The organism is Micromonospora terminaliae (assembly GCF_009671205.1).
In the GTDB taxonomy this organism is placed as follows: domain Bacteria; phylum Actinomycetota; class Actinomycetes; order Mycobacteriales; family Micromonosporaceae; genus Micromonospora; species Micromonospora terminaliae.
On record NZ_CP045309.1, the window covers coordinates 2,895,106 to 3,806,729 of the forward strand.

The 911,624-nt window shown below is 74.2% G+C and carries 833 protein-coding genes, 2 tRNA genes, 15 pseudogenes and 3 riboswitches (2 of these 853 only partly in view); of the genes and pseudogenes, 329 read left to right on the top strand and 521 right to left on the bottom strand.

Features of this window, described 5'->3' with window-relative positions; translation table 11 throughout:
• The 6 genes from egtD to GCE86_RS13010 all read right to left on the bottom strand — a co-directional run.
• On the bottom strand, positions 1-218 hold the 5' portion of the coding sequence (egtD, locus tag GCE86_RS12985; protein WP_154227195.1) for an L-histidine N(alpha)-methyltransferase. 748 nt of this gene lie to the left of the window's left edge; the window shows 218 of its 966 coding nt (coding positions 1-218); the start codon lies at positions 216-218; its stop codon lies off the left edge, out of view.
• Positions 219-259: 41 nt separating this feature from the next.
• Positions 260-1,006 carry an ergothioneine biosynthesis protein EgtC gene (gene egtC / locus GCE86_RS12990; RefSeq protein ID WP_154227196.1) on the bottom strand — a complete coding sequence of 249 codons (747 nt, stop codon included), beginning with the start codon at positions 1,004-1,006 and terminating at the stop codon, positions 260-262.
• A gap of 96 nt (positions 1,007-1,102) precedes the next feature.
• Positions 1,103-2,440 carry an ergothioneine biosynthesis protein EgtB gene (gene egtB / locus GCE86_RS12995; protein WP_154227197.1) on the bottom strand — a complete coding sequence of 446 codons (1,338 nt, stop codon included), beginning with the start codon at positions 2,438-2,440 and terminating at the stop codon, positions 1,103-1,105.
• Positions 2,437-3,672, bottom strand: a complete 1,236-nt coding sequence (gene egtA, locus GCE86_RS13000; RefSeq protein ID WP_154227198.1) for an ergothioneine biosynthesis glutamate--cysteine ligase EgtA — start codon at positions 3,670-3,672, stop codon at positions 2,437-2,439. Before egtA ends, egtB begins: the two co-directional genes overlap by 4 nt.
• Positions 3,673-3,839: 167 nt before the next feature.
• A complete protein-coding gene (locus GCE86_RS31845) occupies positions 3,840-4,688 on the bottom strand; it encodes a hypothetical protein (RefSeq protein ID WP_154227199.1) in 849 nt (282 codons plus the stop codon).
• A gap of 16 nt (positions 4,689-4,704) precedes the next feature.
• On the bottom strand, positions 4,705-5,337 hold the full coding sequence (locus GCE86_RS13010) for an RNA polymerase sigma factor (RefSeq protein ID WP_154227200.1): 633 nt from the start codon (positions 5,335-5,337) through the stop codon (positions 4,705-4,707).
• Between the two features lie 556 nt (positions 5,338-5,893).
• Here GCE86_RS13010 and GCE86_RS13015 point away from each other — a divergent pair.
• Entirely contained in the window at positions 5,894-7,303 is a 1,410-nt protein-coding gene (locus GCE86_RS13015) for a serine/threonine-protein kinase (RefSeq protein WP_154227201.1), read from the top strand.
• Positions 7,304-7,436: 133 nt separating this feature from the next.
• Here the strand turns inward: GCE86_RS13015 and GCE86_RS13020 are convergent, their stop codons facing one another.
• The 5 genes from GCE86_RS13020 to GCE86_RS13040 form a co-directional block, all read right to left on the bottom strand.
• A complete protein-coding gene (locus GCE86_RS13020) occupies positions 7,437-9,917 on the bottom strand; it encodes an ABC transporter permease (protein WP_154227202.1) in 2,481 nt (826 codons plus the stop codon).
• Between the two features lie 5 nt (positions 9,918-9,922).
• Positions 9,923-10,687 (bottom strand): ABC transporter ATP-binding protein, encoded by a 765-nt coding sequence (locus GCE86_RS13025; RefSeq protein ID WP_154227203.1) that lies wholly within the window; start codon positions 10,685-10,687, stop codon positions 9,923-9,925.
• Positions 10,688-10,836: 149 nt separating this feature from the next.
• On the bottom strand, positions 10,837-11,502 hold the full coding sequence (locus GCE86_RS13030) for a response regulator (protein WP_154227204.1): 666 nt from the start codon (positions 11,500-11,502) through the stop codon (positions 10,837-10,839).
• Entirely contained in the window at positions 11,499-12,743 is a 1,245-nt protein-coding gene (locus GCE86_RS13035) for a sensor histidine kinase (protein ID WP_154227205.1), read from the bottom strand. Before GCE86_RS13035 ends, GCE86_RS13030 begins: the two co-directional genes overlap by 4 nt.
• Before the next feature lie 39 nt (positions 12,744-12,782).
• Positions 12,783-13,019, bottom strand: coding sequence for a GntR family transcriptional regulator (locus GCE86_RS13040; RefSeq protein WP_154227206.1), 237 nt, complete (start codon positions 13,017-13,019; stop codon positions 12,783-12,785).
• A gap of 309 nt (positions 13,020-13,328) precedes the next feature.
• On the opposite strand from GCE86_RS13040, the gene GCE86_RS13045 reads away from it, so the two are divergent.
• Entirely contained in the window at positions 13,329-13,625 is a 297-nt protein-coding gene (locus GCE86_RS13045) for a hypothetical protein (protein ID WP_154227207.1), read from the top strand.
• A 158-nt stretch (positions 13,626-13,783) separates the two neighbouring features.
• On the opposite strand, the gene GCE86_RS13050 is transcribed toward GCE86_RS13045, so the two are convergent.
• Positions 13,784-14,488, bottom strand: coding sequence for a DUF305 domain-containing protein (locus GCE86_RS13050; RefSeq protein WP_154227208.1), 705 nt, complete (start codon positions 14,486-14,488; stop codon positions 13,784-13,786).
• 138 nt (positions 14,489-14,626) lie between these two features.
• Between GCE86_RS13050 and GCE86_RS13055 the strand changes: the two genes are divergently transcribed.
• A complete protein-coding gene (locus GCE86_RS13055) occupies positions 14,627-16,081 on the top strand; it encodes an LVIVD repeat-containing protein (protein WP_154227209.1) in 1,455 nt (484 codons plus the stop codon).
• A 43-nt stretch (positions 16,082-16,124) separates the two neighbouring features.
• On the opposite strand, the gene GCE86_RS13060 is transcribed toward GCE86_RS13055, so the two are convergent.
• The 8 genes from GCE86_RS13060 to GCE86_RS13095 form a co-directional block, all read right to left on the bottom strand.
• Positions 16,125-17,117, bottom strand: coding sequence for a linear amide C-N hydrolase (locus GCE86_RS13060; RefSeq protein WP_154227210.1), 993 nt, complete (start codon positions 17,115-17,117; stop codon positions 16,125-16,127).
• 45 nt (positions 17,118-17,162) lie between these two features.
• Positions 17,163-18,098 carry a PfkB family carbohydrate kinase gene (locus GCE86_RS13065; RefSeq protein WP_154227211.1) on the bottom strand — a complete coding sequence of 312 codons (936 nt, stop codon included), beginning with the start codon at positions 18,096-18,098 and terminating at the stop codon, positions 17,163-17,165.
• Positions 18,099-18,137: 39 nt separating this feature from the next.
• Positions 18,138-18,611, bottom strand: a complete 474-nt coding sequence (locus tag GCE86_RS13070; RefSeq protein WP_154227212.1) for a DUF1203 domain-containing protein — start codon at positions 18,609-18,611, stop codon at positions 18,138-18,140.
• 96 nt (positions 18,612-18,707) lie between these two features.
• Positions 18,708-19,532 (bottom strand): MerR family transcriptional regulator, encoded by an 825-nt coding sequence (locus GCE86_RS13075; RefSeq protein WP_154227213.1) that lies wholly within the window; start codon positions 19,530-19,532, stop codon positions 18,708-18,710.
• A gap of 49 nt (positions 19,533-19,581) precedes the next feature.
• Positions 19,582-21,186, bottom strand: a complete 1,605-nt coding sequence (locus GCE86_RS13080) for an asparagine synthetase B family protein (RefSeq protein ID WP_154227214.1) — start codon at positions 21,184-21,186, stop codon at positions 19,582-19,584.
• Positions 21,187-21,190: 4 nt separating this feature from the next.
• Positions 21,191-22,156, bottom strand: coding sequence for a hypothetical protein (locus tag GCE86_RS13085; protein WP_154227215.1), 966 nt, complete (start codon positions 22,154-22,156; stop codon positions 21,191-21,193).
• Between the two features lie 109 nt (positions 22,157-22,265).
• Positions 22,266-23,051, bottom strand: coding sequence for an isocitrate lyase/PEP mutase family protein (locus tag GCE86_RS13090; RefSeq protein WP_154227216.1), 786 nt, complete (start codon positions 23,049-23,051; stop codon positions 22,266-22,268).
• Positions 23,048-24,106: a cytochrome P450 gene (locus tag GCE86_RS13095; RefSeq protein ID WP_239542435.1), complete on the bottom strand. Its 1,059-nt coding sequence runs from the start codon at positions 24,104-24,106 to the stop codon at positions 23,048-23,050. The genes GCE86_RS13090 and GCE86_RS13095 overlap by 4 nt, the downstream gene beginning before the upstream one ends.
• 121 nt (positions 24,107-24,227) lie before the next feature.
• On the opposite strand from GCE86_RS13095, the pseudogene GCE86_RS13100 reads away from it, so the two are divergent.
• A pseudogene (locus GCE86_RS13100) lies at positions 24,228-24,596 on the top strand (2'-5' RNA ligase family protein); the annotation flags it as partial.
• A 237-nt stretch (positions 24,597-24,833) separates the two neighbouring features.
• Here GCE86_RS13100 and GCE86_RS13105 read toward each other — a convergent pair.
• Positions 24,834-27,056 (bottom strand): glycoside hydrolase family 43 protein, encoded by a 2,223-nt coding sequence (locus GCE86_RS13105; RefSeq protein ID WP_154227217.1) that lies wholly within the window; start codon positions 27,054-27,056, stop codon positions 24,834-24,836.
• Between the two features lie 129 nt (positions 27,057-27,185).
• On the opposite strand from GCE86_RS13105, the gene GCE86_RS13110 reads away from it, so the two are divergent.
• Entirely contained in the window at positions 27,186-27,926 is a 741-nt protein-coding gene (locus tag GCE86_RS13110; protein WP_154227218.1) for an ArsR/SmtB family transcription factor, read from the top strand.
• A 55-nt stretch (positions 27,927-27,981) separates the two neighbouring features.
• On the opposite strand, the gene GCE86_RS13115 is transcribed toward GCE86_RS13110, so the two are convergent.
• Positions 27,982-28,587: a response regulator transcription factor gene (locus tag GCE86_RS13115; protein WP_154227219.1), complete on the bottom strand. Its 606-nt coding sequence runs from the start codon at positions 28,585-28,587 to the stop codon at positions 27,982-27,984.
• Positions 28,584-29,726 (bottom strand): sensor histidine kinase, encoded by a 1,143-nt coding sequence (locus tag GCE86_RS32355; RefSeq protein WP_154227220.1) that lies wholly within the window; start codon positions 29,724-29,726, stop codon positions 28,584-28,586. Before GCE86_RS32355 ends, GCE86_RS13115 begins: the two co-directional genes overlap by 4 nt.
• A 133-nt stretch (positions 29,727-29,859) precedes the next feature.
• Between GCE86_RS32355 and GCE86_RS13125 the strand changes: the two genes are divergently transcribed.
• Both GCE86_RS13125 and GCE86_RS13130 read left to right on the top strand, forming a co-directional pair.
• Positions 29,860-30,687 (top strand): hypothetical protein, encoded by an 828-nt coding sequence (locus tag GCE86_RS13125; RefSeq protein WP_154227221.1) that lies wholly within the window; start codon positions 29,860-29,862, stop codon positions 30,685-30,687.
• 92 nt (positions 30,688-30,779) lie between these two features.
• Positions 30,780-32,579 carry a DEAD/DEAH box helicase gene (locus GCE86_RS13130; protein ID WP_154227222.1) on the top strand — a complete coding sequence of 600 codons (1,800 nt, stop codon included), beginning with the start codon at positions 30,780-30,782 and terminating at the stop codon, positions 32,577-32,579.
• A gap of 54 nt (positions 32,580-32,633) precedes the next feature.
• Here GCE86_RS13130 and lon read toward each other — a convergent pair whose 3' ends face one another.
• On the bottom strand, positions 32,634-34,970 hold the full coding sequence (gene lon, locus GCE86_RS13135; protein ID WP_154227223.1) for an endopeptidase La: 2,337 nt from the start codon (positions 34,968-34,970) through the stop codon (positions 32,634-32,636).
• Positions 34,971-35,215: 245 nt separating this feature from the next.
• Here lon and GCE86_RS13140 point away from each other — a divergent pair, with 245 nt between their 5' ends.
• A complete protein-coding gene (locus GCE86_RS13140; RefSeq protein WP_154230481.1) occupies positions 35,216-35,563 on the top strand; it encodes a histone-like nucleoid-structuring protein Lsr2 in 348 nt (115 codons plus the stop codon).
• A 183-nt stretch (positions 35,564-35,746) separates the two neighbouring features.
• The gene (locus tag GCE86_RS13145) at positions 35,747-36,580 is read left to right on the top strand and encodes a hypothetical protein (protein WP_154227224.1); all 834 of its coding nucleotides are present in this window, start codon (positions 35,747-35,749) and stop codon (positions 36,578-36,580) included.
• Between the two features lie 76 nt (positions 36,581-36,656).
• Here the strand turns inward: GCE86_RS13145 and GCE86_RS13150 are convergent, their stop codons facing one another.
• Both GCE86_RS13150 and GCE86_RS13155 read right to left on the bottom strand, forming a co-directional pair.
• On the bottom strand, positions 36,657-37,994 hold the full coding sequence (locus GCE86_RS13150; protein WP_167537044.1) for a hypothetical protein: 1,338 nt from the start codon (positions 37,992-37,994) through the stop codon (positions 36,657-36,659).
• A gap of 267 nt (positions 37,995-38,261) precedes the next feature.
• Positions 38,262-39,128, bottom strand: coding sequence for a hypothetical protein (locus tag GCE86_RS13155; protein WP_154227225.1), 867 nt, complete (start codon positions 39,126-39,128; stop codon positions 38,262-38,264).
• 121 nt (positions 39,129-39,249) lie between these two features.
• On the opposite strand from GCE86_RS13155, the gene GCE86_RS13160 reads away from it, so the two are divergent.
• From GCE86_RS13160 to GCE86_RS13195, 8 genes are all read left to right on the top strand, one after another.
• Entirely contained in the window at positions 39,250-39,861 is a 612-nt protein-coding gene (locus GCE86_RS13160; RefSeq protein WP_154227226.1) for a GNAT family N-acetyltransferase, read from the top strand.
• Between the two features lie 9 nt (positions 39,862-39,870).
• A complete protein-coding gene (locus tag GCE86_RS13165) occupies positions 39,871-40,956 on the top strand; it encodes a DICT sensory domain-containing protein (protein WP_154227227.1) in 1,086 nt (361 codons plus the stop codon).
• An 82-nt stretch (positions 40,957-41,038) separates the two neighbouring features.
• Positions 41,039-41,227 (top strand): hypothetical protein, encoded by a 189-nt coding sequence (locus GCE86_RS13170; protein WP_154227228.1) that lies wholly within the window; start codon positions 41,039-41,041, stop codon positions 41,225-41,227.
• Positions 41,228-41,239: 12 nt separating this feature from the next.
• Positions 41,240-41,590 carry an Asp23/Gls24 family envelope stress response protein gene (locus tag GCE86_RS13175; protein ID WP_154227229.1) on the top strand — a complete coding sequence of 117 codons (351 nt, stop codon included), beginning with the start codon at positions 41,240-41,242 and terminating at the stop codon, positions 41,588-41,590.
• Positions 41,591-41,618: 28 nt separating this feature from the next.
• On the top strand, positions 41,619-42,137 hold the full coding sequence (locus tag GCE86_RS13180) for a hypothetical protein (RefSeq protein WP_154227230.1): 519 nt from the start codon (positions 41,619-41,621) through the stop codon (positions 42,135-42,137).
• Positions 42,138-42,746: 609 nt separating this feature from the next.
• A complete protein-coding gene (locus GCE86_RS13185; protein ID WP_154227231.1) occupies positions 42,747-43,463 on the top strand; it encodes a helical backbone metal receptor in 717 nt (238 codons plus the stop codon).
• A gap of 141 nt (positions 43,464-43,604) precedes the next feature.
• On the top strand, positions 43,605-44,180 hold the full coding sequence (locus GCE86_RS13190) for a DoxX family membrane protein (protein ID WP_208818095.1): 576 nt from the start codon (positions 43,605-43,607) through the stop codon (positions 44,178-44,180).
• 175 nt (positions 44,181-44,355) lie between these two features.
• Entirely contained in the window at positions 44,356-44,724 is a 369-nt protein-coding gene (locus tag GCE86_RS13195) for an FKBP-type peptidyl-prolyl cis-trans isomerase (protein ID WP_091258728.1), read from the top strand.
• A 64-nt stretch (positions 44,725-44,788) separates the two neighbouring features.
• Here the strand turns inward: GCE86_RS13195 and GCE86_RS13200 are convergent, their stop codons facing one another.
• Positions 44,789-45,172 (bottom strand): STAS domain-containing protein, encoded by a 384-nt coding sequence (locus GCE86_RS13200; protein ID WP_154227233.1) that lies wholly within the window; start codon positions 45,170-45,172, stop codon positions 44,789-44,791.
• A gap of 171 nt (positions 45,173-45,343) precedes the next feature.
• Here GCE86_RS13200 and GCE86_RS13205 point away from each other — a divergent pair, with 171 nt between their 5' ends.
• Positions 45,344-46,363, top strand: a complete 1,020-nt coding sequence (locus tag GCE86_RS13205; RefSeq protein WP_154227234.1) for an SMP-30/gluconolactonase/LRE family protein — start codon at positions 45,344-45,346, stop codon at positions 46,361-46,363.
• 60 nt (positions 46,364-46,423) lie between these two features.
• Here the strand turns inward: GCE86_RS13205 and GCE86_RS13210 are convergent, their stop codons facing one another.
• The 5 genes from GCE86_RS13210 to pdhA form a co-directional block, all read right to left on the bottom strand.
• The gene (locus tag GCE86_RS13210) at positions 46,424-47,701 is read right to left on the bottom strand and encodes a L,D-transpeptidase (RefSeq protein WP_154227235.1); all 1,278 of its coding nucleotides are present in this window, start codon (positions 47,699-47,701) and stop codon (positions 46,424-46,426) included.
• 195 nt (positions 47,702-47,896) lie between these two features.
• A complete protein-coding gene (locus tag GCE86_RS13215) occupies positions 47,897-49,576 on the bottom strand; it encodes a right-handed parallel beta-helix repeat-containing protein (protein WP_154227236.1) in 1,680 nt (559 codons plus the stop codon).
• Between the two features lie 88 nt (positions 49,577-49,664).
• Positions 49,665-51,071, bottom strand: coding sequence for a dihydrolipoamide acetyltransferase family protein (locus GCE86_RS13220; RefSeq protein WP_154227237.1), 1,407 nt, complete (start codon positions 51,069-51,071; stop codon positions 49,665-49,667).
• On the bottom strand, positions 51,068-52,072 hold the full coding sequence (locus GCE86_RS13225; protein WP_091258739.1) for an alpha-ketoacid dehydrogenase subunit beta: 1,005 nt from the start codon (positions 52,070-52,072) through the stop codon (positions 51,068-51,070). The genes GCE86_RS13220 and GCE86_RS13225 overlap by 4 nt, the downstream gene beginning before the upstream one ends.
• Positions 52,072-53,277 carry a pyruvate dehydrogenase (acetyl-transferring) E1 component subunit alpha gene (gene pdhA / locus GCE86_RS13230; protein WP_154230483.1) on the bottom strand — a complete coding sequence of 402 codons (1,206 nt, stop codon included), beginning with the start codon at positions 53,275-53,277 and terminating at the stop codon, positions 52,072-52,074. Before pdhA ends, GCE86_RS13225 begins: the two co-directional genes overlap by 1 nt.
• Before the next feature lie 72 nt (positions 53,278-53,349).
• Here pdhA and GCE86_RS13235 point away from each other — a divergent pair, with 72 nt between their 5' ends.
• On the top strand, positions 53,350-53,856 hold the full coding sequence (locus tag GCE86_RS13235) for an Lrp/AsnC family transcriptional regulator (RefSeq protein ID WP_154227238.1): 507 nt from the start codon (positions 53,350-53,352) through the stop codon (positions 53,854-53,856).
• Between the two features lie 4 nt (positions 53,857-53,860).
• Here GCE86_RS13235 and GCE86_RS13240 read toward each other — a convergent pair whose 3' ends face one another.
• The 3 genes from GCE86_RS13240 to GCE86_RS13250 form a co-directional block, all read right to left on the bottom strand.
• A complete protein-coding gene (locus GCE86_RS13240) occupies positions 53,861-54,835 on the bottom strand; it encodes a DNA polymerase domain-containing protein (protein WP_154227239.1) in 975 nt (324 codons plus the stop codon).
• Between the two features lie 44 nt (positions 54,836-54,879).
• Positions 54,880-55,209, bottom strand: coding sequence for a hypothetical protein (locus GCE86_RS13245; RefSeq protein ID WP_154227240.1), 330 nt, complete (start codon positions 55,207-55,209; stop codon positions 54,880-54,882).
• Positions 55,210-55,361: 152 nt separating this feature from the next.
• Positions 55,362-55,592, bottom strand: a complete 231-nt coding sequence (locus GCE86_RS13250; protein WP_154230484.1) for a hypothetical protein — start codon at positions 55,590-55,592, stop codon at positions 55,362-55,364.
• A 145-nt stretch (positions 55,593-55,737) separates the two neighbouring features.
• Between GCE86_RS13250 and GCE86_RS13255 the strand changes: the two genes are divergently transcribed.
• The 5 genes from GCE86_RS13255 to GCE86_RS13275 all read left to right on the top strand — a co-directional run bounded on the left by GCE86_RS13255 (position 55,738) and on the right by GCE86_RS13275 (position 61,369).
• Complete coding sequence (locus GCE86_RS13255; RefSeq protein ID WP_154227241.1) at positions 55,738-56,469, top strand: histidine phosphatase family protein; 732 nt, start codon at positions 55,738-55,740, stop codon at positions 56,467-56,469.
• Positions 56,453-57,316, top strand: coding sequence for an NAD(P)H-hydrate dehydratase (locus GCE86_RS13260; RefSeq protein ID WP_154227242.1), 864 nt, complete (start codon positions 56,453-56,455; stop codon positions 57,314-57,316). Before GCE86_RS13255 ends, GCE86_RS13260 begins: the two co-directional genes overlap by 17 nt.
• A gap of 146 nt (positions 57,317-57,462) precedes the next feature.
• Positions 57,463-58,950: a S8 family peptidase gene (locus GCE86_RS13265; RefSeq protein WP_154227243.1), complete on the top strand. Its 1,488-nt coding sequence runs from the start codon at positions 57,463-57,465 to the stop codon at positions 58,948-58,950.
• Positions 58,951-59,063: 113 nt separating this feature from the next.
• Complete coding sequence (locus GCE86_RS13270; RefSeq protein ID WP_154227244.1) at positions 59,064-59,564, top strand: hemerythrin domain-containing protein; 501 nt, start codon at positions 59,064-59,066, stop codon at positions 59,562-59,564.
• Positions 59,565-59,824: 260 nt separating this feature from the next.
• A riboswitch (ZMP/ZTP riboswitch) is annotated at positions 59,825-59,914 on the top strand.
• A gap of 18 nt (positions 59,915-59,932) precedes the next feature.
• Complete coding sequence (locus tag GCE86_RS13275) at positions 59,933-61,369, top strand: glycine hydroxymethyltransferase (RefSeq protein ID WP_154227245.1); 1,437 nt, start codon at positions 59,933-59,935, stop codon at positions 61,367-61,369.
• 376 nt (positions 61,370-61,745) lie between these two features.
• On the opposite strand, the gene araB (GCE86_RS13280) is transcribed toward GCE86_RS13275, so the two are convergent.
• The 7 genes from araB (GCE86_RS13280) to GCE86_RS13310 form a co-directional block, all read right to left on the bottom strand.
• Positions 61,746-63,398, bottom strand: coding sequence for a ribulokinase (gene araB, locus GCE86_RS13280; protein WP_154227246.1), 1,653 nt, complete (start codon positions 63,396-63,398; stop codon positions 61,746-61,748).
• Positions 63,399-63,439: 41 nt separating this feature from the next.
• A complete protein-coding gene (locus tag GCE86_RS13285) occupies positions 63,440-63,691 on the bottom strand; it encodes a hypothetical protein (RefSeq protein WP_091258764.1) in 252 nt (83 codons plus the stop codon).
• Positions 63,692-63,760: 69 nt separating this feature from the next.
• Complete coding sequence (locus tag GCE86_RS13290) at positions 63,761-65,074, bottom strand: aminotransferase-like domain-containing protein (RefSeq protein WP_244317286.1); 1,314 nt, start codon at positions 65,072-65,074, stop codon at positions 63,761-63,763.
• Between the two features lies 1 nt (position 65,075).
• Positions 65,076-66,299, bottom strand: coding sequence for an alpha-hydroxy acid oxidase (locus GCE86_RS13295; protein WP_154227247.1), 1,224 nt, complete (start codon positions 66,297-66,299; stop codon positions 65,076-65,078).
• Complete coding sequence (locus GCE86_RS13300; protein WP_154227248.1) at positions 66,292-67,275, bottom strand: alpha/beta hydrolase; 984 nt, start codon at positions 67,273-67,275, stop codon at positions 66,292-66,294. The genes GCE86_RS13295 and GCE86_RS13300 overlap by 8 nt, the downstream gene beginning before the upstream one ends.
• The gene (locus GCE86_RS13305; RefSeq protein ID WP_154227249.1) at positions 67,272-68,495 is read right to left on the bottom strand and encodes a cytochrome P450; all 1,224 of its coding nucleotides are present in this window, start codon (positions 68,493-68,495) and stop codon (positions 67,272-67,274) included. The genes GCE86_RS13300 and GCE86_RS13305 overlap by 4 nt, the downstream gene beginning before the upstream one ends.
• A gap of 61 nt (positions 68,496-68,556) precedes the next feature.
• Positions 68,557-69,837, bottom strand: a complete 1,281-nt coding sequence (locus GCE86_RS13310) for an SGNH/GDSL hydrolase family protein (protein WP_208818126.1) — start codon at positions 69,835-69,837, stop codon at positions 68,557-68,559.
• A 295-nt stretch (positions 69,838-70,132) separates the two neighbouring features.
• Here GCE86_RS13310 and GCE86_RS13315 point away from each other — a divergent pair, with 295 nt between their 5' ends.
• Both GCE86_RS13315 and GCE86_RS13320 read left to right on the top strand, forming a co-directional pair.
• Positions 70,133-71,704, top strand: coding sequence for a class I adenylate-forming enzyme family protein (locus GCE86_RS13315; RefSeq protein ID WP_154227251.1), 1,572 nt, complete (start codon positions 70,133-70,135; stop codon positions 71,702-71,704).
• Positions 71,701-72,924, top strand: coding sequence for an MFS transporter (locus GCE86_RS13320; protein ID WP_154227252.1), 1,224 nt, complete (start codon positions 71,701-71,703; stop codon positions 72,922-72,924). The genes GCE86_RS13315 and GCE86_RS13320 overlap by 4 nt, the downstream gene beginning before the upstream one ends.
• Positions 72,925-72,961: 37 nt before the next feature.
• On the opposite strand, the gene GCE86_RS13325 is transcribed toward GCE86_RS13320, so the two are convergent.
• Complete coding sequence (locus GCE86_RS13325; protein WP_154227253.1) at positions 72,962-73,513, bottom strand: dihydrofolate reductase family protein; 552 nt, start codon at positions 73,511-73,513, stop codon at positions 72,962-72,964.
• A gap of 135 nt (positions 73,514-73,648) precedes the next feature.
• Here GCE86_RS13325 and GCE86_RS13330 point away from each other — a divergent pair, with 135 nt between their 5' ends.
• Both GCE86_RS13330 and GCE86_RS13335 read left to right on the top strand, forming a co-directional pair.
• The gene (locus GCE86_RS13330) at positions 73,649-74,041 is read left to right on the top strand and encodes an MmcQ/YjbR family DNA-binding protein (protein ID WP_154227254.1); all 393 of its coding nucleotides are present in this window, start codon (positions 73,649-73,651) and stop codon (positions 74,039-74,041) included.
• Positions 74,038-74,670 carry an HAD family hydrolase gene (locus GCE86_RS13335; RefSeq protein WP_154227255.1) on the top strand — a complete coding sequence of 211 codons (633 nt, stop codon included), beginning with the start codon at positions 74,038-74,040 and terminating at the stop codon, positions 74,668-74,670. Before GCE86_RS13330 ends, GCE86_RS13335 begins: the two co-directional genes overlap by 4 nt.
• Before the next feature lie 20 nt (positions 74,671-74,690).
• On the opposite strand, the gene GCE86_RS13340 is transcribed toward GCE86_RS13335, so the two are convergent.
• Positions 74,691-75,155 (bottom strand): SLOG cluster 4 domain-containing protein, encoded by a 465-nt coding sequence (locus GCE86_RS13340; RefSeq protein ID WP_154227256.1) that lies wholly within the window; start codon positions 75,153-75,155, stop codon positions 74,691-74,693.
• Positions 75,156-75,230: 75 nt separating this feature from the next.
• Here GCE86_RS13340 and GCE86_RS13345 point away from each other — a divergent pair, with 75 nt between their 5' ends.
• Entirely contained in the window at positions 75,231-75,914 is a 684-nt protein-coding gene (locus GCE86_RS13345) for an SGNH/GDSL hydrolase family protein (RefSeq protein ID WP_154227257.1), read from the top strand.
• A gap of 68 nt (positions 75,915-75,982) precedes the next feature.
• Entirely contained in the window at positions 75,983-76,477 is a 495-nt protein-coding gene (locus tag GCE86_RS13350) for a hypothetical protein (protein ID WP_154227258.1), read from the top strand.
• 96 nt (positions 76,478-76,573) lie between these two features.
• On the opposite strand, the gene GCE86_RS13355 is transcribed toward GCE86_RS13350, so the two are convergent.
• Positions 76,574-77,275, bottom strand: coding sequence for a TetR/AcrR family transcriptional regulator (locus tag GCE86_RS13355; RefSeq protein WP_244317287.1), 702 nt, complete (start codon positions 77,273-77,275; stop codon positions 76,574-76,576).
• A 58-nt stretch (positions 77,276-77,333) separates the two neighbouring features.
• Here GCE86_RS13355 and GCE86_RS13360 point away from each other — a divergent pair, with 58 nt between their 5' ends.
• Positions 77,334-78,167 (top strand): alpha/beta fold hydrolase, encoded by an 834-nt coding sequence (locus tag GCE86_RS13360; RefSeq protein ID WP_154227260.1) that lies wholly within the window; start codon positions 77,334-77,336, stop codon positions 78,165-78,167.
• A gap of 72 nt (positions 78,168-78,239) precedes the next feature.
• Here GCE86_RS13360 and GCE86_RS13365 read toward each other — a convergent pair whose 3' ends face one another.
• From GCE86_RS13365 to GCE86_RS13420, 12 genes are all read right to left on the bottom strand, one after another.
• Positions 78,240-79,595, bottom strand: coding sequence for a hypothetical protein (locus GCE86_RS13365; protein WP_154227261.1), 1,356 nt, complete (start codon positions 79,593-79,595; stop codon positions 78,240-78,242).
• A 3-nt stretch (positions 79,596-79,598) separates the two neighbouring features.
• Positions 79,599-80,564: an alpha-ketoacid dehydrogenase subunit beta gene (locus GCE86_RS13370; protein WP_154227262.1), complete on the bottom strand. Its 966-nt coding sequence runs from the start codon at positions 80,562-80,564 to the stop codon at positions 79,599-79,601.
• The gene (locus GCE86_RS13375) at positions 80,564-81,535 is read right to left on the bottom strand and encodes a thiamine pyrophosphate-dependent dehydrogenase E1 component subunit alpha (RefSeq protein WP_154227263.1); all 972 of its coding nucleotides are present in this window, start codon (positions 81,533-81,535) and stop codon (positions 80,564-80,566) included. Before GCE86_RS13375 ends, GCE86_RS13370 begins: the two co-directional genes overlap by 1 nt.
• A complete protein-coding gene (locus GCE86_RS13380) occupies positions 81,532-82,329 on the bottom strand; it encodes a DUF3050 domain-containing protein (RefSeq protein ID WP_154227264.1) in 798 nt (265 codons plus the stop codon). The genes GCE86_RS13375 and GCE86_RS13380 overlap by 4 nt, the downstream gene beginning before the upstream one ends.
• 1 nt (position 82,330) lies before the next feature.
• Entirely contained in the window at positions 82,331-83,254 is a 924-nt protein-coding gene (locus GCE86_RS13385) for a phytanoyl-CoA dioxygenase family protein (RefSeq protein ID WP_154227265.1), read from the bottom strand.
• Positions 83,251-84,357, bottom strand: coding sequence for a 4-hydroxyphenylpyruvate dioxygenase (gene hppD / locus GCE86_RS13390; protein ID WP_154227266.1), 1,107 nt, complete (start codon positions 84,355-84,357; stop codon positions 83,251-83,253). Before hppD ends, GCE86_RS13385 begins: the two co-directional genes overlap by 4 nt.
• A gap of 65 nt (positions 84,358-84,422) precedes the next feature.
• Positions 84,423-85,688 carry a beta-ketoacyl-[acyl-carrier-protein] synthase family protein gene (locus GCE86_RS13395; protein ID WP_154227267.1) on the bottom strand — a complete coding sequence of 422 codons (1,266 nt, stop codon included), beginning with the start codon at positions 85,686-85,688 and terminating at the stop codon, positions 84,423-84,425.
• On the bottom strand, positions 85,685-87,301 hold the full coding sequence (locus tag GCE86_RS13400) for a class I adenylate-forming enzyme family protein (protein ID WP_154227268.1): 1,617 nt from the start codon (positions 87,299-87,301) through the stop codon (positions 85,685-85,687). Before GCE86_RS13400 ends, GCE86_RS13395 begins: the two co-directional genes overlap by 4 nt.
• Positions 87,298-87,792, bottom strand: coding sequence for a beta-ketoacyl synthase chain length factor (locus tag GCE86_RS13405; RefSeq protein ID WP_154227269.1), 495 nt, complete (start codon positions 87,790-87,792; stop codon positions 87,298-87,300). The genes GCE86_RS13400 and GCE86_RS13405 overlap by 4 nt, the downstream gene beginning before the upstream one ends.
• Before the next feature lie 98 nt (positions 87,793-87,890).
• Positions 87,891-89,081, bottom strand: a complete 1,191-nt coding sequence (locus GCE86_RS13410) for a beta-ketoacyl-[acyl-carrier-protein] synthase family protein (protein ID WP_154227270.1) — start codon at positions 89,079-89,081, stop codon at positions 87,891-87,893.
• A complete protein-coding gene (locus GCE86_RS13415) occupies positions 89,074-89,319 on the bottom strand; it encodes an acyl carrier protein (RefSeq protein ID WP_154227271.1) in 246 nt (81 codons plus the stop codon). Before GCE86_RS13415 ends, GCE86_RS13410 begins: the two co-directional genes overlap by 8 nt.
• Positions 89,319-89,582, bottom strand: coding sequence for an acyl carrier protein (locus GCE86_RS13420; protein ID WP_154227272.1), 264 nt, complete (start codon positions 89,580-89,582; stop codon positions 89,319-89,321). The genes GCE86_RS13415 and GCE86_RS13420 overlap by 1 nt, the downstream gene beginning before the upstream one ends.
• Before the next feature lie 17 nt (positions 89,583-89,599).
• Here GCE86_RS13420 and GCE86_RS13425 point away from each other — a divergent pair, with 17 nt between their 5' ends.
• Entirely contained in the window at positions 89,600-90,283 is a 684-nt protein-coding gene (locus GCE86_RS13425) for a 4'-phosphopantetheinyl transferase family protein (RefSeq protein WP_154227273.1), read from the top strand.
• Here the strand turns inward: GCE86_RS13425 and GCE86_RS13430 are convergent.
• Positions 90,214-91,596, bottom strand: a complete 1,383-nt coding sequence (locus GCE86_RS13430) for a class I adenylate-forming enzyme family protein (protein ID WP_154227274.1) — start codon at positions 91,594-91,596, stop codon at positions 90,214-90,216. The genes GCE86_RS13425 and GCE86_RS13430 overlap by 70 nt on opposite strands.
• 274 nt (positions 91,597-91,870) lie before the next feature.
• Here GCE86_RS13430 and GCE86_RS13435 point away from each other — a divergent pair, with 274 nt between their 5' ends.
• Positions 91,871-92,308, top strand: a complete 438-nt coding sequence (locus GCE86_RS13435) for a GNAT family N-acetyltransferase (RefSeq protein WP_154227275.1) — start codon at positions 91,871-91,873, stop codon at positions 92,306-92,308.
• A 12-nt stretch (positions 92,309-92,320) separates the two neighbouring features.
• Here the strand turns inward: GCE86_RS13435 and GCE86_RS13440 are convergent, their stop codons facing one another.
• The 8 genes from GCE86_RS13440 to GCE86_RS13475 are packed head-to-tail and all read right to left on the bottom strand — an operon-like array spanning position 92,321 to position 100,038.
• Positions 92,321-93,571, bottom strand: coding sequence for a beta-ketoacyl synthase N-terminal-like domain-containing protein (locus GCE86_RS13440; RefSeq protein WP_154227276.1), 1,251 nt, complete (start codon positions 93,569-93,571; stop codon positions 92,321-92,323).
• Positions 93,568-94,836 (bottom strand): beta-ketoacyl-[acyl-carrier-protein] synthase family protein, encoded by a 1,269-nt coding sequence (locus GCE86_RS13445; protein WP_154227277.1) that lies wholly within the window; start codon positions 94,834-94,836, stop codon positions 93,568-93,570. The genes GCE86_RS13440 and GCE86_RS13445 overlap by 4 nt, the downstream gene beginning before the upstream one ends.
• A complete protein-coding gene (locus tag GCE86_RS13450) occupies positions 94,833-95,243 on the bottom strand; it encodes a cupin domain-containing protein (protein ID WP_154227278.1) in 411 nt (136 codons plus the stop codon). Before GCE86_RS13450 ends, GCE86_RS13445 begins: the two co-directional genes overlap by 4 nt.
• Positions 95,240-95,947: an SRPBCC family protein gene (locus tag GCE86_RS13455; RefSeq protein ID WP_154227279.1), complete on the bottom strand. Its 708-nt coding sequence runs from the start codon at positions 95,945-95,947 to the stop codon at positions 95,240-95,242. Before GCE86_RS13455 ends, GCE86_RS13450 begins: the two co-directional genes overlap by 4 nt.
• On the bottom strand, positions 95,944-97,455 hold the full coding sequence (locus GCE86_RS13460) for an acetyl-CoA carboxylase biotin carboxylase subunit (protein WP_154227280.1): 1,512 nt from the start codon (positions 97,453-97,455) through the stop codon (positions 95,944-95,946). The genes GCE86_RS13455 and GCE86_RS13460 overlap by 4 nt, the downstream gene beginning before the upstream one ends.
• Complete coding sequence (gene accB / locus GCE86_RS13465; protein WP_154227281.1) at positions 97,455-97,943, bottom strand: acetyl-CoA carboxylase biotin carboxyl carrier protein; 489 nt, start codon at positions 97,941-97,943, stop codon at positions 97,455-97,457. Before accB ends, GCE86_RS13460 begins: the two co-directional genes overlap by 1 nt.
• Positions 97,940-99,679, bottom strand: coding sequence for an acetyl-CoA carboxylase carboxyltransferase subunit alpha (locus tag GCE86_RS13470; RefSeq protein WP_154227282.1), 1,740 nt, complete (start codon positions 99,677-99,679; stop codon positions 97,940-97,942). Before GCE86_RS13470 ends, accB begins: the two co-directional genes overlap by 4 nt.
• Complete coding sequence (locus tag GCE86_RS13475; protein WP_154227283.1) at positions 99,676-100,038, bottom strand: TcmI family type II polyketide cyclase; 363 nt, start codon at positions 100,036-100,038, stop codon at positions 99,676-99,678. The genes GCE86_RS13470 and GCE86_RS13475 overlap by 4 nt, the downstream gene beginning before the upstream one ends.
• A 412-nt stretch (positions 100,039-100,450) precedes the next feature.
• On the opposite strand from GCE86_RS13475, the gene GCE86_RS13480 reads away from it, so the two are divergent.
• The 6 genes from GCE86_RS13480 to GCE86_RS13505 all read left to right on the top strand — a co-directional run bounded on the left by GCE86_RS13480 (position 100,451) and on the right by GCE86_RS13505 (position 105,788).
• On the top strand, positions 100,451-101,296 hold the full coding sequence (locus tag GCE86_RS13480) for an AfsR/SARP family transcriptional regulator (protein ID WP_154227284.1): 846 nt from the start codon (positions 100,451-100,453) through the stop codon (positions 101,294-101,296).
• A 138-nt stretch (positions 101,297-101,434) separates the two neighbouring features.
• Complete coding sequence (locus GCE86_RS13485; protein ID WP_091258840.1) at positions 101,435-101,782, top strand: TcmI family type II polyketide cyclase; 348 nt, start codon at positions 101,435-101,437, stop codon at positions 101,780-101,782.
• Between the two features lie 232 nt (positions 101,783-102,014).
• Positions 102,015-102,893 carry a hypothetical protein gene (locus tag GCE86_RS13490; protein WP_154227285.1) on the top strand — a complete coding sequence of 293 codons (879 nt, stop codon included), beginning with the start codon at positions 102,015-102,017 and terminating at the stop codon, positions 102,891-102,893.
• A 217-nt stretch (positions 102,894-103,110) separates the two neighbouring features.
• The gene (locus GCE86_RS13495) at positions 103,111-104,313 is read left to right on the top strand and encodes a low temperature requirement protein A (RefSeq protein WP_154227286.1); all 1,203 of its coding nucleotides are present in this window, start codon (positions 103,111-103,113) and stop codon (positions 104,311-104,313) included.
• A 119-nt stretch (positions 104,314-104,432) separates the two neighbouring features.
• The gene (locus GCE86_RS13500) at positions 104,433-104,639 is read left to right on the top strand and encodes a hypothetical protein (RefSeq protein WP_046564384.1); all 207 of its coding nucleotides are present in this window, start codon (positions 104,433-104,435) and stop codon (positions 104,637-104,639) included.
• 189 nt (positions 104,640-104,828) lie between these two features.
• The gene (locus GCE86_RS13505; RefSeq protein WP_154227287.1) at positions 104,829-105,788 is read left to right on the top strand and encodes a TIGR03557 family F420-dependent LLM class oxidoreductase; all 960 of its coding nucleotides are present in this window, start codon (positions 104,829-104,831) and stop codon (positions 105,786-105,788) included.
• Between the two features lie 98 nt (positions 105,789-105,886).
• Here the strand turns inward: GCE86_RS13505 and GCE86_RS13510 are convergent, their stop codons facing one another.
• From GCE86_RS13510 to GCE86_RS13520, 3 genes are all read right to left on the bottom strand, one after another.
• Complete coding sequence (locus GCE86_RS13510; protein ID WP_154227288.1) at positions 105,887-107,989, bottom strand: APC family permease; 2,103 nt, start codon at positions 107,987-107,989, stop codon at positions 105,887-105,889.
• An 84-nt stretch (positions 107,990-108,073) separates the two neighbouring features.
• Positions 108,074-108,475, bottom strand: coding sequence for a hypothetical protein (locus tag GCE86_RS13515; protein ID WP_154227289.1), 402 nt, complete (start codon positions 108,473-108,475; stop codon positions 108,074-108,076).
• A gap of 129 nt (positions 108,476-108,604) precedes the next feature.
• Entirely contained in the window at positions 108,605-109,471 is an 867-nt protein-coding gene (locus tag GCE86_RS13520; RefSeq protein ID WP_154227290.1) for an alpha/beta hydrolase family protein, read from the bottom strand.
• Between the two features lie 123 nt (positions 109,472-109,594).
• On the opposite strand from GCE86_RS13520, the gene GCE86_RS13525 reads away from it, so the two are divergent.
• On the top strand, positions 109,595-110,143 hold the full coding sequence (locus GCE86_RS13525) for a CGNR zinc finger domain-containing protein (protein WP_154227291.1): 549 nt from the start codon (positions 109,595-109,597) through the stop codon (positions 110,141-110,143).
• Between the two features lie 80 nt (positions 110,144-110,223).
• On the opposite strand, the gene GCE86_RS13530 is transcribed toward GCE86_RS13525, so the two are convergent.
• Together GCE86_RS13530 and GCE86_RS13535 are read right to left on the bottom strand one after the other, a co-directional pair.
• Positions 110,224-110,994: a DUF5995 family protein gene (locus tag GCE86_RS13530; RefSeq protein ID WP_154227292.1), complete on the bottom strand. Its 771-nt coding sequence runs from the start codon at positions 110,992-110,994 to the stop codon at positions 110,224-110,226.
• 111 nt (positions 110,995-111,105) lie between these two features.
• Positions 111,106-114,048 carry an ATP-binding protein gene (locus tag GCE86_RS13535; protein WP_154227293.1) on the bottom strand — a complete coding sequence of 981 codons (2,943 nt, stop codon included), beginning with the start codon at positions 114,046-114,048 and terminating at the stop codon, positions 111,106-111,108.
• A gap of 189 nt (positions 114,049-114,237) precedes the next feature.
• On the opposite strand from GCE86_RS13535, the gene GCE86_RS13540 reads away from it, so the two are divergent.
• Positions 114,238-116,589 carry an AAA family ATPase gene (locus tag GCE86_RS13540; protein WP_204341988.1) on the top strand — a complete coding sequence of 784 codons (2,352 nt, stop codon included), beginning with the start codon at positions 114,238-114,240 and terminating at the stop codon, positions 116,587-116,589.
• 71 nt (positions 116,590-116,660) lie between these two features.
• Here the strand turns inward: GCE86_RS13540 and GCE86_RS13545 are convergent, their stop codons facing one another.
• From GCE86_RS13545 to GCE86_RS13560, 4 genes are all read right to left on the bottom strand, one after another.
• Positions 116,661-117,227, bottom strand: coding sequence for a dienelactone hydrolase family protein (locus tag GCE86_RS13545; RefSeq protein ID WP_154227294.1), 567 nt, complete (start codon positions 117,225-117,227; stop codon positions 116,661-116,663).
• Between the two features lie 44 nt (positions 117,228-117,271).
• Entirely contained in the window at positions 117,272-117,682 is a 411-nt protein-coding gene (gene paaI / locus GCE86_RS13550; RefSeq protein ID WP_154227295.1) for a hydroxyphenylacetyl-CoA thioesterase PaaI, read from the bottom strand.
• 1 nt (position 117,683) lies between these two features.
• Complete coding sequence (gene paaK, locus GCE86_RS13555) at positions 117,684-118,991, bottom strand: phenylacetate--CoA ligase PaaK (protein ID WP_154227296.1); 1,308 nt, start codon at positions 118,989-118,991, stop codon at positions 117,684-117,686.
• An 88-nt stretch (positions 118,992-119,079) separates the two neighbouring features.
• On the bottom strand, positions 119,080-119,538 hold the full coding sequence (locus GCE86_RS13560) for a MarR family winged helix-turn-helix transcriptional regulator (RefSeq protein ID WP_154227297.1): 459 nt from the start codon (positions 119,536-119,538) through the stop codon (positions 119,080-119,082).
• Between the two features lie 139 nt (positions 119,539-119,677).
• On the opposite strand from GCE86_RS13560, the gene GCE86_RS13565 reads away from it, so the two are divergent.
• The 3 genes from GCE86_RS13565 to crcB all read left to right on the top strand — a co-directional run bounded on the left by GCE86_RS13565 (position 119,678) and on the right by crcB (position 121,867).
• Complete coding sequence (locus GCE86_RS13565) at positions 119,678-120,901, top strand: MFS transporter (protein ID WP_154227298.1); 1,224 nt, start codon at positions 119,678-119,680, stop codon at positions 120,899-120,901.
• A 112-nt stretch (positions 120,902-121,013) separates the two neighbouring features.
• Positions 121,014-121,508: a FluC/FEX family fluoride channel gene (locus tag GCE86_RS13570; protein WP_208818127.1), complete on the top strand. Its 495-nt coding sequence runs from the start codon at positions 121,014-121,016 to the stop codon at positions 121,506-121,508.
• Positions 121,505-121,867, top strand: coding sequence for a fluoride efflux transporter CrcB (gene crcB, locus GCE86_RS13575; RefSeq protein WP_154227300.1), 363 nt, complete (start codon positions 121,505-121,507; stop codon positions 121,865-121,867). The genes GCE86_RS13570 and crcB overlap by 4 nt, the downstream gene beginning before the upstream one ends.
• A 15-nt stretch (positions 121,868-121,882) precedes the next feature.
• Here crcB and cobA read toward each other — a convergent pair whose 3' ends face one another.
• The 14 genes and pseudogenes from cobA to GCE86_RS32360 form a co-directional block, all read right to left on the bottom strand.
• Positions 121,883-123,559, bottom strand: coding sequence for a uroporphyrinogen-III C-methyltransferase (gene cobA, locus GCE86_RS13580; protein WP_154227301.1), 1,677 nt, complete (start codon positions 123,557-123,559; stop codon positions 121,883-121,885).
• Positions 123,556-124,149, bottom strand: coding sequence for a precorrin-8X methylmutase (locus GCE86_RS13585; protein WP_154227302.1), 594 nt, complete (start codon positions 124,147-124,149; stop codon positions 123,556-123,558). Before GCE86_RS13585 ends, cobA begins: the two co-directional genes overlap by 4 nt.
• The gene (locus GCE86_RS13590; protein WP_239542433.1) at positions 124,146-125,225 is read right to left on the bottom strand and encodes a HoxN/HupN/NixA family nickel/cobalt transporter; all 1,080 of its coding nucleotides are present in this window, start codon (positions 125,223-125,225) and stop codon (positions 124,146-124,148) included. Before GCE86_RS13590 ends, GCE86_RS13585 begins: the two co-directional genes overlap by 4 nt.
• On the bottom strand, positions 125,222-125,410 hold the full coding sequence (locus GCE86_RS13595) for a DUF362 domain-containing protein (RefSeq protein ID WP_154227304.1): 189 nt from the start codon (positions 125,408-125,410) through the stop codon (positions 125,222-125,224). The genes GCE86_RS13590 and GCE86_RS13595 overlap by 4 nt, the downstream gene beginning before the upstream one ends.
• On the bottom strand, positions 125,398-127,149 hold the full coding sequence (cobJ, locus tag GCE86_RS13600) for a precorrin-3B C(17)-methyltransferase (RefSeq protein ID WP_154230486.1): 1,752 nt from the start codon (positions 127,147-127,149) through the stop codon (positions 125,398-125,400). The genes GCE86_RS13595 and cobJ overlap by 13 nt, the downstream gene beginning before the upstream one ends.
• A 56-nt stretch (positions 127,150-127,205) precedes the next feature.
• Entirely contained in the window at positions 127,206-128,513 is a 1,308-nt protein-coding gene (cbiE, locus tag GCE86_RS13605; protein ID WP_420846456.1) for a precorrin-6y C5,15-methyltransferase (decarboxylating) subunit CbiE, read from the bottom strand.
• Entirely contained in the window at positions 128,501-129,646 is a 1,146-nt protein-coding gene (locus GCE86_RS13610; RefSeq protein WP_154227305.1) for a cobalt-precorrin-5B (C(1))-methyltransferase, read from the bottom strand. Before GCE86_RS13610 ends, cbiE begins: the two co-directional genes overlap by 13 nt.
• Entirely contained in the window at positions 129,643-130,473 is an 831-nt protein-coding gene (gene cobM, locus GCE86_RS13615; RefSeq protein ID WP_154227306.1) for a precorrin-4 C(11)-methyltransferase, read from the bottom strand. The genes GCE86_RS13610 and cobM overlap by 4 nt, the downstream gene beginning before the upstream one ends.
• Positions 130,470-131,219: a precorrin-2 C(20)-methyltransferase gene (gene cobI, locus GCE86_RS13620; RefSeq protein ID WP_154227307.1), complete on the bottom strand. Its 750-nt coding sequence runs from the start codon at positions 131,217-131,219 to the stop codon at positions 130,470-130,472. Before cobI ends, cobM begins: the two co-directional genes overlap by 4 nt.
• On the bottom strand, positions 131,216-132,571 hold the full coding sequence (locus GCE86_RS13625) for a cobyrinic acid a,c-diamide synthase CobB (protein ID WP_154227308.1): 1,356 nt from the start codon (positions 132,569-132,571) through the stop codon (positions 131,216-131,218). The genes cobI and GCE86_RS13625 overlap by 4 nt, the downstream gene beginning before the upstream one ends.
• A complete protein-coding gene (gene cobO, locus GCE86_RS13630; RefSeq protein ID WP_154227309.1) occupies positions 132,565-133,176 on the bottom strand; it encodes a cob(I)yrinic acid a,c-diamide adenosyltransferase in 612 nt (203 codons plus the stop codon). Before cobO ends, GCE86_RS13625 begins: the two co-directional genes overlap by 7 nt.
• 40 nt (positions 133,177-133,216) lie before the next feature.
• Positions 133,217-135,720 (bottom strand): annotated as a pseudogene (locus GCE86_RS13635) (VWA domain-containing protein).
• The gene (gene cobN / locus GCE86_RS13640; RefSeq protein ID WP_154227310.1) at positions 135,717-139,385 is read right to left on the bottom strand and encodes a cobaltochelatase subunit CobN; all 3,669 of its coding nucleotides are present in this window, start codon (positions 139,383-139,385) and stop codon (positions 135,717-135,719) included. Before cobN ends, GCE86_RS13635 begins: the two are co-directional and overlap by 4 nt.
• 153 nt (positions 139,386-139,538) lie before the next feature.
• Positions 139,539-139,673, bottom strand: a complete 135-nt coding sequence (locus GCE86_RS32360) for a hypothetical protein (RefSeq protein WP_255474590.1) — start codon at positions 139,671-139,673, stop codon at positions 139,539-139,541.
• A gap of 45 nt (positions 139,674-139,718) precedes the next feature.
• Positions 139,719-139,848: riboswitch (cobalamin riboswitch) on the bottom strand.
• Between the two features lie 306 nt (positions 139,849-140,154).
• On the opposite strand from GCE86_RS32360, the gene GCE86_RS13645 reads away from it, so the two are divergent.
• Positions 140,155-140,862 (top strand): MBL fold metallo-hydrolase, encoded by a 708-nt coding sequence (locus tag GCE86_RS13645; RefSeq protein ID WP_244317288.1) that lies wholly within the window; start codon positions 140,155-140,157, stop codon positions 140,860-140,862.
• Between the two features lie 73 nt (positions 140,863-140,935).
• Here the strand turns inward: GCE86_RS13645 and GCE86_RS13650 are convergent, their stop codons facing one another.
• Both GCE86_RS13650 and GCE86_RS13655 read right to left on the bottom strand, forming a co-directional pair.
• Positions 140,936-141,268: a hypothetical protein gene (locus GCE86_RS13650; RefSeq protein WP_154227311.1), complete on the bottom strand. Its 333-nt coding sequence runs from the start codon at positions 141,266-141,268 to the stop codon at positions 140,936-140,938.
• A gap of 86 nt (positions 141,269-141,354) precedes the next feature.
• Complete coding sequence (locus GCE86_RS13655; protein ID WP_154227312.1) at positions 141,355-142,572, bottom strand: MFS transporter; 1,218 nt, start codon at positions 142,570-142,572, stop codon at positions 141,355-141,357.
• Positions 142,573-142,719: 147 nt separating this feature from the next.
• Here GCE86_RS13655 and GCE86_RS13660 point away from each other — a divergent pair, with 147 nt between their 5' ends.
• Together GCE86_RS13660 and GCE86_RS13665 are read left to right on the top strand one after the other, a co-directional pair.
• Entirely contained in the window at positions 142,720-143,709 is a 990-nt protein-coding gene (locus GCE86_RS13660; protein WP_154227313.1) for a LacI family DNA-binding transcriptional regulator, read from the top strand.
• A gap of 91 nt (positions 143,710-143,800) precedes the next feature.
• The gene (locus GCE86_RS13665; RefSeq protein WP_204341987.1) at positions 143,801-144,496 is read left to right on the top strand and encodes an alpha/beta hydrolase; all 696 of its coding nucleotides are present in this window, start codon (positions 143,801-143,803) and stop codon (positions 144,494-144,496) included.
• A gap of 6 nt (positions 144,497-144,502) precedes the next feature.
• Here the strand turns inward: GCE86_RS13665 and GCE86_RS13670 are convergent, their stop codons facing one another.
• Both GCE86_RS13670 and GCE86_RS13675 read right to left on the bottom strand, forming a co-directional pair.
• Positions 144,503-145,684, bottom strand: a complete 1,182-nt coding sequence (locus tag GCE86_RS13670) for an FUSC family protein (protein ID WP_154227314.1) — start codon at positions 145,682-145,684, stop codon at positions 144,503-144,505.
• Between the two features lie 104 nt (positions 145,685-145,788).
• Positions 145,789-146,412, bottom strand: a complete 624-nt coding sequence (locus GCE86_RS13675; RefSeq protein ID WP_244317289.1) for a TetR/AcrR family transcriptional regulator — start codon at positions 146,410-146,412, stop codon at positions 145,789-145,791.
• Positions 146,413-146,482: 70 nt separating this feature from the next.
• Between GCE86_RS13675 and GCE86_RS13680 the strand changes: the two genes are divergently transcribed.
• The 3 genes from GCE86_RS13680 (at position 146,483) to GCE86_RS13690 (ending at position 149,548) form a co-directional block, all read left to right on the top strand.
• Entirely contained in the window at positions 146,483-147,637 is a 1,155-nt protein-coding gene (locus GCE86_RS13680) for an FAD-dependent oxidoreductase (RefSeq protein ID WP_154227315.1), read from the top strand.
• Positions 147,638-147,794: 157 nt separating this feature from the next.
• Complete coding sequence (locus GCE86_RS13685; protein WP_154227316.1) at positions 147,795-148,403, top strand: glycine zipper family protein; 609 nt, start codon at positions 147,795-147,797, stop codon at positions 148,401-148,403.
• Positions 148,404-148,540: 137 nt separating this feature from the next.
• Positions 148,541-149,548 (top strand): LacI family DNA-binding transcriptional regulator, encoded by a 1,008-nt coding sequence (locus GCE86_RS13690; RefSeq protein ID WP_154227317.1) that lies wholly within the window; start codon positions 148,541-148,543, stop codon positions 149,546-149,548.
• 61 nt (positions 149,549-149,609) lie between these two features.
• Here the strand turns inward: GCE86_RS13690 and GCE86_RS13695 are convergent, their stop codons facing one another.
• A complete protein-coding gene (locus GCE86_RS13695; protein ID WP_154227318.1) occupies positions 149,610-150,218 on the bottom strand; it encodes a bifunctional 4-hydroxy-2-oxoglutarate aldolase/2-dehydro-3-deoxy-phosphogluconate aldolase in 609 nt (202 codons plus the stop codon).
• Between the two features lie 85 nt (positions 150,219-150,303).
• Between GCE86_RS13695 and GCE86_RS13700 the strand changes: the two are divergent.
• The 4 genes and pseudogenes from GCE86_RS13700 to GCE86_RS13715 form a co-directional block, all read left to right on the top strand.
• A pseudogene (locus GCE86_RS13700) lies at positions 150,304-150,582 on the top strand (glucuronate isomerase); the annotation flags it as partial.
• 59 nt (positions 150,583-150,641) lie between these two features.
• Positions 150,642-151,943: an enolase C-terminal domain-like protein gene (locus tag GCE86_RS13705; protein WP_154227319.1), complete on the top strand. Its 1,302-nt coding sequence runs from the start codon at positions 150,642-150,644 to the stop codon at positions 151,941-151,943.
• A complete protein-coding gene (locus GCE86_RS13710; protein ID WP_154227320.1) occupies positions 151,934-153,418 on the top strand; it encodes a mannitol dehydrogenase family protein in 1,485 nt (494 codons plus the stop codon). The genes GCE86_RS13705 and GCE86_RS13710 overlap by 10 nt, the downstream gene beginning before the upstream one ends.
• A complete protein-coding gene (locus tag GCE86_RS13715) occupies positions 153,415-154,146 on the top strand; it encodes a Gfo/Idh/MocA family oxidoreductase (protein ID WP_154227321.1) in 732 nt (243 codons plus the stop codon). Before GCE86_RS13710 ends, GCE86_RS13715 begins: the two co-directional genes overlap by 4 nt.
• A 26-nt stretch (positions 154,147-154,172) precedes the next feature.
• Here the strand turns inward: GCE86_RS13715 and GCE86_RS13720 are convergent, their stop codons facing one another.
• Entirely contained in the window at positions 154,173-154,808 is a 636-nt protein-coding gene (locus GCE86_RS13720; RefSeq protein WP_204341986.1) for a DedA family protein, read from the bottom strand.
• Between the two features lie 248 nt (positions 154,809-155,056).
• On the opposite strand from GCE86_RS13720, the gene GCE86_RS13725 reads away from it, so the two are divergent.
• Together GCE86_RS13725 and GCE86_RS13730 are read left to right on the top strand one after the other, a co-directional pair.
• Entirely contained in the window at positions 155,057-155,500 is a 444-nt protein-coding gene (locus GCE86_RS13725; protein WP_244317290.1) for an ATP-binding protein, read from the top strand.
• Between the two features lie 64 nt (positions 155,501-155,564).
• Positions 155,565-156,332 (top strand): HD domain-containing protein, encoded by a 768-nt coding sequence (locus GCE86_RS13730; protein WP_154227322.1) that lies wholly within the window; start codon positions 155,565-155,567, stop codon positions 156,330-156,332.
• A gap of 422 nt (positions 156,333-156,754) precedes the next feature.
• Here the strand turns inward: GCE86_RS13730 and GCE86_RS13735 are convergent, their stop codons facing one another.
• Positions 156,755-157,687 carry an HNH endonuclease gene (locus tag GCE86_RS13735; RefSeq protein ID WP_154227323.1) on the bottom strand — a complete coding sequence of 311 codons (933 nt, stop codon included), beginning with the start codon at positions 157,685-157,687 and terminating at the stop codon, positions 156,755-156,757.
• A gap of 69 nt (positions 157,688-157,756) precedes the next feature.
• Positions 157,757-157,996 carry a winged helix-turn-helix domain-containing protein gene (locus GCE86_RS13740; RefSeq protein ID WP_154227324.1) on the bottom strand — a complete coding sequence of 80 codons (240 nt, stop codon included), beginning with the start codon at positions 157,994-157,996 and terminating at the stop codon, positions 157,757-157,759.
• A 262-nt stretch (positions 157,997-158,258) separates the two neighbouring features.
• On the opposite strand from GCE86_RS13740, the gene GCE86_RS13745 reads away from it, so the two are divergent.
• The 3 genes from GCE86_RS13745 (at position 158,259) to GCE86_RS13755 (ending at position 160,077) form a co-directional block, all read left to right on the top strand.
• Positions 158,259-158,537, top strand: coding sequence for a cell division protein DivIVA (locus GCE86_RS13745; protein WP_154227325.1), 279 nt, complete (start codon positions 158,259-158,261; stop codon positions 158,535-158,537).
• A gap of 2 nt (positions 158,538-158,539) precedes the next feature.
• Complete coding sequence (locus tag GCE86_RS13750) at positions 158,540-158,851, top strand: hypothetical protein (protein ID WP_244317291.1); 312 nt, start codon at positions 158,540-158,542, stop codon at positions 158,849-158,851.
• Positions 158,852-158,964: 113 nt separating this feature from the next.
• Positions 158,965-160,077: an ICP22 family protein gene (locus tag GCE86_RS13755; RefSeq protein ID WP_154227326.1), complete on the top strand. Its 1,113-nt coding sequence runs from the start codon at positions 158,965-158,967 to the stop codon at positions 160,075-160,077.
• Positions 160,078-160,097: 20 nt separating this feature from the next.
• Here the strand turns inward: GCE86_RS13755 and GCE86_RS13760 are convergent, their stop codons facing one another.
• Positions 160,098-161,918, bottom strand: coding sequence for an ABC transporter ATP-binding protein (locus tag GCE86_RS13760; protein ID WP_239542431.1), 1,821 nt, complete (start codon positions 161,916-161,918; stop codon positions 160,098-160,100).
• Positions 161,919-161,973: 55 nt separating this feature from the next.
• Here GCE86_RS13760 and GCE86_RS13765 point away from each other — a divergent pair, with 55 nt between their 5' ends.
• Positions 161,974-162,396 (top strand): MarR family winged helix-turn-helix transcriptional regulator, encoded by a 423-nt coding sequence (locus GCE86_RS13765; protein ID WP_154227328.1) that lies wholly within the window; start codon positions 161,974-161,976, stop codon positions 162,394-162,396.
• A gap of 141 nt (positions 162,397-162,537) precedes the next feature.
• Here GCE86_RS13765 and GCE86_RS13770 read toward each other — a convergent pair whose 3' ends face one another.
• From GCE86_RS13770 to GCE86_RS13810, 9 genes are all read right to left on the bottom strand, one after another.
• Positions 162,538-163,164, bottom strand: a complete 627-nt coding sequence (locus GCE86_RS13770; RefSeq protein WP_154227329.1) for a TetR/AcrR family transcriptional regulator — start codon at positions 163,162-163,164, stop codon at positions 162,538-162,540.
• Between the two features lie 132 nt (positions 163,165-163,296).
• Positions 163,297-164,568 carry an ABC transporter substrate-binding protein gene (locus GCE86_RS13775; RefSeq protein ID WP_154227330.1) on the bottom strand — a complete coding sequence of 424 codons (1,272 nt, stop codon included), beginning with the start codon at positions 164,566-164,568 and terminating at the stop codon, positions 163,297-163,299.
• Positions 164,569-164,619: 51 nt separating this feature from the next.
• The gene (locus tag GCE86_RS13780; RefSeq protein ID WP_244317292.1) at positions 164,620-165,753 is read right to left on the bottom strand and encodes a branched-chain amino acid ABC transporter permease; all 1,134 of its coding nucleotides are present in this window, start codon (positions 165,751-165,753) and stop codon (positions 164,620-164,622) included.
• A complete protein-coding gene (locus GCE86_RS13785; protein WP_154227331.1) occupies positions 165,750-166,628 on the bottom strand; it encodes a branched-chain amino acid ABC transporter permease in 879 nt (292 codons plus the stop codon). The genes GCE86_RS13780 and GCE86_RS13785 overlap by 4 nt, the downstream gene beginning before the upstream one ends.
• Before the next feature lie 28 nt (positions 166,629-166,656).
• Positions 166,657-167,373, bottom strand: a complete 717-nt coding sequence (locus tag GCE86_RS13790) for an ABC transporter ATP-binding protein (protein ID WP_154227332.1) — start codon at positions 167,371-167,373, stop codon at positions 166,657-166,659.
• Entirely contained in the window at positions 167,370-168,191 is an 822-nt protein-coding gene (locus GCE86_RS13795; RefSeq protein ID WP_154227333.1) for an ABC transporter ATP-binding protein, read from the bottom strand. The genes GCE86_RS13790 and GCE86_RS13795 overlap by 4 nt, the downstream gene beginning before the upstream one ends.
• A gap of 190 nt (positions 168,192-168,381) precedes the next feature.
• Positions 168,382-169,218 carry an SMP-30/gluconolactonase/LRE family protein gene (locus GCE86_RS13800; protein ID WP_154227334.1) on the bottom strand — a complete coding sequence of 279 codons (837 nt, stop codon included), beginning with the start codon at positions 169,216-169,218 and terminating at the stop codon, positions 168,382-168,384.
• Entirely contained in the window at positions 169,215-170,435 is a 1,221-nt protein-coding gene (locus GCE86_RS13805; protein WP_154227335.1) for an RNA polymerase sigma factor, read from the bottom strand. Before GCE86_RS13805 ends, GCE86_RS13800 begins: the two co-directional genes overlap by 4 nt.
• Complete coding sequence (locus tag GCE86_RS13810) at positions 170,432-170,782, bottom strand: YciI family protein (RefSeq protein ID WP_154227336.1); 351 nt, start codon at positions 170,780-170,782, stop codon at positions 170,432-170,434. The genes GCE86_RS13805 and GCE86_RS13810 overlap by 4 nt, the downstream gene beginning before the upstream one ends.
• Positions 170,783-170,926: 144 nt before the next feature.
• Between GCE86_RS13810 and GCE86_RS13815 the strand changes: the two genes are divergently transcribed.
• From GCE86_RS13815 to GCE86_RS13845, 7 genes and pseudogenes are all read left to right on the top strand, one after another.
• A complete protein-coding gene (locus tag GCE86_RS13815; RefSeq protein ID WP_154227337.1) occupies positions 170,927-171,637 on the top strand; it encodes an MBL fold metallo-hydrolase in 711 nt (236 codons plus the stop codon).
• Positions 171,638-171,789: 152 nt separating this feature from the next.
• On the top strand, positions 171,790-172,536 hold the full coding sequence (locus GCE86_RS13820; RefSeq protein ID WP_154227338.1) for a lysozyme: 747 nt from the start codon (positions 171,790-171,792) through the stop codon (positions 172,534-172,536).
• Between the two features lie 102 nt (positions 172,537-172,638).
• On the top strand, positions 172,639-173,313 hold the full coding sequence (locus GCE86_RS13825) for a peptidoglycan recognition protein family protein (RefSeq protein WP_154227339.1): 675 nt from the start codon (positions 172,639-172,641) through the stop codon (positions 173,311-173,313).
• Positions 173,314-173,405: 92 nt separating this feature from the next.
• A complete protein-coding gene (locus tag GCE86_RS13830; protein WP_154227340.1) occupies positions 173,406-173,768 on the top strand; it encodes an ArsR/SmtB family transcription factor in 363 nt (120 codons plus the stop codon).
• The gene (locus tag GCE86_RS13835; RefSeq protein WP_154227341.1) at positions 173,765-174,406 is read left to right on the top strand and encodes an SRPBCC family protein; all 642 of its coding nucleotides are present in this window, start codon (positions 173,765-173,767) and stop codon (positions 174,404-174,406) included. Before GCE86_RS13830 ends, GCE86_RS13835 begins: the two co-directional genes overlap by 4 nt.
• A 53-nt stretch (positions 174,407-174,459) precedes the next feature.
• A pseudogene (locus GCE86_RS13840) lies at positions 174,460-174,732 on the top strand (NADAR family protein); the annotation flags it as partial.
• A 107-nt stretch (positions 174,733-174,839) separates the two neighbouring features.
• Positions 174,840-175,355 (top strand): NUDIX domain-containing protein, encoded by a 516-nt coding sequence (locus tag GCE86_RS13845; protein WP_154227342.1) that lies wholly within the window; start codon positions 174,840-174,842, stop codon positions 175,353-175,355.
• A 58-nt stretch (positions 175,356-175,413) separates the two neighbouring features.
• Here the strand turns inward: GCE86_RS13845 and GCE86_RS13850 are convergent, their stop codons facing one another.
• Entirely contained in the window at positions 175,414-176,586 is a 1,173-nt protein-coding gene (locus tag GCE86_RS13850; RefSeq protein ID WP_154227343.1) for an LLM class flavin-dependent oxidoreductase, read from the bottom strand.
• Positions 176,587-176,706: 120 nt separating this feature from the next.
• Between GCE86_RS13850 and GCE86_RS13855 the strand changes: the two genes are divergently transcribed.
• The 4 genes from GCE86_RS13855 to GCE86_RS13870 all read left to right on the top strand — a co-directional run bounded on the left by GCE86_RS13855 (position 176,707) and on the right by GCE86_RS13870 (position 180,571).
• Positions 176,707-177,693 (top strand): aliphatic sulfonate ABC transporter substrate-binding protein, encoded by a 987-nt coding sequence (locus GCE86_RS13855; protein WP_154227344.1) that lies wholly within the window; start codon positions 176,707-176,709, stop codon positions 177,691-177,693.
• On the top strand, positions 177,690-178,520 hold the full coding sequence (locus tag GCE86_RS13860; RefSeq protein WP_154227345.1) for an ABC transporter permease: 831 nt from the start codon (positions 177,690-177,692) through the stop codon (positions 178,518-178,520). Before GCE86_RS13855 ends, GCE86_RS13860 begins: the two co-directional genes overlap by 4 nt.
• The gene (locus GCE86_RS13865) at positions 178,493-179,218 is read left to right on the top strand and encodes an ABC transporter ATP-binding protein (protein ID WP_154227346.1); all 726 of its coding nucleotides are present in this window, start codon (positions 178,493-178,495) and stop codon (positions 179,216-179,218) included. The genes GCE86_RS13860 and GCE86_RS13865 overlap by 28 nt, the downstream gene beginning before the upstream one ends.
• 81 nt (positions 179,219-179,299) lie before the next feature.
• Positions 179,300-180,571: a sulfite oxidase gene (locus GCE86_RS13870; RefSeq protein ID WP_154227347.1), complete on the top strand. Its 1,272-nt coding sequence runs from the start codon at positions 179,300-179,302 to the stop codon at positions 180,569-180,571.
• A 41-nt stretch (positions 180,572-180,612) separates the two neighbouring features.
• On the opposite strand, the gene GCE86_RS13875 is transcribed toward GCE86_RS13870, so the two are convergent.
• From GCE86_RS13875 to GCE86_RS13890, 4 genes are all read right to left on the bottom strand, one after another.
• Positions 180,613-181,161 carry an RNA 2'-phosphotransferase gene (locus GCE86_RS13875; RefSeq protein ID WP_154227348.1) on the bottom strand — a complete coding sequence of 183 codons (549 nt, stop codon included), beginning with the start codon at positions 181,159-181,161 and terminating at the stop codon, positions 180,613-180,615.
• A gap of 41 nt (positions 181,162-181,202) precedes the next feature.
• Positions 181,203-182,270 (bottom strand): hypothetical protein, encoded by a 1,068-nt coding sequence (locus GCE86_RS13880; RefSeq protein ID WP_154227349.1) that lies wholly within the window; start codon positions 182,268-182,270, stop codon positions 181,203-181,205.
• Positions 182,271-182,380: 110 nt separating this feature from the next.
• The gene (locus GCE86_RS13885) at positions 182,381-183,430 is read right to left on the bottom strand and encodes an aldo/keto reductase (RefSeq protein ID WP_154227350.1); all 1,050 of its coding nucleotides are present in this window, start codon (positions 183,428-183,430) and stop codon (positions 182,381-182,383) included.
• A gap of 80 nt (positions 183,431-183,510) precedes the next feature.
• Positions 183,511-185,454, bottom strand: coding sequence for an ABC transporter ATP-binding protein (locus GCE86_RS13890; protein ID WP_154227351.1), 1,944 nt, complete (start codon positions 185,452-185,454; stop codon positions 183,511-183,513).
• A gap of 249 nt (positions 185,455-185,703) precedes the next feature.
• On the opposite strand from GCE86_RS13890, the gene pgi reads away from it, so the two are divergent.
• Positions 185,704-187,338: a glucose-6-phosphate isomerase gene (pgi, locus tag GCE86_RS13895; protein ID WP_154230493.1), complete on the top strand. Its 1,635-nt coding sequence runs from the start codon at positions 185,704-185,706 to the stop codon at positions 187,336-187,338.
• Between the two features lie 44 nt (positions 187,339-187,382).
• On the opposite strand, the gene GCE86_RS13900 is transcribed toward pgi, so the two are convergent.
• From GCE86_RS13900 to GCE86_RS13920, 5 genes are read right to left on the bottom strand one after another with little or no spacing between them, the layout of a single operon-like run.
• On the bottom strand, positions 187,383-187,793 hold the full coding sequence (locus tag GCE86_RS13900) for a type II toxin-antitoxin system Phd/YefM family antitoxin (protein ID WP_154227352.1): 411 nt from the start codon (positions 187,791-187,793) through the stop codon (positions 187,383-187,385).
• Positions 187,794-187,853: 60 nt separating this feature from the next.
• The gene (locus GCE86_RS13905) at positions 187,854-188,402 is read right to left on the bottom strand and encodes a GNAT family N-acetyltransferase (protein WP_154227353.1); all 549 of its coding nucleotides are present in this window, start codon (positions 188,400-188,402) and stop codon (positions 187,854-187,856) included.
• A gap of 50 nt (positions 188,403-188,452) precedes the next feature.
• On the bottom strand, positions 188,453-190,174 hold the full coding sequence (locus tag GCE86_RS13910) for an acyl-CoA dehydrogenase family protein (protein WP_154227354.1): 1,722 nt from the start codon (positions 190,172-190,174) through the stop codon (positions 188,453-188,455).
• On the bottom strand, positions 190,171-190,746 hold the full coding sequence (locus GCE86_RS13915) for a PadR family transcriptional regulator (RefSeq protein ID WP_154227355.1): 576 nt from the start codon (positions 190,744-190,746) through the stop codon (positions 190,171-190,173). The genes GCE86_RS13910 and GCE86_RS13915 overlap by 4 nt, the downstream gene beginning before the upstream one ends.
• Before the next feature lie 39 nt (positions 190,747-190,785).
• Positions 190,786-192,057, bottom strand: a complete 1,272-nt coding sequence (locus tag GCE86_RS13920; RefSeq protein ID WP_239542429.1) for a hypothetical protein — start codon at positions 192,055-192,057, stop codon at positions 190,786-190,788.
• 198 nt (positions 192,058-192,255) lie between these two features.
• Between GCE86_RS13920 and GCE86_RS13925 the strand changes: the two genes are divergently transcribed.
• The 6 genes from GCE86_RS13925 (at position 192,256) to GCE86_RS13945 (ending at position 197,837) form a co-directional block, all read left to right on the top strand.
• Positions 192,256-193,731, top strand: a complete 1,476-nt coding sequence (locus tag GCE86_RS13925; RefSeq protein WP_154227356.1) for an NAD(P)/FAD-dependent oxidoreductase — start codon at positions 192,256-192,258, stop codon at positions 193,729-193,731.
• A gap of 68 nt (positions 193,732-193,799) precedes the next feature.
• Positions 193,800-193,910: riboswitch (SAM riboswitch) on the top strand.
• 32 nt (positions 193,911-193,942) lie between these two features.
• Positions 193,943-194,074, top strand: coding sequence for a hypothetical protein (locus tag GCE86_RS32365; protein WP_255509826.1), 132 nt, complete (start codon positions 193,943-193,945; stop codon positions 194,072-194,074).
• Positions 194,075-194,177: 103 nt separating this feature from the next.
• On the top strand, positions 194,178-195,035 hold the full coding sequence (locus GCE86_RS13930) for an ABC transporter substrate-binding protein (protein WP_154227357.1): 858 nt from the start codon (positions 194,178-194,180) through the stop codon (positions 195,033-195,035).
• A 36-nt stretch (positions 195,036-195,071) separates the two neighbouring features.
• Positions 195,072-195,851, top strand: a complete 780-nt coding sequence (locus GCE86_RS13935; protein WP_154227358.1) for an amino acid ABC transporter permease — start codon at positions 195,072-195,074, stop codon at positions 195,849-195,851.
• Positions 195,848-196,591: an amino acid ABC transporter ATP-binding protein gene (locus GCE86_RS13940; protein WP_154227359.1), complete on the top strand. Its 744-nt coding sequence runs from the start codon at positions 195,848-195,850 to the stop codon at positions 196,589-196,591. Before GCE86_RS13935 ends, GCE86_RS13940 begins: the two co-directional genes overlap by 4 nt.
• Positions 196,592-196,724: 133 nt before the next feature.
• On the top strand, positions 196,725-197,837 hold the full coding sequence (locus tag GCE86_RS13945) for an FUSC family protein (protein ID WP_154227360.1): 1,113 nt from the start codon (positions 196,725-196,727) through the stop codon (positions 197,835-197,837).
• Positions 197,838-197,852: 15 nt separating this feature from the next.
• Here the strand turns inward: GCE86_RS13945 and GCE86_RS13950 are convergent, their stop codons facing one another.
• From GCE86_RS13950 to GCE86_RS13980, 7 genes are all read right to left on the bottom strand, one after another.
• Positions 197,853-198,542: a RibD family protein gene (locus tag GCE86_RS13950; protein WP_154227361.1), complete on the bottom strand. Its 690-nt coding sequence runs from the start codon at positions 198,540-198,542 to the stop codon at positions 197,853-197,855.
• Positions 198,539-199,174 (bottom strand): GTP cyclohydrolase II, encoded by a 636-nt coding sequence (locus GCE86_RS13955; protein WP_154227362.1) that lies wholly within the window; start codon positions 199,172-199,174, stop codon positions 198,539-198,541. Before GCE86_RS13955 ends, GCE86_RS13950 begins: the two co-directional genes overlap by 4 nt.
• Positions 199,175-199,243: 69 nt before the next feature.
• The gene (locus tag GCE86_RS13960) at positions 199,244-200,215 is read right to left on the bottom strand and encodes a lysylphosphatidylglycerol synthase domain-containing protein (protein ID WP_154227363.1); all 972 of its coding nucleotides are present in this window, start codon (positions 200,213-200,215) and stop codon (positions 199,244-199,246) included.
• A gap of 52 nt (positions 200,216-200,267) precedes the next feature.
• On the bottom strand, positions 200,268-201,080 hold the full coding sequence (locus GCE86_RS13965; RefSeq protein WP_154227364.1) for an SAM-dependent methyltransferase: 813 nt from the start codon (positions 201,078-201,080) through the stop codon (positions 200,268-200,270).
• Positions 201,077-202,114, bottom strand: coding sequence for a glycosyltransferase family 4 protein (locus tag GCE86_RS13970; RefSeq protein ID WP_154227365.1), 1,038 nt, complete (start codon positions 202,112-202,114; stop codon positions 201,077-201,079). Before GCE86_RS13970 ends, GCE86_RS13965 begins: the two co-directional genes overlap by 4 nt.
• Positions 202,115-202,118: 4 nt before the next feature.
• Entirely contained in the window at positions 202,119-202,517 is a 399-nt protein-coding gene (locus GCE86_RS13975; protein ID WP_154227366.1) for a 6-pyruvoyl trahydropterin synthase family protein, read from the bottom strand.
• 4 nt (positions 202,518-202,521) lie between these two features.
• On the bottom strand, positions 202,522-203,499 hold the full coding sequence (locus GCE86_RS13980; protein WP_154227367.1) for a zinc-dependent alcohol dehydrogenase: 978 nt from the start codon (positions 203,497-203,499) through the stop codon (positions 202,522-202,524).
• Positions 203,500-203,552: 53 nt separating this feature from the next.
• On the opposite strand from GCE86_RS13980, the pseudogene GCE86_RS13990 reads away from it, so the two are divergent.
• Positions 203,553-206,212, top strand: a pseudogene (locus tag GCE86_RS13990) (CDP-alcohol phosphatidyltransferase family protein).
• Positions 206,213-206,228: 16 nt separating this feature from the next.
• On the opposite strand, the gene GCE86_RS13995 reads toward GCE86_RS13990, so the two are convergent.
• The 6 genes from GCE86_RS13995 to GCE86_RS14020 all read right to left on the bottom strand — a co-directional run bounded on the left by GCE86_RS13995 (position 206,229) and on the right by GCE86_RS14020 (position 211,849).
• On the bottom strand, positions 206,229-206,507 hold the full coding sequence (locus tag GCE86_RS13995) for a hypothetical protein (protein ID WP_154227370.1): 279 nt from the start codon (positions 206,505-206,507) through the stop codon (positions 206,229-206,231).
• 97 nt (positions 206,508-206,604) lie between these two features.
• Positions 206,605-207,678 carry an ABC transporter ATP-binding protein gene (locus GCE86_RS14000; protein ID WP_154227371.1) on the bottom strand — a complete coding sequence of 358 codons (1,074 nt, stop codon included), beginning with the start codon at positions 207,676-207,678 and terminating at the stop codon, positions 206,605-206,607.
• Entirely contained in the window at positions 207,660-208,460 is an 801-nt protein-coding gene (locus GCE86_RS14005) for an ABC transporter permease (protein ID WP_154227372.1), read from the bottom strand. The genes GCE86_RS14000 and GCE86_RS14005 overlap by 19 nt, the downstream gene beginning before the upstream one ends.
• Positions 208,457-209,224, bottom strand: a complete 768-nt coding sequence (modA, locus tag GCE86_RS14010) for a molybdate ABC transporter substrate-binding protein (protein WP_208818128.1) — start codon at positions 209,222-209,224, stop codon at positions 208,457-208,459. Before modA ends, GCE86_RS14005 begins: the two co-directional genes overlap by 4 nt.
• A gap of 11 nt (positions 209,225-209,235) precedes the next feature.
• Positions 209,236-209,637: a TOBE domain-containing protein gene (locus GCE86_RS14015; protein ID WP_148425317.1), complete on the bottom strand. Its 402-nt coding sequence runs from the start codon at positions 209,635-209,637 to the stop codon at positions 209,236-209,238.
• A 97-nt stretch (positions 209,638-209,734) separates the two neighbouring features.
• Entirely contained in the window at positions 209,735-211,849 is a 2,115-nt protein-coding gene (locus GCE86_RS14020; protein ID WP_154227374.1) for a heavy metal translocating P-type ATPase, read from the bottom strand.
• 134 nt (positions 211,850-211,983) lie between these two features.
• Here GCE86_RS14020 and ygiD point away from each other — a divergent pair, with 134 nt between their 5' ends.
• On the top strand, positions 211,984-212,853 hold the full coding sequence (ygiD, locus tag GCE86_RS14025; RefSeq protein ID WP_204341983.1) for a 4,5-DOPA-extradiol-dioxygenase: 870 nt from the start codon (positions 211,984-211,986) through the stop codon (positions 212,851-212,853).
• Positions 212,854-212,868: 15 nt separating this feature from the next.
• Here the strand turns inward: ygiD and GCE86_RS14030 are convergent, their stop codons facing one another.
• On the bottom strand, positions 212,869-213,240 hold the full coding sequence (locus GCE86_RS14030; RefSeq protein WP_154227375.1) for a DUF1622 domain-containing protein: 372 nt from the start codon (positions 213,238-213,240) through the stop codon (positions 212,869-212,871).
• Between the two features lie 222 nt (positions 213,241-213,462).
• On the opposite strand from GCE86_RS14030, the gene GCE86_RS31635 reads away from it, so the two are divergent.
• Positions 213,463-213,630, top strand: a complete 168-nt coding sequence (locus GCE86_RS31635; RefSeq protein WP_167537045.1) for a hypothetical protein — start codon at positions 213,463-213,465, stop codon at positions 213,628-213,630.
• Between the two features lie 9 nt (positions 213,631-213,639).
• Here the strand turns inward: GCE86_RS31635 and GCE86_RS14035 are convergent, their stop codons facing one another.
• The 8 genes from GCE86_RS14035 to GCE86_RS14070 all read right to left on the bottom strand — a co-directional run bounded on the left by GCE86_RS14035 (position 213,640) and on the right by GCE86_RS14070 (position 223,677).
• Complete coding sequence (locus GCE86_RS14035) at positions 213,640-214,311, bottom strand: DUF2238 domain-containing protein (protein WP_154227376.1); 672 nt, start codon at positions 214,309-214,311, stop codon at positions 213,640-213,642.
• Positions 214,312-214,413: 102 nt separating this feature from the next.
• On the bottom strand, positions 214,414-215,079 hold the full coding sequence (locus GCE86_RS14040) for a TcmI family type II polyketide cyclase (protein WP_154227377.1): 666 nt from the start codon (positions 215,077-215,079) through the stop codon (positions 214,414-214,416).
• A 38-nt stretch (positions 215,080-215,117) separates the two neighbouring features.
• Positions 215,118-216,344 carry a cytochrome P450 family protein gene (locus GCE86_RS14045; RefSeq protein ID WP_154227378.1) on the bottom strand — a complete coding sequence of 409 codons (1,227 nt, stop codon included), beginning with the start codon at positions 216,342-216,344 and terminating at the stop codon, positions 215,118-215,120.
• Positions 216,341-216,634 carry a putative quinol monooxygenase gene (locus GCE86_RS14050; RefSeq protein ID WP_204341980.1) on the bottom strand — a complete coding sequence of 98 codons (294 nt, stop codon included), beginning with the start codon at positions 216,632-216,634 and terminating at the stop codon, positions 216,341-216,343. The genes GCE86_RS14045 and GCE86_RS14050 overlap by 4 nt, the downstream gene beginning before the upstream one ends.
• 23 nt (positions 216,635-216,657) lie before the next feature.
• Positions 216,658-218,937 (bottom strand): FAD-dependent monooxygenase, encoded by a 2,280-nt coding sequence (locus GCE86_RS14055; protein WP_154227380.1) that lies wholly within the window; start codon positions 218,935-218,937, stop codon positions 216,658-216,660.
• Positions 218,938-219,174: 237 nt separating this feature from the next.
• Positions 219,175-219,831 carry a class I SAM-dependent methyltransferase gene (locus GCE86_RS14060; RefSeq protein WP_154227381.1) on the bottom strand — a complete coding sequence of 219 codons (657 nt, stop codon included), beginning with the start codon at positions 219,829-219,831 and terminating at the stop codon, positions 219,175-219,177.
• Between the two features lie 90 nt (positions 219,832-219,921).
• The gene (locus GCE86_RS14065; RefSeq protein WP_244317293.1) at positions 219,922-222,624 is read right to left on the bottom strand and encodes a helix-turn-helix transcriptional regulator; all 2,703 of its coding nucleotides are present in this window, start codon (positions 222,622-222,624) and stop codon (positions 219,922-219,924) included.
• Between the two features lie 120 nt (positions 222,625-222,744).
• Positions 222,745-223,677 carry an alpha/beta hydrolase family protein gene (locus tag GCE86_RS14070; RefSeq protein ID WP_167537096.1) on the bottom strand — a complete coding sequence of 311 codons (933 nt, stop codon included), beginning with the start codon at positions 223,675-223,677 and terminating at the stop codon, positions 222,745-222,747.
• Between the two features lie 122 nt (positions 223,678-223,799).
• Here GCE86_RS14070 and GCE86_RS14075 point away from each other — a divergent pair, with 122 nt between their 5' ends.
• On the top strand, positions 223,800-225,110 hold the full coding sequence (locus tag GCE86_RS14075; protein WP_204341979.1) for an aminotransferase class V-fold PLP-dependent enzyme: 1,311 nt from the start codon (positions 223,800-223,802) through the stop codon (positions 225,108-225,110).
• A gap of 85 nt (positions 225,111-225,195) precedes the next feature.
• A complete protein-coding gene (locus GCE86_RS14080) occupies positions 225,196-225,807 on the top strand; it encodes a hypothetical protein (protein WP_154227385.1) in 612 nt (203 codons plus the stop codon).
• A gap of 9 nt (positions 225,808-225,816) precedes the next feature.
• On the opposite strand, the gene GCE86_RS14085 is transcribed toward GCE86_RS14080, so the two are convergent.
• From GCE86_RS14085 to GCE86_RS14105, 5 genes are all read right to left on the bottom strand, one after another.
• Positions 225,817-226,980 (bottom strand): glycoside hydrolase family 26 protein, encoded by a 1,164-nt coding sequence (locus GCE86_RS14085; RefSeq protein WP_244317294.1) that lies wholly within the window; start codon positions 226,978-226,980, stop codon positions 225,817-225,819.
• 73 nt (positions 226,981-227,053) lie between these two features.
• The gene (locus tag GCE86_RS14090) at positions 227,054-228,178 is read right to left on the bottom strand and encodes a glycoside hydrolase family 26 protein (RefSeq protein ID WP_154230497.1); all 1,125 of its coding nucleotides are present in this window, start codon (positions 228,176-228,178) and stop codon (positions 227,054-227,056) included.
• Positions 228,179-228,189: 11 nt separating this feature from the next.
• Complete coding sequence (locus GCE86_RS14095; RefSeq protein ID WP_154227386.1) at positions 228,190-229,296, bottom strand: glycoside hydrolase family 26 protein; 1,107 nt, start codon at positions 229,294-229,296, stop codon at positions 228,190-228,192.
• Positions 229,293-231,206 carry a glycosyltransferase family 2 protein gene (locus tag GCE86_RS14100; protein WP_204341978.1) on the bottom strand — a complete coding sequence of 638 codons (1,914 nt, stop codon included), beginning with the start codon at positions 231,204-231,206 and terminating at the stop codon, positions 229,293-229,295. Before GCE86_RS14100 ends, GCE86_RS14095 begins: the two co-directional genes overlap by 4 nt.
• Positions 231,207-231,261: 55 nt before the next feature.
• On the bottom strand, positions 231,262-232,734 hold the full coding sequence (locus GCE86_RS14105; protein WP_154227387.1) for a glycosyltransferase family 39 protein: 1,473 nt from the start codon (positions 232,732-232,734) through the stop codon (positions 231,262-231,264).
• A 479-nt stretch (positions 232,735-233,213) separates the two neighbouring features.
• On the opposite strand from GCE86_RS14105, the gene GCE86_RS14110 reads away from it, so the two are divergent.
• On the top strand, positions 233,214-234,233 hold the full coding sequence (locus tag GCE86_RS14110; protein WP_154227388.1) for a tetratricopeptide repeat protein: 1,020 nt from the start codon (positions 233,214-233,216) through the stop codon (positions 234,231-234,233).
• A 4-nt stretch (positions 234,234-234,237) separates the two neighbouring features.
• Here GCE86_RS14110 and GCE86_RS14115 read toward each other — a convergent pair whose 3' ends face one another.
• Together GCE86_RS14115 and GCE86_RS14120 are read right to left on the bottom strand one after the other, a co-directional pair.
• On the bottom strand, positions 234,238-235,173 hold the full coding sequence (locus GCE86_RS14115; RefSeq protein WP_154227389.1) for a hypothetical protein: 936 nt from the start codon (positions 235,171-235,173) through the stop codon (positions 234,238-234,240).
• Positions 235,170-235,550 (bottom strand): hypothetical protein, encoded by a 381-nt coding sequence (locus tag GCE86_RS14120; protein ID WP_154227390.1) that lies wholly within the window; start codon positions 235,548-235,550, stop codon positions 235,170-235,172. The genes GCE86_RS14115 and GCE86_RS14120 overlap by 4 nt, the downstream gene beginning before the upstream one ends.
• Positions 235,551-235,709: 159 nt before the next feature.
• Here GCE86_RS14120 and GCE86_RS14125 point away from each other — a divergent pair, with 159 nt between their 5' ends.
• Entirely contained in the window at positions 235,710-239,477 is a 3,768-nt protein-coding gene (locus tag GCE86_RS14125; RefSeq protein ID WP_154227391.1) for a CHAT domain-containing protein, read from the top strand.
• Positions 239,478-239,510: 33 nt separating this feature from the next.
• Here the strand turns inward: GCE86_RS14125 and GCE86_RS14130 are convergent, their stop codons facing one another.
• A complete protein-coding gene (locus GCE86_RS14130; protein ID WP_154227392.1) occupies positions 239,511-240,233 on the bottom strand; it encodes a YoaK family protein in 723 nt (240 codons plus the stop codon).
• 70 nt (positions 240,234-240,303) lie between these two features.
• On the opposite strand from GCE86_RS14130, the gene GCE86_RS14135 reads away from it, so the two are divergent.
• Entirely contained in the window at positions 240,304-240,984 is a 681-nt protein-coding gene (locus GCE86_RS14135) for a GntR family transcriptional regulator (RefSeq protein ID WP_163636726.1), read from the top strand.
• Between the two features lie 3 nt (positions 240,985-240,987).
• On the opposite strand, the gene GCE86_RS14140 is transcribed toward GCE86_RS14135, so the two are convergent.
• The 7 genes from GCE86_RS14140 to abc-f all read right to left on the bottom strand — a co-directional run bounded on the left by GCE86_RS14140 (position 240,988) and on the right by abc-f (position 250,139).
• Positions 240,988-242,775, bottom strand: a complete 1,788-nt coding sequence (locus GCE86_RS14140; RefSeq protein ID WP_154227394.1) for a gamma-glutamyltransferase family protein — start codon at positions 242,773-242,775, stop codon at positions 240,988-240,990.
• Positions 242,772-243,773, bottom strand: coding sequence for an ABC transporter ATP-binding protein (locus tag GCE86_RS14145; protein ID WP_154227395.1), 1,002 nt, complete (start codon positions 243,771-243,773; stop codon positions 242,772-242,774). The genes GCE86_RS14140 and GCE86_RS14145 overlap by 4 nt, the downstream gene beginning before the upstream one ends.
• Positions 243,770-244,822 (bottom strand): ABC transporter ATP-binding protein, encoded by a 1,053-nt coding sequence (locus GCE86_RS14150; protein ID WP_154227396.1) that lies wholly within the window; start codon positions 244,820-244,822, stop codon positions 243,770-243,772. Before GCE86_RS14150 ends, GCE86_RS14145 begins: the two co-directional genes overlap by 4 nt.
• Positions 244,819-245,709 (bottom strand): ABC transporter permease, encoded by an 891-nt coding sequence (locus GCE86_RS14155; RefSeq protein WP_154227397.1) that lies wholly within the window; start codon positions 245,707-245,709, stop codon positions 244,819-244,821. Before GCE86_RS14155 ends, GCE86_RS14150 begins: the two co-directional genes overlap by 4 nt.
• Entirely contained in the window at positions 245,706-246,662 is a 957-nt protein-coding gene (locus GCE86_RS14160; protein WP_154227398.1) for an ABC transporter permease, read from the bottom strand. The genes GCE86_RS14155 and GCE86_RS14160 overlap by 4 nt, the downstream gene beginning before the upstream one ends.
• A gap of 6 nt (positions 246,663-246,668) precedes the next feature.
• The gene (locus GCE86_RS14165) at positions 246,669-248,345 is read right to left on the bottom strand and encodes an ABC transporter substrate-binding protein (protein ID WP_154227399.1); all 1,677 of its coding nucleotides are present in this window, start codon (positions 248,343-248,345) and stop codon (positions 246,669-246,671) included.
• A gap of 156 nt (positions 248,346-248,501) precedes the next feature.
• The gene (gene abc-f / locus GCE86_RS14170) at positions 248,502-250,139 is read right to left on the bottom strand and encodes a ribosomal protection-like ABC-F family protein (RefSeq protein ID WP_154227400.1); all 1,638 of its coding nucleotides are present in this window, start codon (positions 250,137-250,139) and stop codon (positions 248,502-248,504) included.
• 265 nt (positions 250,140-250,404) lie between these two features.
• On the opposite strand from abc-f, the gene GCE86_RS14175 reads away from it, so the two are divergent.
• Positions 250,405-251,748, top strand: coding sequence for a glycoside hydrolase family 18 protein (locus tag GCE86_RS14175; protein WP_154227401.1), 1,344 nt, complete (start codon positions 250,405-250,407; stop codon positions 251,746-251,748).
• Between the two features lie 199 nt (positions 251,749-251,947).
• On the opposite strand, the gene GCE86_RS14180 is transcribed toward GCE86_RS14175, so the two are convergent.
• Positions 251,948-252,499: a DUF5872 domain-containing protein gene (locus GCE86_RS14180; protein ID WP_154227402.1), complete on the bottom strand. Its 552-nt coding sequence runs from the start codon at positions 252,497-252,499 to the stop codon at positions 251,948-251,950.
• A gap of 83 nt (positions 252,500-252,582) precedes the next feature.
• Here GCE86_RS14180 and GCE86_RS14185 point away from each other — a divergent pair, with 83 nt between their 5' ends.
• From GCE86_RS14185 to GCE86_RS14210, 6 genes are all read left to right on the top strand, one after another.
• Positions 252,583-253,377 (top strand): class I SAM-dependent methyltransferase, encoded by a 795-nt coding sequence (locus tag GCE86_RS14185; RefSeq protein ID WP_154227403.1) that lies wholly within the window; start codon positions 252,583-252,585, stop codon positions 253,375-253,377.
• 167 nt (positions 253,378-253,544) lie between these two features.
• Positions 253,545-253,985 (top strand): YbaB/EbfC family nucleoid-associated protein, encoded by a 441-nt coding sequence (locus GCE86_RS14190; RefSeq protein ID WP_204341977.1) that lies wholly within the window; start codon positions 253,545-253,547, stop codon positions 253,983-253,985.
• Positions 253,982-254,308, top strand: a complete 327-nt coding sequence (locus tag GCE86_RS14195) for a type VII secretion target (protein WP_154227404.1) — start codon at positions 253,982-253,984, stop codon at positions 254,306-254,308. The genes GCE86_RS14190 and GCE86_RS14195 overlap by 4 nt, the downstream gene beginning before the upstream one ends.
• Positions 254,305-255,006, top strand: coding sequence for a WXG100 family type VII secretion target (locus tag GCE86_RS14200; protein WP_154227405.1), 702 nt, complete (start codon positions 254,305-254,307; stop codon positions 255,004-255,006). Before GCE86_RS14195 ends, GCE86_RS14200 begins: the two co-directional genes overlap by 4 nt.
• Positions 255,007-255,017: 11 nt before the next feature.
• Positions 255,018-255,857, top strand: a complete 840-nt coding sequence (locus tag GCE86_RS14205) for a hypothetical protein (protein ID WP_154227406.1) — start codon at positions 255,018-255,020, stop codon at positions 255,855-255,857.
• 30 nt (positions 255,858-255,887) lie between these two features.
• Complete coding sequence (locus GCE86_RS14210; RefSeq protein WP_154227407.1) at positions 255,888-256,577, top strand: hypothetical protein; 690 nt, start codon at positions 255,888-255,890, stop codon at positions 256,575-256,577.
• On the opposite strand, the gene GCE86_RS14215 is transcribed toward GCE86_RS14210, so the two are convergent.
• A complete protein-coding gene (locus GCE86_RS14215) occupies positions 256,567-257,460 on the bottom strand; it encodes a hypothetical protein (RefSeq protein ID WP_154227408.1) in 894 nt (297 codons plus the stop codon). The genes GCE86_RS14210 and GCE86_RS14215 overlap by 11 nt on opposite strands.
• 103 nt (positions 257,461-257,563) lie before the next feature.
• Between GCE86_RS14215 and GCE86_RS14220 the strand changes: the two genes are divergently transcribed.
• Together GCE86_RS14220 and GCE86_RS14225 are read left to right on the top strand one after the other, a co-directional pair.
• The gene (locus tag GCE86_RS14220; protein ID WP_154227409.1) at positions 257,564-258,013 is read left to right on the top strand and encodes a VOC family protein; all 450 of its coding nucleotides are present in this window, start codon (positions 257,564-257,566) and stop codon (positions 258,011-258,013) included.
• Between the two features lie 135 nt (positions 258,014-258,148).
• The gene (locus GCE86_RS14225; RefSeq protein WP_154227410.1) at positions 258,149-259,723 is read left to right on the top strand and encodes an FMN-binding glutamate synthase family protein; all 1,575 of its coding nucleotides are present in this window, start codon (positions 258,149-258,151) and stop codon (positions 259,721-259,723) included.
• 10 nt (positions 259,724-259,733) lie between these two features.
• Here the strand turns inward: GCE86_RS14225 and GCE86_RS14230 are convergent, their stop codons facing one another.
• Positions 259,734-260,339 (bottom strand): VOC family protein, encoded by a 606-nt coding sequence (locus tag GCE86_RS14230; protein ID WP_239542424.1) that lies wholly within the window; start codon positions 260,337-260,339, stop codon positions 259,734-259,736.
• Positions 260,340-260,479: 140 nt separating this feature from the next.
• On the opposite strand from GCE86_RS14230, the gene GCE86_RS14235 reads away from it, so the two are divergent.
• Positions 260,480-262,729, top strand: coding sequence for a hypothetical protein (locus tag GCE86_RS14235; protein ID WP_154227411.1), 2,250 nt, complete (start codon positions 260,480-260,482; stop codon positions 262,727-262,729).
• Positions 262,730-262,752: 23 nt separating this feature from the next.
• On the opposite strand, the gene GCE86_RS14240 is transcribed toward GCE86_RS14235, so the two are convergent.
• The gene (locus tag GCE86_RS14240) at positions 262,753-263,745 is read right to left on the bottom strand and encodes a helix-turn-helix transcriptional regulator (protein WP_154227412.1); all 993 of its coding nucleotides are present in this window, start codon (positions 263,743-263,745) and stop codon (positions 262,753-262,755) included.
• Between the two features lie 90 nt (positions 263,746-263,835).
• Here GCE86_RS14240 and GCE86_RS14245 point away from each other — a divergent pair, with 90 nt between their 5' ends.
• Positions 263,836-264,297: a VOC family protein gene (locus GCE86_RS14245; RefSeq protein WP_154227413.1), complete on the top strand. Its 462-nt coding sequence runs from the start codon at positions 263,836-263,838 to the stop codon at positions 264,295-264,297.
• 12 nt (positions 264,298-264,309) lie between these two features.
• Here GCE86_RS14245 and GCE86_RS14250 read toward each other — a convergent pair whose 3' ends face one another.
• The 5 genes from GCE86_RS14250 to GCE86_RS14270 form a co-directional block, all read right to left on the bottom strand.
• A complete protein-coding gene (locus GCE86_RS14250) occupies positions 264,310-264,921 on the bottom strand; it encodes a dihydrofolate reductase family protein (protein ID WP_154227414.1) in 612 nt (203 codons plus the stop codon).
• Positions 264,922-264,930: 9 nt separating this feature from the next.
• Complete coding sequence (locus tag GCE86_RS14255) at positions 264,931-265,521, bottom strand: NADPH-dependent FMN reductase (protein WP_154227415.1); 591 nt, start codon at positions 265,519-265,521, stop codon at positions 264,931-264,933.
• Positions 265,522-265,650: 129 nt separating this feature from the next.
• Positions 265,651-266,094, bottom strand: a complete 444-nt coding sequence (locus tag GCE86_RS14260) for an SRPBCC family protein (protein ID WP_154227416.1) — start codon at positions 266,092-266,094, stop codon at positions 265,651-265,653.
• Between the two features lie 21 nt (positions 266,095-266,115).
• Positions 266,116-266,394, bottom strand: a complete 279-nt coding sequence (locus GCE86_RS14265) for an ArsR/SmtB family transcription factor (RefSeq protein WP_239542510.1) — start codon at positions 266,392-266,394, stop codon at positions 266,116-266,118.
• Positions 266,395-266,462: 68 nt separating this feature from the next.
• Complete coding sequence (locus GCE86_RS14270) at positions 266,463-266,924, bottom strand: SRPBCC family protein (protein WP_154227418.1); 462 nt, start codon at positions 266,922-266,924, stop codon at positions 266,463-266,465.
• Positions 266,925-267,041: 117 nt separating this feature from the next.
• Between GCE86_RS14270 and GCE86_RS14275 the strand changes: the two genes are divergently transcribed.
• The 6 genes from GCE86_RS14275 (at position 267,042) to GCE86_RS14300 (ending at position 274,646) form a co-directional block, all read left to right on the top strand.
• The gene (locus GCE86_RS14275) at positions 267,042-270,176 is read left to right on the top strand and encodes a hypothetical protein (RefSeq protein ID WP_154227419.1); all 3,135 of its coding nucleotides are present in this window, start codon (positions 267,042-267,044) and stop codon (positions 270,174-270,176) included.
• A gap of 74 nt (positions 270,177-270,250) precedes the next feature.
• Positions 270,251-272,500 carry a hypothetical protein gene (locus GCE86_RS14280; RefSeq protein WP_154227420.1) on the top strand — a complete coding sequence of 750 codons (2,250 nt, stop codon included), beginning with the start codon at positions 270,251-270,253 and terminating at the stop codon, positions 272,498-272,500.
• Positions 272,501-272,630: 130 nt separating this feature from the next.
• Complete coding sequence (locus GCE86_RS14285) at positions 272,631-272,954, top strand: ArsR/SmtB family transcription factor (protein WP_208818096.1); 324 nt, start codon at positions 272,631-272,633, stop codon at positions 272,952-272,954.
• Positions 272,951-273,433 (top strand): SRPBCC family protein, encoded by a 483-nt coding sequence (locus GCE86_RS14290; RefSeq protein WP_154227421.1) that lies wholly within the window; start codon positions 272,951-272,953, stop codon positions 273,431-273,433. The genes GCE86_RS14285 and GCE86_RS14290 overlap by 4 nt, the downstream gene beginning before the upstream one ends.
• A gap of 97 nt (positions 273,434-273,530) precedes the next feature.
• The gene (locus GCE86_RS14295) at positions 273,531-273,884 is read left to right on the top strand and encodes a cupin domain-containing protein (protein WP_154227422.1); all 354 of its coding nucleotides are present in this window, start codon (positions 273,531-273,533) and stop codon (positions 273,882-273,884) included.
• 27 nt (positions 273,885-273,911) lie between these two features.
• Complete coding sequence (locus GCE86_RS14300; RefSeq protein ID WP_154227423.1) at positions 273,912-274,646, top strand: alpha/beta fold hydrolase; 735 nt, start codon at positions 273,912-273,914, stop codon at positions 274,644-274,646.
• 3 nt (positions 274,647-274,649) lie between these two features.
• Here GCE86_RS14300 and GCE86_RS14305 read toward each other — a convergent pair whose 3' ends face one another.
• Positions 274,650-275,744, bottom strand: coding sequence for a nucleotide disphospho-sugar-binding domain-containing protein (locus tag GCE86_RS14305; protein ID WP_154227424.1), 1,095 nt, complete (start codon positions 275,742-275,744; stop codon positions 274,650-274,652).
• A gap of 74 nt (positions 275,745-275,818) precedes the next feature.
• On the opposite strand from GCE86_RS14305, the gene ddaH reads away from it, so the two are divergent.
• Entirely contained in the window at positions 275,819-276,589 is a 771-nt protein-coding gene (ddaH, locus tag GCE86_RS14310) for a dimethylargininase (protein ID WP_154227425.1), read from the top strand.
• 96 nt (positions 276,590-276,685) lie between these two features.
• Positions 276,686-280,018, top strand: coding sequence for a S8 family peptidase (locus tag GCE86_RS14315; protein WP_154227426.1), 3,333 nt, complete (start codon positions 276,686-276,688; stop codon positions 280,016-280,018).
• Between the two features lie 103 nt (positions 280,019-280,121).
• On the opposite strand, the gene GCE86_RS14320 is transcribed toward GCE86_RS14315, so the two are convergent.
• The 4 genes from GCE86_RS14320 to GCE86_RS14335 all read right to left on the bottom strand — a co-directional run bounded on the left by GCE86_RS14320 (position 280,122) and on the right by GCE86_RS14335 (position 285,678).
• Entirely contained in the window at positions 280,122-280,658 is a 537-nt protein-coding gene (locus GCE86_RS14320) for a sigma-70 family RNA polymerase sigma factor (protein ID WP_154227427.1), read from the bottom strand.
• A gap of 100 nt (positions 280,659-280,758) precedes the next feature.
• Complete coding sequence (locus tag GCE86_RS14325) at positions 280,759-283,572, bottom strand: AfsR/SARP family transcriptional regulator (protein WP_154227428.1); 2,814 nt, start codon at positions 283,570-283,572, stop codon at positions 280,759-280,761.
• 82 nt (positions 283,573-283,654) lie between these two features.
• A complete protein-coding gene (locus GCE86_RS14330; protein ID WP_154227429.1) occupies positions 283,655-284,320 on the bottom strand; it encodes a response regulator in 666 nt (221 codons plus the stop codon).
• Positions 284,317-285,678, bottom strand: a complete 1,362-nt coding sequence (locus tag GCE86_RS14335) for a sensor histidine kinase (RefSeq protein ID WP_154227430.1) — start codon at positions 285,676-285,678, stop codon at positions 284,317-284,319. Before GCE86_RS14335 ends, GCE86_RS14330 begins: the two co-directional genes overlap by 4 nt.
• Before the next feature lie 125 nt (positions 285,679-285,803).
• On the opposite strand from GCE86_RS14335, the gene GCE86_RS14340 reads away from it, so the two are divergent.
• The 4 genes from GCE86_RS14340 to GCE86_RS14355 are packed head-to-tail and all read left to right on the top strand — an operon-like array spanning position 285,804 to position 289,346.
• The gene (locus GCE86_RS14340; RefSeq protein ID WP_154227431.1) at positions 285,804-286,382 is read left to right on the top strand and encodes a hypothetical protein; all 579 of its coding nucleotides are present in this window, start codon (positions 285,804-285,806) and stop codon (positions 286,380-286,382) included.
• Positions 286,379-287,482 carry an HlyD family efflux transporter periplasmic adaptor subunit gene (locus GCE86_RS14345; protein ID WP_154227432.1) on the top strand — a complete coding sequence of 368 codons (1,104 nt, stop codon included), beginning with the start codon at positions 286,379-286,381 and terminating at the stop codon, positions 287,480-287,482. Before GCE86_RS14340 ends, GCE86_RS14345 begins: the two co-directional genes overlap by 4 nt.
• Positions 287,479-288,165 carry an ABC transporter ATP-binding protein gene (locus tag GCE86_RS14350; protein WP_154227433.1) on the top strand — a complete coding sequence of 229 codons (687 nt, stop codon included), beginning with the start codon at positions 287,479-287,481 and terminating at the stop codon, positions 288,163-288,165. The genes GCE86_RS14345 and GCE86_RS14350 overlap by 4 nt, the downstream gene beginning before the upstream one ends.
• A complete protein-coding gene (locus GCE86_RS14355; RefSeq protein ID WP_154227434.1) occupies positions 288,162-289,346 on the top strand; it encodes an ABC transporter permease in 1,185 nt (394 codons plus the stop codon). The genes GCE86_RS14350 and GCE86_RS14355 overlap by 4 nt, the downstream gene beginning before the upstream one ends.
• A gap of 82 nt (positions 289,347-289,428) precedes the next feature.
• Here GCE86_RS14355 and katG read toward each other — a convergent pair whose 3' ends face one another.
• The 4 genes and pseudogenes from katG to GCE86_RS32495 all read right to left on the bottom strand — a co-directional run.
• The gene (gene katG, locus GCE86_RS14360; protein ID WP_154227435.1) at positions 289,429-291,702 is read right to left on the bottom strand and encodes a catalase/peroxidase HPI; all 2,274 of its coding nucleotides are present in this window, start codon (positions 291,700-291,702) and stop codon (positions 289,429-289,431) included.
• A gap of 23 nt (positions 291,703-291,725) precedes the next feature.
• Positions 291,726-292,154 carry a Fur family transcriptional regulator gene (locus GCE86_RS14365; protein ID WP_154227436.1) on the bottom strand — a complete coding sequence of 143 codons (429 nt, stop codon included), beginning with the start codon at positions 292,152-292,154 and terminating at the stop codon, positions 291,726-291,728.
• Positions 292,155-292,222: 68 nt separating this feature from the next.
• Positions 292,223-292,957: a saccharopine dehydrogenase family protein gene (locus tag GCE86_RS14370; RefSeq protein ID WP_244317334.1), complete on the bottom strand. Its 735-nt coding sequence runs from the start codon at positions 292,955-292,957 to the stop codon at positions 292,223-292,225.
• Between the two features lie 53 nt (positions 292,958-293,010).
• Positions 293,011-293,409, bottom strand: a pseudogene (locus GCE86_RS32495) (NAD(P)H-binding protein); the annotation flags it as partial.
• On the opposite strand from GCE86_RS32495, the gene GCE86_RS14375 reads away from it, so the two are divergent.
• Positions 293,354-294,304, top strand: coding sequence for a helix-turn-helix domain-containing protein (locus GCE86_RS14375; protein ID WP_154227437.1), 951 nt, complete (start codon positions 293,354-293,356; stop codon positions 294,302-294,304). The pseudogene GCE86_RS32495 and the gene GCE86_RS14375 overlap by 56 nt on opposite strands.
• Before the next feature lie 101 nt (positions 294,305-294,405).
• Entirely contained in the window at positions 294,406-294,777 is a 372-nt protein-coding gene (locus tag GCE86_RS14380) for a hypothetical protein (protein WP_154227438.1), read from the top strand.
• A gap of 21 nt (positions 294,778-294,798) precedes the next feature.
• On the opposite strand, the gene GCE86_RS14385 is transcribed toward GCE86_RS14380, so the two are convergent.
• From GCE86_RS14385 to GCE86_RS14405, 5 genes are all read right to left on the bottom strand, one after another.
• Positions 294,799-296,079: a cytochrome P450 gene (locus tag GCE86_RS14385; protein WP_154227439.1), complete on the bottom strand. Its 1,281-nt coding sequence runs from the start codon at positions 296,077-296,079 to the stop codon at positions 294,799-294,801.
• A gap of 42 nt (positions 296,080-296,121) precedes the next feature.
• Complete coding sequence (locus GCE86_RS14390) at positions 296,122-296,913, bottom strand: ABC transporter permease (protein ID WP_154227440.1); 792 nt, start codon at positions 296,911-296,913, stop codon at positions 296,122-296,124.
• Positions 296,910-297,890, bottom strand: coding sequence for an ATP-binding cassette domain-containing protein (locus GCE86_RS14395; RefSeq protein ID WP_154227441.1), 981 nt, complete (start codon positions 297,888-297,890; stop codon positions 296,910-296,912). The genes GCE86_RS14390 and GCE86_RS14395 overlap by 4 nt, the downstream gene beginning before the upstream one ends.
• Positions 297,891-297,984: 94 nt before the next feature.
• Positions 297,985-298,830 carry a DUF4097 family beta strand repeat-containing protein gene (locus GCE86_RS14400; protein ID WP_154227442.1) on the bottom strand — a complete coding sequence of 282 codons (846 nt, stop codon included), beginning with the start codon at positions 298,828-298,830 and terminating at the stop codon, positions 297,985-297,987.
• Between the two features lie 38 nt (positions 298,831-298,868).
• Complete coding sequence (locus tag GCE86_RS14405) at positions 298,869-299,402, bottom strand: hypothetical protein (protein WP_154227443.1); 534 nt, start codon at positions 299,400-299,402, stop codon at positions 298,869-298,871.
• 131 nt (positions 299,403-299,533) lie between these two features.
• Here GCE86_RS14405 and GCE86_RS14410 point away from each other — a divergent pair, with 131 nt between their 5' ends.
• Complete coding sequence (locus GCE86_RS14410) at positions 299,534-300,883, top strand: alpha-hydroxy-acid oxidizing protein (RefSeq protein ID WP_154227444.1); 1,350 nt, start codon at positions 299,534-299,536, stop codon at positions 300,881-300,883.
• A 10-nt stretch (positions 300,884-300,893) separates the two neighbouring features.
• On the opposite strand, the gene GCE86_RS14415 is transcribed toward GCE86_RS14410, so the two are convergent.
• The gene (locus tag GCE86_RS14415; protein ID WP_154227445.1) at positions 300,894-303,509 is read right to left on the bottom strand and encodes a helix-turn-helix transcriptional regulator; all 2,616 of its coding nucleotides are present in this window, start codon (positions 303,507-303,509) and stop codon (positions 300,894-300,896) included.
• A 77-nt stretch (positions 303,510-303,586) separates the two neighbouring features.
• Between GCE86_RS14415 and GCE86_RS14420 the strand changes: the two genes are divergently transcribed.
• Complete coding sequence (locus GCE86_RS14420; protein WP_154227446.1) at positions 303,587-303,934, top strand: nuclear transport factor 2 family protein; 348 nt, start codon at positions 303,587-303,589, stop codon at positions 303,932-303,934.
• Positions 303,931-305,304, top strand: coding sequence for an MFS transporter (locus GCE86_RS14425; protein WP_204341975.1), 1,374 nt, complete (start codon positions 303,931-303,933; stop codon positions 305,302-305,304). Before GCE86_RS14420 ends, GCE86_RS14425 begins: the two co-directional genes overlap by 4 nt.
• 107 nt (positions 305,305-305,411) lie before the next feature.
• Here the strand turns inward: GCE86_RS14425 and GCE86_RS14430 are convergent, their stop codons facing one another.
• Complete coding sequence (locus tag GCE86_RS14430; RefSeq protein WP_154227447.1) at positions 305,412-306,656, bottom strand: MFS transporter; 1,245 nt, start codon at positions 306,654-306,656, stop codon at positions 305,412-305,414.
• A gap of 97 nt (positions 306,657-306,753) precedes the next feature.
• Positions 306,754-307,260, bottom strand: coding sequence for a tetratricopeptide repeat protein (locus tag GCE86_RS14435; RefSeq protein ID WP_154227448.1), 507 nt, complete (start codon positions 307,258-307,260; stop codon positions 306,754-306,756).
• A gap of 78 nt (positions 307,261-307,338) precedes the next feature.
• Between GCE86_RS14435 and GCE86_RS14440 the strand changes: the two genes are divergently transcribed.
• Entirely contained in the window at positions 307,339-308,355 is a 1,017-nt protein-coding gene (locus tag GCE86_RS14440) for an ArsR/SmtB family transcription factor (protein ID WP_154227449.1), read from the top strand.
• Positions 308,356-308,409: 54 nt separating this feature from the next.
• Here GCE86_RS14440 and GCE86_RS14445 read toward each other — a convergent pair whose 3' ends face one another.
• Both GCE86_RS14445 and GCE86_RS14450 read right to left on the bottom strand, forming a co-directional pair.
• Positions 308,410-308,859 carry an iron chaperone gene (locus GCE86_RS14445; RefSeq protein ID WP_154227450.1) on the bottom strand — a complete coding sequence of 150 codons (450 nt, stop codon included), beginning with the start codon at positions 308,857-308,859 and terminating at the stop codon, positions 308,410-308,412.
• Positions 308,860-308,918: 59 nt separating this feature from the next.
• Complete coding sequence (locus tag GCE86_RS14450) at positions 308,919-310,040, bottom strand: NAD(P)-binding domain-containing protein (protein WP_244317295.1); 1,122 nt, start codon at positions 310,038-310,040, stop codon at positions 308,919-308,921.
• Between the two features lie 91 nt (positions 310,041-310,131).
• Between GCE86_RS14450 and GCE86_RS14455 the strand changes: the two genes are divergently transcribed.
• Entirely contained in the window at positions 310,132-310,572 is a 441-nt protein-coding gene (locus tag GCE86_RS14455) for an OsmC family protein (protein ID WP_154227452.1), read from the top strand.
• A gap of 22 nt (positions 310,573-310,594) precedes the next feature.
• Here GCE86_RS14455 and GCE86_RS14460 read toward each other — a convergent pair whose 3' ends face one another.
• Complete coding sequence (locus GCE86_RS14460; RefSeq protein WP_154227453.1) at positions 310,595-311,209, bottom strand: dihydrofolate reductase family protein; 615 nt, start codon at positions 311,207-311,209, stop codon at positions 310,595-310,597.
• 208 nt (positions 311,210-311,417) lie between these two features.
• Here GCE86_RS14460 and GCE86_RS14465 point away from each other — a divergent pair, with 208 nt between their 5' ends.
• Together GCE86_RS14465 and GCE86_RS14470 are read left to right on the top strand one after the other, a co-directional pair.
• Positions 311,418-312,182, top strand: coding sequence for an SDR family oxidoreductase (locus GCE86_RS14465; protein WP_154227454.1), 765 nt, complete (start codon positions 311,418-311,420; stop codon positions 312,180-312,182).
• 88 nt (positions 312,183-312,270) lie between these two features.
• Entirely contained in the window at positions 312,271-312,429 is a 159-nt protein-coding gene (locus tag GCE86_RS14470) for a hypothetical protein (RefSeq protein ID WP_154227455.1), read from the top strand.
• Between the two features lie 49 nt (positions 312,430-312,478).
• Here the strand turns inward: GCE86_RS14470 and GCE86_RS14475 are convergent, their stop codons facing one another.
• Positions 312,479-313,474 (bottom strand): glycoside hydrolase family 11 protein, encoded by a 996-nt coding sequence (locus GCE86_RS14475; protein WP_154227456.1) that lies wholly within the window; start codon positions 313,472-313,474, stop codon positions 312,479-312,481.
• 26 nt (positions 313,475-313,500) lie between these two features.
• On the opposite strand from GCE86_RS14475, the gene GCE86_RS14480 reads away from it, so the two are divergent.
• Positions 313,501-313,683: a hypothetical protein gene (locus GCE86_RS14480; protein WP_154227457.1), complete on the top strand. Its 183-nt coding sequence runs from the start codon at positions 313,501-313,503 to the stop codon at positions 313,681-313,683.
• 145 nt (positions 313,684-313,828) lie between these two features.
• Here GCE86_RS14480 and GCE86_RS14485 read toward each other — a convergent pair whose 3' ends face one another.
• From GCE86_RS14485 to GCE86_RS14500, 4 genes are read right to left on the bottom strand one after another with little or no spacing between them, the layout of a single operon-like run.
• The gene (locus tag GCE86_RS14485; RefSeq protein WP_154227458.1) at positions 313,829-316,153 is read right to left on the bottom strand and encodes a beta-xylosidase/alpha-l-arabinosidase; all 2,325 of its coding nucleotides are present in this window, start codon (positions 316,151-316,153) and stop codon (positions 313,829-313,831) included.
• Positions 316,154-316,194: 41 nt separating this feature from the next.
• Positions 316,195-317,061 carry a carbohydrate ABC transporter permease gene (locus GCE86_RS14490; RefSeq protein WP_154230503.1) on the bottom strand — a complete coding sequence of 289 codons (867 nt, stop codon included), beginning with the start codon at positions 317,059-317,061 and terminating at the stop codon, positions 316,195-316,197.
• Positions 317,058-318,056: a carbohydrate ABC transporter permease gene (locus GCE86_RS14495; RefSeq protein ID WP_154227459.1), complete on the bottom strand. Its 999-nt coding sequence runs from the start codon at positions 318,054-318,056 to the stop codon at positions 317,058-317,060. Before GCE86_RS14495 ends, GCE86_RS14490 begins: the two co-directional genes overlap by 4 nt.
• Entirely contained in the window at positions 318,053-319,363 is a 1,311-nt protein-coding gene (locus GCE86_RS14500) for an extracellular solute-binding protein (protein WP_154227460.1), read from the bottom strand. The genes GCE86_RS14495 and GCE86_RS14500 overlap by 4 nt, the downstream gene beginning before the upstream one ends.
• 141 nt (positions 319,364-319,504) lie before the next feature.
• Between GCE86_RS14500 and GCE86_RS14505 the strand changes: the two genes are divergently transcribed.
• Positions 319,505-320,509 (top strand): LacI family DNA-binding transcriptional regulator, encoded by a 1,005-nt coding sequence (locus GCE86_RS14505; protein ID WP_154227461.1) that lies wholly within the window; start codon positions 319,505-319,507, stop codon positions 320,507-320,509.
• A 39-nt stretch (positions 320,510-320,548) separates the two neighbouring features.
• Here GCE86_RS14505 and GCE86_RS14510 read toward each other — a convergent pair whose 3' ends face one another.
• Positions 320,549-321,568 carry a LacI family DNA-binding transcriptional regulator gene (locus tag GCE86_RS14510; protein WP_154227462.1) on the bottom strand — a complete coding sequence of 340 codons (1,020 nt, stop codon included), beginning with the start codon at positions 321,566-321,568 and terminating at the stop codon, positions 320,549-320,551.
• 278 nt (positions 321,569-321,846) lie between these two features.
• On the opposite strand from GCE86_RS14510, the gene GCE86_RS14515 reads away from it, so the two are divergent.
• Positions 321,847-323,040, top strand: coding sequence for an endo-1,4-beta-xylanase (locus GCE86_RS14515; RefSeq protein ID WP_154227463.1), 1,194 nt, complete (start codon positions 321,847-321,849; stop codon positions 323,038-323,040).
• Between the two features lie 63 nt (positions 323,041-323,103).
• On the opposite strand, the gene GCE86_RS14520 is transcribed toward GCE86_RS14515, so the two are convergent.
• Complete coding sequence (locus GCE86_RS14520; protein WP_154227464.1) at positions 323,104-323,565, bottom strand: YdeI/OmpD-associated family protein; 462 nt, start codon at positions 323,563-323,565, stop codon at positions 323,104-323,106.
• Positions 323,566-323,619: 54 nt separating this feature from the next.
• Between GCE86_RS14520 and GCE86_RS14525 the strand changes: the two genes are divergently transcribed.
• On the top strand, positions 323,620-325,221 hold the full coding sequence (locus tag GCE86_RS14525) for an FAD-binding oxidoreductase (RefSeq protein ID WP_239542417.1): 1,602 nt from the start codon (positions 323,620-323,622) through the stop codon (positions 325,219-325,221).
• A gap of 9 nt (positions 325,222-325,230) precedes the next feature.
• On the opposite strand, the gene GCE86_RS14530 is transcribed toward GCE86_RS14525, so the two are convergent.
• Positions 325,231-326,157 carry an AraC family transcriptional regulator gene (locus GCE86_RS14530; RefSeq protein WP_154227465.1) on the bottom strand — a complete coding sequence of 309 codons (927 nt, stop codon included), beginning with the start codon at positions 326,155-326,157 and terminating at the stop codon, positions 325,231-325,233.
• 83 nt (positions 326,158-326,240) lie between these two features.
• On the opposite strand from GCE86_RS14530, the gene GCE86_RS14535 reads away from it, so the two are divergent.
• Positions 326,241-327,215 carry an SDR family NAD(P)-dependent oxidoreductase gene (locus GCE86_RS14535; protein WP_154227466.1) on the top strand — a complete coding sequence of 325 codons (975 nt, stop codon included), beginning with the start codon at positions 326,241-326,243 and terminating at the stop codon, positions 327,213-327,215.
• Positions 327,216-327,272: 57 nt separating this feature from the next.
• Here the strand turns inward: GCE86_RS14535 and GCE86_RS14540 are convergent, their stop codons facing one another.
• Both GCE86_RS14540 and GCE86_RS14545 read right to left on the bottom strand, forming a co-directional pair.
• Complete coding sequence (locus tag GCE86_RS14540) at positions 327,273-328,919, bottom strand: glycoside hydrolase family 27 protein (RefSeq protein ID WP_154227467.1); 1,647 nt, start codon at positions 328,917-328,919, stop codon at positions 327,273-327,275.
• Positions 328,920-329,083: 164 nt separating this feature from the next.
• The gene (locus GCE86_RS14545; RefSeq protein WP_154227468.1) at positions 329,084-330,391 is read right to left on the bottom strand and encodes a CE1 family esterase; all 1,308 of its coding nucleotides are present in this window, start codon (positions 330,389-330,391) and stop codon (positions 329,084-329,086) included.
• Between the two features lie 293 nt (positions 330,392-330,684).
• On the opposite strand from GCE86_RS14545, the gene GCE86_RS31850 reads away from it, so the two are divergent.
• Entirely contained in the window at positions 330,685-330,846 is a 162-nt protein-coding gene (locus tag GCE86_RS31850) for a hypothetical protein (RefSeq protein ID WP_204341973.1), read from the top strand.
• A gap of 251 nt (positions 330,847-331,097) precedes the next feature.
• Complete coding sequence (locus GCE86_RS14550) at positions 331,098-332,546, top strand: glycoside hydrolase family 62 protein (RefSeq protein WP_204341972.1); 1,449 nt, start codon at positions 331,098-331,100, stop codon at positions 332,544-332,546.
• A gap of 97 nt (positions 332,547-332,643) precedes the next feature.
• Here the strand turns inward: GCE86_RS14550 and araA are convergent, their stop codons facing one another.
• The 11 genes from araA to GCE86_RS14605 all read right to left on the bottom strand — a co-directional run bounded on the left by araA (position 332,644) and on the right by GCE86_RS14605 (position 348,731).
• A complete protein-coding gene (gene araA, locus GCE86_RS14555; RefSeq protein ID WP_154227470.1) occupies positions 332,644-334,146 on the bottom strand; it encodes an L-arabinose isomerase in 1,503 nt (500 codons plus the stop codon).
• 26 nt (positions 334,147-334,172) lie between these two features.
• Positions 334,173-335,162: a galactofuranose ABC transporter, permease protein YjfF gene (gene yjfF, locus GCE86_RS14560; protein WP_154227471.1), complete on the bottom strand. Its 990-nt coding sequence runs from the start codon at positions 335,160-335,162 to the stop codon at positions 334,173-334,175.
• A complete protein-coding gene (locus GCE86_RS14565) occupies positions 335,159-336,229 on the bottom strand; it encodes an ABC transporter permease (protein ID WP_154227472.1) in 1,071 nt (356 codons plus the stop codon). Before GCE86_RS14565 ends, yjfF begins: the two co-directional genes overlap by 4 nt.
• Positions 336,226-337,767, bottom strand: coding sequence for a sugar ABC transporter ATP-binding protein (locus tag GCE86_RS14570; RefSeq protein ID WP_154227473.1), 1,542 nt, complete (start codon positions 337,765-337,767; stop codon positions 336,226-336,228). The genes GCE86_RS14565 and GCE86_RS14570 overlap by 4 nt, the downstream gene beginning before the upstream one ends.
• Before the next feature lie 108 nt (positions 337,768-337,875).
• Entirely contained in the window at positions 337,876-338,871 is a 996-nt protein-coding gene (locus GCE86_RS14575) for an ABC transporter substrate-binding protein (protein WP_154227474.1), read from the bottom strand.
• Between the two features lie 137 nt (positions 338,872-339,008).
• The gene (locus tag GCE86_RS14580) at positions 339,009-339,689 is read right to left on the bottom strand and encodes an L-ribulose-5-phosphate 4-epimerase (RefSeq protein ID WP_154227475.1); all 681 of its coding nucleotides are present in this window, start codon (positions 339,687-339,689) and stop codon (positions 339,009-339,011) included.
• A complete protein-coding gene (gene araB, locus GCE86_RS14585) occupies positions 339,686-341,368 on the bottom strand; it encodes a ribulokinase (protein ID WP_154227476.1) in 1,683 nt (560 codons plus the stop codon). The genes GCE86_RS14580 and araB (GCE86_RS14585) overlap by 4 nt, the downstream gene beginning before the upstream one ends.
• A 434-nt stretch (positions 341,369-341,802) precedes the next feature.
• Entirely contained in the window at positions 341,803-342,789 is a 987-nt protein-coding gene (locus GCE86_RS14590; protein WP_204341971.1) for a LacI family DNA-binding transcriptional regulator, read from the bottom strand.
• A gap of 316 nt (positions 342,790-343,105) precedes the next feature.
• Positions 343,106-344,629 (bottom strand): non-reducing end alpha-L-arabinofuranosidase family hydrolase, encoded by a 1,524-nt coding sequence (locus GCE86_RS14595; RefSeq protein WP_154227478.1) that lies wholly within the window; start codon positions 344,627-344,629, stop codon positions 343,106-343,108.
• Positions 344,630-344,914: 285 nt separating this feature from the next.
• A complete protein-coding gene (locus GCE86_RS14600; protein WP_154227479.1) occupies positions 344,915-346,756 on the bottom strand; it encodes a family 43 glycosylhydrolase in 1,842 nt (613 codons plus the stop codon).
• 382 nt (positions 346,757-347,138) lie between these two features.
• Positions 347,139-348,731, bottom strand: a complete 1,593-nt coding sequence (locus GCE86_RS14605; RefSeq protein WP_154230505.1) for a sigma-70 family RNA polymerase sigma factor — start codon at positions 348,729-348,731, stop codon at positions 347,139-347,141.
• Between the two features lie 400 nt (positions 348,732-349,131).
• Here GCE86_RS14605 and GCE86_RS14610 point away from each other — a divergent pair, with 400 nt between their 5' ends.
• Together GCE86_RS14610 and GCE86_RS14615 are read left to right on the top strand one after the other, a co-directional pair.
• On the top strand, positions 349,132-351,234 hold the full coding sequence (locus tag GCE86_RS14610) for a family 43 glycosylhydrolase (RefSeq protein ID WP_154227480.1): 2,103 nt from the start codon (positions 349,132-349,134) through the stop codon (positions 351,232-351,234).
• 40 nt (positions 351,235-351,274) lie between these two features.
• On the top strand, positions 351,275-352,759 hold the full coding sequence (locus GCE86_RS14615; protein WP_154227481.1) for an endo-1,4-beta-xylanase: 1,485 nt from the start codon (positions 351,275-351,277) through the stop codon (positions 352,757-352,759).
• A gap of 93 nt (positions 352,760-352,852) precedes the next feature.
• On the opposite strand, the gene GCE86_RS14620 is transcribed toward GCE86_RS14615, so the two are convergent.
• From GCE86_RS14620 to GCE86_RS14630, 3 genes are read right to left on the bottom strand one after another with little or no spacing between them, the layout of a single operon-like run.
• Positions 352,853-354,592, bottom strand: coding sequence for a multicopper oxidase family protein (locus tag GCE86_RS14620; protein ID WP_154227482.1), 1,740 nt, complete (start codon positions 354,590-354,592; stop codon positions 352,853-352,855).
• Complete coding sequence (locus GCE86_RS14625) at positions 354,589-355,041, bottom strand: DUF6220 domain-containing protein (RefSeq protein ID WP_154227483.1); 453 nt, start codon at positions 355,039-355,041, stop codon at positions 354,589-354,591. Before GCE86_RS14625 ends, GCE86_RS14620 begins: the two co-directional genes overlap by 4 nt.
• Positions 355,042-355,050: 9 nt before the next feature.
• Entirely contained in the window at positions 355,051-356,040 is a 990-nt protein-coding gene (locus GCE86_RS14630; RefSeq protein WP_154227484.1) for a carboxymuconolactone decarboxylase family protein, read from the bottom strand.
• 144 nt (positions 356,041-356,184) lie between these two features.
• Between GCE86_RS14630 and GCE86_RS14635 the strand changes: the two genes are divergently transcribed.
• Together GCE86_RS14635 and GCE86_RS14640 are read left to right on the top strand one after the other, a co-directional pair.
• Positions 356,185-357,315, top strand: a complete 1,131-nt coding sequence (locus GCE86_RS14635) for a sensor histidine kinase (protein WP_239542415.1) — start codon at positions 356,185-356,187, stop codon at positions 357,313-357,315.
• Entirely contained in the window at positions 357,312-358,016 is a 705-nt protein-coding gene (locus GCE86_RS14640) for a response regulator (protein WP_204341970.1), read from the top strand. Before GCE86_RS14635 ends, GCE86_RS14640 begins: the two co-directional genes overlap by 4 nt.
• Before the next feature lie 14 nt (positions 358,017-358,030).
• Here GCE86_RS14640 and GCE86_RS14645 read toward each other — a convergent pair whose 3' ends face one another.
• Positions 358,031-360,868, bottom strand: coding sequence for an AfsR/SARP family transcriptional regulator (locus GCE86_RS14645; protein WP_204341969.1), 2,838 nt, complete (start codon positions 360,866-360,868; stop codon positions 358,031-358,033).
• Between the two features lie 160 nt (positions 360,869-361,028).
• On the opposite strand from GCE86_RS14645, the gene GCE86_RS14650 reads away from it, so the two are divergent.
• On the top strand, positions 361,029-361,481 hold the full coding sequence (locus tag GCE86_RS14650) for a hypothetical protein (protein ID WP_154227487.1): 453 nt from the start codon (positions 361,029-361,031) through the stop codon (positions 361,479-361,481).
• 73 nt (positions 361,482-361,554) lie between these two features.
• On the opposite strand, the gene GCE86_RS14655 is transcribed toward GCE86_RS14650, so the two are convergent.
• Positions 361,555-362,868, bottom strand: a complete 1,314-nt coding sequence (locus tag GCE86_RS14655) for a M48 family metallopeptidase (RefSeq protein WP_154227488.1) — start codon at positions 362,866-362,868, stop codon at positions 361,555-361,557.
• 130 nt (positions 362,869-362,998) lie between these two features.
• Between GCE86_RS14655 and GCE86_RS14660 the strand changes: the two genes are divergently transcribed.
• Entirely contained in the window at positions 362,999-363,697 is a 699-nt protein-coding gene (locus GCE86_RS14660; RefSeq protein ID WP_154227489.1) for a response regulator transcription factor, read from the top strand.
• Positions 363,690-364,715, top strand: coding sequence for a sensor histidine kinase (locus GCE86_RS14665; protein WP_154227490.1), 1,026 nt, complete (start codon positions 363,690-363,692; stop codon positions 364,713-364,715). Before GCE86_RS14660 ends, GCE86_RS14665 begins: the two co-directional genes overlap by 8 nt.
• Positions 364,716-364,765: 50 nt before the next feature.
• On the opposite strand, the gene GCE86_RS14670 is transcribed toward GCE86_RS14665, so the two are convergent.
• The 3 genes from GCE86_RS14670 to GCE86_RS14680 are packed head-to-tail and all read right to left on the bottom strand — an operon-like array spanning position 364,766 to position 366,749.
• A complete protein-coding gene (locus GCE86_RS14670; protein ID WP_154227491.1) occupies positions 364,766-365,395 on the bottom strand; it encodes a methyltransferase domain-containing protein in 630 nt (209 codons plus the stop codon).
• Positions 365,392-366,078: a TIGR04282 family arsenosugar biosynthesis glycosyltransferase gene (locus GCE86_RS14675; RefSeq protein ID WP_154227492.1), complete on the bottom strand. Its 687-nt coding sequence runs from the start codon at positions 366,076-366,078 to the stop codon at positions 365,392-365,394. Before GCE86_RS14675 ends, GCE86_RS14670 begins: the two co-directional genes overlap by 4 nt.
• Positions 366,075-366,749 carry a glycosyltransferase family 2 protein gene (locus GCE86_RS14680; protein WP_154227493.1) on the bottom strand — a complete coding sequence of 225 codons (675 nt, stop codon included), beginning with the start codon at positions 366,747-366,749 and terminating at the stop codon, positions 366,075-366,077. Before GCE86_RS14680 ends, GCE86_RS14675 begins: the two co-directional genes overlap by 4 nt.
• Before the next feature lie 145 nt (positions 366,750-366,894).
• Here GCE86_RS14680 and GCE86_RS14685 point away from each other — a divergent pair, with 145 nt between their 5' ends.
• The gene (locus GCE86_RS14685; RefSeq protein ID WP_154227494.1) at positions 366,895-368,370 is read left to right on the top strand and encodes a hypothetical protein; all 1,476 of its coding nucleotides are present in this window, start codon (positions 366,895-366,897) and stop codon (positions 368,368-368,370) included.
• A 100-nt stretch (positions 368,371-368,470) separates the two neighbouring features.
• On the opposite strand, the gene GCE86_RS14690 is transcribed toward GCE86_RS14685, so the two are convergent.
• On the bottom strand, positions 368,471-369,532 hold the full coding sequence (locus GCE86_RS14690; RefSeq protein ID WP_154227495.1) for an NAD-dependent epimerase/dehydratase family protein: 1,062 nt from the start codon (positions 369,530-369,532) through the stop codon (positions 368,471-368,473).
• A 190-nt stretch (positions 369,533-369,722) separates the two neighbouring features.
• Between GCE86_RS14690 and GCE86_RS14695 the strand changes: the two genes are divergently transcribed.
• The 4 genes from GCE86_RS14695 to GCE86_RS14710 are packed head-to-tail and all read left to right on the top strand — an operon-like array spanning position 369,723 to position 374,155.
• A complete protein-coding gene (locus GCE86_RS14695; protein WP_154227496.1) occupies positions 369,723-371,042 on the top strand; it encodes a molybdopterin-dependent oxidoreductase in 1,320 nt (439 codons plus the stop codon).
• Entirely contained in the window at positions 371,035-371,502 is a 468-nt protein-coding gene (locus tag GCE86_RS14700) for a hypothetical protein (RefSeq protein ID WP_154227497.1), read from the top strand. Before GCE86_RS14695 ends, GCE86_RS14700 begins: the two co-directional genes overlap by 8 nt.
• A gap of 47 nt (positions 371,503-371,549) precedes the next feature.
• Positions 371,550-373,118 carry an amidohydrolase gene (locus GCE86_RS14705; RefSeq protein ID WP_154227498.1) on the top strand — a complete coding sequence of 523 codons (1,569 nt, stop codon included), beginning with the start codon at positions 371,550-371,552 and terminating at the stop codon, positions 373,116-373,118.
• The gene (locus GCE86_RS14710; RefSeq protein WP_208818098.1) at positions 373,115-374,155 is read left to right on the top strand and encodes a P1 family peptidase; all 1,041 of its coding nucleotides are present in this window, start codon (positions 373,115-373,117) and stop codon (positions 374,153-374,155) included. The genes GCE86_RS14705 and GCE86_RS14710 overlap by 4 nt, the downstream gene beginning before the upstream one ends.
• Here the strand turns inward: GCE86_RS14710 and GCE86_RS14715 are convergent.
• Complete coding sequence (locus tag GCE86_RS14715) at positions 374,037-375,410, bottom strand: MFS transporter (RefSeq protein ID WP_204341968.1); 1,374 nt, start codon at positions 375,408-375,410, stop codon at positions 374,037-374,039. The two genes, GCE86_RS14710 and GCE86_RS14715, sit on opposite strands and share 119 nt — an antisense overlap.
• Positions 375,411-375,481: 71 nt before the next feature.
• Here GCE86_RS14715 and GCE86_RS14720 point away from each other — a divergent pair, with 71 nt between their 5' ends.
• The 3 genes from GCE86_RS14720 to GCE86_RS14730 all read left to right on the top strand — a co-directional run bounded on the left by GCE86_RS14720 (position 375,482) and on the right by GCE86_RS14730 (position 378,400).
• Positions 375,482-376,324, top strand: coding sequence for a LysR family transcriptional regulator (locus tag GCE86_RS14720; RefSeq protein WP_154227499.1), 843 nt, complete (start codon positions 375,482-375,484; stop codon positions 376,322-376,324).
• Positions 376,325-376,391: 67 nt separating this feature from the next.
• Positions 376,392-377,153, top strand: a complete 762-nt coding sequence (locus tag GCE86_RS14725) for a L,D-transpeptidase family protein (RefSeq protein ID WP_154227500.1) — start codon at positions 376,392-376,394, stop codon at positions 377,151-377,153.
• Between the two features lie 20 nt (positions 377,154-377,173).
• Positions 377,174-378,400, top strand: a complete 1,227-nt coding sequence (locus GCE86_RS14730; protein ID WP_154227501.1) for a glycerophosphodiester phosphodiesterase family protein — start codon at positions 377,174-377,176, stop codon at positions 378,398-378,400.
• Here the strand turns inward: GCE86_RS14730 and GCE86_RS14735 are convergent.
• The 5 genes from GCE86_RS14735 to GCE86_RS14755 form a co-directional block, all read right to left on the bottom strand.
• A complete protein-coding gene (locus GCE86_RS14735) occupies positions 378,379-379,761 on the bottom strand; it encodes an ABC transporter substrate-binding protein (RefSeq protein ID WP_204341967.1) in 1,383 nt (460 codons plus the stop codon). The genes GCE86_RS14730 and GCE86_RS14735 overlap by 22 nt on opposite strands.
• A gap of 47 nt (positions 379,762-379,808) precedes the next feature.
• Positions 379,809-380,639, bottom strand: coding sequence for a carbohydrate ABC transporter permease (locus GCE86_RS14740; protein ID WP_154227503.1), 831 nt, complete (start codon positions 380,637-380,639; stop codon positions 379,809-379,811).
• Positions 380,636-381,601 (bottom strand): carbohydrate ABC transporter permease, encoded by a 966-nt coding sequence (locus tag GCE86_RS14745; RefSeq protein WP_204341966.1) that lies wholly within the window; start codon positions 381,599-381,601, stop codon positions 380,636-380,638. Before GCE86_RS14745 ends, GCE86_RS14740 begins: the two co-directional genes overlap by 4 nt.
• 97 nt (positions 381,602-381,698) lie before the next feature.
• Positions 381,699-383,372, bottom strand: a complete 1,674-nt coding sequence (locus GCE86_RS14750) for a Na+/H+ antiporter (RefSeq protein WP_154227505.1) — start codon at positions 383,370-383,372, stop codon at positions 381,699-381,701.
• A 60-nt stretch (positions 383,373-383,432) separates the two neighbouring features.
• A complete protein-coding gene (locus tag GCE86_RS14755; protein WP_167537046.1) occupies positions 383,433-383,855 on the bottom strand; it encodes a DUF6223 family protein in 423 nt (140 codons plus the stop codon).
• A 217-nt stretch (positions 383,856-384,072) separates the two neighbouring features.
• Here GCE86_RS14755 and GCE86_RS14760 point away from each other — a divergent pair, with 217 nt between their 5' ends.
• Together GCE86_RS14760 and GCE86_RS14765 are read left to right on the top strand one after the other, a co-directional pair.
• Positions 384,073-385,188: a histidine kinase gene (locus GCE86_RS14760; protein WP_154227506.1), complete on the top strand. Its 1,116-nt coding sequence runs from the start codon at positions 384,073-384,075 to the stop codon at positions 385,186-385,188.
• On the top strand, positions 385,185-385,847 hold the full coding sequence (locus tag GCE86_RS14765) for a response regulator (RefSeq protein WP_154227507.1): 663 nt from the start codon (positions 385,185-385,187) through the stop codon (positions 385,845-385,847). The genes GCE86_RS14760 and GCE86_RS14765 overlap by 4 nt, the downstream gene beginning before the upstream one ends.
• Before the next feature lie 49 nt (positions 385,848-385,896).
• Here the strand turns inward: GCE86_RS14765 and GCE86_RS14770 are convergent, their stop codons facing one another.
• Positions 385,897-386,391, bottom strand: a complete 495-nt coding sequence (locus GCE86_RS14770) for a YcxB family protein (RefSeq protein ID WP_154227508.1) — start codon at positions 386,389-386,391, stop codon at positions 385,897-385,899.
• Positions 386,392-386,902: 511 nt separating this feature from the next.
• Here GCE86_RS14770 and GCE86_RS14775 point away from each other — a divergent pair.
• From GCE86_RS14775 to GCE86_RS14785, 3 genes are read left to right on the top strand one after another with little or no spacing between them, the layout of a single operon-like run.
• Positions 386,903-388,699, top strand: a complete 1,797-nt coding sequence (locus GCE86_RS14775) for a hypothetical protein (protein WP_154227509.1) — start codon at positions 386,903-386,905, stop codon at positions 388,697-388,699.
• Positions 388,700-388,734: 35 nt separating this feature from the next.
• Positions 388,735-389,694, top strand: a complete 960-nt coding sequence (locus tag GCE86_RS14780) for a glycosyltransferase family 2 protein (protein WP_154227510.1) — start codon at positions 388,735-388,737, stop codon at positions 389,692-389,694.
• A gap of 52 nt (positions 389,695-389,746) precedes the next feature.
• Positions 389,747-390,970 carry a PucR family transcriptional regulator gene (locus GCE86_RS14785; RefSeq protein WP_154227511.1) on the top strand — a complete coding sequence of 408 codons (1,224 nt, stop codon included), beginning with the start codon at positions 389,747-389,749 and terminating at the stop codon, positions 390,968-390,970.
• A gap of 4 nt (positions 390,971-390,974) precedes the next feature.
• Here the strand turns inward: GCE86_RS14785 and GCE86_RS14790 are convergent, their stop codons facing one another.
• Both GCE86_RS14790 and GCE86_RS14795 read right to left on the bottom strand, forming a co-directional pair.
• Positions 390,975-391,205, bottom strand: coding sequence for a cation:proton antiporter regulatory subunit (locus GCE86_RS14790; protein WP_154227512.1), 231 nt, complete (start codon positions 391,203-391,205; stop codon positions 390,975-390,977).
• A gap of 54 nt (positions 391,206-391,259) precedes the next feature.
• Positions 391,260-391,484 carry a hypothetical protein gene (locus GCE86_RS14795; protein WP_154227513.1) on the bottom strand — a complete coding sequence of 75 codons (225 nt, stop codon included), beginning with the start codon at positions 391,482-391,484 and terminating at the stop codon, positions 391,260-391,262.
• A gap of 464 nt (positions 391,485-391,948) precedes the next feature.
• On the opposite strand from GCE86_RS14795, the gene GCE86_RS14800 reads away from it, so the two are divergent.
• The 7 genes from GCE86_RS14800 (at position 391,949) to GCE86_RS14830 (ending at position 397,690) form a co-directional block, all read left to right on the top strand.
• Positions 391,949-392,764, top strand: a complete 816-nt coding sequence (locus tag GCE86_RS14800) for a rod shape-determining protein (RefSeq protein ID WP_154227514.1) — start codon at positions 391,949-391,951, stop codon at positions 392,762-392,764.
• Between the two features lie 31 nt (positions 392,765-392,795).
• Positions 392,796-393,110, top strand: a complete 315-nt coding sequence (locus GCE86_RS14805) for a TraR/DksA family transcriptional regulator (protein ID WP_154227515.1) — start codon at positions 392,796-392,798, stop codon at positions 393,108-393,110.
• A gap of 63 nt (positions 393,111-393,173) precedes the next feature.
• Complete coding sequence (locus tag GCE86_RS14810) at positions 393,174-393,950, top strand: arsenate reductase/protein-tyrosine-phosphatase family protein (protein WP_154227516.1); 777 nt, start codon at positions 393,174-393,176, stop codon at positions 393,948-393,950.
• Positions 393,947-394,336 (top strand): VOC family protein, encoded by a 390-nt coding sequence (locus GCE86_RS14815; protein ID WP_154227517.1) that lies wholly within the window; start codon positions 393,947-393,949, stop codon positions 394,334-394,336. Before GCE86_RS14810 ends, GCE86_RS14815 begins: the two co-directional genes overlap by 4 nt.
• Positions 394,337-394,434: 98 nt before the next feature.
• Complete coding sequence (locus tag GCE86_RS14820; protein ID WP_154227518.1) at positions 394,435-395,031, top strand: hypothetical protein; 597 nt, start codon at positions 394,435-394,437, stop codon at positions 395,029-395,031.
• Between the two features lie 11 nt (positions 395,032-395,042).
• The gene (locus GCE86_RS14825) at positions 395,043-397,049 is read left to right on the top strand and encodes a sensor histidine kinase (RefSeq protein WP_154227519.1); all 2,007 of its coding nucleotides are present in this window, start codon (positions 395,043-395,045) and stop codon (positions 397,047-397,049) included.
• Complete coding sequence (locus GCE86_RS14830) at positions 397,046-397,690, top strand: response regulator transcription factor (protein ID WP_154227520.1); 645 nt, start codon at positions 397,046-397,048, stop codon at positions 397,688-397,690. Before GCE86_RS14825 ends, GCE86_RS14830 begins: the two co-directional genes overlap by 4 nt.
• 9 nt (positions 397,691-397,699) lie before the next feature.
• On the opposite strand, the gene GCE86_RS14835 is transcribed toward GCE86_RS14830, so the two are convergent.
• The 4 genes from GCE86_RS14835 to GCE86_RS14850 all read right to left on the bottom strand — a co-directional run bounded on the left by GCE86_RS14835 (position 397,700) and on the right by GCE86_RS14850 (position 401,866).
• Positions 397,700-398,614: a LysR substrate-binding domain-containing protein gene (locus GCE86_RS14835; protein WP_154227521.1), complete on the bottom strand. Its 915-nt coding sequence runs from the start codon at positions 398,612-398,614 to the stop codon at positions 397,700-397,702.
• A 51-nt stretch (positions 398,615-398,665) separates the two neighbouring features.
• Positions 398,666-399,691: a YeiH family protein gene (locus GCE86_RS14840; RefSeq protein ID WP_244317296.1), complete on the bottom strand. Its 1,026-nt coding sequence runs from the start codon at positions 399,689-399,691 to the stop codon at positions 398,666-398,668.
• Positions 399,692-399,813: 122 nt separating this feature from the next.
• A complete protein-coding gene (locus GCE86_RS14845; protein WP_154227523.1) occupies positions 399,814-401,373 on the bottom strand; it encodes an MDR family MFS transporter in 1,560 nt (519 codons plus the stop codon).
• A 154-nt stretch (positions 401,374-401,527) separates the two neighbouring features.
• On the bottom strand, positions 401,528-401,866 hold the full coding sequence (locus tag GCE86_RS14850; protein ID WP_154227524.1) for a rhodanese-like domain-containing protein: 339 nt from the start codon (positions 401,864-401,866) through the stop codon (positions 401,528-401,530).
• 34 nt (positions 401,867-401,900) lie between these two features.
• Here GCE86_RS14850 and GCE86_RS14855 point away from each other — a divergent pair, with 34 nt between their 5' ends.
• Positions 401,901-402,542, top strand: coding sequence for a TetR/AcrR family transcriptional regulator (locus GCE86_RS14855; protein WP_154227525.1), 642 nt, complete (start codon positions 401,901-401,903; stop codon positions 402,540-402,542).
• A 58-nt stretch (positions 402,543-402,600) separates the two neighbouring features.
• On the opposite strand, the gene GCE86_RS14860 is transcribed toward GCE86_RS14855, so the two are convergent.
• Genes GCE86_RS14860 through GCE86_RS14870 form a run of 3 tightly spaced genes read right to left on the bottom strand, consistent with a single transcriptional unit; the run spans position 402,601 to position 405,436 of the window.
• On the bottom strand, positions 402,601-403,203 hold the full coding sequence (locus GCE86_RS14860; RefSeq protein WP_244317297.1) for a LutC/YkgG family protein: 603 nt from the start codon (positions 403,201-403,203) through the stop codon (positions 402,601-402,603).
• Complete coding sequence (locus tag GCE86_RS14865) at positions 403,200-404,609, bottom strand: lactate utilization protein B (RefSeq protein ID WP_154227527.1); 1,410 nt, start codon at positions 404,607-404,609, stop codon at positions 403,200-403,202. The genes GCE86_RS14860 and GCE86_RS14865 overlap by 4 nt, the downstream gene beginning before the upstream one ends.
• A 53-nt stretch (positions 404,610-404,662) precedes the next feature.
• Entirely contained in the window at positions 404,663-405,436 is a 774-nt protein-coding gene (locus GCE86_RS14870) for a (Fe-S)-binding protein (protein ID WP_154227528.1), read from the bottom strand.
• Between the two features lie 148 nt (positions 405,437-405,584).
• On the opposite strand from GCE86_RS14870, the gene GCE86_RS14875 reads away from it, so the two are divergent.
• The 3 genes from GCE86_RS14875 (at position 405,585) to GCE86_RS14885 (ending at position 406,907) form a co-directional block, all read left to right on the top strand.
• Positions 405,585-406,079 (top strand): nucleoside deaminase, encoded by a 495-nt coding sequence (locus GCE86_RS14875; RefSeq protein ID WP_244317298.1) that lies wholly within the window; start codon positions 405,585-405,587, stop codon positions 406,077-406,079.
• Between the two features lie 102 nt (positions 406,080-406,181).
• Positions 406,182-406,412: a DUF2188 domain-containing protein gene (locus tag GCE86_RS14880; RefSeq protein WP_154227530.1), complete on the top strand. Its 231-nt coding sequence runs from the start codon at positions 406,182-406,184 to the stop codon at positions 406,410-406,412.
• 165 nt (positions 406,413-406,577) lie between these two features.
• Complete coding sequence (locus GCE86_RS14885; protein WP_154227531.1) at positions 406,578-406,907, top strand: nuclear transport factor 2 family protein; 330 nt, start codon at positions 406,578-406,580, stop codon at positions 406,905-406,907.
• A 43-nt stretch (positions 406,908-406,950) separates the two neighbouring features.
• Here the strand turns inward: GCE86_RS14885 and GCE86_RS14890 are convergent, their stop codons facing one another.
• The 3 genes from GCE86_RS14890 to GCE86_RS14900 all read right to left on the bottom strand — a co-directional run bounded on the left by GCE86_RS14890 (position 406,951) and on the right by GCE86_RS14900 (position 410,456).
• Positions 406,951-407,430 (bottom strand): heme-degrading domain-containing protein, encoded by a 480-nt coding sequence (locus GCE86_RS14890; protein ID WP_154227532.1) that lies wholly within the window; start codon positions 407,428-407,430, stop codon positions 406,951-406,953.
• A gap of 89 nt (positions 407,431-407,519) precedes the next feature.
• Positions 407,520-409,127 (bottom strand): FAD-dependent monooxygenase, encoded by a 1,608-nt coding sequence (locus tag GCE86_RS14895; protein ID WP_154227533.1) that lies wholly within the window; start codon positions 409,125-409,127, stop codon positions 407,520-407,522.
• A 747-nt stretch (positions 409,128-409,874) separates the two neighbouring features.
• Positions 409,875-410,456, bottom strand: coding sequence for a type 1 glutamine amidotransferase domain-containing protein (locus GCE86_RS14900; protein ID WP_154227534.1), 582 nt, complete (start codon positions 410,454-410,456; stop codon positions 409,875-409,877).
• A 240-nt stretch (positions 410,457-410,696) separates the two neighbouring features.
• On the opposite strand from GCE86_RS14900, the gene GCE86_RS14905 reads away from it, so the two are divergent.
• Entirely contained in the window at positions 410,697-411,539 is an 843-nt protein-coding gene (locus GCE86_RS14905) for an aldo/keto reductase (protein ID WP_154227535.1), read from the top strand.
• Between the two features lie 59 nt (positions 411,540-411,598).
• Here the strand turns inward: GCE86_RS14905 and GCE86_RS14910 are convergent, their stop codons facing one another.
• From GCE86_RS14910 to GCE86_RS14920, 3 genes are all read right to left on the bottom strand, one after another.
• Positions 411,599-412,006 (bottom strand): DUF2267 domain-containing protein, encoded by a 408-nt coding sequence (locus GCE86_RS14910; RefSeq protein ID WP_091321083.1) that lies wholly within the window; start codon positions 412,004-412,006, stop codon positions 411,599-411,601.
• 73 nt (positions 412,007-412,079) lie between these two features.
• Positions 412,080-412,712 (bottom strand): TMEM175 family protein, encoded by a 633-nt coding sequence (locus GCE86_RS14915; protein ID WP_154227536.1) that lies wholly within the window; start codon positions 412,710-412,712, stop codon positions 412,080-412,082.
• Between the two features lie 139 nt (positions 412,713-412,851).
• Entirely contained in the window at positions 412,852-413,880 is a 1,029-nt protein-coding gene (locus tag GCE86_RS14920) for a DUF2267 domain-containing protein (protein ID WP_208818100.1), read from the bottom strand.
• Positions 413,881-414,751: 871 nt separating this feature from the next.
• Here GCE86_RS14920 and GCE86_RS14925 point away from each other — a divergent pair.
• From GCE86_RS14925 to GCE86_RS14950, 7 genes are all read left to right on the top strand, one after another.
• Entirely contained in the window at positions 414,752-415,576 is an 825-nt protein-coding gene (locus GCE86_RS14925) for a hypothetical protein (RefSeq protein ID WP_154227538.1), read from the top strand.
• A gap of 253 nt (positions 415,577-415,829) precedes the next feature.
• Positions 415,830-416,183, top strand: a complete 354-nt coding sequence (locus tag GCE86_RS14930; RefSeq protein ID WP_154227539.1) for a hypothetical protein — start codon at positions 415,830-415,832, stop codon at positions 416,181-416,183.
• Positions 416,180-417,352 carry a zinc-dependent alcohol dehydrogenase gene (locus tag GCE86_RS14935; protein WP_154227540.1) on the top strand — a complete coding sequence of 391 codons (1,173 nt, stop codon included), beginning with the start codon at positions 416,180-416,182 and terminating at the stop codon, positions 417,350-417,352. The genes GCE86_RS14930 and GCE86_RS14935 overlap by 4 nt, the downstream gene beginning before the upstream one ends.
• Positions 417,353-417,500: 148 nt before the next feature.
• Positions 417,501-417,701: an MFS transporter gene (locus GCE86_RS14940; protein WP_154227541.1), complete on the top strand. Its 201-nt coding sequence runs from the start codon at positions 417,501-417,503 to the stop codon at positions 417,699-417,701.
• Between the two features lie 28 nt (positions 417,702-417,729).
• A complete protein-coding gene (locus tag GCE86_RS14945; protein WP_154227542.1) occupies positions 417,730-418,740 on the top strand; it encodes a mechanosensitive ion channel family protein in 1,011 nt (336 codons plus the stop codon).
• 276 nt (positions 418,741-419,016) lie between these two features.
• Complete coding sequence (locus GCE86_RS32370; protein WP_275587108.1) at positions 419,017-419,142, top strand: hypothetical protein; 126 nt, start codon at positions 419,017-419,019, stop codon at positions 419,140-419,142.
• 227 nt (positions 419,143-419,369) lie between these two features.
• On the top strand, positions 419,370-420,977 hold the full coding sequence (locus tag GCE86_RS14950) for an alpha/beta hydrolase fold domain-containing protein (RefSeq protein WP_154227543.1): 1,608 nt from the start codon (positions 419,370-419,372) through the stop codon (positions 420,975-420,977).
• Positions 420,978-421,124: 147 nt separating this feature from the next.
• Here GCE86_RS14950 and GCE86_RS14955 read toward each other — a convergent pair.
• Positions 421,125-421,358: pseudogene (locus tag GCE86_RS14955) on the bottom strand (4-hydroxy-2-oxovalerate aldolase); the annotation flags it as partial.
• Between the two features lie 312 nt (positions 421,359-421,670).
• On the opposite strand from GCE86_RS14955, the gene GCE86_RS14960 reads away from it, so the two are divergent.
• The gene (locus GCE86_RS14960; protein WP_204341964.1) at positions 421,671-422,033 is read left to right on the top strand and encodes a zinc-binding dehydrogenase; all 363 of its coding nucleotides are present in this window, start codon (positions 421,671-421,673) and stop codon (positions 422,031-422,033) included.
• A 38-nt stretch (positions 422,034-422,071) separates the two neighbouring features.
• Here GCE86_RS14960 and GCE86_RS14965 read toward each other — a convergent pair whose 3' ends face one another.
• The 3 genes from GCE86_RS14965 to GCE86_RS14975 form a co-directional block, all read right to left on the bottom strand.
• Positions 422,072-422,470, bottom strand: coding sequence for an MmcQ/YjbR family DNA-binding protein (locus tag GCE86_RS14965; RefSeq protein ID WP_204341963.1), 399 nt, complete (start codon positions 422,468-422,470; stop codon positions 422,072-422,074).
• Between the two features lie 119 nt (positions 422,471-422,589).
• Complete coding sequence (locus GCE86_RS14970) at positions 422,590-423,243, bottom strand: nitroreductase family protein (protein ID WP_239542411.1); 654 nt, start codon at positions 423,241-423,243, stop codon at positions 422,590-422,592.
• Positions 423,244-423,282: 39 nt separating this feature from the next.
• Positions 423,283-423,825 (bottom strand): carboxymuconolactone decarboxylase family protein, encoded by a 543-nt coding sequence (locus GCE86_RS14975; RefSeq protein ID WP_154227545.1) that lies wholly within the window; start codon positions 423,823-423,825, stop codon positions 423,283-423,285.
• 787 nt (positions 423,826-424,612) lie between these two features.
• Between GCE86_RS14975 and GCE86_RS14985 the strand changes: the two are divergent.
• Positions 424,613-424,947 (top strand): annotated as a pseudogene (locus tag GCE86_RS14985) (YnfA family protein).
• Positions 424,948-425,000: 53 nt separating this feature from the next.
• On the opposite strand, the gene GCE86_RS14990 reads toward GCE86_RS14985, so the two are convergent.
• The 10 genes from GCE86_RS14990 to GCE86_RS15035 all read right to left on the bottom strand — a co-directional run bounded on the left by GCE86_RS14990 (position 425,001) and on the right by GCE86_RS15035 (position 431,555).
• Positions 425,001-425,183, bottom strand: a complete 183-nt coding sequence (locus GCE86_RS14990) for a hypothetical protein (RefSeq protein WP_154227546.1) — start codon at positions 425,181-425,183, stop codon at positions 425,001-425,003.
• 13 nt (positions 425,184-425,196) lie between these two features.
• Positions 425,197-425,547: a hypothetical protein gene (locus GCE86_RS14995; protein WP_204341962.1), complete on the bottom strand. Its 351-nt coding sequence runs from the start codon at positions 425,545-425,547 to the stop codon at positions 425,197-425,199.
• A 61-nt stretch (positions 425,548-425,608) separates the two neighbouring features.
• Positions 425,609-425,830 carry a hypothetical protein gene (locus tag GCE86_RS15000; RefSeq protein ID WP_163636721.1) on the bottom strand — a complete coding sequence of 74 codons (222 nt, stop codon included), beginning with the start codon at positions 425,828-425,830 and terminating at the stop codon, positions 425,609-425,611.
• A 466-nt stretch (positions 425,831-426,296) separates the two neighbouring features.
• Entirely contained in the window at positions 426,297-427,574 is a 1,278-nt protein-coding gene (locus tag GCE86_RS15005; RefSeq protein WP_154227548.1) for an MFS transporter, read from the bottom strand.
• Positions 427,574-428,992: an FAD-dependent oxidoreductase gene (locus GCE86_RS15010; RefSeq protein ID WP_154227549.1), complete on the bottom strand. Its 1,419-nt coding sequence runs from the start codon at positions 428,990-428,992 to the stop codon at positions 427,574-427,576. Before GCE86_RS15010 ends, GCE86_RS15005 begins: the two co-directional genes overlap by 1 nt.
• 75 nt (positions 428,993-429,067) lie before the next feature.
• Complete coding sequence (locus tag GCE86_RS15015) at positions 429,068-429,565, bottom strand: GNAT family N-acetyltransferase (RefSeq protein WP_154227550.1); 498 nt, start codon at positions 429,563-429,565, stop codon at positions 429,068-429,070.
• Positions 429,565-429,894, bottom strand: a complete 330-nt coding sequence (locus GCE86_RS15020) for an ArsR/SmtB family transcription factor (protein WP_154227551.1) — start codon at positions 429,892-429,894, stop codon at positions 429,565-429,567. The genes GCE86_RS15015 and GCE86_RS15020 overlap by 1 nt, the downstream gene beginning before the upstream one ends.
• Before the next feature lie 8 nt (positions 429,895-429,902).
• On the bottom strand, positions 429,903-431,147 hold the full coding sequence (locus tag GCE86_RS15025; protein ID WP_204341961.1) for a M28 family peptidase: 1,245 nt from the start codon (positions 431,145-431,147) through the stop codon (positions 429,903-429,905).
• Positions 431,144-431,392: a hypothetical protein gene (locus tag GCE86_RS15030; RefSeq protein ID WP_154227552.1), complete on the bottom strand. Its 249-nt coding sequence runs from the start codon at positions 431,390-431,392 to the stop codon at positions 431,144-431,146. The genes GCE86_RS15025 and GCE86_RS15030 overlap by 4 nt, the downstream gene beginning before the upstream one ends.
• A 13-nt stretch (positions 431,393-431,405) precedes the next feature.
• Positions 431,406-431,555, bottom strand: a complete 150-nt coding sequence (locus GCE86_RS15035; RefSeq protein WP_154227553.1) for a hypothetical protein — start codon at positions 431,553-431,555, stop codon at positions 431,406-431,408.
• Positions 431,556-431,645: 90 nt separating this feature from the next.
• Between GCE86_RS15035 and GCE86_RS15040 the strand changes: the two genes are divergently transcribed.
• Complete coding sequence (locus GCE86_RS15040; RefSeq protein WP_154227554.1) at positions 431,646-432,029, top strand: ArsR/SmtB family transcription factor; 384 nt, start codon at positions 431,646-431,648, stop codon at positions 432,027-432,029.
• Between the two features lie 18 nt (positions 432,030-432,047).
• Here the strand turns inward: GCE86_RS15040 and GCE86_RS15045 are convergent, their stop codons facing one another.
• Positions 432,048-433,193: a flavin-containing monooxygenase gene (locus GCE86_RS15045; protein ID WP_154227555.1), complete on the bottom strand. Its 1,146-nt coding sequence runs from the start codon at positions 433,191-433,193 to the stop codon at positions 432,048-432,050.
• A 62-nt stretch (positions 433,194-433,255) separates the two neighbouring features.
• On the opposite strand from GCE86_RS15045, the gene GCE86_RS15050 reads away from it, so the two are divergent.
• From GCE86_RS15050 to GCE86_RS15070, 5 genes and pseudogenes are all read left to right on the top strand, one after another.
• Positions 433,256-433,588, top strand: coding sequence for an ArsR/SmtB family transcription factor (locus tag GCE86_RS15050; protein WP_154227556.1), 333 nt, complete (start codon positions 433,256-433,258; stop codon positions 433,586-433,588).
• 82 nt (positions 433,589-433,670) lie between these two features.
• A complete protein-coding gene (locus GCE86_RS15055; RefSeq protein WP_154227557.1) occupies positions 433,671-434,357 on the top strand; it encodes an arsenate reductase/protein-tyrosine-phosphatase family protein in 687 nt (228 codons plus the stop codon).
• A complete protein-coding gene (locus GCE86_RS32500; RefSeq protein ID WP_154227558.1) occupies positions 434,354-435,016 on the top strand; it encodes an arsenate reductase ArsC in 663 nt (220 codons plus the stop codon). Before GCE86_RS15055 ends, GCE86_RS32500 begins: the two co-directional genes overlap by 4 nt.
• A 50-nt stretch (positions 435,017-435,066) precedes the next feature.
• Positions 435,067-435,778, top strand: a pseudogene (locus GCE86_RS15065) (aquaporin); the annotation flags it as partial.
• A gap of 207 nt (positions 435,779-435,985) precedes the next feature.
• Complete coding sequence (locus GCE86_RS15070) at positions 435,986-436,393, top strand: arsenate reductase ArsC (RefSeq protein ID WP_154227560.1); 408 nt, start codon at positions 435,986-435,988, stop codon at positions 436,391-436,393.
• Between the two features lie 216 nt (positions 436,394-436,609).
• Here the strand turns inward: GCE86_RS15070 and GCE86_RS15075 are convergent, their stop codons facing one another.
• Positions 436,610-437,599, bottom strand: coding sequence for an ArsO family NAD(P)H-dependent flavin-containing monooxygenase (locus GCE86_RS15075; protein WP_244317299.1), 990 nt, complete (start codon positions 437,597-437,599; stop codon positions 436,610-436,612).
• A gap of 236 nt (positions 437,600-437,835) precedes the next feature.
• Here GCE86_RS15075 and GCE86_RS15080 point away from each other — a divergent pair, with 236 nt between their 5' ends.
• Positions 437,836-438,210 (top strand): ArsR/SmtB family transcription factor, encoded by a 375-nt coding sequence (locus GCE86_RS15080; protein ID WP_154226606.1) that lies wholly within the window; start codon positions 437,836-437,838, stop codon positions 438,208-438,210.
• A gap of 259 nt (positions 438,211-438,469) precedes the next feature.
• On the opposite strand, the gene GCE86_RS15085 is transcribed toward GCE86_RS15080, so the two are convergent.
• Both GCE86_RS15085 and GCE86_RS15095 read right to left on the bottom strand, forming a co-directional pair.
• Positions 438,470-438,811 carry a hypothetical protein gene (locus tag GCE86_RS15085; RefSeq protein WP_154227562.1) on the bottom strand — a complete coding sequence of 114 codons (342 nt, stop codon included), beginning with the start codon at positions 438,809-438,811 and terminating at the stop codon, positions 438,470-438,472.
• Between the two features lie 501 nt (positions 438,812-439,312).
• Positions 439,313-439,399 (bottom strand) — tRNA-Leu (locus GCE86_RS15095).
• 232 nt (positions 439,400-439,631) lie between these two features.
• Between GCE86_RS15095 and GCE86_RS32580 the strand changes: the two are divergent.
• The 8 genes and pseudogenes from GCE86_RS32580 to GCE86_RS15135 form a co-directional block, all read left to right on the top strand.
• Positions 439,632-439,805: pseudogene (locus tag GCE86_RS32580) on the top strand (hypothetical protein); the annotation flags it as partial.
• Between the two features lie 2,193 nt (positions 439,806-441,998).
• Complete coding sequence (locus GCE86_RS32585) at positions 441,999-442,802, top strand: fibronectin type III domain-containing protein (protein WP_420846458.1); 804 nt, start codon at positions 441,999-442,001, stop codon at positions 442,800-442,802.
• A gap of 203 nt (positions 442,803-443,005) precedes the next feature.
• Positions 443,006-445,573: a fibronectin type III domain-containing protein gene (locus GCE86_RS15110; protein WP_239542468.1), complete on the top strand. Its 2,568-nt coding sequence runs from the start codon at positions 443,006-443,008 to the stop codon at positions 445,571-445,573.
• Between the two features lie 28 nt (positions 445,574-445,601).
• Positions 445,602-446,597, top strand: coding sequence for an AAA family ATPase (locus GCE86_RS15115; protein WP_154227565.1), 996 nt, complete (start codon positions 445,602-445,604; stop codon positions 446,595-446,597).
• 3 nt (positions 446,598-446,600) lie between these two features.
• Positions 446,601-447,755 carry a DUF58 domain-containing protein gene (locus GCE86_RS15120; RefSeq protein ID WP_154227566.1) on the top strand — a complete coding sequence of 385 codons (1,155 nt, stop codon included), beginning with the start codon at positions 446,601-446,603 and terminating at the stop codon, positions 447,753-447,755.
• Positions 447,731-450,079, top strand: coding sequence for a transglutaminaseTgpA domain-containing protein (locus GCE86_RS15125; RefSeq protein WP_420846455.1), 2,349 nt, complete (start codon positions 447,731-447,733; stop codon positions 450,077-450,079). The genes GCE86_RS15120 and GCE86_RS15125 overlap by 25 nt, the downstream gene beginning before the upstream one ends.
• A 250-nt stretch (positions 450,080-450,329) precedes the next feature.
• Positions 450,330-450,839 carry a SigE family RNA polymerase sigma factor gene (locus GCE86_RS15130; protein WP_154227567.1) on the top strand — a complete coding sequence of 170 codons (510 nt, stop codon included), beginning with the start codon at positions 450,330-450,332 and terminating at the stop codon, positions 450,837-450,839.
• Positions 450,836-451,711 (top strand): hypothetical protein, encoded by an 876-nt coding sequence (locus tag GCE86_RS15135; protein ID WP_154227568.1) that lies wholly within the window; start codon positions 450,836-450,838, stop codon positions 451,709-451,711. The genes GCE86_RS15130 and GCE86_RS15135 overlap by 4 nt, the downstream gene beginning before the upstream one ends.
• A gap of 57 nt (positions 451,712-451,768) precedes the next feature.
• Here the strand turns inward: GCE86_RS15135 and GCE86_RS15140 are convergent, their stop codons facing one another.
• Together GCE86_RS15140 and GCE86_RS15145 are read right to left on the bottom strand one after the other, a co-directional pair.
• Positions 451,769-452,575, bottom strand: a complete 807-nt coding sequence (locus tag GCE86_RS15140) for an SDR family oxidoreductase (RefSeq protein ID WP_154227569.1) — start codon at positions 452,573-452,575, stop codon at positions 451,769-451,771.
• Between the two features lies 1 nt (position 452,576).
• Positions 452,577-453,557, bottom strand: coding sequence for an LLM class F420-dependent oxidoreductase (locus GCE86_RS15145; protein WP_154230515.1), 981 nt, complete (start codon positions 453,555-453,557; stop codon positions 452,577-452,579).
• A 192-nt stretch (positions 453,558-453,749) separates the two neighbouring features.
• On the opposite strand from GCE86_RS15145, the gene GCE86_RS15150 reads away from it, so the two are divergent.
• The gene (locus GCE86_RS15150) at positions 453,750-454,982 is read left to right on the top strand and encodes a low temperature requirement protein A (protein ID WP_154227570.1); all 1,233 of its coding nucleotides are present in this window, start codon (positions 453,750-453,752) and stop codon (positions 454,980-454,982) included.
• 52 nt (positions 454,983-455,034) lie between these two features.
• A complete protein-coding gene (locus GCE86_RS15155) occupies positions 455,035-455,874 on the top strand; it encodes a DUF1028 domain-containing protein (protein WP_154227571.1) in 840 nt (279 codons plus the stop codon).
• 10 nt (positions 455,875-455,884) lie between these two features.
• On the opposite strand, the gene GCE86_RS15160 is transcribed toward GCE86_RS15155, so the two are convergent.
• A complete protein-coding gene (locus GCE86_RS15160) occupies positions 455,885-456,553 on the bottom strand; it encodes a maleylpyruvate isomerase N-terminal domain-containing protein (RefSeq protein WP_154227572.1) in 669 nt (222 codons plus the stop codon).
• Between the two features lie 110 nt (positions 456,554-456,663).
• On the opposite strand from GCE86_RS15160, the gene GCE86_RS15165 reads away from it, so the two are divergent.
• The gene (locus tag GCE86_RS15165) at positions 456,664-457,116 is read left to right on the top strand and encodes a YbhB/YbcL family Raf kinase inhibitor-like protein (protein WP_154227573.1); all 453 of its coding nucleotides are present in this window, start codon (positions 456,664-456,666) and stop codon (positions 457,114-457,116) included.
• Between the two features lie 35 nt (positions 457,117-457,151).
• Here the strand turns inward: GCE86_RS15165 and GCE86_RS15170 are convergent, their stop codons facing one another.
• Positions 457,152-458,039, bottom strand: coding sequence for a phosphatase PAP2 family protein (locus GCE86_RS15170; RefSeq protein WP_208818101.1), 888 nt, complete (start codon positions 458,037-458,039; stop codon positions 457,152-457,154).
• A gap of 84 nt (positions 458,040-458,123) precedes the next feature.
• Here GCE86_RS15170 and GCE86_RS15175 point away from each other — a divergent pair, with 84 nt between their 5' ends.
• The gene (locus GCE86_RS15175; protein WP_154227575.1) at positions 458,124-458,807 is read left to right on the top strand and encodes a DUF3159 domain-containing protein; all 684 of its coding nucleotides are present in this window, start codon (positions 458,124-458,126) and stop codon (positions 458,805-458,807) included.
• A 287-nt stretch (positions 458,808-459,094) separates the two neighbouring features.
• Here the strand turns inward: GCE86_RS15175 and GCE86_RS15180 are convergent, their stop codons facing one another.
• Positions 459,095-461,992, bottom strand: coding sequence for a glycoside hydrolase family 48 protein (locus GCE86_RS15180; protein WP_204342027.1), 2,898 nt, complete (start codon positions 461,990-461,992; stop codon positions 459,095-459,097).
• An 850-nt stretch (positions 461,993-462,842) separates the two neighbouring features.
• Between GCE86_RS15180 and GCE86_RS15185 the strand changes: the two genes are divergently transcribed.
• On the top strand, positions 462,843-464,336 hold the full coding sequence (locus tag GCE86_RS15185) for a GH1 family beta-glucosidase (RefSeq protein ID WP_154227577.1): 1,494 nt from the start codon (positions 462,843-462,845) through the stop codon (positions 464,334-464,336).
• 45 nt (positions 464,337-464,381) lie between these two features.
• On the opposite strand, the gene GCE86_RS15190 is transcribed toward GCE86_RS15185, so the two are convergent.
• The 3 genes from GCE86_RS15190 to GCE86_RS15200 form a co-directional block, all read right to left on the bottom strand.
• Positions 464,382-464,804 (bottom strand): roadblock/LC7 domain-containing protein, encoded by a 423-nt coding sequence (locus GCE86_RS15190; RefSeq protein WP_091259471.1) that lies wholly within the window; start codon positions 464,802-464,804, stop codon positions 464,382-464,384.
• On the bottom strand, positions 464,801-467,404 hold the full coding sequence (locus GCE86_RS15195) for a sensor histidine kinase (protein WP_244316990.1): 2,604 nt from the start codon (positions 467,402-467,404) through the stop codon (positions 464,801-464,803). Before GCE86_RS15195 ends, GCE86_RS15190 begins: the two co-directional genes overlap by 4 nt.
• Positions 467,405-467,513: 109 nt before the next feature.
• On the bottom strand, positions 467,514-468,917 hold the full coding sequence (locus GCE86_RS15200; protein WP_154227578.1) for an FGGY family carbohydrate kinase: 1,404 nt from the start codon (positions 468,915-468,917) through the stop codon (positions 467,514-467,516).
• Positions 468,918-469,177: 260 nt separating this feature from the next.
• On the opposite strand from GCE86_RS15200, the gene GCE86_RS15205 reads away from it, so the two are divergent.
• Entirely contained in the window at positions 469,178-471,097 is a 1,920-nt protein-coding gene (locus tag GCE86_RS15205; protein WP_154227579.1) for an anthranilate synthase family protein, read from the top strand.
• Between the two features lie 71 nt (positions 471,098-471,168).
• On the opposite strand, the gene wrbA is transcribed toward GCE86_RS15205, so the two are convergent.
• Entirely contained in the window at positions 471,169-471,786 is a 618-nt protein-coding gene (wrbA, locus tag GCE86_RS15210; RefSeq protein ID WP_154227580.1) for an NAD(P)H:quinone oxidoreductase, read from the bottom strand.
• Between the two features lie 290 nt (positions 471,787-472,076).
• Positions 472,077-472,457, bottom strand: coding sequence for a DUF4190 domain-containing protein (locus tag GCE86_RS15215; protein WP_154227581.1), 381 nt, complete (start codon positions 472,455-472,457; stop codon positions 472,077-472,079).
• Positions 472,458-472,643: 186 nt separating this feature from the next.
• Between GCE86_RS15215 and GCE86_RS15220 the strand changes: the two genes are divergently transcribed.
• Together GCE86_RS15220 and GCE86_RS15225 are read left to right on the top strand one after the other, a co-directional pair.
• Complete coding sequence (locus tag GCE86_RS15220) at positions 472,644-473,372, top strand: YsnF/AvaK domain-containing protein (RefSeq protein WP_154227582.1); 729 nt, start codon at positions 472,644-472,646, stop codon at positions 473,370-473,372.
• Positions 473,373-473,483: 111 nt separating this feature from the next.
• Positions 473,484-474,587 carry a winged helix DNA-binding domain-containing protein gene (locus tag GCE86_RS15225; protein ID WP_154227583.1) on the top strand — a complete coding sequence of 368 codons (1,104 nt, stop codon included), beginning with the start codon at positions 473,484-473,486 and terminating at the stop codon, positions 474,585-474,587.
• 51 nt (positions 474,588-474,638) lie between these two features.
• Here GCE86_RS15225 and GCE86_RS15230 read toward each other — a convergent pair whose 3' ends face one another.
• Genes GCE86_RS15230 through GCE86_RS15245 form a run of 4 tightly spaced genes read right to left on the bottom strand, consistent with a single transcriptional unit; the run spans position 474,639 to position 478,975 of the window.
• Positions 474,639-475,847 carry an ABC transporter ATP-binding protein gene (locus GCE86_RS15230; protein WP_154227584.1) on the bottom strand — a complete coding sequence of 403 codons (1,209 nt, stop codon included), beginning with the start codon at positions 475,845-475,847 and terminating at the stop codon, positions 474,639-474,641.
• An 11-nt stretch (positions 475,848-475,858) separates the two neighbouring features.
• Complete coding sequence (locus GCE86_RS15235; RefSeq protein ID WP_154227585.1) at positions 475,859-476,695, bottom strand: carbohydrate ABC transporter permease; 837 nt, start codon at positions 476,693-476,695, stop codon at positions 475,859-475,861.
• A gap of 1 nt (position 476,696) precedes the next feature.
• Positions 476,697-477,692, bottom strand: a complete 996-nt coding sequence (locus GCE86_RS15240; RefSeq protein ID WP_154227586.1) for a carbohydrate ABC transporter permease — start codon at positions 477,690-477,692, stop codon at positions 476,697-476,699.
• A complete protein-coding gene (locus GCE86_RS15245; protein ID WP_154227587.1) occupies positions 477,689-478,975 on the bottom strand; it encodes an ABC transporter substrate-binding protein in 1,287 nt (428 codons plus the stop codon). Before GCE86_RS15245 ends, GCE86_RS15240 begins: the two co-directional genes overlap by 4 nt.
• Positions 478,976-479,216: 241 nt before the next feature.
• On the opposite strand from GCE86_RS15245, the gene GCE86_RS15250 reads away from it, so the two are divergent.
• From GCE86_RS15250 to GCE86_RS15260, 3 genes are all read left to right on the top strand, one after another.
• On the top strand, positions 479,217-479,573 hold the full coding sequence (locus tag GCE86_RS15250) for a VOC family protein (RefSeq protein ID WP_154227588.1): 357 nt from the start codon (positions 479,217-479,219) through the stop codon (positions 479,571-479,573).
• A gap of 183 nt (positions 479,574-479,756) precedes the next feature.
• Positions 479,757-480,188 carry a RusA family crossover junction endodeoxyribonuclease gene (locus tag GCE86_RS15255; RefSeq protein WP_154227589.1) on the top strand — a complete coding sequence of 144 codons (432 nt, stop codon included), beginning with the start codon at positions 479,757-479,759 and terminating at the stop codon, positions 480,186-480,188.
• 47 nt (positions 480,189-480,235) lie between these two features.
• Positions 480,236-480,511 carry a hypothetical protein gene (locus GCE86_RS15260; RefSeq protein WP_154227590.1) on the top strand — a complete coding sequence of 92 codons (276 nt, stop codon included), beginning with the start codon at positions 480,236-480,238 and terminating at the stop codon, positions 480,509-480,511.
• Positions 480,512-480,533: 22 nt separating this feature from the next.
• On the opposite strand, the gene GCE86_RS15265 is transcribed toward GCE86_RS15260, so the two are convergent.
• From GCE86_RS15265 to GCE86_RS15280, 4 genes are all read right to left on the bottom strand, one after another.
• Positions 480,534-481,466: a rhomboid family intramembrane serine protease gene (locus GCE86_RS15265; RefSeq protein ID WP_154227591.1), complete on the bottom strand. Its 933-nt coding sequence runs from the start codon at positions 481,464-481,466 to the stop codon at positions 480,534-480,536.
• 28 nt (positions 481,467-481,494) lie between these two features.
• The gene (locus GCE86_RS15270) at positions 481,495-482,133 is read right to left on the bottom strand and encodes a L,D-transpeptidase family protein (RefSeq protein ID WP_154227592.1); all 639 of its coding nucleotides are present in this window, start codon (positions 482,131-482,133) and stop codon (positions 481,495-481,497) included.
• Positions 482,134-482,512: 379 nt separating this feature from the next.
• A complete protein-coding gene (locus GCE86_RS15275; RefSeq protein ID WP_154227593.1) occupies positions 482,513-483,304 on the bottom strand; it encodes a DUF4184 family protein in 792 nt (263 codons plus the stop codon).
• 21 nt (positions 483,305-483,325) lie between these two features.
• Complete coding sequence (locus GCE86_RS15280; protein WP_154227594.1) at positions 483,326-484,024, bottom strand: HAD family hydrolase; 699 nt, start codon at positions 484,022-484,024, stop codon at positions 483,326-483,328.
• 487 nt (positions 484,025-484,511) lie between these two features.
• Between GCE86_RS15280 and GCE86_RS15285 the strand changes: the two genes are divergently transcribed.
• The 3 genes from GCE86_RS15285 (at position 484,512) to GCE86_RS15295 (ending at position 488,369) form a co-directional block, all read left to right on the top strand.
• Positions 484,512-485,633: a HesA/MoeB/ThiF family protein gene (locus tag GCE86_RS15285; protein ID WP_154227595.1), complete on the top strand. Its 1,122-nt coding sequence runs from the start codon at positions 484,512-484,514 to the stop codon at positions 485,631-485,633.
• On the top strand, positions 485,630-486,907 hold the full coding sequence (locus tag GCE86_RS15290) for a hypothetical protein (protein WP_154227596.1): 1,278 nt from the start codon (positions 485,630-485,632) through the stop codon (positions 486,905-486,907). Before GCE86_RS15285 ends, GCE86_RS15290 begins: the two co-directional genes overlap by 4 nt.
• A 124-nt stretch (positions 486,908-487,031) precedes the next feature.
• Positions 487,032-488,369, top strand: coding sequence for a hypothetical protein (locus GCE86_RS15295; protein ID WP_239542406.1), 1,338 nt, complete (start codon positions 487,032-487,034; stop codon positions 488,367-488,369).
• Between the two features lie 37 nt (positions 488,370-488,406).
• On the opposite strand, the gene GCE86_RS15300 is transcribed toward GCE86_RS15295, so the two are convergent.
• Positions 488,407-491,109, bottom strand: coding sequence for an MGH1-like glycoside hydrolase domain-containing protein (locus GCE86_RS15300; RefSeq protein WP_154227597.1), 2,703 nt, complete (start codon positions 491,107-491,109; stop codon positions 488,407-488,409).
• A 42-nt stretch (positions 491,110-491,151) separates the two neighbouring features.
• On the opposite strand from GCE86_RS15300, the gene GCE86_RS15305 reads away from it, so the two are divergent.
• The 5 genes from GCE86_RS15305 to GCE86_RS15325 all read left to right on the top strand — a co-directional run bounded on the left by GCE86_RS15305 (position 491,152) and on the right by GCE86_RS15325 (position 498,579).
• Complete coding sequence (locus GCE86_RS15305; protein ID WP_154227598.1) at positions 491,152-493,095, top strand: amylo-alpha-1,6-glucosidase; 1,944 nt, start codon at positions 491,152-491,154, stop codon at positions 493,093-493,095.
• 131 nt (positions 493,096-493,226) lie between these two features.
• A complete protein-coding gene (locus tag GCE86_RS15310; protein WP_154227599.1) occupies positions 493,227-494,552 on the top strand; it encodes a glycosyltransferase family 4 protein in 1,326 nt (441 codons plus the stop codon).
• A 78-nt stretch (positions 494,553-494,630) separates the two neighbouring features.
• Positions 494,631-496,640, top strand: coding sequence for a serine/threonine-protein kinase (locus GCE86_RS32375; RefSeq protein WP_154227600.1), 2,010 nt, complete (start codon positions 494,631-494,633; stop codon positions 496,638-496,640).
• Between the two features lie 200 nt (positions 496,641-496,840).
• On the top strand, positions 496,841-497,650 hold the full coding sequence (locus GCE86_RS15320; RefSeq protein WP_154227601.1) for a metal-dependent hydrolase: 810 nt from the start codon (positions 496,841-496,843) through the stop codon (positions 497,648-497,650).
• Positions 497,651-497,655: 5 nt separating this feature from the next.
• Entirely contained in the window at positions 497,656-498,579 is a 924-nt protein-coding gene (locus GCE86_RS15325; RefSeq protein ID WP_154230517.1) for an amidohydrolase family protein, read from the top strand.
• An 8-nt stretch (positions 498,580-498,587) separates the two neighbouring features.
• Here the strand turns inward: GCE86_RS15325 and GCE86_RS15330 are convergent, their stop codons facing one another.
• The gene (locus GCE86_RS15330) at positions 498,588-499,655 is read right to left on the bottom strand and encodes a phosphotransferase (protein WP_154227602.1); all 1,068 of its coding nucleotides are present in this window, start codon (positions 499,653-499,655) and stop codon (positions 498,588-498,590) included.
• 43 nt (positions 499,656-499,698) lie between these two features.
• Positions 499,699-500,934, bottom strand: a complete 1,236-nt coding sequence (locus tag GCE86_RS15335) for an MFS transporter (protein WP_154227603.1) — start codon at positions 500,932-500,934, stop codon at positions 499,699-499,701.
• A 73-nt stretch (positions 500,935-501,007) separates the two neighbouring features.
• Between GCE86_RS15335 and GCE86_RS15340 the strand changes: the two genes are divergently transcribed.
• Entirely contained in the window at positions 501,008-501,883 is an 876-nt protein-coding gene (locus tag GCE86_RS15340; RefSeq protein WP_154227604.1) for a LysR family transcriptional regulator, read from the top strand.
• Between the two features lie 6 nt (positions 501,884-501,889).
• On the opposite strand, the gene GCE86_RS15345 is transcribed toward GCE86_RS15340, so the two are convergent.
• The 9 genes from GCE86_RS15345 to GCE86_RS15385 all read right to left on the bottom strand — a co-directional run bounded on the left by GCE86_RS15345 (position 501,890) and on the right by GCE86_RS15385 (position 510,662).
• Complete coding sequence (locus GCE86_RS15345) at positions 501,890-502,222, bottom strand: TfoX/Sxy family protein (RefSeq protein ID WP_154227605.1); 333 nt, start codon at positions 502,220-502,222, stop codon at positions 501,890-501,892.
• A gap of 36 nt (positions 502,223-502,258) precedes the next feature.
• On the bottom strand, positions 502,259-503,053 hold the full coding sequence (locus GCE86_RS15350; protein ID WP_154227606.1) for a hypothetical protein: 795 nt from the start codon (positions 503,051-503,053) through the stop codon (positions 502,259-502,261).
• A gap of 58 nt (positions 503,054-503,111) precedes the next feature.
• Entirely contained in the window at positions 503,112-503,705 is a 594-nt protein-coding gene (locus GCE86_RS15355; protein WP_154227607.1) for a nucleotidyltransferase family protein, read from the bottom strand.
• A gap of 143 nt (positions 503,706-503,848) precedes the next feature.
• Entirely contained in the window at positions 503,849-505,522 is a 1,674-nt protein-coding gene (locus tag GCE86_RS15360) for a bifunctional 3'-5' exonuclease/DNA polymerase (protein ID WP_420846454.1), read from the bottom strand.
• Positions 505,523-505,585: 63 nt separating this feature from the next.
• A complete protein-coding gene (locus GCE86_RS15365) occupies positions 505,586-506,539 on the bottom strand; it encodes a carbohydrate ABC transporter permease (protein ID WP_154227609.1) in 954 nt (317 codons plus the stop codon).
• Positions 506,540-506,552: 13 nt separating this feature from the next.
• Positions 506,553-507,494 (bottom strand): carbohydrate ABC transporter permease, encoded by a 942-nt coding sequence (locus GCE86_RS15370; RefSeq protein WP_154227610.1) that lies wholly within the window; start codon positions 507,492-507,494, stop codon positions 506,553-506,555.
• 22 nt (positions 507,495-507,516) lie between these two features.
• Positions 507,517-508,929 (bottom strand): N-acetylglucosamine/diacetylchitobiose ABC transporter substrate-binding protein, encoded by a 1,413-nt coding sequence (gene ngcE, locus GCE86_RS15375; protein WP_154227611.1) that lies wholly within the window; start codon positions 508,927-508,929, stop codon positions 507,517-507,519.
• A 24-nt stretch (positions 508,930-508,953) separates the two neighbouring features.
• Positions 508,954-509,703, bottom strand: a complete 750-nt coding sequence (locus GCE86_RS15380; RefSeq protein WP_154227612.1) for a sugar isomerase domain-containing protein — start codon at positions 509,701-509,703, stop codon at positions 508,954-508,956.
• Positions 509,700-510,662, bottom strand: coding sequence for a MurR/RpiR family transcriptional regulator (locus tag GCE86_RS15385; protein WP_154227613.1), 963 nt, complete (start codon positions 510,660-510,662; stop codon positions 509,700-509,702). The genes GCE86_RS15380 and GCE86_RS15385 overlap by 4 nt, the downstream gene beginning before the upstream one ends.
• Positions 510,663-510,815: 153 nt before the next feature.
• Between GCE86_RS15385 and GCE86_RS15390 the strand changes: the two genes are divergently transcribed.
• Positions 510,816-511,805: an N-acetylglucosamine kinase gene (locus GCE86_RS15390; protein WP_154227614.1), complete on the top strand. Its 990-nt coding sequence runs from the start codon at positions 510,816-510,818 to the stop codon at positions 511,803-511,805.
• 256 nt (positions 511,806-512,061) lie between these two features.
• On the opposite strand, the gene GCE86_RS15395 is transcribed toward GCE86_RS15390, so the two are convergent.
• The 7 genes from GCE86_RS15395 to ngcE (GCE86_RS15425) all read right to left on the bottom strand — a co-directional run bounded on the left by GCE86_RS15395 (position 512,062) and on the right by ngcE (GCE86_RS15425) (position 517,183).
• Positions 512,062-512,493: an SRPBCC family protein gene (locus GCE86_RS15395; protein ID WP_154227615.1), complete on the bottom strand. Its 432-nt coding sequence runs from the start codon at positions 512,491-512,493 to the stop codon at positions 512,062-512,064.
• Positions 512,486-512,800 carry an ArsR/SmtB family transcription factor gene (locus GCE86_RS15400; protein WP_154227616.1) on the bottom strand — a complete coding sequence of 105 codons (315 nt, stop codon included), beginning with the start codon at positions 512,798-512,800 and terminating at the stop codon, positions 512,486-512,488. Before GCE86_RS15400 ends, GCE86_RS15395 begins: the two co-directional genes overlap by 8 nt.
• Before the next feature lies 1 nt (position 512,801).
• Positions 512,802-513,179, bottom strand: coding sequence for a VOC family protein (locus tag GCE86_RS15405; RefSeq protein WP_154227617.1), 378 nt, complete (start codon positions 513,177-513,179; stop codon positions 512,802-512,804).
• A gap of 90 nt (positions 513,180-513,269) precedes the next feature.
• A complete protein-coding gene (locus GCE86_RS15410) occupies positions 513,270-513,797 on the bottom strand; it encodes a hypothetical protein (protein ID WP_154227618.1) in 528 nt (175 codons plus the stop codon).
• A gap of 86 nt (positions 513,798-513,883) precedes the next feature.
• Positions 513,884-514,792 (bottom strand): carbohydrate ABC transporter permease, encoded by a 909-nt coding sequence (locus tag GCE86_RS15415; protein ID WP_244316991.1) that lies wholly within the window; start codon positions 514,790-514,792, stop codon positions 513,884-513,886.
• Complete coding sequence (locus GCE86_RS15420) at positions 514,789-515,697, bottom strand: carbohydrate ABC transporter permease (RefSeq protein WP_154227619.1); 909 nt, start codon at positions 515,695-515,697, stop codon at positions 514,789-514,791. The genes GCE86_RS15415 and GCE86_RS15420 overlap by 4 nt, the downstream gene beginning before the upstream one ends.
• A gap of 67 nt (positions 515,698-515,764) precedes the next feature.
• Positions 515,765-517,183 carry an N-acetylglucosamine/diacetylchitobiose ABC transporter substrate-binding protein gene (gene ngcE / locus GCE86_RS15425; RefSeq protein WP_154227620.1) on the bottom strand — a complete coding sequence of 473 codons (1,419 nt, stop codon included), beginning with the start codon at positions 517,181-517,183 and terminating at the stop codon, positions 515,765-515,767.
• 172 nt (positions 517,184-517,355) lie between these two features.
• On the opposite strand from ngcE (GCE86_RS15425), the gene GCE86_RS15430 reads away from it, so the two are divergent.
• Positions 517,356-518,783, top strand: a complete 1,428-nt coding sequence (locus GCE86_RS15430) for an acyltransferase family protein (RefSeq protein ID WP_154227621.1) — start codon at positions 517,356-517,358, stop codon at positions 518,781-518,783.
• Here the strand turns inward: GCE86_RS15430 and GCE86_RS15435 are convergent.
• Complete coding sequence (locus tag GCE86_RS15435) at positions 518,755-520,245, bottom strand: CoA-acylating methylmalonate-semialdehyde dehydrogenase (protein WP_154227622.1); 1,491 nt, start codon at positions 520,243-520,245, stop codon at positions 518,755-518,757. The two genes, GCE86_RS15430 and GCE86_RS15435, sit on opposite strands and share 29 nt — an antisense overlap.
• A complete protein-coding gene (locus tag GCE86_RS15440; protein WP_154227623.1) occupies positions 520,242-521,552 on the bottom strand; it encodes an aspartate aminotransferase family protein in 1,311 nt (436 codons plus the stop codon). Before GCE86_RS15440 ends, GCE86_RS15435 begins: the two co-directional genes overlap by 4 nt.
• A gap of 192 nt (positions 521,553-521,744) precedes the next feature.
• Here GCE86_RS15440 and GCE86_RS15445 point away from each other — a divergent pair, with 192 nt between their 5' ends.
• Positions 521,745-522,722 carry a hypothetical protein gene (locus tag GCE86_RS15445; RefSeq protein ID WP_244316992.1) on the top strand — a complete coding sequence of 326 codons (978 nt, stop codon included), beginning with the start codon at positions 521,745-521,747 and terminating at the stop codon, positions 522,720-522,722.
• A 29-nt stretch (positions 522,723-522,751) separates the two neighbouring features.
• On the opposite strand, the gene murD is transcribed toward GCE86_RS15445, so the two are convergent.
• Complete coding sequence (gene murD, locus GCE86_RS15450) at positions 522,752-524,098, bottom strand: UDP-N-acetylmuramoyl-L-alanine--D-glutamate ligase (RefSeq protein WP_154227624.1); 1,347 nt, start codon at positions 524,096-524,098, stop codon at positions 522,752-522,754.
• A 254-nt stretch (positions 524,099-524,352) separates the two neighbouring features.
• Here murD and GCE86_RS15455 point away from each other — a divergent pair, with 254 nt between their 5' ends.
• Together GCE86_RS15455 and GCE86_RS15460 are read left to right on the top strand one after the other, a co-directional pair.
• Positions 524,353-525,759: an RNA-guided endonuclease TnpB family protein gene (locus tag GCE86_RS15455; protein ID WP_154227625.1), complete on the top strand. Its 1,407-nt coding sequence runs from the start codon at positions 524,353-524,355 to the stop codon at positions 525,757-525,759.
• A gap of 36 nt (positions 525,760-525,795) precedes the next feature.
• Positions 525,796-527,145, top strand: a complete 1,350-nt coding sequence (locus GCE86_RS15460; protein WP_154227626.1) for a MurL-like N-terminal domain-containing — start codon at positions 525,796-525,798, stop codon at positions 527,143-527,145.
• A 13-nt stretch (positions 527,146-527,158) separates the two neighbouring features.
• Here the strand turns inward: GCE86_RS15460 and GCE86_RS32665 are convergent.
• From GCE86_RS32665 to GCE86_RS15470, 3 genes and pseudogenes are all read right to left on the bottom strand, one after another.
• Positions 527,159-527,626 (bottom strand): annotated as a pseudogene (locus GCE86_RS32665) (PucR family transcriptional regulator); the annotation flags it as partial.
• Positions 527,627-527,743: 117 nt separating this feature from the next.
• A pseudogene (locus GCE86_RS15465) lies at positions 527,744-529,063 on the bottom strand (PucR family transcriptional regulator ligand-binding domain-containing protein); the annotation flags it as partial.
• A gap of 64 nt (positions 529,064-529,127) precedes the next feature.
• Positions 529,128-529,937, bottom strand: coding sequence for a TrmH family RNA methyltransferase (locus tag GCE86_RS15470; RefSeq protein WP_154227628.1), 810 nt, complete (start codon positions 529,935-529,937; stop codon positions 529,128-529,130).
• A 110-nt stretch (positions 529,938-530,047) separates the two neighbouring features.
• On the opposite strand from GCE86_RS15470, the gene GCE86_RS15475 reads away from it, so the two are divergent.
• Positions 530,048-531,886 carry a thiamine pyrophosphate-requiring protein gene (locus tag GCE86_RS15475; RefSeq protein WP_154227629.1) on the top strand — a complete coding sequence of 613 codons (1,839 nt, stop codon included), beginning with the start codon at positions 530,048-530,050 and terminating at the stop codon, positions 531,884-531,886.
• A 4-nt stretch (positions 531,887-531,890) separates the two neighbouring features.
• On the opposite strand, the gene GCE86_RS15480 is transcribed toward GCE86_RS15475, so the two are convergent.
• Entirely contained in the window at positions 531,891-532,448 is a 558-nt protein-coding gene (locus tag GCE86_RS15480; protein ID WP_154227630.1) for a dihydrofolate reductase family protein, read from the bottom strand.
• 132 nt (positions 532,449-532,580) lie between these two features.
• Between GCE86_RS15480 and GCE86_RS15485 the strand changes: the two genes are divergently transcribed.
• Positions 532,581-533,183: a dTMP kinase gene (locus GCE86_RS15485; protein WP_154227631.1), complete on the top strand. Its 603-nt coding sequence runs from the start codon at positions 532,581-532,583 to the stop codon at positions 533,181-533,183.
• A 74-nt stretch (positions 533,184-533,257) separates the two neighbouring features.
• Here the strand turns inward: GCE86_RS15485 and GCE86_RS15490 are convergent, their stop codons facing one another.
• The 4 genes from GCE86_RS15490 to GCE86_RS15505 form a co-directional block, all read right to left on the bottom strand.
• Positions 533,258-535,468: a transglycosylase domain-containing protein gene (locus tag GCE86_RS15490; protein ID WP_154227632.1), complete on the bottom strand. Its 2,211-nt coding sequence runs from the start codon at positions 535,466-535,468 to the stop codon at positions 533,258-533,260.
• 177 nt (positions 535,469-535,645) lie between these two features.
• A complete protein-coding gene (locus tag GCE86_RS15495) occupies positions 535,646-536,440 on the bottom strand; it encodes a hypothetical protein (protein WP_154227633.1) in 795 nt (264 codons plus the stop codon).
• A 140-nt stretch (positions 536,441-536,580) separates the two neighbouring features.
• Positions 536,581-537,687 (bottom strand): SPFH domain-containing protein, encoded by a 1,107-nt coding sequence (locus GCE86_RS15500; RefSeq protein ID WP_154227634.1) that lies wholly within the window; start codon positions 537,685-537,687, stop codon positions 536,581-536,583.
• 4 nt (positions 537,688-537,691) lie between these two features.
• The gene (locus GCE86_RS15505; protein WP_154227635.1) at positions 537,692-538,165 is read right to left on the bottom strand and encodes an NfeD family protein; all 474 of its coding nucleotides are present in this window, start codon (positions 538,163-538,165) and stop codon (positions 537,692-537,694) included.
• 90 nt (positions 538,166-538,255) lie between these two features.
• Between GCE86_RS15505 and GCE86_RS15510 the strand changes: the two genes are divergently transcribed.
• On the top strand, positions 538,256-539,569 hold the full coding sequence (locus GCE86_RS15510) for a serine hydrolase domain-containing protein (protein WP_154227636.1): 1,314 nt from the start codon (positions 538,256-538,258) through the stop codon (positions 539,567-539,569).
• 109 nt (positions 539,570-539,678) lie between these two features.
• On the opposite strand, the gene GCE86_RS15515 is transcribed toward GCE86_RS15510, so the two are convergent.
• A complete protein-coding gene (locus tag GCE86_RS15515) occupies positions 539,679-540,488 on the bottom strand; it encodes a DUF3097 domain-containing protein (RefSeq protein WP_154227637.1) in 810 nt (269 codons plus the stop codon).
• A 160-nt stretch (positions 540,489-540,648) separates the two neighbouring features.
• Between GCE86_RS15515 and GCE86_RS15520 the strand changes: the two genes are divergently transcribed.
• The gene (locus GCE86_RS15520; protein ID WP_154227638.1) at positions 540,649-541,443 is read left to right on the top strand and encodes a hypothetical protein; all 795 of its coding nucleotides are present in this window, start codon (positions 540,649-540,651) and stop codon (positions 541,441-541,443) included.
• A 10-nt stretch (positions 541,444-541,453) separates the two neighbouring features.
• Here GCE86_RS15520 and GCE86_RS15525 read toward each other — a convergent pair whose 3' ends face one another.
• The 7 genes from GCE86_RS15525 to GCE86_RS15555 all read right to left on the bottom strand — a co-directional run bounded on the left by GCE86_RS15525 (position 541,454) and on the right by GCE86_RS15555 (position 548,479).
• A complete protein-coding gene (locus GCE86_RS15525) occupies positions 541,454-542,320 on the bottom strand; it encodes an HAD-IIA family hydrolase (RefSeq protein ID WP_204342009.1) in 867 nt (288 codons plus the stop codon).
• Positions 542,269-543,300 (bottom strand): ferrochelatase, encoded by a 1,032-nt coding sequence (locus GCE86_RS15530; protein WP_154227640.1) that lies wholly within the window; start codon positions 543,298-543,300, stop codon positions 542,269-542,271. Before GCE86_RS15530 ends, GCE86_RS15525 begins: the two co-directional genes overlap by 52 nt.
• A 64-nt stretch (positions 543,301-543,364) precedes the next feature.
• Positions 543,365-544,132, bottom strand: coding sequence for an enoyl-ACP reductase FabI (fabI, locus tag GCE86_RS15535; protein ID WP_091320911.1), 768 nt, complete (start codon positions 544,130-544,132; stop codon positions 543,365-543,367).
• A gap of 22 nt (positions 544,133-544,154) precedes the next feature.
• A complete protein-coding gene (fabG, locus tag GCE86_RS15540; RefSeq protein ID WP_154227641.1) occupies positions 544,155-544,859 on the bottom strand; it encodes a beta-ketoacyl-ACP reductase in 705 nt (234 codons plus the stop codon).
• Positions 544,860-545,454: 595 nt separating this feature from the next.
• Positions 545,455-546,405 (bottom strand): VWA domain-containing protein, encoded by a 951-nt coding sequence (locus tag GCE86_RS15545; RefSeq protein ID WP_154227642.1) that lies wholly within the window; start codon positions 546,403-546,405, stop codon positions 545,455-545,457.
• Positions 546,402-547,394 (bottom strand): DUF58 domain-containing protein, encoded by a 993-nt coding sequence (locus tag GCE86_RS15550; protein ID WP_167537099.1) that lies wholly within the window; start codon positions 547,392-547,394, stop codon positions 546,402-546,404. The genes GCE86_RS15545 and GCE86_RS15550 overlap by 4 nt, the downstream gene beginning before the upstream one ends.
• Entirely contained in the window at positions 547,373-548,479 is a 1,107-nt protein-coding gene (locus GCE86_RS15555; protein ID WP_154227644.1) for an AAA family ATPase, read from the bottom strand. Before GCE86_RS15555 ends, GCE86_RS15550 begins: the two co-directional genes overlap by 22 nt.
• 240 nt (positions 548,480-548,719) lie before the next feature.
• On the opposite strand from GCE86_RS15555, the gene GCE86_RS15560 reads away from it, so the two are divergent.
• The 3 genes from GCE86_RS15560 (at position 548,720) to GCE86_RS15570 (ending at position 551,208) form a co-directional block, all read left to right on the top strand.
• On the top strand, positions 548,720-548,950 hold the full coding sequence (locus GCE86_RS15560; RefSeq protein ID WP_154227645.1) for a hypothetical protein: 231 nt from the start codon (positions 548,720-548,722) through the stop codon (positions 548,948-548,950).
• A 21-nt stretch (positions 548,951-548,971) separates the two neighbouring features.
• Positions 548,972-549,499, top strand: a complete 528-nt coding sequence (locus tag GCE86_RS15565) for a PH domain-containing protein (RefSeq protein WP_154227646.1) — start codon at positions 548,972-548,974, stop codon at positions 549,497-549,499.
• A gap of 407 nt (positions 549,500-549,906) precedes the next feature.
• A complete protein-coding gene (locus GCE86_RS15570) occupies positions 549,907-551,208 on the top strand; it encodes a PH domain-containing protein (RefSeq protein ID WP_154230520.1) in 1,302 nt (433 codons plus the stop codon).
• Positions 551,209-551,221: 13 nt separating this feature from the next.
• Here GCE86_RS15570 and GCE86_RS15575 read toward each other — a convergent pair whose 3' ends face one another.
• Both GCE86_RS15575 and GCE86_RS15580 read right to left on the bottom strand, forming a co-directional pair.
• Positions 551,222-552,319: a phosphatase PAP2 family protein gene (locus GCE86_RS15575; protein WP_154227647.1), complete on the bottom strand. Its 1,098-nt coding sequence runs from the start codon at positions 552,317-552,319 to the stop codon at positions 551,222-551,224.
• A 136-nt stretch (positions 552,320-552,455) separates the two neighbouring features.
• On the bottom strand, positions 552,456-553,967 hold the full coding sequence (locus GCE86_RS15580; RefSeq protein WP_163636719.1) for an RNA-guided endonuclease InsQ/TnpB family protein: 1,512 nt from the start codon (positions 553,965-553,967) through the stop codon (positions 552,456-552,458).
• Between the two features lie 93 nt (positions 553,968-554,060).
• Between GCE86_RS15580 and GCE86_RS15585 the strand changes: the two genes are divergently transcribed.
• Together GCE86_RS15585 and GCE86_RS15590 are read left to right on the top strand one after the other, a co-directional pair.
• Positions 554,061-554,465: a thioesterase family protein gene (locus tag GCE86_RS15585; protein WP_154227649.1), complete on the top strand. Its 405-nt coding sequence runs from the start codon at positions 554,061-554,063 to the stop codon at positions 554,463-554,465.
• Positions 554,462-555,292, top strand: a complete 831-nt coding sequence (locus GCE86_RS15590; protein ID WP_154227650.1) for an MBL fold metallo-hydrolase — start codon at positions 554,462-554,464, stop codon at positions 555,290-555,292. The genes GCE86_RS15585 and GCE86_RS15590 overlap by 4 nt, the downstream gene beginning before the upstream one ends.
• Before the next feature lie 15 nt (positions 555,293-555,307).
• On the opposite strand, the gene GCE86_RS15595 is transcribed toward GCE86_RS15590, so the two are convergent.
• Positions 555,308-555,754 (bottom strand): MarR family winged helix-turn-helix transcriptional regulator, encoded by a 447-nt coding sequence (locus tag GCE86_RS15595; RefSeq protein ID WP_154227651.1) that lies wholly within the window; start codon positions 555,752-555,754, stop codon positions 555,308-555,310.
• Positions 555,755-555,835: 81 nt separating this feature from the next.
• On the opposite strand from GCE86_RS15595, the gene GCE86_RS15600 reads away from it, so the two are divergent.
• Entirely contained in the window at positions 555,836-557,056 is a 1,221-nt protein-coding gene (locus GCE86_RS15600) for a multidrug effflux MFS transporter (protein ID WP_154227652.1), read from the top strand.
• Positions 557,057-557,060: 4 nt separating this feature from the next.
• On the opposite strand, the gene GCE86_RS15605 is transcribed toward GCE86_RS15600, so the two are convergent.
• On the bottom strand, positions 557,061-557,990 hold the full coding sequence (locus GCE86_RS15605) for a carbohydrate kinase family protein (RefSeq protein WP_154227653.1): 930 nt from the start codon (positions 557,988-557,990) through the stop codon (positions 557,061-557,063).
• Positions 557,991-558,318: 328 nt separating this feature from the next.
• Between GCE86_RS15605 and GCE86_RS15610 the strand changes: the two genes are divergently transcribed.
• Positions 558,319-559,434, top strand: coding sequence for a lytic polysaccharide monooxygenase auxiliary activity family 9 protein (locus GCE86_RS15610; protein WP_154227654.1), 1,116 nt, complete (start codon positions 558,319-558,321; stop codon positions 559,432-559,434).
• Positions 559,435-559,495: 61 nt separating this feature from the next.
• On the opposite strand, the gene asnB is transcribed toward GCE86_RS15610, so the two are convergent.
• On the bottom strand, positions 559,496-561,457 hold the full coding sequence (gene asnB / locus GCE86_RS15615; RefSeq protein ID WP_154227655.1) for an asparagine synthase (glutamine-hydrolyzing): 1,962 nt from the start codon (positions 561,455-561,457) through the stop codon (positions 559,496-559,498).
• Between the two features lie 111 nt (positions 561,458-561,568).
• On the opposite strand from asnB, the gene GCE86_RS15620 reads away from it, so the two are divergent.
• The 3 genes from GCE86_RS15620 to GCE86_RS15630 all read left to right on the top strand — a co-directional run bounded on the left by GCE86_RS15620 (position 561,569) and on the right by GCE86_RS15630 (position 567,521).
• The gene (locus GCE86_RS15620) at positions 561,569-563,047 is read left to right on the top strand and encodes an aminopeptidase P family protein (protein WP_154227656.1); all 1,479 of its coding nucleotides are present in this window, start codon (positions 561,569-561,571) and stop codon (positions 563,045-563,047) included.
• Positions 563,048-563,382: 335 nt separating this feature from the next.
• Positions 563,383-565,188 carry a hypothetical protein gene (locus GCE86_RS15625; RefSeq protein WP_244316993.1) on the top strand — a complete coding sequence of 602 codons (1,806 nt, stop codon included), beginning with the start codon at positions 563,383-563,385 and terminating at the stop codon, positions 565,186-565,188.
• Between the two features lie 365 nt (positions 565,189-565,553).
• Positions 565,554-567,521: a hypothetical protein gene (locus tag GCE86_RS15630; RefSeq protein ID WP_154227658.1), complete on the top strand. Its 1,968-nt coding sequence runs from the start codon at positions 565,554-565,556 to the stop codon at positions 567,519-567,521.
• A 78-nt stretch (positions 567,522-567,599) separates the two neighbouring features.
• On the opposite strand, the gene pulA is transcribed toward GCE86_RS15630, so the two are convergent.
• The 3 genes from pulA to GCE86_RS15645 all read right to left on the bottom strand — a co-directional run bounded on the left by pulA (position 567,600) and on the right by GCE86_RS15645 (position 574,617).
• Positions 567,600-573,098, bottom strand: coding sequence for a pullulanase-type alpha-1,6-glucosidase (gene pulA, locus GCE86_RS15635; RefSeq protein WP_154227659.1), 5,499 nt, complete (start codon positions 573,096-573,098; stop codon positions 567,600-567,602).
• Between the two features lie 128 nt (positions 573,099-573,226).
• Positions 573,227-573,907, bottom strand: coding sequence for a cellulose binding domain-containing protein (locus GCE86_RS15640; RefSeq protein WP_154227660.1), 681 nt, complete (start codon positions 573,905-573,907; stop codon positions 573,227-573,229).
• 38 nt (positions 573,908-573,945) lie between these two features.
• A complete protein-coding gene (locus GCE86_RS15645; protein ID WP_154227661.1) occupies positions 573,946-574,617 on the bottom strand; it encodes a cellulose binding domain-containing protein in 672 nt (223 codons plus the stop codon).
• 363 nt (positions 574,618-574,980) lie between these two features.
• Between GCE86_RS15645 and GCE86_RS15650 the strand changes: the two genes are divergently transcribed.
• A complete protein-coding gene (locus tag GCE86_RS15650) occupies positions 574,981-576,441 on the top strand; it encodes an APC family permease (RefSeq protein ID WP_154227662.1) in 1,461 nt (486 codons plus the stop codon).
• 52 nt (positions 576,442-576,493) lie between these two features.
• Here the strand turns inward: GCE86_RS15650 and GCE86_RS15655 are convergent, their stop codons facing one another.
• Complete coding sequence (locus GCE86_RS15655; protein WP_154227663.1) at positions 576,494-577,534, bottom strand: hypothetical protein; 1,041 nt, start codon at positions 577,532-577,534, stop codon at positions 576,494-576,496.
• A 327-nt stretch (positions 577,535-577,861) separates the two neighbouring features.
• Between GCE86_RS15655 and GCE86_RS15660 the strand changes: the two genes are divergently transcribed.
• Positions 577,862-579,028 (top strand): histidine decarboxylase, encoded by a 1,167-nt coding sequence (locus GCE86_RS15660; protein ID WP_163636982.1) that lies wholly within the window; start codon positions 577,862-577,864, stop codon positions 579,026-579,028.
• 71 nt (positions 579,029-579,099) lie between these two features.
• Here the strand turns inward: GCE86_RS15660 and GCE86_RS15665 are convergent, their stop codons facing one another.
• Positions 579,100-579,489 carry a hypothetical protein gene (locus GCE86_RS15665; protein ID WP_154227665.1) on the bottom strand — a complete coding sequence of 130 codons (390 nt, stop codon included), beginning with the start codon at positions 579,487-579,489 and terminating at the stop codon, positions 579,100-579,102.
• A gap of 60 nt (positions 579,490-579,549) precedes the next feature.
• Entirely contained in the window at positions 579,550-580,212 is a 663-nt protein-coding gene (locus GCE86_RS15670; RefSeq protein WP_154227666.1) for a hypothetical protein, read from the bottom strand.
• On the opposite strand from GCE86_RS15670, the gene GCE86_RS15675 reads away from it, so the two are divergent.
• Entirely contained in the window at positions 580,211-580,405 is a 195-nt protein-coding gene (locus GCE86_RS15675) for a hypothetical protein (RefSeq protein WP_204343342.1), read from the top strand. The two genes, GCE86_RS15670 and GCE86_RS15675, sit on opposite strands and share 2 nt — an antisense overlap.
• An 11-nt stretch (positions 580,406-580,416) precedes the next feature.
• Here GCE86_RS15675 and GCE86_RS15680 read toward each other — a convergent pair whose 3' ends face one another.
• The 3 genes from GCE86_RS15680 to GCE86_RS15690 form a co-directional block, all read right to left on the bottom strand.
• Positions 580,417-580,785: an ArsC/Spx/MgsR family protein gene (locus GCE86_RS15680; protein ID WP_154227667.1), complete on the bottom strand. Its 369-nt coding sequence runs from the start codon at positions 580,783-580,785 to the stop codon at positions 580,417-580,419.
• A 223-nt stretch (positions 580,786-581,008) separates the two neighbouring features.
• Positions 581,009-581,665 carry a DedA family protein gene (locus GCE86_RS15685; RefSeq protein WP_154227668.1) on the bottom strand — a complete coding sequence of 219 codons (657 nt, stop codon included), beginning with the start codon at positions 581,663-581,665 and terminating at the stop codon, positions 581,009-581,011.
• Between the two features lie 23 nt (positions 581,666-581,688).
• A complete protein-coding gene (locus GCE86_RS15690) occupies positions 581,689-582,045 on the bottom strand; it encodes a VOC family protein (protein ID WP_154227669.1) in 357 nt (118 codons plus the stop codon).
• Between the two features lie 156 nt (positions 582,046-582,201).
• On the opposite strand from GCE86_RS15690, the gene GCE86_RS15695 reads away from it, so the two are divergent.
• On the top strand, positions 582,202-585,057 hold the full coding sequence (locus GCE86_RS15695) for an aconitate hydratase (RefSeq protein WP_154227670.1): 2,856 nt from the start codon (positions 582,202-582,204) through the stop codon (positions 585,055-585,057).
• 169 nt (positions 585,058-585,226) lie between these two features.
• Here the strand turns inward: GCE86_RS15695 and GCE86_RS15700 are convergent, their stop codons facing one another.
• A complete protein-coding gene (locus tag GCE86_RS15700) occupies positions 585,227-585,643 on the bottom strand; it encodes a hypothetical protein (protein WP_239543510.1) in 417 nt (138 codons plus the stop codon).
• A gap of 114 nt (positions 585,644-585,757) precedes the next feature.
• Here GCE86_RS15700 and GCE86_RS15705 point away from each other — a divergent pair, with 114 nt between their 5' ends.
• Positions 585,758-586,525, top strand: a complete 768-nt coding sequence (locus GCE86_RS15705; RefSeq protein WP_154227671.1) for a DUF5753 domain-containing protein — start codon at positions 585,758-585,760, stop codon at positions 586,523-586,525.
• Complete coding sequence (locus GCE86_RS15710; protein WP_154227672.1) at positions 586,516-586,704, top strand: DUF397 domain-containing protein; 189 nt, start codon at positions 586,516-586,518, stop codon at positions 586,702-586,704. The genes GCE86_RS15705 and GCE86_RS15710 overlap by 10 nt, the downstream gene beginning before the upstream one ends.
• A 147-nt stretch (positions 586,705-586,851) precedes the next feature.
• Here GCE86_RS15710 and GCE86_RS15715 read toward each other — a convergent pair whose 3' ends face one another.
• From GCE86_RS15715 to GCE86_RS15755, 9 genes are all read right to left on the bottom strand, one after another.
• A complete protein-coding gene (locus tag GCE86_RS15715; protein WP_154227673.1) occupies positions 586,852-587,733 on the bottom strand; it encodes a fructosamine kinase family protein in 882 nt (293 codons plus the stop codon).
• A gap of 92 nt (positions 587,734-587,825) precedes the next feature.
• Entirely contained in the window at positions 587,826-588,233 is a 408-nt protein-coding gene (locus GCE86_RS15720) for an SRPBCC family protein (RefSeq protein WP_154227674.1), read from the bottom strand.
• Positions 588,234-588,269: 36 nt separating this feature from the next.
• Positions 588,270-588,878, bottom strand: coding sequence for a GTP-binding protein (locus GCE86_RS15725; protein ID WP_154227675.1), 609 nt, complete (start codon positions 588,876-588,878; stop codon positions 588,270-588,272).
• Complete coding sequence (locus GCE86_RS15730) at positions 588,859-589,248, bottom strand: DUF742 domain-containing protein (protein WP_154227676.1); 390 nt, start codon at positions 589,246-589,248, stop codon at positions 588,859-588,861. Before GCE86_RS15730 ends, GCE86_RS15725 begins: the two co-directional genes overlap by 20 nt.
• Positions 589,245-589,670 (bottom strand): roadblock/LC7 domain-containing protein, encoded by a 426-nt coding sequence (locus GCE86_RS15735; protein ID WP_154227677.1) that lies wholly within the window; start codon positions 589,668-589,670, stop codon positions 589,245-589,247. The genes GCE86_RS15730 and GCE86_RS15735 overlap by 4 nt, the downstream gene beginning before the upstream one ends.
• A gap of 65 nt (positions 589,671-589,735) precedes the next feature.
• Complete coding sequence (locus tag GCE86_RS15740; RefSeq protein ID WP_154227678.1) at positions 589,736-592,213, bottom strand: sensor histidine kinase; 2,478 nt, start codon at positions 592,211-592,213, stop codon at positions 589,736-589,738.
• Between the two features lie 94 nt (positions 592,214-592,307).
• The gene (locus GCE86_RS15745) at positions 592,308-593,858 is read right to left on the bottom strand and encodes a prenyltransferase/squalene oxidase repeat-containing protein (RefSeq protein WP_244316994.1); all 1,551 of its coding nucleotides are present in this window, start codon (positions 593,856-593,858) and stop codon (positions 592,308-592,310) included.
• Positions 593,855-594,730, bottom strand: coding sequence for a terpene synthase family protein (locus tag GCE86_RS15750; protein ID WP_154227679.1), 876 nt, complete (start codon positions 594,728-594,730; stop codon positions 593,855-593,857). Before GCE86_RS15750 ends, GCE86_RS15745 begins: the two co-directional genes overlap by 4 nt.
• Positions 594,727-596,115: a cytochrome P450 gene (locus GCE86_RS15755; RefSeq protein ID WP_154227680.1), complete on the bottom strand. Its 1,389-nt coding sequence runs from the start codon at positions 596,113-596,115 to the stop codon at positions 594,727-594,729. Before GCE86_RS15755 ends, GCE86_RS15750 begins: the two co-directional genes overlap by 4 nt.
• Positions 596,116-596,474: 359 nt before the next feature.
• Between GCE86_RS15755 and GCE86_RS15760 the strand changes: the two genes are divergently transcribed.
• Positions 596,475-596,723 (top strand): DUF2630 family protein, encoded by a 249-nt coding sequence (locus GCE86_RS15760; RefSeq protein ID WP_091270068.1) that lies wholly within the window; start codon positions 596,475-596,477, stop codon positions 596,721-596,723.
• A 79-nt stretch (positions 596,724-596,802) separates the two neighbouring features.
• On the opposite strand, the gene GCE86_RS15765 is transcribed toward GCE86_RS15760, so the two are convergent.
• The 3 genes from GCE86_RS15765 to GCE86_RS15775 all read right to left on the bottom strand — a co-directional run bounded on the left by GCE86_RS15765 (position 596,803) and on the right by GCE86_RS15775 (position 599,455).
• Complete coding sequence (locus tag GCE86_RS15765) at positions 596,803-597,732, bottom strand: RIO1 family regulatory kinase/ATPase domain-containing protein (protein ID WP_154227681.1); 930 nt, start codon at positions 597,730-597,732, stop codon at positions 596,803-596,805.
• 161 nt (positions 597,733-597,893) lie between these two features.
• Positions 597,894-598,538, bottom strand: coding sequence for an HAD family hydrolase (locus tag GCE86_RS15770; RefSeq protein WP_154227682.1), 645 nt, complete (start codon positions 598,536-598,538; stop codon positions 597,894-597,896).
• Positions 598,539-598,597: 59 nt separating this feature from the next.
• Positions 598,598-599,455 carry a carbon-nitrogen hydrolase family protein gene (locus tag GCE86_RS15775; RefSeq protein ID WP_244316995.1) on the bottom strand — a complete coding sequence of 286 codons (858 nt, stop codon included), beginning with the start codon at positions 599,453-599,455 and terminating at the stop codon, positions 598,598-598,600.
• Between the two features lie 105 nt (positions 599,456-599,560).
• On the opposite strand from GCE86_RS15775, the gene GCE86_RS15780 reads away from it, so the two are divergent.
• The 6 genes from GCE86_RS15780 to mug all read left to right on the top strand — a co-directional run bounded on the left by GCE86_RS15780 (position 599,561) and on the right by mug (position 603,903).
• A complete protein-coding gene (locus GCE86_RS15780) occupies positions 599,561-600,133 on the top strand; it encodes a TetR/AcrR family transcriptional regulator (protein WP_091270071.1) in 573 nt (190 codons plus the stop codon).
• A 101-nt stretch (positions 600,134-600,234) separates the two neighbouring features.
• The gene (locus tag GCE86_RS15785) at positions 600,235-601,152 is read left to right on the top strand and encodes a TIGR04222 domain-containing membrane protein (protein ID WP_154227684.1); all 918 of its coding nucleotides are present in this window, start codon (positions 600,235-600,237) and stop codon (positions 601,150-601,152) included.
• Positions 601,149-601,967 carry an MbnB/TglH/ChrH family RiPP precursor modification enzyme gene (locus GCE86_RS15790; protein WP_154227685.1) on the top strand — a complete coding sequence of 273 codons (819 nt, stop codon included), beginning with the start codon at positions 601,149-601,151 and terminating at the stop codon, positions 601,965-601,967. The genes GCE86_RS15785 and GCE86_RS15790 overlap by 4 nt, the downstream gene beginning before the upstream one ends.
• A 53-nt stretch (positions 601,968-602,020) precedes the next feature.
• A complete protein-coding gene (locus GCE86_RS15795; protein ID WP_154230524.1) occupies positions 602,021-602,470 on the top strand; it encodes an SCO6045 C-terminal-like domain-containing protein in 450 nt (149 codons plus the stop codon).
• Between the two features lie 43 nt (positions 602,471-602,513).
• Positions 602,514-603,275 (top strand): SDR family oxidoreductase, encoded by a 762-nt coding sequence (locus tag GCE86_RS15800; RefSeq protein WP_154227686.1) that lies wholly within the window; start codon positions 602,514-602,516, stop codon positions 603,273-603,275.
• 10 nt (positions 603,276-603,285) lie between these two features.
• Positions 603,286-603,903 carry a G/U mismatch-specific DNA glycosylase gene (gene mug, locus GCE86_RS15805; RefSeq protein WP_091270074.1) on the top strand — a complete coding sequence of 206 codons (618 nt, stop codon included), beginning with the start codon at positions 603,286-603,288 and terminating at the stop codon, positions 603,901-603,903.
• A 7-nt stretch (positions 603,904-603,910) separates the two neighbouring features.
• Here mug and map read toward each other — a convergent pair whose 3' ends face one another.
• The gene (gene map / locus GCE86_RS15810; RefSeq protein WP_154227687.1) at positions 603,911-604,687 is read right to left on the bottom strand and encodes a type I methionyl aminopeptidase; all 777 of its coding nucleotides are present in this window, start codon (positions 604,685-604,687) and stop codon (positions 603,911-603,913) included.
• Positions 604,688-604,755: 68 nt separating this feature from the next.
• Here map and GCE86_RS15815 point away from each other — a divergent pair, with 68 nt between their 5' ends.
• Complete coding sequence (locus tag GCE86_RS15815; RefSeq protein ID WP_154227688.1) at positions 604,756-605,058, top strand: helix-turn-helix transcriptional regulator; 303 nt, start codon at positions 604,756-604,758, stop codon at positions 605,056-605,058.
• Between the two features lie 130 nt (positions 605,059-605,188).
• Here the strand turns inward: GCE86_RS15815 and GCE86_RS15820 are convergent, their stop codons facing one another.
• The 7 genes from GCE86_RS15820 to GCE86_RS15850 form a co-directional block, all read right to left on the bottom strand.
• On the bottom strand, positions 605,189-605,950 hold the full coding sequence (locus tag GCE86_RS15820) for an ABC transporter permease (RefSeq protein ID WP_154227689.1): 762 nt from the start codon (positions 605,948-605,950) through the stop codon (positions 605,189-605,191).
• Positions 605,947-606,744: an ABC transporter ATP-binding protein gene (locus GCE86_RS15825; RefSeq protein ID WP_154227690.1), complete on the bottom strand. Its 798-nt coding sequence runs from the start codon at positions 606,742-606,744 to the stop codon at positions 605,947-605,949. The genes GCE86_RS15820 and GCE86_RS15825 overlap by 4 nt, the downstream gene beginning before the upstream one ends.
• A gap of 137 nt (positions 606,745-606,881) precedes the next feature.
• Positions 606,882-607,541, bottom strand: coding sequence for a hypothetical protein (locus tag GCE86_RS15830; RefSeq protein WP_154227691.1), 660 nt, complete (start codon positions 607,539-607,541; stop codon positions 606,882-606,884).
• Positions 607,516-607,914 (bottom strand): PadR family transcriptional regulator, encoded by a 399-nt coding sequence (locus GCE86_RS15835; protein WP_154227692.1) that lies wholly within the window; start codon positions 607,912-607,914, stop codon positions 607,516-607,518. Before GCE86_RS15835 ends, GCE86_RS15830 begins: the two co-directional genes overlap by 26 nt.
• A gap of 153 nt (positions 607,915-608,067) precedes the next feature.
• Positions 608,068-610,050, bottom strand: a complete 1,983-nt coding sequence (locus tag GCE86_RS15840; RefSeq protein WP_154230525.1) for an ABC transporter ATP-binding protein — start codon at positions 610,048-610,050, stop codon at positions 608,068-608,070.
• A gap of 114 nt (positions 610,051-610,164) precedes the next feature.
• Positions 610,165-610,932 (bottom strand): enoyl-CoA hydratase/isomerase family protein, encoded by a 768-nt coding sequence (locus GCE86_RS15845; protein ID WP_154227693.1) that lies wholly within the window; start codon positions 610,930-610,932, stop codon positions 610,165-610,167.
• Between the two features lie 46 nt (positions 610,933-610,978).
• Positions 610,979-611,206 (bottom strand): helix-turn-helix domain-containing protein, encoded by a 228-nt coding sequence (locus GCE86_RS15850; protein WP_007462679.1) that lies wholly within the window; start codon positions 611,204-611,206, stop codon positions 610,979-610,981.
• Positions 611,207-611,418: 212 nt separating this feature from the next.
• On the opposite strand from GCE86_RS15850, the gene GCE86_RS15855 reads away from it, so the two are divergent.
• Entirely contained in the window at positions 611,419-612,015 is a 597-nt protein-coding gene (locus GCE86_RS15855; RefSeq protein ID WP_154227694.1) for a cadmium resistance transporter, read from the top strand.
• A 6-nt stretch (positions 612,016-612,021) separates the two neighbouring features.
• On the opposite strand, the gene GCE86_RS15860 is transcribed toward GCE86_RS15855, so the two are convergent.
• Complete coding sequence (locus GCE86_RS15860; RefSeq protein ID WP_154227695.1) at positions 612,022-613,626, bottom strand: ABC-F family ATP-binding cassette domain-containing protein; 1,605 nt, start codon at positions 613,624-613,626, stop codon at positions 612,022-612,024.
• A gap of 248 nt (positions 613,627-613,874) precedes the next feature.
• Here GCE86_RS15860 and ypfJ point away from each other — a divergent pair, with 248 nt between their 5' ends.
• On the top strand, positions 613,875-614,789 hold the full coding sequence (gene ypfJ, locus GCE86_RS15865) for a KPN_02809 family neutral zinc metallopeptidase (RefSeq protein WP_154230526.1): 915 nt from the start codon (positions 613,875-613,877) through the stop codon (positions 614,787-614,789).
• Between the two features lie 169 nt (positions 614,790-614,958).
• On the opposite strand, the gene GCE86_RS15870 is transcribed toward ypfJ, so the two are convergent.
• The 11 genes from GCE86_RS15870 to GCE86_RS15920 form a co-directional block, all read right to left on the bottom strand.
• On the bottom strand, positions 614,959-615,597 hold the full coding sequence (locus tag GCE86_RS15870; RefSeq protein ID WP_154227696.1) for an acVLRF1 family peptidyl-tRNA hydrolase: 639 nt from the start codon (positions 615,595-615,597) through the stop codon (positions 614,959-614,961).
• Positions 615,598-615,694: 97 nt separating this feature from the next.
• Entirely contained in the window at positions 615,695-619,387 is a 3,693-nt protein-coding gene (locus GCE86_RS15875) for a reprolysin-like metallopeptidase (protein ID WP_167537047.1), read from the bottom strand.
• 169 nt (positions 619,388-619,556) lie between these two features.
• Positions 619,557-620,180: a LysE family transporter gene (locus GCE86_RS15880; RefSeq protein ID WP_154227697.1), complete on the bottom strand. Its 624-nt coding sequence runs from the start codon at positions 620,178-620,180 to the stop codon at positions 619,557-619,559.
• A 264-nt stretch (positions 620,181-620,444) separates the two neighbouring features.
• Complete coding sequence (locus GCE86_RS15885) at positions 620,445-620,810, bottom strand: metal-sulfur cluster assembly factor (RefSeq protein ID WP_338106378.1); 366 nt, start codon at positions 620,808-620,810, stop codon at positions 620,445-620,447.
• Positions 620,807-621,280 (bottom strand): Fe-S cluster assembly sulfur transfer protein SufU, encoded by a 474-nt coding sequence (gene sufU / locus GCE86_RS15890; protein WP_154227698.1) that lies wholly within the window; start codon positions 621,278-621,280, stop codon positions 620,807-620,809. Before sufU ends, GCE86_RS15885 begins: the two co-directional genes overlap by 4 nt.
• Complete coding sequence (locus GCE86_RS15895) at positions 621,280-622,584, bottom strand: cysteine desulfurase (protein ID WP_154227699.1); 1,305 nt, start codon at positions 622,582-622,584, stop codon at positions 621,280-621,282. Before GCE86_RS15895 ends, sufU begins: the two co-directional genes overlap by 1 nt.
• 6 nt (positions 622,585-622,590) lie before the next feature.
• Positions 622,591-623,364 (bottom strand): Fe-S cluster assembly ATPase SufC, encoded by a 774-nt coding sequence (gene sufC, locus GCE86_RS15900; RefSeq protein ID WP_154227700.1) that lies wholly within the window; start codon positions 623,362-623,364, stop codon positions 622,591-622,593.
• A complete protein-coding gene (locus GCE86_RS15905; protein WP_091270089.1) occupies positions 623,364-623,690 on the bottom strand; it encodes a non-heme iron oxygenase ferredoxin subunit in 327 nt (108 codons plus the stop codon). Before GCE86_RS15905 ends, sufC begins: the two co-directional genes overlap by 1 nt.
• Positions 623,690-624,832, bottom strand: coding sequence for a Fe-S cluster assembly protein SufD (gene sufD, locus GCE86_RS15910; RefSeq protein ID WP_154227701.1), 1,143 nt, complete (start codon positions 624,830-624,832; stop codon positions 623,690-623,692). Before sufD ends, GCE86_RS15905 begins: the two co-directional genes overlap by 1 nt.
• 55 nt (positions 624,833-624,887) lie before the next feature.
• Entirely contained in the window at positions 624,888-626,318 is a 1,431-nt protein-coding gene (gene sufB / locus GCE86_RS15915) for a Fe-S cluster assembly protein SufB (RefSeq protein ID WP_154227702.1), read from the bottom strand.
• Positions 626,315-627,067 carry a helix-turn-helix transcriptional regulator gene (locus GCE86_RS15920; protein ID WP_154227703.1) on the bottom strand — a complete coding sequence of 251 codons (753 nt, stop codon included), beginning with the start codon at positions 627,065-627,067 and terminating at the stop codon, positions 626,315-626,317. The genes sufB and GCE86_RS15920 overlap by 4 nt, the downstream gene beginning before the upstream one ends.
• 98 nt (positions 627,068-627,165) lie before the next feature.
• On the opposite strand from GCE86_RS15920, the gene GCE86_RS15925 reads away from it, so the two are divergent.
• A complete protein-coding gene (locus GCE86_RS15925; RefSeq protein ID WP_208818014.1) occupies positions 627,166-628,137 on the top strand; it encodes a COX15/CtaA family protein in 972 nt (323 codons plus the stop codon).
• A gap of 151 nt (positions 628,138-628,288) precedes the next feature.
• A complete protein-coding gene (locus tag GCE86_RS15930; RefSeq protein ID WP_154227705.1) occupies positions 628,289-629,956 on the top strand; it encodes a right-handed parallel beta-helix repeat-containing protein in 1,668 nt (555 codons plus the stop codon).
• Positions 629,957-629,995: 39 nt separating this feature from the next.
• On the opposite strand, the gene GCE86_RS15935 is transcribed toward GCE86_RS15930, so the two are convergent.
• From GCE86_RS15935 to GCE86_RS15945, 3 genes are all read right to left on the bottom strand, one after another.
• Positions 629,996-630,916, bottom strand: a complete 921-nt coding sequence (locus tag GCE86_RS15935; protein WP_154227706.1) for an ATP-grasp domain-containing protein — start codon at positions 630,914-630,916, stop codon at positions 629,996-629,998.
• A 6-nt stretch (positions 630,917-630,922) separates the two neighbouring features.
• Positions 630,923-631,255: a hypothetical protein gene (locus GCE86_RS15940; RefSeq protein WP_154227707.1), complete on the bottom strand. Its 333-nt coding sequence runs from the start codon at positions 631,253-631,255 to the stop codon at positions 630,923-630,925.
• Between the two features lie 251 nt (positions 631,256-631,506).
• Positions 631,507-632,463: a heme o synthase gene (locus GCE86_RS15945; protein ID WP_154227708.1), complete on the bottom strand. Its 957-nt coding sequence runs from the start codon at positions 632,461-632,463 to the stop codon at positions 631,507-631,509.
• Between the two features lie 265 nt (positions 632,464-632,728).
• Here GCE86_RS15945 and tkt point away from each other — a divergent pair, with 265 nt between their 5' ends.
• The 6 genes from tkt to pgl all read left to right on the top strand — a co-directional run bounded on the left by tkt (position 632,729) and on the right by pgl (position 641,222).
• On the top strand, positions 632,729-634,867 hold the full coding sequence (gene tkt, locus GCE86_RS15950) for a transketolase (protein ID WP_154227709.1): 2,139 nt from the start codon (positions 632,729-632,731) through the stop codon (positions 634,865-634,867).
• Positions 634,868-634,883: 16 nt separating this feature from the next.
• Positions 634,884-636,062, top strand: coding sequence for a transaldolase (tal, locus tag GCE86_RS15955; RefSeq protein WP_154227710.1), 1,179 nt, complete (start codon positions 634,884-634,886; stop codon positions 636,060-636,062).
• A 69-nt stretch (positions 636,063-636,131) separates the two neighbouring features.
• A complete protein-coding gene (locus GCE86_RS15960; protein ID WP_154227711.1) occupies positions 636,132-637,772 on the top strand; it encodes a glucose-6-phosphate isomerase in 1,641 nt (546 codons plus the stop codon).
• A gap of 38 nt (positions 637,773-637,810) precedes the next feature.
• A complete protein-coding gene (gene zwf / locus GCE86_RS15965; protein WP_154227712.1) occupies positions 637,811-639,325 on the top strand; it encodes a glucose-6-phosphate dehydrogenase in 1,515 nt (504 codons plus the stop codon).
• Between the two features lie 31 nt (positions 639,326-639,356).
• A complete protein-coding gene (locus tag GCE86_RS15970) occupies positions 639,357-640,373 on the top strand; it encodes a glucose-6-phosphate dehydrogenase assembly protein OpcA (protein ID WP_154227713.1) in 1,017 nt (338 codons plus the stop codon).
• 78 nt (positions 640,374-640,451) lie between these two features.
• Positions 640,452-641,222, top strand: coding sequence for a 6-phosphogluconolactonase (gene pgl, locus GCE86_RS15975; protein WP_154227714.1), 771 nt, complete (start codon positions 640,452-640,454; stop codon positions 641,220-641,222).
• Between the two features lie 45 nt (positions 641,223-641,267).
• On the opposite strand, the gene GCE86_RS15980 is transcribed toward pgl, so the two are convergent.
• The 8 genes from GCE86_RS15980 to rapZ all read right to left on the bottom strand — a co-directional run bounded on the left by GCE86_RS15980 (position 641,268) and on the right by rapZ (position 648,296).
• Positions 641,268-641,612: an RNA polymerase-binding protein RbpA gene (locus GCE86_RS15980; protein ID WP_154227715.1), complete on the bottom strand. Its 345-nt coding sequence runs from the start codon at positions 641,610-641,612 to the stop codon at positions 641,268-641,270.
• A gap of 130 nt (positions 641,613-641,742) precedes the next feature.
• Positions 641,743-642,003 (bottom strand): preprotein translocase subunit SecG, encoded by a 261-nt coding sequence (gene secG / locus GCE86_RS15985; RefSeq protein WP_154227716.1) that lies wholly within the window; start codon positions 642,001-642,003, stop codon positions 641,743-641,745.
• Between the two features lie 95 nt (positions 642,004-642,098).
• Complete coding sequence (tpiA, locus tag GCE86_RS15990; protein ID WP_154227717.1) at positions 642,099-642,890, bottom strand: triose-phosphate isomerase; 792 nt, start codon at positions 642,888-642,890, stop codon at positions 642,099-642,101.
• Positions 642,891-644,090, bottom strand: coding sequence for a phosphoglycerate kinase (locus GCE86_RS15995; protein ID WP_154227718.1), 1,200 nt, complete (start codon positions 644,088-644,090; stop codon positions 642,891-642,893).
• Positions 644,087-645,091 (bottom strand): type I glyceraldehyde-3-phosphate dehydrogenase, encoded by a 1,005-nt coding sequence (gene gap / locus GCE86_RS16000; RefSeq protein ID WP_154227719.1) that lies wholly within the window; start codon positions 645,089-645,091, stop codon positions 644,087-644,089. The genes GCE86_RS15995 and gap overlap by 4 nt, the downstream gene beginning before the upstream one ends.
• A 264-nt stretch (positions 645,092-645,355) precedes the next feature.
• Positions 645,356-646,336: a DNA-binding protein WhiA gene (gene whiA, locus GCE86_RS16005; RefSeq protein WP_091597037.1), complete on the bottom strand. Its 981-nt coding sequence runs from the start codon at positions 646,334-646,336 to the stop codon at positions 645,356-645,358.
• Between the two features lie 56 nt (positions 646,337-646,392).
• Entirely contained in the window at positions 646,393-647,391 is a 999-nt protein-coding gene (locus tag GCE86_RS16010; RefSeq protein WP_154227720.1) for a gluconeogenesis factor YvcK family protein, read from the bottom strand.
• The gene (rapZ, locus tag GCE86_RS16015) at positions 647,388-648,296 is read right to left on the bottom strand and encodes an RNase adapter RapZ (protein WP_151461987.1); all 909 of its coding nucleotides are present in this window, start codon (positions 648,294-648,296) and stop codon (positions 647,388-647,390) included. Before rapZ ends, GCE86_RS16010 begins: the two co-directional genes overlap by 4 nt.
• Positions 648,297-648,522: 226 nt before the next feature.
• Here rapZ and recQ point away from each other — a divergent pair, with 226 nt between their 5' ends.
• On the top strand, positions 648,523-650,361 hold the full coding sequence (gene recQ, locus GCE86_RS16020) for a DNA helicase RecQ (protein WP_154227721.1): 1,839 nt from the start codon (positions 648,523-648,525) through the stop codon (positions 650,359-650,361).
• 80 nt (positions 650,362-650,441) lie between these two features.
• On the opposite strand, the gene GCE86_RS16025 is transcribed toward recQ, so the two are convergent.
• The 5 genes from GCE86_RS16025 to rsgA all read right to left on the bottom strand — a co-directional run bounded on the left by GCE86_RS16025 (position 650,442) and on the right by rsgA (position 659,570).
• Positions 650,442-651,095 carry a C39 family peptidase gene (locus tag GCE86_RS16025; RefSeq protein WP_154227722.1) on the bottom strand — a complete coding sequence of 218 codons (654 nt, stop codon included), beginning with the start codon at positions 651,093-651,095 and terminating at the stop codon, positions 650,442-650,444.
• Between the two features lie 1,562 nt (positions 651,096-652,657).
• The gene (gene uvrC / locus GCE86_RS16030; protein ID WP_154227723.1) at positions 652,658-654,598 is read right to left on the bottom strand and encodes an excinuclease ABC subunit UvrC; all 1,941 of its coding nucleotides are present in this window, start codon (positions 654,596-654,598) and stop codon (positions 652,658-652,660) included.
• 86 nt (positions 654,599-654,684) lie between these two features.
• Positions 654,685-655,173 carry a Rieske (2Fe-2S) protein gene (locus GCE86_RS16035; protein ID WP_154227724.1) on the bottom strand — a complete coding sequence of 163 codons (489 nt, stop codon included), beginning with the start codon at positions 655,171-655,173 and terminating at the stop codon, positions 654,685-654,687.
• 163 nt (positions 655,174-655,336) lie between these two features.
• Positions 655,337-658,282, bottom strand: a complete 2,946-nt coding sequence (uvrA, locus tag GCE86_RS16040) for an excinuclease ABC subunit UvrA (protein WP_154227725.1) — start codon at positions 658,280-658,282, stop codon at positions 655,337-655,339.
• 208 nt (positions 658,283-658,490) lie between these two features.
• Positions 658,491-659,570, bottom strand: coding sequence for a ribosome small subunit-dependent GTPase A (rsgA, locus tag GCE86_RS16045; RefSeq protein ID WP_154227726.1), 1,080 nt, complete (start codon positions 659,568-659,570; stop codon positions 658,491-658,493).
• 234 nt (positions 659,571-659,804) lie between these two features.
• On the opposite strand from rsgA, the gene GCE86_RS16050 reads away from it, so the two are divergent.
• Positions 659,805-660,521: a maleylpyruvate isomerase family mycothiol-dependent enzyme gene (locus tag GCE86_RS16050; protein ID WP_154227727.1), complete on the top strand. Its 717-nt coding sequence runs from the start codon at positions 659,805-659,807 to the stop codon at positions 660,519-660,521.
• Positions 660,522-660,529: 8 nt separating this feature from the next.
• Positions 660,530-661,183 (top strand): MBL fold metallo-hydrolase, encoded by a 654-nt coding sequence (locus GCE86_RS16055; RefSeq protein ID WP_154227728.1) that lies wholly within the window; start codon positions 660,530-660,532, stop codon positions 661,181-661,183.
• 28 nt (positions 661,184-661,211) lie between these two features.
• Here GCE86_RS16055 and GCE86_RS16060 read toward each other — a convergent pair whose 3' ends face one another.
• Together GCE86_RS16060 and GCE86_RS16065 are read right to left on the bottom strand one after the other, a co-directional pair.
• Entirely contained in the window at positions 661,212-661,832 is a 621-nt protein-coding gene (locus tag GCE86_RS16060; protein WP_154227729.1) for a DedA family protein, read from the bottom strand.
• Positions 661,833-661,922: 90 nt separating this feature from the next.
• Positions 661,923-662,609, bottom strand: coding sequence for a class I SAM-dependent methyltransferase (locus GCE86_RS16065; RefSeq protein ID WP_154227730.1), 687 nt, complete (start codon positions 662,607-662,609; stop codon positions 661,923-661,925).
• A 168-nt stretch (positions 662,610-662,777) separates the two neighbouring features.
• Between GCE86_RS16065 and GCE86_RS16070 the strand changes: the two genes are divergently transcribed.
• Positions 662,778-662,981, top strand: a complete 204-nt coding sequence (locus tag GCE86_RS16070; protein WP_013287480.1) for a cold-shock protein — start codon at positions 662,778-662,780, stop codon at positions 662,979-662,981.
• Positions 662,982-663,032: 51 nt separating this feature from the next.
• Here GCE86_RS16070 and GCE86_RS16075 read toward each other — a convergent pair whose 3' ends face one another.
• From GCE86_RS16075 to GCE86_RS16095, 5 genes are all read right to left on the bottom strand, one after another.
• Positions 663,033-664,313 (bottom strand): MFS transporter, encoded by a 1,281-nt coding sequence (locus GCE86_RS16075; protein ID WP_154227731.1) that lies wholly within the window; start codon positions 664,311-664,313, stop codon positions 663,033-663,035.
• Positions 664,310-664,885, bottom strand: coding sequence for an ArsR/SmtB family transcription factor (locus GCE86_RS16080; RefSeq protein ID WP_154227732.1), 576 nt, complete (start codon positions 664,883-664,885; stop codon positions 664,310-664,312). The genes GCE86_RS16075 and GCE86_RS16080 overlap by 4 nt, the downstream gene beginning before the upstream one ends.
• Before the next feature lie 103 nt (positions 664,886-664,988).
• On the bottom strand, positions 664,989-665,897 hold the full coding sequence (locus GCE86_RS16085; protein ID WP_154227733.1) for a hypothetical protein: 909 nt from the start codon (positions 665,895-665,897) through the stop codon (positions 664,989-664,991).
• A 167-nt stretch (positions 665,898-666,064) separates the two neighbouring features.
• Positions 666,065-667,720, bottom strand: coding sequence for a CocE/NonD family hydrolase (locus tag GCE86_RS16090; protein WP_154227734.1), 1,656 nt, complete (start codon positions 667,718-667,720; stop codon positions 666,065-666,067).
• Between the two features lie 2 nt (positions 667,721-667,722).
• On the bottom strand, positions 667,723-668,250 hold the full coding sequence (locus GCE86_RS16095) for a MarR family winged helix-turn-helix transcriptional regulator (RefSeq protein WP_154230528.1): 528 nt from the start codon (positions 668,248-668,250) through the stop codon (positions 667,723-667,725).
• A 138-nt stretch (positions 668,251-668,388) separates the two neighbouring features.
• Here GCE86_RS16095 and GCE86_RS16100 point away from each other — a divergent pair, with 138 nt between their 5' ends.
• The gene (locus GCE86_RS16100) at positions 668,389-670,524 is read left to right on the top strand and encodes an MMPL family transporter (RefSeq protein WP_154227735.1); all 2,136 of its coding nucleotides are present in this window, start codon (positions 668,389-668,391) and stop codon (positions 670,522-670,524) included.
• A gap of 50 nt (positions 670,525-670,574) precedes the next feature.
• On the opposite strand, the gene GCE86_RS16105 is transcribed toward GCE86_RS16100, so the two are convergent.
• Both GCE86_RS16105 and GCE86_RS16110 read right to left on the bottom strand, forming a co-directional pair.
• Positions 670,575-671,450 carry a lytic transglycosylase domain-containing protein gene (locus GCE86_RS16105; protein WP_154227736.1) on the bottom strand — a complete coding sequence of 292 codons (876 nt, stop codon included), beginning with the start codon at positions 671,448-671,450 and terminating at the stop codon, positions 670,575-670,577.
• A gap of 29 nt (positions 671,451-671,479) precedes the next feature.
• Positions 671,480-672,928 (bottom strand): DedA family protein, encoded by a 1,449-nt coding sequence (locus GCE86_RS16110; RefSeq protein ID WP_154227737.1) that lies wholly within the window; start codon positions 672,926-672,928, stop codon positions 671,480-671,482.
• 131 nt (positions 672,929-673,059) lie between these two features.
• Here GCE86_RS16110 and typA point away from each other — a divergent pair, with 131 nt between their 5' ends.
• On the top strand, positions 673,060-674,928 hold the full coding sequence (typA, locus tag GCE86_RS16115) for a translational GTPase TypA (RefSeq protein ID WP_154227738.1): 1,869 nt from the start codon (positions 673,060-673,062) through the stop codon (positions 674,926-674,928).
• Between the two features lie 193 nt (positions 674,929-675,121).
• Here typA and GCE86_RS16120 read toward each other — a convergent pair whose 3' ends face one another.
• On the bottom strand, positions 675,122-675,784 hold the full coding sequence (locus GCE86_RS16120; protein ID WP_154227739.1) for a class I SAM-dependent methyltransferase: 663 nt from the start codon (positions 675,782-675,784) through the stop codon (positions 675,122-675,124).
• Between the two features lie 66 nt (positions 675,785-675,850).
• Between GCE86_RS16120 and GCE86_RS16125 the strand changes: the two genes are divergently transcribed.
• Positions 675,851-676,717, top strand: a complete 867-nt coding sequence (locus tag GCE86_RS16125) for a serine hydrolase (RefSeq protein ID WP_154227740.1) — start codon at positions 675,851-675,853, stop codon at positions 676,715-676,717.
• A 30-nt stretch (positions 676,718-676,747) separates the two neighbouring features.
• Here the strand turns inward: GCE86_RS16125 and GCE86_RS16130 are convergent, their stop codons facing one another.
• Complete coding sequence (locus tag GCE86_RS16130; protein ID WP_154227741.1) at positions 676,748-677,545, bottom strand: tyrosine-protein phosphatase; 798 nt, start codon at positions 677,543-677,545, stop codon at positions 676,748-676,750.
• A gap of 44 nt (positions 677,546-677,589) precedes the next feature.
• On the opposite strand from GCE86_RS16130, the gene GCE86_RS16135 reads away from it, so the two are divergent.
• Both GCE86_RS16135 and GCE86_RS16140 read left to right on the top strand, forming a co-directional pair.
• Entirely contained in the window at positions 677,590-678,687 is a 1,098-nt protein-coding gene (locus GCE86_RS16135; RefSeq protein WP_154227742.1) for a mandelate racemase/muconate lactonizing enzyme family protein, read from the top strand.
• 50 nt (positions 678,688-678,737) lie between these two features.
• Complete coding sequence (locus GCE86_RS16140; RefSeq protein ID WP_154227743.1) at positions 678,738-679,655, top strand: C40 family peptidase; 918 nt, start codon at positions 678,738-678,740, stop codon at positions 679,653-679,655.
• 58 nt (positions 679,656-679,713) lie between these two features.
• On the opposite strand, the gene GCE86_RS16145 is transcribed toward GCE86_RS16140, so the two are convergent.
• From GCE86_RS16145 to GCE86_RS16160, 4 genes are all read right to left on the bottom strand, one after another.
• Positions 679,714-680,712 (bottom strand): TerC family protein, encoded by a 999-nt coding sequence (locus GCE86_RS16145; protein ID WP_154227744.1) that lies wholly within the window; start codon positions 680,710-680,712, stop codon positions 679,714-679,716.
• Positions 680,713-681,036: 324 nt separating this feature from the next.
• On the bottom strand, positions 681,037-682,155 hold the full coding sequence (locus GCE86_RS16150) for an AAA family ATPase (protein WP_154227745.1): 1,119 nt from the start codon (positions 682,153-682,155) through the stop codon (positions 681,037-681,039).
• A complete protein-coding gene (gene pnuC, locus GCE86_RS16155) occupies positions 682,152-682,805 on the bottom strand; it encodes a nicotinamide riboside transporter PnuC (RefSeq protein WP_154227746.1) in 654 nt (217 codons plus the stop codon). The genes GCE86_RS16150 and pnuC overlap by 4 nt, the downstream gene beginning before the upstream one ends.
• 32 nt (positions 682,806-682,837) lie before the next feature.
• Entirely contained in the window at positions 682,838-683,440 is a 603-nt protein-coding gene (locus GCE86_RS16160) for a CGNR zinc finger domain-containing protein (RefSeq protein WP_244316996.1), read from the bottom strand.
• 105 nt (positions 683,441-683,545) lie between these two features.
• Between GCE86_RS16160 and GCE86_RS16165 the strand changes: the two genes are divergently transcribed.
• Complete coding sequence (locus tag GCE86_RS16165; RefSeq protein ID WP_154227747.1) at positions 683,546-684,802, top strand: MFS transporter; 1,257 nt, start codon at positions 683,546-683,548, stop codon at positions 684,800-684,802.
• A 66-nt stretch (positions 684,803-684,868) separates the two neighbouring features.
• A complete protein-coding gene (locus tag GCE86_RS16170; protein ID WP_154227748.1) occupies positions 684,869-685,162 on the top strand; it encodes an antibiotic biosynthesis monooxygenase family protein in 294 nt (97 codons plus the stop codon).
• Positions 685,163-685,372: 210 nt separating this feature from the next.
• Here the strand turns inward: GCE86_RS16170 and GCE86_RS16175 are convergent, their stop codons facing one another.
• From GCE86_RS16175 to uvrB, 4 genes are all read right to left on the bottom strand, one after another.
• The gene (locus tag GCE86_RS16175; RefSeq protein WP_154227749.1) at positions 685,373-686,272 is read right to left on the bottom strand and encodes a DUF5753 domain-containing protein; all 900 of its coding nucleotides are present in this window, start codon (positions 686,270-686,272) and stop codon (positions 685,373-685,375) included.
• An 80-nt stretch (positions 686,273-686,352) separates the two neighbouring features.
• Positions 686,353-686,721, bottom strand: a complete 369-nt coding sequence (locus GCE86_RS16180) for a VOC family protein (protein WP_154227750.1) — start codon at positions 686,719-686,721, stop codon at positions 686,353-686,355.
• A gap of 24 nt (positions 686,722-686,745) precedes the next feature.
• Complete coding sequence (locus tag GCE86_RS16185; protein ID WP_154227751.1) at positions 686,746-687,588, bottom strand: helix-turn-helix domain-containing protein; 843 nt, start codon at positions 687,586-687,588, stop codon at positions 686,746-686,748.
• A gap of 25 nt (positions 687,589-687,613) precedes the next feature.
• Entirely contained in the window at positions 687,614-689,722 is a 2,109-nt protein-coding gene (gene uvrB / locus GCE86_RS16190) for an excinuclease ABC subunit UvrB (RefSeq protein WP_154227752.1), read from the bottom strand.
• An 802-nt stretch (positions 689,723-690,524) separates the two neighbouring features.
• Between uvrB and GCE86_RS16195 the strand changes: the two genes are divergently transcribed.
• Positions 690,525-692,057 (top strand): hypothetical protein, encoded by a 1,533-nt coding sequence (locus GCE86_RS16195; protein ID WP_154227753.1) that lies wholly within the window; start codon positions 690,525-690,527, stop codon positions 692,055-692,057.
• 104 nt (positions 692,058-692,161) lie between these two features.
• Here GCE86_RS16195 and coaE read toward each other — a convergent pair whose 3' ends face one another.
• Both coaE and rpsA read right to left on the bottom strand, forming a co-directional pair.
• On the bottom strand, positions 692,162-693,340 hold the full coding sequence (gene coaE, locus GCE86_RS16200) for a dephospho-CoA kinase (protein WP_154227754.1): 1,179 nt from the start codon (positions 693,338-693,340) through the stop codon (positions 692,162-692,164).
• A gap of 153 nt (positions 693,341-693,493) precedes the next feature.
• The gene (rpsA, locus tag GCE86_RS16205) at positions 693,494-694,978 is read right to left on the bottom strand and encodes a 30S ribosomal protein S1 (RefSeq protein ID WP_154227755.1); all 1,485 of its coding nucleotides are present in this window, start codon (positions 694,976-694,978) and stop codon (positions 693,494-693,496) included.
• Between the two features lie 362 nt (positions 694,979-695,340).
• Between rpsA and GCE86_RS16210 the strand changes: the two genes are divergently transcribed.
• The 5 genes and pseudogenes from GCE86_RS16210 (at position 695,341) to GCE86_RS32380 (ending at position 697,365) form a co-directional block, all read left to right on the top strand.
• Positions 695,341-696,150 carry a class I SAM-dependent methyltransferase gene (locus tag GCE86_RS16210; protein ID WP_154227756.1) on the top strand — a complete coding sequence of 270 codons (810 nt, stop codon included), beginning with the start codon at positions 695,341-695,343 and terminating at the stop codon, positions 696,148-696,150.
• 40 nt (positions 696,151-696,190) lie between these two features.
• Complete coding sequence (locus tag GCE86_RS16215; protein ID WP_154227757.1) at positions 696,191-696,412, top strand: hypervirulence associated TUDOR domain-containing protein; 222 nt, start codon at positions 696,191-696,193, stop codon at positions 696,410-696,412.
• Positions 696,399-696,827 carry a DUF3140 domain-containing protein gene (locus tag GCE86_RS16220; protein WP_154227758.1) on the top strand — a complete coding sequence of 143 codons (429 nt, stop codon included), beginning with the start codon at positions 696,399-696,401 and terminating at the stop codon, positions 696,825-696,827. The genes GCE86_RS16215 and GCE86_RS16220 overlap by 14 nt, the downstream gene beginning before the upstream one ends.
• 50 nt (positions 696,828-696,877) lie before the next feature.
• Positions 696,878-697,165 (top strand): annotated as a pseudogene (locus GCE86_RS16225) (SDR family oxidoreductase); the annotation flags it as partial.
• A gap of 65 nt (positions 697,166-697,230) precedes the next feature.
• The gene (locus tag GCE86_RS32380) at positions 697,231-697,365 is read left to right on the top strand and encodes a hypothetical protein (RefSeq protein ID WP_275587195.1); all 135 of its coding nucleotides are present in this window, start codon (positions 697,231-697,233) and stop codon (positions 697,363-697,365) included.
• Positions 697,366-697,420: 55 nt separating this feature from the next.
• On the opposite strand, the gene polA is transcribed toward GCE86_RS32380, so the two are convergent.
• The 8 genes from polA to GCE86_RS16265 all read right to left on the bottom strand — a co-directional run bounded on the left by polA (position 697,421) and on the right by GCE86_RS16265 (position 707,335).
• Positions 697,421-700,120, bottom strand: coding sequence for a DNA polymerase I (gene polA, locus GCE86_RS16230; RefSeq protein ID WP_154227759.1), 2,700 nt, complete (start codon positions 700,118-700,120; stop codon positions 697,421-697,423).
• Positions 700,121-700,228: 108 nt separating this feature from the next.
• Complete coding sequence (locus GCE86_RS16235) at positions 700,229-700,939, bottom strand: ABC transporter ATP-binding protein (RefSeq protein ID WP_151464709.1); 711 nt, start codon at positions 700,937-700,939, stop codon at positions 700,229-700,231.
• Positions 700,929-701,849 (bottom strand): ABC transporter ATP-binding protein, encoded by a 921-nt coding sequence (locus tag GCE86_RS16240; protein WP_204342618.1) that lies wholly within the window; start codon positions 701,847-701,849, stop codon positions 700,929-700,931. The genes GCE86_RS16235 and GCE86_RS16240 overlap by 11 nt, the downstream gene beginning before the upstream one ends.
• Entirely contained in the window at positions 701,842-702,996 is a 1,155-nt protein-coding gene (locus tag GCE86_RS16245) for a branched-chain amino acid ABC transporter permease (RefSeq protein WP_154227760.1), read from the bottom strand. Before GCE86_RS16245 ends, GCE86_RS16240 begins: the two co-directional genes overlap by 8 nt.
• Positions 702,993-703,943, bottom strand: a complete 951-nt coding sequence (locus tag GCE86_RS16250; protein WP_154227761.1) for a branched-chain amino acid ABC transporter permease — start codon at positions 703,941-703,943, stop codon at positions 702,993-702,995. The genes GCE86_RS16245 and GCE86_RS16250 overlap by 4 nt, the downstream gene beginning before the upstream one ends.
• Before the next feature lie 93 nt (positions 703,944-704,036).
• On the bottom strand, positions 704,037-705,200 hold the full coding sequence (locus tag GCE86_RS16255; RefSeq protein WP_154227762.1) for a branched-chain amino acid ABC transporter substrate-binding protein: 1,164 nt from the start codon (positions 705,198-705,200) through the stop codon (positions 704,037-704,039).
• 259 nt (positions 705,201-705,459) lie between these two features.
• On the bottom strand, positions 705,460-706,623 hold the full coding sequence (locus GCE86_RS16260) for a hypothetical protein (RefSeq protein WP_154227763.1): 1,164 nt from the start codon (positions 706,621-706,623) through the stop codon (positions 705,460-705,462).
• A gap of 91 nt (positions 706,624-706,714) precedes the next feature.
• A complete protein-coding gene (locus GCE86_RS16265; protein WP_151465483.1) occupies positions 706,715-707,335 on the bottom strand; it encodes an ANTAR domain-containing response regulator in 621 nt (206 codons plus the stop codon).
• 104 nt (positions 707,336-707,439) lie between these two features.
• Here GCE86_RS16265 and GCE86_RS16270 point away from each other — a divergent pair.
• The 3 genes and pseudogenes from GCE86_RS16270 (at position 707,440) to GCE86_RS32080 (ending at position 708,298) form a co-directional block, all read left to right on the top strand.
• Positions 707,440-707,516: transfer RNA gene (locus GCE86_RS16270), tRNA-Leu, on the top strand.
• 32 nt (positions 707,517-707,548) lie between these two features.
• Positions 707,549-707,617: pseudogene (locus GCE86_RS32075) on the top strand (hypothetical protein); the annotation flags it as partial.
• 198 nt (positions 707,618-707,815) lie between these two features.
• A complete protein-coding gene (locus tag GCE86_RS32080; protein WP_244317308.1) occupies positions 707,816-708,298 on the top strand; it encodes a hypothetical protein in 483 nt (160 codons plus the stop codon).
• A 4-nt stretch (positions 708,299-708,302) separates the two neighbouring features.
• On the opposite strand, the gene GCE86_RS16280 is transcribed toward GCE86_RS32080, so the two are convergent.
• Positions 708,303-709,478, bottom strand: coding sequence for a trans-sulfuration enzyme family protein (locus GCE86_RS16280; protein ID WP_154227765.1), 1,176 nt, complete (start codon positions 709,476-709,478; stop codon positions 708,303-708,305).
• Positions 709,479-709,561: 83 nt separating this feature from the next.
• Between GCE86_RS16280 and GCE86_RS16285 the strand changes: the two genes are divergently transcribed.
• Positions 709,562-710,041: an Lrp/AsnC family transcriptional regulator gene (locus tag GCE86_RS16285; protein WP_154227766.1), complete on the top strand. Its 480-nt coding sequence runs from the start codon at positions 709,562-709,564 to the stop codon at positions 710,039-710,041.
• Here the strand turns inward: GCE86_RS16285 and GCE86_RS16290 are convergent.
• Positions 710,038-711,396, bottom strand: coding sequence for a hypothetical protein (locus GCE86_RS16290; protein ID WP_154227767.1), 1,359 nt, complete (start codon positions 711,394-711,396; stop codon positions 710,038-710,040). The genes GCE86_RS16285 and GCE86_RS16290 overlap by 4 nt on opposite strands.
• 173 nt (positions 711,397-711,569) lie before the next feature.
• On the opposite strand from GCE86_RS16290, the gene GCE86_RS16295 reads away from it, so the two are divergent.
• Positions 711,570-712,580 carry an LLM class flavin-dependent oxidoreductase gene (locus tag GCE86_RS16295; RefSeq protein ID WP_244316997.1) on the top strand — a complete coding sequence of 337 codons (1,011 nt, stop codon included), beginning with the start codon at positions 711,570-711,572 and terminating at the stop codon, positions 712,578-712,580.
• Between the two features lie 167 nt (positions 712,581-712,747).
• Here the strand turns inward: GCE86_RS16295 and GCE86_RS32590 are convergent, their stop codons facing one another.
• From GCE86_RS32590 to GCE86_RS16325, 6 genes are all read right to left on the bottom strand, one after another.
• Positions 712,748-713,026 (bottom strand): rhamnogalacturonan lyase family protein, encoded by a 279-nt coding sequence (locus tag GCE86_RS32590; RefSeq protein WP_420846483.1) that lies wholly within the window; start codon positions 713,024-713,026, stop codon positions 712,748-712,750.
• Positions 713,027-713,178: 152 nt separating this feature from the next.
• A complete protein-coding gene (locus tag GCE86_RS16305; RefSeq protein WP_154227769.1) occupies positions 713,179-714,249 on the bottom strand; it encodes a sulfite exporter TauE/SafE family protein in 1,071 nt (356 codons plus the stop codon).
• A gap of 191 nt (positions 714,250-714,440) precedes the next feature.
• Positions 714,441-714,911, bottom strand: coding sequence for an RrF2 family transcriptional regulator (locus tag GCE86_RS16310; protein ID WP_154227770.1), 471 nt, complete (start codon positions 714,909-714,911; stop codon positions 714,441-714,443).
• A gap of 71 nt (positions 714,912-714,982) precedes the next feature.
• On the bottom strand, positions 714,983-715,867 hold the full coding sequence (locus GCE86_RS16315; RefSeq protein ID WP_154227771.1) for an acyl-CoA thioesterase: 885 nt from the start codon (positions 715,865-715,867) through the stop codon (positions 714,983-714,985).
• Positions 715,868-715,922: 55 nt separating this feature from the next.
• Positions 715,923-717,371, bottom strand: coding sequence for a pyruvate kinase (pyk, locus tag GCE86_RS16320; protein ID WP_154227772.1), 1,449 nt, complete (start codon positions 717,369-717,371; stop codon positions 715,923-715,925).
• A gap of 240 nt (positions 717,372-717,611) precedes the next feature.
• Positions 717,612-717,977: a YciI family protein gene (locus GCE86_RS16325; RefSeq protein ID WP_091267866.1), complete on the bottom strand. Its 366-nt coding sequence runs from the start codon at positions 717,975-717,977 to the stop codon at positions 717,612-717,614.
• 177 nt (positions 717,978-718,154) lie between these two features.
• Between GCE86_RS16325 and GCE86_RS16330 the strand changes: the two genes are divergently transcribed.
• On the top strand, positions 718,155-719,021 hold the full coding sequence (locus GCE86_RS16330; protein WP_154227773.1) for an aldo/keto reductase: 867 nt from the start codon (positions 718,155-718,157) through the stop codon (positions 719,019-719,021).
• Between the two features lie 76 nt (positions 719,022-719,097).
• The gene (locus GCE86_RS16335) at positions 719,098-720,675 is read left to right on the top strand and encodes a GMC family oxidoreductase (RefSeq protein WP_154227774.1); all 1,578 of its coding nucleotides are present in this window, start codon (positions 719,098-719,100) and stop codon (positions 720,673-720,675) included.
• A 49-nt stretch (positions 720,676-720,724) separates the two neighbouring features.
• Here the strand turns inward: GCE86_RS16335 and GCE86_RS16340 are convergent, their stop codons facing one another.
• Positions 720,725-721,546 carry a lipase family alpha/beta hydrolase gene (locus GCE86_RS16340; RefSeq protein WP_154227775.1) on the bottom strand — a complete coding sequence of 274 codons (822 nt, stop codon included), beginning with the start codon at positions 721,544-721,546 and terminating at the stop codon, positions 720,725-720,727.
• Between the two features lie 211 nt (positions 721,547-721,757).
• On the opposite strand from GCE86_RS16340, the gene GCE86_RS16345 reads away from it, so the two are divergent.
• Positions 721,758-723,107, top strand: a complete 1,350-nt coding sequence (locus tag GCE86_RS16345; RefSeq protein WP_154227776.1) for a pentapeptide repeat-containing protein — start codon at positions 721,758-721,760, stop codon at positions 723,105-723,107.
• Positions 723,108-723,120: 13 nt separating this feature from the next.
• On the opposite strand, the gene GCE86_RS16350 is transcribed toward GCE86_RS16345, so the two are convergent.
• The 3 genes from GCE86_RS16350 to GCE86_RS16360 all read right to left on the bottom strand — a co-directional run bounded on the left by GCE86_RS16350 (position 723,121) and on the right by GCE86_RS16360 (position 727,226).
• Entirely contained in the window at positions 723,121-723,384 is a 264-nt protein-coding gene (locus GCE86_RS16350) for a DUF6244 family protein (RefSeq protein ID WP_154227777.1), read from the bottom strand.
• A 417-nt stretch (positions 723,385-723,801) separates the two neighbouring features.
• On the bottom strand, positions 723,802-724,716 hold the full coding sequence (locus GCE86_RS32085; protein WP_244316998.1) for a hypothetical protein: 915 nt from the start codon (positions 724,714-724,716) through the stop codon (positions 723,802-723,804).
• Complete coding sequence (locus tag GCE86_RS16360) at positions 724,713-727,226, bottom strand: FtsK/SpoIIIE domain-containing protein (protein WP_154227778.1); 2,514 nt, start codon at positions 727,224-727,226, stop codon at positions 724,713-724,715. Before GCE86_RS16360 ends, GCE86_RS32085 begins: the two co-directional genes overlap by 4 nt.
• A gap of 191 nt (positions 727,227-727,417) precedes the next feature.
• On the opposite strand from GCE86_RS16360, the gene GCE86_RS16365 reads away from it, so the two are divergent.
• Positions 727,418-728,839 carry an alkaline phosphatase PhoX gene (locus GCE86_RS16365; RefSeq protein ID WP_154227779.1) on the top strand — a complete coding sequence of 474 codons (1,422 nt, stop codon included), beginning with the start codon at positions 727,418-727,420 and terminating at the stop codon, positions 728,837-728,839.
• 52 nt (positions 728,840-728,891) lie between these two features.
• Here GCE86_RS16365 and GCE86_RS16370 read toward each other — a convergent pair whose 3' ends face one another.
• Positions 728,892-729,473, bottom strand: coding sequence for a TetR/AcrR family transcriptional regulator (locus GCE86_RS16370; RefSeq protein ID WP_167537049.1), 582 nt, complete (start codon positions 729,471-729,473; stop codon positions 728,892-728,894).
• Between the two features lie 285 nt (positions 729,474-729,758).
• Between GCE86_RS16370 and GCE86_RS16375 the strand changes: the two genes are divergently transcribed.
• Positions 729,759-731,219, top strand: a complete 1,461-nt coding sequence (locus GCE86_RS16375; protein ID WP_154227781.1) for an MFS transporter — start codon at positions 729,759-729,761, stop codon at positions 731,217-731,219.
• 75 nt (positions 731,220-731,294) lie between these two features.
• Here GCE86_RS16375 and GCE86_RS16380 read toward each other — a convergent pair whose 3' ends face one another.
• Positions 731,295-732,080 (bottom strand): SGNH/GDSL hydrolase family protein, encoded by a 786-nt coding sequence (locus GCE86_RS16380; RefSeq protein ID WP_154227782.1) that lies wholly within the window; start codon positions 732,078-732,080, stop codon positions 731,295-731,297.
• 199 nt (positions 732,081-732,279) lie between these two features.
• Between GCE86_RS16380 and GCE86_RS16385 the strand changes: the two genes are divergently transcribed.
• Complete coding sequence (locus GCE86_RS16385; protein WP_154227783.1) at positions 732,280-733,821, top strand: M1 family metallopeptidase; 1,542 nt, start codon at positions 732,280-732,282, stop codon at positions 733,819-733,821.
• A gap of 48 nt (positions 733,822-733,869) precedes the next feature.
• Here GCE86_RS16385 and GCE86_RS16390 read toward each other — a convergent pair whose 3' ends face one another.
• From GCE86_RS16390 to gltB, 4 genes are all read right to left on the bottom strand, one after another.
• Positions 733,870-734,382, bottom strand: a complete 513-nt coding sequence (locus GCE86_RS16390) for a hypothetical protein (protein WP_154227784.1) — start codon at positions 734,380-734,382, stop codon at positions 733,870-733,872.
• Positions 734,383-734,473: 91 nt separating this feature from the next.
• A complete protein-coding gene (locus tag GCE86_RS16395; RefSeq protein ID WP_154227785.1) occupies positions 734,474-736,126 on the bottom strand; it encodes an MFS transporter in 1,653 nt (550 codons plus the stop codon).
• Between the two features lie 213 nt (positions 736,127-736,339).
• A complete protein-coding gene (locus GCE86_RS16400) occupies positions 736,340-737,848 on the bottom strand; it encodes a glutamate synthase subunit beta (protein ID WP_154227786.1) in 1,509 nt (502 codons plus the stop codon).
• Positions 737,841-742,505, bottom strand: a complete 4,665-nt coding sequence (gltB, locus tag GCE86_RS16405) for a glutamate synthase large subunit (RefSeq protein WP_154227787.1) — start codon at positions 742,503-742,505, stop codon at positions 737,841-737,843. The genes GCE86_RS16400 and gltB overlap by 8 nt, the downstream gene beginning before the upstream one ends.
• A 146-nt stretch (positions 742,506-742,651) precedes the next feature.
• Between gltB and GCE86_RS16410 the strand changes: the two genes are divergently transcribed.
• Positions 742,652-743,497: a GNAT family N-acetyltransferase gene (locus tag GCE86_RS16410; protein ID WP_154227788.1), complete on the top strand. Its 846-nt coding sequence runs from the start codon at positions 742,652-742,654 to the stop codon at positions 743,495-743,497.
• Between the two features lie 40 nt (positions 743,498-743,537).
• Here the strand turns inward: GCE86_RS16410 and GCE86_RS16415 are convergent, their stop codons facing one another.
• Both GCE86_RS16415 and lgt read right to left on the bottom strand, forming a co-directional pair.
• On the bottom strand, positions 743,538-744,725 hold the full coding sequence (locus tag GCE86_RS16415; RefSeq protein ID WP_154227789.1) for an FAD-dependent oxidoreductase: 1,188 nt from the start codon (positions 744,723-744,725) through the stop codon (positions 743,538-743,540).
• 11 nt (positions 744,726-744,736) lie between these two features.
• Complete coding sequence (lgt, locus tag GCE86_RS16420; protein ID WP_204342620.1) at positions 744,737-746,017, bottom strand: prolipoprotein diacylglyceryl transferase; 1,281 nt, start codon at positions 746,015-746,017, stop codon at positions 744,737-744,739.
• 118 nt (positions 746,018-746,135) lie between these two features.
• Between lgt and GCE86_RS16425 the strand changes: the two genes are divergently transcribed.
• Complete coding sequence (locus GCE86_RS16425) at positions 746,136-746,732, top strand: NUDIX hydrolase (protein WP_154227791.1); 597 nt, start codon at positions 746,136-746,138, stop codon at positions 746,730-746,732.
• Between the two features lie 909 nt (positions 746,733-747,641).
• Here GCE86_RS16425 and trpA read toward each other — a convergent pair.
• The 3 genes from trpA to trpC are packed head-to-tail and all read right to left on the bottom strand — an operon-like array spanning position 747,642 to position 750,529.
• On the bottom strand, positions 747,642-748,448 hold the full coding sequence (gene trpA / locus GCE86_RS16430) for a tryptophan synthase subunit alpha (RefSeq protein ID WP_154227792.1): 807 nt from the start codon (positions 748,446-748,448) through the stop codon (positions 747,642-747,644).
• Positions 748,449-748,452: 4 nt separating this feature from the next.
• Complete coding sequence (trpB, locus tag GCE86_RS16435) at positions 748,453-749,685, bottom strand: tryptophan synthase subunit beta (RefSeq protein WP_154227793.1); 1,233 nt, start codon at positions 749,683-749,685, stop codon at positions 748,453-748,455.
• Between the two features lie 40 nt (positions 749,686-749,725).
• On the bottom strand, positions 749,726-750,529 hold the full coding sequence (gene trpC, locus GCE86_RS16440) for an indole-3-glycerol phosphate synthase TrpC (protein ID WP_208818130.1): 804 nt from the start codon (positions 750,527-750,529) through the stop codon (positions 749,726-749,728).
• 490 nt (positions 750,530-751,019) lie between these two features.
• On the opposite strand from trpC, the gene GCE86_RS16445 reads away from it, so the two are divergent.
• A complete protein-coding gene (locus tag GCE86_RS16445) occupies positions 751,020-751,295 on the top strand; it encodes a hypothetical protein (RefSeq protein WP_154227795.1) in 276 nt (91 codons plus the stop codon).
• Between the two features lie 27 nt (positions 751,296-751,322).
• On the opposite strand, the gene GCE86_RS16450 is transcribed toward GCE86_RS16445, so the two are convergent.
• The 6 genes and pseudogenes from GCE86_RS16450 to GCE86_RS16470 form a co-directional block, all read right to left on the bottom strand.
• A complete protein-coding gene (locus tag GCE86_RS16450; protein WP_154227796.1) occupies positions 751,323-751,886 on the bottom strand; it encodes a Trp biosynthesis-associated membrane protein in 564 nt (187 codons plus the stop codon).
• A complete protein-coding gene (locus GCE86_RS16455; protein ID WP_154227797.1) occupies positions 751,883-753,436 on the bottom strand; it encodes an anthranilate synthase component I in 1,554 nt (517 codons plus the stop codon). Before GCE86_RS16455 ends, GCE86_RS16450 begins: the two co-directional genes overlap by 4 nt.
• Complete coding sequence (gene hisI / locus GCE86_RS32090; protein ID WP_154230532.1) at positions 753,433-753,867, bottom strand: phosphoribosyl-AMP cyclohydrolase; 435 nt, start codon at positions 753,865-753,867, stop codon at positions 753,433-753,435. Before hisI ends, GCE86_RS16455 begins: the two co-directional genes overlap by 4 nt.
• A 294-nt stretch (positions 753,868-754,161) precedes the next feature.
• Positions 754,162-754,713, bottom strand: a pseudogene (locus GCE86_RS32095) (phosphoribosyl-AMP cyclohydrolase); the annotation flags it as partial.
• Positions 754,714-754,925: 212 nt separating this feature from the next.
• The gene (locus tag GCE86_RS16465; protein ID WP_154227798.1) at positions 754,926-755,930 is read right to left on the bottom strand and encodes an aldo/keto reductase; all 1,005 of its coding nucleotides are present in this window, start codon (positions 755,928-755,930) and stop codon (positions 754,926-754,928) included.
• A complete protein-coding gene (locus GCE86_RS16470; RefSeq protein ID WP_154227799.1) occupies positions 755,927-756,316 on the bottom strand; it encodes a MerR family transcriptional regulator in 390 nt (129 codons plus the stop codon). Before GCE86_RS16470 ends, GCE86_RS16465 begins: the two co-directional genes overlap by 4 nt.
• Before the next feature lie 105 nt (positions 756,317-756,421).
• Between GCE86_RS16470 and GCE86_RS16475 the strand changes: the two genes are divergently transcribed.
• From GCE86_RS16475 to GCE86_RS16485, 3 genes are read left to right on the top strand one after another with little or no spacing between them, the layout of a single operon-like run.
• Entirely contained in the window at positions 756,422-757,147 is a 726-nt protein-coding gene (locus tag GCE86_RS16475) for an ABC transporter ATP-binding protein (RefSeq protein WP_154227800.1), read from the top strand.
• Positions 757,144-757,899: an ABC transporter permease gene (locus tag GCE86_RS16480; protein ID WP_154227801.1), complete on the top strand. Its 756-nt coding sequence runs from the start codon at positions 757,144-757,146 to the stop codon at positions 757,897-757,899. The genes GCE86_RS16475 and GCE86_RS16480 overlap by 4 nt, the downstream gene beginning before the upstream one ends.
• Positions 757,899-758,492, top strand: a complete 594-nt coding sequence (locus GCE86_RS16485; RefSeq protein WP_154230533.1) for a TetR/AcrR family transcriptional regulator — start codon at positions 757,899-757,901, stop codon at positions 758,490-758,492. The genes GCE86_RS16480 and GCE86_RS16485 overlap by 1 nt, the downstream gene beginning before the upstream one ends.
• Positions 758,493-758,540: 48 nt before the next feature.
• Here the strand turns inward: GCE86_RS16485 and GCE86_RS16490 are convergent, their stop codons facing one another.
• Both GCE86_RS16490 and GCE86_RS16495 read right to left on the bottom strand, forming a co-directional pair.
• The gene (locus GCE86_RS16490) at positions 758,541-760,328 is read right to left on the bottom strand and encodes an ABC transporter ATP-binding protein (RefSeq protein WP_154227802.1); all 1,788 of its coding nucleotides are present in this window, start codon (positions 760,326-760,328) and stop codon (positions 758,541-758,543) included.
• A complete protein-coding gene (locus tag GCE86_RS16495; RefSeq protein WP_154227803.1) occupies positions 760,325-762,199 on the bottom strand; it encodes an ABC transporter ATP-binding protein in 1,875 nt (624 codons plus the stop codon). Before GCE86_RS16495 ends, GCE86_RS16490 begins: the two co-directional genes overlap by 4 nt.
• 217 nt (positions 762,200-762,416) lie before the next feature.
• Between GCE86_RS16495 and GCE86_RS16500 the strand changes: the two genes are divergently transcribed.
• The 3 genes from GCE86_RS16500 (at position 762,417) to GCE86_RS16510 (ending at position 766,092) form a co-directional block, all read left to right on the top strand.
• The gene (locus tag GCE86_RS16500; protein ID WP_154227804.1) at positions 762,417-763,046 is read left to right on the top strand and encodes a TIGR03085 family metal-binding protein; all 630 of its coding nucleotides are present in this window, start codon (positions 762,417-762,419) and stop codon (positions 763,044-763,046) included.
• Positions 763,047-763,173: 127 nt separating this feature from the next.
• Entirely contained in the window at positions 763,174-764,124 is a 951-nt protein-coding gene (locus GCE86_RS16505; protein ID WP_154227805.1) for a terpene synthase family protein, read from the top strand.
• A gap of 141 nt (positions 764,125-764,265) precedes the next feature.
• Positions 764,266-766,092, top strand: a complete 1,827-nt coding sequence (locus GCE86_RS16510; protein ID WP_154227806.1) for an AMP-dependent synthetase/ligase — start codon at positions 764,266-764,268, stop codon at positions 766,090-766,092.
• A 60-nt stretch (positions 766,093-766,152) separates the two neighbouring features.
• Here GCE86_RS16510 and GCE86_RS16515 read toward each other — a convergent pair whose 3' ends face one another.
• From GCE86_RS16515 to yczR, 3 genes are all read right to left on the bottom strand, one after another.
• A complete protein-coding gene (locus GCE86_RS16515) occupies positions 766,153-767,460 on the bottom strand; it encodes a low temperature requirement protein A (protein WP_244316999.1) in 1,308 nt (435 codons plus the stop codon).
• A gap of 67 nt (positions 767,461-767,527) precedes the next feature.
• Positions 767,528-768,805, bottom strand: coding sequence for a low temperature requirement protein A (locus tag GCE86_RS16520; RefSeq protein WP_204342622.1), 1,278 nt, complete (start codon positions 768,803-768,805; stop codon positions 767,528-767,530).
• Positions 768,806-768,869: 64 nt separating this feature from the next.
• Entirely contained in the window at positions 768,870-770,327 is a 1,458-nt protein-coding gene (gene yczR / locus GCE86_RS16525) for a MocR-like transcription factor YczR (RefSeq protein ID WP_154227807.1), read from the bottom strand.
• Positions 770,328-770,385: 58 nt separating this feature from the next.
• Here yczR and yczE point away from each other — a divergent pair, with 58 nt between their 5' ends.
• On the top strand, positions 770,386-771,063 hold the full coding sequence (gene yczE, locus GCE86_RS16530; protein ID WP_239542927.1) for a membrane protein YczE: 678 nt from the start codon (positions 770,386-770,388) through the stop codon (positions 771,061-771,063).
• Positions 771,064-771,204: 141 nt separating this feature from the next.
• Positions 771,205-771,666 (top strand): hypothetical protein, encoded by a 462-nt coding sequence (locus tag GCE86_RS16535; protein WP_154227808.1) that lies wholly within the window; start codon positions 771,205-771,207, stop codon positions 771,664-771,666.
• A 23-nt stretch (positions 771,667-771,689) separates the two neighbouring features.
• Here GCE86_RS16535 and hisF read toward each other — a convergent pair whose 3' ends face one another.
• The 12 genes from hisF to hisD form a co-directional block, all read right to left on the bottom strand.
• Positions 771,690-772,457, bottom strand: coding sequence for an imidazole glycerol phosphate synthase subunit HisF (gene hisF / locus GCE86_RS16540; protein ID WP_154227809.1), 768 nt, complete (start codon positions 772,455-772,457; stop codon positions 771,690-771,692).
• A 77-nt stretch (positions 772,458-772,534) separates the two neighbouring features.
• Entirely contained in the window at positions 772,535-773,533 is a 999-nt protein-coding gene (locus GCE86_RS16545; protein ID WP_154227810.1) for an NADP-dependent oxidoreductase, read from the bottom strand.
• The gene (locus GCE86_RS16550) at positions 773,530-773,955 is read right to left on the bottom strand and encodes an organic hydroperoxide resistance protein (protein WP_154230536.1); all 426 of its coding nucleotides are present in this window, start codon (positions 773,953-773,955) and stop codon (positions 773,530-773,532) included. The genes GCE86_RS16545 and GCE86_RS16550 overlap by 4 nt, the downstream gene beginning before the upstream one ends.
• Positions 773,956-773,960: 5 nt before the next feature.
• The gene (locus GCE86_RS16555; protein ID WP_154227811.1) at positions 773,961-774,407 is read right to left on the bottom strand and encodes a MarR family winged helix-turn-helix transcriptional regulator; all 447 of its coding nucleotides are present in this window, start codon (positions 774,405-774,407) and stop codon (positions 773,961-773,963) included.
• An 81-nt stretch (positions 774,408-774,488) separates the two neighbouring features.
• Complete coding sequence (locus GCE86_RS16560; RefSeq protein WP_154227812.1) at positions 774,489-774,932, bottom strand: Rid family hydrolase; 444 nt, start codon at positions 774,930-774,932, stop codon at positions 774,489-774,491.
• The gene (priA, locus tag GCE86_RS16565) at positions 774,929-775,657 is read right to left on the bottom strand and encodes a bifunctional 1-(5-phosphoribosyl)-5-((5-phosphoribosylamino)methylideneamino)imidazole-4-carboxamide isomerase/phosphoribosylanthranilate isomerase PriA (RefSeq protein ID WP_091268002.1); all 729 of its coding nucleotides are present in this window, start codon (positions 775,655-775,657) and stop codon (positions 774,929-774,931) included. Before priA ends, GCE86_RS16560 begins: the two co-directional genes overlap by 4 nt.
• A 19-nt stretch (positions 775,658-775,676) precedes the next feature.
• Positions 775,677-775,997 (bottom strand): hypothetical protein, encoded by a 321-nt coding sequence (locus GCE86_RS16570; protein WP_154227813.1) that lies wholly within the window; start codon positions 775,995-775,997, stop codon positions 775,677-775,679.
• A complete protein-coding gene (hisH, locus tag GCE86_RS16575) occupies positions 775,990-776,616 on the bottom strand; it encodes an imidazole glycerol phosphate synthase subunit HisH (protein ID WP_154227814.1) in 627 nt (208 codons plus the stop codon). The genes GCE86_RS16570 and hisH overlap by 8 nt, the downstream gene beginning before the upstream one ends.
• Positions 776,613-776,783, bottom strand: coding sequence for a hypothetical protein (locus GCE86_RS31650; protein WP_167537050.1), 171 nt, complete (start codon positions 776,781-776,783; stop codon positions 776,613-776,615). Before GCE86_RS31650 ends, hisH begins: the two co-directional genes overlap by 4 nt.
• Before the next feature lie 58 nt (positions 776,784-776,841).
• On the bottom strand, positions 776,842-777,453 hold the full coding sequence (gene hisB, locus GCE86_RS16580) for an imidazoleglycerol-phosphate dehydratase HisB (RefSeq protein ID WP_154227815.1): 612 nt from the start codon (positions 777,451-777,453) through the stop codon (positions 776,842-776,844).
• Entirely contained in the window at positions 777,450-778,577 is a 1,128-nt protein-coding gene (locus tag GCE86_RS16585; RefSeq protein WP_154227816.1) for a histidinol-phosphate transaminase, read from the bottom strand. Before GCE86_RS16585 ends, hisB begins: the two co-directional genes overlap by 4 nt.
• Positions 778,574-779,896, bottom strand: a complete 1,323-nt coding sequence (hisD, locus tag GCE86_RS16590) for a histidinol dehydrogenase (protein ID WP_154227817.1) — start codon at positions 779,894-779,896, stop codon at positions 778,574-778,576. Before hisD ends, GCE86_RS16585 begins: the two co-directional genes overlap by 4 nt.
• Before the next feature lie 107 nt (positions 779,897-780,003).
• On the opposite strand from hisD, the gene GCE86_RS16595 reads away from it, so the two are divergent.
• Positions 780,004-780,708, top strand: a complete 705-nt coding sequence (locus GCE86_RS16595; protein WP_154227818.1) for an LON peptidase substrate-binding domain-containing protein — start codon at positions 780,004-780,006, stop codon at positions 780,706-780,708.
• Here the strand turns inward: GCE86_RS16595 and GCE86_RS16600 are convergent.
• From GCE86_RS16600 to mraZ, 25 genes are all read right to left on the bottom strand, one after another.
• On the bottom strand, positions 780,674-781,585 hold the full coding sequence (locus tag GCE86_RS16600) for a DUF2567 domain-containing protein (protein ID WP_420846474.1): 912 nt from the start codon (positions 781,583-781,585) through the stop codon (positions 780,674-780,676). The genes GCE86_RS16595 and GCE86_RS16600 overlap by 35 nt on opposite strands.
• A gap of 47 nt (positions 781,586-781,632) precedes the next feature.
• Positions 781,633-783,240 (bottom strand): AAA family ATPase, encoded by a 1,608-nt coding sequence (locus GCE86_RS16605; protein ID WP_154227819.1) that lies wholly within the window; start codon positions 783,238-783,240, stop codon positions 781,633-781,635.
• Between the two features lie 141 nt (positions 783,241-783,381).
• Positions 783,382-784,242, bottom strand: coding sequence for a hypothetical protein (locus GCE86_RS16610; protein WP_154227820.1), 861 nt, complete (start codon positions 784,240-784,242; stop codon positions 783,382-783,384).
• A 7-nt stretch (positions 784,243-784,249) separates the two neighbouring features.
• Positions 784,250-785,194, bottom strand: a complete 945-nt coding sequence (locus GCE86_RS16615; protein WP_154227821.1) for an RluA family pseudouridine synthase — start codon at positions 785,192-785,194, stop codon at positions 784,250-784,252.
• On the bottom strand, positions 785,191-785,793 hold the full coding sequence (lspA, locus tag GCE86_RS16620; RefSeq protein WP_154227822.1) for a signal peptidase II: 603 nt from the start codon (positions 785,791-785,793) through the stop codon (positions 785,191-785,193). Before lspA ends, GCE86_RS16615 begins: the two co-directional genes overlap by 4 nt.
• 67 nt (positions 785,794-785,860) lie before the next feature.
• Positions 785,861-786,280 carry a TraR/DksA family transcriptional regulator gene (locus GCE86_RS16625; protein ID WP_091268039.1) on the bottom strand — a complete coding sequence of 140 codons (420 nt, stop codon included), beginning with the start codon at positions 786,278-786,280 and terminating at the stop codon, positions 785,861-785,863.
• A gap of 220 nt (positions 786,281-786,500) precedes the next feature.
• Complete coding sequence (locus GCE86_RS16630) at positions 786,501-788,006, bottom strand: potassium/proton antiporter (RefSeq protein WP_154227823.1); 1,506 nt, start codon at positions 788,004-788,006, stop codon at positions 786,501-786,503.
• A gap of 22 nt (positions 788,007-788,028) precedes the next feature.
• Positions 788,029-788,328 carry a DUF167 domain-containing protein gene (locus GCE86_RS16635; protein WP_420846475.1) on the bottom strand — a complete coding sequence of 100 codons (300 nt, stop codon included), beginning with the start codon at positions 788,326-788,328 and terminating at the stop codon, positions 788,029-788,031.
• An 11-nt stretch (positions 788,329-788,339) separates the two neighbouring features.
• The gene (locus tag GCE86_RS16640; protein ID WP_154227824.1) at positions 788,340-789,056 is read right to left on the bottom strand and encodes a hypothetical protein; all 717 of its coding nucleotides are present in this window, start codon (positions 789,054-789,056) and stop codon (positions 788,340-788,342) included.
• A 76-nt stretch (positions 789,057-789,132) separates the two neighbouring features.
• Positions 789,133-789,939 (bottom strand): DivIVA domain-containing protein, encoded by an 807-nt coding sequence (locus tag GCE86_RS16645; RefSeq protein WP_154227825.1) that lies wholly within the window; start codon positions 789,937-789,939, stop codon positions 789,133-789,135.
• 41 nt (positions 789,940-789,980) lie between these two features.
• Positions 789,981-790,286, bottom strand: coding sequence for a YggT family protein (locus GCE86_RS16650; protein ID WP_091268049.1), 306 nt, complete (start codon positions 790,284-790,286; stop codon positions 789,981-789,983).
• A gap of 27 nt (positions 790,287-790,313) precedes the next feature.
• Positions 790,314-791,009 carry a cell division protein SepF gene (locus tag GCE86_RS16655; protein WP_154227826.1) on the bottom strand — a complete coding sequence of 232 codons (696 nt, stop codon included), beginning with the start codon at positions 791,007-791,009 and terminating at the stop codon, positions 790,314-790,316.
• Between the two features lie 194 nt (positions 791,010-791,203).
• A complete protein-coding gene (locus tag GCE86_RS16660; protein ID WP_154227827.1) occupies positions 791,204-791,950 on the bottom strand; it encodes a YggS family pyridoxal phosphate-dependent enzyme in 747 nt (248 codons plus the stop codon).
• Positions 791,951-791,959: 9 nt separating this feature from the next.
• A complete protein-coding gene (ftsZ, locus tag GCE86_RS16665) occupies positions 791,960-793,075 on the bottom strand; it encodes a cell division protein FtsZ (RefSeq protein WP_154227828.1) in 1,116 nt (371 codons plus the stop codon).
• 238 nt (positions 793,076-793,313) lie between these two features.
• Positions 793,314-794,132 carry a cell division protein FtsQ/DivIB gene (locus GCE86_RS16670; protein WP_154227829.1) on the bottom strand — a complete coding sequence of 273 codons (819 nt, stop codon included), beginning with the start codon at positions 794,130-794,132 and terminating at the stop codon, positions 793,314-793,316.
• The gene (murC, locus tag GCE86_RS16675) at positions 794,129-795,610 is read right to left on the bottom strand and encodes a UDP-N-acetylmuramate--L-alanine ligase (protein ID WP_154227830.1); all 1,482 of its coding nucleotides are present in this window, start codon (positions 795,608-795,610) and stop codon (positions 794,129-794,131) included. Before murC ends, GCE86_RS16670 begins: the two co-directional genes overlap by 4 nt.
• Positions 795,611-795,641: 31 nt before the next feature.
• Positions 795,642-796,748, bottom strand: a complete 1,107-nt coding sequence (murG, locus tag GCE86_RS16680) for an undecaprenyldiphospho-muramoylpentapeptide beta-N-acetylglucosaminyltransferase (RefSeq protein WP_091268064.1) — start codon at positions 796,746-796,748, stop codon at positions 795,642-795,644.
• A complete protein-coding gene (locus GCE86_RS16685; protein WP_204342664.1) occupies positions 796,748-798,181 on the bottom strand; it encodes an FtsW/RodA/SpoVE family cell cycle protein in 1,434 nt (477 codons plus the stop codon). The genes murG and GCE86_RS16685 overlap by 1 nt, the downstream gene beginning before the upstream one ends.
• Before the next feature lie 213 nt (positions 798,182-798,394).
• Positions 798,395-799,519: a phospho-N-acetylmuramoyl-pentapeptide-transferase gene (mraY, locus tag GCE86_RS16690; protein WP_154227832.1), complete on the bottom strand. Its 1,125-nt coding sequence runs from the start codon at positions 799,517-799,519 to the stop codon at positions 798,395-798,397.
• On the bottom strand, positions 799,516-800,913 hold the full coding sequence (locus GCE86_RS16695; protein ID WP_154227833.1) for a UDP-N-acetylmuramoyl-tripeptide--D-alanyl-D-alanine ligase: 1,398 nt from the start codon (positions 800,911-800,913) through the stop codon (positions 799,516-799,518). Before GCE86_RS16695 ends, mraY begins: the two co-directional genes overlap by 4 nt.
• On the bottom strand, positions 800,910-802,472 hold the full coding sequence (locus GCE86_RS16700; RefSeq protein ID WP_208818016.1) for a UDP-N-acetylmuramoyl-L-alanyl-D-glutamate--2,6-diaminopimelate ligase: 1,563 nt from the start codon (positions 802,470-802,472) through the stop codon (positions 800,910-800,912). Before GCE86_RS16700 ends, GCE86_RS16695 begins: the two co-directional genes overlap by 4 nt.
• Positions 802,473-802,524: 52 nt before the next feature.
• Positions 802,525-804,729 carry a peptidoglycan D,D-transpeptidase FtsI family protein gene (locus tag GCE86_RS16705; RefSeq protein WP_154227835.1) on the bottom strand — a complete coding sequence of 735 codons (2,205 nt, stop codon included), beginning with the start codon at positions 804,727-804,729 and terminating at the stop codon, positions 802,525-802,527.
• A gap of 3 nt (positions 804,730-804,732) precedes the next feature.
• Positions 804,733-805,335, bottom strand: coding sequence for a cell division protein FtsL (gene ftsL, locus GCE86_RS16710; protein WP_154227836.1), 603 nt, complete (start codon positions 805,333-805,335; stop codon positions 804,733-804,735).
• Complete coding sequence (gene rsmH, locus GCE86_RS16715) at positions 805,332-806,441, bottom strand: 16S rRNA (cytosine(1402)-N(4))-methyltransferase RsmH (RefSeq protein WP_154227837.1); 1,110 nt, start codon at positions 806,439-806,441, stop codon at positions 805,332-805,334. Before rsmH ends, ftsL begins: the two co-directional genes overlap by 4 nt.
• 204 nt (positions 806,442-806,645) lie before the next feature.
• Complete coding sequence (gene mraZ, locus GCE86_RS16720) at positions 806,646-807,077, bottom strand: division/cell wall cluster transcriptional repressor MraZ (RefSeq protein WP_154227838.1); 432 nt, start codon at positions 807,075-807,077, stop codon at positions 806,646-806,648.
• Positions 807,078-807,432: 355 nt separating this feature from the next.
• Between mraZ and GCE86_RS16725 the strand changes: the two genes are divergently transcribed.
• From GCE86_RS16725 to GCE86_RS16740, 4 genes are read left to right on the top strand one after another with little or no spacing between them, the layout of a single operon-like run.
• Positions 807,433-808,680, top strand: coding sequence for a MurT ligase domain-containing protein (locus GCE86_RS16725; protein WP_154230538.1), 1,248 nt, complete (start codon positions 807,433-807,435; stop codon positions 808,678-808,680).
• On the top strand, positions 808,670-809,392 hold the full coding sequence (locus tag GCE86_RS16730; RefSeq protein WP_154227839.1) for a type 1 glutamine amidotransferase: 723 nt from the start codon (positions 808,670-808,672) through the stop codon (positions 809,390-809,392). The genes GCE86_RS16725 and GCE86_RS16730 overlap by 11 nt, the downstream gene beginning before the upstream one ends.
• Positions 809,389-810,102: a TVP38/TMEM64 family protein gene (locus tag GCE86_RS16735; protein WP_154227840.1), complete on the top strand. Its 714-nt coding sequence runs from the start codon at positions 809,389-809,391 to the stop codon at positions 810,100-810,102. Before GCE86_RS16730 ends, GCE86_RS16735 begins: the two co-directional genes overlap by 4 nt.
• A gap of 60 nt (positions 810,103-810,162) precedes the next feature.
• The gene (locus tag GCE86_RS16740) at positions 810,163-810,528 is read left to right on the top strand and encodes a hypothetical protein (protein ID WP_154227841.1); all 366 of its coding nucleotides are present in this window, start codon (positions 810,163-810,165) and stop codon (positions 810,526-810,528) included.
• Between the two features lie 234 nt (positions 810,529-810,762).
• Here the strand turns inward: GCE86_RS16740 and leuS are convergent, their stop codons facing one another.
• Entirely contained in the window at positions 810,763-813,603 is a 2,841-nt protein-coding gene (gene leuS, locus GCE86_RS16745; protein WP_154227842.1) for a leucine--tRNA ligase, read from the bottom strand.
• A 462-nt stretch (positions 813,604-814,065) separates the two neighbouring features.
• Here leuS and GCE86_RS16750 point away from each other — a divergent pair, with 462 nt between their 5' ends.
• From GCE86_RS16750 to GCE86_RS16760, 3 genes are read left to right on the top strand one after another with little or no spacing between them, the layout of a single operon-like run.
• A complete protein-coding gene (locus GCE86_RS16750; RefSeq protein WP_154227843.1) occupies positions 814,066-815,121 on the top strand; it encodes an AAA family ATPase in 1,056 nt (351 codons plus the stop codon).
• Between the two features lies 1 nt (position 815,122).
• Positions 815,123-816,421 carry a DUF58 domain-containing protein gene (locus GCE86_RS16755; RefSeq protein WP_154227844.1) on the top strand — a complete coding sequence of 433 codons (1,299 nt, stop codon included), beginning with the start codon at positions 815,123-815,125 and terminating at the stop codon, positions 816,419-816,421.
• A 16-nt stretch (positions 816,422-816,437) separates the two neighbouring features.
• Positions 816,438-818,906 (top strand): transglutaminase TgpA family protein, encoded by a 2,469-nt coding sequence (locus GCE86_RS16760; RefSeq protein WP_154227845.1) that lies wholly within the window; start codon positions 816,438-816,440, stop codon positions 818,904-818,906.
• 280 nt (positions 818,907-819,186) lie between these two features.
• Here the strand turns inward: GCE86_RS16760 and GCE86_RS16765 are convergent, their stop codons facing one another.
• From GCE86_RS16765 to GCE86_RS16805, 9 genes are all read right to left on the bottom strand, one after another.
• Complete coding sequence (locus GCE86_RS16765) at positions 819,187-819,582, bottom strand: DUF3040 domain-containing protein (RefSeq protein ID WP_091268111.1); 396 nt, start codon at positions 819,580-819,582, stop codon at positions 819,187-819,189.
• 115 nt (positions 819,583-819,697) lie between these two features.
• Complete coding sequence (locus tag GCE86_RS16770) at positions 819,698-820,957, bottom strand: DNA polymerase IV (RefSeq protein ID WP_154227846.1); 1,260 nt, start codon at positions 820,955-820,957, stop codon at positions 819,698-819,700.
• A 45-nt stretch (positions 820,958-821,002) separates the two neighbouring features.
• Entirely contained in the window at positions 821,003-822,166 is a 1,164-nt protein-coding gene (locus GCE86_RS16775) for an alkaline phosphatase family protein (RefSeq protein WP_154227847.1), read from the bottom strand.
• Entirely contained in the window at positions 822,163-822,912 is a 750-nt protein-coding gene (locus tag GCE86_RS16780; RefSeq protein ID WP_420846477.1) for a methyltransferase domain-containing protein, read from the bottom strand. Before GCE86_RS16780 ends, GCE86_RS16775 begins: the two co-directional genes overlap by 4 nt.
• Positions 822,913-822,926: 14 nt before the next feature.
• Complete coding sequence (locus GCE86_RS16785) at positions 822,927-823,106, bottom strand: hypothetical protein (protein WP_091268414.1); 180 nt, start codon at positions 823,104-823,106, stop codon at positions 822,927-822,929.
• 98 nt (positions 823,107-823,204) lie between these two features.
• Positions 823,205-826,582, bottom strand: coding sequence for an error-prone DNA polymerase (locus GCE86_RS16790; RefSeq protein ID WP_154227849.1), 3,378 nt, complete (start codon positions 826,580-826,582; stop codon positions 823,205-823,207).
• 186 nt (positions 826,583-826,768) lie between these two features.
• Complete coding sequence (locus tag GCE86_RS16795) at positions 826,769-828,571, bottom strand: Y-family DNA polymerase (RefSeq protein ID WP_154227850.1); 1,803 nt, start codon at positions 828,569-828,571, stop codon at positions 826,769-826,771.
• Complete coding sequence (locus GCE86_RS16800) at positions 828,568-829,296, bottom strand: hypothetical protein (protein WP_091268129.1); 729 nt, start codon at positions 829,294-829,296, stop codon at positions 828,568-828,570. The genes GCE86_RS16795 and GCE86_RS16800 overlap by 4 nt, the downstream gene beginning before the upstream one ends.
• A 162-nt stretch (positions 829,297-829,458) precedes the next feature.
• Complete coding sequence (locus GCE86_RS16805; RefSeq protein ID WP_154227851.1) at positions 829,459-829,953, bottom strand: SAV_6107 family HEPN domain-containing protein; 495 nt, start codon at positions 829,951-829,953, stop codon at positions 829,459-829,461.
• A 481-nt stretch (positions 829,954-830,434) separates the two neighbouring features.
• Here GCE86_RS16805 and GCE86_RS16810 point away from each other — a divergent pair, with 481 nt between their 5' ends.
• From GCE86_RS16810 to GCE86_RS16820, 3 genes are read left to right on the top strand one after another with little or no spacing between them, the layout of a single operon-like run.
• Positions 830,435-831,841 (top strand): ferredoxin reductase family protein, encoded by a 1,407-nt coding sequence (locus GCE86_RS16810; protein WP_154227852.1) that lies wholly within the window; start codon positions 830,435-830,437, stop codon positions 831,839-831,841.
• Between the two features lie 20 nt (positions 831,842-831,861).
• Entirely contained in the window at positions 831,862-832,389 is a 528-nt protein-coding gene (locus tag GCE86_RS16815; protein WP_154227853.1) for an FMN-binding protein, read from the top strand.
• An 8-nt stretch (positions 832,390-832,397) separates the two neighbouring features.
• A complete protein-coding gene (locus GCE86_RS16820) occupies positions 832,398-833,201 on the top strand; it encodes an FAD:protein FMN transferase (protein ID WP_163636847.1) in 804 nt (267 codons plus the stop codon).
• Here the strand turns inward: GCE86_RS16820 and GCE86_RS16825 are convergent.
• Positions 833,183-834,373 (bottom strand): FAD-dependent monooxygenase, encoded by a 1,191-nt coding sequence (locus tag GCE86_RS16825; RefSeq protein WP_154227855.1) that lies wholly within the window; start codon positions 834,371-834,373, stop codon positions 833,183-833,185. The two genes, GCE86_RS16820 and GCE86_RS16825, sit on opposite strands and share 19 nt — an antisense overlap.
• 73 nt (positions 834,374-834,446) lie before the next feature.
• Between GCE86_RS16825 and GCE86_RS16830 the strand changes: the two genes are divergently transcribed.
• Genes GCE86_RS16830 through GCE86_RS16860 form a run of 7 tightly spaced genes read left to right on the top strand, consistent with a single transcriptional unit; the run spans position 834,447 to position 840,504 of the window.
• Complete coding sequence (locus GCE86_RS16830; RefSeq protein WP_244317000.1) at positions 834,447-835,217, top strand: TetR/AcrR family transcriptional regulator; 771 nt, start codon at positions 834,447-834,449, stop codon at positions 835,215-835,217.
• A 4-nt stretch (positions 835,218-835,221) separates the two neighbouring features.
• Positions 835,222-835,710: a YbaK/EbsC family protein gene (locus tag GCE86_RS16835; protein WP_154227856.1), complete on the top strand. Its 489-nt coding sequence runs from the start codon at positions 835,222-835,224 to the stop codon at positions 835,708-835,710.
• A complete protein-coding gene (locus GCE86_RS16840) occupies positions 835,707-836,438 on the top strand; it encodes a monooxygenase (protein ID WP_154227857.1) in 732 nt (243 codons plus the stop codon). Before GCE86_RS16835 ends, GCE86_RS16840 begins: the two co-directional genes overlap by 4 nt.
• Entirely contained in the window at positions 836,435-837,013 is a 579-nt protein-coding gene (locus GCE86_RS16845) for a GNAT family N-acetyltransferase (RefSeq protein ID WP_154227858.1), read from the top strand. Before GCE86_RS16840 ends, GCE86_RS16845 begins: the two co-directional genes overlap by 4 nt.
• A 55-nt stretch (positions 837,014-837,068) precedes the next feature.
• The gene (locus tag GCE86_RS16850) at positions 837,069-837,881 is read left to right on the top strand and encodes a carotenoid biosynthesis protein (protein WP_154227859.1); all 813 of its coding nucleotides are present in this window, start codon (positions 837,069-837,071) and stop codon (positions 837,879-837,881) included.
• Entirely contained in the window at positions 837,878-839,005 is a 1,128-nt protein-coding gene (locus tag GCE86_RS16855; protein WP_154227860.1) for a glycosyltransferase family 2 protein, read from the top strand. The genes GCE86_RS16850 and GCE86_RS16855 overlap by 4 nt, the downstream gene beginning before the upstream one ends.
• Positions 839,006-839,016: 11 nt before the next feature.
• A complete protein-coding gene (locus tag GCE86_RS16860; protein ID WP_154227861.1) occupies positions 839,017-840,504 on the top strand; it encodes a phytoene desaturase family protein in 1,488 nt (495 codons plus the stop codon).
• Positions 840,505-840,516: 12 nt separating this feature from the next.
• On the opposite strand, the gene GCE86_RS16865 is transcribed toward GCE86_RS16860, so the two are convergent.
• Both GCE86_RS16865 and metF read right to left on the bottom strand, forming a co-directional pair.
• Positions 840,517-841,206 carry a CDP-alcohol phosphatidyltransferase family protein gene (locus GCE86_RS16865; RefSeq protein WP_154227862.1) on the bottom strand — a complete coding sequence of 230 codons (690 nt, stop codon included), beginning with the start codon at positions 841,204-841,206 and terminating at the stop codon, positions 840,517-840,519.
• A 44-nt stretch (positions 841,207-841,250) separates the two neighbouring features.
• Entirely contained in the window at positions 841,251-842,168 is a 918-nt protein-coding gene (gene metF, locus GCE86_RS16870) for a methylenetetrahydrofolate reductase [NAD(P)H] (protein ID WP_154227863.1), read from the bottom strand.
• A 733-nt stretch (positions 842,169-842,901) separates the two neighbouring features.
• On the opposite strand from metF, the gene GCE86_RS16875 reads away from it, so the two are divergent.
• Positions 842,902-843,984 carry a polyprenyl synthetase family protein gene (locus GCE86_RS16875; RefSeq protein ID WP_167537101.1) on the top strand — a complete coding sequence of 361 codons (1,083 nt, stop codon included), beginning with the start codon at positions 842,902-842,904 and terminating at the stop codon, positions 843,982-843,984.
• Between the two features lie 124 nt (positions 843,985-844,108).
• On the opposite strand, the gene GCE86_RS16880 is transcribed toward GCE86_RS16875, so the two are convergent.
• A complete protein-coding gene (locus GCE86_RS16880; RefSeq protein ID WP_420846478.1) occupies positions 844,109-844,510 on the bottom strand; it encodes an Rv2175c family DNA-binding protein in 402 nt (133 codons plus the stop codon).
• Positions 844,511-844,652: 142 nt separating this feature from the next.
• On the opposite strand from GCE86_RS16880, the gene pknB reads away from it, so the two are divergent.
• Entirely contained in the window at positions 844,653-846,635 is a 1,983-nt protein-coding gene (gene pknB, locus GCE86_RS16885; RefSeq protein ID WP_154227865.1) for a Stk1 family PASTA domain-containing Ser/Thr kinase, read from the top strand.
• A gap of 14 nt (positions 846,636-846,649) precedes the next feature.
• Positions 846,650-847,519 (top strand): deoxyribonuclease IV, encoded by an 870-nt coding sequence (locus tag GCE86_RS16890; protein WP_154230541.1) that lies wholly within the window; start codon positions 846,650-846,652, stop codon positions 847,517-847,519.
• 83 nt (positions 847,520-847,602) lie between these two features.
• On the opposite strand, the gene GCE86_RS16895 is transcribed toward GCE86_RS16890, so the two are convergent.
• From GCE86_RS16895 to GCE86_RS16905, 3 genes are all read right to left on the bottom strand, one after another.
• Complete coding sequence (locus GCE86_RS16895) at positions 847,603-848,577, bottom strand: threonine aldolase family protein (protein WP_204342678.1); 975 nt, start codon at positions 848,575-848,577, stop codon at positions 847,603-847,605.
• Between the two features lie 104 nt (positions 848,578-848,681).
• On the bottom strand, positions 848,682-850,088 hold the full coding sequence (locus tag GCE86_RS16900) for a class II 3-deoxy-7-phosphoheptulonate synthase (RefSeq protein WP_151465666.1): 1,407 nt from the start codon (positions 850,086-850,088) through the stop codon (positions 848,682-848,684).
• Positions 850,089-850,202: 114 nt separating this feature from the next.
• The gene (locus tag GCE86_RS16905) at positions 850,203-850,697 is read right to left on the bottom strand and encodes a hypothetical protein (RefSeq protein WP_154227867.1); all 495 of its coding nucleotides are present in this window, start codon (positions 850,695-850,697) and stop codon (positions 850,203-850,205) included.
• 243 nt (positions 850,698-850,940) lie between these two features.
• On the opposite strand from GCE86_RS16905, the gene GCE86_RS16910 reads away from it, so the two are divergent.
• Entirely contained in the window at positions 850,941-851,927 is a 987-nt protein-coding gene (locus tag GCE86_RS16910) for an AraC-like ligand-binding domain-containing protein (protein ID WP_154227868.1), read from the top strand.
• 70 nt (positions 851,928-851,997) lie between these two features.
• Here the strand turns inward: GCE86_RS16910 and GCE86_RS16915 are convergent, their stop codons facing one another.
• Positions 851,998-853,635, bottom strand: a complete 1,638-nt coding sequence (locus GCE86_RS16915) for a glycosyl hydrolase family 18 protein (protein WP_154227869.1) — start codon at positions 853,633-853,635, stop codon at positions 851,998-852,000.
• 143 nt (positions 853,636-853,778) lie between these two features.
• Between GCE86_RS16915 and GCE86_RS16920 the strand changes: the two genes are divergently transcribed.
• Positions 853,779-854,270 carry a glutathione peroxidase gene (locus GCE86_RS16920; RefSeq protein WP_154227870.1) on the top strand — a complete coding sequence of 164 codons (492 nt, stop codon included), beginning with the start codon at positions 853,779-853,781 and terminating at the stop codon, positions 854,268-854,270.
• 54 nt (positions 854,271-854,324) lie between these two features.
• Positions 854,325-855,641 carry an exo-beta-N-acetylmuramidase NamZ family protein gene (locus GCE86_RS16925; protein WP_275587199.1) on the top strand — a complete coding sequence of 439 codons (1,317 nt, stop codon included), beginning with the start codon at positions 854,325-854,327 and terminating at the stop codon, positions 855,639-855,641.
• Positions 855,642-855,685: 44 nt separating this feature from the next.
• Here GCE86_RS16925 and GCE86_RS16930 read toward each other — a convergent pair whose 3' ends face one another.
• Positions 855,686-856,489: an SGNH/GDSL hydrolase family protein gene (locus tag GCE86_RS16930; RefSeq protein ID WP_154227871.1), complete on the bottom strand. Its 804-nt coding sequence runs from the start codon at positions 856,487-856,489 to the stop codon at positions 855,686-855,688.
• 179 nt (positions 856,490-856,668) lie between these two features.
• Here GCE86_RS16930 and GCE86_RS16935 point away from each other — a divergent pair, with 179 nt between their 5' ends.
• Positions 856,669-857,616 carry a threonine ammonia-lyase gene (locus tag GCE86_RS16935; protein WP_154227872.1) on the top strand — a complete coding sequence of 316 codons (948 nt, stop codon included), beginning with the start codon at positions 856,669-856,671 and terminating at the stop codon, positions 857,614-857,616.
• A gap of 97 nt (positions 857,617-857,713) precedes the next feature.
• On the opposite strand, the gene GCE86_RS16940 is transcribed toward GCE86_RS16935, so the two are convergent.
• The 5 genes from GCE86_RS16940 to GCE86_RS16960 form a co-directional block, all read right to left on the bottom strand.
• Complete coding sequence (locus GCE86_RS16940) at positions 857,714-858,064, bottom strand: DUF2203 domain-containing protein (RefSeq protein ID WP_154227873.1); 351 nt, start codon at positions 858,062-858,064, stop codon at positions 857,714-857,716.
• 61 nt (positions 858,065-858,125) lie between these two features.
• Positions 858,126-858,944 (bottom strand): pyrroline-5-carboxylate reductase, encoded by an 819-nt coding sequence (proC, locus tag GCE86_RS16945; RefSeq protein WP_154227874.1) that lies wholly within the window; start codon positions 858,942-858,944, stop codon positions 858,126-858,128.
• Between the two features lie 71 nt (positions 858,945-859,015).
• The gene (locus GCE86_RS16950; RefSeq protein ID WP_107076612.1) at positions 859,016-860,044 is read right to left on the bottom strand and encodes a 6-phosphofructokinase; all 1,029 of its coding nucleotides are present in this window, start codon (positions 860,042-860,044) and stop codon (positions 859,016-859,018) included.
• Between the two features lie 178 nt (positions 860,045-860,222).
• Positions 860,223-860,726, bottom strand: a complete 504-nt coding sequence (locus tag GCE86_RS16955; RefSeq protein WP_154227875.1) for a pyridoxamine 5'-phosphate oxidase family protein — start codon at positions 860,724-860,726, stop codon at positions 860,223-860,225.
• Positions 860,727-860,796: 70 nt separating this feature from the next.
• Positions 860,797-861,294, bottom strand: coding sequence for a polyadenylate-specific 3'-exoribonuclease AS (locus tag GCE86_RS16960; RefSeq protein WP_154230543.1), 498 nt, complete (start codon positions 861,292-861,294; stop codon positions 860,797-860,799).
• Positions 861,295-861,540: 246 nt separating this feature from the next.
• Between GCE86_RS16960 and GCE86_RS16965 the strand changes: the two genes are divergently transcribed.
• Positions 861,541-862,233 (top strand): Crp/Fnr family transcriptional regulator, encoded by a 693-nt coding sequence (locus tag GCE86_RS16965; protein WP_091268212.1) that lies wholly within the window; start codon positions 861,541-861,543, stop codon positions 862,231-862,233.
• Between the two features lie 61 nt (positions 862,234-862,294).
• Here the strand turns inward: GCE86_RS16965 and GCE86_RS16970 are convergent, their stop codons facing one another.
• Positions 862,295-862,510 (bottom strand): hypothetical protein, encoded by a 216-nt coding sequence (locus GCE86_RS16970; RefSeq protein WP_154227876.1) that lies wholly within the window; start codon positions 862,508-862,510, stop codon positions 862,295-862,297.
• Positions 862,511-862,709: 199 nt separating this feature from the next.
• Between GCE86_RS16970 and GCE86_RS16975 the strand changes: the two genes are divergently transcribed.
• Entirely contained in the window at positions 862,710-866,270 is a 3,561-nt protein-coding gene (locus GCE86_RS16975; protein ID WP_244317311.1) for an ATP-binding protein, read from the top strand.
• Between the two features lie 6 nt (positions 866,271-866,276).
• On the opposite strand, the gene GCE86_RS16980 is transcribed toward GCE86_RS16975, so the two are convergent.
• Positions 866,277-866,972 carry a lysophospholipid acyltransferase family protein gene (locus tag GCE86_RS16980; RefSeq protein WP_154227878.1) on the bottom strand — a complete coding sequence of 232 codons (696 nt, stop codon included), beginning with the start codon at positions 866,970-866,972 and terminating at the stop codon, positions 866,277-866,279.
• Between the two features lie 195 nt (positions 866,973-867,167).
• On the opposite strand from GCE86_RS16980, the gene GCE86_RS16985 reads away from it, so the two are divergent.
• Both GCE86_RS16985 and GCE86_RS16990 read left to right on the top strand, forming a co-directional pair.
• A complete protein-coding gene (locus tag GCE86_RS16985; RefSeq protein ID WP_154227879.1) occupies positions 867,168-868,016 on the top strand; it encodes a DUF308 domain-containing protein in 849 nt (282 codons plus the stop codon).
• Positions 868,017-868,095: 79 nt separating this feature from the next.
• The gene (locus tag GCE86_RS16990) at positions 868,096-869,514 is read left to right on the top strand and encodes an alpha,alpha-trehalose-phosphate synthase (UDP-forming) (protein ID WP_154227880.1); all 1,419 of its coding nucleotides are present in this window, start codon (positions 868,096-868,098) and stop codon (positions 869,512-869,514) included.
• An 8-nt stretch (positions 869,515-869,522) separates the two neighbouring features.
• Here GCE86_RS16990 and GCE86_RS16995 read toward each other — a convergent pair whose 3' ends face one another.
• The 6 genes from GCE86_RS16995 to GCE86_RS17020 all read right to left on the bottom strand — a co-directional run bounded on the left by GCE86_RS16995 (position 869,523) and on the right by GCE86_RS17020 (position 875,082).
• On the bottom strand, positions 869,523-870,347 hold the full coding sequence (locus GCE86_RS16995; protein WP_154227881.1) for an alpha/beta hydrolase: 825 nt from the start codon (positions 870,345-870,347) through the stop codon (positions 869,523-869,525).
• The gene (locus tag GCE86_RS17000) at positions 870,344-871,741 is read right to left on the bottom strand and encodes a flavin-containing monooxygenase (RefSeq protein ID WP_154227882.1); all 1,398 of its coding nucleotides are present in this window, start codon (positions 871,739-871,741) and stop codon (positions 870,344-870,346) included. The genes GCE86_RS16995 and GCE86_RS17000 overlap by 4 nt, the downstream gene beginning before the upstream one ends.
• 469 nt (positions 871,742-872,210) lie before the next feature.
• Positions 872,211-872,912, bottom strand: coding sequence for an endonuclease/exonuclease/phosphatase family protein (locus GCE86_RS17005; protein ID WP_154227883.1), 702 nt, complete (start codon positions 872,910-872,912; stop codon positions 872,211-872,213).
• 1 nt (position 872,913) lies between these two features.
• Positions 872,914-873,870 (bottom strand): ROK family glucokinase, encoded by a 957-nt coding sequence (locus GCE86_RS17010; protein WP_208818017.1) that lies wholly within the window; start codon positions 873,868-873,870, stop codon positions 872,914-872,916.
• Positions 873,871-873,934: 64 nt separating this feature from the next.
• Positions 873,935-874,588: a hypothetical protein gene (locus GCE86_RS17015; RefSeq protein ID WP_154227885.1), complete on the bottom strand. Its 654-nt coding sequence runs from the start codon at positions 874,586-874,588 to the stop codon at positions 873,935-873,937.
• A gap of 38 nt (positions 874,589-874,626) precedes the next feature.
• Entirely contained in the window at positions 874,627-875,082 is a 456-nt protein-coding gene (locus GCE86_RS17020) for an SRPBCC family protein (protein WP_154227886.1), read from the bottom strand.
• Between the two features lie 188 nt (positions 875,083-875,270).
• Between GCE86_RS17020 and GCE86_RS17025 the strand changes: the two genes are divergently transcribed.
• The 5 genes from GCE86_RS17025 (at position 875,271) to GCE86_RS17045 (ending at position 882,258) form a co-directional block, all read left to right on the top strand.
• Positions 875,271-877,076 carry an AMP-dependent synthetase/ligase gene (locus tag GCE86_RS17025; protein ID WP_154227887.1) on the top strand — a complete coding sequence of 602 codons (1,806 nt, stop codon included), beginning with the start codon at positions 875,271-875,273 and terminating at the stop codon, positions 877,074-877,076.
• Positions 877,077-877,090: 14 nt separating this feature from the next.
• Positions 877,091-878,782 carry a sensor histidine kinase gene (locus GCE86_RS17030; RefSeq protein WP_154227888.1) on the top strand — a complete coding sequence of 564 codons (1,692 nt, stop codon included), beginning with the start codon at positions 877,091-877,093 and terminating at the stop codon, positions 878,780-878,782.
• A 7-nt stretch (positions 878,783-878,789) separates the two neighbouring features.
• Positions 878,790-879,458, top strand: coding sequence for a response regulator transcription factor (locus tag GCE86_RS17035; protein ID WP_007072219.1), 669 nt, complete (start codon positions 878,790-878,792; stop codon positions 879,456-879,458).
• Between the two features lie 210 nt (positions 879,459-879,668).
• Positions 879,669-880,481: an SAM-dependent methyltransferase gene (locus GCE86_RS17040; RefSeq protein ID WP_154227889.1), complete on the top strand. Its 813-nt coding sequence runs from the start codon at positions 879,669-879,671 to the stop codon at positions 880,479-880,481.
• Positions 880,482-880,569: 88 nt separating this feature from the next.
• Positions 880,570-882,258: a putative bifunctional diguanylate cyclase/phosphodiesterase gene (locus GCE86_RS17045; RefSeq protein ID WP_204342687.1), complete on the top strand. Its 1,689-nt coding sequence runs from the start codon at positions 880,570-880,572 to the stop codon at positions 882,256-882,258.
• A gap of 6 nt (positions 882,259-882,264) precedes the next feature.
• On the opposite strand, the gene GCE86_RS17050 is transcribed toward GCE86_RS17045, so the two are convergent.
• Both GCE86_RS17050 and GCE86_RS17055 read right to left on the bottom strand, forming a co-directional pair.
• A complete protein-coding gene (locus tag GCE86_RS17050; protein ID WP_154227891.1) occupies positions 882,265-882,939 on the bottom strand; it encodes a LuxR C-terminal-related transcriptional regulator in 675 nt (224 codons plus the stop codon).
• Positions 882,891-884,186: a sensor histidine kinase gene (locus GCE86_RS17055; protein WP_244317001.1), complete on the bottom strand. Its 1,296-nt coding sequence runs from the start codon at positions 884,184-884,186 to the stop codon at positions 882,891-882,893. Before GCE86_RS17055 ends, GCE86_RS17050 begins: the two co-directional genes overlap by 49 nt.
• Before the next feature lie 151 nt (positions 884,187-884,337).
• Here GCE86_RS17055 and GCE86_RS32385 point away from each other — a divergent pair, with 151 nt between their 5' ends.
• Positions 884,338-886,446, top strand: a complete 2,109-nt coding sequence (locus GCE86_RS32385) for an MMPL family transporter (protein WP_154227892.1) — start codon at positions 884,338-884,340, stop codon at positions 886,444-886,446.
• A 63-nt stretch (positions 886,447-886,509) separates the two neighbouring features.
• Here GCE86_RS32385 and GCE86_RS17065 read toward each other — a convergent pair whose 3' ends face one another.
• From GCE86_RS17065 to GCE86_RS17080, 4 genes are all read right to left on the bottom strand, one after another.
• Positions 886,510-887,634 carry a glycosyltransferase family 4 protein gene (locus GCE86_RS17065; protein WP_154227893.1) on the bottom strand — a complete coding sequence of 375 codons (1,125 nt, stop codon included), beginning with the start codon at positions 887,632-887,634 and terminating at the stop codon, positions 886,510-886,512.
• Positions 887,631-888,890 (bottom strand): M48 family metallopeptidase, encoded by a 1,260-nt coding sequence (locus GCE86_RS17070; protein WP_154227894.1) that lies wholly within the window; start codon positions 888,888-888,890, stop codon positions 887,631-887,633. The genes GCE86_RS17065 and GCE86_RS17070 overlap by 4 nt, the downstream gene beginning before the upstream one ends.
• Before the next feature lie 107 nt (positions 888,891-888,997).
• Positions 888,998-889,210 (bottom strand): hypothetical protein, encoded by a 213-nt coding sequence (locus GCE86_RS17075; RefSeq protein ID WP_154227895.1) that lies wholly within the window; start codon positions 889,208-889,210, stop codon positions 888,998-889,000.
• Positions 889,211-889,374: 164 nt separating this feature from the next.
• Positions 889,375-890,778, bottom strand: a complete 1,404-nt coding sequence (locus GCE86_RS17080; protein WP_154227896.1) for an NYN domain-containing protein — start codon at positions 890,776-890,778, stop codon at positions 889,375-889,377.
• Positions 890,779-890,904: 126 nt separating this feature from the next.
• On the opposite strand from GCE86_RS17080, the gene GCE86_RS17085 reads away from it, so the two are divergent.
• From GCE86_RS17085 to GCE86_RS17105, 5 genes are all read left to right on the top strand, one after another.
• Positions 890,905-892,662 (top strand): DEDD exonuclease domain-containing protein, encoded by a 1,758-nt coding sequence (locus tag GCE86_RS17085; RefSeq protein ID WP_154227897.1) that lies wholly within the window; start codon positions 890,905-890,907, stop codon positions 892,660-892,662.
• Positions 892,663-892,791: 129 nt separating this feature from the next.
• Positions 892,792-894,582, top strand: a complete 1,791-nt coding sequence (locus GCE86_RS17090) for a RelA/SpoT family protein (RefSeq protein WP_154230545.1) — start codon at positions 892,792-892,794, stop codon at positions 894,580-894,582.
• A gap of 49 nt (positions 894,583-894,631) precedes the next feature.
• A complete protein-coding gene (locus GCE86_RS17095; protein ID WP_154227898.1) occupies positions 894,632-895,162 on the top strand; it encodes an NUDIX hydrolase in 531 nt (176 codons plus the stop codon).
• Positions 895,163-895,265: 103 nt separating this feature from the next.
• The gene (locus tag GCE86_RS17100; RefSeq protein WP_244317002.1) at positions 895,266-896,159 is read left to right on the top strand and encodes a nucleotidyltransferase family protein; all 894 of its coding nucleotides are present in this window, start codon (positions 895,266-895,268) and stop codon (positions 896,157-896,159) included.
• A gap of 52 nt (positions 896,160-896,211) precedes the next feature.
• Entirely contained in the window at positions 896,212-896,499 is a 288-nt protein-coding gene (locus GCE86_RS17105) for an Lrp/AsnC family transcriptional regulator (RefSeq protein ID WP_091122500.1), read from the top strand.
• 61 nt (positions 896,500-896,560) lie between these two features.
• Here the strand turns inward: GCE86_RS17105 and GCE86_RS17110 are convergent, their stop codons facing one another.
• From GCE86_RS17110 to ctaE, 5 genes are all read right to left on the bottom strand, one after another.
• Positions 896,561-897,241: a DUF4142 domain-containing protein gene (locus GCE86_RS17110; RefSeq protein WP_154227899.1), complete on the bottom strand. Its 681-nt coding sequence runs from the start codon at positions 897,239-897,241 to the stop codon at positions 896,561-896,563.
• 210 nt (positions 897,242-897,451) lie between these two features.
• Positions 897,452-899,080, bottom strand: coding sequence for a cytochrome bc1 complex cytochrome b subunit (gene qcrB / locus GCE86_RS17115; protein ID WP_154227900.1), 1,629 nt, complete (start codon positions 899,078-899,080; stop codon positions 897,452-897,454).
• Positions 899,077-900,165, bottom strand: coding sequence for a cytochrome bc1 complex Rieske iron-sulfur subunit (gene qcrA, locus GCE86_RS17120; protein ID WP_154227901.1), 1,089 nt, complete (start codon positions 900,163-900,165; stop codon positions 899,077-899,079). The genes qcrB and qcrA overlap by 4 nt, the downstream gene beginning before the upstream one ends.
• Before the next feature lie 67 nt (positions 900,166-900,232).
• Positions 900,233-901,069, bottom strand: a complete 837-nt coding sequence (gene qcrC, locus GCE86_RS17125) for a cytochrome bc1 complex diheme cytochrome c subunit (protein WP_091268278.1) — start codon at positions 901,067-901,069, stop codon at positions 900,233-900,235.
• 72 nt (positions 901,070-901,141) lie between these two features.
• Entirely contained in the window at positions 901,142-901,741 is a 600-nt protein-coding gene (gene ctaE, locus GCE86_RS17130) for an aa3-type cytochrome oxidase subunit III (RefSeq protein ID WP_091268281.1), read from the bottom strand.
• Positions 901,742-901,849: 108 nt separating this feature from the next.
• Here ctaE and GCE86_RS17135 point away from each other — a divergent pair, with 108 nt between their 5' ends.
• From GCE86_RS17135 to GCE86_RS17150, 4 genes are all read left to right on the top strand, one after another.
• A complete protein-coding gene (locus tag GCE86_RS17135; protein WP_154227902.1) occupies positions 901,850-902,803 on the top strand; it encodes a cytochrome c oxidase assembly protein in 954 nt (317 codons plus the stop codon).
• Between the two features lie 144 nt (positions 902,804-902,947).
• On the top strand, positions 902,948-903,346 hold the full coding sequence (locus GCE86_RS17140) for a response regulator (protein WP_154227903.1): 399 nt from the start codon (positions 902,948-902,950) through the stop codon (positions 903,344-903,346).
• A 243-nt stretch (positions 903,347-903,589) separates the two neighbouring features.
• A complete protein-coding gene (gene trpD / locus GCE86_RS17145) occupies positions 903,590-904,636 on the top strand; it encodes an anthranilate phosphoribosyltransferase (protein ID WP_154227904.1) in 1,047 nt (348 codons plus the stop codon).
• A 119-nt stretch (positions 904,637-904,755) separates the two neighbouring features.
• Complete coding sequence (locus GCE86_RS17150; RefSeq protein ID WP_154227905.1) at positions 904,756-904,965, top strand: hypothetical protein; 210 nt, start codon at positions 904,756-904,758, stop codon at positions 904,963-904,965.
• Between the two features lie 576 nt (positions 904,966-905,541).
• On the opposite strand, the gene GCE86_RS17155 is transcribed toward GCE86_RS17150, so the two are convergent.
• Positions 905,542-905,967, bottom strand: a complete 426-nt coding sequence (locus tag GCE86_RS17155) for a cytochrome c oxidase subunit 4 (protein WP_154227906.1) — start codon at positions 905,965-905,967, stop codon at positions 905,542-905,544.
• Positions 905,968-905,977: 10 nt separating this feature from the next.
• On the bottom strand, positions 905,978-906,949 hold the full coding sequence (gene ctaC / locus GCE86_RS17160) for an aa3-type cytochrome oxidase subunit II (RefSeq protein WP_154227907.1): 972 nt from the start codon (positions 906,947-906,949) through the stop codon (positions 905,978-905,980).
• A gap of 171 nt (positions 906,950-907,120) precedes the next feature.
• Here ctaC and GCE86_RS17165 point away from each other — a divergent pair, with 171 nt between their 5' ends.
• On the top strand, positions 907,121-908,272 hold the full coding sequence (locus GCE86_RS17165; RefSeq protein WP_154227908.1) for a cysteine desulfurase family protein: 1,152 nt from the start codon (positions 907,121-907,123) through the stop codon (positions 908,270-908,272).
• A 55-nt stretch (positions 908,273-908,327) separates the two neighbouring features.
• Positions 908,328-908,555, top strand: coding sequence for a sulfurtransferase TusA family protein (locus GCE86_RS17170; RefSeq protein WP_154227909.1), 228 nt, complete (start codon positions 908,328-908,330; stop codon positions 908,553-908,555).
• Positions 908,556-908,565: 10 nt separating this feature from the next.
• Here GCE86_RS17170 and GCE86_RS17175 read toward each other — a convergent pair whose 3' ends face one another.
• The 4 genes from GCE86_RS17175 to GCE86_RS17190 form a co-directional block, all read right to left on the bottom strand.
• Entirely contained in the window at positions 908,566-909,111 is a 546-nt protein-coding gene (locus tag GCE86_RS17175) for a P-loop nucleotide/nucleoside kinase family protein (RefSeq protein ID WP_420846479.1), read from the bottom strand.
• Positions 909,108-910,082 carry a carbohydrate kinase family protein gene (locus GCE86_RS17180; RefSeq protein WP_154227910.1) on the bottom strand — a complete coding sequence of 325 codons (975 nt, stop codon included), beginning with the start codon at positions 910,080-910,082 and terminating at the stop codon, positions 909,108-909,110. Before GCE86_RS17180 ends, GCE86_RS17175 begins: the two co-directional genes overlap by 4 nt.
• Positions 910,083-910,295: 213 nt before the next feature.
• A complete protein-coding gene (gene erpA, locus GCE86_RS17185; protein WP_091268308.1) occupies positions 910,296-910,664 on the bottom strand; it encodes an iron-sulfur cluster insertion protein ErpA in 369 nt (122 codons plus the stop codon).
• Positions 910,665-910,830: 166 nt separating this feature from the next.
• Positions 910,831-911,624, bottom strand: the 3' portion of a protein-coding gene (locus GCE86_RS17190) for a glycerate kinase family protein (protein ID WP_204342628.1). It continues 367 nt past the right edge of the window; the window shows 794 of its 1,161 coding nt (coding positions 368-1,161); the start codon falls outside the window, past its right edge; the stop codon is at positions 910,831-910,833.

Sequence of the window (911,624 nt, forward strand, 5' to 3'; positions counted from 1 at the left end):
TCGTCGGCGTGCGCGGCCAGCACCGCCCGCTCGGCCCGGGTCGGGTAGTACTCCGGCAGCCGGGTGATCTCCTCGAACAGCTCGCTGCCCCGCGCGTCGTAGAACCACTTCGGTGGCAGCCACTTGGGCGTCGCGGCCAGACCGACCCGGACGTCCTCCCGCAGGCCGCGGTCGAGGTCCTGCTCCTCCAGGTGGATCTCCAGTGGCTCAGCGCTCATCAGCAGTCCTTCCTGTTCCTACCGGTGTGGGAAAAGGGGTGTCAGGCGAGGGTCAGCTCCCGGGTGTCCAGTCCGCCGGCGGTGGCCACCACCAGCCGGCCGTCCGGCACCGGCCGCCAGCCGGGGTCGTCGTCGAAGGGCTCCGACGCCAGCAGCACCGAATCCGGGGTACGGCGTACCGACAGCGCGTGCCCGGCCACGCTGGCCACGACCGTGGCGCCGTCGGTGAGCAGCAGGTTCAGCCGCGACCCCGGGGCGGCGGCGGAGACCGCCGCGACGGTCTCGGCGAGGGCGTCGCCGGGCGCGGCCCCGGCCCGCAGCCGGTGCCGGACCAGCGCCCAGAGCAGCGCCGAGTCGGTCGGCACCTCCAGGGTGACCAGATCGCGGACCGGCAGCCCCGCGGCGAGCGGCACCAGGCTGTCCGGCCAGCCGCGGACCACCCCGTTGTGGCTGAACAGCCAGCGCCCCTCGGCGAACGGCGCGGCGGCCGTCTCGTGCAGCGGCATGCCGACCGTGGCGGAGCGGACGGCGGCCAGCACGGCCCCCGCGAGCGTCACACCGGCCAGCTCCGGCAGGGTGGTGTCGCTCCACATCGGCTGCGCCCGCCGGTAGCGGACCGGGTCGCCGTCGCCCGGGTACCAGCCGACTCCGAAGCCGTCGGCGTTGATCGTGCCGCCGCCCCGCATGTCGCGCGGCGCCCAGGACTGTCGCAGCAGCCCGTACGGCGGGTCGAAGAGCAGGCTGCGCAGGCTGACCGGCGGACCGAGGTACGCCAGGTGGCGGCACATCAGGTCGCACCGCCCGTCACGCCGCCGCGCCGCTTCGCGGCGTGGTGGCGTGACGCGCCTGCCCACTGAGCCGAATGGTTCGCTCGCTGCGCTCGCTCACGCCCGCGCCTCCTCGTCCGGGGCGTCGCGGGCGCAGCGGAAACCGCTGAAGATCTGCCGCCGGATCGGGTAGTCCCAGTTGCGGAAGGTGCCCCGGCAGGCCGACCGGTCGGTGCCGAAGGAGCCGCCACGCAGCACCCGGTAGTCGTCGCCGAAGAAGACCTCCGAGTATTCCCGGTACGGGAACGCCACGAAGCCCGGGTGCCCCCGGAACGTGGACGAGGTCCACTCCCAGACGTCACCGATGAGCTGGTGGACGCCGAGCGGCGAGGCGCCGTCCGGGTAGGCGCCCACCGGCGCCGGCCACAGGTGCCGCTGCCCCAGGTTGGCGTGCCCGCTCGCCGGGTCCGCGTCGCCCCACGGGTAGCGGCGGGACCGGCCGGTCGCCGGATCCCAGCGGGCGGCCTTCTCCCACTCCGCCTCGGTGGGCAGCCGCTTGCCGGCCCACGCCGCGTACGCCTCCGCCTCGTGGAAGCAGACGTGCACCACCGGCTCGTCGTCGCGCACCGGGGACCAGCGGCCGAACCGGCGGTACGCCCACCCGTCCCCGTCGCGCCGCCAGTGCATGGGGGCGCTGAGCCCGGCCTCGACCCGGTGCCGCCAGCCGGCCCCGCTCCACCAGCGCGGCTCGTCGTAGCCGCCGTCGGCGATGAAGGCGCGGTACTGCCCGTTGGTGACCGGCGCTGCGTCGATGACGTACGCGGGCAGGTCGACGGTGTGCGCGGGGCGCTCATTGTCCAGCGCCCACGGGTCGGTCGAGGTGCCCATGGTGAACGGACCGGCCGGCACCAGCACCTCGCCGCCGACCCGGACCCGCGGCTCGGGCGGGGGCGGCGCGTCCAGCACCGGACCGCCGGCGCGCAACTGGTGGGTGGCCAGCATGGTCTCGTCGTGCTGCTGCTCGTGCTGGACGATCATGCCGAAGGCGAACCCGTCCTCGACCAGCTTCCGTTCGGTGAACCGGATCCCGTCCAGCAGGTCGTACACCTTGTCCCGGACGGTACGCACGTACGCCCGCGCCTCGGCCGGCGGCAGCAGCGGCAGGGCCGGCCGGTCCCGGCGGGGCTGCTTGAACGCGTCGTACAGGTCGTCGATGTCGCGGCGCACCGGCTCGCGCCCGCCGACGTCGCGGACCAGCCAGAGCTCCTCCTGGTTGCCGACGTGCGCCAGGTCCCACACCAGCGGGGACATGAGCGTGGAGTGCTGCCGCACCAGGTCGTCGTCGTCCACCGCGTCGGTGAGCAACGCGGTACGGGCCCGGGTGCGCTCCAGTTCGGCCGCGATCCGGCTGCGCAACTGCTCGCCCTCCGTGGCCGGCCGCTCGGTCGTCGTCACCGGTGTCCCCTCTCCGCGGCGGCGCGGCGCCGCCGGATCGCTCGGTCGGTCTCGTCGTGGATCCCGGCCGGCAGGTCCAGCCGGGGCAGGGCCGCCAGGGCCAGGTCGAACAGGGCCGCCGCGGCGCTGGCCAGGGGTCGCTCGGCCAGCCCGCGCCGCGCCGCGGTTGACCACCGGTCGGCGACCGGGGCGGCCACGGCCAGCGCGTCCCGGGTGGTGGCCGGGTCGGCGAAGAGCGCGGCCAGCACCGCCAGCGGCACCGTCCAGTCCCGGCCCGGCTGGGCGTCCAGGTAGCGCAGCTCCAGGTAGCCGCGCGGGCGGACCGGCGGGAAGAGCGTGCTGAGGTGGTATTCCAGGTCGTCGGTGGTCGGCGGGCGCGGCAGCGCCCCGGCCAGCCAGTCGGCGAAGGTGACGCCCTCGGGGGGCGTCCAGTCCGGACCGTCACCGCGGACGCAGAGCAGCGGCGCGGCGAGCGCGTACCCCGCCCAGGCCGCGACCGGGTCGTGGTCGGCCCGCCCCGGGGACCAGACCGGGCGTACGCGTGCCGGGTCGATGGCCAGCCAGGCGGCCATCCGGGTGGAGGCCCAGCCGGTGGGGCGGCCGGCGTGCCGGTCGGCGGTGGCGAAGGCGGCCAGCAGCGGCGGCCCGACGGCGTGCGCGGCGGCCCACCGCTCGGCCAGCCGGTCCGGCTCGCCCGTGTCCAGGCAGACCTGGAGCCCGGCGGTGCTGTACATCATGGCCCGCCCGGCCGGCCCGTGCCGGTCGAAGACGTCGCGCATGGCCCGGTAGCGCGGGGTTTCCACGACGGGGCGCGGGGGGCGCCAGGGGTCCATGCCGGTGCGGCCCAGGACGAGGCCTTCGGCGTCCAGGAGGGCCCGCAGTTCGGCGAGATCGGCCTCGGTGGCCAGGATGAGCGCGGCGACCGACGGTCGCGGCGCCGCGGAGATCTCCACCTGCCCGCCCGGCTCCACGGTCACGGTGCCACCGCGCCGGAGCCCGGCGGCCGGGCTGGTGGGGTCGAGGGTGACGGGGCTGTGCCGCCCCAGCGCCCGGCGCAGTCGCTCGCGGCCGACCGGGCGGGCCGGGTCCGCGGCGTCGTGCACCGTCCATTCCAGCTCCACGCCGGTCAGGGCGGGTGGTCCGGTCTTGAAGCAGATCCGGGCGATGTGCCCGCGGGCGGCCGCCTCGTCTCCCAGGACGGTGGCCCGGTCCAGGTCCGGCGACATCACCACGAGACGGCTCCTCTCCCCGGGGCGGGCGACCACGCTGCCGGCCGGTGCCCTGCCGTGGCGGCCGGGCGTCGGCGGGTCCCACCATCTTCTGTCTAGCAGACGGGATCCGCGCGCCCGGGGAGATGAATTTTTGTCCGGAATCCGGTTGCGGCGCGGGCGCCGCCCGCTCAGCGACCGGGGGCCGTGCTCGGCTTTCCGGAGCGCGGGGGTGACCCGGCGGGCGTCCCCTTCCGCGCCGCGGCCGACGTCGCTTCCGGCTCCGACTTCGGCTTGGGCGACGACTTCGGCTGCGGCGACGACTTCGGCTCGGGCGACGACTTCGGCTCGGGCGACGACTTCGGCTCCGGTGACGACTTCGGCTCCGGCGACTTCTCCGGCACCAACGCCAGGCAGTAGTCCTCCACCCGGTCGGGGCCGCCCGCGGCGGCCACCAGGTCGGCGAAGCCCGGGCTCTCCAGCGCGGCGGCCCGCTGCGACCCGGACTTGGCCAGGTAGGCGTTGCACTGCCCGGCGAGCTTCCCGGCGCTCGCCGGCTTGCCGGAACCCCCGGACGCGCCGGGTGTCGGCGCGGTGGACGGCACCCCGCCGGGGGTACCGCCGCTCGGGGTCGTCGTGCCCGGGTCGCCGGCGCCCGTGCTGGGGCCAGCGGTGCCGGGGCCGGGCGTGGTGGGGGCCGGCGGCGGCGCCGGTTCCGGGCCCGGATCGAGGCTCACCGCGGCGAACGCGACGCCGGCCGTGGCGGTGGCGGCGAGCCCGGCCAGCACCGCGCCGACCCGGAAGCGGTGGCGCGGCCGCGGTGCGGCGGCCGGGGCCCGGTCCGCTCGCGCGGCCCGGAACGCGGCGAGCGCTCCCTCCTCGCCGGCCAGCTCCGCCGCGGTGGCGGGGGCGGCGGCCGCGGCGAGCAGGTGCGCCAGCGGATCGGCGGCCGCGTGCGGCGGTGACCCGGCGCGGGCCGCGTCGAGGAGGCGCTCCGACTCGGCCCGGTCGGCGGGCCTGTCGGACCGGCCTGAACTCATTCCGTTTCCCTCCACGTCAGCCGTCCGCCGGCTCGGCCTTGGGCGCCTGCCGTCCCCGCTGCGCACGGGGGCGGGGCGGCGTCGCTCCCCCGGCCCGGTCCGCCGGTTGCTCGGCGTCGGCGCGCTCCAGCAGCGCGGCCAGGCGCCGCAGCCCCCGGTGCGCCGCGGTACGCACCGCGCCCGCCCGCCGGCCGAGCACCCGCCCGGCGGTCTCCGCGTCGAGCCCGATCACGGCGCGCAGCAGCACCGCCTCCGCCTCACGGGGCGGCAGGCTGGCGATCAGCGCCAGCGCACTTTCCGTGCCGATGGTCTCGCCGGCCCGCTCGGCGGTGTCCGCGTCCCCGGCCAGTTCGCTCAGCGCCTGCACGGGCACCGGCAGGGCGGGCCGCCTCCGCTGCCGGCGCAGATGGTCCATGGCGCGGTTGCGGGCGATGGTGACCGTCCAGGCGCGGAACTCGCCGCCGGTGAAGGTGGGCAGGTCGCGGGAGATCTGGAGCCACGTCTCCGAGGCCACGTCCTCGGCGTCGGCGCCGACCAGGGCGGTGAGGTAGCGCAGCAGGCCGGGCTGGAGGCTGCGGTAGAGGAAGCGGAAGGCCTCCTCGTCGCCCGCCTGCGCGGCGGCGACCGCCTCGCTCAGCTCACCGGTCATGGATCCGCCGTTCCCGCCGTGCCGTTGCCTGGTACCGGCGCCCGCCGGTGCCGGTATGCCCGACGCCCGCCCGGTCGGACGACCGGACCTCCACCCGCACCATCAGTCCCCCGCTGCCCTGATCGGCACCCGCACCGTCGGGTGCGGGCGCGCGTATGGAACCGCCGTGAGAGGACGGCCGTCGGCGGACATACGGTACCGGCGTCACGGGGCGGACGGGAGCCGGGCCAAGGCTAGGAGCGGGCACCGGGTCCGACAAGGTGCCGCCCACCGTGGAAAGAGTGAGAATTGTCTAGGGCCAGCGGCGGCGCGTCGACGTAACAATTCCCACCGTTATTTCGCTACGGGCCGGTTAACCGGGACGAAACACCAGGCCAAAGCCGGACACATGAACCTCCGGGCACATTTTCCTGCCCGATCGTACGCGATTCGTCACGGTAAGCCGCTCGGCGAGCGGGCCGCTGACCGTTCGACCCGGGCGCGCCGGGCCGCCCGCCGGTCGTGACGGGAGAGAACGCGGGAAATACTCCGGGGCCGCTCTGGGTACGGTATTGAGGTGTTGACTTCCGACGTCGTACTCAGCGGTCGGTACCGCCTTGATGACCGTGTCGCCACCGGCGGCATGGGCGACGTCTGGCGTGCCACGGACCTGGTGCTCGGCCGCCCGGTCGCCGTGAAGGTCCTGCTGCCCGCCCTGGTCTCCGATCCCGACTTCATCGCCCGCTTCCGCGCCGAGGCGCGGATCATGGCCTCCCTGCGCCACGCGGGCGTGGTCCAGGTCTTCGACTGCGGCGAGGACGAGCTGCCCGACGGCAGCCGGGCCGACTACCTCGTGATGGAGTTCGTGGCCGGCGAGCCGCTCTCCCGCCGCATCGAGGCGTCCGGGCAGCTCGACGTCGGCGAGACGATGTCGATCGTGGCGCAGGTGGCCCAGGCCCTGCACGGGGCGCACACCCGGGGCATCGTCCACCGGGACGTGAAGCCCAGCAACCTGCTCGTGCAGGACGACGGCACCGTGGTGCTGGTCGACTTCGGGGTGGCCCGCTCGACCAACGTGACGAGCATCACCAGCACGAACGCGGTGCCCGGCACCGCCCTCTACATGGCCCCCGAGCAGGCCGCCGGCCGGCCGGTCTCCGGCGCCACCGACATCTACGCGCTCGGCGCCGTGGCCTACTGCTGCCTCACCGGCAGCCCGCCGTTCACCGGTGACAACCCGCTCCAGGTGGCCGTCCGGCACCTCGACGACGAGCCGCCGGAGCTCCCGGTGGAGATCCCGCAGCCGGTCCGGGACCTGGTGGCCCGCGCCCTGGCGAAGGACCCGGCGGACCGTTACCCCACCGCGGCCGCCATGGCCGAGGCCGCGCGCGCGGCCGCGTCCGAGTCGCCCACCGCCATGGTGCCGGTGACGCTGCGCACCGCGACCGGGTCGGGCCGCACCCGGGACGACCTGACCGCCACCGCGCCTGGGGCCCTCGTGGCACCGGCCCGCCGGGCGGGTCGCCGCGGCACGCTGGTCGGCGCCGCGGCCGCGGTGCTGGTGGCACTCACCGCGCTGGGCGCCGCCCTGGGCGCGGCCAAGAACGCCGACGCGCCGGCCACCCACATCGACACGACCGCGCCGGCCGTTGCCCCGAGCAACTCGGTCGCGGACGCCGCGGTCACCGAGGGGCCGCCGACGGACGCGGGCGACGACGGGTACCACCCGGTGCGCCCCACCGGCCGGCCGTCGACGTCGGCCTCGGCGACGCCGAGCCCCTCCGCGAGCGGATCGGCCCAGCCGAGCCCGTCCGACGTCCCGTCGACCCTGCCGACCGCGCCGAGCACGGCCCCGACCACCAGCTCCCCGCCGGTGGAGACCACCGCGCCGACCGAGACCACCACGACCACGACCGACCCCGCCGGTGGCGGTGACGGCGGAGGCGGCGGCGAGGGCGGCGCGGTCGAGCCGGCGTCGAACCGCTGACGTACGGGACCGGAGCCGGTCGTCCGTTGACCTGCGGCATCCGGAGCCGGGCAGGACGCTGAGCCGCGGCAGCCGGTCGAGCCGGCCCGCGGCTGTCGCGGGACCGGCTCGACGCGTCAGGAGGCGCAGGGGATCACTCCGCGCCCAGGGCCGCCACCACGGGCCGCGACAGGGCCCGCCGGGCCGGCAGGACCGAGGCGGCCAGCGCGGCGACCACCGCCACCGCGACGATCAGGCCGAGCCGCCCCCACGGCAGCACGAGGGTGAAGTCCCCGCCGATGCGGCCCAGCACGGCCATCCCGCCGGCGGCCACGCCGGTGCCCAGCGCGATGCCGAGCAGCGTGCCGACCAGCGCGGTCAGCACCGCCTCGACGGCCAGTACGGCGCGCATCCCGCCGCGGGTGAGACCGACGGCGCGCAGCACCGCGTTCTCCCGGGTCCGCTCCACCACCGAGAGGGTGAGCGTGTTGGCCACGCCGACCAGCGCGATGACCACGGCGAGGCCGAGCAGCGCGGTGACGAAGCCGAGCACCAGGTCGACGGTGCCGGTGAGCATCTTCTTGTAGGCCGCCTGGTCCAGCAGGTTGACCGTCGGGTACCGGGTGAGGACCGACTCGACGGCGACCCGGGCGGCGTCGGTGGAGACCCCGTCGGCGGGGTCCACCTCGGCGAGGTAGCCGCGCTCGGCCGGGAAGAGGCGGCTGAAGTCGGCGTCGGCGACGTCCACCACGTGACCGGCGGGCACCGGGCTGCCGGCCAGGGCGGGGTTGTCGTCGGCCACCACGGCGGCCACCCGGAACGACCGGCCGGCGAGCGGGACGGTGCTGCCCACCGACCAGCCGCGGGCGGCGGCCAGCTCGCGGTGCACCAGCACCGTGCCCGGCCCCAGCGCGGCCGGGTCACCGGCGTCCACCGCGGACAGCGTCCGCCGGATCAGCGCCGGGTGCGCGGCGCGTACCTCGATGCCGTCCACCACCCGGCTGCGCTGCTCGTGCACCACGCCCAGCTCCGGCCGGGCGGCCAGCTCACCGGCCAGCGGCGCCGGCAGGTCCCCGCCGATCCCGGTGACCAGGAAGTCCACTCCGATCTGCGCGTCCACGGCGCGCTCGATCCCGGCCTTCGCACTGCCCGCGCCGACCACGAACGCGGAGACCAGGCCGATGCCGATGACCATGGCGGTGGCGGTGGCCGCCACCCGGCGCGGGTTGCGCACGGCGTTGGCCACGGCCAGCCCGGCCGGGACGCCGAGCAGCCGGCGGAGAGGCAGGCCGAGCACCCGGACCAGGGCCGGCACCAGCACCGGCCCGAACAGCACGATGCCCAGGAAGGCCAGCACCCCGCCCGCGGCGACCAGCGGCACCTGACCGACGATCCCGGCGCCGACCAGGGCGGCGACACCGGCGGCGAGGACCAGCGCGCCGGCCACGAGCCGGACCCGCCCGGCCCGCCGGGCCGGCTGCACCGCGGCGTCGGTGAGCGCGGCGACCGGCGCCACCCGGGTGCCCTGCCAGGACGGCACGGCGGCGGCCACCACGGTCAGCAGTGTGCCGAGACCGAGGGACAGCAGCACCGTCCGGGCGGTGACGGTGACCCCGCCGCCGACCGGCCCGTCCACGGTCGACAGCAGCGCGCCGAGGCCCGCAGCCAGCCCCACCCCGGCCAGCACCCCGACCGCCGAGGCGAGCAGCCCGGTCAGCGCCGCCTCGCCGAGGGTGGCCCGGTAGACCTGCCCCCGGGTGGCGCCGACCAGCCGCAGCAGCGCGGTCCGCCGGGACCGCTGGGCGAGCACGATGGCGAAGGTGTTGGCGATCACGAACCCGGCCACCACCACGGCCACCGCCGCGAACGTGCCCAGGAAAAGCTCGAACTGCCGCCGGTCACGGACCGCGTCGGCGACCGCCTCGTCGAGGATCGCCGTGCGGTCCCGGACCACGACGTCCGGCCCGACCGCCGCGCGGACCCGGTCCGCGAGCGCCGCCCGGTCCACGCCGGGCCGCGCGGCCACCATGATGCGGCCGTAGCCGCGCTCGCCGCTGACCGCGAGGGCGTCGGGACCGGCCAGGCCGATGAAGGGGCCGCCGACGTCGCGGGAGCTGCCGGCCACGTCGACGGTGCCGACCAGGGTGTACGGGCGGGCCGGCCCGCCGTTCCCGCCGACGCGTACCGGGGCGCCGAGGGTGAAGTGCTGGTCGGCGACGGTCTCCTCGTCGAGCACCAGTTCGCCGGCCCGCTGCGGCAGCCGCCCGGCGACCACGTCGTACGACTGGAGGGCCGGGTCGGTGGGGATCGCGGCGAGGACGGCGTAACCGAGCACGGGCCGGCCGTCGGCGCCCACCACACCGGCGGTGCCGGTCAGTTCCCCCTCGGCGGCGGCCACCCCGTCGACCGCGCGTACCCGGTCGACCAGGGACGGGGGCAGCGGGGCCGTACCGGCGTACGCGGCCAGGTCGGTGTGCCGGTCGAAGGCGCCGGCCCGCTCGTACGCCCCGGCGCGCATGCCGTCGGTGAACATGAGGGTGCCGGCCACGAAGGCGACGCCGAGGACGATGGCCAGCGACGAGAGCAGCAGGCGCAGCCCCTCGGCGCGGACCTGGCGCAGGGTCAGGCGCAGCATCCCGGTCACCGCCCCGCGAGCGAAGCGCCGGCCTCGAGGCGGGTCAGCGCGTCGAGGACCTGGCCCGCGGTCGGGGCGTGCAGCTCGTCGACGAGCCGCCCGTCGGCGAGGAAGACCACCCGGTCGGCGTGGGCGGCGGCCTTCGGGTCGTGGGTCACCATGACCACGGTCTGGCCGAGCGTGTCCACCGCCTCGCGGAGCAGCCGCAGCACCTCCGCGCCGGAGCGCGAGTCCAGGTTGCCCGTGGGCTCGTCGGCGAAGATCACCCACGGCCGGGTGACCAGGGCCCGGGCCACGGCGACCCGCTGCTGCTGGCCGCCGGACAGCTCGGCCGGCCGGTGCCGGAGGCGGTCGGTGAGGCCCACCGCGGCGACCACCCGGCCCAGCCACCCGGGGTCGGGCCGCCGCCCGGCGATCGCCAGCGGCAGCACGATGTTCTCCTCGGCGGTGAGGGTGGGCAGCAGGTTGAACTTCTGGAAGACGAAGCCGATCCGGTCGCGGCGCAGCCGGGTCAGCCGGCGGTCGTCGAGGCGGGCCAGGTCGGCGTCGCCGATGCGCACGCTGCCGGCCGACGGCCGGTCCAGGCCGGCCAGGCAGTGCAGCAGGGTGGACTTGCCGGACCCGGACGGGCCCATCACGGCGGTGAACCGGGCGGCGGCCAGGTCGAGGTCGACGCCGTCGAGGGCGACGACGCGGTTCAGCCCCGAGCCGTACTCCTTGCGCAGCCCACGGGCGGTGACGGCGACGCCGGTGGTGGTGGTTGCGGACAACGTGGTGCTCCTGTCGGACTGGATCCTGAAGACCCTTCCGACGCTATGGGCGGCACCCCGCGACTGATCTCCACCTGCGCGCTCGACCTCGGTACGCCGGTGGTCGCCCCCGACCGGGTGGATCCGTACGACCCAGGTCGTACGGCGGGTCAGCCGCCCGGGGTGACCAGCCCGCTCTCGTAGGCCAGCACCACGGCCTGGACCCGGTCGCGGAGCTGGAGCTTGGCCAGGATCCGGCCCACGTGGGTCTTCACGGTCGCCTCGGCGACGTGCACCCGCGCGGCGATCTCGGCGTTGGAGAGCCCCTGCGCGACCAGCAGCAGCACCTCCCGCTCCCGGTCGGTGAGCTGGGCCAGCCGCGGGTCCTCGGTGGGCGCCGGCCCGAGCTGCCCGGCGAACCGGTCGAGCAGCCGCCGGGTGATCGACGGCGCCACCACCGAGTCGCCCTCGGCGACCACCCGGATCGCGGCGAGCAGGTCCTCCGGCGGGACGTTCTTGAGCAGGAAGCCGCTGGCCCCGGCGCGCAGCGCGGCGAACGCGTCGGCCTCGGTGTCGAAGGTGGTGAGCACCAGCACCCGCGGGCGGTTCCCGGCCGGCCGGGCGCAGATCCGCCGCGTCGCCTCCACGCCGTCCATGGTCGGCATCCGCACGTCCATCACCACCACGTCGGCTTCGACCCGGTCCAGGACCCGCAGCGCGTCCGCACCGTCGATCGCCTCGCCCACCACGGCGAGGTCGGGTTGCGAGTCGAGCACCATCCGGAACCCGGCACGCACCAGCGCCTGGTCGTCGACGATCACCACCCGGACGGTCATGCCGCCGCCTTCCCTTCCTCGGTGCCCGACGCCGACGGTAGCGGCAGCCGCGCCTCGACCCGCCAGCCCCCGCCCAGCGCGGGGCCGGCGGTGAGGCTGCCGTCGTACACCCCGACCCGCTCGCGCATGCCGACCAGGCCGTGCCCGCCGGACGGCGCCGGCCGGACCACCGGACGGCCGCGCCCGTCGTCGACCGCCCGGACTGCGACGGCGTCGGCGGACCAGTCGAGGCGCAACTCGACCGCCGCGCCCACGCCGGCGTGCTTGAGCGCGTTGGTGAGGCTCTCCTGCACGACGCGGTAGACGGTCAGCTCCAGGCCGGGCGGCAGGGCGATCGGGGTGCCGGTGGTGGTGTCGGTGATCCGCAGCCCGGCCGCGCGGAAGCGGTCCAGCAGGTCGGGCAGCTCGACCAGGGCCGGCCGCCGGTGCGCCGGTTCGGCGGACAGGCCGCCGCCGGGCTCGGCCGCCGCGGCCGGCGCGTCCGCCGGCTCCGGCCGGCTCGGCTCCCGGAGTACGCCGACCAGGCGCCGCATCTCCTCGAGGGCCTGCCGGCCGGTGTCCGCCACCACCTTGGCCGCCTCCCGCGCGGTGTCCGGGTCGCGGTCGATGGTGAACCGCACCCCGTCGGCCTGCACGATCATGACGGCCATGCTGTGCGCCACGACGTCGTGCAGCTCGCGGGCGATCCGCGTCCGTTCCTCGGCGACCGCCGCCCGGGCCTCGGCCTCCCGCTCGCGTTCCAGGGTGGTGGCGCGTTCCTCCAGGCTGACCACGTAGAGCCGGCGGGTGCGCACGTTCAGCCCGACCAGCCATACCGCGCCCGTGACCAGGCCGTAGTAGAGCGCGCCGGCCCACCAGGGCGCCTGCGCGGGCATCTGGGCCGCGGCGAGCAGCACGCCGATCGCGGCGACGATCCCGGCCAGGACGCCGTCGCGCAGCCGGTCGGCGTACTTGACCACGCTGTAGAGCGCGATGAGCACGCCGATGTCATAGGCCAGCGGGCCCCAGCCGACGACCACTTGGAGCAGCGCGAGCACGGCCACCCCGGCGGCCACCGCCGACGGATGGGTGCGCCGGAACAGCAGGACCAGCGCCATCACGATCCCGACGGCCGCACCCGCCACGCCGCCGGGCTGGGCGAAGATCCCCAGGACGGCGACGAGGGCCACCAGCCCGGAGACGGCGGCGTCGAACGCGACGCTGCGCAGCGGGCGGCCGAAGATGATGCGGTCCACGGTCACCCAGGGTACGGTCTCGCGCGCACGTCGATGCTTGCCGCGTCACTCCCTGTCAGTGACGAAGACACCGAGACCCTGGTGTCCGTAGAGTTCGCCGGTCTCGATGAGGATCGTGATCGCCTGTCGCACGGTGGACTGGCTTCCGACCTCGTAAAGATCGGCCAGCGCCTTGGTGGACGGCAGCTTGTGGCCCGGCGGCCACTCGCCGGAGGCGATGCGTCCCCTGATGTCGGCGATGATCCGCCGGTAGTGCGGCTCGAACTTCCGTGGTGCGGGCATGCGAAGGACTCCCAGCTAGGCATGCCCATCTGATCACGCCGTGCGGGAGGACTTCAAGCGCATCGTTGACTTTACCAGTATTGTCGGTAGAGTCGACCGGCGAGGGGGCTCCCAGCTAGGCACTGCGGCGTCACCTCTCGGAGCGGCGTCCGGCGGCCCGGCCGTCCCGCTGCTCCGACCACAGCCCCGGCACCAGATGCCATCGACAGGCCCGGGGCGGGTGCCGGGCTCCGGCCGGCTCGGGCGCGCGGTCGCGCCGGCCGCCCCCGCCCGCCTCGGCGCCGCCCTCTGCCGCTCCCAGGGAGAGTCATGGACTCCACCGACACCGCAACCGAGCCGCGCTGGATCATCCATCTACCCACCACGCTCACCCGGCTCGATCAGGCCACCGCGCTGGCCGTCGCGCTGCGCGAATCGCTGCGCCATGTCACCGCCGTCGACTTCGGCGAGACCACGCTCAGCGAGGAGGATCGCCAGTTCGTGCGTACCCGGGTCTGGTGCGACGCCCGGCTGCCCGGCGACGCCCGCTGCCTCCGCCCGGCCGACCACGACGGCGCCTGCGGCGCGATCACCTGCGAGGGGAGGGGCGTTCACCGGCGCGGGTGATCAGCGACCGACGCGGGCCGCGGCACCGGCGGGATCTTGGACACTTACCGTTCGCACCGAACAGCAAGTGTCCAAGATCGCCGATACCGGCGACCATGCGCGCGGTCATCCGTTCAGCGGCGCCGGCCGCTCCCGTCGCGCTACCGCGGATCTTGCCGTCAGGCGCCGACCAGGTCGCGGAGGCGGGCGATCTCGGCGGACTGCTCGACGGCGACGGCGTTCGCGAACTCCTGGAGCGTCTGGTCCGCGCCGACCTTGAGCAGGTCGGTCGACATGGTCACCGCGCCCTCGTGGTGCGCGGTCATCATCCGCACGAAGAGGCGGTCGAAGTCCGCGCCCCGGGCGGCGGCGAGCTCCCGCATGGCCTCGGCGGACTGCATCCCCCGCATGGTGCCGTGGTCGTGCCCGGCGACCTCGGCGGGCAGGTCGCGCGCGCCGAGCCAGCCGCGCAGCACCCCGATCTCGGGCCCCTGGGCGGCGCGGATCCGATCGGCGACGGCGCGTACCCGGGGGTCGGCGGCCCGGTCGGGCGCGAGGGTCGCCATCTCCACCGCCTGCTGGTGGTGCGGGATCATCATCCGGACGTACCAGACGTCGAGGCCGTTGTAGCGGGGCGCTGCGGCGTCCCGGACCTCCTGGGCGGCGCGGGTGGCCGCCGGCTCCCCCGGCCGGCCCGGCACGACGACCGGCGGGGCGTCGGCCGGCGCAGCAGTGCCGGTGGCGCCGGCGGGGCGACCGGCGGGACCGGCCGGAGCGGCCGCCGGGCGGCTGTCGCCCCGCCCGGCCAGTACCACGCCGACCACGACCGCGAGCGCCACCAACGCTGTGACGGCGAGCTGGACACGTCCCTGCCGGCCGGTCATACGACACTCCCTCCGGTCGAGGTGACAGCGATCCTATCCATAGACAAACCCGCTTAGATGTGACCGGGGTCACATTGATGAATGTCATCGACCGGTAAGGTGTGGAAAATCATCATCCCCTTTCGGAGGGTGCCGCCGATGATCAGCATCCGCACGTCCCGAATCCGGATCGTCAGCCTCGCCGCCGCCGGCCTGCTCGTCGCCGGCGTCGCCACCGCCCCCGCCAGCAGCGCCCAGGAGATCCCCCGGGCGCAGACCGCTCCGGCCACCGTGGACAGCGCCGTCGTCCCCGGAGTCGACGAGATCTCCAGCAGCCCCAACCTGCGCCAGGTCGCCAACCTGCCGAAGCAGGCGCCGTTCGACACCTCCACGGCGTTCGGCACCGACATCGCCTTCCAGGGCCGGTACGCCTTCGTCGGCAACTACGACGGTTTCGTCATCTACGACGTCTCCCGGCCGAGCGCGCCGGCCATCGTCTCCCAGGTGCTCTGCCCCGGCTCCCAGAACGACGTCTCCGTCCACGGTGACCTGTTGTTCCTGTCCACCGACTCGTCCCGCAGCGACGACTCCTGCAGCAGCGTCGCCCAGCCCGCCACCGAGGCCGGGTCCTGGGAGGGCATCAAGATCTTCGACATCCGCGACAAGCGCAACCCGCGTTACGTGAAGTCGGTGGAGACGGCGTGCGGCTCGCACACCCACACCCTGGTGCCGGGCAAGGACCGCCGGACGGTCTACCTGTACGTGTCGTCGTACAGCCCGCGGGCCGAGTTCCCGGACTGCCAGCCGCCGCACGACTCGATCTCGATCGTGAAGGTGCCGCTGCAGTCGCCGACCGGCGCCGCCGTGGTGGCCACCCCGAACCTGTTCCCGGACGGCGGCTACCCGGGCATCCCGGGTGAGAAGTCGGCCACCACCGGCTGCCACGACATCACCGCGTACCCGGCGAAGGACATCGCGGCCGGCGCCTGCATGGGCGACGGCATCCTGCTCGACATCGCCGACCGCGAGGCGCCCCGGGTGATCGAGCGGGTCCGCGACACCGAGAACTTCGCCTTCTGGCACTCGGCGACCTTCAACAACTCCGGCACCAAGGTCGTCTTCACCGACGAGCTGGGTGGCGGCGGCGCCGCGACCTGCAACGAGGCCACCGGGCCGAACCGCGGCGCGGACGCCATCTACGACATCACGGGTCGCGGCGACAACCGGCGGCTCGCGTTCCGCAGCTACTACAAGATCCCCCGGGCCAACGCCGACACCGAGAACTGCGTGGCGCACAACGGCTCGCTGGTGCCGGTGCCCGGCCGCGACATCATGGTCCAGGCCTGGTACCAGGGCGGCATCTCGGTGTGGGACTTCACGAACTCCCGGCAGCCCAAGGAGATCGCGTACTGGGAGCGGGGCCCGCTGAACGCCGAGCAGCTGCGCACCGGCGGCTCCTGGTCGGCCTACTGGTACAACGGCCACATCTACTCCAGCGACATCCAGAAGGGCCTGGACGTGCTGGAGCTGCGCGACCCGCGTACCTGGGTGGCGCAGCTGATCCGGGTGCCCGAGCTGAACGTGCAGACCCAGACCGGTTACGTGAGCTGGTGACGCGCCGGCCGGGTCCGGGCCCCGACGGGGGGCCGGGCCCGGCTCAGCTCATCGGCAGCCGGTAGCCGCGCTCGCCGCCGCCCGCGGTGACCAGCCGGACCTCGCCGGTGCGCAGCCCGTACGTCACGGACCAGCGGGTGTGCGGCTGCCGGACGGCGTCGAGCAGGCGCAGCGCGGCCGGGGCGTCCACCGCGCCGCCGGCCCGGTCCAGCGCCTCGGCCAGCACCCCGTAGCGGTGGTCGGTGCGCAGGTCGCGGTCGGCCACCCCGACGGCCGGCACGTTGGTCAGCGCCTGCCAGGCGCCCCGGCCCTTCTCGGCCCGCATCCGGCCGTCCACGAACTCGATCACGGCGGACGCTCCGGTGGCGTCGGCGATGAGGTAGTGCAGCGGCGGCCCGCCGTCGAAGTCCAGGTTGTAGCGCCCGAACACGGCGATCGCCTCGTCCACGGTTGCGGCGGTGTCCAGCACCAGGCGCAGGACGCGCACCGAGCCGACGGTGGGCCGGCCAGGGACCGGCTCCGCGGTCGCGCCGTCGTCGGCGGCCAGTCCGACGGCCAGGCCCCGCTCGTTCATGCCGTCGAAGGGCAGCAGCGGCGCGTTCAGCAGCCGGCGGTCGCCGGCCGGGTCGGCGGTGACCCCCAGGTAGGAGATGTCCACGAGGGAGATCGAGGCGTGGCCGTCCGGCGGGTCGGTGCGCAGCACCAGCGCGGGGTTCGCGTCCCAGTCGAAGTTGCGGGCGAACAGCGGCCGGCTCCGGTCGCCGCCCGCGGCGAAGAGGGAGCAGCCGAACGGGGACGCCTGCGGGGTGCCCGCGATGCCGACGGTCGGGTCGTAGTCGCCGTCGTACGTCATCTCGTACAGCGGCAGGTCGTCCACCCGGCGCAGGCTGGCCAGGGTTCGCTCGACCTGGCCCGCGTCCTGACGGGAGGCGGACGGCGTGCCGGCACCGGCCGGCGCCGCGGACCGGCGGCCCTCGGCACAGGCGGTGGTCACGAGGAGCAGGGCGAGCCCGGTGGCGAGCAGGGTCCTCCGCATGCCCGCGACGCTAGAAGAGGCGGCGACGGTTGTCCATCTCGGACGTCAGCGGTCGGGGATCCGGGCCAGCTGCGCCTCGATGGCCTCCGCCGTGAGGGCGGGCCGGCCCCCGGCGTGGCCCACCGTCGCGCCGGCCGCCGCGACCGCGTACCGGGCCAGCCGGGGGTACGGGTCCTCGCGGAGCAGGCCGGCCGTGACGGCGGCGACGAAGGCGTCCCCGGCCCCGGTGCTGTCCACCGTGGGCGTCTCGCTCAACGGCACGAACAGCTGTCCGTCCCGCCAGACGAAGGCGTTCCCCTCCCCCGCCACCTCGACGGCGATCAGGGCCGGCCCCCGGGCGGCCAGGTCCCGGCCGGCGGCCAGCCCCGCCTCGGCGTCCTTCGGCGGGTCGCCGCCGAGCAGCAGGCCGGCCTCGCGTGCGTCGGCCCGCAGCACGTCGGCCCGGGACAGCAGTTCCGCCGCGCCGTCCGGGTCGTCCGGGGCGCCGTCGAGCACCACGAGCCGGCCGGCGTCGCGGGCGTGCCGGGTGGCCGCGAGCGCCGCCGGCAGCGGCTGCTGGAGCTGGACCACCACCGCCCGGGCGGCCCGCAGCATCCCGGCCGCGCCGGTCACGTCCGCCTCGGTGAGCAGGGTCGCCTCGGGGATGTCCTCCAGGTAGCGCCAGTGCGCCCGGTCGTCGACCACGTCCACGATGAGCGCGCTCGGCGTGTCCGGCCGGCGCAGCACCGGGGCCACGTCGATGCCGTCGCTGCGGGCCCGGCCCAGCAGCCGGTCGCCGACCTCGTCCTCGCCGACCACGCCGAGCAGACCGACCCGCACGCCGAGCTGGGCCAGCCCGACGGCCTGGTTGGCGCCCTTGCCGCCGAGCAGTTCCCGCCGGCACCGCACCGGAGCCGTGCCGGACGGGCCGGGCACCTCGTCCACCCGCAGCACGAGGTCCCGGGCCACCTGCCCCACCACGATCGCGTCGAGTCCGGTCATCCCGGGCTGATACCCCGGCCGCCGCCGGTCACGCCCGGCTCAGCCGCGGACCACCGCGAACATGTAACAGCCGTACACCACGTTGCGGCTGTGCAGGCGGTCCACGGCGGGGTCGGCCAGCAGTTCGGCGACCACCGCCTCCGGGTCGGCGCCGTCGTGCCGCCGGCCGCCGACGATCCGGCCCCGCCGGTCGTACGCCCGCAGCACCTGGGCCCTCCCCCGCCAGTCGGCCGGGTACGCCGTCACGTCCGCCGGGCCGGGGCAGTCGACCGCGTGCGCGAAGATCGGCCCCACCTCCCGGTACGGGCCGGGCGGCAGCGGCGGGGCGTACCCGAACAGCAGCAGCGCCTCGCCCGGGGTGGCGTCGCGGAGGCAGCAGCGCAGCGGCTCGCCGCCCTCGGCGCAGCACCGCTCGGGCGGCTGGCCGGAGGCGTCCCGGCCGGTGCGCCGCAGGTCGGCCAGCACCTCGGCGGGCACGGGTTGGATCACGTAGCGGGTGCGCGTCGTCGTCATGCCCTCCACCCTGGCCCGCGGCACGGCCGGTGGCTGGCGGCGATCGGACCTCGCGTGCCGGCCGGACCGCCCGCGGGGGCGGCCCGGCCGGGCGGTTCAGCGGCGGGAGACCGGGATCTGCAGCTCGGTGACGCCCTTCTCGGTCGCGTCCGGGCAGTAGTCCAGGTAGACCTCGCGGGCGTATCCCTCGGCCCGCCAGCCGTTGTCCTCGATCCACCGGGCGAGCACCTGCATGCTGACCTCCACGTCGTCCATCGGGCCGTGATGGACCAGCGTGGCGGCGGCGGGGAGGGCCGGCAGGTCGACCACGGCGACGTCCCCGGCGGCCGCCGGGTCGACGCCGACGGTGACACCGGCGTGCACCACCACCGCCTCGCCGTCGCCCTCGGGTTCGTACCAGGCGATGGTCGGTCCGGTGGGCCGGACCTCCGCGACCTCCAGACGGCGGAACAGCTCCGGGTAGAGCGGCTGGATCACCGGACCGATGTCCGGCGGCTGGTAGCCGGCGGCGACCCCGGTCAGCTCCGCGATCCGCACCGCGGGGATCTCCTTCAGTACGACGTCCTCGGTGGTCATGCGTCCCTCCGCATCGAGCATCCGGAGCCTCGCCTCGACCGCGGCCAGCCGGGCGGTGTCGGCGGCGACCTGCGCCGCGAGCTGGGCACGGCGCAGCCGCAGCATGCCGCGCAGCTCGGCGACGTCCAGCCGGTCGTCGAGGATCGCCCGGACCTGGTCCAGCGTGAGGCCCAGGTCCTTCAGGGCGACCACCCGGTTGAGCCGGCCGAGCTGGTCCGCCCGGTAGTGCCGGTAGCCGGTGCGCGGGTCGACGACGGCCGGGCGGAGCAGCCCGATGCCGTCGTAGTGGCGCAGCATCCGGACCGACGCCCGGCCGAGTGCGGCGAACTCTCCGATGGTGAACATGGCCCCCTCACGCTCGTCCCTGACACCGTGTCAGAGTCAAGCGCCGGGGTCACGGGCGGGACGCGACGCGCCGCACGACGCGCGGGCCGACCAGCCGCCGGACCACCGGCACGGCGTTCCACCTCGCCGCGCCCACCAGGTCCCGAGCGTGCTCCAGCACCGTGTAGTCCGGGCGGGCCAGCCCGTCGGCGATGGCCCGGTCCAGGTCGTTGCCGCAGCGGGTGAGCACACTGTCGAAGTCCCGCCGGACGGGTTCGAGCAGCGGGTAGCCGAAGGAGCGGTGCAGCCGGGCGAAGAGCGGCTTGTAGAGCCGGGCCCGCTCGTGCAGCCCGGAGGAGTACGACATCGGGTTCTTCGGCCGCCGCCGGATGTAGTCCGGCAGCACGTCGGCGAACGCCCGCCGGACGATCCACTTCTCCTGGCCGTCGCGCAGCTTGAGGTCCAACGGCAGCCGCATGGCCAGCTCGACCACGCTGAGGTCGAGGAAGGGCACCCGGGCCTCCACCCCGTGGCCCATGCTGGCCCGGTCCACCCGCTGCAGCTCGGTGCGGCACAGGTTGCGGATTCGGTGGAGGAAGAGGCGGCGGGACCGCTCGGGGCCGACCTGGTGGTACATGGGGTAGCCGCCGAACAGCTCGTCCGAGCCGTCGCCGGTGAGCACCACCTTGACGCCCAGCTCGCGCAGCCGCCGGAAGATGGGCACCGAGACCACGGCGTTGATGATGTCGCCGTACTCGGTCAGCTCGGAGATCCGGATCGCCTCGCGCACGTCGGCCAGCCGGATGTCGCGCGGGCGCAGCTCGATCACCTCGTGCGGCACGCCCAGGTCGGCGGCGAGCCGCCGGGCGTACGCCACGTCGGGGCTGTCCGGCACGCCGACCGTGACCGCCACGCAGTCCGGGTGCAGCTGGGCGGCGTGCAGCAGGGCCAGCGAGCTGTCGAGGCCGCCGGAGAGCACCACGCCCACGGTGAGGTCGGTGTCCAGGCGTACCCGCATGCTGTCGGTGAGCGCGACACGGACGAGCAGGGCGGCCTCGTCCGGATCGTCGATCACCGGCAGCCCGGCGCCGAGGGTGAGCAGGTCGACGTACGGACGCAGCCGGACCGGCCCGCCGGGCTCGGCCCAGCCGTGGTGCCCGGGCGGCACCTCGCTGATCGGCGCGCCGTGCCCGACCAGCGCCTTCACCTCGGAGGCGACGTGCAGGCAGCCCGGGCCACCGGACCAGTAGAGCGGCTTCACCCCGAGCGGGTCCCGGGCCAGGTAGGCCCGGCCGGTGGCCCGTTCCACCACGGCGAACGCGTACTCGCCGCGCAGGCGGCGCACCGCCTCCTCGCCCCACTGCCGGAAGGCGGCGAGGACCACCTCGGTGTCGCCGCCGGTGCGGAACCCGTGCCCGAGCCGCGTCAGCTCCGCGCGCAGCTCGTGGTGGTTGAAGACCTCGCCGTTGTAGCAGAGGACGTACCGCTCGTCGGGCGAGACCCAGGGCTGCACCGCCCGCTCGCGGTCCACCACCCGCAACCGCCGTACGCCGGCGAGCAGGCCGTTCTCCTGCCGGGTCTCGGTGACCTCACCGCGCGGGGCGAGGACGGCCAGCATCCGCCGGAAGACGGCCGGATCGGCCTCGGGGCCGATGCTCAGCGCGATCCCGCACATCGGCTCAGATCCCCATCTCGGCCTCGTAGGCCCGCCGGTACCGGCGGCGCGCGGTGGGCGCGAGGCACACGTGCCAGGCCTGACCCTCGTCGACCACGTTGATCTCGCCGGCCTCCTGCCGGGCCAGGAGCACCTCGGCGAGGACGTCCCGGACGCCGAACCGGCCGTACCACTCCAGTTCCACGTCGGCCGCCCAGCCGAGGCAGTGCCCACTGGGCACCATGGCGGCGTAGCCCAGCCGGCGCAGCCGGTACTGGTGCTCGGCGCTGCGGGCGAGGCTGGTCACCCAGAGCGGCGGGGTGGCCGGCGGAGCGATCGCGGCGAATTCCCGGCCCAGGTCGTTGAGCAGCGCGATCACCTCGCGCCGCGCCCGGCGGAACCGCAACCCGGCGGTACGCGGGGTGGCGTCCGGGCGCAGCCGCCGCTGGACCGCCCGCAGCCCGCGACCGGCGACGGTGCCGGGCTGCTCCTGGTAGCGGAAGGCGAGCAGGCCACGCCGGCGCAGCCACTCCAGGTCGACCAGGTCGGTGCTGGTGTCGACCTGCCCGTCGGTGAGGAAGGTCCCGCTGTCCCGCCACCACAGCACGTCGATCCGGGAGAGCAGGTAGATCCGGACCAGCGCCGTGAGGTCGTGCGCCGAGCTGCGGGCGTTGGGCTGGTAGCGGGCCATCTCCAGCAGCAGGGTCTCCCGGGCGCCGACGAATCCCTGCGGGGTGGCGTCGAGGACGGCGGCGATGGCCGGCTCGCGCAGCCGCTGGTCGAGCAGCACCTGGCGGGCGGTGGTCGACGGCGCGTCCGCGAGGGCGCCCACCTCGACCAGCAGCTCCGCCACGGCGGCCCGGTACGCGGCCAGGTCCGGCTCCCCGGGCGGGGTGCGGCGGCCGGCGGACGGGGGCAGCCGGCGGGCGGGGGCGGCGGACGCGACGGCTGGCCGGGGCTGGTGGCCGGGGCTTCGGCTGGGCACTCGCATGGTCGGCCCCTCTCCGGGCAGGACACGGCGTAGTCGAACCTGAAACACACCGTAATCACCAGGACGGGCAGCTCCCCGAACAATCCTCCTATCTCCCCCCTAAGGTGCCTCATCCCGCCACGAGGTCCTGCACCCAGGCGTAATCCGGTGCGGGTGGCAGGCCGGCGTCCCGGCCGGCCCGGACCGCGTCGGCCAGGTGCAGCGCCGCGCCCAGGGCGGCGCGGAACAGCAGCGAGCCGGTGCTGACCCGGGCCACCCCGAGCCGGCCCAGCGTGGCCAGATCCGGGCCGCCCGGCCGGTGCAGCACGTTGAGCGGCAGCCCCACCTCGGCCACCAGCAGCTCGACGGTGTCGTCCGGAGCGGCCGGGGCGAACAGCCCGTCCGCGCCCGCCGCCCGGTACGCCGCCGCCCGCTCCAGCGCCGCCGGCAGCGGGTCGGGCGCCCCCAGCCACCAGGCGTCGGTGCGCGCGTTGACGAAGAGGCCCGGCACCCCGGCGCGGATCGCCGCGATCTTGGCGGCCACCTCGTCCGCGGGCGCGAGGGTGCCGTCCGGCCGGCCGTCCTCCAGGTTCACACCCACCACGCCGAGCGCGGCCAGTTCGCCGACGTACCCGGCCACCCCCGCCGGGTCGGCGTCGAAGCCGTCCTCGATGTCCACGGTGAGCAGCACCGGCAGGTCCCGCAGGCGACGGGCCAGGTCGAGGGTCTCGTCGCGCGTCGCCCCCGTCCCGTCCGGCCGCCCGGCGGCCGCGGCCACCCCGAGGCTCGTGGTGCCCACGGCCGGATGGCCCCGGGCCGCGAGCGCCGCGGCGGAGGCGTGGTCCCAGGCGTTGGGCAGCAGCAGCGGCCGGCCGGACCGGTGCAGGGCACGGAAGGCGGCGGCGCGGTCGGTCATCGGAACATCACCTCGAGGCTGGTCGGAACACGCAGGGTGGGGTGTGGGTCGTAGCTCACGGGCTCGGCGCCGGGGGCGGCGGGCACCGTGGGGCGGCACCGGTCGCGCAGCACCTCGACCACCCCGGCGGCGAGGGCGAGGGCGTGCCGTTCGCCCGGGCAGCCCCGGGGACCGGCGCCGAAGGTCAACGCCCCGCCGGGCCGGCCGGGGCGGAACGCATCCGGGTCCGGATGGACGGCCGGGTCCCGGTTGGCCGCGTCGAAGCGGAGCAGCAGCACGCTCTCCGGGCCGATCTCCTGGCCGCCCAGGCGCCGCGCGCCGGTCGCGACCCGGCGGGTGGCGCGCACCGGCGGGTCCAGGCGCAGCACCTCGGCCAGCAGGTCGGCGGTGTCGAGAGTGGCCGGCGCGGCCAGCCCGTACCGGACGGCGTTGCCGATCAGCCCGGCCGTGGCATCGGCGGCCTGCACGAGCAGACCGATCCGGTTCGCGGCGGCCTCGGCCGGGGCCGGCGGCGACAGGGCGAGCAGCGCGGCCACCGCGCGGTCGGCGCGCGCCACGGCCGCCGGCTCGGCGCCCGGGTGGTAGGCCGCGGCCACCGCGGTCACCGCCGGCACGGCCGCCGCCGGGTCGGCCAGGCCGAGCCGCGCCGCCAGCACCTCCAGGGGTACGCGCCGCGCGAGCAGTGCCATCACGTCGACCCGCTGGTCGGAGCCGTGACCCGCTACGGCCGTCGGCAGGGTCACCGCGTCGAGCAGGGCGGCGGTGGATCGGGCGGTTGCCGCGCGCAGCTCGTCCGGGTCGAGGCCGGCCAACGCGGCGACCCCGATCGCCCGCCGGGCGGGGTGCCGGTCCGGCGGGCTGAACCGGCTCACGGCGCCGCGCAGCCAGGCCAGGGTGCCGTACGGTCCGCCGGGCGCGGTGGGCACCACGTACCCGGGGTCGGTCAGCACGGCGACCACGTCGGCGTGCCGGGTGATCAGCCAGCCGTCGTGGACGGGCAGCGGTGGCCCGCAGGCCGGCGTGTGCGGGGCGGGCGGGAGCGTCGGGCAGGTCATCGTCCGACCGTAGGGCCGGCTCGCTTCGGTCCCGACCGAACGATCGTGCCGCCGCCGGCTCGTCACGGCACGCATTTCCCACGGGACGCCGCCGCGCACCGCCGGCGGCTAGCCTGACGGCGTGCGTACGGTCGAACTGCTCTGCTCGCCGGAGCTGGAGGAGGCGGTACGGGCGGCCTGGGAACGGCTCGCCGCCGCCGGCCTGCCCAGCCTGGCCCGCCACCAGCACCCGACCAACCGGCCGCACCTGACCCTCGCCTCGGTCGACGAGTTTTCGCCCGGCGCCGAGCAGCGCCTCGCCGACCTCTGCGACGCGGCGCTGCCGCTGCCGGCCCGGCTGGACCGGGTGGCCGTCCTCGACGGCAGCGCGCCGCTGGTGTGGCTGGTTCGCCCCACGCCGCAGCTCGTCGCCCTGCACGGCGCGGTCTGGGACGTGCTCGCCGGGGCGCCCGGGCCGCAGCCGTGGCACCTGCCCGGGCGCTGGGTGCCGCACCTGAGCCTGGCGCTGCGGTTCCGCGACGCCGACCGCCGCCAGGCCCGGGCGCTCGCCGGGCCGGACCGGCCGGGCGGGGAGTTCGTGGCCGCGCGCAGCTACGACAGCGACACCCGGACGGTCTGCGACCTGACCCGGCCTGCCCGCGCCCCGGGGCGTGACCGGGGCTGCCCGTCATCGGACGATCCCGGCGGACCGGGGCCGCCCGTAGCCGGACGGCCCCGGTCGCCCGGTTCAGCGGTAGAACCGCAGGTAGTCGAACTCCGCGGTCACCGCCGGGGTGGCGCCGCCGTGCGCGACCAGACCGATCCGCGGCGTCGTGTCAGCCGGGAAGGTCCAGACCGCGCCCCACGTCCAGTGCGTGCCGTCGCGGCTGGAGGCGGCTCGGAACTCGTGCTCGCCGGTGGCCCGGTCGACGTGGTGCGCCAGCCGCAGCCAGGTCGTGGTGGCCGGGGTGCCGACGATGCTGCCGCCGTAAACGGGCCGGCCGGCGAAGGGCAGCTCGTAGCCGTACTCGACCTGGCGGGTGTTCCAGATGGCCACCTGGGCGAGCCGGGCGAACCGGTCGTCGTCCACGTAGGCCACGAGGCCCGCCTGCTGGTAGTTGCGGACGACGTCCTCGCCCAGGTCGAGGGTCACCTTCGTCTCCGCGACGTAGTCGCCCGCCGGCGCGTCGCGCAGCAGGACCCCGGCGGTGTTGCCGGTGCCCACCAGGTCGGTCGACTCGACCGGCCAGCGCAGCGCCCCGCCGGTCACCGTGGCGGCCGGGTTGGGCCGGATCCACTGCCAGGCCGGGTCGAGCCCGCCGGTGAACTCGTCGGAGTACCCGGCGAGCACCGGGCCGACGCGGGGCGGCGCGACGGTGTGCCGGACCGGGCGGTACAGCGCTGCCGCGCTGACGTTGTCGAACTCCGCCGGGCCGCCGTCGGCGCGCAGCGCGAGCGGACCGGCCGCGGGCCGGGTGAGCGTCAGCGCCACCACGGCGAGCTGGTCGCCGAGGCGGGCCGGGCTCAGCTCGGCGACGAGCCGGCGGTCACGGATCTCCACGGCCAGGTTGTGCCGGTCGGTGAGGTCGAGACCGGCGGGCAGCGGCACGCTCGCCGTCGCGCCGCCACTCTCCCGGGCGGTCAGCCGGCCGCCGCCGACCGTGACGTCCACCCGGCCGAGCCGCAGCCCGGCGGTGTCCGCGCCGGCCAACCGCAGGTCGGCTTCGGCCCGTACGTCGCCGCCGAGGCCGGCCCGGGCGGTCAGCGTGCCGGTGCCGGCCAGTACGCCGCCGGTGACCCGCCAGTGGCCCGTGCCGCCCCGCCAGCCGCCCAGGTCGGCGGTGTCGAAGCGGGCGTCGACCCGGCCGGTGGTGACCGGCGCGGGCCGGGCGTCTTCGGAGGGGCCGGCGCCGGCGTTGACGGTCGGCCAGCCGTCCACCCAGTCGAGGCGGTCCAGCAGCATGGGCCGCTCGTTGATCCCGAACGGCTCGTCCAGGTACGGGTCGGCCCGGTCGATCGCGTGGTAGGCGATCCAGTCCTGCCCGGAGAGGTCGGTGAGCACGGCGTTGTGCCCGGTGCCGATCCACCGGTTGCCGTTCTGGGTGAGCACCGGCGTGCCGCCGGCCCGGGACACGTCCAGCCGCTGGCCGTCCCGGTCCACGAACGGACCACGCGGGTCGCGCGCCCGGCCGACCTGCACCGAGTAACCGGTGGCCGGGCCGGCGCAGCAGTTCGCCGTGGAGGCGAACAGCCAGTACCAGCCGTCGTGGCGCAGCACGTAGCCGCCCTCGAACTTGTTGTCGATGGCGACCAGGCTCGGCGTGCCGACCGCGTGCAGCCCGTCGGGCGTGAGCTCGGTGACCGAGATGCCGCCGTAGTAGCTGCCGAAGTAGAGGTACGACCGGCCGTCGACGTCCGTGAACTGGCTCGGGTCGATGGTCCAGAGGTAGCCGCCGCCCCCGCCCGGCCGGGGTGCGACCACGGGCGAGTCGGCGAACGTCCACGGTCCGGCCGGGGTGGGCGCGGTGGCCGCCCCGATCGCGGTGTCGAAGGTGTCGCCGGAGACGGTGGTGTCGGTGACGGTCACGTACATCACCCAGCGGTCGCCGATCCGGCGCACGTCGGGCGCCCAGAACGCGGCCCCGGGTGCGGCGAAGGACGGTCGCTGGTCGGGCGCGAAGGCGTCGCCCACGTAGGTCCAGTCGACCAGGTCGGCCGAGCGGGCGATCGGCACCCGGTGCGCCTGGCGTTCGCCCTCGCGCAGCGGGTCGGAGGTGCCGAAGGCGTACCAGAGGCCGTCGTCGCCGCGGACGACGACGGGGTCGGCGAAGGTGTCGGCGAAGCCGGCCGAGACCGGGTTCCGGTAGCGGTCGGCTGCCGCGGCCGCCGGTGCGGCGGCCGCGGCCGTGGTCGTCGTCAGGAGCAGAGCGAGTGCGGCGGCGAGCACGCCGCCGCGGTGGAGGTGTCCCATCAGGCCTGCCTTGGAGGTAGACGGAGGTCACTGCGGTGCCCCCGTTTCTACAACGTTGGAGACAACGATGTAAAGCGCGACGCGCACGTGTCGGTGGGTGCCGAACGATTCACGTGCCAGCATTGCCGCATGACCACCCGCACCGACGGACACACCCTCGCCGGGCTCGCCGCGCTGCTCGCCGACCCGACCCGGGCCGGCTTCTGCCTCGCCCTGCTCGACGGGCGGGCGTGGACCGCGGGCGAGCTGGCCCGGTCGGCCGGGGTGGCGCCGTCCACCGCGAGCGACCACCTCACCCGCCTGGTCCGGGGTGGACTGCTGACCGAGGAGCGGCAGGGCCGGCACCGGTACATGCGCCTCGCCGACCCGTCGGTGGCCCAGCTCATCGAGGACCTGGCCGGCCGGGCGCCCGCCCCGGCGACCCCGCCCCGCACGTTGCGCGCCGCGTCCGCCCAGGCGTCCCTCGCGTACGCCCGGACCTGCTACGACCACCTGGCCGGCCGGCTGGGCGTACTGGTGCACGACGCCCTGCTGGCCCGGGGCGTGCTCGACCGCGCCGGCGGGCTGGCGGTGACCCCGGCCGGGATCACCTGGCTGACCGACCTCGGCGTGCCCGTCGAACCGCTGCGGGCCGCCCGGCGGCCCCTGGTCCGGGACTGCCTGGACTGGACCGAGCGCCGCCCCCACCTGGCCGGCGCGCTCGGCGCCGCGCTCTGCCGGCGCTTCCTCGACCTCGGCTGGACGGCACGCGGCACCGGCCGGGCGCTCCGTCTCACCCCGGCCGGCCGCCCCGCCCTGGCCGCGGCCCTGGCGCTCGACCCGGCCGCCCTCGCCCCACCCTCCCGGGACACCGGCCCCGCCCGCGCCTGAGCCGTCGCCAACCGCCCCCGCGGCCCCGCCCGCGCCTGAGCCGTCGCCGGCCGGGTCAGAGCCAACCGGCCTCGCGGGCCCGCCGGACCGCCTCGGCCCGGTCGGCGGCGCCGAGCTTCTGCACGCACGCGGCCAGGTGGTTGCGGACCGTCCCGGCCGCCAGGTGGGTCCGCCGGGCGATCACCGCGACCGGCGTGCCCAGCTCGGCCAGCCGCAGCGTCTCCAGCTCCCGCGGCGTGAGCGGGCACTCGGGCAGGGTCAGCGCCTCGGCGGCGAGGGCGGGATCGACGTACCGGGCGCCGGCGTGCACCCGGCGGATCACGTCGGCCAGCGCGCCACCGGGGGCGCCCTTGGCGAGGAACCCCCGCGCGCCCGCGGTCAGCGCCGGCCGGAGGTGGGCGGGCCGGCCGTGCCCCGTGAGGATCACCGTGGCGCAGCCGGGCAGGACGCGGGCCAGCTCGGCGGCGACCTGGACCCCGCCGGGCGCCGGCATCTCCAGGTCCAGCACGGCGACGTCGGGGCGGTGGGCCAGCGCCGCGTCGAGGGCGGAGCGGCCATCGGCGGCGTGCGCCACCACCTCGATGTCCGGCTCCAGGTCGAGCAGGGCCGCGAGGGCCAGGCGGATCAGCTCCTCGTCGTCGGCCAGCAGCACCCGGATCACGCGGTCACCGGCACGGTCGCCACGAGGTGGAACACCCCGTCCTCGGCGTACGCGCGAACGCTGCCGCCGGCCGGGGCGAGCCGGTCGGCCAGCCCGCGCAGGCCGCCGCTGAACCCGTCCGGGCCGGCGCCGCTCGCGCCGTCGTTGCGTACGGTCATGGTCACCAGGCCGTCCTCCCGGGAGAGCTCGATCCGGCACCAGCCGGCCCGGCTGTGCCGCAGCACGTTCGTCCCCGCCTCGCGCAGCACGGCGGCCAGGTCGGCGGCGACGGCAGCGGGCAGCTCGCCGGCGGGCGGCACCACGGTGCAGCGCACCCCGCTGGAGCGCAGCACCTCCCCCACCGCCGCCAGCTGCTCGGCCAGGTCGACGGCGCGGTAGCCGTGCACCGCCTCGCGTACCCGGGTCAGTGCGGACCCGGCGAGCCGGCGCACCTCGGCCGCCTCCCGGCCGGCCCGGGCGGCGTCCACCGGTGCGAGCCGCTCGGCCAGCTCCGCCTTGAGCGCGATCACGGTGAGGTCGTGGCCGAGCAGGTCGTGCACATCGCGGGCGAAGCGCAGCCGCTCCTCGGCGGCGGCGAGCCGGGCCCGGGCGGCCTGCCCCTGCCGGGCCTCGACGACCACGTCCCAGAACCAGACCTGGAGCCAGGTCACCCCGGCGATGCCGGCGCCCACGCCGCCAGTGACCAGCAGGGCGGTGGGCAGCGGACCGCCGGTCACCCGCGTCACGGCGGCCGAGGCGCCGAGCACCGCCAACGCCGCGAACAGGGCGGGCAGCGGCCGGAACAGCAGCGGCGACATGCCGACCAGCGACGCACCCAGCCACGCCCAGGTGGGCCAGGCGCCCGCGGCGACCGGGCCGACCAGCGGCAGGCTGAGCAGGGCGGCGACCGCCAGCGCGGCGTGCCGGCGGCGCCGGTCCCGCCCGGCGAGCCAGGGGGTGACCGCCGCGTGCAGCACCGCGGCCTGGGCGGCGGTGAAACCGGCGAGCCCGAGCACGCCGAGCGCCAGGCGCCGCGGGTCCGGCTCCCGCGCCAGCCCGACGCCGGGCAGCAGCAGGGTGGTCCAGACGTTCGTCGCCAGCGACAGCAGGGTGAGCTGCCGGGCCCGCCGCAGCCGTCGATCCGCCGCGTCGACCGTCATGTCCGCCGATCCTAGGGCCGCCGGCCGCCCGGTTCACCCCTGCGGAATGTCACGCCGTACCCGTGCGCGACGCACGGTTCTCCGGTGACGGACGCGCCTGGTTCCACGCTCGGGCCCCCGGCAGGCTCGGGACATGACCGAGACGACGGTAGGCGTACCCCTGCGGGCGGACGCACGACGGCTGGCCGGCCACCTGGCCGGGATGGTCGTGGCGATGGTGGTCGGCATGCTGCTGCTCGGCCCGCTGTGGCGGGCCGGCACGGCGCTGCTGGGCGGCGCGGACGTGCTGGCCCGGGCGGATGTCGGCGCGCTGGTGATGGCGACGGACATGGGGCTGGGCATGGCCGCGTGGATGTGGCACCGGGGCCACGGATGGGCCGCCACCGCCGAGATGGTGGCCGTCATGTACGTCCCGTTCCTGCTGCTGCTCCCGGCCTGGTGGGGCGGCCTCGTGGGGGACGACGCGCTGATGCTCGGCGGCCACCTGCTGATGCTGCCGGCGATGGCGCTCGTGGCGGTGCGGCACCGGCACGCGCATCCGGCGCCGGCCCGCCGCCACCCGGTCGCCGCCGCGGTGGCGCGCCGCTGGCCGACCGGGCTGGCCCTGCTCATGACCGTGGACCTCTGGGTCGCGCCGACCGTGTTCGCCCCGTGGACGCTGCTGGTGCTGCCGGCCGGCTACCTGCTTCTCGGCACCTGGCGGCGGCAGTGGGGCGACCGCCGGAACCTGGCGTGGCAGCTCGCCGGGCTGGCCGGTTGGGGCGGCCTGGCCGGGGGCGCGCTGCTCGCGCCGGACGGCCTGGCCGGCGTGCTGGTCGGCGCCGGCTGGCTGGGGCACGCCGCCTGGGACGTCGCGCACCACCGCACCGGCCGGGTCGTGCCCCGGGGGTACGCGGAGTGGTGCGCCGTGCTGGACGTGGCCGTGGGCACGACCACCCTGCTGGCCGTCCTGACCGGCTGAGGGACCCGGCCGGACTCACCCCGGCGTGGCGAGGGCGACGGTTTGCGACGGTCGGCGCGACGGCCCGGTGGCGGTGATGAAAGGCTTGTCCCATGAGTTCCGCACCAACCCCGACCGATCCCGCCCACTCCGCCGACGACGACGCCGCCGCCTTCGCGGACCTCGGACTGCGCACCGAGCTGCTGAAGGCGCTGTCCGTCCTCGGCTACGAGGAGCCGACCCCGATCCAGCGGGAGGCGATCCCACCGCTGCTCGCCGGCCAGGATCTGCTCGGGCAGGCGGCGACCGGCACCGGCAAGACCGCGGCGTTCGCGCTGCCGCTGCTCCAGCGGATGCCCGACGACCGCTCCGGCGGGGACCCCGTGTCGCTGGTGCTGGTGCCGACGCGGGAGCTGGCGGTGCAGGTCTCCGAGGCGTTCCACCGCTACGGCCGGGACCTGGGCGCCCGGGTGCTGCCGATCTACGGCGGCCAGCCGATCGGCCGGCAGCTGCGCGCCCTCGACGCCGGTGTCGACGTGGTCGTGGCGACGCCGGGCCGGGCCCTCGACCACATCGCCCGGGGGACCCTGCGGCTCGGCGCGCTCGCCACGGTGGTGCTGGACGAGGCGGACGAGATGCTCGACATGGGCTTCGCCGAGGACATCGAGGCGATCCTGGAGCACGCCCCGGCCGGGCGGCAGACCGTGCTCTTCTCGGCCACCATGCCGGCGCGGATCGACGGGCTGGCCCGCCAGCACCTCACCGATCCGGTCCGCATCCAGATCGAGCGCGAACGGCCGGTCGCGGGCGAGGCCCCGCGGGTGCGGCAGAGCGCGTACATCGTGGCGCGGGCGCACAAGCCGGCGGCCCTGGGCCGGGTGCTGGACGTGGAGTCGCCGACCGCGGCGATCGTGTTCTGCCGGAGCCGGGAGGAGGTGGACCGGCTCACCGAGACCATGAACGGCCGCGGCTACCGGGCCGAGGCGCTGCACGGCGGGATGAGCCAGGAGCAGCGCGACCGGGTGATGGGCCGGCTGCGTGCGGGCACCGCCGACCTGCTCGTGGCCACCGACGTGGCGGCCCGCGGGCTGGACGTGGAGCAGCTCACCCACGTGGTCAACTACGACGTACCGTCGGCCCCCGAGTCGTACGTGCACCGGATCGGCCGGGTGGGCCGGGCCGGGCGGGAGGGCGTGGCCATCACCCTGGCCGAGCCGCGTGAGCACCGGATGCTCAAGACCATCGAGCGGGTCACCGGCCAGCGGATCACGGTCGACAAGATCCCCACGGTGGCGGACCTGCGTACCCGGCGGCTGGAGCTGACCCAGGCGGCGCTGCGGGAGTCGCTGCTCGAGGACGACCTGGAGCCGTTCCGGGCGATCGTCGAGTCGCTGACCGACGAGTTCGACCTCGTGGAGGTCGCGCTGGCCGCGGTGCGACTGGCCCACGAGGCCACCCTGCCCGGCACGGCCGACGAGGACGAGGAGATCCCGCAGGTCGCGGTCCGCCCGACCCGGGAGCCCCGACCGGGGTACGACAGCCGGGACCGGCGCGGCGGCGCGCGTCCCCGCTCGGGCGGCACCACACAGGTGTTCATCGGCCTGGGCCGGCGCGCCGGGGTACGCCCGCAGGACCTGGTCGGGGCGATCACCGGCGAGACCGGGGTGAGCGGCCGGGACATCGGCTCGATCGAGATCGCCGACCGGTTCTCCCTGGTCGAGGTGCCGTACGGGGTCGCCGACGAGGTGATCCAGGGGCTGCGGGGCAGCACCATCAAGGGCCGCAAGGCCACGGTGCGCCGCGACCGGGACGGCGACGGCGGCGGCGAGCGCCGCTTCGACGGCGACCGCCGGGAGCGGCGCGGCCGCGATGGCGACGGCGGCGAGCGGCGGGAGCGCCGGGACCGCTGGTGAGCACGGCCGAGGCCCCCGGTCCGGGTGGACCGGGGGCCTCGGCGTGCCGGGTGGTCAGGCCGCGGCGAGCGGCTGTCCGCCCAGCGTCTCCGCGTCGACGTCGGCCGGGCGCAGCGCCAGGGCGAGCACGTCGGCGACGTCGGCGAGGGTGTGGACGGTCAGCGCCTCGCGGACCTCGGCGGGCAGGTCGTCCAGGTCCGGCTCGTTGCGCTTCGGGATGATGACCTCGGTCAGGCCGGCCCGGTGGGCGGCGAGCAGCTTCTGCTTGACCCCGCCGATGGGCAGCACCCGGCCGGAGAGGGTCACCTCGCCGGTCATCCCGAACTCCGGACGGACGGGCCGGCCGGTCACCAGCGACGCCAGGGCGGTGACCATGGTGATGCCGGCGCTCGGGCCGTCCTTGGGCACCGCGCCCGCCGGGAAGTGCACGTGGATCCGCCGCCCGGCGAGGGCGTTCGGGTCGATGCCGAGGCGCCGCCCGTTGGAGCGCAGGTAGGACAGGGCGATGTGCGCCGACTCCTTCATCACGTCGCCGAGCTGGCCGGTCAGGGTCAGCCCGGGCTCGCCCTCCATGCTGGTGGCCTCGATGAAGAGCACGTCCCCGCCGGCGCCGGTGACCGCCAGGCCGGTGGCCACACCGGGCACCGCCGTCCGCTCCGCCGACTCCGGCGTGAACTTGGGCCGGCCCAGGTAGCGGGCGAGGTTGTCGGTGTCGACGCGGACCGGCGCCGGGTCGGACGCCAGCGCCACGGTGACCTTGCGCAGGATCTTGGCCAGGGCCCGCTCCAGCTGCCGGACGCCGGCCTCGCGGGTGTACTCACCTGCGATCAGGGCCAGCGCCTCGTCGGCCACGGTGACCTCGTCGGCGGTCAGCCCGGCCCGCTCCCGCTGCCGGGGCAGCAGGTGGTCCCGGGCGATGGCCACCTTCTCGTCCTCGGTGTAGCCGTCCAGGGTGACCAGCTCCATCCGGTCCAGCAGCGGGCCGGGGATGCTCTCCACCACGTTGGCGGTGGCCAGGAACAGTACGTCGGACAGGTCGAGGTCGACCTCCAGGTAGTGGTCCCGGAAGGTGTGGTTCTGCGCCGGGTCGAGCACCTCCAGCAGGGCCGCGGCCGGGTCGCCGGAGTAGCCGACGGCCAGCTTGTCGACCTCGTCGAGGAGCACCACCGGGTTCATCGAGCCGGCCTCGCGCAGCGCGCGGACGATCCGGCCGGGCAGCGCGCCGACGTAGGTGCGGCGGTGACCGCGGATCTCGGCCTCGTCGCGGACGCCGCCGAGGGAGACCCGGACGAAGGTGCGGCCGAGGGCCCGCGCGACCGACTCGCCGAGGCTGGTCTTGCCGACGCCGGGCGGGCCGGCCAGGGCGAGCACCGCGCCGGAGCCGCGGCCGCCGACCACGCCGAGGTTGCGCTCGGCGCGCCGGTTGCGCACGGCCAGGTACTCCAGGATGCGGTCCTTCACGTCGGCCAGGCCGGCGTGGTCGGCGTCCAGCACCGCACGCGCCGCGGCCAGGTCGGTGTTGTCCTCGGTACGCGTGTTCCACGGCATCTCGAGGACGGTGTCGAGCCAGGTCCGGATCCAGCCCGCCTCGGGCGAGGCGTCACTGGCCCGCTCCAGCTTGCCGACCTCGCGTAGCGCCGCCTCGCGGACCTTCTCGGGCAGGTCGGCCGACTCCACCCGGGAGCGGTAGTCGGCGGAGCCGTCCGGCTCGTCCTCGCCGAGTTCCTTGCGGATCGCGGCGAGCTGCTGGCGGAGCAGGAACTCGCGCTGCGACTTCTCGAGCCCCTCGCGGACGTCGTTGTTGATCCGCTCGGTGACCTCCTGCTCGGCCAGGTGGTCCTTCACCCAGCCGACCAGCAGCTCCAGCCGGGCCGTGACGTCCGGGGCGGCGAGCAGCTCCGTCTTCTGCGCCAGGGTCAGCCAGGGCGCGTAGCCGGCCGCGTCGGCCAGCTCGGAGAGGTCGGTCATCCGCTCCATGGCGTCGATGACCTGCCACGCGCCGCGCTCCTGCAGGACCGAGGTCATCAGCGCGCGGTACTCACGGGCGAGTTCCCGGGCCCGGCCGGCCGGGGCGGGTTCGTCAAGGGTGGTCGCCTCGACCCAGAGGGCGGCGCCCGGTCCGGGCACGCCGGAGCCGATCCGGGCCCGGGCGAGGCCACGGACCACGGCGGCCGGCTCGCCGCTGGGCAGCCGTCCCACCTTCTCGATGGTGGCGATCACGCCCACCGAGCCGTACTCGCCGTCGAGGCGGGGCACGGCGAGCAGCGTCTTGTCGCCGGTGGCGCGGGCCGCGTCGACGGCGGCCTGGGTGGTCGGGTCGAGGGTCACCGGAATGACCATGCCCGGCAGCAGGACGGCGTCGGTCAAGGGAAGTACCGGAAGAGTTGCCATCGAACACCTGCTATCGCGTTGGGTTGAGCGTGTCTGACTCAAGTAACAAACCGTCTCCCTTGTTCCGGCTTGTGACCCACGCCACTCCTCCGCGCCGCCGAACTCGCCGCTCCGGGCCGGCACCCATTTGCCGCCCGGGGATAAGCCGACCCGCCGAATGGCGAAGGGGCGGGTATTGTTGCGAAATTGCCGCGAGATACGTCAAACTCATAGCCACACCCCGCCCGACACAGGGAGTAATGGCGATGGCAAGGAAAGTAATCACCGTTCTGACCGACGACCTCGACGGCGGAAAGGCCGATCGGACCGTCGAGTTCAGCCTGGACGGCGTGGCGTACACGATCGACGTCTCCGACGAGAACGCGGGCGTCCTGCGCAAGGCGCTGGACCCATACATCAGCGCTGGCCGGCGCATCGGGCGCGGCCCGGTCGAGGCCGGTCGCGCGCCGCGGGGCACCTCGCGCCCCGGCACCTCGGGAATGGATCGCGAGCAGAACCGCGCCATCCGGGAATGGGCCGTGAAGAACGGCTACGAGATTTCCGAGCGGGGCCGCATCCCCGTGTCGGTGGTCGAGGCCTACAAGAACCGCTGAGCCCTCCCGGATCACCGTCGGGCATCCCGGGGTCACGCTGAGAAATCGGTGTGGCCCCGATCGGCTTTTCCCGGCGTTAACAATTTTCAGCCGGGCGGGGAGTCCCGGCAGCCGACTTCAGCCCGCGCCGGCCGTCCCGGCGGCCGGCCGTCCCCGACCGGGAGGCCGAGGGTGCGCGTCAGCATGGCGACCAGCGCCGGCACGTCCGGCCGGCCGAACGAGGACTTCGCCGGCGCCGTCCCCGGCGCCGCGGTCCTGCTCGACGGCGCCGGCATCCCGGGCACGGAGGCGATCTGCGCCCATGGCGTCGCCTGGTACACGCACCGTCTCGGCGGCGCCCTGCTCGGCCGGCTGTCCCGCGACGACGGCCGGGACCTCGCGACGATCCTCGCCGCCGCGATCGGCGAACTCGCCGCCGAGCACCGCGGCACCTGCGACATCGCGGACCCCGGCAGCCCGCAGGCGACCGTGGCGATCGTCCGCGCCCGCCGGGGCCGCCTGGACCACCTCCTGCTCGCGGACTCCTTCCTGGTCCTCGACCAGGCCGGCGGCGGCCCGCGGGTCGTGACCGACGGGCGGGAGGCGGCCGCCCGGCGCGCCTGCTCCGCGCCCCTGGCCGGCCTGCCCGAGGGCACGCCCGAGTACGAGCGTGTCCGGGCCGCCTGTTCCCAGGCGCTGCGCGCCCGCCGGAACCGGCCGGGCGGGTACTGGATCGCCAAGGACGACCCGCACGCGGCGGAGGAGGCGGTGACCGGCAGCCGGCCCCTGCACGGCCTGGCCGGCGTCGCGCTGCTCAGCAACGGCGCGAGCCGCATCGTCAGCCCGTACGGCGTGACCGACTGGCCCGGCGTGCTGGCCCTGCTCGCCGCCGGTGGGCCGGAAGAGGTCGTCCGGCGCGTGCGGCACGCCGAGGCCGGCTCGGCCGCCCCGGTCCCGGACGACGCCACGGTCGTGCACTGCACCGACCTGGCCCGCGGAACACCCGGCGACGCGCCGGGGCCGGCATCCGCCCGCTGAGGCGGGCGACCCGGGAGGCGCGCACAACGGCCGGAGCCGCCCGGGCGTGCCCCCGGGCGGCTCCGGCCGTCGGTGCTCAGTTGACCCGGATCCGCACCGCGTCGAAGGCCGGGGTCTGGTTGGCCCGCTCCATCATGGGGATGCGGTGCGAGCCGTCACCGGCCCAGACCGCGCACTGCGCGAGGCCCGACTGGGGCAGACCGGGGATCTGGATGGTCACCTGGTCGGCCTGGTTGCCGCCGCCGCCGTCCTCCGTCGCCACGAAGAACGCCGGAACGTCCTGCGGATTCGACGGTGCCGCCTGGGTGGTCTGCAGCATCCGGCAGGCGGTGTGGAAGTGGCCCCGCACCAGGCCCTGGTCGTTGAGCAGCGAGCTCTCCAGGTAGTAGCCACCCTGGCCGGCGGCGAGGAAGCGGTCCCGCACCAGGTTCCGGGTGCTGACCCGGAGGGTGAACGGCTGGTTGCGCTGGACCCGGTTCGGGAACTGCGTGATCAGCAGCGAGGGATTGTTGGCGGCGGCGCCCACCTCACCGAACGCGGTGCTCACGCAGCGATTGCCGTTCTGGAAACCGTCGTGCGCCTGGAGCTGACTGTTCGAGCAGTCCTTCGCGAGCACCTCGAGGCCGTTGTTACCACCATTGTTGCCGCCGTTGTTCCCGCCGGTCTGGCCACCGTTGTTGCCACCGGTCTGGCCGCCGTTGTTGCCACCGGTCTGGCCGCCGTTGTTGTTCCCGCCGGTCTGACCCCCGTTCTGGCCGCCGGTGTTGCCGCCGTTCTGACCCCCGTTCTGGCCGCCGTTCTGGGCGTTGTCGGCGAGGGCGCACTGGGCCAGCTGGTCCAGGCCCTCGGGGCGGTCGGCGACGCGGTCGATGGCCGTCGCGATCCGGTTCAACGTGGCGGTCCGTTTGTCGGCGAGCGGCCGCAGGATCGCGTTGTTCACGAAGTCGCCGTTGCGGGCGCCGTCCGCCGCCAGCCGCCGGTTGGCCTCGGCGATCTGGCTGTCCAGCAGGGCGAGGTTGCGGTCGACCTCGGCGCGCGCCTGCTGGGGCACCTCCGGCAGCTTGCTCCGCACGTCCGGGCAGGCCACGGTCGGTTTCACGGCGCCCGCGCCGCCGCCCTTCGTCTGCTGGCACTCGGCGGACGACATCTGCCCGTCACCCCAGTGGTTGCGCACCCAGCGACCGTTCTGCCAGGTCCGGGTGGTGCTGCCGCGGCCGTCCGGCGCGGTCGCTCCCGGGCTCGCGGGCACACAGGACGCCGAGGCGGTGCGGACGGTGGTCCGCCGGTCCTGGGCGGACGAGATCTGGGTGACGGCGACGATTCCGCCGAAGACCGCGAGCGTGCCGACCACGGCCAGCAGACGCTTGCTCCGCGCGTTACCGGATGACCGGCGCGCCCGTGTGGACCTGCGCATCGAATTGCTCTCCTTCTCGATCCGGTAGTTGACTGGTGACCCCGGCGGACCGATGGATTTCGGGGTGAGGATCACTGCGACGTTCCGGTCGCACGTCGATGACCGACGATGCCCTTTCCGCACCGTCCCCGCGCCGTCCGGCGCGGCGGGGAAGATCTGCGTCCATTCCCGCTTAGGTACGGAGCGACAGCGGCGAAGGTTCAACCGCGATCGGGAGAATTCGTGGAGACGTCCGGAGCGGCCCGGTGGCGGCCGCGCGGCGCCGGGTCAGTCGGCGCAGAGGTGGTCGAAGGCGAAGCCGCCGTCGAACTCGTCGCGCCGCGCGGCCAGCCGGCGGATCTGCCCGCGTACCTCGTCGCGGTCCACGAGGGACGGCCCGGCGGCGTCCAGGTCGCGCAGCCGCTCCCCGATCGCCACGGCGGCCAGGTCCTCGGCGAGCCGGCCCGGGTCCACTCCGCAGGAGAAGCGCTGCGCGACCAGGTGCACCCGCTCGACCAGGCACCGGCCGGGCCGCACCTCGACCCAGCTCCAGCCCTCCGCCGGGCCGTCCGTCCACCGCACGTGCAGCCCGCGGACGATCGGGTCGGCGAGCCGGCGCTCCACGTACGCCTCGACGGCCGCGGCCCGGGTCAGCGCCCCGAGGTCGTTGACCGGCCCGCGCCGGCCGTCCGGGAGGCGGCCCACGATGTCCCGGAACCCGACGGCGTCGGCGCTGTCCGGGTCGGTGCCGGCGGTGTAGGCGCGCGCGTCGACGACGTACTCGACGAGGCGGCGGGCGTGCTCGGCGCCGCGCAACGTCGGCGACTCGACCCGCAGCAGCGGCAGCCCGACCGCGGCGCAGACGGCGCTGGTCATCCGTTCGGCGCGGCGGGCCGGCGACCCGGCCGGCGCGGGCGGGGCGAACTGCACGGCGAACAGCGGCAGGCCGGTGTCGGCGGCGCAGACCACCTGGTCGAGGCCCTCGCGGCCGGCGGTGCTCCACTGGTGCCCGGTGACACCCGGCGGCCGGCCCTGCACCAGCTCGCCGAGCCGCCGGGCCGGATATCCGACGTGACCGGCGCGGCTGAGCTGGGGCGCGATCCCGGGCGGGATCGGACGCAGCCAGGAGGTGGCCACGCTGCCGGTGCTCGTCATCTCGCCCGTTCCATCCGTCGGTCCGTCGACGCCCGAGTCTAGGCGTCGATCATGGCGGCCGCCTCGGCGGTGCGGCGGAATCCGGTTGCCCGGACCGGCCGGGCCGGGTGGAATCGGCCGGGTGGCGATCTTCCTGACCACCGGACGCCTGGTGCTGCGCGAGTTCACCCCGGAGGACGTCCCGCTCCTGGCCGAGCTGGACGGCGACCCGGCGGTGATGCGCTACCTCACCGGCGGCCGGCCCACCCCGGCCGACGAGGTCCGCGACCGGGTGCTGCCCACCATGCTGGCCGCGTACCGCCGGCCGCCCGGGCTGGGGTGGTGGGCCGCGGAGCGGCGGGCCGACGGCGCCTTCCTCGGCTGGTTCGAGTTCCGGCCGCTGCGCGACGGCGACCCGCGCGAGGTGGAGCTGGGCTACCGGCTGCGCCGGGACGCCTGGGGCGCCGGGTACGCCACCGAGGGCGCGCGGGCGCTGGTCGACCACGGCTTCACGGCGCTGGGCGTGGAGCGGGTCGTGGCGACCACCATGGCGGTCAACGCCGGGTCCCGGCGGGTCATGGCGAAGGCCGGTCTGGCGTACCGGCGGACGTTCCATCAGGACTGGCCGGAGGCGATCCCCGGCTCGGAACACGGCGAGGTGGAGTACGCGCTGACCCGCGCGGAGTGGGCGGCGCGCCGCCCGGACACCGATCCCGACCCGTCGTCCGGTGCGCACCGGGGTCCGGGCCTCTAGGCTCGGCCGGTGCACAGCGGACGGAGCCCGGAGCGGCTGACCAAACGCAGTCTCGTCGCCGTCTCCCACGCCATCGAACGGGCCGCGCTGGCCGAGGCCGAGGACGGACCGCTGGTCGTGTTCGCCCTCTTCCAGCGGCTGCCATACTTCGCCCGGGAACGCGCGGTCTACCGGCGGATCGCCGCCCGGGCCGCGGTCACCGTGGTCGGGATGGTCGGCGGGCCGCCGCCGGACCTGCCCGCCGGGGCGTACCCCGTGGTGCTGGAGGAGACCGAGGACCTGGCCCGGGAGTGGAGCGTGGTGGCGCTGACGCCGCGCTTCGGGGCCGGCCTCGTGGCGTACGACCGGGAAGAGGTGGCGCCGGCGGAGACCCTGGAGGCCGGCCGCCTCTTCGACGGGCGCTGGAGTTTCCGCCGCGACGAGGCGCTGCACGACGTGCTCCGGCTGTACGGGCGGCTCGCCGAGCGGCTGCCCGGTCCGGCGCGGGCCGGGCTGGAGCAGGCGGTGGCCCGGGTCCGGGACATCCCGGCCGCACCGGGCGAGCCCCGTGCCGAGGCGGCGCTGCGCCTGCTGGCCCGGCGGGGCGAGCGGGCGCACCCGGCCGAGCCGGCGGACGCCCTGCTCGACGAGCCGGGGCTGCGCCGGTGGACCGGCGTGGACGGCGTGACCGCCACGGGCACCCTGCCGGTGGCGCTGGTGGGCCTGCGGGTGGACGAGCCGGCCGGCACGCCGGAACGCTTCGGCCGGCGCGGCGCGGCCCGGGAGGGCCAGGCCGTCCTCGCCGCCGTCACCAGCGTGCTGACCCCGGTCGACCGGGCGGTCCGCCTCGCCGACAACGAGTTCCAGCTGATCCTGCCCGGGCGGGACGAGGCGGCGGCGCTCGCCGTGGCGGGCCGGCTGCGGGAGGCGGTGGGCGGGTTGGCCCACTCGTACCCGTTCGTCGCGTACGCGGTGCACGCGGCGGTCACGGTGACGGCCCGGCGCCCGCTACCGGTCGCCGAGCTGCGGCACGCGGTGGAGTGGGCGGTGCGGGAGGGCGTACCTGTCGCGTCCCTGCCCTCGGAGCGTCCGGCCGTCCCCGCCGGGGCGGGCTGACCGCCGCGGCCGGAGGACTGCGCGGCCCGGAAACGGGTACGCCCCGCCGGTCCGGTCGGTCGCGACGGAGCGGGGGTGGGGCATGACGCGCGGGCAGTTCGGCTTCCTGGCCGGCTTCCTGGTGGTCGCGGTCTGGGCGCTGGGCGGCGCCGGGGCGGCCGCCGCCGCCACCCTGGCCGGCCTGGTCGGTTGGCTGCTGGTCCGGGTACACGACGGGGACGTCAGCGTGCCGGGGCTCGCCGACCGGGCCACCGCGGACCGGCGACGCTGAGGCGGACCCGCGATGACCGGCACCCTGCCCCGGCGCGCCACCGCCCCGGCCACCCGGTCGGAGGAGCGGATCGCCGGGCTCGCCGAGGAGGCGGCGCGGCGTGATCCGGCCGTCAGCGACCCGGTGGCCACGGTCCGCGTCGACGGCGTGGCCGTACGGGTCGACCTCGATCTGGTGGTCGCGCACGGCGCGCCGCTGGCGGCGGTGGCCGAGGCGGTCCGCCGCCGGGTCGCCGCCCGGGTCGGGGCGCACACCGGGCTGACCGTGGAGGCGGTGACCGTCACGGTGGTCGGCCTGCGCCTGCCCGGCGAACCGGCGGGCCTGAGGGCCGGGCGGGGCGGCCCGGCGCGGGAGACGACGTGAGAGCCGGCCCGGGTGAGCGGAGCGCGTCGTGCGCACGGTGAACCGCGTCGCCACCCTGCTGCTCGCCGTGGCCCTGCTGGCGGGCGGGGTGCTGGTGGCCGTCGCGGGACTGCTCGCCGCGCTGGACCGCCCCGGTCCCCTGCCGGCCGCCTGGTCGGCCACGCTGACCACGGTCCGCTGGCGGGACGCCCCGGTACGCGGAATCGCCGCCGCCGTGACCCTGCTCGGCCTGCTGGTGCTCGGCGCCGAACTGCGCCGCTGGCGGCCGGCCCGGCTGCGGCTCGCCGACGACGACGGCTGGCACCTGCACCGCCGCTCGGTGGAGCGGCGGCTGGCCCGGGCGGTCCGGTCGGTGCCGAGTGTGCGCCGGGCCCGGGTCCGCGTCCGCCGGCGCGGCGACGCCTGGCGCCCCCGGGTGACCGCCACCGGCGACCCGTCGGCCCGGGCCGACGTCGAGTTCGCGCTGCGCCGGGAGCTGGACCGGTTGACCGCGCCCCGCCGCGGCCCCATCGAGGTACGGCTCGTCCCCGCACGGCGGACGCCGTGAGCAACGCCGCCCACCGGCTGCTGTGGACGGTGCTCGCCCTGGTGCTCGTGGGGGCCGGCGGCACGGCCTCGGCGGTCGGGGCGGGCCGGCTGCCCGGCGGCGGCGTGCCGCTGCTCGGAGCCGGGCCGCTGAGCTGGTGGCGGGCCGGCGCGCCGTGGAGCGCTCTCGCGGTGGCGGTCGGCGGGCTGCTGCTCGCCCTGCTCGGGCAGCGGCTGCTCGCCGCCGGGCTGCGGGTGCCGCACCGGCTCGGCGGCACGCTCGCGCGGCGCGCCGACGGCGCCGGGCGGACCCGGGTGGCGAGTGGGGTGCTGACCGGCGCGCTGGAGCGCGACCTGCTGCGGGCGCCCGGGGTCCACCGGGCCCGGGTGGTCCTGACCGGCCCGGTCACCGGGCCGGACGTGTGGGTGGAGGTGTGCCTGGCCCCGACCGCCGGGGTCGGCGCGGCCCGGGCGCACGTCGACGCGGCGGTACGCCGGTTCGCCGCCACGGTCGGCTGCCGCCCCGCCCACCTCGACGTGACGGCGCTGGTGGACGAGCCGGCCGTCCCTGACCCCGGCATCGACGACCCTCGATGGGCGACGATGGGCCGGGACGAGGGAGGGAGCCGCCGTGCGCGTGGTGTCGTTGGTGCCGTCGTTGACGGAGGCGGTCGCGCTGACCCGCCCCGAGGTGCTGGTGGGCGCCACGGACTGGTGCAACCACCCGGCGGGACTGGACGTCGCCCGGGTGGGCGGAAGCAAGTACCCCGACCTGGACCGGGTGCGCGCGCTGCGGCCCGACCTCGTGCTGCTCAACGAGGAGGAGAACCGCCTCGCCGACGCGGACGCCCTGCGGGCGGCCGGCGTGCCGGTGCGGGTGACCTTTCCCCGTACCGTGCCGGAGGCGCTGACCCAGCTCGGCGAGCTGGTCGCCGCGCTGGGCGTGGCCGGCGAGCCGGACTGGCTGCGGGCCGCCCGCCGGGCCTGGGCCGCGCCGCCCGCACCGGCGACGCCGCGCGCGGCCGTGGTGCCGGTCTGGCGGCGCCCCTGGGTGGTGCTGGGCCGGGACACCTTCGCCGGTGACGTGCTGCGCCGGCTCGGCGTCACCAACCGGTACGCCGACCACCCCGAGCGCTACCCCCGGCCCGCCCTCGACGAGCTGCGCGCCCGGGCCCCGGAGCTGGTGGTGCTGCCGGACGAGCCCTACCGGTTCACCGCCGACGACGGGCCGGAGGCCTTCCCCGGCGTGCCGGCCGCGCTGGTCTCCGGCCGGCACCTCACCTGGTACGGACCCTCCCTCGCCGAGGCTCCCGGCCTGCTCACCGCCCAGCTCGCCACGGCCGGCTGAGCCCCGCCGGGCCGACCGGACCGGGTGGAGAGGGGACCAAGGTCCCGGTCCGGAGGGCACCGGTCGGCCCTGACCCGCGCCGCCGGACGGAGGTGGAATGAAGATGCCACCGGGAAGCGCGGTGCGAGGCACAGAAGGGACGTGGAGACCATGACCGCGACGATCGAGCGGATCACCGCCGACACCATCGCTCCGGCGGCCGAGACCACCCGGGACGCCGGAACCACCCGGCAGAAGGCCACCCGGTACGTCTTCGCCGGACTGCGGGTCGCCCTGGGCTGGACGTTCCTCTGGGCCTTCCTCGACAAGATGTTCGGCCTCGGCCACGAGACCGCGGCGAAGGCCGCCTGGATCAACGGCGGCAGCCCGACCAAGGGGTTCCTGACCTTCGGCGCGGCCGGCCCGTTCAAGGGGTTCTACAACGAGATCGCCGGCGCGGCCTGGGCGGACTGGCTGTTCATGCTCGGCCTGCTCGGCATCGGCGTGGCCCTGATCCTCGGCATCGGCACCCGGGTCGCCGCGGTCGCCGGCGGGCTCCTGCTGGTGATGATGTGGACGGCCGCGCTGCCCCCCGAGAACAACCCGTTCATGGACGACCACCTCATCTACGCGGGTCTGCTGGCCGGCCTGGCCCTCGTCGACGCCGGTGACACCCTCGGCCTCGGCCGGGCCTGGGCGAGGCTCCCCCTCGTGCAGCGGCTGCCCTGGCTCAAGTGAGGTCACCGCGGGCGGTACCCACCGGGCGGGCGTCACCGAGAGGCGGCGCCCGCCACTTCCATGCCCGCCACCGGTCCCCGCCGCCACGCCGCGGTGGGGACCGACGCGTATCGGCCGGCCGCGATCCGGCAGGATCGACGGGGACCGCAGTTGTCAGCACCGAGGAGACCCGCTCATGGAGAAGCCCGAGGTTGGCCCGATCGAGGGCGCGCCGCCCGCCGATCTCGTCATCGAGGACATCACGGTCGGCGACGGCCCGGAGGCCCGCCCCGGCCAGCTGGCCAGCGTGCACTACGTGGGCGTGGCCCACTCGACCGGCCGCGAGTTCGACGCGTCGTACAACCGGGGTGACACGTTCGAGTTCCCGCTCGGCGGCGGCCAGGTCATCGCCGGCTGGGACCAGGGCGTGGTCGGCATGAAGGTCGGCGGCCGGCGCCGGCTGACCATCCCGCCGCACCTGGGCTACGGCGCCCGGGGCGCCGGCGGTGTGATCAAGCCGAACGAGACCCTGGTCTTCGTGGTGGACCTGGTCGGCGTGCGCTGACCCGTAGGCAGTCCGTGCGCAGGGCCGTCGGCGGCACGCCGGCGGCCCTGCGGCGTCCGGCCGGTCAGGCCGCCGCGCAGAGCTCCCGTGCCGGCTCCCGTGCCGGCTCGAGGGCCGGCTCGCGGGCCGTCTCGTGCACCGGCAGCACCCGGTGCAGGCCGGTGGCGCGCAGCACCCGGCCGACCACCGGGTCGGGGTCGAGCAGCACCAGCTCGCCGCCGCGGGCGCGGACCCGCAGGTGCGCGGCGACCAGCGCGCGCACCCCGGCGGCGGAGAGCAGCCGCACGCCGGACAGGTCGAGACGCAGCACCGGCCGGGCCGGCGCGGCCCAGAGTGCGGCCCGCAAGGCCCCCACGGTGGCGATGTCGATCTCGCCGACCGCCCGCACGTCGACCACGTGGTCGCTGACGCTCGTCGCCACGTGGAACCGGTCCCCGCCCTCTCGCATGCACCGAACCTATCCCCCACCACCGACAGTTCCGGCCGTCCACGATGGGGTTCCGGGTAGGTCCCGGGTGGGACCCTGAGCGGTCTCCGGGTCATCCCGCAGACGGCGGGCCGCGGCGGGACACGCCGCCGGGGACTCCCGGCCGGGGCATCGGCGGTGAAGAATGGCCGGATGGTCGTCCCCCGCCCGCGCGCGCCCCTGCTGATCCGGCCGGTCCGTGAGCCGGCCACCGTGCCACCGCCACTGGACGGGCCGTGGACCCCCACCGACGTCCGGCTCGACCGGGCCGACCTGCTGCCGCTGCCCGACGGCGCGCACGGCCCGGAGGACGTGCTCATCGACCCGGACGGCCGGGCGGTCAGCGGCGACGAGGACGGCCGGCTCTGGTGGTGGCCGGCGGACGCCCCCGCCGGCACCCGCCCCACGCTGCTCGCCGAGACCGGCGGCCGGCCGCTCGGCATCGAGCTGGACCCGGTCGACGGCGGGCTGGTGGTCTGCGACGCGTACCGGGGGCTGCTGCGGGTCACCCCCGACGGCCAGGTGCACGAGCTGACCGGCACGGGGCCGCCCGTGCACCTGGCCGACAACGCCGCGGTGGCCCGGGACGGCACGATCTACTTCACCGACTCCTCGGACCGGTTCCCGCTCTCGCACTGGAAGCGGGACCTGCTGGAGCACCGGCCCAACGGCCGGGTGCTCGCCTACGACCGGCGGACCGGGCGCACCGAGGTCGTGGCGAGCGGGCTCTACTTCCCCAACGGGGTGGCGCTCACCCCCGACGAGTCCGCGCTCATGCTGGTCGAGACGGCCACCCATCGGCTGCTCCGGGTGGACCTGCCCGACGGCCGGGCCACCGTGCTGGCCGACCTGCCGGCCTACCCGGACAACGTCTCGGCCGTGGGCGACGGGACCTACTGGATCGCGCTGCCCAGCCCCCGGCTGCCGATCATGGAGAAGCTGCTGCCGCATCCCCGGGTGCGCCAGCTCGTCGCCCTGCTGCCGGGGGCCGTGCAGCCGCAGCCCCGCCGCTACGGGCTGGTCGCGCTGGTGGACGGCGCCGGGCGGGTGCTGCGCACGTTGCACGGCCCGAGCGGGGCGTACCCGATGGTCACCGGCGTGCGGCAGCACGGGCGGCGCCTCTGGCTGGGCAGCCTGACCGCGACGGGCGTCGCCCGGGTCGACCTGGACTGAACGGCGCGGGGCCGGCCCGCGTTGGTCGCGGGCCGGCCCCGGCCGTTCCTCCCCCCGTGGTCAGCCGCCGGTGTTGCTCTTGGACGGGGCCGGGGCGGGCGCCGATCCGCCGGCCACCGCGCCCGGGTGCGGCGTGGCGCTGTGCGTGGGCTTCAGCCCCGCCGGCACGGGCAGCGCGCTGCCCTTGGCGAACTCGTCCCAGCCGACGTTCCACGCCGTGAAGCCGTTGCCCTGGTCCAGCTTCACCTCGGTCCCCTTGACGGTCACCAGGTCGCCGACCTGGGTGACGCCCATCAGCCAGTCCGCTGCTGCGGCGGAGACGTTGGTGCAGCCGTGTGAGGTGTTGGTGAAGCCCTGCTCCCCCTCCGACCACGGGGCGGAGTGGATGAACTCGCCACCCCAGGTGAGCCGCTGGGCGTCGTCCACCTCGACCACGTACGGATCGGCCGAACCCCGCGTGTCGAAGACGGTGTGGTCGAACTTCTCCATGATCACCATCTTGCCGCTGGAGGTGGGCGTGCTCGACTTGCCGAGGCTCACCGGCACCTTCCGGAGCAGCTTGCCCTCCCGGAAGACGGACATCTGCTTGGTGGCGTTGTCGATCTCGAGCGAGGCCTGCCGGCCGACCTTGGAGGTCGCGCTGTGGTCGGCGTCGCCGATGGCGTCCTTGCCGATCGGCAGCCCCTCCAGAGCGCTCCGCACGCTGATCTTCGTGCCGGGCTTCCAGAAATCGGGCGCCCGGTACTCGACCTGCTTGCCGTCGGACATCCAGGACCAGGTGCCGGGCTGCGGCGGGTCGGTCTTCACGAACAACCGGCGCTGCACATCCGCTCTGGCCTCTTTCGGAATGGGCGGATCGAATGCGACCACCACCGGCATGGCCGTCCCGTACGTCTGATTACTGGTGAAATAGAGCTCGCTAGTCACGGCCGGTTTGGTGGATTTCGCCATCGTGGTGAACGTCGTCTTCTGCGTGGTGGACCGACCGGAATCGCCGGTCGCGGTCACCTCCGCCGTGTACGTCCGCGAGTTCTCCAGCGGCTTGTCCGGCACCCAGCCCGACCCGTCCTCGCGCGGCTGTGCCGGCACCGGTCGACCCTTGTCGTCGGTGAGCTTCACCGCGGTGACCTTCCCGCCGCTGACCGTGGTCCCCACCTCGGCGCTTACCGGCACGTTCTTCGCCCGGTCCGCCGGAGTCAGGGCCACCGACGGCGCAGCGGCCGCCTTGCCGTGGCCGGGCTTCACGGCCTCCCGCTGGCCGGCGGTGCACCCGCCGACGACCAACGGTGTGGCTGCGATGGTCACCGCCAGCAGCGTCATTCGCCGCCTCACGTCCATATTCCGCACCCCATTTCCGCTCCCCTTGGCTCACATTTTGTACGGCCGCCGGAACGCCGTGTCACATTCGGCGAAATTGCCTGCGGCAAACGGCGCCGATTTCGTCAGCGGCGTGCGGAATTGGGAATTCGCGGCATGGCCGGGCGCGGCGTCACGGCCGCGACCCCACGCGCCGGACGGGCCGGGACGACCGGTTCAGGCCCACTCGTCGTCCCCGTGGTTGCGGTCCCACCGGCCGCCGATCGGTGGCGTCTCCAGCCGAGTGGGCCCCACCGCGTTTCCGGCGAGGTCGTTGTCCTCCACCCGGCAGCTCACACAGCTGCCCCGGTCAGTGATCCATAGACCGTGCGTCTGCGTCGCCGGCTCGTGGCTGTCCCAGATCCGGTTGCTCCGGACAGTGGCCGCATCCATCGCCGCGTCGACCGCGATGCCGGCCCGGATTTCCGCCTGCTCGGGCAGCTCGTAGGCGCTGCCCGGGCTCGGGGTGTCACCACTCCAGGCCGTGAACGAGTCCGGCCGTACCGGCGCCAGGTGGAGCTCGTTCTCGTTGTTGGCCGCCACCACGGCGGCGCAGTTCCCGACCCGGACCGTCTTGCCCCGGTGACCGTCGGGCAACCAGGTCGCTCGTCGGTCGACCACCGACTTCTCGGTGTAGCGGACCGAGTCGCCGCCGCCCTGGGCGGCCGGGCCGCACTGGCGCCCGTTCGCCCGGATCCGGTTGCCCGTGATGACGGCGTCCCGGAGCGGCCGGGCGACCCGGATGGCGTCCAGGCTGTTGCCGTAGAAGTCGTTGCTCTCGATGACGATCTCCCGGGCACACTCCTGGTCCTCGCCGCCGAGGGTGCACTGGTGATAGCCGTACCGGCCGTTTCCGCTGATCCGGTTGCCCCGCACGGTGTACGGCCCGGGGGTGTTGCCGATGCTGACCCCGTCGCGCAGGTTCCCGTCGATGACGCAGTCGGTCAGCAGGCCACCGCGGCCCGCCGTGCTGGTGGTGCCCTTCGCCGAGACCTGGAAGCCCGCATCCAGGTTCCGGACCATCGTGCACGCCGAGACGATCAGCCCGTTGGCGCCCCAGTCGGCGATGCCGAACCGGTTCCCCTCCGCGTGACAGCCGATCACCCGGATGCCCCGGGGCCGCAGGCCACCCGGGAACTGCAACTCGAAGAAGATCCCGTTCGTGGCGTTGCCGACCGCCGAGCAGTTCACCACGTTGAGCCGCTCCACGCTGCCCCAGCCGCCGATGCCGATCCCGATCCCCGCGCCGCCCAGCTCGGTGCCGTTGTCCATCCGCCCGCAGCCGACCACCAGCACCCCGTCGATCAGGCAGTCCTGCAGGAAGTCGCAGCCGAGCCCCGTCGCCGCCGTGTGGTGGATGTAGAGGTTGCGGAACATCCCCCGGACCACGTACTGGAGACCGAGCCCCTTGGCGAGCGGGTTGTACTCGGCCATCGCCACGCCGGAGCCGTCGATCTCGAAATCGGCGAAGGTGCAGTCCGCCAGATGACGGTCCCGGTCCGCGCCGTGCAGCTCGGCGGTGTAGAAGGCCAGCGGCGTCGGGTCGGCCCGGTTGCCGGGGTTGCCGAGCACGAACCGCGTGGCTCCGGGACCAGCGCCAACCAGCGAGACCCCGCTCCGCCAGACGGTGCCGGCGTCCCGGATCGAGTAGACCCCGGGCGGGCAGTAGATCACCCGGACCCGCCCGTCGGCGGCGTACGCGTCGCCCAGCCGGTCGACCAGGGCGGCCAGGGCCGGTTGGTCGTTGGTCGCCCCGTCCCCGGCCAGCCCGTGGTCCCGCGCGTCGCACAGCAGCGGCGCTCCGGCGACCGGATACGGGCGCACCCCGCCGGCCGCGATCGAACGTGGGTGTGCCATCCGTCCCCTCCCCGTCGGCAACCGGGCTCGCATTCCCGGGCCGACGGAGGAGAAACGGCCCCGGCCCGCGCGGGGCCGGGGCCGGGACTCAGACGTTCGCCACCAGCAGGGCGGGCTGCTCGACGCAGTCCGCCACGTGCCGCAGGAAGCCGCCGGCCACCCCGCCGTCGCAGACCCGGTGGTCGAACGTGAGGCTGAGCTGGGTCACCTTGCGCACGGCGAGCTGACCGTCGACCACCCAGGGCTTGTCCACGATCCGGCCGACGCCGAGCAGCGCCGCCTCCGGGTGGTTGATGATCGGGGTGGACCCGTCGACGCCGAACACGCCGTAGTTGTTCAGCGTGAAGGTGCCGCCGGTCAGCCGCGCCGGGGGCAGGGTGCCGGCGCGGGCGGCCGCCGTGGTCTCGGCGAGCGCGGCGGCCAGCTCCCGGGTGGTCAGCCGCTGGGCGTCGCGCAGCACCGGGACGACCAGGCCCCGGTCGGTCTGCGCGGCGATGCCCAGGTGCACCCCGGCCGACTGGACGATCCGCTGCCCCTCGGTGTCCACGTGGGCGTTGAGCTGCGGGTACCTCCGCAGGCCGCTGAGGCAGATCCGGGCCAGCAGGGCCAGGATGCTGACCGGCGCGTCCGGGGTGGCGGCGTTGATCGCGGCCCGGGTCGCCAGCAGCCCGGTGGCGTCCACGTCCACCCAGATGGTCACCTCGGGGATCTCCCGCCGGCTGCGGGAGAGCTTGTCGGCGATGGCCTTACGGATGCCCGTGAGCGGGATGACCACGTCGCCGTCCGCGGCGGGGGCCAGCCCCACGTGCGCGGCCGGGCTGTCCGGCACGGCGGCGAGCTTCGCCGCCGGCGCGGCCGACGCGGCCTCCACGTCGGCGCGGCGGATCACCCCGCCCGGCCCGGTGCCGTGCAGCGCCGCCAGGTCGAGGCCGCGTTCCCGGGCCAGCCGCCGGACGATCGGCGAGATGACCAGCGGAGCCGTCCGGGGCCCGCCGTCCGCTCCGGTGGCCGGCGTCGCCGTCCCGGTCGGCGCCGCGTCCACCTCACCTACGGCGGGGATCGGGCCTGCCGTCGCGTCCCCGGTGCCGGCGGTGGTCTCCGGGGCCAGGGCCAGCCGGGGGCGGCGGCGCCGGCGCCCGGAGCCGCCGTGACCGGTGCCGTAGCCGATCAGGACGTTGCCCGAACCGGCCCGCTCCTCCTCGCGGTAGGTGGCGTGCGGGTCGTCGCCGCCGCCGTCGAGCGGCGCGATCGTGATGAGCGGCTGGCCCACCGGGCGGACCTCACCCGCCGCGCCGTGCAGGGCCACGACCCGGCCGGCGTACGGGCAGGGGACGTCGACCACGGCCTTGGCGGTCTCCACCTCCACGACGGTCTGGTCCACGGTGACCACGTCACCGACGGCGACGCGCCACTCGACGATCTCCGCCTCGCTCAGCCCCTCGCCCAGGTCGGGCAGGAGGAAGTCGCGGGTTCCGGTCGCGGTGCCTTCGCTCATGCCGCCACCCACCGCTCGTCGGGCTGGTCGTCCCACTGGAGCCGGGCCACGGCGTCCAGCACCCGGTCGACCGAGGGCAGGTGGGTGTGCTCCAGCATGGGCGCCGGGTACGGGATGTCCAGCCCGGACACCCGCAGCACCGGGGCGTGCAGGGCGTGGAAGCAGCGCTCCTGCACCCGGGCGGCGATCTCGGCGCCGACACCGGCGAAGCCCTGCGCCTCCTGGATCACCACGCAGCGGCCGGTCTTCCGCACCGAGGCGGTCACGGTGGCGTCGTCGAACGGCACGATGGTGCGCACGTCGACCACCTCCAGGTCCCAGCCCTCCTCGCGGGCGGCCTCGGCGGCCTCCAGCGCGACCGGCACCGCCGGGCCGTAGGCGACCAGGGTGGCGTCGGTGCCGGCGCGGCGCACGACGGCCTTGCCGAACGGGGCGGTCCGGGCCGGCAGCTCCGCCTCGCCGCTTCCGAAGTAGAGCTTCTTCGGCTCCATGAACACGACCGGGTCCGGGTCGTCGATGGCCTCGCGCAGCAGCGAGTACGCGTCCTCCACGGTGGCCGGGGTGACCACCTTCAGGCCCGGGGTGTGCGCGTAGTACGCCTCGGACGAGTCGCAGTGGTGCTCCACGCCCCCGATGCCACCGGCGTACGGCACGCGGATGACGATCGGCACGCTGAGCGCGCCCCGGGTGCGGTTGCGCAGCTTCGCCACGTGCGAGGCGATCTGCTCGAACGCCGGGTACGCGAACGCGTCGAACTGCATCTCGACCACCGGGCGCAGCCCGGACATGGCCAGGCCCACCGCGAAGCCCACGATGCCGGCCTCGGCGAGCGGGGTGTCGAAGCAGCGCTTGTCGCCGAACCGGGCCTGCAGCCCGTCGGTGATCCGGAAGACGCCGCCCAGCTGCCCGACGTCCTCGCCGAAGACGACCACCCGCTCGTCGTCGAGCATCGCGTCGGCGAGCGCCGCGTTGAGCGCCTTCGCCATGGTCATGGTGGCCATCAGGCGTCCCCTTCCTCGTCGCGGGCGGCGGCCAGCTCGGCCCGGACCTGCTCGCGCTGCTCGACCAGTTGCGGGGTCGGCTGCGCGTAGACGTGGTCGAAGAGGCTGAGTGGGTCCACCTCGGGCTGGGCGTTCATCCGGTCGCGCAGCGCGGCGGCGTACGCCTCGGCCTCCTCGGCGATCGCCGCGACCGCGGCGTCGTCCAGCACGCCCCGGTTCCGCAGGTACGCCTCCAGCCGGGCGATCGGGTCGCGGTCCCGCCACGCCTCGACCTCCTCGGCGTCCCGGTAGCGGGTCTGGTCGTCGGCGTTGGTGTGCGGCTCCATGCGGTAGGTGTGCGCCTCGACGAGGTATGGCCCCTTGCCGGCGCGCGCGTGGGCGACGGCGCGGTTGAGCACCGCGAGCACGGCCACCGGGTCGTTGCCGTCGACCTGCTCGCTGGGCACCCCGTAGCCGACGCCCTTGTAGGCCAGGCTCGGCGCGGCGGTCTGCCGGGACAGCGGCACGCTGATCGCGTACTTGTTGTTCTGCACGAAGTAGACGACCGGCGCCTTGAACACGGCGGCGAAGTTGACGCCCTCGTGGAAGTCGCCCTCGCTGGTGGCGCCGTCGCCGATGAAGGCCAGCGCCACGGTGTCGCGCCCCTGGTAGGACTCGCCGTAGGCCAGCCCGGCGGCGTGCACGCACTGGGTGGCCAGCGGGGTGCACTGCGGCGCGGTGTGCGCGGCGGCCGGGTCGTAGCCGCAGTGCCAGTCGCCGCGGAGCAGGGTGAGCACCTCGACCGGGTCGATGCCGCGGGCGGTGAGCGCCATGGACTCCCGGTAGGTGGGGAAGACCCAGTCGGTGTCGCGCAGCGCCAGCACCCCGCCGACCTGGCAGGCCTCCTGGCCCCGCGAGGACGGGTAGACGGCGAGCCGGCCCTGCTTGGTCAGCGCGGTGGCCTGCACGTCGAAGCGACGGCCGACGACCATCCGGCGGTACATCTCGCGCAGCGCCTCGACCGGCGGCTCCGGGTAGTCGTCCCGGGCCGGCAGCGGGGTGCCGTCCGGGTTCAGCAGTCGGACCGGCTCGGTGCGCGGCAGCAGGCCGGCCGACGGGTCTGCGGCGGCCGGGGTGGCCGGCCGGCGGGTGCGCGGGGATGCCCTGCGGACCGCCTCGGGTGTGGTCGTCACGGCGGGGACCTCCTGGACGTGTGGTGGCCCTATGCTTCCGCTGTCGGATGATTGACTCAACATCCGGGATGAACGCGGGACGAATGGCACGGGAGGGCGGGCTTCATGAGCCAGGAGACCGGAACCACACCGGGCACGGCGGGCGCAACGGGACGTTCGGCCGGGCCGCTCGATGAGGTGGACCGGCGGATCCTGCGCGAACTGACCCAGGACGCCCGGCTCTCCATCCGTACGCTGGCCGAACGGGTGCACGTCTCGCGCACCAACGCGTACGCGCGGGTGGAGCGGCTGCTGCGCGACGGGGTGATCACCGGGTTCCGGGCCCAGGTGGCGCCGGAGCCGGCCGGGCTGGGCACGTCGGCGTACATCGCGCTCACCATCGAGCAGAACACCTGGCGCGAGGTCTCCGCCGAGCTGGCCCGGGTGCGCTACATCGAGCACGCGGCCCTGCTCAGCGGCGAGCACGACGTGCTGGCCCTGGTGCGGGCGCCCGACAACGCCACCCTGCGGGACGTGGTGCTGGACCGGGTGCAGAGCATCGCCGGGGTGCTGTCGACCCGGACCTGGCTCGTCTTCGAGGAGTTCGACGGGACGCTGAGCCCGTGGGAGTGACCGGCTAGCGCTCGGGCGGGGCCTCCAGGCCCTCCCGGTCGGCCAGCTCCAGCAGTGGCTCCAGCGAGAACCGGCGCTCGTCCAGGCCGGCGTGCGGGTCGCCCCGCTCGGCGAACCGGGCCGGCATGCTCACCACGTCGAAGTCCTCCGGTCGCGCGTCGTCCAGCTCCGCCCATTCCAGCGGCGCGGAGACCAGCGCCCGCGGGGTGGGCCGGATCGAGTACGCCGACGTCACGGTGTGGTCGCGGGCCATCTGGTTGTAGTCGACGAAGACCGGCCGGTCCCGCTGCTCCCGCCACCACGTCGTGGTGACCAGGTCCGGCAGCCGGCGCTGGATCTCCCGGCCCAGCGCCAGCACCGCGCGCCGGCAGTCGCCGAAGCTCCACCGCGGCTCGATCGACAGGTAGACGTGGATGCCCCGGCCGCCGGTCGTCTTCGGGTAGCCGACCAGGCCCAGCTCGTCGAGGAACGCGCGCACCTCGTGGGCGACCGGCACCACCTGGGCGAAGTCCACCCCGGGCATCGGGTCCAGGTCGATGCGGAGCTGGTCGGGGCGCTCCACGTCGCCCGCGGAGACCGGCCAGGGGTGGAACCGCAGGGTGCCCAGGTTGGCCGCCCAGATCACCACGGCCAGCTCGCTCGGGGCCACCTCGTCGGCGGTCCGGCCGCTCGGGAACGTGATGTGCGCGGTGCGCACCCAGTCGGGCGCGCCGGCCGGCAACCGCTTCTGGTAGAACGCGTCGCCCTTGTTGGTCTGCCGGGTGGCGATCGTGGCGCCCTCGAACACGCCGCGCGGCCAGCGCTCCAGCATGGTCGGTCGGTCGCGCAGTGCGCGCAGGATGCCGTCGCCCACGGCGAGGAAGTAGCGGACCACGTCCAGCTTGGTCAGCCCGCGTTCCGGGAAGTAGGGCTTGTCCGGGCTGGAGACGCGGACGACCCGCTCCCCCACCCGGATCTCCTCGGCCGCCGTGGTCGCCACGCCTCACACCGTACGACGCGGACGGTCCCGGCGCGGGGATCTCGTCACGTGATGAGCAGGACGCCGACGATGATCAGCGGCACCGAAACGAACAGGAAGATGCCGACGCCGGTGAGCACGCGGCCCCCGCCGCCGTCCTCCCGCTCGGGCGCCAGCCCGAAGGCGGACCGGGCCGGCAGCATGCCGATCCGGCTCAGGGTCAGGTCACCGGTCATCCCGATGACCGCGCCGACCAGCATGAACGCCACGCCCAGCCGGTGGACGAAGTCGCCGCCGCTGACTCCCACCCAGATGCCCACCGCGATCCCGATCGTCACCACCGCGACGAGGAAGAGCACCAGTGCTTCCCGCAGACCCCTGATGACCGTCGCCATGCGTCGCCTCCCCGGGACCCGGCCCGCCCCGGTCCGCCGGACGACATTGTGCCCGGTCGATACCACCCCCGCCGCCCCGCCGGCGCGCGTGTCGGACTCCGGACACGGTCGTGGCCGGGTGGGCGCACCCACCCGGCCACCGGCGTGTACGGTCAGCCGTTCTCCTTCTGGAGCCGGTCGGCGAGCATCTTCTTGCCCTGGTCGCCGGCCTTGCGGTTGCTCTCCTGGATCTTGCGGAACCAGGCGGCGAGCTCCGTGTCGCCCCGGTCCTCCGCGTCGGCGATGTAGGTCTCCATCTGCCAGACGTGCTGGAGTGACATCTGGACCGCGTGGATCAGGTCGTAGTTCTTGTCCTTGACCGGGCTCATCGGCTCCTTGACCATCGTCGCCACGGCACACCTCCCCTGGGTCGGCTTCGTAGCCCTCCGGTAGCCGACCGCGCTTACCCGCCCGGCCGCCGTTCACGCCCGCCGGGTACGCGGGACCGGGCACGGTTACCCACCGGACCGCCCGGGTACCGGAGGCCGCATGGCGGAACTGGCAGCCCTCTGGATCGTCCGGCACGGCGAGAGCACGGCGAACGTCGCGGCCACAGCGGCCGAGGCGTCCGGCGCCGAGCTGATCGACCTGACCCACCGGGACGCGGACGTGCCGCTGTCGCCCACCGGCGAGGAGCAGGCCCGGGCGACCGGCCGGTGGCTGGCCGGCCTGCCCGAGGGGCGGCGGCCGGACGTGGCGGTGGTGTCGCCGTACCTGCGGGCCGTGCGCACCGCCGAGCTGGCCCTCGCGGGCACCGGGGTGCCGGCCAGCCGGGACGAGCGGCTGCGCGACCGTGAGCTGGGCATCCTCGACGGCCTGACCGGCCACGGTGTGCGGCAGCGTTATCCCGAGGAGGCGGCGCGCCGCGCCCGGCTCGGCAAGTTCTACTACCGCCCGCCGGGCGGTGAGTCCTGGACCGACGTGGCGCTGCGGCTGCGCACGCTCCTCGCCGACGTGCGCCGGGACCACGCCGGCGGCCGGGTGCTGCTGTTCGGCCACGACGCGCTGGTCTTCCTACTCCGATACCTGGTGGAAGGGCTCACCGAGGCGGAGCTCATGGCCCTCACCCGGGAGCATGTCATCGCGAACTGCTCGGTCACCGGCTGGTCGGCCGACGCCACCGGCCGGCTGGTCCCGGAGGCGTTCAACGACGTGGCCCACCTGCACCGGCAGGGAGCGCGGCCGACCAGGGAGGACGAGGTCCATGCCGAGCCGGTCTGAGGTCATCACCCCCGCGCTGCTGCGGGACTGGGCGCTGCCGGTGCCGACCGGCGGCAAGGAGGCCCGTGGCACGGTGCTGGTGGTCGGCGGGTCCCGCTTCACCCCCGGCGCGGTGCTGCTCGCCGGGGTCGCCGCCCTGCGCGCCGGCGCCGGCGTGCTGCAACTGGCCGCCGCCGAGTCCACCGCCGCGGCGCTCAGCATCCAGGTGCCGGAAGCGCTGGTGGTCGGGCTGCCGGAGACCGCCGACGGCGCGGTCCAGGGGGACTCGGGCGACCTGCTCGGCGGCCTGGTCGCCGAGGCGGACGTGGTGGCGGTCGGCCCCGGCCTGAAGGACATCGACGCCACCCGGGCGCTGCTGCACGTGGTCCTCGACGCGGCCGGCCCGGAGACCTCGCTGGTGCTCGACGCGTACGCCCTCGGGGCGCTCAGCCACGAGCCGGACCTGCTGGTCGGCTCGGGCCGCAAGGTGGTCCTCACGCCGAACCTCACCGAGGCGCGGCACCTGCTCGGCCGGAAGCCCGGCGACGACCTCGACGCCGACGCGGTCGAGCTGGCCCGCCGGTACGACGCCGTGGTCTCCCTCTACGGCCACATCGCCACCCCGGAGGGGCGGGCCTGGCGGGAGGAGAGCGGCGACGCCGGGCTGGGCACCTCGGGCAGCGGCGACGTCCGGGCAGGGCTGCTCGCGGGGCTGCTGTCCCGGGGCGCCGAGCCGGCGCAGGCCGCCTGCTGGGCCGCCTTCGCCCACGCGGTGAGTGGGCAACGCCTGGTCCCCCGCTACGGCCGGATCGGCTTCCTGGCCCGCGAGCTGCTCGACGAGATCCCCTATACCGTGGCCACCGTCTGACGGTTGTTGTTCATCCGTTCGGATGTGTGTAACACCACACCGGCTCCCTACGCTGGTTGACCGAAGGCAAGCAACCTGCTCGTCTTCCGCCGGCCCGCTTCCCGCCAGGGAGTGGGTCCGACTGGATCGGCCCCCTGGGAGTCTGTGTGAAGAACCTCCGTCGCAAGACACTGGCCGCCGCGTCCGCCGCGACGCTCGGCATCGGCCTCGCCCTCACCGGCGGGCTCGCACCGGCGGCGGCCGCCGGACCGGACACCTCGTACCTGGTCCTCGCCCCGCAGGGCGCCAACACCAGCAAGGCCGCCGCCCGCGTGGCGGCCGCCAAGGGCACCGTCGTGGCCTCCTACGACCAGATCGGCGTGCTCGTCGTCCGCTCGACCAACCCGGACTTCGCCACCGAGGTGGCGGGCGCGGGCGTCGAGTCGGTCGCGTCCACCGCCGGCCTGGGCACCGCCCTCGACGAGGGCGAGACCGTGGAGGTCTCCGCGGCCGACGTCGCCAGCGCCACCGGCGACCCGACCAAGGAGCCGCTCTACGGCCAGCAGTGGGACATGGACATGATCCACGTCCCGCAGGCCCACGCGGTCAACAACGGCAGCGCGAACGTCGTCGTCGGCGTGCTGGACAGCGGCATCTCCAGCACCCACCCGGACCTGGCGACCCAGATCGCCAAGGACAAGAGCACGTCCTGCATCGGCGGTGTCACCAACACCACCGAGGCGGCGTGGAACCCGACCACCAGCGACCACGGCACCCACGTGGCCGGCACCATCGCCGCCGCCGTCAACGGCGTCGGCGTGACCGGCATCGCGCCGGGCGTCAAGGTCGCCGCCGTCAAGGTGGTCAACGACGACGGTTACATCTTCCCGGAGGCCGCGGTCTGCGGGTTCCTCTGGGCCGCCGACCACGGGATGCAGCTGACCAACAACAGCTACTACATCGACCCGTGGGAGCTGAACTGCAAGAACGACGCCCGCCAGCGTCCGGTGTGGCAGGCCGTGCAGCGGGCCATCCGCTACTCGCAGTCCAAGGGCGTGCTCAACGTGGCGTCCGCGGGCAACTCCAACTACGACCTGGCGCACAAGATCACGGACACCGGCAGCCCGAACAACGGGACGCCGGAGAACCGTGAGAACCTCACCAACGCCTGCCTCGACCTGCCGGCCGAGGCGCCGGGCGTGGTGACCGTCGGTGCGGTGGGCCCGACCGGGGCGAAGAGCTACTACTCCTCCTACGGCCAGGGTGTCATCGACGTGACGGCGCCGGGTGGCGACACCCGGTACCGGACCCAGGGTGTGCGGTCGACCTCGACCGACGGCATCCTGTCCACCACCTTCAACACCGCCACCCGGACCAACGGGTGGGGGTACAAGCAGGGCACGTCGATGTCCGGCCCGCACGCCACCGGCGTCGCGGCGCTGGCGCTGTCGGCGCACCCGGAGATGACCCCGGGCCAGCTGTCGTCGTTCCTGGAGCGCACGGCGGTCGCGAAGTCCTGCCCGGAGGGCGTCTACAACCCCGTGCCGCTGATCTCGGCGACCGACCCGCACCTGTACGACGCGACCTGCTCCGGCGGTGCGCGTAACGGGTTCTACGGCGCCGGCATGGTCGACGCGTACAACGTGGTGAAGTAGCGGCAGCACCATCCCGTTGGGGCCCGGCGACGTGTCGCCGGGCCCCAACTCGTTTTTCCTGGTCGGGGGCGGGGTAGAGGGAGCGGCATCAGCCGAACCTAGGAGGTACCCCGGTGTCCACCGATGCGATCGTCCTGCTCAAGGAGGACCACAAGGAGATCCGCCGACTCTTCAAGGCCTTCCAGGACGCCGAGGAGGGCCCGGCGAGCGAGCGGCAGAAGCTGGTGAAGCAGATCCTCGAGGCGTTGACGGTGCACACCTACCTCGAGAACGAGGTGATGTACCCCGAGGTCCGCAAGCTCGTACCGGACGTCGAGGACGACATCCTGGAGTCGTACGAGGAGCACCACGTCGCCGACGTGCTCTGCTTCGAGCTGTTCACCATGGACGCCGACGACGAGCGCTACAACGCCAAGACGACGGTGCTGATCGAGAACGTCCTGCACCACGTCGAGGAGGAGGAGCAGGAGTGGTTCCCGAAGGTCCGCGAGGCCCTCGGCCGTAACCAGCTCCAGGAGATCGGCCAGCGCATGATCGATCTGCGCCCGAAGGCGCCGAAGACCCCGGCCGCCCCGAAGGCCCTGAAGAAGTCGCTGGACGCGGTCGTCGCCTGACCCGGCACCACGCGACGGCGGGACCCGGCCGCAGGCCGGGTCCCGCCGTCGTTTCCGCGGTACCCGATGCCGCTGGACGCGCCGGTCACCACGGCGAGCGGACGGTCGGTGGTCGGTCTGCTCATGCTCGTGTCTCCTCTCCCGGACGCGGACCGCGTGGCCCGGCCCCTCCCCCAGGGTTTGCCCAGCCCCGGGCCACCCAACCGCGCCGGCACGCGGCGGAGGTGCGCCCGCCCCGCCCCGGCACACCCGGTAGGATCGGCGCGGGCCGTGACTGGCGCGTGGGGATGGAGAACCATCGGGAAGCGGTCCCGACATGAGGACGCACGCCGAGCGCCTGGGCCTTCCGCACGTCACCAGGAGGTCGCATGTCGCTGAACGCCGAATCCACCGCCTTCCGCAGCGCGCTGGAGGTGATCCGCGCCGTCGAGCCGCGGGTGGCGGACGCCATCGGCGCCGAACTCGCCGACCAGCGCGAGTCGCTCAAGCTCATCGCCAGCGAGAACTATGCCTCCCCGGCCACCCTGCTGGCCATGGGCAACTGGTTCAGCGACAAGTACGCGGAGGGCACCATCGGCCGCCGCTTCTACGCCGGCTGCCAGAACGTCGACACTGTCGAGGCGCTCGCCGCCGAGCACGCGAAGGAGCTGTTCGGGGCCGCCCACGCGTACGTGCAGCCGCACTCCGGCATCGACGCCAACCTGGTCGCCTTCTGGGCGATCCTGGCCGACCGGGTCGAGTCCCCGGCGCTGAAGAAGGCCCAGGTACGCCAGGTCAACGACCTGACCGAGGCGGACTGGTTCGCCCTGCGCCGCGAGCTGGGCAACCAGCGGATGCTCGGCATGTCGCTGGACGCCGGCGGCCACCTCACCCACGGCTTCCGCCCGAACATCTCCGGCAAGATGTTCGACCAGCGCAGCTACGGCACCGACCCGGCCACCGGCCTGATCGACTACGACAAGGTCGCCGAGGCGGCCCGCGAGTTCAAGCCCCTGATCCTGGTCGCCGGCTACTCGGCGTACCCCCGGAAGGTGAACTTCCGGATCATGCGGGAGATCGCCGACTCGGTCGGCGCGACCTTCATGGTCGACATGGCGCACTTCGCGGGCCTCGTCGCCGGCAAGGTCTTCACCGGCGACTTCGACCCGGTGCCGCACGCCCACATCGTCACCACCACCACCCACAAGTCGCTGCGCGGCCCGCGCGGCGGCATGGTGCTCTGCGGCCCGGAGCTGGCCGACCAGGTCGACCGGGGCTGCCCCATGGTGCTCGGCGGTCCGCTGCCGCACGTGATGGCCGCCAAGGCCGTCGCCCTGGCCGAGGCCCGCCGCCCCGACTTCGCCGACTACGCCCAGCGCATCGTCGACAACGCCCAGGCGCTCGCCGAGGGGCTGCTGCGCCGGGGCACGAAGCTCGTCACCGGCGGCACGGACAACCACCTGGTGCTCATCGACGTCTCCGGCTACGGCCTCACCGGCCGGCAGGCCGAGCAGGCGCTGCTCGACTCCGGCATCGTGACCAACCGCAACGCCGTCCCGCAGGACCCGAACGGCGCCTGGTACACCTCCGGCATCCGGATCGGCACCCCGGCGCTCACCACCCGGGGCCTCGGCGGCACCGAGATGGACACCACGGCCGAGCTCATCCACACCGTGCTCAGCCAGACCACCCCGGGCGCCAACGCGGACGGCACCCCGTCCAAGGCCAAGTACGTCCTCGACCCGGCCCTGGCCGAAACGGTCAGCAAGCAGGCCAGCGACCTGCTGAGCGGCTTCCCGCTCTACCCGGCGGTGGACCTGGGCTGACCCGCCACCTGTCACTCCCCCGACGCACCGCCCGGCCCCGGCCGAGCGGTGCGCCGGCCTTCCCGGACCCCGCCGGCCCCCGCCCGCGCCCGCGCCGCGCCCTGCGGCGTTGATCATGAAGTTGTAGCCCTGGAACGCGCCCGCTTTCCCTAGGCAATAACTTCATGATCGACGGGGCGGGGGCAAATCACCTGCCGCCGCAGGCGGCAACCGGCCGCAGCGGCGCTGATCAAGAGGTTTGCGTCAGCGGCAAGCGCGTTCCGAAACGCAAACCTCTTGATCAACGTGGCGGGGCGAGGCCGGACCTCCCGGCGCGGCGGGGTGGGGTGGGGTGCGGCGGGGTGGGGCCGGGTGCGGGGCAGGTCGGCCGCGGAGGTCAGGGGGTGGGGTGGGTTCGGTTGCGGAGGGCGTGGAGGCGGTGGAGGACGTTCGTGCCGCCGCGGCCGAAGTGGTCGTGCAGGGCGCGGTACTCGGCGTACAGCTCGTCGTAGGCGTCGGCGCGGGCCGGGTCCGGGTGCCAGGTCTCGCGGCGCGCCGCGCCCATGGCCGCCGACGCGCTCTCCACGTCCGGGTACGCCCCGGCGGCCACCGCCGCGTGGATTGCCGCGCCCAGCGCCGCCGGGTGCGCGGCGTCCACCACGTGCAGGGGGCGGCGCAGCACGTCGGCGTAGATGCGCAGCAGCAGCCGGTTGGCGGTGAGCCCGCCGGCGGCGGTGAGTTCGTCGACGGGTACGCCGGCGGCCTCGAACGCCTCGACCACGGTGCGGGCGCCGAACGCGGTCGCCTCCAGCAGCGCGCGCCAGATCTCCTCGGGCCGGGTGGCCAGGGTGAGCCCGACGAGCACCCCGCTCAGCGCGTGGTCCATGAGCACCGACCGGTTGCCGCTGTGCCAGTCCAGCGCGAGCAGCCCGTGCCCGCCGACGGGCTGGTCGGCGGCGAGCGAGTCGAGCAGGTCCTGCACGGGCATCCCGCGGCGCGCGGCCTCGGCGGTGTACGACGCGGGCACGGCGCGGTCGACGTACCACGCGAAGATGTCGCCGACGCCGCTCTGGCCGGCCTCGTAGCCCCACCGGCCCGCCGTGACGCCGCCCTGGACGACGCCGCAGACGCCGGGCACCTCGTGGCAGGTGTCCGCGTTCATGATCAGGCAGGTGGAGGTGCCGAGGACGGCGAGCATCCGCCCGGGCGCGACCGAGCGGGCAGCCGCCGCGGTGACGTGGGCGTCGATCGCCCCGGCGGCCACGGCGACGCCGGCGGGCAGGCCCGTCCAGCCGGCCGCCTCGACGGTCAGCGCGCCGGCGCGGGCCGCCGGGGGCAGCAGCGGGCCGTCCACCTTGGGCAGCAGGCCGGGCAACTCGGGGTGCAGGCTGGCGAGGAAGTCGGGCGCCGGTGAGCGCCCGTCCTGGCGCAGCCCCTTGAAGCCGGCGGCCGAGGCGTTGCGCGTCTCCCGGCCGCAGAGCCGCCGGACCAGCCAGTCGGCGGTCTCGACCCAGCGGTCGGCGTGGCGGAAGACCTCCGGATCCTCCTCCAGCACCTCCAGGGCCTTGGCGAGCTGCCACTCGGCGGAGACCCGGCCGCCGTAGCGGGCCAGCCACGGCTCGCCGCGGGCGGCGGCGAGGGTGTTGATCCGCTCGGCCTGCCGCTGCGCCGAGTGGTGCTTCCAGAGCTTCGGCCAGGCGTGCGGCCGGTCCCGGAACTCGGGCAGCTCGGCGAGCGGGGTGCCGTCGGCGCGGGTCGGCAGCACCGTGCAGGAGGTGGCGTCGACGCCGACGCCGACCACCTGGGCCGGGTCGATCCCCGCGGCGCGGACGGCGGCGGGCACGGCGGTGCGCAGCACCTCGACGTGGTCGGCCGGGTCCTGGAGCGCCCAGCCGGGCGGCAGCGCCGGCCCGCCGGGCAGCCGCTCGGTGATCACCCCGTGCCGGTACGCGTGCACGGCGCTGCCCCGCTCGGCGCCGTCGGCCACGTCGACCACCACGGCGCGCCCGGACAGCGTGCCGAAGTCCACGCCGACGACGTACCGGCCCACCCGCTGCTCCTCCCCCTGACCTGGGAGGACACGCTAGCCGGTCAGCGCAGCGGGCGCTTGAGGTGGTAGCGGTGCACCTCGGTGCTGCCCTGCACGTTGTTGACGTCCTCGGCGGCGGAGACCAGCTCCCAGCCCTCCCGGCCGACCCGGTTGAGGTGTGCGATCGCGGTGTCGCCGTAGGCGGTCACGTCGTTGCGGGACCCGTCCGGGCCGTACCAGACGAACGTGACGTGGAAATTGCGGCCCTGCCCCTGATAGCGGCGGACCAGCAACGCGTACTCCCAGGCAACCATCCGTCCATTATCAACGGTGGCCGCGCCGGCCGGGAACACGGGTGGTGGCGGAACGACGACAGCGCGGTGTCAGGCCGGGGCGCCCACCGTGGCCAGTTCGTCGGTGATCAGCGCGGCGAGCCGGTCCAGGCCCAGGTCGATCTGCTCCGGGGTGACCGCGCTGACCGACAGCCGCAACGCGTTCACCGGGGTGCCGGCGTCGTAGAAGTGCGCCATCGGGGTCCACAGCACGCCGTACTCGCGGGCGGAGCGGTGCAGCAGCGCGTCGTCCACCCCGAACGGCACGGTCACCACCACGAAGAAGCCGCCGGCCGGGACGTTCCACCGCACCGGCCCGCCGGCCGGGAAGCGCCGGGCCAGGCCCTCGATCAGGTGCCGCTGGTTGCGGGCGTACGCGGCCCGCTCCCGGGCGTTGGCCGCCACGAGCGAGCAGTCGTGGGCCAGCAGCGCGCCCCCGATCACCGCCTGGCTGATCGGTGACGTGTTCACGGTGACCATGCTCTTGATCTTGGCGAGCTGGTCGGCGAGCGGGCCGACCGTGCCGTCGGAGGCGGCCACCCGCTGGTCGGCGACCACGTAGCCGACCCGGGCGCCGGGCAGCACGGTCTTGGCGAACGAGCCCAGGTAGACCACGCGACGGCCGGTGTCCAGCGCCTTGAGGGTCGGCAGCCGCTCGGTGCCGGCGGCCGGGAACAGCCCGTACGGGTTGTCCTCGACGAGCAGCAGGTCCTCCTCGACGGCCAGGTCGAGCAGCCGCCGCCGGTGCGCCACGTCCATGCTCACGCCGGAGGGGTTGGCGAAGTCGGGCATCACGTAGCAGGCGCGCGGACGCAGCCCCTCGGCCCGGGCGCGTCGCACCTGGGCGCGCAGGTCCGCCAGGTCGACGCCCTCCGGCCCGCCGATGACCGGGCGCACCGGCAGGTCCACGAGGCGGGCCGCGCCGGTCAGCCCCACGTACGTGGGCGCGACCGCGAGCAGCACGTCGTGCGGCCCGGCCCGCAGCGCCCGCAGCACCAGGAACATGGCCTCCTGGCAGCCGACGGTCACCACGATCGACTCCGGGTCGACGGTGAGCCCCTCGTCGACGGCGAGGTTGCGGGCGATGAGGTGGTGCACGATGCCCTTGGTCCGGCCGTACTGCAGCAGCGTCCGGTCGACCTGCTCCCGGCTCAGGCCCAGGTCCTCGGCGAGGTGCCGGCGGAAGGTGTCCAGGTGCCGGTGCAGCAGCGCGGAGTCGAAGAACTCCTCGTAGGGCCGGCCGGCCGCGAGCGACACCGCGTCCGGGTAGTGCTGCGCCACCTCGTTGAGGAAGTTCATCGAGTTCAACGCGGGGTCGTCCACGCTCGGATGCAGGGCCGCGACGGCCAGGTCCACCGGCTCCACGTCAGCCTCCGATCAGGGTGCGCAGCGCGCGTGCGGCGGCCGGGTCGGCGCAGCCGCTGAGGATCAGCGCGTCACGCAGCTCGGCGGCGAGCAGCACCAGGGCCGCCTCGGCGCCGGCCCGCCCGCCGGCCGCCAGGGCCCAGAGCAGCGGCCGGCCGACCAGCACGCCGTCCGCGCCGAGGGCGAGGGCGCGCAGCACGTCCGTGCCGCTGCGCACGCCGCTGTCCAGCAGCACCGCGCAGCGCTCCCCCACCTCGGCGACCACCTCGGGCAGCACGGTCGCGCTGCCCGGCGCGCCGTCGAGCTGCCGGCCGCCGTGGTTGGACACCACCACGGCGTCCACGCCGAGCTCCGCGGCGCGGACCGCGTCGCGCGGGTCCAGGATGCCCTTCACGAGCAACGGCACCGGGGTACGCTCCCGCAGCCAGGCCAGGTCGGCCCAGCTCAGCGCGGGGGCGAAGACCGCGCCGGTGTGCACGGCCACGGCGGACACCCCGGGGGTGCCCTGGTGGGCCAGGTCGTTCCGGCCTCCGGGCAGGTTCGCGGCGGTGATGTGCGGCGGCAGCGCGAAGCCGTTGCGCACGTCGCGCAGCCGCCGGCCGAGCACCGGCACGTCGACGGTCACCATGAGCCCGGCGCAGCCGGCCGCGAGGGCCCGGTCCACCAGGTCGGCCACCATGCCGCGGTCGCGCAGCCAGTAGAGCTGGAACCAGACCGTGCCGCCGACCGCGGCGACGTCCTCGACGGGCGTGCTGGCCAGGGTGCTCGCCACGTAGGGCACGCCGGCCGCGCGGGCGGCCGCCGCAAGCCCCACCTCGCCGTCGGGGTGCAGCAGTCTCTGGTACGCCATGGGCGCGACCGCCACCGGCAGGGCGAACCGGCCGCCGGGCAGCGGGGCCTCGGTGGCCGGGACGTCGACCCCGGCCAGCATCCGGGGCAGCACGGCCACCCGGTCGAGGGCGGCCCGGTTCGCGGCGAGGGTGGTCTCGGTGCCGCTGCCACCCGCCACGAAGTCCCACACCTCGGCGGGGAGCGCCGCCCGAGCCAACTCGGCGAAGTCCGCGAGGCTGGCCGGCGGCACGAACGCGCGCTCGCCGGGTGCCTGCCCCGGCACGGCCGGCTCCGCGGCGCCCTCGACCGGTCGAGGGCCGGTCGGCGTGGCGTCCGGCCGGTCGAGCGGGTGAGGCGTCGCCGGATCCGGGTCGGTCGTCCGGAGGTCAGCCATGGTCCGGTCCGCCCGCCGCCGCGCCGGTCGTCGCGCCGGCCGGGGTGAGCCCGAACCGTGCCCGCAGGAAGGCGGCCACCTGTTCCTGCGCCCGCTTCCCGGCGTCGAACACCCCGGGCATCGCGAAGAAGCCGTGGACCATGCCCTCGTACCGGGTGGCCTCGGTCGCGACGCCGGCCTCGGCCAGCCGCTCGGCGTACCGCTCGCCCTCGTCGCGCAGCGGGTCGTGTTCGGCCGTGATGACCAGCGCCGGAGGCAGTCCCGCGAGGTCCTCGGCGAGCAGCGGCGAGGCGAGCGGGTGGGCCGCGTCGCCGGGGTCGGCGAGGTAGTGCCGGCGGTACCACTCGACCGAGTGCCGGTTGAACAGCAGCGGGTCCTCGTCGCCGGATGGCGCGCGGCGGGGCCGCTGGTCGGTGTTCGGGTAGACCAGCACCTGGGCGGCGAGCCGGGGACCGCCGTCGGCGCGGGCCAGCAGCGTGACCGCGGCGGTCAGGTTGCCGCCCGCGCTGTCCCCGCCCACGGCCAGCCGGTCCGGGTCGACGCGGAACTCCTCGGCGTGCCCGGCCAGCCGGCGCACGGCCGCGGAGCAGTCGTCCACGGCGGCCGGGAAGCGGTGCTCGGGGGCCAGCCGGTAGCCGACGGTGATCGTCTGGCAGCCGGCCAGGTTGACCAGCCGGCGGCAGATGCCGTCGGCCGTGTCCACGCTGCCCAGCGTCCAGCCCCCGCCGAAGAAGTAGACGAGCGTGGGCAGCGGGCCGTCGCCGGCCGGCCGGTGGATCCGCACCGGCAGCGGCCCGCCCGGGCCGGGAAGCTGCGTGTCGCGTACCTCGTGGACGGGCTCGACCGCGCCGGAGCCTGCGCGGATCGCGGCGAGGTCGGCGGCGCGGGCCTGCGCCAGGGTCTGGGTGTAGAGGGGCGCCGTGCCGGCCGCCGCCCGCGCAGCCCGCCAGGCGACCACCTGCGGGTCGAGGGTCATCGGGCCTCCCCCGTCGTCACGAAGAGCTTGTCGATGCCGCGCAGGAACAGACTGCCACTGTAGGAGTAGGGCTGGGTGACCGCCAGACCGGGAAAGCGGGCGAAGAGCCGGGGCAGGGCGAGCCGGCCCTCCAGCCTGGACACCGCCGAACCGAGGCAGAAGTGCAGCCCGACCCCGAAGGCCAGTGACGGCGGGCCGGCGCGGTGCGGGTCGAAGCGGTCCGGGTCGGGGAAACGGGCCGGGTCGCGGTTGGCCGCGGCGATCAGCAGCAGCACGTTCTCGTCCCGCGCCACGGGCACACCGCCCAGCTCGGTGTCGTGCGGCGCGGCGCGGGCCAGGAAGTGCACCGGGCTCTCCATCCGCAGGACCTCGTCCACGCAGCCGCGGGCCAGCCCGTCGTCGCCCGGCAGCGCGGCCACCACGTCCGGGTGGGCCAGCAGCAGCGGCAGGCCGTTGCTGAACATGTAGACGGTGGTGACGAAGCTGGCGTTGAACAGCACGATGAGGTTGCTGATCAGCTCCTCCTCGGTGAGGTCGACGCCGCCCGCGTCCAGCACCTCGACCAGCCCGCTGATCAGATCCTCGCCCGGCTGCTTCCGCCGGTGGGCCAGCAGCTCGCGGTAGTAGCCGCGCAGCTCGTCCGCGGCCTGGTTGGCCCTGGCCAGCCGCTCCGGCGTCTTGCCGGCCACGTCCATGTACTCGTCGATCCAGTCGACCCGCTGCCGGTACCAGGCCAGGTCCGCCGCGGGCAGCCCGATGAACTCGGCCATCACGAGCGCCGGGACCGGGTACGCGAAGTCGGCCACGAAGTCCACCTCGGCGCCGTCCGCGCCGGCCTCGGCCATCCGGTCCAGCCGGTCCTCGACGACCCGCACGATCACCGGTTCCAGCGCGCCCAGCCGGCGCGGGGTGAACGTCTTGGCGAAGACCGCCCGCATCCGGGTGTGGTCCGGCGGGTCGATGAACATCATCGAGGTCAGGAAGGTGCGCAGGATCTCCTGGTCCTGCCAGCCGGGCGGGGCGCCCTTGTACCAGCCCGGGTCGCGCAGCACCTGGTCGACCAGGTCGTAGCCGCCGGCCACGGCGGTGATCGTGCTGTGCTCGGCCCGCTTCGGGACCGCGCTGACGGGCCCGTGCTCGTGCAGGGCCGCGTACCACGGGTACGGGTCCTGGCGCCCCTGCTCGCTGTAGAGGCCGGTCAGGATCTCGTCGACGTCCACGGTTCCTCCCCAGGAAAGACGGCCGGGGGCGGCGTGGTGCCGGTGCCGCCCCCAACCGGTGTCACAGACCGAGCAGTCGCAAGGGCACGGCGTCGGCCATCGCCTGCGCGCCGGCGTCGTTCGGGTGGATGTGGTCCCCGGCGTCGTACGCCGGCAGCAGCCGGCTCGGGTGCGCCGGGTCGCGCAGCACGGCGTCGAAGTCGATCACCCCGTCGAACTCCGCCTGGCCGGGGCCGCGCAGCCAGGTGTTGACCGCCTGCCGGGTGGCGTCCTTCTCCTCGGTCCACACCCCCGGCCCGCCGTTGCCCTCGTACGGGGTGATGGTGCCGACCAGGCTGGTCAGGCCGCGCTCCTGGACCTGCCGGTTGAGCTGGCGCAGCGAGGCGATGATGGCCTCCGCGCTGTCGCCGTTCATCCAGATGTCGTTGATGCCCAGGTGGGTGACGACGGTCCGCACCCCGGTCTGCGGGAAGACGTCCTCGTTGAGCCGGGCCAGCGCGTTCGGGCCCAGCTCGTAGTAGCCGGGGAAGCCGCCCGCGCCGGGCTCGGTGCCCTCGTGGTTGAGCCGGTTGCCGGACAGGCTCAGGTTGAGCACGCCGGGGGTGCGCACCTCGGGACGGGCGTCGATGAGCCGGTCGGCCAGCAGGTCCGGCCAGCGCCGGTCGGCGTTGACCGTGCTGCCGTTGCCGTCGCCGATGGAGTCGCCGAGGACCACCACCGAGCCGGGGCTGAGCCGGCGCTCCACGTCGATGCCGGACAGGAACATCCAGCAGCAGTCGATCTTGCGGGTGAACTCGGGGCTGGTCACGGCGGTGGTGAGGTCGGTCGCGCCGATGAAGTTGGTGACGCGGGACTGCCCGTGGAAGCTGACCGGGCCGGTCAGCACCGGGAAGTACAGGGTGACCACCAGGTCCTCCTGCTCCTCCACCGGGTAGGACAGCGGGTCGCTGAGCAGCTCGGCGCCCTTGTTGATGGTGGTCGAGGAGGCGCCCTGGAAGGTCAGCTCGCGGACGGTGGCCAAGTCGATGTCGGAGCGGTCCTCGGTGGCGGTGTCCGGCCGGGCGACGGTGGCGTGACCGACCTTGACCGCCTGCTCGCCGTAGAGGTTGGTGAGCCGGACCCGGAGCCGGTCGCCGCCCACGGTGGTCTGCACGGTCATCCGGATGCTCTGGTTGTTCAGGCCCGTGTTGGTCAGGCCGACGGTGTTCCCGCGGGTCACCGCGGCGGCCCAGGTCCCGGCCCACTCCGCGCGCCCGTGCCGGGCGCCGTCGGTGTCGGTGGGGCCGGCGCTCGCGGTGACCGCGGGGGTGCCGGCGATCAGCAGTGTCGCGGCGGAAGCTATGACGTGCCATCTCTTCGGGGTCGGCATTGATCTCCCATCGTTGGCAGCCCCGGGTGCGGCGCGATCGGCGCCGCCGCCGGGCGATGGACCGGAAACTAACCGTAGGCGGTGACGAGCGTCAATCAACCTGATCGACATGATCGAATGTCTTCGGGGTGCCACCGAACGCCGTTCGGGCGCTGTCCGCTGGGGACGCCGGCTGCCTAGGCTCGGCACTGGCGGCGGTGCGGTCGCCGGCCCTGGCACCTGCCGTCGCGTCCCGGCTCCGACCTGCCCAGACGATGGGGGTTGCCCGATGACCGACCGGCCGAACTACGTGCACGAGGCGCTGGACCTGTTGGCCGGGTTCGGCGACCGGGAGGCGCTCGTCGGCGGGGGCCGCCGGCTCACCTACCCCGAGGTCACCGCCGAGGTGCGCGGCCTGGCCGGCGCGCTGCTGCGGCACGGCGTACACCCCGGGGACGCGGTGCTCGTGATGCTCGGCAACACCGTGGAGGGGCCACTGCTCCAGCTCGCGCTGCACCTGCTCGGCTGCCGGAGCATGTGGGTCGCCCCGGTCACCTCCCGGCGCGAGGTCGACGAGTTCGTCGCGTTGGCCCGCCCGGACGCCTTCGTGCACGACCCGCGCGACCCGCTCGGCGCGCGGATCGCGGCGGAGCTGACCGGCGTACCGGTGCTCTGCCTCGGCCCCGGCGGCGCGTCACCGGACCTCACGGCCCCTGGCGGCGAGCCGGCCGGACTGCCCGCCACACCGCCCGCACCGGAGTCGTTCCTCCAGACCAGCGGCACCACCGGCACCCCGAAGCTGGTGCACCACCGGGAGAGCTTCTACCGGCAGATCCTCGCCCTGGCCGCCGACTTCCGGGCGGCCGGCTTCCCCCTGCTGCGGCACCTGTCGCACTCGCCCATGTGGCTGGCCAGCGGCCAGATCACCACGCTGTTCAACCTGTTCACCGGCGGGGTGCTGTTCCTCCGCGAGCAGTGGGACCCGGCCGCGTTCATCCGGACCGTCGACACCGAGAAGCTGACGTCCACCTTCGTCACCCCGCCGATGCTCTACGAGGTGCTCGACCACCCGGCCCTCGACGGCGCCGACTTCTCCGCCATGTTCATGTTCAACGTGGGCGCCGGGCCCGCCGCGCCCGCCCGGCTGCGCCAGGCGATCGCCCGCTTCGGCCCGTGCCTGCGCATCGTGTACGGGCTCAGCGAGGCCGTGGTCATCTGCGCCCTGCCGGGGCTCACCGAGGACCCGGAGCACCCGGAGCGGCTGCGCTCGTGCGGCCGCCCGTACGGGGACGTGGCCGTGGAGATCCGCGACGCCGACGGCCGTGTGCTGCCGGCCGGTGTGGACGGCGAGGTGTGGGTACGCACCAACCTGAGCTTCGCGGGCTACCACGGCCAGCCGGAGCTCACCGCCGAGACGCTGGTCGACGGCTGGGTCCGCACCCGCGACATCGGTCACCTCGACGCCGACGGCTACCTCTACCTGGTCGACCGGCTGCAGGACCGCATCCTGACCCGGCAGCGCAGCTGGCCGATCTACTCCCGCCCCATCGAGGACGTGCTCGCCGCCCACCCCGAGGTCCGCGCCGCCGCGGTGATCGGCGTGCCCGACCCGGTCGCCGGGGAGCTGCCGCACGCGTACGTGGTGGCGGCGCCGGGCGCCACGGTGACCGGGGAGGAGCTGATCGCGCTGGTCACCCGGGAGCTGAGCGAGACCTGGGCGCCCGGCGCCGTGGAGTTCCTCGACGCGCTGCCGCTGAACCGCTCCGCCAAGGTCGACAAGCGCGCCCTGCGCGCCCGCTATGCCGCCGCCCACCCGGCCGACGCCGGGGCGCTGGGCACGGTCCTCGGCAGCCGGGCGTGACCCCGCGCCGGGAGCTCTACACGCTGGTCGGCGCCGACCTGCTGTCCAACCTGGGCACCCGGATCTCGGTGGTGGCGATCCCCTGGCTGGTGCTGGAGACCACCGGCAGCCCGACCCGGATGGGCCTGGTCGCGGCGGCGGAGACCCTGCCGTACATGCTCTCCAGCGCGCTGGCCACCCCGTGGGCGGACCGGTTCGGCGTACGCCGTACCTCGGTCGCCGTGGACGCGGCCAGCGCGGCCGCCATGGCGGTCGTGGCGCTGGCGCCCTGGCTCGGGTTCGGCACGCTGCTGGTGCTGGTCGCGGTGGCCGGCGGGCTGCGCGGCATCGGCGACCGGGTCAAGCACGTGCTGTTCAAGCCGGCTGCCGAGCGGGCCGGTGTGCCGCTCATCCGGCTCACCTCCGCCTACGACGGGCTGGCCCGGGGCATGACGCTCTTCGGGGCGGTGCTCGGCGGCCTGCTCATCGACTGGGTGGGCGTGACCCGGGCGATCTGGATCGACGCGGCCACCTTCGCGGCGTGCGCGCTGGTGATCGGGCTGCTGGTCCGCCCGCCCGCGCCGGCCCAGCCGGCGCCCCGGGAGAGCTACCTGCGGGCGCTGCGCGGCGGCTTCGCCTACCTGCGCACCGACCGCACCCTGCTCACCATGCTCATCGTGGTCTCCGCGTCGAACATGTTCGCCAACGCGAGCGTCGCCGTCTGGATCCCGCTCTGGGTGGACCGGGTGCTCGGCGACCCGGCCGGGTTCGGCCTGCTGCTGGGGGTGTTCTCCGCCGGCGCGCTGCTGGGCAACCTGCTCTTCACGGTGGCCGGCACCCGGCTACCCCGGCGGGCGACGTTCGCGCTGGGGCTGGCGCTCAGCGGCGCGCCCCGGCTGCTCGCCCTGGCGCTCAGCGACGACCTCGTGGTGGTGCTCGTCGTGACGTTCGTGTCCGGCATCGCCATCGCGGCGGTGAACCCGCTGCTCGGCGCGGCCCTCTACGAGCGGGTGCCGGAGTCGTTGCAGACCCGGGTGCTGGGCATCTCCGGCTCGGTGGCCTTCCTGGGCCTGCCCGTCGGGGCGCTGCTCGGCGGCTGGTCGGTGGCGGTGCTGGGGCTGACCCCGGCGCTGCTGGTGATGGCGGTGGCCTGCCTCGTGCTCACGGTCGCGCCCCTGCTGGTGGCCCGCCCGCCGACGGAGCGGCCCGCCGCGGAACCGGTGGCCTCCACACCGGCCTGAGGGCGGGCGCGGCGCGGACCGGCCGCCGGGGGCCCGGTCAGCGGTAGCTGAGTTGCACGACGCCGTTGCCGAACCGCCGCTCGGTGCGCAGGTCGAGGTCGAGGCGGGTGCCGGGCGGGAAGAGCGGGCGGCCGGCGCCGAGCACGACCGGGACGACGTAGAGCCGCCACTCGTCGACCAGGCCGTGCCGGGCGAAGGCGGCGGCCAGCTCGGCGCCGCCGAGGGCCATGTCACCGCCCGGCTGCTCCTTGAGCGCGCGCACCTCCTCCGGGACGACCTCGCGCACGATGGTCGAGTTCCAGTCGGCGCGTTCGAGGGTGCGCGAGTAGACGAGCTTCGGCATGTCCCGCCAGATGCCGGCGAACTCGCGCTCCTGGGGCGAGGCGGCCGGATCCTGGTCGGCGGTGGGCCAGTACGACCCCATCAGCTCGTAGTTGCGGCGGCCGTCGAGGAAGGCGGACATGCCGCGCAGCTCGTCGTTGAAGTGCTGGTGCAGCTCGTCGTCGACCCGGTGCCAGCTCAGGTCGCCACCCGGTCCCTCGAAACAGCCGTCGAGCGAGACCGACATGGCCACGATGATCCTGCGCATCCCACTCCGATCGGGCCGGCGGACGGTGCTGCCAGTCTGCCAGGACCTGCCGCCGCACGCGTCCCGCCGGCCGGCAGCGGCGGGCCTCCGGTGCGTACGGGCACCGGTGTCGGTGGGGCGGCGTAGGGTCGGCGCATGGCGACCTGGGACGACGTGCGGCGGATCGCGCTCGCGCTGCCGGAGACCACGGAGCGTGGTTCCTACGACGGCCTGCCGGCCTGGCGGGTCCGCGACAAGTCCTTCGTCTGGGAGCGGCCGCTGCGTCGCGCCGACCTCGACGCGCTCGGCGACGCCGCGCCCGGCGGCCCGGTCCTCGGCGCCCGGGTGCCCGACCTGGGCGCCAAGGAGGCGCTGCTCGCGGACGATCCCGGGGTCTACTTCACCACGCCGCACTTCGAGGGCTACCCGGCGGTGCTGGTCCGGCTCGACCGGATCGGCGTCGAGGAGCTGACCGAGCTGATCACCGAGGCGTGGCACGCGCGCGCCCCGAAGCGGCTTGCCGCCGCCCACCGGGCGGCGGCCGAGTGACCGGGCCGGTGGCCGGCATCGTCTTCGACATGGACGGCACGCTCATCGAGTCGCACGAGGTGGTGCCCGCGGCCTATCGCGCGGCCGTGCGGGCCGGCGGCGGGCCGGAGCGCACCGACGCCGAGGTCATCGCGGCCTACTCGCTCGGCTCGCCCGCCGACCTGCTGACCCACCTGCTGGGGCGCCCGGCCACCGGGGCCGATCTCGACACCTACCACGCCGAGCTGGCCGCCCTCGCCGAGCGGGTCACCGTCTACCCGGGGGTGACGGAGGTGCTCGCCGAGGTCGCCGCCCGGGTGCCGGTGGGCCTGTTCACCGGCGCGAGCCACCGGGCGGCCGAGATCCTGCTCGACCGGGTCGGCCTGCTCGGCCGTTTCCGGGTCGTCCTCGGCGACGACCAGGTCGCCCGCCCGAAGCCGGCGCCGGACGGCGTCGAGCTGGCCTGCCGGCGGCTGGGCGTGGCGCCGGGCCGCGCCGCGTACGTGGGTGACTCGCCGCTGGACCTGCGGGCCGCCCGGGACAGCGGCGCGGTGGCGGTGGCCGCGGCCTGGGGCCACCAGTACGACCCGGCGGAGGCCGCCGACGTCAGCGTGACCCGGCCCGGTGACCTGCTGGCGCTGCTCGGCTGACGGGGCGGCGAAGAGCGCCGTCAGCTCCCGAGGGCCAGGCGCACGGCCGCGTCGGGTGTGGCCGCGTGGACCGGCCCGGGCACCGGGGCGCCGTGGGCGTCGACGACGCGCCAGCCGCCGAGCACCACCACCGGGATCCCGCCGCGCCGCATCGCCAGCGCCACCTCGCTGAGCGTTCCCCAGGAGCCGCCCACGGCGATCACCGCGTCCGCGCTCCACACCAGGATGGCGTTGCGGGCCTGGCCCATGTTGGTCACCACGGAGGCGGACAGCTCCGCGAGGGCCGGAGCGGTGCCGTCGTCGGGGCGTACCCCGATGACCAGGCCGGCGCGGTCGCGGACGCCGGCGGCGACCGCGGCCATCACCCCGCCGCCTCCGCCGCAGAGCACCGTGACGCCGCGCTCGGCCAGCAGCTCCCCCACCCGCCGGGCCTGCGCCGTCTCCTCCGGCGTCGCCTCCGCCGGCCCGCACACCGCCACCTGCACCCCGCCATTGTCCCGGCCCCGGGGCCGCCCGCCGCATGATCGACGGATCCGGTACGGCTGGGCTAGCGTGCGGGGATGGGATCGACGGTGACCGAAGCGACGGACCCGTGGTGCCTGCGCCCGGGTGAGGCCGGCGAGCTGCTGCGCGGGCATCCGTGGCGGCGGTTCGTGGTGCTGGGCGACAGCGTGGCCGAGGGCATGTGCGAGCCGGTCGACGGCTACCCCGACCTGCAGTGGGCCGACCGGATCGGCGCCGAGCTGCGCGCCGTGCGGCCCGAGCTGGCGTACCGGAACCTGGGTCGGCGCGGCCTGCGGGCGCACGAGGTACGGGCGATCCAGTTGGCGCCGGCGCTGGAGCTCGCGCCGGACCTGGCGCTGGTGGTGTGCGGCGGCAACGACGCGTTCCGGCCGGCGTACGACCCGGAGGCGGTGGACGCCGAGCTGACCGCCATGGTCACCGCGCTCCAGGGCGCCGGGGCGGACGTCATCACGGTCGGCATGTTCGACGTGTCGCACAGCCCCGCGGTGCCCGACCCGCTGCGAGCCGGCCTCGGCGAGCGGATGCGCCTGCTGTCGGCCCACACCGGACGGCTGGCGGCGCGGCTCGGCACGCTGCACGTGCACCTCACCGACCACCCGCTCGTCGCGGACCCGTCGCTGTACAGCAGCGACGGCCGGCACGGCAGCGCCCGCAGCGACGCGGTAGCCACGGCGGAGACCCTCCGCGTGCTCGGCAGCCACCTCCGCGCACATGCCTGATCGACGGGTGAGCGTCGTCAACGGAGATCGCTTACCGTCGTCCGCACCCTGTCGAGTGGAGGACCCGCGTGGCTGAGCACGAGACGACCGCCTTCCGGACGTCCCCGGCACGGATGGCCGGACTGCTGCTGCTGATCGGCGCCGTGGGCTGGGTGATCGCCCAGACCACGTTCGCCCTCGTGGCCCGGCACCCGCCGACCGACCTGTCCGGCACGGCGGGCTCGGGGGTGGTGTTCGTGGTCGCCTTCACCGCCCTGTCGTTCGTCTTCCACCGGCGCAACTGGCCGGCGGTCGACGTCACCGGCGCGGGGCTGGGCCTGGCCGACAAGGGGCGGGGGGTAGTCCTCCCGTGGCAGGCGATCGAGTCGGCGGTGATCCGGCACGGCGGCCCGCTCACCACCCTCCGGGTCACGCTGCGCCCGGAGGTGGTCCCGCCCGCGGCCACCCTGCAGCCTCGCGTACGCGCTGGCCGGCCGGAATACCGGATCCACATCGGCGTGCTCCGCCCCTCGGCGAAGGCCCTGCGCACGGCGCTGGCCCGCCACCTGCCCGCCCCCACCTGACCCACCCACACCCACCCGCGCCCCGCTCCCGCCCGACGGGCGTCGATCAAGAGGTTTGCGTCAGGAACCGGGCTCTGGATGACGCCAACTTCTTGATCAACGCCGTCTTGCGGGCGGGTCGGGGGTGAGCAGGCCGGTCAGCAGGCTGCGGAGGGTGCGTTCGAAGAGGTCCTCGGCGGGCGGGGCGGACGGGGGTTCGGCGAACGCGGCGGCCAGGTGCGGGTACGCCGCCAGGTCGACGTGGTCGAACGTGACCGTGCCGGCGGCCGCGGCGCTGCGGGCGAACAGCGAGACCACGCCGGTGACCATGGCGATCGCCTCGAACTTCGCGGCCACCCCGGTCCGGACCGGGCGCAGCAGGCCCAGGCAGGCGTCGAAGTAAGCGAGGGTGTTCGGCCCGGGGACCGTGGGCCGGGTGAGCGCGTCGGGCAGCCACGGGTGGCGCCGGTAGAGCGCCAGCTGCCGGCGGGCCAGCAGCACGAACCGGTCCTGCCAGCTCCCGTCGTCGGCCGGGTACGGGAGAAGCTCGCCCACACACCGGTCGACCATGAGGTCGAGCAGGTCGTCCCGCGAGGACAGATGCCGGTAGAGCGAGCCGGCGGCCATCCCGAGCGCACCGGCGACCGCGCGCATCGACACGGCGCCCAGCCCGTCGGCGTCGGCCAGCGCCACGGCGGCGGCCACGATCTCGTCCCGGCTGTGCGTCGGCGCGGGACCGCGGGCGCCGCGCTGCGGCCGGGTCCAGATCGACCGTCCGGCGGAGTCGCCGTCGGCCGGATTCCTCGGTGCGCCGCTCACCACACCACTGTAAACTGCAAACAGCGTTCGCGGTTTCGCGGGGTCGAAGGGAGCGGTCATGCAGCGGATCACGGCACCGGACGGCGCTGGAATCGTCCTGCACTCGACGGGCAGCGGCCCGGATCTCGTGGTGGTGCACGGGGGCGGGGTCACCGCCCACGAATACCGGCGGCTCGCCGCGCGGCTGGCCGACCGGTTCACCGTGCACCGCTACAACCGGAGGGGCCGGGCGGACGCGGCGCCTCGGCGCGAGCCGTACACGGTGGAGCAGGAGATCGACGACCTCGGCGCGGTGCTCGCGCACACCGGCGCCCGCCGGGCCATCGGGCACAGCTACGGCGCGTTCGTCGTGCTGCGGGCCGCGCTCCGGCTGCCGCTGGACCGGATCGCGGTCTACGACGCCCCGCTCCGCCTGGACGGGCACGGCCTGCCGACGGCGTTCCTCGACCCCGCCGAGGAGGCGGTCCGGGTGGGGAACACCGCGCGGGCGCTCGCCATCGTGGGCGCGGCCGTCAACCCGCAGTCACCGGCGTCGAAGCTGCCGCTCGGCGTGCGGACCGCGATCTGCCGGGCGTTCCTGCGCACCGAGGTGGGGCGGACCATGGGCAGCCTCGTGGGGATGACGCTCGCCGAGTCGCGGCAGATCCAGGCGTACGAGGGACCGGCCGAGGAGTACGCAGGGATCGCCGCCGAGACGCTGCTGATCAGCGGCGCCAAGGCCGCGCCCTACTTCACCGAGATCAACGACCGCCTGGGCGCCGTCATCCCCCGGGCCCGGACCCTGCGCGTCCCGGGCAGCCCCCACAACGGGATCGCGGTGGCACCCCCCGCGCTGATCAACCCCCTCACGGCCTTCTTCACGACCCCCACGGCGCCGGCCACCCAGCGTTGATCAAGAGGTTCGCGTCAGGATTCCGGGCCTGCGAGACGCAAACTTCTTGATCAACGCGGGGCGGGGCGGGCGTCAGTCGGTCAGGAGGATGCCGGTCATGAGGACGCCTCTCGCCAGGTTGAGGACCTCCTCGCAGCCGGGGTAGCCGACCCGGGCCAGGGCGCCGGAGCCGGTTCTGCCGAACAGGTACGGGGCGAGGCTGTACGGGACCTCGGCCGTGATGGTCTCGCCGGTCTCGATCTGCACGAAGTCCATGGCCACCCGGTCGGCCTCGTGGTAGCGCTGGAGGATGTTGCCGCCCGCGTCGACGGCGGCGCGGACACCGTCCTCCCACGCCACCGGGCTCATCTCCCGGCCGATCAGCACCCCGTGCCCGGCCGAGCCGCCGGCCGGCTTGGCGACCAGGTCCGCCTGCTCGGCCAGGGCGCGGTCGAGCTGGTCGGCGGTGAGCGCCACGGTGTGCGGGACGTACCGGCGGATCAGCGCCCGGTCGGCCTCGGGCAGCAGGTCGAGGTCGGCCCAGAGCCAGGCGTAGTTCAGCTTGTTGCTGAGCAGCCAGGCCGCGCTGCTCACGAACATCGGCAGGGTGCCGGCCGCGAGGGCGCCGGCCACCGCGTCCAGGCCGGAGCTGGAGGTGACCCGGTTGGGCACGAAGAGCCGGAACAGGGCGTCCACCGGTGCGCCGCCGACCACGAGCCGGCGCTGCTCGTCCAGCGTGGCGGTGCGGACCGGCGCGATGACCAGGTCGATGCCGAAGCGCTTCGCCTGGTCGGCCAGCGGCGAGAGGATCCGGATGAACGTGTCCGGGTCGTCCAGGCCGGGGTATTCGGCGTCGAAGTCCATGAGCAACGCCACCCGGGCGCCGTCGGGCAGGCCGAGGGTGTCGCGGATCGCCACGAACCGCTGGTCGAGCAGGGACGGCGCGGGGCGGACCGGCAGCCCGTCGAGCAGGCCGTGCTCCCGGTACAGCTCGGCGTACCGGTAGATGACCGTGTCGGCGTCGAAGCCGCCGCCCAGGCTGCTGTCGATGTTGTACTCCACGATGCACGGCACACCGCCGGAGAACAGCACGTCCGGCCGGTACGCGGCCAGCAGCCCCTCGTGCAGCGGCTCGTCCTCGTCGAGCAGCCGGGTCTCCCCCACCGGCACGTCGAGCAGCCGGCGCAGTTCCCCGGCGGTGCGGGCCCGCCGCCGGCAGGCCTCGAGGATGAGCTGGGCGATCCGGTCGCAGACCTCGTTCAGCTCGCGGAACGCGTCGGCCGTGAGCACCGGCGGGCGGGCCAGCCGCCACTGCTTGTTGTACGTGGCCCGGCCGTGGAAGATCTTCTCCCAGGCGCCGGCGCCGGCCGCCACCATCGCCGTACGGGTCGGCTCGGGCAGGTCGGTCCACGCCTGCCCGGCGGGCGGCCACGGGTAGTTCGGGTCCATCGTTCATCCGTCCTTAACGGTCAGTTGGATGGCGGCGGTGAGCTGGTCGCGGCCGGGCTGCACGGCCCGGTCCAGGGCGGGCGCGAAGGGCAGCACGGCGCCGTCCGGGCGGGTGACCCGGCGGGGCGGCGCGGCGAGCGGGACGTGCTCGACGACGGTGGCGATGATCTCCCCGGCGATCCCGCAGGACCGGTTGGAGTCGTCCACCACCACGAGGCGCCCGGTGCGGGACACCGAGTCGAGCAGCCCGTCCCAGTCGAACGGGTACAGCGTGCGCGGGTCGAACACCTCCACGGAGACCTGGCCGGCCAGTTCCTCGGCGACGGCCAGGGCGTCGTGCACGAGGTGCCCGACGGCGACCACCGTGACGTCGGCGCCCGGGCGGCGCACCACGCCCCGTCCCAGCGGCACCGGGGCGAGGTCGGTGACGTCCGCCCGCACGTCGAGCGCCCCGGCGGGGGCGAACACCACGACCGGGTCGTCGCAGCGGATCGCCGAGACCAGCAGCCCGTACGCGTCGGCCGGAGTGGCCGGCACCACGGTGGTCACCCCGACGTGCGCGAAGAGGCCGTACGGGTGGTCGGAGTGCTGCCCGGCCCAGCCGGTGCGGGAGCCGGAGCCGGGCACCAGGTAGGTGACCGGCACCGCGCACTGGCCGCCGGTCATCAGCGGGAACTTGTGGGCGTGGTTGACGATCTGCTCGAAGACCAGGAAGAGCAGCGAGGGGATCTGGAACTCGATCACCGGCCGCGCCCCGGCCAGCGCGGCGCCGGTGGCGAAGCTGGTGAACGCCTGCTCCGACAGGGGCGTGTCGAGGACCCGCTCCGGGCCGAACTTCTTCAGCAGGCCGGTGGTGACACCGGCGGCGGCCACCCGGATGTCCTCGCCGAGCAGGAACACCGACTCGTCGCGAGTCATCTCGTCGGCGAGCGCCCGGGTGAGCGCCCTGCGGTAGGAGAGCCGGGGCATCAGCCACCTCCGGTCCGGGCGGTGAGCCCGCTGGCGTACAGGTGGTCGAGGGCGGTGGCGGGGTCGGGCGCGGGGCCGGCCAGCGCGAAGTCCACCGCCGCGGCGAGGGTGGCCTCGACCTCCGCGTCGACCGCCGCGCGGACCTCGGCGGGCAGCCGGTCGCCCTGGATGAGCACGGGGTCCCGGCGGCGCGCCGCCGCCACCTCCTCGGGCGGGCGGTAGTCGAGGCGTACCCGGTGTTCGAAGGTGTGGTGGGCGTCGAACCGGTAGGTGCGGGCCTCGACCAGTTCGGGGCCGCCGCCGGCGCGCATCCGCGCGACGGCGGCGGCGGTGACCGCGCGTACCTGCTCGGGGTCCTGGCCGTCGACGGCGGTCGCCGGCATGCCGAAGGCGGCGGCGCGGCCGGCGATGGTGCCGGCCACCGCGCCCTCGACCGGCATGGTGGTGGCGTAGCCGTTGTTCTCGCAGACGAACAGCACCGGCACCCGCCAGAGCGCGGCCAGGTTGAACGCTTCGAGGAGCATCCCCTCGTTGACCGCGCCGTCGCCGAAGAAGGTCGCCCCCACCACGTCGTCGCCGCGCCGCCGGCGCGCCCACACCGCTCCGGTGAGGATCGCGCCGGCGGCCCCGACGATGGCGTTGGCGCCGAGCACCCCGACGCCGAGGTCGGCGGCGTGCATCGACCCGCCCCGGCCGCGGTTGAGCCCGGTGACCCGGCCGCACAGCTCGGCGAGCATCCGGGCCGGGTCGGCGCCCTTGGCGAGCACGTGCCCGTGCCCGCGGTGGGTGCCGGTCACCAGGTCCCCGGGGCCCAGCGCCGCGCAGACGCCGGCGGCGACGCCCTCCTGGCCGAGGTACGGGTGGATGCCGCCGACGATCTCACCGGCGTCGACCAGCTCGATGGCCCGCTCCTCGAAGCGGCGGATGAGCCGGACCGTCCGGTAGAGGCCGGCCGGGTCGGGACCGGTCACGCCGGGCGGCCCTCCTTGATCGCGGCCAGGATGTCGTCCCAGAGCCGCGCGCGGGCGGCGAGGGCGGCGTTGACCGTGTCGGCGCACTCCTGCCATTTCCCGTCGTCGTCGCCGCACAGGTCGGCGAGCATCTGCATGGCCATGGGCGTGTGCTGCTCGCCGTCGACCTCGATGTGCCGCTCCAGGTAGTCGACGAACGTGTTGAGCCGGTTGCTGCGCTCGTTGACCGCCACGACCTGGGTGAACATCTCCGGGATGAGGTCCTCCCGGCCGAACGCGAAGGCGGCCGCCTGGCAGTGCACCGGGGTGCTCTCGATGATCCGCCAGGTGGTGGCGGCGAACGCGGCCGAGGGCGCGGGCACGCCCGCCTCGGCCAGCGCCGCGGTGACCGGGCGGCCGGCGCGCAGCAGGTCGACCAGCCGGTCCACGGCCCCGGTGTCGGCCCCAGCCTCCCGCATGCCCCGCACGTACAGCTCGAAGTGGCTGATGTAGCCGTCGCCCAGCTCGTCGCTCTCCTCGACCATGACGATGTCGTTGATGAGGCGGCGGCTGCCGGTCGGGCCGGTGGGGATCCACGGGACGGCCACGCAGGTGAGCTGGCGCTGCAACGACTTCAGCAGCGACATGAAGTCCCACACCGCGAAGACGTGGTGCTCCATGAACGTGACCAGCGCCTCGTGGGTGTCCAGGTTGGCGTAGAGCGGGTGCTTGACCACCACGTCGCGGCGGTCGGTCACGGCCCGCTCCAGCCGCTCGATGCCCGGGTGGGTCCTCCCCCAGTCGTACCGTGACATGTCAGCCTCCCTGCGGGGCGCGGTCGCGCCAGATGACCGGGCAGAAGTCGGGGTCGGCGTAGTCCGGCCGGCCCTCGGGGGTGCGGCGGACCAGCACGTCGTGGTTGTACGCGGCGAGCGTGCCGTCGGAGAGCGGATACTCCCGCCAGGCGTTGGCGCCGTCCTGCAGGTGCAGCGAGACGGCCTGCCGGGGGCGGCCGCTGACGTTCGGGCCGCTGCCGTGGTAGACGCGGCAGTGGTGGAAGCTCATGTGCCCCTTGGGGATCACCATGGGCACCTTGCGGATCTCCGCCCGGTTGTGCGCGGCGTTCTCGGCGAGCATCGCCTCCAGCTGGTCGCGGTCCCGGTCGGCGAAGTGCCGGACCACGGTGTCGTCGGCGCCGACCTCCCGCCAGCGGTGCGAGCCGTCGACGATGGTGATCGTGCCCATCTCCTCGCCGCAGTCGTGGAACGGGATGAACGCGGTGAGCATGTTCTCCGAGGAGGAGGACGCCCAGTAGTGCTTGTCGAAGTGCCAGGGCACGATGTTGGACGGCTCGCCGGAGATCGGCGGCTTGTAGATGAGGGTGGACTGGAAGATCCGGATCTCGTCGGCGCGCGCGAGCCGGGCGGCGACCGCCCCGATCAGCGGCTTGCGGAGGATCCGGCCGAGCGCGTCGTGCTCGTGGTGCACGTAGTCGTTGTGCCGCTGCACGTCGCCCTTGGCGGGCTCCCAGTAGGCCAGCTTCGGCGGGCGGACGGGCAGCCGCCGGTCCCGCTCGCCGGCGTAGTAGCGGTCGGTCGCCGCCACGAGGGTGTCCACCTCGTCGTCGGTGAGCAGCTTCCTGCTCAGGTACCAGCCGTGCTCGGCGTAGTGCCGCACGTCCTCCTCGGACGGCAGCAGCGCCTCCTCCTCGGCCGTCAGCACCGGATGTGTCGTGGTCATGCCCGAACCCCTCCTGCCGTCCCGGCCGCGGCGGCAGGGGTCGCCCCCGCCGCGGCGAGTTCGCGTTCCTTGGCCTCGTAGAGCGCCTTGATGTTGCCGCTGCCGAAGGTGCGCGCCCCGCGCCGCTCGATGAGTTCGAGGAAGAGGGTGCGGCGCACGTGCATCGACTCGGTGAAGATCTGCAGCAGCTGGCCGTCGTGGTCCGAGTCGACCAGGATGCTGAGGTCGCGCAGCCGTTCCAGCGGCGCGTCCACCTTGCCGACCCGCCGTTCCAGGTCGTCGTAGTAGGTGTCCGGAGTGCCGGCGAAGCGCACCCCCCGGCCGGCGAGGGCGCCGACCGCCGTGACGATGTCGTCGGTGCGCAGCCCGAGGTGCTGCACCCCGGCGCCGGCGTGCCAGCGCAGGAAGTCCTCGATCTGCCCGGGCCGCCGGCCGGTGTCCGGCTCCAGCAGCACGAGGGTCACCCGCCCGGACGGGCTCTGCACCACCTTCGAGTTCATGGCCTGCCCGGCGACCTCGATGTGCTCCTCGAAGATCTGCGCGAAGCCGAAGACCTTCTCGTAGTGCCCGATCGTCTCGTCGAGCTGGCCCGGCGGCACGCAGACCGCCAGGTGGTCGATCTCGGCGAGCAGCGGGATGTCCCCGCCGCCGGGCCGCGCCTCGATGGCGCCCGGCAGGAACGCCGTCCGGTCGCCGCGCCGCTCGACCAGCCGGTGCAACACGTCGCCGAAGCCGCCGACCTCGGCGGTCACCACCTCGGCGTCCGCCCCCGTGAAGGTGCGCGGCGCGGTCACCCCGGTCGCACCCCGGGCCACCAGCTCCGCATACGCCCCGGCGGCGTCGTCGACCTCCAGGGCCACCACGGCGATGCCGTCGCCGTGCCGCTGCACGTACGTCGAGGCCGGGTGCTCGGCGGTCAGCCCGCTGGTGAGCACCATCCGGACGGCGGCCTGTTCGAGCAGCAGCGAGCGCTGCCCGGCCAGGCCGGTCTCCGGGCCGCCCTGGCCCCGCAGCCGGAAGCCGACGGCCGTCTCGAAGTAGAAGGCGGCCTGGCGGGCGTCCCCCACGTACAGCTCGATGTGGTCTATTCCGTTGATGTCCATCGGTAGCCTTTCCCCCTGTTCCCCCCGTTACTGCGACCCGGGCGTCCGCCCGGGGTGGAGTCCGATCAGTTCGCCGAGGTCGGCCCGGCGGCCCGCCGGGCCGGTGCAGGCACCCGGCGCAGCAGCAGGCTGACGTTCTGGCCGCCGAACCCGAACGAGTTGGTCAGCGCGTGCTCGGCCCGGGTGGCCCGCGGCGCGGCACGGACGTGGTCCGCCTCGCAGTCCGGGTCCGGGTCGTCGAGGTGGTAGGTGGGCGGGAGCAGCCCGCGCCCGAGGGCGAGGGCGGTGGCCGCCGCCTCCAGCACGCCGGAGGCGCCGAGCAGGTGCCCCGTGAGGGCCTTGGTGGAGCTGACCGGCACGCCGCCCACCCCGAACACCGCCGCGAGGGCGGTGGTCTCGGCGATGTCGCCGAGTTTCGTGCCGGTGCCGTGCGCGTTGACGTAGCCGACCTCGACCGGCGTCACTCCCCCGCCGGCCAGCGCCCGGCGCATGCACGCCGCCGCCCCGGCGCCGTCCGGGCGGGGCGCGGTCGGGTGGTGGGCGTCGGTGTTCACCCCGTAGCCGGCGACCTCGGCGTAGCCGGTGACCCCCCGGGCGGCGGCGTGCCCGGCGCGTTCCAGCACCAGCAGCGCCGCCCCCTCGGCGAGTACGAACCCGTTGCGCCGCTTGTCGAACGGGCGGCTCGCCTCGGTGGGCTCGTCCCAGCCCCGGGCCAGGGCGCGGGCGTTGCCGAAGGTGTCGGCGAAGGTCGGGAAGAGCGGCGCCTCGCTCGCCCCGCACACCACCACGTCGGCCTCCCCGGCCTCGATGAGGCGTACCCCGTCGGCCACGGCCTGGGCGCCGGAGGCGCAGGCCGTGCCCACCGCGGAGCTGTAACCCCGGATGCCGTGGGCGATGGCGATCCGGGCCGACGGCATGTTCGGCAGGATCCCGGTGAGCAGGTACGGGCTGACCGCGGCCCGGCCCCGCGCGGCGCGGGCCAGGACCTGGCTCTCCAGGGTGGACATCCCGCCGACCCCGCCGACGATCACGCCGATCCGGTCCGGGTCGACGTCCCGCCCGACCTCGAGGCCCGCGTCGGCGAGCGCCTCGGCGGCGGTCAGCAGGGCGAGCAGCACGACCCGGTCGAGCACCTTGGTCTCCGGGCCGGAGGCGACGCCGCGCGGGTCGATCTCCGGCAGGACCCCGGCCACCTCCAGGCTGTCCCGGGCCGGGTGCCCCTCGGGCGGCCGGCGCAGCCCGGACCGGCCGGTGGTGAGCGCCGTGAACGTCTCCTCGACGCCCCGGCCGGCCGGGGTGAACAGCCCCATGCCGGTGACGAGGGCGCTCATGACGGGGCCTCGGCCAGGTACCGCTCGCGCAGCGCCACCTTGCGGACCTTGCCGGTCACGGTGACCGGGATGTCGTCGGCGCGTACCGGCACCACCCGGCGCAGGGTGGCGGCCAGGTCCGGCCCGACGGCGGCGCGGATCCGCGCGCTGCGGTCCTCGGCCGGGTCCGCCCCGGCGGCCAGTTCCAGCAGCACGTCGGTCACCACCCTGTCGTTCTCCTTGACGATCACCACGGTGCAGTCGGTGACGTCGGCGCAGGCGGCGAGGATGCGTTCCTCGGACAGCGCCGTGAAGAACCGCGTTCCGTCGCCCGCCTCGACCGAGTCCACCGCCCGGTCCAGGTGGTACCAGCGGCCGTCGGCGTCGGCGCGGACCAGGTCGCCCGTGAGGTACCAGCCGCGCAGCCGGGACCGGTAGGTGGTGACCGAGTCGTTCCAGTAGCCGCGGAACAGCGACGGCGAGTCGACGCCCAGCCAGCCGACCTGCCCGGGCGGCAGCTCGTCGCCCGCCTCGTCGAGCACGGCGACCTTCGTGAACCGGTACGGGCGGCCGACGCAGCGGCCGTACCGGTCGGTGTCGACGGTGTGGGTGATGTGGAACATCGAGTGCCCCATCTCGCTGGAGCCGAGCCCGTCGATGAAGACCGAGCCGGGCACCCGGGTCACCCCGTCGCGGGTCATGACGTCCCGCGAGCCCACCTTCACGAGCCGGCGCACGTGCGGCTCGTGCGAGCAGTCGCCGGTGTTGAACCACAGCCGCACCGAGTCCAGGTCGTACGCGGACAGGTCGAAGCGGGCCAGCTCGGCCCAGGTGACGGAGAACCCGAACACGCCGTCCGGCCGCCAGCGCTGGACGGCGTCGAGGACCCGCTCGCCGCCCTGCTCGGAGAGTAGGTACATCTCCGCGCGGTTGCCGAGCGCCTGGTTGACCATGAGCACGGTCGCGGTGTGCGGGGCGGGCAGCGCGTTGAGGATCCGGCTGGTGCCCTGCGCCTGCGGCATGGCGAGCAGGTGCCGGGTGGCGGCGAAGAGGCTGGCGTGGGAGTGCAGCACCGCCTTCGGCACCCCGGTGGTGCCCGAGGTGTGGGTGATGACGATCGGGTCGTCGTCGTGGTGCCGGTAGCGCTCCGGGGCCACGGCCGGGTCGCCGCCGCCCGCCTCGGCGGGCTCGCCGAGCAGGGGCGCCCCCAGGTCGTGCCCCTGCAGGGCCGCGGCGTGCGCGGCGTCGGCGAGCACCCCGGCGGCGCGCAGCCGGCGGATGTACTCGGCGGCGATCTCCGGGCGCAGCCGGCCGTTCATCAGCGCCGGGATCGCGCCGAGCCGGGCCAGCGCCAGGAACGACAGCACCATGTCGGCGGCGGCGCCGGCCCAGACGGCGACCGGGTCCCGTGGCCGGACGCCCCGCTCGTGCAGCCAGGCGGCCCGGGCGGCGACCAGCTCGTCGAGCCGGCCCAGGGTCAGCGGGGTCTCGGCCGGGTGGCCGTCGACCGCCGTGTCGAAGGTGAGTCCCGGCCCGTCCGGGTCGGCGCCGTGGGCCAGCACCCGGGCGAGCACGTTGCCCGCGCCCAGCTCGGTGTCGGCCGCGAGGGCGCCGCGCAGTCCCTTCGTCCTCATTGACGTGTTCCCTCCCCCAGCAGCACCGCGGTCGCCTCGCCCGGCGTACCGTCCGGTGCCTGTTCGATCAGGACCAGCAACGCCTGTGCGGCGTCGCCGTCGTACAGCAGCAGGTCCGCCTCGGCGGCGCCCTCGGCCCACGGGTCCCCCGTCGGGCTCAGGCACACCACCGGCCCGTCCAGCCCCCAGCGCGCCGCGACGTGCCCGGCCACGCTGTTCGGCACCGACTGGAAGAAGAACAGCGGGCCGACCCGGCCGCCAGCTGCCACCGTGGCCCGGACGTGCGCGGCGCTGGCCCGGTCGCCGCTCGCGCTGACCAGCACCACCGCCGTCCGGTTGCCGGCGGGCAGTGGCCCGGACCCGTACCGGCGCCGCAGGCACCGCTCGGCCACCGCCACGACGAGCGGCGCGAACGTCGAGTGCACGAACCCCGGCACCGGAGGCGGCGGGCCGTCCCCACCCTCGGGCCACCGCGCCTCGGCGAGCGTCACCCCTCCACGCGATCTTGCAGTTTGTGCCCACGAGGCGGGCCTTACGCCCGAGTTGTCGGGGCGGGAAGTGCACGATCGCGGGTCGGGGTGGGCGGCGGTCACGGCGCACTCACCAGGAGGGCCGTGTTGGCGCCGCCGAACGCGGCGTTCAACGTCAGGGCGTACGGCGTCGGTGCGGGGCGGGGGGCGTCCGTGATGACGTCCAGCGGGCAGTTCTCGTCGGGGCCGAGCCAGCCGGCGTTGACCGGCAGCTTGCCGTGCCCCAGCGCGAGTGCCGTGACCACCAGTTCCAGCAGGCCGGACGCCTCCAGCGCGTGCCCGTGCACCGCCTTCGTGGAGCTGACCGGGATCCGCCCGGCCGCCGCGCCGAACACCCGGCCCAGCGCCGCCGCCTCGGAGGCGTCGCTGTAGGGGGTGCCGGTGGCGTTGGCGTTGACGTAGCCCACCGCCCCGGCCGGGAGCCCGGCCCGGCGCAGCGCCGCCTCGGCCGCCCGGGCCAGGCCATGCCCCAGCGGGTCCGGCTGGCAGGGGTGGTACGCGTCGCCCGCCCGCCCCCAGCCGGCGACGGTGGCCACCGTGGGGGCGCCCCGCGCGCCGGCCGCGTGCGCCGACTCCAGCACGACCGCCGCCACCCCGTCACCGAGCAGCAGACCCTGGCGGCCGGCGCTGAACGGGCGGACCGCCCCGTCGGCGGCGAACGCCCGGCCGGCGTCGAAGAGGGCGTACTGGTCCGGCTCGACCAGGTAGCCGGCCGCGACCACGACCCGGTCCAGGTCGCCCCGGCCGACCAGGGTCGCGGCGTCGGCGACCGCGGTGCTCGCCGACACGCAGGCGGTGGTGTAGACGCGGGTGCCTCCACCCAGGCCGCAGCGGCGGGCCAGGTGACCGGCCAGCGCCGGCACCTCCGGCCCGGCGTCCCGGCCGCCTGGCGGCTCGGCGTCCCGGCCGCTCGGCGGCCCGGGTGGGTCTCCGGGCGGCGTGGCCGGCGCCGGCAGCGAGTGCGGGCCGCCGTGGGTGGCCAGGAACAGCGCCGCGCCGGCCCGGTGCGGGCCGTCCAGGCCGGCGGCCCGGCACGCGCGGTCGACCGCGTCGGTCAGCTCGTCGGCGAGGGCGCCGACCTCCGGCAGCGTGGCCGCCACGGTGACCCGGCGGCCGGCGGTGTCGAAGCGGCGCACCGGCGCGAACGCCGGGGTGCCGGCGAGCACCCCGGCGAGCAGCGCGTCGGCGCCCCTGCCGAGGGCGCTGAGCGCGTGGACGCCGGTGATCCTCAGGTGCTCCCGCTCAGCCATCTGCGGGGACGGTCAGCGAGGACTGGAACACCGCGAGGGCGTCGTCGACGGTGCGGATGCCGGCGAGCTGGTCGTCGGTCAGCTCCAGCCGGCGGCCGTAGCGTTGCTCGACGAGGTGCACGAGCCAGGCCAGCTCCATCGAGCCGATCCGGTCGGGCACCTGGTCGACGGGTTTCGCGGTCAGCTCGGCGAGCATGCTCACCAGGTCAGCTCGCCCCAGGTCGGGCTGACCGGTCATCAGGAGTTGTCGCTGTTCGCGATCACCCGGTCGGCGACCATCGTGGTGAACTCGCCGACCGTCATGAGCGCCAGCTTCTCCGACTCGTCGTCGGGGAACGTGAGGCCGTACCGGTCCTCGACCCGGACCGCGAGGTCGGCCAGGGCCAGCGACTCGAGGTCGACGCCGGAGGGGCCGAGGGTGGTGTCGTCGTCGATGTCCTCGACGTCGTAGTTCATGTCGGCGAGCTGCTCGATGACGAAGGCGCGGACCTCGTCTCGCATGGCGTTAACCTCTTTCCGTGAACCAGCTACCGGTGCCCGGTCGGGACACCGTGTACGTGTGGACCGGCCGTGCCGACGGCGACCAGCGGGTGCTGGCGCGGCGGCTGCTCAGGCGCGCGGGTGGCGCGTTGCTCGGCCGGCCCGAGGCGGAGATCGGGGTGGGACGGGCGCCCGGCGGGCGCCCGGAGGTGTACGCCGGCGGGCGGACGCTGCCGGTCGGCGTCAGCCACGCCGGTGGGGTGGTCGTGGTGGCCGCCCGGGCGGGCGGGCCGGTCGGGGTCGACGTGGAGCGGCGCCGGCCGCTGCCCGCCGTGTCCCTGGCCCGGCGCTGGTACGACCCGGACGAGGCGGCGTGGCTGGCCGCCCGGGCCGAGGCCGGCCGGGACCTGGACTTCCTGCGCCTGTGGACGGCCAAGGAGGCGGTCGGCAAGGCGCTCGGGGTGGGGCTGCGCGACGGGGGGCTGCGGCGCCGGATGCCGGTGCCGGACGGCGGCGGCGAGCTGCTGCGCCCGGTGCCCGGCTGTGCCGGCGTGCGGGTCGGCCATCCGGCCGGCGGGCCGGGCCTGGTGCTCGCCGTCGCGGTCGCCGGGGCGGCCGGGCCCGTCGAGGTCGCCCTCGAACAGGGGGCCGGTCATGACGCGGCGTCCCGCAGCGCCGAGGTGGCGCGGACCAGCTTGCCGGTGGTCGTGCGGGGCAACTGAGCGAGCAGGTGCAGGGTCCGGGGCCGTTTGTAGCCGGCCAGGCGCTCGGCGAGCAGCTTGTCCAGGGTGTCCTCGGCGAGCGAGCCGTCGGTCTGCACGTACGCGGTGATGCCGTCGTCCCAGACCACCACGGCGGCCGTCACCCCGGGCAGCTCGGCGACGGTCGCCTCCACCTCGGTGAGGTCGACCTTCAGGCCGCCCACCGACACCTGCGAGTCGAGCCGCCCCTTGACGGTGACCAGGCCGGTGCCCGGGTCGACCGTGCCGGCGTCGCGGGTGTGCAGCCAGCCGTCGGCCCAGCGGGTCGGGTCGGCCAGCCCGACGTACGGGTTGGCCGGGCAGCTCACCCACAGCTCGCCGCCCGACTCCCGGACCCGGATACCGGGGGCGGGGGCGATGGCGGGGCGGTGTGCGCCGTACAGGTCGGTGCCGATGACGCCGACCTCGGTCATCCCGTACATGTTGCCCAGGGGGACGCCGTAGCGGTCGGTGAAGGCGCGGGCGACGGCGGCCGGGACCAGCTCGCCGCCGGTGGTCATGCGCTTGAGCTGCGGGAGCGGGCCGGACGGGACGGTGGAGGCCAGCAGGCCGATGTGGAACGGCACGCCGAGCACGGTGGCCGGGCTGTCCTGGGCGGCCACGGCGGCGAGGATCGCGTCGCCGCTCAGCCGCTCCGGCGGGCACAGCTCGACGCCGGCGTGCAGCCCGTAGAGCAGGCCGCCGACCAGGCCGAGCACGTGCACCATCGAGGGCAGCAGGACGATCCGCTCGCCGGGCAGCGCCACTCCGTCGATCCTCGTGTAGCGGTGCACCTCGCCGACCAGGTCCGCCGCGGTGCGGCCGATCACCTTGGACGGCCCGGTCGAGCCGGAACTGAGCTGGATGACCGCGTGCGGGCTGCCGGCGGGGCGGTCCGAGTAGGCGGTCACGCCCTCGGTGACGTCCACGAAGATCCGCAGGGCGCCGCCGCCGGTCCGCACGGGGGCCACCACCACCTGCGGGACGAGGCGGCGCAGGGCCTTGTCGACCTCGTGGTCGGTGAGCCGGTGGTCGAGCAGGATCGCCTGGGCGCCGGTGCGCCAGGTGGCCAGCAGGTTCACGACGTACGCCAGCGACGGGGGCAGCCGCAGCGCGGCGGCGCCGCCGGGGCGCAGGCCGGCCTCGGTCAGCCGGGCCTGCGCCGCGCCGACGAGGCGGTGCAGGGTGGCCTTGTCGACCGGCTCGGGCAGACGGAGACAGATGTCGGTGGGACGCCCGGTGAACAGAGTGTCGTCCACCCAACTCGCGTCCGTCGACACCGGATCTTCCGCCATAGGATGTGCTGTCACGACCGCCCACCGCCCAGCCTCGAAGTGGGCGAAATCCGCCCATCAGGTGCGTTCTCCGGGGTGCTGACGGAACAGTACGACAGCCGTCGGATCCATTGCTACATGCAAATGGCTAGATCAATGAGGGCGGCTGGGCGGATTGCTCAGGATCGATCGGACAGGCAGGATCGATGCCACGCCGGCTCGGTACCCCGCCGGCCGCCCCGCGCTGTCCTCGGGCGGGGCGCGCCGCGGTCCGGCGCGTCGCTACGCTCGGGGCATGTTCCGTGCGGCCCGGCCCGACGACTTCGCGCAGATCATCCGCCTCTACCGGCAATTGCAGCCCGATGATCCGCGGTTGACCGACGGATCCGACGAGCGGGCCTTCGCGCAGATCCTGAGCAATCCGGCGCTGCACCTGTTCGTCCTCGAACTGGACGGGGTCGTCGTCGCCAGCACGTACCTCAACGTGATCCCCAACATCAGCCGATCGGCGTCGCCCTACGCCGTCATCGAGAACGTCATCGTCGAGGAGTCGCGGCGCGGCACCGGACTGGGCAAGCAGATCATGGCCGGCACGCTCCAGGCCGCGTGGGACGCGGGCTGTTACAAGGCGATGCTGATGACCGGCTCGCGCCGGCCCGCGACCCACGCCTTCTACCGGGCCTGCGGGTTCTCGGGCGACGTCAAGACGGCGTACCTGGCTCGACCGTCCTGACGCGGCGCCCCGTCACCTCTCGTCCATCGGCGGCGGGGGCGCGGCGCCGCGGAGGACCACCGCGCTGTTGAAGCCGTCGAACCCCCGCGCGCCGACCAGGGCGATGCGGCTGCGCGGCGGGCGTGGCCGGCGCAGGAAGGTCAGTTCGCAGCCGGGCGCCGGATCCTCCGGCCCGGCCGAGGCGGGCAGCAGCGCGTGGTGGAAGGCGAGCAGGGCGGTGGCCGCGTCCAGCGCGGAACCGCCCTGGTGGGCCCGGCCGGTGAGCGGTTTCTGGGTGGTCACCGGCGGGGTCGTCGCGCCGAAGACGGTGCGCAGGGCCGCCGCCTCGGCCCGGTCGTACGCCGGCACGCCGAGCGCGTCGGGCCAGATGACGTCCACGTCGTGCGGGCGGACCGCGGCCCGGTCCAGGGCCAGGCGCAGCGCCCGGGCGTAGTGGATCGGGTCCGGGCCGGCCTCGGCGTCGGTCGGCGCCGCGTCGTGGGTGGCCGCCCAGCCGGTGATCTCCCCGTAGATCCGGGCGCCCCGGGCCAGCGCGTGCCCCAGCTCCTCCACCACGAAGACGGCGCCGCCCTCGGCCGGCACGTAGCCGGTGGCGCCCGCGTCGAACGGCCGGTACGCCCGCTCCGGGTCGGCCACGTCGCTGAGCAGGCCCGAGCGGAGCTGGCAGGCCAGCGCGTACGGGCTGAGCGGGCACTCGGTCGCCCCGGCCACCACGAGCGGGGTGCCGCGCCGGATGGTCCGCACCGCGTGGGCGAGGCTGTCCAGCCCGCCGGCCGACTCGGAGACGGTCACCCCGCACGGCCCCTTGAGCTGGTGCCGGATGGACAGCTGGCCCACGCTGGCCGCATAGAACCAGGCGATCGACTGGTACGCACCGACGGTCCGGGTCGGCCCGCCCCAGAGCCGTTGCAGTTCCCGCTGCCCGAACAGGTTCCCGCCCGACGAGCTGGCCAGGGTGACCGCCCACTGGTACGGGTCGGGCGCCTCCTCGGGCAGGCCGGCGTCCGCGAGGGCCAGGCGGGTGGCGGCGAAGCCGAGGTGCGTCCACCGGTCGGTCTGCACCCGCTGCCGCGTGTCGGCGAACCCGGCCGGGTCGAAGTCGGGCACCTCCCCGCCCACCCGCGTCGGGTAGCCGGCCGGGTCGAACAGGGTGATCGGCCCGGTGCGCCGGGTGCCGGCGAGCACGGCGTTCCAGTGCGCGTCGGCGCCGACGCCGGTCGGTGCGACCACCCCGATCCCGGTCACCACGGCCCGGGCGGTCACGGGTGCACCGCCAGGCGGCGGAAGATCATCGCGGACTGGAAGCCGCCGAAGCCGCTGCCCACCGACAGCGCCACGTCCACCGGCACCTCCCGGGCCTCGTTGGGCACGTAGTCCAGATCGCACTCCGGGTCCCGGGTGGTCCAGTTGGCGGTGGGCGGGACCACGCCGTACTCGATGGCCAGCGCGCACGCGGCCATCTCGATGGAGCCGATGGCGCCGAGCGAGTGCCCGACCATCGACTTGATCGAGCTGACCGGCACCCGGTACGCCGTGGCGCCCAGCGCCCGCTTGAACGCGGCGGTCTCGTGCCGGTCGTTCTGCCGGGTGCCCGAGCCGTGCGCGCTCACGTACGACACGGCCGACGGTGCGAGCCGGGCCTGGCGCAGCGCGTCGCTGATGGCCACGGCCATCTCCGCGCCGTCGGGACGCAGCCCGGTCATATGGAACCCGTTGCTGCGACTGGCGTAGCCGGCCACCTCGCAGTAGACGTGCGCGCCCCGCCGGCGGGCGTGCTCGGCCTCCTCCAGCACCAGCACGGCGGCGCCCTCGGCCAGCACGAAGCCGTGCCGGTCCGCGTCGAACGGCCGCGAGGCGTGCTCCGGGTCGTCGTTGTCCGGGCTGGTCGCACCGATGGCGTCGAAGGAGGCGACGGTGACCGGGGAGATCGGCGAGTCGGCGGCGCCGGCCAGCACGATGTCCGCCTCGCCGTCGGCGACGAGCTGGTGGGCGTACCCGATGGCGTCGATGCCGGAGGTGCAGCCGGTGGAGATCACCTGGGCGGGGCCGTGCAGCCCGTGCCGGACCGCCACGTCGGCGGCCAGGCTGCTCGGGATCAGCGCCTGGTACAGGTACGGCCCGCCGAGGGTGTGGTCGACCAGCCAGTGCCGGCCGGAGTCGCTGACCCGGACGTACTCCTTCTCCAGCGCCATGGTGCCGCCGACCGCGGTACCGAGCACCACGCCGGTCCGTTCCCGCTCGGCGTCGGAGAGGGTCAGGCCGCTGTCGGCGAGCGCCTCGGCGGAGCAGGCGAGGGCGAACTGCACGTACCGGTCGGCGCGCTGCCGCTCGGCGAGGGTGATGCCGGCGGCGTCCGGGTCGAAGTCGCACTCGGCGGCGATCTGCGAGCGGAACGGCGACGGGTCGAAGAAGCTGATCCGCCGGGTGGCGGTGCGCCCCTCGGTGATGGTCTTCCAGAACCGGTCCCGGGTGGCGCCGCCGGGGGCGACGACGCCGACGCCGGTGACCACGGTGCGCCGGCCGGTCACGACGGCTCCCGTGGCGGTGGTGCCGCGCTCTCGGTGTCGACGTGGCCGAGTTCCGGGCGAGGTGCCAGTGGTCCGAGGTGGAAGACCACCTCGGCGGGCTCGTCGCCGGTGTTGCGCAGCCGGTGCCGCACGTCCTTGGCCACGAACAGCGCCTCCCCGGCGGCGAGCGGCACCGGCCGGTCGTCCAGGTCGACCGTGATGACGCCGCGGGCGACGTAGAGGAACTCCTCGCTGTAGGGGTGGTAGTGCTCGGCGATCCGCTCCCCCGGCGCGAGGGTGGCCACCCCCAGGAAGCCGGAGGTGCTGCCGACGGTCTTCGGGCCGAGCAGCACCCGCAGCTCGCCGCCGCGCCGCCGGTCGGCGGTGACGTCGTGGACGGAGACCCGGGCCGTGGTGGTGTCGGTCATCGTGCGCCTCCCGCGTGCGCCCGCTCGATCTTCTCCTTGATGACGGCGAGCTGGACCTTGCTGTTGGTGTTGATCCGCTCGGTCATGCCGGCGTTGTCGACCGGCGCCGTGGGCTTCATGGCGAAGTCCTGCACCCACGTCATCCGGGTGCCGCCGGGGATCTCGTCGTAGCGCCAGTAGATGCGCATGTACTCGAAGGGGCCGGTCTCCACCCGCCGGGCGCGCACCTCCCGGGTGGCCGGGTCGGCGGTGCGTTCGCTGACCCAGCTCCACGACGTGCCGTTCTCGTCCGGGTGCATGGTGAGCCGGAACCGGACCGTGTCGCCGTCGGAGTGCAGGATCTCGGCCACCGCGTACTCGGTGAACAGCTCGGTCCACCGGGCCACGTCGTTGGTGATCTCCCAGACCAGCGGCAGCGGCGCGGCGATGTCGACGGCGTTCTCGGTGTGCCCGGGCGGGTCGGCCTTCCGGGCCACCAGGTCGGCGACGCCGGCGATGCTGAGCTGCCCGGCCTGCTCGGGGATCTTCACCTGCCACCGGTCGGCCACCACGGCGGAGAGCTCGAGCAGCGCCAGCGAGTCCATGCCCAGCTCCTCGAGGCTGGCGGCCGGCGTGCGGGCGGCCGCGTCGGGGTCCAGGCCGCAGTGAGTCACCAGGATGTCGGTGATCTCGTTGGCGAGCGGGCGGTCGGGGGCGACGGTCATGGGTTCCTCCAGGCGTTCGGGCCGGCGGCGGGCACGGCGGTGACGGGGGTACGGCCGGCCGGGTCGGCGTCGGCTCGGATGTCGGGCACGGCCGGTCCGGCGCGGTCCGGGGTTGCGCCGGCGCGGTTGGGCGGTGGCGCGGCGACGATGTCGGCGGCGGGCGGATGCAGCAGGCGGTCGACCAGGCCGGTGGTGTGCCGTCCGGCGCGGAAGGCGGCGTCGCGCAGGACCCGCCGGGCGAACGGGATGGTGGTGCGCACCCCGGGCCCGGCCACCTCGAACTCGTCGAGCGCCCGGTCGAGCCGTTCAAGGGCGCCGTCGCGGTCCGGCGCCCACACCGCCACCTTGGCCAGCAGCGAGTCGTAGTGCGGGCTGACCAGGTAGCCGACGTGGCCGTGGGTGTCGACCCGGGTGAACGGGCCGCCGGGCGGCCGGAAGCGGTCCAGCCGGCCCGGGGCGGGCGCGAAGTCACGGTCCGGGTCCTCCACGTTGACCCGGCACTCGACCGCCACCCCGCGCAGCCGGACGTCCTCCTGCCGCCAGCGCAGCGCGGTGCCGGCGGCCACGTGCAGCTGCTCGTGGACCAGGTCGATGCCGGTCACCAGCTCGGTCACCGGGTGCTCCACCTGGATCCGGCAGTTGATCTCCAAGAAGTGGCAGCGCTCGGCCTCGTCGACCAGGAACTCGACGGTGCCGGCGCCGGTGAAGCCGACCGAGAGGGCGCCGCGCAGGGCGATCTCCGCGAGGGTGTCCAGGGTGGCCGGCCGCAGCGCCGGGGCGGGCGCCTCCTCGATGAGCTTCTGGTGGCGGCGCTGGACCGAGCAGTCCCGGGTGCCCAGGTGGATGCCGTTGCCGTGGCCGTCGCAGAGCACCTGCACCTCGACGTGCCGTGCCTCGGCGAGGTACCGCTCGACGTAGACCCGGTCGTCGCCGAAGGCGACCTGGGCGGCGGCGCGGGTGCGCGCGTACGCCCGGGGCAGTTCGGCGGCCGAGCGGACCACCGTCATCCCGCGCCCGCCGCCGCCGGCGGCCGCCTTGACGATCACCGGGTAGCCGACCTCGGCGGCCACGTCGAGCGCGTCGGCGGCGGTCGGCAGGGTCCGTACGCTGCCCGGCGGCAGCGGCAGGCCGGCCCGGCTCATCAGCGCCCGCGCGGTCGACTTGTCGGCGAGGGCGGCCATCACCTGCGGCGGCGGGCCCACGAAGGTGAGCCCGTTCTGCGCGCAGATCTCGGCGAAGTCGGCGTCCTCGGAGAGGAAGCCGTAGCCGGGGTGCACAGCCTGCGCGCCGGTCTGCCGGGCCGCCTCGACGATGGCGGCGGCGTTCAGGTAGCTCTGCCGGCTGGACGCCGGTCCGATGCGGACGGTCTCGTCGGCCAGCCGCACCGGCAACGAGTCGGCGTCGGCGCTGGAGTGCACGACCACCGTCCGCACGCCGAGTTCCCGGCAGGCACGCAGCACGCGCAGCGCGATCTCGCCCCGGTTGGCGATCAGCACCTTCTCGAACATCACACGTCCCGTCCGGTGAGCGGTTCCAGGGCGATGAGCGGCTGGTCGTACTCGACGGGCTTGCCGTCCTCCACGAGCACCTCGGCCACCCGTCCGGCCTGGCCGGCGGTCACCTCGTTCATCAGCTTCATGGCCTCGACGATCCCGACCACCTGGCCGGGCCGGACCACGTCGCCGACGGCAACGAACGGCGCGGCGCCGGGCTCGGGCGACCGGTAGAAGGTGCCCACCACGGGCGCTCGCACCGCCGGCCGGTCCGTCCCGGGCGCCGTCGGCTGGACCTGCGGCGCGGCGACCGGATCCGCCTCGGCCCGCGGCACGGGGGCCGGGTGGGCGGGGCGGGCCGGGTGGTGCCACTCCACCTCCAGCACGGTCTCGCCGCTGCGCAGCCGGACCCGGCGCACCGGGCCGGCCAGCTCGGCGACCAGCTTGCGGGCGTGCCGGCTCAGCCCATCCAGCACCTCCTCGGGCCCGTCTTCGGCGCTCACGGCATGACCTCCGTCCCGGTGCGGCCGTTGACCTCCGCCGCCGGGTCCACGGCGGCCGAGCGGGCCGCGCCGAAGCGGCGGAACCGCTGCCGGCGGCGGCGGACGAGGGTGGCCGGGGGCAGGGCCAGGAGCGGGGCGAGGTTCGCCGCGACGGCCCGGCCGAGCAGCTCGGCCGCGCCGGCGGGGTCGCCGTGCGCGGCGGGCCGCGGCTCGGGCACCACCTCGTCGACCACTCCGAGCCGGCACAGGTCGGCGGCGGTGAGCCGCAGCGCCCGGGCGGCCTGCGGGGCGGCCGAGCTGTCCGGCCAGAGGATCGCGGCGCAGCCCTCCGGGCTGATCACCGAGTAGACGGCGTGCTCCAGCATGAGCACCCGGTCGGCGACCGCGAAGGCGAGCGCGCCGCCGCTGCCGCCCTCGCCGGTGACCACCGCGACGACCGGCGTGGGCAGCACGCTCAGCGCCAGGATGTTCTCCGCGATGGCGGCGGCCTGGCCCTGCTGCTCGGCGTCCACGCCCGGGTCGGCGCCCGGGGTGTCCACAAGGGTCACCACCGGCAGGCGGAGCCGGGCCGCGAGCCGCATGAGCCGCAGCGCCTTGCGGTGCCCGGCCGGGCTGGCCATGCCGAAGTTGCGTGCCACCAGTTCCGCCGTCGTGTGGCCCTTCTGGTGGCCGATCACCATGACCGGCCGGCCGGCCAGCCGAGCCAGCCCGCCGACGACCGCCGGGCAGTCCGCGCCGAGCCGGTCGCCGTGCAGTTCCACGAAGCCGTCGAAGGCGGTCTCCAGGTAGTCCAGCGTGGTGGGCCGGCCGGGGTGCCGCGCCGTGCGTACCGTCTCCCAGGCGTCCCGCGCCGGGCCGGTCGCGGCGGGGGGCGCGCCGGCCGCGGCGGCCGGCCGCGGCGCCGGCTCCTGCCGGGGTACGGGCACCCGCCGGCCGGCCTCGGCGGCGGCGAGCAGCGCCGTCAACCGGCCGCGCAGGGCGTGCCGGGGCACCACGAGGTCGACCTGGCCGTGCCGGAGCAGGAACTCGGCGGTCTGGAAGCCCTCCGGCAGCATGGCGCCGGTGACCTGGCGGATCACCCGGGGGCCGGCGAAGCCCAGCCGAGCACCGCTCTCGGCGAGCACCACGTCGGTGTTGGTGGCGAAGGAGGCGGCCACCCCGCCGTACGTCGGGTCGGTGACCACGCTGACGGTGAGCAGCCCCGCCTCGCGCAGCCCGGCGACGGCCTGGCTGACCGTGGCCATCTGCATGAGCGACAGCGCGCCCTCCTGCATCCGCGCCCCGCCGGAGGCGGTGACCAGCACCAGCGGCGTGGCGTCGGCCAGCGCGCGCTCGGCGGTGCGGGTGATCAGCTCGCCGACCGCGCAGCCGAGGCTGCCGCCGAGGAAGCGGAAGTCCATCACCGCCAGGGCGACGGGGTGGCCGCCGATGCGGGCGGTCCCGCAGAGCACGGCCTCGTCGAGGCCGGAGCCGGCACGGGCCGCGCCGAGCCGGTGCGGGTAGGGCAGCGCATCCACGAACCCGATGGGGTCGACCCGTACCGCGCGGTCCGGCAGCGGGGTGAACGAGTCCGGGTCGACCAGTTGCGCCACCCGGTCCGGTGCGTCGAGCCGGGCATGCGACCCGCACTCGGGGCAGACGTCGAGGTTGCGGCGCAGCCGCTTGCGGTAGAGCAGCGAGGCGCAGCCGTCGCAGCGGGACCAGAGCTGTTCGTCCTGGGGGGCGGTGGTGGTCACGGCCGCCGCCCGGGGGCGTCGTGACGGTGGGACTGCCGCCCGGGGGCGTCGTACCGGTAGAAGCAGTGGGCCATGGCGTCGCGCGGCGAGCGCCAGGTCGGCAGGTACGGCGAGATGTACGGGCGCAGCCGCTCGCTGACCCGGACGAACTCGGGATGGCCACGCGCCTCCTCGACCGCACCCTCGGCCGGCGCCTCCGTCTCCAGGAGATGGACGTAGAGGTCGTGCAGCCGGTAGAGGGAGCGGTGCCGGACGCCGACCAGGCCCGGCAGCTCGGTCGCGTCGGACGCGGCGAAGATCTCGGCGACCTGATCCTCAGCGGTCGGCACCACCTTGGCGACGATGAGCGAACGGTTCATCCGCGGCCTCCCCTGGGCGTCCCGGTGCGTGGCGACCGGACTCGCCGCACGACTGGCGACACGGTGCCGCCGGCACCGTCAACGCGGCGTCAACCGGACACCATCGGCAGGGGAAGTCGGTGACGCTGCGTTGACGCAAACTGTGCGGTAGCTATGGGAAGATCAATTGGCGGTCGTGGATGGCGACACTTTTTCGCAGTTCACCGGCCGTTCGTCTGACCATTACGGACGGTCAGCAAACCGATGCGGCATTGACTCAGAGTAACAAGTGTTGATATTCTGCGTACCGGTCAGCCCGGCCACGACGGGCTTTCTCCGCCAGGGCGGAGCCGTTCCGACACCGGCGTCGTGGGCAGCCGAGCCAGGCAATGAGGACGGTCGGGACGAGGGTTCCGTTGCTGGGGGTGCGCCCGTGTCCGGTGGATCGAGAAAGCCGACGGCGGAGGACCCCGCCCCAGAGGTGTCGCTGCACCTGCTCGGCGGGTTCCAGCTGCTCCACGACGGCGTCCCGGTGGTGGTTCCCCGGGGCCTGCAACGGGTCATCGCCCTCATCGGGCTGCGCCCGGCCGCCACCCGCAGCCACCTCGCGGGGCTGCTCTGGCCGGAGACCTCGGAGGACCGCGCGCTCTCCTCGCTGCGGACCGCGCTGTGGCGGCTCCGGCAGGATCCCTGCTGCCCGCTGCGCACCGACGGCGACACCGTCCGCCTCGACCCCGCCGTCCACCTCGACGTCGACGAGCTGGTGGCGACCGCCGCCCGGGTACGCGACGGCGACGTCCCCCGCGGCGCCGCCGGCGCCGGCCGGCACGACCTCCTCCCCGGCTGGTACGACGACTGGGTGCTGCTGGAACGGGAACGGCTGCGGCAGCTGCGGCTGCACATGCTGGAGGAGCTCGCCGGCAACCACCTCACCGCCGGACGGCACGGCGAGGCCCTGGAGGCGGCGTTGGAGGCGATGGCCGCCGAGCCGCTGCGGGAGACCCCGCACCGCCTGGTGGTCCGCATCCACCTTGCCGAGGGCAACGCGTTCGAAGCCGTGCACGCCTTCTACGTCTACCGGGACCTGCTGCTGCGCGAGCTGCGCCTGGAGCCCTCCCCCGCGATGTCCGCGCTGCTCGACGAGACCCTCGCCCCGATCCGGCGGGCCACCCGGCGGGAGGCACCGCAGCGGCGCGCGGACCGGAGCAACGCCCCCGGCCGCTCGACCGGGTCGGCGCAACGCGGCCCCACCGCGCCCACCACACCGCACCCCCGCTGACCGCGGCGTCACCACCGCCATCAATCGCGGGGTCGGGATCGTGACGGCGAGGTGACAGCCGACCCGCGAGGGTGTGCCCCACGGTGGCCGACACCCTGGGCCGGGGTCGGCGCATCACCAGCGGCGAGAGGGGTCCCGATGAGTCGACTGTTGGTCGTCAGCCGGATCGTGCCGGGGGCGCAGGGCCGGGTGGCCCAGATCTTCGCCGAGTCCGACGCCACCGAACTGCCACGGCTCACCGGGATCCGGCACCGGTCGCTGTACTACCTGCACGACCTGTGCGTGCACCTCATGGAGACGGTGGACGTCGACCCGGACCTGGCCGCCGAGGTCCGCAGCAACCCGCTCTACCAGCAGGTCAACGAACGGCTGTCGGCGCACACGTCGCCGTACCTGCCGACCTGGCGCTCCCCCCGCGACGCCGTGGCCGGCTGCTTCTACAGCTGGGACGCCGTCGACCTGCCCGCGCCGCGCCGGCCCTGCTGAGCGTTCCCGCCAAGACCGGGGCGCCCCGGACCCTCGAACGGCACCAGGGTCCGGGGCGTCCCTTCACGCCCGCCGTGGCACACGCTCGGTCATCCCGCGGCCACCGGCCGGCACCGCCCGTCCCACCGGCGGCGCTCCGCCGCCCACCTCCCTGTCGCCCCGCGCGTACGTGTGCGAAGCTGCCCCCGGATTTTTCGCGATTGTCGTGCACATACATAGGAGGAGGTTGGCCATGCCGTCGAGCTTCGGGCAGTGGCTGGTCGTGATCCTGGCCCTGCTGGTGGGCCTGGGCATCGGGTGGGTGGTGATCGGCCGTCGCAACGCCGGCACGCCCACGGTGGAGGGTGCCGCCACCCCGGCGCCCGAGGTGACCGCGACGGTCGACCAGGAACGGCCGGAGGCCGTGGTCGACGAGGTGCCGCCGCCCGCCGCGGTGACCGAGGAGCCGGCTCCGGTGGAGCAGGAACCCGCCCCGGCCGCCGCCGCGCTGGCCGCCCAGGCCACCACCCTGCCGTCGGCCGAGCCGGCGACGGTCGCCGAGCCGGCCGCGTCCGACGAGGAGCCGGTCCGCGCGGTGGCGGCCGAGGACGCGCAGCCCGCCACCGTGGCGGGCACCGATCCGGTGACCGAGGAGGCCGAGCCGGCCCGCACCACGCCGGAGCCGGTGGCCGTGGCCGAGGAGCCGGTCGCCGCGACCGAGCCGGTACCGGCCGCCGAGCCGGTGGCCGTGCCGGCCGAGCCGGTGGCCGACGCGGAGCCGGTGGCCGACGCGGAGCCGGTGGCCGACGCGGAGCCGGTAGCGCCGGTGGCGGTGCCCGCGCCGCGTGCCGCGGTCGAGGACGCCGCTCCGGCCCAGGTGGACGCCGCCGACGACTTCCGGCGGATCCAGGGCATCGGGCCGAAGCTGGCCGCCGCCCTCCAGGCCGCCGGCATCCGCACCTACCAGCAGCTCAGCGAGCTGGACGAGGTGGCGCTGCGGGAGGCCGTCAAGGCCGCCGGCCTGCGCGCCGCCCCGGGCCTGGCGACCTGGTCGCAGCAGGCGAAGGTGCTGGCCGGTGCCCGCGCCGACGCCGAGCGGGTGCTGCCGGCCGGCACCGGCGAGGACGCCTGACCCGACACTCCCGGGCCGGTGGTGACCGTCGGTCACCACCGGCCCGCACCGTGTCCGGCGGCCGTCGGCCCGGCCGATCCGGCCGACCACCGCCGACGACCGCACCTCGGACGAGCGCGAATGCCCGAAACCCGGCACGGGTCCCGGCGGGCGTCGCTACGGTCGGTGCAGGGCCGGACGGCCCGCCGCGCCGATCCCGCCACCGCAGGAGCACCTCGTGCCCACCGCCACGCCGGAGCAGCCCGCCGAGCGGCGACCCCCGGTGCGCGATCCCGAGGCACCGCGCCGGGTCACCCTGCTGGAGCTCTTCTTCGACCTGGTGTACGTGGTCGCGCTCTCCCTGATCTCCCGTGGGCTGATCCACGAACTCAACTGGGAGCGGGCCTTCCAGTCGCTGATCATGCTGATGGCCCTGTGGTGGACCTGGGCGATCACCACCCTGGTCACCGACCTGTACGACCCCCAACGCTCCGAGATCAAGCTGCTGATCATCGCGGTCATGTTCGGAGCCCTGCTGATGACCACCGCCATCCCGGAGGCCTTCGGCGCCCGCGGGCTGGTCTTCGCCGGGACGTACGTGGCGATCCATCTCGGACGCGGGCTGTTCCTCATGCCGACGGTCCGCCGCCACCGGCAGACCCAGCGCCGGGCGGCCCGCATCTTCACCTGGTTCACGATCTCCGCGATCCCCTGGATCATCGGCGCCATGGTGAGCGGACACGCCCGCGAGAGCCTCTGGGCGCTGGCCCTCGGCATCGACTACCTCGGGTTCCGGCTCGCGTACCCGGTGCCCGGGCTCGGGGTCGTGCCGGACGCCCAGCGCAACGTCACGGCCGAGCATCTCTCCGAGCGCTACCAGCAGTTCTTCATCATCGCGCTGGGCGACGCCATCCTGGTCACCGGCACGGTCTTCAGCCTGCACCACTCCGAGACGGAGAACATCGGCGCCTTCGCCATCGCGTTCGCCACCACGCTGCTGCTCTGGCGGATCTACGTGCACAAGTCCGGGGAGCTGCTGCCGCACGCCATCGCCATGTCGAAACAGCCGAGCAAGTTCCTGAACTCCGCCCCCTACACCCACCTGCTCATGGTGGCCGGGGTGGTGACCACCGCGTCCGGCTTCGACCTGGTGCTGCTCGAACCGACCGGGCGGACGCCGCCGGCCTGGCTGGCGGTCATCCTCGGCGGGCCGGCGCTGTTCCTGGCCGGTCGCGCCGCCTTCGAGTTCGAGGTGTTCAGCCGGGTGTCGCGCTCGCGCCCCGGCGGCGTACTGGCGCTGCTCACCATCGCGCCCGGCCTGCTGTTCCTCGCCCCGGTCTACGCCGCCCTCGGAGCGATGCTGGTGCTGGCCGGGGTGGCCGTCGCCGACCACCTGCGCAGCCGGGGCCGGCCGCCGGAAGACCCGGCACCGCCGCACTGAACCGGGCCCCGGATGGTCGGAATCGGCCGCGCCGCACCGGCCACGCCGTTTGACCGATCACCCGATCTGGGTACATGGCCTCCACCTCGAAACCACCACAACCCCAGTGGAGGCAACCCATGCGCGGCACCTCGATACTCGGCGTCCTCGTCGTCATCTGGCTCATCATCGGCGCGATCGCCGCCGGTCAGCGCGGCTACTACAGCAACGACGACACCAACTGCGCCGAGGCCGGCACCATCCTCGTCACCATCGTGGCCGGCCCCCTGAACTACATCGGCGCGAACCCCAAGGTGGACTGCAAGCTCCCCGAGCCGTCCAAGTAGGCCCGACCCCTTCCCCACCCCCGGCCCGCGCCCCGCTCCCCCGCGGCGCGGGCCTCTCCGTGCCCGGGCGTGCGCGGTCACCACCCGTAGGCCGTCCTAGGAGGCTGGGCTCCTCACCCCGTGGCGTTTGTCGGCCCGCCCGGCGGGAAGGGCAGCGGTCCAGCCGCGCAGGGACGGGAGACCAGGGCGATGCAGATCGGCTACAAGCTGGCCTCGGAGGCCTTCGGCCCGCAGGAACTCATCCGGCAGGCGGTGCGCGCGGAACAGGCCGGCTTCGACTTCGTCGAGATGAGCGACCACTACCACCCCTGGCTGGAGGTGCAGGGGCACTCCTGCTTCACCTGGAGCGCGCTCGCCGCCATCGCGGCGAAGACCAGCACGCTCGGCCTGGCCACCGGGGTCACCTGCCCCTCGGTCCGCTACCACCCGGCGATCATCGCCCAGGCCGCGGCCACCCTGGCGCTGATCTCCGACGGGCGGTTCACCCTGGGTGTGGGCGCCGGCGAGCGCCTCAACGAGCACGTGGTCGGGCAGGGCTTCCCGAGCGTTCGCGGCCGGCACGAACGGCTGCGCGAGGCCCTGGAGATCATCCGGCTGCTCTGGCAGGGCGGCTACCAGTCGTACGAGGGCCGGCACCTCCAGCTGGAGGACGCCCGGGTGTGGGACCTGCCCGAGACACCGCCGGTGATCGCCGTGGCGGCCAGCGGGCGGTCCTCCGCCGCGACGGCCGCCGAGCTGGGCGACGGCCTGTTCGCCACCGAGCCGAAGTCGTCGATCGTGGCGCACTACCGGGAGGCCGGTGGGCAGGGCCCCCGCTACGCCGAGGTGCCGATGGCCTGGGCGTCCGACGAGGAGCAGGCGGTCCGGGCGGCCAGGGAGACCAGCCGGTGGGCGGTCACCGGGTGGAAGGTGATGAGCGAGCTCCCCAACCCGGTGAACTTCGACGCGGCGACGGTCTGGGTGGAGGACCAGCACATCCGGCAGCAGTTCTCGGTCGGGCCGGACCCGGAGCCGCACCTGGCGAAGGCCCAGGCGTACGTCGAGGCCGGCTTCGACCACGTCGTGCTCCAGAACGCCGGCCCGGACCCGGACGGCTTCCTCGACTTCTGCGCCGGCGGCTTCGTCGACCGGGTACGCGCACTCGGCTGATCGGGGCGCCGGTAGCCGGGCGCAGCCCGGTGCGGGTGGCGGTCGGCGTACCCCTGGAGCCGGTGGACCGGGGCGGGGCCGGCGGCCCGCGGCGGCGCTCAGCCGCCGACGTGGATGCCGGGCCGGCGGGCGGGGTCCGGCTCGGTCTTGCGGATGATCTCCCGGACCACCGGTGGGGTGTCGCCGCGGCCGAGGATCAGGTAGCGCAGCAGGTGCGCGATGGGGTTGCCCTCGGACCACTCGAAGTGGCAGTGCGGGCGGACCCCCGTGGCGTCGCGCAGCGCCAGCAGGATGGCCGCGATGGCGTTGGGCGCGGCCGGGCTGCTGGCGCGCAGGATCCGGTATCCGCCGACCTCCACCCCGTGCACCCGCAGCACCTCGCTGAACCGGGAGGGGTCGCTGATGTCGATCTCCAGGAAGAGCACGTCGGCCGCGCCGGGCACCGGGTTCATGCCGCGCTGCGCGCGCTCCTTGACCCGGTACTCCTTCAGCGAGCCGCTCTGCCGCTTGTTGGCGATGAGGTGCAGCCGGCCGTCGTGGGCGATCGAGTCGGCGACGAACCGCCGGGCCGCGTCGTCGAACTCGATCCGCTCGGCGCGCAGTTCCGTGGTGCGGGACACCCGGGAGATCAGCGAGACGGCGACGATGCCGGCGATGAACAGGCCGGAGATGGTGATGCCGTCGGGCTTCTCGATGACGTTCTCGGTGAGCGCGTAGAGCAGCACCGCGGTGAGCACGGCGAAGCCGACCGCGGCGAACCGGTGCCGCGCCCGGAAGGCGGAGATGGTCACGGCGATCGCGCCGGAGACCATCATGGCCAGGATGCCGGTGGCGTACGCGCCCGCCTGGGCGTTGACGTCGGCCCGGAAGGCTACCGTGATGGCGATGCTGATGGCCGTGTAGACCAGCACCACCGGGCGGACCGCCCGGCCCCACTCGGGCGCCATGCCGTAGGAGGGCAGGTAGCGGGGCACGATGTTGATGAGGCCGGCCATGGCGGAGGCCCCGGCGAACCAGAGGATGAGGATGCTGCTGATGTCGTAGACCGTGCCGAACGCCTCGCCGAGGTGCTCGTGGGCCAGGAAGGCCAGGGCCCGGCCGCTGGCCGCCCCGCCGGGTGCGAAGTCGCGCTCCGGGATCAGCACGGTGGTGACGAAGGTGGTGGCGATCAGGTAGACCGACATGATCAGCGCGGCGGTGGTGAGCAGCTTGCGGGTGTTGCGGATCCGCGCCTCCAGCCGGCCCTCCGCGTCGTCGCCGTCGCCCTTGACCAGCGGCATCATGCTGACCCCGGTCTCGAAGCCGGACAGGCCCAGCACCAGCAGCGGGAACGCGAGCACGCTGGTGGCCAGCACGTCCCCCGCGCCGCCGACCCGGGTCAGCCGGTCGGTCCAGCCGCTGAGCGACGACGGGTCGGCGGCGATCTCGACCAGAGCGCCGACCACGATCACCGCGTTGAGCGCCAGGAAGACCGCGACCAGGGGGATGGCGACCTGCACCGCCTCGCTGAACCCCAGCAGGAACACCCCGCCGAGGATGAGCAGCAGCACCACGGTCACCAGCACGGCGGCCGTGGTGCCGTGCGGGAACGACTCGGGCAGGATCGGGTTCTCCAGCAGGTGCACGGTCGCGTCGGCCGCGGAGAGCGTGATCGTGATGATCCACGAGGTGGCCACGAAGCCGAGCAGCACCAGCACGAAGACCTTGCCCCGCCAGAACGGCAGCAGCCGTTCCAGCATGGCCACCGAGCCCTGCCCGTGCGGGCTCTCCCGGGCCACCCGCCGGTACATCGGCAGCATGCCGAACAGGGTCAGCGCGACGATCAGCAGGGTCGCGAGCGGGCTCAGCGCGCCGGCTGCCACGGCCGCGATGCCGGGCAGGTAGGACAGCGTGGAGAAGTAGTCCACACCGGTCAGGCACATGACCTGCCACCAGGGGTGCGCCGGCGCCTGGTGCTCCCGGGCCTCCGGGCCGACCGGCTGCACCCGGTGCTGGAAGAGCCAGCGGGTGAGCCGGCTGGTCGGCTGGGCCGGCCGGCCCGCGCTCTCCACGCGCTCGGGGAGGGCCCCGGGGCGGCGGGGCCGCTCGGGCCGCTCCGGGTCGCGGGCCGCGCGCAGCGCCCGGTCCGCCGGTGTCGACTGCCCGTGGTGGCGGCGCCCCCGCGCCCGCCGGGGCTGCGCCCCGTCCCGTGCCTCCGCCATGTGCACCCCTTCAGGCCCTGAAACCGACGGTAGGCGGTACCCGGGGCGCGGCCCGCCGGAACCGGGCAAGCGGAGAAAAGCTGATCAGGGCGGGGTGACCAGGGCGTCGCGCAGCGCCTCCGGGTCGGTCACCGTCACCGTGACGGCCGGGTGGCGCGGCCACGGGCCGGGGACGAGCGCCGGCACGGGCGTGGCGAACCGGAGACAGGCCCCGGCGGTCACGCCGGTGCCGAAGGTGACCCCGCCGTCGGCCAGGGACAGGTGCGGCCCGACCGCCCGCCACCAGCGGTACGGGCCGCCGAGCTCGACACCGGTGACGTTGCCCCGGGCGGTGCGCAGCAGCCAGGGGCCGAACCGCACGGTCAACTCGTCCCGGCCCAGCTCGACCCGGGCGGTCTCCGGGCGCACCCCGATCAGGGCCAGCGGCAGCCGGAAGGCCCGGTCGAACCGGAAGGCGAAGCGGCGGACCGGCTCGGTGTGCGGCATGGCCGCCGGGTACCCGGTCGGGCCGGGCCGACACGCGCCGGCGTCAGCCGGGACCGGCCCAGCCGCTCCCCCGGCGGCCGCGACCGGGCGGCGCCTCCCGACGCCGCCCGGTCCCGTGGAGCCCTCGGGTCATCCGCGCAGCCCCAGGCGGCCGGCCAGCCAGCCGAGCCGGTCGTCCCGGGTGCGGGCGGCACCCAGGTCGTGCTCCTCGTCGGGGTACAGCGACACCTTTGCCTGCGGTGCCGCGGCCGCGAAGGCGGCGCGGGTTCCGGCGCCGACGAAGCGGTCCGCGCCGGCGAACTGGAGGTACGCCCCGGCGCCGAGCCGCCCCACGAGGTCCACCGGGTCCAGGCCGGCGAAGACCGCCCGGTAGGCCTCCTTCTCCCCCGCCGGCAGCTGGAGCCAGTAGCGGTCGAACCAGTTGGCCCAGGTCGCGTCCGGTGCGAGCAGCACGGCGGTGCGCAGCCCCGGCTCACGGGCGGTCAGGTCCACGGCGTACATGGCGCCGTAGTCGTGGCCGACCACCGCGGTGCGGGTCCGCTCCACGCCCGGCTCGGCGAGCAACCGCCGGTACGCCGCCCGCACCGCGTCGACCTGGGCGGTGACGGCGGCACGGTCGCGGGCGTCCCCGACCGGGTCACCGGCCCACGGGAAGGTGAGCTGGGGCAGCACGGACACCACGCCCCGGCCGGCCAGGGCGGTCGCCTCGGCCAGGAACTCGCTGCGGTCCTGGCTGGCCCGGCCCGGCTCGAACCAGTGCAGGTCCAGCACCCCGGCCAGCCCGCCGCCGGCGCGCTGCGGCCGGACCAGCCAGGCCCGGACGGCCGGCTGGCCGGCGACCGGGATCTCGATGTCGCGTACCACCGTGGGCGCCGCGTGGCCCGCGGCCGCCGGGGCCGGCTCGGCGGGTGCCTCCGCCTGGGCGCCGCCGCCACCGGCGAGCGCGCCGGCGACCAGCAGCGCGGCCACGGACACGAGGACGGGAAGACGTCGCATGTGCCACCTCCATAAGTTTTTAACTGCGTTTTACAACTGACGACGCTAGGATGGCGGGCGGCGATCGGTCAAGTGCGGAGGGACGGCGGGCGTGTCGGCAACCGGACGACGGAAGAGGCGCGGATGAGCGCGGTGCCGCCCCTGGAGCCGGCGCTGCGCCTGGCCGTCACGCTGCTGCACAGCTACTGGGTGCTCCAGGACCCGGCCGACCAGCTCTCGGTCGCCCGGCTCCGGGCCGCCGCCCGGGAGGTCGGCCTCGCCGAGGCCGCCGAGCCGCTCACCGAGGCCGACCTGCCCCGGCTGCGCGAGCTGCGCGACCGGCTCCACGGGGTCTTCGCCGCGCCCGACCCGGCCGCCCGCGTGGCCACGCTCAACGAGGTGCTGGCCGAGGTGAGCGCCGGCACGGCGGTCGAGGCCGGCCCCGACGGCACACTGCGGCTCGCCCCGCTGCCCCGGCCCGGCCCGGTCGGGCCGTTCGCGGCGCTGGTCACCGGGGCCCTCGCCCGCGCCGCCGCGACCGGCGGGGCGGAACGTTTCGGCGTGTGCGCGGCCGACGGGTGCGACGCGCCCTATCTGGACCGGACCCGGGCCGGCCGGCAGCGCTACTGCTGCGAGCTGTGCAACAACCGGGCCGCCGCGGCGGCGTACCGGGGGCGGTCCCGGCGCGGCTGACGCGGTCACGTCGCGTGACGGACGGCGTCCCCGCGTCCCGCGCCGGGCGACGCCAGGGACGCGGGGACCCCCCGTCCCGGCTACTGGAGGAACGCCCCCAGGGGCGAGAGCAGCAGCCGGCCGAGCAGTGCGGCGTTGTCGTCCAGCCGCATCCGCTCACACTCGCGGGCGTCCGGGTCGTGCCGGCAGCGCCAGATCTTCTGCGCGTTGCGCCAGGCCACGTTCCGCGTGTACTCGACCAGTTCGCCCTGGTACCAGTCGTCGATGTCGCCGTTCACCATGTCGATCATCAGCTGCCAGTGGTCCAGGTAACCGCGGCGCAGCTCCGGGATCCGCTCGGCGAAGATCTTGTTGATCTCCAGGTAGTCGTGGTGCTGGTCGCTCTCGTCGATCGGCTCCGAGTCCAGGCTGTCGAAGGTGGTCACCAGGGCGAACGGCAGGTCGTAGTTGATGTGGGCGTTCACCCCGGCGGCGGCCGACGGCAGCGGCCGGGCGTCCGGGCCGCGCATCCGCTGGAACAGGCACGACCACGCCTTCGGGGTGCTCGGGTGGGAGTCGGTCCAGAACCGGAGCGCGTCGAAGTAGCGGGTGGCGAACTCCACGTCGAGCCGGGCCAGGAAGGTCGGGTCGGTGAAGCGGTCGTCGTACAGCCCCTCGAGGACCGTCGAGGTGATGACCAGGTAGAGCTTGTTGAAGTCCGCGAGGGGGCAGCTCTCCTCCAGCGGAGGCAGCCGGACCAGCAGGTCCTGCAGCTTCGTGAGGTGGTCGACGACCGCCGGCACGTCGGCGGGGTGGTCCGCGAGCAGCCCCACGATGTCCTGGTGCACGGGACCCCAGACCGGTTCGGTCATCTCTCCTCCACAGTGGTCGGCGCCCCCCACGACGCCACCCGGTGACGCTGGACAGCCTTCCAGCGGCGTACGCCGGCCGGATCAGTAGAACGACGTATTGCCGGCGTACGGCTAGTCGGCGCGGTTGCGCAGGAAGATGGCGCTGGCCTGCACCCGCGTGCGCACCTGGAGCTTGTCGAAGATGTGGGACACGTGCACGCCGATGGTCCGCTCGCTGATGAACAGCCGCTGGCCGATCTCGCGGTTGGTCAGGCCCTCGGCAACCGCCGCGAGCACCTCCCGCTCCCGGGCCGTGAGCACGACCAACTCGTCCACCGTGGGCGCCTCCGCCGCCGCGGCCCGGGGCCGGGGCGCCGGACGGACGACGGCCGGGCCCTCGTCCAGGGCCACCCGGGCCCGCCCCGCCAGGGTACGGATCTCCTCGCTCAGCGGCAGCGCGCCGAGCGCCTGGGCCGTCCCGTGGGCCTGCCGCAGCAGCTTCCCGGCGGTGGCCAGCCGGCTGCGCCGGCCGAACAGCGCCTCGGCCTGCCGCAGCCGCGAGTACGCCGCCGGGTAGGGGTGGTTGCGCCGGTCCCACTCGACGGCCGCCCGCGCCCACAGCTCGGGGTCGCCCCGGCCGTCGTCCAGCCGGCTCAGCTCGGCGGCGCACAGCGCCAGGAACCCGTCGGCGACGTAACGCACCGGGGCGCCGGCCTTCCCGCTCTTGGCGGCCACCCGGTCGACCACCTCGCGCAGCCGGCGGACCGCGTTCGGATCCACCTCGACGGTGCGGCTGGCGGACGCCTCCGCCTCCGCGCGCAGACCGTGCCAGGCCAGGGTGGCCAGCACGATGACGTCGTCGGAGCGGCTCTCGGTCAGGCCCCGCTGAACCGCCTGCCGGGCCAGGTCGTGCCGGCCCTGCCACATGGCCAGCCCGGCACGCAGGATGAGCATCGGGAGCACGTGCCGGGCCCCGCCGCCGGCCAGCACGGTGGCGACCGCCTCCAGGTCCCGGTCGGAGGCCTCGACGTCGCCGTAGCCGACGGAGAGCCGGCACCGGGCCAGCAGCAGCTCGACCGCGTCGGCGCCCGACGGGCGGTGCCGCAGCGCGGCGGCCACCACCTTCTCGGCCTCGGCCCACTGCCCCACCCGGAACAGCCCGTTGGTGGCGATGGCCAGCAGCCGGGTCTCCCAGGTGCGGCCGAGCCCCAGCTCGGCGACCCGCTCGGCGCCCCGGCGGGCCACCACCACGCCCTCCTCGAGGATGTTCAGCGGCCCGGTGAGCAGCTCGGCGAGGTGCAGGTAGGCGCAGGCCACGTCCTCCGGCCGGCCGGAGCGCTCGGCGATGTCCAGCGCCTCGCGCATGACGGCCAGGCCGGCGTCCGGGTCCTCCAGGTAGGCCTCGCTGAAGCCGAGCGCCGAGCTGGCCAGCACCACCTCCGAGGCGGTGCCCTCGACGTCGGCGGCGAGCCGCAGCGCCTCCCGGGCCTGGTCGCCGGCCTCCGCGTAGCGGCCCAGGTGCAGCAGCAGCTCGGCCAGGCGGGCGGCGGCCGTGGCGCGTTCCCGGGGCGTGCAGTCCGCCGCCGCCAGCACCCGCCGGTATTCGGCCTCGGCCGGGGCGGACCGGCCGGCGGCGGCCAGGTAGCGGGCCCGCCGGATGTGCAGGGCGCAGGTGGGCGGGCCGGCCGGGTCGGCCGCCAGCTCCTCGAGCAGGGCCAGCGCGCGAGCGTGCTCGCCGCAGTGGTGCGCCGACTCGGCGGCGTGGGTCAGCAGCTCGGCCCGGTCGGCCTCGACCGGCTCGGGCCGGCCGCCGTCGGGCAGCACGGCCGGCGGGGTGGTGGCCAGGGTCAGCGCCGCCGACCAGTGGCGGTGCGCCTCGGCGTAGCCGTGCAGCCGCTCGGCCTCGCGGGCGGCGGCCATCGCGGCCGGCAGCGCCCGGGCCGGCTCGCCGGCCAGCCGCCAGTGGTGCGCCAGCCGGGCCTGGTGCAGCTCGGCGGTCGCCGAGGTCAGCGCCTCGGCGTAGCGGCGGTGCAGCGCGGCCCGCTCGGCCGGGAGCAGCTCGTGTGCCAGCACCTCGGCCACGAGGCGGTGCCGCAGCCGGTAGCCGTCGTCGGCGCCGACCAGCAGGCGGTGCGCCACCGCCTCCCGGACCGCCTCGATGAGCTGGTCCTCCGGCAGCCGGACGACCTGGGCCAGCAGCCAGTGCTCGACCGGCTCGACGCCGGCGGCGACCGCGTGCACGACGGCGTGCGCGGGCTGCGGCAGCGCGTCGACCCGGGCCAGGAAGACCTCGCGCAGCGTGTCGGAGAGGCCGTCGTGGCCGTCGCGCAGGTCGCGGGCCAGCTCCTCCACCACGAACGGGTTGCCGCCGCTGCGCTGCCACAGCTGGTCGGCGGCCTCGGGGGCCAGCGGCGCGCCGACGATCGCGGCGGCCAGCTCGTCGGTGCCGGCCCGGTCCAGCGGCGCCAGGTCGACCACCCGGACCGAGCGCAGCCGGCGCAGCTCGGTGAGCACCCGGCGCAGCGGGTGCGCGCCCTGCAACGACTCGGCCCGGATCGCGGCGAGCACCGACAGCTGGAGGTCGCCGAGACCGGCGAGCAGGTAGAGCAGGAGCTGGCGGGTGCTGCGGTCGACCCACTGGAGGTCGTCGAGGACGAGCACCAGCGGCCGCCCGCCGGCGACCAGGTGCAGGCCACGGGAGACCCGCTCCAGCAGCGCGCCCGCGCCGTCCGGGCCCGGGGTCTCCTCGTCGAAGACCTGGAGCAGGCCGCGGACCGCCGAGGACGTGCGGGCCTCGGTCAGGTCGGCGTCGAGGCGGCGCAGCGCCTGGCGCAGCGGGTGCAGCGGCGAGGCGTCGCCGATGTCGAGGCAGGCGCCGGTGAGGACCAGCGCGCCCGCGGCCCGCAGGCGCTCGGCGGCCTCGGCCAGCAGCCGGGTCTTGCCCACCCCGCTCTCACCGGTGAGGAACACCGCGGCGGTCTGTCCGGGGGCGACGTCGTCGAGCAGCGCCGACCGCAGCGCCGCCATCGTGTCGGCACGGCCGACGAGCGGCGCGGTGTCCACATCGCTGGCCATGTCCCGCAGCCTAGTCACAGGTTCCCGCACCGTTCTACGGCCTCAACGCCCTTGTGGTACTCCTCGCGTCGACATTGCGACTAATGGTTGCGGGTGGTCGACATACGTCGTCCTACCGATCCCCCGAGGACCCGGTGGTGAAAGTCTCCGGTGGTCGTCAGGCACCGGACCGGGGAAAGGGTGGGTGCGATGCTGATCACCACGCCCGTGGGGAGTCGGGAAGCCGTCGCCGTGGCGCGCTGGCCGGTGCCGGAGGAGCGGCGCACCGTCACCGTCCTCTTCGCCGACATCGTCGGGTCGACCGGCCTCGTCGAGCACCTCGACCCGGAGGACGTCCGGGCGTTGCAGCGCGCGTACTTCGGCACGGTCACCGAGGTGCTGCGCCGGTGGCACGGGGTGGTGGAGAAGTACGTGGGCGACGCCGTGATGGCGCTGTTCGGCGCGCACGGCTCCGACGGGTTCGACGCGTACCGGGCGGTGCGCGCCGGGCTGGAGATCCAGGGCGCGCTGGACCGGCGGCTGCCGGCCGCCACCCGCGTGCGGGTCCGGGTCGGTGTGGCCACCGGCGAGGCGCTGGTGGACCTGGCCGCCACCCGCGACGGCGGGCATGGCGCGGCCAGCGGCGCGGTGATCACCACGGCGGCCCGCCTCCAGGCGTACGCCCCGCCCGGCGGCGTGGTGGTCTGCGCGGCCACCCGGCGGGCCGTCGCCGGCCTCGTCGCGCAGCGCCCGCTGGCCGCCATGACGGTGGCCGGCCGGGCGGTGCCGCTGGACGTCTGGCGGGTGACCGGGCCGGCCCCGCACCGGCCGGCCCGGCACGAGGGCCCGCTGGTGGGCCGGCGCCGCGAGCTGGCCACGGCCGGCGAGGAGATCGCCCGTGCGGTGCGGGAACGGCGTCCACGCTGGATCTCGCTGGTCGGCCCGGCCGGCAGCGGGCGCAGCCGGCTGCTGCACGAACTGGTCCGCGTGGCGTCGACCGTGGACGGTGCCCGGGTGCGCTGGTGTGTCACGCACTGCCCGCCGTTCCCGGACGGGGACCTGGCGCCGCTGGCGGACGTGGTCCGCGGCCTGGCCGGGCTCCGCGACACCCGGTCGCCGGAGACCGTACGCCGGCGGCTCGGCGCCGCCCTGGAGGGGCTGCTGCCGCCGGCCCGGCGCGGCGCGGCGGCGCACGCGCTGGCCGAGTTCCTGGCCGCGCCGCGCGACGCCGGGGCGGCCCTGCGAGGCGCCGAGGTGTGCCGGGAGGTCCTGCTCGACCTGGCCGCCGCCCAGCCGGTGGTGGTGGCGGTGGACGACCTGGACCGGGCCGCGCCGGCGCTCAACCGGTTCCTGCACCGGCTCTTCGCCACGGCCAGCGAGCGGGGGCTGCCGCTCGCCGTGGTGGCCACCCACGGCCCGCGCTGGGCCGACCTGCTGCCGGGGGCGGCCGGCCGCCGGCGGCGGGTGCCGCTGCCCGCGCTGGGCACCGTCGACACCGGACGGTTGCTGCGGCACCTGCTCGACCGGGCCGGTCGGCCCGCGGCGCCGGCCGCGAGGCTGCTGCCGCTGGTCGGCGGCAATCCGGCCGCCGCGGCGGCGTACGTCGCCACGCTCGACGCCGACGGCGAGCCGGCCGGGGTGCCCGAGCCGGTCCGTCGCCTGGTCGACGCCCGGCTGGACCGGCTGGACGGCGAGCGGCGGGCGGCGCTGATGGCGACCGCGGCCCGGGACGGGGACGTCCCGGCCGACGCGGTGGCGCGGATGCTCGGCTGGCCGGCCGGGCGCGCCGAGCGGGTGCTGGGTGCGCTCGTCGACGACGGCCTGCTGCGCCGCGCCGCCACCGGCGGGTACGCGGTCGCCGAGCCGGCCGTGGCCCGCGTGGCCGCGCACCGGCTGCCCCGCGCCGTGCGGGCGGAGTTCGCCGGCCGGCTGCGGGACACCGGGACCGTCGGGGCGAGCCGCCCGGCCGTCCCGGGGCCGGCCGGCGGGGTCACCGCCGGCCGGGCGACCTGTCCGGCCGGGGTGGGGCGCCGGTCGGGTGGAGGGGCCCGACCGGCGCCGGTCCCGGGGGCGGGTGTTCCGGCGCCGGTGGTGCGAGCGGGCGGCCCGACGCCGGGTGCCGCCCCGGCGAAGGGCGTCGCGGCGGCGGGGGGCGTCACGGCGGGTGGCCGCCCGACGGTGACCGTCGGCACGCCGGGGGGCGCTGCCGCGGCGGCCTGTCCGGCGGGGGCGTCGGGGGGCGCCTCCGCCGGACGCCGGGCCGCTCCGGCTCTCTCGGCGGTGCCCGGCCGCTGGGCCACGCCGGGTCTCCCGGCGGTGCGGTCCGGCGGCAACCGGGCCGGGGGGCCGGCGCGGGCACGGCTGGGGGTGTTCCCGGGGCTGCACGACGCGTTACCGGGCGGCCCGCCGCCGGAGCCGGCGGGCCGGGTGGGACGGGTGGGCGGGCGACCGCCGACCATCGGGCCGCCGCGTGCGCGCCGGGCCCCTGCCGAGCCGCGGACCGCGGCGTCCGGCCGGGCCGGGCGGACCGTGGCCGCCGGCGTGCCGGTGCGCGCCGCCTGAACGCGACGTCCGGGCCGGAGCGGGCACGGGGCCACTCCGACCCGGACGTCGCCGGCACCATGGCGCCGATGTCACCGGTCGGCGAGGAAGGCCACGACTCGGTCCCAGGTGACGGCGGCGGCCGGCGCGTCGTGGTCGGGCGTGCCGGGATCGGTGAAGAGGTGGCCCGCGCCCGGGTAGCGGTGGACGCTCACCTCGGCGCCGGCCGCGGTCATGGCCCGCTGCCAGTCGTCCACCTCGTCCTGCGGCTCGTACTCGTCGGGGTCGGCGAGGTGCATCTGCACCGGCAGTCCAGGGCGCACCGACGCGGGGTCGCCGCCGGTGCCGTGCAGCAGGAGCAGCGCCGCCGCCTCCGGGCGCTCGGCGAGCAGCGCCCCGGCGACGCCGGCGCCCATGGAGAAGCCGGCCAGCACGGTCTCGGGGGGCAGTGCGGCCGCCGCCGCGCGGGCTCGGTCGAGCACCGTGTCCCGGCCGACCTTCTCCAGCAGCGCGAAGCCGGCGTCCACGGTGTCGGCGGCCGGCACCTCGTACAGGTCGGGGGTGGTCACCTCGTGCCCGGCGGCGCGGAGCCGGTCGGCGGCGGCCAGCACGGCGGGCCGCAGCCCGTAGACGGAGTGCAGGAGCAGGATGTGTGCCATCGGACCATCCTGGCAGACCGGTGGCCGGGTGGGCCGGCGCGCGGTCAGCCCCGGGCGATGGTGCGGCTGCGGCCGCGGAACTCGGCGACCACCTCGCCGTCCCGCCACACGGTGACGTCGTAGATGCCGCTGCGGCCGTAGCGGACCCGCTCGGTGGCCCGGGCCTCCAGCAGGTCGCCCTCGCGGACCGGGCGGAGGAAGCTGATCTCGCCGCCGGCGGCCACGGTGGCCGGGCCGTGGCTGTTGCAGGCCAGCGCGAACGCGGTGTCGGCGAGCAGGAAGACGAAGCCGCCGTGGCCGATGGCGTGGCCGTTCAGCATGGCCGCGGTGACCCGCATCCGGGCCACCGCCGCGCCGTCGCCGGCCGAGACCAGCTCGATGCCGAGCCCCTTGGACGCCACGTCGGCGTCGAACATGTCGTGCGCCGCCGTGCGGCGGCCGTCCCCGCCCGCCATCTCAGCGCCCCCGCCGCTGGTCGACGATCCGGCGCATCTTGCCCATCGACCGCTCGACGCCGTCGGGCTCGATGACCTGGACCGCCACGCTCACCCCGATGGTGTTCTTGACCTGCTCGACCAGCGCCGCCCCGGCCCGCTCGGCCTCGTCGGCGGCCACCCCGGCCCGCCGCTCCACCTTCACGGTGAGGGTGTCCATCCGGCCCTGCCGGTCCAGCACGCACTGGAAGTGCGGGGACAGCGCGGGGGTACGCAGGATCAGCTCCTCGATCTGGGTCGGGAAGACGTTGACCCCGCGCACGATCATCATGTCGTCGGTCCGGCCGGTGATCTTCTCGATCCGGCGCATGCTGCGGGCGGTGCCGGGCAGCAGCCGGGTGAGGTCGCGCGTGCGGTAGCGGACCACCGGCATGGCCTCCTTGCTGAGCGAGGTGAGCACCAGCTCGCCCCGCTCGCCGTCGGGCAGCACCGCGCCGGTCACCGGGTCGATGATCTCCGGGTAGAAGTGGTCCTCCCAGAGGTGCAGGCCGTCCTTGGTCTCCACGCACTCGACGGCCACCCCGGGGCCCATCACCTCGGAGAGGCCGTAGATGTCGACGGCGTGCATGTCGAGGCGCTGCTCCATCTCGCGGCGCATGTCCTCGGTCCACGGCTCGGCGCCGAAGATGCCGACCTGCAGGGAGGTGGACCGCGGGTCGACGCCCTGGCGTTCCATCTCGTCGACGATGGCCAGCATGTAGCTGGGGGTGACCATGATGACGTCCGGTGCGAAGTCGCGGATCAGCATGACCTGCCGCTCGGTCATCCCGCCGGAGACCGGGATGACCGTGCAGCCCAGTTCCTCGGCGCCGTAGTGCGCGCCGAGGCCGCCGGTGAACAGCCCGTAGCCGTAGGCCACGTGGACCCGGTCGCCGGGGCGGCCGCCCGCGGCCCGGATCGAGCGGGCCATGAGCTTCGCCCAGGTGTCGAGGTCGGCGCGGGTGTAGCCGACCACGGTGGGCCGGCCGGTGGTCCCGGACGAGGCGTGCAGCCGGGCGACGCGCTCGCGCGGCACGGCGAACATGCCGAACGGGTAGTTGTCCCGCAGCTCGGCCTTGCCGGTGAACGGGAAGCGGGCCAGGTCGGCCAGCTCGCGCAGGTCGTCGGGGTGCACGCCGGCCGCCTCGAAGGCCTGCCGGTAGTGCGGCACGTTGTCGTACGCGTGCCGCAGCGACCAGCGCAGCCGGTCGAGTTGCAGGGCCCGCAGCTCGTCGACGCCGGCCCGCTCGACGGGCTCCAGCTCGTCCGGACGAGGGATGCGGTTCTGCACGGTGGCCTCCTGCGCGACGGGTTCGCCGACGCCGCGTCGCGCCGGGCGGGTGCGATCACCGTACGCCCGTACGGCCCGTCCTGCCAGGTCAGGTCCCCGATGCGGCGGCGGGGAGCCGGTGCAGCGCGTCCACCAGCGGGGCCAGCTCGGGGGTGCGCTCGCCCTCGGCCAGCGCGTCGGCGAGCACCCGGTCGTGGGTGGGGCGGGCCCGGCCGAGCAGCTTCGAGCCGGCCGGGGTCAGCTCGGTGTAGATGCCGCGCCGGTCGTCCGCGCAGAGCACGCGGGTGAGCAGGCCGCGGTCCTCCAGGCGGGTGACCAGGCGGGTGGTGGCGCTGCCGGAGAGCGCTGCGGCGCGGGCGAGCTGCCGCATCCGCATGTGCCAGCCGTCCTGGCGGGAGAGCGCGTCGAGCACCGTGTACTCCACGACGGAGAGGTCGTGCTCGGCCTGGAGGGCGCGTTCCAGGGCGGTCTCGATCAGGCCGTGCAGCGCGGCGAGGGTACGCCAGCCCTGCGCGCGGATCTCGACCGCGTCGTCCGCGATGCCCATGGCGCCCCCTCCGGTGTGACCTGGACGTCCCTCCAGGCTACCACCCTTGCGCCGGTATAACGCGCGTGCAACTATCTCGTTGTCGGCGCGGGTAGTTGCACGCGCCTCCTGTTCTCCGCGCATCGATTGGGTACGGCACATGGCACAGCGCACCTCCGCCCTCCCCGGCGGCCTCATCGCCCTGGCGATCGGGGCATTCGGCATCGGGCTGACCGAGTTCGTGATCATGGGGCTGCTCCCCCAGGTGGCCGCCGACTTCGCGGTCAGCGAGTCGGTGGCCGGCTGGCTGATCTCCGGGTACGCCCTCAGCGTCGCCGTCGGCGGGGTGGCCCTCACCGCCGCCGTCACCCGGCTGCGCCGCAAGCCCGTGCTGCTCGGGCTCATGGTGCTGTTCATCGCCGGCAACCTGCTCTCGGCGCTGGCCGGCGACTACGGCACCATGCTGGCCGGCCGGATCGTCGCGGCGCTCTGCCACGGCGCGTTCTTCGGCATCGGCGCGGTGGTGGCGACCGGCCTGGTCCCGCCGGCCCGCCGGGCCGGCGCCGTCGCGCTCATGTTCACCGGCCTGACCGCCGCCAACGTCCTCGGCGTGCCGTTCGGCACCCTCCTCGGCCAGCACCTCGGCTGGCGCGCCACCTTCTGGGCGATCACCGGCATCGGGCTGGTGGCGCTGGTCGGTCTCGCCGTGCTGGTGCCCGGCCGCGGACCGGCGAGCGACACCGCTCCCACCGGCGGCCTGCGCGGGGAACTGCGGGCGTTCACCCACGCCCAGGTCTGGTTCTCGCTGGTGGTCACCGTGCTCGGCTTCGGTGGCATGTTCGGCGCGTTCACCTACATCGCGTACACGCTCACCGAGGTCAGCGGCTTCGCCACCGGCACCGTCCCGTGGCTGCTGGTGCTCTTCGGCGTCGGGCTGTTCGCCGGCAACCTGGCCGGCGGCCGCGCCGCCGACGTGTCGCTGTCCCGGACCCTCGTCACCGTCCTCGGCGTGCTCACCCTGGTGCTGGTCGGCTTCGCGCTGACCGCCGGGAGCCCGGCGCTCACCGTGGTCGCGCTGGTGCTGATGGGCGCGTTCGGCTTCGCCACCGTGCCGCCGCTCCAGATGCGGATCATGAAGTACGCCCGCCGGGCCCCGACGCTGGCCTCCGGGGCGAACATCGCCGCGTTCAACGTCGGCAACGCGCTCGGCGCCTGGCTCGGCGGGCTGACCATCGACGCGGGGCTCGGCTTCACCGCCCCGATCTGGGCCGGCGCCGGGCTCACCCTGCTCGGCCTCGCGGTGCTGCTGGTGGCCGAGCGGCGCGCCCGGCGTACCCCGGGCGACGCCGCGGCCACCCGCGATCTCGCCGACGTCGCGGCCTGACCGCGGGGCGGCCGGCGTTATGCTCGGCCCGGCGGTGGGGCCCGCCGTCCCGGCACCGCCGGGAGAACCGCGACACGCTCGCCAACGGTCCCTGCCAGTGATGCCCGTCCTGGTGGGAGGCACCGTGACCGGACCGTCCGAGTTCCGCGTCGACCCCGATGTCGACCTGCGCGTCCCCGCCGACCGGCGGGAGCTGACCGCCCACCCGGCGGCGGTGCTCGGCGTCATCGCCGCCGGTGGGGTGCTGGGCGCGCTGGCCCGGGCCGGGCTCCAGGCCACGTTCCCGCACCCGCCCACCGGCTTCCCGTGGGCCACCTTCGGCATCAACGTCGCCGGCTGCCTGCTGATCGGCGCGCTGATGGCGGTGCTCACGGCCCGCCCGGCCGGGCCGCTGGTCCGGCCGTTCCTCGGCGTCGGCGTCCTCGGCGGCTTCACCACCTTCTCCACCTACGCGGTGGACGCCCAGCGGGCGGTCGCCGCCGGGTCGCCGGGCACGGCGCTGGCGTACCTGGCGGCGACCCTGGCCGGTGCGCTGCTGGCGGTGTGGGCCGGCGACGCGGTGGCCTCCCGGCTGCTGGCCCGCGCCAAGGTCGGGGCGGCCCGGTGACCGTCCTGCTGATCGCGCTCGGGGCGGCCGTGGGCGCGCCGCTGCGCTACCTGACCGACCGGGCCGTGCAGGCCCGCCACGCCTCCGCCTTCCCGTGGGGAACGCTGACCGTCAACGTGGCCGGGTCGCTGGTGCTCGGCGTGGTGACCGCCCTGCCCACCTCCCCCGCGGTGACCGCCCTGCTCGGCACCGGCTTCTGCGGCGCGCTGACCACCTGGTCCACCCTGAGCTACGAGACCCTGCGGCTGCACCGCGGCGGCCGTCGCGGCCACGCTGTGGCCAACGTGCTGGTCAGCATCGCGGCCGGGCTCACCGCGGCCACCCTCGGCTACGTGCTGGCCCGCGCCGTCACCGGCTGATCCCCCGCCCCCCACTCACCCCTGAGCCGAGACGGCCGCAGGCGCCGGAGTGGTGTCGGCGGCGAGCGCCACCACGGGCCCGATCACGAAGACCGCCGGTGGCCGGACGTCGTCCCGCGTGGCGAGCGCGCCGACCTCGTCCAGCCGGCACCGGGCCGTCCACTGCCCCGGGTGGCCGGCGTCCCGGACCACCAGCACCGGCGTCGCCGCGGCCCGCCCGTGGGCGAGCAGCTCGGCGGCGATGCGCCCGACCGTGTCCACCGCCATGAGCAGCACGAGCGTGCCCCGGGCCCGGGCCAGCGCGGCCCAGTCCACGAGGGAGTCCGGATGCCCGGGCGGCAGGTGCCCGGAGACCACGGTGACCTCGTGGGCCACCCCGCGGTGGGTGACCGGCACCCCGGCCAGCCCGGGCGCGGCCACCGCGCTGCTCACCCCGGGCACCAGCACCGTCTCCACCCCGGCGGCCGCGCAGGCCAGCACCTCCTCGTGGCCGCGGCCGAAGACGTACGGGTCGCCGCCCTTGAGCCGGACCACCCGCCGCCCGGCACGGGCGTGCGCGACCAGGGTGTCGTTGATGGCGTCCTGGCTCATCGACGGGCCCCGGGGCACCTTGGCGGCGTCGACCACCAGCACGCCGGGGCGCAGCCGGCGCAGCAGCCCGGCCGGGGCGAGCCGGTCGGCCACCACCACGTCGGCGGCGTCGAGCAGCGCCCGGCCCCGTACCGTGATGAGGTCGTCCGGGCCGGGCCCGCCGCCCACCACGGCCACCTGGCCGGGGCGCAGCGCCGGCGCGTCGTGGTGGTGCTGGTGGTGGTGGTGGTGGCCGTGCCCGTCGGCGGGATCGTCGGGGTGGTGGTGCGGGGTCTGCGGCCGGCCCACCTTGTCGGCGAACCCGGGCAGCGCCACCCGGTACGCGCAGGTGTCGCAGTTCATCCGGATGTCCCCGCGCAGCGCCTCGGCGTGCCGCTCCAGGACCAGGTCGGCCAGGTCGTCGCAGTCGCCGATCACCTCGGCGACCCGCACGTCCAGGCCGGGGTGGTCGGCGGCGAACTCCCGGCTCTGCGCCAGGATCCGGTCCGGCAGGACCCCGGCGAAGAGGAAGTACGGCGCGACCACGATCCGCCGGGCGCCGAGCCGGCGCAGCCGCTCCAGCACGGACGGCACGGACGGCTCGGCGAGCGAGATGAAGCCCGGCTCCACGCCCGCGTAGCCGCGTCCCTCCCAGAGCAGCCGGGCCACCTTGGTCACCTCGGCGTTGGCGTCCGGGTCGGTGGAGCCGCGCCCGATGAGGGCCACCCAGGTACCGGCCCGGTCGGCGCCGTCGAGCGCCGCGTCGATCCGCTCCGCCAGCACCTCCTGGAGCCGCGGGTGCGGCCCGAGCGGCCGGCCGTACGCGTACCGCAGGCCGGGGTGGCGCTGCCGCTCCCGGGCGAGGGCGGCAGGGATGTCGCCCTTGCCGTGCCCGGCGGCGGCCAGCACCAGCGGCAGCGCCACGACGCTCCGGTGGCCCCGGCCGACCAGCGCGCCGACGGCGTCGGTGAGCGGCGGGCGGGACAGCTCGATGAAGCCGCCCTCGACGTCGGCGACCGCGCCCCGGCGGCGGATCCGCTCGACGAGCGCGCCGAACTGGGCGACACCGGCGGCGCTGCGGGTGCCGTGCCCGACGATCAGCAGGGGGGTCCGGTCCGTCACGAGTCCTCCAGGTAGAGCAGGGCGTTGAGGGCGGCGGCGGCCACCGCGGAGCCGCCCTTCTCGCCCACGTTCGACACGGCGGGCAGGCCACTGGCCCGCAGCGCCGCCTTGGACTCGGCCGCGCCCACGAAGCCGACCGGCAGGCCCACCACGAGTGCCGGGGCCGCGTCGAGCGCGATCAGCTCGACCAGCGCGGTGGGAGCGCAGCCGACCACCCAGACGGCGCCCGGGCCGACCCGGTCGGCGGCGATCCGCACCGCCGCCGCCGAGCGGGTGATGCCGGCGGCGCGGCCCAGGTCGGCGGCGGCCGGCTCGGCGACCGGGCAGACGATCTCCCGCCCGGCCCGGGTGATGCCGGCGGCGACCATCCACACGTCGGTGACGATCGGCGCGCCGGACGACAGGGCGGCCCGGCCGGCGGCCAGGCCGTCCTCGTCGCAGACCAGGCCGGTGACGTAGTCCAGGTCGGCGCTCGCGTGCACCACCCGCTCGGTGACCGCCCGGGTCAGCGGCGGCAGGTGGGACAGGTCGACCCGCTCGCGCAGGATCCGGTAGGACTCCGCCTCGATGGGGTGCACGGTCCGGCTCATGATCCGGCCTGCCCGTAACGGCTGTCGTGGCCGCGCAGCCGCCAGAGCAGCACGGCGCCGCCCCAGGCGAGCGCGAAGAGGACCACCACGGCGTAGCCGAGCTGTTCGAAGTGGTCGGCGATCGAGGCGTACCCGGCCAGGGCGGTGAGGCCCAGCTCGTCGGCGAGCAGCCCGGCCAGGTAGACGCTGGCGACCAGGCCACCGACCAGCACGGTCATGGTGGTGGTGGCCAGGTTGTACCAGAGCCGCCGGGCCGGCTGCCGGTACGCCCACGAGTAGGCGCGGCTCATCAGCAGGCTGTCGGCGGTGTCCATGGCGGACATCCCGGCGGCGAAGAGCAGCGGAAGGGTGAGCAGGGCCAGCACCGGCAGTCCACCGGCGGCGGCGGTGCTCGCCGAGAGCGCCAGCAGCGTCACCTCGCTGGCCGTCTCCAGGCCCAGCCCGAAGAGGAAGCCGACCGGGGCCATGTGCCAGGAGGAGCGGACCAGGGTGCGGGCCCGGGCCCCGAGGATCCGGTGCAGGAGGCCCCGGTTGAGCAGCAGGAGGTCCAGCTCGTTCTCGTCCAGCGCGCCGGCGCGAAGGCGCCGCCAGAGCCGGGCCAGCCCGGCCAGCACCACGGCGTTGAGGGCCGCCACGAGCAGCAGGAAACCGGTGGCGGTGACGACGGCGACGGTGGCGCCGACCTCGCGCACGCCGGCCATGCGGTCGCCGGTCAGCCGGGTGGAGGCGAGCCCGACCACCAGCGCCAGCAGCAGCACCACGGCGCTGTGCCCGAGGGCGAAGAAGAAGCCGACGCCGACCGGCCGCCGGCCGCGCAGCAGCATGAGCCGGGTGGTGTCGTCGATGGCCGCGATGTGGTCGGCGTCGAAGGCGTGCCGCACCCCCAGCACGTACGCGAGGGTGCCGGCGCCGGCCAGCCCGCCGGCCGCGGCCGGCTGGTTGTTCCAGTAGAGGTAGAGGGTCACCCCGGCGACGTGCAGCGCGGCGACCGCGCAGAGGATGCCGCCGAGGCGGGCCCGTTCGGCGCGACTCCAGCGGCCGACGGGCGGGGCGGCGGCGGTCGGGGTCGAGGTCATTGCTCTCCTCGGGGGTCGGGGTCGACGCGGATGGCGTCCACGGGGCAGATCTCCAGGCATTCGAGGCAGCCGGTGCAGCGGTCGGTGACCCGCAGGCCGGCGGGGGTGGGGCGGATGGCGTGGACCGGGCAGGTGAGCAGGCAGGCGCCGCAGCCCTGGCAGGCGCCGATGGTCACGACCGCCACCGGTACCCCCGGGGCGTGACCATCCGGCCGCCGACGACCCGCGTCTGCGAGCTGCCGACGACCACCACGCTGTACATGTCGACCTGGGCCGGGTCGAGGGTGGCCAGGGTCGCGAGGTGCACCCGTTCGCCGGGGCGGCTGGCGTTGCGCACCACGCCGACCGGGGTGTCCGGCGGGCGGTGCGCGGCGAAGGCGTCCAGCGCCGTGCCGAGCTGCCAGTCGCGGGTGCGGCTGCGCGGGTTGTAGAGCAGCGCCACCAGGTCGCCCTCGGCCGCGGCGGCGACCCGGCGCGCGATCACCTCCCACGGGGTGTGCAGGTCGGACAGGCTCAGGTAGACGTGGTCGTGGCCGAGCGGCGCGCCGAGCAGCGCCGACGCGGCGAGCCCGGCGGTCACCCCGGGCACGCCGACCACGTCGATCCGGTCGTCGGCGTGTTCCAGGGCGGGGCTGGCCATCGCGTACACCCCGGCGTCGCCGGAGCCCACCAGGGCGACGGCGTGGCCGGCGGTGGCCTCGGCGACGGCGGCCCGGGCCCGCGCCTCCTCCGCGCCGAGCCCGCTGGCCAGCACGCGGGTGCCGGGGCGCAGCAGGTCGCGGATCTGCTCGACGTACTGGTCCAGGCCGACCACCACGGCGGCCCGGCGCAGCTCGGCCACCGCGCGCGGGGTGCGCAGGTCGGCGGCGCCGGGACCGAGGCCGACCAGCGCGAGCCGGCCGCGCGGGGCGTGCCGGGCCACCGCCACGGTGGCCATGGCCGAGGCGGTCTTCGGCACGAGCAGCGTGCCCCCGGCGCGCAGCGCCGCGGCCTCCGCGACGCTCGGCGTGCCGACCGCGGCGCGGACCACCTCGCTGGGGTGCGGCACGTCGACCGCCGCCAGGTCCGCCGCGGGCCAGGTCTCCAGGGGTACGCGGTACGCGTCGGCGGTCGCGCGGATGCCCGCCTCGTCGGCCTTGAGGTCCACGCTGGCCAGGCAGCGCAGGCTGGCCGGGCTGAGGCCGGCGTCGGCGAGCACCCGGCGCAGCAGGCCCGTCACCTCGGCGGCCGGTACGCCCCGGCTGGAGCCGATGCCGGCGACGAGGGACGGCGGCCGGAGCACCACGGTCCGCCCGTCGAGCGGCACGACGCGGTCGGTGACCAGGATCCGCCAGCCCGCGGCGCTCTCACCCTGCTCGGGTGCGGCCGGGTCCGTCGATGGGGGTGCGATCTCGACGCGGACGTGCTCCGGCAGGGCGGGCAGCGGCCAGGTGGCGTCGGCGACCAGGCGGACCGGCTCGCCGTCGAGGATCGCCCGGGACACCGCGGCCACCGCACCCTCCACGGGCCAGCCGAGGGTGTCCAGCCCGGGCAGGCCGACCGCGTCGGTGGCGGTGGTGACCACCGGCCGGGCGCCGAGCAGCGCGCCGACCTCGGCGGCGAGGGCGTTGGCGCCGCCGGCGTGCCCGCCGAGCAGGGCCACGGCGTGCCGGGCCGCCTCGTCGACCACGACCACGGCCGGGTCGGTGTGCTTGTCGCCGAGCAGCGGGGCCAGGATGCGGACGACCGCACCGGTGGCCAGGAAGGCGACCACGGCGTCGCAGTCGCGCCAGGCCGCTCGCAGCGCGCCGGCGACGCTCTCCGCCTCCACGAGCCGGGCGTGCGGCCAGGCCGCCGCGAGGATGCGCGCGTGCCGCCGCCCGGCGGCGGTCGCCGCCACGAGTCCGACACGGAACGGCCCCTTCCTGCCGCCTGCGCCGGCGATGGGGTCCCCGGTCGACGGGTCCGAGGGTGCGGTCACGGCTTCCTCCGGGTGGACGGTCACGGGAGCTCCCCGGTGAGCAGCACGACCGGGTTGGTGGCGGCCAGGCGCAGGGAGCCGCCGGGCAGGTCGGCGAGGCGGGCGGCGGCGAGCTGGCAGCCGTCGACCGCGTAGCCGGCGGCGCGCAGCAGGTGCACGGCCGGCGCGACACGGTCGAGGGCGGCCAGGGTGGCGACGATCCGGGGCGGGCGGCGGTCGGCCACGGCGGCGAGCACGTCCGTGCCGCCCCCGCCGACGAAGACCGCGTCGGGGTCGGGCAGCCCGGCCAGGGCCTCCGGGGCCGTCCCGGTCACCACCCGGACGTCGACGCCGTGCCGGGCGGCGTTGGCCCGGATCGGCGCGTCCGGGTCGCGTTCGACGGCGAGCACCGCCGCGCCGAGCAGCGCGCACTCGATGCCGACCGAGCCGCTGCCGGCGCCGACGTCCCAGACCAGCCGGCCCAGCCGGGGCCGCAACCGGGCCACCGCAAGAGCCCGCACCTCGGCCTTGGTGATCATCGAGTCCCGGTGGACGTACGCGGACTCGGGCAAAGCCCAGCCCCCGACAGGCGCGGCAGCAGGCTGGTCATCAACACGCATCCCGCCGGCGCCCCCCGCGATGGTGCAGTTGGTGCCCGGGTGAAACGCTCGAACCCGACGTGAGCCGGGCCGTAAGTGCAAGATCGACGGGTCCGGGTCCTCGGGTGGGGTGGTCTCCGGGGCGAGGCTCAGCAGCACGTGCGGGTCGGACCAGGTTCGTGCCGCGGCCTCGGCCGGGGTGGTCCAGGTGACGCGTTCGTCGGGGGTGCCGAGGTGCTCGGCGACGACCAGGCGGCGGTCCCAGCCGGCCAGGCCGGCGCCCAGCTCGGCCGCGCCCGCGCCGGGGGCGGTGAGCACGGCGACGGTGGGCAGCGCCCGGCAGGCGTTGAGCGCGGGGGCCAGGTCCCGGCCGTGCGCGGTGACCACTGCCGCGCCGTCCCAGGGCAGCCCGGCGCGGGCGAACGCGGCGGCGACGCTGGAGACGGCGGGGAGCACCCGCACCGGCAGGCCCGCCGCGCGGAGCCGGCGGACGATGCCGAAGAGCCCGGGGTCGCCGCTGGCCAGGACCACCGCGGGCGTTCCGGCGGCGACGGCGGCGGCGAGCCGGTCCAGCGCCGGTGCGAGCGGGCCGAGCACGACGGTGGCGCAGTCGGCCGGCACCGGAACGGCGGCCAGGTGCCGAGCGGCGCCCACGACCAGGCCCGCGCCGGCCAGCGCCCCGGCGAGCGCGGGGTGGGCGGGCCGGCCGGCGGCGTCGGTGCCCACCACGAGCACGCTCACGCGGCCCACCGCCCGGAGGAGGCGACCACCAGGGCGCCCGCGAAGTCCACCATGGCCACGTCGACGCGGACGGCGTGCCCGGCGAAGCGGAGCAGCACCTGCCGGACCCGCCGGCAGAGCAGGTCCCCGGCGGGGCCGAGCAGCCCGGCGGCCGCCCACAGCTCGTACGCGTGCCGGCCCGTGTTGGCGGCGGTGACGGCGGCGACCAGGTCCGGGTCGCCGCCGGCCTCGGCGGTGACCGCGCCGAGCAGCGACAGGTCCACCTTGGAGCGGGTGTAGTGGGTCATCAGGATGCCGGCGGCGAGCTTCGCCAGCTTGCCGGCCATGCCGACGAAGACGACGCCGGTCATCCCGTCGCCGACGGCGGCGGTGACCGCCGCGCCGGTGAAGTCGCCGACCTCGACGAAGCACACCTCGGGCAGCTCCGGCAGGAGCGCCCGGGCCGCCCGCTCGGTACGCCCGCCGGTGCACAGCACCACGGTCCGCTCCCCCTGTGCGGCCATCACGTGCACGGCCTGCACCACGCTGGCCCGCCAGGAGGCGGTGGAGAAGGGCCGGACGATCCCGGTGGTGCCGAGGATGGAGATGCCGCCGAGGATGCCGAGCCGGCGGTTGGTGGTCTTGCGGGCCATGATCTCGCCACGCGGGACGCTGATGACCACGCGGACGCCGGTCTCGCCGAGGTCGACCACCTCGGCGACGGCCTGGCCGATCATGCGGCGTGGGGTCTCGTTGATGGCCGGGCCGCCCACCGCCAGGCCGAGCCCGGGCCGGGTGACCGTGCCGACGCCCGGCCCGCCGTCGAGGCGCAGCCCCGGCTCGTCCCGCCAGGTGACGGTGGCGGTCAGCTCGGCGCCGTGCGTGACGTCCGGGTCGTCACCGGCGTCCTTGACCACCACGGCCTCGGCCCGCCGCGCCGGTTCCAGGTCGCAGCGGGCCACCGCGAAGCTGACCCGCCGGCCGGCGGGCAGGCCGATCTCGACCTCGCGCTGCGGCTCGCCGGTGACCAGCGCGGTCAGCGCCGCCTTGGTGGCCGCGGTGGCGCACGCGCCGGTGGTCCAGCCGGTGCGCAGCGCCGTGGGCCGGACCTTCGCCGTACGCGGGAGGTCCGGCTCGCGCAGCGGCGGCTCGGCGTACGTCACCGGTCGTCCCCGGCGTCGTCGCGGGCACGGGTGCGGCGCAGCGCGGCGCGGGCACCGGGCTCGGCCCGGCGGTAGGTGTGGAAGTGCCCGGGGTGGTACAGGTGCGAGCGGGTGCCGCTGGCGGCGAGCGCCGGCCCGACCAGGAAGAGCGTGTGCTTCCACAGCCGGTGCGCCTTGACGGTGGCCTCCAGCTCACCGAGCGGGCACTGGACCACCAGCTCGTCGGGCCAGGTCGCCTGGTACGCGACCACCACCGGCGTCTCCGGCGGGTAGCCACCGGCCAGCAGCTCCGCCTGCGCCTGCCCGGAGCGGGCGGCGGAGAGGAACAGCGCCATGGTGGTGCCGTGCCGGGCGAACTCGCGGACCCGCTCGCCCGGCGGCATCGGCGTCTTGCCGCCCTCCAGACGGGTGAGGATCACCGACTGGGCCACCTCGGGGATGGTCAGCTCCCGGCCGACCAGCGCGGCGACCGCGGTGAACGAGGACACCCCGGGCACCACCTCCACGGCCAGGCCGAGGTCGCGGCACAGGTCGAGCTGCTCCTGCACGGCGCCCCAGAGGGCCGGGTCGCCGGAGTGGATGCGCGCGACGACCAGCCCGCCGGCGGCGGCCCGTTCGTAGAGCGGCCGGACGCCCTCGATGGGCAGCTGGGAGGAGTCGACGATCTCGGCGTCCGGGCGGGCGTGGGCGAGCACGTCGGCGTGCACGAGGCTGGCCGCCCAGATCACCACGTCGGCCTCGGCGATGACCCGGGCGGCGCGCAGGGTGAGCAGGTCGGCGGCGCCGGGGCCGGCCCCGACGAACCAGACCTTGCCGGTAGTGGTCACAGTTTTCCTCCCCGCCGGTCCCGGCGGGCCGGGACCAGCAGCGTCGACAGGTACGGCAGGTCGGCGGCGGCGCCGTCCACCGGCCCGATCCGCTCGCCGGGCAGGCCGAGCGACCGGCCCAGCACGGCGTCGGCCAGCCGGCCCTGCCGGCGCAGCTCGCCGACCAGGTCGGGATGGCGGCGCCAGCCCTTGTAGACGACGACGGTGCCGGGGCCGGCGAGCGCGTCGGCGACCGGCGTGAGGCCGGCCGTGGCGGGCAGCAGGGTGAGCGGTTCGCGGCCCTCGCACAGCGGCACGCCGGCCCGGGCGGCCAGGTCCTGCATGGCCGTGATGCCGGGCACGGTCCGCACCGCGATCCCGGGCCGCCGGTCCCGCACCCCGTCGGCGAGGTAGCCGAAGGTCGAGTAGACGTTGGGGTCCCCGATGGTGGCGAAGGCGACCGACCGGGCCCCGGCGTCGACGGCGGCCACCACGGCCGCCGCGGCCGCATCCCAGGCCCGCTCCCGGCGGGCGGTCACCCCGCCCCGGTCGTCGAGGGCGAACGGCAGCCGGCGCAGCCGGTCCGCGGGCACGTGCGCCCGCACGGTCGTCTCGGCCCGGCCGGGGGGCGCGTCCGGGTCCGCGGCGTGCCGGTCCAGCACGGGTACGAACACCAGGTCGGCCTCGCCCAGCAGCCGTACGGCCTTGAGCGTCAGCAGTTCGGGATCGCCGGGTCCCACCCCGATGCCGGTCAGCACGGCGTTCACCGGCTCGCCGCCTCGACCAGCCGGCGCGCCGCGGCCGGGTGCCCGGCCCAGTGGGTGTGCAGGTAGGACGCGTGCACCCGGCCGGTCACGAAGCCGTGCGGGGCGCCGTCCCAGTGCCAGGCGGGACGGTCGCCGTGCCCGGGGTCGGTGACCGTGCGGTGGAACTCGTGTCCGCGTACCGGGTCGCCGGCGCGGTGGACCGGGGAGTCGGCGGCGGCCACGGCGTCGCGGTAGCCGAGGGTGAGCCGGCCGGTCATCCGGGCGGTGTGGTCGAGCCGCCCGCACATCGGCACCCCGTCGAGGGCGCGCCCGAGGTAGAGCAGCCCGGCGCACTCGGCGACCACCGGCCCGTCGAAGCCGGCCAGCTCGGCGCGGAGCGCGGTGTTGCCGGCCAGGGCGTCGGCGTACAGCTCGGGGAAGCCGCCGCCGATCACCACGGCCCGGGTGCCGGGCGGCAGGGCGTCGTCGCGCAGCGGGTCGAGGGTCACCACCCGCGCGCCGGCCGCCGTGAGCAGTTCGGCGGTCTCCGCGTACGAGAAGGTGAACGCCGCCCCGCCGGCGACCGCGACGACCGGGCGGGCGGTGCCCGCGGGACCGCCGACGGCGGCGGCGGGATCCCAGGCGGGCGCGGTCAGCGGCGGCGCGGTGCGGGCCAGCGCCAGCACGGCGTCCAGGTCCACGGTGGACTCGACCAGGTCGGCGAGCGCGGCCACCACGGCGACCGACTCGGGCGCGCGTTCGGCGACCGGCACCAGACCGAGGTGGCGGGACGGCGCGGAGACCTCGGCGGCCCGCGTCACCGCGCCGAGCACCGGCACGCCCACCTCGGCGAGCGCGTCGCGGAGCAGCGTCTCGTGCCGGGGCGAGCCGACCCGGTTGAGGATGACCCCGCCGACGCGCACCGCCGGGTCGAAGGCGCGCATGCCGAACACCAGCGCGGCGGCGGAGCGGCCCTGCGCCGTCGTGTCGAGGACCAGCAGGACCGGCGCCTCGACGAGCCGGGCGACGTGCGCCGTGGAGGCGTACCCGCCGTGGCCGACGGCGCCGTCGTGCAGCCCCATCACCCCCTCGACCACGGCCACGTCGGCCGGGCTGGGCACGCTCGCGCCGTGGCGCAGCAGCGGGGCGATCCGGTCCGGGCCGACCAGCCAGGGGTCGAGGTTGCGGCCGGGCCGGCCGGCCGCGAGCGCGTGGTAGCCGGGGTCGATGTAGTCGGGGCCCACCTTGTGCGGGCTGACCGTCAGGCCACGGCGGCGCAGCGCGGCGAGCAGCCCGGTGGCCACGGTCGTCTTGCCGTGCCCGCTGGCCGGGGCCGCGACGACGAGCCGGGGCAGCGCCCAGGGCGTCACCATTCGATGCCCTTCTGGCCCTTCTGACCGGCGTCCATCGGGTGCTTGACCTTGGTCAGCTCGGCGACCAGGTCGGCCGCCTCGACCAGCCGCGGGTCGGCGTCCCGGCCGGTGATCACCACGTGCTGGAAGCCGGGCCGGTCGCGCAGCGTGGCGACCACCTCGTCGACGTCGACCCAACCCCACTTCATGGGGTACGTGAACTCGTCGAGCACGTAGAGCCCGTACCGCTCGGCGGCCAGGTCGCGCCGGATCTGCCGCCAGCCCTCCCGCGCGTCCTCGGCGTGGTCGGCCTCCCCGCCGCGCTGGATCCAGGACCAGCCCTCACCCATCTTGTGCCAGGTGACCGGGGCGCCCTGCCCGGTGCGTTCGTGCACCTCGCCGAGGGCCCGGAAGGCGTTCTCCTCCCCCACCCGCCACTTGGCGCTCTTGACGAACTGGAAGACACCGACGGGCAGCCCGGCGGTCCAGGCGCGCAGCGCCAGCCCGAACGCGGCCGTCGACTTCCCCTTCATCTGTCCGGTGTGCACGATCAGCAACGGGCGATGCCGCCGCTGCCGGGTGGTCAGCCCGTCGGAGGGCACGTGGCTCGGCTTCCCCTGTGGCATCAGGCAACGCTCCTCGTCGGTCCGGCATCGACATCCGCGATCATGGAGTTGTGGCTCCGTTCTTCGACGCTTTCGTCCCTTGTGTCCCGGCCACAACTCCATGATCGCCGGGAGCGGTGGGGCCTGTCGTGAGGTTGGCGAGGGGGTGGTGGGGGGCGTTCAGGTGGGCTGCCAGGCGGCTCGCCAGGTGCAGGCGGATCGGGCCGGACTCGCAGTCCACGACCACGCAGGGGGCGCCCGTGGCGGCGAGGACGGCTGCCGCGCGGGCGGCCCGGTCCAGGGGGCGGGGGCCCGCCGTGGCCCGGCCGTCGGTGACCACCAGCACGAGGGGGCGGCGCTTCGGGTCGCGCAGCCGCTCCACCCGCAGCAGGTCGGCCGCCGCGAGCAGCCCCTCCGCCAGCGGGGTACGCCCGCCGGTGGGCAGCTCGGCCAGCCGGGTCGAGGCGGCCAGCACGGACGACGTAGCCGGGAGGAGAGTCTGTGCGCCGGTGCCCCGGAAGGCGACCACGGCCACCTTGTCCCGCCGCTGGTACGCGTCGGTGAGCAGCGCCAGCACCGCCCCCTTCACGGTGGACATCCGCTCCCGGGCGCCCATCGACCCGCTGGCGTCCACCACGAACAAAACGAGGTTGCCCTCGCGTCCCTCCCGGACCGCCTCGCGCACGTCGGACGGGCGCAGCCGCAGCGGCCCGCCACGCCGGCCCCGCGCGGCCTGGTACGGGGCGGCCGCCCGCACGGTCGCCGGCAGGTGCAGCGCCTCGGCGCGGCCGGCGGGCACCCGGGCGCCGGTGGTGCGGCCGCGCCCGGTGCGGGCCCGGGAGCGCCGGCCGGGCACGCCCTCGCCGACGCCGGGCGCGGTGAGCAGCCGGGCCCGCAGCCCCCGGTCCGGCGCGGCAACGCTCCCGCCCTCGGCGTGATCCGGGTCCCCTGGCCGCCTACCAGCGCCGGGCCGGCGGGTGTGCGCCCGGCCTCCACCCCCGGCCATCGCGCCCCTGGCGGGCCCACCGGCGTCAGGGCCGTCCCCGTCCTGGCCGATGCTCCGGTCGTCGCCGGGCTGTCCGAACCGGTCCCACTCGACGTCGCCGCGGTCGCCGGGCAAGCCGTCACCGGGCAAGCCGTCGCCGGGCCGGTCCTTGCTGGACCGGTGGCCGCCTCTTCCGTCCCCGATCCGCCCGCTGGCCGGCCAGCGGCCGTCCCGGCCGGTCCCGCTCCCGTCGTCCGGCGACCCGCGACGGCTGGCGTCGTCGGACGTCCCGGACACGTCCCGCCCGTCGTCGCCGCCCTTCCCGCGGGCCGACAGACCGGGACCGCCGGAGCCCACCCCGTCACCACCCGAGCCCTCGGGACCGTCGGCCGCCCCGGGACGGCCGCCGGGACCACCGTCCGGACCACCGTCCGGCCCGGGCCCGCCGCCGGATCCACGGCCGGGGTCGCCGTCGGGGCCGTCGTCGTCGGGGTCGTCGTCGGGGTGCTGCTCGCGGGCGCGGCGCAGCGCCTCGTCCAGGCGCTGCTCGTCCAGCCCGGGGGTGTCGAACGGGTCCCGGCGGCGCCGGTGCGGCAGGGCCAGCCGGGCGGCGACCCGCACGTCGTCGGCGGTCACCCGGTCCCGGCCCTGCCAGGCGGCGTGCGCCACGGCGGTCCGGGCCGTGACGATGTCGGCGCGCATGCCGTCCACGTCGAACGCCGCGCAGACCTCCGCGATCTGCCGCAGGGCCGCGTCGGGCAGCGCCACCCCGGCCAGCCGGTGCCGGGCGGCGGCCACCCGGCGGGCCACCTCGGCGTCGGCCGCGGCCCAGCCGGCGGCGAAGCCGGCCGGGTCGGCGTCGGCGGCCAGCCGGCGGCGGACCACCTCGGCGCGTACGGCGGGGTCGCGGCTGGCGGCCACCTCGACGGTGAGCCCGAACCGGTCGAGCAGCTGCGGGCGCAGCTCCCCCTCCTCCGGGTTCATGGTGCCGACCAGCAGGAACCGGGCGGCGTGGCTGACCGAGACGCCCTCCCGCTCGACGTGGCAGCGGCCCATGGCGGCGGCGTCCAGGAGCAGGTCGACCAGGTGGTCGTGGAGCAGGTTGACCTCGTCGACGTAGAGCACGCCGCGGTGGGCGGCGGCGAGCAGGCCGGGCTCGTAGGCGCGTACCCCCTCGGCGAGGGCCTTCTCCAGGTCGAGCGAGCCGACCACCCGGTCCTCGGCGGCGCCCACCGGCAGTTCGACCAGGCGGGCCGGGCGGCGCTCGGCCGCCGACCCGGCCGGGTGCGGGCCGTCCGGGCAGCCCGGGTCGGGGGCGGCCGGATCGCAGGCGAAGCGGCAGGCGGCGACCCGGTCGACCGGGGGCAGCAGGGTCGCGAGGGCGCGCACGGCGGTGGACTTGGCGGTGCCCTTCTCGCCGCGGACCAGCACCCCGCCGATGGCCGGGCTGACCGCGTTGAGCAGCAGGGCGAGGCGCATCTCGTCCATCCCGAGCACCGCGCTGAACGGGTACGACGTCACTGTGCCTCCTTCGCTCGCGACTGCGGGGCTCGCAAACCCGGCTCACTCCTCGCGCTCACTGCCGGTCCTCCAGGTCGCCCTCGCTGGCCAGGTACGTCTCGTGCAGCCGGTCGAGGGTGACCGGCTCGGGCGCGGCCCACAGTCCGCGGTCGGCGGCCTCCAGCAGCCGTTCGGCGATGCCGCGCAGCGCCCACGGGTTGGACCGCTCCAGGAACTCCCGGGTCCCCGGGTCGAAGAGGTACGCCTCGGCGAGCCGCTCGTACATCCAGTCGTCGACGACACCGGCGGTGGCGTCGTAGCCGAACAGGTAGTCCACGGTGGCGGCCAGCTCGAAGGCGCCCTTGTAGCCGTGCCGGCGCATGGCGGCGATCCAGCGCGGGTTGACGACCCGGGCCCGGAACACCCGGCGGGTCTCCTCGCCCAGCGTGCGGGTGCGCACGTCGTGCGGCATGGCCGAGTCGCCCACGTACGCGGCCGGGGCGTCGCCGGTGAGGTGGCGGACCATGGCCACCATTCCGCCGTGGTACTGGAAGTAGTCGTCGGAGTCGACGATGTCGTGCTCGCGGGTGTCCTGGTTCTTCACGGCGACGGCGATCCGGGCGAAGGAGCGTTCCATGTCGGCCCGCGCCTCCCGCCCGTCCAGCCCCGGCCCGTAGGCGTAGCCGCCCCAGACCGCGTACACCTCGGCCAGGTCGGCGTCGGTGCGCCAGTTCCGGGCGTCGATGAGCGGCAGCAGCCCGGCCCCGTACGCCCCGGGCTTGGACCCGAAGATGCGGGCGGTGGCCCGTCGCCGGTCCCCGTGTTCGGCGACGTCCGCGTCGACGTGCGCCCGCACGTGGTTCTCGGCGGCCGGCTCGTCGAGCGCGGCGACCTGCCGGACGGCGTCGTCGATGAGGGCCACGACGTGCGGGAAGGCGTCCCGGAAGAAGCCGGAGATGCGCACCGTGACGTCGATCCGGGGGCGGCCCAGCTCGGCGAGGGGCACCACCTCGACGCCGGTGACGCGGCGGGACCGGTCGTCCCACACCGGACGGACGCCGAGCAGCGCGAGGACCTCCGCGATGTCGTCGCCCTGGGTGCGCATGGCGCTGGTGCCCCAGACCGTGAGCCCGACCGACCGCGGGTACGCGCCGGTGTCGGCGAGGTGCCGGGCCAGCAGCGAGTCGGCGAGGGCGACCCCCACGTCCCAGGCGTTGCGGCTGGGGATGGCCTTCGGGTCGACGGAGTAGAAGTTGCGCCCGGTGGGGAGGACGTTGACCAGCCCGCGGGTGGGCGAGCCGGACGGGCCGGGCGGGACGAACCGGCCGTCGAGCGCGCCGAGCACCCGGTCGATCTCGTCGGTGGTCCGGTCCAGCCGGGGCACCACCTCCTGAGCGGCGAAGCGGAGCACCTCGGCGGCGTCGGGCACCGGAGCGCCGACCACCTCCTCGACCACCGCGCCGGCCCTGGTCGCGTCCCAGCCGAGGGTCTCCATGCCGAGGACGAGCCGGCGGGCCAGGGCCTCGATGAGGTCGACGGCGTCGGCGGCGGTGGCGGCCGGCCCGTCGACGGCGTCGGTGAGCGCCGCCGGCATGGCGATCCGCGCGCCAGGGGTGGCGAGCAGCGCCGCCTCGTCGAGGCCGGCGTGTGCGGCGAGGGCCTGGCGCAGCCCGGGCAGGACGCGGGCGCCGCCCCAGACCTGCGGGGCGCGCAGCACCGCGAGGACCAGGTTGACCCGCGCCTCCCCGGCGGGCGCCTCGGCCAGGACGTGCAGGCCGTCGCGGATCTGCACGTCCTTGACCTCGCAGAGGTAGCCGTCGAGGTGCAGCACGAAGTCGTCGAAGTCGTCCGCGCCGGGCATCTCGGCCTGGTGCAGGTCGTGGTGCAGTTCGGCGGCGCGCACGAGGTCCCAGATCTGCCGCTGCACGGTGGGCGCCTTGGCCGGGTCGAGGGCCTGCACGGTGGCGTACTCGTCGAGGAGCTGTTCGAGCTTCGCCAGGTCGCCGTAGGTCTCGGCGCGGGCCATGGGCGGCACCAGGTGGTCGACCACCACGGCGTGGGCGCGGCGCTTGGCCTGGGTGCCCTCGCCGGGGTCGTTGACGATGAACGGGTAGACCAGCGGCAGGTCGCCGAGGACCGCGTCGGGGGCGCAGTCGGCGGCCAGCCCGAGGCCCTTGCCGGGCAGCCATTCCAGGGTGCCGTGCTTGCCGAGGTGGACCACGGCGTCCGCGCCGAAGCCGCCGTCGGCGACCGGCGCGGCCAGCCAGCGGTACGCGGCCAGGTAGTGGTGGCTGGGCGGCAGGTCCGGGTCGTGGTAGATGGCCACGGGGTTCTCGCCGAAGCCGCGCGGCGGCTGGATGAGCAGCGCCACGTTGCCGAAGCGCAGCCCGGCGAGGACGAGGTCGCCGCCGTCGGTGTAGAGGCGGCCGGGCGGCTCGCCCCAGTGCTCCCGCATCCGCTCGCGCAGCGCGGCGGGCACCGCCTCGAACCAGCGCCGGTAGGTCTCCCCCGGCACCCGCGCCTCGGCGGCGGCGAGCTGTTCCGGGGTGAGCCACTCGACGTCGTGCCCGCCCGCGGCGATCAGCGCGTGGATCAGGGCGTCCCCGTCGTCCGGGACCGGCCCGTCGCCCAGGTGGTAGCCGGCCTCGGCCAGGGCGGCGAGCAGCCGGACCGCCGAGGCCGGCGTGTCCAGGCCGACCGCGTTGCCGACCCGGGAGTGCTTCGTGGGGTACGAGCTGAGCACGACGGCCAGGCGCTTGCCGGCGTTCGGCACGTGCCGCAGCCGCGCCTGCCGGACGGCGATCCCGGCGACCCGGGCGGCCCGCTCCGGGTCGGGTTCGTAGACCGAGAGGCCGTCGGCGTCGATCCGCTTGAACGAGAACGGCACCGTCACGATCCGGCCGTCGAACTCGGGAATGGCCACCTGCATGGCGGCGTCCAACGGGGACAGTCCGGCGTCGCCGGCCGCCCACCGGTCACGCTCGCTGGTGAGGCAGAGGGCCTGCACGATCGGCACGTCCAGGGCGGCGAGCGCGCCGACGTCCCAGGCGTCCTCGTCGCCCCCGCCGGAGGCGTCCGCGGCGACCGTCCCGCCGGCGGCGAGCACCGTCACCACGAGGGCGTCGCACCGCGCGAACAGCTCCAGCGGACCCGCGCCCGGTGCGAGGCCGCGCAGCGAGCCGCAGAACACCGCCAACGGCTGGCCGCCGGCCGCCGTCACGGCGTCGGCCAGGGTCTCGACGAAGGCGGTGTTCCCGGCCAGGGCGTGCGCCCGGTAGAAGACGATGCCGACCACGGGCCGGCCGTCGGGCGCCGGGTCGGGGCCGAGGATCCCGTGGGGCGGGGTGGGCGCGGGCGGGTTGAAACCCTCACCGGTGAGCAGCACCGTGTCGGAGAGGAACCGGGCCAGCTCGGCCAGGTTGCCGGGGCCGCCCTCGACCAGGTAGGCGAGGGCCTCGGCGGCCACCCCGGCGGCCACCGTGGACGCCGCCATGAGCTCCGCGTCGGGCACCGCCTCGCCGCCGAGCACGACCGTGGGCACGCCGGAGCCGAGCACCGCGGCGAGGCCGTCCGGCCACGCCTGCCGGCCGCCGAGCAGGCGTACGACGGCCAGGTCGACGCCGTCGAGCAGCGCGGGCACGGCGTCGGCGGCGACCCGGGCGGGGTTGGCGAGCCGGTAGCCGGCGCCGCTGGCGCGGGCGGCGAGCAGGTCGGTGTCGGCGGTGGAGAGCAGCAGGATGCGCACGGACGGCTCCGGAGCGTGACGCCCGGCGGCGCGGCGAGGGCCGGCGGCGGGCGGGGGTGGGCGCGGGTTCGGCGGGTACGCGGGTCCGGCGGACGGTTCACCGACGGCGGGTCGGCAGGGGCGCCCGGCCGGGTGCGGGACCCGGCGGGACGGTCAGCGGCGGACGGCGCGGGCCCGCCCGGCGCGCGGCACGGCGGCCTGCGGGGCGGCGGGGTGAGCGGTCAGCGGCGCGTCGGTGCGCGCCGGCCGGGAACGACGATCGTCGTCGATGGCGGAAAGGCCGTGCATCGGGTCCTCCTCGGGTGTCCACGCCCTGGGGCTCTCCGACGGCCGAAGTATCCTGGCTCCCGGATCGACGCTCACCCCCGGCCTTCCAGCCGCGCACGCACGGCCGTGACTCACGAGGGGGGATCGCTCCCCGGTGACAGTGGCGGGACCGCGCCGGAATCGCACCGGCTTCCTTCACTGCCGTCAGGCCGCGAATGCTGCCACAGCCGCCCGGCGCGGGTCAACGCCGGGTCCCCGGCCTTGCCCGCGACCTCCGGCATCCGCCCATGTCGATATTAATTCCTTTTCCGTCGTCCCGATCGCAATGGCCCGGGTCGATGGGAACGGCGGCATTCCGGCGGCCCGTGGCGGGCCTTCCCGGTGCGCGCCGGTCCGGGCGCCGTGACCGCGTCGCCGCAGCCGGGGCGGCCCGGAGCGGCATCCGCCCGATAGCATCGCGGTCGACTGTGATCATGTGCCACGGAGCGGGGAGGAATTGCCGGTGACGCTGCGCCATCTCGCCGGCCGGGTCTGGTTGTTCCCCGGCGATCCCGACCCGTTCGCGGTCCGCCCGGCCGTGGCGGTGGTCGCCGACGACCGCGGAAGTGTGATCGTCGACGCGGGCCAGAGCCCCGCCCACGCCCGGGAGGTCCGGGCCGCGGTGGCGGCGGCCGGGTTGCCGGAGGCGCGCTGGCTCGTCTACACCCACCACCACTGGGACCACGTCTGGGGCGCCTGCGCCTGGCCGGACGTGGAGATCGTGGGGCACGAGTCGGCCGTACCCCTGCTGCGGGCCGAGGCGGCCCGGCCGTGGAGCCACCGCTACCTGCGCGAGCAGGTCCGCGAGAACCCGCGCCTCGGGCACAGCTTCCGCGCCCGGGCCCTGGCCGTCGACTCCTGGGACGGCTTCGCGGTGCTGCCGCCGACGCGCACCTTCACCGACGAGCTGAGCCTGCCCACCGGCGTGGTGGTCCGGCACGTGGGCGGCCGGCACGCGCCGGACTCCACGGTGGTGCGGGTGCCGGACTCGGGGGTGCTGCTGATCGGCGACTGCTGGTACCCGCCGCCCGCGCACCTGCGCACGGCCGAGGACGGGCCCGACCTGGCCCTCGCGGCGAGCCTGCTCGACGACGACGTGGCCTGGTACGTCTCGGCCCACGACGAGCCGCTGACGCCGGCCGAGGCCCGCGCCGCGCTGGCCGGCGGCTGAGCCGGCTTCGGGGTCGAGCGAACGCCGCCCCGGCCGGCGCCGGAGCCGGGCTCCGCGGCGGCGCGCCGACGGGTCAGCGGGCGCGCCGCTCCGGGTGCGCCCGGTTCCAGGCGCGCATCCGCTCCGGGTAGCCGGTGCGGGCGGCCTCGTAGAGCGGGACCGCGTGCTTCTGGGCGATCTTCCCGGCGGCCCGCGGCGAGCCGGTGCGGCGGCGGATCCACTCCCCGTCGTGCGCGATGGCCACCACGGTGGTGTCGGTGGCGGTGGTCTCGGGTTCCAGATAGAACTCGACCCCGCGCCGGCTGGTGACGAACGCCTCCAGCGCGGCCAGGTCGTCCCGGTTCGCCTCCCGGTCGAGCTTGGTCGGGGTCGTCGGATCGGTGGCCCGGCGGCTGAACCAGCCCATGGCCGCCTCCTCTCCTCGGCGTCCCAGCCAGTGCAGCACGCGAACCTGGCAACCGGCTGGACGCCGGGTGGACGTCGGCTGAGGCGTCAGCGGGCCGGCGGGCGCAGGATCGGGACCAGCGCGAGGGTGGGCAGCAGGAGCAGGGGGACCAGGCCGAGGGCGTGGAGGATGCCCAGGTGGTCACCGAGGAAGCCGAGCAGCGGCGGGCCGGCGAGGAACGCCGTGTAGCCGATCATGGCGACCACGCTGACCCGGGTGGGCGCCCGGTCCTCGTCGTCGGCGGCGGCGCTCATCCCGACCGGGAAGCCGAGCGACGCCCCGACGCCCCACAGCGCCACGCCCACCACGGCGAGCGGCCCCGAGCCGGCCAGCACCGCACAGGTGGCGCCGGTGACGGCCAGCGCGATGGTGCCGAACAGCACCGGCACCCGGCCCCACCGGTCGATCGCCACGGTGCCGGCGGTCCGGCCGAGGGTCATGCCGACCACGAACACCCCGAAGACGGCGGCGCCGGCCGCCTCGCTCACCCCGTACCCGTCGACGAACGCCACCGCCAGCCAGTCGTTCGCGCTGCCCTCGGTGAACGCCATGACCAGCACGAACAGGCCGATGAGCAGGGTGCGCGGCTCCCGCCAGGTGGCCAGCAGCGCGCGCCGGTGGTCGGCGGGCTCGGCCGCGCCGGCCGGCTCGGCCGGTGCGGCCAGGAAGGCGCGGACGCCGAGCAGCGTGCCGGCCAGGACCAGCACCGCGATCACGGGCAGGTGCCAGCCGACCGGTACGCCCAGCCGGGCCGCACCGGCACCGAGCCCGGCGCCGGCGACCGAGCCGAGGCTCCAGGCGGCGTGGAACCGGGGCATGATCGTGCGGCCGAGCCGCTTCTCCACCGCCGCGCCCTCGACGTTCATGGCCACGTCGCAGGTGCCGGAGCCGTACCCCACGGCGAACAGCCCCACCACGACGCCGATCAGCGAGCCGGCCAGGCTGGCCGACAGGCCGGCGGCCGTCAGGCCGAGCGCGACCAGGACGGTCGAGGACGCCACGGTGCGGGCCGGGCCGAGCCGCAGGGTCACCAGCCCGGCGGTGGACATGGCCACCAGCGCACCGGCCGACATGGCCAGCAGCAGCAGGCCGAGGCGCCCGGCGCTGAGCCCGAGGGACTCACGGATCGCGGGGACCCGGGCGAACCAGGTGGCCACGGCGAGCCCGTTGAGGGCGAACACGGCCGCCACGCCGTTGCGGGCGGCCAGGACCGCCCGCGGGCTCACGTCGCGGGCCCCGGCCGGCGCGTCGATGGTGCTGCTCACCGTGCTGTCGTCCTCTCCCCGGAGTGTCGTCCGACGACCATCGCACACCTGAGAGCGCTACCACCACAAACGGCTCCCACCCCTTACCCCGGGGGACCTCGGCCGGGCATGATGCCGACAGAACGGCCAGCACGGGGAGGACCAGACATGGAGACACCGAGCGCCCGCCCGGCGACCCTCGACGACGTGGCCCGGGCGGCCGGGGTCTCCCGGGCCACCGCGTCCCGGGTGCTGGGCGGGTACGGGTTCGCCTCGGTGGACGCCCGGGAGCGGGTGCACGCCGCCGCCGACCGCCTGGGCTACGTGCCCAACGTCACGGCCCGCGCCCTGGTCCGGGGCGCCGGGGTACGCCTCGTCGTGGCGGTCTCCGGCACCGACGCCACCGTGCTGGACGACCCGTACGTGGACCGGCTGGTGAGCGCGGCGGCCCGGGTGTGCGCCCCGCACGGGGTCGGCGTCGCCCTGGAGTGGCTGCCGCTGGACGCCCCGGCCGGGCTGCGCCGGCTCGGCGACGACCGCAGCGTGTGCGGGGTGCTGCTGGTCAACACCACCGCGCGGGTGCTCGACGCGGTTCCCGTGGGGCTGCGCGGGCGGGTCGTCTCGATCGGCACCGGCTCGCCGGCCGTACCGTCCTTCGACGTGGACAACGCCGCCGGCGCCGGCGCGGTCCTGCGTCACCTGCACGCCGGCGGCCGCCGCCGGATCGCCATGGTCACCGGCCCCCGCTGGCTGAGCTGCGCCGAGCGGTCGGTGACCGCGTACGAGGGGCTCATGCGGGCGGCCGGGCTGCCGGTGCGCCTGGTCACCGGCGACTTCACGGCGGCGCGGGGCGCCCGGGCGGCGCTGGAGGCGCTGGACCGCTGGCCGGACACCGACGCGATCTACGCGGCCAGCGACGCCACCGCGCTGGGCGTGATCGCCGCGCTGCGGGGGCGCGGGCTGCGCGTGCCGCACGACGTGGCGGTGGCCGGGTTCGACGACATCCCGTACGCGGCCGTGAGCAGCCCGGCGCTGACCACCGCCACCCACCCCGTGGCCCGGATCGCCACGGCGGCGGCCACCGCGGTGCTCGACGGCCGGCCGGTGCCGCCGGTCACCGCGTTCCCGTCGACGCTGGTGGCACGCGAGAGCGCCTGAGCCGACGGTCGAGCGCCGGCGGCGGACGCGCGGTTGAGCCGCCGGCAGCCGGGTATCCGCCGCCCGACCCGACCGACGACAGGGGGGCGAGGTGACCGAACCCGCGCCGCCGCACCGGCAGCCCGAGGAGGGCTACCGGCACGGCCGCCTGACCGCCCGCCCCACGACCGTGGCCGCACCCGGCCCGGCCGGCCCGGCCGAGGTCCCCGACCCGGCCGGCGGGCCGCCCGCGCTGCGCCACGTGCCGATCGGCGGCGCCGGGCCGTACCGGGTGGTGGTGCTGCTGCACGGCGCGGGCGGCTCGGCCCGGCAGGGCCTCGACCTGCTGCTGCCGCTGGCCGACGCGCACCGGTTGCTGCTGCTCGCCCCGCAGGCGCTCGCCAGCACCTGGGACCTGATCGCCGAGGGGTACGGCCCGGACGTGGCCCGGATCGACGCGCTGCTGGCCGGGACGCTGCGCGCGTACCCGGTGAACGGGGTGACCGTGGGCGGCTTCTCCGACGGCGCCTCGTACGCCCTCTCGCTGGGCCTGACCAACGGTGACCTGGTCGACGCGGTGCTGGCCTTCTCCCCCGGCTTCGCGGCGCCGCTGGTGACCCACGGCCGGCCCCGGCTGTTCGTCTCGCACGGCACCGACGACCGGGTGCTGCCCATCGACGTGTGCAGCCGGCGGCTGGTGCCCCGCCTGCACTCCCTCGGCTATCCGGCCGAGTACGCCGAGTTCACCGGCGGGCACGAGGTGCCGGCGGAGATCCGGCAGCGGGCGGTGGACTGGCTGGTGGGGTGAGCCGGGTCAGTGCCCCGGCCCGGTGACCGCCGCGTCGACCCGGGCCAGCACGGTGGCGTCGTCGTCGCCGCGTACGCCGCGCAGCAGGTCGATGGCGGTGGCCCGGACCTGGCCGATGATCATGGCGAGCGGCAGCGTCTCGCCCGGGGTGAAGAGCCGGCCCGCGACCCGCACCGCCTCCAGGGCGGCGACGTCGACCCGCTCGGCGTGGGCGTCGGCGACGCCGTCCTGCCCGGTCAGGTCCGCGGCGAGCGCGTCGCCGGCCGAGCGCACCGCCTCGGCGAGGGTCCGCACGGCGCCGCCCAGCTCGGCCGGGACCGGCGCCGGGCCGCGGGTCAGGGTGACGGCGGCGCGCGCCAGCACCCGGACGTTGCGGACGGCGTAGTCGATCTGCCGGATCGAGCCCTCCACCGAGCGCAGCCGGCCCAGGTGCCGGCGGCGGCGCACGTTGAGCCGCAGCGCCTCGCCCGCCGCGCGCACGGCGTCGCGCAGCCGCTCCACGCCGGCGTCGGCGTGCCGGGCCCGCTCCAGGGCGGCCAGCGCCGCCGCGTCGTCGCCCCGGTCGAGCGCGTCGGCGATCTCGCCGAGCACCCCGGCCAGCTCCTCGAAGGTGTGCCGGAACTCGCTGACCAGCGGGGCGAGCGGGCGGCGGGCGTCGACGAGCTGGCTGGCGACCACGGCCACCGCCCCGCCGATCAGCGCGTCGACGAACCGGAACGGCACCAGTGACCCGGTCGGCGGGGAGACCACCACCAGGTAGAGCGCCGAGACGGCCGCCTGCACCACGGTGACCGAGCTGGCGCCGATGGCCACGGCCAGGGCGACGGTGAGCAGGATGACGGTGAGCACCGTCCAGGTGGTCCGGGGGCCGAGCGCCTGCACCACCAGGTCGGCGACGAGCACACCGGCCGCGACGCCGAGCACCACCTCGACGGCCCGGCGCATCCGCTGGCCGCGGGCCTGGCCGAGCACGATCAGCGCGGCGGCCGGGGCGAAGAACGGCTGCGGGTGGCCGACGAGCCGGGTGGCGAGGATCCACGCGACGGTGGCCGCCAGGGTCGCCTCGACCACCGGCAGCCAGCCGCGCCGAAGCCGCCCGGCCGCCTCCCGGACGGCTGCTCCGGGTCGCGGCGTGGCGCCGGACCCGCCGAACCGGAGTAGCCGCGTCCCGCCGCCCGACCCCGTCATCGCCCGCCTCCCTGTCGTGCCCGCCCACCATCCTCGACCCGGTCGCGGCGGACGGCAGCGGCGGGCGTCACCGCACACCGGTGGTGGCGGTCACGGCCGGCCCGTCAGGCCCCCGTGAAGGCCAGCAGCAGGGTACGCACGCCGGCCCGCAGGTCGTCCCGGCTGGCCGGCGTGCCGGGCGGCGGCGCACTGAGCGCTCCGGCGCCGACCAGGCGGTCGAAGAGCAGCCCGTCGACGAACGCGACGAACTGGTCCCCCTGCCGGCGCGGGTCCGGTGCGCCGGCGCGGGCCAGCAGATCCCGGGCCTGGACGCGCAGCACGGTGCCGTGGTCGAGGATCCGGCGCAGCTCGGGCCGGTGCACCGCCTCCAGCAGGCAGGCGTAGCGGGCCAGGGCGCGGCTGCGTCCGGTGGTCAGCCACCGGTCGAGCACCTCGGCCACTCCGGCGGCGAGCTGATCGAGCCCCTCGGGGCCGAGCGCCGGCGCGGGGCCGGGGGGCTCGGTGGGCAGCTCGTGGGCGGCCAGGTCGGCGCGGTCGAGGTCGGCCAGGCGCTGGACCACGGCCTCGATGAGCGCCTGCCGGGTCCGCAGGTACGCCGAGGTGGTGCCGGGCGGCATCCCGGCCCGCGCGTCGACGGCGCGGTGGGTCAGTGCCCGCATGCCGCCCTCGGCCAGCAGCTCCACCGCCGCGTCGGCCAGCCGGGCCACCCGGGCCGCCCGTGCACTCACCGTGGTCCCTCCTCAGACGTGTTCTACGGAGGTAGTATCGCCTTCTACAGGCGTAGAAGGGGTGATCGGCATGGGCGAGCCGCACGCGATCGTGGTCGGCGCCGGCATCGGCGGGCTCGCCGCGGCGCTCGCCCTGCACCGCCGGCGCTGGCGGGTCACCGTGCTGGAGCGCGCCGCCGAGCCGCGCGAGCTGGGCACCGGCCTGACCCTCATGGCGAACGCACTGCGTGGACTGGACGCGCTCGGCGTGGGCGAGGCGATCCGCCGGCAGGGCGTGCCGGACTCGCCCGGCGGGCTGCGCACCAGCGACGGCCGCTGGGTGTCCCGGATCGAGGGAGCCGCGCTGGAACAGGCGCTCGGCACCCCCGCGCTCGGGATCCACCGCACCGCGCTGCACCGGCTGCTCCGCGCCGCCCTGCCGGCCTCGGCACTGGTCACCGGCGCCGACGTCGTGGAGGTCGACGCCGATCGGCCCGCCGTGACCTACCGGCGGGACGGCTCGCCCACCACCCTGCGGGCGGATCTCGTGGTCGGCGCCGACGGGCTGCACAGCGTGCTGCGCCGCCGGCTCTGGCCGGAGCTGCCGGCCCCGGCGTACTCCGGCTCGACGGCCTGGCGGGCGGCGATCCGCTGGACCGGGCCGGTGGCGACGGCCGTCACCTGGGGGCCGGGCCGGGAGTTCGGCATGGTCCCGCTCGGCGACGGCCGGCTCTACTGGTACGCGGCCGAGACGGCCCCGCCGGGCGGGCACGAGCCGGACGAGCTGGCGGCCGTCCGGGACCGCTTCGGCGGCTGGCACGAGCCGATCCCCGCGCTGCTGACGGCCACGCCGCCCGAGACGGTGCTCCGGACCGACCTGTTCCACCTGGCCACCCCGCTGCCGTCGTACGTGCGAGGCCGGGTGGCCCTCCTCGGCGACGCGGCGCACGCCATGACGCCGCACCTCGGGCAGGGCGCGGGGCAGGCCATCGAGGACGCCGTGGTGCTCGGTGCCGCGTGCGCGGGCGGGCCGGGCGACCTGGCCGGCGCGCTGGCCGCGTACGACCGGCAGCGGCGACCCCGCAGCCAGGCGGTCGCCCGGGCCTCCACCCGCGCCGCCCGCTACGGCCAGCAGCTGCGCCACCCGGCGGCGGTGGCCGTGCGCAACGCCCTGCTCCGGTTGATCCCGGCGAGGGCGGCGCTGCGCGGCGCGGCCCGGTACGCCGACTGGCAGCCGCCGGGCTGAGCCAGAAACTGCGCAGGCACGACCCTCCAGAATATCGATCGCGCACGATTCGAGGTCGGCCGAACGGGAGGGCGGGCCGATAAAGTCGGCGGCAGGCCGGTGACTGAGGGCCGCGAGCCCCCGCTGCACCCGCTCCCGGGTGTGAAAGAGGTGACCCATGATCTTCGGCATCATCAGCGTCGCCGTCCACATCGTCCTGGGCGCCGGGCTCGGCGCGGCGGCCGGCGGCACCATCGGCCTGCTCGTCGGCGCGGTCGCCGGGCTGCTCATCGGCGCGCCGTTCGGCTGGGCGGTCGCGTCCGCCGGCACCTACGCCGCCGACGCGAAGGGCATTGTCCTCTTCGTGGTCGACCACACCTGGAGCCTGCTCAACACACTCGCGGGCGCGCTCTACCTGACCCTGCACCTCGTCTTCGGGCACCAACTCGACCGGGCGGTCTCGCAGGCCAGCGGGCGGGTCAACCTCGTCGAGGGCGTCTCGCCCCGCTACGCCACCACCATCGGCACCGTCTGCGCGGGCTCCAGCCCCGGCATCCAGCGGCACGAGGACGTGCACGTCCTCCAGGCGCGGCTGCTCGGCCCGCTCTACCTGCCGCTGGTCGCCCTCAACTTCGCGCTGTTCACCATCGCCCCGGTGTGGCTGCTCTGGCACGACCACAGCAACGCGCCGATCAACCGGTTCACCCGCTACTTCGAGATCGGCGTCTACCCGCACGTCTGGAACGAGGCCATCGCGTACCGGGTCCAGGGGACCCCGCCGCGATGACCGGCGCGATCGAGGCGGTCACCACCTCCCGCCCCACCGCCTAAGCCGCGTGAGCGCCGCCTCCGCCGATCACGGAACGGCCTTCCCGGCCGTGCTGCGGTAGCCTCTCGGCCACCGGGCTGTGCGAGGGGGTGCCGATGGCGACACTGGCCGACGTCGCCCGCCGGGCGGGCGTCTCCCCCGCGACCGCGTCGCGGGTCATCAACGGCAGCAGCAAGCCGGTCGCCGACGAGCTGCGCGAACGGGTGCTGAAGGCCGTCGCCGAGCTGCGGTACGTGCCGAACGCGCACGCCCAGCTGCTGGCCCGGCCGCGGCGCAGCGTGGTCGGCGTGCTGGTACACGACGTGTCCGACCCGTACTTCGCCGAGGTGACCCGGGGGCTGCAACGGGTCGCCACCGAGCGGGGACGGCTCGTCATCATCTGCAACAGCTACCGCGATCCGGAGCGCGAGGTGGAGTACGTCGACCTGCTCCGCGCCCAGCAGGTCGCCGCCATCGTGCTGGCCGGGTCCGGCTACCACGACCCCACGGTCAACGCGCTGCTCGACGAGCGGCTCGCCGCGTACGCGGCCACCGGCGGCCGGGTCGCCGTGATCGGCCGGCACCGGCACCGGGGCGACGCCGTGCTACCGGCCAACGAGGAGGGCGGCCGCCTGCTCGGCGCGGAGCTGCGCCGCCTCGGCCACCGGAGCGTCGGCGTGCTGGCCGGCCCACGCCCCCTCACCACCACGAGCGACCGGCTCGCCGGGCTCGCCGCCGGCCTGGGTGAGCCGCTGCCGGAGGCGCGGATCCGGTACGCGGACTTCACCCGCGACGGCGGGTCCCGCGCCGCCGCGGAACTGCTGGACGCCGTGCCGGGGCTGACCGCCGTCGTGGCGATGAACGACTCGATGGGCGTCGGCGCGCTGAACCTGCTGCGCGCCCGCGGCGTGCGGGTGCCCGCCGACGTGTCCGTGGTCGGCTTCGACGACATGCCGATCGCCGCCGACGTGACACCGGCGCTGACCACCGTGCGCCTGCCGCTGGCCGAGCTGGGCGCCCGCGCCATGACCCTGGCCCTGGACGCGCCCGACGGCCGGGACCGGGTGGAGACCCTGCCCGCCGAACTGGTCCACCGCGACAGCCTGGGCCCCGCCCCCGCCTGACCGGCGCAGCGCCCGCCCCACCGCCGCCGGGACGGACCGGCGCAGCCCCGGGCGGACCGGCTCAGCCCGGATCGGCGGCGAGGGCGGCGAGACGGGGAATCTGCCGCGGGTCGGACAGCGCCGATCCGACCGCCACCATCCGCGCCCCGGCGGCGAGGAAGTCGCCCGCGTTGTCGGCGTCGATCCCGCCGGTGGCCACGAACCGCGCCTCGGGCAGCGGCCCGGCGACGGCCCGGAACCAGGCGGGCCCGAGGCTGACCGCGGGGAACGCCTTCAGCCAGACCAGGCCGTGGTCGAGGGCCCGCTGGGCCTCGGTGGGGGTGGCCACGCCGGGCAGGTGCGGGATGCCGTAGCTGACCGCCGCGTCGGCGATCGCCAGGTCCAGCCCCGGGGCGACGGTGAACGCGGCGCCCGCCGCGGCGGCCAGCCGGACCTGGGCGGGGGTGCGGACCGTGCCCGCGCCCACCAGGCGGTCGCGGCGCCGGCCCGCCGCCACGGCGGCGCGCAGCGCGAGGACCGCGTCCGGCGTGCGGATCGGCACCTCCACCACGTCGATGTCGAGGTCCCAGGCGCGCTCGGCGAGCCGGACGGTCTCGTCGGGCGGCAGGTCGCGCAGGATCACCATCACCCGCGCGGGCCCGAAGACCGGCTCGAAGTCGTGCCCGCTCATGGCTCGCTCCCTCCACGGTGGATGCCGCCGCCCGCATTCTGCACCGTTCCGCCGCCGGCGCGGGGCCGCTCCGGCGGACCGGGGGAACGGCTGGGGCGGGCCGGGCAGGCGGGTCGTCACCACGTTCCGCCCGGACGACGTGGTGGACATGGAGTTCGGCAACTGGTCGGCCAACCTGGACCGGCTCGCCGAGGACACCGGCACGTACGCCGGATACCTGGCCGCGCTGCGGCGGCGCCGGGCGGCGTTCATCGCGGCGGGCGCCACCTCGTCGGGCCACGGGCACCCGACCGCCCGTACCCTCGCTCTCGACCCGGCGGAGGCGGCGGCGCTGTACGACCGGGGGCGGGCCGACGCCGCCGAGACCATCGTGGACGTGGCGTACCGGCTGCCGAAGCGGGTCTTCAAGTTCGGGGAGGCTGCATGACCACCATCACCGACGTGCAGGTGCACGACGTCCGGTTCCCGACGGCCGCCAGCGGCGACGGCTCGGACGCGATCAACCGGGGCGACTACTCGGCCACCTACGTGGAGCTGACCACCGACGGCGGCCCCACCGGCACGGGGTTCACCTTCACCAACGGCCGGGGCAACGAGATCACCTGCGCGGCCGTGCGGGCCCTGGCCCACCACGTACGCGGCCGGACCGTCGCCGAGATCGCCGCCGAGCCGGTGGCGTTCTGGCGCTCGCTCACCGCCGACGTGCAGCTGCGCTGGCTCGGCCCCGAGAAGGGCGTCATCCACATGGCGACCGGCGCGCTGGTCAACGCCGTCTGGGACCTGCGCGCCAAGCTCGCCGGCAAGCCGCTGTGGCGACTCCTGGCCGAGCTGCCGACCGACGACCTGGTGGCCACCGTCGACTTCCACCACATCACCGACGCGCTCACCCCCGACGAGGCGGCCGCCATCCTCGACAAGGGGCGCGACGGGCTCGCCGACCGCCTGGCCGGGCTGGACCGCGACGGCTTCCCCTCGTACACCACCTCGGTCGGCTGGCTCGGCTACCCGGACGACAAGGTGCGGGCGCTCACCCGCGCCGCGTACGCCGACGGCTGGCGGGCCGTGAAGATGAAGGTCGGCGGCCCGCTGGACGACGACCTGCGCCGGGCCCGGATCATCCGCGCCGAGATCGGGCCGGACGCGCTGCTCATGATGGACGCCAACCAGGTCTGGGACGTCGACCAGGCGATTACCGCGATGACCGCGCTGGCCGAGGTCGACCCGTACTGGATCGAGGAGCCGACGCACGCCGACGACGTGCTGGGCCACGCCCGGATCGCCCGCGCGGTCACCGAGCTGACCGGCGGCCGGTGCCGGGTCGCCACGGGCGAGGTGGCCGCCAACCGGGTGATCTTCAAGCAGCTCCTCCAGGCCGAGGCCATCGGCGTCATGCAGGTCGACGCGTGCCGGGTCGGCGGGGTCGACGAGGTCCTCGCCGAGCTGCTCATGGCGGCGAAGTTCGGCGTGCCGGTCTGCCCGCACGCCGGCGGCGTCGGCCTCTGCGAGTACGTCCAGCACCTGGCGATCTTCGACCACCTCCGGGTCGGCACCGGCCTCGACGGCCGGATGATCGAGTACGTGGACCACCTGCACGAGCACTTCGTCGACCCGGTCCGCACCCGGGGCGGCCGCTACCTGCTGCCGACCGCCCCCGGCTACAGCAGCACCATGCGACCGGAGTCGATCGCCGAGTTCCGCTTCCCGGACGGCCCGACATGGCGCTGACCACCGACCGCCTCGGCCTGGCGACGCTGCGCCGGCTGCCCGTCGAGTGCCGGCCCCTGCTGCGCCCCGGCACCGTGCCGACGGGCATCGTCCACCTCGGACTCGGCGCGTTCCACCGCGCCCACCAGGCCGTGCACACCGAGGCGGCGGTCGCCGTGGCCGGCGGGGACTGGGGCACCGTGGGGGTCGCCCCGCGCAGCACCGCCGTGGTCGACGCGCTGGCCGCGCAGGACGCCCTGTTCAGCGTCACCACCCTGGCTCCCGGGGGCACGGCCACCCGGGTGGTCGGCGCCCTGGCCGGGGTACGCCACGCGCCTCGCGACCCGGCCGCCGTGGTGCGCCTGCTCGCCGACCCGGCGATCCGGGTGGTGACGCTGACCGTGACCGAGAAGGCGTACCAGCTCGACCCGGTCACCGGCACGCTGTGCGCCGACGCGGACCTGCTGGCCGACCTCACCACCGACCGGCCCCCGCGGACCGTGCCGGGGCTGCTCGTGCGCGGGCTGCTCGCCCGGGCCGCCGCCGACGCGGGCCCGGTCGCGCTGGTCAGCTGCGACAACCTGCCGGCCAACGGCCGTCGGCTACGCGGCCTCGTGACCCAGGCGCTCACGCTGGCCCGGGTGCCCGACGGGCCGGCCGGCTGGATCGCGCGGCAGGTCAGCTTCCCCGGCACCATGGTCGACCGGATCGTGCCGGCCGCCACCGCGGACACCCTGGACACGGCCCGGCGGGCGCTCGGCGTCACCGACCTGGCGGCGGTGGCCGCCGAGCCGTACTCCCAGTGGGTGGTGGAGGACGACTTCCCGGGCGGGCGGCCGGCCTGGGAGCGGGCCGGGGCGGTGCTCACCGACGACGCCGGCCCGTGGGAGCGGCTGAAACTGCGCACGCTCAACGGGGTGCACTCGGCGACGGCGTACCTGGGGGCCCTCGCGGGCGCCGAGACCGTCGCCGAGGCCCTGGCGCTGCCGGGGCTGGGTGACGTGCTGCGCCGGCTCGTCGCCGAGGACGTGGCGGCCAGCTTCACCCCGCCGCCCGGCGTCTCCGTGCCGGCGTACGGGGAGGAGGTGCTGGCCCGGTTCGCCAACCCGGCGATCCGGCACCGCACTCTCCAGATCGCCATGGACGGCTCGCAGAAGCTGCCCCAGCGGGTGCTGCACACCGTCGCCGACCTCCGCGCCGCCGGCCGCCCGGCCCGCTGGGCCGCCCTCGTGGTCGCGGCGTGGGTGCGCTTCGTCCTCGGGCACGCCGACGACGGCCGCCCCCTGCCGCTGGACGACCCGCTCGCCGACCGGATCCGCGCGGCTCTCGCCGCCGCACCGGGCACCCCGGCCGGGGCGGTCGACGCGCTCTTCGCGCTGCGCGAGGTCTTCCCCGCCGACCTGGCCGCCGACGACGAGGTCCGGGCCGACGTGACCGGCTGGCTCGACGCGCTCGACCGGCACGGCGTCCGGGCCACCGTGGCCGGCGCCGCATGACGGGCCCGGGGGCCGTTCGGCGCGGCGCGGCCGGAGCGGGTGCGCCGCCCACGGTCGCGCTGGTCGGGGCGAACGGGCACGGCCGCTGGCACCGGCGGGCCATCGCTCCGCTGCACGACGCCGGCCGGGTGCGCCTCGTCGGGCTGGTCGACGTCCGCCCCCTGGAGGACGAGCCGGCCGCCCCCGTGCCGCCGGGGACGGAGACCTTCACCGACCACCGGGCCATGCTGGCCGCCGTACGCCCCGACGTGGTGGTGGTCTGCACCCCGCCGCACACCCACCTGCCGATCGCCCTCGACGCGCTCGCCGCCGGGGCGGACCTGCTGCTGGAGAAGCCGCCGGTGCTCGACCTGGCCGAACACCGCCGGCTCGACGGGGCCCTCGCCAACCCCCTGGCCCACGCGGTCATGCAGTGCCTGGCCGTCGGCGAGGCGGCGACCGGGACGCCGGTCCGGCCGGCCCGGATCGAGGTGGAGCGCTATCGGGTACGGCCCATCGAGGTGGACGACACCGCCGTGCTCCGGGTGACGCCGCGGACCGGGCCGCCGGTGCTGGCCGCCGTGACCCTGGCCGGCGAGGACCATATCGCGGGCGAGGTGCACGTCTCGGGCGACGGGGGCGGCGCCGTGCTGGAGTACCCGACCGACCGCCTGCGGCTGCCCGGTGACCCGGCGCTGCGGGAGGTGCCCGGCCGGCACGGGCTGCTGGAGAACCTGGTCGCCGACTGACCCTCCTCCCGGCTCTCGGCAGAAGATCAGCCGGGCCGGGCGGCGTCCGCCCCTTCGCGGCGGGCGGCCCGCCGGGCCCGGACGACCCGCACGACCACCACCAGCACCACGAGGGCGAGCAGCGCCTCACCGCCCCAGCCGAGCCGCCGCTCGAGCAGCCGGAACGACGCCCCGGCCAGGTAGCCGAGCAGGGTCACGGCCACCGCCCAGAGCACGCCGCCGGCGAGGTTCGCCACGGTGAACGCACGGTGCCCGATGCCGCTCATCCCGGCCAGTCCGGGTACGAGGGCGCGCAGCGCCGCCGCCCAGCGGCCGAGCACCACGGCGACCGCGCCCCGGCGGCGGACCAGCTCCAGCGCCCGCGACAGCTCCCCGGAACGGGCGACGCGCTGGGGCACGCGGGCCAGCAGCCGCCGGCCGTACCGGCGGCCCACGAGGTAGCCGGCCTGGTCGCCGACGGCCGCGCCCGCGACCGCCGCGAGGACCACCGCCCAGAGCGGCAGCCGTCCCTCGTGCGCGAGAACCCCACCGACCAGTACGGCGATCTCCCCCGGCACGAGCAGCCCGAGGAACGTCGACGCCTCCAGCGCCGGCAGCAGGAACACCAGGGCCAGCACCAGCGCGGGCGGAAGCGCCACCAGCAGGTCCAGCACCCGGTCCACCCGCCGATTGTGACCCGCCGCGGGGCTCGGCCGCGCCGGCTCGGGCAGCACCGCGAGGCTCGGCCGCGCCGGCTCGGGCAGCACCGCGAGGCTCGGCCGCGCCGGGTCGGGCGGTGCCCGGGAATCGGTCGGAACGAACCGCCGGGTCGAGGAATACCGGCGGGCCCGACCGGGGACAATGACCGACAGGACGGGACGGTGACGGCGAGCGCCCAGGCCCGGGACGTGCGCGGGACGGGGGACCGGACGTGGAGGGTGGGACAGCCGCCGGGCTGGTGCCGGGCGACGATCCGGCCGGCACCGCCCCGGCGTTCACGATCGACCTGCCGGCCGACCCGGCGCGGCTGGCGCCGACCCGGGAGCGGCTGCGGCGCTGGCTGCGCGCCCACGGGGTCAGCGAGTGGGACGTCGAGACCGTGCTGATGGCCGCCGGAGAGGCGTGCGCCAACGCCATCGAGCACGGCTACCGCTTCGCGCCCGAGGGGATCACCACGCTGCGCGCCGAGCTGCGCGACGACCACCTGGTGGTCGAGGTACGCGACCGCGGCGGCTGGCGGCCCGACGCCGACGGTGACCCCGGCGACCGGGGCCGGGGGCGGATGATCATGGACCGGGTGATGGACGAGGTGAGCATCGCCGGCGCCCCGGATGGCACGACCGTCCGCCTCGTCAAGCGGCTCACCGGCGGCTGACCGACACGGTCGGGAGGCCGACCGGGGGCGACGCTCCCTAGCGAAGATCAGCTATAAGGGACGTATGGAGTTCCCGGCCTACCTGGCGACCATGCCGATGCACGCGATCACCGAGATCCACGGCGAGCCGGGCCTGCTGGCTCGCTTCCGGCTGGAGGTCGAGGCGTTCGACGAGCCGGCCCGGGAACGGCTCACCGCCGCCCTCGACCTCGCCGCCGAGCTGCACCGGGAGGACCGGCGGGTGCGCGAGCCGTACCTGAACCACCTGCTGCGGGTGGCGATCCGGATGATGCACCACTACGAGGTGCGGGACGTGGACGTGATCGTGGCGGGCCTGCTGCACGACGCCGTGGAGGACCACCCGGCGGAGCTCGCCGGCCCGGACGCGCTACGACGACCCCCGCCCGGCGCGGCCGATGCCGCGCAGCGACCTGGAGCCGTCGATCCGACGCCCGCGGCCCTGGCCGCGCTGGCCGCGCGGTTCGGCCCGCGGGTCGCCCGGCTCGTCGGCGCGGTCACCAACCCGGCGTACGACCCGGGGCGCGACCGGCACGTCCAGTACCGGGAGCACGTGGCGGCGAGCCTCGACCGGGAGCCCTGGGCTCGGGTGATCAAGGTGTCGGACTTCACCGACAACGGCGTGGGGGTGATCCACACGGTCGGGCCGAAGGTGGCCCGCTCGGCGGCGAAGTACCGGCCCCTCGTGCCGGTCTACCGCGACCTCATCGCCCGGCCCGACACGCCGCTGTCCCTGCCGGTGAAGCGGCACATCTTCGCCCAGCTCGACCTGGCCGAGGAACGGTTCAGCGCCATCCTCGACCAGCCGAACTGACCGTCGCGCAGGGCGCTGGTCCGGCCAGACCGGCGAGGCGGCGGCATCCCGGGGCGCTGGACCCGCCAGACCGGCGACGTGGCAATCCTCATCGGGGTCCTCTCGGCGGACCGCCGGTCGATCGACCGGCGGCGCGGAAGCTGCGGGGACCTCGCGTGCGGACGCGCGACGGCGCGCACCGGAACTGCCCGGCTCGGGCGGGACGTTCAGCCGCCGTACGGCGGCGCCCGTTGGCCAATCGTCGCACGCGATGGTGTGCGCACGGTCCCTCCTGTCGTCGAACGGCGATGTCCGTCCCGCCATCCGACCAGCTCATCACGACTACCAACACCGGCCGAACATCTACAGATACACCTTTGTCGATGCGTGGCGAGGGCGCTTCCGGAAGCGAGGACAGGCGGCGGGCGATTGCCGACCGCAGGTCAGGCAGCCTTGAAAACCGTGTCCAGATGCCACTCGAGGAACTCGCTGTTGGGCCTGTCACCCCTCCGCTCAGGAACAGTGATGGGATGGCCGGCCTTGGCGTAGAACTGATCGCCATTCCCGAACTCGCTACGCAATCGAGGGCTCACCATCAACCGGTACTTCGGGTCTACGCCCAGGTATCCCCGATCGAAGAGGATGTGGACGTCCGACTTGAGCAGCAGACCGTTGTCAATCCGATGCTCGCCACCCTGCGGTAACGGTCTAATGTGAGCTGCTTGCAGCACTGGCTGGACCTTGTTCCCGGTGATGGCGCAGCGCCTGCCGTAGGCGCCCAGAATCACCGCTTTGAACGACTGCTGACCAAGGCGCTGCGGGACAAGACGCGGGTCACCGTACACCGGTCCAGATCGGTGCCAGGGCAGACCTGCATCGAGCTCGACGGTCACGCCCAACAGGCGGTGCAGCAGGAGGTCGAAGTACTCGGCTACAGACGGATCGGCGAGGTCATACGTCTTCCCCTGCACCACGTTGGACGCGAACCCTGGAGGCGGGTCAGCAGTCGAATCCTCGGGAAAGAAGACACTGTCCCGGACAAATATGCAGCCGATGGTCGGATCCTCGGCCGGCCCGATCGGCTGCTTGCGGTAGCGTCCGACGTTCCGGCGCATCTCGTCCAGGCTGGCCACGCCGTTGGCCTCGCCGAACAGCTCCCACGCCTCGGAAATCCTCAACTGCGTGAAGCCGCTGAAGAAGCCTCCGCCAACTATCCGATTGAGCGGGAAGTGCGCCTTGAAGAAGAAGGGCTCACCCGGGGTGAGTGCACGGAAGCCGCCGCCCGAGGGTCGCCAGAAGTTGACCTCCGTAAGGCCGGCTCGGGCGGCGAGAAACCGGTACCACCTCTTGTCCGTCACGCCGACGAATGTCCGCACGTGGATAAGGGTGCACGACTTTGATCTTCTCCGCCAGTCCCGAAAGTCGGCGTCGCGCAGTCGGAACCGTCAGGGCTCGCGCATCCAGGTGGCAGGATCGGTAATGAAGATGCCCTTGCCCTGACGCCGCCGGATGACGCGTAGCGCTTCGAGGCGGACGTAGACCATCTGGATGGTCGAGGAGCTGACCCCGAACCGCCCGGCCATGTCCGCTATGGAGGGCAGCTTGTCCCCCGGCCGCACCCGGCCGCTGTGCAGGTCTTTGATGATCTCATCGGAGATCCGGATGTAGTCCGGCGTCTGTGGCATGGCGCTCCTTGCGTGGCACGCCAATTTGATCACGACACGCGCCCGACGGACAACCAAGCGTTGCCACTCGGCACTTAGGCATATATGTTTGATCGCGAGCCGCTCCTCGCGTGGCACCGAGTTCGGCTCACCCCCCTTGGTCGGGACGCGTGCCCGTACCCGTCCCGACCAACCGAACTACCAGTCCTCCTCCCGCTGATCCCAGGCTGCGACGACCGCCTTCCCGACCCATCGTGCTTCCGCCTGCCCAGAAAGGACCGATGTGACCGACGCATATCGAGGTGGCCCGTTCCATGGAGCCGGCCTACCGGCCCGGTTGACCGCGCACGGCGCGCGGATCCGCGTGTTCGACCCGTGCCGCCGGGGCGTCGACCCCGAGCAGGTACGCGAGTTCCAGTCCCTGGTCGCCGACGAGCTGAGCGACCTCCACCGGTGGATACGCCTGCTCGGCGAGGAGAACGGCCGACTCCGGCGGGCGCTGCGCGACTGGCAGACCATGCACGCCCGCGAGTGCCGGCCACCGAACCAGGGCCACTGGTAGCTGTGCGCCCCGAGCCCGGCGACCTGCTGCGCATCGACGGCCGCGCCTCGGTGCAGTTCGGTGGCGACCGAGCCCTGACCTTCCGGGTCGTCTCGGTCTGCCCCCGGTCGACGTACACCGGCTGGGTCTGGCTGACCGGATACGTCCTCGACCGGCGCGGCCAGGCGGTCGACCGGCGCAAGATCTTCGTCCAGCTCACCGGCCTGCTGAGGGTTCACACACCACCGCCAGCGCCGGGTGGTGTACCCCGACCGAGCCGGGCCGCCACTCCGCCGCCCGCGCGGCAGCGGTCCGCCGCCGTCCCGACTTGTTAGCGTGGGACGACGGAAGCGCCGGCGGGCGTCTCCGCACACCCCTCACCCGACCGCACGGGCCGCGCACCCGTACGGCCGGGCGACGCGCAGCTGCTCGACCGGAGAGGGGTGCGATGACCGGGGTGCCGGGCGACCACGACGGCGAGAGGGACGACACCAGTCCAGCGGCTGGCACCGGCGCAACCTCGGCGAACGGCCAGGTCCCGGACCGCCCGGAGGCGGCGCGGGACCGGTGGGAACAGTGGCTCACCCGGGCCCGGGAAGCCTGGACGGTCACACTACGCATCGCGAAGCGGTTGTGGACGGCGGTCCGGCCCATCCTGGACCAGATGCGGTGGCAGGAGGCGGAGGCCTCACCCGTGACGCTCGTCGACCGGCGGGTGGCGCCGACCCTGCTGGTGCCGGCGCTGGGGCAGGTGTACCACTTCGTCGTCCGGACCACCTTCACCTGGTCGTCCGACAACGCGCGGCCGGAGCTCTTCGGCTGGTACGTCGACCAGTTCCAGCCCCAGGCAATGCAGCGGCTGCGGCGCATCGCGGTCCGGTGCGCCGCGGAGATCCCGCCGGATCTCCCCCGGGCGTTCGCTCTCGCGCTGGACGATGCGATGACCGACGACGACGCCCTCCCCTGGCGCTACGGGCGTGGCGAGGTCACGTTCACCTGTGAGCCCGACGTGTCGGTCTACCTGGATGAGCCGGTCCGCAAGCTGCTGCAGCCGTACTGGGACAAGCGCATCGCCCTGGAGTGGAAGCGCGACCTTGAGCGCCGGCGCGCGGAGTACGCCGAGGAACAGCGTGGACGCCGGCCGGCGGAGGCACAGGACGGCGACTCCGGGCCAGCGGAGGCACAGGACAGCGGCACCGAGCCAGCGGAAACGCAGGACGGCGACACCGAGCCAGCAGAGGCACAGGACAGCAGCGCCGAGCCAGGGACGACACCGGACGGCAGCACCGAGCCAGCGGAGGCACAGGACAGCAGCGCCGAGCCAGCGGCCGGGATGCCGGAGGCGCTCCGGGAGGAGCGCCCGCCGCGCCAGCGGGAGGCCGGGGCGGGGGGCGCGCGGCGGCGGCCCGACTCCCCGGCGGAGCAGTTCTACCCGCTCGAACCCTTCCCGCAGCCGCCCGCTCCGCGTCCCGCCCCAGGCCGGCGGCCGGCGACGGGGCAGCCGGGCGAGACCACGCCGGCGCCGGGCAACCCGGACAGTCCGGGGCCGGCCGACGCCTGAGCCGGTCGATCCTGAGCGGGTCAGGCGGCGAGCGACGCGTACCGGCCGGCGTGGTCGAGCAGGCTCTCGTGGGTGCCGGACTCGACGATCCGCCCGTGGTCGAGCACGGCGATCTGGTCGGCGTCGCGGACGGTGGAGAGGCGGTGCGCGATGGTGACCACGGTGCGGCCCCGGGCCAGCTCGTCGAAGGCGCGCTGCACGGCGCGCTCGGTCTCGGTGTCCAGCGCGCTGGTCGCCTCGTCCAGCACCAGGATCCGCGGGTCGCGCAGCAGCGTGCGGGCGATGGCGAGGCGCTGCTTCTCACCGCCGGAGAACCGGTGGCCACGCGAGCCGACCACCGTGTCGTACCCGTCGGGCAGCGCGGCGATCAGGTCGTGGATCTGCGCGGCGCGGACGGCGGCCTCGATGTCGGCGTCGGTGGCGTCCGGCTTCGCGTACCGGAGGTTCTCCCGCACGGTGGCGTGCAGCAGGTAGGTCTCCTGGCTGACCACGCCCACGACGGTGGCCAGGTCGGCCAGGCGCAGGTCGCGCAGGTCGACGCCGTCGATGGTGATCCGGCCGGCGTCGGGGTCGTGCAGCCGGCTGATCAGCGCGGCGAGGGTGCTCTTGCCGGAGCCGGTCTCGCCCACGAGGGCCAGGCTGGTGCCGGCCGGGACGTCCAGGCTCACGCCGGCCACGGCGGCGGTGTCGCTGCCCGGGTAGCTGAAGGTGACGTCGGAGAAGCGCAGGTGGCCGCGTACCCGGGCCGGGTCGAGGGCCACCGGCCGCGCCGGGTCGGCCACCTCGACGGGCAGGTCCAGGTATTCGAAGATCCGGGCGAACAGCGCCATCGAGGCGGTCAGCGAGACGCCGACGTTGAGCAGGCCCATGAGCGGCCGGAACAGGTTTCCCTGCAGCGCCGTGAAGGCGACCAGGGTGCCGATGGTGAGCGTGCCGGCGGTGCCGGGCAGGCCGGCGCTCAAATAGATGACGGCCGGGATGGCCGCGAAGATCACCGTCATGGAGGCCATCCGCCAGCGGCCGGCCAGCTCCGAGCGGAGTTCCAGGTCGACGAGGCGGGCCGAGGAGGCGGTGAACCGGTCGACCAGGGTCGCGGCGGCGCCGAGGGTCTTGGCCAGCTGCACGCCGCTGATCGACAGCCCCTCCTCGATGGTGACGTTGAGGTCGGCCAGTTCGCGCTGACGGCGGGCGGTGATCTCGCGGCGCAGCCGCGCCACGCGCCGGGTCAGCCAGATGGCGGGCGGCAGCACGACCACCGAGACGAGGGTGAGCCGCCAGCTCAGCGCGACCATGGCGATCACGGTGGCGACCACGGTGGTGAGGTTGGCGGCGATCGACGTGGCCGTGGAGGTGACCACGGCCTGCATGCCGCCGATGTCGTTGGTGATCCGCGACTGCACCTCGCCGGTGCGGGTGCGGACGAAGAAGCCGATCGACTGGCGTTGGAGGTGGGTGAACACGTCGGTGCGCAGCCGGTGCATGACCTCCTGGCCCACCCGGGTGGAGATCCAGGTCTGCGCCACGCCGAGCACGGCGGTGACCGCGGCCACCCCGACCATGCCCGCGACCAGCCAGGCCAGCAGGGTCAGGTCGCGCTCCGGCAGGGCCCGGTCGATGACGGTACGCAGGAGGAACGGCGACGCCATCGCGATCACGGACGACGCCACGATGATCGCCACCACGGCGGCGAGGGGGCCGCGGTGGGCGGTGAAGAGGCCGCCGATCCGGCGCAGCGACACCTGGCGGGCCTGCGTCTTCTCGGCGGGGGTCACGGAGGTTCGGCCACCACCGCGGCCGTCACGGAATCCGTCCAAGGGGGTGCTCTCTTCCGTCGGGGACATTGCTGAGGTTACCTCATCATGAGGTAGCAACAGTATGTGCTGCTACCGTATTCCGGTGACCGGCAGCGACGACGAGGAGAGCCTGGCCGAGACGTTCTGGGCGGTGGCCCGGCGGCTGCGCCACCAGTCCAAGCGCACCCTCGAACCCTGGGAGATCAACCCGGGGCACGCCCGGGCGCTCGCCGTGCTCACGCGGCACGGAGCGGTACGGCTCAGCACGCTCGCCGAGCACCTGCACATCGCGCCCCGCTCCGCCACCGAGGTCGTCGACGGCCTGGCGGAACGCGGGCTGGTCGAGCGGCGGCCCGACCCGGTGGACCGACGGGCCACCCTGGTCGCGCTCACCGGGGAGGGCGAACGGGTCGGCGAGGCCATCCGGGTGGCCCGGGCCGCCGAGGCGGAACGGTTCTTCGGCGCCCTCGACCCGGCCGACCGGGACGAGCTGACCCGGATCCTGCGCCGGTTGCGCGACGACTGACCGGCAACGCCGGCGGCCGGGCTCACAGGCTGCCGCCGGGGTCACAGGCTGCCGCCGGGGAGCGCCAGGGGCTACGCCGGCACGGACGGGTCAGCGCCGACGGGTGCGCCGCACGCCGGGATCAGCGCAGGCCGGCAGCGCTCAGCGCAGGCCGGCGGCGATGGCGTCGACCAGCAGCGCCCCGATGGTGCGGGCCAGGGTGGCCCGGGCCGCCGCCACATCGAGGCCCATGGCGTCGCGCATCATGGCCCAGGCCGCCCAGGTGCAGGCCACGGTCAGCGCGTCCAGCAACTGCTCGCGCCCCTCCCCCGCGTGCGCCAACTCGGGTTCGAAGACCTGCTCGATCTCGTGGCGCACCCGCGCGATGGCCGCCTCGCGGTTGCGCCGCAACTGCGGCGAGAACGGCTCCCGCAGCGCCGAGGCGCGCGCCGAGGGCGCCAGCACCTCCAGCATCTCGGCCCGCTGGTCGCAGAACTCCGCGATCCGGCGGGTGAGCGGCAGCTCGGGCGGGATCGGCTGCCAGTGTGCGTCCAGCCGCTCGCCGACCCGCAGCCCGGTCGCGGCGAACAGGGTCTCCATGTCCTTGAAGTTGGTCCAGAGGGTGCGCAGGGACACCCCGGCCCGCTCGGCGATCCGCTCCCCGGTGGGCCGCAGGTCGCCCTCGTCGATGAGCGCCAGGTGCGCCTCGACGATGGCGGCCCGGGTCCGCTCGGCCCGCGCCGACCGGCCGTCCACCCGCGCCGGCACGTCGGCGTCCACCTCGATCATGCGACCGCCCCCTGTGCGTAGCTGCTGGCCGGCGCGGCCCGCCCGCCCCGGTGGCGTCACGCCGGAATGCTGAACTCTACGTGCGCGGCGCCGGGCGGCCGTCACCGCGGTGACGGCCACCCGGCACGCGGGTCAGGTCGTCGGAATGGCGTCGGCCGGCGGGGTGGCGGGCGCCTCGGTGAACTCGGTGACGGCGGCGTCGCCGTCGTCGGTGGTGTACGTGGGGCCGAAGTACGCCTGCGCGCCGTTCTGGACCTTGTTCAGGCGCACCCCGCTGTAGCCGGCGTGCACGTCGTCGCTGTACCGGAACGGGGTGAGGCCCGGCCCGCGGAAGCCGCCCTTCTGCACGGCCTCGACCAGCTTCTCCCGGGTCGGGTCCTTGCCGGCGGCGAGCAGCGCCTGCACGAACGTGTACGCCATCGAGTAGCCGTAGATCGCGTTGCCGTCGATGGGGTTGGCCGAGTTGTACTTCTGGTGGATCTTGGTGAACTCCTGGATCCACGGGTTGGCCGTGTCACCGACCATGGGCAGGTAGTTGTCGGCCACCATGCCCTCGAGGATCACCTTCTTGTCGCCGAGCTGGTTGGACAGCGTCGTGTAGTCGGCGCCCACGTTGGACACCACCCACTGCGCCCGGAACCCCTGCCCGGCGGCCTGGCCCATGGCCAGCGCCGTGAAGCCCGGGATGCTCGCCGAGATCACCACCTGGCAGCCGGCCGCCTTGAGCGCCCCGATGGCCGGGCCGACCTGCTGGTTGGTGGTGGTGTAGGTCTGCTTCGCCGCCACCGGCCCGAGAACCTTCTCCACCCCGGCCAGGGAGTCGCGCCCGAAGTCGTCGTTCTGCCCGAAGTGGCAGACCTTGGCGCCGGGGAACTGCTGCTTCACCCAGGTGGCGAGGATCTTGCCCTCGACCGTGTAGTCGGGCTGCCAGCCGAAGGTCGTCGGGTACTTGTCCGGCTGGTTCCAGTTGCGGCTGCCGGAGGAGACGAACAGGTCCGGCACCTTCTGGGTCTTCACGAACTCCAGCACGTTGGTGTGGGTGGGGGTGCCCAGCCCGCCGAGGAGCGCGAAGACCTTGTCGTCGAGCACCAGCTTGCGGACCACGTTCTCGGTGTTGGCCGGGTTGTAGCCGTCGTCCATGACCTTGTAGACGATCTTCCGGCCGTTCACCCCGCCCTTGCTGTTGACGTGCTCGAAGTACGCCTTCGTGGCGGCGGAGATCTTCGAGTAACCGGGCGCGGCGGGGCCGGTGAGCGGCTGGTGGGTGCCGATGACGATCTCGGTGTCGGTGACGCCGGGGACGTTCTCGGCGGCCTGCTTCGCGTCGTCGGCGCAGGCCGGCACGGCGGCCAGCAGGGCGAGGCCGGTGGCGGCCGCGAGTATGCGGCGGGTGGTGGGACGCATGGTTCTCCATTCCGGTGCGGCGGTGCGAACGGGTGGGTGGAACCGGGGTGGTCAGTGCGCGCGGCGGCGGGCCCGCAGCCGGGCGGCGAGGGTACGGACGGCGCCGTGCAGCCCGCCCGGTGCGGCGAGCATGACGACGATGAGGATGAGGCCGAACACGGCCAGCGCGAGGTTGCCCTCCAGTCGCTGGGCCAGGCCGGACGGCAGGCTGAACGTCTCGGTGAGCAGGCTCGGCAGGTCCTGCAGCGCGACGAGCAGCACCGCGCCCCAGACGGCGCCGGCGAGGCTGCCGAGCCCCCCGATGACGATGGCCATGAGCAGGAACAGGGACAGCTCCAGGGGGAACTTGCCGGGCGCCACCGTGGCGGTGAGCACCGCGTACACGCCGCCGCCGAGGCCGGCGCAGCCGGCGCTGACCACGAAGGCGAGCACCTGGGTGCGGGCGACGTGGATGCCGGCGAGCCGGGCGGCCACCTCGTCGTCCCGTACGGCGCGCAGCGACCGGCCGAACCGGCTGCGCACCAGGTTGGCCAGGAGCAGCACGGTCAGCAGCGCGGCGAGCAGCGCGATCCAGGCCAGCCACCGTTCCGGCTGGAAGTAGGCGCCGAGGAACGCCGGCGGGGTCTCGGCGGGGAAGCGCAGCCCCTGCTCGCCGTTGAACACCCCGGTGAAGATGGTGCTGATTGCCGGCACCAGCGTTGCCACGGCGAGGGTCACGCCGGCCAGGTACGGGCCGCGCAGCCGGGCCGCCGCCAGCCCGATGACCAGCCCGGCCAGCGCGGTCGCCGCCACGGCGGCCAGCAGCGACAGCGGCAGGATCCACCGCCCCTGCACGCCCCGCTCGTCGAACGCCCGCTGCACCAGCGCCACGGTGTAGGCGCCGGTGGCCATGAGCGCCCCGTGCCCCAGGGAGAGCTGGCCGTTGAGCCCGACCAGCACGGTGTAGCCGGCGGTGACGCAGAGGAACGCGCAGACCCGGGCCACCTGCAGGTTCTGGTAGGGCGCGAGCTGGTTGGTGAGCAGCACGACCAGCGTGCCCGCGAGCACCGCCCCGGCCAGGTGGCGCAGCAGGGTCGACCCGCGCGGGCCGGCGGCGGCGGGCGCGCCGGGCAGCAGCCGGCGCAGCGGGGACGGCCCGGCGGGCCGGTCCACCCCGGACCGGGCGGAGGGGCGGGTGGCGGTCACACGTGCCTCGCTCTCGCGCTGGAGAAGAGCCCGCCGGGGCGGACCAGGAGGACGGCCAGCAGCAGCACCAGGACGGCCAGCGGGGTGGTGTCCGGGCCCAGGTAGCCGGTGACGTACGAGAGGATGAGGCCGACCAGCAGGCCGCCGACGACCGCACCGGCCGGGCTGTCCAGGCCGCCGACCACGGCGGCGGTGAACGCGACGACGAACACCAGGTCCATGGCGTGCGGGTGCAGGCCCAGCCCGGTGGGCACGACGAGCATCCCGGCGAGCGCGCCGACCGCCGCGGCGAGGGCCCAGCCGAGGGTGAGCATGCGGCCCACGTCGACGCCGAGCAGCCGGGACACCTCGGGGGCGAACGCGGCGGCCCGCATCCGCAGGCCGATCGGCGTACGGGTGAACAGCAGCGCCAGCAGCACCACGACCACGAGCACCGCGCCGAGCACCCACAGGTCGTACGGGGACAGTGCGGCGATCCCGCCGAGGGTGAGCGCGTCGGTGTCGAACGGCGCGGGCGCCGGCCGGTAGCCGTTGCCGAAGACCATGCCGAGCACCGCCTGGATGAGCAGCACGAGGCCGAGCGCGACGATCACCTCGTTGAGCGGGTTGGCGTGCCCGACGAAGCGCATGAGCACCCGTTCGACGAGTGCGCCCAGCAGCAGGCCGGCCAGCACGGCGGCGCCCAAGCCCACCCAGTAGGAGCCGGTCGCCGAGGCGACCGCGTAGCCGACGTACGCCGTGGCCACGGCCATCGCGCCCTGGGCGAAGTTGACCACCCGGGCGGCCCGCCAGATGAGCACCAGGGCCAGGGCGAACGCAGCGTAGACCGCGCCGGTGGAGAGCCCGCCGAAGGTGAGGAACAAGAACCGGTCCAATCGCGGATCCTTCCTGCTCGCCGGGCCGTCAGAACCCGAGGTACGCGTGCCGGAGCTGGTCGTCGTCGCGCAGCCGGGCGGCCGGCGCGGCCGTCACGACCCGGCCGAGCGACATCACCACGCCCTGGTCGGCGACGGAGAGGGCGCTGCGCACGTTCTGCTCGACCAGCAGGACGGTCAGCCCCCGCTCGTCGCAGAGCCGGCGCAGCAGCGCCATGATCTGGGCGGTCACCTTGGGTGCCAGGCCGAGCGACGGCTCGTCGAGCAGCAGCAGCCGGGGCCGGGCGATCAGCGCCCGGCCGAGTGCGAGCATCTGCCGTTCGCCGCCGGAGAGTTGGTGCCCGGCGTGCCGCCGCCGGCGGGCCAGGGCCGGGAACAGCTCGTACACCTCGTCCTGCGCCCGGCGGGCGTCGGCCCGGTCGCCGCGCCAGAGCCCGCCGAGGCGCAGGTTCTCCTCCACGGTCAGCTCGGCGACGACGCCCCGGCCCTCGGGGACGTGCGCCAGGCCGCGCCGCACCAGCCGTTCGACGCGGACTCCGCGCAGGTCGGCGCCGTCGAAGCGGACCCGGCCGCCGGTGGGCCGCAGCAGACCCGACAGGGTACGCAGCAACGTGGTCTTACCGGCCCCGTTGGCGCCGAGCACGGCCGCGATGGTCCCGGCGGGCACCGCGAACGTCACGTCCCGCAGCACCGGCACCGGCCCGTAGCCGGCGCTGACCGCCTCGACCTCCAGCACCCCGGTCACGAGCCCGCCCCCGCCGCCTCGGCCGGCACGTCCGCGCCGAGGTAGGCCTCGGTGACCAGGGGGTCGTCGCGGACCTCGTCCGGGGTGCCGGCGGCGATGACCCGGCCGAAGTCGAGCACCACCAGCTCCTGGCAGACGGCCATGACCAGGTCCATGTGGTGCTCGACGAGCATCACCGAGCAGGCGCCGCCGGCCCGCTCGGGCAGCGTGCGGACCAGCTCGGCCAGCTCGGCCACGTCGTCGGCGCCCAGCCCGCCGGCCGGCTCGTCGAGCAGCAGCAGCCGGGGCCGGGCGATCAGGGCGCGGGCCAGGGCGACCCGCTTGCGCACCGCGTACGGCAGGGTGGCCGGGGCGGCGTCGGCGTGCGCCGCGACGCCCAGTTCGGCGAGCAGGTCGCGGGCCTCCCCGCGCAGCCGCCGCTCGTCCCGGTCGCTGCGCGGCAGGCCGAACAGGGCGGTGGCGAAGCCGGCCCGGGCGGCGTGGCTGGCGCCGGCCACCACGTTCTCCAGCACGGTGAGCCCGGGAAAGAGGCCGACGCCCTGGAGCGTGCGGGCGATGCCGAGCCGGGTGAGGCGGTGCGGGCGGGGTCGGAACGGCCGGCCGTCCAGGGTGAGCGAGCCGCTGGTCGGCGGGACGAACCCGCAGACCACGTTGAACAGGGTCGTCTTGCCGGCGCCGTTGGGGCCGATCACGCCGACGATCCGGCCGGGCGGGACCCGCAGCGAGACGTCGTCGAGGGCGACGAGCCCGCCGAACCGGACGCCGACACCGTGCAGCGCCAGGTCGATGCCGTCCGCGGGGGTGGGGGGTGGGCTCATCTTCACCTCGGGAGAGAACGCGGCGTCGGGGGTGCGCGGTGCGGCTCGGGCGAAGCGGGAAACTTATTACACCGGGAGTGTACTTTTCGGCGGAGGTTCGTCAATGCCTCCCGGCGGCGGCGGGGATATCGACGCGATCACGATTCCGGCGGGCGCCGGAACGCACCCACCGTGCGGGGTTCCGCGGTGCTCAGCCCGCAGCCGGCTCCGGCGCCCGCAGGGTCCGGACCTGGCCGGTGCGCGGGCCGCCGGACAGCGCCGCCGGGCTCCACTGTGTGGTGACGAGGTGGAGGGTGCGGCCGTCCGGGCCGCCGAGCGCGCAGGCGAAGCAGCCCCGGTCCAGGTCGATCCGGTCGAGCACCCGGCCACCCTCGGCGACCCGCACGGCGCACCGGTTCGGCACGTCGCCGTACCAGACGGCACCCGCGGCGTCGAGGCAGATGCCGTCCGGCGCGGAGTCCGGCACCGCCGCCCAGACCCGCCGGCCGAACAGCGTCCCGTCGGCGGCCACGTCGTACGCGGTGAGCCGGCCGGCGTACGACTCGGCCACGATGAGGGTGCGCCCGTCCGGGGTGAGCACCATGCCGTTGGGGAAGGCGAGGTCGCCGGCCACCAGCCGGGCGGTGCCGTCCGGGGCGACCAGGGCCACCGCGCCCGGCCGGAAGTCCCCGGCAGGGAAGTCGAAGCCGATGGTGTTGACGTACGCGTTGCCCCGGGCGTCGGTGACCACCTCGTTCCACGGGTGCGGGACGAGGGCGGCCAGGTCGGCGTGGGCGCGCAGCGACCCGTCGGGTTCCCGGCGCAGCAGCCGCCCGGCGCCGCCGGCCACCACCAGCAGGCGCCCGTCCGGCAGCCAGTCGAAGCAGATCGGCAGCCCGTCGACCCGGGCGACCACCTCGGTGCGGCCCGCCGCGTCGACGGTGAGCACCTCGCCGGCGCCCCAGTCGGCGAGCCAGAGCCGCCCCTCGTGCCAGCGGGGCGACTCGCCGAAGGCGAGCCCGTCGACGAGGATCTGCGGTGCGGTCACGGGTGGCTCCTCAGCAGGTCGCGGGAGTGCCGGAGGAACTCCCGTTCGGCGGCGTTGCCGGTGCGCGCGATCGCCGCGTCGTACGCGACCGCCGCCTCGGCGGGCCGGTCGAGGCGGCGCAGCAGGTCGGCGCGGACCGCGTGCAGGACGTGGTAGCCGGCCAGGTCGAGCCGGTCGACCTCGGCGAGCGCCGCGGCCGGGCCGGCCACCTCGGCCAGCGCGACGGCCCGGTGCAGCGCCACCACCGGCCCGGGCGCGTGCGCCAGGAGCTGGTCGTAGAGGGCGAGGATCTGCCGCCAATCGGTGTCGGCGGCGGTGGCCGCGTCGCTGTGCACCGCGTTGATCGCGGCCTGGATCTGGTACGGGCCGGGCCGGTTGCGCCGCAGGCAGCGCCGGACGAGGGCCTGCCCCTCGGCGATCAGCGCCCGGTCCCACCGCCCGCGGTCCTGCGCGCCGAGCGGCACCAGCGTGCCGTCCGGCCCGGTCCGGGCGCCCCGCCGCGCGTCGGTGAGCAGCATGAGCGCGAGCAGCCCGAGCACCTCCGGCTCGTCCGGCATGAGCTCGCCCAGCAGCCGCCCCAGCCGGATCGCCTCGGTGCACAGCTCGTCCCGGACCAACCGCTCCCCCGCGCTGGCGGTGTGCCCCTCGGTGAAGATCAGGTAGACCACGGCCAGCACGCCGCTCAGCCGGTCCGGCAGGTCGGCGTCCCGAGGCACCCGGTACGGGATGCCGGCGTCGCGGATCTTCGCCTTGGCGCGGACGAGGCGCTGCGCCATGGTCGGCTCCGGCACCAGGAAGGCGCGGGCGATCTCGGCGGTGCTCAACCCACCGAGCAGGCGCAGGGTCAGCGCGACCCGGGCCGCCGGGCCGAGCGCCGGATGGCAGCAGGTGAAGATCAGGCGGAGGTGGTCGTCGCGCACGGGACCCTCCTCGGCGGGCGGCTCGGGGGCGTACAGCAGGGCGGCCTGGGCGTGCCGGTCGGCGCGGGACGCCTCGCGCCGCCGCCGGTCGATCGCCCGGTTCCGGGCGGTGGTGATGATCCAGCCGGCCGGGCTGGGCGGCGGGCCGTCCACGGCCCACCGGTCGACCGCGGTGGCGAACGCCTCCTGGACCGCCTCCTCGGCGAGGTCGATGTCGCCGAGGAGACGCACCAGGACGGCGACCGCCCGGCCGTACTCCGCGCGGAAGGCGCGCTCGACGTCGGCGGGACCGGTCATCCCTCGCCCTGGAACGGGCGCACCTCGATCGGCAGGGTGGTGGCCAGGGCGTACCGGCGGCCCCAGTCGAGCGCGGCGTCGAGGTCGGGCGCCGTGATGATCGTGAAGCCGCCCAGGTACTCCTTGCCCTCGGCGAACGGGCCGTCGGTGACGAGCACCTCGTCGCCCCTCGGGCGGAGCACGGTGGCGGTCTCCGGCGCGTGCAGGCCGTTGCCGAACACCCAGCAGCCGGCCTCCCTGAGCTCCCGGCCGATGGCGTCGACCTCGCGCATCACCCCGGCCAGGAACTCCGGGTCCGGCGGCTCGGCGCCGGCCGGCTGGTACATGCTGATCAGGTACTGCTTCACGGGCTGCCTCCTCGTCCGGCGGCCGGTCCCTCCCGGCCCCTCCACCCTCCACACGAACCGGCACCCCGCGGATCGACACGCCGCCCCGACGGATTTCCCGGGCCGGGTGTTGATCGGCCGTCGCCGGCACCCGACACTCGGGGCATGGCACGAACCGCGGCGGTGCCGCTCGCCCCCGGCGTCTGGCGCATCCCCACCGTCGGTCGCGCCGCGGTCAACTCCTACGCCTTCCTCGACGACGACGGCTCGGTCACCCTTGTCGACTGCGGGATGCGACGGGCCCCGGCCCGCATCGTGCGCGGGCTGGCGGCCATCGGCAAGACCCCCGCCGACGTGACCCGGATCGTGCTGACCCATGCGCACGCGGACCATGCCGGCGGGGCCGCGGAGCTCGCCCGGCGCACCGGCGCACCGGTCGCCGCGCATGGGGCCGACCTGCCGTACGCCGAGTCCGGCCGGGTGCCGCCGCAGGGCGGGGGGAACACCGTCGGGCGTCTCCTCACCCGCCTGGTGGGCGGCCGGTTCCCGGCGGTCGCGGTGGCCCGGCCGCTGGCCGACGGCGACCTGCTGCCCGTCGGCGGCGGGCTGCGGGTCGTGCACACCCCGGGCCATTCCCCGGGCCACGTGTCGCTGCTGCACGAGCCGACGCGGGTGCTGGTCACCGGGGACGCGCTGTTCAACGTGGCCGGCGTCCGCTGGCCGGTGCGGTCGTTCTGCACCGACTTCCGGATGACCCAGCGCACCGCGCACGTGCTCGGCGAGCTGGACTACGACGTGGCCGCCTTCACCCACGGCCCCGAGCTCACCGACCGGGCCCGTGAGCAGGTCCGGGCCTTCCTCCGCCGCCTGGGCTGACCCGACGCCCCGCCACCGGCCCATACCCACCACCCTGCCTCAGGCAGAGAAAATCTTCCATGTATCTATTGCAAGAATTCTTCGCCGTATGACCTAATACTGACAGTTCCTTTCGTCCCGCCGCCACAAGCGGTAACCCCCAGGGAGGAAGCATGAACCGTCCTGTTCGATCGGCGCTGCGTACGGCCGCCACGGCCCTGCTCGCCACCGTCACCCTGGCCGCCTCGGCCGTCGTCGGCGCGACACCCGCCAGCGCCGCGCCGGCCGGCCTGCCCGGCATGGACGTCTCCAGTCACCAGGGCAACGTGAACTGGTCCGCCGCCTGGAACAACGGCGCCCGGTTCGCGTACGTGAAGGCGACCGAGGGCACGTCCTACACCAACCCGTACTTCGCCCAGCAGTACAACGGCTCCTACAACGTCGGGATGATCCGCGGGTCGTACCACTTCGCCCTGCCCGGCAACTCCAGCGGCGCCACCCAGGCCAACTACTTCGTCGACCACGGCGGCGGCTGGTCCAAGGACGGCAAGACGCTGCCCGGGGCGCTCGACATCGAGTACAACCCGTACGGCGCCACCTGCTACGGCCTGAGCCAGGCGTCGATGCGCAGCTGGATCGCGTCGTTCGTCAACCAGTACTACGCCCGGACCGGCCGGTGGGCCACCATCTACACGACCACCGACTGGTGGAGCACCTGCACCGGCAACACCTCGCAGTTCGCCGCGAACAACCCGCTGTGGATCGCGCGCTACTCCAGCAGCGTCGGCACCCTGCCGGCCGGCTGGGGGACGTACTCCTTCTGGCAGTGGTCGTCCTCGGGCGTCTTCCCGGGTGACCAGAACGTCTGGAACGGCACCCTGGACCGGCTCAAGGTGCTGGCCTGCAACGGACCCTGCTGATCCGCTCCGGTGGCGGGCGGTCCGGTTCGGCCGGCGTCCCTGACGCCGTGACCGGGCCGCCGCCCACCACCGGCCGCGTCCGTCCCTGACGAGGAGGCCCCGATGTCCGTACCCGTTCCCCGCCGGGCCGTGCTGCGCGGCGCGGTCCTGCTCGGCGCCGCCGCCGGCGCCACCGCACTGACCCAGTTCGGCGCCGGCCGCGACGCCCGGGCCGTCGCCACCCGGGTCGACCAGCCGACCATCGCCAACTGCGCGACCTGGGGCGCCCGCCCGCCCTCGTCGCCGGTCAGCGTGGTGCAGAGCCGGCCCAACAAGATCATCATCCATCACACGGCGTTCCCGAACACCACCGACTACAGCCTCGCGCAGGCCTACCGCAACTCGCGTGACATCCAGAACCTGCACATGGACACCAACGGCTGGCTCGACTCCGGGCAGCACTTCACCAACAGCCGGGGCGGCTTCCTCACCGAGGGCCGGCACGGCAGCCTGTACGGGCTGCTGCACGGGCAGACCATGGTGCAGGGCGCGCACTGCGTCGGACAGAACAGCCAGGCCATCGGCATCGAGAACGACGGCATCTATCTCGACGTGCAGCCCCCGCAGGCGCTCTGGAACAGCCTGGTGTGGTTCTGCGCCTTCACCTGCCAGCAGTACGGCATCCCGCCGACCGAGATCTATGGGCACAAGGACTTCAACTCCACCCAGTGCCCCGGCCTGCTCCACGACCGGCTCCCGGAGCTGCGCAGCACCGTGGCCGCCCGCCTCGGCGCCTGACCGGATCCTGGACACCTTCCGTTCGCCTCGGACGGAAGGTGTCCGGCGTTTCAGCACTCGCTTATATAAGCCGTATCTGATAGAAAGAGGGCGTGCACGCCTTCGACGTCCTCGGGGACCCGGTCCGTCGCCGGATCCTGGAGCTGCTCGCCGAGGGTGAGCAGCCCGCCGGCACGGTCGGGGCGACCGTCCAGCGGGAGTTCGGCATCAGCCAGCCCGCCGTGTCGCAGCACCTCAAGGTGCTGCGGGAACACGGCTTCGCGACCGTGCGCGCCCAGGGCACCCGCCGCCTCTACGCGGTGGACCCGGGCCCGCTGCGCGAGCTGGACGAGTGGCTCGCCGGCTTCCGCCGGTTCTGGACGCCGCCGCTGGCGGCGCTCGCCACCGAACTGGCCCGGGGCCGGCGCGAGCGACGGCTGCGCGAGGGCAACTCCGAGGAGAGGAAAACACCATGATCGACGTGACCGGGCAGATCAGCGCCGTCGAGCGCCGGCTGGGCACCCGTACGCTCCCCGCCGGCGAGGCGCGGGTCATGACCATCAGCCAGACGTACGACGCGCCGGTGGAGGACGTCTGGGACGCCTGTACCAGCCCCGAGCGGATCCCCCGCTGGTTCCTGCCGATCTCCGGCGAGCTGAAGCTCGGCGGGCGGTACCAGCTGGAGGGCAACGCCGGGGGCACCGTCGAGCGCTGCGACCCGCCGCACAGCTTCGCCGCGACCTGGGAGTTCGGCGGGGAGGTGAGCTGGATCGAGGTGCGGCTCACCGAGGCCGGCGCCGGGCGTACCCGGTTCGAGCTGGAGCACGTCGCGCACGTCGACGACGCGCGGTGGGCCGAGTACGGGCCTGGCGCGGTCGGCGTCGGCTGGGACGGGGCGCTGCTCGGGCTGGCCTCCCACCTCGCCGCCGACGGCTCCGGGATCACCCCGGACGAGGCCGTCGCCTGGATGGGGTCGGACGAGGGCCGCCGCTTCATGACCGAGGCCAGCGCCCGCTGGACCGAGGCGAGCATCGCCGCCGGCACCCCGGCCGACGAGGCCCGCGCCGCCGGGGACCGGACGACCGCCTTCTACACGGGCACCCCGGCCGCCTGATCGCGCACCCGTGCCCGTGCCGACGACCCGGCACGGGCACAAGCGCGAGGGACGGCTTCGATGAGGCGATCTGGGCGGCCCGCCGCTAGGCCATCGTGGTGGCCGGCAGCCTGGCCAAGTTCCGCCAGCACGAGGAGCTGGGCCGGTTCCTGCTCGGCACCGGCGAGCGCGTGCTGGTCGAGGCGAGCCCGGTGGACCGGGTCTGGGGCATCGGGCTGGCCGCCGACGACCCGCGCGCCGCGGACCCGGCACGGTGGCGGGGCGCGAACCTGCTCGGCTTCGCCCTCATGGAGGCCCGCGCCGCCCTCCGCGGCGCAGCGGGATGACCCTGCCGGACGTCCGCCGCATCGCGGACCGGCTACGGCACCCGGAGACACCCCGCACGGGCGGGTGAAGGGGCGCCGCGGCGCCCGGGCGGGTAACGTGCAGCGGCGTGACCGCCGCACCGTACACGCACTGCTCGTTCTGCGGCACGGCCTACCCGGCGGAGGCCGGGTGGCCGCGCGTCTGCCTGGCCTGTGGGGAGACGGTGTGGCGCAACCCGCTGCCCGTCGCGGTGGCGGTGCTGCCGGTCCGCACCCCGGACGGCCTCGGCGTGGTGGTGGTCCGCCGGGACATCGAGCCGGCCCGCGGCCAGCTCGCCCTCCCGGGCGGCTTCATCGAGTACGGCGAGGAGTGGTCCGAGGCGCTCGTGCGCGAGCTGCGGGAGGAGACCGGCCTGCTGGCCGAGGCCGACGAGGCGCGGCTGTTCGCGGTGCACGGGGCGCCGGCCGGCGGCACCATGATGGTCTTCGGCGTGCTGCCCGAGCGGCCGGTCGGTGACCTGCCCCCGTCGGCGCCGACCGAGGAGGCCACCGAGTGGCTGGTCCTCACCGAGCCGGTCGAGCTGGCGTTCTCCACGCACACCCGGGTGCTGGCCGACTTCCTCGGCCGTCAGCACGCCGGCTGACCGAGGCCCGCACGCAAGCTGACCCCGGCCAGCACGCGGGCTGACCCGGCGACGCCGCTCAGCCGCGGGCCGCGGCCGGGACCGGTTGCGGCGTGAACGGCACGCTCGCCGGCACGTCGGCGGCCGGCTCGCCGGCCGGGTGCCGCCACAGCCCGCGCCCGCGCAGGATCGGCAGCACCCCCTCGCCGAACCAGTACGCCTCCTCCAGGTGCGGGTGGCCGGAGAGGATGAACTCGTCGATGCCCAGCGCGTGGTACTCGGCGATCCGGTCGGCGACCTCGGTGTGGCTGCCGACCAGCGCGGTGCCCGCCCCGCCCCGGACCAACCCGACCCCGGCCCACAGGTTCGGCGCCACCTCCAGGCCGTCGCGGGAGCCGCCGTGCAGGTCCAGCATCCGCCGCTGCCCCTCGGACTCGCTGCGCCGCAGCCCCTCCTGGACGGCCCGGATGTCGGCCTCGGCGATGCCGTCGAGCAGCCGGCGCGCCTGCGCCCACGCCTCATCGGCGGTGTCCCGGGTGATGACGTGCAGCCGGATGCCGAACCGCAGCTCGCGGCCGGCCTCGGCGGCCAGCCCCCGGATCCAGTCGAGTTTGCCGGCCACCTGCGCCGGCGGCTCCCCCCAGGTCAGGTAGACGTCGCTGTGCCGGACGGCCACCGGGCCGGCCGCGGCGGACGACCCGCCGAAGTAGACCGGCGGCACCGGGTCGGGCAGCCGGCTCAGCCGGGCGCCCTCGACCCGCAGGTGCTCGCCCGCGTGGTCCACCGTCTCGCCGCGCCACAGCGCGCGGACCACGTGCAGGAACTCGTCGGTGCGCGCGTAGCGGGCGTCCTTGTCGAGGAAGTCGCCGTACGCCCGCTGCTCCGTGGACTCGCCGCCGGTGACGACGTTGAGCAGCAGCCGGCCGCCGGAGAGCCGCTGGAACGTCGAGGCCATCTGGGCGGCGAGGGTCGGTGAGAGCAGCCCGGGGCGGAACGCGACGAGGAACTTCAGCCGCTCGGTCACCTCGGTCAGCATGGCGGTGCTCAGCCAGGCGTCCTCGCACCAGGCGCCGGTCGGGGTGAGCGCGCCGGCGAAGCCGAGCTGCTCGGCGCTGCGGGCGATCTGGCCGAGGTAGGCGATGCTGGCCGGCCGCGCGCCGCCGGCGGTGCCGACCGGCACGCCGTGCCCGCCGCCCACGATGTCCCGGCTGTCGCCGTAGGTCGGCAGGAACCAGTGGAAGGTGAGCGGCATGGGAGACCTCCTGAGGGGTGGGACGACCGGGTCCACACCCTACCCACAAATCCTATCGGGTTGGTAGGTTGCTCGCGTCCGCCGATGGCCGGCGCATCCCCCGTTTCCCGAGGAGCTGCCATGCGTACCCCGTCGAGAACCGCCCGCCCCCGGCGGCGCCGCGCGCTGCCCGCGCTGCTCACGACCCTGGCGCTGCTGGCCGTCACGGCCCTGGCGGCCTGCGGCGGCGAGGCGGCCGACGCCCGTGGTGGCGGCAGCGGCCCGCTGCGGATCGGCTACCAGCGCTTCGGCGGCCTCAGCCTGGTGAAGGCCCGCGCCGCGGCGCCGAACGTGACCTGGTCGCTGTTCGAGAGCGGCCCGGCGCTGACCGAGGCGCTCAAGGCCGGCTCGATCGACATCGGTCAGGTCGGCGAGGCCCCGCCGGTCTTCGCCGCCGCCGGCAAGATCCCGTTCGCCGTCATCGGCACCTCGACCCCGATCCCGCAGGGCGAGGCGGTGCTGGTCAAGGCGGACAGCCCCTACCGCACCTTCGCCGACCTGCGGGGGAAGACCGTCGCGCTGAACAAGGGCTCCAACGTGCACTGGCTGCTGGTGAAGCTGCTGGAGGCGAACAAGATGACGCTGAAGGACGTCAACGTCAAGTACCTGAAGCCCGCCGAGGGGCGGCCCGCGTTCGACAACGGACAGGTCGACGCCTGGATCATCTGGGACCCGTACTTCGCCCTGGCCGAGCAGCCCGGCGTACGGGTGCTCGCCGACGCCACCGGCCTGGCCGGCAACCGGGAGTACCTGCTGGCCGCGCCGCAGGCGGTGAAGGACCGGACGGACGACGTCCGGGCCTTCCTGACCACCTACCGCCAGGTGACCGACTGGGGCATCGACCACCCGCAGGAGCGCGCCGCCACCCTCGCGCCCGAGCTCAAGATCCCCCTCGACGTGACCACCCGGGCGCTGGCCCGCAGCGCCCGGCCGCTCGCCCCGGTCACGCCCGAGATCGGCGCCGAACTCCAGGCCATCGCGGACAGTTTCGTCCAACTGGAGCTGGTGCCCGGCCCCGTGGACATCGCCGGCCGGGTCGACGGGCGGTTCAACGAGGTGTTCCGGTGAGCACTGTCGTCGAGGCGCCGGCCGCCGTCGTACCGGCCGGGCCGGCGCCCACCCGTCCCCGGGCCGGCGCGGCCCGGCGCTGGCGGCGGGTGGTCAGCCCGGTCGTGCTGGTGCTCGGCTGGGAGGCCGCCGCCCGGGCCGGGCTGCTCTCCCCGGAGAAGCTGCCCGCCCCCAGCGCGGTCCTCGCCACCGGCTGGCGGCTGGCCCGGGACGGCACCCTCGCCGTCCACTTGGTCGACTCGCTCACCCGCGCCGCGCTCGGCCTGCTCATCGGCGGTGGCCTGGCCCTCGTGCTCGGGGCCGCCGCCGGGCTGCTGCGCCTCGGCGACGACCTGGTCGACCCGCCGGTGCAGATGGCGCGCATGCTGCCCCACCTGGGCCTCGTGCCGCTGCTCATCATCTGGGTGGGGATCGGCGAGTCGCTGAAGGTCACCCTGGTCGCGCTCGGCGCCTTCTTCCCGATCTACTTCAACACGTACGCCGGCATCCGGGACATCGACGAGCGCCTGGTGGAGGCGGCGCGCACCTGCGGCCTTGGCCCGGCGGCCCGGCTGCGGCACGTGGTGCTCCCCGGCGCGCTGCCCGCCCTCTTCCTCGGGCTGCGGCTGGCCATCGGCGCGGCCTGGCTCAGCCTGGTCGTCGGCGAGCAGGTGAACGCCCAGACCGGCGTCGGCTTCCTCATGATGGAGGCCCGCGAGTTCAGCCAGACCGACGTGGTGGTGCTCGGCCTGCTCATCTACGCCCTGCTGGGCCTCCTCTCCGACCTCGCCCTCCGGTACGCGGAGAGGAGGACGCTGACATGGCGGCGCGGGCTGCGGGCGACCTGACCCGGCCGGTGCTCACCGCCCGCGCGGTGGCCCGGGCGTTCGGCTCCACGGTGGTGCTGGCCGGCGTCGACCTCGTCATCGCGGCCGGCGAGACGGTGGCGCTGCTCGGCGGCAGCGGCTCCGGCAAGAGCACGCTGCTGCGCATCCTCGCCGGTCTGGACGACGAGGCGACCGGCGAGCACGTCCTGCACGGCACCGCGGCCGTGGTGTTCCAGGAACACCGGCTGCTGCCCTGGAAGCGGGTGGCCGGCAACGTCGCCCTCGGGCTCACCGGCACCGGCGTCCCCGCCCGGGTCGACCGCGCGCTGGCCGAGGTCGGCCTGGCTGACCGGGGCCGGGCCTGGCCGGCCGAGCTCTCCGGCGGGCAGGCCCAGCGGGTCGCCGTGGCCCGGGCCCTGGTCCGCGAACCCGACCTGCTCCTGCTCGACGAGCCGTTCGGCGCGTTGGACGCGCTGACCCGGCTGCGCATGCAGGGCCTGCTGCGCCGGCTGCGCGCCGAGCACGGCTTCGCCGCGCTGCTGGTCACCCACGACGTGGAGGAGGCGCTGCTGCTCGCCGACCGCGTCCTGCTCCTCGACGGGGGCGTCATCGCCGAGGAGGTGCCCGTCGGCCTCGGCCCCGCGCCCCGGCCCGACGACCCGGCCCTCGGCGCGCTGCGGCGGCGGCTCCTCGACCGCCTCGGGGTGCCCACGGGCTGACCCCGACCTGCGAGGGATCGACAAAAAGTCCCACTGATTGAATAGGAATGGCAGCGTCGCCGAGCCTCCGGAGGTCACCCCGTGTCCCACGCCGAAGCCGACCACGACATCCGCCGGAGCCGGCAGTGGCTCGCCGGGGAGGCCCGCGGCACGGGCGTCGACCGCGACCAGCTCCTGGAGCTGGGGGCGGCCATGGCCGCCCTGACCGCCGCGGCGGCCGAGCGCGAGCCGGTCGCCATGGCGTCGGCGCCGGTCGGCGTCGACCCGGGTACGCCGATCGCCAAGCCGCTGCCGCCGGAGCTGCTGCGGCCGCTCGACACCAACGCCGAGATGCGGTGGGCGGCGCTGGCCGGGCAGGGGTACGTGGTGCCCAACGATCGGTTCTTCGTCCGCAACCACACCGTGACGCCCCGGCTGGACGCCGGCACCTGGCGGCTGCGCCTGTTCGGCACGGGACTGCGGGACGCACCGACCCGGGACGCGCCGGTCGAGTTCAGTCTCGACGAGCTGCGCGGGCTGCCCGCCGAGGAGAGCGACGCGCTGCTCGAATGCGCCGGCAACGGGCGACGCTTCTTCGCCGAGCAGCAGGGCGAGCCGGCGCCGGGAGTGGCCTGGGGGCTGGGCGGGGTCGGCGTGGCCCGCTGGCGGGGCGTCCGGCTCGGCACCGTGCTGCGCCTCGCCGGGCTGCGGGACGACGCGGTCGACGTGATGCCCGAGGGGCTGGACCCGGACTACGTGACCGGCGGGATCAACCTGGGCCGGGTACGTCGCCCGCTGCCGATCGCCAAGGCCCTCGACGACGTGCTGCTGGCGTACGAGATGAACGGCGAGCCGCTCCCCGCCGACCACGGCTTCCCGGTCCGCGTCGTGGTGCCCGGCTGGATCGGCATCTCCTCGATCAAGTGGGTGGGCCCGGTCGAGGTCTCCACCACTCCCCTGTTCTCCCCGTGGAACACCCGGTTCTACCGCATGTTCGGCCCCGGGCACCCGGGCGAGGGCACGGTGCTGGAGGCGCAGCCGGTGAAGAGCGCGTTCGAGCTGGCGTGGGACGCCCGCGTGCCGGCCGGCGCCGAGGTGCTGCTGCACGGCCGGTCCTGGTCCGGCAACGGCCCGATCGATCGGGTCGAGGTGGACACCGGCGACGGCTGGCGGCCGGCCGACCTGGTGGCGGCCGACCGGGGCGGCGCCTGGCAGCGCTGGACGGCGCGCTGGCAGCCTCCGGCCCCCGGCCGGTTCACACTCCGCGCCCGCGCCACCGACACGACGGGCGCGACCCAGCCGGACCGCGCCGCCCCCAACACCCTCGCCTACCTCTTCGACGGCGTGGTCCACCACCCGGTCACGGCCCTCTGACACCCGCCGGCGGGTTGCTCACGAAGTGACGACCACCATGATCAACCGGTCGGGACCGTGAGGTAGGTGGGTGGGACGGTGTCGGTCAGCCAGACGCCGTTGGCGCTGCGGTAGAAGGCGTAGCCGTCGGCGGACATGGCGCCGGCGTCGATCGTCAGGATGACGACCGCGCCGCCGCGCCGGGTGCCGACCCGGTGGGCGGTCTCCACATCCGGGGAGAGGTGCACGTGGTGCCGGCGGCCCCGGTGCAGGCCCTCGGCCCGGATCGCGGGCAGGGCGTTCTCGCTGGTGCCGTGGAAGAGCCGGTCCGGCGGGGCCGCCGGGGCGAGGCCGAGGTCGACCGGGACGGAGTGGCCCTGGCTGGCCCGGATCCGGTCGACCCCGTCGGGCCCGCGTTCGACGGCGAAGCGCTGCTTGTCGTTGCCGGCCACCACGGCCTCCAGGTCGGCGCGGGTGATCCGAAGCGCGGCGAGCAGATCGGCGACCGGCACCCAGCCGGCCCGGTCGAGCGTCAGGTGGAACCGGTCGGGGCGGTGGCGCAGCGCCAGCGACATCCGTTTGCTCACCCGGACCAGGTCGCGATGATCCACCTCGACAGTCTGACCCACCGGACGGGTGGCGGCGAGGGATATCAGCGGGTGGCGCCCGAGCCGCCGCTCACCATGAGCCCCGCGGCGTCCACCACCTCGAAGTCGCTGCCGCGCAGTCCGCCGAGGGCGTGCAGGGCGTCGTTGTCCCAGCGCGGGTCGGGCGCGCCGGAGACGAACCAGGCCGAGCCGTGGTCGGCCACGATCAGCCCGTGACGCTGCATGGCCTCGGCGACGATCCGGGCCTGCCGGGGCAGCCGGGACACGTCCACCGAGCGCTTGAGCCGCAGCCGCTGGCCGAGCTGCGGCAGCGCCGGGTCGGTGGCCGACGAGGCGGAGTGGGTGGCCGGCCAGGTCCAGCCCGTGCGGGTGCGTGGCACGGTCACCCGCAGCGCGTGGTCGATGCGGCCGGCGGCCACCTCGTCGTAGCGGACCAGGCCGGCCAGGATGGACAGTCCGGCCGCGTCCGCGGAGGTCCAGCCCGCCCGGCGCAACCGGTTGGACCGCAGGTCGAAGACGGCCCCCGAGCCGGCCCGCCAGCCGGTGCCGGACCGGTGCGCGTCGAACAGCTCGTACGCCCGGCAGGCCGCGCGGTCCCAGACGATCACGTGCCGGTCGCCGGTGCCGTCCGGCCCGCCCTCGACCGCCGCGTCCGGCGGGACCGGGTAGGGCCCCGGGTCGCTCTCGCCGGCGTACCCGAAAATGACCGGGACCCGCCGCTGCCCGGCGGGGACGACGGTGACCGGAATGCCGATCGGCGCGCCCTCCCACCGGCCGGAACCGAAGTCGGCGTGCACCGTCGCGCCGCCGCCGATCGCGCCGATCATCGCCGCGGAGCGCGGGTGCACGGGCAGCCGGGAGACGTCGGCGTGCCACACGTTGTCCGCCGGGAACACCCCGCACGGCCGGGCGCTCGGACTCGGCCGGCCGCCGAGCCCGGCCCGGGCCGCCGGGACGGGCGACGGAGGCGCCGGCGGGGCCGGCGTCACGGTGCCCCCGCCGGTGGGCGCCGGCGCGGCGGCCGGCGGGTTCGCGTGGTCGGAGCAGCCGGCAGCGAGCAGGGCGAGCACGGCCGCGACGACGGTGGCGCGGCGGACTGACGGGCGGGCCATTCCGCGCATCCTGCCCGAGGACGGCACCCGCGGCAACGTCGTCTCCGGCCCACCGGCGACCCGCCAGCGCATCCCGGGCCACGCGGCGGCGCGGCGGCCGGGGACGACGGTCAGGCGGCGGCGCGGTCGGCCGGCGGGCGGCGGCGCAGGGCCGGGTCGGTGAGCACCCGCGGGGACCAGACGCCGTCCGGCTGGTAGAGGTTCGTGCCGGGCGGGACGATCTCGTCGATCCGGTCGAGCACCGCGTCGTCGAGCGTCAGCGCCGCGCCCTTGAGCAGCCCCTCCAGCTGCGTCATGGTGCGCGGCCCGAGGATCGCCGAGGTGACCGCCGGGTGCGCCACGGTGAACGCGACGGCCAGCTCCGGCAGCGAGCAGCCGACCTCCTCGGCGAGGGCCACCAGTTCCTCGACGGCGGCGTACTTGGCGGCGTTGTCGGGCAGCGCCGGGTCGAACCGGTCGGGGTTGCGCGCCGGCCGGCCGGCGGTGAGGTCCACGGCCGAACCCCGCCGGTACTTCCCGGAGAGGAAGCCGGAGGCCAGCGGGCTCCACACCAGGACGCCCATGCCGTACCGCTGGCAGACCGGCAGGACCGCGCGCTCGATGCCACGGGCCAGGATCGAGTACGGCGGCTGCTCGGTGCGGAACCGGCCGAGCGCCCGCCGTTCCGCGACGTGCTGCGCCTCGACGATCTCCTCGGCCGGGAAGGTCGAGCAGCCGAACGCCCGGATCTTGCCGGCCCGGACCAGGTCGGTGAGCGCCCCGAGGGTCTCCTCGACGTCGGTGGTGTGGTCGGGCCGGTGCACCTGGTAGAGGTCGATCCAGTCGGTGCCGAGGCGGCGCAGGCTGTCCTCGACGGCGCGGACGATCCAGCGCCGCGAGTTGCCGCCCCGGTTGGGCCCCTCCCCCATCGGGAAGTGCACCTTGGTGGCCAGGACCACGTCGTCCCGCCGGCCCCGCAGCGCCTTGCCGACGATCACCTCCGACTCGCCCGCCGAGTACATGTCGGCGGTGTCCACGAAGTTGACGCCCCGGTCGAGGGCGGTGTGGACGATCCGGGCGCAGTCGTCGTGGTCGGGGTTGCCGACCGACCCGAACATCATGGTGCCGAGACAGTGGACGCTGACCTGGATGCCGGTGCCGCCGAGGACGCGGTAACGCATGTGAGGGCTCCCTGGGATGACGCCGCGCTGACCGGGCGGCGGCCGGTGCGGTCACCGTAGGAGTTCGAGCGCGCTCGAGGTCAACTCTCCGCCGCGGCCTCCCCGGCCTGCGCCAGGTAGCCGGCCGCCTGCAACTCGAACAGCTCCCGGTAGAGGCCCTCCTGGGCCATCAGCTCGTCGTGGTCGCCCTGCTGGACGATCCGGCCGTGGTCCAGCACGAAGATCCGGTCGGCGTGCCGGACGTTGGCCAGCCGGTGCGTGATGAGCACCACGGCCCGGTCGGGGTGCCGCCGCAGGTGCTGGAACAGGGCGTGCTCGGCCCGCGCGTCGAGGGCCGCCGACGGCTCGTCGCAGATCAGCAGGCGGGCGTCCCGGTAGAGACCGCGGGCCGCCACGAGCCGCTGCCACTGCCCGCCGGAGAGGTCCTGGCCGTCCTTGAACTGCCGGTCCAGCAGCGTGTCGTACCCGAACGGCAGCTCGGTGATCATGTCGTGCGCGGCGGCGTCCCGCGCGGCGTCCTCGACACCCGGTCCGGGCCCGTCGGCGGGCCGGTCGTGCCGGCCGACCCGGATGTTCTGCCGTGCGGTGAACGGGAACCGCCACCAGTCCTGACTCATCACCGCCACCTGGGCGGCGGTCTGGCGCGGGTCCAGCTCGGCGCTGTCGACGCCGTCCCACCGGATCACCCCGGCGCTCGGCCGGTAGAGGCCCGCCACGAGCTTGGCCAGGGTGGTCTTGCCGGAGCCGTTCTCCCCCACCAGCGCGATCACCTCACCGCGGCGGACGGTGAGGCTGACCTCGTCCACGGCCGGCGTCCCGGTGTCGGGGTAGCGCAGGCTGACCCGGTCGAGCTCGATCCGGTCGAAGCCGTCGACGGGCCGCGTGCCACCGGCGGGGACCCGCTGCCGGGCCCGGTCGAGGAAGTTCCGGTAGTCCTGGTAGTAGAGGGCGTCCTCGTAGAGCGAGTTGGTGGCGAAGACGGCGGTCCGCAGGCCGGCCCGGGCCGACTGGAGCGCGAGCAGGGCGGTGGCCGCCGCGGCGAGGGCGACCACGCCGTTCAGCAGGAGACCGCCGAGGACCGCGTAGAGCCCGAAAGCGGCGATCCCGGTGGCCGACAGGCCGACCGCGCGGGTCGCCGTCTGCGACCGGGCCAGGCGCAGTTCGGCGCGGGTCTCCAGGCTGACCACCCGGTGGTACTCCGCCAGCAGGAACTCCCGCATCTGGTAGGCGCGGATCTCGCCGGCGGTGTGCCGGTCGGCCATCAGGTCGCCGAGCATGAACTTGCGTCGCCGGCGGGTGATCCGGGCCAGCCAGTCGGAGTGCTGGCGACGGGCCATCCGCACGGCGGTCACGGCCTCCGGCGCGGCGGCGACCAGCAGGCAGGGCAGCAGCAGCGGATGGATCACCGTCACGGCCGCGGCGGTGGCCGCCACGCCGACCACGCCGGTGACCAGGTTGACGGTGTCGTTCACGATGGACCCGGCCTCGGCCAGGCCCCGGTCGCGGGCCCGCACCATCTCCTCGGCGAACCCGGCGTCGTCGAAGGCGGCCAGCTCGACCGCCGAGGTCGTCTCGAACAGCCGCAGCTCCACCGCGTAGTTGATCTGCGGGATGAGCCGCGCCTGCGCCCAGCCCGCCGCGAGGGCCAGGGCGCCCCGGACGGTGACCGCGGCTCCCGCCAGCGCCAGGGCGGGCAGCGCCGCGCGGATCCGGTCGGGCGTGGGACCGGCGGCGAAGAGCTGGTGCAGCACCCCGGTCGTGGCGAGCAGGCCCAGCGTGGTGAGCACGCCGGCGGCGACGTTGAGCCCGATCGAGGCGAGCGTGTCCCGCCGGCTGGTCGCCCAGGCCAGGGCGACGGCCTCCCGGACCAGGGCGGGCAGCCGGCGGGCCACCGACCAGAAGCTGGTGTGGGCCAGCTCCGTGGCCCGGTGCATCCAGTGCGGGTCCTCCAGCTCCGGCAGCGCCGGTTCCTCCGCCGGCCCGTCCTGCTCGGACGGCGGACGTGGGCCGATCACCGTGGTCATGGCACCTCCTCGGCGGAGCGGGCAGCACCGGAGCTTACTTTCCGCAGTCGGCCACTGTCTGCCCGTGACCGGCGTGTCGAACACCCGTCCCAAAGGCGTGTCGCGCCGGCGGATCCCCGCTCCCGAGGGGTGGGCGATGCCGGGTCGCGTCGCGCGTACCCGTTCCGGGTGGCAGGCTGGTGGGGTCGCCGGCAGCGGGGCGACGCCGGCCCGGCCGGCAGACCCGTCGTGAAGGAGAAGATCGACCCGATGGCTGTGGACGTGACCACCACGGACGAATGGCAGGCCCTGCGCAAGCACGCCGAGGCGATGCGCGGCACGCACCTGCGCGAGCTGTTCGCCGCGGACGGGCAGCGGGGCGAACGGCTCACCGGCGAGGTCGCCGACCTGTACGTCGACTACAGCAAGAACCTCGTGACCGACGAGACGCTGAGCCTGCTGGCCGCGCTCGCCGACCGGGTCGGGCTGGCCGACCGGATCGCCGCCATGTTCGCCGGGCAGCACATCAACTCCACCGAGGACCGGGCCGTGCTGCACACCGCCCTGCGGCTGCCCCGCGACGCGTCGCTCACCGTGGACGGCCAGGACGTCGTCGCCGACGTGCACGGCGTGCTGGAGCGGATGTCGGCCTTCGCCGAGCGGGTCCGCTCCGGCGCCTGGCGGGGTCACACCGGCGAGCGGATCAGCACCGTGGTCAACATCGGCATCGGCGGTTCCGACCTCGGGCCGGTGATGGCGTACGAGGCGCTGAAGGCGTACCGGGACGCCGGCATCACCTGCCGGTTCGTGTCCAACATCGACCCGACCGACATCCACGACAAGACCACCGACCTGGACCCGGCCAGCACGCTGTTCGTGGTGGTCTCGAAGACCTTCTCCACCCAGGAGACGCTGGCCAACGCCGACCAGGCGCGGCGCTGGCTGCTGGCCGGCCTGGACGCCGACGACAGCGCCGTGGCCCGGCACTTCGTGGCGGTCAGCACCAACGAGCAGCGGGTCCGCGACTTCGGCATCGACCCGGAGAACATGTTCGGCTTCTGGGACTGGGTGGGCGGGCGCTACTCGCTGCCCTCGGCGGTCGGGCTGTCGGTGATGCTGGCGGTCGGGCCGGCGCGGTTCCGGGAGCTCCTGGACGGCTACCACGCCGTGGACGAGCACTTCCGGAGCACACCGGTGGCGCGGAACGTGCCGGCGCTGCTCGGCCTGCTCAACGTCTGGTACACCGACTTCCTCGGCGCGGAGACCCACGCGGTGCTGCCCTACGCGCAGTACCTGCACCGGTTCCCGGCCTACCTCCAGCAGCTCACCATGGAGAGCAACGGCAAGTCGGTGACGCGGGACGGCCGGGCGGTCACGTACCCGACCGGGGAGATCTTCTGGGGCGAGCCGGGCACCAACGGGCAGCACGCCTTCTACCAGCTCATCCACCAGGGCACCCGGCTGATCCCGGCCGACTTCATCGCGTTCAGCCAGCCCAACCACGACCTGGGCGACATGCACGACCTGTTCATGTCGAACTTCTTCGCGCAGACCGCGGCGCTGGCCTTCGGCCGCACCCGGGAGCAGGTCGAGGCGGAGGGCACCGCGCCGGAGGTGGTGCCGCACCGGGTCATGCCGGGCAACCACCCGACCACGTCGATCATCGCGCCGAAGCTGACCCCGGCGACGCTGGGCCAGCTCATCGCCCTCTACGAGCACATCGTGTTCACCGAGGCCGCGGTCTGGGACATCAACCCCTTCGACCAGTGGGGCGTGGAGCTGGGCAAGGTGATGGCCAACCAGCTCGCGCCGAAGCTCACCGGGGCCGGCCCGGACCTCGGCGACGTGGACTCGTCGACCGCGGCGCTGATCCGCCGCTACCGCGGGCAGCGCGGCCGGGACTGACGGAGACGCGTGGCCGCCGGCCCGAGGCGGCCGGCGGCCACGCGTCAGCCGCGCAGCAGGTCGGCGTGGGCGGCGCGGAGCCGGGCCAGCGCCGGATCACCGGCGGGGGCCCGGCGGTCGAGTTCGGCCCACGCCTCGGCGAGCGCGTCGGCCAGGGTGCGCAGCTCGGCGGCGTGCCGCCGGCTGCTCTGCCGGTGCAGCTCCTCCAGCCGGCGGGACCAGCCGGCGCTGATCGCGGCGATCCGCTCGGCGTCGGCCCGGGCCTGCGCCGCGGTGCGCGCCGCGGCGGCGGGCACGATCGCGGCGACCGGCCGTGGATCGCCGTCGCGGGTGACGACGGTGACGGTGTCGGTCAGCTCGGCCAGGGAGACGAGCTGGGTGAGCCGGGTGCGGACCTCGCGCAGCGGCAGGGCGCGCGGCTGCGGGGACCGGTCGGCCAGTGCGGGGACAGCCATGGACACATGTTGACGTCCGGGTACGACAGAACTCCCCGCGCGGTGCCAGGGCCCGCCCGGCTAGCCCTCCGGCTTCCACTCCGGGGCCAGCACGGACCAGACCTCCAGGTCGGCCCGGCCGTCCGGCCCCGGGGCGGCCTCGCGGAGCACACCGTCGCGGCTCATCCCCAGCCGCCGGGCGACGGCGATGCTGCGCGCGTTGGCGGCCTTGGTGACCCACTCCACCCGGTGGATGCCGCGGTCCCGGATCGCCCAGTCGATGATGACCCGGGCGGCGCGGGTGATGAGGCCCTGCCCCTCGGCGGCGGGCTCCAGCCAGCAGCCGGCCTCGGCGGCGCCCGTGGTGGTGCTCAGCGACACGAACATCACCCCGCCGACCAGCGTGCCGTGCCGCCAGATGCCCCAGATCCCGCCGTCGTCGCGGGCCCACCGGTCGGCGTAGTTCTGCAGGACCCGGCGGGCGGACTCGGCGTCGGTGGCCACGAAGGACGCGCCCACCCAGGGGGCGATGTGCTCCCGGCAGCGGTCGAGGTTGGCGAGGAACTCGCCGGCGTGCCACGGCATCAGCTGCCGCAGCTCGGCGTCGTCGATCAGGGGAAGGGCGAACATCCGAGCAACCTACCGGGCGGGCACGCCCGGGAGCGCCCCCTTTCCACCGGTCAGGGATGCATCTCGTACGCGCCGGCGAGGGCGACCACCCGCTGCCACACGCGGGCGGTGCGGTCGGCGTCGACGACCGGCCGCCGGAGGTGGGCGAGCGCCCAGGCCGCCTGCGCCTCGGTGGTGGCCGCCTTGCCGTGCAGGTCGGTGGCGTACCCGGAGAAGTCCCGGACCAGCAGGTCGAAGATCTCGTCGAGCAGGTCGGCGTCGAGGCCGGTCAGCTCGGCCTGCTCCAGGATGAGCTGGCCGTACACGACCAGGGCGAAGAGCTGGCCGACGGTCAGCAGGAAGTCCAGGTCCCGCTGCTGGGCCTCGTCCGGGGCGTGCGCGGCGAGCAGGGCGGTCAGCCCGTCGGCCTGCTCGCGGAACCGGGCCACGTTGGGCAGGTGGGCGTGCGCGTCGTAGGCGGTGCGCCAGTCGTGGAAGCGGATGGCGCCGAGGCCGCGGGCCGGGCCCTGGGCGAACAGGAACTCGTCGTCGGCCGGGTCCTGCCGGGTCGGCACGGGCGGGTACGCGGCCGGCCGGAACAGGTAGTTCGGCATGAACTTGAGGATCAACGCCAGGTTGACGTGCACCGTCCCCTCCAGCTTCGGCAGGCCGCGGATGTCCTTGGCGGCCTTGTCGAAGTAGGTGTCGGCCTCGAAGCCCTTGGCGGCGATCACGTCCCAGAGCAGGTCGACGACCTTCTCGCCCTCGGTGGTGACCTTCATCTTGGTCATCGGGTTGAACAGCAGGTACCGGCGGTCGTCCGGGCCGGCCGAGCGGAAGTAGTCGACGGCCCGGTCGCTGAACAACTTCATGGCCACGAGGCGGGCGTACGCGTCGGTGAGCTCGCGGCGCACGTGCGGGAAGTCGGTGACCCGCCGGCCGTAGAGGATCCGCTGGTGGGCGTGGGTGACCGCCTCGTACATGGCGTGCTCGCAGATGCCGATGGAGGCGGTGCAGAGGTTGAACTTGCCGACGTTGACGGTGTTGAGCGCGGCGTCGAAGGCGGCCGGGCCGGTGTGCAGCACGTCCTCGGCGCGCACCGGGTAATCCTCCAGGCGGAACTCGCTGACGTACATCTGCGCGTTGACCACGTTCCGGACCAGCCGGTACGCGGGGTGCCGGCTGTCGGCGGCGAAGAAGACGTACCCCTCGGGGCCCTCCACGTCGGCGCGGCGGCCGAAGACGGAGACCAGCCCGGCGACGTTGCCGTTGCCGATGTAGTACTTGGCGCCGGTGGCCCGGAAGCCGCCGTCGGCGTCGGGGGTGAGCAGCAGGTCGGTGGAGTAGATGTCGGCGCCGTGCGGCCGCTCGGAGAGGCCGAACGCCATGACGTGCCCCTCGTCGAGCAGCGCGGCGGCGCGGGCCCGGGCGGCGGCGTTGCCGCTCTGCCAGACCGGCCCGAGGCCGAGCACGGTGACCTGCCAGGTGTACCAGTAGCCGAGCCCGTAGAAGCCGAGGATCTCGCTGAGCGCCGCGTTGCGGGCGGTGTCCCAGCGCTTGTCCGGGTCGTCGCCGCCGTCGGCGGCCGGGGTGAGGAAGGTGGCGAAGAGCCCCTCCTTGGCGGCGAAGTCGAGGAAGTCGGCGTACCACTCGTGGTGGTTGTAGCTGTCCACGAGGGCCCGCTTGCCCCGGGACTCGAACCAGTCGATCGTGGCGCGCAGCAGCCGCCGGGAGGTCTCGTCGAGGTGGGCGGGGTCGTAGCGGTGCGGGTGGAACAGCAGGGGGTCGGTCATGGGTTCGCCTTCCTACCGGTGGCGGGATCGAGGTGGCGCAGGGTGTCGAGGACGTCGTCGAGCCAGGCCAGCACCATCCGCTCGTACGCGATGCCGCCGCGCAGGACGACGTGCTGGAGGGCCGCGCGGGCCTCCCGGGTCGTGGGGTCGGGGAAATCGCGGCGCTCGCCGGCCAGGTAGCCGGCGAGGGTGGCCTCGTGGTCGGCGCGGTAGCGCTCGACCTCGGCGACCAGGGCGGCGCGACCGGCCGCGTCGTCGAACGCGGCGCCGCGGATCTTGACGGCCAGCTCATGCCGGACGGCCTCCGGCTGCACGGGGGCGCGCAGCCAGGTGACCAGGGCGGACCGCCCCGTGGGGGTGACCGACCAGACCTTCTTGTCGGGCAGCCCCTCCTGGCCGATCTCCTCGGCGGTGAGCCAGTCGTCGTGCTCCATCCGCTTCAGGACCCGGTAGATCTGCTGGTGGGTGGCGGTCCAGAAGCGGCCGATCGAGCGGTCGAAGCGCCGGGCCAGCTCGTAGCCGGAGGCGGGCTGCTCCAGGAGCGAGACGAGGATGGCGTGCTCCAGCGACATGCCGGCCATCTTGCTATGCAACGAGTTGCATAGCAAGGGTCAGATGATGAGGTGGGTCCAGTAGGTGAGCCAGACGGCGAACAGCGCGCCCTGCAGCAGCGCCAGCCCGGCGGTGAGCCAGCCGTCGAGGCCGGGCCGGCGGGCCCAGCGGGCCAGCACGAACGCCACCGGGAACGCGGCCAGCAGGTAGCGCAGCAGGCTCTTGTAGACCGGCGGGCCCATCGACAGGGGCACCAGCACCACGATCACCGTGTAGACGAGGTACGGCCAGTCGGCCCGCCGGCGCAGCCCGACCACGGCCACGAGGAGCATGGCGACGGCGATCCAGACCCGGAACGCGTTGGCCGAGTTGTCGCCCACGAGCGCCGACCCGGCCACCCCGAGCGGGTTCTGCACCTTGATCCCCCAGCCCTTCTCCTGGGCGTGCTGGTAGGCGAACCAGTCGCCGCCCTGCCAGCGGCAGAACGCCATGAAGGTCAGCCAGCCGGCCGGGACCAGCACCAGCGGCCAGCCCCGCCGCAGGTAGCGCCCGAGGCTGCGCGGGTCGAGGCGCCAGCCGTGCTGGCGCAGCAGCACGAGGGCCAGCGGGATCACCACCACGAAGCCGACCGAGCGGCTCATGGCCAGGAAGTAGCCGACGATCCCGACCAGCAGCCAGCGGCGCTGCTCGGCGTACCAGAACGCGGCCAGCGCGAGGCAGACGAAGAGCGACTCGGTCAGGGCGGCCTGGAACAGGAACGCCGTGGGCAGGAGCAGCAGGTAGCGCACGGCCCGCCGCCCGTCCGCGCCGGCCGTGGCCGGGTCGTCGGCGCCGAGCAGCCGGCCCCCCAGCCGGTACGCGAGGTAGAGCTGGAACAGCAGCGCCACGTTGGCGACCACCAGCAACGCCCAGGCGGTGTGCCCGCCGAGCAGCGGCGCGAGGGGCCGGGCCAGGAACGGGTAGAGCAGCGGGAAGCCGAAGTCGTGCCACGGCCGGTCCAGGGGCAGCCGGGCCAGGTGGTCGTAGAGGAACGAGTCCCAGGCGAACCAGAGCGAGACCCAGCGGTGCGACGAGATGTGGTCCTGCTGGGTCCGCGTCATCGCCTCGTCGGCGGGCGGCGCGCCGGGCACGCCGTCCCAGGCCGTCAGCACCAGCACGCCGACCAGGCTGAGCACGAGCTTCGAGCCGACGAAGACGGCGAGCACGAAGCCCCAGGGCGCCGGGATCCGCGCGGCCAGCCGCCGGCCCGCCGAGGCCAGCCGGGCGCGCGCGTCCGGCCGCAGGTCGGGGCCGGGCACGTCCGCCGTGCCGGCCCGCCGCTCGTCCGCCATCCCGCTCCCACCGGCCGCCCCGCGACCGACCCCCGGACCGGGAAACCGTCCCCGCATCCCCGCTGCGTCCCGGTTCACACCCGCCCGACCCCGATCGGGTGACCCGGGGCGGCGGATCGTCGCGGCAGGTGAGTCGGCGGGCAGGACGGGTAAGGGCGCTGCCGCATCGGCAGGCTGGCAGCGGGGGGCGCGGACGGCATGGGTGACGGCAACGGGACCGTGGTCATCGGGGCGGGGCCCGCGGGGCTGACCGCCGCGTACGAGCTGCTCGGGCACGGCGAGGAGGTCCGCGTCTACGAGGCCGACGACGTGGTCGGCGGGATCAGCCGCACCGTGGAGCGGGACGGCTGGCGGTTCGACATCGGCGGGCACCGGTTCTTCACGAAGGTCTCCCGGGTGGAGGACTTCTGGCACGAGATCCTGCCCGACGAGGACTTCCTGCTCCGGCCGCGGATGAGCCGCATCTACTACCGGGGCGCGCTCTACGACTACCCGCTCAACGCGAGCAACGCCCTGCGCAACCTCGGCCTGCTGGAGGCGCTGCGCTGCGTCGGGTCGTACGGGCGGGCCCGGCTGCGCCCGCCGAAGGACCAGTCGCACTTCGAGGGGTGGGTGTCGGCCCGGTTCGGCTGGCGGCTCTACTCGATCTTCTTCAAGACGTACACGGAGAAGGTCTGGGGGATGCCGGCCGACCAGTTGCAGGCGGACTGGGCCGCCCAGCGGATCAAGAACCTGTCGCTGTCCACCGCGGTGCTCAACGCGCTGCTGCCCAAGCGCAACCGCAAGGACGTGACCAGCCTGATCGAGGAGTTCCAGTACCCGAAGCACGGCCCCGGCATGATGTGGGAGCGCTGCACCGAGGAGGTGGAGAAGCGCGGCGGCACGGTGCGCACCAACACCTGGGTGACCGAGGTGCACCGGGACCCGGCCGGGCGGCGGGCCACCGCCGTCACGGTGGTCGACGCCGGTGGCGAGCGCACCGAGCCGGCCGATCACGTGATCTCGTCGATGCCGATCTCCGCGCTGGTGCGGGCCATGCGCCCCGAGGCCCCCGCCGAGGTGCGGGCCGCGGCCGACGACCTGCGGTACCGGGACTTCCTGACCGTGGCGCTGGTGGTGCCCGAGGAGTTCTCCTTCCCGGACAACTGGATCTACGTGCACGACCCGGCAGCCAAGGTGGGCCGGATCCAGAACTTCGGCTCCTGGTCGCCGTACCTCGTCAAGGACGGGCGGACCTGCCTGGGGCTGGAGTACTTCGTGTTCGAGGACGACGAGATGTGGCGGACCCCGGACGCGGACCTGGTCGCCTTCGCCACCGCCGAACTGGAGCGGCTGGGCCTGGTCCGGCCCGGCTGCGTGGAGGCCGGCTACGTGGTCCGGATGCCGAAGGCGTACCCGGTCTACGACGAGCGCTACCAGCGCAACATCGACGTCATCCGGGACTGGCTGGCCCGGGAGGTGCCGAACGTGCACCCGGTGGGCCGCAACGGGATGCACCGCTACAACAACGCCGACCACTCGATGCTCACCGCGATGCTGGCCGCCGAGAACATCGCGCACGGCGCCGGCCACGACGTCTGGACGGTCAACGTCGAGCAGGACTACCACGAGCAGCGGACGCCGTCGCGGCACGGCACCGGCCGGGACGCCCCGGTCGTGCCGGCCCGCCGGTAAGGCCCGGGCGTGAGCGTGGTCATAACGGCTGGACGACCGGGGCGGCGCTGCTGCTAGCCTTCTCGGCAGGTCATGAGCGCCAGCGCCAAGCCCCGGCTCGCTGGCCGGCAACCCTCCTCCGCGGTGGGGTGCCCCGGGTGAGGACCAGGCACCGGCAGCCGCCGGTGCAAGCGTGGCCTGGTACCCAGGTCATCACCGACCAGAGGGAACCATGTCTGCTCAGCTCCGCACCCCGCCCGCCGACGGCATCGCCTATCCGGCGCGTTTCGCGCTGGTCAAGCGGCGGCACGTCGACCTGATGCGGGTGTGCAGCGACGCCTGTCGCCGCGCCGACGCGCGCTGAGCGCCACTCCCCCACCTTTTCCGCGCCATCCCTTCCGGTGCGCCCGCCTCGGGCGTGCCGTCGGCGGCGTGCACCCACGCCGCCTGAGACCCAGGAGACACCTGTGCGAATCCGTTCCGCCCTGACCCGCGCCGCCGCGCTCGGCGCCGCCGCCGTGCTCGCCGCCACCGCCCTCACCGCCTGCGGCGACGACGCCTCCACCAGCGAGGCCGCCAACCCGTACGGCCTGCTCCAGGCCGGCGTGCTGCGGGCCGGCACGCTCACCGACGCCCCGCCGAACGTGTACCTGAAGGACGGCAAGTTCACCGGCTTCGACAACGACCTGCTCACCGCGGTCGCCGCGAAGGCCGGCCTCAAGGTGGAGTTCGTGGGCACCGACTTCTCCGCCCTGCTCGCCCAGGTCAACAACCACAAGTTCGACGTGGGCAGCTCCTCCATTACCATCACCGAGGCCCGGAAGAAGACCGTCGACTTCGGCAACGGCTACGACTTCGGCTACTTCGGCCTGGACGTGCCGGCCGGCTCCGCGATCAGCGGCTTCGACCAGCTCGCCGGCAAGCGGGTGGTCGTCGTGCAGGGCACCGTGCAGGACGACTACGCCACCCGGGAGAACCTGAACCCGGTCCGGGTGCCCGACTACAACGGCGCGATCAACCAGCTCAAGGCCGGCACCGCCGACGCCTGGATCGCCCCGGCCGAGATCGGCGACACGTCGGCCGCGGACAGCGGTGGCAAGATCAAGGTGGCGGCGAAGCAGCTCAGCCCGGCCCCGACCGCGTACGCGGTGGCCAAGGGCAACGACAAGCTCCGCGAGGCGCTGAACAAGGCCCTCGACGAGGTGATCGCCGACGGGACGTGGAGCAAGCTCCAGGCGCAGTACTACCCCGGCCGGCCGATCCCGGCCGACTTCAAGCCGGGCAGCGGCACCGTCGCCGTGCCGTCGCCGTCGGCGGCTTCCTGACCGGAACGATCGATTCGAGCGGGGCGGATGCGAGACATGGATCCACTGAGCACCCTGTGGGAGACCTTCTTCGACTGGGACGCCATGCGCGAGGCGCTGCCCGAGATGGTGACCGTCGGGCTGCCCAACACGCTGATCCTGGCGGTCTCCGCCGCCCTGCTCGGCTCGGTGCTGGGCATGCTGCTGGCCGTCGCCGGCATCTCGCGTACCCGCTGGTTGCGGTGGCCGGCGCGGGTCTACACCGACGTGTTCCGCGGCCTGCCGGCGGCCGCGACCATCCTGCTCATCGGCGTCGGCCTGGCGCCGCTGGGCATGCAGGTGTGGGGCCCGAACCCCTACCCGCTGGGCGTGCTGGCGCTGTCCCTGATCGCCGCGGCCTACATCGGCGAGATCTTCCGGGCCGGCATCCAGAGCGTGGAGGCCGCCCAGCTGGAGGGGGCCCGCGCGCTCGGCTTCTCCTGGGGCGAGGCCATGCGCCTGGTCATCGTCCCGCAGGGCGTACGCCGGGTGCTGCCGGCCTGGGTCAACCAGCTCATCGCGCTGATCAAGGACTCCAGCCTGGTCTACTTCCTCGGCCTGGTGGCCAGCCAGCGGGAGCTGTTCCGGATCGGCCAGGACTACGCGGCCACCACCGGCAACGAGTCCGCGTTGCTGCTGGCCGGCCTGTTCTACCTGCTGCTGACCGTGCCGCTGACCCACGCCGTCAACTGGATCGACCGGCGGCTGCGGCAGGGCCGGGCCGTGGCCGCCCCCGACCTCGACGTCGAGCTCGACCCCGCCGGCGCGCCGGCGCCGGCCGGAAAGGACCCGCGATGAGCACCGCCACCGCCACCTCGGTCAGCCTGGCCGTCCGCGACGTGCACCTGGCCTTCGGGCGGCACCAGGTGCTGCGCGGCGCCGACCTGGAGGTGGCCCGGGGCGGGACGGCCTGTGTGATCGGCCCGTCCGGCTCCGGCAAGTCGACCCTGCTGCGGACGATCAACCGGCTCATCGAGCCGGACCGGGGTGACGTGCTGCTGGACGGGCGCAGCGTGCTGGGCGACGACCCGGACGCGCTGCGCCAGCGCATCGGCATGGTGTTCCAGCAGTTCAACCTGTTCCCGCACATGACCGTGCTGCGCAACCTCACGCTCGCGCTGCGCAAGCTCAAGAAGCTGCCCGAGGACGAGGCCGTGCAGGTCGCCCGGGCCCAGCTCGACCTGGTCGGGCTGGCCCACAAGGCCGACGTACGGCCGGCGCAGCTGTCCGGCGGTCAGCAGCAGCGGGTGGCCATCGCCCGGGCCCTCGCGCTGCGGCCGCAGGTGATGCTCTTCGACGAGGCCACCTCGGCGCTTGACCCGGAGCTGGTCAAGGGCGTGCTCGGGGTGATGGCCGACCTCGCGGCCGCCGGCATGACCATGGTGGTGGTCACGCACGAGATGGGCTTCGCCCGCGAGGTGGCCGACACGGTGGCGTTCATGGACGCCGGCGTCGTACTGGAGGCCGGCCCACCGGCCGCCGTCTTCGAGGCTCCGGAGCACCCGCGGCTGCGCCGCTTCCTGTCCCAGGTGCTCTGACCTCGACCGTCCGGCGGGGTCGGCACCCGAGTGGACGCTCCGGTTACGACGATCAACTTCCCGGGTAGGAGCCCGTACGGCCGGAACGGAGAGTCCGTGGGTGCGCCGGTCCGTACAGGGGAGGACGGCGCCGGTGCGCGACTGGTGGAAGGCCGCCGTGGGGCGGCTGCGACAGGCGTGGGTGCCGGTGGTGGAGGGCGCGCTCGCCGCGACCGTCGCCTGGCTGATCGCCGCGCGGCTGATCGGCCATCCGGACCCGTTCTTCGCGCCGAGCGCGGCGCTGATCGTGCTGGGCGAGTCGCGGGGCCAGCGGGTACGGCAGACCATCGAGCTGGTGCTCGGGGTGGCCGGCGGGGTGCTCGTCGCCGACCTCGTGGTGCACGCCCTCGGCTCCGGCACGGCGACCATGCTCCTCGTCCTGCTGCTCACCCTGGGCGGCACGGTGGCGGCCGGGGCGAGCAGCACCCTGGTCATCCAGACCACGGTCTCCGCGCTCTACCTGGTGGTGGTCGCCGCGCCGAAGGGCGAGTTCACCCCGTTCCGGTTCGTCGACGCGCTGGTCGGCGGGGCGGTCGCCCTCGCCGCGAGCCAGCTCGTGGTGGCCCGGGACCCGCTGGCCCCGCTGGTCGCCGAGGCCCGCCGGACGTACACCGACCTCGCCGACCTGCTCGACCGGGTGAACGCCGCGCTGGAGCGTTGCGACGCCGAGGCCGCCCAGGCGGCGCTGGACCGGGCCCGGGAGCTGGACGGCTGTGTGGAACGCCTGGGGTCCGCGGTGCGGGCGTGCGCCGAGACGCTGCGGCTGCGGGTCCGCCGCCGCCGGCACCTCGGCCAGCTCGAACAGGTCGAGGCGACCGTCCGGCAGCTCGACTACGCGGCCCGTGACATCCGGGTGCTGGCCCGCAACGGAGCCGCCCTGGCCCGGCTGCACACCGCCACCCCGCCCGAGCTGGGCGCGGCGATCCGCTCCCTCGCCGAGGCGGTACGCGCCGCCGGCGCGGCCCTGGCCGACGACCTCACCGGCCAGGACGCCGGCCGGCACGTCACCCGCGCCGACGAGGCCGCTCTGGACGCGGTCCGGATCGGCGCCGAGCTGCTGGCGTCCGACCCGCCGCTGCCCGTGGTCATGATCGTCGGGCAGATCCGGGCCACCGCCATCGACCTGTTGCGCGGGGTCGGCGAGGACGGCGGGGCGGTGCTCAACCGGGTCGACGAGGCGCTCGGCCTGCCGGCACCGGCGTCCTGAACGGCCGGCGGGCCGCTAGCCGGGGCAGCGGTCGGAGAGGGCGTAGCGGGTGAGCACCACGTCGCCGATCTGGCGGACCTCGACGACCCGCGCCCGGCGACCCGGGTGCCACGGGAAGCGGCCGTCCCCGACGAAGCGGGGCGCCCGCCGGTCGCCCACGAAGAACGGCGCGACCACCAGGTGCAGCTCGTCGGCGACACCGGCGGTGAGGAACTGGCAGTGCACGCTGCCACCGCCCTCCACCATGAGCCGGGCGACGCCCCGCCCGGCCAGGTCGCCCAGGACCGCCTCGGGGGTGACCGGGTCACCCGCGTCGACCACGGTGGCCACGGCGCCGACCTGCTCCCGGGTCTTCTCCGCCACGCCGCTCGGGCAGTAGACCAGCTTCGCCCCGTCGCCCATGGTGAAGAACCGGGCGGCCGGGTCGAGGTCGCCGCTGGCCGTGACGGTGACCTTCACGGGGCACGGCGGCAGGCCGCGCCCCACCCGCTCGGCCCGCCGCCGCTCGCTGCGCACCAGCAGCCGCGGGTCGTCGCGGCGGACCGTGGCCGCGCCCACCATGATCGCGTCGCAGCCGGCCCGGACCGCGTCGATCCGGTCCAGGTCGGCGTCGTTGGACAGCAGCAGCCGCTCGGCGGTGGCGTCGTCGATGTAGCCGTCGATCGACATCGCGCAGCTGAGCAGCACGTACGGCCGGCTGGTCACGGCACGAACGGCAGGTCGAGGGCATGGTCGGCGCGGGTCACCTTGGCCGCCAGGTAACCCGCGTTCGCCGGGGACAGGTGCACGCCGGTGAGCACCCGGTCGACCACCGTGACGCCCAGCCGCTCGAGCTGGGCCGCCTTGTCCGGGTTGTTGCTGAGCAGGGCCACCCGGCTCACGCCCAGCGCGGCGAGCATCTGCGCGGCCACCGTGTAGTCGCGCTCGTCGGGGCCGCGGCCGAGCGCCACGTTGGCCTCGTAGGTGTCCAGGCCGTCGTCCTGCAGCGCGTACGCGTCGAGCTTGGCGTAGAGGCCGATGCCCCGGCCCTCCTGGCGCAGGTAGAGCAGGTAACCGCCGGCGTCGGCGATCCGCTCGACCGCCTCGCGCAGCTGGGGGCCGCAGTCGCAGCGCTGGCTGCCGAACACGTCCCCGGTCAGGCACTCGCTGTGCGGGCGGACCAGCGGTGGGGAGGAGTCCGGGTCGCGCCGCTCACCGAGCCCGATGGCGAGGTGCTCGCGGCCGTCGACCAGGCCGTGGAAGGAGTGCACCCGGGCGGTGGTCACGTAGCCGTCCGGAAACCGCAGAGGAACCGTGACCTGGGTCCGGAGCGTCGCGGTGGGCAGAGCTTCGTCCATGCTTCTCCTTCGTCCGCGGCGTGCCGGTGGGCCGGCGACGCACACCTCGCACCCTCACCGTAGGCGGGATCACCGACAGTCGCCGGGCTCCGGAGCCGGACGGCGGCGGACCAGCAGCACCGCGGCGCCCGGCAGGCTGGCCACCAGGACCAGCGCGCCGTAGACCGTGCCCGTGGCGACGCCCTGCGCCGCGGTGAGGCCGGCCGCGGCGAACGCCCAGGCGGCGACCCCCTCGCGCGGCCCGAAGCCGCCCACGTTGGTCGGCAGCCCCATGGCGAGCAGGGCCAGCAGGGTCAGCGGAACGAGCCGGGACAGCGGCGCGTCGGCGCCCGCGGTGCGCGCCGCCAGCACGAAGGTGGCCAGGTGGCCGACCACCACCACGGCCGAGGCCCCCACCACGCCCAGCCAGGTCCGCCGGGCGAGCAGCCCGGCCCGGACGTCGGCGACCGCGGTGCGCGCCGCGCGGGCCCAGCGGGACGCGCCGGAGCGGGGCACGGCACGGGCGGCCAGTGCCAGCGCCAGCGCGACGACCGCCAGCCCGGCGGCGACCGCCGGCAGGTAGGGCCGGACCGGGGACGGCAGCGCCGCCAGCACGGCCACCGCGATGACCAGCTGGACCACCTGACCGGCCGTGCGCTCCCACACCACGGCGCGGACACCCCGGGCCACGTCTCCGGCGTCCCGGCCGTGCCGCACCGCCCGGTGCACGTCGCCGAGCACCCCGCCCGGCAGGGTGGAGTTCAGGAAGACCGCCCGGTAGCAGTGCGCCACGGCGGCCCGCAGCGGCAGCCGTACGCCCAGCCCGCCGGCGACAAGCGACCAGCGCCAGGCGCAGCAGACGGTGGTGACCGCGCCGATGGCGAGCGCGGCGGCCAGCGCCGGCGCGTCGATCAGCCGCAGCCCGGCCAGGAACGGGCCGGTGCCGACCGACCAGACCAGCGCGGCGAGCACCGCGACCCCGGCGAGCGGCCGGGCCCAGGCCCAGAACGACCGGGCGGGCGCGGCGGCCGGAACGGGCCCGGCGACGACGGCGTGTGACAAGAGTGGTCCTCCCTCGGTCCACCAGTTGTCACGTGCCGGCGGCCCGTCCGGTTCACCCGGCGAGCAGGTCGGCGTGGTGCAGCACCACCCGCAGCCGCCCGTCCGCCACCTCGGCGAGCCGCCGCTCCCGGTACGCCCCGGCCACGCCGGACAGGTCCGGGCGCTCCTCGACCGCCGCGCCGACCCAGCCGACCAGCCACTCCGCGATCAGCGCGGCCTGCTCCGGGCCGAGGCGCCACGGGCTGGGCCGGACCCGCACGGGTACGCCCCGGCGGCCGAAGGCCGCCACGGTGGCGTCCACGGCGTCCGGGCCGAGCAGGGCACGGCCGCCGGCCGTCCGCCGCTGGTGGGCGTTGAACGCGGCCTCGAACTCGGCGTCGAGCGGGTCGGCGGGGGTGAACCGGACCCGGCCCAGCACGCTGATCGCGAACAGGGCCGGGTGGCCGGCGCAGGCCGCCACGATCCGCTCGATCTCGTCGGCGGTCAGCATGTCCAGCAGCGCCGAGGCGGTGATCAGGTGGGCGTCGGCCAGGTCCGCGGCGCCCAGCCGGGTGATGTCGGAGCCCCGGGTCAGCACGGTGACCGGGCTGCCGTCGGCGGCGACGAGCTTCCCGGCGGCGGCCCGCGCCAGCAGGTCGGCGTCCCGTTCGTGCAGCACCCAGCGCTGGGGGCCGGGCAGCCGCGGGGCGAGCCAGCGGGCCATCGAGCCGGTGCCGCTGCCCAGGTCGTGCACGACGAGCGGCCGGTCGGCGGGCAGCCGGCGGCGGGCCGCGTCGAGCAGTTCGGCCGAGCGGGCGGCCGCGTCGGCGGGTTCGCGCAGCCGCAGCCAGTCCGCGAAGTCGGGGGGAAGCAGCGAGGTGGTCATGCGGCCGTGGCCTCCTTGAGTACGGCGGCCAGCCGGTCCGCGGTGACCGGCCAGCCGGTGAGGGTGTCCCGCCGCCGCCGGGCGGCGCGGCGCAGCCGGTCCCGTAGGTCCGGCTCGGTGAGCCAGTGGCGCAGCGCGCCGGCCAGCGCGGCCGGGTCCGCCGGGGGCACCAGCAGGCCCGGCCGGTCGCCGTCCGGGCTGCGCCCCAGCGTGCCGGGCAGGCCACCGGTGTCGCTGGCCAGCACGGGTACGCCTCGGGCGAGCGCCTCGGTGACCACCATCCCGTAGGTCTCCCGGCGGGACGGCAGCACCAGCAGGTCGGCGTCGGCGTACGCGGCGGCCAGGTCGTCCCCGGTGAGTGGGCCGGCCAGCCGCACCCGGCCGGCCAGGCCGCTCCCGGCGAGCCCGCGGCGCAGCCGCGCCACGAAGTCCGGGTCGCGGGTGAGCGGGCCCACCCAGTCGCAGGTCCAGGGCAGGTCGGCGACCCGGGTGAGGGCGGCGGCTAGCACGTCCTGGCCCTTGAGCGGGGTGACCGCCGCGACGCAGAGCAGCCGGTCGCCGGCCGGCGAGCCCGCGGTGACCGGCGCCGGGTCCACCCCGGGCGCGGCGACCGACACCCGGCCGGCGGGCAGCCGGTAGCGGTCCAGCAGCCGGCGACGGGTCCACTCGCTGGTGGTGACCACGGCCGTCGCGGCCGCGAGGGCCCGGCCCTCGGCCTCGTCCTCCAGCGGCAGGTGCACGAGCACCACGAGGCGCAGCCTCCGGGCGTGCGGGGCCAGCACCTCCGGCACGGTCGAGGCGACCAGCCCGTCGAGCAGCACCGCCGCGCCGTCGGGCAGCGCGGCCAGCACACCGGACAGCGCGGACCGCTCGGCCGCCGCCGGGTGCGGCCAGCCGCCCGGCACCGGGTGCTCCCGCACCGACCAGCCCAGCGTAGCCAGCTCCCGGCAGGCCCGGCGGTCGTACCCGTTGCCGCCGCTGGGGCTCGCCGGGTCGTCGATGTCGCCCGGGAGCACCACGTGCACGACCGTCATCCGGTCACAGCGACCGCTCGTAGCTGGCCCACGCGACGTGCGACTCGTGCAGGGTGACGGTGATCCCGTGCAGGCCGCGCGCCCCCTCGCCGAGCCGCCGGGCGTGCACCGCCTCGGCCAGCCGGTCGGCCACCGTCCGGGCCAGCACCTCGGTGGTGGTGTTCACCCCGGCGAAGTCCGGCTCGTCGTCCAGGTTGCGGTAGCTGAGCGCGCCGAGCACGGCCTTGAGCTGCTCGGTGGCCAGGCCGATGTCGACCACGATCCCGTCGGCGTCCAGCTCGGGGCGGCGGAAGGTGGCGTCGACCACGAAGGTGGCGCCGTGCAGCCGCTGGGCCGGGCCGAACACCTCGCCGCGGAAGCTGTGGGCGACCATCATGTGGTCCCGGACGGTGACGCTGAACAAGAGATCACTCCTCGTCGTAGGTGATGAGGTGGCAGAGCGCGGGGAGCCGGCCCGAGGCGAGCCGGTCCAGCACGTCGGGCAGCTCGGCGAAGCGGGAGCGGCCGGTCAGCAGGGCGTCGAACGCCGGGTCGGCGAGCAGGTCGAGGGCCACGGCCAGCCGGTCGGCGTAGCTGCGGTCCGCGCGCCGCGGCGACACGGTGCCCACCTGGCTGCTGCGGATGCCGAGCCGCTTCGAGTGGAAGGCCCCGCCCAGGGCGAGGGTGACCGGGCGGTCGCCGTACCAGCTCAGCTCCAGCACCGTGCGGTCCGGCCGGAGCAGCTCCAGGGCCCGTTGCAGCCCCTCGGCGGTGGCGCTGGCGTGCACCACGAGGTCCCGGTCGCCGGCCGCGTCGGCGGGCAGCGCGAAGTCGACCCCGAGCGCCGCGGCCACCGACGCCCGGGCCGGGTCGGCGTCGACCAGCTCGACGCGTACCCCCGGGAAGCGGGCCAGCACGGCGGCCACGCTGCAGCCGACCATGCCGCCGCCGACCACGGTGACCCGGTCGCCGACCAGCGGCGCGGCGTCCCAGAGCGCGTTCACCGCGGTCTCCACGGTGCCGGCCAGCACCGCGCGGGCCGCGGGCACCCGATCGGGTACGACCACCACGGCGTCGGCCGGCACCACGTACGCGGTCTGGTGCGGATGCAGGCAGAAGACGGTACGCCCGCGCAGCTCCGCCGGGCCCGCCTCGACGGTGCCGACGCTCAGGTAGCCGTACTTCACCGGGGCCGGGAAGTCGCCCTCCTGGAACGGGGCGCGCATGGCGGCGTGCTGGTCGGCGGGGACCCGGCCGGTGAAGACCAGGGTCTCGGTGCCCCGGCTGACACCGGAGTAGCGGGCACGGACCAGCACCTCGCCGGGGCCGGGCGGGGCGAGCGCGACCGGGCGGAGCTCACCCTCGCCGGGGGCGCGGAGCCAGAAGGCGCGGGCCTCACCGGTCACGAATTCTCCTCTTTTCCGCATCCGGACCGAACCGGACGGCCGAATTTCCCGTGATGACTGACAGGGTTGTCGATCATAAGCACGGAGGCAGGGTGTCCACGGTTCGAAATGGCCCGTTGGTCGGGCTGATCGTGCAGTTCGTCCTGCTGGCCGGGCTCGCCGGCACGGTGGGCCTCGGCGTGGTGGGCTGGCTGGCCGGCCTCGCGTACGCCGGGGTGCTCTGCGGGCTGCTCCGGCGCGGCCTGCGGGCGGCCGGCGCGGACCGGCTCGGCCCGGCCGACCGGGTGACGCTGGCCCGGGCGCTGCTGGTCGGCGGGGTGCTCGCCCTGGTCGTGGACGGCGGCCCGGCGCCGGTGGCCGTGCTGGTCCCGCTCACCGCGGTGGCGCTGGCGTTGGACGCGGTGGACGGCCAGGTGGCCCGGCGCACCGGCACGGTGAGCGCGCTGGGCGCGCGCTTCGACATGGAGGTCGACTCGTTCCTGCTCCTGGTGCTCAGCGTCCACCTGGCTCCCTCGATCGGCGTCTGGGTGCTGGTCATCGGCGGGATGCGGTACGCCTTCGTGGCGGCGAGCTGGCCGCTGCCCTGGATGGGCGGCACGCTGCCGCCCCGGTTCTGGCGCAAGGTGGTGGCGGCGGCGCAGGGCGTGGTGCTCGCGGTGGCGGCGAGCGGACTGCTGCCGCCGGCGGCGACCGCGGCGCTGGTCGCCGGGGCGCTGGCCCTGCTGGTCGAGTCGTTCGGCCGGGACGTGACCTGGCTGTGGCGGCACCGCCCGGCCGCCCCGGCGGTCCGGCCCGTCCCGGCCGTCGAGCTGGTCCCGGCGGCCGCCGCCCCGCCGACCGCGACCGCGCTTCCCGCGCTGAGTGGCCGGCCCGCCGCGACCGCCCCGCCCGCGCCTCCGGTGCCGCCGGCCGTCCGGATCGTCGCCCACCAGCCGGCCTGACCCCCTCCCCCTCGCCGAAGGACCCCCTCGTGGCACTGCGCATCCGCCCCCGCCGTCCGGCCGGTCCGGCCGCCCCCGCCCCGGACACCGGGGCGTCCCCGCCGCCCGGTGACGCGTCCGACGGCGGCGACGCCGCCCCGGCGCGGACGGCCTCGCGTACCCGTCGGGTGGCCGGCGCGGTCCTCACCATGCTGGCCGCGCTGCTGGTGGTGGCGGCGCTGGTCACGCCGGACCGGCTGGCCGGCACCGGGCCGGCAGCGCTGCTGCGGATCCCGGTGGAGGCCCTGGTCGCGGTGACGCTGCTGCTGGTCCTGCCGGACCGGGCCCGCCGGCCGGCCGCCGTGGCGCTCGGCCTCGTGCTGGGTCTGCTGACCGTGGTCAAGCTGCTGGACACCGGCTTCTTCGTGGCCCGGGACCGGCCGTTCGACGTGCTGCTCGACTGGGGGCTGTTCGATGACGGCTACGGCTACCTGGCCGACTCGCTCGGCCGGGCGGGCGCCGTCGCCGCGGCCGTCGGTGCGGTGCTGCTGGTGGCGGGCCTGCCGGTGCTCGTGGCGCTCGCGGCGCGGCGGTCGGCCCGGCTCGTGGCGCGGCACCGCACCGGCGCGGCGCGGGTGGTCGCCGCGCTGGCCGTGCTCTGGCTGGGCTGCGCCCTGTTCGGGGTACGCCTCACCGCCGGCGTGCCGGTCGCCGACCGGACGGCCACGACCCTCGTGGCGTCGCACGTCGGCCAGGTGCGGGCCGGGCTGCGCGACCGCGCGGCGTTCGCCGGGCAGATGACGGCCGACGCCTGGCGGGACGTGCCCGGTGACCGGCTGCTGACCGGGCTGCGCGGCAAGGACGTGCTGGTCACGTTCGTGGAGAGCTACGGCCGGGACGCCGTGGAGGACCCCGCGCTGGCGCCGGGCGTGACCGCGGTGCTCGACGACGGCTACCGCCGGCTGCGGGCGGCCGGCTACGACGCCCGCAGCGGCTTCCTGACCTCGCCCACCTTCGGCGGCGGCAGCTGGCTGGCCCACGCCACCCTGCTCTCCGGGCTGTGGATCGACAACGACCAGCGGCACCGGGACCTGCTGGCCGGGAACCGGCTCACCCTGAACGGCGCGTTCCATCGGGCCGGGTGGCAGACCGTCGGCGTGTTCCCCGCCGCCACGCAGCCGTGGCCCGAGGGGAGGTTCTTCGGCTACGACCGCTACTACGACGCCGAGAAGCTGGCCTACCGGGGACCGAAGTTCAGCTACGCGCCGATGCCCGACCAGTACACGCTCTCCACCTTCCAGCGGCTGGAGCGGGACCGCCCGCACGCCCCGCTCATGGCGGAGATCCCGCTGGTGTCCAGCCACTCCCCCTGGTCGGCCATCCCGAAGCCGGTGCCCTGGCCGGCGGTCGGCGACGGCAGCGTCTTCCACACGGCGTCCACGAGCACCGGTGGCAGCCGGGACGTCGTGCAGCGGGACGCCGCCCAGATCCGCGCCGACTACGCGCACTCCATCGAGTACAGCCTCGGCACGCTGGTGTCGTACGTGCTGACCCACGGCGGGGACGACCTGGTGCTTGTCGTGCTCGGCGACCACCAGCCGACGGCCTCGGTCACCGGCGCGGGCGCGAGCCGGGACGTGCCGATCACCATCGTGGCGAAGGACCCGGCCGTGCTGGACCGGGTCGCCGACTGGGGCTGGCAGGACGGGCTGCGCCCCGGCCCGCAGGCCCCGGTGTGGCGGATGGACACCTTCCGGGACCGCTTCCTCACCGCATTCTCCCCCGCCCACTGACCGCGCCGGCCCGGGCTCAGGCCGCCCGGCGGCGGTCCCGGGCGCTGCGGCCGGGAGTCTCCCGGAACTCGGCCCGCCGCGCGCCGCCCCGCGCCAGCCGCATGGCGCGGCGGGCGTTGACCATCGGCTCGCAGGGCGCGCTCCGCCCGGCGCACAGCAGGCTGGGACAGCGTCCCGTCGCGTCGGGCTGGTGGGCGACGGCCACGTCGTACGCGGCGCGCCACAGCAGCGGGTCGGTGACGTCGTCCGGCAGGACGGCGTCCTGACTGGACCGGAACCGTGTCGGCTCAAGCACCCCGTTCCCCCTCTTCGTGATCGCTCCCCTGTTCAGTGACCGGGCGGGCCGGGATCAAACCTCCCACCGCCCCGGGTGGACCGGCCAGCGGTGTGCGTCACGCCGGGTACGCGCGGGTCTCCGCCGCCTTGACCGCCGCCCAGACCGGCTGGCCGGGGCGCAGCCCGAGGTGGGCGGCCGCGGCGGGGGTGACGTCGGCGGCCACGTCGACCGGCCCGGCGAGCTGGACGCGCAGGTTGTCGCCGTGCCGCTGCACCCCGGTCACGGTGGCCGGCCAGACGTTGCGCGGGCTGCCGTCCGGGCGGGCCGGGTGCAGCGCGACGGCGGCCGGCGGGAACGCGACGAACGCCGCACCGTGCACGGTGTCCGCCGTGGTGAGGGTGAGGCCGCCGACCGACACCGTGTGCCCGTCGGCGTGCCCGCGGTGCAGGTTGAGCCCGACCAGCCGGGCCACGTAGTCGGTACGCGGGCGGGCCGTGACGGTCGCCGCGTCACCCTCCTGGACCACCCGCCCCTGCTCGACGATGACCAGCCGGTCGGCGAGGACCAGGGCGTCCAGGGGGTCGTGGGTGACCAGCAGGGTCGCGCCGGGGTGCACGCCGAGGTGGCGCTGGAGTTCGGTGCGGGTGTCGAGCCGGGTCCGGGCGTCGAGCGCGGCGAGCGGCTCGTCGAGCAGCAGGAGGGTGGGCTCGACGGCGAGGGCACGGGCGAGGGCGACCCGCTGGGCCTGGCCGCCGGAGAGCTGGCGCGGCTTGTGTCGGGCCTGCCCGGCCAGGCCGACCCGGTGAAGCCAGCCGTCCGCCCGGGCCCGCGCGGCCCGCCGGTCGGCGCCCCGCCGGCGCGGCCCGAACGCCACGTTGTCGCGTGCGCTGAGGTGCGGGAAGAGCAGGTAGTCCTGGAACACCACGCCGACCGGGCGCCGCTCGGGCGGGGTCCACACCCGGCGGTCGGGGCGGTCGAGGTCGACGCCGCCGAGGGTGAGGTGCCCGGCGCTGAGCGGGTGCAGCCCGGCGAGGGCCCGCAGGGCGGTGGTCTTGCCGGCACCGTTCGGGCCGAGCAGCGCCACCACCTCCCCGGCGGCGATGCGCAGCCGCACGTCGAGGTGGAAGGCGCCCCGGTCGGCGACCAGGTGCGCGTCGAGCAGCGGCGCCGTCACGTCGTGCCGACCCAACGGTCGCGCAGCCCGGCCAGGATGGCCACGGAGACGGTGAGCAGGATGAGGCTGAGCACGATGGCGGCCTGCACGTCGGTCTCCAGCGCCAGGTAGACGGCGAGCGGCATGGTCTGCGTCCGTCCCGGATAGTTGCCGGCGAAGGTGATGGTGGCGCCGAACTCGCCGAGCGCGCGGGCCCAGCAGAGCACCGCGCCGGCCGCGACCCCGGGCGCGACCAGCGGCAAGGTGACCCGGGTGAAGGTGGTCCAGCGCCCGGCGCCGAGGGTGGCCGCGGCCTCCTCGTAGCGGGGGTCGGCGCCACGCAGCGCGCCCTCGACGGCGATCACCAGGAAGGGCATGGCCACGAACGCCTCGGCCAGCACCACCCCGGCGGTGGTGAACGGCAGGGTCACCCCGAAGGCGGCGTCCAGCCAGGACCCGAGCAGGCCGCGCCGGCCGAAGACCAGCAGCAGCGCCACCCCGCCGACCACCGGCGGCAGCACCAGCGGCACGGTGACCAGCGCACGGACCAGCCGCCGGCCCGGGAACTCGACCCGGGCCAGGAGCCACGCCAGGGGTACGCCGAGCGCGACGCAGAGCAGCGTGGCGGCCGTGGCGGTTTCCAGGGACAGCCGCAGCGCGGTGAGCACGCCGGGTTGGGTGAGCCGCCGCGGCAGCGTGGTCCACGGTGCCCGGACCAGCAGCCCGGCCAGCGGGAGGACGAGGAAGAGCAGGCCGAGCCCGGCGGGGAGCAGCAGGGCCAGCGGCACCCGCTGCCGGCGGCGCGCGGGCCGGGTCACTGCTTCGGCGGGGCCTGGAACCCGGCGGCGGTGAGCGCGGCCAGGCCGGCGGCGGAGCGGACGTGGTCGACGAAGCCGCGGGCACCGTCCGGGTTGCCGGCGTGCTTCAGGACCACGATCGGGTAGTCGTTGACCGCCCGGGCGGACTCGGGGAACTCGACGGCGTCCAGTTCGGCGGCGGCGCGCACGTCGGTGCGGTAGACCAGCGCCGCGTCGACCTCGCCGAGCTTCACCTTCGCGAGGGCGCCCTTGACGTCCTGCTCCAGGGTCGCCGGGGCGAGCCGCACGCCGGCCGCGGCGAGGGCGGTCTTCGCCGCCGCGCCGCACGGCACCTGCTCGGCGCAGAGCGCCACCTTCACCCCGGGCCGGGCCAGGTCGGCCAGGCCCACGACCCGGTCCGGGTTGCCCTTCGGTACGGCGATGACGAGCTGGTTGCGGACGAGGACGGCCGGTGTCCCGGCGGCCTCGCCCGCGTCGGTGACGGTCTTCATGGTGGCCGGCGAGGCGGCCGCGAACACGTCGGCCGGTGCGCCCTGGGTGATCTGGGTGGCGAGCGCCGCGCTGCCGGCGAAGTTGAAGACGAGCCGGGTGCCCGGGTGGGTGGCCTCGTAGTCCTTGCCGAGCTTCGTGAAGGACTCGGTGAGCGAGGCGGCGGCGAACACGGTCACCGTGCCGCCCGTGCCGGCGCTCGGCTCGTCGTCGGCCCCGCCGCAGCCGGTCAGGGCCAGGCCCAGGGCGGCCACCCCGGCCAGGGCGGCCCGGATCCACCGTGCGGTCACGGGCTGGTCCTCCCCTTCGGCGCGGGCGCGCGCTCCACCACGACGGTGGTCGACTTGATCACGGCGACGGCCACCGAGCCGACCTGGAGGTCGAGGTCGTCGACCGCCTCGCGGCTCATCAGCGACACGATGCGGAACGGCCCGGCCTGGATGTCGACCTGGGCCATCACGGTGTCCTTGACCACGGCCGTGACGATGCCGCGCAGCCGGTTGCGGGCCGAGGAGAGCTCGGGGTGCCCCGGGGCGCGCACGAAGGCGGCCAGGTCGGCGCCGTCGAGCACCCGGTGGCCGTGCTCGTCGCGGGTGGCCGGCAGGCGCCCGGCGTCGATCCAGCGGCGGACCGTGTCCGCGCTGACCCCGAGCAGTTCGGCGGCCTCGCCGATCCGGAACACCGTCACGCGGCCACCCTAACGGTACGCAGGTGCGGGTGGAAAGCGCCGCGGCCCCTCGCATCCGCCAGGAGCGAGGGGCCACGTCGGCCATATCTGCGGCGTGTCAGTCGTCGGCCGGGGTGAGCCGGACCCGGCGGAGCAGTTGCGCGTTGAGCGCCACCACGATGGTGGAGGCGGACATCAGCACGGCGCCCACCGCCGGGCTGAGCGCGACGCCCGCCCAGGCCAGCACGCCGGCGGCCAGCGGGATGGCCACGACGTTGTAGCCGGCCGCCCAGGCAAGGTTCTGCCGCATCTTCCGGTACGAGGCTCGGGACAGCCGGATCACGCCGGTGACCCCGCGCGGGTCGGAGGAGGCCAGCACCACCCCGGCCGACTCGATGGCCACGTCGGTGCCGGCGCCGATGGCCACGCCCACGTCGGCGCGGGCGAGGGCCGGGGCGTCGTTGACCCCGTCGCCGACCATGGCCACGGTCAGCCCGCGGGACTGGAGTTCGGTGACCGCCTTGTCCTTGTCGGCGGGCAGCACCTCGGCGAAGACCTCGTCCACGCCGGGCCGGAAGCCCAGGTCGGCGGCGACCGCCTCGGCGACCGGCCGGGCGTCCCCGGTGATCATCACGATCTTCTTCACCCCCTGCTCGCGCAGCTCGGCGATGGCCGCCCGGGCCTCGGGACGGACCTCGTCCTCCAGTGCGAACGCGCCGACCACCTCGGGTTTCCCGCCCTGGGGCAGCCGGACCAGGTGCAGCACCGCAGCGCCCCGCCGCGACCAGCCCTCCGCCGCCCCGGCCAGCTCGGCGGGCACGTCGGCACCCAGCTCGCGCAGCAGGGCCGGGCCGCCCACCGCCCAGTCGGCGCCGTCCACCGTGGCGCGTACGCCCCGGCCGGTCAGCGAGCGGAAGTCCCGGGCCGTCGCCCCCAGGCCCCGCTCCTGCGCGGCGGTGACGAGCGCCCGGGCGAGCGGGTGCTCGCTGTCCGCCTCGACCGCGCCGGCGAGGCGCAGCGCGCCGTCGGAGTCGAGCCCGCCCGTGGCGGCCACCCCGGCCAGGGTGTGCCGCCCCTTGGTGAGGGTGCCGGTCTTGTCGAACAGCACCGCGTCGACGGTGCGCATCCGCTCCAGGGCCAGCCGGTCCTTCACGAGGATGCCGGCGCGGGCGGAGAGCGCCGTAGAGAGCGCCACGACGAGCGGGATGGCCAGCCCGAGGGCGTGCGGGCAGGCGATCACGAGCACCGTCACGGTCCGGATCACGGCCTGGTCGGTGTTGCCGAGCACCAGCCAGGCCACGAAGGTGGCCAGGCCGGCGACGGCCGCCACGTAGAACAGCAGCGCCGCGAACCGGTCGGCGAGCACCTGCGCGCGGCCGCCGGAGGCCTGCGCCTGGGCCACCAGGCGGCCGATGCCGGCGAGCGCGGTGTCCTCGCCGACGGCCTCGACGCGTACCCGAAGGGCCGAGTCGGTGGCCACGGTGCCGGCGACCACCCGGTCCCCGACGGCGCGCGGCACCGGCCGGGACTCACCCGTGATCATCGACTCGTCCAGTTCGGCGGCGCCGTCGACGATCCGGCCGTCGGCCGGGACCCGGCCGCCGGAGCGGACCAGCACCACGTCACCGACCCGCAGGTCGGCCACCGACACCCGGTGCGGCTGCCCGGCGTCGTCGAGGCGTTCGGCGTCGTCGGGCAGCAGCGCGGCGAGCGCCGCCAGGGCCCCCTGAGCCTGCCCGATCGCCTTCATCTCCTGCCAGTGGCCCAGCAGCATGATGGTGACCAGGGCGGCCAGCTCCCACCAGAAGTCCAGGTCGAACAGGCCGAGGCTGGTGGCCAGCGAGGCCAGGTACGCGACGGTGATCGCCATCGAGATCAGCAGCATCATGCCGGGCGCCCGGTCGCGCACCTCGCGGACACCGCCGACCAGGAAGGGCCAGCCGCCGTAGCAGAACACGATCGTGCCGAGGACCGGGCCGACCCAGCGGACGCCCGGGAAGTCCAGCGAGTAGCCGAGCCAGTCCATCACCATGTGGCTGGTCAGCACGATCGGCACCGTCAGCGCCAGGCTCAGCCAGAACTTGCGCCGGAACTGCTCGGGGTCGTGCCCGGCGTGCTTGTCGTGCCCGGCGTGCATGTCGTGCCCGGCGTGGGCGTCGTGCCCCGCGTGCTCGTCGTCATGCCCCGCGTGCGGCTCGTGGCCCGCGCCGTGGTGCCCGTGTTCGTGTTGCATCGAACTCCACCTCCGCCGCCACCATATACCCCTAGGGGGTATCTGCCAACCCGCGATCCCGGCGCGACCGGTGAACCCGGACACGCGGGGGCCTCGCGGGTTAGCCTCGGTGCAGGGCCGGCCCAGGGAGCGAGATGAGCGAGCAGAACACCCGGACGGTGCTGCCGGCGGCGTTCTTCGGGCACGGCAACCCGATGAACGCGCTGGAGGTCAACCGCTACACCGCCGCCTGGCGGGAGTTCGGCCGGTCGGTGCCCCGACCCCGGGCCATCCTGGTGGTCTCCGCGCACTGGTACATCGGCGCCACCGCGGTCACCGCGATGCCCCGCCCGCGCACGATCCACGACTTCTACGGCTTCCCGCAGCAGCTCTTCGACGTGCGCTACCCGGCGCCCGGGCTCCCGGAGCTGGCCGAGGAGATCAGCGACGCCGTGCACCCCACCTGGGTCGGCGCCGACGTCGACTCCTGGGGCATCGACCACGGCACCTGGTCGGTGCTGACCCACGCGTTCCCCGACGCCGACATCCCCGTGGTGCAGCTCAGCATCAACGCGTTCAAGCCCCTCGACTACCACCTCGACCTCGGCGCCCGGCTCGCCCCGCTGCGCGAGCGCGGCGTGCTCGTGGTGGCCAGCGGCAACGTCGTGCACAACCTCGGCGGCGTCGACCCGCGCCTGGCCGACGAGGGCTTCGACTGGGCGCGCCGCTTCGACGACGCCGCCCGCGAGACGGTCCAGGACGCGCCGGCCGAGGTGGCCCGGCTGGACGGGCACCGCGACTTCGACCTCGCCGTGCCGACCCCCGACCACTTCATCCCGCTGCTCTATCTGGCCGGGCTGGCCGGCGCCGCCGGGGACCGCCCCGAGGTGCTGGTCGACGGCTACGCGTACGGGTCGCTGTCGATGACCGCGTACACCCTCGGTCTGCGCTGCCGGGGAGCCCAGCCACCGGGCGGCGCGCCGCCGCTGCCGGCCGGCGTGCCGGCGGACTCCGCCAACATCTGACCCCGCGGCGACACCTCAGCTCTCGGGCCGGGCCCCGCCCACCGGGCCCTTGCCCTGCCACGGCCAGCGGCCGTCCAGCTCCACCTGCAGCGAGACGCTGAGGAACGTCCGGACCGCCACGATCAGGGCCAGCACCCCGACGCTCGTGAAGGTGGGCGACACCGCCACCGTCCGGATGATGTCCCCGGCGACCAGGAGCTCCAGGCCGAGCAGGATGGCCCGCCCCACGCCCTGCCGGTAGGAGCGGTAGTGCTCGACGACCTGGTGAGTGCGCCACCAGCGCAGCCCGAAGACGACCGTGGCGACCGCGACACCGACCGCGATGACCAGCACCCCGGCCAGGTCCAGGAGCGTGCCGACGTGCTGGATGATCTCCCTGGTCGGCACCCGACACCCCCGTACCGCCGGCGGCACCCCGCGCGTGCCTTCCGAAGCACCACCCTGTCGCATCGCCGCCGCCCGCGGGTGGGTTTCGCCCAGCCCGCCCCGGGTGGCGTGGCTCGCCAGGATTCACCTTCCGCCGCCCGCCGCCGCGCCTAGGGTGGGAATCGGACCCGACCGTCCCGCCGCCGGCGGGCGGTCACCGACGGCACCTGGCGAGGAGCGGACGTGACGCAGCCGGAAGAGGACCAGGAGAAGAGCAAGAAGACCGACGACGTCCTGTACTCCGCGGACGGCGACCCGCACCACAACCTGGCCCAGGCCCCGCAGCCCGACGAGCACCTGACGCCGCAGTACGAGCACGACGGCGAGACGGAGCCCGTCGGCGACGAGTGAGCCCTCCGCTCAGGGCTTCGGCGACAGGCCGGTCCGGGCCGCCAAGGCAGCGACGGCGGTGCCCGGCGGGGCGTCGGCCGGCAACTGGCGATGGTGCAGGCGGCTGAGCAGCGCCAGCGAGGCGATCGCGCCGACCAGCGCCAGGAACATGTCCCACTGGGTGTCCCAGACGTCGCCCTGGGTGGCGAGGAAGTCGTCGGCCGCCGCTCCGCCGGCCAGCGCCGCCCACCACTCGATCATCTCGAAGAGGGCGCTGAACGCCAGGCAGGCGCAGACCACCAGCGGGGCGAGCCAGCGGCTGCCGCGCAGCGGCGACCGGCGGACCAGGATCTCGCGGACCAGGATCGCCGGCACGAAGCCCTGGGCGAAGTGGCCGAGCCGGTCGTACGGGTTTCGGGACAGGTGGAACGCCTCGCGCGCCCAGTCGCCGACCGGCGTGCGCGCGTAGCTGTAGTGGCCGCCGACCACGAGGATCAGCGCGTGCGCGGCGAGCAGGCAGCAGAGGAGCGTGGTCAGCGGGAACCGGCGCCAGGTGGCCAGCACCAGCGGGACGCCGACGAGCACCCAGATCGTCTCCAGCAGCCAGGTCAGCCGGTCGTACGGCCGGATGCCCGAGGTCACCAGGGCGACGACGACCAGGACCAGCAGCGCCGGTGGGACGACTGTGCGCGCTCGGGACACCGCGACCGCCTGTTCAGGTCTCACCCGGTGCGGCGCGGCGCCGTCCGGAGAGGACGACCATAGCAACGGCGGGGACGCCTCCCGGCGCCCCCGCCGCGCCGCTCAGTCCTGCGCCTGCCAGCGGTAGAACACGGTGGCCACCGAGTCCTGCGGCCCGCGCCACTCCTCCGGCCGGTACGGGCTGACGTACGGCGCCAGCTCCTGCATCACCTTCGCGAAGACCGGCTTGGCGTCGTGGTTGTTCCGGGTCGCCTCGGCGGCCGACGCCTCCTGTTCGAGCAGGTGGACGTAGACGTCGTCGATCGAGTAGAGCCAGCGGCCCGTGACGCCCAGTTCGGTCGGCAGCGAGCCGGCGTCGGACTCGGCGAAGACCCGGGCCACGTCCGGTTCGGCGCCGGGCTTGATCCGCCCGACGATCACGGTCAGCGTGGTCTCCGCGGGCGGCTCTCCCTCCGGGGCCCAGTGGTAGAACTCCTTGGCCACCGAGTCGGACGGGTTCTTCCAGTACCTCGGGTACGGCGTCACGTACGGGCCGATGGCCTCGGCGATCTTCTGGAACGCGGGCAGGCCCCGGGTCTGGCCCGAGATCCTCGGGTCCTGCTCGCGCTCGATGACGTGGATGTAGAGGTCGTGGTGGGACAGCAGGATGCGCCCGATGACCCCGAGGTCCTGGGGTCGGGTGGCCTGGTCGTAGTGGCCGAAGACGTCACCGACGATCTTGTCGCTGCCGGGGACCATGTGGCAGACGATCACGTTCCGGAAGACCATGACTGCTCCTTGGTGGATTCGAGTGGGCGGTGGCGGGCTCAGGCGGCGAAGGTGACCGGCAGCTCCAGCAGGCCGCGGAACGGCGACGCGGCCGGCAGCCGGCGCACCTCGTCGAGGGGCACGCCGAGCCGCAGCCCGGGCAGCCGGCGCAGCAGCGCGGCGAGCGCGATCTGCGCCTCCATCCGGGCCAGCGAGACGCCGAGGCAGTAGTGCACGCCGTGCCCGAAGCCCAGGTGCGGGCCGCGGACCCGGCGCAGGTCCAGCCGGTCGGGGTCGGTGAAGTGCGCGGGGTCGTGGTTCGCCGCGTTGATCGCCACGCCGACGATCGAGCCGCGCGGGATGCACACCCCCTCGTACTCGATGTCCTCGGTGGCGATCCGCGGGCTGGCCACCGGCAGCGGGCCGTCGAACCGCAGCAGCTCCTCGATCGCGGCGGGCAGCAGCTGGGGCGTGGCGCGCAGCAGCTCCAGCTGCTCCGGGTGGGTGAGCAGGGCGAGCACCGCGTTGCCGAGGAAGTCGGCGGTGGTCTGGTGCCCGGCGAACACCAGCAGGAAGGTGGTGGTGACCAGTTCCGCCTCGGAGAGCGTCCCGTCGCGGTCGACCGCGTCGATGAGCGCGCCGATGATGTCGTCGGCCGGGTCGTCGCGCTTGGCCCGCACCAGGTCGGCGAAGTAGTGGTGCAGGCGCAGCTGGGCCTCCTGCACGGCCGCCCGCTCCTCCTGCGGTGGCCGGCGGGTCGAGCCGGAGGTGCGGATCACCTGGGTCCAGTCGAGCACCCGGTCGTGGTCCTCCGGCGGCACGCCGAGCAGCTCGCAGATGACCGTCATGGGCAGCGGGATGGCGAAGTCGTGCATCAGCTCGGCCTGCCCCTGCGGCAGCATCTTGTCGATGAGGTGGTCGACGACCTGCGCCACCCGCGGCCGCAGCGCCTCGATCCGCCGCGGCGCGAACGCCTGGGACACCACCCGGCGCAGCCGGGTGTGCTCGGGCGGGTCCGAGTTGAGCATGTTGCGGTTCAGGCCCTCCGAGTTCGGGCCGAAGATCCGCAGGTAGTGCTGGCCGGGGCCGTAGAGGTCCTTGGACAGCCGCGGGTCGGTGAGCGCCGCCCGGGCGTCGTCGAAGCGGGTGATGAGCCAGGAGTCGAAGCGCGGGGAGCTGACCGGGCACACCGGCCGGTCGGTCCGCAGCCGGGCGAAGGTCGGGTAGGGGTCGGCGGCGAATCCGTCGGTGTAGAGCTCGCCCGCCGGCACGGCGTCCTCGGTCATCGGTCCTCCTCCGATGCGCTGCCCACGCTGTGCAGCACCTGGTAGGTGTGCCGCTGCGCGGACTCGCGCAGCTCGCGGATGATGGCCAGCAGCCGGTCCCGGTGCTCGCTGCGGCCGAAGGCGTCCAGGCGCTCGCGGTCCGCCCAGTCGCTGATGATCAGGTAGCTGCGCGGGTCGTCGGCGTCGCGGACCAGGTCCTGGTGCAGGCAGCCGTCCAGCGTGCGGATCTCCTCGGCCGCGGTACGCCACTCGGCCTCGAAGCGCTCCTCGCAGCCCTCCCGGGTCCGCATCGCGAGGACGGTACGGACCCGGGTCACCGGGCACCGCCGAACACCAGGTGCAGGTGCTTGCGGAGCGCGTCGGCGTCGACCGGCTGGCTGCGGAAGCCGACGTGCCCGTCGGGGCGGACCAGGTAGAGGCCGGTGCCGGTCAGCCCGTACGTGGCGCGGAACCGGCCGTCGGCGTCGTACAGCACCGGCGGGTCGAGCAGCCGCGGCTCGGCGGCGTCCGGGCTGAGCAGCAGGTAGGCGTCGACCTCCCCGGCCGTCTGCCGCCGCACGTCGGCGCAGAGGTCGGCCATCGCGCCCAGCGCGGCCTCGTCGGCCGACGCGTCGGCGTAGAGCAGCAGCGTGTGCCGGGTGCCGCGGGTCAGGTCGCGCAGGCGCAGCGGGTGGCCGACGCCGCGCCGCAGCAGCCCGTGCACGTCGGGGGCGCGGTCGCCGGGGCGGGGGGCCTCGCCCAGCGCGTCCGGATCGGACACGGTCTCCCCGACCAGGGGGCTGCCCGCGTAGCTGAGCAGCATGGACATCTCCTGGAGGAACTGCCGCTTCAGGTCCTCGCGGTCCAGCTCGTCGGTGAACGCCATCCGCACGGCGCGGCCGACGATCTCCTCGCCCTCCGGCCGCCGCTCGGTCTCGTAGCTGTCCAGCAGGCCGGGCGCGGCGATCCCGCGGACCGCCAGGGCCAGCTTCCAGGCCAGGTTCCAGGCGTCCTGGATCCCGGTGTTCATGCCCTGCCCGCCGGCCGGCGGGTGCAGGTGGGCCGCGTCGCCGACCACGAACACGCGGCCGTCGCGGTACCGGTCCACGATGCCGTGGCTGATCCGGAACACCGACGACCAGCGCAGGTTCGCCGCGCGGGTGCCGGGCGGGGCGAGGTGGTCGAGGGCGGCCTGGACGTCGGCCAGGGTCGGCGCGCCCAGCTCCGCGCTGAACCCGGGCGGGGCGTCCTGCCCGCCGGTCTGCGCGAAGAACCGGGGCGGGGCCAGGGTGGCGATCCGGTAGCGGCGCTCGCCGCGCAGCGGGACGCAGACCAGCATGCCGTCCATCCGGCCGTCGGTCTCGTGCAGGAACCGCAGCAGGTGGCCGTCGGGCATGTCCCAGTCCACGTCGACGTCGCCGAGCATGAACAGCTGGGGGAACCGGCCCAGCCCGCCGGTGAAGGTGAGCCCGAGCAGCTCCCGGACCCGGCTGTGGGCGCCGTCGCAGCCGACCAGGTACTGCGCGCGGACCGTCTCGGTGCCGCCGTCGGCGGTCGTGACGGTGGCCGTCACGCCGTCGTCGTCCTGGGCGAAGTCGACCAGCTCGGCGCCGCGCTGCGGGCGTACCCCGAGGGTGGCCAGCCGGGCGGTGAGGATGCGCTCGGTCTCGTACTGGGGCAGGCCGAGGTGCGCGTACGGCAGGCCGGGCAGTTCCCAGCTCATCCGGTGGGTCTCCACCCCGTTGACGAAGACCATGTTGCCGGTGAGCCAGATGCCGGCGTCCATGGCCTCCCGGACGACGCCCTGCTCCTCCCAGATCTCCATGGTGCGGCAGTGCACGCCGATCGCCTTGTCGGCCTGGCCGGCCGGGGTGGCCAGCTTGTCGATCACCCGGCAGTCGACGCCCCGCCGGGCCAGCTCGACGGCGGCGGTCAGCCCGGCGGGCCCCGCCCCGACGACGAGTACGTCCGTTTCCCTGTGCACGTCGGCCTCCCTGCCCGTGATGGGTTGTCGCCGGCCGTCCCCGTCGGGCACGACGTGAAACAGGCGGCGCCGGATGTCGAGGAGGAACGGCGCGATCGGCCCGGCCTGCGCGGACGCGTGGGCGGGGTCGGCGATCCAACGGAGGAACTCCTCCGCGCTGTTCCACTCGGCGAAGATGTGGTGCACGTCCGACCCGGGTTCGCGCAGCAGCTGCTCACGCCGGTACCCGGGTATCCCGGCCATCCGGGACCGGACCTCCGGGTAGCCGCGGTGGAACTCGGCGAGCCGGGGCGCCGGCACGGTCAGCTCCACGTCCACGTAGACGGTCGAGTCGCCCGTAACGTGCTCCCGCAGCACCGGGTAGTCGACCGCACCGGTCGCCTCGGTCAGCGGCCGGACCAGCTCGGCCAGCCGCGCGGCCACCGGCCCGTCCCGGTACGCGTGCAGCGCCGCCTCGTCGGCCCACTCCGTGACGACGACGAACCCGCGCGGGTCCAGGGCGTCGAGCAGCAGCTCGTGCCGGACGTTGCCGGCCGAGCCACCGACCTGCCCCGCGACCGTCCGCCACGCGGACCGCACGGCGGGCTCGCAGCCCGGACGCGCGCGCAGCCGGAGCATCGTCCTGATCATGAGGTTCCCTTCGACGGCCTGCGGGAGACGGTGGAGCGGTCGAGTCACCACGTCGTCGCGCTGCGACCCTGCCGGAGGTCGCGTCAACCGGCCGTCACCGGTGACCCCCGCGACGTCCCCACCTCGTGACGCCGCGGGGACGGGCCGCCGCTAGGACGCAGCGACCCCGGACCGTCGTCGGTGGACGCGTGCGCGCGCTGCCACCCCACGGCACCCGGGGCCGGCTGGCTGTGGAGGTCAGGCGCCGAGCGCCCGGACGGTGCGGAGGAGGTGACCGGCCAGGTGGAGCGTCTGGCCGCCGGTCTCCGCGACCACGTCGATGCCCCGCACCTCCGTGCCGGTCCACGCCGGCCCGGCGAAGCCCGCCCGCAGCTCCCGCTCGGTCAGGCCCCAGCCGTGGCCCGCCTCGGGTGACACGGCCAGCACGAAGACGGCCGCGCCCGGCGCGGCGAGACCCGGCAGCGAGGCGAGGTAGCGGTCCATCGCGCCGCCGTTGCGGTGGATGCTGTGCAGGAGGCCGGAGTCGAACACCGAGTCGAACGGCGCCGAGGGCAGCGACAGGTTCGTGGCGTCCTGGACCTCGAAGTGCACGGGCAGGCCCTCGCGGGCGGCCTTGGCGCGGGCCCGGTCGATCGCCACCCGGGAGATGTCGACCCCCGTCACCCGGTGGCCGCGGCGGGCGAGGGCGATCGCGAGATCGCCGGTGCCGCAGCCGATGTCGAGCACCTTCGGGCCTCGGACCTCGTGGTCGAGCACCTCGGCGAGGGCCGGCTGCGGACCGCCGATGTCCCAGGGCGGCCCGCCCGAGTCGGCGGTGTCGCGGTAGACCTCGTCATAGTCCTGCCCACCGTGGACGGGCTCGTCGCGATGCGCTTCGACGTCTCGTGCGCTCACTTGACCCCCTGGACGACCGGCTCGACGGCGGGAACCCGGGCTCGACCAGCACCCTACCCCCGGGACGGGCCGTTGCGCGCCGGCCCGCGGTCAGGTGAAGAGGCGGGCGAGTTCGGTGCGGGAGCGGACGCCGAGCCGGTGGAAGATGTTGCGCAGGTGGTGGTCGATCGTCCGGGTGGAGAGCGACAGCCGGGTGGCGATCTCCCGGTTGGTGGCCCCCTCGGCGACCAGCTGGGCGATGTGCAGTTGCTGGCCGGTCAGCAGCTGCGCGGCCGGCCGCTGCGGCGATCCGACCGACTCCCCCGCCGCGCGCAGCTCCGCACCGGCACGCTCGGCCCACACCGTCGCGCCGAGCAGGATGAACGTCTCCCGCGCCCGGTGCAGGTACGCCCGCGCGTCCCGGGGGCGGCGGGCCCGGCGCAGCTCGCGACCGAACAGCAGCTCGGTGCGGGCCCGCTCGAACCGGTCGGTGTCGGTGGGATGCAGCCGCAGCGCCGTCCGGAACTGCCGCTCGGCCTCGGCGCTGCCGCGGGGCGCGAGCAGCGCGTGGCAGCGGGCAGACAGCGCCCGGCGCGACGGGCTCGCCGTGCTGCTGGCCCATCGGTCGAAGACGGCGAGCGCGGCGGTGGGCCGCCGGCCGTCGTGGGCGGCCGCCTCCACCAGGTACGGCGTGGCCATCACCTGCACGAGGACCTGGCCGCGGCCGGTGCCGGTGCGGGCCAGCGAGGCCAGCCGGGTGGCCGCGTCGGCGTGCCGGCCGTCGATCAGGTCGAGCACGCCGAGCGCCCACTGCGCGTACGCGTAGGGGCGGCTGCCCGGGGCGGCGCCGTCACCGATCTCGGCGATCCGGGCGAGGCTGGTGGTCCGGTCGGCCCGCACCGCGGCCAGCACGGCGAGGATGCCGAGGTGCACCCGGGCGCAGGTCCGCTGGCCGGTGGCGCGGGCGATCGCGAGCCCCTCGCGGGCCGTCTCCGCCGCCGTGGCGTGCCGGCCCAGCCAGTACTCGGCGACCGCCCGCAGCTCCAGCGCGCGGGGCAGCACGGACCGCTCGCCGCGGGCCCGGGCCAGCTCGACGGCGCGGTCGGCGAGCCGGTGGGCCGCGCCGTCGACGGCCACGAGCAGTCCGGCCACGGCGGCGCACACGAGGGCGGCCGGGCTGAGCGCCGGCCCGGACAGCCGGCCGCCCAGGACGACGACCCGGCGCAGCGCCGGCCCGCCCTGCTCGTGGTCGCCGCGCAGGGTCGCCCCGACGCCGGCCGCGAAGGTGGTGAGCAGCTCGGCGTCGGCCGCGTCCCCGGGCCGGCGCAGCGCCCCCGCCCGCCGCGCCACCTCCGCGTACCGGTAGTGGTCACCGGTGAGGCAGATGGCCTCGCCGGCCCGGACGAGGCCGAGGAGGGCCGCCCCCCGGTCGGCCGGTGCGACGGCCTCGGCGGCGGCGAGCAGGGTGGTGACCGCGGTGGCCGGCGCGTCGCAGCGCAGCTGCATCTCGCCGCGCAGCAGGTCGGCCCGGGCGCCCCCGGCCGGGTCACCGGGCAGCGCGGCGAGCAGGTGCCGGGCCCGGTCCGGGTCGCCGGCCGTCCAGGCGCGGCGGGCGGCGGCGACCGTCCGCGTGGCAGCGCGGGCGGGGTCGTCGCTGAGTTCGGCGGCGCGGCGCAGCGCGGTGACGGCCTCGGCCGGGTCGTCCGCGCCGGCCGCGGCCGCCTCCAGCTCCGAGGCGAGGGCCGGGTCGGGACCGTCGGTGGCGGCGGCCCGGTGCAGGGCCGCGCGCAGCGGCCGGCCGTCCAACGCCCGGGCCAGCAGCAGGTGGGCCGCCCGCCGGTCGGCCAGCGGCGCGACGACCTCGACCATCGTCCGGGCCAGCGGATGCGGGAAGGTCACGCCCGCCGGGCCGGCGCGCAGCAGGCCGGCGGCCTCGGCCGGTGCGAGCGCCTCGGGGCCGAGACCGGCGGCGCCCGCGGCACGGTCCAGGGTGGCCGGGTCCCCGTCCGGATCGAGCGCGGCCAGCAGCAGCGCCCGCCGGGTGTCCGGCGGCAGCCGGTCGAGGCGGGCACGGTACGCGGCGCCCAGCGTGCCGCCGGCCGGCGGGGCGGCGGGCAGCGGCTCGGCACCGTGCCACTGGCCGGGGGTGAGCGCGTCGGCGAGATCGACCAGCGCCCGCGGGTTGCCGCCGCTGACCGCCGCCAGTCCGGTGGCCACCGCGGGCGGCGGCGGGCCGGGCCGGCGGTCGGCGAGCAGTGCCCGGCACTGCCCCTCGTCCAGGGGGCGCAGCCGGCGTGCGGGCAGGTCGCCGGCCGCCGCCGCACCGGTCGCGGCGAGCACGAGGGCGACCGGCAGCCGGCTCAGCCGGCGGGCCACGACGGCGAGCGTCGCGGCGGTCTGCGGGTCGCCGGCGTCGATGTCGTCCATCGTGCACAGCAGCGGCCGGTCGCGGGCGGCGACGGCGAGCAGGCCGAGCACGGCGGTGGCGAGGGTCAGCCGCTGGGCGTCCGGGCAGCCACCGCCGGTGAGCACGCGCCGCAGCACCCGCCGTTGCCGGTCGGGCAACGCGGCGGCCCGGTCGAGCACCGGATCGAGGAGGCGTTGGAGGCCGGCGTACGGGAGGGCCGCCTCGTCGGCGAGCCCGGCGCCGGCGAGGACCGTCCGCGCACCGGCGTGCCGCCGGGCGTACGCCAGGAGGGCGCTGCGGCCGGAGCCGGGCTCGCCGTGGAACAGCAGCGCGCCGCCGGCGGTTCCGTCGAGCAGGTCGCGGACCGCCCGGCACTCGTCGTCCCGGCCCCGCAAGGTTATTTGCACTGGGAATGCAGTAACCATCCATCCAGTTTCACCTATCGGCAACCCGTCGGAAAGACTTTGCCCCCGGCGAACCCCGCACGACCGGGGCGGCCGCCGCGGCGGCCGCCCCGGAGGCGAGGCTCAGGAGCTGGGGCAGGTGTTGCGGTACTCCTCGATGGCCAGCCCGCTCGGGCCCGGGCAGAGGAACTGCTCGTAGCGGGTGTCGTTGTCCACGAAGCGCTTCAGCCAGGCCACCATCTGCTTGGCCGTCGGCGTGTTCACCGACTGCGGGAAGAAGTGGCTCGCGCCGTTCAACTCCAGGTACGCCTTCTCGGACGACGCCGGGATGCTGTTGTAGAAGGGCTCCGAGTGGGTGGCGACCGGGGCGACGCTGTCGCTCTCCCCACCGACGATGAGCGTCGGCACGGTCACGCTCGACCAGGTCTTGTCCAGGTTCCACGGCGCGAGCGGCACGGCGGCCTGCAGCGACGGCCGGGCGGCCGCGGCCTCCAGGGTGCCGCCGCCGCCCATCGAGTGCCCGGCCACGGCGAGCCGGCTGGCGTCGATCCGGCCCCGGACGGAGCTGCGCTGGACCAGGTAGTCCAGCGCGGCGAGGAGCTGGCGGCCGCGGCTGTCCGGCTGGTCGAGGAGGGTGTTGGTCTCGATGCCGATGACGACGAAGCCGTGCGAGGCGATGCGCGGGCCGAGCCAGCTGAGGCTGGACCAGGTGGCCGTGTAGCCGGGCGAGATGGCGATGGCGCCGAAGGTGCCCTCGCTGGTGCTCGTCGGGTAGTAGACGACCCCGCCGCCGAAGCCCGTGACGCTCAGCGACGAGACGCTGTAGGACGTGGTGGCGAAAGGTCCGCGGCTGGCCTCCAGGAGGGCGTCGGTCGGCGCCGGACCGCGCTCGTAGGGGTTGGCGGCGGCCTGCGCGCCGGTGGGGACGGCCAGGGCCCCGCCGACGGCCAGGACGGCCGCCGCGGCGAGCCGGGCCAGCGCCAGGAGACGGGTACGGGGACGGGTGGTGGTGGCTGATCGCACGTCGGTCGCTCCTTGTCGGGTAAGAAGGTCCATCGACATGCGTCAGTATTGGAGTCGTCGCCCCGCCACCGCATCGGCGAAATCACCGGTCGTCGCACCGGCGACCGGCGCCGCTCGGTGACCTGACCGTGACGTGGACGGTGGACGATGGACGGATGCAGCTCACCCGACGGAACCTGCTCGGCGTGACCGCGGCGGCCGGCGTGACCGGCCTGGCCACCGGCTGCGAGCCGGAACGGCGGGAGGCGGCGGGGCCGGCGGCGAGCGACGCCCCGGCGCTGGACCCGGCGAGCTGGGACAGCGTGCGCGCCCAGTTCGCGCTCGACCGCAGCCGGGCGCACCTGGCCACCTTCGTCTTCGCGCCCCACCCCGCCCCGGTCCGGGCCGCCGTCGCCGCCCACCGCGACGGGCTCGACCGCGACGCCGTGGGCTACCTGGGCGCCAACGAGGAACGCCTCGACGGCGCGGTGCTCGGTGCGGCGGCCCGCCACCTCGACACCCGGCCCGACCAGATCGCGCTGACCGACTCGACCACCATGGGCCTCGGGCTGGTCTACACGGCGGTGCGGCTGCGGCCGGGCGACGAGGTGCTCACCACCGAGCACGACTTCTACGCCACCCACGAGTCCCTGCGGCTGCGGGCCGAGCGCGACGGGGTGACCGTACGCCGGGTGCGCCTCTACCGGGACCCGGCGGTGACGACGGTCGACGAGATGGTCGCGGGCCTCTCGGCGGCGGTCACCGCCCGCACCCGGGTCGTGGCCCTGACCTGGGTGCACTCCAGCACCGGCGTGAAACTGCCGGTCCGGCAGCTCGCGGAGGCGGTGCGCGCGCGCAGCCCCGAGGCGCTGGTCTGTGTCGACGGGGTGCACGGCTTCGGCGCCGACGCCGCCACCCCCGAGCAGCTCGGCTGCGACGTGCTGGTCTCGGGCTGCCACAAGTGGCTGCTCGGGCCTCGGGGCACCGGGCTGGTCTGGGGCAGCACCCGGGCGTGGAGCCGGCTGACCCCGGTCATCCCCACCTTCGACCGGCGCAGCATCGGCCGCTGGCTGTACGCGGGCACGGGCGGGCAGCCGACGCCGCCGGGACCGGCGCACACGCCGGGCGGCTACCACAGCTTCGAGCACCGGTGGGCGCTCGCCGACGCCTTCGAGTTCCACCACCGGATCGGGCCCGCGCGGGTCGCCGAGCGGGTCCGGGAGCTGGCCGGCCGGCTCAAGGACGGGCTCGCCGGCATCCGGGGGATCCGGCTGGTCACCCCGCGCGCGGCCGACCTCTCCGCCGGGGTGGTCTGCTGCAGCGTGCCCGACATCCCGCTGGCCGAGGCGGTGGGCCGGCTGTACGCCGCCGGCGTGATCGCCAGCAGCACCCCGTACAACCCGTCCCACCTGCGGTTCGGCGCGACCATGGCGAACAGCGAGGCGGACGTCGACGCGGCCATGAAGGCGGTACGCGGCCTGGTGTGAGTCCTCCCCCGGGCAACCCGCAGGTGTGCCCGCGCGTTTTCCGGGAATGGCACGCCGACGGCCGGCGAGGGGCGACGGAGGTCAGGTGGGCAACGGGGGGCGGGATCCAGGTGCGCCGCGGGCCGGAGCGGCCGACCCGCGGCACCCGGGCGAGGAGATCGACCAGCACCGCAGCGGCCCGACGATGGCCGACCCGGACGTCGTCCTCCAGATCCCCCACCTCCGCGTGGACGACATCTGCGCCGAGGTCGACGACCTGGACGCCCACGTGTCCCTGCGCGCCCGGCTGGGCGGCCTGTTCCAGCTGGACGTCGGCGCGCAGGCCCGGCTGGGCACGGTCCGGATCGACATCCGCGGCGTGACGACCGAGGCGATGCTGGAGGTCCGGCTCGACGAGCTGAACGGCATCCTCGACCGCGCGTTCGACACCGTCGACCGCAACCCGCAGATCGTCGAGGCGGCGGTCCGGACCCCGGGCGCCGCCACCGGCCGGGTGGACCGGACGACGCCGGCCGCGCCGGGTCCGCCGACCCGGACGCCCCGGGAGCCGGCCGACACCGCGGGCGGGGCGTCCGGTTCGCCGGGGCGTACCGCCTGGCGGCGGATGAAGAGGATCGCCAAGGACGGCCGGCCACTGCGGCGGGCCGCGGCGCGGCTGCTTCCCGGCGCGGGGCCCGAGCCGCGACGCGACCGGTGACCGGCCGGGCTACCCGTCCAGCTCGGTGCGCGGGACGAGGTCCGGTGACCAGCGGACGTCGTAGCGGGGCGCGGCGACCGACTGGGCGAAGGCGGTCGACGCGGCGCGGGAGCTGACGATGCGCCAGTCCATCTCCTTGTCCACCTCGAACCAGATGAGGCCGATGATGTCGCGGTGCTTCGGCAGCGCCTGGAAGGTCTCCCGGATCCACTGGGCCTTGCGCCCTCCGGCGTTCGAGGCGCCGGTCTCGGTGATGACCAGCGGGCGCCGGCTGAAGGTGCGGATCTCCGCGATGGTGGGACCGAAGATGGCGTCGAAGGACGAGTACCGCGACCAGGCCCCGGTGCCGTAGTAGCCGGTGGCGCCCACCCAGTCGACGTAGTCGTCGCCGGGATAAAACTGGTCGAGGTTCCCGGTGGTGATGCTCCACCGGGCGTTCGGACTCCACACCCAGATGACGTTGGTGGCCCCCGCCCGCTCGAAGAGGTCGTGCACGTGGCGCCAGGCCTCGACGTACTCGCCGGGCCGGTTGCCGTTGGCCTTGTCGCCCCACGGGTACCAGTCGCCGTTCATCTCGTGGGCGAACCGGATGGCGACGGGGTAGCCGAGCGACTTCACGCCCTCGGCCCAGGAGCGCAGGTAGCTGTCGAACTCGCCGCCCGTGATCCGCGACAGCCGGTAGGTCGGCTGGGTGGCGCGGATCCGGTCGATCTGGCGGACCGTCAGCTTCGTCCGCTTCCGGGCCGCCTGGTCCACGCGGTAGTCCCAGGGTTCCCAGCCCACCATGGGCAGCATGCCGCGGTCCCTGACCCGGTCGAAGAGCGACCGGTCGAACGTGCCGGACTCCCACCCCACGCCGAAGAGCATCACCTGAGGCGCGCGCCGCGCGGCCGCGGCGAAGCGGTCCACCGGCGCGAAGTCGTACGGGCCCTTGTCGGTCATCACGCCGATGAAGGCCTTGCCGGCGGGCGGGAAGAGGTCCGCAGCCAGTGGGAAGGGAGGGCCGTCGACGCCGACCGAGAGCACCGTGCCCGGTCCGGCTTCCGTCGGCGCATCGGACGGGGCGGCGGTTGCGCCACCCCCGCTCGTGGTGACCGGCGCCAGGGCGTAGGCGTAGGCGAGCAGGAGCGCGGCGATCACCGCCATGAGCACGCGCGGCCTGGTCACCCGCACGACGTCACCACCTTCTCCGGGCCCGCTCCGACTCCGCGTGAGTTTATGCTCTCCCACCCGTTATGTCCGGAAGTTAGTCCTCCAGCTTCGTCCGCAGGAGCAGCTCGGGCGACCACCGGATCCGGTAGCGAGGGTCGGCGACCGCCGTGGCGAAGGCCTGCGCCACAGCCGGGGAACTGACGATGCGCCAGTCCAGTTCCTTGTCCACCTCGAACCAGATGAGGCCGATGACGTCCGGGTGCCGCGGCAGCGCCCGGAAGGCGTCGGTGATCCATTCGGCCTTGCGCCCGGTGGCGTCGGAGGCCCCGGTTTCCGTGATGACCAACGGTTTCCCGCTGAACCCGCGGATCTCGGTGATGGTGGGGCCGAAGATCGAGTCGAAGGACCGGTAGTCCGTGTAGGCCCCGATGCCGTAGTAGCCCGTGACACCCACCCAGTCGACGTAGCGGTCGCCCGGATACCACCCGGACAGCTTCGGCTGCGACGCGTCCCACCGGGCGTTCGGGCTCCACACCCAGGTCACGTTGGTGACCCCCGCCGCGCGGAAGAGGTCGTGCACGTGCCGCCAGGCCGCGACGTACTCGCCGGGCCGGTTGCCGTTGCTCGCCTCGGACCACGGATACCAGTCGCCGTTCATCTCGTGCGCCAGGCGGATGGCCACGGGGTAGCCCAGGGACCTGATCCCCTGGGCCCAGGACCGCAGGTAGGGGTCGAAGTCCCCGGCCGTGATGCGGGACAGCCGGTAGGCGGGCTGGTTCGACCTGATCTCGTCGATCTGCCGGACCGGCAGGTTCTTCTCCCGGGCCGCCCTGTCCACCCGGTGGTCCCACGGTTCCCAGCCCAGCATCGGCAGCATGCCCCGGCTGCTGATCCGGTCGAACAGCGTCCGGTCGAAGGCGTCCACGTTCCACGACGCGCTGAACAACATCACCTGCGGCTGCTGTTTCGCGGCCGCCGTGAACGAGTCCAGCACCGCGAAGTCGTGCGGGCCCTTGTCGGTCATGACACCGATGAACGCCTTCCCGGCCGGCGGGAAGAGTTCCGGCGCCGGTCGGGACGGGGCGGCCGGCTCGGCCGTGGCGGGCGGGTCGGCCGGGCGGTCCTCCCGGCCGCCGACCACGGCGGTCGGCGCCACGGCGACCGCGTAGGTCAGCAGCAGGGCTCCGGTCAGCACCAGCAGGGCGCGGCCGGCGGTCATCCTCTTCACCGCTACTCCTCCGTGCGGGGGAACGTGTCCGGCGACCAGGTGACCTGGTAGCGAGGGGCGGCGACCGCGTCGGCGAAGGCCGTGGCCACGGCCGGGGAGCTGACGATGCGCCAGTCGAGTTCCTTGTTCACCTCGAACCAGATCAGCCCGATGATGAACGGGTACCTGGGCAGGGTCCGGAAGGCCTCCTTGATCCATTCGGCCTTGCGCCCGATGTGGTCGGAGGCCCCGGTCTCGGTGACGACCATCGGCTTCCTGCTGAACGAGCGGATCTCCGTGATGGTCTTCTTGAAGACACCGTCGAAGGAGAGGTACGGCGCGAAGTCGTACTTGCCGTAGTAGCCCGTGACGCCCACCCAGTCCACGTAGTCGTCGCCCGGGTAGTAGGTGGCGATCGGCGGCGTCAGGTCGGTGTACCGCACGTTCGCGCTCCACACCCAGGTGACGTTCGTGGCCCCGGCCGCCCGGAACACGTCGTGCACGTGACGCCAGGCCTTCACGTAGTCACCCGGCTGGTTGCCGTTGACCAGCTCGCACCACGGGTACCAGTAGCCGTTCATCTCGTGGGCGAAGCGGATGGCCACCGGGTAGCCCAGTGACTTGATCCCTTCCGCCCAGGACCGCACGTAGGTGTCGAACTCTCCGCCCGCTATCCGGGACAACCGGTAGCTGGGCTGGGCCGACCGGACCGCGTCGATCTGCTGGGCGGTCAGCTTCTGCTGCCGGGCCCGCTCGTCCAGCCGGTAGTCCCAGGGTTCCCAGCCCAGCATCGGCATCATGCCGCGGTCGCGGATCCGGTCGAAGAGCGTCCGGTCGAACGTGGCGGACGCCCACCCCTCGCTGAAGAGCATGACCTGCGGCTGGCGCCGGGAGGCCGCCGCGAACCGGTCCACGGGCGCGAAGTCGTGCGGACCCTTGTCGGTCATGACCCCGATGAACGTCTTTCCCGCCGGCGGGAAGGGCGCCCGGGGCCGGGCCACCTTCGCCTCCGCCGTAACGGCTCCACCCCGGCCCTCGGCGCCCACGGTGGGCGCCACGGCGAAGGCGTACGTGAGCAGCAGCGCGCCCGTCAGCACCAGCACGATCCGCGGAAAGGTGAACCTGATCATCGCAGCGCCCCCTCGGCCGCGACCCGGGACCGGGGCGGATGGACCTCCTCGGCCTCCGCGCGAGCGGGGGCGGGCACGACCACCTCGTCCTCCTGCTGGTCGGAGGCCCGCAGGTTCGACGCGAGCGCGATCAGCGGCGGACCGAGACCGGTCAGGAGGGTCAGGACGGGCCACACCCGCAGCAGGGGCGAGCTGTTGTCCAGCACGAAGCTCGCGCCGAGCAGCGCGGCGGAGACGCCCGCCCAGCAGAGGTGCAGCCGGAAGGTGCGGATCGACTCGACGGTGCGCAGCTTCCCCTTAGCCGTCACCACGAACCCGAGTTTGCGGCGCAGCAGGGCCGTGAACCCGGCGGCCACGTAGACGGGGCCGGCGAACAGCGCCAGCGCCATGCCGACCATGCCGATCTCCTCCCGTTCGTGTGGGGCGATGTTGAAGCGCCGCAGCCAGAGCCACAGCACGAACCAGGTGCCGAAGGTCGAGCCCCAGAGCACCGACCACACGGTGACGTCGAGCTGCGCCGAACCGACCCCGGTGAGCAGGTACAGGGCGGTGGCGAGGTTGCCCAGCAGGAGGCTGACCGCGACGCTCGGGTAGTAGAACTGGAGCAGGCGGTACTGCCAGCGCCGCCGGGACGGCAGCTCGCGCGGCGCCCTCAGCTCCCGCCGGACGAGGATCTCGCAGATCCCGGCCGCCCAGCGCTTCTGCTGGTTGAAGTAGTCCGCCCAGGAGGTCGGGCCCTCGCCGATGGCCACCACGTCGGGCGTGTAGACGCCCTTCCACTTGTTGCCCGTCTCCGGGTTGGTCGCGGCGTGCACGCGAATGCTGGTCAGGTGGTCCTCGATGATGGAGTCCTGGTAGCCGCCGATGGTCCGCCACGCCGCCGGCCGGTAGAGGTGGCCGGTGCCGGTCAGCAGCGGCGCGTCCAGCCCGTTGCCGCCACGGGCGATGAGGCCGTTGTAGAGGTACTGCTGCACGGACGCGCCGTGTGCCACGAAGTTCTGGTGCATGTTGCCGTACACCTGGGGGGTCACCACGAAGGCGACGTCCGGGTCGCGGAAGTAGCCGAGGGTGCGTTCGAGGAAGTTGGGCAGCGGCACGTGGTCCGGGTCGACGTTGGCCACCACGTCGTACCGGTTCTCGTTCTCGGCCCGCCAGGCGTTGTGGTTGCCGGACTTGGTCCGGGCCCGGAACTCCCCGCCGGGCTGGTTGTACTCCGGCCGGCCCTTGCGGCTGAAGTGGTGGACGCCGAGCCGCGCGGCCATCTCCCGGACCGCCGGGTCGTCACCCTCGTCGAGGATCCAGACGTCGACCTGTCCGCAGTAGACGATCTCCCGCAGGCGCCGCAGCGTCCGCTCCGCCACGTCGAGCGGTTCCTTGCTGGGCACGATCGTCGTGAGCAGGGCCACCCGGAGGCCGACCGGCGGGTCCACCGGCACCGGGTCCCGGGCGTGGAACGCGAACACCCACACCACCACGTTCTGCGCCAGGCGGATCAGCTCGACGCCGACGACGACGCAGAAGCCCAGCCGGGCCGCGACGGTCTCCCAGCCGCCGGCGCCGAACAGCCCGGCGCCGGGCACGTGCCGGGGCAGCAGCAGCCAGCCGACGAACAGCAGCCCGGCCGCGCTGTTGACCAGCACGAGCAGGGTCAGCACGAGCCGCGCCGCGGGCGAGGCGGTGTGCCGGAACTCCACCGCCGCGTCCGGGCGCCGCGGCGCGGCCAGTGGCCCGGCGGTGGCGCCGCACCGGGCGTACGCCAGGCGGGCCCGGATGTTCAACCGCCGGCGGTCCGGTCCCTTCCGGGCGGGCGGCCCGGCCGGGGCGAGCACCGGCGGACGGTTGCCCGAGGTGCCCGGCGTACCGGCCCGGGACGGCCTTGTATCAGCGGCGATGGCCACGATTTCCCCCATGGTGTTCTCGCCACGAACCCTGAGTGGGCAGTGGGGTTGAAAAGGTCGTGCTGAGTCAGAGGCCGGCGCGGTCGTCCACCAGGAGGGCCAGCGTGAACCCGGCCGGGTGCCAGACCTGCGCCACCTGGTATCCGCTGCGGAGCAGCCGCTCCGTCGCGCCGCCGACGGGCGGCACGGGATCCGTGCGTTCGCCGGGGCGGATCACCCAGAGCCGCCGGACGCCCCACAGGCAACCGGCGCAGCCCTGCGGCGGCGTCGCGGCGAACAGGTCCGTCGGCCGCCGGTCGGCGGGAAGGTAGCGGGCCACCAGGGTCCGCGCGTCCGCGTCGCCGTAGACCACGCCGTCGTCGGGCAGCCGCCGCGCGCCGACGATCTCGGCGACCTCGCGGGTGGCCTGCCCGTGCCCGTCGGGCGCGCGGACGGCCGCCTGGGCCGGCGCGGCGATCAGGGCCAGCGCCGCCAGCGCCACCCCCCACCAGCGAGCGCGCACCCGGGACAGGGCGGCCGCGGCCAGCGTCGCCCAGGCCGGCAGCGTGAAGAGCAGGCTCGACGGTGACCAGACCGGCGTCGCCTGCGCGAGGAGCAGCAGGCCGAGCGGCGGCAGCACCGCCCACGCCGTGCAGACCGCCGCCGTGCGCCGCAGCGGGAGGCTGAACAGCGCCAGCCCGGCCAGCACGGCACCCAGCGCGGCGACGCCGAACAGCTCCCGGGGGGTCGCGGCGAGCGCCGCCAGGTCGGGCCGGGCCCCCGGTGCGACCTGCCCACCGTCGCGTACCCCGGACCAGAGCAGCGCGGCGGCGGGGAGCGCGCCGAGGACGACGGCGGCCAGCCACCGGCCGGTCACCCCGCGCCGGAAGGCGAGCACGACCCAGCCGTGCCCGACGAGCAGCAGGAGCGCCGGCGCGTGGCACAGGCCCAGCACGGCCACCGCGGCGGCGTACGGGGCGAGGCGGCGCAGGCTCGGCCGCTCCAGGGCGGGCAGCAGGAACCAGGTGGCGAGCACCGCGGCGAACAGGGCCAGGGCGTACGGCTGGGCCTCCTGGGCGTAGCGGGTGACGCTCGGCAGCAGCGCGAAGATCACGCCGGCCAGGAGACCCGTGCGCGGCGCGAACATCCGGGCGGCCAGCGCGCCGAGGAGCGCGGCGGCCGCCGCGACGGCGAGCAGGGACGGCGCGCGCAGCGCGAGGTCGGAGGTGCCGAACGCCTCCGCCCAGGCGCGCATCAGCAGGTGGTACGGCACGAGCGTGACGTCGCCGCCGGGCAGCCCGTCCGGCCAGGGGGAGGTGGCGGCCCGCCAGGTCGCGAGTTCCGCCAGGCGCAGGCCGGGGGTGCCGGCTCCCACGGCGCCGAGCGCGCCGGCCAGCAGCGCCGGCAGCAGCCATGCGGCGAGCCGCCATCGGGAGGTGTCGGCGGGCGGACGGTGCCCGCCGGCCCGGGAACCGACCGCACGGTCCTCGCCCCACGGGTCCTCGACCCGGATCTCTCCCGAGCCGAGCCGGGGAAGGACCATGGTGTCCGCGTCCATCATCGTGACTCACGCATCCCTGTGGGTGCCGGCGACCTGGTTCCAGCCGCCCCGGGGCGACGCCGGATCGGCGTGCTCACGACGGTGCGAACCGCCTGCGCGGCCGCCACCGGGAGTCCCGGGTCGAGGACTGGATGACACCGAGGAGCTTAATGATTCATTCCGGCATAACGCTCATATAAGACGAACCGGACGAGCCGTTACCCCCGGACGGGGGAGGCCGCCGGCGGAGCCTCCTCCCGGCCCGTACCCGCGACGGTGGGAGCTGCTCCGAAGCGCCGCCGGACCGCCGATTTCATGCGAGCATCGGTCCGGCCGGGCCACGGCGACGACCCCGCCGCTCCGGCCGGCCACGCGCCGTGGACGCGGGGGGACGACGGGTGAAGGGGCCGCGGGCGTCAGGCACTGACGCGGTCCGGAGGGCCCGCGCAGCCGCCGGTTCCGGGGCTGCGCGGGCCCGCGCCGGATGGAAGGATGACCACGTGTCATCCCTCGCTTTACCGCACGTGACCTTCCTCGGTGGGCATCCGCGTGGCACCGGCGAGACGACGGGGCTGACCGCCGTCCTCGACCGCTCCGGCATCGACCTGCGCCGGCCGATCCGACGGTTCCTCCGCCTGCCCTGGCCCACCCTGCGCGGGCTGGACATCCGCACCCCGAGCCTGCTCTCCATGGCGCTCGACGGTCCCGGCCTGCGCTCCGGCGGGGCACACCTCGACCTGCACCTGGACCAGGGCATCTGCCGGCTGCACGTCCCGGGCACGCCGGCCCCGGAGCTGCGGGAACGGCTCGCCGCGTGGGCGGCCGACGAGGCGGGGCCACCCGCACCGCTGCCCGGCACTCCCCCGCCGCCGCCACGTCAGGCGCGCGGCCCGGCCGACGTGGTCCGGATGTCCCTCGACATCTGGCGGGCCGCCGGCGTCGGGCGGGAGGGGGTGCCCGACCGGAACACCCTCGCCTACCGGCTCAGCGTCGCCGAGGACCACCGCCACTGTGGCCGGTTCACCGAGGCACTGGCCCTGCTCGAACCCCTGGCCGCCGGGGCGACCGCGGCGTTCGGCCCGCTCGACAAGGACACGCTCGCCGTCCGCAACGAGCTCGGTCAGGCCTACCTGGCCGCCGGTCAGGTCGACGACGGGCTGGACGTGCTGCGGGAGGCGCTGGCCGCCGCCGAGCACGGGCAGGGCGCCGACGACGACCTGACCCTCGTCGTCCGCAACAACCTGGCGGTCGGCTACCAGCAGGCCGGCCAGTACGCGCAGGCCGTGGAGCTGCACGAGCGGAACATCCGGCACAGCGAGCGCCGGCACGGGCGGCAGAGCCGGCAGACGGTCGGCCGGCGCAACAACCTGGCCGCCACGCTGGCGCTGGCCGGCTACCGACGGCGGGCGATCGCTCTCTACTGGGAGGTCCTCGACGCGCTGCCGGCCGGCGACGACAACCTGGCGGTCACCGCCCGCCAGAACCTGGCCATCCTGCACAACCCGACCTGGCGACCGTGACCGGTCAGGGCCGGCGCGGCGCGGGCGCCCGACGGTCGCGCGGCACCACGTCGTCCTTGCGGACGATCGCGGTGATCTGCTCCCCGATCTCGCGGGTGAGCCGGTCCGGGCAGGGCAGCCCGAGCTGGAGGGCCAGATCCCGGCCGTACAGGTCGACGGCGGCCTCGGCCAGGTCGGCGTAGACCGCGACGGCCAGGCGGGCGCGGTAGCGAGCGGTGGGCAGCGCCACCAGGCCGACCACGAGAGCCGGCCACCAGAACGCCCCGAGGGCGGCGTACAGCAGGCCCCATCCGGTAAGCCGCGCGGCCGCCCCGCACCGCTCCTGCGCGGCCGCCAGCTCGCCCCGCGCCTCGTCGGGCAGCAGCAGCCACAGACGCGGCCACCCGCTCGCCAGGTCGATGCCGTAGCCGCGGTGCACCCGGACGTCGGTCGCGTGCAGCCGGTCGCCGACCCAGGTGGGCCGCGCCGGCTCGACGAGGCAGACGGCCACCCGGCGGGCGACGGCCCGGCGCGTGCGGTCCCGCAGCGCGGGGTCGCCCGCGTCCGCGAGCAGCGCGCGTTCGGCGGCCAGCACGGCGGCGTCGGCCCGCTCCCACCGACGGCGGCGCCGGGCGGTGAGCGCGCCCACGACCGGCCCGGCCCCGGCCAGGCTCCACGTCCAGGAGACCAGCACGCCCACCGACTGCGCGACGAGCCCGGCGGCCGCCGCGCCGAGCAGGAAGGCGGCCGCGCCGAGCAGGAGACCCGCCCCCGGCCCACCGGCCGGCCCGGCGGCCAGCCCGTCCCACCAGGCCGCCAGGGCCCACCGGTCGACGGCGTGCCGCTGGCCGAGGACCTCGGCCAGCACCACCGCGGCCGCGAACAGCGCGCCGGGCAGCAGCAGCGCCGCCGTCCAGCGGGTCACCAGTTGCCTGCCCAGCTCGGCGAGGAAGGCGTTCACAACACGATCCGGCGCTGCCCGAACGGCGTGCCCGTCAGCCCGCACACCGGCCGGTCGCCGTCGCCTTCCGGGACGGCACGGGGACACGGCAGCGGGCTCGGGCAGCCCCAGGCGACGACCGTGGGATGCCCGCCCCCGCCCAGCCACGGCTCGAAGCCGCGTACGCCGGTGGTCAGCCCGTCGACGCCGTGCCGGGCGAAGGCGTCGTCGAGCCGGTCGAGGTCCTCCTCCAGGTGGTGGTCCAGCCGGCCCTGGGCGACGGCCTCGGCGATCCGGTCGAGCACGTCGGCGACGCCGTACCGCTCGGCGTGCAGCCGCACCTGCCCGCCGACGGCCTGGCGGCACAGCCGGCCGACGCGCTCCGCGACGAGTTCCAAGGCGGCTCCAGGTGCACCGGTGGGCTTCCACCGCCACCCTATCGACCGGGGCAACCCGCGACCGTCCCCAAGGGTGGGTCGCGCGCCGCTTCCGCCAACCGGCCGGGGCGGGCAGGATGGGCGGTGGAGATCGCAGGCCGACACGGGGATCGAGTGGCGATGTCGAGACGGACCACCACCGCCGCGGTCCGGCGGGTCACGGCGGTCACCGAGGAGTACGCGCGCACCGGTGACCCGTCCGTCCTCACAGGACCGGACCTGTGGGCGGACGCGCACCTCCTCGCCGCGGCGGCCGGTGACCGGGGCGCCGGGCAGGCGGCGGCGCGGGCACTGGCCCGGCTGCACTGGTACCGCTACCTCGACCTGCCCGGGCTGGACGGCCTGCGGGAGCGCCGGGCCGCCGTCACGCTGTTCCGGCAGGGCTGCCGCGACGACCCGGACGGGATACCGGAGCCGATCCGCCACGAGCCGCCGGACGCCGGCCGGCCCGATGCGCCGCGGTTGTCCGAGGTCCTGCTCAGCCAGCAGCAGGCCGACCGCATCGCGGGGCTCCGGGAGCGGCACCGGGCGGGATCCGGGAAGGCGCTACGGATGCTCGTCTCGCTGTACCGGGACTGGCTGCCGTACCTGGGCCGCGAGCGCGACGAGGCGGCGGACCTGCTCCGGGCCGCGCTGCTGACCGACCTCGCCGAGGCGCTGACGGCCCTGGCCGAGGAGGGCGGCGACGGCCGGACCTACGACGAGGCCCTGGACGCCGTGTCGCAGGCCGTGGGCGCCACCTCGGCGCGGGATCCCCACCGGCTGCAGCGACTGGTCCGCCGCGCCCGCCTGTTCGAGCTCTACTTCGACCGGGGCGCCGGCCCGCGGGCCCTGGAACTGGCCGTCGGCGACTACCGCCGGGCCGCGCAGCTCGCCTGGGGGCGGGACCCCGCCGACCCAAGGGTGGCGACGTGGCTCGGCGCGGCGCTGTGCCGGCTGCACGACATCCCCGAGCGGGCCTCGGTGGCGCTGCTGCTCGAGGCGACCGCCGCCTGGCGCGACGCGGTCCTCACCATGCCGCCCGACCACCCGGCGGCGGCACCGGCCCTCGAGCGGCTGAACACCGTCGTCAACCAACTGGTGCAGGAGATCGGCGCGGATCCGGCCGGCACGATCGTGACCGCGTCCGACCAGCCCGCGGTGCTCGACCGGCTGCTGCGGCGGGCCGAGGACCGGGCCGGACGGGTGTCGGTGGACGCCGCACCGCCGGCCCTCGCCGAGCGGTACGAGTCGGCCGTCCTGCTGGCGGCCGCTGTGCCGGGCTTCGATCCGCGGCGGGCGCGGGCCCTGCTGCTGCTCGGCGAGGCCGAGCTGGCCCGCTGGGAGCACGGCGGCGAACTGGAGGGCGCGGCGCGGGCGGCGTCCTGGGCGCAGCTGGCCCTGGACGTCGCCGGGCCGGGGCACCCGCTGCGGCGGGAGGCGCTCAACCTGCTGGCGGGCGCGGCCGCCCAGGCGGGGGTGCACGGGCAGGTCGAGCACCTGGTCGAGGTCGCCGTCTCCGCGGCGCGGACGGCGTTGGACCTGGCCGGCGAGCAACCGGACACCCGTCCGCAGCAGCTCGTCGTCCTCGCCGGCGCCCTTGCCGCCGCGGGCTGGCTGGCCGAGGACCCGGAGCTGCTGGACGAGGCGCTGCGCCACCAGCGGCAGGCACTGGAGCAGACGCCCGCGCGGCACGAGGCGTACCCGCTGCGGCTCATGAAGCTGGCGGGCCTGCTGTCCCGCCGGGTCGTGCTGGTGCCCGACGACACGCTGCTCGCCGAGGCGGTGGAGACCAGCCGCCGCGCCGTCGAGGCGCTGCCCGCCGGCGACTCCCGGCGGGTCGGCTTCCTGCACAACCAGGCGAGCAGCCTGGCTCTCCTGTCGGTGCGCCGGGCCGACGAGGCCGGCCTGCTGGCGGCCGAGGAGATCTTCCGTGCGGCGCTCGCCCTGCTGCCGCCGGGGCACCCGGACCACCCCCGGATCGGCAGCTCCATCGCGGACACCCGTTACCAGCGGTACCTGGTGGGCGGTGACCTCGACGTGCTGGCCGACGCCGTGCGGCTGGCCCGGGAGGCGGTGACGCAGACCCCGGCCGGGCACCACTGGTGGCCGCTGCGGGCCCGGCTGCTCGCCCGGGCCGCGGCCACGCTGGCCCGGGCGGGCGGCCCGGACGCCGGCGCGGCGCGGAACGAGGCCATCGCGACGTACGCCGCCGTCGCCGCGTCGCCCGGGGTGGAGCCGGCGACCGCGATCGACGCGGAACGCCAGCAGGCCGAGCTGGCCCGGGAGGCCGGCGATCCGGCGGCCCGGCTGGCCGCCCTGGAGCGGGCCGTGCGGCAGCTCCCGGCCTCGGTCGACCGGTCGTCGTCCGGGCACCGCCGGCTCGGCGCGGTCGGCGCGCTGGGCGGGGTGGCGACCGAGGCGGCCGCCGCGGCGATCGCGGCCGGCGACGCGGAAGGGGCGGTCGAACTCCTCGAACGCGGCCGGGGCCTGCTGTTCCACGAGGCGCTGGGTATCCGCGGCGGCCGGGTGGAGCTGCGCGCCGTCGACGCCCGGCTCGCCGCGGAACTCGATCGGATCGACCGGGAGCTGGCCGAGGCGGACGCCTACACGCAGGTCCGGAAGTTCACCGTCCAGGTGGAACGCCGGACGGACTCCGGCGAGGTCCTGGCCAGCTCCAGCAGCGACTGGGACCCCCGGCCGGTCTGGCTCGCCCGGACCCGGCAGCTCGCCGCCGAACGGGACCGGGTGGTCGAGCGGATCCGGCGGCTGCCGGGGTTCACCGACTTCCTCCGGCCGCCGTCGATGCCGCTGCTGCGCCGGCGCCTGGCCGGGATGCCGGTCGCCGTCGTGACCGCGCACGGCGACCGGGGTGACGCCCTGCTCGTACCGGCGGACCCCGAGCGGCCCGCGCGGGCGGTGCGGCTGCCCGACCTGCGCACGGCCACGGTCGAGCGGCACGTCGTGCGCTGGTACGCGGCGGTGGCCGACGCGACCGACCCGACGGTCCCGTTCGACCGGCGCGCCGCCGCCCAGGAGGACCTGCACGGCATCCTGGCCTGGCTGTGGGACGCCGTCGCCGGGCCGGTGCTCGACGTGCTGGCCCCGGCGGACGAGCCGCCGCCGCGGATCTGGTGGTGCCCGGTCGGCGCGCTCGCCCGCCTCCCCCTGCAGGCGGCCGGTCACCACCGCGCGCCGGGCGGCCGGAACACCGTCCTCGACCGGGCGGTGTCGTCGTGGACGCCGACGCTCACGGCCCTGGCCCACGCGGGGGCCGACCGGCCGCCACGGCCGACGGCCGCCACGGCCGCCGTCGTCGGCGTGCCCACCGCGCGGGACCTGCCGGCGCTGTCGCAAGTGCGGGCCGAGGTCGAGCAGGTCGCCCGGCTGATGCCCGGCTCCACGGTGCTGACGGGGACCGAGGTGGCGCCCGACGCGGTCGAGGACGCGCTCCGGGAGCACCCGATCGCGCACTTCGCCTGCCACGCCGAGGCCGACACGCGCATGGCCTCGATGCTGACCGGCGGGCTGCGCATCGGCGGCGGGCGCTCGCTGAGCCCGCACCTGGTGGGCGCCTACCACCTGGAGCGCGCCGAACTGGCGTTCCTGTCCGCGTGCGGCTCCGCCGCGACGCACCCGCGCCTGACCGACGAACCGCTGCACCTGGCCGCGGCGTTCCAGCTCGCCGGCTTCCGGGGGGTGATCGGCACGACCTGGCGGACCCCGGACAGCGCCCGGGTCGCCGCGGCGTTCTACGCCGGGCTGACCGACGGCGGGACCCGCCCGCCGGACACCGCGGCGGCGGCCCGGGTGCTCACCGAGACGGTACGGGCCGTCCGCGACGAGTTCCCGGCCACGCCGACGCGGTGGGCCGGTCACCTCCACGTGGGACTGAACCGGCCGCTGTGAACACCCGCCACGGGTGCGCGGTCCGCCGTGCGGCTATTCCGCCATCCGCGCCGACACGGAGATGACGAGCACGAGGGGCACGAGCAACAGCACCGGCGACCACGCGGGCAGGTGGATGGCCGTCAGGGCGCCGACGCCGGCGCCGCTCATCAGGGCCATCAGGACGTGCGCCTTGGGCCGCAGGTCACGCCACGGGCTTCGGGCGGCGACACCGGCGATCAGGCTCGTGAGGGTGCCGGTCAGGTAGGTGGAGGAGAGGCCGGGTACGCCGAACCGTTGGATGGCGCTGCTCTGTACGCCCAGCGCCGCCGCCGACAGCATCAGGAGCCCGAGACCGACATGCGCCGGACGGCTGGGTGGACTGACCTCCCAGACGACGAGGAAGACGAGGAACACCAGGAGTTCCAGGACGAGCGCCCGCGTGACCTGCCGGGGCCAGACCGGGTCCTCCGGCTGCGCCGAGCCGACCAGGCGGGCGCCGGCCAGCACGCCGGCGATGAAGCTGACGATGGCGCAGCCGGAGGTCACGGCGAGTTCGGCGTGGCCGCTGCCCGCCGAGAGCCCGAGCAGGACCATGTTGCCCGTCATGACGCTCGAGAACGCTCCGCCGAGGGCGAGGAAGCCGACGGCGTCGGCGCTCCCGGTCAGGAAGGTGAGCACGACGACGAGGGCGTGCCGGCGCCGCAGGAGGAGGTTCCGGTCGCCCTTCCCCGCGGCGACCCGAAAACGTACGACGTTCGGAAGTGTTCTCAGCACTGTCGGCTATCCTTCGCAAATTGTTCTTCGTATACGCTTCGTCGGAAGTGGCTCACGGGAAGGCGATCAGTTGGTTGAAGACCTGCGGGGCAAACTCGGCGCTCAACACCTGCCGCTACGCGACCAGGTCCTCGCCGCACTACGGACCGCCATCATCGACGGTGACTACCTTCCGGGCGAGCGGCTGACCGAGGACCGGCTGGCCGAGGACTTCGGCGTCTCCCGTAACCCGGTCCGGGAGGCGCTGCGCGTCGCCGAGGCGGAGGGTTTCGTGGTGATCCTGCCCCGCCGCGGGGCGGTGGTCGCCTCGCCGAGCAGCGAGGCCCTCGCGGACATGTTCGCCGTCCGCCAGCGCCTGGAGGCGCTCGCCGCCCGGCTGGCGGCCGAGCGGGCGACGGCGGCGGACGTGGCCGCCCTGCGGAGACTGCTGGACCAGGGCCACACGGCGACCGAGCAGCAGGACCTGCGCCGGGTCGCCGAGCTGAACAGCGTCCTCCACCTGCGGATCCTCGAGATCAGCGGGAACCCCTGGCTGTCGTCGATCGCCAAGGCGCTGTACCTCCACGTGCAGTGGGTCTTCCGGCTGGGCGCGGCGGAACGGGCACCACACTCGTGGGCCGAACACATCCAGCTGGTCGACGCCATCGAGTCGGGTGACGGTGAGCGGGCCGAGCGGGCCGCGCTGGCCCACCTCGACGCCGCGTCCGCCGCGGCCTACGAGAACGCCGAGGGCGGGTACCGGCCCCGCTGACATTCAACGGCCGCAGGCGTAGCCCTGCATGCCACGCGGGTTGGCTCCGGCCGCGAGCAGGCCGGTGCCCGGGTCGCGGGTCACGGCGCAGAGGCGGCCGAGGGTCCACGAGCCGGACAGCCGCACCTCGTGCCCGTACGCACGCAGTGCCGCCAGCACATCCTCGTCCAGCCGGTCCTCCACCACGAGGACGCCGGGCTCGATGTCCCGCGGGTAGAAGGACCCCGGCAGGCTGAGTGTGTGCCACGCCGGCGCGTCGATGGCCTCCTGCAGCGACCGGCCGCCCACGAGATGGCGCAACAGGAACAGCAGCTGCCACTGATCCTGCTGGTCGCCACCGGGAGTGCCGAACGCCAGGACGGGCTCCCCGTCACGGTGCACCATGGTCGGGCTCAAGGTGGTACGCGGCCGGCGTCCCGGGGCCAGCGACGAGGCGAGGCCCTCCTCCAGCCAGAACATCTGGAGCCGGCTGCCGAGGGGGAAACCGAGCTCCGGAACGGTGGGCGAGCTCTGCAGCCAGCCACCGCTCGGCGTCGCGGAGATCATGTTGCCCCAGCGATCGACCACGTCGACGTGACAGGTGTCGCCACGCGTCACCCCGTCCGCCTTCACCGTCGGCTCGCCCGTCGTGGGATCCGTCGGGTCGGCACGGTGCCCGGCACTGAGCCGTACGTGGGCCGGGAGGCGGGGCTCGGCGCCACCGGGACGGCCGGGTCGCAGCTCCGCCGACGCCCGTTCACCGATCAGGCCCGCCCGCTCCCGTGCGTACTCCCGGGAGAGGAGTTCCTTCGCGGGCACGTCACCGTCGCCGTACCAGGCCTCCCGGTCGGCGAAGGCGAGTTTGAGCGCCTCGGCCTGGGCGTGGATGCCGGCGGCGGTCGCCGGGTCGTACACCTGGGGATCGTCGAGCGCGTCGAGGACCGCCAGGGTCTCCAGCAGCACCGGGCCCTGGCCCCAGAAACCGGTCTTCGCCACCGACCAGCCGTGCCAGTCGAGGGTGACCGGTTCCTCCCACGTCGCCGCGTAGGCGGCCAGGTCCGCGCCGGTGACCAGGCCGGCATGGGGGCGTCCGCTGGAGTCCTGGAACGGTTGCCGGCTGAACCGGTCGATCGCCTCGGCGACGAAACCCTCGCCCCAGGCACGGCGCGCGGCCTCGATCTGTGCCTCCCGGTCGGCGCCCGCCGCCCGGCCGGCGTCGACCAGTCGCTGGAGGGTTCGCGCGTAGGCCGGGTTGGTGAAGAGCTCACCCGCCGCCGGCGGCCGGCCGTCGCGCAACCAGAGCTGCGCGGAGGTGGGCCAGTGGTCCTCGAACAGCGACCGCACCGCGGCCACCGTGTCGCCGACCCTGCCGACCAGCGGGTGGCCGGCCCCGGCGTACCCGATCGCCGGCGCCAGCACCTCCTCGAGCGGGAGCGTGCCGTGGTCCCGCAGCAGCAGGAGCCAGGCGTCCACGGCGCCGGGCACGGCGGCCGCGAGCGGGCCGGACCCGGGGATGAGGTCCATCCCGAGGGACCGGAAGTGGGCGATGGTGGCGCCGGCGGGGGCCGGCCCCTGCCCGCAGAGCACCTTGGGGCTCCGGTCCCGGGCCGTCGCCACGATGGCGGGCACCTCGCCGCCCGGCCCGTTGAGGTGTGGTTCGACGACGTGCAGGACGAAACCGGCGGTGGTCGCGGCGTCGAAGGCGTTCCCACCGCGCTCGAGGATGCCCATGGCCGCCTGGCTCGCGAGCCAGTGCGTCGAGGAGACCATCCCGAAGGTTCCCTGCAGGGTCGGCCTGGTAGTGAACGTCATGACAACACCTCACTTGTGCCGGTGGCCCGGACGTCGGGCCGTGTTCCGTCGGGCTGGACCAGGTGGCATGCGGCCATGCCGCCACCGACCCCCACCTGGGCCGGCACCTCCACCGCGCACCGGTCGAACGCGAGCGGGCACCGGGTGCGGAAGCGGCAGCCGGACGGCGGGTCCAGTGCGGACGGCAGGTCGTCGCCGAGCAGCACCGGTTGCCGCTGCCGTTGGCGGATCGGGTCGGCCACCGGCGCGGCCGCCAGCAGCGCCTGCGTGTACGGGTGCGCCGGGCGCGTGAAGATCTGCTCGCGCGACCCCTTCTCCACGAGCTGGCCGAGGTACATGACGGCGATGTCGTCCGCCAGGTACTCGACCGCGGACAGGTCGTGGGTGATGAAGAGGCAGGCGAACCCGATGTCCCGCTGGAGGTCGGCGAGGAGGTTCAGCACCGACGCCTGCACGGACACGTCGAGCGCGCTCGTGGGTTCGTCCGCGATGAGCAGCTGGGGCTCGGAGATCAGGGCCCGGGCGATGCTGACCCGCTGGCGTTGCCCGCCGGAGAGCTCGTGCGGATAGCGGCGCGCCACCTCGGCGCGCAGGCCCACCTTGCCGAGTTCCGTGGCGATGCGGGCCTCCCGGTCGCGCCGGGACAGCCGCCTGCCGGACAGGCGCAACGGCTCGGCCACGATCTCGCCCACCAGCATGCGCGGATCCAGCGAGCCGGCGGGGTCCTGGAAGACGATCGAGACGTCGCTGCGGTGCCGGCGCAGCTGCCGGCGGGACAGGTGGGTGACGTCCGTGCCGGCGATCCGGACCAGGCCCGCCGTCGGCTTCTCGAGCCGCACCACGCAGCGGCCCACGGTCGACTTCCCCGAGCCGCTCTCCCCCACCAGCGCCGTGACCCGGCCCCGCGGGATCGTGAGGGACACCCCGTCCACGGCTCGTACGGGTCCGAAATGCATCACGAGGTCCTCGAGTTCGAGGGCGTTCGGCTGCGGCGTCATGGGGTCGCCTCCGGGGACTCCGTCCGAGGTGCCGGGCAGGGATGCCAGCAGGCCGCGAGGTGGTGCGTCACCGCCGTCCCGACCGCCGCCAGGGGCGGGGCGGATTCCCGGCACCGCGCATCGGCGGCCGGGCAGCGGTCGGCGAAGGTGCAGGCGTCGGGCTGGGTCGACAGGACCGGCACGAGACCGGGGATCTCCTGCAGCCGCTGGGTGCCGGCGTGCACGCCGGGGGTCGGCGACGCCGACAGGAGCCCGGCCGTGTACCGGTGGTAGGGATGCGCGAACAGGTCGGTGACCTGCGCCCGCTCCACCACGCGCCCGGCGTACATGACGACGACGCGGTCCGCGATGTCGGCGATCACGCCGAGATCGTGGGTGATGATGAGGATCGCCGTGCCGAGCCGGTCCCGCAGGTCCCGGAGCACCTGGAGGATGCCCGCCTGGACCGTGACGTCCAGGGCCGTGGTGGGCTCGTCGGCCACCAGCACCTTCGGGCCGCAGGCGACCGCCATCGCGATCATCACGCGCTGGCGCATGCCCCCGGAGAGCTGGTGTGGATAGTTGTCGACCCGCTTCGCGGCGGACGGGATCCCGACGAGCGACAGCAGCTCCACGGCGCGGGCCCGGGCGGCCTGGCGGGACATCCGCTCGTGCACCCGCAGGACCTCGCCGATCTGGCGCCCGACGGTGAGCACCGGGTTCAACGACGTCATCGGCTCCTGGAAGATGTAGGCGATCTCCTTGCCGCGCACCCGGCGGAGCACCGGCTCGCGGGTGCCGACCAGCTCGGTTCCCTCCAGCCGCACCGAGCCGGAGATCCGGGCGCTGGCGGGCAGCAGGCCCGCGATGCTCATGGCCGTGACGCTCTTGCCGCAGCCGGACTCGCCCACCATCCCGACGATCTCACCGGGGGCCAGTTCGAGACTCACCCGGTCGACCGCCGAGACGGTTCCACCCTCGGTGGTGAACGATACGGAGAGGTCGCGTACCGACAGGACGGGTGTGCCGACCGCGGCGGAGGTGGTGCCCGCCCGTTCGACCGTGGTCATCGCCGGTCTCCCTTCGGGTCGAGGGCGTCCCGGAGGGCGTCACCGAAGACGTTGAACGCCAGCGCCAGGCCCATGATCACGAGACCGGGCAGGACCGCCGCCCACGGCGCGCGGGCGGCGAACTGCTGCGCGGTGGCGAGCATGGTGCCGAGGCTGGGTGCCGGGGGCTGGATGCCGAGGCCCAGGAAGGACAGCACCGCCTCGCCGAGGATCGCGGCCGGGATCGCGACCGTGGCCTGCACCAGGATCACCGACGTCGCGTTGGGCAGGATGTGCCGCGAGAGCACCCACAGGTCGCTCGCGCCGTCCACCACGGCGGCGGCGACGAAGTCCAGCGACTTGAGCCGCAGGGTGTCCGAGCGCACCACGCGGATCACGCCCGGGATCTGCGCGATGCCGATGGCCACGGCGGCGTTGGCGAGGCTGGCGCCCCGGATGGCGGCCAGCCCCACGGCCATGATCAGGAACGGGAACGCGAGCAGCAGGTCGGTGAAGCGTGAGATCACGGCGTCCCAGGCCCGGAAGTAGCCGGCCGCCAGTCCGAGCGGCACACCGACGATCAGCGAGGTGGCCACCGCGAGGAGCGCCACCTGCAGGGAGGCCCGTGCCCCCAGCATGATGCGGGACAGGACGTCCCGGCCCAGGTCGTCGGTCCCCAGCACGTGGCCCGGGGTGCCCGGGGGCGAGAAGGTGTGGGCGAAGTCGGGCTGGTCCACCGAGTAGGGGGCGATCCAGGGCGACAGCAGCGCGGCGACGGCCACGAGCGCGAGCACGACGAAGCTCACGACGGCGAGCGGGTTGCGCCGCAGCCGCCGGAGGACCCGGCCGCGCCGGCTGACGCCCGGGGTTCCGGCCACCTCCTCGGGCGGCACAACGAGGACGGTCATGCCGGGTCCCCCGTCACTCGGATCCGCGGGTCGATGACCGAGTAGAGCAGGTCCACCAGCAGATTGATGACGATGTACGCCGTCGCGGTGAGCAGGACGACCGCCTGGATGACCGGGTAGTCGCGCTGGAACACCGCGTCGATGGTCATCTTGCCGAAGCCCGGCAGCCCGAAGATCTGCTCGGTGACGACCGCTCCCGAGATCAGCCCGCCGAGCTGGAGGCCCACGATGGTCACCACCACGATGAGGCTGTTGCGCAGCGCGTGCCGGGTGATGACGGCCCGGGGCCGCAGGCCCTTCGCCTTCGCCGTACGGACGTGGTCGGAGGAGAGCGAGTCCAGCATCGCGGACCGGGTCTGCCGCATGATGATGGCGGCGAGGCCCGTGCCGAGGATCACGGCCGGCAGGACGATGTGGTGAAGATTGTCCACCGGGTCCTCCAGCAGCGGCACGAACCCGGAGGCCGGGAAGAGTCCCGTCGCCACGGAGAGGTAGAGGATCGCGAGCAGTCCGAGCCAGAAGTGCGGCACCGACAGGCCCACCAGGGCCAGCCCGTTGGCCAGCCACTCCGCCGGGCGCCCGCGGCGTACCGCCGCGAGCACCCCGGCGCCGACGCCCAGCGCCGCGGCGATGAGGATCGCCAGGACGGAGAGCTCGACCGTCACGGGCAGGGCGGTGGTGAGCATGGACGAGACCGGTACGCCGGTGCGGATGGACTCGCCGAAGTCGCCCTGCACCACGCGTTCCACGTACTGCGCGAACTGCAGCGGCAGCGGCTGGTCCAGGCCGTAGTGGTGCCGGATGGCCTCCAGCGCCTCCGGGGACCGGTCCTCCCCGGCCAGGGCGAGCGCCGGGTCCCCGGGGAGCGCCCGCACCCCGAGGAACACCACGACCGTCGACAACAGCAGTGTCAGCGCCGAATGCCAGGCTCGCGTGAGCAGATACCGGGCCATGACCGGCTACTTGGTGAAGCCGGCGAACGCCGCGCGGAGCACGCCGTCCGGGAAGACCTGCAGGCCCTGGATCTTCTTGGAGACGGCGGTCAGGTTCCGCTGCCGGTAGAGGTAGATCAGCGCGTCGTCCTGCTGGAGGATCGTCACCGCCTGCCCGTACAGCTTCTTGCGCTCCTCGACGTCGTTGGACTGCCGAGCCTGGGTCAGTACGGCGTCGAGCTGCGGGTTGCTGTAGCCGGCGACGTTCTGGCTGCCGCCGGTGCCGACGAAGTTCGTGATGTTGGCGTCCGGGTCGATGCGCCCGCTCCAGCCCAGCTGCAGGAGTTCGAAGTTGCCGCGGTCCTGCTCGTCGAGGAGCGAGGAGTACTCCACCGGGTTGATCTTGAGGTCGAACCCGCCGTCCTTGACCATGGCCTGCAGCGCCTGCGCGAGCCGCAGCGTGTCGGGCGTGTTCGACGCGAGCATCGTGACCGGGTACGGCGTCGGCACCCCCGCCTCGGCCAGCAACTGCTTGGCCTTGGCCGGATCGTGCGCCGGGCACGCCTGCGCTTCCGGGGACGAGAACGGGCTCGCGGGCGAGACCGGCGAGCAGGCGACGGCGTGGATCCCGCTGAAGACGGCCTGGACCAGCGCCTTCCGGTCGATCGCGTACTCGAAGGCCTGCCGGATCTTGGCGTTCTGGGCGATGGGGCGGTTGATGGGCTTCGGCGTGGCGCCGACGCCGTCCACATTGCCGATGTTGAACGTGAGCCCCTGGTAGCCCAGAGACTGGGACTGCAGGACGGTGAGCGAGGCGTCCGCGCTCAGCGCGGCCACATCCTGTGTGGAGATGCTGTCGGCGACCTGGGCGTCACCGGAGCGCAGGTTCGCGGCCCGGATGCTCGCGTCGCTGAGGATGTGCCACGAGATGGCGTCGAGGTGGACCTTGTCCGCGTCGTAGAAGTTCGGGTCCTTGACGACGTCGATGGAGTTCTGCGGCACCCGCTTGGCGAACTTGAAGGGCCCGACGCAGACCGGCGCCGAGGCGAAGTTGTCGCCCAGGCTCTGCAGCGCCTTCGGGCTCATGATCATGCCGGCCCGGTCGGCGAGGGCCCCGACCAGGGGCGCGAACGGCTGCTTCAGGTGGACGACGACGGTCTGCGCGTCCGGCGTGTCGACGCTCTCGACCGGGCCGAGCTCGCTCTTGCGCCCGGACCGGGCGTTCGTCAGGTGCCGTTGCAGGGTGGTCTTGACCGCGGCGGAGTCGAACGGCGTCCCGTCCGCGAAGCGCACGCCCTGGCGCAGCGGGATGGTGACCGTCCTGCCGTCGCTGCTGGTGGTGGGCAGGGCCGTGGCCAGCTGCGGCACGACCTGCGCCCGCTCGTCCACGTCGTAGAGCTTCTGGCAGATCGCCTGGAAGACGTAGCGCGAGTAGAGGCTGCGCGACAGCGTCGGGTCCAGCGCGTCGGGCTCCGCGGAGAGGGCGATGACCAGCTTGCCGCCGTTCTTCACGGCGGCGGGGTCGGCCGGCGTACCGAAGGAGTCCTGGCCCGCCGCCTGGTTCTCCTCGGTCTTGGCGTCGTCCCCGCTGTCCGAGACCGGTGAACAGGCGGCGACGGTGCAGGCGACAGCGACCGCCGCCACCGCTGCCCGGAGCAGGCGGCGCCTTCGGGGGCTCGTTCCGCTGAAGGAGAGGTACGTCATGGGTAGCTCCTCAGGTCGGCGACTCGGGGAGCGTATGTTGTATACGAAGCCGGCGCAAGACCTCCTTCGATGCCGTCGGCCGAGCAGCGGCTCCGGGACAAAGTGGACCTCGGGATCGGCGCGACGAGCCCGCGGGGCACGCCGCGCCGATCGGCCTCACCCGAGGTCGGGCGCAGCCACCTCCCGGAGCCGGCCGCCGTCGAGGCGGAGCCACCGCTGGACCCCGATCTCGGCGAGGAACCGCTCGTCGTGGCTCACCACCACGAACGCTCCCCGGTACGCGCTCAGGGCGCTCTCCAGCTGCCCCGCGCTGACCAGGTCGAGGTTGTTCGTGGGCTCGTCCAGCAGCAGCAGGTGCGGGGCCGGCTGCGCGTACAGGACACAGGCGAGGGTGGCACGGAGCCGCTCACCACCGGACAGCACCCCGACCGGCAGGTGCGCCCGCGCACCACGGAAGAGGAACCGGGCCAGCAGGTTCATCCGCTCGGCCTGCGGCCGGTCCGGCGCGTACGCGGCGAAGTTCTCCGCCACGGTGCGCTCCGGGTCGAGCAGATCCAGCCGCTGCGACAGGTACGCGACCCGGCCCTCGCCGCGGCGCAGCTGCCCGCCCTCGGGGTCGAGCTCCCCCTGCAGCAGCCGCAGCAGCGTGGACTTACCGGCGCCGTTCGGGCCGGTCAGGGCGATCCGCTCGGGGCCCCGGATGGTCAGATCCAGCCCGGCCCCGGCGAAGACGGCGCGGCCGTCGTGGTGGACCTGCATCCGCTCCCCCGCCACGACCGTCCGTCCGGCCGGGACCGTCGTGTCCGGCAGGTCGAGGGTCAGCGTCTCGTCCTCGCGCAGCGCCCTGCTGGCCTCGTCGAGCCGGGACTGGGCCTCGCTCACCCGGTTGGCGTGCAGCTGCCGGGACCGCCCGGCCGACTCCTGGGCGCTGCGCTTGAGCCCGCCGGCGACGATCCGGGCGAGGCCGGCGCTGTCGAGGTTGCGCGCCGCGTTGCCGGCCCGCCGCTCGGCCCGCTCCCGGGCCTGCTGCATCTCCCGCTTCTCCCGCTTCACCTCCTGCTCGGCGCCGCGCACGGTGCGCTCGGCCGCCTCCCGGGCCGCCCGGGCGGCCTCCTCGTACGCGGTGAAGTTGCCGCCGAACAGGCGCAGCTCCCCGCGGTCCAGCTCGGCGATGCGGTCCATCCGGTCCAGCAGGGCCCGGTCGTGGCTGACCAGCAGCAGGCAGCCGGACCACTCTTCGAGCACCGCGTAGAGGCGGTGCCGCGCGTCGAGGTCGAGGTTGTTGGTCGGCTCGTCGAGCAGCAGCACGTCGGGGCGGCGGAGCAGTTGCGCGGCCAGGCCGAGGGACACCACCTGACCGCCGCTGAGCGTGGCGAGCCGCCGGTCGAGCGCGACGTCGCCCAGACCCAGCCGGTCGAGTTCGGCGCGGCTGCGCTCCTCCACGTCCCAGTCGTCGCCGACGGTGGTGAAGTGCTCCTCGGCGGCGTCGCCGGCCTCGATGGCGTGCAGCGCCCGGAGCACCGCGTCGACACCCAGCACCTGGGCCACGGTCAGGTCGCCGGCCAGCGGAAGATTCTGTGGCAGGTAGCCGAGCACGCCGTCCACCGTCACGGCGCCACCGGTCGGGGTGAGGTCGCCGGCGATGAGCCGCAGCAGCGTGGTCTTGCCGGCGCCGTTCGGCGCGACCAGGCCGGTGCGGCCGGGCGGCACGGTGAAGGACAGGTCCTGGAAGACCGGGGTGTCGTCCGGCCAGGAGAAGGAGAGGTTGGTGCACACGACACAGGTGTCGGACATCGAAGAGAACCCTCGGGATGTGAAGCCGGGCAGGGCACGGCCGCCCGGATGACGAGACGGGAAATGCGACGAGGTGGGCCGGGATCACCCGGAGATGTCGTCGTCGCCCGTCATGTCTGTCTCCCTCGATTCGGCGCGCGGCCTCTCGGCGCGCGCAACCACCAGCCTAGCAACTCCGCCCGGCGCTCTTGACCGGTTATCACGTCCGGCTTAACTTCATCGATCAGAAAGGTCTCTTAACTAATCCGGCTCCGTGGGAGTGCCGATGCGACCGTTCCGTCACCGCCGCCTCACCGCCCTCGTCACACTGTCGACCCTGCTGGTCACCGCCGCCCCACCGAGCGCCGCGAGCGCGGCGGACGACTCGGCCCGCCGCACCGGATACCACCGGGTCGGCTACTTCACCCAGTGGGGCATCTACGGCCGGGCCTTCCCGGTCCGGAAGCTCGACACCTCCGGGGCGGCCAGCCGCCTCACCCACGTCAACTACGCCTTCGGCAACGTCAGCCCGGACGGACGCTGCTACGTGGACGGCGGGCCCGGCGAGGGCGACGCCTGGGCCGACTACCAGCGGCCCGTCCCGGCCGAGGAGAGCGTCGACGGCGTCGCCGACGCCTGGGGCGAGCCACTCAACGGCAACTTCGGTCAGTTGGCCAAGCTCAAGGCCAGGCACCCCGACCTCAAGGTCCTGATCTCGCTGGGCGGCTGGAGCTGGTCGACGTACTTCTCCGACGCCGCCCGCACCGACGCGTCCCGCCGGGCGTTCGTGGCCTCCTGCATCGACCTCTACCTCAAGGGCAACCTGCCGGTCCTGGACGGCGGCAGCGGCGGCCCGGGCTCCGCCGCCGGCGTCTTCGACGGCATCGACCTGGACTGGGAGTGGCCGAACTGGCCCGGCGAACCGGGCAACGTGGTCCGCACCGAGGACCGGGAGAACTTCACCAAGCTGCTCGCCGAGTTCCGCCGGCAGCTCGACGCGTACGGCCGGCAGGCCCACCGGCACTACGCGCTGACCGCGTTCCTGCCGGCCAACCCGGCCGCCATGGACGCCGGGTACGAGGGCCGGAAGATCTTCCGGTACCTCGACTTCGCCACCGTGCAGGGATACGACTTCCACGGTTCCTGGGATGCGGTGACCAACCAGCAGTCGGCGCTGCGCGTGTCGGCGGGGGCGCCGGACGACCCGGACTTCTCGGCCGAGGTGGCCGTCGACGGCTGGCTGGCGCGCGGCGCGCCGCGCGGGAAGCTGGTCCTGGGCATCCCCTACTACGGCCGCGGCTGGACCGGCGTGACCGGAGGCGGGGACGGGCTCTTCCAGCCCGCGGCCGGTCCCGCGCCGGCCACCTTCGAGGCCGGGTCCGAGGATTACAAGCAGCTCAAGACCCTGCCCGGCAAGGGCTTCACCGTCCACCGCGACCTGCGCGCCGGGCACGCCTGGCTGTTCGACGGCACAACCCTCTGGACGTACGACGATCCGCTGGTCGTGCTCCAGAAGACGCTCTACATCCGGCGGGCCGGCCTGGCCGGGGCGATGGTCTGGTCGCTCGACGGCGACGACGACAACGCCACCCTGACCAGGACGATCAGCCTGGGTCTCACGACCCCGTAGCGCAGCTCGCCGCCTCCGCCGCCGGACCGTCCCTCACGGCCGGCGGCGGAGGCGGTGCGCCCCGCCGCCGATCCCCGTCCGACGGCGGAACCACTGGGTACCCGGCGGTCCGCGCCGGGGCGGCCCGAAAGCGGCGTACGTGGAGTTGCGCGACGACGGCGCGTGGCGCGGCTCCGACGGTTGACGGACCGTCGGCTCGTCAGCGCCGGGCCAGCTCCGACTCCAGCCGCTGGAGGAGGGTCTTGCGGGCCTTGCCGTCGCGCTCGCGGCGCAGCGCCGCCCGGAGCTGGCGCGTGTCGAGGCCACGGACCAGCTTGACCGCCTCCGTGACCGGCAGGTCCGACAGGGGCCCGGCCGCGTCGGCCTCCTTGCGGGCGCGCTTCGCCGGGCCGGTGTTGGCCACGAACTGCCGCCCGGACCGGGACGCCTGCCGCTTCTTCGTGTCGGTGTCGCGCTGCTGCTCGTCCGAAAGCTGCTCCCACGCCCGTTTCGGCAGGTAGCGAGCGGTCTCGCCGTTCTTCCGGGCCCGGGTGGAGCCGGACCGGGTCTGCCACTCCTCGGCGCCCCACCGCTGCAGCGACCGCTGCCGCTGGTCCCGGGGGCCCTCGAAGCCGCCGCCGCGCTTCTTGTACTCGTTCGTGAGCAGTTGCGACTTGCGCGCCGACCACTGCCCCGGCCGGCCGCCCTTGTCGGACGCCTGGATCTCCTCCTTGAGCCGCTCCCGGAGTTCGGGCTTCGTGTACCTGGCCATGCGGGCCGCGTTCCCGGGACGGCGGGCCACATGCGTCCGGCCGGCCGAATCGGCGCGGGCTCCGGCGGCCGTATCCTGCCCGCATGGCGGATCCGGTCTGGGCCGACGGCCAGGCGTACGAGGCATACGTGGGCCGGTGGAGCCGGCTGGTCGCGCGGGACCTTTTGCGCCGGCTGGCGCTCCCGGCCGGCCTGCGCTGGCTGGACGTGGGCTGCGGCACCGGCGCCCTGACCGCCACCGTGCTGGCGCAGGCGGCTCCGGCACACGTCACCGGCGTCGACCCCGCGACCGGATTCCTGGCCCACGCCCGCGACCGGGTCGGCGACCCGCGGGCCGCATTCGCGGTCGGTGACGCCCGCGCGCTGCCGGTGGCCGGCGCGAGCGTGGACGTCGTGGTCAGCGGGCTGGCGCTCAACTTCGTGCCCGATCCGGCGCGGGCGGTGGGCGAGTTCGCCCGGGTCCTGCGGCCCGGCGGCGTCGCGGCCGCGTACGTCTGGGACTACGCCGAGGGCATGGCCATGATGCGCCACTTCTGGGCGGCCGCCGAGGCGCTCGACCCCGCGGTCGGGGACCGGTCCGAGGGCCGCCGGTTCCCGCTGTGCCGCCCCGGCCCGCTGCGCGCGCTGTGGACGGACGCGGGGTTCGCGGCGGTCACCGTCACTCCGGTGGTCGTGCCGACGGTGTTCCCCGACGTGGACGCGTACTGGACGCCGTTCCTCGGCGGGCAGGGCGCGGCACCGGCGTACGTCGCGACCCTCGCCGGGCCGGACCGGGCCGCACTGCGCGACCTGCTCGTCAGCCGTCTGCCGGTCGAGGCGGACGGGTCCGTCCGGCTCACCGCGCGGGCCTGGGCGGTCCACGGCACCGCACCGTCGTGACACCGCCGGTTGACCGGCTGCCGGTCAACCGTGCCGGCGGGCGGGCTTGTCCACAGTGGTTTCCGGGCCCCGCCCGGGCGTGACGGGGTGTTCTACAATCGACGCCGCCCTGTGAGCGCCGCCGATCAGCGGCCCTGCCGGGCACCGCGCCTACTCGGGGGAGGCACATGGTGAGCGGGGCTCTGGACGGCGGCGTGCTCGACCCGGGCGGCGCGATGGACCGCATGCGGGCCTGGAAGGGCCGCATCGACAAGCTCGCCGCGGACACGAAGGTGATGAGCGACCGCCTCCAGGACCTGCGGGTCACGGTCGAGGACGACCACGGGCTGGCCGAGGTGACCGTCGACTCCGCCGGCGCCCTGCTGGACCTGCGCCTGGGCCGGCAGATCCAGCGGGTCCCCCCGGAGGTGGTGGCCCAGGCGGTCATGGACGCGATCCGGCGGGCGAAGGAGCAGCTGGCCGAACGGTCGCAGGAGATCATCGCGGAGACCGTCGGCACCGAGTCCGCGGCGGCACGGGCCATCGCCGAGCGGGTGGGCCGGCAACTGCGCCCCGACCCGGAGCCCGGCTGGGGCGAATCCGGCTCCTCCTCCGGCTGGCAGCGATGAGCGGCCCGGCCGGCTGGGCGGCCGACACCGAGCAGATCCGGGCGCACGCCGCGTTCGTCGAGGGGCTGCGCTCCCGGTTCGAGGCGGTACGCGGCGCGAGCGCGCACATCGCGCGGGACGACCAGGCGTACGGGTTGCTCTGCGGGTGGATCTCGGCGGTCCTGGAGGACCGGCACACCCGTCAGGACGAGCTGGTCGACTACGTCGACGAGAACCTCAAGCTGGTGGCGGACGGCCTGCGCCGCACCGCCGACAGCTACGACGGTGTCGACGGCGACGCGGCGAGTTCGCTGGACGCGATCAGCCGGCGGTTGCGGGCATGACCGACGAGTCCCTGGTCGCGGAGGTCCACTCCACCCGGGAGGTGTGGACGGGTTCGTCGCTGGCCGACGGCGTCGAGGGCCTGGTCGACGCGATCCGCAGCGAGGGCTGGGTGGACGACCTGCTCGCCGGGGCGGCCTTCGGGCTGGACGTCGCCGCCACGGTGCTCGACCCGTTCAGCGCGTTGCTGGCCAACGGCATCGGCTGGGCGATGGAATACTTCGAGCCGCTGCGCGAGATGCTCGACTGGCTCACCGGCATGCCCGACGTGGTCGCCTCGCACGCGGCGACCTGGGACAACATGGCCGGTCACCTCCAGCGGATGGCGGCCGACCTCCAGGCCCACCTGGCCGGCGACCTGCCCGACTGGCGGGGGCACGCCGCCGAGGCGTACCAGTCGCTCATGAAGAACAACGTGGACGCCATCGCCGGTCTGGGTGGCGCGTCCGCGGCGATGGCGGCGGCCACGCAGGCGGCCGGGAACCTCGTCTCGTTCACCCGTGACATCGTCCGGGACCTCATCGCGGACCTCGTGGCGCGGGTCGTCGTCTGGGCGGTCGAGGCGATCTTCGTGGTGACCATCCCGGTGATCGCCGCCCAGATCACCGCCGCCGTGCTGAAGTGGGCGGGCCGGATCCTGAGCTACACCACGGCGCTCGTCACCAGCCTCACCAACCTGTCCAAGCTCGTCAACGGCTGACCGGGGGGATCGTGGCGAAGCCCAGGGGACCGCACGGCAACACCGGCGACGGCGGGCATGCCGGCGACGGCGGGCATGCCGGCGACGGCGGGGAGGCCGGCGACGGCGGTGTGCCCCGGCAGCGCGGCGGCGGGCAGCACGGCCGGCCGACCACGGTGGCCGAGACCCACCGGGCCGTCACCGAGGCGGCGGAGAGCGGCCGGCCCGGCGGGCCGAGGTCCACCGACGGCAAGCCCACCGAGGGCGACGCCGACGCGCAGCGGCCCCAGAACGACCCGGAGCTGGACAAGCACGACCCGCAGAGCCTGGAGGAGATCGCCAAGGCGCGGAAGCAGGTCGCCGATCAGCTCCAGGAGATGGTCGACGACGCGTGGGACCACGTCGACCAGAACCGGGACTCGATCCTCCAGCAGGAGGGCTACCAGCGGCAGCGGGAGAAGCTCATCGAGAAGGGCTACCCGGAGGACGTGGCGGACCTCGTCGTGGAGCGGACGGCCATGGGCACCGAGGCCCACCGTGAGCTGGCCAACGCGATCGACAGCGAGGCGACCTCCATGCTGGACCCGGAGACGGGCTTCCGGCTGCGTACCGAGGTCGGCTACGACGCCCAGGGCGTGGAGACGCCGAGGGTGAAGGACCAGGACTTCCGGCCGGACGTCATCCTGGAGCGGCAGTACAAGGACGCGGCGACCGACGAGCTGGACTGGGAGGTCGCGCACGCCTACGACCTCAAGACCGGCCTGAAGACCGGCATCGAGCCGAGCTGGGCCAACAAGGTGCAGCGGGTCCTGGGCCTGCCCGAGCCGCCGGAGGAGCTACGGCCGACGCAGCGCCCGCTGAGCGTAGACTGAGCCGGCCCCACCGACCCGTGAAAGGTGCGTATGTCCTCTGCTGACAAGGCGCGGCGGTGGCGGCAGATCCTCACCGACCTGCGCCCCGACCTGCGGGGCGAGTGGACGCTGCGGGGCGCCGGCCTCGACACGGTGCTGGCGCGCGAGCCACTGGGCTGGGCGCTGGCGTGGATCGGGTGGTCGGGGTCGCCCACCCGGCCGGTGGGCTGGGTGGCCGCCGGGGTGCAGCCGCTCGTGGCGCCCTTCACCGGCTGGGTCATGACGTACGGCCTCCGGATGGACGAGGTCCGGTCCGGGCCGCCGACGGTCGACCTGTCCGCCGGCGACGCGCTGGACCAGGCGCGGCGGTTCGTGCTGGACGCCGGTCTGGAGAAGATCGACAGCTGGCCGGCCGAGCGGCTCGCGGACGTGGCCGAGCGGGACTACGCCCAGGACCCGCGCCGGCGCCGCACCCACTGGCACCAGTTGCCCGGCTGGCGGGTGGTCAACGGCACGGCGTCCCCCGTCGAGCCGGCGACCGCGCTCGCCGAGCTGAGCCGCGACCGGGCCGCCGAGGCCTCCGGCACGGGCGCCCGGCAACTGGGCGAGCAGGCCGCGTTCTACGAGGGGCTGGTGCGCGCCTGGCACGACGGGGAGCGCGACACCGCGCTGCGGTTCCTGACCGAGCAGCGGGACCGGGCGCTGGCGGCCCGGAAGCTCGACCGGACGGTCACCCCGTAGGGCGATCCAGCCGCGCCACGACCGGAGCCAGCGCCTCGGGCAGCCGCACCTGCACGGCCCCGCCGGCCTCCCCCGGCACGACGCGGACCGGGTGGAACTCGCCCCCGTGCCACCAGAAGACCTGCTCGGAACAGGGGTCGGTGGCGGCCTCGACCATCGAGGCGACCAGCCGGTGCAGGGCCACCGCGGCGTCCTGCACCCGGTGGTCCACCCGGTGCAGCAGCACCGCGCTGTACTGCGGCGCCGCCACCAGCGCGCCGTGCTCGGCGGCCTCGGGCAGGAACCGCTGGACGGACATGAGGGCGGTCGTCACGAACGGGTTGCCGTCGGCGGCCAGCAGGCGCACCGACCCGCCGCCGGGAAGCTCGTGGTCGCGCACGTCGAGAGTGGTCAGTTCATGTGCCACGGTCTGCCGCACGGCGGTGCGCACCAGCTCCGCGGGCTCGCGGCCGAGCCGGGCGGCCTGGGCGAGGGTCAGCAGGTCCAGCCGCTCGGGACGGTTCACCACCACGGTCGCCGTGAAGTGCCCGGCGTACGGCACGGCCAGGTAGTCGTCGGCCTCGGCGGTCGCGGCGGCCGGGGTGAGGCGGAGCCGGAGCTGTGCGATGTCGACCGGCCCGAGGTCGGCGGAGACGCTGTCCGGCAGCTCCCGGCGGATCGCCGCGACCCAGTCGGCCACCAGCTCGGGCCACGCCTGCCGCGGCTGGTCCCGGCAGGCGCGCAGGAGCGGTGTCAGGGACACCCGGGCCCGGCCGCCGGGAACGGCGACGACGATCTCGTCGCGGTCCGGCGCGACGCGGGCTCCCGGCAGGCGGCCCGGCAGCGCGTCCTCGACCAGAGCGCGGACGTTGCCCATCAGGTCTACGTTCTGCGACGACGCCACGCTGCATTCATACCATCGGCCCGCGAACGGCGGCGAACCCCGGAGCCGGCCGGGTGTGGTCCGCGGGCCCTCGGGTAACCGGCGTGCCGAGGGAGGGGATGTCGTGACGGATGAGGCACCGGACTACTTCCAGCCCGAGCACGGCCTGGTCGTCACGCACCTGCTGATCGTGCGGGACGTGGACCGCTCGCGGGAGTTCTACCGCGACGTCCTGGGCGCCACGGTGGTGCGGGACCGGCGGCCCGCCGTGCTCCGCCTGCACAACAGCTACCTCGTGCTCAACGACGAGGGCGGCCCGACCGACGACAAGCCGACCGTGACGGCGCGGGCGCCGGCCGACCCGGACACGCTGAGCGGCGCGCTCAACATCCGCGTCACCGACGTACGGGCCGTCTACGAGCTGTGGCGTTCCCGGGGCGGTGAGTTCCTGACCGAGCCGAAGGACCATGGCGTGGAGATCCGGTGCTACCTGCGCGACCCCGACGGGTACCTGATCGAGCTGGGCCAGGGCACCGGGATCCTGGCCGAGATGGGCCGGGGCGTGCCGCGGTGAGCCGCACGGCGTCCGTCACGAGCGTCCATGTCGATACCCTTCACTGCCTGTCGCTGCGCTGAAAAAATTGCCACTCCGGCCGGCGCTCCCCGCCGGGCCGTTTGGCCGGCGGCCATCCCGGAAAGAGTGGGCGGCATGAGCTGGGCCCGTAGAGCCGTACCCGCCGCCGTCGCCGCCGTCGCGGCCCTCGCCGCGCGCGACCTGCTGCAACGCGACCACGCGCTGCTGCGCAACTTCCCCGTCCTCGGCCGCGCCCGCTACCTGCTGGAGTCGATCGGGCCCGAGCTGCGCCAGTACATCGTGGCCGGCAACAACGAGGAGCGGCCGTTCACCCGCGACCAGCGGCGCTGGGTGTACGCGTCGGCCAAGCAGGAGAACAACTACTTCGGGTTCGGCACGGACAACGACATCGAGTACACCCCCGGCTACCCGATCATCAAGCACCGCACGTTCGGCCGGGCGGTGCCGCCGTCCTCCCCGGGCGCCGCGCACGACGTGACCCTCCCCTGCGCGAAGGTCCTCGGCGGCGCCCGGGGCCGGGCTCGCGCCTTCCGCCCCGAGTCGGTGGTCAACATCTCCGGCATGAGCTTCGGCTCGCTGTCCGGCAAGGCGGTCGAGGCGCTCAACCGGGGCGCCGCCCTGGCCGGCTGCCTCCAGAACACCGGCGAGGGCGGGCTGTCGCCGTACCACCGCAATGGTGGTGACCTGGTCTTCCAGATCGGCACCGCGTACTTCGGCTGCCGGGACGAGCGCGGCCGGTTCGACCTCGCCCGGCTCAAGGACCTGGTGGCGGGCGCACCGGTCCGCGCGCTGGAGATCAAGCTCAGCCAGGGCGCGAAGCCGAGCCTCGGCGGTCTGCTGCCGGCCCCGAAGGTCTCCGCCGAGATCGCCGCCACCCGCGGCGTCACACCGGGACAGGACTGCGTCAGCCCGTCGCGGCACGCCGAGTTCTCCGACTGCGACAGCCTGCTGGACTGGGTGGAACTGCTGGCCGCCGAGACCGGCCTGCCGGTCGGCATCAAGTCCGCCGTCGGCGACCTGGGCTTCTGGGAGGAACTGACCACGCTCATGCGCGACACCGGCCGCGGCGTGGACTTCGTGACCGTCGACGGCGGCGAAGGCGGCACGGGCGCCGCGCCGCTGATCTTCACCGACTCGGTGTCGCTGCCGTTCCAGCAGGGCTTCTCGCGGGTCTACCGGATCTTCGCCGAACGGGACCTGCACGAGCAGGTGGTCTTCATCGGCGGCGGCAAGCTCGGGTTGCCGGACAACGCCGTGGTCGCCTTCGCGCTCGGCGTCGACCTGGTCAACGTGGGCCGGGAGGCCATGCTGGCGATCGGCTGCGTCCAGGCGCAGAAGTGCCACACCGACACCTGCCCCACCGGGGTGGCGACCCAGAACCCGTGGCTGGCCCGGGGCCTCGACCCGGCCCGCAAGTCGGTGCGGGCCGCCAACTACATCCGCACGCTGCGGCGCGACCTGGTGAAGGTCGCCGAGGCGTGCGGCGTCGAGCATCCCGGGCTCATCGACACCGGCGCGGTCGAGGTCCTCGACGGCCGTACCGCCTCCACCCCGCTGGACCAGGTGTACGGGTACCGCCCCGGCTGGGGGCTGCCGTGCGCCGCCGACCGGGCCGAGATCATCCGGCTGATGACGGCCGAGGCGCCGCAGGGCGGCAGCGCGCCGCCCTCCCCGACCGCCGTGGGGTGATCAGGAACGGTCAGGTGGGCGGTTCCTCGCCGGTCTGCTCGCGCACCATGAACGTCGCGTACCAGTCGGGCCAGTTCGGGTCCGTCGCGCCGGTGCGCTTCTCGTGCTCGCCGTGGGCCTCCGCGGCCCGGCGCAGCGCGCCGGCCAGGTCGGGGGTGGAGGCGTACGAGGTGGTGCCGCCCGTGATCCGCCCGGGCAGCCGGGTGGTGATCTCCTGGAGCAGCCACTCGTTGCCGTCGGGATCGGTGAACGTGGCGCGCGAGAGGTAGCTGCGGCGTTCCGGATCCGGACCGTTGACCATCCCGGCCGGCCCGGGATGGAAGATCTCGCTCACCCGCACACCGGCGGCGGTCACCGCGCGCCGGGCCGCCTCGACGTCCGCGACGATCAGGTACGCCTTGGCCGAGCCGGGACTGGCGACGGTCAGGGTGGGACCGAACTGGATCGAGCACCCGGAGCCCGGCGGGGTGAACTGGACGATGCCGGGCGGTGTCTGGTCGAGCCGCCACCCGAGCCGCCCGTAGAACTCCTTGGCGCGGTCGACGTCCGCCACCGGGAGGACGATCACCTCGAGCTTCTGGTCCATGTCTCTGCTCGCGGCGTCCGTCGCGCTCATCGCGGCCTCCCTGCGCCAACCGGGGCTCTCCCCCGCCACGTTACGGGCCGCCGGCCTTGATCCGGCGCGGAACGGGTAGACGTCAGCCCCCGGGCACGGCCGCGTCGGCGCCCGGGACCGGTGACTGCCACGGGAGATCGATGTCGGACACGCCGAGGAGCGCGGACGAACGGCCGGTCGAGGTCGTGGAGGTGCGGGTGCACGGCGTCTCGGGCGCCGGCCCCGAGCAGGTGCTGGACCGGCCGAACGTGCACCAGGTGGCCGGTGACCGCAGCGGCGGCTTCTACCGGCCGCGGGCCGGCTACCCGGACACGACCGGGGCGGGCGGGGTGCTGCTGGAGGCGTACCGGTGGCGCGACCTCCCCTCGGGCCGGGCGGTCCGCACGCTGTCCCTGGTGTTCCTGCTGCCGTTCATGCTCGGCAACATGGCGATCTGGATGCACCCGCCCGGCGCCGGCCTGTCCGCCGCGACCGTGAAGGCGCTCTGCCGGCTGCTCGCACTGACGCTCACCGCGGTGTACGTGGTCGCGGTGGCCGGGGTGACGCTGGACCTGATCGCCTGGAAGTGCATGGGCTCGCCACGGTGCCTGACCGGCCGGAACTGGCTGTCCTGGCTCGGCGAGCGGCCGCCGGGGCTGCGGCTGGCGGTGCTCGCCCTGGTCCCGGTCGCGGCGGTGGCGCTGGTCTGGCGGCTGAGCAGCCGGCCGGGCTGGACGTACGCGACGTTCCGCAGTCCGGACACGGTGTCCGGCGAGCACCAGCTCACGGCCGTCAGCCAGTGGGACACCGCGCCGCTGGTCTCCCGGCTGCGGGCGATCCACGTCGCCGCGGCCTTCGCCACGCTGGACGCCGTCCTGCTCGCCGCGCGCTCCGCCGGAGGGCGGGCCTCGGTCGCGACCACCGCGCTGCTGGTGCTGACCGCGGCGGTGCTTGCGGCGTGCGTGGTGCTGGTCTGCGTCCATCCGCTGCTGGACCGCGCCACGCCGGCCCCCCGCGTCGAACGGAACCTGCGCCGCCTGCGCACCACGGCGTGCCTGCTCACCCTCGCCGTCGTGGTCGTCGTGGTGGCCGAGCCGGGCCCGTGGGCCGCCCGGACGGGACTGCCCGGGTACGGGGAGATCGTCAGCCTCCTCTTCGCCACGCAGACCGTCCTCCTAGTCGTCCTCGGGGCGGCCGTGCTGCGGGCGCGCCCCCGGGTGCCGGGCGGGCCGCGCCTGCGGGCGCTCGGCGCCCCGGTCATCGACGCGGTCGCCGCCGGGGTGGGGGTGGCGTACTCCGCCGAGCTGGTCTACCGGGTGGCGGACCTGCTGGACCGCAGCGCACCCACCGCCGAACGGCTGGCCACCAGCCCGCCGCTCGCGTACAAGTGGGCGATCTTCGGCTTCTTCCTGGCGGTGACGGTCGCCGCGGTGGCCGGCATCGGCATGGCGCTGGCGTCCCGGCCCGCCCGCCGGCGCGCCGCCGCGGACATCGTGGCCCGCGACCACCCCGACGCGCCGGCCGAGGCCGACGAGCGGCGGCGTGAGGTCGAGAAGGTCGTCGCGCGGGCCCGCTTCACCGAGCGGCTGACCCCGCTGGTCCTCACCTACGCCGCTCTCGCCGGGCTCGGGCTGGCCACCAGCACCCTGGGGCTGCAGCGGTGGTATCCCGGGGACGTGATCGACCGCTGGACGCCGATCCCGGCCGAGCTGGTGAACTTCGGGATCGGCCTGGGCAGCTACGTGATCGCCGCGGCGATCGTGGGCCTGGTCCTGGGCGGCCTGTTCGCCTACCGCACCCCCGAGTTCCGCCGCTACGTCGGGGTGCTGTGGGACCTGGGCACCTTCTGGCCTCGCGCGGCGCACCCGTTCGCACCCCCCTGCTACGCCGAGCGGGCGGTGCCCGAGCTCAGCCGCCGGATCAGCTACCTCACCGGGCCGGGGCGGACGGTGCTGCTCGCCGGGCACAGCCACGGCTCGATCCTGCTCGCCGCGACGGTGCTGCAACTGCCGCCGGAGGTCTGCGCGCGGGTGGCGCTGCTGACGTCCGGGTCGCCGCTGACCCGGCTGTACGCCCGCTGGTTCCCCGCCTACGTCCACGCGGACGTGCTGCACGAGATCGGGGAGCGGGTCGGCTGGCGGTGGATCAACCTGTGGCGCGACACCGACGCGATCGGGGGCTGGATCTTCGCGCCGGAACGGCCGGGCGGGCCACCTCCGGCCGGTGGGCCGGAAGGATCCGTGGACCGGCGGCTGCGGGATCCCCGGGGCCTGGTCGCGCCGCCCAGTGACACCGTCCCGCCGGCGATCGTCGGGCACCTGCCGGGCGCCACGGATCCGCGGCACAACGAGGCCGTCCGCGAACTGGCCGACCGGTTGCGGGACACCGCCACCGGGCCGCCGGCCAGCTGACCACGACCGGACCGGCCTTCCGCTCAGGGCTGCGCCGGGCCGGGCGCGGTCACCGAACCGGCCGCCCGCAGCCGCTCCGCCAGCGCGCGGCAGCGCCCCCGCAGCTCCGGCGGGTCGAGCACCTCGAAGTCGTGGCCCAGCAGCAGCACGTGCATGAGCACGAAGTCGAGGCTGCCGGCGCCGCTCACGACCTCGCAGCGCTCGCCGTCGCGCGGCCGGACCACGGCCGCCGACGCCGGGATCTGCGCGCGTACGGTGTCGGCCGGCGCGTGCACGAGGAAGCGTGCCCGGTGCGGGTAGACCCGGCTCGCCACGCCCTCCTGCACGTGGGTCGCCGCGTCCGGTGCCGGGCGCGGGCGGAAGCGCCAGGTCCGGGCGGACACGCCGGTCATCCGGTCGACGCGGAAGCTGCGCCAGTCGGCCCGGTCGAGGTCGTAGGCGAGGAGGTACCAGCGGCGGTCGGAGGCGACCAGGCGGTAGGGCTCGACCCGCCGCCGTCGCACCCCGCTCCCCGACGGGTAGTCGAAGCCGGCCTCGACCTCGTCCCGGCACGCTCGGGCCAGGGTCATGAGCGCCTCGGGGTCGACCGGCGGGCGGCCGCCGCCGAAGGACTCCACCGAGCCGGCGAGCGCGCGCACGTCGTGCCGCAGGCGCGTGGGCAGCACCCGGTCGAGCTTGGCCAGTGCCCGGAGCGCGGCGTCGGCCGCCCCGGCGACCGCGCCGCCGGCGCCGGCGAGCAGCGAGACCGCGGTGGCGATCGCCTCCTCGTCGTCGAGCAGCAGCGGCGGCAGGGCCCGCCCCGGGCCGAGCCGGTAGCCGCCGCCGACACCCTGGCCGGCGTGGACCGGGTAGCCGAGGGTGCGCAGCCGTTCGACGTCACGCCGGATGGTGCGCGGCGTGACGCCGAGCCGGTCGGCCAGCTCGGGGCCGGTCCAGACCTGACGCTGCTGGAGCAGCCCGAGCAGGGTGAGCACCCGCTCGGTCGTGCCCCGCTCGTCGCCGGTCGCCCTGCCCACGTGCCCATCCTTCCCGCGATAGCGGACCGATCCTGTCCGCCAGGGGTGTCAGAGTAGGCGAGAGACACGACGACCGAACGGAGCAACCCCATGAGCCGCCACTTCCAGGTCACCTTCGACGCCCACGACCCGCGGGCGCTGTCGTCCTTCTGGCGCGACGTGCTCGGCTACGTCCACCCCGGCCCGCCCGGAGTCGACCTGCCCGAGGGCGCCGACCCCCTGGCCGCGTGGGACGACTTCCTGGCCCGGATCGGCGTACCGGAGGAGCAGCGCAACACGCGGTCGGCCATCGAGGACCCGGACGGGCACGGCCCGCGGGTGTTCTTCCAGCAGGTGCCGGAGGACAAGGTCGCCAAGAACCGCGTGCACCTCGACGTCCGGGTGGCGCCCGGGCTCCAGGGCGAGGAGCGGATGGCGGCGCTGGAGGCCGAGTGCGACCGGCTCGTCGCGCTCGGCGCGAAGCGGGTGCAGCGGTACGAGCCGGAACCTCCGCTGAGCGCCGGCTGGATCACGCTGACCGACCCCGAGGGCAACGAGTTCTGCCTGGACTGACCGCTGCGAGGCCTAGGTGGCGAGGTTGCCGTAGGTGGGCCGTCCCGCCGCCTCGTACGTGAGTTGCAGGATGCCGTTGCGATGGCTCACCGACTCGGTGAGCCGGAACGCGGCCGGCATGGTGCCGTCCGCGAACAGGCGCTTGCCGCTGCCCAGCGTCAGCGGGTGGAGCCACAGGTGCAGCCGGTCCACGACGCGCAGGCGCAGCAACGACTGCACCAGGTCCAGGCTCCCGATCACGTGGAGCGCGTCGTGGCGGTCCGTCAGCTCGGCGACCTCCTCGGCGAGGTCGTCGCCGAGCAGCATCGAGTTCGCCCAGCCGAGCGGCTCGTTCAGGGTGCGGCTCGCGACGTACTTGGGCACCGCGTTGAGCAGGCCGGTGAAAGGGATCTCCGCGGGCGCCGTGGGCCAGTAACGCGCGAAGATCTCGTAGGTCCGGCGGCCCAGCAGGAGCGCGTCCATGCTCCTGGCCTGCGCGAACATGGCCGCGCCGGTCTCCTGGTCCACCAACGGCGCCTGCCACCCGCCGTGGGCGAAGCCGCCGGCCCGGTCCTCGTCGGGCTCCCCGGGCGCCTGTGCCACGCCGTCCAGCGTCACGAACTCCGTCACGACCAGCTTGCCCATGGGACGCCGCTACGCGCCGGACTGCGGGGTGGCCATCGTCGTGCCCGACCGCAGGGTCGCCAGGGCGCCGCTCCAGGCGGCCAGCTGGTCGAGCATGGTGTTCACGGCGCCCACCTGGTGATCGCCCGGCTTGAAGACGCTGAAGTTCTCGAAGTCGGTGAAGAGGGAGAGCGCCACCTGGGCGCGTACGTCCGCCATCTGCAGCTCGGCGACCACCAGGCGCAGGTGCTCCACGGCCCGGGTGCCGCCGACGCTGCCGTAGCTGACGAACCCGGCCGCCTTGTTGTTCCACTCGGCGTAGAGGAAGTCGATCGCGTTCTTCAGCGCACCGGAGGTGGAGTGGTTGTACTCCGGCGTGACGAAGACGTAGCCGTCGAACGAGGCGATCTTCTCGGCCCACCGGAGGGTGTGGGGCTGGGTGTACTGGCCGAGCGACGGCGGTGCCATCTCGTCGAGGTGCGGGAGATTGAAGTCCTTGATGTCGACGAGTTCGTAGTGGGCGTCGTCGCGCTGCGAGGCGATCTCGTGGACCCAGCGGGCCACGGTCTCCCCGTTACGCCCGGGACGTGTGCTGCCGATGATGATGCCGATCCTGGTCATGCCCCGTTCCTTCCGTCCGTCCGCCCGGTGACAGCGGGCGCCGCCGGCGGGTACCCGGTTGGCCTGGTTTCGAACGGCGGCACCGACAGCGGTCACCCCTGGGCGGTCACGGGGAGGCCGTGATCCGCGTCAGTGCCAGTCGCTGATCTGCACGTCCCTCGGCGACGGCGCCCCCTCGCCGGTCTCCACCAGCGACTTCAGGCTCATGAGGTAGGAGCCCCACTTGGTGCTGCAGTGGTGCATGAACTCCACCGGCTCCCGCCAGCCCCGGTGCGCGAACAGCACGATGGTGTAGTCGCCGTCCTGGCGGAGGTCCCACTCGACCGTGGTCCCGATCCACTCCTCGGGGCCGCCGACGACCCGCCAGGCCACGCGCTCGGCGGGCCGCAGCTCGACGACCTCCATGTCGAAGCCGCCGGGCGGGAACCGGAACTCGAGGACGCCGCCGACCTCCCCGCTCCCCTTCGTGTCGTCGGTCCACCAGCCGGCGAGCCCCTCGACGGTCGTCAGCGCGTCGTACACCTGGTCCGGCGTCGGGGTCACGACCCCGACCCGGTGCAGAATGTCCACCATCTCGATCCCCTCGTCCTCCGGTCAGTCCGTCCTGGCGCTCTGGATCGACTCGGCGATCCGCTTGATCCGACGCAGCCGGGCGTCCCACGCCGACCCGACCGACGACAGCTGGGCCACCGCCCGAGCGAGCTGGGCGTCGTCCACCCGGTACCGCTTCTCGCGGCCGGCCGGCGTCGCCCGCACCAGGCCGACCCGGTCGAGCACGCCGAGGTGCTTGGCCACGGCCTGGCGGGTGACCGGCATCCGCTGGCTCAGCGTGGTCGCGGTGCCGTCACCCTCGACGAGCAGGAGGTCGAGCATCCGGCGCCGGGTCGGGTCCCCGATCGCGGACCAGAGGTCGTCGTCGACCTGCTCCACCAGCGCGGTGCTCACGCCCGCACCCGCAGCGTCGGGGCGTACGCCACCAGCCGCGGCAGGAAGAAGTCCCAGCCACTGACGTGCTCCCGGTACTGCTGCTCCAGGACGGCCAGCTCCCAGCCCATCTCCCGGAAGCCGGTCTCGGTCATCCGCAGCAGGGTGCCGCTGCCCGACGGGGTCAGGTCGAAGGTGACCAGCAGCGAGTTGCCCTCCGCCGCCGGCTCGCCGGCCGGCTGCGTCCACCGGAACGAGAACGTCCGCGGCGGCCGCGCGTCGACGACGGTGAACGGCACGACCGTCCCGCCGGCGTCCCGGTCGCCGAAGACGATCTCGCCGACCGACCCGGGCGCCAGGTCGTACCGGGCGTCGTCCGGCCACCACTTCCTGAGGTGGTCGGGGCTGCTCACCACGTCGAAGACGATCTCGGGCGACGCCTCGACGTAGATCTCGCGCTCGATGGTCCCGAACTCCATGACAATCCTCCTGCAACGTTTGGTTGCACGTCACGCTACTCCGGGGACCGTCGCCGCGCAACCATTGGTTGCACTAAGGCTCTGTCGCCGCGCCGGGTACGCCCCTAGGATGCGAGCGTGATTCACGTCACTCCGGGCCGGAAGCCGTTGCCGCTGCTCGCCGCCGCGATCGTCCTGCTCCTGCTCGGCGCGGGCGTGGCGTGGGGCGTGGACGGCGCGCTCGGGTTGAGCCACGCTCCCGCGGCCGTGCCGCACGAGGACTCCGCCGCCGCGCCGCGGCGGGCCGCCGCACCGGCGCCGCCGCTGGCGTCCGTGGTGGTGCCCGACGACCCGCGCACCCGCAAGGCCGCAGCGGCGGTCGCCGACGCGCTCGCCGCGCGCGGCCTGCGCCGCCCGGCCGTCACCGCGGCCGGGCCGGCCGCGGTGACGACCCCGGCGGGCCCGGCCGCACCGGGCCCCGCCGCGGTGACCAGCCTGCGGGCGGCCGTGCTCGCCACGCCGGGCGCCGCGCCGGAGTCCTACCGGCTCGGCGTCCGCGGGACCGAACTGGCCGTCGACGGGACCGACGTCGCGGGCGTCGCCGCCGGTCTGTACCGGCTCGCCGACCGGATCCGCTCCGGCGCCGAGGCGCTGCCCGCCGCCGAGGCGGGACGGCTGGTCACGCCCCGGCTCGGCCTGCGGCTCACCGACGCGGGCTCGGTGGGCCGCGAGCCGGACCCGGCCGGCTTCGCCGCGGGCGACGACTACAGTCTGAACACCGACGTGGTCGGGCCGGCCCTGCTGCCCCGGGCGCCGTGGGTCGACGCCGGCGCCGTGGCGCGCATCGGCGCGCAGTTCCGGCAGTTCGTCGACCACTCGGTGGCCCAGGGCTACAACGCCGTCGTCGTGCCCGGCTTCCTGGAGTACGTCACCTTCGCGAAGGTGGGCGACGGGCACGCCGTCTACCCGCCCGGGGACACGCACGTCGACCGGGCGCGGGCCATGGTCGCGGCGTTCGGCCCGGTCTTCGGGTACGCCGAGGAGATGGGCGTGAAGGTCTTCCTGCTCACCGACATGCTCGCGGTGTCGCCGCCGCTGGAGGCGTACCTCACGCGGACCGTCGGCGGGCTCAATGTGGCCGATCCCCGGCTCTGGGCCGTCTACCAGGCCGGGCTGGCCGAGCTGTTCGAGAGCATGCCCTTCGTCGACGGGCTCATGGTCCGCGTCGGCGAGGGCGGCGCGGTGTACGCCGCCGACGGCTGGGACTACTCGTCGAAGCTCGCGGTCACCACCGCGGCGTCCGTGCGGGCGATGCTGCGGGCGCTGCTGGACACCGCGGGGCGGGCCGGCCGGGAGGTCATCTTCCGGACCTGGACGGTCGGCGTGGGCGCCGTCGGCGACCTGCACACCAACCCGGAGTCCTACGCGCGGGTGCTCGGCGAGTTCGATGACCCGCACCTCGTCGTGTCCACGAAATACACCCTCGGCGACTTCTACAGCCACCTGCCGCTGAACACCACCCTGCTCGCCGGTGCGCACCGCCGGATCGTGGAGTTCCAGGCCCGGCGCGAGTTCGAGGGGTTCGGCTCGCTGCCCAACGACCTCGGGCCGCTGCACCGCCAGGCGCTGCGTGCGTTCCTCGCCGCCAACCCGAGGGTCGAGGGCGTCTGGAACTGGACCCAGGACGGCGGGCCGCTGCGCGCCGGGCCGATGTCGCTCTACCTGCGCACCGGGTTCTGGCAGCTGTACGACCTCAACACCTACGCCGTCGCGCGGCTCGCCTGGGACCCGGACACCGATCCGGCGCGGGTCACGGCGGACTGGGCGTACCGAACGTTCTCCGCCGACCCGGACACGGTCGCCGCGATCGGGCAGGCCATGGCGCTGTCCCGGGCGGCGGTCACCCGGGGCCTCTACATCGGTCCGTACGCCGACCGGTCGGTGCGGGCGCTGGGGCTGGAACCGCCGCCCATGATGTGGATCTTCGAGTGGGACATCCCGACCGGTGACTCGGCCGCACTGGACAGCATCTACGCCGTGACCGGCGGCCGGGTTGACGCGGCGATCGCGGAGGGCGAGGAGGCGGTCGCGCTGGCCCGGCGCATGCGTGACCTGCTGGCCGCCACCGGCCCGGCGACGTGGCGGGACGCCGCGCTGCGCGAGCGGTTCAACGGCACGCTCGACTACCAGGTGAACCTGTTCGAGACGCTGGCCGCCTACCGGACCATGGTGCTGCGGCACGCGCAGTGGCTGGACACCGGCTCCCCGGCCGCCTACACCGGCTGGCGGGCGGCGACGACGGCGTACCGGGACGCGCGGGAGGTCCACCGGCAGCGCTACGGCGGCGACCTCGACCTGCCCGCGTACCGCTTCACGGCGGCCGACCTCGGCGCGGAGCGCGCGGACCGGGACCCCGCCATGGCGTGGGCGGCCCGGGCGCTGCTCGCGCTCATCCTGGTGGTGGTGCTGCTCGGCCTGCGCGGGCGGGGGTTCGGTGGCGCCGCCGCGCGCGGGCTGCTGCTGGGCGCGGTCCGGCCGTGGCGGGTGGCCGCGCTGCCGGCGCCCGCGTCCCCGGTGGACCGGCTCCTCGTGTGGCTGGTGCCGGCCGTGGTCCTGGTGGCGAGCCGGCTCGTGTTCACCTGGTTCGCCGCTCCCGCCCACCTGCTGGTCACCCTCGGTGGGTGGGCACTGTTCGCGCTCGTCGTCCGCCTCGCCGTCGGCCGGCGGGATCCGTTCCACCTGTGGGCCGTGGTCGGCGGTGTCGCACTGCTGCGCAGCGTGCTGCTCCTGGCGGCGCTCGCCGGGCGCGGTCCCGGGCGCTACTGGTTCGCGTTCTGGACCGCACCGACCCTGCGCGCGGCCTACCTCACGGTGGCCTTCGCCGCGTTCGGCTGGCTGTTCGTGGCCACCGCCGTCGTCCTCCGCGACCGCTACGGCATGCGCCGGCGCCGCGCCGTGGGGCGGACCCTGACCGCCGCGGGCGTCCCACTCGGCGTGCTGGCCGGCCTGGTCGCGGTGCTCGGCCTGGAGCGCGCGCTGACGGTGTGGAACGACCAGCTGGCGCTGCTGCCCTGGGGGCTGTCCCGCATCCTCGGCATCACGGTCTACCTGGGCATTCCCACCAGCCTCCCGGTGTACGCCGCCGGGGCCGGAGCCGCCCTGGCCGTTGCCGGGCTGCTCGTGTCGATCGGCGGGCGGACCGCCGGACCCGTCCCGGCGGGCGGCGGCCGACCGGTCCCGGTGTCCGAGGTTGGACCCGGCCGGGCCGGGTAGTCCGCCCGAGCGGCGGGGCCCTCCTCGGCCGGGCACACCCCGGTCCGGCCCCCAGAAGACGACTCGGGGGGCCCATGTCGGAGGCAGCAGCGCGGGACGGGCCGCGGCCGTCCGGCGACGTGGTGGAACTGCGGGTGCACGGGGCCTCCCGGGCGAGCGCCGGCGAGGTCCTGGACCTCTCCCGGACCGAGCAGGTGGCGGGCGACCGCAGCGGCGGCTTCTACCGGGTCCGCCGCCCGGCCTCGCGCACCGGCCGCACCGGGCAGGTGACGCTGGAGGCGTACCGCTGGGCCGACCTGCCCGCCGGGACCATGGCCCGGACCGTGGCGCTGGTGTTCCTGCTGCCGTTCATGCTGGTCAACGTGGCGATCTGGATGCGCCCGGCGAACCGGGGCTCCGAGGCGGCCGTCCGGTCCCTGTGCCGCCTGCTGGCGCTCACGCTCACCGCGCTGTACGTGCTCGCCGCCGCCGGCGTCGCACTGGACCTGATCGCGTGGAAGTGCCTGACCTCGCCGCACTGCCTGGCCGGGCGCGGGTGGTTGTCCTGGCTGGGTGGGCGGCCGGTCGGGCTGCGGCTCGCGGTGCTGGCGCTGGTGCCGGCCGCCGCCGTCAGCCTGCTCTGGCGGGCCAGCACGCGCCCGGGACGGGTGTTCGAGGCGTTCCGCGCCCCCGAGCCGACAGCCCCCGGGTGCCCGCTGGGCGCCGTCGGCCGGTGGGACGCGGAACCGCTGGTGGGCCGGTTGCGCTCGATCCACGTCGCGGCGGCGTTCGCGACGCTGGACGTCACGCTGCTCGCCGCCCGGGCCGCACCCGGCGCCTCGCCCGGCACGGTCGCGCTGGCGGTCGTCACCGGGGCGGTCCTGGTCGCCTGCGCGGTCCTGCTCTGCACTCCCCCGCTCATCGACCGGTCCGCCGCGGACCGGCGGCTCGACCGGGTCACCGGCACCCTGCGGACGACCGCCGTGGTCCTCACCGTCGTCGTCACGGCCCACGTCCTGACCGCCCCGCTGTCGTGGCGCGAGGGCGGCGGCCTGCCCGGCTACGACGCGATCCTCACCGGGCTGTTCGTCATCCAGACGACCCTGCTGGCCACCCTGGGGGCCGTGCTGCTGTTCCCGCGCCGGAACCGGCGGACGGGTGCCGCGCCCCTGCTCGGGCTGGGAGCGCTGGCGATCGCGGCCGCCGCCATCAGCCTGGCGGTGGCCTACTCCGCCGAGCTGGTCTACCGGGTCGCGGACTTCCTGGACCGCGACGCGCCGACCGCGGTGGGCGTGGCCGACTGGCCGCCGCGGGCGTACACCTGGGCGATCTTCGGCTTCCTCCGCGCGGCGCTGATCACCCTGGTCCTCGCGGGCCTGGCGATCCTGATCTCCCGGCCACGCCGGTTGGCCGCCGCCGCGGCGGTCGTGGCACGCGACCACCCGGATCCGCCGCCGGGAGCCGGGCCCCGGCTACGGCAGGTGCAGAAGGCGATAGCCCGGGCCCGGTTCACCGAGCACCTGATACCGCTGGCCGTCGTCTACGCCGGCCTCGCCGGGACCGGCACGGCCACCACCACCGTCGGCCTGCTGGAGCTGTGGCCGGGTGACGTCTTCGAGCGGTTCGCGGGGGTGCCGGCCGACCTGGTCACCTTCGTCATCTCGTTCGGCAGCTGGGTGATCGCGGCGATCATCGCCGGCCTGGTGCTCGCCGCGGTCTTCGCCTACCGGACCGTCGGGTTCCGGCGCCACGTCGGCATCCTTTGGGACCTCGGCACGTTCTGGCCCCGGGCCGCCCATCCGTTCGCGCCGCCCTGCTACTCCGAGCGCGCGGTGCCGGAGCTGGCCCGGCGGATCACCTACCTGGTCGGGCGCGGCGACGCGGTCCTGCTCACCGGGCACAGCCACGGCTCGGTCCTGGCCGCCGCGACGGTGCTCCAGTTGCCGCCCGAGGTCAGCAGCCGGGTCGCGCTGCTCACCTACGGGTCGCCGCTGCGCCGCCTCTACGCCCGGCTCTTCCCCGCCTACGTCGACGACGAGGCGCTGCACGAGATCGGCGCCCGGGTCGGCTGGCGGTGGCTCAACCTGTGGCGCGACACCGATCCCGTCGGCGGCTGGATCTTCGCCGGCCACCCGCCTGCGGCGGGGGACGCGACCGGGGGCCCGGCAGCGACGGTGGACCGCCGGCTGCGGGACCCGGTCGCCGTGGTGGCGCCACCCGGCGACAGCGTTCCGCCGCCGATCCAGGGGCACCGGCCCGCCGAATCCGACCAGCCGTTCACCGCGGCGGTGAGTGAGCTGGTCGAGCGCCTCGGCGAGCCGCCGGACCAGGGTGCCGTCGACTGACGGCCGCCCGGGTCAGCGGGCGGACTTCAGCCAGTCCCGGTAGTGCGTGGGCGGGCCGGCCGGGGACGCCACCGCGGGCTAGTTCCGGCGGGCCTTGACGCACGGCTTCGTAAGCCGTAGCTTACCGTTCGTGGCTACTTACCGAACGGACGACGGTTGGGACGCCCTGGGTGATCCCACCCGGCGGGCGATCGTCGCGAGCCTGGCCGAGCGGCCCCGCGCCGTCGGCGAACTCGCCGACGAACTCCCCATCAGCCGGCCCGCGGTGTCCCAGCACCTCAAGGTCCTCAAGGAGGCCGGTCTGGTCACCGACCAGGCGGCCGGCACCCGCCGGGTCTACCGGCTCAATCCGGCCGGCGTGGCCGCGCTGCGCGACCAGCTGGACACCTTCTGGAACCGCGCGCTGGCCGGCTACCGGGACGTCGTCGAACAACCCACCGAGGAGACCCCATGACCGAGGCAACATCCGTCGTCGTCCGCCGGCAGATCGTCGTCGAGGCGCCGCTGGAAAGGGCGTTCACCGTGTTCACCGAGCGGTTCGGTGACTTCAAGCCGCCGGAGCACAACCTGCTCCGCGCGCCGATCGCGGAAACCGTGTTCGAACCCAGGGTCGGCGGCCACATCTACGACCGGGCCGTCGACGGCAGCGAGTGCCGCTGGGCGCGCGTGCTCGCCTACGAACCGCCGGACCGGGTGGTGTTCAGCTGGGACATCAGCCCGCAGTGGCAGGTCGAGACCGATCCGGACAACACCAGCGAGGTCGAGGTCCGTTTCGTCGCCGAGTCACCGCAGCGCACCCGGGTGGAGCTGGAGCACCGGCACCTCGACCGGCACGGCCCGGGCTGGCAGTCCGTCCGCGACGGCGTCGGCCACGACGAGGGCTGGCCGCTCTACCTGAGCCGCTACGCCGCCCTGTTCACCCCGGGCAGCTGACCTGCCCCACCGGGCATGTCTCGACCGGTGGCGGGTATCGCCACGGCCCGGCCGCCTCGTCGGCCGGGCCGTGGGACCGACCGGACAGGAGACGCGCATGTCGCACGAACCAGGCGTCGCGGAGCGGCCCGCCGTCCGGCGCACCGAACTTCAGCGGCACCCGGCCTCCGTGCCCGGCCGGCTGATCGTCCAGACGTTGTTCGAGATCCCGGTGGGACTCGCGTCGGGCCGGCACCGGCATCCCGGTGAGGAGGTGGGCTTCCTCATCCACGGCGTGGTCGCCATGGAGTTCGACGACCGGCCCACCCTGACCATTCACGCCGGGGAGCCGTTCCTGATCCCGCCCGGAGTCGTCCACAACGCCCGGAACATCACGGCCGACGTCACCACCATGATGCTGTCGACCTACTTCGTCGACGAGACGCAGCCGTTGGTGACGCCCTGCGACTGACGGACCGTCGACCGAAAGGACCGACCCATGACCAGCACCTCCGCACGTCCCGGCAAGCCCACGGTCGTCCTGGTGCACGGCGCCTTCGCCGACAGTTCCAGCTGGAACGGGGTGGTGGAGCGGCTGATCGCCGCGGGCGTCGCCGTGAAGGCGGTGCCGAACCCGCTGCGCGGCATCGCCGAGGACGCCGCGTACGTGGCGAGCGCTCTGCAGCAGACGCCGGGGCCCGTGCTCGCGGTCGGCCACTCCTACGGCGGGGCCGTCATCACCAACGCCGCCTCGCGGGTCGACAACGTCGTCGGCCTGGTCTACGTCGCGGCCTTCGCGCCCGACGACGGCGAGACCATCATGGACATCGAGGGAGCGTCCAAGGACAGCGTCCTGAACTCGGCGATCCAGCCGGCGCAGTACCCGACCGCGTCGGGCGCCGAGGCGGAGTTCCAGATCGACCCGGCGAAGTTCCACGACGCGTTCGCCGCCGACGTGCCCGAGAAGGACGCCGCCGTCATGGCGGTCACCCAGCGTCCCGTCTCCGCGCTGGCCTTCTCCACGCCCACGACCGACCCCGCCTGGAAGAAGCTGCCCTCCTGGGCCGCCGTGGCCACCGGCGACAAGGCCGCCGGCAGCGACGCGGTGCTGCGCATGGCCGAGCGCGCCGGCGCCACGATCACCCGGATCGAGGCCTCCCACGTCGTCATGGTGACCCAGCCGCAGGCGGTCACCGACGTCATCATGCAGGCGCTCGGCTCCGTCTCCGGCTGACCGTCAGGCGAGGAGCGCGGTCAGCTCGGACACCACGGCGGCGGGCGGCGGCATGGCGGCCATCTCGTCGCGGACCTCGACGGCCGCCCTCGCCAGCGCCGCGTCGGTGACGAGCCGGGTCAGCACGTCCGGGGTGATGGCCCGGGCGGCCACCCCGAGGCCCGCGCCGCGCCGCGCGACCAGGTCGGCGTTGTGCCGCCGGTCCCCCGGGCCGGGTACGACGAGCTGCGGGACACCGGCCGCCAGCGCACCGAGCACGCTGCCCGCACCGCCGTGGTGCACGGACGCCGTCGCGTGCGGGAGCACCCGGTCCAGCGGCACGCGGCCGACCGCCCGGACGTTCGCCGGCAGCCGCGGCAGCCGGCCGGGCGGCCGGACCAGCACGATGTCGGCGTCCACGGCCGGCGCGGCCGCGATGATCGCGGCCGTCGGGTCGCCGCCACCAGGACCGGCGACGGTGCTGCGGCTCACGACGATCCGCGGTCGCTCCCCGGCGTGCAGGAGCCAGTCCGGCACCTCTCCCCCGCCCGAGTACGGCGCCGCCCGCATGGGCAGCCCCGGTCGCGGACCGGTGAGGCTCGGCGGTGACACCGTGATCATGGCGGCCGGAGCGCCGATCCGGTGCCGCCGCATCGGCCTGCTCGCCGTCACGGCCGCCACGAGGTCGGCGGCCGGGAACAGGTTGTTCTCCTGAAGGACGGCGGGAACACCGACCCGTGCCGCGGCGACCGCCCCGGCCACGCCGAGCGGCTCGTGGACGACCAGGTCGGGGCGCTCCCGCCGGGCCAGCGCCACCACGGCGTCCACGAACGCGGCGTTGGCGGCGCCGAACAGCTCACCGACGACGGCGGTGCCCGCACGCCCGGCCAGTTCCCGGCGGGCCAGCAACGGATGCCGCAGCAGCACCCGGCCCGCGATGCGACCGAACGCGAACCCCGGCGCGACGTCGTGCGCCGCCAGGCCGCCGAGGTCGACGGTGAGCGCGTCGCCGCCACTGGCGACCAGCACGTCGTGGCCGGCGTCCCGCCAGGCGAGGGCGAGTGGGACGAGCGGCAACAGGTGCCCCTGCAGCGGCGCGGCGACGATCAGGACCCGCATGGCCCCATTCAAACGGACCACGTGCGACGCCGTCGACCGTGGACGCGGGTCGGCCGGAGCGGCAGACTGCTGGCATGACACGAGGCACCGCCCTGGTCCGGCGACCCGGCGACCGGCTGGCCGAAGGCCTGGTGACCCACATCGAGCGCACCGACGTGGACGTCGCGCGGGCCCGGCGGCAGCACGAGGCGTACCGGGCCGCGCTCGCCGGCGCCGGCTGGCGGGTGCGCGAGGTCGACCCGGCCGACCAGTGCCCGGACGCCGTGTTCGTCGAGGACACCGTGGTGGTCTGCGACGACCTGGCGGTGCTGACCCGCCCCGGCGCACCGGAGCGCCGCCCGGAGGTCCCCGGCACCGAGAAGGCGGTCCGGGAGGCCGGCCTCGAGGTCGTACGGATCGAGGCGCCCGGCACGCTGGACGGCGGCGACGTGCTGCAGATCGGCACCACGGTCCACGTGGGCCGCGGGGGCCGCACCAACGACGCGGGCATCGCCCAGCTGGCCGCCCACCTGGCGACCCGCGGGCGCACGGTGGTCCCCGTCCCGCTGCGCGACGTGCTGCACCTGAAGTCGGCCGTGACGGCGCTGCCCGACGGCACCCTGCTCGCGCTGCCCGACCTGCTCGACACGACCGTGCTGCGGCAGCCGCTGCGCGCGGTCGACGAGGAGGCCGGCTGCCATGTCGTGCCACTCGGGGACGACCTCGTGCTGATGGCCGCGTCGGCGCCGCGCACCGCGGCGCTCGTGTCGGGCCTCGGCTTCACGCCCGTCGTCGTCGACATCGACGAGTACGAGAAGCTCGAAGGCTGCGTCACCTGCCTGAGCGTGCTGATCCCCCACGCCTGAGCCCATAGTTGTGACCTGGGTCACAACGAATGAACCTTCACCCGCCGGCCACGTCCGGAGCCCCTGGACACCCCTCGCGTTCATCCAGGGAGAATCATGCGTTCAGTTCGCACGTTATCGGCGCTGGCACTGCTGGTGCTGGGCGTCTCGGCGGCGGCTCCGGGCACCTCACCGGTGTCCGCGCAGCCCCGCGCCGCGAAGCCGGCGACCACACCCCCGGTCGCGGCCAAGCCCCGGACGGTCACCCTGCTCACCGGCGACACCGTCCACGTCAGCACCGTCAACGGCCAGACGGCCGTGAACGTCGTACCGGGCAAGGGACGGGAACGGATCCCGTTCATCACCCACAGCGCCGGCGCGGACGTGCGGGTCATCCCCGCCGACGCCGTCGGCCTGCTCAACCGGGGCAAGCTCGACCAGCGCCTCTTCGACGTCTCGATGCTCGTCGACTTCGGCTACGACGACAGCCGGGCCACCCTGCCGCTCATCGTCCAGCACAGCGGCGCCGCCCCCGCCGGTCTCGCCGGGAGCCGGACCACCCGGCAGATCGGCAGGGCCAGCGCCGTGGCGGAGAGCCGCGCCGACGCGGTGTCCTTCTGGAACAGCCTCACGTCGGCGAGCGGCACCGAGCGGCGCCTGCGGGCCGGGTTCGACAAGGTCTGGCTCGACGGGCTGCGCCACCCGACCCTCGACGTCAGCGTTCCGCTCACCGGCGCGCCGGAGGCCTGGCGCGCGGGCTGGACGGGCGCCGGGGTGAAGGTCGGCGTGATCGACACCGGCGTCGACCAGACCCACCCCGACCTGGCCGGCCGCGTCGCCGCCGCGGAGAACTTCACCTCCGACCCGGACACCCTCGACCGGGTCGGCCACGGCACCCACGTCGCCTCCACCATCGCCGGCACGGCGGCCGCGTCGGAGGGCCGCTACAAGGGCATGGCGCCCGGCGCGACCCTCTACAGCGCCAAGGTCTGCGTCGAGGAGGGCTGCCCGGAGTCGGCGATCCTGGCCGGCATGACGTGGGCGGCCGAGCAGGGCGTCAAGGTCGCCAACATGAGCCTGGGCGGCCAGGACACCCCGGAGACCGACCCGATCGAGGCGGCCCTGGCCGACCTCACCCACCGCTACGGCGTGCTCTTCGTCGTCGCCGCCGGCAACAGCGGCGAGGGCGGCGAGTCCACGGTGAACTCGCCCGGCGGGGTGAGCGAGGCGCTGACCGTGGGCGCCGTGACCAAGACGGGCGAGCTGGCCGAGTTCTCCAGCCGGGGCCCGCGCGCGGGCGACGCCGGCATCAAGCCGGATGTCACCGCTCCCGGCGTCGGCATCGTCGCCGCCCGCAGCTCGACCTCCGGCCTGTGGCCCAACGACGAGAACCCGCAGTACACCAGCCTCAACGGCACCTCGATGGCGACTCCGCACGTGGCCGGCGCCGCGGCGATCCTGACCCAGCAGCACCCGGACTGGACGCCCGAGCGGATCAAGTCCACGCTGATGGCGGCCGCGAAGCCGAACGCCACCATCGGTGTCTACGAGCAGGGCGCCGGCTTCCTCGACGTCGCCCGGGCGATCCGGCAGACCGTCACGGCGAGCCCGGTCAGCGTCGCCTTCGGGCGGACCACCGCGGCGCAGCAGCAGACGATCACGTACGCGAACAGCGGCTCGACCGCCCTCACGCTGGCGGTCTCCCTCGACGCGAAGGACGCCGACGGCGCCCCGGCGCCGGCCGGCCTGTTCAGCCTCAGCGCCACCTCGGTGACGGTCCCGGCGGGCGGCACGGCCGGCGTGACGGTCACCGTGCAGGCCGGGACCGGCCTGCCCGACCGCTACTTCGGCGGTGAGGTGACCGCCACCGGCGACGGCGCGCAGGTGCAGACCCCGGTGGCGCTCGACGTCGCCCGCCACCGGCTGAGCCTCAAGCTCGTCGGGCCGGACGGCGGGGCGCCCACCCCGGACCAGGGCTGGGTGACCCTCCTGACCGACCTGGACCGGCAGACCACGACGGTCTTCGACGACCCCGCGACCACCACCTACCAGGTCCGCGCGGGCCGTTACCTGCTCCAGACCTACCTGTTGACCGGCGACCCGTTCCTCCCGCAGATCACGTCGCTGATGCGCCCGAGCCTCGACCTGACCGGCGACCAGGCGCTGACCATGGACGCCCGCCTGGCGAAGCCCGTCGTGGTGTCGGTGCCGAACGCCAGGGCCACCGCGGTCCACCAGGAGTTCGGCTGGACGATCCGGACCGAGCAACCGCAGATCTGGGGTAGCAACGACCCGTTCGGTGTGCTCATGGGCCTGCCCTTCGACCACCTGCGGACCGCGCAGATCGGGGCCGGCAGGACGCCCGGCTTCGTGTCCTACCTCAACGGGATGTGGGGCCAGGTCGCCGAGGACGGCAGCCTGCACAACAGCCCGTACGCCTACCGGGTCTACCTCTACGAGCCCGAGAAGATGATGACCGGGCTGACCCGCAGGCTGCGCGCCGGCGACTTCGCCACGGTGCGTTCCCGGATCAGCGCGGACGTGGCCGGCGTGCCGGTCGCCCGGACCGCCGTGGCGCACGCGCCGGGCAACTCGCCGATCTACCGGGACGAACGCAACGTCCCGCCGAGCTTCACCTACGACGTGCCGAGCACCGTCACCGAGTACTACAACCAGGACAAGCAGGCGGTGTGGCAGTCGACCTCGTCCCAGCTGCGGTACACCTACTACGAGTCGGCGTGGACCAGCTTCCGCCCCGGGCGCACGTACGACGTGAAGTGGGCCACCGGCGTGGCCGGGCCGGTCTTCCCGGAGCCGAACTTCGGCCAGCAGTTCGCCACCCGCTACTGGGGCGACACGCTGGGCGGCCCCGGGCCGCTGCACGGTGACGGCACCGGGCACATGGGCTTCCGCCATGTTCGCGGTGGCAGCGTGCAGGTGGACCTCTACCGCAACGGGGTCAAGGTCGGCGAGGCGAACCAGACGCCCTGGGTGTGGGACGTGCCCGCCGAGAAGGGGAACTACCGGCTGGCCGCGACCTTCCGCAGCGACCCGGAGTTCACCCTGTCCACCGTGGTGGACGCGGAGTGGACCTTCACGTCCGCGCACGTGCCCGACGGCGAACTGGTGAAGCTGCCGATGACGGCGATCCGGTACAGCCCGGACCTCGACATCGACAACCGGGCGCCGGCCGGCCGGCTGTTCGCCGTCCCGGTCTCCCTCGACCGTCAGGTCGGGGCGGCGCCGGGCCGGACCCGGACCCTGACCGTCGAGGCGTCCTTCGACGACGGCCGGACGTGGCAGCGGTTGACCGTGCAGCGGCACGGCGAGAAGGGGGTCGCCTGGGTGCGCAACCCGGCGGGCTCCGGCTTCGTCTCGCTGCGGGCCGCCGCCACGGACACCAGCGGCAACACGGTCAAGCAGACCGTCCTCCGCGCCTACCGGTACTGAGGACCGGCCCTCGGACGCGGCGCCCCCGACGGCGCCGCGTCCGGGGTCACCGGCGGCGGAGCCGGTCCGGCCTCAAGGCGGCCCGGGCCGGGGGCAGCACGGCTCAGGCCGCCTTGAGGCCGGTGCGCAGGGCACGCAGGGCATGGTGGGTCCGGGACTTCACGGTGCCGATCGGCACCCCCAGCCGGCCCGCGACCTCCTCCGGGGACCGCCCGACGAGGAAGACCTCGGAGAGCAGGCTGCGCTGCGCCGGGCTGAGCCGGCGGAGCGCGCGCCGGACGGTGTGCGACGCCAGCGCCGTGCCGGTGGTGTCGTCACGGGCGGGGATCCAGGTCATGTCGACGAGGTGGACCTCGGCCGGGCGGACGCGCCTCCGCCGGACCCCGTCGATGACGAGTCGCCGGGCGACGGTGAGGAGCCACCTGCGGGCGGCGTCGGGCTCGTCCGGCACCGCGTCGAGGTGCCGCCAGGCCCGCAGCATCGTCTCCTGGAGCAGATCCTCGGCCGTCTGCGGCTGGTCCCGCGTCAGCAGGAGCAGCAGGCGCAGCACGGCACGGCCGTGGTCCGCGTGCAGCGCGGTCATGCGCTCGGCCCGGCCGGCCGGTGATCCGTCGGGTGCCCCCAGCACGATCTCCCCCATCCGCAGCAACAACCGTGAATGAGGCAGGAGCCTAGGGACGGCGGGTGCCAACGGACTGACACGCGAGTGCGAATCCAGTGCCGTCGCCGAGCGCGACCGGTCACCGACGCGGCGTGGCCGCCGCGAGCCGGCCGGCCAGCCGCCGGCCGGTCGGAGTGTGCCCGTACGGGATCAGGGCCATCCCGTCCCGCCAGGCGCGTACCGCGCCCTCCTGGTCGCCCGCGGCGGCGAGGGCGTCCCCGAGCAGCGCCAGCACCTCCGCGGCCGGCGCCGCCGCCGCGGCCTCCTGGTAGGCGGCGGCCGCCTCGCGCCAGCAGTCGACCGCCCGGCCGCCCTCCCGCCGGGCGGCGTACGCCTTCCCGAGCGCCTCCCACGCCTCGGCCACGCCGAGCCGGTACCGCGCCCCGCGCGACAGCGCCATCGCCTGCTCGGCGCAGCGCACCGCCTCGTCCACCCGGCCCAGCTCGGCGTTGCTCGCCGCCATGATCACCAGCGCGTCCGCGAGCAGCTTGTCGTCCCCGGCCGTCCACGGGCCCAGCGTCGCGGAGACGGTCCGGACGACCTCCTCGTGCCGCCCCTGGGCGCTCAGGATCATCGCCCGGTTGATCGTGGCCCGGGTCAGTTCGCCGGACAGGCCGAGCCGGGCGAGCAGCGCGAGCGCCCGGTCGAGATGCGCAAGCGCGGTCTCGTGCTCGTGCCGGAAGTAGGCCGCGCCGGCCAGGCTGCGGTGCATCCGGGCCTGCCCGATCAGGTCACCGCCCGCGCGGGCGGCCTCCAGCGCCACCTCGCCGGTCGTCGTCCAGTCGGCCCACCGGCCGCTGCGGTCGAAGAAGTGCTGCATGCCCAGGGCGAGCTGCCAGGCGTCGGTGTGCCGGCCCTGCCGGGCGGCCCGGCCGACCAGCGCGATGAGGACCTGCCGCTCGGCGGTGAACCAGCGCATGGCGTCGGCGTGGCCGGCGAAGCGCAGCGGCGTCTCGCCCGGCCCCGGGTCGATCATCGGGTGGCCTTCGGAGGTCAGCAGCCGGCGGTGCGCCTGGTAGCCGGTGGCCCGGTAGAACCGCAGGCAGCGCAGCTCCGCGGCGGCGCGCTCGGCCGGGCCGTCGTGTTCCTCGCCGAGTTCGGTGGCGTAGGAACGCAGCAGGTCGTGGGTGCGGTAACGGCCGGGCGGGTCCTCGCTGACCAGGTGCGCGCGGCTCAGCTCGCCGAGCAGTGCCCGCGCGGTCCGCAGCGGGACGCCCGCGAGGCCCGCCGCGCCGGCGACCGAGATGTCCGGGCCGGGATGGACCGGCAGCAGCCGGAAGAGCCGGGCGGCCGGGGCCGAGAGCGCCTGGTAGGACCAGGAGAAGACGGCGCGTACACCGCTCTGCGGGTCGTCGCCGTCGAAGCCGTCGAGGCTCCCGGGCGTCGCGGCCAGCTCCGCGGCGATCTGCGCCGGTGGCGTCCTCGGCAGGCTCGCCGCGCGGGCGGCCACCACGGCCAGCGCGAGGGGCAGCCGCCCGCAGGCCGCGATGATGGCGTCGACGGCGGCCCGGTCCGCCGCGACGCGGCCGGCGCCGAGCGGGCCCGACAGCGCCGCGCGGGCCTCCTCGACGCTCGGCAGGCCGACCGGCAACGGATGGGCGCCGGCCGTGGTCAGCAGGCCGCTGAGCCGGCTGCGGCTGGTGACGATCACCAGGCAGCCGGGGCTGCCCGGCAGCAGGTGCCGGATCTGCTCGGCGTCCCGGCAGTTGTCGAGCACGATCAGCATGCGCCGGCCGGCGAGGCTGCTGCGGTACAGGCCCGCCTGGGCGTGCAGCTCGGCAGGGATGCCCTGCTGCGGCACACCGAGCGAGCCGAGGAAGCCGCGCAGCGCCTCGCCCGGGCTCATGGCCGGCTCCCGCCCGTCGTATCCGCGCAGGTCGACGTAGAGCTGCCCGTCCGGGTAGCCGGCCGCGAACCCGTGGGCGAGATGGATGGCCAGGGCGGTCTTGCCGACCCCGGGCATGCCGTCGATCGCGAGCACCGCCGGCCCACCCGGCCGCGCGACCGCCGCGCGGGCGTCCGCCACGAGGTCGTCCCGGCCGGTGAAGAAGGGCAGGTCCGGCGGCAGCTGCGCGGGCCGCGGCAGTGGCGCCGGCGATCCGGTACGCGGCGGCCGGGTGCGCTGGTGCAGCAGCCGGTCGTACGCCTCCCGCAACTCCTCGCCCGGGTCCACGCCCAGCTCCTCGGCGAGCCGGCGGCGCACCACCCGGTACGTCTCGACGGCTTCCGCCTGGCGGCCGTCGGCGGCGAGCGCCAGCAGCAGCCGGCTCTGCAGCGATTCGTCGAGGGGGTGCTGCTCGGCCGCCTGCCGCAGCGGCCCCAGCACCGCGCTCATCCGCCCGCAGCGCTCGGCGGCGTCGGCGGCCAGGCGCACGGCCTGGGCGCGCTCGTCCTCCACGGCGAGGAACGCGGGATGCCGGAGGGAGGCCGGTTCCAGGCCGGCGGCACACCGGCCGCGCCACAGCCGCAGCCCCTCGAGGGCGTGCCGCAGCGCCGCCTCCGGGTCGCCGTCCTGCAGGCTCGCGGCCGCCCGCCGGCTCAGCGACCGGAACGTCAGCAGGTCGAGGGACTCCTCGTCGGCGCGCAGCCGGTAGCCCGACAGCTCCCGGAGGAGGTGCCGGCCGACCGACCGGGTGGGCAGGCCGGGTTCGAGCAGCCGCCGGAGCACCCCGACGTGCCGGTGCACGACGTTCGCGGCGCTGACCGGGGCCTCCTCGTCCCAGAGCAGGTCGACCAGCTCGGCCAGCGAGACCGGCTGCCCGGCCCGGGCCAGCAGCAGGGCGAGCACCAGCCGCTGCTGGCGCGCGCCCAGCGACAGCTCGGCGCCGGCGCGGACGACCCGGATGGGACCGAGCACCGAGAAACCGATCGCCTCGCCCGCCTCCGCCCGCACAGCGGCAACGGTAACCGGCCGACCTGCCGGCGCAGCTCGCGGCCGGGCTCCCGGCCTGCGGCGAGGACCGGCCGGCCCGCCGCTACCGGTCCGGGCCGACGTCGACCAGGCCGCACTCGTAACCGAGGATGACCGCCTGCACCCGGTCCCGCAGACCCAGCTTGGCCAGGATCCGGCCGAGGTGGGTCTTGACCGTGCTCTCGGAGACGAACAGCGCCGCCGCGATCTCCGCGTTCGACAGCCCCCGCGCGACCAGGGTCAGCACCTCCCGCTCGCGCTCGGTCAGCGCCGCCAGCCGCGCGTCCGTGCCCGACCGGGGTGGGGTCCGGCCGAGGTAGTGGGCGAACAGGCGGCGGGTGACGCTGGGGGCGGCCACCGCCTCGCCGGCGGCCACCACCCGGACGGCCGAGACGAGGTCGGCGGCGAGCGCGTCCTTGAGCAGGAAACCGCTGGCTCCGGCCCGGAGCCCGGCCAGCACGTACTCGTCCAGGTCGAAGGTGGTCAGGATGATCACCCGAGCCGCATGGGGGCCGAAGCGGATGCGGCGGGTCGCCTCGATGCCGTCCAGGCCCGGCATCCGCACGTCCATCAGGACCACGTCCGGCCGGGTACGAGCGACCACGTCCAGGGCCTGTGACCCGTCGGCGGCCTCCCCGACCACCTCGATGTCGCCGGTCTCCTCCAGGACCAGCCGGAACCCGGTGCGCACCAGCGTCTGATCGTCGACCAGCACCACCCGGACGCTCATCGCGGTACCGGCGCGGTCTCGCTCGGTATCGGCAGCGTCGCACGGAGCCGGAACCCGCCAGGGTCGGACCGGCCGGTCTCCAGTTCGCCGCCCAGCATGGCGACGCGCTCGGCGATGCCGCGCAACCCGTTGCCCCGCCCGTCCGTCCCGCCCGCAGCGCCCGTGCCGTCGTCGGCCACCTCCACCCCGAGCCGGCCGGGCTCGAAGACCAGCCGCAGCACGGCGCCGGCGCCCGGGCCCGCGTGCTTCAGCGTGTTCGTCAGGGCCTCCTGCACGATCCGGTACGCGGACAGATCGACCGCCGCGGGCACCGCCGCGGGCTCCCCGTCGACGTGCAGCTCGACCCGCATTCCGGTGGACCGCAACTGATCGATCAGCGCGGGCACCGCGTCGAGGCCGGGCAGCGGCGTGAGTCGCGTGTCCTCGGCCGGATCGGTGCGCCCGGCGGCGAGCAGCCGGCGCATCTCGGCCAGCGAGGACCGTCCGGTGGTGATCACGTGTTGCAGGGCGGTGGCGGCGCGGTCCGGATGCCGGTCCAGTGCGGCGGAGGCGCCCTGGGCCTGCACCACCATCACCGAGATCCCGTGTGCCACCACGTCGTGCAACTCCCGCGTGATCCGGGCGCGTTCCGCCGCGACCGCCAGCGCCGCCCGCTGCCGTTCCTCCCGGGCCAGGTCGGCGGTGCGCTGCTCGACCGCGGCCAGGTGCGCGCGCCGGCTGCGCATCGAATCGCCGACCGCGAACGCCGCGACCAGCAGCAGCCACAGCTCCGTGAGCGACTGACCGACATTGACCAGTCTGTCGACCGAGAGCACCGAAGCCGGCGAGGGCCCCGTCCTGATCCCTTCCCTGACCGGCGCCCCCTCGACCGGCCCTTGGGCGACCTCCTTCTGCGCAACCTGCTTGCCGGACCGCGCGAGCTCCTGCTGTTCGGCATGGATCCGGCCGCTCAGCATCGTCGCGTAGGTCAGGACCATGGTGAGCGCCAGCACGGCGAGCGAGAGCCGCCGGTTCCGGGCCATCGCGGCCACGGTGTAGAGCACCAGCGGAAGCGCCAGATCGAGCAGCTGGAACTTGGCGTCGATGAACAGGTGCCCGAACGTCCCGGCCCCGGCCAGTACCAGGGCCAGCGGCGGATGGTGTTGTCTGATCACCAGGCCGAGAACGATCAGCGCGGCGAAAATCCACCACAGTCGGTCCGCCGGGAGATCGTTCTTCTTCAGGTACTCGGCCGCGACATACGGGTTCGCCCGGGCCAGGAATCGCATCACCAGCCCGGGCCCCACGGTCAGCACGATCAGCACCAGCGCGAGGGCGGCGTCGGTCAGGAAGTGGCGCGGCACGAACCGGGGCACCATCCCATGGTAGGGAGCGAGGGCGCCGGCAGCGTCCGACTCAGGTGCTACGTCCGCGGTACCGGCGGTCGCCGAAGGACCGACTCCGGTCCGACGAGTTCAACCGCTGCGGCGGCCACCGTGGAGCCATGACCAGAACAACGTCCACAGTGTTCCTCGCCGCACTGCTCGCGGTCGGGGCCGGGGTCGCCGGGTGCGACCGTGGCGGTTCACCCTCCGGGGCGTCGAGCCCGTCGGCGTCGCCGTCGGTGAGCCGGCAGCAGCTCCTCGCCCTCGGCCAGGAGTGGGTCCAGTGCATCCGCGACCACGGCCTGGCCCGGATGCCGGACGCGGATCTCTCCCCGGAGGGATACCTCCAGTTCCCACCCAGCGGCGGATACGACTGGAAGGCGGACCTCCGAAACCATCGGCAGGCCATCGATGCCTGCAAGTCGATCGAGGACCGGTACCCCCCGACGGCCTTCCGCCCCAAGCAACAGCTCTCGGCAGCAGACCTGCGCAAGCTCGCCGAGTACGCCAAGTGCATCCGCGAGCACGGCATCCCCGAGTTCCCGGATCCGAACGCCGAGGGCGCGTTCGACCTCAGCGGGACCCCGCTGGCCAACGGCATCCCGGCCCAGCGGATGAACCCGGCGGCAGACGCCTGCCGGAACATCTGGAGCGGGGAGGTCCGCATCCAGGACAACAGCGGCGGAGGCAAGAAGTGAGCCGCCGGCGCGGGACCGGCACGGTGCTCGCGGTCGCGGTGGCCGCGCCGCTCGCCGCCGGCGCGGCCTACGCCCTCGGCTCCGAGCCGAGCGCCCCCGCGGCGCCCGCCGCCTCGGTGGCCACCGGAACCGCGGAGGTCACCCAGGGCACGCTCACCGAACGCGTCCAGATCGGCGGCGTCCTCGGATACGCCGGCTCCTACACGGTCGACCATCAGGGCGCGCCCGGCGTGCTGACCGCGGGGCCCGACTCGGGCGACACGATCGCCCGCGGCGGCGTCCTCTACCGGGTGGCCGACGCGCCGGTCCGCCTCCTGCTGGGCGATGTCCCCGCCTACCGCGACTTCCGTTACGGGATGAGCGACGGCCCCGACGTTCGCCAACTCGAACGCAACCTGGTGGCGATGGGCTTCGACCCGCACCACCGGATCACCGTGGACCGGCACTTCAGCAGCGCCACCGCGACCGCGATCCGGCGCTGGGAAGCAACCTGGGGGCGGCCGGCGTACCAGCGCACGGGACGACTCGGCCAGGGCGAGATCGTCTTCCTGCCCACCCCGCTGCGCGTCACCCAACTCCAGGTCCGGGTCGGCGGCACCGTCGGGCCCGGCGCGACCGTGCTCACCGGGACGTCGAACAACCGGGCGGTGATCGCTCAACTGGACACCGCGCAGCGCAGCACCGTACACGTCGGTGACCAGGTCGAGGTCGGCCTGCCGGACGCGGACCCGATCCACGGCCGGGTCACCGCCGTCGGCGACGTCGCGACGGCGCCCTCCGCTGACGCGGGCAACGGCCCACCGCAGCCGGCGAACCCGGACCTGGCGACCGTCCCGCTCACCATCGCGGTCCAGCTGCCCCGCGGCTCCGGTCTGGACCAGGCGCCGGTGACCGTCGACATCGTCACCGGCACCCGCCGCGACGTCCTGCTGATCCCGATCGCCGCACTGCTCGCCCGGCCCGGCGGCGGCTACCAGGTCCGTCTGAACGCCGGTGCCGCGGTCCAGGTGGAACCGGGCAGCTTCGACGAGAGCACCGGCCAAGTGGAGATCGTCCGCGGCCTCACCGCCGGCCAGACCGTGGAGGTGCCGGCGACATGACCGCCGTCCTGGAGCTGATCGACGCGCGCAAGGTCTACCCCGGCACCCCGCCGGTCGAGTCGCTGCGCGGCGTCACCCTCGCCGTGCACAGCGGTGAGCTGGTCGCCGTGGCGGGCGCGTCCGGTTCCGGCAAGACCACCTTGCTCAACCTCGCCGCCGGCCTGGACCGCCCGTCGGGTGGCTCGGTACGCATCGCCGGCCACCCGGTGGAGAAGCTGCGCGACCGGCAGCTCTCCGGCGTGCGTGCGCACCTTCTCGGGGTCGTCTTCCAGCAGTTCTTCCTACTGGAACGGCTGAGCGCGGCCGACAACGTGGCGGCCGGCCTGCTCTACCGCGGGGTGCCGGCCGCGGAACGCCGGCGGGCCGCGCACGCCGCGTGCGAGCGGGTCGGCCTGGCCCACCGCGCACATTTCCCCGCCGCGCATCTGTCCGGCGGCGAACGGCAGCGGGTGGCGATCGCCCGCGCGCTGGTCGGCCGGCCCGCCGTGGTGCTCGCCGACGAGCCGACCGGCAACCTCGACTCCGTCACCGGCGCCGGGATCGTCGACCTGCTGCGCGAACTCAACGGCGACGGCGTCACCATCGTGGTGATCACCCACGACGAGCGGGTCGCCGCGGCGATGCGGCGCCGCATCGAATTGCGGGACGGTCTGGTGGTCGCAGACCGCGGAGGTGCGTCGTGAGGTCCCGCCTGCGCGTCGCCGACCTGCTGCCGGTGAGCACCGTGGGCCTGCGGTCGCGGCCCGGCCGGGCGGCGCTGTCCATCCTCGGGGTGGCGATCGGGATCGCGGCCATGGTGGCCGTGCTCGGCGTCACCCGGTCCAGCCAGTCGGACGTGCTCGCCCAGATCGACCGGGTCGGCACCAATCTGCTCACCGTCGCCAACGGCAAGACCATCCGCGGCGAGGAGGCACGGTTGCCGGTGGCCGCGGCCCCGGCGGTGGCGCGTACCGACGGGGTGCTCAGCTCGGCGGCGACCGCGATGCTCGACGAACGGATCTACCGCAACGACCGGGTGCCGTCCGGCCGGACGGGCGGGCTGTCCGTGCGGGTCACCGACCCGGCGTTGCTCGCCACGCTGGACGCGACCCTGGTGGACGGCCGCTTCCTCGACGCGGCGCTGGCCCGCTACCCGGCGGTGGTGCTCGGCCACTACGCGGCCACGTCGCTGGGCATCCGCGATGTCACCGGCGACCCGCAGGTCTACCTCGGACAGCGCTGGTACACGGTGGTGGGCATCCTGGCGCCGGTCGAGCTGGCGCCCGAGCTGGACGGGGCCGCGCTGATCGGCGCGCCGGTGGCGGCCGCGCAGTTCGGGTACGACGGCAGACCGACCCGGATCTTCGTGCGGGCCCAGACCGAACGCACCGACGAGGTGGCCGGCCTGCTGGGGCGGGCGGCCAACCCGGCCCACCCCGAGGAGGTCGCCGTGAGCCGGCCCTCGGAAGCGCTCACGGCCCGGCTCGCGGTCACCGGCGGCGCCACCGTCCTGCTGCTCGGTCTGGGCGCGGTGGCCCTGCTGGTGGGCGGCATCGGCATCGCCAACGTGCTGGTGATCTCGGTGCTGGAGCGGCGCGGCGAGATCGGGTTGCGCCGGGCGCTGGGCGCCACCCGGCGGCACGTCGCGGCGCAGTTCCTGGTCGAGTCGCTGCTGCTGGGCGCGGGCGGCGGGGCGGCCGGGGTCGTGCTGGGCGCCACGGTCACGTACGTGCTGGCCACCGTCCGCGGTTGGCAGACGCTGGTGCCGGCAACCGCGATCGGTGCCGGGCTGGGCGCCGCCGTCCTCATCGGCGGGCTGGCGGGTGTCTACCCGGCGCTGCGGGCCGCCCGGCTCTCCCCGGCCACGGCACTGCGCACCGCGTGAGTGCAGCGCGAGACGACCGAACGGGGGACGAGCCCCGGCCGACCGCTGATCGGTCGACCGGGGCTCGTCGGTGGGCGCTGGATCAGGAGAGATCGAACCGGTCGAGCTCCATGACCTTGGTCCACGCCGCGACGAAGTCGGCCACGAACTTCTCGCGGGCGTCCTCGCTCGCGTAGACCTCGGCGAGGGCCCGCAGCTGGGAGTTGGACCCGAAGATGAGGTCGACCGCGGTGGCGGTCCACTTCACCTCGTCGGTGGCCACGTCCCGGATCTCGTACACGTGCTCCTCGGACTCCGACGCCTTCCACCGGGTGCCCGGGGAGAGCAGATTGGCGAAGAAGTCGTTGGTGAGCACACCGGGCCGGTCGGTGAGCACGCCGTGCCGGGTGCCCCCCACGTTGTTCCCGAGGGCGCGCAGCCCGCCGATGAGGACGGTCATCTCCGGCGCCGTCAGGTCGAGCATGTAGGCCCGGTCGACGAGGAGCACCTCCGGCTGGGTCTTCTCGCCCGGCCGCAGGTAGTTGCGGAACCCGTCGGCGCGCGGCTCCATGACCCGGAAGGACTCGACGTCCGTCTGCTCCTGGCTGGCGTCGGTGCGGCCCGGGTGGAACGGCACGGTCACCTCGACGCCCGCGTCGCGCGCCGCCTTCTCCACGGCGGCCGACCCGGCCAGCACGATCAGGTCCGCGAGCGAGATCTTCGCGCCGCCGGCCGCGTTGAACTCCTGCTGGATGCCCTCGAGGGTCGACAGGACCGCCGCGAGCTGCTCGGGCTGGTTGACCTCCCAGCTGCGCTGCGGCTCGAGCCGGATCCGGGCGCCGTTGGCGCCACCGCGCTTGTCGGTGGACCGGAAGCTCGCGGCGGAGGCCCAGGCGGTGGAGACCAGCTGGGCGGTGGTGAGACCGGACTCCAGGACCTTCGCCTTGAGGGCCGCGATGTCGGTGTCACCCACGAGCTCGTGGTCGACGGCCGGCACCGGGTCCTGCCAGAGCTGGGTCTCCGGGACCCACGGGCCGAGGAAGCGGCTGACCGGACCCATGTCGCGGTGCAGCAGCTTGTACCAGGCCTTGGCGAACGCCAGCGCGAACTCGTCCGGGTTCTCCAGGAACCGGCGGGAGATCTTCTCGTACGCCGGGTCGACCCGCAGCGACAGGTCGGTCGTGAGCATCGTCGGCTTGTACTTCTTCGACGGGTCGAACGGGTCCGGGATGATCTCCGGGGCGTCCTTGGCGACCCACTGCTTCGCACCGCCGGGGCTCGTGGTGAGCTCCCACTCGAAGCCGAAGAGGATCTCGAAGAAGCGGTTGCTCCACTGCGTCGGCCGGTCGGTCCACGTCACCTCGAGCCCGCTGGTGATCGTGTCCGCGCCCTTGCCGCTGCCGTGGGTGCTCAGCCAGCCCAGGCCCTGCGCCTCCAGCGGGGCACCCTCGGGCTCGGGGCCCACGTGGTCGTCGGCGACGCCGGCGCCGTGGGTCTTGCCGAAGGTGTGGCCGCCCGCGATGAGGGCGACGGTCTCCTCGTCGTTCATCGCCATCCGGGCGAAGGTCTCGCGGATGAAGTGCGCCGCGGCGGCCGGGTCCGCGTTGCCGCGGGGGCCCTCCGGGTTGACGTAGATGAGACCCATCTCGGTCGCACCGACGCCGGTCACCATCTCCTTCTCGGAGGCGTAGCGCTCGTCGCCGAGCCAGGTGTCCTCCGGCCCCCAGAAGATCTCCTCGGGCTCCCAGACGTCCTCACGGCCGAAGCCGAAGCCGAAGGTCTTGAAGCCCATCGACTCCAGGGCGACGTTGCCGGCGAGCACGAGCAGGTCGGCCCACGAGATCTTCTGGCCGTACTTCTGCTTGACCGGCCACAGCAGCCTGCGCGCCTTGTCCAGGTTCGCGTTGTCCGGCCAGCTGTTGAGCGGGGCGAACCGCTGGGCGCCGTCGCCGGCGCCGCCGCGGCCGTCCTGGATCCGGTAGGTGCCCGCGGCGTGCCAGCTCATCCGGATCATCAGGCCGCCGTAGTGGCCGAAGTCGGCCGGCCACCAGTCCTGCGAGGTGGTGAGGACCTGGATGATGTCCTGCTTGAGGGCCTCGACGTCGAGCTTGGCGAACTCCTTGGCGTAGCTGAAGTCCGTCCCCAGCGGGTTGCCCTTCGGCGACTGGGCGTGCAGCACGGACAGGTCGAGCTGGTTGGGCCACCAGTCCCGGTTGGTGCGCGGGCGACCCCCGGTCTTCGGGGTCGGCGAGTCGATCGCCGGGTTCTCGCTCTCGCTGCCGTGCGCGGTGACGGAGTCGTGCGCGACCGGGCAGCCGGCCGCCGCCTTCTTGTCCACGCCCTGCGCGCTCGAGGGCTGGTCCTGGGTGTCGCTCATCTACTTCCTTCCGAACTGACGGATCACTGGGAGGTGCGTGCGGTCGCGCAGCCGGGGCAGGTGCCCCAGTAGACGACCTCCGCCTCGTCGACCACGAACCCCTGGTCATCGGAGGCGGTGAGACAGGGAGCGTCGCCCACAGCGCAGTCGACGTCGGCGATCGTGCCGCAGGAGCGGCACACGACGTGGTGGTGGTTGTCCCCCACCCGCGACTCGTACCGGGCGGTCGCACCCGCGGGCTGGATGCGCCGCACCAGACCGGCGTCGGTGAGCGCACGCAGCACGTCGTACACCGTCTGGTGCGACACCGTGGGATGATTCGCCCGTACCAGGGCGATCACCGTGTCGGTGTCGACGTGCGGGTGGTCGCGCAGCGCGGCGAGCACCGCCAACCGGGGCCGCGTCACGCGCAACGAGGCCCCACGGAGCTGGGTCTCGAAGTCGGACGGCATGCGACGAACATAGCCCAGTCTTTTGGAATGAATCAAGTTTTCCGGGGATTCCACCCGCGGGACCGAACTCACTCCCCCAGTGTCAGGTGCGCGGACAGCGCGCGGAGGAAATCGGGCGCATCGAAGATCGCGCCGGCCGAGGCCACGCCGCTCGTCCTGGTCCGGCCGTCGAGGATGCGGTGGACCGCCTCCACCGCCAGCGGCGCGCTGACGGCGTAGATGTCCCGGCCACTGGCGGTGATCCGTCGTCGCGTGTCGCCCGAGCGCACCACCACGTCGACCGTGAAGGTCTGCGCGGACCGGCCGGACTCGTCGACCGCGGCCGGCGCGGGCGAGTCCGGTGACGCCAGGTCCCGGGCCGCGCCGGTGGTCATGTACGTGCGCACCTCCGGGATGGCCAGGTGGCTGGGCACGGTCACGACGTCGGCCATCGTGAACCCGCCGAGGACGGTCCGGCGCCCCACCGGAGCGGGGAAGTCCCACTCCAGGGCCGGCAGGTCGCCCGCGCCGAGGTGGTACTCCAGCCGGCCACCGGTGTACCGGACCCGCCGGCCGTCGCGCCGGTCCCGCGAGACGGTGCCCGACGCGAGCGTCCCGGCCGTGGGGTGCCAGCTGCTCAGCCCGTACGCCACGTGCGCCTCGTCGGCCGCCGTCCAGTCGCCCATGGCCGTGGTGACCAGCAGGTCGCCGAGCCCGCCGAAGAAGGCCATCGCCGGGACCACCGGGACGCCGGCGGCCCGGGCCCGGTCGGCGAAGTGCGTGAACGTGTCGAGGTTGGCCTCGATCTCCGCGGCCACGTCCACGTACGGATCCCGGCGCGCAGGGCCGCCTCGATCACGGGGGCCGCGGTCGAGGCGAACGGGCCGGCACAGTTGACGACCGCGTCCGCGCCCCGCAACGCCCGGTCGAGCGAGGCCGGATCGCCGGCCGACGCCACCCGGTGCTCCAGGCCCGGATGCGACGCGGTCAGCGCCTCCAGCCGCACCGGGTCGCGACCGACGAGGAGCGGGACGGACCCGCGCTCGCGCAACTCGCGTACCACGAACCGGCCGGTGTGCCCGTACGCTCCGAACACCGCCACGGTCTGACCCGAACCCATCTGCTGCTCCTTCGCCGGAAAAGATCGACTGAAAAGATCCTCCGGCAGCGGCCGGACCCGGGCCAGTGTCGGGAACGACATGACCCGTACAGTTTCGGACATGGCCACGATCGCGCTCGCCGCCACCGACGGGATGCTGCACTTCGAGCTCGCCATGGCGTTCGAGGTCTTCGCCCACGACCCCTCCGGCCTGGCCGACCCGTGGTACGACCTCGTGGTCTGCGGGCCGGGCCCGGTGGGGATCGGCCGCTTCCGGATGGAGCCGGACGACGGGTTGGACCGGCTCGCCCGCGCCGACACCGTGATCGTCCCGGCGGTCGAGGACATCGACGCGGACCTGCCCCCCGACCTGCTCGACGCCGTACGCGCCGCCCACGAGGCGGGCGCCCGGCTCGTCTCGTTCTGCACGGGCGCCTTCGTGCTGGCCGCCGCCGGCGTGCTCGACGGGCTGCGCGCCACCACCCACTGGGCCCACACCGAGGCGCTGGCCGCCCGCTATCCCCGGGTGGCGGTCGACCCGGACGTGCTCTACGTCGACAACGGCAGCGTGCTCGCCTCCGCCGGAAAGGCCGCCGCGGTCGACCTGTGCCTGCACCTGATCCGCCGCGACCACGGCTCGACCGTCGCCAACGCCGTCGCCCGCCGCCTGGTCGTGCCGCCGCACCGCGCCGGCGGCCAGGCCCAGTTCGTCACCACCCCGGTGCCGGCCCGCGACGACCACCCCCTCGGCGACCTGCTGCCGTGGGCGATGGAACGGCTGGACCGGCCGCTCACCGTGGAGGACCTGGCCCGCCGGGCGAACATGAGCTCGCGCAACCTGGCCCGCCACTTCGCGGCGGCGACCGGCACCACCCCGCTGCAGTGGCTGTCCACGCAGCGGATCCGGCGGGCCCAGGAACTGCTGGAGAACAGCGACCGGAGCATCGACGCCGTCGCGCGGGCGGCGGGCCTGGGCACCGCCACGACGCTGCGCCGGCACTTCCACCGCACGCTCGGCGTGCCGCCGGAGACCTACCGCCGCACCTTCCGCAGCACCGCTCCCCCGGCCTGAGCCTTCCCGCACGGGCGGGTCCGGGACGCGCCCGAGGAATGACGGCGACCGGCGTGGGCAATCGACCCGGGTACCGCCGGACGAGACCAGCGAGGTGCGCGATGACGGGCAGCAGCGGGCGGGGCGACGAGCAGCAGCCGGAGGCGGCGAACCCGTGGGTCACCCGGGACGGCTTCGACGCGGACGCGCCGTGGGGTGCGGGCGAGGACGATCCGATGGACGAGGGCAGCGAGGAGACCGCCGTACCGGAGGGACGCCGCGGTGAGCGCCGCGCCGGTGCGCCCGCGGGCCCCGCGGGCCCCTCGGGCCGCGCGGGCCGGCACGGGTTGGGATCGGTCGAGCCGACCCGGACGCCGATGGCGGGGCCCGGCGCGCCCCCGGACCCGGCGCCGTCCGGCCGGTCGTTCCCCGACGACGCGGACATCGACGTCCAGTCGGAGGACGCGCTGCGCACGCGCGGCCGGCGGTCCTGAGCGGGGCGGGCCGCCCCTGCCCTACACCCCGCGCCGGACGGCGGGTTCGACGGCGGGCGTCTGCCGGTGCACGTCCGTCAGGACGACCCGGCTGCGGGGAAGCGCCGGGATGCGGCGCAGCGAGATCGTCAGGTCCTGTCCCGGAACCGTGTAGTCCAGGCGCGCCAGCCGGCCGGCGAAGGCCGCCAGCAGGGCCACCGTGACGTCCTCGCCGGGACAGCGGTGCCCGGTGCGCGCGTCGGCCCCGCCCTGCGGGATCAACTCGTACGGGTCCGGAGCGCGCCCGACGAACCGCCCCGGGTCGAACCGGTACGGGTCGGGCCACAGCGTCGCGTCGTGGTTCTGCCCGTAGATGTCGAGCAGGACGAGCGACCCGGCGCGGACGTGCTGGCCCTGCCAGGTCAGGTCGGTGACCGCCCGGCCGCCGACGAACGGCGCGAACGGGTAGAACCGGCGTACCTCGTGGGCGAACGCCACGGCATAGGCGGCGTCGCCCGTGCGCAGCCGGTCGCGCTGCTCCGGCCAGCGGTGCAGCGCGTGTGCCGTGAACGCCACGAACCAGGACACCGCGACGGTGGGGCGGATGATGTTGAGCAGCTCGACGGCAGCGAGCTCGGCATCCATCAGGTGCCCGTCGCGGCCGCGGTAGGCGGCCACCACCTCCAGCGCCGATCCGGGCATGGCGGTCACCGTACCCGCCCGCACCTGCCCGATCAGGGCCGCGAGCCACCGCTCCCGCCGCCCACGGGCGCGCCGTGCCCGCCAGTGCCGTGGCCCCGGGGTGGCGAACCCGTCGACCAGGGCGACCAGGTCACGGGCCAGGGGCGCCACGTCGGCGCCGGTCAACGGGATCCCGGCCCAGGCGCAGACCCCGGTGGTGAGCACCCGGCTCGCCTCGTCGAACAGCACGATCCGCCGCCCGTCGCCGGCCGCCGCGACCGCCTCGTGCCAGGCCGCCGCCACCTGGTCGACCAGGGCGGCGACCCGGCGCGGGTCGGTGAGCACGGACCGGAACATGACCTTGCGGTGCCGGTGGTCGGCGCCGTCGAGCGTGTGGACGGCCCGGCGACCGAACAGCGTCGCCCGCACCGGTTCCGGGATGGCGCCGTGCCGCCGCACGTGCCGCTCGTCGTAGAAGAACCGCACCGCGTCGGGCCCGCGCAGCGCGACCGCCGGCTGGCCCATCACCCGGGTACGCACGGCACGGCCGCCGCCGTGGCGCCACAGCGCGGGCAGCCAGGCGTAGCCGCCCAGCGCCAACCCGAGGGTGTCGTCCAGGACAGGTCCACGCCGCGTCGCCATGACCGTGCAGTCCCCCCTTCATCGAGGGTGAAACGCCGCCGGCTAGCGGGCGGCCCGCCGGCGGAACGAGCGCCGGGCCCACAGGTAGGACAGCAGCGAGATCACCGCGCACCAGGCCAGCGCCAGGATCGCGCTGCTGCCGATGCCCGTGCCGAGCAGCAGCCCGCGCATCGTCTCGATCACCGGCGTGAACGGCTGGTAGTCGGCGAACCAGCGCAGGCCGGCCGGCATGGTGTCGGTGGGCACGAAGGCGCTGCCCAGGAACGGCAGGAGGGTCAGGAACATGGGCAGGTTGCTGGCGGTCTCGACGCTGTCGCTGACGAGGCCGAGCGCGACCGACAGCCAGATGAGCGCGAACGCGATAGCGGCGAGCACGCCGGCGGTGGCGAGCCACTCGACCGGGGTGGCGGTGGGCCGGAAGCCGATGGCCAGGGCGATGCCGAGCACGACGGCGATGCAGAGCAGGGTCTGCACGAGACTGCCGAGGACGTGCCCGGTCAGCACGGCGGCGCGGGAGATGGCCATGGTGCGGAAGCGGTCGACGATGCCCTCGGTCATGTCCATCGCCACGGAGATGGCGGTTCCCTGGGCGGCGCCGGTCACGCTGAACAGCAGGATGCCGGGCACCAGGTAATTGAGGTAGGCGCCGCGGTCCCCGCCTCCCCCGGGGAGTCCGGCGCCGAGCGTCTCGCCGAAGACGTAGACGAACAGCAGCAAGAGGACGACGGGCATGCCGATCAGCATCGCGGTCAGCGACGGGTAGCGCTGGATGTGGCGGATCTGCCGGCGGAGCATGGTCGCCGAATCGGTCACGGCGTAGGCGAGGCTGGTCATCGGTGTCCCCCGGTGGTGGCGTGGTCGGCGGTGGTGGATGCGGGTGTGCCGGTGAAGGCGAAGAAGACGTCGTCCAGGTCCGGCGTGTGGATCGAGAGGTGGTCGACCTCGACGTGCGCGTCGTCGAGCCGGTCGAGCAGGGTCCGCAGGGATCGGACGTCGCCGTCGCTGGGGACCTGCAGGGTGAGGGCGTCGTCGTCGGGCTGGCCGGTGGCGACGAGGTGGGCGGCCGCGTGCAGCGCCGTCAGGTCCGGGAACCGCAGCCGGATGTGCCCGCCGGGGATGCGCCGCTTCAGCTCCTCGGGGGTGCCCTCGACGACGACGCGGCCGTGGTCGAGCACCGCGATGCGGTCGGCGAGCTCGTCGGCCTCGTCGAGGTACTGGGTGGTCAGGAACACGGTGACGCCCTCCGCCACGAGACCGCGGATGATCTCCCACATGGCGTGCCGGCTACGGGGATCGAGGCCGGTGGTGGGCTCGTCGAGGAAGATCAGGCGTGGCTCGCCGACCAGGGTCATGGCCAGGTCGAGACGGCGGCGCATCCCGCCGGAGTAGACCGAGACCGGCTTGCGGGCCAGCTCACCGAGGTCGAAGCGGTCGGTCAGCCGGGCGATGCGGCGCCGGCCCTCGGCGCGACCCAGGTGGTGCAGGTCGGCCATCAGCCGGAGGTTCTCCTCGCCGGTGAGGAGGTTGTCGACCGCGGAGAACTGGCCGGTCACGCCGATCGCCCCACGCACCCCGTCGGGATCGGCGGCCAGGTCGTGGCCGGCGACGCGGATCGATCCGGCGTCGGCGGGCAGGAGGGTGGACAGGATCCGCACCATGGTGGTCTTGCCCGCGCCGTTGGGCCCGAGCAGCGAGAAGACGGTCCCCTCGGTCACCAGGAGATCGATGCCGTCGAGGACGACGGTGTCCCCGAAGGTCTTGCGCAGGCCGGACACCGAGATGGCCGGCCGGGTCGCGGTCGTTACCGCCATTGCTTCCTCCACTGGTCGAGCGCGCTGCGGAACATGAGGGCGCGAGCCATCGCCGGTCGGGCCGTCCGGGCCCGACCGGGGACGAGGGCGTGCGTCAGGAGCGGTGGATCAGGATGTCGCCGTAGGCCGTGCGAGCGCGTACCTCGGCCTTCTCGTCCGTGTCGGCCGGACCGGCGGTGGCGTCCAGCTCGTTGCGGACCTTGCCGAAGCTGGTGTGCAGGTCCAACAGGGCGGCGGTGCCGCGCCGGATGCCGACCTCGATCCGCCCGGCCGCCGTGCGCAACGTCGCCGAGCCGCGGACCAGCTCACCCACGCGGATGTCGCCGTTGGCGGTGTTCGCCGTGACGGAGGCCGCGGCGTGCTCGGCGGCCACGCTGCCGTTCGCCGAGCGGATCCGCAGGTCGCCGCCGGTCTCGCCGATCCAGGTCTCACCGTTGCCGTTCTTGAGGACGGCGTGCCCGCCGACGGCGCGGACGCTGAGCTTGCCGGAGCCGGTGGTGACCTCGGCGTCGCCCGCCACGGTCTCGGCGATGGCCGCGCCGAAGCCGGTGTGGAGGCTCAGCTTGCCGGCGTCCTCGACCTGGAGATCGCCGGCCCCGGTCTTGAGCCGGCAGTCGGCCAGCGGGCCGGAGCAGCTGATGGCGCCGACGCCCAGCTTGGCGTCCACGCCGGACGCCGCCGGCAGGTCGATGGTCACCTCGACGCAGCCGGTACGGCCGAAGACGCCGAAGCCGGGTTGCCGGGGCCCGCGGACCACGAGGCGGCCGGAGGCGTACTCGACCCGGGTCTGCGCGGCGGCGCGCACGTCGCGTTCGTCGGATTCGTCGGCCGGGCGCACCTGGACGACGGTGTCGGTGCGCGGGCCGGCGGTCATCCGCACCTCGCCGGCGACGAGGTCGACCGACGCCGAGATCGGTGCGGGGGTGTCGAAGGATGGCATGGTGCTCCCCTTTCGGGTGGTCGGTGGGGCCGGCGCGGTCAGCGCGCCCAGCCGGTGAAGCGCTGGCCGCCGGTGGCGGGACCGGCGAGGCGCGGGGCGTGGCCCCGGTGGTGCTGGCTGTCGGCGTCGACGGCGGCCGCCGCGGCCCGGATCAGCCAGGTGTTGATCGAGACGCCGGCGCCGGCGGCCGCCTGCTCGACGCGCGTCTTGAGGTGCTCGGGCAGCCGCAGGCTGATCCGCACCGTCGCCTCGTCCTCGCCGTCGGCGGGTGGCTGCGGCAGCGGCGCCGGCGGAGGCGCGGGTGCCGCCTCGTCCGCCCACTGCTCGGTCGGCGGTGGCGTCACGACGAAGCTGGGCTCCCGGTCCCGCAGGCGCAGGTCGACCGAACCGGGCGCGAGGTCGCGAGTGATCTCCGTGGCCGCCTCGGACAGCGCCTCCAGCAGGGCGAGCCGGATCGCGGACTCCAGCGGCGCGGTGAGCCGCTCGGCGACCTCCCGGGCGTCGTCCCCGCCCGCGGCGGCGGCGACCGCGAGCTGATGCCGGATGGCGTCGACGTAGGTGCGAAGTTCCATGACGCCAGTATGGCATCACCGTGATGCCAGATGCAACCACCGTGATGCCACCGGCCCGGTGGGCAGGCCGGGGGCCCTGGTCTTAGGGTGCTGATCTCGGCAGCGAAGGCCACCACCCCCGGAGGACCACCATGACCGACACGGCCCACCGGTCCGCCGGTTCCGCGGACCCGACCGGCGTCCCGGCCGCCGTCCCCGCCGGGACCCCGCCCACCGGCACCGGGCTGAGCCGGCTGCAGCACATCTACCGCGAGGGCATGCTCGGGCGGCGACCGGCCGTCCCGACCGACTTCGCCGAGCTGGAGCGGCGGGCACGCCGGGCCAGCAGCCGGATCGCCTGGGCGTACGTCGCCGGAGGCGCCGGCGAGGGGCGCACCATGCGGCGGAACCGGGCGGCCTTCGACCGCTGGGCGATCGTCCCCCGCATGGCGGCCGGCGCGGTCGAGCGGGACCTGTCCGTCGACCTGCTCGGCACCCGCCACGCCAGCCCGGTCCTGCTCGCCCCGGTCGGCGCCGGCGCCCTCATGGGCCGGGACAGCGACCTGTCCATCGCCCGCGCCGCGGCCGCCACCGGCACCGGGTACGTCTTCTCCAACCAGGGCTGCAACACCATGGAGGACTGCGCCGCCGCCATGGGCGACACTCCGCGCTGGGTACAGCTCTACTGGAGCAAGGACGAGGGCCTCGTGGACAGCCTGATCCAGCGGGCCGAGTCGATCGGGGCCGGCGCCCTCGTGGTCACCCTGGACACCACCGTGCTCGGCTGGCGGCCGCAGGACCTCAACCTCGGGTTCCTGCCGTTCACCCGCGGCGTCGGCATCGCCCAGTACACCTCGGATCCCCGCTTCGCCGCCATCGTCGCCGAACGGGTGGCCCGGCCGGCCACGAAGCAGGACGTCCGGATCACCCTGAGCGCCGTACGCACCCTGCTGGCCATGACCCGCAACCACCCCGGGCGATTCTGGCGCAACCTGCGCTCGCCCCTGCCCCGCGCCTCGGTGGAGACGTTCCTGGACGTCTACTCCAACCCGGGGCTGTCCTGGCAGCACCTGGCGACCCTGCGGGAGCGCACCCGGCTGCCGGTGGTGCTCAAGGGCATCCTGCACCCGGACGACGCGCGCCGCGCGTTCGACCTGGGCGCGGACGCAATCGTGGTGTCCAACCACGGCGGCCGGCAGGTCGACAACGCCATCGCCTCCCTCGACGCCCTGGTCGCGATCCGCGACGCCATCGGCCCGGAGCCGACGGTGCTGCTCGACAGCGGCATCCGCACCGGGGCGGACGTCTTCGTGGCGCTCGCCCTAGGCGCCGACGCGGTCCTGCTGGGCCGGCCGCACCTGTACGGGCTGGCGCTCGCCGGACAGCGCGGCGTGGAGGACGTCATCCGCAACGTGGTGGCCGAACTCGACCTCACCATGGCGCTCTCCGGCGCCCGGGACGTCCCCGCCGTCACCCGCGACCTGGTCTCCGCCGCCGGGTGACGGCCGGCGTTCACAGGGCCAGGGCGCCCAGCTCGGCGCGGCCGGTGACGCCGAGCTTCGGGTAGGCCTTGTACAGGTGGTAGGCGACCGTCTTGGGGCTGAGGAAGAGCTGCGCCGCGATGTCCCGGTTGGAGAGCCCCTGCCCGGCGAGCCGGGCGATCTGCAGCTCCTGCGGGGTGAGGTCGGCGGCGGCCGATGCCGTGGGCTGCGGTGCGCGCAGGCCGGTCGCCTCCAGCTCGCCGCGGGCCCGCACCGCCCACGGCGCCGCCTCCAGCCGGTCGAACGTCTGCAGGGCCCGGTGCAGCAGGCCGCGCGCCTCGGTACGGCGCCGCGCGCGGCGCAGCCACTCCCCGTACAGCAGCTCGGTGCGCGCCTGCTCGAACGGGCGGCCACCGGCCTTCAGGGCGAGCAGATGGTCCTGTTCGTCGCCGGTGAGCAGCGCGCGGCACCGGTGCGCCAGGGAGGTCGCCCACGGCTGGTCCACCCGCTCCGCCCAGGCCCGGAAGCGGGCGTACGACACCTCGGCCCGCTCCGGCACGCCGGCCCGGACGGCCGCCTCGACCAGGTCGGGCACGCTCCGGTACGCGCACACCTGGTGGGCGTACGGGGCCTCCTGAAGCGCGGCGAGCCGGGTCACGGCGGACTCGGCCCGGCCCTGGCCCAGGTCGAGCAGGCCCAGCGCCCAAAGGGTCCACGCCCGGCCGCCGGCCTCGGCGCCCGCCGTGGCGCCGTCCAGCGCCGAGGCCACCAGGTCCTGGCAGCGCGCCTCGTCGCCGGCCACCGCGGCCAGCACCGCCTGGACGGCACGCAACTGGCTGACCCAGAGCGGCTGGCCGCCGTCGCGGGCCACGCGGACCGCCTCGTCGAGGCTGACCGTGGCGTCCCGGTGCCGGCCGTGGAAGAACTCCGCCTCGGCGAGGAAGAACAGCAGGGTGGGCAGCAGCCCGAGGATGCCGTCGGCCCGGCAGCGGGCGACCAGGGCGCTCGCCAGCTCGTACGTCTCGGAGTCCTGGCCCGCCACGAAGCCGAGGCCGCAGAGCTGCAGCCGGTCGCGGGGTTCGCCGCCCACCTCGGCGGCGGTGGCGGCCAGCGGCAGCGGCCGGCCCCGCACGGCGGCCACCTGGTACCGGGCCACCGGATGGTCGAGCGTGGCCAGCCGGTCGAGGCAGTCGCCCAGGTGCGGCTCGCCCAGGTACCAGGCCGGGTGGAACGCCGCCACCAGCAGCGCCTCCCGCTGCTCCGGGTCGAGCGTCGCGCCCTGGGTCATGAGGTCGTACGCGGTCTGGTGGCCGCCCTGCCAGAACCAGGCGTGCCCCTCGACCCAGGCCACGCGGGCGTGGAAGGCCGGCTCGTCCACCAGCCCGGCCGCCCGCTCGGCGAGCCGGACCGCGTCGCCGAGGTGCCCCGACTGGAGGCCGCTCTCCGCGGCCAGCAGCAGCCGGCGGGCCGTCGCGGCCGGGTCGCCGCTCAGCTCGGCGGCGCGCTCGTACGCGGCCAGCGCCGCGCCGTAGCCGCTGCGCCCCCGGGCCTGCTCGGCGGTGCGTTCCAGCCCGGCGGCCACCGCCTCGTCCGGCCCCGTGGTGGCCGCGGCGAGGTGCCAGGCCCGCCGGTCGGCGCTCTCCGGCGCGGTGAGCACGTCCGCGAGCGCCCGGTGCACGGCGAGCCGCTCTGGGTACGGTGCGGCCGCGTGCACCGCGGCGCGGACCAGCGGGTGGCGAAACCGCAGCCGCCGTCCGGTGACCTCGACGAGGCGGGCCTCCTCCGCCGGGCGCAGGTCGGCGGGTTCGGCGCCGAGGGGTGCGGCGGCGCGCAGCAGCACGTCCAGGTCGCCGGTGTCCTCGACGGCGGCGACGCGCAGCAGCGCCCGGGTCCCGGCGGGCAGCCGGTCGACCTGGCCGTGGAACGCCGCCAGCAACCGGTCGGTCAGCGGCAGCGGGCCGCCGGCCTCGCCGGCGTCGAGGACACCGGGCAGCTCGAGCAGCGCGAGCGGGTTGCCCCGCGCCTCGGCCAGCACCCGCATCCGCACCTCGGGAGCCAGCCGCGGGTCGAGCAGCCGGACGGCGTCGGCCGGCGCGAGCGCGCCCACGGTCAGCTCGGGCAGGCCCGGGGCCGGAAAGCTCCCGTCCCGGGCCGCGAAGATCATCACCACGCCCTCGGCGTGCAGCCGGCGGGCGGCGAAGAGCAGCGCCTCGGCCGAGACGGTGTCCAGCCAGTGCGCGTCGTCGAGGAGGCAGAGCAGGGGGCCGTCCTCGGCGAGGTCCGCCAGGAGCGACAGCACCGCGAGCCCCACCAGCAGCCGGTCGGCCGGGGCGCCGCCACCGAGCCCGAACGCCGCGGCGAGCACCTGCCGCTGCGGGTCGGGCAGCCGGTCGAGGCGGTCGAGCGCGGGCCGCACGAGCTGGCTCAGCCCGGCGAACGGCAGCTCGGCCTCGAACTCGGCCGCACTGGCCCGCAGCACCCGCGGCGGCCCGCCGGCCGGTGACGTCAGCCCGGCGGCCCAGTCCAGCAGCGCGGTCTTGCCGATGCCCGGGCCGCCGCGCAGCACCAGCGCCGCGCTCTCCCCCGCCCGGGCCCGCGCCACCAGGGCCGCGATCCGGTCCTGCTCTGCGGCGCGGCCGTGCAACATTCCCGCACCCTACACAGGTACGCGATACCTAAGCGCTACCGATTCCGGGGCGCCGGATCATCCCTAGCGTCGTGGCCATGGAACTGATCGAGAAGTACCTCGCCGCCTGGAACACCACCGACCCCACCGCCCGCCGGGCCCTCATCGACGAGGTCTGGACCGCCGACGGGACGTACACCGACCCGCTGGCCGCCGTCGCGGGGCGCGACCAGATCGACGCGCTGATCGCCGCCGTGCAGCAGCAGTTCGCGGGGCTGGAGTTCCGCCTCGCCGGCCCGGTCGACGCGCACCACGACCTGGCCCGCTTCACCTGGCACCTCGGCCCGCGCGGCGAGGAGCCGATCGTCGTCGGCTTCGACGTCGCGGTCGTCACCGACGGACGGATCGCCACCGTGCACGGCTTCCTGGACCGGGTGCCGGCATGACCGTCCTGGCCGCGCGGCCGGCGCCGGTCACCACCCCGGCCGCCGGGCCCGTCGGCTTCCTGCCGGTCCTGCTGACGGCCACGTTCATGACCGCCATCGACGCGTTCATCGTCAACGTGGCGCTGCCGGTGATGCAGCGCGACCTGCACGCCGGTCCGGCGGCGCTGGAGTGGGTGGTCGCCGGCTACGTCCTCGCGGTGGCCGCCGGCCTGGTGACCGGTGGCCGGCTGGGTGACCGGTACGGCCGCCGGCGGATCTTCGGGCTCGGCCTCGCGCTGTTCACCGGCGCCTCGGTGCTCTGCGGGCTGGCGCCCACCGCGGGCGTCCTGGTCGGCGCCCGGGTGCTGCAGGGGCTCGCGGCGGCGCTGCTCATGCCACAGGTGCTGGCCATCGTGCGGACCAGCGTGGCGCCGGCCGAGCAGCCCAGGGCGTTCGCCCGGTACGGCCTCACGATGGGCCTGGGCGCGGTCTTCGGCCAGCTGATCGGCGGCCTGCTCATCCGGGCCGACCTGTGGGGCCTGGACTGGCGGCTGTGTTTCCTCATCAACCTGCCGGTCGGGGTGGTGGCGCTGGCCCTCCTCCGCCGGGTGCCCGAGTCCCGCCAGCCGGCCACCCGCCTCGACCTGCCCGGCGCGGTGCTGGTCAGCGCGGCGCTGGTGGCGCTGGTGCTGCCGCTGGTGGAGGGACGCGAACAGGGCTGGCCCCTGTGGACGTGGCTGAGCCTGGCCGCCTCGGCGCCGCTGTTCGCGCTCTTCGTGGCGACCCAGCGGCGCAGCGCCCAGCCCATGGTGCACCTGTCGATGTTCCGGGAGCGGGCCTTCTCGGTGGGGCTGGTGGCGACCCAGGTGTTCTGGATGGGGCAGGCGTCCTTCTTCCTCATCCTGGCCCTCTACCTGCAGGTGGAGCGGGGCCTGTCGGCGCTGGAGTCGGGGATCGTCTTCACCGCCATCGGCGCCGGCTACCTGGCCACCTCGACGTACGCCCACCGGATCGCCGCCCGGCTCGGCCGCCAGGTGGTCACCGTCGGCGCACTGATCATGGTGGTTGGCCTGTACGCCATGTGGGCGGCGGCCGGGCACGGAACCGGCTGGCTGGTGCCGGGGCTCGCCGTGGACGGCGTCGGCATGGGCATCGCGCTCGCGCCGCTCACCACCACCGTGCTGTCCCGGGTCAGCCCGCGGCACACCGGCGCCGCCGCCGGCGTGCTGGCCACCGTCAATCAGACCGGCAACGCGGTCGGGGTGGCCCTCATCGGCATCGTCTTCTACCAGGCCGCCGACCTGACCGGCGGGTTCCGGGCCGGGCTGGTCGCGCTCATCGCGCTCGAGCTGGCGCTGGCCGCCGTCATCCAACTGCTGCCGCGCCGCTGACGCCGATCGCACCGGCCGCCGTCCACCCGGACGGCGGCCGGTGGCGTCGAGCAGCCGGACGGTCAGCCGTCGCCGACGGGTTCCCGCTCCGTCCGGCGGCGGAGCGGTCAGCCGTCAGCGACGGTTCCCGGTCGCCGTCCGGCCGGCAGCAGGAGAGCGCCGGCCCCGGCCCCGACGAGCTGGCAGGCGGCGATGGCGGCGAGCAGCGGTGCGGGGCCGTGGGCGGTCGCCAGGCCGGCGACGGCCGCCCCGGCGGCGGCCGCGGTCACCTTGATTCCCGCGCCGAGGGTGAAGACCTGGGTCCGGACCGCCGGCGGGGCCTCGCGGTCCCGGACCGCGAAGAGCGCGACGATGACGGGACTGCCGATGAGGCCGGCCAGCGCGAACAACAGCAGGAGCGGCCACTTCCCGGGCAGCGCCGCGGTCAGCAGCAGCGGCGCCGCCATGGCGCCGGTGCAGATCAGCAGGACCCGCTCCGGGCGCCGGTGGAGCACCCGTAGCCGGAGGCAGAGCAGCGCCCCGGCCAGGCCACCGCCCGCGGTGGCGGACATGATGAGGCCGGTCAGGGCCGGCTGGTCCGTGTGGATGGCCACCGACGCGGCGGCGACGGGCAGGGCGCCCAGCCCGAGCTGGCTGAGCCCGGAGGTGACGGTCACCGCGCCGAGTCGGCGCCGCCGCACGAGCACGCTCAACCCGCCGAGCGACGCGGTCGTCCGGGACGGGCGACGGCCCCGCGCCCGGACGGGAAGGGGAAGGGCCAGGAAGGCGAGGGCGCCCGCCAGGACGCAGAGCCCGAGGACGACGAGCGACCAGGACGCGCCGAGGGCGCCCGCGACGACAGCCGCCACCGCGGGTCCGGCGATCCCCGCGACGCCGTAGGTGGTGGAGTCCAGGACGAAGGCACGGGGCAGGGTGCCCGGCGCGAGCTCGGACAGCAGGCTGCTGAGGCCACCCAGCAGCAGCGGAGCGACGCAGCCCGCGACGATCAGCAGCGCCGCTGCCGCCGCCGTGAACCGGCCGATCAACTCCGCCGCTCCGGCCAGACACAGGGCGTACGTCGCGAAGGCCGCCGCGTAGAGCGGCTTACGGTGCCGTACGCCGTCCGCGGCGGCGCCGGCCACCGGGGCCGCGACCACGTGCGGGATCATCAACGCCGCGATCAGCAGGCCACCGAGGCTCGCCCGTCCGGTCCGTTCCAGGGCGACCAGCACGACCGCCACCCGGGCGCCCTCGTCGGCCAGCCGGGCGGTGACCGCGGCGGCCAGGTAACGCGCCAGCACCCGGTGTTCCGCCGCGGGTGCCGGCGTCGCGGCGACCGTCGGGACCGGGGCGGATGTCGATGGAGCGGTCACGACCTGGCTGCTTACCCTCCCGCGCGGCGCTCACGCGGCCCGGTCGTGCCCGACGGGAAGCTCGCCGGGCACGACCGGGCCCGCCGGCCGGCGCCTCCTAGCGCTCCGTCTCCTCGGGCTCGACGAGCAGGCGGGCGTAGTTGGCCATGGACCGCTGGTAGCGAGGCAGGTGCGGGGCCAGGGCGGCGACCGCGACGGCGACCGCCTCCCGTTCCCGGCCCACGCTGGCCAGCGCCAGCGCGAGCGCGGCGCTGACCGCGTCGTCCAGTTCGTCGGAGGGCTGCTGCCGCTCGGCCGTCAGCAGCTCGACCGACTCCTCGGCCCGGCCCACGTTGCGCAGGGAGCTCGCCAGCTGGATCACCGAGCGCCGGCGGCGGATACCGGAGATGCCGCCGGCCAGCGCGGCGCGGTACAGCGGCACGGCCCGGTCGGAGTGGCCGGTGGAGTCGAAGGCGCAGGCGCGTTCGAACGCGGCCACCGGATCGCCGTCGGGCAGTTCGGCGGCGAGCGCGTCGACGCGCTTGCGGAATTCCTCGGGCTCGTGGTTGTCGATGGTGGCCCACAGCTCGGCGCTGCGCCGTTCCCAGTCCGGCGATGTCGTCATGCGGGCGATGGTGGCCGGAGCGGGTAGGGTGCCGCCAGTGATTCGGCGAGGGCCGAATCATCGACCCCGAGGCGGAAGATGGCGATCACCCTGCGGTTCGGCCCGGCCGACCTGATGCGCTGCCGGTTCGCCGTGTCGCCGGTGCTCGAGACGATCGAGGCCATCCGCCTGACCACCCCCGAGGACAGCCCCGGCTACCACCAGGGCTTCCTGCACGCGATGAAGCACCGCCTCGACGCCCTGGACCTGCGGCCCGTCACGCTGCTGCAACCCCGGCGCGGTTACAGCCCGGACTTCCTCTCCCCGCCGCCCACCACGGCGCGCCCCCGGTTCGAGGAGGAGCTGGCGCGCGTCGAGGCGACGCCGCTCGACCGGGTGGCCGAGGAGGTCGCCCGCTCGCTGCGCGACACCCCGGGCGCGGCGCGGACGGCCGTGGGCCGGCGGCTGCTTGCCGACCCGGCCGACGCGCTGCGCCTGCTCACCGGGGTCGTCCGGGACGTGTGGCGCGAGGTGATCCAGCCGGCGTGGCCGAACGTCCGCGCCCTGCTCGACGCCGACGTGGCCTTCCAGAGCCGCCGGCTCGCCGAGGGCGGCCTCGACCGGCTCTTCGCCGAACTGCACCCCCAGCTGCGCTGGCACGACGGCGTCCTCACCCGCGACCGCGGCGACCACGAGGACCGCCGGCTCGCCGGCGAGGGCCTGCTGCTGATCCCGAGCGCGTTCAAGTTCGACCAGGTCCTGGTGATCCTCGACGAGCCGTGGCAGCCCACCGTGATCTATCCGGCGCGCGGCCTGGGCACCCTGTGGCAGTCGACGCGGGCTCCGGAGCTGGCGGCCGCCGGCCGTCTCATCGGACGCAGCCGCGCCATCCTGCTGGCGGGCCTGACCGAGCCGGTCAGCACCACCGTCCTGGCCCACCGGCACGCCCTCGCGGCCGGCACCGTCTCCCAGCACCTGACCGTGCTGCGCGACGCCGGGATGGTGGTGGGCGAGCGTCACGGCCACGAGATCCGGTACCGCCGCACGGCGCTGGGCAGCGCGCTGCTCAGCGGCGCGCTGCCCGCCTCCGCCACCGCGGGAGACCCTCGCTGGTGACGCCATGGAAGACGATCATCACGATGATGCCGAGGAGCCCGAGGAAAGGCCCGGTCAGGAGACGGCGGCCTTCACCAGCTCGGTGACCTGCTTCTCCACCGCCGGGCTCCACGTCCGGAGCGCGTACGACACCGGCCACAGGTCACCGTCGTCGAGGTTGGCCGTGTCCTGGAAGCCCAGGGTCGAGTAGCGGTAGTTGAACTTGCCGGAGTCCTGGAAGAAGACGACGATCTTGCCGGCCGCGTTCGCGTAGGCGGGCATCCCGTACCAGGTCTTCGGTGCCAGCTCCGGGGCGGCCGCGGTCACCGCCGCGTGGACACGCTCGGCGAGCGCCCGGTCGTCCGGCGCCATCTGCGCGATCCGGTCGAGGACCGCCTGCAGGTCGTCGGCCTTCTTGGCGCCCTTCTTGCCCTCGGCGCGCAGCTCGGCGGCGCGCTCCTTCATGGCGGCGCGCTCCTCGGCGCTGAAGCCGTCGGACACGGTGCTGGCGTTCTTCGCGGACATCCTCGTGCTCCCTCTTCTCGTTCACGGCCCGGCGTGCTGCCGGCCGCCTGTGAAGAAGGCTAGGCGCGACCATCGGCGAGGTGCTTCTTGATTCCTGATCGGATGTGCGGGGCGTACGGCGGTGTCCGGCGTACCCGTGGGCCGCCCGGGTAGTCGGTGCCATGGGCCAGCAGCGCGCGCAGCTCGCGGACGGCCGCCCGCCCCGCGCGGTTCGCGCCCACGGTGCTCGCCGACGGTCCGTAGCCGACCAGGTGGATCCGGGGATCGGCGACCACCCGGGTGCCGTCCATGACGATGCCGCCGCGGGGGCCGCGCAGCCGCAGCGGGGCCAGGTGGTCCAGCGCCGGCCGGAAGCCGGTGCACCAGAAGATGACGTCCACGTCCTGGGCCGTGCCGTCGGGCCAGAGGACGCCGTCGGGGAGGATCCGGTCGAACATCGGCCGGCGCCGGAGGAGACCGCGGTCCCGGGCCGCGACGAGCTGCGGTGTCCACGCCAGCTCGGTCGCGCTGGCGATGCTGCCCGGGGGCAGGCCGGCGCGGACGCGCGCGTCCACCGTGGCGACCACCTCGCGGCCGTAGTCCGGGGTGAACGGCCCCTCGCGGAACACCGGCGGGCGGCGGGTCACCCACGTCGTCGTCGCCGCGACGTCGGCGATCTCGGTCAGGAGCTGCACGGCCGACGCCCCGCCCCCGACGATCACCACCCGCTTCCCGGCGAACTCCGCCGGCCCGCGGTAGTGGGCGGTGTGCAGCTGGCGACCGCGGAACGTCTCCTGTCCCGGGTAGTACGGCACGAAGGGCCTGGTCCAGGTTCCCGTCGCGTTGATCAGTGCGCGGGTGGTCCAGGTGCCCTTGTCGGTCTCGACGAGGAGCCGTCCGTCGTCGGCGTCCCGGACGGCCGTGACGGCGACGGGCCGCCGCACGTCGAGATCGAATTCGCGCTCGAAGGCGGCGAAGTAGGCCGGCACCGCGTCGGCGGCCGGCTCGTCCGGCGGTGGCGGCGTGAAGTGCAGTCCGGGCAGGTCGAAGATGCCGTGGACCGTCGCCATCCGCAGCGTCGGCCAGCGGTGCCGCCAGGCCCCGCCGGGCGCCGCGTCGGCGTCCAGGACGGCGAAGTCGAGACCGGAGGACCGCAGGTGGTAGGCGCTGGACAGGCCCGCCTGCCCCGCTCCGACAACCACCACATCCGTGTCCGGCACGTGCCCCACAACGTCGCGGGCTCGGCAGGCCCTTCCCGCCGGCGACGGATCTCACAGCGGTAACGTGCCGGTCATGAGTGCCGACACCTTCCGCTCGGTGGAGATCGAGCGCACCAGCGTGGGACGTTACGTCGTGCGGAACGCCCGCGGCGGGTCGATGTCGATGGGTACGGGTGACGACGGCGACTTCACGCCGGTGGAGCTGCTCCTGGCTGCCATCGGCGGGTGCACGGCGGTCGACGTGGACCTCATCACGAGCCGCCGCGCCGAGCCCGCCCAGTTCTCCGTCACGGTCACCGGCGACAAGATCCGGGACGAGACCGGCGGGAACCGGATGCGGAACCTCCGGGTCGAGTTCGCCGTGACGTTCCCGGCGGGAGCGGACGGCGACAGCGCGCGAGAGGCGCTGCCCCGGTCGCTGCGGCAGTCGCACGACCGGCTCTGCACCGTCTCGCGCACCGTCGAAACCGGCACTCCCGTCGAGATCGTCGACACGGGCTCCGGCGCGGACTGAGCCTTCGGCCCGTCCCCTGCGGCTACTTCGCTCCCGGCACCTGGTCGGTGACGTCGGCGTAGCCGACCTTCCCGGGTGCCGCAGCCGGCGTGTAGATCACCCGCAGCACGCCGGTGGGGAACGCCTCCGTCGCCGCCACCCCGAAGTGGTACGGGGTGTCGCCGTCGTCGAACAGCCTGCGGCCCTTGCGGGCGGCCACCGGGTGCACCAGCAGGCGCAGCTCGTCGACCAGCCCGGCCGCGAGCAGTTGCTGCACCACGGAGATCGACCCCGGGATGAGGATGCCCTTGCTGCCGGCGTCGGCCTTGAGCGCGGCGACGGCCTCGATCAGGTCGCCCTCGATCCGCTCGGAGTTGCGCCAGGAGAACTCCAGAGGCTGGCGCGACACGACCACCTTGCGCGTGTCTCCGAGCTGCTTGGCGAACGGGGCGTCGTCCCCACCCGCGGCCTCGCGGTCCGGCCAGGCCCCGGCGAAGCTGTCGTACGTCACCCGGCCGATGAGCAGCACGTCCGCGGTGTCGTAGTCCTCGGTGACGGCGCGGCCCATGTTCTCGTCGAAGTACGGGAAGTGCCAGTCGGGGTCGATCTCGGCCACGCCGTCGGCCGAGATGAACAGCGTGGAGATCACCTTTGCCATCGCAAGGTCCCTTCGAGTCGGGTGCTGTCGACAGGTCGACCGTGGCAGCATCCCAAATTCGCCGGCCGGCCACCGTCCCGTACGCGCCGGGAAGCTCCCGTCGGCCGGATCGGGTGACCCGATTCCAGGACTGAGCACGTCGGCTCTGCCCTACCCTGGTTCCCGGCGCGTGGACGCGCCGCGCACCGGGCCGAGACAGGAGCCAGACATGCGGGTGGCCGTCGCCGGCGCGTCCGGCAACATCGGGTCGCTGACCATGGCCGCCCTGCGCCGTCACGGCCACGATCCGGTCCCGCTCAGCCGGTCCCACGGTGTCGACCTGGTGGCCGGCCGCGGGCTGGACGAGGCGCTGACCGGGGTCGACGTCGTCGTCGACGCGATCAGCGCGCCGCCGGCCGACCGCGAGGCCACCGCGGCCTACTTCGCCGCCGCCACCGGGAACCTGCTGCGAGCCGAGCGGGACGCCGGGGTCCGGCACCACGTCCTGCTCTCCATCGTCGAGGTGCACCGCATCGCCGGAACCGCGCACTACTCCGGCAAGCGGGAACAGGAGCGCCTCGTCTCGGCCGGCGACGTGCCGTGGACCATCGTGCCGGTCACCCAGTTCTTCGACTTCGCCCTGACCGTCGCCACCTGGACGGCACGGGACGGGACGGCCTACCTCGCGCCGTTGCTCATCCAGCCGATCGCGCCGGCCGACGTCGCCGAGGTGCTCGCCGAGGTGGCCGGTGGCCCGCCGCAGGGACGCCACCGTGACGTGGCCGGCCCGGACCGTCAGGATCTCGTCGACATGGCCCGCCGCACCCACCGGGCGCTCGGGCGCGAGATGCGGCTCGTTCCCACGTGGGAGTCGATCCTCGGCCCGGACATGGCGGGCAACGTGTTGCTGCCGGGGCCGGATGCCCGGACGGCGCCGACGACCTTCGACGACTGGCTGGCGGCCCAGGAGGCGGAGCAGGCCCGGGCCCGGTAGCGACGGCGTTTGCCCCCGGAGGGCCCGGGAAGACGAAGGGCGACAGGGCGCGGGGCCGCCCGCGCCACCGCACCACGGGGAGGCCCACATGGGCGACCGGGCTCAACTGCACGAACTTCGCCAACAGGCCCACAACGCGGGCATCGAAGGCAACTCCAAGATGAGCGAGAAGCAGCTCCGCGACGCGCTGCGGAAGGTCGGCAGGGGCGAACGGCCCGAGATGGCCAAGCAGGAGGCCAGACGCTGACGGGAGTGGGGTGCCGGCCCACCCGGCGGCACCCCACCCGCATCTTCGGTCAGCCCGTCGCGCAGCTCGCGGTGGGCGTGGTGGAGTTGCCGTTCTTGTAGAGCGTGATGCCGAAGTTGTTGCCGTTGCCGTTGGGCCGCGCCGTGAGCGTGCCGCTGGTGCCGCTGATCGAGGCGTTCCAGCTGTTCTGCAGCGTCTGACCGCCGTTCGTGCGGATGGTGACGACCCAGTTGCTGCTACCGCTGACCGAGAAGGTCACGTTGAACCGGTCGCTCCACTCCTCGGCGCGGCTGACGCTGACCGTGCAGCCGCCGCCACCGGGCGGCGGCGTGGTGGGGTTGGGGGCGGCGCCGCCCACCGTGATGTTGGAGCTGCCGCTGCTCTGGTAGCCCTCCGTGGCCAGGATCTGGTAGTCGTGGCTGCCCAGGTTCATCCCGTAGCGGGCCCACGCGTCGAAGTGGTTGCCGGCGGTGATGGTGCCGCCCACCCGCTTCGACTGCCGGACGCTCCAGTACTGGTAGAAGGTCCGGGTGCCCTCGATGGAGGGCGCGTTGACCCGCTGCGTCCGGTAGATGTCGTACGTGCCGCCGTCGGTGGTGACCGTGCCCATGAACCCCTGGCCGCCCGGCGGCCGGTAGGTGCCCCAGCTGTCGACGATGTAGTACTCGACGAGGGGATTCCGCGTCCAGCCGTAGAGGGTCAGGTAGGCGTTGCCGGACGGGTTGAAGCTGCCGGAGTAGGTCACGGTCCGGCGGGCGCCGGGGTTCCAGCCCTTGCCGGCGACGAAGTTGTTGATGCCGCTCCACTGGGTGCTGTACTGGCCGCCGTCACCCATGGTCATGGAGACGTTGCCACTGTCCTTCCAGAAGGAATAGAAGTAGCCGTTGTGCGTCCCGGTGGAGTTCGAGGTCACGGTCTGGGCGTGCGCGGGGCTGGGCAGCAGGGCGGTGGCGCCGGCGGTCACCAGGACGGCGGCACAGGCGCCGCCGAGGAGCATCCGGAGGCGCCCGCGGCGGGTCCGCGGTCGGACGGGGGTGTCGGTCATGGACGTGCTTCCTCTCTGGACGGCTGGTGGAGGAGCGCTCGCGGGGTGGTTCGCATCGACGGGAATGGACGAACGTCGATGGCGAAAGCATCGGCGGCGTGCCGCCGGATTGTCAACGACTTCCGGAAATGTTGTGGAAGCCGATCCGCTTCCAGGAAGGACGCCGAATCTTCATCAGCCCTGCTCAGACGCAGGATTCCACGCAGTGAGAATCGACAACGGCCGACTCGATCATGACCATCGAGGTCGAGCATCGGGATACGGGTCCCGGAAGTTTCGGGAGGCGCCGGATCAGGCCGGCGCGCCCCGGTGCCGGCCCGCCGGGCGTCCACGGGGACGCCCGGCGGAGTGGCCTCACCTGATCTCGGACGTCGTCCAGCGCGGGGAGTCGTTGGTGACCGGCACTGTCGCACCGACCAGGGTGGTCGACGCCTCGGTGTCCCGCCGCATGCTCGTGCCGACCCAGAGTTCGACGTCGCCCGGCTCGACGACCCGGGTGAGCGTGCGGTCGGAGAAGGCCAGACGGGTGGTGGGAACGGTCAGCTCGACGGTGACCGACTGGCCCGGCTCCAGGTGGATCCGCCGGTATCCGAGCAGCTGTGCCACCGGCCGGGTCACCGGGGCCACGAGGTCGCGACCGTAGAGCTGGACCACGTCGTCGCCGGCCACTCCCCCGGTGTTCGTCACGCGGACCGTCACGTGCAGCGCCCCGCCGGTCGGCGTCGTGGCGGGCACGCTCAGGCCGGCGTGCTCGAACGTCGTGTAGGAGAGGCCGTGGCCGAACTCCGCCGCGGGCGTCGCCGGCAGGTTGGTCACCTCGCTGCCCTCCCCGAGCGCGGGGTGCAGGTACGAGTACGGCTGCGCCCCCGCCGAGCGGGGCAGGCTCACCGGCAGCTTGGCCGACGGGTTCACCCGCCCGGAGAGCACGCCCGCGATCGCTCCGGCCCCCTCCTCGCCCGGGAAGAACGCCTGCACCACCGCCGCGCAGCGCGACAGTGCCCAGCCGACCGCGTACGGCCGGCCGGTGAGCAGCACGAGCACGACCGACGTTCCGGTGGCCAGCACGGCCTCCACGAGCTCGCGCTGGACTCCGGGCAGTTCCAGGTCCTCCCGGTCGCAGCCCTCGCCGACCGTGCCGCGCCCGAAGAGACCGGCGTGGTCACCGACGACCAGCACGGCGACGTCCGCGGCGGATGCCGTGGCGACGGCCTCCGCGAAGCCGGACCGGTCGTCGGTGTCGACGTCGCAGCCGCTCGCCCAGGTGACGAGATCGGCGCCGAACTCGTCGCGCACCGCGTCGAGAATGGTCGGCACCTCGATGCCGGTCTCCACGCCGGGGTGCTGGACGAGCACGTGGTTGAGGAAGGAGTAGCACCCGAAGAGCGCGGCCTGCCGGTCGGCGTTCGGCCCGATGACCGCCACGCGCCGGCCCGCGGGCAGGGGAAGGACCTCCCGGTTGGCGACGAGGACGACCGACTCCTCGGCGAGGCGGCGGGCGATCGACCGGTGCTCCGGCGAGTCGAGGTCGACCCCCTGCGGCGGCTCGTCCGTGAACGTGGCGTCGAGCAGCCCGAGCTCGAGCTTCTCGCGCAGGACCCGCAGCACCGCCCGGTCGATGAGCGCCTCGTCGAGCGTGCCGGCCCGCACGCTCTCGCGCAGGGTCAGGTAGGCGTCCCCCGTCGGGAGCTCGACGTCGACACCCGCAGCCAGCGCCTGCACGGCCGCCTCGGCGTTGTCGGCCGCGATGTGGTGCAGCAGGTTCAGGAAGGCGACGCCGTAGTAGTCGGACACCACCGTCCCGTCGAAGCCCCACCGGTCCCGCAGCACGCCGGTCAGCATCGCCGGATCGGCGGCGACCGGCACGCCGTCGATCTCGGTGTAGGAGTGCATGACGCTGCGGGCGTTCCCGTCGAGAATCGCCATCTCGAACGGGAGGAACAGCACGTCGGCCAGCTCACGGGGGCCGGCGTGCACCGGGGCGAAGTTGCGCCCGGCGCGCGACGCGGAATAGCCGGCGAAGTGCTTCAGGGTGGCGTGCACGCCCTCCGACTGGAGGCCGCGCACGTACGCCGTGCCGATGGTGCCGACGAGGTAGGGGTCCTCGGCGATGCACTCGTCGACCCGGCCCCAGCGCGGGTCCTGGATCACGTCGAGCACCGGGGCGAGCCCCTGGTGGATGCCGAGCGCCCGCATCGAGGCCCCGATCGCCGCGGCCATCTCGGTGACGAGCTCGGGGTCGAACGCGGCGCCCCAGCCCAGCGGCGTGGGGAAGGTGGCGGCCTTCCACGCCGAGAGGCCGGTGAGGCACTCCTCGTGGACGAGCGCCGGAATCCCCAGCCGGGTGCCCGTCACCAGGTCCCGCTGGAACTTCCACAGCCAGGCCGCCCGTTCGGTGGCGTCGATCGGGCGGGTGCCGTAGGCCCGGGTGAGGTGGCCGAGTCCGTGCCGGGCGAAGTCCTCGAGCTTGACGGCGTCGCCGAACTCGCCCTGCAGGGGTGCGACCGCCTCGCCGTCCTCCTTCTCCCAGAAGCCGACGAGTTGCGCGATCTTCTCCTCGATCGTCATCCGGCCGAGCAGCTCACGTACGCGCGCCTCGCCGGCGCGCCCGTCCGGCCGGTCGTGGTCGGGAGTCGCCTGGGCCGGTGCCGGCCCGGCCACGACCGCGTGGACCTCAGTCATGCTGTGCCTTTCCTTTGGGTTGTGCTTCGTACCGCTGTCGCTCAGCCCTTGACCGCGCCCTGCAGGCCGCCGACGATCTGCTTCTCCGCGAGCGTGAAGAAGAACAGCGCGGGCAGCATCGCCAGCGACGTGAAGGCGAGGACGCCCGCGGTGTCGGTGGAGAACTGGCTCGAGAAGTTCTGCACCCCCAGCGGGAGGGTGTGCAGGTTGACGTCGCCGAGGACGAGCAGCGGCAGCAGGAACGCGTTCCAACTCGCCACGAACGCCAGGACCCCGACGGTGACGAGCGCGGGCCGCGACAGCGGCAGCGCGATGCGCCAGAGGAAGCCGAGCCGGCCCGCGCCGTCGATGGCGGCGGCGTCCTCCAGCTCGCGGGGGATGGCGGACAGGAACGGCCGCAGGATCACGATCGTCAGCGGCAACTGGAAGGCGACCTGCGGGAGGATCACCGCGTAGTAGGAGTTGACCAGATCCAGGTCCCGCAGCATCAGGTAGAGCGGCAGGATCGCCGCCCCGGCCGGGAAGAGCAGGCCGAGGGTGAAGAACGTGTAGAGCGCTTCCCGCCCGCGGAAGGCGTACCGGGCGAGCACGAACGCGGCGGCCATGCCGAGCACCACCACGCCGAGCGTGGTGCCGAGGGCGATGACGCCGCTGTTGAACGCCTGCTGCCAGAACTTGCTCTGCGTCAGCACCCGGCGGTAGTTGTCGAAGACCCACGGATCGGGCAGGCCGCCCGGGTCGTCGACGATCTGGGGAGTGGTGCGGAAACCACCGATGATCACATAGAGGATCGGCGCGATCGACACGGCCGCGACGGCGAGCGCCAGCGCGTACGTCAGCGGGGTGCCCCACGACAGCGGCCGACGGCCGGCGGACGGGGAGTGGACGGAGTTCGTTGCCACGATCAGTTCGCCCCCTTGGTGATGGCGCCCTCGATGTCCCGGCGGAGGAGGAAGCGCTGGAACAGCAGCGCCGCGACGAACGAGATGGCGAAGAGGATCACGGCGACGGCGTTGCCGTAGCCCCACAACCGGGCGAAGAACCCGTTGTCCACCATGTACGTCGCCATGGTCCCGGAGGCTCCGAGCGACCGCATCGCGGGCACCGAGGTCACCCAGATCACGTCGAAGACCTGCAGCGAACCGATCATCGACAGGAACATCCAGATCCGGATCGTCGGCCCCAGCAGCGGGAGGGTGACGTGGCGCTGGGTCTGCCACCAGCTCGCGCCGTCGATCGCCGCGGCCTCGGTCAGTTCGTGCGGCACGTTCGACAGGCCGGCGAGCAGGAGGATGATCGCGAAGCCGACGTACTTCCAGGTGAGGACGAAGAGCAGCGTCCAGATGACGACGTCCAGGTCGGCGAGCCACGCCTGCACCAGGCTGCCCAGTCCCAGGGACCGCAGCAGCGCGTCGACCGTGCCGTCCTCGGCCAGGATCAGCTTCCACATGATGCCGACGGTGACCTCGGCGAGCACGTAGGGCACGAACACCAGCAGGCGGAACACGGCGCGCCCGCGGAAGCGACGGTTGAGCAGCAGCGCGATGCCCAGGGCGACGGGGCCCTGGATCAGCAGCGAACCGAACACGATGATGGCGTTGTTGCGCAACGCGTCCAGGAAGATCGGGTCCTGGAAGGCGAGGGTGTAGTTCTTGAAGCCGATGTACTCGGTGGGAGGTCCGACGCCACGCCACCGGAACAGGCTGTAGTAGACCGCGAAGCCCATCGGCACCAGCACGAACATCACGTAGACCACGAGCGCCGGCGTCGTGAGCCCGATGATCTCGTACCACTTGCGGCGAGTCTCGGCCCGGCGGGACGACGGGCGCCCGGCGGGCCGGCGACCCGCCGGCGGCGCCGAGACGCCGCCGGCGGGGAACCGGGTTCGGTCGGTGGAGGTCACTTGCTCGCGGCTGCCTTCATCCCCGCGACGACCTGCTCCGGCGTCCCCTTGCCCGAGAAGATGCCGACGATCCCGTCGTTCATCGCGGTGCCCACGGTGCTGCCGTAGGCCGTGTCGAGCCAGAGCTGGACGTAGCTCGCCTCGGACGTGGCCTGCAGGATGGACTTCAGCGCGGGGTCCGTGATGCCGGCCTCCGCGCCCTTGACCACGGGCAGGCCGGTGCCGGTCTCGGCGTAGCCCTTCTGCACCTCGGGGCTCGCGATGTACTTGAGGAACTCGACGCACTCGGCCGGGGCCTTCTTCGAGCAGGCGAACCCGTCGCCGCCGCCGAGCGCCGCCTTGGGGTCACCGGCGGAACCGGAGATCGCCGGCACGGGGAACCAGCCGAGGAACTTGGCGAGCTTGGCCTTGTCCGTGGCGACGTTGTCCAGCGTGCCCCGGTTCCAGTCGCCCATCAGCTCCATCGCGGCCTTGCCGTTGGCGAGCAGGCCGTTGGCGCTGGTCGGGTCGTTCTGGCCCGGCGTGGCGATGAAGTTGTTCTGGAACGGCTTGGTGTCGATGAAGGCCTTCAGGTCCTGGCCGGCCTTCACGAAGCACGGGTCGTCGAAGACCTTGTCCTTGGACGCCTTCTTCAGGGTGTCGACCGAGCAGGCGCGCAGCGCGAAGTTGTACCACCAGTGCGCGGCGGGCCACTTGTCCCCGGCGCCCACGGCGATCGGGGTGACGTTGATGGCCTTGAGCTTCGTGACCGCGGCGTTGAGCTCTTCGAACGTGGTCGGCGGAGCACTGATGCCCGCCTGCGCGAACATGTCCTTGTTGTACCAGATGCCCTCGATGCCCATCCGGAACGGCAGGCCGTACTGCTTGCCGTTCACCTGCCAGATCTCGGCCGCTTTGCCCATGTTGGCAACCTCGGTCTTGGTCTGGTCGGTGATGTCCTTGAGGTAGTCGGCCTCCACCTGCTCGACCATCTCGCCGCCGCCCCACGACATGAAGACGTCCGGCGGGTCGTTGCTCAGCAGCGCGGCGGGGATGCGGGTGCGCTGCAGCTGGTTGGTCTCGATCGCCTCGATCTCGATCTTGACGGTCGGGTGGAGCGCGGAGAAGTCCTTGGCGACCTTCTCCCAGTAGGTCTTTCCGGGCCCGTCCTGGGGCGCGTTGTGCCACCAGGTCAGGGTCACCGGGTTCTTGTACAGCTCGCCCTCACTGGACGCCTCGTCCTCGCCGCCGCTGTTGCAACCAGCGACGACGAGAGCGCTTGTCACAAGAAGTGCCAGGGCGGCACCTGCACGGCGCTTCGTCGCCATCGATGTTCTCCTCCATCAGGCAGTCGCGGTACTCGGCCTGCGGGGGAGTTTTACAGCCGCGTAACACAGTGTCAATCGGTATCGATAACGTTTTCGAATCTTCCTGCACGGCGTCTGAGCGGCGGCTCTATCATCGTCGGCGTGGTGTTCCCCGAGCGCGTCAAGATGTCGGACGTGGCACGTACCGCCGGCGTCTCGGTGGCAACCGTATCGAAGGTTGTCAATGGCCGCTACGGCGTGGCCCAGGCGACCGTGGAGCGCGTCCAGCAGGTCATCCACGAGCTCGGCTACGAGGCCAGCCTCGGGGCGCAGAGCCTGCGCAGCCACCGCACCAACGTGCTCGGCATCCTGGTCGCCGAGTTCGAGCCGTTCTCGACCGAACTGCTCAAGGGGGCGTCCCGGGAGGTCGCCGGCAGCGGATACCAGCTCCTGGCCTACTCCAGCGGCGACGGCGAGGGCGCCGCCATAGGCTGGGAACGGCGCTCGCTGGCCCGCCTGTCCGGGACCCTGATCGACGGCGCCGTGATCGTCACGCCGACCGTGATCGAGACCAAGGACGGCTTCCACGTCGTGGCCGTCGACCCCCACACCGGCCCGTCCGGCCTGCCCACCGTCGACTCGGACAACTTCGCCGGCGCCGTGCTCGCCACCAACTACCTGCTGTCGCTCGGCCACCGCCGCATCGGGCACATCAGCGGACGCCCCGACCTGGAGTCGGCGCGCCTCCGCGAGGCCGGTTTCCGCAAGGCCATGGCCGACGCCGACGTGCCGGTGGACGAGCGGATCGTGCGCGTCGGCGGCTTCCGGGTCGAGAGCGCTGCCAGCACCGCGGCGGAACTGCTCGCGCTCCCGGACCGGCCGACGGCCATCTTCGCGGGAAACGACCTCTCGGCGATCTCGACGATGGACGTCGCCCGGAGCATGGGCCTCGCGGTGCCCGACGATCTGTCCGTGATCGGTTTCGACAACGTCCCGGAGTCGGCGCTGGTGAACCCTCCGCTGACCACGATCATGCAACCGCTGCAGCGCATGGGCGGCGAGGCGTTGCGCCTGCTCATCGACCTGATCGCCGGCGTCGAGCGCGACACGCACATCCGGCTGCCCACCGAGCTGGTCGTCCGGGCCTCCTGCCGCCCCTACCGGTGACGCCGCCGCCACGCCGGGCGGGCCGGGCGCTGCCGCGCGTCAGGTGGCCGGCGGGGCCGCGCTGTCGCGGACGACCAGCTCGGTGGCCAGTTCCACGCGCGGGCTCTCGATCCGCTCGCCCCGGGCCAGGCGCAGGACCGTGCGGGCGGCCAGCAGGCCCATCTTGGCCAGGGGCTGCCGGACGGTGGTCAGCGGCGGGGAGCACCACTCGACCTCGGGCAGGTCGTCGAAGCCGACGACGCTGATGTCGTCGGGCACCCGCAGGCCGCGTCGCCGGACGGCTTCGTAGACACCCAGCGCCATCTGATCGCTGGCGGCGAAGATCGCGGTGGGCGGGTCGGGCCGGCGCAGCAGCTGGTTACCGGCGGCGAACCCGGCCTCGTGGTAGAAGTTGCCCGGGCGGATCAGCTCGTCGTCGACGCCGAGACCGGCGGTCTCCAACGCCGTCCGGTAGCCGTCCAGGCGTGCCCGGCTGCACATCAGCTGGGGCGGCCCGGCGATGAACCCGATCCGCCGGTGACCGAGACCGAGCAGGTGCTCGGTCGCGCGCAGGCTGCCCGCCCAGTTGGTCGCGCCGATGGTGGGCGCCTCCTGCGGCGGCACCCCGGCGGGGTCGACGATCACGACGGGGATGTTGAGTCGGCGGAGCTCGGCCTGCAGCGGCGGCTCCAGGGTGGAGGTCACGAAGATGACCCCCTCGGTGGACCGGGTGCGCAGATTGTCCAGCCACTGCCGGGCCGACGAGCTGCGCCGGTGGATCGCGGACACCACGGTGCCGATGCCCGCCGCGTGCGCGACATCCTCGACCCCACGGATGATCTCGACGGCCCAGGGGCTGTCCAGGTCGTTGAAGACCAGATCGATCAGGCCGGAACTGGCCCGCATGCTCGGCCGGCGGCGGCGGTAGCCGTGCCGGCTGAGCAGCTCCTCGACCCGCTCGCGCGTCTCGGGGGCGACGTCGGAGCGGCCGTTGACGACCCGCGACACCGTCGGCACCGAGACGCCGGCCAGCCGCGCGATCGCCGCGATGGTGACTTTCCGGGATTCGTCCGCGGTCACCGGTCTCCCTCTCGTCCTCACCCGAGCCTCCGGCGGCTTTCGGTCGGACGGCCGGTACTTTCGATCGCTTGGGGGCACGGTAGGACCGACCGCGTCCCGGGTCAAGGCTCTGCCGCGCCGGAGTGGGCTCCGGATGCCGGGGTGGTTGACGGCGGGAATCGACGACCGTATTGTTCCGGCCCAGTTACCGGAACTTTGCTCGGAAGTTTCGGCTCGGCCGCACTCGAACCAGCTGTCCTTACGCACCGGTCGACCCGTTCGCACCCGGAGGAAAGCCCATGAAACTGCGACGATGGATAACCGCCGGCGCGGTCGCCGTGGCCACCGCCGCCACCCTCAGCAGCGTGCCGGCCACAGCCGGCCGCCCCTACGACCCGGCCGACCAGAGCCTGCGCACCCTCGCGCAGCGCCACGGCCTGGCCATCGGCACGGCCGTCGACATGGCCGCCCTCGACGACCCCGCCGACCCGCGGTACCGCCAGCTCGCCGCGTCGGAGTTCTCCACGGTCACCGCCGAGAACGTGATGAAGTGGGAGAGCCTGGAGCCGACCCGCGGCACCTACAACTGGGGGCCCGCCGACCGGCTCCTCGCCTTCGCCGAGCAGAACAACCAGCGCGTACGCGGGCACGTCCTGGTCTGGCACAACCAGCTGCCCGGCTGGCTGACCAGCGGTGTGGCCGACGGCTCCATCAGCGACACCGAGCTGCGCGACATCCTGCGCCGGCACATCACCGCCGTGGTCACCCACTTCAAGGGCCGGATCTGGCAGTGGGACGTGGTCAACGAGGCGGTCAGCGACCCCTGGGACACCCCGTCGACCCTGCACTACAAGGGGTTCTGGGCCGAGCACCTCGGCCCCGGCTACATCGCCGACGCCTTCCGGTGGGCCCGCGCGGCCGACCCGCACGCGCTGCTGTTCTACAACGACTACAACATCGAGGCCTTCGGCTCGCGGGATCCCGCGAACGACAAGACCCAGTTCGTGTACGACATGGCCAAGAGCCTGCTGGCGCAGCGCGTACCGATCGACGGCATCGGCAGCCAGGGCCACCTCGGCACCCAGTACGGCAACTTCGACACCTTCCAGGTCGCCGAGGCGCTGCGGAGATTCGCCGGGCTGGGGCTGGCCACGGCGTTCACCGAGGTCGACGTGCGCAGCCAGCTCACCGAGGGGGTCCAGGCCGGTGACTCCAACGAGATCAACCCGCGCCTGCAGGCCTCCGCGGCGAACTTCAGCGCGCTGCTGAGGGCCTGCCTGGCCGAGAAGCACTGCCTGTCGTTCACCGTCTGGGGATTCACCGACAAGCACTCCTGGGTGCCCGGCTGGTTCTCCGACCCGCCGGAGGGCCTGGCCACCATCTACGACGAGAACTACCAGCCCAAGCGGGCGTACCAGGAGATGAAGGCCGACCTCGTCTACAGTGGCCCGCCGTACGTCCTGCCGCGCGTGCCGCAGCGGCCGCGCCGCTAGCCGCGGAGGGTCCGGGGCGGGGCCGGTCGGTCGACCGGTCGCGCCCCGGATCGCCTCAGGTGCTCAGCGGTGCCGGCCGGCGCGGAGCATCTCGATCGTCTTCGTGACGCGCTGCGCCCGCGTGGCCTCCCGCTTGGCCTCGCCCACCCAGCGGACGAACTCCTTGCGGTGCGAGGGGGCCAGCGCCTCGAACGCCGCCCGCGCCGGTGCGTCGCCGGCGAGCGCGGCGGCCAGGTCCTCGGGCACCTCGACGGTACGGGGCTCCGCGTCGGCGGCGACGGCCACCTCGTACGCCGACCCGATGCTCACCCCGGCCTGCTCCCGCGCCGCGCGGGACAGCCCGATCAGGTTCTCGCCGCCCATCCGGGCCAGCCGCAGCGGCAGCGTCACCCCGTTGACGTGCACGCGCACGGGGAACGTCCGGCGCCCCTCCCCCACGACGGACACCTGCTCGTCGGTCAGTACGAACGCTCCCGCCGGACCGCGCTGCTCCAACGTCAACGTCACGGTGAGGGTCTCGGCCATGCCGCCATCGTAGTATTACCAATCGGTAGGTTCGGTGATCGGATGGATACCGGCATGACCATGGCCGACACGGCGGCCGCGAGCCGCACCGCCCGCGCCCGCTCCTGGTGGGGCTGGGGCTGGGCGGACGAACACCCCGACGACGCCGCCTGCGCGGCGCTGGGGGCACTCCTGCCCGGCACGCTCGCGCGCCCGCTCCCCGTACCCCGGGTCGCCGACCTGCGGATCGCCCGGCCCGCCGTCGAGCCGCCACCGAGCCTCGCGCACCTGGTCACCGACGACCCCGAGGCGCGCGCCGCGCACGCCATGGGCAAGGCGTACCGGGACGTGATCCGCGCGCTGCGCGGCCGTCCCGGGCGGATACCCGACCTGGTCGCCCGGCCGGCGGACGACCAGGACGTGGCCGACCTCCTGGAGTGGGCCGGCGGCCGCGGCGTGGCCGTGATCCCCTACGGCGGGGGCTCCTCGGTGACCGGGGGCGTGGAGTACCGCGGCGACGCGCACCGGGCCGTGCTGTCCCTCGACCTGACCACGATGGACCGGGTGTGGGAGGTCGACCCCGAGAGCCGGGCCGCCCGCATCCAGGCCGGCGTCCTCGGCCCGCCGCTGGAGAACCAGCTCCGGCCGCACGGCCTGACGCTGCGGCACTTCCCGCAGAGCTTCGAGTTCTCCACGCTCGGCGGCTGGCTCGCCACCCGGGCCGGCGGCCACTACGCCACCGTCCACACGCACATCGACGACTTCGTCCAGTCCCTGCGGGTGGTCACCCCGGCCGGCGCCGGCACGTCGTGGCAGGTGCCCGCATCCGGCGCGGGACCGTCTCCGGACCGGCTGTTCCTCGGGTCCGAGGGTGCCCTGGGCGTCATCACCGAGGCGTGGATGCGGCTGCAGGAGCGCCCCCACCACAGGGCCTCCGCGTCGGTCCGTTTCGCCGACTTCGGTGCCGCGCTGCGCGCGGTCCGGGCGATCGCCCAGTCCGGCCTCTCCCCCGCCAACTGCCGGCTGCTCGACCCCGGCGAGGCCGCGCTGTCCGGCGCCGCCCGGGACGGCTCGTCCCTGCTCGTCCTCGGCTTCGAGTCGGCTGCCGTACCGGTGGACGCCGCGCTCGCTCAGGCGCTGGACCTGGCCCGCGCACACGGTGGGACGCCCTCCTCCGGCGCGGGGCCCCGGGGCGACGAGGCGGTCGACGCCTGGCGCGCCGCGTTCCTCCGGATGCCGTACCTGCGGGACGGCCTCGCCCGGATGGGAGCCGTCGTCGAGACCTTCGAGACGGCCGCCACCTGGACCCGGCTTCCGGCCCTGATCGACGCGGTCCGTGCCGAGGTCGGCGCGGCCGCACGCGCCGCCACCGGCCATCCCGCCACCGTCAACTGCCGCCTCACGCACGTCTATCCCGACGGAGCGGCGCCCTACTTCACCGTGCTGGCCGGCGGCCGTCCCGGCGACGAGGTCGCCGTCTGGGACCACCTCAAGGACGTCGCGACCGACGTCCTCCACCGCCATCACGCCACCATCACCCACCACCACGCCGTCGGCCGCGACCACCGCCCCGGCTACGACCGGCAGCGCCCGGAGCCGTTCGCCCTGGCCCTGCGTGCCGCCAAGACCGCGCTCGATCCCCAGGGCATCCTCAATCCCGGCGTGCTCGTGGACTGAGCCGCGCTCCTAGTCCGATCGCGCGGTGGCGGCGGCGGCGCGATAGGCGCGCGGCGAGAGACCGATGGTGCGTTTGAAGGCGACGCTGAAGGCGCTCTCCGAGCCGTACCCCACGTCCCGGGCGATGGTGGCGACGGTGCCGTCACCGCGGCGGATGCGGTCGGCGGCCAGTTCGATGCGCCACGCGGTGAGGTATTCCAGCGGGCCCTGCCCGACCACCTGCTTGAACCGGGCCGCCAGGGTGGAGCGGGCCACGGCCGCGGTGCGCGCCAGTTCGGCGACCGTCCAGGGGTGGGCGGGCCGGGCGTGCATCCGTCGCAGGACGGTCGCCACCGTGGGGTCGGTCAGGCCGGCCAACCAGCCCGAGGAGGTACGGCCGGCCTCCCCCGCGAGGTAGAGGCGCAGGATCCGCACCAGCATGACGATCGCCAGGTGCTCGGCGACGAGCCGGGCCCCCGCCGCGTTCCGCTGCAGTTCCGTGTCGATCTCCTCGACCGCCCGCCGCACGGCCGCGGCCTCGGGCGTCCCGGCCGCCACGTGGATGACCGGCGGCAGGCCGTCCAGCAGCAGCGCCTGGGCGCGGTCGCTGAACGTGAACGCGCCCCCGACGAGGAACACCTCGTCGCCGGCCCCGGCCCGGGCCACGCCGTCGACGGCCGCGGCGAACCGGGGGCCCGCCGGTTCGGCCGGCAGCTCCAGGTCGCTGGCCAGGGTGAACGCGACCGGCCGGGTCAGCAGGAAGCAGTCCCCCTCCCGGAGCCTGAGGGGATCGGCCACCCCGTCCACCCGGAGCCAGCAGGTCCCGCGGCGGACGACGTTGAACTTCACCCCGGCGGGTGGGTCGAACCGGAGCGCCCACGGCCCTCCGGCCGCCAGGGCGGCGGACAGGCGGCTCGTCGCCCCGATCAGGGACAGCACGTCCTCCAACGGGTCCACGCGCACCCCTCTCGGACGCTGGCTAAACTTCTGCGGACGCCAAACTATAGTTCGTCCAGTTCGCCGGTCGTAGCGTTGCCGTCATGACCGAGAGCACACGCCTGACCACACCCTTCACCGCCCGCGCCACCGCCGACGAGATCATCGCCGGCGTCGACCTCACCGGGCACCGCATGATCGTCACCGGGGGCGCCTCCGGCATCGGCCGGGAGACCGTACGCGCCCTCGCCCGCGCCGGCGCGGAGGTCACCGTGGCGACCCGCGACCCCGCCCGCGCGGAGGACCTCGTGGCCGAGTTCACCGGCCCCGGCCCGGGCACGGTCCGGGCCCTCGCGCTCGACCTGGCCGACCTCGACTCCGTCGACGCCTTCGTGGCCGGGTGGACCGGACCGCTGCACGCCCTGATCGCGAACGCCGGAATCATGGCGGTCCCGGACCGCCGGCTGACCCCGGAGGGTTGGGAACTGCAGCTGGCCACCAACCACCTCGGCCACTTCGCGCTCGCCCGGGGCCTGCGCGACAGCCTCCGGTCCGCCGGCTCCGCCCGGGTCGTCGTGGTCAGCTCGGGCGCGCAACTGCGGGCCGGCATCGACTTCGACGACCCGCACTTCGCTCGCCGCCCGTACGACCCGTGGACCGCGTACAGCCAGTCGAAGACCGCCGACGTCCTCCTGGCCGTCGGCATCGCCCGCCGGTGGTCCGCCGACGGGATCACCGCCAACGCCCTGGCCCCGGGCGTCATCATCACCAACCTGCAACGCCACCTGAGCGAGGACACGCTGCGCTCCTTCGGAGTGACGACCGACGAGACGGGCGCCGTGGCCGTGCCGGACCACTACAAGACCCCCGCCCAGGGCGCCGCCACCACGGTGCTGCTGGCCGCGTCGCCGCTGGTCGAGGGCGTCACCGGCCGCTACTTCGAGGACAACCAGGAGGCGGCGGTGGTCCCGGGCGGCCCGGAGCCGATGACCGGGGTGGCCGAGCACTCCGTGGACCCGGCCGCGGCGGACCGGCTCTGGACGTACGCCGAGGAAACCCTCGGCGCTCGCCGACGGTGACCGGAAGGCGCAGCCCGGCCCGGCCGGCGTGAGCGGCCCGCCGCGGGCCGGCCGGAGCTACCGCAGTGTCCACCGCTGGTTCGCAGCGCCGGTGCAGGTCCAGAGGATCACGGTGGTGCCGTTGCCGGTGGCCGCGCCGTTGACGTCGAGGCAGAGGCCGGACTGCTGGCCCCGGACCGTGCCGTCGGAGTTGCGGGTCCAGCGCTGGTTGGCCCCGCCGTTGCAGTCCCAGATCTGCGCCTTGGCGCCCGCGGTGGCGTTCAGCGGCGCGTCCAGGCACTTGCCCAGGGCCTGGAGGGTGTCCCCGTTGACCGTCCACCGCTGGTTGGCGCCACCGTTGCAGTCCCAGATGACCGGCTGCGTGCCGTTGGCGGTGGTGCTCTGGGGCACGTCCAGGCATCGACCGGAGGCGGCGCTGACCAGCGCGCCGCTGGTCGTCGGGGGCGGGGTGGTGGTGCCGCCGCCGCTGACCCGGTAGACCGCGGTGCCGTGCGCGGGGACGCTGGCCGCGATGGTGCCGCTGGTGGTGCTAGTGGCGTTGGTCCACGCGTCGAGCAGGGTGAAGCTGCTGCCGCTCTTGCCGACGGCAGCGGCGGTGGTGGAGATCGTCGTGGTGCTGCTGCCCTGGTTGAACAGGGCCACCGCGACGTCACCGTTGGCCAGCGGCTTGGCGAGCACCCGGCGGGTGCCGTCGAAGGAGACCTGAGCGGCCTGCCGGCCGAGGATGTCCAGGTTGATCGCGATCAGGTTCCGGTTGGTCAGGATGCTCTGGGTGGCCGGCGTCATGGAACGGACGTCGTTGCCGGCGATCAGCGGCGACGCGAGCACCGCCCACATGGCGAAGTGGCTGCGCATCTCGGTGTCGGTCATGCCGCCCCGGCCGACCTCCATCATGTCGGGGTCGTTGAACGCGCCCGGGCGTGCGTACCCGGCCAGGGGCACGGTGACGTTGATGATGTTCTGGACGCCCATCGGGTAGCCGTTGGTCTGGCCGGTGTCCCAGGCGTTGGTGATGTCCTCGGTGGTCCGCCACATGTTGGCCACGTCGCCCCAGTCGCGCTGCGGGCCGGTCTTGGCGTGGATGCTGTTCGGGTTGATGCTGTACACGATGGGCCGGCCGGTCGCCGCGAGCGCGTCGCGCATCTTGGCGAAGGTCGCCACCTGCTGGTCGATGGTGCCGTTGGGCGAGCACCAGTCGTACTTGAGGAAGTCCACGCCCCACGCGGCGAACTGCCGGGCGTCCTGCGCCTCGTGGCCCTGGCTGCCGGTGGCGCCCGGGTAGGAGTTGAAGTACTGCGCGCAGGTCCGGTCGACCGGAACCTGGTAGAGGCCGAATTTCAGGCCCTTTCCGTGCAGGTAGTCGCCGAGCGCCCGCATGCCGCTGGGGAACCGGCCGGGGTCGCCCTGGAGGTTGCCGGCGGAGTCGCGGTTGGGGTTGAACCAGCAGTCGTCGACGACGACGTACTGGTAGCCGGCGTCGCGCATGCCGCTGGCGACGATGGCGTCCGCGGTCTGCCGGATCAGGGTCTCGTTGATGTTGCAGCCGAACGAGTTCCAACTGTTCCAGCCCATCGGTGGGGTGCGGGCGACCCCGTTCTCCAGGGCCAGGGCGGTGTCCGGGCGCAGTCCGGTCAGGGTGCCGGCCAGCAGCAGGCCGGCCGCGAGGCCAGCGGCCCAGCGGCGGCCCGAGGCGAACGGTCTCATCGGATCTCCTTCCGTGGCGGCGTACGCCGTCACAGGTGACGGTCCGGCCGGCGGTCGGCGCTGCGCCGGCGGCGGGACGGTGGTGGGTTGGTGGGGCTCCGTCCGTCCCGGCCCGGGGCGGTCGGTCCCGCGCCCGGGCCGGACGGGCTCGGCCGGTCGTCGCCTCAGGCGACGGTGCAGGCCGCGCCGTTGAGGGTGAACGAGCCGGGCTTGGCGGTGTCGCCGGTGTGCGTGGCCTGGAAGCCGATGCTCATCGAGGCGTTGGGGGCCAGGGTGGCGTTGTAGCCGACGTTGCGGGCCGTCACCTGCCCGGAGGTGGGCGAGTAGGTGGCGTTCCAGCCGGAGACGATGCTCTGGCCGCCGGGCAGGGTGAAGGCCAGGGACCACCCGTTGATCGTGCTGCTGCCGGTGTTGGTGATGGTGATGTCCTCGGTCAGGCCGTTGTTCCACGCGTTGACCGCAGCGCTCACCCGGCAGGCCCCGCCACCCGGCGACGGGGTGGTGGGGTCGGGCGACGGGGTGGTCGGGCTCGGCGATGGGGTGCTGCCCTCGAACTGGGTGAAGAAGGACCAGACCAGGCCGGGCACCCAGGTCCGGGTGCCGCTGTCCCCGGTCGCGCCGTCCTGCGGGGCGGCGATGTGCCCCTCGTCGAACGCCGCCCACACCACCGGGTGCCCGGTGGAGCAGCCCGAGTAGGTGGTCACCCGGTGGGTGAGGCTCCCCTGGGACGGCTCCGGCGGGCTCTGCGCGGTGCAGCCGTTGTTACGGACGAACCGGTCCCGCAGCGCGCGGCCGCCGGAGATGTTGAGCACCCCGTCGCGGATGCCGTGCACCCCGAGGTACGCGACCGGCTGGCTGCCGCCGCTGCAACCGCTGAGCAGCCCGCCGGACTGGACCGCGACCGCCCGGAAGACGGTGGGGCGGGCGCAGGCGATGGCGTGGCTCATGGCGCCGCCGTAGCTGAAGCCGACCGCGAAGCGCTGCGTCGTGTCGACGCACAGGCCGGCGTCGAGCTGGCGGATCATGTCGTCGACGAAGGTGAGGTCCTCCCCGTTGGAGTTCGCCCAGCCGTTGTTGAGGCCCTGCGGCGCCACGAAGATGGTGCTGTTGTTCGCCAGTCGCAGCAGGCCGTAGTAGGACCAGACGTCGCGCTGCACGGTCTGTCCGGTGGCCACGTCGGTGGCGGTGCCGTTCAGCCAGTGGAACCCGAAGACCACCCGGTAGGGATGGTTGCTGTCGTAGTTGTCGGGGACCTTGAGGAGGTAGCTGCGGGTCCTGCCGCTGCTCTGGATCGAGTGGGTACCGCTGGCCAGGGTGGGTGCCCGGCCGCAGCCGGCGGTCGCCGCGGCGGCGCCGACGTCGGCGGCCGCGGCGCTCGCGCCGAGGCCGCCACTCCACGCGGTGGCGGTCGCCGTCGCCGCGACGAGCGCCGCGACGGCGAATGCGCCGAGGAGGGATCTGGTTCCAACCATCGGGGTGACTCCCTTCGCCGCGCTGGGCGGCGTAGCTGGGTGGGGAATGGCCCGGCAGGTCCGCCACCGCACCGCCACCGGCCGGGGCCCGGTCCGGTAGCCGGACGCGGGACCATGGCGGCCGGGCGTACGCCGTCAGGGCTCTCGTCGGTCGGAGCCGAGCCGGCGGCGCTCGCCGCCCGGCGGAGGTGTGGCGACCTGCCGCGTCGCCTGATCGCAGCCCGATCGACCCGCGCGAATGGCCCGTCGCTCCCGAGCGACAAGCTATCGTGTGAGCGATAACATCGCAATACATGAATGCCCGCGACGGCTCGGCCGGCACCGTCAAGCCCGACCGCAGCCTGGTGACGGAAGGACCTGGAGACGGAGCCACGCGCGGAAACGCAGTGGTGACCAACGGCCTCCTGCACGAGAAGGTCCTCGCCCGGCTCGCCGGCGTCCAGAAGACCCGTTGAGCATGTTATCGATAACATGCTATGTTCCGAGCTCAGGAGTCGCGGGCGTGCTGCCCCGCTCGGGATCACCGACCGTCGAAGGGCACCGGCACATCCGGGTCGACGGGTCACCAGCTCCCGCAGCCGTCGCACACCGCCGGGCCGTGCGGGCCGCGTACGCGCCGCCGCCGGCACACCCGCGCGATGTTCCGTCGCCGTTCTGCCGTATCGCCGTCCGGGCACCCACCGCACCGTCTCCGGAAGGATCCCCGATGCGCACCACTCGGAAAGCCAGGGTGGCGGCCCTCGTGGCCACCGCGGGCCTGGTCGCCACGGCCGCAGCCGTGACCCTGCCCGCCGAGGCCGCCGCCGCCGGCTGCGCGGTCACCTACCAGGTCTCCTCGCAGTGGCCGGGCGGCTTCACCGCCGGCGTCACCGTGACCAACCTCGGCGACCCGGTCACCGGCTGGACGCTCACCTGGAGCTACGCGGCCGGGCAGCAGGTCACCCAGTACTGGAACGCCGCCATCACGCAGAGCGGCGGCCAGGTGCGGGCCGCGAACGTCAGCTACAACGCGAACATCGGGAGCAACGCCCGGGTGTCCTTCGGCTTCAACGGCTCGTGGACCGGCAGCAACCCCGCGCCCAGCAGCTTCGCGCTCAACGGCACCACCTGCACCGGCGGCACGACCACCCCGCCGCCCAGCACCACCCCACCGCCGAACACGCCCCCGCCCAGCACGCCCCCGCCCAGCTCGCCGCCGCCGACCGGCAGCCTGCCGAGCAGCTTCCGGTGGAGCTCCAGCGGCGCGCTGATCGGTCCGAAGAACGACGGCCGCGGCATCGCCGGGATCAAGGATCCCTCGGTCGTCTACTACAACGGCAGATACCACGTCTTCGCCAGCACCGCGCAGTCCGCCGGCTACAACCTGGTCTACACCAGCTTCGCCGACTGGTCCCAGGCCGGCTCGGCGCCGTTCACCTACCTCGACCAGACCCCGATCGGCGCCGGCTACCGGGCCGCGCCGCAGGTGTTCTACTTCGCGCCGCAGCGGCTGTGGTACCTCGTCTACCAGACCGGTAACGCGTCCTACTCGACCAACCCGGACATCAGCAACCCGGCCGGGTGGAGCGCCCCGAAGAACTTCTACAGCGACATGCCGCAGATCATCCGGGACAACATCGGCAGCGGCTACTGGGTCGACATGTGGGTCATCTGCGACTCCGCGAACTGCTACCTGTTCTCCTCCGACGACAACGGGCACCTCTACCGGTCGCAGACCACCCTCGCCAACTTCCCCAACGGCATGACCGACACCGTCATCGCCATGCAGGACAGCGACCGCTACCGGCTCTTCGAGGCGTCCAACGTCTACCGGGTCGGCGACCGGTACCTGCTGCTCGTCGAGGCGATCGGCGGCGACGGCCGCCGCTACTTCCGGTCCTGGACCGCCCCGGCCGTCACCGGGCCGTGGACTGCGCTGGCCGACACCGAGAGCAACCCGTTCGCGCGGGCGAGCAACGTCGCCTTCCCGAACGGCGCGTGGACCCGTGACATCAGCCACGGCGAGATGATCCGCAGCGGCCATGACCAGAACCTGGCCGTCAGCCCCTGCAACCTGCGCTATCTCTACCAGGGCATGGACCCGAACGCCGGCGGCGACTACAACAACCTGCCCTGGCGGCTCGGCCTGCTCACCCAGACCAACTCGACCTGCTGACCCACGCCACCACCGGCGCCCCCCGGGCCCGGCAGGCGGAAACCCGCCTGCCGGGCCCAGGTTCGAGAGAGACCGCGGGAAATCGCGGCGGACGGGGTCAGAACCCCCGGGCGAGCCGGTAGTACGCCTGGTTCCAGCGGATCTCGTCGGCGAACCGGCGCGGGTTCGTGTCGGCGTCGATGACCACCAGCTCGGTGCGGCTCATCGCGGCCAGGTCGTGCAGTTCCTCCACCCCCACCGCCTGCGAGAGCACGGTGTGGTGCGGGGCGCCCGCGGTGATCCACGCCTCGGCCGAGCCGGCCAGGTGCGGGCGGGGGCGCCAGACGGCCCGGGCGACCGGCAGCCGGCGCAGCGGGTGCGGCGGCGCCACCACGTCGACCTCGTTGGCGACGAGCCGGAACCGCTCCCCCATGTCGGCCAGGCCCAGCACCACGGCGGGACCGGGCGCCGCGTCGAACACCAGCCGGACCGGGTCCTCCCGCCCGCCGATGCTCAGCGGGTGGATCTCGACGGACGGGGTGCCCGCGGCGATGCTCGGGCACACTTCGAGCATGTGCGCGCCGAGGACCAGCTCCCGGCCCGGGGTGAGGTCGTAGGTGTAGTCCTCCATGAAGGAGGTGCCGCCGCCGACCCCGACCGCCATGGCCTTGAGGGTGTGCACGAGGACCGAGGTCTTCCAGTCGCCCTCACCGCCGAAGCCGTAGCCGTCGGCCATCAGGCGCTGCACGGCGATGCCGGGCAGCTGGCGCAGCCCGCCCAGGTCCTCGAAGTTGGTGGTGAAGGCGCGGAAACCACCGGCTTCGAGGAAGGCACGCAGGCCGAGCTCCAGCCGGGCGGCGTAGCGCAGGGACTCGTGGCGGTCGCCGCCGGGGCGCAGCTCGGGCGCCATGCGGTAGCTGTCGTCGTACTCCTTGACCAGGTCGTCCACCCGCGCGTCGGTGACCTCGCCGACGACCTGGACGAGGTCGTTGACGCCGTAGGTGTTCACGGAGACCCCGAAGCGCAGCTCCGCCTCCACCTTGTCGCCCTCGGTCACGGCCACGTCGCGCATGTTGTCGCCGAAGCGGGCCAGCCGCAGCGACCGCATCGCCGACCAGCCGATCGCCGCCCGCGCCCAGGCGCCCACCCGGGACACCACGCGCGGGTCGCTGACGTGCCCGGCGACGGTCTTGCGGGCCACTCCGAGGCGGGTCTGGATGAACCCGAACTCCCGGTCGCCGTGTGCCGCCTGGTTGAGGTTCATGAAGTCCATGTCGATCTCGTCCCACGGCAGCAGGACGTTGGCCTGGGTGTGCAGGTGCAGCAGCGGCGTCTGCAGCGCGTCCAGGCCGGCGATCCACATCTTCGCCGGGGAGAAGGTGTGCATCCAGGCGACCACCCCGACGGCCCCGTGCGCGGCGGCGTCCCGGCAGACCCGCAGGATGTCGCCGCTGGTGGTCAGGACCGGTTTCCAGACGACCCGGGCGGGGATGTCCGGGGAGCCGTCGAGCGCGGCCGCGATCTGCCGCGACTGGTCGGCCACCTGGCGGAGGGTGTCGTCGCCGTACATGGCCTGACTGCCGGTCAGGAACCAGATCTCAGGCGCAGCGTGGGTTGCCATGGGATTGCCTTCCGCGAGATGGCCGGTCACTTGTAGCGGATTCCGATCAGTCGTTGGAGCAGGATGAACGCGAAGAGCAGGCCGCCGATCACGATCTTCGTCCACCACGAGTTGAGGCTCCCGTCGAAGGTGATCAGTGTCTGGATGACCCCGAGGACCAGCACCCCGAGCACCGTGCCGAAGACGTAGCCGGAGCCCCCGGTGAGCACGGTCCCGCCGATGACGACGGCGGCGATGACGTCGAGTTCCATGCCGACACCGATCAGCGGGGCGCCGGAGAGCGTGTAGAAGGACAGCAGGATGCCGCCGATCGCCGCGCAGAGGCCGCTGATGGTGTAGACGGCGATCCGGGTACGCCCCACCGGCAACCCCATGAGCAGCGCCGACTGCGAGTTGCCGCCGATGGCGTACACGTTGCGGCCCAGCCGGGTGTAGGCCAGCGTGTACGCGGCGACGGCGACCACCGCGAAGGCGATGAGCACGCTGATCGAGACGAAGTTGCCGCTGGGGTTGCCGATCCGTTGCTGGGACATCCGGGTCCAGAACCCGTCGGTGATCGGGATGGACGACCCGCTGATGAAGGTGCACATGCCGCGGGCGAAGAACATCCCCGCGAGGGTGACGATGAACGGCTGGATGTCGAAGAAATGGATCACGCAACCCATGAGGAAGCCGAGCGTCGGCCCGATGAGCAGCGCGACGAGCAGCACCAACGCCGCCGGCAGCCCCTCCCGCAGCAGGAACGCCGACACCATCGCGGTCATCGCGACGACCGAGCCGACGGAGAGGTCGATCCCGCCGGTGAGGATCACGAACGTCATCCCGACGGCGACCACGAGCAGGAACCCGTTGTCGATGAAGACGTTGAAGACGACCTGGATGTTCGAGAACGCGCGGTACTGGGAGACGCCGACGCCGTACAGGACCAGCAGCAGGACGAGGGTGGCCAGGACCGGGACGTGCCGCCGGGGCAGGCGTGACCGGGTACGCGCGGCCAGCAGGGAGAGGGTGGTCATGCCGGCACCTGCTCCTTCGGCTGCTCGCTGACGGGGGCGGGCCCGGTCGCCGGGGCTCGGCGCCGGGTGAAGCGGGCGCGGAATCCGGGCGCCTGGATGAGGCAGACCGCGATGACCACGACCGCCTTGAACAGCAGGGAGGTCTGGGGCGAGATGTTCATGGCGTACACCGTGGTCGTGAGGGTCTGGATGAGCAGCGCGCCGAGGATCGTGCCGCCGAGGGAGAACCGGCCCCCGGCGAGCGAGGTGCCGCCGATGACCACGGCGAGGATCGCGTCCAGCTCGACCCAGAGGCCCGCGGCGTTGCCGTCGGCGCTGGACACGTTGGCGGTCATCATGAATCCGGCGACCGCAGCGCAGGCCGCGCTGATCACGTAGACGAGGAACGTGATCCGCCCGGACCGGATGCCGGCCAGGCGGCTGGCCTGGGCGTTGCCGCCGACCGACTCGATGATCAGGCCGAGGGCGGTCCGGCGGGTCACCGCGGCGACCAGCAGGGCCGCCGCGAGCGCGAGGAAGATGGCCAGCGGCAGGGTCAGCAGGTGACCGACCCCGATGGCCTTGTACGGGCCGGAGTTGATGGTCAGGATCTGGCCCTCGGTGATCAGCTGGGCGAGGCCCCGGCCGGCCACCATGAGGATGAGGGTGGCGATGATCGGCTGAATGCCGATGACCGCGACGAGCACGCCGTTCCAGGCGCCGAGCACCAGGGCCACCCCCAGCCCGAGGGCCAGCGCGGTCAGCACCCCGCCGACGCTGTTCTGGTCGGGCTGCCGGCTGATGTAGAGGCAGGCGATGGCGCCGCTGATCGCGCAGAGCGAGCCGACCGAGAGGTCGATGCCGCCGGTGGCGATCACCAGTGTCATGCCGAGCGCCACCAGGATCAGCGGCGCGCTCAGCCGCAGGATGTCGATGAGGCTGCCGTAGAGGTGGCCGTCGCGCATCTGCACCGACAGGAAGCCGGGCCGGTAGACGGTGTTGGCGGCCAGCATCACGACGAGGACGACGACCGGCCAGAACAGCCGGTGGGTCGTCAGCGCCCGGTAGGCCGCCGTTCGGTTGCTCATGACGGCACCTCCTCGTGCCGCGCGCCGGCGGCGATGGTCTGCATGATCCGGTCGGCGTCGACGCTCTGGTCGTTGGTGAGCTGCGCGACCATCTCCCGGTCCCGCATCACGGCGATCCGGTGGCTGAGGCGGAGCACCTCCTCCAGCTCGGCGGAGACGAACAGCACCGCCATGCCGCCGTCGGAGAGCTGCGCGACCAGCCGCTGGATCTCGGTCTTGGCCCCGATGTCGATGCCCCGGGTCGGCTCGTCGAGGATCAGCAGGCGCGGCTCGGTGATGAGCCAGCGCGCGAGCAGGACCTTCTGCTGGTTGCCGCCGGAGAGGTTGCCCAGCGGGATGTCGGGGTCCGCCGGCCGGATGCTGAGGGCCTGCACGTACCGGTCGACCAGCTCGTCCTGCCGGCGGCGGGGAACGGGCCGGAGCCAGCCCCGGGCGGCCTGCAGGGCGAGGATGATGTTCTCCCGGACGGACAGCTCGGCGACGATGCCCTCGGCCCGCCGGTTCTCGGAGCAGAAGCCGATGCCGTGGCCGATGGCGGCCACCGGGGTACGCAGCGACGTGGGCGTGCCGTCCACCCGGACGCTGCCGTGGTCGGCACGGTCGGCGCCGAACAGCAGCCGGGCGACCTCGGTACGGCCCGAGCCGAGGAGGCCGGCGAGACCGACCACCTCTCCCTCGTGGATGGTGAGGTCGAAGCGTGCCACCGCCGAGCGGCGGCCCAGCTCGCGGACGTCCAGCAGCGGTGCGCCCTCCGCCGGTGCGGCCGCGTCGTGCCGGGACTGCTCGTCCAGTCGCTCCAGCGCCCGCAGCTCCTTGCCGATCATCTTCTCCACCAGGCCGAGCTGCGGAAGCTCGCTCGTCGGGTACTCGCCGACGAGCCGGCCGTTGCGCAGCACGGTGATCCGGTCGGCGATCTCGTAGACCTGGTCGAGGAAGTGGGTGACGAACAGGATGGCGAGGCCGTCGTCGCGTAGCTGCCGCATGACCCGGAACAGCTGTGCGACCTCGCCCGCGTCGAGGCTGGAGGTGGGCTCGTCGAGGACCAGCACCCGGGCCTCGACGTCGATGGCACGGGCGATCGCCACCATCTGCTGCACGGCCAGCGAGTAGCTGCCGAGCTGGGCGTTGACGTCGATGTCGAGGTCGAGCCGGGCGAGGAGGGCGCGGGCCCGCCGGCGCATCTCCGCCCACCGCACCGCGCCGAGCCGGCGCGGTTCCCGGCCGATGAAGATGTTCTCCGCCACGGAGAGGTTGGTGCAGAGATTGACCTCCTGGTAGACGGTGCTCACCCCGGCGGCCGTGGCCTGCATCGGGCCGCTGAACGACACCTCCCCGCCGCCGAGCGTGACGCTGCCGTGGTCGGCGCGGTAGACGCCCGTCAGCACCTTGATGAGGGTCGACTTGCCGGCGCCGTTCTCGCCCATGAGGGCGTGCACCTCGCCCGGGAAGAGGCGGAAGTCCACGCCGTCGAGCGCCCGTACCCCCGGGAAGGACTTGCTGATCCCGGTCATTGTCAGCACTGGCTGGCTACCTGTCATGCCGCCGGGCCTTTCCTGGTCGATGAGGCGGTACGCGGTGTGGGCGCGGCGGCCGGGCCCGAGGCCCGGCCGCCGCTCCGGATGCGGGGTTCCCGCCCCGCCGTCCGGTCAGTACTTGCGGTTCGGCAGTGCTTCCTTCGCCTGCTCCTGGGTGAAGGTGGTCTCCTGGGTCTCGATCCGGGCCGGCACCGACTCGCCGTTGTGCACCTTCTTGACCAGGTCCATGAGCTGGGGACCGAGCAGCGGGCTGCACTCGGCGATGAAGTTGAACTTGCCGTCGGCGAGGGCCTGCATGCCGTCCTTGACCGCGTCGACGGTGATGATGGTGATGTCCTTGCCGGGCACCTTCCCGGCCGCGGTGATCGCCTCCAGCGCGCCCAGGCCCATGTCGTCGTTGTGGGCGAACAGCACGTCGATCTTCGGGTTGGCCTTCAGGAACTGCTCCATCACCTGCTTGCCGCCGGCGCGGGTGAAGTCACCGGACTGGGAGGCGACGATCTTGAGGTTCGGGTTGGCGGCGATCGCCTCGGCGAAGCCCTTCTTCCGGTCGTTGGCCGGCGCCGAACCGGTCGTGCCCTGCAGCTCCACGATGTTGACCGGGCCGCTGGCCGACTGCTCCTTCTGCACCAGCCACTCCCCGGCGAGCCGGCCCTCCTTCACGAAGTCCGAGCCCAGGAAGGTCTTGTAGAGGGACTTGTCGGCCGAGTCGACGGACCGGTCGGTGAGGATGACCGGGATCTTGGCGTCCTTGGCCTCCTTGAGGACGGTGTCCCACCCGGACTCCACCACCGGCGAGAAGGCGATCACGTCGACCTTCTGCTGGATGAAGTTGCGGATGGCCTTGATCTGGTTCTCCTGCTTCTGCTGCGCGTCGTCGAACTTCAGGTCGATCCCGGCCTCCGTGGCGGCCTCCTTGATCGAGGTCGTGTTCGCCGTACGCCATCCGCTCTCGGCGCCGACCTGGGAGAACCCAAGCGTGATCTTGCCGTCGTCGCCGCCGCTGCTGCCGCCCGTGTCGCTGTTGCCGCAGGCCGCCACGCCGGTGGCGAGCAACGCGGCGGCGAGCACCGCGATGACCTTGCGGGACGGCGGGTATGTCCTCATTCTCTTCACCGCAAATCTCCTCGGGGTAAGCGTTGTCGGATGCCGCGCACTCCGTGGTGCACGACCTGCGCTGGTGGGGTGCTGCCGGTGGTGCGACGCGGACGGTCCGGGGAACGGCCGCGCGATCGGGGCGGCCGTCAGGGGCTCGCCGGTGCGGGAGGTCGCTGTCCGTAGACGTTCTGGTAGCGGTCGTACAGGGCGTCGACGTCGGCCGGCGCCATCGGCAGCGGCGCGCCGAGCGCCCGGGCCAGGTGCGCCGTGCGGGCGATGTCCTCGCACATGACCGCGGCCTTCACCGCGGCGCGCGCGTCGCGGCCGATGGTGAACACGCCGTGGTTGCGCATGAGCACGGCCGGCGAACGGTGCCCGGCGAGGGTCGCCACGATCCCCTTGCCGATGTCGTCGCCGCCGATCAGGGCGAACGGGCCGATCGGTATCTCACCGCCGAACTCGTCGGCCTGGGCCGTGAGGTGGCACGGGATCGACTCGCCGCGGGCCGCCCAGGCGGTCGCGTACGTGCTGTGGGTGTGCACCACCCCGCCCACCTCGGGCAGGGCGCGGTAGACGTAGGCGTGGGCCGCGGTGTCGCTCGACGGCGCGAGGTCACCCTCGACCACGACGCCGTCGAGATCGCACACGACCATGTTCTCCGGGGCGAGGTCGTCGTAGTCGACCCCGCTCGGCTTGATCACCATCAGGTTCTGACCGGGCACCCGGGCCGAGACGTTGCCGGCCGTCCAGGCGACCAGCCGGTAGCGCGTGAGTTCGGCGTGCAGCCGGGCCACGCTCTCCCGCAGCCGGCGGATCTCAGCGCTCATGCGACCACCTCCAGGGGCGTGTCGGCCGGTGCCGCCGACGGCTCGGCGGCGGCGTTGCGGATCGCGCGCAGGCGGGACATGACGTCGTTGCCGCCGCGTCCGAAGTGGTCGTGCAGGGCCCGGTACTCGGCGTAGAGCGCGTCGTAGGCCCGCGCCCGCCCGGGATCCGGCCGGTAGGCGTCGCGGTCCACCCGGCCCATCGCGGCGGAGGCCGCGTGGATGTCCGGGTACGCCTCGGCCGCGACCGCCGCGTGGATCGCCGAGCCCAGGGCCGGGCCCTGCGCCGAACCGATGACGCTCAACGGCCGGTTGGTGACGTCGCTGTAGATCTGCATGAGCAGCGGGTTGGCGGTCAGGCCGCCGGCCACCACCAGCTCCGCGATCGGCACCCCCGCCTCGACGAACGCCTCGATGATCATGCGGGTGCCGTAGGCGGTCGACTCCAGGAGCGCGCGGTAGACGTCCGCGGGCCGGGTGGCCAGCGTCAGCCCCAGGATGAGACCACTCAGGTCGTGGTTGACCAGCAGGGAGCGGTTGCCGTTCCACCAGTCCAGCGCGATCAGCCCGTGGGCGCCGACCGGCTGCGCCGCGGCCAGCTCGCAGAGCCGCTCGTGCGAGTCGACGCCCGCCGGCGCGGCGTGGTCCACGAACCAGCCGAAGATGTCGCCGACGCCGCTCTGGCCGGCCTCGTAGCCCCAGGCGCCGGGGCTGAGTCCACCCTCGACGACGCCGCACATGCCGGGCACCTCCGCCAGCTCGGTGCCGTTGACCACGTGGCAGGTCGACGTGCCCATGATGGCGACCAGATGGCCGGGCGCCAGCGCCTGGGCCGAGGCCGCGGTGACGTGGGCGTCGACGTTGCCGGCGGCGACCGCGATGCCCTCGCGCAGGCCGGTCCAGGCCGCGGCCTGGGCGGTCAGGGCGCCCGCCCGGGCGCCCAGGGGAAGCAGCGGCCCGTCCAGCTTGCCGACGAAGCCGGCGAACCCCGGGTCGAGCGCCGCCAGGAACTCCGGGGACGGGTACCGCCCGTCCTGGCGGATGCCCTTGTAGCCGGCGGTGCAGATGTTGCGCGTCTCCACCCCGCAGAGCTGCCAGACGATCCAGTCCGCCGCCTCGACGAACCGCGCGGCGCGCCGGTAGATCTCCGGGTCCTCGTCGAGGAGCTGCAGGCCCTTCGCGAACTGCCACTCGGCGGAGATCTTCCCGCCGTACCGCTGGATCCAGGGTTCCCGGCGCTCGTGCGCGAGGGCGTTGATCCGGTCGGCGTGCGGCTGCGCGGCGTGGTGCTTCCACAGCTTCACCCAGGCGTGCGGCCGGCTCCGCAGCTCGGGCACCTCGCAGAGCGGGGTGCCGTCGGCCAGGGTGGGGAGGACGGTGCAGGCGGTGAAGTCGGTGGCGATACCGATCACCCGGGCCGGGTCGATCCCGGCGGCGGCCACGGCGGCCGGCACGGCGTGCCGCAGCACGTTCCGGTAGTCCTCCGGGTCCTGCAACGCCCAGTCCGGCGGCAGCGGCGTCCCGTCCGGGAGCGCCGACTCGATGACGCCGTGCCCGTACTCGTGGACCGCGGTGCCGAGCTCCGCGCCGTCTCCGACCCGGACCACCAGCGCCCGGCCCGACAGCGTCCCGAAGTCGACCCCGACGACGTACCGGTCCCCCGGTCCGTGCATACCCGCCATCTCCACCTCCCCGTGCCGTGGCTCACATTGTTAGCGCTCACATCGGCGTCGGTCAAGACGCGATCGCAACAGTCCCGTAACGGCGCGGCCATCGACCCAGCGGGCCATGCCGAGCGAATCGATCAAGCGGGGCGAAGTGGTGTTAACGTTCACAGGTATCGATGCGTCGCCCAGCTGCTTCTGAGGCGGCTGCCGTGGCTTGCTCCCCCTCGGGGTGCTGTTAGCGCTAACTCCGCTGCTCATCGCTGGCGGCTCCGCCTAACGGCGACGCCGCAACCGGCCGGAGCGCTCAGGCCGGTCCGCCCGCCGCGCCACGTCGTAGACCTTCGGCTCGACGACGTGGCGCCGCGCAGACTGCCGAGGACCGTCCGGCCGTCGGGCTGTGAACGGTCACAACAAGTGCGGATCGAACCAGGCGTCGACCGGCCCGGCGCTCACTCCGGCGGCGCGGCGACGCTCTGCCGGGTGATCAGGGTCGGTGCGATGGTCTGCCGCAGCTCGCCGACCGCGCCGGATTCGAACTGCGCGAGCAGCAGGTCAAGGCTGGCCCGGGCCACCGCGGCGAAGTCCGGCCGGACGGTGGTCAGCGGCGGAATGAAGTACGCCGCCTCCGGCACGTCGTCGAAGCCCACCACACTGATCTCGTCCGGCACCTTCCGGCCGTACTCGTGCAGGGCCCGCAACACGCCCAGCGCCAGGTGGTCGTTGGCCGTGAAGACCGCCGTCACCTCGGGCATCCGCGCCAGCATCTGCCCGCACCGGTAGCCCGAGGCCGCCGACCAGTCCGCCGGCACCAGTGGCGGCACCTCGGCGCCCGCGGCCTGCAACGCCTCCCGCCAGCCCTCGATCCGCCCGGCGCTGTCGAACCAGTCGGCGGGCCCGGACACGTGCCACACCGTGCGGTGACCGGCCTCCAGCAGGTGCCGGGTGGCCTCCCGCGCGCCCGCCACCTGGTCCACCGTCACGAGCGGCACCGGGCGACGGGGGTCGCCGTCGACCGTCACCAGGGGGACGTCCTTCGGCAGGTGCTCCAGCGCCTCACCGGCCGACTCGACGGGCGCGATGACGACGATCCCCGCCACCCGGTGCGCCAGGTGCCGCTCGACCGCCTCGGAGATGGACACCTGGTCCAGATCCCGGACACTGCCCACGCTGACCGCGAAGCCCTCCTCGGCGGCGGTCTGCTCCAGCGCCGCCAGCAACGACGCCGGGCCGTACAGGGTGGTGTTCTGCGCGACCACGCCGATGACCTGCGAGCGGCCGGTCACCAGCGCGCGAGCCGCGCGGTTCGGCCGGTAGCCGAGCTCGGCGATCGCCGCCTGCACCCGCAGCCGGGTCTGCTCGCGGACGTTGGGGTGCCCGTTCAGCACCCGCGACACGGTCTGGTGGGAGACCCCGGCAAGGCGGGCCACATCCGTCATCGCGGGACCCCGCACGGCACCCACCCTCCCCCGCCAAGCCCCCGACCACGCCCGGCGGTCGACGCCGGAGCCGCGGGATGCGCCATCCGCCGCCCTGCACCCACCCCGGCTGAGCATCCGGGGCGGCCCCGCGCAAGGCCAGCGACAGTGTACGCCCAGACCGCGTTGCCACCGGCCGAGGCACGGGCCCCGGTGGCCGACGCGGCGCGGGCGCGAGCGGGCGGGCTCGCCTCGGCCGAGCCCGCCCGCTCCGGTTCCCCGCGATCCCGCCCGCGAGCCTCCAGGAGGCCGTGCGGGCCGGACCGGCGTCACGCCCCTACCGCTGCAACGTCAGCACACCCGGGCGGTACGGCAGGAGGCCGTAGTCCCCGCCGGAGTTGGTGGCCCGGCCCTGGTAGAGCAACTGCAGATTGCAGGGGTCGACGGTCATGGTCTGATCGGGGTTGCTCCGCACGAGGTCACCGTGGCTGATGTCGTTGGTCCAGGTGGCGCCGCTGTTGGCCTTGCCGGCGAAGGGGTTGCCCTCCGTCGCGGCCTGCGGCGTCCACGAACCGCCCAGGCTGGTGGCCGTGAACGAGCGGAAGTAGCGCCCCTGCGCGCCGATCGCCTCGACGAGCATGAGGTACTGGTTCTGGCCCTGGATCTTGTAGACCTGGACCCCTTCGAACAGGTTGTTGGTCGAATCACTCATGATCGTGGTGTAGGTCGAGCCGAAGTTGCCCGGGAAGTTCCCGATGGGCATGCTGGCCCGGTAGATCTTGCCGTTGTCCCCGGCGAAGAACAGGTACATGTTCTGGCTGTCACCGATCAGCGTCTGGTCGATGGGTCCCGTGCCGGAGCCGGAGATGCTTCCGGTGAAGAGCGTCTGCTGCGCCGACCACCCGTTCACGTTGGTGGGGTCGCTCGACGTCCGGTAGGAGAAGGCGGTCCCACCCCACTGGTAGGCCAGCACCCAGATGTTCTTCGGCGCGAAGTAGAAGAGCGTGGGCGCGACAGCCGAGAACGGCATCGCGTTCTGGCTGGCCGAGGCCATGTCGGACCAGTTCGTGAACGGGGTGAAGTTCATCGAGCCCCACGACGTTCCGGTGTCGTGCGTCGTGGCGTAGACGAGGTGCCGGCCGTTGTGGACGACGTTGGTGAAGTCCTTGAGCGAGACCCATCCCGACCTCGGGTTCGCCAGCGAGCCGGTCGACGACCAGCGGTACGTCGACGGCAGCGTGCACGAGCCGCCCGGCGGCGGCGTGGTGGGGTTGCTCCCGCCGTCGACCCGGACGAGCTGCCACTGCTGGTTGCCGCCGTTCCAGTCGTCGTACTGCACGATGCTCCCGCCGTCGGCGGTCGAGGCACCCTGCACCTCCACGACCTTGTTGCTGTTCCGGTTGATCAACCGGACGTAGCCGCTGTCCGAGTCGGCCAGCCGGAACTGCTGGTTGGCCTGGTTGGCGTCGGACCACTGCACGATGTTGGCGCCGTTGGCGGTCGACCAGTTGTAGACGTCCAGCACCTTGCCGGACAGCCGCGACCGCAACCGGTAGTAGCCGCCGCCCGAGTCCACGAACTGCCACTGCTGCTGGTTGCCGTTGTTCCGGGTCCACTGCACGATGCGAGCGCCGTCATTCGTGGCCAGGTTGTACACGTCCAGGGCCTTGCCGCTGTTGCGGTTGACCAACACGTACCACGCGCTCGTGTCGACCGTCGCCGCGGCGGCGGGCGTCGACAGCGCCACCGCGGCGGCACCGCCGACCACCACCGCTGCGACGCTGGCGGCGACCAGCCGCGGCAGCCATCCACGCCGCCGCGACGGCGGCGCGATCGAGCCAGCACTACCAAAGGCAGACATGATCCTCCTCCTGAGACCAAGAGCCGAACGGTCCGCCGACGACGGGCGCACCGCGACGCCGGGCCGGGCGTACACAGTGGGCTGTCAGCGCTGACAGCTCGCCTGCGTGTGCCGGCACGCGCCTGAACGAAGGTCGGACGAAGCGGGCCTGCCCGGAAGGCCCCTGGCGTCGCCGCCCTGATCCATCGACTGTGAGCGATAACATTCCGGTAGTCAAGTGGCAATGTTCCGGAAACAGGTGCGTTGATGTTGGCGCTAACATTGACGCTCTCCGCACGACGGGCACTACTGCAGCGAGACGTCGTCGACCGAGAAGCCGTCGGTGCCCGACGCCGTCTCCACGTAGAAGGTGGCGCCGGTGAGCGTTCCGCTCCAGGACGCCGCCGCGGTGCCGGTGAGCCTCGTCCAGCCGTCGGGGGTGACCGCGGTCCCCGGGGTCAGTCCGACGTAGGTCGTGGCGCCGCCGGCGGTCAGGGCCAGGGTCGCCTTCACGGTCGGCGTCCCGCTCTGGCTCCGTACCCAGAGGGTGGTGGTGTAGCTCCTTCCGTTGGTGAGCTTCGAGGTCACGTCCTGACTGGGACCGTTCCAGGACGCCGTACGCCCGGTGACCGACAACGACGCCGACCCGGCGTGGGCGGTTGCGGTGTTGGACGACAGGGTCCCGCTGCCCATGACTCCCCAGCCCGACGTGCCGCTCTCCCCGTCCCCGTTGGCGATCAGGTTCCCGCCGCCGCCGCCGGCCGCACCGAACTGCCACCAGTTGACGTTGAAGAGGTTGCCGCTGCCGCCGGTGAACCGCAGGTACAGGTCGTGGGTGCCCGCGGCGCCGGTCACGGCGCAGGAGACGTTCGCCCACGTCTGCCAGCCGCCCGTGCCCGGGACGGCGCAGCGTCCCACCACCGGGCCGGCGGTGCCGTCGAGGCGGAGCTCGATGGTGCCACCGCTGGTCGCGGAGGCAACCCGCGCGGTGAACGAGCTCGCCCCCGCGCCGAAACCGACGCCCTTGACCTTGATGTAGTCGCCGTTCTCGATCCAGCCGACGTCCATCCCGCCCTCGCTGGCGGCCTCGGTCTCGATGCCCGACTCCCAGGCGATCGTCTCGGCCTCCTGGCGGGTGTACGGGTTGAGGGTGCCGACCTGCGGCGCCCCCGTGGTCGTCATGTTGATGGTGGGGATCGAGCCGTCGGCGTTGTACGAGAACTTCTCCACCGCGACCGACCGCGTGAAGCCGCCGCCGCCCGGCAGCGCCCCGTTGTGGTAGAAGAAGTACGACCCGCCGTTGAAGTCGACGATGCCGGGGTGGTTGGTGAAGCTGCTGCCCTGGGTCGGCATGACCGTCCCGCGGTAGGTCCACGGCCCGGTGGGGCCGGGGGCCGTCGAGTAGCCGATGAACTCGGAGCAGCACTTCGCCGCGAAGACGTTGTAGTACAGGCCGTTGCGCTTGTAGACCCAGGGACCTTCCTCGTAGAGGGTCGGCCGGTTCGCGTCGCCGGTGCGGGTGCCGAACCCGGCGGTGGTGAGCGGGATCTTCGTCGGGCTGCCCGAGAAGGAGATCATGTCGGCGTTCAGCTTCACGTACCAGAGGTTGGGGTTGCCCCAGTACAGGTAGGCCTGCCCGTCGCTGTCGACGAAGACGGTCGGGTCGATCTCGCCGTTGGACACCAGCGGCCGGCCGATGGCGTCACGGAAGGGGCCGGTCGGGCTGTCGGCCACCGCCACCCCGATCCCCATAGCGCCGGTCGCCCGGACGGTCATGGGTACGTACCAGTAGAACTTGCCGTTGCGGGCGACGACCTGGCCGGCCCAGGCGTCCGCGCTGGCCCAGCTGAAGCTGGCGATGTTGAGCGGGGATCCGTGGTCGGTCCAGTTGACCATGTCGGCGGACGACCACACCCGCCATTCCTTCATGGTGAACCAGGTCGAGCCGTCCTCGTCGTGACCGGTGTAGAGGTACACCCGGCCGTCGTGCACGAGCGGGGCCGGGTCGGCCGTGTAGATGTGCTGGATGATCGGATTGTCCGCCCGGGCCACGCCGGGAACCAGAGCGGCGGCGCAGAGCACCGCCGTGATCCAGGCGAGGATCCGCCGGGTGCGGAGCGTGCCGGGGAGCGGGGGGCTCACCCTCATGTCTGCCTCCAAGGGGGACGAACTGCCGCTGCTGGTCGGCGCCGTTGGTGCGGGTGCACCGGCTGATCCCCGGCGTCGGCGTGGCGGCAGCGGCCGGATGTGGCGGCCCCGACGAGCCGGGGCCGCCCCGGACTGAACGGGCGTCGCGTCGCCCGGCTCCCAGCGCCCCGCGCAGTCCCGTAGCACGCATGTTAGCGATAACAGCAGTCAGGAGCAATGAAGGGAGTCTATTGGAAATGGTTCTATCCCTGTTCGCGTGCGACGTCGGAACCGTGATGCGGAAAACTGTTATCGCGGGCGTCTGGATGCGGTCGTCCGGCGAGACGCATCGAGCAGCGCGCGGCGGCAATCGGTGGCACCCGGGAGCGGCTCGGGGCGCGGGTCAGCCCGCCAGCGCGGGCCGGATCCGGAATGAGCTGTCGGCGCGGAAGGTGGCGGTGCCGTCCGCCTGGTCCACCCACAGCTGCCCGTCGCGATGCCGGAGGAACCAGCCGGGATAGTTCGACGCCTCCAGCGCCGTGGAGGAGGCGGTCGCCCCGTCGCGCGGGCAGAAGGTGGCGTCACCGCGGAACAGCTCGGTGCCCACGGCGGGGCTGAGCTGCAGCCGCCAGGACGCGTGCCTCAGGTACCGGCCGTCGCGGGCACGGAAGGAGAAGCAGCGGGGGTCGGCCAGGCCCGCGAGCACCGTGAAGGTCGCCTGGCGGCGCGCCGCGTCGGGGCTGCCCGGCCCGACCGGCCGCAGGACACCGAGGCCGTCGACGGTGGTGACGTACCGTCCGGTCCCGTCGGCCGACTCGAGCGACACGGGCCGTCCCGCGGCCAGGGACGCGGTACGGCGGGCCGAGGGTCTGGCGGACGGAGCCGTCGGTGGTGCCGGCTGGGGCACGGCGACCGCCGGCGCCGACGACGGGACCGCGGGTGGCCCGGACGGCGAGGCCGGTGCCGCAACCGGCGCGGACGCCCGGGGCGGCGGGTGGGACGGCAGGACCGTCACGGTGGCCGCGACGCCGGATGCGACGGCGCCGGCGACCACGACCGCGGCGACGGGGTGGGCCACCACCGCCTGGAGCAGCTGGGCGAGCAGTCCGGCCTTGGCGCCCGCGCCGATGCCACCGCCGGATCCTCCGCCCACCGCACCGGACAGGGTGGCCGTCGACGTGGCGGCCGCGTCGAGCGCACCCCTGCCGAGCAGCACGGTCGCGAGCCCGACCGGGACGGGGAGCAGGGCGGCGCCGAGCAGCAGCCGCTCCGCGACGATGAGGCCCTCGGCAGATACCGCGCAGCGTTCGCAGGAGCGGGTGTGCCGGGCCAGGCGCTTGCGCCACAACGGACTCGGGACGCCGTCCCACCCCGCCACCGCGGCTTCCAGCCCGGCGCATCTCGGTCCGGCCTCCAGCGCGGCGACCAGCTCGCGGCTCACGTCGAGTCGATGACGCATGCGCTGCACCCGCACCGCCGCGTGCCCGACGCCGACGGCCAGGGCCTCCGCGAGGTCGGTCCGGCTCAGCTCTCCGGCCGCCTCCAGCCACCACAGCGAGAGCAACGCCCGATCGTCCGGGTCGAGCCAGCGACTCGCCCGGACCAGCTGGCGGCGCTGCCCGGACAGCTCCAGGCGCAGCGTGGTCAGGTCCTCGAAGGCGGCCGCGACGTCCGGCATCCCGGCCGCCTCGTCCAGGGAGGCGGCCCAGCGGTCGGCCACCTGCCGGCGGTGCAGATGAGTGCTGACCTGGCGCAGGGCGATCGCGGCCAACCAGGGCCGGAAGCTCTGCGGGGTGTGCAGCTCCGGAAGCCGGCGGACGGCACGCAGCATGGTGTCCTGGACGACGTCGTCGGTGTCCGGATGACCGCTCAGCGCGCGGTGCACGAGCGCGTAGACCAGCGGCAGGCCGGCACCGACCAGCTCGTCCATGGCCCGCCGGTCACCCGCCTGGGCCGCGACCACGAGGTCCGCCTCGTTAACTCCGGTAGCTCGCATCTTCACGTCGCAGTCACACAACTCGATTCCGACGGCCGCGTCAAGAAGGGGCGGAGCGAGCGTCGGCCCTGCCCTTCCGTCCGCGCTGCCGTTCCGTGTCCGCGCTGCCGCGAAATCAGCGGCGAAAAACTGTTATGAGGCGTGACGGCGACAGGTCGACAGTCGAACGGCTCCGTGGGCCGCAGGCGCTGCCGGAGACGTAAAGGCATCGACAGACGCCTTAGCTCTTGAATGCGCAGAAACATTCTGGCAACGTTGACGGCCCCGCTGTCCGTGCATTCAGGCGCTCGCCCCCGCACACGTCGGGATCCCCGGACCACCACACATCCACACCGCCCGTCGCCGCCCATTGTTAGCGCTAACAGCGAGTAGCGACTCCCCGACCGGAGGGAACACACCCATGACCATCGACGGGACGGCCCCACCGGCCGCAGGACACCGACGAGGCCGACGTGCGGGTCTGGCCATCGCCGCTGCCGTGACGTTGCTGGCGAGCGTCGCCGCCGCCGCGGTGAACGCGACCGAGGCGGCCGCGGCGACGGTCGACACGAACGCCTGGTACGTGCTGGTCAACCGCAACAGCGGCAAGGCCCTCGACGTCTACGGCGCCGCCACCGCCGACGGCGCCCGCATCACCCAGTGGACCCGCAACAACGGCACCAACCAGCAATGGCAGTTCGTCGACTCCGGCGGCGGCTACTACCGCCTCAAGTCCCGCAACTCCGGCAAGGTCCTCGACGTCTCCAACCGCGCCACCACCGACGGCGCACCCCTCATCCAATGGACCGACGCCAACGCCACCAACCAGCAGTTCCAACTCACCGACTCCGGCGGCTACCTCCGACTCATCAACCGCAACAGCGGCAAAGCCGTCGAAGTACAGGGAGCCGCCACCACCGACGGCGCCGCCATCGTCCAGTACACCGACTGGAACGGCACCAACCAGCAATGGCAACTCGTCCGGGTCGACACCACCGGCCCGACACCCACCACGTCGCCGGCGACGTCGTACACCAACCCCGTCGTGTGGCAGGACTTCGCCGACGGCGACATCATCCGGGTCGGTGACGCCTACTACTACTCGGCCTCGACCATGCACTACTCCCCCGGCGCGCCGATCCTGCGCTCCTACGACCTGGTGCACTGGGAGTACGCGGGGCACTCGGTGCCGAGCCTCGACTTCGGCTCCGGCGCGTACAACCTCACCGGCGGGCGCGCGTACGTCAAGGGGATCTGGGCGTCGGCCTTCAACTACCGCAGGAGCAACAGCACCTACTACTGGATCGGGTGCGTCGAGTTCAACCGCACGTACGTGTACACCTCGACGGCCGTCGACGGCACCTGGCAGAAGCGCTCGCAGATCAACAACTGCTACTACGACGCCGGGTTGCTCGTCGACGACAACGACACCATGTACGTCGCCTACGGCAACACCACCATCAGCGTGGCGCAACTGTCGGCCGACGGGTTGAGCCAGGTGCGCGCCCAGCAGGTGTTCACCACCCCGTCGAACGTCGGCACGCTCGAAGGCTCGCGGTTCTACAAGCGCAACGGCTACTACTACATCTGGCTGACCCGTCCCGCCAACGGCCAGTACGTGCTGCGGTCCACCAGCCCGTTCGGCCCGTACGAGATGCGCCAGGTGCTGCTCGACATGCCCGGCCCGATCGCCGGTGGGGGCGTGCCGCATCAGGGCGGTCTCGTGCAGACGCAGAACGGCGACTGGTACTACATGGCGTTCCAGGACGCGTACCCGGGCGGCCGGGTCCCGGTCCTGGCACCGATCACCTGGACCGCCGACGGGTGGCCGGCCGTGCAGACCGTCAACGGCGCCTGGGGTGCGAGCTATCCCGCGCCCAACATCCCCGCCTCGTCGAAGACGGTGCGGCCGATGACCGGCCCGGACACCTTCACCGGCAGCAGCCTCGGCCCGCGGTGGGAGTGGAACCACAACCCGGACAACACGAAGTGGTCGACCGGCAGCGGGCTGCGCCTGCAGACCGCGACCGTCACGAACGACCTGTACGCGGCCCGCAACACGCTCACGCACCGCATCCAGGGACCGACGTCCACGGCGACCATCGAGCTGGACTACTCGGCCACGACCGACGGCGACCGGTCCGGTCTGGCGATGCTGCGCGACTCCTCGGCGTGGATCGGCGTCCGGCGCGACGGCGGCGCCACCCGGGTCACGCTCGTCAACGGCCTGACCATGGACGGCAGCTGGAACACCACCGGGACCGGCACCGAGGCGGCCTCCGCCGCGGTCTCCGGCGGCCGGATCTGGCTGCGGGCCACCGCGGACATCCGCCCGGGAACCGGGAGGCAGGCCCGGTTCTCCTACAGCACCGACGGCGTCACCTTCACGCCCCTGGGCCCGGCCCTCACCCTCAACAACGCCTGGCAGTTCTTCATGGGTTACCGCTACGCGATCTTCAACTACGCCACCCGGGCCCTCGGCGGCGCCGTCACCGTCCGCTCGTTCGACCTGACCACCCCCTGACCGTGCACCGCCACCAGCCACGACCCGAAAGGTGTGCACCATGAGGCAACATCCCCGCCCGCCGCACTGGCGACTCGCGCAGGGGCTACGGGCGATCCTGCTCCTGATGACCGCCGCGCTGATCGCGGTCGGCGCCCCACTGGTCATCGCCGGCTCCGCCGACGCGGGCACCACGCTCGGTGGCTCGGCCGCCGAGAAGGGACGCTACTTCGGCGCCGCCGTCCCGGCGTTCAAGCTGTCGGACGGCCAGTTCACCGGCATCCTCGACCGCGAGTTCAACGCGATCACGCCCGAGAACGAGATGAAGTGGGACGCCACCGAACCGTCCCAGAACCAGTTCCGCTACACCGGCGGCGACCAGATCGTCGCCCACGCCCAGGCCCACAGCATGCGGGTCCGCGGGCACACCCTGCTCTGGCACGCCCAACAACCCGGCTGGGCACAGAGCCTGTCCGGCACGGCCCTGCGCAACGCCGCCATGAACCACGTCACCCAGGTCGCCACGCACTACCGCGGCCAGATCTACGCCTGGGACGTCGTCAACGAGGCGTTCGCCGACGGCGGCAGCGGCGGCCGCCGGGACTCGAACCTCCAGCGCACCGGCAACGACTGGATCGAGGTCGCGTTCCGTACCGCACGGGCCGCCGACCCCGCCGCGAAGCTCTGCTACAACGACTACAACACCGACGGGGTCAACGCGAAGTCGACCGGCGTCTACAACATGGTCCGCGATTTCAAGTCCCGCGGCGTGCCCATCGACTGCGTCGGCTTCCAGTCCCACCTGGGCACCACCCTGCCCGGCGACTACCAGGCCAACCTCCAGCGCTTCGCCGACCTGGGCGTCGACGTCCAGATCACCGAACTCGACATCACGCAGGGCTCCAACCAGGCCAACATGTACGCCGCCGTCACCAGGGCGTGCCTGGCCGTGACCCGCTGCACCGGCATCACCACCTGGGGCGTCCGCGACAGCGACTCCTGGCGCGGCGGCGACAACCCGCTGCTCTTCGACGCCGGCGGCAACAAGAAGGCCGCCTACACCGCCGTGCTGAACGCCCTCAACGCCGGCGGCACCACCCCGCCGCCGGGTCCCGTCGACACCAACGCCTGGTACGTGCTGGTCAACCGCAACAGCGGCAAGGCCCTCGACGTCTACGGCGCCGCCACCGCCGACGGCGCCCGCATCACCCAGTGGACCCGCAACAACGGCACCAACCAGCAATGGCAGTTCGTCGACTCCGGCGGCGGCTACTACCGCCTCAAGTCCCGCAACTCCGGCAAGGTCCTCGACGTCTCCAACCGCGCCACCACCGACGGCGCACCCCTCATCCAATGGACCGACGCCAACGCCACCAACCAGCAGTTCCAACTCACCGACTCCGGCGGCTACCTCCGACTCATCAACCGCAACAGCGGCAAAGCCGTCGAAGTACAGGGAGCCGCCACCACCGACGGCGCCAACATCGTCCAGTACACCGACTGGAACGGCACCAACCAGCAATGGCAACCCGTCCGGATCGGGTGACGGACGGCTTCCCGCAGCGGGCGCAGCGGCCTGCTGAGGTGTCCCGGTGCTCCCACCCAGGGAGCACCGGGACACCCCCGCGGTGACGGAGGATCACGAGTACATGAGGTGCAGGGTCATCCCGGCGTCGGCGTGCGCCAGGTTGTGGCAGTGGTTCGCCCACACCCCCGGGTTGTCGGCCCGGAACGCCACCTTCCAGACATCGCCGGGGCGTACGTCGAACGAGTCCAGCCACAACGGACTCCCCGTGGCCGGCTGACCGTTGCGGGACAGCACCAGCACGTGATGCCCGTGCAGGTGCCACGGATGCACGTACTGCGCGCGGTTCACGATCGTGAACGCCACGACGTCCCCTTCGCGGACGACCTGCGGCGGGATGTCCGGGTCGGCCGCGCCGTTGACGGTGTGGGCGTAGCGGGGCAGCAGGCCGCGCAGGTCGAGTCCGCGGTCGAGGACGAGGGTGAACTCCCGGTCGAACCGGGACCACGGGGCCGGTGCACTCGCGCCGTAGGTGAGCGGGTCCAGCACCGGCCACCGGTCGGTCGCCGCCGGCACCGGCCCGGTCGACCAGACCGCCCGCCCGTCGACGAGCAGCGCCACCGGCGTGGCGGGTGCCGTGAACACCAGGTCGTAGCGTCCCCCGGCCGCGATCAGCACGGCCGTCTCGTCGATCGGAGCCGGGCCCCGCAGGTCGCCTCCGTCGATCGCGGCGACCCGGAACGGCGTCCCGGCCAGGGCGTACCGGTGGGTGGTGCTGTCGGTGTTGGCCAGCCGTAGCCGCACGGGCGTACCGGCCGCGACCGGTTCGGTTCTCGGCGCGGGCAGCGGGAGGCCGGAGAGGGTGTGCACGGGCACCGTGACGTCGACGCCGGCCACCGGCGCCGGGCGCACCACGAGCATGCCGTAGAGGCCCTTGCGCACGCCGACGTCGGACACGGCATGCGTGTGGTACCAGTACGTTCCGGCCTGTTCGGCGCGGAACCGGTAGACGAACTCCTGCCCCGGCCGCACCGCCTCCTGCGTCACGCCGGGCACCCCGTCCTGGCTGTTCGGCACGTCGTACCCGTGCCAGTGCAGCGTGACCCCCCGTTCGATGTCCCGGTTGCGCAGCGTCACCTCCAGCACGTCGCCGACCGCGGCGGTCAGCTCCGGCCCGGGAACCTGCCCGTTGAACGCCCACGCCGCGACGTCCCGGCCGCCCACGCGCACCGTGGCGGTCGCGGCCGTCAGGGTGAACCGCCGGGTCGGTTCGCCCACGGTCCGCACCTCCCCAGCTTCATGCTCATGGGGTACGCCGGGAGCGGCGCCCGGGGCGGCGGCCAGCCCGGTTCCGGTCACCAGCGCCGCGGCCGCCGTGGCGAGGGCGGCCCGGGACACCGTCCCGGACGGGCGCGCGGCGAGGACGCGCCAGGAGATCGCGGTCGCCGCGAGGACCCCGGCGAGGGCGAGGAGGCCCGTGCCGGCCGACGCCGGGTAGCCGTGCAGGACCGTCACGAGCAGGGCGCCGCCGGCGGCGTACCCCGCGAAGAGGAGCGGGACCGCGACGGCGCGGATGTCGCGCCGGGCGCGCGCCAGCCGCCACCCGGCGATGACGACCCCCGCGAGCGACAGGGGTGCGGCGATGAGGACCTTCTCCGCGGCGAACCACCAGCCGGCGCGGGCCAGCGCGGTGATCGTGATCCCGCGGGCGAGCGTGGTGAGCAGCGCGACGGCGGCCAGCCCCAGGGCGAGCGGCCGGCGCCGGGCGGCCGCCGCGGCCCCGCCGCCCAGCCACCCGGCGGCCGTGAGGACCGCGAGCACGAGGTCGGCCGCGAGCACCGAGCCGGTGGTCATGCCGGCTCCGCTTCCCGGACGGTCCCGGGGGTGGCGGCGGCCGGCGCCGGGCGGGCCAGTTCCCGGGCCCCCCGCAGCACGCCGACCACGACGTGCACCGCCACGATCCCGTTGACCGCGTGCAGTCCGGCAATGGTGAGGCCGAACGGGGTGCTGGCGCCCGCGGCGTCGGTGGCCGCGTTGGCCAGCATGGCCAGGAGCGCCTGCCCGACGACGAGGGCGAGCGGCAGGGCCGCCATTCCGACGAGCCGGCCCGGCGCCTTCGCGAGCACGGCGAACAGGATGGTGAGCAGGGTGAGGGCGGGGATGACGGCGGACCCGGTGACGCGGTGCAGGGCGTACGCGCCGTCGCCCCCGGGTTTCGTGAAGGCGCCCACGGCGGCGAAGACGAACTGCATGGCGAACGCGACGAGCGACAGGGTGCTGACGATGACGAGGGCCTTGCGCATGGTCGTCTCCTAGCGATGGGACGGGGTGAGAGCCTGGGCGACGTGGTCGGTGGCCGCGATCGCGCCGTAGGCGACCAGCCGCACGAGGTCGGCGTCGGCCGGGTGGGAGAGCCGCCAGAGGGCGACGTCGCCCGGGCGGATGGCGCCGGGTGCGAACGCCGCCAGCAACGCGATCCGCGTACCGACACGGTCGGTGCCGGGCAGGTCCCGGATCAGTTCGGCGGCCCAGTCGGCGGGCCGGTCCGGGTGCCGCCCGTCCTCCCAGCGCACGGTGGCCGCGACGGTCCTGCGACCCAGGTCGCCCAGGAGGTCGCCGCCGCGCAGCGCGGCGTCCCGCAACGACGCGTAGGCGGGGCCGACCGGGCTGTCGGCCGCCCAGGCCGGCGGCGCGATCGTGCCGGTGCCGAGCAGCGGCAGGCTTCGGCCCGGCTCCTTCCGTTCCCGGGCGGCACGGGCGTAGAGGCGGCCCCCGACCGACCGCACCACGGGCGAGCGCTGCAGGCCACCGGGCAGCAGGTCCGGGTCGAGCAGCGCCGAGACGACGCGGTTGATGAAGTGGAAGGCCAGCAGGGTGCCGGTGACCTCCGGTCCGTACGGGCTGTCCCAGTCGGCGGCCACGGGGCTGCGGCTGGCCTCGGCCCAGGCGGCGAGTTCGGCGTGCCCCGGATCGGCCGGCGTGCCGCCCCGGGCGACGGTCTCGGCCAGCTCGTGCTCACCGAGGGCGTGCAGCAGCATCACGTGGGCGTCGACGCAGAACCGGCAGCGGTTGGCCCGGGACACCGCCGACGCGACCAGCTCGCGGTCGACGCGGGACGCGTCCCCGGCGAGCAGCGCCTCGCGCATCAGCGCCCAGGTCGCGGCCAGCAGCTCGGGCACGGCCGAGAGCGCCTGGAAGGTGGGCACCGGTCCGAGGAACTCGGCCCGCGCCTGCCGGTAGACCTCCGCGGTGAGACCGGTCGCCGCCCGGGCGGGAGCGGGGGTGAAGAAGCGGTATGTCATGGGCTCGATGCTCGTCGCGGCGGGCCGGGAAAGCGTCGTGCCACCGCAGGCACCTGCCCGGTCGGCGATACCGCGTCCGCAGTACGCCCCGGCTACCGCGGACGGGGGATGCTCGCCCAGCGGCGGCCGTTCTACAGTCCGGTCATGCGCCGCGATCTGCCGTACGCCCTCGGCGGCCTCGCCCTCGGCGGCCTCCTGCTCGCCAACGCCGCGATCGCCCCGGACGCCGCGCCGGTGCGACCCGTCGACGTCGCCCTGGTCCTGGCCATGGCGGCGGCCCTCGCGGTGTGCCGCCGGTACCCGGTGGTGGCGCTGGCCGTGGTGACCGCCACCATGCTGGCCCTCCACGTGCGGGTGCACGCCGGGGTGTCCGCCGCGTTCGCCGTCCTCGCCACGGTCTACGTGGCCGCGTGGCGGGGGCACCGGGCGGTGTCCGCCCTGGCGAGCCTCGTCTTCCTCGGCGGCTTCCTGGCCCGCGACATCTCGGTGGCGCCCGCCGGCCGGCCCGGCCAGCAGATCGTCGAGCGGACCGCCCTGCTGCTGGGCTGGTTCTTCGCGGCCAACGTGGCCGGGCTCGTGGCGCGGCAGCGCCGGGCCTACCTGGAACAGGTCGAGCAGCGGGCGATCGAGGCCGAACGCACCCGCGAGGAGATGGCGTTGCGGCGCGCCGGGGAGGAGCGTCTGCGCATCGCCCGGGACCTGCACGACTCGCTGACGCACAGCATCTCCGTCATCAAGGTGCAGGCCGGGATCGCTGTGCACCTGGCGCGCAAGCAGGGTGAGGAACCGTCGGACGTGCTGCTGGCGATCCAGGAGGCGAGCGGCGCCGCCATGCGGGAGCTGCGGGCGACACTGGCCGTCCTGCGGGCACCCTCCGACTCCGACGGCGTCGGCCTGGCCCGGCTGGGCGAGCTGGCTGAGCGGACCCGGGCGGCCGGCGTGCCGGTGGACGTGACCGTCACCGGTCAGCCCCGGGACCTGCCCGAGGAGGTCGACCAGGCCGGGTACCGCGTTGTGCAGGAGGCCCTCACCAACGTGGCCCGGCACGCCGGTCCCGCCACCGCGCGGATCCATGTCGCCTACGACCCGGCGCAGCTGACCGTCTCGGTGACCGACGACGGTCGGGCGTCGACGGTCCGGCCGGTGACACCGGGCGTGGGCCTGCGCGGCATGCGGGAACGGGTCACCGGGCTGGGCGGCGCCCTGCACGCCGCCGCCCGCGACGGCGGCGGGTTCGCGGTACGGGCCACGTTCCCGCTGGACGGCACGGCATGACCGAGCGCCTGCGCGAGGCCCCTTCAGCTCGGAGCGGCGTGACCCGGGTGGTCATCGTGGACGACCAGGCGCTCATGCGGGCCGGGTTCCGGGCCCTGCTCGACGCCGAGGACGACCTGGCGGTCGTCGGCGAGGCCACCGACGGCGCCTCCGCCGTCGAGCTGGCGCGACGCCTGCGGCCGGACGTCGTGCTCATGGACGTGCAGATGCCGGGACTCGACGGCATCGAAGCCACCCGGCGGATCGCCGCCGACCCCGACCTCGCCGCGGTCCGCGTCCTCATCCTCACCAACTACGGGCTCGACTCCTACGTCTTCGCCGCGCTCCGCGCCGGCGCCAGCGGGTTCCTCCTCAAGGACGCCGATCCCGCCGACCTGCTGCGGGCCGTCGCCGTGGTGGCGCGCGGCGACGCGCTGCTCGCCCCGGTGGTCACGCGCACCCTCATCAGCGAGTTCGTCGCCGGGCCGCCGGCGGCCGACCCGGCGGCCGGGCGCGACGTGCTGACCGCACGCGAACAGGAGATGGTCGAGCTCGTCGCCCGGGGGCTGAGCAACGACGAGATCGCCGAACGCCTGGTGATCAGCCCGTTGACCGCGAAGACCCACGTCAACCGGGCCATGATGAAGCTGCACTGCCGCGACCGCGCCCAACTGGTCGTGTGGGCGTACGAGTCGGGGCTCGTCACACCGCGTCGCCGCTGACCGCCGGGCGTTCGTCAGCCCAGTCGGGCGAGCCGGGCGCGTACCGCGTCGGCGTCGGGATGGTCCAGCCGTTCCAGGATGGTCAGCGCTCCCCGCCACGCCGCGCGGGCGCCCTCCCGGTCACCGGCGGCACGCCGGGCGCTGCCGAGATGGGTCAGGACGATGCTCTCGTCGTACCTGATGCTCAGCTCCCGGGTCAGGGCGAGCGCGCTGCGGTAGCACCCGGTCGCCTGCTCGTGGTCGCCCAGGTCGAGGTGGACCTGGCCGAGGCTGTCCCAGGCCTGCGCGGCCCGGCGCCGGTCACCGGTGCGCTGGTGCAGCACGAGGGACCGCCGGCAGTAGCCGAGCGCCTGCCGGTGCTCCCCGAGGTGGGTGAGGTACCAGCCGATCGCGTTCAGTCCGTCGGCCTGCCCGGCCACGTGGCCGAGGGCCCGGTAGAGGGCGAGCGCCTCACGTGCCTGCGGGAGCGCCTCGGTGTAGCGGCCCTGCCGGTCGAGCACCCAGGCGAGGTTGAGCCGGGTGTGCGCCTGGCTGGTGCGGTCGCCGGTCTCCTCGAACAGCCGAAGGGCGCACTCGAAGTGCCGGTGGGCGTCCTCGTTGTCGCCCAGCTTCGCCCGGGCCCGGGCCAGCCCCCAGTGCGCGTGGGCCCGGCCGCGACGGTCGCCGAGGCGCCGGGCCGCCGTCATGGCGACCTCCTGCACCGCGGCCAGGTCGTGCCAGTACGCGTGGACGTCGAGGAAGTCCAGCAGGGTCCAGGCCAGCTGCCAGGCACGGCGGTCCGCGCCGATGTGGGCCGCCTGCGCGACGGCGGCCAGGAGCACCGGCTTCTCCGCCCGGAACCAGGCGAGCGCCTCCGCGTAGCCGGTGAGGACCGTCGGCACCGTGCCGGGCTCGGGCACCGAGTCGGTGATCGGATCCCGGTGCGGGTCCAGCAGGCGGGCGGCGTTGTCGGCGGTGTGCAGGTAGTGGTCGAGCACGCGGTGCCGGGCCTGCCGCCGGTCGGCGGCGTCGTCGTGGGTGTGGGCCAGCTCCGCGGCGTACCGGTCGAGCAGGTCGTGGGAGGCGTAGCGGCCGGGGGCCGGCTCGCCCAGCAGGTGCGCGCCGGTCAGCTCCGCCAGGAGCGGCTTGACGCACGGTGCCGACCGGCCGGCGAGACTGGCCGCGGCCGGCGCGGCGACGTCCGGGCCGGGATGCAGGCTCAGCAGGCGGAGCATCCGGGCGGCCTCGCCGGTCAGGGTCCGGTAGGACCAGGAGAAGACGGCGCGCAGGTCGGTGGCGAGGTCCCCGCCGTCGAACGGATCCAGCGCCGCGTGCGGTTCGTCCGCGGCCCGCCGCAGCTCGGCCGTCAGCGTGGCGAGCGGAAAACCGGGCCGGGTGGCGGCGCGCGCGGCGACGACGGCCAGGGCGAGCGGCAACCGCGCGCACCGGGCGATCAGGTCGTCGACCGCGCCCGGGTCGGCGGCCAGCCGGTCCGCGCCGAGACGCCCCGCCAGCAGTTCCCGGGACTCCGGCGTGGACAGCAGGCCCAGGGTCAGCGGGTGCGCGCCCTCGCTCACCACCAACGGGGTGAGCTCGTTGCGGCTGGTGATCAGGACGAGGCAGCCGGGCGCCGCGGGCAGCAGCGGCCGGACCTGCGCGGCGTCGCGGGCGTTGTCGAGGACGACGAGCACCCGCCGGCCCGCCAGCAGGCTGCGGTACAGCCCGGCCTGTGCGGCCGGCTCGACGGGAATCCGCTGCGCCGGCACCCCGAACGCGTCGAGGAAGCCACGGATCGCGGTGGCCGGATCCACCGGGCCGCCGTGACCGGCGAAGCCACGCAGGTCGACGTGGAGCTGCCCGTCGGGGAACTCGCCGGCGCTCCGGTGTGCCCAGTGCACGGCGAGGGCGGTCTTGCCGGCACCGGCGGTGCCGGACACCACCACGATGGGCAGGGTGCCGGGCTGGTCGGCGTGCGCGGCCCGCGCGGAGCGCAGCAGGGCGTCGAGCCGGGCCAGCTCCGGGCGGCGGCCGACGAATCCCCGCACCGCCACGGGCAACTGGGCCGGAACGGGGCCGGACGGCGGCCGGCCGCAACGCGCGGCGGCCACCCGGTGCGGCTCGCCCGGCGCGGGCGGCGCCAGGTCGGCGTCCTGCCGCAGGATGGCGGCGTGCAGCTCGCGCAGCGCCGGACCGGGGTCGACACCGAGGTCCGTGGCCAGGGCCTCGCGCAGCCGCTGGTAGGCCGCCAGCGCGTCGACCTGCCGGCCGGCCCGGTACAGCGCGAGCATCAGCCGGTGGTGGATCTGCTCGCGGTACGGATGTTCGGCGGCCAGCTGCGCCAGTTCCGGCACGAGCGAGCCGTGTTCGCCCAGCGCCAGCCGCGCGTCGAGCAGCGCCTCCCGCGCCGACAACTCGAGTCCGGCCAACCGCTCGGCCTGCTCGTCGAGCCAGCGCAGCCCGGCCAGGTCCGCGAGCGGCCGTCCCCGCCAGAGGGCCAGCGCGGCGCGCAGCGGTACGGCGCGCTCGGCCGGCTCCGCGGGTTGCCTGCTCTCGCCGATCAGCCGCCGCGCCAGGTGCAGGTCGGTGGCCTCCCGCGGCAGGTCGAGGGCGTAGCCGTGCGGACGTACCGTGATGGCCGCCCGGCCGAGCACCCCGCGCAGGTACGAGATGTGCCGTTGCAGAGAGTTCCTCGCGGTGGCCGGCGGCGTGCCGTCCCAGACGATGTCGATGAGCAGGTCGGGGTGCACGGCGTCACCGGCGTGCAGGGCGAGCGCCGCGAGCAGGGCCTTGCGCCGTAGGCCGGGCACCGGCCGGGACCGATCCCCCTCGGCGACGTCGACCGGCCCGAGAAGTCGGACCCGAATGGCCGCCACCTCCACTTCTGCGCGGTCGAGCAATCGAATGCTAGCGATCGCCACCGGGTCAGCGCGCGTCAGGTTCACGTCAGCGCCGGATGCGACCGTGCGACGGCGCGGTCCGGGGGGTCAGGTCTCCGCGCGCAGCAGAAGCCCGATCAGAGGAAGTGAGGGACCCATGATGCTCAGGCACGCCATCCGCAGGATGTTGACCGGCCTCACCGCGGCCACGGTGGTCGCCGCCGGAACGGTCGCCGCGAGTGCGACGCCGGCGCTCGCCGTGACCGCGAAGCTGGAGATCCTCCTGCAGTGCCAGACCAACGACGGCCGCTACTGGGACTACACGGTCCGGGTGAGCGGGGTGACCTCGCGCACCTACTACGACAAGTACTCCGTCGAGGTCCGGATCTGGGGCGACGACGAGTGGAGCGACGACCTGCTCAGCGGGCCGCACCGGACGTACTACGAGCCCGAGGCGGGGGGCTACTACTCCTTCGCCATCTGCATGAACAGCTCGACGTTGAACGAGGACATCGGTCAGGACGACATCTACGCCGGCGTACGCGTCTACAACGTCAAGGGCGTGAACACCGAGACGGCGGAGTCGAACCGCTGGTACGGCTACTTCTGACCAGCGGGATCCTCGCCGTCGGGGGCCACCCGGCCCCCGACGGCGAGCTCCGTCACCCGCTACGCACGCGTGCTCAGAAGCGGTCCCGGGTCCCCAGGAGGGCGTGGTACGCGGCGCGGCGCCAGGACGCGAGTTCGGCGTCGATCGCGGCCCAGCGGCTGTCGTCGACGTGGAGCATCCCGCCGATGCCCGGCAGTGCCTCGATCAGCCGCATCCGCTGGTCCTCGCTGGGATGGGTGCTCCACAGGTCGGTGGTGCGCCGGCTGAGCTGCCGTGCCAGCGGAAGCTGGGGGGCCAGGTGTCGCCGGGCCTCGGCCGCGATCGACTCGAGCTGCTCGCTGTCCAGGCGAGGCGCCTGGTGCCACAGGTCCTGCCAGATCCGGTCGGCCAGCAGGACCGTCTCGGCGGACTGGAGAAAGGCTCCGGTGCCGGCGACGCGGCGAGCGACCAGGTCGGCGCGGTACTCGGCGCGGCGGCTGTCGGGCATGGCGACGCTGTCGACGAGAAGCTGCGCGGTCGCGCCGGCGACGTTGACCAGGGCGAGGGCCCCCTGGACGAGCATTCCGAGCAGGACGACCGTTCCGCTCCCCTGCTCGGCCAACGAGTTCGCCGAGTGCAGGGCCCGCCGCCAGGGGTTCCGCCCACCGGTGGCCGCCACCGCCCGCGCACCGAACGCCCTCGCCGGCAGGGTCCGCCGTACCCGCAGGGGATCGCCGTTGGCCAGGTGGCCCAGTTCGTGCGCCAGCAGCGAGACGCGGGCCGGTCGCGGCAGCATCAGCCACAGGGGCATCCCGACGACGAGCACCGACCGCTGGCGCCACCCCAGCCGGGCCACGCCCGCGTTGATGTTCAGATCGGCACAGATGACGTCGGGAACCGGGGTTCCCGCGGCAGCGGCGACCTCCCGCACGAGACGGTGCAACTGCGGGGCGTCACGCTCGGCGATCGCCCCGTACCTCGGCACCCGACCGAACGAGGGCTTGACGAGCAGCAGAACGAGGACGGCGGGGATCGCCAGCACCAGCCGGACTCCCGGTGGCGGGCCGTCGGCCACGACGAGCCAGGCGAGGTAACCCAGCGCGGCCACGCCGATCAGGGCCAGCACCACGGAGAAGACCATCAGCCAGACCTCCCCCCGTGAGGTACCGGCCGCGCTCGCGGCCGGGTCGGCCAGCAGCTCCTCGTGCGTCGCCCGGTCGACCTCCAGCCCGCGCCGGAACCCCCACCGGCCGACCAACCGGGTGCCCCGCCACGGCGCCAGCGCAGGGTCGTACACGTCGAGGTTCCAGCGGCAGGCGGGGCACCAGGAGGCGATCCCCGCCTCCACCTCGACGAGGCCGTGGGCGCAGGCGGGACAACGGCTCGGCATCGTGGTCTTCGTCGGCACGAGGCCGGAGTGTAGATCGCGGCGACCGGGGACGGGTGCCCGCGCATCGCGGGCCTGACGCGTAAGAAATCGGAAATGGATCGGCACCGCACCCGTGGCTAGGCTGGCCTCCGGGTACGGGAGGTGCGCCGTGGCGCAGCGGGTGCTGGTGGTCGACGACGACCCCACGGTGGCCGATGTGGTCTGCCGCTACCTGGAGCACGCGGGCTACGAGGTCGCGCACGTCGGGGACGGGTCCGCGGCGCTGGCCGCCGTGGCCCGGCACCCGCCCCACCTGGTGGTGCTCGACCTGATGCTCCCGGTGCTCGACGGCCTGGAGGTCTGCCGGCGGCTGCGGCAGCGGCCGGACGGCGTACCCATCGTCATGCTCACGGCCCGCGGCGACGAGGCCGACCGGGTCCTCGGCCTGCAACTGGGCGCGGACGACTACCTGAGCAAGCCGTTCTCCCCCCGCGAACTGGTGCTGCGGGTCCGCTCGGTGCTGCGCCGGGCGAATGGTGACCCGGCCGGCGCACCGCCGCCGGAACTGCTCGCCGACGGCGGCCTGGAGGTGGCGACCGGGCCCCGGGTGGCCCGCCTGCACGGGCGGGAGCTGACCCTGACCCTGCGCGAGTTCGACCTGCTGGTGCACCTCATGTGGCACCCGGCCCGGGCGTTCCGCCGGGCCGAGCTGCTGGAGCGGGTCTGGGGGTGGAGCTTCGGCGACCAGTCGACGGTGACGGTCCACGTGCGACGGCTGCGGGAGAAGATCGAGGCCGACCCGGCCGATCCCCGCCGCATCGTCACCGTCTGGGGCGTCGGCTACCGGTACGAGCCGTCCCGTGCGTGACCTGGCGCTGATCTTCGGGGCGGCCCTGGTGGCGGCGCTCGCCGTCGGGCTGGCCGGCGCCGTGGCGCTGCGGCAGCTGCGCGGCCGGTCGATCACCGTGCACATCTCCGTGCTGCTCGCCATGACGGTCGGCGCGGTGGCGGCCGGGGTGGCGGTGGTCGCCGAGGCGATGTTCCTCTCCCCGCACGACCTCGAGGTGGTGCTGACCACGCTCGCCGCCGCCGCGGTGGTGAGCCTCGCGGTCGGCTGGCTGTTCGGCCGCCGGCTCGCGGCCGCGGCGGTCTGGGCCGACCAGGCCCGGGAGCGGGAGCGCCGGATCGAGAAGGGCCGCCGGGACCTCGTCGCCTGGGTCTCCCACGACCTGCGCACCCCGCTCGCCGGGATGCGGGCGATGGCCGAGGCGCTGGAGGACGGGGTGGTGGGCGACCCGGCGACGATGACCGAGTACCACCATCGGATCCGGGTGGAGACCGACCGGATGACCCGGCTGGTCGACGATCTGTTCGAGCTGTCCCGGATCAACGCCGGCGCGCTGCGGCTGTCGCTGTCGGCGGTGCCGCTCGGCGACGTGGTGTCCGACGCGCTGGCCGGCACCGCGCCGCTGGCCGCCGCGCGCCGGATCCGGCTCCTCGCCCCGGAGTCGGGGTGGCCCACGGTGACCGCGAGCGAGCCGGAGCTGGCCCGGGTGGTGGGGAACCTGCTGCTCAACGCGATCCGCTACACCCCGGAGGACGGCACCGTCCGGGTGGACGCCGGGCGGGACGCCGGCACCGCCTGGCTGGCCGTGGCGGACACCTGCGGGGGGATCCCGGAGCGCGACCTGCCCCGGGTGTTCGACGTCGCGTTCCGGGGGGAGCGGGCCCGCACTCCCCCGCGGGACAGCGGCGACGGGGAGGGTTCCGGCGGGCTCGGGTTGGCGATCGTGCGTGGCCTGGTCGAGGCGCACGGCGGCCGGGTCGAGGTCGGCAACGTCGCCGGCGGCTGCCGGTTCGTCGTCCGGCTGCCGTCGCCTGCGTGACCGGGAGGCCGCACGTCGTCCGGTGACGTGGACCGGTGCGGCGCGGGCCGCTACGGCCGGATCAGTTCGGCGAACCAGCGGTCGTCGGCGGGAAACACCTCGCGGACGGCGAGGCCCGCCGCGGCGGCCGCGCGATGCACCGCCCTGGTGTCCAGCCGCGCCCAGCCGAAACTCGGCCCCCGGTGGCGTCCCGACACCACGTGTGCCCGGCCCTGCCAGGAGCCGCTGCCGGGCGGGTCCAGCTCGGCCAGGACGCTGCCGTCCGCCCGGAGCAGCTCCCGGCACCGGCGCAGCAGCCGGCGCGGGTCACCGCCGATGCCGATGTTGCCGTCCAGCAGCACGACGTGCTGCCACCGGCCCTCCGCGGGCAGCGGACGGAAGAGGTCGGCCTGGACCGCGACCGCGCCCCGGGCGCGGGTGAGCGCCACCGCCCGGGCCGAGACGTCGACTCCGACCGTGACCAGCCCGGCCCGGGTCAGCGCCACGGTGAGCCGGCCCGGACCGCAGCCCAGGTCCAGCGTCGGGCCGGCGCACCGGGACACCACCGTGGCGGTCGCCGGCTCGGCCGTCCCGTGCCACCGATCCACCGGCAACCGGCGGCGGGTCCCGTCGGCCTGCACGAGCCAGTGCGCGGTGGCGTCCCCGTGCCGTAGCGCGCCGGCGAACGCGTCGGTGCTCACCGCCGGCCGCCGACCGGCCGGGCCCGCCGTACGGCGGCGACCTCCCGGGCGAAGCGGCCGGCCGGGACCAGGCCGCTGACCGCGAGCGCGTCGGTCCAGTCGTCCACGTCGCGCAGCAGCGGCAGCGTCGCGATCCGCATGCCGCGCCCGGCCAGCGCCGCCCGGGTACGCCGCCCGGTGCCGGGGGTGGACATGGGCAGCCCCCGCAGGGCGGTCGCCTCGCGGGGGTCGCGCAGGCCCAGCGCCCACCAGCCGCCGTCCGCGGCCGGGCCGAGCGCCGCGTCGGTCCCGGGCGCGCCGAGCCGGCGTACGGCGGCGGCCAGCCGCGCCGCGGTGAGCTGGGGGGTGTCCATGCCGATCTGGAGCACCGGCCGCCCCGGGTACGCGGCGGCCACGTCGGCGTGCGCGTGCGCGAGCCGGTCGGCGAGACCGTCGCCGCGCTGCGGCAGCACCGGCCAACCGGCGACCGCGGCGGCCAGGTCCGCCCCGTCCTCGGCGTCGGCGAGCCGGCCGGCCAGCGCCAGCACCGGGACGACCCCCGGGGTGGCGGCGACGGCGTCGAGGGTGTCGTGCAGCGCGGCCGCGGCGATGCGGGCCGCCTGCGCGGGCTCGGCGGGCGGGCACAGCCGGGTCTTGACCGCCCCGGCCACGGGGGCCTTGGCCACCACCAGCAGGACGGTCACCGCCGGCCGTCCACGCTGCGCAGCACCGCCAGGAAGTCCCGGGTGGCGCGGACCGTGCCGCGGACCGAGCCGGAGACCTTGGACCGGGTCCCGGCGGCGCGCGGGGCGTACCGGACGTCGCGTTCGTGGATGCGCCAGCCGGCGGCAGCGGCCCGGATCATCAGTTCGAGGGGGTAGCCGAAGGCCCGGTCGGTGACCCCGAGGGCGAGCAGGGCGTCCCGCCGGGCGACCCGGATCGGGCTGAGGTCCCGCAGCGGCACCCCGCGCTGGCGCAGCAGCGCGGCGACCAGCGCCGTGCCGGCCCGGGCGTGCCACGGCCACGCCCCGGCGGACACCGGACGGCGCCGGCCCACCGCCAGGTCGGCGGCACCGGCCGCCACCGGGGCGACCAGGGCGGGCAGCTCGCCCGGGTCGAAGGAGCCGTCGGCGTCGAGCACGCAGACCAGCTCGGTCTCGGCGTGTTCCAGGCCGGCGTGCACGGCCGCCCCGTAGCCGCGGCGCGGCTCCCGCACCACCCGGGCGCCGTGCCGCGCGGCCACCTCCGGGGAGCCGTCCCGGGACCCGTTGTCCACCACGATCGCCCGGTAGCCGGGCGGTAGCGCGGTCAGCACGCCGGGCAGGGCGGCGGCCTCGTCGAGGCACGGCAGCACCACGTCGATCTGTGTCGGCATGCCGCCGACGCTAGGCCGGTCCGTGCCGCGCGAGGCCCCGATCGTGCTTACGGAACCCTTACCGAGCAGGCATTTCTTACCATCCGGTGACGCTGGAGCGGATCCGCCCACCCGGAGCCGCGGCGGGCCGTACCGTCCGGTCGTCATGAGATCCGCAGCCACCCTCCCCCGCGTTCCCGGCCCGCGGCGGACCGCCCCCGGGCATCGGGGCGACCTCCTCGCCCTCGGGGTCGAGGCGGTGCTGCTGGCCGCCGCGGTCGTGGCCGGGCTGGTGCTCAACCGGCGCGGTGCGGGGCTGCACGCGGACGCCGCGCCGCTCTACGCCACCTGGCGGCCGCACGCCGGGTGGGGCACCCCGCTCGCCGTGCTGGTCGCGGTGCTCGTGCTCGGGCCGGGCCTGCGCTGGGCGCGGACCGCCCGCTGGGGTCCGCTGCTGGCGGCCGGCTGGCTGGCCGCGGTGGCCTGGACGCTGTCACTGGCCCTGATCGACGGCTGGTCGGCGGGGCTGGCCCGGCGGCTCACCGTGCAGGCGGAGTACCTGCACGAGGTGCCCGGGGTCGGCGACATCCCCGGGATGCTGGCCGGCTTCACCGACCGGATCCTCGACTTCCAGCCGGACTCCTGGTCCACCCACACGGCCGGACATCCGCCGGGCGCCCTGCTGGTCTTCGTCTGGCTGGACCGGATCGGCCTGGGCGGGGGCGCCGCCGCGGCGCACTGCTGCGTGCTGGTCGGCGCGACCGCCGCGGTGTCGGTGCCGGTCACCCTGCGCGCGCTGGGCGCCACCGGGGCGGCCCGGGCGGTGCTGCCGTTCCTGGTGCTGCTGCCCGGCGCGGTCTGGCTGGGCGCCTCCGGCGACGCGGTCTTCACCGGCGTGGTCGCCGCCGGACTGGCCCTGCTGGCGGTACGCGGGCCGCTCGCCGCGCTGGCCGGCGGGCTGCTGCTCGGCTTCGCGCTGCACCTGTCGTACGGGTTCGTGCTGGTCGGCGTCCTGGCGCTGGCCGTGCTGGCGCTGCGCCCCGACCGCCGGCGAGCCGCGCTGCTCGCCGCGACGGCCGGCGTCGCCGGCGTCACGGCGCTGTTCGTCCTGGCCGGCTTCCGCTGGTGGGAGGGGTACGACCGGGTCGTCGAGCGGTACTACCAGGGCTGGGCGGCCGAGCGCCCGTACGGGTACTGGGTCTGGGCGAACCTGGCGGCGCTGCTGCTCTCCGCCGGGCCGGTGCTCGGTCCGGCGCTGCGCCGCACGGCGCTCGCGGCTCGGGCGGCCTGGCGGTCACCCGACTCGCCCGGCGACCGGGTGCGAGGGCGCTCGCCCGGCGACCTGGTGGCAGGCTTACCGGACCTCGGGCTCCGCGGGGCCGTCCGGCTCGGCCGGGGGTGGGTGGCGCGGGTGCTCGCGCTCGGGCCGGCGGTGCTGCTGCCGGCCGCCGCGGCGCTGGTGGTGGCCACCGCCGACCTGTCCGGGATGAGCAAGGCCGAGGTGGAACGGATCTGGCTGCCGTTCGCGGTCTGGCTCCTCATCGCGGCGGCCCACCTGCCCGCACGGACCCACCGCTGGTGGCTGGCCGCCCAGGCACTCACCGCACTGACCGTCAACCACCTGCTGTTCACCGTCTCCTGACCACGCGCGCCCCGCCGGCCCCGATGATCATGAGGTTGGCGGTGACGAATCGGGCGGATCGCGCCGCCAACCTCATGATCGACGGCAGCGGACGGCCGGCTCAGGCGGGCAGGGCGGCGGGTTCGCGCAGGGGGTCGGTGGCGAAGGCGGTCACGCCGTCGGCGAAGGCCACCCGGGCGGTGTAGCCGAGCAGGTCCCGGGCCCGGGTGGGATCGGCGACCACGTGCCGAACGTCCGCCGCCCGGGCGCCGCCGACCACCTCCGGCTCGGGCCCGTCCATGGCCCGGGCGAGCTCGGCGGCCAGGTCGCCGACGGTGTGCGGCTCGCCGGAGCAGACGTTCACCGGGACCAGACCGTCCGGCGTGGGCGCGGTGAGCGCCAGCAGGTTGGCCCGGGCCACGTCGGTGACGTGCACGAAGTCGCGGCGCTGGCGGCCGTCCTCGTACACCCTCGGTGGCCGGCCGCCGGCCAGCGCCGAGCGGAACAGCGAGGCGACCCCGGCGTACGGGGTGTCGCGGGGCATCCGGGGGCCGTAGACGTTGTGGTAGCGCAGCGCCCACACCCCGCCCCCGGTCTGCCGCGCCCAGGCCGCCGCGTAGTGCTCCTGGGCGAGCTTGCTGGCGGCGTACGTGCTGCGCGGCTCCAGCGGGGCGTCCTCGGGGACCAGGGCCGGATCGAGGGTGCCGCCGCAGGCGGGGCAGGTGGGGTCGTACCGGCCGGCGGCCAGGTCGGCGGCCCGGCGGGGTGCGGGGCGGACCACGGCGTGCCGGGCGCAGGTGTAGCGGCCCTCGCCGTAGACCACCATCGAGCTGGCCAGGACCAGACGCGACACGCCGGCTCGATGCATGGCGGCGAGCAGCACCGCCGTGCCGTGGTCGTTGTGGCCGGCGTACCCGGGTGCGTCGGAGGGGTCCAGGCCGTGCCCCACCATGGCGGCCTGGTGGCAGACCGCGTCCACCCCCGGCAGCAGCCGGTCCAGCAACCCGTCGTCGCGGACGTCGCCGATCACCGGGTCGTGCCGGCGCGCCCACTCGGGCAGCGCGCCGCCGTGCGCCTGGGGCAGCAGCGCGTCGAGGCAGACCGGCTCGTGGCCCTCGGCGGCCAGCAGGTCGGCGATCTGCGATCCGATGAAGCCGGCCGCGCCGGTGACCAGTACCCGCATTCGGCCAGGCTAGGGCACCGGACGGCCCCGGTCGGGCGGTTCGCGGCGGACGTCAGCGGTCCGTAAGGGACGGCGTCGGTAAGGGTTCGGTAATGCCGCGAAACGGACCGATGGGGGGTCGCGGCGTCTAGCGTCCTGCAGAGGGACCACCGGCGGCCGGGTGGGCCCGGACCGCGGATCAGGAGGAGACGTGCCCGCCAGCCCACCGCCACCGGACGACGCGCCGTCGGCCGCGCCGGCGGCCCTGTGGTCGGGGCTGGCCCGGCACCGGCCGCCGGGGGTCGACGCCGTCGACCGGGCCTGGCGCAGCCCCGTCCGCGGGCCCTGGCTGACCTCGGTGCTCGGCGCCGTGCTGCTGGCCACCCTGCCCCTGGTGGTCGTCACCGGGCTGCTCGACTGGATCGCCTACGGTCCCGGTCTCGGCCAGGCGTTTCCCCGGGACGTGGGCTGGCTGCACCCGCCGGTGTTCGACTGGCCGACCCGGCCCGCCTGGCTGTTCCGGGTGACCCAGGGGCTGCACGTGACGCTCGGGATCGTGCTGGTGCCGGTGGTGCTGGGCAAGCTCTGGTCGGTGGTGCCCAAGCTCTTCGACTGGCCGCCGGCCCGCTCGGCCGCCCAGGTGCTGGAGCGGCTGTCGCTGCTGCTGCTGGTGGGCGGCATCCTGTTCCAGACGGCCACCGGCCTGCTCAACATCCAGTACGCCTACCTGTTCGGCTTCGACTTCTACACGGCGCACTGGTACGGCGCCTGGATCTTCACGGCGGCGCTCGTCGTCCACGTGGCGATCAAGTTGCCCCGGCTGGTCACCGCGCTGCGCGGGCCGGGCTTCGCGCGTACCCCGGTGGAGCGGACCCGGCCGGAGCCGGCGGATCCCGACGGCCTGGTGGCCCGGCGGCCCGGCGCGGCGACGATGAGCCGGCGGGGCGTGCTGGCCCTGGTCGGCGGCGGGGCGCTGCTGCTGGCGGCGCTGACGGTCGGGCAGAGCGTCGACGCGCTGCGCTCCACCGCGCTGCTGTTGCCCCGCGGCCGGCGCATCGGCGACGGGCCGACCGGTTTCCCGGTCAACCGCAGCGCCGCGGCGGCCGGCGTCACGCCGGAGCAGACCGGGCCGGGCTGGCGGCTCACGCTGCACGCGGGCAACCGCACGGTCGCCCTGGACCGGGCCCGGCTGCTCGCCCTGGCACAGCACACGGCCGTCCTGCCGATCGCCTGCGTGGAGGGGTGGTCCACCACGCAGACCTGGAGCGGGGTCCGGCTGCGCGACCTCGCCGCCCTGGTCGGGTCGGCCGATCCGGCCGCCGCCCGGGTCCGGTCGCTGGAACGCGCCGGCCTGTTCCGCGAGGCCGTCCTGCACGGCGGCCAGGTGACCGACCCGGACGCGCTGCTCGCCCTGCGGGTCAACGGCGTCGACCTGAGCCCGGACCACGGCTACCCGGCACGGGTCATCGTGCCGGCACTGCCCGGCGTGCACTGCACGAAGTGGGTGGCGGAGATCGTGTTCGATGGCTAGGTTCCGGCGTGCCTACGGCGCCGCGCCCTGGCACCTGCTGCTCCTGGCCGGCTGCTTCGCGGTCACCGGCTGGGTCGCGCTGCGGCTGGCCGGTGCGGCGTCGGCCGGGCGGATGCTGCTCTGGTTCCTCGGCGCCGTGATCGCACACGATCTGGTCCTCTTCCCGGTGTACGCGGCGCTCGACCGGATGCTGCGGAGCGCCCTCGGCCGGGGTGGCGTCCCGTCGCGGCTGAACCACGCCCGGGTCCCGGCGCTCGGCGCCGGCCTGCTGTTCCTGGTCTACCTCCCCGGGATCCTCGGGCTCGGCGACGGCACCTACCTGGCGGCGACCGGCCAGGCGCCCCGGGCGCTGCTCGGCCGGTGGCTGGCGGTCAGCGGCGCGCTGTTCGCCGTGAGCGCGCTGCTCTACGCCGCCCGGCGCCTGGCCCGCCGGCGGCGGCCCTCGCGGCCCGCCGGTTGATCGGATTACTGTGTGGGACCACCGCCCCTCGACACCGTGGGAGCCGCATGAGCATCCGCGTGTACCGCAACGCCGACATCCACACGGGAGACCCCGGCAACCCGTCGGCCGAGGCCCTGGCCGTGGACGGTGAGCGCCTGCTGGCCGTCGGCGGGGAGGCGGAGGTGCGCCAGGCCGCGGGCCGGGGTGCCGAGCTGATCGACCTGGCGGGCGCCGCGGTGCTCCCCGGGCTCTACGACGCCCACATCCACACCGCCCAGTACGCGCAGAGCCTGGGCGCCGTCGACCTGCGCGGGGCGCGCAGCCTGGACGAGGCCCTCGCCATGGTGGCCGCGCACGCGGCGCGGCTGCGACCGGGGTCCTGGCTGTTCGGCGGCCGGTGGAACAGCAACACCTGGGATCCGCCGGCCCAGCCGGACCGGTACGCCCTGGACTCGGTCTGTCCCGGCCTGCCGGTCGCGTTGCCGAGCGTGGACGGCCACACCGTGTGGGCCAACTCCTCGGCCCTGCGGCTGGCCGGCATCGACGCGCGCACTCCCGATCCGGCGGGCGGCGAGATCGTCCGGGACGCGAGCGGCGAGCCGACCGGCATCCTGCGCGAGACGGCCTCGGACCCGCTGCGCGACCTCATGGTCTCCCCCGACCTGCGCGACCTGCTGCGCACCGGGCAGGAGGCGCTGCTCGCGCGCGGCCTGACCAGCGTGCACGACATCGACGGTGAGGACTGCCGGGCGGCGTACCTCGCGCTGCGCGACGCGGGTCAGCTGAAGCTGCGCGTCCACAAGGCGATCCCGACGGCGCACCTGGAGGCGGCCATCGCCGAGGGCCGCCGCACCGGGCAGGGCGACGACTGGGTCCGCACCGGGCCCGTGAAGATCTTCAGCGACGGGGCACTCGGCTCGCACACCTGTCACATGAGCAGGCCCTTCGCCGGTGAGCGCGAAAACGTGGGCATCGCCGTCACCCCGTACGAGGATCTGGTCGCGTTGTTCACGCGGGCCGCCGGGGCCGGCATCGCGGTGGCCACGCACGCCATCGGCGACCGGGCCAACCGCCTGGTCGTCGACGCCTACGAGGCGGTCGGCCGCACCCCCGGGGTGCGGCACCGCATCGAGCATGCGCAGCACCTCCGCCCCGCCGACCTGGCCCGGATGGCCACCCTCGGCATCGTCGCCTCGATGCAGCCGGTGCACTGCACCAGCGACATCGACCTGGTCGACTCCCTGCTGGCCGGGCACGACCTGGCCTCCTACGCCTGGCGGGGCATGCTGGACGCCGGCGTCACGCTGGCGTTCGGCTCCGACGCCCCGGTCGAGAGCCCCGACCCCTTCGCCGCGCTGTACGCCGCGGTGACCCGCGCCCGCCCCGACGGCACACCGGCCGGCGGCTGGCAGCCCGAGCAGCGGCTGAGCATGGCCGAGGCGATCCACGCCCACACCCTCGGCGCCGCGGCCGCGGCCGGCGAGCAGGACCGCAAGGGCAGCCTCACGCCCGGCAAGCTCGCCGACTTCATCGCGGTGGACACCGACCCCTACCGGGAGTCGCCGGAGGCCGTCCTGCACACCACGGTCCTCACGACCGTCGTGGGCGGCGAGATCCGCTGGCAGGAACCGTGACGCAGCCCGGCCGCCGGGCCCGCGACCTCGGCGTCGTGGTCGGGCCACTCCCGACCGGACGGCACAACGCGATCACCGACGTCGCCGGCGTACTCGTGGGGCACACCACCGTCGACGACGGCGCCGACCTGCACACCGGCGTCACCGCGGTGGTGCCGGCCGCACTCGGCCCGCCGCGGTGGGCCCTGCCGGCGGCCGTCCACACGGGCAACGGGTACGGGAAACTGGTCGGCTCGACCCAGGTGGACGAGCTCGGCAACCTGGAGTCGCCGGTCGTCCTGACCGCCACGCTGTCGGTGTTCCGGGCGGCGGACGCGGTGCTGACCCACCTCATGCGACGCCGGCCGGACGGGCTGTCGTTCAACCCGCTGGTAGGCGAGACCAACGACGGCCACCTGTCGGACATCCGCCGGCGCCCGATCACCGAGCGGCACGTGCTCGACGCCATCGACGGGGCGTCCGCGCAGCCGCCCGCCGAGGGCTGCGTCGGTGCGGGCACCGGCACCTCGGCGCTGGGCTACAAGGCGGGCATCGGCACGTCGTCCCGGGTCGTACGCACGGCGGGCACCGCGGTGACCGTGGGCGCCCTGGTGCAGGCCAACTTCGGCGGCGTGCTGACCGTGCTGGGTGTCCCGCTGCCGGTCGACGAGCTGGTCCCGCACGCCGACCGCGCCGAGCCGCCCGGCAACTCGTGCATGATCCTGGTCGCCACCGACGCCGCCCTGGACGCCCGGCAGCTCGGGCGGCTCGCCCGCCGGGCCGTCTTCGCCATGGGCCGGGTCGGCGCCGCCTACGCGCACGGCAGCGGCGACTACGCGGTCGCGTTCAGCACGGCGGAGCCGGGCCGGCAGGCCATCCCCGACGCGCAGCTCGACCCGATCTTCGCCGCCGTCCTGGACTCGGTCGAGGAGGCGCTGCTCAACTCCCTCTTCGCCGCCACGACCACCCGCGGAGTGGGCGGTCGCACCAGTCACGCCGTGCCGCACGAGGCCGCCGTGCGACGGTTGGCCGCCGCCGGCCGGCTGCGGCGACCCTGACTGTCCGCTCAGCCCCGGCGCGGTTCACCACGGCTCTGCCGCACCGGGCGGTCCACCGGGTGTGGATCCCGGTGTCGTCGCGGACACCGTGAGCGGGGTGCCCGTCGCCACGGGACAGCAGCCCGCCGAGCAGCGCGGCGGCGAGGGCGGCCAGCCCGGCCGCCGCGAAGCCGCCCGCCGGTGTGGAGACGTCGATGGCGATCCCGACGATCGGTGATCCCACCGCGAAGCCGGCGCTCTGCGCCGAGGACTGCAGCCCCGTGACCTCACCCCGCACGCCGGCCGGCGCCAGGCGACTCACCGCGTCGGCCACCGCGGACAGGGTCGGCGCGGTGAGCAGCCCGATGCCGACGACGGCCGCGCACAGCCACGGCCAGTCGTGGGCGAGCCCGGCGGGGACGGTCAGGAGCCCGAGCAGGCCGAGCAGCAGCCACGTGGGCAGCGGCCGCGGCAGCGCGCCGTATGCCAGCCCGCCCGCGACGGAGGCACCACCGAACACGGCCACGACGACGGCCGCCCAGGACACCTGACCGGCCTCTTGGAGCGTGGCGACGATGGCGAGGTCGACGCCGCTGAGCAGCGTCGTGGCGCCGAACGCCATCAGCAGCACGGCGACAAGTCCGGCGCCCAGCCACTCCCGGCGCGGGGGCCGCTCCGCCGCGCCGGCAGCCGCCTCGCCCTCGGCCCGCAGCGGCGGGTTGAGCAGTGCGATCCCGGCTCCGCCGGCCGCGATGGCGGCGCCGACCCCCCACGCCACCGCACCGGGGGACGTCTCCGCCGCGGCCAGGATCACCACCGCCGGGCCCACGAGGTACGACAGCTCGCCCTGCACTGATTCCAGCGCGAACGCGGCCCGGCGGTGCCGTTCCGTCGTCATGGCGGCGATCGCCTGCCGGGTCACCGCCTGGGCCGGCACCATCAACAGACCCGCCACGAAGGCGGCGCCCAGCAGGATCCCGTACGCCAGGCTCGGCACGCTCAGCCAGAACACCACCTGCAGCACGACGGTGGCCAGGAGCACGGTACGCGGGCCCCGCCGGTCGATCAGGCGGCCGAGCAGCGGCCCGCCCAGCGCCACCCCGGCGGTGAGGGCCGCCGCCACACCGCCCGCCGCCGCGTAACTCAGGTCCAGGTCCAGCACGACGTACAGGGTCAGCGCCATCACGTCAGCGGTGATCGCGGCGCGGGCGAGCAGCGAGACGCCCAGCAACGACGCCATCCCCGGCACGGCGAGCACTTCCCGGTATCTCGTCACCACATGACGCTAGATCCGCCTCCAGGTCATAGGAAGTGCTTAATTCGTTGGGGCTGGCATAATGCCTCCTTATGGCCAGGGACCTCGAGACCGCGTTGCTCCGGTCGTTCGTCACCGCCGTACGGGCGGGCAGCATCAGCCGCGCCGCCGCCACCCTCGGACAGACCCAGCCCGCGCTCAGCCAGCAGTTGCGCAAGCTCGAAAGCGTCGTCGGTCGTCCGCTGCTCCACCGATCGGCGTCCGGCGTCTCGACGACGCGGGCGGGTGAGGAACTCCTGCCGTACGCCGAACGCATCCTCTCGCTCTCCGCGCAGGCGCTCTCCGAGGCCGGACGCGCGCTGAGCGGCCGCTGCGGCGTCGGGTTGCTCGAAGACCTCGCCGCATCCCAGCTTCCCCAGACCCTCGCCGACCTCGCCCGGCTGCACCCCGGCGCGACGCTGGAGGTGCTCAGCCTGTCCAGCGTCGCGACGCGGGAGGCCTACGACGAAGGCCGCGTCCAGCTCGTGCTCGACGAGGTGCCGAGCCTTCCGGGCCCACCGCGCTGGACGGTGCGCCGGCCGTTGGTCTGGGCGGTCGGCCGGGATGTGGACGCGGCCGCCGATGCGCTGCCGGTGGTGCTGTTCACGGGCACCTGCTCCTGGCGTACGTCCGTGCTGGAGACGCTGGAACGGGCCGACCGGCGCTGGCGGGTGGCGTTCGAGAGCAACAGCCTGGTCGGTGTGCTCGCCGCGGTACGGGCCGGGCTCGGCGTCGCGGCCCTCATGCCCGCAAACCTCGAACCGGCCATGACCCGCCACGACGCGGACGCCCTGCCCACCCTGCCGGACGTCGAGCTCGGTCTCGCCCGGCACCCGCGGACCGACGGCGATCCGCTGATCGACGCCGTGGAGACCGCGCTGCGACGCACGATCTGAGTGTTCCGCGGCGGGCCGGCGCGGCGAAGGACAACCGGACGGCCATCGACGTGGAAGGATCTGCCGAATGAAGCGGAGATCCCTGATCCTCGGCGCGGCGGCCGGCGTCGCGGCTCCCGTCCTCGCCTCCGGCGCGACGCCCGCCGCGGCCTCCGACGCCACCACCGACCGGCCCCGGCCGCGTAACTACTCGCCGAGCAACAAGGCCAGCAACCTCCGGACCCTGCCGGCGACCACCCGGCAGGTCGTCGTCGTGACCGCGGCCGGCTACCGCACCAGTTACGCCACGCTGGAGACGTTCGCGAAGGTCGACGGCCGCTGGAACCCGGTCTCCGCGGCACTGCCCGCCCGGATCGGCTCCCAGTACTTCAGCGACCAGCACGTCGAGGGCGTGCCGACCACGCCGACCGGCGTCTACTCCATCGGCCCGACGATGTACGGCATCGCGGCGAACCCGGGCGTGCGGTACCCCTACCACCGGCTCGTCACCAACGACTGGTGGAACGAGAACCCGAAATCGGCCGCCTACAACACCTTCCAGCACACGACCACCAATCCCGGTGGCCTCAGTGAGGCGCTGTGGCAGGAGAAGCCCGCCTACACGCACTTCGCCGTGATCACCTACAACATGCCGCCGAACGTCGCGAAGCCGGTGCCGAACGCGGGCAGCGGGATCTTCCTGCACGAGTTCAGCAGGACGCCGTCCGGTCCCACCGCCGGCTGCGTCAGCCTGTCGCACGCCGACCTGGTCAGCGTGCTCCGGTGGCTCGACCCCGCGGCCCAGCCGCGCATCGTGATGTGCCCGCTGGAAAGCCTCGGCCGCTACTGACCGTTCCGAGGGAGCTCCACATGAGCGCGAGCGTGTCCGCACGCGGGCGGGTCGCGACGTACGCGCACCGCGGGTCGTCCGGTATGGCGCCGGAGAACACCGCGGCGGCCTTCGCGCTCGCGATCGCCGAGGGCGCCGACTACGTCGAGACCGACGTGCAGCTCAGCGCCGACGGCGAGCTGGTGATCATCCACGACGTCACGCTTGCCCGCACCACCGACGCCCGGCTGGCGTTCGCCGACCGCGCGCCCTGGAACGTGCACGACTTCACCCTCGCCGAGCTGAGCAAGCTCGACGCCGGCGGCTGGTACGACGACGACTTCGCCGGCCAGCACATCCTGACCCTCGACGAGCTGCTCGACCTGCTCGGGGACCGGATCGGCCTGAACCTGGAGCTGAAGTCACCTGCGGTGAATCCCGGGCTGGCGCACACCGTCGCCGCCCGGCTGCGCCGGCGTCCCGACTGGATCGAGCCCGGCGCCCGGCCGCTCGTCGTCGGGTCCTTCGACGAGCAGGCCCTCCGGGACTTCCACGCGCAGCTGCCCACCGTCCCGGTCGCGCTGATCGCCTACGACGTGCCGGCGAGCGAAAAGCTGAACGATCTGGCCGGGTGGGTCCACTCGGTCAACCCCGACATCCGCCGGCTGCGCTCGGAGGACGTGGCCCGCGTTCTCGAGGCGGGCATGGCCGTCGTGCCGTGGACGGTCGACTCCCCGGCGTTGTGGCGGTGGGCCGTCGAGGCGGGCGTCGACGCGATGATCACCAACTACCCGTACGCGCTGAACAGCATGCTGCGCGACGGTGACCCGGTGCCCGGCGCGGCGGGGGTGGTCGTCCAGGACGTGGTGCCCCACTCCCCCGGCGACGAGCCGCAGTGGGCCGGCGAGCATGTCGTCCTGCGCAACGTCTCCGGACAGCCGGTCGACGTCAGCGGCTGGTACCTGCGGAGCCAGTCGTCCGACCGGATCGTGGTGGGCGACGGCTACGTCATCCCGCCGGGCGGGCTGCTGCGAGTGTGGACCGGTCCGGGCACCGACGATGCGGCCACGTACCACAACGGTCGTACCACCGCCGTCTGGAACGGCACGAAGGGCGACTCGGCCGGGCTGCATCGCGCGGACGGCGCGATCGTCGATCTGTACGCCTACTTCGTCCGGCCCGGCCCCGCCGAGCAGCGAGGGGCCGGCCCCGGAGGAGCCGGCCCCTCGACCGAGGGTGCGGTCGGTCAGCCGACCGACTTGTTGTAGCTGTCGATCGCGGGCTGCACGCTCGCCGCGGCGTCCTTCATGGCCTGGTCGGCCGGCTTGCTGCCGACGATCGCCGCCTCCAGGCCGTCCTCGGACGCCTTGCGGGCCTGCGGCATCACGCCGAGCAGGCAGCCGGCCGACGCGACCGACGGCGGCAGCGCGTGCAGCTGGTCCACGGCGGTCTTGAACTGCGGGTACTGCGCCACCCAGTCCTTGTCGATCTGCTCGTCGAGCGCCTTGGCGTTCACCGGCACGTACCCGGTGCCGGTGTGCCACTTGGCCTGCTGGGCCGGGCTCGAGGCGAACTTCACGAACTCCCAGGCGGCCCGCTTCTCCTTGTCGCTGTGGCCGACGCCGTTGATCCACAGCGAGGCGCCGCCGATGATCGGCCCGCCCGTCGCCGAGCTGTTCGCCTTCGGGTACGGCGCGGTGAGCACGGTGAACTTGCCCTTGGCCGCGTCGATGTAGCCCCGCATGGCCCCCGTGGACTCCAGGTGCATCGCCACCGTGCCGGCCTTGAAGGCGGCCTGGGCGTCGTCGGTCTTCCGGCCGGTGTTGGTCGCGTAGCCGCCCTTCACGAGGTCCGCCCACCACTGCGCGACGCGCACGCCGGTCTCCTGGTCGAACTGCACCTTCGTGGCGAGACCCTTACGCCCGTTGCCGTTGTCGCAGTACTCCTTGCCGTCGGTGGCGATGAGCTGCTCCAGCAGCCAGCCGTAGATGGCGGCGCCGAAGCCGTACTGGACGGTCTTGCCGCCGGCGTCCTTGACCGTCAGCTTCTTCGCCATCTCCCCGATCTCGTCGAGGTTCTGCGGCGGCTTCGTCGGGTCGAGGCCCGCCTTCACGAAGGCCTCCTTGTTCAGGTACAGCAGCGGGGTCGACGTGTTGAACGGCATCGACTGGAGTTTGCCGTCGATCGAGTAGTAGTTGGCGATGTTCGGTTCGATGTCGCCCGCGTTGAACTTGTCCTTGTCGATGAACTTGTACATCGGCACGGTCTGCTTCGAGTCGACCATGAAGCGGGAGCCGATGTCGTAGATCTGCACCAGCGCCGGGGTGTTCTTCTGCTGCACCGAGGCCTTGTACTTCGCGATCGTCTCGTCGTAGTTGCCCTGGAAGACGGCCTTGACCTCGACCTTGCCACCGCTCTGGGCGTTGAAGTCGGCGACCAGCTTGTCGATCGCCGCGGCGTTGGCGCCCTTCATGCCGTGCCAGAACTCGATGGTGGTCTTGTCGGTGGCCTTCTCGAGCACCTCCGCGCCGGGCGCCTCGAGCGCGTCCTTGCCGGAATCGGTGCCGGACCCGGAACCACCGCACGCCGTCATCGCGGCGGCGGCGACCAGGGCGACGAATGCCGTCATGCTCCGGCGGAGCCTGGGTTGTCTCACGGGTTTCTCCTCTTTGAGAATTAACGCAGCGCGCCGGCCGTGAGGCCGCGGACGATGTAGCGCTGGCCGAAGAGCACGACGGCCAGCGTGGGGAGCAGCGACAGCGCGACGCCGGCGAGGACCAGGCCCGGCTGCGCCACCTCGGCGTCGTTGAGCTGCGAGATGCCGATCTGCAGGGTCTGAAAGTTGGAGTCACGGATCAGGATCAGCGGCCAGAAGTACTGGTTCCACGCCGAGAGGAAGACGTACACCCCGACCGCCGCGATCGACGGCTTGGACAGGGGCACGATGACCCGCCACAGCAGGCGCCAGTGGCCGCATCCGTCGATCACCGCGGCGTCCCGCAACTCGGTCGGGAACTGGAGGAAGGCCTGACGCAGCAGGAACGTGCCGAAGGCCGACGCCAGGAAGGGCAGCACGAGACCGAGGTACGTCAAGCCACCCCGCGCCAGGCCCCAGCCGGAGATGGCCAGGTAGTTGGGAATGATGATCGCTTCCCAGGGCACCATGAGGGTGGCGAGGAACAGGCCGAATGTCGCCGCCTTCGCCGGCAGGCGAAGGAACGCGAAGGCGTACGCGGCCAGGATGCTGGTGACGACCTGGGCCACCGTGATGGCCCCGGCCTGGACGGCCGAGTTGACGTAGAAGCGACCGAGGGACACCGAGCGGAAGACGTCGCTGATGTTCTGCCAGTGAAGCTCGTGCGGCACCAGCGCGGGCGGGTAGGTCGCCAGGTCACCGGGGCCCATCACGGCACCGACGAAACCGTAGTAGATGGGGAACAGGACCGGGATCGCGGCCAGGCCGAGCACGACGTAGACGGCGAGCCGCCCGAGGCTGAACTTCTTCATCGGTAGTGGACCCGCCGTTCGAGGACGCCGAACTGGACAGCCGTGCAGCCGAGCATGACGACCAGCAGCACGACGGCCTGCGCGCTGGCCGACCCGAAGTCGGAGGACCCGAAGGCGAACGCCTTCTCGTAGATCGAGTAGACCAGCGTGGTCGTGGCCTGGTCCGGGCCACCCTTCGTCAGGATGTGGATCTGCCCGAAGCTCTGCAGCGCGTGGATTGTGGACACCACGACGAGGAAGAACAGCTGCGGGGAGAGCAACGGCACGGTGATCCGCGACGCCAGCCGCCAGCCGGACGCGCCGTCCAGGCGCGCCGCCTCGACCACCTCGGGGGAGATCGCCGCGACGCCCGCGGAGAGCACGAGGACGTTGTACCCGAAGTTCATCCAGACCGTCGCCGCGCAGACGGCCGGCAGCGCGATCGACGGATCGGTGAGCCAGTTGACCCGGTCGATCCCGAGGGACCCGAGCAGGCCGTTCGCCACGCCGATCGCCGGGTTGTAGATGACGGCGAAGACCACCGACGCGGTCGCCACCGAGAACGCGAACGGCAGCGCGAAGGCGGTGCGCAGCACCCGTACGCCCCGGATGCGCGCCTCCAGCAGCAGCACCACGAAGAGCGCGCCCAGAACGGCCGGCACCACGGAGAACAGCGTGAACAGGCCCGTGGTGGCCAGCACCTTGCCGAATTCGGCCGACAGCATCTCCCGGTAGTGCTCCGCACCGACGTACACCGACGGGGCGCCGAAGAGGTCGTTGCCGTGGACCGACAGGTAGAGGGTCCGCCCCAGCGGCCAGAACACGAACAGCGCGAAGACCACGACCGACGGCAGCAGCAGCAGCCACCCGAGACCGGTCTCGGTGAAGCGTTCCGCCTTCCGCCGCCGGACGGTGGCGGGTGTGGACGTTACGGTCGAGGCTCGGTCGCCCGGTGGAGCGCTGACGGTGCGAGGGGGAGGCACGGCAGCACAGTACCAACGAGATCGACTGAAAGAAATCCTTCCACAGACAACCCGGAGCTGGAAGTTCTTGCCGACGCAGCCACAGTTGCCCCAGCGCTCACGGTGTCCGGGTGGGCAGGCGGAGCTCTTCGAGGTCCAGTTCGCGCTCGAGGACGCGCAACCCCTCATCCGGCAGCTGGCCGGCGTCCCGCCACCGCAACAGCTCTTCGCGCTGGGCGTCGATCGCGGCCCGGCGGATGCGCAACGCCGCCTCGTACTGCGGTGAGACCGGCACCCCGGGCAGTTCGGCCGCCTGGAGCAGGTCGAGGCGGCCGCGGTAGCGGGCCAGCCGGCCGTTCAGTTGCGCACGCATCGACTCGACGGCGTCGGCGTGTTCCGGTTCCTCGGCGGCGACCTCCGCAAGCCGGGCCAGAGCGGCCTCGACCGACGCCGACCGGGCCTCGTTCCGGACCCGGACCTGATCCGCCTCGTCGGCGCGCAGACCCAACGCCCGCACCAGCGGCGCGAAGGTGAGCCCCTGACCGACCAGCGTCACGAGCACGACCACGAAGGCGCAGAACAACAGGAGGTCCCGGTCCGGGAACGGCGCTCCGCTGTCGGTCACGAGCGGCAGGGTGAAGATCGCGGCGAGGGTGATGACCCCGCGGGTGCCGGACCAGCTGAGCGCGACGACCTCGCGACCGGTCAGCCGCCGGGCGTTGCGCGCCTCCGAGGCGGCCCGGCGGGCGGAGCCGGGGGTGTCGTCTTCGTACTCGGAGGCGCCGCCGAGGCGGGTGTGCATCCAGCGCGGCAGCAGCTGGTTCAGGACCAGCCACAACGGGCGCAGGAGCAGGACCACGCCGACCGACACCGCCACGGCGATGACGATCGTGGCGGTGTCGTACTGCCGCAGCCCCTTCACGACCTGGGGCAACTGCTGGCCGATCAGGAGGAAGACGAACCCCTCGAGGAGGAAGTCGACCAGCCGCCACACCGCACTGGTCTGGAGCCGGCTGGCGCCGGACGCGAGCCGGGGCGTGTGGTGCCCGACGATCAGCCCGGCCACCACCACCGCGAGGACGCCGGAGACGTGCAACTCCTCGCCGAGCAGGAACGCCACGAAGGGGGTGGCGAGCGAGATCGCATTGGACAGCAACGGATCCCTGGTCAGCGGCCGGGCCAGGCGCACACCCCAGGCGACCGCGGCACCCACCACGATCCCGCCGGCCGCCGCGAGAACGAACTGTGCGGCGGCCGCGGGGAAGGAGAAGGTGCCGCTGACGGCCGCGGTCACCGCCACGCTGAGGATCGTCAAGGCGGTGGCGTCGTTGAGCAGCCCCTCACCCTGGATGATGGTGACCAGCTTCGGTGGAAGATTCACCCGCCGGCCCACCGCGAGCGCCGCCACCGGGTCGGGCGGCGCGACGGCCGCGCCGACCGCGACACCCGCGGCCAGGGTCGCCCCGGCGACGAACAGGTGGAACCCCAACCCGATGGCCACCGCGGTCACGAGCACCAGGACCACCGACAGGCTGACCACGATGCGCAGGTTCCTGCGGATCGCCAGCAGCGACGAGTCGAGCGCCGCGCTGTAGAGCAACGGTGGCAGGACGATGGTCAGCACGATGTGCGGGTCCAGCGTGATGTTCGGTCCCGGGAGGAGCGCGTAGAGGATCCCGATCAGCGTCAGGAGCGCCGCCGAGGGCAGCCCGGTACGCGAAGCCAGCCACCGCGCGAAGACGATGACCGCGACGGCCGCCAGGACGAACAACAACAGGCTCTCGGGGCTCACCTGCCCATTCTCCCCTGACGCCCCGGACACCCGCCCCGGACTCGTCGCGCTGCCGGCCGGTCACACGGTGCGGCGGGAGCGGGCCAGGGCGAGCCAGCCGAGGACCGCCGCGACCAGGCCGATCGCCAGGGCCACGAAACCACCGACGATCCCGTAGCCGGTGCCGGGACCACCCTCGGCGGCGGCCACCACCAGCCCGCCCGTGACCATGCCGGCCAGCCCGGCCCCCAGGGCCACGAGGGCGCCGCGTCGGCCGGTGCCGTTGCCGATCCGGCGGGCGGCGCGGGCCAGAGCCAGGGCACCGACGATCACGCCGGCCAGCGCCACCAGTGCGGCGACGCTGCCCACGAGCCGCCCGGTGGTCATGGTGTAGGGATCGACGGCGGCCGACCGGGCGGAGGCGTGCGCGGCCGCCGGTGTGGCGGGCCCGAACCCCCCGACCACGGCGGCAGCGGTGGCGGCGAACAGGTGACGGGTGGACATGAGGTGCTCCTTCTCCTCGGAGGACCGGACGTGTCTGATCCTGTCCGCCGGCCCGTCACCTGTCGTCCTGCGTGCGCGGTCACTTCATCCTGCCGCGTGCGGCGCAGCCGGCTGCCGCGGATGTCGCAGGACGCGGCCGGGTACCGCGTCCGCGGTAGCCGGCGAATCGTCCGCGCGCAGGAGTCGCGCCGGGTGGACAGCCCGCTAGGGTGCGCGCATGGGCAGGGGACGGATCGGTGTCGGCGACTGGGCGATCGCCGCTGGTGTGGCGGCGATCCTGCTGGTCACCGGGCTGTCCGGGCAGCACTCCCCCACCGGCTCCGACCTGCTCGGGTACGCGCTGCTGACGGCCGGCGGCCTGGCGCTGGCCGCACGCCGCCGCGCTCCGGTCCCCGTCCTGGCCGTCACCGGGCTGTGCGCGGTGGGTCACCAGGCGGTCGGCTTCGACGTGCCGGCGGTCGCGTACCTGTTCGCCGTGTACGGCGCCGTGCGGGCGGGACACCGGGCCGTCACGGTGGCGGCGAGCGTGCTCATGTTGGCCGCGCTCCCCGTCGCGGCGATGGTCTCGGGCCTGCACGACACGGGCGAGGCGTTCGCGCAGGCCCGCGGCGCCCTGGAACTGGCCTGGCTGATCGCCGCCGGGGCGGCGGGTGAGGCGCTGCGACAGGCCGAGCGCCGGGCGGACGAGGCCGAGCGCACGCGCGAGGAGACCGCGCGGCGCCGGGCCGACGAGGAGCGGCTGCACATCGCGCGGGAGCTGCACGATTCGCTCACCCACCAGATCTCCGTCATCAAGGTGCAGGCCGAGGTCGCGGTCCACCTGGCGCAGAAGCGGGGGGAACAGGTGCCGGAGGCCCTGCTGGCGATCCGGGAGGCCGGTCGTGAGGCGGCGCGGGAACTGCGCGCGACCCTGGAGGCGCTGCGCGACGACGACAAGAACCCGCCGCATGGGCTCGCCCAGGTTCCGGACCTGGTGCAACGGGCCCGCACGACCGGCCTGGACGCGAAGCTGACGATCGAGGGACGCCGCAACGACCTGCCGGCCGCCGTGGACCGGACCGCGTACCGGATCGTCCAGGAGTCGCTGACCAACGTCGCGCGTCACGCCGCCGCCGGCACCGCCTGGGTCCGGATCGACTACCGGCCCGACTCCCTGCTCATCCAGGTGGACGACGACGGCGGGACCACGTCGGACACTGCGCCCGTGCCCGGCGTCGGGCTGCTCGGGATGCACGAACGGGTCACCGCCCTCGGCGGTCACCTGACGGCGGCGCCCCGCCGCGAGGGCGGCTTCAGCGTGCAGGCCGAGCTTCCCGTGGACCAGCTCTCATGATCCGTGTCCTGCTGGCCGACGACCAGCCGCTCATCCGCAGCGGATTCCGCGCGCTCCTCGACATCGAGGACGACATCGAGGTGGTGGCCGAGGCCGCCGACGGCAGCGAGGCCGTGGCGCTGGCCCGGGAACACCTCCCCGACATCGCGCTCGTCGACATCCAGATGCCGGTCGTCGACGGCATCGAGGCGACCCGGCGCATCGCCGCGGATCCGGCCCTGGCCGGCGTGCACGTCGTCATCCTGACCAACTACGGACTGGACGAGTACGTCTTCCACGCGCTGCGCGCGGGCGCGGCCGGATTCCTCGTCAAGGACATCCAGCCGGAGGACTTCCTGCACGCCGTACGCGTCGCCGCCCGCGGCGACGCCCTGCTGGCGCCGTCGATCACCCGCAGGCTGATCGACCGGTTCGTCACCCAGCCACTGCACACCGGCGCCGGCGCGGACCTGGACGAGCTGACCAACCGGGAACGCGAGGCCGTCGCCCTGCTCGCTCAGGGCCTGTCCAACGATCAGATCGCGGACCGCATGGTGATCAGCCCGATGACCGCGAAGACCCACATCAACCGAGCCATGGCGAAGCTCCACGCCCGCGACCGCGCCCAGCTCGTGGTCCTCGCCTACGAAGCAGGCCTGGTGGCGCCCCGCAACTCCTGAACCCGGTTGCCGTCGCCGGCAGCGGAAACGAGGGTCCGCGCCGACCGGCTCAGGGCCGGAGCAGTCCACGTCCGGCCAGGTAGGCGCGCAGCGTCTCGGCGTCCTCGGCGGACATCAGGTGGCGCGGGATCACGGTCGCCGGCATCCGCCCGACGTACACGATCCAGAACTCCGGGGTGTCCCGCACCTGGGTGACCCCGTCCCAGGCGATGCCGCCGGACTCCGAGCCGCTGCGCATCATGATGTTGTCGTCGGTGATGTCGTAGGCGCCCTCGACCGCGTAGCGACCCGAGCGGCGGCGGGCGCGCCACCGCACCCACGGGGCGTACAGCATCGACAGCAGGCCGGCCACGACCAACGTCAGGCACAGCGGCGAGATCCGGTCGCCCCACGAGAAGCCCCGCGAGACGGCGAAGCCGATCACCCCGACCGCCGCCAGCACCGCGCCGATGTAGCCGAACCTGCGCAGCCGGACACTGCTGAGCGCGGCGGCCACGCGGCCCGGGTAGGCGGGATCGGCCGGGACGTCGAAACGGATGTGCACGCCAGAACGATAGTGCCCGCACGGCGGAGCTGACCCCGGCACGGCGCGGGCGAGTTCGCCGGGGTCGTGGCGGTCGCGCTGCTCTCCGGCCGCGCGGACGCTGCGTAACGATGACGCAGCGTGAGGCTCTGCGGTCCACACCGCCAAGCCTCACGCTGCCTTTGCTCTGCAGCCATCACCGCAGCACCCTCCCACCTGCGCGGCGAGCAACCGCCAGGGCGCCACGCGGGCACCGGCCGGACACCCCGCGTGACCGCTGCGTATGCGGCTGCAGAGCAAAGGCGGCGGAGGAGGGGTGCCGGGCGACGGGCATCGGTCACCAACGGTGACGGGAAGCGACGAGTGCACCCTGCCGGTGACCGGGCGGGGGTTCAGGACGCCAGAGGGCTGCCCCGATCGGCGGCCGGCCAGCCGCAGGCGGCCGCGCGCGACAGAGCCGCGCCGACGCCCCGGGTCCACACTTCGGACCGTCCGTCGACAACGCGATCAGCATCGACAATCATGCATGTCCATGCCTACCCGAGCGGCCGACGGCCCGCCGGTCGCCGCCCGCGACGACCACAGCCCGGCCCCCGCCGGCCCGACCCGTGGCCGGCGGGGCCGGTGGCGCGGGTGGGGGTGGTTACGCCACGAATGGACCGTCGCCACGGTCGCCGCCCTGCTGCTGGCGGTGGTGCTGACCTGGCCCACGATGCGGCATCCGGCCAGCACGGTCCCCGGTGACCTCGGCGATCCGACGCTGCAGGCGTGGCAGGTGGCCTGGTCGGGCCACGCCCTGCTGACCCACCCGCTCGCCCTCTGGAACTCGAACACGTTCTACCCCGAGACGTACACGTTCGCCTACAGCGACACCCTCCTCGGATACGCGCCGATGGGGGCGCTCGGCGCGGGCTTCGAGGCCGCCCTGGTCCGCTACAACGTCATGTACGTGCTGGTGCACGCGTTGGCGTTCGTCGGGGCGTACGCGTTGGTGCGGCAACTCGGTGCGGGCCGGTGGGGCGGCGCGGTCGCCGGGGTCGCGTGGGCGTACGCGCCGTGGCGGCTCGCGCACGCGGGCCACCTGAACATCCTGTCCAGCGGCGGGATCGCGTTGTCCCTGGCGATGCTGGCGCGCGGTCACGGCTGGTCGTTGCGGCACGGTTACCGGCCCGAGCGCCGCCGGCCGGGGTGGGCGTTGGGCGGGTGGCTCGTCGCCGCCTGGCAGGTCACCCTGGGCTTCGGCATCGGGCTGCCGCTGGTCTACTTCCTGCTCGCCGCCGTGCTGGTGGCCGCCGGCGGCTACGGCTGGTCGTGGTGGCGGCGCAGGGAGCGGGTCCCGTTCGGCCGCCGGTTGCTGCTGGCGGATCTGGCCGGTGGCCTCGCCTTCGGCGCGGTGACGCTGCTGCTCGGGCTGGTCTACCTCCGGGTCGTCGACCTCAATCCGCAGGCCGTGCGGTCGCTGGACTGGACGGAGATGTTCTCCCCGCCCCTGATCGGCTTCGTCACCGCCCCGGCGGACTCCTGGTTGTGGGGCGAGCCGCACGCGGCGGCCCGGGAACAGCTGTCCTGGCCCCCCGAGATGGCGTTGCTGCCCGGGATGGCCCTGATCGGAATGGCCATGGCGGGCCTGTTCGTCTCGGTGTATCCGGTCCGGCAGCGGGTCGCGTTGGGGTTGGGCGTCCTCGCGACGGTGCTGCTGGGTCTCGGCGCCACGCTGGGTGGCGACGGCGACCCGGGCTACCTCACGCTGTCCCGACACCTGCCCGGCTGGGACGCGCTGCGGACGCCGGGCCGGATGATGCACTGGACCAGCCTGCTCCTGGCGGTGCTGGCGGCCGGGCTGGTGACGACGATCGCCGAGCCGGCCCGCCGGCCGCCCACCCGCAGGTGGACGCGGCTCCTGGCGCCGGCGGCGCTCCTGGTGCCGCTGGCCCTGGTCGGGCTGGAGGGGGTCAACCGGACGCCGCATCCGGTGGTGCCGCGCCCACCGGCCGCCCTGCGGACGGCGGAGGAGCCCGTCCTGCTGCTGCCGATCGGCGGCACGAACGACCTGCACTACATGCTGTGGACGACCGACGGCTTCCCCCGGGTGGCGAACGGGCTGGCCGGCTTCGAGCCCGCCAGCCAGGCGCAGACCCGGGCGGCGGCGGCCACCTTCCCGGACCCCACCAGCGTGGCCTACCTGCGTGGCATCGGGGTGCGGTCGGTTGTGGCCCTGCCCGGCCGGGCCGTCGGGACGCCGTGGGAGGGCATCGCGGCCCGGCCGGTCGACGGGCTGGGCATCACCCGGGAGGAGCTCGACGGTGTGCTGGTCTACCACCTCGGGTGACGGCTCTCCGGGTACGGGCCGGACGGGGTGACGACGTGCGGCTGTCGGTGGTGGTGCCCTGCTTCAACGAGGAGGCGTCGGTGGAGCGGCTGCACCGGCGGGTGACCGCCGCGCTGGCCGAACTGCCCGACGTCGACGTCGAGGTGGTGTACGTCGACGACGGGAGCGCGGACGGCACCCTCGCGGCGCTGCGAAGGCTGGCCGCCGGCGATCCGTCGGTGCGGTACACGTCGCTGAGCCGGAACTTCGGCAAGGAGGCGGCGATGCTGGCCGGCCTGGAACGCGCCACCGGGGACGCCGTGGTCATCATGGACGCCGACCTGCAGCACCCGCCGCGATTGCTGCCGGAGATGGTGGCGCTGTACCGCCAGGGGTTCGACCAGGTGATCGCCCGCCGGGACCGGCACGGTGACCGGTTCCTGCGGATGCTGGCCTCACGCTCCTTCTACCGCGTGGTCAACTGGTGGATCGACGTACGCCTGCTGGACGGGGCGGGCGACTTCCGGCTGCTGTCCCGGCTCGCGGTCGACGCCGTGCTGGCCATGCCGGAGTACAACCGGTTCTCCAAGGGACTGTTCTCCTGGATCGGGTTCCGGACGGTCGTGGTCGCGCACCGCAACGAGACACGTCACGCCGGGCGGAGCCGGTGGACGTTCGGCAAGCTCTTCAACTACGCGTTCGACGGTCTCCTGTCGTTCAACAACCGGCCGCTGCGGCTGGCCATCTACGGCGGCCTGTTCCTCACCCTGATCGCACTGGGATACATGGCCTGGGTCGTCGCCGACGCCGTCGAGAAGGGCATCGACGTCCCCGGCTACACCACGATCATCGTCAGCGTGATCGGCCTCGGCGGGATCCAGATGATGATCCTCGGTGTCATCGGGGAGTACATCGGCCGGATCTACTACGAGACCAAACGCCGTCCCCACTACCTGATCCAGGAGACGGAGAAAGCGGGCGGGGAACGGGCGCCGACCCTGAGCCCGCGGCCATAGGCTGGATGGATCGGGCCGGTGTTCGATGCCGGCCCCGCCCGGGGAGACCGCGATGTCCGAGAGCGCCCGCCGATCGGCTCCGGCCGGGTCCCGCGCCGACGACGGGTGGCTGGCCGACGTGGCCCGCGAGGCCAGCGCCGATGCCGGCGGCGTACCGGTGGAGCTGCTCGGCGACTATCTACGGCTGCTGACGGACGCGGCGGCGACCGGCCGCCGGCCGCGCCGCCGCGAACTCGACGCCGTGGGGGCGCTCGGCCGGCGCGCCGCCGAGCAGGGCGTGTCCGCGGGCCGGGCCGTCCGCCTCTACCTGTCCGCGGCGCGGCGGCTCTGGCGGCAGTTGCCCCAGCTGGACCGTTCGACCGACAGCGAGACGGTCCGCGCGGCGGCGGACGCCGTGCTGCACGTGGTCGACACCGCGGTGGCCACCCTCGCCGAGGGCTACGCGGCGGCCCGCCGGGAGCTGGTTCGTCGCGAGGAGACGCTGCGCCGGGAACTCGTCGACGACCTGCTGCGTGGTGACTCCGACCTCGGCGGGCTGGTGGAGCGCGCCGAGCCGTTCGGGCTGGATCTGGCGCGGGTGCACCAGGTGGCGCTCGCGGCACCGGGTCATCGGCTGCCGGACACCGAGGCGGCGATCAGCGCGCTGGAGCGGGTCATCTTCGACCGGTTGGGCGACCGGGACGTGCTGGTGGCCACGAAGGAGGGCCTGCTCGTGGTGATCGCCCCGGCGGACGCGGTGCCGCCCGACCGTGGTGACGGCGGGCCGGTGGCCGATCTGGGGCGGTTGATGCACGGCGAGTTGGACCGTCTGGTGCGGGGCCGGCCGTGGCAGGTGGCGGTGGGCCGCCCGCACCCGGGCCTGTACGGCATCGCACGCTCCTACGAGGAGGCCCGTGAGGCGCTGACCACGGCGCGGCGCCTGCACGCCGACACATCGGTGATCGACGCCCACGACCTGCTCATCTACCGGGTCCTGCTGCGGGACCAGGCGGCCATGGTGGACCTCGTGCAGGCGGTGCTGACTCCGCTGAGCCAGGCCCGGGGCGGCGCCGAGCCGCTGCTGGACACCCTCAACGAGTACTTCGCGTGCGGCGAGGTCGCCACGGAGGCGGCCCGCCGCCTGCACGTGTCCGTGCGGACCGTCACGTATCGGCTGGACCGGATCCGGGCGCTGAGCGGCTACCACCCCGCCGATCCCCGGGACAGGTTCACCCTGCACGCCGCCGTGCTCGGCGCACGGGCGCTGGACTGGCCGCGCCGGCCGTTGCCGGCCTGACGGGTCAGGCCCGGACGGCGACCATCTCCGGGAAGCCGAGCAGGGCGGCCAGGGCGTTCGCCTCGGCGCGGGTCAGGGTGAGGCTGATCATGCCGTCGGGGTCGTCCGGGTCGTCGTGGACGACGTCCCGGCGGTCGCCCGCCTGATACTCCACGATGCCGATCCGGCGGCCCTGTCCGGTGGTGAAGATGTGCCGGACGCCGATGCCCGGCAGCGTCGTGCGTTCGATGTTCACAGCGGAAGCTCCTTGCGGGACGGCTGCCCAGGGCCGGCCGGGAGCGGGTCGGCGCTACGGCAACGCGGTGGATGGTCGAGGGGCTGTCCCGAGGGCCGGCGGCGCCCGGTCGGCCGACCAGGCGGGCACGCAGCCCGCGATGGCGCGGTTCAGCCGGACCACGATGCACAACCCGAGCGCGCAGCCGGCACGAACCGCCGCGACGACAACCGCCAGCACGGCCAGCATCGACAGCGCGAGAGGCCGCTCGACGCCGGCGGGGTGCTGATGGCTCCGCATGCGGCCAACCATAGCCGCTGGGCACCGGCCCGAGGCCCGGCACAGGAACATCGCCGGCGACGGGATCGCCACGGCCACCAGCGGTGACGGCGGTCGGACTGCGGGCGATGGTGTTCTCCGGCGCCCGGCAACGAAGCGGGCTCTTGTTGGCCGGTCACGCGCAATGCCAACCCTCTGCTTCCGGGCGACGCTGGAGGTCCGACGCGTACCCGAACAGCGAGGAGGCGGTGATGACGACCCGCATGGCGGCTGCCCCGCCCGTGTTCGCCGGTCGTCCGCCGCTGTCCCGGCCCGGACCGGCCGGGATTCCAGGCACCTCCGGGACCGGAGCGTCGCCGCACTGCCCACGCCTCTGAGCGCCGGCGAGCGACGCCGTCGAGCGCACCGGCCGGACGGCCGGAGACCCGCCCATCGCACCCCACCCGTCCATCGGACGGGTGTATCTCAACCCGGAAGAGGTCGGTATGTCCGGCAACGTCACGTCCGCTCACCTCCCGGCGCGTACCGGAATCCTGGTCGGCCGGTCCCACACCACCCGCCCGGCGGTGGCCGTCGGCCCCGAGCCGGTGGCCGTGGACCTCGGCAGCGCCCAGCTGCGGATCTGGCTGGGACCCGGCGGCCTGCTGAGCGTCCCGGTCGGCCAGGGCCTGCGGGCACCGGTCGTGCGGCGAGGACGGGTCGTCGACGGCCCGGGCTGCGCGACCGAGCTGCGGCGGCTCCTGCGCGACCACCGCACCCCGGTGCCGGTGGGTGCGCTCGTCGTGGCCTGCCGTCCGGTCCTCGCCACTCCGGCCGACCAGGAAGCGACACGCCGCGTCCTCAACGCGGTCCTCGCGCCGTCCCGGCTGCTCTTCGTCGACAGCGTGCGTGCGGGCGCCATCGGTGCCGGCGCCGCCGCCGGCACCCTGCTGCTCGCCGACATCGGCGCGCAGCTCACCGAGGTGGCCCTGCTGGAGGAGGGCCGGGTGGTCGCCGCCCGGCGCGCCGAGGTGGGCACGCGCGACCTGAACCACGCGGTGACCGCCGCCATGCTGGCCGAGACCACGACCCGGCTGATCCGCGAGCTGCGGCAGGAGCCGGCGGTGCGGCCGCTGGTCCGCACCGCCCTGGCCCGGGGCCTGGTCGTGGTCGGCGACGGAGCGACCCGGCCCGACCTGACCGCCCGGCTGGTCGCCACGCTCGGCGCGACCGTGCACCGCGCCGCCGCACCGCGCACCGCCGCGCTGACCGGCGCCGGTATGGCCGCCGTCGCGGCGACCCGACACCCGGCAAGCGACTGAACCCGCCGTGCTTCCAGAAAGGACACCGACCATGACGCACACCCTCGACGACCGCACCGAGCTGCTGCGCGAGCTGCTGGAACGCCAGTTCACCGAGCACACCGACCAGCTCACGGAACTCACGCTGCAGTCGCGGCAGCGCGAGCACGGCGGCCACGACCCGGACACCCTGCGCCGGCTCGTCGAGGTGGCCCAGCGGGGCATCGCCGACACCGCCCAGGCGCTGCGGCGGATGTCCGAGGGCACCTACGGCATCTGCGAGGGCTGCGGCCAGGACATCCCGACGGCCCGGCTGGAGGCCCGGCCCTCCGCCCGCTACTGCGTACCGTGCCAGCAACGGAGCTGACCGGGCGCCCGGAGAGTTGGGATCGCGGCATCCATCAAAGGGATTTGATGTACCCTCGGAATCGTGAGTGCGTCCGGGCGAGCCGCCCCAGCGTTCCTGCGGTTGGCCGCTCATCCGTTGCGCTGGCGGCTGCTGACCGAGCTCGCCGGCGCTGACCTGCGGGTCCGCGAGCTGGTTACGCTCACCGGCGAGCCGCAGAACCTGGTCTCCTACCACCTGCGGCTGCTGCGGGACGGCGGTCTGGTCACCGCCGCCCGCAGCAGCTTCGACGGCCGCGACAGCTACTACCACCTCGATCTGGACCGCTGCGCCGAAGGGCTCGCGGGCGCCGGCACGGCCCTGCACCCGGCCCTTCGTCCGGGCGGCGGCGCGACGCAGCCCACCCGCGCTCGGCGGTCGCCCCGCCTCGCCGTGCTGTTCGTCTGCACGGGCAACAGCGGCCGCTCACCGATCGCGGAGGCCCTGCTCCGCCGGCACACCGCGGGACACGTCGCGGCGATCAGCGCCGGGAGCCGGCCGGCGGCACGGCTGCATCCCGGCGGCGTGCGGGTGCTGCGCGAGCGGTACGGCATCGACGTCGCCGATCAGCGCCCACGCCATGTGGACACACTGACCGGACGCCGGTTCGACTACGTGATCACCCTGTGCGACCGGGCCCGCGAGGTCTGCCCCGAGTTCCCGCGGCAGCCGCGCCGCATCCACTGGAGCATCCCCGACCCCGCCGCGGCCGGCGACAGCGAGCAGGCGGGCCACCCGGCCTTCGTCCGCGCCGCGGCCGACATCGACACCCGCATCCGCCACCTGCTACCCGTCCTCGAGCAAAGGGGGTTCACGCCATGACCGGAAGCCACGGGTACGCCAGCGTCCGCTACCTGGTTGACGACGTCGCGGCAGCCGTCGACTTCTACACCACCCACCTCGATTTCCAGCTGGGCGCCGACGCCGCACCCGCCTTCGCCGAGGTGCTCCGCGGCCACCTGCGACTGCTGCTGTCCGGGCCCGCCAGCTCGGGTGCCCGGGCCACCCCCGAGGACGCCGCCGCTCCCGGCCGCAACCGCATCCACCTCACCGTCGACGATCTGGCCGCCGAGATCGAACGGCACCGAGCGGCCGGACTGCCGTTCCGCAGCGAGGTCGTGGCCGGCCCGGGCGGGCAGCAGATCCTGCTGGCCGACCCCGCCGGCAACCTGATCGAACTGTTCCAACCGGCCGCGCCGGCGGACTGAGCGGGAAATTCCCGGACCGCTCGGGAGCCTGCGCCCGTGCCACCCGGGAACGACGGCCCGCACCCTTTCGAGACAGGACAGCTCGGAAGGAGAACCCGATGCGTACGTTGATCGAGAGACTGGCCCGGCTCCCGCTTGGCGCTGTCGGCCTCGCCATCACTGCCTGCGCGGTGATGGCCGCCGGACATGTGCTGCTGGTGCGGCACGTCCACGAGACGGGCGGCGAGGAGTGGCCGCAGTGGGTGGCCCGGCTGACCATCGAGACCTACTGGGGGTTGCTGCCGCTGGCGTTCCTGGCGCTGTGGGCCCGGCGGCGGCAGGGCACCGGCCGGCTGGGCCGGGTCGGCGCGGCACTGCTGGCCTTCGGGCCGGTCACGGCGCTGCTCATCGCGCTCGCCGCCGTGATCTGGGGTGGGATCCTCGGCCGTGGCGACCTGCCCGCCTCGGTGATGTCGCTCGAGTCGCTCTTCTACGTCATGATGCTCGGCGTGCTGGTGACCGGCCTGGCCTTCGTGCTCGACCCCGGCGTGCGCTGGTGGGGCGCCATCCTGATCGTCGGCCTGCTGGCGGATTTCGTCATGCCCCTCGCCCTGTCCGCCGTCTACGCCGTGTTCGGGCTCCTGCTGCTGGTCAGCGCACTCCGGTCGCACCGCGGGGGCGTTCCGGTCGAGCCGGCCGTCCAGCCGGCCCGCTGAGGAGGTACGCGATGAGCGGAGCTGCGGTGACGGCGGGCGCGGGCCACCGGAGGGGGAGCCTGCGCGCGGGCGCCGTCACCGCAGTCTTCGCCCTGGCCGCCGTCACCGGCGGGTTGCTCGTCATCGTCGCCGGGCCGGGCGGCAACTGGACCCTGGCCAGCAACGTCGTCCACAGTTTCCTGCTGCTGGCGGCCGGCTGGTGGCTGCTGCGCAGCCCCGACGGCCGGCCCGTGGGCGGCCTGCTGCTCGGTGCCGGGGCCTCCGGCGCGGGCGCGGTGTTCGCGGCCGGCTGGACCGCGCTCGGCTGGCCGGGCTGGCAGGTGGCGGCCTGGGTGCAGCTGTGGCTGTGGGCGCTGTTCGTCGTGCCGCTGTTCACGGTGCTGCCGGGCATCTTCCCGGACGGGCGGCCACCGACGCCGGCCTGGCGCTGGGTGCCCTGGCTGGGCGTCGCGGCCACCGCCGTCACCGTCCTCGACGGCGCGCTCGGGCCCGGCCCGCTACCGGCCGGGGAGCAGCCGGCACCGGCCAACCCGCTGGCGGTCGGCTTCTCCGCCGCACTGGCCCTCGCCTCGGCGGTCGCGGTCGGCGCCGCCGTTCTGGCCGCGCTCGCCAGCCTCGCCGTCCGCTGGCGGCGCGGGAACCGTACACAGCGCCAGCAGCTCAAGTTCCTCTGGTACGCGGTGGCGCTGGTGATCACCATCGAACTGGTGGGCGGGCTCATGCCGCGCCCGGTGGCCCAAGCCGGCTACTTCCTCATCCCGGTACTGCTGGTCGGCGCGATCGCGCTCTCCGTCCGCCGGTACCGGCTGTACGACATCGACCCGTTCATCCGGCGCAGCGTGGTCCTCGCCGCGCTCACCGCGCTGATCTTCGCGGTCTACCTCGGCGTGGTCTCGGTGCTGGGCACCGCGGTCGGCCCGGCGCCCGGGCTCGCGCTGATCGCGTCCGCCGTCGTGGCCGCGACCGCGGACCCGGTACGGCGGCGGGTGCAGCGGGCGGTCACCCGCTGGCTGTTCGGCCAGCGGGAGGAGCCGTTGGAGGCGCTGGCCGCGCTGCGCGGGCAGTTACGGGCCGTCGCCGACCCGGCGGAACTGCCCGGGACCACCGCCACCGTGGTGGCCCGCGCGCTGCGCGCCCCGTACGTGTCGGTCCGGCTGCTCGCCGACGGCGTGAGCGAGGAGGTGGCCCGGGTCGGCGCGCCGCTCGGCGATCCCTCGGTGGAGGTGCCACTGGAGTGGCACGGCGAGCTGGTGGGGACACTCACGGTCGGCCCCCGCGTGCCGGGCGAGCCGTACGCCCGCGCCGACCTGGCGTTGCTGACCGAGCTGGCGCACGGGATCGGGTCGGCGCTGCACGCCGTCCGCCTCGCGACCGAGCTGCGGGTGGTCCAGGAGCGGGCGGTGCACGCCCGCGCCGACGAACGCCGCCGCCTTCGACACGACCTGCACGACGGCCTGGGGCCGCTGCTGTCGGGCATCGGGCTGGCGCTCGACGGGGTGCGTCGGGACGCCGGTGTGGACGGTCAGCTCGCCGCCGACCTCCAGGTCATCTCCGGGCAGGTACGCTCGGCGGCCACGGCGGTCCGCCGCATCATCGACGCCATGCAACCCGCGGCGGTGGCCGACCTCGGCCTGGTCCGGGCGGTCGCCGAGCACCTCGACCGGTGCGCGGCGCTGCACGGGGCGCCGCAGTTCCGCTACGTCCACCGGAACATGGCGGACGCCGACCTGGCGCCGGCCGTCGCGGAGGCCGCGTACCTGGTCGTGCTGGAGGCGGTGGCGAACGTGCTGCGACACGCCCACGCCGCCACCTGTACGGTGTCGCTGACCGGGGGCGGCGGGCTCGGGGTGAAGGTGGACGACGACGGCTGCGGCATCGGTGAGCGGTACGTCGCCGGGGTCGGGACGGGATCGATGCGACGACGGGTACGGGAGCTGGGCGGCCAGTTCGAGCTCGCTCCCCGCCCGGGTGGCGGCACCCGGGTGGCGGCGTTCTTCCCGGCCGGAGGGCGCCGATGAGCGACCTGCGAGTGGTGATCGCCGACGACCACCACGTGTTCCGGATGGGGCTGCACCGGCTCCTCGACAGCGTGCCCGGGATCGCCGTGGTGGCCGAGGCCGCGGACACCGCTGGGACGGTGGCGACGGTCCGTGAACACGATCCCGACGTGGCGATCATCGACCTGCACATGCCCGGCGGAGGCGGGGTCGACGCCACCGCACAGATCCGCAGCCAGAGTCCGCGGACCCGGGTCCTGGTGCTCACCATGCACTCCGACCACGTCATGGTCCGCCAGGCGGTCCGCGCCGGCGCGCGAGGTTACCTGCTCAAGGACGCCGAGCCCGAGGAGATCATCGGTGCGGTCCGCGCCGTCCACGCCGACCAGGCCATCTTCGACTCGGGAGTCGCCGACCGGATGCTCGCGGCGCTCACCGAGACCGGCCCGGCCAGAGCATTCCCGCAGCTCACCGACCGGGAGTTCGACATCCTCGCGCGGATGGCCGCCGGGCAGTCCCACCAGGCCATCGCGGCCCGGACCGGGATCAGCATGAAGACCGTGCAGAACCACGTCTCGAACATCCTGCTCAAGCTCGGCGTCGCCGACCGGGCGCAGGCGGTGGCCCGGGCACGCGACGCGGGCGTGCACCGGCCGGGCTGACGGGCCACCTCAATCAGCGGCGGCGGCGATCGCCAGCAGTTCCGCTGCGAGGGCGGTCGGGGTGCGGCCCAGCCAGAGGGCGTGCAGCGGTCGGGTCAGTGCGAGGCCCTCGACCCGGAGCTCGACCAGTTCTCCCGCCGCGACGGCGGGCGCCGCTGCGCGCGCGCTGATCACACCGACGCCACCACCGGCGCGGACCGTGGCGAGGATCGTGGTGGTCGAGCCGAGGCTGATGGCGTGCGGCAGCGACGGCGCGAAGCCGAGGGCGTGCTCGATCGCCTTCAGGAACGTGTCGCGGGTGCCGGAGCCCGGTTCCCGTAGCAACAGTGGCTGATCGGCGAGATCGGTGGGCCGTAGTGCGCGCCAGGCGTGGGCGGCGAGGGGGTAGCTGGTGGCGACGACCAGGGCGAGCCGGTCGTCGCCCACGATGCGGGCGGTCAGGTCGGCGGGGATGCCGGGTGCCTCGACGAACCCGAGGTCGGCCGCACCCGACCGGACGGCCTCCACGACGCCGTGGCTGTTCGCCACGCCGGCCGAGATGTCCAGCCCGGGATGGGTGCGGCGCAGGCTCAGCAGCCAGGCCGGCAGCAGGTACTCGGCCACGGTGAGGCTCGCCGAGATGCGCAGCCGCGCCTGCTGGTCGGCGCGCAGGGTCCGCACTCCGTCGGCGAGGGTCTGCGCGGAGTCGATGACGGTGCGCGACCAGGCGACGACCGCCTCGCCGGCGGGCGTGAGAAGGCTCCCGCGCCGCGAACGCACCAGCAGGGGTACGCCGAGCCGTCGCTCCAGCTTCGCCAGCCGCGCGCTGGCGCTGGGCTGGGTGATCCCGTGCGCCTGCGCCGCGCGCCCGACGCTTCCCGTCTCGGCGACGGACAGCAGCAGGTCGAGCGCCGGCAGGTCGCTTATCCAGGGCGGCAGTGGCATCCCGCGCAGTCTGTCACAGGCGCTTCGCCGTCCGGCTCGTTCCGCACCTCGTCATCGGGTGGGCAGCCACTGCAGGCCCAGGCTGGTGAAACTGACCGCGGCCCAGAGGATCAGGCCGAGGAGCAGCGGCCGGGCGCCGGCGCGGCGGAGTGCGGCCACGTCGGTGGAGAGGCCGACGCCGGCGAGGGCGACCGCGATGAACAGCGGCGTCACGTGGCGCAGGGCGGCCTGGGCGGGGCCGGGGATCAGTCCACCGGTGTTCAGCGCGGCCACGGCGAGGAAGGCGACCAGGAACCAGGGCACGAGGGAGGCGGCGAGCCGGGCCTTCGCCGTCTCCGGCAGGTCGGCGCGGCGGCGGTTCAGGGTGGTGAGGACGAGGACCACCGGGATGATCATCAGGGTGCGGACGAGCTTGACGACCACGGCGTAGCCGACGGCGTCCTGGCCGTACACGCCCGCGGCGGCCACCACCGAACTGGTGTCGTTGACGGCGGTGCCCGCGAAGAGCCCGAACGCGTGCGCGTCCAATCCCAACGCGTGCCCGAGCGGCGGAAAGACCAGTACGGCGGCCACGTTGAAGAGGAAGATCGTCGAGATCGCGTACGCCACGTCGTTGCTCTTCGCCCGGATCGCCGGTGTGGCGGCCGCGATGGCGGAGGCGCCGCAGATGCCGGTGCCGACGCCGATCAGCGTGCGCAGATCGCGGGGAACGCCGAGCCGCCGGCCCACCACGCGGGCCAGCAGCAGACACACCCCGAGCGTGCCCAGCATCACCGGCAACGACTCCGCGCCCACCGACAGCACCTGACTGAGCGACAGCTGAGCGCCGAGAAGAACGACCGACACCTGCAGCACCAGGCCCTTGGCCAGGTGCAACCCCGGCGCCATCGCCGTGGAGCGGCGCCGCGCCAGCGGGCTCAGCACAGCTCCGGCGACGACGGCGAAGACGGGCGCGCCGACCACGGGGACCAGTGCGCCGGCAGCCGCCGCGGCGAGCCCCAGCACCACCGCCGCGCCGAGCCCGGTGGCCTGGACGGGTGCCCGGCGACGGCTGGGCGGATCAGCGAGAACGAGCACCGTTCCAGGCTTCGCGCGGGCGGCACTCTCCGGTAGGGAGCATTTCGCGACAGCCGTCATAGCCGATGCCTATGACCGCAGGCTCCTGCCGCGGTGCGCGCGGCCGTCGCGGCGGTCGGTGGCTACTCGAAGGTGAGCTGCTCGCTGCGGCGCGGCATCAGCAGCACCGCGCCCAGCCCGAGCACCGCGAGCACGGCCAGCGCGATGAAGACGTGATGCGTGGCGTCGTACAGCGACGCGCGGACGTAGTCGGCCACCGCCGGCCCGGTGGACTGGCTGTGCCCGCCGAGCACGAGGCTCGTGGCGTCCACGTGCTCGGGCAGCCGGGCGCCGACCTCCGCCGGCGGATGCGCGAAACGGTCGGCGAGGGTGGCGTTGGCGATCGCCCCGAAGACCGCCGCGCCGACCGCGCTGCCCAGTGACCGGCTGAACATGTTGGCGCCGGTGACCACGCCCCGGCGGTCCCAGCCGACCACGGACTGCACGGCGACCAGGGTCGGGCTGGCGGTCAGGCCGAGTCCGACACCGAGCACGAAGGCCGCCGCGGCGGCCGCCCACACCGCCGAGTCCGGCCCGAGCAGTGTGGTCAGCGCAGCGCCGGTGATCACGAAGACGCCGCCGACCAGGGCGGTGTCCCGGAAGCCGATCCGCAGGTAGAGCCGCCCGGCGAGGCTGGCCGCCAGCGGCCAGCCGACCGACAGCGCCGCGAGGGCGAATCCGGCCACCAGCGCGCTGGTACCGAGCACGCCCTGGGCGTACGTGGGCAGGTAGGAACTCAGGCCGATGGTGAGCGCCCCGACGCACAGCGCGGTGAGGCTGCCTCCGGCGAGCACGCGGCGGCCGAACACCCACAGCGGCAGTACGGGCTCGGCGGCGCGCCGCTCCACGCCGACGAACGCAGCGAGCGCCACGGCGGCGGTCAGGAGGATCGTCACGCTCTGGACGGACGCCCAGGGCCAGGCCACGCCACCTTGGAGAAGCCCGAGGATGAGGAGTCCGAATCCGACGGTGAGCAGGGCCGCGCCCGCGTAGTCCACGCGGTGCCGGGCGCGGGTGATCCGCTCGGTGAAGTGACGGGCGAGCGCCCACGCCGCCACCGCGCCGAGCGGCAGATTGATGTAGAAGATCCACCGCCAGGACAGGTACTCGGAGAAGACACCACCGAGGGTGGGGCCGAGCACCGCGGAGATGCCCCAGACGCTGGCCAGGTAGCCCTGCACCCGGGCGCGTTCCGCCACCGTGTAGAGGTCGCCGACGATCGTCATGCTCATGGGCTGCACGGCGCCCGCCCCGATGCCCTGGACGGCCCGCGCGACGATCAGGGCGGGCATGCTCCACGCGACGCCGCACAGGATCGAGCCGAGCAGGAAGAGGGCGATGCCGACGAACATCACGGGCTTGCGCCCCAGCGAGTCGGCGAACTTGCCGTAGATCGGCACCGTGACCGCCTGGGTGAGCAGGTAGATCGAGAACAGCCACGGGAACTGCGAGAAGCCACCGAGGTCGCGCACGATCGACGGCACCGCGGTGGCGATGATCGTGGAGTCCAGGGCGACCAGGCCGGTACTGAGCATGATCGCGGCGAGCACCGGGCCGCGATCGGAACGGAAGCCGACGCTCGTCGCCGTCGGGTCAGCGTCCGCCGACCCCGGACCGCTGCCGGCCGCAGGTGTCGCCACCATGCACGCCACTCCTCCGCTGAGCAGGTAAGCCGTCCAGGTCAACCTCTCGTACGCCGAGCGATACCCGGATCGTGCCCGCTCCCGGTGAGATCTGCACCACTCGTGGCACGCCGATCGCGCGGGGAGGCCGCGGTTACGGCCTCCCCGCGCCGGATCAGCGGGTGAGCGCGCCGGACTCGGTGGGCAGGCCCGCACCCACCCAGTCCTCGATGCCCTCGGCGTACTTCCGCACGTCGGTGTAGCCGAGCGCCGTGAGGCGGTCGGCCACCCGGCCACTGTTCGGGCAGGCCGGGTTGGAGCAGTAGGTGACGACGGGCGCGTTCCGGTCCGGCAACAGCTCGCCGGCCCGGGCGGCCACGTCGGCCTCGACCAGCGGGACGGCGCCGGGCAGGTGCTGCCGGGCGTAGTACTCGCCGCCGAGAGCGTCGACGACCGTCACGGTCCCGGCCTCGATGGCGGTACGCAGCTCCTCGCGGGTGATGCGGGCAGTCATGACAACCTCCAGAGAAGTGGACTACAGTCCGGTTATGCCTCGGAACGTTAGCGGACCGCAGTCCGGTTACGCCACTCCCCCGGCCGAACTCGTCGAGTTACGTACGACACCCCCGCGCGAGCGGGCGGACGCCGCCCGCAACCGCGCCGCCGTGCTGGACGCCGCCGCGACCCTCTTCCGCGAGCACGGCGTCGAGGGTGTGTCCATGGAGGCGGTCGCCGCCGCCGCGGGAGTCGGCAAGGGCACCCTGTTCCGGCGCTTCGGGGACAAGGCGGGGCTGGCAACCGCCCTCCTCGACACCCAGGAACGCGCGCTGCAGGAGGCGATCCTGTTCGGCCCCGCGCCGCTCGGGCCCGGCCCGGCCGAGGCGTCGCCGCCGGCCCGGGAGCGGCTGCACGCCTTCGTCGAGGCGTACCTGGACTACCTTCTCGGCCACCTCGACCTGGTCCGCATCTCGGAAACCGCCGCGCCCGGCGCCCGCTACCGGATCGGGGCGTACCGGTTCTGGCACCGGCACGTGACCCTGCTCCTCGCCGGCCGTCCGGATCCGGTCGCCGACGCGCACGCCCTCCTCGCCACGCTCGCCGCCGAGCACGTACGGGCGGTCCTCGACGACATCGGGGCGGACCGGCTACGGGCGGCGACACTGCGGCTGGCCGCCGCGCTGACCACCTGACCGTCACCGCCGTGCGCCCCGCACGGCCGGCCGGGTCGTCCCGGACCGCCGGCCCGGTTCACGCCGTGACGATCACGCGCAGGTTCCGGGGCCCGTGGACGCCCTCGACCCGGTTGAGCTCGATGTCGCTGGTGGCGGACGGTCCGCTGATCCAGGTGAGTGGCCGGTGCGGGGTGACCCGGGCGAGGGCGTCCGGCACGGTGGCGACGACCTGATCGGCCCGCACCACGCACACGTGCACGTCCGGCAGCAGTGTGATGAGCCGGCGCCCCTGGTCCGGGCCCCCGTCGAGCACGATGGTGCCGGTCTCGGCCACGGCCACCGCCGCCGCCGTGACCACCCCGTCCGCGGCGGCGACACGGCCCGGTGGCAGGTCGTCGTCCGGCACGGCACGGACGCTGCCGGGCAACCAGTGCCGGGGCAGGCCGGGTGGCACCACGGCCTGCCGGCCGCCGAGCACCTGATCGACGATCCGGGCCACGTCCGTGTCGGCGCACCGGTAGACGGTGGCCCGGTAGTCGGCGATCCGGCCCACGAACAGGTCGAGGTCGGCGGCGACGCCGCCGGCGGGCCGGTAGTCCCGTGGTACCTCGGCCGGGGCCGGCCGGGGCTCGCCGAGGGCGGCGCGCAGCCGGCCGAGGATGACGTCCCGCGCGGTCACCGCTCCGCCCACCACTGCCGGAACGTCTGCGGCGGCGGCTCCGGCAGGTCCCGGCCGGCGGTCCAGCCGGACAGCGGCGGTGGCAGGCCGCGACCGCGCGGGCCGGCGAGCCGGCTGAGCCGCGCCGCACGCTGCGCGGCCGCGTACAGCGCCGGGTGGTCCATGGTGTACGCGGCCGCGGCCATCGCCGCCGCCTCCGCGCGCGGGTGCGGGGCCTCGGCGCGCAGGTGCACCAGGATCGACGGGATGTCGATCATGACGGGACAGGCGTCGTAGCAGGCGCCGCAGAGCGACGAGGCGTACGGCAGCGAGGCGTTGTCGGCGACACCGGTGAGCTGCGGCGAGAGCACCGCCCCGATCGGCCCCGGATAGACCGAGCCGTACGCGTGCCCGCCCGTGCGCTCGTACACCGGGCAGACGTTCAGGCAGGCCGAGCAGCGGATGCAGTGCAGCGCCTGCCGGCCCACCTCGTCGGCGAGCACCGCGCTGCGCCCGTTGTCCAGCAGCACCAGGTGGAACGCCTGCGGGCCGTCGCCGGGCGTGACGCCGGTCCACATCGAGGTGTAGGGGTTCATCCGCTCCCCCGTCGACGCCCGCGGCAGGAGTTGGAGGAACACCTCCAGGTCCCGCCAGGTGGGGAGCACCTTCTCGATGCCCATGACGGTGATCAGCGTCTCCGGCAGGGTCAGGCACATCCGCCCGTTGCCCTCGGACTCGACGACCGCGAGCGTGCCGGTCTCGGCCACGGCGAAGTTCGCGCCGGACACGGCCACCCGCGTACTCAGGAACGTCTCCCGGAGGTGCCGCCGCGCGGCGGCGGCGAGGGCGGCCGGTTCGTCGGTGAGCCCCGGGTCGACGCCCGGCATCGCCCGCAGGAAGATCTCGCGGATCTCGGCCCGGTTGCGGTGGATCGCCGGCACCAGGATGTGGCTGGGCCGGTCACGTCCGAGCTGGACGATCAGCTCGGCCAGGTCGGTCTCGACCGGCTCGATCCCGGCCGCCTCCAGCGCCTCGTTGAGGCCGATCTCCTGCGTGGCCATCGACTTGACCTTCATGACCCGGTCGGCACCCGCCACGCGGACCAGCTCGGTGACGATCCGGTTGGCCTCGACGGCGTCGGCGGCCCAGTGCACCGTGCCGCCGGCCTCCGTGACCGCCGCTTCCAGCTGCACCAGCAGCTCGGGCAGGCGGGCCATGGTGTCGGTCTTGATCGCCCGGGCGGCGGCGCGCAGCTCGGGCCAGTCCGGCACCTCGTCGATCACCGCCCCCGACTTGCCGCGGATCGTCGTGGTGGCGTGCCGCAGATTCCGGCGGAGCTGCGCGTCACCCAGCGCCCGGCGGGCCGCGGCCGGGAACGGCTCGTCGCCGCGCAGGTGACCGACGCCGGGCGGGGCGGTCGCCGGCATGCCGAGGAAGGTGGCCCCACGACCGGTGGCCCCCGCCGGCCCGCCCGGCGCCGTCACCGGGCCACCCCCGCGACGTCCCGGCCCACGCCACGGGCACCGGCCTCGGTGCTGGCCAGGATCTCCGCGAGGTGCACCGTCCGTACCCCGGTACGCAGGCGGGACAGCCCGCCGCCGATGTGCATGAGGCAGGAGGCGTCCCCGGCGGTGCACACGTCAGCCCTCGTGGCGAGCACGTTGCGCATCTTGTCCGCCAGCATCGCCATCGAGGTGTCCGCGTTCTTCAGCGCGAACGTGCCGCCGAAGCCGCAGCACTGCTCCGCCTGCGGCAGCTCCACCAGGTCCAGACCACGCACCTCGCGCAGCAGCCGCAGCGGCCGGTCCCCGACCCGGAGCACCCGCAGCGAGTGACAGGTCGGATGGTAGGTCACCCGGTGCGGGTAGTACGCCCCGACATCGGTCACCCCGAGCACGTCGACCAGCAGTTCCGACAGCTCGTACGTCCGCGCGGCCACCTCCTCCGCCCGGCTCGCCAGCCGCTCGTCACCGGCCCGGCGCGCCACCGTCGCGTGCTGGTGCCGCACCGACCCCACACAGGAGCCGGACGGCGCCACCACCACGTCGTACGGGGCGAACACGCGGACGTGCCGGCGGACCAGCCGCAGCGCCTCGTCCGGGTAACCAATGTTGACGTGCATCTGCCCGCAGCACGTCTGATCCTCCGGGAAGACCACCTCGTGACCCAGTCGCTCCAGCAGCCGTACCGTCGCCGTGGCGGCCGCCGGGAAGAGGGTGTCGGCGAGGCAGGTAACGAACAGGGCGATCCGCATCGTCAGCCACCCATCCTGTCGGCGGCGGCCCGCCGGGCCGCCTGGCACCTGCAGGAGAATGGTACCGAGTGCGCCGGCCCCGACCGGTCCCGCGAGACACCGGGGCGCGAAGCCGGCGACGATCGCCCATCCGAACGGAGAGCCGGCCGTGACAACCGACCCACAGGACATCATTCACCTGCGGCGCTGCGTGGCGCTCGCCACGGAGGCCCTGGCCGCCGGCGACGACCCGTTCGGGTCCCTCCTGGTCGGTCCGGACGGAGACGTGCTGGCAGAGGCGCGGAACCGGGAAATGTCCTCGGCGGACCCCACGGCGCATCCCGAGCTCGCCCTGGCGCAGTGGGCGGCCGGACACCTGCCACCAGCGGTGCGGGCCGCCGCGACCGTCTACACCTCGGGCGAGCACTGCCCCATGTGCGCGGCCGCCCATGCCTGGGTGGGGCTCGGCCGCATCGTCTACGCCGCATCGAGTTCGCAGCTCGCCGCCTGGCGCGCGGGCTGGGGACTGCCGGCCGGGCCCGTGGCCGTCCTTCCCGTCACCGCCGTCGCGCCGGCCCTCGCGGTTGCCGGCCCGGTCGCGCCACTCGACGAGGAGATGCGGCTCCTGCACGAACGCGCCGCGAACCGGCGAGCCGCAGGGTAGCGGGACGGCTGGTCCCGCCGGACCGACGTGGTGACGTTTCAGAGTGCACTCCGGTGGGGCAGATATTCGTGACCGACCATCTGAGGATCAGGAGGCACGGCGATGGCGAAGGGCGACATCGAGACGTATCCGCAGGGCGACCAGTGGAAGAACCGCCCCGAGGGCAACCAGCGCGCGAGCAGCGTCCACGACACGAAACAGGAGGCGGAGGCGGCCGGCCGGGAGATGGCCAAGCAGCGCGACGCCGAGCATGTGATCAAGAAGCAGGACGGCACCATCGGCGAGAAGAACACGTACCCGCGCAGCCGCGACCCCCGCGAGATCCCCGGCTGAGCGTCCCCGGATCCGGCGAAGGCCGTCATCCCGTGGGGTGACGGCCTCTGCCGTGTGGAGGACATGTCCGTCGTGGCTCTCGCAGGGGAGATGATCTACGCTCAGCACCAGTGCCACGGCGCGGTGCGCCCGGCCGCGCCGCCGGACCCTGCGAAAGATGCGATCATGACCAGCTCCGACCTCCCCGCCGCGATCCAGACGTTCGTCGACGCCACCAACCGCGCCGACTCGGAGGCCTTCGTCGCGGCGTTCACCGACGACGCGTACCTCAACGACTGGGGCCGTGAGTTCCACGGCCGCGACGGCGTGCGCTCCTGGGACCGCACCGACAACATCGGGGTGCAGTCGCACTTCGAACTCGTCGAGGTCCAGCCCGGCACCGACGCGGACAGCTACATCGTCACGCTCAAGGTCTCGGGCAACGGCTTCAACGGCACCGGACCGATGACGTTCCACCTCCGCGACGGCCTGATCGCGAGCCTGCGCATCAGCTGACCGGCGGGCGACGGCTCCCGCGGGAACCGGGACCGGAAGCAGTTCAGGCGACGGAACCCTCGTCGGAGCCCCTTTCATCCAGGAAGAGTCCGAGGGCCTCGACGACGAGGCGGTGGTCGTCGAGTTGGGGCAGTCCGGAGACGGTGACGGTCCCGACCGGTCCGGTGCCCCTGAGGATGATCGGGAAGCAGCCGCCGTGCGCGGCGTACCGGGCCGCGTCGAGGTGGGACTGCTCCTCGAAGGTGGTGCCGCGGTCGCGGTAGGTCTGGCCCACGAGGTAGGAGCTGTGCCCGAACCGGCGGACGACGCGGATCTTGCGCTCGATCCAGTCGTCGTTGTCGGCCGAGGTGCCGGGCAGTGCGTAGTGGAAGATCTGGTGGTCACCGAGGCGGATGTCGACGGTGACCGCGTGGCCGCGCTCTCTGGCCAGGCCCACCAGGCGAGTCCCCAGGGCCCAGGCGTCGTCATGGTCGAAGCGGTCGAACTGGAGGCGTTCTTCCTGCTCCCGGAGCTCCGGCGTCACGGCGTACCGTTCCCTTCCTCGATCGTCAGGACGATCTAAGCAGAGGAAGCACCGGCGCACGGTGTCGGAGTAGAAAGTCCCGCACGTCCTCAGGCGTTCGAGGGGCCGAACCAGCGGCGCAGGTAGGCACGTAGGCCGGTCAGGTCGGTGCCGCCTGCGCGGTAACCGACGTGCCCGTCCGGCCGCACCAGATAGGCGGCATGTGCGCCGGGATCGACGCCCAGCCGGCGCAGCACCCGGTCGTCAGCCTCGGGCGCCCCGACCTTGCCGCCAAGGTGATGTGCGGTGAGCCGCCCGCGGTGGCGCCGGGTCAGGTCGTCGATCTCGTGCGCGGGCCAGCCGTCGGGTGGGCCGCAGAGCAGCAGGTGCCAGCCGGGCGCGGCGGTGAGCCGGTGCAGCGAGCCGCCGACGGCAAGGGGGGCGTCGGGCAGCCGGTCCCCGGCCCGCGGACCCTTCGGCGGCGCCTGCCGGCCGTCCGTGGACAGCGGGCTGCGGCGGTAGCGGATGGCAAGCTGAGCGACCGTGCGGAACGCCGTGGCCCGCACGAACCGGGGCGCGAGGACCGCCGGCAGCAGGGTCGGTGCGAGCCGGGTGCGGGCGAAACGGACCAGCGGGTTGGTGGTCGTGGCGACGGTGAAGGCCCGGTCGCTGAACCGGAGCACCATCCGGCCGACCGGCGCCCGCTCCGCGTGGTAGCTGTCCAGCAGCGCCGGGTCGGCGTCGCCCTGCAGCGCCTGGGCCAGTTTCCAACCGAGGTTCACCGCGTCCTGGATGCCGGTGTTCATGCCCTGCGCGCCGGCCGGGCTGTGGATGTGCGCGGCATCCCCGGCCAGGAACACCGGTCCGGCCCGGTAGGCGGTGGCGGCCCGGTGGTGCAGCCGGAAGTTCGTCGCCCACACCGGGTCGTGCAGCCGCAGGGCGCCGCCCGCGTACGCGTCGGCCAGCGTCTGCAACTCGGCCAGGTGGACCGGCGCGGTGGGCGGGGTCGCGTCGTTGGCGGGTCGCATCGCCACCATCCGCCAACCGGCCGGACGCCCGAGCGGGAAGAGGAACATCAGCCCCCGCCCGGCGAGGAAGGCGTGCGCCCCGCCCGGTTCGACGCCGTCGACCTCCAGGTCGGCCAGCACGAACGTCTGCGGGTAGGCGGCCCCCTCGAAGCCGATCCCGGCGAACTGCCGCACCGCGCTGTGCGCGCCGTCGCACCCCACCACGTATCGGGCCGGCACCCGCTCGACGCGGCCGTCCCGGTCGCGCAGCGTCGCCACCGCCGCCCGACCGGTGGGGTCCAGCCCGACCAGCTCGACACCGCGTTCGACACCCACGCCGAGCCTGGCCAGGTACTCGCCGAGCAGCCGCTCGGTCTCCGCCTGCGACAGAAACAACAGATACGGGTACGCGGTGTCGGGCAGGCCCAGGTCGAACAGCGGCACGGAACGCTGCCGCCGTCCCGCATGCACGATCAGCCGGACCGCCGGGTTGCCGGCCGCCACCATCCGGTCGGCCACGCCGAACCCGGCAAGGACCTCCAAGGTACGGGGCTGGACCCCGAGCGCCCGGGACTCCCGCACCCGGTCGATCGCCCGGTCGACCAGCCGCACCCGCACGCCGTGCCGGGCGAGCTGCGCGGCCATGGTGAGGCCGGTCGGCCCCGCGCCGACCACAAGCACTTCCACGTCCGAGCCCACAGCGCCCGTCATCGGCAGCTCCCTGGGCCGGCGGTCGGGAACCGTCGCCGGCACGGGTCAGGGTAGCGCCAGGTCAGCCCTGACCGCTGGTCGAATCGTCGCCCGTGGCGGCGGCTCAGTCTCAACGGCGGCCGTCAAGCGAGCGCGCGGTGGGCAGGGTCTCTCGGTCGGGCGGGCGTGTTCCTGCCCGGGGTTCTCGGTTGGGTCAAGGCTCACCGCAGGTGAGCGCGTAGTGGCTTGGCATGCTGGCCCTCGGTCGGCAGCCTCTCAGGCGCGTGCGCCAACCCCTCGCCGATCCCCTCAACCCGACTCACTCGCCCACGATGGCCTCGCAGCGCAGACACGCCGTGAAGGCCTCGTGCCCCGCACTTCGAGCGCTCGTCGATGAACCACTATTCGTGCACAAGCCAAAAGAAGCCTGTTGGGGTTCTAGACGCCTCGGCTTCCAACACCTCGAAACCGGGCTTGACCTGGACTTCGCAGATGTCGGGGCGCTGACCGCGAGGGCGGAGCCGTCAGGCTGAGCGGCTGTCCGAGTTTGTCACGGACCGGGTTGCCGGCCCGGTCACCGGCGATCGTCGCCGACGCCCTCGCGCGGACGTGCCTGTAGCCGTCATCGGCAAAGTCATCGCCGTACTGCTGTCCCCCGGGCATCACCGCGAACAGCATCCCAAGCGGCGCCAAGATCCGGTTGGCGGGATACCCGCCGGGTCGGGGCTCCGGGCCGGGCTGATCCTCCCGGCCTGGAGCCCCACCGGGTCAGGCCGTCGCCATCTGGCGGACGTGTCTGCCCTCGGCGAACTCCTCGACCATCTTGGCGCAGAAGGCCGGAAGGTCGCTGGGGCTGCGGCTGGTGACCAGGCCGTTGTCGACCTGTACCTGCTGGTCCACCCAGTTCCCGCCCGCGTTGCGGATGTCGGTGCGCAGGCTGGGGAACGAGGTGACGGTCCGGCCATTGACCATCCCGGTCTCGACCAACGACCAGGGGCCGTGGCAGATCGCCGCCACCGGCTTCTGTTGCTCAAAGAACGCCCGGACGAAGTCCATCGCCTGCGGGTTCATCCGGAGCCGGTCGGGATTGACCGTCCCGCCCGGCAGCAGCAGGGCGTCGTAGTCGGCCGCATTGGCCTCGTTCACGGTCCGGTCCACCCGATAGCGGTTGGCCGGGTTGATGTCCTGGTTCATTGACTGAATCTCGCCGGAATTCAATGAGATCAGGTGGACCTCGGCCCCCGCCTGCTCCGCGGCGGCCCGGGACTGGGTGTACTCCACGTCCTCAACCCCGTCGGCGGCGAGGCAAGCGACTCGTTTGCCGGTCAGTGGCTGCTGGCTCTGCGCCATTTTTGCGGCCTTCCCTTCGCGGCGCCGCCCCCTCGGCGGCGCATCGTTCGCTCGCGGTCGCCTTCCCGGTGATGGCACCGGGAAACAGGCCACCGAACGCCACTCGAGGGCGGACAATCCGCCTATACGCCCGCCGCTCACAGAGGGCCTGCGCGGAGGAAGGTCGCGCTACGAGACTGCTTCCTGTGGCAGCGGGTAACGCACTCAACCCATTGGTACCCAGGCTCCCGAAAGGCCGCCATGACCCTCGCTGCCGCCGCGATCGAGCTGCCATCCGGCCAGACCATGCCCGTACTCGGCCAGGGAACCTGGTACCTGGGCGAGCGCCCCGGAAGGCGGCAGGACGAGTTAGCCGCCCTACGCGCGGGGCTCGACCTGGGCATGACCATGATCGACACCGCCGAGATGTACGGTGACGGCGCCTCCGAGGAACTCGTCGGCGAGGCGATCACCGGACGACGCGCCGACGTCTTCCTGGTCGACAAGGTGGTGCCGTCCAACGCCAGCCGACGGGGAACCGTGCAGGCCTGTCGCCGCAGCCTGCAACGACTCGGCGTCGACCACATCGACCTCTACCTCCTGCACTGGCGCGGCACACATCCACTCGCGGACACGATCGAGGCGTTCGCCGAACTCGTCGACGCCGGTGACATCGGGCAGTGGGGCGTGAGCAACTTTGATCTTTCCGACATGACGGATCTACTCGAGGCGGGCGGGAACTCCTGCGCGACCAACCAGATCCTGTACAACCTCACCCGCCGGGGTCCCGAGTACGACCTGCTGCCGTGGCTACGCGAGCACCGAATCCCGGTGATGGCGTACTCGCCGATCGAGCAGGGCAGACTGCTCGGCCATCCCCAGGTCGCGGAGGTCGCCGCCCGGCACGAGGCCACGCCCGCTCAGGTGGCGCTGGCCTGGCTACTGCGGCAGGACAGGGTTGCGGCCATCCCTCGATCGTCCAACCCGGAACACACCCGGGAGAACGCGGAAGCTCGCGACCTGCAGCTGAGCGAGGAGGATATGGCGGCACTCGACACGGCGTTCCCACCGCCGGCCGGCCCGCAACCGCTGGAGATGCTGTAGCGTCGCGGATCGGCGGACGGGCGTCTACATGGAGTCGGGCGGGGCGCCGACCGGCCCGGTCAGGTGCCGACCCGGCGGGGCTGGAGCTGTCCCGTCCCCGGCCCGGTCAACTGCCAGAACTCCTGGGGCAGCTGGTCGACCAGGTCTCCGTACTCCTTCGCGCTGGCCGACTCACGGAGGGTATCCAGCACCGCCCGTGCGGCGTCGGTGGCCACCTGGCGATCCACCCCGGCCCGTGACTGCACCCGTTGGAAGAATTCGGCGAGCCCGAACCGTTCCGGATCTTCAGTGGGCCTGTCCACCAGCCCTCGCAGCTCCTCCGGGAGCTGAGAAGCGAGGTCCCTCGCCTGGCCGCCAGTGATCCGTTCTGCCAACGTCTCGAGCGTGGCCCGGGTGATCGGTTCCGCCTGCCCCGGCGGAACCTTCGGTCGCGCTGCCACGGACTGGATGAACTCGGTGTAGTTCACCTGGGATCCCCTCTCGAACCTGATTGCGGCGGGTACCCGCGCCCGCCGGGGTGAAACGGCGGTCCGCCCGCGCTCAGCCGGATGGTGGCGGAGGGCGGTGGCTGATCCGGCGGGTCACCCGGAACTGGTACAGGCCCGCGCTGGTGATGCCGTAGAAGGCCGGCAGGAGGAGGAAGATGGCGAGGCCTACCAGCGGCGTCACCAGGTAGCCGAGCACCCCCGCGAGGGCGTACAGGAGGACTCCGGCGAGGGCCCGGATCCGCTCGACGCGGAAGAACTCGTGCTTGACCTGTTCCTTCAGCAGGTCGGGGTGCCGGGCCAGGTAGTGGTAGAACGCCAGCCACGTCGCGCACAGCGACGCGCCGATGAGCGCGTAGAAGGCGATGCCCACGCGCTGGTCGGCGTTGTCGTGCTCCTGCAGGGCGTGCGACACGACGATGGTCGGAAACGGCAGCAGCGCCGTGGTGAACAGCACCAAGAGGTTCATCCAGTGCAGGCCGCGATCAGTCTGCTGGATGCGGTTGAATGCCGCCTTGTGGTTGAGCCAGACGACGGCCACGTACGAGTAGGACGCGAGATACGCGACGTATGCCGGCCACTGGCTGAGCAGTCCGGACAGGAGGTGGCCGGGCGGGACGTCCGGCACCCGGAGGTCCAGGACCAGCAGCGTGATGATGATGGCGAAGATGGCGTCGCTGAACGCCACGGCACGGCTGGTGTCCGACCTCGTGCCGAGGTCTGTTTCGGGCCCGGTCACCGAGCGCGCCTACCCAGGGGCGTCCGCGGCAAACAACCGACCGGCCGAACGCCGGCGGACCAGGAGCCGACTGCCACCCACGGTGGGGCTACCCGTCCCTCTCGTCCCGCCAGCCGCCGGGTTCGGGATGGTAGCCGTAAGCGGCGGCCCGCACCGTTTCCTCGTCTTCCAGCCCGGAGCCGATCGCGCCACCGACGGTGGCCAGCGAACTGGTGATCCAGGCGAGCGTCAGGTAGTCGGTGACATCGACCGGCCGCTGCAGGGTCTGCTCCAGCACCGATGTGTCGATCAGCAGCGCCGCGACGAGCACCGTTCCAGCGAGCAGGACCAGGTAGGACACGGCCGTGGCCAGGGTGAGGGTGAGGATCGTACCCAGGTTGAACAGCCGGGCCAGCTCAGGCGGTGTCTGGCGGTCTGGTTTCTCCCACAGGCCGTGGGCGACGATCAGCCAGGCCACCAACGCGATCAGGCCGAGTGCCATGATCACGGTGAGCCGGAGTCCGCCGAGCGCATCGCCCATCTGCCAGACGGTGTCCGTGGTGAGCGCGAACGCGGTGGCGCCAAAGGCGCCGACGAGCAGCTTGGACAGGCCCAGCAGAGCCCGTCCCGGTCGGTTGGCTCGCACCATGCCGGCCAGCAGCCGCACCCGGCCGATCAGCGGCGAGGCCACGTACCCCAGTTCCCCGGCCTTGCCGACCACCTGGTGGATGGCCGTAACCCGGCTTGCCATCTCGGCCGGTGCCCAGCCGGCCGGCGGCACCCGCTGGTCGGAGGCGTCGGTGAGTAGTCGGCTCACCATATCGGGAACGGCCGCGCGGGCTGCTCGCAGCTGCTGTAGTCCCAGCGCGGGCAGGGACACCATCGCGACCCGGCGCCGGCCGGAGGTCTGCGCGACCAGCGGCACCCCCTCGGTGTGCAGCGGCAGGTCGGTCAGGCAGATTGCGACGTCCCACCGGTCGCCGGTGCGTCGTTCGGCAACGTCGTCGAGCAGCGCCTCAACCCCACCGTCGCGGCGCGGCGTCACCTCACCCCAGCCTTCCCGAACGGTCCACCGGACGTCCGCGTTCACCCGCTCGGCGAGCCGGCCGGCCAGCTCCGCGGTGAGCCGCGCGGCCACCCGGGCCGGGTAATCCGGCGGGGTCGCCACCAGTCCGACGACGATCTCCGGGCGGTGCTGTTCGCTGTGGGTCATCGGTGTTCCTCACGGATAGCCGCGCTCGTCGCCGTCCACCGGCACCAACCGGTTCGTCGTGAGTCCTCCGACGGTTGTCATGGTGCTCCTTCTCGGCGTCGGCACCGAGGTCTGTTCGCCACCGCCGCCGCAAGGTGGCCGAGTCCGCGGTGGGCTCAACCTGCGCCGCAGGTCGTGGAAGCCGAACAAACACGCGCAGGTTCGTCCAGTGCAACCCCGCAGCCGGTGTGCGGCGCTTCGGTGGAAGACGTCCTTGTGGTTGAGCCGGCGCACCGAGACGTAGAGCTCTGACATGACACAGGCCAGGTGGGCCGCAAGCGGCGGATCAGCACGTGCGGCACCCCACCAGGCGCTGAATCGAGCGGCGGCTGCCTTACGAGCGTCGACCGTCGGGGTGCAGCAGAACCTTGGTCCAGCCGTCGTTGCGGGCATCGAAGTTCTGGTACCCCGTTGGCGCCTCGTCCAGCGTGAGCCTTCATCTGAGTCCCCCGTTAGGAATCCGCACTGCGTGAGCCCATGCCTGGCGTCCACATCCTCGCAGAGGTTCCGACCCTTAAAGGCGCTTTGCGAGGAGCCGGCGCGCGGGCACGGGTGGGAGCTGGTGGTCACCTGCGTGCTCCTCGCTGTCAGGCGCAGCTGATCCGCCGGCTCCTCGGGCGTACCGCTGAGCCGTTTGATGCTTCGGCACGCGGGTAGACGGCGACCCGGTCCGAGGGGGTGGGCCGAGGATCGGAGCCGCACAGCGATGTTGGGCTCCATCCGGTCCGCATGCGAGGCGAGGCCCGAGGAGTGCGGAATGGCCGAACCGGAGAGCCGGGGCAGGGGCGCACACCAGACGCCCGCGCAACCGCGCGAGCAGGTCGATCGCCAGCGCGACGCCGAGGAGGGCGCGGGAGTCTCCGGTCGGATCCAGAACCCCGGTCCCGCCGGCGGTCCAACCGGTGCCGAACGGCCGGACAAAGGCTCTGCCGGCCCGCAGGGCGGTGCGCACGACCTTCCCCAGCCGGCTGGCGGGCACAGCAGCAAGACGATGTCCGACCCAGACGTCGTCCTCCAGATCCCGCAGGCCAAGGTCGAGCAGATCTACGTCGAGGTCGACGACCTGGACGCCTCCGTCTCACTGCGAGCTCGACTGGGTAGCCTGCTCCAGCTCGACGTGGGCGTTCAGGCGCAGCTCGGCACGGTGAAGATCGATATCAAGGGCGTCGAGGCCGAGGCGATGCTCGAGGTTCGGCTGGAGGAGCTCCGCGGCATTCTCGACAGCGCTCTCCGCACCATCGAGCGCAACCCTCAGATCATCGAGTCGCTGGTCAAGACGGTGGACACCGCCGTGAACCAGGTCGGGCAGACAGCTCAGCAGGTGCTCGGGCCGCAGGGGCCGCTGTCGCAGACGCTGCAGCAGACCACCCAGCAGGTCGGTCAACAGCTCGGGCAGACCACCCAGCAACTGGCTCAGAACCGCGCGGCGGCGGCTGGCGGCGGGGGTCTGGGCGGCGTGCTGGGCGGATTTCCGGCCCGAACGGCATGGCAACGGATGAAGAAGGTCGTCAACGACAGCCAGCAACTGAGGCAGGTCGCGGCGCGGCTGGTAGGGCCGCCAGGCCAACAGCCGCAGAGCTGACGCCGCCGGCCGGGTGCGGGATTCCTCAGCGTGAGAGTGCACCGATATGACAGGGTTTGTCGGTGATGGAGCCGTCGGTCAGGCAGATGCGGCGACGGGTGGGGTCGACTCGGGGGCGTACATGAGGGCGTTGGTCAAGGCGGCGGTCATCACGGTCGGGGGGTTGGTCCTCCGCAGGTTCCTGCTTCCGGCGGGCCGTCCTGGGCCCTGGCAGCAGGCCCCGTTGATGCGGCGCGAGCCGCGGTGGCACGTGGTGACCGTGAACCCAGCCCGCGACGAGCTGACCCCGGACTCGCCACTTCCGGAGCCACTGGCCGGTCTCGGTGACGCTGTGGACGTGCGGATCCGCCGCGCCGCGGGGGACCGCGGCATCGAGCTGGCGGTACGGCTGCGTGACGGCGCTCAGTCCCCGGTGACCGAAGGGGCCAGACGATTCGCGGGTCGCGATCCCAACCAGGCGATCCGCGCCGCACTGCGGGAGGCGAAGCAGTTGCTGGAGACCGGCGAGGTGCTGCATCCCGACTTCCCACCCACCACCCACCCGACGGTGGTCAACAAACCGCTGCAGATGGCGACGCGGCAGGGGCGCCGGGAGGGGCGACTGTGAAGGCACTGATGTGGCAAGGCGTCAACGAACTGTCGGTGGGCGAGGTTCCGGACCCGACGATGCGCAACGAGCAGGACGCCATCATCCGGGTGCGCAAGACGGTGACGTGCGGCTCCGACCTGCACCTGCTGGGTGGGTACATCCCGTTCATGGAGCGGGGCGACGTCCTCGGGCACGAGTTCCTGGGCGAGGTGGTCGAGGTCGGCCCGCAGGTGCGGAAGCACAAGGTGGGCGACCGGGTGGTGGTCTGCTCGTTCGTCTCCTGCGGCCGCTGCTGGTACTGCCAGCAGCAGCAGTACTCCTTGTGCGACAACGGCAACACCAACCCAGCGATCACCGAGAACGTCTGGGGCTTCGCACCCGGCGGCTGCTACGGCTACTCCCACGCGCTCGGCGGTTTCGCGGGCAGCCACGCCGAGTACATCCGCGTTCCGTACGCCGACCAGGGGGCCTTCACCGTCCCGGACGAGGTGAGCGACGAGCGTGCGCTCTTCGCCTCCGATGCCGCGCCGACCGGCTGGATGGGCGCGGACCTCGGTGGGGTCAAGGCCGGTGACGTGGTCGCGGTGTGGGGCGCGGGCGGGGTGGGCCAGATGGCCGCACGCGCGGCCGTCCTCCTCGGCGCGGAGCGGGTGATCATCATCGACCGTTTCGCCAATCGGCTGCAGATGGCGGAGAAGTACCTGGGCGTGGAAACGCTCAACTACCAGACCCAGGACGTCGGCGGTGAGCTGCTGGAACGCAGCGGCGGGCGTGGGCCTGACGTGTGCATCGAGGCGGTGGGGATGGAGTCCCACAGCACCGGCCCGCAATACCTGTACGACCAGGTCAAACAGCAGCTACGCCTGGAGTCGGACCGTCCGATCGCCGCCCGCGAGGCCATCTACCACTGTCGCAAGGGCGGAAGCGTGTTCCTGCTCGGCGTCTACGCCAACCTCGTCGACAAGTTCCCGCTCGGGGCGGTGATGAACAAGGGCCTCACCCTGCGTGGCGCCCAACAGCACGGACACCGCTACATTCCCATGTTGCTCGAACGGATGGCACGCGGCGAGCTGGTCACCGAACACCTCGCGACACACACCATGCCTCTCGACGAGGCGCCACAGGGATACAACATGTTCAAGAACAAGCTCGACGGCTGCGTACGCGCCGTCTTCGAACCCGCCTGAGAATCGGCACCTCCACGGCCTCGACGGCGAACACTGCAGGAGCTGGTCGGAGACGAGTTCCTGGACGAGGTCTACGCGCAGCCGGAGGAGGTAGCCGGGGAGGTCGTACGGCTGCTTCTGCTCGCCCCCGACGACCTCTACGTCTGCGGTGAGCGCGTGCTGCGCGCGGACGGGCCGTGGTGACGCCCGGAGGCATCCCCGCCGAGGTTCCCGTCTCGGCTGGTCGCCGCTGCGGACGGCGGTCTACCGCAACTTCTGGCTGGCCCTGCTCGCCGCCAACATCGACACCTGGATGCAGACGGTCGGCGCACAGTACGTCATGACGTGGGCGAGGAGCGCAGCGGGATGACGGTCGAGACCACGGCGGTCGCCGCCTGATGCGCGCGGCGTTGATCACACTGGCCACGCTGGTGGTGGCCGTGCTGCTGGACATCGGCACGCGCAGGCTCGTCTCTCGCGCCGACCACGGCCGCTACCGGTGGGTCCTGGGACCACTGCGGAAGGCCTGCCGCCGTCCGACGGCCGCCGTGCTGCTCCTCACCGGGCTGTACCTCGCCCTGCCGCCGCGGCCGACCGGATGGCTCGGCGACGCCCGACACGTCGTCGGGCTGGTGCTCATCGGCAGCGTCGCCTGGCTGGTGATCAAGGCGTTGCACGTCGGCGAGGGCGTCACCTTCAGCCGGCTGCCGCCGGAGGTGGTCGCGGACCGCCGGATCCGGCGGGCCCGAACCCAGATCCGCCCCGTCCGACGCTTCACCGCGGTAGTGGTCACGATCGTGGCCATCGGCCTGATCATGACCACCTTCCCGCCCATACGCGCGTTCGGGATCTCCGTCCTGGGCTCGGCCGGCGTCGTCGGCGCGCTCATCGGCCTGTCCGCCCGGACCGCGCTGGGCAACGCGTTCGCCGGTATTCAGGTCGCCTTCTCGGACGGTCTGCACGTCGGCGACGTGGTGGTCATCGAGGGCGAGTGGGGCCGGGTCGAAGAGGTCAAGCTGACCAACGTGGTCGTCCGGCTGTGGGACGACCGGAACCTCATCCTGCCGACGATGTACTTCACCGAGCGCCCGTTCCAGAACTGGTCCCGGCACGAGGCGCGGGTGGTCGGCAAGGTCCAGATCCACGTGGACCACACCGCCGACCTGGGGGACCTGCGCACGGAGACGCAACGGCTGGTCGAGTCCTCACCGCTGTGGGACCGGAGCCGGTGGGTACTGCAGATGGTCGACGCCACCGCATCGAGCGTCGTGATCGAGGTGCAGGCCACAGCCGCCGACGGGGCCAGCGCCTGGGACCTCCGCTGCGACCTCCGCGAGGGCCTGATCGGCTACATCCGCGACAACCACCCGCAGTGGCTCCCCCGCACCCGCAGCGAGTACAAACCCTGACCTCCCCGCAAACCCACAAAAACCGCCTTGACGGGTGAAAGGTGCGCAGCTGTCAGTGGGGTGGGCCTGTGCCGAGGACCGACCCCACTGACAGGAAGGTATGAGATGTCGCTCGACGCGTTCCGCATCCCCGGCGGCTCCTTGGACGACCTGATCAGTCGGTTCTTTCGGCGGAGACCCGTTCGCGGGACGTCCGGTGGAACGGGTGGACCTGTCCCGGCTGCTCTCCACCGAATCGCGGCAACTGCTGCAACGGGCAGCCGAGCAGGCTGCGGCGTGGGGCAGCCCCCGGTGCCCGAGGTGCACATGAGCGACATCGCCGAGGTGGTCAGCCGCCGTACCGATGTTCCCGTCACCCAGCTCACGGAGGTGGAGAAGCAGGAGGCGGGCGGGTGTGGCTGACCGGTCATGGCGACCAGCGCCGCGGCGACAGAGGGCAGGTCGGCCGTGATGTAGGTGGTGGTTCGCGGCCGACCCATGTTCACTGCGGGTGCAGCCGGGCGCCAACGCCTGGCTGGGATGTGCGTTGACCAGCGTCAACCCGCCCGTTCGGGTTCTTGGCGACATGCCAGGTTATGCCGCGAAGGCGGCGCCGGTTGCGGTAAGTGTGGACGAGGAGGAGGTGTCCGATGACGCTGCCGTACGCGACCTTGCCGGGCGACCTCGACCACCTCATCGCCGACGAGCACGTGGTGGCGAACCGCCTCTTCGAGCACCTCGAGGCCGGACGCGGTGACCGGCGCATGCTGGTCGACCAGGTGAGTTACGGCCGTGCCCTGCACGCCGACGCCGAGGAGGAGGCGTTGTATCCGGCGCTGGCCGAGATCGGTGCCGCCGCGGACGCCGAGGAGGGGCGGGACGAGCACCAGGCCCTCAAGAGGCTGCTCGTCCTGCTTGACCACGCGGATCCCGGCACCCATGAATTCGAGCGGGCGCTGAACGAGCTGATCGGCGGTATCCGGCACCACATCGAGAAGGAGGAACGGGAGTTCCTGCCGGCGCTGCGTCGGGCGGTGGGCGCGGAGGAGATGGGGCGGCTCGGCGAGCGGTACCTCGCCGCCAAGCGGTCGGCCCCGGCCCGCTCGCATCCCACAGTCCCGCCCACCGGACGCCGTCGCGGGCTCATGCACGTGGCCGCCGGGTTCATGGACAAGGTACGCGACCGGGTATCCGGCCGCAGCAACGTCCTGGCGACCGACGCCTCCTGGCTGCTCGACACCCAGGCGCAGCGGATCCTCGACACCTGGTCCCGACTGGTACTGGCCCCGTATGAACTCCTCACCCTCGAGCAGGCCCGCCAGCAGCCGAGCCTCGCCGACGCGGCGATGGAGATACTGCAGCAGGACGGGCGGCCGACGGACCCCGAGGAGGTCGGATCGGCAGCGGACGTAAGCGTGCCCGGCCCGGGTGGTGATCTGGTCGTGCGCGTCTACAAGCCGCTCGGCCAGACCTCCGATCCGGTGCCCGTCGTGATGTGGGTGCACGGTGGCGGTTGGATCCTGTTCACCAACGACGACTATGACGCGTCCTGCCGCGCCCTGGTCAACCGGACGGGCGCGATCGTGGTGTCGCCGGAGTATCGCAAGGCTCCCGAGCACGTGTTCCCGGCCGCCCACGAGGACGTGCTGGCCACCTACCGGTGGCTCCGCACCAACGCCACCGGGCTCGGCGGCGACCCGTCACGCATCGCCGTCGGTGGCGAGGGCGTCGGAGCGAACATGGCGGCCGCGACCTGCGGTCAGCTCAAGCAGGCAGGTGAGCCACTGCCCGTGGCGCAGGTGCTCGTCTGCCCGCTGACCACCACCGCCCAGTACGGCGCGTCCATGCGGGACGCCGCAGACGCCCGGCCGCTGAATCGTCCACTGCTGTCCTGGATGATCATGCACGCCTTCCGTGGCGTGACCGACAGCTTGACAGACCCCAGGGTCGATCTGCTCTCGCTCTCCGCGCAAGGCCTCGCCGGTCTGCCGCCGACACTGATCGTCACCACCGACCGCGACGTGCTGCAGAGCCAGGGCGACGAGTGGTGCGCCCGCTTGGAGGCCGCCGGCGTGCAGGCCACGTCGGTCCGTTACGCGGGAGTGATGCACGACTTCTTCGGCCTTGCCGCGGTGCTGGACAAGGCCGCGCACGCCCAAGAGGAGGTCGCTCTGCACCTGCGCCAGGCGTTCGGGGAGGCTCCGGCCGCACATCCGTTGGATGGTGCGCCAATGCGCGGGGCCAAGGTCATCGGGTGACGCCGGCTGCCATGTCGCGGATTAGGCCCTGTTTGGCCCGACGACCGCATCCGATGGCAGGTCCCCGACTGCGATCCGCTGGCGGGAGAATGGCGGGCCATGCCGTTTTGGCACCCTACAACGGCGGACACCATCCCGAGGCGAGACTCAGCTCGCCGTGCGAGAGGCCAGCAGGTCGAGCGCGATGTCGACGATCATGTCCTCCTGCCTGCCGACCAACTGCCGCTTACCGACCTCGTGAAAGATCGTGCGTACGTCGACGCCGTAGTGCACCGAGGCTGCCTCGGCGTGTCGGAGGAAGCTTGAGTAGACACCGGCGTATCCGAGAGTGAGCGTCTCACGGTCCACGCGTACCGGGCGGTCCCGGAGTGGCCGGACGACCCCCACCCGGCATCCGCTTCGCCTTCTACGGCCGGATGTCCACCGTCGACTTTCAGGATCGGGCGTCGTCGTGTCGGTGGCGGCGCGGCTACGCCGAAGACCTGGTCGCCCGTCATGGTCGGATGCCTTCGTCAACGTAGGCGTTGAACTTCGCGCGAAGGGCTGCCAGCCGTTCTGTATCTCGCTCGGTGTCCATCGCCCGTCCTTCCGTCGGTGTCGCGGCTGCGGCCGTCCTTACTGCTTGGCCAGTGGCGGAAAACCCCTGCACCTCGGTGTGCCAGGGAACCCTGCCTTCCTCATAGCCTTTGCCTCGTGACCTACGGCGCCAACCTGACCGACCGGGTCCGGGCCGTCGCCGTGCACGGTGTGGACGCCGCCCTGGACGCGGCGGGCCGGGGTTCCCTGCGCGCCCTGGTGGAGTTGACAGGGAACCCCGTTCGGGTGATCGGTCTGGCCGACCCGTTGGCGGATGCACTGGGTGCGCGGTTCGCGTACGGCGAGCCCGACGACATGGCCGGCATTCTGACCGAGGTGGCAGCGCTGGTGACGGCCGGCACGATGAAGGTGTCCGTCGCCCGCACCGATCCGTTGACCGACGCGGCCGCCGCCCACCGCGCCAGCCAGACAGGGCACGTCCGCGGCAGCGCCATGCGCCGGCGGGCGCTGCTCGGATGAGGGCAACAGCGCTCTGGGCGCGGTTGGCGTCAGCGTGATCAGTCGGCGGAGGGCGGGACGCGGAACGAAGCGGGATCGACGGGACGGCTCTGCTTCGGCAGGCCGGCGACGACGAGGAGGTACGACTCGGTCACGAGATTGTCGACAAGCGCCGGCTCGACGTCCGCACCCGTCCGCACCGTGATCCAGTGCTTCTTGTTCATGTGGTAGCCGGGCGAGATGCTCACGTGAGCTGCGCGGAGCGCCTCTGCGTCGGATGGATCCGCTTTCAGGATCACGACGGGCTCGCCGGGCATGGACGTCTGCAGCATGAACACCTTGCCGCCGACTTTCCATACCCGCCAGTCGCCGGTGACCTGGTGTGTGTGCTCGGAGCCGGGAAGCTCTGCGGCGCGGGCCGCGGCTCGATCCTGCACTGCCTTATCAGGCTGCATCATGACCTCCTCGAGGTCCTTAGGGGGTCGATTGCCCGGAGTCCGTCGAGGAGGTGCGGACGGCGGGCAACCGAGTCGATGTGAACGGGGCCGGCACCGCGGTCCGATGTCCGCCCCGTCCGTCACATGTGCGTGAAGATCTTCTCCGCGTCGAACCGCGAGACCGGCTGGCGGGAGACCCGAGCCTCGTCGGGGTAGCCGAGCACCATAAGCAGCGTGGTCGTGTAGTCGGTGTCGGTCAGGTCGAAGGCCGCGTCCACGGTCTTGCGGTCGAAGCCCTCGAGCGGCGTCGCGTCCACCCCGAGGGATGCGGCGGCCATCATCGTGGCGCCGACGACGAGGTAGGTGTTCTTCTCAAGCCAGTGGAGCACGTTCCCGCCATAGTTCTCCGTCTGGATCTCCACGAAGTTGGAGGCGCCCGCCTCCCATCCCTTCTGGATCTCCGGGTCGGCGAAGCGCCCGTCGGCGCGCTCCTTCTCGAAGATCTCCTGCAGGTGCGTGTCGGGGATGTCCTTGCGCGTTGTGAAGATGATGGCGTGCGACGCGTTGCGCACCTTCTCCGCGTTGTCTGCGAAGCGGCCGACCAGTGCGTCCGCGAGCTTGTCCTTGCCATCCTGCGTCTCCAGCACATGGAAACGGTTCGGCTGGATGTTGATCGTCGTCGGCGAGGTGCGCAGGTAACGCAGCAGCTGCTGGAACGTCTCCTCCGGGATCCTCTTGCTCGGGTCGAAGTAGCGGGTGAGGTGCTTCGTGATCAGCTTGTCGAGATTCAACATCGTGCTTTCCTTCGTTCGAACGGCGGGTGGAGAGGAAAGTCAGGCCGAATGGTGGTCGGCGCCGGGGATGTCGACGACGGTGTCGCTGACGTTGTTGAGGTAGTTCGTGAGCAGGGTGACGACCACGATCGTGACGATCGCCTGGATCTCCGGGTCGATATACCCGACCTCGCGGATCGCTGCGAGGTCCTCGTCGCTGACCTGGCCACGCGTCTCGATCACGTGCTGCGCGAACTTCGCGACGGCGGCGCGCTTCGGGTCGCTGGACGTGCCCATGCGGGCGAGCTCAATCTCCTCCGCCGACATACCGCCGAGGTTCGACGAGATGAAACCGTGGAGTGCCTGGCAGTAGTGGCAGCCGTTCGACTGAGAGACCGCGAGGGCGATCGTGTGGCGCGTCTTGGCGTCCAGGAGCTTCGCGATGCTGCCCTGCAGGCCCATCACGATCTCGAGCACGGTCGGGTTCGCGGCGAGCGTGGTGAACATGCTGGGCGCGAAGCCGAACTGCTTCGCGATGGCGTCGAGCGCGCCCTGCGTCTTCGCGTCGATGTCGGCGTGCGCGGGAGCGGTCAGGCGAGACATGGTGAACCTCCAGATGGCCTTACTGGACCATTTGGTCCACTCGCTTGAGTCAACACCATCAAGAGTGGGTTTCCAAGCCCAGTCTGTGTAACGTCGATTACGTGCAGGTGGACAGCGGGGCGGAGGCAGCCCAGAAGCTCGTTCCCAAGGGCCAAACCACGCGCGAGCGGACACTGGCGCATGCGGCCGTCGCATGAGATTTTGGACTATCTAGTCCAGTGGTTTGAGTGAACACCCGCAAGAGCGGGTTTCCAAGCCCAGGTTGTGTAACGTCGATTACATGCAGGTGGACCACGGGGCGGAGGCGGCCCAGAAGCTGACTCCAGGGGCCAGGCCACGCGCGAGCGGATACTGGAGCACGCGGCGGCGTTGATCTACGCCAAGGGGTTCACGCAACCAACAACGAGCTCGTCCGCCGCGCTGCAGGTGTGAGTGGCTCGCAGCTGAGCCACTACTTCCCCGCCAGGAAGAACCTCGTCCTGGCGGTCATCGACTGGCAGGCCGACCACGCCTCGGCTTCCATCGCAGCGAACGGTTTGCCAGCTTCGACACCGTCGAAGCGTTCCAGGACTGGACGAACTTCTACGTCCTCTCGGGGCGTCCGTTCGAGGACGGCTGCAGCCTCGGCTCGCTCGGCATGTGGTGGCTGCATCGCCGCCGCCAAGTGCAGCGCGCTGCAGCCACTGGTGAAACCTGCGGATGCGGTGGCGCAGGGTGCGGCTCATGACCGGCGCACGGTGCGGCACCCCCCGGGTGCCGCACCGTGCCGGTGTGCTCCCATAACGCCATGACGATCATCCGGTCGATCTTGTTGTTCGGCGTCGCTGCCGTGGCTGAGATCGGCGGAGCCTGGCTGATCTGGCAGGTGTGCGGGAGCACCGCGGCCTGCTGTGGATCGGCGCGGGCATAGCTGGCCTCGGCGCATACGGCTTCGTCGCCACCTTCCAACCCGACCCGAACTTCGGCCGCATCCTGGCCGCCTACGGCGGCGTCTTCGTCGCCGGCTCCCTCGCCTGGGGCGTGGTCGTCGACAAGTTCCCACCCGACCGCTACGACATCATCGGGGCAGTCATCTGTCTCGTCGGCGTCGCCGTCATCATGTACGCCCCGCACAGCAACTAGCGCCAGCCGTCATGCTCAATGGCGCCGCCCGGATCGCTAGGGATGCGGGCGTTTCAATGCCCGGCTTCGAGCAGTTGAATCATCTCGGGTTTGTCGACGGCGATCAGGTCTTCCCGAGCGAGTTCCCGCAGGGCGTTGGCTGTGTCCAGGTCTGCCGCATCGGCGGCAGCGCGGATGTCGTCGTCGCTGGGGGCGGTCCCGGTGGCGGCGAACTGGCCCAGGATCGCCCGATGCACCTGCCGCAGCCTGTCAATCTGCCAGGTTCTGCCCCGTCGCAGCGATATCGGGCGCCGCGCCCATCGCCTGGCGCAGGGCAGCACGGATGGACCCCTCGCTGGGGAGATCCAGGCGGCACACCGCCGCCCCGTCGCCGCTGCCGCCCATCATGTCCACGCCGTTGACCAGCACCGACGGCGAGGGATAGTCCCCCACAACCTCGATGGCCACCGCCAGCGGCAACCCGAGGTCGGCCAGGGCGGCGTGCAGCGTCCGCTGTGTCGAGGCAAGATTCGGACAGTCTGGCACCGAACGAAGTTCAACCCTCACCCGACCGTCCAGCGTTTCCGCCTCGGCCCCTGCAGCATCTGCTGCTGAAGTCATCACAGCCTCCTCCCAGCAAGCGGCCCCGGTGGTAAACGCACACCGCGTGGCCGTCACGCCTCTACCGGGTACCAGACTGGAACTTTCCAGTACAGGGGAATGTCAAGGCGCTCGCCGCATCGGAATCTCCCTCACATCTACTCGCGGATCGCCGCGCGGCGACCACCATGCCGTACGCGTCGATCCGCACGCCAGGGCCGGCGACGTCGCCGCCCGCCGCGCGCACCGCCGCGATCCGCTCGAACACCTGCCTGCCGAAGCCCAGCCGCTCCACCGACGACACCACCACCACATCGGCGACGCCCTCGCCGACGGCGGCGACGGCCTCCCGCCAGCCGCAGCCCCGACGTGCTCCCCGACCACCTCGTAGCCCTGCTGGTCGCACCACCGCAGCGCCGCCTTCGTCAGCTCCTCCGGCGTGGCCTGGCCGCCGCGCACCGCCCGGGAGAACAGCACTGCGCGGCGCCGCACCCAGCGCCGCGCCGCCTGACCCCACCGCGCGTGCTCGCGAAGAAGCTGCGCAGCGCGGAAACCACTCCGGCGCTGGGTGTCTAGGGCCGCATCCCCTGCCACCGCCTCGTCCGCTTCACCGAGGAGGACCTGGCCTCGGCGTATCAGCGGGCCCCAGCACTGCCTGCCCGCGCCGGACGGCGAGACTGACCCAGAACACCGCCTCTAAACCGTCCTAGGACAACGGGCGGACTCCACCTCGGCTGAGGCCTGCAGCTCGCCCGCTCCGAAGCCTTGCCCTAAACGGGTTGGCCGACCTGCCTGCCGCCGGTGTGGGTTCCGCTCCCCCGCTTGATCATCATGCCGCCCGCTGCAAGGAAACACGCGCACGCGACGACTCCCAGCAGCACGTTGTAACCATCGTGGGCGAGGACCGTGGCGGCGACCAGCGGTGCGGCGGCTTTGGCGGTGGTGATGGGGGCGGTGAGTCGTCCGGCGATGGTGGCGTAGGCGGCGGTGCCGTAGCGGTCGGCGAGCAGTGCTGGGGTGGCGAGGCTGGCGATGCCGAACCCGAGTCCGAAGCCGGTGACCGTGATGATCGCGCCGATCGGGGTCCCGGCGAGCGCGGGCATGGCGAGGACCGCAACGGCCTGCGTAGCGAAGACAGCGGCGACGATGGTGGTCACGGCCAGCCGGCGGCGGGCGACGGTCAGCACAAGGCGTCCGGTGACGGACAGGACACCGAGCAGGCCGGCGATGGAGGCGGCGAAAGTGGCGGGGTGGCCGCGGCTGGCGAGGTAACCGAGGATGTGGACCGTCATCGTGCTGGTGGCCGCGCCGTGGGCCGTGAAGGTGCCCGCGAGGATCCAGAACCTGGTGTCGCGCATGGCGGCGCGCGCGACAGATGCCCGCTGCCGGTTGTTTAGCCGCCCAGGCGGGACCGGCAACGCACCCGGCCGTGCCGGAGGTTTGCGGATGGTGAGGGCGTGCAGGGGTACGGTCACCACGCCGTAGATGGCTGCCATGACGAGCAGGGTGCTGCGCCAGCCGAGGTGTGCGTCGAGGAAGCCGGTGAGCGGCATGAAGATGGTGCTGGCGAACCCGGCGACGATGGTGACGGCGAGCAGCGCGGGGGCGCGGCGTTCGGGGGTGAACCAGGTGACGATCACGGCGAAGGCAGGCTCGTAGAGGACCATCGCGCCGGTGACGCCGATGCCGATCATGACGGCGAAGAGCTGCCAGACGGTCTGGACTTGAGACCAGGCGATCAGCAGAACGGTGGCGGTGATGGAGCCGACGGTCATGAGGGCGCGTCCGCCGTGGTGGTCGAGCCACCGGCCGACGGGGATGGCCATGAGGGCGCCGGCAAGGACGGAGGCGGTGAGTGCGCCGGTGACAGCGGTGGCGGAAACGCCGAGGGTGGCCGCGATCGGGCGGAGCAGAACCGCGTAGGCGTAGTAGAGGCTGCCGTAGCCGATGGTGGTGGTGATGGCGAGGGCCGCGACGATGCGCCGGCCGTGGGTGTGGTGCCCGCCGGCCTGTCGGCCGGCGGGCACCGTGGTGAGGTTGGTGGTCATCAGCTGCCGCAGCAGCCGCCAGTCTGGCCGCCGGCGGGTGCGGCGTCGAGGCTGATCAGGTTGAGCGGCGCGGACAGCAGCCCGCCGGAGATGCCGGTGGCCAGGCCCTTGCCAGCCGTCTCCGCGGCCGGGGCCGGTCCGCAGCAGCTGTCGCTGCCGGTGGAGTCGGCGGGGTTGCTGTTGCAGACGCCGGTTTCGGGCAGGTCGAGCTGGACGTCGCGGGCGGCGTCCCAGTCGCCGGCGAGGGCGGCGACGACGGAGCGGACCTGCTCGTAGCCGGTGGCCATGAGGAAGGTGGGCGCGCGGCCGTAGCTCTTCATGCCGACGGCGTAGTAGCCGACCTCGGGGTGGGCGAGTTCGTCGGCGCCGTGCGGGGGGACGGTGCCGCAGGAGTGCTCGTTCGGGTCGATCAGCGGGGCGAGGGCGCGGGTGGCGCCCATGATCGGGTCGAGGTCCAGGCGCAGCTCGGCGGCGATGGAGTGGTCGGGGCGGAAGCCGGTGGCGGCGACGATGCGGTCCACAGTGATGGACTCGTCGGTGCCATCGGCGTGGCGGACGACCACGGCGACCCGGCCGTCGGTCGGGGTGAGCGCGTGCACGGAGAAGCCGGTGAGCAGCCGGATCCGGCCGGCGTCCACGTGCTCCCGCAGGCGGGAGCCGAGCGCGCCGCGAGCGGGCAGCGCGTCGGCGTCGCCGCCGCCGTAGGTGCGGGCCGGGCTGGCCGAGCGGATCGCCCAGGTCACCTCCGTGCCCGGCTCCGCGGCCGCCAGCTCGGCCAGCGAGAGCAGGGTGTTCGCAGCGGAGTGGCCGGCGCCGACGACGAGGGTGCGCCGGCCGGCGAAGCGGTCCCGGTCGGCGCCGAGCACGTCGGGCAGGGCGTGCTCGAGGAACGCTGCCGCGTCCGTCTCGCCTCGGGCGGGCAGGCCGGAGGCGCCGAGGACGTTGGGGGTGCCCCAGGTCCCGGAGGCGTCGATGACCGCGCGGGCCAGCAGCTCGTCACCGTCGGCGAGGCGGATCAGGAACGGAGTCTGCTCGCGGCCGGCGGTACGCAGCCGGTCCAGGCCGAGTCGGCTGATCGCCTCCACCCGCGCGCCGTAGCGCAGGTGCGGCTTGAGCTGCGGCAGCTCCGCGAGGGGCTGAAGGTAGTCGGCGACCAGCTCCGCGCCGGTGGGCAGGACGTCCTCGGCCGGGGCGACCCAGCCGGCGTCGTCGAGCAGCCGGCGGGCGGCCGGGTCGACGTTGTAGCGCCACGGGGAGAACACCCGCACGTGCCCCCACTGCCGCACGGCCGCGCCGGCGGTGTCGCCGGACTCCAGGACAAGGAAGGGCAGGCCACGCTCGCGCAGGTGGGCGGCGGCGGCCAGGCCCACCGGGCCCGCGCCGATCACCACGACGGGCAGCTCGTCCAGGACACTCATCGGAAACTCCTCTGTGTTGAAAATTGTCGAATCAAGAAGGCGCAGTGCTGCTGTGGCGGACGGAACTGAACGGGGTCAGGTGATGGCGGGGCTGCGTCGCTCGAGCAGAACGACATCGCGCCACCGGCCGTGGTGCCGGCCGACCCTTTCGCGGGTGCCGATGACGCGGAACCCGGCCCGCTGGTGCAGGGCGAGGCTGGCGACGTTCTCCGGGAAGACGCCGGACTGGATGGTCCAGATGCCGGCGGCCTCCGTGGAGGCGATCAGCGCGTCCAGCAGCAGCCGGGCCACGCCACGCCCTTGGGCCGCGGGGTCGACGTAGACGGAGTGCTCGACCACCCCGGCGTAGACCGCCCGGGTCGACGTCGGTGACACCGCCACCCACCCGAGGACGGTGTCGTCCGCGTCGACGGCCACGAGGCGGTGATCAGGCAGCTTGCCCGAGTCGAATGCGGTCCAGATCGGTGCGGTGGTTTCGAAGCTGGCGTCGCCGCCGTCGAGGCCGGCCTGGTAGATGGCGAGGACACGATCGGCGTCGTCCGGGGTCATCGGGCGGACGGTGGTGTCGGCCATCAGCAGGCTCCCTTCGGGGTGGGGGCCGGGCGGCCCATGACGACGTCAGCGGCGGAGGGGAAGCAGCCGACGCAGGCGTCGTTGATGCGGTAGTGACGGGCGGTGCCGACCGGCTCGACGAGCACGAACCGCACCTCGGTCAGGATCTTCAGGTGTTGGGAGACGGTGGACTGAGCCAAGCCGACGGCGGAGACGATCTCCCCCACGCTCATCGGCCGGGCGTGCCGGGCGAGGTACTCCACGATCTGCACCCGGGTCGGGTCCGCCAGGGCCCGGAACCACGAGGCGTAGGTCTGCGCGGTGTCCCGGTCGAGGAGATCGCCCACCATCACTCCCTCTATCGTTTATCGCCGATTGGCGATGAAAGTGTAGCGGGTGCCGCTGCCGCGAGGTGAGCGGTCGCGACAACGAGACGGGCGATGGCGCCAAGGGTGTCGGGGGCGACCTTGTCGGGGGTATCAGCGGGGCTGTGGTAGCCGCCCATGCCGGCACCGATCCCTACTGCGGCGAACCCGGCGCCGCCGTAGCGACGGTTGTCTGATGCCACCGGACCCGCGGTCAGGGGGATACCGGTGTGGCGCCCGGCCTGGTCGAGCAGGGCGAGGAGGCGGTGGGCAGGCCCACCGGCCTCCACCGCGGCCGCCCCCTCCAGGCGGCCGGCGCCGTCGACGTTGATGACCAACGGCGCGGCACCCGCGGCGCGGAGTTGACTGGCGTGGTGGGCGGAGCCGAGAGCGCCGACCTCCTCCCCGTCGAGCAGTGCCACGGACAGTCCCGCACCAGCCGGCAGCGCGGCGGCGAGAACGCGGACGGCTTCGAGGACCACGGCGACGCCGGTGCCGTTGTCCGAGGCGCCGGGCAGGCGGAGCCCGGGGTGATCGCCAACGCCGTCGTAGTGCGCGGTCAGCAGCAGGTCCGCGCTGTCGGGGACAGACTGCTGGAGGCAGGCGTGGATGTTGGCGCCGGTGACGTCGTCGCGGCGCAGCGGCGTGGCGCCAGCCAGCCAACTGTCCCTCGCGGTCGCGGCGGCGAGCACGCCGTGGTGGGTGTCCGGGTCGAGAGTCAGCACCGGCAACGGCCCCGGGTCCGGGCCGGCGAGCATGGTGAACTGCCAACCCTCGGCGTCAACCGGGCGGCGGACCAGCAACCCGGCCGCGCCGCAGGTGTCGCGGTAGGCGTCGAACAGGCTCACGTCGGCCGGCACGACCAACCACCGCCCCGCCGGGTCGTCCTTGCCGGCGACGCCGAGGGCGCCGCGACGGATGTCCGGCCTGTCGGCGGAGGCCGGGTGGATGGCGACCTGTCGCCCGAACACCAGCTCCTCGGTGCCGCTCCGATCGCCCCAGGTGACCGTCGGCGCTTCATACACCTGAGGCACGGCGCGGACCGGGAACTCCTCGGTGCAGACGTCAGCGCCGAGGGCGGTGAGCTGGTCGACGAGCCAGGCGCGGGCCACCGCCCCGCCCGTCGAGCCGACCCGCCGTCCGGCTAGCGGGTCGGAGGCGAGGGTGGCGATGGTGGCGACCATCCGGTCGGCGCTGACCTGCTCGAGCAGCTCTGCGAGGTTGCTTGAGCCGGTCATGAGCAGCAGCCCTGTCCGGTGGCGATGGCGTCGGCCTTCGCCTCGGTGCCACAGCAGGAGCCAGCTGCCCGGGCGGCCTGGCGGGTCCCGCAGCACGGGTCACCGCTGGCGGTTTCGCCGGCCGGCGGGAGAATGCCGCCGACGGCCTGGGCCGGGCTGCCGCAGCAGGCGCCGGAGCCGGTGATCTGCAGGGCCGCGGCGGGGTCGCCGGTGAAACCGCCGGCGGTGGAGGTGTTCTCGCTCATGTCGGTCATCTCCTCAGCGGGGGCTGATCAGCGTGTAGGCACTGGTGCGGGCACGGTCGAGACGGCGCTCGGCGCGCTGGGCCGCGGTCGACACCTGGGCACAGGAGTCGCAGAACAGGACACCAGGCAGCGGGGTGCGCGAGCGGCGGGTGAAGCCGAACATGACGGAGCCTCTTTCCCTCAAGGACGCCTGTCTCGACGTCCGTCGAATCAGAGAGTTGCACGTTGATTAGAGAGATGTCAACCTAGAGGCATGTCGAAGCAACAGGCGCCGCTCGCCCTCATCGACCTCAACGCCGATGCGCCGTGCTGCCCCCCGCTGGCGCAGAGCCAGGTTCCCGCCGAGACGGCCGCGGTGCTCGCGCCCGCGTTCAAGGCCCTCGGCGACCCGGTGCGGCTGCGGCTGATGTCGATGATCGCCTCCGCCGAGGACGGGGAGGCGTGCGTGTGCGACTTGACGCCGGCGTTCAACTTGAGCGGGCCGACTATCTCCCACCACCTCAAGACGCTGCGCGAGGCAGGCCTGGTGGACGCCGAACGGCGCGGCACCTGGGTGTACTACCGGGCCCGACCGCAGATCCTGCGCCAGCTCGCCGCGCTGCTGTCGGTCGAGCCGGCGGCCACGGCGAAGATCTGACCTCGCCCCCCATCGCCGTCATTCGCCGGCTCCATCGCTGTGCAGGGGCGACGGCGACCGCTGGGCACCGGATGCCGCGGGACGCACCTGCCGGAAGAGTCGTGAGCGCCGGTCCACGCGTGCGGCGAGGGCTGCCATGACGTGCGCGGCGTCGCGGCCGACACCGCGCAGGGTGTTCGAGGCGAAGGATCGCTGGAATTCCAGCCCCAGGTAGAGCAGGCCGGGATGGGTGGTGGACATGCCGCCCACCTGCCGGGGTACGCCCTGGTTCAGCGCGCCGAGTGGGGCGAGGTAGTCCAGGTTCGGGCGGTAGCCGGTGGCGAAGATGACGGCGTCGACGGCTTCTGTGGTGCCGTCGCTCCAGACGACGCCGTCGGCGGTGAAGCGGGTGAACATCTCGCGCCGGAGAAGCTCCCCTGAGGTGATGGCGTCGTGGTAACGGCCGGTGTCCAGCACGGCGGCGTGCCGGATGAGCCGGGTGATGACCGGGCGTGGAAGGCGGTCGGCGCCGGTGACGCGCAGCCAGTGGTGCAGGTCCCGGCCGCGGATGCGCTGCGGCAGGAACCGGACCGGTTCCCGGGTCGCCAGCGTCACCCAGGTGCGCCGGCTGAGTTCGTAGGCGACCTGGACAGCGGAGTTTCCGGCCCCCACGACCACGACCCGCTTGCCGTCGTATGCCTCGGGTCGGCGGTATTGGGCGACGTGGCACAGATCCCCGGTGTACTCGCTCTGCCCTGGAAGGGTGGGCAGGTACGGGTTGCCGAAGGAGCCGGTAGCGGCGACGACCCCGACGGCGGGCAGTTCGTCTCCGGTGTCGGTGCGGACGAGGTATCCACCGCTGTCGCCGGGGTGCACAGCGACGACTCCGGTGCGGGTGCGGATCTCGACGTCCAGGGCGTCGGCGTAGCGGCGGAGGTAGTCGACCACCTCGTCGCGGTGCGGGTAACGGTCCGGGTCGCCGTCGAAGGGCATGCCGGGCAGGGTGCTGTAGCGGGCAGGCGAGAACAGCGTGAGGCTGTCGTAGTAGTCAGGCCAGGAGCCCACCGGTTCGGCGCCGCGGTGCAGGACCACGGGTCGCAGGCCAGCGTCCAGGGCGGCGCGGGCTGCGGCGAGGCCGGACTGCCCGCCGCCGACGATGATCACGGGATTGACTTGATCGTTCACACCACGATCATATCGTCATTTCGTTGAATGACAATATGATGATGGCGAGGGAAGGTGTGACCATGAGCCAGACCGCCGCCGACCAGCCGGCCGGGCCGCAGAGCGCCGCTTCGGGCCTCGCGCCGCAGACGCAGGAGTTCCTCAAGGCCCTCGGCAGCCCGACCCGGCAGCGGATCATGATGCTGTTCGCCCGCGGCGCCGAGATGTCCGTGGGCGAGGTGGCCGAGCGGGCCGGCATCAGCCAGGCCACGGCGTCGCAGCAGCTGACGCTGCTGCGACGCGGCGGCGTGGTCACCTCGCGGCGAGACGGCAAGACGGTGTTCTACCGGGCTGACCGCGACGGCACCATCGCTGCCCTGACGGATCTGCAGTCCTATCTGGCGACCTGCTGCTAAGCAGCCGACACCGACCCGGTGAGATCCGGGCCTCCACGAGACCGGCTTGACTCGGTAAACTTCCTCAGCGATGGTTGACTCAATGAATGCTGAGCTTTCTTCCCTCGACGGGCGAGCCCGCATCCACGCCGCTCTGGGTGACCCGGCGCGCCTGGCGATCGTGGACGCGCTCACCCTGGGCGACGCCTCGCCTGGGGAGATCGCACACACGCTCGGCATGCCGACGAACCTGGTCGCCCACCACGTCAAGGTCCTCACCGACGCCGGCCTGGTCGTCAAGGGCCGCTCCGAGGGCGACCGGCGCCGCACCTACCTTCGCCTGCGCCCTGAGACGCTGGCTGCTCTCGCCACCCCGCGGCTGGCCGGCGTGGGCCGGGTGGTGTTCGTGTGTACCCACAACTCGGCCCGCTCGCAGCTGGCCGCCGCGCTGTGGAAGCAGCGCGCCCACGGCGATGTCGCCTCCGCCGGCACGAAGCCCGCCACCCGGGTGCACCCGCGAGCGGTGGCCGTGGCCCACCGCCACGATCTCGACCTCGACCCGACCGGCACCGCCCACGTCGCCGATGTCGTCCGTCGCGACGACCTGGTGATCGCCGTCTGCGACAACGCCCATGAGGAACTGACCGGCCCGCTGCGCCCCCGCCTGCACTGGTCGGTCCCGGACCCGGTGCGCGTGGACACCGACGAGGCGTTCGAGGCCGCCTACGCCGACCTGGCCGACCGCGTCGACCGGCTCGCGCCCGCCATCCTGCCCGGAGGCCCCCGATGACCGACATCACCGCCCACCCCCTCCAAGAGATCACCCTCGACCAGCAGGTCGCGCTGCACACCGCCGCGACGCGACTTGCTGAGGAGTTCGACGGCATCTACGGCACCGAAACCATCGAGCGGTTCCTGCAGACCAGCCACGACCAGTTCGCCACCGCCGCCAGCATCGCCAACTTCCTGCCGCTGCTCGCCGAGCGCTTCGCCCGCCAGCGGCTACGGGCCCTCGCCCGGGTCGAGGGACACCACCGCGACGGGCGCCCCGTCGTGCTGTTCCTGTGCACCCACAACGCCGGCCGCTCGCAGATGGCCTTGGGTTTCTTCACCCACCTGGCCGGCGACCAGGCGATCGCCTGGTCCGGTGGCAGCGAACCCGGCATCGAGGTCAGCCCCTCCGCGACCGCGGCGATGACCGAGCGGGGCATCGACATCTCGGAGGAGTTCCCCAAGCCGTGGACCGACGAGGTGGTCCGGGCCGCCGACGTCGTGGTCACGATGGGCTGCGGCGACTTGTGCCTCATCTTCCCCGGCACCCGCTACGAGAACTGGACCGTCGACGACCCCGCCGGGCTCGACCTGGCCGACGTGCGGCCGATCCGCGACGAGATCGAGCGCCGCGTCCGTCGCCTGCTCGACGAGCTGAACGTCCCCGCCACCCGATAACCATTCCGCCCGACGATCCGGGACAGCACCATCATGGGAGATAAAGACTGATGACCATCGCACTTCGGCGGCGCCTGCTGGCCGAGTTCGTCGGCACCGCCCTGCTGGTCACCGCCGTGGTCGGCTCCGGCATCATGGCTGCCACCCTCTCCCCCGGCGATGTGGGCCTGCAGTTACTGGAGAACTCCACCGCCACGGCGTTTGCTCTCGGCGCGCTGATCCTGATCTTCGGCCCGGTCTCCGGCGCGCACCTCAACCCCGTCGTCTCCGCCGCTGACTGGTTCCTCGGCCGCCGCGCCGGCACCGGCCTCACCGCCCGAGACCTGGGCGGCTACGTCGTGGCGCAGGTGCTGGGGGCGATCGCCGGGTCCGTGCTGGCCAACCTGATGTTCGACCTCGCCGCCGTCGACTTCTCCGGCAAGGACCGCGCCGCCGGCCACCTGTGGCTCGGTGAAGTCGTCGCCACCACCGGCCTGATCCTGCTGATCTTCGCCCTCGCCCGCTCTGGCCGCGCCGCGGTCGCACCCGCCGCCGTCGGCGCCTACATCGGCGCCGCCTACTGGTTCACCTCGTCGACCTCGTTCGCCAACCCGGCCGTCACCATCGGCCGCGCGTTCACCGACACCTTCGCCGGCATCGCCCCCACCTCCGTGCCCGGCTTCGTCCTCGCGCAGCTTGTGGGCCTTGCCCTCGGTGTCGGCCTGCTCGCCGCCCTCTACCCGGACGCGGGCGCCGCCGCCGACCAGGTCGTCGTCCCCACCGACGAGGACGCCGCCATCGGTCGCCGCTCATGACAACCCCGCACCCACATTGCACCAGCGGCACTCGGCCTGACGCGGGATTGGTCAACCGCCGCCGTGACCCCGGCCGCTACCGGACGCTCGACCGCAACAGCGACCCAGCCAACCTGTTCCCCGACCCCGACGACAAGCCGGTCAACCGGCCCTCGCACCGCATGGAAGGCACCCGATGAGCGACAAGCCCAGCGTCCTGTTCGTCTGCGTCCACAACGCAGGCCGCTCCCAGATGGCCGCCGGCTGGCTGCGCCACCTCGCCGGCGACACCGTCGAAGTCCGCTCCGCCGGCAGCGCCCCCGCCGACCAGGTCAACCCCGCCGCCGTCGAGGCCATGCGCGAGGTCGGCATCGACATCACCGACCAGACTCCCAAGCTCCTGGAGTACGAGACCGCGGAGTCCTCCGACGTCATCGTCACCATGGGCTGCGGCGACGCCTGCCCCGTCTTCCCCGGCAAGCGCTACGAGGACTGGAAGCTCGAAGACCCCGCCGGCAAGGGCGTCGACGCCGTCCGCCCGATCCGCGACGAGATCCGTTCCCGCGTGGAGCAGCTGCTCACCGAACTGCGCCCCACCGCCTGACAACGCCCTCGTTGCCGCCCACCGGGTCCCACCCCGGTGGGCGCACCCCTGAGCAGGAGCCCCTCGTGTCCGATCCGCACCGCCTGATCCGCCAGGCGATCACCGCCGCCGGCACCGGCTGCGCCGCCGCCCTCGACACCGAGCGCTACCGCGCCGCCGTGGCCTGACCGGCGCCGCCCGAGGCGCGGCCAACTCGGCCGGGCATCCGGCCGACGATCATCCGCGCAGGCGGGAGGTGATGTCGGCGACCGTCGCTTTCGCTGTCCGGCCGGCACCCACCAGCGTGGCTGACGCCGGTCCGGTCCAATCGCCGTAACCCAGCAGGTACAGGCGAGAGTCGTCCACCGACCGGGTGCCCTCGGTGGCGACCTCCCCTTGCCGCCATCCGGGCAGCAGCGACGCGAGGTGGGTGAGGTTGGGCTGGAAACCCGTACACCAGATGATGGCGTCGCAGGGCTGCTCTGCGCCATCGGCCCACCGCACACCACGATCGGTCAGCCGGGCGAACATCGGACGGGCGTGCAGAACTGCGCGGTCGCGCGCCTCGCGGACGCTGGGCACCATCACGATGTCGCCGAGGTCGCTGACACCGCCACCGGCACCACCGGCGGCCTTGCGGGTGGCCACACCGAACAGCACCCGACCGTCGACGTCGTCCGGCATGAACCGCGCCGGGCGCAGGGTGACCCAGGTGGCCTCGGCGATCCGGGACACCTCCGCCAAGATCTGCGCCGCGGAGTTGCCTCCCCCGACGATCACGACCCGCTGCCCCCGGAACTGCTCCGGCGAGGTGTAGTTCACCGTGTGCAGCTGCCGGCCGGCGAACTCGTCACGGCCTGGGATGTCGGGCACGTACGGGCACTCCCACGTACCGGTGGCGGAGATGACGTACCGGGCCAGCCAGCTCCCGTCGTCGGTCTGCACCGCCAGGCGCTCCCCGGCGCGCCGCACCTCATGGACCCGGACCGGCCGGCGCACCCGCAGGTCGTACCGCTGCTCGTAGGCCCGTAGGTAGTCCACGACATGCCCGGCGGTCGGGAACTCCTCGCCCTCCTGCCGAGGCATCCCCCACCCCAGCAGCGGGCTGTACTCCGCCGGAGAGAACAACCGCAACGAGTTCCAGCCATGCCGCCACGCGCCACCCGGCTGCGACTGGCCGTCGAGGATGACGTAATCCAGACCGGCTCGGCGCAGGTAGTAGCCCACCGCCAAACCCGCCTGCCCACCTCCTACGACCGCCACATCACACGATCCGGCCACGCTCCGGCACCTCCTCCGCCCGCAGATCATCATGCCGAGCGGCTGAAGATGCCGACACGCGGGCCGACGCCCACACCCCCGTCCGGGCACGGACGCGGCCGGTAGCAGGAGATCCCTACCCCCCGACCGCCGGTGGGCCTCGTACCGGGTTCCGCCAGCGCATTGATGGTGTTGGTGCAACGATGCATGACGTGGGAACCCCGAAAACCGCCGCACCCGCTGTTGTCTCGCCGCTCGCCGGCGAGCCGATCAAGCGCGCCGACGCCGAACGGCTCGCGGGAGTGCTGAAGGCCGTCGCCGACCCGGCCCGCCTGCGACTGCTCAGTCTGATCCAGTCCGCTCCCGAGGGTGAGGCGTCCGTCAGTGACCTCACCGCGCCGCTCGGCCTCTCCCAGCCGACCGTGAGTCATCACCTGCGGATCCTCACCGAGGCCGGCCTGCTCGAGCGCGAGAAGCGGGGCGTCTGGGCGTACTACCGCCTGGTGCCGTCCGCGATCGCGGCAATCGCCGAACTGCTGACGCCGCCCCGCAAGCGGGCGACCAGGAAAACCCGCTAAGCGCCACTGTCAAAGACCGCCGGCGCCGGCCCTGCCGACAATTGGATCCGCTCTGGTCGCGGCCGGTTTCATCCCGCCGAGAAGGTCCCGGCAGCGCTCTCGATTCCACAACCCACCGCTGGGCAAGCCCGCGGCCGGGTCGCTGACCACTTGGACTCGGTCACGCTGAAGGTATGGCTGTCACGGCCACGCAACTGCGGCGACGGGCCAACCGCCTGCCCTCGCTGGTGCGGGCGCCGGTGCCGGGGAGTGCGGATTATCATCCGAACCGCCACTGGGCTTCTTCGAGGAAGTCCGCGTGCTGGGCTTCCTCCCACTCCCGCATGCTCCGGTACCGGTCTCTGCAGTACCGCCGCTGCAGGTGATCGACGAACTGGGTCCGCTCGGCGTCGTTCGCCAGCCGCAGCCCTCGGTCGTCGTTGCCCGCTTGCAATACGACACCACCGTCGGGCTCAACGGTCAGGGTGATCTCGTCGTCACGCGGATCAGGAGCACGAGCGGCCAAGTACGCCAAGTAGATGTAGCGGTAGTCGAACTCGTCGTGTCGGTCGTGCACCCAGTCAAGCCATTGATCGGCCTGCGCCAAGGTCCACGGTTCCATACGCCCCTCCCCTAGATCCCCGCCGGGGCCACGCCACCCTTCTGTCATAGATCCAAGGCTATTGAATGGCCGCCACCCACCCGTGCGGACAGCGCGGCCACGTGGCACGCCCACCGCAACTGTTGTCACAGTCGGCAGCGGGTGGCGGATGAGGCGGCAAGCCTGGGCTTGAGCTCGCCGCCCGCTGACCACGTCACTGGCATCCGGCCATACGCCTCCTCGCCTCGGAAGCCCGCACCTGCTCTCAATTCGCAACCCGCCCGGTGGGAACCTGAGGGCTAGGAGCGCGCGGCCGCCATGGGGCGTCAGGAGCTGCAAGTGTTCAGCATGCTCTGCAGGGCGGACTTCTCCGACGACCGCAGGGTCAGCCCCCAGGTGTACTTCACGGTGATCCACATCTTGTGCGGCTGCCAGGTGGACGGGCCTGAACCTGACCGACGACCCGGAAACACAAACGGTGCGGGCAAGTGTAGATCTTGCCACGCACCGTTGGGAATCTGTTGGTGTCCGAGGGGGGACTTGAACCCCCACGCCCTATACGGGCACTAGCACCTCAAGCTAGCGCGTCTGCCATTCCGCCACCCGGACCTGCTCGTCCAGCCTACCCTGTCGGCCGAGGTGATCTTCTCACCGGTTCGGCCGCCCCGGTGGGCCGCACGGGGCATTACTGTACACGGCCCAGGTGGATCATGCACATCGCCGCCACCCCGCCACTTTTCCGCAGCTCAGCGCACCGCCGCGGCCGCCCGCGCCGGCACTCCGTACCGGATCCCGGGGGGTGGGTAGCGAGGAACCGGCGATTCCGGGCAGCATTGCTCACGTGTCCCACCCCTCCCCCCTGACCGCCGCTCAACACCAGGCCCTCGCGCTGCGCTCCGCGGGTGACCTGACGACCGCCCGCCGCCTGCTCGCCGACACCATCGCGGCGGCCCGACCGGCGTTCGGGGAGGACCACCCCGACGTACTGGCCACCGGCCACCTGCTCGCCCGCCTGCACCGCGAGGCCGACGACCCGGCCGCCGCCCGCCGGGTGCTCGAAGAGGCCTACGCGGCCGGCGAGCGTCGCCGCGGCGACGCCGACCCGTTGATGCTCGCGCTCAGTTTCGACCTCGCCGGGGTCGCCGAGGAACTCGGCAACCGGCACGAGGCCCGCCGCAACTACACCCGCGTGGCCACCGCCGGGCCCGCCGTGCTCGGTCCGGACCACCCCGCGGTACGCGCAGCCCGCCAGTACCTCGGCGGCTCCGCCGCCGCTCCCGTCCCGCCCGGCCCGCCCCCCGGCGGCTCCGCCGCCGCCGCCGGTCACCAACCGGATCCCGGGGCGCTGTCCGGGCCGACCATGTCGCTGCCGGCAGTGCAGCAGCCGTACCCACCGCAGCCCGCTCCGCCGCACCCCGGCGCGCCCGCGACGCCCGTTCCCGCGCCACCGGTGCCCGGCGCCGAGTGGGCACCGGCATCCGGGCCGGCCCGACCGGCCCCCTGGGCACCGCCCGCCTCCGGTCCGCCGGCGCACCTGCCGCCACCGCCACCGGTCCCTCCCCTGCCGACCGGCGCCTCGGCCGCCCCGCTGCCCCCGCCCCCGGTCGTCCCCCCGCCGACGTCCGCGCCGCCGACCTCGGCTTTCGGCCCGGGTGCCGCTCCGGGCAGCGGGTCGAGCGACTGGGGGGCCACCACGGAGGCGACGACGCGGTTCCCCGCGCCGCCCGTCACCGGCCCGGCCGTCCCGGCACCACCGCCGGTCGCCGCCGTCCCGCCGGCACCCGGGGTCACGCCGGTCGCGCCCCCGCCCGTTCCGGCACCACCGAGCGTGCCCGGCCCGGTTCCCCCTGCGCCGCACCCGGCGTCGTACACAGCCGGCTCGGCGCATCCCGCCCCGTCGGCGCCGGTACCGCTCACGCACGCGCCCGTCGTGCCGCCCGGGCCGCGCCCCACGCCGCCGGTCGGGTCGATGCCCCCCGCGTCCCACGTGGCGCCGCCGGTCGTACCGATGCCGGCACCGCCGAGCCCGCCGCCGTCCGGCGTGCCGACCAGGCCCACGTCCAGCCCGGTGCCTCCGGTCGCACCGGCGCCGGTACCGCCCGCGCCGACGCCGCCGGTCACTGCCGCACCGCAGGCAGGCGGGGCGTCGGTCCCCTTGCCGCCGGCGCCGGTCATCCCGCTTCCGGCCCAGCCGGTGTCGACGCCGCCGGTGCCCGGCACGGCGCCTGGCGCGCCGACCTCCGGCGTGCCCGGACCGCCGGCTCCGCCCACCGCTGCCGTGCCACCGGCTCCGCGGCTCCCGGCCCCGACCTCTGCCCCACCCGCCGCCGGCGTGCTTCCGCCGCCGCCGGCCATCCCGGTCTCCGCCCCGCCGACATCCGGTCCGCCGATCCCGGCGCCCACGTCGGCCGTGCCGGCGACGGGTGTCCCGTCACCTGAACCGCCGGTCCGGCCGGCCGCCGCAGCGGGTGAGCGGACCGACGCCCCCGCGTCGGCGCCGGGGTGGGACAAGCCGACCATCCAGGTGCGGCAGATCGGTCCGCTGCTCCGGGAGGAGGCCGAGCGGCTCGCCGCCTCGCGGCCCCCGGATGCGACCGCTCCGATGAGCATCCCGCCCGTCAGCGCGCCACCGGCGAGCAGCCCGCCCGTCAGCGCACCACCGGTGAGCGCGCCGCCCGTCAGCGCACCACCGGTGAGCAGCCCACCCGTCAACACGCCACCAATGAGCGCGCCGCCCGTCAACGCGCCACCAATGAGCGCGCCGCCGATGAGCGGGCCGCCAGTGAGCGGGCCGCCAGTGGGCCGGCCGCCCGCCGGGACCTCCGTCGCGGAAGCCGCGTCCGCCGGGCCATCCACGGGCGAGCGGGCGCCGGGCTCGCCGGTGAGCGGGCGGCCGTCGCCGGGCACCGCGCGGGACGGCCAGTCCTCGGTGGAGTCAGCCGGCCCCGACGCGCGGCCGGTGCAGGGCCCGTCGGCCGGGGTCGTGCCGGTCAGCGGCGGCCCCCTGCCGCCCGCGCCGGCCAACACGCCTACCCCGCGGATTCCGGACAGCGACGCGTCCGCTGACGGCGGGCACCTGGCCGCGCCACCCGTGAGCGGGCCGCCGGCAAGTGCTACCCCACCGCCCGGCCATCCGATGAGCGGGCCACCCGGCCATCCCGTGAGCGGGCCACCCGGTTATCCGGTCGGCGGCGCGCCCGGTCACCCGGTGAGCGGTCCGCCGGCAGCGGCGCCGGTCAGCGCCTCACCCGTGCCGCCGTGGGGCATGACCGCGCCGCCGTGGAGCAGCGCCGCCCCGCCGCAGGCCCTCGACCGGCCCGGCGACCGCCGTCCCGAGCCGGTCGTGGAGACGCCCGACACGGTGCGGCCCGACACGGTGGACGCCGGTCCGGACCCCGCGCCGGAGAGCGGCGACGACGCGCCCCGGTCCCTGCCGGTCTACGACGGGTTGCTCGACTTCCCCGAGTCGCAGCAGCCGGCTCCGGAGCCGTACCCGGGTCAGGAGGCCTGGCCGGCGGTGCCGCCGGCGTTCCACCAGCCGGCCGCGTACCCGGTGGCGGAGGAGCCGGAGCCGCGCGGCCGCAACCGGACGGTGGTGGCCGTGGTGGCGGGCGCCGTGGTGGTCGTGGTGGCGGCGGTCGTCGGCGTGGGCGCGGTGCTGCTCAACCGCGATCCCGCGCCACCGCCCGCGCCGACGCCGACCGCGGCCAGGCCGAAGGTCAGCGGTCCGCCGCCGGGTGAGCTGAAGTTGCAGGACGACACCACGACGATCACGGTCACCTGGACCGACCCGACCGGCGGTGGGGTGCCGTTCGTGGTGGCCGGCGGGCGGGCCGGGCAGAAGCTTGGGGTGATGGCCACTGTGGACGCCGGGCAGACCCGCTACACGGTGAACGGGCTGAGTCCGAAGCTGGACTACTGCTTCACGGTGCTGGCCGTGTACTCGACGGACACCTACGCCACCTCGGGCCAGGTCTGCACGGACCGGGAGGGCGGCACGACGCCCAACTGAGCGCCCGCACGACACGCTCGGTGTCCACAGGAGGACGGTGCGGGTTTCACCGGTCCCCGGCGGCCCCTATGATGGCTCCCGGCTCTGGGGAGGGTCGACCGCGCGCGCCGCCCTCCCCCACCGACTCGGGGAGGCAGCCGCAAGTGACCACCATCGAGAGCGTCACGAGCACCGGGCCGGAGACGGCCCGCCCCCGGTCCCGGATGCGGGGCGGGCTGGTGACCATCGGCACCGTGGCCGCGCTGCTGGCGGCCATGGGGTTGACCGTGCTCGGGCTGGGCGCCGCCGACAACGCGGTGGCCAACTACGACGCCTCCTCCTGGTTGTGGAGCACCAGTCGCAGCGAGCTGGCCCGGGTCAACGGGGTCACCGCCCGGGTGGACACGCGGATGGAGGTGCCCGGTGGGCGCCGGCACCAGATGCAGGTGGCCCAGACCGACCGGCTGCTGATCCTGCGCGATCTGAACACCGGCCAGGTCAGCTCGCTGGACCTGGCCACCCTCCAGATCACGGCGACGACGCCGACCGCACCGGGCCTCGGGGTGAGCGTCGCGCTGCACGAGGACTCGGCGTTCGTCGTGGACGCGGTGCAGGGCATCGTCCGGCAGCTGGACCCGCGGTCGCTGACCCCGGTGGGCGAGCCGGTGCGCTACCCGCCGGGCATCACCGGCGGGGCGTTCGACGGCACCGGCAAGCTGTGGATCGCGGTGCCGAGCGAGGGCACCGTGTCGGCGGTCACCGCCGCGGAGCTGCCGGCCACGCCGGGGGACGCGCCGTCCGGCGGGCTCAGCCCGAAGCGGGTGGAGACCTACGAGGTGGCCGAGCCGGCCCACGAGCTGGTGGTGTCCACGCTGGACGACGGTGTCGCGGTGCTCGACCGCACCTCCGCCTCGCTGGTGAGCGTGCGGGCGGGCCGGACGCAGCGGGCCAACCTGACGATGACCGCACCGGGCAGCCTGCCGACGCGCACCACCGGCCCTCAGGTGCCGGTCACGGTGAGCGGTGAGCGGAAGGTGCACGTGGTCCGCGACGCCGCCGAGGTGCACCGGTTCACGGTGCCCGGCGCGGGCGGGGAGCTCAGCCCGGCGGTGGCCTGGGCGGGCCGCTTCTACTGTGCCGACGAGACGACCGGCACGGTCTACTCGTTCGACGCGAACGGGCAGCTCGTCGACACCATCAAGGGCTCCGGCCGGCCCGGGCCCATGGAGCTGGAGGTCCGCGAGAACCACCTCTTCATCAACCCGCCGAACTCGTCGACCGCGCAGGTCGTGGACGACCGGAATCAGGTCCGCGAGGTCAACAAGTACGCCAACGACGTGCTCGGCGGCGACCCGCCGCCGGTTGCCCCGCCGCCGCCTCCCCCGAAGAAGCCGAAGGTGGGCAAGCCCGGCGCGCCGCGCGCGGTGACGGCCGCCGCCGGGAACGCGTCGGCGCGGGTGAGCTGGCAGGCGGCCGCGTCCAACGGCGCCGAGATCACGAGGTACGTGGTGGAGGGCGGCGGCCAGCGCCACGAGGTGGGCGCGAACCAGCGGGCCTTGGAGATCACCGGGCTGACCAACGGGGAGACGTACACGTTCTCGGTGCACGCCGTGAACGCCAAGGGCGACGGGCCGGCGCGCCGGAGCAACCCGGTCACGCCGACCGCCGCCGTGCCGGACCCGCCGGCCAGCGTGACCGCGGAGGCGCGGCCGGACGGGACGGTGCTGGTGAAGTGGCCGGCCGCGAACGGCCAGGGCAACACGGTCACGAAGTACGCGGTGACCGCCAGCTCGGCCGGCGCGACCGCCCCGGCCGGCGAGTCGCCCAAGACCGAGCTGGTCATCCCCGCGGGCCAGCTGGAGTACGGCACGCAGTACGCCTTCACCGTGACCGCGGTGAGCGACAAGGGGGCGGGATCGAAGGCGTCGCCGGTGAGCAACACGGTCGTGCCGTTCACCGCTCCGGCCGCACCCACCGAGCTGCAGGCGTCCACGGTGGCCGACCAGCCCGGCACCATCGCGGTGCAGTGGGCGCCGGCGGTGGAGAACGGCCGGCCCGTGACGAAGTACGTGGTCGAGGCCGCCGGCAAGACCACCGAGGTGACCGACGTACGGACCACGATCGGCGGGCTCGGCGACGGGCAGAACGTCACCGTGAAGGTGAAGGCGGTCAACGAGGCCGGTCCGGGTGCGGAGGCCAGCACCACGGCCCGCACGGTGGCCGCGCCCCGGGTCACGGTGACCGGCTCGTCGGCCGACGCCACCTCCGTGACGGTGACGTTCACCGTCGACGCGGGCGGTGGGCGGGCGACCTGCTCGGCGACCGTCCCGGGGGAGACACCCGCGACCGGGAGCTGCTCCAGCCTGCGGGTGACGGGCCTGACGCCGGGTACCGCGTACACGGTGACGGTGACGGCGAGCAACGCGGCCGGCAAGGGCACCGCGACCCGGGCGCAGAGCACGGACGCGCTCTACGGGATCGCCACCTGCAACAACGGTCCGGACGGCGACCAGCGCACCTACTGCAATGCCGAGGTGGACGGCCGCAACGGCAACGAGATCTTCTCGGTGCCGCAGCAGCTCAACAGCAAGCAGGTCGGGTGGGCGAAGCCGGGCAGCCGGTTGAAGGCGTACTGCAAGAAGCAGGGTGAGAACGTCGACGCCTGGATCTACAACAACCAGAAGCAGAGCACCTGGTGGGTGCAGGTCGAGTACTCGGGCAGGAACTACATCCCCTGGGCCTGGCTGAACCTGGAGGGTGGCGACAACATCAACCTCCTGCCCACCTGCTGACCGCGCCGCACCGAGGAGCACCCCGCACGTGAACACCCACGAACCGCTCACCCAGCCGGAGGTGCAGGGCTTCGCCGCCCTGGCCGCCCGGCTGGCCGAGAACGTCAACGCGGTCGTGCTGGGCAAGCCGCAGGTGGTCCGGCTGGCGCTGACCGCTCTGTTCGCCCAGGGGCACGTGCTGCTCGAGGACGTGCCCGGGGTGGGCAAGACGACGCTGGCCCGGGCCATCGCGGCGACCGTCAAGGGCCAGTGGCGGCGCATCCAGTTCACCCCGGACCTGCTCCCCTCGGACGTGTCCGGCGTGACGATCTTCAACCAGGCCAGCCGGGGCTTCGAGTTCCACCCCGGGCCGGTCTTCGCGAACATCGTGATCGCCGACGAGATCAACCGGGCCTCGCCGAAGACCCAGTCGGCGCTGCTGGAGGTCATGGAGGAGCGCACGGTCACCGTGGACGGCGTACGCCATCCGGTGCCGCAGCCGTTCCTCGTGGTGGCCACCCAGAACCCGGTGGAGATGGACGGCACCTACCGGCTGCCCGAGGCCCAGCTCGACCGGTTCCTGGTGAAGCTCTCCGTCGGCTACCCCGACGAGGCCGTCGAGGTGGAGGTGCTGCGCGGCGCCACCCTCCGCTCCCCCGACTCGCTCACCGCGGTCACCGACACGGCCACGGTCGGGGAGATGGTGAAAATGGCCCGGCGGGTGCACATCGCCGAGCCGCTCTACGCGTACGCGGTGCGGCTGGCCGCGGCGACCCGCACCCATCCGCAGGTGCGGGTCGGCGTCAGTCCCCGGGGCGTGATCGCGCTGACCCGTGCGGCGTGCGCGTACGCGCTGATCGACGGTCGGGGCTGGATCATGCCGGAGGACCTGAAGACGCTGGTCGAGCCGGTCTTCGCCCACCGGTTGCTGCTCACCCCCGACGCGCAGGTGCGCGGGGTGACCCCGGCCGACGTGCTGCGCCAGGCGGTCGCCTCGGTGCCGGTGCCGCTGCCGTCGGGGCAGCCCGCCCCGGTCCACGGCTGAGCGGTGGGAATCACTGCCCGGGGTGTCGGGCTGCTCGTGGCCGCCGTCGTGCTGCTCGGCGTGGGCTTCCGGTACGCGTACCCGGAGCTGACCGTGCTCGGCGCGGCGGCCGGCGTCGCGGTCGGGTACGCCCTGGTCACGGCCGCCTGGCGGCCCCGGCTGACGGTCGAGCGGGTGGCCGACCCGGACCGGGTGGCGCGGGGTGAGCCGGCGGCCATGGTGCTGACCGTGCGCAACACCGGCCGGCTGCGGGCGGCGAACCTGGTGGCCGAGGACCGGTGCGGCGGGCGGCTGGTGCCGGTGCCGCTGCTGCGGTTGCGTCCGGGGCGGGACACCGAGGTGCGCTACCCGGTGCCGACCCGGCGCCGCGGGGTGGTGCCGGTCGGGCCGCTGCGGGTGACTCGGCGCGACCCGCTGGGGCTGGTGGCGCTGGCCCGCGCGTACGGGGATGCGGTGCCGGTGTGGGTGCACCCGCGCATCCATCCGCTGTCGGCGGTGCCGACGGGCGCCGGCCGGAGCCTGGACGGGCGCACCGACAGCGTGCCGCACGGCTCGATCACCTTCGACTCGCTGCGGGAGTACGTGGTCGGGGACGAGCTGCGCCGGGTGCACTGGCGGACCAGCGCCCGGGTGGGCGAGCTGATGGTGCGGGAGAACGTGGACACCAGCCTGCCCCGGCTCGTGGTGGTGCTGGACAACCGGGCGGCCGCCCACCCGGACCGGTCCGGAGGGCTGGCCGAGTCGTTCGAGTCGGGGTGCGAGGCGGCGGCGTCGGTGGTGGCCGCCGCGACCCGGGAGGACCTGCCCGTGAGCCTGCTGCTGGTCGTGCCACCCGCCGAGGAGGCCGTCGGGGCGTACGGGCCGCTGGACCGGCTGGCCGCCGTGGAGCTGGCCGACGGCGGGGAGGACGTGCTGCGTACCGCGCTGGGCCGGCTGCGGCAGGACCGGCTCGGCGACACGCTGGTCTTCCTCACCGGGCCGGGCGCCCGCGGCGACCTGGGGCACGTGGGCGCGTTGCGCCGCGCGTACCCGTCGGTGGTGGTCGGGATGTTCGGGGCGGCGGAGCCGACGGCGGCCGGCGCGGCGGGCCTCGTGGTGGTGGACGCGGCCGACGGCGCCGAGTTCGCCGCCGAGTGGGACGGGATCCGCCGGTGGTGACGGTGACCCCGCTGCGCCCGGCGGCCGAGGCGCCGGCCGGGCCGGCCGGTGGCGGTCCGGGTGCCGTGGCGCGGGTGCTGCGGGCCGTGCCGGTGCCGCTGGCGCTGATCGTCATGATCGCCCTGGCCGGTGTGGTGCTCGGCCGGGTCTACGCGGACCCGCTGCTGACCCGCCTGACGGCCGGCGCGGCGGTCGGCTCGGTGCTGGTGAGCGTGGCCGCGCGGCGGCTGCCGTCCTGGCTGGTGGCGCCGCTGTCGGTGACCGCCCTGGCCGGCTGGGCGCTGCTGTCGCTGCGGCTGGCGGCGGCGCACGCGGCGGTGCCCGGCGGGCTCGGCGAGGTGGCGGCGGACGCCGCCCGTAACGCGATCCCCCGGCTGCTCACCGCGATGATCCCGGTGCAGCCGGCCCCGGACACCGTGCTGGTCCCGGTGGTGGCCGCCTGGCTGGCCGGGCTGGCCGCCGCCGAGGTGGCGCTGCGGGCCGGGCGGGTGCTGCTCGGCTACCTGCCGCCGGTGCTGCTCTACGGCGGCGCGCTCTACGTGGTGGGGCCGAACGCGGGTCCGGCGGTCGGGCCTACGGTGCTGTTCGCCGCGGTCGCCGCTGTGGGGCTCGCGGTGCCCGGCGGGCGGCCCGGCGGCCCGGCCGGCGCCGACCCGGTGGCGGGCCTGGCCCCGGCGGTGCGCGCGGCGGTGCGGCTGCGGCTGTTCGCGGCGGGCGCGGCCGGTGTGGCCGTGGTGGTGGCCCTCGCGGCGCTGCTCGCCCCGGTGGTGGCCGGCCAGGTCGACGACCGCCCGGTGGACCCGCGCCGCTACGTGGAGCCGCCGCAGGTGGAATCGCTGGACGAGAACCCGCTGATCCGGATCTCCGGGTGGGCGCTGAACCCGGACCAGAAGCTGCTCGACGTGCGCACCGAGGGAGGCGCGGCGGGCGGAGTGCCGCCGCGGATCCGGCTGGCGGTGCTCAGCAACTACGACGGGGTGACCTGGCGGGTGGGCGCCACGTACCGCAACGCGGGGCGGATCCTGCCGGCCACCGAACCGGTGCCGGGCACCGCCACCGACCCGGTGCGCCAGAAGATCACCGTGGCCGACCTGACCGGGCGGCTGCTGCCCGCCGTGCCCACGGCGCGGGAGGTGACCGGCGCGCGGGTGGCGTACGACCCGGAGACCGGGACGCTCATCCGGCCGGAAGGGCTGGCGCCGGGACTGCGGTACGAGGTCACCTCGGCCCGGGAGCAGCCGGACCTGAACCTCGTCAGCACGGCGAACGTACCGGCCGGCGACGCCGTGGCCCGGGTGCTGCGTGTGGCCGACGGCGCGCCGGAGCAGATGCGCCGGCTGGCCAGCCAGCTCGCCGAAGAGAACGGCGCCCCGTGCGCCCGGGCCGCCGCGATCGCGGACTTCCTCGCCGAGCACTACCGGGTGACCGCCGACGCGCCGAGCGGGCACGCGTACCCGAACCTGGGGTTCTTCCTGTTCGGGCCGCGCAACGGCGGCGGGCAGCGCGGCACGTCCGAGCAGTTCGCGGCGTCGTTCGCGGTGCTGGGCCGGCTGGCCGGCCTGCCCACCCGGGTGGTGGTCGGTTTCGAGCCGAAGGCGGACGGGCCGGTCCGGGCGGCGGACGCGTACGCCTGGCCGGAGGTGCTGTTCGAGGGCGTCGGCTGGGTGCCGTTCGACCCGATGCCGCGCCCGGACGAGGAGCCGCGCCCCGTGGAGGAGGACTTCCGGCCGAAGCCGGAGGACCCGCCCCCGTCCGAGGTGCCGGCGCCGACCGTGGAACCCACGGCCACGCCGCCAGCGGAAGCCGGCGCCGACCGGCGCGGCGGCCAGGCCGGGCCGGGTACGCCGGTGCTGGTCGGCGGCGGTGTCGGGGCCCTGGTGCTGCTGGTCGGGGTGCTGCTGCTGGTCCTGGCCGTGCTGCGCCGCAACCTGAGCCGCGGCCGGTTGGGCCACGGTGATCCGGGCCGCCGGATCGCGGGCGCCTGGCGGGAGCTGACCGACGCGCTGCGGCTGGCCGGCCACCCGGCCGGCGCGGATCTGGCGGCGGCGGAGGTCGCCGACCATGCCCGCCGCACCCTCGACGAGGCTCAAGCGGCCGACGGCGGCCCGGCGGAGGCGACCAGGGACCGGCCGGGCGGGGCGGTCGACGAGCTGGCCGGGCTGCTCAACCAGGTGGGGTTCGCCCCGGGCAGCGTGACCACCGAGCAGGCGGAGCGGGCCGCGGCCCTGGCCGGGGGGTACGTGTCGGCCCTGCGCGACGCGCGCGCCCGGTGGCGGCGGCTGCTGTGGCGGGTGCACCCCGGTCCGCTGCGCTGGCGTCGCTGACCTCCGAGGGCTGGCGCGGACCACCGAGCCTCGTTCCGGGGCCGACGCGTCGTTTGAGCGGACGCGGATGTTGCACCGTTCTTCCGGGATCCGCGGTTACCTCCTGTGGCCGGCCGTCGTGGCGGCACCGACGCCTCCCCGCCCGGCCGGCCCGGGTCGGGTGTCGCGCCAGGAAATGTCCTGACCGGCGATGCAACCCCCAGCGCCCGACGGGGCGTGACTATCCCCGACAAAAGAATCGGAGGCTGGCATGGGTGACCGCGACGCGGCGTTCGCGGAGTACTTCGCGGCGAGATCGGATGCGATGCGTGGTACGGCGTACCTGCTCTGCGGCGACTGGCACCGGGCGGAGGATCTGGTCCAGAGCGCGTTCACGAAGCTCTATCTGGCCTGGAACAGGGTTTCCCGGCACGAGGTGCTCGACGCCTACGTACGGCAGATCCTGGTCCGGACCTTCCTGGACGAGCGGCGGCGCGGCTGGTGGCGACGGGAGCGGGTGGGCGGGGAGGGCGCGGAACGGCCGGCACCGCCGGAGTCCCCGGAGAACCGGCTGGTGCTGCTCCAGGCGCTCGCCGCGCTGGCGCCGCGCCAACGGGCGGTCCTGGTGCTCCGTTACTGGGAGGACCTGTCCGTCGAGGACACCGCCGCACTGCTTGGGTGCTCGGCCGGAACGGTGAAGAGCCAGGCCGCCCGGGGCCTGGAGAACCTGCGGGAGCTGGTGCAGCCCGCATACAGCGCGATCGAGAAGGGGGACCGATGAAGGGGGAAGAGCTGCGCGAGGCGCTGCGTCACGAGATGGCCGGCGTCGTACCACCGCCGCCGCTGGACGCAACGACCGCGCTCGGCGCGGCACGGCGTACCCGGGCGCGACGGCGTACCGGCTGGGCCTGCGCCGGGTCTGCGGCGGTGGTGCTGGCGGTCGCCGGCGTCGCGGCGGTCGGCACCACGGGGGCGGGCGTCCCGGGCACCGGCACCGCCGGTCCCGGCGGGTTGAGCCCGGCGGCGTCCGGGACGAAGCCCAGCCCGGCTCCGTCGGCGCCGGAGACCGCGTCGCCGTGGCCGACCGGCCCGGACGGCCGCCCGCAGGAGGACCGGACCGCGAGAGCGGGCAACCGGCACGACCAGGCGGTCCGGCTGCTCAACGAGTTGATCTCCGCGGTGCCGGCCGGATACGTCGTGCCGGAGAACCGGCCGAACCAGCCCGTGGACGACGACCCGCAGCGCAGCAGCCAGGCCGAGTTCGAGGACAGGGTGGAGGGCGTCGACGTGTGGCGCTACACATCCACCGCCACCGTGACCCAGGGAGACCGGACGGGGCGCGTACTCGTCGAGGTGTACACCCGCGGGAACACTCTGCCGACCGAGCCGTGTGCCCTGACCCGGCAGTTCTGGGGTATGCAGGGCGAGTGCCAGGTGGTGACCGTCGGAGAAGCGAAGGTCGGGGTGGTCGTCCGCCCCACCGTCGACCGGCGGTTCGAGCAGTGGTCGGCCTACCGACACCCGGACGGCGTGGTCACCTTCGTCGCGCAGACCCCGAACTTCGGCAGCCCTCAGCACGGACTGGCGAAACTGCCGTTCACCGTGCCGCAGCTCGCGGCCCTCGCCATGGACGATCGGTTCCACCTGCAGTGATCAGGCGTCGTGGCCCGGCCGACAACTTACCGGCCGGGCCCGGTCCGTCGCGGCCGCTCAGCTAACCGGCCCGGCGGCCCGCAGCTTGCGGACGAGTTTGCGCAGCCCGGCCTGCCAGCCGTCGGGGTCCTCGGCGCGGCGGCGCGCGTAGGCGGCCACCTCCGGGTGCGGCAGGATGAGGAACCGCTCCTCGGCCAGCCCCGCGATGGTGGCGTCGGCGACCTGGTCGGGGGTGAGCACCGCGCCGGACGCGGCGATCACCCGGGCGCCCAGGTGCCCTTCGGCCAGGCCCCCGGCGAGCATCGGGGTGTCGACGCCCTGTGGGCAGAGCGCGCTGACCCGGACGCCGACGTCCCGGTAGGTGATGGCCAGCCACTCGGCGAGGCCGACCGCCGCGTGCTTCGTCGCCGTGTACGGTGCGTCGCCCACGGCGGTCAGCACCCCCGCGGCCGAGCAGGTGAAGAGCAGGTAGCCCTGGCCGCGGCGGAGCATCGCCGGCAGCGCCGCCCGGGCGCTGTGCACGTGCCCGAGCACGTTGACCCGCCAGGCGCGGTCCCAGTCGGCGTCGGGCGCCTCCACTCCCCCGCCGGTGGCCACCCCGGCGTTGGCGCAGAACAGGTCGATCCTGCCGTAGCGGCGCTCGGTCTCGTCGACCAGCGCGCGTACCTGCGCCTCGTCGGTGACGTCGAGCCCGACGCCGTGCGCCACCGGGCCGATGCCCTCGGCCACCGCGCGGGCCGCCGGGGCGTCCAGGTCGGCCACGACGACGGCGGCGGCGCCCTCGGCGGCGAACCGCCGGCCCAGCGCCGCACCGATGCCGCCCGCCCCGCCGGTGATCACGGCCACCCGATCGGTCAGGTTCATCTCAGCCCGCCTCCCCGCCGGTCGCGCCGAGCCGCGGGAGCAGCCCCGCCCAGGCCGCCGCGCCGCCGGCGGTCAGCTCCGGTGTGGGCAGCACCGCCAGCACCGGCACGTCCACGCCGTGGTCGGCGTACCGGCGGGCCCGGGCGGCGCACTCCTCGGGCGGGCCGTGCAGGATCAGCGCGTCGACCACCTCGTCGGGCACCGCCGCCGAGGCGCCCCGCCGGTCGCCGGCCGCCCACGCCTCCCACATGGGACCGAGGCTGTCCTGCCGCCCCAGCCAGCGGTGGAAGGCCGCGTACGCCGGCACGGTGAGGTAGCCGGTGATCAGCCGGCGGCCCAGCGCCCGGGCGTAGGTGGCGTCCTCGGTGGGGCAGACGAAGATCCGGGCGGCGACCTCGAAGCCGGGGCGGCGCTCGCCCAGCTCGCCCAGGGCGGTCGGCACGTCGTCGGCGGCCAGCCAGTTGAGGATCACCCCGTCGGCCTCGGCGGCGGCGAGCCGCAGCATGCCGGGGCGCAGCGCGGCCAGCAGCACCGGCGGCGGCACGGCCGGCGGGCGTTCCAGGGTGAACCGCCGGACGGTGAAGGTGTCGTAGACCTCGTCGACGGTGTCCCCGCGCAGTGCCGCGCGCAGGAAGCGCAGCACGTCGCGGGTCCGTTTGAACGGCTCGTCGAAGCGCACCGCGTTCCAGTCCCGGACGAGCACCGGCGAGGAGGCGCCGATGCCCAGCGCGAAGCGGCCGGGCGCGGCCTCGGCGAGGGCGGCGGCGCTCATGGCGAGCAGCCCCGGTCCCCGGGTGAAGACCGGGGCGATGGCGGTGCCGAGGCGGAGCCGCGGCTGCCAGGCGACGGCGAGCGCCAGCGGGGTGAACGCGTCGGTGCCGGCGACCTCCGACGACCAGACGTCGGTGAAGCCGGCCCGGTCGAGCGCCGCGTAGACCGCGGCGTGGTCGGCGAGCGGGACGCCGGCCAGCGGCACCGTCATGCCCCATCGATTCGTCACCGGTCGATCGTGCCCGGTCGCCGTCGCCGGGGGCAAGATCCCGACCGGCGGCTCCCGGCCCGGCGTAGCGCCGGACTCGCCGAGCCGGGGACGCGATATGCCCGATCCGCCGTACCCGGCCCGGAAAGAGTGTTACGAACGCCAGATGGGGTGGTCCGAGGGCGGGAGGCCGCGGTGAAGACTTCCGAACCGGCCGCGCTCCGCCCCACAGAGGGGCCGAACCGGGCGACATTCCTGGAGCTCTTCTTCGACCTCGTGTTCGTCTTCGCGCTGACCCGGATCTCCGCTCGCGCCTTCGAGGACCTGGCGCTGGAAGGGGGGAAGACCGCCTGGACGGCGGTGACCGGAGGCGGCAAGACGCTGCTGCTGTTCCTCGCGCTGTGGGCGGTCTGGCAGGGCACCGCCTGGACCACCAGCCGCTACGACCCGTACCACATCTGGCTCCAGGTCATCGTGGTCATCGCGCTTGTCGGCAGCATGGTGATGGGCGTGGCCGTCCCCCGTGCCTTCAGCAGCACCGGGCTGGCCTTCGCCACCGCGTACGTGGTGGTGCAGGTGAGCCGGCCCGCGATCCTGCTGATGGTGCTGCGCCAGCTCCAGTACCGCCGGCTGAAGCTGCGCATGCTGATCACCTTCAGCGTGACCGGGACGCTCTGGCTGACCGGCGCGGTGCTGCCCACCGATCCCCGGGTGACGCTCTGGACGCTCGCGCTCCTGCTCGAGTACCTGGCGAACCGGGTCGGCTGGCCCGTGCCCGGGCTGGGCCGGTCGACCGTCTCCCGCTGGGACATCCACGGGGAGCACCTGGCCGAGCGCTACCAGCAGATCTTCCTCGTCGCGCTCGGCGAGACGATCCTGATTGCCGGGCTCGCCTACAGCCGGACCCCGACCGGCGCCGCCCGCACCGTCGCCTTCGCCGCCGCGCTGCTCACCTCGGTGCTGTTCTGGCGGATCTACGTGCAGCGGGCCGGGCAGATCCTGGGCGAGGCGGTGACCCGGGCCGCGCACCCGGCCACCATCGGCCGCTCCGCCGCCGACACCCACCTCATCATGGTGGCCGGCGTGGTGGCCACCGCGATCGGCTACGAGCTGGTCAACGAGCACCCGACCGGCCACAACCAGGCTGGCTGGGTCGCCATGATCCTCGGCGGTCCGGCGGTCTTCCTGCTCGGCCGGGCCCGCTTCGAGTACGAGGTGTTCGGCCGGGTGTCCCCGTCGCGCTGGGTGGCCGTCCTCGTCCTGGCGCTGCTCATGCCCCTGCTCAAGCCCGTGGTGCCGCTGGCCGCAGCCATCGCCACGCCGCTGGCCGCGGCGATCGCCACCCCGCTGGTGCTGCTCGGGGTGGCGGTGGCCGACGCCCGCCGCGCCTGGGGCCGCCCGCTGGAGGAGGCCGCCCCGCCGTACTGACCGCGCCCCGTGGCGACCGCCGACGCCCCCACCCCGGCGCTACCATCCGCGGGTGACCTTCTCGATCGTCGCCCGCTCCGCGGACGGCCTCCTGCACGGCGTCGCCGTGGCCAGCAAGTTCCTTGCCGCCGGGGCCCTCGTTCCGGCCGCCGAGGCCGAGGTCGGCGCGCTCGCCAGCCAGGCCCACGCCAACCTGGCGTACCGCGCGCAGGGGCTCACCATGCTGCGCACCGGAGTGCCCGCGGCCGACGTGGTGGCCGGCCTGATCGCCGCCGACCCGGGCCGCGACGACCGGCAGCTGGGCGTGGTCGGCACGACCGGCGACGGCGCCACCTGGACCGGGCCACGCTGCCACCCGTGGGCGGGCGGCCAGTCCGGCGACGGCTGGGCGGCGCAGGGCAACATCCTGGCCGGCCCGGAGGTCATCGACGCGCTACGGGACACCTGGCTCGGCGGGGCCGGCCTGCCGTTCCCGCAGCGGCTGCTCGCCGCCCTCGCCGCTGGCGACCGGGCCGGCGGCGACCGGCGGGGCCGGCAGAGCGCGGCCCTGTTCGTCGTGCAGCGGCACGGCGGCTACGCCGGCACCGGCGACGAGCTGGTCGACCTGCGGGTCGACGACCACCGCGACCCGGTCGGCGAGCTGGGGCGCCTGCTCGACATCCACACCCTGCTCTTCGGCAAGCCCGACCCGGCCACCCTGCTCGACCTCACCGGCCCGGTCGCCGACGAGGTGGCGGCGCTGCTGGCCACCGCCGGCCACCCGGTCGGCGCCGCCGGGGTGGAGGAGGCGCTCGACGCCTGGGCCGGCGTCGAGAACCTGGAGGAGCGCATCGTCCCCGGCCGCATCGACCCGATCGTCCTGGACCACCTGCGCCGCACCACCGGCGGCTGACCGGCGGCGGTCAGCCGCCGAAGGAGAGCCAGCGGAAACCGGTCCGGTCCAGCACCGCCCGCTCCGCATCGGTCAGCGGCACCCGGCCGGTGGCCTTGCGCACCAGGGTGAGCGCGTCCCAGCCGAGCCCGTCCGGGACGGACCCGCCAGTGAGCAGGTCGGCCACCACGGCCGCCGCCGTCGGGGTCAGCCAGGGCCGCCGGTCCAGCGCGTCGGCCAGGTCCAGGCCGTGCACCCCGACCTCCACCACCCGGGTACGCAGGAACTCCGTCAGCGCCATCGCGTCGCCGTGCCGGGTACGGACCAGCCGCCCCGGCGGCGCGGCGGCCACCGCCGCGTCCGCGGCCCGCCAGGCCCGCGCGAAGCCTTCCGCCACCTCGGGTACGCCGGGCAGCTCCCGCGCCTCCCGCCGGGCGCCGTCGATCCGGTCCCGGTCGACCTCGGGCGCGAACTTCGCCGCCCCGAAATAGCCGGCGGCGTCCACCTCGGCGCGCTCCGGGGCCGGCGCGGCGAGCATGCCGACCAGCCGGCCGGCGCCGGTGCGCACGTGCGCCAGCAGGTCCCGTACCGCCCAGGGCGGGCAGGGCGTGGGCCGGTCCAGGTCCGCCGGGTCGAGATCCCGCAGCACCTGCTCCAGCCGTGCGCACTCGTCGCGGAACGCCGCGCCTACCTGGTCCATCCGTCCTCCCCCGTCCGGTCCGTACCTCGGTGGTCCACCCTGCCAGCTGCCGTTTCGCCGCCCACCGGCCGGGTACGCGCCGGTGGACCGAGGAGAGGAGGCGCCGAACGATGGCCGGCATCATGCTCCGCAGCACCGCGTTCAACGACCACGACCTGCTTCCCGGGCGTTTCTCCCAGGAGGGCGGCAACGTCTCGCCCCCGTTGGAGTGGTCCGGGGCCCCGGACGGCACGGAGGAGCTGGTCCTCATCGTGGAGGACCCGGACGCGGGGAAGACTCCTTTCCTGCACTGGCTGGTGACCGACATCTCGCCGGATTCCGGCGGGGTCGCCGAGGGCGGCGTCCCGGAGGGCGGCCGGGAGTGGCCCAACAGCTTCGGCACGACCGGCTGGGGCGGCCCGCACCCGCCTCGTCACGAGGACCCGCACCGGTACTTCTTCCGCCTGTACGCACTGGAACGCCCGCTGACGCTGCCGGAGGCGCCGCAGGCCTCCGACGTGCACCGCGCGCTCGCCGACAAGGAGATCGCCAGCGGGACGATGGTGGGCACCTTCTACCGCTGACCCGCTCCGGGTGGCCGGCCGGCGACCCCGGCCGGTCAGCCCTTCCAGCGGGGCACGAGCCGGTGCACCGTCGCGAGGACCAGAGCGGACACCACGGCGATCGTGCCGGCGATGCCGGCCGCGCTGCCCGCGTACCCGATGAAGAGCGGGCGGCGGCCGAGCTCGTCGACGGCGACGGTGGACCGGTCGACCAGCCAGGACAGGGCGAACGCGGAGACGAGCAGGGCCGCGACGCCGCCGAGACCGAGCACGGCGGCGGCGATCCGGTGCGCGTCGGCCGGGGAGACCACGGCCCGTTCCCGCTGGAAGAACAGCAGCACCAGGCCGGCGACGGCGGCCCAGGCGCCGACCACGAGGTAGGCGGCGACGGCGTCGCTGGGGCGGTGCCAGCCGGCGGAGAGGGTGGCCACCCCGGCGGCGGCCGCGTAGCCGGCGCCCAGGAACGCGCCGGCCACGCGCAGCTTCGGCGGCAGCACCAGGATCAGCGCGACCGCCACGGACGCGGCCACGGCGGTGTGTCCGCTGGGCAGGCTGTTGCCGGCGGCGGCCCGTTCCGGGTCGATGCCGAAGTCGGGGCGGTCCAGGTAGCGCTTGAGCAGCTGGGTGCTGACGTTGGCGCCGGCGATGAGCAGGGTGGCGGTGACGGCGAGCGCCTTGCGGCCGCGGATCAGCGCGATGAAGCCGATCATCGCGGTGGCCGCCAGCAGCGACACCACCGACATGGCGTTGAGGATCCGGTCGACCGGCCCGTCGATGCGGTCCTGGCCGATGCGGTTGCCGGTCAGCGCCACGGTGTCCAGCCACTGGCCGAGCTGGGTGTGCACGCCGAAGCGCCACACCACCAGGAACGCGGCCGTCTGGGCCAGGGCCAGTACGACCAACCAGACCGCCGTCCAACCCCTTGCCGTCTCGCGCACCCGCACAACTTAACGGTCGGCGGGGCCCGGCGCTCGTCGGAGCTCCGCGGCTTCCGCGTAGGTTGGGGGCGCGACGGAAGGAGGTGCCGCGTGACCAGCACGCCGGGGCGGGAACGGCCGTCCGGGGACCGGCCGGAGTCGCTGGCCGACCTGCTCGGTGGCCGGCGCGGGGCGGTCGACGCGACGGTGCCGCCGGTGGCGTTCGCGATCGGCTGGCTGGCCGCCGGGCTGTGGGGCGGGGTGGTCGCCGCGGTGCTGGCCGGGACGGCCGTGGCGGGCTGGCGGTGGCGGCGCGGGGACCGGCCGCGCTCGGTGCTGATCGGGCTGCTGGCCGTCTGCGTGGCCGCGCTCATCGCGCTGCGGACCGGGCGGGCCACCGACTTCTTCCTGCTGCAGCTGGTCTCCAACGCGGCGAGCGCGCTGGCCTGGATCGTCAGCATCGTGGTGCGCTGGCCGCTGCTCGGTGTCGTCGTCGGCGCGGCGCTGGGCCAGCGCGCCCGGTGGCGGCGCGACCCGGCGCTGCTGCGGGCGTACGGGCGGGGCAGCTGGGTCTGGGCGGCCACCTACGTGCTGCGGGTGGCGGTGTTCGTGCCGCTGTGGCTCGCCGGCCAGGTGGTCGGGCTCGTGGTGGCCCGGGTGGCGCTGACCTGGCCGCTGGTCGCGACGGCGCTGGCGGTGAGCTGGATGGTGATCCGGCGCTCGCTCCCGGCGGACCACCCCGGGTTGCGGCATCCGGTGACGCCGTCCGATGCGGACACCGCCCCGGCAAAGTAAAAGAGAGGCCGCCACGGGGGGAGCGGCCTCTCCGGTGACGTACGTTACTCCGTCCGCGCCGACGGTGTGATCCCGTGGAGCGCCGATTTCCCGGGCTTTTTCGCGGCAAGTTCGTCTCCGGGCGGATGGGTGGGCCGGTCCGTCCGCTGCGTCGGCCGGACGGCCGGCCCACCCGGCCTGACCGTGGGAGTCAGGCCGCCCGCCGACCGGGCCGCTCCGTTCCCCCTTCGGCCCGGGTCGGCCTCCCGCGCGGGCGGGCCGGGCCCGCCCGCGCAGGAGTGGTCACCTCACCCCGCGGGGAAGTAGGTGCCGTAGTCGGCGTACGCCATGGCGACGTCCGCCTGGGCCCAGAACCGGTGGTAGTTGAAGACCGGCTCCGCGCCGCCGTTGAGGTACGCCTGCACCTTCGGCCAGTCCGGGTCGTTCTTGTAGAACGAGCGGATGTCCAGGAAGCTCTTGCCGGCGGCGATGGTGTCGCCGTTGGGCATCTTCCCGGTCCAGCCGGAGGGGATGTAGAGGCCCTGGCCGTCGGCGGCGTTGTAGACGTCGTCGAAGCGCTTGTAGTCGCCGCGCTTCTCCGGCATCGAGACGCCCTTGGTGTCCGCGGCCGCGGACAGCGCGTCCAGCAGCCCCTTGGCGGTGCTCTTCGCCGCCGCGTTGCCGGACTTCGCGGCGTACGCGATGAGCGTCCGGGCGTAGGCGGCGGCCACGCCGACGTCCTGGCCCTTCACGGTCACCTCGACGTGCAGGTTGGTGTTCGGCTGCGGGCTCGTCGGGTTCCAGTTGGCCGGCTGGCCGGTCCACTTCATGTCCGACGGGATCGACCAGTTGGCGCCCAGCGTGGTGTTGGCGATGGCCCAGGGCACCCACTTGTCCAGCAGCGCCTTGGCCTTGGCGTTGCCGGTCTGCAGGTACAGCTCGGCGATCCGCTGCATGGACCAGGCCTGCATGCCGAACCACTGGTTCGACGGCGGGTCGTTGTAGACCGGGTCGACGTCGTAGTACATGCCGTAGAAGGTGGCGGTGCCGGCCGGCGGCTGGGCGTAGCTGCCGTCCCAGCTGTTGGTGGCGCCGCCCGCGATGCCGCCCTCGGCGGACTGGAGCCAGGTGTAGAACTCCAGTTGCCGGTCGAGGCTCTTCTGCCAGTCGGAGACCGCGGTCGGCGACTTGGGCTTGAGCTGGTCGACGTTGGTCATGGCCCAGGCCGCGAACGGGTTCTGGTAGCCGAAGTGGTTGTGGCTGGAGCCGATCCGCCACGACCAGTTCTGCGAGGTGTCGTACGCGCCGCCCCAGGCGTAGTACCAGGACAGCAGGTAGTGCGCCGAGTCGCGGCCGCTGCCGGCCGGGCAGGTGGACGCGCCGACGCAGTTGCCGATCTTCTTGAAGTACTTGTCGAACAGCGAGTAGCGCAGGTAGTCACCCATCTTGGCGGCCTTCGCCACGGTGGCCGCGACGTCGGCCTCCCGGCCCTGCGCCTTGGCCCAGGTCAGCGCCCAGTACGCGGCCTGCACGGCGCGCGCGTCGGCGTCCGGCGCGTTGGTGTACTTCCACTGCTTGGCCGGTGCGCTGGACTCCTTGACGAACAGGTCGAGGTAGCCGTACTGGCCGCCGTGCTTGAAGGTGTCGCAGGACGGTTGCGGCACGGTCTCCCAGACCGACTCCTGGGTGCCCCGCTGGAAGGTGTTGATGTAGGCCGGGCGGGTGGTGCCGTCGCCGCAGCGGCCGTAGCCGTAGGTGTTGTCGACGTCCAGCAGCCAGTGCATGCCGTAGATGTCGCCGGTGCCGTAGGTGGACTGGAGCTCGCTGCGCAGCGGGTCCTGGCCGACCGGCACGTTCGGCTCCAGCCCCGAGGGGTACTGGCTGGGCAGGTTGTGCTCGGCGGCGTACTGGGGGGTGCCCGGGGCGCCGGCTGTCGGCTGGTCGGCGTGCGACGGGATGATGTACTTCTCCATCACGGTCCAGGCGTTGTTGAACGGGGCCCAGTTCTGGGTGACCCGGCCGTACTGGGCCTCCAGCCAGAGCCAGAAGCTGAACGCCTCCGACGTGGTCTCGTGGCCGTGGTCGGGCGCCTCGACGATGAGCGTCTCCACCGAGTGGTACGGCACGCCCTCGGGGCTGAAGTAGCCCGAGTTCTTGATCTTGCCGTACTGGTCGAGGAACTTCTTGAGGTACGCGTTGTCGCCGCCCGGGGTGTCGTTGTCGACCTCGGTGGCGGTGACCGCGACGGGCGCGAACCCGGTGGCCGAGGCGGTGATCGTGGCGGTGCCGCCGGCGGTGTCGGCGTCCTCCGCCGCCGCCACGGTGGCGGTGACCCCGGTGTTCCAGTTGCTCGGGGTCAGGGTCAGCGTCGTGGGCGACACGGTCACGTCGCTGTCGCCGGTGACGGCGAGGGTCACCGGGACGTTCGCGGTCGGGGCCGCGCTGAGGGTGAACTTCACCGGGGCGGTGCCGCCCTCGGTGACGCTCACGGCCGACGGGGTGGCCACCAGCACCGGGCCGGAGGCCGGGTTCACCGTGAAGGACTTCTCGGCGACGGCCGTGGCGTTCGCGTTGTCGTACGCCTTGGCCTGCACGGTGTAGCTGCCGGCGGGCAGGTCCTCCAGCGTGTAGCCGTACGGGGCGGTGGTGTCGGTGTTGACCAGCAGGCCGTTGCGGTAGAACTCGACCTTGGCGATGGTGCCGTCCGGGTCGGCGGCGGTGGCGGTCAGCGGCACGTCGGCCGGCGCCTCGAACGGGCCGCTCGGCAGGCCGAGCGAGACGGTCGGCGGCTGGTTGGTGGGCGCGCCGTTGCAGGCGACCCCGTTGAGAGTGAAGGCCGTCGGCTTCGGGTTGCTGCCGGTGTGGGCGCCGTTGAAGCCGATGGTGGTGGACGCGCCGGTGGGCAGGCTGCCATTCCACGACTCGTTGGTCGCGGTCACCTCGCTGCCTGACTGGCTCCATCTGGCCGACCAGCCCTGGACGAGCTTCTGGCCGCTGTTCGGGAAGGCGAACTTGAGCGTCCAGCCGTTGACGGCGTCGCCCAGGTTCTTGATGGTGACGTTGGCGGTGAAGCCGTTGTTCCAGTCACTGGTCACATAGGTCACGTCGCAGGCCGGGGCGGCCTGCGCGGCGCCCGCCGGCAGGGCCACCCCGCCGATGGCGAGGGCGGTGGCGGCGACCATCGCCGTCCGGCGACGTCTGGCCATGAGTCTCATGTGCGCGGTGTCTCCTCGGACCGGGCCGGGACGCGGGGCCCCGGCGGGGCGCCTCCACGCGACGGCGTACGTGCGCGGGGGGACGGAGGCGCCCGGAAAGGTGGTCGACCCGGCCGTGCCGGGGATCGGGGCGCCGCACCGGTGTCACCGGGTGCCCTCGGCGGCCCGCACTCGCGCGAGCTGGCTCCGCGTGGTGGTGGAGAGTTTGCCATGGAAGCGCTCCCACCACAACGGCCAGGGCGGATACGCACGTCGATGTTTCGATCTCGTTTTGGGGCTTTCACAAAGCCGTGACGGGCGTTACAGTCGCAAGCATCGCCGATGGGAGCGCTTCCATCGACGGAGATCCACGTAAGAGATCGCCGGGGCCTTGCGCTCCCGGCGCACCAGCCCCAAGGGCTGACGGCGGGCCAGCCCGGACGCCGCCGTCAGCCATCACCCACCGACATGGAGGGAGGTGGAACCAGAGCCACTCGCGTGGCCCGGCTCCCGCGCGACACGCACGACCGGACGCCAATTCCACTCGTGCGTGTGTGCATCACAGGTGGGGACGGGGGTTGCCCTCCCCCGTCCCCACACTAAACCCCCGTTGTCGACGGGAAAAGAGGCCGACGGGACAGGCGCGACGCGCCGCCCGGACGGCCTCCTTCGCTATCCGCCCCACCCTTCGCCGCTCGCCCCCGCCCCCGAGCGACCCCCGCCCACCCCACACCTCCGGCCGCCCGCCGGCTGGGCCGCGCCCCCTGCCGCGACCCGCCCTCGGGACGCGGCCGGCCGCGCCTGGCCTATGCTGGGAGCGCTCCCGGCCCCAGGGCGGCCAGTCACTCCGAGGAGAACACCCATGTCGCTACTCACCAGACGGCGCCTGCTCCGCCGTGCCGCCCTCTCCGCGACCGCCGCCGGCGTGGCTCCGGCCGGGCTGGCCGGCGCCGCCGCGGCCGGGACCGTCGCGTCTGCCGCCGCGGTCGCCGGCTGCGACGACACGCCCGATCCCCACGGCGACGCGGACCCCGACGGCGCGCTGCGCTTCCCGCCCGGCTTCGGCTGGGGCGCGGCCACCTCGGCGTACCAGATCGAGGGCGCGGCCAAGGAGGACGGGCGGGGCGAGTCCGTCTGGGACACCTTCAGCCACACCCCCGGACGCATCCGCAACGGCGACACCGGCGACGTCGCGGCCGACCACTACCACCGGTACGCCCAGGACCTCGACCTCATGCGCGACCTCGGCCTGCGCAGCTACCGGTTCTCCATCTCCTGGCCCCGGATCCAGGCCGACGGGTCCGGGCGGCCCAACCAGCGCGGCCTGGACTTCTACCGGCGGCTGGTGGACGGGCTGCACGAGCGCGGCATCGCGCCCATGGCCACCCTGTTCCACTGGGACCTGCCCCAGGCGCTCCAGGACACCGGCGGCTGGGAGAACCGGGACACCGCCGAGCGCTTCGGCGACTACGCCGACGCCGTGTTCCGCGCCCTCGGCGACCAGGTGCCGGTCTGGCTCACCGTCAACGAGCCGAAGACCGTGGTGCAGAACGGCTACCTCTGGGGGCACCACGCCCCGGGCCGGCAGGACCCGGCGGCGGCGTACCTGGTCGCCCACCACCTCCAACTGGCCCACGGCCTCGCCGTCCGCGCGCTGCGCGCCACCGGCGGGCCGGGGCGGATCGGCCCGGCGCTCAACCTGCACCCCTGCTACCCGGCCGACGAGACCGCCGAGGCAGCCGCCGCGACCCGCCTGTACGACGGCTACGAGAACCGGCTCTACCTCGACTCGATCTTCAAGGGCGCGTACCCGGAGGACGTGCTGGCCGACCTGGGCGCGGAGAGCCGGATGGTCCGCGGCGTGCGCGACGGCGACCTGGAGATCATTTCCAGCCCGGTCGACCTGCTGGCGGTGCAGTACTACACGCCGATCTACGTCACCGGCCAGGGCGACACGGTCCGCCGCTGGCCGACGTCCGAGGCGGAGTGGCAGCAGATCTACCCCGAGGGGATGTACGACATCCTGACCCGGGTCACCCGGGACTACGGCCGGGTGCCGATCACGATCACGGAGAACGGCCTGCCCTGCCCGGACACCCTCGGCGCGGACGGCACCGTCGACGACCGGGCCCGCATCGACTTCCTCCGCGACCACTTCGCGGCCGCCCACCGGGCGATCCGGGACGGGGTGCCGCTGGAGAGCTACCACGTCTGGTCGCTGCTGGACAACTTCGAGTGGGCCGAGGGGTACGAGCAGCGCTGGGGCCTGGTCTACGTCGACTACCCGACCCAGCGGCGGGTGCTCAAGCGCAGCGCACACTGGTACCGCGACGTGATCCGCCGCAACGGGCTCTGAGGCGTACCGGCCCGGCCGGCGCGACACCGGCCGGGCCCTTGCCCCTCAGCGGGGCAGCGCCTGCTGGAGTTCCGCACGCAGCGCCGGGGTGAGCATCTCGCCGGCCTGCTTGGCCAGCCGCGCCATCTCGTAGCCCACCACGCCGATGTCGGCGTCCGCCCCGGCCAGCGTGGCCAGGATCGAGCCGTCCCGGATCTGCATGACCAGGAAGTAGCCCCGGCCCATCTCCACCACGGTCTGCTTGACGACGTCGCCGTCGAACATCTGGGCCGCGCCGGCGGTGATGCTCATGAGGCCCGAGGTCACCGCCGCGAGCTTGTCCGCGTGGTCGCGGGGCAGGTGCGCGGAGATCGCCACGAGCAGCCCGTCGGTGGAGACCACCACCGCGTGCGCCACCCCCGGCACCCGCTCGGCGAACGCGTTCACCAGCCAGCTCAGGTCCCGTGCCTCCTGGCTCAACGTCGTCACTGTCGTCGTCCCCCTTCATCGCGCGGCAGGTACATCTCGGTGGTCTCCTCGGCCTCCGCCCGCCGTACCCCGCCGTAGTAGCGGGACAGCATGCCGCCGACCGCCTCCGGGTCCGGCTCGTGACGTGCCGGCCGGTCCGGGGCCGCGGGCTGGGTGACCGCGGTGAGCTGGGCCATCGGTACGCGTACCGGCAGGCCTCGTTCGTTGGTGCCTCCGGTGACCGGCGTCGCGGCCGGCGGCGATGTCACACCGAGCACCGCGCCCGACGGCCCCTGGCGGCTGAACCAGCCGCCGCCCGCCGCTCCGGCGGCCGGGGCGAGCACGTCCTCGGCTCGGCCCGGCACCGGGCGTGGCCTCGGCACGGTCGACCCGGGCGTACGGCGTGCCGCCTCGGTGGCGGGCGGCGCCCCGCCCAGCGGAAGCCCCGTCAACGGCGACACCGGCAGCTCCGCCGGTGGCGCCGGCGGGCGGCGGCCGGCCACCGGCAGCTCGGCGGTCGCCGTGGCGAGCGGGCCGGCGCCGGGCGCCAGGCGGGACGCGGCGGCCACCTGGCTGGTCAGCATCCGGGGCGCGGCCGGCTGGTCCAGCCCGGGCGCGGGCGCCGGGGCCAGCAGCTCGGCCGGGATCACGATCCGGGCCACCACGCCGTCCTGGCCGCCCCGCAGCCGCACCCGCACGCCGTGCCGGGCGCCCAGGTGGCTCACCACGAACAGGCCCATCCGCTCGGACGCGGCCACGTCGGCCGCCGGCGGCTCGGCCAGCACCTCGTTCGCCTCGGCCAGCGCGGCCGGGCTCATCCCGAGCCCCTGGTCGACGATCTCCACGAACGCGCCCCGGCCGTCCGCCCCGGCGACGACCCGCACCACGGTGTCCGGCCGGGAGAAGGCGGTGGCGTTCTCCAGCAGCTCGGCGAAGAGGTGCACCAGGTCGCCCACCGCGTGCCCGACGACGTGCAGGTCGGACCGGGAGTCGTGGCGGACCCGCTGGTACTGCTCGATCTCGGCGCTCGCCGCGAGCAGCACCGCGCCGAGGCCGACCGGCCGGTTCCACCGCCGGCTGGACTCGGTGCCCGCGAGCACCAGCAGGCTCTCGTCGTTGCGGCGCATCCGAGCGGCGAGGTGGTCGAGCTTGAACAGGTTCTCCAGCTGGTCCGGGTCGCTCTCCTCGCGTTCCAGCTCGTCGAGGAGTTCGAGCTGCCGCTCGACCAGCACCTGGCTGCGTCGCGCCAGGTTGACGAACATGGCGTTGACGTTGCGCCGCATCATCGCCTGCTCGACCGCGACGTCGACGGCACTGCGGTGCACCGCCACGAACGCCTCGGCCAGCTCGCCGATCTCGTCCTGCGAGTCGACCACCGCGGGAGGCACGTCGATGGTGCCCACCGGGCGGTCGACCGCCCGCAGCCGGTCCAGGGTGTGCGGCAGCTCCACCTGCGCGATGCGCAGCGCCTGGCCGCGCAGCTGCCGCATCGACCGGGCCACCGACCGGCCGACCAGCAGCGAGATGAGCACGGCCACCAGGAGCACGCCGACGATGCCGCCGGCCACCAGCAGGGTGTCCCGCAGTTGCCGGGCGCTGGCGTCGTCGGCCTGGCGTACGGCGTCATCGAGGACGGCGGACTCCAGCTGGCGGAACAGCTCCTGCCGCTGCTCGCTGGCCGCCCACCACTGCGTCGCGGGCAGCACCGCCGGCTCGGCGGTCCCGCTGGGCAGGGTCTGCTCCTCCAGCCGGGCGGCGGAGATGAACGCCGGGTCCACCGAGGTCTCGTCGTAGCGGCGGACCTGGTCGGCCGTCGCGGCGACCCGGAACGCGCCCACCGCGGTGAGCTGCTGGGCGCGCAGGTCGGTCAGGTTGACCTGGTCGTCTACCTCGTACCGGCCGGCCCGGGCGGCGGCGTAGAGCTCGGCCCGGATCCGGGAGGACAGCTCCTTGACCCGGGAGAGCTGCACGTACCGCAGCACCGCGTTGGTCAGCGCCCGCTGGTCGTCGCCGGGCGACGGCTCGGCCAGCAGGTTGAGCAGGGCGGCGATGGCCCGGTGGTAGTTGCTCAGCACGGTGTCGCTGGACAGCACCGCCGGTGGCACGGCGGCGCGGATGTAGACGACCTGGTCGTACGCCTCCAGCACCTCCGAGTAGGCCACCCGCCAGGCGGCGTCGGCGTCGGCGAGGGGCTCGGCCGCGGCGCGCAGGTCGCTCATCGCCCGGTCGGAGGCGTCCTGGAGCGGCTTGAGCGCGGCGACCGCCGCGTCCCGGTCGGCGCCGCTGCCGGCCCTGCGCAGTGCCGCCAGCTCGCCGGCGGAGCGGTCCCGCTCCTGCTGGAGCCGGTCCACCGCGGTGCTGATCTGCCGGCCGATGCCGACCTGCTGGGCGAAGTCGCTCAGCGCGGTGGTCTGCCCGACCAGCCCCCGGGTCTGCACCCCGGCGAGCACGAGGAACGCCACCGAGGGCAGCACGAGCACGGTCGCGAGTTTCGTGCCCATCCGCCAGTCCCGCAGCCGGAAGCGCGAGCGCCGCCGCCGGTGCGGTGTCACCCGGTCGTCGGACGGGCTCCGGCGCGGCTGCGGCACGGCATCGCGAGCCGGGTCGGGACCTGCGCCCACACTCTCCTCCTCGGTCCCCCTCGGCTCCACCGGGACGGGGAGCGGAAGTCCATCCAACCAGGCCGGCGGGCGGTGTCAAACGGACCGGCCAGCGGCACGAGCAGGAAGGTCAGCGCGGGGGGCGGGCGGCTACGGTGTTCGGCTCGTCCCGGTCGTCCGTCCGGACGATGCCGCCCACGTGCGCCGCCTCCGCGATGCGGCCGAGCGCCACCAGCGCGGCCCCGGTCGCCCCGATCTCCGGGTTGCGCTGGTGCCGCACCGGACGCGGGGCCAGCGCGTCGACGAAGGCGGCCCGCCACCAGGCCGAGGCGGCCATCGCGCCGCCGCCGAGCACCACCTCGGCCGGCCGGCCCACCCCGGCCTCGAGCAGGGCCAGGTCCCGGGCGATCAGCCCGCACATCCCGGTCATCAGGACGGCGAGGATGTCGACGGCCGTGGTGCCGAAGCTCAGGCCGCGCAGCTCCCCGGAGCCGGCCGGGGTGACCCCGGGCGGCCGGTCCCCGCCCAGCCGCGGGTTGGCCCGCAGGGTCGGGTGCGCGCCGGCCCGGGCGAGCGCCGCCTCCAACTCGGCGCCGGAGGGCAGCCGCAGCTCCCGGGCGGCCCAGGCGAACAGGTTCCCGCCGCTGGAGTACGCGGCGCCGGTCACCACGTGCTCGTGGTCCACCCGGTAGCGCCAGAGCTCTTCGGGCAGCGGCGGCAGCTCCGCGCCGGCCGGCACGGCCTGGAGCAGGCGTACCGCGGCGGAGGTGCCGACGGTGACCGCGGCGCGGGACGGGTCGACGCAGCCGGAGCCCACGTTCGACGCCGCGCCGTCGCCGACCGGGGCGGCCCAGCGGGCGTCGGCGAGCTGCGGCCAGCGCTGGGCGTGCTCGACACGGAGCCGGCCGCGCCACCGCTGGGGGGCCAGCGCCGGCAGGTCCTCGGGGCGGACGCCGGCCAGCTCGCACGCCTCGGGATCCCACTCCAGCAGGCGCAGGTCGAGCAGCCCGGTGCCGGAGGCCATCGACACGGACATCGGCGCGTCGTCGAGCAGCACGCCGAGGGCGTACTCGACGAGCCCGCCGAAGCGGGCGACCGGGGTGCCGCAGTGCTCCCGCAGCCAGGGCAGCCGCATCGTCCAGTAGCAGCGGTGCCACCAGGCGCCGGTGCGCTCGTGGAAGGCGTCCGGATCGACCGGCGCGGCGGCGCCGGGTAGGGCCTCCGGCCGGGTGTCCATCCACGTGAGGACCGGGCCGAGCGGTGCGCCGTCGGCGCTCAGCGGCAGCACCGAGTGCCACTGCGCCGAGGTGGCGACCAGCTCGACGTCGCGCAGGTGCCCGCCGGCGGCCAGCTCGTCCAGGCACTCCATGAGGCAGGCCAGGTAGCCGGGGCCGTCCAGGACGCCGCTGCCGTCGTCCCCGGTCACCAGGTGCACCTTCCTGCGGGCCAGCGCGCCGGGGCGCGGAACGGCGTCCGCATCCAGCACGAGACCGCGCACCGAGGAGGTGCCCAGGTCCAGAGCGAGAATGTCCATCGCGGGTCAACCTACCCGCCGGGACCGGCGGCGAAGCCAAGATCCGCGGGGCCGGCGCTGCGATCGGGTTCCGCGGCACGGCCCGCTCGCGTACAGTGATCGCCATGCCCGCGCACCTGACCTGCTGGTGGCCCGCCGACCCGGCGGCCCACCCCCGCGCGTAGCTTTCCCCACGCGGCCGCCCGACGAGGCGGCCGCCGGTCTCTCCCCGGCACCCCGGGTCGCCCCGCCGGCGGCCTCCGGCCCACCGAGGAGACCGCATGACCCGCCCGCACGACCCGCTCGCCGCCGTGGCGGCCGGCCGCGACCCCGGCCCCTTCGCGCTCGTCCGTCGCGAGGGCGCCGACCACGTCGACCTGTTCACCGGTCCGGTACGCACGGCCGACCGGCTCGCCGACCTCCCGCTGCCCGACGGCGGCGCCGGGCCCCGCACGCTCGCCCTGGTCCCCTACCGGCAGATCGCCGAGCGGGGCTTCGCCTGCGTGGACGACGGCCTGCCGCTGGAGTGCCTGATCGTCGCCGAGCACCGGCGGCTCCCCCTCGACGAGGTGCTGGCGGCCCTGCCCGACGCGCCGGTGGTGACCCGGGGCGCCGCCTTCGACATCTCCGACGCCGAGTACGCGGACACCGTGGGCCGGGTGCTGCGCGACGAGATCGGCCGGGGCGAGGGCGCGAACTTCGTCATCCACCGCACCCTGCGGGCCACGGTCGAGGGCGCGCCGGTGGCGGCCGCCCTGGCGGCGCTGCGCCGGCTGCTGCTGCGCGAGCGGGGCGCGTACTGGACGTTCGTGGTGCACACCGGCAGCCGGACCCTGGTCGGGGCGAGCCCGGAACGGCACGTCAGCGTCGACGACGGCCTGGTCATGATGAACCCGATCAGCGGCACCTTCCGGCACACCGGCGCGGCGGCGGACCGGGCGGCGCTGCTGCGCTTCCTCCACGACCCGAAGGAGGTCGAGGAGCTGTACATGGTGCTCGACGAGGAGCTGAAGATGATGGCCACCGTCGCCGAGCACGGCGGCCAGGTGGTCGGGCCCTACCTGAAGGAGATGGCGCACCTCGCGCACACCGAGTACCTGCTGGCCGGGCGGGGCTCGCTGGACGTCCGGGAGGTGCTGCGGGAGACCATGTTCGCGCCCACCGTCACCGGCAGCCCCATGGAGAACGCCTGCCGGGTGATCGCCCGGCACGAGCGGACCGGCCGGCGCTACTACGCGGGTGTGCTCGCGCTGCTCGGCCGCGACGAGCAGGGCCGGCAGACCCTCGACGCGCCGATCCTGATCCGCACCGCCGAGCTCTCCCCCGACGGGCAGCTGCGGGTGCCGGTCGGCGCGACGCTGGTCCGGCACTCGACGGCCGAGGGCGAGGTGGCCGAGACGCACGCCAAGGCGGCCGGGGTGCTGGCCGCGCTCGGCCTCGGCCCGGATGCCCCGACCCGCGACGCCGGGCCGGCGCTCCGGTACGCCGACGACCCCGAGGTGCGCGCCGCGCTGGCCGCCCGCAACACCCCCCTCGCACGGTTCTGGCTGGACCAGCGCGTCCCGGGTGCCACCGCGCTGCCCGGGCTGGCCGGCCGCCGCGCGCTGATCGTGGACGGCGAGGACACCTTCACCGGGATGCTGGCCCACCAGCTCGGCGCGCTCGGCCTGGCGGTGACCCGGCGGGACTGGCACGACGCCGGCCCGGTCGACGGGTACGACCTCGTGGTGGTCGGTCCCGGCCCGGGCGACCCGGACGACGTCGCCGAGCCGAAGATGGCGAGCATGCGGGGGCTGCTGGCGGAGCTGCTCGCGGCGGGCCGGCCCACCCTGGCGGTCTGCCTCGGCCACCAGCTCCTCGCCGGGCTGCTGGGGCTGCCGCTGCACCGCCGGGACGCGCCCTACCAGGGGCTGCCGCGGGACGTGCCGGTGTTCGGGGCGACCCGCCGGGTGGGCTTCTACTCCAGCTTCACGGCCCGCGCCGGCGCGGACCGGATCGCCACCCCGTACGGGACCGTGGAGCTGTCCCGGGACCCGGCGGACGGGGCGGTGCACGCACTGCGCGGGGCGGGCTTCGCCGGTGTGCAGTTCCACCCGGAGTCGGTGCTCAGCCGCGACGGCATGGCGGTCCTGGCGGATCTGCTCGGACACCTGCTGGCCCATCCGGCGCTGACCGGGCATGGACCGGCCGATCGCGGGTAGGGCGAGGGGCGACCGGTGGTGCGGACGAGCCGAGAGCCCTCGTCCGGCCACCGGTCATCCGGCGTGCGGAGTCAGCCCGCCAGGCCCTTCTTCAGCGCCATGCCCATCTGCACGGCCCGCTTGGCGGTCAGCGCGGTGGCGCCGAGGGCCACGTGGTCCGGGGGATTCTCGCCGTTGTTGCTCGTGTGCGAGGCGCCGTACGGGTTGCCGGCGACGAACTGGCTGGGATCGGTGTAGCCAGGGGTCACGACGATGCCACCCCAGTGGTAGAAGACCGTGTACAGCGACAGCAGCGTGGCCTCCTGGCCGCCGTGCAGGGTGGCGGTCGAGGTGAAGCCGGTGTAGACCTTGTTCGCCAGCGCGCCCTGGGCCCACAGCGGGCCGGTGGTGTCGATGAACTGCTTGAGCTGGGCGGCGACCATGCCGTAGCGGGTCGGCGACCCCATGATGACGACGTCGGCCCAGGAGAGGTCGTCCGGCTGCGCCTCCTCCACGTCCTGGGTCTCCAGGCGGTGCGCCTGCCAGCCCGAGTTCGAGCGGATCGCCTCGTCCGGCGCCAGCTCACGAACCTTGCGCAGGCGTACCTCGGCTCCGGCCTCCCCGGCGGCCTCGACCGCCGCCTGCGCCATCTGGTAGGTGATGCCGGTCGCGCTGTAATAGATCACCGCGGCCTTGACCTGGCCATCCATCAGACGATTCCTCCTCGTTTCGGGTCAGCTCCGGCGACTACCCGCTGCTTGCGACGGCAAACGGCGGGCGGGGGCCGAGGTACAGCGGTTGACCTGAGTCGATAACTTGCCGCGGCTCAAGATTTGCGCAAGTTCCGATGGAAACCGCTTCCCCGGATCGCGGCGCCCGGGGATCCTGTTCCCACCGGTGCCGGCGTGCCGCCGCCGCCCCCGCATCGGGAACCTGAACGGGGGATCGCGCTCCGCCGGCAGCGTGGCTGGCGTAGCGCGATCAGGGGTGCTCCCACGGCTCAGTCGTTGAGCTTGTCCCGCAGGTCGGTCACCCGCTTCTCCAGCCGGTTCACCGCCTGCTCGTTGTTGACGAAGGTGCTGATGCCGGCGGCGAGCGCCAGGCCGAGCAGCACCGCCAGGCCGCTGAGCACCAGGCCCCCGATCGCCACCCCGCGCCCGGTGACGCCGGGTCGCCGGCTCATCCGCAGGCCCACGATGGCCAGGACGACGCCGATGATCCCCAGCAGCAGCCCCACCGAGGCCAGGATCGCGGTGAGCACGCTCAGCAGGCCCGCCACACCGAACACCAGCGAGAAGGTGGCCGCGGCGCTGGTCTTCGCCCCGCCCGCCGGTCCCGCGGGCCGGGCGGCGCCGCGCATCGGTTCACTGGACGCTGTCATCACCCGTACCTCACATTCCTCGCAGCGGTTGCCCCCGGCGCATCCCCGTTGAGGCCACACTCATGCGTCAGGGCCCGGCGTTTCGGGCACCGCTGCTGCTCCTCCTCCTGTTCGTCCCGATTCAGGGGAATGCCGGGCGCACCGCCGGGGACTCGGGTGCTGACCCCGCGAGAGGAAGGACGAACCATGCGACTGACGGAGCAGCAGGTCCGCTCGCTGTACGGGCAGGACGTCCAGGACCGCTCGGGTGCGAAGATCGGCACCGTGGGGCAGGTCTGGGCCGACCCCGCCGGCGAGGCGACCTGGGTCAGCCTGAAGACCGGCACGATGGGCCATCACGAGTCGATGGCGCCGCTCCAGGCGGCCCGGATGCAGCCGGACGGCCGACTCCAGGTGCCGTACGACAAGGCGACGGTGCGCAGCGCTCCCAGCGTCGAGACCGGCACCGACCAGCCGCTCGGCGCCGACCAGCTCACCCAGCTCTACCGGCACTACCAGCTCGGAGAGCAGGCGGGGCCGGCGCCCCAGCGGATGCGGGGCGCGCCCGAGGTGGTCCGCTCCGAGGAGCGGCTGCGGGTCGGCACCGAGAGCGAGCCGGCCGGCACGGCCCGGCTGAGCAAGCGCGTGGTCACCGAGAACGTGCAGACCAGCGTGCCGGTCGAGCACGACGAGGTGACGGTGATCCACGAGCCGGTCAGCGAGGCCGACCGGGACGCCGCCCGGGCCGGCATCGGCGAGGAGCAGCGCGAGATGGAGCTGCGCGCCGAGCACCCGGTGGTCGCCAAGGAGCAGGTCCCGGTCGAGCGGGTCCGGCTGAACAAGGACGAGGTCGTCGAGGAGCAGCCGGTCAACGCGCAGGTCCGCCGGGAACTGGTGGACGCCGACGTGCCGGAGCGGGCACGCCGCAACGGCTGAGCCGACGGCATCCCGGGCGGGTGGGCCACGGCCCGCCCGCCCGGTCGTCCGCCCGCCGGGAAACGTCGCACCGGCCGCCTATGCTGACCGTCCACCTCGACGGGAGGCACCGTGACCGTACGTCTCACCGGCGCCGAGGCGCTGGCGCTGCGGATGACCAGCCTGCTGCTGCGCCCGCACCCGGTCGCGCGACCGGAGACCGTGGCCGGGGTGGTCGAGTGGTTCGGCGCCATGCAGGCGCAGGACGCGGCGAGCGGCCTGTGGTCCCTCGGCGTACGCCTGCCCGGCCGCACCCAGGACGACGTGCGCGCGGCGCTGGAGCGGCGGGAGGCGCTGCGCACCTGGCCGATGCGGGGCACCGTGCACCTGGTGCCGCCCCGGGACGCGCGGTGGATGCTGGCCGTTACCGGCGTCCGGGTGCTGGCCGGCGCGGGCACCCGGCGGACGCAGCTCGGGCTGACCGAGACCGACGCGGACCGCGCCGCCGACGTGCTGGGCGAGGCCCTTGCTGGCGGGGGCCGGCTCACCCGGGCCGAGTGCCTGGCCACGTTGCGCGCCGCCGGGCTGGACACCACCGGCCAGCGCGGCTACCACCTGCTCTGGTACGCCAGCCAGCGCGGCGTCACCTGCATCGCCCCGCACGTCGGCACCGAGCAGACGTTCGCGCTGCTGGACGAGTGGGCGCCGGATCCGCACCGCCCCGAGCGGGACGAGGCCCTCGGCCTGCTGGCCCACCGCTACGTGCGCGGCCACGGCCCGGTGACCCGGCACGACCTGGCGCGGTGGACGGGTCTCACGGTCACCGACGCCACGCGGGGCATCGCGACAGCCGGCGACGCGCTCGCCCCGGTCGAGGTCGACGGCACGCCGGCCGTCGTCGACGCGGCCCTGCTCGACGCGCCCCGGGCGCCGGTCGACGACGTGCACACGCTGCCCGGTTTCGACGAGTACCTGCTGGGCTACCGGGACCGCTCGCTGATGCTCGACCCGGCGCACGCGAACGCCGTCGTCCCCGGCAACAACGGGATCTTCCAGGCCACGGTGGTGCGCGGCGGCCGCACGGCCGGCATCTGGAAGCGGACCGTGGGCAAGCGGGCGGTCACCGTGACCGTGCAGCAGCTGACGCCGTTCGACGCCCCGCTGCGGGCCCGCGTCGAGTCGGCCCTCGCCCGCTACGCCGACTTCCTCGGGCTGCCGCTGCGGCTCACCTGGTGACCCGCGACCGGGCCGGCGGGCACCGCCCACCGGCCCGGACCAGGGCGCCGCTCAGTCGGCCAGCGCGCCCGACGCCCGCCCCTCGTGCAGCGTGAGGTTCCGTCCGGTGGACGGGTCGAAGAGGTGGATCTTCTCCAGGTTGAACCAGACCCGCCGCGGCTCGCCCTCGCGGACCGGCGACTCGGCCGACAGCCGGGTCACCAGGCTCGACCCGGTCCCGGTGAAGTCCGCGGCGCCGGCGTCGGCGGCCAGTTCCTCCAGCTCGGCGGCGCTGGCACGCTCCCCCTCTACGGTGAAGTAGACGTACTTGTCCGAGCCCATCGACTCGACGATGTCGACCGGCGCGTCGAACTCCAGGCCCCGGCGGCGGGTCTCGTCGTCGATCAGCGCGGCGTCCTCGAAGTGCTCCGGGCGGATGCCGAGGATCAGCTCGCGCGGGGCGTCGGCGCCGTCGAGCTGCCGGCGTACCCGGTCCCCGATCGGCACGTCACCCAGCGCCGTGCGCAGGTGCCCGTCCTCGACGGCGGCGTGCAGGAAGTTCATCGACGGCGAGCCGATGAAGCCGGCCACGAAGAGGTTGCGGGGGTGGTCGTAGAGCTCCTGCGGCGGGCCGACCTGCTGCACCGCGCCGCCCCGCATGATCACCACGCGGTCGCCGAGGGTCATGGCCTCGGTCTGGTCGTGGGTGACGTAGACGGTGGTGGTGCCGAGCTGCTTCTGCAGCCGGGACACCACGGTGCGCATCTGCACCCGCAGCTTCGCGTCCAGGTTGGACAGCGGCTCGTCCATGAGGAACGCCTTGGGCTGCCGGACGATGGCCCGCCCCATGGCCACCCGCTGCCGCTGCCCGCCGGAGAGGTTCGCCGGCTTGCGGTCCAGCAGCGGGGTCAGCTCCAGGACCTTCGCCGCCTCCTCCACCTTCTGGTGGGTGGTCTCCCTGTCGAGCTTCGCCAGCCGCAGCGGGAAGGCCATGTTCTCCCGCACGGTCATGTTCGGGTAGAGGGCGTAGGACTGGAAGACCATGGCGATGTCCCGGTCCCGGGGCGCCTTGTCGTTGACCCGCTCCCCCGCGATGCGCAGCTCGCCGGAGCTGATGTCCTCCAACCCGGCGATCATGTTCAGGGTGGTGGACTTCCCGCACCCGGAGGGGCCGACCAGGATCACGAACTCGCCGTCGGCGATCTCCAGGTCGACGTCCCGCACCGCGGTGGTCCCGTCCGGGAACCGCTTGCTCACCTTGTCCAGCACGATGTCGGCCATGACAACACCACCTAACCCTTGACTGCGCCGGAGGTCAGACCGGAGACGATGCGGCGCTGGAAGAAGAGCACGAACAGGATGATCGGAATGGTGATCACCACGGCGGCGGCGCAGATCGCCCCGGTGGGATCCTCGAACTGTGATTCGCCGGTGAAGAACTGCAGGGCCACCGGGACCGTGCGGGACCGCTCGGTCGAGGTGAGCGTGATGGCGAAGAGGAAGTCGTTCCAGCAGAAGATGAAGACCAGGATGGCCGTGGTGAACAGCCCCGGCGCGGCCAGCGGGGCGATCACCCGACGGAACGCCTGGCCCTGGGTGGCGCCGTCCATCTTCGCCGCCTTCTCCAGGTCCCACGGGATCTGCTTGAAGAACGCCGAGAGCGTGTAGATCGCCAGCGGCAGGGCGAAGGTGATGTACGGCAGGATCAGCCCTGGCCAGGTGTCGAAGAGGCCGAGCTGGCGCTCGATCTCGAACAGCGGCGACACCAGCGACACCTGCGGGAACATGGCGATCAGGAGGGACACCCCGACCAGCAGCTTCTTGCCGGGGAAGTCCAGCCGCGAGATCGCGTACGCGGCCATCGCGCCCAGCACCACGGCGATCAGGGTGGCGATCAGCGCGATGCCGATCGAGTTGACCAGGGCCCGGACGAACTGGTCGGTGTCGAAGATCGTCCGGTAGTTGTCCAGCGTCCACTCCCGGGGCCAGAACTTCCCGTCGGTGAGGGTGGCCGGGGTCTTGAACGACAGCGAGGCGATCCAGAGGACCGGTACCAGCGCGAAGACGACGACGATGACGTCCAGCAGGCCCCAGCGCACCTTCGCCCGCGTGGTGGTTTCGACTGCCATGTCAGCGCCTCTCCCCGTCGTCGCTGCCGGGCGCAGCGGTGCCGAACAGCTTCACGAACACGAACGCGATGATCGCCACGGTGAGGAAGATCAGCACCGACATCGTGGAGCCGATGCCGAGGTTCAACCCCCGGATCAGGTTGTTGTAGGCGAGCATCGACACCGACGAGGTCTCGTTGCCGCCGGCGGTGAGCACGAAGATGTTGTCGAACACCCGGAACGCGTCCAGGGTGCGGAACAGCAGGGCCACCAGGATGGCCGGCTTCATCACCGGCAGCATCACCTTGGTGAACCGCTGCCAGGCCGTCGCGCCGTCGGTGGAGGCCGCCTTCAGCAGGTCCTCCGGCACCAGCGCCAGCCCGGCCATCAGCAGCAGCGCCATGAACGGGGTGGTCTTCCAGATCTCGGCCAGCATGATGATCGCCAGCGAGCTGGCCCGCTCGGTCAGCGGTGCGCTGCCGTCGAACAGGTTGGCCAGGTAGCCGGTGCCGGGCGTCCAGGCGTACCGCCAGGAGAAGGCGGCGACGACCGTGACGATGCCGTACGGGATCAGCGCCGCGGTGCGGACGATGCCCCGGCCGACCAGCGTCCGGTGCATGATCAGGGCCAGGCCCATGCCGAGCACCAGCTCGACGGCGACGGTGACCACGGTGATCAGTGCGGTCACCCCGAACGCCGTCCACCAGAACTGGTTGGTCAGCACGGTGGCGTAGTTCTCCAGCCCGACGAACTCGCGCTGGTCGGGGAAGCGCAGGTCGAAGCGCTGGAGCGACAGCCAGACCGAGTAGAGGATCGGGTAGGCGGTGACCAGCAGCATGACCAGCGCGGCCGGCGCGCAGAGCAGCCAGCCGAGGCGCCGCTCGGCCCGCTTGTTCTCGCTCAGCGGCGCCTTCGACCGGCGGCCGGCCCGCTGCGCGGGCACGGCAGCGTGCCGGCCGGTGGTGCGCTCGGCGTCCGCCGCGACCTCGGCGCCGGCGGGCGTGGCGTTGACGCTCACGGCAGAACCCCCTTCGACTCGAGGGCGTCGGCGATGGCGTCGCGCAGCTCGTCGGCGGTCTGCTCGGGCCGGATCGCCGACGGCGGCGACAGGATCGCCGACATGACCGTGGAGATGCTCTGGTACGCCGGGGTCAGCGGCCGGACCGCCGGCTCCTTGAGCTCCTCCAGGATGGTCTCCTTCATCGGGTACGCCTTGTCCATCTCCGGGTCGGCGTAGACCGCCTCGATGGTGGGCGGCACACCGTCGTTGACCGCGGAGAACTTCTGGTGCTCGGCGTTGCGGATGCACTTCGCCGCCTCGAAGGACTCCGTCGGGTGCTTGGAGTAGGTGCTGACCGCCATGTTGACCCCGCCGATGGTGACCTTGCTCGGGGTGTTCCCGTCGACGCCCGGCAGCCGCGCCCACTTGACCTTCTTGGCCAGGTCCGGGTTGGCCTCCTGCATGGCCGGATACACGAACGGCCAGTTGACCTCGAAGGCGCCGGCGCCGGACTGGAACTCCAGCCGGACCGGGTCCTCGGTCGCGTTGCTGAACGACGGCGAGGTCACGCCCGAGGTGGCGAACTTCTTGAGCTGGTCGAGTGCCCGCACCGCGCCCTCGTCCATCTCGGCCTTCCGGCCGTCGTCGCTGAGGATCTTCCCGCCCGCGCTCTCGGCCAGGGTGTTGTAGAGGACGACCAGGCCCTCGTACTGCGCGCCCATGGTCAGCACCTGGTAGGGCTTGCCCTGCTGCTTGAGCTGCTGCGCGGCGGAGATCATCTCGTCCCAGGTCTTCGGCGGCTCCTGGACCAGGTCGCTGCGGTACCAGAGGAGCTGCACGTTGGTGTTCTTGGGCGCGGCGTGGAGCTTGTCCTCGTAGCGGGCGGTGTCCAGCGGGCCGGCGAGGGTGCCCTGCTCCACCTCCGCCTTGTCCTGGCCGGTCCACTCCCGGATCCACTTGGCGCTGGCGAACTCCTGGGTCCAGGTGACGTCGAGGCCGAGCACGTCCATCCCGGTGTCCTCCGCCGCGAGCCGCCGCACCATCTGCACCCGCTGCTCGTCGGCCTGCCGGGGCAGCACCCGGTAGACGATCCGGTAGCGCCCCTGGGCCTGGGCGTTGCAGTCGTCGACCACCTTCTGCAGGTTCTGCTCCGGTGGGTAGTACAGGTTGATGGTGGGCGTACCGCCCGCACCGCCCGATCCGCAGGCGGCCAGCGGGGCCACCAACGCGAGCGCGGCGGCTGCCGCCGCCGCACGCCGGGTCGACCGCCGCCGTGCGGCCGCGCCGGGGTCCGTCGTCATCGCCCTCCCCCTTTCCTCGGCGAAGAACCGGGGAGTCACCCGTGCCCCGGCGCACGGCGAGACGGTCGGGGCGCCCGCTCGCTGCCTGGCGTCCCGGGACGTTTCGTGGGCGAGACAGTGCCCGGGCTGCGACGCTGCGAAACCTGACGGTCACGAGACGGATACGACAGCCGCCGCTGTGGGACGGACCACCCGCCGCGGCGCGCCCGTGGCTGTCCGACCCGGGCGGCATGATGGCCGGATGATCGCGAGCTTCAAGGACCTCTGCATGGACGCGGGCGACGCTCACCGGCTCGGCGGCTTCTGGGCCGGCATCCTCGACGGGGAGCTGGTCGACACGGGTGACGGCGACACCCGGATCGATCCCCGCGCCGCCGCGTCGGGCGCCGAGTCGATCTGGGTCAACACGGTGCCCGAGCCGCGCACCGGCAAGACGCGGGTCCACCTCGACCTGCGGCTCGCCGAGCCGGAGCCGGCCGCGCTGCTGGCGGCCGGCGCGCGCCTGGTCCGCGAGCCGGACGCGGAGATCAGCTGGTGGGTGCTGGCCGACCCGGAGGGCAACGAGTTCTGCGCCTTCGCGGCCCGTCCCACTCCGTGAGCGGCGAGGCTACCCAGCGTGCGCCCGGTGGACTAGCGTTTCGGTAGCTCCGCAGCCAGCGCGTCGCCGTCGAAGTCGATACGCCTCCGGCCGACCCCCAGCCCGTCCGATCGGTTGGTTCTCGCGCGAACTCCCTTCTGCGCTTCCCCCGGTTGGGCAGGATCCCCACGAGGAGGTGCCGTCGTGCAGGACACCCGCGCTCTCGCCCTGACGTTCGAGGTGAGCGGCCTGCCCCCGGTCAAAACCGAGGCTCTGTCCATCTTCGCCGCTGGGCACCGGCAGGCGACGAGGGTCCGCGCCCTGCTCCAGGCCGCCTGCACGGCGGCCCAGCGCACGGGGTGGACTCCGCTCACCGGTCCTATCGAGGTGGACGTGACTCTGCGCTGCCCGCCCGGGCACCGCACCTCCGACGCCAGCACCCTGCTGGGCGGGGTCTGCGCCGTGCTCCAGGACAAGAAGCGGGTCGCGAACATCGGCCTGGCCCACCTCGGGGTGCTGGTCGACGTCGCCCTCTGGTCGGACGACCGGCAGATCCGCCGGCTGTCCTACGTCGAGGAGCCCGGGGAGGACTTCTCGTACCAGGTCCGGGTGGCAGCCGTACCGAGGATGGTTTGACCGACGACCGCGGTGGGGTACCGCGGTCGCCGACGAAGGGAGCGCCGATGCCGGAGCCACATGTCACGCTCGACCCGAGCGGGCTCGATCCCGTGCAGCAGAAGCTGCGCGGTCCGCTGGAGGAACAGCTGACCTCGGCCCTGCAGGCGGCCGCCGAACGGGTCCGCGGCAACTACGCGGGTGAGCCCGTGGAGGAGGTCTGCCGCCGGCTGCTCGACGAGACGCGGGCCGGCCTCCATCCGGACATCGCCGCCGGGTTCAACCCGGACATGGACGAGTTCTGCCGGGTCGCCGTGGCGATCGTGCGGGGCGAGGTCTCCTGAGGCGTGGCGCCGGCGTCGGTGCTCAGCCGGTGAGCTCCAGCGACTTGAGCACCACCAGCGCGACCATCAGCACGGTCAGCCCGACCACCGTCGCCGTCTGGACGACCGTCCGGCGCTCCGCCGGGGCGAACGCGAACCCGGCGCCGACCAGGCCGCCGGCCAGCAGGCCGCCCAGGTGCCCCTCCCAGGAGGTCCAGCCGGCGGAGAGCACCATCCAGATCACGAACGGGATGAGCACCCGCTGCGGGTCGATCGGGTGGTGGTGCAGGCGGCGGGTCAGCACCACGTAGCAGCCGGCCAGGCCGTAGACCGCGCCGGACGCGCCGACCGCCGCCTGGTGCGGGGAGACCAGGAAGCCGAGGACCCCGCCGCCCAGCGCGGAGAGCAGGTAGACGGCCAGGTAGCGCGCGTGCCCCAGCCGCTCCTCGAGCACCCGGCCGAGTTCCCACAGCCACCACAGGTTGAACGCGATGTGCAGGATGCCGAGGGCACCCTGGGTGGGCAGCAGGTGCAGGAACGACGAGGTGAGCAGCCGGTACCACTCGCCGTGCGCGACCCCGACCGCGTCGTACCCGGGGTGGGGGGCGCCGTCGTCGACGTAGCGCTGGCCGGCGTCGTCGACCAGCCCGGTGCCCAGGCTGTCGAACCGGTCCAGGACGGCCGGGTGGACCAGCTCGACGAGGTACGCCAGCAGGATGAGGGCCACCAGGGCGTACGTCACCAGCGGGCGGGTGACCAGCCGGCCACCGAAGACGGTGCGGGCCTGGCGGACGGTCCGGTTGTCCGACCGGACGCACTCGGGGCAGCGGTGGCCGACCGGCGCCTCCCGCATGCAGTCGGGGCAGATGTGGCGGTCGCAGCGGGTGCAGCGCAGCAGCGTCTCTCGCCGGGGGTGGCGGTAGCAGGTGCCGGCGGCGTTTCCGGCGGGGGGCTGGCCGGTGCTGATCGTGTCCATGGGCAGGCGGTCCTGGCGGCTCGTGGGGTCAGTAGCGGTCGAGGCACTCGGCGGGGCTGAGCACGACGTGCGGCGCCGCCTCGGGGTCGAGCCAGGTGAGCACCGCGACCAGGTGCTCGTGGGACAGGCTCACGCAGCCGGCCGTGGGGTTGCCCTCGGCGCGGCTGAACTGGTGCAGGAAGATGCCGCTGCCGGCGTGCGGCACGGGGGCCGGGACGGTCGGCGGCATGTTGTAGGTGATCACCGCGAAGTGGGTGTACGCCGGGTCCTCCCGCCACAGCGCCTCGCTCTGGCCGCCCAACTGCTCGGCGGAGCGCTGGAAGCTGTTGTAGTGCGGCGAGTCGGGCTCGGCGTTCCACCAGTCGTCGACGGTCACCCGGTGGTAGGGGTGGCGGACGCCCGGGTCGGCGGCGATGCCGTAGACGGTGGGGCCGATCGCGTAGACGCCGGTCGGGGTGGTCGGCACGCCCTCGACGTGCCGGTCGCTGAACCCGTCGGCGCCGATCCGGGCCGGTAGCGGGGGCAGGGCCCGCCGCCAGTCGTCGCCGGCACGGTCGTACGTCTCCAGAGTGGCGTGGGTGGTCTGCCAGCCCTCGCCGGTCACGATGACGACCTGCCGCGCGTGCGGTGGGAGGGACGTCAGCCGGGTGGCCCTCGTCGGCTTCACGCGGAGGATCCTCGCACGTGGCCGGTAGTCCGCACCGCCCCGCCTGGCTGATCTTCGAAAGGTGGCCGGACGGGTCAGGACCGGGTCCGCAACTCCCCGGTCCTGACCCCAGCCGTCCGGCGTGGTAGCGGTCTTCGCCGTCGCGAGCACGGCAGGCGTGGCACGCCGCCAACGCCGGGCTCAACACGGCGAGCCGGCCCGCCTGCACTCAGCTCCACGGTGCCCAACTACCGGACTTCGGCGCGCCCCCGACTCACCCCGAAGAGGCGTGGGCGCGGGCTCAGGTTAGGCAGGTTCCCGCAGGTCGGACAAGGTTCGGCGGGCCCGGGAGAATGTGATTGATACCAACGTTGAAATACGGCATGTCGGCGTAACAGGGTCAGCCCGGCGAGCGCTGTTTGTGTTCGAGGCGACGGCTGCGCCCGGCGTCCGGCGGGGGCCCGGTCAGCGCCCCGGCGGCGGCCGCCCCAGCGATCAGCGCGACTCCCGCGAGGTGCAGCAGGCGCACCCCGGCCGGGGCCGGAACGGTGGCCGCCGGCAGGCCCGGCAGCAGCGCCACCCCGAGTCCGGTGACCGCCAGGGCCACCCCCCAGAACAGGCCCGGCCGGGCCGCGGGCGCGGGCGGGCGGACCCCCTCGAAGATCTCATGCCGGTGGGCGGCGCGCACCGCCAGGGCGGCGACCAGCAACCCACCACCGACGGTGCCCGCCACATCCGACACCTGCCACCAGTAGAGCCCGGTGAGGGCGTGGAAGTCGGCGATGCCGAGCAGGCGCGGCCATCGGTCGCTGTGGGTGATCCGGTCCCAGGCGACGTGGCTGAACGCGCCGATCAGCGCGGAGCAGACGGTGACCTGCCAGGGATGCCGCACGCCGCCCAGCGCGGCGTGGTCGGGCCAGCCGAACAGCCGCTGGCCGGGCAGGTGCACGGCGACGCCGGCGATGACCCGGCGGACGATCCAGGCGTAGCCGAGGGCGACCGGCAGGCACCACCAGAGCAGCCCGCCGAGGCTGTGCGTCCGCAGCCCGAGGGCGAGCCCCGTGCCGGTGAACAGGTAGCCCACGTCGGGCGCGACCGCGCCGGTGGCCAGAGCCACCCCGTCGAACCAGTGCGGCCGCCAGAGCTTCAGCGGCAGCACCGGCGCCAGGTGCGACGGAAAGGTCAGCGGCACGCCTGGGACGTTACCGCCGGATCAGAAGTGCCGGACCAGGTCGGGGAAGGCGGCCAGCCGGATCACCCCCGGGTCGGACGGGTCCAGCTCGTCGTGTTCCAGCACCCAGGTGTTCTCGTTGGGGATGAACACCGCGTTCAGGCCGGCGGCGCGGGCCGGCAGGATGTCCGAGCGCGGGGAGTTGCCGACCATCCAGGCGGTGGCCGGGTCGAAGGCGTGTTCCCGGGCCAGCCAGCGGTAGGTGTCGGCGTCCTTCTCCGGCACGATGTGCGCGGCCCGGAAGTGGTGCAGCAGCCCGCAGGCGTCGAGCTTGCGCTGCTGCTCCTCGCGCTCCCCCTTGGTGAGCAGCAGCAGCTCGTGGCGGGTGGCCAGGTCGTCCAGGGTCTCCGCCACACCGGGCATCAGCTCGACCTGGTGGCCGACCAGCGCCGCCGCCAGGTCGTCGATCTCGGCGCGCTCCCGCTCGGTCGCCGGGCGGGACCGCAGCTTCTCCAGGCACTCCCCCAGGCTGCGCAGGAACACCTTGCTGCCGTAGCCGTGCGCGACCGCGTTGGCCCGCTCGATGTCGTCGAGCACCGCCCGGATCTCCGTCCGGTCCAGCGTCGGATGGTCCAGCCAGGTGAGGAAGTCGTCGATCACCCGCTCGAAGACGACGTTGTTCTCCCAGAGCGTGTCGTCGGCGTCGAAGACCAGTACCGCGGCCTCCCGGCGCTGTCGCATCGCGTCTCCCTCCCGTGGTGGACCGGGACACGGTACTGCGCCCGCGCGGCCATTTACATCCGGGTTTCCGCGCAAGTGGGAACGACCGGCCCCGGCGGGACCAGCTCGGCGAATCCTAACCCAGTGACGAACCGGCCGCTGCCCCGTGCGACATTCCACCGGAGACAATACGAACCCATTCTTCAACCTCAATCTCGACAAGGGGTTGACGGCGCGTTACTTAATCTCGGTAAAGTGTCGGCACGGCTCCAGACGGGGCATCATCCGATTACGGGGAAGGATGGTGAAAGAAATGGACCAGATGGCCAAGGTGGAGAAGACCACCAAGACCCTGAGCGTCAAGGTTCGCAAGCTCGAGAAGCTTGAGACGACGACGGCCCGCGGCACCAACGGCTGACGGCGGCAGCACCTTCGGCCGCCGCCGATTCCGGCGGCGGCCGAAGTCGCCGGCAAGCCCGTCCATTTCTTCCGACAGGTGTGACGACACATGCTCCGTCCCGCGATCAAGAGCGCCCACCAGCCCTACACCCTGCCCGGTCACCGGATCATCGTCGGCCTGATGCAGTACGGCGTGGCCGCCGAGATCCAGGACGACGAGGAGGACAGCATCGCTCGGCTGCTGACCCTCATGGACGGCACCCGGGATCTCGACGCCATCCGCGCCGACTTCGACCGCACCCACCCCGGGCACTCCGCCGAGAGCGTGACGGAGGTGGTCCGGGACCTCATCGATCAGGGCTTCGTCGAGGACGCCGCGGCCCCGCCGCCGGCCACCCTGACCGACGCGCAGACGGAGCGGTACCGCTCGGCCCGCCAGTTCTACTCGTGGATCGACACCACCCCGCGCGAATCGCCCTGGTCGGTACAGGAGCGGATCGGCGCCGCCCGGGTCGTCCTGCTGGGTCTCGGCGGCACCGGCAGCGCGGTCGCCGCCGGCCTCGTGGCCAGCGGGATCGGCGGACTGCACTGCGTCGACTTCGACCGGATCGAGCCCGGCAACCTCACCCGCCAACTCCTCTACGTCGAGAGCGACGTGGGCGAACCCAAGCTCGCGGCCGGGCTGCGGCGGCTGCGGGCGATGAACCCGCACGTCACCGTCACCGGAGAGGAACTGCGGGTCGGCTCGGCGGCCGACGTGGCCCGGCTGATGGCCGACGCCGACGTCTTCGTGCTCTGCGCCGACCAGCCGGACCAGCTCATTCAGGAGTGGACGAACGAGGCCGCGCTGGCGACCGGCACGCCGTGGTTCATGTCGCTCTACACCGGCCCCATGGTGGTGGTCGGCTCCTTCCTGCCCGGCCGCACCGGCTGCTACGCCTGCATGATCCGGGGCGAGCGCCAGCGGGAGATCAACAGTGTCGGCCGGCCGCTGACCGACCTGCCCCGGCCCAACGCGGTGGTCGCCGCCAACGCCAACGTGGGCGGGCATCTCTGCGCCCTCGAGGTGCTCTACCACCTCGGCGGCCTGCCGCAGCAGACGGCGGGCCGGCTCTACCACCACAACGTCGCGCGCTGGGACCACCAGTACTTCATCGACGTCGTCCAGGATCCCGGGTGCCCCGCCTGCGGCGAGCGGCCGGCGCCACCGACCGGGGAGCCGGCCGGATGACCGCCACGGCCACCACGGACAGCGTCGTCCGCTTCCGTCCGATGCACACGCAGATCTCGGACGACGACCCGGACCTGTTCGTCGTGGGCCGGCCGGAGGTCGGTGAATTCATCGAGGTGCCCGGTGTCGGCATGGCGGCGATCCGCCGGCTGGACGCCGGACATCGGATCCGGGACGTCGAAGAATGGCTCGCCGAAAAACACGACGCGGAGGTGGACCTCAGCGAATTCGTGGACGATCTTATCGACGTCGGATTCGTCGCCAGTATCGACGGCGAGAACATCCCTGATCCATATCCTAAATTGCGTCCACACCTGCCGTGGCTCACCGCCTCGAACACCGGATGGTTGTTCGGAAAGATCGCCAAGGCGGCTTACGCAGTGCTGATCCTGGCCACCGTCGTAACGCTGTTTCAGCGGCCGGACCTCGTGCCCGGATACCGTGACTTCTGGTGGGGCGACTACATCGGCCTCTGCGTTCTGGTGAACACCGTGCTCTTCTCGCTGGCGGTGACCCTGCACGAGCTGAGTCACCTCGTCGCCGCCCGGTCGCTGGGCGCCCCGGCCCGGATCAGCTTCGCCACCCGTCTGCACCACCTCGTCGTGCAGACGGATGTGACCGCGGTGTGGGCGGTGCCCCGCAGACAGCGGTACCGGGTCTACCTGAGCGGACTGCTCTGCGACCTCGCACTGGTGTGCGGCGCGATCCTGGTGAACGCGTACGCCCGGCCCGGTGCGCTCGTCGAGCGGCTGCTGGCCGCGCTGGCGGTCACCGTCGTCATGTCGATGGCCCTCCAGGCACACGTCTACATGCGCACCGACCTCTACTTCGTCCTGCTGGACCTGCTGCGCTGCCGCAACCTGTTCCACGACGGGCTCGCCTACGCCCGGCATCTCGCCCGGCGATCGGGCCACCGGCTGCTGCCCCGGGTGGTCGGCGCGCCGGGCATCGACCCCACCGCCGACTTCTCCGCGCGGGAGCGGCGCGCCGTGCGTCTCTACGCGGTGGCCGTGGTGGTCGGCAGCACCGTGGCGCTGGCCGGGTTCATCGCGTACGGGCTGCCCATCGTGGTGCACGGCGTGCTCGCCGCCGCCCGGGCCATGGGCGGCGGCGGCCTGCTCGCCACCGTCGACGCGGGCCTGCTGATCCTGGTCGAGGGCGCTCTCCAGGTGCTGTTCCTGGTCACCTTCCATCGCCGGCACCGGCACCGCCTCCCCCGCCTCCTCGGGGGCCGACGGCCGGCGCCGACCGGCGCGGTCAGCGGCGCCGGGTGAGGATCAGATCGACGACCAGCGCCGTGCAGCCGGACGGACGGACCGTCCGGAATGGCCGAACGCCGTGCGAGGGGCGGCGGGAACCCGACTGCGCCGACCAGGCCCGGGGCGGCATGCTTCGGCGATGACGACCTCACGCGATCAGCCCCGCGCGATGCCGGCCCGGCGCCGGCGTCGCCGGAGGGCGGCCACCGCCGTGGCGGCAGCGCTCGCCGCCGCGGGCGGCGCGCTCCCCCCGTCGCCGGCCCTGGCGGTCAACGCCACGCACGCCACGGTCGTGGGCGCCAATCCCGTGGACTGGACGCCGCACGCGCTCGACGGGACCGTGTACCGGATCCTCCAGATCGGCAACCGGGTGTACCTGGCCGGCTCGTTCACCAAGGTCCGCAACGCCACGCAGACCGCCCAGCTCGCGATGCCGCGCCTGGTGGCCTTCGACGCCACGACCGGCCGGATCGACACCACCTTCCGGCCGGTGGTCAACGGCACGGTGAAGGCGCTCGCCGCCGCGCCGGACGGCCGCTCGCTCTACCTCGGCGGCGCCTTCACGACGGTCAACGGCGTGGCCGCGCCGCGGGTGGCCCGGATCGACGCGGCCACCGGCGCCCGGGTCGCCGGGTTCGCCCCGGCCGCCCTCAACAACCAGGTCAACGACATGCGCCTGGTCGGCGACCGGCTGATCCTCGGCGGGGCGTTCCAGACCGTCGGCGGGGTGACGCGACGGGCGCTGGCCGCGTTGAACCCGACCACCGGGGCCGCCGACGCGTCGGTCAACCTGCGCGTCGAGGGACCTCGGAAGACCAGCTCCGGCGCCACCGCACCGGTCAAGATCGAGGCGCTGGACGTCTCCGCGGACGGCCGGCGGCTCGTCTTCGTGGGCAACTTCAGCTCGGTCGCCGGCGTGGCGCGCCACCAGCTCGCGGTGGCGAACCTGACCACGACCGGCGCCACCCTCTCGGGCTGGTCGACCGACCGCTACCAGCCGCAGTGCGCCCGGACCACGCCGACCTACCTGCGGGGAGTCGACATCTCCGCGGACGGCGCCTGGTTCGTGGCGGTCACCACGGGCGCCGCGTTCCCGGGCACGCTCTGCGACACGGCGTCCCGCTTCGAGTTCGGCACCGAGACCGGCGGCAAGCAGCCCACCTGGGCGAACTACACCGGCGGCGACACCCTGCTCTCGGTGGCGATCACCGGCGCGGCGGTCTACGTCGGCGGTCACCAGCGCTGGCTGGACAACCCGCTCGGGCGCGACTCGGCGGGCCCGGGGGCGGTGTCCCGGCCCGGGATCGGGGCGATCAACCCGACCACGGGCAAGGCGCTGGCCTGGAACCCGACCAAGGCCCGGGGCGTCGGCACCCAGGAGCTGTACGCGACCGACCGGGGCCTCTGGGTCGGCAGCGACACCACCACGGTGGCCGGCGAGTACCACGCCCGGGTGGCGTTCTTCCCGCTGCCGTGAACGGGTGGGGCGCAGCGGTCCCCGCCGCGCCCCACCGTCAGCGGCGCAGGGTGAGGATCAGGTCGGCGACCAGCGCCGTCCATCCGGTCTGGTGCCACGCGCCGAGACCGGCGCCGTTGTCGCCGTGGAAGTACTCCGGGAAGCAGATCAGGTCCCGCCAGTCCGGGTGGGTCTGGAAGAGCTGCGCCGCGCCGTAGATCGGCCGCCGGCCCCAGCCGTCCCGGGTGAACAGCGAGATCAGCCGCGCCGACAGGTCGTCGGCGATCTCGTCGAGGGTGCGCTTCACCCCGGACCGGGTCGGATATTCCACCTGAAGGTCGTCGCCGAAGAAGGCGGCGTAGTCCCGCAGCGCGCTGATCAGCAGGAAGTTGGTCGGCATCCAGATCGGGCCGCGCCAGTTGGAGTTGCCGCCGAACAGGCCGCTGGTCGACTCGGCCGGCTCGTAGCCGACGCTGAACTCCTGGCCGCCCAGCGTCACCGTGAACGGCTTGTCCAGGTGGGCGCGGGAGAGCGTGCGCAGCCCGTATTCCGAGAGGAACTCGTCGGTGTCGAGCATCCGGGCGAGCAGCCGCACCACCTGGTCGGGGCCGACCATGGAGAGCAGCCGCTGCTGCCGGCCGTCCGGGCCGAGCCGGCGGGCGCCGATCACCTCGGCGTACTCGGGGCGGTTGGTGAGGAACCAGCGCAGCCGGGCGCCCAGCTCCGGCAGCCGGCGCATCGTACGCGCGGTGAGCCGGGTGACCGCCGCGAGCGGCAGCAGCCCGACCACCGAGCGGACCTTCAGCGGCACCTTCGTGCCGTCGGCCTGCCGCAGCACGTCGTAGAAGAACGCGTCCTCGTCGTCCCAGAGCCCCTGGTCGTACGCGGCGGCGGCGATGTACGCGAAGTGCTCGAAGAACTTCGTCGCCGTGTCCACGTACGCCCGGTCGTGCTCGGCCAGCACGACGGCCATGTCGAGCAGGTTGAGCGCGTACATGGCCATCCAGCCGGTGCCGTCGGACTGCTCCAGCACCCCGGCCACCGGCAACGCCGCCGAACGGTCGAACGGGCCGACGTTGTCCAGCCCGAGGAAGCCGCCCTCGAAGACGTTGTTGCCGCCCGTGTCCTTCCGGTTCACCCACCAGGTGAAGTTGAGCAGCAGCTTGTGCATCACCCGGGCCAGGAACTCGTGGTCCCGCGAGCCGTCGATCTCGAACACCTTCAGCGCCGCCCACGCGTGCACCGGCGGGTTCACGTCGCCGAACGCCCACTCGTACGCCGGGATCTGCCCGTTGGGGTGCAGGTACCACTCGCGGAGCAGGAGCAGCAGCTGCTCCTTGGCGAAGCCCGGGTCGACCCGGGCGATGGTGACGCAGTGGAAGGCCAGGTCCCAGGCGGCGTACCAGGGATATTCCCAGGGGTCCGGCATGGAGATCACGTCGAAGCTGTTCATGTGCCACCAGGCGCTGTTGCGCCCGTGCCGCCGGCCGGCCGGCGGCCGCGTGGAGCCCGGATCGCCCTCCAGCCAGCGCTTCACGTCGAAGTGGTAGAACTGCTTGCCCCACAGGAGCCCGGCGATGGCCTGCCGCGCCACCAGCGCCTCGTCGGCGCTCGCGGCGGCCGGGATGACGCTGTCGAAGAACCGGTTGGCCTCGGCGCGCCGGGCCCAGAGCACCGTGTCGAACCCGTCGCCGAGGTCGGCCGGGGGCGGCGGGATGCTCGCCGGGGGCGGCGCGGTGCGGGTCAGCCGCAGCCGGATCTGCCGCTGCCCGCCGGCCGGCACGTCCAGCACGTAGTGCAGCGCGCCCTTGGTCCCCTCCCGGTCCGGGTTCACGGTGGCCGCGCCGGCCACCACGTGGTCGTTGATCCCGTCCTTCGGGTACGCCGACCGCCCGGGCAGCCCCCACAGCCGCTCGGCGTTGGTGTCGTTGTCACAGAGCAGCGGCGTGGGCGCGCCGTCACCCTCCAGCAGGAGCTGGCCGAGCACCCAGTGCTCGCCCACCAGCCGGGACCCCGCCCCGGTCAGCTTCGGCACCCGGTCGCCGCCGGGCAGCCCCCACGCCCAGGTGTTGCGGAACCAGAGGGTGGGCAGCACGTGCAGGGTCTCGTCGGTGTCGCCCCGGTTGGCCACGGTGATCAGGATGCACAGGTCGGTCGGGGACGCCTTGGCGTAGTCGACGGTGACCGCCCAGTACCGGTCGTCGTCGAAGATCCCCGTGTCGACCAGCTCGTACTCGGTGTCGTCCCGGCCCCGCAGCGCGTTCACGGCGACCAGCTCGTCGTAGGGGAAGGCGGCCTGCGGGTAGTGGTAGCGCCAGCGCATCCAGGAGTGGGTCGGCGTGGAGTCCTCGTACCACCAGTAGTCCTTCACGTCCTCGCCGTGGTTGCCGCCGTCGCCGCCGAGGCCGAACATCCGCTCCTTGAGGATCGGGTCCCGCCCGTTCCACAGGGCCAGGGCGAAGCAGAACGTCTGCCGGTCGTCGCAGACGCCCGCCATGCCGTCCTCGTTCCACCGGTAGGCTCGGGACCGCGCGTGGTCGTGGGGGAAGTAGTCCCAGGCCGTGCCGTGTTCGCTGTAGTCCTCCCGTACCGTCCCCCACGCCCGCTCGGACAGATAGGGACCCCATGCGCGCCAGTCCTGCTCCCCGGCGTCGGCCTGGGCGAGCCGGTGCCGCTCGGGGTCGGGGGTCGCGGAGGTCGGGCGGTCAGTGATCACCTGCACATCTTCGACGCCCCCGGGGTACTTCTCCACAGGGGCCATTGTCGTCGTGGCGGGTGACACCCCGCCGGTGGTGGAGGAAAGTTGATCGAGATTCGCTTCGGGCCGCAGGTCTGCGGGGAGCTGTCCGCCTCGTCGACCCGGGAGTGGCTGGTCACCGACGGGCGCGGCGGCTACGCCATGGGCACGGTCGCCGGGCTGCGGACCCGGCGCTACCACGGGCTGCTCGTGGTGGCCGGGGAGACGCCGGCCGCCCGCAAGGTGGGCCTGGTCAGCCTCGACCCGGCGGTGACCCTGCCGTCCGGGCGGCAGGTCCGGCTCGGCGCGCACGAATGGTCCTCCGGTGTGGTCGACCCGCGCGGCTACGAGCTGCTGGAGCGCTTCGACCTCACCGACGGGGTGCCCCGCTGGCGCTGGCGGGTCGGCGACGTGGTGATCGAGCGGGAGATCGCCATGGCGTACGGCCGGTCCTGCGTGGCGGTCGTGCACCGGCTGATCTCCGGCGGCCCGGTCCGGCTGGACCTGGCCGCGGCCTGCACCTGGCGGGACGCGCACGGCGAGCGGCGGGCGGACGGCCCGACCCCGCGGCTGGAGGAGGTGGCCGGCGGCGCGGTGGTGGAGGGCGCGTTCCGGCTGGCCGGGCCCGGCTGGACGCCCGAGGGGCAGTGGTGGCTCGGGGTACGCCACCGGGAGGAGGCGGCGCGCGGGCTGCACCCCGACGAGGACCTCTGGTACGCGGGCCGGTTCTCCGGTTCCCTCGACGAGCCGGGCGCCGAGGTGTCCGTGCTGGCCTGGGCCGACGACCTGGGCGAGGAGCCGCCGCCGGCGACCGCGCTGGTCGAGGCGGCCCGGCGGCGCCACCGGGCCGTGGTGGCCGCGGCGAAGCCGGACGACGACGTCGACGCGACCCTCGCCCTGGCCGCCGACGCCTTCGTGGTGCACACCGGCACCGGCCCGGACGTGGTGGCCGGCTACCCCTGGTTCGGGGCGTGGTCGCGGGACACCATGACCTCCTACGAGGGGCTGTTCCTCGGCACCGGCCGGGGCGACGAGGGCCGGGAGCTGCTGCGGGCGTACGCGGCCACGCTCTCGGAGGGGATGCTCGCCAACACGGCCGACACCGGGCGGGTGGAGCACAACACCGTCGACGCGACGCTGTGGTTCCTGCACGCCGTGAACCGGCACGTGACCCGCACCGGGGACACCGACCTCGGAGCGGAGCTGCTGCCCGCGCTGGAGGACGTGGTGGCCGCGCACGTGGCGGGCACCCGCTACGGCATCGGCGTCGACCCGGCCGACGGGCTGCTCACCCAGGGCGGGCCGCCCGACGTCGCGCTCACCTGGATGGACGCCCGCGTCTACGGGGTGCCGGTCACCCCGCGCACCGGCAAGCCGGTCGAGGTCAACGCGCTGTGGGTGAACGGGCTGGCCGGGCTCGCCGAGCTGGCCGAGCTGGCCGGCCGGGACGCCACCGAGCTCTGGGGCCGGCACCAGCGGGCCGCCGCCGCGTTCCGGGAGCGCTTCCCCACGCCGGCCGGCTGGCTGCACGACGTGGTGGACGCGCCGGCGCCCGCGTACCCGCTCGGCGGCGCGCCGCACCACGACGACGACCTGCTCCGCCCCAACCAGCTGCTCGCCTGGTCGCTGCCGTACGCGCCCCTCGAACCGGACGAGGCCACCCTGCGCCGGGTCACCGAGGCGCTGTTCACCCCGCTGGGGCCGCGCAGCCTCGCCCCCGACTCCCCCGGCTTCGTCGGCCGGCACCGCGGCGGCCCGGCCGAGCGGGACTCCGGCTACCACCAGGGCACCGTCTGGCCGTGGTTGATCGGGCCGTTCGTCGACGCGTACCGCCGGGCCGGCCTGCCCACCGGCGACCTGCTGGTGGGACTGGAGGGGCACCTCACCGAGTACGGCCTCGGCTCGGTCAGCGAGACCGCCGACGGGCTCGCCCCGCACGCCGCCACGGGCTGCCCGTTCCAGGCGTGGTCGGTGGCCGAACTGCTGCGCGCCCGGCGGCTGCGCCGGTAACGCGTTACAGACCGGCAACCGGCGCGTCGCCGCTGGTTATCGACCGGTGGGCAGGATGGGCTGCGACCCCACGACGGGCCCGGTGCGGGCGCCGTCGGGCGGTGCGGGAACCACAACTCCAAGGGGGCCGCATGTCCGCTGACGCCGAAGTGATCGACATCCAGCCCGCCCGGCGCCAGCGGGTGCTGATCCTCTCGTGGGAGTACCCACCCGTGCTCGTCGGTGGCCTCGGCCGCCACGTGCACGCGCTCTCCGTCGCGCTGACCGCCGCCGGCCACGAGGTCACCGTCGTCACCCGGCACGCCGAGGGCGCGCCCCTGGAGGAGTACGCCGAGGGCGTCCGCGTCCTCCGGGCCGCCGAGGACCCGGTCCGGTTCCCGCTGGCCACCGACTCGCTGCTGGCCTGGACCATGGCGTTCAACCACACCCTCACCCGGGCCGCGCTGCGGGCCGCCGAGGCGGGCGGCTTCGACGTCGTCCACGCCCACGACTGGCTCGTCGCGCACACCGCGGTCACCCTGGCCGAGCACCTGGACCTCCCGCTGGTCACCACCATCCACGCCACCGAGGCCGGCCGGCACCAGGGCTGGCTGCCCGAGGAGATGAACCGCACCATCCACGGCGTCGAGCACTGGCTGAGCAACGCCTCGGCCCGGGTGATCGCCTGCTCCGGCTACATGCGGGACCAGGTGGCACGGCTGTTCGACGTACCGGCCGGTCGGATCGACGTGGTCCCCAACGGGGTGGACGACCGGGCCTGGCACGCCCGCCCGCGCGCGGTCTCCGCCGCCCGGGCCCGGTTCGCCGGCGACGGACCCCTGGTCGGGTACGCCGGCCGGCTGGTGTACGAGAAGGGCGTGCAGCACCTCGTGGACGCCGTACCGTACCTGCGGGACCGGCACCCCGGCCTCCGGGTGGTGATCGCCGGCGACGGCCCGTACCGCGACGAACTGGTCGATCAGGCGCAGCGGCTGCGCCTCGCCGACACCGTCCGGTTCACCGGCTTCCTGGACGCCACCCAGCTCCCGGCCGTCCTGGGCGCCACCGACGCCACCGTGGTCCCCAGCCTCTACGAGCCGTTCGGCATGATCGCCCTGGAGGCGGCCGCGGCCGGCGCGCCCCTCGCGGTGGCGGAGACCGGTGGCCTCGCCGAGATCGTCGAACCCGGGGTGACCGGGGTGACCTTCCCCCAGGGCGACCCCGACGCGCTGGCCGGCGCGGTCGACCGGCTCGTCGGCGACGAGGTCTTCGCCCGCCGGCTGGCCCGCCGGGCCCGCGCCGTGGTCGCCGAACGCTACACCTGGTCCGCCATCGCGGCCCGCACCGCCGGCAGCTACGCCACGGCCCGTCGCGAGCACGGCGCGTTCCGGGCCCGCCGGGCGGCGGCGCTGCTGACCGCTGGCCGGTCCGCCATCGCCATCCCGGACGGAAATCTGCTGGCCGGCGCCGCAAGCTGAGCCACGCCGCCCCGACGAGCGATAGGTGTTGTCCGATCCGTTGGCTATTGTGGACATCCACCAGCGGTGAGGAGTGCGGTGCAGCAGGTAGTGATCGCCGGCCGGTACCGCCTGCTCGATCTGGTCGGCCGCGGCGGGATGGGCCGGGTCTGGCTGGCCCGGGACGAGATGCTCCACCGCGAGGTCGCGGTGAAGCAGGTGGTGCCACCGGGCTGGCTCGCCCCGCACGAACGCGACGAGCTGCGCGGCCGCACCCTCCGCGAGGCCCGTGCGACCGCCCGGCTCACCCACCCCAACGTGGTCCGGGTCTACGACGTGGTCCGGGTCGACGGCGACCCGTGGCTGGTCATGGAGTACGTGCCGTCCCGGTCGTTGCAGGAGACCGTCGAGACGGACGGGCCGGTCGACCCGCGCCGCGCCGCCACGATCGGGCTGGCGGTGCTGGCCGCGCTGCGCGCCGCGCACGAGGCGGGCGTGCTGCACCGGGACGTGAAACCCGCCAACGTGCTGCTGGCCCGCGACGGCCGGGTCCTGCTCACCGACTTCGGGCTGGCCGTCTTCGACGGCGGCGACGGGATGACGACCCGCCCCGGCCTGGTCCTCGGCTCCCCGCAGTACGTGGCACCCGAACGGGCCGCCGAGGGCGTGTCCAGCGTCGAGGCCGACCTCTGGTCGCTGGGTGCCACCCTGCACGCGGCCGTGGAGGGCCGCTCCCCGTACGCCCGCAGCACCGCCATGGCGACCCTCGCCGCGCTGGCCAGCCAGCCACCCGACCCGGCGCCGCACGCCGGCCCGCTCGCGCCCGTGCTGGTCGGCCTGCTGCGCCGCGACCCGCGGCACCGGCTCGGCCACGACGACGCGGCCCGGCTGCTGGCCGCCGCCACCGCCCCGACCGTCGACGTGCCGGGCTGGCCGGCGGCCGGCACCGTCGCGCCCGCCACCGCCCCGGACGGTGACGACGCGTCCGGCTCCGGCTGGGACAGCGGCGGCGCGACCGCCGTACCGCCGCCGGAGCGCGCCTACCCCGACGTGATGCCGCCGGCCGCGGCCGCCCGCGAGTGGAGCCGCGCCGCCCGCCGGAGCGAATGGGCGCCCCCGGACGACGAGGGCACCCCGCCGCCGGCCCCGAGCCGGGCCGGCCGCGGTGGCGGCTCCTCGCGGCCCGCGCCGGCCGCGGCCGACCAGCCCACGCCGACCGACGGGCCGGCCGGCGGCGTCGCGATCCCCGGCGGCACGGCCGGCACCTCCGCCGCTTCCAGCGGGGCGGACGGCACCGCCACCAGCACCAGCGGGGCGGCCGGTGCCGTCGAGGGCGGGAACGGCCCGGCGGCCTCCCCCGCGGGCGAGGCCGAGTGTCCGAGCCGGCGACGCCGGGCGGCCCTGCGCCGCCTGGCGCTCGCGGCGGCGGCCGTCGTGCTCGCCGTGGCGGCGGGGATCGGCACCGCGCTGGCGGTCACCGACGACCACGACGGCGGTCCGGCCGGCGACCCGCACGGCGAGGGGCCGGGCGAGCCCTGGGAACACCGGCCCGGCCCGCCCGGCGGCCCGCCCCCCGGTGTCCCGCCGCCCCCGTTTCCGTGCGTCCGGCCCGAGGCGACGGGCAACCCGGTGCGGGCCGGCTCGCCACCCGCCGACGCGGGGCTCGCCCTCCCGGCCGGCTGGGTCTGGCACGCCGACTCCGCCGGCTTCCGGGTCGCCGTGCCGGCCGGTTGGCTGGAGCTGAGGTCCGGCAGCACCACCTGCTTCCAGGACCCCGCCACCCGGCGGATCCTCGGCGTCGAGCCCTACCCGGGCGGCGATCCGCTGGGCCAGTTGCGGGCGGCCGAGCGGGAGCTGACCACCGACGGCCGGCTGCCCGGCTACCAGAAGGTGCGGCTGGCGGCCGCCGGCGGCGGCGCGGAATGGGAGTGCCGCTGGACGGCCCCGTACGGGGAGCGGATGCACGCGCTGCGGGTGCTGCCCGGTGACGCCGGCGGGTGGACGCTCGGGTGGACCACCTCCGACGCCGACTGGTCCGCCGCGGCGGGGCAGCTCGCGCTGATCCGGGACAGCTTCCGGTCGGGCCGGGCCACCCGAGCGGCCGGCTGACAACCCCGCCGTCCCATCACCGACAGATACTCGGTCCCGCCCGCCCGGAACGACATACTTCCTGGTGATCCGGCGCCGCCCGCCGGGCGGCCCGTGGACCCCTCTCCCCAGTGGACCGTCCGGGTGATGCCCCGCGACCCGACGCCTAACTACAGTGGCGTAGTTTTGTCGATCAAGATCTCTGGGGAGGGCGAGCCGAGATGATGGGACCGTCCCACGCGCTGTCCGGCGCGGCGGTGTGGCTGACCGGCTCCTGGGCGCTGGACCAGTTCGCCGACTACCACCAGACACCGCTCGCGCTGGCGGTCGGCACCGCGGTCTGCGCGGGCGGGGCGCTCTTTCCCGACCTCGACCTCTCCGGCAAGGTGACGCGCAACCAGGGCGGCGCCACCGTGGCGCGGACCTTCGGCGTGTTCAGCCTCTTCATCGCCGAGGTGATGGAGAAGATCTCGCTGGGCGTCTACTACGCGACCAAGCTGAGCAGGGACCCGCGCCGCAACAACGGCCACCGCACGCTCACCCACACCCTCCCGTTCACCCTGCTGGTCGGCTGGGGCACCACCGCGCTCTGCGCCGCGTACGGCAAGTGGGCGGTCGTCAGCATCCTCTTCTTCATGATCGGTCTGGCGCTGCGCGGGCTCTTCGACGAGTGGGCCGAGCGGGCCGGGTGGGTGGTCGTCACCCTGCTGTCGGCGGCCGCGGCCTGGTTCACCTTCGCCAACCTGCCCGGCGACCGGGGCTATCCCCTCATCGGCACGGCGGTCGGCGTAGGCTGCTTCGTGCACATCCTCGGCGACATGATCACCAAGGCGGGGGTGCCGATCCTCTGGCCCATCCCGATCAAGCGCCGGATGTGGACGATGATCGGGTTGCCCAACGGCATCGCCCTGCGCACCGGCAGCAAGGCCGAGACCATCGTGCTGCGTGCGGCGCTGACCGTGCTCGCCGTACTGGCCGCGGTGGGGCTGGTCGCACCCTCGGTGCTGCACCGCTTCAATATCGAGGTGTGACGGACCTGGCCGACGACGGGACGGGGCCGGCGGAGCACGCCCGGCCGCCGGTCGAGGACGCTGGGGTGCCGGAGTTCTGGCGGCCGCTCGGGCTGCCCGGGCTCGCCGACGTGCACACGCACTTCCTGCCGCCCCGCATGCTGCGCAAGGTGTGGGCGTACTTCGACGCGGCCGGGCCGCTGGTCGGCACCGAGTGGCCGATCCGCTACCGGTGGGACGACGCGGCGCGCGTGGCGCACCTGCGGCGGCTCGGCGTGCGGATGTTCAGCGCGCTGGCGTACCCGCACCGGCCCGGCATGGCCGAGTCGCTGAACGCGTGGACGCTGGACTTCGCGGCGCGTACCCCCGGTTGCCTGCCCTCGGCCACGTTCTTCCCGGAGCCGGCGGCGGCGCGCTACGTGGCCGATGCCCTCGCGGCCGGCGCCCGGGTGTTCAAGGTGCACGTCCAGGTGGGCGGCTTCGCGCCCACCGACCCGGCGCTGGACGCCGTGTGGGGGCTGCTGGCCGAGGCGGGCGTGCCGGTGGTGGTGCACGCCGGGCACGCGCCGGTCGGCACGGCCCACACGGGACCGGAGTCGTTCGCCGCGCTGCTCGCCCGGCATCCCGGGCTGGCCGCGATCGTGGCGCACCTGGGCGCGCCCGACTACGCGGCCTTCCTGGGCCTGGCCGAGCGGTACGCGCACGTGCGGCTGGACACCACGATGGCGTTCACCTCGTTCTTCGACCGGTTCGTGCCGTTCCCGGCGGCCGAACTGCCGCGGCTGCGCGAGCTGGGCCTGGCCGGCAAGGTGCTGCTCGGCAGCGACTTCCCGAACATCCCCTACCCCTACGCCGAGCAGCTGTCCGCGCTGGCCCGGCTCGACCTGGGCGACGACTGGCTGCGAGCGGTCTGCTGGGACGCCGCCGCGGCCCTGTTCGACCTGGGCTGACGGGCGCGTCAGGCAACGGACGTGGCCGCCCAGCCGGCGAGGAGTTCCAGGACCGGGCGGCGGCCGGCGAACATGGCGGCCTCGTCGCGCCGGTCGTAGGTCTGGCCGGTGGCGCCGCCGGCCCGATTGAGCATCACGGGCGCGAGCCAGAAGTACTTGGCCGCACCGCTGAGCCGCACCGCGTGGGCGACGAGCGCCGGATCGACGGCTCCGCGCAGCCCGTCGACGTAGCCGTCCAGCACCGCGTCGGCCACGTCGGTCAGCAGCGCCACGTCGACCAGGCCGTCGAGGAAGGTGTCCAGCACCAGGTTTGCCGCGTCCTCACCGATGGGCCCCGGGCCGACGAAGGACCAGTCGAGCAGGACCGGACCGCTGTCGGCGAACACCAGGTTCGCCGGCCAGACGTCGTGGTGGCAGAGGGTACGCGGTAGCCGGTCCGTGGCCGCCAGCACGGTGTACCGCTGCTCCCAGAGCCGGCGCAGGTCGTCCCGCAGCGGCTCCGGCCAGGCCACCACAGCGACCGGATGGTCCCAGGGCACCGGCTCGGTCACCGGCCGGCTCAGCGTGTAGTCGCGCAACCAGTCCCGGGCCAGCCAGTCGTACCGGGACACGTCCGCGGCCCGGCGGGTGGTCGGCGCGGCGCCGGGGTCGGCGAGCCAGGCGGCCTGGGCGGCCCCGAGCCGGCGGGCCAGGTCGGCAAGGTCGCGAACGGTGCCGGTGGTGCCCGGGCGGCCGGCCGCCTCGGTCAGCCAGAGTGCGACCGTCCCGTCCGGACGATCGTCGATCGCCAGGGGGTCCGGAGCGACGAGACCCGCGTCCGCGTAGCAGGTCGTGGCCACGCCGCTCCGGTACGCCTCGACCTCGCGCCGCCAGTAGTTCCAGTGGCCGGGGTCGTCGCTCGCCGCCCAGTGTGCCGGGCCGACGCCCGCTCCTGGCGGCGCGATCAGCTTGAGCACCGCCGACCGGCCGGCCCGGCGGGTCCGCCAGATACCTCCGGTGACGCCGTTGAGCGGGTTGTGTGTCAGCGACTGTGCCGGCACCTCGGCGGGAACAAGGTCGGCCGGAGGTCGGGTCACCGGGCGAGCCTAACTCCGCGCGGCGGGACGCACGGTCCGGCGGTCAGACGGCCACCCGGTCCCGCCCCGCGCGGCCGGGAGCGGGATCGGCCGCGCGGAGCCGACTGGGCAGCGGGCGCAGCCAGGGTCCGGCGAGGAGCCCGACGGCGATCTGGGCAGCCCCCGCGACGACCAGCGTGGGGCCCGCGCCGGCCAGCCCGATCACCGCGCCGCCACCGAGCAGGCCGATCGAGACGGCACCGTCGTGCACCAGGCTCTCCACGGCGAAGGCGGCCCGCCGTTCGGCGCCCTCGGTGCGGGTGGTGATCAGGCGGTTGACCGCGCCGATGCCGAGCGGCATGGCGAGGCCGCCCGCGGCCGCCAGGACCGCGATGAGCGGCAGCGACGCGGTGACCGCGGGCAGCGTCGCGAAGGTCGCGCCCAGCAGGATCCAGCCGGCCGCCACGGTGGCCAGTGGCGGCAGCCGGGGTACGAGCACCGGGGCGACCAGCGCTCCGGCGAGCGAGCCGGCGCCGTAGCCGGTCATGCCGGCCGAGATGAGCAGCCCGGGCCGGCCGGTCTCGGCGCCCAGGATGGCCAGCCCGAGGGTGAAGGCGAACCAGGCGAGGCCCCCGACGCCGGCCATGGTGACCGCGCGGCACACCTCGGGGTGCCGGGCCAGCACGTGCCGGAGCGCGGGGGCGGCGGCCGCTTCCTCGGCGGCGGCGGGTGCGGCGGTGCCGCGGACGGCGAGCAGCAGGACGGCCCCGAGGGCGACGCCGGCCGCCTCCGCCCAGAGCAGCCGGAGCGGCCCCCCGACGGTGACCGCCCAGCCGGCCAGCGGCGGCGCGAGGATCATGGTGCTGCGGTGCGCGAAGTCCTGCCAGGCCAGCATCCGGGCGGCGGCGTCGCCACCGGCGCAGATGTCGGCGAGCAGGGCCCGCTGGCCCGGCCCGCTCAGCGTGGTGGCGGCGCCGGTGACGAGGCCGGCGGCGGCCAGGTGGAACGGGCCGACGGCGCCGACGGCGGCACCGACCGGGACGACGAGCAGGCCGAGCACCTGGATCGCGAGGACGGCCGCGAGGGCCGGGCCGGTGGTCAGCCGCTGCCGCAGCCCCCGCGCCCACCAGGCGGAGGTGAGCATGGGCAGCCCGACCGCCCCGCCGACCAGGCCGGTGGTCCAGGCCGAGCCGGTCTCGGCGAGCGCGACCAGGGGCAGCGCGACGGCGGTGGTGCGTTGGCCGAGCCAGGTGACGAAGGTGGTCGTGAGCATGGCGGCGATGTCCCGGCGGGTGGTCACGGCTTCGATCCTCTGGCCCCGCCGGCCGGCCCGGTAGCTGGCGGTTCGACCGGCGGGCTCATAACCTGGGCCTATGAGCTCCCTACCGTCGGTCGAGGACCTGCGGCTCGTGGCGGCGCTGGCGCGGCACGGCTCCCTCGGCGCGGCGGGCCGCGAGCTGCGGATCAGCCAGCCCGCCGCGAGCAACCGGCTGGCGGCGCTGGAGCGGCGGATCGGCGAGCGGCTCTTCGACCGGGACACCACGGGCGCGCGGCCGACCCCGGCCGGGCGGGCGCTGGTGGCCGAGGCGGTCCACGTCCTGGGGCACCTGGAGGCGATCTTCGACCGGACCCGCTCGGCGGCGCGCGGCGAGGTGCTGAGCGTGGGCACCTTTCCGAGCCTGGCCGCGTGGCTGTTCCCCGCGCTGGCCGCCCTGCTGCGCGACGCGACCGTGCACCAGGTCACCGACCACGGTGACCGCCTCGTCGAGTGGGTCGGTGAGGGCTCGCTCGACGCCGCGTTCGTGACGGTCGCCAACCAGATGCGGCTGCCCGCCACGGCCACCGCCACACCCGTGGCCGGCGACCGGCTGGCCCTGCTCACCCCGCCCGGGGTACGCGTCGGGTCCGGGCGCCGGCCGTTCGCCGGCCTCGACGTGGTGGCGCACAGCTACGACCCGTCCGCCGACGCCCTGCACCGGCGGCTCTCCGCGCTGGGCGCCCGGCCGACACCGGCGGCCACGGGCGAGACGGCGGTGCGGATGGGGCGGCTGCTCGGCTGCCCGGTCGTGCTGCCGCGCGGGCTCGCACTCGCGTACGCGACCCCGGACGAGGAGGTGGCGCCGGCGCCGGTGCCGGGCCGCTTCACCCTGTTCCTGGTGACCCGGCGACCGGTCCCGGCTGTGCTGGCGGCGGTCGTGGGCGGGCTGGCCGCCCGGCTCGGGCTGGAGCCGGCGGGCGGGGAGCCCTAGACCGCTCTACTTCGCCGGCAGGGTGCCGGCGTAGCCCACGCCGCGACCGACCCACCGGGCCAGCTCGGCGTCACCCGCGACGGCCGAGGGCTCCACCGTGATCCATCCCCGCATCGGCCGCCCCCGCATCACCGTCGCCTGCGCGCCGGGCTCCGCCTCCAGCCGCTCGGACTCGGCCGGGTCGACGCGGACCATGAGCCCGCCGGCGCCGCGGACGACCACCGCCATGTTGCCCTGCACCATCATCGCCAGGCCGCCGAACATGCGCTGCTCGGTGAACCCGGACTCACGCCCGACCAGCTCCCGGACCCGGTCCGCGAGGTCCTCGTCATACGCCATGTCCGCATCCTGGCACCCGGGGCGGACAACACGGGGTCACGGCCTGGGCAGGTCGGCGCAGAGCTTCCCCGGGAACGCCGGCTCGACGCTGCGGACCCGTCCGCAGCCGGCCTCCGCCGAACCGGCGATCGTGGCCCAGCCGCGCTCGCCCGCCCAGCGCAGGAAATAGCGGCGTACGGTGACCGACGCCTCGCAGCCCGGCCTCGCCTCGGCGCCGCACGGTACCGGATCCAACGGCACCGTCATGACCAGCCACCGGCCGTCGCAGGCCTCGGACGAGCCGACGGAGTGCCGGGACACGTCCATGCCCCGGACGGCGACGCTGATCCAGGCGGGGTCACAGTGGTCCGTCGGCATCGGGTCACAGCCGAAGGTCGCGTCGCAGCGGCGGTACGCGGCACCGTCGGGCTTCCACGGCTCCTGGTTGAGCACGACGACGCGGCCGGCGATCGGTCCCGGCGCGGTCAGCGTCACCTGGCCCGGTGTGTGGGTCGGGCAGGCGCCGACCACCCCCGACAGGCGCGAGTCCTGCACCACGTTCGCGTGGACGCGGTTGTTCTCCTCGACGAGGTAGGTGACCCGCGGATTGCGGGAGCACCCGTCGGCGTCCCCGAGCAGCGCCACGGTCAGCACGAGCGAGCGCGGGTCGTCGCCGAGGCGTACCGCGGTGACGTCGGCCTGGTAGGTGGCCCACCGGGTGTCGTCGGCGGTGCCGGCCGGTGTGGGCGCGTCACCCGACGCGGGCCCGTCGCCGGGCGTGGGCACGGCGCCCGGCCGGGCGCAGCTCGCGAGCGCGGCGAGGCACAGCAGGGCGGTGGCGAGTCGACGCATGGCACCGAGTCTGGCCGGGCCGCCCGACCCCCGCATCCGTACGGGTACTCAGTCCACCTCAGACACCGACGCGCTGCTCCGGGATGCTCAGGCCGTAGAGGGCCATCAGTTCCGGGCTGTCGATCCGGCTGCCGTCGGCCACCGAGTCGCAGGCGATGTCGACGATCTGGTCCTTGTGCGCGAGCAGGTACGGCCGGGCGCCGACGTCGGCGCTGGCCAGGGTCGCGATGCCGGACCAGTGCCGGCGGCCGAACAGCATCGGGTAGCCGCGCAGCCCGTCGTAGGTGGCGCAGACCAGCACGTCCGGGTACGGCAGGGCGGCGACCCGGCGGACCGCCGCGGCGGTGAGCCCGGGCATGTCCACGGGCACCACGACCACGGCCTCGATGGTCTCGTCGGTCAGCGCGGCCAGGCCGGCCCGGATCGATGAGCCGACCCCGGTGCCCCAGGCCCGGTTGACCACCACGGTGGCGGCGGTCAGGTCGGTGGTCTGGCGCACCTGGTCCGCCGCCGCGCCCAGCACGACGACGACCTCCACGCAGCCCGCCTCGGCCATCGTGTCGATCATCCGGCGGACCAGGGGCTTTGCCCCCTGGTGCAGCAGCGCCTCGGGCCCGCCGATCCGGCGGCCCCCGCCAGCGGCGATGATCATTCCTGCGATCCGGTTCAGCGGTGCCCCCTCGACCTGGGGGACGGACCGAAGGCAGCCGCGCCCGGTCCGTCCCGTCGTACGCACACCGGGCCCAACGAGCACGCCCGGGAGCGGGTAGCGGGGCAAATCGGAAAATTGCGTGGCTATGCCGCGTCGGCGTAGCAGTCCACGACGGACAGGTCGAGCGGGAAGCGGACCGGTGTCTCGCCGAAGAGCAGCCGGGTGGCGCGCTCCCCCGCCCCGGTGACCGCCGCGGCCACCGTCTCGGCCGCCTCGGCCGGGCAGTGCACGATCACCTCGTCGTGCTGGAAGAAGACCAGCTCCGCGCGGGTGCCGGCCAGCTCGGTGCGGAGCGTGGCCAGCAGCGTGGAGGCCCACTCGGCGGCGGTGGCCTGGATGACGAAGTTGCGGGTGAACCGGCCGCGCGAGCGGGCCGCCCGGGCGCGCGGGCTCTGCGGATCGGCCTCGGCATCCGCCACCGGCTCGTCGGCGTCGCCGAAGCCGGCCGTCCCGGGCGGGCAGGTGCGCCCCAGCCACGACCGGACCAGGCCGCCCGCCTCGCCGGTGCGGGCCGCCGCCTCGACGTGGCCGAACGCCGTCGGGTAGTTCTTCTTGAGCACCGCGAGGGCGGGCACGGCGGCGCCACCGGTCTGCCCGTACATGGCGCCGAGCAGGGCCACCTTGGCCCGGGCCCGGTCACCGGCGAAGGCGTCCCGGGCCAGCGCGGCGTAGAGGTCACCGGCGCCGCCGGCCGCGGCGAGCCGCTCGTCGCCGGACACCGCGGCCAGCACCCGTGGTTCGAGCTGGCCCGCGTCGGCCACCACGAACGTCCAGCCCGGGTCGGCCACCACGGCGCGCCGGATCACCTTCGGGATCTGCAACGCGCCGCCGCCCCGGGTGGCCCACCGGCCGGAGACCACGCCGCCGGGCACGTACTCCGGGTGGAACCGGCCGCCGGAGACCCAGGCATCCCGCCAGGCCCAGCCGTGGGCCGTCCAGATCCGGTACAGCTCCTTGTATTCCAGGACGAGCGGCACGGCCGGGTGCTCCACCCCGCGCAGCACCCAGGCCCGGGTGTTCGGCAGCTCCACGCCGGCCCGCGCGAACGCCTTGAGCAGCTCGGCCGGGGAGTCGGCGTGCAGCTGGCGGACGCCGAACGCCTCGGCGATCCGGGCCGCCAGCTCGGCCAGCCGGCGGGGCGGCCCGCCGACCGGGGACGCCTCGCCGAGCAGGTCGGCCAGGATGGCGTCGTGCACGTCGGCGCGCCAGGGCAGCCCGGCCGCGCCCATCTCGGCGGCGATGAGCGCGCCGGCCGACTCGGCGGCCACCAGCAGCCGGAACCGGCCGGGGTGTTCGGTGCGCGCGATCCGGGCGAGCTGGTCCGCGTACACCCGGGTCAACGCCGTGATGCCCGGGCCGGGCGGGCCGGACGGCGCGTCGAAGAGCGCGCCCTGGCCGTGGCCGGGCGGCTCCGGCGGGCGGGGCGCCGGGTCCGGCGGGACGGGCGCCCCGGTGAGCCGGGCCCAGGCCGCGGCGAGCGAGCGCGGCTCGCCCCAGCGGCCGGCGTGGCCCAGCAGCAGGGCCTCGGTCAGCTCGACGTCGTGGCACCGGTCGAGCCGGACGCCGGCCCGCAGCAGCGCCGGGTAGAGGGTGGCACCGCCGGCCCACACCCAGCGGGGGCGGTCGGCGGCCTCCCGGGCGGCCACCGCGGCGGCCAGGTCGGCCACCGGCTCGGCCGGGCCGGCCGGGCGCCCGGCATCGTCGAGCGGTTGCAGCACTCCGCCGCCCCGCTCGTCCGACTCCACCGCCACCAGCACGGACGCGATTCTGCCCGGCCCCTCCGACAGATGCCGGAGCGGCCGGGCAGCGGGTCGCGCGGGTTACTTGCCGACGCCGGCCGTGAGGCCGGACTGCACCTGGCGCTGGAACACGATGTACACGATCAGCACCGGCAGCATCGCCATGGTGACCCCGGCGAAGAGGCCGGACCAGTCGGACTTGTAGCCCTGGTTGACCGACAGCTCGATCAGCCCCTGGGCGATCACCTGGTGCTTCGGCTCACCGGAGACCGACTGCATGAGCAGGGTCGGCAGGTACCACTGGTTCCACTGGCCGAGCACGTTGAAGATGCCGATGCTGATGAGGCCGGGCTTGGCCATCGGCAGCATCACGCTGAAGAACGTCCTGGTGTGCGACGCACCGTCGACCTGGGCCGCCTCGGCGATCGAGTCGGGCAGCGTCCGGAAGAACGAGTGCATGAAGAAGATCGTGAAGGACAGCGACCAGGCCACGTAGACCAGGATCAGCATGACGTGCTTGTTCGGGCCGAGCAGCGGGAAGCTGACCCCGGTGTTGTAGACGCCCTTGAACAGCGGCACCGCAGCCAGGTAGATCGGCAGGGTGAGCCCGGAGAGGAACATGTAGTAGATCAGCCGGTTGCCGCGGAACTCGTAGCGCGCCAGGGCATACGCGGCCATCGAGCCGAGCAGCATGGTCAGCGTGACGCTGCCGATCAGCACCAGGAGGGTGTTGAGGAAGAACGACCCGAGGTGCCCCGCCGTCCAGGCCCGGGCGAAGTTGTCGAAGTGCAGCGTGTCGGGGATCAGCGAGAGCGGCTCCTGGATGACCTCCGAGTCGCTCTTGAGCGCCGACATCACCACCCACAGCAGCGGGTAAAGGACCATCAGGGCCCACACCAGCAGGAACAGGTGGGAGAAGCCGTTGAAGATGCGGGAGCCCCAGCCGGGCCGGTGCGCGTCCCGGCCCGCGGGCGCGGTGCCGGGCGGGGTGGTGGCCTGGCCGGCCCGGTCGAGACCGTGCGTCGCCGTGCTCATCGTCGCGCCTCCTTCAGAACTCGATACGGTCACGACGGGTGATCCTCAGCTGCACCGCGGCGAGCAGGATCGTGAAGATGGCCAGCGCGACACCCATCGCGCAGGCGTAGCCGAACTGGCCCTTCTGGAACGCGGTGAAGTTCAGCACCGACGCGAAGATCTCGCTGGCGTGGTTCGGCCCGCCCTGGCTCGGCGTCATGACGAAGACCAGGGCGTACATGTCCAGGGCGATGAAGCCCAGGTAGACCCAGGCGACCGAGATGGTGTCCCGGAGCAGCGGCAGGGTGACCCGGAAGAACGTGTGGAAGCGGCCCGCCCCGTCGAGGATCGCCGCCTCGTAGATGTCCTTCGGGATCGACTGCATCGCCGCGGAGAACAGCACCATGTAGAAGCCGGCGCCGCTCCACACCGCGATGAGCAGCAGCCACCAGAGCACCGCGGGGATGCCGAGGAACGGCTCCGGGTCGGCCGTGAAGGCGATCGGGTTGTCGGCGTCGACCAGCCCGATCTTGATGAGCAGGCCGTTGATCAGGCCCTGCTGGTCGGTCCGGTAGATCTGCTGCCACATGACGGCGATGACCACCAGCGACAGCACCTGCGGGAAGAAGAAGATGACCTTGTAGAGGGCGGAGCCGAACACCCCGCGGATGCCGGCCCTGTCCTCGCGTCCGCCCACGTTGAGCAGGAACGCGAGGAACAGGGCCAGCGCGATGGTGAACAGCGGCACGGTGACCAGGAAGAAGACGTTGTGCCAGAACGCCTTCCTGATCAGCTCGTCGGAGAGCAGCCGGACGTAGTTGTCCAGCCCGACGAAGTTCTGGGCATCCGAGTACCCACCCCAGTCGGTCAGCGAGTATCCCGCCGCCTGCGCGAACGGCCACACCACGTAGAACAGGTACAGCGCGACGGGCAGGGCCAGGAAACCCGTGACGAAACGCGCGACTCCGTGCCGCATTGGACTCACTCTCTCCGTCGGATCAGGCGGTGCGGGTCTGCTTCTTGATCGACGAGTCCTTGGCGACCTTGTCGGCGGCCGCCTGCATCTTGTCGACGAACTGCTGCGCGGTGAGCCGGCCGGCCATCAGCTCCTCGGAGAGGTTCTGGCTCTCCTTGTCCAGGTCGGCGTAGAAGTCCTGGAACTTGACGGAGATCAGCTCGCTGCCGCCGTTCTTCATGAGGCTGTTGGCGCTGGAGAGAGCGGTGTCCTGCACGTTGTCGCCGGAGCCCTTGGTGGAGGCCAGCGACTTGGTCAGCTCGGCGAACTTGGCCGAGCCGGCCTTGGACAGGATGGCCCGCAGGAACTCCTTCGCGGCCTCCTTGTTCGGGGCCTTGCTCGGCACGACGAAGCCCTCGCCGGAGGCGGCGAACACGTCCTTCGGCGCCTTGTCGTCGGCGTTGTGCCAGTAGTCGGACAGGGTCAGCTCGAAGCCCGGCGGGATGGTCGCGGACATCTCGTTCTTCAGCCAGGTACCGACCTGGATGAACGCCGCCTTGCCGTCGAGCCAGGCCTGCTGCGACTGGGTGTGGTCGAGCTTGCCCGGGAGGAGCAGCTTGTCCTTGACCAGCTTCTCCCACGGCTCCAGCGCCTTGAGCACGCCGTCGGCCTTCCAGGCGCCCTCCTTCAGGTTGTCGATGTCGACGACGACCTGCTTGCCGGCGGTCTTCCAGATGCTCGCCATGAGCGCCCAGCGCGGGTAGTAGCCGTGCACGGCGTCGTGCACGTACGGCGCCATGCCCTTGGCCTTGATCTTCGGGGCCAGCGCGAAGAACTCGTCCCAGGTGGTCGGCGCCTGCCAGCCCTCCTTCTTGAACAGCGCCGCGTTGTACCAGTTGCCCCACACCGTGTACGCCACGTTCACGACGTAGAACTTGCCGTTCTGGGTGCCGTCGCCGACCGTGCCCGGCAGCAGCGAGTCCGCCACCGTGCCCTCGCTGTCCCAGGCGGGCGCGGTGAGCAGGTCGTCGAGCGGCTCGATCGCGCCCTCGTTGATCAGGGTGCTGCGGTCCATCATGTCGGCGCCCGAGTTCATGACCAGGTCACTCGGCTGCGTCGCCATCTTCGGCTGCTCTTCGGTCTTGATCTTCTGCGTCGACGACATGTTGACCGTGACGTTCGGGTGCTTGGCGCTGAAGATGACCTTGTCTTCCTTGGCCCACTGGTCGCCCAGACCGCCGTTGAAGATGACCACCTTGACGGCGCTGCCGTCCTTGACACCGAACGGGTTGTCCTTGCTCTTGGCCGCGCCGCCGGTGTCGGACTTCTCCGGCTCGCTGCCCGCGCAGGCGCTGAGCAGGCCCATCGCCGGTGCGGCGAGGAGGCCGGCCGCGGCCGCCCGCTGGAGCAGGGTCCGGCGGCTGAGGTCGCCGAGGTTCTCGGGGGTAACCGACATCTCTGTCTCTCCTTGTGTGTCGGGTCAGGCGGTCCGCCGGAGGCGCCCGGCGTACCGCGACTCGAGGGCGAGGTTGTGCTCGTCCCCACCGGGGACGTTGGCGGAGAGGTAGATAGGGGGTACCTCCCCGGCCTGGTGGAACCGTCGTACGACCTCGGCGGTCAGCAGCTGCGCCAGCAGCGCCGCGGTGACCGACGAGACCGCACAGACCGCGCCGCCGCCCTCGAGCGGCAGCAGTGCGTCGCCGTACGGCGCGCCGTTGTCCAGCACGACGTCGGCGAGGTCGGCGAGCCGCTGGCCGGACGGGTGCCGCGGGGCGACCCGTGCGGTGTGCTCGACCGAGGTGACCGCGATCAAGGGGTGACCGTGCTCCCGGACCAGCGTCGCCAGCTCGACCACCGAGCCGTTGATGCCGGACTGGGAGGCGACCACGAACACGTCCTCCGGCTGCGGCGCCGCCAGAGCGTAGAGCTGGTGCGCCACGGCCGGGTCGCGTTCCAGCTTGGGGTCGGCGAGCACGTCGCGGGGCGCGTCGCCGTGCAGCACGAGGTCGTGCAGGGAGAGTCGGTTGGTCGGGACCAGACCGCCGGCCCGGGCCACCAGCTCGGCCGCGAACGCCTCGGAGTGGCCGGCGCCGAACGCCTGGAGCACCCCGCCGGCACGCAGGCCGCCGGCGATCACGTCGGCCGCCCGGTCGACCGCCTCCGCCTGGGTGTCGACCAGGCGGTCCAGCACCGGGCGGACGGCGTCCGCGTACCCCTGGGCACTGATCATGAGGTGGCCCCCTTCTCGGCCTTGTGCCCGTCGACGGCCTGGGCGGTGCGCCGGAAGGCCGCGTGGGCGCGGTCGTGGGTGCGCTGCGCCACCGCGATGTAGAGCAGGTCGAGCACGACGAGCTGGGGATGCCGCGCGGAGAGCGCGTCGGGCCGGAAGGTGGTGGCCTGGCTGGCGGTGACCAGCACGATGTCGGCCAGCTCGGCCAGCGGCGAGCGGGGGAAGCCGGTCAGCGCGACCGTGGTGGCGCCGCGGCTGCCCGCCTCCGCGAGCATCTCGATGGTCTCCCGGGTCTGCCCGGTGTGCGAGATGCCGAGCGCGACGTCGCCGACGCCGAGCAGCGCGGCGCTGGCGAGCCCCTCGTGCACGTCGCTCCAGGCCCAGGCGGCCACCCCGATGCGGTGCAGGCTGAACTGCATCTCCTCACCGACCAGGGCGCTGCCGCTGGCGCCGAAGATGTTCACCCGGCTCGCCCCGGCGATCGCCACCGCGGCCCGCTCCACCTCGGTGAGGTCGAGCAGCGCGGCGGTGTCGTGCATGGCCCGCGTGTCGGCGGCCATGATCTGGTCGAGCACCCGGGACAGCGGGTCGCTGGGCTGAATCTCCCGGCCGATGTCGACGGTCCAGCCGGCCGAACGCGCCCGGCCGGTCTCCGCCGCGATACCGAGCCGCAGGTCGGCGTAGCCCTCGAAGCCCATGGCCCGGCAGAACCGGGTGATGGTCGCCGGCGAGGTGCCGCTACGCTCGGCCAACTCGACGATGGTGGCCCGGGCCGCCGCCTCCGGGTCACTGAGCACGTGCTCGGCGACCCGGCGCAACGCCCCCGTCAGCTCCCCCGCCCCGGCCCGGACCCGGGCCAGCACGCCGTCGGAGGAGACGGTCACCGCACCCCGCCGGTCGACCGCGTCGGCGTCGACCACCGCGGTCCCCGCGGGGGTGTCCACCTCGTGATCAACCATGGGACGCCTTTCGGAAAAGAGTGTTAACTGTTAGTGGTAAAAGTTCTTACTGAAGGCCCCTCCGTGTCAAGGCCGTGGGCGAAGTTTTCAAACTGTTACCTGGCGCACAGGCCGGATCTTGCTTCGCGGAGCGCGGCCGACCAGCATGGAGGGATGTCGGACACCGTCGTGGTCGGCCTCGACGTCGGGGGTACGTCCACCCGCGCCGCCGCCCTCAGCCTCGACGGGGTACGCCTCGGCACCGGCCGCGCCGGCGGCGGCAACCCGACCAGCCACGGCGCCGAACGGGCGGCGGCCGAACTCCTCGCGGCGCTGCGCGCCGCGCTCACCGACGTCGATCCGGCCCGGGTCCGCGCCGGCGTCATCGGGCTGGCCGGGGCCGGCCGACTCCTCGCCGACCCGCAGGGCCGCGCCGCCTTCGACCGGGCCTGGGCCGACGCGGGCCTGCGCCACCCCTACGCCGTCCACGGCGACGCCCTCGTCGCGTACGCCTCCGGCACGGCGGCCCCCGACGGCACGGTGCTCATCGCCGGCACCGGAGCGATCGCCGCCCAGGTGCGCGATTTGCGCCTCGACCGCACCGCCGACGGGCACGGCTGGCTGCTCGGTGACGCCGGCTCCGGGTTCTGGCTCGGCCGGGAGGCGGTCCGTCGCCTGCTCACCGACCTGGACCGGGCCGAGGCGCCCGGCGACCTGGCGCGCCGCGTGCTCGCCGACCTGACCGGCGCCACCGAGGTCGCCGACCGTCCCCGCGCGACGGCGGAGGCCGTGGTGCAGGCGGTGACCCGGCGGCCGCCCGTCGAACTGGCCCGACTCGCCCCGCTGGTCGTGACCGCGGCGCGGGACGGCGAACCGACCGGCGTGGCGCTGGTCGCGGAGGCGGCCGCGCTGCTGGCCGAGAGCGTCTCCCGCATCCGACCGCCCGGCGCGACCGACCCGGTGGTGCTCGGTGGCGGCCTGCTCACCGGGGACACCCCGCTGGCCGCCGCGGTACGCGCCGAACTGGCCCGCCGGTGGCCGGACGCACCGCTGCACAGCGCCGGCGACGGCGCCGCGGCGGCGGCCTGGCTCGCCGCCCGCGACCTGCCCGAGGTCACGGACCCGGTCGCGCTGCACGCCCTCCTGGTGCCGACGGCGGGCTGAACCAGGCGACGCACCCGCATCATCCCGGCGACCCGGTCTCCAGGCGGCCGGGCCGGCCACCGCGATGCTGGGCCTCCCGTTCCCGTAGCCGCTGTCGAGCTGATGTCGCAAACGACTCGTCGGACACCCCGCGGAACCCCTGCGGCGCTCGGTACGACGCGTTGGACCGCAGCTGACATCACCAACGACTCAGTTCCACAGCGAACCCGGACCCGTTGGCTCGGCCGGCGGCCACCCGCCGGCCGGGGCCGGGCCGCTAGCGCAGGTCGGCGAGGGCCTGCGACAGCCGTGGCCACACGTGGCTGCGCCAGCCGCCGTCGAGCAGGGTGAAGGTGCGCCGCTGCACCGGGTCGTCCGGGTCGAACCCGGCGTGCTCCAGGAACAGCCGGGTGCCCCGCCCCTCGGGCACCAGGGTCCACGTGACGACGGTGTCCAGCGCGCCACCCCGCCAGGCCCAGCGCAGCCGGCGCGGCTCGTCGAACTCCAGCACCTCGCAGTGCACCACGCCGTCGAAGCCCTGACCCGGCCGCGGGGTGGTGCGGAAGGTGAACGAATGCCCCGGAATCGGCCGGAAGTCGTTGGGCATCAACCAGCGGGCCAGGAGATCAGAATCGGTCAGGGCCCGCCAGACCTTGGCCGGCGGGTGGGCCAGGAACTGGTCCACCTCGATCGTCGCCGGCTCACTCATCGGGCAGCCCGTCCAGCACCTCGCGCAGGTCGGCGAGGCGCGCCCGCCAGAACCGCTCGTACGGGCCGAGCCAGTCGGCCACCTCGCGCAGCGGCTCGGGGCGCAGCGCGTAGAAGCGCTGCCGGCCGATCGGCTGCTCGGTCACGAGCCCGGCGTCCTTGAGCACCCGCAGGTGCTCCGACAGGCTGGGCCGGCGCATGTCGAAGTGGTCGGCCAGCTGCTGCACCGGCTGCTCGCCGCGTTCCAGGAGCAGCCGGAGCAGTTCCCGGCGGGTGGGATTGGCCAGCGCCGCGAAGACGTCCGACACGTCAGACCCGGGTGGACTGCAGGACGATGCCGTTGCCGTCGGGGTCGTGGAAGGTGATGTACCGGCCCCACGGCGCGATCTGGATGCCGCCGTCGGGGAGGTCCACGCCCCGCTCCCGCAGCCGGGCGGCGTCGGCGTCGAGGTCGTCGGTCTCCAGCACCAGGCCCTTGAGCGAGCCGGGTGCCATGGTCGGGAACCAGGTGACCAGGGTCAGCGCGGTGGCCGCGCCCTTCGGTGCCACCTGGATCCAGCGGCTGCCGTCCGGCCCCATCGGATTGTCGAAGATCAGGTCGAAGTCGAGGACGTCGAGGTAGAAGTCGCGGGCCCGATCCTGGTCGCTGACGGGGACGGAGACGAGCTGCACGTGGGTCACGGTCATGCCCACCACAATAGGTAGGAGATTTCCTACGGGTCAAGCCGGAAGTGGGCCGGCCGACACCGCCGACCGGCCCACTACCAGGACAGACCGTCAGGCACCCGGGTACGGCTGCCCCTGCGACTGGCCGTACTGGCCCTGGGGGCCCGGCTGGCCGTACTGGCCCTGGGGGCTCGGCTGGCCATAGGGCGCCTGCGGCGCGGGGTGGCCCGGCTGCTGCGGAGCCTGGCCGTAGGGCTGACCCTGCGGAGCCTGGCCGTAGGGCTGGCCCTGCGGGGCCGGCCAACCCTGGCCCGGCTGGCCGGACGCGGACGGGGCGAACTGGCCCGGCTGGGCGGCACCGGCGAACTGGTGCGCCGCGGCCTGCTCGCGGGCCTCCTTGCGGGCCTTCACCGCGCGCACGATCAGCAGGATCGGCAGGATGAAGACGTAGATGAAGATCCGGTACTCATAACCCACGGGAGCGAGGAACATCAGGTAGAAGCCGTAGCCGAAGAAGGCCAGGCCCACGACGACGTTCAGGATCCGAGAGCCCGTGCTCTGCTCCTTGATGGCGATGCCGATGGCGACCATCGCGATTCCGCCCAGAATCAGCAGGAGTTCGTAGACAAGTTCAAACATGTGATTCCTGTCGATCGGTGAAGGTGCCGGCCCACGATAAGGGAGGGCTCAGCGGTCCCGCTGCCCCGTTGCCTGTGGCAACGACCTCACTTGAGCTGCCCGGCGGTGAGGCCGGTCTGGATCTGCCGCTGGAATGCGACGTACACCGCCAGCACCGGCAGGGTGGCGATGGTCAGTCCCGCGAACAGGCCGCTGAAGTCACCCTGGTAGCCCTGGCTGACGGCGAGCGCCGTGAGGCCCTGCGCCAGCACCCACTTGGAGTCGTCGCCCTGCATCAGCACCTGCGGCAGGATGAACTGGTTCCAGTGGCTGAGGAAGTTGAAGATCGCCACGCTGATCAATCCCGGTCGCGCCATCGGCAGCATGACCCGGAAGAAGAGCCCGAAGTGCCCGCAGCCGTCGATGAGCGCCGCCTCGGCGATCGAGGTCGGGAGCGTCCGGAAGAAGGCGGTCAGGAAGAAGACCGTGAAGGGCAGCGAGTAGGCGGCGTAGACCAGGATCAGCCCGGTCCAGGTGCCGAACAGGCCGGCGTTGCGCACCACGAAGAAGAGCGGCACGAGGGCGAGGAAGACCGGGAACATCATCCCGCCGACGAACAGGTAGTAGACAGCCTGCCGGCCCCGGAACTCGTACCGGGCGAAGACGTAGGCCGCGGTGGCGCCGAGCAGCATGGTGAGGGTGAGCGAGCCGGCCACCACGATGCCGCTGTTCAGGAAGTAGCGGCCGATGTGCGCCTCGGTCCAGGCGCGGGACCAGTTCTCCAGCCGCAGCGCTCCCGGCAGCCCCCAGGGGTCGGAGAGGATCTCACCGTCGCTCTTGAACGAGCTCACGAACATCCACAGCAGCGGCAGCGCGGTCAGCGCCGCCCAGAGCAGCAGGAAGCCGTGCGAGAACAGGTTTGCGACGCCCAGGTCGCGGCGCAGCCGCCGGTCCGCGCCGCGGGCGGCGACGGGCTTCTCCGCCTCGGTCGTGGCGGGCCGATTCAGCGTGGTCACGAGTATTCGATCCGATCGCGACGGGCGGTACGCAGCGCCAGCACCGCCACCGACAGGGTCAGGAACAGCATCACCACGCCGATCGCGGAGGCGTACCCGAACTTGCTCTCGCTGCCGAACGCGGTCTCGTACATGCGCAGGCCGATCACGTCGGACGAGAAGTTGGGGCCGCCGTTGGTCATCTGCTGCACGAGGATGAAGCCGTCCAGGGCGGCGATGGCCAGGTAGATCCAGGCGACCTGGACGGTGTCCCAGAGCAGCGGCACGGTGATCCGGCGCAGGGTCGTCCACCGGGACGCGCCGTCGAGCATCACGGCCTCGTAGATGTCGCGCGGTACGGCGGACATGGCGGCGCCGAAGAGCACCACGTAGAAGCCCACGTTGCTCCAGACCATCACCGCCAGCACGGCCCAGAACGCCGTACGCGGATCACCCAGCCAGGTCGGCGCCGGCAGGCCCAGGGCGCGCAACGCGCCGTTGAGCAGGCCGTTGTTGGGGTGGTAGACCTCCTTCCAGAGGAGGGCGATGATCACCACCGAGAGCACCTGCGGGAAGAAGTAGACCATCCGGTAGACGGAGGTGCCCCGGACGCCGGTGACGCCGGCCCGTCCCTTGCGGCCGCCCATGTTGAGCATGGTGGCGAAGAACAGTCCGAGCACGATGGTGAGCACCGGCACCACGGCGAGCATGATGGCGTTGTTCTTGATCGCGTTCCACACCTGGCCGTCGTGCAGCAGCGTCCGGAAGTTGGCCATCCCCACCGAGTCGGCGTGCGCGGAGTAGCCGAGCCAGTTGGTGGTGGAGATCTGGAACGCCTGCAGGTACGGCGACAGCACGAAGATGCCGTAGAGCAGCAGCGGCGGCACCAGGAAGGTGATGATCAGCGGGTACTTGCCGTGTCTCACGAGATGGACCTACTTCCCCAGCGGCGCGACGGTGGGGGCGGACGGGTCCGCCCCCACCGGTCGGATGTTACGCAGCCCGCTTGTACTTCTTGATCGAGCTGTCCTGGGCGATCGTGTCCGCCCCCTTCTGGCACTGGTCGAGGAACTCGGCCGGGGTGCTCCGGCCACTGAAGAACTCGCCGCACGCGGCGTCGACCAGTTCGCGCTCGAGCTTGCGGTAGTAGTTGTTGTAGACCCAGTTGAAGCCGTTGCTGCCGGACGCCTCCAGCGCCTTGACCACGGTGGTCAGACCGAACGGCAGCTCGATTCCGTCGGTCGCGCCGGCCACGACGGTCAGGCTGGAGACCTTCTTCGTGAAGTCCTGCGCGCCCTTCTTGGAGAGCATCGTCCGGAAGTACTCCAGGCCGCCCGCGACGTTCTTCGCCTTCGCCGGCACCATGAACGGCTCGCCCGCGGTGCCCCGGATCGCCTCGAACGGCAGCTTGTCCCCGCTGCCCAGGCTCGGCGTCGGCGCGATGGCCATGTTGAAGCCGGCCGGCGTCACCTTCGCCTGCTCGCTCTCCAGCCAGGAACCGCAGGAGATGAAGGCGGCCTTGCCCTGGCACCAGGCGGTCTGCGACTGGATGTGGTCCAGGCCCGGCGAACCGTCCAGGATGTACTTGTCCTTGACGATCTGGTACCAGGCGTCGGCCGCCGCCTTCATGGCGTCGGACTTCCAGGCGTTCGGCTCGAGGTTGTCGATCGCGACGGCCACCGACGGCCCGCCGAACTTGATCGCGGTGGCGATCAGCGGCCAGCTCATGTAGCGGGGGTGCTTGCCCGCGTACGTCCAGGGGGCGATCCCGGCGGCCTTGATCTGCTTGCAGAGCGCGATGTGCTCGTCCCAGGTCTTCGCGTACTGCCAGTTGCGCTCGGTGAAGGTCTTGGTGGAGTACCAGATGCCGTAGGCGGTGTACGTGTAGTTGAGGACCAGGAACTTCCCGTCGTACGAGCCGACCTCGACCGCGCCGGGAAGGAGGGTGTCCTTCACCGACTTGCCGGGGATGTCCAGGCTGGGCGCGGCCAGCAGGTCGCCCAGGTCGGCGATGGCGTTCTGGCTGACCAGGCCGTTGAAGTCGATCTGGCCGGCGCCGGAGTTGTTGACCACGTCCGGCGGGGTGCCGTCGACGAAGCGCGGCTGGAGGGTCTTGTTGATCTCCTGGGTGGCCGAGTGGTTGATCTTCGCCTTCGGGTACTTCTCCTTGTACATGGCCTCGTGGGCCTTGGCGTACTCCTCGCCGAAGCCGCCGTTGAAGATCACCACCTCGAGCGGGGCGTCCTCCTTGACACCGAGCGGGTTCTGCTCGCTCTTGGTGCCCTTGTAGGCGCCGGAGTCGCCCTTGTCGTCGTCGCCACCAGAGGTGGCGCAGCCGGCGAGCAGGCCGGCGGCGGGGGTGGCCAGCAGACCGGCGGCCGCGGTCCGCCGGAGGATCTCACGCCTGTTCATCGCATCTCCTCGGTTCGGGTAAACATCGAGGCTCGGGGAGGCCAGCTGTCGCTTGTCTTCACTTAACTTGATGTTGCTGAAGAATTTCTACGGCAGCGCGGCCCGGACCACAAGACCTCAGGACCGAACCGTTATCCGTACCGGTCGGTCGCGGCTGGCATAGCCTGGGCCCATGCGCCGCCTGCGGCAGCTCGCCGAGCGCACGCCGGCCACTCGGGAGCGCTACGTCGACCTGCTCCGGGCGCTCGCCATCACCATGGTCGTGCTCGGCCACTGGGGCGTGACCGTCATCGGGTACGACCGGGCCGGCCGCCCCGCCGGCCACTCCGCCCTCGGTGACCTCCCGTGGGCCTGGCCGCTGACCTGGGTGGCCCAGGTGATCCCGGTGTTCTTCCTGGTCGGCGGCTATGCCAACGCCGCGTCGCTGACCGCCCGCCGGAGCCGGCTGCGACAACTCCAGCTCGGCGCGTCTGACGCCGCGCCGCGACCTGGAGCCGTCGGTGGCACCCCCACCGGGTGGCTGGTCGACCGCAGCGCCCGGCTGGCCCGGCCCACCACCGCGCTGCTGGTGGTGCTGGCCGCCGGCGCCGCCGTGGCCACGCTGCTCGGCGCCGACCCGGTGGAGGTCCGCACCGTGGTCTGGTTCGCCACCATCCCGCTGTGGTTCCTGGTGGCCTACCTGATCGTGGTGCCGCTGACCCCGCCCATGTACGCGCTGCACCGCCGCTTCGGCCTCGCCGTGCCCGTGGTGCTGGTGGGCCTCGTGGCGCTCGGCGACCTGGGCCGGATCTTGGGCCCGGCGGGGCTCGCCACGGGCAACTACGTGTTCGGCTGGCTGGCCGTCCACCAGCTCGGTTTCGCCTGGTACGACAGCCGCACCAAGGGCGACGCGCCCGAGCCGCGTGGCCTGCGACGGCGCCGGCTGCCGCTGTCCCGTACCGCCGGGACGGCCCTGCTCACCGGCGGGCTGGTCGCGGTGGTGCTGCTGACGGTGGTCGGGCCGTACCCGGTGGCGATGCTCAACGTGCCGGGCGAGCGCCTGGACAACGCGGCGCCGCCGAGCCTCGCGCTGCTGGCCGTGGCCGCCGCCCAGCTCGGGCTGATCCTGCTGCTGCGGGAGCCGGCCGGCCGCTGGCTGCGCCGGTCCGGCCCCTGGCAGGCGACGATCGCGGTCAACGCCGTGGTGCTCACCGTCTTCCTCTGGCACCTCACGGCCGCGGTGCTGCTGGTCGGGCTTCTCGACGCGCTCGGCGCGCTGCCCACTCCCCCCGTCGGCTCGGCCGCCTGGTGGGGCTGGCGGGTCCCCTGGCTGCTCGCCCTCGCCGTGGTGCTGGCCGCGCTGGTCGCCGTGTTCGGCCCGATCGAGGCCCGCACCCGGCGCCCGTCCGCGACCGGCCCGGCCGGGGAGGGCGCCCGCCGGCTGCGCACCGCGCTGGCCGTCCTCGGGTACGCGGGGCTCGTCGCCGGGCTGCTGCTGAACAGCCTCACCCGCAAGGCCGCGCCCGAACCGCTGGGGCTGCCCGCCCCGGCGCTGGTGGCGTACCTGGCCGGGGCGGGCGTGCTGCGGCTGCTCAGGTCTGGGTGGGGAAGCCGAGGTTGACCCCGCCGTGGCGCGGGTCGAGCCAGCGGCTGGTGACCACCTTGCCCCGGGTGAAGAAGGCGACCCCGTCCGCGCCGTGCGCGTGCAGGTCGCCGAAGAGGGAGGCCTTCCAGCCGCCGAAGGAGTAGTAGGCCATCGGCACCGGGATCGGCACGTTGACGCCGATCATGCCGACCTCCACCTCGTGCTGGTAGCGCCGCGCGGCGCCGCCGTCGTTGGTGAAGATCGCCGTGCCGTTGCCGTACGGGTTGGCGTTGACCAGCTCGACCGCCTCGTCGTACGACCCGACCCGGACCACGCTGAGCACCGGGCCGAAGATCTCGTCCGTGTAGATCGACATCTCCGGCGTGACGTGGTCGAAGAGGGTCGGGCCGAGCCAGAACCCGTCGGCGTCCCCGTCCGGGGTCACCTCGCGACCGTCCACCACCGGCACGGCGCCGGCCGCGATCCCGGACTCCACGTAGGAGCGGACCCGCTCGGCGTGCGCGGCGGTGACCAGCGGGCCCATGTCGCAGCCGCGCCGGCCGTCCCCGGTGCGCAGCCGGCCCATCCGGTCGGCGATCCGGGCGACCAGGGCGTCGGCCACCGGCTCGACCGCGACCAGCGCGGAGATCGCCATGCACCGCTCCCCCGCCGAGCCGAAGCCGGCGTTGACCGCCGCGTCGGCAGCCAGGTCCAGGTCGGCGTCGGGGAGCACCACCATGTGGTTCTTCGCCCCGCCGAGCGCCTGCACCCGCTTGCCGGCCAGCGAGCCGCGCTGGTGCACGTACCGGGCCACCGGGGTGGAACCGACGAACGACACCGCCCGGACGCCGGGGTGGTCGAGCAGCGCGTCGACGGCCTCCTTGTCGCCGTTGACCACGTTGAGCACGCCGTCCGGCAGCCCGGCCTCGGTGAACCACTCGGCGAGCAGCAGCGCGGCGCTCGGGTCCTTCTCGCTGGGCTTGAGCACCACGGCGTTGCCGCAGGCGATCGCGACCGGGACGAACCAGAGCGGCACCATCACCGGGAAGTTGAACGGGGAGATCACCGCCACCACACCCAGCGGCTGCCGCAGGCTGTACGAGTCGACCTCGGTGGAGACGTTCTCGCTGAACCCGCCGCGCAGCGCCGAGGGGATGCCGCAGGCGTACTCGATGACCTCCAGGCCGCGCTGCACCTCGCCGGCGGCGTCCGCGAGCACCTTGCCGTGCTCGGCCGTGATCACCTCGGCGAGCCGGTCGCGGCGGGCGTTGACCAGCTCGCGGAAGGCGAACATGACGGCGGTCCGCCTGGCCAGCGAAGCATCCCGCCAGGACCGGGCGGCCCGCTCGGCGGCCTCGACGGCACCCGCCACGTCGGCGGCGGAGGCCAGCGCCACCTGCCCGGTACGCCGCCCGGTCGCCGGGTCGAAGACGTCGCCGCGCCGGTCGGAGTCCCCGCTGATCCGCTTCCCGTCGACGAAGTGCCCGATGGTGGTCATGCGATCACCTCCGCGGCGGCGACGGAGGAGCGGATGGCCTCGACCAGGATGGCCAGGCCCTCGCGCGCCTCGTCCTCGGTGAGGGTCAGCGGCGGTCCCATCCGCACCACGTTGCCGAGCAGGCCGCCCTTGCCGACCAGGAGGCCACCCTCCCGGCAGGCCTCGAAGACCCGGGCGGTGAGCGCCGGGTCGGGCTCGGTGGTGCCCGGCCGGACGAACTCGACGCCCAGCATGAGGCCCTTGCCGCGGACCTCGGCGACGGAGTCGAGGTCGGCGGTGGCGGCGCGAAGGCCGTCGCCGAGGATCGCGCCGACCCGCGCGGCGTTGGCCTGGAGGTCGTGGTCGAGCAGGTAGTCGAGGACGGCGTTGCCGGCCGCCGTGGAGACCGGGTTGCCGCCGAAGGTGGAGAAGCTGATGGCCGGCACGGACTCCAGGATCTCGGCCCGGCCGACGACGCCGGCCAGGGCGAAGCCGTTGCCGATGCCCTTGGCGAAGGTGAGCAGGTCCGGGGTGACGCCGTGCGCCTCGTAGCCCCAGAAGTGCTCGCCGGTGCGGCCCCAGCCGGTCTGCACCTCGTCGGAGACCAGCAGGATGCCGTGCTCGTCGAGCACCTTCTTCCAGGCGGCGAAGAGCCCGTCCGGGCCGTGCACGAAGCCCCCGACGCCCTGGATCGGCTCGGCGATCAGGCAGGCCACGTCCCCGGCGGTCTGGGTGGCGAGCACCTCGCGCAGGTCCTCCACGGCGGCGTCGATCCGGTCGCTCTCGTCGAGCCGGGCCAGCAGGCCGCGCAGCCGCTCACCGGAGTGCAGCCAGGCCACCTGGAGCGGGTTGAGCGCACTGGCCGACCAGCCCCGGTTGCCGGTGACCCCCATGGCCGCGTACGACCGGCCGTGGTAGCTGTTGCGCACCGCGAGGACCTGGTGCGAGCGGCGGTGGTTGGTGGCGACCAGCAGGGCCGCCTCGTTGGCCTCGGTGCCGGAGTTGGTGAAGAAGACCCGGGCGTCGGGGATGCCGGAGACCCGGGCGATCTTCTCGGCCAGCTCGACCTGCTGCCGGATCAGGTAGAGCGTCGAGCTGTGCACGATGCCGGTGCGCACCTGCCGTTCGACCGCCTCCCGGATCTCCGGGATGTCGTAACCGATCATGTTGGTCAGCACGCCGCCGAAGAAGTCCAGGTAGGTCCGTCCGGCCGCGTCGGTGACCCGGCGGCCGGAGCCGGAGACCAGTTCGAGCGGTTCGGCGTAGTAGAGCGGCATCCAGGACGGGAGCACGGCCCGGTGCCGGGCCAGCAGGTCGTCGGAGGTCATCGGCGCACCCTTCAGCGGCGGTTGGTCCCCGCACGCTCTCATCACCGGCGAGGCAGGGACAACTGTCACTGTGTAGCGCAGCGGGGCCGTCCGCCTGACACCACGTCAACCGCCCTGTTGCGGTTTCGGAGCGAAATCCCACGATCCACAACGGCCGGTCGGCGCCCGCCGGCCGCCGGTAGCATCCGCCGGGTGCGGACGACGGAGGTGGCGCTGCCGACCGGCGCGGCGGGAACGACCCGGGTGGCCCTCGCGGCGGGGATCGACGCCTGGGTGGGCTCGCCCCCGATGCGGGCCCTCGTGGGGCACTTCGGCGGCGACTGGCCGGCCGGTGACCTGAGCACGGTGCTGGCCGGCCTGGACGACTTCTCCGCCCGGCACTGGGACTTCCGCGCCGGGCGGGAACGCCCCGACGCCCGGGAGCCCGCGTTCGACCCGGCCACGGTCGGGCTGGTGCACGACGCGGCGGCGGCGCTGGGCCTGGTCCGGCCGCTCCCGCCCACCCTCCCCCGGTACGCGCACCTGCTGGTCCTCGGCGGCCTGGCGCACGCCTGCGTGCGGCGTACCGCGTACGCCGCGCATCTGGCCCGCACGGTCGCCGGGGTGACCGGCGAGGTGGCGGTGCTGGGCAGTTTCCGGCCTCTCTCTCCCGTCGAGTCGCGGCTGCTCGCCGACGCGGGTGTGCACGGGTGCGCCACCGAGGTCGACGCCCTGGACGCCGGGGTGCGTCTGGCCTTCGGGGTGGCCGCGCCGAGCGAGGAGATCGGCGAGACCGCGGACCACCCGCACCGGGCCTGGTCGGCGCGCACCTACCGGCCGGCGGGGCTGCCCCCGGTCCGGGTGCTCGCCGCGCCCTCCGGCGAGCCGGACCGCCGCCGGGCGCACACGGCCGACACCCAGCGGTTCTGGGCCGAGCACGTCCGGCTGCGCGACGGCGACCCGGTGCTCATGGTGACGGCGCCGATCTACGTGCCGTTCCAGCACTGCGACGCGCTGCGCACGCTCGCCGTGCCGTTCGGCTGCGGCATCGACACGGTCGGCGTCGACCCGGCACTGGCCGCGCCGGTCCCGGTACCCGAGCCGACCCTCACCCCGGGGCGCTACCTCCAGGAGATCCGCTCGGCGGTCCGGTCGATGCGCGCCCTGCACGCGACCCTGCTGGCCGGCTGACCGGGCGGCGCCGGGCGACCGGCGCTGAGTCAGCGGGCCGTGTCGGCCACCGCCTGCGCGAAGACCTCGGAGCGGTGCTCGAAGTTGCGGAACCGGCCGTAGCTGGGCGCGGCCGGGGAGAGCAGCACCACCCCGCCGGCCGGGGTCAGCTTGCGGGCCAGCCCCACCGCGGCGACCAGGTCCTCGGCGCTCTCGGTCCGCACCGCGGGCAGCCCGGCCAGGGCCTCGACGATGCGGGGGCCGCTGTCCGGGATGCCGATCACGGTGATGTCCCGCTCGGCCAGGTGCTCCCGCAGCGGGGTGTAGTCCAGCCCCCGGTCGGTCCCGCCGACGATGACGGTCAACGGCCGCCCCTCGTACGCGTCGATCGCGTGCATCGCCGCGTACGGGCTCGTGGCCAGGGTGTCGTCGACGAAGGTGAGCCCGGACGGGTCGGGGATCTCGGTGAGCCGGTGGGCGAGGCCCTGGAACTCCGCGACCGCGACGGCGAGGCTGTCCTTGCGGGCCACCACGTCGACGCCGAGCGCGTCGAGCACGGCGAGGGCGACGCAGAGGTTGCCCTCGTTGTGCCGGCCGACCAGGGGCAGCACGGCGCGCGGGAAGAGCGGCGTGTCCCGCAGGTGGAACCAGGGGGTGCCGTCCGGGCCGTTCGCCACGTGGGTGGTGTCCGGCGAGCCGGCGCGGACCGCGGCCCGGTCGCCCAGTTCGAGCGCCAGGCGCGGGTCGGCGCCGTTGACCACCACGGTGTGCGGGCCGTGTGCCAGCAGGTTGAGCTTGTCCCGGTAGTACTCCCGCTCGCCGCCGTGCGCGTCGAGGTGCTCGGGGAACAGCGCGGTCACCACGGCCACCCGGGGCGAGTCGGCCAGGTCCGCGCACTGGTAGCTGGAGAGCTCCAGCACGTACAGCTCCGCCTCGGGCAGGTCGAGCAGCGGCACGCCGATGTTGCCGCCGAAGACGTTCGGCCGGTCCATGGCGGTGAGCAGGTGGCTGATGAGGCTGGAGGTGGTGCTCTTGCCCTTGCTGCCGGTCACCCCGATGGTCCGGTCCGCGTGGTCCGCCATCCAGAGCGCGCTGCCCTGGGTCACCGGGACGGCCCGGCGGCGCAGCTCCAGCATCCACGGGTGGGTGTTCGGCACCCCCGGCGAGCGGACCACGACGTCGGCGGCGGCCAGCCGGGCGAAGCCGTCCTCCCCGGTCACCAGCGGGGCGGCCGCGGCGAGCGGGCCCTCCCAGGGCAGGGTGAGGAAGTTCGCGCTGTCGTCGACGGCCACGAGGTCGGCCGGGCCGTGCGCGGCGATCGCGGTCACCGCGGCCCGGCCCTCCCGGCCGGCGCCCCAGACGGCAACATGACGTCCGCGCAGATCAGACAGGCGCACAGGCTCTCCTCGTTGACATCCTCCCCCTCATGAAGGATGAGGGCGATTGCAGCCTATACAGGCTGAGATTCACGGGCGTTCGAATGGCCGGCGGCCGCTGTTGCCAGTCCCGGCACCGGCCGTTCGTCAGGGGCAGGGATTTCCGCCCCATCCTGCCGCGACGCTGACTGTCGTGTCGTAGGTGGCAGGCATGCTGTGGGGCTGTGGGGAGGTTTACCGCGTTCCGGTTCACAGCTGACCCATCACCGTCGCAGGTGGTGGTGTTGGTCCGTCATACGGGGGCGGCTCGGTTCGCGTTCAACCAGTGCCTGGCTCTGGTGAAGGACGCCCTGGATGCGAAGCACCGGGGCGGGTCGGTGGTGGTGCCGTGGTCGGGTTTCGACCTGATCAACGCGTTCAACTCGTGGAAGGTCTCGGCACAGGCGGGCCGCCGCTTTGTAGTCGACTCGGCCGGTTCGGCCGAGATCGCGGCGACGGGATTGTCGTGGCGCGCCCAGGTGTGTCAGCAGGTGTGTGAGGAAGCCGCTGTCGACCTGGGCCGCGCCCTGGCCGCCTGGGCCGACTCGCGACGGGGAAAGCGGCCAGGTCGCGGGGTGGGGTTCCCGAGATTCAAACGCAAGAGCCGCACCCAGCCGTCGTTCCGGATCCGCTGCAAAACCAAGGCGGGTCGGGTGAGCATCCGGGTGGGGGATCCGACGGCGGGCCCTCGGAGTATCTGTCTGCCGAGGATCGGAGTCCTGAGGGTACGGGAGGACACCCGCCGACTACGGCGGATGATTCGCATGGGCCGAGCCCACATCCGGTATGCCACCGTCTCCTGCCGGTCCGGCCGATGGACCGTCACCGTGACAGTGGAGGCGGCCGACCTGCATCCCGCCCGGCAGCACCCGCCACGCCCCGACTCTGACGGCAGTGGTTGGGTAGGCATCGACCGCGGCCTCACTGCCCTCGTGGTGGCCGCCGACACCACCGGCCGACAGCGGCTGCGCGTCACTGATCCACCGCGCCCGCTGCGGGCCGCCCTGCCTCGGCTACGGCGGCTATCCCGCCAGGTCACCCGCAAACAGCGCGGCTCGCGCAATCGGGCCGAGGCTGTCACCCGGCTGGCTCGTGCCCACCATCGTGTCGCGCATGTGCGTCGCCACTTTCTGCACAAGGTCGCCAACCAGCTGGTCAAGACACACGACCGGCTGGCTCTGGAAGACCTGTACACCGCCGGTCTGCTGCGCAACCGGCGTCTGGCCGCCGCCATCTCCGATGCGGGTTGGGCTGAACTGGCCCGCATCATCGGCTACAAACAACGTTGGCGGGGCGGGCAGGTCACCCGGGCACCCCGCTGGTACCCGTCCACCAGAATGTGCAGCGCCTGCCGCATCATCGGCCCCGCCCTACCCCTGTCCGTACGCGTCCTCCGCTGCGACGAGTGCGGGCATACGGCGGACCGGGACGTCAACGCAGCGGTCAACCTCGCCGTCTGGGCCGAGCAACACCACGCCCAGACCCGGGACCCCGAAGCACGAGGCCCGGTCACCAACGCCTCCCGAAGGACCGGCTCTGGCCAGCGCCCAAGCGCCGGTGCGACCAGCCCTGACGACGGAGGAACCCCACCGCCACGGACACCCGTGACGGCAGGGACGCCCGAGAAGGGCGGTGTCTCATGACCCAACGGACTTTTGAGACACGCTGTAGTATGGCGTGTGCCCAACGAGCAGCTGCGGCGGATGGACGCCTTCACCTTCCCGTCCTACTCGATCGACTTCGCCACCGGCGAGGTGTTGTTCGACTACGCCCTGACCGGCCCCGACGGCGAGCAGCGGTTCACCGAGGTGGTCACGCTGCCCCTGCCGGCGGAGCCGGTGTCCGACGAGACCGCGGCCACCCTCGCCCGGGTCCTCGAACTGCTGCACGTGGTCGCCGGTGTCAGCTACTACAAGACCGCCGCGCCGCGCCGGCTCGTGCTGCCGGCGCCGCTGGGCGCGGCCGCCGCCGACCTCGTCACCGCCGTCTACACCAAGGGCCTCGCCGAGTACGCGTACCGCAACCAGCTCCCGCACGTGTTGGAGCTGCGGCCGGAGGTGCCGTCCGGTTCGGTGGAGGCGGCCACGCCGCTGGACAACTCCGACCGGCGCCCGCTGTCGGCCGTCGGCGGCGGCAAGGACTCGATCGTCACGCTGGAGGCGCTGCGCCGGGCCGGCTTCGACCCGGTGCCGTTCTCGGTCAACCCGAACCACGTCATCGTCTCGGTCAACGAGGCGTCCGACCTGGTGCCGCTCGCCGCCCGCCGGCGGATCGACCCGGTGCTGTTCGACCTCAACGCGGCCGGCGCGCTGAACGGGCACATCCCGGTCACCGCGATCAACTCGCTGATCGCGGTCGCCACGGCCGTGCTGCACGGGCTCGGGCCGGTGGTGATGTCCAACGAGCGCTCGGCGTCCGACCCCAACCTGGTCTGGCAGGGCCACGAGATCAACCACCAGTGGTCCAAGGGCGTCGAGGCGGAGGGGCTGCTGCGCGCCGCGCTGGCCGAGCACGCCGGGCTCACCGAGCCGTACTTCTCGCTGCTGCGCTCGCTGTCCGAGCTGCACATCGCCCGGCTCTTCGCCGATACCGACCGGTACGACGCCGTGGTGACCAGTTGCAACGCCGCGTTCAAGCTGCGCGACGCGAGCGAGCGCTGGTGCCGGGACTGCCCGAAGTGCCGGTTCGTCTTCCTGGCCATGGCCCCGTTCATGTCCCGGGAGCGGATCACCGGGATCTTCGGCGGGGACCTGCTGGCCGACGAGTCGCAGATCCCCGGCTACCGGGAGCTGCTCGGCGTCGACGGGCACAAGCCGTTCGAGTGCGTCGGCGAGGTGGAGGAGTCGGTGGTCGCGCTGAGCCTGCTCGCCGAGCAGGAGCAGTGGCGCGACGCCCCGGTGGTCCGCGCCCTGGTCGACGCGGTGCCGCCGACGGCCTGGTCGACCGCCGCCACCTCCGACGTCTTCACCCCCGGCGGCCCCAACTACGTCCCGGCCCCCTACGCCAAGGCCCTCACGGCCCTGACCTGACCGCCGGGAGCCGTCAGGGCGTGCGGACGGCGTCCAGGGCCAGCAGGGCCACGTGCAGCGACAGGCACTGCTCCACCGAGTCGAGGTCGACGTCGAGGATGCGGCCGATGCGGGCCAGCCGCTCGTAGAAGGCCGGCCTCGAGAGGTGGGCGGCGGCGGCCGCCGCGGACTTGTTGCGGCCCTGCTCCAGGTACGCCCGCAGCGTCCCGAGTAGTTGCTCCCTCGGGTGCTGCGCGTCGTACGCCAGCAGCCCGCCGAGTTCCCGCTCGACGAAGGTCTGCAGGCGCGGCTCGTCCCGCAGCAGATGCAGCAGGCCGGCCAGCCCGACGTGCGGCAGCCGGAAGTAGGGCAGGTCGCGCCGGTCCCGGCGGGCCGCCTCGGCGATCTGCCGCGCCTCCACGAGCGACCGGCGCGCCTCCCGCAGGCTGCCCACCCCGGAACCGGCCGCCACGATCACGGCCGGCCCGGCCGGGCGCGGGCGGGACGCCGGATCCGCGGCGCGCACGGCGCCGACCGCCGCCGTCCGGGCGGCCGGGTCGGCGGGGCGGGCCGACCGGGGCGCGGGCGGGCGGGCCGGGTCGGCGTCGAGGCGTACCCGGCGCAGCGCCGCGGCGAAGGCGGCGAGCGCCTTCTCCTCGGCGGCCGGGTCGGGCAGGGCCAGCAGCGCGCCGACCGCCTGGTCGTCGACGGCGCTGGTCAGCGCGGTGAGCTTGGCCTCGCGCAGCGCCTGGCCGACCGCCTCGGCGAGGTCGCGCAGCCGGGCCGGACCGGCCTCCGGGCCGGCGTCGGGGCCCGGGGCGCCGCCCTCGGCCGGGTCGTCGGCGCGGTGCCGGACCACCACGCCGACCAGGTGGCGGCGGTCCAGGGTGACCCCGAGCGCCTTGGCGCGCAGCGCCACCTCGTCGACCGGGCGGGAGTGGTCGATCAGGGCGGTGAGCAGGGTGCGGTGGATCTGCCGTTCCAGCCCCTCGGCGTCACGCCGGATCAGCCGGCCGAGGGCGAGGGTGGAGGCGGCCCGCTCGATGAGGATGGTGAGCCGGGTGGGCGGCATGACCTCGGTCGCCGGACGCCGGCGCGGTGACGGGCCGCCGTCGGCTGGGGCGCTGTCGGTGCCGTCGGGCACCGCGGCGGCCGTCACCGGCTCCGGCTGCGGCCCGGCCGGCGCCGGGTCGGGGCCGCGGGTGGTCAGCTCGGCGCCGGCCGGCCAGCGCAGCAGTAGCCGGCCCCAGTCCTGGCCCCGGGCGCCGACGGTGGTCACCAGCCAGCCGCTGTCCGGGTCGTACGCGGTGCGCCCGGCCGGCCGGATCCGCCGGGAGTGCTGCTCCCAGCCGTCCAGCAGCAGCTCGGCGCTCTCCCCCGCCGGGTCGTACGCGAGCACCTGCCGGGACAGGTTCTCCAGCACCACCGGGCAGCCGGCCAGCTCGGCGGCCTGCCGGACCACCTCGGCCGGCTCGGCGCCCTCCACGGACAGTTCGGTGAACCGCTGGTGGATCTCCTCGGTGGCGCGCAGCTCGGTGAGCTGGGCGTCGACGATCAGCGCGTGCACCGCCTCGGTGATCCGCACGAACGGGGTGGCCCGACGCAGCTCCACCAGGGGCAGCCCGCGCCGCTCGGCGGCGGCCGCCATGACCCGGGGCACCTCGCTGACGTAGCGCCGGCCCAGCTCCACCACGAGCCCGGAGACCCCGACGTCGGCCAGGTCGCCAATGAACGCCCGCAGCCCCGCGTCGTCGGCGGGCAGCCCGATCCCGGTGGTGAGCACCAGCTCGCCGCCGCCGAGCAGGGTGGCGATGTCGGGCACCTCGGCCACGTGCACCCAGCGGACCGGCCGGTCCAGGCCCGCCTCCCCGGCGACCAGCCGCGGCGCGCCGTGGCGCACCGGCACCAGGGCGAGCACCTCACGGACGGTAGGGAACACGGGCGACACGCTACCCTGCGTCACCGCCGATTCCGAGCCCGCCGCCGCGGGCGGCCCCCCGCGTTCACAGCGGGTCGTCGCGGCCCAGCTCCCAGCAGGCCACCGCGGTGGCGGCGGCGACGTTGAGCGAATCCACCCCGCGCCGCATCGGGATCACCACCCGGACGTCGCTGGCCGCCATGGCGGCCCCGGTCAGGCCGGCGCCCTCGGCCCCCATGAGCACGGCCGCGCGGGCCCGCTGCCCGGCGTCCAGCCGCTGGATGGGCACGGCGTCCGGCGCGGGGGTCATGGCCAGCACCGTGAAGCCCGCCGCCCGGACCTGGCCGAGCGCATCCGGCCAGGGCTCCAGCTTCGCGTACGGGATGGCGAAGACCTCGCCCATGCTGACCCGGACGCTGCGCCGGTAGAGCGGGTCGGCGCAGGTCGGCGAGAGCAGCACGGCGTCAACCCCGAGCGCCGCCACGGCCCGGAAGATCGCGCCCAGGTTGGTGTGGTTGTTGACGTCCTCCAGGATCACCACCCGCCGGGCGGTGGCCAGCACCTCGGCGGCGGACGGCAGCGGCTTGCGGCGGAACGAGGCGAGCACGCCGCGGTGCACGTGGAAGCCGGTGGCCCGCTGGAGCACGTCCGGGGTGGCCGCGTAGACCGGGGTCTCCCCCGTGTCGAGGTCGGCGAGCTGGTCCACCCGCTTGGCGTCGACCAGGTACGACCGGGCCGGGTAGCCGGCCCGCAGCGCCCGCCGCAGCACCAGTTCCCCCTCGGCGATGAACAGCCCGTGCGGGGGTTCCCAGCGGGTCCGCAGCTCCACGTCGGTCAGCGCGCGGTAGTCGGCGATCCGGTCGTCGTCGGGGTCGGTGATCTCGTGGACGGGCACCGGACGATTCTGCCTGGTCGGTCCGGCCGCCCCGGCGCGGCCCGGGTTTCCGCCGCCCCGGGCGGGGAACGGAGCCCGGGAAAGCGGACAGCGACGAAGGGATCACCACGATGAGCGCGGACCCCACCGGCGACGGACGGCTGCCCCGGGACGCCACGGTGGCCGACTACATCGTGGCCCGGCTGGCCGAGTGGGGTGTGCACCGCTACTACGGCTACCCCGGCGACGGCATCAACGGCATGACGTCCGCGCTCCAGCGCACCGCCGGCCGCGCCCAGTTCATCCAGGTCCGGCACGAGGAGACGGCCGGCTTCGCGGCCAGCGCCCACGTCAAGTACGGCGGCGGCCCGCTCGGCTGCGTCGTGGTGACCAGCGGACCGGGCGCCATCCACGTGCTCAACGGCCTGTACGACGCGAAGCTCGACCACCAGCCGGTGGTGGCCCTGCTCGGGCACACGGCGCTGCCTGCCGAGGGCGGCGGCTACTACCAGGAGGTGGACCTGCTCGCCCTCTACAAGGACGTGGCGTCGGCCTTCCTGGCCCAGCTCGACGACCCCTCGCAGGCGCGGCACCTGGTCGACCGGGCCTGCCGCACCGCCCTGGCCCGGCGTACGGTCACCGCCCTGGTCCTCCCCTCCGACGTGCAGGACGAGCCGGCGGTGCCGGAGCCGCCGCACGCGCACGGCTACTACCACACCAGCGCGGTACCGAGCAGCATGCCGACCGTGCCGCCGGAGGAGGAGGTGCGCCGGGCGGCCGAGGTGCTGCGCGGCGGCGAGAAGGTCGCCATGCTGGTCGGGCAGGGCGCGCTGGGCGCGGAGGACGAGGTCCGCCGGGTGGCCGACCGGCTCGGGGCCGGGGTGGCCACCGCCCTGCTCGGCTTCGCCGCCGTCGACCACCGCGAGCCGTGGGTGACCGGCGCCATCGGCCTGCTGGGCAGCCGCCCGAGCTGGCAGCTCATGCAGGAGTGCGACCGGCTGCTGATCGTGGGCAGCAACATGCCGTACTCGGAGTTCTACCCGCCGCAGGGCCGGGCGAGGGCCGTGCAGATCGACCTGGACGGCAGCCGGATGGGGCTGCGCTACCCGACCGAGGTGAACCTGACCGGTGACGCCGCGCCGACCCTGCGGGCGCTGCTGCGCGAGCTGGGCACCGGGCCGGTGCCGACCGCCTGGCGAGCCACCCTGGCCGACGCCACCGGGAAGTGGCGGCAGTCCCAGCGCGAGGTGGCCGAGCAGGCGGCCGACCCGGTGAACCCCCAACTCCTCTTCGCCACCCTCGACGACGCCCTGCCGGACGACGCCATGCTGGCGGTGGACTGCGGCACGGCCACCGCCTGGTACGCCCGGCACATCCGGGTCCGTCCCGGCATGCTGGCCAGCCTCTCCGGCACCCTGCTCTCGATGGGCGGGGCCATGCCGTACGCCCTCGCCGCGAAGTTCGCCCACCCGGACCGCCCGCTGGTCGCCCTGATCGGCGACGGCGCCATGCAGATGAACGGGGTCAACGAGCTGATCACCGTTGCGAAGTACTGGCGGGAGTGGGCGGACCCGCGGTTCGTGGTGCTGGTGCTCAACAACCGCGACCTGTCCTTCGTGAGCTGGGAGCAGCGTTCCGGCGAGGGGACGCCGATGTTCCCGGCGAGCCAGGACCTGCCGGACGTGGCGTACGACAGGTGGGCCGAGGTGCTGGGCCTCGACGGCGTGCGGGTCGACTCCCCCGACCAGGTGCCCGACCTGTGGCGGCGGGTGCTCACGGCGGACCGGCCGGTGGTGGTGAACGCGGTCGTCGACCCGGCGGAGCTCATGCTGCCGCCGCACTTCACCGCCGAGCAGGCCCGCAAGACGGCCGCCGCCGTGCTGCGCGGCGACAGCGACCGCACGGAGATCCTCCGGCGCGGGCTGCCCTCGGTCCTCGCCACGTACCGGCCCCGCCGCCGCGGCCGGTGAGGCGTCACGCCCGCTCGTAGCTCAGCAGCACCGACCGGCCGTCGAAGCCCCGGGTCCCGGTCAGCCGCAGGTCGAGGCGGTCCTTGCCGGGAAAGACCGGCGTGCCGCCGCCCAGCACCACGGGGTGCACCACCACCTGGTACTCGTCGATCAGCCCCAGCTCGGTCAGCGCCGCCGCTGCGCCGGAGCCGCCCGTGAGCAGCAGGTCCCTGCCCGGCTGCGCCTTCAGCTCGGCGACCTCGGCGGCCAGGTCTCGGCCGATCACCCGGGCGCCGTACTCGGCGCTCTCCAGCGTGCGGGAGATGACGATCTTCGGGGTGCGGGCCCAGATCGGAGCGAACTCCAGGTCGTGCTGGTCCTGGGACATCTGCTCCGCGCGCGGCCAGTACCAGGACATCAACCCCCACACCTTGCGGCCGTAGAGGAAGGCGTCGGCCCGGTCGGTCAGCTCGATGGAGTACGCGGACAGCTCCGGCCCCATTTCCGCCCAGTCGAACTCCCCGTTCGGCCCCTCGATGAAGCCGTCGACCGACTGGTGCACCCAGTAGACGAGCTTGCGCATGGTGTCCTCCGCTTCCGGCGGCGCCCCCGGCGGGCGCGCTCACCGGTGGGTCGGAGCCGGCCGACCGGATCCGACAGCCGGCGCGGACTTTTTCTCCGGGAGATTTGCCCGGGGCGGCTACCGTCCGGTCTCGTGGCCCGCCCCGTGATGATCGCCGTGATCGGTGTCGACGGCTCCGGCAAGAGCACCCAGGCCCGGGCGCTCGCCCGCCGGCTGACGGCCCGGGGCGTCCCGGCGACGTACTTCGAGAACGCCGGTGGCCGGCCGCTGTGGAACCGGCTGGCCCGGGCACTCGGCCGGCCGGACGGGGTGGCGCTGTTCGGCCGTACCCTCTATCCGGCGCTGGAGGCGACCGTGCGCGCGCTGGCGATGGCCCGCACCGTGCTGGTGGCGCGGCTGACCGGGCGCACGGCGGTGCTGGACCGGTGGACCTGGTGCCAGGACGTGATCATGGCCGCCCGCGGCGACCGGGGGCGGCGGGCGGTCCGGGCCGCGTACGCGGTCTTCCCGCGTCCCGCCGTGGTCTGCTTCCTGGCCACCGCGCCGGAGGTGGCGCAGCGGCGGGTGGCGGCCCGGGGCATCGACACCGAGGAGCTGGCCCACCTCCGGGCGCTGGACACGGCCTACCGCGCGCTGCCCGAGTTCCCCACGTTCGTGGTGCTCGACGGCAACGCCGACCCCGACGAGGTGGCCGCCGCCCTGGACCGCGCGGTGTCACCCCTCATCGCGGGGTGACACCGCCCGGCCGGGGTCAGCCGCGGTGTCACCCTGTCACCCCCGGGTTGGCGGGGTGACACCGCGGATCGGGGTCAGCCGCGGCCGCGGCCCTGGAGCCAGCGGAGCAGGTCCGAGGGGAGGTTGTCCCGGTTCTGCTGGCGCCGGTCCGGCTGCGGGGTGGGGGTGGGGCGCGGCTGCGGGCGCTGCGGGTCGCCGGCCAGTTCGCGGCTGGGCGCCGTGAAGTCCTTCACCGGCTTGCCGTCCACCGCCGTCCTGATCACCTTGGCGACCGCGTCGATCACCCGGGCCTGCACGGCCGAGCCGACCAGGTCGGTCGCGTCGTCGGGGTTGGCGGCGATGCCGGCCACGGCCACCTGCGGGGTGAACCCCACGAAGGTCTCGGTGGCGTTCTGCTCGGAGCTACCGGTCTTGCCGGCCACCGGGCGGTCGACGATCCGGTTGACGGAGGTGGCGGTGCCGCCGTTGCACTGCCCGTACGCCGACTGCTGGCCGACCGGGCAGCGGGCCGCGTCGGTGGCCGCCCGGGCCACGTCGGCGTCGAGCACCCGCTTGCAGGAGGGCTGGCCGACGTCGACCTTCCCGCCGTTGGCCGCGGTCACCGAGACCACCGGCAGCGGCGTGCAGTACGTCCCCTCGGCGGCCACGGTCGCGTAGGCGTTGGCCAGGTCGAGCGGGGTGGTGGCGGCGACGCCCAGGGTGAACGCCCCCCAGTTCTCCGCGTCGTCCTTCGCGAAGGCGGCGTCGGAGTCGGCCCGGAAGGTGATGCCGAGCCGCTGCGCCATCTCCACCACCTTGTCCTCGCCGACCTGCTCGGCCAGCCAGACGAAGTAGGTGTTCACGGAGCGGCCGAAGCCGTCCCACATCATCCGGTAGCCGTCCATCCACTCCGGGTTGGCGTTGGCCGGGCACCACTTGCCGTCGCAGTTGCCCTCGGCATCGGAGCCGTAGCGGGTGGGCAGCTTGGCCGGGGCGTCGAAGCCGGTGGCGAGCGGCTTGCCGGCCTCGAGCGCGGCGAGCATGGTGAACATCTTGAACGTCGAGCCGGCCTGGTACCCGTCGACGCTGGCGCCGCCGGAGATCAGCGGGTTCACGGTGTTCGGGTGGTTGGCCTGCCCGGCCGGGTTGTCGGCGAGGCTGTAGTGCCGGTTGACCGCCATGGCGAGCACGCGGCCGGTGCCCGGCTCGACGGCGGCGATCGGCAGGGCCCGCTTGTTGCCGTAGCCGTAGACGGCCGTGGCCTGCTTCTGGGCGGTCTGCTGGATCTTCGGGTCGAGCGTGGTGACCACGCGGTAGCCGCCGCGGCGCAGCGCCTGCTCGCGCTCCTTGACGGTGTTGCCGAAGGCCGGCTGGGCGAGCCACCACTGGCGCAGGTAGTCGCAGAAGAAGCCCCAGTCGTCGTGGCCCTGGGCGACCGCGGTGCAGCCGTTGGGCTGGGCGGTCGGGTGCAGGGTGAGCGGCTCGGCCTTGGCGGCGGCGGCCTGCTGGGCGGTGATCGCGCCGGTCTCGGCCATCGAGTCGAGCACGTACCCCCGGCGGGCGAGCGCCTGCTCCTTGTCGCCGTCGATCGGGCTGTACTCGTCGGGCGACTGGACCAGCCCGGCGAGCAGCGCCGCCTCGCCCAGGGTCAGGTCGGCCGGCGCCTTGCCGAAGTAACGCTGGCCGGCCGCGGCGACGCCGTACGCGCCGGAGCCGAAGTACGCGATGTTGAGGTAGCGGTTGAGGATCTCGTCCTTGCTGAGCGTCTGCTCCAGCGCGTTCGCGTACCGGATCTCCTGGAGCTTGCGCCCGACGGTCTGCTCGGTGGCGGCCTGCCGCTCCTCGGCGGTGCGGGTCGGGTCGGTCTTGAGCACGTTGCGGACGTACTGCATGGTCAGCGTCGAGCCGCCCTGCTCGGTGCCGCCGCCCTTGACGTTGGCGACCAGGGCGCGGGCGATGCCGCGCAGGTCGGCGCCGCCGTGCGAGTAGAAGCGGCGGTCCTCGGCCGCGATGATCGCCTGCCGCATGACCGGGGCGATCTCGGCGAGGGGGACGTCGGTGCGGTTGACGTCGTAGAACGTGGTGATCAGGGTCTTGCCGTCGTTCGCGTAGAGGTAGGAGCGCTGCGGCTGCGCGGGGGTGCGCAGCGCGTCGGGCAGCTCCTCGTACGCGCTCAGGCCCGCCTTGGCCGCGAGCCCGCCGAGCAGGCCGCTGGGCAGCGCGGCGAGCGCGAGGACGAGCCCGGCGAGCACGCCGGCGAGGAGCACGATGAAGAGCCGCGACAGCGGCGACCGGGGAGACGGCATGCACCCCAGGATTACCGCGAATACGGCGATTCGGCCACCCCGCCAGGCAACTGTCAGTTACCTCACGGCAACCTCTCAGTTCCGGCGGAGCTCCCCCGGCACCCGTCGATCATGAGGTTGACGGCGATGTGGATCTCCTGGCATGCCGCCAACCTCATGATCGACCCCGGCGGGGTCTCACGTGGGGCGGGGGCCGGTGGCGGGTGGGGCTGGGGTGGCCGTCACGCTGGCGGCCAGCGCGTCCTGCGCGATCACCGCGGGGACCAGGCGGCCGGAGCGGTAGCCGATGCCGATGCCGGCGACCAGCACGAAGATCGCACCGAAGGTCTGCAGGGAGCCGATGAGCGCGCCGCCCAGGCCGAGCAGCGGGGCCGCGATCATCAGCATGATCCCGTCGCCGTAGGAGAACATCCCGGACCGGGCGACCGACCACCCGGTGAGGAACCAGCCCAGGCTGTAGAAGGTGGCGCCGACCAGGACGATGCTGCGCGCCGTGGTGCCGAAGACCGGCGCCTGCTCGGCCAGCCCGGCGAAGGGCAGCATGAGCACCATGCCGCCGATGCTGGCCAGCAGCCCGACGAGCGCGATCCGCCGGCACCGCGTGGCGGCGAGCAGGCCGGCGAGGGCCAGCAGGGCGAGCAGCCCGAGCCAGACCGCGGCCACCCAGCCGACGAGGTAGACCGGCTGGCCGTCGGCCGGGTAGGGGTCGTTGCCCACGCCGCCGTCGCTGGCCATCGCCACCAGGCCGTAGAGGACCGCGTACGCGGGCAGCAGCCACACCGCCGCCCGGGAGAACCGGCGGACCGACCAGGCCCAGCTCGCGTCGGTGGCCGGGGCGGCCGGCCCGGGCTCGGAGACGAACGGCAGCACCCCGAACCCGCCCCCGGTACGCCGGGTGCCGAGCGGCCCGGCCGGGTCGTGCGCGCCCGGGACCGGGGTCCTGGAGAACAGCCGGTTCGCCGGATCCTTCATGCGTCACCTCGCTCCGCCAGCGGGCGGCGGGGGAACGCGCGACGGCGCCCCGGCCCTGGTCACCACCCGTCCTCAGACCGATGGTGGCAGGCGCCGGGGCGCCGTATGAGTGATTCTCGGATTTGTCGGCGAGGGGCCGATCAGCCCCGTTCGCGCTGGTCCGACGGGTCGTTCAGCAGGCTCTGCGGGGAGACCGGCTCGGGCGCCGGCAGCCCCTGCGGGGTGTTGCCGCCGGTGGCCTGCGCCTCGGCGACGCGTACCTCGTCGTGGATCTCCTGGGCCGCGGTGGCGGCGGCGTGCGCGGCCTCGGCGGCCTCCCGCTCGACCTCGCCGGCGCTCTGGCTGGCCTCCGGCGACGGCACGTCGCCGACCATGTTGGCCAGCCCGCCCAGGGCGCCGCCCATGCCCTCCAGGGCCTTGGTCAGCTCGGTCGGCACGATCCAGACCTTGTTGGCGGTGCCGTTGGCGATCTGCGGCAGGGCCTGGAGGTACTGGTAGGCGAGCACCTTCTGGCTCGGGTTGGCCTGGTGGATCGCGTCGAAGACGGTGCGGATCGCCTTGGCCTGGCCCTCCGCCTGGAGGATGCGGGCCTGCCGGTCACCGTCGGCCCGCAGCACGGCGGCCTGCTTCTCGCCCTCGGCCGTGAGGATCTGCGACTGCTTGTGCCCCTCGGCGTTGAGGATGGCCGCGCGGCGGTCCCGCTCGGCGCGCATCTGCTTCTCCATCGAGTCGCGGATGCTCGGCGGCGGCTCGATCGCCTTGATCTCGACCCGGGTCACCTTGATGCCCCACCGGCCGGTGGTCTCGTCCAGCACCCCGGAGAGGTGCCGGTTGATCTCCTCGCGGCTGGTCAGCGCCCGCTCCAGGTCCAGCGAGCCGATCACGTTGCGCAGGGTGGTGACGGTGAGCTGCTCGATGGCCTGGAGGAAGTTGGAGATCTCGTAGGTGGCCCGGACCGAGTCGACCACCTTGAAGTAGAGCACCGTGTCGATCGAGACGACGAGGTTGTCCGAGGTGATCACCGGCTGCGGCGGGAAGCTGACCACCTGCTCCCGCATGTCGACCTTGGTCCGCACGGCGTCGATGTACGGCACCAGCAGGTTGAGGCCCGGGTTCAACGTCCGCTTGTACTTGCCCAGCCGCTCCACCACGTCCTGGCGCTGCTGCGGCACGATCCGCACCGCCTTCACCAGCGTCACCACGACGATCACGGCGACGGCGATCAACAGGATCGCTGCAAACTCCATATCTTCACCTTTCCCCTTCGGGCAGCCCGCCCGGGGTGGAGATCTCGTCCTGCCAGACCAGGGCGGTCGCGCCCCGGACCTTTATCACCTGCACCCGCTCGCCCGCCGCGTAGCTGCGCGTCGCGTCGTACGACCGGGCCGTCCACAGTTCACCGTCGATCTTGACGAGCCCCCGCTCGGCGTCGACCGGCTCCAGCACCACCGCCGTCGACCCCTCGATGGCCTCGACGCCGAACGGCTGGTCGCCGCTGGCCAGCGCCGGCATCGCGTGCCGCTTGATCACCGGCCGGACCAGGGCCACCGACAGCGCGGAGACCACCGCGAAGACCAGCGCCTGGAGCGCGACCGGCGCGCCGAGCGCGGCGGCACCGGCGGCCGCGAACGCGCCGGCCGCGAACATGATCAGGAAGAGCGTCGTCGTGAAGATCTCGGCGACCGCCAGCAGCACACCCAGCACGATCCAGAACACGGCGTCCACCCTTAGATCGTGACACGCCGACGCACCCCACAACGACCCACATGATCACCTAAGCTCGGCACCGCGCCGACCACCGCCGAGGAGGACGCCATGGCCCTGCTGCCCGAGACCGCCCGACAGGTCGACCTGCTGGTCGCCCGGGCCCAGGCCGAGGGGCGCGGCCCCTCCCTCGCCCTCGGCGTGGTCCGGGACGGTGCCCTGGCGCACGTCGCCCTGGCCGGCGAGCAGCCGCGCCCCGACGCGGACCTCCAGTACCGGATCGGCTCGATCAGCAAGACCATGACCGCCGTGCTGGTGCTGCAGCAGCGCGACGCCGGCCGGCTGGCCCTGGACGACCCGCTGGACAAGCACCTGCCCGGCACCCCGGTCGGCGCGCTCACCCTGCGCCAGCTGCTCGGGCACGCCGGCGGCCTCCAGCGGGAGCCGGACGGGCAGTGGTGGGAACGGGCCGCGGGCGCGGACCTGGAGACCCTGCTCGCCGGGCTCACCCCGGCGAAGATCGCCCACCCGCCGCACCACGTCTACCACTACTCCAACCTGGCGTACGGGCTGCTCGGCGGGGTGCTGGAGCGGATCACCGGCACCTCCTGGGCCGACCTGCTCCGCGAGCGGCTGCTCGAACCGCTGGCCATGCGCCGCACCACCTACCACCCGACCGAGCCCTACGCCCGCGGCTACGTGGTGCACCCCTGGCACGAGACGCTGCGGGAGGAGCCGCGCACCGACACCGGGGCGATGGCGCCGGCGGGCCAGCTCTGGTCGACGGTCGAGGACCTGGCCCGCTGGGCCGCCTTCCTGGCCGACCCGGCCCCCGACGTGCTCGCCCCGGCGACGCTCACCGAGATGTGCGCGCCCGTGGTGATCAGCGACCTGGACGCCTGGACCGGCGGCCACGGCCTGGGCGTGGAGCTCTACCGGGTGGGCGACCGCGTGTACGTGGGCCACGGCGGCTCGATGCCCGGGTACGTCGCGGGCCTGGCCGTCCACCGCCCGACCCGCACCGCCGTCGTCGACTTCGCCAACTCCTACGGGCTGCGCGCCGGGCACCACGTCGTGGGCCTGGCCCGCGACATCCTCACCCTGGTGCTGGACGCCGAGCCCGCCGCGCCCACCCCGTGGCGCCCGGCCGAGGCGCCGCCCGCCGACCTGGCCGGGCTGACCGGCCGCTGGTGGTGGATGGGCAACGAGTACGAGTTCCGCATCGACCCGGCCGGCGACCTGGTGGGGGGCCCGGTCGGTCGCCCGCTGCTCCGCTTCACCCCGGAGGCTCCCGACCGCTGGCGCGGCCGGTCCGGCTCCCAGGACGGCGAGCTCCTCACCGTCATCCGCGACGAGAGCGGCGACCCGGTGGCCCTGGACATCGCCACCTTCGTCTTCACGAGAACCCCCGACCAGGAACCCTGAAACCCGGCGCCGCGACAAACGTGACGACGCAAGGTCCCACCCACCGACGGCAGGAACCGACCCACGCACCCGGCACACGACGGGCCGGGGCCTGAACCGCGACCACGAGTCAAGGCAAGGTCACGAAATCGATCAACCGCTCCACCGCGTTGATCAACGGCGTCTCCACGTCAGCGAAACTGTCCACCCGGGACAGAATGTGCCGCCACATCTCCGCCGGCTCACCCACCCCGAGCGCCGCGCAGACGCCCTCCTTCCAGGGCCGCCCCGGCGGCACCACGGGCCACGCCGGGATGCCCAGCGCCCGCGGCTTCACAGCCTGCCACACGTCGACGTACGGGTGCCCGGTGACCAGCACGTCCGGCGAGGTGACCTGCGCGACGATCCGGCTCTCCTTCGAGCCGGGCACCAGGTGGTCGACGAGCACACCGAGCCGCCGCCCCGGGCCGGGGTCGAAGGCGCGCACCTCGGCGGCGAGGTCGTCGATGCCGTCGAGGGGTTCCACCACCACGCCCTCGATCCGCAGGTCGTCGCCCCAGATCCGCTCGACCAGCGCCGCGTCGTGGATGCCCTCGACCCAGATCCGGCTGGCCTTGGCGACCTGCGCCCGGACGTTGTCGACGGCGATCGAGCCGGAGGCGGTGCGCCGGCGGGCGGCGGGCACCGGGGCGCGGGCCGGGCGGCGCAGGGTGACCGGCCGGCCGTCGAGGAGGAACGCGGCGGGCAGCAGCGGGAAGTTGCGCCGCCGGCCGTGCCGGTCCTCGAGGACCACGGCGCCGGAGTCGAAACCGACGACCGCGCCGCAGAACCCGGAGTCGGCGTCCTCGACCACCAGGTCGGTCTCGGCGTCGACCTCCGGGATCACCTTCCGCCGCCGCCAGTCACCCGCCAGCACGTCGCCGTCGTATCGCCCCGCCATGTGATCACGCTAGCCACCGGCCCGGCGCGTCGCCCGGCGACGCGCCGACCAGGTGCCCCACCGGCGGCACAGAAAGGGGCGAAGGGGGTAGTTGGGGGCAGGTCACGCCGCCGGAGCGGCAGCCGAGACAGCGACGGCGGCGAGCACGTACCCTTTCGGCATGTCCTCCCCCGCAACGGGCGCGGCCACGCTGGCTCCGCGCCGGTCGAGCCGCTTCGTCGCCTGGGTACGCGCCTGGCGCGCCGGCCTGGTGCCGTTCGACGAGGTCGCCGACGAGATCGCCGGCGACGAGGAGCACCTGGTCGCCGACGCCCCCGGCACCTGGACCGACGTGTCCCTCCGGGACGCGCTGCCCAGCCTGGCCAAGCTCTCCCCGGACGAGATCCGCCTGGTGCTGCCCGCACCGGGCGACCCGCGCGGGCTGCCCGGTCCGGGTGACTTCGCGGGGGCGGCGCTGCTGGCCGGCGAGGCCGTGGTGGCCAGCGGGCTCGGGTTCGTCCCGGAGGTCCGCACGCACACCTCCGGCTCGGGGATGACCTGGGAGACGGTGCTCTGGCGGGTCTACCCGCTGCCGACCGACGCGCCGAAGGCGTCGCTGACCGCGCCCGGCGCGGCCGAGGCGGAGGCCGAACTGGCCGCCGCGCTGGCCGAGACGACCGCCGCGCTGACCCGGCTGGACGTGGCCCAGTGGCGCCCCGAGCTGGCCGGCGCGCTCGCCGCGCTGCGCCGCCCGGACGGCGGGACGGACCTGCCGCCCGGCTTCGACCCGCGGTCGCGGCGGCTGTTCGCCCGCGCGGCCGTGCTGGACCGGGTGCTCGCCCTGGCCGGGGAGAGCGCCCCGGGCGGGGCGGTGAACACCTTCGAGGCGCAGCAGCGGGACGCGGCGCTGCGGCCGTTGACCACCGCCTGCCGGCAGGCCCTCGTGGCCGCCTGCAACGCCCCGCTGCGCCCCTGAGCCCGAGGGCTCAGACCTCGTCGATCAGGTCGGCCACGGAGTTGACGATCCGGGACGGCCGGAAGGGGTAGCGCTCGGCCTCGGCCCGGCTGCTGATCCCGGTGAGCACCAGGATCGTCTCCAGCCCGGCCTCCAGCCCACAGAGGATGTCGGTGTCCATCCGGTCGCCGATCATGGCGGTGGACTCCGAGTGCGCGTCGATGGTGTTCAACGCCGAGCGCATCATCATGGGGTTCGGCTTGCCGACGAAGTACGGCTCCACGCCGGTCGCCTTGGAGATCATCGCGGCCACCGAGCCGGCGGCCGGCAGCGCGCCCTCCACGGACGGGCCGGTGGCATCCGGGTTGGTGCAGATGAACCGGGCGCCGTCGTTGATCAGCCGGATCGCCTTGGTGATCGCCTCGAAGCTGTAGGTGCGGGTCTCCCCCAGCACCACGTAGTCGGGGGCGAAGTCGCTGAGCACGTAGCCCACCGCGTGCAGTGCCGTGGTGAGCCCGGCCTCGCCGATGACGTACGCGGTGCCGCCCGGCCGCTGGTCGGCCAGGAACTGGGCGGTGGCCAGCGCGGAGGACCAGATCGCCTCCTCCGGCACGTCGAGCCCCATCCGGGCCAGCCGGGCCTGGAGGTCGCGCGGCGTGTAGATCGAGTTGTTCGTGAGCACCAGGAACGGCTTGCCGGAGGCGCGCAGCCTCTTCACGAACTCGGGCGCGCCCGGCACCGGCTGGCCCTCGTGCACCAGCACACCGTCCATGTCGGTGAGCCAGCTCTGCACCGGCTTGCGGTCATGCATGTGTCGTCCCCACGGGTTGTCGAAGGTGGTCCGGCTCAGGGCCGGCGGGCCGGGGGCACGCAGCACAGCGCCGGGCAGGTGTCCCAGGTGGGCAGGTCGCCGAGGCGGCGGAACCACCGCTCGCCGTCCGGGGCGTGCCGTTCCAGCACGAGTTCGCGGACCATCGCCACGAACCGGGGGTCGGTGCCCGGCGTGCCGGCGCGGACGAAGTCGAGGCCGAGCTGCTTGGCCGTGTCGAGGGCCTCGGTGTCCAGGTCCCAGACCACCTCCAGGTGGTCGGAGACGAACCCGATGGGGCTGACCACCACGCCGGTCACGCCCTGGCCGGCCAGCGTGGCCAGGTGGTCGTTGACGTCCGGCTCCAGCCACGGCACCTGCGGCGGCCCGGAGCGGCTCTGCCAGACCAGGTCGTAGGGCAGGTCCGGCGCGGCGGCGGCGTGCACGAGCCGGGCGGTCTCGGCGAGCTGGGCGGTGTAGCGGCCGCCGTGCGGGCCGGCGGTGGCCGCCGCCGACACCGGGACCGAGTGCGCGGTGAACACCAGCCGGGTGCTCTCCCGCTTGGCCGGGTCGAGCTGCGCCAGCGCGGCCCGGACCGCGTCGGCGTGCGGCTCGACGAAGCCCGGGTGGTCCCAGAACTGGCGCAGCTTCTCGATCAGCGGGGCGTCCGGGCCGACCGCGGCCCGGGCCGCGGCGATGTCCTCCTGGTACTGCCGGCAGGACGAGTAGCCGCCGTAGGCGCTGGTGACGAAGGCCAGGGCCCGCCGGACGCCGTCGTCGCGCATCTGCGCCACCGTGTCGGCGAGCATCGGGTCCCAGTTGCGGTTGCCCCAGTAGACCGGCAGGTCGAGTCCGTGCGCGGCGAAGTCCGCCCGGATGGCCGTCAGCAGGTCCCGGCACTGCTGGTTGATCGGGGACACCCCGCCGAAGTGCAGGTAGTGCTCGGCGACCTCGGCGAGCCGCTCGGGCGGCACGCTCCGCCCCCGGGTCACGTTCTGCAGGAAGGGCAGCACGTCCTCGGGCCGCTCCGGGCCGCCGAAGGAGACCAGCACCAACGCGTCGTACGCCATGGTGGCATTCTCCCCCGACGGCCGGGACGGTCCGGCGGCTACCCCGGGACGTGCGGTCCGGGTCTCAGGCGCCGATGGCGTGGTAGCCGCCGTCGACGTGGACGATCTCGCCGGTGGTCGCCGGGAACCAGTCGGAGAGCAGCGCCAGGCAGGCCCGGGCGGCCGGCTCCTGGTCGGTCAGGTTCCAGCCCAGCGGGGCGCGCTCGGTCCAGGCGTCCTCGAACTGGTCGAAGCCGGGGATGGACTTGGCGGCGATGGTGCGCAGCGGCCCGGCGGCCACCAGGTTGCTGCGGATGCCCTGCTTGCCCAGGTGCAGCGCCAGGTAGCGGGAGGCGGACTCCAGCCCGGCCTTGGCCACGCCCATCCAGTCGTAGACCGGCCACGCCTTGGTGGCGTCGAAGGTGAGGCCCACCACGGCGCCGCCCGCCGACATCAGTGGCAGCGCCGCCATGGCCAGGGACTTGTACGAGTAGGTGGAGACCTGGAGGGCGGTCGCGACGTCCTCCCAGGGCGCGTCGAGGAAGCCGCCGCCGAGGCAGCTCTGCGGGGCGAAGCCGATGGAGTGCACCACCCCGTCGAGGCCGTCGACGTGCTCGCGCACCCGGTCGGCCAGGCCGGCCAGGTGCTCGGTGCTGGTGACGTCCAGCTCGATCACCGGCGCGGGCTCGGGCAGCCGCTTGGCGATCCGCTCGACCAGGGAGAGCCGGCCGTAGCCGGTGAGTACGACCTGGGCGCCGTTCTCCTGGGCGAGCTTCGCCACCGAGAAGGCGATCGAGGCGTCGGTGATGACGCCGGTGACCAGCAGCCGCTTACCGGCCAGGAGTCCGGACATTCGCAGTTCCCTCCGTACTTTCTCAGTGACCCATGCCCAGGCCGCCGTCGACCGGGATGACGGCGCCGGAGACGTACGCGGCCGCGTCCGAGGCGAGCCAGGTGACCGCCGCGGCGACCTCGTCGGGGCTGGCCATCCGGCCGGCCGGGATCGACTTGCGGATCTCCGCCTTGCGCTCCTCGGGGAGCACGGCGGTCATGTCGGTGTCGATGAAGCCGGGCGCCACCACGTTCGCCGTGATGTTGCGGCTGCCCAGCTCGCGGGTGATCGACCGGGCCACGCCGACCAGGCCGGCCTTGCTGGCCGCGTAGTTGACCTGTCCGGCGCCACCGGCGAGGCCGACCACCGAGGAGATGAAGATCATGCGGCCCCACTTCGCGCGGAGCATCTTCGTCGAGGCCCGCTTGGCGACCCGGAACGCGCCGGTGAGGTTGGTGTCGAGCACCCGGGTGAACTGCTCCTCGGACATCCGCAGGAGCAGTGTGTCGTCGGTGATGCCGGCGTTGGCCACCAGCACCTCGACCGGGCCGAGCTCGGCCTCGACGGCGGCGAACGCGGCGTCCACCGACTCGGCGTCGGTCACGTCACACTTCACGCCGAAGAGGCCCGCCGGGGCCTCGCCGCTGCGGTGGGTCACCGCCACCCGGTCGCCCTGCTTGGCGAAGGCCTGCGCGATGGCCAGGCCGATTCCCCGGTTTCCGCCGGTCACCAGCACGGTACGGGCCACGGGTCCCCCTCTGCTCAGCTGATCTCCCAATCGGTGGCGAGCCTAGGGGTTACCGAGGGGTAAGCGCTAACCCGTGCCAGGTCGGGCCCGGTTCCGCGGCCCGGTCGGCCGGGGCCGGTGGACCGGTCGGCCGAGTGCGTGCCGCGGGTGCGCCGGGTGTACGATGATCGACGTCTGCGGGCAGTGGATCGCCCGCCGCCGAGCCCCGTCGACCGCAGGAGGTGATCGCTGTGCGAGATAGCGATCCTCCCAGTCGTGGCCGGGCCGACCGTCAGCCCCGCTGAGCCACGACTCAGCCGACAGCGCTGACCCCGCTTCCCCGCCCTCCGCACCGCCCCGCTCTCCTCGGCCACCCGCCGAGGTGATCGTGCCGCGCGCGGCCGGCGGAGCACCCCGGTCACGACTTCGTGTGCGTACGCCCCGATCCACCCCCGCGGTCCGCCCCGCCCCGGGCCGCCGTCGCCACGGAGCAGTCCCATGAGCCGTTACGTCGCCCCGCTGGGCTTCACCCTCGCCGCCGTCTGGGTGGCCGTCCTCTTCGTCCTGGCCGGCGGCGGTCACTGACCACCACCGGCCGGGCCCCGGCCGCCCCGCCTCAGATCAGGCGGGACGACCAGAGCAGGCTCGTCGCCCCCGCGCAGAGCGCGAGGAGCAGCGCGATCCCCGCGTACCACTGGGTGATCTCCCGCGGCTCGGTCCGGAAGCCGATCGAGCTGCCCATGTCCTGGTAGACCTGCTTCAGTTCGCTGACCGAGGCGGCCTCGTAGAAGTAGCCCTGGGTGGTCTCCGCGAGCTGCGACAGCGCCATCCGGTCCACCGGCACCCGCTGGAGCTGGCCGCCGATGTCCACCTGACCCGAGTCGGTGCCGAACGCGATGGTGGAGACCGGGACGTTGGCCGCCTGCGCCGCCGCGGCCGCCTCCTCCACCGAGCGGCCCGAGGTGCGGTAGCCGTCGGAGAGCAGCACGATCCGGGCCGGGGGGATGCCGGCGGCGCCGTCCGCGGGCACCGAGCGGATCGCCTCCAGGCAGGTGAAGACCGCCTCACCGGTCGCGGTCGCCTCGGCCAGCACCAGCCCGTCGATGGCGGTGGTCACGGCGCCCCGGTCCTTGGTGGGCGGCACCAGCACGTTGGCCGACTTGGCGAACGACACCAGCCCGAGGTTGTAGCTCTCCGGCAGCTCGCCGACGAACTGCTTGGCCGCCTCCTGCGCCGCCTCCAGCCGGTTGGGCGCCACGTCGTCGGCCTGCATGGACAGCGACACGTCGATGGCGAGCATCACGGTCGCCCGTTCGAGGGGCTCCTTGGTGTCGATCGCCGGACGGGCCAGCCCGGTGGCGAGCACCAGCAGGCAGAGCAGGAAGGCGGTGGCTGCCACGTGCCGCCGCCAGCCCAGCCCCTTCGGCGCCAGGGTGCGCAGCAGGTCCACGTTGGTGAACCGCATCGCGTAGTGCCGGCGGTGCAGCTGCCGCCAGACGTACGCGGCGGCCAGGGCGAGCACCGGCAGCACGGCCAGCAGCCACCACGGTTGCAGAAAACGGATCATCGAGTCGTCCCTCGGGTGCGGGCGTGCCGTTGCGCGGCCACGAAACGCACCATGTCCAGCAGCCAGTCTCGGTCGGTACGCAGTCGCAGGTGGGCCGCGCCGGCGCTGCGCAGCTCGGCGGCGATCGCCGCGCGCTGGGCGGCCGCCGACTCGGCGTACCGGCGGCGCAGGCGCGGGTCGGCGGTCTGCACCTCGTGCAGCTCCCCGGTCTCCGGGTCGACCACCGGCAGCACCCCCACGTCGGGCAGTTCCAGCTCGCGTGGGTCGACCACCTCGACGGCCAGCACGTCGTGCCGGACCCGCAGCTTACGGATCGGCCGGCCCCACTGCTGCGGCGGCGCGAGGAAGTCGGAGATCACCACGGCCACGCCCCGCCGGCGCGGCGGGCGGTTGAGCATGTCGACGAGGACACCCAGGTCACTGCGGCCGGGCCGGATCTCCGTGCCGGCGATGGCCCGCAGCAACCCCTGCGCCTCCTTGCGACCGGCCCGGGCGGGCAGCCGGTGCAGGGCCCCCGGGCCGGCGGGCGCCGCGCCGCCCCGCCACCGCCCCGCCGGCACGGGCGCGCCGGTGCCGACCACCGCGCCGATCCGGTTGCCGCCCCGGACGGTCAGGTGGGCCAGGGCGGCCGCCGCGGCGACCACCACGTCCCGCTTGAGCCACCGGCCGGTGCCGAAGTCCAGGCTCGCCGAGAGGTCGACCGCCAGCCACGTCTCCAGCTCCCGGTCGGCCACCGTACGGCGGACGTGCGGCATCGTGGTGCGGGCGGTGACCGGCCAGTCCATCCGGCGCACGTCGTCGCCGGGCCGGTACTCGCGCGACTCCCCCGCCTCGCTGCCCGGGCCGGGCAGCAGCCCGGCGTAGTCGCCCTGGAGCAGCCCGTCGAGCTTCCGGGTGACCATGAGCTGCAACCGGGCGAGGACGGCGCCGGAACGCTCGCCACTGGCCGGCAGCCGGGCTGGTGGGGTCACGGCCGCTGCCCGGGCCAGCCGCCGTGCGGTACGGCCGGTGGCGGCGGCGTGGCCTGCTGGCGCGGCGCGACCGCCGGCAGCGGGATGGTCGACATCACCCGGTGCACGATGTGGTCGGCCGGCACCTCGTCGGCGAGCGCGTCGTAGCTGAGCACCAGCCGGTGCCGCAGGATGTCCGGGGCGATGTCCTGCACGTCCTGCGGCAGGGCGTAGTCCCGGCCCCGCAGCAGGGCCAGCGCCCGGGTGGCCCGGACCAGGCCGAGCGAGGCGCGCGGACTCGCGCCGTACTGGATGAGCTGCGCGACGTCCGGCATGCCGTGCTCGGCGGGGGCCCGGGTGGCGAGGACCAGCCGGACCGCGTAGTCGACCAGCGCGTTGTGCACGAAGACCTGGTCGGCCTTCTGCTGGAGCGCGATCAGGTCGGGGGTGTCGAACACCCGGGCCGGCTCGGGCGGGGCGACGCCCATCCGGTAGACGATCTCCCGCTCCTCGGCGTCGGTCGGGTAGCCCACCACGATCTTCATGAGGAACCGGTCCCGCTGCGCCTCCGGCAGCGGGTAGACGCCTTCCTGCTCGATGGGGTTCTGGGTGGCCATGACCAGGAACGGGTCGGGCACCCGGTGGGTCTCGCCGCCGATCGACACCTGGCGCTCGCTCATGACCTCGAGCAGGGCCGACTGCACCTTCGCCGGCGCCCGGTTGATCTCGTCGGCGAGCAGGAAGTTGACGAAAACCGGCCCCAGCTCGACGTCGAACTTCTCGCTGGACTGCCGGTAGATACGGGTGCCCATGATGTCGGCCGGCACCAGGTCGGGCGTGAACTGCACCCGGGCGAACGACCCGCCGACCACCCGGGCCAGGGTCTCCACGGCGAGGGTCTTGGCGACGCCGGGCACACCCTCCAGCAGGCAGTGGCCCCGGGCGAGCAGCGCCACGAACATCCGCTCGACCATCCGGTCCTGGCCGACGATCACCCGCTTGATCTCGAACAGCGCCCGCTCCAGCAGGGTGGCGTCCTGCGCCGGGGTGGTGGTCGCCGGGGGCGGCGCGTCCGGCGCGGCCTCGGTCGGCATCGGGGCGTCGGGCGTGGTCGGCTGGGCCACCGGTCCTCCACAGCATGGTCGTCGTCGCGGCGTGGTGCGTATCAAGACTGTCATGCCTTGCTGAGAGCCGAGGGCGGGAGACGGACGATTTTCGCCGCGCCGTCCCCCGGCACGGAAAACCCTGAACACGGGTGGACAACAAGGGGTCCGGCGTGTGTACGATTCACCCCGTCGCCGGGCGGCTCCCCCCGTGGCCGCCCGGCGCTAAAGCTCCCGGCGTGCGGCTCTAGACTCGCCCCGGTGACCACTCCCACTCCCCCCGACGACGCGCTGATCTGCTCGGCGCGGGGGTGTCGCGCGCCCGCCGTGTGGGAGCTGCGCTGGAACAATCCCCGCCTGCACCCGCCCGAGCGGCGCAAGACGTGGCTGGCCTGTCCCGCGCACCGCGCGTCGCTGGGCGACTTCCTCGACGCGCGCGGCTTCCTCCGCGAGGTCGAACCGGTGCCGGGATCGCCTACGCTCGAATCGTGAGCGAGCGCAGCGGACCACCCGGTGAACGGTGACGACCTCGCCGGCCGGCCGCCGGCACCGACCGGCCCCCTGGAGCCCTGGCCGGACACCGTCCGGTGGCAGCCGATCTCCCGCGACCTGATCTGGGTGGAGCTGATCCGCCTCGGCATCGGTCTCGCCGTGGCACTGGTGGCGCTCGGCGTGGCCTGGGCGGTCTCCGGCCACTGGCTGTTCGGCGCCGCTCTGGGCGTGGCGCTGCTGCTGGCCGCCTGGCGGACGGTCACCATCGTCCGCGCGGTGCGCGCCTGGGGCTACGCCGAGCGCGCCGACGACCTGCTGGTCCGGCACGGCCTGCTGGTGCGGCGGCTGTCCATCGTGCCGTACTCGCGGATGCAGTTCGTCGACGTGAGCGCCGGGCCGCTGGAACGCGCCTTCGACCTGGCCACCGTGCAGCTGCACACCGCCGCGGCGGCGAGCGACGCCCGCGTGCCGGGCCTGCGCCCGGCCGAGGCGTCCCGGCTGCGGGACCGGCTCACCGCGCTCGGCGAGGACCGGGCGGAGGGGCTGTGAGCGAGGGCCCGGCCGAGCCGGAGCCCGGCGGCCCGCCGCCGCACCAGCCCGCCGCCGCACCGCCGCCCGCCGCCGCCGAGCCGCCCCGCAACGGCCAGCCGTGGCCACCGCAATCGGGGTACGCCCACCCACCCGCGCCACCGCCCGGGTACGGCCCACCCGCACCACCGCCCGGGTACGGCCCACCCGCGCCGCCGCCCGGATACGGACCGCCCCCGCCGCCGTCCGGCTACGGGCACCCCGCCGCGCCTGGTTACGGCCATCCGCCGCCGCCCGGGTACGGCCCGCCCGCGCCGCCCTGGGCCGGGCCGGGTCATCCCGCTCCCGCCGGACCTGGCCCCTGGTGGCCGGCCGGGGCGGGCGGTCCGGGAGGGCCCCCGCCGAGCGGGGAGGAGCCGCGGCAGCGGCTGCATCCGCTGAGCCCGGCGCTGCACGGCGCGAAGTCGCTGGTGGTGGTGATCGCCGGGCTCTCCTGGTCGACGCTGTCGCGGGTCGGCTTCGGCTGGTTCGCCGTGCTCGTCGCGATCTTCGTCCTGGGCGCCACCGTGCTGTCGGTGATCAGCTGGTGGAACACCGGCTACCACGTGGTGGGGCGCGAGCTGCGGGTGCACGAGGGGCTGCTTTGGCGGCGTACCCGGGCCATCCCGCTGGAGCGCCTGCAGGCCGTGGAGGTGGTCCGGCCGCTGCTCGCGCAGCTCACCGGGCTGGCCGAGCTGCGGCTGGAGGTCGTCGGCGGGGGCAAGACCGAGGCGCCGCTGGCGTACCTGAGCGTGGCCGAGGCGACCGCGCTGCGGCAGCGGCTGCTCGCCGTGGCCGGCCGGGCCCCGGAGGCCGCACCGCCCGTCGCCGCCCCCGGGATGCCGGCCCCGCCCGCCCCGGCGCCGGGCCGCCTGCTGCACGGCGTTCGCAACCGGGACCTGCTGGTCAGCCAGCTGCTCACCCCGCAGGCGTTCCTGCTCCCGTTCGGCCTGGCCTTCGTGGTGGCGCAGTTCGTCTCCGAGGGGTCCTGGTCGTTCATCGCGGTGGCCAGCACGCTGACGGCCATGGCCGGCGTGGTGCTGCAACCGGTCCGCCGGGTGCTCGACGACTGGAGCTTCCGGCTCGACCGCGACGGCGACACGCTGCGGGTACGCAACGGGCTGCTGGAGACCCGGGTGCAGACCGTGCCGCTGCACCGGGTGCAGACGGTCGGCGTGACCTGGCCGCTGCTCTGGCGGATGAGGGGCTGGCTGCGGCTGCGGCTGGAGGTGGCCGGCTACTCGGGCGCCGAGCCGGACGACCGGAACCGCCCGGACCGGCTACTGCCCGTCGGGGACGCGCACACCGGCGAGCTGGTCGTGGCGGAGGTGCTTCCCGGCGTCCGGCTGGCGGCGCTGCCCGCCACGCTGCCGCCGCGACGGGCCCGCTGGCTGCGCCCGCTGAGCCGGGCGAGGGTCGGCGCCGGCCTCGACGAGCAGGTCTTCGTGGCCCGCTCCGGGCTGCTGACCCGCCGGTTGACGCTGGTCCCGTACGCCCGGATCCAGAGCGTGCGGGTGACCCAGGGCCCGGCGCAGCGACGGCTGCGGCTCGCCACCGTGCACGCGGACACCGCCGGTGGCTCGGGCGCGGCGGCCCTGCACCGGGATCTCGCCGAGGCGTGGGAGCTGGCGGCGGAGCTGACCGCACGGGCGCACGGCGCCCGCCGGACCGACCGGGGACGCGCGGGCTGAGCCGCCCGACCGGTCAGCGCTCCGCCGGGACGGTGGCCGGGTCGGTGGCAGGCGTGGGGGCGGCCGTGGGCGTGGCCGCGTCGGCGACAGCGGCGTCGGCCGCCCGGGCCGGCTCGGCGGCGGGGGTCGCCTCCGCGGCCGGGGTGACCGCGGCGCGGCGGGCCCGGTGGGCCGCCCACCAGCGCTCGGCCAGCCCCACCACGAGGAACGTCAGCCCCACGTACGCCCAGCCGACCAGCACGTCGATCAGGTAGTGCTCGCCGCTGTAGATCAGCGTGAAGGTCATGGCCAGCGGGTACGCCAGCAGCAGCGGCCACCAGCGCTTCCGCGTCGCGCGCAGGAAGAACAGGACCACGAACAGGGCGAACGCGGTGTGCAGCGAGGGCATGGCGGCCACCGGGTTGGAGGCGATCTGCCCGGCGTTGAGCAGGTTGCCCGCGCCGTGCATGCCGATCTCCTTCCACCCGCGGGTGGAGATCCGGGCGACGTCGCCGATCAGCCCGTTCTGGGCGGCCCACCACGGCGGGGCGGCCGGGTAGAGGAAGTAGGTGGCCAGCCCGGCCGCGCAGAGGAAGCCCCACCGCCGCATGTACGCGCCCCAGCGCGCGCGGTCGCGCAGCCAGAGCACCGCGGCGGCGGCGAGCGTCGCCACGAAGTGCGAGAAGTAGATCCAGCTCACCAGCACGTCCCACCAGTGCACCTGGTCGGGCCGGTAGAGGTGCTGCTGGAGCCAGATGGTGGGCACCTCGCCGCCGGTGGCCCAGCCGGTCAGGAAGCGGTCCGCGACGACCAGCTCCATGGCGTGCGGCGTCGCGCCGTTGTCGGCGAACCCCCGGGACAGGTTGTACGCGGCCAGCAGCAGCACCACGGGGATCCAGTCCCGGGCGAAGCGCAGGTGGCTGCGCCACGGGCGGGACGAGTGCCAGGCGATGGTGCCCGCCCAGATCCAGAGGAACGCGTACGCCGGGTCGGTCGGCAGGCCGATGGCGAGCCAGGCGGCCACGAAGCCGATGCCCCAGATGGTCATCGCCACCACGCGACGGCGCCCGCCGTCGGGGGACGCGGTCGGTCCGGCGGGGGCGGGGGGCGGGGGATCAGTCAGCACGGCCATCGCGGACAAGGTTAACGGCGCGCGACGGGACCGCCGACGCCGACCGCCGACGCCGGGCCGATCGCCCCCTCCGAGGGCCGCCGGCGGGGCGGTCCGGACGCCGCCCGGGCCCGGGGCCGCTGCACTACGGCCTGTTTCATAACTCGGTGGAGTTGTGAGACAGCGCCCTTCTCGGGCGTCCGCGCCTCGCCCGGGGTGGGGTGGGTGCGGTTCCTGCGTCATCGGGGCCGGTTTCGCCCGCGCGTGTGCGCGGGCCAGGGCCTTCCCCTCGGCCGGCGTTGGTGACCGGGCCCCCTGCGGGGAGGTCCCGGACCTGGGCGTGGTGCTGCTCGGCCCAGATGGCGAGGTTGACTGCGGCGTTGTGGTCCCGATCGGCCTGATATCCGCATATCTGGCAGGTGAACGTGCGTTGGTGCAGAGGCATCGCGGGGGCCACGGTTCGGCATGCCGAACAGGTCTTGGTCGACGGGTACCAGCGGTCGACCAGGGCCAGTTGGCCGCCGCGCCATTGCTGCTTGTAGGCCAGTTGGCGGGCCAGTTCGCCCCATGCCGCGTCGGCGACCGCCGAGGCCAGGCGCCGGTTGCTGAGCATGCCGGTGATGGTGAGGGTCTCGATGGCGAGCCGGTCGTGGGTATTGACCAGCTGGTTGCAGACCTGGTGCAGGAAACGGCGCCGGATCGCGGCCACCCGGGCGTGGTGGCGGCCCAGCCGGGCCGCGGCCTTGGCGCGGTTGTGGGAGCCGCGCTGTTTGCGTGTGACCTTCCGGGACAGGCGGCGCTGGCGCGCCATCGCGGCCCGGGCGGGCCGTGGCCAGCCGTCGACCCGCAGGACCTGCGTGCCGTCGGCGCGCGCTGCGGCGACGAACGTCGACAGGCCCCGGTCGACACCCACCCACCCTGCGCTGCTGGTGTTCGGCGGGTGGCGGCGGGCGTCGTGCAGGTCGGCGGCTTCGCAGGTCAGTGACACTGCCCACCGGCCGGCCCGGTGGCTGACCGTCGCGGACACGACCTTCGCTCGCCCCTTGGCCAGCATGCGCCGCAGCCGGCGGGTGTCCTGCCGTACCGCTAGGGCGCCGATGCCGGGCAGGGTCACGGTACGCGGCGCGTGCTCACCGACCCGGATACCCGCCCGGCCCGCGGCGGAGGTCCTGCTGCGGATGCGAAACGACAACGGTGCGCGTTTCTTGGACTTGAACCTCGGAAAACCGACCCGCCGACCCCGCCGGTGGCCGGTGCGCGATGCCGTGTACGCGGACAGGCCCCGGCCGAGATCAACCGCGGCTTCTTCAAAAACCTGCTGACATACCTCACCCCGCCACGCCAGACCGGTCACCTGCACCGTGACGGTCCCGTCACCCGCAGCGACCATCACACGGCCCGCGTCACCCGAGCGTTTCCACCCGTTGAACGCGTTGATCAGGTCGAAGCCCGACCACGGCACCTTGCCGACCGTCCCACCACGCTTGCGGTCCAAAGCGTCCTTGACCAGCCGCAGGCACTGGTTGTAGCCGAACCGGGCCGCACCCGCATGCCGACGCAACACAACCTCCTGCTCGGCGGTCGGGCTCAGACAGAACCTGAACGTGTGAAACGGGCCACGGCCGCACACCATGCCACCAACCCCCGACAAACAGCCCACCACCTGCACAAAACCAGAAACCCCACCGGCCGACCCACAACCCATGACTCACAACGCCCAGTACCAGCCGCTCACTTATGGACCACGCCGTAGGCTCGGCGCATGCAGGAGCAGCCGGAGTCCCCCTTCGCCCCGGGCCTGACCGCCCGGGTCGAGCTGACCGTCACCGACACGGACACCGCGCAGGCGGTGGGCTCGGGCGACGTGCCGGTGCTCGGCACGCCCCGGGTGCTCGCGCTGGCCGAGGCGGCCACCGTGGCGGCGACCGCGACCCGGCTGCCGTCCGGGTCGACGACGGTCGGGACCCGCATCGAGCTGGAGCACCGGGCGGCCACGCCGGTCGGCCGGACGGTCGCCGCGCGGGCGGAGCTGGTCAAGGTCGACGGCCGGCGGCTGACCTTCGAGGTGGTCGTGACCGACGGGAACGAGGTCGTGGCGACCGGCCGGGTCGAGCGGGCGCTGGTCGACCGGCAGCGCTTCGTCGAGCGTGCCGTGCGGGCGTCATGACCGCCCGGTTCGTCGAGATCGCCGACCGCGTGCACGTGCTGCGCGACCCGCTGCTGCACGTCAACGTCACGCTGGTGGTGGGCGACGGCGCGGCGCTGCTGGTGGACACCCTCTCCACCGCGGGGCAGGCCCGGGAGCTGGCCGAGGCGGCCCGGGCGGTCACCCCGCACCCGTGGACGATCGTGAACACCCACCACCACTTCGACCACTGCTTCGGCAACGCCACGCTGGCCGCCGACCCGCCCCGCCCGGTCTACGCGCACGCCCAGGCCGCGGCGGTGCTCCGCGACCACCCCGACGAGCTGCGGCGGGCCGCGGCCGACGAGATGCGCGCGGAGCAGCCGGAGCTGGCGGCCGAGCTGGCCCGCACGGAGCTGCTGGCCCCGACCCACCCGGTGCAGGGCGAGGCGGTGCTGGACATCGGCGGCCGGCGGGTGGTGCTGCACCACCCCGGGCACGGGCACACCGACGCCGACCTGGTGGTGCACGTGCCGGACGCGGACGTGCTGGTCGCCGGCGACCTGGTGGAGCAGAGCGGGCCGCCGGCCTTCGAGGAGTCGTACCCGGTGCAGTGGCCGGACGCGGTGGCCGCGCTGCTCCGGCTGACCACGCCGGCCACGGTGGTGGTGCCGGGGCACGGCGACCCGGTCGACGTGGCGTTCGTCCAGGCCCAGCACGCCGAGCTCGCCCGGCAGGCCTGGCTGATCCGGGCCGGTCACACCGGCAGCGCCCCGCCCGAGCGGGTGGCCGCCGAGTCGCCGTTCGGCGCCCGCCCGGGTCTCATCGCGGCCCGACGCGGTTACGCCGAGCTCGACGGCGCCGCCTGACCGCCCGCGACGCGGTCAGGGGCGGGCGCGCAGGGCGGCGAGCAGGGCGTCGAGGTGCGGGGCGGCGGCGAGGATCGCCTCGCGGGCCGGTGGGTCGAGGGTGGCCAGGGCCTCCGTGAGCAGCGCGCTGCGGTGGGCCGCGTAGTCGTCCATCCGGGTGCGGGCGGCGTCGGTGAGGGTGAGCCGCGCCACCCGGCGATCGTCCGGGTCGCGGTCGCGCGCGAGCAGCCCGACGTCGGTGAGCTCGCGGACCAGGGTGCTGACCGTGTTCGGCGCCGTGCCCAGCCGGCGTGCGACCTCCTTGCCGCTGATCCCCGGCTCGGCGCGGACCAGGTGCAGCAGTTCGACCTGAGCCTCGGGCAGGGAGTCCCGGTTGGCCCGGACGACGACCTTGCGGCGCAGCAGTCGGTGCAGTTCCCCCACGACGGCGCCGAACCGCGCAACGGGCTCCTCACTCGTCACGGAGTCACCTGCTTCACATCGCAATAGTTCTGAGTACAGAGCTAAGGTTACCCGGAGATCACCGACCTCAGGGGGAACCTCGTGAACCAGACCGTGCGGACCGCCGCGCGCCCGACCGCCCACCCGGCCGCGGCCGGCGGTGGCGCGACGCTGCTGGTGCTGCTCGGCACGCTCACCGCGATCGGCCCGCTCTCGCTGGACATGTACCTCCCGGCGTTCCCCGCGATGACCCGCGACCTCGGCGCCGACCAGGCCGGCATCCAACTCTCGCTGACCACCTGCCTCATCGGCCTGGCCGTCGGCCAGTTCGTCACCGGCCCGCTCAGCGACCGGTGGGGGCGGCGGCGTCCGGTGCTGATCGGCGTGGTCGCGTACACCCTGCTCGCGCTCGCCTGCGCGGCGGCGCCGAGCGCGCCGATGCTGGCCGCCGCGCGGTTCGCCCAGGGCCTGGCCGGGGGCATGGGGGTGGTGGTCGCCCGGGCCGTGGTCCGCGACCTCTACTCCGGCCGGGCGGCCGCGAAGTACTTCTCCCGGCTCACCCTGGTCTTCGGCGTCGCGCCGGTGGCCGCGCCGAGCGTGGGCAGCCTGGTGCTGCGGTTCGGCGACTGGCGCGCGGTCTTCCTCACCCTGGCCGGCATCGGGCTGCTGCAGTCCGTGGCGGTCGCCCTGCGCCTGCCCGAGACGCTGCCGGCGGAGCGCCGCAGCACGGGCGGCCTGGTCGCCACCGCCCGGACCATGCGGTCGCTGGTCGCCGACCGGGTCTACCTCGGGTACGCGCTGACCCAGGGCTTCGCCTTCGCCGGGCTGTTCGCGTACATCTCCGGGTCGTCGTTCGTGTTCCAGGACGTCTTCGGCGTCTCCGCGGCGGCGTTCAGCCTGATCTTCGGGCTCAACGCGCTCGCCCTGGTGGCGACCGGGCAGGCCAACGCGCGTCTGCTCGACCGGTTCCACCCGCGCCGGCTGCTGGCCACCGCGCTCGTGGTCGGCATGGTGGCGGCGGCCGGCGTGCTCACCGGGGCGCTGGCCGGCAGCCTCGCCGTGGTTGCGGTGGCGCTGTTCGCCTTCGTCGGCTCGCTGGGCATGGTGACGCCGAACAGCACGGCGCTGGCGCTCGACGCGCACGCCCGGCACGCCGGCACCGCCGCCGCGCTGATGGGCGCCGTCCAGTCGGTGGTCGGCGCGGTGGCCGCGCCGCTGGTCGGCCTCGGCGGCGAGGGCAGCGCCGTACCGATGGCCGCCGTGCTGGCGGCCGCCGCCGCCCTGTCGCTGACGGCCGTGCTCACCCTGGCCCGGCCGCGCTGACCGGTCAGCGGAATCGCTCGGCCACCGCCTCCCGCGTGGGCATGGCGGTGGCCCCGCCGGGCGACTCGCAGACCAGGCCGGCCACCCGCAGGGCGAAGGCCACCCGGTCGCGCCAGCCCGCCGGGTCCACCGGCTCGCCGGTGTGCAGCAGGTCGGCGATCAGGGCGCCCATCACCGAGTCGCCCGCGCCGGTGGCGTCGACGGCGTCGACCTTCGGCGCGGGGACGCGTACCACGTCCTCGGCGGCGGCGACCAGCGCGCCGTCCGCGCCGAGGGTGACCACCACGGTCGCGGCGCCCAGTTCCCGCAGGTACGCGGCGACGCCCTCGACCGGCTCGCGCGGGTAGAGGTGGCGCGCGTCGGCGGCGCTCAGCTTGACGAGGTGGGCGCTCGCGGCGAACTCGGCGACCAGCGCGCGCAGGCCGTCCAGCGCGCCGGGGCCGGTGAGCAGGCTCGGCCGCACGTTCGGGTCGAACACCCGCAGCGCGCCGGCCATCGCCCAGGCCCGGCGGGCGGCGGCCAGCACCGGCGGGTCGAGCAGCACGATCGAGCCGCAGTAGAGCACCTGCGCGCCCTCGACCAGGGCCACGTCCAGGTCGTCGGCGGTCAGCAGGGCGTACGACCGGGGCTCGCCGTAGAAGCGGAAGTCCGGTTCCGCGCCGGAGAAGGTGGCGACCGCCAGCGCCGTCGGCGCCGGCACGGTGACCGCCCCGTCCAGCCCCACGCCCGCAGCTCCCAGGAAGCCGCGGATGCGCGTGGCCAGCGCGTCGTCGCCGAGCGACCCGACGAACTGGACGTCACCGCCGAGCCGGGCCACCGCCACGGCGACGTTCAGCGGCCCGCCGCCGATCGCCTGCCGGTAGACGGGTTCCCCGTCGTGCACGGCGTCGAGCAGGTCGACCAGTGCCTCGCCGAGCACCACCGCGTACCCCATCCTGGCTCCCTCCGTCCGTCGTACCCCTGATCCTGGCGCATGGCGGGTCCCGGCGCGACGAGACCGCCCGCATCGACGAGCGGCTATTGCGCGGGATACCTGGACGTGATGGGATTGCGCGTGCCGGGAGGGCGCGGGGGCTGCCGCGCCGCCGGGTCGAGCCGACGCGAGGGCACTCAACCGGTCCGTGGCACGGACCGCAGGCGGTGCGCGTCCCCCGACGGCCCCGGCCGCACTCCGGCCGCCGGGCGTGGCACCGCGATCGTCGCATCCGCTCGTCGCAGCGGGGCGGGCCGCCGCGGTCGCGCCCCGCGAGTCAGGAGATCCCGTGCACCGATCCCGTACGGCCGCGCTGCTCGTCGCGGCCGCCACCCTGGCCCTGGGCGCGCTCGCCCTGGTCACCGGCCCCGACCCGGCCGCCGCACACGGCGCGGCGATGACGCCGGGCGCCCGGACCTACCTGTGCTGGAAGGACGGTCTCACCGCGACCGGGGAGATCCGGCCGAACAACCCCGCCTGCTCGGCGGCGGTCGCCCAGAGCGGCACCAACTCGCTCTACAACTGGTTCAGCGTGCTGCGCTCCGACGCGGGCGGCCGGACCGTCGGGTTCATTCCCGACGGCAAGCTGTGCAGCGGCGGCAACCCGAACTTCAGCGGCTACGACCTGGCCCGCACCGACTGGCCGGTCACCCACCTGACGGCCGGGCGGTCGATGGAGTTCCGCTACAGCAACTGGGCCCACCACCCGGGCACCTTCTACTTCTACGTGACCAAGGACAGCTGGAGCCCGACCCGGCCGCTGGCCTGGAGCGACCTGGAGGAGCAGCCGTTCCTCCAGGTGACCAACCCGCCGCAGCGCGGCTCGGTGGGCACCAACGACGGGCACTACTACTTCACCGGCTCGCTGCCGTCGAACAAGAGCGGCCGGCACATCATCTACTCCCGCTGGGTCCGCTCGGACAGCCAGGAGAACTTCTTCGGCTGCTCGGACGTGACCTTCGACGGCGGCAACGGCGAGGTGACCGGGATCGGCTCGGGCGGGACGCCCTCGCCGAACCCCACCACGCCGACGCCGGGCCCGACCAGCCCGACCCCCACCCCGACCCCGACCTCGCCGAGCCCGACGCCGACCATGCCGTCGGGCACGTGCATGGCGGTCTACAAGGTGGTCAGCGCCTGGCAGGGCGGCTTCCAGGGCGAGGTCATGATCATGAACCACAGCACCCGGACGTACGCCGGCTGGACGGCGAACTGGACCTGGCCGAGCGGCCAGAGCATCACCCAGCTGTGGAACGGCACGGTGAGCACCAGCGGGGCGGCGGTGACCGTCACCAACGCCGCCTACAACGGGAGCGTCCCACCGGAGGGCACCACGACGTTCGGCTTCACGGCGAACGCCTCCGGCACCAACACCCTGCCCACGGTCACCTGCACCGGCCGGTGACGTCGAACTGAGAAGGGCCCCCGGGACGTGTCCCGGGGGCCCTTGTCGCGTCCGTTCGCGTTCAGCGGACCATGCTGCCGACCACCGGCTTGGTGAGCAGGGCGGACTGGTTGCGCTGGATGCCCGGGTCGAGGGTCTTCGCCACGAAGATGGCGTGCCAGATGCAGAAGATCAGCACGGTCCACACCTTGCGGGAGTGGTCCGCCTCCTCCCGCTTGTGCTCCTCCAGCAGCCGCATCGCGTACGACAGGTCGATGAGGTCGCCCGCGCCGGAGGTGGCCAGCACGTGCCGGGCCCACTCGTACATCTCGCCGCGCAGCCAGACCCGGGTCGGGGTCGGGAAGCCCAGCTTCTTGCGGTTGACGATGGCCGGCGGCACCACGCCCTGCAACGCCTGGCGCATCGCGTACTTGGTGGCCTCCGAGCGCGGCGGCAGCTTCAGATCGACCGGGATGCCCGCCGCGACGTTGAACACCTCGCGGTCGAGGAACGGCACCCGGACCTCCAGCGAGTGCGCCATCGAGATCCGGTCGGCCTTGACCAGGATGTCGCCGCGCAGCCACGTGTAGAGGTCGACGTACTGCATCTTGGTGACGTCGTCCAGCTCGGTCGCCTCGGCGTAGATGGGCGCCGTGACGTCGGTGTAGCGCACCGAGGGGTCGTAGCGGCGCAGCAGGTGCTGCTTCTCCTCCTCGGTGAACATCCGCGCGTTGCCGTAGTAGCGCTCCTCGATGGGGGTGGTGCCCCGCTCCAGGAAGCTCTTGCCCTTCACGCCCTGCGGGATGGCCTTGGAGACCGCCCGCAGGCCCTTCTGCACGCCGCCGGGCAGGCTGTTGACCGCGTTGAGCGACAGCGGCTCCCGGTAGATCGTGTAGCCGCCGAAGAACTCGTCGGCGCCCTCGCCGGAGAGCACCACGGTGACGTGCTCGGCGGCCTTCTTCGCCACGAAGTAGAGCGGCACGAGGGCCGGGTCGGCCACCGGGTCGTCCAGGTGCCAGACGATCTTCGGCAGCGCCTCGATCATGTCCTGCGGCCCGATCTTGGTCGGGATGGTGGTCACGTCGAGGTGCCGGGCCGAGTCCTGGGCCACGTCGATCTCGGAGTAGCCGGGCACGTCGTAACCGACGGTGAAGGTCAGGATGTTCGGGTTGAACTCCCGGGCCAGGGCCACCACGGCGGTGGAGTCGATGCCGCTGGAGAGGAACGAGCCGACCGGCACGTCCGAGCGCATGTGCATCCGGACGCTCTCCCGCAGCGTCTCCCGGATCTCGTGGTAGAGCTTCTGCTCGTCGGAGACCGGGGCGGGCCGGAACACCGGCCGGTACCAGCGGCGCACCTCGATCCGGCCGCCCGGCGTCCAGGTCAGGTACTCCCCCGACCCGATCCGGTTGATGCCGCGGTGCAGCGTGCCCGGCTCCGGCACGTACTGGAGGGTCAGGTAGTGGCTCAGGTTGGCCGGGTCGATGCCCGCGTCGCCCTGGTAGGCCGAGTGCGCGAACGGCAGCAGGGCCTTCTTCTCGGAGGCCAGGTAGAGCCCGTCCTGGGTCTCCAGGTAGTGCAGCGGCTTGATGCCGAAGTAGTCCCGGGCGCCGAAGGCCCGCCGCTCCTGCCGGTCCCAGATCACGAAGGCGAACATGCCACGCAGCTTGGTGAGCACCTGCTCACCCCAGTAGTGGTAGCCGGCGACGATCACCTCGCCGTCGCCGTTGGTGGCGAACTGGGCGCCGTAGTCGCGGATCAGCTCGTCGCGCAGCTCGATGTAGTTGTAGATCTCGCCGTTGAAGGTGAGCAGGTAGCGGCCGCCCGCGTAGGGCAGCGGCTCGTGGCTGAGCGCCACGTCGATGATCGCCAGCCGCTTGTGCGCGAACACCCCGTCCGCGTACCGGCCGGAGGCGTCGCCGACCACCTCGACCCCGGTCTCGTCGGGGCCGCGGTGGTGCAGGCACTCCAGTGCTCCGGCGATGTGGTCGCGGTGAGCGGCGGCGTCACCGCGCGCGCTGAAGAAGGCCAGGAGTCCGCACATGGTCATCATCTTCCCACGCGCCGGAAGCCGCCGTCGCGGCACCGCAGGCACTCCCCGTTCTCCCGCGCGCGGTACCGTCTGCGTCAGCGACGAGGCGCAAGGAGGCGGATCATGGCCGAGGAGCGGGCACAGCAGCAGGGCAAGCCGGCGGACGGCACCGAATCGCACGACCCGGACTTCCCGGAGGCGTTCCTGGCCTTCATGCGGCAGGGCTGGCGCGACACGGAGCTGCCGGTCGGCCCCCGGCCGGAGGTGCCCAACCACGCCAAGCGGCGGGCCGCGCTGGCCGAGGCGTTCCCGGGCGAGACGCTGGTCATCCCCACCGGCACCGAGAAGGTCCGCGCCAACGACACCGACCACCGGTTCCGGCCGGGCAGCGACTTCGCGTACCTGACCGGCGACCTGGAACCGGACAGCGTGCTCGTGCTCCGGCCGGGCGGCGAGGCCACCCTGTTCATGCGGCCCCGGTCGTCCCGGGCGACCGACGAGTTCTTCCGCAGCCGCCACGGCGAGCTGTGGGTGGGCCGGCGGCCGACGCTGAAGGAGAAGTCGACCGAGCTGGGCCTGCCCACCGCCGACCTGACCGAGCTGGACGCGGCGCTGGCCGAGCTGGCGCCGGGCCGCACGCGGGTGCTGCGCGGCTTCGACGCCCGGGTGGACGCCGCGATCCGGCCGTACGACGGCGCCCGCGCCGAGGGGCAGCCGGGCCGTGACCGCGAGCTGGCCATCGCGATCTCCGAGCTGAAGCTGGTCAAGGACGAGTGGGAGATCGCCCAGCTCCAGGAGGCGTGCGACGCCACCGTCCGGGGCTTCGAGGACGTGGCCCGCGCGCTCCCGGCCGACCGGGGGGTCTCCGAGCGGCTGCTGGAGGGCGTCTTCGCGCTGCGCGCCCGGCACGACGGCAACGACGTCGGCTACGGCTCGATCGTCGGCGCCGGCGAGCACGCCACGATCCTGCACTGGGTGCACAACCACGGCGCCACCCGCCCGGGCGAGCTGCTGCTCATGGACATGGGCGTGGAGAACCGCAACCTCTACACCGCCGACGTCACCCGGGTGCTCCCGGTCGACGGCCGGTTCACCCCGCTCCAGCGCCAGGTCTACGACGCCGTCTACGCCGCCCAGCAGGCCGGCATCGACGTCATCAAGCCGGGCGTGGCGTTCCGCGAGGTCCACCTGACCGCCATGCGGGTGCTCGCCGAGGCGCTGAAGGACCTCGGCCTGCTGCCGGTGAGCGTCGACGAGGCGATGGACCCGGCGTCGACGGTCTACCGCCGCTGGACGCTGCACGGGACCAGCCACATGCTCGGCATCGACGTGCACGACTGCGCCAACGCCCGCAAGGAGACCTACCGGGACGGGCCGCTCGGCGAGGGCTACGTGCTCACCGTCGAGCCGGGGCTCTACTTCCAGCCGGAGGACGAGCTCGTCCCCGAGGAGCTGCGCGGCATCGGCGTGCGGATCGAGGACGACATCCTGGTCACCGCCGACGGCCCGGTGAACCTGTCGGCCGGCCTGCCGCGCCGCTCCGACGAGGTGGAGACCTGGCTGGCCGAGCAGCGCGAGGCAGGCCCCCGCCTGCCCGGCTGACCGACAGACACGACCACCGGCGGGCCCGCCGCCGGCGTCTGCGAGGTTCCTCGCGGTAACGACGCCGGTGCCGGGCCCGTCGTCGTCTGCGCTGCTCGCGCCCGCTTGGTGGCACCCGGCCCCCGCTGGGCCGTCGGGCAGGATGTGAGTCAAATGCGCGATTTCTTCAGATCCGTCCGCGTCGCGAGGATCCTTCTCATACGGTGGCGATCAGAGGCTGCAACCGATTTGTAGCTGGTCGCTCGACCTGGGGCGGTGCGACCCCTTTAGGTAGACCGAAAGGGCGGAAGGCTCTGATGTCCAACGACGTAACGAAAAGCGACGGCGGGGCTCCGATGTCCCCGTCGGGAGGCAGGCGGCGGGCCCTCCTTGTCGCCACCGGCGTGGCCGGCCTGACCGGCGTCGTCGGGCTGGCGGCGCTCGGCGGCCTCGCGGCCCGGGACAACGACAAGTCCGGCGCGCCGGAACGGGTGGCCGAGAACCGCGTGGCCGCGCCGCAGAAAGCCTCCGACGGCGACAAGGGCGCCCGCGAGGACGACAAGAACAAGGACAAGGACAAGGACGCCCGGGACCGTGGCGAGTGGGACGCGGACGGGGCGGACCACGGGAAGGTCCGGGAGGTGCCGTGTGACGACGACGACCTGGTCGAGGCGCTCGATCTGGCGAACCGGGATCACGGCGGCACGCTGAAGCTGGCCGAGAACTGCACGTACGAGCTGGACCGCAAGGACCGCAAGTTCGGCGCGGCGCTGCCGGAGATCAAGCAGGACATCACGATCAAGGGCAACGGCTCGACGATCAAGCGGGACTCCGAGGACACCTTCCGGATCTTCCGGGTGGTCGACGGTGGTGAGCTGACCCTGAAGGACCTCACGGTCAAGGGCGGCAACGCCACCGCCTTCAAGTACGGCGGCGGACCGCAGGTCCCCGGCGGGCCGGTCGCCATGGGGGCGCCGGGTGCGCCGGTCGGCCAGGACTCGGGCTCGCAGGGTTCGGGGTCGTGGGACAACGGCAAGGACAAGGACAAGGACAAGCAGGGCGAGGGTGACGGTGGCGCCCTGCTGGTCGAGCGGGGCGGCAGCGCCAACCTGTTCAAGGTGAAGCTGACCGACAACAACGCCGAGGAGAACGGCGGCGCCATCGCCAACTTCGGCCGCGTCCGCCTCGAGGACAGCAAGGTCACCGACAACCACGCCCGCGAGGACGGCGGCGGCATCTTCAACGAGGGCGTGCTCAAGGTCAAGGACTCCCACGTCGACGACAACACCGCCGGCGGCAACGGCGGCGGCATCGCCAACGGCAAGGGCAAGAAGGACGACCACGACAAGAACGGCTACGGCAACAGCAGCTACGGCAACAGCAGCTACGGCAAGGACGGCCACGACAAGGACCGCAAGGACCGCGACGAGGCCGGCACCGTCGAGATCACCGGCTCCGACCACGGCAAGGACAGCACCAAGAGCACCATCGAGAACAACAAGGCCGGCAAGAACGGCGGTGGTCTGTTCAGCTCCGGCGGCACCGTCACGATCACCCTCACCGTGATCAAGAGCAACACCGCCTGCGACAGTGGCGGCGGCATCTACGCGGTCGACACCGACCTCAAGCTCGACAGGGTCATCGTCGCCAAGAACCACGCCGACAAGGACGGCGGCGGCATCGTCAACACCGGCGGCAAGGACAAGAAGAAGGACTGGTCCTCCAACGGCGGCGACAACAAGGAGCGCGACAACAAGGAGTCGGACGCCACCGCCACCATCTCCGACAGCACCATCGTCGAGAACACCGCCAACCGCTTCGGCGGCGGCATCTTCAACGGCGACACCGACGTCAAGGTCGAGGACGGCTTCAAGGACGACCACGAGCACGGCGAGGACGACAACGCCACCCTCACCCTGCGCGACACCGAAATCAAGAAGAACACCGCCCTCAACGGCGGCGGCATCTTCAACAACAAGGGCAAGGTCACCCTGACCAACACCCACGTCACCAAGAACACCGCCACCGACACCGCCAAGCTCCACCGCGTCGCCGGCGGCGTCCTCAACAACGAGGGCAAGGTCAAGCTCGACGACAAGTCCACCATCACCAACAACGACCCCACCAACTGCGCCAACACCGTCGAGGACTGCTTCGACTGAAGAACCACCACATAACCCGGGGAGTCCCTTTCCGCCGCGCCACGGCGGGGAGGGACTCCCCTGCCCCCCGCGTCACCACCGGGTGGTTCGTCGTGCTCCCGTCCGGTACGGGCCCTCCGTAGCGTCCGGTGGCCTTACGCCTTCGCCGAACCCCCTTCGCCGACCGGATGCCGTCCCGCGCCTGCGGTCCCCTCTGGGACCCGCCGCCCGGCCCACCCCGTTTGCGGGTTTTTTTCGTATATGGGCGCGAGGTGAAGAACCTTCTCATACGTTGGTCTTCAGCAGCTACAACCGATTTGTAGCGGAGGCCGCCTCGCTGTGGCGAAGCGACCTTGTCGGGTACAAGGAGAGGGCAGAGAGCTCCGATGTCCAACTACCTTCGCAATAACGATGACGCCTCCCGTGAGACGACCTCCCCGCTCCGGCGCCGCCGGCTGTGGCTCGCCACCGGCGTCGTGGGCCTGACCGGAGCGGTCAGCCTCGCGGGCGTGGCCTACGCGACCACCGGGGTCACGGGCCCCCACCGGCTCGCCGACGTGAAGTGGTCGACCGCCCAGCTCACCAGCGACGACGAGGGTTCGGAGGCCCGGGACGACGAGCACGGCCGGGACGGCAAGGACAAGGACAAGGACAAGGACGCCCGGGACCGTGGCGAGTGGGACGCGGACGGGGCGGACCACGGGAAGGTCCGGGAGGTGCCGTGTGACGACGACGACCTGGTCGAGGCGCTCGATCTGGCGAACCGGGATCACGGCGGCACGCTGAAGCTGGCCGAGAACTGCACGTACGAGCTGGACCGCAAGGACCGCAAGTTCGGCGCGGCGCTGCCGGAGATCAAGCAGGACATCACGATCAAGGGCAACGGCTCGACGATCAAGCGGGACTCCGAGGACACCTTCCGGATCTTCCGGGTGGTCGACGGTGGTGAGCTGACCCTGAAGGACCTCACGGTCAAGGGCGGCAACGCCACCGCCTTCAAGTACGGCGGCGGCGGACCCCAGGTCCCCGGCGGGCCGCAGGGCCCCTCCGCGCCGAGCAACGGCGCTCCGGGTGGCGCTCCGGGCAACGGCGCGCCGATGGCGCCCGCCGCCCAGACCGCGCCGGCCGCTGCGGCCGCCCCGGCCGTCATGGGCGCCCCGGCCGGCACCGCGGTGCAGGCCGCGCCGGTCGCGCAGGGCGCCCCGGTGGCCCAGGGTGCGCCCGTGGCCCAGGGTGGGCCGGTGGCGGTGGATTCCGGTCCGCAGGGTTCGGGGTCGTGGGACGGCGACAAGGACAAGGACAAGGACAAGCGGGGCGAGGGTGACGGTGGCGCCCTGCTGGTCGAGCGGGGCGGCAGCGCCAACCTGATCAAGGTGAAGCTGACCGACAACAACGCCGAGGAGAACGGCGGCGCCATCGCCAACTTCGGCCGCGTCCGCCTCGAGGACAGCAAGGTCACCGACAACCACGCCCGCGAAGACGGCGGCGGCATCTTCAACCGCGGCGTCCTCAAGGTCGAGGAATCCCACATCGACAACAACACCGCCGGCGGCAATGGCGGCGGCATCGCCAACGGCAAGGGCGACAACACCAAGCACGACCAGTACGGCCCGAACAGCATCGAGAACCCCTACGACAAGAACAAGGACGAGCACGACGAGGGCACCGTCGAAATCGTCGGCTCCGACCACGGCAAGGACGCCGTCAAGAGCACCCTGTCGGACAACCGCGCCGGCAAGAACGGCGGCGGCCTGTTCAGCTCCGGCGGCTTCGTCACCATCAGCTTCACCGCCATCACCGGCAACACCGCCTGCGAGAACGGCGGCGGCATCTACGCCGAGAACACCGTCCTCAAGCTCGACCACGTCCTCGTCGCCAAGAACCACGCCGACGGCAACGGCGGCGGCATCGTCAACACCGGCGGCAAGCACTGGGGCTACTCCAACGACAAGGAAGACGCCACCGCCACCATCTCCGACAGCACCATCGTCGACAACACCGCCAACCGCTTCGGCGGCGGCATCTTCAACGGCGAGTGGCTCGTCAAGGTCGAAGACGGCTTCACCGAGCACAACGGCAGGGACAAGGACGACAACGCGACCCTGACCCTGCGCGACACCGAAATCAAGAAGAACACCGCCCTCAACGGCGGCGGCATCTTCAACAACAAGGGCAAGGTCACCCTGACCAACACCCACGTCACCAAGAACACCGCCACCGACACCGCCAAGCTCCACCGCGTCGCCGGCGGCGTCCTCAACAACGAGGGCAAGGTCAAGCTCGACGACAAGTCCACCATCACCAACAACGACCCCACCAACTGCGCCAACACCGTCGAAGACTGCTTCAACTGAGCAACGGTCGACGTACGGCTCGACGCAAAGGTCCGGCCCCCTGCCACTTCGTGGCAGGGGGCCGGACCGCGTTCGGTGTCAGCTCTGGACGAAGACCGCCACGCTGCGGGCCGGCACGGTGAACGTGCCGCCGGCCCGGTCGAAGGACGCCGTCCGGAGCACCGGGTCAGCGGAGTTCCTCAGCACCGGGTGCAGCGCCACGTTCGCCCCGCGCAGGCCGGGAACGGTCTGCTTCGCGGTCTCCGGGGTGCCGTTGAAGACCACGGTGACGGACTTCCACTTCCCGTCGAGCCCGCGGGCGTCGAGGGTCATGGTGATCACGCCCGGGGTCTCCCGGTCGCCGGAGAGCGGGAAGGCGACCCGCTTCTGCACCTGGTCGGCGGTGGTCAGACCGAAGACCGGAGAGGAACGCCGGATGGTGAGCAGCTCCGCGTACCGGGCGTCGGCCAGGTCGATGGCGGCGCAGTCCGGCACCAGCTTCGGGTCGGCCAGCAGCGGCTTCGCGTACGGCCACTTGTCCTTGTTGTCCTGCTCGGGTGGCAGGCCGGCGCCGAAGCCGTTGCCCTGGGCGCAGTCCCAGCGAATCTGGTTGAACCAGTCACCGGAGTTGAACGAGTTGCGGTCCAGCGACTTGGAGCGCAGCCGCTCCGAGCCGGCCGTCACGAACCCGGTCCCCTGACCCATCACCACGGTGCTCAGGGCGAGCACCTGCATCCGCGCCCGGTCCTGCGCCGAGGTCCCCTGCGGCAGCTTGTACGCCAGCGCGTCGTACAGGATCTCGTTGTCGTGCGCGTCGACGTAGGTGACCGCCTCGCCCGGGGCCGCCGTGTAACCGGCCGGCGAGCCGTTGTAGTCCACCTGCGCGCCGGTGACTGGCCGGCCGGACGAGTCGGTGAACCGGTAGCCGCGCAGGTTGCCGGTCAGCCCCACCTTGATGAGGTCCTGCTGGTGCAGCAGCCGCGCCTTCTGCTCGGTGGCCGACCCGTTGACGTCGTCCCCGTTCGGGTCGGTGAGGAGCCCGGACGCGAAGCCCTGGATCCGCGGGTTGCCGTCGAACGGGCCGCCACCGCGCACCGCGTCGCGGAGCCGGTCGTTGAAGGTGCCGATGCCGGTGCCGGCCATGTTGGCCTGGGTGGCCTGCACGAACCGGGCGTCGTTGGCCACCTCGCCGAAGTTCCAGCCCTCGCCGTAGAGCAGGATCTTCTTCCCGTCCACGCCGTCGCGGGCCGGGGTCAGCTGGTCCAGGGCGGCGCGGACGGCCAGGATGTTCGCCTTCGGGTGGTGGCCCATGAGGTCGAACCGGAACCCGTCCACCTTGTACGCCTTGGCCCAGGTGACCAGGGAGTCCACGACGAGCTTGCCCATCATGGCGTGTTCCGGGGCGGTGTTGGCGCAGCAGGTCGAGTTGGCGACGGTGCCGTCCTCCAGCAGCCGCTGGTAGTAGCCGGGCACGACCTGGTCGAGCACCGACTTCGGGTCGGTGCCGGCGGCCGAGGTGTGGTTGTAGACGACGTCCATCACCACACGCAGGCCGGCCTGGTTGATCCCGGCGACCATCTGCCGGAACTCGGTGGTCCGCTTCGCCCCGGCCGGGTCGACCGCGTAACCGCCCTCCGGCACGGTGTAGTGCAGCGGGTCGTACCCCCAGTTGTAGCCGTCCTTGTCGGCGACCGCCGCGACGCACTTCTGCTGCTCGTCGGAGTCGGGTGGCAGGGCGGCCAGGTCGCAGGCGGGCTGGGCCTGGTCGGCCCGCTTTTCGGGAATGGTCGCGAAGTCGAACGCCGGCAGCAGGTGCAGGTAGTTGACCCCGGCGTCGCCGAGCGCCTTCAGGTGCGTCATCCCGGCCGTGCCCGGGTCGGTGAAGGCGAGGTAGGTGCCCCGCCGCTCGGCCGGCACGGTGGTGTCGGCGATGGAGAAGTCGCGGACCGACAGCTCCTGGATCTGCGCCTTCGCCGAGGGCACGGCCGCCGGCTTGCGCAGGTTCGCCCAGCCGGCCGGGGCCAGCGCCGGGTCGGCCAGGTCGACGATCTGGCTGTGCGTCGAGTCCGGCGCGAGGGCCACCGAGTACGGGTCGGTCACCGCGGCGGTGACCACCTTCTGCGCCGCCGGCTGCCAGGCCTCGACCTGGTACCGGTAGTACTTACCGGTCCAGCCCTTCGTGCCGCGCACCGACCAGACGCCGGTGCGGTCGTCGCGGCTCATCGACACCGTCCTCGGCTCGGCCGCCGGCGCGTCGAAGAGCTGGAGCGACACCTTCCGGGCGGTCGGCGCCCAGACGGCCAGGGTGGGCACCTTGCCGGCGAACGTGGGGCCGAGCTTCGCGCCGGTCGCGGCCCGGTAGACGTCGTCGAGCACGCCGGGGATCTGCACCCCGGTGGCCCCGAGCAGGTGGCCCTCGGCGTCCCGCTCGGTCACCACGAGCTGGCCGCGCAGCGCCGCGGGCACCTTGGCCAGGTCGGCGCGGTCCAGCGTGAAGGCGCGATAGGCCCAGAGCTGGGGGTACGCCTGCCGCTGGGCCTCGGTCAGCCCGTTGCGCGCCGCCCGCAGCGGCAGTGTGGTGTACGTCCCGGTCAGCTCGCCGTCGGCGATGCCGATCCCGCCGGCCGGGGCGGCCACCAGGGCGTACCGCTTGCCGTCGGTCGGCCCGGTCTGCCAGGCCACGGTGGACCGGTCGATCCACTGCGCCTTCTGCTTGGTGATGTCGAGGTCCTTGGCGACGCCGGACGAGGTGGGCGGCAGCAGCCGGCCCTTGACCCCGGCCAGCAGCCAGATCTCGTGCCCGGCGGTGGCGAAGTCGAGCCGCTGGTCGTCGGGCTGGTCCTTCTGGTCGCCGTTGTGCACGATGTAGTTCAGCCCCGTGGCCCCGGCCGCGAGCGGCACCCGGAAGACCGCGCCGTACGCGTCGATCTTCTCGGGCTTCAGCGGGTTGCCCCAGTCGGTCGGGTTGGCGGCGCCGTCCCACAGGTGCAGGCCCCAGCCGTCGTAGTTCCCGTCGGCCTTGCGCCAGTGGATGACCGCGGTGTTCTGGTCGACCGGCTGGTCGGGCTCGCCGGTGGCAGCCTGCCGGGTCGGGTAGAGGGCCGGGTCGCCCTGCTTGACCCACACCTCGCCGGTCTGCGTCACGTCGATGCTGCGGTCGTTCGCGACGTCCTTGTTGCCGTCCTTGTCGACCACGAGGAACCCGACGGACTTCGCGCCGGGCTTCAGCTTGACCCAGGCGAACCGGCCGAAGGAGTCCTCACCCGCGAACGGCTGCCCCTTGGGCCACTCGGTCTGGTACGCCGGGTCGATGTCGCCCCAGGTGTAGAGGCCCCAGTCGGCGTACCCCCCGGCGGGGCGCTGGTAGTGCACGACCGCCCAGTCCCGGGACACGCTCTGGGCCGGGGTGCCGACCACACCGGTGGTCCGCGCGGCGGCCACCCGGCCCCTGCCGTCACGGACCACGGCCTTGTACTCGACCTTCGTCCCGCCGGCCAGGCCGGTCAGGTCGTGGTGGACGGTGTACGGGGCCTTGTGCGCGCTGCCCAGGAGGGTCCACTTGCCGCCGGGGACCCGGGCCGCGAAGGTGACGGTCGCGAGGGGGTCGCCGGTGACCTGCGCGGTGACCGTGGCCTTCGTCGCGACCGGCGCGTCACCGGGCTCGGTGAGGGTGATCGCCGGGGCCGCCCCGGCCTGCGGGATGGCCCGGTCGGCCTTGAGCACCACGGCCGACATGGCCGGCACGGTCACGCCGAGCTTGCCGTCGGCGCCGGCGGTCGCGGTGGCGGCGCCGCCGTAGACGCCCGCGAAGGTGGCGCCGGCCGACCAGGTGTCCACGGTGACAGTCTGCGCCGTGGCGGCGTTGTTCACCGCGACGACGTACTCGGTGCGCTCCGTCGGCAGGACGCGGGAGAAGGCGAAGACGCCCGGCCCGTCGGCCGCGTACCGGGTGACCTGGATGCCGTCCCGCAGCGCGGGGTGGGCCTGTCGCAGTTTGCCCAGTTCCGCGATGGTCCGGTAGAGCGGGTGGGTGGTGTCGTACTGGTCGCTGGCGTGGGTGCGGGTGGTGCCGATGAGGTCGTCGTCGAGGTAGTCCGCCGTCTTGCTGGCGAACATGTCCTGCCGGGCGTCCTTGTCCCCGCCGGGACCGGTGAAGCCCTGCTCGTCGCCGGAGTAGACCACCGGCTGGCCGCGGGTGAGGAACATGAGCTGGTGGGCGAGCTGGTCGCGCCGGAGCTGGCTGGCGTCGTCGCCCCCGGCGGCCGCGATGAACGAGCCGATCCGGCCCATGTCGTGGTTGCCGAGGAAGGTGGTCAGCCGGTTGGCGTCGGTGTCGCGCGCGGCGTAGAGGTCGTCCTTGGCGTACAGGTCCGCCAGCGCCCGGGCCGAGCCGTCCGCGGCGGCGTAGCCCCGGGCGGCCTCCTGGAAGGAGAAGTCGAGGGTGGCGGGCAGGCCGCCCTGCCGCACGTAGGTCGACTCGATCTCCTGGTCGGCGCTGTAGACCTCGCCGAACATGAAGAAGTCCGGCTTGCCGGCCTTGGCCGCGGCCGCCTCGATGCCGCGGGTGAACTGCGGCCAGAAGTCGAGGTTGGTGTGTTTGACCGTGTCGAGGCGGAAGCCGTCGACGCCGGCCTTGCCGATCCACTGTGCGTAGATGTCGGTCATGCCGCGGACCACCTCGGGACGCTCGGTCCAGAGGTCGTCGAGGCCGAAGAAGTCGCCGTACTCGCTGTTCTCACCGGCGAAGGTGGAGTCGCCCCGGTTGTGGTACATGGTCGGGTCGTTCAGCCAGGCCGGCACCTTCACCTTCGCGTCGGCCGGGGTGGCGAAGGCCGGGGTGTACGGGAACGACGTGCCGTCCACCCGCGGGAACGCCCGGGTGCCGTCGGCGTAGTTGCGATCCTCGAAGGCGCGCCCCTGGTCGTCGGTGTAGGGGGACGTCTTCTTGTCGACGTAGCCGTACTTGTCCTCGGCGTACCGGATGACGTCCGCGGTGTGGTTGACGATGATGTCCAGGTAGACCTTGATGCCCCGCTGGTGGGCCAGGCCGACGAGCTTCGTCAGCTCCGCGTTGGTGCCGAAGTGCGGGTCGACCTGCGTGAAGTCGGTGATCCAGTAGCCGTGGTAGCCGGCGGAGACGTCCGCGCCGGTGCCCTGCACGGGCCGGTTCTTGAAGATCGGGGCGAGCCAGATGGCCGTGGTGCCGAGGCCCTGGATGTAGTCCATCCGGTCGATGACGCCTTTGAGGTCACCGCCGTGGTAGAAGCCCTTGTCCGCGGGGTCCAGGCCGGTACTGAGCCGGTCGCCGGTCAGCCCGCCGGTGTCGTTGCGCTTGTCGCCGTTGGCGAAGCGGTCCGGCAGGACGAAGTAGAACTGCTCGGCCTTCGCGCTGGTGGTGCCGGCCTTGAGCAGCGTCTCGGCGGACGGCTCCCGGCCCCACTGCGCGGCGCCCGCGGCGGCCAGCACGTCGGGGGTGGCGGACCGGTCACTGCCGTCGGCCCCCAGCTGGTGGAGGGCCACCGGCACGCCGACGAGGGTGAGCACGAGGGAGGTGGCCAAGGCGGCGAGGGCCTTGAGGGATATCGGCGGGGGTTTCATCGACGGCCTTTCTCTGGTCGCTGATTCGCCCGCACGCTAGCCCCCGCCGAAACATTCTGCAATACCTTGCAAACCAAGTCGCAACAAAGCAGCAGTCTTGCGAAACCCGGCAGAGCCGAGTGATGGGATCAGAGGCCGGAGCAGGCGGCGCCGTCGACCGTGCAGCTCGCCGGCCGGGTCGTGCCCGTGTGCTCGAAGTGGAACTGGAGCGCCACCGAGGCGCCGGGCGCCAGGTCGACTCCACTGCGGTAGGTGAGGACTCCGTCGGTGAAGCCGCCCCTGCCCTGCTCGGCGCCGCTCACCCAGACGGCCACGAGACGCCCCTGCGGGAAGGCCAGCCGCACCGTCCAGCCCCGCGCCGCGCCGGTGGCGTTGACCAGGCGTACCTCGCCGATGAAGCCGCCGTCGAAGCTGCTCACCACGCCGTAGCGGCCGGCGACCGACGGCGGCGCGGGCGGGGTGGCCGCCGGCCGGCTGCTGCCACCGCCCGCGCTGGGCGACGGGTGCGGCGACGGCCGGGCGGGGAGCACGGTGGACCGCGGGGACAACCCGGGGACCACCGGGCCGGCGGCCGACGCGGGCGGACGCGTGGTCGCGTCCGGAGCGCTGGGCGTGGTGGCCGGCACCGGGGGCAGCGACATCGTCGGGGCCGGCGGTGGGGCCTCGGCGAAAGTCCGGCGCCCGCGTACCGAGCCCAGCGCCACGACCATCAGCACCACCATGACGAGCACGCCGATCGAGACGACGATCCAGGGCGAGGAGATGATGGCGGCGCCGGGTGACGGGCGTGCGCGTCGCGTGCCGGGCATGAACCTCCCTGTCGGTCCCGTGGGGCGAGCGTAGCGCCTCAGCCGATGACGCAGTCCGCGCCGTTGACCGTGCACCGGCCCGGCCGGTCGCCGGTGCCCGTACGGCCGAACTGCAGTCGCACCGTGGCGCTCTGCCCGGCCGGCAGCGGCCCGGTGCCGCGCAGCACGAACACGCCGCTGCCCTGGGTGCTGACCGACAGCCCCGAGCTGGACGAGGCCTGGATGCTCTTCACGTTGCCGGTGAAGAACAGCTCGACCTCCCAGCCCTGGCCGCCGCCGGAGCCGTTGACGACGGTCAGCCGGGCCTCGAAGCCGTCCCGGTCGCTGGCGGTGGCCTCGTAGCGGGCGGTGACCGCACCGGCCGCGGCCGCCCGGACCGAGGCGCTGGGCCGCGGCGTGGCCGGCCGGGACACGCCGGCCGTGGGCGAGGCGGTCGGACTCGGCGAGCGCGTCTCCGGGACGGTGGGTGCCGCGGTCGCCCCGCCGGTCGGTGACGCGGTGGCGGTCGGCTCCACCCCGAGCGTCGGCAGGTACATGGGCGGCGCGGGCGCCGGCACCGGGGCCTGCTCCTCCCCGCGCAGAGAGAGCAGGACGACGACCAGCAGGCCGACGATCAGGCCGACGCCGAGCACCAGCACGATCCACGGCACCGAGGTGAGCACCCGCGGCGCCGCCGGTGCGCCGGACGGCCGGACGGGCCCGCCGCTCATCAGATGCCCCTCTCGTGGTCGCCCTCGTGATCGGCTTCGTGGTCGCCGAAGCGCCAGCGTAGCCAGGGTGCGCCGGGACGCGCAGCGCGCGCGGGGCGTTCCGACCGTCCGGGCACCCGCGAGGCGCGGAACGGGTGATCATGGGTGGCGGATCGGGCTCCACCGGATGGCCCGTCGCCACGGCCCGCACGCGACACGTCGCAGCGCGTCGTCGGCTACGCTGTCCGGGCTCGGCGACGGGAACTCCGCAGCGGCGCAGGATCGGGCACGGTCGCGCAATCCGCCCGGACTGTCCATCATGGAGCGCTGATCGCCGGGCATCCGCCCCGGTAACCCCCGACCTCCCCCACTCGGAGCGACTCCATGCAGATTGCCAGCGCGCCAACCGGGCTCATCCGCAAGTCCCTCGGCACCGGCGCCCTGTTGGTGTTCAGCGCGACCGCCTCCTCCCCGATGGCCGTGCTCGCCGGCGCGATCGTCGCCACGTACGCCTCGACCGGCGTCACCGGCACGCCGCTCGGCTTCCTCGTGATCGCCGCCGCCCTGCTCTTCTTCTCCGTCGGCTACCTGGCCATGGCCCGCTACGTCTCCAGCGCCGGCGTCTTCTACGCGGCCGTGGCCGCCGGCTTCGGCCGGTTCTGGGGCGTGGTCGCCGCGCCCGTCGTGCTCCTGGGTTACAACGCCATCCAGATCTGCCTCTACGGGTTGCTCGGCGCGGTGGTCAGCGACAGCATCGGCGGGGCCTGGTGGGCCTGGGCCCTGCTCGCGTGGGCCGGGGTCGCCCTGGTCGGCATGCTCAAGGCACGGATCAGCGTGGGCCTGCTCGGCGCGGTGCTGGCCGTCGAGGTCGCGGTGATCCTGCTCTTCGTGCTCACCTCGTTCACCCACCCCGCCGGCGGGTCGGTGAGCTTCGCGCCGCTCGATCCCGGCAACCTGCTGGTCCCCGGCATCGGTGGCGTGGTCGCCTTCTGCGCGGCCTCGTTCGTGGGCTACGAGTCGGCGGCCGTCTACTCGGAGGAGGCCCGGTCGCCGCGGGCGGTGTCCCGGGCGGCCTACTCGGCACTGTTCCTGCTGGCCGTGCTCTACGCGCTCGCCGCGTGGGCCGTGGCCGTGGCCGTCGGTCCGGACCAGGTCGTCGACCGGTCCCGCGACCCGGGCGCCGGGCTGCCGTTCTCGATCCTGGAGGCGCACGTCAGCCCGATGCTTGGCAGCGTCGCGACCATCCTGGTGGTGACCAGCGTGTTCGCCGCGATGGTGAGCTTCCACCACTCGATCGCCCGGTACGCCTTCAGCCTCGGCCGCGAACGGGTGCTGCCGGCGGTGTTCGAGCGGATCGGCCGGGGCGGCGCGCCGGTCGCCGGGTCGGTGCTCCAGTCGGCGATCGCCCTGCCGGCTGTCCTGATCTTCGCGCTGACCGGCGCCGACCCGGTCGCCATCATGTTCAGCTGGCTCTCCGGCGTCGCGGCCATCGCGCTGCTGTTCATGATGGCGGTCACCTCGGTCGCCACCATCGCATTCTTCCACCGAGGCGGCGGCGGCCGCGAGACCGCGTGGCAGCGCACGGTCGCGCCGTCCATCGGTGCGGTGCTGGTCGGCGCGGCCCTGCTCACCACGCTGGTGAACCTCTCCGCCGTCCTCGGGGCGCCCGCCGGCTCCGCCACGAAGTGGCTGGTCCCCGGCGCGGTGGCGGCCGCCGCAGCGGTGGGGCTGGTCTGGGCGGCGGTCCTCCGGGCCAGCCGCCCGGAGGTGCTGGAGAACGTCGGGCAGGGCCAGCCGCGCCCGCTCGCGGTGATCGAGCAGGACCTGGTCGGCCGTTCCCTATAGGACGCCCGGACACGCGGCGGCCCGCCACCCGGGGGGCGGGCCGTACGCGTCGTCAGCGGCGGCGCCGGCCGACCATCGAGCCGAGAACCGCGGCCTTGCGCTCCTGACCGGCCAGCACCAGCCGGTTGAGGTGCTGCAACCACCGCCAGGCCGGGTGCAGCTGCTGATCCGGGGTGAGCGGGAGCCAACTGCGCACCTCCACACCGCCGCCGCTGAAGTGCGGGCAGGTGGAGTTGACGACGACCTGCTCGTGCGCCCGCGCCGGGCGCTCGACCACCAGCAGGTTGTCGTCGGACATGACCACCAGGTTGCGGCCGGGGATGCCCATCCCGCCGACGCCGTTCGGTTCGGCGCCGGCCTCGTCAGCGCCGCCCAGCAGGCTGGACACCGAGACACCGACGTAGCGCGCGGCCGTGGGCATCGGCTCGCCGGCCTGGGTCATCTGGGCCACCGGGTCGAAGACGCCGCCGCCGGTCAGGTAGCCCTCGGCGATCTCGCCCAGCTCGGCGAGCAGCGCCGGCAGGTCCCGCACCTCGCTGCCGTCCCGGAACAGCCGCGAGGCCGCCTTGATCTCGTAGTAGGGCCGGCGCGGGTCGGCGAACCCGTGGTCCCGGCTGGCGTAGAGGAAGACGAGCGCGTGCGGCCCGACCGGGCTGGTCCGGCGCAGGTCCCAGTAGTGCGAGGCGTGCAGGGCATTCGCGTACTGCACCCGGTGCACCACCGCCTGCCGGATCTGGTGCTGGACCGCCGGGTTCGAGAAGCCGTCGGCGCCCGCCTCGCGCGCGTGGCCCGGTGACCAGACCGCCGGGGCGGGTCCGGCGACGCCGTACCCCGGAGGGTCCGCCGGGCGGTAGCGCGTGCCGGGCGGAGCGTATCCGCCGATCGTCGCCTTCGGCGGGTGACCGGTTCCGGGGGCGAAGCGGCCGGTGTCCGGGGGACCGGAGCCGTACGGTGGCGGGGCGGGCGGACCGTAGGCCGGCATACCCTGGCCGGGCGGGGCCGAGCTCGGCGCGTCACCGGAGACCCGGCGGCTGCCCCACCGCGCGGGCGGCCGGACCGGCGGTGGCGGCGGGTACGCCGGCCGGTCGGCCACGCCGCCACTCCAGGTGTCCTCATGTGACGGACGGGGCAGCGGTGACCGGTGATCCTGCGACACTGGCAGCTCCTGGCTAGCGGGAATTCGCCCGGCCGATGATTTCACTCAGTGCACGGGTTATCAACTGTCCGCAAGCGTTCCCGGCCACCGCACCCTGACCTGTCACTCAGTCGGCGAATGCCTCCACAGTGGTGCCAGCGGTCGATTTTGGACAATCGGTGGCCAGGTTGGTAACGCTTGCCTGCTCTCCGTGACTCATGGTCCACTCTGTGCGCTGTCCACCGGGACGACGAGGGAGCGCCGTGTTGTCAGCCGACCCAGGCCGTGCCGGCGCCGTCGCGCGTCCCGAGGAGCTCCTCGCCGAACTCGCCGCCGTCCCCTCGGCCGCGTCCGCCGGCCGGCGGACGCACGTCGGCTTCCCGGTCGCCACCGACATCGACTACAGCCCGCTGGCCCCCCCTGTTCGGCTCGCTGCTCAACAACATCGGCGACCCCTGGACCGACCCGGCCGGCGCCAACCACACCAAGCGGTACGAGCGGGAGGTGCTGGACTGGTTCGCCGACCTGTTCCAGGCCCCGGCCGACGACCGCTGGGGCTACCTCACCTCCGGTGGCACCGAGGGCAACCTCTACGGCCTCTACCTGGCCCGCGCCCGCCTGCCCCGGGCGCTGGTCTACCACTCCGCCGAGGCGCACTACTCGCTGCCCAAGTGCGTCGACATCCTCGGCCTGGACTCGGTGGTGGTCCGCGCCGACGAGCGCGGCGAGATGGACTACGACGACCTGACCCGCATGGTCGACCGGCACCGGGACCGGCCGGCCGTCGTCGTGGCCACCTGCGGCACCACGATGACCGAGGCCGCCGACGACGTGCCGCGGATCCGGCAGTTGCTCGCCCGCACGCCCGTCCGTCACCACCTGCACGTCGACGGGGCGCTGGCCGGGGTCCCCCTCGCTCTGGCCGACGGGCGGGCCACGCTGCGGCTGGACGCCACCGTCGACAGCATCTCCATCTCCGGCTACAAGTTCCTCGGCACGCCGGTGCCGTGCGGGGCGGTGCTGACCCGCCGCACCCTCCAGCAGCAGCTCGCCCGTTCCGGCAACTACACCGGCACGGTGGACACCACCATCAGCGGCTCGCGCAGCGGCCACCCGGCGCTGCTGCTCTGGTACGCGATCCGCAGCCTGGGCCACGACGGCCTGCGGGAGCGCGCCGAGCGGGCCCGTGAGCTGGCCGCATACGCGGTGCAGCGGCTCAACGAGGTGGGCTGGCCGGCCTGGCGGCACGAGCACGCCTTCACCGTGGTCTTCCCGACCCCACCCCCGGCCGTGACGGCGAAGTGGGTGCTGGCCAGCAGCGCCGGTCGCAGCCACCTCATCTGCATGCCCGGCGTCACGAGGGAGGCCGTCGACGACTTCGTGGCCGACGTGGCGGCCCGTGGCAACCGCCTCGACGCGCTGCCCCGCCGCCGTCGGGAACTGGTCCGCTGAAACCATCGGCCCGGAGCGGGCACGCCGGCCGCTGAACCGGCCGCCCGGCGCGGGCACGCCGGCCGCCGCTGTCAGGCGGTGCGGATGACGGTGCAGATGGCCGGGCCGTCGGCGGTGGCCCGCAGCACGTAGCGGTAACGCTCGCCGGGCACCGCCCGGCCCTGGCTGTCCAGGAACTCCCACCGCACGGCCACCTCGGTGAGCAGCTCGGAGACCTGCTGCACGTCCTCGATGAGCGCGTGGGCCGCGACCAGTTCCCGCTCCTGGTAGTCGGGGGCCGCGCCGACGAAGCTGAGCGCCACGGCGGCCGGCGAGGTGAACGAGAAGCTGTAGGTGTCGGCGACCACCAGCCCCGGCAGCGCGTAGCAGCCGGCGATGGCGGGCACGTCGGCGGTGGTCAGCGCCACGCCGTACCGGTCGAAGAAGTCGGCGAGTGTGTCGAGGTCCGTGGAAGCCGTCACGCCGCTCTCCATTGCCGCCCGGCGGGCGCGGCAAACCTGCTCAGCGGGGCCGGATGCTGGTCAGCGGGGCGGGATGCGCACCTCGATCTCGGAACCGAGCTGCGCGCCGCCCGTGAGGTCTAGGTCGTCGCCGCTCCAGAAGCGCCCCGGGTCGTACCAGTTGGGCCGCCGGCCGGCGGGCAGCAACCCCATCGCCTCGTAGGTCACGGCCACCACCTCCGCGCAGTACGCGGTCTCCAACGCCCGGTCCCGGACCGGCACCCCGCCGGCGTCGGCCAGGGAGGGCCGGCCCCCGCGCAGGTTCGGCACCCGGCCGCGGGCCCAGCGCCACGCGAGCTGCGCGGTGGACGGGAACGGCGTGCCGTCGAGGCGGGCCACGGTGCGCAGCACCGCCTCCTCCATCGTGGTGTCCGCGGGCGGTTCCAGCTGGCGCAGCCAGGCCCGCTGGCCGTACCGGTTCGCCCACACGCACACCGCGTCCCGCAGGTCGTGCAGCTGCACGCCGCGCTGGTGGGTGCCGGTCCACATGTCCCGCAGCGAGCGGCCCAGCTCGGCGTGCCACATCAGCGGCGGCATGTCGTCCAGCACCACGGCCATGCCGACGTGGTTGACTGGGCTGTTGGTAGTGAGCTGGATGGCGCGGTCCGGCACGCTGCGCCCGCGGAACACCCACAGGTCACCGGTGCGGGTCAGCTCCACCGCCTCGTCCAGGCTGATGCTCATGGAGGATCACCCTATGCCGAAGCGGCAACGGATGCGGTGGTGGAAGCTGCTCGGCCTGGCCGGCCTCGCGGGAGTCGCGGCGACCGGCGTGGTCGTGGCACGGGCGGAGCGGCGGCGCCGGGCGTACACCCCGGAGGAGATCCGGGACCGGCTGCGCGAGCGGCACGCGAAGGCCAGCCAGCGGTCCTTCTGACCCACCCGGGCTCACCGGTCGCTGCGGCGCACCGCTTCGTCAAGGGCCTCCGGGGTACGGGCGACCAGCGCGCTGCCGTCGTCCAGCAGCAGGATCGGGCGCTGGATCAGCTCGGGGTGCGCGACCATGGCGGCGATCCAGCGTGGCTCCGAGGCGTCGTCGCGGGGCCAGTCCGCCATGCCCAGCGCGGCGGCGGCGGGCTCGCCGGTGCGGCAGATCTCCCACGCCCGGGCGCCCAGCCGGCGCAGCACCTCGGTCACCTCCTCCGCGCTCGGCGGCTCGGTGAGGTACGCCCGCAGCCGGTACGGCACCCGCGCCTCGTCGAGGGACGCGCGGGCGGCGGCGCACTTCGAGCAGGACGGGTTGTTCCAGATCTCCATGCCCGACATGGTGGCACGCCCACAGTGGAACCCGCCCCGCGCCGACCTCGCCCACAAGTCGCGACCCCGCGGCTCGACCTCGCCACGACCGAGGGTCGCGCGGGCGCCTCGCCAAAAGCCGCGGCCGCCGGGTCGCCCCGCCGACTGCTCCGCGCGGCCGCGACGCGCTCCGGTACGGTCCCGCCGGGGCCTGGGCAGCACGCGCGCATCCGCCGCGTCGTCGTCAACGGTCGCCCGCGCGCACCGGCTCCTCGGCCTCGTCGGGCAGCTCGACCTGCTCCAGCCGCCGGGCCCGGCGGCGCAGCCACCAGGTGCTGCCCAGGCCGGCGAGCACGGCGAGGGCCAGCCCGGCCCAGGAGATGTCCTTGAGCCAGTGCTCGGCCGCCCGGCCCACCGAGAACAGCAGGTATGTGGTGCCGAACGCCCAGACCAGGCCGCCGGCCGCGTTGGCCAGCAGGAACCGCCGGTACGGCACGTGCAGCGCCCCGGCGAGGGGGCCGGCGAGGATGCGGAGCAGGGCGACGAACCGCCCGAAGAAGACCGCCCAGACACCGTGCCGGGCGAAGCTCTGCTCGGCGCGGGCGAGCTGTGCCGGGCCGAGGTGTTTCGGGAAGCGCCGGCCCAGCCGTTCGAGCAGCGGACGCCCGCCGCGGCGGCCCACGGCGTACCCGATGGAGTCGCCCACGATGGCGCCGGCCGCGGCGGCGGTGGCCACCCACTCCGGCTCGACCGCCCCGGCGGCGGCGAGCAGTGCGGAGCTGACCAGCACGATCTCGCCGGGGAGCGGGACGCCCATGCTCTCCACGCCGATGACCCCGGCGACGATCAGATAGATCACGCCCGGGGGCAGCGCGGAGAGCCAGTGCTGCACGTCGACCACCCCCGAACCCTACCCGCGGCGGGTCACCCGACGGGGGCGAGGAACTCCAGCCGGTTGCCGTGCGGGTCGTACGTGTGGAACCGCCGCATGCCGGGAATCTCGTCGTCGCCCCAGGTCACGGGGTGGCCGGCGGCGTCGAGCCGGACGGCGAGCCGGTCCAGGTCGGGGCGGAGCAGGGCCGGGTGCGCCTTGCGGGCGGGGCGGAAGTCCTCCTCGACGCCGAGGTGCAGCTCCACGCCGTACCCGGTGAACCAGCAACCGCCGCGGGCGGCGAGGGCCGGGGGTTTGGGCTTCTCGACCAGGCCGAGCAGGCCCGAGTAGAAGGCCCGCGACGTCTCCTCGGAGCCGCGTGGGCAGGCGAGCAGGACGTGATGGATCATCGTGGCACCTCCTCGTCCCGAACCCTGGCACGAGGTTGCGCGAATAGCAAGACGGACGTACGGTTTTGTTGAGACCGACGCAGGTAAGTGTCGCCTAACCACGGCGGCACCCCGGCCGGTGCGACAAACTGCTCAGGACTACTCACGGTCGCTGGTGTGAAGGAGTACGACGTGGCGAGCCTCGACACCTTCGGTGCGAAGACCCAGCTACGCGTCGGAGACGCGAGCTACGAGATTTTCAGGATCGACAAGGTGGAGGGCCACGACCGGCTGCCCTACAGCTTGAAGATCCTGCTGGAGAACCTGCTGCGGACCGAGGACGGCGCGAACATCACCGCCGACCACATCCGGCAGCTCGGCGGGTGGGACCCCACCGCCGACCCGAGCGTGGAGATCCAGTTCACCCCGGCCCGGGTGCTGATGCAGGACTTCACCGGCGTGCCCTGCGTCGTCGACCTGGCCACCATGCGCGAGGCCGTCCGCGAGCTCGGCGGCGACGCCACCAAGGTGAACCCGCTCGCCCCGGCCGAGCTGGTCATCGACCACTCGGTCATCGCCGACCTGTTCGGCCGCGAGGACGCCTTCCAGCGCAACGTCGAGCTGGAGTACGAGCGCAACAAGGAGCGCTACCAGTTCCTGCGCTGGGGCCAGACCGCGTTCAACGAGTTCAAGGTCGTCCCGCCGGGCACCGGCATCGTGCACCAGGTGAACATCGAGTACCTGGCCCGCACGGTCATGGAGCGCAACGGCCAGGCGTACCCGGACACCGTGGTCGGCACCGACTCGCACACCACGATGGTCAACGGCCTGGGCGTGCTGGGCTGGGGCGTCGGCGGCATCGAGGCCGAGGCCGCGATGCTCGGCCAGCCGGTCAGCATGCTGATCCCGCGGGTCGTCGGCTTCAAGCTCTCCGGCGAGATGCCGGCCGGCACCACCGCCACCGACCTGGTGCTCACCATCACCGAGATGCTGCGCAAGCACGGCGTGGTCGGCAAGTTCGTCGAGTTCTACGGCCCCGGCGTGAGCGCCGTGCCGCTGGCCAACCGGGCCACCATCGGCAACATGTCCCCGGAGTACGGCTCCACCGTCGCGATCTTCCCGATCGACGCCGAGACCGTCCGCTACCTGGAGCTGACCGGCCGCGACCCGCAGCAGGTCGCGCTCGTCGAGGCGTACGCCAAGGAGCAGGGCCTCTGGCACGACCCGGAGCGCGAGCCGCAGTACTCGGAGCGGCTGGAGCTGGACCTCGGCACCATCGAGCCGTCCCTGGCCGGCCCGAAGCGCCCGCAGGACCGGGTGCCGCTGGGCTCCGCCAAGACCCTGTTCCGCTCGGCGCTCGCCGACTACGTGGCCGCCGACGAGACCGGCGGCGACCCGAGCCGCAAGCCGGGCGTGCCGCAGCTGGAGAAGCCGTTCGGCACCGACGGCCCGGCCGACGAGGCCAGCGCCGAATCCTTCCCGGCCAGCGACTCCCCCGCCAACGGCGTCAACGACCCGGCCGACGCCCCGCGCGACCTGGAGACCGCCGCGGTCGGCGCCGGCGGGCGCGCCACCAACCCGGTCCGGGTTACCGGCGCGGACGGCGTCGAGTACGAGCTGGACCACGGCGCCGTGGTGATCGCCGCGATCACCTCCTGCACCAACACCTCGAACCCGCAGGTCATGATCGGCGCCGCGCTGCTGGCCCGGAACGCCGTGGAGAAGGGCCTGGCCCGCAAGCCGTGGGTGAAGACCACCCTGGCCCCGGGCTCCAAGGTCGTCATGGACTACTACGACCGCGCCGGCCTCACGCCCTACCTGGAGAAGCTCGGCTTCAACCTGGTCGGCTACGGCTGCACCACCTGCATCGGCAACTCCGGCCCGCTGCCGGAGGAGGTCTCCGCGGGCGTCAACGAGGGCGACCTGGCCGTCGTCTCCGTGCTGTCCGGCAACCGCAACTTCGAGGGCCGGATCAACCCGGACGTCAAGATGAACTACCTGGCGTCCCCGCCGCTGGTGGTCGCGTACGCGCTCGCCGGCACCATGGACATCGACCTGGCGAACGAGCCCATCGGCGAGGACGCGCAGGGCAACCCGGTGTTCCTGCGGGAGATCTGGCCGAACAGCGCCGAGATCCAGGACGTCATCGCCTCGGCGATCGGCGCCGCCGGGTTCAGCTCCGCGTACGCGGACGTGTTCGCCGGTGACGAGCGCTGGCAGTCGCTGCCGACCCCGACTGGCGACACCTTCGCCTGGGACGGTGAGTCGACCTACGTGCGCAAGCCCCCGTACTTCGAGGGCATGGAGCGGGACCCGAAGCCGGTGGTCGACATCGCCGGCGCCCGGGTGCTCGCGAAGCTCGGCGACTCGGTGACCACCGACCACATCTCCCCGGCCGGCTCGATCAAGGCGGACTCCCCCGCCGGCAAGTACCTGGCCGAGCACGGCGTGGCGCGGCACGAGTTCAACTCGTACGGCTCCCGCCGGGGCAACCACGAGGTGATGATCCGGGGCACCTTCGCCAACATCCGGCTGCGCAACCAGCTCGTGCCGGGCGTCGAGGGCGGCTTCACGGTCAACCACCTGACCGGCGAGCAGACCTCGATCTACGACGCCTCGATGGCGTACCAGGAGGCGGGCGTCCCGCTGGTCATCCTGGCCGGCAAGGAGTACGGCTCCGGCTCGTCCCGCGACTGGGCGGCCAAGGGCACCATGCTCCTCGGGGTCAAGGCGGTCATCGCCGAGTCGTACGAGCGGATCCACCGCTCGAACCTCATCGGCATGGGCGTCCTGCCCCTGCAGTTCCCGGTCGACACCACCGCCGAGTCGCTGGGCCTGACCGGCACGGAGACCTTCTCGATCAGCGGCGTCACCGCGCTCAACGACGGCGACACCCCGCGCACCGTGAAGGTCACCACCGACACCGGCGTGGAGTTCGACGCCGTGGTCCGGATCGACACCCCCGGTGAGGCCGACTACTACCGGCACGGCGGCATCCTGCAGTACGTGCTGCGCCGCATGATCGCCAGCTGACGCGTCACGGCTGAGAGGGGCCGCTTCCCGCGCTCGCGGGGAGCGGCCCTTCGGCGTTTCCCGCCGGGGTGCTCGCCCGGCCGGCGTCGCTCAGCGGATCTTGGAGACTTCCTGTTCGCACCGAACGGAAACTGTCCAAGATCTCGAACTCCGCCGACGCGCGCCCTGCTCAGCGCAGCCTCAGCGCGATCGCACGCGCCTCCTCGTCGGTGAGCGGCAGGAACCACAGGAAGCGTCGCACGACGGCGACCGGGTCGGGGCCGCCGGGCCGGCCGCGAAGGTCGCGGATCGCGCGCCGCGTGATCCGGGAGAACTCGGGGATCAGGGTCGCGCGCCGCGCGGCGTCCGTCGGGATCGCGCGCAGCGCCGGGCAGGGCCAGTCCTGACCGCAGGCGTCGCACCGCCAGGACGGGCCGGTCGCGGTGTGCGCGACGGGCGGACCGCCGCGGGTCCGCCAGCGCGTTGCGGGCACGGCGTTGGTCACCCGTCCGGGCCCACGGTACGGAGGAACCAGCGGCCCGATCGGGCCCGGCACGATGGCGCGGGCCGGCGGATCGCTCTTCGGCTTCAGCTTGTCCTCGGGCATCGTGCGCTCCCTCCTCGGCGTCGTCTGCACAGCAGCTTTCCGAGGGTTGCCGGACAATCACACAGCGTTGTCTAATCTCCTTCGGACGGTTGCTTTGTCCTGGGAGGAACAGGGATGAATCACGCCTTTGTTGCCGCGCTGGCGGAGGCGGGTCACACCGCCGAGAGCCTGGCGGGCCACCTCGGCGTGCATCCGAAGACCGTCGCCCGGTGGGCAAACCCGGGGCACATTCCGCAGAGCCGGCACCGGGCCACCGTCGCAAAGCTTCTCGCCCGGCCTGTCGACGCGCTGTGGCCGGACGTGGTGAGGCGCCGCGAGCCCGTGTGGTTCCGGCCCTGGGTCGACATCGAGCGCGAGGCGGTCGCGCTGCGCTCGTTCGAGCTGGCGTGGGTGCCGGGGCTGCTCCAGACCGAGGCCTACGCCCGCGCCACGTTCATCGGCCAGCCCTTCACCCCGGACGAGGTGGCCGATCTGGTCGCGGCTCGGCTGGACCGGCAGGCGATCCTGACCCGGGATCGCGGGCCGCTCTTCGTCGCGGTGGTCGACGAGCAGGTCCTGCGCCGTCCCGCCGCCGGCGATCGACGCCTGATGGCCGCGCAACTGGCTCATCTCGTGGACTGCGCCGAGCTGCCCAGCGTCCAACTCCACGTCGTGCCGCAGGACACGCCGACATATCCCGGGCTCGACGGGCCGTTCACCCTCGCGGAGCTGCGGGACGGCACGCGGGTCGCGCACGCCGACAGTCAGGCGCGTGCGCAGATCATCGAGCAGGCATCCGAGATTGCTACGCTGGAGCGCCGGTGGGAACGCATCCGGGGCGAGGCTCTTCCCCGCGGGCGGTCCCTGGACCTCCTGAGAGAAGCGACGACAGCATGGACCTGATCGGCGCCCGGTGGCGCAAGAGCACCAAGAGCGGCGGCAACGGTGGCAACTGCGTCGAGGTCGCGGACAATCTCGCGGGCGTCGTCGGCGTGCGGGACTCCAAGGACCCGACCGGCCCCGTGCTCACCTTCGACCCGGCCGCCTGGACGCGGTTCGTGACGATGGCCAAGCGCGGCTGACCTCGTACCCATCCTGAAGGCCCTCGGCGACGCGCGAGGGCCTTCGGCGTCACGGACGACTCGTGCGGCTCCTGCCCACTAGCGCATGCGGCCGGTCGGGAAGTCCGGGTCGGTCGGCCGGCGGCGGTCAACCGCCGGGGCCGCCGGTCAGGTTCGTGTCCGGAACGGGGCGAGGGTGGCCCGCACCTGGTCGGCCGCGCCCCAGTCGTCGTCGAACTGCGCCAGCACCGCGAGGTGCTGTCGCAGCTGGACAATCGGCATGCGGGACCGCCAGTCGCCGTCGAGGGCGGTCAGCTCGGCATAGACCTCGAAGAACCGGTGCGCCTCGGGCGGGGGTGCGGTGGACCAGACATGGGCGAGGTCGACCTCGGCCCAGGTGTAGGACACGGCCGGGTCGATCACCGCGGGCCGGCCGTCCGGGGCGGCCAGGACGTTCTGCGCCCACAGGTCGCCGTGCGTCAGGCAGGCCGGCCGGGCCGGTAGCAGGTCCGGCAGCCGGTCACACAGCCGCTCCAGCGCCGCCCGGTCTCCGGCGTCGAGTGCCGCCTCGACGCGGGGCTCCCCCAGCCACCGGAGCAGGCGGTGCTGCGCGAAGAACGCAAAGCCGTCCTCCGTCCAGGTGTTCACCTGTCGGCGGCGGCCCAGCCAGTTGTCCCGGTGCCAGCCGAAGCGAGGATGGGTCGTGCTCAGGTGCAAACGGGCGAGCGCGTGAGCGAACTGCTCCCAGAAGGTCTGGCTGCGCGGCCTCGGTCGCAGCACCGACAACACCAGCAGTTCGCGGTCCGCCAGAATCACCTCCGGTGTCGCCAGACCGCCGAGCTCACGCAGGGCGGCCAGCCCTTCGGCCTCCGCGGCGAAGACGCCGTCGGACGGCGCGTCGGCCATCGCCTTGACGAACACCGGCGGCGCGTTCCGGCGGGCGGCGATGCCCGCGAGCGCCGCGAGCCCGCCCGTCGCCGCCTCCACCGAGACGACATCCCGCATCCCGGCCCGGTGCAGACATTCCTGCAGGAACGCCGTTGAGGGCATCGCTACGGCTCCTCCTGCCCGGCCAGATCTTGGAGACTTCCCGTTGCCCACGAGCGGAAAGTCTCCAAGAATGACCGAGCGCGAACGTCTCCTCAGGCCGACGGGGTTTCCAGCACCTTCTTGAGCAGGGCGAGGTCCGCGCTGACGAGCCCGGCGTCCCGCTCGAAGTCCGCGTCGGTCATCCCGGGCGAGCGACGCAGCGTGAAGACCACCTCGGAGCCGTGGCCGTCCGCGATGGCCCGCAGCGGCACGTACACCGTCTCGCCGGAGGGCGTCTCCACCTCGTGGTCGAGCACGCCGTACTCGTTGCGCGGGGCGAAGGTGAGCCGCGCCCGGCCCTCCGGTGTCTCGACGAACCACCCGCCGCCCTCGCGCACCACGGAAGTGCCCAGGCCGGGCGCCCAGCGGGGCAGGTTGCCGGGGTCGGCGACGAATGCGTAGACCTCGGCTACCGGCCGGTCGATGTGCACGCTCAGGTGCCGCGATTCCGTGGTGGACATCGCCTCATCATCGCAGGGCGGCGGCGCCGCCGGGGGTCAGTCGGCGGCGGCGCGGCGGCGCTCCTCGCGCAGCTTCATGGCGTACTCCAGTAGCGTGATCAGCACCTCCTTGACCGACTCCCGCTCCCGCGCGTCGCAGAGCACCACGGGCACGTCGGGGTCCAGGTCCAGCGCGCCCTGCACCTCGTCGAGCCGGTACTGCTTGGCGCCCTCGAAGCAGTTGACCGCCACCACGAAGGGCGTGCCCCGACCCTCGAAGTAGTCGATCGAGGGGAAGCAGTCGGCCAGCCGCCGGGTGTCGGCGAGCACGACCGCCCCGATGGCGCCCAGCGCCAGCTCGTCCCAGACGAACCAGAACCGGTCCTGCCCGGGGGTGCCGAACAGGTAGAGCACCAGGTCGTCGCTGAGGGTGATCCGGCCGAAGTCCATGGCCACGGTGGTGGTGGTCTTCTCCTCCACCCCGGACAGGTCGTCGATGCCGATCCCGGTCTCGGTCAGCACCTCCTCGGTCCGCAGCGGTTTGGTCTCGCTGACCGCACCGACCAGGGTGGTCTTGCCGACGCCGAAACCGCCGGCGATCAGGATCTTGATCGCGGTGGGCAGCGGCGCCGCTCCCGCCGGCCGCTCAGAGCGCCCGTAGTCCATTGATTACCGCCTCGAAAACGCTGTCGTCGGGAAGGCCGGCGGGGGTCGCGCGCGGCTCACGGACCTGCACCAGGCTGCGGGCCGCCAGGTCACCCAGGAGGACCCGGACGGTGCCCACCGGCAGGTCGAGGTGGGCGGCGATCTCGGCGACGGACTGGATCCGCTGGCAGAGACCGACGATCGCCACGTGTTCCGGGCCGAGCCCGGATTCCGACCCCACCTCCGCCCGGGTCGCCGTGACCAGGGAGATCAGGTCGAACGTGCCGGTCACCGGGCGGGCCCGGCCACCGGTCACCGCGTACGGGCGCACTACCGGGCCCGCGTGGTCGTCCACCCACTCGTGCTCCGCGGTCTCCCCCTGGCCGGTCATCGCGCCGCGTTCTCGCCGAGGGGCTGTTCCCGTTCCGGTGAGGCGACGAACCGGCCGACCCGGGTGACCAGCATGGCCATCTCGTACGCGATCAGGCCCACGTCGGCGTCCTCGGACGCCAGCACGGCCAGGCACGCGTTGCGGCCGGCCGCGGTGACGAACAGGAACGACGACTGCATCTCGATGATCGTCTGCTGCACCTGCCCACCGCCGAACCGCTTCCCCGCGCCCCGGGCCAGGCTCTGGATTCCTGCCGCCATCGCCGCCAGGTGCTCGCCGTCGTCCCGGCTCAACCCGCGCGACGAGGCCATGAGCAGTCCGTCGGTGGAGAGCGCCACGGCGTGTTCCGCCTGCTTGACCCGGCCGACCAGGTCGTCCAACAACCACGTCAGGTCCGCGCTCGAAGCCGTCTTCTGCGCCACTCGTCGTCCTCTTCTCCCCCGGCTGGTGTGCCGTGCTCGTCCGGGACTCGCCGGTTCGGCGGTCCCTAGGTCGCCTGACCGTCGCCGGTGTCCGGCGCGCCGGCCTCGTGCGCCCCGCCGAGGAGCCGGGCCGCGTCGGTCCGGCCGCGTCGGGTGCCGCTCTGGTAGGAGCTCATCATCCGGCGCACCTGCTCCGGTGGGCGCACCGTGTCGTCATCGTCGCCGCCGTCGTCGTCCACGGCGGCCTGGTCGTGCCGCAGCTCCGGCGCCAGGCTGGCCTGCCGGACCCGGACGGGCAGGCCGCCGTCGGTCCGGGCGGGCGTCGCCGGGGCGCCGTCCGCCGGGCGCTGGTCGGTGGTCCGGGCGTCCACCGGGGTCAGCGCCACGGTGGGTTCCGCCAGCGCGGGCTGCCGTTTCCGGGTACGCGCCGGCAGCCCGGACGGGGTGAGTCGGGGCTCGTCCACATCGGCCTCCCGCGCCGGGACGGGTTCCTCGGTGTCGTCCGCGGCCGGTTCCGCCGGGGCGGTGCTCTCGACCACCGCCACGGGGGCGGCCGGCCGGTCGGCGGCGGGCTCGGCCGGCGCGCGCTCCGCGTTCGCGGGGGCGGCCGGGGCGGGCTGCCCGGCGCCGGCCGGGAAGCCGCCGGAGGTGCTCGGGTCCGGCCCTTCGTGGGTGACCAGCTCCAGCGGGATCAGCACCACGGCCGTCGTCCCGCCGTACGCCGATTCCTTGAGCTGCACCTTCACCCCGTGCCGCTCGGTGAGCCGGCTGACCACGAAGAGGCCGAGCCGGGCGGCGTTGGCGAGGTTCAGCTCGGACCGGTCGACGATCCGCATGTTCGCGGCGGCCAGTTCCTCCGCGCCCATGCCGAGGCCGCGGTCCTCGATCTCGATGGCGAACCCGTTGGAGACCAGCTGGCCGCGTACCTCGACGGCGGTGTGCGGCGGCGAGAAGGAGAGGCCGTTCTCGATCAGCTCGGCGAGCAGGTGGATGACGTCGCCGACGGCCCGGCCGGTGAGCGACACGGGGCCGAGCGGCCGCACCGTCACCCGGGTGTAGTCCTCGACCTCGGCGACCGCGCCGCGCACCACGTCGACCATCGGCACGTTGCGGCGCCACGCGCGGCCCGGCGTCGAGCCGGAGAGCACGATGAGGTTCTCGGCGTTGCGCCGCATCCGGGTGGCCAGGTGGTCGACGCGGAACAGGTCCTCCAGCTCCTCGGCGTCGTGCTCGCGGCGTTCCATGGCGTCGAGCAGGGTGAGCTGGCGGTGCACCAGCGCCTGGGTGCGCCGGGCCAGGCTGAGGAAGACCTCGCGGACGTTGCGCCGCAGCTCGGCCTGCTCGACGGCGGTGCGGATGGCGGTCTCCTGCACGGCGTTGAACGCCTTGCCGACCTGCCCGATCTCGTCGTCGCCGGTCTGCAACGGCGGCGCCTCGCGGGCGACGTCGACCTCCTCGCCGTGGCCCAGCCGCTCCACGACGCTGGGCAGCCGCTCGTTGGCCAGGCGGAACGCCGCCTCGCGCAACCGTTCGAGCTGGCGGACCAGCGCGCGGGCCGTGGTGATGGAGACGATGACGGACGCGACGACCGCGATGAGGCCGAGACCGGCGGCGAGCACCAGCCGCACGATGACACCGACGGCGACCGGGGTGGCCCGGGACACGATGTCGTCGCCGCCGGCGAGGATCACGCCGCGCAGGTCCTCCATCGACCGGCTGGCGGCGGCCTGCCAGGCCGCGGCGGTGACCGGCGGGCGGACGTCGCTGCCCTTGGCGGCGAGCACCCGGTCCTGGAGGGCGCGCAGCTGCCGGAACCCCTCCCCCTCGGTCATCTGCTGGTAGCGGGCCCGGTCGGTCGGGGCGAGGTCGCGGGCGGTGCGGTCGGAGAGGAACCACTGGGCGCCGACCAGCCGGGCGAAGGCGGTCTGCTCCGCCACCGTCATCCGGTTGGCCGCCACGGCGCCGGTCAGCAGGGCGTCCTGCTGGGACAGCAGCTCCCGGGCCCGGTTCAGGTCGATGAGCGCGGCGGTGTCCCGCGCGATCTCGTCGTCGTCCAGGCCGCCGAGCGCGTCGAAGACCCCGAAGATGGCGTCGACCGCCTCGTTGTACGCGGCCAGCGTCGCGGTGCGGTCGATGGTCTTGCGGCCGACCTCGGCGCGTACCGCACCGAGCTGCTCGACCTGGGTCTTCAGGTCGGTGATCCGCTGCTCCAGCTCGTCGCTGGCCGGGATCTCGGTGCGCCAGTCCTGCGCGGAGCGCCACAGCGCCGCGGCGCTGTCGTCGGTGCGCTGCCGCTGCGCGGCCAGTTCCTGGAGCTGGTCCGGGTCGGACTGCCCGAGGTACAGCAGGGACAGCCGCCGCTCGTTCTGGAGCTGGAGCAGCAGCGGGTCGGCCGGTTCGAAGACCCGCGCGTTGAGCGCCTGCACACCGAGCAGGTTGAACCCGTCCCGGACGGTCACCCAGGCCGCGAAGGCCCAGAGCGCGATCAGGGACGCCAGAAGGGCGATGATCTTCGTACGGAGATTCGTACTGCGGGAACGCATCACACCGTCCTGGCCCGGTATCCGATCAGTCGGAAATCCGATCGACTCCGGCGCACGCTAGCAGTCGTCGTGAACTCCATTCAAGCGATCCTGATCATGGTTGTGCCGTCGCGGTGGAAGTTCCACTGGTGGACCACGACGCGGCCAGCACCGCGGCGCGCACGATCAGCGTCGGGCGGTAGAGATCCTTGTCGTGCCACAGGGCCGGCCCGTCGGCGCGTCCGTCCCACTCGGACAGTCGCCGCCGTCCCCGCCCCAGCGCCGCATCGACGCGCGTATTTCCCGGTAGCCCGGCGCCGGCCAGCGCGAGCACCGCGTAGGCCGTCTCCTCGGCCGTGCCGCCCCAGCGCCCCCACGAGCCGTCCGCCCGCTGGGTGTCCAGCAGCCAGCCGACGCCCCGCCGCACGGCGGCCCGCGCCGCGGCGCCGGGGGCGTGGTCGGCGAGCGCGAGCAGCACGCAGTACGTCGCGTAGTACGCCGACGCGTGCCAGCGGTCGGCCCACCGCCCGTCCGGCTCCTGCCGCTCGACCAGCCAGCCGGCCACCCGGTCCACGGTGGCCGCCACGCCGGGGTGGGCGGGGTGCTGCCCGAGGGCGTCGAGCACGTGCGCGTTGGTGGTCACCGACGCCCCGTCCTCCCCCGGCCAGGTGCAGAAGTGCCGCCCGGTGTCGTACGCGTCGAGCCGGGACACCTCCAGCGGCCGGCCCAGCCGGGCGAGCGCGTAGAGGGTGACCGAGGTGGTGTCGGCGTCGGCGGGCAGCCCGGGTCCGGTGGCCGCGCCGGACGCGCCGACCGCCGCCCGCAGCTCGGCCACGAGCGACCCGGGTACGGCCAGCGGCACGCCGGCCCGGGCCAGGATGCCGAGCACCCAGGCGCGCTCGAAGACGGTGATCGGGCTGGCGCAGGGCACCGGGCCGCGCGCGCCCACGGCTCGCAGGTAGTCCAGCGCGGGGCCGGGCTCGGGGCGGCCGAGCCAGGCGGCCGTCGCGGCGGGCGAGGCGCCGACCGCCCCCGCTCCGGCGGGCCGTACCCCGGCCGCCCGGCGGGCCCCGTCACCGGCCACCTCCAGCGCGTGGGCCAGCTTCTCGGGAACGGGCCGGCCGGTGGCCAGCAGGCCGCGTACCCGGGTCAGCCGGCCCGGGTCGAGGGCGGCCGGCAGCGGCAGGCGGGCGCCGGCCCAGCCGGCCAGCCCGGCCGGGGGCCGGGCGAGGTGCCGCTCGACGTCCTCGCGCAGCGCCGGCACGATGAGGTCGGTGGCGGGCAGGTCGGGCGGGGCGCCGGCGTCGAGGGCGCCGGCCAGGAAGGCCAGGCCGCGGTGTGCGGCGCCGGCCAGCGGACCGGCCGGACCGTGCCCGCCCCGGCGCAGCACGGTCAGCAGGGCCTCCGTGGCGCTCAGGGTGGGCACCAGGGCGTAGCCGTCGGGGCCGCCCCACCCGCCGTCGGCGCGCTGCCGGTCGAGCAGCCAGGAGACGCGGACGTCGTGGCCGGGCAGCCAGGGCGCCAGGCCGACCAGCCGGCCGGTCTCGTAGACCGACGCGGAGGTCTCCCCCGCCGGGTTGTCCACCATGGCCGTGACCAGATCCCGGGCCTGCTCGGCGCGGACGTCGGGGTGGGTGACCGGCGCGCGACCCGCGGTGAGGCTCACTGGGCGCCCCAGAAGTCGGTGAGCCGGTAGAACCCGCTGGTGAAGCCGAGCTGCCGGGCCAGGAAGTCGGCCTGCCGGGGGCTGGCGGGGGCGAGGTCGGCCAGCAGCCGCCGGCAGTGCTCGACCTGCTCCGCCAGGCGCCGTTCGATCTCCGCGGGGTCGTCCACGAGCATGAGCGCGTTGAGGTCGCCCCACTCGCGGTCCCGCCGGTGGGTGCCGAGGTCGTTGACCAGCCGCAGGGCCCGCTGGATCTCGTCGCTCACCTCGATCAGGCGGGGCAGCGCGCGGTGCGTGCCGGCGTCGCCGGTGTGGATCCAGTGCGCCACGTTGACCACCGTGGCGGCGAGGTTGTCGGCGTTCGCCAGGTAGTCGTCGAGGGTGGGGTGGCCGGACTGCTTCCAGTCCCACTCGCGGGCCATCGCGTCGAGGGTGCGGGCCATGGTGTCCCGCCACGCCCCGCGCAGCTCGGCCCAGGCCGGGGTGGCGGCCAGGTCGTCGCGCAGCTCGGCCAGGAAGCGGCCCAGCGGGTCGTCGGGGGCCGCGCCGTCGACCACGGCGAGGCAGGACTTGACGATCCGGTCGACCTCGGACCGGGAGTCCGCCTGGTGGTCGACCTGCCAGTCGACCGCGAAGCCCCACAGCACGGCCCGGTTGGTGAGCGCCAGTTCCTCGGCGGTGCACCAGGGCGCGCTGAACGTCATGGCGAGCGCGATGCTGCTGAACAGCGTCGCGTCGAACGGCCGGCCGGGGAACAGTTCGGCGTGCCCGGCGGCGCACCGCGCCAGGTCGCGCTGGCCCTTGGCCGCGAGGGCGCAGATCCGTCCCTGCTCCGCCGCCGCGGCGACCGGATCCGGCACCTGCCCGGCGGTCACGCCGGCTCCGCCCGCCGGCCGGCGGCCAGCAGGGTCAGCTCGACGCGCTCGCGGGGGCGCAGCGCCGCGGCCAGCCGCAACCCGGGTACGCCGGGGCGGCGCAGCCGGAAGCGGTAGCGGCTCAGCATGGTGGCGAGGATGAGCTGCGCCTCCAGGTAGAACAGGTACATGCCGAGGCACTGGTGCGGGCCGCCGCCGAACGGGAAGTGGGCGTACCGGTGGCGGGCGCGGACCCGCTCGGGCCGGAACCGCTCCGGGTCGAACTCGTCCGGCCGGTCCCAGAACTGCCGCATGCGCTGGGTGATCAGCGGGCTGGCCACCATGGTCGCCCCGGCCTCGATGGGCACGCCGTCGATGACGTCGGCGGCCACCGCCCGGCGCGGGATGATCCAGCCGATCGGGTAGAGCCGGAGCAGCTCGTCCAGGACCATCCGGGTGTAGGTGAGGTCGGCGAGGTGCTCGCGGCGTACCGGTCCGTCGCCCACCACCCGGTCGATCTCGGCGTAGAGCCGGTCGGCGACGTCGGGCCGCTGTTCCAGGTGGGGCCAGGCCCAGGTGAGCACGTTGATGGTGGTCTCGGTGGTGGCCGCGAACATGGCCACGGTGTCGTTGCGGACCTGCCGCTCGTCGAGCTGCCGCCCGTCGTCGGTGCGGGCCCGCCAGAGCGTGGAGATGATGTCGTCGCCCTGGTCGGCCACGGCCCGGGTCTCCCGGACGATCGGCACCAGCACCTCGTCGACGATGCGGACCGCGCGGCGGAACGGACGGTCGCCCGGCATCGGCAGGGACAGCGGGGCGAACGGCACGACGATCCGGGGGATCACCGCCGTGGCGATGACGTCCTGCGCGTCGATCACCCGCAGCGCGTCCGGCACGGAGATCTTGTCGGCGAAGAGCACCCGCATGATCGCGCGGCTGACGATCCGGGCCTGCTCGGCACCGATGTCGACCGGGCGCCCGGCCCGGAAGGGCTCGTCCAGCTCGTCGACGGCGTCCCGGATGGCGTCGGCCATGCCGTCGATCAGCGCCTCCACCCGCTTGGCCGTGAACATCGGCTGCAGCATCCGGCGGCTGGCCGACCAGATCTGGCCCTCGCCGAGGATGCCCTCGCCGAACAACCGCTTCACCGGGCGCCAGAACAGCCCGTCGCCGGCCCGTTCGTAGTTGTCCGCCCGGTCGCGCAGCACGTGCTGGACGTGCCGGGGATGGGTGACCAGGTACGGGCGGAACGAGCCCAGGTTCAGCCGGACGAGCGCGCCACCGGTCCGGTTGCCCACGTCGATCAGCGCGCGGGCCGGGTCGCGGAGCAGGCCGGGCAGGATGTGGCGCAGGGGAACCGCGTGGGGCCGCCCGGTGGGCCGGGGTTCGTCCGCCGACTCGTCCACGTGAATGGCCCCCCAGTTCTACTCAGGGTCGCGACACCGTCATGACCCGTGACGTTGCCCGCGAGCATGCCATCCTGAACGACGGATCAAAAGGCGGACAAGAAAATATCTCACTGCACAACAATCCCGGTGTCGACAATGGAGCCGGTGGGATTTGCGTCACGCCGGAAGGCTTCCGGCGCGGACGTCTCTCCACGATGGACCTTCCGGCCGGCTTCCGGCGCAGGTCCGCCCGGCGCCCCGCCGGCCGGCAGCGGCCCGCGCCGGCCGCCACCGGGGCCGCCCGCCACGATCAACTCCCCCCGGCCGACTGGGGAGAACGCGGGCGCGTGCCCGCACCCTGTGCCAAGCTTCGGGGCATGGACGACAAGACCATCCTGAGCCGGATCTCCGAACTCGTCGACGAGGAGCACCGGCTGCGCTCGGCCGCGCAGGAGCACGAGGCCGGCACCGACGACGAGGCCAAGGAGCGGCTGCGGGCACTGGAGGAGTCCCTCGACCAGTGCTGGGACCTGCTCCGCCGCCGCCGGGCGGCGCGCCAGGCGCACGGCGACCCCGACGCCCAGGGCCAGCGCCCGGTGACCGAGGTCGAGCGCTACCTGCAGTGACCCGGAGCCGGCGGTCCACCGCCGTGCCGGCGCTCCCGGGCGGGCCGGAGCCCGCGCGGGAGCGCCGAGGCCGGCCTGCTCAGCGCAGGCCCGCCTCCCGCAGCAGCACCTCGGTCAGCACCTCCGGATCGGTGTCCGCGGCGGGCAGGCCGCGGGCGGTGAACCAGGTGCCGACCACGCGGACGTCCCGGCCCAGGAACTCCGCGCCCTGCGGGTTGGCCACCACGTCGACCACCTGCGGCAGGTCGATCATGACCAGCCGCCCCGCGTGCACCAGCAGGTTGTACGGGGACAGGTCGCCGTGGGCGTACCCGGCGCGGGCGAGGACGACCAGGGCGTCCACCAGTTGCTCCCACAGGTCGCGCAGGTCGGCGCCCTCGGGCCGGAGCTGGGCCAGCCGGGGCGCGGCCTCGCCGGCCTCGGCGTCACCCACGAACTCCAGCATCAGCTCGGTGCCGAGCAGCTGCACCGGGTAGGGCACGGCGATCCGCCCGGACGCGGCGCCGATCTCCCAGAGCCGGGCGAGCGCGGCGAACTCGGCCGCCGCCCACTGCCCGGCGATCATCTGCCGGCCGAACGAGGTCCGGCCGGCCATCGCCCGCATCTCCCGGGAGCGGCGCACCCGGCGCCCCTCCAGGTAGCCGGCGTCACGGTGGAACAGGCGGTGCTGGGGATCCCGGTACCGCTTGGCCGCCAGCAGGCAGCCGCGGCCGGTCTCCGGCACGGCCCGGCGGACGAGGTGGACGTCCGCCTCCTTGCCGGTCTTCAGCACCCCCAGCTCGGTGTCCTTCGCGGCCAGCTCGGTGACCAGCCAGTCCGGGTGGGGTTCGGGCCCGTGCACGGCCTGGTCCCAGGAGGACCAGCGGTCCTCCCCGTCCGGCTCGGCGTCGGGGTCGGCGAGGACCGGCTCGGCGTGCCGGCCCCGCTTCAGGAAGGTGGATTCGTCGTCGTCGAAGCGGCTCTTGCCGCGGCCACGGCGCTGCGGCGCCGGGAAGTCGTGATCGCGCACGGGTGGATCGGTCCTTCGATCGAGGCTGGTGGAGGCAGGTGGTACGACCCTGCAAAGACGGCCATGACCGACCTCCTCTCCTCGACCGGGCACCGCCCGGTTGCGCCCTCGCGCCGCACCATGCTCACGGGCGGCCCCGGGCGGGTCAACCGAATTACCGCTCAGCCGGCCAGGACGGCGGCCACCGCGGCGATCGGCCCGTCCACCGTGCGGGTGGGCGCGAACCGGGTGTCCGACCAGCGGCGCCCGCGGTGCAGCCAGACGCTGGGCAGACCGACCGCCGTCGCGCCGCCGATGTCCGCCTCGGGGCTGTCGCCGATCACCCAGGCGCCGCGCAGTGGCAGCCGCGCCCGCTGGGCGGCCAGCGTGAAGATCCGCGGGTTGGGCTTGCTGACCCCGGCCTCCTCGGAGATCACCCAGTCGGCGACGTAGCGGTCCAGCCCGGTCCGGCGGATCTTGGCGTCCTGCTGGCGGGACGTGCCGTTGGTGACGACGACGGGCACCCAGCCGGCGTCGTCGGCGATCCGCAGCGCGCAGGCCACCAGGGGGTCCAGCCGGGTGAACTCCACCACGCCGTCGTGCAGCTCCTCGACCAGGTCGATGGAGGGGATGCGCAGCCCGTACCGGTCCCGGATGGCGTCGGCGACGTCCCAGCGGTCGGTGAGGCCGTCGGCGTCCACCGAGAGCAACCAGTCGATGTCGGTGGGCGGCGCGCCGATGCTGTCCAGGAACCGCTCACCCCAGGCACGGAACGGCCGGTCGCGGTCGAGCAGCGTGTTGTCCAGATCGAGCAGGAGCAACGGCACTCGGGAACCCTACGGGACCGGCTGCGCCACCGACAGGCCCGAGGGCATCAGGCCGTCCGTCAGCCGATGAGCGTCGTTCGGGCGAGGCCCTGGTCGGGCAGGCGGTCGGTGAGCATGGTGTGTGCCGCGCGGGTGGCGGCGAGGGGGGCCGGGTCGAGTGTCGCCACCAGCACGTCCTCGCCGGTGTCCGCGCCCCGGACCAGCGGCCGGCCCTCCGGCTCGTAGACGGCGGCGCCGCCGTTGAACCGCCACGGGTCCGCGCCGTCGACCGAGTTGGCGAAGACCACGTACATGGTGTTGTCCAGGGCGCGCGCGGCGTAGTAGAGGTCGCGGCGGTGCTCGGAGCCGGCCAGGTAGCCGCTCGGGCAGAGGTAGCCGTGCGCGCCGTCGAGGGCGGCGGCGCGGCCGTGCTCCGGGAAGCAGCCGTCATAGCAGATGCCGAGGCCGAACAGCCAGCCCTCGACCCGCAGCGAGGCGCCCCGCCGGCCGGCGTCGAACAGCTCGCGCTCGCCGCTCCAGAGCTGCTGCTTGTCGTACGCAGCGGTGACCGCGCCGGCCGGGTCGATCACCAGCGAGGAGATGGTGCGCCGCCCGTCGGGGTGCCGGACGGCCGCGCCGATCACCACGCAGGTCCCGCCGTCGCGGGCTGCGGCGCGCAGCGGGTCCAGCCGTGCGTCCTCGACCCGGCCCTCGGGGTCGGCCGCCACGTCGGTGCCGGCCGGGTCGGCGCCCAGGGTCGGCGGGTGGTACGCGGGCAGGAACAGCTCGGGCAGCACCACGACCCGGGCGCCGGCGGCCCGGCCGACGAGGCGGGCGGCGGTGGCGGCGTTGCCGGCGACGTCACCGGGCACGGGCTCGGCCTGCACGGTGGCCACGGTCAGCGGGCTGGTGGGGAGGGGCACGGCCTGGGGGGTCACCGGAGGATCGTAACCGGCTCGGCCGGCCGGACGATCATGCGAGAACCGCATCTCAAGCCGTACGTACGGTTTGCATCGGCCCGGCCCACCTGGAACGATCGTTCCGTGCCCAGAGTAAGCCAGGACCAGCTCGACGCGCGCCGCCAGGAGATCCTCGGCGCCGCACGGGCGTGTTTCGCCCGACACGGTTACGAGGGTGCCACCGTCCGCCGGCTGGAGGAGGCCACCGGGCTCTCCCGGGGCGCGATCTTCCATCACTTCCGCGACAAGGACTCGCTCTTCCTCGCCGTGGCCGAGGACGACGCGGCGGTCATGGTGGAGACCGTGGCCCGCAACGGCCTGGTCCAGGTGATGCGCGACCTGCTGGCCCGGGCGGTCTCCCCGGACACCACCGGCTGGCTCGGCAGCCAGCTCGAGGTCTCCCGGCGGCTGCGCACCGACCCCGCGTTCGCCCGGCGCTGGGCGGAACGTTCGGCGGCCATCGCCGAGGCCACCCGGGAGCGCCTGCTCCGCCAGCGCGAGGCCGGGGTGCTCCGCGACGACGTGCCGATCGACGTGCTGGCCCAGTTCCTGGAGCTGGCGTACGACGGGCTCGTGCTGCACCTGGCCATGGGGCGTCCCGCCGGTGACCTGGGCCGGGTGCTCGACCTCGTCGAGGAGGCCGTGCGCCGGCACTGACCGGCGCCGGATATCGGTCCGGTAACTCGACCCGCCGGGGTGATCAACGCTGGCGGACCTGCTCCACAATGGGCCGCGACCCCTCGCGACAGGAGCAGAGCATGAATGTCCTCGCGGGCGACACCTGGGGCGTCCCCGGCCCCGTCTTCCTCCGCTGGTACGTCGTGGCGGCCGTCGTGCTGGTCGCCGGCGCCCTGGTGTACCGGTGGCGCGCACTGGCCGGCACCCCGGTGCACGACGATGGGCCCCTCGGGCCGCAGCAGGCCGCGTACCTCAACGGGGGCGACCAGCTCGCCGTCTGGACCGCGCTCGGCGGGCTGCGCCGCGCCGGGGCGGTCGGCGTACGCCCCGACCGGCGGCTCACCGCCGGCGGCCCGCTGCCGGCCGGCGTCACCCCGCTGGACCAGGCCATCCATCACGCGGCCAACCGGCACCTGCGCTCCCGGGAGCTGGGCCAGGACGAGTGGGTCCGGCGCGCCCTCGACGAGCTGCGCGACGGCCTCGTGCGCCGCGGGCTGGCCCTGGACCAGGAGCGGCGGGCGACGCTGCGCCGCGGCGCGCTGCTCGTGGGCGCCCTGCTGGCGCTCGGCTTCGTCCGGGCCTTCGTCGGCCTGTCCAACAGCCGGCCGGTCGGCTGGCTGATGCTCACCCTGGTGCCGCTGTTCCTCGCGTTCCTCCTGCTCAACCGGGTGCCGTGGCGCACCCGGGCGGCCACCCGCGCGCTGCGCGACCTGCGCCGCCGGCACACCTGGCTGCGGCCGAGCGCCGCGCCGGCCTACGCCACCTACGGCCCGTCCGACGCCGCGATGGGCGTCGCGCTGTTCGGCACGGCCACCCTCTGGAGCATGGACCCGGGCTTCTCGGAGCAGGCCGAGATCCAGCGCCAGGCCATGGGGTCGGCCGGCAGCGCGGGCGGTTCCTGCGGAGGCGGCAGCTCCGGCGGGGGCGGCAGCTCGTGCGGCGGGGGCAGCTCCTGCGGGGGCGGTGGCGGCTGCGGCGGTGGCGGGTGCGGCGGATGACCGGCCCGTCGGGCGTGGGCATCGGGTGGCGGCCGGAGATCGCCGGCTTCGTGGCCGGCCTGCCCGGGCTGCGGTTCGTCGAGGTGGTCGCCGAGACGGTCGCCCCGGCCGGGCCGCTCCCCGACGGCCTGGCCGAGTTGCGCGGTCGGGGCGTCATCGTCGTACCCCACGGGGTGAAGCTCTCCCTCGGCGGCGCGGAACCGGTCGATCCGGCCCGGGTGGCGCACCTGGCCGGCGTGGCCGCGGCGCTGGGCGCGCCGCTGGTCAGCGAGCACATCGCGTTCGTGCGGGCGGGCGGCGTGGAGGCCGGTCACCTGCTCCCGCTGCCCCGCAGCCGGGAGGCGGTGGCCGCGGTGGTGGCCAACGTGCGGCGGGCGCAGGCGGAGCTGCCGGTGCCGCTGGCTCTGGAGCCGATCGCCGCGCTCTTCGACTGGCCCGACGACGAGCTGGACGAGGCCGACTTCCTCACCGAGATCCTCGACGCCACGGGCGCACTGCTGCTGCTCGACGTGGCCAACGTGCACGCCAACGCCTGCAACCGGGGCGGTGACCCGGCCGGCCTGCTGGACCGGTTGCCGCTGGACCGGATCGCCTACGTGCACGTGGCCGGCGGCGCCGAGCACGGCGGTTTCTACCACGACACGCACACCGACCCGGTCCCCGCCGAGGTTCTCGACCTGGTCCGCGAGCTGTGCGACCGGCGCCGTCCCCCGGCCCTGCTGCTGGAACGCGACGGCCACTACCCGCCCGCCACCGAGCTGCGCGGCGAGCTGGACGCCCTGGCCGCCGCCTCCGGATACCCGGTGGTCACGTGAGCGGCGAGCCGGCCACGCCGGCCGGCCGCCGCGTCCCGGCGCCCGGCGGCGAGGTGACCGGCCGGGACCTGGCCGCGCGCCAGGCGGAGCTGGTGGCGGCGCTGGTGGCCGGCGGGCCGCTGCCGCCCGGGTTCGCCGCCGCACCCGTGGAGGCGGCCCGGCGGGCGCTGCTGCGCAAGCGGGCCGGTGACGTGGCCCGGCACTGGCCGCTGCTCGCGGCCGCCCTCGGCGACGCCTGGCCGGCGACCTTCGCCGGCTGGGCGGCCGGCCGCCCCACCAACGGTTCCCTGCGCGACGGCTGGGACCTGGCCCGGGAGCTGGGCGACCGGGGCACGCTGCCGCCGCTGGGCGCCGAGGAACTGGCCGCCCGCGAGGCGGCGAGCCGCTACGACGGTCGCACGGCCCCCCGGCCCCGCCGGCTGCCGGCCGTCGCCCGGGCCGGCGGCGCCGTCGCGGCCCAGCTCGCCGGCCGGGTACGCCTGCTGCGGCCCGCCCCGCGCTGAGAGTGGGTGGCAGGCCCCTGCGCGGTACGGCAGGATCGGCCCCATGGATCTCGGACTCGCCAACCGGGTGTACGTGCTGACCGGCGCCTCGGGCGGTCTCGGCTTCGCCACCGCCGAGCAGCTCGTCGCCGACGGCGCCCGCGTGGTGATCTCGTCGCGCGCCCCGGAGCGGGTGGCTGCCGCCGTCGAGGCGCTCGGCGGGCCGGAGCGGGTCATCGGGCTGACCGCCGACCTCACCGACCCGGGCACCCCGGAGCGGCTCGTCGCGGCGGCACGCGAGCAGTTCGGCCGGCTCGACGGGGCGCTGATCTCGGTGGGCGGCCCGCCCCGGGGCACCGCCGCCCAGGTCACCGACGAGCAGTGGCGCGAGTCCTTCGAGACGGTCTTCCTGGGCACCGTCCGCACCGCGCGCACGGTGGCCGCCGCGCTCACCGACGGGGGCGCCATCGGGTTGGTGCTCTCCACCTCGGTACGCAGCCCGCTGCCCGGGCTCGGCATCTCCAACGGCCTGCGCCCGGGCCTGGCCGGGGTGGCCAAGGACCTGGCCGACGAGCACGGCCCCCGCGGCGTACGCGTGGTGAGCCTGCTGCCGGGGCGGATCATGACCGACCGGAACCGGGAACTCCTGGCAGCCGGCGGCGACGCGGAGCGGGCCCGCGCCGAGGCGGAGGCGTCGATCCCGCTGGGCCGGATCGGCGACCCCGCCGAGTTCGGCCGGGTGGCCGCCTTCCTGCTCTCCCCCGCCGCCGGCTACGTCACCGGGGTCACCGTGCCGGTCGACGGCGGCGCGCTGCGCGGCCTGTGACGGCGCGCCGGTGAGCGACCGACGCCGCCCCGCCGGCGGCCGGCCGGACCCCGCACCCGGCTCGCCGGCCCGGCGCTATCCCCGACCCAGCAAGGAACAGCTCGCGGCGGCCGCCGACCGGCTCCTCCCGGACGTCATCGCGCCCGGTCTGGACGTGCTCTTCGTCGGGATCAACCCGGGCCTGTGGTCGGCGGCCACGGGCTGGCACTTCGCCCGCCCGGGCAACCGGTTCTGGCCGGCGCTGCACCGGGGCGGCTTCACCCCACGCCAGTTGCACCCCAGCGAGCAGGACGAGCTGCCCGGCCTCGGGCTGGGCATCACCAACATGGTGGCCCGGGCCAGCGCCCGCGCCGACGAGCTGACCGCCGAGGAGCTGGTCGAGGGGGCGCGGGAGCTGACCGCCAAGGTGGCGCGGTACCGGCCGCGCTGGGTGGCGGTGGTCGGGGTGACGGCGTACCGGATCGGGTTCGCCCGGCCGAAGGCGGGCTTCGGGCCGCAGCCGGAACCCCTCGCGGCGGCCCGGCTCTGGGTGCTGCCCAACCCGAGCGGCTTGAACGCGCACTTCACCCCGGAGACGCTCGGGGCCGCCTTCGGTGAGCTGCGCGCCGCGGTGACCGCCGGCGGCTAGCTCGTGGTCACGCCTGCCTCGGCAGGGTGAGCACCTCGGCCCCGTCCTCGGTGATGGCGATCGTGTGCTCGCTGTGCGCCGTCCGGCAGCCGGTCGCGCTGCGCAGCGTCCAGCCGTCGGCGTCGGTGCGGAGCTCGGCGGTGTCCGCCATGACCCACGGCTCCAGGGCCAGCAACAGCCCGGGGCGCAGCCGGTATCCCCGGCCGGGCCGCCCCGTGTTCGGGACGTGCGGGTCCTGGTGCATCGTCGACCCGACGCCATGACCACCGAACTCGGTGTTGACCGTGTAGCCCGCCTCGCGGAGGACCGAACCGATGGCATGGGAGATGTCACCGATGCGCGCCCCCGGCCCGGCCGCGGCGATCCCCGCCCGCAACGCGCGCTCGGTCGCGCCGATCAGCGCGACGCTCTCCGGCGGCTCCGCGCCGCCCACGACGAAGCTGACGGCCGAGTCGGCGACCACCCCGCCGCTGGAGACGGCGAGGTCGAGCGTCAGCAGATCGCCGTCGGCGAGCGCGTAGTCGTGGGGCAGCCCGTGGAGCACGGCATCGTTGACCGACGTGCAGATGTAGTGCCCGAAAGGCCCGCGTCCGAAGGACGGCTCGTAGTCGACGTAGCAGGACTTCCCGCCGGCCTCGGTGATCATGGCCTGGGCCCAGCGGTCGATGTCCAGGAGGTTCGTGCCCACCTCGCAGCGACTCCGCAGGGTCCGCAGGATGTCGGCGACCAGGGCGCCGGCCGCCCTGGCTCGGGGCAGCTCGGTGGGGCTCAGGATCTCGATCATGCGACGCCTTACTCGTTTCGGCACAATAAATATCCCGGCCATACTATCCCGGTACTACAATCGGCGGCATGGTCCGGTTGCCGCTCACTCCCGCAGAGGTCGAGCGCGGTCAGCGCCTCGGCGCCCTCCTGCGCCAGGCCAGGGGCGAGCGCTCGATGCTCGTCACCGCGCTGGACGCGGGTGTCTCGCCGGAGACCCTCCGGAAGATCGAGTCCGGTCGCGTGGCCACCCCCGCCTTCCCGACCATCGCGGCCATCGCCGACGTTCTCGGCCTCTCCCTCGACGCCGTGTGGGCGGAGATCAACCAGGCGGACGGCGCCGCCGGTCCCGCGAGGTCGGGCCGCCACGCCCGCGAGCGGCTGGCCTCGTAGCTCCGGCGGCCGGCCGGGTGGCGGTGGTCGGCGCCCGCGTCGTCGTCGTCGAAGACCTCCGACCGGACCCGGTAGAGCCGGACGACACGCGGATCGTCGAGCTGCGCGAGCTTCCCCGCCCGACGCCAGCTCAGGAGATCCGGCGACGGTAGGTGACGCCGGCGAACACGTAGGCCACGACGAGAATGCCGACGCACCAGCCGAGGGCGATCCAGATGTCGGTGCCGACCTTCTGCTCGGTGTACAGGTCCCGGATCGCGTTGACGATGGAGGTGACCGGCTGGTGCTCGGCGAACGCGCGCACCGGGCCGGGCATGGAGCCCGTGGGCACGAAGGCCGAGCTGATGAACGGCAGGAAGACGAGCGGGTAGGAGAACGCGCTCGCGCCGTCGACCGACTTCGCCGTGAGTCCGGGGATCACGGCGATCCAGGTCAGCGCCAGGGTGAACAGGACCAGGATCCCGGCGACCGCGAGCCACGCCAGGACCCCCGCCCCGGTGCGGAAGCCGATGAGGAGGGCGACTCCGATCACCACCACGAGCGAGATCAGGTTGGCGACCAGCGAGGTCAGGACGTGCGCCCACAGCACGGCGGACCGGGCGATCGGCATGGACTGGAACCGTTCGAAGATGCCGCCCTGCAGGTCCAGGAACAGCCGGTAGGCGGTGTAGGAGATGCCCGACGCGATCGTGATGAGCAGGATGCCGGGCAGCAGGTAGTTCACGTACGAGTCGGACCCGGTCTCGATGGCGCCGCCGAAGACGTAGACGAACAGCAGCAGGAAGGCGATCGGCATGATCGCCGTGGTGATGATGGTGTCCGGGCTGCGGGCGATGTGCCGCAGCGAACGCCCCAGGAGCACGGCGGTGTCGTCGAGGAAGTGCTTGTTCATCGCTGTTCCTTGTCCGTTGCGGCGCCGACGAGGGTGAGGAAGACGTCTTCGAGGGTCGGTTGCTTCTCGACGTACTCGATTTCGGCCGGTGGCAGGAGCCGCTTGAGCTCGTCGAGGGTGCCGTTCACGATGATCCGGCCCTCGTGGAGGATCGCGATGCGGTCGGCGAGCTGCTCCGCCTCGTCGAGGTACTGGGTGGTGAGCAGCACCGTCGTGCCGCCCCGGGCGAGTTCCCGGACGGCCTGCCACACCTCGATGCGCGCCTCCGGGTCCAGCCCGGTCGTCGGCTCGTCGAGGAAGATGACCGGCGGGTTCCCGATGAGGCTCATCGCGATGTCGAGGCGGCGGCGCATGCCTCCGGAGTACGTCGCCACCCGCCGGTTGCCCGCCTCGGTCAGCGAGAAGCGCCGCAGCAGGTCGTCGGCGATGGCACCCGGGTCCTTGAGGTGCCGCAGCCTGGCGACCAGGACGAGGTTCTCCCGGCCGCTGAGGACCTGGTCGACCGCCGCGAACTGCCCGGTGAGGCTGATGGACTCGCGCACGTCGGCGGCCTGTGTCGCGACGTCGAAGCCGTTGACGCGGGCGGTCCCGGCGTCGGCCTTGAGCAGCGTGGACAGGATCTTCACCATCGTGGTCTTGCCGGCCCCGTTCGAGCCGAGCAGAGCGAAGATGCTGCCCCGTGCCACGTCGACGTCCACGCCGCGCAGCACCGTGACCTGCTTGAACGACTTCTCCAGGCCTCGCACGCGTATCGCGGGCTGCTCGACCTGAGGTTCCGTTGGGGGGATGCTCATGGGAGCAGCATGGAGGGTTGACGCAGCGTCAGGGTCAAGCCCTCGGGACGAGGCGTCAGGCGACGCCGATCACAGCCACTCGTCGACGGCGCGCGGCGTACCGATTCCTTCGGACCAGGAGCGTTGCGTCGGCTGGCTCACCTCGTCGCAGTCACGGACCAGCGACGGGCCGACGCCGTTGCGGCCAGGAAGGCAGCGAGGACAATTGCCGCTTCGGTCCCGATCGCGAGCGGGGTGAGCGGGAAGTTGAGCGCCCAGCCGAATGCGGCCGCTGCTGCGGTCGCGGCCGCGATAGCGGGCGGCAGCAGTAGTGCCATCCGTGCCGCGGTGTGTCGGATGCGGGGCGCGTCGCGCAGGGCAACCCGTACGGCGAGGACGGCGCCCGCGACGACGACCGCTGCGACGCCGCCGTAAAAGACGGCGGCGGCAAGCCAGACTGGCACGCGCACGCTACGGGGCAGGTCGAATGCTGTCACGAATGCCTCGTGCAGGCCGATAACCACGAGGTAGCCCACGACGAGGGAGAGCATTCCGCCCGCGCTCGCCACGCCGAGTACCTGGCCGTACCGCGGCGGGATCCGCTCCACACCGGCTTCCTCGGCGATCCTCAGGGCGAACCCGGTGGGGTCAGGGCCGAGAAGCTCTGCCGGGTCGAGCCCGTCGGCGGCCGCTGCCTCGAGTTCGGTGCGCAGGTCGGCAGCGAGGGTCACCCGTTCGCGACGGTTGATGCCGAGAGCGCGCCACTCCCGGTCTGCGGCGGCGAGGAGGCCGTCAACGGCCGGCGTCGACGTGCTCATGGTCGTCTCCTGGGTTCGGTGGACGGATGGCGAGGGTCGCGTTCACGACGCCGGCGAACTGAGCCCACTGCTCGCGCCAGGCGTGCAGACGATCGCGGCCGGCGTCGGTGAGCCGATAGACCTTGCGGGGTGGGCCGCTGGGACTGGACTGCAGCACATTGGTGACGAGCCCCAAGCGGTGCAGGCGGGTGATCAACGGGTAGACGGTGCCGTAGCTGACCGTTCCGAATCCGGCGGTGTCGAGTCGGCGGACGAGCTCGTAGCCGTGGGCCGGCTCGGCGGAAAGCAGCGCAAGCAGGCACATGTCCAGGCAGCCGCGCAGCAGCTGCGCATGCCGCTCCGCCGCGTCATCAGATCGATCTGCCGCTACCATGTGCCACATAATACGGCCGGTACTATGCGTCGTCTAGTAGTTCTTCGTCAGAGGTCGGTAACCGCCGCTCGAGCCGGTTGATGCCGCACTCGACGGAGTGGCACCGCGGGTGGAGAGGTGGGGGTCGAAGGCCGGCGGTCTTCGACGCGGGCCCTAGTTGGCGGCGGCCGGGGGCAGTGCCTCCTGGGCCACGTAGGTGCCGGTCGGCACCGTGGTGACCACCCGCTCCGGCTGCTCCGGCTCGACGTAGGGGGCCGGCGAGTCGGTGACCGCGAACTGCGTGCGGTAGAGCTCGGCGTAGAGGCCGCCGACGGCGACCAGCTCGTCGTGCCGGCCGCGCTCGACGATCCGCCCCTCGTCGAGGACGAGGATCTGGTCGGCCTCGCGGACGGTGGACAGCCGGTGCGCGATCACCAGCGCGGTGCGCCCGGTCAGCGCCACCGACAGCGCCCGCTGCACCGCCGCCTCGCTCTCCGAGTCGAGGTGCGCGGTGGCCTCGTCGAGGATCACGATCGACGGGGCCTTGAGCAGCAGCCGGGCGATGGCGATGCGCTGTTTCTCGCCGCCGGAGAAGCGGTAGCCGCGCTCGCCCACCGTGGTGTCCAGCCCGTCGGGCAGGGCCCGGACCAGGTCGGCCACCTGCGCGCCGGCCAGCGCCGCCCAGATCTCGTCGTCGGTCGCGTCCGGCTTGGCGTAGCGCAGGTTCTCCCGGATGGTCTCGTGGAACAGGTGCGAGTCCTGCGTGACCACGCCGATCTCGTCCCGGAGCGAGGCGAGCGTGGCGTCCCGGACGTCGACGCCGCCGACCAGCACCTGGCCGTCGCTCACGTCGTAGATCCGGGAGATCAGCATGGAGAGCGTGGACTTGCCCGCGCCGGAGGGGCCGACGAGGGCCACCATCTGCCCGGGCTCGACGGCGAACGAGACGCCCTTGAGCACCGGCTCGTTGACCGTGCGGTCGAGTGCGGCGACCTCCTCCAGGGAGGCCAGCGAGACCTCGGCGGCGCTCGGGTAGCGGAACCGCACGTCGCGGAACTCGACCCGGCCGTTGCCCCGCGGCACCGGCACGGCGTCGGGCTTCTCGTCGATGCCGGGGCGCAGGTCGAGCACCTCGAAGACCCGGTCGAAGGAGACCAGCGCGCTCATCACGTCGACCCGGACGTTGGACAGCGCGGTGAGCGGGCCGTAGAGCCGGGTGAGCAGCAGCGCGAGCTTGACCACGGTGCCGGCGCTGACCGCGCCGGCGACCGCGAGCCAGCCGCCGAGCCCGTAGGTGAGCGCCTGCGCCAGGGAGGCGACCAGCAGCATGGCCACGAAGAAGGTGCGCGAGTACATGGCCGACTGGATGCCGATGTCGCGGACCCGCTCGGCCCGGCCGGCGAACCGGGCCGCCTCGACGTCGGGCGACCCGAAGAGCTTGACCAGCAGGGCGCCCGAGACGTTGAACCGCTCGGTCATGGTCGCGTTCATCTTGGCGTCGAGGTTGTACGACTCGCGGGTGATCTCGGCCAGCCGCCGCCCGACCCGGCGGGCCGGGATGATGAAGATCGGCAGCAGCACCAGCGCCAGCACGGTGATCTGCCAGGAGAGCACGAGCATGGCCCCGGCGGTGAGCACCAGCTGGATGACGTTGCTGACGACGCCCGACAGCGTCGACGTGAACGCCCGCTGCGCGCCCAGCACGTCGTTGTTGAGCCGGCTGACCAGCGCGCCGGTCTGGGTGCGGGTGAAGAACTGCAGCGGCATCCGCTGGACGTGGTCGTAGACCCGGGTGCGCAGGTCGAGGATGATGCCCTCGCCGATCCGCGCCGAATACCAGCGCTGGGCCAGCGAGAAGAGCGCGTCGGCGACGGCCAGCACGGCGATGATCAGCGCGAGCCGGACCACGGTGGCGCCCGCGTCGTCGCCACCACCGGCGATCGCGTCGATGACGTCACCGGCGAGCAGCGGGGTGGCCACCCCGATCACCGCGGCGATGACCACGGTGACCAGGAAGACGACGATGTCGCGCCGGTAGGGCCGGGCGAACGCGACGATGCGCTTGGCGGTGCCGCGCTTGAGCTGGTGGGTGGAGATCTCGTCGCGGTTGCGCATCGACCGGAGCATGCTCCAGCCGCCCATGCCGCCACCGGCCATCGGGTTGGACACTCGTCACCTCCGGGTCGTCGGCAGCCGTGGACCGTCGGGGTCAATTCTCCCGACGACTACGACAACCTCGCGAGTAACCCGGATCTTCCCGGATGGTCCTTACTATTCGCCCCGCCCGGCCAGGTCACGGATCCGCCGGGTCTGCGCCTCACGCTCGGCCCGCTGCTGCTCGGCGTGGCTGCGCCCGCCCGCGCCCGCGAGCAGCGCCTTGATCTCCACGATCGCGTCCCGGTTGTTGGCCAGCAGGCCCGCCGTCAGGTCGCGCACCGCGCCGTCGAGCTCCGCCGGCGGCACCACGAGGGTGGCCAGGCCGATCCGGTCCGCCTCGGCGGCGTCCATCCGGCGGCCGGTGGCGCAGATCTCCAGCGCACGGGAATAGCCGACCAGCTCGGCCAGGCGCTTGGTGCCGGCCAGGTCGGGGACCAGGCCGAGGGTCACCTCGGCCATGGAGAACTTCGCGTCCTCGGCGAGCACCCGCAGGTCGCAGGCGAGGGCGAGCTGGAAGCCGGCGCCGATGGCATGGCCCTGCACGGCGGCGATCGAGATCACGTCCGGCCGGTGCAGCCAGGTGAAGCCGCCCTGGTATTCGGCGATCCGGTCGGCGCACTCCTGCTCGGGCAGGGTGGACAGCTCGGCGAACGAGCCCGGGCCGGAGGAGCCGGCGACCGACAGGTCGAGGCCGGCGGAGAAGGCCCGCCCCTCGCCACGCACCACCACGACGCGCACGTCGCCGGGCAGTTCCCGGGAGAAGTCGCTCATCGCGCGCCACATGGCCGGGGTCTGGGCGTTGAGCACGTCGGGCCGGCACAACGTCACCGTCGCGACCGGCCCGTCGCAGTCGAGTCGTACTCCGGTCGTCTCGGCGGTCACCGGACCGCCCGGAGCACGGCGCTGATGGACGACGCTGGGGGGCGGGTCACGCCTTCTTGCGGCGCCGGGCGCCGCCACGCTGCCGCAGCTGCACCCCGGACTCGGTGAGCACCCGGTGGATGAACCCGTAGGAGCGGCCGGTCGAGGCCGCGAGCGCACGGATGCTCTCACCCGAGGTGTACCGCTTTACCAGGTCCTTGGCGAGCGTCTGGCGCTCGGCCCCGACGATCCGGCGACCCTTCTCAGTGCTGGTGGCTGTGCCGGTGGCTGCCATGCTGATTCCTCACGTCCCAGACTGTGCGGTTCGGATACGGTCCCACCTATTAGACCGCCTCGGACGATCATGCGCCAGATATCAACTATTCGCCAACCGACACGCTATGCAATGTCAGCTTCCCGATAGAGTGATCCTTCTGACCGGCCAGCCGGCGCCGTCCGGCCGGATCATGAGAGGCCGACCGCCCGGCCGACCCGTACGCTTCCCGGGTGCTCGACCTGCTGACCGCGGCGGCCGCCGCCGCGGGCGTCTTCGCCGCCACCAACATCGACGACATCGTCGTGCTCACCGTGTTCTTCGTGGCGGCCCGCAGCACCGGGCGCCCCAGGCCCTGGCAGATCGTCGCCGGCCAGTACGCGGGCATCGGCGCGCTGGTCGGCGTGGCCGTGGTGGTCGCCGCCGGACTGCTCGTGGTGCCCGACCCGTGGACCGGCCTGCTCGGGTTGCTGCCGATCGCGCTGGGTGTCCGCGCCCTGCTGACCCGCCGGCCCGACGGCGACGAGCCGCCCGCCGTGGTGGGCGGCCTGCTCGGCGTGGCCGGCGTGACGGTGGCCAACGGCGCCGACAACATCGCGGTCTACGTGCCGGTGTTCCGCTCGCTCGACCCGGCCACCGGCCTGGTCTGGCTGCTGGTCTTCGCGGCCCTGGTGGCGGTCTGGTGCCTGGCCGCCGCACTGCTCGGCAGCCACCCCAGGGTCGTGACCCTGGTCGGCCGGGCCGGGCACTGGCTGGTCCCGGCCGTCTTCGTCGCCCTCGGCGTGGTCATCCTGACCACCTCCGGCGTCCTCCCCCGCCTGGTCCCCTGACCGGGGTCAGGCCAGTTCGACCAGTTCCAGGAGGTCGTCGGACCACGCGTCCTCGTCGCCGTCGGGGAGCAGGATGGCGCGGTCGGGCTTGAGCGCCAGCACCGCGCCCGGGTCGTGGGTGACCAGGACGATGGCGCCCGGGTAGCGGGCGATCGCGTCGAGCACCTGCTCGCGGCTGACCGGGTCGAGGTTGTTCGTCGGCTCGTCCAGCAGCAGCACGTTGGCGCCGGAGCACACCAGGGTGGCCAGGGCCAGCCGGGTCTTCTCGCCGCCGGAGAGCACCCCGGCCGGCTTGTCGACGTCCTCGCCGGAGAAGAGGAACGCGCCGAGGATCCGGCGCAGGTCCGTGTCGGTCTGCTCGGGCGCCGCGCTGCGCATGTGCTCCAGGATGGTGCGCTCGACGTCCAGCGTCTCGTGCTCCTGCGCGTAGTAGCCGAGCCGCAGGCCGTGCCCCGGGCGCACCTCGCCGGTGTCCGGTTCGAGCAGGCCGCCGAGCATCCGCAGCAGCGTGGTCTTGCCGGCGCCGTTGAGACCCAGGATGGCCACCCGGGAGCCGCGGTCCACCGCCACGTTGACGTCGGTGAAGATCTCCAGCGACCCGTACGACTTGGACAGGCCGGAGGCGGTGAGCGGCGTCTTGCCGCACGGCGCCGGGGTGGGGAAGCGCACCTTCGCCACCTTGTCGGCCACCCGGACGTCCTCCAGGCCGGACAGCAGCTTCTCGGCCCGCCGGGCCATGTTCTGCGCGGCGACAGTCTTGGTGGCCTTGGCCCGCATCTTGTCCGCCTGCGCCATCAGCGCGCCGGCCTTCTTCTCGGCGTTGGCCCGCTCCCGGCGGCGGCGCCGCTCGTCGGTCTCCCGCGCCTCCAGGTACGCCTTCCAGCCCAGGTTGTAGACGTCGACCACCGAGCGGGTGGCGTCCAGGAACCAGACCTTGTTGACCACCGCCTCGAGCAGGGACGCGTCGTGGGAGATCACGATGAGGCCGCCCTTGTGGTTGGCGAGGAAGCCGCGCAGCCAGGTGATCGAGTCGGCGTCGAGGTGGTTGGTCGGCTCGTCGAGCAGCAGGATGCCGCCGCCGTTCTCGCCGGCGTCGCGGAACAGGATCCGGGCGAGCTCGATGCGGCGGCGCTGGCCGCCGGAAAGGGTGCCGATGGTCTGGGCAAGGGCGCGGTCGGGCAAGCCGAGGTTGGCGCAGATCCGGGCCGCCTCCGCCTCGGCCGCGTAGCCGCCCAGCGAGGCGAACTGGTCCTCGAGCGCGCCGTAGCGGCGGACCAGCTTGTCGTCGGCGCCCTCGGCGAGCTTCTCCTCCAGCTCCTTCATCTGCGCCATGAGCACGTCCAGCCCGCGGGCCGACAGCACCCGGTCCCGCCCGGTGACCTCCAGGTCACCGGTGCGCGGGTCCTGCGGCAGGTAGCCGATCGCGCTGCGCCGGTCGATCTGACCGGCGTACGGCTGCCCCTCCCCCGCCAGCACCTTGAGGGTGGTGGTCTTGCCGGCGCCGTTGCGGCCGACCAGGCCGATCCGGTCACCCGGCTGCACCCGCAGCGTGGTGTCGGACAGCAGGATCCGGGAACCGGCGCGCAGTTCCAGGCCGGTGGCGTTGATCATTTCGGGGTACTCGCTCTCGGGGTTCGGCGAAGGCTGACTCAGGGCACGCGAAAGCGCCGGCGGGTCATCAGTTCCCGTCGGCGCGGGGCCGTTCAGCCTTCGCAGCGCAGCACGGGCCAATTGTACCGGGCGGCCCGCGGCGTGCCCGCCGGATTACCGCACAAGATCATCGGGTACCGAAAACCTCGTCCGGACCCGGTCCGGTACCGCAACCACCACACACGGACTAATCGGTGATCGGGGTCAACATGGAGCTGAACGAGAACGCGCGGGTCGACACCACCCAGGTGGAGGATCGGCGAGGGTCCGGCGGAGGCGGCGGGATGGGCATCCCGATCCCGATCGGCGGCGGCCGGGGCGGGATCGTGGGCCTCATCATCGCCGTCCTGGTCGCCCTGGTGGGCGGCGGTTTCGGGCTGAACGCGGCCACCAACGGCGGCGGCTCCGACCAGGGCGACAACACCTCGCTGGAGCAGAAGTGCTCGGCGCAGGACGCGCTGGAGCAGCTCGACTGCCGCAACACGCTCTACGTCAACTCGATCCAGGCGTACTGGCGGACCGCCCTGCCGGAGGTCTTCGGCGACCAGTACAAGCCGTCGAAGACCGTCTTCTTCAGCCAGAACGTGAGCACCGGCTGCGGCGCGGCCGACTCCGGCGTCGGCCCGTTCTACTGCCCGGCCGACGACCTGGTCTACATCGACCTCACCTTCTACCGCCTGCTCGCCGACCAGCTCGGCGCCCAGGGCGAGTTCGCCCAGCCGTACGTGCTGGCCCACGAGTACGGGCATCACGTGCAGGACCTGCTCGGCACCGAGGCGCAGATGCGCCGCCAGCAGCAGCGCGACCCGCAGAACGCCAACACCCTCTCGGTGAAGCTGGAGCTGCAGGCCGACTGCTACGCCGGGGCCTGGGCGAAGAACGCCACCGGCACCTCCGACGAGCAGGGCCAGAAGATCTTCAAGAGCATCACCGACCAGGACATCCAGCAGGCGATCGACACCGCCGAGAAGATCGGCGACGACGCGATCCAGCAGCGCTCCGGCCGGCCGGTGAACCCGGACGAGTTCACCCACGGCACCTCCGAGCAGCGCAAGCAGTGGTTCACCAAGGGCTTCTCCACCGGCGACCCGAAGGCCTGCGACACCTTCGGCGCCGGGCAGTAAACGGAACGGTTCGGCCCTCGGGCCGTCGGCCTGCCCGCCGGGACATCCGGCGGGGCGGGACGACGGCCCGATGTCGTGACCCCGGCGGGTCAGGCCGGCAGGGCCACCTGGCCCGGGGTGGACCGTGGGGTGGTGGTGCCGTCGCCCACCTTGATGGGATCTTTCCCGTTCAGCGGACCAGGATGTGGACCGCCCGGGCCGCCGAGACGGCAGCGACCAGGACCGCCTGCCGAGGCTCGGGCACGTCGAGGAGCCGGCCGGCGCGCAGCGCCGTGAGCGCGGCCAGCCGGCGATCGGCCAGCACCGTGTCCACCGCCCGCCGGTCCCCGCCGCAGACCAGGGCCGTCAGGGTCGGCGCCTCCGGCAGCAGCAGGCGTACGGCCAGCTCGGCCGCGTCGCCCAGCGCCGCCTTCGCCTGGTTGTCCCGGCGCCGGGCGAAGCGCTGCTGGGACCAGCCGCCGGCCGCGGTGCGCCCCTGCACGTACCGGGTGTCCACCTTGGAGACGACCAGCTCGGCGCCCTCGGCGACCCCGACCGCCACCGCGCCCTTGCGGGCCAGCAGCAGGCCGAGCCGACGGGGCGCACCGGCCGCGGCCACGAACCCGGGCACGTCGGCGGTCGCCGGAGCGCCGGGCGGGGTGTGCAGCTCGGCGGTGGCGCCGTCCGGGGCGGTGAGCAGCAGCCCGTACCCCTCGATCGTGGTGGTGGGCGGGCCGTGCCGGTCGGCGAAGCCCTCGACCCAGCGGGCGACGCGGGCCGGGTCGACATCGACCCACCGGCCGCCCCCGGCCGCGGGTCGGCTGCTCATGCGACGACGGTACGGCACCGGGAGGCGGCCGGACACCACGGGGAGAAACGGAACGCGGGAGGACACCGGTCCGGTGCCCTCCCGCGCCCTCCCGCCGTCAGTGGACGGTGAGGTTTCCGCTGGTCAGCTTCACTTCGGCGGTGCCGGCCCCCGTCCAGTCGGACGAGAACAGCAGCGCACCGCCCTGCCACAGGGTGATCCCGGCGCTGTCGTTGCGGCCGGGGACGCCCTTGTCGGTCACCGTCACGGCCAGGGTCAGCCCACCGGCCACCACCGTGCCGGTGCTGTCGACCAGGCTGGCCCGGTAGCGCACCTGGGCCGCCCCGCCGCTGCCGGTCAGGCCGACGCCCTCGACGGCGGTGCTCCGGATCTCGTACGTCCGGCCACCGGACCGGAAGCCGACGGTGGCGGAACCCGTCGGGCTCTTACCGGGCTGGGCCGCCTTCGCGACCAGGTCGACGGTCACCGGCGATCCGGTGGTCGCCGGGTACCGGCCGGCGGACCGGCCCGCGGCCAGCGCGCCCTCCCCCGTGAGGAACGACCCGTCGGAGGCCGCCACGGTCACCTGGGCGCTGGTGCCGCCCGTGTAGTGGCCGCCGACCGTCGCGGTGACGGTGTGGCTGCCCGCCGGCAGGGTGGCCTCGCAGGACGCGGACGCGCTGCTGCTGGCCTCGCCGAGCAGGTCCAGCACGCCGGTGCAGAGCGGCACGCCGCCCTCGGCGAACGTGACCGTGGCGGTGCGGATGTCCCCCGCCGTGGTGTCCGTCGCACCCGGCAACACGGCGCCGTCCCGGACGACGGCCCGCAGCAGGGCCCGGCCGGTTTCGCCGTTCGTGGTCACCAGCGTGTCACCGGCCCAGCTCGCCGCCGCGTCCTCGGCCTCGACCCGGATGGTGAACGAGGTGGCGGCCGCCAGGCCGGTGCCGTCGGTGACCGTCACGGTGACCGGGTAGTCCCCGGGCGCCGCGGTGGTGGTCCCGGTCACGCTCCAGCTCCGCGTACCCGGCGTGTCGTCGCCGGAGGTGGCCGACACGGCCAGGGACAGGCCGGCGGGCAGGCCCTCGACCGTCGGGGTCAGCTCCGCCCCGACCGTGTCCGCGTCGGTCGCGGTGACCGTGACCGTCGGCGCGAGCCCGTCGCTGTACTGGACGGCGGCCCCGCCCGCCGGGGCGTCGTTCGACACCACGGGCACGGCCCGGATGGTGAGGTCGGCGTCGTTGAGGTCGAAGAAGACGTTCCCGACCGCCTCGATCCGGATCCGCGCCTGCTTCGTCGCCACGTTCGGCAGGGTCACGGTCGCGCTGCCGGTGTTGGGGGTGCTTCCGGCCAGCACGTACGGGAAGGTCTTTCCGCCGTCGGCGGAGAGCGTGATCTTCACCTGGGCGGCGTTCACCGGCGCCACGTCGGTCCCGGCCACGTCCCAGGTGATCGCCTGCGTCGAGCCACCGTCCAGGACGGCGGCCGAGCCCTGCGAGGTGACCAGGAATGGCCCGGCGTCCGGTGCCAGCACCACGGCCACGTCGGCGCTGCCGACGCCACCACCACCCGGCCGCCCGTCCCGGGCGGTGAGCTTGAAGTGCATGGTGCGGTCGTTGGTGAACCCGACCCAGTCCCGGGTGGGCAGGAACTCCGAGTAGCAGTCGATGACCTCCGCCGGCACGTTGGTGGCACCACCGCTGGCTGGCGGCGCCGGCGCGGGCGGGCAGGCGCCGGTCCTGGCGTTCGTGTTGCCCGCCAGGATCTGCGTCAGGTCCGGGAACACCCGGGTCGGGTCGGCGGACACGGCGTTCAGGCCGGGCGAGTGGTACTTCAGGGTGTCACTCGGCGAGACGACGGCGGCCGTGCCGAACACCCGGAACAGCGGGCCGTTGACCTTGGTGTTGTTCATCAGCGCGGTGCCGGCGGCGCCGCCCCGGTCGTTCTGCTCCCACATATAGGTGACGGTGTCGCCGTCCGAGTCGGTGGCGCTGCCGGACAGGGCGAACGGGGTGCGCACCGGAATCGTGACGGTCGCCGGCACGGTGACCACCGGCGCGTGGTTGGCGGTCTCCTCGACCACGAAGCCGCCGTTGTCGATGGCGCCGCCCTTGGCGGTCTCGCCCACGAACCCGGACGCGCCGGAGAGGCCCGCCAGGGCGAGCGGGGCGACGTTGGTGGCGGCCAGGGTGCCACCGAAGGTGACCTGGAAGCCGGTGTCGGCGAGCACGCCGGTGCCGCCGAAGGCCGCCACGGTGACCGTCGCACCGGCCGGCCAGCCGGCGATCGCCTCGACGGCCGCCTTGATGCCGGCCGTGCTGTAGTTGGCTCCCCGCACGATCGGCGCGGACTCGACGCCGTTCCAGGACACCGTGAACGAGTCGCCGTTCGTGTCGAAGTCGCGCAGCGAGACCGTCTGCACCTCGTTGATGGCCGGGCGGGTCGAGGTGACGTAGTTGGTGATCTCGGTGTAGCTGCGGTGCGACCAGTACGGGTCGCTGTGCGGCTGGAGGTTGTCCTGCTGGCAGATCCCGGCGTAGGCCATGATGGACGACCCGCTGCCCGGCTCGTACGAGTTGGCCGCGCTCCGGTTGCCACCCGAGCAGTTCCACTGGTTGCCGTTGAAGGTGTGGTTGCCGGCGAACTGGTGGCCCATCTCGTGCGCCACGTAGTCCACCGCGTAGAAGTCACCGACCGGTGTGGGCAGACCGGTGCAGCCCTGGGCCTTGCCGTTGCCGCCGATGACGCCGAGGCTGGCCACGCCACCACCGTTGACACCGAGGCCGATGTGGCCGACGTCGTAGTTGCCGGCGCCGACGAGCTGGCCGAGCACGATGCGGTTGCGGCTGAGCGTGCCGCTGCCGCAGGAGCTCAGCTGGGCCGGGGTGAAGCAGGCCGCCGCACCGCACGGGCCGTTGGGCTCGGTGGCGAGCGCCGGGGTGTTGAGGTTGGTCTTCTCGGTGTCGTTGATCAGCACGAGCCGGATCGCGGTCTCGTCCTCGTAGATCTGCGTGACCCGGTTCATGAGGGTGACCTTGGCCGCGATGACGTTCTCCGCGCCGAAGAAGGTGGCGTAGGAGGGATCGGTCACGAGCGCCACCCGGTAGGTGCGCAGCAGCACCGTCGGTCCGGTGGGGACCTCGGTGGGCACCACACCCACCTCGCCTTCGAGGGCCTGGGCCGCCGCCATGACGTCCTCCCGCTCGACGAGGTCGCCGTGCGGGTTCTCCAGGTCCCGGACGAAGTAGCTCGCGTAGAGGCTCTGGTCCAGGTGGTAGTAGGGGTCGACGTACCAGTTCCCGGCCGCCGAGCGGACCGAGGCGTGGAAGCCGAGCGGCGTGAGGTCCGCGCGCAGGGTCGCGGTCGGGTCGTCCAGGCCCCGACCGGCGTACGTGGTGATCTCGGGGTGCGCCGCGGCCAGGCCGGCCTCCATGACGGGCGAGTCCACCAGCTCGAAGCGCTGGAACGTGCCGTTCGGCGCGGGCAGCGTCACGACCTGGGCCGGCGCGCGGAGGGACCGGTTCCGCTCCGGCGGCGCCTTGTCGAGCAGACCCTTCATGCTCTGCCGGTCCAGCGTGTACGTGGTCAGCCGCTCGGCGTGCACGGCCGCCTTGCGGCCGGCCTTGGTCGGTGCCGGCTTGCCGTCCACCTTGTGCCACGGGCCCCCGGCGGGCGGGGCCGCGCCGGCCGGGGCCGGAGCCGCCAGCGCCGGCAGCACCGCCGCGGCCAGCGCGGCGGCCAGGAGTCCTGCGAGGCGCCCGCGTCGTGCCCGACGGTCTGCCGACCGGCGCGGTCGTCGTAACAGAGTGATCATCAGTCGTCGTCCCCCTGCTCGGTGAGAGTGGGTGGAGCCGCGCCCGCCCCCCGGATTGACGGGACGTGCACGGATGATCCACAGATGGTCACAGACCCTAGGCGGACCAGGGATTTCTTCACATCGGCCGGACAGCCGACACTCCTGACAGGACGAGGGTCGCCGCTGGTCAGCCCAGCAGGGTGGCGACGGCGAGCGCGGCGATGATCGTGCTGGACGCCAGCGCGGTCACCAGGCGGCCCCTCGGTCCGGTGAGGACCCGGCCGACCAGGGTGCCGCCGCCGGCGATCAGCAACTGCCAGCTGGCCGAGGCCAGGAAGGCGCCGAGCACGAAGAGCGCCGCGCCCACGGGGTCCTGGCCGGTCGCGTCGTTGCGCCCGAGGACGAGCGCGGCGAAGTAGATGACGGTGGCCGGGTTGAGCAGGGTCAGGGCCAGGATGCCGCCGAACGCCCGCCCCGCGGTGTCCAGGCCCCGGTTGACGGCGGCGGCCCGGGCCTCGGCGCGGGAGCGCAGCGCCCGCCACGCGCCGTGCGCGGCGAGGGCGAACAGCACCGCCGCGGCGACGAGCCGCAGCGGTGCGGCGATCGGCGCGAGCACGGCGGCGACGGCTGCGCCACCCAGCACCGCCACCGCCGCGTAGAGGCCGTCGGCGGTGGCGACCCCGAGCGCGGCGGCCGCGCCGACCCGGAACGAGGTGCGGGCGCTGAGCCCGAGGATGAGGATCGCGATGGCGCCGACCGGCACGGCGACGCCGTAGCCGGCCACCAGACCGGCGAGGAACGCCCCGGTCACGACGGTGGGCGGCGGGTCGAGGCGGCCGGCGGCAGGGTGCGCTGTCGACGCGCGGCAGTGGCCGCACGGACAGAAACCTGCTTCGGGTACGCCTCGATCACGCGCCCATCCTGCACTCCACTCCCCCGCCCCGCCACCCGATTTCCGCACCCGCACACACCTCGCCGAGCCGGAGCCGATCAAGCCGGTGCGAGGAGCCCGTGCCGAGACGCGTCGAGCGCGGCACCCGCACGGGTGTCGCGCTCGATGGGACCGGGGAACCGGTCAGACGTTGAAGCCGAGGGAACGGAGCTGGTCCCGGCCCTCGTCGGTGATCTTGTCAGGGCCCCACGGCGGCAGCCACACCCAGTTGATCCGGATGTCGCTGACCAGTCCGCCGCCCGGGCCGGTGGTCAGCGCCTGCCGGGCCTGGTCCTCGATCACGTCGGTGAGCGGGCAGGCCGCCGAGGTCAGCGTCATGTCCAGGGTGGCCACGTTCTGGTCGTCGACGTGGACGCCGTACACCAGGCCCAGGTCGACCACGTTGATGCCCAGCTCCGGGTCGACGACGTCCTTCATCGCCTCTTCGATGTCGCCGATCGCGGCCTTGCCGCCGGCCGCCGGCGTGGTGGCGGTCTCTTCGCTGCTCATGCCTTCACCTCCGGGCTCACGCCCACCCCGGCGCGTGCCGCGGCGTCCTTGAACGCCATCCACGACAGCAGCGCGCATTTCACCCGGGCCGGATAGCGCGCGACACCCGCGAACGCCACCCCGTCTCCGAGCACCTCCTCGTCCGGCGTGACCTGGCCACGCCCGGACATCAACTCGACGAACGCCTCGTGCACCGTGGCGGCGTCGTCGGCGGCCCGGCCGCGCAGCAGCTCGTGCAGCACGCTGGCCGACGCCTGGCTGATCGAGCAGCCCATCCCGTCGTACGAGATGTCGGTGAACACCTTGCCGTCGGTGGTCACCCGCACGGTGATCTCGTCGCCGCAGGTCGGGTTGACGTGGTGCGCCTCGCCGACCCGGGCGGCCGGATCCGTCGCGTCCCGCAGGCCGCGGCCGTGCGGGTGCTTGTAGTGGTCCAGGATGATCTCCTGGTAGAGCTGGTCGAGCTGCATCAGTCGAACACCTTCCGCACCTGCTCGAGGCCGGCCACCAGCGCGTCGATCTCCTCGGTCGTGGTGTACAGGTAGAACGACGCCCGGGTCATGGCCGGCACGCCGAACCGGGTGCACACCGGCTTCGCGCAGTGGTGTCCCACCCGGACCTGCACGCCGAGCGAGTCGAGCACCTGCCCGACGTCGTGCGGGTGCACGTCGCCGAGCGCGAAGGAGATCGTCCCGCCCCGGCCGACCGGCACGTTCGGGCCGAAGACGCGCAGCCCCGGCACGGTGGCGAGGGCGTCCAGCGCGTACGCCGTCAGCTCCTTCTCGTGCCACTGGATGGCCCGCATCCCGATGCCGGTGAGGTAGTCCACCGCCGCACCGAGCGCGACCGCCTCGGCGATCGGCGGGGTGCCCGCCTCGAAGCGGGCCGGCGGCGCCGCGAACGTCGAGCGGGCCATCGTCACGGTCTCGATCATCGAGCCGCCGCCGAACACCGGGGGCATGGCGGCGAGCAGCTCGCTCCGCCCCCAGAGCACGCCGATGCCGGTCGGGCCGCACATCTTGTGGCCGGTGAAGACGATGAAGTCCGCGTCGTAGTCGACCACGTCCATGGGCAGGTGCGGCACCGACTGCGAGCAGTCGAGCAGCAGCAGGGCGCCCACCTCGCGGACCCGCTGGGTGATCCGCGCGGTGGCGTTGACCGTGCCGAGGATGTTGGACATGTGCACCAGCGAGACGATCTTCGTCCGTTCGGTGACCAGGTCGTCCAGGCCGGACTCGTCGAGCCGGCCGTGGTCGGTGACCGGGAACCAGCGCAGGGTCGCGCCGGTCCGCTCCGCGAGGAGCTGCCACGGCACGATGTTCGAGTGGTGCTCCATCTCGGAGATCACGATCTCGTCACCGGGCCCGATGCGGAACCGGGGGTCGGCGTCCGGGCGCAGCGAGGCGTTGGAGAACGCGTACGCCACCAGGTTGATCGCCTCGGTGGAGTTCTTGGTGAAGACCACCTCGTCCACGCTGGGCGCGTTGATGAACGCGGCGATCTTCGCCCGGGCGCCCTCGTACGCCTCCGTCGCCTCGGTCCCCAGCGTGTGCACCGAGCGCGACACGTTGGCGTTGTGCCGCGCGTAGTGCTCGGCGAGCACGTCGAGCACCTGCCGCGGCTTGTGCGACGTGTTGGCGCTGTCGAGGTAGACCAGCGGGTGCCCGTTGACCTCCCGGTCGAGGATCGGGAAGTCGGCGCGCACCCGGGCCACGTCGAAGCGGGGCACGTCGTCGTACTGCGGCATGCCCGACGGGATCGCGATCGAGGTCATCGGAGGTCAGGCCCGCGCCGAGCCGGCCCCGGCGACGTACCGCTCGTAGCCCTCTTCCTCGAGCTTGTCGGCCAGCTCCGGGCCGCCCTGCTCGACGATCCGGCCGGCCACGAAGACGTGCACGAAGTCGGGCTTGATGTAGCGCAGGATCCGCGTGTAGTGGGTGATCAGCAGCAGGCCGCTGTCGCCGGTGTCGCGCACCCGGTTGACGCCCTCGCTGACCACGCGCAGCGCGTCCACGTCGAGGCCGGAGTCGGTCTCGTCGAGGATGGCCATCTTCGGCTTGAGCAGCTCCAGCTGCACGATCTCGTGCCGCTTCTTCTCACCGCCGGAGAAGCCCTCGTTGACGTTGCGCTGGGCGAACGCCGGGTCCATCTGGAGCTTCTCCATGGCGCCGCGCAGCTCGCCGGCCCAGGTGCGCAGCTTCGGCGCCTCGCCGTCGATGGCGGTCTTGGCGGTACGCAGGAAGTTGGCCACCGAGACGCCGGGAACCTCGACCGGGTACTGCATGGCCAGGAAGAGGCCGGCGCGGGCCCGCTCGTCGACGGACATGGCCAGCACGTCCTCGCCGTCGAGGGTCACCGAGCCGCCGGTGATCTCGTACTTGGGGTGACCGGCGATCGAGTACGCCAGGGTCGACTTGCCGGAGCCGTTCGGGCCCATGATCGCGTGGGTCTCGCCCGACTTCACGGTCAGGTCCACGCCGGCCAGGATCGGCTTGAGCTCACCCTCGGGCAGCTTGACCGACACCTTCAGGTCGCGGATCTCCAGGGTGCTCATCAGCGGGTCACTCCATTGCTCGGCGTCAGGCTGACGTAGATGTCGCCGTCGCGGACTTCGACGGGATAGACGGGAACGGGTTCGGTGGCGGGCAGCCCGGTGGGCTCGCCGGTCCGTAGGTCGAAACGGGATCCGTGCAGCCAGCATTCCAGCGTGCACCCGTCGACCTCGCCCTCGGAGAGGGCCACCGCGGCGTGCGAGCACTCGTCGTACACGGCGTAGAACGCGTCGTCCTCGCCGTGCACGATCGCGATCTGCGTGCCGTCGACGTCGGCGCTGATCGCGGTGCCCTTCGGCACGTCCTCGGTGGAGCAGATCTTGATCATCAGGCGCCGGCCTTCGCGAGGCGGGCCTCGATGGCGTCGCCGAGCCGCTCGCGCAGCTCGTCGACCGGGATCTTGTTGATCAGCTCGGCGAAGAAGCCGCGAACCACCAGGCGGCGGGCCTCGGCCTCCGGGATGCCCCGGGCCATGAGGTAGAAGAGCTGCTCGTCGTCGAAGCGGCCGGTCGCGCTGGCGTGCCCGGCACCGGCGATCTCGCCGGTCTCGATCTCCAGGTTGGGGACCGAGTCCGCCCGGGCGCCGTCGGTGAGCAGCAGGTTCCGGTTGATCTCGTACGTGTCGGTGCCGGTCGCCTCGGCCCGGATCAGCACGTCACCGACCCAGACGGTGTGCGCGCTGTCGCCCTGCAGGGCGCCCCGGTAGCCCACGTAGCTGCGGCAGTCCGGCACGGTGTGGTCGACGAGCTGCCGGTGCTCCAGGTGCTGGCCGGAGTCGGCGAAGTAGACGCCGTACAGCTCGGCCTCGCCGCCGCGCTGGGTGTACTCCACCGAGGTGTACTGCCGGACCAGGTCGCCACCGAGGCTGACCTGGACGTGCACCACCTTGGCGTCGCGGCCCAGCTTCACCTTGAGGTGCTGCGCCTGCACGGCGTCGCCGGCCCAGTCGGCGACGGTGACCAGGGTCAGCTTCGCCCCGTCGGCCACCGCCACCTCGACGTTGTCGGCCAGGGTGGCCGACCCGACGTGCTCCAGCACCAGGGTCACCTCGGCGAACCGGCCCACCTCGACGAAGGTGTGGCCGAGCGCGAGCGCGTCGGCGCCGCCGCCGACCACCCGCAGGCTCACCGGCGTCTCGACCACGGCGTCCCGGGCGACCTGCACCAGCAGCGCCTCGTCCACCCCGCCGTACGCCAGCGCGCTGATCCGGTCGAACGGGGTGAGCACGCTGCCCACCCGCGGGTCGTCCTTGCCGATCCGGCCGACGGTGACGCCCTCGGGCAGGTCACCGTGCTCGTGGCGGACCGTGCCGGTGGCGGCCTGCGCCTCGCCGGCCAGGCCGCGCAGGCGCTTGAGCGGGGTGAAGCGCCACTCCTCCTCCAGGCCCGTGAGGGCCGGGAAGTCGGCGACGTCGTACGAGCGGAGCGCCTGCGACTTGGTCGCGGGCGGCGCGGAAGCCTGGGTAGTCATCTCTTCCTTGGTCTGTTCAGCGACGACGGTCTGGTGCTGGGTGGACGGGTCGGCGTCAGCCGACCGCGCCCTCCATCTGGAGCTCGATCAGGCGGTTGAGCTCCAGGGCGTACTCCATCGGGAGCTCCTTGGCGATCGGCTCGATGAAGCCGCGCACGATCATGGCCATCGCCTCGTCCTCGCTCAGGCCCCGGCTCATCAGGTAGAAGAGCTGGTCGTCGCTGATCTTGGAGACGGTCGCCTCGTGCCCCATCGACACGTCGTCCTCGCGGATGTCGACGTAGGGGTAGGTGTCGGAGCGGGAGATGGTGTCGACCAGCAGCGCGTCGCACTTGACCGTGCTGCGGCTGCTGTGCGAGCCCTCCAGCACCTGCACCAGGCCCCGGTAGGAGGTGCGGCCACCGCCCCGGGCGATCGACTTCGACACGATGGTCGAGGAGGTGTGCGGGGCGGCGTGCACCATCTTGGCGCCCGCGTCCTGGTGCTGGCCCTCGCCGGCCATGGCCACCGAGAGCACCTCGCCCTTGGCGTGCTCGCCGGTCATGTAGACCGCCGGGTACTTCATGGTGACCTTGGAGCCGATGTTGCCGTCGACCCATTCCATGGTCGCGCCCTCGTGGCAGACGGCGCGCTTGGTCACCAGGTTGTAGACGTTGTTCGACCAGTTCTGGATGGTCGTGTAGCGGCACCGGGCATTCTTCTTGACGATGATCTCCACGACCGCGCTGTGCAGCGAGTCCGAGGAGTAGAGCGGCGCGGTGCAGCCCTCGACGTAGTGCACGTACGCACCCTCGTCGACGATGATCAGCGTCCGCTCGAACTGGCCCATGTTCTCCGTGTTGATCCGGAAGTAGGCCTGCAGCGGGATCTCCACGTGCACGCCCTTCGGCACGTAGATGAACGAGCCACCGGACCAGACGGAGGTGTTCAGCGCGGCGAACTTGTTGTCGCCGACCGGGATCACCGTGCCGAAGTACTCCTTGAAGATGTCCTCGTGCTCGCGCAGCGCGGTGTCGGTGTCCAGGAAGATGACACCCTGCTCCTCGAGGTCCTCACGGATCTTGTGGTAGACGACCTCGGACTCGTACTGCGCCGCGACGCCCGCGACCAGCCGCTGCTTCTCCGCCTCGGGGATGCCCAGCCGGTCGTAGGTGTTCTTGATGTCCTCGGGCAGGTCCTCCCAGCTGGTGGCCTGCTTCTCGGTGGACCGCACGAAGTACTTGATGTTGTCGAAGTCGATCCCGGTGAGGTCCGCGCCCCAGGCCGGCATCGGCTTGCGGCCGAACAGCCGCAGGCCCTTCAGGCGCAGGTCGAGCATCCAGGCCGGCTCGTTCTTCTTGGCCGAGATGTCCCGCACCACCGCCTCGTTGAGGCCGCGCTGGGCGGACGCCCCCGCGACGTCGGGGTCGGCCCAGCCGTACTCGTAGCGACCCAGAGCGGCGAGCTGCTCCTCCTGGGTCAGGGGCTGGACGATCTGCTCGGTCATCTATCTGTCCTCACAGTGGTGACGGTGTTACCGGACTGGGCACGCGGCTGGGTGGGAATGTGCGTGGTGCACACCCCGTCGCCGTGCGCGATGGTGGCCAGGCGCTGCACGTGGGTGCCGACCAGACGGGAGATCACCGCGGTCTCGGCCTCGCACAGCTGGGGGAACTCGGCGGCCACGTGCGCCACCGGGCAGTGGTGCTGGCACAGCTGGCCGCCGGAGGCGATCGTGGACGCGTTGGCAGCGTAGCCCTCGGCGGTCAGCGCCCCCGCGAGCGCCTCCGCCCGGGCGAGCGGGTCGGTGCCGGCGTCCTCCATGGCGGCGCGGCAGCGCTCCTCCAGCGCGGTCACCTGCTCGGCGGCGAACGCCTCGACGGCCTGGGAGCCGCCGGTGCGGGAGATCCAGCGCAGGGCGGCGGTGGCGATGTTGTCGTAGTGGTGGGTGCCGCAGCGCACCCGGGCCGCCTCGGTCAGCACGAAGACCCGGGCCGGCCGGCCCCGGCCCCGGCTGCCCCGCACGACCTGCTCGCGGGCCTCCACGTCGCCGTCGGCGAGCATGGCGTCGAGGTGCCGGCGGATCGCGGCGGGGCTGAGCCCGAGCGCCGAGCCGAGCTGGCCGGCGGTGGTCGCGCCCCGCTCCAGCAGCAGCTGGGTGACGCGATCCCGGGTGGAGAGATCTGCGGACGCGACGGAACTGGCGACCGGAGTGGTCGCCGACTGGTGCCCGGTAGGCGCCGCCGCGTTTTTCACAACGCCAACGTTACGTAAATCGCCGGAGGCCCGCAAACCCGGGGTCCGGTGATCCCGACCACCGGTGTCGCGGAGTCACCCGATCGGGATCAACTACGGTGCGTAGGATTCGCTCCGTGAAGGCTTCCGTCCGGTTCCCGGTCTCCCCCACGCTGCTGCGCCGCCTCGCGTACACCTCGATCATCGCGAACGTGGCGATCGTGGTCACCGGCGGGGGTGTCCGGCTCACCCGCTCCGGGCTCGGCTGCCCGACCTGGCCCCGGTGCACCGACGAGTCGTACATCGCCACGCCGGAGATGGGCGTCAACGGGGCGATCGAGTTCGGCAACCGCCTGCTCACCTTCGCCGTGGGCGTCATCGCGCTGGCCGTGGTGCTCGCCGTGCTGGCCCAGCGGACCCGCCCGCGGGGGCTGCTGCCGCTGTCGATCGGCGTGCTGTTCGGCATCCCCGCCCAGGCCGTCATCGGTGGCATCACCGTGCTCACCAACCTCAACCCGTGGGTGGTCGGCCTGCACTTCCTCGCCTCGATGGCGGTGATCGCCGCCGCGTACGCGTGCTGGAAGCGGACCACGGAGCCGGACGGGCCGGTGACGCCGACCGTGCCGGCGCCGCTGCGTACCCTCGCCGGCCTCACGACCGTGGTGAGCGCGGCCGTGCTGGTGGTCGGCACCTGGGTGACCGGCAGCGGGCCGCACGCGGGCGACCAGGGCGCGGCCCGCAACGGCCTGGACCCGGAGGCGATCTCCCAGGTGCACGCCGACGGGGTGTTCCTGCTGATCGGTCTCTCGGTGGCGCTGTTCTTCGCGTTCCGCGCGGTGGGCGCCGCCGGGGCCGCCCGGGCCGCCGGCGTCCTGGTCGCGGTCGAGCTGGGCCAGGGCCTGATCGGCTTCGTGCAGTACTTCACCCACCTGCCCGCCGTGCTGGTCGCCGCGCACATGCTCGGCTCCTGCCTGGTGCTGCTGGCGACCCTGGGCGTGCTCTGGGCCACCCGGGAGCGGCGCCCCGCCGCACCGCCGGCGCCGGCCACGACGGCCACCCCGGCGAACGAGCCGGTCACCGCCGCCGTCTGAGGCCCCCGGCCGGGCCGGGTCACGGGCCGGCTGAAGCCCCCGGCCGGCGGTCACCCGCCGCCCGAGGCCGCCGCCCGGGGCGCGGCCGGCGTTACCCCCCGTCGGCAGCGGGAATGCGGTCCGCGCACGGACCGTCCGAGGGGAGCCGCCGGTGTCGCGCAAGGGCCTGTCCACGACCGTCCCGCAGCGGCTGACGCCGGTGGCCGGGGCGCCGCTGTGGTGCGACGCCCACGACTTCGGGATCACCGGCGACGGTGTGACCAACGACCAGCCGGCCCTGGCCGCGCTGGTGGACCGGCTGGGCGAGGGGTACGACGCCGACGGCCGGGCCCGGGTCATCTACTGCCCGCCGGGCATCTACTCGATCCGGGACGCCGGCACCGTCTGGCGCAGCGGTGTGTCGCTGATCGGCGCCGGGCCGGCGGCCACCCGGTTCCTGCTCAGCAACGAGGGCAACCGGAACGACCCCGTCCCGCTGGCGTTCTGGACCACCGTGCAGCACGGCGCGGACCGGGACCGGCACATCGCCGACTGCACCTTCGCCGACTTCGAGATCGACGGCTCCGGCGTCGGCCTGACCCAGTACAACTACCTGGCCAAGGGCCTCGGCCTCCAGTACGTGGTGCGCGGCGTCTTCCGCAACCTCTACATCCACCACACCGGCGCGACCGGCCTGGGCTGCGACTTCCTCCAGGACAGCCTGATCGACGGGGTGGTCGTGGTGGGCTGCGGCCGGCTGGACAACGGCGAGCAGATGGGCGGCGCGGGCATCGGCGTCGGTATCGGCGGCTGGGGCGACGTGGAGCGGCTCACCATCGCCAACTGCACCACCCTCGGCAACGGGACCAACGGGATCTTCCTGGAGCTGCAGAAGGACTACTGGCCGCCGCCGCGCGGCTTCCGCATCGTCGGGTGCCACAGCCAGGCGAACCGGTTCGGCATCTCCGACTGGGGCGCCGACGGGCTGATCGTCTCGGCCTGCACCCTCACGAACAACCTGGAGGCGGGGTTCGACGTCTCGGCCAACGGCACGGCCGGGATCGCCGGCCGCGGCGGGCTGCTGGTCGACTGCGTGATCGACCGCAACGTCGGCGACGGGATCAGCATGGGCAACACCCCCGGCCCGTACGTGGTCCGGGGCAACCGGATCAGCCGCAACGGCGGCTACGGCTACCACGAGCACGACCTGGGCCACGGGTACCGGGGCGCGGCGACGGACGTGGTGATCCAGGGCAACGACATCTGGGACAACGCGCTGGACGGCATCCGGATCGACCGGCCGATGAGCGACGCCGCGGTGGTGGACAACCGGATCCGCGACAACGGGCGCCGGTCCGCGCCGCCGTGCCGCGGCTCCGGCCCCACCGTGCGGTACACGCCGCGCCGGGTCACCGACGGGTCGGCGGACTGGCCGCCCGGCGGGCACCGGGGCAAGGTCCTGCGGGTCGACTCCCGGACCGCGGTGGTGGCCGACAACACCGGCCAGGAGCTCTCCCTGGCCGAGGTGCGGCCCGACGGGGCCACCGGCTGGAACGAGGCCGTCCCGGCGCCCGGGACGCCGTACGAGCTGCCCGCCGGGCCGCCGGAGCGCGCGGGGATCGCCATCAACGCGCCGTTCGACTCCGCCACGGTGCGGGGCAACCGGATCTGGCACCGGGACGAGCACACCCAGACCTACGGGCTCTGGATCACCGGGGCGGGCAGTTGCGTGTCCTGCCGGGTGGCGGACAACGACCTCGCCGGGAACGAGAGCGCCGTCCGGCTGGACACCCCGCCGATCGGCGGTCGCTGGGAACGCAACCACTGCGACGGGGAGTGACGCCGGCTCCGGCCCGCGCGGCGCGGGCCGGAGCGCGGGTCAGGACCGCCGGGCCAGGTGGGTGGCGATCGCCGCGGCGAGCCGGTCCGGCGCGCCGTCGGCGTGGCCGACGAACAGGCTCGGCTCGGTCAGCTCCAGCTCGACGAGCACGGGTGCCCCGGCCGGGCCGGGGATCAGGTCCACCCGGGCGTAGAGCAGCCGGTCGGTGCCGCCGGGCACGACGGCCAGGGTCTTCTCCGCGGTGTCGAGCTGCTCCGGGGTGGCCGTCCGGGCGTCGATCCGCTCCTCCTTGTAGAGCTCGGCCACGCCCCGGTCGGGCCCGGTCAGCATCGGCCCCTTGCGGATCGCGTGGCTGAACGCCAGGCCGTCGGGCCCGGCCAGGAAGAGCAGCGCGGTCTCCCCGGCCGTGTCCACGGCCGAGAGGTACGGCTGGACCATGGTGACCCGGCCGGCGGCGGAGAGCCGCCGGACGTGGGCCACCGCCAGTTCCCGGTGCTCCGGGTCGGCCAGGTCGTACCGGCCGGTGTCCTGGCTGCCGGCGCTGACCGCCGGCTTGATCACGTACTCCCCGGTGCCGGCGGGCGGGGCCCACTCGTCGCCGGGCTCGACCCAGGCGGTCGGCACGGTGGGCACCCCGGCCGCGGACAGCTCGGCCAGGTAGCGCTTGTCGGTGTTCCAGGCGACCACGTCGGCCGGGTTGACCAGCGTGGGGACGGTACGTGCCCAGGCGACGAACTCGTCGCGGCGCAGCGCGTAGTCCCAGGGCGAGCGGAGCACGACCAGGTCGTAGCCGGACCAGTCGACGGCCGGGTCGTCCCAGACCACCGCCTCGGCGGCGATGCCGCGGGCGGCGAGCGGGTCGAGCGCGAGCCGGTCGTCCGGGTCGAGGTCGGGCAGGGCCGTGCAGGTGACGAGAGCGACCCGGGGTTCCCCCCGGGCCGGCTGGTGGTGGTTGGTCAATTTATGTCAACGGGCCATCGTGCGCCGGGCCATCGACCGCCAGAGGTCGTTGCTCGGACGCATCTGGTCCATCAGCTCACGCTCCCAGGCGTTCTCGACGGCGACCCCTGCGGTGGCGCAGGCCTGCCGTGCGATGTCGGTGCCGTCGGCGAACTGATCGGCCCACGCCCCGTCGGAACCCACGAGGACGATGCGTGCACCGCGCTTGCCGACGTACTCGATGACCGCCTTCGCCCCGCCGTGTCCGGCGGCGAACGACTTGATGCCCGCGACCAGGCCGTTGGGGGCCTGTTCGGAGGTCTTGTCAGCCGTGAGCGTCGTATCGGAACCATCTGCCATGACGCGAAGCCTAAGCAGACATCCACCCGGATGTGCGAGAACGATGAACTGAATGTGATGCCAATTACCTAGAGGTTTAAGGAAGACCACAGGTAATTCGCCCGTACATGTCGACTATGCCTGCCCAAACCGGGCGGGGGAGATCGTCACAGTCTGTCCGGGTTGAGCCCGTCCGGCTCAGGCCGAAAAAAATTCTGATGAAATCCGCGACAGGGGGAACTCATCCACCCCGGTCAGCGCCGGAAACCGGACTAGATCAGGGCGTCGAGCGCGACGGCCGCGAACAGGATGGTGAGGTAGGTGGTGGACCAGTGGAAGAGCCGCATCGGCTTGACCGCCTCGCCGCGCGCCGCGCGCCGGCAGAGCTTGTGCGCCTCGACGACGAAGATCCCGCCGACCACCAGCGCGGTGACGCCGTAGATCGGGCTCATCCCGAGCGGCCACACCGCGAGCGAGGACAGCAGGGTCAGCCAGGAGAAGAGGATGATCTCCGCATTGACCCGGCGGACCGAGGCCACCACCGGCAGCATGGGGATGCCGGCCCGCGCGTAGTCGGCCTTGTACTTGATCGCCAGCGCGTAGAAGTGCGGCATCTGCCAGAAGAAGACCACCGCGAACAGGCCCCACGCGGCCGGCGCCAAAGAGCCGGTGACCGCCGCCCAGCCGATCAGCACCGGCGCGGCCCCGCAGGCGCCGCCCCAGAAGGTGTTGGCGGCCGTGGTGCGCTTCAGCCAGAGCGTGTAGACCAGGTCGTAGTAGGCGATCGCCGCCAGGGTCAGCCCGGCGGCCAGCCAGTTGGTGGTGGCGGCCATCAGCGCCACCGAGACCACGGCGAGCACCAGGCCGAAGATCAGCGCGCTGCGCGGCGACACGGTGTGCGCGGGCAGCGGCCGGCGCTTGGTGCGCCGCATCAGCTGGTCGATGTCGCGGTCGATGTAGCAGTTGAGCACGCTGGCCGCCCCCGCGGCGAGCGAGCCGCCCACCAGCACCACGGCCACCAGCCAGAGGGCCGGCATGCCGCCGTCGGCCAGCATCATGGCCGGCACGGTGGTGACCAGCAGCAGCTCGACGATCCGCGGCTTGGTGAGCGCCACGTACGCGGCCACCACGGCCCGTACGTCCCGCCGGCCGGTCGCCCGCGCCTCCGCCACGCGCACCGGCGGGTGCCCGGCAGAGTCGCTGACGGGGCGCTCGGTGATCATGCTCACGGATTGCCACCTTCCGGCTTCGGCGGGGGAGGTCGGTGTCGGCTCGGACCCGTCCGGGTCCACACACCGCCCCACACACTACGCGGCGTCGTTTTGGCTGCCCCGGAGACCCGGCAACGGTGCGGGCCGTCACATCCCGGGTTGAACGGCTGATCCGGTCGGAGCCGTACAGACCAGCATGCAGAGATCCCCGGGCGGACGTTTAGGGCCGCTCGATAGGGTCATCAGTGAGGGTTCCGCCCATCTGCCGAGGAGCACAACCATCGTGGCTGCCAACCGACCCGAGCTTCCCGCTCTCAACTGGTCCGACCTCGACCGCAGGGCCGTCGACACGGTCCGCGTGCTGGCCATGGACGCCGTGGAGAAATCCGGCAACGGCCACCCCGGCACGGCCATGAGCCTCGCCCCGGCGGCCTACCTGCTCTTCAACCGGGTCATGCGGCACAACCCGGCCGACCCGAACTGGCCCGGCCGCGACCGCTTCGTGCTGTCCGCCGGGCACTCCAGCCTCACCCTCTACATCCAGCTCTTCCTCTCCGGCTACCCGCTGGCCCTGGACGACCTCAAGGCGCTGCGGCAGTGGGGCTCGCTCACCCCGGGCCACCCGGAGCACGGCCACACGCCGGGCGTGGAGACCACCACCGGCCCGCTCGGGCAGGGCCTCGGCAACGCGGTCGGCATGGCCATGGCGGCCCGCCGCGAGCGCGGCCTGTTCGACCCGGACCCGGACCGGGCCGACTCCCCGTTCCGCCACGACATCTGGTGCATCGCCTCGGACGGTGACATCGAGGAGGGCATCAGCCACGAGGCGAGCGCCCTCGCCGGCCACCAGCAGCTCGGCAACCTCTGCGTGATCTACGACGACAACGAGATCTCGATCGAGGACGACACCCGCATCGCCAAGAGCGAGGACGTGGCCGCCCGCTACGAGGCGTACGGCTGGCACGTCCAGACGGTCGACTGGCGCCGCGGCGACGCCGACCAGGGCGACTACCACGAGGACGTCGAGGCGCTCCACGACGCGCTGCTGGCCGCCCGGGCGGAGACCGGCCGCCCCTCCTTCATCGCCCTGCGCACGATCATCGGCTGGCCCGCGCCCAACAAGCAGAACACCGGCAAGATCCACGGCTCGGCGCTCGGCGCCGACGAGGTGAAGGCCACCAAGCAGATCCTCGGCTTCGACCCGGAGCGCACCTTCCAGGTCGACGACGAGGTGCTCAAGCACGCCCGCCAGGTCATGGAGCGGGGCGCCGAGGCGCAGGCGGCGTGGACCACCGCGTTCGACGCGTGGGCGGAGGCCAACCCGGAGCGCAAGGCGCTGTGGGAGCGGATGTCCACCCGTACGCTCCCGCAGGGCTGGACCGACGCGCTGCCCACCTTCCCGGCCGACGCCAAGGGCGTGGCCACCCGGGCCGCCTCCGGCAAGGTCCTGGAGGCCCTGGCCCCGGTGCTGCCCGAGCTGTGGGGCGGCTCCGCCGACCTGGCGGAGAGCAACAACACCACGATGAAGGGCGAGCCGTCCTTCATCCCGTCGGAGCACGCGACCAAGGACTTCCCGGGCGACGAGTACGGTCGCACGCTGCACTTCGGCATCCGCGAGCACGCCATGGGCGCGATCCTGAACGGCATCGCCCTGCACGGCGGCACCCGGCCGTACGGCGGCACGTTCCTCGTGTTCAGCGACTACATGCGCCCGTCGGTGCGGCTCGCCGCGCTCATGAAGCTGCCGGTCACCTACGTCTGGACGCACGACTCGATCGGCCTCGGCGAGGACGGCCCGACCCACCAGCCGGTGGAGCACCTGACCGCGCTGCGCGCCATCCCCGGCCTCGACGTGGTCCGCCCGGCCGACGCCAACGAGACCGTGTGGGCGTGGCGGCAGGCCCTGGAGCACACCGACCGGCCGACCGCGCTGGCGCTCAGCCGGCAGGCGCTGCCGACCGTCGACCGCACCGAGCTGGCCGGCGCCGAGGGCGTCGCGAAGGGCGGCTACGTGCTGGCCGAGGCGTCGGGCGGCAGGCCACAGGTGATCATCATCGGCACCGGCTCCGAGGTGCAGCTCTGCCTCACCGCCCGGGAGCGGCTGGAGGCCGACGGCACCCCCACCCGGGTCGTCTCGATGCCCTGCCAGGAGTGGTTCTTCGAGCAGGACGAGGCCTACCGGGAGTCGGTGCTGCCGCGCGGGGTAAAGGCACGGGTGAGCGTGGAAGCGGGCATCGCCATGTCCTGGCGGGCGATCGTCGGGGACAGCGGCGAGTGCGTGAGCCTCGAGCACTACGGGGCGAGCGCGCCGCACACCGTGCTCTTCGAGCAGTTCGGGTTCACCCCCGACCGGATCGTGGCCGCCGCGCACGCGGCGCTGACCCGGGTGGGCGACATCACCGGTTTCACGACCGGCAACTGAGGGGAGCGTGGGCAGCATGACGGACAGGCTGAGCGAGCTCCAGGCCGCCGGTGTGGCGATCTGGCTCGACGATCTTTCCCGGGTACGGCTGAGCTCCGGCGGGCTGGACAAGCTCCGCCGCGAGTCGCACGTGGCCGGGGTGACCACCAACCCGACGATCTTCGCCAAGGCGCTCAGTGACGCCGACGAGTACAACTGGCAGCTGCGCGACCTCGCCATCCGTGGCATCGAGGTCGAGGAGGCGGTCCGCATGCTCACCACGTACGACGTGCGGTGGGCCTGCGACGTGATGCGCCCCTCCTACGACAAGAGCGCCGGGGTGGACGGCCGGGTGTCGATCGAGGTCGACCCGCGGCTGGCCCACGAGTCCGACCGGACCGTCGCCGAGGCCAAGGCGCTCTGGTGGCTGGTCGACCGGCCGAACCTGTTCATCAAGATCCCGGCCACCGAGGCGGGCCTCCCGGCGATCACCGCGACCCTGGCCGAGGGCATCAGCGTAAACGTCACGCTGATCTTCGGCCTCGACCGGTACTCGCAGGTCATGGAGGCGTTCCTGGCCGGTCTGGAGCAGGCGAAGGCGAACGGCCACGACCTGTCGAAGATCGGGTCGGTCGCCTCGTTCTTCGTCTCCCGGGTCGACACCGAGGTGGACAAGCGGCTGGAGAAGATCGGCTCCGACGAGGCCAAGGCGCTGCGCGGCAAGGCCGCCATCGCCAACGCCCAGCTGGCGTACGAGCGCTACAGCGAGGTCTTCGGCTCCGACCGGTGGAAGAAGCTGGCCGACGCCGGCGCCCACCCGCAGCGCCCGCTGTGGGCCTCCACCTCGACCAAGAACCCCGACTACCGGGACGTGATCTACGTCGAGGAGCTGATCGCCCCCGGCACGGTCAACACGATGCCGGAATCGGTCATCCACGCCTACGCCGACCACGGCGAGACGCGCAGCGACACGATCACCGGCGCGTACGACGCGGCCCGCAAGGTCTTCACCGACCTCGAGGCGGTCGGCGTGGACATGGCCGACGTGATCGCCACCCTGGAGCGGGAGGGCGTGGAGAAGTTCGAGACGAGCTGGCTGGAACTGCTCGACGGGGTCAAGAAGTCCCTCGCCGAGGCGGCCAAGGGCATCGGTCAGCCGGGCCGGGCCGCCAAGGGCAACGCACAGGCCGCCGAGAAGGCCGGAGGCAACGCGTGACGGACGGCGCCGGACGCGTCCCGCGGGTCCTCCGTGGGACGCCCCGCGCCGCGGGGACGGGGTGGTGAGGTGAGCGACCTGCTGGCCGGCCGGGCGGACATCGCCGCCGGGCTGGCCGTGCACGGCGCGGACGCGGTCGACGGGTCCGCGCCCGCGTCCGTGCGGGCCGCGCTGGTCGCCGCCGACCTCCCCGCCCGGCTCGCCGCCAAGGACCCCACCCTGTGGGGGCCGGCCGTCGAGGCGACGGCCCGCACCCGGCTGGGCTGGCTGGACACCCACGCGCGCGCCCGGGAGCTGCTGCCCCAGCTCGCCGAGCTCACCGAGGAGCTGGCCGACCTGGACCACGTGGTGCTGGCCGGCACGGGCGGCTCCTCGCTCGCCCCGGAGGTGATCGCGCGGACCGTCGGCCGGCCGCTCACCGTCCTGGACGGCACCGACCCGGGTGAGATCCGCGCGGCCCTGGCCGACCGGCTGGACCGCACCGTGGTGGTGGTCGCCGGCGCGTCCGGTGTCACGGTGGAGACCGACAGCGTCCGGCGGGCCTACTGGCAGGCGTTCCTGGACGCCGGCCGGACCGAGGCGGAGGCCGCGCGGCACTTCGTGGTGGTCACCGATCCCGGCTCCCCGCTGGAGGCGGTGGCCGACGAGCTGGGCGTCGTGGTGATCCAATCCGACCCGGAGGTGGGCGGGCGGTACTCGGCGCTCACCGCGTTCGGGCTGGTCCCGGCCGCACTGGCCGGAGCGCCGGTCGCCGACCTGCTCGACGACGCCGAGGCCCTCGCCGGCGCGCTGGACCGGGACCGGGACAACCCGGGCCTGGCCCTCGGTGCGGCACTCGCCGCGGCGGCCACCAGCGGCCGGGACACCGTCGCGCTGGTGTCCGACGCCACCGGCCTCGACGGGCTGGGCGACTGGGCCGAGCATCTGCTCGCCGGGTCCACCGGCAAGGCCGGCCGGGGCATCCTGCCGGTGGTGGTGGAGTCCCCGGACGCCCCCGGCGCCACCGGTCCCGGCGTGCTGACCGTGAGCTACGGCGGCGCCCTCGGCCCGGGCACCGCGCCCGGCCCCGCCGACGTGGCGGTCAACGGCCCGCTCGGCGCGCAGTTCCTCACCTGGGAGTACGCCACCGCGCTCGCCGCCGCCGTGCTCGACGTCGACCCGTTCGACCAGCCGGATGCCGCCGCGAGCACGGAGCACACCGCGCGGCTCCTCGCCTCCGGCCCGCCGGCGGAGTCGCCCTCGGCCACCGAGGGCGCCGTCGAGGTGTACGCGCCGGCCGGCGCGCCCACCGACCTGGCCGGCGCGCTGCGCTGGCTGCTCGCGGGGCTGGGCGACGACGGCTACCTGGCGGTGACCGCCCACCTCGACCGGCGGGACGACGCGGCGGTGGCGGGGCTCCGCGCCACGCTGGCCCGGGCCACCGTGCGACCGGTGACCTTCGGGTGGGGACCGCGGCACCTGCACTCCACCGGGCAGTACCACCTGGGCGGCCCGCGGGCCGGCAGCCACCTCCAGGTGACCGGCGCGGTCACCGGGGACCTGCCGGTGCCCGGCCGCCCGTACACCTTCGGAGACCTTCAGGCGGCCCAGGCCGCCGGCGACCGGCGGGCGCTCGCCGATCGCGGGCGGCCGGTGCTGCGCCTGCACCTGACCGAGCGGGCGGCGGGCGTCGCCCAGCTACTGGATGCGGCCGGACGGACACTGACGTGACGATGAATGACGTGACATCGGCGGAGCGAGGAGGCGGCATGAACCCGCTGCGCGATCCTCAGGACCGCCGGCTGCCACGGATCCCGGAGCCCTGCGCTCTGGTGATCTTCGGGGTGACCGGCGACCTGGCCAAGAAGAAGCTCCTGCCGGCGGTCTACGACCTGGCGAACCGGGGGCTGCTGCCGCCCGGTTTCGTGGTCCTGGGCTTCGCCCGGCGCGACTGGGGCGACGGCGACTTCGAGGGGCTGGCCCACGACGCGGCCAAGAAGCACGCCCGCACCCCGTGGCGGGAGGAGGTCTGGGCCCGGCTCGCCGGCAACATCAAGTTCGTCGGCGGCTCGTTCGACGACGACGCCGCCTTCGACCACCTCGCCGCCACCCTCGACGAGCTGCGCGACACCCACGGCATCCCGGGCAACGCCGCCTTCTACTTCTCTATCCCCCCGGCGGCCTTCCCCGTGGTGCTCAAGCAGCTCGCCCGCACCGGCATGGCGGACAACGCCAAGTCCGGCGGCTGGCGCCGGGTGGTCGTGGAGAAGCCGTTCGGCAACGACCTGCCCTCGGCCAAGTCGCTCAACGACCTGGTCGACGACGTCTTCACCCGGCAGGACGTCTTCCGCATCGACCACTACCTGGGCAAGGAGACGGTCCAGAACATCCTGGCCCTGCGCTTCGCCAACAACCTGTTCGAGCCGCTGTGGAACTCCAAGTACGTCGACTCGGTGCAGATCACCATGGCCGAGGACGTCGGCATCGGCAGCCGGGCCGCCTTCTACGACTCGGTCGGCACCGCCCGCGACGTGCTCCAGAACCACCTGCTCCAGCTGCTCGCCCTGGTGGCCATGGAGGAGCCGACCAGCTTCGACGCCGACGAGATCCGCACCGAGAAGCTCAAGGTGCTCAAGGCCATCACGGTGCCGCACGACGTCTCCCGGGACACCGTCCGCGGCCAGTACCTGCCCGGCTGGGTGGGTGGCGAACGTGCCGTCGGCTACCTCGACGAGGAGGGCGTCCCGCCGGACTCCACCACGGAAACGTACGTGGCCGTGAAGCTGGGCATCCAGAACCGGCGCTGGGCCGGGGTGCCGTTCTACATCCGGGCCGGCAAGCGGCTCCCCCGTCGGGTCACCGAGGTGGCCATCGTGTTCAAGACCGCGCCGCACCTGCCGTTCAACCCCGCCGACATGGAGTCGCTCGGCCCCAACCAGCTCGTCATCCGGGTCCAGCCCGACGAGGGCGTGGTGCTGAAGTTCGGTTCCAAGGTGCCCGGCACCACCATGGAGGTCCGCGACATCGCGATGGACTTCCAGTACGGCGAGGCGTTCACCGAGTCCAGCCCCGAGGCGTACGAGCGGCTGGTGCTGGACGTGCTCATCGGCGACCGGACGCTGTTCCCGGACGCCGCCGAGGTCGAGCAGAGCTGGCAGGTGGTGGACCCGTTGGAGCACGCCTGGGCGGGCACCAAGCCGGAGCCGTACCGGGCCGGCGAGTGGGGGCCCCGGGCCGCCGACGAGATGCTGGCCCGCGACGGCCGGTCCTGGCGGCGAGCGTGAGGGAGCACAGCGAGCGAACCAGGAGGTTCCGTTGATCGGCTTGTGGGACACCACCGGGAACGAGGTGGTCAAGGCGCTCGCCGCCGAGCGGCGCAGCGCGGGCGGGGTGGCCAGCGGGATGGCGCTCACGCTGATCGTGGTGGTGGACGAGAAGCGGGTCCGGGAGGCCGAGGCGGCGGCGACCATCGCGGCCGCCGCCCACCCGTGCCGGCTGCTCGTGGTGGTCCGCTCCGACGTCGAGCGGGACCGCAACCGGCTGGACGCGGAGATCGTCGTCGGCGGCCGGCTCGGCCCGTGCGAGGCGGTGGTGACCCGGATGTACGGCCGGCTCGCGCTGCACGCCGAGTCTGTGGTGATGCCGCTGCTGGTGCCCGACGTGCCGGTGGTGACCTGGTGGCACGGCGAGCCGCCGGAGGAGATCGCCACCGACTTCCTCGGCGTGGTGGCCGACCGGCGGATCACCGACGCCGCGCAGGCCGCCGACCCGATCGCCGCGCTGCGGCAGCGGGCCGCGGACTACGCCCCGGGCGACACCGACCTGGCATGGACCCGGATCACGCCGTGGCGCACCCTCGTGGCCGGGGCGTTCGACACCACCCAGGCCCGCGTCACCGAGGCGACCGTGGTGGCGCCCCGCACCGACCCGACGGCGGCGCTGATGCGCGGCTGGCTGATCGCCCGGCTCGGCATCGAGCCGGTCTGGGACCACACCGACGAGTTTCCCCGGATGCGGGAGGTGCAGCTGCGCTGCGCCAACGGCGACCAGCTGACGCTGACCCGGGACGACAACGTGGCGGTCTTCCGGCGTACCGGCCAGGAGGACCGCACCCTGCCGCTGGTCCGCCGGCCGCTCGGCGACGAGCTGGCCGAGGAGCTGCGCCGGCTCGACGCCGACCAGGTCTACGCCGAGGCGCTCGGCGCGACCGCCGGGCTGACCGGGCTGGACCAGCGGCCCGCCCAGCGGGTGCACGTGTGGAAGGATCCGGCGACCGCCCAGCGGGCCGAGGCCGGGGTCACCGCGCACGCCGGCGCGACCGCCAACGAGTGAGCGGGCCGCGCGGACCGCTCGGCGGTCGGACAGCACAGGTGACCGCCGCGGGGCGGTCGGAGGACGAAGGCACGACGGATGAGTGAGGCGAGTGTCGCCGTACACGCCGACCCCGACCTGCTGGCGCAGGCGGTGGCGGCCCGGTTGGTGGTGAAGCTGCTCGACGCCCAGGCCGAGCGCGGCCAGGCGTCGGTGGTGCTGACCGGCGGGCGGATCGCCGCCGCGGTGTACCGGGCGGTGACGCAGCTGCCCGCCCGGGACGCCGTCGACTGGTCCCGGGTCGACGTCTGGTGGGGCGACGAGCGGTTCCTGCCGGCCGGCGATCCGGAGCGCAACGAGACCCAGGCCCGGGCGGCGCTGCTGGACGCGGTCCCGCTGGACCCCGCCCGCATCCACGCGATGCCGGCCTCCGACGGGCCGGCCGGCGACGACCCGGAGGCGGCCGCCGCCGGGTACGCGCAGGAGCTGGCCCGGGCCGCCCGGCCGGGAACGGCCGCCCTCCCCCACTTCGACGTGCTGATGCTGGGCGTCGGCGAGGACGGGCACGTCGCCTCGGTCTTCCCGGAGCACCCGGTGCACCACGACAACCGGCCGGTCAGCGCGGTGCGCGGCAGCCCCAAGCCGCCGCCGGTGCGCACCACGCTCACCCTCCCGGCGATCAATACGGCCGAGGAGGTCTGGCTGGTGGCCGCCGGGGCGGACAAGGCCCGGGCGGTCGGGATGGCCCTCGCGGGGGCCGGGCCCGTGCAGCTGCCGGCCGCCGGGGTGCGCGGCGTGTCCCGCACCCTCTGGCTGCTGGACCGGGCCGCGGCGGCCGACGTGCCACCCCGGCTGCGCAGCCTGCGCTGAACGACGGCGGAGCCCCGGCCCGGGCGGGTCGGGGCTCCCGCGCGCTCAGGCCCCGCCGCGCCGCCGGCGCAGCGTCTCCAGGGCCTCGGCGAGCAGTGCCTCCCCCTGCTCCGGGGTGCGCCGCTCCTGCACGTACGCCAGGTGGCTCTTGTAGGGCTCGACCCGGGCCCGGCCCGGCGGGTTGCCCTTGTCGGGGCCGGCCGGCTCGCCGCAGCGCGGGCAGTCCCAGGTCTCCGGGGCCTCCGCCTCGGCGGCGATGAGGAACTGGACGCGGTGGGCGTTGGCGCACCAGTAGGTGACCGGCCGGCGCGGCGCCGGCTCGATCCGCTGCTCGAAACGCTCGGGGGCGGACCCGATCCGGGTGCCGCGGATGACGTTGCCACTGGACACGGCTGCTCGCTCCTGTCGTCGGAGGGGACCGCCGCTTGCGGGGGTGGGCGGCGGGCGACGCGGGGAGAAAAAACATCTGCGCGCGGTCCGTGACGGACCGCGCGCAGATTGTACGACTCGGAGCGCTCGCTCAGGCGCCGCTGCCCGTCTGGAGCCGGAGCCAGAGCCCGATCCCGACGATGCACGCGAACCAGACGATGCCGACCAGAACGGTGTAGCGGTCGAGGTTCTTCTCGGCCACCGAGGAGCCGGCCAGGCTGGAGCTGACACCGCCGCCGAACATGCTCGACAACCCGCCGCCCTTACCGCGGTGCAGGAGGATCAGCAGGGTGAGCAGGATGCTCGTGATGATCAGCAACACGATCATCGTGTAGGCGAACCAGATCGGCATGGCGGGGGTCAGTCCTCTCGTTGCGATCACTGCCCGGTGCTGTCGGGCACGGCGGCACCGACCGGCGGACGGGCAGCGTCAAGGATAGCGAGCGTTCAGCGGGCGATGTGCTCCGGGAACCGGCAGATCTGCGCGAATTCCTCGGCGTCCAGGCTCGCGCCACCGACCAGGGCCCCGTCCACGTCCGGCTGGGCCATGATCGAGGCCACGTTCGAGGACTTCACCGACCCGCCGTAGAGGATCCGGACCTGGTCGGCGGTGTCCTGGCCGAAGGTCTCCACCAGGCGCTTGCGCACCTCGCCGCAGACCTCCTGGGCGTCCTCCGGGGTCGCCGTCTTGCCGGTGCCGATCGCCCAGACCGGCTCGTACGCCACGACGACCTTGGTGACCTGCTCCGCGGTGAGCCCTCGCAGCGCGCCGTCGAGCTGGTCGCAGCAGTGCGGCACGTGCTTGAGCTGCTCACGGATCTCCAGCCCCTCGCCGATGCAGAGGATCGGGGTGAGCCCGTTCGCCAGCGCCGCCGCCACCTTGGCGTTGACCAGGGCGTCGTCCTCGTGGTGGTACTGCCGCCGCTCGGAGTGGCCGACCACCACGTAGGTGCAGCCGAGCTTCGCGAGCATCGGCCCGGCGATGTCCCCGGTGTAGGCGCCCGACTGGTACGGCGACAGGTCCTGCGCGCCGTAGCCGATCAGCAGCTTGTCGCCGTCGACCGCGGTCTGCACGGTGCGCAGGTCGGTGAACGGCGGCAGGACCACCGTCTCGACGTCGGTGAGCTGCTTCTCGTTGAGGCTCGCGGCCAGCTTCTGCACCAGCAGGTTGGCCTCGAGGTGGTTCAAGTTCATCTTCCAGTTGCCGGCCATCAGCGGCCGGCGGGGGGTGCTCGCCATTCAGCTCTCCAGGGCCGCGATGCCGGGGAGGGTCTTGCCCTCGAGGTATTCCAGGGAGGCGCCGCCGCCGGTGGAGATGTGGCCGAACGAGGACTCGTCCAAGCCGAGCGCCCGCACCGCCGCGGCCGAGTCGCCGCCGCCGACCACGCTGAACGCGTCGGTCTTGGTGATCGCCTCGGCGACGCCCCGCGTCCCGTTGGCGAACGCCGCCATCTCGAACACGCCCATCGGGCCGTTCCAGAAGATCGTCTTCGCCTGGGACAGCGCGGCGGCGAAGCCGGCCACCGTCTCCGGGCCGATGTCCAGCCCCAGCCGGTGGCTCGGGATGCCGTCGGCCGGAACCGTGTCGTGGGCGGCGTCGGGCGCGAACGCGTCCGCGGCCACCACGTCGACCGGGAGCATGATCTTGCCGCCGGAGCGCTCCAGCAGGTTGCGGCAGGTCTCGACCATCTCCTCCTCCAGCAGCGAGGTGCCCACCTCGTGGCCCTGGGCCTTGAGGAACGTGAAGCACATCCCGCCGCCGATGAGCAGCCGGTCGACCGTGGGCAGCAGCGCCTCGATCACGGCCAGCTTGTCGGAGACCTTGGAGCCGCCCAGCACCACCACGTACGGCCGCTCCGGGTCGCCGGTGAGCTTGCTGAGCACCTCCACCTCGCGCAGCACCAGGCGGCCCGCGACGTGCGGCAGCCGGGCCGGCACGTCGTAGACGCTGGCGTGCTTGCGGTGCACCGCACCGAAGGCGTCGTCGACGTACGCCTCACCGAACGCGGCGAGCTGGTCGGCGAACGCGCCCCGCTCGGCGTCGTCCTTGCTGGTCTCGCCCTTGTTGAAGCGCAGGTTCTCCAGCAGGGCCACCTGGCCGTCGGCCAGGCCCTCCACGGTGGACCGGGCCGAGTCGCCGACGGTGTCCTCGGCGAAGTGCACCGGCGCGCCGAGCAGCTCGCCGAGCCGCCCGGCGACCGGGCGGAGGCTGAACTGCGGGTCCGGCGCGCCCTTCGGGCGGCCCAGGTGCGAGCAGACGACCACCTTGGCGCCGGCCTGGACCAGCGCGCTCACGGTCGGCAGCACGGCGCGGATGCGGCCGTCGTCGGTGATCTCGCCCGTCTGCTTGTCGAGCGGGACGTTCAGGTCGGCGCGCACCAGCACGCGCCGACCCGACACCCCCTCGCCGAGCAGGTCGTCGAGGTTGCGGATGCTCACAGCGACGAACCCACCAGCTTGACCAGGTCGACCAGGCGGTTCGAGTAGCCCCACTCGTTGTCGTACCAGCCGACGACCTTGACCTGGTTGCCGATCACCTTGGTGAGCGGCGCGTCGAAGATGCAGGACGCCGGGTCGGTGACGATGTCCGAGGAGACGATAGCGTCCTCGTTGTAGATCAGGATGCCCTTGAGCGGGCCGTCCGCGGCGGCCTTGAGCGCGGCGTTGACCTCGTCCACGGTGGTCTCCCGGCCGACCGTGACGGTCAGGTCGGTGACGGAGCCGGTCGGGATCGGCACGCGCAGCGCGTAGCCGTCCAGCTTGCCCTTGAGGTCGGGCAGGACCAGGCCGATCGCCTTGGCGGCGCCGGTCGAGGTCGGCACGATGTTCAGCGCGGCGGCCCGGGCCCGGCGCAGGTCCTTGTGCGGCGCGTCCTGCAGGTTCTGGTCCTGCGTGTACGCGTGGATGGTCGTCATCAGACCCTGCTGGATGCCGAACGTGTCGTGCAGCACCTTGGCCATCGGCGCGAGGCAGTTGGTGGTGCAGGAGGCGTTCGAGATGATCGTGTGCTTGGCCGGGTCGTACTGGTCCTGGTTGACGCCCATGACCACGGTGACGTCCTCGTTCTTCGCCGGGGCGGAGATGATGACCTTCTTGGCCCCGCCGTCGACGTGCGCCTTCGCCTTGGTGGCGTCGGTGAAGAAACCGGTGGACTCGATGACGACGTCGGCGCCGACCTCGCCCCACGGCAGCTTGGCCGGGTCCTTCTCGGCGTACGCCTTGATGGTCTTGCCGCCCACGGTGATCTCGTCGGCGGTGGCCTTCACCTCGTGCGGGAGGCGACCCAGGATGCTGTCGTACTTGACAAGGTGGGCGAGCGTCGCGTTGTCGGTCAGGTCGTTGACCGCCACGACCTCGATGTCAGCGCCGGACGCCAGCACTGCCCGGAAGAAGTTGCGGCCGATCCGGCCGAAGCCGTTGATGCCAACCCGGATGGTCACAGGTCCCATCTCCTCGCGTTCTGGTCCGCCGGCGTGGGAACCCGGCCGGCGGAGATTGTTCGCCGACCGGTGGAGCCGGCCGTTGACGGTTCATCTCGGCCACCCCGCCGCGGTCCCAGGAGACCAGACCGCCCGAGGCGGTGAGCACGGCGAGGGATGCCTTTGCCGGCCCCCTTGCCGTACGCAGCGACCTTATCCGAGCGCGCGCCGCCGCGCTGCGGCGGGTGGTGATCCCTCGCCCAGCTCGACGCCTCACCGGTCCTATCAGACCACGAGCATGTCGGGCGTGACGGCCGCTTCGGTATCCGGGATGCCCAGGTCGCGGGCCCGCTTGTCGGCGAGCGCGAGCAGCCGGCGGATCCGGCCGGCGATGGCGTCCTTGGTCAGCGGCGGGTCGGCCAGCGCGCCGAGCTCCTCCAGCGAGGCCTGCCGGTGCTCCAGCCGCAGCTGGCCGGCCGAGGTCAGGTGGTTGGGGGCGTCCTCGGCGAGGATCTCCAGCGCGCGGGTGACCCGGGCGGCCGCGGCCACCGCGGCGCGGGCCGACCGGCGCAGGTTGGCGTCGTCGAAGTTGGCCAGCCGGTTCGCGGTGGCCCGCACCTCGCGGCGCACCCGCCGCTCCTCCCAGGCCAGCACACTGGAGTGGGCGCCGATCCGGGTGAGCAGCGCGGCGATCGCGTCGCCGTCCTTGACCACCACCCGGTCCACCCCGCGCACCTCGCGGTTCTTCGCGGTGATGCCGATCCGGCGGGCGGCGCCGACCAGGGCGAGCGCCGACTCCGGGCCGGGGCAGGTGATCTCCAGCGCGCTGGACCGGCCCGGCTCGGTCAGCGAACCGTGCGCCATGAAGGCGCCCCGCCAGGCGGAGACCGCACAGCAGACGTTGGCGGCCACGACGTGCGGCGGCAGGCCGCGCACCGGGCGGCCGCGGACGTCGAGCAGGCCGGTCTGCCGGGCGAGCGCCTCGCCGTCCTTCACCACCCGCACGATGAAGTGGCTGCCCTTGCGCAGGCCGCCCGACGCCAGCACGTGGATCTCGCTCGGGTAGCCGTAGACCTCGGCGATCTCCCGGCGCAGCCGCCGGGCCACCGCCCCGGTGTCCAGCTCGGCCTCGACCACGACACGACCCGACACGATGTGCAGGCCGCCGGCGAACCGGAGCAGGGCCGCCATCTCCGCCCGCCGGCAGCAGGGCTTGGGCACGTCGACCCGACTCAGCTCGTCCTTGACCGCAGCCGTCATCGCCATGTTGCGCGCCCCCTCACGGACCGGTTCCGGCGTGTCGCCGGTGATTACGTACGTGTCTAACGATCGGCGCCCAGGACAGGCACCAGCGCGGCGCCCAGGGCGGCCGGATCATGACGGGGCGTGCCGTCGGTGACGGCGACGGGAGCGAGGACCAGCCGGGCACCCAGCGATTCTGCCGCACGTTCCACCGCCACGGGATCAGCCACCGCCTTGGAGTCGGCCAACACCATGTCCACCTTCAACTCGGGCAGATAGCGCCGGAGGGTGTCCAGATGGTCGGGCAGGGACAGGCCGGACGTCTCCTTCTCGGCCACCAGGTTGAGGGTCACGAGCCGGCGCGCCGGGCTGGAGACGATCGCGTCGGCGAGGCCCGGCACCAGAAGGTGCGGCAGCACGCTCGTGTACCAGCTGCCCGGCCCGAAGATCAGCCAGTCGGCCGCACCCACCGCGGTCACCGCCTCGGCGCAGGCGGCCGGCGCCGCCGGGGTGAGCCGCAGCGACTCGACCGTGCCGGAGGTGACCGCCACCTGGTGCTGCCCGCGCACCGTGCGGACCTCGTCGGGGTGGTCCGGGTCGGCGCCGCGTACCCGGGCCTCGATCCCGACCGGCTGCCGGGACATCGGCAGCACCCGGCCGACCGCGCCGAGCATGGCGCCCGCGTGGTCGAGCGCGACCACCGGGTCGCCCAGCAGCTCGGTGAGCCCGTGCAGCAGCAGGTTGCCGACGGCGTGGCCGGCGAGCGGGTCGGCCGCTCCCCCGCCCTCGACGGCCGCTCCGCCGCTTCCGCCGGCCGCCGCGAAGCGGTGCTGGAAGAGCGCCGCGCTGCGCCGGGTGGCCGGGTGGTCGCCGGCCAGGGCGACGAGCGCCTGCCGCAGGTCGCCCGGGGGCAGGCCGCCGCGCTCCGCGCGCAGCCGCCCGCTGGAGCCACCGTCGTCGCCCACGGTGACGACCGCGGTGATGTCCAGATCCAGTCCGGGTACGCAGTGCCGCAGCGCGCGCAGCGACGCCGACAGCCCGTGTCCGCCGCCGAAGGCGACCACCCTCGTCGGGGTCATTCGCGCCCCAGGTCCCGGTGCTGGGGGTTGGCGGCGATGCCGGAGCGGCGCAGCCGGGCGGCCAGCTCCTCGGCGATCGCCACGCTGCGGTGCTTGCCGCCGGTGCAGCCGACGGCCACGGTCAGGTAGCGCTTGCCCTCCCGCTCGAAACCGGCGGTGGTGGCGTTGACCAGGTCCGCGTACCCGGCCACGAAGGCGTCCGCCCCCTCCTGACCCAGCACGTACGCGCTGACCGCCTCCTCGCGCCCGGTGTGCTCGCGCAGCTCCGGCACCCAGTACGGGTTCGGCAGGAACCGGGCGTCCATCACGAAGTCGGCGTCCGGCGGGAGGCCGTACTTGAAGCCGAAGGAGAGCACGGTGATCCGCAGCCGGCGGGAGTCCTCCCCGCCGAACAGCTCCTCGACCCGGCGGCGGAGCTGGTTCACGTTCAGGTGGCTGGTGTCGATGATCACGTCGGCCTGGTCCCGCGCCTCCTCCAGCAGCGCCCGCTCGACGGCGATCCCGTCGGCCAGCCGCCCGTCACCCTGCAACGGGTGCGAGCGGCGGACGCTCTCGAAGCGGCGGATCAGCACCTCGTCGTCGGCGTCGACGAAGACCACCCGCGGCTGGAAGCCGCGCTCCCGCAGCTCCCGGATCGCCCCGGCCAGGTCCGTGGAGAAGGCCCGCGAGCGGACGTCGAGCACCATCGCGGTACGCCGGGCCGCGCCGCCGGCCTTGAAGGCCAGCTCGGCCATGTCGAGCATGAGCGCCTGGGGCAGGTTGTCCACCACGTAGTAGCCGACGTTCTCCAGCGCCCGGGCCACCGTGCTGCGGCCACCGCCGGACAGGCCGGTCACCACCACGAGGGTGGTGTCCGCCTCGGCCGGCGCGGGCCGCCCGAGAGCTGTCTCCGCGTTGGTCGGCACCTGGTCTTCCGCCGTCCGCGCCTCGCTCACCCGTACCCCCAGCCGTGGCGCCGCAGCCGGTCGGCCGCGCGTGGTCAGTCAGCGACTCTAACGGCTTCGACCCCGCCCGGGATTCCACGGGGTGACGACCGGAACACGTGCTTGTCCGTTTTGCGGGGGTCTCGGTTTGCCGCCACGCGGCCGTTCGGGGCGGGGTGGTGTCGGCGGGCGCTCGTAGACTGCGCGGATGGTCTCCCCCACCGATCAGCGGACCGAGGACGCGCTGCGGGTGCTGCGCCGGGTGTTCGGCTACGACGCCTTCCGCGGCTTCCAGCACGAGGTCGTCGAGCACGTGGTGGCCGGCGGCGACGCGCTGGTGCTGATGCCGACCGGGGGCGGCAAGTCGCTCTGCTACCAGATCCCGGCGCTGGTCCGCGACGGCGCGGCCGTGGTCGTCTCGCCGCTGATCGCGCTCATGCAGGACCAGGTCGACGCGCTCACCGCGGTCGGCGTGCGGGCCGGGTTCCTCAACTCGACCCAGGATCTCGCCGAGCGGCGACGGGTCGAGGCGGCGTTCCTCGCCGGCGAGCTCGACCTGCTCTACCTCGCCCCGGAGGCGCTGGCCACCCGCGGCACGGTCGCCCTGCTGGAGCGCGGGCGGATCGCCCTCTTCGCGATCGACGAGGCGCACTGCGTCTCCCAGTGGGGCCACGACTTCCGCCCCGACTACCTCAACCTGTCGATGCTGCACGAGCGCTGGCCGGGCGTACCGCGGATCGCGCTGACGGCGACCGCCACCCGGGCCACCCGCACGGAGATCGCCACGCGGCTCGACCTCACCGAGGCCCGGCACTTCGTGGCCAGTTTCGACCGGCCCAACATCCAGTACCGGATCGTGCCCAAGCGGGAGCCGCGCAAGCAGCTGCTCGCCCTGCTGCGCGACGAGCACCCGGGCGACGCCGGCATCGTCTACTGCCTGTCCCGGGCCTCCGTGGAGAAGACCGCCGAGTTCCTGGTCGCCAACGGCATCCCGGCGCTGCCCTACCACGCCGGGCTCGACGCGGCGACGCGCGCGGCCAACCAGCAGCGCTTCCTGCGCGAGGACGGGCTCGTCATGGTCGCCACCATCGCCTTCGGCATGGGCATCGACAAGCCCGACGTCCGCTTCGTCGCCCACCTCGACCTGCCCAAGTCGGTGGAGGGCTACTACCAGGAGACCGGCCGCGCCGGGCGCGACGGGCTGCCGTCGACCGCCTGGCTGGCGTACGGGCTTCAGGACGTGGTGCAGCAGCGCAAGATGATCGAGACCTCGGAGGGCGACCTGGCCCACCGGCGCAACCTCGCCACCCACCTCGACGCCATGCTGGCACTCTGCGAGACGGTCCGCTGCCGCCGCGCGCAGCTGCTCGAATACTTCGGCGAGGGCGGCACGGCCAACTGCGGCAACTGCGACACCTGCCTGGAGCCGCCGGAGTCCTGGGACGGCACGGTGGCCGCGCAGAAGCTGCTCTCCACCGTCTACCGGCTCGACCGGGAACGCCACCAGCGGTTCGGCGCCGGGCACTGCGTGGACATCCTGCTGGGCAGGCACACCGACAAGATCGACCAGCACGGCCACGACTCGCTGAGCACCTTCGGCATCGGCACCGACCTGCGCGAGGCCGAGTGGCGGGGCGTGGTGCGGCAACTGCTCGCCGAGGGCCTGCTCGCCGTCGAGGGCGACTACGGCACCCTGGCGCTCACCGAGGCGAGCGCCGAGGTGCTGGGCCGCCGCCGCACCGTCACCATGCGGCGGGAGCCGGAGCGGCCGGCCGGCCGGTCCGCCAAGCCCCGGGGTGCGGCGACCGTGGTGGCCGACCTCGCCCCGGCCGCCGCCCCGGTGTTCGAGCGGCTGCGCGCCTGGCGGGCGGCCACCGCCAAGGAACAGGGCGTACCGGCGTACGTCATCTTCCACGACGCCACCCTCCGGCAGATCGCCACCGAGGCGCCGGCCTCGCTGGCCGAGCTCTCCCGGATCAGCGGCGTCGGGGACAACAAGCTGGCCAAGTACGGCGAGGGGATCCTCGCCGTACTCGCGGAGTCCTGACACGGTCCCGGGACACGACGAAGGGCCGGCCCCTTGTGGGAGCCGGCCCTTCGTGCTCGCTCCTGTCAGCGGATAGCCGGTCAGGAGGCGCTGTAGCCGCGGGTGGCGATCCAGTCGGCGAGGTTGTCCACGCTGATGCGGTAGGAGGCCATGTTCGGGTCGGCCGAGTCGGCGATGGTCACGGTCTTCCCGCCGTCGCGGTAGCCCACGACGCTGATGTAGTGGCCACCCTCGAAGGAGTGGGTGTTGCCGTCGGTGTCGGTGGTGGTGCCGGCGATGTTGGCGACCACGGCGCGGCCGTCGTCGACGGTGCGCACGATGTCGGTGCGCAGGGTGTCGGTCTGCTTGTCGTCGGCCTTGCCGTCCTTGATTTCGACGGACCGGTAGTGCTTGCCGGTCTCCTTGTTCAGGACGGGGGTGATGTCGTTGATGCTGTTGGTGCCGTTCTCGGTGGTGCCCATCTCCTTGGCCATGGCGTCGACGTCGATGTTCTTGCCGAGCACGGAGATGGCGTTGCGGGTGGCGGCGGGGCCGCAGTAGTAGAAGTTCGGCTGCGCCTCGTAGCGGACGTCGAGTTCCCGCTCGCCGTGACCCTTGCGGTCGGTGCTGACCTGGGCGGTCTTCTCGGCGGGGGTGGCGTGGGCGGCGATGGCGGGGCCGGCGATCCCACCGGCGGTGGCGGCGAAGCCGGCAGCGGTCAGAACGGTGTTACGCAGCATGGTGTTGGTACGCATGATGAGTGACGCCTTTCTGTCGGGGGTGCACAGCACACACGCACAGGGGGGTGCGGGTGGCCGGTGAGAAAGTCTGGGGAGATGCCCGGCGGTGGGGGTCCTGCTCGGGCGGTCCGGGGTGTAACCATCGGCGGCGGGGACGTGATTCCCACACGCTCGATCCGATGTCCCGGGGTGGTGTAACCACCGGCGGCCCGGAGTGATTCCCTGGCTCACCGGCTCGGACCTTCACGGGTCCGGGGGATGTAACGACCGGCGGCCGGGGGTGATTCCCTGGCTAGCCGGCTCGGACCGGTGGTGCGTGGTCCGGGGGATGTAACGACCGGGGCTGCGGGGTGATTCCCCGCGGCTGGCCCGGTGCGGTGGGCCGGTGGTGCGCGGCCCGGGAGATGTAACGACCGGGGTGGCGGGATGCTTTCCCCGCGGGCTGCCCGGTGCGGCGGGCCGGTGGTGCGCGGCCCGCGGACCGGCCGGGGTCATTCCGACCGGCTGCCCTCACCTCGAGGGGTGGGGTGCTGCGCGGTCTGCCATGTACAACGACCCCGCCCCCGGCATGATTCCGCCCCGATGGTGGCGCCCACCACCCGACACAACCCGCCGAAACCGGACACCATGCCTCGAACCTGCCGGCGCAAACCGGACACGCACCCCAGGGCGTGCACTCGATGCGCGGATCTTGGAGAGTTGCCGTTCCCAGCGAACGGCAACTCTCCAAGATCTGCGCGTGCCGTCCGTCGGCCGGGTCCGCCGTCCGCTGATCTCTCGCGCGCGGGGGAAGCCGACGGGGCGGGCGAAGCGCCCCGCCACTCCAGGCCGCAGCGATGCCGCCGACACAAGCCGCGACCCGAACAACTCACCCCAAGCCGCACAATGATCATCGCGCCGACCGCCGATCTTGGACACTTACCGTTGGCTGCGAACAACACCTGTCCAAGATCGCGACTAAGCGGGCAGGGACCCGCGCACGAGGCCCGGTCCGGGTCAGTGGAACACCATGGGTGTATCCGGACCTCGGAGACAGCCATGGCGTTCCACCGACGGTGCCAGACACCGCCGGAGACGGACATGCACCCCTGGCCGACGCCGCCGGACACCGCCGGAGACGGACATGCACCCCTGACCGACGCCGCCAGACACCGCCGGAGACGGACATGCACCCCTGACCGACGCTGCCGGACACCGCCGGAGACGGACGTTCACCCCTGACCGACGCTGCCGGTACCGGCGGCTGCGAACGTGATGACGTGAATGGATCGCGCGGCACCGGAGGTGGTGGTGTCGCCGGATCGGGCCGCGCGGGCGGCGGGCCCGCGCCCCGCACCTCGTCCCGACCCGGTCGCCGGCCCAGCTACGGACGGCCAGGAGGAGCGAACCGGGCGACCAGACCGCCGACTGGACACCGCGTTCATGCGGAACGGCCGTCGGCCCCGCCGACTGCCGGCCACCGACGGACCACCCGCGTTGATCAAGAGGTTTGCGTCGCCTTCCACCCGAATCCCGACGCAAACTTCTTGATCAACGAAAGCGGCACCAGGAGGCGACCTGCCGGAAAGCCGGCGGGGTCAGGCGCTCGGGGTGCGTTGGGCGTCTTCGTCGAGGGCGGCCAGGATCGCCTCGGCCGTCCGCTTCCCCACTCCCGGCACTTCGGTGATCTCCTCCACCGTCGCCGCGCTGAGGCGCTTCAGTGAGCCGAAGTGCCGCAGCAGGGCCTTGCGGCGTACCTCGCCGAGGCCGGGGATGTTGTCCAGGGCCGACTCGGTCATCCGCTTGGAGCGGCGCTGGCGGTGGAAGGTGATGGCGAAGCGGTGGGCCTCGTCGCGGACCCGCTGGAGCAGGTAGAGCGCCTCGGAGGTGCGCGGCAGGATGACGGGGAACTCGTCGTCGGGCAGCCAGACCTCTTCGAGCCGCTTGGCCAGCCCGCAGAGCGCCACGTCGTCGATGCCCAGCTCGGCGAGGGCCTGCGCGGCTGCCGCCACCTGCGGCGGGCCACCGTCGACGACGACGAGCTGGGGCGGGTAGGCGAACTTGCGCGGCCGCCCGGTGGTCGGGTCGATGCCGGGCCGGTCCGGGTCGCCGGCGGTCTCCTCGCCGATCTCCCCGGTCTCGGCACGGGCGTCCAGGTAGCGGGCGAAGCGCCGGCGCAGCACCTCGGACATGGCGGACAGGTCGTCGGTGGCGCCGCGCACGATGAACCGCCGGTACTCGCTCTTGCGCGGCAGGCCGTCCTCGAAGACGACCATGCTGGCCACCACGTCGGTGCCCTGGATCTGCGAGACGTCGAAGCACTCGATGCGCAGCGGGGAGGTGCGCATGCCGAGCGATTCGGCGATCTCGTCGAGGGCCTGGCTGCGCGTGGTCAGGTCACCGGCCCGCTTGAGCTTGTGCCGGGCGAGCGCGTCCTTGGCGTTGCGCTCGACGGTCTCCAGCAGCGACCGCTTGTCGCCGCGCTGCGGCACCCGCAGCGACACCCGGCTCCCCCGCCGGGTCGACAGCCAGTCGGCGAGCGCGTCGACGTCGCCGGGCAGCTCGGGGACGAGCAGCTCGCGCGGGACGTCGGCCTCGCCCTGCTCGCCGCCGTAGACCTGCGTGCAGAAGTGGTGCACCAGGTCGCCGGTGGTCAGCTCCTCGGTCTTCTCCACCACCCAGCCGCGCTGGCCGCGGACCCGGCCGTCGCGGACGTGGAAGACCTGGACCGCGGCTTCGAGTGGGTCGTCGGCGAAGGCCACCACGTCGGCGTCGGTGCCGTCGCCGAGCACCACGGTCTGCTTCTCCATGGCCCGGCGCAGCGCGGCCACGTCGTCGCGCAGCCGGGCGGCCCGCTCGAACTCGAGCTGCTCGCTGGCCTCCAGCATCTCCTTCTCCAGCCGGCGCACCATCGTGTCGGTGCGGCCGGCCATGAAGTCGCAGAAGCCGTTGACGATCTCCCGGTGCCCCTCCGCGCTGACGCTGCCCACGCAGGGCGCGGAGCACTTGCCGATGTAGCCGAGCAGGCACGGCCGCCCGACCTGGCCGGCGCGCTTGAACACCCCGGAGGAGCAGGTCCGCGCCGGGAACACGCGGAGCAGCAGGTCCAGCGTCTCGCGGATGGCCCAGGCGTGCGAGTACGGCCCGAAGTAGCGCACCCCCTTGCGCTTGGCGCCGCGCATCACCTGCAGGCGCGGATATTCCTCGTCGAGGGTCACCGCCAGGTAGGGGTACGACTTGTCGTCGCGGTAGCGGACGTTGAACCTGGGGTCGTACTGCTTGATCCAGGTGTATTCCTGCTGGAGCGCCTCGACCTCGGTCGCCACCGTGATCCAGTCCACCGACTCGGCGGTGAAGACCATCTGGCGGGTGCGCTGGTGCAGGTTGACCGGGTCGGCGAAGTAGGAGTTGAGCCGGCTGCGCAGGTTGCGCGCCTTGCCGACGTAGATAACCCGGCCGGTGCCGTCGCGGAAGCGGTAGACCCCTGGCGACTCCGGGATGGTGCCAGGTGCGGGACGGTAGGTCGAGGGGTCAGCCACGCGCCAAGCCTAGTCCGCACCCCCGACACCCGGCCGTCGCCGCGCGTCCCCCGCCACCGTGGCGGGCGGGGGACGCACCGGCACGGTCAGGCCAGGGTGATCTGCTCGCCGGTGACCTTGATGTTCTTGGGCGCGAGCGGCTTGGTCGCCGGGCCCTGCTTCACGGAGCCGTCGGTGATCGAGAACCGGCTGTTGTGGCAGGTGCAGTTGATGGTGCCGCCGTCGACGTTCGACACCGGGCAGCCCTGGTGGGTGCAGATCGGGTCGAAGGCCTTGAACTGGCCGGCCTCGGGCTGGGTGATCACGACGCCCTGGCTGGCGAACACCGCGCCGCCGCCGACCGGGATGTCGGTGGTGCGGGCCAGCGGGCCGGTGCTGTCCCGGTCGCCGCCCTCGGCGTCGCCGGCTCCGGTGGCGCCCGGGCCGCCGCTGGTCGGGGCGGGGGCACCCGAGCCGGAGTCGTCGTCACCGCCGCAGCCCGCCAGCACCACGGCCGCGCCGACCGCGCCGGCGCCCGCGAGCAGGGCGCGGCGCGTCTGCGTACCCGGCCCGGTCAGCAGCTGATCATCACTCATGTCCGGCCTTTCTCTCGGCTGTCGCCACCCGTCGTGATCCGTGGCCACACTTCGGAACACGGACCAGGGTGCCCCACGGTTCATACTCACACGTCACCAAACGGATATCCGAGCAGAGATCGGGCGGGCCGGATCGTCCCGGCCCGCCCGTCGTACGCCTCGGTCAGCGCGCCCCGGCCGGCACCTTCCGGGTGCGGGCCTTCACCGCGCCGCCGTTGGCCTTGGCCGCCCGGGTGGTGGCCGCCTTCGCGCCCTTGGCCGCGCCGTCGAGCTTGAGGATGGGCCGCAGGAACTGGCCGGTGTGGCTCTCCGGCACCTCGGCGACCTCCTCCGGCGTGCCGGTGGCGAGCACCGTGCCGCCCCGGTGCCCGCCCTCCGGGCCCATGTCGATGATCCAGTCGGCGGACTTGATCACGTCGAGGTTGTGCTCGATGGTGATCACCGTGTTGCCCTTCTCGACCAGGCCCTCGAGCACCATGAGCAGCTTGCGGATGTCCTCGAAGTGCAGGCCGGTGGTGGGCTCGTCGAGCACGTAGACCGTCCGGCCGGTGGAACGCTTCTGCAGCTCGGAGGCGAGCTTGACGCGCTGCGCCTCGCCACCGGACAGGGTCGGCGCGGGCTGGCCGAGGCGCACGTAGCCCAGGCCGACGTCGACCAGGGTCTTGAGGTGCCGGTGGATGGCCGGGATGGCGGAGAAGAACTCGGCCGCCTCCTCGATCGGCATGTCCAGGACCTCGGCGACCGTCTTGCCCTTGTAGTGCACCTCCAGGGTCTCCCGGTTGTAGCGGGCGCCCTTGCAGACCTCGCAGGGGACGTAGACGTCCGGGAGGAAGTTCATCTCGATCTTGATCGTGCCGTCACCGGAGCAGGCCTCGCAGCGGCCGCCCTTCACGTTGAACGAGAACCGGCCCGGCCCGTACCCCCGGACCTTGGCCTCCGTGGTCTCGGCGAAGAGCTTGCGGATGTGGTCCCAGACCCCGGTGTAGGTGGCCGGGTTGGAGCGCGGGGTGCGGCCGATCGGCGACTGGTCGACGCCGACGACCTTGTCGACGTGCTCCAGCCCGGTGACGCGGGTGTGCCGGCCGGGGACCAGCCGGGCGCCGTTGATCTGGTTGGCCAGCACCGCGTGCAGGATGTCGTTGACCAGGGTCGACTTGCCGGAGCCGCTGACGCCGGTGACCGCGATGAGCTGGCCGAGCGGGAAGGCCACGGTGAGGTTGCGCAGGTTGTGCTCGCGCGCGCCGTGCACCACCAGCTCGCGGCCCGGGGTCTGCGGCCGGCGGATGACCGGCGTGGGGATCTGCTTGCGCCCCGACAGGTACGCCCCGGTGACCGACTCCTCGTTCTCCAGCAGAGCCGGCACGGACCCGCTGTGCACGATCTTGCCGCCGTGCTCGCCGGCGCCCGGGCCGATGTCGACGATCCAGTCGGCGACCCGGATGGTGTCCTCGTCGTGCTCGACCACGATCAGGGTGTTGCCCAGCCCGCGCAGCCGCAGCAGGGTCTCGATCAGCCGGTGGTTGTCGCGCTGATGCAGGCCGATGGAGGGCTCGTCCAGCACGTAGAGCACGCCGACCAGGCCGGAACCGATCTGGGTGGCGAGCCGGATGCGCTGCGCCTCGCCACCGGAGAGGGTGCCGGCCGGCCGGTCGAGCGAAAGGTAGTCGAGCCCGACGTCGAGCAGGAACTTCAGCCGGGCGTTGATCTCCTTGAGCACCCGCTCGGCGATCATCTTCTGCCGGTCGCTCAGCTCGATGCCGGCGAGCAGGTCGGCCGCCTCGCCGACGGACAGGTTGCAGACCTCGGCGATGCTCTTGCCGGCCAGGGTGACCGCGAGCACCTCGGGCTTGAGCCGGGTGCCGCCGCAGGCCGCGCAGGGCACGTCGCGCATGTAGCCCTCGTACTTGTCCCGCGACCACTCCGACTCGGTGTCGGTGTGCCGGCGCTCGATCCACTGCACCACGCCCTCGAAGCCGGTGTAGTAGGAGCGCTCGCGGCCGTACTTGTTGCGGTAGCGGACGTGCACCTGGTCGTCGGAGCCGTGCAGGATCGTCTTCTGCGCCCGGGACGGCAGCGCCCGCCACGGGGTGTCGATGTCGAAGTGCTCGGCCTCGCCGAGCGCCTCCAGCAGGCGCAGGAAGTATTCGAGGTTGTGCCCGGTGGCCCAGGGCTGGATGGCGCCCTCGCGCAGGGTGCGCTCCGGGTCGGGGATCACCAGCTCCGGGTCGACCTCCTTCTTGGTGCCCAGGCCGGTGCACTCGGGGCAGGCGCCGTAGGGCGCGTTGAAGGAGAAGACCCGGGGCTCCAGGTCCTCGATCGCCAGGGGGTGGTCGTTGGGGCAGGCCAGGTGCTCGGAGTAGCGGCGCTCCCGGCCCGGGTCGTCCTCGGCCAGGTCGACGAAGTCGAGCAGCACCAGGCCGCCGGAGAGGCCGAGCGCCGCCTCGACCGAGTCGGTCAGCCGCTGCTTCGCGCTGGGCTTGACGCTGAGCCGGTCGATGACCACCTCGATGGTGTGCTTCTCCTGCTTCTTGAGCTTCGGCGGCTCGGTGAGCGGGTGCACCACGCCGTCGACCCGGGCCCGGGCGTAACCCTTGGCCTGGAGCTCGGCGAAGAGGTCGACGTATTCGCCCTTGCGGCCGCGCACGACCGGGGCGAGCACCATGAACCGGGTGCCCTCGGCCATGGCCAGCACCCGGTCGACGATCTGCTGGGGGCTCTGCTTGGAGATGCGCTCGCCGCAGATCGGGCAGTGCGGCTCGCCGATGCGGGCGAAGAGCAGGCGGAGGTAGTCGTAGACCTCGGTGATGGTGCCGACGGTGGAGCGCGGGTTGCGCGAGGTGGACTTCTGGTCGATGGAGACCGCGGGGCTGAGGCCCTCGATGAAGTCGACGTCGGGCTTGTCCATCTGGCCGAGGAACTGCCGGGCGTACGACGAGAGCGACTCGACGTAGCGGCGCTGGCCCTCGGCGAAGATGGTGTCGAACGCCAGGCTCGACTTGCCCGAACCGGAGAGCCCGGTGAAGACGATCAGGGCGTCCCGGGGCAGGTCGAGACTGACGTCACGCAGGTTGTGCTCGCGCGCGCCACGGATGATCAGTCGGTCGGCCACGGTGCGTGTGCTCCCGGAAGAAGAATGTGAGGCGGATCTGTCCGCTCGACACGAGGTCTGAGCGGTTTTCGAGGGTTGTCGAGGCGCAGGGAAGACGCCTCGGCAACTCTAGCCCCGAGGTATGACAACTTCCGTCGGGCGGACATTCCCCCAGGTCAGCACGGTCGGGCGGGCACCGGCGCGGCCCACCCGGCCGCACCGGCACCCCCTAGAGTCCCCCGGGTCCGGGCGGGGTCGCCGGACGCCCGGTCCGGCGCCGGCCGCCGCGCCAGCTCCCCCGGCGCTCGGCGGCCAGCCGCACCTCCCGGCGCCGGGTCTCGTACGCCACCTCGCGCTGGAGCCGGCGCCAGTTCTCCCAGCGCCGCACGGGCAGCTCGCCGCTGTCCAGGGCCTCCCGCACCGCGCAGGCCGGCTCGGCCTCGTGGGCGCAGTCGGCGTACCGGCAGCCGGCCGCCAGCTCGGCGATGTCGGCGAACGCCCGGTCCAGGCCGGCCGAGCCGTCCAGCAGGCCGACCGCCCGCACGCCCGGGGTGTCCAGCACGGCTCCCCCGCCGGGGATCGGCACCAGCGCCCGCCAGGTGGTGGTGTGCCGGCCCTTGCCGTCGGACCGCCGGATCGCCTGGGTGCGCATCACGTCGGCCCCGGCCAGGGCGTTGACCAGGCTCGACTTGCCCGCGCCGGAGGGCCCGAGCAGGCCGAGGGTGCGCCCCGGGGCGACGTACCGGCGCAGCGGGTCCAGCCCGGTGCCGCGCTCGGCGCTGACCGGCAGCACCGGCACACCCGGCGCCAGTGCGGCGAGCTGCCGGGCCACGGCCGCCGGGTCGGCGGCCAGGTCGGCCTTGGTGAGCACGACGAGCGGCTCGGCGCCGGACTCGTGCGCCAGGGAGAGCAGCCGCTCGATGCGGGCGGCGTCCGGCTCCGGGTGCACCGGTTCGACCACCGCGGCGGCGTCGAGGTTGGCGGCCAGCACCTGGCCGCTGGCGTCCTTGCCGGCGGTGCGCCGGATGAGCGCGGTACGGCGGGGCAGCACGGTCTCCACCGTGACCGGCCCGTCCGGCCAGGTGGCGAGCAGCACCCAGTCGCCGGCACAGGGCAGCGCGGTCAGGTCCCGGGCAGCGGCGGCCAGCACGGCGCCGCCCAGGCTGGCCCGGACGGGCCCCTCCGGGCGGAGGACGGTGCAGACCCCGCGGTCGACGCGGGCCACCCGGCCCGGCCGGCGGTCAAGGCGTGGATTCAGGTACGCCGCCCGGTCGGCGTCCCAGCCGAGGGCGGTCAGATCGATGGTCATGTGTCCTCATCGGTGTCGAGGGGGTTCATGGCGGAACACGCGTGCTGCGACCGGCATGCTCACCACCTCCGCTCCGACTCCCGGTGCCCGCGTCCTACGGCGACGGCGGCCCCGGCGCGTCCGAACGGCGCGCCGCGACCCGATGCCGTCGGCCCCGACGGTAGGGGGTACGCCGACGCGCCGAAAGCCATTTCCCCGGCGACGCGACGCCGACGTACCGCTAGGGTCCAAGACGTGACGAGCGACCCCCTCCTGCTGACCGGCGAGCTGGACGAGGCGACCGGCCGGTTGCTGCGTACCGTGACCACCCTGGGCGCCGCCGACATCGCCGCGCCGTCCCTGCTGCCGGGCTGGACGCGCGCACACGTCCTGACCCACCTGGCCCGCAACGCCGACGCGTTCGTCAACCTGCTGACCGCCGCCCGCACCGGCGAGGCGATCCCGATGTACGCCAGCCCCGAGGCCCGGACCGCCGACATCGAGGCGGGCGCCGGCCGGGGGCCGGCGGACCTCATGGACGACCTGCGCCACAGCTCGCAGCGGTTCACGGCGGCGGTCGCCGAGATGCCGGTGGAGGCCTGGGGGGCCACCGTGCAGACCCGGCGTGGCCCGTGGCCGGCGGCCATGCTGGTCTGGGGGCGGCTGCGCGAGGTCGAGGTGCACCACGTCGACCTGGGCGCCGGCTACCGGCCGGCCGACTGGCCGGACGCGTTCGCCCAGCGGCTGCTGCACGAGGTGGCCGCCGGCCTGGCCGGCAACCCGGACGCGCCGGCCATGGTGCTGCGCTTCGACGGCGTCCGGCACGAACTCGTCGTGGGCGATCCCGAGGGGGCGCCCACGATCACCGGTCCCGCGCCGGAACTCGCCGCCTGGCTGACCGGCCGCAGCGCGGGCGACACGCTCACCGTCACTCCCGACGGCCCCCTGCCGACTCCACCGGAATGGATCTGAACCCCGTCATGACCTACAGCGGAGACGTCACGCCCGGCGGTGCGCCGGCCGTACGCGAGCTCGACAAGCTCACCATCACCAAGGTGTCGGTGGGACCGATGGACAACAACGCCTACCTGCTGCGCTGCCGGGAGACCGGCGAGCAGGTGCTGATCGACGCGGCGAACGAGGCGCCCCGCCTGCTCGACCTGGTCGGCGACGGCGGGCTGGCCGCGGTCGTCACGACGCACCGGCACATGGACCACTGGGTCGCCCTGGAGGAGGTGGTCGCCAAGACCGGCGCCCGCCCGCTGGTGCACGCCGACGACGCCGAGGGGCTGCCGATCGACGCCGAGCCGCTGCACGAGGGCGACACGGTCCCGGTCGGTGACTGCGCGCTGGAGGTGATCCACCTCAAGGGCCACACGCCCGGCTCGATCGCGCTCCTCTACCGCGACCCGTCCGGCGTGCCGCACCTGTTCACCGGCGACTCGCTGTTCCCCGGCGGGGTCGGCAACACCGAGAAGGACCCGGACCGGTTCGGCCAGCTCATCGACGACGTCGAGCGGAAGCTCTTCGACCGGCTGCCGGACGAGACGTGGTTCTACCCGGGCCACGGCAAGGACAGCACCCTCGGCGCGGAGCGCCCGGCGCTGCCGCAGTGGCGGGCCCGCGGCTGGTGAGCGCGGCGGGCCGGCCCGACCGGCCCGCTCAGCCGGCGTCCGCGGCGGTCACCGCGCGGAGCCGGTGCCGGGTGCCGAGCAGCACCGGGCCGGCGAGCAACAGGCCGACCGCCATGGTGAGGACCGTCGGGTTGGGCGCACCGGGCAGCAGCCCGGTCAGCGCCCGCGCCGTGATGCCGAGGGTCACGTAGAGGCCGGCCCAGAGCGTCGCGCCGGCCGTCGCGCAGACCGCGAACCTCCGGTAGGACATCCGCAGGCCCCCGGCGGCCAGCGGCAGCAGCGCGTTGAACACCGGCAGGAACGGCGCCACCAGCACCATCCGCCCGCCGCCGCGGCACAGCAGCGCCTCGGCCGCCGCCCAGCGCGGCTCGCCGATCCAGTCGCCCAGCCGGCTGTGCCGCAGCCGCTCACCCCAGCGCCGCCCGGCCAGGAAGCTCAACGACCACCCGGCGAGGCAGCCCGCCACCACGGCCACGACGGTCGCCAGGCCGGTCGCCGGCCGGCCCGCGCCGACCGCGGCGAGGACCGCGGCGTCGCCGGGCACCAGAACCCCGAGCAGGGGTACGGCGTCGGCGAGCATCACCATGCCGAGCATCCCCATCAGCAGGGTGGTGGGCAGCTCCCCGACCTGGGCCAGCAGATCCGTCATGCTCCGTACGCTAGGGACCGCGGCGGCCCGGCACATCCGGTTTGATCACCCATCGGTCCCCGAGTCCGGCTAGGGATGAACCCTGAGGGGTCAGCGGGGGCGGAGCACCTGGACCCGGCGGACCGGGGAGTCGACCGAGGGTTCGGTGACGGGCACCGGGTAGGCCGCCACCAGCTCCAGCCGGTCCGGCGGCAGGTGTCCCCGGTCCGGGTCGCCGACGAGCACCTGGACCCCCCGGTCGGCGGCCCGTTGCAGGTAGGGCAGCACCCGCGCGGCCAGCGCCGCGTCATAGAGGACGTCCCCGGCCAGCACCAGGTCGGCGCTGGCGGTGCCGTCGAGCAGGTCGTCGCCGGTGGCGGCCACGGTGACCCGGTTGGCCCGGGCGTTGACCGTCACGGCCGCCACCGCCCAGGGGTCGACGTCGTTGGCGACCACGCGGTCGGCGCCGGCCAGCGCGGCGGCGATGGCGACCAGCCCGGAGCCGGCGGCCAGGTCGAGCACCCGCCGCCCGGCGGCGAGCTCGGGGTGGTCGAGCAGGTGCCGGGCGAGCGCCTGCCCGCCGGCCCAGACCGAGGCCCAGTACGGGGGCGGCAGCGACTGGCCGGCGGCCGCCTCCATCCGGGCCCACCAGAGGATGGCGTCCTCGGCGAGGTGCAGGCGTACCTCCGGCACGTACGGCGCGTCGACCAGCCGGAGCCGGTCGAGCCCGTCGCCGGGCGCCGCGATCTCCCGTTCCAGGTCGGCCAGCGGCGTGGTTGTCTTCACCGGGGCAAGCATGCCCCTCGCCGCCCCGCGCCGGAGGGATTTTTCCCGCCTGCCGGCGTATTCGTGGGCCACACCGGCACTTCCGCCAGCGAATGACGGTTCGGGCGGTTACTGTCGGGAAGGTACAGGGCGATCACCGGCCGCGACCGGTGCTCACCCGCATTGAACAGGGAGAGACGCATGGCAACCGGCACGGTCAAGTGGTTCAACTCGGAAAAGGGCTTCGGCTTCATCGAGCAGGACGGCGGAGGGCCGGACGTGTTCGTCCACTACTCGGCCATCCAATCCAGCGGCTACCGCGAGCTGAACGAGGGCCAGAAGGTCGAGTTCGAGGTGACCCAGGGGCAGAAGGGTCCGCAGGCGGACAACGTCCGTCCGATGTAGCTTCGTGCCGGTGGCGGCGGTCGGTGGTCCGACCGCCGCCGCAGCGCATTCTCAGGCCGGTGCGGCCGGCAGGTCACGGCGCCGCCGCAGCGGTCCCGCCAGCAGGATGAGCGGGGTCAGCGCGAGCCACGCCGTCATGACCCGCATCGCCCCGGCCGGTCCCCACGCGGCACCCAGCGCACCGGCCAGCAGGGCGGCCAGCGGGATGGTGCCGTAGTTCAGCAGCTGCATGCTCACGGTCACCCGCCCGAGCAGCCCGTGCGGCGTGTACGTCTGCCGGAAGCTGCCCTTCACCACGTTGCCCACCGCGACGCCCAAACTGACCAGCGCGCCGCCGAGCACCAGCCAGGCGACCCGGCCGCCGGGGCCGGCCAGCGGGATGAGCAGCGCCGGCGGTCCGGTGAGCGCGCCCGCCACGAGCAGGGCGCGGGCCGAGCCGAGCCGCCGGGCGAGCCCGGTGGCCAGGGCGGCGCCCAGGAGCCCGCCCACGCTGGCCAGCCCGATCAGGAGCCCGACGAGCCCGGCGGGCAGCCCGGCGGAGCGGACCAGGAACACCACGAGCACCGCCTGGTAGCCGCTGAGCCCGATGTTGCTGGCCGCGCCGAAGACGGTCAGCACCCGCAGGTACGGGTCGCGGATCACGAAGCGCAAGCCGTCGGCCACCTCCCGGCGCAGTGAGGGCGGCCCGCCGGGACGTTCGGGGCGGGGTTCGACCGCCCGGATCCGGCTCAGGCACACCGCGGAGACCAGGAAGCTGATCGCGTCGAGCAGGACCGCGGTCACCGCGCCGGCGAGCTGGGCGATGAGACCGGCCAGCCCGGGGCCGACGAGGTAGCTCGCGGTCTGCGTGGCGTGCAGCTTGGCGTTGCCCTCCGGCACCTGTTCGGGACGCAGCAGGGTGGGCAGGTAGACCTGGTCGGCGGTCTCGAAGAACACCCGGGCCAGCCCCGCGCCGAGGGCGACGACCAGGAGCTGGCCGACCGTGAGCACGTCGAGCAGGGCGGCCACCGGGACGCTGGCGAACAGCGCCGCCGAGACCAGGTCGGCGGCGATCATCACGGGGCGCCGGCGGACCCGGTCGACCCAGGCGCCGGCGGGCAGGCCGGCCAGCAGCCAGGGCAGCCAGGCCGCGGCCGTGAGCACCGCCACCTGGAACGTGGTGGCGTCGAGCACCGCCACCGCGACCAGCGGCAGGGCCACGGCGGTGACGTTGCTGCCGACGGCGCTGACCGTCTGTCCGGCCCAGAGCAGCCGGAAGTCGCGGTGCCGGACCAGGCCGCCGCGCGGCCGGGGGGCGGCGGCCGGCGCGGCCGTGCGGACCGGAGCGGTCACGGCTGGCCCGGGACGCCGTGGGCGAACAGGAAGACCGGCTCGCGCCGCTGCCCGTCGTCGGGGACGGGACGATCGGCCCAGCGGTCGAGGAGTTCGGTGATCTCGCGGCTGAGCCGGGCCAGCTCCGACGGGGTCAACCGCAGCCACTTGTCGGTGCTGAACGGGCCGTCCGCCCAGGCGGCGTGGGCCTCGTCGGGGGCGGCGTGCCAGGCCCGGACGAGGGCGACGTGCCGGTCGAGGTTCAGCGAGCTGGCCGCGTCGGCCACCGCCCGGGCGGCGGGGTCGGCGTCGAACTCGGTGTTGGACCAGCGGACCGCCCGGTCGCGGAGCCGCCACCAGCGTTCCCGGCGGTCCCGGGCGAGTTCGGGCGCCTCCAGCACCAGGTCGGCGGCGGCCAGCACCTTGAGGTGGTGGCTGACGTTGGCCGGCGCCTGGCCGGTGCGCTCGGCGAGCTGGCCGACGGTGCTCGGGCCGTACACCTTGAAGACGTCCATGAGTCGGCGCCGCAGCGGATGCGCGAGCGCCGCGAGGACGCGGGAGTCGGTGACATGCCGGACGGTGGGCTTCTCCATGGCGACAGCCTGACATTGGCAAGAGCTCTTGCGCAACAGCTGTTGCCGATTTCCTTTCGCGCCCGGGACCGCGGCGCGGCACTCGCCGCGGGGCCGGGCCCGGTCAGGCGGTCAGCCGCCGGGACAGCTCGTCGGCGACGTCCCGGGCGATCTGCGGCGGGATCGCCTCGGCGATCTTCTCCGGCGGCAGCCCGGCGAGGACCCCGGTGACGATCTCCTGCTCGTCGGTGAAGTCGCGGTTGGACAGCGCGTTGACCTGCGCCACGAGCGCCGGCCAGGCCCGCGCCATGGCAAGCATCTGCTGCAGCGGCGAGTTCGCCTGGGGCGGGCCGACCAGGCCGGTGGTGCCGACCGGGGAGATCAGCCAGTTGCGCAGGTTCTCCAGGTCGGCCAGGACGTTGCCGACCGTTCGATTCGGGTATCCGGTGTCGTTGATGAGCTTGTCGGTCTGTTCCATGCCGGTCTCCGGTTTCACTGGGGCGATCAGGCCGATCGCGGTCAGGTAGCGACGGAACAGCGGGGTCTGGTCCCGGCCCGCCTTGGTGGAGTCGCGGAAGAAGCTGAAGTGCGTGTGGAACAGGTGGCTGCTGTCCCCGGTGGTCCGCTTGCCCAGCCGGTCCCAGCGCTTCACCGTCCGGCCGTCCGGGGAGTAGATGATCTCCCGGATGTCCCGGGCGTCCGCGGCGCCGGCCGCGCACTGGGACACGAACCAGGTGGAGAAGGTACGCAGGTCGTGGGTGGCGCCACCGGACGAGACCGAGAACATCCCGACGTCCAGCGCCGAGGCGTGCAGGGTCAGCCCGGAGGAGTCCCGGGTGGACTCCACCACCGAGTAGTCCCGGGGCACCACCCGGTCGGACCCGCAGTGGTAGCCGCCGCGGTGGCTGGGGTCGCCCACGATGCCGACCTCGGCCGGCTCCAGATCCTGGCTGCGTACGGTGCTCTTGTCGACGTTGAGATGGGTGAGCAACAGATTGCGGACCGCCAACAGGTTCGCCGGGGCCGACGTCATGGGATCTCCCCTCCGGATCGATGGCCGGCGAGGGCACGACAATCACCACGCGTGAGCGCGCTCGATCCGGGGACGCACCCTCACCGGATAGCTGCACGGCACCGGGCACTTGCCCTGAGGATATCCACAGCTGGCGCTGAATGCCCAGCTCAGAGCACTATCTGGAACTATCGGCCGACGGTGGACGGCACCGGCACGAGCGGCAGCACCACAGCCGAAGGATGCTCGGGATCGTGCAGGATTTCCCGCCAGCCAGCACGAAGAGTAACGGCGGTGCCGAGCGGTTCGCCGGTGCCGGGATTCCGGGCGTAGCGCGGGTGGGCGCCGCCGGAGACCTGGACACGGAGCCGATGCCCGGGCGCGAAGCGGTGCGCGGCCGGCCACAGGGTGACCGGCACCCGGACCACACCGGACGCGTCGCGCGCGAAGCGCCCGGGCGCGACCCGGACCAGCCCGTCGCAGACGTTCCAGGACCGCCCGCGCCGGTCCACGTCGCAGAGCCGGACGAAGACGTCCAGGTAGGACAGCTCGCTGCGGACCTGGATCTCGGCGTGCACCGGGCCGATCACCTCGACGGGCGCGGCCAGCGGCGCGCTGGTGTACGTGAGCACGTCCGGCCGCGCCTCCACCGGCCGGTTGTCCACGGCGCCCGCCCGCTGGGCCACCAGCAGCGGGCCGCCCAGCGACGGCGTGGGATCGGCCGGGTCGTAGAAGATCCGGTCCGGTGCGGACGCGGCCGGCGGTGCGGGGGCGAGCGCGCCGCCGGCGTGCAGGTGCCAGCGGACCGGCTCGGCGGGTGGGGGCCAGTCGGGCAGGTCACGCCAGCCGCCGCCGCGCCCGCCGACGTGCACCCGCACCGGCGCGCGGCCCGGCGCCGGGCGCCCGGCCAGGTGCTCGTCGAGCCAGGCGAGCCCTTCGCGCAGGGCCGCCGCGAGCAGCCCGGGGCTGCCGTGGGTCCACGGCCCGATCGTCAGCCGGGGCCGGGCGCCGGCCGCCCGGAGCCGGGCGTAGTCGTCGAGCTGGGCGGGGAGGAAGATGTCCTGCCAGCCGCTCACCATCGCCACCGGCGCGCGGACCTCGGCGATCCGGTCGCCGAAGATCCGGGTCCGCCAGTAGTCGGCGTCCGGGGTGTGATGGCGCAACCACTCCTGAAAGAACGGCACCGTCACCCCGGTGGCGATCCGGTCCGCCTCGGCCAGCGGCAGGTGGGCCAGCGCCCGGGTGAGCCGGGGCTGCCCGCGCTTGAGCTCCCACTGCCGGGCCAGCCAGGGCACGGTCTGCGCCTGGAGCAGCTCCGCCCAGGTGAGCACCGTGTCCAGCGCGAACGACTCGCCCGCGTACGTGGAGTCCCGGGTGGCCGAGGCGGTGACCACGGCGACCATGGCGCGCAGCTCGTCGGCGGCCTCGGCGGCGACCGCCCACTGCACGAACCCCTGGTAGCTGGCGCCGAACATGCCGAACGCGCCGGTCCACCAGGGCTGCCGGCGCAGCCAGTCGAGGGTGTCCAGGCCGTCGTCGCGCTCGTGCACCAGCGGGGCGAACTCGCCGCCGGAGCCGTACGTGCCGCGGCAGGACTGGATCACCACGTGGTAGCCGCGCTCGGCGACGAGGCGGCCGAGCAGCCGGACCGGCCCGCCCCGCCCGTACGGGGTGCGGATCAGCACGCAGGGCGCGCCGGGCAGGTCGGGCGCGTAGTGGTCGGTGCGCAGCGTCACCCCGTCGCGGACCCGGACGGGCAGGTCCCGGGTGACCGTGACCCGCCCGGTCCGGGCGGCCGGCAGCCGCAGGACCGCCGCGGCGGGCCGGGTGACGAAGCGCCGCACGCTCAGTCCGCGTCGCGGTCCGGCGCCCCCCGGCGGGGCTCGCCCCGGGCCGCGCGCACGGCGTCGCGGTGCTCGCGCATCGAGACCACCATCTCGGCCATGAACCGGTGCACGACGGCCAGTTCCTCGTCGCTGAACCGGTCCATGACCTCGTCGGTGCGCCGGCCGAGCGGGCCGAAGAAGCTGCGGGCCAGGGTGGCGCCCCGGTCGGCGTAGTGCAGGAGGATCTTGCGCCGGTCGGCGGTGTCCCGGTCACGCCGGATGTGCCCGCCCCGCTCCAGCCGGTCGACGAGCGCGGTGACCGAACCGGAGGAGAGGTTGAGCGCCTCCCCCAGCCGGCCGGGGGTGATCGGGTCACCGAGCAGTTCGGCGTCCATGACGGCGATGAGGGCGTGCAGGTCGGTGGCGTTGAGCCCGTGCAGGCCGGCGAACGCGTGCCCGATGTGCTCCGCGTCGGCCGAGTAGCGGCGCAGGTCGTTGGTGATGTCCGCGATCATCCGCCCGCGCGGGTCGTCCCGTCGCCGGTACATGCTCTGCGCGCCCACGTCTCGCCGCCACCCCCTTGCCCCAACCGGTCCGGTTGCAGCATAGAGCCACCCCGGATAATCTCGCTCATCAAGATACTCGTCCGATGAGAATCTCCACGACCATTCATGTGAGGGCATTCGATGTCAGTGTTCGCCCGCGTCGTCCGGGGCCGGCTCGCCGCCTGGCTCACCCTGGCCGCCGCGCTCGTCGTCGGCGTGGTCGCCTTCGGGCTGCCGAAACCGGACAATCCCGATCCCGTCTCCGACACCGGCCTGTCCGTGAAATGGCAGTCGACGCAGGTCGAACGGCTGCGGGACCAGTTGCCCTCCAAGGACTCCCAGACCGCCCTGGTGGTGGTGAGCCGCGCCGACCAGGCTCCGCTCAGCGGCGCGGACCGGGGTGTGCTCGACGGGCTCGCGGGCGAACTGAGCTCGCTCGCCGCCGGCGGGCGGGCCTCCCCCGCACAGGTCTCCCCGGACGGCACCGTGGCGCTCGTCGCGGTGCCGCTGTCCACCGAGGGCAGCCCACGGGCCGTGGTCGACGAGGTGGAGAAGCTCCGCGAGGCGGTCGGCGACCTGCCCGCTGAGCTGACCGTCGAGGTCACCGGCAGCCCGGCGTTCACCGCCGACCTCGGCAAGGTGTTCGAGGGCGCGGACACGACGCTGCTGCTGGTCACCGCCGCCGTGGTGGCGGTGCTGCTGCTGGTCACCTACCGCAGCCCGTTCCTGTGGCTCGTACCGCTGCTGGTGGTGGGCGCCACCGAGCAGATCACGCTGCGCGTGGTGGAGTCCCTCGTGCCCGCCTTCGGCATCTACCTGCCCAGCGGGCAGGTGACCGGCATCGCCAGTGTGCTGGTGTTCGGCGCCGCGACCAACTACGCCCTGCTGCTCATCGCGCGCTACCGCGAGGAACTGCGCCGGGAGGAGGACAGGTTCGCCGCCATGCGTTCCGCGCTGCGCCGCACCGCCGAGCCGATCCTGGCGAGCGGCAGCACGGTCGTCCTCGGCGTACTCACCCTGCTGCTCTCCGAGCAGGAGACCAACCGGGCGCTCGCCCTGGCCTGCGCCACCGGGGTGATCCTCGCCATGCTCTCCGCCCTGTTCGTGCTCCCCGCCGCCCTGCTGCTGTTCGGCCGGCGCCTGTTCTGGCCGTTCATCCCCCGCGTCGGCAGCGCCGCCCGCGAGGGACGGATCTGGGGCCGCCTGGGCGAGCTGGTCGTCCGCCGACCGCTGCCGGTCGCCGCGCTCGCCGTCCTGCTGCTCGCCGGCCTCGCCCTCGGCGGCCTGGGCATCCGCACCGGCCTCTCCGAGACCGAGCAGTTCAGCGAGAAGCCCGAGGCGGTGGCCGGGGCGGAGACGCTCGCGCGGGCGTTCCCGGCCGGCAGCACCCGGCCCGTGGCGGTGCTCACCAATCCGCAGGCCGCCCCCGCGGTCCTCGCCGCCGCCAGCCACGTCGACGGGGTCGCCTCGGCCCGTCCCGGCGCCGCCGGAGACCGGGTCGCCCAGATCGACGTGGTGCTCACCGCCGAGCCCGGCAGCGCCGCCTCCGACCGGGCCGTGGTGGCGCTGCGCGACGCCGTGGCCGCCGTACCGGATTCCGCGCCGCCCACCGTGGACGGCGCGGACGCCCCCGACGGCGCACTGGTCGGTGGCCCGGTCGCCGCGACCTACGACTCGAACGAGGCCAACACCAAGGACCTCCAGCTGATCCTGCCGCTCATCCTGCTGCTCATCGGGGCGGTGCTGGTGCTGCTGCTGCGCGGGCTCCTGGCGCCGCTGCTGCTGGTGCTGACCGTGATCGCCTCGTTCTTCGCCAGCCTCGGCGCTGCCTGGCTGCTCTTCGACCACGTGCTGGACTTCCCGGCGCTGGACAGCGGGGTGCTGCTGCTCGCGTTCGTCTTCCTCGTGGCGCTCGGCGTCGACTACAACATCTTCCTGGTCACCCGCGCCCGGGAGGACGCCCGGCCCAGCGGCACCCGCGACGGCATGCTCTCCGCGCTACGGGTCACCGGCGGCGTCATCACGAGCGCGGGCGTGCTGCTCGCCGCGGTCTTCGCGGTGCTCGGCGTGCTGCCGCTGATCACCCTCACCCAGATCGGGATCATCGTCTGCGTCGGCGTCCTGCTGGACACGCTGCTGGTCCGCACCGTGCTGGTGCCGGCGCTGGCGTTCACGCTCGGCGACCGGTTCTGGTGGCCGGGGCGGATCGCCTCCGAACCCGACGCACCGGCGCAGGCGCCCACGGCGCCCGCAGCGCCGGCCGGCGCGCGGGACTGAGACGAGGGCGGGGCCCCGGCGATCATCCGCCGGGGCCCCGCCGCGTCAGGTCAGTAGGTCAGGCACACGCACTCGGTCATCAGCGCCCGCACGTTACGGACGTACTGCGGGTTGGGGATGGCCAGGGGCTCGCCCTCGCGGGCCACCGCGCCGTGCCCGTAGTTGTACGCCGCGATCACGGCGTTCAGCAGGCAGGAGTTCAGCTCCGAGGTGCAGAGCGAGGCGTCGAGCCGGTAGTCCGACTCGAAGTACATGTCCCCGATGTACTTGGTGAGCCACGCCAGGTAGGTGCCGCCGAGGAAGGCGTTGTCGCGGTAGGCGTCGATGTCGTACGACTGGCCGAACCGCTGGTTCATCCAGTCGGCGGTGGCCGGCATGACCTGCATGAGCCCGATCCCACCGTCGCAGGCCACGATGTTGGACTGCCAGCCGCTCTCCTGCCAGGCGGTCGCCTTCATGAGGGTCAGCGGGATCTTGATGTCCGGCGCGGAGGTGGGCCAGTAGGTGCGTGCCGCCGCATCGGACAGCGCCGACTTCACCTGGCTGCGGGTCGCCTGGGTGCCCCGGTAGCTCGGCTCGCAACCGCTCGCCGGCGGCTTCGGCGGGGGCGGCGGCACCTGGGTCTCGGTGGGCGGCTTCGGCTTGGCCAGCGGACCGGTGGTGGTGCGGGTCGGCTTGGGCTTCGGCTTCGGCGACGCGCTCGGGCTGGGCTTCGCGCTGGGCTTCGCGCCCATCGCGGCGACCGCCGGCGGTTCGTCGCTCGGCAGGTCGGCGGGCTCGTCAGCGGGTGCCTCGACGGGCGCCTCGCTGGGCAACTCGACCGCCACCTCGCGGGTCGGCTTCTCGCCACCGCATCCGGTCACCACAGTCGCCGCCAGTAACGCGGCGACCGCCGCCGTGGCCCAGCGGCCAGCTCCTCGACGCATCTGCTCTCCCCGTGGTCGTCCGCCGCACCCTAGCAGGGATCCACCGGCCTGCGGGGTACCCGCGACGCCGGCCGGGAGCCCCGCGGCCGCGGCGGTCCGTCCCCTGTGGCCGGTCCGTCCGCGCCGGTCGGCGCCTCCCCGACCGCGTGGTCACGGGTGGCCCAGGCGACCACGAAGACGGTGACCCAGGCCGCACCGAGCAGCACCGACGTGGCGGTGCCGCTGGCCGTGCTCCACCCCAGGTAGAGCCGGGCGCCGGTGACGGCGACCACGCCGGCCAGCGCGCCCGTCCAGACGGCGACCGCCACCGGCCAGCGGGCGCCCCGGGACAGCAGCCACGCGAGGGTGCCGAAACTCGCCGTGACCACCGCGGTCTGGGTGGGCCGCAGGTCCGGGGCGGCGTCCGGGCCGCCCGGCCCGGTCAGGCCGGCGACCAGGACCAGCACCACCAGCGGCACGAACGCCCCCACCGTGCCGAGCACGCCGAGCAGGTCGGCCCGCCAGGGCCGGTTCCGCCAGGCCACCACCGCCGCCACGAGGGCCACCGCGGTGATCAGCACCCAGCCGCGCAGCACCGACACCGCGGCCAGCGCCGTGTCGGCCACCCCGGGGGTATGCCGCGCGGCGAACCAGTCGGCGACGATCCCGTCCAGCACGCCGAGCCCGCTGTGGCGGACCACCGCCTCCAGCACCGCCGCGACGGCCAGCCCGGCGGCGAACAGCAGCAACAGGCCGGCGGCCAGGTTGATCAGCAGCGTTCCGGCCGGACCGAACCGCATGGCGACCAGGAAGAACAGCACCCCGTAGCGGGCGCGCAGCCAGCGCAGCGGCGGCAGGGCGGCGGCCCGGGCGGCCAGCGCGCGCACCGGGTCCGGGTTGCGGCCCAGCCAGCGGCCGGCGAGCACCACCCCGAGGAGGCAGACCAGCAGCACGAGCACCGCGCCGGTGGCCCGGCCCAGGAACCGGGACACCCGCTCGTAGGATTCGCCGGCGGCGTAGCCGACCAGCACGGAGGCGCCGACCCAGCTCACCACCCCGGCCAGGTTCCATGGGGCGAACCGCCGGTAGGGCAGCCCGGCCGCGCCGGCCAGCCGGGGCGCCAGGGTGCGCGCGAACGCCACCCAGCGGGCCGCCAGCACGCCCCGGCCGCCGAGCCGGTCGAGCAGCGAGTCGGCCCGCCGCCACCGCTGCGGCCCGATCCGGGCACCGAGGCCGGAGGCACGCAGTCTCGGCCCGTACCGCCGGCCGGCGCGATAGGCGAGTGTGTCTCCGATCACGGCGGCAGCGGTCATGGCCAGCAGCGCCGGAATAATCCGCAGCGTCCCCGCGTAGGCTAAGAAGCCGACCAGCAACAGGGTCGCCTCACCCGGCACCAGCAGTCCGAAGATCACCGCGGTCTCGCCCGCCACGATCGTCGCTGCGACCAGGTAGATCAGCAGAGGCGGCAGCTCCTGCAGCCAGTTCAGCAGGTCAGGCATCCGGTCCCCCGCACGGGAGCCAGCATGCCAGTCGCTGGAACGGTCGGGACAGCACTTTCCGCAGAGATCCGGGCCATCTCGGGGTGACCCCGAGGCGTGCCCCGGCAACCGCAGACAGGAGTATGGAGGGTATGCAGCTACGCACCGACCTCCGCAACGTCGCCATCATCGCCCACGTCGACCACGGCAAGACGACCCTGGTCGACGCCATGTTGCGGCAGGCCGGCGCCTACGGCGCCCGTGGTGAGGACACCGAGCGGGTCATGGACTCGATGGACCTCGAGCGGGAGAAGGGCATCACCATCCTCGCCAAGAACACCGGCGTGCGCTACCTGCCGGCGGACGGCTCCGAGGCGGTGACGATCAACATCATCGACACCCCGGGGCACGCCGACTTCGGCGGCGAGGTCGAGCGCGGCCTCACCATGGTCGACGGTGTGGTGCTGCTGGTCGACGCCAGCGAGGGCCCGCTGCCGCAGACCCGGTTCGTGCTCCGCAAGGCGCTGCGCGCCCGGCTGCCGATCATCCTGGTGATCAACAAGGTGGACCGTCCCGACGCCCGGATCAAGGAGGTCGTGGACGACACCTACGAGCTCTTCCTCGACCTGGACGCCGACGAGGAGCAGATCGACTTCCCGATCGTCTACGCCTGCGCCCGCGACGGCATCGCCTCGCTGACCCAGCCGGCCGACGGCGCGGTGCCGGACGACAGCCACAACCTGGAGCCGCTGTTCCGCACCCTGCTGGACACCATCCCGGCCCCCGCGTACGAGGAGGACGCGCCGCTGCAGGCGCACGTCACCAACCTCGACGCCTCGCCGTTCCTGGGCCGGCTCGCGCTGTGCCGGGTCCGCCAGGGCACCATCAGCAAGGGCCAGTCCGTCACCTGGTGCCGCACCGACGGCAGCAGCCAGCGGGTCCGCATCTCCGAGCTGCTCATGACCGAGGGCCTGGAGCGCAAGCCCGCCGAGAGCGCCGGCCCGGGCGACATCATCGCCGTCGCCGGCATCCCGGAGATCATGATCGGCGAGACCCTCGCCGACGCCGAGAACCCGGTCCCGCTGCCGCTGATCACCGTCGACGAGCCGGCCATCTCGATGACCATCGGCACCAACACCTCGCCGCTGGTCGGCCGGGTCAAGGGCGCCAAGGTCACCGCCCGCATGGTCAAGGACCGGCTCGACAAGGAGCTGGTCGGCAACGTGTCGCTGCGGGTGCTGCCCACCGAGCGGCCGGACGCCTGGGAGGTGCAGGGCCGCGGTGAGCTGGCCCTGGCCATCCTGGTCGAGCAGATGCGCCGCGAGTCCTACGAGCTCACCGTCGGCAAGCCGCAGGTCGTCACCAAGGAGATCGACGGAAAGACCTGCGAGCCGGTCGAGCGGCTGACCATCGACGCCCCGGAGGAGTACCTGGGCGCGATCACCCAGCTCCTCGCCACCCGCAAGGGCCGGATGGAGCAGCTGGTCAACCACGGCACCGGCTGGATCCGGATGGAGTGGCTGGTCCCGGCGCGCGGCCTCATCGGCTTCCGCACCGAGTTCCTCACCGAGACCCGCGGCACCGGCATCCTGCACCACGTCTTCGAGTCGTACGAGCCGTGGTTCGGTGAGCTGCGCACCCGCCAGAACGGCTCGCTGGTCGCCGACCGCTCCGGCTCGGTCACCGCGTTCGCCATGACCAACCTCCAGGAGCGCGGCCAGCTCTTCGTCGAGCCGGGCACCGAGGTGTACGAGGGCATGATCGTCGGTGAGAACTCCCGCTCCGACGACATGGACGTCAACATCACCAAGGAGAAGAAGCTCACCAACATGCGGTCGTCGACCGCGGACGAGACCGAGAAGCTGATCCCGCCGCGCAAGCTGTCGCTGGAGCAGGCCCTCGAGTTCTGCCGCGAGGACGAGTGCGTCGAGGTGACCCCGGCCGCGGTGCGCATCCGCAAGGTGGTGCTGGACCAGACCCAGCGCGGCCGCATGGCCGCCCGCCGCAAGCACGCCGGCTGACGAACCAGCCACCCCCGGAGCCCGGCCCGCCTCCCAGCGGACCGGGCTCCACCCTTTCCCGACCCGCCCCGCGCCGGCGATCATGGAGTTAGCGGCAGTATTGGAGATCGACATCGCCGCTAACCTCATGATCAACGCGTCGAGGACGCCCGGCGGCGGGGGTAGGCGGCAGGGGGCCGGGGCAGGGGCAGGGTCAGGGTTTGGTGGCCTGGAGGGCCAGGATGTCGGGGATCGGGCCGGAGCCCGACTCCCGGACGGCGGTCAGGGTGAGGCCGGCGGACGGTACCGCGTCGAGCAGGTCGGCCAGCGGCACGTGCCAGGCGCCCACCCGGGCGCGGACGCCGACGGAGTTCCAGGACCGGAAGCTGCGGTCCCGCTCGGCGTAGCCCTCGTCCAGCAGGATCCGGCCGGGCTCCGAGCGGTCCGCGAAGGCGCCCACGAAGCAGGGGTGCACACCGATGTGGACCAGCCGCCCGCCGGGTGCCAGCACCCGGGCCGCCTCGGCGATCGCCGCCGGGTAGTCCGGCATGTCGGTGTGGGCGAGCACGCAGGCCACGGCCGGCAGCACGCCGTCCGGCAGGGGCAGCGCGGTCGCGTCGGCCCGGGCCACCGGGAGCCGCGTCCGCGCATGACGCAGTTGCCCGCCCGACAGGTCCACCCCGATCGGCTGCCAGCCCAGCCGGCGCAGCTCGGCGGCGTGCGCCCCCGTGCCGCAGCACAGGTCGAGGCAGCGCCCGGGCCCCGGCCCGAGCAACTCGGCCAGCACCGCCCGGACCCGTTCGCTGTAGTCGGTGGCGGTGGTCGTCACGTAGTCGTCGTACCAGTCGGCGATGGCGTCGTACGCGGCGGTCGTCATCTCCGCACGCTAGACCCCGCCCGGCCCGCACCGCAGCCCCGGCGATGATCCGCTACGGTCACCGGCATGACCTGGGAGAACCTCGACGCGCACCTGGACACGGTGCCCGGCACCGTCTCCGCGTACGTGGGGCGGCTCGGCGCCCCGCCCACCTGGACCCGGCACGCCGACGCCACCCACTACGCGGCCAGCACCATGAAGGTCGCCGTGCTGGTGGCGCTGCACCGCACCGCCGAGGCGGGCCGGCTGGACCTGGACGCGCCCGTCCCCGTGCGCAACAGCTTCGACTCCGCCCTGCCCGGCACGCCCCGGTTCACCAACGCGCAGCACTACGACAACGACGACGCGGTCTGGGCGCGGGTGGGCGGCGAGGCGCCCCTGCGCTGGCTGGCCGAACGGATGATCGTCCGCTCCAGCAACCTGGCCACCAACCTCTGCATCGCCCACGTCGGGCTGCCCGCCGTGGCCGAGGCGTGGACGCTGGCCGGCGCCCGGCACAGCGTCACCGGCCGGGGCATCGAGGACTTCGCGGCCCGCGACGCCGGCATCGACAACCTGGTCACCGCCGCCGACCTGGCCGCCCTGCTCGGCGGCCTGGCCCGGGGCGCCCGCGAGCCCGGGCCGCTCGCCTCGCCGGCCGGCTGTGCGGCCATGCTCGACGTGCTGTTCGCCCAGGAGCACCGCGAGGACCTCGCCGCCGGGCTGCCCGAGGGCACCCGCATCGCGCACAAGAACGGCTGGGTACGCGGCGTCCGCCACGGCGCCGGCGTGGTCTTCCCGGACGACGCCCCGCCGTACGCCGTCGTGGTCTGCACCACCACCGACCTGGCCGACGGCGGCCCGAGCGGCGAGGAGGACGAGGACGACGCCTGCCGCCTCATCGCCCACGTCTCCGCGGCGGTCTGGGCGGCCCGGCACGACCTGGCCGGGTGACCGCCTGGGGCTACGGCGGCCCCCACACCGCTAGTCCAGCAGGTTCGCGCGCAGCGCGGCCAGCGTCGCGTCGGTGAGCCCCAGGCCGGCCCGCAGGTACGCGTCGAACGTGCCGTGCACCCGGCGCACCTCGTCGTAGGCGGCGTCCAGGTATTCCGGACGCACCTCCAGCAGCGGCCGGGCGACCGCCGGGTCCAGGTCCGGCCGGCGGCGGGTCATGGCGGCCAGCAGCACCGCGCGCAGGCTCTCGGTGAGCTCGTTGTGCCGCAGGTAGTCGGCCCGGATCGCCGGCTCGTCCACCCCGAGCGCGGTGAGCAGCACCACCGACAGCCAGCCGGTGCGGTCCTTGCCGGCCGAGCAGTGGAAGAGCAGCGGCAGGTTCGCCTCGTCGGCGGCCAGCCGCACCGCCGCCCCGAAGCCCTCCCGGGCCGAGTCGCCGGTGACGAACCAGCGGTAGATCGCCGCCATGGCGCCCGGCATCCCGTCCCGGGCCAACTCCTCGTACGCGTCGAGGTCGTGGCCGAGCAGCACCGCCGAGACGTAGGTGAACACCGGGTGGGCCGCGTCGTAGACCGGCAGGTGCACCACCCGCGGCTCGCCGGCCAGGCGGTCGGGCGGGGCGACCGCCTGCTCGGTGGCGTGCCGCAGGTCCACCACGCAGGCCGGGGCGAGCTTGCCCAGCACCGGCAGGTCCTCGTCGCTGAGCCGGCCGAGCGCCGCCGTGCGGATCAGCCGGCCCGCGCGTACCCGCCGCCCGTCCGAGGTGGGCAGCCCGCCCAGGTCACGGGCGTTCGGCGCGCCCACCAGCTCCCAGTCCCGCCCGGTCATCGGCCCTCCCCGGTTCGCCGTCAGCTCCGTATAGGGTGCCCCACATGACGATCGCGGCGGTACGCACCCACCGGCTCTCGGCCCCCTTACACACCCCGTTCGTCACCGCGCTGCGCCGCACCACCACCGTGGACACCCTGGTCGTCGAGGTGGTGGACAGCGACGGGCGGTCGGGTTTCGGCGAGGCGCCGCAGGTCTGGCAGGTGACCGGCGCGTCGATCGCCGGCGCCGAGGCGTGCGTGCAGCAACTCCTCGCGCCGCTGCTGACCGGGCGGGACGCCGACGACCTCCAGGCCCGCTGCGCCGAGGTGCGCCGTGCCGTCGTGGGCAACGAGTCGGCCCGGGCCGCCGTCGACGTCGCCCTGCACGACCTGGCCGCGCGGCGGCTCGGCGTACCCCTGGTGCGGTTGCTCGGCGGCACCACGCTGCGCATCCCCACGGACGTCACCCTGGCCGCCGGCGACGCCGTGGACCTGGCCGCGGCGGCCACCCGCCGCCGGGCCGAGGGGTTCACCGTGCTGAAGCTCAAGGTCGGCACCGACGCGCGGGGCGACCTGGACCGGGTACGCGCGGTCCGCGCCGCGGTCGGGCCCGAGGTGCGGATCCGGCTGGACGCCAACCAGGGCTGGACGCCGCGCGAGGCGGTGCGGGTGATCCGCGGGATCGAGGACGCCGGGCTCGACGTCGAGCTGGTCGAGCAGCCGGTGCACCGGCGGGACCTGGACGGGCTGGCCTGGGTCAGCGACCGGGTGGAGCTGCCGATCCTCGCCGACGAGTCGGTGTTCGACCTGCGGGACCTCGTCGAGGTGATCCGCCGCCGGGCGGCCGACATGGTCAACGTCAAGCTGGCCAAGTGCGGCGGCCTGCACACCGCCCGGTCGCTGCTCGACCTGGCCGCCGCGCACGGCATGGGGACCATCGTCGGCTCGATGATGGAGAGCCAGGTCGGTCTCGGCGCGGCGGCGAGCCTGGTCGCCGCCTACGGCACCACGGCCGTGTCGGACCTCGACGCCGCCTGGTGGCTGGCCTGGTCGCCGGTCGCCGGCGGCATCCGGTACGACGGCGCGACCGTCGTGCTGCCGGACGCGCCTGGGCTGGGCATCGCCAACGTTAATGAAGCAAAGGTTCAGCCGCGTGGTTGAGCGCCGTTGGAATTTTTCATAGGGTCGAGGCACGTGAGGTGGGGGTGGGCATGGAGGTTCAACCGGGCCGCGAGGCCGTCGTCCGGGTGCCGGTGGCCACCCTCTGGGCCGCCCCCGAGGCGGTCCGTCCCGTCGACCGACCCGCGCTGGGCGAGACGCCGGACGTCGCCACCTGGATCGCCGGCATGGACCGCGACCAGCAGGTCGGCGACTGCGTCCTCACCCAGCTGCTGCTCGGCGAGCGGGTGCTGGTCACCGAGGTGCGCGCGGACGGCTGGGCACAGGTCGTCGCCCTGGGCCAGCCCGCCGCCAAGCTCGCCGTCCGCGGCTACCCGGGCTGGCTGCCCACGGCCCAGCTCACCGCAGCGGCGGAGCCCGGCCCACCGGGCACCCCGCTGGTCGTGGACGCCCTCCACACCGCGCTGCACGCCGCCCCCGGCAGCCCGCCGGCCCTGACCGGCGTGGTCCTCGGCACCCGCCTCGCCCCGGCCGGCCGGCCGGCCGACGGCTGGCGGCCGGTCCTCGCGCCCGGGCACGCCGAACCGCTCTGGGCCCCGGAGGGCGACCTGGTCCCGCTGCCCGCGGAGCGGCCGGAGGCCAAGGAGGTGCTCGCCCTCGCCGAGCGGCTGCGTGGCCTCATCTACATCTGGGGCGGGCTGTCCACCGACGGCATCGACTGCTCGGGCCTGGTGCACCTGGCCTGGCGCCGGCACGGCCTCACCCTCCCCCGGGACGCCGACGACCAGGCCGAGGCGACCACTCCCCTGGCACTGGGCGAGGAACGTCCCGGCGACCTCTACTTCTTCGCCCGGCCGGGCCGGCGCATCCACCACGTCGGCATCGTGAGCAGCGAGCCGCAGGGCGAGGTGCGGCGGATGCTGCACGCCTGCTACGTGAAGCGCCGGGTCGTGGAGGAGCGGCTCCCCCCGGACCGGGAGGCCACCCTGGTCGGCGTCCACCGGATCTGACTCGTACGCGAGAAGGGCGCCCCCGAGCACGGGGGCGCCCTTCTTCGTGCCGGTCCGGTCAGCGGCGGGCCTCGGCCAGTTCGCGGCGCCGGTCGCGGGACGACTTGACCAGGCTGGCCGCGGTGGCCACGGCGAGGGTGCCGAGGATGACGGTGAGCGAGAGCCAGATCGGGATGTGCGGAGCCCAGGCCACGTGCTGGCCGCCGTTGACGAACGGCAGGTTGTTGTCGGCCAGGGCCTCCAGGACCAGCTTCACCCCGATGAAGCCGAGCACCACGGCGAGGCCGTAGCTGAGGTAGATCAGCCGGTCCAGCAGGCCGCCGAGCAGGAAGTAGAGCTGCCGCAGCCCCATCAGCGCGAACACGTTCGCCGTGAAGACCAGGTACGGCTCCTGGGTGATGCCGAAGATCGCCGGGATCGAGTCCAGCGCGAAGATCAGGTCGGTGGTGCCGATCGCGATCATCACGATCAGCATCGGGGTGAACAGCCGCCGCCCGTTCTCGTGGGTGGTCATCCGCGCCCCGTCGAAGTCACGGGACAGCGGCAGCGCCTTGCGGCTCCACCGGATCAGCAGGTTCTCACTGAACTCGTCCTCGTCCGGCTCGCCCTGGCGGGCCAGGTTGACCGCCGTGTAGATCAGGAACGCGCCGAAGATGTAGAACACCCAGGAGAACTGCGAGATCAGCGCGGCGCCGGCGGCGATGAAACCACCGCGCATGACCAGCGCCAGCAGGATGCCGACGAGCAGCACCTTCTGCTGGTACCGCCGCGGCACGCCGAAGCGGGCCATGATGATCACGAAGACGAAGAGGTTGTCCACCGAGAGGCTGTACTCGGTGAGCCACCCGGTGTAGAACTGGCCCGCCACGCTGGGGCCTGAGGTGAGCCACAGGCCCGCCCCGAAGAGCAGGGCCAACCCCACGTAGAAGCCGACCCACAGGCTCGACTCGCGGACGCTGGGCTCGTGCGGGCGGCGACCGATGATGAACAGGTCGACCAGCAGGACCGCGGTCATCGCGACCAGGGTCCCCGCCCACACCACTCCGGACACGTTCAAATCCATCCTCCGGCAGACACACAGCGTCGGGCACACCGTACGCCGGGTGAGGGGCCGGGGTGCGTCGACGCTGACTCTGGTGACTGTCGGAGGTCTCTTCCGCCAGCGGCCCGAGGTGCGGGTCGCTGACCGACGGAGCCGGGTCGTGCCACCGGGGTTCCGGCGCTCTTCCGTGCTGACGACTCCGTCGCGAGGGAATACTCCCCTCCTCGGCCGCCATTCTTCACCATCGACCCGGGGTGCCGCATCTTCGGGGGCCCCGTTTGCCGGGGTACGGGTGTTCTGGTGTGGGCGAGGTCTCTCCGTGCAGGGCGTCCTAGGAGGCTAGGTGTCGGAGTGTCCGGGCCTCGCGCCGGTGCGTTCCGGTGCGGGAAGCAGCGGGTCGGAGAACGACCAGCCCGCGGCCAGCAGGGCGTCGCAGGCCGCGACCGCCGCCGCCAGCCGCTCCTCGTGCGGCCCGCGCAGCTCGACCACCGGCACCCCGCAGGCGGCCAGCTCCTCGCGGAACCGGCCGGTCATCCAGGCCCGCAGGTGCTCCCCGTCGCGCAGGCCGTCGTCGGCGAAGGGCACCCCCTCGTGGTCGGTCAGGAGATACAGCGCCGGCCGGCGGGCGGCCGCCCGGACCGCCTCCGACGCGGACCCGAGGTAGCGCTCCTCCCAGACCGCGGTGGCCCGCGCGTCGGTGTCGGAGAACAGCAGCGGGCCGCTGACCCGGGCCGCGGCGTCCTCGGCGGCCTGCTGCTCACGCACCACCTCGACGAAGTCGTCCCGGTCCCACGTGACGTCGAAGATCGTCGCCTCCGGCCGGGCGCGCCGCAGCCCGGCGAGCTTCCGCTCGGTCAGCTCGCGGCCGTACTCCGGCACCCAGGGCGTGCCGTAGTGGGCGGCGAGCGCCGCCGCCATCGTCGTGGTGCCCGTCGACTCGGCCCCCACCACCACGACCCGGCGCACCAGCCAGGCCCGCACCGGCGGGCTCAGCCGCGCCCAGTGCGCCGCCGGGTCCGCCCGCACGGCGGTGCCGGACACCGGCACGACCCGCCGGTCCAGGTCCACGCAGACCGCGACCGCGCCGAACCGGCGGGCCAGCTCCTCGCCGTACGCCTCCGAGGAGAAGACCGCGTCCACCGGCTCCCCGCCGAGCGCGTCGGCGAACACCGCGCAGTGCAGGTCCCAGATCGCCGGGTCGGCGTAGTCCACCGGGTGGTCGTCGTACCGCCCCACGAACCGCACCCAGGGCGTGGCGGCGTGCGCCTCGCGCAGCCAGGCGACCCGCAGGTCGAGCGGGATCGACTCGCGCCGGGACGGGGCCACCACCACGGTGACCGCCGCGCAGCGGGCCGCGGCCGCCTCGATCAACGCGTGGTGCCCGGCGTGCGGCGGGTAGAACTTGCCCACCACCAGGCCGTGCCGGAACGCCCGGCCCGGCTCGCTCCGCCCGCTCACGCGGCGACGGGGGCCGGGCCGGGCGGCACCGGGGTCGCCGCCGACCGACGGCGCAGGTCCGCCCGCCACTCCCGCAGCCCGACCACGCAGAGCGCCAGGAAGATCAGGTAGAGGCCGCCGGTCAGCCAGAGACCCTTGTACGCGTACAGCGGGATGTAGATCAGGTCGGCGGCGATCCACAGCCACCAGCTCTCCACCAGCTTGCGCGTCTGGCCGTAGGTGGCCAGCAGCGACAGCGCGGTGGTGACCGCGTCGGCCAGCGGCACCGTGGAGTCGGTCGCCCGGTCCAGCAGCGCCCAGAGCCCGGCCGTGAGCAGCACCCCGGCCACGCCGAGCGCCCACCACTCGCGCCGGCCCGTCCGGGCCACGGTCAGCCGGCTGCGCCGCTCCCCGCCGAATAGCCAGTGCCACCAGCCGTAGACGCCGAGGACGACGTAGACGACCTGGAGGCCGGCGTCGGCGTACAGGCCGGCGGTCCAGAACAGCAGCATGAGCAGCAGCACGTTGGCGATGCCGATCGGCCAGTTCGCGATGTGCTGCCGGGCCACCAGCCAGACGTTGACCACACCCGTGGCGAAGCCGAGCAGCTCGGCCCAGGTGGTGCCGGCGCCCAGGACGGTGAACGCCGTGGCGGTGAGCCAGTCCAGCATGGTGTCCCTCCCCCGTTTCCCGAGCGCCCACCCTAGAGGACGGAGTCAGGGCCGCCGGCCCTCGCCTTCTGCCGGGCGTAGTAGGCGCGGGCGCGGTTGCGGTCGCCACAGTCCTTCGTGTTGCACCAGCGGCGGTTCCGGCGCGGTGACGTGTCGAGATAGACCCAGCCGCACTTGGCGTCCTCGCACTGGTGGAGGCGGTCGAGGTCGTCGCGCTGCGTGAGAGCCACGAGCCCACGGACGATGCGATTGCGGGGCAGGCGGAGGTCGAACTCCCGGTCCCGCCATTCCCAGCGGTCGTCCGCACGGACCAGGTCGGCCGCGGCGATCGCCGCCCGGTACCGGTCCGCGAGGTCCGCGGCGGCCCCGGGGTCGTCCTCCACGAGGGCGGCGTAGGTCGCCTCGCGCGCCTCGACGACCCGTTGCCGCTCCCGCTCGGCCCCGGCGTCGTCCCGGCCGGCGAGGTCGCGCAGGGCCATGGCCTCGTCGCCGCTGATCAGGTTGGCCTCGACGCACCAGTCGACGACGTCGAGGAAGGTCAGCAGCTTCTCCGCGCGTTGGCGCCCGCCGAGGCGCCAGCTGACGGTGTTGACCAGGTCGAGCATGCGATCGCCGGCGATGTGACCGAACCTCACCCTCAGCCCCCTCACGGGCAAATGCTCTGTTGCGTGTGAGACTACCACGTGCGATGCTCACGACCAATGAGTCAATCACCCATGAGAAGACACCGGAGGCCCCTGGTGCCTGCCGCCGCCCCCCGCAGATCGTTCACGGCACTGTGGGCGTCGCAGGCGTCCTCCAACCTCGCCGACGGGCTGCTGCAGGCCGCGGCGCCGCTGCTCGTCGCCACACTGACCCGCGACCCGCTCGTGGTGGCCGGCATGACGGTGGCCCAGTTCCTGCCCTGGCTGGCCGCAACCCTCCCCGCCGGCGCGCTGGCCGACCGGATGGACCGACGTCGAATACTCACCATGGGCAACCTGCTGCGCGCGGCCGGGTTCGCGCTGCTCGCCGTATCCCTGGCGAACGGGTGGCGGCACGTCGCGCTGCTCTACGCCGCGGTGTTCCTGGCCGGCTGCGCCGAGACGATGGTCGACAACGCCGCCCTGGCCATCCCGCCCCGCCTCCTGCCCCGCGAGCAGCTCGAACGCGCCAACGGCCGGTTGTTCGCGACCCAGTCCGTCATCAACACCTTCATCGGTCCGCCCGCCGGGGCGGCGTTGTTCGCGGTGGCGGCATCAGCGGCCTTCTACACCGGCGCGGCCGCGTTCGCCCTCGCCGGCCTGGCCGCCCTCCTGCTGCCCGCGCTGCGCCCGACCAGCGCGGACCAAGAGCGCCGTCGCTCGACACCGACCACCATCACCCAGGACATCCGCTCCGGATGGGCCCACTTCTGGCGGCACGACCTGCTGCGCCGAGTCGCTTTCATATCGGCGGCTATCAACTTCTTCGGCGCGGCCACCGGCGGGTTGCTCGTCCTGCTGATCACCGGCCCGTACCACCTCCCCATGTCGCGCTACGGCCTGTTCATCGCGGTTCCGGCCGCCGGCGCGATCGTCGGCTCGCTGCTCGCCGAACACGTCGTGCCCCGCATCGGCGGCGGCCCCGTCACCTGGCTCGCCGCCCTCGCCCCGGCCGCCGGCTACGCCGTCCTCGGCCTGGGTCACCACACGCTCCCGGCCCTCGCCGGCATGTTCTGCGCCGCCGTCGCCACCTCGCTGAACCAGATCGTCGTCAGCACCCTGCGCCAGGCTGCGGTCCCCGACGAGCTCCTCGGCCGCGTCACCGCCGCCTACCGCCTGGTCGTCCTGGGCGTCGTCCCCCTCGGAGCTCTCGCCGGCGGCCTGCTCGGACGCGGCCTGGGGATCCGCGCGCCCTTCATCGTCGCAGCCCTCGGACTCGCGCTCGCCGCACTCCTGCTCGCCTCCCGGGTCACCACCCAGGCCCTCCGTGACGCCGAGACGCGCATGACCGACCTCCCCCGCCAGCACGCCTAGGGACTGTGGCGCGCGGAACAGCCCCCGGGGCGTACCGGCACGCGACCGGCGTGCGAGGCTTCCGGCATGGTTCTTGAGGTCGCGCTCATCGACGTCACGCCCGGGCACGAGGACGACTTCGCCGCCGCGTACGCGCAGGCGCACCCGATCCTCGCCGGCACCGAGGGCTGCCGCTCGGTGCGGATGACCCGGGGCGTGGAGTCGCCGTCCCGGTTCGTGCTGCTGGTCGAGTGGGACGCGGTCGAGGCGCACGACGTCAACTTCCGGCAGAGCGAGCGCTTCACGCGGTGGCGGGAGCTGATCGGGCCGCACTTCGCCGGCCCGCCGCTGGTGGAGCACTTCCTCGACGTGCCCGCCTGAGCTGTCGTACCCCTCACATAGCCTGCGCTCGACGCGCCGGCCACCGGTCCCGACGACTATCGGGGGCGCCGGGCCCGGTGGACCGCGCGCCGGACAGAACAGCATCCCGACGACTATCGGGGGCGCCGGGCCCGGTGGACCGCGCGCCGGACAGAACAGCATCCCGACGACTATCGGGGGCGCCGGGCCCGGTGACCACGCGTGCCAGGCTCAGTCGGGTTCGTGTGGCTCGCGGGGGCGGGGCACCGGCACGGGGCCGAGCCGCCGGGTCAGCAGCTCCACCGTCTCCTCCTCGGACAGCGCCGCGGCGAGCAGCCGGTCGACCAGCCGCTCGTAGCGGGCGACGTCCGCCTCGGCCACGAGCCGCAGGTCGGTGGTCAGCGTCTCCACCAGCACGGTGCGCGGGTCGGCGGGGTCCGGATACGCGTAGTAGGAGAACGGCGCGAGCGGATGCAGGTCGCCGGACGGGGACGCGTCACGGGGCAGCAGCCGGACGGTGACGTGCGGCCGCTCGGCGAGGACGGCCAGGTGGCGGAGCTGCTCCCGCCAGACCTCGACGGGGAGGCCACCGGGGTCGCAGGCTCGCTCGTCGATCAGCGCGGTGTAGTCCGGCGGCTCCGGCCGGCCCAGCACCTCCTGGCGCACCGCGCGGGCGCGGACATCGGCGTCCACGTCCACGTCGTCGGCGAGCAGCGCGCCGGCCGACACCCGCAGCCGCGCGTAGTCGGGGGTCTGGAGCAGCCCGGGCACCAGCGCCGGCTGGTAGTCCACGATGCGGACCGCGCCCGCCTCCAGCTCCGCGTACGCCCGTTGCCGTTCCCCCATCTCGCCCAGCGCCTTGGACCAGCCGCGGCCGGTGGCGGCATCCCGGGCGATGACGATCAGCTCGTCGCGCTGGTCGGGTGGCACGGCGTAGACGTCGAGCAGGTCGAGCACGTCGGCCAGGTCCGGCCGGCTCTGCCCCAGCTCGATGCGGGACAGCTTCGATGTGGACGCCCACCCGAGCCGGCCGCAGACCTGCTCCAGGGTGAGCGACTCCCGGCGGCGCAGCCGGCGCAGTTCCGCGCCGAGCCGCACCCGCCGGACCACAGGACTTGCTGACAACGGCATGTGCGCCTCCCCACCGTGGGAGAGTACGCACCACCGTCACGCAGGGCAATACCTCGCTTGCGGAGAGCTATCACCGTGATTCAGGGCCGGTAGGTGCCGAACGACCAGACGAGGCCGGCCAGGTCGCGGGCCACGTAGTCGCGGGAACCGTAGTCGGTGTCGAAGAGCACCCGGACGATCTCCGCGCCGGCCGCCCTGGCCCGCTCGTGATGGCCGTCGACGTCGTCGACGGCCACGTAGACGCGGTAGTCGTCGTCGGCCGGCCGGGTCGCCGGGGCCGGCCCCGGGCCGACCATGACGAGGTCGTCGCCGTAGCCGAGCTGGGCGTGCCGCACCGTGCCGTCGGGCCCCTCGTGCACCTCGTGGACGGTGAGACCGAACGCGGACCGGAGGAAGTCGACGGCGGCGCGGGCGTCGGGATACCGGAGGACCGGGTAGATGCTTCGCATGACCCGAGTCTGCCGCCGCGGCCGTCAGACCGGATTGGACGAATGTGACCCGGCCAGCGCGGCGGGCGTGGCCCCGGCGAACTCGCGGAACTCCCGGATGAGGTGGGACTGGTCGTAGTAGCCGAACCGCACCGCCAGCTCGGCCCACCCGTCCCCGCCCGGGCCGGCGTCCGCGCCGAGGGTCGGCGTGGTGACCAGCGTGCGGCCCACCATGGCGTACGCCCGCTGGAAGCGGATCAGCCGGGCGACGGTCTTCGGCGGCAGGCCGAACTCCCGCCGGAACCGGACCGCGAGGTGGCGGCGGCTCCAGCCGACCTCGTCGGCGAGCGCGCCGACGCCCAGCCCGCCGCCACTGCCGTCGAGCAGCCGCCAGGCCGCCACCAGGCGCGGGTCGACCGGCCCGGTCACCGTCAGCCGCGCGGCGAGCGCGGCGTCGAGCCGGGCGAACCGGGCCGCCCAGTCGGGCCGCTCGGCCAGCTCGTCGCGCAGCCGGGCCAGCCAGCCGCCGAGGTCGTCGACGGAAACCGCCCGGTTGGCCAGCTCGCCCAGCGGGAGCCCGAGCAGCCGGCGGGCGGCCGGGGCGGTCAGCAGCACCTGCACGCCGACGCCCTCGCCGGCCGTCCGGGTCGCGCACCAACCGTCGAACGGCCCGGCCAGGAAGGCGTTCGTCCCGTACGCGCCCCGGTCGGCGGCCCGCGCGTCGGTGACGTCGAGCGGGGCGCCCCAGCCGAGGATCAGCACCACGAAGGCACCGGCCGCCTCCCGGCGCACCAGCGTGCGGGCAGCGTGCTCGCGGTAGCCGAGGTACCGGTCGACGTAGGGCCGCAGACGGGGGTCGGGGAGCCCGATCACGGCTTCGGTCAGCACGGCGGCCTCCCCCGGCCCCGGTCCGTCACTTCACTCCGGCGGCGTCCATCCCGCGAAGCTCCTTCTTGAGGTCGGCCACCTCGTCGCGGATCCGCGCGGCCAGCTCGAACTGGAGCTCCCGCGCGGCGGCGAGCATCTGGTCGTTGAGCTCCTGGATGAGGTTGGCCAGGTCGGCCCGGGCCATGCCCTCCCGGGACGGGGTCGCTGCGGCGCCGCGACTGCGGCTGCGGGTCTCCTTGACCGGCGCCTTGCCCCGGGACAGCTGCCGGACGGCACCGCCGACCCGGCTGTTCTCGGTGTCCTCCGCCTCGCGGTAGATGTCGTCGAGGATGTCGTGGATCTTCTTGCGCAGCGGCTCGGGGCTGATCCCGTTGGCCTCGTTGTGCGCGATCTGCTTGGCCCGGCGCCGGTTGGTCTCGTCGATCGCGTCCGCCATCGACGGGGTGATCTTGTCGGCGTACATGTGGACCTGGCCCGAGACGTTACGGGCCGCGCGGCCGATGGTCTGGATCAGCGACCGGCCGCTGCGCAGGAAGCCTTCCTTGTCGGCGTCGAGGATCGCCACCAGGGAGACCTCGGGCAGGTCGAGACCCTCGCGGAGCAGGTTGATGCCGACCAGCACGTCGTAGTCGCCCTTGCGCAGCTCGCGCAGCAGCTCCACCCGGCGCAGCGTGTCGACCTCGGAGTGCAGGTAGCGCACCCGGATGCCGTTCTCCAGCAAGTAGTCGGAGAGGTCCTCGGCCATCTTCTTGGTCAGCGTGGTGACCAGGACCCGCTCGTCCCGCTCGGTGCGGAGCTTGATCTCGTGCATGAGGTCGTCGATCTGGCCCTTGGTGGGCTTCACGATGACCTCGGGGTCGATCAGGCCGGTGGGGCGGATCACCTGCTCGACGAACTCGCCCTGGGCCTGCTCCAGCTCCCACGGGCCGGGCGTGGCGGAGAGGAAGACCATCTGGCCGACCCGCTCCAGGAACTCGTCGAAACGCAGCGGCCGGTTGTCGGCCGCGCTGGGCAGCCGGAAGCCGTGGTCGATCAGCATCCGCTTGCGGGAGGCGTCGCCCTCGTACATGCCGCCGATCTGCGGGATCGTCACGTGCGACTCGTCGACCACGGTCAGGAAGTCGTCGGGGAAGTAGTCGAGCAGGCAGTGCGGCGGGCTGCCGGGCAGCCGGCCGTCGATGTGCATCGAGTAGTTCTCGATGCCGGAGCAGAAGCCGACCTGGCGCATCATCTCGATGTCGTAGGTGGTGCGCATCCGCAGCCGCTGCGCCTCCAGCAGCTTGCCCTGCCGCTCCAGCTCGGCCAGCCGCTCGCCCAGCTCGACCTCGATGTCGCGGATCGCCCGCTCCATCCGCTCCGGGCCGGCCGCGTAGTGGGTGGCCGGGAAGATCATCAAGCTGTCGACCTCGCGGACGACGTCGCCGGTGAGCGGGTTGAGGTAGTAGAGCTTCTCGATGTCGTCGCCGAACAGCTCGATCCGGACCGCCAGCTCCTCGTAGGCCGGGATGATCTCCAGCGTGTCCCCGCGCACCCGGAAGGTGCCGCGCTGGAAGGCCATGTCGTTGCGCGTGTACTGGATGTCGACGAGCCGCCGCAGCAACTGGTCACGGTCGAGCTCCTGCCCCACCTTCACCCGCACGGCGCGGTCGAGGTATTCCTCCGGCGTGCCCAGACCGTAGATCGCCGACACCGTGGCCACCACGATCACGTCGCGCCGGGTCAGCAGCGACATGGTCGCCGAGTGCCGCAGCCGCTCGACCTCCTCGTTGACCGAGGAGTCCTTCTCGATGTAGGTGTCGGTCTGCGGGATGTAGGCCTCGGGCTGGTAGTAGTCGTAGTAGGAGACGAAGTATTCGACCGCGTTGTGCGGCAGCAGCTCGCTGAACTCCTTGGCGAGCTGGGCGGCGAGGGTCTTGTTGGGCGCGAGCACCAGGGTCGGCCGCTGCAGCCGCTCGACCAGCCACGCCGTGGTGGCGCTCTTGCCGGTGCCGGTCGCGCCGAGCAGCACCGTGTTGCGGTCGCCGCCACGCACGCGACGCTCAAGCTCGTCGATGGCTGCCGGCTGGTCGCCGGCCGGCTGGAACTCGCTGACGACCTGGAAGCGGCCGTCGAGCCGGGGAATGTCGAGCGCCATGACCTCAACGGTACGCCCGCGGTCCGACACTTCCGGGCCGAGCGCGCACCGTCCCTGATCGGCTTCGATATTCCCATTGTGTGGCTCATCTCACCGGACTACCCTCGTACCGTAGGCCGCTCGCGGCGGCCGACCGGGCCGGTGGCCGCCCCTCCGGGGCCCGGCCGCCCCCGGCACCGGGGGTCGCAGCACCCGAGAGACCGGCGTGCGCGCCCGAGGTGGTCGCGCTCGAAGCGCTGACCGGCCGCCGCGAGCGCCCCTGCTCGTCACCGAAACCCGCCAGCCGCGTTGTGCACTCGTGGAGACCTCTCCCGGCCGCCGGCCGCGACGCGCTCGCACCCGCGACACCGGCCCGCTCCCCACCGGCGACCCCCGCCCCACCGAGCCCACCGAGCCCACCGACGCCGCCGCGCCGGAGCCGGCGGTCAGCGCTTCCGCCGACCCGGCGCCGACCGGGCCGGCAACAGCGCCCTCCCCAGCCGGACCCGTCGTCGAACGCCCGCCGAACGCGGAGCCTCCGCCGCCCCGACCCACCGGCCCGGAGCCCGCGGATCTTGGCGACGTGCCGTCCGCCACGAACGGCAACTCGCCGAGATCCGGCAACGGCCGCAGCGCAGGGCCACGCCGCGCACCCGGCACGTCGCGCACCGCGCCACCGCGCACCGCGCCACCGAGCACCGCGCCACCGAGCACCCACCGCGAGGACGGCCCGGGCGACCGGCCGCCCGAGACGACGGACACAGGGCCGGGGACACGGCGGCGCGGAGCGTCCCCCGGGGAGCGGATCATCGACGCCCCCACCGTGCCCAACGCGGCGGCCGTCCCCCGCGAACCGGGCCGGGGTCACCGCCGCGCGGGCGGCACGGCGGGCCAACCCGCCGGTTCCCCCGGCCGCCGCCCGCGTACCGGTCCGGCGACCCGGGAGCGGCCGGCCGACCCGTTCGAGCCGGCGGGCGACCCGGAGCTGGACGGGAGCGGCGACGCACCCGAGCCCCCGACCCGCCGCCGCGCCGTCCTGGTCGCGCTCGCGGCCGCCGCCACGGCCTCGGCGGCCGCCCTGGTGGTCGGCCTGCTGAGCTGGTCGCCGGAGCCGGCGGAGCCCACCGGGACGGCCCGCCCGCTCACCGCCGCCGAGGCCGACCGGCTGGCCGCCCTGCGGGTCACCAACCAGCGGGACGTCCGCGCCGGGGTGCGGGTCACCGTGGGTGCGGGCGGCGACCGTACGGAGCTGGTCGGCTGGGTCGACTGGGCCCGGCCGCTGGTCTACCTGGACGTGAGCGGCCCCGGCGCGGGCGCCGAGCGGGGGCTCGTCCAGGCGACCAGTTCGACGCTGCTGGTGCGGCCCGATCCCGGGGCGACACCCGCGCCCGCCCCGCCTCCGCTGGTGCCCCCGGCCGACCGCTGGCGGCTGCGGGAGCTGCCGGCCGGGCGGGGCCTGCCGGCGGTGCGGGACCTGCTGCTCGGGCTCGGCGCGGCCCAGGTCGACCCGGCCGAGCCCGAGGCCCGCTGGCTGCGCCGGGAGACCGTCGACGGGGTCCCCGTGGACGTCTTCCAGGCGCCGCTCGCCGCCCAGGGTCCCGGCGTGCCTGCCCCGGACCGGAAGGCCCGGCTCTGGGTCGACGGGGACGCCCGGCTGCACCGGCTCACCGGACGCCTGCCGGACGGCACGTCCGTCACCGTCGAGCTGGCCCGCACCGACCGCCCCACGCTGCGCCCCGTGGACGCGCTGGGCGGGCGGCCCGGGCTGCCCCGTGCGCTCTCCGACGCCGAGGCCGACCGGCTGGCCCGGCTACCCGCCCGGCTGCGCGCCGCCGGTGGCGCCGGCGTGATCCTCGCCGCCCCGTCGGCCGACCTGACCGGCAGCGGGTGGGTGAGCTGGGCGGGCTCCACGGCGTACCTCTCGGTGGTGGAGGGTGCCGCCCCGGGGCGCCGCACGCTGGTGCGGGCGCGGCCGGGAAGCGTGGCCCGGTTCGTGGTGCCGGCCGGCGACGCGGCGGACCCGCCGCTGCCGGCGCCGGCCGGGCTGGTCGGGGCGGCCGGGCGACCGCCGCGCGACGACGTGGAGCGGCTGCTCGACGCGGCGCTGCGGGGCGGCGCCGAGGTGCCGGCCACCGCGGCGGTCCGGATCCGCGACGACCGGGTGGCGGACCGGACGGTGGACGTGATCGAGGTACGCGACCGGCTGCGCTGGTGGATCGACCGGACCGGGCTGCCGCGCCGGCTGGAGCTGCGGACCGAGCGGGGCGTCTGGGCGCGGCTCGATCTCACGCCGGGACGGGTGCCGCCGCTGCCCGGCGCCGAGCGGACGGCGAGGGCGCCGGCGACACGCCGCTGAACGGACGGCCGGGCCGGCGGCGCCGCTGAGCCGTGGCGGTCAGTACACCGGGGACCCGCCGCTGAGCGGACGGTCAGGAACCGGAGGCATGCCGCGGAGCGGGCTCAGGGTCGCCAGCCGGTCTGCGCGGCCCACTCCTCGGCCCGCAGGTGCTCCTCGTCGAACCAGGGGTCCTTCAGCGTGCCGTAGGTGGCGCTGTCCGGCGCCGAGGCCGCCAGTTCCCGCTTCACCTCCAGGTACGCGGCCCGCTGCCCCGGGTCGGCGCGCAGGTGGTCGCGCATCAGCAGGGCGTACCGCCAGCCGGGCGAGTCGGCCTCGCGCACGTGCAGGTACACCGGGCGGCCCGGGTCGGCGCTGCCGTGCAGCCGCTTCTCCCACCGGCGGCTGCCGGGCGGGCGGGGGTTGTCCCCCCAGTCGCCGGGCACCCGGGGGAAGCCGGCGTCGGCGAGCCGGTCGGCGAGCGGCCCGTCCGCCTCGGCGAGCGACGGCACGGTGAGCTGGATGTCGATGACGTCCTTGGCGGCCAGCCCGGGCACGGCGGTGGAGCCGATGTGGTCGACCCGCAGGTCGCCGCCGGCCGCGTGGCGGATGCGGGCGGCCAGGCGGGCGTACTGCTGGGGCCAGGTCGGGTCGGGCTCGGTGAGCACCACCCGCTCCGGCCGGACGGCGTGGTGCTCCCGGACGTTGCGCTCGTAGGGCAGCAGGCGCTCGTGCCAGAGGGTGTCCACGGCGGCGTGCAGGTCGGCGAGGGTGCCGTCGTTGTCGAGCAGCACGTCGGCGGCCGCCTGCCGGCGGGCGTCGTCGGCCTGCGCGGCGATCCGCCGCTCGGCCTCCGCGCGATCCATGCCGCGGTCGCGGGCCAGCCGCTCCAGCCGGGTGGTCACCGCCGCCTGCACGACCAGCACGAGGTGGTACGTGGGCGCGAGCCCCACCTCGACCAGCAGCGGCACGTCGTTGACCACGACGGCGTCGGAGGGCGCCCCGGCGACCAGTTCGGCGGTGCGGGCGCGGACCCGGGGATGGGTGATGGCCTCCAGCCGGCGGCGGGCGGCCTCGTCGCCGAAGACCACGGCGCCCAGGGCGGCCCGGTCCAGCGCCCCGTCGGCGTCGAGGACCCGGTCGGAGAAGGTCGCGACGATCTCGGCGAGGCCCTCGCTGCCCGGGGCGACCACCTCGCGGGCGATCCGGTCGGCGTCGACGACCACCGCGCCGAGCGCGGCCAGCCGGCTGGACACCGCGCTCTTGCCCGACCCGATCCCGCCGGTCAACCCCACCCTCAGCACCGCAACAGTCAACCCGATCACGGATGGTGGTGCCAACCCGCCCCGGACACGGCGAGGGCCCCGCCCCCGGCGACCCGGTGGTACCGGATCGCGGGGACGGGGCCCTCAGCGACTGCGCCAGCTCGGACGTGCCGGGCCGGGTCGTTCAGCGGGTCACTTGCCGCCGGCGAGCTTCTCCCGCAGCGCGGCGAGCGCCTCGTCGGTGGCCAGCGTGCCGGCCGGCTCCTCGGCCTGACGGCTCGGGGCCGTGGTCGAGGTGGTGGTGCCGGTGACGGCCGGAGCCGGGTTGGCAGCGGCCTCGGCGTCGGCGGCCCGGGAGGTCTGCACCTGCTTGGTGTGGGCCTCCCAGCGCTGGCGCGCCTCGGCGTACTGCTGCTCCCACGTCTCGCGCTGCTTGTCGTAGCCCTCGAGCCACTCGCCCGTCTCCGGGTCGAAGCCCTCCGGGTAGATGTAGTTGCCCTGCTCGTCGTAGGTCGCGGCCATGCCGTAGAGGGTCGGGTCGAAGTGCTCCTCGCCCTCGACGAAGCCCTCGTTGGCCTGCTTGAGCGACAGCGAGATCCGGCGGCGCTCCAGGTCGATGTCGATGACCTTGACCATGACCTCGGAGCCGACCTGCACGACCTGCTCCGGGATCTCCACGTGGCGCTCGGCCAGCTCGGAGATGTGGACCAGGCCCTCGATGCCGTCGTCCACGCGGACGAAGGCGCCGAACGGCACGAGCTTGGTGACCTTACCCGGCACGATCTGCTGGATCGCGTGGGTGCGGGCGAACTGCCGCCACGGGTCCTCCTGGGTCGCCTTCAGCGACAGCGAGACCCGCTCGCGGTCCAGGTCGACGTCCAGGACCTCGACCTCGACCTCCTGGCCCACCTCGACGACCTCGGACGGGTGGTCGATGTGCTTCCAGGAGAGCTCGGAGACGTGCACGAGGCCGTCCACGCCGCCCAGGTCGACGAACGCGCCGAAGTTGACGATCGAGGAGACGACGCCCTTGCGGACCTGGCCCTTCTGCAGCTTGTTGAGGAACTCGGTGCGCACCTCGGACTGCGTCTGCTCCAGCCAGGCCCGGCGGGACAGCACCACGTTGTTGCGGTTCTTGTCCAGCTCGATGATCTTGGCCTCGAGCTCGCGACCGACGTACGGCTGCAGGTCGCGGACCCGCCGCATCTCGACGAGCGAGGCGGGCAGGAAGCCGCGCAGGCCGATGTCGAGGATGAGACCACCCTTGACGACCTCGATGACCGAGCCGCGGACGACACCGTCCTCGTCCTTGATCTTCTCGATCGTGCCCCAGGCCCGCTCGTACTGCGCCCGCTTCTTGGAGAGGATCAGACGCCCCTCCTTGTCCTCCTTCTGGAGGACAAGGGCCTCGATGTGGTCGCCGACCGAGACGACCTCGGCCGGGTCCACGTCGTGCTTGATCGACAACTCCCGAGAGGGGATGACGCCCTCGGTCTTGTAGCCGATGTCGAGCAGGACCTCGTCCCGATCGACCTTGACGACGGTGCCTTCGACAATGTCGCCGTCGTTGAAGTACTTGATGGTCTCGTCGATCGCGGCGAGGAAAGCCTCCTCGGAACCGAGATCGTCGTGCGTGACCTTGTTGGCGCTCGAGGGGGCCTCGATGCTGCTCGTCATGTGGGCGGTTGCTCCGGTCGGATGGGTTGTCACAGCAGGCGTGGGCGTCGCGGTGACTCAGTCCGCGCCAGCGGATCCGTCGCCGGGCACACCGAACGATCGCCATGAGAAGATCATTAGTGGCTCCGGTGACCGCACACCTGCTCCCTGCCGAGGCACACGATCCGCGAGCGCATCGTCTAGCCTACCCGCTGCATTACCACAGCGTGCAAGCCCTCCCAGGTCTCCTCGGGCTCGCCAGCTGCGAAAGCGGAGATTTCGCGCGGTAAGGTGCCACAGCTGTCTCGTCCGTCACATCTGCCCCAGCGGCCACACGGCCGCCCGGCCGCCGTGCGCGGCGCCCGGGGGCCTAGCGTGGGCGGGTGGACGACGACAGGGTGACCCGGCGCCGGGTGGGCGCGGCCGAGGTCCGCCGGGCCAACCGGGGCTGGTGGGACACGGACGCCGACGCCTACCAGGCCGAGCACGGCGCGTTCCTCGGCGAGGTGGACTTCGTCTGGTGCCCCGAGGGGCTGCGCGAGGCCGACGCCCGGCTGCTCGGCGAGGTGGCCGGCCGCCGGATCCTGGAACTCGGCTGCGGCGCGGCCGCCGCCGCCCGCTGGCTCGCCGCGCAGGGCGCCATGCCGGTCGCGCTGGACCTGTCCGCCGGCATGTTGCGGCACGCCGCCGAGGCCGCCGACCGGACCGGGGTACGCGTGCCGCTCGTGCAGGCCGACGCGCTCGCCCTGCCGTTCGGCGACGCGGCCTTCGACGTGGTGTGCACGGCGTTCGGCGCGATCCCGTTCGTGGACGACTCGGCGGCGGCCATGCGGGAGGTGGCCCGGGTGCTGCGCCCGGGCGGCCGGTGGGTCTTCTCGGTCACCCACCCGATGCGCTGGATCTTCCTCGACGACCCGGGCGAGGGCGGGCTGACCGCCGTCCACTCGTACTTCGACCGCTCGCCGTACGTGGAGCAGGACGAGCAGGGCGTCGCCACGTACGTCGAGCAGCACCGCACCCTCGGCGACCGGATCCGGGAGCTGGTCGGCGCCGGGTTCCGCCTGCTGGACCTCGTGGAGCCGGAGTGGCCGGCGGGGCACGAGGGGATCTGGGGGCAGTGGAGCCCGCTGCGCGGCCGGCTCTTCCCCGGCACCGCCATCTTCGTGGCGGAGAAGCCGGCCACGGCCGGCTGAGGCGTCGTTTCCGCTCGGCGGGCCCGGGTACCCGGACGGCATGGCCGAGAAGGAGGAGTTCCGCCGGGGCGACCACGTCTCCTGGGCCAGCCACAGCGGCCGGGCGTACGGGGTCGTGCGGGAGAAGCTCACCGAGCGCACCCACGTCCGCGGGCACGCCGTGAACGCCTCGCCGGAGGAGCCGCAGTACCGCATCCGCAACGACGACTCGGGCCGGGACGTCGCCCACCGACCGGAGGTGCTGCGGCATGAGTCGAAGTGACGATCCGCAGCAGACCTACCGGGAGTTCACCGACGCGGTGAACATGAAGCCGGGCGAGCTCCAGAAGTGGCTGGAGACCGACGAGTCCAAGCACGTGGGCTGGCGCAAGGGCACCCGCGGCGGCGAGTCGGTGGGCCACGAGTCCGGCCGGCGCATCATCGACCTGCTGCGCCGCAAGCGCGACCAGCTCACGGCCGCCGACTACAAGCACATGCGCAAGGTCGTCGGGTACGTCCGCCGGCACATGGCCCAGCGGCCGAGCGGCGACGTGCGCCGGACCCGCTGGCGCTACTCCCTCATGAACTGGGGCCACGACCCGGTCAAGGGTCCGCTCCCGCCGCCCGGCGGCCCGTCGCGCAAGGCCCTTGAGCGGCACGGCACGCCGCCGAAGGAACGCCGGGGACCCGGCCGCTGACCCCGGCAGCTTGACCCTGCCACTGACGGCAGGGTCCGACGATCGGCGGCATGAACGACGAACCGCAGCGGGTCGTGGTGGTCACCGGCGCGGGCACCGGCATCGGCCGGGCCACCGCCCGCGCCTTCAGCGACGCGGGCGCCCGCGTCCTCGCCGTCGGCCGGCGTCCCGGGCCGCTCGCCGAGACCGCCGCCGGTTATCCCCTCCTCACCCCGGTCACCGCCGACGTGACCGACGCCGACGGGCCGGCCCGAATCATCGGCGCGGCCCTCGACCGGTACGGCCGGCTCGACGTGCTGGTCAACAACGCCGGAATCGCCGGCGGCGGTCCCCTCGCCGGGCTGGACGAGCCGGCGGCCCGCCGCCAGCTCGACACCAACCTGCTCGCGCCGGTCCGCCTCGGGTGGGACGGGAGCGGCTGGCCGTGCTGGACGCCCGGATCGCCGCCCAGCTCGCGGTGCGGGACCGGCTCGCGGCCGCCCTGCGCGACGCCGCCGAAGCCCTCGCCGCCGCCCGCCCGAGCCACCCCGGCGGCTAGCGCCCCCCAACCGGAAACGTGGCGGGTTGCCGTCGGCCCGGGGCCGGTGGGCGGGTCAGTGGTCGGCGCTGTTCCAGTCGCGGCCCTCGCCGACCGAGACCTCCAGCGGCACCGACAGCGGGTAGGCCGACCCCATCTCCTTGCGCACCAGCGCCTCCAGGGTCTCCCGCTCGCCGGGGGCGACCTCGAAGACCAGCTCGTCGTGCACCTGCAGCAGCATCCGGGAACGCAGCCCGGCGTCGCGCAGCGCGGTGTCGACGTGCAGCATGGCGACCTTGATGATGTCGGCCGCGGAACCCTGGATGGGGGCGTTGAGCGCCATCCGCTCGGCCATCTCCCGGCGCTGCCGGTTGTCGCTGACCAGGTCGGGCAGGTAGCGGCGGCGGCCCAGGATGGTGGAGGTGTAGCCGTCCTGCCGTGCCCGGGCCACCACCTCCTGGAGGTAGTCACGGACCCCGCCGAAGCCGGCGAAGTAGTTCTCCATGAGGCCGCGGGCCTCCTCGGCGGTGATCCCGAGCTGCTGGGACAGGCCGAACGCACTGAGCCCGTACGCCAGGCCGTAGTTCATGGCCTTGATCTTGCGGCGCTGGTCGGCGGTGACCTCGCCGACCTCGACGGTGAAGACCGAGGAGGCGGTCGCGGCGTGGAAGTCGTGCCCGGAGTTGAACGCCTCGATCAGCGCGTCGTCCGAGGACAGGTGCGCCATGATCCGCATCTCGATCTGGCTGTAGTCGGCGGTGAGCAGGCACTCGTAGCCCTCGCCGACCACGAAGGCGCGCCGGATGCGCCGCCCCTCCTCGGTGCGGATCGGAATGTTCTGCAGGTTGGGCTCGGTCGAGGAGAGCCGGCCGGTGGCGGCCACGGTCTGGTTGAACGTGGTGTGGATGCGGCCGTCGTCGGAGACCGACTTGAGCAGCCCGTCGACGGTCATCTTGAGCTTGGCGACGTCGCGGTGGCGCAGCAGGTGCTCGAGCACCGGGTGCGGGTTCTGCGCGTAGAGCCACTGGAGGGCGTCGGCGTCGGTGGTGTAGCCGGTCTTGATCTTCTTGGTCTTGGGCAGGCCCAGCTCGCCGAAGAGGATCTCCTGGAGCTGCTTGGGCGAGCCCAGGTTGAACTCCCGCCCGACCGCCGCGTACGCACCCTGGGCGGCGGCCTTCACCTCGGCGGCGAAGTGCGCCTCCAGCTCGGAGAGGTAGTGCGTGTCGGCCGCGATGCCGGTGCGCTCCATCGTGGCCAGCACCCGCATGAGCGGCAGCTCGACGCCGGCCATCAGCCGGGCGGACTGCTCGCCGTCGCGCGACAGCTCGGCGTCGATCGCGTCGGCCAGGTCGAGGGTGGCCCGGGCCTGGAGCATCAGGTTCTGCTCGGCCGCCCCGTCGTCGCCGAGCCCGTCGAGGGTCAGCTGGCCGCTCTCGGGCGCGTCGACCCGCAGCTCGCGGTGCAGGTAGCGCAGCGCCAGGTCGGTGAGGTCGTAGGAGCGCTGGTCGGGGCGGGCCAGGTAGGCCGCGATCTGGGTGTCGCGGGAGATGCCCTGCAGGTCCCACCCGTGCGCGGCGAAGGCCAGCACGGCGGGCTTGCTGTCGTGCAGCACCTTGGGGCGGGCCTCGTCGGCGAGCCAGCCGGCCAGCGCCGCCTCGTCCTCGGGGTCGAGCACGGCCGGGTCGAACCAGGCGGCGGCCCCGTCGGCGGTGGCCAGCGCCATGCCGGTCACTGCGGCGGTGTGCCGCCGGTTGGGCCCGGTGTCGAGCTTGACCGCCACGCCGGCCGGGGTGCCGTCCGGGGCGTGCGCGGCCAGCCAGCCGGCGAGCGCGCCGGGCTCGGTGAGCACCTGCCCGGCCAGCTCGAAGCCGGCCTCGGCCTCCGGCTCGACGGCCTCCAGGTACTGGTAGAGCCGGTCGCGCAGGATGCGGAACTGGAGGGTGTCGAAGACCTGGTGCACGGCCTCCCGGTCCCAGCCCTGCCAGCGCGTGTCCTCCGGGCGCACCGGCAGCTCCAGGTCGGTGACCAGGCAGTTGATCTCGTAGTTGCGGATGACGTCGGCAAGCCGCTCGCGCAGGCTGTCGCCGGCCTTGCCCTTGATCTCGTCGGCCCGGGCCACCACGCCCTCGACGCCCTCGTAGAGGTTGATCCACTTGGCGGCGGTCTTCGGGCCGACGCCCGGCACGCCGGGCAGGTTGTCGCTGGTCTCGCCGACCAGGGCGGCCAGGTCGCGGTAGCGGCCGGGGCCCACGCCGTACTTCGCCTCGACCGCGGCCGGGTCCATCCGGGCCAGGTCGGAGACGCCCTTGCGCGGGTAGAGCACCGTGACCCGGTCGCCGACGAGCTGGAACGCGTCGCGGTCGCCGGTGGTGATGAGCACGTCCATGCCCTGGTCGCGGGCCTGGCAGGCGAGGGTGGCGATGACGTCGTCGGCCTCGTAGCCCTCCTTCTCGACGACCGGGATGCGCAGCGCCGCGAGGACCTCCTTGACGAGGCTGACCTGGCCCTTGAAGTCGGTCGGGGTCTCGCTGCGGCCGGCCTTGTACTCCGCGTACTTCTCGGTGCGGAAGGAGCGGCGGGAGACGTCGAAGGCGACCACGATGTGGCTGGGCTGCTCGTCGCGGAGCACGTTGATCAACATCGAGGTGAAGCCGTAGACGGCGTTGGTCGGCTGCCCCGTGGTGGTGGAGAAGTTCTCCACCGGCAGGGCGAAGAATGCCCGGTATGCCAGGGAGTGTCCGTCGACGAGGAGCAGGCGCGGCGTCGTAGCTGTCACGGCAGCGACTCTAGTCCGTACCGCCGACAACCCGGCGCACGGCGGCGCCGGCAAACGGCGGCGGCCGGCCGCCCCGCGAGGGGACGGCCGGCCGCCGACGGGTACGCCTCAGGCGACGCCGAGGTACGCCTCCTTGACCGCCGGGTCGTGCAGGAGGTCCCGGCCGGTGCCCTCCTTGACGATCCGGCCGGTCTCCAGCACGTAGCCCCGGTGGGCCCGGGAGAGCGCCTGCTGGGCGTTCTGCTCCACCAGCAGGATGGTGGTGCCCTGCTCGTTGATCCGGGTGATGATCTCGAAGATCTGCTGGATCAGCATCGGCGCGAGCCCCATCGAGGGCTCGTCGAGCAGCAGCAGCTTCGGGCGGGCCATCAGGGCCCGGCCCACCGCCAGCATCTGCTGCTCGCCGCCGGAGAGCGTGCCACCGGCCTGCTTGCGCCGCTCGTGCAGCCGGGGGAAGAGGTCCATGACCATCTTCATGTCCTCGGCGATGCCCGACCGGTCCCTGCGGGTGTAGGCCCCCATCTCCAGGTTCTCCACGACGGTCATGCCCGGGAACACGCCCCGGCCCTCGGGCGCCTGCCCGATGCCGCGGACCACCCGCAGGTCGGCCCGCATCCGGGTGACGTCGGTCCCGTCGAAGACGATCGAGCCGGAGGCCACCGGGCGCAGCCCGGAGATCGCCCGCATGGTGGTGGTCTTGCCGGCGCCGTTCGCGCCGATCAGGGCCACCACCTCACCCTCGTCGACGTGCAGGCTGATCCCGTGCAGCGCCTGGATCCGCCCGTACAGCAGGGTCAGGTCGTTGATCTCAAGCAGCATCGGTCGGCACCCCCAGGTACGCGGCGATCACCTTCGGGTCCTCCCGGACCTCGGCCGGCAGGCCCTCGGCGATCTTCTTGCCGAACTCCAGCACCACGATCCGGTCGGTCACGCCCATGACGAGTCGCATGTCGTGCTCGATGAGCAGGATCGTCGTGCCATTGTCGCGGATCTTCCGGATCAGGCCGAGGAGTTCCTCCTTCTCCGCCGGGGTGAAGCCGGCGGCCGGCTCGTCCAGGCAGAGCAGGGTCGGATCGGTGGCCAGGGCCCGGGCGATCTCCAGCCGGCGCTGCTCGCCGTACGAGAGGTTGCGGGCCAGGTCCCCGGCGCGGCGCTCGATGCCGACGAAGCGCAGCAGCCCGAGGGCCTTCTCGCGGCCCTCCCGCTCCTCCCGCCAGTGCCGGGGCAGCCGCAGCATCGCGGCGATCACGCTGGTCTTGTGGTGGGCGTCCGCGCCCACCATCACGTTCTCCAGCGCGGTCATCTCCGGGAAGAGCCGGATGTTCTGGAACGTCCGGGCGATGCCCGCCTTGGTGATCCAGCTCCGGCGCCTGCCGTTGACCCGCTGCCCGGCGAACCGGATCTCGCCCTCGGTGGGCCGGTAGACACCCGTCATCGCGTTGAAGCAGGTCGTCTTGCCGGCGCCGTTCGGGCCGATCAGGCCGAGGATCTCACCCTTGTACAGGGTGAAGGCGACGTCGTTGAGGGCGACCACACCCCCGAAGCGGAGGGTGACGTGGTCGACCTCCAGCAGCGGCTCCCGCCCGGCCGCCGGGGTCTCGCCCGGCGTGGGCTCGACCGGCGTGTCCGCGCCCTTCTCCGGCGGGGTGCCGACCGTGCTACGACCGTCGTCGGCGATGTCCCGCTCGCTGGTCTCGTCGCGCTCGCTGTGCATCTGCGGCTCACTCATTGGGCACCGTCTCCTGGGGAACCGCTTCCTTGCGCCGGTCGGCGAACTCCGCCGCCCGCCGCCGGTTGGGCACCAGACCCTGCGGCCGGAAGATCATCATGACGATGACCACCAGGCCGAAGACCAGGATCCGGTACTCGGCGGCGTCGAACTCCACCCCGAGGAGGTCGCCGACGCCCCGCAGCCACTCCGGCAGGTACCAGGTGACCGCGCCGCCGACGATGGCGCCCTTGATGTTGCCGGCGCCACCGAGGATCACCGCGGCCAGCACCAGGATGGAGCTCTCCAGCACGAACTGGTCGGAGTTGATGAACGTCTGCTTACCGGCGAAGACCGCGCCGGTCAGGCCGGCCACGGCGGCGCCGATGGCGAACGCCCACAGCTTGTACTTGAACGTCGGCACGCCCATGATCTCGGCGGCGTCCTCGTCCTCGCGGATGGCCACCCAGGCCCGGCCGACCCGGCTGTTGGCCAGGTTCCGGATCAGCAGCAGCACGACGAGGATCAGCGTCAGCATCAGCCAGTAGTACGGCCGGGCGTCGACCACCCCGAACAGCGGCTTGCCGTCCGAACCGGTGCCCGGCGGGTGCGGGATCGCCGGGATGCCCCGCTGGCCCTGGAGGAGGCCGTCCTGGCGCGCGGCGTAGAGCCGGATCATCTCGGCGAAGCCGAGGGTCACGATCGCCAGGTAGTCACCGCGCAGGCGCAGCGTCGGGCCACCGAGGATCACGCCGGAGACCATCGCCACCATGACGGCCAGCGGCACCGCCGCCAGCCACGGCCAGTTCGTGCCGAACCGGCTCTCCGGCGACGTGAGCAGCGCGACCGTGTACGCGCCGAGCGCGTAGAAGCCGAAGTAGCCCAGGTCGAGCAGGCCGGCGAAGCCGACCACCACGTTCAGCCCGACGGCCAGCAGGACGAACACCGCGGTGTCGAAGAGCACCCCGGCGAAGTCCGAGCGGGTGGTGTAGAAGGCGAAGTAGTCGCTGCCGATGGGGAAGCCGAGGTACTCGTAGAACCACTTGTTCGGCAGGATGTACAGCAGCACGACGAGCGCCGCGATCGCGGCCCAGCGCACCTGCTTCGGCATCGCCGCCCAGCGGGCCTTGACGCCCCCGGTCCGCTTCTTGTCCACGGTGGCGGTCATGCGCGCGCCCTTCCGAGAGATTCGCCGAGCAGACCGGTCGGCCGGAACATCAGCAGCACGATCAGCAGCACGAAGCCGGTGAAGTCCTTCCAGTCACCGCCGAACAGGCCGGCGGCGTAGTTCTCCGCCACCCCGAGCAGCAGGCCGCCGAGCAGCGCGCCGCGCAGGTTGCCGATGCCGCCGAGCACCGCGGCCGCGAATGCCTTGAGGCCGATCAGGAAGCCGACGTTGAACTTGGTGTAGCCGAACCGCACGTCCCACAGCAGCGCGCCCACGCCGGCCATCAGGCCGCCCAGCACGAAGACCAGCAGGATGACCCGGTTCTTGTTGACGCCCATCAGCGCGGCCGTGTCCGCGTCCTGGGCGACGGCCCGGATGCCGCGGCCCAGGCGGCTGCGGTTCACGAACTGGTCCAAGCCGATCATCATGATCAGCGTGACGCCGAGGATGAGCAGCTGGACGTTGGTGACCCCGGCGCCGAAGACGGTGAAGACGGTCTTCTGCGGGATCAGGTCCGGCATGCCGAACGGAGCCCGGCGGGTGCCGATGCCGAACGACTCGGCGAGCACGAACGACGCGCCGATCGCGGTGATGAGGAAGGCCAGCGGCGGCGCGTTGCGGCGGCGCAGCGGCCGGTAGGCGACCAGCTCGACCGTGACCGCCGTGAGCGCCGAGGCGGCCATCGCCACCACGAGTCCGGCGATCACCGCCAGGATCAGCGGGCCGAGGGACGGGGCGGCGGAGTTCTGGTCGTAGCCGAGGGCCTGCCAGGTCCACAGGGCGGTGAAGGTACCGACCATGAAGACCTCGGAGTGAGCAAAGTTGATCAGACGCAGAACGCCGTACACCAGGGTGTAGCCGAGGGCGATGAGCGCGTAGATCGCGCCCTGCTCCAGGCCGGTGATGGTCAGCGCCGGGAAGTTCCCGAAGAGCTCATCGAAGTTCAAGTGGGGGCTCCAACTGTGCGGCCAAGCGGTGCGGCCGGGAGAGAACCTCCCGGCCGCACGCCTGGTGTCCCGTGCCGGGACCGGACGAACCGGTCAGGACTTGGGGATCTCGATGTCGGGGACGACCTTGCCCGCGTTCACCTTGAACGCCCAGACCAGCACCTGAGCCGGGTCAAGCTCGCCGTTGGCCTCGAACTTGTAGGTGACGCCGGTGGCGCCGCCGGTGCCGTTGTAGGAGTTGATGAAGCTCAGCAGGTCGGCGCGGGTGCCCTTGCCGGCCTTGATGCCCTCGAGCATGATCTTGGTGATGTCGTACGACACGTCGGCGTAGGTGCCCGGCTCGGCGTTGTCGAAGGCCGCCTTGTAGTCGGTCACGAAGGAGCCCTTGGCCGCGGTGGCCGGGGCGCACGGGCAGGTCAGGATCGTGCCCTCGGCGACCTGCTCGCCGGCGACCTTGATGAAGTTGGCGTCGTTGACACCGTCACCGGCGACCATCGTGCCCTTCCAGCCCGCGCCCTTGAGCTGCTTGAGCAGCAGGCCGGCCTCGGTGTAGTAGCCACCGAAGAAGAGGACGTTCGCACCGCTGCTCTGGATCTTGGTGACGACGGCGGAGAAGTTGGTCTGCTTGACCTGGATCTTGTCCTCGCCCGCGACCGAGCCGAGAACCTTCTTCACCTCGTCCACCAGGCCGGCGCCGTACGCCGACTGGTCGTCCACGACGTAGACCTTCTCGGCCTTCAGGACGTTCTTGATGTACCGACCGGCGGCCGGGCCCTGGGAGGTGTCATTGCCGACGCCCCGGTGGAAGATCTTCCAGTTCTTGGTGCTGAGGCTCGGGCGGGTCGCCGACGGGGTGATGATCGGCAGGCCGGCCTCGTCGAAGATCGGGTCCGCCACCTCGGACTCACCCGAGAACGCCGGGCCGATGATGCCCACGACCTTGCTGTCGCCGACCGCCTGCTGCGCCAGGGCCGGCGCCTTGGCCGGGTCACCCTGCGAGTCGTACTCGGCGATCTGGACCTTGCAGTCCGCGTTGTCCTTGTTGTACTGGTCGATGGCCAGCTTGGTGCCGTTGCGCATGTGGATACCGAGACCCGCGGCGTCACCGGTCAGCGGGCCGAAGAAGCCGATCTTCAGGTCACAGGCGGCCTTGCTGCCACCCGCGTCGCTACCACTGTCAGCCTTGCAGGCCGCGCCACTGAAAACGAGCGCACCGATGGCCACGCCACCCAGCACCCGTGCGAGCTTCTGCCTCACGGCTCGTACCCTCCTCCGTCCGAAGGCCCGGAAACCACCCGCCGCAAATTGGACCTTGCAGGGGTCGCCGGACCGACCGCGATCCCGGTCTGGGCCGGGACGTTATCCCACCAGCGGGTCGTGAAGGTAGACCTGGGAAGCGGGGTTGACCTAACCGTTACGTTGAGTGGCCGGATTCACAGATGTGCTGTAACACACGGGCCCGCATGATGGGAAAATCGGACATCCGACACCGAGCGTTAACCCGCAGGTGAGAGCGTCACGTGGGCCGCCACGAACCCCGCGCCGACCACACCTGCGCCTGCCCGCCGTCGTCCACCAGCAGCAACGCCACGTCACCCGCCGCGGTCACGGCCACCGTCCGGTCACTGCCCGCCGGCACCGACACCGGCAGCGCCACCCGCGACCACCGCACGCCGTCACCGGAGAACCACCCCGCCCCCGCCGCCGACCCGGCCACCACCGCCCACACACCGTCGCCGCGCGCCGCCAGCCCCCACACCGGACCCGGCGCCGCCGTGCCCGCGCCGCCCAGGCACCCACCCGGCCGCCACGCGTCGCCCTCCCCCACCCAGGCGCCCAGCCCGTCGCCCCGCCGGCCCACCGCCACCGTGCGGTCGCCCGCCCGGACCACCCGCTGCAGATCCTCGGCCACGCCGCCGCCGGGCAGCACCGCGCGCCGCCAGGCCGACCCGTCCGCCGAGGTCCACACCACCGCCGCCGATCCGGTACGCGCCGACGACAGCACCGAGCCCACCATGAGCCACCCCGACGCCGTCGCCGTACCGTCCGCCGCCCACGGCCGGCCGGTCGCATCCGTCGCCAGCCCCGGCACCGCGCTCACCAACCGGAAGTCCGACCCGTCCGGCGACACCCAGGCCGCCGCGCCGGTGGCCCGGTTGCCGGAGATCAGCCAGCCGCGCGGCCCGCCCGCGATCCGGCCCGCGTTCACCGCGTCCGCGCCCCCGAACACCTCGAACTCGGCCGGCACCTCCACGAGCGAACCGTCCGCCACCTGCCGCCACGTGCTGATCCGCGGATTGCCGTGCACACCGCCGCTCTTGCCGCCCACCGCCGCCAGCCGGCCGTCCCGGCAACCCGCCGCGGTCAGCACGTTCTCCTCGCCGTACGGGCTCCGCGGCACCGGGCGCAACGCTGTCCACGTGGCCGCGTCGGCGCTCGACCACGCCGCCGGGCGCGTCATCCCCGCCGCGTCCACCACCGCGCCCACCACGAACCATCTGCCCCCGCAGGCGGCCGCGTCACGCAGCGCCAACCGGCCGGACAGACCCGGCGGGAGCGGCAGGGTGACCGGCTGCCAGGCCGGCCGGATCGCCTCGGGGGCCGGCTCGGCGCGACCCGCCGGACGGCAGGCGGCGAGCAGCACCACGAGCAGGCCGAGCACCGCCAGCGGACGCCGCATGGCGGCGATCGTATCGACCGGCCCCGACCCGGGGAACCCGCCGAACGCACCCGCTCCGGTCAGCGGGACGCGCCGGATCGCCGGGCGCGACTCAGGACGCGGGCTGCGCCACCTCGCCGCCGGCGGTCTCGGCGAGGATCCGCTCGGCGACCTCCTTCATGGTCATCCGGTGGTCCATGGCGGTGCGCTGGATCCACTTGAACGCCTGCGGCTCGGTCATCCCGTACGTCGTCATGAGCGCGCCCTTGGCCCGCTCGACGGTCTTGCGGATCTCCAGCCGGTCGGTGAGGCCCGCGACCTCCGCCTCCAGTGCCGCGATCTCCGAGTAGCGCGACAGCGCGATCTCCACGGCCGGCACGAGGTCGCTCTTCTGGAACGGCTTCACCAGGTAGGCCATCGCGCCCGCCGCCCGGGCCCGCTCCACCAGGTCGCGCTGGCTGAACGCGGTCAGGATGATCACCGGGGCGATGCGCGCGCCCGCGATCCGCTCGGCCGCGGCCAGCCCGTCCATGATCGGCATCTTGATGTCGAGGATGACGAGGTCCGGCTTCAGCTCCTCGGCGAGCTTGACGGCGGTCTCGCCGTCACCGGCCTCGCCGACCACCTCGTAGCCCTCTTCCACCAGCATCTCGGCCAGGTCCAGCCGGATGAGCGCCTCGTCCTCGGCGATCAGAACGCGCTTGCGCTCGGCATCCGCCTGCATCTCGGCCACGAGCCACTCCCACCAGTTCAAGCCCGACACCCGCCCTGCCGGGTGTCGCCGCCCTTAGCGTAGTGGGTAACCTATGCCACGACGCGAGAGCGTCGGGCGCGCCTGTCCCCGTATTCCAACCGGTAGAGAAACGGAGCTCAAACCTCCGACAGTGTGGGTTCGAATCCCACCGGGGACACCAAAGTTGTCGTACGGGCGTTCGAAGATGGGCTCGTGCATCCACCCGAGATTCGCGCCCGAGCACGACAGGTCTTCCTGTCCGGGGCCACCGTCGCCGAAGCGGCTCGCAGTGTCGGCCTCAACTACCGCACGGTGTGGCACTGGTGCAGGGACCGCCCCACGCCTGCTGTTCAAGGCACCGCGCTGCGATGTTTCCGGTGTCGCACGGATGTCCGGGTTCCGACAGATCCCGGCGCTTACGTCTACCTGCTCGGCCTCTACCTGGGCGACGGGCATTTGGTCACCACTGCGCGGGTACCGGTGCTCCGGATCTCCTGCACCAGCAGCTGGCCCGGCCTGATCAACGCCTGCGACGATGCGATGCGGGCGGTGCTGGCGGAGAAGGTGCAGCGCGTCCCGCAACGGGGCTGCGTCAATGTCCAGAGCTACGGCAAGCACTGGCCGTGCCTGTTTCCGCAACACGGGCCCGGCAAGAAGCACGAGCGCCCGATCGTCCTGGCCGACTGGCAGCGCAGCATCGTCGAGGGGCACCCCGGCGACTTCCTGCGAGGCCTGTTCCACTCCGACGGCTGCCGGTTCGCCAACTGGGTCGTGGTGCGCGGCAAGGAGTACGTCTATCCCCGCTACATGTTCACCAACGAGTCGGCCGACATCATGGGCCTCTGCCAGTGGGGCCTCGACCTGCTGGGCATCGCCTGGCGGATGAACCGCCGCAACTCGCTGTCCGTGGCGCGGCGGGACGCCGTGGCGGCGCTGGACCGCCACGTCGGCCCGAAGTCCTGACTCCTCAGAGCGCCGCGAGCGCCTGCGCCAGGTCGGTGCGCAGATCCTCCGGGTCCTCCAGCCCGACGGAGAGGCGCAGCAGCCCGTCGCCCGGCTTCGCGCCGTCCTCGACGGGCCGGTGGGTGAGCGAGGCCGGGTGCTGGATCAGCGTGTCGACGCCGCCGAGCGACACGGCGTGGGTGATGAGGCGGCAGGCGCCGGCGACGGCGGCCGCGGCGGGGGCGCCGCCGCGTACCTCGAAGGCGAGGAGGCTGCCGGGGCCGGTCATCTGGCGGCCGACGAGCCCGGCGGGGTCGGTGACGCTGGGGTGGTGGACCCGGGCGACGGCGGGGTGGTCGGAGAGCCAGGCGGCGAGTTTCTCGGCGCCGGCCTGCTGGGCGCGGACCCGCAGCGGCAGGGTCTGGAGGCCGCGGTGCAGGAGGTAGGCGCCGAGCGGGTGCAGGACGGCGCCGGTGACGGCGCGGACCTGGCGCAGCCGGGTGGCCCATTCGGGGGCGCAGGCGACGACGCCGGCGAGCACGTCGCCGTGGCCGCCGATGCTCTTGGTGGCGCTGTGCAGCACGAGTGCGGCGCCGTGCCGGGCGGGTTGCTGGAGCACCGGGGTGGCGACGGTGTTGTCGACGAGCAGCGGGACGTCGCCGGCGGCGGTGGCGAGGGCGGCGATGTCGACGAGGTCGAGGGTGGGGTTGGCCGGGGTCTCGACGACGACCAGGGCGGTGTCGGGGCGGACGGCGGCGGCGACCTCGTCCGGTCGTGCCCAGGTGACCTCGGTGCCGAGCAGGCCGGTGGCGAGCACGTGGTCGGTGCCGCCGTAGAGGGGTCGGACGGCGACGACGTGCCGTTTCCCGTCGCGGGTGGCGGCGAGCAGGGTGGCGGTGAGTGCGGCCATGCCGCTGGCGAAGGCGACGGCTTCGGCGGTGCCTTCGAGCTGGGCGAGGGCGGTCTCGAAGCGGGCGACGGTGGGGTTCCAGAGCCGCTGGTAGACGGCGCTGCCGCCGGCGGGGAGGGTGCCGCCGGTGGCGAGGGTCTCGTAGTCGTCGCCGCCGCCGGCCACGGAGGGCAGCGGGTTGGTGGTGGAGAGGTCGATGGGCGGCACGTGGACGCCGAGTCCGGCGAGGTCCTCGCGCCCGGCGTGCACGGCTGCGGTGTCCACGGCTGTCATGGCGGAAGCGTCGAACATGAGGCCGTCATGAGGCAAGAGCAGCGAAGAACATTCTGCCCGGAGACCTTCCAGGAGAGGGAAATTCGGGGAAGGATGTTCGCATGCCTGTCGCACCGAATGATGTACGGCCCTTCGGGGCGCTGGACGACACCGACCGCGCGATCCTGGCCGAGCTGGCGGCGGACGGCCGGTTGCCGAACAACGCGCTCGCCGAGCGGGTGGGGGTGGCGCCGTCGACGTGCCTGACGCGTACGCGGGCGTTGCGCGAGTGCGGGGCGATCCGGGGGTTCTACGCGGAGGTGGATCCGGCGGCGGTGGGGCTGCCGCTGCAGGCGCTGGTGTCGGTACGCCTGGCGGCGCACGAGCGGGCGGCGGTGGACGCGTTCCGGGCCCGGTCGGTGCGGCTGCCGGGGGTGGTGTCGGTGTTCCACGTGGCGGGCGCGGAGGACTACGTGCTGCATGTGCGGGCGGCGTCGGGGGACGCGCTGCGGGACTTCGTGCTGGATCATCTGGCGGTGGATCCGGCGGTGCAGCACACCCAGACGAGCCTGATCTTCGAGCAGGCGCGGGGCATGGGCTAGTCACCGGCGCGGCGACCGGCGCCGCCGGTGCGGGGTCGCCACCCGCGGCGCCCGCGTCGGGGGTCCGCTTCGGACCGGCTCATCGACCGGATCGCCAGCCAGCACATGAGCGCCAGCGAGCAAAAGAGGATCACCGTCCAGGCGCGCCAGGTGGTGTTGAGGTCGTGCGCGGCCGGATACAGGCCGACGACCCCGGCGATGGCGGTGATGGCGAACAGCAGTTGCAGGCGCCGCTGGAAGTACGCGGTGCGCAGGTTCGAGACCTGTTCGAGGATGGCCCTGAGCTGCTCCAGCCGGCGCTGGGCGGCCTCGGCGTGACCCTCGACGCGCACCGCGTGGATGAGGAAGCGGGCGACGGCCACCCGCGCCGGATCGCGGAACATCAGATCGACGTTGCCGATCTCGGCGAGCCCGTGCGCCAGTTCGATCTGCACCCGGGCGAGCTGCGCGACGCGGTGGTCGGTGGCCTCGGCCGGGCTGGTGATCAACCGCTCGTCCTCGTGATCGGCCGGGTCGACGCCGATCCAGAGCTGGCAGAAGAACCACTGGGCGTGGATCTGTCCGTACATCTCCTGCACGATGCCGAGCGCGTCGCGGGTCGCCTGCCCGTCGAGGACCGCCACCGTCGACCAGCCGCTGGAGCGCACGATGACGTCCTCGATGCGCAGCTCGGGCCAGGAGGGCGTGGCGGCCCCGTCGGTGGGCCGGGGGGTGCGCGCGGTCAGGCCGAGCAGGGCGTCGACCAGGTGCGGGTCGGCGGTCTCGCCGGTCCGCCGCAGCACGAAGAACTGCCGCATGTTCTGGAAGGGGTAGCAGCGTTCCCGGGGCCGGAACGCCGGGCAGTCCAGCAGGGCCGCGCGCAGCCGGGTGACGTACGGGGCGGCCACCCAACCGGCGTGCGTGCCGCTGTTGGCCTGCGCGGACTGCCGGTAGGAGGCGAGGTTCGGCGAGAGGACGCCGATGTCGTCGAGGTAGGCGAAGTAGTCGAGGTTGTTGGCGGCCACCTGGTCGTCGTAGAAGCGCCGCAGGTCGTCGCCGGTCAGCGTCCGCGAGGGCCGGGCCAGGCGCAGGTCGACCGAGACGACGCCCAGTGCCGAGTACACGACGAGGTCGGTGCGGGCCTGCCAGGTGACGTCGCGCAGGCGCACCTCGGAGTCGGGTAGCCGGATCGTCACGGTCGGTGGGTGCGTCGCGAGGTAGGAGATGTTGTAGGAGCGGGCGTCCCGGTCGTCGACGGCGTCAATGGTCACCTCACCGAACTGCTGGAGGACCGGCATCGCCTGCCAGACGTCGTCGATGACCCCTCCGAGGTCGAATTTGATCGGCACCTGGATGTGGTCGATGTCCAGCGGCAACTGGGGCTCCCGGAAGGTCGGACGGCGCCCGGACCCTATCGCGCTTCCGCAGTGGCGATCACCGGCTTTTCGTCCACAGGGGACGTCCGGTGGTTCATCGACGAGCGGGAACACGGCGGGGTGATGGCCGCCGGCCCGGAACAAATCCGGCGCGCGGACGGTTGAGCAATGCTGTGATCGACGTACCCTTGTCTGTTCTTGATCTTGCTCCGGTGGCCGCCACCGGCAGCGCCGGTGAGGCGCTGCGGCACACGACCGAGCTGGCCCGCCGCACCGAGGAGCTGGGTTACCGCCGGTTCTGGGTGGCCGAGCACCACAACATGCCGGCGATCGCCAGTTCGGCGCCGGCGGTGCTGCTGGCGCACCTGGCGGCGCACACCTCCACGATCCGGCTGGGTTCCGGCGGGGTGATGCTGCCCAACCACGCCCCGCTGGTGGTGGCCGAGCAGTTCGGCACCCTGGAGGCGCTGCACCCGGGGCGGATCGACCTGGGCATCGGCCGGGCGCCGGGCACCGACCAGGTGACCGCGCTGGCGCTGCGCCGGACCATGGAGGGGCTGTCGGCGGAGCACTTCCCGCGCGAGCTGGCCGACCTCATGAACTACTTCAGCGGCGCCGAGCCGGGCCCGATCACCGCCACCCCGGGGAAGGGGCAGTCGCCGGCGGTGTGGCTGCTCGGGTCCAGCGGGTTCAGCGCCCAGCTGGCCGGGCTGCTGGGGCTGCCGTTCTCGTTCGCGCACCACTTCAGCGCACAGAACACCATCCCGGCGCTTCAGCTCTACCGGCAGAACTTCCGGCCGTCGCAGTGGCTGGAGAAGCCGTACGCCATGGTGGCGGTCAACGCGGTCTGCGCCGAGACCGACGAGCGGGCGGAGTGGCTGGCCGGTCCGGCCGGGTTGTCGTTCCTGAAGCTGCGGTCGGGGCGCCCGGAGCCGCTGGTGAGCCCGGAGGAGGCGGCGGCCTACCCGTATTCGGAGTTCGAGCGGGAGTTCGTGGCGCAGCGCCGGGAGGGTCAGGCGACCGGGTCGCCGGAGACGGTGGCCCGGCAGCTCGGCGCGCTGCTGGAGCGCACCGGCGCGGACGAGCTGATGCTCACCACCATGGTCTACGACGTGGCCGACCGGGTGCGCTCGTTCGAGCTGATCGCCGAGAAGGTGGCCGGTGGCCTGGGCCGGAAGGGCTGAAACACGCTCTTCATAGCCACGTCACCCCACCGTCGCGCAGCCCGCCTAATTTGGATGCCGGTGGTGGTACGGCATTCCCGGTCGGGACGGGTCGGGGGTGCTGCGGTGTGGTGCACCGGGTCGCCGGCGGAGCGGGTTCCGCGGCCGGCGACCCGGTGCCTGCGCGTTCAGCGCAGGTAGATGTTCGGCGCGGGCGAGGCGCTCATGCCGTCGCCGAGGTGGAAGTCCGGGTGCGGCGGCTGGTTGTAGGCGGTGTTCTGCCAAGCGAGGCCACGCGGTACTGCGGGTCGTGCGCCAGCGTCGGCAGGCTGGTCGGCGTCGGCGTGCTGTAGATGCGCAGGGCAGGACAACGCTTTCCCCCGCACAACCGGGCGGCATGCCGGCGCCGGCACCCGGCGTGATCGACTCCAGCTCGGCGACCCGGCGGTATCCCCGAGCCCCAGCATGATCGACTCCAGCTCGGCGACCTGGCGGTATCCCGGCCCCCGGGATGGCGCCACCTCGCCGAGCTGGAGTTGATCAAACGGCGCGGGCCAGGCCGGTTCGACCGGCAGTAGGCGGGCCACCGCCCGCGGGGCGGCGCTGGGTGCGTACCCGGTCAGCCCTCGACGGCGGCGGCGAGCCGGCGGGGCTCCTCCGGCGCGGTGACGGCGGCCTCGGCGGCGTGGACCGGCTCGGCGGCAGGGGCGGCCGTCACCTCGACCGGGGCGGCGGTCTGGGCCGCGAGGGCGGCCTCGGCCGGGGTGGCCAGGGCGGCCTCGGCCGGAGTCGTGGACTGGGCGGCGAGGGCGGCCTCGGCGGTGGCGCGGGCCTGGCGGGTGCGGCGCAGCGCCCGCGTCGCCAGCGTCAGGGCGGCCAGCCAGCCGGCGCCGAGCACCGTGTAGACCAGGGCCGGGACCGGGCCGCCCAGCTCGCCGGCGCGCAGCAGGGTGCGGGTGTTGGTCAGCACGATGACGCCGCCGATGACGGCGCCGAGCAGCTGCGCGGGGACGATGCGGACCAGCCAGGCGGCGATCGGCGCGGCGATCAGGCCGCCGACCAGCAGCGCGGCCACGGTGGGCAGCAGGAAGCCCTCGGAGCCGAGGCCGATGAGGAAACCGATGCTGGCCGCGCCCGCCACCAGGAACTCGGAGGTGTCGACCGAGCCGATCACCTTGCGGGGTTCCATGCGGCCGGAGACCAGCAGCGCCGGGGTGGCGACCGGGCCCCAGCCGCCCCCGCCGGTGGCGTCGACGAAGCCCGCGAACAGGCCCAGCGGGGCCAGGAAGCGGCTGCGCAGCCGGCCGGCGGCCCGGTTCGCGCGCAGCGGCCGGGAGAAGCGGACCAGCAGATAGGCGCCGAGGCTGAACAGGATGGCGGCCATCCACGGCGCGGCGGACTCGGTGGAGATGGAGCTGAGGAAGGTGGCGCCGGCGAACGCGCCGACCGCGCCGGGCAGCGCGATCCGGCCCACCACGCGCCAGTCGACGTTGCCGAACCGCCAGTGGGAGACGCCGGCGGCGAGGGTGGTGCCGATCTCGGCCAGGTGCACCGAGGCGGAGGCGGCGGCCGGGGCCACCCCGGCGAACAGCAGCAGGGTCGAGGAGGTCAGCCCGTACGCCATGCCGAGCGCGCCGTCGACCAGTTGCGCGGCGAGCCCGACGAGGGCGAGGACCAGAAGCTTGCGCACGAGCGCCCCCTGACTTTTCGGTATCTCCTATCGACTTGGTCGACAATGCGGCACGGGGGCGCTCCGGTCAAGTCGTCCATCCGGTTGATGGGACGCGCCGGACGGCGCGGCGGCTGCGCGGGACGGCGCAGGGGCCGCGCGGGACGGCGCGAGGGCCGGGCGGGACGGCGCGGGGGCCGACGCCGAGGGTGTCAGCTCCAGGCGCGGGGATCGGCGGCCAGGTCGTTGACCCGGCCGGGCAGGTTGCCGCCGGCCACGTCGGCGATGGTGACCAGTTCGAGGATCTCCCGCTCGCTGGCCCGCAGGGCGATCCACACGTCCTGCAGGGCGCGCGCCGCGCCCTGGTAGCCGAGTTGCTCCGGGCGCTGGCCGCGGACGTGGGCGAGGGGGCCGTCGATCACCCGGATCACCTCGGCGAGGGAGATCTCGGTGGCGGGCCGGGCCAGCCAGTAGCCGCCCTCGGGGCCGCGCTGGGCGTGCACGATGCCGCCCCGGCGCAGCTGGAGCAGGATGCTCTCGAGGAACTTCGGCGGGATGTCCTGGGCCCGGGCGATCTGCTCGGCGGTCACCGGCCGGCTCCGCCCGGCGGCCGCGCCGTCGGCGACCGAGGCCAGCTCGGCGGCCGCGCGGAGGGCGTAGTCGACCCGAGCGGAGAGGCGCATGCCGGCAAGGTTAGCCGCCTGGTCAGCCGCCCGGTTTCCCGACCCTCGGCCGAACGGTCACGGTTGCCGGCTCAGGCGCCGACCCGGCGCAGCAGCCCCTCCTGCACGGCGCTGGCGATGTGCCGGCCGTCGGTGGTGAACATCCGGCCGGTGGCCAGGCCGCGGGCGCCGGACGCGGACGGGCTCCAGCAGTCGTAGAGGAACCACTCGTCGGCCCGGAAGGACCGGTGGAACCAGAGCGCGTGGTCGAGGCTGGCGCCCACCACTCCCCCGGGCCCCCACACCTCGCCGTGCACCGACAGCACCGAGTCGAGCAGGGTCAGGTCGGAGGCGTAGGTGAGGGCGCAGGCGTGCAGCAGCGGGTCGTCGGGGAGCTTGCCGTCGAGGCGCATCCAGACCCGCTGGTGGGGCTCGGCGGGGCGGTCGCCGGGGCGTACCCAGCCGGGCTCGCCGACGTAGCGCACGTCGATGGGGCGCGGGATCTGGCCCCAGATGCCGAGCCGCTCCGGGTAGCGGGAGAGCCGGTCGGTCATCGTCGGCACCTCGTCCGGCGCCGGGACGTCGGGCGGGACCGGCGCGTGGTGGTCCAGCCCCTCCTCCTGGCGCTGGAACGACGCCGACATGAAGAAGATCGGCTTGTCGTGCTGCAGCGCCACCGAGCGGCGCACCGAGAAGGAGCGGCCGTCCCGGACGTTCTCCACCTGGTATTCGATCGGCTCGGCGGGGTCGCCGGGGCGGACGAAGTAGCCGTGCAGGGAGTGCACGAAGCGCTCCGGGTCGACGGTGCGTCCGGCGGCGACCAGGGCCTGGCCGGCGACCTGGCCACCGTAGACGCGCTGCGGCCCCACCGGCGGGCTGATCCCCCGGAAGCTCATGGCGCCGGTCTGGTCGAGGTCCAGCACCTCCAGGAGCTGGTCGACCGCGGCCTGCCCGGTCGCCGCCGGACTCTCGCTCACTGCGCCGTCTCCGTTCGCGACTGCGGGGCTCGCAGACCCGGCTCGCTCCTCGCGCTCACTGAAGGGCCCGGGCCGAGGCGGCGTCGACCAGGGAGCCGAGCTGGTGCACGCGCAGGGTGTTGGTGGAGCCGGGGGTGCCGGGCGGGCTGCCCGCCACGATCACCACGTAGTCACCGGGGTTGGCCCGGTTGAGGCCGAGCAGGGCCTGGTCGACCTGGCGGAACATGTCGTCGGTGTGCTCGACGAACGGCATGAGGAACGTCTCCACGCCCCAGGAGAGGGCGAGCTGGTTGCGCACCTCGGGCACCGGGGTGAAGGCCAGCAGCGGCAGGTCGCAGTGCAGGCGGGCGAGCCGCTTCACGGTGTCGCCGGTCTGCGAGAAGGCGACCATGGCCTTGGCGCCGATGGCCCGGGCGATCGAGGAGGCGGCGACGGTGAGCGCGCCGCCGTGGGTACGCGGGTCGTGCTGCAGACGCGGCACGCCGATCGAGCCGGCCTCGGTGGTGGTGACGATCTTCGCCATGGTGCTGACGGTGAGCACCGGATACTTACCGACGCTGGTCTCGCCGGAGAGCATCACGGCGTCGGCGCCGTCGAGCACGGCGTTGGCCACGTCGGAGGCCTCGGCGCGGGTGGGGCGCGAGTTCTCGATCATGGAGTCGAGCATCTGGGTGGCCACGATGACCGGCTTGGCGTTCTCGCGGCAGAGCTGCACGGCGCGCTTCTGCACCAGGGGCACCTCGTCCAGCGGCAGCTCGACGCCGAGGTCGCCGCGGGCCACCATGACGCCGTCGAAGGCGAGCACGATCGCCTCCAGGTGGTCGACCGCCTCGGGCTTCTCGACCTTGGCCAGCACCGGGCGGTGGACGCCCTCCTCGGCCATGATCGAGTGGACGAGCTTGATGTCCTCGGGCGAGCGGACGAAGGAGAGCGCGATCAGGTCGACGCCCAGGCCGAGGGCGAAGCGCAGGTCGTCGGCGTCCTTCTCCGACAGGGCCGGGACGCTGACCGCCACGTTCGGCAGCGAGACGCCCTTGTTGTTGGAGACCGGGCCGCCCTCGGTGACCAGGACGCGGATGTCGTTGCCGGTGACGTCGCTGACCTCGACGGCGACGCGGCCGTCGTCGATCAGCAGCCGGTCGCCCGGCTTCACCTCCTGCGGCAGCTTCCGGTAGGTGCAGGAGACCCGCTCCTTGGTGCCGAGGATCTCGTCGCCCGTGATGACCACCGAGTCGCCGGTGCGCCACTCGTGCGGGCCGTCGGCGAACTTGCCGAGGCGGATCTTGGGACCCTGGAGGTCGGCGAGCACCGCGACCGGCTGCCCGGCCGCCTCGGCGGCTTCCCGGACCAGCCGGTAGACCGATTCGTGGTCGGAGTGACTGCCGTGGCTGAAGTTCAGCCTCGCCACGTTCATGCCCGCCTCGACGAGGCCCCGGATGCGCTCCGGGGACGAGGTTGCGGGGCCGAGGGTGCAGACGATCTTCGCGCGGCGTGTCACGCCCATCAGGCTAGTCTCTCCTCCGGGTCGACCTGCCGGCCGACCCCTTTCGGACTGCGGAACAGTTGTCCAACGACGCGCGATGACCCGCGCCGGCGGGCGGTGGAAAACCGCACCGGGACGTCGTGTGTGGCGGGCATCGGCGACCGCGCGGCGGAAATCGTACCGCTCGCGTTCATCCCTCGGCGGGGGTGCTCCCGGAGATCGACCGGGGCCGCGGGGACCCGGCTACGCGCGGGGCGGCGGTCAGCTCTGCGTCTTGGCGAGCGGGAACTCCAGCGAGCCGGCCGGGCACAGGAAGGTGAGCACCTCGACGCGGTAGAGCCCGGCCTGCACGGCCGGGTCGGCCTCCATGACGCTGCGGACGTCGTCGACCGAGCCGGTGCGGGCCAGGCCGAAGCCGATCGGCGGGTCCGGCTCGCGGGCCGGGCCGTCCACCGAGCCGTCGACGAGGACGATGCCCCGCCGTTGCAGGGCCTGGATGTGCCGCAGGTGCTCGGCCTGGAGCCGCTGGACGGTCTCGTCCGGCAGCGCCCGGCCCGACGGCCCCGGGTAGAGCACGATGCACTCGTACGTGTCGAGCGCGAAGTCGAGCCGTGGCGTCGCGGCCATGCGCACCTCCAGACCACCGTCCCGCCCAGCGTCGCACGGCGCGCGCCGCCCCGGGGTCGCTCACGGCAAACTGGCGGAAACACCCGGCCCGGGACGTTGACGGCGGCGATTCGCGGGAAAGGCTTCCGGTCGGGGCGGTGACCACCGCCGCCGACGACGACGCACAGGAGGACCGCCATGGCGACCAGCACCGGGCCCGCGAAGGCCTCGGGCACCTACCGGATCGGCGGTGACCTCCAGGTCGACCGGCTCGGCTACGGGGCCATGCAGCTCACCGGCCCCGGCGTCTGGGGCGACCCGAAGGACCCCGCCGAGGCGGTCCGGGTGCTGCGCCGGGCGTACGAGCTGGGGGTGACCTTCATCGACACCGCCGACTCCTACGGCCCCTTCGTGAGCGAGCTGCTGATCCGGGAGGCGCTGCACCCGTACGCCGAGGATCTGGTCATCGCGACCAAGGCCGGGCTGACCCGCTCCGGCCCGGGCGACTGGCGGCCGGTGGGCCGCCCCGAGTACCTGCGCCAGCAGTGCGAGCTGAGCCTGCGCCACCTGGGCCTGGACTGCATCCCGCTCTACCAGCTGCACCGGATCGACGCGAAGGTGCCGCTGGAGGACCAGCTCGGCGAGCTGGCGCTGCTCCAGCAGGAGGGGAAGGTGCGGCACATCGGGCTGTCCGAGGTGACCGTCGAGCAGATCGAGGCGGCCCAGCGGATCACCCCGATCGTGTCGGTGCAGAACCTCTACAACCTGGCCGACCGCAGCGCGGAGGACGTGCTGGAGCACTGCGAGCGCAACGACCTGGCGTTCATACCCTGGTTCCCGATCGCCACCGGCAACCTGGCCCGGCCCGGCGGCCCGCTGGACGCGATCTCCACGGACCACGGCGCGACGCCCGCGCAGCTCGCCCTCGCCTGGCTGTTGCGCCGGTCGCCGGTCATGCTCCCCATCCCGGGTACGTCGTCCGTGGCGCACCTGGAGGAGAACGTGGCCGCGGCCGAGGTGCGGCTCGGCGACGACGAGTTCGAGGCGCTCGCGAAGGCGACCTGAGCCAGCCCTTTCCGTAGCGTGACCGAGCCGCTACCGTCAGAGGGATTCTCACGCCTGGGACGAGTGGGGGTCCGGAGTGGACGGTTTCGACTATGTCGTCGTCGGTGCCGGTGCGGCCGGGTGCGTGCTGGCCAACCGGCTCACCGAGGACCCGGGCACCCGGGTCCTCCTGATCGAGGCGGGCGGCTGGGACCGAAGCCCCTTCGTACGGGTGCCCAAGGCGTTCGCCCGGCTCATGGACGACCCGCGCACGGCCTGGCACTATCCGGCGACCGTCGCGCCGGGCCGGCGCGAGACCTGGCAGCGGGGCCGGATGGTCGGCGGCTCGACGGCGATCAACGGCATGATCTGGAGCCGCGGCGCGGCGGCGGACTGGGACGCGCTGGCGCCCCTCGGCTGGGGCTGGTCCACCATGCGGCCGATCTTCGCGCGGCTGGAGGACCACCCGTCGCGGGGCGCCGGCGGCGCGGTGCGGCTGTCCGTGGCCACCGGCACCGACCCGCTCTGCGAGGAGATGCTGGCGACCGGAGCGGAGTTGGGCTGGCGCCGCGTCGACGACCTCGACGCCGCCGACGGCGAACGGATCGGCTACGCCACGGCCACCATCCACGCCGGACGCCGGGTCACCGCCGCCGACGCCTTCCTGCACCCGGTGCGGAAGCGGCCCAACCTGACCGTCGCGGTCGGCAGCGTCGCGCTGCGGGTGCTCGTCGAGGACGGGCGGGCGGTCGGCGTACGGGTCGCGCACCGGGGGCGGGAGGTCGACCACCGGGCGGCCGCCGAGGTGATCCTCGCCGCGGGCGCCCTGGCCACCCCGCAACTCCTGCAGGTCTCCGGCATCGGGCCGGCCGATACCCTGCGCGCCGCCGGCGTCCCGGTGCTGCTGGACCGGCCCCGCGTGGGGGCGGGTCTGCGGGAGCACCGGCCGATCCCCGTGCAGTACCGGCTCGCCGAGCCCGGCGGCTACAACGCCCGGCTGGGCAGCCCGCTCGGGCAGGCGCGCGCCACGCTGCGTTACCTGGCCACCCGGGGCGGCCCGCTCGCCCTGCCGGTGATGGACGTCGCGGCCCACCTGAAGTCCCGCCCGGAGCTGGACCGCCCCGACGTCCACCTGCTGATGGCGCCCTTCTCGGCGGCGCCGCGGCGCCCCGGCCGCGCGCTGGAGCTGGAACGGGAGCCGGGCCTGCTCTGCCTCGCCACGGTGACCCGCCCGGACAGCGAGGGCAGCCTGGCCGTCACCGGCCCCGACCCCCGCACGCCGCCCGCCATCGTGGCGAACTACTTCGCCGCGGCGCACGACCGCCGGGTCGCCGTGGACGCGGTCCGCCGGACGCGGGAGCTGTTCGCCACCGGGCCGATCGCCAAGCGGATCGCGGCGGAGACCCTGCCCGGTCCGGCGATCCAGACCGACGAGGAGATCGTCGAGGCCGGGCGGGCGCACGGCTACTGCGGCTACCACGCCATCGGCACCTGCGCCATGGGCGCGGACGACGAGCACGTCGTCGATCCCCAGCTCCGGGTGCGCGGGGTGGCCGGGCTGCGGGTGGTCGACGCGTCCGTGTTCCCGGCCATGGTGTCGGGCTGGACCAGCGCGCCCGTGACCGGGCTGGCGTGGCGGGCCGCCGACCTCATCCTCGGCCGGACCACGGAATGAACGGGGCTCGACGGCCGCCGGCACGGCGACCGTCGAGCGCGAACCGAGCTCAGATCGCGAAACAGTTGGGGCGGATCGCGGCGTCGGCGAGCACCTGCCGCACGATGGTGTACGTGGTGCCGTCGAGGACCAGGCCCAGGTGGCCGACGAGCCGCAGCGGGCACCACGCCTGCACCAGGACGTTGGTGGCGCCGTCGGCGAGTGCGGCGTTGTCGACCGGGCGGACCAGCTCGTCCTGCCAGGTGCGCACGGTGGTCCAGCGGACCGCGCCCGGGGTGTCGTCCCCGCCGTTGAGGTCGGCCAGCAAGCTGGACCCGATGGACATCTGCTGGCAGGCCACGATGCCCGCGCAGCTGCCCAGCCCCAGGAAGTTGATGATGTTGGCGACGTAGGTGCCCTGCTGCGGGCTGCCCAGGCTGAGGTAGTGGTCGACCTTGCCGGCGCCGCCGAGGAACTTGACGTACCAGCGGGAGACCAGGCCGCCCTCGGAGTGGGTGACGAGGTCCACCTTGGTCGCACCGGTGGCGGCGCGGACCTGGTCCACGTAGGACGACAGGGCCCGGGCGGACTCGCGGATGTCGCCGAACCCGAGGTTCGGCAGCTGGTAGATGGAAACCCGGTAGCCGTCGGCGCGCAGGCGGGCGGCGATCGGCTCGTAGGCGATGGAGATCCCGATGAGGCCGCCGACCACGACGACCGGGTTGGCGCCGGCGGGGGCGAGGCCGCTGACGCCGGCCTCGGCGCCGGCGACGTCGGCGGTGGTCGCGGCGGTGGTGGCCGTTTCGGTGGTGGGCTCGGCGAGGGCGGCGGTGGCCGGGACGAGCAGGGCGGTGACGGCGGTGGTGGCGGCCAGGATCGTTCGGAGCAGCATGGGCTGCACCTCCGGTGGGAGGCCCCGGTGTTCCGGGAGGACGGGTGGGGGGATCCGATCGATCGTGGAAACGATGATGCGTGTCCGATTTCACACACGTCAATGGAAAGTTACGCGCTGGTAACCCGTTGTTCCGCAGGGAGCACAAAGCGGCGTATCCGGCGTCGAGCGGGTCCCCCGGCGAGCCGGCGCGGATGGCATGCTGGGCGCCGTGTCCGCACCACCACCGCCGGAGAAGCCGCTCCGGGTGATGCCCTGGTGGCTGGCGCTGCTCGGGCTGCTGCTGGCCGTCCTGCTCGGCTGGCTGGTCCTGGACTGGCTGCTCGCCGAGGCCGACCGGGCCACCCAGCCCGACACCCGCGCCACGCTGCGCGTCGACGCCATCCGCACCGGCCTCACCGTGGTCGCCGGCACCGGCGGCGGGCTGGCGCTGCTGTTCGCCGCCCGTCGACAGTGGATCAGCGAGCGCGGGCAGCGCCACCAGGAGGCCGTCGCCGCCCGTGACCAGGCGCACCGCGACCGCGTGCAGGCGCACGCCGAGACGGTCGCCGAGGCCGGTCAGCGGCACCAGGAGCGGCAGGCCGCCGCCGCCGAGCACGACGCGGCCGAGCGGCGGCTCACCGAGCTGTACGTGCGGGCCATCGAGCTGGTCGGCAGCGACAACCCCGCGGTACGCCTCGGCGGCCTGCACGCCCTGGAACGGCTCGGTCAGGACAACCCGGGGCAGCGCCCGACCACCGTGGCGGTGCTGTGCGCGTACCTCCGGATGCCAGCGCCCGACGACCCGCGCGAGACCGAGGTACGCCGCACCGCGCAGCGGATGCTCACCCGCCACCTGCGCGCGGACCAGGACGGCTGGTGGCCCGGCATCGCGCTGGACCTGACCGGCGCCCGGCTGGACGGCTTCGACGCGGCCGGCTGCACCCTCGTGGACCTGAACCTCACGGGCGCGGTCTGCACCGGCACCACCAGCTTCGCCGGGGCGGTCGTGCACGGCCGGCTGCGGCTGACCGCCGAGTTCGCGGACGCCGTGTTCGACGACCTCACCGGCGACGCGGAACTCGTGCTGGACGACGCCCGGTTCACGGGCCGGGCGAGCTTCGACCGGGCCGACCTCGGCGGCGGGCTGTCCTGCCGCGGAACGACGTTCGGGGAGGTCTCCTTCCGCGGCGCCACGCTGCGGGAGCCGAGCAGCTTCGACCGGGCCGCGTTCACCGGCAGCGCCAGCTTCCGGGAGGCGGTGTTCCTGGGCGGGCTGTCCATGGAGCACGCCAGCTTCGCGGCGTACGCGGGTTTCCGCCGGGCGCGGTTCGCCGACCTGGCGCTGTTCCGCTGGACCGAGTTCGTGGCGGAGGCCTGGTTCGAGGGGGCCCGCTTCGAGGGCGCCGCCAACTTCGGCCGGGCCGTGTTCCACGGCCCGGCCGGCTTCGAGGGAGCGGCATTCGCCCGCCGGCCGCTGGTCGACCAGGCCCGCGCGTCGACGAAGGTGACCCACGTCTGGCCGCCCGGCACGACCGTCGGCCGGCGCGACGACGGGTGGCTCGTCCTCACCGACCCCTGACCACCGGCACCGCTCAGCTTCCGAGCGCCTGGACCTTGGCGATCGTCTCCTGCACGTGCTGCCGGGCCGGCTCCCCGCCCTGCGCGGCCTGGGTGAGCGCCTGCCGGTAGGCGTCGATCATGTTGAGCAACGGTCCCGCCGCCACGCCCTCCAGCGCGCCGGCCACCAGCGCCCGCGCCTCGGCGGCGTCCTGCGCTGCGGCGGCCGTCCGGGCCTTCGCCTCGTCCAGCTTCCGGGCCGCCGCCGCCAGCCTCGCCATGATGTCCGCTGCGCTCACGCGCCCTCCCCTGTCACCCGCACCGCTAGCACCACAGAGGAGCCTACGAGAGCAGGCCGCGATCGTCCTCCGGACGTCTGCCGGCCGGCGCAGCGGTCAGCTGCCTGATGTCGTGCACGTACTGTCACGAGGGTTCCGGCCCCGGCCGGCACCCTCTTCCGCCTTTGCTCTGCAGCCACGGACGCATCGCTTGCTCAACGTAGTCGTGCCGCCGGACCGCGATGCGGAGGGCCGGAGAAGAACGGCAGCTCAAGCCGGCGATGCGTGGATGGCTGCAGAGCAAAGGCGCGGAGCTGGTTCCAGGCCCCCTCGCCGGGGCCGTCACGGTGTGTGAATCGGCGGTCCCGGCACGGACAGTGACCTCCCTGCGCGCCGGCGAGCCCTCGCGTCGGCGGGCGCCTCCGCGCCGCCTCCTGATCAGGTCAGCAGCCGGAAGACGACCAGATAGACGCAGAACAGCGACGGCGCGACCAGCGCGCAGATCACGAAGCCGAGCGGCACGTACCGCCCCGGCGGCGTCTCACCCCCGAGCACCGGGCGGCCCCACCGCCCGAGCACCAGGTGCCCGGCCAGGAAGGACAGCAGCGGGACGCCGGCGCACGACACGGCGGCCACCAGGTCGAGCCCGGTCGCTGGCAGCGGCGAGCCGATCAGCGCCACCAGCATGAGCAGGGAGCCGGCCAGCGCGCAGGCCGCGTAGACGGCCACCGCCCGGGCCGGCGCCGACCAGGTGGGCAGCAGCACGGGCCGCCGCGCCAGGGCCTCGGCCAGCTCCCCGTGCCGGTCGGCCTCGTCGGCCAGCCGCCCGGCCGCGGCCAGCTCGGCCGCCGGGTCACCCACCCGCGGACCGGGCACGGTCCCCTCGGGATACGCCCCGACCCCCGGCCGCCCCGGCGCGGCGGCTGCGCCGCCGGTCACCCCGCCCCCGGTTCCGGGCGCCTGCGCCCCGCCCGACACGGGCGTGACCGGTCCGGCAGCCGACGCGGTCAGCCCCGACGCAGGGGCCGCCGTTTGCAAGCCAGGGGCCGCGGATCCGGCCGCACCTGTGGCAGGCCCCGCGGAAGGCTGGGCCGGTACCGCCGCCGGCGGGGCGCCCAACGGGATCGCCTGCGCGTCCGGGCTCTCGGCCGGCACGGAGCGCATGGGCAGGTTGATGGCCTGGCCGAGCTGGTCGAGGCGCTGCCCCTGGGCGGCGAGCCGCCGGCCGAGCTGGTCCACGGTGGACTGGAGAGCCCGCCGGCGTTCCGCCTCGGCGGCGACCGCCCGCTCGCCGCCCCGCTGCCGCGTGGAGAGCTCGCGGAGCAGGGCCGCGTACTCGTCGAACCCCGTCACGACTCCTCCCCGTCGGCGGCGAAGGGCACGACCAGGGCGGTGCGGTGCTCGTGCCGGTCGACGAGCAGCGCCCGGCCGTCGCGCGGGGCGTAGCCGAGGTCGTGCACGCCCAGGTGCAGCCCGAGGTCGGCGGCGGGCACGTTGAGCGCCACGAGGCAGGCCACGTCGTCGCGGTTCTGGCTGCCGCCGAGGTCCTCGGCGAGCCGGCGCAGCCCGCGCCACCAGCCGAGCAGGTGCACCCCGTGCGCGGGGCCCTGGCGCAGCACCGCCCGCAGGTCGTCGTGCCCGGACCGGAAGGTCTCCGGGTCGGTCGCGGCGAGCGCCCCGGCCGCGGCGTCCATCCCGAACACCACAAGGTAGGTCCGGCCGCTGGGAACTGCCCCAGCGGCCAGGTCGGCCAGGTGGGTGCGCAGGGCCGCGGCGTCGAGGCGGCGGACCGGGTGGCCGGCGGCGGCGAGGGTCATGGCGAGGTCGTCGGCGCGGTCGGTGGTGCCCGGCGCCAGGGGTGCGAGCAGGAAGCGGGCCGTGCCGGGGGCGTGCTGCCGGGCCAGGCTGAGGGCCGTCGACCGGAGCACGTCGACGCCGCTCGTGGCGGTGCCCACCACGGCCAGGTGCCGGCCGGGGCTCGCGTCGAGGCGGAACCCGGCCGGGCTGCCGGCCACGTCGACGGTGCGCCCGACGAGGGCGAGCGGCGGCTCGTCGCCGGGAGACAGGGCGAGCCAGGTCGGGTCGTCGGCGAGCCGGGGGGTCTCGTAGCCGCGGAAGACCGCGGGTGGGCGGGCACCGGCGGGCCGGGCGGCGAACAGCTCGTGGCGCAGGGCGGCGAGCTCGGCCGCGGCGGCGTGCGCGTCGGGGAAGTGGACCTCGGTGTCGGCGCCGGCCGTGCCTCCGGCGGTGTTGACCACCGCCGTGCCCACGGTCAGCGTCTTCGCGGCGTCGTTGAGCGGGTCGAGGACGCCGCCGCCACCGGGCAGCGCGACCCGGAGCGGGAACTGGCCGAAGATCGCCTCGGCCCGGCCGTAGAGGGCCTCGATGCCGGTGGTGCTCTGGCTGGCCAGCACCAGGTGCAGGCCGTACGAGCGGCCCTTGCGGGCCAGTTCCTCGATGAGGTCGACGGCCTGCCGGGCGAGCGGGTCGTTGCCGGCGAACAGCACGTGGAACTCGTCGACCACGGTGACGATCCGGGGCGGCCGGGCGTTCGGCGGCAGGTCGGCCAGCTTGCTGACGCCGTGCCGCTTGAGCAGGTCGGCCCGGCGGCCCAGCTCGGCGCGCAGCTCACGCAGCACGGCCACGCCGTACTCGCGGTCGGACTCGATGCCGACCGCCCGGGCGTGCGGCAGCCAGGACGGGTCCCGGTCGGTGGGCACGAACTCGGTGAAGCTGACCCCCTCCTTGAAGTCGAGGAGGAAGAGCTGGAGTTCGGCCGGCGAGTAGCGGGCGGCCAGCCCGTAGAGCACGTCGAGCAGGAACACCGTCTTGCCGGCGCCGGTGCGACCGCCGACCAGCCAGTGCGGGGTGGCGTCGTCGAACGCCACGGTGACCGGTTCCCGGGCGCGGCCGAGCACCGTGCGCAACCCGGTGGCGGACGACTCGGCCCAGCGCCGCGCGGGCAGCAGGTCGGCGAAGCTCACCGTGGTGGCCCGCCGGACGGCCTCGCCGAGCCGCCGGGCCAGCCCCGTCACGGCGGCGTGGGACGGGTCGCCGTCGAGCAGCACCGGGGCGGCCAGGCCGCTGCCGTCGGCGCTGAACGGGCGGCCGGGCGGGTCGCCCACGAGGGCGTACCGCTCGTTGAGCCGGAGCTGCGTGGTGGCGCCCAGCGGCGGGGCCTCGCCCGGCCCGGCGGGCGGGTGGCCGGCCAGCAGCACGCAGACCGCCGCGGCCGGCCCGGCGTGGGTGAGCGCGGCCAGCCGGGCCAGCTCGCGCGGCGGCGGGGCGGACGCGGCGACGACCAGCAGCAGCTCCCGGTCCTCGGGCGCGGCCCCCAGGGCGGTCCGGGCGTGCCGTTCCGCGGCGTCGAGCAGGGCGGTCGTCTCCGCCACGGTGGTGGCGGCGGGGGCGAGCACGCCGGCGTCGAGCAGGGGGCGCAGCGGCAGGAAGGCGGCACCGAACGCGGCCGGGTCGATGCCGGCCACCCGGACCGTGCCGGCCGGCGCGGCAGCGAGGAGCCGCACCACCACGGCCCGCAGCAGCTCGCCGACCCGGGGGTCCCGGGCGTCGGCGTCGATCGCGAGGTGCGCGCCCGCACCCAGCGGCACCAGCACCGGGAACCCGCCGTCCACGGTGGTCGCCTCGCCGAGGCGTACCGGAACGGGGTGGGTGGCGGCGCGGGCGGTGCCGGGCACGGGGGCGGCCAGCTCGCCGCCGAGCCGGGCCAGCCGGGCGACCAGCTCGGGGCTGCCGACGGGCGCCGGGCCGGCGGCCGCCAGGGCCCGCCGGGCCACCTCCCAGCGGCGCAGGGCCTGCCGGTGCAGGGCGACCGCCTGCCGGTACGCCGTCGCGAGCCTGCCCACCGTCCGCCCTCCGACGCCGCCGTACCGATCGAAGGGAACCCTAACGGACGCGCGGCGGCCGGGCACAGTGCGCGGCGCGCACCCGACGTTGGCCCACTGTTCATCCCGCGGTGGTCGTTCCCGCCGGACGCCGTTCCCCCGGCCGCATTTGCCTGTGCCGTGAGCAACGCTCTGAACAGGAAGGCGACGACGTGACCTCCTCCCCCATCTCCCGGCGGGCCGTGCTGCACGGTGGCGCGGCCGCCGGTCTCGGCATCGTGGTGGCCGGCAGCCTGGACGCCATCGCCGGCCCGGCCGCGGCCCGGGCCGCGACCCGCACGGCGGTCGGCTACGGCGACCTCGTGCCGGACCCGGCCGGTCTGCTTGCGCTGCCTCCGGGCTTCTCCTACACCATCGTGGCCCAGGCAGGCGTGACCCTGCTGGAGTCGGGCCAGGCCACCCCGAGCGACGCGGACGGCACCGGCTGCTTCCGCTCGCCCAACGGGTCGGTGCTGGTGAACAACCACGAGATCGGCGGCAGCGAGCCGTTCCCGGTGCCGGCGCTGGCCGGCCTGACCTACGACCCGGGCGCCCGCGGCGGCACCACCACCATCGAGGTGGACGGGCGGGGCCGGCGGCTGCGCGAGTACGTCAGCGTGGCCGGCACGCACAACAACTGCGCCGGCGGCATCACCCCGTGGGGCACCTGGCTGACCTGCGAGGAGACCGAGCAGAAGGCCGGCGGGCAGTACCTGAAGGACCACGGGTACGTGTTCGAGGTGGACCCGCACGACCGGGCCGCCAACCAGAACCCGGTGGCGCTGAAGTTCCTCGGCCGCTACTCGCACGAGGCCGTGGCCGTGGACCCCTACACCCACGCCATCTACCTCACCGAGGACGCGGGAGGCCCGAACGGCCTCTACTTCCGCTGGACCCCGCCGGCCGGCTTCCGGGCCGGCAAGGGTGCGCTGCGCGCGCTCGCCCAGCGGCCGGACGGTGACACCGCCGGCAGCCTCCAGGCGATGAGCTGCTTCCGGGGCAGCCAGCACGTGGCCGACCTGTCCGAGGCCACCACGCCGGGCACCCGCTACAAGGTGCAGTGGGTGGACGTGCCGGACCGGGACGCCAAGACGGTCTCCGTGCGCAAGCAGTTCACCGACGACGAGGTGACCCGCAGCCGCAAGCTGGAGGGCGCCTGGTGGGCCGACGGTGGCGCGTACTTCGTAGCCAGCTTCGCCCGGCACGACGACGGCAGCGTCAACGAGCACGACGGCCAGGTGTGGTTCTACGACCCGCGCACCGAGACGGTGACGCTGAAGACCATCTTCGGCGTGAACACCGACCCGGACGCCGACAACGGCAACTTCGACGGGCCGGACAACATCACCGTCTCCCCGTACGGCGGGGTGATCCTGGCCGAGGACGGCGAGGGCGTGTCGCACCTGGTCGGCGTGACCGAGCAGGGCAAGGCGTACCCGCTGGCCCGCAACGAGCTCAACGACAGTGAGTTCACCGGCCCGACGTTCAGCGCGGACGGGAAGATCCTGTTCGCCAACATCCAGTCCCCGGGCTACGTCTTCGCGATCACCGGCCCGTGGGGCCGGCCGAGCAACGCGGACACCGACGCGTCCTGACGCCGACGGTGACGGCCGGCGGCCCCTTCGGGGGTCGCCGGCCGTTCCGTTGTCAGCGAGCTGCGGCGGGGTGGCGCAGGCCGTCCAGGGCGATGGTCAGGACGCGGTCGCGCTGGGCCGGCTCGAAGAACTGGTACGCCATGATGCCGCTGACCAGCCGCACCACGTCGTCGAAGGTGGCGTCCGGCCGGGCCACCCCGGCCTCCTGCGCGCGGCGCAGCAGCGGCTCGCCCGCGGCGTAGATCTCGGTGCGGCAGCTGCGGAACACCTCGGAGTCGTGCACCAGCTCCTCGGCCAGGGCGCGCTTGGTGCCGACGTAGGCGACGAACCGGTGCAGCCAGGCGACCAGGGCGTCCCACGGGGGCAGGTCGGCGAGGTCGGCGGCGGACGCGCTGAGCGCGCGCACCTCCTCGACGTAGACCGCCTCGAACAGGTCGCGCCGCTTCGGGAAGTTCCGGTAGAGCGTGCCGATGCCGACACCCGCCCGCCGGGCGATCTCCTCCAGGGACGCGCCGGCGCCGCACTCGCCGAAGACCTCCTGGGCGGCGGCGATCAGCGCGTCGTAGTTGCGGCGGGCATCGGCCCGCTTCGGGCGCCGGGCGAAGACCTCGCCCAGCTGGTCTGCGCTGGCCATGACGGGCGTCACCCCCCTCCCCTTGCAAACGGAGGCACCCCTCCGCTACGTTAGTGGAGGCACCCCTCCGGAACTGACCGGAGCCTTGCCTCCGGATAGCTTACTCCGGCTTTCCCCGCCGAGCCCACCCACCGCGGCCGGCGAACCAGACATCGGACCCGGGAGGTCCCACCATGCCCGCAACCCGCTGAGACACCTCAGCCCGCCGAGGCCGCCACCGTTGCTGATCCGCGCGAGCGGCACCCGGAACACCTTTCCCACGTCATGCGAACGGGAGCCATTTCCGTGATCGACACCGTCCGGCGCGACTCGCGCCGGTTGACCTTCCTCGTCCTCGCCGCCGGCGCCGGCTTCTTCGCGATGCTCCAGTCGCTGATCACGCCGGTGCTGCCCACCATCCAGCACGACCTGCACACCTCGCAGAACACCGTGACCTGGGTGCTGACCGCCTACCTGCTGTCCGCGTCGATCTTCACCCCGGTCCTCGGCCGGGTCGGCGACATGGTCGGCAAGGAACGGACCCTGGTCGTCTCCCTCGCCGCGCTCGCGCTGGGCTGCCTGCTGGCGGCCGTCGCGCCCAACATCGGCATGCTCATCGTCGCCCGGGTCGTCCAGGGCATCGGTGGCGCGGTCTTCCCGCTCTCCTTCGGCATCATCCGCGACGAGTTCCCCGCCGCCCGGGTGAGCTCGGCCGTCGCGGCGATCTCGGCGATCGTCGCCGCCGGGGGCGGCCTCGGCGTCGTGCTGGCCGGGCCGATCGTCGCCACCCTGGGCTACCGCTGGCTGTTCTGGATCCCGATGGTCGTCGTGGGCCTCACCGCGCTCGCGGCGCACCGGTTCGTGCCGGAGTCGCCGGTGCGTACCCCGGGCCGGATCAGCTGGGCGGCCACCCTGCTCCTCTCCGGCTGGCTGGTGGCGCTGCTGCTGCCGGTCAGCAAGGGCGCCACGTGGGGCTGGACGTCCGGCCGGGTGCTCGGCCTGCTGGCGCTCGCGGGCGTGCTCCTGGCCGGCTGGCTGGTGGCCGAGACCCGCTCGGCGAACCCGCTCATCGACATGCGGATGATGCGCCTGCCCGCGGTCTGGACGACCAACCTGGTCGCCCTGCTCTACGGCGCCTCGATGTTCTCCGTCTACGCCTTCCTGCCGCAGTTCGTGCAGATCCCCACCAGCGCCGGGTACGGCTTCGGCGCGAGCGTCACCCAGGCCGGGCTGCTCATGCTGCCCATGCTCGTCGGCATGTTCGTGGCCGGCCTCGTCGCCGGCCGGCTGGCGTCCCGGTTCAGCGCCAAGGCGCAGCTCTCCACCGGGGCCGTGTTCAACGTGCTCGCCGCGGCCATGCTGACCGTCGCGCACGACACCCGCTGGGAGATCGGCGTGGCCGGCGGCCTGGTGGGCCTCGGCATCGGGCTGGCCTTCGCCTCGATGGCCAACCTCATCGTGGCCAGCGTGCCGGCCCGCCAGACCGGCGTGGCCACCGGCATGAACGCCAACATCCGCACCATCGGCGGCGCGATCGGCGCCGCGGTGGCCAGCAGCGTGATCACGGCCCACCCGCAGGCGAGCGGGCTGCCCCGGGAGGCCGGCTTCACCATGGGCTTCCTGCTGCTGACCGGCATCTCCCTCGCGGCCGCGCTGGCCGCCCTGGCGGTCCCGTCCGGCCGCCGGGCGGCGCGGGCGCGGCACGGCCGGCCGCCGGCGCGGAGCACCGAGCCGGAGCTGACCGGCGAACTGGTGCCGGCGCGCTGAGCGGGCCCGACACCATCGCGCACACCGGCGGCGGCCGGCGGTCCATCCCGGACCGCCGGCCGCCGTCGCGCCGGGTCAGCCGATGGCGGCGGTCAGTGCGGCCAGGTAGCCGTACCGGTAGCCGTCGGCGTCCGGGTGGTACGCCTCGACGAGCCCGCTCACGTCGTTGATCCACGGGTCGGCGGCGCAGACGCCGTGACCGGCGAAGAACGGCCGGGCGTCGACGAAGGTGGCCCCGGCCGCCCGGGCCCGGTCGGCGATGACCGTGGCGAGCAGGTCGGCGGCGTTGTTGAGGATGGTCCGCTTGTAGGTGCTCATGGCCAGCAGGCCGCAGTAGCCGGTCTCGAACAGCCGCGGGTAGCCGAGCACCACGAGCCGGGCGTTGGGCGCCCGGTTCCGGATGGCGGCGTAGGTGTTGTCGAGCCGGCCGGGCAGGGTGGCGGTGGCGAAGGCCCGGCTGTCGTTGACGGCGCTCTCGCAGCTCGACGTGCTGCCGAAGCGGCAACTCGTGATGACGTCGGCGAAGCCGGCGTCGTTGCCGCCGATGGTGACGGTGACCAGGGTGGTGCTGGTGCTCAGCGAGTTCACCTGACTGCCGATCACGTCGGCGGTGACCGCCCCGCCGCAGGCCGGGAACCGGAAGCTGGTGACCGCGTGCGCGGCGACCCACAGCGGGGCGTACGACTTCTGGCTGCGCAGGCAGGTCGAGAGGTCGTACGGGCCGGCCCCGACGCCGGAGGAGTAGGAGTCGCCGAGGGCGACGTAGTTGACGGTGGCCGCCCGGGCGACGCCGGGGACGAGCACGGCACCGAGGACGGCCGCGAGCAGTGCGGCGAGGGCGGTGCGGACGCGACGGGACATGACAGGACCTCCACGGGACAGGGGTGGTGGAGCCCGTTGACCGCGCGCGTGGCCTGGGGAGTCGTGCTTGTTACTAGTCGGTAATCCTATCGAAACATCGCCATAGATTGAATAGCTCTCGCCCGCGTTCGAGGGCAGACGCGTTCACAACCGTCGATTAGGTTGGCGGTGCGTACACCCCGATGGAGGGAGTCCACCCGTGCGACGCGCTCTCACGGCGGCCATCGCCGCCCTGACCGTCACCACCGCCGGCACCGTCGTGACCGGCACCCCCGGCCAGGCCGCCGCCCTACCGGGCTGGGGCCGGCCGAAGCCCGCGGCGGCCACCCCGGCCCCGGGCAGCCCCGGCCTGGGCGACAGCTACTTCCCCGACTACGGCAACGGCGGCTACGACGTCGGCCACTACGACATCCGGCTGCGCTACGAACCGGCCACCGACCGGCTCAGCGGCACCACCACGATCCTGGCCACCGCCACCCAGGACCTGTCCCGGTTCAACCTCGACTTCCTCCTCGGCGTCGAGTCGGTCCGGGTCAACGGCTGGCCGGCCGCCTTCGCCCGGGAGGGCGTCCACGAGCTGGCCGTCACCGCGCCCCGGCCGATCCTCAAGGGACAGCAGCTCACCGTCGTCGTGAAATACGCCGGCATCCCGTCCGAGACGCTGGTCCAGGGCTACACGGGCTGGACCCGGGTCGCCGACGGCGCCCTCGCCGTCAACGAGCCCGAGTCGGCCTGGTGGTGGTTCCCGAGCAACGACCACCCGAAGGACAAGGCCACCTGGGACGTCTCGGTCTCGGTGCCGACCGGCGTCGAGGTGGTCAGCAACGGCGTGCAGCCGCGCGACCCGCTGCCCGAGGCCGGCAACCGCACCCGGTGGAGCTGGCGCAGCGTCAAGCCGGGCGCCACCTACCAGGCGTTCCTGGCCATCGGGCAGTACGACATCGTCACCGACACCGCGCCGAACGGGCAGCCGGTGATCAACGCGTACAGCACCACGCTGGGTGAGCGCGGGCCGGCCGCCCGGGCCAGCATCGAGCGCACGGCCGAGGTGGTCGACTGGGAGAGCGGCCTGTTCGGGCCGTACCCGTTCGAGGCGCAGGGCGGCGTGGCCGGTCCGATCGACGGCATCGGCTTCGCCCTGGAGACGCAGAGCCGCCCCGTCTACGGGCACAGCTTCTGGCGGCGCGGCGCCAACGTGTCGGTGGTGGTGCACGAGAACGCGCACCAGTGGTTCGGCGACTCCGTCTCGGTCGCCGACTGGCGCAACATCTGGCTGAACGAGGGCTTCGCCTCGTACGCCGAGTGGCTCTGGTCGGAGGAGCAGGGCGAGGGCACCGCCCAGGAGCTGTTCGACTTCACCTACGCCAGCTACCCGGCGGACTCGGAGTTCTGGCAGGTCCTCCCCGGTGACCCCGGTGCCGCCGGCATCTTCGACGACGCGGTCTACGACCGGGGCGCCATGGCGCTGCACCAGCTCCGGCTGGCCGTCGGCGACGAGGCGTTCTTCCGGATCCTGCCGGCCTGGACCGCCGCCCACCGCTACGGCAACGGCACCATCGCCCAGTTCCAGGCGCTCGCCGAGCGGATCTCCGGCCGGGACCTCGACGCGGTCTTCACCACCTGGCTGTTCACCGCCGGGCGCCCCGAGGTGGCCACCACGGCCCGCGGCGCGCTCGCCGCCCCGGCGCAGCCCAAGTCGTGGGCGAAGATCCGGGAGGCCCACGAGCTGCTCACGCACTGAGCGACGCGGGCGAGGGCCCGCTCCGGTCCCGGGAGCGGGCCCCGCCGGTCAGGCCGGCACGGGCGTGGCCGGGGCCGGCGCCGCCGCCTCGACCGCCCGGATGTGCCGGTAGGCGAACCAGAGCGGCGGGAACGCGCCGACGGCGAAGGAGAGGTCGACCAGCGTCCAGAACCACGGGATGTCCCGCAGCGGCCCGCAGATCAGCGCCAGCGGCACGATGCCGGCGCAGGCGATCATGCCGAGCTGCACCACCCAGACGTTGCGCACCGGGTCGCGCAGCGGCCCCCAGAACGCCACGGCGAGCACCAGGTGCGCGAAGGCGAGCCAGTCGGTGCCGTAGAGCATGAACGGATAGCGCTCGCCGGTCTCGACCAGGCCGGTGTGGACCCGCTCGATCCAGGCCACCAGCGCCGGGAACTGGCCGGCGAGCGGGTCCAGCGCCCGCAGCAGCCAGCGCACCTCCAGTTCCAGGGGGAACGCCGTCACCCCACTGAGGAACAGACCCACCACCACGACCCAGAGCCACCGGCGGATGCGCCGGAGGCGTACCTCGACGTCCATGCCCGCAGCGTAGTGACGATCTTCGCGCCGTCGGGCCCCGCGTGGCCCGGCGGCGGCATGACCTCGCTCACCCCGGCCGGGCGCCGCCTGGTCAGGCGGCGGGGCAGCCGTCGCGGTGCGCGAACGGCGACCGCAGCCCGGTCCACCGGGAGCGGCGACTGCCCCGGTGCGGCGCGCAGCCCGCGCAGTCCTGGTCCGCGCGGACGGCCCGGCCCGACCGGAGCCGGCCGGCGCCGGGACGCGCGCCCGGCAGCGCCACCGGTGACGCGCCGGCCAACACCGTCGGGCGGGGCAGCGCCACGGCGGTCGCGGCGGCCAGACCGGCGTCGGCCGGGCGGACGACCCGGGCGGCGCCGGTCGCGGCGATCAAACCCGCACCGGCCGGGCGGACCACCCGGGCGGCGCCGGCGGGTACGGCGCCCAGCACCGCGCCGGCCGGGCGGACGACCCGGGCGGCCGTGGCGGCGGCCCGGCGGACCGGGCGGGTCGCGGGCGCGGCCAGCACCCGGTTGAACCGGTGTGCCAGCCGGCGCTCGCGGAGCCGGTCCAGGGCCACCCCGGCCGCCGCCGTGGCGACGGCGGTGATCGTGCCGGCCAGCACCAGGGTCTGCCGGGGGCCGGCGTGCTCGGCCAGCCAGCCGAGCAGCGGCGCACCCACGGCCGCGGACACCGAGCCGGTGACCGCCAGGGCGGCCAGCACCCGGCCGCGCATGGCGTAGTCGGTGTCGAGCTGGGCCCGGGCGCCGACCGTGGTGTCGATGACCACCGCGGCGGCGGCCACCGGCAGGATCACGGCGGCGAAGCTCAACGTGCCCGGGGCCAGGCCGGCGACGATCTGCAACCCGCTGGCGAGCAGACCGGCGCCGACCAGCACCGCGTAGCTCAGTTCCGGACGGCGGGCCGCGAACAGGGCACCGAGCACCGTGCCGACGGCGAAGACGGTGGACAGCACGCCGTAGCCGGAGGCGCCGCCGTGCAGCGGCCCGTCGCTCATGGCGGCCATGGTGACCTGGTAGTTGCGGCCGAGGCTGCCGAGCACGAAGGACAGCGCCAGCGCGACCAGCACCACGGGCTGGCGTCTCAGGTAGCGGAAGCCGGCCCGGATGCCGCCGTCGGCCGGGGCCGCGCCGGCCGGTGCGGGCTCACCGGCGTGCCGCTCCCCCTCGCGTACCGCGAACAGCGCCACGACGACCGCGACGAAGCTGACGGCGTTCGCCGCGAAGAGCACGGCGGGGCCGACCGCGGCGACCACGACGGCGCCGAGGCTCATGCCGAGGATCCGCCCGGCGGAATTGGTGAGCGAGCCGAGCGCAAGGGCGTTGCCGAGGCTCTCCCGGTCCACCAGCGTGGAGGCCCAGCGGCCCATCACCGGGCCCTCGACGGCCGACACCGCGCCGGTGACCAGGGAGATCGCGAAGATCGCCGGGAGCCCGCCGGTGCCCGTGATCGCCACCACGGCCAGCGCGGCGGCGAGCAGTGCGTGCGCGGCCTGGGCGCCGATCAGCAGCGGCTTGGCGGGCAGCCGGTCGGCCAGCGTGCCACCCCAGACGCTCAGCACCAGCGTGGGCAGCGCCTGGAGCAGGACGGTGAACCCCATGGAGGTGGCCGACCCGGTCTGCGCCAGCACGTACCAGTTGACGCCGAGGACCTGCATCCAGGTCCCGATGACCGACACGAATCCGGCCGCGGCCCAGATCCGGTAGTTGCGGTGGCGCAGCGCGGCGAACGTGGCGCCGAGTGCCATGAGTCTTTCCCCGTCCAGACGGTGACACGACGAAGCCGGACCCCCGCGGGTCCGGCCAGCGCCCAAGTCTGGCGGCGGTCAAACCTACCGACGACAGTTGGTGAGGGGGTTCACGAGCCGGGTCGGGCGGCCGGTACGGGCCGGGCACGAACCGGATCCGGACGCCACGACACCCCGGTCCGGCAGGGACCGGGGTGCCGGTGACGCGACGGGTCAGCGGGCGGCGAGCGGCTGCCGCGCCGGGTCGACCGGCGCCGGCAGGGTCCCGGCCCCACCCAGGTACGCGTGGATGGCCGCGGCGGCGGCCCGGCCCTCGGCGATCGCCCACACGATGAGCGAGGCGCCCCGGTGCATGTCCCCGGCCACGAACACGCCGTCGGCGCCGGTCTGCCAGTCGGGGCGGGCGTCCACCGCGCCCCGGCCGTTGCGGGCCACCCCGAACTGGCCGAGCAGGGGCTGCTCCTCGGTGCCCTCGAAGCCGATGGCGAGGAGCACCAGGTCGGCCGGGATCTCCCGCTCCGAGCCGGGCAGGGACGTGACGATCCGCCGGCCGTCCACCTTCTCGACGGTGACCTCGGCGATCCGGACCGCCCGGACCTGGCCGGTGCCGTCGTCGACGAACTCCTGCACCGCCACGGCGAAGACCCGCTCGCCGCCCTCCTCGTGGGCCGGGTAGCTGCGCAGCACCCACGGCCAGGTGGGCCACGGGTCGCGCCCGGCGTCCCGGTCGGCCGGGGGCTCCGGGTAGAGGTCGAGCTGGTGCACCCCGGCCGCGCCCTGCCGGTGGGCGACGCCCAGGCAGTCGGCGGCGGTGTCGCCACCACCGATGATCACCACGTGCTTGCCGGCCGCGTCGATCGGCGTGCCGTCGGGCAGGGTGGCCAGGGCGGGCTTCCCCTCGCCCGCCGCGGCGACCACCCGGTTCGCGGCCACCAGGTGCGCCATGGCCTGGTGTACGCCCCGCAGCTCCCGCCCCGGCGTCGCCGGGGTGTCCCGGCCCTGCAGCGCGCCGCAGGCGAGCAGCACGGCGTCGTGCTCGGCGCGCAGCTGCTCGGCGGTGACGTCCACCCCGACCTCCACGCCGGCGCGGAAGCGCACCCCCTCGGCGGCGAGCTGGGCCAGCCGCCGGTCGACGTGCCGCTTCTCCAGCTTGAAGTCGGGGATGCCGTACCGGAGCAGGCCGCCGAACGCGTCGTCCCGCTCGTACACCGTGACGGCGTGGCCGGCGCGCGCGAGCTGCTGCGCGGCGGCGAGCCCGGCGGGGCCGGAGCCGACCACGGCGACCGACCTGCCGGTCTGGGCCGGCACCGGCTGCGGGCGCAGCCCGCCCCGGGCCACGGCGGCGTCGGCGATCTCCACCTCGACCTGCTTGATGGTGACCGGCTGCTGGCCACCCAGGCCGAGCACGCAGGCCGCCTCGCAGGGCGCCGGGCAGAGCCGCCCGGTGAACTCGGGGAAGTTGTTGGTGGCGTGCAGCGACTCCACCGCGGCGTCCCAGTTGCCGGTGCGGACCAGGTCGTTCCAGTCCGGGATGCGGTTGCCCAGCGGGCACCCGTCGTGGCAGAACGGGATGCCGCAGTCCATGCACCGGGTGGCCTGCTCGCGGATCAGCTCCTCGCCGGCCGGCGGGTAGACCTCCCGCCAGTCCATGATCCGCACGGGGACCGGACGGCGGGCGGGCAGCCGCCGGTCGTAGCGCAGGAAACCGTTCGGGTCAGGCACGAGCCACCTCCTGGGCGACCGCCCGCGGGGCGGGCGGCACCGGCGCAGCGGATGGTGCGAGCGCGCTCATCACCGCGTCGTCGACGTCATGGCCGGCGGCTTCGGCGGCCCGCATGATCTCCAGCACCCGGCGGTAGTCCCGGGGAACCACGGCGGTGAACTCCTCCACCGCCTCCGGCCAGCGCTTCAGCAGCTCCTCGGCGACCGCCGAGTCGGTCTCGGCGAAGTGCCGCTGGACCAGCTCGTGCAGCCGCTCCCGCTCCTGCACGCCCAGCGGCGACAGGTCGACCAGCTCGGCGTTGACCAGCCGCCGGTCGAGCCGGTGCACGAACGCCGTGCCGCCGGACATGCCCGCGGCGAAGTTGCGCCCGGTCGGCCCGAGCACCACGACCGTGCCGCCGGTCATGTACTCGCAGCCGTGGTCGCCCACACCCTCGACGACGGCCACGGCGCCGGAGTTGCGCACCGCGAACCGCTCGCCGACCCGGCCGCGCAGGAAGACCTCGCCGCCGGTGGCGCCGTAGAGGATCGTGTTGCCGGCGATGATCTGGTCCTCGGCGCGCCCGCCCGGGCCGGCGTCCGCGCCCGCGAACGGCGCGGCGGCGTCCGGGCGGACGACGAGCCGGCCGCCGGAGAGGCCCTTGCCGACGTAGTCGTTGGCGTCGCCGTGCAGGCGCAGGGTGACCCCGCGCGGCAGGAACGCGCCGAACGACTGGCCGGCGGTGCCGCGCAGCAGGAACTCGATCGTGTCGTCGGGCAGCCCGGCGCCGCCGAAGCGGCGGGTCACCTCGCCGCCGAGCATGGCGCCCACGCTGCGGTGCTCGTTGCGCACGGGCACCTCGACCCGGACCGGCGTGCCGTCGCGCAGCGCCGGCTCGGCCAGGGCGAGGAGCTGGTTGTCCAGCGCCAGCTCCAGGCCGTGGTCCTGGGCCCGGATCCCGCGCCGGGCCGCGCCCTCGGGCAGCTCGGGCAGGTGCAGCACCCGGCTGAGGTCGAGCCCGTGGCCCTTCCAGTGGTCGATCGCGCCGGCGACGTCGAGCAGCTCGGTGTGCCCGATCGCCTCGGAGATGCTGCGGAAGCCCAGCTCGGCCAGGTACCCGCGGACCTCCTCGGCCAGGAAGAGGAAGAAGTTCTCCACGAACTCCGGCTTGCCGGTGAAGCGCTCGCGCAGCACCGGGTTCTGGGTGGCGATGCCGACCGGGCAGGTGTCCAGGTGGCAGACCCGCATCATCACGCAGCCCTCGACGATGAGGGGCGCGGTGGCGAAGCCGAACTCCTCGGCGCCCAGCAGCGCCGCGACCAGCACGTCCCGGCCGGTCTTGAGCTGGCCGTCGACCTGCACGGTGACCCGGTCGCGGAGCTTGTTGAGCAGCAATGTCTGCTGGGCCTCGGCCAGGCCCAGCTCCCAGGGGGTGCCGGCGTGCTTGAGCGAGTTGAGCGGTGACGCGCCCGTGCCGCCGTCGTGCCCGGAGATCAGGATGACGTCGGCCTTGAGCTTCGCCACGCCGGCCGCCACGGTGCCCACCCCGACCTCGCTGACCAGCTTCACGTGCACCCGGGCGGCCGGGTTGACGCACTTCAGGTCGTGGACGAGCTGGGCCAGGTCCTCGATGGAGTAGATGTCGTGGTGCGGCGGCGGCGAGATCAGGCCGACGCCCGGGGTGGCGTGCCGGGTACGGGCGATCCACGGCCAGACCTTGTTGCCGGGCAGCTGACCACCCTCGCCGGGCTTCGCGCCCTGCGCCATCTTGATCTGGAGGTCGTCGGCGTTGACCAGGTATTCGCTGGTGACGCCGAACCGGCCGCTGGCGATCTGCTTGACCGCCGAGCGGCGCTCGGGGTCGTGCAGCCGGTCGACGTCCTCGCCGCCCTCGCCGGTGTTCGACCGGCCGCCGAGGCGGTTCATGGCGATGGCCAGGGTCTCGTGCGCCTCCGCGGAGATCGACCCGTACGACATGGCGCCGGTGGCGAACCGCTTGACGATCTCGCTCGCGGGCTCGACCTCGTCCAGTGGCACCGGCGGGCGCACCCCGGTGCGCAGGGTGAACAGCCCGCGCAGCGAGCCCGCCTTCGCGGCCAGCTCGTCGACCTTGGTGGTGTACTGCCGGAACACGTCGTACTGGCGGCTGCGGGTGGCGTGCTGGAGCAGGAAGACCGTCTCCGGGTTGAACAGGTGCAGTTCGCCCTCGCGGCGCCACTGGTACTCGCCGCCGACCTCCAGCCGGTCGCTGGCCCGGGCCCCGGCGGGCGGCCAGGCCAGCGCGTGCCGGGCGGCCACCTCGGCGTGGATCTCGGCCAGCCCGATGCCGCTGATCGTGCTCGGGGTGCCCCGGAAGTAGCGCTGGACCAGCCGGGTGTCCAGGCCGACCGCCTCGAAGACCTGCGCACCGCAGTACGACGAGACCGTCGAGATGCCCATCTTCGACATGATCTTCAGGACGCCCTTGCCGAGCGCCTTCACGTAGTTGCGGATCGCCGTACCCGGTTCCACGCCGACCAGGGCGCCCGTCGAGATCATGTCCTCGACGGACTCGAAGGCCAGGTACGGGTTGACCGCCGCCGCGCCGTACCCGATCAGCACGGCCGCGTGGTGCACCTCCCGGCAGTCGCCGGACTCCACGATGAGCGCCACCTGGGTCCGGGTCTGCTCCCGCACCAGGTGCTGGTGCACCGCGGCGGTGAGCAGCAGCGACGGGATCGGCGCCAGGTCGGCGTTGGAGTCCCGGTCGGAGAGCACGAGGATGCGTACGCCGTCCTCGATGGCCTCGGAGACGTGCCGGCAGATCTCGGTGAGCCGGGCCTTGATGCCGGCGCCGCCGTCGCGGACCCGGTAGAGCCCGGAGACCCGGACCGCCTTGAACCCGGGCAGGTCGCCGTCCTCGTCGATGGAGAGGATCTTGGCCAGCTCGTCGTTGTCGACGACCGGGTACGGCAGGACGATCTGCCGGCAGCTCGCCGGGCCCGGGTCGAGCAGGTTGCCCTCCGGCCCGATGGTGGACGCCAGGCTGGTCACCAGCTCCTCCCGGATGGCGTCCAGCGGCGGATTGGTGACCTGGGCGAAGAGCTGGTGGAAGTAGTCGTAGAGCAGTCGCGGCCGGGTGGACAGCGGGGCGATGGGGGTGTCGGTGCCCATCGAGCCGATGGGCTCCGCGCCGCTGCGGGCCATCGGGCCGAGCAGGATCTTCAGCTCCTCCTCGGTGTAGCCGAAGGTCTGCTGCCGGCGGCGTACCGAGTCGTGGGTGTAGACGATGTGTTCGCGCGGCGGCAGTTCGTCCAGCTCGATGAGGCCGGCGTGCAGCCACTCCCCGTAGGGCTGGGCGGCGGCCAGCTCGGCCTTGATCTCGTCGTCCTGGACGATCCGGCCGTTGACCGTGTCGACCAGGAACATCCGGCCGGGCTGGAGCCGGCCCTTGGCGACCACGGTCGCCGGGTCGAGGTCGAGCACGCCGGCCTCGCTGCCCAGCACCACGAGGCCGTCGGCCGTGCGCCACCAGCGGCCCGGACGCAGCCCGTTGCGGTCGAGCACCGCACCGACGATCTCGCCGTCGGTGAAGGCGACGGAGGCCGGCCCGTCCCACGGCTCCATGAGGCTCGCGTGGAACCGGTAGAAGGCGCGCTTGTCGGCGCGCATCTGCGGGTCGTTCTCCCAGGCCTCGGGGATCATCATGAGCACCGCGTGCGGCAGGCTGCGCCCGGCCAGGTGCAGCAGTTCGAGGACCTCATCGAAGTTGGCCGAGTCGGAGGCGGCCGGCGTGCACACCGGGAAGATCCGGCGGATGTTGCCGGGCAGGTGCGGGCTGCGCAGCAGCGCCTCGCGCGCCTGCATCCAGTTCCGGTTGCCGCGGATCGTGTTGATCTCGCCGTTGTGGGCGATGAACCGGTACGGGTGGGCCAGCGGCCAGGACGGGAACGTGTTGGTGGAGAACCGCGAGTGCACCAGCGCGATCGCGCTCACCACCCGCTCGTCCGTCAGCTCCGGGTAGAACGCCGGGAGCTGGTCCGGGGTGAGCATGCCCTTCCACACCATGGTCCGCCCGGACAGCGACGGGAAGTAGGCCGGCACGCCCCGCTCGGCGGTCTCCCGCTCGACCTGCTTGCGCAGGCAAAACGCCACCCGGTCAAGGTCGAGCCCGCTCAGCGGGGAGCCGGCGGGGCCGGCGGGCGCGTCGGTGAGCCGGTGCGCGGCCAGGAAGAGCTGCCGGACCCGGGGCATCGCCGCCAGGGCGGTCTCGCCCAGGCCGGACGGGTCGGTGGGCACGTCCCGCCAGCCGAGGATGTCGGCCCCCTCGACCAGCGCGTACTTCTCCACCACCTGGCGGGCGCGGGCCTCCGCGGCGTCGTCGTCGGGCAGGAACACCAGGCCGGTGGCGTACCGGCCGGCGGGCGGCAGCGGGAAGTCGACCACCGTACGCAGGAACGCGTCCGGCACCTGGATCATGATCCCCGCGCCGTCACCGGTGTTGTGCTCCGCGCCCCGGGCGCCCCGGTGGTCCAGCCGGCAGAGCGCCCCGAGACCGTTCGCGACGACCTCGTGCGAGCGGCGCCCGTGCAGGTCGGCCACGAAGGCCACACCGCAGGCGTCGTGCTCGTGCGCGGGGTCGTAGAGGCCCGTCGTCCGCGGGGCCGGCTGGGGGCTGTGAGGGTACGGAAAGGCCACCGGGCCTCCTGTCGTCACTCAGGTTGGAACATGGTGGGGACGACGTCGGCCCTCGGGGGTTTTATTGAGTCTACGTTAGGGCTTCCGGCGCAAGGCCAGTTCAGATTGATCACACTTCCAGAATCTGGGACGTGTAGTCTCGCGCGGTGGATGTCGTACGCGCTGACGTGCTCGACCGGTTGGAGCGGTTCTACGACGCCGTGCCCCGTGACGTGGCCCGGACGGAGGAACACGGCGGTCTGGCACTGTTCGTCCGCGACGGCGCCGGTTGGCCGTTCTACGCCCGCCCCCGCCCCGGCGCCACCGCGCCGCCCACGCTGGCCGACGTGACCGCCGTCCGCGCCCGGCAGCGCGAACTGGGCCTGCCCGAGGCGTTCGAGTGGGTGCACGAGATCACCCCGGACCTGCTGGCGGTGGCCCGCTCGGCCGGGCTGAGCGTGCTGGAGGCGCCGCTCATGGTGCTGGAGCCGGACCACCTGCCCGACCCGGCGACCCTCAGCGACGTACCCGTGCGGGTGCTCGACCCCGGCGACCCCGGCTTCGCGGCGGACGTGGCGCTGCGGCGGGCCGTGGCCGCGGTCGGCTTCTCGCACGGCGGAACCGCGCGCGGCGAGGCGGGCCCGGCCGAGCGGGACGCCGCCGTCTCCCGGCTGGACGTGGCCGCGCTGGAGGAGGAGGCGGTCCGCATCGCCGACGGCCGGCGCATCTCGGTGCTCGCCGAGACCCCCGCCGAGGGTGCGCTGGCCAGCGGCATGGCCATGCGGGTCGACGACGTGGCGGAGATCGCCGGCGTCGCCACGCTCCCGGCCGCCCGCCGGCGCGGCCTCGGCGCGGCGGTGACCGCCACCCTGGCCCACCGGCTGCGCGCCGCGGGCACCGACCTGGTGTTCCTCTCCGCCGGCAGCGAGGAGATCGCGCGGGTCTACCTGCGGGTGGGCTTCCGCCGCGTCGGCACCGCCTGCATCGCCGAACCCACGGCGGTGATCGGCTGACGCCGGTGTCCTCGTGCCCTTGGCCTGGGCCGTGAAGCGGTCAGGCCGGCGGGTGCCAGGAGGCGGCGGCGGTGGCCGCCGTGTTGCGCAGGCGCGGGCTGATCGTGCCCAGAGCGGCGTCGCGGGCGCGCAGCGCCAGCCGGCCCCGGGTCTGGAGGACGGCCGACATCCGGCGGGTCTGCCGCACCATGGTGGCCGCGCGGGGCCGGCGCAGCCGGTCATAGGCGGTCACCGCGTCGGGAAGCCGGGACTCCCGCAGCAGCGCCGACAGGGTGGCCGCGTCCTCGAAGGCGAGGCACGCGCCCTGCCCGAGGTGCGGCGGCATGGCGTGTGCGGCGTCGCCCAGCAGCACCACCCCGCCCGGCCCGGCCGGGAACCCGTACGCGCGGGGCAACGGGCGCAGCTCGCGGATCTCCTGCTGCACCACGTCGGCCGGGTCGGTCGCGTCGAGGAGCGTCGCGATCGGCGCGGGCCAGCCCGCGTACCAGCGCTTGAGCAGGGCGAGCTGCGTCTCCGGCGGCTCGGGGCGGGGCGCACCGGCGGCGGTGGCCACCCAGTAGATGCCGCCCCGGCGGGAGGCGCCCGCGGTGCCCCGGTCGCCGAGCGAGGCGGCCACGAAGCGGTAGCCCGCGCCCAGCGTCTCGCCGTGCACCGGCTGGTCGTCGGGGAGCTGCGGGGCCCGGTACCAGGGGATGACGGCCCGCCAGGCGGCGCAGCCGGAGCTGACCACCGCCGTTTCCGGGGCGAGCTGCCGGCGGATCTCGCTGTCGGTGCCGTCGGCCGCGACCACGAGGTCGGCCTCGACGGTGTGCCGCCCGTCGCCGACCGCGGGACGCTCGCCGGGCACCGCCCGCACCGTGCGCACGTTCACCCCGGTGCGCAGCTCCACCTGGTCGCCCAGGCCCGCGATCAGCGCGTCGTGCAGGTCCTCCCGGTGGACCACCACCGGCATCCGGTCGGCCGGGGTGGGGCGCGGCTGCACCAGCCAGTGCCCGTCGGGGCGGCGCACCCCGCCGTCGGGCAGCGGGGTGGCGATCGCGTCCAGCCCGGCGCCGAGGCCCAGGGCGCGCAGCGCGCGTACCCCGTTGGGCCAGAGCACCACGGCGGTCGTCTCGGGACGGACCCGGTCGGCCCGTTCGAGGAGGGTGACCCGCCAGCCGGACCGGGCCAGCGCTCCGGCCGTCGCCAGCCCGCCGAGGCCGGCGCCGACCACCACCGCGCTCCGCATGACTCCCCCGCTCAGCTGTCCCGGTCGGCGGGGCGGGCGCCGCCGGCGCCGGCCCGGTCCTGGCCCGTCCGGTCCTCGTCCGGCAGCACCTTGCCGGCCGGCTCGCGCTCCGCGTCGGTGGCGGCCCGGTCGGCCGCACCGGTCGCGGCCACGTCCGTCTCGTCGGTCCCGGCCCGGTCCGCCTCGTGGGTGGCGCCGGTCGCGTCGCGGTCGGCCTCGTCGGTCGCCGGCGCGTGGGTGGCGTCGGTCGCGTCGCGGTCGGCCTCGTCGGTCGCCGGCGGCTCCTCGGCCGGGACCTCGCCGGACTCCTGGTACGTGCGGAACTGCTCCTCGGACACCACCCGGTAGCCCTCCGGCGCGACCGGCCGCGCCCCGGCCTCCCGCGCCGAGAGGTCGACCTGGGACACGTCGCCGCCCGCGGGCGGGACCGGGGCGGCCGGCGTGCCGACCGGGATCAGGTATTCGCGCGGCCCGCGCACCCGCACGAAGTACGCCAGCGCGCCGAGGAAGACCAGCGCCGCGGTCCAGACGTTGAGCCGCACGCCGAGGATGTGGTTGGCCTCGTCGGTGCGCATGAGCTCGATCCAGAACCGTCCCGCCGTGTAGCCCATGACGTAGAGCGCGAAGGCCCGGCCCCGGCCCAGCCGCAGCTTCCGGTCGAGGACCAGCACCAGCGCCGCGACGCCGATGTTCCAGAGCGCCTCGTAGAGGAAGGTCGGGTGGTAGAGCCCGGGCTGGAGGACCGGGTTGCCGGCGTCGTCGCGCAGCGCGTGCCCCGGGTTGTCCGGGTCCATCACGTGGACCTCCAGACCCCAGGGCAGGCTGGTGCGCCCGCCATAGAGCTCGTTGTTGAACCAGTTGCCGACCCGGCCCACGGCCTGCGCCAGCGGCAGCCCCGGCGCCAGCGCGTCGGCCACCACGGCGAACGGGATGCCCAGCTGCCGGGCGGCGAACCAGGCGCCGACCGCGCCCCCGGCCACCGCGCCCCAGATGCCGAGGCCGCCCTCCCAGATGGCGAACGCCTTGAGCGGCTGGCCGTCGGCGCCGAAGTATTTCTCCGGCGAGGTGATCACGTGGTAGAGCCGGGCGCCGATGATGCCCGCGGGCACCGCCCAGACGGCGATGTCGAGCACGGCGCCCGGAGCGACGCCGCGGCGGCGCAGCCGGTACTCGGTGACCACGCAGGCCACCACGATGCCGACGATGATGCAGAGCGCGTACGCCCGGATCGGAACCGGTCCGAGCTGCCAGACGGCGGTGCCGGGGCTGGGCAGGGCCGCCAGGGGGGTCATCGGGGCGAGGGTCACGGGTGCACACGGTACCGGTGCGGACCGTGCTCGCGGCACCCCGGTACGGCCGGGTTCGCGGGTCGGATGACTTCTGGTTTGCGCGGTCGTAGGCTCTTTGTCCATGAGCGCGCTCACCTGGGCGGTCGCCGCGGTCGTCACCGACCCGTCCGGCCGGGTGCTGCTCTGTCGGCGTTCCGGCGGCAGCCGACGGTGGGCGCTGCCCGGCGGGCGGCTGCGCCGCGACGAGAGCCCACCCGCGGCCGCGCGCCGGGAGATCCGCGCCGAGACCGGCTGGGAGGTCGAGCTGATCGACCTCGTCGGCCTCTACCGGGTCGGCGACCCGGCCGCTCCCCCGCCCCCGGCCGGCCACTGCGGGGCCCTGCCGGACGTGCTGGTGCACGTGTTCCGGGCCCGGACGCTCGGCACGGCGCCGGTCGGCGGCCCGGCGGGCGGCTGCCACCTCGACTGGCACCCGCCGGACGCGCTGCCCGAGGCGCTCACCCCGGCCACCCGTGCCGCCGTCGCCGACGCCCTGGCCGGCCGCTCCGGCGTCCTCCGCGACCCGGCCCCGGCGGGAGGCGCCGCCGTGCCGGCGGAAGGCTCCGCCACGCCAGCGGAAGGCTCCGCCGCGCCAGCGAGAGGCTCAACCTCGCCGGCCGCCGAGGCGGCCCCGCCCGAACAGCGGTCCGGGGGCGAGCTGGGCACAGCCCGCCGCTGACCGCCGCCGGGAACCGGCTGCACCGCCTTCCCGCAGACCGGTCGCGAGTACCCCAGGCAGGTCCGCGAGCGCCTGTCGAGCTAATGACACAGGCGACTCACGCCCGGACAGGCCGCGGGCGACCGTGGCTACGGCGGGCGCCGCCAGGTCCGCGAGCGCCTGTCGAGCTGATGACGCAAACGACTCAGCCGTCGGAAGACCAACCCTGGGCCGCGCCGGGAAGCCAGCGGAGACGCGCGGGCTGACGGGCGCGGGTGAGGATCAGGCGCGGTCGGCGAGTCGGGAGGCGTCCCGCACGGTCACTCCACGTCGCCGAGGTGGCGGTATCCAGGGGTGCGGGAAACCGCCACCTCGGCGAGCCGGAGCGGGCGACCGACCCAGCGGCGGCGCACGACGTCGCCAACGACTCAGCTCGACAGGCAACCCGGCAGCACCGGGCGGGGCAGCCGGCGAGCCGAGGGGCGTCCGCGCAGCCACTCCACGTCGCCGAGGTGGCGGCCTCCAGGGGTGCGGGAAACCGCCACCTCGGTGAGCCGGAGCGGGCGACGGACCCGGCGGCGGCGCACGACGTCGCCAACGACTCAGCTCGACAGGCAACCTGACGGCGCCGAGCCGGGCAGCCGGGCGAGCCGGACGGCGTCCGCGCAATCGCCCCACGTCGCCGAGGTGGCGGTATCCAACGGTGCGGGACACCGCCACCTCGGCGAGCCGGAGCGGGCGACGGACCGACGGCGGCGCACGACGTCGCGAACGACTCAGCTCGACAGGCACGCTGACAGGATGCCGTCGGCCCGCTAGAGCATCCGGCGTGGGATCACCGCCGTGACGACGGGACGGGCGTCGGCGAGGGGCCACGGACGCCGCATCGGGGCCGGGAAGCGGGCCGCCGGGGCGGCCCGGCGGACCCGGTCAGCGGGCCGGGTTGCGGACGCCTTCGGCGAGTTCGGCGCTCAGGGCGCGCAGGGCCGTCAGGCCGGCGGCCTGGTCGGGCGCGTCGAGCAGGCAGCGGATCAGCGCGCTGCCCACGATTACCGCGTCGGCGTAGCCGGCGACCGTGCCGGCCTGGGCGCCGGTGCCCACGCCCAGCCCGACGCCGACCGGCAGGTCGGTGACCTCGCGCAGCCGGGATACCAGGATCGGGGCGGCCTCGGAGGTCTGCGACCGGGCGCCGGTCACGCCCATGATGGCGGTGGCGTAGACGAAACCGCGGCAGTGCTCGGCGGTCATCTTCAGCCGGGCGTCGGTGGACGACGGGGAGACCAGGAACGTCCGGTCCAGGCCGTGCGCCTCGGAGGCGGCCAGCCATTCGCCGGCCTCCTCGGGGATCAGGTCCGGCGTGATCAGTCCGGTGCCCCCGGCCGCGGCCAGGTCGCGGGCGAAGGAGTCGACGCCGTACTGCTCAATGGGGTTCCAGTAGGTCATGGTGACCACCGGCGCGCCGGTCGCGGCGGCGACCGTGTCGACGATGCGCAGCGCGTCCGCGGTGCGTACGCCGCCGGCCAGGGCGATGTCGCTGGCCTTCTGGATGACCGGGCCGTCCATCACCGGGTCGGAGTACGGGATCTCCATCTCGATGACGTCGACGCCGGCCTCGACCATGGCGATCATGGCGGCGATGCTGCCCTCGACGGTGGGGAAGCCGGCCGGCATGCAGCCGACCAGCACGGCCCGCCCGTCGGCCCGGGCCTTGTCGAAGGCGACCCCGATCCGGCTCACGCTCTCACTCCTTGTCGAGGATGCCGAAGTAGGCACCGGCGGTGTGCACGTCCTTGTCGCCCCGGCCGGACAGGTTGACCACGATGACCGGCTCCCGGCCCAGCTCGGCGGCGAGCTGCGGCGCGATCTTGCGGGCGCCGGCGAGCGCGTGCGAGCTCTCGAGCGCCGGGATGATGCCCTCGGTACGGCAGAGCAGCTCGAAGGCGGCCATCGCCTCGTCGTCGTCGACGGGCAGGTACGTGGCGCGTCCGCTGTCGTGCAGCCAGGCGTGCTCGGGCCCGACGCCCGGGTAGTCGAGGCCGGCCGAGATCGAGTGCGACTCGACCGTCTGGCCGTCCTCGTTCTGCAGGACGTACGTCCGGGTGCCGTGCAGGACGCCCGCCGAGCCGCCGGTGATGCTGGCCGCGTGCCGGCCGGTCGCCACGCCCTCGCCGCCGGCCTCGAAGCCGTAGAGCCGCACGCCGGCGTCGGGCACGAAGGCGTGGAAGATGCCCAGTGCGTTGGAGCCGCCGCCCACGCAGGCCGCCACGGCGTCGGGCAGCGCGCCGGTGAGGTCGAGGCACTGCTGGCGGGCCTCCACGCCGATGCCGCGCACGAAGTCCCGGACCATCTCGGGGAACGGGTGCGGGCCCGCGGCGGTGCCGATCAGGTAGTGGGTGCTGTCGACGTTGGCGACCCAGTCCCGCATCGCCTCGTTCATGGCGTCCTTGAGCGTGCGGGAGCCGGTGGTGACCGGGACGACGGTGGCGCCGAGCATCCGCATCCGGGCCACGTTGAGCGCCTGCCGCTCGGTGTCCACCTCGCCCATGTAGACCACGCACTCGAGGTCGAACAGGGCGGCGGCCGTGGCGGTGGCCACGCCGTGCTGGCCGGCGCCGGTCTCGGCGATCACCCGGCGCTTGCCCATCCGCTTCGTGAGCAGCGCCTGGCCGAGCACGTTGCGGACCTTGTGCGCCCCGGTGTGGTTGAGGTCCTCCCGCTTGAGCAGGACCCGCGCGCCGATCTGGGCGGAGAGCCGCCGGGCCTCGTAGAGCAGCGAGGGCGTACCGGCGTAGTCGCGCAGCAGGGCGTCGAACTCGGCGAGGAAGTCCTCGTCGGTCATCGCCTTCCGGTACGCCGCGTCCAGCTCGTCGAGCGCGGCGACCAGGGCCTCGGGGACGAAGCGCCCGCCGAACCGGCCGAAGTGACCGGCGGAGTCGGGAAGCTGGCCGGCCGGGGCCGCTGCGTCAGTGCTCATCGCGGGAGTCCTCTCGACGTGTCGGGCCCCGGGGCGGGGGTCAGCGCACCGGGCGGGGCGTGGCCGGGTGGTTGCCGGCGTTGACCAGCTCGGCGACCGCCTCGCGGGGGCTCTTCTGGGTGACCAGACCCTCGCCGACCAGGACGGCGTCGGCGCCGGCCGAGGCGTAGCGGATCAGGTCGTGCGGGCCGCGCACGCCGGACTCGGCGATCTTGACGACGCTGCTCGGCAGGCCGGGCGCGATCCGCTCGAACACCGAGCGGTCGACCTCCAGGGTACGCAGGTCGCGGGCGTTGACGCCGATCACCTGCGCCCCGGCCTCCATGGCCCGGTCGGCCTCCTCCTCGGTGTGCACCTCGACGAGCGCGCACATGCCCAGCGACTCGATCCGCTCCAGCAGCCCCATGAGGACGTTCTGCTCCAGCGCGGCGACGATCAGCAGCACCAGGTCGGCGCCGTGCGCCCGGGCCTCGTGCACCTGGTAGCTGGAGACCACGAAGTCCTTGCGCAGCACCGGCACGTTCACGGCGGCGCGGACGGCGGCCAGGTCGTCCAGCGACCCGCCGAACCAGCGGCCCTCGGTGAGCACGCTGATCGCCCGGGCGCCGCCGGCGGCGTAGTCGGCCGCCAGGTCGGCCGGATCGGCGATCTCGGCCAGCCGCCCCTTGGACGGCGACGAGCGCTTCACCTCGGCGATCACGGCCACGCCGGGCCGGCGCAGCGCCGCGTACGCGTCCAGCGGTGGCGGCGCGGCGGCGGCCAGCTCGCGGATCCGCTCCAGCGGAACCTGCTCCTGGCGCCGGGCCACGTCCTCGCGCACGCCGGCCAGGATCTCGTCGAGCACGCTTGCGGACGCCGCCGATCCGGCCTCGTCCCCCTCCGCGTGCGCATGCTCAGCAGTCACCAACGGACTCCCCTCTCCGGGTGTCATGGGCCGATGCTAGGGGGCGCCACCTGGAGGCAAGTGCCCGGGGGTATGGCGCTCCTCACGAAATGGGCTGTGGCATGATGACCGACTTCGGGTGAACGCGGTGTCACGCAGCGCCACGGCGCCCATCGACCGGCGTCACTCGGGCGCGTCCCGCGCCCTCGGCCGCTACATCGACCGCCGCCCATGACCTATCTCACCATGGGCGCCCGTTCCGCGCAGGATCGTGACGGCCGTCGATGCTGTGAGCAAGCTCAAGGCCGAACGGCCCTGCCCAGGTCGGACCGGCTGCCGCAGAGTTGACCCGGGCGTCACGCGGGCGAAACGTGAGCCCGGCAGCATCTTCCTCGGGCAAACTCGATGAGGCGGCTGCCGACCGTCGCCAACGATCTCGTGCGGGGTGACCATGAGCGCCAACGGGCCGAACCAGAGCCTCGGATTCACCACCATCTCCCGGAGCGTCGCGTCGCTCGCCGTCGGCGTGGTGCACACCCTCGAACGCGCCGTGGCCGGCGACGGCCGGATGCGCACCGCCCGGGGCAACGCCTGGGAGGCGGTCTGCGCCGACCGGGCCCGGGCCGCGCAGCGCCGCGAGCTGGACCGTCTGGTGGCCGAACTCGCCGCCGCCCGCGCCGCGGCTCGCGAGCGCCAGGACGCGCGCGACGCGCAGCCGGTGCGCTGACCCGCGGAGTTCTCGCGGCGCCGGCCGTCAGCCGACCGTCGGGTCCTCGCCCCGGTCCAGCGCCTCCCACGCGTCCCGGGTGCCCCGCTCGACCGCCGGCCGGTTCTCCCCGGCGGGCTCGGCGGGCCGGGCCGCCCGCCGCTCGTAGCGGGCGCCCATTGCGGGCCAGCCGCCGCCGCGCAGCGCGGTGAACAGCCCGCCGGCCAGCAGCACCAGCGCTCCCGCCAGCACCAGCGCCGGCCACTGCCGGCTCACCCCGGACTCGGTCAGGCCGTAGCCCCCGCCGGCCGCCACGCCCAGCCCGAGCAGGGTGAGCAGGCCGCCCAGCAGCCGCCGGACCCGCCCCCGGGTGGCCAGCACGGCACCGCCGCCGGCGAGCCCGACCAGGGCCAGCGCCGAGACCCAGGGCAGCAGCTCCGCGCCGGTACGGGCGTGCCGGGTGGGCGGCAGCGAGCCGCGCGCCGTCAGTTCGACCGACCAGGTGCGGGTCACCGCCCAGAACGCCAGGCCCGCGCCGGCCAGGCAGAGCAGCACGGCGTACGTCAGCTCGCGCCGGCCCCGCGCGGCGGGCGCGCCGGTCGACGCGCTCATCGCGCGGGCCGCAGCGTCTCGGCGGCGGCGATCGCGGCGAGCACGGCGGCGGCCTTGTTCCTGGTCTCCTGGTCCTCGGCGGCGGGATCGGAATCGGCCACCACGCCCGCCCCGGCCTGCACGTAGGCGCGGCCCTCGCGGATCAGCGCGGTGCGGATGGCGATGGCCATGTCCAGGTCGCCGCCGAAGCCGAAGTAGCCGACCGTGCCGCCGTAGAGGCCGCGCCGGACTGGTTCCAGTTCCTCGATGATCTCCATGGCCCGCACCTTCGGCGCGCCGGACAGGGTGCCGGCGGGGAAGGTCGCGGCCAGCGCGTCGAAGGCGGTGCGGTCCTCCCGCAGCTCGCCCACGACTGTGGAGACGATGTGCATGACGTGGCTGTACCGCTCGATGGTGGCGAACTCCGGCACCTCGACCGTGCCCGGCCGGCAGACCCGGCCCAGGTCGTTGCGGCCCAGGTCGACCAGCATGACGTGCTCGGCGCGCTCCTTCGGGTCGGCGAGCAGTTCGGCGGCCAGCCGGGCGTCCGCCTCGGGGGAGCCGCCGCGCGGGCGGGTGCCGGCGATCGGGTGCAGGAGCGCCCGCCGCCGCCCGTCCGCGCCGGTGCTCACCTTGAGGTGCGCCTCCGGTGAGGAGCCGACGATGTCGAAGCCGTCGAAGCGCAGCAGGTACATGTACGGGCTGGGGTTCGTGGTGCGCAGCACCCGGTAGACGTCGAGCGGGTCGGCGTGGGTGGGGCGCTCGAAGCGCTGGCTGAGCACGATCTGGAAGCACTCGCCGGCCCGGATCGCCTCCTTGGCCGCCTCGACGGCCTTCGGATAGCCGCCCTCCGGGGTCCGGCTGACCACCTCGCCGACGCCGGGCCGGGCGACCGTCGAGATCATGGGCGGAATCGGTCGGGACAGCGCCGTGGTCATGGCGTCCAGCCGGCCCACGGCGTGGTGGTACGCGGCCGACACCAGCGGCTCCCGGTCGGGCGTGTCCAGCGGGGGCAGCACCGCGTTGGCGACCAGGATCGCCGAACCGTCGTAGTGGTCGAGCACCACGAGGTCGGTGGCGAGCATCATGCCCAGCTCGGGCACGTCCAGCTCGTCCTCGGTCAGCTCGGGCAGCCGCTCGAAGCGGCGGACCAGGTCGTACCCGAGGTAGCCGACCATGCCCCCGGTGAGCGGCGGCATCCCGCTGGCCGGGTCCCAGGCCGGGCCGGCGAGCGCGGCGACGGTCTCGCGCAGCGCGGCCACCGGATCGCCGCCGGCCGGCACCCCGGCCGGCGGCTCGCCGGCCCACACCGCCGCGCCGTCCCGCTCGGTCAGCGTCGCGCTGCTGCGCACCCCGATGAAGGAGTAGCGCGACCAGGCCATCCCGGCCGAGCCGACGCCCTGCTCGGCGGATTCCAGCAGGAACGTGCCGGGGCCGCCGGCGAGCTTGCGGTAGACGCCGACCGGGGTCTCCGCGTCGGCGAGCAGCCGCCGGGTGACCGGCACGACCCGCCAGCGGGCCGCCAGGTCGGCGAAGGCGGCCTGGTCCGGGCTGACCGTGCCGTCGGTCATGAGGTCGCCTCCGGGGAGCTGACCGGCAGCTCGGTGAAGAAGCAGGTGCGGTGCCCGGTGTGGCAGGCGGCGCCGACCTGGTCGACGCTGACCAGCAGCGCGTCGCCGTCGCAGTCCACCGCGACCGAGCGGACGTGCTGGTGGTGGCCGGAGGTGGCGCCCTTGACCCAGTACTCCTGGCGGCTGCGCGACCAGTAGGTGGCGCGGCCGGTGGTGAGGGTGCGGTGCAGCGCCTCGTCGTCCATCCAGGCGACCATCAGCACCTCGCCGGTGTCGTGGGCGCGGACCACCGCGGCCACGAGGCCGTCGGGGGTGCGGCGCAGCCGGGCCGCGATGGCCGGGTCGAGCCGGGAGGGGCGGGCCGGGCCGGGGGCCGCGGGGCCGCCGGAGGTGGCGGGTGCGCCGGTCACCGGCGCGTCAGAGGCGGGCACGGTTGACCATTCTCCCGCACGGGGCACCGGCACCGCCGACGTGTCCCGCGAGGCGGGCGCGGGGCGGTCCAGCGCCCGCGTCAGCTGGCCGAGGTAGCGGTCCAGCCGGCCGTCGACCAGGGCCGCGGCCAGGTCCGCGCCGCCGACCGCGGCGATCTCCCCGGCGTACGGGCGGATCAGCGGGGCGATCCCGGTGACCAGCCGCCCGGCGGCGGCGCCGACCTCGGCGGGGCCGCCGGGGCGCAGCCCGAGGCAGCGCAGCATGTCCTCGCGGTAGCCGGGTGGCGCCACCGGCAGGTCCAGCGCGGCGGCCAGGGCGGTCCGGCGGGACACCACCCGGACCGAGGGATTGGCCAGCCGCAGCACCGACGGGCAGAGCCGGGCCAGGTCGGCGGCGGCGAGCCGGACGCCCACCGCGTCGCCGGCCCAGCGGGCGCCGGCCACCTTGCCCAGGGTGGCGATCAGCTCCTCGAGGCGGGGCTCGTCGGCGGGCTGGCACAGCACCGGCAGGTCGATCCGGCGCCGCCACTCCGGCGCCGCCCAGAGCAGCCGGGCCGGCGCGGTGACCGGCAGCCCGAACGCCCAGTCGGCGGGCTGGCCCAGGCGGCGTACCCAGGAGCGGACGTCCCGGGCGGCCACCGACACGTGGACGAGCCGGCCGTCGAACTCGGCGAGGTACGCCCGCCGGGCCGCGTAGGGGGTGGTGGTGCGGGCCGGGCCCGCCGGCCCGGATGCCGGGGCGGCGGTGCACTCACCCGTGCGCTCGTCGGCGTCGGTGACCAGCACGTCCACGTCGACGTCGCTGTGCTCGGTGGCGGCCTGCCTTGCGTGGCTGCCGCGCAGCATGATCCCGACGACGGGACGGTCGGCGCCCTGCCGGAGGCGGGCGGCCCAGTCGTCGAGGAACTGCGGCAACTCCAGCTCGGCGCGTCCGGCGCCGTGCTGCGACCTGGAGCTGCCGGTCTCGGGCAACGGAGCGGGACCCACGGCGCCATGGTGCCGGACGCCCGATCTTGGCGCAATGACCGATGGCGGACCGGGTGTCCGCCGCTGGGGGGCTAGTGCCCGACCGTTCGCATTTGCGCCGGCGTGTACCTTTCCCCCGCGACGGCGCCGGCGGGCACCGCCCCGGTCAGCCGGTCCCGCTGCTCCGGGGTGAGCCGCACGTCGGCCGCGGCCGCGTTCTCTTCCAGGTAGCGGACCCGCTTGGTGCCCGGGATCGGGAGGACGTCGTCCCCCTGGGCGAGCAGCCAGGCCAGCGCCGCCTGGGCGGGCGTGCAGCCCAGCTCGGCGGCCACCCCGCGGACCGCCTCGACCAGCTTCACGTTGGCGTCGAGGTTGCCGTCGGCGAAGCGCGGGACCGTGCGCCGCCAGTCGTCCTCGGCGAGCTGCTCGCGGCTCGTGATGGCCCCCGTGAGCAGCCCCCGCCCGACCGGCGAGTACGCCACCAGGGACACGCCCAGCTCCCGGCAGGTGGCCAGCATCTCCCCCTCGACGTCCCGGGTGAACAGGGAGTATTCCATCTGGACCGCCGAGATCGGGTGCACGGCGTGCGCCGCGCGCAGCGTCGCCGGGCTGACCTCGGAGAGGCCGATGAGCCGCACCTTGCCGGCCTGCACCAGCTCGGCCAGCGCGCCGACGGTCTCCTCGATCGGGGTGTCCGGGTTGCGCCGGTGCAGGTAGTAGAGGTCGATGGTGTCGATGCCGAGCCGGGCCAGCGAGTCGTCGCAGGCCTGCTTCGCCCAGGCGGCGCTGCTGTCCACGTAGGCGCCCGGGGTGCCGGTGCCGCCGAAGCTGTCGCCGCTGGTGCGGTTGCCGAACTTGGTGGCCAGGAAGACCTCGTCCCGCCGCGCGCGGACCACCGGGCCGAGCAGCCGCTCGTTCGCCCCGGAGCCGTACATGTCGGCGGTGTCGAGGTGGTTGACCCCGAGGTCGAGGGCCCGGTGCAGGGTCCGGGTCGACTCGGCGTCGTCGGCGCCGCCGTAGGCGAAGCTCATGCCCATGCAGCCCAGGCCGATGGCCGAGACCTCCGGGCCGGTGGCGCCCACCCGTCGCTTGTTCATGCCAGTTCCTCCTCTGCCCGGCGGTACGCGTCGATCTTGTGGTCGAGGACCTTGAGGTCCTCCTCCAGCTCGGCCATCCGGGCCAGCACCCGGCTCCGGTGCGCCTCGAACAGGGCTCGGCGGGCACCGAGGGTGCGGTCCCCCTGCCGGGCCAGTTCGGCGTAGCGCCGCATGTCGCGCACCGGCATGCCGGTGCGCCGCAGCCGGGTGAGCAGGAACAGCCAGTTGACGTCGGACTCGGTGTACCGCCGGCGGCCTGCGGAGTCCCGGCCCACCGGGGCGACCAGGCCCTCCTGCTCGTACCAGCGCAGCGTGTAGGTGGTGAGGCCGACCCGTTCCGCCGCCTCACCGACGGTGAGGCTCATCTCCCGCGTGCTGATGTCCACGCGCCCCACACTTCCAGTTCGAGGGCACTCGAAGTCAACCTTGTGCGCCACGGGAAACTCATCTAGCGTTGAGTTCAACGGTTGATGAATTCATGGGAGGCAGGCATGGACGACGCGGTGTCGGTCCGTGACCTGGTGGTCGAGCGGGGCCGGCGGCGGGTGCTCCAGGGCATCTCCTGCGCGGTGCCCCGCGGCACGGTCACCGGGCTGCTCGGGCCGAGCGGCAGTGGCAAGACCACCCTGATGCGCGCGGTCGTCGGGGTGCAGACGGTCTCCTCGGGCACGGTGACCGTGCTGGGCCGGCCCGCCGGGGCGGCCGAGCTGCGCCGCCGCGTCGGCTACCTGACCCAGGCGCCCAGCGTCTACGCCGACCTGACCGTCCGGGAGAACGCCCGCTACTTCGCCGCGCTCCACGGGCGGGACCACGCGCACGCCGACCAGACGGTCGCCGACGTCGGGCTGGCCGGCGCGGCCACCCAACTGGTCGGCAACCTCTCCGGCGGGCAGCGCAGCCGCGCCTCGCTGGCCTGCGCCCTGGTCGGCGACCCGGAGCTGGTCATCCTCGACGAGCCGACCGTGGGCCAGGACCCGGTGCTCCGGGCCGACCTGTGGGCCCGGTTCCACGCCATGGCGGCCGGCGGCACCACGCTGCTGGTGTCCAGCCACGTGATGGACGAGGCGGGGCGGTGCGACCGCCTGCTGCTCATCAGGGACGGCCGGCTGGTCGCCGACGACACCCCGGACGCGGTCCGCGCCGCCACCGGGGTGGACGACCTCGAAGAGGCGTTCCTCCGGTTGATCAAGGCGAGCGAGCAGGAGGCCGACTCGTGAACCCGCACATCCTGGCCGCCACCACCGGGCGGATCCTGCGCCAGCTCCGGCACGACCGGCGCACCGTGGCGCTGCTCGTCGTGGTGCCGGCCCTGCTGCTCACGCTGGTCTACTTCATGTACGTCGACCAGCCCACCCCGCCGGGTCAGCCCACGGTCTTCGACCGGGTGGCGCTGATCATGCTGGGCTTCTTCCCGTTCATCATCATGTTCCTGGTGACCAGCATCGCCATGCTGCGGGAGCGCACCACCGGCACGCTGGAGCGGCTGCTCACCACCCCGCTGGCCAAACTCGACCTGCTCTTCGGCTACGGCATCGCGTTCGGCCTGGCCGGCGTCGTCCAGGCCACCGTGGCCTCGGCCGTGGCGTACTGGGTGTTCGACCTGACCACCGCCGGCAGCATCGGATTCGTGATCATGATCGCCGCGATCAACGCCGTGCTCGCGGTCGCGCTCGGGCTGTTCTGCAGCGCCTTCGCCCGCACCGAGTTCCAGGCCGTCCAGTTCATGCCGGTGGTCGTCGCCCCCCAGTTGCTGCTCTGCGGGCTCTTCGTGCCCCGCGGCGAGATGGCCGGCTGGCTCCAGGCGATCAGCGACGTGCTGCCCCTGTCGTACGCCGTCGAGGCGCTCCAGGAGGTCGGCGCGCATGCCGACCCGACCGGGACGATGTGGCGGGACGTGGCGATCGTCGCCGGGGCGGCGGTCGGGGCGCTGGTGCTGGCCGCCGCGACGCTGCGGCGGCGCAGCGGATGATGGCGCGGCGCACCGGCCGGCGACCCGGCAACCCGGACACCCGCGAGGCCATCCTCGCGGCAGCCCGGGCGGCCTTCGCCGAGCGGGGCTTCGACGCCGCCTCGATCCGGGCGATCGCCACGGCCGCCGGGGTGGACCCGGCGCTGGTGCACCACTACTTCGGCACCAAGGAGGAGCTGTTCCGGACCGCCATGGCCATGCCCATCGACCCGGCGCAGTTGCTGCCGGGGGTGCTGGCCGGCGGCCCGGAGGGGGTCGGCGGACGCCTGGTCCGGACCTTCCTCGGCGTCTGGGACTCGCCCGCCGGCACCCCGGCGGTCGCCCTGCTCCGCTCGGCGGTCAGCAACGAGTGGATGGCCCGGCTCGTGCGGGAGTTCCTCGTGACGCAGGTGCTCCGGCGGGTGCTCGACCACCTCGACATCGACCCGGTCGAGCTGCCCCTGCGCGGCTCGCTGGTGGCGAGCCAGCTGGTCGGCCTGGCCATGATGCGCTACGTCATCCGCCTCGAACCGGTCGCCTCCGCCGATCCGGAGACCCTGGTCGCCGCGATCGGCCCGACCGTGCAGCGCTACCTCACGGGCGACCTGGACTGAGCCGGGCGCGGCCGGCCGCGCCCGGCCCCGGTGTACGGTCGGGCCGGCTCAGCGGGTCTGCTCCAGCCAGGAGGCGTAGAGCAGCGCGTAGACCGACTCCGGATCCCGCAGCAGCTCGTCGTGCGGGCCACGCTGCACGATCCGCCCCCGGTCCACCACGATCACCTCGTCGGCGGCCTGGGCGGTGGACAGCCGGTGGGCGATGGCCAGCGTCGTCCGGCCCCGGGTGACCGCGTCAAGGGTGCGCTGGAGGCGGACCTCGGTGGCCGGGTCGACGGCGCTGGTCGCCTCGTCCAGGACCAGCAGGTCGGGATCGGCCACGTACGCCCGGGCCAGCGCGACGAGCTGCCGCTCGCCGACGCTCAGCGCCTCACCCCGCTCGCCCACCGGCGTGTCCAGGCCGGCCGGCAGCCCGTCCAGCCAGTCGGCCAGGCCCAGCTCGGAGAAGGCCGCGGTGAGCTGCGCGTCGGTCAGGTCCGGGCGGGCGAAGCGGACGTTCTCCCCGACCGTGGCGTCGAACAGGAAGCCGTCCTGCGGCACCATCACCACCCGGGAGCGCAGCGACTCGAAGCGCACCTCGCGCAGCGCGACGCCGGAGAGCAGCACCTCGCCCTCGCTGGGGTCCATGAGCCGGGTGAGCAGCTTGGCGAAGGTGGTCTTGCCGCTGCCGGTCTCGCCGACCACGGCCACCCGGCTCTTCGCGGGGATGTCCAGCGTCACGTCGTGCAGCACCGGCGGCCCGCCCGGGTAGGCGAACGTCACCCCGGCGAAGCGGATGTCCAGCGGGCCCGGCGGCAGCTCCCGGCCCTGCTCCCCCGGGTCGGCCACGTCCGGCGCGACGTCCAGCACGTCGAGCACCCGGCGCCAGCCGGCGATCGCGTTCTGCGCCTCGTTGAGCACCTCGGTGGCGATCTGCACCGGCTGGATGAAGAGCGTCACCAGGAACAGGAACGCGGTGAGCTGGCCGATCGACAGGGTGCGGTCGACGCCCAGGTTGACCCCGACCACCACCACGCCCGCGAGGGCCAGACCGGCCGCCAGCTCACCGACGGAGCTGCCCACGATGCTGATCCGGATGGCCTTCTGCTGGGCCCTGCGCTGCCCCTCGATCGCCGCGTCGAGCCGCCGGGCGGTGCGCCCGGAGATGCCGTACGCCCGGATCACCGGCGCGCCCACCACGCTCTCGCCGATGGTGCCGAGCAGGGTGCCCATCCGCTGCCGGACCACCCCGTACGCGCCGGCGAGCCGGCGCTGGAGCAGCCGGATCACCAGCACCGCCGGCGCGAACGCGAGGAGCACCACGAGGGTCAACTGCCAGGAGTACGCGAGCATCACGGCGGTGGTCACCACGAGCTGGCCCAGGTTGACGATGAGGATCACGCCGCCCCACTGGAGGAACTGGGTGATCTGGTCGACGTCGCTGGTGACCCGGGAGACCAGCGACCCGCGGCGCTCGGACTGCTGGTGCAGTATCGACAGGTCGTGCACGTGCCGGAACGCCCGGGTGCGCACCCCGGCCAGCGCGGTCTCGCTGACCGTGAACAGCCGGCGCATCATCAGGTAGCCGCAGGTGGTGGTGACCACCAGCACGGCGGCCGTGACCACGACGGTCAGCGACACCACGCCCAGGTCGAGGCCGCCCACGATGCCGTGGTCGATGCCGCGCTGCACGGCCACCGGCACCGCGACCCGGCCGACCATGTAGATGAGGGCCAGCGCCAGGGTGCCGGCCAGCCCGGTCTTCAGCTCCGGGGAGAGCGCCAGCCCGCGCCGCAGCGTCCGCCAGGTCGACTCGGTCGCCTCGGCCGGCCGCTCGGCCTCAACAGTCGCGCTCACCGGTCAACCTCGACTTCCAGGCCGGAGGTCAACTGCGTGACCTCGTCGTACGTGCGGGTCTGCTCGCGTTCGTGCTCGGCCTGCTCGTAGGCGGTGACCAGGTCGGCGTAGCCGGGGACGGTGGCGAGCAGGTCGGTGTGGGTGCCGCGGGCCACCACCCGGCCGTGCTCGACGTAGATCACCTCGTCGGCGAGCGCGATGGTGGCCCGCCGGTAGGCGACCACCAGGATCGAGGCGGGCGCGCCGCCGTCGGCCGGTGCGCGCAGCCCGGCCAGGATGGCCGCCTCCACCCGGGGGTCGACGGCGCTCGTGGCGTCGTCGAGCACCAGCAGCCGGGGCCGGCCGGCGAGCGCCCGGGCCAGGGTGAGCCGCTGCCGCTGCCCGCCCGAGAGCGAGGTGCCCCGCTCGCCGACCATCGTGTCCAGCCCGTCGGGCAGCGCGGCCACGAAGCCGTCCGCCTCGGCCAGCCGCAGCGCCGCCCAGACCTCGTCGTCGCCGATGCCGGCGCGGTCCAGGGTGATGTTGGCCCGCACCGTGTCGTCGAAGACGAACGGCACCTGGGCGACCAGGGCCACCGTCGAGGCCAGCGAGGCGGCCGTCAGCTCCCGCACGTCGACGCCGTCCAGGGTGACGGTGCCGGTGCGCGGGTCGACCAGCCGCACGGCCAGCGAGGTGATGGTGGACTTGCCGGCGCCGGTCGGCCCGACCAGGGCGACCGTCTTCCCGGCCGGCACCGTGAAGGTGACCTCGCCGAGCACCTCGGTGCCGGGCAGGTGTGCCTCGGCCGGCTCGTAGCCGAAGTGCACGTCGTCGAAGGCGAGCGTGGCGGGCGCGGGCGTGGCGGGGTCGAGCGTCACCTCGCCGTACGGCATCTCGCCGGTGGCGTCCAGGACCCGGCGGACCCGGTCCCAGCCGGCGACGCTGCGCGGCAGCTCGGCCAGCACCCAGCCGATGGCCCGGACCGGGAAGGCCAGCACGGTGAAGAGGAAGGCCACGCTGACCAGCTCGGTCACGGTGATCGCGCCCTGCCGCAGCCGGACCGCGCCGACCACCAGCACGGCCAGTGTGCCGAGGCTCGGCAGCGTCTCCAGCATCGGGTCGAAGACGCCGCGCAGCTTGCCCACGGAGATCAGCGCGTCGCGCAGGTCGCCGGCCCGGGCGGCGAACCGGGCGGTCTCCTGGGCCTCCCGGCCCATCGTCTTGACCACCAGGGCGCCGTCGAAGCTCTCGTGCGCGATGCCGCTGACCTCGGCGCGCAGCCGCTGTGCGCGGGCCTGCCGGGGGGCCATCCGGCGCGAGTAGACCACGTTGAGCGCGAACAGCGCCGGGAACACGGCGAGGCCGACCAGCGCGAGGGCCCAGTCGGTGAGGAAGAGCGAGACCACCGCGCCGACGAGCATCACGAGGGTGCCCACGGCGAAGGGCAGGGGCGCGATGGGGTACCAGGCGGCCTCCACGTCCGAGTTGGCGTTGGAGAGCAGCGTGCCGGTGGCGTTGCGGTGGTGCCAGGACAGCGGCAGGTCGAGGTAGCGGCGCGTGACCCGGCGGCGGTAGGCGGCCTGGAGCCGGTACTGCATGTAGCCGGCGCCGAGCCGGCGGCCGAAGATGCCGACCACCCGCAGGACGCTGATCCCGAACAGCGCGGCGGCGGCGAGCGCCAGGGCCCCACCGGTCACCGACCCGCGGGCCACCGACGGGACCACCACCTTGCCGACCACGGCGCCGACCACGTAGGCGCTGGCGATCACCATGAGGCCGAAGAGCACGCTGCCGGCCACCGCGACCGCGAAGATCCGCGGCTGCTCCCGGATGGCCCGGCCGAGTACCCGTAGTCCCCTGCCGAGGACGTCCCGACTTGTCGCGCTCGCCACGCTCTCCCCCGCCGTAAGCCGCAGTTTTCTCCCTCATCCTTACCGCTCGACGCCCGCTCCGCCGACCCGGCCCCGATATGTCGGCCGTCACTCCCTCCCGGCCGGCCCCGCCGAGCTGGGCGGACGCGCGCGCCGAGGGCCGGTCGCCGGCCGTGCGACGCCCGCACCGGGCCGCGCCGGAGCCGCGGACCGGGCCCGCCGGGCCTACGATCGGGCCATGCCGCGGTACGCCCGAACGGAGCGCGAGGCGCTCGCCGACCTGATGCTGGAGCTGGGACCGGACGCGCCGACGGTCAACGAGGGGTGGACCACCCGGGACCTGGCGGCGCACCTGCTGGTGCGGGAGCGCCGGCCGGACGCGGCGGGCGGCATCCTGCTGCCGCCTCTGCGGGGGCACGGCGAGGCGGTGCGCCGGCGCATCGCCGCCGGGCCCTACGCGGACCTCGTGGCCCGGGTCCGCCGCCCGCCGCTGTGGAGCCCGGTGAGCAATCCCCTCACCGACGAGCTGGCCAACGGCATGGAGTTCTTCATCCACCACGAGGACGTGCGCCGGGCCCAGGCGGGCTGGCTCCCCCGCGACCTGCCGGCCGGGCAGCAGGCCGCGCTCTGGAAGCGGGCCGCCGTGCTGGCCCGGTTCGCGTTGCGGCGCTTCCCGGCGGACCTGCTGATCCAGGCTCCCGGCTACGGCGAGCGCGCCGTCGGCCGCGGCGGCGAGCGGCTGCGGGTGGTGGGGGCGCCGGGCGAACTGGTGCTGTTCCTCTCCGGCCGGCAGCGGGTGGCCCGGGTCCAGGTGGACGGCCCGGCCGAGCCGGCGGAGCGGTTGCGGGCGGCCGGGCTGGGCTTCTGACCGAGCGCGCCCACCCGGTCACGGGACCGCGTGGACCCGCTTCGGCCCAGCGACGGGAGCCGATGCCAGCTGCCGTACGCTCCTGACCCGCCGCCCAACCCCGGGGCGGCGGGACAAGGGGAGACGGATGCGAGGCTTCGCGCTCTCGGCACTGCACGAACCCCCCTTCCCGACGCGCCGGCACGCCGCCGTCGAGCTGGTCGCCGGGGAGAGCGCCGGGTGGGTCGTCGACGTGGGCCTGATCGACAGCCCGGCCGGGCTGCGCCGGCTGGCCGGCGCCCACCCGGTGGAGCTGGCGGGGCGGGCCTGCCCGGATGCGCCGGTCGACGGCCTGCGTCTGCTCGCCGACCTGATCAGCTGGCTGTTCGTCATGGACGACGCGTGCGACGAGGACGGCCTGGGCGCCAGCCCGACGCGGCTCGCGCCGACCGTGGCGGCCCTGCTGGAGGTGCTCGACCGGCACGGCGATCCGGCCGCGCCGCCCCCGACCGGGGCCGGCCCGCTGGCCGTGGCGCTGGACGACCTGTGCCGGCGGGTCCGCGACCGGCGGCGGCCGGCGCTGCTGCTGCGCCTGGTCAGCCAGTTGCGCGAGTACCTGCTGGCCCTGCTCTGGGAGGCGGCCAACCGGGAGCACCACCGGGTGCCCGGGGTGGCCGAGTACGTGCAGATGCGCCGGCACACCGGCGGCGCCCGGCCCAGCTTCACCCTGACCGACCTCGCCCACCCGGAGCTGCCCGGCCCGGACCGGCGGGCCGATCCGGCGCTCGCCGCCCTGGACGCGCTCGCCGCCGACCTGGTCTGCTGGTGCAACGACCTCTTCTCCTACGACAAGGAGCGGGCGACGGCCCCGGACGCGCACAACCTGGTCACCACGATCGCCGGCGAGGCCGGGCGGGGCGAGGAGGCGGCGTTGCGCGCGGCGGCCGCCCGGTTCAACGAGAGCCTGGCGGCGTACGCGGAGCGGGACGCGGCGCTGGCCGCGACGGGCGACGAGGGCGTACGGGCCTTCCTCACCACCCGGCGGAACTGGATCCGGGCCACCTACGACTGGTCCCGCGCCGCCACCCGGTACGCCTGAACCGCGTTCCACCTCCCGGGACCGTGGTCGCCGCAGGCCAGAAGGGCTAGCCGCTGCCCGGGTACAGGCAATACTCTTCGGTAACCGCAGATCGGCGTGACCCCCGTCACGCCCCTCCACCCTCTGAAGGCGGCTACAGCGATGGCTCTCGATGTACCGTACCGTTCCGTACCCGACATGTTCCTCAAGCGTGTGGCGGATTCCCCCGACCGCCACGCGTTCGCCCACCCCGCGCCGGACGACTCCGGGCCGGTCTGGCTGACGTGGGCGCAGGTCGGGCAGCGCGCCAAGGCGATCGCCGCCGGGTTGCACGGGCTCGGCGTCGGCCTGGAGGACCCGGTGGCGATCCTGGCCAACACGCGGCTGGAGTGGGTGCTCGCCGACTTCGGGATCATGTGTGCCGGCGGGGCCACCACCACGGTCTACCCGACCACCGAGCCGGACGACGCCACGTACATCGTCGCCGACTCCGGGTCGAAGGTGCTCTTCGCCGAGAACCCGGCCCAGGCCGCGAAGATCGCCGGCACGGCGGTGCCGGCGCTGACCCACGTGGTGCTCTTCGACGGCGCGCCCGACCCGGCCGCCGGCGTCCCGCAGCTCACCCTGGCCGAGCTGGAGGAACGGGGGACCCGGGCACTGGCCAACGAGCCCGACCTGATCGACATGCTGGTCGCCGGGATCGGCCCCGACCACCTGGCGACCCTGATCTACACCTCGGGCACCACCGGCCGGCCCAAGGGTGTCGAGCTGCTGCACGGCGGCTGGTGCTGGGAGGGCGTGGCACAGGCCGAGCTGGGCCTGCTGCACGCCGACGACCTGCAGTACCTGTGGCTGCCGCTGTCCCACTCGTTCGGTAAGACGCTGCTCTGCGGCGCCACCCACGTGGGCCTGCCCACCTACGTCGACGGCCGGGTCGACAGGCTGGTCGACCTGCTCGGGGTGATCCGGCCGACGCTCATGTGCGGCGCGCCCCGGGTCTTCGAGAAGGTCTACAACAAGGCGGTCACCACGGCCCAGAGCGCCGGCGGCGCGAAGGCGAAGATCTTCGCCTGGGGCGTCGCGGTGGGCAAGGAGAAGGTCGCCCTGGAGCAGGCGGGCAAGCCGGTCCCGGGCGGGCTGAAGCTGAAGTACGCGCTGGCCGAGAAGCTGGTGTTCAGCAAGCTCCAGGCCCGGCTCGGCGGCCGGATGCGGGTGCTGGTGTCGGGCGCGGCGCCGCTGAGCAAGGAGATCGCCACCTTCTTCGCCGCGGCCAACCTGCCGATCTCCGAGGGGTACGGGCTCACCGAGACCAGCGCCGGCGCGTTCGTGAACCCGCCCGACGGGCTGAAGATCGGCAGCGTGGGCCGGGCCATGGGCGACCTGGAGTGCCGGCTCGACACCGACGGCGAGATCCTGGTGCGGGGCAAGCCCGTCATGCGCGGCTACCACAACCTGCCCGAGGAGACCGCCGCCGCGTTCACCGAGGACGGCTTCTTCCGCACCGGCGACATCGGCACCCTCGACGACGACGGCTACCTGCGGATCACCGACCGGAAGAAGGACCTGGTCAAGACCTCGGGCGGCAAGTACATCGCGCCGTCGCACATCGAGGGCATGTTCAAGGCCGTCTGCCCGTACACCTCGCAGGCCGTGGTGATCGGCCAGGCGCGCAACTACTGCACCATGCTGGTCACGCTCGACCCCGACGCCATCAAGGGCTGGGCCGCGGGCACGCCGCTGGAGGGCCGCGACTACACCGCGATCGTCACCTCGCCCGAGGCGCAGGCCATGGTCGAGGGCTACGTGGCCGAGCTGAACGGCAAGCTGAACCGCTGGGAGACGATCAAGAAGGTGACCATCCTCCCCCGGGACCTCACCATCGAGGACGGCGAGGTCACCCCGTCGCTGAAGATCAAGCGCCGGAGCGTGGAGACCAACTTCGCCGACGAGATCGACAAGATGTACGCGGGCACCCTCGCGGAGCTTTAGCGCCCCCGCACCGCCCGGCGGCCGTGCCCCTCCGTCCCGGGGCACGGCCGCCGCACCGGTTCAGAGGTGCTCGCGGCGCCAGCGGCTCTGGTCCGCCTCCAGGGCGAGCTGCTCCTCCAGCGCGAGCTGCCGGATCCGGCTCCGCCGGCCGTCCTCCCGGACCGTCTCCACAGCCACCCCGACGGTCACGAGCACCGCCAGCACGAGGAGCGACGCCAGCTCCGGGATCGAGGCGACCACGGGGGCGACGACGGCGAGGGCCACGACCGTGATCAGCAGCGGCCAGTGCACCTCCCGCAGCGCCACCAGCGCGCAGCCGACGAGGCTCAGCAGGTAGAGGCCCGCCCCGCCGAACAGGATCGCGACCCAGAAGCCGCCCAGCGGCGGCCCCCACGTGGGGGTGTCCGGGCTGGCCGCGTCGGCCAGCAGGTCCTTGAGGCCCAGGGCGAAGAGGATGGTCCCGGCGATCAGCGGCAGGTGCAGGAACGTGTAGACGTCCCGGCAGAGCCGGAGCCGGGCGGCCGGGTCACGGGCGTGATGCAGCGCCTGCTCCAGCGCGTACGCCAGGGTGTCGAAGTACGCCCACCAGAGCACCGCCACCACCAGGACGCCGAGCAGCGCGGCCACCGCCACGGGGCCGGTGAGCGGCAGCCCGGTCTTCGGGCCGAGCCCCAGCGCGATGATCGACTCACCGAGCGCGATGAGCACCATGAGGGCGTGCCGTTCCGCCCAGTGGCCCGCGGAGAGCACCACCCACCGCGCTGAGGCGAGGGTCACCCCACCGACGTACTCGACAAGCAGCGCCACGGTCCAGAGAGCCAGTTGCAGCGCCACGGCGTACGGCCGGTCGCCGAGCCGCTGGGGCACCGTGCCGGCGACCACCAGCAGGACGGTGGCCACGGTCGGCAGCAGCGCGCGCAGCAGCAGCCGCCGGCGCCGGAGCGGATCCGACCGGTCCAGCCAGCCGAAGACCACGAGCTGGGTCATCCGGATCGCGAAGTAGCAGCCCGCGAAGACCAGCGGGCCGTTCAGCCCGCCGGGACGGTCGGCGAACGCGCTCGGCACGCTGAGCACCAGCAGGAAGGTGGCCGCCACCGTGACGACGCCGATCACCGGCAGCACACCCTGGTCGGCGCGGACCGCGTTGCCGAGCCGGGCGAAGCCGGTCCACGACCACCAGAGCAGCGCCAGCACCAGCAGGCACCGGTAGAGGTTGGCCGGGCTGAGCAGGGTAGCGGTCAGGGTGGTGACGTTGATGAACGCGAAGACGAAGACCAGGTCGTAGAAGAGTTCGAGGCGGGTGGTCCGGGAACCGGGCGCGCCGGGCCACACGACGCGCGACCACCGGGCACCCCCGCCGTTCCCCACCCGGGCAGTGTCCGCAATCCCCGCGCCGTGCCGGTGCCGATCGGCGGATCCGTACCGGAACGGGCGCCTACCGCCCGGGCGCGCCGCCGGCGCCGTGCCCGGCGAGGAACTCGTCGCGCAGCGCGCGACGCGCCGGGCCGAAGAGCACCACCTCGGCCACCACCATGCCGGCGCAGACCACGGCGAGCAGCCCCAGCGCGGCCAGCGCCGGCAGGTGGTCCGCCACCGGCAGGAGCAGCACCAGCAGCACCGTGGTGGCCAGCCGCGGCCGGTTGACCGAGCGCATGTTGCGCAGCCGGAAGCCCACGTGCCCGAGCAGGTAGAGGATCACGCCGCCATAGAGGGCGAGCAGGCCGAGCCCGTGCAGGGGGTCGGTGAGCCGGTGGTGGGACTCGTCGCCGACGTAGGACAGCACCTTCTTGAAGCCCAGGGCGAGCAGGATGATGCCGGTGACCATCGGCAGGTGCAGGTAGGTGTAGGAGTCCCGGCCCAGCGCGGCCCGCTCGGCGCCCCGCGCCCGGGCCAGGACCCGCTCGGCGGCGATCGAGACCACGTCGAAGTACGCCCACCACAGCGCCCCGGCGACGGTGACACCGAGGAACGAGGCCACGATGATCGGCCAGGAGATCGGCAGCGCGATGATCCCGACGCCGATGGCGACCAGCGACTCCCCGAGCGCCACGATGATGATGAGGCCGTGCCGCTCGGTCCAGTGCGCGGCCGAGAAGATCTGCCAGCCCGCCGCGCCGATCGCCATGATGCCGCCGTAGTCCACGACGAGGGCGAGCACCCAGAGCAGGGTGCGCAGCGTGAGGACCCGGTCGGGGTCGTCGGTGAGGTACGGCGGCAGCAGCGCGGCGGTGAAGAGCAGCAGCGCCCCGCCCAGCATCGGCAGGGCGGCCCGCACCAGCTGCCGGCGCAGCCCGGCGTCGCCGCGGGCGGCGTACCAGTAGATGGTCAGGTGCAGCACCCGGACGGTCAGGTAGCAGGCCGCGAAGACGACCGGGCCGGACAGCCCGCCGGGCAGGTCGACGAAGGCCTCCGGGATCGTCGCGGCGACCACGAACATGGTGGCCACGACCGCGAAGAGGACCACCCGCACCACGCCCTCGTCGGCGCGGACCGTGTTGCCGAGCCAGGCGTAGCAGCACCAGCACCACCAGAGCAGGGCCAGCACCAGCAGGCCCCGGCCCAACCCGGGCCAGGTCAGGTCGGCTGCCATCAACGCGGTCACCTGGGTGAGCGCGTAGACGAAGACCAGGTCGAAGAAGAGCTCCAGCGGGGTGACCGAGGCGCCCTCGGTCATCACCCGCATCCGCGGCGCGTGCCGCCTGCCGTCCGTCACGGCGGACAGTCTGGCAGCCGGGTGGCCGGGGTGGTGTCCCTCGTGCGCCCGGCGCGCCGCGCGGTCAGGCGATGACGGAGGGCTCCCGCCACTGCGGGCGGCCGACCCGGTCCAGGTCGTAGCGGACCGCGGCCAGCCGGCCCACGGCCTCCTCCAGGTCGGCGGCGGGCAGCGTGAAGGGCAGCCGGAGGAACCGCTCCAGGGTGCCGTCCAGGCCGAACCGGGGTCCGGGCGCCAGGCGTACGCCGACCTCCTCGGCGGCCCGGGCCAGCGCGCTGGAGATCGGACCGTCCAGCTCCACCCAGAGGGTCACGCCACCGCGGGGCACGGTGACCCGCCAGTCGGGCAGCCGGTCGGCCATGGCCTTCACGAGGGCGTCCCGCTGGGCGGCGAGCTGGATCCGCCGGTCGATCACGATGCCCGGCCCCTGGGCCAGCAGGTGCACCGCCACGAGCTGGTCGAGCACAGGGCTGGCCATGTCCACGCCGACCCGGGCGGCGGCCAACCGCTGCACCTGCGGCGCGGACGCCCGGACCCAGCCGATCCGCAGCCCACCCCAGTACGGCTTGCTCATGCCGCCGATGCTGATGACCCGGGAGTGCCGGTCGAACGTGGCCACCGGCGGCGGCAGGGGGGTGCCGTCCAGCGGCAGGTCCACGAAGGACTCGTCCACGACCAGATCGGTTCCGGCGGCGTGCGCCGCGCCGACCAGCCGCTCCCGCAGGTCGGCCGCCATGAGGTGACCGGTCGGGTTGTGGAACTCGGGGATCACGTAGGCGAGCTTCGGCCGGGTCTGCCGGATGCTGCCCAGCAGCAGGTCGGCGTCCCAACCGTCCCCGTCGGCGGACAGCCCGTGGGTGGTGATCCGGGCCCGCCGGGCCGACAGCGCGGCCAGGGCGTTCGGGTAGGTGGGTGACTCCACCAGCACCCCGCCGCCGGGCGACAGGGCGAGCCGCAGCACCAGGTCCAGCGCGTGCTGCGTGCCGCTGGTCACCATGATCTGCTCCGGGCTGGTGGGCAGCCCTCGCTCGGTGTACACGCGGGCCACCGCCTCGCGCAGCTCGATGATCCCGGTCGGGTGGTAGCCGGCCCCGCCGAGGTAGCGCGGCAGGTCCTCGGCTGCGGCCCGGGCCGCCGGCACGAGCTGCGCCGGGGCGGAGAGGGCGGCCACCCCAAGGTCGATCATGTCCCGGTCGTCGAGCGGGGTCCACAGCCCGGTGCTGGCCACCCGGTGGGTGCCCGGGAGCATGGTCCAGCTCCCGGCGCCGCGCCGGCTGGCCAGGTGGCCGGTCTCGCGCAGCTCCCGGTACGCGGCGGTCACCGTGGTCCGGCTGATCCGCAGCGCCTCGGCCAGGTCCCGCTCGGCCGGCAGGCGTACCCCGAGGGGGAGGCGGCCGTCGGCGAGCAGCCCGCGGACGGCGGCGGCGAGCGCGGCGTAGTCGGGGCTGCGCCGGCGGCCCGGTAGGGCATGCCACTGCCCGAGGAGGCGAGCCAATTGGACGCCGCGTACCTGACTCGTCATGGCCACCCCTCCTGAATTGGCTCTGTCGCGGATCAGATTGGCCCCTAGGGTGGCACTCATGGCACGAATTGGCAATCTCGGGTACCGGCCGACCCGGCGGCTCGTCCAGCTCTACGCCGGGCTCGCCCTCTACGGGATCAGCATGGCGCTGATGATCCGCTCCGGGCTCGGGCTCGATCCGTGGGACGTGTTCCACCAGGGGCTCGCGCGGCAGACCGGCCTCTCCTTCGGCACGGTCACCATCGCGGTGGGTGCCATGGTGCTGCTGCTCTGGATCCCGCTGCGGCAGCGCCCCGGCCTCGGCACCGTGAGCAACGTGGTGGTCATCGGGCTGGTCGTCGACGCCACCCTGGCCCTGCTGCCACCCGGCGAAGGCCTGCCGCTGCGTGCCACCCTGCTGGTCGTCGGGATCGTCGCCAACGGCGCCGCCACCGGTCTCTACCTGGGCGCCGGTCTCGGCCCCGGCCCGCGCGACGGCCTCATGACCGGCTTCACCGCCCGCCGGCCCCGCTACTCGATCCGGCTGGTCCGGACCGTCATCGAGGTGACCGTGCTGAGCCTGGGCTGGCTGCTCGGCGGCACCGTGGGCCTCGGCACCGTGGCGTACGCGCTGGCCATCGGGCCGCTCGCCCAGCTGTTCATCCCGATCTTCGCGGTGCCGGCCCCGCCGGCCGGCGAGCCCGCCGCCGATCCGGCGCTCCCCCGCGCGCCGCGCCCGGCCGGCGAGGCCGCCTGACCCGCCGCGCGATCACGCAGCGTCACGCACACCGCGCCGACCGCCATCCGGCGGGACGGGACGGACCCCGCTGAGCTGCGGCGACGTCCGGGAGCGAAACCGGGTGTTTTCTCCGCCGTCGCGGCCGGGCATCATGCGTGCATGGGCGAGAACGGTTGGCGTTGGAGTGACGCCTGGATCTTCGTCTCACTGGTCATCGCGAGCGGCGCCGGCCGGCACCGCCGGGCCGCCGCCACCCGGCGCCCGGAGGGCGTGCGCCTCGCCGACGTCCTCTCCACCGCCGACCACCTCAACCAGGCCATCCCCGAGCGGCACGAGGTGGAGGGCGCGGTCCGCCGGCTGGTGAGCGCCGGGCTCGTCAGCGTCAGCGACGGCTGGTTCCGGGTGACCCCGGACGGCGAGCACCTCTGGCGCACCCGGCCCAGCGCCGGGCTGGGCACCACCGTCGACGCCGTGCAGGGCGTGCTGAGCCGCGGCCCCGCTCCGGACGAGTCCGACTGGCGGCTGCCCGAGGACGACCACGCCGCCGCCGTGCAGGAGTACGTGGTCCGTTCCATCCCGATGCCGCGCCGCTCCCCCGAGGGCCACTCCGGCCGCCCCTGACCCCCGCGCCGGCGGGCGGCGGATCAGCGGACCGGGTGGCCGGCGCCCCGCAGGGCGTCCTTGACCTCGCCGACGGTCAGCTCACCGAAGTGGAAGACGCTGGCCGCGAGCACCGCGTCGGCGCCCGCGCCGATGGCCGGCGGGAAGTGGGCCACCTGGCCGGCCCCGCCGCTGGCGATCACCGGCACGTCCACGACCGCGCGGACCGCCTCGATCAGCGGCAGGTCGAAGCCGGCCTTGGTGCCGTCGGCGTCCATCGAGTTGAGCAGGATCTCCCCGGCGCCCAGGTCGGCGCCGCGCGCCGCCCACTCGACCGCGTCCAGGCCGGTACCCCGACGCCCGCCGTGGGTGGTCACCTCGAAGCCGCTCGGGGTGGTGCCGGCCGGCGCCCGGCGTACGTCGAGGGAGAGCACCAGCACCTGCCGGCCGAACCGGTCGGCGATCTCGGCGATCAACTCGGGGCGGGCGATGGCCGCGGTGTTCACCCCGACCTTGTCCGCGCCGGCGCGGAGCAGGGTGTCGACGTCGGCGACCTGGCGGATGCCCCCGCCGACGGTGAGCGGGATGAAGACCGACTCGGCGGTGCGCCGCACCACGTCGAGCATGGTGCCGCGGTCGCTGCTGGAGGCGGTGACGTCGAGGAAGGTCAGCTCGTCGGCGCCGGCCCGGTCGTACGCGGCCGCCAGCTCGACCGGGTCGCCGGCGTCGCGCAGGTCGAGGAAGTTGACCCCCTTGACCACCCGCCCGGCGTCCACGTCCAGACACGGGATCACCCGTACCGCCACCGTCATGCCGCGAGCCTATCCAACGCGCACAGGGACGGTGACCGGCACGTGACGCCGGCCACCGCCCTGCATCGGATCGGGACTCACACCCGGACGAGCATCTTGCCGATGTTCTCGCCGCGCAGCAGGCCGAGGAAGGCCTCCGGGGCGTTCTCGATGCCGTCGACCACGGTCTCGTCGTAGGAGATCCGGCCGTCCCGCAGCCAGCCGGCCATCTCCTGGACGAACTGCTCGCGCAGGTGCCCGTGGTCGCCGACCAGGAAGCCGCGCAGGGTGAGCCGCTTGCCGATGAGCAGCGCCAGGTTGCGCGGCGCGGCCGGCGGCTCGGTGGCGTTGTACTGCGCGATCATGCCGCAGATCGCGGCGCGGCCGTGCAGTTTCATGGCCCCGATGGCGGCCTCCAGGTGCTCGCCGCCGACGTTGTCGAAGTAGACGTCGATGCCGTCCGGGGCGGCGGCGCGGAGCTGGTCGCGGACCGGGCCGTCGTGGTAGTCGAACGCGGCGTCGAAGCCGAGAGCCCGCAGCCGTTCGACCTTGGCCGGGGAGCCGGCGCTGCCGATCACCCGGGCGGCGCCGCGCAGCTTGGCGATCTGCCCGACCATGCTGCCGACCGCGCCGGCCGCGCCGGAGACGAAGACCGTCTCGCCCGGCTTCATGGCGGCCACGTCGAGCAGCCCGGCGTACGCGGTCAGCCCGGTCATGCCGAGCACGCCCAGGTAGGCGGTGACCGGCGCCAGGTCCGGGTCGACCGTCCGCGCGCCCTTGGCGTCGACCAGCGCGTACTCCCGCCAGCCCAGGCCGTGCAGCACGATGTCGCCGGGCGCGAAGCCCTCGGCCTCGCTGGCCACCACCTCGCCGACGGCGCCGCCGTCGAGCGGGGCGTCGAGCGCGAACGGCGGCACGTACGACTTGACGTCGTTCATCCGCCCGCGCATGTACGGGTCGACCGACATGAACCGGTTGCGGACCACGAGCTGACCCGGCCCCGGGGTGGGCACCTCGGTGGTGACCAGCCGGAAGTTGTCGGCGGTCGGCCAGCCCTGCGGCCGGGAGGCCAGGTGGATCTCCCGGTTGGCCGTCATCGGGCGTCCCGGACGGTCAGCGTGACCTCGATGTTGCCCCGGGTCGCGTTGGAGTACGGGCAGACCTGGTGGGCCGCCTCGACCAGCTGCTGAGCGGCGGACCGCTCGACGGCGGGCAGGTCGACCACCAGGGTGACCGCGAGGCCGTAGCCGCCGCTGCCGTTCGGGCCGATGCCGACCTCGGCCTCGACGACGGAGTTCGCGACGTCCGCCCGGGCCTTGCGGGCGACCAGGCGCAGCGCCGAGTGGAAGCAGGCGGCGTAGCCGGCCGCGAAGAGCTGCTCCGGGTTGGTCGCGCCGCCGGCGCCGCCCATCTCCTTCGGCACGGCCAGGTCCAGGTCGAGGCCGCCGTCGGAGGTGCGGACGTGGCCGTCCCGGCCGTCGCCGGTGGCCTGCGCGGACGCGGTGTAGAGCACCTGCATGGTGGTCACTGCTCCTTCTGTCGGTGGATCGTCTCGGTGACCCGGGTGAGGGTGTCGCGAAGGGCGACCAGCTCGGCCTCGGTGAGGCCGGTGGCGCAGGCCACCTGGCGCGGCACCTCGTTCATCCGCTCCCGCAGGGCCCGGCCCTGCGGGGTGAGGCCGACCTCGACCCGGCGCTCGTCGGCAGCCGAGCGGGTGCGCACCACCAGGCCGGCCGCCTCCAGCCGCTTGAGCAGCGGGGAGAGCGTGCCGGAGTCGAGCCGGAGGCGCGCGCCGAGTTCGGAGACGGTGGGGGCGTCGTCGCCGCGCTCCCAGAGCACCAGCAGCACGAGGTACTGCGGGTAGGTCAGGCCGTGCGCGTCGAGGATGGGCCGGTAGACGTCGGTGAGGGCGCGCGACGCCGCGTAGAGGGCGAAGCACACCTGCCGGCGCAGCACCAGATCATCGGTCACGGGCAAACCGTAGCGTCCAATTGAGTTGTGCACAACTGATCGGGCCGCGAGGTGGCCGCCGCCACAGCTCCGGGCCGGCCGTCAGCGGTCGCCGAGCCACGCCTCCAGCTCGACCTCGACCAGGTGGTCCGGGTCGATGAGCCCGGCCACCACGACCATGGTGGCCACCGGGCGGACCGCCCCGAACACCGCGTTGTGGGCCCGGCCCACCTCGTCGGCGTACACGCGGTCGGTCACGTACATCCGGGTGCGCACCACGTCGGCCGGCCCGGCGCCGACCTCGGCGAGCGCGTCCAGGCCGATCCGGATCGCCTGGGCGGTCTGCGCGGCGGCGTCGCCGACGTGGGCCACCCGGCCGTCCACCGTGGAGGTGCAGCCCGCCGTGATCGCCGACTGCCCGGCCCGGACCACCCGGCTGTAGCCGTAGAGCGCCTCCCAGGGGCCGCCCGACCCGAGCCGGGTGACGGCGGCGTCACCCGGCCGCTCCGGCTCAGTGCGGGAGTCGTCGCCCGCGACGGCGGTCACTCCCCGGCCCGCAGGGTGGCGAGCGCCTCGGCCACGGTGAACGCCCCGGCGTAGAGCGCCTTGCCGGCGATCACACCCTCCACGCCCACCGCCTCCAGCGCGGACAGCGCGCGGAGGTCGTCCAGGGTGGAGACGCCGCCGGAGGCGATCACCGGCGCGTCGGTGCGGGCGCAGACCTCGCGCAGCAGGTCGAGGTTGGGCCCGCGCATGGTGCCGTCCTTGGTGATGTCGGTGACCACGTACCGGGCCGCGCCGGCCTTGTCCAGCCGGGCCAGCACCTCGTAGAGGTCACCGCCGTCGCGGGTCCAGCCGCGCGCCGAGAGGGTACGGCCGCGCACGTCCAGCCCGATGGCCACCCGGTCGCCGTACTCGCCGCACACCCGGTCGCACCACTCCGGGTCCTCCAGCGCCGCCGTGCCGATGTTGACCCGGGCGGCGCCGGTGCCCAGGGCCGCCTCCAGCGACTCGTCGTCCCGGATGCCCCCGGAGAGCTCGACCTTCACGTCGAGCTGGCGGACCACCTCGGCCAGCAGGTGCGCGTTGGTGCCCCGGCCGAACGCCGCGTCGAGGTCGACCAGGTGGATCCACTCCGCCCCGTCCGACTGCCAGGCGAGGGCGGCCTCCAGCGGATCCCCGTACGCGGTCTCGCTGCCGGCGGCGCCCTGGACCAGCCGGACGGCCTGGCCGTCGGCGACGTCCACGGCGGGCAACAGGGTGAGGCTCACAGGTCTTCTCCTCGCATCTTCAACGACGGTCCAGGGCGATCACCACGACCGCGGGCAGGACCAGCAGCAACAACACGACCAGCGCCAGCCGCAGCGCCAGGTCGTCCACGAAATTCCAGATGCCGGCCACCGCCGCGCCGGTGAGCAGCACGATCGCCGCCCGCTCGCCCCGGCTGTGCCGGCGCAGCCGCCCGGTGCGGCCCCGCCGCACCGAGGGCGTCAACCGGCGTACGACGGCACGCCGCCGGTCCCGGCGCGCCACCCGGCGGGCACGGACGGCCCGTTCCCGCTCCAGCTCGGCCTGGCGCGCCTCCCGCCGCCGGGCCCGCTCCTTACTCAAGTGTGCCGAGCCAGTTGCGCAGCAGAGCGGCGCCCGTGTCGGCCGACTTCTCCGGGTGGAACTGGGCCGCCGACAGGGCGCCCCGCTCGACCCCGGCCACGAAGTCCGCGCCGTGGTGGGCGGTGGTGACGGTGGCCCCGGCGGCGGCCAGTGCGCTCGGCGCGGTCACCCCGTAGGAGTGGACGAAGTAGAACCGCGCGTCGGCCGGCAGGCCGGCGAAGAGCACCGAGCCGGCCGGGGCCTGCACGGTGTTCCAGCCCATGTGCGGCAGCCGCGGCGCGGGCAGCCTGGTCACCCCGCCGGGCAGCAGCCCGAGCCCCTTGGTGACCACGCCGTGCTCGTCGCCGTGCTCGAAGAGCACCTGCATGCCGACGCAGATGCCGAGCACCGGGCGGCCCGCGGCGACCCGGTCGGCGATGACCGGGCCGGCGCCCAGCGCCTCGATCCCGGCCATGCACGCGGCGTACGCGCCGACGCCCGGCACCACCAGTCCGTCGGCCTCGGCGGCGGCGGTCAGGTCGGCGGTGACGGTCACGTCGGCGCCGACCCGTGCCAGGGCGCGCTCGGCCGAGCGCAGGTTGCCCGACCCGTAGTCGAGCACCACGACCCGCCGGCTCACGCGCCCTCCCCCGGCAGCAGCCAGAGCAGCCCACCGGCGGTGGCCAGCACGGCCAGCAGCCCGGTGACCACCACGGCGCCCCGGCCGGCGCCCTGCTTGTACAGCGACCAGGTGCCGCCCACCAGCACCCCGGCCAGGATCAGCAGCAACGTCGGCAGCACCCGCATCAGCGCCACCCTTCATTCGCGACCGCGGTACTCCGCTGCGCCGCGTTCCTCGCGCTCATCAGAGCGCGCCCTTCGTGCTGGGGATCGCGCCGGCGGCCCGCGGGTCGATCGAGGTGGCCTCGCGCAGCGCCCGGGAGACCGCCTTGAACTGGGCCTCGACCACGTGGTGGGCGTCCGGGTGGCCGCCGGGCCGGGCCGCGCGCAGCACGTCCACGTGCAGCGTGACCCGGGCCGCCTGACCGAACGACTCCCAGATGTGCCGGGTCATGCTGGTCGCGTAGACCGGCCCGATGTACGGCGCGAGCAGCGGCTCGTCGTGCACCACGTACGGCCGGCCGGACAGGTCGACGGCGGCCCGGACCAGCACCTCGTCCATGGGGACGGTGGCCGAGCCGTATCGCCGGATGCCGGCCTTGTCGCCCAGCGCCTGGTCGAACGCGGCGCCCAGGGCGAGCGCGGTGTCCTCCATGGTGTGGTGGGCGTCGATCTCGAGGTCGCCGACGGTGTGGACGGTCAGGTCGAAGCCGCCGTGCCGGGCGATCTGGTGGAGCATGTGGTCGTAGAAGCCGACGCCCGTCTCGATGTCGGCCTTGCCGGTGCCGTCGAGGTCGATCTCGACGAGGACCTTGGTCTCCTTGGTGATCCGCTCCACCCGGGCGGTCCGGCTCATGACAGCTTCTCCATTGCAGACAGAAAGGCGTCGGTCTCGGCGGGGGTGCCGGCGGTGACCCGCAGCCAGCCCGGCAGGCCGACGTCGCGGACCAGCACACCGGCGGCGAGCAGCGTGCGCCAGGCGGCGGCCTGGTCGACGGCTCCGGGTCGGGGCGCGGCGTCAGACGCGCCGAGCCGGAGTTGTCGGTCGCCGCCGACCTCGAAGAGCACGAAGTTGGCGTCGCTGTCGGCCACCCGGTGCCCGCGTGCGCGCAGCTCGGCCACGATCCGGTCGCGCTGCTCCATGATCGCGCTGACCGTGCCGAGCAGGGCGTCGCGGTGGGCCAGCGCCGCGCGGGCGGCGGCCTGGGTGAGCGCCGAGAGGTGGTACGGCAGCCGGACCAGCTGCACGGCCTGCACCACGGCCGGGTCGGCGGCCAGGTAGCCGAGCCGGCCGCCGGCGAAGCCGAACGCCTTGCTCATGGTGCGGGTGACCACGAGCCGGGGGTGCCCGGGCAGCACGGCCAGCGCGCTGACCGTGCCCGGCCGGGCGAACTCGGCGTACGCCTCGTCGACGACCACCATGCCGGGCGCCTCGGCCAGCACGGCGGCGACCACGGCCGGGTCGAGCGCCGTGCCGGTCGGGTTGTTCGGCGAGCAGAGGAAGACCACGTCGGGCCGGTGCGCCCGGACCTGGGCGACCGCGTCGGCAACGGTCAGCCCGAAGTCCGCGTCGCGGGCGCCCGGGATCCAGGCCGTGCCGGTGCCGAGCGCCAGCAGCGGGTGCATCGAGTACGCCGGGGTGAAGCCCAGCACGGTACGGCCGGGCCCGCCGAACGCCTGGAGCAGCTGCTGCTGGATCTCGTTGGAGCCGTTGGCCGCCCACACCTGGTCGGCGGTGAGCCCGTGGCCGAGATAGTCGGCGAGGTCGGCGCGGAGCGCCACGGCGTCCCGGTCGGGGTAGCGGTTGAGGTCGCGCAGCTCGGCCGCGACGGCCTTGCCGATCGCCTCGACCACCGGCTCGGGCACCGGGTAGGAGTTCTCGTTGGTGTTCAGCCGCACCGGCACGTCGAGCTGCGGGGCGCCATAGGGCGACAGCCCCCGCAGGTCGTCGCGGATCGGCAGGTCGTCGAGGGTGGTCACGGGGTCTCCCCCGGGAAGCGGGCGCTGACCGCCTGGCCGTGCGCCGGCAGGTCCTCGACTCCGGCCAGGGTGACCACGTGCGGGGCCACCTCGCGCAGCGCCTCCCGCGTGTACTCCACGAGGTGGATGCCGCGCAGGAAGGACTGCACCGACAGGCCGGAGGAGTGCCGGGCGCAGCCGCCGGTGGGCAGCACGTGGTTGGACCCGGCGCAGTAGTCGCCGAGCGACACCGGCGACCAGGCGCCCACGAAGACGGCGCCGGCGTTGCGCACCCGCAGCGCCCACTCGCGGGCGTCCTCGGTCTGGATCTCCAGGTGCTCGGCCGCGTACGCGTCGACCACCCGCAGCCCGGCTTCGAGGTCGTCGACGAGGACCACGCCGCTCTGCTCACCGTGCAGCGCGGTGCCGATCCGGTCGGCGTGCTTGGCGGCCGGCACCTGCCGGGCCAGCTCGGCGTCGACCGCGTCGGCGAGCGCCGTCGACGGGGTGACCAGCACGCTCGCCGCGAGGGGGTCGTGCTCGGCCTGGCTGATCAGGTCGGCGGCGACGTGCGCCGGGTCGGCGGTGTCGTCGGCCAGGATGGCGATCTCGGTGGGCCCGGCCTCGGCGTCGATGCCGACCACGCCGCGCAGCAGCCGCTTGGCGGCGGTGACCCAGATGTTGCCCGGGCCGGTGATCATGTCGACGGGCTCGCAGCGCTCGGCGCCCACCGGGTCGACGGTCGCGCCGTACGCCAGCATGGCCACCGCCTGGGCGCCGCCGACCGCGTAGACCTCGTCGACGCCGAGCAGCGCGCAGGCGGCGAGGACCCGCTGGTCGGGCAGGCCGCCGTTGTCCTTCTGCGGCGGGCTGACCACCACCAGCGAGCGGACCCCGGCCGCCTGGGCGGGAACCACGTTCATGACCACGGTCGACGGGTACATGGCCAGGCCGCCGGGGACGTAGAGGCCGACCCGGTCGACCGGCACCCAGCGCTCGGTCACCGTGCCGCCCGGCACCACCTGGGTGGTGTGGTCGACACGGCGCTGGTCGGCGTGCACCTTGCGGGCCCGCGTGATCGACTCCAGCAGCGCCGCGCGGACCTGCGGGTCGAGGGTGTCCTCGGCCGCGCGGATCACCTCGACCGGCACCCGCAGCCGCTCCGGGGAGACGCCGTCGAACCGCTCGCTCGCCTCGCGGATCGCCGGGTATCCATGCTCCCGGACCGCCTCCACGAGGGGGCGGATCCGCTCGACGGCCACGGAGACGTCGAGTTGGGCACGGGGCAGCAGGCGGCGCGGGTCACGGGCCCCACCGCGCAGGTCGATCCGGTTCAACACCCTTGCGAGTCTAGGCCGCCGGCCCGCACCCCGGCCGGAGCCGCCCGTACGCCGGGACGGTGAGCCGGGACACGCCCCCGGGACGAGATCGGGATACGCTCGATCACGTGACCGCACGGCTGCCGGTTTTCCCGCTCGGGACGGTCCTCTTCCCGGGGCTGGTCCTCCCACTGCACATCTTCGAGGAGCGCTACCGGGCGCTGGTGCGCCACCTGGTCGGGCTGCCCGAGGGCGCGCCACGCGAGTTCGGGGTGGTGGCGATCCAGGCCGGCTGGGAGGTCGCGCCGGCCGGGCCCCCGGGCCGGCCGGGGCCGGTCGGCGGCGACGTCACCCTGCACGAGGTGGGCTGCACCGCCGAGCTGCGGCAGGTCACCGAGCTGGCCGACGGCGGGTTCGACATCGTCACGGTGGGGCGGCGGCGGTTCCGCATCGCCGGGGTCGACGACGCCGCCGCGCCCTACCTCACCGCCGAGGTCGAGTGGCTGCCCGAGCCGACCGGCAGCGACGAGGTGGCGGACCTGCTGGCCGCCCGGGTGATCTCGGTCTTCCGGCAGTACCTGGGCCTCGTCCGGCCGGACCCGCAGGAGATCTCCGAGCAGCTGCCGGAGGATCCGACGGTGCTGTCGCACCTGGTCGCCGCGACCGCGGCGCTGACCGTCGACGACCGGCAGCGGCTGCTCGCCATCGACGACACCGCCGGCCGGCTCCGGGCCGAGCTGCGGCTGCTCCACCGGGAGACGGCCCTGCTGCGCGAGGTCCGGGCGGTCCCCGTGCCGCTCAGCGAGCTGGCTGGTCCCCCGGCGCCGAACTGATCCCCGGCCCGCCCGGCGCCCAGCCGCCGTCCCACTCCGGCTCCGGCCGCAGCGAGGGCCACCTCGACCAGCCGGCCAGCAGGGTGTACGTCACGGCCGCGCCGAACGCCGCCAGCAGCAGGTTGCCGTGCGGCACGGGCAGCGGCCCGTACCAGTCGACGCCACCGGCGCGCAGGTCGGCGGGCTTGGTGAAGTCGGTCCCGGGGGGCGCGGTGTCCAGCAGCCGCTGGTAGGTGCCGAGGCCGATCCGGCGGCCGACCTGCCAGGCCACGACCGCCGCGCCGAGGCCGCCGAGCGCCCCGGCGACCAGGCCGGCGGGGCCGCGCCGCCGGCGCAGCACCACCCACAGGGCGATCGCGGCGAGCACGCCGAAGCCGAGCCCGAGCAGGCTGAACCAGCCGTCCGCGGCGATCGGCTGCTCCGGCTGCGGGGTGGCGTACACGGCGCCCTCGTCGGTCATCTGCACCGGCGTGCCGGGTGCCGCCAGCGACCAGAGCAGGCCCAGCGGCGCGCCGAGCACGGTCAGCAGCAGCGCCGCGGCGAGGGCGGTCCCGGCGGCCCGGCCCCCGCCCCGCCGGGTGGCGGACGGCGCGCCGGGCACGGCGCCCACGACGCCCGGGTAGCCGGCGAGCGGGTCCGCGCCGGGCGCGGTGACCGGGGTGCCGGCCGGCACCGGCAGGCCGCCGGGCCAGCCGGGCACGTCCTCCCCGCTGCTCGGGGAGCGGTCGGGCCGCTCTCCCGGGTCCGGGGCCCCGTGGGGCGGGGCGGCGTCGGTGGGCCGGTCGGGGCGCGGGGAGCTGTCCGCGCCGGCGGGCGGGCGGCCCGCGTCGCCGGGCCCGCCGGCGGCCCGCTCGGGATCAGGGGTGTCCGGACTCACCCGGTGATCCTCTCAGGCGACGGGGCGGCGCGGGGCGGCGGTGGCGGTCAGCGGGTGAACGGTTCCAGCATCACGGCGGCCGCCTTGAGCCAGCCCTGCCGGGTCTCCGCCTGGAGCTGGTGGTACTCGATCGAGGAGCCGGTCTCCAGCGCCGGGTCGTAGGGCACCACGGCCACGGCCCGGGTCCGGGTGGCGAAGTGCCGCTCCAGGTCGTCCTGGAGGGCGGTGCGACCGGGGGTGGGGCAGGAGATGAGGGTGACCGCGTTGTCGGCGAGCTCGCCCATGCCCTCCTCGTGCAGCAGGTCGAGCATCCAGTCCGCGCTGAACGCGGCGTCCTCGCGGGGCACCGTGGTCACCACGAGCTGGTCGGCGGCCTGCATGACGGTGCGCCAGTTGGGGCTCTCGACGTTGTTGCCGGTGTCCACGCAGACCACGTCGTGGGTGCGGCGCAGCAGCTCCAGCACGCGCTTCACGGTGAACTGGTCCAGCCGCTGGGCGAAGCGCGGGCTCTCCTCGCCGGCCAGCACGTCGTACGAGCCGTCGGAGGCGTGCCGCAGGTAGTCGTCGAGGTGCTCCAGGAGGGTGGCGTCCTCCAGGATCTCGATCTGCGCCAGGTCGTGGATCAGGTGCCGGATGGTGCGGGCGTGCCGGGCGCTGCCGGCGCGCAGGCCCAGGGTGCCGCGCAGCTCGTTGTCGTCCCAGGCGAGCACCCCGCGCCCCCGGACGCTGCCCACGGTGGCGGCGGCGAGCACGGTCGCGGTGGTCTTGTGCACCCCGCCCTTCGGGTTGGCGAAGGCGAGCACCCGGGGCCCGCCCAGCTCCCGGCGGAGCACCCCGGCCGCCCGTTCCAGGTCGGTCTCCGGCTCCGGCGCGCGCCACTCCACCCGGGCCGGCTCGATCCGCGCGGGCTCGATCCGCGCCGGGTAGCCCTCGGCCGGCGCCGGGTGGCCGGGGGCGAGCGGGGCCGGCTCGGGGGCGGGGTGGGTCTCCGGCCGGTAGCGGCCCCGGTCCAGCAGCGCGTAGCGGGACTCCGCCGGGGCCGGGTCGGGCTGGTAGCCGCCGTCGAGCAGGGCGTAGCGGGACTCGACCGAGGCGGTGCCCCGGCCGCGTGCCTGCGGCTCCGGATAGCTCGGCTCGGGCGGGCGGACCGGCTCGGCCCGCCAGGCCGGCTCGGCGCGGGGCTCCAGCTCGCCGCGCCAGGACGGCTCGGCGCGGGGCTCCAGCTCGCCGCGCCAGGACGGCTCGGCGCGGGGCTCCAGCTCGGCGCGGTAGGACGGCTCGGCGCGGGCGTCCGGCTCACCGCGGTAGGACGGCTCGGCGCGGTAGGCGGGCTCGGCCCGGTAGGCGGGCTCGCCGCCGTGGCGCGGGTCGGCCCGGTAGGCCGGCTCCACCCGGTAGGTCGCCTCGGCGCGGTAGGCCGGCTCGGCGCCGAAGGACCCGTCGGCGGGGCGGACGACGGCCTGCGCCCGGCCCGTCCAGCCGGTGCCGGCGGCGCGCCGGGGCAGCGGCTCCGGGGGCGGTGGGGGCTCCTCGGCGCGGTGGTCGGTGTCGGGGTGCTCCGCGCCGCGACCGCCGAGCCGGGCCCGGTCGAGCAGCGCCCGCCACCGTGGTGCCGGCTCAGACTGCCGACCCCAGCCGGTTTCGCTGCCGTCCAAGGCCTCGCCCCTCCCCCAGCCCATCGATCTCCGCCTGACAGGCTACGAACGAAACCCTATTCGGACCACACCCCGGTTCGCACATCCCCCGGTGGCCCTCCTCACCGCCCGGCCGGACCGTACGCCACCCACCACCGCGTCTCAGGAGGTGGGAGCCGGATTGGGCGGTCCCGCCCCGGCGGCGGGCCGGCCGGTGGCCGGTGAGGATCCGGTCACCGTCGGTGCGGATTCCGACGAATCGGCCATACCAGGGCTCGGCGCGAGCCCGGTGTCGGCCGGCGGCCGGGCCACGTCCCGCTGCTCCGGCAGCGGCGGGGTGAACACCGTGCGGTCCAGCCGGGTCACCTCCGGGGCGGGGTCGACCGCGCGGACCCCGGACCGGGCGGCCAGCGCCCGCAGGGTGTCCGGGGCGTCCCGCACCACGGCGGCGTACACGCAGGCGCAGGCCGCCCGGTAGCCGGCCGCCTCCCGCGCCGCCACGTCGGCCCCGGTGTCGTACACCCGGCGCAGCCCGGGGTCGGCGGTGGCCGCGGGGGCGGCGGCGCGGGCCCGGTAGTCGGCGGCCTCCCGGTCCTTGCGCACGGCCACCTCGGCCATGCCGGCGACCACGTCGTCCGGGACGCGCAGCGCGGCGATGCGGACGATCTCGGTCTGCCGCCCGGGCACCGGCACCCGGGCCAGCACGGCGGAGACCGGGGCGCCGCCGAGCGCCGTGGCCACCTGCGCCGGCGTCAGGTACGCGCCGAACGAGACCAGGGCGTAGCTGCCGGGCGCCGGGGCGTCGAGCCGGGCGAGTTCGTCGGCGGCGGCGCGCAGGTAGGCCGGGACGGACGCGCCGTCGGCCACGCCGACCCGGGTCACCTCGCCCACCGTCTGGTCCCCCACCGGCCGGTCCCGCCGCTGGGCGACGGCGACCACCAGCACCACCAGCGCGCAGGCCAGGGCCAGCCAGGTGAGCGCGGCGGAGCGCGACCGGCGCGGCGGCTCGGTGTCGGTGCTCATCGGCGGGTCAGTCGCCGAGGATCTCCAGCGCCCGGGCGAGGTCGTCCGGGTATTCGCTGACGAAGGTGACCTCGTCGCCCGTGCGCGGGTGCGCGAAGCTCAGCGAGCGGGCGTGCAGCCACTGCCGGCTCAGCCCGAGCCGGGCGGACAGGGTCGGGTCGGCGCCGTAGGTGAGGTCGCCCACGCAGGGGTGCCGCAGCGTCGAGAAGTGCACCCGGATCTGGTGGGTACGCCCCGTCTCCAGCCGCACGTCGAGCAGGCTGGCCGCGGGGAACGCCTCGAGCGTGTCGTAGTGGGTGATGCTCGGCTTGCCGCCGGAGACCACCGCCCAGCGGTAGTCGTGGTGCGGGTGCCGGTCGATCGGGGCGTCGATGGTGCCGCGCAGCGGGTCCGGGTGGCCCTGCACCACGGCGTGGTAGCGCTTCTCCACCTCGCGGTACTTGAACGCCCGCTTCAACGCGGTGTACGCCTGCTCGCTCTTGGCGACCACCATGATCCCGGTGGTGCCCACGTCGAGCCGGTGCACCACGCCCTGCCGCTCGGCCGCGCCGCTGGTGGAGATCCGGTGGCCGATGCCCGCGAGCCCGCCGATCACGGTGGGGCCGGTCCAGCCCGGGCTGGGGTGGGCCGCCACCCCGACCGGCTTGTCCACCACCACGATGTCGTCGTCGGCGTAGACCACGGTGAGGCCGGGCACGGCCTGCGGCACCACGGTCGGCGGGGCGGCCGGCGCGGGCAGCGTGACCTCCAGCCAGGAGCCCGCCTTGACCTTGTGGGAGTTGGGCCGGACCGTGCCGTCGACCAGCGCGTCCCCGGCGTCGACCAGCGCCGCCGCGGCCGTGCGGGACAGCCCGAAGAGCCGGGACACGGCCTGGTCCAGCCGCATGCCGTCGAGCCCGTCCGGGACGGGCAGGGAGCGGTGGTCGCCGCCGGCGGCGAAGGCGGAGGTCACGCGGCCTCCCGCTGCCCGGCGGGGGTCTGCTCGCCGGACCGCTCGGCGGTGGCCCGGGAGCCGTCCCGCTGCCGGCCGGTCAGCTCCAGGAACACGGCCAGCAGCACGCCGCACACCAGCGAGCTGTCGGCCAGGTTGAACACCGGCCAGACCTGCCCGTACGGGTCGAAGAGGCTGACCATGTCGACCACGTGGCCGACGAAGTGCCCGGGGGCCCGGAAGATCCGGTCGGTGAGGTTGCCCAGCGCCCCGCCCAGCACGAGCCCGAGCGACACGGCCCAGGGCAGCGACCGCAGCCGCAGCGCCATCCAGGCGATCCAGGCGACCACGCCGATGGTGATCAACGGGAAGACCCAGGTGTGGTCGGAGCCGATGCTCCACGCGGCGCCGCTGTTGCGGGTCAGGCTGAGATAGACGGCGCCGCCGAGCAGCGACACCGGGCCCCGCCCGGTCAGCTCCGACAGCGCGAGTTGCTTGGTGACCAGGTCGGCGACGAGCGAGGCCAGGGCCACGCCGAGCAGCAGGCCGGTCGCCTTGCGGCGGGGCGTGCCGGTGCCCGGCTCGGCGGTGCCGGACCCGGCGGGCGGTGCTGCGGTCATCTGCTCCCCATCGACGCTCGCGACGGTGGCGGTCACCGTCTGCCGTTCGGCCGCCGGGGAAGGGACGTCAGCGCCGCTCCTCCAGCTGCTTGCAGCTCACGCAGAGGGTGGCCGACGGGAAGGCGGCGAGCCGCTCCACCGGGATCGGGTTGCCGCACCGCTCACACCAGCCGTAGCCACCCTCGTCGAGCCGCTCCAGCGCGCGCTCGACCTGCGTGATCCGTTCCTTGATGCTGTTGGCGAGTGAGATCTCCTGCTCGCGCTCGAACGTCTTGGTGCCGGTGTCGGCCTGGTCGTCCCCGGCCGAGTCGGTCAGCCGGTCGCGCTGCAGCTCGGTGATCTCGCTCAGCGTCTGATCGTACTCGGCGTTGAGCTCGTCCCGTCGTGCCGCCAGGGCGGCCCGGATCTTCTCGGTCTCCGCGGCGCTGCGGGTGGCCTTCGCCACCGGCTTGCGGCCGGCGGTCCTGGTGTCGGCTGGCTTCGCCATCGTCAGCTCCCTCAGCCGCGTACCGCGGCGGTCAACGTGCCTGGGCGGGGATCGCCGCTACGGCGTCCCCGGGTACAGAACGGGCGCGCGGCAGCCAGGCCGCGCACTCCGGAGGGTGGCAAGAATACGGAACGTATCGGCGTCCGACAACGTGCCGCACCGTCGCACCGCGTTTCAGCCCCGAACAGCCACCAATTGGGGCAAAGGGAACGCTAGCAGATCAGCCGGTCCGGTCCTCGCCGTACTCGCCAAACCACCGGGCCAGTCGACCCCGGCGGCTCACCGCCCGCAGCCGGCGCTCCGCCTCGTCCCGCACCTCCGCGGTGGCCACGATGAGCAGGCTGTCCCCGACCTTGAGCCGGGTGTCCGGGCCGGGCACGAAACCGGCGCCGTCGCGCAGCACCAGCGTCACCGAGGCGCCCACCGGCAGCCGCAGCTCGTCCACGTGCACCCCGCCGAGCCGGGAGCCCGGCGGCACCTCCAGCTGGAGCAGGTCGGCCCGCATCCGCTCCAGCGGGGCCGTCTCCAGCAGGATCTCGGCGGCCTCGGCCGGCGCGGTCACCCGGAGCCGGCGGGCCGCCGGCGCCAGGGTCCCGGCCTGGAGCAGCGTGAAGATCACCACCAGCACGAAGACCGCGTCGAAGAGCCGGTCGGCGCCCGGCACCCGCAGCGAGAGCGGGATGGTGGCCAGCACGATCGGCACCGCGCCCCGCAACCCGGCCCAGGAGAGGAACAACTGCTCGCGCAACCCGATCCGGAACGGCAGCGCCGAGACCGCCACCGACAGCGGCCGGGCGAGCAGCAGCAGGGCCAGCCCGGTGACCACCGCCGGCAGCACCGCCGCGTCCAGCCGGCTCGGCGAGACCAGCAGGCCGAGCAGCACGAACAGGCCGATCTGGGCCAGCCAGGCCAGCCCGTCGGCGAAGCCCAGGATGGCCTGCCGGTGCGGCAGCCGGGCGTTGCCGAGCAGCACGCCGGTCACGTAGACGGCGAGGAAGCCGGAGGCGTGCAGCACCGAGCCGGCCGCGTACGCCAGGACCGTGAAGCCCACCACCGCGATCGGGTAGAGGCCGGCGGACGGCAGGGCGGCCCGGCGCAGCACGTACCGGCCGGTGATGCCGGCGGCCACCCCGACCGCCGCGCCGACGCCCAGCTCGTAGCCGACCAGGAGCACCTCGTACCACCAGGGGTGGGCGGCCTCCACGCCGGCGCGGGACAGCAGCAGCACGAGGATGACGACCGGGGCGTCGTTGATCCCGGACTCGGCCTCCAGGGTGGCCACCAGCCGGGGCGGCAGGCGCAGTCGCCGCAGGGTGGCGAAGACGGCCGCCGCGTCCGTGGAGGAGAGCACCGCGCCGTAGAGCAGCGCCAGCCGCCAGTCCAGGCCGAGCAACAGGTGCACCACCACGCCGACGACCAGGATGCTGACCGCCACGCCGACCGTGGAGAGCGCCGTGGCCAGGCCGAGCACCGGCCGCAGGGTGCTCCACCGGGCGCTCAGCCCGCCCTCCGCGATGATCACGATGAGCGCGCAGAAGCCGAGCACCCGGGTCAGCTCGACGTCGTCGAAGCGGATGCCGAGGCCGGCCTCGCCGATGGCCACCCCGAGCGCCAGGTAGGCCAGGAGACTCGGCACGCCGAGCCGGGTGGAGAACCGCACGGCGCCCACCGCCACGAGCAGGACGGCCGCGCCGACCAGCAGCGCGACATCGAGCCCCGGCGTCATGCCCGGCCCGTCCGGAGGGTCCTCACCCGGCCGATCCGTCGCGGAGGCGCCGGAGCACGTCGGGCAGCCCGGGGGCCGGGTGCGCGACCAGGAAGAGCTTGTCCCGGCTGGCCGCGCCGGCCCGCAGGGAGACCGCCGCCGGCCGGACGCCGAGCGCGTCGGCCAGGGCCCGGCGGGCCGCCTCGGTGGCCCGGCCGTCGACCGCCGGCGCGTTCACCGCCACGACCAGGGCCGGCCCGTGCGGCCCGTCGAACCGGCCGCCGACGCGGGCCCGCGAGGCGCCGGGCTTCACGCGTACGGCGACAGTGAGCGCGTCGTCCATGGTCACCATGATCAGCGCGGCCGGGCCTCGGCGAGCAGCGTGGTCGCCGGTGCGCAGCGACCGCACGGGGTGAAGCCCAGCTCGACCGCCTCGGCGACCGGCAGCGGCTCGTCGGCCCGGCCCACCAGCTGGGCGCAGCCGGGCAGGTGGAAGCGGGGATGGCCGTCGACCACGCGGACCTCGCCGTCGAGCCGGACCAGCCGGGCGACCTCCCCGTCGGTGAGGAACTCGGCGGGCGGGTCACCCTCGAACGGGCCGTCGGGCGCCGGTGACGTGGGCGCGGGCCCGTCGAACGCCGCCTCGGCACGGGACGGCTCGCGCGGCGTGGGCGGTGAGTAGGGCTCGGCCGGCGGATCGAACGCGGCCGCCGGCGCGTAGGGCTCGGGCGGCGAGTACGGGTCGGACGCGGTCGGCGGGTCGGTCACCGGTGGACCGGGTGGTTGCCGCCACCCCGGTCCACCGGTGCCCGTCGTCGACGTGTGGTGCGGGACCGCGAACTCCGGCTCGTCCGGGGACGGGCCGGTCGGCGCGGTCCGGCGGCGCGGCCCGGTCTCCCGGCCCGCCGCTGCCCGGGCGGCGGCCGCCCGGCGGGTGCCCGCCACGAGGGCGACGGCGGCCAGCAGGCTGGTCGCGATCGAGATGATCAGCAGCGGGCTCGACCCACTGGCCAGCCCGGCCACCAGGAGCACGACGGCGACGAGGATGAGCGGGACGCTGGCTGCTGTCACGGCTCACCCCCGGCCGCGTCGTGTCGGTCGTCGGTGCGGTCGGTGGCCGCCGCGGGGACGGCCACCGACGGCGGGATCAGCGGCCGGACTCGAGCGAGCCCGTGCGGCCCCCGCCGTAGGAGCCGGCGAGGCCGGCGGTGGCGAGGCCGTTGCTGCCGCCGGCGGCACGGGTGCCCTCGGAGCGGTTCATCTCGACCTCGAGGCCCTGGCCGCGACCGTCGAGGTCACGCAGCTGGCTCTCCAGGTAGGCCTTGAGCCGGGTGCGGTACTCGCGCTCGAACTGCTTGAGCTCCTCGATGTGCTTCTGCAGCGCGGTGCGCTTGGCGTCCAGGCCGCCCATGGCCTCCTGGTGCCGCTGGCGGGCGTCCCGCTCCAGGGCGTCGGCCTTGGCGCGGGCCTCGCGGGTGACCTCCTCGGCCTTGGAACGGGCCTCGGAGAGCAGCTGGTCGGCCTCGCGCCGGGCGTCGGACACGTGGTCGTCGGCGGTGCGCTGGGCCATCATGAGCACCCGCAGCGCCTGCTGCTCGCCGTCGGCGGCGGAGGTCGCCGGGCCACCCTGGGCGCGGACCTGCTCGAGCTCGGCCTGCATCGCCCGTGCCGCCTGCTCGGCGGCCGCCTTGTCGCGCTGCACCCGGTCGAGCTGGGCCTTGACGTCGTTGAGCTCCGCCGCGAGGCGGGCGTCGCCGCCGGGGCCGGCGGGAGCCCCGCCCCGACCGCCGCGCTCCACCTGGGCGCGCAGCTCGTTGTTCTCCTCGATCAGACGGGCAAGCTCGCGCTCGACCTCGTCCAGGAAGGCGTCGACCTCCTCCTCGTCATACCCCCGCTTGCCGATCGGCGGCTTTTTGAAGGCGACGTTGTGGACGTCGGCCGGGGTCAGCGGCATCGAAACTCCTCGGGTCAGTTGCGGCCGCGAAAGCGCTCTGGTCAGGCAAAGGCCAGGATCAGGCGCCTAAACACGAACTCCATCAGCACGAACAGGATAACCAGGAGCACAAGGGAGGCCAGGTCGATGCTCACGGTACCAATTCGCAGTGGTGGGATCACACGCCTCAACGCTCGCAGGGGCGGATCAGTGACGCTCCACACGACTTCCAATCCTGCCGATGCTCCACGGCCCGGTTGCCAGCGGCGACCGTAGGCCAGAACGGCGCCGAGGACAAATCGGGCCAAAAGCACAAGCAGGAAGAAATACAGGAGCAGATAGAGCACCTGGAACAGGATCGACAACACGGCAGGCGAGTCCCTCGGTCGCGCGGGCTAGCTCAGGCTGAAAAAGCCGCCCTCAGCGATCTTGGCCTTGTCCTCCGCGGTGACCTGGACGTTGGCCGGTGAGAGCAGGAACACCCGGTTGGTCACGCGCTCGATCGTACCGCGCAGGCCGAACGCGAGCCCGGCAGCGAAGTCGACCAGACGGCGGGCGTCCGCCTCGTCCATCTCGGTGAGGTTGATGATCACCGGCACGCCGTCGCGGAAGTGCTCACCGATGGTGCGCGCCTCGCGGTAGGTCGTCGGGTGCAGCGTGGTGATCTGGTAGCGCTGCTCGTCCTCGGGCACCACGGCCCGCTCGCGCGGCTGGGCCTGCGGCGCCAGGGCGAGGTTGTCCCGGGTGTGGTAGGTCAGCGCGCCGGAGGTCTCGCCCGCGCCGGAGCGGGTGATCGACCGGACGCTGGACCGCTCGGTCCGCTCCGGCCGCTCCACCTCGGCACGGTCGGTCTCGACGGCGCGGCTCGACGCGCGCTCGGTCAGCCGGCCGCGGTCGCCCGTCCGCCCACGGGTCGCCGGCGGCTCCTCGGACTCGTCGTCCTCGTCGTCGGCGAACTCCTCCGCGTATCGGCTCGACCGGTAGCGCGACTCGCGGTAGCCACCCTTGTCGTAGCCACCGTCGTCGTACGCCCGCTCATCGTCCTCCTCGACGAGACCGAGCCAGACCCCCGCCTTGCGCAGTGCACCCATCCCCGCGCCCTTCCGTCCGCCGTGCGGCACGCGCCCCCGTGCCGTGTCGCTTGATCACGAGTGGACAACGATGCCCACCGGACCGGATCGGCAATCCCCGGGCGAGCGATTCGCGGTCCGCTCGCCACGGCCCCCGGCTACGGGAATGCCGTTCCTGAACAACACTGATGTAATTTGCTTCTTTCGCGGTCAGGCTACCGCAGCGTGGGGCGCATTCCGAGCAACGCGCTGCCGACGCGGACATGTGTCGCGCCGTATCCGATCGCGATTTCCAGATCGCCGCTCATTCCCGCGGAGAGCACCGTCGCGCCGGGATGGTCGGCGCGGAATCGCGCCGCCACCTCGGCCAGCCGGCCGAACGCCCGCTCCGGTTCCCAACCCAGCGGGGCGACCGCCATGAGGCCGGCGAGCCGCAACGCGCCGGCTCCGGCCACCGCCGCGGCCACCGCACCGAGGCCCCGGTCCGGGTCGGCCGCGTCCGGCAGCGCACCGCCGCGTACCGGATCGCCGTCGACGCTCACCTGCACGAGCACGTCCAGCGGCCGGTCCCGGGCGGCGGTCGCCGCGCCGTCCAGAGCGGTCGCCAGCCGCACGCTGTCGACCGACTGGACCACGTCGGCGTAGCGGACCACCGAGCGGGCCTTGTTGCGCTGGAGCTGGCCGATGAAGTGCCAGCGCGGCACGGCACCGGCGGCGGCCGCCTCGGCGGCCTTCGGTGCGGCCTCCTGGTCGCGGTTCTCCCCCACGTCGGTCACCCCGAGCCCGGCCAGCGCGACCACGTCGGCGGCCGGGTACGTCTTGGTCACCGCGACCAGCGTGACCTCGCCCCGGTCCCGGCCCGCCGCCGCACAGGCGTCGGCGATGCGGGCCCGGACCCGGGCGAGGCCGGCCGCGAGCTCGGCGCGACGGTCGGGTCGCACCGTGGTCGGTGAATCGGTCATCGGCGCGGCTCAGGACCCGTTCTTGAGGAAGTCCGGCACGTCGACGTCGTCGAAGAGCACCCGGCGCGGCGACTGCTGCGGCGGGGGCACGGCGGCCGGCGGCGCGACCGGCGGATTCGGCTGCGCCGGCTGGTTCTGGTTGCTCTTGCGGGGCGCGTCGGCGGCCTTGTACGCCGGCATGCCACCGTCGAAGCCCGCCGCGATCACGGTGACCCGCACCTCGTCGCCGAGCGCGTCGTCGATGACCGCGCCGAAGATGATGTTCGCCTCCGGGTGGGCCGCGTCGGTGACCAGCTGCGCCGCGTCGTTGATCTCGAACAGGCCCAGGTCGGAACCGCCAGCGATGGAGAGCAGCACGCCCCGCGCGCCGTCCATGCTCTGCTCCAGCAGCGGGCTGGAGATGGCCGCCTCGGCCGCCTCCACGGCGCGGTTCTCACCGCGGGCGCTGCCGATGCCCATGAGCGCGCTGCCGGCGCCGCTCATCACGCTCTTCACGTCGGCGAAGTCCAGGTTGATCAGACCCGGCGTCGTGATCAGGTCGGTGATGCCCTGGACACCGGAGAGGAGCACCTGGTCCGCGGTGCGGAAGGCGTCCATCATGGAGATGTTCCGGTCGCCGAGCGCGAGCAGCCGGTCGTTCGGGATCACGATGAGCGTGTCGCACTGGTTGCGCAGCTCCTCGATGCCGGACTCGGCCTGCACCTGGCGGCGCTTGCCCTCGAACGAGAACGGCCGGGTGACCACGCCGATGGTGAGCGCGCCGAGCTTGCGGGCGATGTTGGCCACCACCGGCGCGCCGCCGGTGCCCGTGCCGCCGCCCTCACCGCAGGTCACGAAGACCATGTCGGCGCCCTTGAGCACCTCCTCGATCTCGTCGCGGTGGTCCTCGGCGGCGTTCTTGCCCACGTCGGGGTTGGCGCCGGCGCCCAGGCCGCGGGTCAACTCCCGGCCGACGTCGAGCTTGACGTCGGCGTCGCTCATCAGCAGCGCCTGCGCGTCGGTGTTGATCGCGATGAACTCGACGCCCTTGAGCCCAACCTCGATCATCCGGTTGACGGCGTTCACGCCGCCGCCCCCGATGCCGACGACCTTGATGACCGCCAGGTAGTTGTGCGGAGGTGTCATCTCCGGTCCTTTCCCTTCGAGATTGGCATGGGCCGACCCCACACGGCTTTGCCAGACCAGCGGCGGAGCATTTCCCAGCTGTTCCGACGGCTGAAACCCTCACCCTCTACTAGAGGCTTAGAGCGATGTCAACCACTGATCTCTTCGGGGCAACGTATGCGCCGCCGCGCGCTGAGCCAAGGACCTTTCCGGCGTGTCGCCCGGGGAGCGGGCCGGCTCACGTCGCCGCACCGGCGGATCACTGGAAGGTGACCACGTCCGGTGCGCTGACGTCGATCGTGTCGGCCTTCCGACCGAGCAGGGCGGTGGCCACCTTGGACTTGTCCGGGCTGCGGGTCGCGTCGCCCCAGACCACCTTCCGGTCGTCGCGCAGCAGCAGGGTGATCCGGGCCAGCCCGGCCACGTCCACCGCGACCAGTTCGGCGCGCAGCTTCGGGCTGAGCGCGGCGAGCACGTCCAGCCCCGCCCGGGTACCGGGATCGTCGGGAGCCGGCCGGCCGACCCGGACGAGCGGCAGCCCGGCGGGCGCCTGGTCCAGGGTCTGGAAGACCACGCCGGCCCGGTCGACGACCGCCCAGCGCTCGCCCTGCGGCACCGCCGCCACCGGGGTGCGTTCCACCACCCGGATCACCAGGGTGCCCGGCCAGTCCCGCTCCACCGTGGCCCGCTCCACCGGAGCGAGCGTGCCGACGCGGCGGGCGGTCGCGGCCAGATCCACCCGGGCCAGCGGGGCCTCGTCGGGCACGGCCGCGGCGTCGCGTACCTCGACCGGGGTGACCAGCGTCGCGCCGACCACCCGCACCTCCCGGACACCGAAGAGGCCGGTGCCCAGCACGGTCCAGGCGACCAGCCCGGCGACCGCCAGCACGGCGACGGTGACCGCCCAGGGCAGCGCGGCGCGCATCCGCCGCTGCCGGGCCCGGGCCATGAAGCGCCGGGTGGACGGGGGTACGGCGTCCGCGCCGGCCCGGACCAGCTGCCACCGCCGGGCCGGGTTGCGCCGGCCGGCCCCGCCGTCCTGGCCGGGGGTGCGGCCGCGGGCCGGGCCGGGGCTCATCCGGCCGTGGCCGCCGCGCCGTCCGGGTCGACGCCGGTGCCGATCGCCGCGGCGCCACCGGTCCGGGCCAGCAGGGCGTCGAGCAACTGGTCGCCCATCAGCGAGATCGGCGGCGCGCCCATGGTCACCACCACGTCGCCCGGCCGGGCCCGGCGGGCCACCTCGGCCGGCACGTCGTCCCACGCCTCGACGAAGACCTTCCGGTCGGGCGGGAGCGGCACCACCGACAGCAGCGCGGCCGAGCCCTCGCCGGGCTGGCGCAGCTCGCCCGGGCCGAAGACCTCCAGCAGCACCAGCTCGTCGGCGATGCCGAGGGCGGCGGCGATCTCCGCCTGGAGGTCCCGGGTGCGGTAGAGCCGGTAGGGCTGGAAGACCACGATGAGCCGGCCCTCGCCGGCCACCTCGCGCAGCGTCTGCAGCGCCAGCGTCATCGAGGTCGGGTGGTAGGCGTACTCGTCGTAGACCAGCACGCCGTCGGCGACGCCCTTGCGCTCGAAGCGCCGCCGCACGCCGGGGAACGCGCCGAGCGCGGCCTCCGCCGCCGTGATCGGCAGCTCCATCAGGTACGCGGCGAGCACCGCGGAGGCGCTGTTGAGCCCCATGTGCCGCCCCGGCACCGGGAGCCGGATCTCGCCGAGCGACCGGCCCTCGATCTCGGCCAGGTAGCGCACCCCCTGCGCGGAGGACGCCATCCCGCTGAGCTTCAGGTCGGCGTCGGCGGACTCGCCGTACGTCCAGACCCGGCGGCCCTCGGCCCGCAGCGTCTCGGCCAGCCGGCGCCCGCCCGGGTCGTCGGCGCAGGTGACGATGAAACCCTCGGGGTCGGTGAGCCGGGCGAACTCGGCGAACGTCGCCTCCAGGTTGGCCAGGTCGCCGTAGGTGTTGAGGTGGTCGGCCTCGATGTTCGTGATGATCGACACGTACGGGCGGTAGATGAGGAACGAGCGGTCGCTCTCGTCCGCCTCGACCACGAAGTACTCGCCGGTGCCGTGGTGGGCGCCGGAGCCGACCTCGGAGATCTCGCCGCCGATCACGAAGGACGGATCGGCGCCGGCCTGCTGGAGCACCATGGTGACCATCGAGGTGGTGGTGGTCTTGCCGTGGGTGCCGGCGACGGCCACGGTGCGGCGGCCGGTCATGGCGGCCGCGAGGGCCTCCGAGCGGTGCAGCACCCGCAGGCCGCGGCGGCGCGCCTCGACCATCTCCAGGTGGTCCTGCGGGATGGCCGACGAGTAGACGACTGTGTCCACGCCGTCGAGGTTGGCCGCCTCGTGGCTCATGTGGATGGTGCCGCCGAGCGCCCGCAGGCCGGCCAGGGACGGCCACTCCCGCAGCTCGCTGCCGGAGACCGGCAGGCCCCGGGTGAGGAAGAGCCGGGCCAGGCCGCTCATGCCGACGCCGCCCACCCCGATGAGGTGGATCCGGCCCAGGTCCTCCGCGGTCATCGTGCCGGCGGGGGTGAACTGCGCGGTGTTCATGCGACGTACCTTCCGGTCGCGGCGGCCGCCATCAGCGGCTCACCGCCTCGTAGACGAAGTTCAGCAGGGCCACGTCGCCGTCGCGGCGGCCGTACGCGGCCGCGGCGGCGCCCATGGCGGCGAGCCGCTGCGGGTCCCGGATCAGCGGGATCACCGTGCGCTCCACCCAGGCCGGGGTCACCTCGGCGTCGTCGACGAGCAGCCCCCCGCCCGCCTCCACCACGGGCAGCGCGTTGCGCTTCTGCTCCTGGTTGCTGTGCGGGTACGGCACGTAGATGGTGGGCAGGCCGATGGCGGCCACCTCGGCGCAGGTCATGGCGCCGCCGCGGCCCAGCATGAGGTCGGCGGCCGCGTAGCCCAGCTCCATCTCGGACAGGTAGGGCAGGGTCACGTACGGCACCGGCAGGTCGGTGGGGACGGAGACCGGCTCGTTGCGGGCGCCGATCACGTGCAGCACCTGCACGCCGTTGCGGGCCAGTTCCTTGGCCGCCCCGGAGACCGCCAGGTTGATCGAGCGGGCGCCCTGCGAGCCGCCGGCCACGAAGAGCACCGGAAGGTCGGGGCGGAGGCCGAAGTGGGCGCGGGCGGCGTTGCGCACGGCGGCCCGGTCCAGCCCGGCGATGCCCCGGCGCAGCGGAACCCCGACCACCCGCGCGTCCCGCAGCGACTCGGCCTGCGCCGGCTGGTGCGGGAAGCCGACCGCGACGTTCTTGGTGAACTTCATGCCGAGCCGGTTGGCCACGCCCGGCGGCACGTTCACCTCGTGGATGACGATGGGCAGCTCGCGCCGCCACGCGGCCAGGTAGCCGGGGACCGAGACGTACCCGCCGAAGCCGATCACGACGTCGGCGCGTACCTCGTCGAGGATCTTGCCCGCGGCGCGGGCGGCCTTCCACATCCGGTCCGGGGTGCGCACGAGGCTCATGTTGACCGAGCGGGGCAGCTGGTAGGCCGGGATCTGGCGCAGGTCGTAGCCGGCCGGCGGGATCAGCTCGTTCTCCAGCCCCTTGGGTGTGCCGAGGCAGGTGATCCGGACGCTCGGGTCGTGTCGGCGCAGGCAGTCGGCGAACGCGAGCAACGGGTAGATGTGCCCACCCGTGCCGCCTCCGCAGAGCACCACCGAACGCAGCGGACCCATCAGCGTCTCCTCTCGCTCGCCGTGCCGGCGCGAGCCCGGTCGGACCGGGCGCCGCGGGCCGCGGCCTGGTCGTCCTGCCGCCGCTGGCGGGACCGGGGCACGGACCCTCGGTCCGCCGGTGGCGACGCCGGTCGGCGGCGCCGGCCGGGAAGCGGCGGCAACGGGGCCCACACTAGTCGGACCCACCGGGCCGGCGGACGGGCATGCAGGGCCCGGGCGGCGTCGGGCTCGGCGCGGGCGAAGGAGGCGAGCATCCCGACCGCGGCCAGGGTCACCACGAGGGCGCTGCCGCCGTCGGAGATGAACGGCAGGGGTACGCCGGTGAGCGGCAGCAGCCCGGTGACCCCGCCGATGTTGATGACGGCCTGGCCGACGAGCCAGGCGGTGACCCCGGCGGCGGCGAGCCGGCGGAACGGGTCCTCCACCCGGCGGGCGATCCGCAGCCCGGTGTACGCCAGCACGGCGAAGAGCACGAGCACCACCGTGCAGCCGACCACCCCGAGCTCCTCGGCGATCACCGCGAAGATGAAGTCGTTGTGGGCCTCGGGCAGCCAGCCGAACTTGGCGCTGCCCTTGCCCAGCCCGACGCCGAACCAGCCGCCGTGCTCGATGGCGTTTCGGGCCTGCACGATCTGGTAGCAGCCGGTCTCGGCGCAGCCGGACGGGTCGGACTGGTTGAGCCAGGCGCTGAACCGGCCCAGCCGGTAGTTCTCGGCACCCCGCTCGCCCGAACCGGCGCCGAGGGAGGCCGCGGCGATCAGCAGACCCACGCCGAGCAGCCCGACGGCGGTGAGCGCGGCGAAGACCTGCAGCCGCACACCGGCCGCCCAGAGCAGGCCGACCACCAGGGCTAGCAGGCAGAGCATGCTGCCCAGGTCGTTGTAGCCGACCAGCACGAAGAGCAGGCCGACCACCGGGAAGAGGGGGGTGGCCAGCTCCTTCCACCAGCCGAGCGCGGCGCCCTTGCGGACCAGCACGTGCGCGCCCCACAGCACCAGCGCGAACTTGGCCACCTCGACCGGTTGCACCGAGATCGGGCCGAGGTAGAGCCAGAGCAGCTCGGCCTTCAGCGGGCCGATGGACTTCACCCGGAGCAGGGCCTCCAGCGCGACCAGCAGGTTGAGCAGGAGCAGCAGCACGACCGCGAGGCCGAGCGCGGGGCGGCTGCCGGCCCGGAACGTCTTCGCGGGCAGCCGCTGGCAGGCCCAGAACGCCACGACGCCGATCACCGCGAAGATCGTCTGCTTGACCAGGGACGCCGTGGCGTTCCCCTCCTCGGCGTAGTCCTTCACGCTGGTCGCCGAGAAGACCATGGTCAGGCCGATGAGCAGCAGCAGGCCGGCGCTGGAGAGCAGCAGGTAGTAGGAGGCCAGCGGCCGGGCCAGCAGGCCACGCAGCGCGGCCAGCCCGCCGGCCGCGTCCAGCCCGAGCAGCGGCCCCGGCGGGTCGGCCGGGCGGGTCGCCGCGGGCGGCCGCCGGGCCTGCGTGTCGGTGGCGCCCTCGGTGTCTCGTCCCTCCCCCACCCGCCCATCATGGCGGCTCGACCCGCCCGCCCGTGGCGCAACCGCCCGGTCGGCGTGTCGGAACGCGGAACGGCGGGACCCCTGGTAACGCCCAGGAATCCCGCCGTGACGCAGGGGCAGCGGTCAGCTCACCGCGGCGAGGAACTCGCTGTAGAACAGGCCCAGCGCGATGGCCACGCCGATGCCCGCGATGATCCAGAACCGGACCACGATGTTGACCTCGCTCCAGCCGGCCAGCTCGAAGTGGTGCTGGAGCGGCGACATCCGGAACACCCGCTTGCCGGTGGTGCGGAACGAGATGATCTGGATCACCACGGACATCGTGATGATCACGAAGAGGCCGCCGATGATCGGCAGCAGCAGGATGGTCCGGGTGGACATCGCCATGCCGGCGATGAGGCCGCCGAGGCCCAGCGCGCCGGTGTCACCCATGAAGATCCGGGCCGGCGACGTGTTCCACCACAGGAAGCCGACGCACGCCCCGGCCGCCGCGCCCGCGATCAACGCGATCTCCAGCGGGTCCCGGACCGTGTAGCAGTACGCCTCGGTGTAGTTCGGGTCGGCGCACCAGTGCCGGTACTGCCAGAAGGCGATCAGCGCGTACGCGGCGAGGACCATGACCGAGGCGCCGGTGGCCAGGCCGTCGAGGCCGTCGGTGAGGTTCACGCCGTTGGTCGCCGCCATCACCACCAGGATGATGACGATCACCGCGCCGATCTTGCCGATCTCCAGGGCCGGGATGTCCCGGATGAAGCTCAGCATCGTGCTGCCGACCGTCTCGGTGTTGGTCGCGTTGCCGCGCACGTCGGTCATGCTGCTCGGGAAGTAGAGCGCCACCACGCCGAAGATCGCGCCGACCAGGATCTGGCCGGCGAGCTTCCCGCGCTTGTTGAGGCCGCCGCTGTGCCGCTTGCGGACCTTCAGGAAGTCGTCGATGAAACCGACCGCACCGGAGAACACCATGAGCCCCAGCAGCACCAGCGCCGTGATGGTCGGCTCGACCTGGGCGATCTGCGCGTCCGGCAGGGTGGTCAGGGCCAGGTGACCGGCGACGTACGCGATCACCGTGGCCAGGATGAAGACCACGCCGCCCATCGTCGGCGTGCCCTTCTTGCCCTGGTGCATGGCCGGGCCCTCGGCGCGGATCGGCTGGCCGGCCTTGAGCCGGGTGAACACCTTGATCGCGATCGGGGTGCAGAAGAGCGAGATCAGGAAGGCGACCCCGATGGCGACGATCACCGCCCTCATGCAGCCGACTCCTTCTCGGCGTCCGCGCGCAGCGCGTCGGCCACCTCCCAGGTGCGGTACCGGGAGCCCTTCACCAGCACCACGTCACCGGGACGTAGCTCGCTCCGCAGCACCTCGACGGCCGCCGCCTGATCGGTGAGCAGCACCGACTCTCCTCCCCAGTTGCTTACCGCTGTCGCGCCTTCGTGGATCGGCGCCGCCGGCTCGCCCACCACGAGCAGCCGGTCGACCCCCAGCTCGGCCGCCAGGCGGCCGACCTGCTGGTGCCCCTCCCGTTCGAAGTCGCCCAACTCGGCCATGTAGCCGAGCACCGCGACGGTACGCCCCGTACCCCGCATGCTCGCCAGTGCCCGCAGCGCCACGCCCGTGGAAGCCGGGTTGGCGTTGTACGAGTCGTCGATCACGGTCACCCCGTCGGGACGCTCGAACACGTCCATCCGGCGGGTGGAGACCAGGCCCAGCTCGCCCAGGGCCACCGCCAGGTCGGCCAGCGGCAGGCCCAGCTCCCGGGCGACCGCCGCGGCGGCCAGCGAGTTGGACACCTGGTGCCGGCCGGTCAGCCCGAGCCGCACCGGCGCGCTCCCCTCCGGCGTGACGAGGGTGTACGACGGGCGGCCGCGCCCGTCCAGCGTCACGTCGACCGCGCGCACGTCGGCCCGCTCGGACTCGCCGTAGCGCACCACCCGGGCCACGGTGCGCGCCGCCATGGCGTCGACCCGCGGGTCGTCGGCGTTGAGCACGGCCAGCCCGTCGGCGGGCAGCGTCTCGACCAGCTCGCCCTTGGCCAGCGCGATGGTCTCCACCGAGCCGAACTCACCGATGTGCGCCACCCCGACGTTGAGCACCACGGAGATCCGGGGCGGCACCACCTCGCACAGGTAGCGGACGTGCCCCACCCCGCGGGCGCCCTTCTCCATCACGAGGTAGCGCGTCTCCGAGCCGGCCTGCAGGGCCGTGTACGGGTGCCCCAGCTCGTTGTTGAACGAGCCGGCCGGGGCCACGGTCGGACCGAGCCGGACGGCGAGCTGGGCGATCAGGTCCTTGGTGGTGGTCTTGCCGGAGGAACCGGTCAGCCCGATGACGGTCAGCCCGGGCAGCCGGTCGACCACCGCGCGGGCCAGCCGGCCCATCGCGTCGAGCGCGTCGCCGACCAGCACCATCGGCACGCCGGGGACCTCGCGGGTGCCGAGCACGGCCACGGCGCCCGAGTCGACCGCGTCGGCCGCGTAGTCGTGCCCGTCCACCTTCTCGCCGGGGAAGGCGACGAAGAGGCCGCCGGGGGTGACCTTGCGGGAGTCGAACTCCACCGAGCCGGTCACCCGGGCGTCCGGGTCGGCGGCGACGAGCCGGCCGTCGACGGCGGCGGCCACCTCGGCCAGGGTCAGCGGGATCATCGCTGCCCCACCAGGTCGCCGAAGCGGGCGCGCAGCGCCTCCGCCAGCTCGACCCGGTCGTCGAACGGCAGCACCTCGCCGTTGATCTCCTGGCCGCGTTCCTGTCCCTTGCCCAGCAGCGCCACGATGTCCCCCGGTTCCGCCACCCGGACCGCCTCCTCGATGGCGGTGCGCCGGCCCGGCGCCTCGATGATCCGCGCGCCGGTGCCCGCCGCGTACGCGCCGGCCAGCACCTCGGCCCGGATCGCGGTCGGGTCCTCGGTGCGCGGGTTGTCGTCGGTCACCAGCACCACGTCGGCGCCCCGCGCGGCGGTGGCGCCCATCACGGGCCGCTTGCCCCGGTCCCGGTCGCCGCCGGCGCCGAGCACACAGATCAGCCGGCCGCCGGTGAGGCCGCGCAGCGCCGTCAGGACCGCCTCGATGGCGTTCGCCTTGTGCGCGTAGTCGACGACCCCGCGTACCGGGGCGTCACCGCTGACCAGTTCCAGCCGGCCGGGCACGCCGCCGCAGGCGGCCACCCCGCGGGCCGCGGTGGCCGGGTCGACCCCGGCGGCCACGAGCGTGGCGACGGCCAGGAGCGCGTTGGCCACGTTGTGCCGGCCGGGCAGGGCCACGCCGGTGGGCAGGGTCACCCCGTCCGGGCCGTGCACCGTGAAGTGCTGCGCGTACCCCTCGCCGCCGACGCCGTCGGCCCACCAGGTGGCGGCCGGGTCGCCGGCCGCCGAGTAGGTCACGGTCGCCGGCTTGAGCAGCGGCCGCAGCGCCGGGTCGTCGTGGTTGAGCACCTCGACCCGGCAGCGCCCGTCGAAGAGCTTCGCCTTGGCGGCGAAGTAGTCCGCCTCGTCGGCGTGGAAGTCCAGGTGGTCGGAGCCGAAGTTGGTGTAGCCGCCGACGTCGAACCGCACGCCGCCGACCCGGCCCATGGCCAGGGCGTGGCTGGAGACCTCCATGACCACGGTGTCCACCCCGCGCTCGCGGGCCACCGCCAGCATGGCGTGCAGGTCGGTCGCCTCGGGCGTGGTCCGGACGCTGTCGATCACCAGGTCGCCGAGCCGGGTCTCCACGGTGCCGATGAGGCCGGTGGTGTGCCCGGCGGCGCGCAGCCCGGACTCGATGAGGTAGCTCGTGGAGGTCTTGCCGGCGGTGCCGGTCACGCCGATCATGGTCAGCCCGGCGGTCGGGTCGCCGTAGACGGTGGCGGCGACCTCGCCGAGCACCGCCCGGGGGTCGTCGACGACCAGCACGGGCAGGCCCGCTGCGGCGGCCAGCGCGACGCCGGCCGGGTCGGTCAGCAGGGCCACGGCGCCGGCCCCGGCCGCGGCGGCGGCGAACTCCGCGCCGTGCCGGCGGGCTCCGGGCAGGGCGGCGTACAGGTCGCCGGGGCGGACCTCCTGGCTGGCGTGGGTCACCCCGGTGACGGCCACCTCGGCGGCCCCCTCCGGCGGCGCGACGGCCAGCCGGGCGGCGAGGTCGCCGAGCCGGACGGGATTCACGGTGGCGGGTCGTGGATTGCCGGGCACGGCGTCAGACCCTACCCGGTCGTCCGGTTCCGACCGCACAGCCGCCCCGGTGGTTCGTCGCCACTCACCGATGATGTCCCGCCCTCCCGGCTCAGTGCGGAAAGACCTCGAACTTCGGGGACTTGTTGGTCGCCGAGGGCGGCACCCGGTAGTGCCGGAGAGTGAAGGACATGATGTCCCGGAAGGCCGGCGAGGCCAGCGCCCCACCCTCGCCGCCCGGGCTCCAGACGAAGACCGCCACCACGTACCGCGGCTTCTCGGCGGGGGCCATCCCGATGAACGAGGCGACGTCGCCGGGCTGGCGCTTGCCGTTCTCGTAGCGCAGGCCGGTGCCGGTCTTGCCGGCCACCCGGTAGCCGGGCACCGCGGCGGGCAGGCCGGTGGCCCGCCCGTCCGGGCCGTCGACCGTGGTGACGGCCTCCAGCATCCGGCGCAGCGCGGCCGCGTTCGCCGGGCTGAGCACCGAGCGGGTGACCGGGGCGGCACCGGGCTTCTTCTTCCCGTCCGGGCCGATCACGTTCTTGATCAGGTGCGGCTGGACGTACGTGCCGTCGTTGGCGATCGCGGCGTACGCGGCGGCCATCTGCAACGGGGTGGCGTCCACGCTGTGCCCGATCGGCACCGACCCGTACGACGAGTCGCTCCACTCGCCGGCGGGGAGCAGCCGGCCGGTGGCCTCCCCGGGCATGCCCTCGCCGGTGGGCTGCCCCAGCCCGAACCGCTTCTGGTAGTCGATCAGCCGGTCCCGGCCGAGCTTTTCGGCGATCTCGATGGTGCCGACGTTGGACGAGAAGGCGAGCATCCCCGGGATGCTCATGGTCCGCCCGTTGGCCGGGTGGGTGTCCGTGAAGGGCACGTCGCCCTTGGTGACGCTGTTGGCCACCGGGAAGGTCGTGTCCGGCGTGATCACACCCTCCTGGAGGGCGGCGCCGTAGGTGATCGCCTTGTGGATCGAGCCCGGGTCGACGATGAAGCTGGTGGCGGCGTCCTCGCGGTCGGCCGGCGAGTTGACCTTGGTGGGGTCGGACGCGTTGTAGGTGGGGTAGCTCGCCTGGGCCAGCACGTCGCCGGTGCCGACCTCGATGACCACGGCGGCGCCGACGCTGTTCCGCGTCTGGGCCATCGCGTCGGACAGGATCCGCTGGGTCTTGAACTGGACGTCGCGGTCGACCGTGAGCTCCAGCGAGCTGCCCGGCTGGGCCGGGGTGGTCTGGCTGTAGCCGCCCGGGATGGGCGCGGCCAGGTCGCCCTGCCCCACCTCGTACCGCTTCCGGCCGGGCTTGCCCTCGAGCACGTCGTCGTACTTCGCCTCGAGCCCTTCCAGGCCGTTCATGTCCTGGCTCACGAAACCGAGCAGGTTGGCGGCGAGGTCACCGCCGGGCACCTCGCGCCGCTCGTCGCGGTGCACGCCGATCCCGGCCACGTCCAGCGCCATGATCTGCTTGGCCCGGTCGATGTCGACGCCGCGGGCCAGGTACTCGAACTGCGACCAGCCGCCGCCGGGCAGCTTGCGGGGCTTCATCTTCCCGGTCAGCTCGGAGGCGGGCACCCCGAGCAGCGGGGAGAGCAGCCTGGCGGTGGCGACCGGGTCCTTGACCTGGGTGGGGTCGGCGAACACGTACCGCGCCTCGACGCTGTGCGCGAGGGGGGCGCCCGTGCGGTCGTAGATCGCCCCGCGTGGGGCGGGCAGCTCGACCACGGCGAGCCGGTTGGCGAGCCCGCCGTCGGCGTACGCCGGGGTGCTCACGGTCTGGAGGAAGACCAGCCGGATGCCGATGCTGGTGAAGAGCGCCAGCACGAGCAGTGTGCCGAGCCTCAGCCGGCGGCGCGGGTCGGCGAGCTTCGGCGGGCGGCGCGGCTTGCGGACCGGCCGCCGGGCCGCGGCCGGACGCGCGGGGCGCCGCGGACCGGGCCGGCGCCGGGGCGGCGGCGCCTCGTCGTCGTCGAACGGCTCGCGCACCGGCCGGGCGGAGACGGTGCGCACCACGCCGGCCCGGCCACCGGCCGCGGTCTCCCGGCGGCCGGTACGGGTCGCCCCGGTACGGCCGCCGTCGAGCACCTGCAGGGCCGGACGGAACGGGTCACCGGAGCGGCTGCTGCGCGGGGTACGCCGCTGCTCGGCGCCCCCACCGGTCCGGGCGGCGCCGCCGCCCTCCCGGATGGTCCGGCCTCGCGGCGTGTACGCCCGGGCGTCGGAGATCCCGCCGACGCCCGGCTCCCGGTGCTCCGCGCCCCGGGACGAGCCGCGCCGGGAGCCCGTGGCGTCCCGGCGCGGATCCTCCGATCTCGGCGGCACTGCTCAGCCTCCGTTGCCCTGCTGGCTGGTGATCGCGGGCGCACCCTCGACCGGGTGCGGGACGCCGATCACCTTCCCGTCCGGGAGCCGGATGTAGGCCAGCTCGTCGGAGTCGACCAGGCCCAGCTTGCGGGCGTTGGCGGTCAGGTTGCCGGGCGCCTTCTGGTCGGCGATCTCCTTCTCCAGCTGCTGCTGGTCGACGTCGAGCTTGGCCTGCTGCTGCTGGAGCTTCTCCAGCTTGAACGCGTTCTCGTTGATCTTGGTGTTGACCGCCAGGATGCCGAGCACCCCGCCGACCACGAGCACCAGGATCAGCCCGACGAACGGCGCCCGCGGCACGCGGACCGGCGGCGGCGGGGCGACCCGCAGCCGCGGCGAGCTGCCGCCGGTGGTCCGGGCGCGCTCGGCCGGCTTCAGCGCGGCGCTGCCCTGCGTGGGGAACTCGCGCGCCCCCCGGGCACGAGTCTCCCCCCGGCGGTCCGGCCGGTCGGCCGCCACCGTCGACGTGCTGCCGCGCGGGGCACGCTGCGCCGCGGTCCGGCCCCCCGACCGCGGTGCGCGCTGCCCGATGCCGGTGTCCCGGCCGTCGCGCTGGTTGACGTTCATGTCCCCTCCCCCTCTTCGTCCGTCCCGTTCCCGTCCCCCGGCGCCGACCGCGGGTCCGTACCGGACCCCGGTGACCCCGTCCCCGGTTGGTGCATCGCCTTCACCCGGCGGCGGTACCGTTCGCGGTCGGTACGCCCCTGCCGGGCCGCCTCCGGATCGAGCCGCTCCGCGGCCCGCAGCCGCACCGAGGCGGCGCGCGGGTTCGCGGCGACCTCGGCCTCCCCGGGCAGCTCCGCGCCCCGGCTGAGCAGCCGGAACGTCGGACCCGACCCGGGCAGTTCGACCGGGAGGTCGACCGGGCCCTTGCTGCGGACCCGGTCGGCGAGCGCCTGCTTGGTGAGCCGGTCCTCCAGCGAGTGGTAGGACAGGACCACCATGCGGCCGCCCACGGTGAGCTTGTCCAGGGCGGCCGGCAGCGCCGTCTCCAGCGCTGCCAGTTCCCTGTTTACCTCGATCCGTAAAGCCTGAAACGTTCTCTTTGCCGGGTGTCCCCCGGTTCGTCGGGCTGGTGCCGGAATGCTCTCCCGGACCAGCTCGGCCAGTCGCGCCGACGAGGTGATGGGCGCCCGCTCGCGCTCCCGGATGATCGCCGAGGCGATCTTCCCGGCGAACTTCTCCTCGCCGTACACCCGCAGCACCCGGGCCAGGTCCGGGTGGGAGTAGGTGTTGACCACCTCCTCGGCGGTCACCCCCCGGGTCTGGTCCATCCGCATGTCCAGCGGCGCGTCCTGCGCGTAGGCGAACCCGCGGTCGGGCGCGTCCAGTTGCAGGGACGAGACCCCGAGATCGAAGAGGATCCCGTCGATGGCCGGGTAGCCGAGCCGGTCGAGCACCTCGGGCAGCTCGTCGTAGACGGCGTGCTCCAGGTGGATCCGGTCGGCGAACCGGGCCAGCCGGACCCGCGCGTGGGCGAGGGCCTCGGTGTCCCGGTCCAGGCCGATGAGCACCGTGTCCGGGTGCGCCTCGAGCACCGCCTCGGCGTGCCCGGCCAGGCCGAGCGTGGCGTCGACGTGAACGGTGCGGCCGGGCCGGCCCAGTGCGGGGGCCAGCAACTCGAGACACCGCTCGAGCAGCACCGGCACGTGCGTGCCGCGTAGCTCCCCCATCTCGACCCCCACTGGTTGAATCCCGCTTCCGTCCCTGTGTCCGTCGTCGCCACGACGCCTCGCCATACCGCCAGATCCCCATCCGCTCCCGCCCGCCGGAGGCCGCGGCCCTCCGTATCGGATCGTGCGCCTGGCACCGGGGAAGGGGTGCCAGGAACTCGAAAGCGGCTGGAGATCTCGCAGTACGTCGGGCGCCGTCACGCCCTACAGACCGCCGGGCAGCACCCCCTCCTCGATGTCGGCGAAGTCGTCTTCGCTCTCCGCGAGGTAGGCCTCCCAGGCCGCCCTGTCCCAGATCTCCACCCGGGTGCTCGCCCCGATCACGACCAGGTCGCGCTCGAGGGCGGCGTACGACCGGAGGTGCCCGGGGATGGTGACCCGTCCCTGCTTGTCCGGCACCTCGTCGTGCGCGCTGGCGAAGAAGACCCGGCTGTAGGCCCGGGCCGCCTTGCTCGTCATCGGCTGCGCGCGCAACTGGTCGGCGATCCGCTGGAACTCGGGCATCGGGAAGACGTAGAGGCAGCGCTCCTGCCCTTTGGTGATCACGACACCCCCCGCCAGCTCGTCCCGGAACTTCGCCGGAAGGATCAACCGGCCTTTGTCGTCCAGGCGCGGAGTGTGGGTGCCGAGGAACATCGGCCCAACCCCCTCGCCCTGAGCGGCGTTCGCGGCGCCGCTGACCCCCCGGGCCGGTGCGGCCCTCCCGGCCTCACCATCGCGCCCCACTCTACTCCACTTCCCTCCACCCGCAACCAGAAACGCCCGCGTGGCGTGGCGTTTGCGCGCGCAAAACCGCACGTCAACGCGGGTGGGGCGGAGTGGAGGGGCGTGGCGCGCCCCCACCGGGGTCCGCTTCCCGACATTGATCGACTCCGTCCGGCGGAACGCGCGCTGGCCGTCCGCCGCACCTCCCCAGCCGAACGGATCGCCGTCGGCGGCGATCTGGGGGGCACGGTGGTCCGGTAACCTCGCTCGGGTGACGGACGCGAAGATGCCCCTGCGGGCAAAGGTGGCCAGCTCCGTGTCGCGGACCGCCGCGGCGCTGTCGCGGGCCGCGGGCCGCGGCGACGGCTCGGTCATCGGCGGCTGGATCGGCCTCAAGATCGACCCGGACCTGCTCGCCCACCTCTCGGCCGGGCGGGCCATCGCCCTGGTGTCCGGCACCAACGGCAAGACCACCACCACCCGGCTCACCACGGCCGCCGTCGGCGTGCTCGGCCGGGTCGCCACGAACTCCTTCGGCGCCAACATGCCCACCGGGCACACCTCGGCGCTGGCCAAGGCCGGCAGCACCCCCTACGCGGTGCTGGAGGTGGACGAGCACTACCTCGCCCAGGTGCTCGAGGCCACCGAGCCGCACGTGGTGGCGCTGCTCAACCTCTCCCGCGACCAGCTCGACCGGGCCAAGGAGGTCGCCATGATGGCGCAGCTCTGGCGCGCCGCGCTGGTCCGGCACCCCGACGTGCGGGTGGTCGCCAACGCCGACGACCCGATGGTGGTCTGGGCGGCCACCCCGCCGGCCGACCCGGCCCAGGGCCACATCCCGCCGCACGTCACCTGGTTCAGCGCCGGCCAGCGCTGGCACGACGACTCCTGGGTCTGCCCCGAGTGCGGCTCCACCATCCAGCGCTCCGGCGAGCAGTGGTGGTGCACCGGCTGCCCGCTGCGCCGCCCGCAGCCGCAGTGGACGGTCGAGGACGACGGCGTGCTCGACCCCACCGGCGCCTGGCACAAGGTGCAGCTCCAGCTCCCCGGCAAGGTCAACCTCGGCAACGCGGCCACCGCCCTGGCGGTCGCCGCCGAGTTCGGGGTACGCCCCGTGGACGCGGTCTCCCGGCTCGGGGTGGTCACCTCGGTGGCCGGCCGCTACGCCCAGGTCGACCGGGACGGGCGCAACATCCGGCTGCTGCTGGCCAAGAACCCGGCCAGCTGGCTGGAGGCGTTCGACATGGCCGACGTCGCGCCCACACTGCTCTCCATCAACGCGCGCGACCCCGACGGGCTGGACACCTCCTGGCTCTTCGACGTCGACTTCTCCCCGCTGGCCGGCCGGCAGGTGCTGATCACCGGCGACCGGGCCTACGACCTGGCCGTACGCCTCGACGTCAACGGGGTGCCGTTCCAGCACGTGCGGACCTTCGACGACGCGGTCCGCGCGGTGCCGCCGGGCCGGCTCGAGGTCATCGCCAACTACACCGCCTTCCAGGACATCCGAGCGGAGCTGGACCGTGTCAACTGAGAGCCTGCGCATCGTCTGGATCTATCCCGACCTGCTGTCGACCTACGGCGACCGGGGCAACGCGCTGATCCTGGCCCGCCGGGCCCAGCTGCGCGGCATGCCGGTCGAGGTGCTGGAGGTCCGCTCCGACCAGCGGCTGCCCGCCACCGCCGACATCTACCTGATCGGCGGCGGCGAGGACGGCCCCCAGGCGTTGGGCGCGCAGCGGCTCATCGCCGACGGCGGCCTGCACCGGGCGGTGTCCCAGGGCTCGGTGGTGTTCGGGGTCTGCGCCGGCTACCAGCTGCTCGGCACCTCGTTCTTCGCCAAGGGCACCCGGTGCACCGGCCTGGAACTGCTGGACATCTCCTCCGACCGAGGTCCCACCCGGGCGGTCGGCGAGCTGGCCGGCGAGGTCGACCCGCGGCTGGGCATCCCGTACCTGACCGGGTTCGAGAACCACGGCGGGCGGACCCACCTCGGGCCCGGCGTGTCGCCGCTGGCCCGGGTGACGGCCGGGGTCGGCAACGACGGGACCACCGAGGGCGCCTGGCGCGGCAAGCTGCTCGGCACCTATTCGCACGGCCCGGCGCTGGCCCGCAATCCCGCCCTGGCCGACCTGCTGCTGCGCTGGGCGACCGGCGTGCACCAGCTCCCCCCGCTCGACGACACGTGGGCCGACCGGCTCCGGTCCGAGCGCCGCACCGCGGTGGCGGACGCCGCGAGGGCATGACCGGCGCCGCCCGGCCGTGGCGGCGACGATCCCGCCGGTTCGCCCGGCTGCTCCGGCAGCCGTCGGCGCGCCGGTTCGCGCTGCTGCTCCTGCTGCTCGCCGGGTTCGGCGTCGCGCTGCTGCTGGTCCCCCGCCCGGACCCGGGCGACCTGCCCCGGCTGGCCGACTCGCTCGGCGGGTACGCGCCGGTCGCCGCCGTGGTGGGCGGCGCGCTGCTGCTCGTGGCGCTGGTCCCGCGTACCTTCGTCACGCTGGCCGCCGGGGCGATCTTCGGTCCGGTGCAGGGCGCCGCCTACGCCCTCGGCGCGGCGCTGCTCGCGGCGGCGCTCGGCTTCGCGGTCGGCCGCCTGCTGGGCCGGCAGTTCGTCGCCGAACGGGTCCGCGGCCGGCTGGCCCGCCTGGACGGCTGGTTCGCCCGGCAGAGCGTGTTCGGCGTGATGACCGTCCGGCTGCTGCCGATCGCCGGGTTCGGGCTGGTCAGCTACGGCTACGGCACCACCGGGGCGCGGGTGCTGCCGTTCCTGGCCGGCAGCGTGATCGCCGCGGCCCCCACCGCGATCGGCTACGCGGCCATCGGCGCGGCGGTCAGCTCCCCCGACTCCATCAACTGGTACGCCGCGGCCCCGGCCAGCCTCGGCCTGATCGCCAGCGCGCTCATCATCCACCGCTGGTGGCGGGCGGAGCGCCACCGCCGGCTGGGCCCGAGCTGAGGTGACCGACCTGTCGCCGAAGAACACCGTCTACCGGGACTCGCCGGCGGGGCCCTGCTGGTGGCGTTCCTGGACTGGGACCTGGCCGGGCCGGGCCGGCGGATCGAGGACGTGGCGTTCGCCGGCTGGCACTGGAGCGCGCTGGGCGGCGAGGCCGACCCGGCCGAACTGGCACGGCGCTGCCGGCTGCTGTGCGACGCCTACGAGGTGGCGGCCCCCGGGGTGTCCCTGCCGCGCGGCGACCTGGTCGCCGTCATGCTCGACCAGCTCGACGGCACCTGGCGGGGCATCGAGGCCGGCGCCGACCGGGACGAGCCGGGCATGCGCCGGCTCCGCGCGGCGGGCGCGGTCGACACGGTACGCGGCTGGCACGGGTGGTTGCGCCGGCACCGCGCGACGGTCGAGGCGGCGCTCGCCGCCACCTGACGGCGCCCGCCGCCCGTCCACCGATGCCCAGCGGCAGAGCCGACCAGGTGTCCGCGAGCGCCTGTCGAGCTGACATCAGCAGCAACTCATGAGTCGCTGACGACATCAGCTCGACAGCGACGCCGAGACGACCGCCGGGGTACCGGAAAGTGCCGACCGCCGGCGGGAACCCTGGCCGGAACGCGCCGGAGGCGCGCCCCGGACCCGGGACGCGCCTCCGCCGCACCGACCGCCTCAGGCGACGACCGAGACCATCCGGCCCTTCACCACGATGACCTTGCGCGGCTCCTTGCCGGCCAGCGCGCCGGCCACGGCCTCCAGCGCGGCCGCCCGGACGTCGTCCTCGGACGCGTCGGCGGCCACCTCGACCCGGCCCCGGACCTTGCCGTTCACCTGCACGGGGTAGGTCACCGTCTCGGCGACCAGCAGCGCCGGGTCGGCGGCCGGGAAGTCCGCGTACGTCAGCGAGGTGTCGTGGCCCAGCCGCCGCCACAGCTCCTCGGCGACGTGCGGGGCGAACGGCGCCACCATCAGCACCAGCGGCTCGGCCACCTCGCGCGGCGTCTCGGCCAGCCGGGTCAGCCCGTTGGTCAGCTCGATCAGCTTGGCGATGGCGGTGTTGAACCGGATCGCCTCCATGTCGCCGCGGACCCCGTCGATCACCTTGTGCAGCAGCCGCCGGGTGGCCTCGTCGGCCGGCGCGTCGGTCACCCGCACCGCGCCGGTCTGCTCGTCGATCACGGCGCGCCAGACCCGCTGCAGGAACCGGTACGAGCCGACCACCGCCCGGGTCTCCCACGGGCGGGACACCTCCAGCGGACCCATCGACATCTCGTACACCCGGAAGGTGTCCGCGCCGTACGCCGCGCACATCTCGTCCGGGGTGACGACATTCTTCAGGGACTTGCCCATCTTGCCGTACTCGCGCCTGACCTCCGTCTCGCCGTGGAAGTAGCGGCCGTCGACCTCGACGACCTCCTCGGCGGGTACGTAGGCGCCGCGCGGGTCGGTGAAGGCGTACGCCTGGATGTAGCCCTGGTTGAACAGCCGGCGGAACGGCTCGAAGGACGTGACGTGGCCCAGGTCGTACAGCACCTTGTGCCAGAAGCGCGCGTACAGCAGGTGCAGCACGGCGTGCTCGGCGCCGCCGACGTACAGGTCGGTGCCCCCGCAGTCGCCCGCGCCGCGCGGCCCCATCCAGTACGCCTCGTTCTCCGGCTCGGCGAAGCGCCGCGAGTCGGTCGGGTCCAGGTAGCGCAGCTCGTACCAGCAGGAGCCGGCCCACTGCGGCATCACGTTGGTCTCCCGGGTGTAGCGCTTCGGCCCGTCACCCAGGTCCAGCTCCACCTCGACCCAGTCGCGCCGCCGGGACAGCGGGGTCTCCGGGTTGCTGTCGGCGTCCTCCGGGTCGAACGTCTTCGGCGAGAAGTCGTCGACCTCGGGCAGCTCGACCGGCAGCATCGACTCGGGCAGCGCGATCGGCGCACCGGTCTCGTCGTAGACGATCGGGAACGGCTCGCCCCAGTAGCGCTGCCGGGAGAACAGCCAGTCCCGCAGCCGCCAGGTGACCGCGCCGGCGCCGTAACCGTTGGCCTCCAGCCACTCGATGATCCGCGCCTTGGCGTCGGCCACCCCCAGGCCGTTCAGGTCCAGGCCGCGGTCGGGCGCCGCGCTGTTGATCGCCGGGCCGTCGCCGGTCCACGCCTTGCCGTCGAAGCCCTCCGCCGGCTGCACGGTGCGCACGATCGGCAGGTCGAAGACCTCGGCGAACTCCCAGTCCCGCTCGTCCTGCGCGGGCACCGCCATGATCGCGCCGGTGCCGTAGCCGGCCAGCACGTAGTCGGCGATGAAGATCGGGACCTGCGCGCCGGTGACCGGGTTGGTCGCGTAGGCGCCGACGAAGACGCCGGTCTTCTCCTTGGTCTCCGCCTGCCGCTCCACGTCCGTCTTGGCCGCGGCGGCCTTCCGGTACGCCTCGACGGCGGCCCGCGGGCTGGCGTGCCCGCCGGTCCAGGCGTCCTTCGTGCCCTCCGGCCAGGCGGCAGGCACCAGCACGTCGACCACCTCGTGCTCGGGGGCCAGCACCATGTAGGTGGCGCCGAAGACGGTGTCCGGCCGGGTCGTGAACACCCGGATCGGGCCGCGCTCGGTCGGGAAATCGATGTGCGCACCGGTCGACCGGCCGATCCAGTTGCGCTGCTGCAGCTTGATCGGCTCGGGCCAGTCCAGCGTGTCCAGGTCCTCCAGCAGCCGGTCCCCGTACGCGGTGATCCGCATCATCCACTGCTTCAGGTTCCGCTTGAAGACCGGGAAGTTGCCCCGCTCGGAGCGGCCGTCCGCGGTGACCTCCTCGTTGGCCAGCACGGTGCCCAGCCCCGGGCACCAGTTCACCGGCGCCTCCGAGACGTACGCCAGCCGGTGGTCGTCGACGATCCTCCGCCGCTCGCCCACGGTCAGCTCGGCCCAGGGCCGGCCGTCCGGGGTGGGCCGGGTGCCGCCCTCGAACTCGGCGATCAGCTCGGCGACCGGCCGGGCCTTCTTCGCGTCCGCGTCGTACCAGGAGTTGAAGATCTGCAGGAAGATCCACTGGGTCCAGCGGTAGAACTCGGTGTCGATGGTCGCCACCGAGCGCCGCTCGTCGTGGCCCAGCCCCAGCCGGCGCAGCTGCTCCTTGTACCGCTCGATGTTCGCCACCGTGGTGGTCCGGGGGTGGGTGCCGGTCTGCACCGCGTACTGCTCGGCGGGCAGGCCGAACGCGTCGAAGCCCATCGCGTGCAGCACGTTGCGCCCGGCCATCCGCTGGTAGCGGGCGTAGCAGTCGGTGCCGATGTAGCCCAGCGGGTGGCCGACGTGCAGGCCGGCGCCCGACGGGTAGGGGAACATGTCCAGCACGTACAGCTTCTCGGCGCCCGCGCGCGGGTGGGCCGGGTCGGCCAGCGGACCGACCGGGTTCGGCGCGTGGAAGGTGCCCTCCCGCTCCCACGTGTCCTGCCAGCGCTGCTCGATCTCCTCGGCCAGGGCGGCGGTGTAGCGGAACGGGGGGATGTCGGTGGCCGGTGCGGCTGCCTCACTCATGGCGTCTCCTCGGCGCAGGTATGTCGGATATCGGAGGTCTGCTGCGGGCATGAAAAAGCCCCTCGCGCAGGAGGGGCCGCCGTGCTGTCGCGCTCTCAGCGCATCAGCACGGCTCGGTAAGAAGCAGGAAGACTCCGGCCATGACCGGCAGTGTACCCCGTCGGCGGCTCGCGCCGGTCGCCCGCCGCCCGCAACGTGGGACGGCGTCGGCCGCTTCCGGCCGCCTCGGCACGGAAACCGGGACCCGGCTACCCGCCCGCGCGGCGGCCACACGTCCCCCGGTCCGGCGAATATTCCGGGCGTAACCGGCCGACCGGCTGCGGGGGTCGGCGACAACGAGAAACATGGTTAGCCTGAGAGGCCAGTGAGATTTTTGCGGCAGACGAGGCTCGGCGTCGCGAACCCAACGGCGGGTCCAGGTGCTCTATACAGAGCTGCCGTCCGGCGACGAGGAGGAGGCCCGTGACACAACAGACCTGGGACGAGGTGGGCGGTCTGCTGCCGCACGACGAGTTCCGCGCCGCCAGCGAGGCCATCGTGGCCAACATCGAGCAGGTCATCGAGGGCAAGACGGCCACCGTCCGGCTCGCCCTGGCGGTGCTGCTCGCCGAGGGCCACCTGCTGATCGAGGACGTGCCCGGCGTCGGCAAGACGAAGCTGGCCAAGGCCATGGCCCGGTCGATCGACTGCTCGGTGCGCCGGATCCAGTTCACCCCCGACCTGCTGCCCAGCGACGTCACCGGGGTCAGCGTCTACAACCAGGAGACGCACGACTTCGAGTTCCGGCCGGGCGCAGTCTTCGCCAACCTGGTGGTCGGCGACGAGATCAACCGGGCCTCGCCGAAGACCCAGTCGGCGCTGCTGGAGTGCATGGAGGAGCGGCAGGTCACCGTCGACGGCGTGACCTACCAGCTGCAGACCCCGTTCATGGTGATCGCGACACAGAACCCGATCGAGATGGAGGGGACCTACCCGCTGCCGGAGGCGCAGCGCGACCGGTTCACCGCCCGGATCGCCATGGGCTACCCGGACCCGGGCGCCGAGCTGGCCATGCTGGACGGCCACGGCGCCACCGACCCGCTGGACGGGCTGCGGCCGGTCTCCGACGCGGCCACCGTCCGCCGGCTGATCGGCCACGTCCGGCAGGTCCACGTCGCCGACGCCGTCAAGCAGTACGCGATCGACCTGGTCACCGCCACCCGCGAGGCACCCGACCTGCGGCTCGGCGCGTCCCCGCGGGCCACCCTCCAGCTGCTGCGCACGGCCCGTGCGGTGGCCGCCCTGGAGGGCCGCGACTACGTGCTGCCGGACGACCTCCAGGCCCTCGCGGTGCCGGTGCTGGCGCACCGGATCATCCCGACCGCCGACGCGCAGCTGGCCCGGCGCACCACCGACGCGATCGTCGCCGAGCTGGTGCACCGCCTCCCGCTCCCGCACGACCGCAAGCGCTCCCCCTACGACACCCGGCCCCCGGCCCCCAACAACGGGCGCGGGCCGTACGAGCCGCGGAGGCCGTGAGGTGCGCGACGGGCTGCGTGGGCTGACCACCCGCGGCCGCTCCTTCCTTGCGGCCGCGGTCGCCGCCGCGATCTCCGCCGCCATCCTCGGGGAGAAGGACCTGCTCCGGGTGGCGGTCCTGCTCGCCATCCTGCCGCTGCTCGCGGCGGCCTACGTCGGGCGCAGCCGCTACAAGCTCGCCTGCAACCGGTCGCTGGAGCCGCACCGGGTGCCGGTCGGGGCCAGCTCCCGGGTGGTGCTGCGGCTGCAGAACCTGTCCCGGCTGCCCACCGGCACCCTGCTGCTGGAGGATCGGCTGCCCTACGCGCTCGGCAGCCGGCCGCGGGTGGTGCTGGAGCGCCTCGGCGCCCACCAGGCCAGCTCGGTGGCGTACACGGTCCGGGCCGACGTGCGCGGCCGCTACGAGGTCGGTCCGCTGGTGATCCGGCTGACCGACCCGTTCGGGCTCTGCGAACTGAGCCGGGCGTTCCCCAGCACCGACCACCTGACGGTGATCCCGCAGGTCACCCCGCTGCCCCCGGTCCGCCTCCCCGGCGAGTACGCGGGCAGCGGCGACAGCCGGGCCCGCTCGGTGGCGGTGCACGGCGAGGACGACGCGGCCACCCGGGAGTACCGGATGGGTGACGACCTGCGCCGGGTGCACTGGAAGTCGACGGCCCGCACCGGCGAGCTGATGGTGCGCCGGGAGGAGCAGCCCTGGGAGAGCCGGGCCACCGTGGTGCTCGACACCCGCGCGGCCGGCCACCGGGGTGAGGGGCCGACGGCGAGTTTCGAGTGGGCGGTCTCGACGGCCGCCAGCATCGCGGTGCACCTGCGCCAGGCCGGCTACAAGCTGCGCCTGGTCACGGGCAACGGCGCGGACGTGGACGCCACCGAGGCCGGGGGCGAGGGCGTGCTCCTCGACCACCTCGCCGAGGTGCACCTCGACAAGCGCGGCGAGCTCGCCTCGCTGGTGCAGCAGGTGCGGCAGCGGGCCGACGGCGGCCTGATCATCGCGCTGCTCGGCACGCTGAGCACCGCCGAGGCCGAGCTGCTGGCCGGGCTGCGCAGCAGCGGCGCCACCTGCGTGGGCTTCCTGCTCGACAGCAACACCTGGCTGAACCTGCCGCCGAAGGCGCGGGCCGAGGCGGAGCACGCCCACGCCGCCGCAGTGCTCGCCCTGCTGCAGAGCGGCTGGCGGGTCATCGGGGTGGAGCACGGCAACCGGCTGCCGGTGCTCTGGCCGCAGGCGGCCCGCGGGTCGCAGGGCTTCGCGCTGCGGGCGGCGCTGGCCGAGACGGTGGCCGGAGGCGTGCGATGACCCGAAGGGTGGACCCGTGACCGCGCACCGCAACCTCGGCTTCGTCGCCGCGGCGGCGACCCTGCTGGCGGCGGCCCCGCTGTCGGCGATCTTCGAGCGGTGGACCTGGCTGATCCAGGCGGCCATCGTGGTCGCCGCGGTGGCCGGGGCGGCCGCGCTGAGCCGGCTGGGCCGGGCACCCCTGTGGGGTCAGGTGCTGGCCATGCTGGCCGGTCTCACGCTCGCCCTGACCTGGGTCTTCCCGGGCGGCACCGAGTTCTTCGCGTTCGTGCCGACCCCGGCCACCTTCGCCCACTTCGGTGACCTGCTGAACGCCTCGCTGTCGGACATGCGCTCCTACGGCGTGCAGGTGCCGGACGTGGACTCGCTGCTGTTCATCGCCGTGCTCGGCATCGGGGCGGTGGCCGTGGTGGTCGACGTGCTCGCCGTCGGGCTGCGCCGGCCCGCGCTGGCCGGGCTGCCCATGCTGGCCATCTACTCGGTGCCGGTCGCGGTCTACGTGGACAGCGTCCCCGCCACCCCGTTCGTGGTGGGCGCCTGCGGCTACCTGTGGCTGCTGGTCACCGACAACGTCGACCGCGTACGCCGGTTCGGCCGGCGGTTCACCGGTGAGGGGCGCGACGTCGACGTCTGGGAGGCGTCGCCGCTGGCCGCGGCGGGCCGCCGGCTCGCCGTGGTCGGTGTGGTCCTGGCGGTGGCCCTGCCGCTGGCGGTGCCCGGGATGACCGGCGGGCTCATGAGCGCCGTCGGCGACGGCACCGGCACCGGCAACGGGCGGCCGGGCCAGGGCGGCAGCCCCGGCCGGATCGACCTCTTCGCCGCGCTCAGCGGCCAGCTCAACCAGAGCGAGGTGACCGAGCTCGTCAAGGTGACCACCAACGAACCGGCCCCCTTCTACCTGCGCTTCGGGGTCGCCGACGAGCTGCTGCCGACGGGCTTCCGGGTGCGGGTGCCCTCGGGGAAGCCGGCCAACCGCAACCTGCCGGACCCGACGGAGCGCTCCGGCCGGGGCGTGACGCAGCAGCGGTACCGGGCCAGCGTCGAGGTGAGCAAGAACCTCACCATGCCGCTGCTGCCGGTCTACGCGGAGCCGGTGAAGACCGAGGACCTGAGCGGCAACTGGCTCTACGACGCGAACCGCCAGATCGTGTTCTCCAACCGGGAGAACTCCCGGGGCAAGCGCTACGCGTTCGACTACGTCCGCTCGACGTTCAGCCCGACGGCCCTGCGCGCGGCGCCGTCGCAGCCGGCCGACGACCCGGTGCTGGCGCAGCAGACCGTCACGCCGTCCGTCCGGGCGGTCGACCGGCTGGTCGACCAGCTGGTGAAGGGCCGCACGAACGACTACGACAAGGTCCGGGCGATCTACGACTACTTCTCGGTCGAGAACGGCTTCAGCTACTCGCTGGCCACCCGCAGCGGCACCAGCGGCGACGACATCACCAACTTCCTCAACACGAAGGTGGGCTTCTGCCAGCAGTACGCGGCGGCGATGGCCTGGCTGGTGCGGTCGGCCGGCATCCCGGCCCGGGTCGCGTTCGGCTTCACGAACGGCAGCAACTCCGGCGACGGCACCTACGTGCTGACGAACAAGAACCTGCACGCCTGGACCGAGGTCTTCTTCGGCGACATCGGCTGGGTGCCCTTCGACGCCACCCCGGCGGGGAGCGTGCAGGGGTCGGTCCGGTCGGCCTGGGCGCCGGACACCGACGCCCCCGAGGAGGTCACTCCCGTGCCGGGGAGCACGGCCGCTCCCGGCGGGGTCGACCCGTCGGCCGGCGCGGAGGACCCGGACCGTCTCGACAAGGACGCCGACCAGGGCCTGGCCGTCGGCGACGGCGGCCCGGCCCGGCAGAGCCCGGTGTGGCCGTGGTGGGTGGGCGGGGTGCTCGCCCTGCTGGCGCTGCTCGCGGTGCCGGCCCTGCGTCGTTCCGCGCTGCGCCGGCGCCGGCGCGCCCGGGCCAGCGTGCCCGCGGCGACCACCATGGCCGCCGTGCCGGGGCAGCGGGGCGAGGCCCGCGAGATCGTCGTCGGTGTGGACGCCGACCGGGCCCGCGCGGACGCGCACGCCGCCTGGGACGAACTGCTCGACACGCTTGTCGACTTCCACGTCCGGGTGGATCTGACGGAGACGCCCCGGACCACTGCCGAGCGGCTGACCCGGGAGACGCTGGCCGAGGACGCCGCCGCGGTGACCGGGGTCCGGCTGCTGGGCCGGGCCGAGGAGCGGGCCCGCTACGCCCGCGATCCGCTGACCGGCGAGGAGCTGCACCCGGCCCTGCGGTCGGTGCGCGGCGCCCTCGCGGCCCGGGCGAACCGGCGCACCCGGCTGCTGGCGGCGCTGCTGCCTCCGTCGGTGCTGCTGCGCTGGCGTACCGCCCTGACCGAGCGCTCGACCCGGCTGGTCACCACGACCGGGCAGGTGCGGCAGCGACTGTTGCGCTGGAACCCGCGTCGTCTCCTGGCGGGCCGGCCGGCCCGCTGACCCGGTTCCGCCCGCCGGCGCTCCCCCGCCGGCGGGCCGGACCGGGTCCCCGGAACTCCACCCACGGCGTCGACAGGCGCGTCGATCAAGAGGTTTGCGTCAGGAAACGGGCGCACGCCGACGCAAACCTCTTGGTCAACCCGGCGTGGGGCGTGCGCGAGGCGTGCGTGGGGCGGCGTGAGCTCGGGCGGATCGGGGCGTGCGGAAGCGGCCGCGCTCGCCGGTTGGTGCCCGGCGAGTCGCCGTCGCTACGGCCCGCCCGTTCAGGGGCGGGACGGGCTCAGCGGTGGCCCTCCGGGCGCTGCCGCCAGCGGTCCTCCATCCGGTCCAGGAAGGAGCCCCGGCGGCCGCTGCGGCCACGGGGACGACGACGGCTCGTCGTGCCGCCGACCACGTGCAGGTCGGGCGACTGGGATCGGCGGTGCGACTGCACCGCGTAGCCCAACGAGGCCAGCATGACGACGAAGCCCGCCACGGCCAGCGGGGGCGTCTTGATCACGGCACCGTAGATCAACAGGGCCAGACCAGCGATGACCACGCCGGCAGCGACGAGCACGCGACGCCGCGCGTGGAAACGCGGGTCGCTGGCGCGCACGGCCGAGGCGAACTTGGGGTCCTCGGCAAGCGACCGCTCGATCTGCTCGAACAGCCGCTGCTCGTGCTCCGAGAGCGGCACGGCACTCCTCCCCGGTCACGTTGGTCGGCCCGGACGGGCCGACAGACCGTGGCAGCCAACCGGCTGCTTACCCGCAAGTCTACGAGGGGGCTCGCGCGTCGGAAAGCGGGACGACCTACGGCCGGGTCGGTTTTTCCACTCGCCGGGGATCACGCTTCCCGAGAAGACTGGCCGGACCTATGACGGAACGCCCGAATCGGGCGGCCGCGGCGTCCGCGGCAGCCTCCGCCTCCCGCCATCCGCGCTCGGGCGCGCCCAGGGTGAGCTGCTGCGGCGTCTCCTCCGCCGCGGCCAGCCCCTCCATCCGGACCCCGACGAGGCGGACCGGCTCGCCGGGGGCCAGGGCGGTCCAGAGCGCCCAGGCCGTGTCGAACATCTCCCGGGCGGTGTCGGTGGGCACACCCAGCGTGCGGGAGCGGCTGACCGTGCGGAAGTCGGCCAACCGCACCTTGAGCGACACGGTGCGCCCGACCTGCCCCGCCGCGCGCAGCCGGGCGCCGGCCTTCTCGGCGAGAGCGAGCAGCGCGCGCCGGATCTCCGCCGGGTCGCTGACGTCGGTGTCGAAGGTGACCTCGGCGCCGATCGACTTCTCCACGTGCTCCGGGGTCACCCGGCGCGGGTCCCGCCCCCAGGCCAGCTCGTGCAGGTGGGCGGCGGACGCCTCGCCCACCGCCCGGCGGAGCAGGCCCGGCGGCGCCTCGGCCAGGTCGCCCACGGTGCGCAGGCCGAGCCGTTGCAGCGCCTCGGCGGAACGCTCCCCCACCCCCCACAGCGCACCCACCGGCAGCGGGTGCAGGAACTCCAGCACCCGGGCGGCGGGCACCACGAGCAGGCCGTCGGGCTTGGCCCGGGTCGAGCCGAGCTTGGCCACGAACTTGCTCGGCGCCACCCCGACCGAGCAGGTCAGCTCCTGCTCCTCGGCCACCCGGCGGCGGATCAGCCGGGCGATCTCGGTGGGGGTGCCGAAGAGCCGCCGGGCCCCGGCCACGTCGAGGAACGCCTCGTCCAGCGAGAGCGGCTCCACGAGCGGGGTGACGTCACGGAAGATGCGCATCACCGCCCGGGAGGCGGCCGAGTACTGCGTGAAGTCCGGTGGCAGGTAGACCGCGTGCGGGCAGAGCGCCCGGGCCCGGGCCGTGGGCATGGCGCTGCGGACGCCGAAGCGGCGGGCCTCGTAGCTGGCCGAGCTGACCACCCCGCGCGGGCCGATGCCGCCCACCACCACCGGCTGGCCGCGCAGCTCGGGGCGGCGGCGCACCTCCACCGAGGCGAAGAACGCGTCCATGTCGACGTGCAGGATCGGGCAGCCGGTGTCGTCGGCGTCCGGCCCGAAGCGCGGATCACCGCCCCGGGGCAACGACTGGCTGCGGCCCATCCCCGCAGGTTAGCCGCCCGGTCCGACAATCCCGCCCGGAGCGGGTCAGCCGCGGACGACCAGCAGCGGGATCGTCATCTCGGCCGCGGTGTCCGCGCCGTGGTACGCCACCAGCCGCGACGCCATCGGCGGCTCCGAGCGGGTGGCGACCACGGCGTACGTGTCGCGGCAGACCACCATCACGTCGCCGATCCGGCCCAGGTGCGCCTCCGGCACCGGCCCGAACCAGCCGGTGGCCACCGCCTCCTCCCGGGTCAGCACCCGGGCCGCGCCGTCCAGCACAGCCGACCAGGCGGCCACCACGTCGGCGGTGGCGCCCGGCTCGACGTGCAGGTAGCGGACCCGGGGCTCGCCGGCCACCACCCGGACACCGGCCCGCAGCCGGGGGTCGGTGTCCAGGTCGATCCGGTGCCCGTCGGGCACGTTCAGCTGCCCGTGGTCGGCGGTGACCAGCAGGGCGGCGTCCGGCGGCAGCCCGTCGACCAGCCGGGCGAGCAGCCGGTCCACCTCGGCGGCGGCCAGCCGCCAGGGCGCCGAGTCCACGCCGGTGAGGTGCCCGTGCCGGTCCAGGTCGGGGTGGTAGCCGGAGACCAGGGTCGGCCCCGGACCGGCGGCCAGGGCGGCGAGCATCCGCTCGGCGAGCGGGTCGGCGCCGGCCGCGCCCCGGTAGTCGCCGCCCCGGTTGGCAGCCAGGGTGAGGCCGCTGCCGGCGAACTCGGGGCGGCTGACCACAGTGACCGCCACACCGGCGGCGCGAGCGCGCTCGTACCAGGTCGGGACCGGCTGCCAGGCGAACGGCTCGGGGTCACCGGCCCAGTCGACGTGGTTGAGCACCCGGTCGGTGCCGGGCACCCGGACGGTGAAGCCGAGCACGCCGTGCGCGCCGGACGGGGTGCCGGTGCCGAGGCTGACCAGACTGGTCGGGGTGGTGGAGGGGAAGCCGGCGGTGAGCGGGACGCCGACCGTGGCGGCGAGCCCCGCGAGGGTCGGCGCGTACGGGGCGGCGGTGGGGATCTGGTACCAGCCGAGCCCGTCGACCAGCAGCACGGCGACCCGGCGCACCCCGGCCAGCCGGGGCGTCAGGTCGAGCAGGTCGGCGGCGCCGGGCACGCCGAGCAGCGCGAGCGCGCTGGGCAGCACGTCGGCCAGGCTGCCGCCGCCGTAGCGGGGCGCGACCCGGTCGAGCGGACCCACCGCGGGGCCGGTCATGCCGGGCGGCGGGCGAACAGGTGCAGCTGGGCGGCGAGGTCGCGGTACGGCGGCCGGGCGGCCAGGGCCCGTTCCAGCTCGACCAGGGCGGCCGGCTGGCCGTCCGCCACGGCGGCCGGGAGCAGGTCGGCGAGCACGCGTACCCCGTGGATCTCCTCGACGGTGAGCCCGGCGGCGGCGAGCAGCGCGGTGGCGCCGTCGGCGTCGTAGCGGCGGCGCAGGGTGTCCCGGGGGCCGGCGGTGCCGGCCGGGTCGGCGGCGAGCGTGGCCGCCACGTCCAGGTGGCCGTTCACGGCCCGGGCCAGCACGGCGGCGGCCCGGCCGGCGACCAGCACGCTGGCCGCGCCACCGGGGCGCAGGGCCGCGGCCAGCGCGGCGACCACCGGAGCGGGATCGTCCACGACCTCCAGCACCGAGTGGCAGAGCACCAGGTCGGCCGTTGCCGGCTCGACCAGCCCCGCGAGCGCGTCGCCGTCGCCCTGCACGGCGCGTACCCGCTCGGCGACCCCGGCCTCGGCGGCCCGGCGGGTCAGCGCGGCGAGCGCGTCGGGGCTGGCGTCGACCACGGTGACGCGGTGGCCGGCCTCGGCGAGCGGGACGGCGAAGCCGCCCGTCCCGCCGCCGACGTCGAGCACGGTGAGCCGTTCACCGGCCCGCCGGTCCAGCTCGGCCCGGAGCACCGCCCAGATCACGGCGGTGCGGGGGGTGAGGGTTCGGGTCAGCTCCACGCCGCCGAGCCTAGTCACCCCCGGCCCTCAGGTCAGGACTCGCCACCGCCGGCCGGGTCCTCCTCGGCGCGGGAGCGCTGGGCGTTGGCCACCGGCCCGTCGGTCACCTGGTATTCCCGCGGCTCCACCTCGTGGGTGGGCGCCCAACCGGCGCCCAGCCGGGTCCGTCGGGCGTTCGCCACGCCACCGGGGTACGTGCTGTGAAAGGTCATCTGGTTCATCCCCCATACCCGGGTGGGCCACTCTGCCCAACCCGTGCCGGGAGTCTCCCGCCTCCGGGGCCGGGAAACCGTAATGTGGATCACTAAGCTCAACGGAAATCCCGGGACGCCGGCGTGACGGGCGGCTCGATCGCGTCCAGCCGGTCCGCGGTGAGGCTCGTGACGCCCTCGTGCCGCTGCAACCGGCCCCGCACCACCAGCGCGCCGCTGGTGCGGGCGATTCGACGGTAGCGCTGCCAGAGCCCCGGGGAGCAAGTGACATTGAGCATGCCGGTCTCGTCCTCCAGGTTGAGGAAGGTGACCCCGCCGGCGGTCGCCGGGCGCTGCCGGTGGGTGACGATCCCGCCGACCCGGATCCGCTGCCCGGGCTCCACCCGGCCGAGCCGGGCGATCGGCACCGCCCCCAGGGCGTCCAGCCGGTCCCGGATGAACCGGGCCGGGTGGCTCTCCGGGGACAGGCCGGTGGCCCAGACGTCGGCGACCAGCCGGTCCACCGCCTCCATCCCGGGCAGGGTGGGCGGGGCCGTGCCGGTCACCGTGCCGGGCAGCCGGCCCGGCCGGTCCTGGGCCGCCGCGCCGGCGGCCCAGAGGGCCTGCCGGCGGGTCAGCCCGAAGCAGGCGAAGGCGTCCGCGGTGGCCAGCGCCTCCAGCTGCGCCGCGGTCAGCCCGACCCGGCGGGCCAGGTCCGGCATGTCCCGGTACGGCCCGTGGGCCGTCCGCTCCGCCTCGATCCGCTCGGCCACGTCGTCGCCGAGGGTACGCACGCTGCCCAGCCCCAGCCGGACCGCCGGGCCGCCCAGCCCCCAGGCGTGCGGCGGCTCCCCCGGCTGGCTCCCCCACCGGGTCTCCGGGGTGGACTCCAGCACCGCCTTGGCGCCGCTGGCGTTGAGGTCCGGCCGGCGGACCTCGACGCCGTGCCGGCGGGCGTCGTCGACCAGGGTCTGCGGCGAGTAGAAGCCCATCGGCTGGGCGTTGAGCAGCGCGGCCAGGAACGGGCCGGGGTGGTAGCGCTTCAGCCAGGAGCTGGCGTACACCAGGTAGGCGAAGCTCATGGCGTGGCTCTCCGGGAAGCCGTAGCTGGCGAAGGCGGTGAGCTTGCGGTAGACGTCGTCGGCCAGCTCGCCCGTGATGCCCCGCTCGGCCATCCCGGCGTAGAGCCGGTCGGCGATCTGCGCCATCCGCTCCACCGAGCGCTTCGCCCCCATGGCCCGGCGCAGCTGGTCGGCCCCGGCCGCGTCGAAGCCGGCCAGGTCGATGGCGAGCTGCATGAGCTGTTCCTGGAACAGCGGCACGCCGAGGGTCTTCTCCAGCGCGTTGCGCATCAGCGGGTGCGCGAAGGTCACCGGCTCCTGGCCGTTCTTGCGCCGGATGTACGGGTGCACCGAGCCGCCCTGGATGGGGCCGGGCCGGATCAGCGCCACCTCCACCACCAGGTCGTAGAACTCGCGGGGCTTGAGCCGGGGCAGGGTGGCCATCTGGGCGCGGCTCTCCACCTGGAACACCCCGACCGAGTCGGCCCGGCAGAGCATGTCGTAGACCTCGGGGTCGTCCAGGGTCATGTCGCCCAGGTCCAGGCTCATCCCGATCAGGTCGTAGCCGTAGTGCAGCGCGGAGAGCATGCCGAGGCCGAGCAGGTCGAACTTGACCAGGCCGACGGCGGCGCAGTCGTCCTTGTCCCACTGGAGCACGCTGCGGCCGGGCATCCGCCCCCACTCCACCGGGCAGACCTCGATCACCGGCCGGTCGCAGATCACCATGCCGCCGGAGTGGATGCCCAGGTGCCGGGGGAAGGTCTGCAGCTCGTTGGCGTACGCCACCACCTGCTCGGGGATGTCCTCGACGTCGACCGCCGCGACCGAGCCCCAGCGGTCGATCTGCTTGCTCCAGGCGTCCTGCTGCCCGGGCGAGAACCCGAACGCCTTCGCCACGTCCCGCACCGCCGACCGCGGCCGGTAGGAGATGACGTTGGCGACCTGGGCGGTGTGCTCCCGGCCGTACCGGGCGTAGACGTGCTGGATCACCTCCTCCCGGCGGTCGGACTCGATGTCCACGTCGATGTCCGGCGGGCCGTCCCGCTCCGGGGCGAGGAACCGCTCGAAGAGCAGCCGGTGCCGCACCGCGTCCACGTTGGTGATCCGCAGCGCGTAGCAGACCGCCGAGTTGGCCGCCGAGCCCCGGCCCTGGCAGTAGATGTCCTGCTCGCGGCAGAACGCGACGATGTCGTAGACCACCAGGAAGTAGCCCGGGAAGCCCAGGTCGTCGATCATCCGCAGCTCGTGCTCCAGCTGCGCGTACGCCTCCGGGTGCGCCTCGGGCGGGCCGTAGCGCTCCCGGGCGCCGGCCATGGTGAGGTGGCGCAGCCAGCTCATCTCGGTGTGCCCCGGCGGCACCGGGTACGCCGGCAGCTGCGGCGCGACCAGTTGCAGGTCGAAGGCGAGTTCCGCGCCGAACTCGGCGGCGCGGGCCACCGCACCCGGGTACGCGGCGAACCGCGCCGCCATCTCCGCGCCGCTGCGCAGGTGGGCGGTGGCGGCGGCGGGCAGCCAGCCGTCGATCTCGTCCAGGCTGCGCCGGGCCCGCACCGCCGCCACCGTGGTGGCCAACCGGCGCCGCCCCGGGGTGGCGTAGTGCACGTTGTTGGTGGCCACCGTGGGCAGCCCGGCCGCGGCGGCCAGCTCGGCGAGGGCGTCGTTGCGGTCGGCGTCGAGCGGGTGGCCGTGGTCGGTCAGCTCCACCGCCACCGTCTCGGCGCCGAAGAGCGCGGTGAGCCGGTCCAGCTCCCGGGCCGCCGCGTCGACGCCCTCGGTGAGCAGCGCGGCGGGCACGTGCCCCTTGCGGCAGCCGGTGAGCACCAGCACGTGGTCTTTCAGTTCGGCGGCGACCTCCTCCAGCTCGCCGTAGACCGGGCGGCCCTTCTCGCCGCCGCGCAGCTGGGCCCGGGCGATGGTGGCGGCGAGCCGGGCGTACCCCTCGTGGCCGTGGGCCAGCACCAGCAGGTGCGCGCCGTACGGGTCCGGCTCGCCGTTCTGCGGGCCGGGCAGCCCCAGGGAGAGCTCCGCGCCGAAGACCGTCGGCAGGTGCAGCGCGCGGGCCGCCTCGGCGAAGCGCACCACGCCGTAGAAGCCGTCGTGGTCGGTGACGGCGAGCGCGGTGAGCCCCAGCCGGGCGGCCTCCTCGGCCAGCTCCTCGGGGTGGCTGGCGCCGTCGAGGAAGCTGAAGTTGGAGTGCGCGTGCAGCTCCGCGTAGGGCACCGCGTCGTTGGGGCGGGGCAGCTCGGGCGGCGCGTACTCCTGCCGCTTGCGGCTCCACGCCGGGGAGTCGCCGCCGTCGGCGTCGACCGCGAGCGGGTCCACCACGTGCAGGTGCCGCTCACCCTTGGGGCGGCCCTTGCCGGACCGCCCGCCGGGCCGCCCGGAGAGCACCTGCTCCAGCTCCGACCACGGCATCTTCGGGTTGTGGAAGCTCATCCCGCACTCCCCCACCCTTGGTCCGCCGAGATCTTGGAAGCTTTCGGCCCCCGGGTGGGCCACGAACTTCCAAGATCTCCGAAGGCGGCGGGGCACGGCGATCCGTCCGCGCCATCACGTTCGTGCGCTCTGTCGGGTGAAGGCCGGCGCGGCACGGCGGCACACCACGGGGTCGGGAGATGCCGCTCAGTCATAGATCGCCTCCACCAGCCACTGCCCGCCCTCGACGGCGAGCAGCAGGGCGGCGCCGTCGGCCAGGCAGACCTGGAACCGGGCGCGGCGGCGCGCCTCGGCCGGCGCCCACCAGCGCTCGTCCACCGGCCACGGGCCGGCCCAGCCGGAGATGTCGGCCGGCCGGCCGGTGCCCACCGTCAACCGGGCCGGTGCCGCGCTGACCGCCAGCCGGGCGCTCACCAGCACCGGCGCCCCCGTCGCGTCGTGCACCTCGGCCGGCAACGGGCTGGGCAGCACCACGGCCGGTGCCGGCGGTGGGATCCGCCCCGGCCACGGTGGCACCGGCGCCGCCCCGCCCGAGCGCGCCGCCCCGCCGCGCCGGCCGGGCCGCGCCACCGCACCGGCCCCGGCGGGCTGCGCCACCACACCGGCACGGACCACGCCGGCCTGCCCGGCCGGTGCCGCCAGCTCGGTCGGGCGGGCAGGCTCGGTCGGGCGGGCAGGCTCGGTCGGGCGGGCAGGCTCGGTCGGGCGGGCAGGCTCGGTCGGTCGGGACGGCTCGGCGGCCGGCAGGGGTGGCGGGCCGGGGCGGGTGGGCAGGCGCTCGTCGCCCCACGGAACCAGGCGCACCTGGTCGGCCGGGGAGCGCCCGCCGCCGAGCACGGCGGTGACCACCGCCTCGGGGCCGAGGATGCCCTGTACCCGGCTCAACGCGCGGTGCGCCCGTTCCCGCTCCTCGCCGGTCTCCCCCCACAGGCCGGGTTGCAGGCCGGCCTGGGCGAGCACCCCGTCCGGCACCAGCCGCAGCCGGATGATCCCGGCGGTCGGGCGGGCCGGGCGGGCGCCGCCCCGGCCGTTGCTGCCGGAGAGCCAGCCGTCGAGCTGCCAGCGGACCCGGTCGGCGATGGCCGCGGCGGTGAGCAGGCCGTCGTGCCGCCAGACCCGGTGCAGCTCCTGGCCGTGCGCGGTGACCGCCTCGATGCCGAGCCGGGTGCAGGCCAGCCCGTGCGCGGCGAGCCGCTCGTGCAACTGCTCGGCCAGCGTGCGGGCGGCGAACGCCGCGGCGTCCACCCGGTCGATCGGCTCGTCGTGGTCGGCGGTGACGGTCAGGTCGGCGGGTGGCTGCCGGACCGCGAGCGGCCGGTGGTCCCGGCCGGCGGCGAGCCGGTGGGCCAGCGCCCCGTCGAAGCCGAACCGGGCCAGCACGTCGCCGGGGGGCAGCGCGGCGAAGTCGCCGAGGGTGCGTACGCCCAGCCGGCGCAGCAGGTCGGTCAGGGTGGGCCGGCCGAGCGCCTCGACGGGCAGGCCGGCCAGGAACTCCGGGGTCCCGCCGGGCGGCACGATGCGCCCGTCCCGGGCGGCCAGCCCGGCGGCGAAGACCCCGTCGGCGATGCCGACCTGGCTCTCCACCGCGCAGGTCTGTGCGACGTGCTCGACGATCCGCTCGGCCGCCGCCTCCTCGCCGCCGAGGTAGCGGCTGGGGCCCCGGGCGGCCAGGGCGCAGGCCCCGGGACGGATCACCTCGACCCCGGCGACCACCTCCTCGACGGCGGCCACCACCGGCTCGAACGCGCGGGCGTCCCGGGCGGGGTCGTGGTCGACGACGGTGAGCTGGGGGCAGCGCCCCTGCGCCTCGCGCCGACGCAGGCCCCGGCGGACGCCCTCGGCCCGCGCCCGCTCGGAGCAGGCGACCACCCGGTTGGCGTGCAGCACCACGACCGGGTCGGTGGCCGGCACCCCGTCGACGATCTCGGCGGCGAGGACCGGCCAGTCCGGGCACCAGAGCAGCAGGGTCCGCGCCGGCGCACCGCTCATGCCGACCCGACCACGGTGAGCCGGCGGACGGCGGCGCGGACGGCGCCGGCACCGGTCGACCGGGGGATCACCCGGGTCAGCTCGTCGCCGGGCAGCCAGACCTTGATCTCCTTGGGGCGGGCGGCCGCGCCCCGGCCGCGGGCCGAGACGGTCACCTCCCGGCGGCGCAGCCGGCCCCGGCCCGCCCCGAGCCCCTCCCAGACCCCGCGGACCACCTGGAGCGTCACGTCCGCGCCGTCCCACCGCCCGTACGGGACGAGCACGCTGCCGCGCTGCCGGGCCCGGGCGGCCAGCCGGGTGGCGACCGAGGCGGAGACCGTGGCCGGCACGGCGGTGACCACCACGTCGACCCCGTCGATGAGCGCGGCGACGACGGTGGGCCACTCCGGCCCGGGGTTCGGCACCAGGGCGAGCCGGTCCAGGGCGATGCCGGCCTCGGCCGCCGCGCCCGCCCCGAAGGTGGGCACGCCGACCACGGCGCACCACGAGCCGGCCCGGGACGCCTCGGCGAGCAGGGCGAGGATCAGGGAGGTGGCGCCGCTGCGCCGGGGCTGGCCGGCGCCGACCGCGATGGTGCTGCCGCGCCGCAGCCCCCGGTTGGGCAGCAGCCCGGTCAGCTCGGGCCGGACGGGGAGCACCCGGTGGCCGCCCGCCGGGTCGGGCGCGCTGGCCGGGCGTACCAGTTCGGCCAGGGCGGCGGAACCGACCACCATGCGGCCCGCCATCGGACCAACCCCCCGTCGTGTGTTCACCACGGGCGCCGGCCCGTGGATGGTGCTGTGGATCGTGCGGTGCGGGACGCGTTCAGCGGCCCGGCGGGTGTGTCCGCCGCCGGGAGTGGCGCCCGGCCACCCGGGGTCCCGCCGGTGGTGGCCGGGCGCCACGACTCAGGCGGCGGCTGCTCCGGGACGCGGCGCGGCGTCGGCCCCGCCGAGCCGGTGCAGCCCGTCGAGCGCCGGTTGGTGGGCCAGGCCGAGCGCGGTCTCCACCACGGTGACGAACTCCTCGGCGGCGCGGAGCAGGTCGTCGGCCTCCCGGGCGGTGACCACCCGGGGGATGCCGGCCTCGGCGGCGGCCCGCTTGCTGGCCCCGGCGGCGAAGTAGGCGGCCCACTCGTCCAGCTCGGGGGCGACGGCGGCGAGCAGCACCCAGACGCTGGTGATCCGGTTGCGCCGGGTGGGTGCGGGGCGGGCGCGGGCGGCGAGCAGGGCGGCGGCGGCGCGCAGCGCGGCGAGGTGGGCGGCGGCGTACCGGAGGCCGTCGGGGCGGGTCCGGGCGGCCTCGGCCAGCCCGTGGCGGGCCACCACGAGCAGTTGAGCGGGGGTGCGGTGCGGCAGCACGTGCGCGGGCACCGTGGGCGCCTGGGCCGGACTGGTCGACATGGTCTCTCCTCCGCGTGGGCCGGGGCGGGGCGGCCGCGCGACGGGGAGCCGTCGCCCGGGGACGCCCGGAACGGGCGGTGCGGAGGAAGACGCACCAGGTGGGGGCCGGCCGGGTGTGGATGCTTCCCCACACCACACCCGGCCGGCGTACCGGCGGGTCCGTCGCCCGCCGCCCGGGGGTCGTGGGCGGCGGGCGACGATCCTGCCTTGACGGGTCCGGACTCGCGACTGTCCGGAGCCCGGTGCGGTCCGCGGAACCGCACCTCCCGGGAGCCGGAGCCGCGAAACACCGCTCCCGGACGTTGGAACGAGCGTACGACCGAATCGAACACTCGTTCTAACTGCTCTGACAGTACACCTCCCCTCCGACGAAAATGCAACGTGTGACGCACCGGCGTGCCGAACGCCGGCCGGTCAACTCTCAGGGGGCGCACAGCCTCGACAAAGGAGCCGCCGAACTCCGGGCTCCAGGGTTGACGGCATGAACGTCAGCCATACCGCCGTCGCCGGACGGCGGATCCCGCGCCGGGCCCGGCCCGCGGCCCCGGCCTGGTGGGCCGACGTGGCCGGCAGCGCCGCGGTGCTCAGCCTGCTGGTGGTCACCGCGCTCTGGACCGCCGACCGCGGCGTGCAGGAGCTGCTGGGCGGCGTGGCCACCGGCCTCACCTCGCTCGGCCGGCTCGCCGGCCTGGTCAGCGCCGACCTGATGCTCGTCCAGGTGGTGCTCATGGCCCGGGTGCCGCTGATCGAGCGGCGCTTCGGCCAGGACCGGATCGCCCGCTGGCACCGGCTCACCGGCTTCACCTCGTTCCACCTGCTCCTGGCGCACGTGCTGCTGACCGTGCTCGGGTACGCCGGCACCGCCCGCCGGGGGGTGCTCGCCGAGACCTGGGACCTGGTCGCCACGTACCCCGGGATGCTGCTGGCCACCGCGGCGCTCGCCCTGCTCGTGCTGGTCGTGGTGACCTCGGTCCGCGCGGCCCGGCGCCGGCTGCGCTACGAGTCCTGGCACCTGCTGCACCTGTACGCGTACCTGGGCGTCGCGCTGGCCCTGCCGCACCAGCTCTGGACCGGCGCGGACTTCGTCGCCTCGCCGTTGGCCCGGGCCTACTGGTGGACCGTCTACCTGCTGGCGCTGGCCAGCGTGCTGGTCTGGCGGCTGGGGCTGCCGGCCTGGCGCTCGCTGCGGCACCGGATCGAGGTGGCCGCCGTGGTGCCCGAGGCGCCCGGCATCACCTCGGTCTGGCTGCGCGGGCGCCACCTGCACCGGCTGCCCGTCCGGGCCGGGCAGTTCCTGCTCTGGCGGTTCCTGGACGGTCCCGGCTGGTCCCGGGCCCACCCGTACTCGCTGTCCGCGCCGCCCAACGGCGACCTCATGCGGATCACGGTCAAGGACCTGGGCGACGGCAGCGCCCGGGTGGCCGCCCTGCGCCCCGGCACGCGGGTGCTCGTCGAGGGGCCGTACGGGCGGCTCACCGGGGAGCGCTGGCGCGGCGGCGGGATCACCATGCTGGCCTGCGGGGTCGGCATCACCCCGCTGCTGGCGCTGCTCTGGGAGCTGCCGTACGCGCCGGGCCAGGCGGTGCTGCTCTACCGCGCGCGTACCCCTGACGACCTGGCCTTCCGGGCGGAGCTGGACCGGCTCGCCGCCGAGCGCGGGCTGGTCGTGCACCACCTGGTCGGCCCCCGGGCGGCACGCCCGTCCTGGCTGCCGGCCTACGCCGAGGGGCTTTCCGACGCGGAGGCGCTGCGCCGGCTCTCCCCCGGCATCGCCGGGCACGACGTCTTCCTCTGCGGACCGGATGGCTGGGTCGACGCCGCCCGCGCCGCGACCCGCGCGGCGGGGGTCCCCGACGCGCACGTCCACCAGGAACGCTTCGCCTGGTGACCGGCAGGAAAGGACGATCCATGCGACGGATCACCATCTGGATGCTCTCGACGGTGGCCGCACTGGTGCTGCTGTTCAGCTACAAGACCAGCACCCTGGGCGCGGGCGGGGAGAGCAGCGCGATCGCCTCGGGCACCGACGGCGCCGGCAGCTCCTGGAGGGGCACGGACGGCGGCACCACCGGCTCGGGCTCCACGACCGGCGGCGACCGCGGCACCGGCAGCGACAGCAGCGGCAGCGACACCGGCAGCGGCGGCACGGGCAGCGGCGACGGCACGGCCACCGGGGCCGTGGCGCAGACCCGGTGGGGACCGGTGCAGGTGCGGATCACCGTCTCCGGCGGGAAGATCACCGACGTCACCGCGGTGCAGGTGCCCGACGGCAACCACCGGGACCAGGAGATCAACGACTACGCGGTGCCGATCCTGCGGCAGGAGGCCCTCGCGGCGCAGAGCGCGCGGATCGACACCGTCTCCGGTGCCACCGTCACCAGCGACGGCTACCGGGAGTCCCTCCAGTCCGCCATCGACGCGGCGCACCTGCGATGAGCGGGACCGTGACCGCCGGACCGGACCGGCGTGCCTGGGTGGCGCAGGTGATGGGGCTGCCGGTCAGCGTGCACCTGCGCGGCCCGGACGTGCACAGTGACGCGGTGGCCGAGCGGGTGGCGCGGGTCTTCGCCGAGCTGCGCGAGGTCGACGCGACGTTCAGCACGTACCGGCCGGACAGCGCGCTGGGCCGGCTCGGCGGGGCGGTGCCCGACCCGGCCGCCGCGGATCCGCTGGTGCGCGAGGTGGTCGAGCGCTGCGAGGAGGCCCGCGTCCGCACCGGCGGGTGGTTCGACGCCCGGCGGCTGCCGCTGCCCGGCGGGGGCACCGGCTTCGACCCGTCCGGCCTGGTCAAGGGATGGGCGGTGGAGCGGGCGGCGCGCCGGCTGGCGCTGCCCGGCCACGACCTGTGCCTCAACGCCGGCGGGGACGTGCTGCTGCGCACCGCGCCGGGCCGGCCGGCCTGGCGGGTCGGGATCGAGGACCCGGACCGCCCCGAGCGGCTGCTCGACGTGGTCGCCCGCACGCACGGCGCGGTCGCCACCTCCGGCACCGCGCGGCGCGGCGCCCACATCACCGACCCGCACGCCGGGCGCCCGGCCCGGGCCGTCCGGTCGGTCACCGTGGTCGGCCCCGAGCTGCTCTGGGCCGACGTGTACGCCACCGCGGCCGTCGCCCGCGGCGCGGACGCGCTCGACTGGCTGGCCACCCTGGACGGGTACGCGGCCCTGCTGGTGGACGCCGCCGGTCGGGTGCGGGCCACGCCGGACTGGCCCGGCTCCCGGCCGGCGGCTCAGACCCGCGCCGCGTAGTCGGGCAGGCCGGCCTCGGTGGCCAGCGAGCCGGTGCTCCGCACCAGCAGCGACTGGACCGGGCGGGCGGCCAGCAGCCGGTCGCGCAGCCACAGCCCCCAGCCGCTGGCCGGGGCGAGGAAGCGGCCGGGGTTGGCGCCGCGCTGCCAGCGCCCGGCGTAGGTCCGCATCCGCCGCTCGTACGCGGGCAGCGCCACCCGGTGGTCGCCGCCGGCCAGGGCCAGTTCACCGGCGAGCACGTACGCCCCGACCAGGCCGGTGCCGACCCCCATCCCGCCGAGGGTCACCCCCCAGGCCGCGTCGCCGAGCAGCACGGCCCGGCCGGTGTGCCAGCGGGGCACGCTGACCCGGGCGATGGCGTCGAAGTAGAGCTCGGGCGCGGCGCGCAGGCCGGCCAGCAGCCGGGGCACGTGCCAGCCCAGCCCCGTGAAGGCCTCGGCGATCAACGCCTTCTGCCGGTCGAGGTCGAGCCGGTCGTGGTCCTGCGGGGGCGAGGCGAACACGACGAGGGCGCCCGCCCGGCCCGGCTCCCGCTGGTCGGCGGCCACGCTGGCCATCCGGCCGGGCACGTTGTACTGCCGCGGGACCGGGCCCGCCCCGAGGTCGTCGGGCAGGTCCCAGCCGGCCAGGTGGTAGCCGAGGTGCCGCACGTACGACGACTCGGGCCCGAACGCCAGCCGGCGCACACCGGAGTGCAGCCCGTCCGCGCCGATCACCAGGTCGACCGTGCGGGAGGCGCCCCGGGCCAGGTCGACCCGCATCCCGTCGGCGGTCTCGGTGAGCGCGGTGATCCGGTCGCCGAAGACGTACCCGACCCGGTCGGCGCCGTGCTCGTAGAGGATCCGGGAGAGGTCCCGGCGGAGGACCTCCAGCTCGCCGCCGGCGAACTCGGCGGGCAGCCGGAAGATCTCCCGGTCGTGCTCGTCCACCCGGCTCATCGCGCCGGCGTGGGTCTGCACCGCGCGCAACTCGTCGAGCACGCCCATGGCCTCGAGCACGCCCAGGTGGGTGGGACCGCGGAAGTCGACCGCGAAGCCGCTGGTCCGCAGCGCGGGCGCGGCCTCCACGACGGTGACCTCGGCGCCGTTCCGGGCCAGCCACCAGGCCGCCGCCGGGCCGGCCACCCCGGCGCCGGAGACGAGCACGCGAAGGCCGCGAAGAGGAGTGGGCATCTCGTTCCCCGTTCTAAACTGTGTCCATCGGATACAGAGTACTCTAGACACAGTTTCGAGCCGAGGACAAGGGGTGCGCGTGGAGACCGGTGGCGTCGACCAACGCCGGCTGTTCGAGCTGCTGTGGGGCACACCGGCCGGGCCCCGGCGCGGGCCGCGCCCCACCCTCACCCTCGCTGCGATCGCCCGTGCCGGGATCGCCGTCGCCGACGCCGACGGCCTCGAGGGGCTGACCATGCAGCGGGTCGCCGAATCCCTGGACGTCACCAAGATGGCGCTCTACCGCTACGTGCCCGGCCGCGCCGAACTCGTGGCGCTCATGCTGGAGGACGCGATCGGTGCGCCGCCCCCACCACCGGCCGGGGCCGACTGGCGCGCCCAGCTCGACGACTGGACCCGGCAGCTCTTCGACCGGTTCCGCCGGCACCCGTGGGCCCAGGCGGCGACCGTCGGGCCCCGGCTGCCCGGCCCCAACGAGCTGGCCTGGCTGGAGCGCGTGGTCGCCGCCCTCGCCGGCACCGGCCTGACCGGCGGCGAGCAGCTCGACGTCGCCGTGCTCCTGGTCGGGCACGCCCGCAACCTCGCCCAGCACACCCCGCCGGACGGCGTGCCCGGCGGGGCCCAGGAGAGCGCCTTCGGCGCCCTGGTCCGCGGCCGGGAGGACCGGTTCCCGGCGCTGGACGCCGCCCTGCGCGGCATCGACCCGGCGGCCGCCGACCAGGCCCTCGACTTCGGCCTGGCCCGGATCCTCGACGGCATCGAGGCGCTGATCGCCGCCCGCGCCGCCGCCGGCCCCCGTTCGGGTGGGGCGGCCGAGCAGGGCCCGGCCGCCCGGGGAGAATGAGGGCATGCAGCCACACCCGAACGTGCAGGCGGTGCAGCGGGCCCTCGACGACGCGGACGCGCGGGACGGCTCCGGCGGCCCGAGCCAGGTCCGCCTGCTGCCCGAGGCCGTGCACACCGCCGCCGCGGCCGCCGCGGCCCTCGGCGTCGAGGTCGGCGCCATCGCCAACTCGCTCGTCTTCGACGCCGACGACGCGCCCCTGCTGGTGCTCACCTCCGGCGCGCACCGGGTGGACACCGCCGGGCTGGCCGCGTCCCTCGGGGTCACCCACCTGCGCCGGGCCACCCCGGAGTTCGTGAAGCGGCACACCGGGCAGGTGATCGGCGGAGTCGCCCCGGTCGGCCACCCGCAACCGCTGCGCACCCTCGTGGACACCGCGCTGGCCGCGTACGACGAGGTGTGGGCGGCCGGCGGCGTGCCGCAGGCGGTCTTCCCCACCACGCAGGCGGAGCTGCTGCGGCTCACCTCCGGCACCCCGCACGAGGTGGCGTGACTCCGGACCTCGTCACGCTGCACGTGTGGCGGATCCCCCGGACGGCCGTCCCCCGGGCACTGGCCCGGATGGCGACCCACCCGGCACGGCTGCGCCGGCTGCCCGGCGTCCGGTTCGCCAAGCTGCTCGGTACCGGGACCGGCACCGGCTTCGGCCCCGGCGACGCCGACCTGACCCGGTGGGCCGCCCTCGTGGTGTGGGACTCCCCCGCCGCGGCGGACGCCTTCGACGCCTCCCCGGTCGGCCGCTCCTGGGCCCGGCTCGCCCGCGCGCGCGTACGGGTCGACCTGCGCCCGCTGACCAGCCGGGGCGAGTGGTCCGGCCGCCGGCCGTTCGGTGAGCCGTCCGGCGGGCGGGTCGCCGGGCCGGTGCTGGCGCTGACCCGGGCCCGGCTGCGGGCCCGCCGGGCGGTCACCTTCTGGCGGGCGGTCCCGCCGGTCGCCGCCGCCCTGCACGCCGCGCCCGGGCTGCTCGCCCGGTTCGGCGTCGGCGAGGCGCCGCTGGGCTGGCAGGGCACGGTGAGCGTGTGGCGCGACGCCGCGGACCTCGTCGCGTTCGCGTACCGTCACCCGGAGCACCGGGCCGCCATCACCCGCACCCCCACCGAGGGGTGGTACGCGGAGGAACTGTTCGCGCGGTTCGCGGTGGCCGGCGTGGTCGGCGACCGGACGGTGCTGGGATGGGCCGCCCCCGAGAGCGACCCGGCAACGGCGAGAGGGAACGCATGAGGTTGGTGCGGTGGACACCGGACGATCTGGTCCGGCGGCTGGACGACGTGGTGGCCGTCTACGGCGAGGCGATGGGCTACCGCGCCGACCTGCTGGAGGCCCGGCGCGGCTACATCGCCACCCACGTCCGCCGGCCCGGCTTCCGCGCCGTCGCCAGCCTGACCACCGAGGGACACCTGGCCGGCTTCGGGTACGGCTACCTCGGCGCCGCCGGCCAGTGGTGGCACGACCAGGTGCACCGGGCGCTGGACGGCGAGGCCCGGCAGCGCTGGCTGACCCACTGCTTCGAGGTGGTCGAGCTGCACGTCCGCCCGCCCGCGCAGGGGCACGGCCTGGGCGCCGGCCAGCTGCGCGCGCTGCTCACCATGGCGGAGGGCAGCACCACCCTGCTCTCCACGCCGGAGGCCGACGAGCAGCAGTCCCGGGCCTGGCGGCTCTACCGCCGGTTCGGCTTCGTCGACATCCTGCGCCACTTCCACTTCCCCGGCGACGAGCGGCCGTTCGGCGTGCTCGGCCGGGACCTGCCGCTGCCACCGCCCGGCCCCGGCGGCGCCCCCGCTCCGGAAAAGCCGTGAGCGCGAGGAGTGAGCCGGGGTTGCGAGCCCCGCAGTCGCGAACCGAGATGGCACCGTGACCCGGGGCCGGCTGCCCTGGGCGCTGCTGGCCGTGCTCGTCCTGGCCCAGATCTGCTACCCGCTCACCGGGGGCACGACCCGGGCCGGCCTCACGGTGGCCACCGTCGGGCTCGGCTGGTTGCTCTCCGTCGGGCACGCCCTGCTCACCCGGGGTACGCGCACCGCGCTCGCGCTGGTCGCCGTGGCCACCGGCGGCGGCTTCGCCATCGAGGCGCTCGGCGTGGCCACCGGCTTCCCGTTCGGCAGCTACGACTACTCGGGCGAGCTGGGCCCGAAGCTGGCCGGGGTGCCGCTGGTCATCCCGCTGGCCTGGACCTGGATGGCCTGGCCGGCCTGGCTCACCGCGGTCCGGCTCACCCGTTCCCGCCCCGCCCGGATCACCCTGGCCGCGGTCGGGCTGGCCGCCTGGGACCTCTTCCTCGACCCGCAGATGGTGGCCGAGGGCTACTGGCGCTGGCGGGACGCCACCCCGGCCCTGCCCGGCCTGCCCGGCATCCCGGTCAGCAACTACCTCGGCTGGCTGCTCTTCGCGGTGCTGCTGACGGCCGCGCTGCGCCCGCTCGCCGGGCCGGCCGTCGACCGCACCGACGCCCGGGACGCGCCGATGTTCGCGCTCTACCTGTGGACGTACGCCTCCAGCGTGCTGGCGCACGCGGTCTTCCTCCGTCTGCCCGCCTCGGCGGCCTGGGGCGCGGCCGGGATGGCGGTGGCCGCCGTGCCGCTGGCGGTGACGCTGCTACGCGCCCGCCGGCACCGCGCCGGTCCCGGGGTGGCGGAGCCGACCCCCCGCGTCGACGCGCCGGCATGATCCCCGCGCTCGTCCTGCTCGCGGCGGTCGCCGTGCTCACCGCGCACACGGTCGTCAACGCCACCGCCTGGCTCCGCCGCCCCGGGAACAACCCGGTCCAGGTCACCGAGGCGGTGGCGGTGCTGCTGCCGCTGCGCGACGAGGCCGACCGGGTCACCCCGTGCCTGCGCGCGCTGCTCGCCCAGCACGGCGTGCCGGAGCTGCGGATCGTGGTGCTCGACGACGGCTCGACCGACGGCACCGCCGACGTGGTCCGCGCCGTGGCCGGCGACGACCCCCGGGTCACCCTGCTCACCGGGGTCGCCCCGCCGCCGGGCTGGCTCGGCAAGCCGCACGCATGCTGGCAGCTCGCCACCCGCACCGGCCCGGCCCCGACCGTGCTCGTCTTCGTCGACGCCGACGTGGTGCTCACCCCGTACGCGGTCGCCGCGGCCGTGACCGGGCTGCGCGCGGCGGGCGCGACGCTGCTGTCGCCGTACCCCCGGATCCTGGTGCGGACGGCGGCCGACCGGCTGGTGCAGCCGCTGCTGCAGTGGTTGTGGCTGACCTTCCTGCCGCTGCGTGCCATGGAACGCTCGCCGCGGCCGTCCCTCGCGGCGGCCGGCGGGCAGTTCCTGGTCGTCGACCGGGCCGGCTACCTGCGGGCCGGCGGGCACGCGGCGGTCGCGGACCGGGTCCTGGAGGACATCGAGCTGGCCCGGGCCGTGAAGCGGTCCGGCGGCCGGATCGCCCTGGCCGACGGCTCCCGGCTGGCCGAATGCCGGATGTACGACAGCTGGCCGCAGCTGCGGGACGGCTACAGCAAGTCGCTCTGGGCCTCCTTCGGGCACCCGGCCGCCGCCGCGGTCGTGGTGGCCCTGCTGCTCCTGCTCTACACCGCTCCCCCGCTGGTCGCGCTCGGGGCCCTGGTGGCGGGCGCGCCGGTGCCGGCCGGGCTCGCGCTGGCCGCCTACCTGCTCGGCGTCACGGGCCGCGCCGTCAGCGCCCGGGCCACCGGCGGGCGGGCGTGGCCCGACGCGCTGGCACACCCCGTGTCGGTCGTGGTCCTCGGTTGGCTGACCCTCCGGTCGTACCATCTGCGGAAGCGACGCCGGCTCACCTGGCGGGGTCGCCCGGTCGGCTAGGAGGGGACGGCATGGCGCGGATCGTCGTCATCGGCGCCGGTGTGGGCGGGCTCGCCGCCGCCGCCCGGCTGGCGGTCACCGGGCACGAGGTCACCGTCCTCGAACGGGCCGACACGGTCGGCGGCAAGCTGGGCCGGCACCGGCACGACACCCCCGAGGGGTCGTGGTGCTTCGACACCGGGCCGAGCCTGGTCACCCTGCCGCAGGTGTTCCACGACCTGTTCGAGGCGACCGGCGCGAAGCTCGACGAGTACCTGGACCTCGTGCCGCTGGACCCGATCGTCCGGCACGTCTTCCCCGGCGGCGGCCCCACCCTGGACTCCTGCGCCGACCCGGCCGAGTTCACCGCCCGCGTCGGCGCGGCGTTCGGCGACCGGGCCGCGGCCGACTGGCAGCGGCTCTGGCGGCGGGCCGGCCGGGTCTGGGCGGCCTCGCACCGGGACGTGCTGCGCCGCACCGTCGACTCACCGCGTGACCTGGCCGCGCTGGCCTGGCGGCTGGGCGACCTGGCCGCCATCGGCCCGGGCCGCAGCCTGCGCGGGCTGGGCCGCCGGCACCTGTCCGACCCGCGCCTGCGGATGCTGCTCGACCGCTACGCCACCTACACCGGCGCCGACCCGCGCCGGGCGCCGGCCGCCCTGGTCGCCGTCCCCTACGCCGAACTGGCGTACGGCGGCTGGTACCTGCGCGGCGGGCTGGGCACCCTGGCCGACGCGCTGCTGTCGCGCTGCCTGGACCTCGGCGTGGTGGTGCGCACCGGCGCCACGGTCACCCGCATCGACGCGGCCGGCGGCCGGGTGCACGGCGTACGCGTGGCCGGGGCGGCCGCCCCGGTCCCCGCCGACGTGGTGGTGGCCAACGTCGACGCGCTGACCGTCTACCGGGACCTGCTGCCCACCCCGCGCCGGCTGGCCGCGCTCACCGACCGCAGCCTGGCCGGTTTCGTGCTGCTGCTGGGCGTCCGCGGCGACTCCGGGCTGGCCCACCACACCGTCTTCTTCCCCCGCGACCACGACGCCGAGTTCGACGCGGTCTTCGGCGACCCGGGGCGGGGCGTCCGGGCCCGGCCCGCACCGGACCCGACCGTCTTCGTCACGGTGGCCGACGACCCGGCGGTCCGCCCCGCCGGGCACGAGGCGTGGTTCGTGCTGGTCAACGCGGCCCGCCACGGCACCGCCGCGGGCGCGGTCGACTGGCGGCGGCCGGGGCTGGCCGAGGCGTACGCCGACCGGATCCTCGACGTGCTCGCCGAGCGGGGCGTGGACGTGCGCGACCGGCTGGTGTTCCGGGAGATCCGCACCCCGGCCGACCTGGACGCGGCGACCGGCGCGCCGGGCGGGGCCATCTACGGCACGGCGGGCGGGCTGCTCCGCCCGGCCAACCGGGGTCCGGCGGCCGGGCTCTGGCTGGTCGGCGGCTCCAGCCACCCCGGCGGCGGCCTGCCCATGGTCACCCTGTCCGCGGAGATCGTCGCCGATGCCATCGGCCCGGCCTGGTAGGACCGGCGGCGGTCAGCCGGCGTCGATGAGGGCGCGGCGGACGGCGGAGAGCAGCTGACCGAGGCCGAAACCGGCCAGCAGCACCCAGACCGTGGTGGCCATGGTGATGGTGCCGGCGGTCAGGTCGGCGTCGATCAGCCCGGTGAGCCCGGCGACCACCAGCCCGACCAGGACCACGCACACGCGGGTGGGGCGCTCCCCCACGGTCACCGCCCCGATCTCCCGCATCCCGGCCGACACGGCACGGGCCCGCACGTACTCGTGCAGCCAGGACAGGCCGCCCGCCGCGGCGACCAGCGCGCCGGGCGCGCCGAGCAGCCAGAACGCGACCAGCCAGGCGGCCTCGCCGAGCCGGTCGGCCACCGAGTCGTAGACGTAGCCGAGCCGGGTCGTGCGGTTGGTGGCCACCGCCACCGCGCCGTCGACGCTGTCGGCCACCGCCGCGAGCAGCACGAACAGCGCGCCCAGGAACGGCCCGTCGCCGGCCCGGCCCACCAGCAGGGGTACGCAGAGGCAGAGCAGCACGCCGGCCACGGTCACCGGGGTCGGGCCGATGCGCAGCCGGCCCAGGATGTAGCCCACGTGGTAGGCGAAGCGCAGCCAGGCGCGGACCACCGGCGCGGCCACCCGGGGATCGAAGCCGCCGTGCAGCCGCGCCCACGCGGTCGCGTACTGGTCCCAGTTCAGCTGTGTGCCCACCACGGGTCAACCGTAGAAGGGCGGGGCGGGTGTCGTGGGCGGGGTGGTCACACCCGCGCGTCGGCGCGCAGGCGCTGCCAGACCTCGCGGGTGGCCGTGGACCGGTTGAGGGTGATGAAGTGGATCCCCGGCACCCCCTCGTCGAGCAGCTTCGCGCACATCTCGCTCGCCTGCTCGATGCCGAGACGGCGGACCGCCTCCGGGTCGTCGGCCACCGCCGCGAACCGCTCCGCGAGGGCGGGCGGGAAGGGCGCGCCGGAGAGCTGCACCGACCGCTCGATGGTGCCGAGCTGGGTCACCGGCATCACCCCCGCCAGGATCGGGGTGTCACAGCCGGCCGCGGCCACCCGGTCGCGCAGCCGCAGGTAGTCGTCCGCGTCGAAGAACATCTGGGTGATCGCGAACTCGGCCCCGGCCCGGCACTTGCGGACGAAGTGCGCGGTGTCGCTGGCCACGTCGGGCGAGCGCGGGTGCTTGTAGGGGAAGGCGGCCACGCCGACGCTGAAGTCCCCGGCGTCGCGCACGAGCCGGACCAGCTCCTCGGCGTACCGCACGCCGTCCGGGTGCTTGATCCACTCGCCGCCCGGGTTGCCCGGCGGGTCGCCGCGCACGGCCAGCACGTTGCGCACCCCCACCGAGGCCAGCCGGCCGATGACGTGCCGCAGCTCGGCGACCGAGTGGTCGACCGCGGTGAGGTGGGCCATCGGCAGCAGGGTCGTCTCGGTGGCGATCCGCTCGGTCACCGCGACCGTGGTGTCCCGGGTCGAGCCGCCCGCGCCGTAGGTGATCGAGACGAACGAGGGGCGCAGCGACTCCAGCTCGCGGATGGCCTGCCAGAGCAGGCGCTCCCCCTGCGGTGTCTTGGGCGGGAAGAACTCGAAGGAGAAGGTGGGCCGGCCGTCACGGATCAGCTCCCCGATGGCCGGCTGGGGGTTGGGGAGGACCGAGGGAAGACCGAGCGCCACGGACCGACTGTAACCGGCGGGCCCGGGCCGACCCAGGATCTTCCCAGCCCGCGAGCACGAGCGCGGCCGAGCGTCGTACCCCGGGGGTAGAACGGGGGCAGCGCGGTGGGGCCGGCCGGTGGCCGGCCGGGGGGCCGCGCGGGGGTCGTCACGATCGGCGGCGGGCCGGCCGGAGCAGCGCCGGGCGCCCGCGCCGCCGCCCGCCGTCGCCTCGGGAGGACCGATGACCCCGCCCCCGCCACCCGGGCCGCGCCCGTTCGGGCCGCTCCTGGCCGAGCTGCGGGCCGCCCGCGGCTGGAGCCAGCAGCGGGTCGCCGCCGAGCTGTGCGCCGCCGCCAGCGTGCCGACCCTGACCCGGCACGAGGTGTCCCGGTGGGAGCGGCAGCGGCGGCTCCCCGGCGACTTCTGGTGCGGCTGGCTCGCGGTGGTCCTCGGGGTGCCGGGCGAGCTGCTGGCCGGGGCCGCCGCGCGCAGCCGCCGCCTCGGGGTGGCGCCGGCCGCAGCCGACCCCGCCGGTTCCCGCGCGCGGCCGGCCCGGCTCACCGCCACGAGCCGGCGGCCCGGCGCGATGCCGGACCGCCCGGGGCGGCCCGCCCCCACCTCCCCGTCACCCCGGCCGGGCGCGCTCTCGCCCCGGCCGGGGGCGCCGGCGGCCGGCCCCGGCCGACGGCGGGCACGGCGCGCCGGGGCGGGGGGAGGGCGCGACCGGCGGGGACCGGCTAGCGTCGTGCGCGTGACCCACGCTGCTCCCGTCTCCCCCGTCGACCGCGCCGGCCTGCGCCAGCGGATCGACAAGGCCCTCACCGAGTTCCTCGCCGGCCAGCGCGGCTGGCTGACCACCCTCGACGACGGCCTGGTGCCGGTGGCCGAGGCGATCGAGGCGTTCGTGCTGGGCGGCGGTAAGCGGCTGCGCCCGGCCTTCGGCTACTGGGGCTACCGGGGCGCCGGCGGGGTCGACTCCGACCAGGTGGTCGCCGCCCTCGCCGCACTGGAGTTCGTGCAGGCCAGCGCGCTGATCCACGACGACCTGATGGACCGCTCGGACACCCGCCGGGGTGAGCCGGCGGTGCACCGGCGGTTCGCCGCCCGGCACCGGGCGGCCGGCTGGAGCGGCGACCCGGACGGGTTCGGCGACGCGGCGGCCATCCTGCTGGGCGACCTGTGCCTGGTCTGGTCCGACGAGCTGCTGCACTCCGCCGGGCTGGACCCGCACACGGTGGCCCGGGCCCGGCCGGTCTTCGACGAGATGCGCACCGAGGTGACCGTCGGGCAGTACCTGGACGTGCTGACCCAGGCGACCGGCGACACCTCGCTGGAGCGGGCCGGCAAGGTGGCCCGCTACAAGTCGGCGAAGTACACCGTCGAGCGGCCGCTGCTGCTCGGCGCCGCGCTGGCCGGCGCGCCGGCCGAGGTGCACGCGGCCTACTCGGCGTACGGGCTGCCGCTGGGCGAGGCGTTCCAGCTCCGCGACGACGTGCTGGGGGTCTTCGGGGACCCGGAGCGCACCGGCAAGCCGGCCGGCGACGACCTGCGCGAGGGCAAGCGCACCTACCTGGTGGCCGCGGCCCTCGAGGCGCTCGACGACGCCGGCCGGGACCTGCTGCTCGGCGGGCTCGGCGACCCCGGGCTGGACGCCGCCGGGGTGGCCCGCCTGCGCGAGCTGATCACGGTGAGCGGCGCGCTGGAACGCACCGAGCGGCGCATCACGGCCCTCACGGAAAGCGCCCTGGCGGCCCTCACGACGGTAGACCTGGACACCGAGGCCCACCAGTCCCTGGTCGACCTGGCCATAGCCGCCACCCGCCGCACCGACTGACCCCCGGCCCCGGCCCGCCCGGCCCCCGGCCCCCGGCCCCCGGCCGGTCGATCATGAGGTTGACGGCGAAGTCGATCTCCGGAAGTGCCGCCAACCGCATGATCGGCGAGGCGGGCGGCACCCGTCAGAAGCCCAGGGCCTGGGCGCGGCGCTTGACCTCGCGGGCCTGGTCGCCAGCGAGGGCGGCGGCCGGGGTGATGCCGGGGAGGGTGGCGTCCGGCTCGTAGAGCCAGCGCAGCGCCTCCTCGTCGTCGTACCCGGCGTCGGCGAGCAGGTTGAGCACGCCGGGCAGGTGCTTGAGCACGGTGCGGTTGGCCACCAGGTCGGCCGGGATCCGGCGGACGCCGTCGCGGCGCACCGCGAGCAGTTCCCGGTCGCGGATCATCTGGTGCACCTTGCTGATCGACAGGTCGAGGCGCTCGGCCACGTCCGGCAGGGTCAGCCAGCCGGCCGGGTCGGTCGGTCCCGGCAGGTCGGCCCCGGCGGCGGTCTCGGCGGCGGTCTCGGCGGGTACGGAATCGGTCACCCGACCACCCTGCCACGTGCCCGCCGCGGCCGGTCGGCGGCACCCCGCACCCCGCCGGACGCGTGCGCGGCGCCACCGGGTGGGACGCCGGCTGTAGCATCCTGTTCAACCTTCACCCTCCCGACACATAGACTGCCTGCCGATGGACACACAGGTCGCCGACACGTTGCTGGGCTCGCTGATCGACGGGCGCTACCGCATTCGCGGTCGCGTGGCCCGTGGCGGCATGGCGACCGTGTACACCGCCACCGACGAGCGCCTGGAGCGCACCGTGGCGGTCAAGATCATTCACCCGACCCAGGCGCCCGAGGCCCGGGCCCGGATGGCCGGCTTCGTGGAGCGCTTCACCGACGAGGCCAAGACCATCGCCCGGCTCACCCACCCGAACGTGGTGGCGGTCTACGACCAGGGCAGCCACGCCGGCCTCCCCTACCTCGTGATGGAGTACGTGCGCGGCCGCACCCTGCGCGACGTGCTCGCCGAGCGGCGCCGGCTCAGCCCCGACGAGGCGCTGGCCATCGCCGAGCAGATGCTCGCCGCGATCGCCGCCGCGCACCGGGCCGGTCTCGTGCACCGCGACGTCAAGCCGGAGAACGTGCTGGTCGCGGAGCCGCCCACGGGCGGCACCACGAGCCTCGTGGACAGCGTGGTCAAGGTGGCCGACTTCGGGCTGGCCCGCGCCGTCGAGGCGAGCGCCGAGGAGGAGAACGGCAACCAGCTCATGGCCACCGTGGCGTACGTGGCGCCCGAGCTGGTCACCCAGGGCCACGCCGACCCGCGCACCGACGTCTACTCGGCCGGCATCGTGCTGTTCGAGATGCTCACCGGCCGGGTGCCGTACGACGGCGACCGCCCGGTGGAGGTCGCCTGGCAGCACGTCGACCGCGACGTGCCGGCCCCGTCGACCCTGGTGCCGTCCCTGCCCCCGGTGCTCGACGCGCTGGTCGCCCGGGCCACCCGGCGCGACCCGGCCGCCCGCCCGGCCGACGCCGGTGCGCTGCTGACCGAGGTGCAGGCCGCGCGCGACGAGCTGGGCAACCCGCACTCGCACACCGCGGTGCTGCGCCAGCTCGGCGACGAGACGGCCGTGATCGCGCAGCCCACCATGGTGGTGGCGGCGGTCCGCCCGGCCGAGCGCCCCGCCTGGGCCCGGCTGCCCGAGGGCGGTGGCCAGCGCACGCACCGCCGCCGCGCCGTGGAGGACGAGGGCCTGGGCGCCCGGCTGGCCGGGCTGCGTACCCGGATCATGGGCTCGCCGCGCGGCCGGCTGGCGGTCGCCGCGGCGGCCGTGGTGCTCGGCCTGGTGGCCGCGGTGGGCGGCTGGTGGTTCGGGGTGGGCCGCTACACGGTCGCCCCGCAGCTGGTGAGCCTGACCAAGGCCGAGGCGGAGGCGCAGGCCACCCGGGGTGGCTTCACGCTGCGCTACGCCGAGCCCCGTTACGACGAGAAGATCCCCAAGGACACGGTGCTGGGCCAGGCCCCGGTGTCGGCCACGCGGATCGTCAAGGGCGGCACGATCACTCTGACCCTGTCGCTCGGTCCCGAGCGGCTGCCGGTGCCGGACGTGGTGGGCAAGGACTTCGAGCTGGCCCAGGCCGAGCTGACCGGCGCGAAGCTGGTGCCGGTGAAGGGCAGCTCCCGCTACGACGACGCGCTGCCGGCCGGGGTGGTGCTGGGCACCGACCCGAAGGTGGGCACGGTGGTCAAGCCGGGCGCGAAGGTGACCGTGATCCTGAGCAAGGGCCGTGCCCCGGTGACCGTGCCGAACCTCGTGGGCAAGAACCTCGGCGAGGCCCGCAACACCCTCGCCCAGCTCGGGCTGACGCCGGTCGAGACGTACAAGGACTCCGACAAGCCGAAGGACGAGATCCTCGGCCAGAGCCCGGCCGACGGCACCGGCGTGGAGAAGGGCGCCCAGGTCAAGCTCGACGTCAGCAAGGGCCCGGCCCAGGTGCCCGTCCCCCGCGTGGTCGACCTGCCCTGCCAGCAGGCCAAGCAGGTGCTGGAGAGCCAGGGCTTCCCGGTCAACATCCAGCTCAACCCGAACGGGGTGGCCCGCTTCCAGAACCCGGGCGAGAACACCCCGGTGCCGCCGGGCACCCCGGTCACGGTGACCTGCCTGTGAACGGGCCGAGCGGGCTGAGCGGGCCGAGCGAGCGACGGCGGGTCGGGTCGCACACCCCCACCTCCGGGGGCCTGGCCAAGGCCGCGTTGCCGTACGCCGACGCGGCCGCCTCCGAGGCGGTGCAGGTCTACGTCTCCAACTCGCGGGGCTGGGCGCTGCCGGCGGGCGACCCGAAGCAGGACGTGCTGTTCCGGGACGGCTGCGGCGAGCGCGGCCTGCCGGTCTTCATCCACGCCTCGCTGCTGGTCAACCTCGGCTCCCCCACCCCGGCCACGGTCGAACGGTCGACGGAGACGCTGGCGCACGCGCTGCGCCGGGGCCGGGCCATCGGCGCCGAGGCCGTGGTGTTCCACGCCGGCAGCGCGGTCGACGCGGGCCACGCCGAGGCGGCCATGCGGCAGGTCCGCGCGGCCCTGCTCCCGCTGCTGGACGAGAGCGCGGCCAGCGGTGGTCCCATGCTGCTGGTCGAGCCGAGCGCCGGGGGCGGCCGGTCGCTGGCTTCCCGGGTCGAGCACCTGGGTCCCTACCTCGACGTGGTGGACCGCCACCCGATGCTGGGCGTCTGCTTCGACACCTGCCACGCCTGGGCGGCCGGGCACGACCTGGCGGCCGAGGGCGGGATGACCGCCACGCTGGACGCGCTGGTCGCCGCGGTGGGCGCGGACCGGCTGAAGCTGGTGCACGCGAACGACTCGAAGGACCTGTGCGGCTCCACGCGCGACCGGCACGAGAACATCGGCAAGGGCACCATCGGCGAACCGGCGTTCGCCGAGCTGATGCGCCACCCCGCCACCGCCGGCGTCCCCGTCCTGGTGGAGACCCCGACGGAGAAGCACGAAGGCCACGCCGCCGACATCGCGAACCTGAAACGCCTCCACCCCTGACCCCGCCCGGGCCCCGGGGTCGATCAAGAGGTTTGCGTCGAAATCTGCGTCCCGGACGACGCAAACCTCTTGATCAACAAAGGTCAGGCGCGGAGCAGGCGGGCGAGGATCTCCACGGCGTCGTCGATCTGGGCGTCCGAGACGTCCATGTGGGTGACCAGGCGGGCCGTGCGTGGGCCGAGCACCGAGATCAGCAGGCCCCGCTCCCGGGCGGCCGCCGCCAGGGCGGGCGCGTCGAGCGGGTGCTTGGTCAGGTCGAGCGGAACGATGTTGGTCCGCACCACGGTCGCGAGCACCCCGTGGGGCGCGACCGCCTCGGCGAGCCGGGCCGCCTTGGCGTGGTCCTCGGCGAGCCGCTCGACGTGGTGCGCGAGCGCGTACCGGCCGGCGGCGGCCAGGATGCCGACCTGCCGCATGCCGCCACCCATCCGCTTGCGGACGAACCGTGCCCGCGCGATCTTCTCGGCGCTGCCGACCACCAGCGAGCCGACCGGGGCGCCGAGGCCCTTGGAGAGGCAGACCGAGAGGGTGTCGAACAGCGCGCCGTACTCGGCCAGCGGCACCCCGTCGGCGACGTGCGCGTGCCAGATCCGGGCGCCGTCGCAGTGCAGCGCGAGCCCGTGGCCGTCGGCGACCCGGCGCAGCTCACGCAGGGTCGCGAGCGGGATCACCCCGCCGCCGCCCCGGTTGTGGGTCTGCTCGACGGCGATGGCCCGGGTCGGCACCGCGAAGTAGCCGTCCGGCCGGACCATCCCGGCCACCACCTCGGGGTCGACGTCCGCGCCCACCGCCGGCCAGGTCCGCGAGGAGATCCCGCCGTACGCCGCCGCGGCGCCGATCTCGTACGTGACCACGTGCGCGTCGGCGTCGCAGAGCAGCTCGTCCCCGGGCGGGACGACGAGCTGGAGGGCGATCTGGTTGGCCATCGAGCCGCTCGGGGCGAACAACGCCGCCTCGTGCCCGAAGAGCGCCGCGACCTCGGCCTCCAGCGCGGCGACGGTCGGGTCCTCCCCGTAGACGTCGTCGCCGACCTCGGCGGTCGCCATGGCCTCGCGCATCCCGGCGGTCGGCCGGGTCACGGTGTCCGAACGAAGGTCGATGAACTCAGCCACGATGATCCTTTCGGCTGCCGACTGCGGGGCTCGCAAGCTCACTCCTCGCGTCAGCCACGCAACATCTCCGCAACGAGGAAGGCCAGCTCCAGCGACTGCTGGGTGTTCAGTCGCGGGTCGCAGGCGGTTTCGTACCGGTCGGGCAGGTCGAGGTCCTCGATGCCCTGGGCGCCGCCGAGGCACTCGGTGACGTCCTCGCCGGTCAGCTCGACGTGCAGGCCGCCCGGGTGGGTCTCCAGGCCGCGATGCACCTCGAAGTAGCCGAGCACCTCGTCGACGATCCGGTCGAAGTGCCGGGTCTTGTAGCCGTTCGAGGACTCGTGGGTGTTGCCGTGCATCGGGTCGCACTGCCAGACGACCTTGGCGCCGGCGGCGGTGACCTTGGCGACGATCGGCGGCAGCGCGTCCCGGACCCGGTGGTTGCCCATCCGGCTGATCAGCGTGAGCCGGCCGGGGATGTTGTCCGGGTTGAGCTTCTCGCAGAGCTCGATGGCCTCGTCCGGGGTGGTGGTCGGGCCGAGCTTGACCCCGATCGGGTTGGCGATCCGGGAGATGAAGTCGAGGTGCGCGCCGTCGAGCTGCCGGGTGCGCTCGCCGACCCAGAGGAAGTGCCCGGACAGGCCGTACGCCCGGTTGCCGGAGATCCGGGTGAGGGCCCGGTCGTACTCCAGCGCCAGCGCCTCGTGCGAGCAGTAGAGGGTGACCGTGCGCAGCGCCTCGTCGTCGGTCATCCCGCAGGCGCGGATGAAGGCCAGCGCTCGATCGATCTCCCGGGCGATGGCCTCGTAGCGCTCGCCGGCCGGGGACTGCTTGACGAAGCCCTTGTTCCAGTCGTGCACCGCGTGCAGGTCGGCCAGCCCACCGGCCAGGTACGCCCGGAGCATGTTCATGGCGGCGGCCGAGTTGGCGTACGCCCGGATCATGCGCTGCGGGTCGGCGACCCGCGCCTCCGGCGTGGCCTCCAGCGAGTTGATCATGTCGCCGCGGTAGGCCGGGAGGCCGCGCGCGTCGGTCGGCAGCGACCGGGGCTTCGTGTACTGGCCGGCGACCCGGGCGACCTTGACCACCGGCAGGGACGCGCCGTAGGTCAGCACGATGGCCATCTGGAGCAGGGTGCGGGCGTTGGCCAGCAGGTGGCTCTCGGTGTTGTCGGCGAAGGTCTCGGCGCAGTCGCCGCCCTGGAGCAGGAACGCCTTGCCCTCGCAGACCAGCGCCAGCCGCTGCCGGAGCTGGTCGACCTCGTAGGGCGCGACCACGGACGGCACGGTGTCCAGCACCTTGCAGACCTCGGCGACCTGCTCCTGGTCGGGCCAGGGCGGGGTCTGCGCGCGCGGCAGCTCGCGCCAGCGGTCCAGGCCGAGGGCGGCGTCCTCGGCGGAATCGGCGGTCGGGCGACTGGTCTGGAGCCCCGGGCTGCCCACGGCGGGGTGACTCAGCTGGTGCCACTCATGGCGCATGGAGGAAAGCGTACGGCGACCGCCGGGGCGGCTCACCGTCGAGGGGGACGGTTCCGGTGGTTGGGAGATCAGCGCCACATCGGCAGAGCGCCGCAGGTCGGGGCCGGTCCGGGATCAGGGGGTGACCGCCGGCGACGGGGTGTTGCCGCCCGGCGTCTCGCCCGCGATGCACCAGTCGGCGCCGCTGCGGGTGACCGTGAACAGCAGCGAGCGGGTGGCCTTGCGGGACCCGACGGCCACGGTGACCGAGGTGCTCACCTCCTCGCCCTGCGGGCCGGACCGGACGTCGGTGATGGTGGCCTGCGGGACGGTGAAGTGGTCGGCGAAGTCGCCGTTCGGCCCGGTGGCGGCCGCGTCGAAGGCGCTCTGCATGGGTGCGCAGAGCTGGCTGCGGCCGGCGTCGACGTCCTTGGCCGCCATCGCGTCCAGGTACGCCTGGACCCGCTCCCGGCTCTTGGCCGCCGCCTCCTCGGCCGGCGCCCGCTGGGATCCGCTGGCCGGGCTGTCCGGGGCGTCGTCCCCGCCGCCGAGGCCGCAGCCGGCCAGCGTGACCGGCAGGAGCGCGAGCAGGGCCGCGCCGGCCACCGCCCTCGGGTGCGTCAGGCCCATCGGTCCCCTTCCATCGGCGCGGACATCGGGACATGCCGAGCGGCGAGTCTGTCACATCGACACCGCCGGATGCCGGTCCGCCGGGCCGCCCGGGGGCGCCCGCCGCCCGGCTCCGCGACGGCCGTCCCATCCTCGCCCGGATGGTCCCGGCCGGCCAGAGCGGCACGCGGATCGGCGTCCGCCCGCACGGAATGGACGCCGGGCCGGCCGGCGCCGACAATGGCGTACCCCCGAAGGAGGTGATTGGCCATCCTCGCCGTGGCATCGGTCGACACCGCCTGGCTGCCCCCGGCCGAGCGGTTCGACTTCTGGCAGGACCTGGTGGCCCGCGAGTCGGCGGCCGCCCGGATCAGCACCGCGCACGCGGGCGACTTCGCCGCCTCGGCCCGGGCGGTCGACCTGGGCGTGGTCCGGCTCGGCGCCTGGCGGTACCCGTCGCTGGAGCTGGCCCGTACCCCGAGGTTGATCCGCAGCTCGGACCCCGAGCTCTACCAGCTCGTCCTGCCGCTGAACGGCCACGGCGTGGTGTCGCAGCAGCGGCGGTCGGGCCGGCTCGGCCCGTCCGGTTTCGCCTTCATCGACACCGTCCGCCCGCACGGCTCCCGTCAGGTGCCGGACCGGGCCGCCGACCGGCTGGAGACGCTGACCGTGCTGGTGCCGCACCGGGCGCTGCCGCTGCCGCCGCGCCGGGCGGCGGCGCTGCTCGCCGCGAAGGTCCCCGCCGATACCGGGATGGGTGCCCTGTTGGCCACCTTCCTGCGCCGGCTGGTGGCCCACCCCGAGCAGTACGACGCCTCGGACGCGCCACGGCTCGACCGGATCGCCCTGGATCTGATCGCCGGGACCCTGGCCCGGCATCTGGAGGCCGAGCGGGAACTCCCGGTGGAGGTGCGGGTCACCGGCCTGCGGGCCCGGGTGGAGGCGTGGATCCGGGAGCACCTGGCCGACCCCGGGCTCACGCCGACCGTCGTCGCGGAGGCGCACCACATCTCGCTGCGCGCACTGCACCGGCTCTTCGACGACACCGGCACGAGCGTGGCGGCCCTGATCCGCACGGCCCGGCTGGACGGCTGCTTCCGGGACCTGGCCGACCCGGGGCTGCGGCACCTCGCCGTCCACCAGGTCGCCGCCCGCTGGGGCTTCCGGGACCGGGCGCACTTCAGCCGCGCGTTCCGTGCCGCGTACGGGTTCTCGCCCCGCGAGCACCGGGCGCGCAGCATCCGTACCTGAACGGGACACCGCGCGGGGAGGGGCCGGTGCGGCCCCTCCCCGCCGGGTGGGTGGTGCGTCGGCCCTCGGCTCAGCCGAGACCGCCCTTGATGGCGCCGATGAGCTCACCGTTGCTGGTGTCTCCGGAGAGCTCCCAGAAGAACGCGCCACCGAGGCCCTGGTTCTTCGCGTAGGTCATCTTTCCGCCGATGGTCGACGGGGTGTCGTAGCTCCACCAGTTGCTTCCGCACTTGGCGTAGGCGGTGCCGCCGACCGTGCCCGTGGCCGGGCAGCTGTTCTTGAGCACCTTGTAGTCCTCGATGCCCTGCTCGTAGGTGCCGGGCGCCGGGCCGGTGGCGGTGCCGCCCGGGGCGGTCTGGGTCACCCCGGTCCAGCCCCGGCCGTAGAAGCCGACGCCGAGCAGCAGCTTGTCCGACGGCACGCCCTTGGACTTGAGCTTCTGGATCGCCGCGTCGGCCCAGAAGCCCTGCTGCGGGATCCCGGTGTACGAGTAGAGCGGCGAGTGCGGCGCGGTCGGCCCCTGGGCGTTGAAGGCGCCGAAGTAGTCGTACGTCATCGGCATGAGCCAGTTGAGGTACGGCACCGCGCCGGCGTAGTCGGTCGCGTCGATCTTGCCGCCGTTGCTGCCGTCCGCGGTGATCGCCGAGGTGACCAGGAAGTTGCTGCCGAACCTGCTCCGCAGCGCGCTGACCACGTTCTTGAAGGCGTTCGGGCCGCTGCTGTCGCACTGGAGGCCGCAGGCGTTCGGGTACTCCCAGTCGACGTCGATGCCGTCGAAGACGTCCGCCCAGCGCGGGTCCTTGACCAGCGCGTAGCAGGAGTCGGCGAACGCGGCCGGGTTCTGCGCGGCCTGGGTGAAGCCAGCGGACCAGGTCCAGCCGCCGAAGGACCAGAGCACCTTCAGGTTCGGGTACATCTTCTTCAGCTTGCGCAGCTGGTTGAAGCTGCCGCGCAGCGGCTGGTCCCAGGTGTCGGCCACGCCGTCGACGCTGTCCGCCGCGGTGTACGCCTTGTCGTAGTCGGCGTAGCTGTCGCCGATGCTGCACCGGCCGCCCGTGGTGTTGCCGAAGGCGTACAGGATGTGGGTGAGCTTGGCCGCGGACCCGCTGGTGTGGATGTTCTTGACGTGGTAGTTCCGGCCGTAGACGCCCCACTCGGCGAAGTAGCCGACCACCTTCTTGCCCCCGCTCGGCGGGGTCGTGGTGGGCGGCGTCGTGGTGGGCGGGGTGGTCGTCGGCGGGGTCGTGGTGGGCGGCGTCGTCGTGGGCGGGGTCGTGGTCGGCGGGGTCGTCGTCGGAGGAGTGCCGCCGCCCGAGCAGGACCCGCCGTTGACCGTGCAGTTCAACGGCGCCTTGTACGCCCCGGTGCCGTTGTAGCCCCAGCTGAAGCTGGCGCCCGCGGCGAGCGGGCCGGCCCAGCTCTTCTTGACCGCCACGTAGTGGTTGCCGCTGCTGGTGACGTCGGCGTCCCAGAAGCTGCTGATGGTGGTGCCCGCGGGCAGGTCGAACTCGATGCGCCAGGTGTCCACGCTGGCACTGGTGCCGTTGGTTACGGTCACCTTCCCCTCGTGCCCGGTCCCCCAGTCCTGCACCTTGGTGAACGTGGCGGTGACGCTGCCCGCGGCGGAGGCGGTCGCCATCGGCACCGCCGCGACCGCGAGCGCGACCACGGCGCCGGCCCAGAGGGCCCGGCGGAGCGATCTCTTCATACGGCGTCTCCCCAAACAGTTAGGAAACTTTCCAGATTGGATGCTGAGACGCTACTCACGCGTCATCACTTCGTCAAGATGTAGATGCATCGATTCATCGGGTCGGCCTCCGGGCGGCCTCCGCGGCCCCGTAGCCTCGTCCCATGACGGTTTTCGACGTGCAGATCGACGCTCTCAACGGCGGCCCGGCCGACCTCGGGCGCTACCGCGGCCGGGCCCTGCTGGTGGTCAACGTGGCGTCCCGCTGCGGCCTCACCCCGCAGTACGCCGGCCTCCAGGCCCTCGCCGACGAGTACGCCGAGCGGGGCCTCACCGTGCTCGGCGTGCCGTGCAACCAGTTCGCCGGCCAGGAGCCCGGCAGCGCCGCCGAGATCGAGGAGTTCTGCCAGGTCAACTACGGCGTGACGTTCCCGCTCACGGAGAAGGTCGACGTCAACGGCCCGCACCGGCACCCGCTCTACGCCGAACTCGTGTCCACTCCCGACGCCGAGGGGCACACCGGCGACGTGCGGTGGAACTTCGAGAAGTTCCTCGTGGCGCCGGACGGCACCGTGGCCGCCCGGTTCGCCCCGACCGTGACCCCGGACTCCCCCGAGCTGCGCGCCGCCGTCGAGAAGGCGCTGCCGGTCGGCTGACGTCCTTTGTAGGGAACTTTCCTTGACCGCCCATCGAGCTGTAGCTAAATTTCAATGACCTCGGACGAGGAGGTCATGATGGAGCGCAGAAAGTTCCTGGCCGGCGCGGGCGCGGTCACCGCGGGTGCGGTCGTCGCGGCGGCCCCGGGCACGGCCGCACCGGCGGTGCCCGGAATCCGCCGGGTGGCGACCGGCCTGGACGTGCTGGTCGGTTCCGGCTTCGCCGAACTGGACGGCCAGCGGGTCGGAGTGGTGTCCAACCCCACCGGTGTGGACTCGGCCTACCGGCACCTGGTCGACCTCATGCACGAGTCGGGCGCCGTGCAGGTCGTCGCGGCGTTCGGCCCCGAACACGGGTTCCGCGGCTCCGCCCAGGCCGGCGGCAGCGAGGGCACCGGGACGGACGCCCGCACCGGCATCACGGTCTACGACGCGTACGGCGCCAGCCAGGCCAAGTGGGAGAGCCTGTTCACGACGGCCGACGTGGACACCGTCGTCTTCGACATCCAGGACGTCGGCGCCCGGTTCTACACCTACATCTGGACGATGTACACCTCGATGGTCGCGGCGGCCCGCGTCGGCAGGCGGTACGTCGTGCTCGACCGGCCAAACCCGGTCGGCGGCCGCGCGTACGGGCCCATGATGACGCCCGCCTACACGTCCGGCGTGGGGTTGAAGGAGATCGTCCAGCAGCACGGCATGACCGTCGGCGAGCTGGCCCGGTTCTTCAACGCGGAGTTCCTGCCCGCCGACGCCGGCCGATCCGTCGAGCTGGAGGTGGTGCGGTGCCGGAACTGGAAGCGTGACAAGCTCGCCGCCGACACCGACCTGCCCTGGGTGATGCCCAGCCCGAACATGCCCACACCCGACACGGCGCTGGTCTACCCGGGCACCTGCCTGTTCGAGGGCGTCGCGTCGATCACCGAGGGGCGGGGCACCTGCCGGCCGTTCGAGCTGATCGGCGGGCTCGCCGGCGACTTCGACCACCACTGGGGAGACCGGCTCAACGCCCGGAACCTGCCGGGTGTCGAGTTCCGCGAGGCGTACTTCTCGCCGACGGCGGCCGGGCAGAAGCCGGCCCTGCTCAACAAGCTCTGCGCCGGCGTCGAGGTCAAGGTCGTCGACCGGGCCGCCTACGACCCGATCCGCACCGCGGTGGCGATGCTCGTCGAGGCGCGGAAGTACCCGGCCTTCGCGTGGCGGTACGACTCGTACGACGCGGTCCGGCCGTACTGGGTGGACAAGCTGACCGGCTCGCCCCGCCTGCGCACGATGATCGACGCCGGAGCCGACGTGGACGACGTGGTCGGCGCCTGGGCCGACGAGCTGGCGGCGTTCGACCGACGCCGGCGCCCGTACCTGCTCTACTGAGCCGACGACGGGGCCCGGGGTGCGCACCCCGGGCCCCGCACCGGTCAGCCCGCGGCGGAGCGGAAGACCGGGTAGTAGCCGCCGGACTGCCCCGCGGCCGTCGGGTGGTACGAGACGGTGAGGTTCAGGTAGTTCAACGCGTGCAGCCACTTCTCGCCGTAGCTGCACAGCTGGTGGCCCACGAAGATCGAGCGGACGTCGGCGAACGTGAAGCCGGCCGAGGTGGCCGCCGTGCGGGTGATGTCGTCGACCAGGTTGATCCCCTCGTTGATCTTCGCCCGCGAGGTGGCGCTGAGCCCGACGCAGACCGTGCCGAGCTGGTAGAAGACCGGGTAGCCGACGACCACGACGCGGGCGGAGGGCGAGCGGCTCCGGATGCCGTTGTAGACGGTGGCCAGCTTGCCGGGAAGCTGCGTGCGGGCCTTGTCCTCGGCGGCCTGGATCGCCGCCACGCACTGGGTCTCGCCCTGCAGCACGCAGGTGCTCATGATGGTGGAGAAGCCGACGTCGTTGCCGCCGACCGTGACGCTGACCAGCGTGGTGGTCGAGGAGAGCGCGGAGAGCTGGTTGTTGACGACGTCCGTGGTGGTCGCGCCGGAGCAGGCGACCGACCGGTACGAGGCCGGCCGGATGTTGGTGTTGTAGAGCGCCGGGTAGGCGTTGGTGCTGCGCAGGCAGGACCCGCTCTCGGAGGTGTAGCTGTCGGCGCCGACGCCGGAGGCGTACGAGTCACCGAGGGCGACGTAGCGGTCGGTCGGGGCCGCCTGGGCGGGGGTGGCCAGGGTCAGCGTGGCCCCGAACGAGGCGGCCAGGGTCAGGGCGAGGGTGGCAAGACGGGATCTCCGCACGTCGCACTCCTGGGGGTGGGAAGTGGTGGTGCGAGATAGATATCAATGAATCGGACCCGGACGGAAGATCAACGTTTCGCGCCGGTTGCCCATAGACGCTTATTGATACAAATCGTTGTCATGACGGTGATCGGAACTGAAGGATTTCGCCACCGCGCGGGGCGGGCTAGGCTCGGCGGGTGCGGTTGATCACCGGGGACGACATCGCGGCGGCCGAGCGGCGCCTGGACGGGCGGGTCGTCCGCACGCCACTGCTGGACGCGCCGGCCCTCGCGGCCGACCTGGGCCTCCGGCTGGCCGTGAAGGCCGAGAACCTCCAGCACACCGGCAGCTTCAAGGTCCGGGGCGCCACGAACGCCCTGCTCGCGCACGGCGAGCGCGCCGGCACACCGGCCGGGCTGGTGGCCTTCTCCGCCGGCAACCACGCGATCGCGGTGGCCCACGTCGCCCGCGCCGCCGGGCTGCCCGCGGTGGTCTGCATGCCGCCGCACGCGGTGCCCGCCAAGCTGGCCGCGGTGCGCCGGCTCGGCGCCGAGGCGGTGCTCACCGACGACCTGCTGGCCACCGCCGAGGCCGTCGCCGCCGAACGCGGCTTCCACCTGCTCGCGCCCTTCGACGACCCCGACGTGATCGCCGGTCAGGCCACCGTGGGACGGGAGATCCTGGCCGACGGGCCACCCCCGGACGTGGTGCTCGTCCCGGTGGGCGGCGGCGGGCTGATCAGCGGGATCGCCGCGGCGATCCGGGCCGGGTCACCGCGCACGCGGATCGTCGGCGTGGAGCCGGACGGGGCCAACGCGATGTCCCACGCGCTGCGGACCGGGACCCACACCCTGCCGGGCCGCCCCGCCTCGGTCGCCGACGGCCTGGCCGCCCCGTTCGCCGGGCGGCACACCCTGGCGCACGTCCGGGCGCTGGTCGACACCGTGGTCGAGGTGCCCGAGGCGGCCGTCCTGCCCGCCTGGGCGGACCTCGTCGAGGCCACGAAGCTGCTGGTCGAGCCGGCCGCCGCGGTCACCCTGGCGGCGCTGCGCGCGGGGCTCGTCGAGGTGGCGCCCGGCGAGCGGACGGTCCTGGTGCTCAGCGGCGGCAACGTCGCCCCGGCCGTGCTGGCCACGCTCGGCTGACGGACCGGCTCCCGCGCGTCGGACCGGGCGGCTCGCGCGTCGGACCGGACGGCTCCCGCGCGTCAGACCGGGCGGCGGCCCGGTCGGTTCTCCGCCGTCACACCGGCCGGCGGCCCGCGAAGCCGCACTCCACCCGGTGGTACCAGCGGATGTCGGTGTCGCCCTCCAGCCAGCACCAGAGCACGGCCCGGCCGTCCCGCTCACCGGGGAAGTCGAGCAGCACGGGGGCGATTCCCTTGACCTGGATGCCGTGCTGGTGGAACTCCTCCACGACGGCGTGCAGCCGCGCCTCCAGGGCCTTCACCTCGGCCAGCCCACCGAGCGCGCTGACCCCGTGGTCGGCCAGGTCGATCCGGAGTTCGGCGAGGTCGGCGCGGAGCCGGATCAGCTCGTCGACGCGAGGCCGCAGGGTGGCCACCAGGTGTCGCGCCTGGGCGAGAGTGAACACCGCGCCAGTATGGGACACGCCGCCCGGGACCGGACCCCGGTCGCCGTCCGGGGCGCGCGGGTCAGTCGGCCTGGGCGGCCAGTTCGCGGGCCCGGTCCCGGGCCGCCTCCAGGGCCGCCAGCATGGCCGCGCGGACGCCGTGGTTCTCCAGCTCGCGGATGGCGTTGATCGTTGTGCCGGCCGGTGAGGTGACCGCCTCGCGGAGCTTCACCGGGTGCTCGCCGGAGTCGCGCAGCATCACGGCCGAGCCGATGGCGGTCTGCACGATGAGGTCGTGCGCCACCTGGCGGGGCAGGCCGAGCAGGATGCCCGCGTCGATCATGGCCTCGACCAGCAGGTAGAAGTAGGCCGGGCCGGAGCCGGAGAGGGCGGTCACCGCGTCCTGCTGGGACTCGGGCACCCGGAGGGTGGCGCCGAGCGGCTTGAACATCTCCTCGGCCAGGGCCAGGTGCGCGCCGGTGGCGTGCGCGCCGGGCGAGATCGCGCTCATCGCCTCGTCGACCAGGGCCGGCGTGTTGGTCATGACCCGGACCACCGGGGTGCCCTCGGGCAGCCGGCGGTTGAAGAAGGCGGTGGGCAGGCCGGCGCAGAGCGAGATCACCAGCTTGTCGGCGGGCACCTTGGGGCCGATCTCGTCGAGCAGCGCGCCCGCGTCCTGCGGCTTGACGGACACGGCGAGCACCTCGGCCTCGTCGACCGCGGTGAGGTTGTCCACCACCCGGACGCCGTACCGGGCGGTCAGTTCCTCGGCGCGGGCGGGCCGCCGGGCGGTGGCGAGCAGCCGCTCGACCGGCCAGCCGGAGCGGAGCAGGCCGGAGAGCATGAGCTCGCCGATCTTGCCCGCGCCGATCACCGCGACCGTGTGCACCTCGGGTGCCATGAGCCGTACCCCTCTCGGTGGAGGTGTGGGCGCGGCGGGCCCGCCGGGGACCCGCCGCGCCGCCGCCGTCGTCAGCTGCCGAAGAAGACCTCGGCCTCGGCGTACCGCTCCAGCGGCACGGTCTTCAGCTCCCGCGTGGCCTCGGCCAGGGGGACGCGGACGATGTCCGTGCTCTGCATCGCGACCATCTTGCCCCAGTCGCCCTCGTTGGCGGCGTCGATGGCGTGCAGGCCGAGCCGGGTGGCGAGCACCCGGTCGAAGGCGGTCGGGGTGCCGCCGCGCTGGATGTGGCCGAGCACCACGGTGCGGGCCTCCTTGCCGGTCTTCGCCTCCAGCTGCTCGGCGAGCCACTGGCCGATGCCGCCGAGGCGGACGTGGCCGAACGCGTCGAGCTCCTGGTTGTGCAGCACCATCTGGCCGTCCAGCGGCTGGGCGCCCTCGGCGACCACGACGATCGGGGCGTACTGGTGCTGGAAGCGCTTCTCGACGTACCCGGCGACCTGCTCGACGTCGAACTGCCGCTCCGGCAGCAGGATCACGTTGGCGCCGCCGGCGAGACCGGCGTGCAGGGCGATCCAGCCGGCGTGCCGGCCCATCACCTCGACGACCAGGGTGCGGTGGTGGCTCTCCGCCGTGGTGTGCAGCCGGTCGATCGCCTCCATGGCGATGTTGACGGCGGTGTCGAAGCCGAAGGTGTAGTCGGTGGCGCCGAGGTCGTTGTCGATGGTCTTCGGCACGCCGATGACATGGACGCCCAGCTCGTGCAGCTTGGTGGCGACACCCAGGGTGTCCTCGCCGCCGATCGCGATCAGCGCGTCCACACCCTGCGCGGCGAGGTTGTCCTTGATCCGCTCGACGCCGCCGTCGATCTTGAAGGGGTTGGTCCGGGACGAGCCGAGGATGGTGCCGCCGCGCGGCAGGATCCCGCGGACGTCCGCGATGCCCAGCGGCTTGGACAGGCCCTCCAGCGGGCCCTTCCAGCCGTCGCGGAAGCCCACGAACTCGTGACCGTAGGTGGCGACGCCCTTGCGGACCACCGCCCGAATCACCGCATTGAGACCAGGGCAGTCGCCGCCGCCGGTGAGCACGCCGATACGCATGATCTGCTCATCCTCCTGGAGCATCAGGTGAAGCCCGGATAAGCCCCAGGATATGTGTCAGATCAGACCATCGGCGCCGTTGCCGGCCCGGGGCGGGCCGTCAGTGCGCACTGTAGTCGGCGTGAGTGCCCGCCGACACCGCGCCCCGGCCCGTTCCGGCCCCCGGACCGGCTACCGGTCAGTAGCTGACCTCGTGGTTCTCCCCCGCCTTCGGCGGCTGCCCGGTGACCGCCGCCCGGGCCAGGCCGAGCAGGTTCACCACCGTGTTGCCCGGCGCGTCCCAGTACTCGGCCGAGCCGGCGTGCACCCGGATCAGCGTGATGCCCGGGGTGTCCAGCCCGTCCGGGAACCAGGCCTTCAGCAGCGGGTTCCACAGCCGCTCGGCCCGGGCCCGGTCCCACTGCTCGACGGCGGTGCCGGCCACCGACACCCAGGCGTGGTGCCGCTGGTCGGAGAAGCCGACGTTGACCTGCGGGTTGACCCGGATCTGGCGGACCTTCGCGGAGTCCGCGTACGCGAAGAACCACAGGTCGCCGTCGAACTCCGCCTCCTGGAGCCCCATGGGGCGGCTGACCAGGCGCCCGTCGACGGCGGTGGTGGTCAGCAGGCAGATGCGCGCGTCCCGGATCAGCTCGGTGACCCGGCGGCGGCCATCCTCGGCGCTGGTCGGCTGCTGGCTCATGCGCCCCTCCCTCGCGATCGGTTCGATGCGAACCGTGCCCGGGACAGAACCGGTCAAACCTGTCGACAGCTCACCGGGCGGTCATGGCCCGCCAGCGGGCCAGGTTGTGCCGGGCGTCGACCAGCGCGTCGTGCCGGTCCGCCTCGGCGTCGGGCAGCCGCGGCCGGCCCCGGTCGTCCCAGAGCTGGCGCAGCTCCTTGGTGAACCGCGGGATCTCCCGGGGCAGCGCCGGCATGGCGCCCCAGAGCTGGGCCAGCACCACGTGGTCGTACGCCGCGTACCAGGCCCAGAGCTCCAGCTGCTCCCCCGGCCGGTCCCGGACCGGGGCCATGAGGAACTCGTAGAGGTCGTCGCGGATCCGCTCCCGGGACCGCCAGGCCCGGTCGGCCGGCGACGGGAGCTTGTCCAGCACGTTGCGGCGCACCCACGGCACGGCCCGGGAGTCGTCGAACTCGGTGGAGACCGCGTAGAACTCGCGGCCGTACTCGTCGACGACGCCGATCGACACGAGGTCGACGATGCGGCCGTCCTCGATGAACTCGCAGTCGTAGAAGTAGCGGTAGACCATCCGCACCATCCTCGCCCACCACCGTCACCCGCCGGTCGCCGGGGCGTCCGCCGCGCCGCGACGGCAGGCCAGGCCAGCTGGGGACGGTCACGGAAGTGTCTCCAGGGGTGTACAGCACGCGACCGGAGCGTCATGATCTGATGTGTACCGCTACCGGGACGCCGAACCGGTTGAGATGCCTCGTGCCGGGTTGAGAGCTCCACCCGGTGCGCGGGTTGTGGTCCTTGACCGGGGAGGGGTTGGGCCGTGGAGATGCGCCTTCCGGAGCCGGGTGACGCGCTCACGGGCGTCGAGATGTTCGCCGGGCTGGAGCCGGAGGTGCGGCAGCGGGTCATCGCCGCGGCGGTGCCGCGCACCTACCGCAAGGGCCAGCTGCTGTTCGTCGAGAACGACCCCGGCGAGTCGCTGATCGTGCTGCGCCGCGGCGCGGTGGCGGTGTTCCGCACCGCACCCACCGGCGAGCGCGCGGTCCTGTCGGTCATCCGCCCGCCGGATGTGCTGGGCGAGGTCTCCCTGCTGGACGCCTCGACCCGGTCGGCGTCGGCCGAGGCGATCGAGGACTGCGCCGCGCTGGCGCTGTCCCGGCCGGCGTTCATGGAGCTGGTGCACTCCAACCCGCGCATCCTCGACGCGGTGATGCGCTCCCTCGGCCAGCTGATCCGGCGGCTCACCGAGCAGAACGCCGACCACGTCTTCCTCGACCTGCCCGGCCGGGTGGCCAAGACGCTGGTCCGGCTGGCCGGCGAGAGCCAGGCCCCGATGATCACCATCGAGCTCAACCAGAGCCAGCTCGCCGAGATGGCCGGCGGCTCGCGGCAGAGCGTCAACCAGGCCATCGGCTCCTTCGCCAGCCGGGGCTGGCTGCGCACCGAGGGGCGCCGGATCGTGGTCACCGACGTGGCCGCGCTGCGCCGCCGCGCCGGCATGAACGACCGCTGACAGCGGGCACACGGAAGGGCCGGGGCGTGCCGCCCCGGCCCTTTCGTCGTGTCCGGCCGGCTCAGACGCCGGCGCTGCCCGGACCCGCCCACGCGGTGGTGCTGCCCGGGCCGGCCCACTCGCTGGTGTCCTTGCCGCCGCCACCGGAGCCCTCGCTCACGATGCCCTCGGCCTGGAGGGAGGCGAGGGTGGCCGCGTCCACGTCGACGGACTCCCCCGCCACGTGGGCGATCCCGTCGCCGTCGGTCCAGTCGCTCTCCAGCTTCACGTACACCATGGTTGGTCCCCCTTGATCGCGGTCGTCGTCGTCCGGCGGCCTGAATGTAGTCGCCCGGCGGCCCTCCCTGCCGCCCGGTGGAGTGTCCACAAGCCAACAGCCCGGTACCTGACACTGCCGGCGGGCGTAATACTCACCGTGACGCCGCGGGGGACGGCGCCCGGCCCGGACCGGCCGGAAGATCCAGTGGAGGCCTGACATCTCCGCGCAGTGTGACCGTTGTGGACGTACCGCGAGCGACGGCGACCGCTTCTGCGGTGGCTGCGGCGCCGAGCTGGGTGCCGTCTGCCCGCACTGCCTGCGCCCGCTCGCCGCCGACGTGACGTTCTGCACCTCGTGCGGCGCGCCGCGCGCCGGGGCCCGGCAGCCGGTGCCGGCGCCACAGGAGGACCGCCGGCGGGTCAGCGTGCTCTTCGTCGACCTCATCGACTTCACCCCGTACGTCGAGCGGGCCGATCCGGAGCAGGTCCGCGGCATGCAGACCGGCTTCTTCTCCGCGGCGAAGCGGGTCGTCGGCCAGTACGGCGGGGTGGTGGAGAAGTACATCGGCGACGCCGTGATGGCGCTCTTCGGCGCGCCGGTGGCCACCGAGACCGACGCGCTGCGCTGCGTACGGGCCGGGTTGGAGCTGCAGCGGGTGCTCACCCGGTACGCCCCGAGCGGCCACGACGAGCTCCGCTTCCGGGTCGGGGTGGCCACCGGCGAGGCGCTGGTGGACGTGGCCGCGGCCCGCGACGGCGGGCAGGCCATCGTGGCGGGGGACGTGGTCAACACGGCGTCCCGGATGCAGTCGGTGGCCCCGCCCGGCGGGGTGCTGGTCTGCGGCGTCACGCACGCGCTCACCAAGGACGCCATCCGCTACGAGGAGCAGCCGCCGGTTACCCTGCGCGGGCGCTCCGCCCCCACCGAGGTCTGGCTGGCGCTGGCCCCGGTACGCCGGCAGCCCACCGACCGCGAGCCGGACGTCACCCCGCTCATCGACCGCGAGCACGAGCTGGGCCTGCTGGTCAACGCGCTGCACCGCTCGCTGCGTGACCGGCTGCCCCAGGTGGTCACCGTCTTCGGCCGGGCCGGGCTGGGCAAGAGCCGGCTCATCCGGGAGCTGCACCGGCACGCGGGCCGGCTGGTCGACGAACCGCTGACCTGGCGCACCGGGCGGTGCCCACCGTTCGGCGAGAACGTCACCTTCGCCGCGCTGGCCGACATCGTGAAGACCGAGGCCGGGATCCTCGACACGGATCCGGCGTCCACCGCCGCCCAGCGCCTCACCGCGGCGGTCGCCGAGCTGGTCGGCCCGGCCGAACGGGACCGCCTGGTCGACGCGCTGCGCCCGCTGGTCGGGCTCACCGGCACCGCCCTGCCCGCCGAGGAGGCCGAGTCGGCCTGGCGGCGGTTCCTGCTCGCGCTCGCGGCCCGGCGCCCCACCGTGCTGGTGTTCGAGGACCTGCACTGGGCCGACGACGCCATGCTGCGGTTCGTCGAGCTGCTCGGCGCCGCCGCCCGGGACGTGCCGCTGCTGCTGCTCTGCACCGCCCGCCCGGAACTGGTCGACCGGGACCCGAGCTGGGCGGGCACCATCACCGGCTCGGTGACGATCACCCTGCCCCCGCTGCGGGACACCGGCATCGCCTCGCTCTACGCGCACATGTTCGGCCAGGCCGCGTTCCCCGCCGAGATGCTCAGCCCGCTCGTCGAGGTGGCCGGCGGCAACCCGCTCTACGCCCACGAGTACGTGCGGATGCTCATCGAGCAGGGCGCGCTGCGCCAGTCGGGGCGCGGCTGGTCGCTGGAGAAGCACCTCGACCTGCCCATGCCGGAGAGCGTGCACGCGGTCATCGCCAACCGGGTGGACCTGCTCGACGCCAAGGATCGCGCGGTGCTGCTGGCCGCCTCGGTGGTGGGCGTGCAGTTCTGGCCGGGGGCGGTGGCCGCCGCGCTGGGCCAGCCGGTGGAGGCGGTGGAGCGGGCGCTGCGGCGGCTGGAACAGCGGGACTTCGTGCACGAGCAGGCCGCGTCCACGATGGCCGGCCAGCCGGAGTTCCGGTTCCGCCACGTGCTGGTCCGGGACGTCTGCTACCAGCGGCTGCCCCGCACCGAGCGGGTGGCCCGGCACGAGCGCACCGCCGACTGGCTGGACGCCCTCTCGCACACGCGGGACACCGACCTGGCCGAGGTGCTCGCCCACCACCGCTGGGCGGCGCACGAGATCGCCCGCACCCTGGGCATGGACACCCAGCGCTACGCCGGCCCGGCGCGCGCCGCGCTGCACCGGGCGGCCCGCCGGGCGTACGCCCTGCACGGGCTGGACGCGGCGGCGGCGCACGCGGGCCGGGCGCTCGGCCTGGCCGACGACAGCGACCCGGTGGGCCGCCTCCAGCTGGAGCTGTTGAGCACGGAGATCTCCTTCTACCGGGACGGCAACGCGTTCCTCTCGGGCGGCGGGCCGGAGCAGCTGCACGCGCTCGCCGACCGGCTGCACGCGCACGGCGACGAGGCCTGCGCGGCGCGGGCCTGGACGCTGCTCGGTCAGGCGGCCTGGCTGCGCGCCGACCGGAGCGCCGCGGTGGCCTGCCTGGACCGGGCGGTGGCGTTGTTCGAGCCGCTGCCGGACAGCCCGCAGAAGGCCGACGCGTACGCCGAGCTGGGCCGGCTGCACATGCTCAACTACGAGCGGGACGCGGCGGTGGCCGCCGCCGAGACCGCGGCGGAGATCGGCGAGCGGCTGGGGCTGTCGGAGACCCGGACCAACGCCCGGATCACCGCCGCCACCGCCCGCTACCAGGCGGGCGACCGGTCCGGCCTGGACGACCTGCACGCCCTCGTGGAATACAGCCGGGAGCAGCAGCTGATCGCCCTGCACCGGGCGGTGCAGAACCTCGCGTACGCGGTCCGCGAGGAGGGCGACTGGCTGCGCTCGGACGCCGTGCTGACCACCGCGCCGGCGCGGACGGCGAGCGGGCAGACGCTGACCACCAGCTACTCCGGCGAGGCCATGCGGGCCTACTTCGACGGGGACTTCGGCCGGGTGATCACCGCGGCGGACGCGTTCGTGGACACCCCGACCGGCGGCTGGGACATGCAGGTGCGCGGGCTGCGCTCCTGCCTGCTGGTGCTGCGCGGGCAGCCGGTGCCGCCGGCGCCCCGGCCCGCGCCGAGCCCGCGCGACGGCGCGGCCCCGCCCCGGCACCGCGACGACGTGGCCGCCGCGCTGGACAGCGCGCGGCGCAGCGGCTTCCACCGGCCGCACTGGACCATGCTCGGCATGGCGGCGCTGTGCCGGGCGTTGCAGGGCCGGGCCGAGGAGGCCGCGGAGCTGCTCGACGAGCTGGCGGAGACCTGGTCGGCGGTGCCCGCGCTGGCCAGCGGCGAGTGGATCGCCGCCGCCGCGTACGCCGCCGCCCTGGCCGGCCGGGACGCGGCGGTGCGGGTCCGGGCCATGCTGGACCGGCTCGACCACCGCACGCCCTGGTCGGAGGCGGCGCTGCGGACGGTCACCGGTGCGGTCGCGGCGGCCGACGGCGACCACCGGCGGGCGGCCGAGCTGCACCTGGCCGGGGCGGAGATCTACGCCGGTATCCCGGACGTGACCGACCGGATGCTGGCCCTCGCCCTGGCGGCCGCCGAGCTGGAGCTGGCCGGTGACCCGGAGCCCGCCCCGCTCGGGGAGGTGCGGGCGTTCGCGCAGCGCAACGAGGCACCCGGGCTGCTGGCCCTGGCCCGCCGCCCGGTGCCGGACGCCGGGCCGGCGGTCGCCTGCTGAGCCGGCTCAGGCGGGCACCGGCTCCCGGTGCGGCCGGGCCTTCGCCTTCTGCGCGTACACGTCCACGTACTCGCGGCCGGAGAGCTCCATGAGCTCGTACATGATCTCGTCGGTGACGGCGCGCTCGACGAACCGGTCGCCGGTCATCCCCGCGTAGCGGGAGAAGTCGAGCGGTGCGCCGAACCGGATCCGCACCCGGCCGAGGTTGGGGATGATCTGGCCGGTCGGCTGGATGGCGTCGGAGTTGAGCATGGCCATCGGCACCACCGGCGCGCCGCTCTCGAGGGCGAGCCGGGCCACCCCGGTCTTGCCCCGGTAGAGCCGGCCGTCGGGCGAGCGGGTCCCCTCCGGGTAGATGCCCGCGATGCCGCCCGACCGCAGCACCTGGAGCTGGGTGTCCAGGGCGGCGCGGGCGGCCCGGCCGCCGGAGCGGTCGACCGGGATGGTGCCCGAGCCGACGAAGAACATCTTGGTCAGCCAGCCCTTGAGGCCCTTGCCGGTGAAGTATTCGGCTTTCGCGATGAATGTAACTTTTCGCTTGACGATCAACGGGGTGAAGATCGAGTCCGAGAACGAGAGGTGGTTGCTGGCCAGGATCACCGGGCCGGCCTCCGGGACGTTCTCCAGCCCCTCCACCTGCGGGCGGAAGATCAACCTCAGCAGCGGGCCGAGGATGACGTACTTCAGCAGCCAGTACAGCACCGGGGTCCTTCCAGGCGGGAGCGGTGACGGACCACGGTCGCCGGCGCCGCCGGGACGGGCCCGGGGCGCCGTCGGCGAGCGGGACTGTCGGGGAAGAGCGTACGAACAGGGAGCGGCACGCCACAACGCACTCCCGGAACCGGGTCCCGACGTGTCAGGATTCAGGGCACGACAGTGCGGTGAAGGGGGTGTCCGGTGTCAGGGGGCGGGCCCCGTCGGGGACGGCGGGACAACGGGCTCGACGCGGCCGAGTACGCGGTCGCGGGCGACGTCGATCCGCGCGTCGGGGAGCACCTGCTCGACGTGCTCGCCGCCGGCGGCATCGCCGCCTACCTGCAGCCCTCGGCCGACCTCAATCCGGTGACCCGCACCACCACCGTCCCGTCCCGCCCCATCGACCGGCTCTACGTCGACCGGTCCCACCTGACCACGGCCCGCGACTACCTCACCCAGCTCACCGACGAGGAGGGCCGCGAGCCGGCCCGCGACGACGAGCCGGACATCGAGGCCGAGTGGGCGAAGATCGTCGCCGGTTTCGACACCGCGCCGAGCGCGGGCAGCCATCCCTGGCCGGCCGCCGAGGACATCGACGACGACCCGGTCGACCCGGCCACCCCGGGCGGCGGCGCCCCGGGCCGCGCCGAGGAGACCGCGGGCCCGACGGCCACCGACGTGCGGCGGCTGCCCTACGCGGCGGACGTGTCCGGCATCTCGGTGAGCCGGGGCCGGCAGGACGAGCCGTCGCTGCTGGACGGCCTGGACACCTTCGGCGCCGACCTGCCCGGCGACGAGGACGAGGAGCACTACACCCCGCCGCCGCCGCCCCCGCTGCCGCGCTTCTCGAAGTACGCGGTGCTCGGCGTGCTCTGCATCGTGGTCGGGTTCCTGCTCTTCCTGTCGCCGACCGTGCTGTGGGTGGTCGACCCGTCGGTGGTGATGCTGCTCGGCTTCACCGGCATCCTGGCCGGCTTCGTGATGCTGATCTGGCGGCTGCGCCCCGGCGACTCCGACGAGCACGACCCGGACGACGGCGCCGTCGTCTGACCCCGGGCGTAACAGGGGTGTAACTTACGGTCAGTAGGAATAGCTGTCCGTCACGCCCCTGCTGATCGGAATGCCCGAGATGCGACCGAGTCCCCTCGTGGTGGTGGCCAACCGCCTGCCCATCGACGACAGTGTGGCGCCCGACGGCGCCTTCGAGTGGCGCCGCAGCCCCGGCGGCCTGGTGAGCGCCCTGCACCCGCTGCTCCGGCACACCCCGGCGACCTGGGTGGGCTGGGCCGGCGGCACCGGCCCGGCCCCGCACCTGCCGGACGTGGACGGGGTCCGGATGCGCGCCGTCGCGCTCAGCGCCGACGACTTCCGCGACCACTACGAGGGCTTCGCCAACGCCACCCTCTGGCCGCTCTACCACGACGCCGTCGAGCAGCCCGAGTACCACCGGCGCTGGTGGGAGGCGTACCAGCGGGTCAACCAGCGGTTCGCCGAGGCCGCCGCCGAGGTGGCCGAGCCCGGCGGGCTGGTCTGGGTGCAGGACTACCACCTCCAGCTCGTGCCGGGGCTGCTCCGCGCACTCCGCCCCGACCTGCGGATCGGCTTCTTCCTGCACGTGCCCTTCCCGCCACCGGAGCTGTTCATGCAGCTCCCCCGCCGGGCCGAGCTGCTGCGCGGGATGCTCGGCGCCGACCTCATCGGCTTCCAGCGGGCCCAGGCCGCGCACAACTTCGCCCAGCTCGCGACCAAGGTGCTCGGCCTCCCGGCCACCGACCGCCGGATCGGCGTCGGCGACCGGGTGGTCCGGATCGGCGCCTTCCCGGTCTCCATCGACACCGCCGAGATGGCCGCGCTCGCCGCGCGGCCCGACGTGGCCGACCGCGCCCGACGGCTGCGCCAGGACCTCGGCGACCCGGAGCGGGTCATCCTCAGCGTCGACCGGATGGACTACACGAAGGGCATCGAGCAGCGGCTCAAGGCCTACCACGAGCTGCTGACCAGCGGAGACGTCAAGGTCCGGGACACCGTGCTGGTGCAGGTGGTGGTGCCCAGCCGCGACCGGGTGGCCCAGTACCAGATCCTGCGCGACCGGGTGGAGCACCAGGTGGGCCGGATCAACGGCGAGTTCGGCCGGGTCGGCGAACCGGCCATCCACTACCTCAGCCAGCCCTTCGACCGCACCGAGCTGGTCGCGCTCTACCGGGTCGCCGACGTGATGGCCGTGACCCCGCTGCGGGACGGGATGAACCTGGTGGCCAAGGAGTACGTGGCGGCCCGGGTCGACGGCGCCGGCGCGCTGCTGCTGAGCGAGTTCGCCGGGGCGGCCGCCGAGCTGGCGCAGGCGTACCTGGTCAACCCGCACGACCTGGACGGGCTCAAGACGGCGCTGCTGGCCGCCCTGCGGGCCGCGCCGGAGGACGTCGCCGCCCGGATGCGGGCCATGCGGGAACACCTGGGCCGCAACGACATCCACGCCTGGGCGGGGTCCTACCTGCGCGCGCTGGAGGAGACCACCACCGTGGTGACTCGGCGGGCCACCGGCGGCTGATCCCGCGCTCAGCCGAGGGCGGGCGCCGGGTCCTTCTCGAGCCAGTCGAGGATCGCGTCGACCGGCTCCCGCCAGCGGGCGTCGAGCATCAGGTCGTGCCCCATGCCCGGAAACAGCAGTGGCGCCGAGGCGTAGCGGCGGGCCGCCCGGGTCAGCGCGCCCGGTGGGACCACCCGGTCGTCGGGGCTGCCCAGCACCAGCACGGGCGGGCGGCCCACCGCCGGCTCGGGCTGCCGCCCGGTGAGCAGCTGCCACTGCGCCCGGCGGCTGGCCCGACCCAGCCGGGCGACGTACCGGCGCGCCTCGGCGTCGGGCAGTTCCCGGCTGAACAGCTGCCGGCGGTTCAGCCGCAGGCCGGCGCCGAACACCGCGGGCAGCGTGCCGGCGGGATTGCGGCGCAGCGCCGTGCCGAAGGTGCCCCAGCCGCCGAGCACCGGGGCCACCAGCACGGCGGCCCGGGCCGGGTAGCGGGCCAGCGCGTGGGCGACCACCCGGGCGCCGGCACCGTGCCCCACCAGCACCGCCTGCCGCGGCAGGCTCGCCGCTACCTGGACCACGTCATGGGTGTACGACCGGAGCGTCGCCCCCGGCGCCGGCTCGCTGTCGCCGTGCCCGCGCAGGCTCAGCGCGTACGCCGGGAAGCCCCGGCCGGCGGCGTGCCCCAGCCAGTGCTCGGCGAACGCCCACGCCCCGTGCCCGAAGCCCGGCACGAACAGCAGCGGCGGCTTCGCCTGGTCCAGCTCGGGCACCGCGGCGACGACCTCGCGGCGGGCCGGCCGCTCCGGACGGGCCCACTCCCAGCCCCGGACGACCCGCACCGGCTGCCCGCTCACTTGCCCTCCAGGTCGTGCAGCGCCCGCTGGAGCGCGCGCAGGTAGTCGGCGTGCCCGACCTCGAACCAGTGCCGGGTGCTGTCCTTGACCTTCCCCGAGTACCGCTCGCCGAGGCCCGCGGTGACCCGGCGGCCGAACGCCGCGGCCCGGTCCGGGTGGGTGGTGCGCAGGGTGAGCAGCCGCGCGAAGAGCACGCTCTGCCAGTGCGAGATCGGGAAGATGCCGGAGTCGGGCTGCACGAGGCCCACCACGGCCAGGGTGGGATGGCCGGCGGCGAACGCGTTGAGCCAGAGCCGGGGCCGGCCCGAGCCGTCGGCGTCGCCGAGCACCCGGCCCTCCAGGAACTCGAAGCGCGGCAGGTAGCCGGTGGCGAAGACGACCAGGTCGGGGTCGATCTCGCGGCCGTCGGCCAGCTCGACGGTGCGGTCGCCGAACCGCGCGACGTCCGGCACCGGAGTGACCTCACCGTGGCCGACGTAGTAGACGAGCTGGCTGTTGGCGATGGGGTGGGTCTCGTAGACCCGGTGGTCGGGCCGGGGCAGGCCGAACCGGGTCAGGTCGCCGACGGTCAGCCGCAGCGTCCAGTGGTAGAGCCACTGCCGCACGCGCAGCGGCACCCGCAGCGCGAGCAGGGTGTCGTTGACCTGGTCGGCGGGGCGGCCGAAGACGTACTTCGGGGCGTACCAGTAGCCGCGGCGGGTGGAGTGCCAGCAGCGGGACGCCTGCTGGGCCGCCTCGACCGCGATGTCGCAGCCGGTGTTGCCGGCCCCGACCACCAGTACCCGCTTGCCGCGCAGCTGCGCCGGGTCCTTGTAGGACGAGGCGTGCATGACCTCGCCGCGGAACTGCTCCAGGCCCTCGTAGCGGGGCAGCTTCGGCGACCAGTTGTGCCCGTTGGCGAGCACCACGGCCGCGTAGCGGGAGGTGCGCTCGGGGCCGTAGCCGCCGGTGCTGCGGGTGGTGACGTCCCAGCGGTCCCCCTCGACCGGCTCCACCCGGACCACCTCGGTGCCGAACCAGACGTGCTGGCGCAGGTCGAAGTGGTCGGCGTAGCGCTCGAAGTAGGACAGCAGCTGGGCGTGGTGCGGGTAGTCCGGCCAGTCGTCCGGCATCGGGAAGTCGGGGAACTGGGTGAACGGCCGGGACGAGATGAGGTGCGTGCTGGCGTACACGGGGCTGCGGTCGTGCCGCCAGTTCCACGCCCCGCCGACGCCGGTCTCGCGCTCGTAGCAGTCCACGCCGAAGCCGGCCTCGCGGAGGTTCTTCACGGCGGTCAGGCCGCTGGCCCCGGCGCCGATGACGCAGACGGTGTCGCCCCGGTCGGAGACCGGGCGGCCGTCCGCGGTCGGGGCGACCGCCGGATCGGGACGGCCGAGGTCGGTGGAGGAGGACACCGGGAATCTCCTTTTGTGCGGCACGAGTGCCGGGTCGGTGCGAAATCCTGCCGACAATGCCCGCCGTTGTCCAGCCGCCCCGGGGCGGAGTGTCGCGGCGGCCGGCTTCCGTCGCGCTGTGTGACGAACCGTTCCCATCACCCAGCGTGTGGTCCGGCCGCCGCTCCCCGATCACCTGGTCGGCCGCTTTGCTCTGCAGCCATGGACGCAGCACCGCGCTGAGCTGCGGGCCGGCGTTCACCCCGAGGGCCTGAGCCACGGCGACCCGCTCACGCACGGTGGCTGATGCGCACATGGCTGCAGAGCAAAGGCGGTTGCGGGGTGGGCGGCGGGAGCGGCCGATGTCACGGTCCGTCACGCGGCCACCGGCGCGCCATCGGCGGGCCATCGGCTCGCGCCGGACCGTGGCCCGACGCGGGTCAGGTGACCGCTGCGGGCCGGCTGCCGGTGCGGTGCGCGCGCGGCGGCGTCAGGCGCCCGCGGGCAGCAGCAGGTCCACGAGGACCGGGAAGTGGTCGCTGGCCTGGCGCGTCCGCGGGGTGTCCACCACGTCGTAGTCGACCACGCTGATCCGGGGGTCGACGAAGAGCGCGTCGATGCGCCGGCGGGGGTTCGCGCAGGAGTAGGTGAGCCGGTCGGCCCGGTCCATGGCGACCGCCGCGTCGGTCAGTCCCTCCGCGACGGTCCGCCAGGCCGTCCCGTCCGGCCCCTCGTTGAGGTCGGCGCCCGCCACCACGGGCAGCGTCGCAGCCGCCAGTTCCCGCTTGAACGCGGCCGCCTGGGCGGGCCGCTCCGCCGGGTCGGTGGAGAGGTGGGAGCCGGCCAGCAGGAAGCGGGTGCCGCCCACGACGCACTCGGCGTACGCGGCGCCGCGCAGGTGCCGCCCCGGGGTCAGCGGGTAGCGCTGGCAGCGGGTCGCCGTCACCCGGACGCGCAGGCTGGTCAGCAGCAGGTTACCCAGCGACGGCAGGCCGCCGGCCGCGACGACCAGCCCGAACGAGTCGGCCAGCGAGGCGCACTTCTGCCGCCACCGGAACCGCCGCGGGCCCTCCTGGACGATCACCACGTCCGGCTCGGCCGCCCGGACCACCTCGGCCAGCGCGGCCGTGTCGTCCCGCTGGCTGTGGATGTTGTAGGAGACCACGCGCAGCGGCACGCCTGCTGCCGCCACGTCAGATCCGCCGGGCCAGGTCGGCGGCGCCGATGACGCCGGCCGTGTTGCCCAGCTCGGCGGGGCGTACCTCGGCCACGGGAAGGCGGCTGCGCTGGGCCAGGGCGTCGGTGAACGACCGGCGGGTCGGGCCGAGCAGCAGGTCGCCGGCGTCGATCACGCCACCGCCGACCACCAGCACCTGCGGGTCGAGGATCTGCGCCATGTCCGCGAGGCTCGTGCCGAGCCAGCGGCCGACCTGGGCGAACGCCTCCGTGGAGACCGGGTCGCCGCCCTTCGCGGCGGCGGTCACCATCGGCCCGGTGATCCCCTCGGCCTCGCCGCCGGCCAGCTCCAGCAGGGCGGTGGCCCGGTGCGGCTCCTGGCGTGCGGCGGCGCGGGCGAAGCGGACCAGGGCGCTGCCGCTGGCGTACTGCTCGATGCAGCCCAGCCGGCCGCAGCCGCACTGGTGGCCGTCCGGCACGGTGAGCATGTGCCCCAGCTCGGCCGCGATGCCGTGGGCCCCGCGGACCAGCTCGCCGCCGAGCACGATCCCGCCGCCCACGCCGGTGCCGATGGTGAACATGACCATCGAGTCGTCGGCGTGCCGGGCCGCGCCGTAGCGGAACTCCGCCCAGGCCGCGACGTTGCCGTCGTTCTCCACGATCACCGGCAGGCCGGTGGCGTTGCTGACGTACTCGCGCAGCGGCTCGTCCCGCCAGGCCAGGTTGGGGGCGAAGAGCACGGTGGAGCGGGAGGCGTCGATCCAGCCGGCCGCGCCGATGCCGACCGCGGCGATGGTCCGGCCGGTGGCCAGCTCGGTGACCAGCTCGGTGATGACGTCGCGGGTCTTCGCCACGTCGTCGGCGGGGGTGTCCCGTCGGGCGTGCACGAGAACCGTGCCGGTGTCGTCCACGACACCGCCGGCCACCTTCGTGCCACCGACGTCGACTCCGATGGTCAGCGTCACCGCTGCCACTCCCCTCTGCTGTGCTGCCCGGGTCCGGCCGGGAACCGGCCGCGCGACCCGGGATGTCCGGTGGTCAGGCCCCGTCGCCTGGTGCGTCCTCGCCCACCTCGCCGGACGCCCGCGAGGCGGGCACCACGGGACGGCCGGCCGACGGCCGGCTCGGCGCCGGCACGTCCGGCCCGGCGGCAGCGGCGGGCGGCACGAGAGCACCCGCCTCGGCCGCGCCCTCCCCCCGGGTGGCGGCGGACCACACGTCCTGCTCGGGTGCCGGCTGAGAATCATGCCCGGTACGGGTCGCCTCGCGCCACACGTGGTCCCCCGCCGGTGACCCGTCGGACCCGCCCCCGGTCGCGGTGCCACCCGGCCCGGCCGGCTCCGCCGGGGCGAACGCGCGCAGCAGGCTGGCCACTCCGGCGGCCAGATCACCGGCTCCGGTGGCGAGCCGCTCGGCGAATTCCGGACTCGGGTCACGCAACGCCGCGATACCGCGGCAGACCGGGCAGACGCAGCATTCCGGGGAACCGGTGGCGAAACCTCCGCCACCGCCCGGCGTGGACGATCCGTCGCCGCCGCCCGGGGTGTGACCGAGGACACCGGAGAGGATCCCGCCCAGCGGCCCCCAGGGGCCGGATCCGGGCGTGGCGGCGGCCAGCTTCGCGGTGGCCAGCAGCATGGCGACGAGGCGCTCGGCCTCTTCCCGGGCCGAACCCGGATCAGTGGTGCCCATGGTTCGGCTCCTTCGTGACAACCGGGACGACGGTCGGGTCAGTGGGCCGCACCGAGTGCTTCTACCCGGCGCTTGAGCTGCTTCAACGCCGCGTCCATGATCATTTTCTCGGCCTTGCGGCGAAACATGCCGAGCATCCCCACGGACAGCTCCACCTCGAGGGTGTAGGTCACCGTGGTCGTTCCGTCCGGGTTACCGGCGAGGTCGTACGACCCGCGCTGGGACTTCTGCATCTTCGAGGGCGCCACCAGGTGCCACTCGATGCGGGAGATGTCCTCGGCGTACTCGTAGGCCAGCACGTACTCGTCGGCCATGACGCCCGCGTCGATGGTGAACCGGACCTGGCTGGCGTAACCGTCCTCGTACTCCTCGATCACCTCGGCCTGCCGCACCGCCTCGGCCCACTCCGGGTAGCGGGGGAAGTCGCAGATGACCGCCGCCACCTGGTCCGGTGACGCGCCGACGACGATCGACTGGGTGGAGGAGTCCGCCATGGGGGGAGGCTACCCGGCGGCGGACCCCCGCGCGCCGCTCCACCCCCGCCCCGTCGCGGCGCGTCCGGCGGCGCGTGTCCCACCAGCCGGGCGGGCAACCTCCCTACCCGCTCCCCGGAAGCGGGCGGGTAGGTTTCGACAGAGCCGACCACGGCCGGCCCGGCCAGTGCGAGCACGAGGGAGTGCAGGTGCGCGAGTTCTCCGTTCCGCCGATCGTCACCGTCGGCGACGCGGCCAACCTGACCGACCCGGTCTGGGACAACGCCGAGGTCGCCCCCGACACCGTGCAGTTCGTCCGGCGTGCCGAGGGCACCACCGGCGCCTGGATCGACGTGACCTGCCGGCAGTTCCGCGACGAGGTCGTCGCGGTGGCCCGCGGCCTGGTGGCGGCCGGCGTCGCCCCCGGCGACCGGGTCGCGTTGATGAGCCGCACCCGCTACGAGTGGACCCTGTTCGACTACGCCATCTGGGCCGCCGGCGCCGTCACCGTGCCGATCTACGAGACCTCCAGCGCCGAGCAGGCCGCCTGGATCCTCGCCGACTCGGGCGCGGTCGCCGTGGTGGTGGAGAGCACCGCGCACGCCACCCTGGTCGCCGGCGTCCGCGACCGGCTGCCCGAGCTGCGCGAGGTCTGGCAGATCGAGCTGGGCGCGGTCGACCAGCTGGTCGCCGCCGGCGCCGCGGTCGACCCGGCCGACGTCGAGGTACGCCGTTCGACCCTGAAGGCCGACGACGTCGCCACCATCATCTACACGAGCGGCACCACCGGCCGCCCCAAGGGCTGCGTGCTGACCCACCGCAACATCTACGCCGACATCGCCAACGCCGTGCCGGTGCTGCCGAACCTGTTCCGCCAGGGCGCCTCCACGCTGCTCTTCCTGCCGCTGGCGCACGCCTTCGCCCGGCTCATCCAGGTCGGCGTCGTGCAGGCCCGGGCCACCATGGCGCACTGCTCGGACACGAAGAACCTCGTCGGCGAGCTCCAGGAGTTCAAGCCGACGTTCGTGCTCTCCGTACCCCGGGTCTTCGAGAAGGTCTACAACGGCGCGCGGCAGAAGGCCGAGGCCGACGGGAAGGGCAAGATCTTCGACCGGGCCGAGAAGGTCGCCATCGCCTACAGCGAGGCGCTGGAGACCCCGGACGGGCCGAGCCTGGGGCTGCGCGCCCAGCAGGCGGTCTTCGACAAGCTGGTCTACCGCAAGCTGCGGGCGGCGATGGGCGGCCGGTGCCGGGACGCGATCTCCGGCGGCGCCCCGCTCGGCAGCCGGCTCGGGCACTTCTTCCGCGGCGTCGGCGTGACCATCTGCGAGGGCTACGGCCTCACCGAGACCTCACCGGCCGCCGCCGCGAACCTGCCCGGGCACACCCGGATCGGCACGGTCGGCCGGCCGCTGCCCGGCGTCAGCATCCGCATCGACGACGACGGCGAGGTGCTGATCTCCGGGGAGATCATCTTCTCGGGCTACTGGCACAACGAGACGGCCACCGCCGAGGCGCTGAGCGCCGACGGCTGGTTCCGGACGGGCGACCTGGGCCGGCTCGACGAGGACGGCTACCTCGCCATCACCGGCCGCAAGAAGGAGATCATCGTGACGGCCGGCGGCAAGAACGTCGCTCCCGCGGTGCTCGAGGACCAGGTGCGGGCCTACCCGCTGATCAGCCAGTGCCTGGTGGTCGGCGACCGGCAGCCGTTCATCGCGGCGCTGGTCACCATCGACGAGGAGGCGCTGCCGAAGTGGCTGGCCGCGCACGGCCGCCCGGAGGGCACCAGCGTCGCGGACCTGCGCGGTGACGAGGCGCTGCGCGCCGAGGTGCAGACCGCCATCGACCAGGCCAACCAGTCGGTCTCCAAGGCCGAGGCGATCAAGGTGTTCCGGATCCTGCCGCAGGACTTCACCGAGGCGACCGGCGAGCTGACCCCCTCGCTGAAGGTCAAGCGGCAGGTCGTGCACAAGACGTACGCGGCGGAGATCGCGGACATCTACGGGGGCTGACTACCATCCGTCACGTGCCCGCCTCGACACCCAGCCAGCCACCGACGCAGCCCCTCGCGGCAGCGGCCCGCGTGGTCCTCCTCGCGCTGGTCGCCGCCCTGACCCTGTTCGCCACCCGCGACGCCACCCAGCTGTGGTGGATCGCCCTGCTCGGCGTCGCCGGGCTGCCCGCCGTGCTGGCTCCCCAGCACCGCCTGCTCGCCCCGATCAGCCGCTTCGCGGAGGTGGTGGTCCTCGGGCTGGCGGCCAGCCAGGTCGCCGCCGACACCCAGCTCACCGGGGTCACCGGCGGGCTGGGCGCCTCGGCGGTGCTGCCGTACCTCGCCGTGCCGGTCACCGTGACCGCGCTGCGCCGGCGGTTCCGCGAGGGCGCGGCGCTGCTCGTGGTCGTGGCGGCCACGCTGCTGGTCAGCGCGGCCTTCACCGAGGTGGGCGGTGAGCCGCAGCTCGGCCAGCCCGGCTACCTGGCGGTCTGCGCGCAGTGGCTGATCCTGGCCGGCCTCGGCCTCTACACCGCCGGCATGCTCCAGCGGGTGCTGCGGGTCCGCGGCGAGGGCAAGCCCCAGCCGTACGCGGAGGCCACCCGGCTGCTCACCCAGCTGCGCACGGTCGCCCGCCAGCTCCCCGGCGCCACCCTGGACCCGGGCGGGATCTCCGAGCACCTGCTGGAGGAACTGCGGGTGGTGGCGAAGACCGACCGGGGCGCCGTGCTGTCCGCCAGCGGGGGCGGCCGGCTCGTGGTGCTCGCCCAGATCGGCGCGGACCGGGTGGACTGGGAGACGACGCTCGACGCGGACTCGGCCATCGCCGACGCCTGGGCCAGCCAGCAGCCGACCACGTCGGCCCGCTCGCAGGCCCGCTCCCGGGCTTCCGGCGAGGTCTCGGCGCTGATCGTGCCGCTGGTCGCCGGGGTGCGCACGGTCGGCCTCGTGGTCGTCGAGGCGGACACCGCGCACGCGTACCCGCCGCCGGTGGTGTCCCGGGTGACCGCGCTGACCGGCCCGGCCGCGCTGCGCCTGGAGGCCGCGCTGCTCTTCGACGAGGTGCGCTCGCTGGCCACCAACGAGGAGCGGCAGCGGCTGGCCCGGGAGATCCACGACGGGGTCGCCCAGGAGCTGGTGATGGTCGGCTACGGCATCGACAACGCCCTGGCCACCGTGCACGACGACGCCGAGGAGACCGCCGACTCCCTGCGCACGCTCCGCCAGGAGGTCACCCGGGTCATCACCGAGCTGCGGCTGAGCCTGTTCGAGCTGCGCAGCGAGGTGGACCGGCACGGCGGGCTGGCAGCGGCCATCGCCGAGTACGCCCGCACCGTCGGCGCCTCCGGCGGGCTGCGGGTGCACCTGTCCCTGGACGAGTCCACCGCCCGCCTGCCCGCCGCCACCGAGGCCGAGTTGCTGCGCATCGCGCAGGAGGCGGTGACCAACGCGCGCAAGCACGCCGGGGCGTCGAACCTGTGGGTCACCTGTGAGGTGGATCCCCCGTACGCGCAGATCGAAGTGTCGGATGACGGTCACGGCATCGGCGACCAGCGCCCCGACGGGCACTACGGTCTTGCGATCATGGCCGAGAGGGCGGAACGTATCCGGGGCCGGTTGGAGATCAGGCCGCGGCAACCCAGCGGCACGACCGTGGCGGTGGTACTCGGCTCCTCGCCCCGGCGCGATAAGGTGCGCGGCAGCGCAGCAGCAGAAGGGGAGTAACCCGAGGATGACCACCAGCCCGACACCGGCCACCCGGACCAAGGTTCTCCTTGTCGACGATCACGATCTGATCCGCAAGGGTCTGCGGCACGCCTTCGAGCGGGACCGGCAGTTCGAGGTCGTGGGCGAGGCCGCCACGGCCGCGGAGGGCGTGCGCCAGGCCGGCGCGCTCCAGCCGGACGTAGTGATCATGGACCTGCGGCTGCCCGACGGCAGCGGCCTGGAGGCCACCCGCGCCCTGCGCAAGTCCAGCGCGTCGATGGGCATCGTCGTGCTCACCATGTACGCGGGCGACGACCAGCTCTTCGGCGCCCTGGAGGCGGGGGCGAGCGCGTTCGTGCCGAAGACCGCCCCGGCCGACGAGGTGGTGGCCGCCGCCCGGCACGCCGCCTCCTCCCCCAGCGCCTTCACGGCGGCCGACCTGGCCGAGGCGATGAAGCGCCGGCTGGCCCCGTCCGGCCCGCAGCTCTCCCCCCGTGAGGGCCAGGTGCTGCGGCTGCTCGCCGACGGCATGAGCGTCGCCGGCATCGCCAAGCAGCTGTTCGTCAGCGAGTCGACCGCCAAGACGCACATCTCGAAGCTCTACGAGAAGCTCGGCGCCGCCAACCGCGCCCAGGCGCTGATGACCGCGCTGCGGCTGGGGCTCCTGGAGGCCCCGGACGCGCCGAAGTTCTGACGGCGTCCCGCAGGCTCGACGCCGGAGAGGCCCCGTCCGCACGCCGGACGCGGGCCTCTCCGGCATTCCGGGCACCCGCTGACCGCGTACGGTAAGGGGCCGGACGCGGAGCGACGGCGGTCTTTGCACCGCGACGGCGGGCGGGCAGAATACCCGGGTGATCCGCGCGGCGGTGACCCCCGCGCGCCGCCGACACAAAGGGGCAAGCGCATGCAGCGGCCGGACTGGGCACCCGAGACCATCGACATCGAGCGCCCCAGCGTGGCCCGCATGTACGACTACTACCTCGGCGGTTCGCACAACTTCGCGGCCGACCGGGCCGCCGCCCGGGCCATGGTGGAGGCCGTCCCGGAGGCCCCGCTGATGGCCCAGGCCAACCGGGCCTTCCTCCGTCGGGCGGTCCAGTTCCTGGCCGAATCCGGGGTCCGCCAGTTCCTCGACATCGGCTCCGGCATCCCGACCGTGGGCAACGTGCACGAGATCGCCCAGCGGATCGACCCGGAGTCCCGGGTGGTCTACGTCGACGTCGACCCGGTCGCCGTGGCACACAGCCGGGAGATCCTGGCCGGCAACGACCGGACCGCCGTGGTGCAGGAGGACCTGCGCCGGCCGGAGGCGATCCTCCGCCATCCCGACGTGCTCCGGCTGCTGGACTTCGCCCAGCCCGTCGCCGTGATGATCGTGGCCGTGCTGCACTTCATCCCCGACGCGGACCGCCCGGAGGACTGCCTGCGGACGCTGCGCAAGGCACTGGCCCCCGGCAGCCACCTGGTCATGTCGCAGGCCAGCGACGACGGCCGGGCCGGCACCGGCGAGCGGGCCGAGGCCGAGCGGGTCTACCGGCGTACCGACAACCAGCTCTTCATCCGCAGCCGGGCCGAGCTGACCGCGCTGTTCGACGGCTTCGAGCTGGTCGACCCGGGCGTGGTCTGGGTGCCGCAGTGGCGGCCGGACACCCCGGAGCAGGCGGAGAACGCCGAGCAGGCGGTCTTCATGGGTGGCGTCGGGCGGCTCGGTGGGTGACGAGCGGGCCCTCGCCACCACCCGCTCCCGTCCCGGCGCGTTCGCCCGGGCCTGGGCCAAGGCGGTCTCCGGGACCAGCTACCTGCCGATGACCCAGGCCCAGCTGGAGGCCCTGCTCCAGCGCCTCACCGAGCGGCTCGCGCTGGCGCTGCGGGCCGACCCGTTCGACCTGCGGATCGGCCAGCAGGTCGGCGCTGAGCTGGTGCAGTCGCACATCGCCTCCGCCGAGGGGCTCGGCCGCACCATCGAGGTCATCCAGCTGCGCCTCGTACGGGATCTCGACCTGGCCGTCGACGACGTCGAGGACCGGATGGCCCGGCTGCTGGCCACGGTCGCCACCGGCTACGCCCGCGCGCTGCGCGACCGCACGCTCGACGAGCAGGAGGCCATCCGGCGGGCCGCCATGATGGCCCGGGCGCAGGCCGAACAGGCCCTGCGGGACAGCGAGGCCCGGTTCCGGCACCAGGCCACCCACGACCCGCTGACCGCCCTGCCCAACCGCACGTTGTTCACCGAGCGGCTCACCGCCGCCATCACGGCGCCCGGGCGGGGCGCGGACCGGATCGGGGTCTGCTTCCTCGACCTGGACCGGTTCAAAGTGGTCAACGACTCCCTCGGTCACCAGATCGGCGACTCGCTGCTGGTGTCGGTGGCGCGGCGGCTGCGGCGGGCGCTGGGCGAGCACCTGGTGGCCCGGCTGGGCGGCGACGAGTTCGTCATCCTGGTCGAGCGCGCCGGCTGCACCGAGGACGTCGTGAAGGTGGCCGAGGCGGCCCTGGCCGCGGTGAGCGAGCCGGTGCTGGTCGACGGGCACGAGCTGACCGTGTCGGCGAGCATCGGCATCGTGGAGCGGCAGGTGGCCGACACCTCGCCGCTGGAGCTGATGCGGGCGGCGGACAGCACCCTGCACTGGGCCAAGGCGGCCGGCGGGGCCCGCTGGTCGCTGTTCGACGCCGACCGCAACCGCCGGGAGCTGGCCCGCTACGCCCTCTCCGCCGCCATCCCCGCGGCGCTCGACCGGGGCGAGTTCTACCTCGACTACCAGCCGCTCACCGGGCTGCGCGACGGCCGGGTGGTCGGCATGGAGGCGCTGGTGCGCTGGCGCCACCCCGAGCTGGGCGTGCTCCGCCCGGACAGCTTCATCCCGCTGGCCGAGGAGACCGGCCTGATCGTCCGCCTCGGCAGCTGGGTGCTGGCGGAGGCCTGCCGCGAGGCGTGCACCTGGGCGGCCGGGCCGGGCGGCGCGCCGTTCGTGAGCGTCAACCTCGCCGTACGCCAGCTGCACCGGCCCGAGCTCGTGCAGGAGGTGCAGGGGGTGCTGGGGCGCACCGGCCTGCCCGCCGAACGGCTGCAGCTGGAGATCACCGAGAGCACCATGATGAGCACCGTGGCGGAGCCGGTCCGCGCCCTGCGGGTGCTGGCCGACCTCGGCGTCCGGGTGGCGATCGACGACTTCGGCACCGGCTACTGCAACCTCGCGTACCTGCGGGACCTGCCGGTGAGCGAGCTGAAGGTGGCCGGCGAGTTCGTGGCCGGGCTGCGCGCCCCGGCCGACGACCCGGGTAGCCGCACCGACGAGCGGATCCTCGCCTCGCTGGTCTCGCTGGCGCACGCCCTCGGCCTGACCGTCACCGCCGAGGGGGTGGAGACGGCCGACCAGGCGGACCGGCTGCGCGCGATCGGCTGCGACGCCGCGCAGGGCTGGCACTTCGGGCGCCCCGGGCCGGCGGGGCCGCACCTGGACCGCTCCCCCGCCCTCCCCGACACCGCCTCCTGAGCCGGGTCAGGCGGGGGTGCGCGGCCGGCGGCCGTCCTCCCCGTGCAGGTAGGCCAGCACGGCCAGCACCCGCCGGTTGTCGTCGCCGGAGGGCGGCATCCGCAGCTTGCTGAAGATGTTGTTGATGTGCTTGTTGACCGCCTTCTCGGTGACGAAGAGCCGGGCCGCCACCGCCGCGTTGGACCGGCCCTCGGCCATCAGGCCCAGCACCTCCCGCTCGCGGGCGGTCAGCTCGTCGAGCGGCCCCGCCCCGGACCGGCTGGCGAGCAGCTGGGCGACCACCTCCGGGTCCATGACGGTGCCGCCGCCCGCCACCCGGCGTACCGCGTCGACGAACTGGTCCACGTGGGACACCCGGTCCTTGAGCAGGTAGCCCACCCCACCGGCCCGGTCGGAGAGCAGCTCCCGGGCGTAGAGCTGCTCGACGTGCTGGGACAGCACGAGGACCGGCAGGCCGGGGATCTCGGCGCGGGCCCGGATGGCGGCCTGCATCCCCTCGTCGGTGAAGGTCGGTGGCAGCCGGACGTCGAGCACCGCGACGTCCGGGCGGTGCGCGATCAGCGCGGGCAGCACCGACGGTCCGTTGTCGACGGCCGCGACCACCTGGCAGCCGAACGCCTCCAGGATGCGGATCAGCCCGTCCCGGAGGAGGGCGAGATCCTCGGCGATGACAACTCGCACGGCAGCTCCATGGTGATGACGGTCGGCCCACCGGCCGGACTGGTCACCACCATCGTCCCATCGAACGCGGCCAGCCGGCGTCCCATCCCCGCCAGTCCGCTGCCCGCCGGGTCGGCTCCGCCCCGCCCGTCGTCACCGACCACGATGGTCAGCCGCCCGTCGGCGTGGCCGAGCTCGACCCAGGCCCGGGACGCCCCGCTGTGCTTGCTGACGTTCGCCAGCCCCTCGGCCACCGCGAAGTACGCGGCGGACTCCACGGGCGCGGCCGGGCGGCCCGGCAGGTCGACGGTCACCGCCACCGGCAGCGGCACGGCCAGCGCCAGCGCGCGTACGGCGCCCGCCAGGCCGCGCTCGGCGAGCACCGGCGGGTGGATACCGCGTACCAGTCCGCGCAGCTCGGCCAGGGCCTGCCCGCTGGTCTCCCGCGCCTCGGCGAGCAGCCGCCGCACGGCCTCCGGGTCGTCCCCCACGAGCTGCTCGGCCAGGCCGATGCTCATGCTCAGCGCGACGATCCGGGCCTGGGCCCCGTCGTGCAGGTCCCGCTCGATCCGCCGCAGCTCGGCGGCCTGCGCGTCCACCGTGTCGGCCCGGGTGACGGTGAGCTGGCGGACCCGCAGCGCCAGCTCGGCCGTGCGGGTCGGCGGCAGGAAGAACCGGGCGAAGGCCAGGTGCAGCCAGACCAGCCAGCGTCCGGCGGCCAGCCCGCCGGCCAGGAACAGCGCCCCCAGCGGGAAGCAGAGCAGCGCCTCGGCGAGGTTGTCGATCGGCCAGAACGGGCCGTAGCCGAAGCCGACGGTCAGGTGCAGCACCAGCGGAAGCCCGAGCAGCCCCTCCAGGCCGTACAGCGGCAGGGCGAAGGCGGCCAGGCAGACCGCGCCGGTGACCGCGCCGGGCAGCAGCCACGACAGGTCGCGCCAGGTGGCCGGGTCGCTCACCACCCAGCGGAACCGCCGCCAGGTGCCGAACTGCGCCCCCGCCGGCGCCGGCAGGTAGGGCGTGGCCATCTCGACCCCGCCCCAGCGGGCCAGCCGGCGGTGCAGCCCGGCGCAGTACCGGACCAGCGCGGTGGCCACCGGGAACAGCGCGAACCCCACGCCGAACACCGGGATCAGCAGCAGCGACACCAGCGACAGCACGAAGAGCGCGACGTGCGTGGTCAATGACAGCAGGGCGATCAGCAGCCCCTGCGCCGCGGTGACCGCGCCGGGCCGGATCCAGGTGCGGAGCAGTCCGCGTACGCCGTCCACGGGCCCATTCTGCGGCACCGGCCGCCACCGATCGGTGGTGCTGGCACCACCCCGGCCGGCGCGCTGGCACCCCTGACCCGCGCGCCACCGGGCCGAAGGATCGGAGGCGGGGTCACCGACCCCGCAACCGTGACGACGAAAGGGAACTCGGATGTCCCCGCAACGCCTGGCCGGCCTGCCCGCCGGTCGCCGCGGCAAGTACGCGGTCCTCCTCCTCTGGCTGGCGCTGCTCGTGGCGGCCGGCCCGCTCGCCCTGAAGCTCGGCGAGGTACAGGACAACTCGACGCTCGGCGCGCTACCGGCCGGCGCCGAGAGCAGCCGGGTCGTGCAGCGGGCCGAGGCGGCCTTCCCCGGGTCGCGGCACCCGCTCGCGATCGCCGTCTACGTCCGCGACAGCGGCCTCACCTCGGCCGACCGGGCCCGGGTCGAGGCCGACCGGGTCGCCTTCGCCCGGTACGCCGACGGCGGCGCGGTGTCCCCGCCGGTGGCCTCCGCCGACGGCCGGGCGCTGCTGCTGTCCCTGCCGGTCAGCCTCGACGAGGAGCGGCGCGCCGAGGCGGTCGACGGGCTCAAGGACCGGCTGGCCAACGGCCCGCCACCAGGCCTGCGGACCGCGCTGACCGGCGACGCGGCCGCCGAGCACGACGTCTTCGACGCGTTCGCCGGGATGGACGGCGCGCTGCTGCTGGCCACCGCGCTCACCGTCGCCCTGCTCCTGCTGATCACCTACCGCAGCCCGGTGCTGTGGCTGATCCCGCTGGTCGCGGTGGCCGTCGCGAACCAGCTCGCCGGGGCGGTGGTCTACCTGCTGGCCCGGCACGCCGGGCTGGCCGTCGACTTCCAGAGCCAGACCATCCTCACCGTGCTCGTCTTCGGCGTCGGCGTGGACTACGCCCTGCTGCTGATCGCCCGCTACCGCGAGGAGCTGCGGCGGCACGCCGACCGGCACGCCGCCATGGCGGCCGCGCTGCGCCGCTCGGCCGGCGCGGTGTGCGCCTCGGCAGCGACCGTCGCCATCGGACTGCTCTGCCTGCTCGCGGCCGACCTGCCGGCCACCCGCGGCCTGGGCCCGGTCGGCGCGGTCGGCATCGCCGCGGCGCTGCTCGCCATGACCACCCTGCTGCCCGCGGTGCTGGTGCTGTGCGGCCGGTGGCTGTTCTGGCCGTTCGTGCCCCGGTACGCCCCCGGCGCCGACACCCGTGACCAGACCGCCGACCACGGGCTGTGGCGCCGGATCTCCGGTCTGGTCGCCGGCCGGCCGCGGGCGGTCTGGCTCGGCACGGCCGCCGCGCTGGCCGCGCTGACCCTGGGCATCGGCAACCTCGGCCTGGGCCTGCCCGACGACGAGGCGTTCACCACCGAGGTCGGCTCGGTCACCGGGCAGCGGCTGATCGCGGCCCACTACCCGGGTGGCTCGGCTGCGCCCGCCGAGATCCTGGCCGCCGCCGGGACGGCCGACCGCGTGGTGGCCGCCGCCCGCGCCGTGCCGGGCGTCGCCGAGGTGGGCGCGCCGGAACGCTCGGCGGACGGCCGCTGGGTACGGGTGCCGGCCGTGCTCGCCGCCGCGCCGGACAGCGACGCCGCCCGGGACACCGTGACCCGGCTGCGGACCGCCGTGCACGCGGTGCCCGACGCGCACGCCCTCGTGGGCGGGCGGACCGCCACGGTGCTGGACGAGGAGCGCACGGTGAACCGGGACAACCGGGTGGTCATCCCGCTGGTGCTCGCGGTCGTCCTGGTCATCCTGGTGCTGCTGCTCCGGTCGCTGGTCGCGCCGCTGCTGCTGATGGTCAGCGTGGTGCTGTCGTACGCGGCCGCCATGGGGGCCGCCGGGCTGCTGCTGGACGCGCTGGGCCACCCCCACCTGTTCGTCGGGGTCCCGCTGCAGGCGTTCCTGTTCCTGGTGGCGCTCGGTGTGGACTACACGATCTTCCTGATGACCCGGGCCCGCGAGGAGGTCGCCCGGATCGGGCACCGACCCGGCGTGCTGCGCGCGCTGACCGTCACCGGCGGGGTGATCACCAGCGCCGGCGTGGTGCTGGCCGCCACCTTCGGCGCGTTGCTGGTGCTGCCGCTGGTGCCGTCGGTGCAGATGGGCGTCATCGTGGCGGTCGGCATCCTGCTCGACACCCTGCTGGTGCGCAGCCTGCTGATCCCGGCGCTGACCCTGGACCTCGGCGCGCGCACCTGGTGGCCGGGGCGGCTGTCCCGCCGGTCGCGGCGGCCGGTCCCGCCGGAGCCGGCGCTGGTCCGCACCTGACCGGTTCGTGTTCGCGACCCCGGCCCGGCTACCGGGCCGGGGTCAGCCACGAGCAGGGGGGGGTCAGCCGGCGAGCAGGGCGGCCATCCGCTCGGCCTGGGTCTCCCAGCGCCACTCCCGCTCGACCCAGGCGCGGCCGGCGGCGCCGAGCTGGCGGGCCAGGTCCCGGTCGGCGAGCAGGGTGGCCACCCGGTCGGCGAGCTGGGCCACGTCCCGGCCCGGGACCACGTAGCCGGTCTCGCCCTCGCGGACGGCGTCCGGCGCGCCACCGGAGTCGCCCGCCACCACCGGCAGCCCGGTCGCGCTGGCCTCCAGGTAGACGATCCCCAGTCCCTCGACGTCCAGGCCCCGGTTGCGGGTCCGGCAGGGCATCGCGTAGACGTCACCGGCGGCGTAGTGCGCCGGCAGCTCGGCCGAGGGCACCGAGCCGGTGAACACGACGTCGCGGTCGACCCCGGTCTGCCGGGCCAGCTTCGCAAGCGCCGCCCGGTAGGGGCCGCCGCCGACCACCAGCAGGGCCGCGTCCGGCACCCGGCGGCGGATCTCCGGCATCGCCCGGATGAGCATGTCCTGCCCCTTGCGCGGGACCAGGCGCGAGACGCAGACCACGACCGGGCGGTCGGCCAGCCCCAGCCGCACCCGCACCCGCTCGCCGTCGACGCCGGGGTGGTAGGTGTCCACGTCGACGCCGGGGGCGAGCCGGCGCAGCTCGGTCACCCCGTCGAGCACCCGGGCCAGCCGGACCCGGGTGTACTCACCGAGGTAGGTGGTGACGTCGACGCCCCGGCCGATCCGGCGCAGCGCCGTCCGGGCGCCGGGCAGCGCTGCCCAGCCGGCCTCGTGCCCGTGGGTGAGCGCCACCGCCCGGCGGATCCCGGCCCGCCGGCGCAGCCCCGCCGCGAGCAGCCCCAGCGGGGCCGCCGCGCCGAACCAGACCGTGTCGCAGTCGTACGCCCGGGCCAGCCGCGCCGCCCGGCGGGCCACGAGCGGGGTGGGCAGCAGCACCTTGGTCCGTTCCCGGACCACCTCGAAGGGCTGGTCGGCGTCGAACTTCGCCGCGCCCCGCCAGCTCGACGCGTAGACCACCACGGAGCCGGGGGGCTGGCGCACCGCCAGGTTGTGCACGAACGACTGGATGCCGCCGGGGCGCGGCGGGAAGTCGTTGGTGATCAGCAAGGTGCGGCTCATCCGCCGGACTCCCTGGCGTAGGCGCGGGCGGCGGCCATCCGCTCCACGGTGGACGGGTGGGACGCCGACCAGAGGTATTCCCAGCGGGGCGGGTCGGGGTCGGCCAGGTTGACGCCGGCCAGCCGGCGCTGCATCGCCTCGAAGGTGACCGGGTCGCCGGTGAGCGCCAGCGCGTGCGCGTCGGCCCGGGCCTCGACCCGCCGGGAGACCAGCGCCTGCACCGGCGTGGCCACCAGGCCGGCCACCGTGACCAGCGCTATCAGCAGCGGGAACGCCCGCGGCTGGGCGATCGAGTCGACGCCGGCCAGCCGGAGCAGCGGCGCCCAGGACCCGATCAGGTAGAGGGCCACCACCGCGGCCGCGGCGCCCAGCGCCCCGACGAGCGTGCCGGTCCAGACGTCCCGGTCCTTGGCGTGCCCCAGCTCGTGGGCGACCACGCTGGTGACCTCCGCCGGGTCCGCCTCGCGCAGCAGGGTGTCGTAGACCACCACCCGCCGGGTCGGCCCGAGCCCCGAGACGTACGCGTTGACGGCCCGGGTCCGCCGCGAGGCGTCGGCGACCAGCACGTCGCGCACGGGCACCCCGTCGCGGGCCGCCAGGCTGGTCAGCTCGGTGCGCAGCGGGCCGGGCTCCATGGGCGTGAACCGGTTGAACACCGGCTCGACCAGCACCGGCAGCACGAACGACAGCAGCACCACCAGCGCGGCGGCGCCGGCCGCGCCGAACGCCCACCACCAGCGCGGGGAGAGCCGGACCACCGTGTAGAAGCCGAGCAGGACGAGCGCGCCGATGACCGCGCTGACCGCGTACGACTTGAGCAGGTCGACGGCCCAGCCGCCCCAGCCCTGCGTGCTCAGCCCGTAGCGGGTCAGCACGGTCTGCCGCCAGGCGGCGAAGGGCAGGGTGAGCAGGTCGGCGAGGAACATCACGGCCAGCCCGCCGAGCACCGCCTGGGCGGCCCAGTGCCCGCCGAAGGGCCGGCCGGCCAGCTCGACGAGGCGCCCGCCGACCGGGGTGAGGCCCAGCAGCAGGGCCACGACCAGGCCGACTACGAGCGCCGACCAGCCCGCCGGGCGCAGCGCGCCGTGGAACGCCCGGCCCCGGGCCACCTGGTCGACCGGGAGCGCCCGCAACGCCGCGAGCTGGTCGGCCCGGGGTGCCGGAGGCCGGCTCCACGGGACCAGCAGCGCCCCGGCGACCAGCAGCGCGACGGCCAGCCCGGCCAGGGTCAGCACCGCCCAGCCGCGCGGGGTCACCGCCCCACCCCGCTGCGCCGCGCTCGCCTCATTGTCGTTCCCCTCCCACCGTGAGCGCTCATCCTAAGGCCCGCCGGCAGCGCGGTGGCCGTGGTGGCCGGGCGGGATCAGGCGACCCGGCGGCGGCGGGCCGGACGCCGGGGAGCGGGCGGGACGGGCAGCACCTGCACCTCGAAGCCGGCCCGGGCGAACGCCTCGATCGCCCGGTGCTCGGCGGGACCCAGGTCGGCCGCCGCGGAGCCGGTGTCGAGCAGCGCGGTCACCAGGCAGCCGGGGCACCCGGCGCCCCGGACCCCGCAGGTGTCGCAGTCGATGAGCATGCACGCCTCCTGACGCGTCGCCGATGGCGGACCGGAGAGGGCCCACCACCGTCGGTCACCACGAGGTTAGGCCGAGGGTGTGACAGAACCGGACAACGAGGCAGCACCCACCCCGAACCCGACGCCACCTCGCTCGGCCCGGAGTCGGTCAAGCCGGTGCCGCGTCAGGAGCGGGCGAGCCGCCGCACCAGCGAGTCGGCGCCGAGCGGGTACGCGCCGTGCCGGCGTACCCCGTCGGCGACCTCGCGGTCGGAGGAGACCACCACCACCGGCCGCCCGGCCGGCTCGGCGCGGACCAGGCGGCGGATCAGCTCGTCGGCCGTCTCCCCCTTGCGGGAGAACAGCACCCGCACCCCGCGCGGCGTGGAGGGCAGCCCGTGGATCCGCTCGGCGCCGTCGAAGACCACGGTGACCTCGTCGCCGGTCTGCGCGGCGATCCCGCCCAGCCCCGTGATCAGCCGCTTGCGCTGCTGCTCCAGCGACATCTCGCCGAAGCCCCGCTTCGTGACGTTGTAGCCGTCCACCACGAGGTGCGCCTTCGGCAGGGCGAGCAGCTGGTCGAGGCGGGCGGGGTCGTCGGTGTCCCGCGCCCGGGCCGCGGCACCGGCCGGGGTGGCCGCCGACTGGTCGGCGAACGCGTCGGCGACGAAGTCGGCGGGCAGCTTCTCCACCGGGTCCAGGGCCAGCTCGCGACGGAGCCCCACGGCGGCCTGCCCGATCGTCTCCAGCAGCAGCCACAGCTTCGCCTCGTCGACCGAGCGGGCCTCCTTGGCGCTGACCCGGGCCACGCCGGCCGCGGCCTCCGCCTCGGCCAGCCGGGCCCGGGCGCGGCGCAGCTCGGCGTCGGCGTCGGCCGCCGCGCGGGTGGCCCGGCCGCGCTCGGTGGCCAGCAGCTCGGTGGCCTTGCGCTCGCGGGCCTGGGTCTCCCGGAGGGTACGGGTGAGCTGCCGGGCCTCCTCGCGGAGCTGGCCCAGCTCCTCGCGGACCCGGGCGAGCTCGTCGCGGAGCTTCTCCGCCTCGACCCGGGCCACGGCCCGGTCGTGCTCCGCCCGGGTGGCCCGCTGCTCGGCCTCGCGGACCAGCTCGGCGACCACCGCGCTGTCCGCCTCGGCGCGTACCGCGGCGCCGCTGGCCTCGATCAGCTCCCGCCAGCCGCGGGGCCGGGCCAGGTAGGCCAGCGCGGCCACCTCGACCGGGTCGGCCGCCGCCGGGGCGGTCCCCTCCACGACGGCCGCTCCCAGGTCGCCGGCGTCGGCGAGCACCCGGGCGGTGACCCGCTGCCGGAACAGCGGGTCGGCGGTCAGCTGGGCGGCGATGGCCGGGGCGCCGAGCCGGGCGCGGCGGTTGGGGGCGAACTTGGCCACCCGGCGCAGCGGCACGGGCACCTCGTCGACGGCCAGGCCGGGCAGCACCGCGGCGGTGAGCGCCACGATCCGCTGCCGGACCGGCTCGGGCAGGACGGGCTCCGGCTCGGCGGCCGCGCCGTCCGGGGTCTCACCGGCGTCGCCCGCGCCGACCAGCGGCTCCTCCGCGGAGGAGTGGTCGTCGAACGGCTCGGTGAGGGGCATGTGGCAAGTCTCCCACCCCGAACGGGCTCACCGCCCGGTGAGTGAGCCGATCTCTCATCCTACCCCGCGGTGACTCCTGGGGCTGCCGGGACGGGAGTGTCGGACCCGGCCGCTAGCGTGCCGCGGGTGACGCGAGCGGACTACGTCCAGGAGGCCCTGGCCGGCCTGGACCGGGTGGCGGGCACGGGGGTCGACCCCGCGCTGCCGCTCTACGCGACCACCTTCGTGGTGGTCGACCTGGAGACCACCGGCGGCGCGCCGGACGGCGGCGGGATCACCGAGATCGGCGCCGTGAAGGTGCGCGGCGGCGAGGAGCTGGGCGTGCTCGCGACCCTGGTCAACCCGGGGGTCCCGATCCCGCCGTTCATCACCGTGCTGACCGGGATCACCCAGGCCATGCTGCTTCCCGCGCCACCGATCGAGCAGGTGCTGCCGAGTTTCCTGGAGTTCATCGCCGACACCGTGCTGGTGGCCCACAACGCCCCCTACGACGTGGGCTTCCTCAAGGCCGCCTGCGCGAAGCACGGCTACCGCTGGCCCAACCCGCGGGTGCTGGACACCGCCGCGCTGGCCCGCCGGGTGCTCACCCGCGACGAGGTGCCCAACCGCAAGCTGGGCACGCTGGCGGCCTACTTCCGCACCGCCACCCAGCCGACCCACCGGGCCCTGGACGACGCCAAGGCCACCGTCGACGTGCTGCACGGGCTCATCGGCCGGCTCGGCGGGCACCGGGTCGACACCGTCGGGGAGGCCATCGAGTTCGCCCGGGCGGTCACCCCGACCCAGCGGCGCAAACGGCACCTCGCCGAGGGTTTGCCGAAGGTGCCGGGCGTCTACATCTTCCGGGCCGCCGACGACCGGCCGCTCTACGTCGGCACCTCCGGCGACATCGCCACCCGGGTGCGCAGCTACTTCACCGCCGCCGAGAAGCGGGCCCGGATCTCGGAGATGCTGGCCGCCGCCGAGCGCGTGGAGGCCGTCGAGTGCGCCCACTCGCTGGAGGCCGAGGTGCGCGAGCTGCGGCTGATCGCCGCGCACGCGCCGCCGTACAACCGGCGGTCGAAGTACCCGGAGCGCCAGGTCTGGCTGAAGCTGACCGACGAGGCGTACCCCCGGCTGTCGATCGTGCGCGACCTCGCCCCCACCGACTCGGCCTACCTCGGCCCGTTCCGCTCGAAGCAGGCGGCCGAGCTGGCCGCCGCCGGGTTCCACGACGCGGTGCCGCTGCGCCAGTGCACCCACCGGCTGTCCCGGCGCACCACCATGCCGGCCTGCGCGCTGGCCGAGCTGGGTCGCTGCCCGGCGCCCTGCGAGCACCGGATCACCCCGGAGGAGTATGACCACCGCGCCGCCGTCCCGTTCCGCACCGCCACCCGGGACGACCCGCAGGTGGTGGTGGACGCTCTGCTGGCCCGGATCGAGGTGCTCTCCGCCGGCCGGCGCTACGAGGAGGCCGCGGTCGTACGCAGCCGGCTGGCCGCGGTGCTGCGCGCGGCGGTCCGGATGCAGCGCCTCGCCGCGCTGACCGGCATCGCCGAGCTGGCGGCCGCCCGCCCGGCTGCCCGGGGCGGCTGGGAGCTGGCCCTCGTGCGCCACGGCCGGCTGGCCGGGGCCGGGGTGTCCCCGCCGGGTGTCCACCCGCGACCGACCATCACCGCCATCCGGGCCACCGCCGAGACGGTCCTGCCCGGGCACGGCCCGGTGCCGGCCGCCACGGCCGAGGAGACCGAGCGCATCCTGTCCTGGTTGGAGCGACCGGAGACCCGGCTCGTGGAGATGTCGTCCGGATGGGCCTCGCCGGTCGCCGGTGCGGGCCGGTTCCGCGACCTGCTGACCAAGGCGGAGAACGGCGCCTCCCGCCAACTCTCGACCGAACGCCCATGACCAAGTGTCCGATCGGACTACGTCAACTCCCTTAGGCTGTTGAAGAAGTGCAGTCCTGCCCGATTCGCGGGCCTGCTCCCGGTCGCCGGCCCGCCGGCGGCCCGGGGCCGGGGTGAGGAGGTGTCCCAGGTGGACGTCGACGCCGGACACGGCGCCGCCCTGGGCGGCGCCCTCCCGACCCAGCCCGGCGAGCTTCCGCTCTCCCGGCGCCTGCGCTCCCTGCTCACCTGGCCCACCACCGACAACGACCCGGTCACCGCGCTGGTCCGCGCCCATCGGGGCATCCATCCCAACGCCGACGCGTCGGTGCTGCGACGGGCCTACACGATCGCCGAGAACATGCACCGCGGCCAGTTCCGCAAGAGCGGCGAGCCCTACATCACGCACCCGCTCGCGGTCGCCCAGATCTGCGCCGACCTCGGGATGGACACCACCACCCTGGTCGCCGCGCTGCTGCACGACACCGTGGAGGACACCCGCTACACCCTCCAGGCGCTCCAGGAGGACTTCGGGCGCCAGGTGGCCCACCTCGTCGACGGGGTGACCAAGTTCGACAAGGCCTTCTACGGCAAGGCCGCCGAGGCGGAGACCGTCCGCAAGATGATCGTGGCGGCCGGCAAGGACGTCCGGGTCCTGATCATCAAGCTGGCCGACCGGCTGCACAACATGCGTACCCTCGGGGTCCGCTCGGCCGCCTCCCGGGAGCGGATCGCCCGCAAGACCCAGGAGGTGCTGGTCCCGCTCTGCGACCGGCTGGGCATCCAGACCCTCAAGCGCGAGCTGGACGACGTGGTGCTGCTGCATCTCCAGCCGGAGGAGCACGCGCGGATCGCCCGCTTCGTGCACGACCGGCCGGGCTGGGACGCCTACCTCGACGACGTGGTGGCGAAGACGCGGGCGGCGCTGCGCCGCAGCCGGGTGGACGCCGAGGTCGGCCCCCGCCCCCGGCACCTCTACTCGATCTGGAAGGACACCGTCGCCGGCGAGCACGCGGCGCCGTACGACCTGCCGCGTATCGCCATCGTGGTGGACGGGCCGGCCACCGACTGCTACGCCGCACTCGGCGCGGTGCACGGGCTCTGGCGGCCGGTGCCGGGCCGCTTCAAGGACTTCATCGCCTCCCCGAAGAACAACCTCTACCGGTCCCTGCACACCAGCGTCTGCGGCCCGCAGGACCGCACCGTCGAGGTGCTCATCCGCACCGAGGAGATGCACCACTCCGCCGAGTACGGCGTCGCCGCCCACTACCGCTTCCCCCGCGAGGCCGGGCGGGCTGCCGACGGGGCCGACGAGCTGGCCTGGCTGCGCCGGGTGCTCGACTGGGAGCAGGAGACGGTCGACCCCATGCAGTTCATGGAGTCGCTGCGCTGCGACCTGGCCGAGGCGCAGATCCAGGTGGTCGCCGACGGGCGGCAGGTCGTGCTGCCGGCCGGGGCGACCCCGGTCGACCTCGCCTACGAGCTGAGCACCGAACGCGGCGACCACTGCCTGGCCACACGCATCAACGGCCGGCTGGCACCGCTCTCCTCCGAGCTGGAGGAGGGCGACGTGGTGGAGATCTTCACCGAGAGCGACGCGGAGAGCGGCTTCGAGGCCGACGTGGCGCCCCGCGGGCCGCGCCGGGAGTGGCTGGGCTTCGTCAAGTCCCCCCACGCCCAGATGCAGATCAACCGCTGGTTCGCCGAGCACACCGAGCCGGGCATCTCGATCGCCGACAAGGTACGCCTCGGCCGGGCCACCATCGGCCTGGCGCTGCGCAAGCACGACCGGGGCCTGGCCAGCGACCTGCCGCTGCTGCGGCTCTCCGAGGAGCTCGGCTACCCCGACCTGGAAACCCTGCTGGTGGCGGTCTTCGACCGCACCGTGGAGCCCGACACAATCGTCCGGCAGCTCATCGATCTGGTCGACCACCGGCAGTAGGCGAACTCCACCCATCCGCCGGCGCCGCCCGGCCACTAGCCTTACAGGCATGATCCCCCGCGCGCGTGCCACCGGACGGGCCCTCGGCTACCAGATCTTCTACCGGCTCCCGGTCCCGCTGCGGCGGCGGCTGGTCCGGCTCGCCGTGCCGAAGTACATCGTCGGCGCGGTCACCCTGGTCCGGGACGCCGAGGCCGACGGTGCGGGGCGGATCCTGCTGCTGCGCCAGCCGCCCGGCCACAGCTGGACCCTCCCGGCCGGGCTGCTGCAGCGCGGCGAGGCCCCGGTCGTCGGCGCCGCCCGTGAGCTCTACGAGGAGTCCGGCATCCGGCTCCCACCCGAGCGGCTCCGCCCCGCCGTGCCGAACGCCGTGGTGCACGCCAAGGGCTGGGTGGACGTGGTCTTCGAGACGGAGGTGCCGGCCTCCAGCACCGAGCTGACGGTGGACGGCGCCGAGGTCTTCGAGGCCGCCTGGCACCCGCTGGACGACCTGCCCCGGATGAGCCGCGCCACCGCCAACCTGCTCCGGCACTACGGGATCGGCCCGCGCGCGGGCGAGGTCCCGCCGCCCGCCGCGTGACCGGCACCGGCGGGGCCGCCGCGTCAAGGCCCGGCTGGCAGGCCGCCACCTTAAGGCCCGGCTGGCAGGCCGCCGCGTCGGAGCCCGGCCGGCAGGCCGCCGCGTGACCAGCACCGGCCGGCCGGCCGCCGCGTCCGGGCCCGGTTGGCGGGCCGCCGTGGACGTCTGCGCGGTGGTGCTCGCCGCCGGGGAGGGGACCCGGCTGCGCCCCCTCACCGCGCACCTGCCCAAGGCGCTCTGCCCGGTCGGCAACGTGCCGCTGCTCGACCGGGCGCTGGACCGGCTGGCCGGGCTGGGCCTGACCGGGCCGGAGCGGGTCGCCGTGAACGCCTGCTACCTGGGTGGGCAGGTGGTGGCGCACGTGGGCGCCCGGGCGCACCTGTCGGTCGAGCCGGGCGACCCGCTCGGCACCGCCGGCGGGCTGGGCAAGCTGCGGGACTGGATCGCCGGGCGGGGGGTGCTGGTCGGCAACGCCGACGCGTACCTGGCCGACCCGGGCGCCCCGCCGGGGCCGGACGTGGCGGCGCTGCTGGACGGCTGGGACGGGCGGAGCGTACGCCTGCTGGGCCAGCCGGCGGACGACCCGGCCGCCCCCGGCACCTTCGACGGCCACCGGTTCGTGGGGTTCTCGCTGCTGCCGTGGCGGCTGGTCCGGGACCTGCCGGCGACCTTCGGCGACCTGGTCCGGGCGGTGTGGCGGCCGGCGGAGGCGGCCGGCGCGCTGGCCGTGGTCCCCTACCCGGGCACCTTCTACGACACCGGCACCCCGGCCGACTACCTGGCGGCCAACCTGCACGCGGCCGGCCCGGGCGGCCTGGTCGACCCGTCCGCGACGATCGACGGGCCGGTGACCCGGTCGGTGATCGGCGCGGGCGCGGTGGTGCGCGGCGCGGTGGACCGCTCGGTGGTCTGGCCGGGCGCGACGGTCGCCGCGGGGGAACGCCTCAGCGGGGTGATCCGGGCGGGCGCCGACCTGACCGTCCCGGCGGCCGGGTGACCCGCCCAGCCCTTAGCATGGGCCTCGACGCCGACGAACGGAGAAATGTCCCGTGATCACCGCGATCGTGCTGATCGACTGCGCCACCGACTCCATTCCCGAGGTGGCCGAGACGCTGGCCAACCTGCCCGGCGTCAGCGAGGTCTACTCGGTGGCCGGGCACGTCGACCTGATCGCCATGGTCCGGGTCCGGGAGTTCGAGCAGATCGCCCAGGTCATCGCCGGCAGCATCTCCAAGGTGCCCGGTGTGATCAACACCGAGTCGCACATCGCGTTCCGCGCCTACTCGCAGCACGACCTGGAGGAGGCGTTCGCGATCGGGCTGGCCAACGCCGACTGACCCGCACGCCGGTGGCCGGCCCACCCCCGCAGGGCGGACCGGCCACCGTCGGTCGTACGCGTCAGCTCTGGGCCGGCGCCGGGGTCTCCGTGGTGCCCGGAGCGGGTTCCTCGGTGCCGGTGCCACCCGGGGCCGGCGACTCGGTGCCGCCCGGAGCCGGCGACTCGGTGCCGGTGCCGCCCGGGCTGGGCGTGCCGCTGGCGCTGGCCTGCGGGACCGGGACGCCCAGGGTCTGGGCCAGGGCCACCAGCGCGTCATAGTGCGCCTGGAGGACCGGCAGGGCGTCCTGGGCGATCTGCACCACCGACTGCTCGGAACCCTGCGAGATCTCGGTCTGGGTGGCCTGGATGGCCTGGACGTGGCCGGCCAACTGGGCGGTCACCCACGCCTTGTCGAACTCGGCGCCGCTCAGGTTGTTCAGCCGGTCGAGGACCTTCTGCTGGTCGGCGGTCGGGTCCGCCGGCAGCTGCACGTTCAGCTGCTGGGCGGTGGACTGCACCGTCTGGTCCAGCTGGGTGTGGTCCGTCACGAACATCTTGCCCAGGTCCTTGACCTGCTGGTTCTGGCCCTTCTGCTGGGCCAGGTTACCGGCGGTGATCTCGAACAGGTTCACCTGGTGCAACGCCTGCAGGTACTGCGTGTCCTGCGTCGACGGCTGGGCCGCGGCCTGCGCCGCGGCGGCTGGTGCCAGTCCCACGAGCACCAGCGCGGCCAGCAGGCCCAGGCGTTTGATTCCCAACATGCTTTCCCCCCCTTGAGACGTTGGACCGCACGGATACCCGGCTCACCGGGGTTATTCCTGCGATTCCACCCGTCCGTGTCAGGGGGTGGCGGGACACCGGAGCGGGGCCGAGCGGCGACCCGCGGGCGGAACGGGACGAGCGGGCCGGAAAAGGGCCGTGGCGCCCGCCGGTGATCCGGCGGGCGCCACGGTCGGTCGTACGCGGGCTCGTCAGCGGCGCTCGCCGCTGCCGATCTCCTCCCGCTCCGGTCGGGGCTCGACCGGCGGGTGCCCCGGCGAGACCGGCGCCTCGGCCGGCTTCTCGATCGGGTAGAAGAAGCCCCGGATGGCCGGGCCGAGGGCACCGAGCCGGTTCATCTTCTTGGGCACCACCCAGCCGACGTAGTCCAGCGCCGGGCCGTGCCCGTCGTGCCCGTCGACCGGGGTGAGCGGCTGGTGGACCTCGACGAACCGGCCGTCGGGCAGCCGCTTGATGATGCCGGTCTCCACGCCGTGGGCCAGCACCTCCCGGTCGTGCTGCTGGAGACCCAGGCACAGCCGGTAGGCGAGGTAGTAGGCCAGCGGCGGGACGACCAGCAGGCCGACCCGGCCGGCCCACGTCATCGCGTTCAAGCTGATGTGGAACTTGTCGGCGATGACGTCGTTGCCACCGGACAGGGTCAGCACGACGTAGAAGGAGACCGCCATGGCGCCCGCCGCGGTGCGGGCCGGCGCGTCCCGGGGCCGCTGGAGCAGGTTGTGGTGCTTGTAGTCCTTGAGGCGGCGCGCCTCCAGGAACGGGTACATCGTCGACAGGCCCACCAGGATGCCGGGCAGCACGACCGTCGGCCAGAACAGCGGCGGGATGACGTACCCGTCGCCGATCGGGATGCTGATCTCCCAGGCCGGCATCAGACGGGTCGAGCCGTCGAGGAACATGACGTACCAGTCGGGCTGGCTGGCGGCCGAGACCACCCACGCCTCGTACGGGCCGAAGTACCAGATCGGGTTGATCTGGAAGAGGCCACCCATCAGCGCGATCACGCCGAAGACGACCATGAAGAAGCCGCCCTGCTTGAGCGCGTAGCGCGGGAACATCCGCTCGCCGACCACGTTCTCGTTGGTCCGGCCGGGGCCGGGCCACTGGGTGTGCTTCTGTTTGAACACCAGGCCCAGGTGGACGCTGATCAACGCCACCAGCAGGCCCGGGATGAGCAGCACGTGGGCGATGAAGAACCGGCTGATGATGATGGTGCCCGGGAACTCCCCGCCGAAGATCGACGAGCTCACCCAGGAGCCGATCACCGGGATCGACAGGATGATGCCGGAGGCGATCCGCAGACCGGTGCCGGACAGGCCGTCGTCCGGCAGCGAGTAGCCGGTGAAGCCGGCCAGGAAGCCGACCCAGAACAGCAGCGAGCCGATGATCCAGTTGGTCTCACGCGGCTTGCGGAACGCGCCGGTGAAGAAGACCCGGAGCATGTGCACCACGATCGAGGCCATGAACAGCAGCGCCGCCCAGTGGTGCATCTGCCGCATGATCAGGCCGCCCCGGACGTCGAACGACAGGTCCAGGCTGGAGGCGTACGCGGCCGACATGGGGGTGCCCCGCAGCGGGGCGTAGCTGCCGTCGTAGACCACCTCGGTCATCGCCGGCTCGAAGAAGAAGGTCAGGAAGACACCGGTCAGCAGCAGGACGATGAACGAGAAGAGCGCGATCTCGCCCAGCAGGAAGGACCAGTGGTCCGGGAAGACCTTGTTCAGCAGCTTGCGCAGCGGGGTGGCCGCCTGGAAGCGGTCGTCCAGCGCTCCGGCGGTCTTGGCCGGCAGCGCGGCCGCATCGAACTTTCGGCGCTTCATGGCCGCTCCCAGAAGTCGGGACCGATGGTTTCGGTGTAGTCGGACCTCGCCACGAAGAAGCCCTCGTCATCCACCTCGAGCGGCAGCTGCGGAAGCGGCCGGTTCGCCGGGCCGAAGACCGGCTTGGCGTTGTCGGTGATGAGGAACTGCGACTGGTGGCAGGGGCAGAGCAGGCGGTTGGTCTGCTGCTCGTAGAGGCTGGCCGGGCAGCCGGCGTGCGTGCAGATCTTCGAGAAGGCGACGTAGTTGCCCCACATGTAGTCGCCGTGACCCTTGCGCGCGTTGGCGGCGCGCGACTTCTGCGCGTCGTCCTCGCGCAGGTGGATCAGCAGGGTCGGCGAGTCGGCGTGCTTGTTGCTCACGCCGCCCTCGATGCCCGGGAACACGGTGAGCTGGCCGCCGACGCTCACATCGGCCGGGCGGATCGGCCGGCCGTCCTCGCGGATCAGCCGGATCCGCTTGCCGTCCGAGGCCGGCTTGAACCCGGTGGTGAACATCTGGTTGTTCTTGTGCGGCTGCGAGATCAGGCCGCCCACCAGCGGCGCCGCGACGACCGCGCCGACCGGCACCAGACCGGCCAGCAGCGAGACGCCGAGCAGCGGCCGGCGCTTCACGCCGAGCTCGTCGGCCATGTACAGCATGGTCTCGCCGGTGATCTTCCGATCCTCCGGGGAACCGGGCTGGTCGTGCCGGTCCTGGATCGAGACCTCCTTCGGCAGCAGCTTCTTGCCCCAGGTGAGGATGCCGAAGCCGATGCCCAGCAGGGCGATGCCGAGGGTCACGCCGAGCAGCGGGGTGTAGTACTTGTCGCCGCCGCGGCCGGCCTCCCACTTCCAGGGCCACCAGATGTAGATGACCAGGAAGGCCAGCCCGGCCAGGAACGTGATCCAGAAGAACGACGCGACCGTACGGGTCAGCCGGCGCTCCGCCTTGCTGCCGGGAACGACCTGCGGCTCGTAGTGGACGATCTCGATGTCGTCCCGCCGCGCCCCCTCCTCGACGATGTCGAACCGGGAGATCCGGGGGTCGTTCACGTCGAGCGGCTCCGGGCCCCGCTGGGCCGGGTGCTCGGTGTGGGTGCTCATGCCGTCACCTCGCTACGGGTGACGCCGGGGGTCGGCGCCACAGCACTGAAACGAATGATCCGCTCGGTCACGACTTGCCCGCAATCCACAGGCTCGTGAAGACCAGCGCGACGATGCCGACCAGGAAGATCGCGAGACCCTCGGTCGACGGGCCGTACCGGCCCAGGTTGAAACCGCCCTGGTCCTGGTCGTGCTTCAGGGTCTCCTGGATGTAGGCGATGATGTCCGCCTTCTGCTCCGGAGTGATCTGGTTGTCCCCGAACACCGGCATGTTCTGCGGGCCGCTCAGCATGGCGGCGTAGATCTGCCGGTCGCTGGCCGGGCGCAGGCTCGGCGCGTACTTGCCCGAGGAGAGTGCGCCACCGCCGCCACCGAACGCGTGGCACTGCGAGCAGTTGATCCGGAACAGCTCGCCACCGGCGGCCATGTCGGCGTTCTCGTGCAGGTTGTTGCCCTGGGGCACCTGCGGGCCGCCGCCGAGCTCCTGGATGTACTGGCCGAGCTGGCGCACCTGCTCGTCGGTGAACTGCGGGGGCTTGCGCATGGCCTGGGCTTCCTGCCGGGCCATCGGCATCCGACCGCTGCTGACCTGGAACTCGACCGAGGCCGACCCGACGCCGATCAGGCTCGGCCCGCGTCCCTCGACGCCCTGGGCGTTGCGACCGTGGCAGGTCACGCAGCTCACGTCGAACAGCGCCTTGCCCTCGTTCGCGGCGGCGCTCAGGGGCGGGTTGTCCTGCGCCTGCACACCGGGGGCGAAGACGGTGTAGGCGCCGCCGGCCAGCATCAGCGCGGCGGCCAGCCGGACCGCGGCACCCAGCCGGCGGCGGCCCCTGCTGCGCGCTACGGGCCGCCCGCGCAGCCGCGCGAGCAGACCGCGTCGGCGGTCGTTGTCAGAAGTCATGACCTGTGTCCTTAACCGGTTGGACCTTGTCTCAGGGGACGGAGCAGCGGCGCGATTCGTGACGCGCCAAGATCACTGGAGCCAGTAGATCATGGCGTAGAGCCCGATCCACACGACGTCGACGAAGTGCCAGTAGTAGGACACGACGATCGCCGAGGTCGCCTGCGCCGGGGTGAACCGGCCCATGGTGGTGCGGATCATGAAGATGATGAACGCGACGAGACCGCCGGTCACGTGCAGGCCGTGGAAGCCGGTCGTCAGGTAGAACATCGACCCGTAACCGTCTGCGTTGATCTTGACGCCCTCGTGCACCAGGTTGCGGTACTCGTTCGCCTGGCCGAGCACGAAGATCAGGCCCATCACGAACGTGATGGTGAACCACCGGCGGAGGGCGTGGACGTCACCCTTCTCGGCCGCGAAGACACCGAGCTGGCAGGTCACCGAGGACAGCACCAGGATCACCGTGAAGGTGGTCGCGTAGGGGATGTTGAGGATCTCGGTGTGCTTCTCCCACTGCTCCGGCGCCGCCGCGCGGATCGAGAAGTACATCGCGAACAGCGCCGCGAAGAACATGAGTTCGCTGGAGAGCCACACGATCGTCCCGACGCTGACCATGTTCGGCCGCGTCAGGGAGTGGATCCGGCTCTTGTCAATGGCTGGGGCCGCAGTCACGCGGTCATTATTGCCCTTGACCGGGACCGACGATCAGCGGGGTGGCAAACCTGTGCCATCAGTGGCCCGATCGGGGTCGTCCGCTTCGCCTGACCTACCCTGAAAAGCGTGCTGCACGTCGATCCGATCTTCGCCGCCACCTCGGTGGCCCCGGCGACACTCGCGGCGGGGGGCGAGGCCGTCCCGCCGCCGTTCACCGTGGCCCGGGTCCTGACCGAGACCCGGCTGGACAGCTGGCTCACCCTCGGCCTGGTGCTCGCCGCCGGCCTCTACCTCTACGGCGTCTACCGGCTGCGGCTGCGCGGCGACCGCTGGCCCGTCGTGCGTACCGTCTGCTTCCTCTTCCCGGGCCTGGGCGGCATCGCCGTCGTCACGGTCAGCGGGCTGGGCGCCTACGACACGGCCCTGCTGTCGGTGCACATGATCCAGCACATGGTGCTGTCCATGATCGCGCCGATCTTCCTGGCGCTCGGCGCGCCGGTGACGCTCGCCCTGCGCACGCTGCCGGTGCGCCCGCGCAAGCGGCTGCTGGCCATCGTGCACAGCCGGGTCGCCCGCGTCTACAGCTTCCCGCTGGTGGCGTTCGCCATCTTCGTGGTCAACCCGTTCGCCCTCTACTTCACCGGCCTCTACGAGATCACCCTCCGGCACGAGTGGGCGCACGAACTCGTGCACGCGCACTTCATCATGACCGGCTGCGTGTTCTTCTGGCCGCTGCTCGGCCTGGACCCGCTGCCCGGGCGCTGGCCGTACCCGGCCCGGGCGCTGCTCATGCTGCTCTCCGTGCCGTTCCACACGGTGCTCGGGCTCACCATCATGCAGAGCACCACGCTGCTCGGCGGCGACTGGTACCCGTCGCTGCACCTGAGCTGGTCCGACCCGTGGAACGACCAGGTGGTGGCCGGCGGCGTGCTGTGGGCCGGCGGCGAGTTCGTGAGCGTCACCATGCTGGCCGTGCTGGTCGTCCAGTGGATCAAGCAGTCCGAGCGCGAGGCCCGCCGGCTGGACCGCGAGCTCGACCGCCAGGAGGCCCGCCAGCGCGCCGCGGAGGCGAGCGCCTGACCCCGGCCACGACGACTCGAGCTCGGCGCGTCTGACGCCGCGCCGCGACCTCGAGCCGTCGCGGGTACGCCAGGGCGGGGCGACCGGCTGGATGTGACGCCCGCTACGATCAGCGGGCAGCTACGAAGTGGGAGCCACGTCACGATGAGCGATCGTCTTTGCACCGTCCTGCTCTACAGCGACGACCCGAAGGTCCGTGACCGGATGCGACTCGCCGTCGGCACCCGGCCCGCCCCCGGGATCGAGATCGAGTTCGTCGAGGCCGACGACTACGCCGGGTGCGTCCGGCTGGTCGACGACTACGAGATCGACCTGCTCCTGCTCGACGGCGAGGCGAGCCCCGGTGGCGGCATCGGCATCGCCCGCCAGATCAAGGACGACCGCGACGACGCCCCGCCGACCTGCGTGGTGCTGGCCCGCGCCGCTGACCGCTGGCTGGCCGCGTACGCCGAGGTCGACGCCACGCTGACCCACCCGCTCGACCCGGTGACCGCCGGCACCACCGTCGCCGAGCTGCTGCGGCGCACCCACGCCGCCGCCTGAGCCACCCCGCGAAGACTCCAGCCCGGCGCGTCGGATGTCGCGCCGGGACCCGGAGCCCTCGTCCCGGTGCCACGTCGATGCGGCCGTGGCGCCGGTCTCGGCCATAATTCGGCAGGCGCGCCGCCGGCACGGACGACGGCCGCCGGCCACGATCCGGTCCCCGCGCCGCCCGCGCCGCCCGCGGCACCGCGGACCGGACGACGGCCGCCACACCCGCTCTCACGCCCGCTCGGGAGGCCCGCCATGGGCGAACGGACCTGGCCGCTGCTGCTCAACGCGCTGCTGCGCGGCGAGGAACTCTCCACCGCCGACACCGCCTGGGCGATGGGCGAGATCATGGCCGGCTCGGCCACCCCGGCCCAGATCGCCGGCTTCGCCGTGGCGCTGCGCACCAAGGGCGAGACGCCGGCCGAGCTGGGCGGCCTCGTCGAGGCGATGCTGACCCGGGCGGTCCCGGTGGCGCTGCCCGAGGAGGTCCGGGCCTCGGCGCTCGACGTGGTCGGCACGGGCGGCGACCTCGCCCACACCGTGAACATCTCGACGATGGCCGCGCTGGTGGTCGCCGGCGCCGGTGTCCGCGTCGTCAAGCACGGCAACCGGGCCGCCTCCTCCTCGTGCGGCACCGCCGACGTGCTGGAGTACCTGGGCGTACCGCTGGACCTCGACCCGGAGCAGGTGGCGCGCTGCGTGACCGAGGCCGGCATCGGCTTCTGCTTCGCCGCCCGGTTCCACCCCGGGATGCGGCACACCGGCCCGGTCCGCCGCGAGATCGGCGTGCCCACCGCGTTCAACTTCCTCGGCCCGCTGACCAACCCGGCCCGCCCGCGGGCCGGCGCGGTGGGCTGCTTCGACCCGCGGATGGCACCCGTGATGGCGGCCGTCTTCGCGGCCCGGGGCGACTCGGTCGTCGTGATGCGCGGCGAGGACGGGCTGGACGAGTTCAGCACCGGCGCCCCGACCCGCGTCTGGGTGGCGCAGCAGGGCGTCGTGAGAGAGGCCCTGCTGGACGCGACGGAGCTCGGGGTACCCCGGGCCACCCTGGCCGACCTGCGGGGCGGTGACGCGGCGTACAACGCCGGTGTCGTCCGCCGGCTGCTGGCCGGCGAGACCGGCCCGGTCCGGGACGCGGTCCTGGTGAACGCCGCGGTCGCGCTGGCCACCCAGGGCCCGCTCGACGGCGACCTGCACGAGGCGCTGCGCGCCGGCCTGGTCCGGGCGACCGAGTCGATCGACTCGGGTGCCGCGGCGGGCGCCCTGGAGCGCTGGCTCGAGGTGGCCGGCCGCCTCTGAGGCCGGGTGCCGTCCGGTTTCTGTCGGACGGGCGTGCCAAACTACACGGGAGTAATTTTCCGTTTTCCGCCGGTGGCGTGGTCGCCGTCCGGCGGGCACCGGAACGAGAGGAGACGCCCGTGTCGGACCGCGAGCTCTACTGCGACACCTGCGAGGGCGTCGTGCTGTTCGAGGCGCCTCCCTGCGCCGACGGGCACGGCGCCGACTGCCCGGAGCTGGTCTGCACCGGCTGCGGCGCGGCCGTGCTCATCGCCACCTTCGCCTTCCGCGCCCCGCGCCTGGGCCGCCGCCGCGGCACCACCCGCCCACCCCACCGCCGCGCCGCCTGACCCGCCCGGCCGCCGTGCGCGGCCTCCCGCCCTCCCTGCGACAGCCGCGCGCCACCTGACCCGCCGGCCGACGAGCGCAGCCCCCCGCCCTCCTCGCGGGCCGGTCGGGCCAGCCGGAGCACCGCCACCGCCACCGCCACCAGGCGCCACGCGCATCCGCGAGGCCCTCGGCCGCCGACCCGCCACACTCGACGCTCGCCTTGGGCCGGGCCCGCTCGGCTGGCGTCGGGGTGGTCCGGGTGCAGCATCCGCAGCGAGGAACTGCCCACCGGCGGCGTGTGGGCCGCCGTTGACAAACCCTCCGCCTCACCAATCCCCTGCCGCTCACGCAGCGCACAGGCGGCCCACCGATCCGATCTTGGACACTTACCGTTCGCCTCGAACAGCAACTGTCCAAGATCCCCCACCGTCCCCGGCGATCATGAGGTTAGCCGCGACAAAGCGGGCGAACCGCACCGCTAACCTCATGATCAACAGCGATGGGGCAACGGCGACGGGCGACGACGCAGGCGGTGCGTGAAGCGGAAAGGCCCGCGCCCCGGAGGGGGCGCGGGCCTTTCCGCTGGATGGTTCGGGTCAGTGCTCGGCGGTGCGCCGGGTGCCGGAGTAGTACTCGAAGAGCAGGCCGCAGGCGGCGAAGACGACCGCCACCATGCCCAGGCCGATCAGCCAGAACTGCCAGAAGACCAGCCCGAGACCGGCGATCGCGGCGGCCAGGGCCAGGCCGAACGGCCAGTAGCTGCCCGGGCTGAAGAAGCCGATCTCGCCCGCGCCGTCGGCGATCTCGCCGTCCGGCCGGTCCTCGGGGCGCAGGTCGATGCGGCGCGAGACGAACCAGAAGAAGCCGCCGCACATGGAGCAGAGCAGGAAGGAGAGCAGCAGCGCCACGGTGCCGATCCACTCGACCCGGCCGCCGTCGCCGTACGTCCACGCGCCGTAGAGGATCGCCACGCCGAAGAGGAACGCCGCGATGGTGAGGAAGATCTTCCACTCGGTCTTCATGCCAAGCCCCTCAGCTTCCCGCGCCGGCCGTCGCGTCGGACGGGTTGAAGTTGGCGGTGTTGCGCCGCGTCTTGAACGGCACGGTCTCGGTGGCGTACGGGTTCTCGCCGATCGCCGAGAGCGCCTCCTGGGTCGACTTCCCGGCCTTCTTCGCGTCCAGGAACCGCTGGTACTTGTCGAAGGAGACGACCCGCAGCTCGAAGTTCATGAAGGCGTGGTAGCTGCCGCACAGCTCGGCGCAGCGACCGACGAACGAGCCCTCCTCGTCGATGCTGGAGACCTCGAAGGTGTTGCGGATGTTGCCCGGCATGACGTCGCGCTTGAACAGCAGCTCCGGCACCCAGAAGGAGTGGATGACGTCGCGGCTCTGCTCCTCGAACCGGATCGACTTGCCGCTCGGCAGGACCAGCACCGGGATGACCTCGCTGGTGCCCAGCACCGAGGCGACGGTGTTGGCGTCGCGGCCCTGGCCGTCGCGGTAGTTGAACTGCCAGTTCCACTTGAAGGCGACGACCTCGACGGTGACGTCGGGGTTCTTCGACTCCTTCACCACGTCGGTCTGCACCACCGCGGTGTAGTAGAAGAGCACGGAGACCACGAGGATCGGCGCGATGGTGTAGAGGAACTCCATCGGCAGGTTGTAGCGGGTCTGCACCGGCAGCGAGTTGCCGCGCTTCCGGTAGCGGATCACGCACCAGAAGATCAGGCCCCACACGAACACGCCGACCGCGAGGGCGGCGATGCAGGACGCGATCCACAGGTCGTACATCCGGTGCGACTCGGGCGTGATGCCGCCCTGCGGCCACCCGAAGCCGCCGAACGTCTTGCCGACGTCGCAGCCCGTGAGCAGAACCAGCAGCGCGGCCCCACCGAGACCGAGCCCGGCGAGTCGACCAGCACCACGCCGCCGGCCTCCGCCGGCCCCCGAGGAAGCGCTGTGCCGTACGGCCGACGGCCGTACCTCCGAACTCCTTGCGACCACCTGGTCCTGCCTCCCTAGCGCGCCGCGGTGATTGTTTCGCTCGACACCGACGGCAAAGGCGTCACCGACGGTCGCAGATTACTCGACCATGGCGGGCCTGACCGTCTTGGGGTCACTGTCCGCCCCCATCGGGGAGATCTTGGGCGTACCGGCGCGATAGCGTCGACCTTCGTGAGCGCAAACCCGGTCTACCTGGACGCGGCCACCGCCGCCCCGCTGCACCCGGTCGCGCGGCAGGCGTTGCTGGCCGCGCTGGACGACGGTTGGGCCGACCCGGCCCGGCTCTACGGCCAGGCCCGCCGGGCCCGCCAGCTCCTCGACGCCGCCCGCGAGGCCGCCGCGCAGACCCTCGGCGTCCGCGCCGACGAGCTCTCCTTCACCCCCAGCGGTACGGCGGCAGCGCACGCCGCCGTGCTCGGTGGCCTGTCCGGGCGCCGCCGGGCGGGGGCGGCCCTGGTGCACTCGGCGATCGAGCACTCGGCGGTGCTGCACGCCGCGGAGCGGCACGTGGCCGGCGGCGGTGACGCGGTGGGCGTACCCGTGGACCGGCTCGGCCGGGTGGACCTGGACGCCTGGGCGGCGGCGGTGGCCGCCCCCGGGGTGGCCCTGGCCGCCCTCATCGGGGCGAGTCACGAGGTGGGCACGGTGCAGCCGGTGCCCGCGGCGGCGGAGCTGTGCGCCGAGGCGGGGGTCCCGCTGTACGTCGACGCCGCGCAGCTCGCGGGGCGGGCGCCGCTGCCGGCCGGCTGGTCGGTGCTGAGCGCCAGCGCGCACAAGTGGGGCGGGCCGCCCGGCGTGGGGCTGCTGGTGGTGCGCAAGGGCACCCGCTGGGAGTCGCCGTTCCCGGCCGACGAGCGGGAGTCGGGGCGTACCCCGGGGGTGGTGAACCTGCCGGCGGTGGTGGCGGCGGCGGCGAGCCTGCGCGCGGCGGCGGCGGACGCGGCGGCCGAGGCGGCCCGGCTGGGGCCGCTGGTCGACCGGATCCGGGCCCGGGTGGCGGCCGAGGTGCCGGACGTGGAGGTGGTCGGCGACCCGGTGGACCGGCTCCCCCACCTGGTCACCTTCTCCTGCCTGTACGTGGACGGCGAGGCGCTGCTGCACGCCCTGGACCGGCGGGCCTTCGCGGTCTCCTCCGGCTCGTCGTGCACCTCCTCGACGCTGCGGCCGTCGCACGTGCTGGAGGCCATGGGGGTGCTGTCGCACGGCAACGTGCGGGTGTCGCTGCACCGGGAGACCACCGAGGCGGACGTCGACCGGTTCCTGGCCGAGCTGCCCGGGATCGTCGCGGACCTACGGGCCGAGGCAGGGGTGACTGGCCTGTGAGCGCGAGGAGTGAGCCGCTCCTGCGAGCCCCGCGGTCGCGAACGGAGAGAAGCCGGTGAGCGAGCCGGACGAGGTGCTCGACTGCCGGGGGCAGCGCTGTCCGCTGCCTGTGATCAATCTCGCCCGGCGGCTGCCCGAGCTGCCGGTCGGCGCGGTGGTGCGGGTGCTCGCGGACGACCCCGCCGCGGCCGTGGACATCCCGGCCTGGTGCCGGATGCGCGGCCAGGAGTTCGTGGCCGCCCATCCGGACGGGCCCGGCTACGACGTGCGCCGCAGCCACTGACCGGGCGGGCTCAGCGGAGGTAGGCGAGGATCCCCGGCATCGGGTCGGTGTCGAGGGCCGTGTCCACCACGAGGCGGGGGCCGATGAGCGGCTCGTACTCGGCGCGGCGCAGCAGCGTCTGCTCCCAGGTGGGGTGGTGCTGGTCGGGCTGCCGGGCCTCGACCCGCCGGCGGTGCTCCGCCTCGTCGCCGCAGTGCACCTCGACGACCCGCAGCGGCACGCCGGCCCGTTCGGCCAGGTCGTGCCAGAGGCCCCGGGCGCTGGCCACCGGGTTCACGGCGTCGACCACCACGCTGAGCCCGAGCCCGAGCTGCACCTCGGCCAGCCCGGCGACCGCGCCGTAGGCGGCCATCCCGGGCACGTCGCCGACCAGGCCGTAGCGGCCGAGGGCCTGCTCCACGGGGTCGACCGGCAGGACGGGGGCGCGCAGCGCGGCGCCGACCCGGAGGGCGAGGGTGGTCTTGCCCACGCCGGGCAGCCCCGCGAAGGCCACCAGCATGGGCTCGCCGGCGCCGGAGCGGGCGTGCGGGTCCACCGCCGGCCGCGGGGCGGTCACAGCAGGTGCGGCCGGACGTCCTCGGCGGCCGCGTCGCCGTACGACTCGGCGAGCCGCTTGACGAACAGGTCCCGGCGGACCTCGTACTCCTGGCCGCCGAAGTTCTCCAGCACCAGCGTGGCGAGCAGGCAACCGACCTGGGCGGCCCGCTCCAGGCTGACGCCCCAGTTGAGGGCGGCGAAGAAGCCGGCCCGGAAGCCGTCGCCGACGCCGGTCGGGTCGACCGCCTGGATCTCCCGGGCGATCGGCACGTGGATGGTGCCGACGTCCCGCCCGGCGATCTCCACACCCTGCTTGCCGAGCGTGGTGACCCGGATCTTCACCCGGTCCAGCAGCTGGGCGTCGGTCAGCCCGGCCTTGCTCTGCAGCAGCGACTTCTCGTACTCGTTGGTCATGAGGTAGTCGGCGCCGTCGACGAGGCCGAGCACGTCCGCGCCGTCCATCCGGGCGAGCTGCTGCGACGGGTCGGCCACGAAGGCGTAGCCGCGCTCCCGGCACTCGGCGGAGTGGCGGATCATCGCGGCCGGGTCGTTCGCGCTGACCAGCACCAGGTCGAGACCGCCGAGCCGCTGGGCCACCGGGGCCAGCTCGATGTTGCGGGCCTCGCTCATGGCGCCCGCGTAGAACGAGGCGATCTGGCACATGTCCGTGTCGGTGGTGCAGACGAAGCGGGCCGTGTGGGCGATCTCGCTCACGTGCACCGAGTCGCAGTCGACGCCGTGCCGCTCCAGCCAGGACCGGTAGTCGGCGAAGTCCGCGCCGACCGCGCCGAGCAGCACCGGGCGCAGGCCGAGCTGGGCCATGCCGAAGGCGATGTTCGCGGCGGTGCCGCCGCGCCGGAGCACCAGCTCGTCGACGAGGAAGGACAGCGAGACCTTGTCCAGCTGGTCGGCGATGAGCTGGTCGGCGAACCGGCCGGGGAAGCTCATCAGGTGGTCGGTCGCGATCGAGCCGGTCACGGCGATCTTCATGTCAACCCTCGCGGTCGGGAGCACGGCGCGGGTCAGCCTACCGGTCGCCCCGGCCGGCCGGTCGGGGGTCGGTGGACAACCGGTCGTCCCCCGCACATCCGGACGTCACCGCCCGGACCCGCCTCCGGCACGAAAAAAACGGCGGGACCAGCCCGTGAGGGATGGTCCCGCCGTCACGGCAGGCGTCGTCGGCCCCGGCGGGCCGGCGTCGGCTCAGCTGAACGAGTCGCCGCAGGCGCAGGAGTTGCCGGCGTTCGGGTTGTCGATGGTGAAGCCCTGGGCGTCGATCCGGTCGGCGAAGTCGATGGTGGCGCCGGCCAGGTAGGGGGCGCTCATCCGGTCGACGACGACCTCGACACCGCCGAAGTCGGAGACGATGTCGCCGTCGAGCGACCGCTCGTCGAAGAACAGCTGGTACCGCAGGCCGGAGCAGCCGCCCGGCTGCACGGCGACCCGGAGCCGCAGGTCGTCACGGCCCTCCTGCTCGATCAGGGCCTTGACCTTCTGCGCCGCGACGTCGGTGAGGACGACGGTGCTGGGGGCCTTGGCCTCGGTCGACTCGGTCTGCGCTGGCGTGGTCACGTGGAAGTCTCCCTGCGCGGTATAAGGTCCGGACGCACTGGCCAACGCCGCGCGTCCGCCAATGATTCCCGGTGTGGTCCAGTTCCGATCGTACGCCGCCCGGCCGGGTGGCACCTCCGGTGGCACGAGCCGCGGCGGGTGAGCCGCCCCGCAGGCCAGGGCGGGCTCAGCGGCTCCACTGGCGGGCCAGGCGGGAGCCGAGCGCGCGCAGCCCCTCGGCCGGGCGGGCCATCGCCGCCTCCACTCCCCCGCGCTCCTCGCCGCCGAAGTGCTCGACCAGGCTGTGCGCCTCGGTCACGCCGGCCGCGGCGGCCTCCCGCCGCCCGGTGCTCACCCGCCCGGCCAGCACCACGCAGGGCACCCCCCGGTCCCGGGCCGCCCCGGCCACGCCGGCGACCACCTTGCCGCGCAGCGACTGGTGGTCGAAGGAACCCTCACCGGTGATCACCAGGTCGGCGGCGTCCAGCGCGGCGTCCAGGCCGATCGCCCGGGTGACCAGGCCGATGCCGGACTCGCACCGGCCGCCGAGCGCGAGGATCGCGGCGCCGAGGCCGCCGGCCGCGCCGCCGCCGGGCAGCGCGCCGAGCCCGGCCGGACAGCCCGGCAGAGCCCTCTCCAGCAGCCCCGCCCAGCGTTCCAGCGCGGCGTCGAGCAGCAGCACGTCCGCGCGGGTGGCGCCCTTCTGGGGGCCGTACACGTTGCTGGCGCCGTGCAGCCCGAGCAGCGGGTTGTCGACGTCGGTGGCGGCGACCAGCGGCACGCCGCGGAGCCGGGGCGCGCCGTCCAGCGCGTCCACCGCGGCGAGGGCCGCCCCGCCGTACGGCAGGGCCCGGCCGGCCTCGTCCAGCGCGGTCACCCCGAGCGGGGTGAGCAGGCCGGCGCCGCCGTCGTTGGTGGCCGAGCCGCCCAGGCCGACCACCACGGTCCGGGCGCCGGCCTCGACCGCGGCCGCGACCAGCA

Excerpts from the sequence above, each read along its gene's own strand:
- GCE86_RS14855 (WP_154227525.1), top strand. The coding sequence starts at position 401,901 with ATGCCTCGGAACGTTAGCGGACCGCAGTCCGGTTACGCCACTCCCCCG.
- GCE86_RS14180 (WP_154227402.1), bottom strand. The coding sequence starts at position 252,499 with ATGGCCAGGTACACGAAGCCCGAACTCCGGGAGCGGCTCAAGGAGGAG.
- GCE86_RS14640 (WP_204341970.1), top strand. The coding sequence starts at position 357,312 with ATGACCGAGCGCCTGCGCGAGGCCCCTTCAGCTCGGAGCGGCGTGACC.
- GCE86_RS16080 (WP_154227732.1), bottom strand. The coding sequence starts at position 664,885 with ATGGAGAAGCCCACCGTCCGGCATGTCACCGACTCCCGCGTCCTCGCG.
- GCE86_RS16285 (WP_154227766.1), top strand. The coding sequence starts at position 709,562 with ATGCCTGTCGCACCGAATGATGTACGGCCCTTCGGGGCGCTGGACGAC.
- GCE86_RS16310 (WP_154227770.1), bottom strand. The coding sequence starts at position 714,911 with ATGCGCCTCTCCGCTCGGGTCGACTACGCCCTCCGCGCGGCCGCCGAG.
- GCE86_RS13530 (WP_154227292.1), bottom strand. The coding sequence starts at position 110,994 with ATGACCGAACCGGTCTGGGGTCCCGTGCACCAGGACATCGTGGGGCTG.
- GCE86_RS15760 (WP_091270068.1), top strand. The coding sequence starts at position 596,475 with ATGGACGACAAGACCATCCTGAGCCGGATCTCCGAACTCGTCGACGAG.
- GCE86_RS16695 (WP_154227833.1), bottom strand. The coding sequence starts at position 800,913 with ATGATCCCGCTGACCCTGGCCGAGGTGGCCGCCGCCGTCGACGGCCGG.
- qcrB (WP_154227900.1), bottom strand. The coding sequence starts at position 899,080 with ATGAAGCGCCGAAAGTTCGATGCGGCCGCGCTGCCGGCCAAGACCGCC.
- GCE86_RS13150 (WP_167537044.1), bottom strand. The coding sequence starts at position 37,994 with ATGCGCAGGTCCACACGGGCGCGCCGGTCATCCGGTAACGCGCGGAGC.
- GCE86_RS16920 (WP_154227870.1), top strand. The coding sequence starts at position 853,779 with ATGACGGTTTTCGACGTGCAGATCGACGCTCTCAACGGCGGCCCGGCC.
- GCE86_RS15250 (WP_154227588.1), top strand. The coding sequence starts at position 479,217 with ATGATCGCGAGCTTCAAGGACCTCTGCATGGACGCGGGCGACGCTCAC.
- GCE86_RS13065 (WP_154227211.1), bottom strand. The coding sequence starts at position 18,098 with ATGACCGGACTCGACGCGATCGTGGTGGGGCAGGTGGCCCGGGACCTC.
- GCE86_RS14265 (WP_239542510.1), bottom strand. The coding sequence starts at position 266,394 with ATGCTCGACCTCCTGCTCGTCGAGGGTGACGGCACCGCGACCACGCTG.
- GCE86_RS13410 (WP_154227270.1), bottom strand. The coding sequence starts at position 89,081 with ATGGCTGAGCGGGAGCACCTGAGGATCACCGGCGTCCACGCGCTCAGC.
- GCE86_RS15875 (WP_167537047.1), bottom strand. The coding sequence starts at position 619,387 with ATGATCACTCTGTTACGACGACCGCGCCGGTCGGCAGACCGTCGGGCA.
- GCE86_RS16100 (WP_154227735.1), top strand. The coding sequence starts at position 668,389 with ATGTCAGTGTTCGCCCGCGTCGTCCGGGGCCGGCTCGCCGCCTGGCTC.
- GCE86_RS13235 (WP_154227238.1), top strand. The coding sequence starts at position 53,350 with ATGAGCCAGGAGACCGGAACCACACCGGGCACGGCGGGCGCAACGGGA.
- GCE86_RS14680 (WP_154227493.1), bottom strand. The coding sequence starts at position 366,749 with ATGCCGACACAGATCGACGTGGTGCTGCCGTGCCTCGACGAGGCCGCC.
- GCE86_RS14390 (WP_154227440.1), bottom strand. The coding sequence starts at position 296,913 with ATGACCAGCCTCGCCTACGCCGTGACCGATTCGGCGACCATGCTCCGC.
- GCE86_RS15200 (WP_154227578.1), bottom strand. The coding sequence starts at position 468,917 with ATGGACATTCTCGCTCTGGACCTGGGCACCTCCTCGGTGCGCGGTCTC.
- GCE86_RS13540 (WP_204341988.1), top strand. The coding sequence starts at position 114,238 with ATGCTGATCACCACGCCCGTGGGGAGTCGGGAAGCCGTCGCCGTGGCG.
- GCE86_RS13360 (WP_154227260.1), top strand. The coding sequence starts at position 77,334 with ATGCAGCGGATCACGGCACCGGACGGCGCTGGAATCGTCCTGCACTCG.
- GCE86_RS17075 (WP_154227895.1), bottom strand. The coding sequence starts at position 889,210 with ATGCTCATCGACTGCGACACCTGCGGGGTCCGGGGCGCCGGGTGCCCC.
- GCE86_RS13195 (WP_091258728.1), top strand. The coding sequence starts at position 44,356 with ATGGAGAAGCCCGAGGTTGGCCCGATCGAGGGCGCGCCGCCCGCCGAT.
- GCE86_RS14250 (WP_154227414.1), bottom strand. The coding sequence starts at position 264,921 with ATGGGCAAGCTGGTCGTGACGGAGTTCGTGACGCTGGACGGCGTGGCA.
- GCE86_RS14440 (WP_154227449.1), top strand. The coding sequence starts at position 307,339 with ATGGCGATCACCCTGCGGTTCGGCCCGGCCGACCTGATGCGCTGCCGG.
- GCE86_RS14225 (WP_154227410.1), top strand. The coding sequence starts at position 258,149 with ATGAGCTGGGCCCGTAGAGCCGTACCCGCCGCCGTCGCCGCCGTCGCG.
- GCE86_RS13625 (WP_154227308.1), bottom strand. The coding sequence starts at position 132,571 with ATGGTGACGCCCTGGGCGCTGCCCCGGCTCGTCGTCGCGGCCCCGGCC.
- GCE86_RS15145 (WP_154230515.1), bottom strand. The coding sequence starts at position 453,557 with ATGACGGTGCCGCTGGCCGGCGTCCCGCTCGCCGACCACGCCGCGGTC.
- GCE86_RS15405 (WP_154227617.1), bottom strand. The coding sequence starts at position 513,179 with ATGACCGTGACCCACGTGCAGCTCGTCTCCGTCCCCGTCAGCGACCAG.
- GCE86_RS16330 (WP_154227773.1), top strand. The coding sequence starts at position 718,155 with ATGGCGACCAGCACCGGGCCCGCGAAGGCCTCGGGCACCTACCGGATC.
- GCE86_RS15015 (WP_154227550.1), bottom strand. The coding sequence starts at position 429,565 with ATGGCCGACACCACCGTCCGCCCGATGACCCCGGACGACGCCGATCGT.
- GCE86_RS32360 (WP_255474590.1), bottom strand. The coding sequence starts at position 139,673 with ATGCACGGCCTTTCCGCCATCGACGACGATCGTCGTTCCCGGCCGGCG.
- GCE86_RS15645 (WP_154227661.1), bottom strand. The coding sequence starts at position 574,617 with ATGAGCGGCGGGCCCGTCCGGCCGTCCGGCGCACCGGCGGCGCCGCGG.
- GCE86_RS15020 (WP_154227551.1), bottom strand. The coding sequence starts at position 429,894 with ATGGTGGGCGATCTCCTCGACCGGGACACCGCGCAGACCTACGCCTCG.
- GCE86_RS14700 (WP_154227497.1), top strand. The coding sequence starts at position 371,035 with ATGGCTAGGTTCCGGCGTGCCTACGGCGCCGCGCCCTGGCACCTGCTG.
- GCE86_RS14630 (WP_154227484.1), bottom strand. The coding sequence starts at position 356,040 with ATGACATACCGCTTCTTCACCCCCGCTCCCGCCCGGGCGGCGACCGGT.
- GCE86_RS14785 (WP_154227511.1), top strand. The coding sequence starts at position 389,747 with ATGTCCGAGAGCGCCCGCCGATCGGCTCCGGCCGGGTCCCGCGCCGAC.
- GCE86_RS13175 (WP_154227229.1), top strand. The coding sequence starts at position 41,240 with ATGACCGGCACCCTGCCCCGGCGCGCCACCGCCCCGGCCACCCGGTCG.
- GCE86_RS16395 (WP_154227785.1), bottom strand. The coding sequence starts at position 736,126 with ATGGCACTCGGCGCCACGTTCGCCGCGCTGCGCCACCGCAACTACCGG.
- egtC (WP_154227196.1), bottom strand. The coding sequence starts at position 1,006 with ATGTGCCGCCACCTGGCGTACCTCGGTCCGCCGGTCAGCCTGCGCAGC.
- GCE86_RS16110 (WP_154227737.1), bottom strand. The coding sequence starts at position 672,928 with ATGCCTGACCTGCTGAACTGGCTGCAGGAGCTGCCGCCTCTGCTGATC.
- GCE86_RS15800 (WP_154227686.1), top strand. The coding sequence starts at position 602,514 with ATGGATCTCGGACTCGCCAACCGGGTGTACGTGCTGACCGGCGCCTCG.
- GCE86_RS14230 (WP_239542424.1), bottom strand. The coding sequence starts at position 260,339 with ATGAGCGCGACGGACGCCGCGAGCAGAGACATGGACCAGAAGCTCGAG.
- GCE86_RS16455 (WP_154227797.1), bottom strand. The coding sequence starts at position 753,436 with ATGACCGACGGCACGGTCAGCCCGGACCAGGCCGCCTTCGCCGACCTG.
- GCE86_RS16370 (WP_167537049.1), bottom strand. The coding sequence starts at position 729,473 with ATGGCCAGCGCAGACCAGCTGGGCGAGGTCTTCGCCCGGCGCCCGAAG.
- GCE86_RS13170 (WP_154227228.1), top strand. The coding sequence starts at position 41,039 with ATGACGCGCGGGCAGTTCGGCTTCCTGGCCGGCTTCCTGGTGGTCGCG.
- GCE86_RS13260 (WP_154227242.1), top strand. The coding sequence starts at position 56,453 with ATGCCGAGCCGGTCTGAGGTCATCACCCCCGCGCTGCTGCGGGACTGG.
- GCE86_RS16955 (WP_154227875.1), bottom strand. The coding sequence starts at position 860,726 with ATGAGCCAGCAGCCGACCAGCGCCGAGGATGGCCGCCGCCGGGTCACC.
- GCE86_RS32355 (WP_154227220.1), bottom strand. The coding sequence starts at position 29,726 with ATGACGGTCGACGCGGCGGATCGACGGCTGCGGCGGGCCCGGCAGCTC.
- GCE86_RS14520 (WP_154227464.1), bottom strand. The coding sequence starts at position 323,565 with ATGGCCGAGACCCTCACCGTGACGTTGACGTTGGAGCAGCGCGGTCCG.
- GCE86_RS15290 (WP_154227596.1), top strand. The coding sequence starts at position 485,630 with ATGACCGCCACGGCCACCACGGACAGCGTCGTCCGCTTCCGTCCGATG.
- GCE86_RS15395 (WP_154227615.1), bottom strand. The coding sequence starts at position 512,493 with ATGAGTGAGCCGGCGACGATCGAGGTGGACCAGTTCCTGGCCCACCCG.
- wrbA (WP_154227580.1), bottom strand. The coding sequence starts at position 471,786 with ATGGATGGCCAGGTCAAGGCCGCGGTGATCTATTACAGCGCGACCGGC.
- GCE86_RS16465 (WP_154227798.1), bottom strand. The coding sequence starts at position 755,930 with ATGAACAAGCGACGGGTGGGCGCCACCGGCCCGGAGGTCTCGGCCATC.
- GCE86_RS14380 (WP_154227438.1), top strand. The coding sequence starts at position 294,406 with ATGACGGGCAGCAGCGGGCGGGGCGACGAGCAGCAGCCGGAGGCGGCG.
- GCE86_RS16340 (WP_154227775.1), bottom strand. The coding sequence starts at position 721,546 with ATGCTGCTCCGAACGATCCTGGCCGCCACCACCGCCGTCACCGCCCTG.
- GCE86_RS14150 (WP_154227396.1), bottom strand. The coding sequence starts at position 244,822 with ATGACCACGGTCGAACGGGCGGGCACCACCTCCGCCGCGGTCGGCACA.
- GCE86_RS13460 (WP_154227280.1), bottom strand. The coding sequence starts at position 97,455 with ATGTTCGAGAAGGTGCTGATCGCCAACCGGGGCGAGATCGCGCTGCGC.
- GCE86_RS15070 (WP_154227560.1), top strand. The coding sequence starts at position 435,986 with ATGAGCGACAAGCCCAGCGTCCTGTTCGTCTGCGTCCACAACGCAGGC.
- GCE86_RS13510 (WP_154227288.1), bottom strand. The coding sequence starts at position 107,989 with ATGGCGGAGGCACGGGACGGGGCGCAGCCCCGGCGGGCGCGGGGGCGC.
- GCE86_RS16535 (WP_154227808.1), top strand. The coding sequence starts at position 771,205 with ATGGGCGAGAACGGTTGGCGTTGGAGTGACGCCTGGATCTTCGTCTCA.
- GCE86_RS16215 (WP_154227757.1), top strand. The coding sequence starts at position 696,191 with ATGGCCGAGAAGGAGGAGTTCCGCCGGGGCGACCACGTCTCCTGGGCC.
- GCE86_RS31850 (WP_204341973.1), top strand. The coding sequence starts at position 330,685 with ATGAATGCCCGCGACGGCTCGGCCGGCACCGTCAAGCCCGACCGCAGC.
- GCE86_RS13155 (WP_154227225.1), bottom strand. The coding sequence starts at position 39,128 with ATGACGAGCACCGGCAGCGTGGCCACCTCCTGGCTGCGTCCGATCCCG.
- GCE86_RS17045 (WP_204342687.1), top strand. The coding sequence starts at position 880,570 with ATGACCCAGGCCCAGCTGGAGGCCCTGCTCCAGCGCCTCACCGAGCGG.
- GCE86_RS15840 (WP_154230525.1), bottom strand. The coding sequence starts at position 610,050 with ATGGCCGGTGGCGGCATGGGCGGCTGGAGCATGCTCCGGTCGATGCGC.
- GCE86_RS16105 (WP_154227736.1), bottom strand. The coding sequence starts at position 671,450 with ATGCGTCGAGGAGCTGGCCGCTGGGCCACGGCGGCGGTCGCCGCGTTA.
- GCE86_RS13110 (WP_154227218.1), top strand. The coding sequence starts at position 27,186 with ATGACCACCCGCACCGACGGACACACCCTCGCCGGGCTCGCCGCGCTG.
- GCE86_RS15620 (WP_154227656.1), top strand. The coding sequence starts at position 561,569 with ATGGCCGAGGAGCGGGCACAGCAGCAGGGCAAGCCGGCGGACGGCACC.
- GCE86_RS14305 (WP_154227424.1), bottom strand. The coding sequence starts at position 275,744 with ATGCGGGTCCTGATCGTCGCCGCGCCGCTGCAGGGGCACCTGTTGCCG.
- GCE86_RS13130 (WP_154227222.1), top strand. The coding sequence starts at position 30,780 with ATGAGTTCCGCACCAACCCCGACCGATCCCGCCCACTCCGCCGACGAC.
- GCE86_RS13815 (WP_154227337.1), top strand. The coding sequence starts at position 170,927 with ATGGCACGAACCGCGGCGGTGCCGCTCGCCCCCGGCGTCTGGCGCATC.
- GCE86_RS13475 (WP_154227283.1), bottom strand. The coding sequence starts at position 100,038 with ATGAACCGTTCGCTCATCGTCGCCAAGGTGGTGCCGACCGCTGAGGAT.
- GCE86_RS14335 (WP_154227430.1), bottom strand. The coding sequence starts at position 285,678 with ATGGTGCCCCGGTTCGTGCCGCGCCACTTCCTGACCGACGCCGCCCTC.
- GCE86_RS14290 (WP_154227421.1), top strand. The coding sequence starts at position 272,951 with ATGACCGAGGCAACATCCGTCGTCGTCCGCCGGCAGATCGTCGTCGAG.
- GCE86_RS15870 (WP_154227696.1), bottom strand. The coding sequence starts at position 615,597 with ATGAGCAGCCGACCCGCGGCCGGGGGCGGCCGGTGGGTCGATGTCGAC.
- GCE86_RS16815 (WP_154227853.1), top strand. The coding sequence starts at position 831,862 with ATGCGACGGATCACCATCTGGATGCTCTCGACGGTGGCCGCACTGGTG.
- pulA (WP_154227659.1), bottom strand. The coding sequence starts at position 573,098 with ATGAAACCCCCGCCGATATCCCTCAAGGCCCTCGCCGCCTTGGCCACC.
- GCE86_RS15040 (WP_154227554.1), top strand. The coding sequence starts at position 431,646 with ATGTCGAAGCAACAGGCGCCGCTCGCCCTCATCGACCTCAACGCCGAT.
- GCE86_RS14540 (WP_154227467.1), bottom strand. The coding sequence starts at position 328,919 with ATGAGACCGTTCGCCTCGGGCCGCCGCTGGGCCGCTGGCCTCGCGGCC.
- GCE86_RS14765 (WP_154227507.1), top strand. The coding sequence starts at position 385,185 with ATGATCCGTGTCCTGCTGGCCGACGACCAGCCGCTCATCCGCAGCGGA.
- GCE86_RS13670 (WP_154227314.1), bottom strand. The coding sequence starts at position 145,684 with ATGACGGGGTCGGGCGGCGGGACGCGGCTACTCCGGTTCGGCGGGTCC.
- GCE86_RS13400 (WP_154227268.1), bottom strand. The coding sequence starts at position 87,301 with ATGAGGACGAAGGGACTGCGCGGCGCCCTCGCGGCCGACACCGAGCTG.
- GCE86_RS16065 (WP_154227730.1), bottom strand. The coding sequence starts at position 662,609 with ATGCTTGCCCCGGTGAAGACAACCACGCCGCTGGCCGACCTGGAACGG.
- rsmH (WP_154227837.1), bottom strand. The coding sequence starts at position 806,441 with ATGGGGGAGCTACGCGGCACGCACGTGCCGGTGCTGCTCGAGCGGTGT.
- GCE86_RS13430 (WP_154227274.1), bottom strand. The coding sequence starts at position 91,596 with ATGGCGGAAGATCCGGTGTCGACGGACGCGAGTTGGGTGGACGACACT.
- GCE86_RS14295 (WP_154227422.1), top strand. The coding sequence starts at position 273,531 with ATGTCGCACGAACCAGGCGTCGCGGAGCGGCCCGCCGTCCGGCGCACC.
- tpiA (WP_154227717.1), bottom strand. The coding sequence starts at position 642,890 with ATGGCGAGCACCCCCCGCCGGCCGCTGATGGCCGGCAACTGGAAGATG.
- sufC (WP_154227700.1), bottom strand. The coding sequence starts at position 623,364 with ATGAGCACCCTGGAGATCCGCGACCTGAAGGTGTCGGTCAAGCTGCCC.
- GCE86_RS16660 (WP_154227827.1), bottom strand. The coding sequence starts at position 791,950 with ATGACCGATTCACCGACCACGGTGCGACCCGACCGTCGCGCCGAGCTC.
- GCE86_RS15035 (WP_154227553.1), bottom strand. The coding sequence starts at position 431,555 with ATGTTCGGCTTCACCCGCCGCTCGCGCACCCCGCTGCCTGGTGTCCTG.
- GCE86_RS16485 (WP_154230533.1), top strand. The coding sequence starts at position 757,899 with ATGGCGCGGCGCACCGGCCGGCGACCCGGCAACCCGGACACCCGCGAG.
- typA (WP_154227738.1), top strand. The coding sequence starts at position 673,060 with ATGCAGCTACGCACCGACCTCCGCAACGTCGCCATCATCGCCCACGTC.
- GCE86_RS15495 (WP_154227633.1), bottom strand. The coding sequence starts at position 536,440 with ATGAAGGATCCGGCGAACCGGCTGTTCTCCAGGACCCCGGTCCCGGGC.
- uvrB (WP_154227752.1), bottom strand. The coding sequence starts at position 689,722 with ATGGCGCTCGACATTCCCCGGCTCGACGGCCGCTTCCAGGTCGTCAGC.
- GCE86_RS14610 (WP_154227480.1), top strand. The coding sequence starts at position 349,132 with ATGACCATCGACGGGACGGCCCCACCGGCCGCAGGACACCGACGAGGC.
- GCE86_RS15585 (WP_154227649.1), top strand. The coding sequence starts at position 554,061 with ATGCAGGAGCAGCCGGAGTCCCCCTTCGCCCCGGGCCTGACCGCCCGG.
- ngcE (WP_154227611.1), bottom strand. The coding sequence starts at position 508,929 with ATGTCGGTTACCCCCGAGAACCTCGGCGACCTCAGCCGCCGGACCCTG.
- GCE86_RS14870 (WP_154227528.1), bottom strand. The coding sequence starts at position 405,436 with ATGCGGATCGCCCTGTTCGTTACCTGCCTCGCCGACACCCTCTTCCCG.
- GCE86_RS16895 (WP_204342678.1), bottom strand. The coding sequence starts at position 848,577 with ATGCGCGAGGCCATGGCGACCGCCGAGGTCGGCGACGACGTCTACGGG.
- GCE86_RS15650 (WP_154227662.1), top strand. The coding sequence starts at position 574,981 with ATGCAGATTGCCAGCGCGCCAACCGGGCTCATCCGCAAGTCCCTCGGC.
- GCE86_RS14165 (WP_154227399.1), bottom strand. The coding sequence starts at position 248,345 with ATGACGTACCTCTCCTTCAGCGGAACGAGCCCCCGAAGGCGCCGCCTG.
- rsgA (WP_154227726.1), bottom strand. The coding sequence starts at position 659,570 with ATGACCATCGATCTGACCGCCCTCGGCTGGGACGCCGACCGGGCGGCG.
- GCE86_RS13275 (WP_154227245.1), top strand. The coding sequence starts at position 59,933 with ATGTCGCTGAACGCCGAATCCACCGCCTTCCGCAGCGCGCTGGAGGTG.
- GCE86_RS14595 (WP_154227478.1), bottom strand. The coding sequence starts at position 344,629 with ATGTCTGCCTTTGGTAGTGCTGGCTCGATCGCGCCGCCGTCGCGGCGG.
- GCE86_RS13010 (WP_154227200.1), bottom strand. The coding sequence starts at position 5,337 with ATGACCGGTGAGCTGAGCGAGGCGGTCGCCGCCGCGCAGGCGGGCGAC.
- GCE86_RS13070 (WP_154227212.1), bottom strand. The coding sequence starts at position 18,611 with ATGACGACGACGCGCACCCGCTACGTGATCCAACCCGTGCCCGCCGAG.
- GCE86_RS14125 (WP_154227391.1), top strand. The coding sequence starts at position 235,710 with ATGTCGAGACGGACCACCACCGCCGCGGTCCGGCGGGTCACGGCGGTC.
- GCE86_RS13045 (WP_154227207.1), top strand. The coding sequence starts at position 13,329 with ATGGACTCCACCGACACCGCAACCGAGCCGCGCTGGATCATCCATCTA.
- GCE86_RS13525 (WP_154227291.1), top strand. The coding sequence starts at position 109,595 with ATGAGCGCGGTGCCGCCCCTGGAGCCGGCGCTGCGCCTGGCCGTCACG.
- GCE86_RS16130 (WP_154227741.1), bottom strand. The coding sequence starts at position 677,545 with ATGACCGGGCGGGACTGGGAGCTGGTGGGCGCGCCGAACGCCCGTGAC.
- GCE86_RS15895 (WP_154227699.1), bottom strand. The coding sequence starts at position 622,584 with ATGACCTCGATCGCGATCCCGTCGGGCATGCCGCAGTACGACGACGTG.
- GCE86_RS16125 (WP_154227740.1), top strand. The coding sequence starts at position 675,851 with ATGACCTGGGAGAACCTCGACGCGCACCTGGACACGGTGCCCGGCACC.
- GCE86_RS14200 (WP_154227405.1), top strand. The coding sequence starts at position 254,305 with ATGACCGACGAGTCCCTGGTCGCGGAGGTCCACTCCACCCGGGAGGTG.
- GCE86_RS13490 (WP_154227285.1), top strand. The coding sequence starts at position 102,015 with ATGCCGTCGAGCTTCGGGCAGTGGCTGGTCGTGATCCTGGCCCTGCTG.
- GCE86_RS14650 (WP_154227487.1), top strand. The coding sequence starts at position 361,029 with ATGATGCTCAGGCACGCCATCCGCAGGATGTTGACCGGCCTCACCGCG.
- GCE86_RS15110 (WP_239542468.1), top strand. The coding sequence starts at position 443,006 with ATGCGGGGCGGGCTGGTGACCATCGGCACCGTGGCCGCGCTGCTGGCG.
- GCE86_RS14800 (WP_154227514.1), top strand. The coding sequence starts at position 391,949 with ATGTCCGGCAACGTCACGTCCGCTCACCTCCCGGCGCGTACCGGAATC.
- GCE86_RS13040 (WP_154227206.1), bottom strand. The coding sequence starts at position 13,019 with ATGCCCGCACCACGGAAGTTCGAGCCGCACTACCGGCGGATCATCGCC.
- GCE86_RS13050 (WP_154227208.1), bottom strand. The coding sequence starts at position 14,488 with ATGACCGGCCGGCAGGGACGTGTCCAGCTCGCCGTCACAGCGTTGGTG.
- GCE86_RS14740 (WP_154227503.1), bottom strand. The coding sequence starts at position 380,639 with ATGAAGAAGTTCAGCCTCGGGCGGCTCGCCGTCTACGTCGTGCTCGGC.
- GCE86_RS16120 (WP_154227739.1), bottom strand. The coding sequence starts at position 675,784 with ATGACGACCGCCGCGTACGACGCCATCGCCGACTGGTACGACGACTAC.
- GCE86_RS15440 (WP_154227623.1), bottom strand. The coding sequence starts at position 521,552 with ATGACCTCCGACGACCTGCTGGCCCGGCACCGGGCCGTGCTCCCGTCC.
- GCE86_RS15005 (WP_154227548.1), bottom strand. The coding sequence starts at position 427,574 with ATGACCACCAACCTCACCACGGTGCCCGCCGGCCGACAGGCCGGCGGG.
- GCE86_RS15370 (WP_154227610.1), bottom strand. The coding sequence starts at position 507,494 with ATGCGGCACGGAGTCGCGCGTTTCGTCACGGGTTTCCTGGCCCTGCCC.
- GCE86_RS13770 (WP_154227329.1), bottom strand. The coding sequence starts at position 163,164 with ATGATCGAGGTGGACGCCGACGTGCCGGCGCGGGTGGACGGCCGGTCG.
- GCE86_RS14575 (WP_154227474.1), bottom strand. The coding sequence starts at position 338,871 with ATGAGGACATACCCGCCGTCCCGCAAGGTCATCGCGGTGCTCGCCGCC.
- GCE86_RS14330 (WP_154227429.1), bottom strand. The coding sequence starts at position 284,320 with ATGAGCGTCCGGGTGGTGCTGGTCGACGATCAGACGCTGGTGCGCACC.
- rpsA (WP_154227755.1), bottom strand. The coding sequence starts at position 694,978 with ATGACGAGCAGCATCGAGGCCCCCTCGAGCGCCAACAAGGTCACGCAC.
- GCE86_RS13935 (WP_154227358.1), top strand. The coding sequence starts at position 195,072 with ATGGATCCACTGAGCACCCTGTGGGAGACCTTCTTCGACTGGGACGCC.
- GCE86_RS15430 (WP_154227621.1), top strand. The coding sequence starts at position 517,356 with ATGCGCCGCCTGCGGCAGCTCGCCGAGCGCACGCCGGCCACTCGGGAG.
- lgt (WP_204342620.1), bottom strand. The coding sequence starts at position 746,017 with ATGACCCCCCTGGCGGCCCTGCCCAGCCCCGGCACCGCCGTCTGGCAG.
- GCE86_RS13915 (WP_154227355.1), bottom strand. The coding sequence starts at position 190,746 with ATGTCGCTGGAGCACGCCATCCTCGTCTCGCTCCTGGAGCAGCCCGCC.
- GCE86_RS31650 (WP_167537050.1), bottom strand. The coding sequence starts at position 776,783 with ATGCGGGTGCTGCCGACGTTGCTGCTGATCCTGGCCGGGGTGCTGGTG.
- GCE86_RS31845 (WP_154227199.1), bottom strand. The coding sequence starts at position 4,688 with ATGAGTTCAGGCCGGTCCGACAGGCCCGCCGACCGGGCCGAGTCGGAG.
- GCE86_RS15670 (WP_154227666.1), bottom strand. The coding sequence starts at position 580,212 with ATGAGCATCAGCCTGGACGAGGCGGTGGAGCTGACCCGCACCGGTGAC.
- GCE86_RS14805 (WP_154227515.1), top strand. The coding sequence starts at position 392,796 with ATGACGCACACCCTCGACGACCGCACCGAGCTGCTGCGCGAGCTGCTG.
- GCE86_RS14605 (WP_154230505.1), bottom strand. The coding sequence starts at position 348,731 with ATGCGAGCTACCGGAGTTAACGAGGCGGACCTCGTGGTCGCGGCCCAG.
- ftsZ (WP_154227828.1), bottom strand. The coding sequence starts at position 793,075 with ATGACACCTCCGCACAACTACCTGGCGGTCATCAAGGTCGTCGGCATC.
- GCE86_RS13850 (WP_154227343.1), bottom strand. The coding sequence starts at position 176,586 with ATGCCGCTCACCTTCCACTGGTTCCTGCCGACCTACGGCGACAGCCGG.
- GCE86_RS13910 (WP_154227354.1), bottom strand. The coding sequence starts at position 190,174 with ATGACCGACCCCCTGCTGTTCCACCCGCACCGCTACGACCCCGCCCAC.
- GCE86_RS14340 (WP_154227431.1), top strand. The coding sequence starts at position 285,804 with ATGACCAGAACAACGTCCACAGTGTTCCTCGCCGCACTGCTCGCGGTC.
- GCE86_RS32365 (WP_255509826.1), top strand. The coding sequence starts at position 193,943 with ATGTCTGCTCAGCTCCGCACCCCGCCCGCCGACGGCATCGCCTATCCG.
- GCE86_RS14925 (WP_154227538.1), top strand. The coding sequence starts at position 414,752 with ATGGCCGAACCGGAGAGCCGGGGCAGGGGCGCACACCAGACGCCCGCG.
- GCE86_RS14535 (WP_154227466.1), top strand. The coding sequence starts at position 326,241 with ATGACCGAGAGCACACGCCTGACCACACCCTTCACCGCCCGCGCCACC.
- GCE86_RS15080 (WP_154226606.1), top strand. The coding sequence starts at position 437,836 with ATGCATGACGTGGGAACCCCGAAAACCGCCGCACCCGCTGTTGTCTCG.
- GCE86_RS15310 (WP_154227599.1), top strand. The coding sequence starts at position 493,227 with ATGTCCGCTGACGCCGAAGTGATCGACATCCAGCCCGCCCGGCGCCAG.
- GCE86_RS15055 (WP_154227557.1), top strand. The coding sequence starts at position 433,671 with ATGAATGCTGAGCTTTCTTCCCTCGACGGGCGAGCCCGCATCCACGCC.
- GCE86_RS15085 (WP_154227562.1), bottom strand. The coding sequence starts at position 438,811 with ATGGAACCGTGGACCTTGGCGCAGGCCGATCAATGGCTTGACTGGGTG.
- GCE86_RS13690 (WP_154227317.1), top strand. The coding sequence starts at position 148,541 with ATGGCGACACTGGCCGACGTCGCCCGCCGGGCGGGCGTCTCCCCCGCG.
- GCE86_RS13325 (WP_154227253.1), bottom strand. The coding sequence starts at position 73,513 with ATGCGCAGGATCATCGTGGCCATGTCGGTCTCGCTCGACGGCTGTTTC.
- GCE86_RS14185 (WP_154227403.1), top strand. The coding sequence starts at position 252,583 with ATGGCGGATCCGGTCTGGGCCGACGGCCAGGCGTACGAGGCATACGTG.
- GCE86_RS13220 (WP_154227237.1), bottom strand. The coding sequence starts at position 51,071 with ATGAGCGAAGGCACCGCGACCGGAACCCGCGACTTCCTCCTGCCCGAC.
- GCE86_RS13345 (WP_154227257.1), top strand. The coding sequence starts at position 75,231 with ATGGGATCGACGGTGACCGAAGCGACGGACCCGTGGTGCCTGCGCCCG.
- ddaH (WP_154227425.1), top strand. The coding sequence starts at position 275,819 with ATGACACGAGGCACCGCCCTGGTCCGGCGACCCGGCGACCGGCTGGCC.
- GCE86_RS14905 (WP_154227535.1), top strand. The coding sequence starts at position 410,697 with ATGACCCTCGCTGCCGCCGCGATCGAGCTGCCATCCGGCCAGACCATG.
- GCE86_RS17110 (WP_154227899.1), bottom strand. The coding sequence starts at position 897,241 with ATGTTGGGAATCAAACGCCTGGGCCTGCTGGCCGCGCTGGTGCTCGTG.
- zwf (WP_154227712.1), top strand. The coding sequence starts at position 637,811 with ATGAACCCGCTGCGCGATCCTCAGGACCGCCGGCTGCCACGGATCCCG.
- GCE86_RS14815 (WP_154227517.1), top strand. The coding sequence starts at position 393,947 with ATGACCGGAAGCCACGGGTACGCCAGCGTCCGCTACCTGGTTGACGAC.
- GCE86_RS16725 (WP_154230538.1), top strand. The coding sequence starts at position 807,433 with ATGCCCCTGCGGGCAAAGGTGGCCAGCTCCGTGTCGCGGACCGCCGCG.
- GCE86_RS15820 (WP_154227689.1), bottom strand. The coding sequence starts at position 605,950 with ATGAACAAGCACTTCCTCGACGACACCGCCGTGCTCCTGGGGCGTTCG.
- GCE86_RS13095 (WP_239542435.1), bottom strand. The coding sequence starts at position 24,106 with ATGACCTGCCCGACGCTCCCGCCCGCCCCGCACACGCCGGCCTGCGGG.
- GCE86_RS15520 (WP_154227638.1), top strand. The coding sequence starts at position 540,649 with ATGTCCTCCCCCGCAACGGGCGCGGCCACGCTGGCTCCGCGCCGGTCG.
- GCE86_RS15545 (WP_154227642.1), bottom strand. The coding sequence starts at position 546,405 with ATGATCCGTTTTCTGCAACCGTGGTGGCTGCTGGCCGTGCTGCCGGTG.
- GCE86_RS14455 (WP_154227452.1), top strand. The coding sequence starts at position 310,132 with ATGAGTGCCGACACCTTCCGCTCGGTGGAGATCGAGCGCACCAGCGTG.
- GCE86_RS13535 (WP_154227293.1), bottom strand. The coding sequence starts at position 114,048 with ATGGCCAGCGATGTGGACACCGCGCCGCTCGTCGGCCGTGCCGACACG.
- GCE86_RS13715 (WP_154227321.1), top strand. The coding sequence starts at position 153,415 with ATGACGGGCCCGGGGGCCGTTCGGCGCGGCGCGGCCGGAGCGGGTGCG.
- GCE86_RS16950 (WP_107076612.1), bottom strand. The coding sequence starts at position 860,044 with ATGCGTATCGGCGTGCTCACCGGCGGCGGCGACTGCCCTGGTCTCAAT.
- GCE86_RS15235 (WP_154227585.1), bottom strand. The coding sequence starts at position 476,695 with ATGGCAGTCGAAACCACCACGCGGGCGAAGGTGCGCTGGGGCCTGCTG.
- GCE86_RS16775 (WP_154227847.1), bottom strand. The coding sequence starts at position 822,166 with ATGACCGGCCCCGCGGTGGGTCCGCTCGACCGGGTCGCGCCCCGCTAC.
- GCE86_RS16170 (WP_154227748.1), top strand. The coding sequence starts at position 684,869 with ATGGTTCTTGAGGTCGCGCTCATCGACGTCACGCCCGGGCACGAGGAC.
- GCE86_RS15590 (WP_154227650.1), top strand. The coding sequence starts at position 554,462 with ATGACCGCCCGGTTCGTCGAGATCGCCGACCGCGTGCACGTGCTGCGC.
- GCE86_RS15740 (WP_154227678.1), bottom strand. The coding sequence starts at position 592,213 with ATGCGTTCCCGCAGTACGAATCTCCGTACGAAGATCATCGCCCTTCTG.
- asnB (WP_154227655.1), bottom strand. The coding sequence starts at position 561,457 with ATGTGCGGACTCCTGGCCTTCTTCAGCGCGCGCGGTGACGCCGCCGCT.
- GCE86_RS13795 (WP_154227333.1), bottom strand. The coding sequence starts at position 168,191 with ATGAGCCCACCCCCCACCCCCGCGGACGGCATCGACCTGGCGCTGCAC.
- GCE86_RS16635 (WP_420846475.1), bottom strand. The coding sequence starts at position 788,328 with ATGGACGACGCGCTCACTGTCGCCGTACGCGTGAAGCCCGGCGCCTCG.
- GCE86_RS13740 (WP_154227324.1), bottom strand. The coding sequence starts at position 157,996 with ATGCCACAGACGCCGGACTACATCCGGATCTCCGATGAGATCATCAAA.
- GCE86_RS15725 (WP_154227675.1), bottom strand. The coding sequence starts at position 588,878 with ATGGACTACGGGCGCTCTGAGCGGCCGGCGGGAGCGGCGCCGCTGCCC.
- pnuC (WP_154227746.1), bottom strand. The coding sequence starts at position 682,805 with ATGCTGGACTGGCTCACCGCCACGGCGTTCACCGTCCTGGGCGCCGGC.
- pgl (WP_154227714.1), top strand. The coding sequence starts at position 640,452 with ATGAGTGAGGCGAGTGTCGCCGTACACGCCGACCCCGACCTGCTGGCG.
- GCE86_RS13075 (WP_154227213.1), bottom strand. The coding sequence starts at position 19,532 with ATGTTCACCATCGGAGAGTTCGCCGCACTCGGCCGGGCGTCGGTCCGG.
- GCE86_RS15185 (WP_154227577.1), top strand. The coding sequence starts at position 462,843 with ATGTCGCTACTCACCAGACGGCGCCTGCTCCGCCGTGCCGCCCTCTCC.
- GCE86_RS15860 (WP_154227695.1), bottom strand. The coding sequence starts at position 613,626 with ATGATCAACGCCACCGGCCTGGAACTGCGCGCCGGTTCCCGGATCCTG.
- GCE86_RS13315 (WP_154227251.1), top strand. The coding sequence starts at position 70,133 with ATGACCGACCGGCCGAACTACGTGCACGAGGCGCTGGACCTGTTGGCC.
- GCE86_RS13370 (WP_154227262.1), bottom strand. The coding sequence starts at position 80,564 with ATGCCCCGGCTCTCCTACCGCAGGGCGCTCACCCGGGCGCTCGCCGAC.
- GCE86_RS14210 (WP_154227407.1), top strand. The coding sequence starts at position 255,888 with ATGTCCTCTGCTGACAAGGCGCGGCGGTGGCGGCAGATCCTCACCGAC.
- GCE86_RS16805 (WP_154227851.1), bottom strand. The coding sequence starts at position 829,953 with ATGTCGACCAGTCCGGCCCAGGCGCCCACGGTGCCCGCGCACGTGCTG.
- GCE86_RS13255 (WP_154227241.1), top strand. The coding sequence starts at position 55,738 with ATGGCGGAACTGGCAGCCCTCTGGATCGTCCGGCACGGCGAGAGCACG.
- GCE86_RS13940 (WP_154227359.1), top strand. The coding sequence starts at position 195,848 with ATGAGCACCGCCACCGCCACCTCGGTCAGCCTGGCCGTCCGCGACGTG.
- GCE86_RS13385 (WP_154227265.1), bottom strand. The coding sequence starts at position 83,254 with ATGACCACGACACATCCGGTGCTGACGGCCGAGGAGGAGGCGCTGCTG.
- GCE86_RS15390 (WP_154227614.1), top strand. The coding sequence starts at position 510,816 with ATGTCGGACACCGTCGTGGTCGGCCTCGACGTCGGGGGTACGTCCACC.
- GCE86_RS13415 (WP_154227271.1), bottom strand. The coding sequence starts at position 89,319 with ATGACCGGTCAGCCCGACCTGGGGCGAGCTGACCTGGTGAGCATGCTC.
- GCE86_RS13205 (WP_154227234.1), top strand. The coding sequence starts at position 45,344 with ATGGTCGTCCCCCGCCCGCGCGCGCCCCTGCTGATCCGGCCGGTCCGT.
- GCE86_RS15785 (WP_154227684.1), top strand. The coding sequence starts at position 600,235 with ATGAATGTCCTCGCGGGCGACACCTGGGGCGTCCCCGGCCCCGTCTTC.
- recQ (WP_154227721.1), top strand. The coding sequence starts at position 648,523 with ATGGTCTCCCCCACCGATCAGCGGACCGAGGACGCGCTGCGGGTGCTG.
- GCE86_RS15640 (WP_154227660.1), bottom strand. The coding sequence starts at position 573,907 with ATGCCCGGCACGCGACGCGCACGCCCGTCACCCGGCGCCGCCATCATC.
- GCE86_RS14050 (WP_204341980.1), bottom strand. The coding sequence starts at position 216,634 with ATGCGGACCCGGGAGGGCTGCGAGGAGCGCTTCGAGGCCGAGTGGCGT.
- GCE86_RS14965 (WP_204341963.1), bottom strand. The coding sequence starts at position 422,470 with ATGATGCAGCCTGATAAGGCAGTGCAGGATCGAGCCGCGGCCCGCGCC.
- GCE86_RS15345 (WP_154227605.1), bottom strand. The coding sequence starts at position 502,222 with ATGGCGTATGACGAGGACCTCGCGGACCGGGTCCGGGAGCTGGTCGGG.
- GCE86_RS16070 (WP_013287480.1), top strand. The coding sequence starts at position 662,778 with ATGGCAACCGGCACGGTCAAGTGGTTCAACTCGGAAAAGGGCTTCGGC.
- GCE86_RS16835 (WP_154227856.1), top strand. The coding sequence starts at position 835,222 with ATGCAGCCACACCCGAACGTGCAGGCGGTGCAGCGGGCCCTCGACGAC.
- GCE86_RS14140 (WP_154227394.1), bottom strand. The coding sequence starts at position 242,775 with ATGACGTTCACTACCAGGCCGACCCTGCAGGGAACCTTCGGGATGGTC.
- GCE86_RS16095 (WP_154230528.1), bottom strand. The coding sequence starts at position 668,250 with ATGTACCGGCGACGGGACGACCCGCGCGGGCGGATGATCGCGGACATC.
- GCE86_RS16245 (WP_154227760.1), bottom strand. The coding sequence starts at position 702,996 with ATGACCGCCACCGTGGACAAGAAGCGGACCGGGGGCGTCAAGGCCCGC.
- GCE86_RS16060 (WP_154227729.1), bottom strand. The coding sequence starts at position 661,832 with ATGACGGATCTGCTGGCCCAGGTCGGGGAGCTGCCCACCACCCTGCTG.
- GCE86_RS14590 (WP_204341971.1), bottom strand. The coding sequence starts at position 342,789 with ATGACGGATGTGGCCCGCCTTGCCGGGGTCTCCCACCAGACCGTGTCG.
- GCE86_RS13760 (WP_239542431.1), bottom strand. The coding sequence starts at position 161,918 with ATGTCCCCGACGGAAGAGAGCACCCCCTTGGACGGATTCCGTGACGGC.
- GCE86_RS14820 (WP_154227518.1), top strand. The coding sequence starts at position 394,435 with ATGCGTACGTTGATCGAGAGACTGGCCCGGCTCCCGCTTGGCGCTGTC.
- GCE86_RS17015 (WP_154227885.1), bottom strand. The coding sequence starts at position 874,588 with ATGGGCACCACTGATCCGGGTTCGGCCCGGGAAGAGGCCGAGCGCCTC.
- GCE86_RS14835 (WP_154227521.1), bottom strand. The coding sequence starts at position 398,614 with ATGCCACTGCCGCCCTGGATAAGCGACCTGCCGGCGCTCGACCTGCTG.
- GCE86_RS14880 (WP_154227530.1), top strand. The coding sequence starts at position 406,182 with ATGGCGAAGGGCGACATCGAGACGTATCCGCAGGGCGACCAGTGGAAG.
- GCE86_RS13420 (WP_154227272.1), bottom strand. The coding sequence starts at position 89,582 with ATGCGAGACGAGGTCCGCGCCTTCGTCATCGAGCAGCTCGCCGACATG.
- GCE86_RS13140 (WP_154230481.1), top strand. The coding sequence starts at position 35,216 with ATGGCAAGGAAAGTAATCACCGTTCTGACCGACGACCTCGACGGCGGA.
- GCE86_RS14865 (WP_154227527.1), bottom strand. The coding sequence starts at position 404,609 with ATGCCGGCGACCGCCCCGCCCGGCGTCGGTCACCTGCGCGGCGACGAG.
- GCE86_RS15160 (WP_154227572.1), bottom strand. The coding sequence starts at position 456,553 with ATGGACCAGGTAGGCGCGGCGTTCCGCGACGAGTGCGCACGGCTGGAG.
- ygiD (WP_204341983.1), top strand. The coding sequence starts at position 211,984 with ATGAGCGAGCAGAACACCCGGACGGTGCTGCCGGCGGCGTTCTTCGGG.
- GCE86_RS15480 (WP_154227630.1), bottom strand. The coding sequence starts at position 532,448 with ATGCGCAAGCTCGTCTACTGGGTGCACCAGTCGGTCGACGGCTTCATC.
- GCE86_RS13285 (WP_091258764.1), bottom strand. The coding sequence starts at position 63,691 with ATGGTTGCCTGGGAGTACGCGTTGCTGGTCCGCCGCTATCAGGGGCAG.
- ngcE (WP_154227620.1), bottom strand. The coding sequence starts at position 517,183 with ATGAACAGGCGTGAGATCCTCCGGCGGACCGCGGCCGCCGGTCTGCTG.
- GCE86_RS13395 (WP_154227267.1), bottom strand. The coding sequence starts at position 85,688 with ATGAGCGCCCTCGTCACCGGCATGGGGCTGTTCACCCCGGCCGGCCGG.
- GCE86_RS14160 (WP_154227398.1), bottom strand. The coding sequence starts at position 246,662 with ATGGCCCGGTATCTGCTCACGCGAGCCTGGCATTCGGCGCTGACACTG.
- GCE86_RS16545 (WP_154227810.1), bottom strand. The coding sequence starts at position 773,533 with ATGACGGCCAACCGGGAGATCCACCTGGCCTCCCGGCCGCAGGGCTGG.
- GCE86_RS13905 (WP_154227353.1), bottom strand. The coding sequence starts at position 188,402 with ATGTTCGCCCTTCCCCTGATCGACGACGCCGAGCTGCGGCAGCTGATG.
- GCE86_RS15530 (WP_154227640.1), bottom strand. The coding sequence starts at position 543,300 with ATGGCGTACGACGCGTTGGTGCTGGTCTCCTTCGGCGGCCCGGAGCGG.
- cobO (WP_154227309.1), bottom strand. The coding sequence starts at position 133,176 with ATGCCACAGGGGAAGCCGAGCCACGTGCCCTCCGACGGGCTGACCACC.
- GCE86_RS16140 (WP_154227743.1), top strand. The coding sequence starts at position 678,738 with ATGGAGGTTCAACCGGGCCGCGAGGCCGTCGTCCGGGTGCCGGTGGCC.
- GCE86_RS17065 (WP_154227893.1), bottom strand. The coding sequence starts at position 887,634 with ATGAGCCGCACCTTGCTGATCACCAACGACTTCCCGCCGCGCCCCGGC.
- GCE86_RS16960 (WP_154230543.1), bottom strand. The coding sequence starts at position 861,294 with ATGGTCTACCGCTACTTCTACGACTGCGAGTTCATCGAGGACGGCCGC.
- GCE86_RS13825 (WP_154227339.1), top strand. The coding sequence starts at position 172,639 with ATGTCCGTACCCGTTCCCCGCCGGGCCGTGCTGCGCGGCGCGGTCCTG.
- GCE86_RS17095 (WP_154227898.1), top strand. The coding sequence starts at position 894,632 with ATGATCCCCCGCGCGCGTGCCACCGGACGGGCCCTCGGCTACCAGATC.
- GCE86_RS16025 (WP_154227722.1), bottom strand. The coding sequence starts at position 651,095 with ATGCGTACCAACACCATGCTGCGTAACACCGTTCTGACCGCTGCCGGC.
- GCE86_RS14235 (WP_154227411.1), top strand. The coding sequence starts at position 260,480 with ATGTCGGACACGCCGAGGAGCGCGGACGAACGGCCGGTCGAGGTCGTG.
- map (WP_154227687.1), bottom strand. The coding sequence starts at position 604,687 with ATGATCGAGATCCTGAGCCCCACCGAGCTGCCCCGAGCCAGGGCGGCC.
- GCE86_RS13865 (WP_154227346.1), top strand. The coding sequence starts at position 178,493 with ATGGCGGCGCGGGCTGCGGGCGACCTGACCCGGCCGGTGCTCACCGCC.
- GCE86_RS15215 (WP_154227581.1), bottom strand. The coding sequence starts at position 472,457 with ATGACAGCGTCCAGTGAACCGATGCGCGGCGCCGCCCGGCCCGCGGGA.
- GCE86_RS13030 (WP_154227204.1), bottom strand. The coding sequence starts at position 11,502 with ATGACCGTCCGGGTGGTGATCGTCGACGACCAGGCGCTGGTGCGTGCC.
- GCE86_RS14950 (WP_154227543.1), top strand. The coding sequence starts at position 419,370 with ATGACGCTGCCGTACGCGACCTTGCCGGGCGACCTCGACCACCTCATC.
- GCE86_RS13855 (WP_154227344.1), top strand. The coding sequence starts at position 176,707 with ATGCGTACCCCGTCGAGAACCGCCCGCCCCCGGCGGCGCCGCGCGCTG.
- GCE86_RS13585 (WP_154227302.1), bottom strand. The coding sequence starts at position 124,149 with ATGAGCCGGACCGTGCACCCCATCGAGGCGGAGTCCTACCGGATCCTG.
- GCE86_RS14400 (WP_154227442.1), bottom strand. The coding sequence starts at position 298,830 with ATGCCATCCTTCGACACCCCCGCACCGATCTCGGCGTCGGTCGACCTC.
- GCE86_RS14465 (WP_154227454.1), top strand. The coding sequence starts at position 311,418 with ATGCGGGTGGCCGTCGCCGGCGCGTCCGGCAACATCGGGTCGCTGACC.
- GCE86_RS15365 (WP_154227609.1), bottom strand. The coding sequence starts at position 506,539 with ATGAGCACGGCGACGCACGGTCTCGACCGGGCCGGCCAGGCCACCACC.
- GCE86_RS16645 (WP_154227825.1), bottom strand. The coding sequence starts at position 789,939 with ATGCCGCTGACCCCGGCCGACGTCCACAACGTCGCCTTCAAAAAGCCG.
- GCE86_RS14685 (WP_154227494.1), top strand. The coding sequence starts at position 366,895 with ATGAGATCCGCAGCCACCCTCCCCCGCGTTCCCGGCCCGCGGCGGACC.
- GCE86_RS15355 (WP_154227607.1), bottom strand. The coding sequence starts at position 503,705 with ATGATCATCGCCGCTGGCGGGGGCCGCCGGATCGGCGGGCCCGAGGCG.
- GCE86_RS15605 (WP_154227653.1), bottom strand. The coding sequence starts at position 557,990 with ATGGGGTACGCGGTGGTGCTCGGCGAGGCACTGGTCGACCTGCTCGAC.
- yczR (WP_154227807.1), bottom strand. The coding sequence starts at position 770,327 with ATGACGAGTCAGGTACGCGGCGTCCAATTGGCTCGCCTCCTCGGGCAG.
- ftsL (WP_154227836.1), bottom strand. The coding sequence starts at position 805,335 with ATGAACGTCAACCAGCGCGACGGCCGGGACACCGGCATCGGGCAGCGC.
- GCE86_RS13500 (WP_046564384.1), top strand. The coding sequence starts at position 104,433 with ATGCGCGGCACCTCGATACTCGGCGTCCTCGTCGTCATCTGGCTCATC.
- GCE86_RS16825 (WP_154227855.1), bottom strand. The coding sequence starts at position 834,373 with ATGCCCACTCCTCTTCGCGGCCTTCGCGTGCTCGTCTCCGGCGCCGGG.
- GCE86_RS16415 (WP_154227789.1), bottom strand. The coding sequence starts at position 744,725 with ATGCGGAGCGCGGTGGTGGTCGGCGCCGGCCTCGGCGGGCTGGCGACG.
- GCE86_RS15285 (WP_154227595.1), top strand. The coding sequence starts at position 484,512 with ATGCTCCGTCCCGCGATCAAGAGCGCCCACCAGCCCTACACCCTGCCC.
- GCE86_RS13805 (WP_154227335.1), bottom strand. The coding sequence starts at position 170,435 with ATGACCGGTCCCGCCGACGTCGAGCGCGCCTTCCGCGCGGAGTACGGC.
- GCE86_RS16810 (WP_154227852.1), top strand. The coding sequence starts at position 830,435 with ATGAACGTCAGCCATACCGCCGTCGCCGGACGGCGGATCCCGCGCCGG.
- GCE86_RS14705 (WP_154227498.1), top strand. The coding sequence starts at position 371,550 with ATGAGCATCCGCGTGTACCGCAACGCCGACATCCACACGGGAGACCCC.
- GCE86_RS14070 (WP_167537096.1), bottom strand. The coding sequence starts at position 223,677 with ATGGACCTTCTTACCCGACAAGGAGCGACCGACGTGCGATCAGCCACC.
- mraY (WP_154227832.1), bottom strand. The coding sequence starts at position 799,519 with ATGAGGGCGGTGATCGTCGCCATCGGGGTCGCCTTCCTGATCTCGCTC.
- murC (WP_154227830.1), bottom strand. The coding sequence starts at position 795,610 with ATGAACACCGCGCAGTTCACCCCCGCCGGCACGATGACCGCGGAGGAC.
- GCE86_RS17040 (WP_154227889.1), top strand. The coding sequence starts at position 879,669 with ATGCAGCGGCCGGACTGGGCACCCGAGACCATCGACATCGAGCGCCCC.
- GCE86_RS16235 (WP_151464709.1), bottom strand. The coding sequence starts at position 700,939 with ATGCTGCTTGAGATCAACGACCTGACCCTGCTGTACGGGCGGATCCAG.
- GCE86_RS15850 (WP_007462679.1), bottom strand. The coding sequence starts at position 611,206 with ATGGCAGCCACCGGCACAGCCACCAGCACTGAGAAGGGTCGCCGGATC.
- GCE86_RS15500 (WP_154227634.1), bottom strand. The coding sequence starts at position 537,687 with ATGGAGTTTGCAGCGATCCTGTTGATCGCCGTCGCCGTGATCGTCGTG.
- GCE86_RS17155 (WP_154227906.1), bottom strand. The coding sequence starts at position 905,967 with ATGAAGACCGAGTGGAAGATCTTCCTCACCATCGCGGCGTTCCTCTTC.
- GCE86_RS16220 (WP_154227758.1), top strand. The coding sequence starts at position 696,399 with ATGAGTCGAAGTGACGATCCGCAGCAGACCTACCGGGAGTTCACCGAC.
- GCE86_RS13955 (WP_154227362.1), bottom strand. The coding sequence starts at position 199,174 with ATGGACGAAGCTCTGCCCACCGCGACGCTCCGGACCCAGGTCACGGTT.
- GCE86_RS16770 (WP_154227846.1), bottom strand. The coding sequence starts at position 820,957 with ATGGGCCGCAGCCAGTCGTTGCCCCGGGGCGGTGATCCGCGCTTCGGG.
- hisB (WP_154227815.1), bottom strand. The coding sequence starts at position 777,453 with ATGAGCCGGACCGCCCGGGTGGAGCGGATCACCAAGGAGACCAAGGTC.
- GCE86_RS15010 (WP_154227549.1), bottom strand. The coding sequence starts at position 428,992 with ATGAGTGTCCTGGACGAGCTGCCCGTCGTGGTGATCGGCGCGGGCCCG.
- GCE86_RS14690 (WP_154227495.1), bottom strand. The coding sequence starts at position 369,532 with ATGCGGGTACTGGTCACCGGCGCGGCCGGCTTCATCGGATCGCAGATC.
- GCE86_RS13880 (WP_154227349.1), bottom strand. The coding sequence starts at position 182,270 with ATGGCCCGCCCGTCAGTCCGCCGCGCCACCGTCGTCGCGGCCGTGCTC.
- GCE86_RS14100 (WP_204341978.1), bottom strand. The coding sequence starts at position 231,206 with ATGGGGGAAATCGTGGCCATCGCCGCTGATACAAGGCCGTCCCGGGCC.
- yjfF (WP_154227471.1), bottom strand. The coding sequence starts at position 335,162 with ATGACCACCCTCTCCCTGCTGGCCGCGCGTACCCGGTCACGCCTGCCC.
- GCE86_RS15625 (WP_244316993.1), top strand. The coding sequence starts at position 563,383 with ATGTCCCCGTCGGGAGGCAGGCGGCGGGCCCTCCTTGTCGCCACCGGC.
- GCE86_RS14500 (WP_154227460.1), bottom strand. The coding sequence starts at position 319,363 with ATGGCGACGAAGCGCCGTGCAGGTGCCGCCCTGGCACTTCTTGTGACA.
- GCE86_RS16925 (WP_275587199.1), top strand. The coding sequence starts at position 854,325 with ATGACCTCGGACGAGGAGGTCATGATGGAGCGCAGAAAGTTCCTGGCC.
- GCE86_RS16010 (WP_154227720.1), bottom strand. The coding sequence starts at position 647,391 with ATGACCCCGACGAGGGTGGTCGCCTTCGGCGGCGGACACGGGCTGTCG.
- GCE86_RS14315 (WP_154227426.1), top strand. The coding sequence starts at position 276,686 with ATGCGTTCAGTTCGCACGTTATCGGCGCTGGCACTGCTGGTGCTGGGC.
- GCE86_RS16670 (WP_154227829.1), bottom strand. The coding sequence starts at position 794,132 with ATGAGCCCCGGCCCGGCCCGCGGCCGCACCCCCGGCCAGGACGGCGGG.
- GCE86_RS13560 (WP_154227297.1), bottom strand. The coding sequence starts at position 119,538 with ATGGGCATCGCGGACGACGCGGTCGAGATCCGCGCGCAGGGCTGGCGT.
- GCE86_RS15130 (WP_154227567.1), top strand. The coding sequence starts at position 450,330 with ATGGGTGACCGCGACGCGGCGTTCGCGGAGTACTTCGCGGCGAGATCG.
- GCE86_RS13705 (WP_154227319.1), top strand. The coding sequence starts at position 150,642 with ATGACCACCATCACCGACGTGCAGGTGCACGACGTCCGGTTCCCGACG.
- GCE86_RS13125 (WP_154227221.1), top strand. The coding sequence starts at position 29,860 with ATGACCGAGACGACGGTAGGCGTACCCCTGCGGGCGGACGCACGACGG.
- GCE86_RS13300 (WP_154227248.1), bottom strand. The coding sequence starts at position 67,275 with ATGACCCTCGACCCGCAGGTGGTCGCCTGGCGGGCTGCGCGGGCGGCG.
- GCE86_RS14095 (WP_154227386.1), bottom strand. The coding sequence starts at position 229,296 with ATGATCAGGTTCACCTTTCCGCGGATCGTGCTGGTGCTGACGGGCGCG.
- GCE86_RS16655 (WP_154227826.1), bottom strand. The coding sequence starts at position 791,009 with ATGGGTGCACTGCGCAAGGCGGGGGTCTGGCTCGGTCTCGTCGAGGAG.
- GCE86_RS13680 (WP_154227315.1), top strand. The coding sequence starts at position 146,483 with ATGGGCGAGCCGCACGCGATCGTGGTCGGCGCCGGCATCGGCGGGCTC.
- GCE86_RS14850 (WP_154227524.1), bottom strand. The coding sequence starts at position 401,866 with ATGACTGCCCGCATCACCCGCGAGGAGCTGCGTACCGCCATCGAGGCC.
- GCE86_RS32500 (WP_154227558.1), top strand. The coding sequence starts at position 434,354 with ATGACCGACATCACCGCCCACCCCCTCCAAGAGATCACCCTCGACCAG.
- GCE86_RS14245 (WP_154227413.1), top strand. The coding sequence starts at position 263,836 with ATGAGCCGCCACTTCCAGGTCACCTTCGACGCCCACGACCCGCGGGCG.
- GCE86_RS15835 (WP_154227692.1), bottom strand. The coding sequence starts at position 607,914 with ATGGTAGCGGCAGATCGATCTGATGACGCGGCGGAGCGGCATGCGCAG.
- GCE86_RS13505 (WP_154227287.1), top strand. The coding sequence starts at position 104,829 with ATGCAGATCGGCTACAAGCTGGCCTCGGAGGCCTTCGGCCCGCAGGAA.
- GCE86_RS16085 (WP_154227733.1), bottom strand. The coding sequence starts at position 665,897 with ATGACGTCGGCCCCGGCGAACCTGTTGGCGGTCCGCAATCTGTTGCTC.
- GCE86_RS16800 (WP_091268129.1), bottom strand. The coding sequence starts at position 829,296 with ATGGCGGGCCGCATGGTGGTCGGTTCCGCCGCCCTGGCCGAACTGGTA.
- GCE86_RS14900 (WP_154227534.1), bottom strand. The coding sequence starts at position 410,456 with ATGGCGCAGAGCCAGCAGCCACTGACCGGCAAACGAGTCGCTTGCCTC.
- GCE86_RS15435 (WP_154227622.1), bottom strand. The coding sequence starts at position 520,245 with ATGACCACCATCGGGCACTTCGTCGACGGGAAGCGGATCAGCGGGGAC.
- GCE86_RS13225 (WP_091258739.1), bottom strand. The coding sequence starts at position 52,072 with ATGGCCACCATGACCATGGCGAAGGCGCTCAACGCGGCGCTCGCCGAC.
- GCE86_RS16260 (WP_154227763.1), bottom strand. The coding sequence starts at position 706,623 with ATGCGGCGTCCGCTGGCGGTGCTCGGCCTGCTCGTGGTGCTGCTCGCC.
- GCE86_RS14045 (WP_154227378.1), bottom strand. The coding sequence starts at position 216,344 with ATGACCGAGGACGCCGTGCCGGCGGGCGAGCTCTACACCGACGGATTC.
- GCE86_RS16735 (WP_154227840.1), top strand. The coding sequence starts at position 809,389 with ATGACCGGCGCCGCCCGGCCGTGGCGGCGACGATCCCGCCGGTTCGCC.
- GCE86_RS15385 (WP_154227613.1), bottom strand. The coding sequence starts at position 510,662 with ATGGTTGATCACGAGGTGGACACCCCCGCGGGGACCGCGGTGGTCGAC.
- GCE86_RS13545 (WP_154227294.1), bottom strand. The coding sequence starts at position 117,227 with ATGGCACACATCCTGCTCCTGCACTCCGTCTACGGGCTGCGGCCCGCC.
- araA (WP_154227470.1), bottom strand. The coding sequence starts at position 334,146 with ATGGCAACCCACGCTGCGCCTGAGATCTGGTTCCTGACCGGCAGTCAG.
- GCE86_RS15205 (WP_154227579.1), top strand. The coding sequence starts at position 469,178 with ATGACCCGCCCGCACGACCCGCTCGCCGCCGTGGCGGCCGGCCGCGAC.
- GCE86_RS14620 (WP_154227482.1), bottom strand. The coding sequence starts at position 354,592 with ATGACCACCGGCTCGGTGCTCGCGGCCGACCTCGTGCTCGCGGTCCTC.
- GCE86_RS13200 (WP_154227233.1), bottom strand. The coding sequence starts at position 45,172 with ATGCGAGAGGGCGGGGACCGGTTCCACGTGGCGACGAGCGTCAGCGAC.
- GCE86_RS15720 (WP_154227674.1), bottom strand. The coding sequence starts at position 588,233 with ATGTCCACCACGGAATCGCGGCACCTGAGCGTGCACATCGACCGGCCG.
- GCE86_RS15510 (WP_154227636.1), top strand. The coding sequence starts at position 538,256 with ATGGCCCTGCTGCCCGAGACCGCCCGACAGGTCGACCTGCTGGTCGCC.
- GCE86_RS16915 (WP_154227869.1), bottom strand. The coding sequence starts at position 853,635 with ATGAAGAGATCGCTCCGCCGGGCCCTCTGGGCCGGCGCCGTGGTCGCG.
- GCE86_RS14625 (WP_154227483.1), bottom strand. The coding sequence starts at position 355,041 with ATGCGCAAGGCCCTCGTCATCGTCAGCACCCTGTCGCTCGTCGCGTTC.
- yczE (WP_239542927.1), top strand. The coding sequence starts at position 770,386 with ATGGCACGAATTGGCAATCTCGGGTACCGGCCGACCCGGCGGCTCGTC.
- GCE86_RS14195 (WP_154227404.1), top strand. The coding sequence starts at position 253,982 with ATGAGCGGCCCGGCCGGCTGGGCGGCCGACACCGAGCAGATCCGGGCG.
- GCE86_RS15715 (WP_154227673.1), bottom strand. The coding sequence starts at position 587,733 with ATGCCCTCAACGGCGTTCCTGCAGGAATGTCTGCACCGGGCCGGGATG.
- GCE86_RS13455 (WP_154227279.1), bottom strand. The coding sequence starts at position 95,947 with ATGACCGTCGCCCCCGACCGCCCGCTCGCCAACGAGATCACCGACATC.
- GCE86_RS14720 (WP_154227499.1), top strand. The coding sequence starts at position 375,482 with ATGGCCAGGGACCTCGAGACCGCGTTGCTCCGGTCGTTCGTCACCGCC.
- lspA (WP_154227822.1), bottom strand. The coding sequence starts at position 785,793 with ATGACCGCAGCACCGCCCGCCGGGTCCGGCACCGCCGAGCCGGGCACC.
- GCE86_RS14385 (WP_154227439.1), bottom strand. The coding sequence starts at position 296,079 with ATGGCGACGCGGCGTGGACCTGTCCTGGACGACACCCTCGGGTTGGCG.
- GCE86_RS16990 (WP_154227880.1), top strand. The coding sequence starts at position 868,096 with ATGCGACCGAGTCCCCTCGTGGTGGTGGCCAACCGCCTGCCCATCGAC.
- GCE86_RS15730 (WP_154227676.1), bottom strand. The coding sequence starts at position 589,248 with ATGACCGGCCAGGGGGAGACCGCGGAGCACGAGTGGGTGGACGACCAC.
- GCE86_RS15885 (WP_338106378.1), bottom strand. The coding sequence starts at position 620,810 with ATGAGCAGCGAAGAGACCGCCACCACGCCGGCGGCCGGCGGCAAGGCC.
- GCE86_RS15300 (WP_154227597.1), bottom strand. The coding sequence starts at position 491,109 with ATGGCCCCTGTGGAGAAGTACCCCGGGGGCGTCGAAGATGTGCAGGTG.
- GCE86_RS13755 (WP_154227326.1), top strand. The coding sequence starts at position 158,965 with ATGACCGGGGTGCCGGGCGACCACGACGGCGAGAGGGACGACACCAGT.
- GCE86_RS13105 (WP_154227217.1), bottom strand. The coding sequence starts at position 27,056 with ATGGGACACCTCCACCGCGGCGGCGTGCTCGCCGCCGCACTCGCTCTG.
- GCE86_RS14570 (WP_154227473.1), bottom strand. The coding sequence starts at position 337,767 with ATGACAGGTAGCCAGCCAGTGCTGACAATGACCGGGATCAGCAAGTCC.
- GCE86_RS13685 (WP_154227316.1), top strand. The coding sequence starts at position 147,795 with ATGATCTTCGGCATCATCAGCGTCGCCGTCCACATCGTCCTGGGCGCC.
- GCE86_RS16390 (WP_154227784.1), bottom strand. The coding sequence starts at position 734,382 with ATGGACGTCGAGGTACGCCTCCGGCGCATCCGCCGGTGGCTCTGGGTC.
- GCE86_RS13925 (WP_154227356.1), top strand. The coding sequence starts at position 192,256 with ATGGGTGACGGCAACGGGACCGTGGTCATCGGGGCGGGGCCCGCGGGG.
- GCE86_RS16550 (WP_154230536.1), bottom strand. The coding sequence starts at position 773,955 with ATGCAGGTGCTCTACACCGCGTCCGCGCAGGCCACCGGCGACGGCCGG.
- GCE86_RS13485 (WP_091258840.1), top strand. The coding sequence starts at position 101,435 with ATGAGTCGACTGTTGGTCGTCAGCCGGATCGTGCCGGGGGCGCAGGGC.
- GCE86_RS14105 (WP_154227387.1), bottom strand. The coding sequence starts at position 232,734 with ATGATGGACGCGGACACCATGGTCCTTCCCCGGCTCGGCTCGGGAGAG.
- GCE86_RS16035 (WP_154227724.1), bottom strand. The coding sequence starts at position 655,173 with ATGAGTGATGATCAGCTGCTGACCGGGCCGGGTACGCAGACGCGCCGC.
- GCE86_RS16790 (WP_154227849.1), bottom strand. The coding sequence starts at position 826,582 with ATGAGCTTCCACAACCCGAAGATGCCGTGGTCGGAGCTGGAGCAGGTG.
- GCE86_RS14885 (WP_154227531.1), top strand. The coding sequence starts at position 406,578 with ATGACCAGCTCCGACCTCCCCGCCGCGATCCAGACGTTCGTCGACGCC.
- GCE86_RS13080 (WP_154227214.1), bottom strand. The coding sequence starts at position 21,186 with ATGTGCGGGATCGCGCTGAGCATCGGCCCCGAGGCCGATCCGGCCGTC.
- GCE86_RS13435 (WP_154227275.1), top strand. The coding sequence starts at position 91,871 with ATGTTCCGTGCGGCCCGGCCCGACGACTTCGCGCAGATCATCCGCCTC.
- GCE86_RS14730 (WP_154227501.1), top strand. The coding sequence starts at position 377,174 with ATGAGCGCGAGCGTGTCCGCACGCGGGCGGGTCGCGACGTACGCGCAC.
- GCE86_RS16180 (WP_154227750.1), bottom strand. The coding sequence starts at position 686,721 with ATGCGAAGCATCTACCCGGTCCTCCGGTATCCCGACGCCCGCGCCGCC.
- GCE86_RS15025 (WP_204341961.1), bottom strand. The coding sequence starts at position 431,147 with ATGACCGGCTCAAGCAACCTCGCAGAGCTGCTCGAGCAGGTCAGCGCC.
- paaI (WP_154227295.1), bottom strand. The coding sequence starts at position 117,682 with ATGGCGGGCGGGGACGGCCGCCGCACGGCGGCGCACGACATGTTCGAC.
- GCE86_RS16510 (WP_154227806.1), top strand. The coding sequence starts at position 764,266 with ATGGCTCTCGATGTACCGTACCGTTCCGTACCCGACATGTTCCTCAAG.
- GCE86_RS14075 (WP_204341979.1), top strand. The coding sequence starts at position 223,800 with ATGCAGCTCACCCGACGGAACCTGCTCGGCGTGACCGCGGCGGCCGGC.
- GCE86_RS17080 (WP_154227896.1), bottom strand. The coding sequence starts at position 890,778 with ATGCCCCTCACCGAGCCGTTCGACGACCACTCCTCCGCGGAGGAGCCG.
- GCE86_RS14375 (WP_154227437.1), top strand. The coding sequence starts at position 293,354 with ATGGCCACGATCGCGCTCGCCGCCACCGACGGGATGCTGCACTTCGAG.
- GCE86_RS14320 (WP_154227427.1), bottom strand. The coding sequence starts at position 280,658 with ATGGGGGAGATCGTGCTGGGGGCACCCGACGGATCACCGGCCGGCCGG.
- GCE86_RS14155 (WP_154227397.1), bottom strand. The coding sequence starts at position 245,709 with ATGACCGTCCTCGTTGTGCCGCCCGAGGAGGTGGCCGGAACCCCGGGC.
- GCE86_RS15410 (WP_154227618.1), bottom strand. The coding sequence starts at position 513,797 with ATGTTTGAACTTGTCTACGAACTCCTGCTGATTCTGGGCGGAATCGCG.
- trpB (WP_154227793.1), bottom strand. The coding sequence starts at position 749,685 with ATGAGCACTGACGCAGCGGCCCCGGCCGGCCAGCTTCCCGACTCCGCC.
- GCE86_RS14435 (WP_154227448.1), bottom strand. The coding sequence starts at position 307,260 with ATGACGACATCGCCGGACTGGGAACGGCGCAGCGCCGAGCTGTGGGCC.
- pgi (WP_154230493.1), top strand. The coding sequence starts at position 185,704 with ATGGCTGTGGACGTGACCACCACGGACGAATGGCAGGCCCTGCGCAAG.
- GCE86_RS16785 (WP_091268414.1), bottom strand. The coding sequence starts at position 823,106 with ATGACCTTTCACAGCACGTACCCCGGTGGCGTGGCGAACGCCCGACGG.
- GCE86_RS13520 (WP_154227290.1), bottom strand. The coding sequence starts at position 109,471 with ATGCGACGTCTTCCCGTCCTCGTGTCCGTGGCCGCGCTGCTGGTCGCC.
- GCE86_RS15815 (WP_154227688.1), top strand. The coding sequence starts at position 604,756 with ATGGTCCGGTTGCCGCTCACTCCCGCAGAGGTCGAGCGCGGTCAGCGC.
- GCE86_RS14365 (WP_154227436.1), bottom strand. The coding sequence starts at position 292,154 with ATGCCGTCCGACTTCGAGACCCAGCTCCGTGGGGCCTCGTTGCGCGTG.
- GCE86_RS15165 (WP_154227573.1), top strand. The coding sequence starts at position 456,664 with ATGGCCGGCATCATGCTCCGCAGCACCGCGTTCAACGACCACGACCTG.
- GCE86_RS13450 (WP_154227278.1), bottom strand. The coding sequence starts at position 95,243 with ATGACCGACACCACCACGGCCCGGGTCTCCGTCCACGACGTCACCGCC.
- GCE86_RS13245 (WP_154227240.1), bottom strand. The coding sequence starts at position 55,209 with ATGGCGACGGTCATCAGGGGTCTGCGGGAAGCACTGGTGCTCTTCCTC.
- GCE86_RS14975 (WP_154227545.1), bottom strand. The coding sequence starts at position 423,825 with ATGTCTCGCCTGACCGCTCCCGCGCACGCCGACATCGACGCGAAGACG.
- GCE86_RS15830 (WP_154227691.1), bottom strand. The coding sequence starts at position 607,541 with ATGAGCACGTCGACGCCGGCCGTTGACGGCCTCCTCGCCGCCGCAGAC.
- GCE86_RS15245 (WP_154227587.1), bottom strand. The coding sequence starts at position 478,975 with ATGACGACGGACCCCGGCGCGGCCGCACGGCGGCGGTCGACCCGGCGT.
- GCE86_RS32385 (WP_154227892.1), top strand. The coding sequence starts at position 884,338 with ATGTCCCCGCAACGCCTGGCCGGCCTGCCCGCCGGTCGCCGCGGCAAG.
- sufB (WP_154227702.1), bottom strand. The coding sequence starts at position 626,318 with ATGACCGAGCAGATCGTCCAGCCCCTGACCCAGGAGGAGCAGCTCGCC.
- GCE86_RS16135 (WP_154227742.1), top strand. The coding sequence starts at position 677,590 with ATGACGATCGCGGCGGTACGCACCCACCGGCTCTCGGCCCCCTTACAC.
- GCE86_RS13250 (WP_154230484.1), bottom strand. The coding sequence starts at position 55,592 with ATGGTCAAGGAGCCGATGAGCCCGGTCAAGGACAAGAACTACGACCTG.
- GCE86_RS15710 (WP_154227672.1), top strand. The coding sequence starts at position 586,516 with ATGGACCTGATCGGCGCCCGGTGGCGCAAGAGCACCAAGAGCGGCGGC.
- GCE86_RS15475 (WP_154227629.1), top strand. The coding sequence starts at position 530,048 with ATGAGCGCGGACCCCACCGGCGACGGACGGCTGCCCCGGGACGCCACG.
- GCE86_RS14405 (WP_154227443.1), bottom strand. The coding sequence starts at position 299,402 with ATGGAACTTCGCACCTACGTCGACGCCATCCGGCATCAGCTCGCGGTC.
- GCE86_RS17180 (WP_154227910.1), bottom strand. The coding sequence starts at position 910,082 with ATGAAGATCGCCGTGACCGGCTCGATCGCGACCGACCACCTGATGAGC.
- araB (WP_154227476.1), bottom strand. The coding sequence starts at position 341,368 with ATGGCGGGTATGCACGGACCGGGGGACCGGTACGTCGTCGGGGTCGAC.
- GCE86_RS14515 (WP_154227463.1), top strand. The coding sequence starts at position 321,847 with ATGAAACTGCGACGATGGATAACCGCCGGCGCGGTCGCCGTGGCCACC.
- GCE86_RS13650 (WP_154227311.1), bottom strand. The coding sequence starts at position 141,268 with ATGGGCTGGTTCAGCCGCCGGGCCACCGATCCGACGACCCCGACCAAG.
- hisF (WP_154227809.1), bottom strand. The coding sequence starts at position 772,457 with ATGACGGTGGCGGTACGGGTGATCCCGTGTCTGGACGTGGACGCCGGG.
- GCE86_RS15515 (WP_154227637.1), bottom strand. The coding sequence starts at position 540,488 with ATGGCGGGGCGATACGACGGCGACGTGCTGGCGGGTGACTGGCGGCGG.
- GCE86_RS15790 (WP_154227685.1), top strand. The coding sequence starts at position 601,149 with ATGACCGGCCCGTCGGGCGTGGGCATCGGGTGGCGGCCGGAGATCGCC.
- GCE86_RS14260 (WP_154227416.1), bottom strand. The coding sequence starts at position 266,094 with ATGGTGGACATTCTGCACCGGGTCGGGGTCGTGACCCCGACGCCGGAC.
- GCE86_RS15680 (WP_154227667.1), bottom strand. The coding sequence starts at position 580,785 with ATGGAGATCTGGAACAACCCGTCCTGCTCGAAGTGCGCCGCCGCCCGC.
- mraZ (WP_154227838.1), bottom strand. The coding sequence starts at position 807,077 with ATGTTCCTCGGCACCCACACTCCGCGCCTGGACGACAAAGGCCGGTTG.
- GCE86_RS16860 (WP_154227861.1), top strand. The coding sequence starts at position 839,017 with ATGGCGCGGATCGTCGTCATCGGCGCCGGTGTGGGCGGGCTCGCCGCC.
- fabI (WP_091320911.1), bottom strand. The coding sequence starts at position 544,132 with ATGTCCGGACTCCTGGCCGGTAAGCGGCTGCTGGTCACCGGCGTCATC.
- GCE86_RS14795 (WP_154227513.1), bottom strand. The coding sequence starts at position 391,484 with ATGCGGAGCCATCAGCACCCCGCCGGCGTCGAGCGGCCTCTCGCGCTG.
- GCE86_RS14280 (WP_154227420.1), top strand. The coding sequence starts at position 270,251 with ATGTCGGAGGCAGCAGCGCGGGACGGGCCGCGGCCGTCCGGCGACGTG.
- GCE86_RS15280 (WP_154227594.1), bottom strand. The coding sequence starts at position 484,024 with ATGCGACAGCGCCGGGAGGCCGCGGTACTGGTCTTCGACGCCGACGAC.
- GCE86_RS14775 (WP_154227509.1), top strand. The coding sequence starts at position 386,903 with ATGCCTACCCGAGCGGCCGACGGCCCGCCGGTCGCCGCCCGCGACGAC.
- lon (WP_154227223.1), bottom strand. The coding sequence starts at position 34,970 with ATGGCAACTCTTCCGGTACTTCCCTTGACCGACGCCGTCCTGCTGCCG.
- secG (WP_154227716.1), bottom strand. The coding sequence starts at position 642,003 with ATGCCGATCTGGTTCGCCTACACGATGATCGTGTTGCTGATCATCACG.
- GCE86_RS14895 (WP_154227533.1), bottom strand. The coding sequence starts at position 409,127 with ATGACGGGCGCTGTGGGCTCGGACGTGGAAGTGCTTGTGGTCGGCGCG.
- GCE86_RS16900 (WP_151465666.1), bottom strand. The coding sequence starts at position 850,088 with ATGCGCCATGAGTGGCACCAGCTGAGTCACCCCGCCGTGGGCAGCCCG.
- GCE86_RS13920 (WP_239542429.1), bottom strand. The coding sequence starts at position 192,057 with ATGGCGGACGAGCGGCGGGCCGGCACGGCGGACGTGCCCGGCCCCGAC.
- abc-f (WP_154227400.1), bottom strand. The coding sequence starts at position 250,139 with ATGTCCGACACCTGTGTCGTGTGCACCAACCTCTCCTTCTCCTGGCCG.
- GCE86_RS13695 (WP_154227318.1), bottom strand. The coding sequence starts at position 150,218 with ATGAGCGGGCACGACTTCGAGCCGGTCTTCGGGCCCGCGCGGGTGATG.
- sufD (WP_154227701.1), bottom strand. The coding sequence starts at position 624,832 with ATGACTACCCAGGCTTCCGCGCCGCCCGCGACCAAGTCGCAGGCGCTC.
- GCE86_RS14735 (WP_204341967.1), bottom strand. The coding sequence starts at position 379,761 with ATGACGGCATTCGTCGCCCTGGTCGCCGCCGCCGCGATGACGGCGTGC.
- GCE86_RS13060 (WP_154227210.1), bottom strand. The coding sequence starts at position 17,117 with ATGCGGAGGACCCTGCTCGCCACCGGGCTCGCCCTGCTCCTCGTGACC.
- GCE86_RS14350 (WP_154227433.1), top strand. The coding sequence starts at position 287,479 with ATGACCGCCGTCCTGGAGCTGATCGACGCGCGCAAGGTCTACCCCGGC.
- GCE86_RS14725 (WP_154227500.1), top strand. The coding sequence starts at position 376,392 with ATGAAGCGGAGATCCCTGATCCTCGGCGCGGCGGCCGGCGTCGCGGCT.
- GCE86_RS15825 (WP_154227690.1), bottom strand. The coding sequence starts at position 606,744 with ATGAGCATCCCCCCAACGGAACCTCAGGTCGAGCAGCCCGCGATACGC.
- GCE86_RS15705 (WP_154227671.1), top strand. The coding sequence starts at position 585,758 with ATGAATCACGCCTTTGTTGCCGCGCTGGCGGAGGCGGGTCACACCGCC.
- GCE86_RS15940 (WP_154227707.1), bottom strand. The coding sequence starts at position 631,255 with ATGGCAGATGGTTCCGATACGACGCTCACGGCTGACAAGACCTCCGAA.
- whiA (WP_091597037.1), bottom strand. The coding sequence starts at position 646,336 with ATGGCGATGACGGCTGCGGTCAAGGACGAGCTGAGTCGGGTCGACGTG.
- pyk (WP_154227772.1), bottom strand. The coding sequence starts at position 717,371 with ATGGGCGTGACACGCCGCGCGAAGATCGTCTGCACCCTCGGCCCCGCA.
- GCE86_RS15260 (WP_154227590.1), top strand. The coding sequence starts at position 480,236 with ATGCCGGAGCCACATGTCACGCTCGACCCGAGCGGGCTCGATCCCGTG.
- GCE86_RS16240 (WP_204342618.1), bottom strand. The coding sequence starts at position 701,849 with ATGAGTGAGCCGCAGATGCACAGCGAGCGCGACGAGACCAGCGAGCGG.
- GCE86_RS13515 (WP_154227289.1), bottom strand. The coding sequence starts at position 108,475 with ATGCCGCACACCGAGCCGGTCCGCCGCTTCGCCTTCCGGTTCGACCGG.
- GCE86_RS14040 (WP_154227377.1), bottom strand. The coding sequence starts at position 215,079 with ATGGTCTTCCGGAACGTGATCGTCTGCCACATGGTCCCCGGCAGCGAC.
- GCE86_RS14090 (WP_154230497.1), bottom strand. The coding sequence starts at position 228,178 with ATGACCGCCGGCCGCGCCCTGCTGGTGCTGACCGGAGCCCTGCTGCTG.
- GCE86_RS14825 (WP_154227519.1), top strand. The coding sequence starts at position 395,043 with ATGAGCGGAGCTGCGGTGACGGCGGGCGCGGGCCACCGGAGGGGGAGC.
- GCE86_RS15380 (WP_154227612.1), bottom strand. The coding sequence starts at position 509,703 with ATGATCAGTGCCCAGGGGTACGCGGACGCCGTCCGCCCGGTGCTGGAC.
- GCE86_RS13820 (WP_154227338.1), top strand. The coding sequence starts at position 171,790 with ATGAACCGTCCTGTTCGATCGGCGCTGCGTACGGCCGCCACGGCCCTG.
- murG (WP_091268064.1), bottom strand. The coding sequence starts at position 796,748 with ATGGGTCCGCTGCGTTCGGTGGTGCTCTGCGGAGGCGGCACGGGTGGG.
- GCE86_RS14415 (WP_154227445.1), bottom strand. The coding sequence starts at position 303,509 with ATGTTGCACGGCCGCGCCGCAGAGCAGGACCGGATCGCGGCCCTGGTG.
- tal (WP_154227710.1), top strand. The coding sequence starts at position 634,884 with ATGACGGACAGGCTGAGCGAGCTCCAGGCCGCCGGTGTGGCGATCTGG.
- GCE86_RS14420 (WP_154227446.1), top strand. The coding sequence starts at position 303,587 with ATGGAACTGATCGAGAAGTACCTCGCCGCCTGGAACACCACCGACCCC.
- GCE86_RS17035 (WP_007072219.1), top strand. The coding sequence starts at position 878,790 with ATGACCACCAGCCCGACACCGGCCACCCGGACCAAGGTTCTCCTTGTC.
- GCE86_RS16970 (WP_154227876.1), bottom strand. The coding sequence starts at position 862,510 with ATGGTGTACGTGAAGCTGGAGAGCGACTGGACCGACGGCGACGGGATC.
- GCE86_RS14830 (WP_154227520.1), top strand. The coding sequence starts at position 397,046 with ATGAGCGACCTGCGAGTGGTGATCGCCGACGACCACCACGTGTTCCGG.
- GCE86_RS13885 (WP_154227350.1), bottom strand. The coding sequence starts at position 183,430 with ATGCGTTACCGCGTCCTCGGCGGCACCGGCATCCAGGTCAGCGTCCAC.
- GCE86_RS15265 (WP_154227591.1), bottom strand. The coding sequence starts at position 481,466 with ATGGACACGATCAGCACCGGCCAGCCCCCCGCCGGAAACGCCGCCGGC.
- GCE86_RS32590 (WP_420846483.1), bottom strand. The coding sequence starts at position 713,026 with ATGCTGGGGCTCGGGGATACCGCCGGGTCGCCGAGCTGGAGTCGATCA.
- GCE86_RS15350 (WP_154227606.1), bottom strand. The coding sequence starts at position 503,053 with ATGCGTCGACTCGCCACCGCCCTGCTGTGCCTCGCCGCGCTCGCGAGC.
- GCE86_RS15905 (WP_091270089.1), bottom strand. The coding sequence starts at position 623,690 with ATGATCAAGATCTGCTCCACCGAGGACGTGCCGAAGGGCACCGCGATC.
- GCE86_RS14425 (WP_204341975.1), top strand. The coding sequence starts at position 303,931 with ATGACCGTCCTGGCCGCGCGGCCGGCGCCGGTCACCACCCCGGCCGCC.
- GCE86_RS16325 (WP_091267866.1), bottom strand. The coding sequence starts at position 717,977 with ATGGCCGCGACGCCACGGCTCGACTTCGCGCTCGACACGTACGAGTGC.
- GCE86_RS14460 (WP_154227453.1), bottom strand. The coding sequence starts at position 311,209 with ATGGCAAAGGTGATCTCCACGCTGTTCATCTCGGCCGACGGCGTGGCC.
- GCE86_RS14600 (WP_154227479.1), bottom strand. The coding sequence starts at position 346,756 with ATGAGGGTGAGCCCCCCGCTCCCCGGCACGCTCCGCACCCGGCGGATC.
- GCE86_RS13020 (WP_154227202.1), bottom strand. The coding sequence starts at position 9,917 with ATGCTGCGCCTGACCCTGCGCCAGGTCCGCGCCGAGGGGCTGCGCCTG.
- GCE86_RS15230 (WP_154227584.1), bottom strand. The coding sequence starts at position 475,847 with ATGGCCGACATCGTGCTGGACAAGGTGAGCAAGCGGTTCCCGGACGGG.
- GCE86_RS14995 (WP_204341962.1), bottom strand. The coding sequence starts at position 425,547 with ATGACTTCAGCAGCAGATGCTGCAGGGGCCGAGGCGGAAACGCTGGAC.
- hppD (WP_154227266.1), bottom strand. The coding sequence starts at position 84,357 with ATGGACATCAACGGAATAGACCACATCGAGCTGTACGTGGGGGACGCC.
- GCE86_RS14445 (WP_154227450.1), bottom strand. The coding sequence starts at position 308,859 with ATGTCCGCGAAGAACGCCAGCACCGTGTCCGACGGCTTCAGCGCCGAG.
- GCE86_RS14190 (WP_204341977.1), top strand. The coding sequence starts at position 253,545 with ATGGTGAGCGGGGCTCTGGACGGCGGCGTGCTCGACCCGGGCGGCGCG.
- GCE86_RS15320 (WP_154227601.1), top strand. The coding sequence starts at position 496,841 with ATGATGGGACCGTCCCACGCGCTGTCCGGCGCGGCGGTGTGGCTGACC.
- GCE86_RS13965 (WP_154227364.1), bottom strand. The coding sequence starts at position 201,080 with ATGACCACCTCGCTGCTTCCCCCCGACTTCGCGGACTGGCTGCGGCTG.
- GCE86_RS15675 (WP_204343342.1), top strand. The coding sequence starts at position 580,211 with ATGGAGGATCACCCTATGCCGAAGCGGCAACGGATGCGGTGGTGGAAG.
- GCE86_RS15630 (WP_154227658.1), top strand. The coding sequence starts at position 565,554 with ATGTCCAACTACCTTCGCAATAACGATGACGCCTCCCGTGAGACGACC.
- GCE86_RS14475 (WP_154227456.1), bottom strand. The coding sequence starts at position 313,474 with ATGACCGACACCCCCGTCCGACCGCGGACCCGCCGCGGGCGCCTCCGG.
- GCE86_RS16055 (WP_154227728.1), top strand. The coding sequence starts at position 660,530 with ATGACCTACAGCGGAGACGTCACGCCCGGCGGTGCGCCGGCCGTACGC.
- GCE86_RS15135 (WP_154227568.1), top strand. The coding sequence starts at position 450,836 with ATGAAGGGGGAAGAGCTGCGCGAGGCGCTGCGTCACGAGATGGCCGGC.
- GCE86_RS14485 (WP_154227458.1), bottom strand. The coding sequence starts at position 316,153 with ATGACTGAGGTCCACGCGGTCGTGGCCGGGCCGGCACCGGCCCAGGCG.
- GCE86_RS14175 (WP_154227401.1), top strand. The coding sequence starts at position 250,405 with ATGCGACCGTTCCGTCACCGCCGCCTCACCGCCCTCGTCACACTGTCG.
- GCE86_RS14020 (WP_154227374.1), bottom strand. The coding sequence starts at position 211,849 with ATGCAACACGAACACGGGCACCACGGCGCGGGCCACGAGCCGCACGCG.
- GCE86_RS13900 (WP_154227352.1), bottom strand. The coding sequence starts at position 187,793 with ATGGCTGTCCCCGCACTGGCCGACCGGTCCCCGCAGCCGCGCGCCCTG.
- GCE86_RS13775 (WP_154227330.1), bottom strand. The coding sequence starts at position 164,568 with ATGCGTCCCACCACCCGCCGCATACTCGCGGCCGCCACCGGCCTCGCC.
- GCE86_RS13730 (WP_154227322.1), top strand. The coding sequence starts at position 155,565 with ATGGAGTTCCCGGCCTACCTGGCGACCATGCCGATGCACGCGATCACC.
- GCE86_RS15295 (WP_239542406.1), top strand. The coding sequence starts at position 487,032 with ATGACGACCTCACGCGATCAGCCCCGCGCGATGCCGGCCCGGCGCCGG.
- GCE86_RS14410 (WP_154227444.1), top strand. The coding sequence starts at position 299,534 with ATGACCGACACGGCCCACCGGTCCGCCGGTTCCGCGGACCCGACCGGC.
- GCE86_RS14565 (WP_154227472.1), bottom strand. The coding sequence starts at position 336,229 with ATGAGCAACCGAACGGCGGCCTACCGGGCGCTGACGACCCACCGGCTG.
- GCE86_RS13090 (WP_154227216.1), bottom strand. The coding sequence starts at position 23,051 with ATGACCGACCGCGCCGCCGCCTTCCGTGCCCTGCACCGGTCCGGCCGG.
- GCE86_RS15490 (WP_154227632.1), bottom strand. The coding sequence starts at position 535,468 with ATGCCGTCTCCCCGGTCGCCGCTGTCGCGGCTCTTCATCGTGCTCCTC.
- GCE86_RS16795 (WP_154227850.1), bottom strand. The coding sequence starts at position 828,571 with ATGAGCGGTGCGCCGGCGCGGACCCTGCTGCTCTGGTGCCCGGACTGG.
- GCE86_RS13055 (WP_154227209.1), top strand. The coding sequence starts at position 14,627 with ATGATCAGCATCCGCACGTCCCGAATCCGGATCGTCAGCCTCGCCGCC.
- GCE86_RS16175 (WP_154227749.1), bottom strand. The coding sequence starts at position 686,272 with ATGCCGTTGTCAGCAAGTCCTGTGGTCCGGCGGGTGCGGCTCGGCGCG.
- GCE86_RS13085 (WP_154227215.1), bottom strand. The coding sequence starts at position 22,156 with ATGCGAGTGCCCAGCCGAAGCCCCGGCCACCAGCCCCGGCCAGCCGTC.
- GCE86_RS16610 (WP_154227820.1), bottom strand. The coding sequence starts at position 784,242 with ATGAGCACCGACACCGAGCCGCCGCGCCGGTCGCGCTCCGCCGCGCTC.
- GCE86_RS14395 (WP_154227441.1), bottom strand. The coding sequence starts at position 297,890 with ATGGCGGTAACGACCGCGACCCGGCCGGCCATCTCGGTGTCCGGCCTG.
- GCE86_RS14635 (WP_239542415.1), top strand. The coding sequence starts at position 356,185 with ATGCGCCGCGATCTGCCGTACGCCCTCGGCGGCCTCGCCCTCGGCGGC.
- GCE86_RS13330 (WP_154227254.1), top strand. The coding sequence starts at position 73,649 with ATGGCGACCTGGGACGACGTGCGGCGGATCGCGCTCGCGCTGCCGGAG.
- GCE86_RS16280 (WP_154227765.1), bottom strand. The coding sequence starts at position 709,478 with ATGTTCGACGCTTCCGCCATGACAGCCGTGGACACCGCAGCCGTGCAC.
- GCE86_RS13210 (WP_154227235.1), bottom strand. The coding sequence starts at position 47,701 with ATGGACGTGAGGCGGCGAATGACGCTGCTGGCGGTGACCATCGCAGCC.
- pknB (WP_154227865.1), top strand. The coding sequence starts at position 844,653 with ATGGACACACAGGTCGCCGACACGTTGCTGGGCTCGCTGATCGACGGG.
- GCE86_RS13215 (WP_154227236.1), bottom strand. The coding sequence starts at position 49,576 with ATGGCACACCCACGTTCGATCGCGGCCGGCGGGGTGCGCCCGTATCCG.
- GCE86_RS14145 (WP_154227395.1), bottom strand. The coding sequence starts at position 243,773 with ATGACGCCGCAGCCGAACGCCCTCGAACTCGAGGACCTCGTGATGCAT.
- GCE86_RS14470 (WP_154227455.1), top strand. The coding sequence starts at position 312,271 with ATGGGCGACCGGGCTCAACTGCACGAACTTCGCCAACAGGCCCACAAC.
- GCE86_RS14055 (WP_154227380.1), bottom strand. The coding sequence starts at position 218,937 with ATGATCAGGACGATGCTCCGGCTGCGCGCGCGTCCGGGCTGCGAGCCC.
- GCE86_RS14615 (WP_154227481.1), top strand. The coding sequence starts at position 351,275 with ATGAGGCAACATCCCCGCCCGCCGCACTGGCGACTCGCGCAGGGGCTA.
- GCE86_RS13380 (WP_154227264.1), bottom strand. The coding sequence starts at position 82,329 with ATGTCACGGTACGACTGGGGGAGGACCCACCCGGGCATCGAGCGGCTG.
- GCE86_RS14580 (WP_154227475.1), bottom strand. The coding sequence starts at position 339,689 with ATGAGCGCTGAGATCCGCCGGCTGCGGGAGAGCGTGGCCCGGCTGCAC.
- GCE86_RS13145 (WP_154227224.1), top strand. The coding sequence starts at position 35,747 with ATGGCGACCAGCGCCGGCACGTCCGGCCGGCCGAACGAGGACTTCGCC.
- GCE86_RS16450 (WP_154227796.1), bottom strand. The coding sequence starts at position 751,886 with ATGAGCGCGTCGACCGGCGCGCCCGCCGCGCGGGGCCGGCGCGAGCTG.
- GCE86_RS14550 (WP_204341972.1), top strand. The coding sequence starts at position 331,098 with ATGCGCACCACTCGGAAAGCCAGGGTGGCGGCCCTCGTGGCCACCGCG.
- GCE86_RS16905 (WP_154227867.1), bottom strand. The coding sequence starts at position 850,697 with ATGGGCCTGACGCACCCGAGGGCGGTGGCCGGCGCGGCCCTGCTCGCG.
- GCE86_RS15700 (WP_239543510.1), bottom strand. The coding sequence starts at position 585,643 with ATGCCCGAGGACAAGCTGAAGCCGAAGAGCGATCCGCCGGCCCGCGCC.
- GCE86_RS14545 (WP_154227468.1), bottom strand. The coding sequence starts at position 330,391 with ATGGTTGGAACCAGATCCCTCCTCGGCGCATTCGCCGTCGCGGCGCTC.
- GCE86_RS15030 (WP_154227552.1), bottom strand. The coding sequence starts at position 431,392 with ATGAGCGAGAACACCTCCACCGCCGGCGGTTTCACCGGCGACCCCGCC.
- GCE86_RS16475 (WP_154227800.1), top strand. The coding sequence starts at position 756,422 with ATGGACGACGCGGTGTCGGTCCGTGACCTGGTGGTCGAGCGGGGCCGG.
- GCE86_RS16845 (WP_154227858.1), top strand. The coding sequence starts at position 836,435 with ATGAGGTTGGTGCGGTGGACACCGGACGATCTGGTCCGGCGGCTGGAC.
- GCE86_RS16425 (WP_154227791.1), top strand. The coding sequence starts at position 746,136 with ATGAGCGCGCTCACCTGGGCGGTCGCCGCGGTCGTCACCGACCCGTCC.
- leuS (WP_154227842.1), bottom strand. The coding sequence starts at position 813,603 with ATGAGTGAGGCAGCCGCACCGGCCACCGACATCCCCCCGTTCCGCTAC.
- GCE86_RS15340 (WP_154227604.1), top strand. The coding sequence starts at position 501,008 with ATGAGCTCCCTACCGTCGGTCGAGGACCTGCGGCTCGTGGCGGCGCTG.
- GCE86_RS14300 (WP_154227423.1), top strand. The coding sequence starts at position 273,912 with ATGACCAGCACCTCCGCACGTCCCGGCAAGCCCACGGTCGTCCTGGTG.
- GCE86_RS13970 (WP_154227365.1), bottom strand. The coding sequence starts at position 202,114 with ATGACGGTCGTGCACGTGGTGCTCCCGGGCGACATCGACGACCCGGCG.
- katG (WP_154227435.1), bottom strand. The coding sequence starts at position 291,702 with ATGAGCGACACCCAGGACCAGCCCTCGAGCGCGCAGGGCGTGGACAAG.
- GCE86_RS16505 (WP_154227805.1), top strand. The coding sequence starts at position 763,174 with ATGCGAGGCTTCGCGCTCTCGGCACTGCACGAACCCCCCTTCCCGACG.
- sufU (WP_154227698.1), bottom strand. The coding sequence starts at position 621,280 with ATGCAGCTCGACCAGCTCTACCAGGAGATCATCCTGGACCACTACAAG.
- GCE86_RS13835 (WP_154227341.1), top strand. The coding sequence starts at position 173,765 with ATGATCGACGTGACCGGGCAGATCAGCGCCGTCGAGCGCCGGCTGGGC.
- GCE86_RS15220 (WP_154227582.1), top strand. The coding sequence starts at position 472,644 with ATGCGACTGACGGAGCAGCAGGTCCGCTCGCTGTACGGGCAGGACGTC.
- GCE86_RS15050 (WP_154227556.1), top strand. The coding sequence starts at position 433,256 with ATGAGCCAGACCGCCGCCGACCAGCCGGCCGGGCCGCAGAGCGCCGCT.
- GCE86_RS13295 (WP_154227247.1), bottom strand. The coding sequence starts at position 66,299 with ATGGCTGACCTCCGGACGACCGACCCGGATCCGGCGACGCCTCACCCG.
- GCE86_RS16630 (WP_154227823.1), bottom strand. The coding sequence starts at position 788,006 with ATGACGCCGGGGCTCGATGTCGCGCTGCTGGTCGGCGCGGCCGTCCTG.
- GCE86_RS13890 (WP_154227351.1), bottom strand. The coding sequence starts at position 185,454 with ATGACCACGGTGATCGGCCCACGTCCGCCGTCCGAGCAGGACGGGCCG.
- GCE86_RS15140 (WP_154227569.1), bottom strand. The coding sequence starts at position 452,575 with ATGAACCTGACCGATCGGGTGGCCGTGATCACCGGCGGGGCGGGCGGC.
- qcrA (WP_154227901.1), bottom strand. The coding sequence starts at position 900,165 with ATGAGCACCCACACCGAGCACCCGGCCCAGCGGGGCCCGGAGCCGCTC.
- trpD (WP_154227904.1), top strand. The coding sequence starts at position 903,590 with ATGGGCGAACGGACCTGGCCGCTGCTGCTCAACGCGCTGCTGCGCGGC.
- GCE86_RS14760 (WP_154227506.1), top strand. The coding sequence starts at position 384,073 with ATGGGCAGGGGACGGATCGGTGTCGGCGACTGGGCGATCGCCGCTGGT.
- GCE86_RS16855 (WP_154227860.1), top strand. The coding sequence starts at position 837,878 with ATGATCCCCGCGCTCGTCCTGCTCGCGGCGGTCGCCGTGCTCACCGCG.
- GCE86_RS16625 (WP_091268039.1), bottom strand. The coding sequence starts at position 786,280 with ATGGCGAAGCCAGCCGACACCAGGACCGCCGGCCGCAAGCCGGTGGCG.
- GCE86_RS17020 (WP_154227886.1), bottom strand. The coding sequence starts at position 875,082 with ATGGCGGACTCCTCCACCCAGTCGATCGTCGTCGGCGCGTCACCGGAC.
- GCE86_RS13590 (WP_239542433.1), bottom strand. The coding sequence starts at position 125,225 with ATGACCTCGACCCCGACCGCCGCCGCCCCGCCCGTCGGCCGCTGGAGT.
- GCE86_RS14525 (WP_239542417.1), top strand. The coding sequence starts at position 323,620 with ATGACCATGGCCGACACGGCGGCCGCGAGCCGCACCGCCCGCGCCCGC.
- GCE86_RS13660 (WP_154227313.1), top strand. The coding sequence starts at position 142,720 with ATGGAGACACCGAGCGCCCGCCCGGCGACCCTCGACGACGTGGCCCGG.
- GCE86_RS14270 (WP_154227418.1), bottom strand. The coding sequence starts at position 266,924 with ATGGAGTTCGGGACCATCGAGCGCGAGATCTACGTCGAGGCGTCGCCC.
- GCE86_RS17140 (WP_154227903.1), top strand. The coding sequence starts at position 902,948 with ATGAGCGATCGTCTTTGCACCGTCCTGCTCTACAGCGACGACCCGAAG.
- GCE86_RS14970 (WP_239542411.1), bottom strand. The coding sequence starts at position 423,243 with ATGTTGAATCTCGACAAGCTGATCACGAAGCACCTCACCCGCTACTTC.
- GCE86_RS16445 (WP_154227795.1), top strand. The coding sequence starts at position 751,020 with ATGAGCGCCAACGGGCCGAACCAGAGCCTCGGATTCACCACCATCTCC.
- GCE86_RS14945 (WP_154227542.1), top strand. The coding sequence starts at position 417,730 with ATGCGCGCGGCGTTGATCACACTGGCCACGCTGGTGGTGGCCGTGCTG.
- GCE86_RS15690 (WP_154227669.1), bottom strand. The coding sequence starts at position 582,045 with ATGATCCATCACGTCCTGCTCGCCTGCCCACGCGGCTCCGAGGAGACG.
- GCE86_RS14845 (WP_154227523.1), bottom strand. The coding sequence starts at position 401,373 with ATGGTGGCGACACCTGCGGCCGGCAGCGGTCCGGGGTCGGCGGACGCT.
- GCE86_RS16380 (WP_154227782.1), bottom strand. The coding sequence starts at position 732,080 with ATGTCCCGTCGCGTCCGCACCGCCCTCGCCGCACTGCTCGCGGCCGTC.
- GCE86_RS14755 (WP_167537046.1), bottom strand. The coding sequence starts at position 383,855 with ATGTCCACCCGTCACCTGTTCGCCGCCACCGCTGCCGCCGTGGTCGGG.
- GCE86_RS13365 (WP_154227261.1), bottom strand. The coding sequence starts at position 79,595 with ATGGACCCGAACTACCCGTGGCCGCCCGCCGGGCAGGCGTGGACCGAC.
- GCE86_RS15180 (WP_204342027.1), bottom strand. The coding sequence starts at position 461,992 with ATGGCCAGACGTCGCCGGACGGCGATGGTCGCCGCCACCGCCCTCGCC.
- proC (WP_154227874.1), bottom strand. The coding sequence starts at position 858,944 with ATGGCACCCGAGGTGCACACGGTCGCGGTGATCGGCGCGGGCAAGATC.
- GCE86_RS16500 (WP_154227804.1), top strand. The coding sequence starts at position 762,417 with ATGCCGCGGTACGCCCGAACGGAGCGCGAGGCGCTCGCCGACCTGATG.
- ypfJ (WP_154230526.1), top strand. The coding sequence starts at position 613,875 with ATGGAGCTGAACGAGAACGCGCGGGTCGACACCACCCAGGTGGAGGAT.
- GCE86_RS13565 (WP_154227298.1), top strand. The coding sequence starts at position 119,678 with ATGGCACAGCGCACCTCCGCCCTCCCCGGCGGCCTCATCGCCCTGGCG.
- qcrC (WP_091268278.1), bottom strand. The coding sequence starts at position 901,069 with ATGACTTCTGACAACGACCGCCGACGCGGTCTGCTCGCGCGGCTGCGC.
- GCE86_RS15575 (WP_154227647.1), bottom strand. The coding sequence starts at position 552,319 with ATGGCCGTGCTGACTGATCCCCCGCCCCCCGCCCCCGCCGGACCGACC.
- GCE86_RS14255 (WP_154227415.1), bottom strand. The coding sequence starts at position 265,521 with ATGACCAGGATCGGCATCATCATCGGCAGCACACGTCCCGGGCGTAAC.
- GCE86_RS13710 (WP_154227320.1), top strand. The coding sequence starts at position 151,934 with ATGGCGCTGACCACCGACCGCCTCGGCCTGGCGACGCTGCGCCGGCTG.